Origin of the sequence: Dyadobacter sp. NIV53, assembly GCF_019711195.1 — a bacterium.
GTDB lineage: Bacteria > Bacteroidota > Bacteroidia > Cytophagales > Spirosomataceae > Dyadobacter.
Window position 1 is genome coordinate 3,880,001 of sequence record NZ_CP081299.1, and the last position, 737,500, is coordinate 4,617,500.

Sequence of the window (737,500 nt, forward strand, 5' to 3'; positions counted from 1 at the left end):
GGCCTGACACCTGCCCGGTGCTGGAAGGTTAAGAGGGGATGTCATCGCAAGAGAAGCATTGAATCGAAGCCCCAGTAAACGGCGGCCGTAACTATAACGGTCCTAAGGTAGCGAAATTCCTTGTCGGGTAAGTTCCGACCTGCACGAATGGTGTAACGATCTGGGCACTGTCTCGGCCGTGAGCTCGGTGAAATTGTAGTAGCGGTGAAGATGCCGCTTACCCGCCACGGGACGGAAAGACCCCGTGCACCTTTACTATAGCTTTGCATTGTTTTCGGGTCAGGGATGTGTAGGATAGGTGGGAGGCTTTGAAGTTGTGTCGCCAGGCATGATGGAGCCAACGTTGAAATACCACCCTTCGCTGGCCTGGGATCTAATCCGACTAAGTCGGAGACCGTGCATGGTGGGTAGTTTGACTGGGGTGGTCGCCTCCAAAAGTGTAACGGAGGCTTCCAAAGGTCTGCTCAACACGCTTGGTAACCGTGTGTGGAGTGCAATAGTACAAGCAGGCTTGACTGCAAGACCGACGGGTCGAGCAGGTGGGAAACCAGGGTATAGTGATCCGGTGGTTCTGTATGGAAGGGCCATCGCTCAAAGGATAAAAGGTACGCCGGGGATAACAGGCTGATCTCCCCCAAGAGCTCACATCGACGGGGAGGTTTGGCACCTCGATGTCGGCTCGTCACATCCTGGGGCTGGAGAAGGTCCCAAGGGTTCGGCTGTTCGCCGATTAAAGTGGCACGCGAGCTGGGTTCAGAACGTCGTGAGACAGTTCGGTCCCTATCTGTGGTGGGCGCAGGAAGATTGACGGGGGCTGCCCTTAGTACGAGAGGACCGGGGTGGACCCACCGCTGGTGAACCGGTTGTCACGCCAGTGGCATGGCCGGGTAGCTATGTGGGGAATAGATAAGCGCTGAAAGCATCTAAGTGCGAAACTAGCCTGAAGATGAATCTTCCACATAAGGGTCGTTGTAGACTACGACGTTGATAGGCTGCAGGTGTACGTGTGGAAACACATTCAGCCGAGCAGTACTAATTACCCAACAGCTTAACGCATAACATCTTTTTATTCTTGTTCTCTTCTGCTTCCAATATGACATGAAAAGGAAGTTTATGAGCCAAAAGTTTATAAGTTCATGAGTTAAAAATACTCTAAACTTTGAACTACTAAACTCTGAACTCCACTCAAAGATCTTGTTGGTGGCTATTGGCCCGGACGGTGCGACGATTCGCTTCACATCTTCCCAATCCAATGTCACAAATTAAACCAACAGAAAATCTTGTTGGTGGCTATTGGCCCGGACGGTGCGACGATTCGCTTCACATCTTCCCAATCCAATGTCACACATAAACCAACAGAAAATCTTGTTGGTGGCTATTGGCCCGGACGGTGCGACGATTCGCTTCACATCTTCCCAATCCAATGTCACACATAAACCAACAGAAAATCTTGTTGGTGGCTATTGGCCCGGTGTTCACCTCTTCCCATCCCGAACAGAGAAGTTAAGCCCGGAACCGCCGATGATACTTGGGTCAAACCTGGTAAAGTAGGTAGCCGCCACAATACCATTAAACGAAGACCATCTCTAAAGGATGGTCTTTTTTGCGTGCTTAAGGCCGCGCCCCGTGTTGAGCGCAACTCCGGCCCAACAGAGAAGTTAAGCACGGGGTACGTAGCCGGGGGAGCCCAGCTTGTACGCAAGCCTTGTGTAGAAGTGGATAGCTTTTCGTAATAATTGATCCTAATCCATGTATCAACTCAAAGGCCCGTTTTTGCATTTAAACGTGATTTATGAAGAAGTGAGGACTAAGTCCCGACCACTATCGCCCCAGCCCAGGTCAATACTCACCGCCCAAAGGAGCCATCTTTATCAAGAGTGGGATTTGCCTGAAATAGTATTGTAGCGGTTTAATAGCGTTTCTGGCCAAGTCGTTCCGGCACCAAGCGTGCCCGCTGCTTTACCAAGTCGAGCCGCGCAGGTTTAACCGGGGACGCTTAGTCCGGGCTTACACTTGATCCTAAAAAATAACAATCAAACCATCTAAATTATTTACTTCGAAAATATCAACACTTTTGCCGATTATCATATTATGTCCTGAGGTTTTTCCAGCTCAGTTCAGATAGATTCTATCCACCGAATTTTCTTTCATCTCGTTATTCCTGATTAGTTCTGAAACACTAATAATGCAAAAAGACCACTCTTTGAAGGAGTGATCTTTAATTTACTTCGTAAAATAATTTCCTAAAATGATAATTCAATATTGTGATTTTAACAACATCACATCTGAACTTTGCTAAGAATAGTCAACTTATGCTTAGACAATTGCTGCAGTAGCAGAATTCATGAATTCAATTACTGTTTTCGTGATTCCGACGGCATCAAATCCGCACTCACGATAGAGTTCAGATGGTTCTCCATGCTCGACAATACCATCTGGTATACCAAGTCTTTTAAGACGTGAAGAATAACCATGATCTACCATAAATTCCATAACCGCACTTCCAAATCCTCCCTGTAAGCAACCATCTTCCAGTGTTATTACACGGTCAAAGTTCATGAATATTTCATGTAAAATATTTTCATCGAGTGGTTTTACAAATCGCATGTCATAAAGTGCCACGTCAATACCTTGTTTTTTCAGCTGTTCACATGCCAGATTAGCTAAATTGCCAATTGGCCCAAGTGAAAGTATTGCAATATCTGATCCATTCCGGACTTTTCGGCCTGTACCGATTTTAATTTCTTCAAAAGGTGTCTTCCACTGCGGCATAACACCTGTTCCACGCGGGTATCTTATAGTAAATGCTCTAGTTCCTTTTTGAAAGGAGTCCAACTGAGCAGTGTACATCATATTTCTTAGTTCCTGTTCATTCATTGGTGAAGCCACAACCATGTTAGGAATACAACGCATAAATGCGATATCATACACTCCATGGTGTGTTGGCCCGTCTGCACCCACAAGACCCGCTCTGTCGAGACAAAAGATAACAGGTAATTCTTGTATACATACGTCATGTATTACCTGATCGTATGCTCTTTGCATAAAGGTTGAATATATGTTGCAGTAAACGATCTTGCCTCTGGTAGCCATCCCCGCTGAAAATGTTACCGCATGCTGTTCTGCAATACCTACGTCAAATGCACGCTCTGGCATATCCTCCATCATGATATTCATAGAAGAGCCGGAAGGCATAGCTGGCGTTACACCTACTATTGCTTCATTTGCCTGCGCAAGTTGTAATAATGTATGCCCAAAAACATCCTGAAACTTTGGTGCCTGAGGTACACTATAAATCTTCTTTTGAATTTCTCCGGTAACTTTATCAAAAATCCCGGGGGAATGCCATTTTGTTTGATCCTTTTCTGCTAGGCTGTATCCTTTTCCTTTTGTTGTAAGACAGTGAAGTATTTTAGGTCCCGGAATACTTTTCAGATCTTGTAATACTTCGGTTAAATGGCTAATATCGTTACCATCAATAGGACCAAAATAACGTAAGCCAAGAGATTCAAAAAGATTACTTTGGCGAAGAATAGCAGTTTTCATTACTGCTTCCACTTTCGAAACAATTTCCTGTGCACTTTTGCCGAAATTGCTCATTTTACCAAGCATATTCCAGACCTCGTCCCTAAACTTGTTATATGTTTGTGAAGTGGTAATGTCTGTAAGATATTCTTTAAGCGCACCAACATTAGGATCAATCGCCATGCAATTATCATTCAATATGATAAGCAAATTTGAATCCGTTGCACCTGCATGGTTTAGTCCTTCAAACGCTAAGCCGGCTGTCAATGCGCCATCACCTATAATTGCGATATGCTGACGCTGATAATTGTTTTCAAGAGCGGATGCAACTGCCATTCCTAATGCTGATGAAATAGAAGTAGAGGAATGCCCTACCCCAAATGCATCATAGATACTTTCCTTACGTTTTGGAAAGCCGGAAAGCCCCCCATAAGTACGATTTGTGTGAAAATTATCTCGTCTTCCTGTTAATATTTTATGACCGTAAGCCTGATGGCCTACATCCCATATAAGCTGATCATCCGGCGTATTAAATACATAATGAAGAGCAACAGTTAATTCAACCACACCGAGATTCGCACCGAAATGACCTCCATAAACAGAAACATTATCAATGATATATTGACGCAATTCGTTGCATACCTGTGGAAGCTGTGTACGATCCAGCTTTCGCAAATCAGCAGGAGAATCGATTTTGGCAAGTAATTTTCCAGGTGTTATAAGCATATTGAAGGCAATTGAAAGACTGATTTGAGAATCAATTCTAACTCAAAACGTGCATAAAATTAATCAAATAGGTAATCAATCTGATTTTTATTTTTGCTGACTGGCTTTGAATAGTTTTTGCTTCTCTTCTTTAGTAAGACTTTCGTAGCCTGATTTTGAAATTTTATCCAAAATAGAATCTATTTCTGTCTGATTTGGCATTTCTATTGTAGATGGTGAAGCGGATGAGGAATAAACACTTGTGCTGCGATAAACCTGTTTTTCACGGTAAGTAACCTGCATAGAAGGGCGTTTACGGAACATTTTTGACCAGACATTCATTACTGAATATAACGGCTTTCCAAGATCAGTTCCGTTTTGTAATAATTTAATGAATATGTAGCCCATTACAGCACCTCCCAAATGGGCCAGATTTCCACCTGCATTAGGTCCTATTGTTTGGGCAAGAGATAGGATTATATAAAATAATGCAATAAACTTAATTCTGATTGGCCCTAAAAAAATAATATTGAATGTATAATTTGGTAAAAGTGTAGATGCACCTACTGCTATAGAAAAAGCCGCAGCTGACGCTCCTAACATAGGTGGCCCATTTAAATTAGGCTGAAAGTAAGGCAGAAGATTATAGATTACCATAAAAAATACGCCTCCGGTTATCCCTCCTAACAAGTATAGTGCTACTACTCTTTTAGCACCAAGATATTCGTCTACCAGTTTTCCAAACCAGTATAAAAAAAGCATATTAAAAAGTATATGGAATATATCTTCGTGTGTAAAGAAATAGGTGATCAACGTCCACGGTTTCCGGATAAATTCACCGGTAGATGCTGATAAGCCAAGCATATCAATAATCCAGTTATAAATACCGGCTGATTGAGACAGTGTCAGAATGATTTTAGTAATTAACAATACAAGAAAAACTGCGGTGTTAATTAAAATTATTTTTATAAGTGAATTTTCTGACTTAGCAAACTCCCTCTTTATGTCATCAACAATATTGCTCATTTTTCAATAGAAATTTTGTTTTTGTGCCCCCCAGTAACGCAACAATATATAAGCAAATAGCATTCCTCCAATGTGGGCAAAATGCGCAACATTGTCAGACTGAGCATTTTTTATACCTGAATATAATTCAAATAACCCATACAATGCAACAAAATATTTTGCTTTAATTGGAAAAGGTACAAAAAGTAGAAATAATTCAGTATTAGGAAATAAGAAACCAAACGCCATTAAAATACCAAAAATTGCTCCGGAGGCTCCGACCATAGGAATATTTATTTCTGACTGGTATCTGCCGTTAACAAAGTTGATACTTTCCTTGATATAAGAAGCGTTGTTGGGACTGCCTTCAAAGTCGTTCAGAAAGCCAATATTCGCTTCTTTTAGATTTTGAGCATGATGTGTAAAAAAGTTCAATAACGCGTCCGGTGAAGGATTTTGTATGTAAATTTCTACAGCATTTTTTAATTGAGAAGTCTCGAAATAGCCTATTGCAGAGAAAAGCAAACCAGCACCAATTCCTGTAAAAAAATAAAAAACAAAAATTTCTTTGGCCCCCACATGCGTTCCAATAAAGGCCCGAACATGAATAAACCAAACATATTACCAAAGATATGTCCCCAGTCATTTAAGCTATGAAAGAACATGTAAGACACAAACTGGTATGGCATAAATTCACTTGATAAGACAGGTCTTAAAGCGAAAAGGTAGCTGAGTGTTCCATTGAGAACATACTTATCAGCAATAAAAAAAAGGATGTTAAGAATAATTAAATTTTTAACAGTAGGGGTAATAGATAACATTTTCCGATAATTTCAATGTTTGAAATAAATAACTGCCGCACAGCCGTTTTCGTTTCGTTACGGTCTGAAAATGCTGCTGAGTTTGTCCATCGTAAGTAATATAATAATTGCTTCTCCGCCAGGTGTTCGGTTAGGATCTGTTGAGGAAAAAAGCTGATTTATAAGCGTATGGATCTCAACCAGGGAAAGCTTAACTGCATAGCGTATGGAAAAACGACGTGCCAGTGAACGCGACAAACTTTCGGGTTTATTCAATTTCAGATCCGAATAACTTTGTTTTAATTGTTCTATCAGTTCCTCAAAAAGATCCTGTTCACTTTCTTCAGGTAAATCTGCAGGTATGCCGCGAATGATTAATTCATTTGATCCAAATTCATCAAATTCAAAACCAAGGCTCCTGATTTCATTTTTTGTTTCGTGTACCAGCTGCATATCAGAATGTGTCAGCCGTATTGTTTTAGGGAATAAAAGCTGCTGACAGGCGCCGTTTCTATTCGTAAGCATTTTGCGGTAGCGTTCGTAAAGGATGCGCTCATAAGCAGCTTTCTGGTCGATCAGCATAATTCCATCCTTTACCTGAGACAAAATATACCGGTTATGAAGCTGGAAAATTACGGCATCGCTTTCCGGAGCTGCAATGACTTCCGAAGCCATTCGGTTGACTTTACTTGCCACCGTCATAGCCTGTTCCTGATACTGTGGATTAGCGATAGGTGTGTTCATTTCAAAAGCAGCAAGTTCCCTGCTCCGGTCTTCTGTACTTTGTAAGCCCTCAAAAAGTTTATTCCAGTTGGTAAGATTAGAACGAGACTGTCCGGTTTCTGATTTTTTTGATTGAGCTGCCCAATCCGGCATTACAGTTCTCGGAACTATATTGTGGTTCTGATCAATGGAAGGCGGACTTAAAAAATTGATATTATCATCAAAATCTATCGACTGGGAAAGATTATAAACACCCACTGCCTTTTTGACAGCCGACATAATGATTGCATATACCGACCGCTCATCGTCAAACTTTATTTCTGTTTTGGTCGGATGGATATTAATGTCAATATGTGACGGATCAATTTCTATGAATAATACATAAAATGGATGACTTCCTTCAGGTAATGTTCCATCAAAAGCGCTAATTACAGCATGATGCATATAACTGTGCTTAATAAAACGTTCATTAACAAAAAAGAACTGCTCCCCACGGGTTTTACGCGCAAATTCGGGCTTTCCAATGTACCCGCGGACGCTGATGTATGAGGTATCTTCCTGGCAAAAAGCCAGCTGTTCCCGATAACTCTTTCCATATATATCTACAATCCTTTTGACAAGTTTGCCAGGCTGTAAATTAAAAACTTCGGTATCGTTATGATGTAATGTAAGGCCAACTTCCGGATGTGCCAATGCAATACGCTGAAACTCATCCAGCACATGGCGCATTTCTACGGCGTTGGATTTTAGGAAATTACGTCTTGCCGGAACATTGAAAAATAAATTTTTGACTGACAAACTCGTACCGGTAATGCAGGCAACTGCTTCCTGTGCCTTTATTTCAGAAGCTTCAATTTTGATTAATGTTCCTAATTCATCGGTTGATGTTCTTGTACGCAGTTCTACCTGAGATACAGCTGCGATAGATGCCAATGCCTCACCACGAAAGCCCAGGGTACGTATTTGAAATAAATCTTCGGACTGGCGTATTTTAGATGTAGCATGTCTTTCAAAGCACATTCTTGCATCAGTTTCCGACATGCCGGCGCCATCATCAATGATCTGAATTAATGTTCTGCCTGCCTCACGCAAAATAACCTGAATCTGATTTGCCTTCGCATCAATGGCATTTTCTAGTAGCTCCTTTACCACAGACGCAGGTCGCTGAACGACTTCTCCGGCTGCGATCTGGTTGGCAATAGAATCTGGTAATAATTGAATGATGTCAGAAGACGCCATATTAATAATGAATGTTAGCTTATGTATAACAAATTAACAAAATTTTTTTAGAGCATAGGATTTTTGATAGGTAGTGCGGAAGGCTTGAAAGCTTTTATGTTTAAACGCAGCAAAAAATCATATAAAATATTGAAATTTTATAGATATGTAAAATTGTTTTTAAGAAATTATTTGTTAATATTACGCTTATTAATTTAAGCGCTGAGATTACTGAAAGAAGATTTCTGTTAAGATATATCCAATCTTATGAAAGCACCAATTATTAAAAAATTCAACTTAACGATGGCCTTGCAATGGCTTATCTTTTTGCCTGTTATCCTGCCTCTATGCATTGTTTTCGGGGCATTTCAGGGCATCGCTGCTATGGTTGAAAAAATGGCGCAACGAATGTGGATAGACCTCGAACTTTAATTGGTAGTTATTATCATTTTAAATAAAATATCAGAGATGTATATAATTTAGTTTTGTTAACTTATCTGTTACGAAACTATTAAGATACTATACAAAAATTAATTATGGTTTAAAACAAAGAAAGCGGTGATTTTCACCGCTTTCTTTGTTTTAAACATCGTTTCTAGAATTTCCACCTTACAAAAGCTTCCATTGCTTCATACTGTGCAAGTCCGAGCCTATCGTACAAATGCGCAGTTGCTCTGTTACGTTCCTCGGCTCTCTGCCAGAATTCTCTTGAATCTTCTCCCTGAAATACAACTCCGTCTTTTTGTGACTGATGTTTAAAAATACCCTGACGTTTTTTCAAAACCTGATCCGGGCTCATAGGAACTGCCATCTCAATTTCGTAAATATCCCATTCAGCCCAGGCACCGCGATACAGCCATACCCAGCAGTCTTTCATGAAATTTTTATGTTTCGAACGTTCTAATGCCGCCTCAATGGCATCCCAGCATACTTTATGGGTACCATGCGGATCTGCGAAATCACCCGCGGCATAAATTTGATGCGGTTTAATTTCTTCAATCAGGTTTTCAATAATGCGTATGTCTTCTTCTCCGATTGGTTTCTTTTGTACTGTCCCGGTTTCGTAAAAAGGCATATTCAGGAAATGAGCCTGGCTTGTAGGAATTCCTACGAAACGGCAAGTTGATTTTGCTTCTCCCTGTCTCAAAAGCCCTTTAACCTGACGTATTTCGGGTGTATCAATTTCGCTGTCCTTGGTATGTTTTAAAAAGTTTTTGGCATCAAGAAACAGTTTGTTTGTCACCTCGCTTTGTGTTCCGAATGCATTATTGAAATCCACTACGAAATCAATAAAGCGTAAAGCTTCATCATCAGCAACAGCAATATTTCCCGAAGTCTGATAAGCAACATGTACTTCATGCCCCTGATCTACAAGTCTTTGGAACGTACCACCCATTGAAATAATATCATCGTCAGGATGAGGGCTGAAAAGCAATACACGTTTTTTTGCAGGCTGAGCACGTTCCGGACGGTTGGTATCATCCGCATTGGGTTTTCCACCCGGCCACCCGGTTATGGTATGTTGTAATTGATTAAATACATTAATGTTGATTTCATAACCAGCACCATATTGTGCCAGCAAATCACTCATACCATTATCGTTATAATCTTTATCTGTTAATTTTAAAATTGGCTTGCCCAAGCTCTTTGATAAATGGGCCACAGCCTTCTTGATCATTTTATTGTCCCAGACTACCGAATCTACTGACCATGGAGTTTTAACCCGTGTTAACTCAGATGCTGCACTTTCATCCAAAACAAACGATACATCCGGATGTGCCTGAAGATAAGATGCAGGATTTCTTTCTGTTACCGGCCCTTCTACTGCTGCCTGAATTACCGAAGCTTTTCTTTCACCCCATGCAAGCAATACAATACGTCTGGCGCTCAGGATCGGCGCAACACCTAACGTAATCGCCTTACGCGGTACCTTATGCAGTCCGCCAAACTCCATTGAAGCAGCTGCACGGGTAGAATGATCTAATGTGATCAGCCTGGTACGAGCATTGATCAAAGAACCTGGTTCATTAAAACCAATATGCCCGTTTCCACCGATTCCCAGCAATTGAAAATCAAGTCCGCCAACCGCATTAATTCTGTTTTCGTAAGAAATGCAATACTCACGCAGCAATGCAGCAGGCACTGTACCATCCGGAACAAAATAATTTTCCTGGGGAATATCCACATGATCAAACAACTGCTCTTTCATGAAACGGTGATAACTATAGATAGAATCCGGTTCCATCTGATAATATTCATCCAGATTGAATGAAATGACATTTTTAAAACTAAGGCCTTCTTCTTTGTGCATTTTTACTAACAATGCATATACAGTTTTAGGAGAAGATCCTGTTGCAAGTCCTAAAATACACTGCTTTCCTTCTTTTTGCTTTTGTCTGATCAAATCAGCAATTTCCTGTGCCACTGCGTTAGAAGCTTCTTTGGAATCTGCAAAAATCCGGGTAGGTATTTTTTCGTAAGTAATAGGCTGGCCGATTGTTCCATTAATAGCATTGTCGGCTACCTGAAGTAAAATCGTCTCTGGATTTACAGTTTGAAGACTCATGTTTTCGTAATTTTTTATTTCGGAGTTTAAGAATAGAACAATACTATATGTTCAAATAAAACATTCATTTGTAACATATCAATTTAATGTTTTAATGAACTCAGGACAATTCCGCATAGCAGGTTCAATATAGTGATTACCACATCATATTTTAAATCTATCGCAAAAATACGACTCAAAGTGAATATTATTAAAAAAATTTAAAAATAACTTATAATTCAATGATACGTTAAAACGATCTGATAGGACTAATTCTGAGGAAAAGATTTACAAATTCAAATTTCTAGTTTAGGATAAAGTGTCCTGTAATTTTTCATTCCAAAAGAAATGCTCGTATTTTTGTACCCTAATCTACAAAATAACACATCATTTTTCCGTTACCAACCATGTCTACACTCACAAGCGTTGTACGTGATACAGCAATTTTTGATCTTATAAACAAAGAAAAATTTCGCCAGGAATCAGGTATTGAGCTGATTGCTTCTGAAAACTTTACTTCTAAACAGGTAATGGAAGCCTCCGGAAGTGTGCTTACCAATAAGTATGCAGAAGGACTGCCAGGAAAAAGATATTATGGTGGCTGCGAAGTTGTAGATGAAATAGAACAAATTGCTATTGATCGTCTTAAAGAATTATTTGGTGCAACCTGGGCTAATGTTCAGCCACATTCGGGAGCACAGGCAAATACAGCAGTGTTTTTAGCTTGCTTGAATCCGGGAGATAAAATCATGGGATTCAACCTTGCTCATGGAGGACACCTTACCCACGGATCTCCAGTTAACATTTCCGGAAAATATTTCAAACCCGTTTTTTATGGTGTTGAAGCAGAAACAGGGTTAATCGACTGGGATAAAGTTGAAGAAACTGCTGTTAGGGAAAAACCGAAATTATTAATCTGCGGAGCTTCTGCATATAGCCGTGACTGGGATTACGAAAGGCTTCGAGCTATTGCTGATCAGGTTGGTGCTTTGCTGATGGCTGATATTGCTCATCCGGCTGGCCTGATTGCAAAAGGTTTATTAAAAGATCCGTTCGATCATTGCCATATAGTTACGACTACAACGCATAAAACATTACGCGGACCTCGTGGAGGCGTCATTATGATGCGCAATGATTTCGAAAATCCATTTGGAATTACAACACCAAAAGGCCAGATCCGTATGATGTCTTCTCTATTGGATTCGGGTGTTTTTCCGGGAACTCAGGGTGGTCCATTGGAACATATTATTGCTGCTAAAGCAATTGCTTTTGGTGAAGCATTGAGTGAAGGTTATTACAATTATGCCACACAGGTTGCAAAAAATGCTCAGGCTATGGCAAAAGCCTTTACTGAAAAAGGATACAAAATTATATCAGGTGGTACGGATAACCACTTAATGTTGATTGATTTACGTACTAAAAATGGTATTGATTCAGGCCTGACCGGTAAACTGGCAGAAAACACATTGATCAAAGCTGATATTACTATTAATAAAAATATGGTACCGTTTGATGATAAATCTCCAATGGTAACGTCGGGGATCAGGGTAGGAACTGCTGCCATGACTTCAAGAGGATTGGTAGAATCTGATATGGCACGCATCGTAGATTTGATGGATACTGTATTGGTAAACCATGACCAGGATGCTAAGATAGCTGCCATAAAAGGCGAGGTTAATAACTGGATGAAAGAATATCCTTTATATAGCTAATTATTAGACAACTATCGTAAATAAAGACTGCATGGAAACGTTATTAAGTTACTGTGCAGTCTTTTGTTTTTTGATTGAAAAAAGTCGAAGAATAGATATAGTTGTAAGAAAAATCCTTCTAAAAAAAGGTTGTCTGAGGGTTGAATAAACTGGCAACATGCGAAGCCTGCATAACTAATGGTAAAGAATTGTGTGCTAACATGTTTTGACTTAATAAAGTTTTCATAACTTTGCACTCCAAAATTGAATTTTAATTGATATGAGCAAGAAAAACACGGCTGAGTCCGGTTTTGAAATTATTGAAACACCGGAGGCTTTGGCTGGCCAAATCAATAAGGCAGAGGTTTTTTTCCTCAAGAATCGTAAAGTAGTATTAGGCATTGGTGGCGCAATACTTCTTGCAATTGCTGCTTTTGCAGGATATCGCTTTTATATAGATAGCCAGGAAGGAACGGCGCAGAATGCTCTTTCAAGCGTTGTATACGACTTTGAAGCAGATTCTTTGCAGAAAGCATTGAATGGCAGTGGAGGAAACGAAGGTCTTTTGTCAATTGCAGATAGTTATAAAGGAACTGATGCCAGTAATCTTGCCAACTTTTATGCAGGCGTTGCTTTGTTAAAACAAGGCAAATACGACGATGCTATAAGTCATCTTAAATCTTTCAGTTCATCTGATTTATTGGTTCATGCAAGAGCACAATCGCTGATTGGAGATGCTTATCTTGAAAAAAATGAAGCTGGAGAAGCAATTTCTTATTACAAGAAAGCAGCTGATTACGAAAAAAATGAATATTTCACACCTGTTTATCTGATGAAACTTGCTCTTGCAGAAGAAAAGGCAAATCAGGCAGGCGATGCTGTTGCAACATATAAACGTGTTATTGAAGAATTTCCGCTTTCGTCGGAAGTGGTGAATGCCAAGAAATATATGGGATTACTTGAAGGACAGGTCGGCAAATAATGGTTAACCATTTCTGTTCTTTAAAAGGATAAAGCCGACAACGGTTTTATCCTTTTTTTATTCAAAAAATATAATAAATCTTCTCTTTGATATGTCAAGTGCTGATAAAAATTTAAGTGTGTTTATTACCGACGGTCTTCCGGATATTAGTAAGAAAAAATTTGCAATCCTGGTTGCTGAATGGAATAGTGAAGTAACTGAAAAGCTTTTTGATGGAGCATATCAGACATTATTACAATATGGTGCATCGGCAGAAAATATAGAAAGGGGAAATGTCCCGGGAAGTTTTGAATTGACTCTTGGAGCACATTGGTTTGCTCAGCGTTATGATATTGATGCAGTGATTGCTTTGGGAGTAGTCATTCAGGGAGAAACAAAACACAACGATTATATTAATCATGCAGTGGCTCAGGGAATTACCAATGTGAGTATACAACATAGCAAACCTGTCATTTTTGGTGTACTTACGCCTAATACCATGGAACAGGCATTGGATCGTGCAGGCGGAGTTCATGGTAACAAAGGAGATGAAGCCGCAATGACTGCCATCAAAATGATTGGTTTGAAAGAGACAATTAACACCGATCAAATTTCATCTTAATCAGGATTATACATTCACTTATTCTAAAATTCAATCATTCATTATTTATGCAAGTCTGGAAATTTGGTGGCACTTCAGTAGGAAAGCCCGAGCGTATGCATTCTATCCGCGAACTTCTTGGTACTGATTCCAGCCGTAAAATAGTTGTTTTATCAGCTTTATCCGGTTCTACAAATGCGTTGATTTCTATTGGCGAATCTGCAAAATCTTATGAAGAGGAGCAGGCTATCTCCAAAATTGAAGACCTGAAAACGCATTATGAATTGTTCATCAAAGAACTGTATGCTACTGAATCAGGACTGCTAAAAGGCCAGGAAATTGTAAACAGTGAATTCGGTTTTATCAGGTCTCTGGTAGGTATCAAACCATTCACAATCAAGCAGGAAAAAGAGCTTGTTGCAGAAGGAGAAATACTAAGCACTAAAATGTTTCAGGCCTATCTGGAAGAAAAAGGAGATAGTTCTGTATTGCTGCCTGCGCTGGACTTTATGCGAATTGATGCGGATGGTGAGCCTGAAATGGCAGTCATTGAAGAAAAACTGGTTACAATTCTTAATCAGCATACCGATAAACAAACGATCGTTACGCAAGGATTTATTTGCCGGAATCCGCGTGAAGAGGTTGACAACCTAAAACGTGGCGGTTCTGATTATACGGCTTCTTTAATAGGCGGTGCTATACGTGCAGATGAAATTCAAATCTGGACGGATATTGATGGTATGCATAATAATGATCCAAGAATTGTAAAACGTACTTTTCCGATCAGAGAACTGACATTTGAAGAAGCGGCAGAACTTGCTTATTTCGGAGCCAAGATTTTACATCCAAGTACAATCACACCTGCAAAATTACGTGCTGTGCCGGTACGTCTGAAAAATACAATGCAGCCGGATGCACCAGGTACGCTGATCGCAAACCAAACTTCTGACCGTGAAATAAAAGCGATTGCTGCAAAGGATAATATCACAGCAATTTATATCCATTCAACCCGTATGCTGAATGCCTACGGCTTCCTTCGTAGGGTGTTTGAAATTTTTGAAAAATACAAAACACCGGTTGATATGATCACAACGTCTGAAGTATCCGTATCGGTTACGATTGACAATTCAGATCACCTGGAAGAAATTACAGCAGAGCTTAGGGAATTTGCTGATTTGGAGGAACATGACCGTGATCAGAATATCATTTGTATTGTAGGAAATTTCAGTGCTGATAAGGAAGGAATAGCTTTAAAAGTACTGGAAGCTATGAAAAATATACCCATACGAATGATTTCGTATGGTGCATCGGAACACAATTTATCGCTGCTTATTCATTCAAGATATAAATCTGAGGCATTAAACGTACTGAACGAGCGCCTGTTTTATTATGAGGATGCAATGAAGGATATTTTTACGGCGCCGTGATACTTTCTTCTTTTTAAATTAACAACAATTCTAAATTTAGTTACCAGTAATCATACTGGTGCCTTATGGCTTATGTTACAACCAATATTTATCCGCGATAATAAGGATCTCACCATTGCAGGTTTGAATAAAAAGCATTTCAAAAATGCTGAGCAAGCTGTGGACCGTATTGTTGAACTCGATCAAATCAGGCGTGATACACAGCAGGAACTGGATAATGTTTTGGCGGAATCCAATGCGAAAGCCAGAGAAATAGGTGCTTTGATGAAATCCGGCCAGAAAGAGATGGCGGAGGCCTCTAAAGCTGATACAGTATTATTGAAAGAGCGTTCCAAAGCATTGGAAGAGAAGCATAAGGAGATTGAAACTACGCTTCTTGATGAACTTGTGAAGTTGCCAAACCTGCCGCACGAAAGTGTGCCGGAAGGCAGAACAGCGGAAGATAATGTCAACATATTAGAAGAGGGAGCTAAACCTGTACTGCCGGCCGGCGCTTTACCACATTGGGAACTGATAAGAAAATTAGGTAAAAATCTGGCTCCGATCATAGATTTTGAATTAGGAAATAAAATTTCAGGAGCAGGATTTCCGGTTTATAAAGGAAAAGCGGCCCGCCTTCAGCGCGCTATGATTGCGTTCTTTCTGGATGAAGCCGGCAAAGCAGGTTATATTGAAATTCAGCCACCAATCGTAGTCAATGCTGATTCTGGCTTTGCTACCGGACAGTTACCGGATAAAGAAGGTCAGATGTATCATGATGCTGCTGACGATTTGTATCTGATACCTACTGCCGAAGTACCGGTCACTAATCTGTACCGTGATGTAATTGTTGCCGAAACTGATTTGCCCGTAAAGAATGTGGCATATACACCTTGTTTTCGCCGGGAAGCGGGAAGCTGGGGAGCACACGTACGCGGATTGAACCGCCTGCATCAGTTTGATAAAATCGAAATTGTACAGATTAATAAACCAGAGGAATCTTACAAAGCGCTGGAAGAGATGGTAAACCATGTGAAGGGATTGTTGGAAAAACTGGAATTGCCATACCGCATTTTACGCTTGTGTGGCGGCGATATGGGTTTTACGTCAGCACTCACGTATGATTTTGAAGTTTGGTCGGCAGGACAAGAGCGCTGGCTGGAATGCAGTTCTGTATCTAACTTCGAAAACTACCAGGCAAACCGTCTTAAACTCCGCTACAAAACAGCAGAAAAAAAGACACAGTTGCTGCATACGCTCAATGGCTCTGCTTTGGCATTGCCACGCATTGTTGCAGCTTTATTGGAAAACAATCAGCAGGAAGACGGAACTGTTCGTATTCCGGCTGTTTTGGTGCCTTATTGTGGATTTGATACTATTGAGTAAAATAATTTTGGAAAAATATTTGATCAGGCCTTCATGCAAATGGAGGCTTTTTTCATGTATAAGCAATTTTCAATAACTCGGGCACACCCGCTTTTTCCATAATAAGTTTGCCTACTTTTTCTAATGCAATGCCGGACTCCAAACGAAAAGTATTCTGAAAATCATTACCTGTAATATTTGTTTTGAAACACCGAAAACAAACAGAATCCGATTGCTCATAACTTTCCAGTAATTCCATCAAATGGGTTGATACAATAAAGAGGGAGTCTTTATAATTGGAAAACCCGTTTAATACAGTTTTTGAACAGTATAGTGCGTCTTCCTGATTAGTTCCTCTGAATATTTCATCAATTATTACAAAACATTTTTCACCATTATGAAGTGCTTCTGCTATTGTTTTTATCCTCATTACTTCATTATAAAAGTGGCTGTAACCAAGTATAAGATCATCAGACAGATGTATAGAAGTAAACAATCTATCTGTAAACGAAAGCCGGAGACTTCGCGCAGGAACCGGCCATCCCAAATGAGCCAGATAAAGAACAATACCGGACGATTTTAAAAAAGTCGTTTTGCCGCTTGTATTGGCGCCGGTAAGGATACATATACCAGGGTTGCCATTCAGGAAAAAACTATTTTTTACTGAGTGTGGAATTAAGGGATGCCATAGATGTGTAGCATCGAAACAAGTCTCATCTGAAACGAATTCAGGGAAAGAAAGTCCGTGCTCATTGGAAGTTTTGACAATTGCCATGAAGGCATCCAGTTTATAATAAATATCCAGTATCCTTCTGAATTCCTTTTTATGCTGTTTTCGGAAATAATAATCAAGATAGAATACAGACCGTTTGGAAAGTGCTTTATCGCTGGTTTTAAGAAAAGATTTTAGGGCAAAAGCATTTAGAAAAGATGTTACAAAATTGAAATCATTTTTTATTTCTTCAGTTATTTCATGCTCTTCCAGCCTGGAAATCATTTCCTGTAATCCTATCAAAACCCTGATCGTTGCTGCCAGTCCGCTTTGTATATGATAAAACTCGGTTGGATGACGCCAAGAAAAAATAAGTGTTTCAAACCAATGCTGGATTGCATCCTGTGACATGGTATGTGCAATATTACTTGCATAATAATTTTCTGCTGCGGCTACATAAGCACGTGAAACATTTATTTGCCACGAACCAATATTTTGGGAAATTGCTTTTAACAATCCCTGGACTGACTGTATTTCAGCAATGTCTTGCCTGGTATTTTTAATCATACTTTTCAGCATATCCCGGCCACCGAGCGATTTTGTTTTATCAAAAAAATTGAGGACAGACCTTTCTTTGTACTGGTCAGATATGATTTGAAGTTCGCGTAAGGTATGGTCATCAACAGGCTGCATATTGAAGGTTTTGGATATCTTCAAAAGTAGTTACAGCCAGGAAAGTGATTCTGTTAAAGTAAGTTAAATAAGAATCCGAATACGTTAAACGGCTTTTTTAGGAAAAGCCAGCCAGATAAAATACCCTGTAAGAATTACTATACTAACCTGCATCAAATAATCAATCAGCAGTTCGGATGAAGCAGTAAGATCGGCGGGAGTCATATAACAAGGCATGCCAAGCCGCCACCAATAGGAAGGATGAACGACGCATAATATGTTGAAAATCAGAAGTAGTGTCACCTGCGTACGACTGTTCCAATTGATAATATAAAATACGAGCGGAATCAGAAACAGAAAAATGTAATTGCTATAGGCACTTTGCTGTACGATCATCAGTGTCGCATACAAAACCACCCAAACGTGGGAAAGCATAATCCTGAAATCAGCATTACGAAGGCGCCAGGCAGCCAGGCAAGCTAGTCCGAGAGATGTAACAAGTCCTATCCAGTTCCAGAATTTTTCGCCAACTCCAATCTGATTTAAAAACCAGGGATTGAGAATGGATGGAATATTCGGAGCACGCAGGGTTTGTGCTTCATCCATTGGTTGTGTGAACTCCCATCCAACCAGCGGATAAAGAATAGCCAGTGATAATATTCCAATGATAATCATAGGTACCAGAAGCCTGATCTTTTGCTTTTCCAGTGTAAAAAGCGGCAACAGGATCAGAATGAAAATAGCTTTGGTCGTCAATAAACCAAGTGCCAGAATAATTGCATACCATGCTACTCTGACTGTGCGCTCACGTACCAGATAAGCTAATACCACAAATAGCCACATCCAGACATCTTCCTGAGCGCCTACAATACAAAGAATTAATGAGCCAGGTAAAACGAAATAAACCAGTGCTCTGAAAAGTAAGGTACCACGTGATTTGAACGGACGGAAGAAATGCCATGAAACCAATACAGCAACACCATCCATTACTGCCATGGTTAGCACAATCATTTTCGGATCATACCAGATTTTTAACCAAATACCTAAAAAATAGGCATATAAGGGAGAATATGGCGACCAGAAATCACGATAAACAATTTGTCCTTGTGAAGCTTTGCTTGCTTCATCCCAAAACCCGTTTACATCCGAAGTGGTAGCAAGGCCAGCTATCAGATAAATGGCAATAAATGGCAATAACCGAAACAAAACCCAGCCTACAGCCAATGTCCTTTTTGCAGGTTTAGTCTCCAGCCATGATGTGATCGGTCCTCTTTTATAAAGCATGATGGCCAGTAATATCAGCGAGGCAAGGCTAATGCCGGTTTTTGCTAAAACTACACTCATGCTAATGCAATGGTTTGATTAATAACCACTTTGCGATATGTTTCACGCAAAATCCAGAAAAAACACAATACATTTAAAACCTGAAGGCAGTACTCAAACAAGTAGGATGTGTTGCTAAACATTCCCAGGGAAGTATAAGCAGGCTGTTTGATATATACCCATATAAAAGGCTGCACGACGGTCAGCCAATTGAGTGCAATAAGTACCGCCACGTGTTTTGCTTTACGGATATCAATAATTTCAAAAAGAACGGCCATCAGATAGGCAATTACATAAGCACCCATTGCACTGGCCTGGAAGATCATCATACATACGAAACATGCTATAAATATGCCTGGTAAAATTTCATTAATATGTCTGTGGCGCGCTTTGTAAGCCATATATGCGGGAACGAAAACTGTGAACAACAGGCCGATCCAGTTAATGAGAGTAGATTTTTTTTCATTAATATGAAAAATCATTTCAACCCACGGACGGCTTATTGAAAATAAATTAGGTGTCATAAGCTGTTCTGTATGCTGTATGGGCATTAAAAAAAGATCACCGATCTGCCAATAAAGAAATCCTACGGCCGGAATGCCTATTAAAGCCATGGTAAGCAGCATTTTGATGGGCTTTTTTACTACAACCAACAGTGCTGGTAAAAGAAAGATAAAGGTTACCTTAATAGTTAGTAAAGTGAGTGCATAAAGCAATCCAACACCGATCTCGTAATTTTCATTTTTCTTAATCGTATATCTCCATATTAGTAAAGCTGCTCCCCAGAACCAGACTTCCTCCTGTCCGTCGACAAGAATATACATGAAAGCTGCCGGAAGCATCAGATATATAACTGCCAGCTGAAGTGCTTTTGTACTTTTTGCTTTATAAGTCTGGTACGTGAGCCATAAAATTCCGGTTTCTATCAATACCATAAACAAAACAATGGCACGGGAATTGTGCCAGATCCACACCGGTAAACTAATGATATATGCAAATAATGGAGCATGATAGGACCAGAAATCCCGGTAAACGAATCCACCTTTTTTCGCTGCTTCGGCTTTGTAAAAAAAGAATGGAATATCTCCCCTGGGATCTTCATTAATGATTAGAAAAATGCCTATCCAGGGAATCAGGCGCAATAGTATGAATGCAAGGGAAAAAATCAGTTTATCCTTTTCAATCTGCCATTTGGAAAAAAGACCTGATTGGCTGATCGTCCAGAGTATTCCCAATGTCAGTCCCAGATTTATAACCAGCTTTAAATAAAAAATAGTAAGAACGGGCATGTGAAATTTGTAATACTAATAAAGTGTGTTGATTTTGAATCAAATATCTCCTAATGAATTAAGCCGCAAACTTAAGACTTCTTTTTTTCTAAATACGTAGAGTGTCCAAGTTTTAACGAATTGAAAATTGGTATGCTTGCATAACATTATTTTAACAGTTATTTTTGAAAACTCTCATTTTATAAATAAACCAGGCCTATGTCACATACTTCACAGTTAACCGGGATGGATTTTAATTTAAGTGAAGAACATAGGGCAGTTCAGGAAGCAGCCAGGGATTTTGCCCAAAATGATCTCTTGCCTGGCGTGATTGAAAGGGATAACGAACAAAAATTTGATGCTAATCTGCTCCGTAAAATGGGAGAGATGGGTTTTATGGGTATGATGGTGTCTCCGGATTATGGCGGAGGCGGCATGGATACATTGGCATACGCTATTGCCATTGAGGAAATCTCTAAAATTGATGCATCAGCAGGTGTCATCATGTCTGTAAATAATTCTCTGGTATGCTGGGGTTTGCAGGAATATGGAAGTGATGAGCAAAAACAAAAATATCTGACCAGATTAGCATCCGGAGAAATCATTGGCGCATTTTGTCTTTCGGAGCCGGAAGCAGGCTCAGATGCTACTTCACAACACACTTCGGCCATTGAAAAGGAAGACCATTATTTATTGAACGGAACCAAAAACTGGATCACCAACGGTAATACTTCATCTGTTTGCCTTGTTATTGCTCAGACACATCCTGAAAAAAAACACAAAGGAATTAATACTTTTATAGTTGAAAAAGGAGTTGAAGGCTTTGCTGTTGGCAGAAAAGAAGACAAAATGGGAATCCGTGCATCTGATACGCACACTCTTATGTTTTCCGACGTGAAGGTGCTTAAAGAGGACAGGATAGGGGAAGATGGATCGGGTTTCAAGTTTGCCATGAGCACTTTGAACGGCGGCCGTATTGGAATTGCTGCACAGGCTTTGGGAATTGCAGCCGGAGCTTTTGAGCTTGCTCTGAAATATTCCAAAGAGAGAAAAACATTTGGTAAACCGATCAGCGAACACCAGGCAATCCAGTTTAAATTGTCAGACATGGCCACCCGCATAGAAGCTGCAAGAATGCTGGTTTATAAAGCTGCAAGATTAAAAGATGAGGGAAAAGATTACATAAAAGCCGCCGCTATGGCCAAGCTTTTTGCATCTGATATAGCCATGTGGGTTACAACCGAAGCAGTTCAAATACATGGAGGTTACGGATATGTAAAAGAATATCATGTTGAAAGGCATATGAGGGATGCAAAAATCACCCAGATTTATGAAGGTACCTCTGAAATCCAAAAACTCGTAATTGCCAGGGAACTGCTAAAATGATCCTATTTTGGTCATCACGTCTATTTTATTCTTAATGTTGGACTAATTTCATACCAAAATATCACTTTTTTTCACTTTTTTGTTAAAATATACTTGTATTAGTTTTGTACAATTTATTAGATTTGTACAAAATTAGATTGAAAGGCTTTTTAGGCCGCTAAATATATACAAGATGGAAGATTATAATAAGATTATTGAGTCGTTGGGGGTGAAATTTGTAAAAGCCCGTCACATAAGGATTTTACAACCTATTACAATCAAAAACTTTTACGACGTACAAAATTCTTTAACAATTTTGTACGATGGAGAAGTTTCCTTTGGATCAGATGAATCGCATAAAGTGGAAGAGGGCGATATGCTTTTTATTCCCGGCGGTAAACATGCGACAGTTACCTATGGTAATACGCAAAGTTCCAAAACTGTATCGAACGAAGAATTTTTGACCAACCGTGATAATTATATCGAGGCGGGCCATGATCCGGCTTTAATCGGTAAACTTCCGAATTCATTTGGTCTGATTTCTTTTGAAGCAAAAGTTTTCGATACGGTTAACTTTTTTACTTCTCTGGATGTACCTCCTTTTCTGATTAAAAGAGATGACCAGATTGCTGCGACTATCAATCAGATCCTTTCTGAGGATATGCTTGATACGCCAGGAAAAGGTCGCATCATTAAAATAAAAACGGAAGAAGTTGTAATTGAGATCATTCGCTATATCCTTAAAAACAAGCTGTTTGTTGAGCAATTGGTAACAAACAGTACTTACTTTAAAGATCCGCGTCTGATTGACATTTTTGCCTATATCAAAGACAATCTAGGTGGCGATCTTTCTAACAAAGTATTGGCCAATGTTGCCAATGTTTCTGAAGATTACGTCGGCCAATATTTTAAGATGCTGACTGGTATCAATCCTCAGGATTATATTGAATATCAGCGTATGGAAAAAGCGGTAGATCTGCTTCGTACATCTAAGAAAAGTATCCGTGCAATTGGTTCTGATGTTGGTTACAAAGACACTGCCTATTTCTGCCGCCGTTTCAAAATGATGTTCGGTATTCCAGCCGGGAAAATGCGTCGTCGTGAGTCTTTGATGAATGTTTAGAATAGAATAATTTCTAAGAAATAGAAAAAGGGAGAAGCCGGTTCTGGTTTCTCCCTTTTTCATGACTTTATAGTAATTATCTGACGGGCGTAAACTGAACCGCAGAAACTTTCCAGTTTCCTCCTGATTTTACACAAACAACCATATAAGTGAGATCATTTTGGAAACTATTGTTCTGGAAGCTGCCCTCGCGCGCTCCAAGTTCCTGTAATTACACCTACATCACCATAGTTTCGTGCCCGGCTTCCGGACAACATTCCTGAATCGATCCGTAAATAGCCTCGTGTTACCGATTGAAGAATAAAGTTTCGGTCAACTTCTTGTCCCTGAAAACCTGAAATAGAGAAATCGTTCGACAATAAACTTTCAAGTATAGCGTGGTCTTCTTCCAGAAGGGCTTTAAAAAATATATTTGAACAGTCCATTGCATCTGCAGGCTGGGTATAGCTGGGTTGGGAATAGGATGCAATAGCAGGTAAAAAAAGCAATAACAAGTAAACTAAATTTTTCATCGCTGTTAATTATATGATTAGATTCGCTACTGATTAACGATTAAACAGAGTACAATGACACGGTGGATTATTATTTTTAGCTTTTTCATATTAGGTAGCTGCACCTCGCAACCAGATAAACTAGGCCGTTTAGACCTTAAAAAATGGCGAGGAGACCGTGGCGGATGCGAAGGTGGAAGAACTGCCGTAACCGAAGACTTTAAAGCTGAACAAAAGCAGCTAATGGGAAAATTCATTGATGATGTCGGTACAATTCTTGGCCGGCCGGATATCCACCAGCTTGGTGAGCGCAATCAGAAATTTTACGTGTATTTTTTAGAAAAAGGCCCTCAATGTGATGACATGAAATTGAAGTCAAAAGCAAAAAAAGTAATCTTGAAATTCAATGCAGTCGGGTTATTATCAGAAATTACTTATCAGGAAAGGCCGTTGTGATTTTGTTCAATCTTCATCCGGATCTGATTTTATCATACTCTGCACAAGCAACTCATATTCTTCCTCTTTTTGATAAAGCAGTTCATGGGCTTCCCGAAGTTTTTCTTCACATTCCAAATCTTTTCTGTCCAGTTCTTCATCATGGCCTTTTCGTATTTCTCTCATTATGTATAAATGAAGCACAAACATGCCCGCTGTAAGTACATGAAAAAAGGTGTCGTACGATAAAGTAGCCACCATGTAAGTCAGCACAAAAATAATAAAGCCAATTACAAACCGGGAGATAGCAAATTGCCTGAACATGGTGATGATAGAATGAGGTGTTTAAAAAAGACCCTAAACGGCACTCACAAATAGAACTTCTTAATCCTGATCATTTGCTCTACTGACTCCGGAACCATATACCGTATTGAAATACCCTTTTTCAGGCATGCTCTGAGATAAGTAGCCGAAATGTCAAGTAATGGTGCCTCAACAAATTTGACAGCCTTGTGATCCTTAAAACGGTGGCTTTGTGCACCTGGCCTGGGATAAACATATAGGCCTACGTATTCCAGGATTTTTTCATGGTTCTTCCAGTTCGGGAATTGTGCCAAATTGTCTTCTCCCATAATCAATTTGAATTCATGCTGCGGAAATTTTTCCTGAATCCTAATCAGCGTGTCAATAGTATAGCTGGGTTTTGGCATATGAAATTCAACATCTGTGGCTTTTAGAAGTGAATTATCAGAAATAGCACGCTGGACCAGATCATACCGGTCAAATTCGTGCAATAAACTGTTATTTTTTTTGAATGGGTTCTGGGGGCTGACAACAAACCAGATCTGTTCAAGGTCCGTGGAAGTTGCCATCGTATTGGCGATAATTAAATGGCCAATATGAATCGGGTTAAATGATCCAAAAAAAGGCCGATTTTCATGATTCAATGAAATCCATCACCATTTCTTCTGCCCTTTTTAACGTTTCTTCCAGATCATCATTAATGAGAACTACATCAAATTTATCCTCGAAACTTAGTTCATAACGGACTTTACCAAGGCGGGTTTCCAATGATTTTTCAGTTTCTGTACCCCTTTCACTTAAGCGGCGGATAATTTCCTGTTCTGAAGAAACCTTCACAAATATTGCCAGTGAACGTTCTCTGTAAATTTCCTTTAATTTTAATCCGCCTTTTACGTCTACATCAAAAAGTACATGCTTTCCTTCACTCCAGAGCCTTTCAATTTCTGTTTTGAAAGTTCCATAGTAATTTCCTGCATACACTTCCTCCCATTCAGCAAATTCGTTATCAGCTATGCGCTGACGGAATTCTTTTTTTGGTAAGAAATAATAATCTTTTCCATGAATTTCATGTGCTCGCTGCTCCCGGGTGGATGCAGACACAGAAAATGCAAGAAGAGAAGGATATTTTTTTAATAAATGCCGGACAATTGTTGTCTTTCCGGAACCTGAGGGAGCAGAAAATATAATAAGCTTACCTTTCACGCGAACAGTATTAACTGTTTATTTTTAAAATAATAGTATCCAGAATATTTTTCGGACAAGGTTTTTTTTCGAGCTTGATACTAAGAGAATCCTTAATGCATTTTTCTAACCTGTAAGCTTCAATGCAAGGGATACACTTTTCCATATTATCTCTAAAATGATCCTTCTCTGCATCTGTGGCTTCATCGTCCAAAATGGACTGAATAATTTTCATACATTCAGCATGATGCTCACAATTTAGCTTCATGGGTTGCTTTTGCGCTTCTTCTGTCACAGAAGGCGTATTCAATGATGCATTCATTACCAGAAATGATAAAAAGAATAATGGAATATTATGTACAGTTGTACACTATAACCACTTACGCCTTAAAAAAAGTTTCACAACCTAAGAATCATATCCCATTGAACTCGCATAATTTTTCAATTTCTCTTTCAAAAGGTTACGTGCGCGGTGTAATCTCGACCGTACAGTACCAATTGGAATGTCCAGGATTTTGGCCATTTCTTCATAGGTAAATCCTTCAATATCACAAAGAATAATTACAGTACGGAAGTCAACCGGTAAAGCGTTCAATGCATTTGCAACCTCGTCACCTATCAGTTCCTGTACTGCATCAGCACGAAGATCCACCGTATACGTAGTATCCGAAGCCTCTTCTGAATTATAAGTGGTTTCTACTTCCTGATAATCTACCTTAGAAGGCTCTTTACTTTTTTTACGGTAGTCGTTAATAAAACTATTCTTCAGGATACGAAAAAGCCATGCTTTAGCATTGGTACCCTGTTCAAAAGAAGAAATGAAGCGGAATGCCTTTAAGTATGTGTCCTGCACCAGGTCATTTGCATCGTCTTCGTCCATAGTAAGACGAAAGGCGAAGTTATACATGGAATCAATGTGTGGCATGAATTCACGATTGAAAACTTCATAGCGAAGATCATCCGTGTATTCATTATTCGTGAGCGTCTCTGACATGGCAACTAACATAGGAATGCTGAATTTACAAAGATTAATAACAGCTCCAAATGGTACAAATTAAAATTTAATGAACGGCCTTTGGGAACTGTTGCACAGCCATTATTTCATGATAAAAAATTTAATGTTTTTAAAAATTTACTTTCCGGCAAACATTAAATGTTGAGTTTTTCTCATAATGTATTCATGTATGTACATCAAATAACGAGCCAATTAATCTATGTCAGTCAAATTGTCATGCTACCTTTTAGAAAATAGTTCCAGAATGACAATTAAAATTGTTGTGAACAAAGTGCTGGCTGCAATACGAAGCATGGTGTACAAAATCATACTGAAATTATTCATCTCCATGAGAAATAACATGGTATGATGTATAAAAATAAGTGGCAGTATATATCCGAGAAAAGAGCCAAATCCCTGGGAACGGATTCCTACTTCTGCACGTTCAGAGCCTTTTGCATCCATTTGGTACTGAATTAAAAAAGGACGGAGATATGCAATCATTACAGTTGCCGAAGCGTGCATGCCAAAGGTGTTGGAAAAAACATCTATTGTAAAACCTGTTGCAAAGCCAATAAGCAGCAGATACATGCGGTTGATATCAGCCGGAAGCAGTAGAATTCCAGCAATATAAATGAAACAAAATGCATAATTGAATAACACCAGATTCCGCATAAAAAAAATCTGCAGAAACAGATACAGCAAAATCATTAAAGAATATTGAATGGCTTCACGTAAACTCATTTTCGCTCTTCTATAAGTGATTTAAGTGCTTCCTGCTCCCCAAGTTGTTGATTTTGTACCACATACACATAGGAAAGATTCCGGAAGTCTGTTGAAAGGCGAAGTACAATATTGTAAAAAGTCTGATCGGGGTGTACGGCAACGCTTTCGACTTTACCAACCATAATTCCGGGAGGAAAAACGGAGTTCTGGTTTGAGGTTACTGCCGAATCACCTTTAAAAACTTTTGTATATTTTGATACGTCTACCAGATCAATGAAATTAGGATCTTTTCCCGGCCATTTTGCATATCCAATTTCATTGCTGCGAACGAGCTTGGACGACACCATGAACTGAGAATGTAAGATGGATGTAATGACAGAATAATTTTCAGAACAAAAGCGTACTTTACCTACTACGCCGGTTGCCGAAATAACACCCATCCCCGGTTTGATACCGTCAGCCGAACCCTTGTCAATTGTGATTACATTGTTTGTGTTAGTAGTCTCATTATCAACTACCTTAGCTACGGTATACGTAAATCTGGCTGCGAAAAGAGAATCAGGAATATATCCGGCAGGTGCATCGGTTGGGTTCTTTTGGGAGAGAATTGCTACCATTGAATGCAGACGCGCATTTTCATTTGCTAGATCAGAATTTATTTCCCCTAGTTTGGTATATTCTTTGGCAGAATTGGAAAGAGCCAGTGTTTTTGCAACGTAGTAATTAGAGGTATTAAAGTACGTAGCTCCCCAATATGAATTGTTGCGCACAATCAACCATACACTGAGAACTTCCAGCAGGACAAATACCAAAAAGAAACGATTCCGGACAACGAAATCAACGAGTTGAAGCATTGGCTAAAAACGTTCACACACATTCTATCAATTTGTAATTGATAGAATGTGAACGACCCTTTACTACGAAATCAATACAGGTTTGTACAGTTCCAGGTTTTTCAGGACTTCTCCTGTACCCTTTACAACCGCTTTTAACGGATCATCAGCAATGTGTACAGGTAACTTGGTTTTCTGAGAAATACGACGGTCAAGACCATGTATCAATGCACCACCACCGGTAAGCCAGATTCCGTTTTTGAAAATATCTGCCGAAAGTTCAGGAGGAGAAATCTCCAGGGCTTTCATTACACCTTCTTCAATTTTAGAAATAGATTTATCAAGCGAGTAAGCAATCTCACTATAAGTTACCCTGATTTCTTTTGGAATCCCGGTCATCAAATCCCGGCCACGTACCTGATAATCTTCCAAAGCAACTTCCAGCTCCGGAGAAGCAGATCCGATAGCCATTTTTATTAATTCAGCAGAACGTTCACCAATCAGCAGATTGTGTTCGCGGCGCATGTAATCTACAATATCCCTGGTAAAAACATCGCCGGCAATACGAACGGACTGTTCACATACGATACCGGATAATGCAATGACGGCGATCTCTGTGGTACCACCACCGATGTCAACGATCATTACGCCATTTGGCTGGGTGATGTCAATTCCAATTCCTATGGCAGCTGCAATAGGTTCATGAACCATATAAACCTCTTTGGCCCCTGCATGCTCACAGGAGTCTTTTACTGCCCGTTTCTCAACCTCTGTAATGCCCGAAGGAATACAAACCACCATACGGTGTGAGGGAGTAAAAAAACGACTTCCGGTATCAATCATCTTGATCATACCTCTTATCATCATTTCTGCAGCAGTAAAATCGGCAATCACACCATCTTTAAGCGGACGGATTGTTTTTATATTTTCATTCGTTTTCTCATGCATTTGCATAGCCGTATGTCCTATCGCTAACACTTTACCAGTGGTTTTATCCATGGCTATAATCGAAGGCTCATCAACAACTACTGTATCTTTATGGATGATCAGGGTATTAGCAGTCCCTAAATCTATCGCTATGTCGCTTGTCAAAAAATCAAACAATCCCATATTTATTTTTAAAATTTACCCTCCCTTTGATTTCAGGTGTGCAAAATTACGGATTATTACCCACAAACAAAGGCATTTACTAAAATTCACTTTTGCCTTCATTTTCAGGCCCGAAACTGTCCATAAACCTTCGTTTGGAATAGAATTTACAAATCCTGTGTACCTTTGTTTTTACTATGGGAATTAAAGCACTTTTGAGTAAGCCTTTGGCTCAATATATTGTAACACAACAGCAGGAATGGATTTCCAGAAGTATGGAAATCCAGGAGGAATGGCGTGAAAAACTTGTGAAAAAAGCTGCCGATACCCAATTCGGCAAAGATCATAATTTTAAGGACATACGGTCGTATGCCGATTTTCAACGTGCAGTTCCGGTAAATGACTACGAGGATTTAAAAACATATATCAATAAAATAAAGGAAGGTGAAAATGATATATTATGGCCTGGAAAACCATTGTATTTCGCTAAAACATCGGGTACTACTTCCGGGACAAAATATATTCCTATTTCAAAAGATTCTATTTCGAACCACATCTCTTCGGCCCGAAATGCCATATTAAGCTACATTGCTGAAACTGGTAAAGCTCAGTTTCTCGATAATAAATTGATTTTTCTGTCAGGAAGTCCGGTTTTAACTGAAACAGGCGGTGTATTAACCGGCCGTTTATCTGGTATTTCCAATCATCATGTACCGGCATATCTGCGTTCCAATCAAATGCCGAGTTACGAAACCAATTGTATTGAAGACTGGGAAACGAAGCTGGACAGGATCATTGATGAAACGATAGACCAGCCTATGTCGCTGATTTCCGGTATTCCACCATGGGTACAGATGTATTTTGACAGGATTACGGCCCGGACCGGAAAAAAGATAAAAGACGTATTTCCTGATTTTTCCCTTTTTATTTATGGGGGAGTGAACTTTGAACCATACCGTGCCAAACTTTTTGAATCAATCGGCAAACGCATTGATTCGATAGAACTCTATCCGGCCTCAGAAGGTTTTTTTGCTTATCAGGATTCACAGGAAGAAGAAGGGCTGCTATTGCTTTTGAATACCGGAATTTTCTACGAGTTTATTCCGACCGAAAACTTTTTTGATGAAAAGCCTAAACGGTTATCCATTGGTGAAGTAGAAACTGGCCGGAATTATGCCATGATCATCAACAACAATGCGGGTTTATGGGGCTATTCTCTGGGAGATACAGTAAGATTTGTATCGGTGAATCCTTATAGAATTCTGGTAACGGGCAGGATTAAACATTTTATTTCTGCATTTGGTGAACATGTCATTGGCGAGGAAATTGAAAAAGCACTGCGTTATGCTATGGAACGCCATCCCGAAACGGAGGTTGTGGAATTTACAGTTGCGCCAATGGTAACGCCATCGCAGGGTGGTCTTCCGTATCATGAATGGCTGGTGGAATTTGCTACAAGGCCAGTTAATATCGAGCAATTTGTAAAAGATATAGACGGCAGACTGACGGAATTGAATGTATATTATGACGATTTGATTAAAGGAAATATTTTACGGCAACTTGTAATGGTTCCTTTACGCAAAAATTCATTTATTGATTATATGCGGGCTAACGGAAAGCTCGGCGGGCAAAATAAAATGCCAAGACTGTCAAATGACCGAAAGATTGCGGATGAACTGATTAAAATTAACCATTCCAGTCCGGTTATTAAATGAATGAATTTTTATGATAAAGAAAAGAATAGCCATTTTAGGTTCGACCGGCTCGATTGGAACACAGGCACTTGAAGTAATAGCAGCAAATCCTCAGACTTTTTCAGTAGAGGTACTTACCGCACAAAATAATGCAGACCTGCTGATAGAGCAGGCAATAAAATTTCTTCCAAAAGAAGTTGTTATTGGTAACGAAGCACTATACGACAAAGTAAACTCCGCCCTTTCCGGTTTTTTGATAAAAGTCTACAGCGGTGACTCAGCTTTGGTTTCGGTAGTTGAATCGGATTTTATTGATACCGTTTTAACGGCTATGGTTGGTTATTCGGGATTGTTGCCAACGATTCATGCAATAAAATCAGGAAAAGATATTGCGCTCGCCAATAAAGAAACATTGGTCGTAGCCGGAGAGCTGATCATGGGTCTGGCGAAGGAATACAATGTTAGTATTTATCCTGTCGATTCGGAGCATTCAGCTATTTTTCAATGTTTGGCAGGAGAATCTGAAAACGAGATTGAAAAAATTATTCTGACTGCATCTGGTGGCCCTTTTCGTGGAAAAAATCGTGAATTTCTTACTTCAGTAACTAAACAGCAGGCTCTCAAACATCCAAACTGGGCGATGGGAGCCAAAATTACCATCGACTCTGCCACGTTAATGAACAAAGGCCTGGAAGTCATTGAAGCAAAATGGTTATTTGATCTAACTCCGAAGCAAATTGATGTGATTGTGCATCCTCAAAGTATTGTGCATTCAATGGTTCAGTTTGGTGATGGAAGTATTAAGGCTCAAATGGGTTTGCCTGATATGAAATTGCCCATTCAATATGCACTTCATTATCCTCACAGGCTTAAATCTGACTTTCCAAGGCTTGATTTTGCAGATTTCCCTTCATTAACTTTTGAGAAACCTGATCTGGAAACTTTCCGGAATCTTGCTGTTGCTTATCGGGCATTGGAAAAAGGAGGGAATGCTGCCTGTATTGTTAATGCAGCAAATGAAGTAGCCGTTGATGCTTTTCTCCAAGATAAAATCAGATTTCTTGAAATTTCCGATATTATTATTGAAACCGTAGCCAGAATAAATTTTGTACAGAACCCGACGTATTTCGATTACGTTCAAACAAATGAAGCTGCAAGACGTTTTGCTTCAGATATGATTCAAGTAAAAGTCTAGATGAAATCCGAATTTCTTAAGTATTTTTCCGTGGCTATGGCCAGCACCCTTAAATTTTTCGGAGGTCCGATTACAGGAGTGATATTAAAACTGACATGGATGGAGACTGCCATTTGTTCTGCAATAGGGATGATGTTCAGTGTCTTACTGTTTACTTATGCTGGAAAAGGCGTACAGGCACTTGTTAAAAAGTATCGTAAAGCCCCGCCTAAAAAGTTTAGCAAAACCAACCGTATGGCAGTTAATATCTGGAAGAAGTTTGGTATTATAGGAATCGCATTTTTGACTCCTCCGCTTTTCACACCCATTTTCGGCCCGCTTCTTGCGGTAGCGTTCAGAGTTCCGAGATCCGCAATATTTCTTTGGATGTCTATCAGCGCCATCTTATGGGGACTCGGTGTATCTTACCTCGCTCATAAAATGACGTTTATTCAGGAATGGATTAAATAAATGAGCGGCGGACCGCTCCCTTACTTATCTGCTCACTTCCTTCTTTGGTGCAGTTGTTTTTTTCATAAAATCGCCTTGTGAAAAATATTTTTCGATCAGGCAGTACATCAGGATAAAAAAATATCTGCTGCCCATTTCCTTTATTTTAAGCTTAGATTCACCATATTTACGGTTGGTCCAGCTATTGGGAACTACTGCATAGTTATAACCGCGAACCATAGCTTTCAATGGCAGCTCGATTGTCAGATTGAAATGCGGGGCAAGAAAAGGTTTGATACCTTCAATCGTTTCCCTTTTATAAAGTTTGAATGCGTTGGTTGTATCATTGTATTTTATACCCATGAGCATACGCACGATAAAATTAGCAACACGGTTAATGGTTTTTTTCAAAGCAGGATAGTCTACTACTTTTCCCCCTTTTTCCCAACGTGATCCAAATACGCAGTCATAATCGCCCTCCAGCATTTTGAAATAATACTTTACCAGATCCTCCGGATCGTCCGACATATCAGCCATGAATACAGCTACACAATCACCGGTAAAGCGTTCAAGCCCGTATCTTACCGCATAGCCAAATCCATTTGGACCAGGATTGGTGTAATATATCAGTGTCGGAATTTCAATAGAAAGCGCATCGAGAACTTTTGCTGTGCCATCTTTTGAATTATCATTCGTGACACAGATTTCATGAGGTATATTGTACTTATTTAAGGTGCTGTGAAGGGATCTTAAAGTTTCTGATATCGATTCTTCCTCGTTATATGCTGGTATTACGATGCTTAGCTTCATGTAGATGAGAGTGGTAAAAAGAATGCAAATTAAATATTATTAATCCGGACTGCCAATTTTTTCCATTTTTGAAAGATGCGAAACGTATTTTGTAAGCGTTCTTTGAATGGTTTCATTGTAACGATAATCAAGCCATTGGTTTACATTCTCAAACATTTCTTTTCTGTTCAGCCAAAAACGGGCATTGGCCTGCGCATGAACGTTACTTAGTCCTGCACTATGTTTCCTGTAAATTCCCATTGTTTCTGGCAGATAACCTATTTTGCCATGTGCCGCTAATTGTATTACAACAGCCCAGTCACCCGCTGCTGCTTTGGCATGCCAGTCGGCAAAGTCATTGTTAAGGAAATAATTACGGTAAAGCCAGCTTGCCGTAGCCATAAACCAATTATCTTCCAGTATATCTTCAATGTTTGAAGTCAGTTTCTGGTCCGGACTATTAAATAAATGGCTGGCTGTTCCATCTTCATAAATTACTTCTGCATTGTGATGACAGATGACATAATCAGGATGAGAATCCAGGAAATCGACTTGTTTTTGGAGTTTGAGCGGATCTGTCCAGTAGTCGTCACCTTCGCACATAGCCACGTATTCACCTTTGCATGCTTTTAATAATTGCAGCACATTATTCCGGCCCGCAAATTCACGCGGCTCTTTTGGGCCCTGATTCTCTGTATGTAAAAAAGCACGAATCCGTCCTGGATTTTTGTCAATATATTCCTGAATAATGGCCTGCGTATTATCCGAAGAAGCGTCGTCACCTATAACAATTTCAAAAGGGAATGTAGTTTGCTGCATCAAGGCGCCATCCAGCATTTGAGCAATGTATTTTTCGTGATTATATGCCGGGACACAAACAGAAGCTTTCATAATATAAAAGGAGCTGTCAAACTGCTACGCATTGTCACACAGAACTGAGTCGAAGTGCAAGCGATACGACCCGCACTTCGACTCCGCTCAGCATTTTAGCATTTTGATAGCTCTTGAAAAATAGTTTTATGCATTTTAACTGAACACGTCCTGTAATTGATCTGTACTTGGAAAATCTGGTGTAACAAGTTCAGTTTCAGGTTTGTAAATATAAGCCATCGGATAACCCCGCTCTATAAATGTAGGTTCATCCAGATTATTATATCTCAATTGTACCGACCAGCGGATATTCCGGGTAATATTATTTCCGGACTGATGTATCAGAAATGCCGAAAACAGCACAATATCCCCCACTTTAAATTCCGTTTGTACAAAATCCTCTTCTTTTAGTGTAGTTGTAATTCCGCCTTGGTAACCAGAGGTATTTGAATGCTGCAAACCAGTTTTATGGCTGCCTGGAATTACTTGTAAAGCACCAATTTCTGCTCCCGCATCGACCATCGGAAACCAGATTACGGCACTGTCCAGAGAACCCTGTCCTGTACGCCAATCCTGGTGAGCATCCAGTTTCCAGTGCTTGCTGCCATCTTTGGATAAAAAACGACTATTAAATTGCATCGCCGCACGCGCACCAATGATCGGATTGGACAGTCCTGCTTCTTTTAATAAGTTTTCAATTTTGGGATCAAGCCCTAAGCGGTGAAGTGAAAAAGTATGCTGTACTGTTTTTCCTGTATTGACAAAGGCATTGAAATCTTTTTCGAAAAATTCAAACATGGCATTTTCGAAAACATCGCGGTCATCAATATCGACCGGTTTGCCGGTAACATGTTTGATCTGGGTTGCGAATATTTTGCGTGCTTCCAGATAAATTTTATTTATTTCTTCCTTATCCAGAAAATTTCTGAGAAGCACGTAACCATCCTTATTAAACTGTTCACGAAGTGTGCTCATAATATAATTAATTTTTTAGAAGACATTTTACCTCCAAAAGTATAACGTATCAGCAATCAAATTAATGACGGAAATCAGTAACTAATGTTAATCTTCCCAGACTGCATAAGCAAATCCGGCTGCCCCGAATCCATTTCCGTTATAAAGCAAGTATTTTTTGCCATTATGTTCGTAATAATTGGCATAATTAATCATCTGGTAATCAAAATCTTCCGGATTTTCCGATTTTGCTATTCCAACCAGATTATCCTTACGTTCCCAGTTAGTACCATCTGCCGACTCGGCATAGCCCAAACGATAACTTTGGTTACGGTCTGTCCGGTAATCTCTTGAATGGCGGTATGAATAATACATTTTATAGATTCCGTCTTCCTTAAAAACGCTTGGACGGCCTACGGCATGTAAGAAATCATCAAACTCCAGAGTAGGAACATCGCTGATTTCCCAGTGAACCCCATCTTTTGAAACAGCAGATTGTCCACGATAATAAGGTTCGGGATAACCGTGAATGTATTCGCATTTATGGCCCGAAATATACCACATCCGCCAGGTTCCGTCTTCTTCACGAAGTACAGAAGGTTGTGCTGCCCAGATCGGATTCTGAATGCTGCGATCCATGATCGGGCCGGTAAACATTTTTGTAAATGACAATCCACCGTCTTTACTGACGGCCAGTCCCATTGAGAGTCGGTAAGAATTCCAGGTACGGTTCCAGCCGGTGTAATACAGCCACATTTCACCATTGGGCATATCCACGAACCAAGAAGGCATCGCGCCGGTTTCATCATATTCTCCCGGTCCGCCTAGTTCAAGAATGGGTTTGTCGTGTATGTAAAGAATCTTTTTAGGATCTTCATAATCTACATCAATAAATGTCGGACGGGATTGTCCGCTTGCATCACGTGAAGAAAAATAGATGCGTAAGAAATCTTTATGTTTATATGCGTATGGAACCTGAGCATGAGAGAGGCTATGAGCCAGGCTTCCGTCAGGTTTGTATACGACTCCTTTTTTAACCCACATTTTTATTTAGTTTTTGGTAAATGGTTAGCTGTACAAAGTCAGCCTTCATTAATTATTTGAGTTGATTTATTTAAAAGTTTTACCTGATTAAAGCAAAGCTCAAAACCACTATTAATCAACTGCCTTCTCTGCTCTTACTCTCCAGTTATCTACAAAATCTTTCCCTGGGATTGGCAGGTCAATATCAACTTCTGGTGCTTTGGCTGTTACCCTGTATTCCATGATATAGAAAGCATTTCCAAAAACATAATGCAATTTGAAATTTTCAATATTTACAGGAACGTCTTCTATTGGCACCTCGGCACGGAATAGTGGATTTGCTTTTAATAAAGTGGCATAGGTTGGTGTATTCCTTAACCATGGTGCTACACTTTCATCACCAACTACAACTTTTCCACCAGGACGAACAACGCGTGTCAGTTCATCAAAAGCTCTCTTTCTTTCCGAAAATGTATTGATTCCGCCAAAATGGAAAACGGCATCAAAAGTATCGTCAGGAAAAGGAAGATAAGAACCGTTTCCAAGGAAATAATGAACATTTACATCCTCTGTGGAAAGTTTTTCCTGAGCCAGTTTAAGCATGTTTGGAGATAAATCAGACAAAACAGCGGTTCCACCCGGCCTTACTTTATCCAGTATAAGTGCGGAATCTTTACCAGTTCCTGCACCAACTTCAAGTGCTGTCATACCCGGTTCCAATTCCATCAGATCAATAAAAAACTTGCGGGTTGCCGCTTCATCTGAATGGTTCAGGGTTTCAAAAACCCATGAAACACCTTTATCATAACGAAGAAAAGCCTGATCATAAAGATATTGTTCTCTTGCATCTCCCGGAAGTAATTCCTTTGGATACAACATGTTAACAATGCCTGTTTCTCCTACTTCATAAATAACACCATCCGTACTGGTTAGTGTTTTGCCGTCTTCGGCAATAGTGAGTGTGCCGCCGGTTAGTGGACAAACCAACGATTCTAAAAATTCCTTATGATCCATTTTTGTGTTTTTCTTATTGATAAATCAGGTCAAAATTACTTTTTTCTTCGAAGAACGGTCAAAGTAATGTGCTTCTTAATTAATTCGTTTCCTTCATCCTGCTTCATTGCTTCTTACTGTCCATTCTATTTATTCGTACCTTTGGAGCGTTTCCGGATTAAATCCGATTCTGTTAAACCGATTTTGTTGTTATTATATGTCTCAGCTTCAGGAAAAAATAAAATCACTTGCGAAAGAACAATCAGAATATGTTATCGCTCACAGACGCCATTTACATAGTAATCCCGAACTTTCATTTGAAGAATTTAAAACAGCTGCATATGTAGCTCAGGAACTGCGTGCTATTGGGTTACAACCAGAAGAAGGATTCGCAGGAACGGGTGTTGTAGCAATTATAGAAGGCAGGAATCCGTCTTCAAAAACAGTTGGTTTACGGGCGGATATGGACGCCCTTCCTATTTTGGAAGCTAATGATGTTCCTTATAAATCGCAATTTCCTGGTGTAATGCATGCCTGCGGGCATGACGTACATACTTCGTCTTTGTTGGGAACTGCACGAATTCTGAACCAGGTAAGGAATGAATTTGATGGATCGATCAAACTGGTTTTTCAGCCTGCCGAAGAAAAAGCGCCTGGTGGAGCTTCGCTCATGATAAAAGAGGGTGTTCTTGAAAATCCAAGGCCTGCCAGTATGATCGGGCAACACGTGGCGCCCAATGTTCCTGTTGGCAAAATTGGTTTCAGGGAAGGCATGTACATGGCGAGTACAGATGAATTATATCTGACAGTGATTGGAAAAGGGGGCCATGCAGCAGCACCGCACCAGCTTGTAGATCCGGTACTAATGGCATCTCATATCATTGTAGCATTACAGCAAATCATAAGCAGAAACAGAAATCCAGCCAATCCGGCCGTACTTTCATTCGGGCGGTTTATTGCAGACGGCGTTACCAATGTGATTCCTAATGAAGTTACGATTCAGGGAACCTGGCGTTGTATGGATGAAGTATGGAGGGAAGAAGGACTGCAGAAAATGAAAAAACTGGCCGAAGGAATTGCCGAAGCAATGGGAGGAACCTGTGTTTTTGATATTGTCCGGGGTTATCCTTTTCTGAAAAACCATCCCGAACTTACACGCAGGGTAAGAACAGCAGCAACCCAATATGTAGGTGCAGACAACATAGTGGATCTGGATCTTTGGATGGCCGGCGAAGATTTCGCCTTCTATTCACAGGTGGTTGATTCCTGCTTTTACAGGCTGGGTACACGCAATGAAGCCAGAGGAATTATATCCGGAGTACACACACCTACCTTTGATATTGATGAATCGGCACTGGAAATTTCTACAGGCTTAATGAGCTGGCTGGCTATTTCAGAGCTTGATGCTTAGGAATATAACGTTTAAAAAGGCTATTGATTTTAAGGCTGATCACACCCAATACCGCTTCCTTAAATATCCCACGGGACATTTTGGAAGCGCCTTTTGTTCTGTCCGTAAATATAATCGGCACTTCTACCACATCAAACCCAAATTTCCATGCATTGAATTTCATCTCAATCTGAAAAGCATAACCAATAAATCTTACTTCATCCAGATTTATCGTTTTTAATACTTTACTCGTGTAGCATATAAAACCAGCCGTAGGGTCCATAACGGGCATGCCGGTTATTAATCGTACATAATATCCGGCAAAATAAGACATTAATACACGGTTGATTGGCCAGTTTACTACATTAACCCCGGTAATATAGCGCGATCCGATTGCTACATCATGATTCTCCACAGCACAGGCATGATAAAGGCGGATCAGATCTACGGGAGGATGAGAAAAATCAGCATCCATTTCAAATATAAACTCATACCCACGCTGCAATGCCCATTTGAAACCATGGATATAAGCTGTGCCCAAGCCAAGCTTTCCCTTTCTTTCTTCAAGATGCAGGGAGCCACTAAATTCAGCGATTAAATTTTTAACAACATTCGCGGTTCCATCAGGAGATCCGTCGTCTATTATTAATACATCAAATGATTGTTTAAGGCAAAATATATCGCGGATGATTGCTTCTATATTCTCAATCTCGTTGTAGGTTGGAATAACAACAATACTATTGTTCACTTATGGTGGTAGGTTTAGGTGTTAAATCCCTAGAGTTTTATATTATTAGCTTTCTCCCGAATTTCTATTTTCTTATTTACTTTTTCATAAATCTGCGCCATCTGCTTTGGGTGCATCATATAGTAAGAATAACTGTTGCGGTAATCCAGTGTATCTACTTTATATTTTTTCCAAATATCAGTCTTTAGCTTATTGAAAATCAATAGTGAAGAATCCAGCGATCTTAACTGAAGTCTGGTAACCCTGGATTCAGCAACGTGGATATCCGTTAGTATGGAGGCCATTTGCTCTTGGGATAGTGTGTGTTCCGGAGGCTTTTCGTCAGACGAACAGCCGGAGTTGCTAAACAGGGAAAGGATTAAAAGTATAGAAAGAAATGAGAAATTTAGTGTTCGCCGTATCATAACTCTCAAAATACCTATCTTTGTTCAGGTTGATTTTGATACAAAGGTGGTAATTTTTTCGCAAAACTTATGTTTGAACAGTTTTTGGGAAAGCTTCGGAAGTATGAAATACGCATGCGGAAAGCAGTTACCAGCGAACGCCACGGCAACTTCCATTCAGTTTTTAAAGGATCAGGACTTGAATTTGATGATCTTCGTCTCTATCAGTATGGAGACGACGTAAGGGCTATTGACTGGAACACTTCCGCAAAAGGCCATGGTACTTTTGTCAAAATTTTCAAGGAAGATAAAGAGCAAACGGCATTTTTTATGCTGGACGTAAGTGCTTCACAACAGGTAGGGGAGGTCAGAAAACTTAAAATAGATATAGCCAAAGAAATTTGCGGTGTACTTACTTTATCAGCCATTCAGGAAGCCACCCGGGTAGGTTTGCTTTGTTTTAGCGATAAAAATGAGCGATATATTCGTCCATCCGACGGAATGAAACATGGATACGGCGTCATTTCTGAATTATATAAACTGGTTCCTGAGTCCACACGTACCAATATTGCTGATGCTATTCTGGTTACTTTAAACCTTCTCAAGCGCCGCACACTTGTATTTTTGATTTCTGATTTTATTGATGAAAATTATTACCACAACCTGAAAGCGTTATGCCGTAAACATGATGTGATCGTTATTCATTTATATGATTCGAGAGAAACAGACCTGCCCAGCCTTGGAATAATTCCGTTGTATGACGCAGAAAAACAGGCGACTGTGTGGGTGAATACTTCTTCTAAGCAATACCGCGAAGACATGGCCAGTCGTTTTAACAAAAGAAGTATTGACCTAAAACGTTTATGCCACCAGAACCGGGCTGATTATCTCGCAATTAATACACAGGAAGATTATGTACCGGCGCTCATCCATTTATTTAAAGTTCGCCATTATACCAAGAGCTCAGTATCATAAAATGTTTACAAAAATATTTCCGGCATTTGGCAAATTCTGTTTTTTATTCTCTGTAGGCAATATGAAATCTTTCTTTGCAAAACTGCAAAAAACAGATGTTGGGTTAGTATTATTTTGCAGCTTTTTCTTTTTTACTTTTCCTCTTTGTGCCCAGAAAACAATACCCAAAGGCAAGTTTCTGACAGATAGTATTGAGGTGGGTAAACCCTTTTTATATTCACTCAGTTATTATCACGCTCCGGGAAAAGAAGTTTTTTTTCCTGATACAACATTTGATTTTTCTCCATTTGAAATTATATCCCAAAAAAGTTTTAATTCCAGTACCGATGAAAAAAAGAATATTACGCTCGACAGCGCTATTTATCATCTGATTACTTTTGATGTTGCCGCTTTTCAGACTCTGAGCTTGCCGGTTTATACTTATGAAAAATCAGATTGTACTTCAGTATATTCCAATCGGGATTCGATTTTTTTAAGAAAAAGTAATTTAAATCCTTTCGATAATTCAAACGTACTTAAACCAGAAACTAATCTGATCCCACTGGGACGTGAGTTTAATTTTTCTATTCTTATAGGAACGCTTGCTTTGGTCATTGGCGTTGTAGGAGCTGTTTACTGGGTTTTTGGCAAGGATATTTATAAACAATGGCAGCTTGTCAAACTCCAGCGCCGTCATCTGGAATACCTTCTGTGCGTTCAACCGGCTACTTCGTAATGCACGGGAAAAAAGCAATATAAAAGACGCTGAAAAAGCCATTATCGTTTGGAAAAATTACTTGGAACGACTGGAAAAAAAACCGTTCGCCACTTACACTACGCGTGAAATTATGGATAATATGCCGGACGATTCGCTCGCAGAAGCATTGAAAAATATGGATGGAATTATATACGGACAGGAAAAATCTAAAAATATGGATGTTTTTCTTGAGGTATTAAAAACAGGTGCAACAAGGATTTACCGGGTGAAACGCAGGCAAATCCTGGATAATCCCTTATCTTAAACCAGGTAATTTATGGAGCAGTGGTACTCATTACGATGGTTTACTTATGACATTATCAGGTCATACGAATGGGTATATCCTTACTTTTTATATTTATTACCTTTCGTCCCTTTCCTGTTCTGGATACGAAACGCATTTCACCGCAGGCATAAACAAAGGCTGGTCATAACATACCACTCAGCAAAAGAAGGTAAAGACTGGCTCACACTTTTACGTTTTGTACAGCCGGTTTGTGTTGGATTGGGTATTTGCCTCATTCTGGTTGCACTGGCACGTCCCCAGGTAGTTTCTGAAAGAACAGATCGCTTTTCGGAAGGAATTGATATCATGCTCCTGATTGATATTTCCGATTCGATGCTGGAAAAAGATTTGAGCCCTAATCGGCTGGAAGCTGCGAAACTGGTAGCCAGGCAATTTATTTCAGGCCGGTTACAGGACAGGATTGGTATTATTATTTTTGCAGGTGAGGCCGTTTCCCTTTGCCCGCTTACTACGGATTATGAATTGCTTTATGGATTTCTCGACGAAATTCGTCCCGATATGATCCCGACAGCTGGTACTGCGATTGGCAGCGCGCTGGCAGTTGCTGTAAACAGGATGCGGGAAACCAAAGGAGATAGTAAAGTGGCAATTCTGATCAGTGATGGTGATAATACGTCAGGAAACCTGGATCCGACAACAGCAGCCCAGCTTGCCAAAGCTTTTGGTGTAAAAGTGTATACTATTTCAGTTGGTAATAATATCAAAAAGAGGGTAAAATCAGATACCTTGTCCGTACCCAGTGCATTGGTAGACGAAACCGAGCTTCAGAATATTGCGGGGTTAGGTGATGGAAAATACTTTCGGGCAACTGATAACCGCACATTAGGTGAGGTGTTCCAACAAATTAACCAGATAGAAAAGGTTAAATCCAGAAATGTAATTTCACGGGATGTAAGTGATTACTACAGGGTTTATCTTTATTGGGCGGTACTTTTTCTGCTGATCGCAATTGGAACCAAAAGTACTTTTATGGCTAATATTCTTGAAGATTAATGTTAAAATCCTATTACAATATTGATGCATTAGAAGCCGGCCTTGATGAAGTTGGCAGAGGTTGCCTGGCAGGACCGGTAGTTGCCGCAGCAGTAATTCTTCCCCGCGATTACAAGCATTTATATCTCAACGATTCCAAGCAATTATCCAAATTGCAGAGAAATGAATTAGAGAAAGAAATAATAAGGGAGGCATTATCCTATGCCGTTGGAGAAGTAGATAACCTTGAAATTGACAGGATCAATATACTGAAAGCGAGCTTTCTGGCTATGCACCGTGCCGTCGACAAGCTGAACGTAAAGCCCGAACATCTTCTGGTCGACGGCAACCGGTTTACGCCTTATCCTATGATTCCGCATACGTGCATTATCAAAGGAGATACGCATTATCTTTCAATTGCTGCTGCGTCGGTTCTGGCAAAAAATTATAGGGATGAACTCATGTCCCGGTTAGCAACCCAGTTTCCATATTACGGCTGGGAACACAATGTGGGTTATCCTACGATACATCACAGGCGTGCTATTTCAGAGCATGGTACCTGTGCTTTTCACCGGATGAGCTTCCGGTTGTTAAAAGATTAAGTCAATCAGGCTTTTGGCTTTTTGTATAAAGGAACTGTACTGCAGGGTTCGCCAAACATGAGACTTTGTGCAACGGGTTTTAATAAAGTGGTTATATCTACATACGCAGAAATGGGTACAGGGAATTTGCTGCAACCTTTTACAACCACACGTTTGCCACGGTATTCTTCAGGATTTATTTTCTGAATGGCGTCAGAGAATAATTTATCTTCCAATTGACCAAGGTCTCCAAATACAACTTTGTTCGCATATGGTTCAAGATGAATTGCCAGTAACATATAGGCCCAGGTAGGCACGATTGCATCCTCAGAACAGATAATAGCTACATTTTTTCCCTGATATACACTCCATTCATTGGATTTCAAAAACTCCCTGAAATCCTTTTCCCGAAGAATCATTCCCTGAAATAAGTTGTCTTTAATATCAAATAATACCCTTTCCCCCTGATCATATAAATCTTCCAGATCAAGAGAAATAATTCCGCTGGTTGCTACTCTATTGGTAATTTCTTCGGTTTCCATACATTAAATTGCTTTCAAAAGACTAACACGAAAAAGCCGGATTTTGTTTGTCGATCGTTCCGTTAACGTGATTTTTTTCAAACAGCCAAAGCTGCTTTTCGCGAAGGAGGTGTCATGAAGTCTTTGAGATAATAAGGCTCGAAAGTGACTAGATTTTCAAAATGACTTTCTGTAAAAAATTTTAGAGCCAGTTGCCCCACCGTTTTTGCAGAAGGACGGATTTCTTCATTCAGAAAAATGGCATTTTCATTTGCAGACAGCAGTTTTTTGCACTTTTCGGCACCATCTCCAAAGAAAACGATCTTGTTATTATGTAATAAATCTTCAAAAGAATGCTCGTCCATAATAATCGCCTTCGTTTCCAGAATGCTATTGTTTTCAAAATCAAAAACAGATGCGTAAACTTCCATTCGCCGGGCATCAATCATGGAACAGAAAAGTGTATCTTTTGAAAAAAATGGAATTACCTGTAACGACATGGCTTCCAGCGTATTGATCGCAATCAACGGTTTGTCCAAAGCATAACAAAGCCCCTTGGCAGTAGATACACCCACACGAAGGCCGGTATAAGAACCAGGCCCCTTTGCCACAGCTACAGCGTCCAGATCGTTTAAGCCATATCCAGCCTGTTCTACGGCATTCTTAATGAGCGTAGTAAGCATGGAAGAGGAAGATTTATCGGTATTCAAATCATAATTTGATAGCAAAACCGAATCAGCGTGTACTGCAACCGAGCAACCACGGGTAGAAGTATCAATACTAAGTAGGAGCATAAGGAATCGTAGGAAGGTTTTAGAATACAGGCATTATAGTAGCGCAAAGCTTGCCAAACAATCGTATTAGTGCCAGATTAACTCTGATACGATTGTTTTAACTTTACATAAAATGCTGGAAAATCAGATATAACGACTGTTTACTTTTTACTGTTAACTTAACATTAGTTTTTCTTTCCTTTCAGAATTTCCTGATAACGATTTGGATCTTTAAACAAAGCCAGTGCAGCTTTTACTTCTGCGTCTTCATTAAACGAAGCTTCTCTCATGCCCTTTTCAAGATAATAGTGCTTGATAATCTCTTCTTCCAGTATCATTTTGATTTCAGGTTTAGAAATTTCCAGGTCATTATCTTTGGTATGAGATAGTTTGGCTTTCAGAGCTTTAAGCTGATCATCAATAATATCCAGCGATTTTTCTTTTTTTGCAGAAGCTTCCAGATCCTTCAGATCTCTTTCTACCTGTGTGGTATAATCGTATTCCTTATCTGAAAGCCACTTTACAAAAGCTGAATATTCATTATCAGCTAAGTGAAATTCCTTAGCAGGTTTAATGGTAGGATGCTCAAAATGATATTTTACAGCATAGTCAAAGAACAGCCGGTTTCTTCCAAGAGAAGTAGCCAATGGTGAAAATGTTTCTTTTTCAGTGATGATATCAGGTAATATACCACCGCCGTCATACACAACCCGGCCATTATGTGTTTTGAATGCCGTCATCAATGAATCTGAAATTTTTCCAACACTGCCGTCTTCATTACGATGGCTGTAATCAATTGCCTGGATACATCTGCCGCTTGGAATGTAATATTTGGCAGTTGTAATTTTCATTTTGGTATTAAAAGAAAGATCACGCGTAGTTTGTACCAATCCTTTTCCATAAGTTCGCTGTCCGATTAATACACCTCTGTCATAATCCTGCATGACCCCTGAAACGATTTCTGCTGCGGAAGCACTCCGGTTATTTGTCAGTACAACCATCGGCATTTCAATATCAACGGCCGGATTGTAAGCCGTATATGTTTTGTTCCATTCTGTTACTTTTCCTTTGGTAGAAACAATTTCTTCTCCTTTTGGAATAAAAATGTTAGAAATTTCAATCGCCATATTCAGCAATCCGCCTGGGTTATCCCTTAGATCCAGAACTACATATTTCATTCCTTTTCCTTTCAGTTCCAGAAATGCCGTACGTACTTCACGGGAAGCAGTTGCTGTAAAATCTTTCAGATCAATATAGCCCACATCTTCACTCAGCATGCCGTAATAAGGTACATTCGTTACCTTGACAATGTCGCGATTGACAGTTAGTTCAATTGGTTTTGGACTGCCGAAACGTTTGATCGTCAGTGTAACACTTGTCTGGGTTTGGCCTTTCAATAATTTTCCAGTATCAAAATCTTCTCTTGTCGATAAGTCAATTCCGTTGATCTTTTCAATCTCATCTCCTAATTGCAAACCTGCTTTCTGGGCCGGAGTATCTTCATAAACCATCATCACGGTATGTTTCCCGTCTGCTGAATTAACCATGGCACCGATACCATTGTACTTACCGGTAGTCATGGTCATATAATCTTCAATATCATCCTCAGCATAATAAACCGTATACGGATCTAGTGTCCGTAACATATTGTCAATACTGATTTTAATTAATTGGTTGGGATTGATCTCATCAACATAATATGCATTTAATTCCTTGAACAGGGTTGCATAAATGTCAAGGTTTCTTGCAATTTCAAACAGGCGGTCATCTTTCCGGAAGGAAAAAAACGCCAGGCCAACCAGGACCGGAACGGCAAGCCAGATGGAGCGAAAATACTTTTTCATCTATGTCAGGAATTATCGGTTTGTATTTTAAGAAGAGCTGAAGGCAGTTTTCCCAATTTTTTCAGGGTTTGCTTCATGGCTGTTTCAATAACGTCGTAAGTTGTTATTTCTTTTGCAAGATACAAAAAAGCAATGTATGATGGCCTCTCTCCGGGAGGAGATGATAGGAGTGGTTCTTTATTTAACCGGTAAGATTCTTTGCAACGCCTTCGGATAAGATTTCGGTCAACAGCCTTTTTAAACTGCTTTTTCGGGACTGAAAACAAGACCTGCGGAAATGGGGGTGGAGTGTCTTTTTCGTAAATATAAAGCACCCGAAAAGGGAAGAGATAAAAAGTATGAACCTCTGTACTACCTCTTTGAAAAACTCTTCCGATTAAACGAGGGCTGCATAAGCGCTCATTTTTACCAAATTTTTGTTTCAAGTTCTTGCAGAAAAAAGCGTCTGAGTAATTTGAAAAAACTTTCAAAATACTCAGACGGTGTAAGACTAGCGTCCCAACTGGAAGTCCTCGATTAAGTATTTAATCTATTATTTCGTCTGAACGACGTCCTTATAAACTAAACTTTAAACCTGGATTATTGTTTATGACGTTTTTCGTCAGAAACCGATAATTTCCAACGGCCTTTTTTGCGACGTGCTGCAATTACATTGCGGCCATTAGCCGAAGACATTCTTTCACGGAATCCGTGCTTATTTCTCCTCTTGCGATTCGAAGGTTGAAAGGTACGTTTCATCTCTGTATCAAATTATTACCTATATAAAATCTCTTTGACCCGTAATTTTGGCTTGCAAAGGTAGATATTTTTTTTCACTAAGTCAATGTTTAAAAGTTTTTATTAAAACAGGTTGTAAAAAAATACATAAAACCAGGTTTTTTCAGCTTAACGAATTGATTGTTAATAGTATCAATTACAGGATTGCTGAAACACGAATAGATATAAAGGGGCTTTATTTTTAGGAAACTACATGCGGCTGCGGGTATTCAAAATTAACTGCTATTGAATAACCAGTGTCCGGGTATTTATGGATTCAGGTGATTTCAGGTCTTCTTTTTTACGATGCGTTTTCCTAGAGTTGAAAATCAAATAGCCCCAGTGTTCAGGAATATGCATATTGACTACACCTTGCGGCGACCAAACCCAGTTGTATTCAGGAAGAGTCTGATTGGTTTTCGTATCCTTCTTACGGGAATATTTTCCGTCGGTAACATTGTGCTGCCAGTTCACACGCGAAAAGTTAATGCGCCATTCTGACTTATTTTTCGGGTAAATAGCCGGCACGTTTTCTTTGCTCAATGAGGCAAAAGGAATAGCGATTTCAACGGTCCACTTTTTATCTTTGTCTGCCGCATTGTTTACAGTACCGTCAACGGATACTGCCGATTTCAATTCTTTTATATCCCATTTCAATTGAGCTCTTCCACCATTACAATATGTTTTAGGTAAAAATAAATCGAAAGTGTTATTGATTGCGTTGATTTCCAGTTCATAATAGTTTTTGGTATCACCGTCGGGATCAATAAACACTTCGAAATCGTTTTCAAGATATACGATCTGATCTTTTTTGTTTTGATATGCCCAGATATGTTCTTCATCCAAAACAGCCGCGATGTACAAATGTTCATCATCCCAAAGCATTTTAACTTTTGTCTGCTGTAGAGGTAAAGGTTTTTTATTTCCTTCAATATCGACAAAGGAATCACTCCATTTTGCGTTTTTCCAGGAGCGGTCATCCAGTCTGCCATCTATTTTAATAGCCTTTTCGGAACGTTGACAAATGTACTTTTTGGGAGTAGCTGCGGACTGAGCAATGATTTTGTGCGAAACAAAACAGATTGCGATAACAGACAGTACAAGTCTGTATAGCAAAGGAAATAATGGGAAATCTCCCTTATTATTGAGTGGTTTTAACTTTTTCAAGATTGTGGAGCGATGAGTAATAACTTCACAATATACGGTTTAATGGCCTAAATGGGACGGCTAATAGTTGTAATTAATTAAGAAAAATTGATCTTGTTTTGAATAAATGCAAAATGCTATTTGCAGTGTAATTACGTCTACTAGACTTATCTCTATCCGTTAGCTGCTTAGTTACTTTATCGTTTCGTATAAAAGCTGTTTCGTGAAAATAAATCAGACATATCTCACAACACAAAACAATGTACCAAACTCCGACTAATTAAAAGACCTCCGAAACTCCAATGGAGAAAGGTTCGTTTTCGTTTTGAACAATTTGCTAAACGATTGTGAGTGCTCAAATCCCAAAGCATAAGCCACTTCCTGAACTGTTAAATTGGTGGTTGAAAGATTTTCTTTTGCCTTTTCAATCACCTTGTCGTGAATATAATGCTGCGCATTTTGTCCAATCAGCGAGCGCAGCATATCACTTAAATAACTGGGCGTTAAATTTACCTGTTCCGCCAGATAGCTGACCGAAGGTAATCCCTGGTTTATGGACGTTTTATTGCTATAGTAATCATCTAAAACCTCTTCTAGCTTCTGCAGAAGATCATTGTTTACCGCTTTGCGGGTAATAAACTGGCGTTTGTAAAAACGATTTGCATAGTTCAGTAACAATTCGATCTGAGAAATGACTACGTCCTGGCTGAAATCGTCAATCCGGCTGGACAATTCTTTTTCGATCATTTTAAAGATCTCAAAGATCGTCACTTTTTCATCTTCGGAAAGGTGCAGTGCTTCTCTGGTTGCATAAGAGAAAAAGCCATATTGCCTGATGCTTTTGGCCAAAGGATATCCTAAAAAGAAATCCGGATGTATCAGCAAAGTATACTCCGAACAAGCACTCAGATCGTTGTCGTTGCTGCCTACAAGTTGGCCGGGAGACGCGAATAACAGGCCACCTTCATCAAAATCGTAATAACTCTGGCCGTACTTTAATTTGCCGTTCAGTTTTGGTTTGTAAGCTATTTTATAAAATCCCAGAACGTGGTGGTGAGAAATATTTGGTCCTTCAACTTGTGTATAGGAACCATTGATTAAACTGACTAACGGATGCTGAGGTTTAAGCAGGCCAAATGCCCGTTGCGCGTCAGCCAGCGATTCCATTTTTTTCGGACTGTTTTCTTCTTTGTTCATTTTACAGGATTTGAGAAATGATAACCGATAACACTTTAACTACCGGTTATCAAATATGCTTCATCAACTATTTTCGCTGTTCAGGCGTTCCTTTTTTGGATTCACCTTGCGCCGAATTGGAAACGTCTTCCCACGCTTCCCAGATAGCTAACCGATCCGCATACGCCTGACGTACCCAGTTCAGGCATTGGCTGCCGAGGAAGAACCGTAGTGGTGGTTCTGCTGCATCAACAACAGTAAACAGGGCGTCGGGTGTTGCATTGGGATCGCCTCTTTCTAAATTTCGCAAAGTTCCGAAGAACTGCTCTTTGAAATCTGTGTAGATGTCGAGGCCTTGCGAGAACTTCAGAGACTCCTGGCTTCCGAACTCTGTGGCATAAGCGCCGGGTTCGATGATGGTTACCTTGATCCCGAACTGTTTCACTTCCTCAGCCAGACTTTCGTGAATGGCTTCAAATGCCCACTTTGAAGATGCGTAGTAGCCGATCACCGGTAAGGTCACATGGCCAAGATTGCTTGATGTACCAATAATGTGACCACCACCCTGTTTTCTTAATAAAGGCAATACAGCCTGAATAACGGAAACCGGACCAAGGATATTGGTTTCGTAAAGTGCACGAATATCATCCGCGCTGGCTTCTTCAATTGTAGCAACTAACGAATAACCGGCATTATTAAGTACAATATCAAGTCTGCCAAAGTACGTATAAGTTTGTTCTACTGCCGTTTTTACCTGTTCAGGATTTGTGACGTCGAGTTCGAGCGTTAGTATGTTTTCACCATATTTTTCCTTTAGGTCGGCAATGCTTTCCAATTTCCTTGCGGTAGCTGCTACTTTATCCCCACGTTTAAGAGCAGCATCGGCCCAAACCCGTCCAAAACCACGGGAAGCTCCTGTTATAAACCAGACCTTTGAAGACTTTTCAGGGGTTTGCTCCGTTTGAAGATTTGTATTTTCGTTCTGATGTATCATGTTTTCCTGATATTTATTGATACGTCAAAGGTCAATATCTGCATTGTGCTAACTATAGTCTAATTGAGGGGATTTGTAGTTAAATTGAGGAACAGGTCTTAACACTAAAAACGTGGCCAATTGTGGCAAACGTAAAAAGGCCACCATCTTTTGATAGTAACCTTTCCTTTGTAGCGGGAGCTGTCCAGTAGCGCCTGCCCGGTCAAACCATCGACCTTTGAATTATGCACACAACGATCTTAAGCCTGAAAACGTAAAAGAGGCTGTCTCAAAAAGGCAGTCTTTTTTCATGTTTATTGAGTTGTTTATTTTTCTGAAATTGATTATCTTTAGGTATAAGCAAATCAGGAAAAATGGGACGCCGACAGCCTACTTTCAAACCTTATCATCAACATCAGTTGATGCTCTTACCCCCAAGTTTAGATGAGTTGATACCCAAAGATCATGCTTGTCGTGTGGTTAATGATATCGTAAACAGGATCAGTTTAGAGCCGTTGAATGCTGCTTATCATACAACAGGCTCATCCAGTTATCATCCCCAGATGCTATTGAAAGTCTTGGTTTACGGCTACGTGAGCAACATTTATTCGAGTAGGAAGTTAGAAGCAGCTTGCAAGGAGAGCATCTACTTTATGTACCTGAGCTCGATGAGCTATCCTGATCATAACACAATTAACCGGTTCCGGGGCGTACGTTTGAAAAATGCACTGCGTGCTGTTTTTGAGCAGGTGGTGGAGCTGCTTGCTCTGGAAGGATTTTTGAGTATTGAAGAAGTGTACACAGATGGCACGAAAATCGAGGCTAATGCCAATAAATATACTTTTGTGTGGAAGAAGGCGATTACGACCAATAAGGAAAAGATGAAAAAGCAGCTGGCCCATATCTGGGAATATGCTCAGAGTGTTGCTGCCAGTGAAGATAACCTACCAGATCCACCAGACCTGACTACGATCAATAAAGAAAAAGTCCAGCAGACTGTTGATAAACTCAATCAGGTGCTGGCTGGAAAAGACAATGTAGACAAGAAGATGAAGGCCAAACTGGGGTATGTTACCAAACATTATCCGGTCAATATCGAACGTTACGAAAAGCAGGAGGCTATTTTAGGCGAGCGGAATAGTTACAGTAAGACTGATATTGACGCCACATTTATGCGTCTGAAAGAAGATCACATGAAAAATGGTCAGCTTAAACCGGCCTACAATGTGCAAATATCAACTTCGAACCAGTTTATTGTCAATTACACGATCCATTCTAATACGACTGATACCAACACACTTGCAGAGCATCTTCAACAACATGAAAACAGTTTTGGTGCATCACCCAAATGTTTGACTGCCGATGCTGGCTACGGCTCGGAAGAAAATTATACTTTGCTGGAAGGGAAAAATGTAACTGCTTATGTAAAGTATAGCCTCTTTGATAAGCGTCAAAATCGCGCCTACAATAAAAAGCACCCATTCAGTGCTGATAAGCTTTTTTACAACGCTGCGGCAGATCATTATATCTGTCCAATGGGCCAGAAGATGCGCTACATTGGTAACAGCAAACGCAAAACAGTCACGGGTTTTGAGCAGACAGCCAAACTCTACAAGGCTATCAATTGTCAGGGATGTCCACTAAACGGTGTCTGTCACAAGTCGAAAAGTGAAAGGATTATTCAGGTCAATGTGAATTTGGAACGACAGAAAAAGAAAGCAGACGAACTTTTGAAAAGTGAAGAAGGTATTGAAAAACGAAAGAAGCGATGTTTTGATGTAGAACCTGTCTTTGGTAATATTAAAAATAACCACGGATTCCGCCGGTTTATGCTTCGTGGTAAGCACAAGGTCGAAATTGAGTGGGGATTGCTTGCAATAGCACAGAATATTAGAAAAAGGGCTGCATAAAGGTCCTATTTTCGTCATATTCTGTTATATAGCCTTGTTAGCTTTAACAATGCTACCAAACCACCAAATCCTAATACAAGAAAATCGAAACGAATGAGGGCACCTCAATTTGAATTTGAGACGCCCTCTTTCTTTTGTAGCGAGAGCTGTCCAGGAGCGCTTGCCCGGTCGAACCATCGACCTTTGAATTATGCACACAGCGACCTCTAAGCCTGAAAACGTAAAAAGGCCACCATCTTTCGATAGTGACCTTTCTTTTGTAGCGGGAGCTGTCCAGGAGCGCCTGCCCGGTCGAACCATCGACCTTTGAATTATGCACACAGCGACCTCTAAGCCTGAAAACTTAAAAAGGCCACCATCTTTCGATAGCGACCTTTCTTTTGTAGCGGGAGCTGTCCAGGAGCGCCTGCCCGGTCGAACCATCGACCTTTGAATTATGCACACAACGACCTTTAAGCCTGAAAACGTAAAAAGGCCACCATCTTTCGATAGTGACCTTTCTTTTGTAGCGGGAGCTGTCCAGGTACGCCTGCCCGGTCGAACCATCGACCTTTGAATTATGCACACAGCGACCTCTAAGCCTGAAAACTTAAAAAGGCCACCATCTTTCGATAGCGACCTTTCTTTTGTAGCGGGAGCTGTCCAGGAGCGCCTGCCCGGTCGAACCATCGACCTTTGAATTATGCACACAACGACCTTTAAGCCTGAAAACGTAAAAAGGCCACCATCTTTCGATAGTGACCTTTCTTTTGTATCGGGAGCTGTCCAGGTACGCCTGCCCGGTCGAACCATCGACCTTTGAATTATGCACACAACGATCTTAAGTCTGAAAACGTAAAAAGGCCACCATCTTTCGATAGTGACCTTTCTTTTGTAGCGGGAGCTGGACTCGAACCAGCGACCTTTGGGTTATGAGCCCAACGAGCTACCAACTGCTCCATCCCGCGGTGTCGTTGAATTGGAGTGCAAACATACGATAAATGTTTCAGAAAAAACAACTATTTTTGTAAAAAACTTTTAAATAATATTTTTCATTACCCTTTGCTATCTTTTATTAACTCCGGTCGCAACCGTAGCTTATTTTAAAATACTGTAACAAAAAATCATCTTTTGGCTTGGTTGTAAATGTATGATGGTGTAAGTATCAATGGGATAACACGAACCTTATATTGCAATTTCATGGCCGGAAAACCGTACTTTTGTATAATTATCAGGAAGCTAAGCGCCTGAAAGATAATTTGAAGGATAAATTACCCGCCATGCAAGGCCCGAAGAATTACAGATAAAGGCTTTTATACAGCAATATAACAATCGCATGCTGAATGACCGGTTAACTGTGGCGGCCAGATAGTTTCGTTGTTTAAGATTAAAATTATTCCTTGACCAACGAAATATAATTAAAAAATTTATGGAAGAAAATATAGAAAATGTCGCCCCGCTTCGTAATCATCGTGCCGGGTTTGTAAGTATTATTGGTAAGCCTAATGTAGGTAAATCGACGCTTATGAATGTATTGGTAGGAGAAAAAATGTCTATCATCACGTCAAAAGCACAGACAACGCGTCACCGTATTATGGGGATCCTGAATGGTAAACATGAAGATATTCCTTTTCAGCTCGTGTATTCCGATACACCTGGTGTATTAAAACCAGCTTATAAACTGCACGATTCGATGATGACGTTCGTCAAAGGATCATTGGAGGACGCCGATGTGGTTTTGTTTGTGACAGAAGTGGGAGAGAAAGCTACGGATCATGATGTACTACCTTTACTTATCAGAACAGATGCACCGGTAATTTTGGTTTTAAATAAAATTGATCTTTCGTCTGATGAAGAGGTGAAAAGAAAGATGGATGTATGGGAAACCCAAATCCAGCCTGCTGCTATCATTCCTATTTCGGCTCTGCATAATGCCAACATCCAGACTTTGTTCGATGCCGTTATCACCCGTTTGCCTTTTCATCCTCCTTATTTCAATGAAGATGAACTAACGGATAAACCGGAGCGTTTCTTTGCTTCTGAAATTGTGAGGGAAAAAATATTTCTTAATTACCGTCAGGAAATTCCATACAGTTCCGAGGTAATTATTTCAGAATTTAAAGAAAGAGATGATATCATCGTAATCCGTGCAGAAATTCTCGTTGAACGGAAAAGCCAGAAAGGTATCATTATTGGTGAAAAAGGAGAAATGCTTAAAAAGATAGGAATGCAGGCCCGTCAGGATATGGAAGCATTTTTTGGTAAAAAAGTGTTTTTAGAACAGCATGTAAAAGTTGAACCGGAATGGAGAAGTAATGACAAAAAACTTCGCCAGTTCGGATATGAAGAATAGAGTAAATTAATTATTAATAATAACCGCAACAGCCGACAGGAGGAAAAGATGATTCTTTTCCGGATCACGTTTTAATGGCAATAGAATAAAAATGGCAAATATAATATCAATAGTAGGTCGCCCGAACGTGGGAAAATCTACACTTTTTAACAGGCTTACCGAGAGCCGTAAGGCAATCATGGATAACCAGAGCGGCGTTACCCGTGACCGTCACTATGGTTATGGAGAATGGACAGACCAATATTTTACCGTTATTGATACAGGCGGTTATGTTGTGGGTTCCGAAGATATTTTTGAGGGTGCAATCCGCGAACAGGTTGAACTGGCACTGGAAGAATCAACAGTTGTTTTGTTTATGGTGGATACTGTAACAGGACTTACGGATCTGGATAAGGATTTTGCAAATGTGCTGCGTCGTTTTAACAAACCGGTTTATCTGGTAGCTAATAAGGCTGAAACAACAGAAAGGTATCAGTCGGCTGCAGAATTTTATGAACTGGGCCTTGGGGATGAAATATTTGCAATTTCTGCTCAGACAGGGTTTGGAACAGGAGATTTACTGGATGCCGTAATTACACATTTTGAAACCGCAGGAATTGAAGATCCTGAGGCAGGTATTCCGCGTATTGCAATTATGGGCCGTCCGAATGTTGGAAAATCATCGTTTCTGAATGTTCTAACCGGAACGGACCGAAGTATTGTAACGGACATAGCAGGAACAACACGTGATGCAATTCATACGCATTACAAAGCATTTGGAATGGAATTCATTCTGACGGATACAGCTGGTTTGCGCCGTAAATCACGTGTAAATGAAGACATTGAATATTATTCTACATTGCGTTCTGTAAAGGCAATGGAAGAGTCCGACGTTTGTATTGTTTTACTGGATGCTACACTTGGTCTTGAAGGTCAGGATCTTACAATCATTGGTTTGGCGGATAAAGCTAAAAAGGGAATTGTGATCATGGTTAATAAATGGGACCTGATTGAAAAGGATTCTAAAACTGCGGACACATTCAAAAAGAATCTTTTGGAGCGGCTTGCACCGATGAATTACATGCCCGTTATTTTTGCATCTGTTGTTGAAAAACAGCGGATTCATCAGGTTATGGAAAAAGCGATGGAAGTATATCAGAACAAGACCAAGAAAATTTCGACTTCTAAATTGAATGATATCATGCAGAAGGAAATTGAAAAAAATCCGCCGCCGGCAGATCGTGGCAAGTTTATCAATATCAAATATATGATACAGCTGCCAACACCATCCCCGACTTTTATATTTTTTAGCAGTAATCCAAAGCATGTAAAAGATTCTTACCTGCGTTATCTGGAAAACCGGATGCGCGAGCACTTTGATTTCAGCGGTGCACCCATTACAATTTTCTTTCGGGAGAAATAAAATTTCAGTTACAGATAAAACAAAAGCCGGTGAAAATTTTTCACCGGCTTTTGTTTTATCTGACAATCTCTACGGTTCGGTCATTTTTAACCACGGTTCATCTTTTTTTTATGACTTGGTGCAACTATATCTATTATTTTTACATCTGTTAATCAATGAATGTGCAGCCGAAAACAAGCGGAAATAAGTACCGAAAAAAATATTTTATAAAAAATGTTAAAAACAAGGTACTATGTATTGCAAGATACCATTTAAAACATATATATTTGTATTGTTAATTAGTTACATCGACTTTAAGCAGAGACATTTTCTAAAAGACATAAAAATAACATAGCCATGAAAATCATTAAACTTCTTACTCTTTTAGTTCTTTTCAGTCTTCAGGCAGGAGCTACCGGATATTCCCATAATATGTTTGTAGCACATAAAAAGTTGCAGGCAGGTAAAGAATGCCGGATGGATCAGATAGCAGCTAAAAAAGCAGGTTCGTCCAAAACCCATGTTAAACATGCTTCTGTGCCACGGCAGCCGGAAGTTTCTTTCACACAGGAAGTGGCTAACAAATTGTCTGGAATAGTAACACTTAACCAGAGAGTGATTGAAGAAGGGCCATCTTCACTGTTTTTAGCAGAGGATGAAAAAGAAAGTGACGATTCGATTGTAACCAAACTGGTAAGTGTTGTCAAAGGAATAGTGTATGCTTTTGTTGGCTCGTCTTCATTTGGTAAAGCCTGAAAATTCGTCTCTGTAATTATAAAGTTGATTTAGCAAGATTCTCCGATCTTGCTTTTTTTGTGTTAAAATTTTAATTTAATCAACCAAAAATTACGCCACAACATTGGTAAGCGTACCAATCGGTTCAATGATGATATGGATAATATCGCCTGTTTGCAGTGTAAAATCGGATGGTGGGATGATTCCGGTGCCGGTCATCAGGTAACAGCCATGTGGAAATGATAACTCACTGAAAAGATAACGAAGCAATTCGTCTGGTTTTCTTCTCATTTGCGCCAAAGTAACTTCTCCGTTAAATACTTCTTCACCCTGGCGGATAATGGTCAGATCAATAGACGTATCTTCTGGTAATGCTATTTCAGGAACATACAAACATGGCCCCAAAGCAGCACTTCCTGTATAAGATTTTGCCTGAGGCAGATATAAGGGATTTTCGCCTTCAATACTTCTGGAACTCATATCATTACCAATGGTATAACCAACCAGTGTTCCGGATGATGTAGCAAATAATGTAAGTTCCGGCTCTGGTACGTCCCATGTAGAATCTTTACGGATACGAACTGTTCCATGTGTTCCTATAACCCTCCATGCAGTAGATTTAAAAAAAAGTTCAGGGCGATCCGCTTCATAAACCCGGTCATAAAAACTACCGCCACCCGCAACTTCCGACTCTTCCATACGCGCAGTACGGCTCCTGAAATAAGTAACTCCGGCGGCCCACACTTCCTGTGAACCAATAGGTGCCAGAATTTCGGGAAAAGGGATATCTGCTGTAAAGGTTAAGAAAATTAGATTTTCAGCCTGCAATTCCAGCCATTCATACAGATCATCCCGATTTACTACCAAATCCCAGTCCGTTTCGTGCAAGCGATAGAAAAGGTCATCTTTTTCAAGTAATATTCCGTGTTCAGTCTTATACAATTTCATGGATGCGGATGTTTATTTTATGCTACAATAAGCTTTGAATGCATTTTCTTTACTCTATTTGACGTTAGCGTATATAATTTTATAAAACCGAATTCAAGAAATACGCTACTAATAAGTTGTGCCTGGCTGTGCCAAAGAGTGTTCTGTTTAATTTTTTATAGATCCAGAAAAGAGCGGAATGGCATTAAGTTTTTGATTATTAATCTATACGCCATAAACGCCGGTCAATAGGGATTTTTTCCTGGGCGATTAATTGAATTTTAACAAATAACTCATGTTTTGGATGAAGCAGAATATTTTGGGAAAAAGGGACAATTACTGAGGGTAAAGCAATGGCAAGGACATCGGGCTTTATTAACCAGTCGTTGAGCCAATGCTGCGTTATCTCATAATTTTTATCCTGCCAGAATGCGGGCATTTCATCCCGCTGATAATAACGGATGTCATCAGGAATCTGAATAGAGGTAAGCCAATATGTTGGGAGGTCTTCATATGGGATGCCAGGTGCGTGAGCGAGCATTTCAACTAGGCCAAGTTCTGGTGTAGAAGTGGTGTAAAGGATGCCAATACCTCTTGGATTCCAGCGCGCACCATATAACCTGCTACCTTCCGCAGACAAAGCCTGATCACGAAATTTTTCCCGTATTATCCGGTAAACAACTGACATAAATCAATATTATCAGGCTGGAAGACCATAGTCCAATCTTCCCAACACATCGTCTACCAAGCCAAAGCCGGTTATAGTGTCCATCATTTGCAAAGGAGTTTGGTCATTAAGCTCATATAATGGTGTTTTTAACCAGTTACGTACAATTGTGTCTTTACCTTCAAAAGTAGCCAATGCATGAATTAACAGGTTTTTTAAAAGAAGCAGCCTTTCTGAGGCATCGGTTCCCAGGCGCTTGTCAGAAGGAATACGGTGAAGATTTCTGGGTGTCATGCCCAAAAGGTAAGCCATTTCATTGTCAGTAAGTTTCACTAACTCAGACACCTCATCAGCTGCTGAACGAGGCATGCCTTCACGTGAAATTTTTATTATAGTAAAATCAGAGAATGATTTTAAACCATAAGGGATATATCTGTCAGATACTATTTTGTATTGCGCCATAAATTAACTTGAAAAGCGGAATTCTGTCACAAATATAAATGACTTATTTCACTTTTAAAATTAAGTGAATAATGATTTTGTTACAAAGGCACTAAAATTTACATTATTGTGTCTTTGCGCCTTTGTGGCAACCTTTTTTATTTTCTAACTTAATACCTTTGCTTAAATCTTTTCCTTTAAAAAATCAGCAGTATAATTCCCTTTTAGCTTTGTCATTTCTTCGGGTGTACCGGAAAAAGTCAGGTAACCGCCGCCATCTCCGCCTTCCGGCCCAAGATCCAGAATCCAGTCAGCACATTTGATCACTTCCATATTATGCTCAATAATGACCACACTATCTCCCTGGTCGACAAGCGCATTAATGGCCTTTAATAATTTTTTTATGTCATGAAAATGCAGTCCGGTAGTAGGTTCATCAAAGATGAAAAGGGTTTTTCCTTTATTAGAAGACCCTTTTCCCAAAAATGAAGCCAGTTTTACCCGTTGTGCTTCACCGCCTGACAAGGTATTGGAAGATTGTCCCAAACGCACATATCCCAGGCCGACTTCCTGTAAAGGCATTAGTTTGTCAGCCAATTTGGGTTCTGGCTGCCTGAAAAAATCAATTGCATCATCAACCGTCATATCCAGGATTTCGGCAATGTCTTTCCCATTATATAGCACTTCCTGAATTTCTTGTTTGAAACGCTTTCCATTACATCCTTCTGCAGGTTAAGTAAATATCAGCCATAAACTGCATTTCAATTTTTACCTGTCCTTCACCCTGACAAATTTCGCAGCGTCCGCCGTCAACATTGAATGAGAAATGAGAAGGCTTGTATGCACGGGATTTGGACAAGGGAAGGTCCGACATCATCTGACGGATATAATCATAAGCTTTTATGTAAGTAACCGGATTGGAACGCGAAGACTTTCCGATCGGATTCTGGTCAATCATTTCAATCGCTTCTATCCGGTCAAGGCTTCCGGTCAATTCGTTAAACTTACCAACATCCTCACTGAATTCACCTTTTAAGCGCATTAATGCAGGATAAAGTATTTTACGTATCAACGTCGATTTTCCTGAACCACTCACACCTGTCACAACAGTCAGCGCGTTCAATGGAATTTTCGCATCTACGTCTTTGAGATTATTTTCTCTTGCACCTTTAATTTCGATGAAATGCAAGGATTTTCTGCGTGCAACGGGAACAGGTATTGAGTCTTCACCCAACAGAAATTCAAGTGTATGAGATTTCATTTCCAGTTCTTCGATGTCATTGGAGGGATCATTTCTCCATGCCCGTATGTCATCCCAGTTTCCCTGAAAAACTACGTGGCCTCCGCCAGTTCCCGCTTCCGGGCCGATATCAATAATCTGGTCAGCCGCATGCATTACTTCTTCTTCGTGCTCTACTACAATCACTGTATTGCCCAGGTCACGAAGCGATTCAAGCACACCTACCAACCGCTGCGTGTCACGCGGATGTAGCCCGATGCTTGGTTCATCCAGAATGTACATAGAACCTACCAACGCACTTCCCAAAGAAGTGGCCAGCTTAATTCGTTGGAATTCCCCACCTGACAATGAGTTGGTTAAGCGGTTTAAAGTTAAATATCCCAAACCTACACGACTCATATATTCCAGTCGGGTTTCTATTTCTGTAAGAATCCGACGGGCTATCTGCCGGTCGTGTTCATTAATATCGAGAGATTTAAAAAAAGCAAGCACATCCTGTATCGGCATCAGAACCAGGTCAGTAATGGAAGCACCAGCCACTTTTACGTAAGAAGCATCTTTCCGCAAACGCGAACCTCTGCAATCCGGGCAATTGGTACGGCCTCTAAACCGCGAGAGCATCACACGGTACTGGATTTTATGTGTCTGCGATTCCAGTTCTGAAATAAAACTGTTAATTCCGTCAAAGTGCTTATTCCCGGTCCAAAGCAAATCTTTTTCTTTCGCTGTAAGATCTTTGTAAGGACGGTGTATAGGAAATTCAAATTTGGCGCCATTCCGTACGAGAGGAACGAGCCATTCACTCATTTTTTCTGTACGCCAGGGCGCAATGGCACCATCATATACGGACAGGTTTTTATCAGGAATAACCAGGTCAGGATCAATCCCTAAAACTTTTCCAAAACCCTCACATCTTTTACACGCACCATAAGGATTGTTAAAACTGAAAAGGTTTACTGTCGGCTCTTCAAACGTAATGCCATCGAGTTCAAATTTGTCAGAAAATTCCTTTCTTTCGCCATCTACAACCTGGACAATACAAGTACCTTCACCTTCAAAAAAGAAGTTTGCACTGAATCTGAAAGCCGGTATTGTGTGTCTTCGTCATCATTTTTTACCGCAGCCCGGTCTACCAGTATATAAATCTGATTTCCGGCCTGGCTATATATTTCCGGTTTTTCCAGAACGTCTTCAATTTCAGCAACTTTCTCATTGATCATAATACGGTTATAACCTTTCGAAAGTAAAATTGACAATTCTTCCTGTTGTGTCCGTCCTTCCCTGATTAACAAAGGTGCAAGAATCAAAACCCGTTTGCCTTCTTCATGGCCCAGAATAAAATTCACAACGTCTGTTACTGAATCTTTACGTACCAATTCACCGGAAACAGGCGAAAATGTATGTCCGATGCGTGCAAAAAGTAATTTCAGGTAATCATATATTTCGGTAGAAGTACCAACCGTAGAGCGCGGATTCCGGGTATTTACCTTTTGTTCGATCGCAATAGCCGGAGAAATCCCTTTAATGTACTCTACCTCAGGCTTTTCCATACGTCCCAGAAACTGACGTGCATAACTGCTCAGACTTTCTACATACATTCTTTGTCCTTCGGCGAACAAAGTATCAAAGGCAAGGGAAGACTTACCCGAACCGGAAAGCCCGGTAATTACCACCAGTTTATTACGCGGAATGGCTACATCAACACTTTTCAAATTGTTTACACGCGCACCTTTAATAAGAATATATTGTCTGGGATCGAGCTTGTCAAATTGGGAAGCTTCGATCCTCGGCACAGGTAATTGCATCATATAAAGAAAATCAAGAATTTACGGGTTGTGTTTGGGAAAAAACCCGATCTAAGTATTAACCCAAAAATCGGTCATTTAGTTTGTGTTTGCAAATTGAAAGGTGTCAAACTTTTATGTAATTCTGAACGTACAATTACTACACGTTGACCCGTTTAAATCTTAATTTCCCGGGATGTTTTAAATAACATACCTTTTTGTTTCGCTTCTGCAAAAATAGGATCTGCAAGATGTCCCCAGTTGGTAACATCAGACATACAATCAATCAGTACAGTTACTTTTGAAATCAGATCAGGTGCGTATCTTACAATTTGTTTAATGCTTGTTGCAACACAATGAGAGCGCGCTTCACCTGCAATCAATACCAGATCAAATGCATCGAGTTCGGCCAGGAAACTTTTATTCAGTTCAGTCTCCGGTGCATTATCAACATAAACCTGTGCTTTAAAAACGCCAAAATGCTCTGTTAATGGATTAATACCCTTGGAAACGGCTTTGTAATCTTTACCTGTACGATGTGTCCAAGACAAAACCGCATGCATGATTGTATCATCAAGAGAGGCACCCTTGGAACCGATCAAACAATGTTCAGGCCAGATAAAATGCTGAAATTCGCCTTCGTATTCAAGTGTTTCCAGGTAATCAAGAACATGTTCTTTATGGTAACGGGGTATCCATTTGCCAGCTTTTACAGCAGCCGAGGAGATTAATGTAAAAGGTGCAACAGTATTACCGTTCGGGTCTTCCCAGAAGAGCGGATGAGCAATGTCAATGACATGGTGCGTATCAAGTGTAACAAAAATCTCGCTGATCTTTTCGCCTTCAATGGCAATTAGCTGTGCTATTTTCTCGACATCTTTCTCTGCACCAGGCACAAACAGTGTTCCTTTCGGATTGCAGAAATCATATTGTGCATCAATAATAAGTAATGCCGTTTTGGTTGCGTTTTTCATGCCTTTTAACAAATATTCTTTAATTTTTGTATAGAAATGTTCGGCTAGATCGGTGACGCGGCTGACCCGCAAAGCTTCGTAAAAGGCCTGATGGATCAGTCGTGCCACCGATATCGCATCCTGTTAATCCTGCAATCCTGTCAAAAAAGCTTAATCATCAATCTCCCCATTCCTCTGGCACGCCTAGTTGTTTTGCATACATTCTCGAACAAAGCTGATGTACGTATTTTAACATGCGATTAGTATCTTTCACATAATCAACACGATAATCCTCATCCAGTTTGTTCAGGCCGTTTAAGATTGTTTGTGCCTTTTTTGCAATGTACAAAGCACAGGTATCTGCTTTGGATGAATAGGTTTTTAGTATATCCGAATACATTTCAAAAAATGTATTGAGCAAAAAAATATTTAATTCAATCCCGCCGATTTTATCTTTAGTCACTTTTACGTGGTAGCTGATGTCTCCGCTCAGGTTTCTCATATCCATTAAAATCCAGCCAGGAGTATTCTGGTTAAATTTTGAAACTCTGGTTATTTTGTGAAGGATTTCATCACGGCGCTCAGGAATAGTTGTGGAATCTTCAACCAATTCGAAATAAAGGCGGTCGCTGAGCGTGCCATCCTTTGTAATAAGCCTTAGCAACAACTTATCTTTTTCTTTTACCGGCATTTGAATAATAGCCTTTTTCAATTGATCAGATAAAGCCATAAATAAGTTGTTATATAAATTTTAATGTAAAATTTCAAGATAGGGAATAACTTTACAAATCTTACACACAAAAAGACAAATAAGTTTTTTGACAAAAATATTCAGATATGGATAAATATTTCTCAGTCATATTAAGTATCGCCATTTTTTTAATCTTTTGGTATACATTATTTCATGATACGTTAAATATCCCTTCCTTCGATGATTACGATGCAACACTGGTTTTTATAAAACAGTTTTATTTTGAGAGCCAGTCATTTTCTGACAGGATTTCCGTACTATTTCTGCGGCACAACGAACACCGGATTTTACTATCAAAACTCGCAGCATCAGGTTATTTTGGTATTTTCGGTCAAGTGAATTTTGGTCATCTTGTCATTCTTCAAAACCTTTTTTTGCTTGGCTTTTTTGGAATAATAGTATCAGTCTTTAAAAAAGAAAAGCAATTAAGCTCTACGGCTTTTCTATTCATCACAGCTTTCTTATTTAGTTTTTCGCTTTGGCAGGTATCCTTTTATTATTGGGCAGGTATACAGCATTACACCGTATTTTTCTTTTCATTCACAAGCCTGATCGTACTTGACAAAACAGAAAAAGTTATAAGCCCTCATTTCCTGTTGGCTGTTTTTCTGGCACTTTTTAGCGTTTTTTCATTTGGAAACGGCTTTCTGGCCTTATTGCTGGGTGTGTTTCTGTTATTTGCCCAAAAGAAATATCCTGTCCTTGTTACATGGATGATTATTTCTTTGGCAATATTGATTGTTACGTTTTTCATAGATTTCCAGATACACGGACAGTCAGGCGAAGCATTTAAAATTGAATGGATGGCAAGGTTGTTATTTACATTTCTTGGAAGTTTTCTGTATATCAATCCTTCTTCCGGGCAGCATTTTAATATTCTGGTTTGTATGTTTGCAGGCGCTTTCGTTCTGTTATTCTGGGTTTATCTTTTCTTTTCAGGATATGCGTTGAAAAAACCTTTATTGTATTCACTCTTTTCCCTGCCAATACTTACAGGTATTATTATTTCCATTTCAAGATTTGAAACTAAAGCCGCAGGTGGAATTGCGCCCCGCTACATGTTTTTCACAGCTACGATCCCTATATTATTACTATTGATCCTGCTTGATATGAAAATTGTGAAAAAAGCATTTTTAAATTATCTCGCAGGGGCTGTTGTATTACTCTGGGGAGTAACTTTTTACAATAATCTTGTAGCTTTAAAGTCGATGAATACACAAATTGTATCAACAGTAAGGAAATGGCAATATGATAAAAGCATTCCGCTCGTTTATTATCATAATGCCGAAGGCTATACAAAGACTTTACAATGGGCAATAAACCAGCATGTAGTACAAAATCGTATCTATTTTAGCAGCGTTAGAAGTAATTATAAGTAAAACAGACAGGTCATTTGTGGAAAAAATGATATTTCGCTCTTAACTTGCACCGTTTTAAGTCATAAAATCTATATACACATTATGGTTTCAGTAGCTATGTGCACTTACAACGGGGCAAAATATCTGCCTCAGCAGTTGGAGAGCATTGCTAATCAGACAACTAAGGTAAATGAACTAATTGTATGCGATGACGGATCAACAGATAATACCATTGAAGTGATCAGATTATTCGCTGAAAGCAGTTCGTTTCCTGTTGCTATTTACTCCAATAAAGAGAACCTGGGTTCGACCAAAAATTTTGAAAAATGCATGTTACTTTGTCAGGGCGATATTATTTTCCTTTGTGACCAGGATGATATGTGGCGAACTGATAAAGTAGAAAAACAGCTTAATTATCTGAAAAATAACGCGGATAAAGATGCAGTGTTTTCGGACGGGATGATGATTGACGATGACTCACAACCCACCGGAAATACGATCTGGCAGGAAATTGAGTTTAATAAATCCATGCAGCAAAAGTGGCTGAACGGGAAACCACACGAAATTCTTTTCAATGGTTTTGTTGTAACGGGAGCTACACTGGCCCTTCGCAGATCATGTCTGGAAAGGCTTATGCCATTTCCTGTCAACGTTCCTGACCTGATTCATGATGCCTGGATTGCCATGGTTCTGAGCCTGGAAGAGAAAATCGGCTTTATTGCCGATACACTGATTTCCTATCGCAGGCACGAAAGCCAGCAGGTAGGGTTTGGCAGTAAGATTGAACATGTAAAAGTGAAAGACAGGTTTACCCGCGACCGGGAAGAAAAACTTTTGCCATTAAAAGAAAAAGCAGAAAAGCTTAACGGGCTTTATTTGTTGCTGAGGGCCATACCGTTTGTACCGAGGGAAAAGCTGATCAAACTTTATTTGTCGCAACGGCATTTTACGCGCCGTGCTTCTCTTCCTGAAAACCGGCTTATGAGAGTCGCTCCGATTGTACATCATGTAATGAAGGGTTATTATAAATTTAGCAGCAAAGATTGGTGGTTGCCTGCAATAGGCGATCTGATTGAATAATAATAACTAAAAAGTGAAAATCAGCCATCAGAGTTCTCCGGTAGCCATTGTAATTCCTGTATATCAATCAGTATTGTCAGTTGCCGAACAAGCATCACTCAGGCAGTGTATGCTTGTTTTGCATCATTATCCGGTTAAAATTGTGAAACCACGCAGCCTGGATCTGGATTTGCTGAAAACAGAATATCCGGCTATTGAGATGCTCTCTTTTGAAGATGAATATTTTACAGGAACAGATGCGTACAACAGGTTATTAACATCTCTTGAATTTTATAAAACTTTCCTTTCTTTTGAATTTATTCTGATCTATCAGCTTGATGCTTACGTATTTCGGGATGAATTACTGGAATGGTGTAAAAAAGATTATGATTATATTGGAGCCCCGTCTCTGCATCAGGAAGAATTTAATGCATTGGGTGCAAATTCGAAAAATAAATATGCAAAAGCGCTGACAGATAACCGGATTGTGTTTAATGGTGGACTTTCACTTCGCAGAATTCCTGCATTTATCCGTTACTTAAAGATTTACAATTGGTTTTATCCGGCCTGGCTGGGAAATGAAGATATGCTGTTTTCGCAGGAAGCAACGCGGCTTATTCCAATGAAATTATTTTTGAAATTACCCGCCTGGATGGAAGCATTACATTTTTCATTTGAGAAAAGCCCGGCTGCCACATTTGAGCTTACCAGTAATCAGCTACCATTCGCCTGCCATGCATGGGAGCGCTACGATCCGGATTTTTGGGCTCCTTATATCGGTATAAAAGCATAGAAGCCGCATTAACAATTTTTAACAAACTATCCGGATCATTAGTACGTTCTTGCAGATATTTACTAAAAATTAATATCGAACATTATGAACCTGAAATCGCTTTTGGTATTCTTTTGTGCCATTGGCCTTTTTAATACCAGTTTCGGCCAAACTACTGAAAATCCCAAAGTAGAAGAACAATCCGCAGATTATGTAAAGATCAAACGGGTTGAGCTTACAGAGCAATACACCATTGTTTATTTGCAGTTTACAGAACATGGTTCCAGTGCTGAACCGGCCCTTCCCCGTGGATTCAAACTTCCACCGGATTTCAAGTTACCTCCAAATATGGGCAAAAGTTCAAGCCAGATCTGGCTGGATCCGGAAACCAGATTATACAAGCCGGGAGAAATTAATACAAAATTCAAGCTTATCAGAGCCGAAAACATTCCTACAAGCGACAGGAGAACTGTTTCAAAAGGTGAAAAAGTTGATTTTGTAGCTTATTTTGAACGTTTAACGCCTGGAATTGAAACCTTTGACTTTTATGAAGGACGTAGTAAACAAGGGCAGCAGTCCTGGAATTTTTACGGGGTAAGTGTAAAAAATCCGCCAAAAAAACCAATAAAAGCACTTTCCAAAGCTCCTGTTAAACCAAAAGCACCAATACAAAAACCGGAACCGCCCAAAAAGGAAGATGTCATAATCAGCAAAACGCCTGAACCTGCTGAAGAAGAAGAAATGGCTGTGATAAAAGGGACCGTCTATGATGCTAAAACAAAACAACCCGTTTCTGCGCAGATAACTTATCTTGAAAACGGGGATTCGCTTCAATACAGGTCAACATCAGGAACATATCGCATTGGCCTTGATTCGAAGGGGAAATATAATTTCAGAATTGGGGCAAAGGGATATTACGGGTCAAATCTTGAAATAGCACCATCAGACTCATCGGGTAAAAAAAACTTTTACGAAGGATCTGTTCCTTACGCCGCTGGCCAAAGGTGAAACCATTGCACTTCCCAATATATATTTTGAGACATCGAAGTTTACTTTGCTACCCGAATCCTATATCGAACTTGACCGCCTGGTGCAAATGATGAAGGATAATCCCGAAATTACAATTCGCGTGGATGGCCATACTGACAGTATTGGCGATGCGGATAAGAACCTTGAATTGTCCAGAAACCGCGCAGAAGCAGTTCGTGATTATCTTACACAAAAAGGAATTGACGAAAAACGAATCGAGGCTAAAGGTTACGGCGCAACCAGGCCACTAACAAAATCAGGATCGGAAGAACAGCGCAGAAAGAACAGGAGGGTAGAGTTTGAGATCACTAAAGTGTAGTTAAAAGTTCAGAGTCAAGAGTACTTTTGACTCTGAACTCCTGAACTTTTAACTAAAAAAATCTATCTCGCTTTGATAATATTGGTAAACTCACGCGATTTTAGAGAAGCGCCTCCTACAAGTCCTCCATCAATATCAGGCGAGGCGAAAAGTTCTTCTGCGCTTGCAGCTGTTACACTTCCGCCGTACAAAATAGAAATTTCCTCTGCAATTGCGCTGCCATATTTTCCAGCCAAATGAGAACGCAAAGCTGCATGCATATCCTGAGCCTGTTCAGCGCTGGCTGTAAGGCCCGTACCAATTGCCCATATCGGTTCGTAAGCAATGACAACAGATAGTAACTGGTCTGCTGAAAGGTGGAAAAGACTTTCTGAAATCTGATTTTTCACAAATCCTATAAAGTCCTCATTTTGTCTTTGATCCAGAGACTCCCCACAGCAGAAGATCGGAGATATACCATTTTCAAGTGCAATGTTTACCTTTTCTGCCAAAAGTGCATTGGTCTCATTAAAATACTGACGGCGCTCACTGTGTCCGATCAGCACATATTCTACACCGATAGATTTCAGCATAGCCGCTGATATTTCACCAGTGAAAGCTCCCGATGCTTTATCTGAACAGTTTTGTGCCGCTAATGAGAAATTAGGGGCACTTTCAATGTATTTGCTGATTGTGGTAAGGTAAATTGCTGGTGGGCAAAGGATCACTTTTACATCACTTTGTACTTCATCATTTGCCATATTTACAAGCTCAGATGTAAGCGCAACTGCTTCATCTATAAGCTTATTCATCTTCCAATTACCGGCAACTATTTTTTTGCGCATGAGTTAATTTTTATTGTGAAAATTCATCTGTTTACGCAACAAAAATACCATATTTTCATCATTTACCGTATTATCTATTTTTCAAAAAAAAAACAAAAATTAATTTGGACATTTAAAGATTTTTTTGTGTTATATGCAGACATAATACATTAATTTTACATATGAAACCGTTTTGACCGAATTTGATACTTAGTTTACACCAGAAAATATATATTTAAATCAAAATACTTATAATCAAGGTGTTAGAAATAATATAGAAAAATTTTACCAGCATTTTTAAAAATAAGCCACGATGAAAAGGTCTGTGTGGTTCATATTGACAATCATATTCTTTGTTAATACACAATCTATCGCCAAGTCGGATGATGTTCCGGAAGTTTCAGAAGAAAAGTATGGTTACTTTCTGGATAAAAATCATAAAACTGCACGTATACCGTTTGAGCTGCACTCGAATCTTATACTTTTATATGTAAAGATAAATGATACTGATTCTCTGCGTTTTATACTGGATACAGGTGTTAGTTCCATTATTATTACGGATCCGTATGTTCTGAAACCGGATAAACTCCGCCTGACGCGTAAAGTAAATCTGATGGGTGCAGGTGAAGGAAGTTCAATTTCAGCGCATGTTGCTATTGACAACCGGTTTTCGATGGGCAGGCTCAAAGCCAATCATCAGAATATAGTAGTGCTGGAACAGGATTTTCTCAAGCTTTCTGAGTATGTTGGCGTACCGGTTCATGGGATTTTTGGTTATGAGATATTTAATAATTTCGTAGTAACCATTGATTTTTCCAGAAAAGAGCTGGTTCTGATGAGCCCCGACAAGTACCATTATAAGACCCGCAAAGGCGATAAGCACCCAATAACTATTGAAGATACCAAACCGTTTACAAACGCCGTAACTTTATTCGCAGACGGCCGTGAGCATCCTATCAGGGTTTTGATTGATACCGGTGCCGGTCATGCATTGCTTTTAAACAACACCCAGAAAGAAAGTTTCAGGTTACCGGAAAAGGTTATCAGGGCACAGTTGGGAAGAGGTTTGAATGGGGTAATCAACGGGAATTTGGGCAGAATTGACCGTTTAAAACTCGGCCGTTATGAATTGGATAACATCGTAGCGTCATTTCCGGACAGCATTGGTTTCGGGTCCAAACTTCATGGCAAGACAGACCGTCAGGGAAATATCGGATGTGAGCTTCTCCGTCGTTTTAAGGTAACAATGAACTATCAGGAACGGTACATGGTACTAAAACCTGTTAAAAGCCGTTTACGTGAAAAATTTGAACATGATATGAGCGGTATGGAAATAAGAGCAGAGGGAAAAGACCTTCATTCTTATTTTATCAATCATGTGGTTGAGAGTTCTCCTGCGGCATCAGCAGGTTTGATGGAAGGTGACCAGTTGTTGTTCATTGATAACCGTTCCGCTTCCGAATTGAACGTAAGCGATATATACAAATTGATGCAGCGGGGTGATGGTAGAAATATTGATCTACTGGTAAAACGGAAAGGGGACATTTTTTTCAGCCGCCTTACCCTCAAACGAATGATTTAAGTATTTTTGAAGCCAAAACTAATAACCGGCCGATTTGGAACGCCTTATTTTAACCGAAGATGGGTCGCATTCCCTATTTAGCAAGCAGCATAATCAGCAATATCATTCTCTTCAGGAGCCCTTAATGAGTCGATGCACATCTACATTCATTTAGGGCTTCTTCCTGTTTTACAAAAAGCAGAAAATACAATTTTGGTTTTTGAAATGGGCCTGGGCACGGGTTTAAATGCACTTTTATCCTGGCAGCTTGCAGACCAGTTACAAAAAAAGTCACTTATACTTCCGTTGAAGCTTTTCCAATTTCCAAAGAAGAAGCTTCATTACTGAACTATGGAAGCCTGACTTCCATGCCTGAATTTTTAAAAATACATACATCTTCCTGGGGAGCTGACCATCAGTTTTCAGAATTTTTTTCCTTTCAGAAAGAAAAAGCAGAATTTGAAAAATATACAACTGATCAGGTTTTTGATGTGATTTTTTATGATGCTTTTGACCCGAAATCACAACCGGAACTTTGGACAGAAGAAATTTTCTCTAAAATTGCGGCGCAAACATGTCACGAAGGGGCCTTAGTTACGTATTCTTCCAAAGGAATTGTAAAACGGGCTTTGAGAGCTGCGGGTTTTGAAGTAAAGAGGTATCCGGGACCAGGCATGAAAACCCATGTTTTAAGAGCCATAAAAATTAAATAAACACCACGGATTTATTCCGCATAAAAATATGAATTATCAAAGTATAATTAATCAGGAGTTACACGAAGCACAAACTGTTTTGGATCGTTTTTTGAATGATCCTGTTCAGGTTGAAAAGATAGAAGCAGCTGCGGAATTGATGGCACAAGCTATTATAAAAAATGGTAAAATCATTTCCTGTGGTAATGGAGGGTCACATTGTGATGCCATGCATTTTGCGGAGGAGCTTACCGGCAGATACCGGGATAACCGTCGTGCTTTGCCGGCCATTGCTATTTCTGATGTCAGCCACATGAGTTGTGTGAGTAATGATTACGGTTACGAATTTGTATTTTCCAGGTATACAGAAGCTTTGGGGCAACCGGGAGATGTGTTACTGGGGCTGAGCACAAGCGGGAATTCACAAAACATCATCCTTGCCGCAGAAGCTGCGAAGGCCAAAGGAATGAAAGTTATTATTTTATCAGGGAAAGACGGAGGAAAGCTGGCAGGAGCCGCAGATATTGAAATACGTGTAGATCATTTTGGTTACGCTGACCGGATTCAGGAAATCCACATCAAAGTGATACACATTATGATACTGCTTATTGAAAAAATGGTTGTGAAAGATTGATACATTTAGCGTAAATTGATTAGTTTAGTAAAAGTATAAATTCACTCCACATACTATTTCCTTCATGAAAGTACGCCCATCTGCAATTATATTGAAAGACGAGTCGGTGCTGACTCTGCGTTATTGTTATGGAAATATTGATATATATGCATTGCCCGGCGGCAATCCCGATCCGGGTGAAAACCTGAGCGAAGCACTTATTCGTGAGCTGAATGAAGAACTGGGAATAACTGCTGAAGTAAATAAAATGGTACTTTGCGGGGAAGTGATCTGGAGTGAGATAAAAAAAGAAACACTTCATACTATATTTATTACAAAAATTTTAGCCGGTATTCCTGAACTGAATCCGGAACATACTATAGCATTGGAAATCGTCTGGCTGCCGTTTGCAGTGCTCAGTGACACATTACTTTATCCCAACGTTGGCAAATATCTGCTAACCTGCCTGAATGACAAGCCCGAACCTGTACACATAGGTGTAATTGACCAGCCATATATCCACTAGAAACTACTTTGATTTGCAATAGAATCGTCACATGTTTCTCAAGAACAGAAACAAACCGTACTTTTGCATTTTAAAAGTTTGTTGGGTAGATGGAAAACGAAAAGAAGGAGAAATTATCAAACTTCTTGATTAAACGGGCGGAAAAGGATGTGTTGTCACGAGGGCGTTCCATTTATAGCAGTGGTGGCTTCAAAGTATCAAAACTGGAATATCATGGTTCTGGTAATGCTGAGTTCAAAGTAAAGAGTGATTACTCCACACAGTATTATCAGATTCAGATCAAGGATTTTCTTACACCTCAAATCAGCACAAACTGTACGTGTCCATATAATTACGGGGGGCTTTGTAAGCACAGAGTTGCTGCAATTTTGTATATTCTGGATAAAATGCCCAGCATTCAGCAGGTCATTTATCAAATGCAAAAGACAATCGTTGATTTGCAGGAAATCAGAGACCAGTCATTAAGGAACCTGGTGCTTGACGAAACCTGGAGAAACAAGGCGACCATTATAAATGTTGACATTATTTCAGCAAAAGAAGGCGATGCCGAATGTATTGTTCATGATAACAATGCAGATTTCATAGTTCAGTTTAGCCGGATAAAAAATACAAAGCAGCTTTCTACTTCCTGTTCCTGCGACCAAAAGCTTTGGGTGCCGCTGTGCGAACATAAACTTGCTGCATTATTAAAACTTCGAGATGAGCTTGGAGAGCGTGCATTTGAAGTAATGCGTGACCTTTCCGTAGAAAAAAGCAATTTACTTGCAGAATACGGTTACGCTCTTACAGACGATACCAAAACCAAATTTGATTTCAAACTGGATGAAGATGGCGCATTACAGCTCGTAAAACTTGATGCTGCTATTCAAAAAATCGGGGCTTTTCAGGATTGGCCCGGATTAAGGGCCAGGATTTTGCCGGTTCAAAATATTTCATACCAGGTTGCTACATCGGAAGGAAGCAAGGATGAAGAAGACCGGATTTCAGTTTTTGTATTCTGGCCAAAAGGCAAGGATCATCTGATGGATTTCGGTTTTGGTGCATTTTCAGCCAAATACAATACTAAAACCCAAAAAATTACGAGCATTCGTAACGTAGCGGGTGGGTCGAGCCATTACTATTCTCCTGACGAAATTCCTGTATTGACCGAAGCAGAAGTCCGCCTGGTAAGAATCGCGCGGCATTTGGAAGATGGTTTGCAGAAATTTATCCGGAAGCAGGGATGGTCCTACAATGCTTACCTGCATTTCAGTGATGTCAGCCAGGAGCAACAGCATGAATCCAGGAATTATGTCGGAAAACAAATCAATCAGATCTTTACCGATTTGGATGAAGACTGGCTTTATATCTCTGAAAGTGACTACATTACTAATAATAACCAGTTAACCAAAGTTCATCTTCAGCGCGAGCCGGTTAAGTTGTTTTTCGTTTTAACAGAGGATAATGAGTTCGTAACACTTAATCCATATGTTGAAATAAAGAAGGGCAGTCCGCTTGATTTGCAGAAAGTAGCAACTTTTGATAGTTTCTGGCTTGGTTTATATAATGAGATTTTATTCAGGTGGGCAGGAATAAGTGATGCCGAAATGGTAGCTTATTTACGTCAGAACGGATTTAAAATTCGTGTGCGAAAAGAATATTCTGAACAATTTCTTACGGACTGGGTAATACCGGTTACTGAGCAGTTTGATGTTATTTTCCAAACCAGGCATGCTGTTCAGTCACGTGCACTGGAACTGAAGAAAACGAGGATTTATCTCAAAGAAGACGATTCGAACCTGTTGATCGTACCTATGTATGTGTATGAAGGTGATGAGGAAGCGTCGGAAACTGAAATGATCCATGACCAGCGACGTACAAAAGCCAGTTTTGAAGAGAGTAAAATCACGATGCTGGAACGCGATGTGACCGGCGAAAATGAATTTTGGAAATGGCTGGAATCCCTTCATCCTGACTTTACACATCAGGCAGGAAATCCTTTCTTTTATGTTCCTTTCGACCATGTGATGAAAGAAGGATGGCTGTTCAAATTTGTAGAAGCTGTTGAAGGAAAACAATATGAATTGCTTGGTTTCAAGGATTTGAAAAAAATGAGATTTAACCCTAACCGGGGGAAATTTCATGTAAAAGCATCTTCCGGTATTGACTGGTTCGATATGCAGGTGGAAATCACTTTTGGAGATCAGAAAGTATCTCTGGCCGATGCGAAAAAGGCGTTATTGAAAAAGCAGAATTACGTTCAGCTTAAAGATGGTTCATTAGGTATGTTGCCGGATGAGTGGATCAGTAAGTTAGAGCCACTTTTAAAATTCGGACGTGTTGATGGTGACCAGATCCACCTGTCTAAAATTCATTTCTCACTTATCGACGAATTAGTTTCTGAGGCAGATAATGAAGAGGTTTTCAGGGAATTATGGGAGAAAAAGCAAAAACTTTTAAACTTCAAACAAATTCCTAACGTACCGCTTCCTGAAAATATCAATGCTACTTTAAGACATTATCAGGCGGAAGGATACAAATGGATCAATTTCCTTGATGAATTTGGATGGGGTGGATGTCTGGCTGATGATATGGGTTTAGGAAAAACCCTCCAGATGCTGACTTTCGTTCAGCAGCAGAAAAATCAGAATCCGGCACGTACGAATCTTGTCGTAGTTCCTACAACGCTGATTTTCAACTGGCAGGCAGAATCAGCAAAATTTACTCCTGATCTGAAATTGTATGTTCACCGCGGTATGACGCGAAGAAAGGACATAGAGTTTTTTCAGGAATACGATATTATCCTGACTACGTATGGTACAATGCGTAGTGATGTGGAGCTTTTGAGGGAATTTAATTTTCACTATGTTATTCTGGATGAAGCGCAGGCAATCAAAAATCCGGATTCCCTTACTTCAAAAGCATGCCGGATTCTTCGCGCCAACAACAGGCTTACCATGACGGGTACGCCGGTGGAAAACAATACTTTCGATCTTTACTCGCAGTTTGACTTCCTGAATCCGGGAATGTTAGGGCATGCTGATTTTTTTCGTACCGAATATGCTACTCCGATTGATAAATACCAGGATAAGGAAAAAGCAGAAGAACTGAGAAAACTGGTTTATCCTTTCATGCTTAAAAGGACTAAGGAAGAAGTTGCCACTGATTTGCCGGACAAAACAGAAACGATCCTGTTTTGTGAAATGGGTAAAAAGCAGCGGAAGGTTTATGATACTTTCAGGGAGAAATACCGGTTGGAAATTGCTGAAAAACTGGCAACAGAAGGCCTGAATAAAAGCAGTTTCCTAATATTGGAAGCATTGTTAAAACTGCGCCAGATATGCGATTCTCCATCTATATTATCAGGAGACGAAGATTATGGCAATGAATCTACCAAGCTTGAAGAAATTATCAGGGAAATTGAAGAAAATGCCTCTAATCATAAAATTCTGATTTTTAGTCAGTTCCTTGGGATGTTGGATCTGATCAGGCAGCATTTGGATAAAATACGTATTCCTTACGAATACCTCGACGGGCAGACTGTGGACAGAGCTGGCCGGGTTAATCGTTTTCAGAGTGATAATACGTGCCGGGTGTTTTTAATGAGTTTAAAAGCAGGAGGTGTTGGCTTAAACTTGACAGAGGCGGACTATGTATATCTTGTTGATCCATGGTGGAATCCTGCTGTTGAGCGTCAGGCTATTGACCGTACGCACCGTATCGGACAAACGCGGAAAGTATTTGCATATAAAATGATCTGTAAGGATACGATCGAGGAAAAAATAATATTGTTACAGCAGCGCAAGCAAGATCTGGCGGAGGATTTGGTAGGGGGAGAATCAGGCTTTATCAAGAAACTGAGCCAGGAAGATATTATGGGGCTGTTCAGCTAAGAAAACAGCATTTTACAATCAGGCTTATTCAGGAGCAAGTTACTTTACAGCTAACTTGTTCCTGATTTTTTTTGTTACAAAAAGCTTATCGAATCTTTTGCTATAACCAGACGTGTATCAATTGCATTGGTCTTGTCGCTGGCGAATATATTGTTATCGTCCAAAAATTCAGATTTAACCAATATATTCTGATTTTTCGACTCTTTCTGTACCGGTTCATCAGACCGGGCAAAATTTTCATTTTGTATTAATAGTGCATTTTCCTTTGCCTGCTTTTCCAAAATACAAAGGCTTAAAAGTGCAATCGCTACGAGGCAGGTAAACCAATTTTTCATATAAACATGCTGAGTTATTATATAAATAGACAGCTGTGATATAAAGAGTGTGTTATAGTGCAAAAGGTTGGAATAGCCTAAAAATATAATTTGACTTTCGCCTTCATAAACTCATCTATGTCCCATCTTACCTAACTTACGTATAAAACACAAAGTTGGATTAAATCGAATCTATTTATTAAGTTTTTGTAGTACAATAGATCTTTCGGGTAGTATTTTCATTACTGAATAGATAAATAATACCTTAATCCGGCTTTAAGTTATTATGTATTCAGAATTGGCCATAACAGCGTTTTTTGAATGTTTTCATAAAAAATTATATTGTAAAAGTCCGTATATCTATGCTTCGTATTTTTCTTTCTCTGGTGTTCGTCAGCATTTTACAGCTAAGTGCAAATGCCCAGCAATTAAAGTATATTGATGGCCGGCCGTCAGTAACTTCAAGGGTGGTTTGCAGAGATGAAGGGATTGTTATGCGGTATGGCGACGGCCCGGACAGCAGCGATACATATGGTGCACGGGAAGCAGTGGTAAATAAAGAAGGCAATACGTATTATCTTTTTTATGACGGAGCAGGGAAAGACGGCTGGATATCGTGCCTCGCAGAAAGCCAGAACCTAAGAAACTGGACAAAAAAGGGAACGATATTAACATTGGGAGAATCTGGTAAAAATGATTCAAAAAGTGCCTCTTCGCCCTGGGTTATAAAAGAAGGGAAAACATGGCATATGTTTTATATCGGAACGCCCAATACCACGCCACCACCTTACAGAATTCCTGCATTTCCCTATCTGACAATGAAAGCCCGTTCTGAATCCTTAAAAGGCCCATGGATTAAGCAGTACGATGTAAATGCTTTACCTCCAAAAGACAGCAGTTATTACACTGTAACATCGAGTCCGGGATTTATTGTCAGGCACAATGGAGAATATTTGCAGTTTTTCAGTGGCGCTACCCTGGAAAATAAAATTACCAAAAGAACACTGGGCATAGCCAGGACACGTGATTTGAATAAGTCATGGACTATTGAGGAAGAACCTATATTTCCATTAAGTGAACAGGTTGAAAATTCTTCGGTCTTCTTTGATGAGCAAACCAAAACATGGTATTTGTTTACAAATCACATAGGTATCAATGACAAAAAGGAAGAATACACCAATGCTATCTGGGTATATTGGACAAAAGACATCAACAAGTGGAATGCATCCCACAAAGCTGTGGTACTGGATCGTGAAAACTGTTCCTGGTCGAAAGGAGCAATTGGAATGCCCACTGTGATTAAAGTAGGGGATAAACTCGCACTGCTTTACGACGCAGCTGAGGGCGAAAGTATCGGGCACATGCAAAGAAGCATCGGCCTTACCTGGATGGATCTTCCTTTGAAAATTAACGGGTTATAAGCCGCTATTTGATTGAATGTAAAGTAGTTAAGTTTTATGACATTCAAATTATACTACCATTCATATACGCCAGACGGCAGAATACAGGCATCCATTCTGATATCATACTTGTCAATATCTTCAATTGATTTTACAGGTTCAAAAAAAGAAAGGCCAACTTTCAGGGTTTCAGTTTTGCACTGGGCCAAAAAACGATCATAATATCCGCCTCCGTAACCTGCGCGATAACCGGATTGATCAAAAGCGAGCAAAGGGATTAATACAATATCAATTTCTTCGGGCCGTATCAGCTTAGACAGGGCAGGATCAGGTTCTGGAATCCCCCATTTGTTTTCTACGAGTGAAGTTTCTTCAGTGAAAATAAAATGGTTCATTTCGCGCGTTGACGGAATGATGTAAGGCAAGACAACCACTATATGAGGAAAAGACAATTTTAGCCTGGAAATGATTTTTCGTGTGTCAATTTCATTTTTATTAAGTTGCGGCAGGAAAGTATGTATCGTTTGAAAACTTTTGTTTTTCAGGAAATCTGATGTTTTTTCTGCAATCAGCAGACTCTTTATTTCGACTTCATTTTGTGTTAAATCTAATCTTTTTTGAAGAAATTCCCTTCGTAAAGAAGCCTTATCCATAGTTAGCACTGGTTTATTGCGGGGAGCAAGTTCAAAAATTTATGTAATGCCGGCAACACTGTTGTCATATTTGGTGTTCATTTTTACAAGCCGAAGTGAATGACTGACAGAGTGTGGAATGTTTCTTTCCTTTTTTCGCCTTTTAACATGATTGTTTGTACTTTCACGGTCGCATTTTAAATCTTTAACTATAGTATAGAAATAAGACATGAGCAAAATTAAAGTTGCAAATCCCGTAGTAGAGCTTGACGGAGATGAGATGACCCGCATCATCTGGAAGTTTATTAAAGAAAAACTTATTTTACCATATCTGGACGTAGATATTAAGTATTACGATTTAGGTGTTGAATATCGTGATGAAACCAACGATCAGGTAACTATTGATGCTGCTAATGCAATCAAGGAATACGGTGTAGGTATCAAATGTGCTACTATCACACCTGACGAAGATCGCGTTAAAGAATTCAATCTGAAACAAATGTGGAAATCTCCGAACGGAACGATCCGTAATATTTTGGATGGTACTGTTTTCCGCGAACCGATTGTAATGAGCAATGTGCCACGTCTGGTAACAAACTGGACTGCACCTATCATTGTAGGACGTCACGCATTTGGAGATCAATATAAAGCAACTGATTTCGTCGTACCTGGAAAAGGTAAGCTGACCATCAAATTCGAAGGTGAAGACGGACAGGTTATTGAACACGAAGTATACGAGTACAAAGGTCCTGGCGTAGCTATGGCGATGTACAATATTGATGAGTCGATCCGTGGATTTGCGCGTGCATGTTTCAATGTTGCTCTGGGTAAAGGATGGCCATTATATCTTTCTACAAAAAATACGATTCTGAAGAAATACGATGGCCGTTTCAAAGATATTTTCCAGGAAGTGTATGATGCTGAATACACTGGCCAGGTTCATTACGAGCACCGTCTGATCGACGATATGGTTGCTTCTGCCCTGAAATGGGAAGGTAACTTTGTTTGGGCATGTAAAAACTACGATGGTGACGTTCAGTCCGATACTGTTGCACAAGGATTTGGATCATTGGGTCTGATGACTTCTGTACTGGTAACTCCTGATGGAAAAACAATGGAAGCTGAGGCCGCTCACGGTACAGTAACCCGCCATTACCGCGAATACCAAAAAGGAAACCCAACTTCTACAAACCCGATCGCTTCTATCTTCGCTTGGACACGTGGATTGGAATTCCGTGGCAAACTGGACGGTAACCAGCCATTGATCGATTTCTGTCTTGCTCTTGAAAAAGTTTGTATTGAAACGGTTGAAAGCGGCAAAATGACAAAAGATTTAGCTGTTTGTATTCATGGCAACAAAGTGAATCACGGAGAGCATTATTTATATACTGAAGAGTTCCTGGAAGCTATTAATACCAATTTACAGGCTGCTCTGGCATAAAATAAGTAATAGTTTAAGATACAAAAGCCACTGGTTTCGTAACAGAAACCAGTGGCTTTTTTGCTTAATAAATAATGGTCTGATTTTCCCGGTGCTGATTTCTGACATTAAAATTCAATTAGATCGGAAAGAGAAATAAAACCGTGTTCTATTTAAAGATTAACTTTGAAATAACAAATATTCTGTTTCAGTGATACGTTGTGTGAAGCGTTAAACATTTAGCTTATTTAACCCCGGATATTACTTGTTCAAAAATCTTTTAAGCATAGTGTTCCTGTTATTTTGCAAATTATGGTTTTGCCAAATAGAAGCTAAATCGTTATCTGCCTGGCAGACAACATTAAATCAGGAAAATATTGGAGCTGATACTTTAATATCCGAAAGCGAAACTGACGAAGTAGCAGCGCAAAAAGATATTATGGATGTTTATCATAATTTAAGAAAGAAAAAAGGTGACAAAACCGTAATTGAAGAGCCAATAAAACCCGGAAAAGTACTTTATTCGGTTGTTCCGGCAGTAGGATACACGCTTTCTACCGGATTTACAGGTATTGTAACTGCCAACGCTGCCTTTTATTTGCACGATATTGCAACGACTAACATTTCAAGTATTGGTACCAGTTTCGTTTATACACAATACAACCAGATCATGGTGCCGATACAGGCAAATATCTGGACAAAAAACAACGGTTATAATGTGGTTATTGACTGGCGTTTTTTTAAATATCCTCAGGATACTTACGGGCTTGGCGGGCACAGTATAATAGAAAATTCAGATAATATTAACTACAAACATTTACGCCTGCACCAAACAGTTCTGAAACGAATTGGAAATTCTTTTTATGCCGGCGCTGGTTATTTCATGGATTATCGCTGGAATGTGGAAGAATATGGTGATAATAATGACGTACGGGATTATGGACTCATGAAAAAGTCAATGTCGTCTGGCCTGGTAGCTATTATGTCGTTTGACAGCAGGAAAAACTCTATCAATCCGGAAGGTGGGTTATATGCAAATCTGCAATACAGGCCTAATATGAAGCTGTTGGGCAGCAGCAGCAACTGGCAATCCCTGATCACTGACGTTCGCAAATATGTGAAACTACCCGGCAGGAGCAGAAATGTGCTTGCTTTCTGGAGTTATAACTGGCTGACTTTATCAGGCAAACCCCCGTACCTGGATTTGCCCGGAACGGGTTGGGACCCATCTAATAATACCGCTCGTGGTTACATTCAGGGGCGTTTTCGTAGCCTGAAAATGTTATATGTGGAAACAGAATATCGTTTTGCGCTCACTCAAAATGGGTTGCTCGGGGGAGTAGTTTTTGCCAATGCGCAAAGTTTTTCCAATTGGCCTTCAGACAAATTCAACAGGATCATTCCGGCAACCGGCTTAGGTTTGCGCATCAAAGTAAACAAAACTTCAAGAACGAATATCGCCGTTGATTATGGTTTTGGCGTGAACGGTTCCAGAGGGCTATTTGTGAATTTGGGAGAGGTGTTTTGAAAGTTTAAATAAACTTCTTTTTGTTCAAATTATCTTCATTTGCAGAGACCTGCAAAGAATTCTATATTTGAGATAATATTTGAAAAGGACAATATGCTCAATTCCATCAGAATACAAAATTACCGGAATCTCAAAGATTTAAGTATTGAGAAATTTGGTCGTGTAAATTTAATTATCGGGAAAAATAATACTGGCAAGACAAGTTTGTTGGAGGCAATATACTTATTGCTGCATCCAGACGTGGATCAGTCAATTGCCTTTATACTAAGGATTAGAGGTGAATTCTTCAAAACTGAATTGAATCAAACCACCTACGAAAGATTAGTAAGTACTATTAAAGCGTTGTTTCATAAAAAAACGAAAAAAATAAAATTTTTATTAGAACAGAAAAAGAGTATTTTAAAATAAGTATAGAAAACCAAGATCAGATCAAGTTGGAGCGAGAGGTATACTCATCGCCTCAGTATATTATGATTAACGAGGAAGCTGTGGGCTATACTTTTAAGTCTCCTGTGCAAACTGGAATACTAAATCCAAAGCATGTTGGAATTATTTCAGAAAGAGAATCTCCTTTGATTCCAAACTCAAAGGAGCTCAAAGCATTAAGAGAACAAAACGTACGATTATTTTCGGCCGAGCGGTTCATAAATAAAAAAAATATTATTGTAGAAGCCTTACAAATAGTAGATCCTAAAATCGTTGAATTTGGATATGATTTAAACGGTCAATTCTTTGATAATTGGGTTCCATATGTCTACTTAAACAATGATGATAAAGTTAATCTAGATGAATATGGTTATGGGAGCAATCGTATTCTTGATATAATGATTACTTTATTAGCATGCGAAGGAGGCTATATGTTAATAGATGAATTTGAAAATGGGCTACATTATTCTATACAAAGAAAACTTTGGGAATTGATAATTCGTGTATCGGATCAGTTAAGTATTCAAGTTTTTGCTACAACGCACAGCAATGATACAATAAGAGCATTTGAAAGTATTGTTAATCAAAACGAATCTGATCCGCTCAATGGACTTCTAATTAAGTTGGAAAATATTGACGATAATATTGAAGCATTAACATTTGAGCCATCAGAATTAAAGGTAATAACAGAACATCTTATAGAAGTTCGTAGATGAGCACACACTATAAAGAAGAGTTTTTTTCAAAATTATTGGTTGAAGGAAATGACGATAGACATGTAATATTAGCCATTTGTCAAAAATTCAATTTGCCTGAAACGTTTAGTATTGTTGATTGTAAAGGAGTAGTTGAGCTTTTGAAAAATATTCCGATAAGAATTAAACTTCGTGATCAGTACGTCGGAATTTTAATTGATGCTGATACAGATTTGAGTGCGAGATGGCAGCAATTGAGAGATATTTTAATTCCTCTTGGATATTTGATGCAGAATATACCTGATGAATCTGGTAGTATTTTTAAGTCTGTTAGTTCTAATACTGTCATTGGTATCTGGATTATGCCAAATAATCAAGTTAATGGGATGCTTGAAGATTTTGCTCATATTTTAATTCCAGCCGACGATGTCTCTTTGCCATATGCGGAAGAAGCATTAGATAATCTTGAACGTAATTCAGTAACTAGATTTTCAAATATTCATCGTTCAAAAGCACTGATTCATACCTGGCTGGCCTGGCAGGAATCACCAGGAACTCCTATGGGACAGGCAATCACTAAATCATATTTGAATCATAATCACGAATTGTGCATATCATTTGTAGATTGGCTTAACCGCCTTTTTAATCCGGATATTCAGATTTAGTAAAAATAATCTTCAAATCTTTACATTATAATTTCCTGTCACTTCATCCAAAAACCTGTACCTTTGCAGGCAATTTGTTGATTTAGATGACAATATCCTTTCTTTAACTTAATTTTTGTTGCAATGTCCGCAGTAGCAGAGCAAATCAGCCGGTTGGCCGACCGTATCAACGCCCTCGAAGAATCTTCGACGTTGGCGATGACTAAAATGGCACGTGAATTGGCTGCCCAAGGCCATAAAGTAATCAGTCTGAGCGTGGGAGAGCCAGATTTCAAGACGCCTGCACATATTTGTGAGGCTGCCAAAAAGGCAATTGATGATGGTTTTCATGGTTACTCACCCGTAGCAGGTTATCCTGATTTGCGAAAGGCGATTGCAGATAAATTAAAACGCGATAATAATATAGATTGGAAACCGGAAAATATTGTGGTTTCTACAGGTGCCAAACATTCTCTTGCCAATGTAATTCAGGTTTTGGTTAATCCGGGAGATGAGGTTGTTATCCTTGCACCTTACTGGGTAAGTTATTCTGAAATGGTGAAATTGGCAGAAGGCAAATCTGTTATTGTTGACGGTGCTTTTGACAATGATTTCAAAGTTACGGCTGAACAGCTGGAAGCAGCAATTACGCCAAAAACTAAAATTGTAATGTATGCCTCGCCCAACAATCCGACTGGCGCTGTGTATTCGGAAACAGAGCTGAGAGCGATTGCTGCGGTGCTTGAAAAATATGAAGATGTGTATGTTTTGGCAGACGAAATTTACGAATACATCAATTTTACAGAAGAAGGACATTTTAGTATCGGATCTATTCCTGCATTGAAGGAACGCGTGATTACCGTAAATGGTGTTGCCAAAGGATTTGCCATGACAGGATGGAGAATAGGATTTATTGCAGCTGCAAAATGGATTGCCGACGGCGTGGAAAAATTGCAGGGACAGGTTACTTCAGGTACTAATTCCATTGCTCAGAAAGCCGCAACTGCTGCTTTTAACGGATCATTGGATGCAACGATAGAAATGTCGAAGGCATATCATCGCCGCCGTGACCTGGTTGTAGGTTTATTGAAAGAAATTCCTGGTTTCAAGGTTAATGTTCCGGATGGTGCATTTTATGCTTTTCCTGATATCAGTTACTATTTTGGAAAATCAGACGGAACAACTACGATCAACGATTCTGATGATTTTTCAAACTGGATTCTGAATAAATATTATGTTTCAACTGTTGCGGGTTCCGGATTTGGTGCACCAAACTGCATCCGTATCTCAACAGCGGCAGCGGACGAAGCATTAACCGAAGCTGTACAGCGCATTAAAGAAGCGGTGGCAACTTTGAAATAATAAATAATAAAACAAGCAAAAGCCTCATGGATTTCAAATACCATGAGGCTTTTGCTTTACAGGCGAATTACCTTTGAACATTTGTTGTTGAATTAAAAATATCGTTTTAATAGCTAACTGCACGGCAGCCGATTGCCGATTGCCGAAAGCTGATAGTCAATTATGAGCAAGTATTATTTTTTGAAAGTAAAAGAAATTGAAAAGGAAACGGAAGAGGCCTCGACCATACATTTCTGGCATCCGCTGAATGAGGTAGTTGCTTACCGGCCAGGACAGTTTCTAACCTTGTTATTACCATTTGAAGATAAGAAAGTGCGGAGATCTTATTCGATGTCGAGTTCTCCGTATACTGATGTTTCTCTGGCTATTACAATCAAGCGCGTTCCGGGAGGATATGCTTCCAACTATTTACTTGATACAATTAAAGAAGGGGATGTACTTGAAGCTATGGAACCGGCCGGGAATTTTTTTCCAAAACAGGAAGATGACCAGACGCGTCAGGTTGTTTTCATTGGTGCAGGAAGTGGGATTACTCCCTTATTTTCCATGCTCAAATCCATTTTAATGGTGGAGCAGGAGAGTGAAGTGTTTTTGTTATTCGGAAGCAGAAATGAGGAAAGTATAATTTTCAATAACAAAATCAATGCTTTGCAATCCAAATATGGTAACCGGTTCAGGGTTGTTCATACACTGAGCCAGCCTTCCGAAACATGGAATGGCGAAACCGGCCGATTGAATAAAACCCATATCCTGAAAATAATTGAAAAATTGCCTTCTCTGGATAAAAGCACAGCAGAGTATTTCCTGTGCGGGCCTGATGATATGATGGAGGAAGCGCACCGTGCTCTGGCAATACTGGCCGTTCCAGATAATAAAATCCGTAAAGAAAGTTTTCTTACAGCAACCACAGCACATGCCGGAGAAGTAACCATGGAAGAAGATGACACTTTGAAGACCAGGGAAATTACTTTGTTTTATGAAGGTACAGAATATAAACTGCCAGTAAAACCGCATGAAACTGTTCTGGAAGCAGCCTTAAATATGGACATTGATTTACCATATTCTTGTCAGGCAGGAATGTGTACAGCTTGTCTGGGCAGATGTGTGTCGGGGAAAGTGCAGTTGGATGAGGAAGATGCGCTTTCAGAAGCAGAATTAAAAGAAGGATTTATTCTAACCTGCGTTTCACATCCGATGAGTGATGATGTGGTGATTGAAGTGGAATAGAGAGAGTTTAGAGTAAATGAGTTTAAAGTTTAGAATAACAAAGAGTTCAAAGTAAAAAGCTTACAGTTTATTTCCTGGACTTCTTACTTTGAACTTTTACTCATGCACTCCTGATCTTTCTCACTTCCGAACCGGTGGTGCAGGCGGTGCTGCTGGCGTAGCCGGAATTGAACGTGGTGCTGCAGGTGGTGGCGGAGGTGATACAGATGCTGTTTTTGCTTTCATTTTTGGAGCCTTGGGAGCTTTTGGTGCCTTTGGAGGACGAGGCGGTGCCGGTGAGGCATGGTTATAATCTATAATGCCAAAACTTGCAAGTCCCATTTTTGCTCCTATTTCATCCATTTTTTTATTAATATCCTCAATTTCCTTCTCAATATTTTTATACGGCCCCTTTGTTTTGTAGGTTTCGGCTTCTTTACGTAAAGAAGCAATCTGAGAATTGAATTCAGTAATTTGTTGTTCCTGGGCTTTTATCTGCTGTTCAAATTCGTCAACCTGTTTTTCTATCTCACTTTCAGAAAGTTTTGGCTGGCCTTTTTTAGGCTCAGAATCAAATAACGCAGATCGCTTTTCCATCAATTGCTGACGGGATTCCATCAGTTTGTTCTTCTTCCATTCAATTTTTTCCAGATCCCTTTCATAACGCTCCATTCCGAAATTTTCCTTTTCCATTTCCAGGTTCAATTCTTCCATCCGGCGTTGCAACGGTTCCATCTCCTGTTGAAGAGCGTCCATTTTCTGTTGAAATTCCTGCATTTTTTTATCTTCCAGAGTGTCATTTGCAAACCTTTCAGATATGTCACCAATATTTATAACAGGTTCCGGGACATCTTCAATGATTGGCTGAATAGTTACATTTTCATCAATAGAAATGTCTGCTTCAACAATTTCCGGAACTGATTCAAAATTCTTTTCAATACGTTTATTTGCTTTTTTCTCTTTTAAAATGTCCTTTTTCTGACCAATGGCATACATAGAGAATCCAACCATAAGGGTAAAAAAAATAATCGTAACCGGCCAGTTTATCAGGATCCGTTTAGGCTTCGGATCAATACCCAGTACACGGCTTATCCTTTGCAGCAATAATGGTTTTTTTGAAGCAAATGCCATGGCTAAATGAGGAGCGGATTGCCATTCAGCTACTTTTACCAATGCTTTTGCCAGAGACATTTTGTCTTTGCAGATTGAAAGAGCAATGTCATCACAGCAATGTTCGCGCTCGGTACGAATTTTCTCAGAAATCCACCATAATGCAGGATGAAAGAAAAATACAACTTCAATGAGGGATTGCAACATATTGACTAAATAATCGTTGCGACGGATGTGAGCCAGCTCGTGAGCCAGGATTGCTTCAATCTGTGAAACGGGAAAACCAGTCAGTAGTCCAAAAGGAATTAAAACAACAGGCCTGAATGCACCGATTACCATTGGGGTCAAGATTCTGGCTGTTTCCCTGAATTCAACTGATTGCGAAATATTCAGCTTTGCTGTTAGTACACCAAAGCGAACCCGCCATTCTTTATCCATTACAATTCGTGCGGTTGAACGTAATCTTTCGGTATAAATCCATCCACCCGCAAAGCGAATCATTAAAAGTGCGGCACCGATCAGCCAGCAGATTACAAGCTCATAAATATGCATATTAAGCCATATCTGCATTTTAGTAGTCATTGACAAATTGTAATCAATCTTTTGCCAGTTCAAAGGAATGTTCCGGACGGGTACATTTAAAGTATTTAAATGGGTTACGGATATATTCCTTACCTCTGCGGTAAGCTGGTAATAAAAAAATGTAACAAGAGAAGAAACCATTTGAAGGCATAATAAGACAATCCCAAAATTGTAGCGGAGGAAAGCTGATTTTTTGCTCATGATTGCAAAACCGGCGAATGCAGCAATAGCTAGCAGAGTTCCCTGCCAGACAGAATGTACCAAAGTCCAGCCTAGTGCTGAAACAACTGATTCAGGAATAGATTCAAGTATAATTTTCATGGCTAACGATTATTTTCCAGGTTATTTAATAATTCGCGTATTTCATCTAATTCTTCTTTGGAAGTAGTGTGGTTGCCTAATGCCTGCATAACTACCTGAGCAGCTGAGCCCTGAAATGCAGTTTGGACGAGCCTGCCTAACAAATTTTGCTGTGTTTCTTCTTTCCCCAGAAGTGCAACGTAAATATGAGAACGTCCTTGCTCTGTACGATACAACAAACCTTTGTCATGCATGATCTGCATCAATTTCAGTGTTGTGGTATAACCAACATCTTTCGTTGCTGCCAGGTAATCGTGCACAGCGCGAACTGTACTTGGCCCGGCTTCCCACAAATAATTTAAAATTTCAAGTTCGGAATCAGTTGGTTTTAAATGCATAATAGATAAATTTGGCTAATACGATAATCTTCGTACCAAATGTCTACGAAAAGATTCGTATAAACAAATTTAAGTACGATTATTTTCGTAGTTTGAGGGAATATTTATTTTAATTAATTGATTCAAAGCACTTTAAAACCAATAATGCCGCTGAAAATTATTTTCAGCGGCATTATTGCTCAGCTTATATTTGTTATAATTGCCTTAACGTCTATACATAAGTGTTTAACATGACAGGCATTACCAGCATAAGTATATCTTCATTTGCCTCCTGGTCAACCGGAATAATAAGCCCGGCACGGTTAGGAGCTGAAAGTTCGAAAGTAATAGTTTTGCTAGTAATATTTCCCAGTACTTCGATCAGGAATTTAGCATTAAAACCAATTTCCATATCATCACCATTATACTCGCACATCAGACGTTCGTTGGCTTCATTGGAGTAGTCCAGATCTTCTGCTGAAATAACAAGATCATTCAAAGACATTTTTAAACGAACCTGATGCGTAGTACGGTTAGAATAAATAGAAATCCGGCGCAGAGAACTTAAAATCTCCATCCGGTTAATAGTCAGTGTATTCTGGTTATTAGTCGGAATTGCATTTTCATAATCCGGAAAACGTTCATCTATCAAACGGCAGATCATTTTGATATTTCCAAAACTAAAGAATGCATTGGAAGCGGTGAATTCAGCTTTAACAGGAACATCATCAGATGGCAAACAAGATTTTAATAAATTGAGTGCTTTACGCTGAACGATCATTGAAGTATCAACATCCGACTTAATATCTGTACGGCGATAACGTACCAAACGATGGCCGTCTGTGGCAACAAATGTGGCATTTTCAGTTCCCATTTGAACAAAAACCCCCGTCATTGCCGGTCTGAGATCATCTGTGCTTGTTGCAAAAAGTGTATTGGCAATAGCAGCACCCAATGCCGACGAAGATAAATTAACAGATTGTCCACGATTCACTACTGGTGTTTTTGGAAAGTCAATCGGATTTTCTCCGGAAAGCTTGTAACGGCCATTGTCCGAAATAATTTCTGTACCAAAAGTTTCAGAATTAACCTGTAACGTAATAGGCTGTTCAGGCAGTCCGCGAAGCGTATCCAGTAACAGTTTTGCCGGAATGGCTATGGCACCTTTTTCAGAAGATTCCACTTCTATTTCTGTGATCATAACCGTTTGAAGGTCAGATGCAGTAACAGTTAGGAAATTGCCTTCCAGTGCAAGTAAAAAATTCTCGAGTATAGGTACAATCGGGTTCGTAGAAACGACACCATTGATAGCTGATAGCTGCTTGAGTAAAACGGATGACGAAACGACAAACTTCATAATATTGATGTAAGTGTTTAGAGATTATTGTATTAAAAAGTATGATGTATTGCAGAATATCTTATCTGCGGGGAACAAAAGTAACAAAAAATACGTACTCCGCCACGCTCATGCAAATTTTCGAAGCCTCAAATAATAGCGTATACTGCCAAAAAGAGCAATAATTATCAAAGGGAGCAGTAAATTAAGACCCTGCCAGAATTTTTTATTCTCCTGAATCTGTATCTGGTCCAATGCACGAATGCTTACTTCCTTATTTCTTGCAGTGATCAGGCCATTTGCATCCGTCATGAAATCCAACGCAAGCATGACAAAATCTTTATTGCCATAAGTTTGATTCGTAACCCGGTCGTAACCCAATGGAAGAGGAGCACTTCTTTTATAGTCAACATCATTGACAATAACGTCGCCATCAGCACAAATAATGACTTTTCCCTGTTTGCCTTCTGCTTTAAAAGTAGCATGACGTGGGTCATTAGGCAGGATCCGGTTCTGAAAAAGAGAAGTAAAAGAACCTTCAAGCAAAACTGCCGCCAGTTTTTCACCACCATTATATTCTGCTGCATTGGGTTGCCTGCGTGCTTCATTATAGCCTACCAAAGCGGGTGTATTAAGTATCTGAGTATAAGGAGAAGTCATTAAAAGTGCTGTTTTCTGCACTCCAGCTGTACCACCCACCGTATCCAGCGAACTCAGGAAACGTGTGTAAACGGCATCAATATTTCTTGTAACGGCATGATCACCAAAGTGGTTTAACAACGGAAAAAAGCGCCAGGGCATTGGTTTTATTTCCGGTTTGTCTCCCATAGTGCCAACATTCAGCAGGATTTGGGCACAGTTCATATCCTTTATCAAATTGGTATTAACCCGTGCACCCCAGCGAAAAAATAAATCACCCAGATTTAAATCAAGTGGCTGGGCATAAGTTCCTTCCAGATTTACACTATCTACTTTGGCACCATCAACAAAGAAAATGGCCCTTCCTCCTGACACCACATACTGATCGAATTTATATTTTTCATCTTCTGAAAATGCGCTGTCGGGTTTTAATACAAGCACTGCATCCAGTCCTTCATAGGAAGAAGGGTTATTCATATCCAGAAAAACGTCATAATTCTGCTGTATGGTTGCAATGAGATCACTCAACCGGGCCGGGGCAATTTTGGTATGGCTTACGATCAAACCTACTTTTTTACGTTCGGGATTTGCCAGTAAACGTATGGCAGATGATAACTCAAACTCGATACCTTCAATGGACTGGTTCAATTGTTCGTCCGGCGTACTGCTTTTATTTCCTTTCAGAAGCTGCACGGGAATAGAAAGTGTATCAGCCTGAATAATGGCTCCTGGAAAAATGATTTTTTCAGTCCGTTTTCCATCTGCATCAGTCGCATGTAAATTAGTAGGCGTCAGTCCGCGGTCGACCAGATTCTGATATTGTTTTTTTCGCTGCTCTTCATTTGTGGCCTGCGACGGATCAGAAAAGCGGAATGAAAGATGTCCATTGGAATAACTCTTAAATTCATCCAGCATTTCGTGCGTGGCACTTTCCAGACGCTCAAAACCAGGCGGGAAGCTTCCTGACAGATACACGTTTACATGCACATTTTTATCCAGATTTTCCAGAAGCTCCTTAGTCGCATCAGAAATCGTGTAGCGTTTGTCTTCTGTGAGATCGAGCCTGAAAAAAACCAGTGAAGCCAGCCAGTTAACTCCTGCCAGAATGGCCACAAGCGCTATAAAGCGGATAATATTTATTTTCATGAAGGAAGAACGCCCGTTTTTCCACAAAAATATAAAAAATAAAGCTTTCGGCAGCCGGCTACCGGCTTTCGGCAGGCCAATTGGAACAAGATATTAATATTTCATATTAAATGGAGTTGACAGCCGATTGCCGAAAGCCAAAGTAATTACTTTTTATATTTACACGATTTTGGGTCAGAAGATTGGTAATATGATTTGTAGTTGGCGGCTTTCGGGTCCATACATCCTTTCAGGTTCAGCAATTCTATATTTTTAAAGTCGATTGGGTGACTTTCTGCCTGCAGGGCAATGTAACCGCTGCTCAGTGGTGTTCCGCTTTTTTTGATCCATTCTTCTTCGCTGGCAACTTTTCCATCTTTAAAGTTATGGTCTTTCCCAACATAACCGCCACCGATTTTTGGGTTGGTAAATACCAGCACTGTGTCGCCTCCAATCAAATGATATACAATAGAATCACCTAATACAATCGCCTCAGCAGTAACCCATTGATCGCCGTTATATGTTTTGGAGCTTGAATTGATGCAGTGTTCCTCAGTCGTTTTTCCATTAATATCAACAATGGTACCCGGCGTACAAAGGTTTCCGGTTGTCCTTTCCCCGGCATCGAGGCCACCCAGATATTGCATTTCGAGCGAAATAGGGAAATCCTGATCCAGGCCTAGGCTTGCTGCTGACTGCGAATGAAGCATAATACCGCTGTTACGCACATTCCACGATGCACCACCAGGAACCTGGGTGCCTGTAAAACGATACTGCAGTTTAATTTTATAATGTGAAAATGGCTTGTTGTAATACATATGGCCATATTCAGTCGTGAATTTGTCGTATTCCTTATAATTAACCCTGATCATATCATCTTCAACAATGAAGGTGTTTTTATAATTGTCATTTACCTTATGACCGGCAATTTTTATATCCCATCCCGTCAGATCTTTACCATTAAACAAAGATTGCCATTCTTCTTTGTCAGCAGGTTTTTGAGCAAAAACTATATTGGAAAGAAAACAGAAAAGGAAGAAGTATTGAAGAAAGCGTTTCATAGAATGGGATTAGGATCAGTTAATTTTTAAATGTACAAATAACATTTGTGTTCAAGTATATTTAAAGCCTCAACCCCTTCAATTCTAATTGAAGCTTTATTTTCGATCCTATGCTTTTTCGAATCACATTACCCGGACTGCTAAGTCTGATGACCATTTATTTTTTCACTTTACAATCCGTTGATGGCCAGTCTGTGTCTGTTGCAGAATTCAACATCAGGCCGGATACATATGAAAATGTTACTCCATCCATTCAAAAGGCAATTGAATTTGTTCAAAATAATAATAAATCAACACTGATATTTCCAAAAGGACGTTACGATTTCTGGCCGGATGGTGCCATCAGAGCCAAATATTTTGTATCTAATACTTCTACGGAAGAGGAAGATTCTTCTAAAATAAAAACGATTGGCATGCTGTTCAAAAATGTCAAAAACCTGACTATCGACGGCAACGGCTCGCTATTTATTTTTCATGGCAAAATGACAACGATCGTATTGGATCAATGTGAAAATGTGGTTTTGAAAAATATACACGTTGATTTTGAACGGCCTACTATGTCTGAAATGCGTTACACTAATGTAGCAAACAAAAGTGTAGAGCTGGAAATCCATCCTGATGCAAAATACGATATCACAAATAACCAATTGATCTGGCACGGAGAAGGCTGGAAAACAACGCATTTTCATGGCGTAGAGTTTGATACAACGTTGAAAACAATGCGTTACAGCGATTGGAAGGTCTTTGACAAAAGCAAAGCCACAGAAATCCGGCCTAATTTGGTCCGGTTTGAAACTCCTGAAAATTCTAAACCAAAATCCGGCAACATTCTGACCGTTCGTGACATTATCCGTGACCAGGTTGGAATGCTGATCCTTGAAAGTAAAAATATTACACTTGAAGACGTGGGTATGCATTATATGCATGGATTGGGAATTGTAAGCCAGTATACTGAGAACATAACAATGCGGCGCATCACCTGTGCACCACGGCCGGAAACCAAACGAATTATTGCATCCTCGGCCGATTTTATGCATTTTTCAGGATGCAGTGGAAAAGTTACTGTACTTGATTGCACGTTTTCGGGAGCGCATGACGATCCGATTAATATTCATGGAACGAACCTTCGTTATACACAAAAATTAGAGAATAATAAATTGAAGCTAAGGTTTATGCACGGACAGAGTTACGGTTTCAATGCATTTTTTTCAGGCGATTCAGTTGCTTTTGTTCATTCTGAATCCATGCAGCGGTTTGCAAACGGAAGGGTGAAATCTGTTGAAAAACTCAGTGACCGGGAGGTTGTAGTAACTTTTGAAAATGCGGTACCAGAAGGATTAGTAACTAATGATTGTGTTGAAAACATGACCCGGACACCGGAAGTGCTTATTAAAGGAAATTATTTTACGAGAACAAACACGCGTGGTATATTACTGACAACACCCAGGAAAGCCGTGGTTGAGAATAATACTTTTTTCAGAACGGGCATGAGTGCAATCCTGATCGAAGCGGATGCAGAAGGTTGGTTTGAATCCGGGCCGGTACGTAATGTGACGATCCGAAATAATGAATTTATTGACTGTGCATATCAGGGCGGGCCCGGAAATGCGGTAATAGCCATTAATCCTTCTAACAAACTGGCAGATATTAAAAAGCCGGTCCACTTTAATATCAGCATTGAAAATAATATTTTCAGGACTTTTGATTACCCGGTTTTGTATGCAAAAAGTACGCAGGGACTGAATTTTAGCAATAATACAATTATCCGGACCCATGAATTAACTGCTCAGTCGGAAAATAAAAAAATGTTTTATTTCAATGCTTGTTCCAACGTTCAAATAAGCGGGACAAAAATGGAAGGAGAAGTTTTAGGGAAAAATATAAAGCTGGATAATATGCCAAAAAGCAATTTAAAATTGTCAGGAAAAGAAAAACTGACCATAGAATAAAGATATCTATGGTCAGTTTGCTTTAAACCAGCGATTTTTTTCTAGCGTCTTCTTCTCTTTGGTTTCGTTTCCGAGCCCGACGATGAAGAGCTTCTTGAATAGGTACGGCTTTTGGATGCACCATTTTTGGATGATGAACTACTGCTCGTTTCTTTTGGTTTTCTGCTGCCTGATCTGGAACCTCTGTCATTTCCGGAACGCGGAGCAGATCCTGTTATATTTCCTGCCAGATAGAGATCCATACTTCTTCTTGCCAGATTGGTATCTTTTACCTGTACTTTTATCGCATCTCCAAACGTGTAAATTTTTCTGGTACGCTGCCCGATAATACGATAATTCTCTTTTTCAAGTTCGTAATAATCATCACCAAGGTCGGTCATTCTGATCAGGCCTTCGGAAGCAGTTTCAGTAATTTCAACAAATATCCCGAATTCTGTAACGCCGGTAATGATACCATCGAATACTGTGTCTTTGTCCATCATACTCATGAACTCCACTTGTTTGTACTTGATAGAAGCTCTTTCGGCCTCAGCCGCAAGACGCTCACGTTCCGAAGAGTGTTTTGATTTTTCTTCGTATGAACCTTTATCTACCGAATTGCCACCATCCAGATAATGCTGAAGCAACCGGTGTGCCATCACATCAGGATAACGGCGGATTGGTGAGGTGAAATGTGAATAACGCTCAAATGCCAGGCCGAAATGTCCGAGATCATCCACGCTGTAACGGGCTTTTGCCATGGTGCGGACAGCCAGAGATTCGATCAGGTTCTGTTCCGGTTTTCCTTCTACTTCCGCCAGCATGTTATTCATAGACTTTGCAATTTCGTTCTCATTATCCACATTCAGTTTGTGGCCTAATTTTGCAACGAAAGTCGCGAACGTTTGTAAGCGGTCCGGATCGGGCGCCTCGTGAATACGATAAACCATCGTATTTTTCACTTCACCTTTGGAAAGAGAATAGACATATTCGGCTACTCTTTTATTTGCCAAAAGCATGAATTCTTCAATCAGCTTATTAGAATCGTGACGTTCTTTCTGATAAATCCCTAGTGGCTTTCCGTTTTCATCCAGCCGAAAACGTACTTCAGGCGTATCGAAATTAATTGCACCGTTTTTAAAGCGTTCTTTTCTGAAAATTTTAGCCAGACTGTTCATCGTTTTCAGTTCCTCAGCATGATCGCCTTCTCCTGAATCGAGAACCTGCTGTGCTTCTTCGTAAGAAAACCTGCGGTCGGAATGGATAACAGTGCGGCCAAACCATTCTTTCAGTAATTTACCTTTCGGGCTTATTTCAAAAATTGCCGAAAATGCCAGCCGATCTTCATTTGGACGTAACGAGCAAAGATTGTTAGATAATTTTTCAGGAAGCATAGGTACCGTTCTGTCTACCAGATATACCGAAGTAGCACGGCGATAAGCTTCTTTATCGAGCTCTGTTCCTAGCAAAACGTAATGTGAAACATCTGCAATGTGAACGCCTATTTCAACATTTCCATCTTCCAGATTTCTTAAAGACAAAGCATCATCAAAATCTTTCGCGTCAACCGGGTCAATCGTAAACGTTAAAATATCCCTGATATCACGGCGTTTCGCAGTTTCTTTTTTAGCTATTTTGTTTGGAATTTTTTGCGCCTCGGCCTCAACCTCTTCCGGAAAATGATACGGCAAACCAAACTCAGCCAGAATTGCGTGCATTTCCACATCATTAGTACCGGCTTTACCCAGCACCTCTGTAATTTCTCCTGTCGCCTGACTTCTGCGTGTTGGCCATTCGGTTACTTTTACAATAACCTTATCACCGTTTTCAGCTTCTTTTGTCTCTTCTGCTTCAATAAAAATCGGGTCAAAGAGCTTCTTATTATCCGGCTGTACTACTGCATAACCACGGTTTATTTCTATTACCCCGACAATATCTTTTCCGGCTCTTGTTATAATTTCTGCAACACGGCCCTCAGTCCTGCTTTTTCCTGAATCACCGCTTCTGCCAGACCGGCCTCCGCGGGAATTTTTAGTCAATGGCTGAATCTTAACAATATCACCATCCCAGGCTCCGTTCAGCATTTCTGCCTCTACATAAATATCATCCTCACGGCCTTCGATAATCACGAATGCAAATGATTTGTTGACCCTGTCTACGCGGCCAATAAGCCCTGTTTTTTCTTGTTTTAAAGCGGCAGCAGAATAGGTGCCGTTATTGTGGAAAACCAGCCTTCCGGCTTCTTCCAGTTCATTTAAAATTTCATTAAATAGTGTGCGGACTTTTTTATCCTGTACGCCAAAGTGATCATGTACATCAAATGGGCGGAAGGAATGTTCGCTGTTCAAATCGAAAAAAGCAGCAACATCTGCTTTCAGATTATCTATGTAGGAAACAATATGATGAGGTGATTTGACCTCTTTTTGTTCAATTGATTCTTTTCTTGGTTTCATGAATTGGCTTTCGGCTGTCAGCTTTCGGCTGTCAGCGCAATTAATTTATATTTTTGATCAAGTCTTATTTAAAACCAGAAATGATCATATTCTGATTGGAATTTTAGTGATGATATGTCCAGAGAACTTGATTGCCGATTTCCGACAGCCGATTGCTTTTTAATCTACCCTCACAATATTATCTTCATGTACGGTATTAAAACCATTTTGTCTTAAATAAACCTGCGCCAGTACGACGACGTCTTCTCTGCAATATCGGCAAATTTTTTCAAGGTCTTTCTCTTCATAATAAACCCTCGTAACCTGGTCGCCGCTCATTTCGTTTTTACTGCCCGGAATATCAAAAATGGCAGCCAGAAGATCCAGCGAAGTGTAATTTTTATAATCGCCGAATTTCCAGAGTTCCATTGTATCCTGGTGCAAAATTTCCCACGGTTTCTTTCCCGAAATCTGCAATGCTTTTGGGATCTGAATTCCATGGATCAGCATTCGCCGGCATATATAAGGGAAATCGAATTCTTTGCCATTATGGGCACAAAGGACCAGTTGGTCGGCAGGATATTTTTCAATCAGCGCCTTAAATTCCATGAGCAGTTTTACTTCATCATGACCCGAAAAGCTACGGACTTTAAAACACATTTCATCATTTTCATTCCAGTAGAATCCACCAAAAGCAATACAAATTACTTTACCGAATTCAGAATAAATGGCACTTCTGTCATAAAAGTAATCAGCATTGGAAGTAGTTTCATCTCCTTTTCTGAGGCTCGTTGCTTTTTTGTCCCAAAGCTTTTGCATTCTTTCCGGCAGCATGGCATAGGAAGCATGGGCAGCTACTGTTTCAATATCCAGCAGCAGGAAATTTTTGGCCCGTTTACGGAATTCATCTGTCATATGTGTGTAATTCTATTCTGTATCTGATTTACTCATGCAAGACTCCTTCAAGCCCTAATGGTGCTATTTCAATCACATTATCTTCTACAATACTATCCGGCACAAAGATGAATTTCTTATCATAAATCTGATTTCCAAGGAAATAACTGATCCAGAATTCATTGTTCAAGTGAAAAACGTCAGGCATGATAGGCTCAACAATAACATGTTTTTCAGGTTCGATTTCCTTAAAAAAATGACGTAACGTTGAAGTTTTCTGTCCGGCGTTCAATCCTGATTCTGTATTGCCATAACCTTTTGAAGTAACAAAAATATTGGTGATCGGCTGATCATTACGATTGATCACCACCACGTTCCATTCGGCTGCTTTTTCTTCGTTGATGCTTCGTACTACCGCAACCTGCACGCCCTGCACCGGGTGAAATAGAATATCTTTTTTCATTTTAATATTTCATTTTGTTCCTGCCGTTCCATGGATGACGGTAATATTTCCATTTCAAATAATCCGGCCAAGTAATTTTTCAGTTTATCCGACACTTCTTTCATATCAATATCGTACCCGGTTTCAGCGGACATGGAAGTCACTGCTTTATCCTGGATACCGCAGGGCACAATATTTCCGAAATAAGCCAGATCCGTATTTACATTCAGCGCAAATCCGTGCATAGTAACCCACCTGCTTGATTTTACACCCAGAGCACATATTTTTCTGGGATTTTTTTGTTCCAGATGATCCAGCCAAACACCGGTCAGTCCGCTTATTCTACCTCCGTCCAGTCCATAATCTGCGATAGTCAGGATAATTGCTTCCTCCAACATACGCATATAACGATGAATATCCGTAAAAAAATTATCCAGATCCAGAATCGGGTAACCTACCAGCTGTCCCGGGCCGTGGTACGTAATATCACCACCACGATTGATCTTATAATATTTGGCTTCTTTTTTAATCAGATCATCATCATCTAAAAGCAGGTGATCCTGTTTGCCGCTCTTTCCTAAGGTATATACATGCGGGTGCTGGCAAAAAAGCAGATGATTAGGCGTTGGAATTTGTTCACTGGCCGGTAAATTTCTATTCTGTGTTTTAACCGCAATCGTTTCTGCAAAAACCTTTTCCTGATAATCCCAGGCTTCCTGATAATCAATCAGTCCTAAATCCTGAAAGTTTACTTTTTTGTTGATGAGGGTATTCATGTACAAATTATTGATTGCGAACGGGTAATTAAAATTTAACGCAGCTCATTCTGAAACTTTTCAAAGTTGCCTGAGTCTAATGATTGTATAATTGAGAAGGCCAGGGTTTTGAATTTACTAAATTATCAAAACAGAAAAAGGATTTCATTTTTTCTTTTAATAATAACACGGATTGGTATTAAAAATGTTCGTTATGGATTAATCATTCATTAATAGGGTGCATTTTAAATATTGAAATACACATAGATCTAAATTAACTCCTCTCATATCTTAACACTATTTACAAATGGCCGCACACAACGATACAGGTAATTGGGGAGAGGAAAAAGCAGCAGCTTTTTTATCAGAAAACGGTTTTGAAATTATAGAGAAAAACTACCGTCATAAACACATGGAAATCGATCTGATTGTTACAAAAAATAAGATGCTGATTTTCGTAGAAGTAAAAACCCGAAGCGGAACCGGGTTTGGAATGCCCGAAGAATTTGTGAATTATACCAAAGCAAGGCTGATCATGAAAGCGGCCGAGCATTATATTTTTGATAAAGACTGGCACTTCGATATCCGGTTTGATATTGTATCTATTTTGATACTCCCAAACGGCGAGCTGAACATCAGGCACATTGAAGATGCATTTTGTTAGGAACTTCACTCTTAAACTATAATAGAAATTGCTTCGTAACTTCATCGTTACCAAATAATTAAAGTCGGTGGTAAAAAAAGTATTTGTCAGAATTTCATGCTTTACTAATCATGGAATTTTTTTAAATATTAAATCCACTGAAATGCTTCCAATTACCAATTCGGCTGTATTTTTCTATCTTTCAAAATTTGCATTTTTCGCGCTGACTGCCGTACTGTTGCTTTTCCCGGAAACAAGGCAATCAGTTATAAGTTGGGTTCCGCCTGTTAAATCCAGTATTCTCTCATTTCAGGATACTTCCCGCCTTTATCTTCCTGACGACCTCGAAGCTACGCTTTGGGCAGAGGCTCCGTTATTTTACAATCCAACCAATATGGATATAGACGCAAAGGGAAGAGTATGGATCACAGAAGCTGTAAATTATCGTGATTTCAATACGAAGCCCGATGAACGCCTTAGTCATAAACAGAAAGGCGACCGCATAATGATCCTGGAAGATAAAAATGGAGATGGAAAAGCGGAGTCTTCGAAAGTATTTACAGAAGATACCTTGCTGACTTCACCATTGGGTATTGCAGTTATTGGGAATAAAGTCATTGTTTCTTGCGCGCCAAGTCTGATTATTTACACAGATACAAACAATGATGACAAACCCGACAAAAGGGAAATATTTTTAACCGGTTTTGGCGGTTTCGATCACGATCATTCCCTGCATTCGCTCGTAGCCGGGCCCGACGGAAGGTATTATTTCAATACAGGAAATGCTGGCCCGCACCATGTTACCGATAAAAGCGGCTGGACGCTTCACAGCGGAAGTTTGTATACTGGCGGAACTCCTTATAATAAAGAAAATCATGGCAATCAGAAGTCGGACGACGGGCGTATTTGGGTAGGAGGGCTTGCATTACGCATAAATCCTGACGGAACCGGATTAAAAGTTTTGGGACATAATTTCAGGAACAGCTATGAGGTTTGTCTGGATAGTTATGGTAATATGTGGCAAAATGATAATGACGATCAGGTTATTACGTGCCGGGTTTCATTTTTACAGGAAAACGGGAATGCAGGTTATTTTTCAGCTGACGGTACCCGTTTCTGGCAGGCAGACCGCCGGCCGGGACAGGATATGTTCACTACTCACTGGCATCAGGAAGATCCTGGTGTAATGCCTGCCGGAGATAACACCGGTGCAGGTTCGCCAACAGGAATTGTCTTTTATGAAGGCGATGCTTTGGGGCAGCAATACAGAGGAATGCTGTTGAGCTGTGAAGCAGGAAGGAACGTAATTTTTGCCTACCAGCCTGAAAAGTACGGGGCAGGATTTAATTTGAAACGTAAAGATTTAATCAGTTCATTTCCACAAGCTTCTGAACGTTACGAATGGTATGAAACGGATAATGATACGAGAAAATGGTTTCGTCCGTCAGATATTTCCGTGGGGCCGGATGGTGCATTATACATTGCCGACTGGTACGATCCGGTTGTAGGCGGGCATGCGATGAAGGATAAAAATGGTTATGGAAGAATTTACAGAATTACTCCAAAAGGGAAAAAACTGACTGTGCCAAAAATGGACCTGAACACAACTAGCGGTTTAATAGAAGCCCTGAAAAATCCGGCGGTAAATGTACGCGTGCTCGGTTTTGAGGGATTGAAAAAGCAGGGAGACAAGCCGGTTGAGGATGTAAAAAAATTACTTACTGCCGACAACCCTTATTATCGGGCGAGGGCAATCTGGTTATTGGCCCAATTGGGAGAAAAAGGTAAAACAGAAGTCGAGAAGTTATTGGAATCGCCTGACGCGGCGTTTCGGCTCACTTCCTTTCGGGCTTTGAAGGCAGTGAATGGGGCAAATAAATATTTTGAGCAAATGTCACGGGATTCTGATCCGGCAGTTCGTCGTGAAGTTGGTATTGCATTGAGGGACATCTCGTATGAGGATTCCAAAAACAGTATTTTCCAGCTTATAAAAGGATATGATGGCAAAGATCCGTGGATGCTGGAAGCAATCGGAACTGCTTCGGACGGAAAAGAAAGTCAGGTATATAAATACATTCGCGAAATGGATAAAGAAAATCCAGAGAACTGGTCTGTAAAACTTGCTAATATAATCTGGCGGCTACATCCCAAAGAAGCAATTGGCGATCTGCAAGTCCGAGCCGGCTCATCAAAAGTAACAGAAGCTGAACGGCGTAAAGCGCTCACTGCAATTGGTTTTATAAAATATAAAAATGCTGCCGAAGCTATGATAGCTTTATCCAAATCTGACTTACCGGATGTTGCGTCGGGAGCCTCGTGGTGGCTGAATTTCAGAAAGACCAATGATTGGGCAGATCTTTTAAACTGGGAAGAAACAGCAGCTGAGGTTATGACTCCGGCTTACAGGCAAATGCTGGAAATGAAAAAAATAATTTCTAACTCAGGAAAACCATTATCTGAGCGGATTGAAGTGGCGAAAAAAATGGCCATCGACAAAAACGGGGGCGATATATTGGTTGATATGCGCGTTCAGGGACAATTGCCGGACACCATTGCCAAATCAGTAAGTGACATTATCTTCAAAAATCCGGATCAGAATGTTAGGGTTATTGCCAGCCAGTTTTTTCCAAGAAATGGCAAAGTTTTGAAAACGGATTTTATTTCCAGAATGAGCGGAAATCCAAAACAAGGAGAAAAGCTGTTTGCATCCAATTGTGCTGCATGCCATAAACACGGTGAAAACGGTGCAGACATCGGGCCGGATCTTACTGAAATCCATAAAAAATTTGACAAAGCAGCGCTTCTGGATGCAATTATTAATCCTTCGGCAAATATGGTTTTTGGTTATGAAAGTTATACGATCGTTACTAAAAAAAATGAAATCTATTTTGGCTTTCTCCTGAGTGATGGTCCAAGTGTTGTTTTGAAAGATGCTTCCGGGCAACGTCACATAATCAAATCAGAGCAGATCAAAAGCAGGGAAAAAATGCCTTTGTCGTTAATGCCTGAACCTACTGCACTGGGACTGGACGAACAGGATCTGGCTGATCTGACTGGATATCTTTTAAGCATTAAATAGCGAATGGCAGCTCACGCAGTTAAAAATGTATTAAATAACAATATCAGAATAGAATTTTCGTAACAAATAATATAATTTTGATAAATGTATATTTGACACTTTTTATTAAGGATTACAAATGTTGGAGAGTAAGCGGTTATCTGAGCAAAAACTGATAGAAGCATTACGTAGTGGGGATGAAGACGCGTTTACTGCTATTTACAAGGAATACTGGTACCGGATGTTTCTGGTGGCTAACCGGAAATTGCAAAACCGGGAGGTTGCAGAAGAGATGATTCAGGACATTTTTACAAAACTTTGGAAAGACCGCGAAAAAACCCGGATTATTCATCTGGACTATTATCTTTTTTCGGCAGTACGTTATGAAGTAATTGATCACATACGCGCTTGCGGCCCGCAAAATGAATACCTGGCTTATTACCAGGCTTTCTCAAACTTTGAAGATTTCAGTACTGAAAATACTATTGCGTTCAACGACCTGGTCGAAACAATTGATAAAGGGCTGGATATTTTACCTGAAAAATCAAAAGAAATATTTAAGCTGAACCGCATTGAACAATGGTCGGTTTCCAAAATTGCTCACCATTTCGACTTATCCGAAAAGGCGGTTGAATATCATCTTACCAAGGCAACAAAATCTGTCAGGACGTATCTTAAAGAAACACTGGTTTCTGTTTATCTGATCATTGCTGCATTTCTGAGCTAAGCCAGCTTCTCATCCCTAATAGAAACCAACCTGAATCTTCTAAGACAAATCCAAGAACATTCAGTTCTTTTGAGCTTTTTTATATAATTTTTCCTTGAATTTCTAAAATGATTTAGGGCAACCGTCGAAAAGAACGGCTTATATATTATTAACATACCATCAGGAAATTTGTCATTATATATATCGGTTCTGTAAGTATTTGTCATTCATGGACTATAAGGAAATTCAGTTACTGCTTTTGAAGTATCGTCAGGGAAATTGTACTGATGAAGAAGCAGGGCAGATCAGCAAGTGGTACGAAAGCTTAAACGCGGCATCAGATTTATCTCTAGATGATACAGAAAAGCAATTGCTGGAAAGCAAACTTTTACAAAACATCCGTGAGAAAATACATGAAGCAGAACCGGAAGCTCCTGATGCAACCGAAACCAATAATTTCTGGAAACCTTACTCGATTTATGCCGGAATTGCAGCTGTTTTTCTAATCGCTTTAACCTACTTATTGTTTTTCAGTAATACCGGAACTTTCCATTTCATGGCGACTGAACAAATATTTATCCAGGCAACAGCAGATGGCAAATTGATTACTGATGAGAATGATACTGATACATTAAAACGGATTGTACTAGAAGATAAAAGTATTGTAATGCTTTCTCCGGGGAGCCGGATCATTTATCCTGACCGATTTACCGGCAATAAAAGAAATGTACAGCTAATAGGAGACGCATTTTTTGAAATAACCAAAAATCCGCAATCTCCATTTTTCGTATATACAGATAAGTTGATAACCAGAGTGTTAGGTACCAGCTTCTGGATCAGAAAAAATCCGGGCAGTAAAGCTATGGAAGTTGAGGTAGTAACAGGAAAAGTATCTGTATTTGAAAACAACCATGCATTTACCGGCAAAGCATTAGCCAGAAACCTGCATAAACAAGATAATGGGGTGGTGCTCAGTCCAAATCAGCGCGTCACTTATTTTGCTGAAAGCGGGCATCTTATGACAGGCCTTGTTGAAAAACCGGTAGCCATTCCCGGTGCGATTGCAGAGCCGAAAATGATTTTTAACAACGAATCATTACCAAATATTATATATCAGCTTCAAAATGAATTTGGTATAGAGATCGTCCTGAGTAGCGATCATCTCGAAAAATGCACTTTTACAGGCGATGTAACAGACTTATCACTGTATGAAAAACTGGACCTGATCTGTAAATCAAATGGTGTTACGTATGAAATAAAAGGAACCCGGATACTGATTAACGGCGAAGGATGTGAATAATTAATAAAGCTGACAACAATTGCAATTACTTAAAATAACCGAATTTGATCATAAAAAATAACAAATTTTAACTTGTGTGCGTACCTGTACGAACGGGTTATGCTCAAAAAATAAGGCCGATAGTGATGGTACACCAGCGGCCCTGAAAATATCTCCTTTCCATTCACAATATCCGGCAAGATAGCGGGAAGGGGAAATATCCAATCCAGTTTTTATAAAAAACCAATCTAAAATATGAAAAAAAATCGACAACGAAAAAGTTGCGCCTCGCTTTACCGGATTATGAGATTGTCATTGACACAAATTATTTTTTCTATTGCTTTCGCGGGCATGACTTACGCAGGACACGACGGAAGAGCACAGGAAATTTTGGAAAGAACCGTGACTTTGCATGCTGAAAGAACCGAACTTAAAAATATTCTGATCTTGCTTGAACAAAAAGCGGATGTAAAATTTGCATATAGTTCCAAAGCAATCCGTGCTGACCGCGAAGTGGTAATCCATGCTGCAAATCAAAAATTATCATCAGCACTAAGCACTTTGCTTACACCTTTGGATATTTCTTATCAGGTAACTTCTACCGGCAGAATATTGCTTATTTCCAATAAAGATAATATTTCCAAAGAGCAGGCGGCGCCTTTATTGAATAAGAGCCAGGCGCTTTTTAAAATAGAAGGAAAAGTAAACGATGAAAAGGGTGAAGGGCTTCCTGGTGTGGCTATCAGAGTAAAAGGTACACAATTGGGTACGCTTACAAATGTAGACGGTGGCTTTGAACTGGATGTTGCTGATCAATCCGCTGTACTTATATTCAGTTTCGTAGGATACAAAAACCAGGAAATTCCAGTTGGCGATAAAACGTCGTTTACAGTTGCGCTTGAACCTGATGACAAATCACTGAACGAAGTAGTCGTGATCGGATATGGTACGGCACGGAAAAAAGATGTGGTAGGTTCTGTTGATATTGTTGCTGCAAGGGATGCTGGTTCAACCACGGCGACCAATGCCTCACAATTACTGATCGGTAAAGCTGCCGGTGTACAGGTTGTGCAGTCGAACGGTACGCCGGGGGCTGACTCGCAAATCCTGATCCGGGGAACCGGTTCCTTTACAGGTGTCGATCCTTTGTATGTAATTGACGGGATTCAGGGAAGTAAAACGATGTTCAACACGCTTGGGCCTCAGGATATTGAAAATATTACGATATTAAAAGATGCATCTTCAACGGCCATTTATGGTTCTGCGGCGGCCAATGGTGTTGTAATTATTACAACTAAAAAAGGACTTACGGGCAAGCCAAAAATTAATTTCACAACGCAATGGGGAGTTTCAAAAGCCTGGAAGCAAATGGATATGCTCAATGCTTCACAGTATGTAGATCTTTTGAAAGATTTTGCTGCAACAACCAATGCAGTATTGCCAGAGAAATTTAATACTGCCGATGTACTGACAACCCGTACTGACTGGCAAAAAGAGATATTTCAATCGGCTTTGTCATCGCAAAATAATATCAGTATCAGTGGCGGAAGTGAAAAAGTGACCTACAATTTCTCTTTGGGGTATATGAACCAGAAAGCCATTGTAAAAGACTATACCGACAAACGTGTGAACGGAAGGTTCAGTCTGGATGAAAGCCTGGGAAGATTCCATTTGGGACAAACCCTGAACGTACGTTATGTAAAAGATGAAGGCCAGCTGGCCAGTATTTCCGAAGCATTGGCTTTTGCTCCTTACAAAGAAATTTATGACGCAAATGTTCCCGGCGGATATTCCAATTCAACGAACGTAGCCGATTTCAATGGTGGCAACAATCCTCTGGCCGCTGTTAACCTGAACAACCCTGTTACCTCTGGGTTTGTATTTTTCCCGCAGGTATTTGCAGAAGTGGACCTAATCAAAGGATTAAGGTTCAGAACGCAGCTTTCGGCTGAAATTGGCGGTGGAAAAACCAATGGTTATCAGTATGCATATACAGAAGGTAATAACCTGACAAAGCCACAACAGGCGACTTTGGGTTACAGCAATTATTCTTTTTATACACTGGAAAACTATTTTTCCTATAATAATACGTTTGGAAAACATTCGGTATCTGCCACTTTGGGTAACAGTTATCTGGATCCGGGTGCTAGTTCTGGGGTAAATGCAACCGGAACCGGCATTGCAAACAATTCGATACAGAATATCAGTGTTGCTCAGTCACAAACTGTTACGGGTTCTACGTATGGTTATGCGCGGTCGTCGGTGATTTCTTACTTCGCCAGAGGTATGTACTCTTTCAATGATAAATACGTATTAACAGGAAGTTTCCGTCGTGATGGTGCTTCTAACTTTGGAGCAAACAACCGCTTCGGTAATTTCTACGGATTAGGGCTTGCGTGGAGATTTATTGACGAAGACTTCATGAAAGGCCAGACTATTCTTTCAGATGGTAAGCTGAGAATAGGACAGGGGCGCACCGGAAACAACACGATCCCAACAACCGGAATCACGAGCGTACTAACATTCAGCGGTACGCCAACGGGTAACCTGGTTTATTCATTGGGAACAAACGAAGGTTTTAATCCGGGTACTACCATCAACACACTGGCTAATCCTAATATTAAATGGGAAACAACAGATCAGACGGATATCGGACTTGACTTAGGTTTCCTGCAAAATAAGCTGACAGTAACGATTGATTATTACAACAGAAAAAGCACAGGATTACTTGTAAGTGTACCGGTATCAGGAAGTACGGGTGCTTCTTTGAGCGGAACCCAGCCAAGTAAATATGCCAATGCTGCAAGTGCACAAAACAAAGGTGTTGAATTTTCTGCCGGGTACCGGGGTGTAATTGCAGGAAAACTTTCTTACAATGTGAGTGGTAATGTAGCATACAATAAAAACATTGTAAACTCTTTGGGAAGTGAATTCGCTGCACCGATTCAGGGAGGTTCATTCAACAACTTATCTACGTTTACTTATACTGCGGCAGGTTCACCGATCGGGTCGTTTTACGGATATAACAAGGATCACGTAGCGAGAGACCAGGCTGAAATTAACGCTTTGAATGCAGCTGCAATTGAGAAAACAGGCGATGCAACAGCGGTTTATCAGGCTGGCCTGTTACCGGGTGATTTTATTTTCAAGGATATCAACGGAGATGGCAGGGTAACGGCTACGGATCAGAAAATCCTGGGAAATCCAATTCCTAAAATTGTTTACGGTTTCAATGTTGGAGCCAATTACAAAGGGTTTGACCTGAACGTGGTTGCATCCGGTGTATCTGGTTTGAAATTATTGAATGCGTTCAAATTCGTAACATTAAACGAATCGACGGGACATAATGCTACAACCGGTATCCTGAACAGATGGAGGGAATCGGGTGATGTGGCAGAACTTCCAAGAGCTGGCCAGAGCGCTACAAGTGATGGTAATTTAAGGCCATCGGACTGGTGGCTTGAAAACGGCAGTTATTTACGTTTAAGAAATGTTACCCTGGGTTATACTTTACCAAAAGCAATGTTGACCAGCATCGGTAACGGAAATGTGATCAGCAGCATCCGTGTTTATGTGGCTGCCCAGAACCTTCTGACTATCACTAAGTATACCGGATATGATCCTGAAGTAAGTACGCAGGTTGGCGGAAGTTATATCTTCTCCCGTGGTATTGACGACAGACAGAGCCTGCCTCAGCCAAGGACCTTCCTTTGCGGGTTACAACTTGGGTTTTAATTATTGGTGATAACTAATCTGAAATATTGAAATGAAAAAATTAATAATATATTTTCTGGGATTGATTGCAGTGTTGAATATAGCAGGCTGTGATGAATCGAAACTTGAACTGACAAGCCAGAGCAACTACGATTTTGATACGTACTTTACAACCAGTGAAGGATTAAACCAGGCCGTAATCGGAACGTATTCAACGTTGCTGCATAATGGTTTGTGGGCAAGGGAATATTACTACATATTTGATTTGCTGGGATTTGATGCTAAAAAAACAACCAACCTTCAGGGTGATGTGGCCCAGCTGGCGGATTATTCGTTTGGTACAAGCCAGTCGCAGATCGGTGCCATGTGGAATAGCCTTTACCGCATGATTTTACGTGCAAATGTTGTTATTGACCGTGCAGGCGTATGGAACCCTGCAACAGCTGCTGATCAGGAAAGTGCGAAACAATATATAGCTGAAGCGCGGTTTTTAAGGTCTTATGCTTATTTCAACATTGTAAATCTTTGGGGAAGAGCTCCTCTGATCACTTCTTACGACAGTACTGTGGCAAACAATTATTTTCCACGTTCGTCTACTGCTGCTATGTGGAGCTTTATCGAAAGTGACCTTACTCTGGCTGCTGCTGATCTTCCTTTGTCTTATCCTGCTGCTACCGGTTTGGGAAGAGCAACGAAGGGTGCAGCTATTGCTTTATTGGGCAAATCATATTTGTATCAGGGAAAATGGGCGTTGGCACAGACTACGCTGGCACAATTGACAACGGCTCCGTTTACTTACACGCTTGATACGTCTTACGATAACCTTTTCAGTACTTCAAACCAAAGCAGCCCCGAAAACATATTTCAGGTGATGAATGCGAAATGGACAGACTGGGCAGTTGGAAATCAGTATAATGCATTTGGCGGGCAGGAAACCTGGGGTGGAAAAGCGACTCTTTCGACCCGTGCACAGGAATACGGATTCAATGACTGGTTCAATGTTTATATTTCTACTGCTGCTGTGAAAGCGTTTAAATATACCAATCCGGCTACCGGAGCTACTTACACAGATCCACGTGCTTATTCTACCTTTTATGGTGATGCAGCAAGTGGTGGTGATACGGTTTATTGTGAACAATGTGCAACCGGCAAAATATCATTTCCATTCAAAACAAGCGATCCGCAGGGATATTATGTCTGGAGAAAATACGAATATTACAATGAAGTTGCAGCTTATGGAGGGCCTCAAAGTTCTATCAACGGGCAGGTTATCAGATATGGCGATGTTTTGCTGATGTTGGCAGAATCGTACATTCAGCAGGGAAATTCAGGAGCAGAACCATTGGCTCTGATCAATCAGGTGAGAAAAAGGGTAAATGCTTTTGCTTATACAAGTCTTGGCAGCCAGACTGCGGCCATGACAATACTGATGAGAGAGCGACAGCTCGAACTTACGGGAGAACAAAGCCGCTATTTTGACCTGATCAGATGGGGAATTGCAAAACAAACCATTAACAGCATCAGGGCAACAGAGCCAGGCGACGGAAAACAGCCGTTCCAGGATAAAAACCTGTTGTTCCCAATTCCAGACGTGGAGAAAAATTACAATCCCAACGTAGCAAAAGATATTGCCAACGACTGGAATTAACAGTGATAGAGTAAGGATTTTGTTTTAATAAAGAAAAAGAGATACGAATGGATTATTCCTGAACGTATCTCTTTTTTTGTTTCAACCGTTTTCTCAACATGGAATTGCTTGATATATAACCTGTTTCTTAGCAAATTAGGAGGGGTAACTTTATCAGTATTTTGTCTTTACTTATTCATAGAAATTAAGAGCATATTATTTATTCACCATTCGATGATAAAAGCGGTTGTATTTGGCATAGCCGGGCTGATTATTTTGCTTTCCTCACTGTTCTGGTCAGGTTGGTTTGGTCATAAGGTTGACTATAATACCGAGGTCAAGCCGATCCTGAACAAAAACTGTATGGGCTGTCATGGAGGTGTAAAAAAGGCGGGTGATGTCAGTTTTCTATTTGAACATGAAATGCTGGAACCTGGCAAATCAGGTAAAATTCCTGTCGTGCGTGGTGATGCGGATGCGAGTGAAATGATCCGTCGTATTCAAAGCCATGATCCGGATGAAATGATGCCAAAAAATGGTACACCTTTGAGTGAAGATGATATTTCGACATTGAAAAAATGGATCAATGAAGGTGCTGAATGGGAAAAACATTGGTCTTACAATCGTATTGAAAAACCGGAAATACCTTCTGCAGGTAACATTTGGAATCTGTTTGGATTATTAAACAAAAGCGAAAGCAATTGGGCCAAAAATGAAATTGACCATTTTATACTTCAAAAATTAAAAGAAAAAAACTTTCCGTTTCTCCAGAGGCTGATAAAGCAACACTGATCCGGCGGGTTAGCCTGGATTTGACAGGTTTGCCGCCTACTGAAAAAGAAGTAAAGGATTTTGAAAATGATAAATCTGCCAATGCGTACGAAAAAGTAGTTGACCGCCTGTTGAAATCACCTGCCTATGGTGAAAAGTGGACTTCAATGTGGATGGATCTTGCACGGTATGCAGACACAAAAGGTTACGAAAGTGATGGTGGAAGGACAATATGGCGTTACCGGGATTACGTGGTAAAATCTTTTAATGATGATAAACCATTCGATCAGTTTACTATTGAACAACTTGCAGGTGATTTACTTCCAAAAGGTAAAGATGGTTTTCCCAAAGAGGAAAATATGATAGCAACTGGCTATCACCGCAATACCATGACAAATAACGAAGGCGGAACCGACGACGAAGAGTTTCGTACTGCTGCACAAATTGACCGCGTGAACACTACATGGGAGGTTTGGCAGGGAACGACATTCGCTTGTATCCAGTGCCATAGCCATCCTTATGATCCGATTCCGCACGAAGATTATTACAAATACATGGCGTTTTTTAATAACAGCCGTGATGAAGATGTATGGGATGAATGGCCGAAATTAAGATTTTATAAAGGGGAAGATTCGGTACGTGTGGAACGTGTGAAGAACTGGATCAAAAAATATAATCCAAAACAGGTTGACGAGGTTACCCAGTTTATGAAGGTAATGGAGCCGAAGATCAACGCACACAATTTTGTAAAAGGCGATCAGTCAACGGTTTTATTGATTTCGTATTATGGAGTGAAAAACAAAGGAAATGCACGTATTCCGCAGGTAAATCTGACCGATGCAGGAAGTGTTGTGATGAATATATCTACCAAAGCCGAAAACGCTGTTCTGACATTACACATTGATAAACTGGACGGGCCTGTTTTATCAACCATAAAAGTTCCGACAAGAGACACAGTCATTGTAGCTCCGATTTCCAAAGTTTCGGGAAAGCATGATATATATCTTACCTTAAACAGTCCAAAAGCACCCGAAGAATGGGTACGGATTATGTGGGCTTCATTTCAAAAGGAATTGCCCGGAAAAGATCAGCCGGATTATCCTAAAATTGTAACGGACTATGCAGCTGCTTTAACAAAGTCTACCGAAAGTATGCCGGTAATCTGGGAAGGAAAAGGTGATTTTGCGAGGAAAACCAACGTATTTGTGAGAGGAAACTGGATGGTAAAAGGTGCCGAAGTAAAGCCGGATGTTCCGCAACTTTTGTCACCAATGCCCAAAGAATATTCAAAAGACAGGCTGGGACTGGCTAAGTGGATTGTGAACCGTGAAAATGCACTGACGGGAAGGGTCATTGTAAACCGCTTTTGGGAGCAGCTTTTTGGAAAAGGCATTGTTGAAACGGTTGAAGATTTTGGTTCACAGGGAAGCGAGCCAACACACAGGGAATTGCTGGACTGGCTGGCTGTTGACTTTATGGAAAATGATCATTGGAGCGTTAAAAAGCTTTTGAAAACGATAGTGATGTCGGCAACGTATCAGCAAAGTTCCAAAACAGATCAGGACAAACTGGAAAAAGATCCTTATAATATCTGGATCTCACGCGGGCCGAGAGTCAGGTTGAGTGCAGAACAGGTGCGTGACCAGGCTTTGGCATGCAGCGGATTAATTTCACGTAAAATGTACGGTCCGGGCGTGATGCCACCGCAACCCGATAAAATCTGGCAGTCGCCTTACAGTGGAGAAAAATGGGTTTTGAGCGAAGGTGAAGACAGATACAGAAGAGGTATTTATACCTACTGGAAACGTACTGCGCCATATCCTTCGATGGTTACTTTTGATGCACCAAGCCGGGAATTTTGCCAGTCAAGAAGGATTTTGACCAATACACCACTGCAGGCTCTGGTAACCTTAAATGATCCTGTATATCTGGAAGCGGCCGAAAAACTGGCGACTAATATGCAAAAAAGAGGTAAAACACCTGAACAGCAGTTAACAGAAGGATACAGGATGCTCACTTTCCAGCCGATTGCCAAGAAGAATCTGAATGTATTGGTAAAAGTATATCAGGAAGCATTGGATGCTTATAAAAAGAAACCCATTGAAGTAGACAGTATGCTGATTTACGGAAAAGAAAAATCCCCTGAACTGGCAGCGCTGACGATCTCGGCCAATGTAATGCTGAATCTGGATAATGTGGTTACGAAGGAATAAGGGGGAATGGGAGGAAGGAGGAAAGGGAAGAATGGGTGGAAGGAAGAATGGGAAGAAAAGGACATTGTAATTGTAACCTAAAAATCCATTTCAAACAGCCTGAAAGGCTCACATACCTCAGCCCATGGTAACACCGTGGGAAACGGGAAAAAAGGAAAACAGAAATAATTGTAACCTAAAAATCCATTTCAAACAGCCTGAAAGGCTCCTATACCTCAGCCCAGGGTAACACCCTGGGAAACGGGAAACGGGAAAAAAGGAAAAACAGAAATAATTTGTAACCTAAAAATCCATTTCAAACAGCCTGAAAGGCTCCTATACCTCAACCCAGGGTAATACCCTGGGACGAAAATATAACAATCCAATTCAAATAGCCTGAAAGGCTTACATACCTCACCCCAGGGCAGCGCCCTGGGGTACACGACCGGAAGAACATTATGGAAAAGCTATTAAAGGAACTTCAGCACGCCGAATTGCAGCGCCAGACCCGGCGGCATTTTTTGCAATCGTGCGGATTTGGACTTGGAGCACTCGGATTGGGTTCGTTACTGGATTCTTGTGGGCCATCTACTGCAAAAGGAAGCATTGGAAAAGAAACCTTAAATGCTAAAATCCCGCAATTCGCACCCAAAGCCAAACGGGTGATTTATATCCACATGGCCGGAGCACCGTCCCAGCTCGAACTTTTCGATTACAAACCACAGCTCGAAAAATACCACGGAAAAGATTGTCCGGCGGAATTTCTGGAAGGCAAGAAATTCGCTTTCATACAGGGCGTTCCTAAAATGCTGGGACCACAAAGCAAATTTAAACAGTACGGACAATCCGGTGCATGGATGTCGGATTATGTGCCTTATCTGCAAACCGTTGCTGATGAAATTACTTTCATGAAAGCGATGCATACGGATCAGTTCAACCACGCACCAGCGCAATTGCTGATGCATACCGGAAGTGCACGTTTAGGACGGCCAAGTCTGGGAGCATGGGCAACCTATGGATTAGGCTCTGAAAATCAGAACTTACCCGGTTTCATAGTACTGGCATCCGGCGGACAACAACCCGATGCGGGTAAAAGTGTATACGGAAGTGGATTTCTGCCTTCTGTTTATCAGGGTGTACAATGCAGGACAGGCGGCGATCCGGTTTTGTATGTAAGTGACCCGAGTGGCATGAACCGGGATATGCGCAAGCAAACGATCAACGCCATCAATGAAATTAACAAACAGACTTACGAAGACGTACAAGATCCGGAAATCCTGACGCGCATCAGTCAGTATGAAATGGCTTTCCGCATGCAAATGTCAGTTCCCGAAGTAATGGATATTTCCAAAGAACCACAGTTTATACTGGATATGTATGGAGTAAAACCAGGCGAGGGCACATTTGCCATGAACTGTCTTTTGGCACGTAAACTGGTTGAGAATGACGTTCGCTTTGTGCAGCTTTTCGATTGGGGCTGGGATGGGCACGGAACATCTGCCGATCATAATGTTGAAGGCGGATTACGACATAAATGCAGGGAATCAGATCAGCCTGTTGCGGCTTTGATACAGGATCTGAAAATGCGGGGATTACTGGAAGAAACCCTCATAATCTGGGGAGCGGAATTTGGCAGGACACCCATGCAGGAAAACAGGAATGGGCTTGTGATGCCTTATATGGGCCGGGATCACCATCTCGATGCATTCACAATGTGGATGGCCGGAGGAGGAGTGAAGCAGGGATTTTCCCATGGAGAAACGGACGAATTGGGATATTATGGCGTAAAAGACCGCGTGCATGTCCATGATTTACAAGCAACTATTCTTCATTTAATGGGTTTTGATCATGAAAAATTTACCTATCCTTTCCAGGGTAGAAATTTCAGATTAACAGATACAGAAGGAAAAGTAGTGAAGCAAGTATTGGCTTGAAGACTTTCCAAGTCTTATTGCAGAAAATAATTTTTATATAGCAAATGCATTTTATACTACTACAGGCTTCTGGCTGGTTTTCAAATTGGGCAATTTTTATTGGAAGATTTCATCCGGTCTTGGTGCATTTGCCAATTGGTTTTCTATTAATAGCAGCGCTTCTTGAAATCGGTCGCCGTACCGGAAAGATTGGTGTAAGCGAGTCTGCCATATCATTCATTCTTTTCTGGTCTGCAATTGGAGCTACCTTGGCTTGTATTGCAGGCTATTTACTATCGTTGGGAGGAGGTTATGATGAAGAGTTATTAAGTGATCACAAATGGCAGGGAATAGGAGTGGCGGTATTTGCGTGGATTGCCTGGATTGTAAAATCTGACTGGATTAAAGCTAAATTACATTTTGTGCCTGCTTTGTATCTGCCAGCTTTTGGCCTTGCAACCATCCTGACCATGACTGCAGGGCACGACGGTGGCTCGCTTACACACGGAGACGGATATCTGACACAATACACGCCGGAACCTTTTAGAAGTCTGGCTGGAATGCCTCCAATTACTGAACCGGTTACAGAAATAAAACCCATTGCCAATGTTGAGCAGGCTGTTGTGTACAAAGATATAGTTCAGCCGATCCTGGAATTACGCTGTGTACAATGCCATAATGCTACCAAGCAAAAGGGTGATCTGCGTATGGATCAATTGGCTTTAATGCTAAAAGGCGGAAAAGGCGGGCCTGTCTTTATTGCGGGTAAAAGTGCTGAAAGTGATCTGATTAAACGATGCTTATTGCCGGAAAGCGATGATGACCACATGCCTCCAAAAGGAAAACCACAATTATCAAATGAACAAATTGCGCTACTCTCCTGGTGGATTGACCAAGGTGCACCTGCCGATAAAAAAGTCGCAGAATTAAAGATTCCCGACAATTTGAAACCTGCTTTGGCCTCATTGTCTACTGGTAACCCTTCATCGGGAGTAAAAAGCTCGGAATCGGTAGTGCTAAGTTTGAAAGTTCCGGCTGCAAATGAAAAAGATATAGAAGCATTAGTAAAAGCAGGACTGATTGTGAACAATTTATCACATGACCAAAATCTGATAGAAGTAAGTGCAGTGAATGCTCCTGGTTTCAATGATAGCCAGATGGGACTAATCACCGCTTTATCTGAACAAATTGCCTGGCTTAAACTGGGAGATACAAAAATTACGGATGCTGCTTTAAAGGAAATTTCAAAATTGAAAAATCTGAATAAATTGCATCTGGAGCACACAGTTATAACTGACGCTGGCCTGGCTAATTTGAAAAACCTGCCTTATCTTGAATACTTAAATTTGGTGGATACTAAGATTACGGACGCTGGTTTGAAAAATATTGCATCTGTAAAAAGTTTGCGATCCATATATGTATGGCAATCTGCTGTGACAGATAGCGCGGTAAGCCAGGTAAGCAGGATTTATCCCAAGCTTTCCATTATCAGCGGGTTAAACGAGGCAGCAGTTGCAAAATTTTTAAAAGCTGGCGACAGCACACAAACAATTGCAGTTAAAAAAATCCAATAATGTAAGTCGTAGCTCCTATAATAACTTTATTATAAAGAGTATTAGCAAGTTGTAATAACTATGCAAACTTTAAACTCTAAACTTTTCACTTATTCTACATGAACCGCCGGAATTTTATGAGTACTGCCTTAGCAAGTGCGGGAGTAATATCAGGTCTTGAAGCTGCTGCTCAGGAAAATATCGCCCCGTTTCAGTTTAAAGATAAATCCTTTTTAAAAATCCTGGGAACAAACTGGGGCTTTGAGGGAACAACCGATGAATTTTGCGCAGCAATTAAAAAAGAAGGGTATGACGGAACCGAAATGTGGTGGCCCGGAACGAAAGAAAAACAAACAGAACTATTCTCTGCTTTAAAAAAGTATGATCTGGAAGTTGGTTTTCTGTGTGGATCAGGAGAGAGGGATTATGTGACACATCTGGATGCATTTAAAAAATCCATCAACGCTGCTACAACCGAATTTGACCGGAAACCACTTTATATTAATTGTCACAGTGGCCGGGATCATTTTTCTTATGAACAGAATAAAGCATTTATAGACCATACTACCGAAGCAGCTGCAAAAAGCGGTATACCTATTTATCACGAAACACACCGTGGAAGAATGCTTTTTGCCGCACATGTTACACGAAATTTTATTGAGAAAAATCCTGCTTTAAGACTTACACTCGATATTTCGCATTGGTGTAATGTGCATGAAAGTTTATTACAGGACCAGGAAGAAACAGTTAAGCTTGCATTAGCCAGGGTAGGGCATATTCATTCACGTATTGGTCATGAAGAAGGTCCTCAGGTAAATGATCCGCGTGCTCCTGAATGGGAAGCAACCGTAAAGGCACATTTAGCATGGTGGGATGCCGTTGTGGAGCAAAAGATCAAAAACGGAGAAACACTGACTGTCCTTACAGAATTCGGTCCGCCCAATTATTTGCCGACCTTACCTTACACCAATCAGCCACTCGCAGATCAGTGGGCGATTAATGTGTACATGATGAACTTACTGAGGAAAAGGTATTTGAAAGCGGATTAACCCGGTGCGGTTCACTGGGGAAATAATAGCTGAAGTGCGCAAAGGGACATAAGGTGATGTCACCCTCTCACAGAGCATTACCCTGTGAAGTTCTCCCTACAACTTCCTCTCAATCAGCCGGATCAAACCTTCCAGCCATTCCGCATCTGTTTCACTGAAATCATCCAGTTCGTCACTATCCACATCCAATACCATGGCGACGGTTCCGTTTCTATGAAAAACGGGTAAAACAATTTCTGATCTGGAAGCAGAACTGCACGCAATATGACCGGGGAATGCTTCAACATCAGGAACGATCAATGTTTTTTGCTGTGAATAACTTGCGCCGCAAACACCTTTATGAAAAGGAATACGTGTACAGGCAACAGGCCCCTGGAATGGCCCTAAAACCAGCTGGCCTTCTTTAGCAATGTAAAAACCTACCCAGAAAAATCCAAAAGCCTCTTTTAATACAGCAGCTACATTTGCAAGATTCGCCGTTAAATCACTTTCAGATTCAATCAATGACTGTATTTGAGGAATGATCGTTTCGTAAATCGTTTTCCGGTCTGTTGTTTGCGGGATAAAAAGATCTTCTGCCATGCAATGGTAATATTATCGTTTATTCCAAAATGAACGTGGATTACATTACAAAAGTTACAGACCTGTGTTAAAATCTGATGGCATAGATGTTGGAGTTATTACGGTATATGTTGGTTAAATCAATTCTAAATCTGTTATTTCGCAAATTGGTTTTATTTTGAAGTGAATACGCGCATGATGCAACGCCACATACTTTTAATGGATGGTCCTGACCATAAAGGGCTCATTTACAAGGTTACCCGCATACTTTTTGAACACAATCAGAACATTATCCGTAATGATGAATATGTGAGCCCGTCACATTATTTTTTCATGAGGACGGAATTTGAGGGAGAAACAGATGCGAGTGAATTGCTGATTGTACTTCAGAAGGAATTGCCGTCAGGAATTAATCTTCGTCTGAATCCTAAAAAGAAAAAAGACATTGTACTGTTTGTAACCAAAGAACATCATTGTCTGGGTGAACTTTTGATACGTTACGCATTTGATGAACTGGATGCTACAATTCAGGCGGTGGTGAGTAACTATAATACATTGCAGCCATTAGTAGGCAAGTTCGGTATTCCTTTTCATTATATTACACATGAAAATAAAAGCCGGGAGGAACACGAACAGTCTATTCTGAGAACGCTGGATATTTATCGTCCGGAATATCTGGTCCTGGCTAAATACATGCGTATTATTGCAGCCGATTTCGTTAATCATTATCCCGACAGGATCATTAATATACATCATTCCTTTTTACCCGCATTTATTGGGGCCAATCCTTATCGGCAGGCTTATGAAAGGGGCGTCAAGATTATTGGGGCAACGGCGCATTTTGTAAATAATGACCTGGATGAAGGGCCGATTATTGCGCAGGATGTAAAACCAGTAGATCACCGGCAAACTGCTATGGATATGGCAACACTCGGAAAAGATACAGAAAAAGCGGTTTTATCAAAGGCTTTAAAACTGGTATTTAACGACCGTGTTTTTATTCATAATAACCGGACTATCATCCTGTAACAAGAAAAAAGCCCTTAGTCAGAATCACCGAGGGCTTTTTGTAATCTGATGGATGTTATTGATTATGTAATTCTACAAAAAAATCTTCAAAACATCAAATTCATAGTCAGGCTATTACGAAATTCTAATGCTATTTTAATTAACTGGTATAGCAGTTCGCGCCAGATCTACAAGATCAGCATCATTCACTTCTTTTTTCAGATCCGCTACTTCAAGGAAACGGGTGTAAAGTTCATCCAGTGCAGGTTTATCAAAACTGAACCCCAGCAATTCCAAACGATGTTTCAATGCATGACGGCCGCTTCTTGCAGTTAATACAATATCGGATTTATCTACGCCAACATCATGCGGGTTCATGATTTCGTAATTTAATGTATGTTTCAGGAAACCATCCTGATGAATGCCTGACGAATGTGCAAAAGCATTGCGTCCCACAATCGCTTTATTAGCCTGTACAGGCATGCGCATCATTTTAGAAACCAACTGGCTTGTAGGGTAAATAAATTGTGTATTTACACCCGTTTCAAGTCCAAGTTCCTTGTGTACATGTAATGCCATCACCACTTCTTCAAGCGAAGTATTCCCCGCACGTTCTCCGATTCCGTTTATTGTAACTTCTACCTGGCGCGCACCCTGGCTTATTCCGGCAATGGAATTGGCAGTTGCGAGCCCCAGGTCATTATGACAATGTATTGAAATGATCGCTTTGTGTACATTTTTTACATTCTCAAAAATATATTTGATTTTGTTGCCATATTCTTCAGGCAGGCAATATCCGGTTGTGTCAGGAATATTTACAACAGTTGCACCGGCTGCAATGACTGCCTCTACCAACTGGGCAAGAAAAACCAGGTCTGCCCGGCCAGCGTCTTCACAGTAGAATTCAACATCCTCTACCTTGCTTTTGGCATATTTTGTAGCAGAGATTGCTCTTTCAATGATCTTTTCTCTTGTCGTATTAAATTTATGCTGAATATGGATATCAGACGAGCCGATACCAGTATGGATCCTGCCGCGTTTGGCATATTGCAATGCTTCGGCTGCTGCATCAATATCGCCAATTACAGCACGCGAAAGTGCGCAAATAATAGGTTCGCGAACGGCTTTAGAAATTTCAACCACAGAGCGGAAATCTCCCGGGCTTGATACCGGAAATCCTGCTTCTATTACATCAACACCCAGTTTTTCGAGTTGTCTGGCTACGACAATTTTTTCTTCAGTTGTTAATTGGCTGCCTGGTACCTGCTCGCCGTCCCTTAAGGTTGTGTCGAAGATCTGAACTCGATTACTCATTGCGTGGGTAATTTGATTTTTATGGAATTACGAATTTAATAATTTTCAAACAATATAAAACCCTTTCCTGATGAAGGAAAGGGTTTTTTGAACGATTCAAAACAATGCCCTTTCCGCTGTCACGGAATTATAAGTAGTAGCAGATTTAGGTTTTGATCGTATGTTTTCATGATATAAGCTTGCGAAATTTCGCTAACTGCGATTTTCTTCTGCAAAGAAAGTATAAGTTTTGCTTTAAACAAATAATATTTGGCAAAACTTATCAAAAATTAGATTCTCTTCAAAAGTTCTTCACCTGCAGCTTCTGTATTCAGGATTTTATCAGCTGGCGTGGAAGCATCCTTAATATCATGTGTTCTGTAACCATCTTTTAACAGTTTGTCAACTGCGGCAATAATTACTTCTGATTCTTCTTTCAGGCCGAATGAAATATCCAGTAATAAAGCAACAGAAAGTACTGAGGCCAATGGATTAGCAACTCCTTTTCCGGTAATATCATGTGCAGAACCATGGATTGGCTCATATACGCCTGTGCCATCGCCAATAGAGGCAGAAGCAAGCATACCCATTGAACCGGCAATCTGACTCGCTTCGTCAGTAAGGATATCACCAAAAAGGTTCGCTGTAACGACTACGTCAAAACGACGAGGATCCTTAATCAGCATCATGGCAGCAGAATCTACAAACATGTGTTCTACTTCAATATCAGGATATTCAGGAGCTAATTTTTGAACAACTTCTCTCCACAATCTGCTTGTTTCAAGTACGTTAGCTTTGTCTACCGAGCAAAGTTTTTTTCTGCGTGTTCCAGCTGCTTCAAATGCCTTACGTGCAATACGTTCTACTTCATACCGGCTGTATTCTGCAATATCATAAGCCGTATCGCCGTCATTTTTGCGCCCTTTTTCTCCGAAATAAATATCTCCTGTTAATTCACGGAAGAAAAGAATATCAGAACCTTTTAATATTTCAGGTTTAATAGAAGAAGCACCAAGCAATTCATCAAATAATTTGATCGGGCGTAAATTGGCATACAAACCAAGTTCTTTACGCATTTTCAGCAATCCTTGTTCAGGACGCACTTTTGCACTTGGATCGTTGTCATATTTTGGGTGGCCTACTGCTCCGAAAAGAACAGCATCAGAAGCCTTCATTTTTGCCAGTGTTTCGTCCGGAAGAGGATTTCCGGTAGCTTCAATAGCAACGTGACCAATTAATGCTTCGTCATAAGTAAATTCATGACCGAATTTCTGTGCAATTTTCTCTAAAACTTTTTTACCAACTTCAGTAACTTCCTGTCCGATACCGTCACCAGGAACTATTAAGATATTTTTTTTCATTAAAATTAATTGATAACCAGTAAATTATATTGTTTTTAACTTAGCTTAAAGTAATGGGAGATCTTCACCGATTATTTCAAACCTCCTGTATACGGCATCCTGCAATAAAATACTTTCTTCAAAATCGTTTTCCGATTTTCCGTCTACATAGTTTAAAATGATCTCAATAGAGTCAACAATGTCTTGAGTGTAAACATTATCATCCCGGGTCATATCAGCTGTACAAGATTTGAGAATACATACTTATGAATTGACGGCTTGACGGCTTTATATTCAACAAGATCTATTTTTCTCTTGCAAAGTGATTGAAGTACATCTTCAAGGCGAAGTATATCAAACATGGTCATACCATTGGCCTCAATCAATAAATCAATATCAATTTGATCTGTTTCTTCGTTACGGGCATATGAGCCAAAAACAGCTGCTCTCACAATGTTCTTTTGCAGTAAATATTGTTTTAAATCCTGATATAGCTGTTGTTTGTCCATTCTCCCTGTTTTTGTTTTTAATGCTTAACAAAGATACCTCACAATGCATTAACCATAGGTAATTCGGGAGTCAATTCCTTTGCAGGTATACCTATCAGATTCAGCATTTTCTGAGTCGCCATAATAGCAGAAACCGTTTGATCCGAATCCAATCCTCTGGTTTTCATATCTTTCCCATTTATTTCCCAGGTAATGATCGTTTCGCAAAGCGCATCGGTTTTACCACCCGGTGGAATCCGTACGGTATAATCTGTCAGCATCGGCAAACTGATACCTTTGATACAATAGATCTTTTTAAGTGCATTCATAAAAGCATCATATTGTCCGTCTCCCTGGGCACTTTCCTCAAAAATTTCTTCGCCAAATCTTATCTGTAACGTGGCCGAAGGTTTAAGATTTTTAGAATGCGTCAATACGTAATTAACAATGACAACCTTTTCTTCAATCGCATTACTATCCAGAACATCTGAAATAATGTAAGGGAGGTCGTCAGGAGTTACTGCTTCCTTGCGGTCGCCCAATTCAATAATTCTCTGGGTAACTTTTTTCAGATCGGCATCAGCCAGTGTGATACCCAGGTCGCGCAGATTATTCTCAATATTGGCTTTACCAGAAGTTTTTCCGAGTGCGTAAGATCTTAACCTGCCAAAGCGTTCCGGCATTAACCTGCTGAAATACAGATTGTTTTTCTTATCTCCATCTGCATGGATACCCGCTGTTTGGGTAAATACACTTTCCCCAACAATTGGTTTATTGGAAGGAATCCGGATACCGGAAAATGTCTCTACCAGCTTACTGATAGTGTACAGCGATTTTTCATTGACAGAAGTTTCATATTCAGGCATGAAATCGTTCAGAACGGCTATGGTACTGGCCAAAGGTGCATTTCCGGTTCTTTCACCCATTCCGTTTACAGTCAGGTGAAGCCCGTGTGCGCCAGCTCTGAGTGCTTCCATTACATTGGCAACACTCAGGTCATAATCGTTATGTGCATGGAACTCGAAGTGATGATGAGGGTAACGGTCTACTATCGACTTTACAAATTCATAGGATTCTGCAGGTGTTAAAATTCCTAGTGTATCAGGAAGCAGAATCCTTTTGATTGGCATTGTGGTCAGAAAATCAAGCGCGTCAAAAACATAATCTTTTGAATTCCGCATGCCGTTACTCCAGTCTTCCAGATATACATTGCATGCTATACCGGAAGATTGTGCCAATTCTATGACATTCCTGATGTCTTCGAAATGCTCAAAGGGGGTCTTTTTTAACTGATGAGTCAGGTGATTTAGTGATCCCTTAGTCAGCAAATTCATTACTTTGGCACCCGTTTGAAGCATCCAGTTAATAGAAGCTTCGCCATCAACAAAGGTCAGTACTTCAATTTTGTCCAGGAAACCGTTAGCTTTTGCCCAATCTGTAATTTTCTTAACAGCCTGAAATTCACCTTCCGACACACGTGCAGAGGCGACTTCAATGCGATCTACTTTCACTTCCTGCAAGAGAAGCTGGGCAATGGTTAATTTTTCAGATGCGGAAAATGACACACCGCTGGTTTGCTCACCATCGCGAAGCGTCGTATCCATTATTTCAATATATCTCCTGTTCATAGGGCGGTCAGCCATCGGCTATCAGCTTTCTGCTTCCTGCCATCGGCTTTCGGCAAAAACCGAGAATCGATGGCTGATTGCCGAAAGCCGACAGCCCAAAGCCCTTTAATAAATTCTTGCTGCTTCAAATTCCTTAATTTCACTTTTCATCGCCTGCAAATAATCAATATCATCAAACCCATTGATCATATTGTGTTTTTTGTAGCCGTTGATATAAAAAGTTTCTTTTTCTCCCGTAGCAACTATCGTGATCGTTTCTTCAGGAAGATTTATTTCCAGTTCTGCTTTTGGATCTGCTTCAATTGCCTGGAAAATCTTATCAAGGAATTCTTCGCTAACCTGAACAGGTAAAATACCAATGTTCAGTGAATTACCTTTAAAAATGTCAGCAAAGAAACTGGAAACCACGCAACGGAAACCATAATCATAAATAGCCCAAGCAGCATGTTCCCGGCTTGATCCGCTTCCAAAGTTGCGGCCACCAATAAGGATTTTGCCTGAATAAATCGGATTATTCAGAACGAAATCCTCTTTTGGCGTATCATCGCCATTGTAACGCCAGTCGCGAAATAAATTGTCACCAAATGCTTCCCGCTTGGTAGCTTTAAGAAAACGTGCAGGGATAATCTGATCTGTATCAACGTTTTCTATCGGCAAAGGAACTGCCGTACTTTTTAATATTGTGAATTTATCGTAAGCCATTTTTTTGCTAAATAATGTTTAGTGGTAGGTGACACAGAGAACCACGGAGTTAAGGAGAGGAACACAGAGGTTTATTTAATAGAAATTTAAATTCATTAAATATCTTCGTGATTCTGAACATTTTCCGCTTTTTTGGTCTATGAAACTACATATATTGTTCTTTTATTTAAGAAATCTTTTAATGCCATTTTTTAGTAAAAGCACATTGAAATTTATTAATAAACCTGCTTCTATTTCTGCAAGTTTCATGTAGGTTAAAATTTGAGCAGTATGAACTGGACTAATTATTTCAACACTTTTCAATTCAACAATAACTTGATTCTCAACAACAAAATCCATTCGGTATCCATATTCCAGACGTATTTCTTTATAATGAACAGGAATTGGTTTTTGTCGTTCAAAGAATAAACCTGCCCGGGATAATTCATAAGCAAGACATTCCTCATATGCAGATTCAAGTAATCCAGGACCTAATTCTTTATGTACTTCAATACAACATCCAATGATCTCTCCCGTAATATCATTTATCACCATAATTCAGCTGTGGTTATATATAATATTATAGACCACAAACTGATATTTGGTCACACAGCTAAGGTTAGAAATATTTAAACAACCTCTGTGGTTCTCCTTTTATCTCTGTGAACCTCTGTGTAACCTTACTCATTTACATCAAGTCCCGAGGATCTGTAACTACACCAGTAACCGCTGCGGCAGCAGCCACCAATGGACTAGCCAACAAAGTTCTAGCTCCCGGGCCCTGACGGCCTTCGAAGTTACGGTTTGAAGTACTTACAGCATATTTACCGGCAGGAATTTTATCATCGTTCATAGCAAGGCAAGCAGAACAACCAGGCTGACGAAGTTCGAAACCGGCTTCGGTCAGAATATCCAGAATTCCTTCTGCTTTAATCTGAGCTTCAACAATATGAGAACCAGGAACTACCCATGCAGTAACATTATCCGCTTTTTTACGTCCTTTTACAATAGAGGCAAATGCACGGAAATCTTCAATACGGCCATTGGTACAGCTGCCAATAAAAACGTAATCAATTTTCTTGCCCAGCATGGATTCATTTTCATGGAAACCCATGTAATTCAATGACTTATCATAAGTTGCTTTTCCGCCTTCCGTTTCCTCAGCAGTAGGGATATTAAGTGAAATTCCCTGACCCATTCCCGGATTGGTTCCGTAAGTGATCATTGGCTCAATATCAGCCGCATCAAAAGTATATTCTTTGTCAAAAACAGCATCTTCATCTGTTTTCAATGTTTTCCAGTATGCCAGTGCTTTTGCCCATTTCTCACCTTTTGGGGCTTGCTCACGGCCGTTGATATAATCAAAAGTAGTTTGGTCAGGGGCGATCATTCCACCACGTGCACCCATTTCGATACTCATGTTACAAACCGTCATACGGCCTTCCATGCTCATGTTGCGGAATACATCACCAGCATATTCCACAAAATAGCCGGTTGCACCAGCTGTTGTCAGTTTTGAAATTACATATAGCGTAACATCTTTTGGAGTAACTGCTTTACCCAGAACACCATTTACGTTTACACGCATTTTCTTTGGTTTTGGCTGCATGATACATTGCGAAGAAAGTACCATTTCAACCTCAGAAGTGCCAATCCCAAAGGCAATTGCACCAAAAGCACCGTGTGTGGAAGTATGAGAATCACCACAAACGATCGTCATGCCGGGAAGCGTAATGCCATTTTCAGGTCCCACAACATGGACAATCCCGTTTCTTGCATTGCCCAGTCCCCAGTGCGAAATACCGTATTTAGCAGAGTTAGATTCCAAAGCGTCCAGCTGTTTGGCCGAAAGCGGATCCTGTACCGGAAGATGCTGATTAATCGTGGGTGTGTTATGATCAGCCGTTGCGAAAGTACGTTCGGGATAAATAACACCAATATTCCTGCTTTCAAGCCCCAGAAAAGCTATAGGACTGGTTACTTCGTGTATAAAATGACGGTCAATAAAAAACACATCCGGACCATCCTCAATCTTGCGCACAACGTGTGAATCCCACACCTTGTCAAATAACGTACTTGCTTGATTACTCATAATTTACAATATATAATTTCGTCATTTCTTCAATTTTCTGCTTTGAAAAAAGTTACAAGAGTAACTACAATTCTTCAAAGGAGAAATGAGGATACAAATTACTATAAAATATTGGGAATAAGTATAACGTTAAACGTTCAAAAAGTAGTGATTTTGGTTTGAAGGTAAGGTTTGGGCGGGAAATGGTATTTGGGAAATATTGGAAATGAAATAATAAACAAAGTTTTACAAACAGACAGATTTTGAGAAATGCTACTTTTTCAAAAAGTAAATGCCAATTATGATGACTGGAATACAAGCTAATGAAATCCAAAATTTTTGAGAGTTTGAAATCCGGTTACCAGAGAGAGTTAATAAAACTTCCACAGCCACAGCTAGTGGCAGAGTAGCTAGTGGAAAACCAACCAATAATCCAAGCGCCCAATTATCGCTATTATTTAATGAGGAATTAAACAGAATAATCACAACAATCGCAACGCAAAAAATATAAATTCTTAACGGAGTCCAATATGTCTTTCTATCTTATTTTATGTCTTTTTTTCTAAATGCAGCTAAAATCAAGATGCATAACAAAAGGATTGCTGTAATAAATAAAATAGCGAAATACATCATTGCCTTAAGGAGGAGTCTGTCTTTATTCTTAGACGATAAATGCCGATTTGGTAACAATCAATTGACTTTCTCAAACAATCTGTTATCCTTGCCGCTTCGGCTTCACCCCAAACTTTTCCTTGTAAGTTTCAATAAAATGAGAAGCACTCTCGTACCCAAATATCAAAAACAATCTTAGGTCTTAGTAATCGACTAGTAATGCCCCTTCAAAGAATAAATAAAAATCGTATCCTTATCCACTTCATAAACTAATCGATGTTCTTGATTTATTCTCCGTGACCAAAATCCCGAAAGCTCATGTTTAAGTGGTTCAGGCTTACCAAGTCCATCATAAGGCGTTTGATTAATGGATTGAATTAGTTGAAGTATCTTTTTCAAAATTGGCTTATTGCCAGTTTTTACCCATGAATCGAATTGTTCTTTCGCCTTAGGAGTATAAATTATTTGCATAAACCTTCCAGCTCTTCAAGAGTCATTGCAATTCCTTTTCCTTCTTTTAAATCCTGTTTCCCCTTCTTTATCATAGCAACGAATTCAGGATCGTAAGGTTTTGTATTAGTTTCGAATGAAATTTTTAAAGCTTTTGCTACCGCTTTCAAAGCCTCTAACTTTTCCTGACTATTTGAACGAAATATCAGCGTTTCCATAATGTCATATTTTATGATATGTAAAGTTAATTTTTTATTCCCTTATTATCACAATCCTTCACCCCTGCCTCTTAGGCGTCACCCCAAACTTTTCCTTATAAGTCTTGATAAAATGAGAGATGCTTTCATAACCAATTTCGGTGCTGATTTCTGTTACATTCTTGGTACTGTTTCTTAGAAGGAAATCGGCGTAATCGAGTCGTTTGTTTTTGAGCCAGAATGCAGGAGAGGTATTAAAGTCATCCTGAAAATCCCGTTTAAATGCAGAAAGGCTGCGGCCGGATAATCGGGCAAGTTCGTTTAATGTAAGCGGTTTGAGGTAATAACTGTTCATCAGAAATGACAGATCCACTTTCTCGCCTTTATAGAGGCTATACAAAATAGCTCGGAGTTGCCTGGAAGAATCGAGTTCGAGTAAATGCAGTAATAATTCCTGGAATTTGAGGCGTAAAAAATGGTTTTTTAGCTCTGTACGTGAACGAAAGTAGGGAAAAACAGATTGAATAAACTTTTCGAAATTATCATCTGCTTTTAATAAAAGTATCGGGTTTTCAAGAATAGTTGTAGTTTCTTCAATTTGAAAAAGCTCAGGATGTAAGCCTACAAATTCTTTCAGTAATTTTTCATCAAAGAAAAAAACAAGGCTTTTGTAAGATTCATTAATCGATTCAGACATCAAATAAAAACCTCTCTGAACAAACAGAATATCACCTTTTTTAACATGCACTTCCTGGGTGGGGCTGGTAAATTTTTTGTCTCCTTCCAGCACCACAATAACAGCATGTTCTTCAAAAAAAACATCATATTTGGAAGGATAAACTTCATTGCGGTAAGCAACAAAAGTCATATCCTGAATCTTCAGGGATTCAAATTCCTGTGAGCTAATATCAGAAGGAACGCGCAGCATGTTAAAACTTATTGCGGTCTAAATTACTTTTTAGTAACAAGCTGATTTAAATTAAGGTAATAGCTTAGAGTTATCCGAGGTTTGTTGAAAAAAGGAGCATCAGATAAAATCGTACCCAGATTTGCAAAATGGGATACTTCAATATTAAATTTTCTATATAATCCAATTCCGGCATGAGGCCCAAGAATAGAACTTCTCCATGTATTGAATGGAAATGCGAAATCTATCCCTACAAATGGTCTGATGTTTCCGGATCCAAAATAAGTCCCAGAACCAAATTCCAGAGTTTTTAATGTATGTTTTTTAGTATCATAACCATAATTCGTATAAATGTCCTTATCGGATACACTTGGAATGAATGATAAATTAATTTTGAAATAGCGGTTATGAAATCTTCTTGGAAGGTTTGCTCTTATTCCAAAACCATATGTTAGTCTATTTTTTAATAGTATGCCTGGTTCTTCCCAACCTTCTATTCCTCCATTAAAATTAAAGTCAATGGTAAAATCATGTTCGTCCTGAGGGTGGTTGATTTGTTTTTGCCCGCCAAAAAATTCATTATAATTTTCAATATATTTTCTTAGATCTTTTTGGCTGTAACCAGGTATTTTGGTATCAATCGGTTGAACGTCGGAAAGAAGAGCCGGAAGTTGTTTTTTGTAATCATCATATAGTAGAAGATATTTCTTTTCACGGATAAGACGATAAAAGGGATAGTAAATTAGCTCAGTCAGAATGCTATCTTTTTCTATATAAAAATGAGTTGCAGATGTGCTGTTTATATATTCCAAAAGAGAAGCTTTAGGCCCGGAAGTTACCTCCCGCAAAAATATAACAGCCGAATCTTTACTTTGTAAAGAAGGAGGGATAGTATATATTTCACTTAAATCGATATTTAAAACAGCGATTTTTTTGCTTTTATAACGCGCATTTACTGAGGTTATATAAAATTCTTTGATTTCCTTAGAGCTGATTTTTCGTATATCACTGGTTTTATTGCTACTAAAGTCTATATAAACAGGACTTTCATCCCATCCTTCATATCTGATAAGACCTTGTAAAGTATCTCCTTTAAGGGAAACAGTATAGCCATCAAGAAATTTTCCCTGACTAAATACACTTGTTGAGAATACGAAGAAAATGAAAATTACGGCGCCAAGGAAGCGCGCCAGGCAAGACGACCTTGTAGAAATTGAAATCATAAAAATTGAGAAGAGGGATAAAAATATAAATGTAACCAAAGTATCCCTGATTGGGTAATTATCAGACCATAAACTGAAACAAATCCGGCTGGTCATTCAGGTATTCGTATACAATCCGGCCTTCGTCCATGCGGCTAATCAACGGAGCAAAATCTTCACGATTTTTTAACTCAATTCCTACTAAAGCAGGGCCTTGTTCACGGTTGGTTTTTTTGACATATTCGAATCTGGCAATGTCGTCATTGGGTCCAAGTACATTCAGAAATTCACGGAATGCACCAGAACGTTGTGGAAAACGAATGATGAAGTAATGTTTCAGTCCTTCGTAAAGCAGGGAACGTTCTTTGATTTCCTCTGTTCGGGTGATGTCATTATTGCCACCGCTAATCAGCGCGACTACGTTTTTACCTTTGATCTCTTCTTTTACAAAATCCAGTGCTGCAACCGTAAGTGCTCCCGCAGGTTCCGCCACAATAGCTTCTTCGTTGTAAAGCTGCAAGATTGTCGAGCAGACTTTTCCTTCGGGAATAAGCAATACTTTATCCAGGCTTTTACTACATATTTCAAATGTAATATCACCAGCGCGTCGAACAGCTGCGCCATCTACAAATTTATCAATGTGATCGAGGGTTACAACATGGCCTTCTCTGATTGAATCATGCATGGTAGGCGAACCTTCTGGTTCTACACCAATTAGATGGGTTTTTGGAGATAATTGTTTGAAAACAGTAGAAATGCCAGAAGCCAGCCCACCGCCTCCAATTGCCATGAATAAATAATCAATCTTAAAGTCGGCATCTTTGAAAATTTCCAGACCGACCGTTCCCTGGCCTTCAATTACCTGAAAGTCGTCAAACGGATGTACGAAAGTGGCATTGTTTGTCTTTTGATATATGAGAGAAGCGTGATATGCATCGTCATAAGTATCGCCAACCAAAAGGACGTCCACCCATTCTTTCCCAAAAAGCCTGACCTGTTTCACTTTTTGAGCAGGCGTCGTGGTTGGCATAAAAATGGCCCCTTTCACTTCCATTTTTCTGCACGCATAAGCAACGCCCTGGGCATGGTTCCCTGCACTTGCGCAAACAACGCCGCCAGCCAAAGCTTCCGCACTTAAGCTTGCCATTTTGTTAAAAGCACCTCTGATTTTGTAAGAGCGAACCGTTTGCAGATCTTCTCTTTTCAGATAAATATTTGCTTCGTACTGTTCCGATAAATGTACATTGTAAAGAAGAGGAGTATGGTTAATAATGCCACGAAGACGTTCGGCGGCAAGAAATATATTGTCGAGAGTGGGAGACATGATATTTTGATTCGTTCCTAGGCTGCAATCTGAACTTTTGCGTTCGTTGCACTTGAAAGTAAGTCAGCTAATTGCTGAGATAATTCTTTTTTTAAAGAATAATATTGGTTTACAATAAGATCTTCGGATTTCGCTTCTAAGTGCTTTCTGATGATACTTTCCACACGACGTATTTTTTCTAAAGTATGGAAAATTTCTATTTCAAGTTCATCATGGATCTCCATAATCAGAATTTTATTTGAATAAATCCTTTTCTCTTATTTTTTCTGTTGGTTGTGAAAAAATAAAACCAATGTAAATAATCAAACCTGGTCAATTCAAAATTTTCATGATCCTCTGGAAAGACTTTCGCATAATACAAATCTACGTATTCCTGTCTCTCTTTGAAAGAAGATAGCAGAATCTCTTTCGAGCTTAAATGTTTGTAACTCAGGAAAACCACAATATCGATATCTTTCGAATCAGTCTTTTGTGTTACAAAGCTACCATTGATCCAAACTGTGAACTCGTCGTTCAGAATTATTTTTAATTCTTCTACCTGAAGAAAAAAATTGTTTAGAAGTGATCTTCTGATCGAGTTATATCCAAAAGTTAGACTTAATTCAGCTGCTGAAAGGGTAATTATTCCGTAAGGGAAAAGATTACCGTTATTATCAAACTCCATAATATAAAAAAATATCCCTGAAATTTTCAAATCAGGGATAATAATAAAATCTAAGTTTGCTTTAACTAGCTGTTCTCAGGACGTAATCCACGTACAGTCGAACCTGCCTGCCACATTTCTGATTCACGAAGTTCGGCTAGTTCAACTTCCAGTTTCACACGGTAGTCAGGTTGTGAGTTACGAGTGATTGAAATTTTCGCTTGTTCGCCGCTTTTTACAGAATTGTAAAGTTGTTCAAAAACAGGTTTTGTAGCATCACGGAATGGTTTCCACCAATCCAATGCACCACGTTGTGCTGTTGTAGAGCAGTTTGCGTACATCCAGTCCATTCCGTTTTCAGCAACCAATGGCATCAATGACTGAGTCAGTTCTTCAACTGTTTCATTGAAAGCTTCTGATGGAGAGTGGCCATTTGAACGTAACACTTCGTATTGTGCTGCGAATATACCCTGGATAGCGCCCATCAAAGTTCCACGTTCCCCTGTAAGGTCAGATGTTACTTCACGGTAAAAATCAGTTTCGAACAAATATCCTGAACCAACACCAATACCCATTGCGATACATTTTTCGCGTGCTTTGCCAGTTGCATCCTGGAATACAGCAAAAGATGAGTTCAAGCCTTTTCCTTCTACAAACAAACGACGAAGTGAAGTTCCTGATCCTTTTGGAGCCACAAGATATACATCCACGTCAGCAGGAGGAACGATACCAGTCTGATCTTTATATGTGATACCGAAACCGTGTGAGAAATACAGCGATTTTCCGGCAGTCAGGTTAGCTTTAACAGTAGGCCAAAGTTCAATTTGAGCTGCGTCAGAAAGAAGGTAACAAATGATTGTTCCTTTTGCCAATGCTTCTTCAAGTTCAAAAAGTGTTTCGCCGGGAACCCATCCATCAGCAATGGCTTTGTCCCATGATTTACCACCTTTACGCTGACCAACGATTACATTAAAACCGTTATCACGCATGTTTAAGCTTTGGCCAGGGCCTTGTACGCCGTAACCTATTACAGCGATAGTTTCAGTAGAAAGTACTTCACGTGCTTTTTCAAGAGGGAATTCTTCACGGGTAACTACTTCTTCTTCGACCCCGCCGAAATTTAATTTTGCCATTGATTATTGATTGGATTATTGAATACTGGAAAATAAAAAGCAATACTACTAAAAATTATTTCTTTACTGGTAATATTCCCATTCCGCTTCCGGAAGGTAATCTACTAGTGTTTGAGGTGATTTGCTTACTGCAACACGCCCCGAGCGTACAAATTCAAGGATTTCATGCGGTTTGATATAATCGAAAAATTCGAAAATTTCTTCCTCAGTACCTGTTTTCTGGATAATAACATAAGTTAGATGCCAGTAAACAACCCAGGCTTTATAAACTTTATTGATAGTTTCAATATCAAGCGGTTTGGCTCCGATCGGCGTAGAAATCTTAAACATTGCTATTTCATTGTAAGCAATGTCTTCATTCAGATAACCAAATACGGCCAGCACTTCAATTACCTTCCGTATCTGGCGCACCAGTTTTTCTACCGCTTCGCGCGATTCATGATGAATGACGATTGTAAACCGGGAAATACCCTTACGTTCTGTTTCCGAAACCGTAAGACTATCGATATTGATACGACGACGCGTCAGAATGGTTGTAATCTTATTCAGAATACCAATCGTATTTTCTGTAAAGACACAAATGGTGTATGTTGTCATGATTTTATTAATTTCTTTTGAAAAATGTAAGTGAATATAAAAAGCTCAATTACATTATTCCAGCCTGATATCTGCTACGCAAGCGCCTGTCGGAACCATTGGGAAAACGTTTTCTTCTTTTTCTACCAACACTTCCAATAAATAAGGTTTGTCGGAAGCCAGCATTTTATCGAGCGAATCGTTCAGATCTTCCCTTGCACCGCAAGTATGTCCATCAATTCCAAAACCTTTTGCAATCGTAATGAAATCAGGATTTTGCAGCTCAACAAACGAATATCGTTTGGCATGAAAAAGCTGCTGCCACTGACGGACCATTCCAAGGAAATTATTATTCAGGATAATGATTTTAACCGGCAATCCGCTTTGTGCAATTGTTCCTAATTCCTGAATGGTCATTTGAAAACAACCATCGCCGATTATTGCCACTACTTCGCGGTCAGGAGCTCCTACTTTTGCTCCGAATGACGCTGGCAATGCAAACCCCATTGTTCCCAATCCACCGGAAGTAATAAATGAATTCGGTTTTTTGAACTGATAATAACGAGCGGTCATCATCTGGTGCTGGCCAACATCAGCTACAATGACAGCCTCTCCTTTGGTTTTATTTGAGAGCGTACGGATTACCTCGGCCATTTTAATTTTCTCCGTTGTAGGAGCAAGTTCCGGCTGCGTTATTTTTTCATCTTCAATCACATCGAACTTTTTGAATTCTGCTCTCCACGTTTCGTGGTTATTTTCATTCAAAAGTGGCAAAAGCATTTCCAGTGCGATCTTAGCATCTCCAACAACGGGTGCTTCTGTCTTTACAATTTTATCAATTTCAGAAGGATCAATTTCAATATGAACAACTTTTGCTTGTTTGGCATATCTGCTCAGATCACCAGTAACGCGGTCATCAAAACGCATTCCTACTGCTATAATTACATCACATTGGTTGGTAAGAACATTAGTTCCGTAATTTCCATGCATACCAAGCCAGCCTACGTAATTCGGATGATCTACCGAAACAGAGGAAAGCCCTAATAACGTTGAAGCAGCTGGTATATCTGTTTTTTCAATAAATTTTATAAGTTCCTGCTCTGCATTAGCAATCTGAACGCCGTGTCCGAAAAATAAAAACGGGCGCTTTGCTTCGTTAATCAATTTTGCAGCTGCCGCAACCTGATGCTCTTTCGGAGCCAGGCGGGGATGATAACTAATCAGTTTTTCGCATTTTTTGTGTGAAAATGGTTTAGTCATTAATTTCTGCTGTGCATCTTTGGTAATATCAATCAATACCGGTCCCGGACGGCCTGATTTCGCTATATAAAATGCTTTGGCAATAATCTCAGGAATTTCATCTGAATTGGTGATCTGGTAGTTCCATTTTGTGATCGGAATAGTAATTCCCATTACATCCGTTTCCTGGAACGCATCTGTGCCCAGCAAATGCGAAGCAACCTGTCCAACTACACAAACCATCGGTGTGGAATCGATGATTGCATCAGCAATACCGGTAACCAGGTTCGTTGCACCGGGGCCGGATGTAACCAAACACACGCCAACTTCGCCAGTGATTCTTGCAAATCCTTCGGCAGCATGTGCAGCACCCTGTTCGTGGCGAACAAGTATGTGGTTGACTTCCTCCTGATAATCATATATAGCATCATATACAGGCATAATAGCACCACCCGGATAACCAAAAATTGTTTTGACACCTTCGGCAATTAATGACTGGATTAATGCATGCGAACCATTAATAAGCTCTGGTTTTGAAACCGAAACCGGCTGCTCAGCGATTGCGATTGTCTGTGTTTGGTTTTCATTAAATTCCATGACTTTCTATTATTTAGTCGGATGAATTTTCAAATCCTTATATCACTATGTATCGCTTGCGGCAATACTTTTTCTTCTATTTTACGCTTCGTCCGTCACACAGCCTTCACTGGCTGATTTTACCGTACGGATATATCTTCCTAACATTCCTTTTGTGAAACGAGGCTCAGGCTGAACCCACGCTGCTTTACGCGCCGCCATTTCCTCATCAGAAATATGTAAAATCAATTGACGTGTATTTGCATCAATAGTAATCCTGTCACCATCTTTAACCAGGGCAATTGGCCCGCCGTCAAATGCTTCGGGTGTAATATGCCCAACTACAAATCCGTGTGTACCGCCAGAAAAACGCCCATCTGTGATCAAAGCAATTTTATCTCCAAGTCCGGCTCCCATTACTGCCGATGTAGGTTTCAGCATTTCCGACATTCCGGGGCCGCCTTTTGGACCCGAATTACGGATTACAACAACCTGTCCTGCTTTAATCTCTCCCTGAGAAAGCATGGTGATAATTTCTGATTCGTGCTCGCAAATCTTCGCTTCCCCGTCAAACGTCAATCCTTCTTTACCCGTAATTTTCGCAACAGAACCAGTTGGTGCCAGATTACCGTATAGAATCTGAATATGTCCTGAAGACTTAATCGGGTTTTCCAGCGGGAAAATTATTTTTTGTGTTTCAAAATCAAGATCCGGTGCTTCGGCTAAATCTTCTGCCAGGGTTTTTCCTGTAACCGTAGGGCAATCACCATGGATCAGCCCTTTTGAATACAAGTATTTCATTACTGCAGGAACACCGCCAATTTCAAGGATGTCTTCCATGAAGTATTTACCACTTGGTTTAAGATCCGCGATAAAAGGAACTTTGTTGGAAATTTCCTGAATATCATCCAATGTCAAAGGAACATCTGCTGCACGGGCAATGGCCAGAAAGTGCAAGGCTGCGTTTGTAGAACCGCCTAACGCCATTACAAGTGTTAATGCATTTTCAAGAGACTTTTTGGTAATGATATCTTTGGGTGTAATATTCAGTTCCAGCAAATTTTTCATTGCCGCACCTATTTTTTTGCATTCTTCCTGTTTTCCTGTGTGTGTTGCAGGATAGGAACTGCTGAATGGCAAACTCAATCCCATAGCTTCAATAGAAGCCGCCATTGTATTGGCTGTATACATACCGCCGCAAGCACCCTGGCCAGGAATAGAATTTTGTATAACACCCTTAAAATCTTCGTCTGAAATATTATTGGCAAACTTTTTACCCAAAGCTTCAAAAGCTGAAACGATATCCAGTTTTTGTCCTTTATAATGTCCTGAACGGATGGTTCCGCCATAGACCATAATAGCAGGACGGTCCAGGCGAGCCATTGCCATCACTGCACCAGGCATATTTTTATCACAACCTACAACAGCAATTACTCCATCGTACCATTGTGCAGAAACTACTGTTTCAATAGAATCAGCAATAATATCGCGGCTCGGCAGTGAATAACGCATTCCGTCATTTCCGTTGGTCATACCGTCGGAAACGCCGATTGTGTTGAAGATCAGGCCAACCATATCATTGGCTGTAATTCCTTGCTTTACGTAAACAGATAATCCGTTTAAGTGCATATTGCAAGGATTTCCCTCATAACCTGTACTGGCAATTCCGATCTGCGGTTTTGCCATATCTTCTTCTTTTAATCCAATACCATAAAGCATTGCCTGTGCGGCCGGATTGGTTACTTCCTGTGTAAGGGTTTTTGAAAATCTGTTAAGTTCTGTCGCCATTGGTGAATATATTGTAAAAGAAAACACCTCACTCATTTTGGTGAGTGAGGTGCCGGTTATAGCCTATACCATCTCACTCACGACCGGGTCGTGACCAAAAGTAGGATTGGAATGAGTATAGACTTTTTCATTTGAATCAGATAAAAACGTAAAATTTAGATTTAGCGAAATTTCGCTAATTGCTTTAATTTGTTACAAATTAGAAGTCTATCTTTTTATTTTCCAAATATTAAAGTAATTATTTGTTAAAATTCTTTGATAAGTACCAAATCTACATTGGTAAAAGTATGGTAATCAGAAATTAACTACTTTTGAAAATAAATTCTGAATATATGCTAACTACTGAATCATCATCACTTTACAATAATCTTGACCACATGAGTGTTCAGGAAATTCTAAATTCTATTAATCAGGAAGATCAGACCGTTCCTTCTTCTGTACAAAAATCGATTCCTCAGATTGAAGCATTGGTAGAGCAAATTGTACCTCGTATGAAAAGGGGAGGCAGGTTATTTTATATTGGTGCCGGCACCAGTGGAAGGCTTGGAGTTGTAGATGCATCCGAATGTCCCCCCACTTTTGGTGTTCCTTTTGATCTTGTTGTTGGAATTATTGCGGGCGGAGATACAGCAATCCGAAAGGCAGTAGAAAATGCAGAGGACGACTGGAATCAGGCATGGATTGATTTGTTGCCATACAAGCCCACAGAAAATGATACATTAATTGGCATTGCAGCTTCGGGCAGGACACCATATGTGATTGGTGGTTTGAACAAAGCGAAAGAAGCAGGTTTACTAACCGGATGTGTAGTTTGTAATGATGGTTCGCCAGTTGCAAAAGCCGCAGAATTTCCCGTTGAAGTAGTGGTAGGGCCGGAGTTTTTAACAGGAAGTACGCGAATGAAATCGGGAACGGCTCAAAAACTGGTATTAAATATGATTTCCACCTCAGTGATGATCCGGCTTGGAAAAGTAAAAGGTAATAAAATGGTGGATATGCAGATGACCAACGAAAAACTGGTAAATCGTGCCATTCACATGATTATTGATGAATTAGGTGTTTCACCAGATGAGGCAGAGTCGCTGCTTGAAGAGCACGGAAGTGTGCGTGGAGCAATTGAAGCGGTGAAAAAGTAACATTTTAACCATTAAGAAGTTAAGATTCATTAAGTTGTATATATTCTTTCTTAATTTCTTAATGGTTAGAACTATTATTATATATTAAATATCTGAATAGTCAGTCGGGGAGAGAAGCATTTGTACGTTTTTGGAAACGTTGTTCTGATATTCCGGATTCACTTTCAGTTTATTCCATTCTGAATCCTCAGTAAACGATTTCCAGTGTGCATCACGATCTGCTTTACTTTCAAAAGTTGTCATATACATTAAATTCGGCATGTGGCTTCCTGCTACAACTTCAGCATAAAATACCGCATTGAATCCCAGACGTTCAAATAGCGGAACTTCACCACCCATATTAAACATCTTTACTTTATTCCGGTAAATTTTTTCAGTATGCCCTTCATAGCTGCGCAGTTCGTATATACGTTCACTTTTCGGACCGGTTAATTTCGGCATCTTCATCATTGGTGCTTCTGTAAAAGCTTGCAAAACAATGGATTCAAACCGAGAGTATGGCGGGTTTTTATATTCTGCATCAATGTAATCTTTCCCTGCGCTTGCATAAGCAGCATCTTTTTCCAATAGTTTTGGAAGAGTCAATAACTCATCCATAGATTTCAAAGGTGTAAATACATAAATAAGTTTGCCGTAGGAAGCAGTATCCAATGCTGCTGGTTTAAAAACGCCAACTGTTTTTATTCCGGCTTTATGTAAGGCTGGGAGATATGCGTTTTTGAGGAAATTCTCTACGCGCGTTTCCTGATCTTTATCTTTTACGTGGTAAATTTTTATTTCGTAAAATTCTCTTTTCTGCGGCGCTGCTGTCTGAGGTGCTGCAAATGAACTTACAACGGTTGTAAATAAAAGTAAAACAGCTAAAACGTAATGTTTATTAGAATTGCTCATTTTGATAAGGTTACCTGATTTTACTATTAAATATTGTCGAATGATTGTCTTATCAAAGGAGAACCGGATACAACTTTACCCGGTTATTTTAATTAATAAATTAGTTTTTATCATTTGATCCGGTTGTATTTTAAAATTTAGGACAAGAGAGCTGTCTTTTGCTGCTTTTGGTACGCTTGGCTTTTGGTGTCAGCGGCTCAAAAACATAGGATAAAGAAATTTCATGGGCACCACCGCTACCTGCTCCCAGGGTAGAAATGGTTAGATCATAGCTATATCCGATAGAAAATTTATCCTGACGAAATCCTGCCAGAAATACCAGTGATTCGTGGTTATTAATGTTTTGTGCGTATTTCTTGAATGGGATACCACGATACCATGCACCTAATACCAAAGGTTCAAGGGTTACATACAGCCCTGCATCAAACTGGTCGTACTTTCCTTGTTTTTTGTACATGATAGCAGGTGAAATCGTTTTTTCTTTATCTATTTCATTGCCTAAAAAAGTATAACCTGCAAATGGAATCCTTAATCCCGCCTGCAAACTTGCTTTTACCGGAAGACGTGCATCAGTAAGAGAAGAGAAAGCCTGATTGGGTCTGTTAAGATGGTGTGCCGCAACTCCTGCCCAGTACCAATCCGAATAAAGCATTGCTCCACCTGAAAAGTCGGCATAAAAAACATTCGGGGCGCCCTGTGCAAAAGGGTCAGCAGATGGCTGTCCGGGAATTAGTCCGCCGTTATCATACTGGTCGCCAAATGTCAGCCCAAAATAATCGAGTGTACGGGAAGAAAATCCTCCCTGTATGCCCAGCCGTAAAGAAGTTACTTCGTTCAACCCGATTTGATAGGAATATTGCAGAGCGACGTCTGTTGCTTTAAGATTTCCCAATCCCTGGCTATCAGTAGTCACCAATATGCCTATACCACTATTATAATTTGGCAGGAAAACATCAGCCCCAAAACTGGTGGTTACAAAATTAGCAGAAAGCGCCGGCCACTGATTCCGGTAATTGACCGTAGCCCTTGGAGCCAGTGCACCACCTGCCAATGCAGGGTTGAGATACAGAGGATTAGCGTAAAATTGCGAAAATTGTGGATCCTGACTCCAACCTTTATGCCAGAGCAGTGTCAATATCAAAAGGGAAAGTATACGCTTGATCATAAATATTATACATTACTTTGCTTTTCACAGCAGTAACTGAAAGCTGAGATAAAAAATTATAAAAATATATTTAACAAATTGTCTTCAAATTGCGTATTAATATTCAAATTAGGACGGTTTTTATGACATTACCGCATAAAATTTTACCATTTTATTTTCGTTAGAATTGTCGGGTAACGAAAATATTCAAAATGATTGGTTGGGGTGTTTGATCTAGTAACGAAACATGAGTCGATTTTATAATACAATATCGCAACAATTTTATTGTTTTTTCCTCCTTATGCTGCTTTCAACAGCATACGCAAACGCACAGTTTGTAGTGAAGGGACAATGCATGCAGAACCCGGATTGTGATGCGGATTCAACATCATTTAGCGATACGCTTAAAACCTCCATTGCGTGGCGATGGGATTTTGGCGAAGCCGGTGCGACTGACAACCGTCGCAATGCCCAGCATTCCTACATGTCTCCCGGAACTTACAATGTTACACTGGTCCGTACACTTACAGGCGGAAGTACGGAGACCTTGGTACAGGCGGTTACAATTGGAGAGCTTCCCCTGCATTTCAGAAATGGTTTACCGATACTACAATTTGTCCGGGAACAACCTTAAAACTGGATCCGTATCCGGATGGTGCTCCGGCAGGGGCCACGTATGTGTGGTATCCAAAAGGCGATACCACACAGGTTTTAGAAGTTGATAGTTCGGGTTGTTATTCTGTTGAGGTTATTATTAACGGATGCAAGATTCAGGATCGGGTCAATGTGAAAATATGTATGGAACCTGCTGCTCAGGAAGGGTCGAAGTGGTTTTTTGGTGGAAATGCAGGCCTCGATTTTTCAAATACCCCTCCAAGCCCGATAACGGACGGAAAAGTAAATACGCCTGAGGGTACTTCTTCGATCGCCAATTCAAAAGGCCAGCTTCTCTTCTATTCTGATGGTATCAAGATATGGAATAAGGACGGCGAGGAGATGACTTGTTTTGGGCTTACAAAATGTGAGCCGCTTTTAGGAAGCCCCAACTCAACGCAATCCGTACTGATTGTGCCTCAGCCGACTTGTAAGGGGTGTGAATATTTGTTTAACGTATTTACTACATCAGATATCAACGGTGCAAAATTGCTTACGGTTAGTGTGGTGGACATGAGAAGAAATAATGGTAAAGGAGCTATTATTGAACAAAATACTACCTTACAGCAGCCAACTACGGAGCAGATTGTATCATCCCGCAATGATAAGGATAGTACTTACTGGGTTATTTCTCATGGGTATGGAAATAATACTTTTCATATCTATCATGCCACAGATGGCGGATTAACTGAGTCAGGAACATATAATCTGGGAATGGCCATTGATACTACAACAGAAGCGCAGGGATATATGAAATTTTCTGCTGCGGATAGTACTGGTCAGAGACAATTGGCTGTAATCATCCCGGGGCCACCAAAAAATTATGTAGAACTTTATAGCTTCAATGATTCAACGGGTGTCCTTTCCTATAAGAAAACGATTGATCTTGGGCCAGCTCCACCCACCGCTTATGGTATTGAATTCTCTCCAACCGGAGAAAAGATGTATGTTTCATTTCAGGGATCTGGTGGTACAAAGTCCTTGCTGAAACAATACGATTTGACATTTCCTGACAGTCTTCTGACCGAAACTGCAATTACTATTGACAGCTCATCCACACAGAAATACGGTGCGCTCCAGATTGCGACAGACGGGAAAATTTACATGGCCATTCAGGGAAGTGAATATCTGGCTGTTATAGGTGAGCCGGAAGGTGATGCACTGACTAGTGTGGAATATAAAAGGGATGGCGTAAACCTGGGAGGTAAAAACAGTCAGCTTGGACTTCCGAATATGGTTCAGGATTTCACCCAGGAATCTTCCGGGCCTGGATTTGAGGCCGAAGGTTTTTGCACCAATGAGCCGACTACCTTTGAGGCCAGCCCGATTTGCGATCCGATTAAAGATACTTATTCATGGGATTTTCTGGGTAACGGAACATTTACTGCTCCTTCCAAAGAACAGAAAGCCACTTACACCTATACCGAACCAGGAACTTACCTGGTTGGATTAAGAGCTTCCAATCAGTGTAAGGACACATTGATTATTCAGGAAGTAATTATTTATCCGACTCCTGATCCAATCAATCTTGGGCCTGATAAAGATACCTGCGGTGCTTACGTTCCGTTGGATATGAATGTAGTTGCAGAAGGTTATGCCTGGTTTAATCGCGGAAGGATTGTTGGCCGCCAAAAAACGTACAATGCAATTGCAACTGGTGACTATATCGGTGTCGCTTATAACGGCCCGTTAAGAGAATGTTTTATGGCTGATACCATCAAAATATCTTTAAGAAAACCACCGGGAATTACAATTGGGCCAGATACTACTTTATGCCGGGACAGTTCTATTGTTCTGAACGTGCGGAGTGAAGTATGGATAGAGTTTAACTGGAGCACAGGAGAAAATACAAGAGATATTACAGTAAGCCAGCCAGGAACATATATTGTTAACGTCAAGGATAGAAATGATTGCTTTAATTCCGATACCATTCAGGTTGGGGAGCGGCCTTCGCCAATACTAAACCTTGCTCCTGAATACATCATATGCATTCCCGATGGCGGCTCCACCATATTGGATGCAAACGGAGTTGGGGTGCTGCATTATGAATGGCCTCACTCCGGTGATACCACACGAACGGTTACAGTAAATCAGGAAGGTATTTACAGCGTTATTGCTACGAACGATGTAGGCTGTGTTACTGAGCAATCTACCAATGTTGTTGATAAATGCGAGCCACGCTTTTTCATTCCTGAGGCATTTTCTCCTGACGGTGAAGGGCACAACGAAAATTTAGAAGTTTTTGGAGCATATTACACCCGTTTCACTATGCGGATTTATAACCGTTGGGGAGAAGTAATTTATGCTACAACAGAAATAGAGGATCGTTGGGATGGTACTTATAAAGGATTAAAAGTACAACCTGGAGTTTATCCTTATGTGCTGTCTTATGAGGCTTTGTATTTCCCGGAAAGAGCTCCTGTTGTAAAACGCGGATCCGTCTTGGTGATTCGTTAAACGTTCGGTTTTGCCAATTAAAATGGTTATTTTTGAGTATCCGGCTATTGCTTTATTTTAGTTTTTGTAAGGTAAAAGCCATCCATTGTTTTTAAAAATACCATGCGTCAGGATTATTTGTCAGGGGATAAAGAAAATCTTTCCAATACTGAAAAAGAGATTGAGCGGGCACTGCGTCCGTTATCGTTTGATGATTTTACAGGGCAGGAAAAAATTCTTGAAAATCTTAAAATATTTGTTCAGGCTGCACGCCAGCGTGGTGATGCACTTGATCACGTCTTACTTCACGGGCCTCCCGGTTTGGGCAAAACGACACTTTCCAGTATTGTTGCCAATGAATTGGGTTCTAACATAAAAATTACTTCCGGGCCGGTTTTGGATAAACCGAGTGATCTGGCAGGTTTGCTTACTAACCTATACAGGAACACGACGTTCTTTTTATAGATGAGATTCACCGGTTGAATCCGATCGTAGAAGAGTATTTGTACTCAGCTATGGAAGATTACAAGATTGATATCATGCTCGATAGCGGTCCGAATGCAAGAAGTATTCAAATCGGGCTGAATCCGTTCACGTTAATTGGCGCCACAACCCGCGCTGGAATGCTCACATCACCGTTACGTGCCCGGTTTGGTATCAACGCCAGGCTGGAATACTATGATGCGCAGCTCCTGACAACTATTTTAAAACGTTCAGCAGCGATTTTGGGCACACCTCTGGAAAACGATGCTGCTTATGAAATTGCACGTAGAAGCCGTGGTACGCCTCGTATTGCCAATAATCTTTTACGCCGGACTCGTGATTTCGCACAGGTAAAAGGAGACGGAATTATTACTGTTGCTATTGCCCAAATGGCCTTGCTGGCCTTAAACGTGGATCAGAACGGACTTGATGAAATGGATAACCGGATACTGAGCACAATTGTTGAAAAATTCAAGGGAGGGCCTGTTGGCCTGTCAACTATTGCAACAGCTTGTGGTGAAGAATCGGAAACTATTGAGGAAGTATATGAGCCATTCCTGATCCAGGAAGGATATATGAAACGTACATCAAGAGGCAGGGAAGTAACAGAAAAGGCATTTAAGCATTTAGGAATCTTGCCAAGGCTGAGATCCGGAGAATTATTTTGACCTGTAATAAAAGATTTAAATATATTAAATCAGAAGAACTTATGAAGTAGTTGTTATGTAAAAATTAACAATTCTATATCCTTCTGATTTAATCTTTTTATGTCGTACTTTTGCGGTAAATTTAGTGTAACCGCTTGTATGATTGAGACTCTGGTTCAGGTAAAATTGGTGGTAAGGGTGCCTTGCGCTATTATCGAACATGACGGAAAGGTTTTAGCGGGCCAGAGAAGTGCGGAATTATCATTCCCGCTTAAATGGGAATTTCCCGGCGGTAAGCAAGAAGAAAACGAAACGGATGAAGAGACGCTTGTACGTGAAATCCGTGAAGAACTGAATATTGAGATTCAGATTGTCCAAAAACTTCCTGTTACTTCAAAAGACCAGGGCTGGCGGGAAATTATACTGGTTCCGTTTGTATGCAAAATGCGCAGCCAGGAAATTACCCTGACGGAGCACGAGCAGATTATGTGGCTTGAACCCGATGATTTACAATCCCTGGACTGGACAGAAGCTGATTTGGGTGTTATTCAAAGTTATTACCAGTATTTATCTGTTAAAAAGTAACCTTTGCCCTTTTACAGTTTCGTTAAAAATCCCCTTTTCATAGACCAGATTTCCTGACACAAAAGTATGTGTAATGGCAGACTGGAAAGTTGTTCCTTCAAATGGCGACCACCCGCATTTAGCATATATATTTAAAGCCTCTACCTGAGTTTCTGCATTAAGGTCCACTAAAACCAGATCAGCCCAATATCCTTCACGAATATAGCCGCGTTCTTTAATTTCAAAACAATCTGCTACGGAATGAGTCATTTTCTCAATCGCTCTTTCGAGAGGTATTTTTCCTTTTTTTACCAGTTCCAGCATCACATTTAATGTATGCTGTATCAATGGCAAACCGGAAGGAGACTGCCAGTAAGGCTGTGCTTTTTCTTCGATAGTATGTGGGGCGTGATCTGTCGCAATTACATCAATACGATTGTCCAGCAAAGCCTGTAAAATTGCTTCTTTATGATGTGGTGCCTTAATGGCCGGATTGCATTTAATTTTGTTTCCCAGCAAATGGTAATCCTCGGCATCAAACCACAAATGATGTACACAAGCTTCGGAAGTAATCCTCTTGGGCTGCCCATTTGCTAATAAAATCTGTCCGTTTTCCCTGTTGCCTATTTCAAAAAGAGAAACTTCATCTCCGGTAGAAATATGCAGGATGTGTAATCTGGTATTGTGTTTTTGTGCGAGGGAAGTGGCAAAGGAAGAAGAGATCAGACAGGCTTCTTCATTACGGATCAATGCATGAATGTTATAAGGCACATTTTCTCCGTATTTTTCTTTGAAAAACTCCATCCGCTGTTTTACAGTCGGTTCGTCTTCACAATGCGTCGCTATCAGGCATGGCGCGTTTGCAAATAATTTTTCCAGTAAGTCCGGCGCATCTACCAGCATATTTCCGGTAGAAGATCCCATGAAAATTTTAATACCACAGATCTGGCTGATATCTGTGCGCATTACTTCATCATAATTATCATTGGAAGCACCCATATAAAATGAGTAATTAGCCAGTGAAGTTTCCTGTGCAATTTTATATTTATCGGCCAGTAAAGGTTGTGTGAGTGCATTCGGAACTGTATTGGGCATTTCCATGAAAGAAGTAACCCCGCCTGCAACACCTGCTCTTGCTTCTGTATAGATTGTAGCCTTATGTGTTAATCCCGGCTCACGGAAATGTACCTGGTCGTCAATAATTCCAGGTATTAAATGTAATCCTTTTGCATCAATAATCCGGTCAGCAGGAATGTGTTGCAAATCACTTCCAATTCTTTGAATGTGACCATCACTGATTAAAACGTCAGATTCCTGAATCTGATTTTCATTTACAACAAGGGCATTTACTATGAGCGTTTTCATTCCGGACTATAAAGTTTGGTGACGTAAAGTTATTGAGGGAAATTTATAAATGGAGCTATTGGCTCCCAGGATTTAGCCATTAGCTTAAAAAATGTTAGTTTATTCCAAAAAGTATATAGCACATTTTTACATAAATTTTTGAACAAGAGTTAATTAAAAAGATGAACCTGAAAATATTCTGGAGTGATTTTATTGATCTTATATTTCCGCGTTGCTGTGAAGCTTGTGACCGGTCTCTTGTTGGAAATGAAGAGCTTGTTTGTACATCCTGCCGGATTTCGCTTCCAAGAATTGAAAAGCACAGCGTTCATATTGATTTGCTCAAATATAAATTTATAACTATTCCGGAGGTATTATCGGTTCAGTCATTTTTACTTTTTACTAAAAAAGGGAAAGTCCAAAAGCTATTACATGCGTTGAAGTACCGAGGAAATAAGGAAGTTGGTATTTTATTAGGTTCTATGTTTGGCCAGGAAATGGTGGCTGAAAGGATACTTCCAAAGGCGGAATTAATCATTAGTGTTCCTTTACACAAGAAAAAACTTTCTAAAAGGGGATACAATCAAAGTGATTTACTGGCAGAAGGTTTATCAAATGCGACGGATATTCCATGGTCGGGAACAGTTCTGGCAAGAACCAGATTTACAGATACGCAAACAGGGAAAAGTAAAAAAGAACGTCAGGAAAATGTAAGTGGGGTTTTTGTTGTAAACGGAGAATTTAAAAAGAAAAGTGTCATTGTAATAGACGATGTACTGACGACTGGTGCTACCTTGGAAGCTTGTGTCGAGGCATTGAAAATAGCTGGATGTGAAGAGTTTCATATATTGACCATTGCAGTAGCACAGCATTGATATAGAATATTAATGCGAAATCCGTGGCACAGCTGTGATATTAAGATTGGTGAAAAGCCTGATGGATCAGCCGTGCCACGGATAAGTACCAGCAACAAAAAACCGCTGCCAGAAGAACTGACAACGGTTTTACTTATTATTTTGAACCTTATATTATTTCTGACTTCCGGTAGCAATCATAGCGCAACGGAAACCTACCATTGCTGTTGCTGAATCCTGGTCCATATAACGGCGCGTTCCCGGAGATAACCAGTATGCAACATCAGACCATGAACCGCCTTTGTAAACTCTTAAATTGTCATTTACCAAAGAGTTAGAATTTTTAGTATCATAACTCTTCGCTTCATCCTGATAGCCATTACGACGGAATGCATTCAAATCGTTCACATCACTGTTAGACAAGGGACGGTAAACGTCATATACCCATTCGCTTACGTTTCCAGCCATATCGTAAAGGCCGAAATCATTGGCGGGATAAGATCTGATTTCCTGAGTAATAATGGCACCATCATTCGATTTTCCGGCAATACCAGCGTAATCACCAGGTCCACGTTTGAAGTTGGCTAACATTGTTCCTTGTTTGCGGCCACGTGGCTGACGCATTGTAGAACCATCCCATGGATAAATTCTTTGGTTCGTCTGATTTTCGTCAGAATACTGAGTTCCGATCATTGCCATTGCAGCATATTCAAATTCTGCTTCTGTTGGAAGACGGTAAGGAGGCATTACATATCCGCTTTCTATGCGAAGCTGGGGAGCTGGTCCGCTTGCAACTGTTTCAGCTTCTGCGGCAGCGGCTGCTTTCTTTTTCTTGCCAAATGAAAATCCTTTTTTCTTTTTGCCTGATGTTGATCCGGCAGCGTTGTTAGCCTGACTAACTGCCGCGGTACGCCATTCGCAATAATCGTTGGCCTGTACCCACGACACACCCACAACAGGGTATAAACGGAAACCAGGGTGACGTAGATACATGGTTACGTAAGAGTCGTTAAAAGACAATTCGTTGAACCATACGGCTGTATCGGGAAGTGCTTTGCTATAAAATTCTTCTGATGAATCCCTTTGAACAGCATTTAGATATTCCAGATAATGGACATTAGCCACCTCTGTCTGATCCATATAAAATGACTGGATACTGATCGTACGTTTTGGATTATCGCGTCTTCCCATCACGTCTTCTTCCAGAGAACCCATTGTAAACCGGCCGCCTTCAATATAAATCAAATCCGGACCGGCAGGTAAAGCCTTATATTGTTTTACCTCGAAACCATCTTTGCCATTGTACGCCAAACCTGTTTTGGAGCTTTCTTTACCAGGTTTTAAGCTGGTTGGCCTTTTCTTTTTACTATAGGCTGTAGCAGCTAATAACACAATCAGAATCAGCGCGATCGACCGGATACCTATCTTATGCATGCAAATCATTGCTTTAAAGTGACTTAAGTGTTTGGTATTATATAGTATGCGAAACCGCAAATGTATGAAATGAATCGAAATTATTCTTTAAAACTTCATTATTGGGTCATTTCTATCAAAATATTCCTGGCCTGGTCAATGCTTTTTACGTCTTCACAAATCAGGATTAACTTGCCTTTCTGGTCTTTCAACGAACTTTGCTTCGGGTGTTTCTTCACGTAATCAATCACCTGGCCGAATTTCGAAGACTGAAAAAATGCATCATTCTGCGAAGTAACGAAGTAGCCTTTCAATGTATTGCTTTTCAAAGTTAATTTTTCGAAATACAAACGTTCAGCTTCCCAACGCAGCCTAACTGCTTTAAGAAGATCCTGAACCACAGACGGCATCGGACCAAAGCGGTCAATTACTTCTTTTTCAAATTTTGTGAGTTCTTCTTCTGTACTGATATTGTCAAGACGGGTATATAACGAAAGTCTTTCTGAAATATTCTTTACATAATCATCCGGAATTAAAGTTGCAAAATCTGTCTCTATCTGGCAGTCAGGAAGCAGCTTTGAGGGAAGTCCCATAGACGTTGCAAATAAATCTTTGAACTCATTATTTTTTAATTCCTGAACCGCTTCATCAAGCATTTTATGATACAATTCGTAACCCAGATCGTTCACAAAACCACTTTGTTCTGCACCAAGCAAGTTTCCTGCGCCACGAATATCCAGATCCCGCATGGCAACTTTAAAACCATCACCCAATTCCGAAAATTCTTCCAGTGTCTGCAAACGTTTCCGCGAATCACTCGCCAGTGTTGTAGCAGATGCAGTCAGCAAATAACAAAATGCTTTCCGGTTGGACCGTCCAACACGGCCACGCATCTGATGCAGGTCAGACAGCCCGAACATATGTGCCGTATTAATAATAATCGTATTCGCATTGGCAATATCAATTCCCGATTCAATAATATTGGTCGAAACCAGAATATCATATTCACCATTGATAAAAGCAACCATAACTTTTTCAAGCTTGTCGCCATCCATTTGTCCGTGTGCTACACCAATTCTCACATCCGGAACGAGGCGCATGATAATATTGGCGATTGATTCAATATCATTCACCCTGTTGTGTACAAAGAAAACCTGTCCGCCACGCTGAACTTCAAAGCTAATGGCATCACGGATAAATTCTTCACTGAAAGTATGTACTTCCGTTGTAACCGGCTGGCGGTTTGGCGGCGGAGTGGCAATTACAGAAAGATCCCGGGCGCCCATCAAGGAGAAATGAAGCGTACGCGGAATTGGCGTGGCGGTTAATGTCAGTACATCCACATTTACGCGCATTTCTTTTAAACGATCTTTGGCTTTAACTCCAAATTTCTGTTCTTCATCCACAACTAAAAGGCCAAGATCTTTGAAATGAACATCCTTATTTAAAATCCGGTGTGTTCCGATCAGGATATCGACTTTCCCTTCTTCTGTTTGTTTAAGTGTTTCCTTTATTTCTTTTGTGGATTTAAACCGGTTGATATAACCCACTTTTACCGGAAAATCAGCCAGCCTTTCACTGAAAGTTTTGAAATGCTGCATGGCAAGAATCGTAGTCGGAACCAATACTGCGACTTGCTTGCTGTCACATACGGCTTTAAATGCGGCCCTGATGGCAATTTCGGTCTTTCCAAAACCCACATCACCACATACCAGCCTGTCCATCGGATGCGCTTTTTCCATATCATCTTTTACATCTGAAGTAGCTGTTGCCTGGTCGGGCGTATCTTCATAAATAAAAGAGGATTCCAGCTCAGCCTGCATATAATTGTCGGGAGAAAAAGGAAAACCGGGAGCCTGTCGGCGTTTGGCATAAAGCGCGATAAGTTCGTGCGCAATGTCTTTGAGCTGCTTCTTAACCTTCGATTTCTTGGCTTCCCAGTCGCCGGAACCCAATTTGCTCATCGCAGGCGGTGTTCCTTCTTTACCCGTATATTTGGCTATTTTATGCAGGTTATGTACACTTACATACAGCAAATCATTATCTCTGTAAATCAAACGGATTGCTTCCTGTTCCTTTCCGTTCACGTCTTTTTTCTCCAGACCGGCAAACCGGCCTATACCATAATCAACATGTGTGACAAAATCACCGACATGCAGGGATTTCAGCTCTTTTAAAGTGATTGCCTTCGACTTGCTGAATTTTTCTTTGAGCCTGTATTTATGGAAACGGTCAAAGATCTGATGGTCGGTGTAACAGACAATTTTCAGGTTTTCATCCACAAATCCCTCTTTCAAAGAGATGTGCATGGATTGGAATTTTACAAACGGATCAAGGTCCTCAAAAATCCTTTCCAGCCTATCCAGTTGTTTGGGTTGTTCTGCGGCGATGATATTAGTAAAACCTTTTGACTGGTTTTCCTGTAAATCATCGAGCAGCCTTTTAAAATCTTTATTGAACGAAGGCTGGGGTTTAGAAGCGTAGGGTAATCTGTTCTCGGTTTTGAAATAAAACTTTTTCCCAAACTCCACTGTCTTGAATTTTTTGACCAGGTTTAAAAATCCGCGCCTTGTTTCATACAGGTCCTGTGGGTTGGAAACGATCTGAATGCCGCCGCCTGTTACTTCTGCGAGTGCCCTTTCGGCTTTTTCAAAACATTTTTCAATCACTTCAAGTGTCAGTTCGGCATCTTTGAACCAGAGCACGGTTTCATCAGGAAGAAAATTAAAAAAAGATTCCCTTGTCTCATTAATCAGCCTTTGTTGTATATCCGGAACAACATTGATTTGCCGCGCCGTTTCAATAGAAAGCTGTGTATCAGGATCAAACGAACGGATTGTTTCCACTTCATCGCCAAAAAGCTCAATACGGAAGGGATGCTCGTTAGCAAAAGAAAACACATCAATAATCCCGCCACGTACTGAAAACTGGCCGGCTTCAAAAACGAAATCAGTCATTTCAAAACCATAACTATTCAAAAACTCGGTCAGAAACGAAGGATCCAGTTTTTCGCCCACTTTTACGGGAAAAGTGTTGTCTTTCAGGGAACGTTTATTAATTACTTTTTCAAATAAAGCCTCCGGATAAGTAACGATCTGGAAAGGTCCTGGTTTGCCTGTATTCAGTTTGTTAAGGATTTCACCCCGCATGAGCACATTGGCATTATCCACTTCTTCATATTGATATGGCCTTTTATATGAAGTAGGGTAAAAAAGTACATCGGTTTTTCCAAGCAAACTCTGAAGGTCATTTTGAAAATACGCAGCTTCTTCCCGGTCGCTCAGAATATATAACGACGGAGCTTTTTTCTTCTGCTGAATTGCTGCGGTCAGCACAGCATCAAGGCTTCCTACAAGCCCCTTGATCTGAACATGCGCTGCTTCCGGACTTTTTGATGTGATTTGTGAAACGAAGAGATCGAGGTAACTGTCTCCTCCATATAGCGTCAATAATTCTTTAACTTCCAAGTAATTTCAATAATTGGGCGGCCTGTTTCCGCGGTGAATGACCAGATGTTTTTAATCGTCTCTTGAAATGCAAAAAGCCGTTTCGGGAAATTTCCCGTCCGGCTTTATAGTAACAACAGTTTTTTTGCTTTTGTTTGCTGTAACTCGTGTTTTATATAAATAAATTAAAAGCAGACCTTAATTATACGAATCCATGAATAGTTACAATTATTAGTAAAAATTAGTGTAATTCGTGGCAAAAAAACCTTTTAATGATAGACTGGCTTAACCAAACCATTTCACTTTCCGGCATTATTACCACACCTTTAGAAATTCTTGGTTTTTTAACCGGTGCAATCTGTGTGTATCTGAATACACGTCAAAATGTTTTAGGATGGTTTTTCGGTATCATTAATGCTGTTCTATATGTTGCAGTATTCTGGCAGGTAAGGCTTTATGCAGATGTAGGATTGCAGGGCTATTACTTTATAACAAGTATCTATGGCTGGTGGTTGTGGCTGTATGGAGGAAAAAGCCATGATGGAGTTGTGGTAACCAGCACGCCAGTCAAATTATATCCTGTTTTTGCTCTCATTTTCGTAGTTGTAACATTGTCATGGGGATTCCTTCTGGGAAGATTTACCAATGCAAGCCTCACTTATGCAGATTCGGCATTAACAATTGCCAGCCTGATTGCACAATGGATGATGGCACGCAAATATCTGGAAAACTGGATTATATGGATCGTGGCTGATGCGTGTTATACGGCCATGTATTTTTACAAAGACCTGCACCTGACAGCCATTTTGTATTTCGTATTTCTGGTTTTGGCAGTGATGGGTTATGTGCAATGGAAACGGGACATTTCGGCTGAAGTTCAAGGTTCATGAGTTCAGAAGTTTAAAGTTCGCAATTCACTGTCCACTGCCCAACTTTTTACTGCACCGGCAGCCCGGTTTGAACTCTAAACTCATTCCACTTCTCCAAAAGGAATTTCCTGTTCTTCGAGCAAAGTCCTGATACGCGATGAATCGTCGAAAATGATATGGAGTTCTTTTTTGGCTATATCTTCTTCTTCGTCCATCCATTTCCAGTCTTCGGCAGTGGCGCCAAATATGTCTAAAACTGAAAGTATACGCTCTTCTGACCTTTCTCTGGAAAGCCAGTCAGCTGAATTATTGATATAAATTATTACTTTTTGCTCTTTAATCCATTCCAGATCGTTCAGCATTTCATCCAAAGCATCCAGATTTTTCCCTGAATAATCCGGGAATTTCATGGCAGTTCCGATCTGTTCATGAAAATCTTTCATGGAAGTTGCCTTTGCGCCATCAACTATGCCTATAAAAGCACCCAAAAAAGATTTTTTAACACTAGCCGCGCTTTTTGTCAAAAGAAAGTGTGCGTTTTTCATTTTAAAATAAATATTGATTTTTTAAAAAATTCTGGAACCTTAAAAGACCGAAAACTGATTTCCCTTATCCCTTATCCCTTATCCCTTATCCCTTATCCCTTATCCCTTATCCCTTATCCCTTATCCCTTATCCCTTATCCCTTATCCCTTATTTAACCTCCACAAAGGTATTATAATGATCTTTTGTATACCAGGCTTGTTTTGTTTCACTGGTAATCAACCGTTCGGTACCTCTGTTTTTTCCTTTTATTTTCGGATTTACATCCCATTCCAGGTATTTCATCGGTTTGGAGTTAGAATCTTTTAGAGGCAGGCGTCTTTCATAATTGCCAAATTTCCTGCCGCCTGAAAATCCATCCGGAGCGCGGTTGTATTTCCGTACATACTCCAAAACGGTATAGACTTTTGCAGGAATAACTTGACTGGTTTTTTGTTTGGAATACTTCTTATTTTCCTTTTTCTTAGAAAAACCTGAAACGGTTTGTTCCGTTTTTGGTTTGGAATAGGAAGTAGTTTTTTGCTGGGAATCAGTCGCAGCCTGGCATCCGGAAATCCGGATAAGTAAGATAAAAAAAAGGGAATTCTGAATAAACCGTGTAAAAGACATAAAAGGTAGTAAAGAAATCGGGTAATTATTTTAACATAAAAATACCTCACCATTTTTACAATGATGAGGTATTTCTCCATCTTACTATTAGTTCAGAGAGAACATGGGAAGCCTTAATGCAACTACATTATTGAATAATAATTTGCTGATTTTAGGATCCATGAAATCAATCAATGGAAATTCGGAAACGAGCGACATTACCTCAAACTCACTTTCTGCTTTTACCACACACCAAAGTTTAGAATAATCCTCTGACAGCGCGTAAGACATCATTCGCCCCTGTTCCATCATTTCATTAATCTTTTTTCTCTGAGCAGGTATTTTCGCTGTAAAATCTTCCGACATCACAGCGGGAAGATGTATTTCAACCATATATTGGCTCATGGACGATAGAAGTTAGGTGTACAGAAATACCTTTGTATTTACTTCACTTATAAAAGGATATGCGCTTCTTATTAGTTCCTGTAATAATAACAGGACTATTTATGAAACCAATTTATTTTTCAAATATTTCCAACCTTTTATTGGAAAGCTGTGTCAGTCTGTATATCCGATGTGCAGTACGTTATATTGTACCAAGGGAAATAATAAGAGACAGTATTAACTATCTTTGGGATAGAGGTGCTGAATATTAACTAACAAACCGAACGAAGCACCCCTAAACTTCGGATGACCTTTAACGAACAAGATTTGGTGATTGGCTGCAAACAGCGCAACCGTGTCGCTCAAAAACAACTATACGATGTTTTTGGGGGTAAGCTGTTTGCTATATGCCTCAGGTACACCAAAAACCGTACAGATGCCGAGGATGTGTTACAAGACGCTTTTATTAAAATTTATGAAAATATAGAGTCATTTCGAAACGATAGCCCGCTGGAATACTGGCTCAGGTCAATTGTTGTGAATACGGCTCTGAATCATCTCAGACAGCAAAAACATTTTAAGGACCTGGATGATATTGAAACGTATGAAAATGGTATTGCCGACAGAGAAATCACATTAGGTAATTTTCAGATGCAGCAGCTGATGGAGCTTGTTCAGGAGCTGCCGCCGGGTTGTCAGCTTATTTTTAACCTGTACGCTATTGAAGGTTATCAGCATAATGAGATTGCCCAGAAGCTGGGAATATCCGAAGGAACTTCAAAATCGCAGTATGCGCGTGCAAGAGGTATACTTCAGCAAAAATTAAATAGGGAAAAAAGATTTGATGATGGATCCGTCCGAAATAAACAACTTTGAAAATCAGTGGAAAAAGGCTTTTGACGAAGCTTCTGAAACCCCTCCGCCTTCTGTGTGGAAAGGGATAGAAGCACGCCTTGACCATGATGAAAATGACCGGATTATTCCGCTATGGTGGCGAAATCCGAAGATATGGTATGCTGCTGCGTCAATTGCCGCTTTACTTTTAGTTGGAGGTGGGATCTGGTACAATAACCGTCTGGATGATAGAAATTTAAATTTGGCACAAAACCGGTTTCAAACTGAAACCAGGCCGGGTAAAGCACCTGCAAATGATTCAGAAAAAGTAGTTGCACAGGAAAATGAGGCAGGAAAGAAAGTTGATGAAGAAGTTTTGGAAGAAACATTGATTGCCAGCAGCCCGAATAAATCGGAACTAAATAAAAGCGAAAATGGTAAGACCCGGAGTACAGTTGTTGGAAACGAGAATGTTACTGAAAAAGCCGATAAGGAATTTGCTAACAGCACGAAATCAGGAAATGTAAATTCTGGTAAAACGAAGGCTAATTCAGCTAAAGAACCCCAATACGCTATAAACAAAATACAGAAAAACCAACAGGTATCAGACAAAAACGATGCTGTTGATAAAGTGTCGTCCGGATTACCAGCAGATGTCGTTTCAGATAAAATTGCGACTGTTGCCATTCAGCCGGATTTAAAAGAAAAAACAGTTGTTACAGAAAGCAAACCGGTTTTGGCCGAGTTACTGACACCGCTTCCGTACAGCGACCTGGAAGTTTTTATGCAAAAACGTTACGTATTCTTTAAGCCTGAATCGATTAAAGAAGAAAAGCTTTCAGAACCTAAAAAATCCGGGGAATACTGGGCAGGGATCAGCATGATGCCGGCATCATTTAATCCGGATGTAAAAATAAAATCGGCACCGACCGCATTTGCCAGCCAGCTGAATTCCAGACAAAAATCTCTGACTGGAACCAACGAAGCAGGTACATCTTATGCATTGCAAACACAGGGCGGGGTACGCTTGTCCAAACATTGGTCTATGGAAATGGGTGTAAGCTATCTGAAAGGAAATGCCAAATACGAAGGTGGAGGATACGTGTTAAGTGCTTATGCCAACACCAGTTCTAATGTTTTACAAAGTGCGCTAAACGGATTGTCGGCCAATCCAAGTGCCGATAAAAGTGGTGATTACTTAAACAACGGAGCGCTTTATATTGATGTAAATAAAAAAGTAAGCAACGATTACCAATACCTGCAATTACCATTACAGGCCGGCTTTACTTTAAATCCCGACAAAAAACTGAGCTATTCGGTATTAGGCGGGATGATGGCGAATTTCTTTTTGAGCAACGAACTTGAATCTGCTTCGGGAGAAATTATTACTACGAAAGCAAGTGATGATGTATACCGTAGTATGAACTGGGCAGCTACCACTGGTTTACGTTTTAATTACAAACTATCCACCAAATGGAAAGCCAGCCTGACCGGATCGTATCAAAAAGCTATTTCGTCAGGATTTAAAGCGAATCAAAGCCTTGAATCACATCCCTATTTGTATGGTGTTTCCTGGGGTGTACGTTATTCTTTTTAATTTTTTTATAGCCGTTCCAACTATTTCCTGACAAAAATAATCCTTGTTAAACAGGTTTGCTGAAAGCACGAAGTCTTTCGGGATCTGCCACTGCGACGGTCCGCCGTAGCGTTTTAATATCCCTGTATAGTGATCTCAAATTTATTAGCCATGAATAAGATCCTTAAAAACAGTTTTATAATTCCCGCTCTGCTAACAGGAGCGTTGTTATTTGCCTGCACCAACGACGGCGTAACGCCTGTTGACGAAGTTAATCCGGTGGTAATTCCTGAAAATATTGCCGCCGGAACAACAGCTTTCGCTTTCGATTTCTTTAAGAACATGCAGGAAACCCAGCCTGCAGAAGAAAATTTATTCATATCTCCATTGAGCCTGCATATGGCAATGGGCATGTTGCTGAATGGTTCAGAAAGCGAAACCGCCAACGAAATCCTCAAAACCTTAAAAATGGAAGGTGTTTCTCTTGCTGATCTGAACAAGGCATACAAAACGCTTCTGGATGAATTACCACTGGCAGATTCTAAAGTAAACCTGGGTTTGGCTAATTCTGCCTGGTACCGTAATGATTTTCAGGTAGAAACAGATTTTCAGAATGTGCTACGCACTTCATTTGATGCCGAAGTAACCGGTTTGCCTTTTGATGATGCGGCAAAAACGAAAATCAACAATTGGGCGAGCGACAAAACCAATGGCAGGATCAAAAAAGTACTTGATGAAATCAGTCCCGAACATGTCATGTTTCTGTTGAACGCATTGTATTTTAAAGGTGATTGGAAAACAAAATTTGATGCTTCCAAAACACTGGATACACCATTTTATCTGCAAAACGGAACACAGAAAACCGTTAAAATGATGTATGCCAAATCAGATTTTAAAGTAGCAGGCGGAGAAAAATACAATGCCCTGCAATTACCTTATGCAAACGGGCAATTCAATATGACCCTGCTGATTCCACAAGGCCAGAACACAGTTGGTTCAGTCATTTCCGGGCTTACTCCGCAGGATTGGAATAATCTTCAGACAACTCGTTTAATAAAAACCGGAGTAAATGCAGGCCTTCCGCGTTTTACCCTCGAATACGCTGCAAAGCTGAATAATACCCTGAATAAAATGGGAATAAACAAGGTTTTCACAGATGCTGCGGAACTTGGTAAAATTAATAAAACCGCAGATCTGTTCGTCGATTTTGTAAAACAGAATACTTATCTGAACATAGACGAAAAGGGAACGGAAGCAGCCGCAGTGACAACTATTGGGATTGGCCTTACATCTGCAAATCCTAATGAACCCAAATACATCTGCGATCGCCCTTTTGTATTGATCATCAGTGAAAAAACTTCCAATACCATTCTTTTCATGGGAAGAATCATGAATCCGGAAAGCAAGTGAGAACGGCCGTCGGCTTTTGGCAATCGGCGGTCAAACATTGGCAATCGCTAGTCGGCTTACGGCTTAATGCAGTCACGCTTTTGATCATCAAAGACCAGAATTGCAGGTATTAAAGCCGAGCTTCAAAATATGAATTCTCCAGAAAACTGAAAGCGGACTGTCGAAAGCTGGCTACCGATTACCAAAATATTAAAGATAAAAATACTGGCAAATGCTGGTATTTCGGGGTGCGTTATCGTCCGGAGGCTTTGCTTCCGGACGATTTTGTTTTTCTCTTCCAACCTTTTGATGCTCAATGGAGTCCTTGAACTATATGAGTAAAAAATAGTATTCCTGCCACACCTAACAAACCTGCTGTTATGAAGAGAAACCTACTTCCCCTGTTTGTTTTAGTCCTTTCGTTTGGATTATGGTCATGTAACGACCAATGTAAAGAAACGCGCGTAACACGGCGGCTTACACCTTACACACGTACGATGGCCGATATCCGCAGTTCGGTAAAAATGGAACAGTCGCATGTAATGAAAAGGCCTGGAAAACTTTACACCAAAGGGCATTATCTTTTTATTAATGAAATTAAACAGGGGATTCACGTCATCGATAATAGTAATCCTTCCAATCCTGCTTTTGTTGCATTTATAGCTATTCCGGGAAATGGTGATCTGGCAGTAAGGGGCAATATCCTATACGCCGACAGTTATACCGATCTGGTAGCGCTGGATATTACCGATCCGGAAAATGCTAAGGAATTAGGGAGAGTTAAAAATGTATTTCAAAGCGGGCAATTCGATGGTGCCTGGTGGCAGATTAACACGGTAAATGGTTCGGTATGGGATTCAGAAGATGCCGTTCTTCAGGATTTTACGGTTGACTTTGTTACCGAAACCATTACAACAAATTGTGAAGAGAACGGGGTTATTCCATGGGGAGGAGGAATCTTTTTTGCATTTAATGATGTGGCATCTTTCAGTAAGTCGTCAGGATCGGCAGCAGCTGCTTCGTCCAATAATTCTAATGGAAACGGGCAAAGCGGTTCTATGGCTCGCTTTGCCTTGGACAAAAATTTCCTTTATACTGTTAGCCAAACCAGCCTGCATCTGTTCAATATCAGTAAGCCGGAACAACCCGTAAACTCAACCGAAATAAATCTGGGGCGTAGCATAGAAACCATTTTTCCGTATAACAATAAGCTTTTCATCGGATCGGCCAACGGCATGTACATATATGACAACACTGATCCGGCGAAACCAACGCAGCTTTCAGTTTTTCAGCATGGAACTGCCTGTGATCCGGTGGTTGTAGATAATGACATCGCTTATGTAACACTTCGTACGGGTACAAACTGTGGCGGGGCACAAAACCAGATGGATCTTGTCGATGTAAGCGATCCAACTTCGCCAAAGCTGATCAGGACATATCAAATGCAGAACCCTCATGGTCTGAGTATTGATTTCCCGAATTTATATTTATGCGAAGGAGAGTTCGGTTTGAAAGTATTTAATGCTATAGATAAAATGGCGATAGATAAAAATCTGGTTTCTCATTTTAAGGATATAGACGCATACGATGTAATTTCACTGGGTAAAACATTGCTTTTAATAGGTAAGGATGGTTTTTATCAGTATGATTCCAGTGATCCAAAAAATCTACGTTTGTTGAGCAAAATTCCGGTACAGCTATGAAAGTACTCATTCTGTTGCTGATAATAATTGTAACTATCGAATCGGTAACGGCACAAAAGGAGCCGTTCAAAATAAAATATACGAACCACACGGAGTTGGGTGTACTGTTGGGTCGTGCCAAATTTAATTATGGATCGCAGCAAAATCAGGTCGATAGCAGGACCAGCCTTACTGCACAGACCTTTAATGGAATACAAATAAACCAACGGCTTTCAGCAGGAGTTACGGTGGGAATGGACTGGTACAAAACTGCCCTGATCAATCCCATTGCAGCAGGAATCAGGTTTGATCTTACAAAAAGGACAAATTCAAGATTATTCGCTTCTGCTGACGCCGGCTATGGTTTTGGCTGGTTTCATGAGGATTCTGACGGATACGATACCAAAGGTGGTTTGATGCTGAATCCGGGAGTTGGGATGAAATACGGCAAGCCCGGCGGCAATGCTTTTACTATAACGCTGTCTTACAAAAGGCAGGAAGTACATGCAGATAAACCGTTGCAATGGGAGCAGACTGTACGATATGAAGACCGTGTTTATAACCGGCTGGCTTTACGGATTGGGATGAATTTTTAATTAATCAGCTATGAAAAATATACTATTCTTCGCGACAATTTTGTTTGTTTTGGCCCTGTCCGCTTTTCAATGCGGGAAGCAGGAGGATTGCTGCGTATTGCCTCCGTGCAGCGACAAACCAACCCTGGAAGGAACCTGGCGATTGACAGGATACCGGGATATCAGTACCGGAAGTACAGAGAATGATCCCGGGCCAGAGGGCAAGGGTGTTATTTTTACTTTTAAGGATAATGAAAAAGATGGATCAATAAGCGGGCATACCGTGATGAATGAAGTTTCCGGCAGTTATACTTTGGGGCCCGGTTGTAAATTGAACATTATAACGTTTGGCGGAACAAAAGTTGGCGAGCCGGGATGGAGCGGGCGCGCCTGGCTGCAATCAGACAGTTCGATGTATTATCAACGAATTGAAAACAGTCTGGTAATTTATCGAAATAAAGGAAGGGAAGGTATGGTTTTTAAGAAGCAATCGTTTTAGGAAACTGCATCCGAGCATGGATTGGTTTTGTCAGGTGAGGCTTTTCGCGTACAGTATTTATTTCTTTTACAAAAATATCTTCTCCTAACTGATACCACTTCCTGAATTTTTCTGACTGATCCTGGTGTTTGGGTAAATATTCCAGTAATACGGACAGGTCAAAGGTTTTACATCTTACTCCGGCTCCGGAAATTACACCATCCAGTGCATTGCATTCCTGTTCAAAATGATTTGGGACAGGAACCATCATTACGGGTTTGCCAAGATACATCGCTTCACACACCGACTCAAAACCTGCCGTAGTAACCAGTGCTTTGCAGGATGCGAGCATTTGCAGGTATTTTTCACTGTTAATGCGGTGAAAAGTCAGGGTTTCGTCATACTTAAAAACGTCTGAAGCATCTGCATTATCCCAAAAGCAATGCAACTGAATCTCAGGATGCTCTGAATGCCAGTTTATAATTTGTTTGCTCAGGCTATGGTGCGTCATGTAAACCAGAAAGAACTCACCTGCCGAAGTTTGCAGGCTGCGTATTTCTTTGCGTAATAATGGAGGAACAACAGTAATTTTCTGTTCATTTTTTGATTCCATTTCGCGAAAGGAAAGAGCAAGGCGTTTTGTTGCCAGCCACGAAGCAGCTTTGGAATTCAGGTTGATAATTATACGGTTAAAGCGGCTGTTTTCTGGGAAAACGAATTTGGGATGAAGAAGTAAAAACTGGTGTGCAATACAGATCATCGGTATTTTTGACCGGTATAAAATATTATATGTTCCTCCGAATGTCTCGTAAAAACTAATGATCAGATCAGGCTTGATTTCCTGTACTGAATGATGAATAAAACGAAGTGATTTAAAATATTGGGGAAGATTAAAGACTAACGTAGACAAAGTACGTTTCAGGTTCATTCCACCGCCATCAGAATTGTAAATGATATTGGGAGCGTCAAATTCATAAACAGGCGCTTCTATTTGTTTATGAAAAAAGGAAGGAATAATGCGGCCAATGGATTTTCCCACCATAACACCACTAATTTCATGGCCTGCATGCCGCAGTATCTGACTTAACGAAATTGCCTGAGTCAAATGTCCGCGCCCTTCTCCCTGTACCAAAAACAATATTTTCATGGTTACAAAATATGCTGATCCCTACCCAGAAATATACCTGTAAATGCGACCTGTTTTTCAGCAGGAGGAATGTTCCCTATCGACTTTGTATCGGCTGGTTTCTTATCTTTACTTTTATGCTCTACAAGTTGCTGATTGTAATACAGGAGGTTCCAGTTCCCGTCGAAATCTTCAACCAAAGCACTTAGTGTTTCAACCCAGTCGCCGGAATTCATGTATTTAATCCCATCTATTTCACGGATTGCGGGATGGTGTATATGGCCGCAGATAACACCGTCGCAGCTTCTGGCACGAGCAAGCTCAGTCAGCTTTTCTTCAAAATCTGACATATAATTTACCGCCATTTTCACCGACTGCTTGATACGCTGCGATAATGAATAGTAGGGTAATCCTTTCCATTCGCGGTATTTATTGTAAAATTTATTGATCCAAAGCAGAAATGTATATCCCACATCGCCCAGATATGCCAGCCATTTCATGTTGGTTGTGATGGAATCGAATACGTCGCCATGTGTAACATAAAAACGCTTGGAACCCGAATTAAGAATGTAATCTTTTCGGATCTGGAAGTTTTTACCCAAACGCAACGGGATAATCTGATCAAGAAAATCATCGTGATTACCACGGATATAAATGACTTTGGTTTTATTTTCCTCGATCATTTTTAATACCCGTTTAAAAAACATAGTATGTTTCCGTTTCCAGACGCCATATTTTTTCAATTGCCAGGCATCAATAATATCACCGTTTAAGATCAGTTTCTTGCATGAATAGCTTTTCAAAAAACAGGTAACTTCTTCTGCCTTTGAACCACCCGCACCGAGATGTAAGTCAGAAATGATAATTGTTTTAAAGTGTGTTATATCTCCCATGTTACAAATATGATCAATTCATATTAACAGGATGTTAATGACAGGTTATCAGTAGGTTAAGTTTTTAAGTGAATAAAATATAGAATTAATGAAATAATGGTTAGGAATATGCCGGGCCTGAACATCCATTTTCTATATTTACAAAAACAACTCATCTATCTATGAAAGGAATTTTGATTTTCCTGCTCCTTTACAGTTTCCCTCTTTTTAGCCAGACCGTTTATTTGCCTCATGAAATTGAGATGGCCGCTGAGCCAATGGGAGGTTTGAATTACCTCAATCAGTTTATTACTTCTAATCTGAAAATCCCGTTCAAAAGTACTGTTAAAGGCATAAATAAGAAGGTTTATGTAAAAGGGATTGTGGAGCCGGACGGCAGTATGTCGCAACTGGAAATAAGCAGAGGAATTGATTCATTATGCGATCAGGAAGCTATCCGTGTATTAGGACTGTACAAAGCATGGAAACCCGCTACTGTTAAAGGAGAAAAAGTCAGGCAGACAATGGTTTATCCTGTCTCTTTCCGGGCCCAGGCCAGGCCCGATTTTGATTCAACAGAATTGGCATTTATCAATTACTTCGATAAACAATTTAAACCGGCAACGGACGCAGCTACGTACCAATACCGGCACATTTTACCAGTTGATAAGAATGGTTACGTGAACAAGGATGTGGTTATTGAACAATTAAAAAACAAAAAATGGAAGCGGATGGTAACCGTACCTTTTCTGAAAAAGGAAATCTGGCATAAAACAGGCTACATTGAGAACCGCATGGATTCTGTGAGGACGTATCAAATATCCGCAAGAGATGGAAACATGGCCAGTTTTGCTGCTGAGGCAACTTTTCAGTTGAATGGTAAACTGCTGGCACTTACCGATTATAATTCAGAAGGCAAAACCTCGCTTATCCAGGAATATGACCTGAAGGGGATGCTGAGAAAAACCAATACGCTTTCGGATAGTACTGATACGGAAATCAGGTGGCATGCCAACGGGCAGATTCAAAGTGTGGTGGAAAGGACTGTGGTTATCAAAGCCGGGGAAACGAGTGAGACACATTATATCAACAGGTGGGAACAGGATGGGACCCAGCGGATAAAAAATGGGGATGGACATTGGGAATCAACAGGTGCTGAGCTGAATGGCAAGACATTCATTGAAGAGGGAAATGTAGTTGTGGGAAAAAAGAACGGGATGTGGACCGGAAAATTTGCAGACAGCACGCTGATCTATCAGGAAATATACGAGCTAGGATCTTTTCAGGAAGGCTTTTCGATGGTAAACGGAGAGAAAATTGTTTATAACGAGCCTGTTAAACAACCTCATTTTAAAGGAGGAATGGCTGAATTTTATAAGTTTCTGGGCACCAACATACATTATCCGATGGAAGCAGCAAGAAATAGAGTTAAAGGACGGGTTTTCTTATCTTTTGTAGTTTGTGAGGATGGAAGCCTGTGTGATTATAAAGTAGACAAAAGCGCAGGGCCGGATCTGGATTCGGAAGCACTGCGGGTGGTGAAAAAAATGAATGGAATGTGGGAGCCGGGAGCTGTGCGGGGAAACAAGGTGAGGGTTAAGTACAATTTGCCAATAAATTTTGAAGTAAGCTTTCCACCTGTTTCTGTATCAAATTAATTCTTTACCACTCATCCCATCCCAAAGCCAGTCAAAAGCTTTGGGATTTTTTTGTCATTATCTGTATTAAAATATAAAAAATATTTGATAGTATTGTGATATCATTTTACTATCACAATTAAAGCTATGAATGAAAAAGAATTACGTTCGATGTCGGGCTTTTTACTATTTGCAATTGGCCTGATTATGTTGTTTGGCGGTATAGGGTTCTGCATATATGAAGGAGAACCTAATTTTGGAATCCTGGTTTCGATTATCGGATTTATCATTCTAATCGGATTAACAGTCATCAATCCTAATGAAGCCGTGGTAACTACTTTTTTGGCGATTACATGGGAACGATGAAGCAAAGTGGCTTGCGCTGGGTAAATCCATTATTCCGCAGAAAAAAATAAGCCTGCGTGCCCGAAACCTGAATGGCCAAAAGCTGAAGGTAAACGACAAACTTGGTAATCCGATTGAAATTGCCGCCGTGGTAGTGTGGCGTGTAGGAGACACAGCAAAAGCTTCTTTTGAGGTGGATGATTATATAAAATATGTAGAAATTCAGTCGGAAGCGGCAGTAAGGCATCTGGCTGGTATTTATGCTTATGATACGATGGAAGCCGAAGAGCTCGAAATTCACGAAGTGACTTTGCGGGATGGAAGCGGCAAGATCAATGAAATGCTGGAAGCCGAACTGACCGAACGCCTGAGCAGGGCAGGAGTGGATGTACTGGAAGCACGTATCAGTCACCTGGCTTATGCACCCGAAATTGCAGGAGCCATGTTACAGCGTCAGCAGGCATCGGCAGTTGTAGCAGCGCGGCGCCAGATCGTGAACGGAGCGGTAGGAATGGTGGATATGGCTTTGGCTATGTTGTCGGAAAAAGGAATTGTAACACTGGATGAAGAGCGCAAAGCCGCCATGGTGTGCAATCTGCTCGTGGTATTGTGTGGTGAAAAATCTGTTACACCAGTATTGAACGCCGGAACTTTATATCCGTGATATGGCAGAGAAAAAAGCATTTGTTTTACGTGTTAATCCCGAAATGCTCAAGGAAATTGAAGCCTGGGCACAACAGGATTTTCGCAGTTTGAACGGACAGATTGAATATATACTGAGCGAGGCGCTGAAAAAACAAAGGCGGTCGAAAGGGAAAGGAACAGATCCGGAAATAGAATAAATTTTAGATTAAACAGCAGGTAAGAACATCATCTTGCCTGCTGTTTGTTTTTACAATGACAGAAATGCTGTTTTTGAAAATCAATTCGTTAAAATTGTATTACTATAATTGTCCTACTAATTATTTTTAACCAAGCCCAATGAAGCAGGTACTAAAAACCATAGTCTTTACCCTTATTTCGTTTCAGATTTTTGCACAAATCCCTGATAATTTTCAGTGGCTACCAGATGGAAGCGGATTCCGGGATGTGGAGCAGGGAGAAATTGTTGAAGTAACATTACCTTCCCGGCAGTCTAAAATATTTATTTCAAAAGCGCAGCTTACTCCCGCCGGAAGCAGCGAGGCACTTCCTGTCAGAAGTTATACGGTCAGCAAAGCTGGTAACAAAGTGCTGATTTATACGAATACAAAAAAAGTCTGGCGGTATGATACCCGTGGAGATTACTGGGTAATTGACCTGACTGCCAAAACACTGAAAAAACTTGGAAAAGGATTACCTGAATCTTCCCTGATGTTTGCAAAATTTTCGCCGGATGGCAAAAAAGTAGGTTATGTAAGCAAACATAATGTGTATGCCGAAGATGTGCAGACTGGAAAGGTAACGCAATTAACGAAGGATGGAACAGACCGTATCATTAACGGGACTTTCGACTGGGCTTACGAAGAAGAATTTGATTGCCGTGACGGTTTCCGCTGGAGCGACGATAGCAAATCTATTGCCTACTGGCAACTTGATGCACGCAAGATCCGTAACTTTCTGATGATCAATACAACCGATTCTATCTATTCCTTCAATGTTCCGGTCGAATATCCGAAAGTGGGAGAAACGCCTTCGCCATATAAAATCGGGGTTGTAAATATTACGAGCGCCCAAACCAAATGGATGAATATTCCCGGCGATCCGCAGAACACATATGTGCCAAGAATGGAATGGTCGGGACAGGCTAACGAGTTGGTTATTCAGCAATTGAACCGGAAACAGAATGAAAGTACGCTGATGTATATCAACACGGTTAGCGGAAGTTCAAAGCCATTTTATACAGAAAAAGATGAAGCATGGATTGATATTAAAAGCCGCTGGGAAAATGACCCGATGGGCTGGGACTGGATCAACGGCGGAAAAGAATTTTTATGGGTAAGTGAAAAAGACGGATGGCGCCATACTTATCGTGTAAGCCGTGATGGGAAGAAAGAAACGCTGGTTACAGCCGGGAATTTTGATATGATCAGCCCTGTGCGTATTGATGAGAAAAACAATACCTATTATTTCATGGCATCCCCTGACAATTCTACTCAAAACTATTTGTATAGTGCTTCGCTCGATGGAAAAGGAGAGCCAAAACGGTTGTCGCCCGAGGAAATGGCAGGGTCACATGCCTATGAAATTTCCCCTCTTGCCAAATTTGCAACGCATCGTTTTTCCAATGCCCGTATGCCTTCGATGACGGAATGGATCACACTTCCGGATCACAAACCAACTGATCCCCAAAACTCTATCCAGCAAACTATGATGCGTATCAGGATTGCCAGTATTGATATTGAGTTTTTTAAAGTAAAAACGGCAGATGGTGTGGAAGTGGATGCCTGGATGGTAAAACCTTCCAATTTTGATCCCGCTAAAAAATACCCGATTGTATTTATGGTTTATGGAGAGCCGGCAAACACTACGGTAAAAGATACATATGGAACAGGCCGTAATCGTTTGTATGCAGGAAGCATGGCCGACGACGGTTACATTTATGCATCTATGGATAACCGCGGCACACCGGCTCCGAAAGGGCGTGCATGGCGCAAGGCGATCTACAAAAACATAGGAAGAATTAATATCAGTGATATAGCAGGAGCTGCAACGGCCATGTTTGAGAAATATCCTTTTATTGACACCAGCCGTGTTGCTGTACATGGATGGAGCGGAGGAGGATCTTCAACCTTGAATCTCATGTTCCAGTATCCAAAAATATTTAAAACCGGCATAGCAGTGGCCGCGGTAGGGAATCAACTGACTTACGATAACATCTATCAGGAGCGCTACATGGGTTTACCTCAGGAAAATCCGGAAGATTTTGTGAAAGGTTCACCAATAACATATGCTAAAAATCTGGTTGGTAACCTGCTTTATATTCATGGTACGGGTGATGATAACGTGCATTACCAGAATGCAGAAATGCTGGTTAACGAACTGATCAAAGCAAATAAAGTATTTCAGTTTATGCCTTATCCAAACCGCACGCATAGTATCTCGGAAGGTGCGGGTACGTCGCTGCATCTACGGACTTTATTTACAGATTATCTGAAAAAGAACTGTGCTCCGGGTGGAAGATGATTTGTGTATAATTTAAGATAAATCGGAATATGAAAAAAAATGTGATCATTTCTTGTATACTGGCTATGTTATCACAAGTGGTATTTGGCCAGTTAAGTGAAGGTTCGAAGATTAATGCTAATACCGGAACCGGGTTTAACACTTCGAAAGCAGGAGTTTTTTGGAATTCTCCATCTCCTGTATCCAATACTGTCGGACAGTTTTATCTGGATTCTGTCTGGCACGAAGGCAATGTTAAGTTTAGTAATGTAATTCAGCAAATTGGTGGATCAAGTACAGATAGCCTGAATAACATACTTATCCGATATAATGTCCTGAATGATCAGCTTGAAGTATTGGCAGATAAAAGTAAAAATGATGTAAGGGTAATTGATGGAAAGCACCTGAAAAACTTTAAGGTTAAATCCTCAGAAAATGACATTTCAGAGTATGTAAATACAGGTTCTTTTCATTCTGATAAAGTTTCGGCTGGTTTCTTTGAAAAGCTTGTTCAGGGAAAGCTTTCACTAATGAAATATTACCGGGCCAAAACGGTGAAACCCAACTACAATCCTGGATTTGGGACTGGTGAAAAGAATACAACTGTGAGCGTGGAAAGTGATTATTATGTAGTTCTGGATAATAAAGCAGAGAAAATCAGCCCGGGAAAAAGCTGTTGTCTTCGTTCATGAAAGACAAGGAAAGTGAAATGAATACTTACGTAAAGTCAAACGACATAAATTTTAAAAAAGAAGAAGATATTATCAGGTTGTTTGAATACTATAATAAATGAATTTTTAATCAAATGAGACTGGATGTATTCCAGTCTCATTTGATTAAAACCAAAATTTTGAAAGTCTTATTTGGCATATAATTTCTTAGCCGCCTCCTCATATTTATCGCCCGCAATCCATTGCGGAGCTATTGGCATATCTGCAATTAACCGGGCGGAGTAAGTAAATGCCTGACTGAATTTGAGCAGGTAATTAAAATTAATGGTTTCAGGATTGTCGGAAACCTGGTGATAGTTCTTCATAATATCACCGTTAAATTCCCTGAACCCGGGTGTAAAAGTAGGGGCAGGGATTCCTTTTTTAGCAAAACTTACATTGTCTGAACGATCGAATAGCCCTTGTTCTGGTGATGGATCTGCAAAAATTCCTAGTCCAAAGGCTTTGCTGGCTGTTTCCATTTGAATTTTTGCACCTGTACGATCCAGTCCCATTACTGCAACTATAGTAGTATCGTTATATCCCGCACCGTCAGAATTAATATTGAAAATACATTTATTAAGAGGCATTAACGGATGATTTGCATAATACTGGCTTCCTAATAAGCCTACTTCCTCAGCCGTCAGAGCAATAATCAGTACTGAACGTTTTGGTGGATTTTTGGAAAAAGCTTCGGCAGCAGTGAGCAATCCTACAACTCCAAATGCATTGTCCCTTGCACCATTGAAAATACTGTCTTCCGGCGTATAAGGCTGCCTGCCTTGTTTTCCTACACCGACATGATCATAATGCGCAGTGAGCAAAATGTATTCATCTTTTAATTTAAGGTCACTTCCTTCAATAAATCCGGCAACATTATAGTTGTTGATCAGTGAAGTTTTCCTTCCGCTCGTTTTAAATTCAACTTCTTGTACGCCACGAAGGCCTCGTGTCAGATTTGCTTCTTTGCCATTTACCCACGCATGCGGGATTGTTTTACCAGATGCATTTTCCGGAGCCAGTCCGATTTTTTCTCCGGTAAAATTTTTGCTTACCATATTCCACGGAATAGGCGCATTGAATAATTCAATGATAGCAACCGCACCTTTATCAATGGCTATTTTACGTTTTTCAGTAGACGATGCTACAATTTCCGAAGGTGTTTGAACATCCGGAGTTCCGCTTTGCACCAATACAATTTTGCCTTTTACATCCAGATCTTTATAATCGTCCCATCCTTTGGATGCGTTTTCCAAACCGTAAGCTGCATATACCAGCGGAGCCTTTATATTGGTTGCTTCACCGCTCATCAGTATCCAGTCGGTGCCGCTTTTAAGAACATCCGCACCGGCAATGATTTCACCCGATTCATTAACTCCCATTTTTTCAAATGGTACATTCTGGTAATAAGAGTTGGTAGCGAATTTTTTGATGATAGAACTATCCGTTCCTGCAACGGACTTTACACCAAATTTGCGAAACTGTTCAGCAATATATCTTGCAGCTGCCAGATTTCCCTGCTCTCCGGTACGGCGCCCCAACAATTCATCAGCCGCCAGAAAGCGCATGTGTGCTTCGGTTTCAGATTTTGTAATTGCAAATTCAGGCGGGAGAGGTTTTTTCTTTTGTGCGAAAGTGGGGAAAGTGAGAATGAAACAAAGAAGGATGGAAAGAGGTATAGTTTTAAAATTCATATTAATTTAACGTATGAAAATATTGTAATCAATAGACAAATGGAAGGCTCGAAAATAGACTATTTTTATGATCAAATGCTATGAAGCATTATAAAATCACTATTTTAAGACTTGTATATTTCTGAATCCTTTTGAAATCTGATTTATTGTATGTGTAAAATGATTTACAGTCTAAACTTTCGGCAACTGCTGTATGAATACAATCATTAATATGCTTAAATCCAATAATATCAGCTAATTCAAGTGCTCTTGTAATATGAAAATTGTTTATTATAGCAATATTCAAAGAGTTTAAATAATCTAATTCTTGCCTGATTATATCATTGCTCACTTCAAATCTGGCCAAGGCATATCCGATTTCTTGAATAACCAAAGTAGAAATTACGAAACGATTATATTCTAACGCATTTAATAGAAGTTCATTAGCCTGTTTATTTTTAACTGGGTCTTGTATAACAATGTAATTGAAAACTACATCTGAGTCAAAATAGTGCACAACTAAAAGATTTACGTCGTTAACGATTGTATTAAAATCTGTACTATCTTTCAACTGCACAGAAGGATGATTTTTTCTATGATCCAAAAATCTTTTAACTTCAAAATCATTAATTTTTTTATCTTCTTTTGCAGTGAGTGTTGCAGGTTCTATTTCTTCTACAATAATTTTTACCTCTTTTTTGCCGAACATAGATTTAATGTAATTGACAAATTTGAGATTGAGTTGCAGGGTATTTACCCGAAATGTGTGTTGTTGCATGGCTATAATTTTTACTTACTCAAATATAATTGTTTTTCAATACGAATTTGTAATATCCAAATAAGGTGCTTAGATATAAAAAGTTAAAAGAAATTAAATTTCCTTAAAAAATATAGAGAAATTTCCAAATTTCTCTATATCAAATCTATCAGTAAATACAAAATTTTCCTAATTATTCAATTCATCGATTCCTTATCTGTTCAACAGAAAAGCCGCTTCCTTTGCGAAGTAAGTAAGGATACACTTAGCTCCGGCACGGCGGATACTGATAAGCACTTCCATCATGGCGCGGTCACCATCCAGCCAGCCGTTAAGCGCGGCAGCTTTGATCATGGCATATTCACCGGAAACATTGTAAGCGGCAATCGGAATATCAAAATTTTCATCCAGCTGGCGAATAATATCCAGATAAGACAAAGCAGGTTTTACCATCAGAAAATCAGCGCCTTCTTCAAAATCCAGTTGCGCTTCCAGTAATGCTTCCCGCTTATTGGCCGGATTCATCTGATAGGTTTTTTTATCCCCGAATTTCGGAGCAGATTCCAGCGCATCACGAAATGGCCCGTAAAATGCACTCGCATATTTGGCAGAATAAGCCATAATACTTACATCCGTAAAACCATACTCGTCTAATTGATTACGCATATGGATTACCCGCCCATCCATCATATCACTTGGCCCAAGAATGTCTGCTCCGGCTTTGGCCTGTGCAACTCCCATTTTTCCTAAAATTTCCAGAGTTGCGTCATTCACGATTTTTCCATCTTCCACCAGGCCATCGTGCCCGTCAGAACTGTACGGATCCATAGCAACATCAGTCATGATGACTAGTTCAGGAAATTTCTCTTTAATGGCGGTAATTGCTTTCAGATAGAATGTGTCTTCTTTGTAGCTTTCCGAAGCAAACCTGTCTTTTTTGCTTTCCGGATAATTGGGAAAAAGATCAATGGCGCGAATACCCAGATCAACGACTTCATTGAGTTCTTCCAACAGATTATCCAACGAGAACCGGTAAATACCCGGCATTGATTTTATCTCAACTTTCTGCCTGGTTCCTTCCTGAACAAACATTGGGAAAATGAAATCGGAGACTTGTAATGTGGTTTCCTGTACCAAATCCCGGATTGCAGAAGATTTTCTATTACGGCGTGGGCGGCGGGTGATGTTAAACATATTAAACTATTGGCGATCAGCAATCGGCTGTCGGCTTTTATTGGTTAATGAATCTTAAAGGCTATAGAAACCATAAGTTGAAGGAAAAAAATCTCCGTGGTTCTCTGTGGAATCAAGGTTACACAGAGAACCACAGAGAAAAATTTAGAGTTTCACAGAGAAAGATTTTTTCCTCCGTTCATTCCTTCTTCCCTTTCCTCCCTTCTAACCTACCATCAGTTTAAATCCTTCTCCGTGTAAATTCATGATCTGAATAGAAGGGTCTTCTTTAAAATGTTTGCGTAGTTTGGTGATATATACATCCATACTCCTGGCATTGAAATAGGAATCATCGCCCCAAATCGTTTTTAGTGCAAAACTGCGGCTGATCGGCTGATTGATATTCTGACAAAACAATTTAAGCAGTTCTGATTCTTTACTGGTCAGTTTTGCCGATTTATCATTGACAATTAATTGATGGTGACCGTAGTCAAAAGTATAATTTCCAACCTCGAAAATATTGTTTTCGTCTGAATTTTCCGGCTGCTTCCGGTAACGGCGAAGAATCGCTTCAATACGCAGCAAAAGTTCTTCCCGGTCAAATGGCTTGGTTACATAATCGTCGCCGCCAACACGAAAACCCTGCATAGTATCTTCTTTCATGGATTTGGCCGTCAGGAAAATAATAGGCACATCGCGGCCGCTCATTCTTACTTCCTTTGCGAGCGAAAAGCCATCTTTTTTAGGCATCATTACATCAAAAATGCAAAGGTCATAAGTCTTATCCACAAAACTTTGCCAGCCTTTTTGCCCATCCGTTGCAAGGTCAGTTGGATAACCCTTGTCTATCAGGTATTCCTGAAGTAATGCTCCGAGATTGATATCGTCTTCAACGAGTAAGAGATTAGGCATAGGTAAATCTGTGAATGAGTATTTTGCAAATCAGCAATTGCTTTTTAATATTCGTATTAATTAATGGATTCGTGGCATAAGAAACACGATTTTGTCCCTAAAACTACCGAACTTTCGAGGTAATGAAGCCTTCTTAATTCTTAAAATATGTTAAAGATACTCATTGGGATCGTCGCAGTAGTCGTAATCCTCGCCATTGTTTACTTTTTGGGGCCAACAGTTCCAGCCGTTCAGTTCAGTCCGGTACTTCCTTCGGTAAACAAAGATTTATCTGCTCTGGAAGAAGAAATAAATAAGTCTGAAAAGGAAACCAAAAATCTGAAGCGCGATAATCAGGCACGGATTGTCTGGGCTGATTCTGCAAAGAAACAAAAAACATCTTATAGCATTGTATACATTCATGGCTTCGGTGCAAGCTGGGCGGAGGGCGAACCTATTCACAGAAACCTGGCAAAGCGTTATGGAGCAAATCTGTACCTGGCTCGTATGCACGATGCCGGAATCAGTGACCCGGATGCATTTGATGATCTGACACCCGAAAACTTCATGGCAAATGCGCAGCGTGCACTGTCCATAGGTAAGGTTTTGGGAGACAGTGTAATTGTAATAGGAACTTCGGCAGGCGGATTGTTATCCGTATATCTTGCCTCGACCAATCCGGAAATAAAAGGTGTTGTATTATACTCGCCCTGTATGGCTGTGGCATCACCCGCTCTTAAACTGGTAACCGGCCCGTGGGGAAGGAAAATATTATACACCATTATGGGTGATCGCCGCACGCCGGTTGATGAAGATCCTGAGAAATCAAACTTCTGGCTGCAAAGTTACCGTACCAACGGGCTGCTTACTTTGCAGCAAACTATTGATGCAATTGCCCGTCCGGAGGTTTACGAAAAGATCAAAATGCCATTATTTTTGGGGTATTATTATAAAAATGAAGAAGAACAGGATAAAACGGTTTCTGTAAAAGCGATGCAGGACATGTTTCCTAAATTGGGAACACCGGATAATCTTAAAGTGGAAAAGGCATTTCCTGAAAGCGGCGATCATGTAATCGGCTCTTATTTGCGTTCAAAAGATGTGCAAGGTGTATATAATGCTACGGATCAGTTTTTTCAGGAAAAGCTGCATCTGAAACCAGTAGAAAACACCGTTGCGAAACCTTGACTTCATAATTCACAGAATAAAAGGCCGGAAAATGTAACTGGTTTAACAAATCAAAAATGCGTTACTTTGCGGGCTTGAAAAAGCATTGTCAGGCATTTGTAAATAAAGATTTCATTTTTGTCAGGCATTGCATGGCTCATTTGACGATATACTTATAACGAAAATTATGGCTTACGGTTTATTAAAAGGAAAAAGAGGGATTATATCAGGCGCTCTGGACGAAAATTCAATCGCATGGAAAGTGGCGCTTAAAGCAAAGGAAGAAGGCGCAATTTTTACATTGACAAATGCACCGATTGCTATGCGGATGGGTGCAATTCAGGAACTGGCAAAAGCCTGTGATGCCCAGCTTATTCCTGCTGACGCCACTTCGGTAGAAGATATTGAAAATCTTTATACCCAGTCTATGGATGTATTGGGAGGAAAAATCGACTTCGTTCTGCACTCTATCGGTATGTCGATCAATGTTCGTAAAGGCAAATCTTATGGTGACCTGAACTATGAGTGGATGCAGAAAGGACTGGATATTTCAGCGATTTCCCTGCACAAATTTTTACAGGTTGGCGAAAAACTGGATGCCATCAACGAATGGGGTTCTGTTGTAGCTTTATCTTACATCGCAGCACAGCGTACTTATTCCTTTTATAGCGACATGGCCGAAGCAAAGGCAATGCTTGAAAGTATTGCACGCAGCTATGGTTACCGTTACGGAAAAGCTAAAAATGTACGTGTAAATACGATCTCTCAATCACCAACCCGTACAAAAGCAGGATCTGGAATTGAAGGATTTGATGCATTTTATGACTTTGCCGAAAAAATGAGCCCATTGGGTAATGCTACTGCAGAAGATTGCGCGAATTATGCGATTACACTTTTCTCAGACCTGACGAAATATGTTACGATGCAAAATCTTTTCCATGATGGCGGATATTCCTCAACCGGTATTTCAGAAGAACTGGTACAAATGATTCAGCAGCAGAATCAGTAGCCTGTTGTAAATATTTTTTATTTCCTGGTAAATAACCAAACCGCCCACAAATAATATAGTTTGTGGGCGATTTGGTTATTTATGTAACTTATATTTGATAAATTAGACTTATTTGAATATATTTTGTTTGTGATTAGATGGCTGCCAGATAATATCCTGATACCTCTTTATTAAACTAAATCTTTATCAAACTAAATCTAAAATTATCATGAAAAAAATTGCCGTATCTGTATTAATACTTTTGGTACTTACTCTGGCTACCAAATCTTTCGCCCAAACATTCAGCCTCAGAAGCGGGCTCAATTTATCAACGATGCAGTTTAAGGATGATCAGAATGAGTCTGATATTCTAAAATTAAAACCCGGATTTCATGTGGATGCTCTGGTAGAATTTCCAATTGCCAAAAATTTTTCCTTTGAAACGGGCTTGCTGTTTTCTATGAAAGGTACCAGAATTGATGAAAAACTTGAAGCTGGTAATGTGACTTATCACCTCAAGACGAGAACAACTCTGATGTATCTGGATATACCTCTTAATGCAAAAACGATTTTTTCCGTAGGACAGATCAAGGTCTATGGTACTTTGGGGCCTTATGTTGGAATCGGATTAGCAGGTAAAAACAAAATTGAAGAAACAATAAACGGAGAAAAAACCACAGAAAATGTAGATGCTAAATGGGGAAAGGATGGAGATTTAAAAAGGCTTGATTTTGGGTTAGCCGTTGGTGCGGGAGTAGAAATAAACGCTCTTTTGATCGGAGTTAATTATGGATATGGTCTTGCAAATATCTCGTCGTATACTGACGGTGGACTTAAAATGAAAAACCGTGTTTTAGGAATCTCTATTGGATATAAATTTGCAAAAAAATAGAATGAATTAATGATGGTTCAGTATCCCTTCAAAACATATTTTTGGAGGGATTTTGTTTTTAAGATAAAATAATTCGACCGCTTGTCCGTTTCGCGTTGTATGATATATGTGAACCAATTAGTTTCGCTTTTCAATTACAAGCTATGAACCATAAAATGATTTATCCTTTTTTCATGAAATTTTCTTCTCAGCTGAAATATATTCTGATCCCGTCAATAGCAGTTTTATTTCTGGCTTGCGGTGGTGAGAGTGAAACTACCAAGACTTTACCCGATGCGCCTGTTTATACACTCGTTTTTCTGGATAAAACCCAAAGCGTAAATGTGAACAAGAAGTATGTAAATGAAAAATATCAGCGTATGCTGAAAGATATATTGGAGGCGAACATGAAAAATAAGGGTGACAAACTGGAAGTTTATTTTATTCATGAAAACACCTCCAAGGCGCGTGCACTTTCTGTTACTATTCGTAGTGAAAAAGACAACATGGATGCTGCTAATGCAACGGACAAGGAAGCGATCGAAACTGCATTTTCGTTATCATTACAAAGAGAAAAGGGAATTTTCCTGAATCAGCTTTTGAATAAGCTGAATGAAACCAATACGGGTTCTTCCAATAAATCAACTGATATCTGGGCCAGTTTACCTGTTATTGCCAAGGCTTCAGGGAGCGGCTCGGACGTTAAAGTTTATTATTTCAGTGATATGATCGAAAGTGTTAAAGGATCAGATCGCCGTGATTTTCATAGAAATCCTCCCAAAAGTGACGAACAGGCAGAAGGAGAAGCTAAATCAGATTTTATAAAATTAAAGCAATACGAAATTGGCACGCCTCAGGTTACAATAGTCTCTCCGTTTGAGCCGACTGCTTCTTCCAAAGAGAATAATCCACACGTAACCCATTACTGGCAAACGCTGTTTCAGGAATTGGGCGGAGTTAGTGTGGAGGAGCTTTAGGTTAAATAACGATTTTTGATAATGAACCATTAAGGGATTTAGAAAATTAAGATTAGAAAACTTAGTGCTTCTTAATTTCTTAGTACTTAAAAAGTAAAATGGCTAAATTCCAAGATTTTTGGTGGAATCTTTGGATCTAAAATGTAATTAGGATAATGTTCTAATGAATGATTCCATTCTATTTGTCCCATTCCATCATTGTGAATTTTGTCAGATCCTTTCAAAGGTTTTAATATAATCGTTCCTAACTCTTTATCACAAGATAATACCAAATAAATAAACGCACGAGATACCTTTAAATTCCTTTCTACATAATCCGTTTTTAGTGCGATATTAACACCGGAGACTTTACTTGCTAAACTTGGATAAATCAAGCCATTAGCATCTTTGTGCATTTCAGAAATGATTCTATACAATATTGATGTAAGTTCGTAGCACCGAACTCCTAGTGGGTGCAGCTCAACAACAGCCATAAACCATTCGGCAAAATGATTATCTATAATAAGTTCTTCATTTGATTTTCGACTTTGAATATCATACTCTTTTAAGAGGTCCACTATTAGGCCATCTTTTATGTTATCAATAATTTGTTTTACTCCAATGACCGGCAAGATCAAATCAATTTCTGGCTTAATATTATGTACAAATGTTGAAACTACTAAATAACTTCCTTCTTGTGGTTTTACTTCAAAAATTGGAACTCCATTTGCATCACCGCAATAAAATACGGATTCCTTTGGAGCATTACAACGACCCCAATTCTTAACATATTCTTTACGTAAAAATGATAGTTTATCAACATGATTAAATTCTTTGCAAGCATCTTCAATACATTCCAGCTTTTCGCTTCGGGCTCTGATTAGCTCTTTTAACTGTATATTATAAAAGCTTCTTGTATACTTGTAATGTTGAGCAAAATATCTTATTAATTTTTCCAACTGATTAAAGTTGATTAAATTGGATTTAAGATTTTCTTCCAAGTTTTGTAAAAAACGCTTAGCTTCCTGATTCATGGCAAATATTCAATATTAATTGACGAAGTAGCTTTAATAACTCTTGAATCAATCATTCCTCACCCGGCCCAATTCTCCCGGTCCAGGCTGCGATACTGGATTGCCTCTGCCAGATGTTCCACTTTAATGTCTTCACTGCCAGCCAGATCTGCAATGGTTCTGGAAACTTTCAGAATACGGTCATAAGCGCGGGCAGATAATCCGAGCCTTTCCATAGCGGTGCGAAGTAATGCTTTTCCGGGATCACCAATTACACAAATTTCCTTCACCATTTCCGGCGGCATCATGGCATTCGAGTAAATTTCTTTGCGGTCCTTAAACCGTTCCGTCTGACGGTTTCGTGCTTTGATAACGCGTTCTCTTATTTGTTCGCTGCTCTCGGATTTTCGGGTGGAAGCGATCTGATCAAAGGATACCGGAGTTACTTCCACATGCAGGTCAATACGGTCCAGAAGCGGGCCACTGATTTTATTTAAATATTTCTGGACAACACCCGGGCCACATACGCATTCTTTATCGGGATGATTATAATAACCGCATGGACAAGGATTCATACTGGCAATAAGCATGAAATTAGCCGGAAATTCGACTGCCATTTTTGCGCGTGAAATACATACTTTTCGTTCTTCCAATGGCTGGCGCATTACTTCCAGCACAGTCCGTTTGAATTCAGGAAGTTCATCCAGAAAAAGTACGCCATTATGTGCCAGTGAGATTTCTCCCGGTTGTGGGAAACTGCCACCTCCAACAAGTGCCGCATCACTTATAGAATGATGTGGAGCACGGAAGGGCCGTCGGGATACCAATGTGGCGCGTTTTCCGAGCTTGCCGGCTACGGAATGGATTTTGGTTGTTTCCAGCGCTTCGGGTAAGCTGAGCGGTGGGAGTATGCTCGGAATTCGTTTGGCTAGCATCGTTTTACCGGCTCCGGGAGGCCCGATCATAATCGCATTATGACCTCCGGCTGCTGTAATTTCAAGCGCACGTTTTATATTTTCCTGTCCCTGTACATGTTCAAAATCAGCATCGTATTCATTCTGGCTCGTGAAAAACAAATCACGCGTATCTACGATCAACGGCTGAATTTCTTTTTTGCCCTCAAAAAAAGCAATGGCATCTTCCAGCGTTTCGACTGGTATTACATCAATATTGTTGACAATAGCCGCTTCGTGTGCATTTTCAGCTGGTAATACAAATCCTTTAAAACCTTGCTTGCGCGCTTCAATGGCAATAGGCAAAACGCCTTTAATAGGACGAAGCATTCCATCCAGAGACAATTCGCCCATGATAATGTAATCTTCCAGATCTTTCTCACAGGTTAACTGCTCCGAAGACTTCATGATACACAATGCAATGGGCAGGTCATAAGCCGAACCTTCTTTCCTTATATCCGCAGGAGCAAGATTTACAACCACTTTCTGCCGGGGCATTTTGTAATTGAAATACTTTAAAGAAGCTTCAACGCGCTGCTGGCTTTCTTTCACCGCGCTGTCGGCCAGGCCCACCATAAAAAATCCCATTCCTTGTCCAACAGTTACTTCAATAGTAATCATATTGGCGTCGACGCCATAAACGGCACTTCCGAAAGTTTTGGCTAGCATGTGTAATATTAGTAGTTGATGAATGGTAACGTTTGTTCTTTTTCAAGAAATTGTGTCAAAAATAACAGGAAATCGGACAATCAGGTTATTCAGGGAAGAGAAAGAGCGAATGAATCTTTTCTCACTCTACCACGGCCGACACACATATATAGGTTGGTATAATTCCTGTACTCCGAATGCGAACTTCCGCATCTTCTGCCTGCGTATTACCGGTAAGAACCAATGCTGTATCCAACCCGAATTTATTTCCCCCAGTATGTCCGTATGCAGTGTATCACCAACCATCAGAATATTCCTTTTGTCTACATTCGGGTAATTTTTAATATGCTGATACGCGAAAATGAACATTTGCGGGTCGGGCTTACCAAAGCGTATAAATTGACGGCCTATCGTATCTTCAATCATTTTGGCAAGTGCACCAACGGCAATGGAAACCCTGGTCTTGGAAGCCGGATATGTTTTATCCGTATTGGCTACGATAACAGGAATATTGCGTTTGCGTAAAAGATTAAGCGTTTTGGTCAAATCAGTATTCCAGTCAAATCCTTCGTCGTCCAAGAATACCAATGCATTTACGTCAGCAATTGCACCAAGATCTAATGTTCTGATCGATAGTGTTTTTAAATCAGGTGTTTCGATGTAATGTGCTGAATTATCTGTACCAAGATAAGCTACAATTCCTTTTCTTACTTTCAAATCCAGATATTCCCGTGCAAGCATTCCCGAAGAAACGATACGATCAGGCGTTATGTCATTGATACCTAATTTTACATACGATTCAGCTAACTGTTCCGGGCTGCGGGATGCGTCATTGGTTACTACATAAAAATCTTTTCCTGTTTCTTTCAGGTAGGTAAATGTTTTCTCAATACCAGGAATAAGCCCGTTGTAAGTTTTTAAAACACCGAAAGCGTCAAAAAATATTACTTCATACTTTGATAAAACAGATTTAAAATTGTCAAGTATCATAATTGGTGTCGTGGGGGAGTGAAAGAAGGAACATGTTTAAGAGCTCCTATAAATTTAAAGCACGGAGTATTTTTTCTTCATCAAAACCGTCAATTGCAGGGAAATAAAGTTCGTATGCTTCCTTTTGCAACTTGGTGGAATAGGCACGATGAAAAAAGAATTTCCCGTATTTGATCACATAATTCAGAATAAAAAAACGGTAAGCTTCTTTCATGAAACGAACTTCTTTTTCAGTAAGAGGATAAATTTTATGGTATTCCTTTAAAAATATCATAAAACGGTCCTCCATTAATGGCCCCATGAGATAGCTGAAAACGGTACGGTCGCCAACATTGGAAACTACACGGCTGAAAAAATAGAAATCCATAATTCTGGAAGAAACCCTGAACCAGTCATAATCCCATCGGGAAAATAATTTCAGATCTTCTGTAACAGAAAAATTTCCAATATTCCAGTCTACAAAAACAGGCATCAGATCAAAAGAACTTACATTCAGCCGCTGGATATTCTTCATGAAAATATCACATTGCCTTTTTAAAATATGTATGTTTCCACGGTTCTCATATTTTCCTGTGTCTGTTTCCAAAATGTCCAGAAGGTGCTGAATATCGGTACGCAAATTTTTTGAAGACTTTGGCAGAGACTTTCCTGCACGAAAACAAGCCAGGTGAAATTTTGCGGCTTCACTTCCCAGCTTACGGATCTGATCATCATTAAGCCTCCGTGGCAAGCGGTTCATAGCGCGTATCGGATTGTAAAATACTACCCAGGTATCCACAAAATCTTCCTGATAACGGTAAGTGTAAACCTGGTTGTTTTTTACCAGAGACCTTGCCAGTACATTTTCATATGGATAGAGCAGGTTATTGGCAAGTGCCTGGATAATCCTATGGTCTTCCTTGAAATGCTCATATTTACCAAAATACGAAAGCTTGGCTATAACAATATCATTGTTATCGAGCGTAACCCGGAACACGTGATTGGTAGAGACTTTTGCACTTATATCTTCAACCAGTTTTACTCCAATAGTTTTATCAAACCCTTCCCAGGCCTTTCTGATAATTGCGGGATAATCTTTTAAACGCATTATTGTTTTTAATTTTGCCCGGACGGATCAGAAAATCCGCTTGTCATTTACAGGGTCTCGTGTGTTAAAGCAAAGGTAACAACTTAGTAGAAGCGGATTAACGCATTTTTTAAAATATATTATTGAAGCGAATTCCTAAAAAAATAAGCAGCGACAATCGCCTTTTTTCGGCTATTATCACTGCTTAGGAATTACATAACCTAATAAACCAGTTGAGCTATTTTATTAAGCAAGTGTGTATAAAGTGCGCATTTGCCCAATATGGATTTTATTTAGCGCCCAATTTCTTATTTTACTGTTTTAATATCTTTACCAATGTAACTGCCCCTTTGGCACGCGTAATTCTTGCAATGTACATTCCGGAAGAAAGATTATTCATATCAACATTTGCGGATATTCCTGTTAAACTTGTCCTGGACTGGTCATACACAACTTTTCCTAAAATATCATTCAGTTGTACCCGTTCGATCTGGTTTATATCATCTACGTCTAATGTTAGTTTGTCAAAAGCAGGGTTTGGGTATAAAACCGTTCTAAGATTTGTCATTCCAATTTCAACATTTTGAATACGGCTGTAAGCAAATGTTGCATCCGAATCAATCATTTTCAGACGGTAAAAATTGCTACCCTGCTTAGGAGTTAGGTCGGAATACAGATAAGATACAAGTGCGCTGCTTTCACCTTTCGCAGCTACTGTTGCAATATTTTTCCAGGATTTTCCATTAACACTATGTTCAATTTCGAACCTGTCACTGTTTGTTTCGGCCGTTGTAGCCCAGCTTAGCATAGCGGTCTGGTTTTCTCCTTTTTTGGCCGTAAAGTAGGTTAAGGTAACAGGTAATGGTGCCAGTACAGTAACTATTGTATTATTATTTATATTGATAGCACCTGTGGTCGTAAGCCCTTTTCCGGTAAGAGTAGCACCCTGTAATAAATTAATAGCTCCGGCGGCAACGATTGTACCACTGAATGCAGAAGCAATTCCCAATTCAACGGATCCGCTAATTTGCCAGTAGACGTTGGTAGGTAAAGCTCCGTTCTGTAAAATTACCCTTGATCCCGGGCTGGTAGTTAAAGCACCATTTATTTGAATTATAAAAACAGCATCGGCATCATCACCAGCATCCAGGATCAGATCGCCTGTTAACGTTGCAGCACCTCCCAGATAATAAATTTGTGGAGTCAGTGGTGGTGTTAAAGTCTGTAATGGCGAAGTAAGGACACTATTATTGATCCTGCCCTGCAAGTTGTTATATGCTGAAATGACATCAGCTGCAACGGTAGCAGTAACACTGCCCGGATTGTAACGTGTTCCCAATTGTGTAACGGTAGCAAATCCAACGTATGATTCCTGATTGGTGCCAACATCGCCCACAATGGTAGTTGCCCCGAGATTAGTAACGAGCCCGGCTCCGGTAAATAATGCAAACCCCGTAGCAGTTCCTAATGACGGTGCAGTTGGCGACTGTCCAAAGGTTAAATCTGACGAAAATAGTGAGATAATTATTGCTACAACTGATAATAGATTTTTCGACATATTGATTGATATTTTACATGAACTAGTTTCAATATGACAAAGTTAAATGTTCGATTATTCGAAATAATTATAGAATATTTTCTTTAATTTACAGAATTCACACATTTTCCAGCATGATGCGTTTATTGTTCTTATGCTGCTTATAAAAAGAGGGAGTTAGTCCGGTGACTTTTTTAAATTGACTTGATAAATGTGCTACACTGCTGTAATTCAGTATATAAGATATTTGGGTTAGATTGAGCTCATCATATGAAATCAATTCTTTAACACGTTCAATTTTATGAGCAATAATATAATGCTCAATAGTAGTGCCTTTTGCCTCTGAAAAGATATTAGCCAAATATGTATAGTCATGATTTAGCCGGTAACTGATATAATCCGAATTTTTTACTCCTGGAAGCTTATCGGTATAATGTACCATTTCTAAAATAACATGCTTTATTTTTTCAATGAGCATGGCTTTTTTATCATCCATTAATTCAAGGCCAGATTCCATTAAAGCGATTCTTAAATGATCTCGTTGTTCTGCTGTTATATTTTCTTTAATCTCTATTTCGCCTAAATCCATTATTCCACAGCTAAGTCCAAGATTATTCAGCTCAGATTTTACCAACATTTTGCACCTGGTGCTTACCATGTATTTGATATATAATTTCAATTTGTTTTACTTAAAGTTGAAAGATGAGAAAGTTTTATGTAGAAATATTTCTACATAAAATTGATAAAAATGAAGTACATGCTTTTATTGTGCGTATAATGTACGAACATGGTGTAGTTGTGAATGATAGTAAAAATATCAAGCCATTCTAATTCGCCTGCCGAGGATTTAAACGAGAATGTCATTTTGAATCTGTTGTCACTGGGATGAATTATTCGCAGATGTCAGTAAATGATGTTTTTATCAAATCTTTTAAATTATTTTTGTCCGAAACTTATACTTATTCCATTGTTTTTCTATTTCTCCCGTTTCCTGATCCGTCTGGCTCTTCCTATCTTTTTAAGGAAGCTTTTAGTTATCAATTTTGATAAATTTCCTGCCAAAGTACCGGTGTTGCTTGCATCCAATCATTCAGATTCTTTTTTTGATGCACTTGTAATCGGGGCTGTGCTAAAACGTCGTATCTATACGCTTGCCCGTGGCGATGCTTTCAAGAAAAAGGCGGTGGCTTTCTGGTTAAGGCAAATCAACCTGATTCCTGTTTACAGAGGCTCAGAAGGGCGGCAGCATGTTAAAAACCTGGATGTTACGACGCAGGAAAGTTATAATGCGATGAAAAACGGTGATGTGGTTATCGTTTTTTCAGAAGGTGTTTGTGTAAATGAATGGAAATTGCGGCCATTGGGAAAAGGAACGGCTAGAATGGCTTACCAGGTTTGGTATGGGGAAGGTGCGTTGAAAGATATGGAAGTAATACCTACCGGTCTGACTTATGAACATTTTCGCGGACCAGGAAAGCGGGTTGCCTTACATTTCGGGAATGGCATTAAATCGCAGGATATTAAAACAAGTCCGGATGAATATGAAAAGTGGCTTCGGGAATTCAACGAGATCCTGGACAAGGGAATGAATGACCAAATCCTGACCTTACCAGAAGGAGTATCACAAGTGGAGAAGAAGCAGAGAATGGATGCTTTTTACGGCCCGGATTCGATTCCGCCGGCCGGAAATACGCTTCTACGTGGTATAGGTTGGTTTGGCCGTACAATTCACAAACCGTTTTATTCCTTTTTTGCCAGGAAAGCAGCCAAAATTACTGCCCGTTCGGTGTTTTATGATTCAGTATTGTTTGGATTAATATTGTATTTATATCCGCTTACTGTGACAATACTATCAGTTTTGCTTGGCATTTTTGCGGGCTGGCCGGCTGGGTTGGCTTTATTTATTGCGCTTCCGCTATTGGCCTGGTTTGGAGGGAGATACAGATAAGAAATAGTTGATTGGTAGAAAAATCAGCATTAATCCGTGGCACGGCTGTTATTTTTCAGCTCAAATAATTTACGGGTAAGCCGTGCCACGGACGTATCAATCCTTCACCCGGCTCAAGCTAAGCATTTTCAGCATCCAGTCTGGTAAAGGCTTCTGGTGTTTACGTTTTTGTATATCCAGAAACCAGCCTATTTTTTTCAGAATTGGTAATTTATGTGTTTCTACCAGTTCGATTAAAGTGCCGTCAGGATCTTCTACATAAGCAAACCGCCCGGCTGCTGACTCCATACCAAATGATTTTTCGCTATCAATGGTAAAAGGATATCCATTCGCCTGGATTTTATTTTTGAGTGTTGCCATATCCAACGTGTCAAAACACAAATGAATAAACCCGCAATCACCCCAATAACGGTTTTCAAAAAGTTTTTTTGGAGTACGGTCTAATGCCTGTATTAACTCAATCTGGATATTTCCCAAAAGTTTGGAAAAAGCTCCAACGGGTGTGAATTGTTTTCTTAATAAAACCCTCCGGAAACGCTGGCCGGAAATGGATGTTGGCAGATCTTCAAAAACCCCGGTTTTGTCATAAACAATCTCCATCGGGTCAAGCAGATTTTTATAAAAAGGCAGAGATTTATCAATGTTTGAAACACCGACAACAACTCCTGCAACACCACCAACAGGTTTTCCGGTATTTTGGAACCACGTTGTGTCACTTGTGATCTGATATATATTTCCATAAGGATCATTTCCCCAGAAGCCTTCTCCCTCTGGAAGTGAAACCAAAGGACCTACTGCCTCCCTGGATTGACTTTTTACCCATTCATGCGCTTTGCGAACATCAGGAGCTTTGAACCTGATAGCGTTAATACCCAGATCTCCCGGTTCCAGTTTAAAACCAACAGGCTGTGAAACCCGGCTTGTGAACGACCATATTTCCAGGCCGCCGCCTCCAGCCATATTAATTGCCAGTAAAGCATGCCTTTGGTGTACTTTGCCTCCGGTATAAGGAGTCATAAGGGGAGCATCGGCTTTATCGTCAAAAACCGGTACATCGAAACCCAGAATACGGCGATACCATTGCCATGCTTCGGGTACATTCTGAACACCAACACCTACTTGCTGGATTCCGGTTATTAGTGGAGCGCTCATTGGTTGAGATAATAGATTAAAAACATTAACAACAGACCAGAATTGCCCTGATCCTAAAAGAATGGCAATTTTACAAAATAAAAACAGCAAATGGGAGGATGCAGTAAGGATTTCAAAAACCCAATAATTTCATTTGATAATTTGTAGGATTGAATGTTTTGCTCCTGCCTAATAATTCCTATCTTTAAGTGTAAAATTCAGAATAATATTTTATTTTTTTTAGTCACGCATCCATTTGACCACGCTCATCGTATATTTGATGGGCATTGTCTCAATTTAATTTCAGAATGAACCAGTCAGTAATTATTGCCTCTGTCAAGGAGAGTTTACCACAATTCATCAGCTCAGCAAACTATTCGAAAGTTATTGTAATTGCCGATAATAATACAAAAAAACACTGTTATCCACTTATTAAATCAGCTTTACCAAAACACAAATTAGTAGAAATTTCAAGCGGGGAGGTTTTTAAAACACTGGCCACCTGTGAGAAGATATGGAATGTGATGACAAGCGAAGAGCTCGACCGCCATGCACTTGTGATCAATATCGGAGGCGGCGTTATAGGTGACATGGGAGGTTTTTGCGCTGCTGTTTATAAAAGGGGAATAGATTTTATACAGATTCCGACCACACTTTTATCACAGGTGGATGCAAGTGTTGGAGGAAAGTTAGGGGTTGATTTTCATGGGTTTAAAAATCATCTGGGTGTTTTTAGCCTTCCTGAAAAAGTTTTGATAGATCCTGAATTTTTAAAAACATTACCTGAGCGGGAAATACGTTCGGGCTTTGCAGAAATTATTAAACATTGCCTGATCGCTGATGGCGAAAAGTGGAATCAGATAAGCCATAAAGATTTTGAGGAACAGAACTGGGCGGATTTGATTGATCATTCAGTGAAAATAAAACAGAAAGTAGTTGAGCAGGACCCGACAGAGAAGGGGTTAAGGAAAATCCTGAATTTCGGACACACACTCGGACATGCCGTTGAAACACATTTTTTGAGCAAACCGGCCATCCAGAGATTGTATCATGGCGAGGCAATTGCAGTAGGAATGATTATGGAAAGTTATTTATCATTGAAAAAGGGAATGATAAATAGTGAGTTATTAAGCCAGATCGAAGAATTTATTTTTGCAACTTATGGCAGGGTACAAATTGCAGCTGAGGATATTGAAGCAATTTTAGCACTCACCCGCCAGGATAAAAAGAACAGGGGAAGCGAAATCCGTTTTTCGCTTTTAACAGGGGCAGGAAGCTGCGGATATGACATAGTAGTTTCGGTTTCTGAAATGCGTAAAGCAATAGCTTATTACATGGGTTGACTTTTTGTGTAGACAGGCATAAGCTATTGATTTTTAAGGGTTTTTATTAATATACACAATACATATTTCATAACCTGACAAATAAAATGCTTATGTTCAAGTCTATTAAACCGTATGCCGCTTTGTTTTTTATAATAGTGCTGGCTGGATGCTCGAGTGGTCGTAAAGTGTTTGTGGAGCACGATTACAGTTATGAAACCAATTTTAAGGATTACTCCTCCTACACGTTCCTTGAATGCGAGCGCGATACAAACAATCTTTGTACAGAAATTTATGAAGCAATTCGCCGCCAGATGCAGGTGAGAGGTTACAAGCTGACAGCTGATAAACCAACACTGCTGGTTAATTATGGAATTTTCTATGATAATCTGCGCTATCAGGGTTACATGCAGCCGGTTATTAAAAACTGGGTAGATACGGAAAATGACGGATTTCGATATGAGCCGATCAAATACGCACTGGATAAAGGAACATTGATTGTCTCCTTAATTGATGCCGACAGCGACCAGGTAGTCTGGAGAGGTTACGCTTCCGGAATTTTTAAGGGAGCAGAAAATACAAATAATCATTATAGAAGCGTTGTAAGGCGTATTTTTGATCAATATCCGCTATTTGCAAAAGGATATGACCCAAGGCGATACAGCGAACAGGTAGGGAGATAAAATCTGGTTAAAAGATTAAAGGGTTAAAAGGTTTTGGGACATATGCGCCATTAACCTTTTAACCCTTCACCTTTTATCCCAATATTTTATCTAAGCTTCAAAGTCGCCAGCGTCAATATTGCCAGGATAATTCCTACTACCCAGAAACGGGTTACAATTTTGGCTTCGTGAATTCCTTTCTTTTGATAGTGATGGTGTAATGGTGACATGAGCAAGATGCGCCTGCCTTCGCCATACCGCTTTCGGGTATATTTGAAATAACCGACCTGCATAATTACAGACAGGTTTTCAGCAATGAAAATACCACACAGAACCGGGATTAACCATTCTTTTCGAAGTGCCAGTGCGATTACTGCAATAACACCTCCCAACATCAGACTTCCGGTATCACCCATGAAAACCTGTGCCGGATAAGCATTATACCACAGAAACCCGACACATGCACCAATGAAGGCAGCACAAAAAATTACCAGCTCTCCCGAATTAGGAATATACATGATATTGAGGTATTGAGAGAACTTGGTATTACCCGACAAATAAGCTAATACTCCCAAAGTCAATGCAATAATTCCTGAAACACCGGCGGCCAGTCCGTCTATTCCATCCGTTATATTTGCGCCATTGGAAATGGCGGTGATTATAAAAATCGCGACTATCGTATAAATAATCCAGGTATACTCCTCAGGAAGCCATCCAAATAGTAATGTTTTATAATCAAATTCACTATTCTTTAAAAATGGAATAGTCGTTACAGTCGGATGGATTATATCCCGGTAACGCTGCACTTCACCGATCGTAGAACTTAGCAGCGGCTGTTCGTAAATCCTGATTTTTACATTGTCGTTAAACGACATGGTAAGCCCAACGATCAATCCCAGCCCAACTTGACCTACAATTTTAAATTTTCCATGAAGGCCATCCTTGTTATTCCTGAATTTTTTCAGATAGTCATCTATAAAACCGATCAGGCCGGTCCACAATGCCGTAATGATAAGCAGAACAATATATACATTACTAAGTTTGGCAAACAGTAATACCGGAACCAGCAGGGAAGCGAGAATAATAAATCCTCCCATAGTAGGCGTACCCATTTTTTCCATTTGTCCTTCCAGCCCCAAATCCCGGATGGATTCTCCCATTTGCTTTTTTCTCAGAAAATTGATGATCCATTTACCGTACGTAGCTGCTATAAATAAAGACAACACAGTGGCACCAAGAGCTCTGAAAGAAATGTACTGGAATACACCAGCACCAGGTATATTGAACTGTTTGTCCAGATATTCAAATAAATAATATAACATGAAGAATGAATTGGGGGTGACAATTGCAAAGTTGCTTCTTTTCAAAGACTACGCAAATAGTATAACCGTTTTTAACGATGAGTTAATGAGATTGTTAGTTTTGCTCTTTTGATATGAAAGCCTGAATTAATATTTCTTTATCGTCGAAGTGATGTTTTACACCCTTAATTTCCTGGTAATTCTCATGCCCTTTTCCGGCAATTAAAATAATATCTTCAGGGTTTGCTTCTTCACAAGCCTTCAATATAGCTTCTCTGCGGTCTTCAATGACAGAAGTTTTTTTATAGTCCAGCGGCGGTACGCCTTTTCGCATCTGATCCAGAATATCCATTGGATCTTCATTACGGGGATTATCAGATGTTAAAATAACACGGTTGCTGTATTTACACGCAATAGCAGCCATTTTAGGCCTTTTTTCTGCATCCCGGTTTCCGCCACATCCCACAACCGTGATCACCTTTTCATTCCCGTTACGTAAATGTGTAATGGTTTCAAGTACATTTTCCAAAGCATCGGGTGTATGTGCATAATCCACAATCCCAACAATATTATCGGCTGAATGAAATTGTTCAAATCTGCCCGGAGGACTTTTCAGATTAGAAAGTTCGGTAAGTACAATCTCAGGATTTTCACCAAGAAGAACAGCCGCGCCATACACAGAAAGCAGATTATAAGCATTAAAACGGCCAATGACCCTAAACCAGACTTCCTGCAGATTAATTTCCATCTGCATGCCGGAAAGGGTATCAGAAATGATTTTTCCCTTGAAAGTAGCGAGCGTCTGTAAAGAATAGGTTTCTATCTTCGCTTTGGTATTCTGAACCATGACAGCTCCGCGTCGGTCATCGACATTGACTAATGCAAAAGCAGTTTTTGGCAATTGATCAAAAAAGCCTTTTTTTGCCTTGATGTAATTATCAAATGTCTTATGAAAATCAAGGTGATCGTGAGTGATATTGGTAAATATGCCACCAGCAAATTTTAATCCGGTAATACGGTGCTGTGCTACAGCATGCGAGCTGACTTCCATAAACACGTGGCTGCACCCTTTTTTCAGCATAACTGCCAAAAGCTGGTTCAGCGCAATGGAATCGGGCGTAGTGTGTGTGGAAGGAATAACTTCATCCTCAACCTGATTCTGAACAGTTGAAAGTAAGCCACAGCGATAACCTAATCTGCGGAAAAGCTGAAACAGAAATGTTGCAACAGAGGTTTTTCCATTGGTGCCTGTAACGCCGATCAGTGTTAATTTTTTTGATGGATAACCGTAAAATGCCGAAGCCATTAATCCCATTGCTTCTGCAGAGTCCAGTACTTTTATATAAGTAACATCCGGATTGATAATTGCCGGCAGTTCTTCGCATAAAATAGCAGTGGCTCCTGAATTTACCGCCGTTTCAATATACTGATGCCCGTCTGTCTGAGTGCCACGTAGCGCTACAAATAAGGTTCCGGGTAATACTTTTCTGGAATCTAAAATTAAACTATGAATAGATACATCCGTAGGTCCGGTGATAGTAACACCAGATACGTCATGCAATAATGAATGCAAAGATTTTTCCTGATCGTTCTCCATAAATGGATTTTACTGTAATGTTAAAAGGATCGTTTTAAGACCACTTGTGTTTTCCCCTGGCGGAAGTGACTGTTCTACAACTTTGCCAGATCCTTTAAAAGTAACTCTGTAACCCTTATTTTCTAAAATATATAAGGCATCCCGCATGGCCAGGCCCTGTAAATCAGGAATATCTTTTGAACTTACCGAAAGCGGTTTCCATCTTGGTTTTCCCTTATTTACAATTGAGCCTACAGCATAATCCGTTTCTTCCTGAAGCGGCGTGAGTTTTAGCTGGTCACTTATAATTTTAAGGTCTGAGGATTTACCGGCAAATTTGAGATCCCTGCTTTTTTCAGGAATAGAATCTTTTACCGGGCTTTGAATACTAACATCATAAGCATAAATACGATCGGCTACTTCCTTGAAAACCGGAGCCGCAATACTTCCCGCATAAAGCGTATAATTTGCACCTGATCCCTGCGGTGTATCAATAATAACAATACAGCTGTATTTTGGATTATCAGACGGAAAATAGCCCGCAAAGGAAGTATAATATTTACCAGGCATATACCTGCCATTGATCAGTTTCTGCGCTGTTCCTGTTTTGCCTGATATTTTGTAAAGCTTTGATTTAATATTGGTACCGGTTCCATGTTCCACCACACCTTCAAGCATCCTTTGCACTGTTTTGATGGTTTCCGGAGAGCACAAAGGTTTGTCCTCAACATAAGGCGAAAATTTGTCCTCCACTTTTTCTGCACTGCGGATTTCGCGCACAATCATCGGCCTGACCCAGTAACCATCATTAGCAACGGCATTATAAATCGCAAGTGTCTGCAAAGGAGTCATACCCATTTCGTAACCATACGACATCCAGTATAAAGAGTAATCACTCCACATCTTGGAATTCCGGTCTTTAATGTAAGGTGGTTTTTCACCTTTCATGTGGATTCCCGTCGGCTGTGTCAGGTGAAACTGTTTAAGATACTGAAGATATTTATCCGGTTTTTTTGCAAAATATCGCTGCATCAGCATCAAAACGCCAATATTGGATGATTTCTCAAATACCTGCGTGGCCGTAAGCGTTCCATGCCCGCCTCTTTTCGAATCGTCTACTGTAGTTCCCCGAAAACGGACGGATCCACCTCCTGTATTTACACTTACCTGGTCAGGATTCATTTTGGTTTCTTCCAGAAGTGCCATCATTGTGGGCAATTTGAAAGTAGAACCCGGATCAGCACTTCCTGCCAAAGCATAATTAAATATTTCTTCGTACTTTCCTTCACCGCGTTTGGTTAGATTGGCCATTGCCCTGATTTCGCCCGTGGCTACTTCCATGACAATTACACAGCCATAATTTGCCTTAGTTTCGGTAAGTTTCCGGCGAAGTGCAATTTCTGCCATATCCTGAAAATTCATGTCCAGGGTTGTATAAATATCTTTTCCGGTTACAGGTTGTACATTCAGTGCATCTCCAACTGGGATTTTTATACCACCTTCTACTACTTCAACCCAGCCAATACCTGATTTACCTTCTGAGTTTTTTATCAAAACTGGCTTCCACACCAATATAACCTCTTCCGCTTTTAGGATCAGTCCCGCCGATAGTACGGTCGGCCATAGGGCTGAATGGTTTATAGCGTTTATAAATCGTTTCAAATTTACCGCCTCCTCCTTTTCTTTCTTTAACAAAGAATGGCCATTTCCTTATTTTTTCACGATCAAGATGGCTTATAACTTTACTTTTGAGACGGAGATATCTTTTGTTTTTGCTCGTCCTGTAACGCAGGATTTTAGTTTTATAACCTGATGCGGTATTTTCTCCAAAACTCTTAGCTAACAGGCTTGCAAGCTGATCTACATTGTTATAAAAATAAGCCGAGTCAGCTACTTTAGTATCTAATCCTAAATAGTAATAGGGTAAAGAGGTGGCAAGAAGGCTATTGTCGTTGGAATATATGTTTCCCCGCATGGCTGGAATAGTATCCAGTTTCAGGTCATTTTTAGTGGAATATTCCTCCCAGGTCTTACCTTTAAATGTATCGTAATATTGTATCCGCAGTAATTTTGCAAAAACCAGAATAGCAAGCCCAAATAGAAGCCAACCCACGACTCTCGCCCGGTTGATTAGTGCCAGTTTATTGTTTTGGCCACTTTCTACATCATTTTTCATGACTTATTGTAATAAAAATATTGGAAATGACTGATGAAAAAAGTTTACAAATTGGTAGTTTCTTATCACTTTGATCTATTATTCATCTTTCTTGATAATAATTTTTTTAGGTGGCGTTAAATTTTCTTCCAGGCCAAGTTCCTTCACTTTATCAATCACGACCGACTGTTTTCCGCTTTTCATATATTCGGCATGAATGGAAGTGTATTCAGCACGAAGGTCATCTACTTCTTTTTTTAATTTAATACTGCTCCGCACATATTCTTCTGATTGAAATCCGATTCTTTCATAAATCACCAAAAGAAGAACAACCCATCCGAAGTAATAGAAGTATTTGACCGGAACGCGCTCCTCGTGGCCGGGCTCTTTTTCACCAAAAACTTTATCCAACGGCAAAAAACGGTTAAGCCAGTTAAAAAGGCTGTACTCCCGTTTTTTCTTTTTGGATTTTGGTGGTATTGGTTTAGGTCTTCTTTTATTTTCAGACATAGATTTATTGGCTATCAGCATTCAGCTTTTGGCTGTCGGCTTTTAAACTTGTGGAAAATCAAATATTTTCCGTGTAGAAAGCAATGATTTTCTAAATACCTTCTCTCTGCTTTACTCGTTCTGCGTAAAACCCCTTATTTCTCGGCAACCCTCAATTTTGCACTTCTTGCTCTGGGATTTTTGGCTACTTCTTCCGCACTTGCTTCAACCGGTTTTCTGGTAATACTTTTCAAAGGTTTGATCTCATTTCCATAAAAATCCTTTTCTACCTCACCATCAAATTTTCCCTTCTGGATAAAGTTTTTTACCAAACGGTCTTCCAGTGAATGATACGACATCACAACCAGCCTTCCGCCTGGCGACAACACTTCCGGAACCTGTGTCAGAAACTCTTCCAGTACACGTAACTCATCATTTACTTCAATGCGTAATGCCTGAAATACCTGAGCAAAATATTTATTCTCACGATGTTTGGGAGCATATTTCAGCAATATTCCTTTCAGGTCATTGATCGTTTCAATGGGCGTATTATGCCGGGAAGTGAATATGGCTTCGGCTGCTGTTCGCGCATTATGAACCTCACCGTACATGCCGAAAATTCTTTGTAATTCTGTCGCCGAACGGACATTCAGCACCTCACGTGCTGTTTTTTCGCTATTCGGGTTCATCCGCATATCCAGATCTGCATCAAATCGCGTTGAAAATCCTCTTAGCGGCGTATTGATCTGATGAGAAGAAACACCCAGATCGGCCAGTATTCCGTCTACTTTTTCTGCTTTATGTAATTTGAGGTAACGTTTCAAATGCCGGAAATTGGCAGCAATGAATGTAAACCTTTCATCATTCTTGAAAACTTCTGCATTGGCAACAGCGTCGGGATCCTGATCAAAAACCAGGAGCCGGCCGGTGGTAAGTTTTTCCAGGATAGCACGCGAATGTCCGCCGCCTCCAAAAGTAACGTCAACATATATTCCGTCGGGCCGGATATTCAATCCTTCCAGACATTCAGACAACATTACGGGTTCGTGATATGTACTTTGCAAACTCATTTATTAAAACCAACGTGCGTAGGAACTATTTCTTGCCACGAGGCAGTTACAAACTTAATAATTTTCAAGCGTAGGAATTGCCCATCTTAAAGGATTTAATTTTTAAAGCCTACCTGTCATTCCTTAATAATAAGTTGAACATGAGATTAATAAATTATTTTACAGCGATTTTAGTAATTGCAGTTATCGCTGGCTGTTCGTCCGGCGATACGAATCTGAAACGCGGGATATGGCGGGCTACCCTAAGCCGTGACGGACAGCAGCTTCCGTTATTGCTGGAAATATTTAAAAACCCGAAAGGCGATTCTTATACAGTATATACAATGAACGGCGGAGAGCGCCTGCGGTTGGATACGGCTTATTTCGAAAGAGATTCACTTCATATTCCTATGCAGCTTTTTGACGCAGAAATCGTGGCAAGCCTGGAAAAGGACGAACTTAAAGGAAGGTACAGCAGAACAAAAGAAGGAAATGTAACCGGTTCACTTCCTTTTCATGCGAAATTTGGCGAGAGTTACCGGTTCTTTCCGGAAGGAACTGCAAAGAGTACAAAGAATGTAAGCGGAAAATGGTCAACTGTCTTTGTTAATACAAGTACCGGCGATTCCACTGTTGCTGTTGGAAATTTTTCACAGGAAGGCAATGTAGTCCAGGGTTCTTTTTTAACACCAACCGGCGATTATCGTTTTCTGAATGGGAATGTGAACGGCGATAGTTTGTTTTTATCAACATTTGACGGTTCCAACGCGATGCTGTTCAAAGCAGCAATTCAAACGGACGGCTCTTTAAAAGGTGCATTATGGTCGGGAATTAAAGGTTACAAAATGTGGGTAGCGACGTTAAACCCGAACGCGAAACTTCCGGATGCTACCAAACTTACGTTTTTAAAACCAGGATATGATCAGGTAGATTTTTCCTTTCCTGACGCAAACGGAAAGAAAGTATCACTAAAAGATCCTCAGTTTAAAGATAAAGTAGTTATTCTCCAGATCATGGGTTCTTGGTGCCCTAATTGTATGGATGAAACCAATTTTCTGGCTCCCTGGTATAAAAACAATAAGGAACGTGGTATTGAAATCGTGGGATTATCTTTTGAACATTCTGACAAACCGGATATATCTTTTCCCAAAATAAAGAAAATGATAAACCGGTTTAATATGGATTATCCCGTACTGCTGGCAGGAACGAATACGGATGAAGCAACTGCAAAAGCTTTACCAATGTTAAATAAAGTAATGTCTTATCCAACTACCATTTTTATTGACAAAAAAGGTAAAGTACGCGAAATACATACGGGTTTTTCGGGCCCGGGAACTGGGAAATATTATGAAGAATATGTACAGGAATTTAATGGGTTAATTACCAAACTGGTTGAAGAAAAATAACCTGAACGAATAAAGTTTTGTAAGCACTTCGTAAGTTTTACGGGGTGCTTAATTTTTTTAGAACTAAATTAGTATGCTTGCATAATATTATTCTCTTTTCTTACATTTGCAGGAAGGACTCAAAGGTGATTAACATATTAATTTGTAACAATGCGCAAGGAAAAAACAATTGATTTCCAGATAAAATGGGCATGGCATTCTATTTCCAGAATGTACAATTCCTATGCTGCGCGTTACGATACGACAATGGCCGTGGGTTACGTATTGCTCAACATTGACATAGAACACGGAACTCCTGCAACTAAGATCGCTCCTTTATTGGGAATGGAACCAAGAAGCCTTGTCCGTATGCTTAAAAACCTTGAAGAACGTGGCCTGATTACGCGGGAAGTAAGCGAAAACGATAAGCGTTTTGTGAGAATTATGCTTACAGAATTGGGAAAAGAAAAACGGGAAGTAGCCAGAGAAGGCGTGCTTTCTTTTAATACCATGATTCGTGATAAAATTCCGCTGGAAAAGCTGGTTACGTTTTTTGAAGTGATCAAAGACATTAATAAAATAGTAGAAGAAGAAAACCAGAAATTAAAAACGTAGGGGCGGCCCTCGTGGCCGCCCAATATCGGACGGTAAATCAAGCGGTTACCCAATAATAAATAATTAATTAATCCGAAAAAGGGTGGCCACTAGGGTCGCCCCTACAACGACGACCCAAAAATTATACAATGAATCGTTCCATTCGTAAAGTTGCTGTACTTGGTTCCGGTATTATGGGATCGCGCATTGCATGTCATTTTGCCAATATTGGCGTTGAAGTTTTGCTGCTTGATATGGTGCCAAAAGAGCCAAATGATGCGGAAAAGGCAAAAGGGCTTACAACTGAGCATCCGGCAGTTCGTAACCGGATTGTAAATGATTCTTTCCAGCAAACGCTAAAAGCCACACCGGCATCTTTATTCAGTCCTGCATTTGCTTCAAGAATAAAACTTGGGAATTTTGATGACAATCTTAAAGATCTGAAAACATACGACTGGATAATTGAAGTGGTCGTGGAGCGTTTGGATATCAAGAAGAGCCTGTATGAAAAAGTAGAAGCGCACCGTAAACCGGGAACGCTGATTACTTCCAATACGTCCGGAATTCCGATTCATCTGATGGCGGAAGGCCGTAGTGACGATTTTAAAAGAATTTCTGTGGAACACACTTTTTCAATCCTCCCCGTTATCTAAAATTACTGGAAATTATTCCGACAGCTGAAACCGATCAGTCCGTGGTAGATTTTCTGATGCATTACGGAGATTTGTTTTTGGGGAAAACAACTGTTCTAAGTAAAGATACACCCGGATTCATAGCTAACCGCCTTGGAATATATGCTTTGATACAAACCATGCGGGTTGCTGCAGAAATGGGGCTGAGCGTGGATGAAGTAGATAAACTGACTGGTCCTGTTGCAGGCCGTCCAAAGTCTGGAACCTACCGGCTTTCAGATGTAGTTGGACTGGATACAACGGTTCATGTTGCCAATAATCTGTATGCATCCGGGGAAGGAAGTGACGAATCGCGTGATGCATTTATCCTGCCGGACATTATGCAGAAATTATATGATAACAAATGGCTGGGTGATAAAACCGGACAGGGATTTTATAAAAAAATAAAAGATGATAAGGGCAAATCGGTGATCCTTGCGCTGGATTTTGCAACATTGGAGTATAAACCTTCCGGAAAAGTAAAATTTGAAACGCTCGAATCTACTAAAGCTATTGGTGAAGTTCCAAAGCGTTTCAGTATTCTTTTGGCAGGAAAAGATAAAGCAGGGGAATTTTACCGAAAAACGTTTGCAGATATTTTCAAATATGCTTCGTTTAGAATTCCCGAAATTTCAGATGAAATTTTCAGGATAGACCAGGCTATTTCTGCGGGGTTTGGCTGGCAGCTTGGCTTATTTGAAACGTGGGATGCGATTGGTGTAAAAAGTATGCTCGGTATCATGGAAGAACTAAACATGAAACCGGCTGCGTGGGTTTATGAAATGATTGAGGCAGGTAATGAAGCTTTTTATAAAGTTGAAAGTGGTAAGCGCTTGTATTATGACATTCCTTCCAAATCGTATAAAAAATTACCGGGACAGGATAGCTTTATTCTGTTGGGTAATCTCTCAAATAACATTGTATGGAAAAATGCCGGGGCGAATTTGTATGACATTGGTGACGGAATCCTGAACCTGGAATTCAAATCCAAAATGAATACCATGGGTTCCGAAGTTATTGAAGGAATCCAGAAAGGAATCAGTCTGGCTGAAAAAGAATATCGCGGACTGGTAATTGGAAATGAATCGAATGAAGCTTTTTCAGCAGGAGCCAATCTTGCCATGCTTTTCATGTTTGCTATTGAAGAAGAATTTGATGAGATCAACATGGTGATTTCGCAGTTTCAGCAAACGATGATGCGTGCACGATATTCTTCTATTCCGGTAGTGACGGCCGTGCATTCACTTGCATTAGGCGGCGGCTGTGAACTGAACCTGCATGCTGATAAAGTAATAGCGCACGCAGAAACGTATATGGGACTGGTTGAATTTGGTGTTGGAATTATTCCTGCAGGTGGTGGAAGTAAGGAAATGGCGCTGCGTTGCTCGGATATGTATCAGGCTGGTGACACTGAACTTAATATTCTACAGACTGCATTTATGAATATTGCCCAGGCAAAAGTTTCTACATCTGCACAGGAAGCAAGAGCGATGAATTATCTTCAGGAAAAAGACCAGATCGTACTAAACCGTTCCCGATTGATTGCTGAGGCAAAACAGGCGGCGATTGATCTGGCAGAAAACGGATATACCCAGCCAAAGCAAAGAACAGATATAAAAGTGCAGGGAAAAGCCGGAATGGCATTATTTATGGCAGGAATATCTCAAATGCGCATTGCCAATTACATCAGCGATCACGATGCAAAAATTGCTAATAAACTGGCTTATGTTATGAACGGCGGCGATTTAAGTTATCCCCAAAATGTAACAGAACAATATCTTCTGGATCTGGAAAGAGAAGCGTTTTTGTCTCTTTGTGGTGAAAAGAAAACACTGGAAAGAATGCAGGGGTTACTGAATGGTGGTAAACCGCCAAGAAATTGATTATTAAAACGAGATAATTAATTTGTAATATTCAAGACGCACTTACATCCGTGGCACGGCTGATATACCAGGCTTGATATGGGCTTTAAGTATCAGCCGTGCCACGGATGGCTTTCAGGCTAAACCCTCGACTGCCTTTCCTTTACTGTCAAACAATATGTTAGACAGATAACCGATATAATACGTATCTGTTTCTTCAAAGGTGAGTCCTTCCATGATCAGTTCTATTTCCCGGACGGATACTTTACGATACTTAGGATTCATTGTGCCGCCGTATTCTCCCGCTTTGGCTATTGGGTTCCACTGGTATTTTGCATCAACCAGACTTCCTCTTGCGGCCATGATCGGAGGAGGTAATAATGATCCCCGAAAATCAGCATTTGCAGGATGATCCAGCCCGAGGCTGTGGCCAAATTCGTGAGCAGCGGTTGTTGAAATTCCCAGGTTGTCTGTGGTCAGCCAATGTCCGGCATTGTCACCCAGGCCATAACCCATAAAGGAACGGGTAATTACATTTTCGTTTTCTATTCTGATAAAATTATTTCTGTAATCCTGATTGACAGTAGCCATTTCCAATGCATCAAAATGAGTAATAACCTCATAACTAATGTCAAAAATTACTTGTAAAACGTTACCTTTTATCGTTACAGTTCCATTTGGTTCATTATACATTCTGTTAATTTCTTCAACAATCAGTGCGCCAATTTCCTGGTTTGCCTCTGATCCGTAGAGATATAATTTTGAAGAAATAAGAACCTGCTTCTTATCATATAGTATGTTTGCGACTGCTGCCATGTCTGTTGATTGAGCGATGGGAATTATTGATTACTCAAGATATGTTATAGAATTAGTAGATGTTACTTTATAAAGGTTATATTTAAGTTGAATGAGTTAATTATTTCTTAAAATTAATACATTTTTGTAGCTTAATACCCGGATGGAATCCCGGAAAAGATTACAAAGCAAAAGTGGTATTAATTAGGCATAAATGCCTTGATTAACGAAGAATGACAAGCGAAATTATCAAGTACATTTGATCAACAATGATATCTAAAAAAGCAAAATACGCTCTTAAAGCGCTTAAAGTGTTAGCCGAACAATTTGGTAAAGGCCCGGTGCTAATTTCTTACATTGCAGAGAAAGAGAAGATTCCAAAGAAATTTCTGGAAGCAATTTTATTGGATCTGCGTAATAATGGAGTTCTTCAGAGTCAGAAAGGAAAGGGTGGAGGATATATGTTAAGAGTTCCTCCTGGCGAAGTAAGTTTTTCTAAAGTCCTGAGAATTATCGACGGGCCAATTGCACCTGCCTTGTGCGTTTCCATGTTTTTTTATGGCAGATGCGACGATTGCAAGGATGAAGAAACATGCAGCCTGCGTACGGTGCTGGAAAAATGGAGAGATGCGAACCTGGCTGTTTTGGATAAAACCACACTGACAGATTTGCTCAGGGCAGACAATGCACCGGTACTGGATGTGCTTTCCTGATTACAGCCGGTCTTTGCGAACGTATAGCCGGGTATCATCAACATAAGCAACCAATGCGTAATGGTGGTTAATAAATTCAGCCAGCACAGGATAATTATCAACTCCCTGTGTTGGCTTATCCTGAACCCACAAACTGTTTTTTCCCACTGCATCCACAATTACAATTGGTTTATTTGTTTTCAGGTCACTGACGTAACGGCTCAGATAGCGGTTTTGCATCGGATGCTTATATATTGACCTGATACTATGATTTTCTGCAATGCCCTGCAACATTTGTGTTTCTACATAAAACTGACAATTCCATCCCCATACAGCCAGGTAATCACCACGGTTTCCATATTTTAGTATCTCCTTTGCTACATCGGTAAATGGCAGCTCTCTATTTACCTTACTGTTCGAAACGTACTGGTTCAGGCTTACGTTATGCAAAACATTATTCGTTTTGAAAACTACACAGCATAGCAGCGTAAAAATGCAGAAACCAAAGATGTGGTTAACTTTTGTCTGAAAGCGGACAAGATAATTTGCAAAGAAAAGTGCTATCGGAATCAATGCAAAAAGCCAGTAGTGTAAATAGCCGGATCCTGTACGTGAAATAGCAAGTAATGTGAACAATACCCAGAGGAGCGGAAAAATAAATAGGCCTGCTTTAAATTGATTTTGCCGGGATGTTGAGAATAGAACGAACAAAACCAATACAATTTGTGGAATCAGAAATAAAATTACCGTTGGAGCAAGAAGCAGGTTTGCAGGTAATACCAAAATATTATCCCACCAGGATATATCACCACCGTATTGTAAATTTCCCTGAATATAAAAAGTTAAAAAATCCTGAAATACATTGCCTGCGACCATCAATATGGCTAAAATGGCTAATGTCCCTAATCCTCCGGCAATAAACCAAAGACCTTCGTTAAATAATTTTCTTCTTTCCCAAAATATATAAAAACTCCATAAAACAAGGATAAATACCATAGGTAAGGTTTGTAATTTACCAAATGGTAATAGTGCTGTGAGTGAACCTAAAAGGATCGGAAATAATATAATACCGGATTTACTCTTATAAATTACGGACAGTATATACGTAATTATTCCCATTAATGCTACCGGCAAATGTTCGCTGGAATAATGAACAAAATCGCTTTGTTGTGTGAATGCAAAGAAAACCAGCAAAGGATATAAGCAAGCCATGGCGACAACCTTTCCAAACCAGTTGCGGAGAGCAAAGTAAAAGCTTATTAAAGCAACAAAAACCAGTATCAATGCTCCGGAGTGTGCTGTCGTGTAATCAAAAACACCTCTGAATAAGGCAGGAATAATCAAAAAGTAACTGCCTAGCGGACCTCCGGTTGTTCCGTCTACTGAACGCCAGTATACAGGATCATGAAATAGTGTCATTCCCTGGCTCAGCATCTGGCTCTCATCGGCATTCAGCTCCCGATTAAAAAGTATCACCGGAATTCTCATCCAGACAAGGAGAAACGTTCCGCTAATAAGGTATAAGAGCTCAGTTTCAGTTCTTTGAAATTTAATTTGAGCGTAAATAAGAATACAAAGCAACAAAGCAATGGTGTAACCCGCTAACCAGTATAAAAGAGGATTCGAGCTGAATTCAATATTCATTGTGTGTATCTGCCTTTTAACAAAAATTGCCCGTACCGGTTATTTTATTCTGCTATTATTATAATAAGGTATAATAATAGTTGTTTAGTGTGGTGGCTAAAAAATAATCTCCGAACAAGTTATAAAATTTACTTATCCGGAGATTATTAAGATCAGCATAAATTATTTTACGCTCGCCAGCCTGGATGATATTCCATCGTGAATTTGTGTCAGCGTTTCAACAAGGCCAAATTCCCAGTCCCAGCCAGGATAATGTTCTTTGAATTTGGAAAGATCGCTTACATACCAGATATGATCTCCCACGCGGTTGGTATCTGAATATGAATGTGAAAGTTTGTTTCCTGTAATAGTTTCGCAAAGTGCGATGGCTTCAATCATAGAGCAATTGGCAAACCTTCCGCCTCCGGCATTGTAAACTTCACCTGGACGGGGATTTTGGTAAAAATGCCAGAACATATTTACCAGATCATGGCTATGGATGTTGTCACGAACCTGTTTTCCTTTGTATCCAAAAATGGTATAGTGATTTCCGGTAATTGCACATTTCATTAAATATGCAAGAAAACCGTGTAACTGAGCTCCTGAATGATTAGGCCCGGTAAGGCATCCACCACGGAAAACCGCGGTTTTCATACCAAAATATTTGCCATATTCCTGAACCATAATATCGGCGGCTACTTTCGAAGCACCAAAAATGGAGTGTTTAGTATGGTCAATACTATGGTTTTCATCAATGCCGTTCTTGAAATATTTATGATTCTCGTCAATTTCATAACGTGTTTCAAGTTCTATCAGAGGGAGGTAATTAGGATTGTCTCCGTATACTTTGTTAGTCGAGGTAAAAATAAACACAGCTTCCGGTGCATGCAGGCGGGTCATTTCCAGCATATTGAGTGTTCCGACAGCATTGACACCAAAATCCGTAAATGGCTCACGTGCTGCCCAATCGTGGCTTGGTTGTGCTGCGGCGTGAATGATCAGTTTTATATCAGTTCCGAATTCCTTGAAAATAGGTTCCAGCTGGTTAACTTCACGGATATCAGCAGCATAATGTTTGTAATTATTAAATGCATCCTGGATCCTGTTCTTGTTCCATTCTGTATTTCCATCAGCTCCAAAAAAATATTCACGCAGATTATTATCAACGCCAATTATAAGATCAAATTTATCTGCCAGGAAGGCCACAGATTCGCTTCCTATCAGTCCGGCTGAACCGGTTACCAAGGCTATATTCATGATTTTGTGTATTATTTATTACTTAGTCAATGTGTAAGAACTACAATTTTAATTACTTTGAGATAGTAAAGTAAATTAAAATTGTTCAATTGTCACAACTTCATTCAATTAATGAAAATTCCTTTACAGGAAATATTTCCACAAATTTCAATACAGGCATATTGAAATTGTTCAATTTGCATATTTGAGATATTTGTTAAAAAAAAAGATACCCCCATTAAAATGAGGATATCCCAAAATATATCTTGGCTTAAAAAATTATTCTACTACAACAGCGCTGGATGCTCCACCGAACAATTTTGCACGAATTGCATTCACACGTGTTTCAATTTCAGGTTTTGCTTCGTACTTGAATGACATCTGTTTTGGCAAAGAATCAGGGCTCACACCGTATACATACTGATTTGTTGCGTTTACATCAGTCTGGCCTATATGGTTATATTTTTGATAATCACAGGAAGACAACAGTGCCACACATGCCACAAATGCTACTATTTTACTAAATTTCATCTTTGTATCGGTTCAAAGTAATATGCACAAAAATAACCGCCTTTTTAACAACCACCAAATTGTGGGAACGATATTGTTAAATTTTTAATCGTTCCAGCTCGGTTCTAACGAATTGCATGAGTTCGGTAATGTGTTTTTGGGAAAAATCAAACGGGATATTGGCTGCCGCGTAAATTTCAGTAATTGGTGCAGTATAGCCCAGTTTAAGTGCATCCAGGTAACCTTTCAGGCCAGCTTGCGGATTTTCGCGGTAATTTTTCCAAACCCCGATAGCTCCAAGCTGTGCAATACCATATTCTATATAGTAAAAAGGAACCTCATAAATATGTAACTGACGCTGCCAAAGATATTCCCTGAATTGTTCCAGCCCCGACCAGTCCATTACATTATCTGTAAACTGGCTGTAAATTTTCACCCACTCTTCAGTGCGTTGTTCAACAGCATGTTTCGGGTTTTCGTACATCCAATGCTGGAATTTATCAACTGTTGCTACCCAGGGAAGCGTTTCTATAATAGATTCCAGATGCTGTATCTTGGCACGTTTCAGATCTTGTTCATTGGTAAAAAACTCATCCCAGAAATCCATTGTGATCAGCTCCATCGACATCGATGCAACCTCAGCAACTTCTGACGGCGTATGTTTGAATGAATTTAGTGTTAGGCCACGCGTTACAAGTGAGTGCACGGCATGTCCGCCTTCATGCAGGATCGTAATCATATCACGAAGGTTGGAAGTTGCATTCATAAAAATGAAGGGAACGCCAATTTCATCCAGAGGATAATTGTAACCACCCGGCGCTTTTCCTTTCCTTGATTCCAGATCAAGATGTTTCATGGTTTTCATAATCCGCAGGCAATCTCCCAGAAACGGATCAAGGCGGCTGAAACAACGGATTGTTTTATCCAGTAATTCTTCACCTGTTTTAAATGGTACCAATGGAGCCAGTCCCTTTGGATCAACCTTGGTATCCCAGGGACGAAGTACGTCTACTTTTAACGCATCTTTTCTGCTCTTCGCCATTTCATCTAGTAATGGGACAACAGCTTCTTTTACAGATGCATGGAAGTCGAAGCAATCCTGCGGGGTATAATCAAACCGGCCCATTGCGGCAAACATATAATCTCTGTAATTGGCAAAACCGGCATTCCTGCCTACCTGATCACGAAGACTTACCAATTTGTTCAAAAGGTCATCCAGCTTTTCATGATCTTCGTAGCGACGGTTACTTATTGCACGCCAGGCTTCCTCCCGGATAGTACGATCGGTGGACTGAAGGCGGTCTGCTGCTTTTTGCAAAGTTATTTCCTCGCCATCTAATGTCACCGTCATAGCACCGGCAATGGCGCCATACTTGCGTTCTTCTGTTTGCATTTCGGTAATGACCGGAATGTTTTCTTCCCGGAAAATCTCGATCGCTTTCTTCATTCCGCGAAGGGTAATATCAAATCCTTTTTCCGTCAAATCACCCAGAAATGCATTTTCAACTATTTTCTTATCCAGTTCATTACCATATTCCGCCAATTTTGGCTGTATTTCTGTGATAAAAAACTGTAATGCATTGATCAGGCCTGTGTTGGCTGTATCACATGTCTGACGGATATAACGCCAGGCGAAGTTTTCGGATAAGTATGATTCCAGTTCGCTGCGATCCAGAAACCATTGCCGCAGGTCTTGAACGGAATTTATTTCCCGGGTCTTAAGATTTTCGTAAAACGGCTGAAGATCTTCCCATTTTTTCAGATCAAATTCTTCCCCAATAAATAGCCTTTTTGAACGGGTAGGTATGTCTATTGTTTCCTGATTTGTCATTTTTCCTTTGTTGCCATAATTTGATGCTCAAAGGTAATGTTGAATAAGTGGAAAGTGCAAGGAAGTGTTTGGTTTTATCGGCCTTGAATTGCTGGCAGTTTTCACAATAAATTGGGCTATTCAAAAAGGTCTTGACCGAATTTTATGAATCGTTATGGTCGTAAAATGGCCAATTAAGTTACTAGCTCGTTCTGTGAGCAACTTTAGAATGATTTTGTTGATAATTTCAGTATCCTAAAAATGATAACGCAAGAAAAGGACACTAATATTTTGAATATGATGTGCATAAACCCATTCACCAAAATCTTTGTCTTCCGTGAGAATAATTCGTGGGGGATTTCTTGATAATTCAATAATTGATTCATCTGGAAGCGCCGCGCATTAATTCGTATATTGAATAGACTTCAAAACCAGCTTTTCTAATTCTATCTATTAGTCCATGATCAATATTTTCATCAGCCAAAATCATGCAGCTGATTCTAAATTTTCTTCATTGGCTATAAGTTCTGCGGCATATTGCAATATAGCCTGTATAGATTCCTTGTTTATATGAGGATACATTGAGAGCAATTCATCCATAGTAGCGCCTTCACCTAATTTACGCAAAATTAATTCAGCAGTTATACGCGTACCTTTTATAACAGGTTTACCCAACATTAAACGGTGGTCTGAAACAATATAATCTCTATTGTTCATATGTTTAAAAGCTATTGTTACAAAGTTAAAAGAAAACTCTAAAATCTGCTTTCAGTATGTAATTACTAAGGTAAATCAGAAAAACGAACGGGTTAAATGATTTTCCAAAGTCATTTAATCCGTGTTACATCAGTAAAATTATCGGTTATTACATTCTCTGTTTCCCTTACATTGGCAAAGGCATAATTCATTTTATCGCGATCAAATTCTTTTTCATTATTAGCCAGCCAGATTGTAGCCACGCAGTTTCCAATAATATTTGTAATTGCACGGGCTTCAGACATAAAACGGTCCACACCGAGTAATAACGCCAATCCTTCTATGGGGATAACTTTTATAGCTGTAAGCGTAGAAGCAAGCACCACAAATCCGCTTCCGGTAACCCCTGCTGCACCTTTTGAAGTTACCATTAAAATGCCAATTACTGAAAATATCTGCCCCATCGTGAGATGTACATTAAAAACCTGAGCCAGAAAGATCGTTGCCATAGAAAGATAAATGGTGGTTCCGTCCAGGTTAAATGAATAACCGGCAGGCACAACCAAACCCACAACCGGTTTTGAACAACCCATGCGTTCCAGCTTTTCCATAACGGAAGGAAGAGCCGCTTCAGACGAAGATGTACCCAGAACGATCAGTAATTCTTCACGGATATATTTCAGGAATGACCATATACTGATTTTGTATGTTCTTAAAATCAGTCCAAGTATGCCAAAAACAAAAATGGCCATTGTCATATATACAGTGATCATCAGCTTTCCCAAAGGCAGTAAAGTAGCGATTCCGTATTTACCGATTGTGAACGCCATACCGCCAAACGCACCGATCGGAGCAAATATCATAACCCAGTGTAAAGCCTTGAAAACATATTTGGAAGCAAAGCTCAGCCAGTGAATAACTTTATCTTTTCCGGAATATTTACTCAGAACAGTTCCTAAAACCAGTGAAAACAATAAAACCTGTAACGTTACATTATCTAAGAAAAATTGTAACCAACTGAAATCATGTACTTTATTGGCATAAACAGATATGTCTCCTTTTTGCAGGTTATTCGTTACTACACCATCTCCCGGCCTGATAATATTTGCAACAATGACACCCACCAAAAGTGCTAATGTGGTTACTATTTCAAAATACAAAAGTGCTTTGGCTCCAACCTTACCTACTTTTTTCAGGTCACCCATTCCAATAATTCCCAGTGTGATGGTCAGGAAAATAATCGGGTTGATAAATATCTTGACGATCTGAATAAATCCTTTTCCTAGAAATTCCATTTCAATGCCCTTTTGAGGATAGTAATGGCCCAAAAGTGCACCGCAGGTAATAGCAGTCAGAACCCAGAAGGTTAGGTTGGTAAATAACTTTTTCAAAACTTTTTTAGCGTTAAGGAATATACAAATACTGCGTAATTGATTTGCTTCAAAATTACAGCAGTGGTGCAGCTTTGAAGATACAATAATTAAAGCCGTATGAATAAATAGGGTGCGAGAAAAGTAAATTTTTAATATTGTTTATACTTGGTCTAAATAAATATCCTATATTTGCCCATACAGACGTAATGGCGAAATCAAAATTCCTGAATATTAAAATTAATCCAGTGGCATTTTAATTCAAGTAATCATGCAAGACGACGCTTCGCACTCTTTTAATACCCTGCGTATTTTGAGCCAGTCAGACAACGGGTATATTGGCCAATGTAACTGCTGCGACCATTACAACTTCGTATTTGGCAACTTTCTGTTCATTTTTACAGAAGACGGATTGAATGGATTTCGTTCTGTATTATATGATAAAAACCAGTTTCATTCCATGGAAACGGCGTTGCCAAATGGTAAGAATGTCCTTCTGCCATCACCTATTCCAAATTTTATGCTGTCGTTTAATGAAGATGAAATGGAAGAAATAAAAGGACTTTTTCAGGAAACACTTCTGACACTGGAAATTGACAGGATTTTCGCTCACAAGAAATAGAAATACTTTAACAAACCCTAAATGTTAACTTTTAGAAAATCGTATTATTACTTACTCTTCGTTATGTTGCTGGTCTCAGGGCCAGCAACTGTTTTTGCTTCCCAATCTATGCGCATTGTGTCTGCAAATGGCACTTTGAGTGAGATTATCTCAGGATTAGGGTTAGAAAGCCAGTTAGTAGGCGTAGATATAACGAGTACCTATCCGGCTTCGATGGGGAAAATACCAAAAATAGGACACAACCGTAATATTTCAGCAGAAGGAATTATTACACTGAATCCGGACGTGATCGTTTATACGGATCAAAGTATGCTTTCTGCCAGTGTAATTAAGCAATTAAACAGCAGCGGCAAAAAGGTAGTTGAGTTCAAACAAGAGTATTCGAAAGAAGGGGCTATCAAACTGATCAGGGAAGTAGGCGCTTATTTCAATGCCAAACCACAGGCTGAAAAATTGGTAAAAAGCCTCGAAGCTGACATGGCTAAGATTACTAAACCTGCATCTCCGAAAAAACTTCTTTTCATATACGCAAGAGGGACAGGCACTTTAATGGTTTCGGGAACGGGAACCTCTCTCGATAAAATTTTTGCTTTGACCGGAAATAAAAATGCAGTTGAAGGTTTTACTGAATTTAAACCATTGACTTCCGAATCACTTTTAGCCGCTAATCCGGACGTACTTGTTTTATTTACAAGCGGACTGGAAAGTGTGGACGGTGCAGAAGGGCTTTTGAAAGTGCCTGGAATTGCTAATACCAATGCCGGAAGAAACCGGAAAATAGTTGCTATGGATGGACAGTTATTAACAGGTTTTGGGCCGAGATTAGGAAAGGCAGCCATGGAACTGGCTCAAAAAATTAAATAGTTATGCTGGCTGAAACGATTCGTAAATCAGAGACAAACATAGAAATACTTACTGTGGAAAAAGCCAGAAATTCGGTTTCTACCATGCGGGTTGCGGTTGTCCTGAGTTTGATTTTACTCGTTTGTATGGCATTCTCAGCAAGTACGGGTGCTTTGCCTATTTCTTTTAAAGAATTTGGTCAAATCATTGGATTTAAATTAGGGCTGACGAATGTTGCCGCTTACGAAGAACAAAAAGGACTCGTTTTTTGGATTATCCGGTTGCCGCGTGTTTGTCTGGCAGTACTTGTAGGAGCAGGGTTAGGCATTGCAGGAGCTTCCTTACAAGGACTTTTCCGTAACCCGATTGCCGATTCAGGATTGATAGGCGTTACTTCCGGAGCTTCACTATTTGCAGTGATTGTAATCATGCTGAATATTAAATATTTTGGGATCATCAGCGAAGTCGGAGGTGCTTATACATTATCTATGGCAGCGTTTATCGGAGCGGCACTTACAACGATGCTGGTCTATCAGTTATCAAAAGTTGCCGGCGACGGAGGAGTTGCCACGATTTTATTATGTGGTATTGCTATCAATGCTTTTGTAGGTGCTGTTACCGGATTAATGACTTATATGGCTACCGACGAACAGCTTCGTACTATAACTTTCTGGAGCCTTGGTAGCCTGGGCGGAGCTAACTGGACTTCGGTAATGGCAGTTGCACCTTTTGTTTTTTGTTCGGTTCTTTTTATGCCGTATTTATCCAAAGCCCTTAATTTGTTGGTTTTAGGAGAAAGCCAGGCTGCTGCATTGGGCGTAAATATGAAAACTCTAAAACGTCAGGTTATCATTCTGGCAACGATGGGTGTGGGTGCTTCAGTTGCCGTTGCTGGTACGATTGGTTTCGTAGGATTGGTTGTGCCGCATATTATCAGAAATGCATTTGGACCCGATCATAAGACACTCTTAGTCGGTTCAGCATTTGGTGGGGCTATTGTATTAACATTGGCAGATACCATTTCCCGTACCATTGTAGCTCCTTCCGAATTACCGATTGGAATCATTACAGCTCTTTTGGGTACGCCGTTTTTTCTTTATATTCTTTGGAACCAGAAAAGAAGCAGGATATGATAGAAGCAAGTAATGTTCACTTTGGTGTTAAAAACAGATCGCTCGTTAAAGACATTAATTTCCAGGCCAGAACAGGCGAATTCTGGGCAATAGTAGGGGCCAATGGAGCAGGAAAATCAACGCTGATGAAGTTGTTGTCACGGGAACATACTCCTACTTCCGGCACTATTTCATTTCATGGAAAAGATCTTAAAAAGTATAAACTGAAAGAACTGGCTCAGCGCCGTGCCGTACTAGCCCAGCAAAATTCTATTACACTTGCTTTTACAGTCCAGGAAATCGTTCAAATGGGACGTTATCCTTTTTATGATTCACAACCAACTCAGCGCGACCTCGCCATTGTAGATCATTGCCTTCAAAAAGTAGGAATTGCCTGTTTAAAAAACCGTTTATTTCCAACACTTTCCGGAGGAGAACAACAACGCGTGCAGCTGGCAAGAACACTGGCTCAGGTTTGGGGGGTAAAAGACGGATTCATTTTATTGGATGAACCTACAACCGGAATGGATTTGCTGCATCAGTATGAAACGTTCCGGCTGGCGCGTGAAATGACCGGAAAAGGTTATGGTGTTATTGCAGTTGTACATGATCTGAATCTGGCATTACAATACGCAGACCGGGTTTTAATGATGAAAGATGGCTGTTCTTTTTCAATAGGAACGCCGGAACAGGTACTTACCGAAGATCATATCAAAGCCGCTTTCGGATTATCTGTACGCATTATACAGCCTGACAATACCCATTTTCCGATTATTGTTCCCGATATGGTTCCTGCTCAGGTTGCAGTGTGATAAATTGAAAAACAAAATTTAACTATTTGAAAATCTTACTAATAAATATCTCAAAGTAAATTCACTATGAAAACGATCCTCACCACAAGCCGTACCGAACTGAAAGAAAGCTGGGCAGAATTTAAAGCCCAGAATCCGAAAACCCGTATCCGAGATGCAGCCAGAGAATTGAATACTACCGAAGCGGAACTGGTAGCGACAGGCATTGGAGAAAATGTTACACTTCTGGAAGGTGATTTTCGTGAATTATTAAAAGAAGTTGGCTCACTTGGCAATGTGATGGCATTAACGCGTAATGATCATGTGGTGCATGAACGAAAAGGAACGTATGAAAATGTGTCTTTTAATAACCATGTAGGACTTGTACTGGGGCCGGATATTGATTTGAGAATGTTTCTGGGAGATTGGAAATTTGGCTTTGCTGTTCATGAAAATGACCGGTTCAGTATTCAGTTTTTTAATAGCAACGGGGATGCCACGCATAAAATATACCTTACAGAAAAAAGCAATCAGGATGCTTACAATGCATTGGTAGAAAAATATAAAGCTGCTGAACAGGATGTATCTCTAGTTATTACCCCAAAACCTGAGAAAAAAACAGAAGAAGAAACGACTCCGGATATTGACGTCGCGGCGTTCCAGGCAGAATGGCTTGCACTGAAAGATACGCACGACTTTTTTACCTTATTGCGTAAATATAAATTATCCCGGAAACAGGCTTTGCGCAATGCACCTGAGGGCCATGCATACCAGATTAAACCTGAAAGTATGAAATCGGTATTCAATGCAGCCTCCGAATCACAGGTTCCCATTATGGTATTTGTATCAAACCAGAATTGCATTCAGATCCATACGGGGCCAATCAAAAAGATATTCGAGATGGGGCCATGGTTAAACATTATGGATCCGGAATTTAATCTGCATTTACGTGAAGACGCGATTGATGAGGCATGGGTTGTAAAAAAACCAAGTGAAGCTGGCATCGTAACAGGTATTGAACTGATTGATAAAGAAGGAACGATGTTTAATCAGTTTTTTGGAAAGCGTAAACCCGGCATTCCTGAACTGCCGGAATGGACTAAATTGGTTGAAGAATCGGTTTCGAGAGTTTAGATTTCAAAGCAGTCGCCGCGGGGTAAATGAGTTAATAGTGGCCGCCAAGTGGTTTAAAGTAAAAAAATAACCATTTATAATTTAAAGAAACAGAGAGCTAATAGCCATCGGCTAAAAGTCAGCAGCTAATAAATAAATTTCGTCATAGTAATTGGAAAGGGCTGATCCGTATTGGGTTAGTCCTTTTTTTGTGACTAATCAATAAGACATTCATCTAAAAACAGTGTTTCGGTTTAAAATTTCAAGTGTTTTAATTCAAATTATGAGAAATGCTTTTTCCCTCGTTCAGCTGTTTAAGAATATGGGAATACGTTATGTGGTTTTCAGAATCTGGTATATGCTGCAAATAAAAACCGGATGGCTAAAAATCCGTTTCCCGAAACATACCAGGCAATTACAATTTGTATCGTTAGAAACCTGGCATAATCTTCCGGTTCAGTTCTTTTCGAAAATAGATAATCCGGGAATTTTTAAAGATCAGGACTTTACTTCTATAAAAAACCGGATTGAATTAATCCATCAAAATAAATTTCTCTTTTTCAGTTCAAACTGGTTTACCGTTACAGATTGGCATACAAATCCTGAAACTGGTTTTACATATGAAAGTAATCGGCATTGGAGTGAAATTCCAGACTTTTTTCAGGAAGCAGGAGATATAAAATACATTTGGGAAAAATCAAGGTTTACTTTTCTGTATGATCTGATACGCTATGATTTCCATTTTCAGAAGGATCAATCCAGATTCGTTTTTGACCAGATAGAAAGCTGGATCAATTCAAATCCTGTCAATTGCGGGCCAAACTGGAAATGTGGACAAGAAATTACGCTACGCGTTTTAAACTGGACTTTTGCGCTTCAATATTATAAAGGCTCATTAAATCTTACTGAACAAGTTTTCGATAAAATTATCAACAGCATTTACAGACAAATGCAGCATGTAGAGCATAATATTAACTTTTCCCGAATTGCTGTGAGAAATAATCACGCTCTTACTGAAACACTGGGTTTGTACCTGACTGGCTTATTTTATCCGTTTTTTCCGGAAGGCAGACGTTGGAAAAAGAAAGGGAGAGAATGGTTTGAGAAAGAAATTGCATATCAGATTTATGAAGACGGAACGTTTCTGCAATTTTCCATGAATTATCATCGGGTTGTAATTCAGTTGCTAACCTGGGCGCTCAAATTAGCAGCATTGAATGAAGAACGATGGTGCGATACAGTTTATAACCGGGTTAAAAAATCCATTTACTTTCTCCGTTCATGCCAGGATGATAAGACAGGCTGGCTTCCCAATTATGGAAATAATGACGGCGCTCTTTTCTTTCCGTTAACCGAGTGTCATTTTCGGGATTTTCGCCCGCAACTTGGTTCCTTAGCTGATTTACTAAATATTGATTTAGGATATGAACCGGGAATTTGGCAGGAAGAAATGTTTTGGCTGGGGGGAGGAAAGGAGGAATTGGATAAAGGAAGTTTAGGGCATGGGATAGAGCAAGGGCAGGCTTATATCCTACCTTCTTCCCTTTCCTCCTTTCCTCCGATGTCAGTTTTCCCCAAAAGCGGTTATTACGTGTTACGGGATTCAGGTATGATCACTTTTCTTCGCTGTGGCAGTTATAAGGATCGTCCGTTTCAGGCTGATAACCTGCATTTGGATATTTGGGTGAATGGTGAAAATATTTTGCGTGATACCGGTTCTTACAAATATAATACAGACGAAAAATGGAGCCGTTATTTTATGGGAACGGCTGGACATAATACAGTAATATTAGGCGATTCTAACCAGATGCGTAAAGGAGCAGGATTCGTCTGGTATGATTGGATACGGAAAGCGGAGGGAAGTTGGAAACTGCATGAAGGAGGAAAGGACTTTGTCTTTGAAGGTCATTTTGAAGCGTTCAGGCAAGTAGGAAAAGGAATAAAACATACAAGGAAAGTCAGGAAAAAGATAGGCGAACTGTTTTGGGAAATAGAAGACCAGATAGAAAATGCTCCCAATAAATTGTTAATGAAACAGTTATGGCATCCATCCGACATCTTTTTCGAACAATATAGTATTCACGCATTTGATGAAAACGATGATGAAATACCTCCTTTAATTTCAACTGGCTGGTATTCCGGGTTTTATGGTGAAAAGGAAGAAAGTAAACAGATTACTTTTATCTCAGATAAACGTTATATCAGGACTGTTATTAGGTTTAAAGTTGTTCAAACTGTATAGCTTATGAACTATTGGTTCAATTCTCTATTTTTATAAAAAAAGAAGACATGCCATGACACTGACAATTAATATAGATGAGAAAAAGTTGCAGAAGGTTCGTTCAATAGTAGAGGGGCGAGGAGAAACTATAGAAAAAGCGTTGGAAGATTATTTGGATAATTTACTTCGGGAAAGCCGGGAATCCCATGAAATCGAAAACAAGGATTCTAAAATTTCAAGAATGCAAAGAATAAGCGAATTACAGAGCCAGGCTGGTATAAAGCCAGTTGAAGACTTTGATGATAAGGCAGATTACAGGGAACATATCATCAGAAAAAATGCATAAAATTTGAATTGACACTAATATTCTAATTGATCGCTTAATATTTAGAAAGCCATTTGACACCTTCGCATTCAAATTGTTTACAAAAGTTGAGGAAAATGAAATAATAGCATATACTTCTATTATAAATTTGATACATATTCATTATCAAGTAAGGAAAACTGCAAATGAATCGGTAACCAGAGAAATGATTCAACTAATTTCTGAAATTGTTATTGTTCACGAAATTTCGAATGCCAAACATACAAAAGCATTATTAAATACTACAATCAAAGATTTTGAAGATGCCGTTCAATACGAACTTGCAATATCATCCCAATCAGATTTTTTTATAACCCGTAATTTAAAAGACTTTCCGGTTTCAGCACCATTTATAGTGTGCGATGCCGAAACTTATCTCTACAAATACCGTCTCAACGAATAAGAAATATACATTTTTTGTAATTCTATTCCTTGATGCATATTTTACTTATTCATCAGTTTTTTCTGAAAGATGACGATGGCGGCGGTTCCAGATGGAATGAAATGAGTCGTATCTGGATAGAAGAAGGTTATCAGGTTACTGTTTTGACTGGCACGGTTCATTATATGGGACAGCAGTCAGATAAAACTTCCCGCAAATATTTTGCCGAACGAGTAAATAAAGATGGTGTAAAAGTGATTAGCTGCCATGTTTCCGAATCCTATACTACCGGTTTCTACAAAAAATTATGGGCATTTATCTCATTTATTTTTTCCAGTATTTATGGCGGGATATTTTATGGAAAAGATCAGTATGATTTGATCATTGTAACTTCGCCGCCGCTATTTGTAGGTATTACCGCAATTGTTCTTTCCTGGTGGAAACAAATTCCTTTTCTGTTTGAGATCAGAGATTTATGGCCGGAATCTGCTATTGAAGTTGGGGTTTTGAAAAACAAATTACTGATCAGGTTTGCTTATTGGTTTGAGCAAAATGTTTATCGCAAAGCCAAACTGATCAATGTTTTAACACCTGCTTTTCGCGAAATCCTGATCCAGGAGAAAAATATTCCGGCTGAAAAAATCATTTACATTTCTAATGGAGCGGATTTTCCATTGGCAGATCAGATTCGTGCTGATTTGGACGTTTCTGCTTTTCGAAAAGAATATCGGCTGGAAGGAAAGTTTGTTATAGTTTATGTAGGAGCGCATGGTATTGCGAATCACCTGATACAGATTATTGAGGCAGCCACTTTATTACAGAATACAAATGCTCACTTTTTGCTGATCGGTGATGGAAAAGAGAAAGAAGAATTGATGACAGAAGTACAAAAACGTAAACTTCTTAATATTCAGTTTTTAAATTCTGTATCGAAAAATGATGTATTCAAATATATTATGGCATCCGATATGGGAACTTCTGTTTTGAAAAAAACTGAAATTTTCAAAACGATCTATTCCAATAAAACCTTCGATTATTTTTCCTGTAAAAAACCTGTTTTAATGGCTATTGACGGAATTTCCAGGCTATTGGTTGAAGATGCGGATGCCGGTATTTTTATTGAGCCGGAAAATGCCAGGGATTTTGCTGATAAAGTCAAATACTACATTGACCGTCCTCATTTGCTGACTAGCCAGGGAGAAAACGGATATCATTATGCAAAGGTGCATTTTGACAGGGATGATTTGGCTAAAAAGTATTTGAATTATCTGACAAATTATTTTGGAAATCATCGGTAGCAAGGCTGGGTGTAAGAATCAGCACTGATTTAAGCCAAAATCCTGAACCGAAAAAGTCAACAACTGGTTTCTTAATAAAAAGAAATATTGAATGAAAAACATAGCAGATTTATTCCCGCTTTCAGTAACAAAAACCGCTTACTCCTATGCTGAATATATGGAATTGATGGAAACCGTAGTTTTGGAAAACAGGACAACCGGGCCAAAGCAATCGGAAGATATGAATTATTACACTAAGCTGAATTTGTCGAGAATGCAGCGACTGAATAAAAAAGTAGAAATTACGGATGAACTTACAAGTGCCATTGAGCAGATCGAAATACCACAGACCTGGTTTATTCTAACCGAAGCATGGTGTGGTGATGCCGCCCAGAATGTTCCTGTGATTGCGGCAGCTGTATTATCTAATCCTTTGATCAGTATAAAGTTGCTTCTTCGTGATGAAAATCCTGAGATCATGGATCAGTATACGACTGACGGCGGGCGTTCGATTCCTAAGCTGATTGCTGTGGATGAGGAGTTTAATGAACTATTCACATGGGGCCCGCGGCCGGAGGGTGCTCATAAATTGCTGCTCCAATATAAAACAAATTCTGCGGCAGGTGGTCCTGTCCAAACACATAAAGAATTCGCAGCAGATGTACAGCGCTGGTATATTGCTGATAAATCAGAATCGGTTCAAAAAGAATTAACGACGATTTTGGAAGCTCTGCTGGTAGAAAAGTAAGTTTTTATTCAGTTTACTCTATCTTTGTGATAGGCTGATTAGCCACTACAACGATTTTGAATTGACTATTGAGATCTTCTAACCTTGTCGACTTACTTTAAAAATATATCGGATGGAATAGGCACTACCCTGAAAGGGATGAGCATTACGTGGCGGCATTTGTGGCAGGCACGCAAACGCCGCACGTTCACAGATATTCGTTCCGGAAGTTTTTTTGATCTTCAGGAAGGAATGGTGACTATCCAATACCCACAGGAGGTAATTCCTATTCCGGATAACGGCCGTTATCGTCTGCACAATGAGATGGATGACTGCATTGTGTGCGATAAATGCGTAAAAGTATGTCCGGTTGATTGCATCGAAATCGAGCCGATCCGTGCGATTGAAGAGGTCGGGCGGGCTTCGGATGGTTCGCCAATCCGGTTGTATGCAGCAAAATTTGACATTGATATGGCAAAATGCTGTTACTGTGGACTTTGCACAACGGTATGCCCAACGGAATGTCTGACTATGACTAAGACCTTTGATTATAGTGAGCTGGATGTCAGGGATATGGTTTATAGTTATGCTAATCTGAGCCAGGAGGAAGCGGATGAAAAGCGGGCCTTGCTTGAACAATTCCAGAAAGAAAAAGAAGCACTGAAAGCCGCCCAAAAACCGGCAACTGCATCAGAAGTAACGCCAACAATTCCGGCGGCGCGTCCCGCTTTCAAACCGACAATCAAACCGAAACCACAGGAAACCGAGGCTAAAGAAGAAGTTCCGCTTACAGCAAAAGCTAAACCTGTTTTTCAGCCGCGTAAACCTACACCGGTTATTGCAAAAACAGAACAGGACGAATCAAAACCGGAGGAAGGAATTCAAAAAAACCTACCTCCAAAGTTACCTTTCAAGCCTTCTATGAAGCCAAAGGTTGAAAAGCATTTGGAACCGAATGAAGTTGCGGCAGAAGTTAACTCTCTTAATATTGTGGCGGACGACTCCGCTGCAGGTGATCCCGAAATTTTAATTTCAGAAGCAAAAGTTGTACCAACACCTGCCAAACCAGCCTTCCGTCCAACGATGAAGCCAAAGGCAGACGCAGCAATAAATCCTGAAACTCCTGTCTCAAAAACTTCTGAGGAGGTGCCAGTTGCGAAACCGATTTTCCGGCCAACAATGAAGCCGAAAACTGATACAACCATAAATCCCATTGATCCTGCGGCAGGCGAACCTGAAACTCCTGTCTCAAAAACTTCTGAGGAGGTGCCAGTTGCGAAACCGATTTTCCGGCCAACAATGAAACCGAAAATCAATCCGGCTCCTATTATTGACGAACCAGCTTCTGAATTAAAAACGGAAGAGAATATTAATGAAACAGAAGTTGTTGCTAAAATGAATGAAGACGAAATTATCCCTGAAAAGGAAGAAGTGCCAAAAGCCAAACCAGCATTTCGGCCAACGATGAAACCGAAACCAAAACAGGAATAACAGTCCAAGATTTTTATAACAAAATGGAAGCGACAGCATTTTACGGCTTTTCTATACTTGCCATTGCCTCGGCACTTTTTATATTATTTTCGAGAAATCTTATCTACGCGGCATTTGCTTTGTTTATGGCATTTTTGGGAATAGCGGCATTATATGTGTTGGCAGGTGCTGATTTTCTGGCAGTTACACAAATTATGGTATATGTGGGTGGAATACTGGTACTGCTTATTTTTGGTATTATGCTTACGCAGAAAACAAATAAAGAAGCCATATCTTCTACACCAAACAGAGTAGAAGTGCCGTTAACACGCGTGATCTGGGGATTTTTGATAGGTAGTGGCGCATTTGTTTTTTTAAGCTATATCATCTTAAGTTCACAGTTTAAAATGAACGGGAATATCATCAGCAGCAAATCAACTATCCAAACCATAGGTGTAGAATTAATGACAAGCCATCTTTTACCATTTGAAATCGCAGCAATTTTATTGTTAGTCGCTTTAATTGGTGCGGCTTATCTGGCGTTAAACCGTAATCCTGCTTCATGAATATCATTCCTTTAGAACATTATCTGATCGTAGCCGCGGCACTCTTTAGTATCGGATTGACAATTACTATTACAAAGCGGCATTTTATAGGAATATTGCTGGGTATTGAACTCATGCTGAATGCCGTTAACTTAAATCTTGTTGCATTCAGCCGCTATGATCCTGAGAAACTAAGCGGCCAATTATTTGCACTTTTTGTAATTGTCGTTGCCGCTGCGGAAGTAACTGTTGCATTAGCAATTATCCTGCGGGTCTATGGGCATTTCAAAACGGTCGACCCGGATAAAGTGAGTGAGTTGAAAAAGTAAGCAAGTAGAGGTGGGAGGAAAGTATAATGTTATCCAAAATTGTCTGTTAAATAATGAATTGGTTTTTCCTCTTGCTAGCCTTTTTAATTGGTATTTCAAATGCGGTTCAGTCCGGGGTAAATGTGCAGCTACGCGAATCATTAGGTAATCCCATTCTTGCAGCACTCATATCTTTTGGAATAGGTACGTTGGTTTTGGCTATTGCTTTTGCCTGTTTTAATAAAAATCCTATACCCAATATTTCAGAATTCAGGCAAATTCCATACACTCGTTTTTTAGGTGGGCTCCTCGGCGCATTTTATGTACTTACTGTTGTCTTCATTGTCAGGGATATCGGCCCCGCCAACATGATATGCCTCGTAGTAGCCGGACAAATGATTGCCGCCATTACGATTGATCACTTTGGCTTCCAGGGCTTTGCCATACATCATATCACACTCCCAAGAATTGCCGGTGCAGTGTTGCTTGTGGCTGGCGTTTATTTGATTTTGAAGAATTAAAAGACAGGAAATTCATCAGATTCTAATCTTGTTATCACTCCACCTTCAACTTACCGCCACCCGAATAACTCCTGTACTCACCCTGATACATCGCATCTGCTGCTGCCGGTCCAACTGTAAATATACCTTTGGAAATGACTCTCACCTGGTAATAAAATGATTTTTCAGATTTATTGGCAGTAGTAAAAAAATGGATGCGGTCGTCGCGGATATCCAGGTACTCCGGTATAGCAGCATTTTTAATCCAGGGCATATCAAGTGGTTCGGTAATACGGGGATTTTCTATTTCAAGACCAGCTGGTAGCAAATCAGTTATTACCACATTTTCTATAGGCAATCCATTGATGCTGGATAGTGATAATTTTACGATCACTAGATCATTCTTGTGTAACTGTCCAATCGGTTTCCCTTCTCTGGTAAGAAATGAACGCCTGATGTGCAATCCCTGATCTTCTTCCACATAAGCGCCCGTAGCAGACATGCCTTCATTTTGTGCAAACCAAAACAAGTTTCCTTTTCCCTGAGTTGTTACTGCAAGTTTTTGATTGGAAATGGCTTTAGATAGTTTTACTTCCTTTCCTTCAAATTTAGCCAGATTTTTCCCATTCAAGGTAACAGATGCAATTACGGTTGATCCCGAAGTTTGCTTCGCAATTTTACCGAGTGCCAATACAGCAAATGCTGCTTCCTGTGTATTGATATATGAAGCAGATTGTACGGCTTTGGATAACTGACGGGCTAATGGTGTAATTTGTAAATTATCAGGATCTGTTTCTATTAAAGTATTTAAAACTAATGCCAGATTTCGTAATGGCGAAGAATAGCTGTCATCGAAAACCTGCGTACCTGTTTCTACTGAATAATTTTTTGGTAATAATGCTGTGAAACTTCTTGTGTCTCCAGCCAGTTGAAAAGCAGCTGCGAGTAAATATTTGGCATCAATTGTCAGAAGCTGAGCATTTTGTTTGTAATAGTTCATGGAAGACCGGTTTGGATGGCCGGTCAAAGCAAGTACATAAATTGAATAAATAGCTTCTCTTCGTACAACCGTTTTTCTTGTCTGAGTGCCCGATGAAGGTTCGCCTCCGTATGCCAATCCGTTACCAGTACTTGCTGTAATTACTTCTTTGGTTGATGTTACGCCGGTTTTTCCGGTTAAATAATCCGTGGCTTTGCTCAGTGTTTTTCCGTTTGTTTCAAATCCTGCCCGACGCGCTTCTTCCAGAAAATGAACCGCATAAGCCGTCGTCCACCAATCTTCCTGCGTCGCTCCGGGCCACATCGCCATTCCGCCATTAAAAAGCTGCAGCGATTCTATTTTACGAATTGCCTGTTGCACATTTGTCATAGGATTAAAATCACTTTCACCATTCCTCACCATGTAAACCGGTGTGGCCATGGCTTTGGTAAGATCAGAAAAATAGATTTGTGGAAAGGCTTTTGAAACCGTTTGTTCCAGACAGCCAAAAGGATAACCCAGCAAAGTAGCCAACGCTTTACCGCCGCCCTGAACTAAAGGTGAGCGGCTCAATATTACCTGGCTTTGGCTGGTTGCGGGAATAAAAGAATTAGTCAGGTCAATAATTCCCTGTTTTCCGCCAGCAATTAATCCCGACTGACTGGTTTTTAAAAGTGGTGATGCCGGGCGGATTGTCAGTTCGGTTTCCTGCGTAAAGGTTTCGCCAAATGCATTAACTTTTACGGAAATCTTGCCAATACCAATTGCCTGTAATGCTTTCAGTGAAAAAACCGCACGCGTTTCTTTGCCTGCCGGAATCATTATTTTTTGCACGGAAGGAATCGCTCCAGCCGCCAGTTGACCGCTCAATTGCAATGTAACCGTAGCATTGGCAGCTTTATTTTCCGTATTGCTTATATTAACCGGAAGTATCAGTTCGTCACCCGGACTTAAAAAACGAGGTAAACCGGCACTGATTACCACCGGGTCGGCAACCTTCATGTTTTTTGTAGCGGAGCCAAAAGCATTGTCTTTATAAGCCACAACCATCACACGCAGATCGCCGCTAAATTGCGGAATGTTTACATCAAACGTTGCTTCGCCGTTTCCATTGGTAGTGAGTATTCCGCTCCAGAACGAAACCAGTTCTGTGCGTCCGTTGCTTAATGGATTTACGCGTTTTTCCAGATCATAGCCGTCTCCTCCAAAACTGGATGTTCCTGAAATATTCAGTTCGGGGAAAAGCAATGCATACAAATCATGACTGGTAACTTCCAGTGCTCGTTTTTGGTAAAAATAACCATGAATATCCGGCGTTTTGGTATTTTTAATCTGTAAAATTCCTTCATCTACAACGGCTAATGTTACCTGCGTATTGGGTTGTGTTTTAATCCTGATCTGTTGTTTCGTTTTCGATCGTGATTTTTCAACTGATGTGATTGCAACGGACAAATTTCGTTTAGCATCTTCTACCAGAACAGGTGCAAAACCATGTGCGACTGTCAAAGGCATATCCGATGCATCCAGCGGGCGAATCAAAGTTGCAGTCACGAAAACATTGGGCAGGTGTTCTTCTTTCAGGTTTATTGTCAGTTCGGTAGCTTTTTTTCTGTAGTCAGTACATGTTGTTCAAGGATATTATTTCGCTCAATAGTTACAAGTAGTCGCCCGTCGAATGGTGTTTTGAAGAGAATTTTTGCCGTTTCGCCGGGTTGATATATCTGCTTGTCCGTTTCTATCAAAACTCTTCCTTCATTACTTACTTCAAAGGAAGAATATTGGGTATAGCCTGAACCATAAGCATAAAAATTGGCAACGGTGTAGTGTTCAGCACCCTGGCGGCGAACGCGGATTTCATATTCACCCGAAACCGTAGGAACATACCTGAATATTCCCTGTCCTTTCGGTAAATTGAGTAAATTCGAATAAACAACCTTTTCATTCTTTCGGGAAGTATAGCGTAATTGTTCATTCTTTTTTTCAACAACAGTCTGGTATTCAAGGCGCACTACTTCCACTTTCGCAGAAGTTCCGCCTTGTAAATTCCCTTTGTTGTTTACACCTACAATGTCAACCGGAACAGGTGCATTGACGCCCATATAAGATCCTGGCAACCTGATTCCGTAAAATACAGGTTGGGTAAATACATCAAAACGCTGTAATCTGTTGACCGGACGGCCATTTTCGTCAAAAACGGTTACGTAGATTTTTCCTTCCAGTACGCCAATATCTTTCAGCCCTGGCGCCAGGGGAAATCTTTCAATAGCTTGTCCTTGTGCATTGGTAACGCCTTGCCTGCCTTCCTTTTCAAAAGTAGTTTCGGCAGGTATATCGAATGTGAATTCAGGGAACCCGGTAGCAAAAAAACCTTTTCGTTTCAGCTGGAATTCCATTTCATAAGTGCGGTTAGCAGCCGGCGGTCCAAACAAATTGGTTGCGGTTGCCGTCAGTACTACGGTTCCGCCGGAAACATACTCTTTTTGTGCACCGCTTAAATCAACCTTAATCCGGTCAGGAATAAATTCTTCTACACTTACCGGATGCGAAGCCAACAGTATCTCATTTGCATTATAAACTTCCAGGATATACGTTCCTGTCAAAGCAGCTGCGTCTATTACAACTTCTGTTTCAACTGCTCCCTGTTCATTGGTGCTTTTTCGCCAGGTCCGGTATTCACGCCCGTTTGGAGTAACAAGACGAAGTTTTAAAGGGATTTCCTTGGCAGTCTGCCAGTTCTGCATTCTGAGAACGGTATTAAAATGCATCGTTTCCCCCGGCCTGTAAATATCCCGCTGACCATAAATAAATGCCTGAAAACCGGAAACATTATCACGTTGTCCTTCTACTTCAAAACGTGAAGTTTCAACGCGTGTGTCATTTAAAAGCAAATAATTGAAGTCTTCTTTACTACCTGCAGTAATCATCGCAATTTTAAAACCCGGCGCTCTCTCGCTAAGTTTTTCAACATGCGCAATGCCTTGCCCGTCAGTAGTAAGTGTGTGTACCGACTGGTTGTTGGAACTTAGCAAGGTCACTTCCAGATCAGCCAGCGGCTCATTGGTTTTTATAGAATTGGCAAAAATCCAGATCTCATCTTTTCCCTGTTTGACGATCAACCCGATATCAGAAATGGAAACAAGTTTGGTAGCGCTCATGTACGCTTCTTCCTTTGAATGAACAGAAACCAAATAAATTCCCTTTCGCTGATTGTCGTCAGGCAATGCAATGTTCAGTGCCGAAATTCCTTTATTCCTGGGAAGATTCTCAGTTTCAACGGTTTTATCCACAATGATATCACTGAAATTACTTTCGACATCATCACTATACTGATAAGCGCCACTTGGTTTCCATTCTTCACCAATCTGTGTGTAATCATCCCAACGATTATTCCGTACATAATTCAGGATATTGTTGGCGTAAAGTTTGGCTATTTTAACCTGTACTTTTGGAATATTTACGATCTGGACGCCCATATTGCGTGAACCTTTGGAAGTCATGTACAATGCCTTTTTATTTGCAAATGAGATTCCCGCAGGCATTTTACCAAAAAACAGGTCACGTGAAGTTTCTTCTTCCAATAATGGCCCAAGTATTCCTTTTAACGACTTGTTAATCAGTAGAGAATACGTGTCTGTTTCATTAAAATCACCACGGATAATAAAGCCATTTTCAGTAATTTCCGGTTTAAAAGTTATGGCAGGATTAATGGCAAAACCATTTCCAATACTTTCCGGATTCAATTCCTGCGTTGTAATTACTCTTGCAAATGCACTGTTATTCTCAAAACCTGTTTTGATGTCAGTTATTTCCAAATGAAGCGGTGAAGGTAAACTGGTACTTACAGAAATAATTTCCTGCGTTACATAAGTCGTGTTTTGGGCTTTTAATCCTTTACTGATCTGAATAGAAACGGGCACTGAATTATTATCAGCCTTACCCGTATTGGTCAGTGAAAGTGTAACAGACTTTTCGTCGGTTGATGGCAAAACTTTAAAGTCTGCCGGTTTATCAGTAAGTATTAATTTTAGCCGTTCAGCCACATTCCGGGCATTTACCGGATAATTGAAAATAAGTTTTAAACGCGCTTCCTGTCTGCCACTTTCTTTGGACAATCCCCACCAGCTTTCCGTTTCGACCAGGTTCAGATATGGTGTATGAAAATTGACAGGGTTACTTGTAACTTTGTACTTTTTCTCTTTGGCAGTATTAGTTAATAAAAAATCAGTCAGTTTTGCTTTATACGCAGTGGCAGAACCGAAACCGGCAACCGGGGAAAAAACCAGTTCATTTGGAGCCGTCCATTTAAATTTTCCTTTTACCGCTGGTTCAAACTTTACGTATTGTGTTGAATCCCAACTGTCAAGCTGACTTTCATTGACCAGATCTTTATTAAAAGTAAAAACCAGGTTCTGTGACTGGCTGATCTCGTCCGTGAAGTTGGTTCCTGCTATTCTGATTTCATTTATGGAAGAGCAACTGTTGAAAAGGAATAAAAAAATTAACAGACTAAAAGCTGAGACCAAAGAGATTTTCATGTGCTAAATACATTTTCAATTATACGTCTAATGTAATCTTTTATTATTTCTAACAGTAGAAGTATAAGTATTTAATGATTTAGCGAGTTATATTTTAAATTATAACAGAAAATCACCCATGCGATTGATAATGAATGCACAGTGAATATTAAGTCAATAAGTACATATTTTAGAAAAATAATCCAACTCCACCAAAATATTTCCGTGTTATAGCAGGTTCCAGTAATCTCGCAATTTCATTTTGGAGATAAGAAATATGTTGCTCTCTCATGAAATCCAGGAAGATTTCAATATTTTCCTCTCTGCGTGTTTCAACAAGCGCATTGATATAGTCCGTTTTATTCTGGGAGAAAAGAACAGTTAAAGGCTTGCCGTAGAATGCCTGAATGTAGTTCATTAATAATCGTCCTGTTCTGCCGTTTCCATCTGCAAAAGGATGAATCGTTACAAATTGATAATGAAGAAGAAAAGCCAGATCATTTACCTGGTTTGTTGTGAGTTTTTCAGCCGTTACATGGCTTTCAAAATCCTGACATAGCTCCTTCATTGCTTGCGGGACTTTGCTATAATTCATATAGCTTTTGCCGCCAATTCCTGCCGAAACATTTAACAAACGTAAATCGCCTTTTGAGGTGTCGAAATTACCTAAAACAGTATTGTGAACTGTTCCCGTATCTTTCATAACGATTGCCGCCACCTGTTTGATAAATGAAAGTGTTAAAGAAGTCTTCTTGTGAGCCTGATTAACTACAAATTGTAATGCTTCCAAATGGTTTTTGACCATAAGATGATGCATTAAAGGTTTTCCCTTTGCAGTTAAACCTTGATCAAGAAATACTTGTGTTTCTACTTCGGTAAGCGTATTGCCTTCTATAACAGTGGAATGGTGAGAAATGGCATACAGATTATATTTCTCATAGTCAATCACACCCTTGGTGACCTGCTGATATTTGACCGTAAGTTCTTCCAGCGTTTCCATGAGTGAAAAATTCGTTTAATTTTTTAATTGAGGGCATATTAAAATTTTCAAAACCCAACCATCACCTCATCTACCGCTTTCGCTCCGTCAAAAAAGGATAATAATCTCAATAAAATACCTTCTACAACGGCATCCGGGCAGGAAGCGCCGCAGGTAAGCATAATACGAACCGGGGTATTTTGAGGCAGATAATTTTCTGTCACCATTTCTTCTTTGGTATGCAGGTTAAAGTGCCTGATTAATGTCTTATCCAGAATTTTATTAACGGATTCGATGAAATACGTCGGGAATTTAATCTCGCAAAGTTCGACCAGGTGGGAAGTATTCGAACTATTGTATCCGCCTGCAACGATAACCACATCGGCATCATGGGTGAGCAATGCATAAGTAGCATCCTGGTTATCGTTCGTTGCATAACACAGCGTATCGCGGGTATTGGCAAAATGATTTTCGACCTGTTCCGGCCTTAGATTGTAATGCCTGATCATAACGTTTTTCAGATAATCTGCAATACCTTGTGTATCAGACGCAAGCATTGTTGTCTGATTTACTACTCCAATACGCTGCAAGTCTTTTTCCGGATTAAAACCTTCTGAAAATTGTCCATGAAATTCTTCAAAGAAGTTTTGTGCAGGCATTTCACCTGTTATATATTTGGCCAGCTTCTGCGTCTGTTCCATATTTTCGACTACAATGGTCGGAGCATTTTCTTTGCTATGGGAAAAAGTAGCGCGGGTTTCTTCATGAAAAGGTTTTCCATGAACAATAATCGTGTAATCTTTCTCACCGATTTGTGCCGCACGGTTCCATACTTTTTCTACAAACGGGCAGGTTGTATCGTATATGTAGGAGTTAATGCCAAGTTCCGTCAGTTTTTTCTGGTTTTCGATGGTCGTTCCAAAAGCCGGTACGATTACAATATCATCCGGCGTCAGTTCTTCCCAGGGAATGAGGAGTTTTCCCTTTGTATCCATTAAAAACTTTACGCCCCGGTCTGTCAGATCACGGTTTACATCCGGATTGTGAATCATTTCACTTAACAGGAAAATTCGTTTGTCAGGATTTTCAGAAATCGCTTTGTAGGCAATATCAATAGCATTTTCCACGCCATAACAAAATCCGAAATGGCGTGCGATCAGAAATTGTACCGGGCCAAAGTCCAGCAGAGTAGGTGTAAAGTCTCTTTTAAGTTTATCATTTTTACGCCTGAACTCTTTGATCGGAGTTATAATGTGGCTTCTGTAAAAATCCGGGATATTGAACGTTTTCATATTAATGGGCTGTCGGCTTTCAGCGATCGGCTAAGGTTCGTCGTGCAGTCAGTATAATTCTATAGTTCTCAAAGATACGAATGGCGTATTCAAAGAACAATCTATCCATTCTGTTTGTTCGGAAACGTATTTTTGATTTTTTTATTGATAATATGCAACATCTTTAAATGATAGGTGTCTTTGATTCAGAACGTTCAAAACTAAACCTTTTGCTTGAAAACAAATTTGTACACTGACCGGCATGTCGAACTGGTGGAGCGATGTAAACTCGGAGAGCGTAAAGCGCAATATGAGCTTTATAAAAGCTATTCGAAGGCAATGTTCAACATTTGCATGCGGATCATAAACCATATTGGTGAGGCAGAGGACGCTTTGCAAGAGGCCTTTGTAGATGCTTTCTCAAACCTGCACCAGTTTCGGCATCAGTCGACATTTGGAGCGTGGCTTAAACAGATTGTAGTAAACAAAGCCATCAACCAGGTCAGGAGCAGAAAGGTAAAATGGGTTGAAATTGATGAATGGCAGGAATCGATGGATGGAGAAGGAGGGCCCTCCGAGGAAATCACGATTTGGGATGAGGATGACAATTCTTTGGAAGTCGAACGAATCCGTAATGCCGTACTACGATTGCCGGATGGTTACAGAGTAGTTTTAAGCCTTTATTTATTTGAAGGATACGACCATGAAGAAATCGGGGAAGTATTGGGAATCAGTGAATCTACATCCCGAACGCAATACATGAGGGCAAAACGGAAGCTGGTGGAAATGATGGAAAGATGAGGAATGGAGGAAAGGAAGGAATGGGAGAATGGAAGGGTTGTTTTTGGGAGTATGCGTTTGAAACTTTTAAAATTATAAACATTTGAAACAAGAGCTTTACACTTTACCAGTAAGTTACAAATGAAAAAGTATTCTGATAAAAAAGATCGTCTGGAGCGGTTTGTGCGTGATAATAGAGATGGATTTGACAATTTCTTGCCTCAGGATGATTTATGGGATCGAATAGAAACTAAGATCCATGGTTCTACTCCACTTACAGAACCAAAAAAAAACGCTAAAATTTTAAAATCCTGGGGACGCAATGCCTGGTTCGACTGGCGGATTGCTGCCGGTGTATTTGTAGTGATCGGTGTAGGATTTCTGGTTTACCTGAACAACCAATATGGTGTAACCCGTGATCCGGCAGTGGCGCTCAAAGTACCTGGTTACGCCCGCGAATTCAATCAGTATACGTTGGCAATTGATGAAAAGAGGGATGAAATCATTAAGCTGACACGTAACAATCCGGAGCTTTACAAGGACTTCTCAGCAGATTTGAAAAGTCTGGAGGTAAGTTATGGAAATCTTCGCGCCAATTTATCCAATGCTCCCAACCAGGAAGCATTATTGCAGGCCATGGTAAAGAATTTGCAATGGCAGGTTGATCTGCTCAACCAACAAATAAATATCTTACAGCGTATTAATAGTGTCAAAAATGGCGACGATAAAGAAAATAGTAATTCACCTGTTATTTAGTATGACCGCTATACTGCCGCAAGCAGTATATGCAATAGACCCTGACCTTTCCGGACTCGTAGAAAAACGCAGAAATATCACGAAAGTATTTGATGTAAAAGACCAGGATATGCTTTCGGTCGATAATCAGTTTGGGCAGGTAAAAATAAATCTCTGGAGTAAAAAAGAAATTAAAGTTGAAATTGTTATTACGGCCAATGCGTCAACAGATGGACGTGCTTCGGAATATCTGAGTGCGGTGGCAATTGATGAAAAAAGGGAAAAAAATAAAATTAATCTTACTACGGTAATCAATAAAGGCCAGTTTGGGCAAAATGGCTGGAATAACAAAAAAGGAGAAAAAAACTTTATCCAGATTGATTACACGGTATATATGCCAAAAGAAAACGCGCTGATTGTCCACAACAAATTTGGAAATACTGATATTCCGTCTTTTATGGCGCCATTAACGATTGATTCGCGATACGGTACTTTTTCTGCGGCTTCATTGGGAAATGCTGATAACAACATTGATGTACATTATGGTAACGCAAATATAGGAAAGATGGATGGTGCAAAAATAGAAAGCCATTATTCCAATATTAAGCTTGAACAGGTAACTAAATTACTGTTAAACAATAAATTCGGGGAACTGAGTATTGGTGATGTAACAGATCTGGATGCGGATATTGATTATTCGGGAGCCAAAATCGGAACAATGCGCGGATCAGGAAAAATTAAGCTTAGTTACTCAGGTAATTTCAAAATTGATGAGCTGACAAACTCTGTTGGTAATGTGGATATTCAGGCTGCTTATTCGTCGGTTATACTTCCTGCTGAGGCTAATCGTTTTAATGTAACAGTAAGTTATGGCAATTTCAGTTACCCTTCAACCAATGTTAATTTTACCCAGCAGCCTTCAAAAGAAGATAAATCCTATAAAGTAAAACAATATCAGGGCAAAATCGGAACTGGTTCTGGAACAAAGATTACAGTTGTATCTAAGTTCGGAGATGTGAAACTGAAAGACTGATAATCATATACTTTTATTTATAAGAAGTATTCTCAAAATGCTAATATGCTTTCACACTGTGTGGAGTCGAAGCGCGGGTCACAATGATTTAAACTTTGCAGCTTTCACTTTGACTCCGCTCAGTGTAACAAGATTTTGGCATTTTGAGGAAGCTTCTTTTTATATTGTTACCTATTCGTGATCTTCAATTAAAATATAATATTTGAAATCGAGCGGGCTGAATGCGTCAAAGAATTTCCTGATAAAAAGTGGATCGTCCATATAAAAATTCAGAAAATTGTCATAGCGTTCCTGAGCAGTACCTTTCGGGAAGAGTTTATTTTTGAGGTTTAGAAGCTGATCAATTTCTGATTCGTGATTTCTTTCTTCTGCTTTTCTGATACGCTTTTCCAAATTTTCAAGAGAGTTCAGCAATTTAGCCTGTTCTGCTTTTACAGCTCCACCCATTGTTTTATCAACAGCTACTGCTTTTTCCAGTATTGAATCAAACACAGACAAAAATGAAGTTTTCTGATCATCCAGTGTAAGCGATTTCTCCGTAGTTTTTTCTACAAAAGTTCTGCGTAATACAACCTGGTCCAGAAATAGATCTTCATAATTTATTCTTAATTTCTCAACCTTTTTACGTTGCGAACTATTCACATACATTCCAAAATTACGCGGGATCAGCATGGGAAAAGGAACCTGGTAATGATCAAAAATCCCCTTTAACTGCATCCAGTATGGTACTTCCGAAGGCCCGCCGATGTATGCAAGATTAGGCAGAATCACTTCTTCATATAAAGGACGAAGTACAACATTCGGGCTAAAATATTCAGGATGCTCATCGGCCAGTTCAATAATCTCACCTTCCGAAAACGAAATATCTGTATTTAAAACTGTGAATGCATCACCCTCACGAACAATACGTTCTCTTAAATTGTCCTGTAGATAAAATAGGTTGATTTCCCTGGCGTGCAGTGGAGTATGATAACCCAGGGAAGAAAGTTTTTTAGTAGTGTCTGTAACAAGTTTCTCAGAGATGGGGTTTGTGAGTTCTTGCTTGATTATCGGGAGAAAATGCCGCTTCAAATCCGCATCATCCGCATCTATACAAATCAGGCCGTCCTGCCCGAACAATTCGTGCATATAACATCGAACAGCGTCTGACAACGTGTTGTTTTCCAGATATGCTTTGGCAAATAATAATGGTTTTACAGGAAGACGTTTCAGTATACTTTCGAGTTCTTTGGGATCCAGCCTGCCAACTGCGCCTTTATGTTCACCTTCCCATTTGTGCGTTTGCCCGAAAAGGTGAAAAGAAGCAATTTCTTCAAAATCGTGATCTTCTGTCGCCATCCAGTAAACCGGCACAAAATTGCAATCAGGATATGCCTTTTTCAGCTCTTGCGCTAACTTGATGGTTGTAACAATTTTATAAATGATATACAGCGGGCCTGCAAAAATATTAAGCTGGTGGCCTGTTGTTACCGTAAATGTTTTTGCATCCAGAAGAATAGAAAAATCCGGTTTATACGGACTTCCATGGTATTGTTTCTCTAAAACCTGAACCAGTGTCTGCCGTTTTTCCTGATCAAAATCTACTCTGCTGTCAATAGCTTTACGTGCATTGTCAATAGTTGGGTAAACACTGTAAAATTCCTGTAACGAAGGTTTCTGGTCGAGATAATCAAGAAGTAATGCAGGAAACTGTCCTGTATTACGCAGATCCACTTTTTTAAGGGTCATGAAAGGTGGTTTTTCAGTAACTGGTAGAGAATCCAACGCGATTGATTTTGATATACATTTACTTCAAAAGAAACTCTGCAAATATCGTTAAAGTTCAGGATTTCATTGACATCTTAAATTTGATACTGCCGGGAGCGAAGTTCTTCATTTAAAGTGCAATTATGCGGCAAATATAAATATCTGTTTTACAAATAGATAAGGAAAGGATATAAAGATATTCATGCCAAAGCCCTGTTGTATATGACGTCACATATTGCTGTTACAAAGAAAGCCGGAACTGAATAAGCTCCGGCTTTCTTCGTATAATTTTTGGTTTTTAGTTTCGCAGGTTATTTATTGTAAATAGCTTCCTGAGGTGTTTTAAAGTGCATAATCATTTTTTGCAATGAGCTCATCGGCAATTCTGCGGCGGGCATCTTTCAGGTTCATGGGCTCAATTTTAGTAAATCGTTTCAATCCCATTAGCATAACCCGCAGCTCATCACTTTCTGCAAAACTGGTTATTGCCGATCTTCCGGCATTATTTACTTTTTCGGTTGCCCTGTTAAGGTAAACAAGAGCGATGTCTTTATATAAAGCGTTTGCGTCTGCTCCGAGCAATTCAATTCGTTTTTCAACGCGAAGAAGTACGGATTCTGCTACATAGGTTTCTATTACCATATCAGCCAGGTTCATGATAATCTCCTGTTCTTCGGAAAGTTTCATCATGAATTTTTGGACAGCTGCACCAGCCACCATCAGAATAGCTTTTTTGAGGTTTTTGATCACCTTTTTTCGGCGGCAAACATAACGTCGTCTTCCTCGGCATTGAAATCAGGAATTGACATAATTTCCTTTCCCACTGCCATGGCCGGCCCCATCAAATCGAGCTGTCCTTTCATGGTTCGTTTTAACAACATATCAACTACCAGCAACCGGTTGATTTCATTGGTACCTTCAAAAATCCTGTTAATACGGCTGTCGCGGTAGGCTCTGTCCATTGGGGAATCCGCAGAAAAGCCCATCCCCCCGTATATCTGTACGCCTTCATCTACTACATAATCGAGGATTTCCGACCCGTGTACTTTCATAATAGCACATTCAATTGCCAGTTCCTCCAATGCTTTCAGTTTGGATTCTGATTCAGACAAGCCTTTTTCTCTTAATGTAACTGTAAGGTCATCAATACTTTGCCCAACACGATAAGCTGCTGACTCTGTTGTAAACATGCCAATGGCCATTTCTGCCAGTTTGAACTTGATCGCTCCGAAGCTCGAAATGGATGTTCCAAACTGCTTGCGTTCATTCGCATAATTAATAGCCTGCTTTGTTACCCTTTTGGCGCCGCCCAAAGCCGCCGCAGCTAATTTTATACGGCCTATATTCAGAATATTTACAGCTATTTTAAAACCATTTCCACGCTCGGAAAGCATGTTTTCAGCAGGTATTTCACAATCATTAAAAAATATCTGTCTAGTATCTGAGCCTTTAATACCCATTTTGTGCTCAGGTTCATTCATTGTTATCCCTCCAAAACCTTTTTCTACAACAAACGCTGTCAGGTTTTTATCGGTTTGTCCGTTTTCTTCAATTTTGGCAAAAACAATAAACACATCGGCGAACCCGCCATTGGTTATCCACATTTTCTGGCCATTGATTACAAAATGCTTTCCGTCAGCGGATAATTTTGCTTTGGTTTTAGCTGAATTCGCATCGGATCCGGAATCTGGTTCTGTAAGGCAATAGGCTGCTTTCCATTCTCCTGAGGCTAATTTGGGTAAGTATTTTTGCTTTTGTTCTTCATTGCCATAATACAGGATCGGTAGCGTGCCAATTCCGGTATGAGCCGAAAGTGCCACTGAAAAAGAGTTGCCTGCACCTGTTGCTTCTGCAACCAGCATAGATGTATTAAAATCCATTCCAAAACCGCCGTATTCTTCGGGAACTACCGTACCTAACAGGCCTAATTCTCCTGCTTTGTCCATCAGCGAAGCCATTAGGTCAGGACTTTTAGCCTGATCAATTTCATCCAGCCTCGGCCAGACTTCCGCTTTCAAGAAATCCCGGCAAGTATCTGCAATCATTTTTTGCTCTTCACTAAACTCCTCAGGAATAAAAATTTGTGATGCAGGTGTTTCTTTCAGCAAGAATTCACCTCCTTTAATCGACGTTTTTTTATCTTCTGCAACGGCCATGGTTAAGGTATTTTTAGTTGTCAGTTATTAACAAGAAATGGTATGCTTGCATACCATTTCTTGTCTTGCAAATATATCATTAATATTAATATTATGCTGGCATACGGTCTCAGATTTTTTTGAGCAATAAAAGGCCTTTTGAAGGATTGTAAATTATTTTTTGAAAATCTTAAACTGATGTAAAAGTGCTCCGTTACTTTCCAGACGGACAAAGTAAATGCCGGAAGAAATACCGAGTGATGACAGGTCCATGCTGATTAGCTGGTCATAACTTTGAATATAACTGACAGGAAGCGGCATTTTCTTTCCTGATGAATGAATCAGATAATATTCTATGTCTTTACTTAACAAATCGGCAGGCAGCTTAATGTTAAGAACAGTTTCCACCGGATTTGGATAAAATTGCCATTCCTTAATATCCCGCGCTATGTCAACGTCGCTGCCATAAGAAATACTGAACTGGATAGAATTTGAAATAATCGCCGAATCCTTATTTGTTGCAGTTACTGTCAATGTATAACGGCCAACAAAAGGCGTAAAACCACCTGTGTTTTCAAATAATGCATACGGAAATTTTGAGGTAGATGAGCTGATATTTTGCGGCCCTTTCAAATCGAAATGAACCTGGTCAAATTCAAAATTACCATAAGCAAAAATATTGATCAATGGAGGAAGTGAATCGTATGGAATAACATCATCTGCTCCGAGCGTTCGCAAAACCTGCTGGTTAACAGCACTACCGCCTCTGGCCAGCTCAAATGTAAGTTTAGGGATTTCTACCCTGAGTATAAACGGGATCTCTACGTATGCGCCACCATTGTCATATGCCCGGATAATCAGGCGGTAGTCACCTTCCTGTGTTGGTGTTCCTGAAAAAACATTCAATGAGAAATCAAGCCAGGAAGGCCGGTTTTGTAACGCAATTGTTGAAATATAACCATCAGTATCGCCAAAAATATCACTTGGTAAAATGTAATTAAACGGCTGGTTTACATTAGCGTATTTTACTGGTAAAGCTTTTTGAGCAAACGGGGCATTGTTAAGAAACTGGGGTTCTACCACTTTAATGGTGAAATAGGTTTCTACAAAAGCGTTAAGATCATCATATGCTTTTATAATAACACGATAACTGCCCAGTACATTTGGTGTTCCCGACAGGGCGCCGTTGGTATATGCAAGCCATGAAGGCAGTTCGCTTACTTCTACTTTTGTAACGGTTCCGTCTGCATCTAAAAACGCATCTTTAGGTATTGTGTAATTAAATGCTTTGTCAATGGCAATTGTCTGGTTAGAAAAATTACTGTTGACCGTTGGCGGTTTATTTGCATTTTCTTTGGTATCCACACGGATCGTGAAGTAGGCCTCACTGATACCCCCTTCATCATCTATACCTTTTACTAATATACGGTAGTCTCCCAATACGGTTGGTTTCCCTTTCAGGCGGCCAGCTTCGTAAGTAAGCCAAGCGGGAAGTGCACCTGCATCCATCCGTACAATCGTACCATCTACATCGGAAAATGTGTCAGTAGGTAATGCATAATTAAAGTCCTTATTTACCTGAATAATCTGCATGGGAATCGGCCTGAAAACATAAGGGGCATAATTTGATGCATCATTCCAATAATCAGGCGACAAAAGGTCTTCATCGAGTTTTATACGGACTGGTTTTGGATTAGCCGGATCCGCATAAGCCCTTCTGGCCCATTCACTGTATATAACATTGGTAGCACCTGACTTTTCGACTGCGGCAGAAAGCTTGTAACTTACTTCATCAGCATATTGAATAGGGACAATTGGTTTGTTCAGCCAGTTCGCTGATGCCTGCTGTAAGAAAGTCTGGGCCTGCTGCATTTGGCCGGTTGTGGATATTACTACTGAAATGACATTGGCTCCATTTTCAAAATTTTCATTTATCTGTTTCAAATGTGTTGCATTGTCCAGGGATGCGTCAGGGAATACTTCATTCGCTGCAATAAAGCTGGCAGGGGCATCACTTCTGAGAATATCTACTGCCCAACGGTGATCATAGGCCAGGCCATTATTTACTTTAATTCCGTCCGCATTTTCATTCAGGTCCTTATACGCCAATGTTCCTCTTAATGCAGATAAACCGTCGAAAACAGAGCCATGATCTGAAACAAACTTGATTGTAGGATCAACTGATTTTACAGTAGAAATCATTTGATTCAAATATTGTTTAAACATCAGGTGCCGGTAGATGTACCAGTCTTTTCCATAGCGCTGCCTGAACGATTGAAAAACATCCCAGTTGGTAGCAGGCGCCGGTGCCTCGTCAAATGTCTTATAATTGGTGCCCCACAAAAAGTTGAGCCGCTCTATTTTTTTGTAATTAGCTTTTAGCCATGCCTGAAAACCTTTGACCATTCGAGGTGAATAATCATAAATGGCTGACTGGTCTTTGCCATCGGCAATTAAACCAACGGGATATTCTCCTTCCTGAGTTGGCGTGTTGGTAACGGATATGAATAACAGATTTTTGGCGGTTTGTAGGTATTTATATCTTTCTGTAACTTCTTTTACAAAAGCAGCAGCCCGGTTAACTATAGGCCGGTTATCAAATCCAAAATAAGTATCCAGGTATCCACCCAATGCAGGCACGTTGGTGTTGCTGAACTGGCTGTCCGAAGGTTCCCAGAAACCATTAATTCTGGAAGCCGCTCTGCCCAGGTGAATTCTTATTGCTACTTTCATTCCTAAGCTTGTAGCCAATTGTATCTGTTCGTCAAACCTTGGCCAGTTAGGTGTTTCGGTTGGAGAATTGATATACACTTTATCCCATGGAATTGTGAGATAGACCGAATTGAGGCCGTTTTGCTTTGCCAGCTTAATAAGGTCAAGTTCGGAACCTTTTTCAACCGTAAGATTCAGGGACATGAGCGCCAGATAACGCTGAGGGTCTGCCTCACTTAATGTAGACTGATCCTGCGCATCAGCTTCATTGCCTGCAAAAAGCAAGAGAATCAAACCGATGAAGCTATATCTGATTAATAGTCTGGAAAATGAAGCCATAAATAAAGTCTTTACTATTGTATTTTGTCAATTATTTCAATCCAGTTCTCATATCCGTTTTTTACATTGAATTGACCGGCTCTTTTTATACTTTTCTCAGCATTTGTTAGAACTTCGCCGCTCATTACTTTACGCATGGCATCCACCATTTGTTTCACACTAAGGTCTTGTGTTACAATACCCATGCCTTCCTCCACAAACTCTGAAACTCCTCCGGAAGGAAAGGAAATAATTGGTTTTCCCAGCAGCGCCGCTTCTATCATGACCAAAGGGAAAGGGTCTTGGCGGGAAGTAAGTAAGAAACCATTACCTGCATTGAGATAGTTATAATAATCGTCCTTTTGTTTACCCGCCAAATGTATATGCGTTTTTGATTTTGTATCCGAGCATCTCTGTTCGGTGTAATAGGTCAGGCCGTCACCAAGTTTGTCACCAACCCATATTAAGTGTACATGGGGATCATTCAGCTCCTCGGCAATATCAGGCAAAAGATCAAATCCTTTTCTTTCCGAAGTCATTCCTGACAGTATCCAAATATAATCATCTTTAGGAATACCAAGGGTTTTGCGTATTTCTGCGGTCCGTTCTTGGTTTTTTGTGACTTTTTCTGTATCAATAAACGAATACAGGAGTGCAGTATTTTTACCTCCTGCCTGCTCAATTGCCTTACAGGTAACTTGCGAACAGCCAATTATTAAATCTGAATAGTCGATAATATTTTTTATATCAGATCTGCTCAGAACGGCATACGTCAAAGGCAGCTCATGAAAATGTGTTATAAATCTGATAGAGAATTCCTTTGCGATCGCGACCGTTTCAGGAAGCATCATTGTGTTAATGTACCAGAAATCAGCTTTAAATTCTTTCGCAATTTTTCGTAAATAATTTAACGTAGGATTAATTCCGAGTTGAAATTTAATCTTTTGTAAAAGGTTATAATCTTTTGGGACGATAAATACAGGTATGTCAGCAGGGAGTTCTTTTAGTAATTCGCCATTGGCAAAACTTACAATTCCAACATCAAAACGGTTTCGGTCTATATTTTGAATGATATACAATAGCATCATTTCCGAACCGGTACGCGTTGCATAAGGAGTAAAGAAAAGAATACGTTGTTTAGATTTTTCCATGAAAATATTTGGAAGCGGATTTAAGTTTGAGATGATGTGAGGAGATCTATATTATCGGATGAAGCAATTTTATAGAGCCCTTTTTTTAGAAATAATGTCCTTCCAAAGTATTTTAATAAGACGTTGGTTTTTCGTAAATAAATATATTGTGTTTTTAAATCTGAAAATGGATTACCAGAATTTTTCAGATTTGATACCATTTTCCAGATATAAATAACCGGAATCATCAGTACATAATTAAGAATCAGGAGCAGGTATTGAAAAATGCCATATTGTTTTCTGATCCATAAAAAATTGGAAACCTGCATTTGCGTACTGAACCTGTTAATCCATGAAATATTGGTACGGCGAAACGGGTTTTCATTTTCAAGATGTATAAAAGTACAATCTTTAAAATAGCAAAGTTTACCAACCTTCCCCAACCGGCCCGACCATTCAACATCCTCGCCATACATGAAAAAATCATCACTGAATCCACCTGTAAGTTCAAAACCCTTTTTTCTTACAAATATGAATGCACCAACAAGCCAGTCATACTGATCCGGATCCTCGTATTGTGGTTCGGGATATACTTTGTTTATGATTCTGGTAATAAAACCGCCCGGAGGTAAAATGAAAAAAGTTTTCCTGAATTCATTAAAGCTTTTATAAAATGGCATTGTTGTTCCATCCTTATAATGCTGAAATGCCCCGCATGCAATAATATCCTGTCTTTTAGTAAGCCTGTCAAAACAGCGGCCGATTACATTGTCGGTAACGAGTGTGTCGGCATTTAAAAGCAAAAAATAATCCCCGATTGCTATGAACATCCCTTTGTTATTGGCTCTTCCAAATCCGACATTGTAATCCATATCAATCCATTTTACGGCCGGATATGCATTTTTGACTATGTCCGCACCACCATTTTCAGGATCATTGTCCACGATGATTATTTCAAATTCAATATTGGATGTATGCGTATATATAGAGTCTAAGCAATTGAGAATGAGCTTTGGTGTGCGGTAATTTATGATGATAATGGATACATCCATGAATAGCGGTGCAAAGTTAAGGGGGCAAAAATAAAGAATCTCCCGGGAAGACTGTCATATCTTCACGGGAGACTATTTAAATTTATGAAGTTATTGTTGTCCGGGTTAATTCAGCCTTTCGTAGATACCGGCCACTCCTTGTCCGCCTCCAACGCATGCCGTCACCATTCCGTATTTCTGATTTTGTCTGCGCAGTTCATTAAAAAGCTGTACCGAAAGCCTTGCACCGGTCGATCCCAAAGCATGTCCGAGAGCGATAGCACCGCCATTAGGATTTACAATGTCCGGGTTAATATCCAGTTCCTGAATCACCGCCAATGATTGTGCAGCAAACGCTTCATTCAATTCAATTTGCTCAATATCAGCTAATTTTAATCCTGCTTGTTTTAAAGCAACAGGTATGGCAGCCACCGGTCCAATTCCCATGATACGCGGATCTACGCCTGCCGTAGCATAAGATAACATCCTGGCTATGGGTTTAAGGCCTAGTTCGTTCACCATTTTTTCTGACATAACGACCACAAAAGCCGCTCCGTCTGAGGTTTGTGAAGAATTTCCTGCCGTTACCGATCCACCGGCAGCAAATACAGGTTTTAATTTACCCAAAGCTTCTACCGAAGTATCGGCACGTGGGCCTTCATCCTGGGTTATGGTTGTTTCTTTTGTTTTTTTCTTGCCCGAAGCCGCATCAAAATAGGTTTCTTTTACTGTAATCGGAACAATACCATCGGAAAACCAGCCTTCCTGTTGTGCCCTCAATGCTTTTTGGTGGGACTGAAATGCAAATTCATCCTGTCTGTCCCGGCTTATATTAAAATCCTTTGCAACCTGCTCGGCCGTCAGGCCCATGCTTAAATAATAATCCGGATTGGTGTGGGCAATTTCATAATTTAATGCTGTTTTCCATCCCATTGTAGGTACCATAGACATAGACTCTGTTCCTCCGGCAATAATGCAGTCAGCCATGCCTGCATGAATTTTGGCAGATGCCATAGCAATTGCTTCCACTCCTGAACCACAATATCTGTTAATAGTAATGCCCGAAACGTTTTTTGGCAAAGCGAGCAAAGCAACATACCGGCCCATTTGCATGCCTTGTTCTGCTTCCGGTACAGCGTTTCCTACAATGACATCGTCAACTTGTGCGGGATCAAGGTTAGGCAATTTTTCAAGAAGGTATTTGATAACTTCTGCTCCCAGATCGTCCGGGCGGGTAAACCGGAAACCTCCGCGTGTTGCCTTTCCAACTGCACTGCGATATCCGGCAACAATGTATGCGTTCATATATAATGTTGGTTTTTTAGTTCAAAAAAATGGGGTTGCCACGGATGCACGAATTGACACGAACAAATTACAAATGTATTTTTTTAATAAAATTCGTGCAACCGTAAAAAGAAAACAAGCACAAAAAAATAGTATGCCTGCATACCATTTGTAAAATTAGCAATTATGTATAAAACAACAAACCGCCGGGATTTGTTTTCCGACGGTTTGTAATTACCAGTAAGTCCTGATGAATTTTTTATGATATAGAATGATGTTCTTTTACAATCTCTGAATTTTTAACACTTGCCGGCATCACCATCCAAAGGATAATATAAAATAAAACGATTGGAAAAGGTGCGGGAATAAAAATTCCCAAAACGAAAAGCACCCGCACGATTGTTACATCAATTTGAAGATAATCGGCTAAACCTGAGGCTACCCCGCCAATCATTTTGTTATTTATGTTGCGAAACAATTTATTGTTGTTCATGGCTATTTATTATTATGGTTTGTTATTGTTGTATCAAAGGTACTATGTAATACATGGTAGTTGTATTTAAAATGTTATCAGTGGTTATTCTGAATGAAAAGTGGTTGGTTTTAAGGAGGAAGAAGTGCTGAAGTTGTATGTTAATATTCAAGAATACCACATAGCTTCACAGAAAAATCAGGAAGAACATCCTCTCCATACAGCGTTTCTTCAAATGAGCAGGTTGTCAGAAATTCAGGTTGATGCATATAAGAATCTTTTAAAAAATATCCGCCATTTAATTCCGGTACTTTGCCTGTTTTATGGCGGCGGTTCCAAATAATAAGTTCGCTGTTATTGGAAATGCTAAGTGCAAAAGCAGGTGTAATGTTGATGAAGAGCTGCCCATTTTCATTAAGCTCTACATTCAAATCCGGATTGGCCACGCTGAAAGCGACTAATTCATTATTCGTAAAGGTTTCGATTGTAGGAATATGCAATGGAGTCCTGATAAAAGCATTTTAAGTTTAATGACTAATCAGTTAATTATTTACGATTTCATTTAATCAATGATAAACAACTATTATTTATTGTTTTTCAATAAATAATAGTTGTTTTATAATATTAAAGCAAATACTTTTGTTTAAATCTTAAACTGATCTCATATGAAGCCACAACTTGTCTTTTCGTTTCTCAGGATTTCGACAAACGTACTTTTTTACATACTGATTTTTATTACAATTGGCGTACTCTTTACTTATGGATTAAGGTTTTTAGATCCGGAGGGAACCATGAATGGATTTATATCCAATCATTCTGGCTTTAATCATGAAGTGATGTCCTTTGGAAATAAAGAAATAAAACCGGAGTTGTTCTATTCTGCTGACAGCCTGGTACAGTATTCTGCTATTTCTAACCGTTATAATCTGGTTGTAACGAGCAATTCAATATTAGGGTACTATACATTCCTTTCCACATTAATAGATTTGTGCTTTGGAATTATGATTTTATGGTTGTTTAAAAAGATATTCAGCGAGGCTGATCTCATTGATGCTTTTAAACAAAGTATCTATAAAAGACTGAATTTATTAGCAATTTTATTTATTGCTTCTGATCTGGTAGGCATTTTACATTACATTATTTTTAATAATCTATTGCATAATAGCATCTTACTACCCAGATTCGAACTTATAACTGATGTGGGGAATGGATTTATTACTGGCCTTATTATTTATGCTATTGCAATTATTTATCAGCGCGGATTGTCTATTCAGGAAGAAATTGATTTAACTGTTTAGCTCATGCCAATAATTGTGAACCTCGATGTAATGATGGCCCGTCGTAAAATGTCTTTGTCTGAACTTGCCGAACAGGTGGATATTACTTTATCCAACTTATCTATTTTAAAGACAGGAAAGGCAAAAGCAATTCGGTTTTCTACACTTGAAAAAATATGCGAAGTACTCGAGTGCCAGCCGGCGGATATATTGGAGTATAGCAAGTAAAGAGTGAGGCTGTTCAGGTAATCAAAAAGCAAATTGAACGTTAATATTGACAGTTGTATGCTTCGATAATTACTTAATTAACATTAGACTTTCCTTAGGATTATCCCACAACTTGCTAATAACTATTTGTAATAAATTACCTTTGCTCTTTAAAATGATAGATTTGCTGACAATCTGACACATATAAACTATCAGGCGTAATATTTTTTGGTAAAAGGGAACGAATAATAATATATATAATAGAGAATCATGTTTAAAATATTTTCGAAGCTATTCGGCACAAAAGCGGAACGGGATTTAAAAGAATTGACCCCTTATGTAGGGAAAATCAATGCTGAATATGCCTTATTGGCTTCATTGACCAATGACGAGCTCCGCGCAGAATCAGAAGGACTTAAATCTCATATTGCTTCCGAGCTTAAAACCATAGATGAACAAATTGCTGTTTTGCGCCAACAGGCTATTGATGAGCCAAATGTTGACAACAAAGAAGCGATTTTCAAGAAAATAGATACCCTGGAACTGGATCGTAACAAGGAACTGGAAAGAGTGCTTTTGGATATACTTCCAAAAGCATTTGCCATTGTAAAGGATACAGCCCGCCGTTTTAAGGATAACGAAAAACTGGAAGTAACTGCTACTTACTTTGACCGTGAGGTGGCTTCTAAAAAAGCACATGTTACAATTGAAGCGGACAAAGCATACTGGAATACAACCTGGGATGTAATTGGCCAGCCTATCAAATGGAATATGCTGCATTACGATGTACAGCTTATTGGTGGTGTGGTACTACATCAGGGAAAAATTGCTGAAATGGCAACAGGTGAAGGTAAAACGCTTGTTGCGACTTTGCCTTCTTTTTTAAATGCTCTTGCAGGATTAGGTGTTCATATCGTAACGGTGAATGATTACCTGGCTAAACGTGATGCAGAGTGGAACGCTCCGCTTTTTGAGTTTCACGGGATGAGCGTAGATTGTATTGACCGCCACCAGCCTAATACCACGGCAAGAAGGAATGCCTACAAAGCGGATCTTACTTACGGAACCAACAACGAATACGGTTTTGATTATCTCCGTGACAATATGTCACGCACGCCGGAGGAATTGGTGCAGCGTAAGCATCATTTCGCAATGGTTGATGAGGTTGACTCCGTTTTGATTGATGATGCACGTACACCGTTGATTATCAGTGGCCCGGTACCAAGAGGTGACGAACAGGAATATCTTGATTTAAAACCACGCGTACACAAGATCGTTGAGGCTCAGAAAAAGCTGGCTATGGATCTTTTGAACGATGCAAAGAAAAAGATTGCCGGCGGAGACAAAAAGGAAGGTGCTTTATCTTTGTTCCGTGCGCATCGTGGTATGCCAAAATATAAGCCTTTAATTAAATACCTGAGTGAATCGGGTATAAGGCAATTGATGCAGGAATCAGAATCTATTCATTTGGCTGAAAACCAAAAACTGATGCCGGTTGCTGACGCCCCTCTCTATTTTACAATAGACGAACGTCACAACAGTATTGAATTAACCGAAAAAGGAATTGACTTCCTGACTGGTGAATCGGATGAAACAAGCTTCTTTATTCTGCCTGATATTGCGGTTGATCTTGACGTAATTGAAAAAGACCCCTCTTTAACGGAGTCAGAGCGTATTGTTCAGAAAGAAGCATTAATTCGTGACTACTCTGTAAAAACTGCACGTATCCATACTGTCAATCAGCTTTTGAAAGCATATACACTTTTTGAAAAAGATGTGGAATATGTGTTGATGGACGGGAAAGTAAAAATCGTTGATGAACAAACAGGCCGTATTATGGATGGCCGTCGTTATTCCGACGGGTTGCATCAGGCGATTGAAGCCAAGGAAAGTGTGCGGATTGAAGATGCTACACAAACTTATGCAACTGTAACGCTTCAAAATTACTTCCGTATGTATCACAAGCTTGCCGGTATGACTGGCACAGCCGAAACAGAAGCGGGGGAATTCTGGGAAATATATAAACTGGACGTTGTTTCAATTCCAACTAACGTTAATGTAATCCGCAAGGATGAAGAAGATAAAGTTTACCGTTCTGTTCGTGAGAAATACAATGCAGTTACAGACGAAATCGTTGAGCTTGTAGAAGGCGGCCGTCCGGTATTGGTGGGTACTACTTCGGTAGAAAATTCTGAAATTATCAGCCGGATGCTTACGCTTCGTAAAATACCACATCAGGTACTGAATGCCAAGCAGCACCAGAAGGAAGCAGAAGTAGTAGCAGAAGCCGGAAAGCCGGGAACTGTAACGATTGCAACCAACATGGCTGGACGTGGTACGGATATTAAATTGACTGCCGATGCGAAAACAGCAGGTGGTTTGGCAATTATTGGTACAGAACGCCATGAAAGTCGCCGTGTTGACCGTCAGTTGAGAGGTCGTTCGGGTCGTCAGGGTGATACCGGTTCCTCACAATTCTTTGTTTCTCTTGAAGATAACCTGATGCGTTTGTTCGGTTCGGACCGTATGGCGAAGGTAATGGACAGAATGGGACTGGAAGAAGGTGAAGTGATCCAGAGCGGGATGATTACCAAATCTATTGAACGTGCACAGAAGAAAGTAGAGGAAAATAACTTTGGTATGCGTAAACGTCTTCTGGAATATGATGACGTAATGAACTACCAGCGTGATGCTATTTACACGCGTCGTCGTAATGCCTTGTTCGGAGATCGTCTGGCAGTTGATATTGCCAACACACTTTTTGATGTTTGTGAAGAAATTTCTTCTACAGCAGGTACTTATACAGAACTGGAACTGGCGGCAATTACTACACTGGGAATGGAGCTTCCGTTTACCGAAGCGGAGTATGGTTCAATGAGGCCAAATGACCGTGCCCAAAAACTATATGAAGCTGCCGAGAAACAGTATCAGGATAAAAACACAGGCATTTCACAAAAAGCATTGCCTATACTAACGTCTATTCAGGCTGAAAGAGGTGCTGCTATTACTGAGATTATGATCCCGTTCAGCGATGGGATCCGTCAGACCGGCGTAGTTGTCAATCTGAAAAAAGCCGTTGAAAACCACGGCCGTGAGATTACACACGAAATGGAAAAAGCCATTGTGCTTTCTCTGATTGACCAGGAATGGAAAGAACATTTGCGCGAAATGGACGACCTGAAACAATCCGTTCAGAATGCGGTGTTCGAACAGAAAGATCCATTGCTTATTTATAAATTCGAATCGGTAGAATTGTTCAAACGTTTTCTAAGCAAGGTAAACTTTGATATGATCGCCTTTTTAATGAAAGCAGATATTCCTCAGGATGATGCTGCTCCGGCAACGGCAATACCTCAAACAGTTCGTCGTCCTGCTGCACCTGCACCTGCTTTGCACACAAACCGGGAAGAAGATTTCGAGCCTGAAATGGACGGACCTGGTGAATATGCTCGTCAGATGGAGTCAACTACAAAAACGCAACCAGTCCGCACTATTAAAATTGCAGACAGAAATCAGAAAGTTTCAGTGCAATACCGTGACGGCCGTATTTTACGTGATGTAAAATATAAAAAAGTAGAAGCGGAAGTTAAAAACGGAGATTGCGTTGTAATTGAATAGTTTAGTGATAAAATAAACTGATATTTTATACAAGCCCCGCCTTTCAAAATGTGATTGGCGGGGCTTTTGTTAATGGTAAATCAGGATTTATACGATATTTGTATCTTCGGAAGAAGATATTAACAAAACTTGCCCCTGAATGAAATTGCACAAAGAAGGATACACGATCATGGCTGTTACAGCTATCGTGCTGATATTGATAAACTTAGGAATACAATATCTATTACCCGAAGGATACTGGATTACGCGTATTGTATTATTTATAAGCGTATTTGTTTTCGTTTTGGTAGTACAGTTTTTCCGCGTGCCATCCCGTACTGTCCATAAAAGTGATACACAGGTCGTAGCTCCGTGCGACGGCAGGGTCGTAGTGATAGAAGAAGTAGTAGAAACCGAATATTTCAATGGCCCGCGCCGCCAGATAAGTATATTTATGTCCCCATTAAATGTACATATCAACTGGAACCCTATCAGCGGTGTGATTCAGTATTTTAAGTACCACAAGGGATTATATCTGGTTGCCTGGCATCCCAAGTCCAGTACGGATAATGAACGTACTACGGTCGTGATTCGTACAGTAGAAGGAATTGATATTCTTTTCCGTCAAATTGCAGGCGCAGCGGCGCGTCGTATCCGCTGGTACGTGAAAGAAGGAGATAAGGTTGAACAAAGTACAGAAATGGGTTTTATTAAATTTGGCTCGCGTGTAGATATTTTTCTGCCATTGGATGCAGAAATAAAAGTGAATCTTCAGGATAAAACCGTTGGAAGTATTACTGTACTTGCTGAATTAAAGTAAGTTTTAAGAGATTTAACAACTTTTTGAAAGGCGGCGGCCCGGTGTTGTCAAATCTCTGTGATTTTTTAACTTACCTTCCTATCTGAGAAACCCAGCTTCCAATCTGCTGAAAAAAGGCAGGAACTGAATCCGGATAAACGACGGCCATAAACACCAATCCGAAAATAGCACCATATAAGTGGGCACTGTGATTGACATATCCACCTCCTTGTCTTCCCTGATAAAAAGAATAACCCAGAAAAAGTATCCCGAAAATGAATGCTTTAAGCTGGATGAAAAAATACAGATAAATGTCTGTGGTTGGGGCAAACAATATGAACGCAAATAATACAGCCGATACACCTCCGGATGCGCCCAAGGAGTTATAATTTGAATTATTACGGTGTTTCATAAAAGTAGGAATATCTGCAACGACTATTCCGACGATGTATAAAAACAAGTAATACAAACTTCCGCTTGCTCCGAACAGCATACCAAAAAGCCTTTCAATTCCTTCTCCTACAAACCATAAACTGAGCATGTTAAAGATAAGATGTCCAAAATCGGCATGGATGAAGCCGGATGTTACAAAGCGGTAATATTCATTACGTTTGGTCACTCTGTACGGATTCATAATCAGTTTGTCCATCAAACTGTAATTGTTGAAGGCATAGTAGCTGATACCGCAGGTAATAATGACGAGTATAAGGGTAATAGACATGAATAATTTTTAAGTGGTACAATAGTAATTTATTTCTCGCGCTCAACAAGCTGATGCACAAATTGCAATAAAGGCTGTTTACGTTCCTCGTCAATATTTAACTGTTCAAGACTGTTTATGCCGCGGGCAAAATAGTCATCTATTTTTTCTTGGGTAAATGTGCGGATTTGTAGTTTTTCGTAAATATCCCTTACTGCTTTTACTTTTTCTTCGGGTTCAAAATCTTCCTTAGAAATCCATTTTTCCAATTCAGACTTCACATCTCCGCTTGCTTGTGTAAGCGCTTCAATGAGTAAAAATGTTTTTTTGTTTGAAATAATATCCCCTCCAACCTGTTTGCCGAATTTTTCAGGATCGCCGTATACATCCAGCAAATCATCTTTTAACTGAAATCCTATTCCCATGTTTTCACCGGCTGCGTATAAAAGCTGTGTTGATTCCTCATCGGCCCCACTGATTATACCTCCAAGTTCCAATGCAAAACCAAGCAAAACAGATGTCTTGAGCCGGATCATTTCAAGATATTCTGATTCTGTAACGTTCCACCGCGTCTCAAAATTCATATCCAGCTGCTGGCCTTCACAAACCTTCGCGGCTGTCTGGTTGAAACGGGCTATAACTGAACGCAGCGATTCTTTGGGTATATCAAGTAAAAGATCATACGCTTTAATAAGCATTACATCTCCCGACAGAATAGCCGTATTGGCATTCCATTTTTCATGAACAGTTTCTTTTCCACGCCGCAAAGGTGCCCGGTCCATAATATCGTCATGCATTAATGTGAAGTTGTGAAAGACTTCAACTGCCATTGCAGGTTTAATCGCTTTTTGCCAGTCGTCGCTGTAAATGGATGCAGAAAGTAATGTAAGAAGTGGCCTGAAACGTTTGCCGCTCAGCGACATAATGTATCTTATGGGTTCATATAATTCGGCAGGATTACGGCCGTAAGTATGTTGTTCAAATTCGGTTTGCAGCGTTTGCAGCAGGTTTTCAGTTTTTGTCATTCGCGTCTGTTTCAGCTCTTCTTCCGTGGTAAGAGCCGGTTTAAAATTTATATAATATTTTGTTTATGCTATTTTTAGATCGAAACTGCGTTAAATTTTTCGTGATAGCTAGGGCTATCCCTGCAAAATTTGCCTTGTTTAGAGCAAAAAATAGACGATAAACAATTTTATTATACAAATTTAAACATGCTCTAAATACGGAGTATTTTTAAATTGTTAATCAGAGATGTATGCAAAGTAGGCAAATAGTGGTGAAAAACTCAAAACGAAGTTACGATCAATGGCTTTTATCTGACAAGCGGTCTGTCCGGTTGTCAGATTATGTTGCCGTTATGATAGAAAATTATAAAGTAAGCTTTCAATTTTCTACCAGGATGATAAATTACCGGCATTTTATACATCGCCTAGATCATAACAATATGATTTTAATACCTTTGGGTCAAACGTTTGTTTTTTATCCTAATCCTAATCTCAGCTATGCCTTTCCACCAATATTTCAACGGAGAAATTTTTCCAATTGATGCAGAATTATTTAAAACCAATGATCTTGGATTACTGAGAGGTTATGGATTGTTTGACTATTTCAGGACTTATAACGGTGTACCTTTCCGTTGGGACGATTACTGGCAAAGATTTGAGAACTCCGCCAAATTACTGAAACTTAAATTGCCATTAACCCAGGAAGAAACAGCAGATATTTTAGCTGATCTGCATGCGTTATCGGGAGAAGCTGAGGTAGCTTTCCGGTTTGTACTAACGGGAGGATATGCGCCTGATAGTGTAAATGTGATTCAGCCTAATTTTCTGATACGTACAGAAGCCTTACCGCAGGACAATCCGGCAGGACGGTTAAAAGGGATTAAAGTGCTTCCTTACGAATACGTCCGTGACTTGCCTGAGATTAAAAGTACAAACTATGTACACATGGTTCTGATGGCCGAGGAAATGAAAAAACAAGAGGCATCGGATTTACTTTTCTATAAGGATGGTGAAATTAGCGAACTGACAAGAAGTAATGTTTTTTTAATCAAGGACAATACTTTAATTACTTCGGATCAGAACATATTAAATGGTATAACGCGCCGTGTTGTAATGGAACTGGCTGAACATTATTTCAAAATAGAAGTTCGCCCGGTAACGTATGATGAACTGATGGAAGCCGATGAAGTTTTTACAACAAGTACTACGAAATGGGTAATGCCGGTCGTGCAAATAGGTAATCATCACGTCGGGAACGGCGAAACCGGAAAACAAACGCTTTTTTTACAAAAGCTTTTCGAAGAACTGGTAGGAGCGTGGGGAAAGTAGTTTAATAGCAGGAATAGCTGTGCCACGGATTACCGCATTCTTCTCTATTTAGACTTTACTAAGAAAAAATCTGCACTACCCGCGTGAACCCTTTTTTACACAAGAAAGCTGGCCTCCAATCCGGAAACCAGCTTTCTGCATTACCCCACAATAAGTTCTGAATTACTCAGGTGCAAGAGGGGAATTCAGGTTTACAATCGGCCATATACCAGGTCGTGGTACACTGACTCCTTTTGTTAAACCCCTTGTTTGCTGATCGTTTCCAAAGTAATACAATGGCCATCCTTTATAAGTAAGCTGTTTTTTGCCAAACACATCAATGGTAGTAAAAAGCGCTTTATCAACAGTAGAAGGTAAATCCTTCAATTCAGCCGAATAAATTGGCCAGCTTGCGTCATGTGCCTCAACATTTGTCGTCCAGTTATTGTCGTTCTTTTTGTCATTTGCAAAGCCATAAAGTGTGCGGCCCATGTCATCTACAAAGAATTTGGTTGCGCCCGTTCCCTCCTTATAAGTAGAATCATAAGATTTTCCATCATTACCTACGAGCTGTTTATTCGCAATCATAACGGTGTAGGTGGTTTTAGCAACAAACCATACTTTACCCACATTTTCCCCGGTTACATCTCCGGGTGCCACATCTTTTTGATAGTAATATAATGGCCATCCTTTGTAAGTAACCTGGGTCTGGCCATCGGCCCGGGTAATTGAGCTGAATTCAGTAGCTGTCAGGCTTGGATCCAACTTAGGGCTTGCTTTTGAAAAAATGGGCCATGCCGTCAAACAGCCACCGGTACAGGTCGAAGAACCGTCCACATCATTGGAAAAAAAATACAGTGTTTTTCCAGCTGCATCAGTTAAAACATTACCCAGTGAAGTCTGCTTCACCATCACATCATACGTTACAACAGGCGGGGTAATCGGGTCGTCGTCGGAGCAGGATAAACTGGCAGCGACCAGGAAGGCCATTGTTACCAGCTGGCGGGAAAAATTGAAGAATTTCATTGGGACGTAATTTTTATTGTTAGAGATGAATTGGTTTTTTAGTGCATACGGATAATCAGAAGTGAGGGTTGCGTGATACACTACAACCTTGATGATGATTTTTAAACAATAAAAATCAGGGCATAAAAAAACAGCATAACCGGGAAGGATTATGCTGTTTTTTGAAAATAGTAAATCTTTAAACTTAACTCCAGCCCTGCGCCGTAATCGGAACACGGCTATCCTGTTGGGTATGAAGCATGATCTCTTCCTTTTTATCCGTTATGTATCCGATTACACTAATTTTCGGGTTGTTTTTGATCAGGTCATAAGCTTGCTGTGAAACCGTGAAAAGTAATTCATAATCCTCTCCGCCATTCATGGCTGCTGTGATCGGGCTGAGATTGAGCTCCGTACCAGCCAGATAAGTCTGGTCATCAATCGGGAGCTTATCTTCAAATACAATAGCTCCAACTCCTGATTGTGCACAAATATGTAACAGGTCAGAAGCCAGTCCGTCTGAGACATCAATCATGGAAGTTGGCAAAACGCCTGCTTCCGCCAGTTCATAGACTACATCCATACGTGCTTCCGGGCGAAGCTGGCGCTGAATTACATAATCTTTTCCTTCCAGATCAGGCTGCATATTAGGATCAGCCAAAAATACCTGCTTCTCTCTTTCCAGTAACTGAAGTCCCATATAAGCACCACCCAGATCACCCGTAACACAAAGCAGATCGTGTGGTTTGGCCGTATTTCTGTAAGCAATTTTATCTTTTTGAACTTTGCCAAAAACGCTGACCGAAATAAACAAGCCTGATAACGAAGAAGAAGTATCGCCACCCACCAGATCTACATTAAAATCAGCACATGCCGTTTTCATTCCTTCGTACAATTCGTCGATTGCTTCTACGGAAAAACGATTGCTCAATGCCAGGTTTACGGTAACCTGCCGCGGTGTACCGTTCATAGCCGCAATGTCAGAAACATTAATTGATATAGCTTTGTATCCCAGGTGTTTAAGAGGGAAAAATGTAAGGTCAAAATGCACGCCTTCCATCAGCATGTCCGACGATAACAATCCATATTCTTCTGTTCCCAGATCGATTACGGCTGCATCGTCGCCAATTCCTTTTATAGTATCAGGCAAAGTATTTTTTATTCCCTGGTTAATTCTTTTGATCAGGCCAAATTCGCCTAAGCTGCTGATTTCTGTTCTTGCTTCCATTTTACAAAATTATACAAAAAAATGAAGCCACTTCTTGAAGGGAAATGGCTTCGCTAAATTCATTGTTATTCAATACATTACATCAGTTCCTATCATGTAGTTCAATCAGGATGATTGATTCTGTCAGGGTAATTCCATTACCGTAATGGAATTATGGATTACTAAGCGTGTATTCGTTTGTTGTATTTCCGGTTTTAGGACTGGCTGTTAAACGGGTAAGTACAAGTTTGGTATCATCGATAGAAGTAATCGTAAATTTAAGCGATCCTCCGCTTCCGGTCGGGGCAGGAGTAAGGCCTGATAAAACAAGTACCGTTTCACCTTCCAAAGCCCATGTGCCTGTAAAAGTATTACCGTCAAATTCCGTGTAAGTGGCAGTCTGCACACCGGATGCACTGGTAAGCGTTAGCCGGAAAGCGGAATAAGCCGGTCTGGTATTATTGGAACCGCCACGGGTGTAAACTACAACTGTTCCTTCCTTAACAGATTGCGCAGTCCATGCTTTACCGATACGTTCTGATAATGGTTTTACTTTGTCTTTTCCACATCCTGCTGCCATTAGTGTGAGCATCAGCATTATGCCCAGAAGTTGAGAGTAGCCTTTTTTCATATTTTCGTTCTAAATGAATTCTTTAACAAAACGCCAAGTTCATACTTTTTATTCTTAATATCAAAATATTCTGACATACCGGAATTAAGTGCCTGTTAAAATTTGTAATATAAATTTCTTTATCTCTTAATTTTAGTACGACTGTCGCGCGGCGAAACAAAGCGGATTTTGATGGATAACCCTGGCTATCGCAGCGGCGCACCATCCTGAAAAATTTAACGCAGCGGCCGGCGCCCGGTTGTAACCCAAAAATAGCATAAAGAAATTGTATAATAATTTTAAACAAGGTCTCAAATATATTCGAATAATCATTATGCCTAAATTGCAGTACGAAAAATCATAAAATGAAAGAGTATACAAGAGCGCAACTGGCGCTGCGAAACGGGCAGGATAAAGAAGATATATGGTGTGCTTATCAGGGAATTATATATGACGTAACTTCTTCCAGATTATGGAGAAACGGGCATCATTATGAACATTGGGCAGGACAGGACCTTACAAAAGAGCTGGGTGATGCACCACATACCAAAAGCGTGTTCGAAAAATTCAAAGCAATTGGGAAATTAATCACAGTGTAATACAAATCAATTAATAATCGCCAAAACGGAAAGCCAGCACAAATGATTTCCAAACCCAATATTTTAATTGCCGATAGCGGTTCTACTAAAACAGACTGGATTTTAAAACTTTCATCCGGAGAGCATTTCCAATTCCACTCTGCCGGCCTGAATCCTTTTTACCAGACTGAAAATGATGTTATTTCTGTTTTAAAAAGAGAAGTTCTGCCTCATCTTTCCGGTTCAATTGAACAAATTTTCTTTTACGGTGCCGGATGTGCAGACGAAGTAACGAGCCGCCCGATTACAAATGCATTGATATCTGGTGTTCCCACGGCTCAAATCGTAGAAGTGGCTTCTGATATGCTTGGAGCGGCAAGAGGATTGTGTGGAAAAGAACCTGGTTTGGCGTGTATTTTAGGTACGGGTGCAAATAATGCGTTTTACGACGGTGGAAAAATTGTCCGGTCAGTTGGTTCACTTGGGTTTTGGCTGGGCGATGAAGGAAGCGGCTCTTATCTGGGCAAAACGCTGGTTGTACATTTTCTGCAAAACGAATTACCGAAAGACCTGCATCAGCAATTTGCCGATATATATCCTGAAATTAACAGACTTTCAGTTTTGGATAATGCCTACAAAAAACCTTTTCCCAACCGATATTTCGCCACTTTTTCAAGTTTCATTTTTGATCATATAAAGCATCCGTTTATAGAAGATCTTGTAAGCTGTGCATTCGGTCTTTTTATTGAAAAGTATGTTTTAAAACACGAAAATCCAGAAAAATATCCTGTGCATTTCACCGGATCAGTAGCCTATTATTATCAGGATATTTTACAAAAAAGTTTAAGAAACAAAGGTTTAATGCCGGGTAAAATTTTAAAATCACCACTGGAAGGTTTGTTGGAATATCACTTATAAAATAAAAAAAATTGAGGTTGAGCTTGCATATAAATAAGCGTTAATCCGTTTGTTCTTCCGAAATGCAGTCAAACCAAAATTCAGTAATTGCCATTAACTTTGGCTGGTCAACAGAAATCAGAAATGTCGCGTCAAACCATTCAATCCCTTACTGTATTTTCTGCATTGCTCATAATCAGTGTAGTGTTCACACAGATTTACTGGGTAAAACAAGCTTTGGATCTGAGGCACCGTCAGTTTAACCAGAATGCACATATTGCTTTACAGGATGTAGCAGGAAAACTGGCAAAAGTGAATGGTGTAATGCAAACGACAAATCCCGTTGAACAACTATCTCCCGAATATTTCCTGGTTAATACAAACGCAACCACACAACCCGATTTGCTGGAACTTTTCATGAAAGACAGTTTTCAGAAGCACAATCTGATCACTGATTTTGAAATTGGAATTTACGATTGTACTACAAACCGGATGCGTTTCGGTATGTCGCTGAGCACAAAAAACAACGATAAGACACCAACAAAGACTACCAATTGGATTAAAACAGATAAGTATCCTTATTATTTTGGCGTACGTTTTCCGGAGCAGGAAACTTACTTTGCCGGCAGCATTACGGGTGCAATCTGGTCGTCTATTCTCGTATTGGTAGCGGTTTCTTTTTTTGCTTATGCACTGTTTATTATCCTGAGGCAAAAGCAATTATCAGAAGTGCAGCGGGATTTTGTTAATAATATGACTCACGAACTTCAGACACCGATTTCTACGATCCGGATAGCGGCTGATGTTTTAAATTCTGAAAGTATCCTTACCCAGCCGGTACGTTACAAAAGATATGTCAGGATTGTTCAGGAAGAAATTCTGAGACTGCAGGGACAGGTTGAGATGGTGCTTTCCATGGCAAAAGCAGAGCGTAATGCGTTGATCTTAAAAGAAGAAACCATTCATGCAGATGAGGTAATTGAAAGCCTGCTTATTCCGTTTGATGATAAAATCCAGTTTCTCAGGAAAGCTGAAAATTCGATTATTAAAGCGGATCCTTTTCATTTCAGATGCATGATTACCAATCTGATCGATAATGCATTAAAATATTCTGACGATGTTCCAAAAGTGATTGTTACTACCCAGAACAGGAATAATAACCTCATTATATCCGTTCAGGATCAGGGAATTGGCATCGCTCCGGAATATCAAAAAAAGATATTTAACCAGTTTTTCCGTATTCCTTACGGAGATGTGCATAATGTGAAGGGTTTTGGAATTGGCCTGAGTTACGTTAAACAAATCGTGCGTGCGCATCACTGGCTTCTGGAGTTACAAAGTGAACTGGGAAAAGGAAGTACATTCAAAATTACAATACCGCAAAATATAAACGCGGCATAATATTTTGGCAAATCCGCCGGATGGCTTTTTTACCATCCATCGAATTGTAAACAATACGGTAAATTGTATAATACGAAATAAAATTTATAAGAAATCAGCACTACTAAACCGACATCAATTGAAAAAGAAAATACTTTATGTAGAAGACGATCCGAACCTTGCGTTTGCAACCATGGATAATCTGGAACAGTATGATTATGAGATTGTCCATGCACAGGATGGGGTAGAAGCGCTCGATATTTTTGGTAAAGAACACTTCGATATTTGTGTGCTCGACATCATGCTTCCTAAAATGGATGGTTTTACACTGGCAGAAAATATCAGAAAATCAGACGGCCAGGTTCCCATACTTTTTCTCACCGCGCGGGCTTTGCAGGAAGATAAAATAAAAGGCCTCCAGTTAGGTGCGGATGATTACATTACCAAACCTTTCAGCATTGAAGAACTCAGGCTTCGGATCGATGTATTTTTGCGCCGCAGCAAATCGGATAAACAGCCTGTACAAGCAAAATCTGATTTTAGTAAAATAGGTAATTATTCGTTTGATTTTCAGAAGCTTACACTATCAATCAATGAAAGTTCACAGAACCTTACATTCCGTGAGGCAGAAGTGTTAAAATACCTCGCTGACCGTCCTGATCAGGTAATCCGGCGTGATGATCTTTTGAAGGCTATCTGGGGTGATGATGACTATTTTATGGGCCGAAGCCTGGATGTTTTTATATCAAGATTAAGAAAATATTTGTCGTCAGATGCTGATATTAAAATTGATAATGTTCATGGTGTCGGCTTCAGAATGAGGTGGTAATAAGCACTTTTTATAAAATTTATCTTGTTTTTATTTGCGTTCAAAAAAATAAACACGCATATTTGCACCCTCATTTGGAAAAATAGTAAGTCATGGCTAAGATTTGTCAAATAACTGGTAAAAGAACTCGTGTTGGAAATAATGTTTCCCACGCTAATAATAAAACAAAACGTAAATTCTTCCCGAATTTGCAAAAGAAACGTTTCTTTCTTCCTTCAACAGGAGAATGGATTACGCTTAAAGTTGCTACTTCTGCACTTCGTACTATCAATAAAAATGGTGTCGAAGCTACCATACAAAAGGCATACGAAAAAGGAACGCTTACGTTCTAAAAATTCGGATACTTTACTGAAAGGACTTCTCTCATTCGGGAAGTCCTTTTTTTCGTGTGAAAAAGGCTCCATAAATTAATACAAGCCCGCTCAACGAGATTATTTTGCATGATCACAAAAAATATCGTTTTTCTGCTTCTTGGCTCTAATCTGGGGGAGCGCTTGCAAGTCTTGCGGTCTGCCGTTGAATTGATTGAGGAACAGATCGGTCAGATTAAGAGCGCATCTTCTGTATATGAAACTGCTCCCTGGGGCGTTTTGGATCAGCCGGCTTTTTTAAATCAGGTCATTGAGCTTCAAACAGTTTTGGATCCGGAAGAAGTGCTTCGGATTATCCTGGCAATTGAGCAAGAACTGGGACGGGTGCGTTACGAACGCTGGGGTGCCCGGGTTATAGACATTGATATATTATATTTTCAGGATTTAATTTTGGATAGTGCGCGGCTTACAATTCCACATCCGCGCCTGCACGAACGCCGCTTCACTCTGGCTCCATTGGCTGAAATTGCACCTGATTTTATCCATCCCGTTTTCCATAAAAGTTCTGCTCAGCTCCTTGCGGTATGCACTGATAACAGTGAAGTAAAATTATTTTCATGATATATTACTTTTAATTTACTGCCTTACAAATAGTTAATATCCCCGTTCATTTCCCAATACCATCAGTTCATCATTTTTTAGTTTCAGGCTATCTACTTTCTTGCTTGTTTTGCAGGAATGTTGAGTCCTTATTTAATTAATATTATAGTGAAATAGGGGTGTGCTTCCAATGGATTGTCAATACATTAGAAAAATTCAATTTACGCCACACAAAAAATGAGCTATGATCAATAAAGTACAGAAGAAATGGCTGGGCATTTTACTGTTATGTATCAGCATGACTGCAAATGCGCAAAACAAGCAGACGGTAAGCGGATTTGTTAAGGACATGTCAAATGGCGAAGGGCTCATTGGCGTATCAGTATATGTTCGTGAAGCCGAAACCGGCGTCGTTACCAATCCTTACGGGTTTTATTCAATCACACTTCCTGCTGGTTCTTATACGTTGGTTTACAGCTATATTGGCTATCAGAAAATGACGCGCGAAGTCGGACTGGATGCTGATAAAACGGTTAGTATTGAAATGGCAGCCGAGAGTAATGAGCTGGCCGAAGTGACTATTTCTACTAAAAAGGATGATGAAAATGTAAGAGGCATTGAAATGTCCGTCAATAAGGTGGAAATGAAAACCATTAAAAAAATGCCGGCTTTATTGGGAGAAGTGGATTTGATCCGGAGTATCCAATTGCTGCCAGGTGTTACAACAGTGGGTGAAGGAGCATCGGGATTTAACGTCAGAGGAGGAGATATTTCTCAAAATCTGGTACTGCTCGATGAAGCCCCGGTTTACAATTCGTCCCATTTATTTGGTTTTTTCTCTGTTTTTAACCCGGATGCGGTAAAAGATGTTAAGCTGATCAAGGGTGGAATTCCTGCACAATATGGCGGACGGATTTCTTCTATTCTTGATGTGAGAATGAAAGAAGGAAATGCCAAGAAACGCGAAATCAATGGCGGAATCGGTTCTATATTTTCCCGGTTAACTTATGAACAACCTTTTGCAGATGGAAAAGGATCGTTTATCGTTGCCGGAAGGAGATCCTATATTGATATTCTTGCCAAACCTTTTCTCAATAAAGACCTGCGGGATTCAAAATTTAATTTTTATGACCTTACTGCAAAGGTAAATTATCGTTTGGGTGATAAAGACACATTTTTTGCTTCCGGATATTTCGGTAAGGATGTTTTTGGTGGTGGTGATTTTGGTTTTGGCTGGGGCAATGCAACGGCTACCGGACGCTGGAACCATATTTTTTCCAATAAACTGTTCATGAACCTGACTGGTTTTTACAGTAATTACGATTATTCTTTGGGTCAGAACCAAAATGACCCAAATGCAAAGGACCGGTTCGATTGGAAATCTAAAATTATCAGTACCAGTGTAAAACCAGATTTTACCTATTACCTCACACCCAACAATCAGCTGACATTCGGAGGGCAATATCTTCATTACGATTCACGGCCTGGAAAAGCAATTGCCGTATCAGAAGGTGAAAATACGGACATTAGCCTTGAACCAAGATATGCTGACGAATCGGCCTTGTATATTGGCAATGAGCAAAAACTGACTGACAAAATCTCTCTTCAATATGGTATCCGTTATTCCTACTTCCGTAGCCTTGGCCCCGGAACGGAATATAATTATCAGGAAGTAAAAACGGGGGAACGTAAATTGCCAATTTATCCCGGAACAGAATATAAGAAAGGCGAACTGATGAAATCGTATGGAAACTGGGAGCCGCGTTTTTCTGCCAATTTCAGTTTGTCATCAAGTGCTTCCATCAAAGCCAGTTACAACCGGATGACCCAGTATCTGCATTTACTTTCCAATACCGCAGCAAGTTCACCTCTGGATGTATGGACATTAAGTTCTGTAAATATCCGCCCTGAAAAAGCAGATCAGGTAGCATTGGGCTGGTTCCAGAATTTTAAAGACAATATGTATGAGGCTTCCGTGGAGGTTTATTACAAAAAACTGTATAATCAGATTGATTATGTACCGGGTTCAGATCTTCTTTTGAACCAGTTTGTTGCGGGAGATTTACTGTTCGGAAAAGGAAGAACATATGGAGCTGAATTTTATCTGAAAAAGAATAAAGGAAAGTTAACTGGCTGGGTAAGTTATACCTTGTCAAGAACAGAGCGGCTGGTTGAAACGATCAATAATAATGACTGGTTTCCGGCTCGTTTTGACAAACCGCACAACTTTACATCCGTAGCGATTTATGAGCTGAGAAAAAGATTAACGCTTTCAGCAAACTTTACAATTGCAACAGGTACGCCTGCCACTTTCCCTACCAACCGTTACGATGCGTTGGGCTTTGTGATTGGTAACAATTATAATGGAGCACGTAATAACAGCCGCATACCCTCATATCACCGCCTGGATCTGGCAGCGACATTGAAATCAAAAAGGAAGTTGTTTGGCACAGGAGAAGGTGAATGGGTGTTTTCAGTTTATAATGTTTACAACCGTCGTAATCCTTTTTCTGTATACACGCGTGCCAATGAAGATACACCTCTTAAAACAGAGGCCGTACGTTATTCTGTTATCGGAAGTTTTATTCCTGCTGTTACTTACAACTTTAAGTTCTGAAAATTAGCCTGATGAAAAATATCAAAACAATCTCCATCATAAAAAGAGCAATTTTTAGCTCTTTAATTTTCCTCATTTTCATCAGCCTTACAGGTTGTGAGGATGTAATTGATCTGAAATCGGCAACCGGTCCGACCCAACTGGTAGTGGATGGCTGGATTACCAATCAGCCTGGTACGCAAACCATCCGTTTGACATGGTCAGCAAGTTATTTCGATAATAGTCCTGCCAAGCCGGTTTTGGGCGCAACGGTAACTGTTACAGATGATAAAGGTAAAATGTATGAATTTAAAGATGCAGCCAATAATGGCAAATATATCTGGGGAAGTTCACTGAACGATACATTGGGACATATTGGCCGTACCTATACTTTAAAAGTAGTAAATGCGGCAGATACCTACTCAGCCGTAAATGAAATCAAACGGGTACCAACAATTGATTCAATTGTTTACCAGCACGAAACCTATCCGTTTGAACCAGATAAAGGCCCTAAAAAAGGCTACATAGCGTCATTTTATGCAAGAGATTTTACCGGAGCGGGAGATACCTACTGGATCAAGCCGGTCATAAATGGCAAAGCAGTTGTGGACAAAGCTGTCTGGATTTCTATTGCTTATGACGCCGCATTCAGTGCCGGTGCACCTTCCGACGGATTGATTTTTATCCAGCCGATCCGCCAGTCAATTACAACAGATTCACTTTATTCAGCCGGAGCGGCGGTAGGGGCGGAATTGCACAGCATTACCAATGAAGCGTTTGAATATTTGAAACAAATACAGACACAGGCAGCTAACGGAGGCCTTTTTGCTGTACCTATTCAGAATGTTAAGTCTAACGTGGTAAACGCAAACCCGGCCGGAGAAAAAGCATTGGGCTATTTTGGTGCTTCGGCCGTAAGCAGAAAAGAAACTATTATCGATCCTGAAAAGGCAAGGCCGGAGGATTAATGAGAATATTGGTCATAATTATTAATACAAAAAAGTATGAGAGATCTTTTCATGCTTTTTTGTATTTTGAAGCAGTAATTAAAACATATCCGTGAAACAGCTATTCCTCTTTTTGTTATCAGTCAGTACAATTTCCCATGTTTCTGCTCAGAGCCGTCCCCGTGAGCTTGGAATAAAAATAGGTGTGTTGCCTACAGGAACTTTAAATGCCATTACAGATGTAGCCGGTGTAAAGGTTGGACAGATTACGCTGTCGGAAGGAGCAGATATCCGTACAGGTGTAACCGCAATCCTTCCGCATGAAGGCAATGTTTTTCAGCAAAAAGTACCTGCTGCCATCTATATTGGCAATGGATTTGGCAAACTGGCCGGTTACTCTCAGGTTGATGAGCTTGGAACATTGGAAACACCTATTATATTAACCAATACCCTTAATGTTCCAGCCGCCTCCGATGCGCTCATTGACTGGACTTTGGGCCAACAGGGAAATGAAAATGTACGATCCGTCAATCCGGTAGTAGGAGAAACCAATGATGGTTTCCTGAATGATATCCGTGGAAGGCACGTGAAAAAAGAACATGTCCTGAATGCGCTGGCACAAGCGCAAAGCGGACCGGTTGCAGAAGGTAATGTGGGTGCTGGTACAGGAACAGTATGTTTTAACTGGAAAGGCGGCATTGGTACTTCATCGAGAAAACTCCCATTGAAACTGGGCGGATATACAGTAGGCATATTAGTACAAACCAATTTTGGCGGTGTGTTAAAGATAAACGGAGTTCCTGTTGGTCAGGAACTTGGCAAATATGCTTTTAAAGAATCTTTAGATAAATCTTCCGACGGATCCTGTATGATGGTACTGGCGACGGATGCACCGCTGGACGCCAGAAATTTGAAACGGCTTGCAAAGCGGGTTATTATGGGGCTTGCCCAAACGGGAGGCATAGCTTCCAACGGCAGCGGTGACTATGTCATTGCGTTTTCAACAGCCAACCGGGTATTGCATGAAGCTGCTGAGTCTACATACACAGCTACTTATGTTCATAACGATTACATTTCTCCTCTTTTTTTAGCAGCGATCGAAGCAACTGAGGAAGCGATCATAAATTCTCTTTTAATGGCCAAAACAACTGTGGGTACGCAGGGCCATAAGGTTGAAGAATTGCCTAAGGATGCAGTGATGGAACTGATGAAAAAATACGGTCGGGTTTCCTCTAAATAGCACTTCCAAATCACCTTATGATTCAGTTTGTTATAAATTAAGGGCTATATATTTGGGATTGTAATATTTTACGTTAAAATTTGCGGTTTCATAAGGATGATTTTCAGATCGTGCAAACCAGAACCTTTATAAATCAGGCAATTACTTTATTGATGGCAGCCATGCTTTTGATGGTCGCCGGCGTAAGGTCATGGTCTGTAAATAATGGTGAGGTTCAAAAAAGATCCGTAAGCGGAAAAGTTATTTTTCATGATGTTTCGCAAAAAGATCAGGCTCCAGCATCAGATGATGGACAAGCAACGGTAAGTTCTCTGTCCATTGATGCCGTCATTACTCCGGCTATTTCATTCGATTTCTTCCAGTATTTTTATTTCCTTTCTCAGCCGGCCTGGAGTTTTATCCAAAAAGAGCCTGTTGCTGAGGTTGCTTTTACGGAGTCTTTCTTTTTGTTTACCTGTTTCAGCAGGGTCTTCGGAAGTTATATAGTCACCAACGCTCCCTGACATTAACTAATCATTTCAAAGTCAACAGAATAAAGTTAATAACAGTTTATCTGTTATAGCCGACATTCAACCAGTCAGAATATTATATACAAAATGGCTGTCCGGTAGTATACCTGCCCGGATCATTCTGATACACTTTCAGATTCGTTTCCATTTGAATATAATATCATAATAACCAGTCGTTTAAAGTTTCAAAAAATCATCCAAATTTTTACTAATACCAATGACCAATAAAAATGGAATATTAGGGCTGACCATTGTGCTCGCCCTTATCAGTGTCTATTACCTTTCTTTTACGTTCGTTTCGCGTAATATAATGGGTAAAGCAGAAACGTTTGCTACCGACTCACAGGGCAAAGTGAACCCTGCGAAAAAACAGTTATACATTGATTCACTATGGCGTGAAGACGTATATCTGGGACAAACTCTGCAGGAAGTAATGGAGCGTGAGTTGAGCCTTGGCCTTGATCTTCAGGGTGGTATGCACGTTGTACTGGAAGTATCTCCGGTTGATATCTTAAAAGGTATGGCTGGTGGAAACGCCCGCAGTGCTGCGTTTCAGAAAGCTTTGGCAAAAGCAGGCGAAGATAAAAAAGCAAGCAACAGTTCATTTGTCAATCTGTTTGTAAGTGCTTTTAAAGAAGCTGCGCCGAATACCAGTCTTGCAAGCGTTTTTTCAAACAGTGGAAACCGTGGCAAGATCAACAGCAATTCTTCTGACAATGACGTGAAGAAAATGCTTAACACGGAAATTAACGGATCTATCGAAAGAGCATTTCAGATTACACAGGCACGTATTGACAAGTTTGGTGTAACTAACCCTAATATTCAGCGCTTGCCTGGTAAAAACCAGATTTTGGTAGAACTTCCTGGTGTTGATAACCCGGAGCGTGTACGCCGCTTATTATCCGGTGCTGCAAAACTTGAATTTTCGGAAGTATATCTTACCAACGAACTGGCATCAGGTCTTGACCAGTTGGGTAAATACCTTACAAGAGAAGATGCAGCTCAAAAAGCGACTGCCAAACCTGTTGCAGCTGCGGCAGATACTACGAAAAAAACAGGCTTAGGTGGACTAGCCGCTCAGCTTGAAGAAAAAGGAGCAGATTCTACTAAAACAGACTCATCGGCCTTGGCAGCACAAAGTGCAGCATTAACAAGTCTTTTTGTTCCTATGCCACAAGGATTAGGCGTTTATCTGAAAGATACGGCCCGTGCAAGTGCAATTCTGAACCGTCCGGAAGTAAAATCTTTTTTCCCTGCTGACCTTGTGTTCATGTGGGACCGTAAAGGAACAGCTGATGTTAAAAACCAGTTGATCCTGCCTTTGTATTTTATTAAAAAGGCAAATGGGCAGGCTGCAATGGAAGGTGATGTGATTGTAGATGCTACACATGATTATGATGACCGTGGCCGTCCGGAAGTAACCATGCGTATGAACGGAGAAGGGGCGCGTAAATGGCGTACACTGACTGCGAGAAGTATTGGCCGGCCGGTTGCAATTATTATTGATAACCTGGTTTATACCGCTCCGACTGTACAGGGCGAAATACCAAACGGTAACTCAAGCATTACAGGTAATTTTACAGTAGAAGAAACGAAGGATATGTCTAACGTTTTGAAAGCGGGTAAATTACCGGCTCCTACTCATATAGTGGAAGAAGCAGTAGTAGGTTCAACACTGGGTGCTGAAGCAATTCGTGACGGAGTAGTATCTTCTATGATTGGTCTGGTAATCGTTTTGGTGTTTATGTTTGCTTATTATAGCAAAGCAGGATGGATTGCTGACGTTGCTTTATTAATCAACCTGTTTTTCCTGATGGGAATTATGGCTTCTCTGGGAGCGGTTCTTACGCTTTCGGGTATTGCAGGTATCGTGTTGACGATCGGTATGGCGGTGGATGCGAACGTATTGATTTATGAAGGTATAAAAGTTGAAATAGAGGCAGGAAAGGCTTTCCGCCAAGCAGTAACGGATGGTTTTAAACACTCACTGACAGCAATTATTGACTCCAACGTAACTACACTTCTGACTGGTATTATTCTGTATACTTTTGGGACCGGTTTGGTGAAGGGTTTCGCAACAACACTTATTATTGGTTTAATTACTTCGTTGTTCTCCGCTATTTTCATCACACGCTTGCTTCTTGAAGCTCAGATTAAGAAAGGAAAAACATTCACTTTTTATTCTGCACTGACCAAAAACTGGTTTAAAGATAATTCCTTCGATTTCGTATCGCAGCGCCGTACTTTTTACATCGTTTCTACCATTATTATGGTGATCGGGGTAGGGTCGTTCATCTTTAAAGGATTTGGACTGGGTATTGACTTCAAAGGTGGACGTTCTTATGTAGTGCGTTTTGACAAAGATGTTGAAACGGACGATCTCCGCGCTGCAATGAAAACGGTTCTTGGATCAAGTCCTGAAATCAAGACTTACGGGGGAGCTGATCAGGTTAAAATTACAACTGATTACCTGATTGAAGATACCAAGCCTGATGCCGATCTGAAAGCAGATACAAAAATAATGGAAGGAGTTGCCAGGCTTACCGGCAATCCTGGTAAAATCGTAAGTTCTTCAAAAGTAGGTCCTACTATTGCCTACGATACGATGATATCGGCGGTTTATGCCATTATCCTTGCGTTGGTAGCCAACTTTGCGTATATATTTATACGTTTCAAACGCCTGGCATTCAGTTATGGTGCAGTTGTTTCACTGGGCCATGACGTAATTATTATCCTTGCTATCTATTCTTTATTCAATGGCTGGATCCCTTACATTTCTCTTGACATTGACCAGGCGTTCATTGGTGCGATTCTTACCATGATCGGTTATTCTATGAATGATACTGTTGTAATTTATGACCGTATCCGTGATTACCTGGCAGATGATAAAGCAAGGAATGAAAGCCTTCCTACTGTAATCAACAATGCTTTGAACAGTACATTAAGCCGTACTGCTGTAACTGGTATTTCAGTTATGCTGGTACTACTTGTACTGATCATTTTTGGTGGAGAAGTGCTTCGCGGGTTTACATTCTGTATGTTGCTTGGTGTAATTGTTGGTACTTATTCTTCACTTTTCGTTGCCGCACCGATCGTAGTTGATTTATTGCAGCGCGAAAAGAGAAAACAGCCGGTTGCGGTAGTTACAGACACTACTTCACCTTCTGCCCTGAGTAAGAAGATTAAAGCGTAATATTTTAAAGGATAAAAAGGGGAAAGTGCTTTACTTTCCCCTTTTTTATTCTGCGATCTCGTATACTTAACAAATTTTATTTTAGTTTTAGGGAATAATGATAAAACAAATACAATAAAAGACTCTCTATGGCAAATCAACTTTGGGTTAAAAAACCATTATCTAAACTTTTACAGGAGTCCTCCGGAGAAGGTAATCAGTTAAAACGAACGCTTGGGCCGGCAAGCCTTATGGCACTGGGAATTGGAGCTATTATTGGAGCAGGTTTATTTTCGATAACAGGTGGCGCTGCCGCTAACCAGGCAGGCCCGGCCATTACTATTTCATTCATCGTTGCTGCTTTGGGTTGTGCTTTTGCGGGTTTATGCTATGCTGAATTTGCTTCAATGATACCGGTAGCAGGAAGTGCCTATACCTATTCTTATGCAACAATGGGAGAGTTTGTTGCCTGGATCATAGGTTGGGATTTAGTTTTAGAATACGCAGTTGGTGCTGCCACTGTTAGTATTAGCTGGAGCCGGTATTTAGTCAAGTTTTGTGAAGGATTTGATGTTCATTTACCAACAGCCTTAACAGTAGGTCCCTGGGACGGAGGTTATGTTAATCTTCCGGCAGTATTCATTGTAATACTTATGAGCTTGTTATTGATGAAAGGCACAGAGGAAAGTGCTAAAGTAAATGCCGTTATTGTAGGAGTTAAAGTAACAGTAGTACTTATCTTTATTTTTCTGGGCTGGCAATATATTGACAGCAGCAACTATATTCCTTATATCCCTGATAACACAGGAACCTTTGGAGAATACGGGTTTAGTGGGATTGTGCGTGCGGCGGCAATTGTATTCTTTGCTTACATAGGCTTTGATGCAGTGAGTACGGCCGCTCAGGAAGCTAAAAATCCTAAAAAGGACATGCCTATTGGTATTCTTGGTTCATTGATAATCTGCACAATACTTTACATACTGTTTGCACATGTAATGACCGGAGTAACTAATTATACTTCCTTCAAAGGTCAGGACGGGATTGCACCGGTTGCTGTTGCAATTGAACATATGGGAACAACAGACGCTTCTGGTGCTCTTCATCCGGATTATCCATGGTTGAACCGTGCTATTATTGTAGCTATCTTGGGTGGGTATGCATCTGTGATCCTGGTAATGTTGCTGGGCCAGAGCAGGGTATTTTTTAGTATGAGTAAAGACGGTTTACTTCCAAAAATATTCTCAAGTGTTCATCCAAAATTCCAGACACCGGTAAGAAGCAATTTCATGTTCATGCTGTTTGTGAGCTTGTTCTCAGCATTTGTTCCTGCCCGCGTTGTAGGGGAAATGACCAGTATCGGTACATTATTCGCTTTTATCCTGGTATGTATAGGTATCATTGTGATGAGAAAACAAATGCCTGAAGTTCCCCGTGCCTTCAAAACTCCATGGGTACCATTTATCCCGATTTTAGGAGTAGGTACATGTTTTTTCATGATGGCATTTTTACCTCTTGATACCTGGATAAGATTATTTGTCTGGATGATTTTGGGGTTAGACGTTTATTTGTGGTACGGAATTAAAAACAGCTTTTTATCTGATGGAAAATCCTCTTCGATATACAACGGCCGCAAGGTAGCGGGCTGGACAGGAATTGTTCTTTCAATTGTTCTTGGAGCGATCGCCATTATACATCATTCCTTGACGGAAGGTGAAGTTGGTTTGTTTTACTTCTCTATCATTTTCTCTGTTGCTCACGTTGTAATTTATGGGATAGCACAGTTTAAAAAGGAAAGTATTTAAAGAGACGGTAACTTATAAAAAGCAAAAAAACTTCCCAGCCAGGAAGTTTTTTTGCTTTTACAGTTTGAAAGCCAATTGCCGAAAGCCAACAGCCAGTAGCTTAAATCAAATTCTTGCCAATACTCTTTCTGAAACTGTTTGCCCGATAGAGAGCGAAGAAGTAGCAGCAGGTGAAGGTGCATTGCAAATGTTGATCGCTCCTTTGTTTTCTATAATTGAAAAATCATCAAGCAAGCCTCCGTCATAGTCGCAAGCCTGAGCACGTACTCCGGCACCACCAGAAACCAGATCTTCACTTTGTATTTCAGGGATCAGTTCCTGTAAAGCTTTGGTAAAAGCTGCTTTCGAAAATGAACGGTAATATTCCCCCATTCCGGTTTTCCAGTATTTGGCGGCAACCTTCCTGAAACCCGGCCAGGCAAGAGCCTCAAATAATTCAGGGAAATTGATGTCTGTTTTTTTATAACCTTCACGCTGAAATGCAAATACAGCATTAGGCCCTGCTTCTACACCACCTTCTATCATGCGTGTAAAATGAACGCCAAGAAATGGGAAATTAGGGTCAGGAACGGGGTAAATGAGATTTTTTACCAGATGATGTTTCTCCGGACGAATTTTATAATATTCTCCGCGAAAAGGAATAATACGGACTTTGATATTTTCCGGCTGTGTAAGCTGAGCGACTTTATCAGAATATAACCCGGCACAATTCACAATCAGGCGTGTTTCAAATATTTTACCACTTGCGGAAACTACCTCGGAATGTGTATTCCGGTTTTTAATATCAATTACTTTTTCGCCAAACCGTATCTCACCATCCAGTTTTTGAATGCACTCTGCATATTTTTCGGATACCGCTTTGTAATCAATAATACCCGTATATGGTACCCAGATTCCTTCAAGCCCTTTTACGTGCGGCTCAATTTCGCGAAGTTCCCCGCCAGAGATCATTCTGTTCTTTACCAGGCCATTTTGCATTCCTCGCTCATAAAGATTGCGGAGTAATGGCTTTTGCTCTTCATTGGTTGCAACCACTACTTTACCGCATAAATCGTACGGAACATTTTCACGATCGCAAAAATCAAGCAGCATCTGATAACCACGGATACAATTTGTTGCTTTCAGGCTACCCGGCTTGTAATACAGCCCCGAATGAATAACGCCGCTATTATGCCCAGTCTGGTGTTTTGCTACTTCATTTTCCTTTTCAAGCAGCAGAAGTTTTAAGGAAGGCCTTTCTTCTTTGATACGGAGAGCTGTGGCCAGGCCTACAATTCCGCCGCCGATGATTATGATATCGTACATGGGTTCAAGTATTTTAAAAGAGGATCCTTACCCCGGAAAAGAAACCTTTCCCATAGAAACGCCCGGTACACCTTCTCTTTCACCAAAGGCCGAGGACGTTCCGGCTACGGTTTCATTTGCCAGTACAGCAAAAAGAACAGCTTCCTTGGCGTCTCCCGGTACACCGAGTTCGTCAATCAATTTTACCGAAGATGCAGAAAGCTGCTGACGGATAAATTCCATCAGCACCGAATTATGTGCGCCACCGCCACTCGCATAAATTGTATAAGATTCGTTCTGATCAATTGCGCGGCGAATTGCATCACAAATAGAATCAGCACTTAAGCGTGTTAACGTTGCAATGATATCCTGTCTGGAAACAGAGGTCAGTCCGGATTTATGAATGGCGTCTTCCACATAGTCAAAATTGAAAACTTCCGGACCGGTAGTTTTGGGAAAGGAGGCTGCAAAAAATGGAAGAGATTTTAAAGCATCTAACAATTTTAGGTTCACAGCGCCTTTCGAAGCGATTTCTCCATTTTCATCATAAGGTTTTTTGAAAAAACGCCGTGTGTATGCGTCAATCAGCGTATTTCCAGGACCAGTGTCTGTTGTGAATATGGCGGATATATCTCCATTTCCAGGCAGAAATGTGAAATTTGCAATGCCACCCATGTTTAATAAAATCCTGTTTTCTCCAATTTTAGAAAACATAAAATGATCTCCGTATACAGCCAATGGTGCTCCCTCACCACCAGCGGCAATATGTTTTTGCCTGAAATCACTTATAGTAATAATGCCTGTTTTAACGGCAATATGGTCTCCGTCTCCTATCTGAAGCGTTGAATTTGAAAATTTGCTCAGTTTATGCTGTTTTTTAGGCGCATGAAATACGGTTTGCCCGTGACTCGCAATTAGATCGATATTTTCGGGAAGTATATTCCATTCTTCCAAACAATCAAGAATCATTCTGCCGTGCTCATTTCCAATATAAGGATTCAGTACACAGAGTTGCTGGAAGTCAATTTGCTGCTTTGCAAAGATTTTTCGGATTTCTTCACGAAAATCATCTTTGTAAGGAACTGTTACAAAATGTTCTAATTTTAAAACTGTTTTTACGCCGCTGCCTTCAATATTACAAAGTGCTATGTCAAGTCCGTCCAGTGATGTTCCTGACATCAGTCCAATAATTCGTCTTGTCCTTTGGTCAGAGATTTGACTTAGTCGTTCGATATACTTTTTCATGGGCTTTTAAATTCAGGTTTACTGCTGATATTAAAAAAGTAGCCTGGAATGAACACAGGCTACCATTTTAAAGATATCAGTTCTTATAATTTTTTTAATTATTGCGGAGAAGTAGAAGGTGCCTGCGGATTTGCTACGCGGTTTTTTCCTGACTTCTTCTTCTTTTTCTTCTTCTTTTGTTCGTCACTGTATTTACGGTCCAGGTTTTCAAGATCGCTGTTCAGTCGTTGCGGAACTTTGTCCAGGCTTCTGTCAACTTCGGGCGTAAGTATTTCAAGAGATTCCGGAATCACATTGTTTTTATTCAATTCAATGATCTCTAGTACTTTGGTAATCGCTACCGGATACCAGTTTGTATCTTTTTCAAAACCAAACCACATAATTTTTTTAAATATGTCGGTTTTCTGGAAGCGTAGCTGTTCCCTTCTTAGTTTTCAATGGTACGTCCACTGTTGGAATATCGCGCAAAGCATCGATATAAGTTTCCAATTCGTAGTTAAGGCAGCATTTCAGCCTTCCGCATTGTCCAGAAAGTTTCGCAGGATTTAAGGAAAGGTTCTGATACCTTGCAGCCGAAGTCGAAATGTTTTTGAAATCAGTCAGCCAGGTTGAACAACACAACTCCCTGCCACAAGAACCCAATCCGCCAAGACGGCTTGCTTCCTGCCGCAGGCTGATCTGCCGCATTTCAATACGGACCTTAAATTCCGAGGCAAGCTGTTTGATCAGCTCACGAAAATCGACACGTTCTTCAGAAGAATAGTAAAAAGTAGTTTTGGTATTATCCGACTGAAATTCAACATCCGACAATTTCATATTCAGTTTCATCTCCCGGATAATTTCACGGGTCCGATACAGCGTGGGCATTTCGCGAGCCATTGCCTGAGTATGCTTGTCGAGGTCCTTTTCGTTGGCAACACGGTAAATCACATGCACGTCATCGGTTACAGCAATATTTTTACGCTTCATCTGAAGACGTACCAGTTCACCCTGCAATGATACAGTGCCTATATGCTGCCCGGATGTCATTTCACATACAACGTAGTCGCCGGTGATAAATTCCAGTTGATTTATATTGCGGAAATATTCTTTTCTGCCTCCTTTAAACTTTACTTCAACAACATCAAAACGCTGACTGGTAGGCACATCCATATGGCTCAACCAATCGAAGACATTCATTTTATTACATCCACCTGTACCACAGGTTCCATTACTTCCACATCCGGAGACAGCTGATGATCCACCAGTACTGCACCCGCCGGATGAACATGATCCACATCCCATAGCTTATTCCTCCTCATCAATCGTTATAACGAATTAAATCCATACCGATATCGTGTCGAAAATATTTACCGTCGTATTGTATTACCTGCGCAGCACGCTGGGATTTACGAACAGCATTTTCGAGAGAATTGGCAACACCTGTTAAAGCCATTACCCTTCCTCCATTCGTCACAGTCTCAGCATTTCCATTAAAAGTAGTGCCTGCATGATATACATGCACGTCCTCAGTTTTATCACTTCCTGAAATTACTTTTCCTTTTTCATATTCTCCCGGGTAACCGCCTGCTACCAAAACAGTAGTTACAGCCACCTGCGGAGAAATTTTCAGGTCAAAATCATTCAGGTTTCCTTTTGCAGTTGCAGCCATAAGCATAGCAAAGTCCGACTGGATACGTGGCAAAACCACTTCTGTTTCCGGATCTCCCATGCGTACGTTATATTCAATTACAAATGGCTCACCTTTTATATTCATCAACCCGATAAATATAAATCCTACGTATTTAATTCCTTCGCTTTTCAGGCCGCGTAATGTAGGTTTTACAACCTTTTCCTCTACTTTTCGCAAGAAGTTTGCATCTGCAAAGATCACAGGCGACACAGCACCCATTCCACCTGTATTCAGGCCGGTATCATTTTCTCCGATCCGTTTGTAATCTTTGGCTTCCGGCAATATTTTGTAGTTTTCACCATCGCAAAGAACAAATACGGATAATTCAATTCCTTTCAAAAACTGCTCTACTACAACTTTGCTGCCAGCCGATCCAAATTTTCCATCAACAAGCATTTCTGTAAAAGCCTGTTCGGCATCTTTATGTTTTTCTGCAATAATTACTCCTTTACCAGCCGCAAGGCCATCAGCTTTCAATACAATCGGCAAAGGGAGTGTTTCAAGATATTCAAGTCCTATTGCCAGATCTTCAATTGTAAATGTTCTGGAAGATGCAGTTGGAATTCCATGTTTTTGCATGAAATTTTTAGAATAGTCTTTACTTCCTTCCAGTTGTGCGCCAGCTTTATTCGGGCCTATTATTTTAATTTTAGAAAGGTCTGAACGCGATTCAATATAATCTACAATTCCATTTACCAGGGGTTCTTCCGGCCCAACGATAACGAGTTCAATATCATTTTTAATAATTGTTTCGGCTACTGCCTCAAAATCGTTATACGAAATAGGGATATTAGTGCCAACAGAAGCTGTTCCTGCATTTCCCGGAGCTATATATAAACGATCACAAAGTTGGCTTTGGGCAAGTTTCCAGGCAAAAGCGTGCTCTCTACCTCCCGAACCTAAAATAAGTATATTCATAACTTGGTTAAATTTTGTCAAATAGTGGTGTCTATCAGGGTTTAGAATTAAGACACGATTAGTTTGCCAACTCCGATAAAAACTTGATCCGCACTAATCTCAACTCTTCTTCGCTTATTTCGTCACTGGAAAACTCGTCCAGTGCAGCTGCAATATTGTCATTTTCCGCAGTCATGAAATAATCATAGATATCTTGTTGCCTTTCACGGTCTATTACCTGATTGATATAATAATCAAGGTTAAGTTTTGTACCGGAGTAACAAATATGTTCTACTTCTTCAATAACATCGGCCAAAGCCAGGTTTTTAACTTCTGCAATTTCATCCAGGCTTACTTTCCGGTCGACCTGCTGGATGATGAAAATTTTAATCTTGGATTTATTAACAGTAGACTTTATGACTACATCCTTTGCCGTTTCAATATCGTTTTCTTCGACATAACGGGTGATTAGATCAATAAACTGTTTTCCAAATTTCTGAACTTTTCCCATCCCGACACCATTAATCTGTGCCATTTCCTGCTGGGTAGTAGGATAGGTTGTTGCCATTTCTTCCAGTGAAGGATCCTGGAAAATAACAAATGGCGGTAAATTCTTTTCTTTGGCTACTTTTTTCCGGAGTGCTTTAAGCATTCCAAGCAGTGCTTCATCATAAGCATGTGCGCTTCCTGTTCCGTTGGCACCATCCTTATCGTCTTCTTCTTTTACTTCCTCTTCTTCAAAATTATGATCTTTGTGAAGCGTAACCGGATACGGATCATTGATATAATTAAGCCCTTTTTCCCCGATTTTCAGGACTCCGTAATTCTCTATATCTTTTTCAAGATAATTGAAAATAACCAACTGGCGAATGGCGGAAATCCAATATTCACGGGATTCATTTAGTTCGAGGCCTTTTCCAAACACATCCAGTTTATCATGCTCATAGCTTCTAACATATTGGTTATCAGTAGCCATAATTAAATCGGCAATGTGCTCGCCATCGAAACGCTGCTCAGTAAGTAATACTGAACGCAGGATCAGAATAACTTCATCCTGTACTTTGGTTTTTTCAGTAGGTTTTAAACAATTGTCACAGAACCCGCAGTCTTTATCCAGATATTCACCAAAATAGCTCAGTAACTGACGGCGCCGGCAAACTCCAAGGGTAGAATAGGCAACCATTTCCATCAGAAGATGGCGGGCATTGTCGCGTTCAGTAACGGTTTTGTCCTTATTGAATTTTTCCAGTTTCTGAATGTCCTCATAACTGTAAAACATCAGACAGTTACCTTCCAGTCCGTCTCGCCCGGCCCGGCCTGTTTCCTGATAATATCCTTCCAAAGACTTAGGAACATCATAATGGATCACAAAACGAACATCGGGCTTGTCAATACCCATTCCAAAAGCAATGGTCGCAACGATCACATCACATTCCTCATTCAGAAAAGCATCCTGATTGGACATTCTTGTATGGCTGTCCAGCCCGGCGTGATAGGGTAGTGCTTTTACATCATTGACTTTCAGCAATTCAGCAACTTCTTCAACTGTTTTACGGCTCAGACAATAAACAATTCCCGACTTGCCCTTGTTGTTCCGAACGTATTTAATGAGCTGCTTTTTAGTATCCTTTTTAGGGCGTATTTCGTAGTAGAGATTTTTGCGGTTAAAAGAAGACTTGAAGGTCTCTGCTTCTTCCATCTGAAGATTTTTACGAATATCCTGCTGTACTTTCGGTGTAGCAGTAGCAGTAAGCGCAATGATCGGAAGATTCCCTATATTTTCTATAATACCATAAATCCGGCGATATTCAGGACGAAAATCATGGCCCCATTCAGAAATACAGTGTGCTTCATCAATGGCTACAAAGGCAATTTTAACTTTCTTTAAAAAATCAAGATTATCTTCTTTTGTTAACGACTCAGGAGCAATGTAAAGTAATTTCAGGCTGCCGTCCAGAGCATCACTTTTTACACGTGTTATCTCAGCTTTATTAAGAGTAGAGTTCAAAAATTGTGCATTAATACCAAAAGCAGTCATTTGGTCTACCTGATTTTTCATCAGGGCAATCAGCGGAGAAATTACGATTGTCAGTCCGTCGCTGACAAGAGCGGGCAACTGATAACAGAGCGATTTTCCTGCGCCTGTTGGCATGATCACAAAAGTATTTTTACCAAGCAGGATATTTTGAATAATAACCTCTTGCTCTCCCCGGAATTGACTATATCCAAATATCTCTTTCAGTCTTTCTTTTAACGTGTCTAATACGACAGTATCAACCTTCTTTACCATACTCTGTTAACAAAATGGTTATCCCAAACTTCTCTATCTTTGTTTGTGAAATTAATAATTGCAATTGGTTCTCAATAAAAAACTGTGATTCAGATTTGAAATTAATAAAAAATATTCAGTCCATAGCAAAAGAAGTAATACTGAAGCAGGCCTCAGCCATACAAAATCTTGTAGAAAGGATTGACGATGAATTTGAAAAGTGCGTACAAGTGATTCTAAATTCAGGGGCGCGTGTTGTTGTTTCAGGAATCGGAAAAAGTGCAATAGTCGGACAAAAAATTGTTGCAACCCTTAATTCCACAGGTACACCGGCATTGTTCATGCATGCTGGTGATGCTATACACGGTGATTTGGGAATGATACAGGATAATGATGTGGTGATGGTCATTTCCAAAAGCGGCGATACGCCAGAAATTAAAGTCCTGGTTCCGCTTTTGAAGCGAACAGGTGTGAAAATCATTGCTATGGTCAGTAATAAGGATTCATATCTGGGCCGGAATTCGCATTTTATTTTACATGCTTACGCACCCAATGAAGCAGATCCTTTAAACCTCGCCCCAACTACCAGCACTTCTGTTGCAATGGTGCTGGGCGACGCGCTTGCAATATGCCTGCTGGAAGCAAGAGGTTTTACACATCAGGATTTCGCCAAATACCACCCCGGCGGTTCATTAGGAAAACGGCTCTATTTGAAGGTGTGCGATATATACCCGAACAATGCATTACCTGCTGTTCCTGAAACGGCCACATTACAGGAAGTTATACTGGAAATTACTTCAAAAAGGCTGGGTGCTACATCGGTTGTAAAAGCTTCCGGAAAAATGGCTGGAATTATTACTGACGGAGATCTTCGTCGTATGCTGAACCAGCACGCCGGTGTCACGCTTCTGCACCTGAAAGCCAGTGATATCATGACTGTAAATCCTATCTCGGTCGGATCGGAGGAATATGCAGTTAAAGCACTGGAAATTATGCAGTCACGCAGTATTACGCAGGTTGTGGTTGTGGAAAATGATGAAATCGTAGGCTTCGTTCACCTGCACGATTTGCTCCGGGAAGGGTTGGTTTAAACTCTGTCCAAAAGGTTTCACGCAAAGACCGCAAAGAAAGGTTAAAAGGGGAGAACGCAATGAGCTATCGCATCAGGCGATTTTTTAATCTTGTTAATCCTTTAATCCTGCTCATTTTTTCACAGCAATTACAATTCCTGTCGCCCAAACCTGTTTAGTCAGTGTTAAATCTTCATGTGCTTCCAGGTCACTGATTAGTTTAATTGCTTTTTCCTGATGCCCGTCCGGCCAGTTGGGCTGAGGCAGCATATCGTCGATAATATATAATCCGCCCTTATTCAGCATAGCCAGTACTTCGTCTAAAAGAAGGTACTTCCCATGCCAGGTATCTGCAAAAATATAATCGAATTTTTCTTCTATATTATCTTCAACCCATTGAGCACCATCTGTTTCAATTAAAGTCAGCCGGTTGTCGTTTCCCAGGAATTTTTCAGCGATTTGCAGAAACTGTGCCTCATTGTCAATTGAAACCAATGACGAAGATTCATCCATTCCATCCAGTATCCACGAAGTAGATAATCCCGTCCCTGTTCCGAGTTCAAGAAATTTGCCTGATGGTTTTGAAGCCGCCAGTGTGCGGAGTAAAGAACAGGTCAGTGTATCTGACGCCATTGTAAAACCGGATGTTTTAGTCGCTTCATCAACCTCAGCGTGAGCTTTCGGGAAATACTGGTTTATTTCTTCAGTCATTGGAAATGATTGTATAAATGGAATTGCGAAGTAAAACAGAAAACTCCAAAACAGGTGATTAATTTTCATCTGTTTTGGAGCTTGTATCAAAATTGACCGTATTTCTGTACTATCGGAACCGGTTGGATTGCTGCACCTTTTTTTCGTCTTTTCGTATAAAACGGTTTGCAAATACATTTGCCAGCATAGATGCTACGAGGCCATAAAATCCAATTTCATAATCACCAGGTAGTTCGGGATCAAAAAGTTTGGCCGTTTTGTAAAACGTAAAATAAATAACCAATCCAATCATGACAGTCATCAAAATAGAATTTACTGCACACAAAGCAGATTGAAGTATACGGTTGCGGAAGCTGAATATAGCATAAGCAGATACCAGAGCGACCAATATAGCAAGAATGATCAGATAGTATACCGGCTGTACTTCGGACTGCACAGCGTTGATCTGATGTGTCAGTGAAATGGCTGTCAAATCAGCTTTTTCTACACCCGCAGCTGAAATTTTACTCCATATCGGAAAAGAAAGGAAAACGCCCATCCCGATGATTGTTATGGCTAAAAATATGGTTTGTACTCTTTGTAACATAGAAATGATATTTATACAAAAACAGTTTGCCGCAAAAATAGTAAAGAAGAAATATTGTTAATTATATCAGGTGAAATTAAATCACAACCTCTCCGTACAAATCGAATTCTTCAGCATTCGTAATCTTTATCTGCGCAAAATCCCCTAATCCTACATATTGCTGCACCGGCACCAGTACTTCGTTATCTACTTCCGGTGAATCACTTTGGGTACGTCCAATAAAATGTCCTCCTTCTTTACGATCGAAAAGAACTTTATACGTATTTCCAATTTTCTGTTGATTCAATTCATATGAAATTCCTTGCTGTAATTCCATGATTGCATCTGCACGTTCCTGTTTTATCTCAGCAGGAATATCATCCTCCATTGAATAGGAATGCGTGTTGTCTTCGTGTGAATATTGAAATGCTCCCAAACGGTCAAAACGCATTTTTTCTACAAATTCATAAGTTTCGTCAAAAAGTGCTTCAGTTTCTCCGGGATGGCCTACGATAAGGGTAGTACGCAAAGTAATTTCAGGAATTTTTTCGCGGATTGTTTCAATCAGTGCTTCTGTCTTTTCGCGTGTAATTCCCCTGCGCATAGATTTCAGGATTTCAGTTGATCCGGATTGCAGCGGCATATCCAGATATTTACAAATATTACTGCGCTCTTTCATAACATCCAACACATCCATTGGGAAGCCTGCCGGATAAGCATATTGCAGCCTGATCCATTCAATACCTTCTACATCAGAAAGTTGTGCAAGCAAATCTGATAAATTTCTCTTTTTATAAATATCAAGGCCGTAATAAGTAAGATCCTGTGCAATCAGTATAAGTTCCTTAGTGCCGCGTCTGGCCAGTGATTTTGCCTCTTTTACCAAGTCCTCGATAGAACGGGATACATGTCCGCCACGCATAATAGGTATAGCACAAAAGCTACAGGGACGGTCACAGCCCTCCGCAATTTTCATATAAGCATAATGCGTGGGAGTAGTGAGCAAACGCTCGCCAACCAGTTCATGTTTGTAATCTGCTTTGAGTGTTTTAAGCAGTCGTGGAAGTTCATTTGTTCCGAACCATGCATCAACGGAAGGAATTTCAACAGAAAGCTCATCTTTGTAACGATGAGATAAACAGCCTGTTACATATACTTTATCAACAATCCCCGCTGCTTTTGCGTCTGCGTAACGCAGAATTGTATTAATCGATTCTTCTTTAGCATTATCAATAAAACCGCAGGTATTGATCACAACAATCTGGGAATTATCTTTTTTGGATTCATGTGCTACATCAAATCCGTTTCCTTTCAATTGTGTATAAAGAACTTCCGAATCTACCAGGTTTTTGGAGCATCCCAGTGTAACAATATTTACTTTATTTTTAACTATGCCTTTGGTTTTCATTTTAGTGAGCTATTAGCCGCCCGGCGGACCGTACCTGGCCTGTTAGCTATTAGATAAGAAATTAATTCTGTATATATAAGATGCTGATATTGAGCAGCAAAACGGGCTGCAAAGATCGGAAAGTTTGGATAAGAACTTAACGCATGAAACACAATTAAGTTCGTCTTTTACCAAACAATTATTCTTTAATCTATTGGTTTGCTTTAATTTAGCTTCCTTTATCCGATTTTTTTGAACAATGAATCCACAAACTCCTCCCGGTCAAAAACCTGCAAATCATCCATTTTTTCTCCTACACCAATGTATTTTACAGGGATTTTAAATTCGTCAGAAATGCCGATCACAACTCCGCCCTTTGCAGTTCCATCCAGTTTGGTAATGGCAAGTGCAGTAATTTCGGTTACTTTCGTAAACTCACGAGCCTGAATCACAGCATTCTGGCCTGTACTTCCATCCAATACAAGCAGAACTTCGTGAGGGGAATCCGGAATAATTTTTTGCATTACCCGTTTGATTTTGGAAAGTTCGTTCATCAGGTTTACTTTCGTATGCAACCTTCCGGCAGTATCTATAATTATCACGTCAGCACCGGTTTCCATGCCTTTTTTCAAAGCATCATAAGCCACAGCAGAAGGGTCAGTATTCATGCCATGATCAATAACAGGCACATTTACTCTTTTTCCCCAAAGCTTTAATTGCTCAACAGCAGCAGCACGGAATGTATCGGCAGCACCTAATACAACTTTATGTCCGCGCTGATTGAACTGATGTGCCAGTTTTCCAATAGTTGTGGTTTTCCCGACTCCGTTCACGCCTACAACCATGATGACGTAAGGCTTCGGAAGATGTTCGGTTTCAAAGCTGTCAATTATGTCAACAGATTTATTTTCAGTTAGTAAAGCTGCAATTTCTTCACGAAGGATAATGTCCAGTTCGGCAGTGGTAGCATATTTATCACGCGCAACACGTTCCTCAATACGTTTGATAACTTTAACAGTTGTCTCTACACCAACATCCGAACTTACCAGTATATCTTCCAGTTCGTCCAGAACGTCTTCATCAATAGTAGTTTTCCCAACTACTGCACGAGCCAGTTTTCCAAAGAAATTATCCTTTGTTTTTTCCAGTCCTTTATCTAATGTTTCTTTTTTCTCTTTTGAAAAAAAACCAAATATGCTCATAACCAACAAGAGGTAAAGTCAATAAAACGAATATGCCTGAAATTCAGCATTTAAAGCTTTTTTATGCTTTTCAATTCAAAAATAAACAAAAAAAGTCCCGAAAGGGACTTACCCAATGGGACTTTTCAAAAACCTGCTATCAAAACCTGCAAAACTATTGCTTTTGGCATTAGTTTTTTAACGCAGCCTGAACGCCGTCAAGAGGTACGATTTCTTCTTTAAAGGTATAAGCTCCTGTTTTAGGAGATTTTACAGCTTTAATTACTTTAGCAAAAGCTTTACCGCCTTCTTTTTTCAGGGTAGCAACTACTTTCTTTGCCATATCTGTATATATTTAAAATGTTATCAGTTATCAATTATAGGTTACTATCATGTAAATCAACTAAAATCAATCAGCTGAAAACACCAGACAACAACTTAAAGGTAGACTATTTTATCTCTTTATGAAGAGTATAACGTCTTAAGAATGAATTGAATTTTTTCAATTCCATACGGCCAGGCGTATTCTTACGATTTTTTGTAGTCACATAACGTGACATACCCGGTACACCGCTGGTTTTTTGTTCAGTGCACTCTAATATAACCTGTACTCTATTACCTTTCTTAGCCATTACTTTACATCGTTTTACAAATAGGACTGCAAAAGTAATAATATTACCTATTAATCACAATAATTTATTTTAAATAAAAAATAAAATTAAACATTTTAAATTATACAACTTATGCGTAATTGGTTGATTATAAATTATTTATGTGATAAATAAAGCGGTTTATAATCAATGATTTATAATATATATGACGGAAATCTAGCACAAACTTGCTTTCTTCGTGTAGAGATTTATCAGTAGAAACGATAAAATGGCGGAAATTCTTAAAAAATTAAAAACAATGACACTTAAAAATAGTACTTCTTTGGCCCTGATTGCATTAGCGGCCACAGTATGGATTGGTTGTTCTTCACAAGAAGACAAGGATAAATATGACCATTATTATGGTTCCGGAAGCAAGGCCAGAGAAGAAACGGCTCTTGTAGAAATTCAAAATGAAAGAAAAGCACCTAAACCTGAAGAAGTTCCTGCGGCAGTATCTGCTGCTACAACAGGTGCACCAGCTACTGATGCAGCTAAAACAGCAGACACTACCGCCTCCGTTACTCCTGCTGCTGATGCAAAACCAAAGCGTAAACCAGTTCCTGCTGAAGTTTCGGCACTATTGAATAAACATGCATGTCTGGCTTGTCATCAACCATATGACAAAGTAATCGGGCCGGCTTATGCCGATGTTGCAAAAAAGAAATATACTGCTGATCAGATTGTGGAACTGGTACATAGTCCAAAACCTGAGCACTGGCCTGGTTTTCCTCCAATGGCGCCTATGGCTCACGTACCAAAGGCGGATATAGTAGTTATAGCTGGCTGGATTAACTCGTTGTAAATACAAATTACTTAGAAACGTTTTCCAAGGATTCCAGTTATATTCTAAAAATCTGGATATCGATATTTCTGTATAACAATATAAGGCTAAAACAGAAAATACGGGTCGTTCATAACTATGGACGACCCGTATTTGTATCTTTGCGAAAGCATTTGCAATAATAATATGACACAAACTGAAATTAACCCCTCTGATATAAGCGAAGAAATTTTGAATTCCTACGAGACCGTCATTGGCCTTGAAGTGCATTGTCAACTTTTAACTGAATCAAAATTATTTGCTTCGGATCGTAATCTTTTTGGTACAGAACCCAACACAAACATTGGCCCGCTAACACTGGCTTTGCCTGGAACGTTGCCAAAAGTTAATAAAAAAGCTGTTGAATATGCCGTTCGTATTGGCCTGGCCTGCGATTGTTCTATCAGCAGACGTACCATTTTTGACCGTAAAAATTATTTTTATCCTGATCTTCCAAAAGGTTATCAGATATCACAGGATAAAAAACCGATCTGTGAAAATGGCGGTGTTACCATTGCTACAAAAGGAACAGACGGGAAATTGGTCGAAAAACTAATCCGGTTTCATCATATTCACCTGGAAGAAGATGCAGGAAAATCGGTACACGATGGCAGCGAAACAGAAACGCTCCTGGACTACAACCGTGCGGGAACTCCGCTGGTAGAAATGGTATCTGAGCCGGATTTGCGATCTGCCGACGAAACAGGAGCATTTGTTACGGAAATCAGAAGATTAGTACGGTATCTGGGTATTAGTGACGGAAATATGGAGGAAGGTTCTTTGCGCTGTGATGTAAATGTATCCATCCGGAAAAAAGGTGATACCGAGCTGGGTGTGAAGGTTGAGGTTAAAAATATGAACTCGATCCGTAATATGATGCGGGCTATTACTTTCGAAACAAAAAGGCAAATTTCTTTACTTGAAAGTGGTGGAAGGATTCAGCAGCAAACGCGGATGTTTGACGTGGAAACCGGCAATACGTATGGAATGCGGATGAAGGAAACCATGAACGACTATCGTTATTTCCCTGATCCTGATTTGAGCCCGATCATCATTTCAGATGAATGGCTGGAAAGTATCAGGTCGGCTATGCCGGCATTGCCTAAGGAATTGCGTAAAAAATTTACTGATATATACGGAATTCCTGCTTACGATGCTCTCGTACTGACAGATACGAAAGAAATTGCAGATTATTTTGAAGAGGTTTGCGCTAAAACTACCCTATATAAATCGGCGTCAAACTGGCTGATGGGGCCGGTGAAATCTTATCTGAATGAACATGACGGTGATATATTGTTATTTCCGGTAAAACCTGCTGATCTGGCTGCCTTAATAGAATTGAGCGAATCAGGCTTGGTAAGTAATTCGGTTGCTACCCAAAAAATATTTCCTGTGATGCTGGCTGAACACGGCAAGTCACCAAAAGAAATTGCTGTTTCAAATAACTGGCTGCAAAACAGCAATACAAATGAGCTGGAAACGTTGGTAGATGAGGTAATTGCCTCTATGCCAGACAAGGTTGCCGCTTACCAAAAGGGTAAAAAGGGTTTACTTGGCTTATTTGTAGGTGAAATCATGAAAAAGTCAAATGGAACTGCTGATCCTAAACTGGTTAACCAACTTCTTGCTAAAAAGCTGTAAGTTATTGTCACACATTTTTAAATGAAATTGGAGAAAATATGAAGGGATTTAATAAAAACAGTCTGCTGGTTCTTATTTTGATGATGGGCTTTCTGACTTCAATGGCTCAGAATATTGCTCCAATGGAATTTACCGTGAATGGTAAAGTTAAAAACGGGGCAAAAGGGGAGAAGGTTATTCTGTTTAAATCTATGGCTAATGGAACTGCTATAAAACTGGATTCCGCACAGATTGCCGCAGATGGCACGTTTTCCATAAAAGGGACTGAAAATGACAGAGGTAGTTTTTTTACGCTGAATATTGCTGATCGCCAGAAAGTTGTTTTGCTCGTTGAAGGAGGTGAAACAATGGATCTAATTGCGGATGGATTTACAAAGGACAGCAAAGGAAATTCCGGAAAAGTAATGATATCAGGTTCAAAGAACATGGAATTCTATGCTAAGATTGATGAACTGATGTCAAATTTTGCTGGCAAGGTGACTGTCTGGAATGAAGAATACGCAAAAGCGGAGGAAAAAAAGGATAGCAAAAAAATACAGGAAATACAGCAGTCCTATGCCGCTGCGGATGCTGAACGTTTAAGTGTGATCAGAAAGCTTTTACCTGAAATGGGCACTTCGCTGGTGGCTGTATTTACTGCGAATAATTTTTTAACACCTGATACTGATCTTCCGGCATTGAAAAAACTGGCGGAAGAGTATGAAAAGGTAAAACCTACACCAACTTTGGCACAAGGTTTTATTGGCCAGATCAAACGTATCAAAGGATTGGCAGTAGGCGAGGAAGCACCGGATTTTACTTTAAATGATCCTGAGGGAAAACCTGTTACACTTTCTTCACTACGCGGTAAATTTGTATTGATTGACTTCTGGGCTTCCTGGTGTGGCCCTTGCCGTCAGGAAAATCCTAATGTAGTGCGCATGTACGATAAATTTAAAGACAAAGGGTTTTCCATTTATGGTGTTTCACTGGATAAAGAAGCAAATGCCTGGAAAGCAGCGATCAAGAAAGATAATCTCAGCTGGGTACATGGTTCAGATCTGAAATTCTGGAATTCCGTAGTTGCCCAGACTTACGGTGTAAGTGCTATTCCAGCAACTTATTTATTAGACAAAGAAGGAAAAATTATTGCCAAAAATTTACGTGGCCCGGCTTTGGAAACAAAATTGACCGAACTTTTGGGTGCTCAATAATTTTTTTGGATATATTTTTCAAAAAAATCCGCAGAAATTTTCTGCGGATTTTTAGTTTGCAATACTCTGTATTGACCCTAAAATTCAAAATGAGTTACGGTTGTTTCTCTTCCAATTCGTAATAAAACTGTAAAGGATCCGGGAATTTGAATTTGTAATTATATACAAACGCAAATTTATCAGCGGAAATAATTTTAAAATTAGGCCCGGTTTTTGGCTGCAGAAAAGTAGGGGCTTCCCACCCAAATTGTGAACAGGTACTTTCATAAATTTCGCGGCGGGTAGGGTGCAGCGGTGCGACGATATTGAATGTTTCGTTGAGCACGCCGTTTTCAAGCATTGTGATGATAATTTCAGATGCATCATCCGGATGAATATAGTTAACAGGCAATGAGCCGGTTGTCATATCTTTCTGGTTTTTTACATATTTTCCTGGGATTCTTTCATAACCTATCAAACCACCGAATCTTACAATAGAAACTGTTTTATCAGGACGTAATGCAGTCAATAAGTTTTCGCCTTTTACCATATCAGGTGCTGCCGATTGTTCCGGCAAAACGACGTCCTCTTCTATCACAATCCGGTTCAGATCAGGATATATCCCGGTTGAACTGATGTATATAATTTCTTTTACCGGAGAATTTTTAACTGCCTCTATAATCGCCCCAATTTGCTGAGGGTGGAAGCCGGGTTCATTTTTACCTAATCTTGGAGGAATCGATATAATTAAAGAATCGGTATCAAAAAAAGATTCAATAACTGCATTCTCTATGGAAAAATCAGGGTTCAGGTCAAATAAATAACCCGAAATTCCTGCGTTTTCGAATAGCTCCAATTTTTCCGGGGAAGTTGTACTACCCTTGATTTTATATGTACTATCAAGTTGCAGCAGTCGTTTAGCTAGTTGGAAACCAAGCCATCCGCAACCAAGGATGCTTATTCTTTTTTTATCTATTTTTGAGTCTTTATTGATCATCTTGTTTTATATTTTCCGAATGAGTTTTTCGCGATCGCTGCTACTTTTAAGTTGTTTGTCATTATTTATATTTTCCTGCAAAACGGACAACAGACAGGAAATTGATACTTCTTCTATTCAAATCGGCTTATCTGTTGAAAATTTAGATCAGGAGCTTTTTGCGTGCAAATCAGTTTCTGAGGTGCAAATTTTTTTAAATAAACATCCCTATTTACCTGCATTATACTTTGCAGATTCCCAAATAGATACAGCTCAACTGGCCGGGCATCTTTATCAAATTTTACAAAATCCTGGTTTACAAGATTTCCGGAATCAGGTCGACTCCATTATTGGAGACCGGAATGCAAGTATTATAAACCCTTTAAAGGACGCATTCAAGCAAATTAAGCACTATTACCCCGGCTTTAAGGCACCTGAAATTAAGTTTATCATTACCGGTTTTACCGGAAATGATTTATACATATCTGATTCGCTGATTATTATCGGGCTCGATTATTTTGCAGGGCCCACTGCACGTTTTCGCCCGGATGTATTTGATTATCAGTTACGCAGGTACCAAAAAGCGTACATCGTTCCCTCCATTATTTTTTTTATGTCTAACAAATATAACCATACAAATGCCAAGGACCCCACGCTTCTTACCGAAATTGTGGGTTATGGAAAAGCATATGAGTTTGTAAAACAAGTAATTCCGGATGCGCCTGATAGTTTAATTTTGGGTTACTCGGAAGAGAATCTGAGACGGACTTATAATAGCCAGCAGGATATATGGGCGTTTTTTATTACCAATAAACTACTCTACGAAAAGAACGAATTAAAGAAACAGAAATATATTGGAGAACGTCCTTTTACGACGGAAATAGGAAATCAGGTTCCGGGTGGAATAGGCCGGTGGATCGGCTGGCGGATCGTGAGCAGTTTTATGAAGGAAAATCCTGATGTAACACTTCCTCAACTGATGCAAAATGACAATGCAGCAGAAATATTACAGGCATCAGGATATAAAGGGCAAAAGGACGACGAGGAGTAAGTTTTTGATTACTTTTGTGCGGCTAAACGGTTTTATCAAATACTGTTTCCATCTGAATTCCTGACATCATTTTAAAAATGCCTTTAACTCTTATTATATTCCTTCTCGCTGTTCCCGGCTTTGTTGTAGTTGGTGTGTATCTTGAACGTAAAGTATCTGCTTTTATCCAGGATCGTATGGGACCGATGGAAGTGGGGAAATGGGGCTTATTGCAGCTTATTGCCGATCTTTTAAAATTACTTCAAAAGGAAGATATTGTTCCCAAAGCAGCTGACCGGCTTCTTTTTTTGGTTGCTCCGATTATAATTTTCGTTTCCGCTTTTGCTGGTTTTGCCGTAATTCCGCTGGCTCCCGGTTTGAGCGGTTCTGGCGCTATAGTTGGCGTTTTCTTTCTTTTAACAATTGTTTCTGTGGATGTGGTCGGGCTTTTAATGGCAGGCTGGGGTTCCAATAATAAATTTGCTTTATACGGAGCCATGCGCGCCGTTGCACAGATTATTTCTTACGAAGTCCCGCTTGGACTTTCCATATTATGTGTTGTGATGTTATCCCAATCACTGGATTTACAGGTAATCAGCTATCAGCAAGGCATTTATAGTACAGATACAGTTTACCTTTTTGGTATGAAAAAACTGGGTATTGATGTTACTGCTGTTGGTGGATTTCTCTCCTGGAATGTAGTTCGTAATCCGTTTCTGCTATTGGCTTATGTTATATTTTTTATTGCCTCCCTGGCCGAATGTAACCGTGCACCTTTTGACTTACCCGAAGGAGAATCGGAACTTGTAGCCGGTTTTCATACCGAATATTCGGGTATGCGCTGGGCATTATTTATGTTATCCGAATACGGGATGATGTTACTGGTTTCGCTTTTGGGCGCTATACTTTTCTTTGGCAGCTGGAACACGCCGTTTCCTAACATCGGCCCATTACGGCTTGCAGACTGGACAAGCGGAGAACCCGGAACCTGGTTCGGTTATATTTCAGGGGTGCTATGGTTGCTTATTAAAGCATTGATGGCAGTATTGGTACAAATGTGGGTGCGTTGGACACTTCCCCGTCTCCGGGTCGATCAGCTGATGTATCTGGGCTGGAAAGTTTTGACACCAGTTGGTTTGGTGTTGTTCTTTATTTCAGGAATCTGGCGGTTAGCTGGGATTATGTAGTTCAGGGCAAATCTGCAATTTCCGCTTTATCAAGAATGTAATTCATCTGATAAATATCATCAGCATTCAGTTTCAATGTGCCCGTTAATGTCAGACGTTCATCCGTTTTGAATTTGCGTGCATTTTTCTTGAAATTCAAAGTCATTACTGTTTCAGGCCCCGCGCCGCCGCAGAAAAAACAGGCGCTAAAAGGAAATGCAGACAAAACATACAAATTCGCATCCAGATCTACCGGAAGAATATAACCGGTGATAGTAACCTGCTGATCTTTCAATTTCTGCACACTTGCGCCAAATGTTGGGTGAAGCATATAAATAGATTCTTCCGCGTACCATTTCTTTTTGAAGGTAACATCCCGCAAAATCTCCCAGGTAAGTTTAACAGGAGCTTTTCCTAAATGATTATTGGCAGGAACAAATGCAAAGAGCGATGTAACAAGAGTGACTAGCAGTATGGCCCGGAAATATTTCATTGACATTATATGATTATAGTAGGAATGGAGTCAATTGGTCTAACAAATTTACAAAGAATATCATTCCTCAGCCAGTGTCCGTGATATATTCAGGTTGTAAATACCCAACGAAGGCAAAGCAGCAGCAAATAAACCGATTGCTATCGCTGCAATAAATAGATAAATCTCTTCGGGTAATAAACTGAATTGCCTGAGTGAATAATGGAAATCCTGTTCGGCGGCTTTGCTAAAAATATACAAGCCAATGCGACTGAATATTATACCTGCCAGATAGCCAATGATCGCCAGCATTAAACCTTCCATTAAAAGCATCAGGAAAAGTGTTGTCCGGGTAGCTCCCATAGATAGCATCAGTGCCATTTCATATTTTCGCTCTTTTAAGGAGTTGTAAAGAGAAATAAATACGCTTGCACCGGCAATGGCAATAATAATGATCGCCAATCCCTGCAAAGTTTCAATGCCAATCCCCAGAAGCGAAAACAGGCGATTGATCTCAATACTTGGCAAGGCTGCCTGCATGGAAGTATTTTCATTAATCTGGCGCGGAATCATGATCAAACCCATTGGATTTCGAAATTGTATTAACGCGCTGGTAACCTGCTTTTCATCCTCATGTGGTTCTGTTTCAGATTCTTGATGATCGGCATCTTTTTCTGTTGGGCTGCGTTCACCGGTATGCTCATGAATGTCCCAAACACTTGATAAACTTGTAAGAATCAATTGATCTACAACTGAGCCTGTTGCATCGAAAATCCCTACTACTTTATATTTTTTATTTCCATGAATATCACCGGCCGCATCCAATCCATGTGAACTGGCAAATGTGTCTCCCAACTTAATACCCAGTGCTGCGGCTGCTTTACTTCCCAGCGTAACTTCCATAGACTGCGCAAACAGTTTGCCGGAAATTACTTTGGCGTGAAAATGATCTGCATATTTTGGTGTAGTGCCCACAATCCTGAAACCATGATAATTATCTCCCATTGAAAGCGGGATTACGGTTTTAACAAAAGGATTTTTTTAAGATTATTCACTTCTGAAAGTGGTACATTTCCGGTGGGTGCATCTATCTGATATATGCTTGAAAGAATAAGTTGCAACGGGCTTCCTTTGGCGCCTACCACCATATCTATTCCCCTGATATTTCTGCGGAATTGTTCATCCAGTTGTTTATTAAGGAGCAAGAGCAATGAAATCATGCCAATTCCCAGCGTTAGCAGAAGAGCACTCAAAAAACTATTCAGTTTTTTCTCTTTAAGGTTTGCTATACTTATTGTAAGAAGATTCATTTTTGAAATTCAGAGATTTACATGAACAAGAGGATTCTATTTGGGATCAAAGTTGAAGCTTCTTACAAAAATACCTGATTAGCAAATTCGTCTTTCAGGCGTTGATCATGCGTTACAACAACCAGGCTTGCACCGATTAGCGCAGATTGTTTTTTTAATAATTCAATTACTTTCCGGCAATTATTATCATCCAGGCTGGAAGTGGGCTCATCGGCCAGTATTACATTGGGATTGTTCATCAAAGCCCGTGCAATGCTAACTCTCTGCTGTTCTCCCTGACTAAGCTGATTTGTGTTTTTGGCAAGATGATCTGCGAAACCTAACTCTTCCGCCAGATATTGTGCTTTTTCTTTGTCCTGTTTTTGTCCGGAAAAATAGTTGGGCAGTAATATATTATCTATTACTGAAAGCGAACCCGTAAAGTGGGGGCGCTGAAAAATAATACCTATATTTTTAGCTCGGATTTGTGTAATCGCCGAAGAGGAAAGCGTAGTAATTTCATTTCCTGCTATATGGATTTCTCCTGATTCGGGCCGAAGTAGAAGTGCTAATAAGTGAAGCAGTGTGGTTTTCCCTTTTCCGGATTGCCCCAATATCAATAATGTTTCTTTATCACCACAATGAATATCAGGAAAATTAAAGTGCTTTTGGCTGGAATATGAAAATTTGAGATTTTTACTGATAATCATCTTTTGAAGCTTTTTCGACTATACAATAATAGTGAAGTTTTACTTTCTTACAGATCCGATCGTCATTTTATTGATAAAATCATTGCGTATTGATATTAAAAATACCAGAAATCTAACTACTGGTTACAAGTCAGAATTTTTATAATTTATAAAGGTGATACAAATAAAATATTGAGAAATACGTTGAAAAGGAGATATTATCTGTGGAAAACCGACAACTGTTCTAATTTTGCAAAAACAATAATTTAAAAATGCTTAAATATTTCGGGTTAAGAAGAGTTTCCGGAGCATTTGCTCTCGTACTTACTTTTGGACTTTTAGGACTTCATGAACAGGCTGACGCGCAAAGCCGGGGAATTTTTGTTCCTTACTCTACCGTTGGCTTTGGATTGGGTACTGCCAATTATTATGGTGATCTGGCGCCTTACAGAACACCACTGGCTTCAACTTTTAAAATGATGAGATGGAGTATCGGAGGAAATTATACACGCCATTTTACACCTCGTTTAGCAGCCAGAGCAAGCTTTACATATGCCAGAATTGCAGGAGACGATTATATAATGAATAAGAGCTCCAAACGTGAAACAAATATTTTTTATGCCCGTAATTTAAGTTTCCGGAATGATCTGAAAGAGTTTTCTATTCAGGGGATTTACAAACTGACTCCTGATAACAGGAGTTACGACAGGCGTCCTCAGGTTGGGGTATATCTGTTTGCAGGTTTGGCATTAACGGCTCATAATCCTAAGGCGCTGGATTCTTTAAAAGGTGATTGGGTTAAATTACAAGCTCTTGGTACAGAAGGACAAGGTAACGCCGGTTATGAAAAACCATATTCACTGGTTCAGTTTGCAATACCTTTTGGAATCGGAGCACGTTACAAGATCAATTCACGCTTTGACATTTCCGCAGAATTGGGTTTCAGAAAAACTTTTACGGATTATCTGGATGATGTACATGGAAATTATGCTGATCCGGCTTTATTTACTGATAGTCCTGCGGCAAACAAATTATCCAACAGATCTGGGGAGCAATTTGCAGTCAGAAAGGGCGCTGACCGTACCGAAGCGCTGAAAAAATTCGTACAGGTCAATTATAATATTGATAGCAGTGATCCGATAACTACAATGAAAGAACAAGGTTTTGCCGCTCCCGGAACTGCACGCGGTAATAGCCCAACACAGAAAGATGCCTATCTGATCGGGATGATCCATATCAACTATATCATACCGTCACAGATAAAATGTCCTCCATTGAGATAAATTAATATCCAGTTGAACTACCTGATTAAACGTATCTTTAGTAAGTACTTGCTTAACTTAATTGTGGCAGGTATTTATATTTTTTTCCTTTCCGCACAAACAGCTTTTGCTCAAAAGATTGAAGTTGGGGCTGGTGTAGGTGGTTTTAATTACAAAGGCGACATTTCTCCAAATTTTAATTTCCGGTTTTTCAGACCAGGTGGAAGCTTGTTTTTCAGGTATAATCCAAGCAAGGCGTTGTCGCTGCGTGCCGAGGTTGCAGCTGGCGGGATAGGTGCTAACGATAAGTATAGTAAAGACGCATTTCAGCTGGTCCGCAATATGTCCTTTAAAACCAGTATTTTGGAAGCCAGTGCGGTAGCCGAGTATAATTTTCTTAATTACGAAGACAGGAGGTTTGCCATTAACTGGACACCTTATGTTTTTGGAGGACTGGGAGTTAGTAAGTTTAATCCAAACATACAAACGGCTGATTATAAGACTAACACATTGGTGATCCCTTATGGTGTTGGTATAAAATATCAGATACGCCGTCCATGGAATATTGGGCTGGAATACGGTACAAGAAAAACTTTTACTGATTATCTGGATAATCTGGGTGGGGAACCAACATCAAATAATAAATTGCAGCAAGGGGATCCATCTCTTAAGGACACTTATTATTATGTCCGCTTTTCCGTTAGCTATACCTTTTACAGAATATTTTGTCCCTGAAATTGAATGAAAAAAGCTCTCCTGATTATTTTTGGTATTGTCTTTATCCTGGTACTGGCTTTCTTTGGCTTTAAACAGTATACCAAATCTTTTAGCCCGCAAACCTCTGCAGAATACAACAAAGACGGGATAGATATAAAGGTGGATTATAGCAAACCTGCTAAAAAGGGCCGTTATATTTTTGGCAGACAGCAAGATAAGGCGCTGCTGCCTTACGGGAAAGTGTGGAGGACAGGGGCCAACGAAGCGACGGTTATAGAAATAAAACAAGGAGTTTCTTTTGCAGGGAAACAAATTGCAGCGGGAAAATACTCACTGTGGACTATTCCCAATCAGGGAAAATGGCAGGTTATACTAAACTCGCAAACAGGACAATGGGGAACTGAATATAACGATGGTAAAAATGTCCTTAAAGCTGACATTCCTATCAGGATCCGTCCAGGTGTTCAGGAACTTTTTACAATATATTTTGAAAAAAAGAAAACGGAGTAGATATGGTATTGAGCTGGGATCAGACAGAGGCTATTGTTTCGATAAGGCCCAGATGATTTTCGCCACAATAAACCTGTTTTATGTTCGTTGAAGCAATTGAAAAAGTAGATCAGTTTACCCGTCCAATCCATTTTATTTTACGCTACTACACAGGCAGCGATATTATTCCCGGAACTGCCACTTTGTTTTTTGTAAATGAAAATGGTTATGCAGTTACGTGCAGGCATGTGGCAAAACAAATTCTGTACGCCAATTCTATCTACGAAAATTATATAAAATTTAATGGGGAACTCAGGCGGTTTGAGCGTGATCCAGGCCTGAATACGCAGCGTAAGTTACTTGAGGCTAAATATAAAATTAATGCAGAAACGCCCATAAGGATTTTATTTAATTTCGTTAAATGCGTTTCTAATCACAAAAGCCTTACTGTACACCTTCATCCAAGCCAGGATCTGGCTATCATCCGGTTTCATGACTTTGAGTCAGTGCAGTATCAGGGTTTCGCCCATTTTTTGAAAGATACACGGATGGTTAAACAGGGCAAGTATCTTTGCCGGCTTGGCTATCCCTTTCCTGAGTTTACCAATTACCGCTACAATAAAGAAAATAATGACATTGAATGGATAAAAGAAGGGCGAATACATACACCCAAATTTCCTATTGATGGTATTGTGACCCGTCATATTGGTGATAATAATGAAATTACCGGAATTGAAATGAGTACACCCGGCTTACGCGGACAAAGCGGCGGGCCACTTTTTGATACCAAAGGAATAATTTACGGAATGCAAAGCTCAACCAGGCATCTGCATTTGGGTTTTGATCAGATCAACCGGGAAGTTACCACCGAGGGACACCGAAAAAGAGTGTCTAATTATCCGTTTTTAAATGTTGGCCAATGTGTACACGTGGATGTGATCAAGCAATTCCTGCGTGAAAAGAATGTATCTTTTTATGAAGCTGATCCTGCCGGATCATTTTAGAATTACAAAATCATCATCAGTTCTTCCAGCCGCCGGATGTCATAGGTAGGCTGATCATCAAATTTCAGGCCAGCTGGATTATAATAGATTGTATCAAGCCCGAATTGTTTGGCACCCATAATATCAGCAACCCAGTTATCACCAATCATAATACACTCTCCTGTCGAGGCATTTGCCGTTTGTAAAGCATATGCAAAAATTCCCGGATCCGGTTTTTTTGCATTGGCACTTTCAAATGTTATTACATTTTCGAAAAAATGGCTGATCCCCGAGCTTGAGATTTTTTTTGCCTGAATGTCATTAAACCCGTTCGTAACAATGTGCATCCTGTATCCTGCTGATCTTGCATATTCCAAAGCATTCAGTGCACCCTCGAGCAAATGTTTTTTAGTAGGCAATGTGTTCAGATAAGATTCTCCTATTTCTACATGATTGGGTGGGCATGCAATCCCTAATTCAGCAAAGACCATTTTGAACCGGTTTTCGCGTATGTAACTATGGTGAAGTTTTCCTTTGTCAAAATCATCCCAAAGCCTGGTGTTAATATCAAGAAAGGACTGAATAAATAATTCCATTGAGCTCACTCCATGATCTGTAAGTGACGAATTGTGATATATTTCCGTCAGAGATTCGGATGAGTTACGTTCAAAGTCCCAAAGTGTGTGATCAAGGTCAAAAAAAAGGTGCTTGTATTTCATTTCTTGAATTAATTCAAAATTAAAAAATTAATATTTTTAGAAAATTAGTGATTTGTCAATTTCAAAGCTCAACTTTGATCTAAATGACAGATACTGATCGTATATTATATGATAAGTTCTATTATTTTTAATAATATGAATATATTGAGAATTGCTAAAAAAAATAGTTATATATTGACCAATAAGTTGTTAACATGTGTTAATTGAAAATAATTTATATAAAAAAGAAACACAAACATTTGCAAATTATTTGGCAAATCTATTTCTTTGATTTGCAATAATTCGCAAAGTAGTAAGAAACACTTCATTTTATCATTAAAAAAGAAAGGAGAAACAATATCGACGAACCGCTCTACGTTAACTAAATCGAATAGTAAAATGGAGAAAGTCCAAGTTAGTGACAGTGAGTTGGTAACATTGTATATCCATGGTAATGAGAAAGCTTTTGAAAAGCTTGTTCAACGCCACAAATCAAGAATATACACCACTATTTATCTGATTGTCAAGGACCAGTATGTAGCCGAAGATTTATTACAGGACACATTTATTAAGGCCGTTGATACAATAAAGGGTGGTAGATATAATGATGAGGGAAAATTTCTGCCCTGGATTATACGGATCGCACACAACCTAGCCATTGATTATTTCAGACGCGATAAACGCTACCCCAATGTAGTGTTCGAAGATGGAAGCAGTGTATTTAATACATTGGATTTTGCGGAGGATTCCGTTGAATCAGTTCAGATTCGTCAGGAAACACATGAGCAGCTTAGGGAGATGATCCAAAGGTTGCCGGATGTACAGAAGCAAGTACTGATCATGCGCCATTACGAGGACATGAGTTTTCAGGAAATTGCTGATGCAACGGGTGTAAGTATTAATACGGCATTGGGAAGAATGCGTTACGCGTTGATAAACCTGCGTAAGCAATTTAACCAACGTGCCCCACAATATGACAAAAACTTTTACCTACGATGATGTTATCCGGTATTTGTATTCCGAAACAACAGAAAAAGAAAATTACCTGATTGTTGAAGCCCTTGCGCTGGACGACGATCTGATGAATTTTTATCTTGATTCACTGGAAATTAAAAACCAGATGAATAAAGTGGTTTGCAACCCTGCGGAGCAAACAGTATTAAAAGTGCTCAGGTATTCGCAACAATTTGCTACAAGTATTCCGGCTGCACTTTCTTTCTAGAAGAGCAGTCGGTTTGTTTTTACCAGCTATTTATTAATAGCTGGTCTTTTTTATGTAGGACAACCTTAATCATTGTTGTCTTTTAGCAAGCTTCATTTTTATGCAGAGAAAAGAGCGTTACCGTTTGCTACTCGATTATTTTACTAACAATTTTCCGGAACCCGAAACAGAACTTCATTACCGGGATCCATTTGAGCTACTGGTTGCGGTAATTTTATCGGCTCAATGTACCGATAAGCGTGTAAATATTGTAACACCTCCTCTTTTCGAACGTTTTCCTGATGCAAAAGCTCTTGCATTGTCGAACGCGGAGGAAGTATTTACGTACATTCGCTCTGTATCATATCCCAATAACAAAAGCAAACATCTGATTGGAATGGCCCGGATGTTGGTAGAAGATTTTGATTCGGAAATTCCTGCCTCTGTGGATGAATTGCAGAAGTTGCCGGGAGTAGGGCGAAAAACGGCTAATGTGATTGCCTCGGTTATTTTCAACCAGCCTGCTATGGCTGTCGACACACATGTGTTTCGGGTATCGCACCGGATTGGGCTTGTACCTTCCACAGCTACGACACCATTAGCAGTGGAAAAAATGCTGATGAAACATATACCAACCGCGTTGGTGCCCAGGGCGCATCACTGGCTCATATTACATGGCCGGTATGTATGTGTTGCACGTACTCCAAAGTGTCCCGAGTGCAATCTGAAGTCGTTTTGTGCGTATTATGAAAAAAGAATAGCAATTTAAGTTTTCAGGTCATTACAACCTTTTTTAAGCGAGTAGAGTCTATTGTTTTGAAAAGGTTATAGAGTATTATATAAATCACAAAATTTAAAGTAAGCAATGATTCGTAATTATTTGAAATTAAGCATGCTGGTCGCATTCGTGGTTGGAATGGTATCCTGTAATAAAGGATTTGACAATGTGGATGAACAGAAGATTATTGAAAATGAAAATGCTATTGAAAAATATATTGCCGATAGTAACATAACAGTTGTAAGAGATACATCAGGTTTATATTATAAACTTACTGCTAATCCTACGGGCTCAAGAATTGCCATCGGAGAAGAAGCTACTATCAGGTACAATGCGTATTTGTTAAATGGAACCAAAGTTTGGACTTCTGTGAAAGACACCGTTAAAAACTTTAAGTATCCATATTATTCAGGATATCTTTTTGTTTTACCGGGTATGGAGCGTATGCTAACATTGATGCGCACAGGTGACAGGGCTACGATTTTTCTGCCATATTATTTAGGTTTTGGACGTGCCGCTGGTATTCCCTGGGGATACTCTACCAATGCAAATATTCCTGATTATTCAGCGATACGGGTTGATATGGAGTTTGTTGGCAAGCGCAGCGAGGTACAGCAAATAGATGATTTTATTAAAGCAAAAGAATTGACCGTAACACTAAGAACTACTGATAACCTGGTTATCGTAAAGACTACCGCAGTAGCAACCGGAGATACGCTTGGTACTGGTAAAACAGTTAACGTAAAGTACGCAGGTAAATTACTGGATGGAACTGTCTTTGATCCTGGGGCAAAACCTTTATCATTTGTTACCGGCCCTAACAGTGGCCTTATTACTGGTTTCGACCGCGCAATACGCAAATTGAAAGTTGGCGAAAAAGCAACAATTATTTTACCATCTGCCTTAGGATATACTAACCGAGGAAAAATTAACTCCGGAGGAACTGATTTTGTCATCAGGCCTTATCAGCCGATAACATTTGATGTAGAGGTTTTGTAAAATTTATATTTTTAAAAAGCCTTCGGAGCGCTTTATGCATTTCAGAAGGCTTTTTGCATTTAGGATTTATTAAATCCTGCTTCTATACTATCACATATTCTTGATAAATCCTGTGTTGATAAATTTGATCCTGATGGCAGACAAAGCCCATTTTCAAAAATATTTTCGGCCATTCTACCACCAAAATAAGGTGTATTTTTAAAAACAGGCTGCATGTGCATTGGTTTCCAAACCGGCCTGGATTCAATATTTTGCTGCTGTAAATGAATCCGGATTTGTTCTCTGTTGACCCCATCGGATAAAGAAGGATCAATACTCATTGCTGTTAACCAACGGTTAGAGAATGATTCCGGAAGTTCATTCTGGAAAGACAGGCCGGGTAAGTTTTGTAATCTTTCCTTATAAAATTCAAAATTGGCCCTGCGTTGCTTTACCCTTTTTTCAATTACTTCCAGTTGTCCTCTTCCAATTCCTGCACAAACATTGCTTAACCGGTAATTATAACCGATTTGTGAGTGTTCGTAATGAGCAGCATTGTCACGGGCCTGAGTTGCTAAGAATCTGGCTTTTGTTATAAACGATTCATTATTTGAAAGCAAAGCTCCGCCTCCCGAAGTAGTAATAACTTTATTTCCGTTAAAAGACAAAACACCCATATCTCCCCAGCTGCCCAGTTTTTTGCCTTTATAAGTTGAGCCTAATGCTTCAGCAGCATCTTCAACAAACGGAATCTCATATTTTTGGCATAAATATAAAATTTCTTCTAATTGGCAAGGTATTCCATACAAGTGAACACCAATTACTGCTTTTGGTTTTTTGCCTTTTCGGGTATAATATTTTAAAGCTTCTTCCAATGCATCAGGACAGATATTCCAGGTGTTTATTTCACTATCAATAAATACCGGCTTTGCACCCAGATAAGTAATAGGATTGGCACTTGCAGCAAATGTTAATGATTGGCAAAGTACAATATCATCTCTTTTTACATCAAGCATAATTAATGCCAGATGCAGAGCTGCTGTACCGGAAGACAAAGCAGCTACATGATCACAATTCGTGTATGTACCGAGTTCCTTTTCAAATAGGTCAATATTAGGTCCGATGGGAGCCAGCCAGTTTGTATCAAAAGCTTCCAGGATATATTTCATTTCGCTGCCACTCTGATGAGGGGAAGAAAGCCAGATTTTGTTTTCAATTATGGAATTTTCTTTGACTTTGATAATTCGCCCCGGATTACCCCTGACAATGGCTCCATCGGGAATATTATGCGTAATCACACTGCCGGCTGCAATTAAACAATTACTTCCTATGCTGATATTGGGAACCACAATAGAACCGGCACCAATTAAAGTATTTTCGCCAATGTTTACGTTTCCGCACAAAGTAACTCCCGGTGCAAGATGTACGAAATCAGCGATTTTACACTCGTGTTCAACAATTACACGCGTATTGATAATTACATGTCTGCCGATGACAGTATCCGCCTGCAGAATGCTTCCTTGTAGAACTACTGTACCTTCTCCGATAACGGCACTTTTATCAGCAATAGCAGTTGGATGTACTGCAATTCCAAATTGATGCCATATTTTTTGAGCAATTGTGCGCCGTATTTTATTGTTCCCGATTGCAATAATGAGTGGCTCATCATGAAATAATTCCGGATCGTAGTTTCCTGCAACAGCTATTTCCGATAGTTCAGTTTTGGACAAATCATCATCAAAAATTGCTTTTACAAATTCACCATTAGCATTAAAACAGCTGATAATCACTTTGGCATGTCCGCCGGCACCGTAAATAAGCATGACTTAGCAGGAAAGTTAGATACGTCATCAATACGTGAAACATGCTTTTAAGTAATGGATTGTAGTAATTAAATGTTGCATGATTAGCCAGCAAATTTTTTTGCAGGAATAGTTTCATCTGTGCTGGTTTTGCCAAATAATTTCAACGCTGTCAGGAAAAGAATTTTCACATCCAGCCAGAAGGAAAGATTCTGCACGTACCAAACATCATATTCAAATTTTCTTGTCCAGGAAATGGCATTTCTGCCGTTAATCTGAGCCCAGCCGGTTATCCCTGGTTTTACTTTATGCCGCTGTTGCTGGGTGAAATTATAAAGTGGTAAATATTCAATTAATAATGGCCTTGGGCCAATTATACTCATATCTCCTTTAAGTACATTCCAGAGCTGAGGTATTTCATCCATTGAAGTGCGCCGTAACCAGTTTCCAAATCTTGTAATCCTTTGTTCGTCAGGAAGCAAATTGCCATTCGAATCTTTCAGACTCTTCATGGTCCTGAATTTGTTCAACGTAAAAGTAACTCCATTGAGGCCGGGACGAGGCTGTGAAAAAAAAGGTTTTCTATTGTTCAGAAACCATAACAGAATTGTAACAAAAAGAAAAAGCGGAGACAGGATAATTAATCCGGTTCCCGCTATTATAAGATCTAAAATTCTTTTTCCTGAATGCTTATACATTTTCTTCCATGAACTAAAACAGCTCCGGGTATAATACCGGATCAGATTCACGCATTATCCGGTAGGCAGTTTCAAGCACATCGTCCATATTAGGTTTTGTAAAATAATCACCATCGGAACCATAAGGCGGACGATGATCTTTTGCCGAAATGGTAGCAGGAGCGGAGTCGAGCCAGCGATAGGCATTTTGTTTTTCCAGAACCTGCTGCATCATATAGGCAGAAGCACTGCCAGGAACGTCTTCATCTGCAAAGATAACCCTGCTGGTCTTTTTGATTGATTCTATAATGCTGCTATGAATATCGAATGGCAAGAGTGTTTGTACATCAATCACCTCAGCTTCAATACCCAGCTGTTGCAATTGTACCGTAGCTTCCATTACAATCCTGCACATAGATCCGTAAGTAACAATGGTAATATCCTTACCTTGTCTCAACACTTCCGGAACGCCGAGCGGAAGACATATTTCACTGATATTGTCGGGAAGGATTTCTTTTTGGCGATACGAATTTAACGGCTCTATAACCAGGGCAGGATCATCTCCTTTTATTAATGTATTATAAAATCCGGCAGCCTGAGTAAAATTCCTTGGGACAATAACATGCATCCCGCGCAAGCTGCTGAGCATGGTACCCATTGGTGAACCTGAATGCCAGATTCCCTCAAGGCGGTGCCCGCGTGTACGGACAATCAATGGTGCTTTTTGTCCACCTGCTGTACGGTATTGAAGTGTTGCCAGATCGTCCGTCAGCGTTGCAAGCGCATAATAGATGTAATCAAAGTACTGAATTTCAACGATTGGGCGTAAGCCACGCATTGCCAAACCCACTCCCTGTCCAACTATAGTAGCTTCACGGATTCCTGTATCTGTGATCCGCAGTTCACCAAATTTTTCCTGTAAACCAGCCATTCCCTGGTTCACATCACCAATCATACCAACGTCTTCACCCAATGCTAATACACGGGGATCTCTTTCAAAAAGTGCATTGAAATAGGAACGTATGATTTCACGGCCATCTACTGTTGGGCTATTTTCTGAATATATAGGTTCTACTGCTTTTACAAGTAGCGGAGAATCTGCAGAGTTACTATAAAGATGCGTACTAAATCTCTTCTCGTTCTCTTTAAGGCTGTTGTGAAGTGAATCCAGCAAAGCAGTTCTTGATTTATGTTCTTCTGAACCCATCAAACGCAACGCTTTACGAATACTGGAAACCATATCTTTTCTTACCGGCAGATAAGTTTTGGACAATTCCAGAACAATATTGCTGATCTCACTTGCAAAGGCACTTTCGTGCATGGCATTTTGCAGCAATTGTATGGTTGCAAGATATTCTTTATCCAGATCTTTCCGGTACGACTGCCATGCCTGGTTACGTGACTGATGTGCTGTTTCTTTAGCCTCGGTTTCAATCAGTTCCAGATCCTCATCAGTGGCATAACCGTTTTGCAGGATCCAGTTACGGAACCTTCGGTTACAATCATGATCATTTTCCCAATTCAGGCGCTGTTTGGATTTGTATCTTTCATGCGATCCCGAAGTGGAATGGCCTTGTGGCTGGGTCAATTCTGTAACGTGGATTAAAACAGGAACCTGTTCTTCTCTGCACAGGGCAGCCGCACGCTGATAAGTCTCGATCAAAGCAGGATAATCCCAGCCGTTGACTGTTATGATCTCAATACCAGGCTCATCTTCATTACGCTGAAGGCCTGCCAACGCTTTTGAAATACTGGCTTTGGTAGTCTGGTATTTAATTGGAACAGAAATGCCGTAACCATCATCCCAGACAGAGGTAAGCAATGGAACCTGCAATACACCTACCGCATTCATTGCTTCCCAGAACATACCCTGTGAAGTAGAAGCGTCACCAATGGTTGCAAAAATGATTTCGTTTCCCTGATTCGAAAAAGTGGTGAGGTTTTGTATGTCTTTATTGGCCCGGTATAATTTTGAAGCATAAGCAAGCCCTACCGCCCGCGGAATTTGTCCGGCGGTAGAAGAAATGTCACATACTGAATTATGAAGTTGAGTCTGATCCAGCCATTGGCCGTTTTCGTCCAGCCATCTGGTTGAAAAGTGGCCGTTCATGGATCTTCCTCCTGTATTGGGTTCATGCAGCAAATCGGCATGCGCATACATTTGTGCAAAAAACTGCTGCCAGGAAAGGTTTCCTAATGCAGCTTCTATAGTCTGGTCTCTGTAATAACCTGAACGAAAATCACCTCTGCGAAATGCACGCGCCATTGCAATCTGCGCCACTTCCTTTCCATCGCCAAAAATGCCAAATTTGGAACGGCCACCCATTGTATCTTTCCTTCCCAGCAAACTTACCTGACGACTTTCGCAGGCAAGACGATAATCATCAATAATATTCTCCTTACTCAAAATACTGGAACCGGTCAAACTATCATTTTGAAGCATAAGCAAAAGTTGCGGGGTTTGAATCCGTAGTTAAATTACATTTTTTGGATGCATGCCAAAATTATACAGGAAAATAATAATCATAACAATAATCACAACAAGTTTAAGACCTTTGTTAATATTGGTTAATGTTTATTAAATTTAATTTTTATACGCTAATCTTGTTTTTGTGTTCATTTTCCACCACTTAAATGTCTAATACTATTATGAAAGTATTTTTTTCAGCACTGGTTTTATTGATCGGTTTGACCACTGTTAGTTTTGCCCAGAAGGGTGTTTTGAAATTCAAAGAAGAAACACACAAGTTTGGCAAAGTTCCTCAAGGCACTCCTGTTACTCAGGAATTCGTATTTACGAACACCGGAAGTGATCCTGTTGTAATTTCTAACGTTACTGTTTCTTGCGGATGTACAACTCCTGTATGGTCAAAAGATCCTGTTCTTCCTGGTAAAACAGGTACAATCAAAGCAACGTTCAATGCTGCTGCTGCGGGACCTTTCAATAAGCCTGTTACGGTTTTCAGTAATACAGAAGGAGGTTCTATTACTTTATATCTGAATGGTGAAGTAGTTCCAAAAACTGCTGCTGCAAAATCTTCAAAGTAATCCCGACTTTATTAAAAGTTAAAAAAGCTATCCCGAGAAGGATGGCTTTTTTGTTGTTCCATAGTAACCCGGTTAAGCGAATTAAACAATCCAAACTTTACTTTTTTATAAGGCAAGCCGCATATATTGACCTTCCTTATCCGGTTTTTACCTTACTAAGAATTGAAATTAATTTGGTTGGTTTTTGCTTTGAACTTTTGACAGTCAACTGTTTACTGACACTTGTTTAATAACCTGCAAGATCGCGGAATGAACGGCGGCGGGTTACTTTCAGATCCTGAAGAATGCTCGATTTTACTTTTAGTATAAAATTGTAATTGCTCACCCGCGAGGCGCTTCCTGCAAAGGGTGTCCAGTTGAAGCTCATATCCCAGCAATGCAGATCACGCATCAACGATAAAGTTGTAATGGTTGGTTGAAATGCAGTAAAGTCAAAACCGGTATTGATTGTCAGTTTGAAATTTTTGGATAAGCTCAGATCTCCCGTCATTTGCAACGCCTGAATCAGTGTAGCTTTGGATAATCCCGGTTTTGTTAAGCCAAAGTTGTAGTTAAGGGAAACATTCCAGGGCACATTAAAATCAACATACAATTCAGGATTGCTTTCTACGAATTCACGTTCTTCCTGTGTTGCAGTACTGTTGGCACCAGGCGTAGGTTTTGGTTTGTCCGATTTTTTTGGCGAAAAGCTTTTTCCTAATGTAAATCCAAGGCTTTGTAATTTGGCAAGTCCTTGTCCTTCTGCAATAGAATATTTATTGATCTTCGTTCCTATCTGGTTACCTATAATATTCGGATTTGCTACATACGCATAGGGATCGAGATTCATGTTGAAGTTCAGATTCAGGTCTTTCCCGATCCTTGCATTTGCGTTCACACTGATATTGGATAAATTAAGTGAGTCGGCAAGCAAATTATAACTTCCGTTCAAACTTAAATTATCAAGTAATGAAACTTTCTCAAATTGAGCTGCTGCGGTATCGCTCTTTGATCTCAGTTTCATCTCAAAAGAGTTGTTCAAACTGAACGAAATAATACTGGTTGCCTGTCCATTACTTACTCCAACTCCAACACCATTGAAACGCGACAAATTCTTGGTATCGCCAGCTGCATTATATCTTACTCTCTGATAAAAACCATAGGTGGAAGATGTAAAATCTGGTGTGTAACTATAAGTAAGTGATGGAATTACGGTATGCCGGATCGCTTCAAGCCTTTTCCCGCCAAAAACAAATGTCCCATAGAAACGTGTATTCAATCCTCCACCAAAGGAATAAGAGTATTGCGTCCCGGGTTTATTAAGCGTATCAATCCTCACATTGTTTCCACCAACGTAAGTGTATTGGTATTGTTTGGTATAAACCTGCCCCTGTAGTGACATACTGGGCGTCAGATTAATAAAACGTAGAATTTTAAAGTTGGGAAGTGAAATTGGAATACTGTAAGTACCGGTAAACTGCGCATCTTTAAATATTTCAGACAAATTGTCAACATTAAAAGCTACTGTGGTATCCTGGCCTACACGGTTTTTATCTACCCTTAAATTTCTCACCCTGAAACCCAGGCGCGTGTAAGAAGTATCTATAGCGGAAAGTACGTTGGTAAGCCCGTAATTCCCATTAAAATCCATTCCAAGACGGAAACTTTCGAACCAGCGGCCACGACCACCATTCATAGCAAAAGGTGCGATCTGATTTACACCAAAACTGAAATCCGAGGAAATATTGGTTACACCACCAGTTTTTCGAGCAGGTACTGAATTAGGAACATTTTGTCCAAAGTTCTGATTGACACGTAAACTTGCTGCACCACGCAGGTACTGGCCCATTGTCCGGTTGTATTGAACTGAAGAACTTGCCACATTGGATATATATTTTTGGGTTTCTAATACCTGATTCTGATTATAGGTATTACTGGTAATATTGACATTGGCAGAAAATGTGGAATTTCCGCGAGCTTTTGGAGCATGCGACCAGACCAGGCTGAAATCGTTGGTTGTTCCAATGTTTGCACCTCTTTTAACTTCATCACTGGAACGGTTCCTGGCGACTCTTAAAGCAAAATTTCCATTATACTGGTAACGCCTGGAATAGGTAGATGCAACTCCTAAGCCCCAGCTGCCTGAGGTATAGATCTGCCCGGTTACCTGCGCATTAATAAATTCACTGATTGCGAAGTAATAACCTCCGTCCCTCAAATAAAACCCTCTTCCGTTGGGCTCTTCACCATAAGTTGGGAAAAGTATTCCGGACGTACCGATTTCCTTTTTCTTGGGGAAAGGGAAAAAACCAAAAGGCAAAGCTATTGGCAGAGGAACATCACTGATGACGAGATTGAACGGCCCGGAAATAACCTGCTTCTGGTTAACCATCTTAATCTTCGGCGCATTGATGTAATAATGCGGATGCGTAAGATTACAGGTCGTATACATCGAATGATTGATGTAAAAATTTCCTTCCGTGTCTTTTTTTACTTTTTCTCCCCGGATATTTCCGTCACCTTCGGAGGTAACAATTCCCTGGATTAAGGCTTTTTTGGACTTGAAATTATAGCGGATTTCCTTTGTGTTATAAGTTTGTGCACCATCCTGAAAAATAGGGTCTCCGGTCATTTTTTTTGCCGTCGAATCATAAGTTCCTATGGCGTATACTTCATTCGTGATCCAGTTAAGCCGGATGTAACTTGCTTTTAAGTTAATTGTTCCATAATTTACTTCTGCGTTTCCGTATAAATGAACCTGCTTTACAGCAACATCCATAATCGTGGAATCCTCAGCTGTATATTTTACAACATTTTCAAGATCATCCGGAGAAGAAAGTGTATCAGAAGCAGTGGAGTCGGCAGATATTACCAATCCGTTTTTTGTACGTATTGAATCTGCCACCGAAGTAGCAAGTTTGGTGGAATCGGAGGAAATAGTATCCGGTTTGGCAGGTATACGGCCAACATCCGCTTTTTTAGCAGCCCCCTCAGAAACCTTGGCAGTGCCAGGATTTTTTCCGGATCGCTTTGAGCGTTGCTGTATACATCCCACCGTGCCGATTAAAAGAAACGCCACAAGTCCCAGCGATATAATAATCGCCTTTCTTTTCAGTTCTAACAAATAGAGTATTTTTGCATAATAATTCAAAATTAGTTGAGAAACCTCTAAAGAATTACGTCGTAACTAAAAAATAATGTTAAAAATTCTTAAAACCATAATTGCAGCCTCTTTATTACTGGTCAGTCTTGCTTTTGTTATTCATGAAAAACCGGTTGTAGCAAGAGTCGATACTAAAGTGAATACCGTCGTTATTGATGCTGGCCATGGAGGTAAAGATCCGGGAACCAGAGGCAGTGTTGCCAGAGAAAAAGACGTGGCATTAAAAGTTGCATTGGAACTTGGCCGTAAAATCAAGGAAGAAGATCCTGATGTAAAAGTTCTTTATACACGCTCCACCGATGTCTTTATTGAATTAGGTGAACGCTCTGCATTTGCAAACCGAAATAACGCTGATCTTTTTATTTCTATTCATTGTAACGCTACTCCACGGTCCAGTGGTGCAAGGGGAACAGAAACGTATGTAATGGGTTTGCATAAAACAGAAGGAAACCTTGAAGTGGCAAAGCGTGAAAACTCTGTAATATTGCAGGAAACTAATTACAAACAAAAGTATAAGGGATTTGATCCTAATTCTCCTTTGGCACATATTATGCTTGCAAATTACCAGAGTGCATTCATATACAGTAGTTTAAAGTTTGCTGATTATGTGGAAAAAAAGTTTCGTACAGTTTCTGAACGGGAAAGCCGGGGAGTAAAACAAGCAGGATTTCTGGTGTTATGGCGGGCCGCAATGCCAAGTGTACTGATTGAAACGGGATTCTTGTCTTCGTCGAATGAAGAAAGGTACCTGAATTCGGAAGAAGGCCAGGAAGAAGTAGCAAAATCAATTTATCAGGCTTTCAAAATTTATAAAAAAGAGATGGATCAGTGATCCGTTAGCTAATTATATTGATATACCAATTGCGAATCAAATTAATTTAGGCGAACTTAAACTTACACCAACTGCTTAATATAGCTGTAGGCTTATGCCGGGAGCAATTTTTACTTAGTCCATGAAAATATCAAAAGAAGTGAAGGTGGGGATAATGGCAATATTTGCTATTGTATTATTATACCTCGGCTTTCATGTACTCAAAGGTTCTGATGTCTTTTCCAGAACATACAAATATTATGTCATATATGATAACATTGATGGACTTACAGCATCCAATCCTGTTTTGCTCAATGGCCTGAACGTGGGCCGTGTACAGGGAATAACGCTTTTACAGAATCGTCAGAACAAGCTTTTGGTCACAATTGATGTTCAGAAAGGAATTGTTCTGCCAGAAGGTACACTTGCAACTTTAGCTGATGGGGGATTACTTGGAGGCAAAGTTATCCACATTACAATGGGTACATCTACCCGGTTTCTGACTGATAATGATACACTTATCGGATCAAAAGAAGCAGGTATTTCAGCATTATTACAGGAAAAAGCTTTGCCACTGGTAACCCATGCAGATTCTCTTGTCCGGAACCTTGACGTAGTTGCTGCCGGATTTAAAGAAACCGGACTGATACTGAATCAGGTGTTGAAGAACTACGACCAGACGGGAAATAGTTTACAAGGATTATTAAGCGAAAACCGCAAAAATCTGCTGGCAATGACCACCAATCTTAATGCACTTTCTGCTTCATTAATTGAAACCGAAAAAGAGCTTAAACCTTTGCTGGCAAAAACAGGAACACTCGCTGATTCATTAAATGCACTGCGATTAGGAGAAACTGTACAAAGTGCCAACAAGACGATCGGAGAGCTGCGGCAGATACTGGCGGGTGTACAAGCAGGAAAAGGCACAGCTGGTAAACTGGTCACTGATCAAACACTTTATGACAATCTGAACAGAACTATGATCAGTCTAAATAAACTGATGACTAATTTCCGGGAACACCCAAAACGCTATGTTCACATATCTGTTTTTGGAAAAAAGGAAACAGGACCTGCTGAGTCTGTGCTGGATACAGCTACACAAATCAGGTAAACACACGCTGCCAGTTACTGTTTTTCGTTATTTTGCTTAAAGAAAATAGTAAATAAAATTCTTATGCTGATAAAAGAGCCGAAGAAATGAAGCACAAGTACGCTGGCAAAAAATGAAAATATTCCCCAGGCACTTATTTACGAGGTGATGGACGGACAGCCTTCGTATTATAGAGGATATAAAGATGTGTTAAATAATAAAAAATCACTTAATGATATTATTGGAAGTAGTGGATTGCAGTCTTTTATAATTCAGTATATCCTTGAAATATTATACATCAGAGTTGGACGCAAATTATATCATTTTTTAACATAGGGCAATATTTACAGGATGAGGGGATAAAAGTGGAAACAAATTTTTAAATCTTTCTTTTCAGTAATAAAAAACAAGTCGTTTGCTTACGGGCAGGCGACTTTTTATTTTTGGGCTGTTCATTTAAACTTTCATCAGGAACTATGCCGAATCAGGAAACAATGCAGGAATTGTTGCAAACCCTCGACCTGAAATATGAACAGGTAAAACTGGGTGGAGGTAAAAAAAGAATAGAAGCGCAACATCAGAAGGGCAAGCTCACTGCCCGGGAAAGAATAGATTATTTAATTGATACAGGTTCATATTTTTTAGAAATTGGTGCATTTACAGCTGATGGCATGTATGCAGACGAAGGTGGCTGCCCCTCTGGTGGCGTTGTTGCAGGAATTGGCTATGTATCCGGCAAGCAATGCCTGATTGTGGCAAATGATGCTACCGTAAAAGCAGGCGCATGGTTTCCGATTGCTGCAAAGAAGAATCTGCGTGCTCAGGAAATTGCCATGGAAAACCGTCTGCCGGTTATTTATCTGGTAGACAGCGCAAGGGTGTACTTACCAATGCAATCCGAAGTATTTGCTGATAAGGAGCATTTTGGGCGTATTTTCAGAAATAACGCCAGAATGTCTTCCATGGGGATTGTGCAAATTGCTGCAATTATGGGAAGTTGTGTTGCAGGCGGTGCTTATCTGCCGGTCATGTCCGATGAAACTTTTATAGTGGAAGGTACAGGATCTGTTTATCTGGCAGGGCCATATTTAGTTAAATCGTCAGTTGGAGAGGATGTAGATAGCGAAACGCTTGGCGGTGCTTCCATGCATTGTGAAATATCAGGGGTAACCGACAATAAATTTCCGGATGATAAATCGTGCCTGGATGCTATAAAGAGACATATTGATAAAATCGGTGAACCTGAGAATGCCGGTTTTAATCGTAAACCAACAATATCCCCGGCCCGGGTTGCTGATGAAATATATGAGATTCTGCCAACCGACCGGCTGAAACCTTATGATATGCTCCATATCCTGGAGTGTATCACCGATGCATCAGAAATTGACGAATACAAACCAGATTATGGCAAAACCCTAATTTGTGCCTATGCCCGGGTTGACGGATGGGCAGTTGGAATAGTTGCGAATCAGCGCAAGGTAGTCAGGTCCGGAAAAGGCGAAATGCAGATGGGCGGCGTAATTTATGGGGAATCTGCGGATAAAGCGGCTCGCTTTATCATGAATTGTAACCAGAAAAAATCCCGTTAATATTCTTTCAGGATGTAACCGGTTTTATGGTAGGAAGCCGTGCTGAACAGGGTGGAATTATTAAAGATGGTGCCAAGATGGTCAATGCCGTGGCAAATTCTATAGTTCCTAAATTTACCTTCATTGTGGGTAATTCATATGGTGCAGGAAATTATGCCATGTGCGGAAAAGCATATGACCCTCGATTGATATATGCATGGCCAACGGCGCAAATGGCAGTAATGAGCGGAGTAACAGCAGCAAAAACATTACTTCAGATCCAAACAGCAACTTTAAAAGCAAAAGGTGAAATAATTACACCCGAAGCTGAAAAACAGCTTTTAGATGAAATTACAGATAGGTATAACGAGGAATTGTCTCCTTATTTTGCTGCTGCGAGGCTTTGGGTTGATGGAATTATTGATCCCGTTGAAACCAGGAGAATAATTTCAATGGGAATAGAAGCTGCAAACCAGTCACCAATCGAAAGAGCATTTAATGTTGGTGTAATGCAGGTTTAGCAGGTTAAAACACAAAAAGCCGTCCATTTGGACGGCTTTTTGTGTTTACTTTATTATTCATGGGCTAATTAAGCTTCTCTTATTTCAAGAAGCATTTCATCAGTAATATTATTTTTTTCCTTAAAATCGGAAACGGTTTCTACAAATGATGTGTGCAGTCCTTCAATATTTTCCAGGTTTTTATAAGCACCGTCATATATTGTGGCAATTGATTTCTCAAGTTCCTGAATATTAAGGTTCATATTTTCAGTTTCAATCTGGCCTATCTTCTTAATTACGGCAGTTTCGCTATTTTTTAAATCTTCGAGTTCGCGAAGAATTTTTTCCATTGACTTAAATTTCTCGATCTTATCCATAACTTCTTATTTAATGTTGTTAGCAATAGTTAAAATATCATGCCATCAACTTATTGGATTCTGATATGCATTGATTATCATCAGTTTTTATAATTAGAAAGTGGATTGCCCGGTAAATTCTCATACCAATTTCCTTTGTTTTTTATGGATAGAAATACAGTTAAATGGATATTGTCTTTACTATATATCCTTGCCGGATTTGAGGTTTTTGGACAATCCGGCGGAAAAAATATTCCCGAAGCTTTAACCAATTGGAAAGGTTTTGAAAAACATGAGTTCGAATTCGAAAACCGAAATGCGTGGTATGTAAAACCTAATCAGGCGCTGCCCGGAAATCCGTGGGTTTGGCGCGCACATTTCCCTACCTGGCATACGGAAATGGATAGTATCCTGCTTACCCGTGGCTTTCATATTGTTTATGTGAATACGAATGACATGTTTGGTCATCCCAAAGCCATGCAGGTTTGGGATGATTTTTACGATTATCTGGTCAGGGAAAAACAGTTTGCTCCCAAAGTCGCTTTGGAAGGTGTGAGCCGGGGTGGGTTATATGTGTACGGCTGGGCGAAGCGAAATCCGGATAAGGTAAGTTGTATCTATGCTGAAGCACCGGTTTGTGATCCGAAAAGCTGGCCGGGAGGAAAAGGCAAAGGGCCGGGATCTGAAAAAGACTGGGCTTCATGGCTTGAACAATACGGCTTAACTGAAAAAGAAGCAGAAAGTTTTAATGATACTCCTTTAAACGACCTGAGTGGTCTTGCTGCATTTAAGGTACCAATCCTGCACGTAATTGGTTTGGAAGATAAATTGGTTCCGCCTGCTGAAAATTCTGACCTGTTGGTACAAAATTATTTAAAATTGGGCGGTCCGGTAAGCGTTTATCCTATGACTCGAGGTGAACAAACTTTGGAAGGACATCATTTTTCCATAGAACACCCTGAATTTTTTGCCAATTTCATCTATGAAAACAGCGTACCGGTTCAAAAGCCGTTGCCTTCCTCCGCTTACATTGAAGTGAACCAGGGTTTGGGCAATGCATATGAAAAATTTAAAACCGCAAAAAGAGGTACAGTTGCATTCCTGGGCGGATCAATTACACACAATCCTGGCTGGCGTAACAAAACGGCACAATACTTACAGGAACATTTTCGGGAAACAGAATTTACTTTCATAACTGCCGGGATTCCATCACTGGGAAGCACGCCGCACGCTTTTCGTTTTGAAAAAGATGTATTGTCAAAAGGAATCCCCGATTTGCTATTTGTGGAGGCAGCAGTAAATGACAGAACCAATGGATTTACTGAAAAAGCACAGATACGTGCATTAGAAGGTATTTTGAGACAAATGTATTTCAAAAATCCAAAAGCCGGTACTGTGATAATGGCTTTTGCAGATCCTGATAAAAATGCTGATTATGATGATGGGAAAGAGCCTGTTGAAGTTGCAGTTCACCAAAAAATTGCCAGCTATTATGGTGCTTCCTATATCAATCTGGCAAAAGAAGTTTATGACAAGATGAAGGCAGGAGAATTTTCCTGGAAGTATGATTTTAAAGATTTGCACCCTTCTCCGTTCGGGCAGGAAATCTATTTTCAAACTATAAAAGAACTGTTAAGATTAACTCCTGAACAGGCTTATAAGGATATAGAACTTCCAACAGCAATTGATAAGTTCTCATATGAAAAAGCGGGTTATCGTCCTGTTGCAGAAGCAAAAAAACTGGCTGGATTTAAAGTGGATCCAAATTGGAAACCAAAAGATAACGTTTCAACAAGGGAAGGTTTTGTAAATGTTTCTATGCTGGTAAGTGAAAGTGCAGGTTCTTCTTTTGAATTTGATTTTAAAGGCCAGGGAGTGGGAATCGCAATTATTTCCGGTCCGGATGCCGGGAAAGTTTCTTATTCCATTGATGGCAAAAAAGCACAAACACTGGATCTGTTTACGCAATGGAGCACGCAATTACACTTGCCCTGGTACCTGATGCTGAACGATGGACTTTTATCAGGAAAGCATACTTTAAAACTAAGTATTGTTTCTGATAAGAATGAGAAGAGTATTGGAAATGCCTGCCGGGTAGTTTATTTTTTGGTGAATGAATGAGAGGCACTATTCAAACCTTAATCTTAAAATTCTAATAAAATTAAATCCAGATCAGGAATAGTTGCGAAACCTTTATCAAAAGTGATAAGTTCAATTTTTAGAAATTGAGCAGTTGCCGCAATAATAGCGTCAGGAAGTTTAATTCTCCTGATTTTTTTAAGGTTAATTGTAAAATCTTTAATTTTTGGAAGAATTTCAACTATTGAGCAGTCTTTCAAAAATTCCTTAATAGCCAGATTAGTTTGATCGTCCAATCCAGGATAACTAAGTAATTCTATTTCTGTTATAATAGAAATGAAAATTTCGTTGCCATCCAATGCATTAATAGCTTTTGGATGTTCATTGAAAAAATAGATAAGAGTGTTGGTATCAGCTAAAACTCTATTCCCACTCATTTCTTATTTGCTTTTGGTAAGTAAGGCCATCAACGGGAAATTTTATTTTACCGGTATATTTTTTTGCATCAAATCCTTTGCGGGTAGCTCTTTCCTCTGCAATTGCTTTCATTGCATCTTTAACTGCCGTAGCAGGTGCATCTTTCTTGATTGTTACGACCATTTTTATAGTTTTTATACAATTTTACAATATTTTTAATTAGAATTCAATTGTTATACGTTTGTCACTTCAAAGTCTGCGTAGTATAGGTACTCTCAAAGATCTTGTCTGCATTTGCCGCTTCAAAACCGTCGCGACGGTGTTTTCTGGTGATTTGATTTCCTGGTAAATGTTTGAATTCCGGCAAGACTTTTCTCTCTGCAAATTCTACGTAAGACCCCGATATTTTCAACGTTTCTCCATCTGCAAATTCTGCATCGATCATTTGGGCAATTGTAGCACTTTGCAGTAACCCTCCATCCGGACTGATTTTTATTTTTCCGCCGGAAGTATTGAGTTTAATGCCGTTTTCTTCCAGAAACACATTGAAATTTGCAACTGTATTATAACCTTCGGGTAAATTATGTACGCTGATTGTGAAGTGATTAAGGTAATAACGATTGTATATGACCCAGGCTGCATATTCACTTTCTTTCAGCAGTGTTTGATAATCAGCAACGGTGGGAGTGCGCCAAAGCGGGCGATGAAGAAATGCATCCACGTCCAGGCCATTATCTAAATTAAGATGATCAACGGGATCACTGGTCACTTCATCAGTATAGCTGTAAATAATTTTCTGACTTTCTTCTGACAAATCTCCAACACGAAGTTCACTTACAAAAATCCGCGGATCGGTTTCACGTGGCGGGCTGTACCACCAGGCATCCAGCTTTTTACCTTCAAAAAAATAATGCTCTTTTTTTCATATCCATAATGAAGAAATATCTTTTCAAAAGACTGAATTCCCAATTGCGGAACGCCCATAGTCCGGAAAGCAATATGGTCATTTTCTATCCCCTCCATAGTTTCAATAATCCCGGCCCGAGTCATTGCATTAATAATTGTTTTTACATCGGGAACACGTTCCTTATATCTGGACATAAGGCCATTCAGAACAATATCCAGCGTTTCATTTTTTTGTGTTGATAAAGGATTCATATCAATTATGGTTATTGAAATAAAAATACGGGAATCGGATTATACAATTGATTATCAGCAAATAACTCCTGAATTTCTTAATTTTGAATATAACCGGAAACAAAAGTTGCTGCAAAACAGATAGAAATCAGGGTGCTTTATTCTTTGTACTAATAAACGTCAATGTAAGAAGAATAAGGTTTTTAAGTTTGAAAAATCTTAAGATCACTGTCAGAATCCATTCCAGGGATACTATTTGCTTTAAAAATTTGTTTTATAAATATAGTAAGAAAAAGTATTATCAATAAGGCAAGTGTTCAATCATGAAAAAACATCTTTTCTTTTCTGCAGGAATTATACTGGCCATTGGAACGATGGTATTTTCCTGTTTTCAAAAGAACGGGACTTTAAAAAGTAAATCGTCAGAAGAGGCTATTAGCTATAATTTTAATGTCAGGCCTATTTTGTCGGATAAATGTTTTGCATGCCATGGCCCAGATGCTAAAAAACGCGAAGCGGGTTTACGGCTCGACATGGCTGAAAGTGCGTATGCCAAATTGAAAGATGGCAAAGGCGTTGCCATCTTTCCCGGAAAACCTGAACAGTCAGAATTATACAAAAGAATCACATCCATTGACCCTGAGTACCAAATGCCCACACCCGAATCTCATTTGGGGTTATTAAGTGAGGCTGAAATCAGCACCGTGAAAAAATGGATTGAACAAGGTGGTAAATATGAAAAACACTGGGCATTTTCTGCACCCGTACTTCCCAAAGTTCCTGAAATAGAAAAAGAAGAGTGGCCAAAAAATGAAATTGACCACTTTGTTTTGAAAAAGATAGAAAATGCCGGTCTCGCACCCAATGAAGAAGCAGACAAAAGTCATTTGTTAAAAAGGGTAGCGTTGGATCTGACTGGTTTGCCGCCGACTTTGGAACTTCAAAATAAATTTGAAGCCGATAAAAGTGACAAGGCATACGAAAATATAGTGAACGAATTACTTGCCCAAAAAACGTACGGCGAGAAAATGGCCATTTACTGGCTTGATATGGCGCGTTATGCGGATTCGTACGGCTATCAGGATGATGAGGTGAGAACACAATGGCCATGGCGCGACTGGCTGATTAATTCTTTTAATAAAAATATGCCTTATGACCAGTTTCTGACCTGGCAGATTGCAGGGGATATGTTGCCTAATGCAAGTAAAGAACAGATTCTGGCCACGGCTTTTTTTCGAAACCATAAGTATACAGAAGAGGGAGGCGTTATACCGGAAGAGTACCGGATTGAGTATAATATTGATAAAACAAAGACTTTCAGTACAGGGGTTTTAGGGTTGACTGTCGAATGTGCCCAATGCCATGACCATAAATATGACCCGATTTCTCAGGAAGATTATTACCGGCTTTTTGCCTTTTTTAACAACTCGAAGGAAGTTGGGTATGAAGGAGATGTATCTCAATCCAAACCCGCAAAAAATCCGATCCTGACGATTTCTGATGATGAAGCTAAAAATCTGTTGTCGTTTATCAACCGTCCTGATACCAGTCGTTTAATTGTTTCTGTTCTCGGAGACAGGGATACTTTACGTGCCACACATATCCTGAACAGAGGCGTTTATGATGCGCCGGGTAGAATTGTAACGGCGTCTGCACTTCCGGCCGTAATGAAATTCGATACAACTAAAACACCTCAGAACAGGCTTGGATTGGCGAAATGGACAACCAGTAAGAATAATCCATTGACAGCCCGGGTTTTTGTCAATCAGGTCTGGCAGGAGTTCTTTGGCCGTGGTATTGTAAAAAGTACGGGTGATTTCGGGATGCAGGGAGAACTGCCTACGAATCCGGCTTTGCTGGACTGGTTGGCAGTTGATTTTATGAATCATAACTGGGATATTAAAAGGCTTGTAAAGCAGATTGTCACATCTGCAACTTACCGGCAATCAGCGAAAATTACGGATGAAAAATTAAAGGCAGACCCTGATAATATTTATCTGTCACGTGGCCCGAGGTACCGCTTACCGGCAGAGTTTGTGCGCGATATGGTTTTGTCCACAAGCGGCTTGCTTAATCCTAAAATTGGTGGCCCGAGTGTTAAACCATATCAGCCGAAAGGATTGTGGGAATCAGCAACTTCCGGCCGGGGATCGTTAAAAAGCTATCAGCAGGACAGGGGAGAAGCTTTGTATAGAAGAGGAATGTATACGTTCATTAAACTTACTGTACCACCGCCGTCAATGATAATTTTCGATGCCAGCAACCGCGATCATTGTGAAATAAAACGATCCAAAACCAACACACCTTTGCAGGCATTGGTCATGCTTAATGACCCGACTGTATTGGAAGCGTCGCGTGTTTTGGCAGAACGTATCACTTTAAAATCTGTCGGTACAGAAGATAAGATCAGGGAATCATTTCAACGGATTGTTTGCAGAAAACCTACAGATAAAGAAATGAAACTGTTGGTTGAATACTACAACGATGAGGAAAGAATATTAGCTCAGGATAAAAAGCTGGCACATAAAGTATTGAATGTAGGTGAGCATCCGCACGAAGCTAAGGTAAACGAGAACAAAGCAGCGGCACTGATGCGTGTGATCAATACACTTTACAATATGGAAGAAACAATAACGAAATCTTGAAATGATAAAAATAACCGCAGCAGGCACAATGGATTACGTAATGGAACGCAAGACAAGAGCAAAACTATTGCGGCCCATTGCGTTTTACCATAACGTCAATTGCGGTAAGATGACATGAACAAAAATGGAAAAACAGGTTTTTGATTTCGGAATAAATACCACACGCAGGCATTTTCTATCCAAGCTTAGCTTGGGTTTGGGAAGTGCCGCGTTGGGATCACTGCTGATTCCCGATATGTTTAAAGGCAGCGGCGGCGATAGTGACATGAACGATCTGGTAGCGGGTTTGCCCCATTTTGCACCCAAGGCAAAGCGCGTCATTTACCTTTTTCAAAATGGCGCTCCTTCCCAGCTGGATCTGTTTGATTATAAACCGATGCTGAACAAAATGCATGGACAGGATTTGCCTGAATCCATTCGTGGCGGTCAGCGGTTAACAGGCATGACTGCCAATCAGGCTAAATTTCCTTTGGCAGGTTCAGTATTTAATTTTAAACAGTATGGAAAATCAGGAGCATGGATGAGTGAATTGCTGCCCCATATGGCCAGCATTGCGGATGATCTTTGCATTATTAAAACACTGAATACCGAAGCTATCAACCACGATCCGGCCTTGACATTTTTTCAGACCGGAGCGCAGGTAGGAAACCGGCCAAGCATGGGTGCATGGCTGAGTTATGGCCTGGGAAGTGAAAATCAGAATTTGCCCGGATTCTGTGTATTGCTTTCACGCGGAAAAGGTAATGGGCAAGGCGTTTATTCCAAATTATGGACAAATGGTTTTCTGGATTCTGTTCATCAGGGAGTACAGTTCAGCAGCGGGGAGAATCCGGTTTTGTATCTGAATGATCCCGAAGGAATGGATCGTAACCAACGCAGGAAAATGCTGGATAAGCTTTCAGAATTAAACCAGGGAACTTATGAAGACTTTGGCGATCCTGAAATTACAGCCAAAGTAAAACAATATGAAATGGCTTTCCGGATGCAAACCGCTGTTCCGGAAATTACTGATATGAGCAAGGAACCGGAGTCTATCGTTAAAATGTACGGCCCCGAATGTTTAGTTCCGGGTACTTATGCCGCCAATTGTCTTTTGGCAAGAAAGCTTTCTGAACAAGGCGTACGGTTTATTCAGCTTTATCATCAGGGCTGGGATAGCCATGGCGGATTGCCCAATGAAATAAAAGGACAATGTATGGACGTGGATCAGGCCTCGGCTGCATTGATTACTGATTTGAAACAACGTGGTTTGTTAGACGAAACACTGGTAATCTGGGGAGGAGAATTTGGCCGGACTAATTATTGCCAGGGAACTCTGACGAAAGATAATTATGGCCGCGATCATCATCCCCGGGCATTTACCGTATGGATGGCCGGAGGTGGAATCAAGCCGGGAATTGTATATGGCGAGACGGACGAATTTGGATATAATATTGTAAAAGATCCGGTGCATGTTCATGACTTTCACGCAACAATACTGAATCAGTTGGGGCTGGATCACGAAAAACTGGTATTCAAAAATCAGGGCCGCCGCTACCGTCTTACCGATGTAGCAGGCAAACTGGTAAAAGGGATTATTGCTTAAATGGATTCGACCTTAAAACCCTCACGACATTTTTTTTCAGATTGGAAAAAGCTGGTTTATAATCTGGCCTTTTTCCTGAATGGATTACTGATATTTCTTCTGGTTTTTGAGAACCGTTTTGTCGTTCCGATCTGGATGCAAGCCGTAGGCCGGATGCATCCGCTGGTTTTACACTTTCCATTGGTTGTACTTATGCTTTATGCATTCTGGACATTAATCGTTGAAAAGCAGGAATCATCAAGATGGAATGCAAGTTTGGCTGAAACCTTATTTTTAATCGGAACATTTACGGCTGTTATTGCTGCATTTTCTGGCTTTATTTTGTCACAGGAAGAAGGTTACGAAGCGGAAACATTATTCTTACACAAATGGCTTGGAATTGGGATTTCACTTGTAAGCATAATCTGGTATAGCCTGCGTGCATATTTTTTGCCCTGGAAAATTCCCTCCAAGCTGCTTGCATCTTCATTGATAATGCTTCTCCTTATTGGCGGACATTTAGGTGGGAACCTTACGCATGGTGAAGATTTTCTCATTTCCCCACTTCAAATTTCAACTGAAACTATCAGGAAAGTTCCTATCGAACAGGCGAAAGTCTATGATGACCTGGTACAGCCGGTTTTACAGCAAAAGTGTTATTCCTGCCATAACGCTGAAAAATCAAAAGGAAATTTGCAAATGCAAACCAGGGAATTATTAGCAAAGGGAGGAAAAAACGGAATACTTTGGGATACGACAAAAGCAGATCTGGGCTTGCTTTTAAACCGCGTTCATTTGCCGCTTGATGATAAAAAACATATGCCGCCGAGAGGAAAAGTGCAGTTGACGGATGAAGAAATTGTACTGTTAGCAGCATGGATTAAAGCAGGTTCAAGTTTTGATCAAATGGTTAGTTCACTTTCACCTCAAAATCCGGTTTATACTTATGCTGAAAATATACTGGGCGGAGGCCGTACCGAAGAAGAATACGATTTCAGCGCAGCAGATGCAGACAAAATTAAGGAACTGAATACGACCTACAGATTAATAAAACCACTTTCAGCAGAATCACCGGCTTTGTTTGTGAATTTTTATAACAGGGCAAATTTTAAATCAGAAGATATTGCCGCATTACTGCCATTGAAACAGCAGATTGTTTCAATGGATTTGAGCAAAATGCCCGTAAAAGATCAGGATCTGAAAACACTAGCCCAATTTCCTGAATTAAGAAAACTGATCCTGAATTTTACAGATATCCAGGGTTCAACTTTGGCTGAACTGAAAAAATTAGTAAAGCTGAGGGAGTTGTCACTTAGCGGAACTCCTGTAAAAATGACTCAGATTAAAACGCTTAAAGAAATACCGTCTTTAAAGAAGGTATATGTCTGGAGTACCGGGATTTCTACCGAAGAACTGGCTCAGCTGAAAAAGGAAAAGAAGATCAGTTTTGAAACAGGTTTTAGGAGTGATACGTTAATTCTTGCGCTAAATCCTCCAATTATAGAAAATGAAGACCAGATCATTTCAGGAAATACAACGATCCGTTTAAAGCATCAGATTCCCGGAACGACGATCCGTTATACGGATGATGGAACTGAACCTGACAGTAGCACATCATTGATCTATAATAAACCGATTTCCATTGTTAAAAATACCAAAATCACAGCGAAAGCATTTAAAAATGGTTGGTACGGAAGCAAGCAAGCCGACAAATTCTTTTTCAGATCCACTTATCATATCGACAGTGTCCGTTTGATCACAACACCTGATCCTAAATATCCGGCACAACGCGATGTTACAATTGCCAACGGCATTAAGAGTGATAATTCCAATTCAAGTGGCAAATGGCTGGGATACAGGGACAAAGATTTTCAGGCATATTTATTATTTAAAAAACCGGTGAAAGCACGGAGCGTAACTTTGAGTATGCTGAGAAATGTTGGAGGGTATATTTTCCCTCCTGTTCGAGTGGAGGTTTGGGGCGGAAAGGACGAGAAAAACCTGAAACTCCTGAAAGTGATAACTCCTCAAATGCCGGTAAAAGCAACAGAAAATGTGGAGAATCTTTCTATTGAGGCAGACTTCCCGTTACAGGAATTAAGTTGCATTAAATTGATAGCTAAACCATTGGCAAAGCTTCCAGCCTGGCATCCTGGTAAAGGTGAAAAAGCCTGGGTTTTTGTGGATGAGGTCTTTGTGAACTGAGGAAAGGGAAATGCCACAAATGCACGAATTAAAACTATTATTGTACAGGAAAAGTTTTGTAATTGATAATACTGCGATTTGGCTTAATGCTCTTCCTCCTTTTCTTTTATCAAAAAATCAGCGGCGTGTTTGGTTTGAATTTCTTTACGCAATCCATTTGCCCAATCAATCACTTCCTGTGATTCGGCTTGTGTTAATCTGGCTTCTTTGTGCATATTCGTGTAAGATTCCAGCGGCATCCAATGATCTGTCTGGGATTCTATAACTTCTTCGAGTTTATGATCCGCCCTTTTGGGTGGATATGCTGCAAATTCAGATAAATTAAAATGTCTTTTGCCGTCCTTGATATGGCCGTTTAGCCACCATGCAACAGGTTGAATGTTATTATACCAAGGATAAACCGTGTTGTTTGAATGACAATCCCGGCAAGCTTTACTAAGAATTGTTTTTACGTTTTCAGGAACCGGATAATGTTTTTCAATATCATTGGCTGACATTGCTGCTGATACATTTTTAGCAGGCCTGATAAACTGGATTAATACCAGGATGATCAATAAACCAGTCAGGATTTTCTTGAACATAAGAAAAAAATTAGATGTTAAATACTAATTAATCAAAAGGAATATGAACGTAAAATCAATCCGCCAACGATAGCACCCAGAATTGGCGCTATTACCGGAATCCAGCCATAAGCCCAGTCCGACGAACCTTTATTTGGAATGGGTAAAATGGTATAAGCCAACCGCGGGCCAAGATCACGGACAGGATTAATAGCATAACCTGTTGTGCCACCCAATGAAAGCCCGATGCTCCAAACGAGCATTCCAACCAGGTAAGGGGTAACCCCGGAAGGTATTCCACCTTTATCAGGGTCAGACGTGCCGGCATAACCTATTGCTACTACACCAACAATTAATAATAAGGTAGCAATAAATTCACTCAGGAAATTAGAGCCATAAGAACGGATTGCCGGACCTGTAGCAAAGCAGGCGAGTTTAGAACCCGGATCTTCCGTAGCTTTCCAATGAGGAAAATATTGAAGCCAAACCAGCATTGCTCCCAAAAATGCGCCGATCAATTGTGCTGATATATAAGGAACCACCGAGCCGTAATCATTTCTTAATACAGCAAATGCCACTGTTACAGCAGGATTCAGATGTGCCGCAGCGCTTCCAAAAGCATTCGCGGTAAATATTCCGATCATAACTGCAAAGCCCCAGCCGGCCGTAATGACGATCCAGCCGGCATTTTCACCTTTTGTCTTTTTAAGTACTACATTGGCTACAACGCCGTTACCTAATAAAATAAGAACCATGGTACCGACTAATTCTCCGAGAAAAGGGGATTGCTGCATGCGCTGATATAGAAGTTAAGGTTTGTTTGGCGAATATGCGAATAGTTTCAAAATTTCTATTACAAATACTAAAAGAATATTTCGTGTAGAATTTACCAGTTTTGGACGCCGAATTCTACTAACTTTGTCTGATAATCTATTTCTTTGTATTGAAAATCATGTCTTTAAATCAACTTACGGCGATTTCACCAGTAGATGGCCGGTATTACAAACAAGTATCCGAGCTGTCTGCATATTTCTCTGAGTACGCTTTGATTTACTATCGCGTCTATGTAGAAATTGAATATTTTATAGCACTCTGTGAAATTCCTTTGCCTCAGTTATCCGAATTTGATAAAAAGAAATATGCTTCCCTGCGAAAGATATATGAAGATTTTTCGGAACAGGACGCACTGCACATCAAGGATATTGAGAAAGAAACAAACCATGATGTAAAGGCCGTGGAATATTTCATTAAGGAGCAGTTTGATAAACTGGAAATTTCTGAATTTCAGGAATTTATACATTTTGGATTGACTTCTCAGGATATTAATAATACTGCCATTCCACTTTCCTTGAAAGATGCGCTGGAACGTCAGATCAAGCCATTATTCCGTCAGGTCCTGTTTGTTCTGAAAAGAATGTCCATCGAATGGAAAAATGTTCCTATGCTGGCTTTTACACACGGACAGCCTGCATCGCCAACCCGGGTTGGTAAAGAATTCCTCGTTTTTGTTGAGAGACTGGAAAGGCAGCTTGAAATGCTGGACAAAATACCATATTCCGGAAAATTCGGAGGTGCAACCGGTAACTTTAATGCGCATCATGTTGCTTATCCAAAAATGGACTGGATGGCATTTGCCAATCGTTTTGTGGAGGGTTTGGGATTAAAAAGAAGTCGCCATACCACGCAAATTGAACATTACGACAATCTTGCAGCAACATTTGACTGTTTGAAAAGACTGAATACGATCCTTACAGATTTGAACCGGGATATGTGGACTTACATTTCCATGGGTTATTTCAAACAAAAAATAAAGGCTGGTGAAGTTGGTTCGTCTGCAATGCCACATAAAGTGAATCCGATAGATTTTGAAAATTCAGAAGGAAATCTTGGCCTGGCTTCTGCCTTGTTTGAGCATTTTGCTGCAAAACTACCGATTTCGAGAATGCAGCGGGATCTGACCGATTCTACTGTATTAAGAAATATTGGTGTTCCGCTGGCACATCAGTGTATTGCGTTAAATTCTTTGATCAAAGGATTAGGGAAACTGGAATTGAATGGAGAAATTCTGAAAGCGGAACTGGAAGATAACTGGGCTGTTATTTCTGAGGCGATTCAAACTGTTTTACGCCGCGAAGGTTTTCCGAAACCTTATGAAGCACTGAAAGAATTAACACGTACCAATGAAAAAATTACGCATGATTCTATTTCCAGGTTTATAGAAACGCTGGATGTTTCGGAAGCAATCCGTGAAGAATTAAAAGAACTTACTCCTTTTAATTATCTGGGAATTGTAGAGGATTCGCATTGATGTTTTATAAAAAAGAAGTCAACTTTTCAAAAGTTGACTTCTTTAATTAACTCTTTTCAGCAATTTCTACTTTTATAAAGAGGATGGATATATGAGATTAGCTATTAACATTCCCCAGATAGATACTTTTTCAGACGACGAGCTGTATATGTTTTGTCGTGCCAATCCGGAATTACGTATTGAGAGAAATGAAAAAGGACAAATTGTAATTATGCCACCTACCGGAATAGAAACAAGTTTTAGAAATAGTGATTTAGTTACAGAAATCAATATCTGGAATCGTAAAACACGTTTGGGTAAGGTTTCCGATTTCAATGGTGGTTATACGCTTCCGGACAGTTCCATGAGAGCGCCTGATGTTGCGTGGATTTCTAATGAACGATTAGCTACGGTGCCATCTTCGGATCTCAAAAAATTTGCTCATGTTTGCCCCGACTTTGTTATTGAATTAATGTCAGAATCGGATGAGTTGACCGATTTGAAAGAGAAAATGAATAAATGGCTTTTGAACGGAGTCCGTTTAGGATGGCTTATTGATCCAAAAAGAAAGCAAACTTATATCTATCGTTTCGCCCACGACGAAAATGATGAAGTTGTATCATTTTCAGAAATCCTGAGTGGTGAAGAAGTTCTGCCAGGATTGGAAGTAAGAATTACTGATATTTTTTGAAAAAAGAAGTCAACTTTTCAAAAGTTGACTTCTTTCATTTATTCCAAACATAGTATCACCCGCACTTCGAAGAACCGCAGTCCTTGCAAGTCAGGCAACCTTCCTGATACATCAGATTGGTGGAATTACAATTCTGGCATTTCTGCTTTTTCACTTCTGTTCCGTCCGGTACATATCGTTTCAACGCACGGGCAACACCATTTTTCCAGGTATTGATGGATTCATCCAGTTGAAGGCTGCTGATCAGATCAACTACTTTAACAATTGGCATACCGTGACGTAATGTGCTGGATATCAATTTAGCATAATTCCAGTATTCCGGATTGAATTTGTGGGATAGACCTTCAATGGTCGTTTTATAACCACGCGTATTTTTATATTGAAAGTCATAACGAGAACTGCCGTCTGCTTCGCGGTTTTTAATGATCAAGCCTTCATTTACCCATCTTGGAATCAATATTCCATCTTCATCATCAGCAAAACCCGTAAAAATTTCATAAGGCTGATCGTCAATGATACCAATGAATGCGATCCATTTGTCTTTTTTGTTTTGGAAGCGAACCACATCTGCTTCCAGAGTCTGTGGCCTGATTGTTGGAAATGGCGTACGGTTAGTGGTCTCCGCTTCTTTTTCAGTATTGGCAATCAAAACGCCTGAACGGGAACCATCGCGGTAAACTGTAACGCCTTTGCAACCCGCTTTCCAGGCTTCCATGTAACACTCTCCAACCAGTTCCTCGGTTACATCATTCGGCATATTAATGGTTACACTGATTGAATGATCCACCCATTTCTGGATGGCTCCCTGCATTTTTACCTTATTGAGATAATTTACATCATTGGATGTCGCTTTGTAATAAGGCGATTTCTGCACCATTTCATCCAGTTCCTTCTGGTCATAATTGATGGTTGTGTCGAATCCGTTTACTTCCATCCACTGTTTGAAACGATGATGGAAAACCACGTATTCTTCCCATGAATCACCAACTTCATCTACAAAATCAACTCTTGCGTCTTTATCATTCGGATTGACTTTTCTTCTTCTTTTATAAACCGGCATGAAAACAGGTTCAATACCCGAACTTGTTTGTGACATCAGGCTGGTAGTTCCGGTCGGAGCGATTGTAAGCAAAGCAATGTTTCTTCTGCCATATTCCAGCATTTCGTAATAAAGCTGGGCATCAGCATCTTTCAACCGCAATATAAACGGGTTGTTTTTTCTCTTTCAGCATCAAATATTGTAAATGCACCTCTTTCTTTGGCCGTATTTACAGAACCTCGATAAGCTTCCAATGCAACCGTTTTGTGCACTTCGACTGCAAATTCAGAACCTTCATCACTTCCATAACGTAGGCCCAATGCAGCAAGCATATCACCTTCGGCTGTAATACCAATTCCGGTTCTTCTGCCTTCACGGGCTTTGGTCTGTATATTCAGCCATAGGTTACGCTCTGTACGTTTTATTTCATCGTCTTCCGGATCTTCATCAATTTTCTGAATGATTGCATCAATCTTTTCAAGTTCCAGATCAATGATATCATCCATCATTCTTTGTGCCGCACCTATGTGTTTTTTGAATAAATCCCAGTTAAATACGGCTTTCGGCGTAAAAGGATTTTCAACATAGGAAAAAAGATTGATGGCAAGCAAACGGCACGAATCATATGGACACAATGGAATCTCACCACATGGATTGGTAGAAACCGTTTTGTAGCCCAGATCAGCATAACAATCCGGCACAGATTCACGGATAATTGTATCCCAGAACAGAATTCCCGGTTCAGCCGAACGCCATGCGTTATGTACAATTTTTTTCCAAAGCGAATTAGCATCAATCTCTTCGCGGTGAGAAGGAGCGGAGCTGTTTATCGGATATTGTTGTACATAGGGAATTCCTGATTCAACAGAACGCATAAAATCATCGTCGATACGAACAGAAACATTGGCCCCAGTTACTTTACCTGATTCAAGTTTTGCATCAATGAAATCCTCAGAGTCAGGGTGTTTGATAGCAACAGATAACATCAATGCCCCACGGCGGCCATCCTGTGCTACTTCGCGGGTAGAATTGGAATAACGTTCCATAAATGGTACGATTCCCGTCGATGTCAATGCAGAGTTTTTAACCGGAGAACCTTTTGGCCTGATATGTGACAGATCGTGGCCAACTCCGCCACGTCTTTTCATCAACTGAACCTGTTCCTGGTCAATCTTCATAATACCTCCGTAAGAATCGGAAGCGTCTCCATTGCCGATTACAAAGCAATTAGATAAGGAAGCAATCTGAAAAGGATTTCCAATACCTGTCATTGGACTTCCCTGAGGAATGATATATTTAAAATCTTTGATCAGTTCAAAAATTTCATTCTCGGTTAATGGATTTGGGTAACGAACTTCAATCCTTGCTATTTCTCCTGCAATCCTATGATGCATATCATCCGGCGTTGCTTCATAGATAGCGCCATAAGAATCTTTTAATGCATATTTATTTACCCAGACACGAGCTGCAAGGTCGTCTCCTTTAAAGTAAATTAACGAAGCCTGATATGCTTCATCACTCGTATATGTGCGTTGAGTTTGAGTAGGTTGGGTTATTTCCATTAGTATATATGCTGTGTGATTTTCGACTTTGATGGGGTTGTAAATTTAACAATTTATTAATTTGTACGTTCGTTTATTATGAAAAGTTTACAAAAAAAAATTATAACTAATTAAAAATAAGATATTTAATTGTTTGTCATATAAATAAAGTTAACAAAAATAGAAGTTTATTGTCGGGTTTTAAGAAAAATTATGTAACACTTAAAAACGAAAAAAGAGACCAGCAATGGTCTCCTTTTCTTAAATTTTACAATTTTCCCTTTAACCTGTCTCCTTTATTTCGTTTTCAGATATTTATCTAAAAATTCAAGAGTCTTCTTAGAAGTTGTGATCTGATTTTCTTTCTTAACAAAACCGTGACCTTCATCGGGATAAACTACGTATTCAACCGGAACGCCATTCTTTTTTACACCTGCGACAATTTCATCGCTTTCTACTTTCAAAACCCGAACGTCATTGGCGCCCTGGAAAACGATAAGAGGTTTTTTGATTTTTTGGTAATTAAACAATGGGGATATACTTTTTAATCGAACACTGTCGGCAGTCGACGGATCTCCTAATTCATCATAAAGTGCCTTTCGTGCCGCCTCCCAATAAGGCGGAATGCTTCTGAGCGTTCGCAACCAGTTGGCCACGCCAAACAAATCGACACCAACTTTAAATTCATCCGGCTTGAATGCAAGAGCAGCCAAAACCATACAACCTCCGTAACTACCTCCATAAATCCCGATTGCACTGCTGTCGATATAATTTTGTTCCGTCAGCCATTTTTTGCCCCATACACAATCCTTCAAATCACCATTGCTGTGGTCTTTGTTATCCATTTTGTAAAAACCTTTTCCATAGCCGCTGCTGCCGCGATTATTTACAGCCAAAACCGCATAACCGTGATTCACCAGGTATTGAATCGAATTACTGAATCCAACACGGCTTTGTCCACCTGGCCCACCATGAACCCATACCAACGCAGCCGCTTTACTATCCTTGCTCGCTTGTAACGGTTTATAATAAATGGCAGGAATCTCTTTTCCGTCAAACGATTTAAATCTTACTACTTCTGCTTTTACAAGATCATTCTGGTCGATCATCTTATTTAAAGTGGACGTCAATTGTTTCAAATCCTGTTTCTCAATATTGTATGAATACAAATTGGCCGGGCTGGTGCTGCTTCCGACGGTCAGCAGTAAGTTTTTTTCAGAGTTGGAAATAATCACATTCAATACATCGGCATCTTTAATTTCCGGAAAACTTACTGCCTTTCCGGTTGCATGATCAAACAGAAGCACTTTATTTTTCCCATCATCATTGATGAAAATTGTGTGGTACTTTTCATTTTCACTCAGACTCATGTTTACAACATCCCATTTGTCCTCGAAAAATTTCTCTGCTTTTCCGCTCTTGATATTGTACTTGGTGATGTAGCTAAACTCGCTTCCGTCGCTGGTCGCGTAATACATAATGGTATCATTTTTCTCAAATGCCAGCGGAAACCAGGTTGCCTCATTGTCGTTGCTTAGGCGTTTGGTCGTTTTCGCAGTACGGTCGTACAAGTATAAGTCGTTTTTATCTGCCGTAATTTCTTTTGTCAGCGCCACATATCGCTCGCTTTTGCTTACCGCCGATGGACTGTAACCTTCTTTGTTTTCGTATAATAAAGTGGGTTTCCAGGACGCCGTATCCAGTTTCCATATATCAAAATACTTTGGATCGCGCTTGTTGCTGGTTACGTACATGGACTTTTTATCATCGCTCCATCCGGCAAAATTATTGGCGCTTTTTGGCCATGGAGTCAGATCTTTGGAAACTGAATCCGTTTTTGATCTCAAATAAAGATGTGCATTTTCGTCTCCGCCCTGATCCGCCGAATAGATATAATTGTCACTGTTAGGAAGATAATCAACCGCGAAAAATGATTCTTTTTTTGAAGTTGTGAGCGCCTTGGAAGTCGTATCGGCAACGTTCAATTCGTACACATTGAAGATTCCGGAGGCATTATTGCTAACTAATACTTTCGATTCATCGGAACTGAAACCGGCTGCAGAAACGGACAAGTTATTAGCTAGTTGTTCAATGGTATATTGTTTTGGCGTTCGGGGTTTATCCTGTTCACCCTTCTTGCCACAAGAACTTAAAAATCCGGCCAGAACGACCACGATTATCACTGACTTTGAATAGAGCATCTCTTTGGAAGTTTTAGTGAAGATTTATGTGAGGTAAAGGGATGAAGTGCAAATAGTTACTATTGAAAAATGGCTGGTTTTGATTAACCGGTCAGATTGGTTCTCTTGTCTTAGAAGTATCTATAAATTATCCATATTTTATCCATAAATCATGCCAAAACTTATGATTAGTTGGTTTTATCTCTCTTCCAATATTTTCAGCATTTGCTGGTTCAGGTATAATTTTTCCTTGCCCACCTTTACCGACTGTAAAAATCCGTTTTCTTCCAATTTCTGTAAATAGATACCCACTGTTTTTGCATTTCCGATGTTTTCATCTATCAAATGTTGACGTTTTGTGTACGGTAGTCGAAACAAAATTTCTATCAAATCTTTGGAATAGATTTTTGGTAGCTGTTGTTTGATTTCTCCTGCAATTTTCTCCATTGCCGCTGTGATCTTATTCAGTCGCTCCAATCCCCTGGTTGCAGTTTCTTCAATCATATCCAACATGTACAGAATATATGCTTCCCACTCATTTTTTTCAGTTACATCTTGTAATACTCGGTAGTATTCCGCTTTATTTTTGATGATGTATTCGCTTAAATAAATGGCAGGCGTATCCAGCAAACCCGATAGTTTGAGATATAGCAATAGTAAAATTCGTCCTGTTCTTCCGTTACCGTCGGCAAAAGGGTGTATGGCTTCAAACTGATAGTGCATCAAGGCCATTTTGATTAAGGGGTCAATGCTGTTGTCTTCATTGATGAACCTTTCCCAATTGGCCAGCTTTTCCCTGATTATGTCTTCTCCACCGGGCGGTGTGTAAATTACTTCACCACTTGAATTGCTTAGTGTTGTTCCGGGAATGACCCGAATGGAAGCGTTATTTTGTTTGATACACTGAACAATTTTTATACAAAGATTGGTAGTAATGAAAGGTTTGGTTTTCAGTTGTTCCAAACCAGACCAAAGTGCCTCTTTGTAGCTCAAAACTTCTTTTGTGGCAAAATCTTCCACTTTTCTGTCCGCTACCAGGGATTTGTATAGCTCATCATTGGTGGTAATGATATTTTCTACTTCGGAACTTGCCTTTGCTTCCTGCAAATATATAGTGTCCAAAAACAGCGTAGGATTGGGTAAATTGAGTAATGTTCCGTTCAGTTGAGCCAAGGATCTGCCTGCCGATATGGTTTTGCGGAGTATGTTTTTAGTTTCAATATCTGCCTTCGGTGGTAGCAGAGGCAGGTCGTTGTATGGTAAGTTTTTATCCAATATCCCCATATTTTCGAGAGTAAGTTTTACTCTTGTTTATAATACGAGAGTAAAAATATGAATAATTTACTCTCGTTCGATCAACAAAGGTAAATTTTACACTTGTTTTTTTGGAAGCGGAGGACAAGATTTTAGGACTGTTAAGCGTATTTGCTACTCTCGTCCTAAGATTTGTGTCATTTACCAGTCATCCCTTTGTCGGCTCGTAATAGAGCGTTACTGCGCCGTAATCAAAAGTTTTTGTTTTTATAAGTTTAAGTACAGTCCGGTCGCTTATGTTTTTGAATAAGGACAATCCGTTTCCTGCTATAACCGGATGAATACAAAGTTGATATTCATCAATTAAATGAAGTTCCGTCAGGCTTACAATCAAGCTAGGACTGCCGACTAAAATGTCTTTTCCTAATTGCTGTTTCAGTTCTAAAACTTCTCCTTTCAAATCGCGTTTTGCCACAATAGTGCTTTCCCATTCAACGTGATCCAGTGTATGGGAAAAAACAATTTTTGGAATTCTGTCTATGGCCACCGCAAATTCGTCCGTTGATTTGTCTCCGGTAGGATCTTTCAGCACCGTTTGCCAATACTCCATCAGTTGAAAGGTTATTCTTCCATACAGAATAGTACCTGAATTACTTAGAAGATCAGTATAATGTTGATGTAGTTCGTCATTTGCAATCCCTGCCGTATGATCGCAAATCCCATCAATTGTCATATTCATTGCTGCAATTAGTTTTCTCATGCTATTTGCTTAGTAAATCATTTGTAAATTCTTTTGATTGCTAATGGTTTTTAAGCAATATCGCCGGTTCAAACAACCGAAAAGCGTTTCCCAAGCTCGTTTTGTCCATGTTTTTCATTGAGGCAGGAGTTGTGCTACTGGTGGATTTGAAATATATGAAGGTTTGGCAACACCTTGTTAGCTGCTGGCGAGTTTTTTAGATTCATTTTTCTTCCAGCAATTTGTTCAGTTCATTTTCAAGTTGCTTCTTGTCTGGTAGATAAAACTGGTATTTGCTTACAAAAAGTTGATTACTAATGTTCTCGGTTGCGTATTCTACCAAAACGTGGTCTTTGTAGGCTCCCAAAACGATTCCAATAGGTTCATTATCACCCTCTGTGTTTACTTCTTTCTTGAAATAATTTAGATACAAATTCATTTGTCCTACGTCTTGATGCGTTACCTCACCACGTTTAAGATCAATCAATACAAAACATTTTAAAATTCTGTGGTAAAAAACTAAGTCCACATAAAAGTGTCTTCCACTTATTAAAATTCTGTATTGTCGTTTTTCAAACGTAAAGCCTTTTCCTAATTCCAACAAAAAGTTTTGTAGGTTTGAGATGATCTTCTCTTCCAATTCGCTTTCAAGATATTGGTGATTTTCGGGAATATTCAAAAATTCTAAAACATAAGGATCTTTCAAAATGTCCTCGGCTTTCTGAATTTCTTGACCCTTTTCCGAAAGTTTTAATACACCTTTTTTGTCTTTGCTCATTGCCAAACGGTGAAACAACATACTTTTCATTTGTCGTTTCAGTTCCCTAACACTCCAATTTTCCTTTTCAGTTTGTCTGGCGTAAAAGTTGATTTCAAGTTCATTGTCAGTGCGTAAAATCTCGAAATAATGGCTCCAACTCAAAACGTTAGACAGTGTCTCACTTTTTGGAAATGTTAAGTAAAGTTTCCTCATGTATAGCAAATTAGCTCTGCTGAAACCTTTTCCGTAAAGCTTTGTCAAGTCCTTTGAAAGTTCCTCAAAAAGGAAGCTTCCATATTCAGCCTTTTCTTTTCCGCCTTGTTCGTATTCTACAATGTGTCTTCCTATTAACCAATATGTTTGCACCAAAATGGTGTTTACCGATTTGGCAGCCTGTTCTCTTCCTTTTAGTAATAAATTACCAATTTGACTGATTAAATCATTATATTTTGATTGTGTTATTTCCATTTACAAGGTGATATATTTTGTATGATAGCAAAACGAAAGAAAAGATTCAGGAAGATACTTCGCTAGTTTGAGTTGAGCTGCTCATCCTCTGCATCTCCATTGTGTCGCCAAGCAACTTCACAGGCGAAGTATTCAGCGATCACAATTCTTATAATTAAAGTGCCCATCTCATCAATTGCTATGTATCTGTATTGGTCATCTTGAACATCAATCCAATCGTTTATAAGCACTTCAATATTTTTTTTATCACCATCATCCGACTTGAAAGTTATTTGTGTTAATAGTAGGCGTTGCATATTACGGGATCCTACCTCGCCAAATACCTGTTGAAAGTGAGCCGAATGGAACACCTCCTGGCTTTCCTGAGGGAGCGATGAAAGAGGGCCACACCAGAAATGATCTGGCTCGGTGCGACAAAGTTGACTGAGCTCAAAAGCTGCGTGTCCTCGCGCCAGTTTTAACAGCACATTGCAAACACGCTCCATTTCTGGTACAAAAGCAATTTGGTTGTTTACGTCGATTTTTGAGTTCTCAATACGTTGTCGAAGGGTAGGTGAGTTTTGCATAATATTAGCGACTGATGCTCTACGAATCTTTTTTGGGTCGGTTGAGCCACAAAGAGCACTTTCAATAAGGCATACAAAATATTGCTCATCCTTCGAAAAATCTTGATTACAAGAATCGCAGCAGCCTACAACAGGTAGATTGGAAGGGTAGGGCTTTTCAAGAAGGCATTTAGTTGGCACATGGTCGCGTGTTTCAGGAGAGCCGCCACAATAGATGCATCCACGAATCAATCGATCATCGGCGTAGCTATTTAGCTGTTGCATTGTATTATATCCAACGGTTTTGAGTATTGCCTCAGTAGTGCGTTTACAGCTGAAGTTGAATTGAAGAAGGGAAGTTAAGCTTTGTGATTATGTCCAATCGAATCCGTTCAACTCCTTTTGTTTTTGCCTATTTTCTTTATTCATTTTCTAGTGTTCCGTTTTTATAGTAAACAATTTCACAATCTTCTAAACGTTCTGCAAATCTAACAAAGCCGCCCAAACCAAGTTGTAGTCGTTAATTTCTTGATTTGTAAAGCCTCTAAGTTTTTCATCATCACGTCCAGCTCCACTCCAATGACCTTTAAATTCTATAACGACAATATTTTTATCATTAAATCCACGGTGATGTAAAATAATATCAGGAAAAATGCCATGCCTTAGATTAAAGCCTTCCATATTTTTTACATTTTCAATGTTACGATTGTAATCGAAATCAATAGTTAATTCCAAATCGTTGACGAATGAAGTTTGAGCAACTGATTCTGTAAAATAGAGTCCAAATCTAAATGCGCAGGAACGTTCATGAGCTCGTCTTTCAATCAACGAAAAATCATGCAGGTAAACTTGATTTAGAGCTGATGAAACGGCGCCTTTTATTTCTATTATTTCGTTTTCAGTTAGTATCAAAATTTTACATTTTTGGAATTAATAATATTGTTGTACACAGTATTGTACACTTACTGCTGATTCATCAACATATGAAAGCTTATTAGTACGTTTTTGTATTTATTAAGCAATTGGAAGTACCTCACCCCTTCGACAACTCCGTCGACCTCACCTGCGCCGCAATAATCCCCGCTTTCAAAGTCTCATCCAAATGCCCCGCTTCAAATTGCCTCAACGCCGCTTCTGTCGTTCCACCTTTTGACGCAACGGCTTTGATCAATTCGTCCAACGATTTATCCGCCGTATTAATCAAATGAAAAGAACCAAGCATCGTTTGTTTAACTAATAATGCCGCCACAGATTCTTCAAAACCCATTTGTTTTCCGGCTTCAATCATCGCTTTCACGACATAAAAGAAATAGGCGGGGCCGCTTCCGCTTAATGCAGTTACAGCATTCAATTGGTCTTCGTCTTCTAAAAACACGGAACGCCCGGTAGCATTGATTAAGTTTTCCACTTTACGCAGCTGATTGATATCTACTTCCGGAGACGCAGAATAAGCAGTAATTCCCATTCCAAGCATTGCGGGCGTGTTAGGCATCGCCCGGATAACGGCTTTGTGGTTGAGTGAATTTTGAATGATTTTTATTGTAATTCCTGCCATGATAGAAAGGACAACCTGTTTTTCTGAAATCACTTCTTTGAGCGCTTCTGAAACCGATGCGAAATCCTGTGGTTTTACAGAAAGTATAATTAAATCGTATTCAGCAATTTGTGGCCCTATTATACCGGTTATTATACCCGGCTGAAAACTATTCAGGCTGTCCTTGCGGTCAGCACTTTTTTCAACAAGCAGGAAATCTTCTTTTTTAACAAGATCAAATTTGAGGAATGCACGGGCAAAAGCCATGCCCATATTGCCGCAGCCGATAATTGCAATTTTCATTGTAAATAATAGATTGAAATTTTAAAAATTTAAGCCCGGATTCAGCTGCTATTCGCTGAACCGTTTTGAAATATGATATTGTTAGTTTTGATTTTAAGCGAATTACGTAACTTTTATACAAATAATAGTCTACGTACACACATTAGCTGTATCTATTATGGAATGAATTGTTTCGGTCACATGTTTTGCAGTATATCCTTTTAACTTCGGTTTATTGAGCGAACAATGCTATCTTTAAGTTTTGATCTCAAAAACAATATTTTGCTGAAATGAATTATTGTAAGGATATATTTTGAAAAATAACTATAATACATTTTTTTCGGTTCAGGAATTTTCCTGGCTGCCAAATTATCTTAGATTATTGTAATACTCCAATTATGGCTATAAAAGTTGCTATTTCACACAAGACAAAGTATAAATTTGACAGGAGTGTTTCACTTTCACCGCATGTTTTCAGGCTCCGTCCTGCCCCTCATTCCCGGACTGCAATAGAAGGATATTCATTTAAAGTTACACCGGAAAACCATTTTATAAACTGGCAGCAGGACCCGTTCGGCAATTATCAGGCAAGGGTTGTATTTCCTGAAAAAGCCACTGAACTGAGCATTGAAGTGGAAGTAATTGCAAAGCTTCAGGTAATCAATCCGTTCGATTTCTTTGTTGAAGAATATGCTGAAACTTTTCCTTTCCAATACGAGCAGGGATTGAGAAAAGAATTGGGTCCTTACCTGGAACCAAGGGAATCCGGTCCGAAGCTGATGCAATGGATAGAGGAAAACAAACCTGAAAAAGGCATTAAAATAGTTGACTTTCTTGTACACGTAAACCAGCGTGTTTTTAATTCTATCGGTTACAATATCCGGATGGAAGCAGGTGTACAGGCTTGCGAAGATACATTGACGATCAGGAGCGGATCCTGCCGTGACTCGGCCTGGATGCTTGTGCAGTTTTTAAGGCATTTAGGGATCGCGGCACGTTTTGTATCCGGTTATTTGGTTCAGCTTACTTCTGATATTAAATCACTGGACGGGCCTTCCGGGCCGGAACAGGATTTTACGGATCTGCATGCCTGGGCGGAGGCTTACGTTCCCGGTGCAGGCTGGATCGGATTGGATGCCACATCTGGGCTTTTAGCTGGTGAAGGCCACATTCCGCTTTGCTGTACGCCCGATTATGCAAGTGCAGCACCCGTTTCCGGAGCAACTGACGTGTGTGAGGTAACTTTTGAATTTGATAACAGTGTTTTCCGGATCCACGAAGATCCGCGCGTTACAAAACCGTATACCGAAGAGCAGTGGGCGTCAGTTATGCAGGTTGGCCACGATGTAGAAAAGGATTTGCAGGAAGGCGATGTGCGTATGACAATGGGCGGTGAACCCACTTTTATATCTATTGATGATTTTGAATCACCTGAATGGAACACCGCTGCCGACGGCCCTTTAAAACGACAGCTTGCATATGACCTTGCACTGAGGTTGAAAAATCGTTTCGCACATGGCGGGCTGTTACATTTTGGCCAGGGTAAATGGTATCCTGGCGAACCTTTTCCACGTTGGCAGTATGCACTCTATTGGAGGAATGATGGCATTCCCATGTGGAAAAATGATGATTTGGTAACGAAAGAAGGACAAACAAAATATACCTTCAAAGAGGCTGAATTATTTACCACAGAACTAACAAAATATTTAGGTATTGATACCAACAATATAACTCCGGCTTATGAAGACCCTATTTACTGGGCTATGGAGGAAGGTAAATTGCCGGTCAATGTCGATCCTTTAAAGGTAAATTTAAAAGATTCAATTGAGAGAAGGACTCTGGCCAAATTACTGGAAAAGGGATTGAATAATCCGGCCGGATTCGTTTTGCCGGTTAAATGGAATGAAAAAGGTAAACACTGGTCGAGCAGCGCCTGGGTATTCAAGCGTAATAATTGTTTTCTGATACCTGGTAATTCTGCCATTGGTTTCCGTTTGCCTTTAAAATCACTTCCCGAAGTTGCCAAGGAAAGAAGAGAGCAGCCAATTGAACGTAGTCTTTTTGAAGATTTACCTGCATTAATTGATTTCAGGCCTGGTGTTGAATCCCGGTATGGTACTGTAGCACCAGCGTATGAAGCTCCGGTCAATGTTTTAATTGAAGAGGAAGAAGACAAAGATTCAAAAGTCAAAAAGGAAAAGGTAGCTGAAAACGAATTGCTTTTTGATGTTCCGATCGTTAAAACAGCTTTGTGTGTTGAAGAGCGCGACGGTATTATTTACGTGTATTTGCCTCCGACAGATTACCTGGAACACTATCTGGATCTGATGGCTTCCATTGAAGCGACAGCAGAAAAACTGCAAATGCCTGTTCGTATTGAAGGTTATTCAGCTCCATCTGATACACGTGTTCAGAAACTAATTGTAACACCCGATCCCGGTGTTATTGAAGTGAATATACATCCGGCCAAAAACTGGCAGGAACTGGTTGACAATATCAGTGCTTTGTATGAAGAGGCATTCTTTTCAAGATTAGGAACGGATAAATTTATGGTTGATGGCCGCCATACCGGAACCGGTGGCGGAAATCACGTAACCATTGGCGGTGCAAAACCTGCTGACAGCCCAATCCTGCGCCGTCCTGATTTATTAAGAAGCCTGGTAACATACTGGCAGCATCATCCTGCACTAAGTTATCTTTTTGCCGGTCCGTTTATTGGCCCTACAAGTCAGGCGCCGCGTATTGATGAAGGCCGCGACGAGCGCTTGTATGAAGTGGAAATTGCTTTTGAACAAATTCCTGACGACGGTGAAGTGCCGTTCTGGATGGTTGACAGGATATTTAGGAATTTACTGGTAGATATTACCGGAAATACACACCGTTCAGAGTTCTGTATGGATAAGCTGTATTCACCGGATTCTGCAACAGGACAGCTGGGGATTCTCGAATTCAGGGCATTTGATATGCCCCCACACAAGCATATGAATCTGGTGCAGACATTGCTGGTTCGTGCTTTGATCGCTAAATTCTGGAAAGAGCCTTATAAACATAAACTGATTCGCTGGGGAACAGAATTGCATGACCGGTTTTTACTGCCGCATTTTGCATATCTGGATATGGTGGACGTTGTAAATGACCTGAAAGATGCCGGTTATAACTTTGACATATCCTGGTTCGACCCATTCTTTGAATTCCGTTTCCCTCATTATGGCGGTATTACGGTTGATAACATTCAGCTGGATCTGCGCCTGGGAATTGAGCCGTGGCATGTTCTGGGTGAAGAATTATCTAATTCCGGAACTGCCCGTTTTGTGGATTCCTCGCTTGAAAGATTGCAGGTAAAAATCAGTGGTTTTGTAGAAGGAAGACATATTCTGGTTTGTAATGGCTGCCGTGTGCCTTTACGCAGTTCAGGAATTAAGGGAGAATATGTTTCGGGTATACGTTACAAAGCATGGAATCCGCCGTCTGCATTACATCCGACTATCGGAGCAGATGCACCGTTGGTTTTTGATATTGTTGATACCTGGAATAACCGAATTCTAGGAGGCTGTACGTATTTTGTTTCACATCCCGGCGGGCGTAGTTTTGATACTTATCCGGTAAATAGTTTTGAAGCGGAATCACGAAAAATAAGCCTTTTCCAGGGATTTGGCCATACACCTTCTGCCAAACAGGAAGTACCAATCCTTGAAAAAAACACAGGAAGTGTTTCCAGATTTGTGGCTGAAACCAAGAAGGAAATGAAAATGGATACGCCTATTGAACTGATCAATCCGGAGTATCCGAATACATTGGATTTAAGAAAATACTGGCACGCCAAATAAATACGGGCTCAAACACTTTAATAACATTTAATAAAAAATTATGCTTACTGAGGCTTCCGTGAATCTTTTACAATCTTATCAAAGCGGACTTAACTCTTATGATGAAGTCCTGGATGTAAACGGTCGTGTGAAACCGCATTGGGATGCTCTTTTTTCTACTTTACAAAAACTTGGAATTAAAGAGCTTAAAAACAGAAATCTGGATATTATAAGTAAACTTCGGGAAAATGGGGTTACTTATAATGTGTATGAAGGAGCGGATGGGCTAAACCGTCCGTGGCAGCTTGATCCCATCCCTTTTCTCATTGAACAAAAAGAATGGAATTTAATTTCCAGAGGATTACAGCAAAGAGCTTTACTTCTGGATCTGATCCTGCGTGATATCTACGGTCCGAGAAATCTGGTAAAAGATGCTGTGATTCCCGCAGAACTGGTTTTTGACAATTCCGGTTTTTGCAGGCCATCCATGGATATTATACTTCCAAAGGACAAGCAAATTACATTATACGCGGCAGACATGGCGCGTGGGCCTGATGGACAAATGTGGGTGATGGATAATCGCACACAGGCTCCTTCCGGTTCGGGTTACACGCTCGAAAACCGGGTGGTAATGAGTAAGCTTTTACCCGAACTTGCTGACGGTATGTATGTCAGTAAGTTATCTCCATATTTCAATAGCCTTCAGAATACCGTTTTAAAGTTATCGGACAAGTCAAAAGATGCACCAAACATTGTTTACTTGACACCGGGACCGAATAATGAGGCATATTTTGAACACGCTTATCTGGCTTCGTATTTAGGATATACACTCGCTCAGGGTGACGATCTGATGGTGCGGAATGGCTGTGTTTACTTAAAATCCATTGACGGCTTACAAAAAGTAGATGTAATAATCAGACGGATTGATGATGACTGGTGTGATCCGCTGGAACTTCGTGAAGATTCCCGGCTGGGCGTTCCTGGATTGCTGCAGGCAATTCGTCTGGGGAATGTGCAGGTGCTGAACCCTCCGGGAACAAGTGTACTGGAAAATCATGCATTTCTGGCCTTCATGGACAATATTTGTATGTATTTTTTGGGTGAAAAACTGATTATGCCATCTGTGGCTACCTGGTGGTGCGGACACGCAAAAGAGCTGAAATATGTAGTAAGCCATATTGATGAGTTGATTATCAAGAAAGCAAACCGAAAGTCAAAATTCAGGTCGATATATGGACGGCTGCTTACGAGAAATCAACGGGAAGAACTGATCACGATGATCACCCAGCATCCGCGTGAATACATAGCACAGCAGGAAGTAAGTTTGTCTACTACACCATCCTTCATTGATGGCAATATCGTACCTCGTTATGCCGCTCTCAGAGCGTTTTTGGTAGCGGACGAAAAGGGCTACCACGTAATGCAGGGTGGACTTACGCGCAGTTCAGCGGTGAAAGACCGGTTTGTGGTTTCCAACCAGTACGGTGGATTATCTAAAGACACATGGATTGTTTCGGATAAAACCGAAGATATTCAGGAAAAAATAATACTTACTACTACCACATCTGTTAACAAACACATATCGCTTCCTAGCCGTAGTGCTGAGAATCTTTTTTGGGTTGGCCGCTATTGCGAGCGGATGATGGCAGTAATTAAGTTTATGAACATTACGATTAATGTGCTTAACCTGGACAGGAACTTTGGCGGTTCTGCAAAACAGGAACACATTAAAGTACTTCTTCAGTCACTAACGCATCTTTCTTCTACTTACCCGGGTTTTATTGACGAGGAGGATTTACTTTCTGATCCATACAAGGAAATTTTAGACCTTGTATCAAATAGTAACCGGCCTGGTACCATAGCCGCAAATATCGGTTCATTCCTGCAATCCGTAAGTGCTGTTCGCAACCAATGGGATCTGGAAATATGGCGAATTGTAGATTTGATAGATCATGGTTATCATGAAATTAAAAATGCTTCTCTTGTAAACAGCAGCAATATCCAGAAAACACTGGATGGACTTTACAATAATATGTTCATGTTTTTGGGCGTCATTTCTGAAAGTATGCCCAGGGATAACAGCTTTTTGCTGCTGGAAACTGGTAAGCTCATCGAGCGAATTTTGACCAGAGTTAGCGTAATTCAATCTAACTTTGGAGTAAAAAATGGAGAAAGCACTGAAAATGAACTGATCGAAGCTACGCTGATCAATCATCATTTGCTGGTAAATTACCGTCAGATTTATAAATCGCAGTTAAGTGTGGAAGCTATGCTGGATATGATTTTGCTGGAAAAAACATTACCATTTTCCATTGTATACATGCTGGATGAATTAAAGAGTAATCTGAATAAATTACCTTCTACAACACGTGGTGAAAGATTGAACGAAGCACAAAAATCAGTTCTGGAAGCATCTACGCTCGTAAAATTAGCTAGTATTTCTGCCCTGAGTAAGTGTAATCATGAATTGGAAAGAGCAGATCTGTTTGAGCTTTTATCGGAAGTTTCCAGATTGATCTCCTCTGTTTCTTTAACCCTGACAAACATGTATTTTAGCCACACTATGATGCAGCATTCTTTTTTTAATCCTTTGGAAAACGACAAGGATGAAATATAAACTGGTACATAAAACGGAGTATAAATATGCTGAGCCGGTAAATAATTACCACAGCCTGATATGTCTCACCCCGAGAACATTACCTAAACAGTTGTGTCGGGATTTTACGGTGAGTATTTCTCCGGAACCATCCCAGATCATAGAAAGAGTTGATTTTTATGGAAATACCACGCATTATTTTTCACTTCATTCGCCCCACAAAACACTTACTGTACTTACAACCAGCATTGTAGAATGCCTGACCGAAACAACCGGAATGCCGGTTATGCCTTCTTATGTAACATGCAGTGAAGCACGCCAGCGTTTTACAGAGGATCGTTCTCTCAAGATTTCTCTATTGGAATATATATTGCCAAGCCCACTGGTGAAATGGGACCAGGAAATACGGAGTTATGCGCAGGATTGCTTCATGGACGAACTTCCTCTTTATGAATGTGTACAGGTTCTTTGCAGAAAGATTTTTACTGAATTTGATTTTGTTCCGGATTTCAGCACTGTTCAAACACCGATCAGGGAAGTTCTTGCAGCAAAAAAAGGAGTTTGTCAGGATTTCTCACATTTGGCTATTGCCTGCATCCGCAGTTTTGGATTTGCGGCTCGTTATGTGAGTGGTTATCTGGAAACACTTCCTCCTCCCGGAAAAGCTAAATTACAGGGTTCGGATGCTTCACATGCCTGGATATCTGTTTTTATACCTGATTATGGCTGGTGTGATTTTGACCCTACCAATAATGTTGTTCCCGGAGAGCGGCATATTATAACAGCATGGGGACGGGATTACAGCGATGTACCGCCATTGAAAGGAATTATATTCAGTTATGGAAAACATGCACTTGAAGTAAAGGTAGACGTAATTCCTCTGCAATGAACCACTAAACCTGCTATCCTTTATAAATTTAACAGAATGCTTCTTTGAAACAATTTGAGAATTGACCTTGATTCTCTAATTTTACCTGATCGTTTTGAAATCAGTACACAAAATCTTTTTTGATGTTACCATTCAAAGAAGTTTATCAATTAATATGGTGACATTAGGAAAGGTCTCGTCTTTGGAATTAAATAATTATAAAATTACGGATGAAAGAAATCGCATTTAGAGATGCCATTCGCGACGCCATGTCGGAAGAGATGCGTCTGGACAAAAGTATATTCCTGATGGGTGAGGAAGTTGCCGAATATAATGGTGCATACAAAGCAAGTCAGGGAATGCTGGATGAATTTGGACCGGATCGCATTATCGACACTCCGATTGCAGAACTTGGCTTTGCAGGTATTGCGGTAGGAGCAGCAGCAAATGGATTAAGGCCAATTGTTGAATTCATGACTTTCAACTTTTCATTGGTTGCAATTGACCAGATTATTAATAGTGCTGCTAAAATACTTTCTATGTCTGCCGGACAATTCGGCTGTCCAATCGTATTCCGTGGCCCGACTGGTAACGCAGGACAGCTTGGTGCACAGCATTCGCAAAATTTTGAAAACTGGTTTGCTAATACACCTGGTTTAAAAGTAGTGGTTCCTTCCAATCCATATGATGCGAAAGGACTGTTGAAAGCTTCTATCCGTGATAACAACCCGGTTATCTTCATGGAGTCGGAAGTAATGTATGGAGATAAAATGCAGGTTCCGGAAGAGGAATATATCATTCCATTAGGAAAAGCTGATATCAAACGTCCGGGAAAAGATGTTACCATTGTTTCGTTTGGTAAAATGATTCCCCGTGTAGTTATGCCGGCCGTTTTACAGCTCGAAAAAGAAGGAATTGATGTGGAAGTGATCGATTTAAGAACAGTTCGGCCTATTGATTATCCTGCTATTATTGAGTCGGTAAAGAAAACGAACCGTTGTGTGGTTGTTGAAGAAGCATGGCCATTGGCATCTATTTCAACTGAAATTACCTATCACATTCAGCGTCACGCATTTGACTATATGGACTCGCCGGTAATTCGTGTTACCAACCGTGATGTGCCTTTGCCTTATGCACCAACATTGATCGAAGAGATTCTTCCTAATGTAAAACGTGTGGTAGAAGCTGTTAAATCTGTGATGTACAAATAATTATTTTGAATATGAGCAAAGCCATTTCCTGTAAAAGGTTGTGGCTTTGTTGTTTATAGAGAAGGATTATTAATCATCTGTTACTTTAACAGACTTTTTAAATAAAATTATTCTGAAAAATTTTTGCTGAAATTTATTGTTTCGAAATTAAATAGAATACCATTATTTTTGTGTTTTGAAACGCTACCCTACTCAGACTCACTCAAATCAACTAAAATTATGCAAGAAGAAAAAACCAGGTATTCATCGGAGGAATTAAAGGAATTTGAAGAGCTCATTAAGGGAAAGCTTGATGCCACAATGAATGAGCTTAACTATATCAAAGGGGGACTTAGCAAGAAGAACGATAGTGGTACAGATAATACGGCCAGTACAGCCAAATCCATCGAAGACGGAGCGGATGCAAGCGAGCGTGAAAATTTGAGCCAGCTGGCTGCACGTTTACAGAAATATTCTATTCAGCTTGAAAATGCTCTGGTACGCATCAAAAACGGAACCTACGGAGTTTGTATTGATACAGGTAAACTGATACCGAAGGAGCGCCTTCGCATTGTACCGCATACACAGCAGACTATCGAAGCAAAACTGAGAAGAGCGAGCTGATAAACTTTTACTTAATTATAAAAAAGACAAGCATACCAATCCGTGTGCTTGTCTTTTTTGGTTTTGAAGGAATTTTAGTGCTTTTCTTCCTCCTCCCCCAAAACCTCCCTCAGAACCTCCATCAATCCTTCCGAAGGTTCCTGGCCTTTATTTTTGCTTTTAAAATATTCGTTAAACAATTTTTCAATACTTAATGACAGATCAATTTCTGCTGCATATTCCGTTTCATTAATTCGTTTGATCTGCGGGATTATCTGTATCAATCCGGCATGTGCTTCTGTTAGCCGTTTTTTGTCGGCTGCCTCCAGGTAATTGTCCGAAATGATCGTTAGTTCTACCAAATCATTTGAATGGTCATGCAGCCAGGAAATCGCTTCGTCAATAGTATCAAACTTGCCACGGCTTAATCTTTTTCCTGTTTTAAGTTCAATCGGTTTATAATTGATCAGCTTTCCGGCTTCTGCTTCAAGCAAAACCACATATTTGGTTTGATTTGCTTCTGAGAAACTATATGCCAGAGGGCTGCTCGAATAAATTACCGGTGGATCCTGATCTATGCGATGATAACGGTGCAAATGTCCCAATGCTACATAATGAACCTGCTTGGGGAAATTTTCAGAGTAAATGGCCTGAGCTCCGCCAATATGTAAAATAGGACGTTCTTCTTCCGGTTCTTCCTGTGGATCAGGGTCACCTTTTTTCATGACATACAAATGTGTTACCAATAAATTAAATCCCTTGTCGTCCAGGTATTTATCAGCCAGTTCCTGCCAGTGGTTTTGCAAATGTCCGCGTAATGCATCTTCGGAGTCTTCTGTTCCTAAAAATGTTTTCAGGCGCTGTTCATTAGCGTAAGGTGTGTGGATAATACGAAGCGGGAAATCACAATTCGGCAGATTTATTTCAACAAAACCCTTATCTGAATGGATAATCTCGACTTTGCCTTGTGTACAGAATTTTGGGACTTCCGAGTTTGGAAATCCAATGAAAATAATCCCGCAAACCCTTGCCAGTGCATCAGGAACGTGAATCCGCTCGGGCGAATCGTGGTTACCCGCAATAGCAATAACGGCCCGGCTGCCATTTGCCGACAGACGGTGTAAAGTTGTATAAAGTAATTCGGTTGCTTCAGACGAAGGGTTAAAATTATCAAACAGATCACCCGCTACAACGACAGCGTCTACATTTTCCGATTCAGCAATTTCACAGATTTCTGCCAGTACATGCCTCTGCTCTTCCAATCTGGAATAATTATCCAGCTTTTTACCAATATGCCAGTCAGCCGTGTGAAGGATTTTCATTGTGTGTTGTTAATTTAGCGAAAATAACATTTCATATTTTAAGAATTGACATATCTGGCCATCAGAAATAAAATCCATGCAGGCATACTTTGCTTTCAGCAGCGATTCAAAAGTTATATTATAATTGGGAGCATGATTTTAAGTTGGCTTCTTTTATTGAGTTGTAATAAGACGGAGTATAAAAATGAAAAAAGCGGGATAGCTATTTCATTCGACGACCATTTTATTAATGAATGGTATACGTTAAGGCCATTGTTGCAGAAATACAATGCAAAAGTTACTTTCTTTATTACCTGTAGTGACAGCCTGACACTGGATGAAATAACCAAATTAAAACAGCTTCGGAAAGACGGCCATGAAATTGGATTTCACGGGACCATTCATGGAAAATCAACTGAAATGATAGATGCTTTTGGCCCTCAGAAATATGCTGAAACCGAGCTTTTACCAGGGTTGAAATATATGTCTGATGCCGGGTTTTATCCGACCTCTTATGCGCATCCGGGCGGGAATCACAATGATCAGGTTGATTCAGTACTTTTAGCTAATGGCTTTAAAATTCTTCGCGACGTTGCTGTTTCGCGGCAAATACTGTTTGGAATACCACTGTATACTTTGGCTCCAAGAATAATGAACCGGATTTATTATGATTTTAATAACGAACAAAAAGTAGATGCACTATTGATTGATCAGGATTCGGGTGTTACTGAAAACGAAATACAGGATGCAGTTGTAAAAGCGAAAAATACAAATACCGCTTTGATGATATTTGGCCATAAGCCTTTATATACCAAACCCGGAAATGGAGAATATGGGTTTAATGTTTCGTTTTTGGAAACAATTTTAAAAGAAGCCAAAAAGCAGAATTTGAAGTTTTATACAATGACGGAATTGACTGAACATTAAGCTTATCATCTTCCAAAACGCTTATCCTTATAAGCCAGCAAAGGTTTTTCGAAATATGAATAAGAAAGCGAAGCAACTAGGACTGAGGCAATTAAAGTAAGTACATATATTGTGACCTGGTAACTACTTCCCGTAAATGCAGGAGCGTATCGCCGGAAAATGTTGATAAGCAGCACAATAACGAATACATGATAAATGTAAAGGCCATAAGAGATTTTTCCTATATGGTTCATGACCGGATTTTCAAGACTGATGATTGAATCAGGATTACAGGAAACATTCAAAACGAAAAAACCGAAAAAGACTGCGTAAACTTCCAGAAATCCAGTAAAATGCCATCCTGAAATGAATAAGATACCAAGTAATATATAGACAATAATTTGTGTGTCCTTACGGAAAATGAAATCCAGGATTTTTGTTTTCTGATGATAAATAAGCCATGCACAAAACCCTCCCAACGCCATAGTCTGAATCCTGAACTGGCCCAGAAAAGTACTTACAACGGCTTCTTCGACCTTTCTCGTTTCATCCAGAAAATACAGGCCAGCAAATAACATCAAAGCTGTGATGCTTAAAAAGAATAAAGTAATGGAAATTCTTTTTTTTGGATATTTGATCAGCCAGGGCCATAAATAATAAAACTGTTCTTCAACGCCAATTGACCAGGTTTGGGCGCACCAATAAGGAAGGTCATAAAGCACGAATGCAAAATTAGGAAGTACGAGCAGGAGTAAAGCTAAACGCTCTGTTACATGTACATTCAGCTTTTCATTCGTTCCCGGAAAATAAAGCAGATCAATATGTGGGAAAACAAAAAAAGATAATCCGATTATTAAAAAATAAACGGGCCAGATCCGAAATCCCCTGCGCAGGTAAAACTTTTTGGCGTCAACGTTTCCGAATCGGCCTCTTTCGTCCAGCAATAAATACGTAATTAAGAAACCGCTTAATACAAAAAATAAACCTACACCAAGCCTTCCGGCATGCTGGATGATGGGTAATTCGTAAATATTTGCAATACCGAAAGAATGCTTGGCTTGTTCCAGATGATGAAAAACGACTAATAGTGCGGCAATACAGCGTATGCCATTGAGATTGGGGAAGTAACGCTTTTCTTTCACTTAATTAATTCCGGATTTTTTACATCAAACCAGGTCATCCATTTTCCCTGTGCTTTCATTACCTGTTCAATAAGATCACGAACTGCGCCATAACCTCCATTTTTTGGAGAAATATAATCTGCTACGGCAAGAATTTCATTGGAAGAATCGGCAGGACAAGCACCTAAAACGTTGGTGTTCATTACTTCCCAGTCGGGCAGATCATCGCCCATAAACACAATTTCGTCTTCCGTCAGATTACGTTCGGCAATATATTCTTTAAAAACCGGCAATTTCCCATCGGCAGTAGTGCCCATCAGAATTTCTGTAACACCCAGATATTCCAGTCTTTTGCGGACACCTACCTGATTCTGGGCAGATAATATTGCGACACGATAACCCATTTTTATAGCTCGGTTGATCCCGTAGCCATCTTTGACGTCGAAGATACGGGGTTGCTCTCCGCTTTCAAGTGCAATTACGCTGCCATCAGTCATGACGCCATCCACATCAAAAATAAAAGTAGTAATACGCTTAAAGCGGTCGTTTATAGCAGCGTCCATGAATTGCTCAGTTTTTTGAATTTTGCAAAGATAGTCTAACTTTTTTCCTGACGAAGTCTCAGGCTTTCATTTTGAAATATGGCGGCTGCGGATTTTCTCTGTCATCAAACGATATATGTCCACCCATTCCAGATTAATTTCCTGTAAATATTCCAAATGACGGTTTGTTGTGGCCCAGTCACCACGCCGGGCCGGGCCGGTTTGTCCGGATGCAGGATCATCAGATTGGAAAGCTTTGTCAATTGTAGTTTGAATAATTGGCCTGAGCAAATCAAAATTTAAGTTTTCACGGGAAAGAATATCATGCGATACTCCCAACAAATGATTAGTAAAATTATTAGCAAATACAGCAGCTACATGTAAAATAAAACGCTCATCAGAATCCATTCGCGTTACATTATCGCTGATGCTCCGGGCAAGTTTTATGAGTTTATCCTCAATCAGCTCACTTTTGGATTCTATGCAAAGAGGCAGCTCTTTATAGTCCATTGGATATCCTTTTGTAAAAGTCTGTAATGGATAAAAAATGCCTGCATGTACATATACATCGCTGTATATTTCAATCAGACGCTGGAATTCAGCCAGTGATTTTGTACCGGATGTATGTACGACAATTGTTTTTTCGGGAAATACAATCTGCTGAATAACCTGATCCAGAGCATCATCCGAAATTGCCATAATAATAACTTCTGCTTCGCTTTCAGAAAAATTAAGGTCGGCCTGAACATTGGTATCGTATAGTTCGGAGGCGAGTTTACCAGCATTTTCGATGTTTCGGCTGTACACTTCACAGATCCAGTGACCAGCTTCTTCCAGTGCTTGTGCAAGATGCCAGGCAACATTTCCCGATCCGACGAAAGAGATTTTCATAAAACAGATTTTCTATTTGCTATCAAAAGTCATGCAATATTAACCATCCGTGTTCAATTAACTAACGGTGCAGTCTGTTCTGCAGAAGTAATTCCTGAAGGGAGTTCCATGATCCGCATATTACGAAAATGAATTTCGGCACCTTCTGCTTCCAGGCAGATGTATCCTTTTTTACGCTCAGATTCCCGCAGGCCGTTTACAAACTTACCATTTACAGATAATTTCACAGTACCATCCACACATACGACCACATACTTATTCCATTCTCCTTTGCCTTTGCAACGTTTTTCCAACGATTTACTACGCGTCCCTCTTGGGTTGTCAGGCACTGCCTTCATTCCCATGGTCGGAAATAGTTCGCCATGAACATAATCATCGGTGGCATTATGCTGTCGGGCGTAGTCCAGTTCGAGCATTTGTACTTCAATAGCTTTTGTAAGCGGATCATCCGGTTGAGGTGTGCCTTCACTCCAAATAAAAATACCCGAATTTCCACCTGCTTCCATGTGTTTCCATTCGACTTCCAGTATGAAATTTTCATACTGCCGGTCACTTCTCATTACCCCAATCGGTTTCCCGGAACAAACCAGTGTTCCGTTTTTTATTTTCCAGGTTTCCCTAGAAGTATTTACATCAATCCAGCCATCCAGATTCTTACCATTAAATAAAGGTTTGAATGCCAGTAGTTCGGATTTTTGGGCATAAGAGAAAGTGCTGAAAGCTGATAAACAAGCTAATAACACTAACGAATGAAAGTATTTAAACAGGAAGAATAAGCGATTCATACTTTAAGAATAAGCGATTTAAGGAAAAGAAGTTGGGACGATCAGAATTGTACCATACTAAAATAGCATATTTGCAATATCGTAAATCTTCGTGCTATGAATAATATATTACGATAAATTGATAGTTTTAATATTAAATTACTTCATCAACACACACTAATCTTTATGAAATGTCTGCAATTTTTCTGGATAATTGTATTATTTGGAACATCAACGGCTTATAGTCAAAATCAGCCACAAGCTACTGCCGGATTTGACATTGGAACCGGGTTCAATAACAATTCCACCGCGCCTTCAGTATTGTATCATGAAGAATTAAGCCTTCATAAACTGCCTTGGTTACGGGTAGGATTAGGAATAAGAGGCTGGGGATATTATTCAGGTTCGGCAAATTTGTATTCACAGAAAAACTCGGTTCCAATGGATACCCTGAAATACAGGAACATTTCGGCAACCGGACTTAGCTTCGTAATCGGAGCTAATGTGAGAGTCTGGAAGATAGATATAGGTGTCAACACAGATTTGGGAGGATTTGCTTTTGGATCAAAAAGGAAAGGTTTTTATTCCAAAAATCCTTCGGTTCAGGGTGACGGCGCAGCATACTACAATAAATTTGTTTCAACTTCTCCTGTTATTTTTAATTTCCTTCCATTGGCTTTTGCTAAAAATAGTGGTCAATCCGAAATATATGCAAGAATATGGGTTACCAGGAAACTGGGAGTAAAACTCGGGTATGTATATGGACGGGTTACTTATTTAACAAGAGAAGTTAATAGTAAAAAAGTTTATTTAGATAACAGGCAACGACACTTCTCCGAAACTTATGGAATGCCATATGCGGCACTTACATTCCCTTTACTTTAATACTTTTTATGAATTGAAGAAGTGTTTGTGCTTTACTCAGGCATGTTTTATTGGGTGATCATAGAATAAAATACAAACATCCTTAATTCAAATATCCTGCAAAATTGTCTCATAACGACACCAGGAGTATTAATTTCTCGACATACTTGTAATTCAAATTGTTAAACTCTATATTTGCACTCCCATTTTGCGATGGGACTGTCTAGTTACAGTGTAATTTATTGAAAATCAATTAAAAATTTTTGTTAATCGTGGATACGTTAAGCTACAAAACAGTCTCGGCGAACAAAAACACAGTAAACAAGGAATGGGTTGTTGTGGATGCTAAAGATGCGATTCTTGGTCGTTTGGCCAGTGAGGTTGCAAAAATGATCAGAGGCAAGCACAAAACAAGCTACACTCCTCATGTGGACTGTGGTGATAATGTTATCATTATCAACGCCGATAAAATTAAGTTGACAGGGAAAAAGATGACAGACAAAGTTTATGTTCGTCATACTGGTTATCCGGGAGGTCAGCGTTTTCAAACTCCCCGTGAGTTACTCGAAAAACACCCTGAACGTGTGATTGAGAAAGCCGTTAGAGGTATGCTTCCAAAGAATCGTTTGGGACGTCGTTTGTTCACCAATTTGTTCGTTTACGCTGCTGCAGAACATCCGCACAGCGCTCAGCAACCAAAAGAAATCCAGTTGTAATTCATGGAAGTTATCAACACAATAGGTAGAAGAAAAACAGCTATAGCTCGTATTTATATGACGCCAGGCAGTGGAGAGATCAAAGTAAACGGCCGCGATTATAAGGAATACTTCCCTTTCGAAGTACACCAGATCGTTCTTCAGCAGCCATTCGTAACTATTAGCGGTGCAAATGGTTATGATATCAAGGTTAATGTAAGAGGTGGTGGCGTAACAGGACAAGCGGAAGCAATCCGTATGGCTGTTGCACGCGCTTTGGTTGAATACAACGGAGAATTCCGTGGAGCACTTAAAAAAGAAGGATTTCTTACCCGTGACCCTCGTATGGTTGAACGTAAGAAATACGGACGTGCTAAGGCCCGTAGAAGATTCCAGTTCTCGAAACGTTAATAGTAGTTCAGAGTTAAAAGTTCAGAGCGGTCCGCCGCGGAGTTTAAAGTCAGTTTACTTTTAACTCAAAACTTAAAACTCATGAACTCAAAAAAGTCCAGACAGTACTTATCGTGCCCGATGTGCTGTGCTGCGTAAATAAAATTCTAAAATATTAAAACTTATTTGGCAATGGCACAAATAGAATATAAAGAACTATTGGAAGCAGGTGTCCATTTTGGTCACCTTACCCGTAAGTGGGATCCACGTATGGCTCCGTATATCTTCATGGAGAAAAACGGGATCCACATCATTGACCTGAACAAAACACTGAGCTGTGTTGAATCAGCTGAGGCTGCTTTGAAACAGATCGTTCGTTCAGGACGTAAGATCATGTTTGTTGCAACCAAAAAACAAGCGCAGGAAATCGTGACGGAAGAGGCAAAACGCCTTAAAATGCCTTACGTAACTGACCGCTGGTTAGGTGGTATGCTTACAAACTTTGGCACTATTCGCAAGTCTTTGAAAAAGATGCAGACTCTTGAAAAGATGCTGAAAGACGAAACCACGGTTAGCAATATAGCGAAAAGAGAACGCCTGATGCTTACACGTGAAAAGGACAAACTTGAAAGAGTGTTAGGTGGTGTAGCTGACTTAACCCGTCTTCCTGCTGCCCTTTTCATCGTTGATGTAAAACGCGAACACATTGCGGTTGCAGAAGCAAAAAGATTGAACATTCCAATTTTTGCAATCTGTGACACGAACTCAAACCCTGAATTGGTTGATTTCCCTATTCCAAGTAATGATGATGCTTACAAAGCAATTTCATTGATCACTTTGGCAATTGGAAAAGCAATTGAAGAAGGTTTGATGGAACGCAAACAAGATAAAGACGATCAGCGTATGGTTGAGGAAGAAGAAGCAAAACGTCAGGTTGATAAAGGCAATGAAGCAACAGCTTCAGCCGCTACAGCTCCTGATGTTGACGCTGGTGTTGCAGCTGAAAGTGATGCAGAGTAAATAAGGGCGATATAATCCGGATTGTAAAATCCTTTTGTATCTAAATAGATAATATTTAAGAGTAGCCCATAGCCATTTGCTATGGGCTATAGTTTTTTTGAAAGAAGAATAAATTCATATTAAATCGAATCATGGCAATTACCGCTCAAGATGTAAATAAACTCCGCCAAATGACAGGCGCGGGCATGATGGATTGTAAAAAAGCACTTCAGGAAGCTGAGGGTGATTTTGACAAAGCCGTTGATGTTTTACGTAAACAAGGACAAAAAGTAGCTGCAAAACGTGCTGATAATGCTGTTGCAGAAGGAACTGTTCTTATCAAGATCAGTGCTAATGGCACAAATGGTAAACTGGTGGCTTTGGCTTGCGAAACCGAACCGGTTTCAAACGTTGAAGACTTCAAACTTCTTGCACAAAGTATTTTGGATAAAGCTGTTGAAGCTGATATTCAGGATAAAGAAACATTGCTTTCCTCTACTTTGGCAGATGGCCGTCCGGTAAGCGAACATATCATGGACCTGGTTGGTAAATTGGGCGAAAAGCTTGAAATTACTGCTTACGAAAACGTGACTGCGGATAAGGTTGTTCCTTACGTTCACTCTAATGGTAAATTAGGCGTTCTGGTTGCATTTGAAGGTGCAGCGGGTGTAGATGTAAGCGAACTGGGCAAAGATGTAGCTATGCAGATTGCTGCAATGAAACCAATTGCTCTGGATAAAAATGAAGTAGATTCTGCTACCATCGAACGCGAAATCGAAGTAGGTAAAGAGCAGGCAAGAGCAGAAGGCAAACCGGAAACGATGCTAGAAAAAATTGCACAAGGAAAATTACAGAAATTCTACAAAGACAATACACTATTGAATCAGGAATTCGTAAAAGATTCGTCTTTGACCATACGTCAGCTTTTGGAAAAAACATCAAAAGATTTGAGCGTTAAATCCTTTAAGCGTATAGCGATAGGAGCTTAAAAATTATCTGTTAAAAATATATTATACGTAACGCCTGGTATCTGTTTGTATACCAGGCGTTGTTTTGTAATATTGGTATAAAATACCCGAAAAACTCTCAAATTTTATTCTACTCGCGGTTACTTTTTGATATCATGACGGTCAAAACACTTGTAAATGATTATGCGAAGCATAATTTAACGGATGAAGAATTAGTTAAGCTCTTTGTAGAAACCCAGGAGAACAGGCACTTTGAAAAACTTTACGAAAGATATTCGGATAAAGTTTATCATAAGTGCTTATCATTCGTGAAAGACATTGCCAGGGCGGAAGACCTGACACATGATATCTTTTTGAAGCTGATTTTTAAGCTGGGTACTTTCAAAGAGGATGCTAAGTTTTCTACATGGTTATATTCGATTACATACAATCATTGTATGGATCAGCTTCGAACTAATAAGAAAAGAGGCGAAGTTTTGCAGGATGAACTTATGGAAGTGCCGGATGATGTGGACTTAAATAACCTTTTTGATGGAGATGATATCCAGGCAAAAAACCTGAAGACTGCTTTGGATCAGCTGAACGTGGAAGAGAAAGGTGTTTTGTTTATGAAGTACATGGATAACATGAGCATCAGAGACATAGCTGATATATTCAATGTTACTGAGAGCGCTATTAAAATGCGTTTGTTAAGGTCCCGGGAGAAACTCCGTAAAAAATATCTGGAAACAATTATTTTCTTTGGAATCCTGGCGGTTAAGATGTTTGAGTTATTAAAAAACCTGATTTAATTGATGAAATATGCCAACAGGAAATTCAATATTTAAGGAGCTGGAACCTCAGGATAAGGTTCCTGAATATTTGAAACACGCTTTGGTAGCAGAAGTAGATTCCATTCGCAATACAATGCAGGTAGTGACACATTTTACTGAACAGTTATTATCCTCATTAAGTATATGCTTGTCGGTTTATGCAAATGAAGAGCCCAATTGATTAACACACTTACTGAACAACAATGAATAGCCTTCCTAATATATCGGAAATATTAAAAAATATCTTTGGCGCGCTAATTGGCCAATTCGTTGATTTTGTACCAAGGGTTGTAGGGTGCCTGTTTATTTTAGGAGTTGGCTATCTGGTAGCCAAAGGTGTCAAAATTATCATCAAACAGGTACTAAGTAAAATTGGGTTTGACAGAATTGGTGAAAAGTTAAATGAAATAGGAATTATCAAGCAACTGAAAACAGAAATTTCACTTAGTGATATCGTTGCTAAAATCTTGTATTATTACATTCTTCTGATATTTTTAACCCTTGCTGCTGATAAACTGGGTGTAGATACCATTACTAATATGGTACTGTCCCTGGTGAATTTTATTCCGAAGCTAATTGCCGGTGCGATCATGCTGCAAATAGGGATTATGCTCTCTGATGCAATCAAAACGGCAGTAATGGCACTTTGCAAATCATTTAACATTGCAGCGGCTAAACTTATCGGTAACATTGCCTTCATTTTTTTTCTTATTATCACTTTCATTACCGCACTCGGGCAAATAGGAATTGAAACTGCACTTTTAGAATCAAGCTTTCTTCTAATTATTGGTGGCGTAATTATCGCTTTTGCGATCGGATATGGTATTGCTTCCCGTGATATTCTTGCCAATATTATTTCTTCCTTTTACAGCCGGAAAAATTACAGAGAAGGACAGGTAATTAAGATTGGTGAGGTGAAAGGAGTTATTACCAAAATTGACAATACTTCGATAACTATCGTAAATGATTCTTCAACTACCATAGTTCCTCTTCAGCTCTTCCAGACTAAACTGGTCGAAATTTTTAATTAAGTATATTCAAAGCAGTTATTTTTAAAATGAGTAAATTTTTCAAACTAAGTTTAATTTTTATTGTACTTGTATTAGGAAACACAAGTGGGTTTGCACAAGGTAATGCTGATTTACAAAAGCAGATTGATTTAAAAAATGCATTAAGTGCCAGTCGTTTAAAAGCTGAAAAGGATACAACCTGGCGAAAAATAGAATTTGGAGCTAATCTCAACCAAGGGTCGTTCAGCTCTAACTGGACTGGTGGTGGTGTGAATTCGGTAGCGTTAGGATTATTTTTTAATGCTTTATCTGAAATGAAAAAAGGGAAAGATTCCTGGCGTAATGATTTTCAGTCTCAATATGGAGTAGTTAGAAATAAAGGCCAGCAAAGCCGCAAAAATGTAGACCGGATTTTTTTTGATTCAAAGTATAACCGGGAATTATCAAAAAAATGGAGCTTGTTTGGTAACGTGAACTTTCTGTCCCAGTTTGCCAATGGCTACGAGTACCCGGAAACGACAAATCTTGATTCGGTAAATTACAAGAAAAAAGTCTCAGGTTTTTTTGCTCCTGCTTATCTGACAGAAGCAATTGGTATTGAATTTAAGCCGGTTTCCTATTTCTTTTTGGATTTCGCACCAGGCGCGTTACGTCAGACTATTGTAACTGATAAAAACCTGTACCTGACAATGCCCTTAAATTATGGAGTTGAAATAGGAAAGCGTGTCCGCAATGAAGTTGGGATTATTCAGTTGGTAGCAAACTTTGATAAAGACATTGCCAAGGATATTAATTTTAAGTTCAGGTACCTGCTTTATACTTCCTATGCCAAAAACCAGACAACGCGTGAGCGTGAACTAAATGCCGATCATCGTCTGGATGCTACAATTACCGCCAAAATTGCAAAATATTTTAATGTTAACCTTGGTGCAATTGTAATTTACGATAAAGACCAGAGTAACAAAGTTCAGTTTGCACAGGGACTGAGCGTCGGATTTTTGTATTCTTTTAAATAATTTTTCCACTAAACATTTTAAACATCATGCTTCAGGAATTTAAAACTTTTATTGCCAAAGGAAACGTATTGGATCTGGCAGTTGGTGTGGTCATTGGTGCTGCATTCGGGAAGATCACCACTTCTCTTGTGGAAGATATCATTAATCCTATTTTAGGATTGATAATTGGCGGTGTGGATTTTACACAATTGAAAGTGGTACTTAAAGAAGCAGTTGGTGAAACACCGGAAGTTGCTATTAAATACGGTAATTTCATTCAGGTATTGATCCAGTTCATTATCATTGCATGGGTTATTTTTTTAATAGTAAAATTGGCCAACAAGCTAAGATTATCTGAGCCAAAGAAGGAATAAAACGTATAGGGATTAGTTCCGGTTAAAGTTTCAGTTATGGAGATGTGCATTTTTTAAGTCTGTAAATTTTTAGTTTCTGGACTGCCAAAGTTCCATTGAAAAAGATTTACCTTCGTTGTTTACACTTTATAACTTGTTAATATACATACTGTGTCTAATAAATTAGTCGTTTTGGGTGGGGGTGAAAGTGGCGTTGGTGCAGCAATCCTTGGTAAATCCAAAGGTTTTGATGTCTTTTTATCAGATCGGAACCAGCTGCAAGACAAATACAGGGAAGAGCTGATTATAAGAAATATTGCTTTTGAAGAAGGAAAACATACTGAATCAAATATCTTAGAGGCTGATCTGATCGTAAAAAGTCCTGGCATTCCCGATACGGTCCCTTTAATTATCGGATTAAAAAATAAAGGAATACCTGTTATCTCAGAAATTGAATTTGCTTCCCGCTACACTACGGCAAAATTAATTGCGATTACTGGCAGCAATGGGAAAACCACAACCACATTACTGGCTTATCATCTACTTGTAACGGCTGGATTAAGCGTTGGACTGGCAGGTAATATTGGTGAAAGTTTTGCCTGGCAAGTAGCGGAAAAGCAATTTGATTATTACGTTTTGGAAGTCAGCAGTTTCCAGCTGGATAATATAATAGACTTCCGCCCTGATATTGCTGTACTGCTCAATATAACTCCTGATCATTTGGATCGTTACGGATATTCTTTTCAGAATTACGTCGATTCTAAATTTAATATCATCCGGAATCAGACTGAACATGACAATTTTATATTCTTCGATGATAGTGAAATTATTTTAGAAGAATTTAAAAAACGTGAGATAAAGGCATCAAAATGGGGGATCTCAATTGATCATGTATTAAAAGAAGGGGCTTATCTTAATAAACAAAACCTGGTAAGTGATTGCAGAGGACTGTCATTTATTCAGGATTATTCTGAACTTCCAATCAAAGGGCCACACAATGCGATCAATGCAATGGCAGCGATCCTGATTGCCCAATTAAGCAATGTTAATCCGGTAAAAATTAAAGCGGGGTTGTTGTCCTTTACTAATGCTCCACATCGCCTGGAACAAGTTGCAGTGCTTAATCAAGTAACCTATGTAAATGACTCCAAGGCTACTAACGTCGATTCTGTTTTTTATGCATTGGGAAGCTTTTCACAACCGGTAATTCTGATCGCAGGCGGAGTAGATAAAGGGAATGATTACACCCAAATCGAACAATTAGTCCGCGAAAAAGTGAAGGGACTAATCATCCTGAGTATTAAATATGAGAAATTAAGAGAGTTTTTTTATGATATAGTTCCACAACTTTACGTTACCCAGGATATACAGGATGCTGTAAACAAAGCACAAGAGTGGAGTAAGGCGGGAGATATAGTACTGCTTTCGCCGGCATGCGCCAGTTTTGATCTTTTTAAAAACTATGAAGATAGGGGCGATAAATTTAAAACAGCCGTTCGTAATTTAGTTATTTAATACATAACTTACTCGCTAACAAATAATTGGAATTCAAAATGAACTTCTTGCTAAAATCAAGAGAAGAAACGCAGGCATGGTTCACCAGAAATCTGAAAGGTGATCCGTGGATTTGGGGTATAAGCATATTTATGTTACTTTGGAGTATCCTGGTAGTATATAGTGCAAGTGTAAAAGATGCATATAGCCTGAATAACGGAAATACAGAACATTATCTCTATAAGCATGCCCTTTTATGCTTTTGTTCCTTATTGGTTATGTTTTTTGTCCACCGGATACCATACATTAAATTTGTATATGTAACCCGCCTGGCAGTATGGAGTTCTATTTTTCTGCTTGGTTTTACGATGTTCTTTGGTACGTCGGTTAATGATGCTTCAAGATGGATTGAAATACCTGTGATCGGGCAACGTTTTCAGCCTTCGGAATGGGCAAAGGTGGCATTGATTGCACATTTGTCATTGATACTGGCGCGGCACATTAAAGGCGGCTGGAATACAAGGGAATTGTTTATGGAGCCCTTGGCATTAGTTGGCCTGGTCTGCGGCTTAATTTTTACGAGTAATGTTTCTACCGCCGTTATGCTCGCTGGAATTTGTTTTTTGCTGATGTTCGTAGGAAAAGTGCCACTTCATTATTTGCTTTTTACAGCATTGGGCCTGGTATTTTTTGCAACACTGGCAATTCTTCTTAATTCCACGCAAAGGTCAGGAACTGCCCAAAACCGGATATCTGCTTTTTTTGATAAAGATGTGGTTGTATATCAATCTCAACAGTCATATATGGCTATGGCAAGAGGAGGTTTATATGGTGAAGGTGTTTCTAAAAGCCGTCAGAGACGTTTCTTGCCGGAACCGCAAAAGGACTTTATTTTCGCCGTTGCAGTGGAAGAGTATGGAACGTTAGGAGGTACTCTACTTATTTGTTTGTATCTTATTCTTTTATATAGAGGTCTTAAGGCAATAGAAGCCACAAAGCGGCCTTTTGGAGGTTTGTTATCTGCTGGTCTGACATTCATAGTAGTAAGCCAGGCTTTTTCAGCGATGGCTGTAACTGTCGGATTGGTTCCGGTAACCGGGCAGACGTTACCTTTCTTTAGTCAGGGAGGTACTTCTTTGCTTTTTACAGGAATTGCAATGGGAATGATATTAAGTGTGAGCAGAGGAGAAAAAATGGACGAAAAGAGGATATAGTACCAGAATGTCGAAACGAATTATTATTAGTGGAGGAGGTACTGGCGGACATATTTATCCGGCAATTGCTATTGCAAAAGCCTTGCAGAAAGAAGAGCCTGATACGGAAATCCTGTTTGTAGGTGCTTTGGGTAAAATGGAAATGGAAAAAGTACCACGTGCCGGTTACCGGATCATTGGTTTACCGATAGTTGGTATAAAAAGAGAAATTACGCTCGACAACCTTGCTTTTCCTTTAAAACTTGCGGGCAGCCTGTTAAAAGCCAGAGCTATTATAAAAGAATTTAAACCGGATGCCGCCGTTGGAGTTGGAGGATTTGCCAGCGGGCCTTTACTGATGATGGCATCTTTGCAGGGAATCCCGACACTGATACAGGAGCAAAATTCTTATGCGGGTATTACCAACAAATGGTTGGCAAAAAAAGCATCCAAAATATGTGTTGCTTATCCCGGGATGGAAGCTTTTTTTCCAAAAGAAAAACTGGTTATGTTAGGGAATCCTGTCAGAAGTGATATTGTGGATGTGTCATCTAAAAGAAAGCAGGGATTGCTTCATTTTGGATTTACTGAGAAATCTAAAACGTTGTTTGTGATGGGTGGAAGCCTGGGCGCAAAATCTATAAATGAAAGTGTTGACGCCGGGATTAAAGAATTGACCGATGCTGGTTATCAGGTTCTGTGGCAAACGGGTAAAGGGTTTATTGACCAGGCAAATGAAACAATTTCACGTCTTGGAACAGACAAGGTCAAGGCTTTTGAATTTATATATGAAATGGATCTGGCATATGCCGTTGCGGATGTCGTTATTTCAAGAGCAGGTGCATTGTCGGTGTCGGAATTATGTCTGGCTGCAAAGCCCGCAATTTTGGTTCCTTATCCGGCAGCAGCAGAAGATCATCAGACAAAAAATGCATTAAACCTGCTTGAAAGCAATGCGGCAATAATGATAAAAGATCATCAGACCCGAAAAGATCTTATACCTGCAGCGATGGATCTGCTTATTGATATTGTGAAACAGGAAGATCTTAAAATGAATATCAAGAAACTGGCAAAACCGACGGCTGCTGACGACATTGCACTGGAAGTTTTGAAATTAATTAAACTGTAAATTTTTCCATCGTTTATGACATCACCAATGACAAGTTGGAAATATATTTATTTCGTGGGGATCGGGGGAATAGGAATGAGCGCATTGGCCCGTTGGTTTAAAGCGAATGGATTCCAGGTTGCAGGATATGATAAAACACTAACTACCCTTGTAAAAACTTTGATTGATGAAGGCATTGAAGTCAACCTTGAAGATGAGGTAACTGCTATACCTGCCGAATTTATTGAAAATCCGGATTTGACATTGATTGTATATACACCGGCAGTACCGGTTCAGCACAAGCAAATGCTTTATTTCAGGGATAATAACTTTTTAATCCTGAAAAGATCACAGGTACTGGGCATGCTGACCAAAAACCTGAGAACGATTGGTGTAGCAGGAACGCATGGGAAAACAACTACATCCTCAATCATAGCCCATATTTTACGTCACGCAGACGTAAACAGCACGGCTTTTTTAGGTGGTATTACGCAAAACTACGGAACAAACCTTTTGCTCAACACGCCCACCGACAATCTGGAAGAAGTGTTATGTGTAGTTGAAGCTGATGAATTTGACAGATCCTTTCTGACACTTTTTCCCGAAATAGCTGTCGTAACTTCTACAGATGCTGATCACCTGGACATTTATCACCAACATGAGGCCATGCTGGATTCTTTCAAAGAATTCGTTAGCCAGATTGATGAAAATGGTGTGTTGTTCATGAAAAATGGATTGGATCTGGCCTCATCAACCAAGGCGAAGGTTTTAACATATTCTCTTTCCGATGGGGATTATTATGCTGATAATATCCGGATAGAAAAAGCAAGATTTGTTTTTGATCTGGTATACCCGGATGGCCGGATTGGAGATGTTGCAATGGTGATACCGGGATATCACAATATAGAAAATTCTCTTGCTGCGGGTGCAGTAGCTTTATACCTGGGAGTTGCTCCTGAAACAATAAAGGAAGCTTTGGAAAATTATCGTGGGGTAAAACGCCGTTTTGAATATCAGATTGAAACCGGTAACAAAGTTTATATCGATGATTACGCACATCATCCTGCCGAAATTGAAGCTTTTTTAACTTCAGTAAGAGCATTGTATCCGGGCAGGCATATAACGGCTATTTTCCAGCCTCATCTTTTTTCAAGAACCAGAGATTTTGCTGATGGTTTTGCTAAAAGCTTATCACTCGCGGACAGACTTCTTTTATTAGAGATATATCCGGCAAGGGAATTACCTATTGAAGGTGTTAACTCCGAAATGCTTTTAGAGAAAGTGAGTATTTTAGATAAAAATCTGATAGCCAAACATGAACTTCTTGAACTTCTACCTATAATTACTACTGATATTGTAGTAACAATTGGAGCGGGTGATATAGATACTTTAATTGGGCCTATCAAAAATGTTTTAGTAAGTTCATTTGCTAATATTTAGCTAAAGCATTTTTAATATTACTAAGATGTTACGTAAATTTGAGTATTCTTGGAAATTTGTTAAACGCAGCTTATGGCTAATCCTTCTTGTTGCAGGAATAGGAATGACAGAAAGCAGGTTAAATATGCAGCGCTGTACCAATCTGGTAATCTCAATTGAGGGTGATTCAGGGGCATATTTTCTTAATCAGACAGATGTTCAGATGCTTTTAACAGAAAATGGAGGAGACCCATTGATGGGAAGCAGATTAGACGAGGTGAATTTAAATGACCTCGAAAACCGCGTAAGAAAGAATAAATTAATAAAAAAATGTCAGGTATTCCGGGATTTGAAAGGTAATGTGGTGGTAGATGTAGAGCAGGAGAGGCCACTTGCCAGATGGATCAACACGTCAGATAACGGAAATTTGCAAAATACCAGTGGGTACTATATTAATAACGAAGGCGTTTTTTTTCCATTATCCGAAACATTTTCAGCACGGGCTTTAATCGTTTCCGGGTCCTATTTTAGAAATGCGGAAAGGCTAAAAACTGAAAAGGGGAAATCTCTAATGGACTTAATACGTTTTCTTAATACAGATTCTTTCTGGAAAGCTCAGGTTGCCCAGCTGGATGCTGATAAAGATGGTGAAATTCACCTGATTACAGTTTTCGGAGACCAGACAATAGAGTTTGGTACGGCAGAGGATTATGAGTCCAAATTTGATAAGCTCCGTTTGTTTTATGAGAAGGTTCTTAGTCAGGATTGGAGCAGATATTCAAAAATAAGTATTAAGTTTCAAGATCAAATAGTTTGTGAATAACATTCACCATCAGCATGGCACAAGATAAAATAGTAGTTGGAGTAGATATTGGAAGTACCAGAATTGCAGTCGTAGCCGCTCACGGAGTTTCGTCAGGGGCACGTCAAAGTAATATTGAAATTTTGGGATTCAGTGAGATTTCTGTGCCAGCAGGAGCGGTTATAAATGGTTCTGTCGAAAATATAAAACAGGTTGGAGCTGCAATTCGTGAGGCTCTTGCCGAAGCATCTTTGCGTTCCGATCTTGATATAGGTGTAGTTAATGTAAGTTTTAGCGGGCTACACGTGCGTGTCAGTTCACAAAGCGATGGTGTAATCAGACCTTCGGCTTCTACTGGTGAAGAAGTTACGCAGAGAGATGTGGATCAATTGGTGGATGATATGTATCGGGCCAAAACAGAACCAAATTATGATGTTTTGCACGTTTTACCAATTGATTTTACGGTTGACAATGCAGTTGGTGTACGCGAGCCTGTTGGCCGTACAGGAATAAAACTTGGCGGAAATTTTCTGATTGTTTCCGCAAATAACCAATCAATTCAGCGCACGAAGAAAAGTTTACTCGAGGCAGATGCCAATTTGAAATTTGATAAACTGATTTATGCACCGCTTGCAACGAGTTTGTCTGTACTAACGGATAATGAGATCAAAGCAGGTATTGCAATGGTTGATATCGGGGATCATACGACTGACCTGGTAATTTATCAGGATCGTATTATCAGGCATATTGCATCTTTTCCTATTGGTGGAAGGCATATTACCAACGATTTGGCAACGGGCTGTGGCATTCAGGTTGAAAATGCAGAGCAATTGAAAAAGGAATACGGAGTAGCAGTTTCCGGAGATATTCCTCTCAACATTGAAATTTTAGTTAATTTCTTGGCAGGCAGGCCTCCAAAACAAGTACTGAAAAAGAATGTTGCGCTTATCATTGAAGAAAGACTTAAAGAAATAGCTGCAATGGTTTATGCAGAGATACTGAAGTCGGGGCATCATGAAAAACTGATTGGAGGTATTGTATTAACCGGCGGCAGTGCGAATATAGATGAAATAGAAGTATTGTTTGAAAGAGTTACCGAAATGTCTGTACGCGTAGGTTTTCCGGAAAATCTGACTCGTACTGTAAAAGCAGATGCAGTGAGCAATTCTACATTTGCAACAGCAATCGGATTGGCATGGGCAGGATTAAAAGATATTGATTCCCGTGTAAAATCTGTATGTAAACCAACCGTAGTTGTGAATCATAATTATCACCAGGAGGTTAAGAAAAAAGAGGAGAGAGAAAAGGAAAAAGAAGAACCTAAAAAAACAGGCCGCTTTTTCTGGGATAATTTTCTAGGAAAAAAGAGGAAAATACTGACGAATACTGATATAAAAAAACTATTTATTAACTCCGGGATTATGAATACTAGTTTGTTACACGCATTAGACCAGGATTATATTGTGAACGAAATAGTGAAGGAACTACCAAATGGCGTAAATCATAGCGAGCCTGCTATTATCAAGGTCATAGGCGTTGGCGGCGGAGGAAGCAATGCAGTTAATTACATGTTTGAGAAAAAAATCAAAGATGTAGAATTTGCAGTTTGTAATACAGATCGCCAGGCACTCGCTAACAGTCCTGTCCCTGTTAAGATCCAGCTGGGTGCTACTTTAACACAGGGACTTGGAGCTGGTACTGACGCATCCAAGGGAAAAGAAGCTGCTCTCGAAACAATTGAAGAGATCAAAGGACTTCTTGGAGGATCAATCCAGATGGTTTTTATAACAGCTGGTATGGGTGGGGGTACAGGAACAGGTGCAGCTCCTGTAATTGCTCAGCTTGCCAAGGAAATGGGGAAACTGACAGTTGCCGTAGTAACAGCTCCTTATACATGGGAGGGCCTTGACAAAAAGGAACAGGCTTTGGAAGGAATTGAACAGCTCAAAGAATTTAGCGATACTGTACTTGTTGTATTAAACGACAAGCTGGAGGAGCTTTATGAAGATATGACACTTACCCAGGCTTTCGCGGAAGCTGATGGGATTTTGCTGAATGCTGTTAAAAGTATATCCGAAATTATCACTACCAATGGTAATATCAATACGGATTTTAAAGATGTAGAAAAAGTACTTAAGGGTGCTGGTCAGTCAGTAATGGGAACTGCAGAAGCAACCGGAGCTGACCGTGCTCAGCTGGCAATTAAGGAAGCTCTTGATTCTCCATTGCTGAATGACAGAGATATAAGAGGTGCCAAGCGCATCCTTGTGACACTGGCCACAAGCAAGAAGAAAGAAGCAACAATGAAAGAGCAAAGCAGAATCTGGCAGTTTGTTCTTTCACAGGTAGGCGGAGAAGCCCGCATGTTCAAGTTAGGAACAATTACGGATGATTCTCTGGGAGATAAGCTTCGTGTAACAATTGTAGCGGCTGGTTTTGACAGTATAGAATCTCCGATTCCGGGAATGGAGCTTAAAAACAGTTTGAAAATTAAACCTCTAATTGCTCCCGAATCAGAAACAATTATCCATTTAAATAATGAAATTCCTTCTGAAAGATTTGTTCTGACCGGAGAATTGGCTGAAAATACCAATACGAGCACAGTTGATATTATCTTAGATAACGATGTTATATCCGACGTCAAAAATTTTCATAGTGTTTCTATCATTGATCCACATGACAGCGAAGATTTTTCAAATGAAGAATCTGAGAAGCTTCAGGCAATGATCAAAGTCTTTCAGGATGGATTGATTAAATATTCAGATCTTGAAGGCCCGGCATATCGCAGGAGCAGGATTGATTTGTGGAGACGTCCGGCGATTCCGGCAAATGAAATGGAGCAGCATTGGTTAAAATAGAAAAAGGAGCTTTATAGCTCCTTTTTCTATTTTAAGAAAGCGAATTTTCAAAAACGAATAATCTGTTCTGCCTGCATTTCCAATAATTCCTTATAGAGTGCATTTGAAATAATTTTGTCTTGATAATGTGAGCGTATCTGGGCCAGTTTAACCCTGAGTGCTAACGTATTCATGCCTAAATAACTGAACACATCATTAAGATGGCTTAAAGCCAGGGCTGCTCCCTGCATATTAGATGACAAACCTACCAGCGCAGCTTTTTTATTGGAAAAACTATTGGGATAGGGCAGTCCGTCTATAAAAGCTTTTAGAACTCCCGGATAAGAGCCATTATATTCTGGAACTATAAAAACAAATTTGTCCGTTTTTTCCAGCAATGCTTTCAGGTTATTGAATGCTTCATTTTTTCCTGAATTTTCATACATCGCAGAAACGGTAAAGTCATGAGGCAAATTAACAAGATCCAATATAATACTGGGAGCATCGAACTGACTGAGAATGTCCTGATAGTATTCAGCTATTTTTCGTGACATTGAATCCGGCCTGTTTGTGCCAACAATAATCACTATGGGTGAAGTAGATGTACTCATTAGAAAAGCGGTTTTAAAACCGCAGTATTACGGTCAGTGTCAGATTGATAATGTATAAAAGAAAACAATTTTCAGTCAAATATGTTCAGTGCTCTATTCCTGATTCATATGTAGAAGCTTCCTAATTAAATGCAATACTAGTTCACTCTTTCATTATACCCAACATTTATTGTTATATTTGACCCCTTAATTCATCATGAAAATAGGATAAAGAACTTATTTACAGTCCTTTATTTAAGGCGTTAACCCACATAATAATATGTCTTGGTTTATTCGGAAAGAAAAAGGTATTAATACACCCACCGAAATGAAGCGTGAAGCTCCGGATGGTTTATGGTATCAATGTCCTAATTGTAAAAAAATCACACCTACCCGTGAGCACAAGCTGAATGCTTATACTTGTCCGCATTGCAATTACCATGAAAAGGTAGGTTCCGATATATACTTCGAGCTTTTATTTGATCAAAACGAATTTACGGAATTGGATGCAAATCTTACTTCCGGCGACCCATTGCACTTTGTTGATACCAAAGCGTATCCTGACCGGGTAAAAGCAACTATTGAGAAAACCGGATTGAAAGATGCAGTTCGTACAGGTTACGGTAAAATGAACGATCTGGACGTTGTAATTGCCTGTATGGATTTTAATTTCATTGGTGGTTCAATGGGATCAGTTGTTGGAGAGAAAATTGCCCGTGCCATTAATTATGCGCTCAAAAAGAAATTGCCGTTTTTGATGATTTCCAAATCGGGTGGTGCAAGAATGATGGAAGCTGGTTTTTCATTAATGCAAATGGCAAAAACTTCTGCGCGGCTCGCTTTACTATCAGAAGCGAAACTACCATACATTTCCTTACTTACAGATCCAACCACTGGTGGTGTAACAGCTTCCTATGCCATGCTTGGAGATTTCAATATTTCTGAGCCGGAAGCGTTAATTGGATTTGCCGGTCCGCGTGTAATCCGTGAAACCATAGGAAAAGATCTTCCCAAAGGATTTCAAAGTGCAGAGTTTGTACTGGAACATGGCTTTCTTGATTTCATTGTTGATCGTAAAGATTTAAAAGATAAGCTGACTAGCCTGCTAACTATGCTGAGTTGATATGCGTTTGATTTCCCATCCTGTGCTTTGTAATTACTATGTGACCTATCGCTGCAATGCATCATGTAGTTTTTGTGACATATGGGAAAAGCCTTCTCCTTACATAACAGTTGAAAATTTAAGGGAAAACCTTAGGGATTTAAAACGCTTAGGTGTTAAAGTCATTGATTTCACGGGCGGCGAACCTTTGCTGCACAGGCAACTGGATGTTCTGCTTCGTGAAGCCAAAGATTTTGGAATGATTACCACAGTAACTAGCAACGGTTTATTGTATCCTAAATATGCTGAACGTTTGCATGGATTGATTGATATGCTTCATTTTTCACTGGATTCACCGGATCGGGATGAGCATGATAAATCAAGGAATGTAAAATGTTTCGATAAGGTTATGGAGTCGATCCGGATTGCAAAAAGCCTGGGTGAACGTCCTGATATTATTTTTACCGTTTTTGAAGAAAATGTACATCAGATCAGGCAGCTTTGGGAAGAAGTTTGTTTGCCTAATGATCTGATATTGATTTTAAATCCTGTATTTGAATACAACGGTATTGGTGGTAATCTTTCGGCTGATGCTTTAAAAGAAATGCTTTGGTGGGGAAAACAGAAGAACGTTTATCTCAATGAAGCATTTATTCAACTCCGGCTCGACGGTGGCAATCATGTTGAGGACTCGGTTTGCAAAGCAGCAAGCACGACCCTGGTTATTTCTCCTGAGAATAAACTAATCCTGCCCTGTTATCATTTAGGCCTGAAAGATTTTCCAATTGAGGGCAATCTGTATGATCTGTATCAATCGGAAGAAGTTCAGAACCTTGTCGCGTTGGAAGGAAAACTACCTGCTTGTGAAGGCTGTGCAATAAATTGTTACATGCAACCCTCTTTCGCGGTTGAGATGAACAGATATTGGTGGAAAGCATTGCCAAGTACATTGAAATATAACAGGATCAAAGGTACCTGGAAGCAAATGGTGAAGTTTTAAGATGAATTAAGGGCAATCTGTTTTTCTTCGTGTATCTGTTATTTCCCTTATCTTCCATCCGGTTGTTGTTTCTATCATAGTAAATACATTCACCCCGCAATGTGAAAATGTTTCGCCTCGGTAAAATTTGTAAGGAGCCCATACAATTGCCATAGGTCCGTCCACACTGATTTTTACGTTATAGATTCTTTCATCCCATATTTCATTGTGAGGAGTACCTACTGCCTTAATAAATCCGTCTGCATTACCGTCTGACCTTACTGTTACAGAATCCCTGGAATTTTTAGAAATGGTAGAAAAGGCATTATCATTCATAAATACACTTCTTATCATGGCTGAATCCCCTGCTTTCATCCCATCAAAGAGTTTGTCAACAACAGCACGAATTTTACTGTCCTGTTTTTGCGCCAGTAATGTCTGGTGAGATAAATTAAATATAAGAGTTAATACAAGAATGGTAAAAAAATGGTTTGCCGGGACTTTGCTCATTAATTGGTATAGTTTTAGCTAAATGATTTAATTTTACACTTCTTTTTGTAATCAAAAGAATATAATGTCTGAAAAATTAGTAAAAAAAGTAGATATAAGGAATAGAAAGGCATCTTTCGAATATTATTTTGTTGAAGAATTTACCGCGGGAATGGCTCTGACAGGAACTGAAATTAAATCTATCCGACAGGGTAAGGTCAATTTCCAGGATGCATATTGCCTTTTTATGGATGGAGAGCTATATGTTCGCAGTCTTCATATTTCACCGTATACAGAAGGTACACATTATAATCATGACCCAATGCGTGACCGGAAACTACTGGTTACCAAGCGGGAGATGAAAAAATTAACTGAAAACCTGAAAGACCAGGGATTGACCATCATACCTGTCCGGCTTTTTACCAGTGAGCGTGGTTTGGCAAAATTACATATAGCATTGGCAAAAGGTAAAAAGCTATATGATAAACGGGAAACCATCAAGGAAAGGGACGTTAAACGCGAAATGGATCGTACCAATTAATAATTCTAAAAATTAAGGCGGGCTAAAAACACTTATACGCTTGCCAGAGATATAGTATTAGTTACCAGAAGTGATTTTTTTTACAATATTTGAATTTTCACCTACGTTTTTTTACGTAATAATTCATATATTGTCAGAATCAATTACCTCAAAGGCTCATGGGTAAAGTACTGGTTCTTAATCAAGATTATAGCGCATTAAGTGTTTGCACAGTTCCAAAGGCGTTTTTATTAGTTTACATGAATAAGGCCGAAATGCTGGCCGAATCCCCCAGCAACTTTCTCCGGACAGTAAGTAATGCATATCCGTCGCCTGTAGTTATTCGCCTGAATCATTACATCCACCTTCCATACCGCGGCGTTGTAATGACCCGCCACAATATCTTTAAAAGGGATGGTAACCGCTGCCAGTACTGCGGAACGCACGATCATCTTACCCTGGATCATGTAATACCAAAATCTCGTGGCGGTAAAACGAATTGGGATAATCTTGCCACAGCATGTAAGAGATGTAATTCCAGAAAAGGAGATCATACTCCGGAAGAGGCAAATATGCCTTTGCGCCAACGGCCTTTTCGTCCTTCCTTCCTGATGTTTATTCGTGATTTTTCCGGCCTGGCCGATGAAGAATGGCTTCCTTATTTAGGAGTAAAAGAGAGAAACCGCTAAATATTGATTGTAACTGAAAGATATTTTCAACCCGCTGATTCAATTATGTTCAGCGGGTTTTTGTTTTTTAATTAATATCTACTGATACACTGGATTTTAATTAATAGAAATTGTACCTTTGCGCTCTGTTTTTTTAAAATATTCAATTTCACAAATTTTCATCTGTTTAGCTCGGCAGCTGATGTAAGTACAAGAGCAATAGGTCCTATTTATGTCTAAGGAAAAACAAAATCAACCACTTCCTGATTTCGATTGGGATAAAGCAGAAGACAAAGGTTTCGGAACGGGCTATTCTGCCGCTGAACGTAATCGTTTTGAACAAATGTATGATACTACAATTTCTCCTGTTCAGGAAAAAGAAGTAGTAAAAGGAGTAGTAGTAGGTATTACTGATCGTGAAGTGATTCTTAACATTGGTTTCAAATCTGATGGTATAGTTTCATCTAATGAATTCCGCGACCTTCCCGGTATGAAAATTGGGGATACAGTGGAAGTATATGTAGAAAACCAGGAGGACGCCCAAGGTCAGCTTGTATTATCCCGTAAAAAAGCAAAAGTAATTACTGCCTGGGATAACATTCAGAAATCGTTTGATGAAGACGTGGTTATTGATGCCAACGTTAAAAGAAGAACGAAAGGTGGTCTTATTGTAGATATATTTGGTATCGAAGCTTTCTTGCCAGGCTCACAAATTGATGTGAAGCCAATTCGTGATTTCGACATTTTTGTTGGAAAACGTATGGAAGTGAAAGTTGTGAAAATCAATTACGCTAATGATAACGTAGTTGTATCACATAAAATACTAATCGAGAAAGATCTTGAAGCACAACGTCAGCAAATACTGAACAACCTTGAAAAAGGACAGGTACTTGAAGGTGTGATCAAAAACATGACCAACTTCGGTGTGTTTATCGATCTTGGTGGTGTTGACGGTCTTTTGCACATTACTGATATTTCATGGGGCCGTATCAACCACCCATCTGACCTTTTATCTTTGGATCAGAAATTAAACGTGGTTGTACTTGACTTTGATGAAGAAAAGAAACGTATTTCTCTTGGTCTGAAACAACTGCAATCTCATCCATGGGATTCTTTGGCTGAAGAAATTCAGGTTGGATCGAAAGTTACAGGACGTATTGTTAATGTTGCTGATTACGGCGCATTCCTTGAAATCAAACCAGGCGTTGAAGGTTTGATCCACGTATCTGAAATGTCATGGTCTCAGCATCTGCGCAATCCTCAGGAATTCATGAACGTAAATGACGAGATCAATGCAGTTGTATTGACTCTTGACCGTCAGGAACGCAAAATGTCTTTGGGTATCAAACAACTTACTGAAGATCCTTGGACTCAAGGTTCATTGAAAGATAAGTATGCAATTGGTACACGCCATAAAGGTGTTGTTCGTAACCTTACCAACTTTGGTTTATTTATTGAGCTGGAAGAAGGTATAGACGGACTGGTACACGTTTCTGACTTATCATGGACTAAGAAAATCAAACATCCTTCTGACTTCGTTAAGGTAAATGACGAACTTGAAGTTGTAGTTCTTGAATTGGATGCGGATAACCGTCGTCTTGCTTTGGGCCACAAACAACTTGAAGAAAACCCTTGGGATACATTTGAAACCATCTTTGCAGTTGGATCTGTTCACAAATCTACAATCGTTGCAAAAGGTGACAAATTCGCAACACTTGAATTACCTTATGGTATTGAAGGTATTGCAGCAGTTAAAAACCTTACAAAAGAAGACGGTACTTTCGTTGAAGTTGGAGAAAGCCTTGACTTTACTGTATTGGAATTCCTTAAGGATGAGAAGAAAATAGTTCTTACACATTCCAAGGTGAAAGTACCTGCTCCGGTTGTTGAGGAGAAAAAAGAGGAAAGACCAGCTAAGGCTGCTAGTTCTCAGTCTGCTCCTGCTAAGGGATCTTCAAATAATGAGTCATCAACCAAAGAAGGCGAAAAGTCTACTTTTGGTGATTTAAGTGTGCTTTCTGCTTTGAAAGAACAATTTGAAGAAAACGAAAAGAAGGAAAAAAATAATTAAAAGTAAATAAGAGTGAGGAGTAGAGAATTTTTTAATACTTTTGCACCCGGGTTAGCTATATGCAACTGCTTATAGCTAACCCGAACTTTTGGTTCCGTGGCCGAGTGGCTAGGCAGAGGTCTGCAAAACCTCGTACAGCGGTTCGAATCCGCTCGGAACCTCGGATAAATTTCGTCCGGTTTTTTATTCACGGACGGATCTTTTTTGATCTAATACCATTTGAAATGAACCAAAATTTTTGGAGTTTTCAAATGGTATTTTTTTGTTAAATAGTTGAAATTCAGAAAGTCAATCAGCCTGTTAGTACTTTGATTATCCTAGATAAATTAGAAAAATTATAAATAAGGTGTCGTTATAAAATATACCTCAAATACTTTTGTGGATATAAAATCGTGCACTAGTTTTGTCTGTTGAAGAATAATGAATAGTTGATTATGAATATACCATTCCGAGAAGACTCTAAGTTTAGTTCCTTCTTTAATTGCTCAAAAACTTTTGCAGCTCTAATGATTGCCATTATGCTAAGCGTACCAAGCTTGGTGTGGGCTCAGGATAGTACAGCAGTAGCTGGTGCGGCACCGGCAGCAGGCGGGGGCGATGCAGCAAAGGGCGAAACTTTGTTCAAAAATAATTGTGCGCAGTGCCATGCTGTAACTGATGAAAGAATAGTTGGTCCCGGATTAAAAGGAGCAAGTACTCGTCATGATTTTGCCTGGTTATCTAAATGGGTAAAAAATTCTCAGGCTGTAATTGCATCGGGTGATCCTGTTGCTGTAAAATTATACAATGATTATTCGAAAGCGCAAATGACAAGCTTTCCGAATTTATCTGATGACGATATTAAAGGAATTTTTGCTTACGTTGATAAAGCAGGAACGGCAGCAGCGGCTCCTGCAGCAGGCGCGGCAGCACCTGTAGCCGGTGCGACAACTCAGGCTAGCGGCCCGTCAGATCTTTTTTATGATTGTTGTGGTTGCGTTGGTAGTAGTGATGTTATTGGTACTTGCTGTTTTACTTGTTATTGTATCATTGTTATCTAAGGCGGTTTCAGGTACTACGACAGAAGAAGCTGATAAGGTCGATTTCATGACCAGTCTGGGAAATAGATTGAAAGGCATTGCAATGGATCCTTCAATACGTTCTGCTACCATATGGATATTTGTGCTTTTGGTTTTGAAAGCTACTTTGGATGGTGCGTATGGTGTTGGTGTTCAACAGGGATATGCGCCTAAGCAACCAATTTCATTTTCGCACAAACTTCATGCTGGCGAATACAAAATTGATTGTAACTATTGCCATACCGGTGTGAACAGAGGTAAATCTGCACATATTCCTTCTGCAAATATTTGTATGAACTGCCACGGTGTGATTAAAAAAGAATCTCCGGAAATTCAAAAAATATATACTTCAATAGAAAATAATCAGCCTATTGAGTGGGTTCGGGTACATAACCTTCCTGATCTTGCATACTTCAACCATGCTCAGCACGTAAATGTGGGTGGCGTTGAATGTGAAAATTGCCATGGCGATGTTGCAAAAATGGAAGTTATCCAGCAGCGTTCTTCATTAACAATGGGATGGTGTATCGATTGTCACCGTAAGACTGAGGTTAATACAAAGGATAATAAGTATTACGATAAGCTTGTTCAGTTGCACTCATCTGAAAGTAAAGAAGCTTTAAAAGTAGCTGATATTGGCGGGCTGGAATGCTCTAAATGTCACTATTAATCAATAGAATTTAATACCGGAATACAACTCATTTGTATTGAATAGTTTTATGGAAAATACTAGTAAAAGATATTGGAGGGGACTGGAAGAGCTGCGTAACGATGAAAAATTTGTTAAGAGTGCAGGTTCAGAGTTTGCTGATGGACCGACAGAAAGCCAATATGAAAGTTTGGTAGACGGAGTTGGAACGCACCGCCGAGATTTCTTAAAAGTTTTGGGCTTTGGAATGGCGGCTGTTTCACTTGCAGCTTGTGAAGCTCCTGTAAAAAAAGCAATACCTTACGTTAATAAGCCAGAAGGTGAATTTCCTACAATAGCTAACTGGTATGCATCGACTTATTCAGAAGGTGGGGATTATGCCAGTATTCTGGTAAAGACCCGTGAAGGTCGTCCTGTGAAAATTGAAAGTAATGCACTTTCCAAAGTTTCATTCGGCGTTAGTTCGCGTGCCCATGCTTCTCTTTTAGGATTATATGATAATGAAAAATTAAGAGGCCCTAAAAAAGGAGATGATTCCAAAGTTAGCTGGGATACTATTGACAAAGAGATTCTCAGTCAACTTACACAGATTGCTGCAAAAGGTGGAGCGATTCGCATTGTTTCCTCTACAATTTTAAGCCCATCGACAAAGTCAGTTATTGCTGATTTTACTGCAAAATATCCTACAACTGGGTACGTTGTTTACGATGCAAATTCGTCTTCGGCAATTGTTAAAGGAAATGAGCTTTCATTTGGTAAGGCCGTAATTCCTTCGTATGATTTTAGTAAAGCGAAAGTAATAGTTAGTATTGACGCTGATTTTCTTGGTTCATGGTTATCTCCTGATACTTTCTCAGCTCAATTTGCAGAAACTCGTAGATTAGGTAGTGATAAGGATGGTAAGAAAGAAATGTCCCGCCATTATCAGTTTGAGTCGATTCTTTCAGTAACAGGATCAAATGCTGATTACCGTTCAGCTGTTAAGCCTTCACAACTTGGTTTAGTTGTAACATCTTTATATAATAAGGTTGCTGCAAAATTAGGCGGAACTGCTATACCAGCAGCGTCGATAGAAGTTCCTAATCTGGACAAAGCAGCAGCAGAACTTGTTGCGGCAAAAGGACAGGCACTTGTCGTAAGCGGAATAAATGACCCTTCTGTTCAGGTTGTAGTTAATGCCTTAAACAGTTTGTTAGGTAATTATGGATCAACTATAAATCTGGACAAGGCTGTTAATTTCCGTCTTGGGAATGACATAGCAATGAACCAGTTTATTGATGAAGTAAAAGGCGGAAAAGTTGATGCTGTTATATTATTTGGAGCGAATCCGGTATATGACCATCCTCGTGGTGCAGAATTGGAAGCTTCTTTGCCAAAAGTTTCACTGAGCATTTCATTTAACGATCGTGCAGACGAAACATCTTCATTATTCAAATATATTTGTCCTGCACCGCATTATTTGGAATCCTGGAATGATGCTGAGCCAGTTTCTGGTTCATACAGTTTGACACAGCCTGCTATTAGTTTGATTTTCAATACACGTCAGGCACAAGCCAGTTTGTTGAAATGGGCCGGTCTGCCCTCTGACTTTCACGAATATTTAAAAGCATATTGGAGAAAGAATATTTACACTCAGGGAGGTACAGGAAATTTTGAAAATTTCTGGATAAAATCTCTTCATGATGGTATTTATGATACGACTTCAACAACTGGTAATTCAGCAATAAGTTTTGCCGGAAATTTAAGTGCGGCAGCTGCCGGAATATCAAAAAAATATAAAGCCTCTTCTTCTGATATCGAACTTACGCTGTTTGAAAATATTGGAATTGGTAACGGAGCCCTGGCAAATAATCCCTGGTTGCAGGAATTGCCTGATCCGGTAACAAAAGCGTGCTGGGATAATCACGCACTTATATCTCAAAAAACTGCGGCTGAATTAGGTTTCGCTCAGGGGGATATGGTTAAAATAGAGATTAAAGGAAAATCTGTTGAGGTTCCTGTTTTAATTCAGCCGGGACAGGCTAATGGAACTGTTGCAGTTGCTATTGGTTTTGGCCGTGTAAAAGCGGGCAAATCTGCGAATAATGTGGGTAAAAATGTTTATCCTCTTGCTATCTTCTCAGAAGGGTTTCTTTCTTTAACTCCTGGCGTAGCATCAGTTGCTAAAACGGGTGAAACAAGGGAAATAGCGCAAACGCAGACTCACAATACAGTGATGAACCGTAAATCTGTGCTTCAGGAAACAGTTCTGGCACATTTCCAGAAAGATCCTTTGGCAGGCCGTTTTATTCCGAAAATACATACATCAGAAGGTGAAGTAGATGCAACAGACCTTTCACTTTGGAATGGTCATAAATATAAAAACCACTCATGGGGAATGGTCATTGACCTGAACACATGTTTTGGATGTGGCTCATGCGTGATAAGCTGCCAGTCTGAAAATAATATACCTGTTGTCGGGCGTCAGGAAGTAATTAACAGTCGCGAAATGCACTGGTTGCGTATTGACCGCTATTACAGCAGTGATGCCGATGTTGAAGATCTCAGAGGATTGGAAATTGCTTCTGAAAATCCAGAAGTTACTTTTCAGCCAATGTTATGCCAGCATTGTAATAATGCTCCCTGCGAAACAGTTTGTCCGGTATTGGCAACTACCCATAGTTCTGAAGGGTTAAACCAAATGACTTATAACCGTTGCGTTGGTACGAGGTATTGTGCAAATAACTGTCCATACAAAGTACGTCGTTTCAACTGGTTCAAATATTTTGACAATGATAATTTTGATTATAACTTTAATAATGATCTTGGTAAAATGGTCATTAATCCTGACGTAACAGTACGTTCCAGAGGAGTTATTGAGAAATGTTCAATGTGTGTCCATAGAATTCAGGATGCCAAATTAACAGCTAAAAAAGAGAGAAGACGTGTTGTTGATGGTGACGTAAGCGTAGCTTGTGCTTCTTCATGCCCAACTAACGCTATTACTTTTGGAGATATGAATGACCCTGAAAGTAAAATTTCAAAGTTATTGGAAATAGAGAAAGAGGGACGTGCCTTCCATATGCTGGAAGAAATTAATGTTCGGCCTCAGATATCTTACTTAACAAAAGTGAGAAACAAAGATGCTGGAACAAAAATTGAAGCTAAAAAGGAACACGCTTAGTCTTCCCCGGAATTTGTATTAAAGATTAAATCATTATAAATTAGAGTAGTATGCATGTTACTTCACCCGTGAGAAACCCCCTGATTCAAGGAGGTAAAACGTACGCAGACGTGACGGAAGATATATGCCGCCAGGTAGAAGGGCCAGCAACGAAGGAATGGAAAATTGCGTTTGGAATTTCCCTGATTGTACTGGCTTATGGATCGGCATGTCTGGCGTGGACCTGGTGGGAAGGCTTGGGAGTCTGGGGTTTGAATAAAACTGTCGGCTGGGCTTGGGATATCACAAACTTTGTATGGTGGGTAGGTATTGGTCATGCAGGAACTTTAATTTCGGCTATTCTTTTGCTTTTCCGTCAAAAATGGAGAACATCTATTAACCGTGCGGCAGAAGCAATGACCATTTTTGCGGTTATTTGTGCTGCTTCATTTATCCTTATGCACATGGGCCGTCCATGGATGGCATATTGGGCTTTACCTCTTCCAAACGTTTTTGGATCTTTATGGGTAAACTTCAACTCACCGCTTGTATGGGACGTTTTTGCGATCAGTACTTATTTCTCGGTATCTCTAGTATTCTGGTATATTGGTTTAATTCCTGATTTGGCTACAATCCGTGACCGCGCAACGAGTAAAATTTCCCGCTTTATGTATGGAACATTTGCTATGGGTTGGGACGGTTCGGCTAAAACCTGGTCTCGTTATGAATATATCAGCTTAATTCTTGCTGGTTTATCCACACCCCTTGTATTATCCGTGCATACTATTGTAAGTATGGACTTTGCAACTTCAGTAATTCCGGGATGGCATACAACAATCTTTCCTCCGTACTTTGTAGCGGGTGCTATCTTTTCAGGATTTGCCATGGTACAAAATCTGATGCTTATTACACGTGTGGTTTACAGACTGGAAGATTATATTACATTAGAACACATTGAAACCATGAATAAGGTAATCACCTTAACGGGTTCCGTTGTGGGTGTGGCGTATATTACAGAATTCTTTATTGCATGGTATTCCGGAGTAGAATACGAATATTATGCTTTCTTTAACCGTATGACTGGTCCTTACTGGTGGGCATATTGGGCAATGATGACGTGTAATGTAATTTCTCCTCAATTGTTCTGGTCACGTAAATTACGCCGCAGTATTACATTTACCTTCTTTATTTCTGTGGTTGTAAATATTGGTATGTGGTTTGAGCGTTTCGTAATTATCGTTACTTCTTTGCACCGCGATTATATTCCTTCCAGCTGGGCTATGTTTTCTCCAACCCGTTTTGATATCGGAGATTATATTTTCTCATTCGGACTGTTCTTTACACTCTTCCTTTTATTCTCTAAATATTTACCAGTGATAAATATGGCAGAGGTTAAGGCAGTTATCAGGTCTACTTCTTCAAATCTGCCTAAAAACATTGCGGGTGTTGCAAAGGTAAGGCATCAGGGAGTAGCAGAGCCGGTGTATAATAAAGACATAGAATAAGAAAGTGGTTTTCCTTAATTGGAACGAGAACAGAATTTATTATTAGTATTAATATATGGCAGAGTTAACTGGTAAATATTTAGTCGGTGTATATGATGATGACGATACTGTGCTTCATGCAGTGCCGCGTCTTCGGAAAGCCGGGGTGAAAATACAGGAAGTGTATTCACCATTTCCAATTCATGGTATGGACGATGCATTGGGTCATCCTAGAACCAGGATAGGTATAGCTGCATTTATGTTTGGAGTAACAGGATGTTGTGTGGCTTTGACACTTATGATCTGGACAATGGGTATAGACTGGCCAATGATCGTAGGTGGTAAAGATCCAATATCTATTCCCAATTATATTCCGATTACATTTGAGCTGACTGTACTTTTTACAGCATTTGGAATGGTAACGACATTTTTTATATCAAATGGTTTGAGCCCTTCCGCACACAATCATCCCAGATTTGATGTTCGTTCTACGGATAATAAATTCGTAATGGCAATCAACATGGAAAGGAACTCAATGAGCGTAGATGAAATATCACGTGCTCTAAGAGACAGCGGTGCTGAGGAAGTTAACATCAGACAATTTTAATGTGTGTACGATGAAATTTAAAGATTTATATAAATACTCGGGTTCTTTGATGGTATTGCTTATTCTTGTAAGCTGTGGCCGTGACCCTAACAACCCAGGAAAGGAATATGCACCTAATATGTACCTCCCGGTTGGATATGAGCCTTACAAACAGGAAAAACCAAATCCGATTAACCCGATGGGCTTAACAATGAGGCTGCCTGTTGAAGGGACAGTGGCCCGTCGTAACTATAAAACTTCTTTTGGGGAAGGAGATTCTGCAAATGTTGATTTAATGGTTTATAATATTCCTGCTGATAGCATTACAATATCGGAGAGAGTTTTAAAAAATCCGATTGCATTGAATGAAAAAACTTTGGCAGAAGGAAAAATTCTTTACGACAGATATTGCCAGCATTGCCACGGTGCTACCGGGGCAGGAGATGGAAAAGTAGGTGCCATGTATAAAGGTGTTCCTAATTATGCCAGTGACGCTTACAAAAACTTGAATGAAGGGCATATTTTCCACGTAATTACCCATGGTAAAGCTCGTATGTGGCCTCATGGTTCGCAAATAAATCCTGAAGAGCGGTGGAAAATTGTACATTATGTACAAAAACTGCAAAAAGGAGCTTAATTTATTTTTGATAACTGAGTAATAATATTTTATAATGGCATCAGCACATTCGATTCCTTCTATTGAAGAACGGTTTGAATTTACCTCAGGGGCTAAGAAGAACTTAATAATTGGTGGAGCTGTAGGAGTAGCTCTTATTTTAGTAGGTGCTTACCTGGCAGCAAATGGTGGAGGCGGACACGAAGCAGCAGCTCATGGAGCTGAACATGCGGTATCTGCAATAGGGCATCCTACACCGGAAAATGCATCCAGAGTTCACGAAGCAGCCACGGCGGGTCATCATGAGATAAGCTGGATGGCACGTGTTTGGGCTAATATTTGGGTAAATGCTGTTTACTTTACCGGTATTTCGGTAGTAGGAATGTTCTTCATATCTTATAATTATCTTGCTCAGGCAGGATGGTCAGCAGTATTTAAAAGAATCCCGGAGGCATTGCCGGCTTTCCTTCCAGTGACTGGTGTAATTATGCTAATCACATTTTTCTTTGGCGGGCATGATTTGTTTCATTGGACTCATGAAGGATTATTTGAAGTAGGCGGACCAGAATATGATCCGATTATTGCCGGTAAAAAAGGCTTTTTAAATACGCCGTTCTTTGTTTTCAGGTTAGTACTGTATTTCGTATTATGGTATGGTATGTGGAGAGTGCTACGTAATTTTTCGTTGCAGGAGGATGAAATAGGTGGAACTGAATTATACGAAAGATCGATCAAATGGGCAACTGCTTTTCTCGTAGTATTTGGGGTTACGTCTTCAACCTCTGCCTGGGATTTTGTAATGTCAATTGATACGCACTGGTTTAGTACGATGTTTGGATGGTATACACTTGCCAGCTGGCATGTTGCCGGATTGGCTGTAATGACCCTGACAATTGTGATGTTAAGAGAAAGAGGATATTTAAGGGCAGTTAATTCAAGCCACCTAAGAGATTTGGGTAAGTTTGTTTTTGCTTTCAGTATTTTCTGGACTTATGTATGGTTTGCTCAGTTTCTATTAATTTATTATGCTAACCAGCCTGAGGAAACGATCTATTTTATTGAGAGATTCAGAGGTTATGACGGGTTTTTTAAGGCTCCCTTCTTTATCACACTGATCCTTAACTTTTTCTTTCCTTTCTTAATATTAATGGCAAGGGATGCAAAAGCTACACACTCGATATTGAAAGTTGCTTGCTGGAGTGTAATTATTGGTCATTATATGGATTTTTATACGAATATAATGCCGGGCACACTTGGGTCTAACGCTGGATTTGGTCCGTTGGAATGGGGATTCTTTTTATTGTTTCTTTGTGCGTTTGGTTATTCAGTAGCATCTCAGCTAGAAAAGGCAAATCTGATACCAAGACATCATCCAATGTTGGAAGAGTCATTACATCACGATATCGCTTAATTTGCACAAACTGTTATTATCATGTATTATATTATCGCATTAGTTGCTCTTGTTTTTGTGGTTATCACTGGCTTAGTGATCTCCAAACTGGGTGACGTATTGAAAAGTGTAAAAAAATCTGATTCGGAAGATACTGAACCATCCGGTAACAAAGTTAACGGAGCCATGTTCATTGTCATTTTGATTGGTGGGGCAATCGCAATCACCTGGTCATATTTACATGCAAGAGAATTCTTTTTGCCCGAAGCATCTTCAATTCATGGCAGAAGAACAGATGATTTGTTTTGGTTCTCAATGGGTATCCTTACAATTCCTTTTATTGCTGTAAATTTCCTTATTTTCTTTTTCGCTTGGAAATACCAGCATAAAAAGAACCATAGAGCTTCCTTTTACCCTGACAACCATAAACTAGAGTTGATCTGGACGATTGTTCCTGCTATTGTAATGGCATTGTTGGTTTTTACAGGATGGAAAGCATGGTCTGATATAACTTCCGATGCTCCTCGTGATGCAGAAGTAATTGAAATTACCGGAAAGCAATTTAACTGGATCGTTCGCTATGCAGGTGTAAATGACAACAAATTGGGTAACTACAATTACAAGTTAATTGATGCACAGAATGAGGTTGGAATAGATTTAACAGATGAAAATTCTTTTGATGACTTTACTAATCCGAGTGAAATGCATATCCCTGTTGATCGTCCTGTTCTTTTGAAAATCAGAGCACGTGATGTTTTGCACAGTGTTTTTATTCCTCATATGCGGGTTAAAATGGATGCTGTTCCCGGAATGCCAACAAAATTTTGGTTTGTTCCGGATAAATCGACAGCCGAAATGCGTGCTGAATTGAATAACCCTAAATTTGATTACGAAATTGCTTGTACGGAAGTTTGTGGACAAGGACACTTTTCAATGAAAATTCGTCTGATTGTTGAAGACGAAGCTTCATACAAAAAATGGTGCGCTGAACAATCCACATTTTTGCAAACTTATCCTGAATACCTGGCTAAGGTACCAGATAATTTGAAAGCCAAGGCTATGAAAGGTTTGCCTGAAACAGCAGCCCCAGCTGATAGCTCAGCTACTGCAAGTGCTGCAACAGGAGTAGGTGCGGGTAGTAGTATTCGCCGTTAATATTAATTTAAAAATTATAATAGTATATGTCAGCTGTTGAAGGAATGGATACCGTCCATGTGGATGCTCAGGAACATCACCATGATTCGCAAAACTTCTGGCAGAAGTATATCTTCTGTGAGGACCACAAAATTATAGCAAAGCAATACCTTATCACTGGTATCATATGGGCGGTAATAGGAATATCCATGTCTGTTATTTTTCGTATACAACTTGGATTGCCTAATTCTAATCTGTCTTGGTTAAAACCGATTTTAGGTGGATGGATTAGTGATGCAGGAAAGCTTGACCCTAATTTTTACCTTGCATTGGTTACTATGCACGGTACGATTATGGTATTCTTTGTACTAACAGCAGGTTTGAGTGGAACTTTTAGTAATTTCCTTATTCCACTTCAGATTGGAGCCAGAGATATGGCATCAGGATTTATGAATATGTTGTCTTACTGGTTCTTTTTCCTTGCCAGTATTATCATGTTTGCTTCCTTGTTTTTACAAACGGGACCTGCTGCTGGTGGTTGGGTAATTTATCCTCCGTTAAGTGCATTACCTCAGGCTCATCCAGGATCAGGAATGGGTATGACATTGTGGTTAATGAGTATGGCCTTCTTTATTGTTTCTCAGCTTTTAGGTGGGATCAATTATATAACAACAGTCATAAACCTAAGAACAAGAGGAATGTCTTTCGATCGTCTTCCATTAACGATCTGGTCATTTTTGATTACTGCTGTACTTGGACTTATTTCATTCCCGGTTCTTTTATCATCCGTATTACTTTTAATATTTGACCGTCATTTCGGTACCAGTTTTTACCTTTCTGACATATATATTAACGGTGAAGCGTTGCCTAATGTTGGTGGTAGCCCTATCTTATTTCAGCATTTATTCTGGTTCCTTGGTCACCCTGAGGTATATATTGTTCTTCTTCCAGGTTTAGGTATTACTTCGGAAGTAATTGCAACCAATTCACGTAAGCCAATTTTTGGATATCGTGCCATGATTGCTTCTATGTTAGGTATTGCGTTCCTTGCATTTATTGTTTGGGCCCACCATATGTTTGTAACTGGTATGAATCCTTTCCTTGGATCCGTATTTATGTTCCTTACTTTGATTATTGCTGTTCCGTCTGCGGTTAAAGGTTTCAATTACATTACGACATTGTGGAAGGGTAACATTATTTTTACTCCTGGTATGTTGTTCTCAATTGGACTTGTATCCCTTTTCGTATCAGGTGGTCTGACTGGTATTATTCTTGGTAACAGTGCATTGGATATTCAATTGCATGATACTTATTTCGTGGTTGCGCATTTTCACCTTGTAATGGGTGCGGCTTCTGCCTTTGGGTTATTTGCAGGAGTTTATCACTGGTTCCCAAAAATGTTTGGACGCATGATGAATCCGACACTTGGTCAGATCCACTTCTGGTTTACGTTCATTGGTATATATCTGATTTTTATTCCAATGCATTACGTGGGTATTGCTGGTTTTCCACGCAGATATTATCAGTTTACAAGTTATGACTTCACAAACAAGTTCATGGATATGAACATGTTTATATCAGTAGCAGCGATATTCTCTTTCCTTGCTCAATTTATATTCTTGTGGAACTTCTTTTACAGCATATTTAAAGGAAAAAGAGCACCGCAAAACCCATGGCGTTCAAATACACTGGAATGGACTGCACCTGTTGTTCCTGGTCACGGAAACTGGGAGGGTGAACTTCCTGCAGTTTACCGGTGGTCATACGATTACAGCAAACCTGGTGCTAAGGAAGACTTTATTCCTCAGAATATTCCATATTCACAAACCTTGGAATCGAATTTTCCTCACGAAAACGAATTGATTTCTACGGAGAAAGCAATTGAGGCTCAAAATTTTAATGACCAGTTCAACTCTCATTGATTTTAAAGCTAATCGCCGTTTTCGGCGATTAGCTTTAAACACTGTTATTACCCTCTATTGCCTTATTATTGCGGGCGGAGTAGTAAGAAGTACAGGTGCAGGAATGGGGTGTCCGGATTGGCCCAAATGTTTCGGAACTTGGATACCGCCAACAAAGTTATCTGAGCTTCCACCTGATTATAAAAGTATTTACGGGGCGAAGCTGAAAGGCGAAATTGAATTTAATCCTGTTAAAACCTGGATTGAATATGTGAACCGGTTAATAGGAGCTTTCACGGGCGTAATGATCTTTTTAACACTACTGGCTTCTATTCCCTATTTAAAACCAGGAGCAAGACATATTTTCTATTTCAGTCTCGCAGCATTTGTACTTGTCGGAATACAAGGCTGGCTCGGTTCCAAAGTAGTATCGACAGAACTGCTGCCCGGGATGATCACGATACATATGCTTTTGGCAATTGTTATCGTATTTATCCTCTTATATGTTTTGACGTGGTCGTCTTTTTCACACGGGATTTTTGCATCTAAAGGAGGTAGGAATATTCTTAACACGTTTGGATGGCTGGTGTTAATTTTATCATTGGTTCAAATTCTGTTAGGAACCCAGGTAAGAGAAAATATTGATGAAGTAATAAGAGCCTTTGGTTATGAGGCGAGAGGAGAATGGATTGATCAACTGGATGCCAGATTTTATATTCACCGTTCTTTTTCAATTTTAGTCGTAGCTGCTAATTTATTTTGGTTTTATACTATTAATAAATCAGGAACTAGCCACAGATCGGTTAAAAGGTTAAGCAGGATTTGTCTTATAATTTTAGCGTTTGAAGTGTTGACAGGAGTATTGATGGCTTACTTTGGCGTTCCTCCTTATGCGCAGCCAATGCATCTGACCCTGGCTATCTTATTGATCGGGCTACAATTTATTGTATGGTTATTAATCAATGAAGATAAATATTTGAGTAAAGTAAGTTCTTTGACGCATTGAAACAGTGTTTTGAATTATTAAATAATGACTTCAGAAGTAAGGAATTTAGTATCGTTAGGTGAAAGAATAAAGATCTTATTTGAATTATTGAAGTTCAGGTTGGCTTCATTAATTGCTTTTTCGGGTGCAATGGGGTACTGTCTGGGAGCTAGTGAAGTGGTTTGGAGTAAATTATGTTTTTTTATTATTGCTTCAATTGGCATTACAGGTTCAGCCAACATCATTAATCAGATCATAGAAATTGATTCTGATAAATTAATGAAAAGGACTGCTGCACGGCCGCTTCCAAGTGGAAGGATTACCATAAATCAGGCTATTGTATGGTGTGCAGTTCTTGGGATATTTTCATTAGGCATTTTTGCTTTTTTGTTTAATCTAAGTACCGCGCTTATTTCATTATTATCACTGGTACTTTATGGTTTTGTTTATACTCCATTGAAGCGCGTGGGGCCGATTGCAGTTTTTGTCGGCGCGTTTCCTGGCGCATTTCCTCCGATGATAGGGTGGGTTGCAGCTACCAATCATTTTGGCCTTGAACCTGGTATATTGTTTGCCATTCAGTTTTTCTGGCAGTTTCCCCATTTTTGGGCAATTGCATGGGTATTGGATGAAGATTACAAACGTGCAGGATTTAAATTATTGCCGGCCAACGGATTGAAAGATTCGGATACAACTTTGCAGATAATGATTTATACATTGTTTTTATTACCTGTAGGGTGGTTGCCATATAAATTAGGAATGACGGGTATTAATTCTGCGTTTATAGCAACAGTCTTTGGGGTATTATTTTTAGCACAAACATTTCACCTGATGAGGAAATGTACAGATAAAACTGCCAGACAATTGATGTTTGGTTCTTTTATATATTTACCAATTGTACAAATTGCGTTTTTGTTGGATAAATTGTGATAATTGATTTAGAGAAATGGAAAATATTCAGCAGTTAAGGAAAACTGATAAGGAGCCGCAGGAGACCTTATCTATGGATCCCAAAAAATTTATACTTTGGTTGTTCCTGGTAGCTATTATAATGGGATTTGCTTCTCAGACTAGTGCTTATCTTGTAAGAAGAGCGGAAGGAAACTGGCTAGAATTCGAAATGCCCAAGATTTTCTGGTATAGCACGGGAATTCTTTTGATTAGTAGTATTATAATGCAATACGCATATTTTGCGGCAAAAAAAGACCAGTTCAAGCAATTGAAAATAGCTATTTCTGTTACATTTGCATTAGGATTATTATTTTTGTGGATGCAGTTTGAAGGTTGGAAAGAGTTGGTTGCCATGAATGTATATTTTGTTGGTAATCCATCAGGTTCCTTCTTTTATGTTTTTACAGGATTACATGGTTTTCATATTATTACCGGATTGATTGTTTTAATAACGGCACTTGTATCGGCCTTTAAGCTAAACATTCATTCTAAGAATTTGAGAAGAATTCAGATCTGTGCGACTTACTGGCATTTTTTAGATATTCTCTGGTTATACCTATTTGTTTTTTTATTGACTTTTAATTGATAATTTTTCACCAATGGCTGCAAATGTAACAACTCCTGGCACTGTAGAGCCCAAAATGTGGATGGGCGGTATAGAGCCTATGAAAGTAAGTTATGGTAAACTGATGATGTGGTTTTTCCTCATTTCGGATACCTTTACCTTTTCGGCATTGCTAGTGGCTTATGGAACGGCGCGTTTTAGTTTTCCTGCATTTACGGGTGACAGGGCAGATTTTACATTTTCTAACCTGTACTGGCCAATTCCGGAAAGAGTGTATGAGTCTGTGCCATTTTTGCATGGAATAGCTCTGCCTCTGGTTTTCGTTGGGATTATGACATTTATCCTGATTGCCAGTAGCGTAACGATGGTACTTGCCGTGGAAGCAGGTCACCGTATGGATCGTGCTAATGTTGAAAAATATATGCTCTGGACCATTTTGGGAGGTTTTACTTTTTTAGGCTGCCAGGCCTGGGAGTGGTCTCACTTTATTCATGGTACTGAAAGTGGTTCAGTATTTAAGGTATTTGAAAAAGGTGTTGAAGTAAGCAAGACGATCTTTGGTGCAAATCTTACTGAGAACCAATATGGACCTGCTGCATTTGCAGATTTCTTCTTCTTTATTACAGGATTCCACGGAACACACGTTTTTAGTGGTGTGATTTTAAATATTCTTATTTTCTTCCGGTCTGCTACGGGTTTTTATGACAAGCGTGGTAGCTATGAAATGGTTGAAAAAGTAGGTCTTTACTGGCACTTTGTTGACTTGGTTTGGGTGTTTGTATTTACATTCTTTTATCTGGTTTAATCGTTAGACACTTATTATTAATTACTAAATCATATGGCAGAAGTACATCATATACATAATCAGGATCCTAACGCAGGTGCTGAACAAAGAAAGCTGATTTGGAAAACGTTCTGGATATTGTCAGCTATTACTTCTCTTGAATTCCTGATTGCTTTTACAATGAATCACGGAATTCTTAAAGTAAGCATATTCATCATTTTGACAATTGTTAAAGCATTTTATATTGTAGGTGAATTCATGCACTTAAAACATGAAACAAAGTCATTGATCTGGTCAATTCTTGTCCCCGTGATTTTTGTAGCCTGGTTGATCTTAGCACTTCTTCTGGAAGGAAATGCTATTTTCAAAGCGATTTTTGGTTGAGCCACATAGTATGAAAAAATATTTCAAAGCCGGATTGCTGATTTTTACATTAGTGATACCGGCTTTGGTGTTTACATTTCTAAGATTTTTTGCTACAAATCATTACAACATTCCGTTTTATTACCCTTTAAGGGATGTTAACGGACATATAATGCTGAGCAATAAAGACACTTTGTTTTATTCAGTTCAGGAGTTAAATGTAAAAATGCCCGATGGTACCGATTTTCCGGCTCATCCCTTTGCAGGAAAACTGACAGTTATTCATTATCAACCTGAGAAGGTCTGTGATGATTCCTGCCAATTGGTACTGAGTAATCTGGAAAGGATTTATGGATTGAGGGAAAAAATCCATCTTTAAATCTTTTGTCTATTTGTGACAGTATTCCAGCCACAATAGCGACTCCGGCACTGATAAGCAAGGAGGGCTGGTTAATTTCTAAGGTATTATCTGCGAATAAAAAAAATGTGTTTGACAATACCCTGAAATTTCAAACGATGGTTCCTGATTTAAAAACTAATTCCGTAAAAGGTAAGTTAATCTTAATAGATAACAATGAACATATTCGGGGTTATTACAATGGATATGACGCTGAGGAAATAAACCGGCTGATGGCAGAAATTAAAATATTAAATCTTGAAAATGGGTTAGGCTCCCGGAATTAATTATGGCCACTTTAACATTAGAAAAAAAACAGAAATACCAGCGGGTTATAAATATTTTGGCATTGGTAATTCCTATCGCTGTCGCTGCTATTTTAGGGATTCGCCAAAAAGTTGACTTAGGAGCCTGGACAAAAGTTTTACCTCATGTTATAGGGGTAATTAACTCTTTAACAGCTTTATTACTTTTGGCCGGATATTATTTCATCAGAAAAAATAATAGGGTTGCTCATCGTCAGATGATGACAGGAGCTTTTATTTTGGGCGCTTTGTTTTTGGTATGTTACGTATTATATCATATCTCTAATAAATCCACTCCATTTGGTGGAACAGGAACTGTATTAAGATCTACATACTATTTTTTATTGATATCTCATATTACGTTATCAATTGTAGTTGTCTGGTTTGTTTTACGGGCAGTTTATTTTGGATATAGCAATCAACTGACAGAACATAGAAAAGCAGTTAAATATGCATTTCCTATCTGGCTTTATGTAAGTATTACCGGTGTCATCGTTTACCTTATGATTAGTCCATATTACGTATGAAAAGGTTCACAATTATTTTAGGGATATTATTAATGTTCATTTTATCTGCCTCAGACATATTTGCACAATGTGCGATGTGCAGAGGAACTGTGGAAAGTTCAATGGGCAATGGCAGAAATAATGTTGGTGTAGGGTTGAACACCGGTATCATGTATTTGTTCGTAATGCCCTATCTTTTAGTGGCAGCAATTGGTTATTTCTGGTACAGGAATAGTAAAAAGAATCAGCAGGAAAGAGATTTCATTAATTCCAGAGTAAGGCAGGCTTTTCAGAGCTAATCTTTAAAACCAAAATAATTGAGGCGGGATCAGACAATGATTCCGCCTTTTTTGTATTCTGACCTTCGTATATCCGGGTAATACGAACATTACAAACCAACTCGTTTTACAAATATTTATTGAAAGTAAAGGTGTGATCCCTGATTGTATCGTCTTTATTTCAAAACCATTTAAGATGCGCCGACTACTCCTCTTTATTATCTTCCTTGTATCAGTTCTAACTGGAAGTACACAAAATATTTCAACTGCGAAACCCTGGACATACTGGTGGTGGATGGGAAGTGCGGTTACAAAAAAGGATATTACTACACAATTAGAACATTTTCAACGATCCGGATTGGGCGGTGTTCATATTATTCCGATATATGGTGTAAAGGGTTATGAAAAGGCAGCTATTCCTTTTCTTGGAAAAGAATGGCTGGATGTTTTGCAGTATACGGTGAAGGAAGGGAAAAGATTAGGTCTTGGTGTTGATATGTCTACCGGAACTGGTTGGCCTTTTGGCGGTCCGAATGTATCTGTCGCGCTTGGTGCAAAACAAATGAAGGTAATCGAAGGGCAGGTTGTTGTTGAAAGTACAAAACAAACCGTAAAACGGGCCGCTCCCGGTGGTGAAGGATTGGTTTCTGATCCTTTCCATGCAACGGCAATGTCCAGTTATCTGATGCGATTTGATTCTGCATTCGCAAAAACAGATCAGAAACCTAGATCTATGTATATGGATTCTTACGAAGCTTATGGTGCCAATTGGACCAATGACTTTTTAGTAGAATTTCAGAAACGGCGGGGTTACGATCTTAATCAGCATTTAGCTCAATTATCTGACTCGTCGGGAAATGCTGATGCTACTTTGATCAAAATCGATTATCATCAGACGTTAGCAGAACTTTTAAGAGAACGTTATGCGCACCAATGGACGGAATGGAGTAAAGAACATAGTTTCCTGACTCGTTATCAGGCACATGGTTCACCAGGAAATTTACTTGATTTATATGACGAGGCTGATATTCCGGAAACGGAATCCTTCGGTACAAGCCGTTTTCCAATTCCGGGTTTAAGAGTTGATCCGGACTATTCGATCAACCAGTTTGGAACTCCAAATCCGCTGGCGATGAAATTTGCATCGTCGGCTGCACATTTTTCAGGAAAGAAATTGGTGAGTTCAGAAACGGGAACCTGGCTGGCAAATCATTTCAAAGTTTCGCTGTCACAAATTAAGCCGCAGATTGACGAGTTGTTCACAGCAGGAATCAACCACATTTTTTATCACGGTACCACTTACTCGCCCATAGCGGAAGCATATCCGGGCTGGCTTTTTTATGCTTCAACCAATTTCGGACCTCTCTCACATTTCGCTGAGCACTTTTCGTTGCTAAATAATTATGTGGAGCGTTGTCAGCAGTTGTTACAGAATAGCAAACCTGACAATGATCTGCTTGTATACTTTCCGATTCACGACTTATGGAGCACACCTGCAAAATCTGCCGGAGGAGTTCATTTGCTAGAAGTTCACCATGTGGATCGCTGGTTAATGGATCTTCCATTTGGAAGACTCTCGGAAAAACTTTGGAAGGAAGGCTATAATTTTGATTTTGTATCTGACCGTCAATTGGCCAGTTTAAATGTAGATAAGGATGGGAACGTCAATTCAGGCAACAGCAAGTATAAGACGATCCTAATTCCATCCAGCAAACTCATGCCATTGGAAACCCTGAATCAGCTGATTAGATTGGCCAAAAAAGGGGCCAAGATTGTTTTCGAGACTAACGCGCCCTCAAACGTAACTGGCTTTAGCGTGCACAAAGTAAATCAGGCCAGATTTTTAAACCAACTAGTTGAATTGAAAACGAATCGAACCGTAAGGGTTGGGCCCGATTGGCAGAGAAATTTGTCTGAGTTTGGCGTAGGTCAGGAAAAATGGATATCACAAGGACTCACTTTTATTCGGAAAAGAGGTGCAGGAGGCCCGATGTATTTTATTGCAAATTTGAGTAATACGTTTAATGAGGGATGGATTGAGCCATCCAAATTAGGGCCTCATGTAATCCGTTACGATCCACTAAGAGACGGAGCAAGCAAATTAAAAAGTAAGATTATTGATGGGAAAAATCATGTTTTTCTGTCTCTCTTACCTGGACAAACATGCTTTTTGTATAATGCCGGAATGAAACAGGTTGGTTCAGAAATTCCTCAGGGACAAAACGAAATTAGTCTCAATGGTAAATGGAAAATCGAATTTTTGAAAGGGCTTCCAAAATTGCCGGCATCGAGCCATTTTACTCAATTGAAATCATGGACAACGTTACAGGATTCGGCGGTTTACTTTTCGGGAACTGCAAGATATACCTTGCAGTTCGATTCCAAAATTGGCGCTGACAAACATGTCATGTTGGATTTGGGAGACGTTAGAGAAGTAGCAATGGTAAAATTAAATGGAGTTTCACTAGGAACCGCCTGGTCAATTCCTTTCCGACTTCTTATTAGAGCAGGACTTCTTAAAGAAACAGATAATGTTTTGGAAATTGAGGTAACCAATCTTTCAGCAAACTATATGCGATTGAGAGATAAGCAATCACCTGAATGGAAGAAATTTTATGACATCAATATTGTGGATATCACGTATAAAAAATTTGATGCTTCTATTTGGGAACCGATGCCGTCCGGACTGTTGGGACCGGTGAAACTGGTTTATCAGGAATAAAATTTACTCCCATAGCGGATAGTGTTCCAGCTGAATTTGTTTTCCGAAGAAGATATTAGTCGATTGCTCGAAAGACAATGTATAATCCGAAACATAAAACTGTCTTTTACCCTCACCTTTTTCATTAACCAAATAGTGTTGTTCAAGTAAACTTCTGAGTGAATGTGCGACAATTTCGGAAGTGTCCAGGATTTCGACCGATTCACCGTAGTACTTGCTGATCTCTTTTTTAATCAGGGGATAATGGGTGCATCCCAAAATCAAAGCTTCAATTCCCTTTAATGAGTTGTCGGACAGATAACTGGATATAATACTTTCACTTATATTATTATCAAAAAATCCTTCCTCAATCATAGGGGCAAGCAAAGGAGTTGCCAACGATTTAAGTTGAATGTGTTTGTTCAATGCGTCCACTTTTTTCTTATAGACATTGGAAAGAACCGTTTGTTTTGTTCCAATAAGTCCAATGGTTTTGCCGTCGTAATGTTCTTTTATATAATCCACAACCGGATCAATCACATTCAGAACTTTGGCTTTACTGCCGACATATTCACGTACTAATTCAAAAGCAGCAGCAGATGCAGAATTACAAGCGATCAGGATCAGCTTGCAATTTTGCTGTAAAAGCATATTGCAAATTTTAATAGAATAAGCCTGGATAGAGGCCGTTGATTTATCACCATATGGAAGATGTGCCGTATCACCAAAATAAATGGTGTTTTCCTGAGGTAAAAGTCGGGTGACAGCACTTGCTACTGTCATTCCGCCAATACCACTATCAAATATTCCTATCGGAGCCGAAGAATCAAACATGAACTTCACAATTTTTTATTGCCAAATAATTATATCAAAGCTATACGATGAAACTGAATATATTTTTTCAAAATGAAAATTAAGTTTTTTGTTTAGATCACTTTATATTTTAAGTGTAGTTAATTGGCTGATAATTAAGTTCTTATTTATAGTTTCTATCAAACATTGATATGAAAAAATGTAACCCAGATTAAATTTCTTAAAAAAAGTAAATAGGAGATGCAACCTCTCAGGTAAGAATAAGCATCTTGCCATTGAAACCACTTTTTTATAATGGGTCGAATTCTATCATTATTCAGTCACGAAGTACAACTTGTTAAAGCGTTGAGGAAGCAAGATCCAAAAGCGCAGCGGCAGGTATACGAAAAATACAGCTCGCGCATGCTGGGGTTGTGTTTTCGATATGTGAATGATGAAATGGTAGCCGAAGACATAATGATTGAAGGTTTTCTTAGGGTTTTCGGCAAGATAGACCAGTTTAGCAGCGAAGGTAGTTTTGAAGGATGGATTCGTCGTATTATGGTTAACGAAGCACTTGGGCATATCAGGAAGCAAAAAAGAATTCCGGAAGACGCGATGTCTGATGAAGCTGAAAACATTCCGGATTATGCGTATGCTGATCAGAATCTGAATGCAGAAGAACTACTGGATCTGATTGCAGAATTGCCTGCCGGTTATCGGACTGTTTTTAATTTATATGCGATTGAAGGATACGCACATGGTGAAATTGCCGAATTGCTGGCGATAACTGAAAGCACTTCAAAATCGCAGCTTCACAGAGCACGGGCATTATTACAAAAAATGGTTTCTGATTGGGAAAATGGATTTAAAAAAAGTAAATTATGAAAAAGCATCCGGTTGATGATCTTTTTAAGCGTAAACTCTCTGATTTGGAAAAGCAACCTTCTAATATGGCCTGGTCGCGCATACAAAGTGAGCAAAAGGCTGTTAAAAAGCGATTTGCAGCTTGGATTTGGTATGCGGCGGCAAGTGTTACCATAGTTCTGATTTCCGGTTATCTTGTTTGGAAAGTACAAAATAGTGATGCTCAGAAGTATACTTCCGAAAAAACGGTTGCCCAAATTGAAACACCTGGAAGAATCAAAATAAAAGCAACTTCTTTGGATTCAATTGCTGGAAGTGTATTAATAACAGAAGAAAAGCAAATTGCTTTAGTCGACAATAAAATAACGATAAGAACACAACGCAAAGGAAAAGCTGTCGGCAAGGATTCTAATTCAGATCTTCATAAATCTGAGTTTCACTATGATGCTGATAAACTGAATACCGGTACAGATCAAATTGCCAATGTGCCATTGAAAAATATTCCCGTAGAAATGCCTGAATCTGCTATTTCGCCAAATTTTGAAAAAGAAATAATACCTGTATCGGGCTTGGCGGCTATGAACGAGAAAGCAGAAAATCGCACTATTGTTGTTCATGTAGATACGGATAATTCAAATGAAAAATCAAAACCGTCAAGGTTTGCTAAGGTATTCCGTCAGCTGAAAAATGCAAGAGCCGGTGAGCCTGTGGATTGGAAAGACGTAGGCTTTAGCCCGAAAGTTATTGTAGCCAGGGTTGATGAAAAATTAAGGGATAAAGAAGAAGTGATTTCAGAAAAATATCAAAACATTAAAGAAAGAACAAAATTGTAATCTATACAGCCATGAAAAATAAAATATATTTAACTATCCTTCTGATTTTAGTGGTTTTTAGTGCAAAGGCTCACTTTGGAATTGAAAATAAATTTAATCGGTCAGCTGAGAAAGACTCTATTATAGTAACTTTTGGCGACAAAACGAGACTCATTATTTATGGAGAAAACAGGAAGGAACTTCAAAAGATCATGAAGTACGATTTGAATGCTTTGTTAAGTGATTTACAGGTTAGACTGGACAGTTCAGATGCCGATACGACTTACTTGAAAGAGGAATTTAATGGAAATGATTATTTGAAGGACAAAACCTCAAAAGATGAAAAGGATTATGTACGTATTGGAATGCGTGGAATTCATATTAAAGATGGAGGGACAGAAGTGACGATTAATGCCAAAGGGGTAGAGGTAAAAGACGAAGACGATAATGACTCAACAAATACTGAATACAGAAGGACAGGGAAGCATTTTTACCGGGCTAACCGTTATTCGAGTCCAAGAAAAGGATTTAATGTAGCAATTGGACTAAATACTTACGGAACTAACAAAGCAACCGCCGGTTACGATAAAGCAGATTACGACTTACGTCCTTTCGGCTCGCGGTATATCAGTTTGGGGTATATTGCCAGTGCCACAGTTGCAAAAGGCAAAAACGCGAAATTCAGCCTGGACTTCGGGGCTGATTTTTCCTGGAACAATTTGATGTTCGATGGAAATGAAACGATTGTCAAAACAGCTGACGGTGTAGACTTTAAAACGGTTAAAGATGCAGAAGGAAAGGATATTAATTTTAGTAAGAACAAACTCGTTCTGCCATATGTGAATTTATCATTTATGCCTACAATTAGCTTTTCAAAATCTTTTATCTCTTACATCAGTGCAGGAGTATATGGAGGTTACCGACTGGGAAGTTATACTAAAACAAAAGAAGAAGGCAGCAAAGATAAAGATCATGTACGGACGAATTTTTATATAAACGATCTGCGTTATGGGGCTGCTGTAGAATTGGGCATTCGTAATTTTCCTGATTTGTTCGTGAATTATGACATGAATAATGTTTTTACTGACAATCATGGGCCAACAGTGAGAATGCTGAATTTTGGTATAAGATTATTTTAAGTAGAGAAATAGGGTAAAACGGGCTTTAAAGCCCGTTTTTGCATTTAGCCTAAAACAATTATCAATATTTTTTTCAAAACAATTTGAGAATATAAAAAAAGGATATAATTTTGCAGCTCCAAAAGTGAAACAAGCGGCTTTCACGGATGTATTGAAATGTTGAAAAGGGGGTGTACCAGAGTGGCCAAATGGGGCAGACTGTAAATCTGCTGGTGTACGCCTACGGTGGTTCGAATCCATCCGCCCCCACAGCTTGCGCCGAATTTTATATCCTTGATTACCAGTCAAAGGTTAGGCACAACACAAATGCGGAAGTAGCTCAGCTGGTAGAGCGATAGCCTTCCAAGCTATAGGTCGCGAGTTCGAACCTCGTCTTCCGCTCATTTTTAAGACACCGTCAAAGCGATTAGCGAAAATATTCATATTGAAACTTTTCGCTAATCGCTTTTTGGTTGTTTTATAGAAAACTTTGCCGTTGTAGCTCAGGGGTAGAGCACTTCCTTGGTAAGGAAGAGGTCAGGGGTTCAAATCCCCTCAATGGCTCAGAAAAAAGTATTTGAAAAGTTGAGTAGAGCACTTCCTTGGTAAGGAAGAGGTCAGGGCCGGGCGGCCGGTGCCGTTCAAATCCCCTCAATGGCTCAGAAAAAAGTATTTGAAAAGTTGAGTAGAGCACTTCCTTGGTAAGGAAGAGGTCAGGGCCGGGCGGCCGGTGCCGTTCAAATCCCCTCAATGGCTCAGAAAAAAGTATTTGAAAAGTTGAGTAGAGCACTTCCTTGGTAAGGAAGAGGTCAGGGCCGGGCGGCCGGTGCCGTTCAAATCCCCTCAATGGCTCAGAAAAAAGTATTTGAAAAGTTGAGTAGAGCACTTCCTTGGTAAGGAAGAGGTCAGGGCCGGGCGGCCGGTGCCGTTCAAATCCCCTCAATGGCTCAGAAAAAAGTATTTGAAAAGTTGAGTAGAGCACTTCCTTGGTAAGGAAGAGGTCAGGGCCGGGCGGCCGGTGCCGTTCAAATCCCCTCAATGGCTCGATGAAATGTTTAGCAATCATTTCTGACCTTTTTGGAGTTATTTAGTGTTCTTTCCAGAATGCCTGTAATCAAAAAAGATTTTGATCCTTGTATTTAGTTTAATTGATTTTGAAGGGCTTGATAGTGTCAGCTAAGCGGGATCAATCATTAGTGTTTAATAAATTGTAATAACTTTTTTAATTTTAAGCGTACTTAAGTCATGGCAAAAGAGACGTTTGACCGCTCGAAACCCCACGTAAATATTGGTACTATCGGGCACGTTGACCACGGTAAAACTACCCTTACTGCTGCTATCACAACTGTGTTGGCGAAAAAGGGTTTAGCTGTACTACGGGATTTTTCATCAATTGATAATGCACCTGAAGAGAAAGAACGTGGTATCACGATTAACACTTCTCACGTAGAGTACTCAACAGCCAATCGTCACTATGCGCACGTTGACTGTCCGGGTCACGCGGATTATGTGAAGAACATGGTAACTGGTGCTGCTCAGATGGACGGAGCAATCATAGTTGTTGCTGCAACTGATGGGCCTATGCCCCAAACTCGTGAGCACATTCTTTTGGCTCGTCAGGTTGGTGTTCCTCAATTGGTAGTATTCATGAATAAAGTGGATATGGTCGATGATCCGGAACTTCTTGAACTAGTTGAAATGGAAATCCGTGAGCTTCTTAGCTTCTACGATTACGATGGAGACAACATTCCTGTAATCCAAGGTTCTGCTTTGGGTGGATTGAATGGAGAAGATAAATGGGTAAAAACTATTGAGGATTTGATGGATGCTGTTGACAGCTATATTCCAATTCCTCCACGTATGACTGATCTTCCATTCCTTATGCCTGTTGAAGACGTATTCTCGATCACTGGTCGTGGTACTGTTGCAACTGGTCGTATCGAACGTGGTATCATCAACTCAGGAGAAGCAGTTGATATATTAGGTATGGGAGCTGAGGGACTTAAATCTACTGTAACAGGTGTTGAAATGTTCCGTAAGATTCTTGACCGTGGTGAAGCTGGTGATAACGTAGGTTTATTGCTTCGTGGTATTAACAAAGAAGATATCCGTCGCGGTATGGTAATTTGTAAGCCAGGTTCAGTAAAACCACACGCTACATTCAAAGGAGAAGTTTATGTACTTTCGAAAGAAGAAGGTGGTCGTCACACTCCTTTCTTTAATAAGTACCGTCCTCAGTTTTACTTCCGTACTACGGACGTAACTGGCGAAATTACTCTTCCGGCAGGTGTTGAAATGGTTATGCCAGGTGATAACATCACTATTGATGTTAAATTGATCAGCAAGATTGCTATGGAAAAAGGTCTTCGTTTCGCGATTCGTGAAGGTGGACGTACCGTAGGTGCAGGTCAGGTAACTGAAATTGTTGATTAATTTCAAAATAAAGAATATTAAACAAGTGCATTTCTTTTGGAATGCACTTGTTTTTTGTAAATAAATTGTATCTTTGCAGCCCGAAAGAATGGTTTGCGGGAAATACGGGTGTAGTTCAAGGGTAGAATAGCGGTCTCCAAAACCGTTGATGGGAGTTCGAATCTCTCCACCCGTGCATAATTAAAAAAGAAAAATGGAAAAATTTACTTCTTTTTTGAAATCGTCCTGGGAAGAAATGACTCAGCACGTGACCTGGCCTCCATTTAACGAGCTTCAGGCCAATACAACGTTGGTATTAGTTGGGTCTCTTATTTTCGCCTTTGTGGTAGGAGTAATGGATTTTGTTTTTCAAAACGCACTAGAGCTGTTTTATAAGTCTTTTTAAGGCTATTATTATTGTAGTGGCAACCCCCGTAATGGTATGAGTAGTCTAAATTGGTTTGTATTGAGAGCTGTGTCAGGACAGGAGAAAAAAATCAAGTCCTACATCGAGAATGAAATAACACGGCAAAAACTCAATGAATTTGTTCCTCAAATTCTTATTCCTTCGGAGAAGATTTATGAAATGCGGAACGGAAAGAAGAGAGTAAGGGAAAAAAACTTTTTCCCGGGATACATTATCATTTCGGCTGATTTGTCTAAGGGAGAAGTACTGCACATTATTACGAGTATTCCTGGTGTTATAGGTTTCCTGGGTAATTCAGAAGGTAATTCCAAAGTTCCTGTTCCTTTACGTCAGGCAGAGATAAACAGGATCCTGGGAAGAGTTGATGAAGCAGAGCACCATGAAGAGGCACCAAGTATGTCCTTCATCAAAGGTGAAACTGTTAAAGTAGTAGACGGTCCTTTCAGTGGATTTATAGGACTGGTCGAAGAGGTATTTGATGAGAAGAAAAAACTGAATGTAGTTGTAAAAATATTCGGGCGTAATACACCCGTGGAACTAAGTTACGCACAAGTAGAAAAAGATAGTTAATAGAGATGACGGGCGGGTAAGCTTCCACTTGCATGTGAGCCGTTAAATCAATTAATGATCGACAAATTCCAAAACAATGGCAAAAGAAATAGGTGGATACGTCAAACTATAGGTAAAAGGTGGCGCTGCCAATCCTTCACCTCCGATTGGTCCTGCATTAGGATCTAAGGGTTTGAATATCATGGAGTTTTGTAAGCAATTCAATGGCCGTACCCAGGATAAACCTGGTGTGGTGTTGCCGGTAGTTATTACATACTATAAGGATAAGTCTTTTGACTTCGTCATTAAGACTCCCCCGGCCGCAAATCTTCTTCTGGAAGCATCAAAAGTAAAAGTTGGTTCGGCTCAGCCAAACCGTCTTAAAGTAGGATCAGTTACATGGGATCAGGTTCGTACGATCGCTGAAACCAAAATGCCCGATCTTAACTGCTTTACAATTGATTCAGCTATGAAAATGATCGCGGGAACGGCTCGTAGTATGGGTATTACCGTAGCTGGCAAAGCCCCGTGGGAAGAAAACAACTGAGCGTTTAAAAACGCCTAAGAAACAAAGAACATGGGAAAATTGACCAAAAAGCAAAAAGACGCTCTTTCGAAATTCGACGCAAGCCAGATCTACTCTCTTGAGCAGGCAGCGGATGTACTTAAAACGATTTCTTATACTAAATTTGATTCTTCTGTGGATATCGATGTCCGTTTGGGCGTAGATCCACGTAAGGCTGATCAGATGGTACGTGGCGTGGTAACATTGCCACACGGAACCGGAAAAGAAGTTCGTGTATTGGTATTGTGTACTCCGGATAAGGAGGCAGAAGCGAAAGAGGCAGGAGCAGACTATGTTGGGCTAGACGAATATATCACTAAGATAGAACAAGGCTGGACTGATATAGACGTAATCATCACAATGCCGTCTGTAATGGCAAAAGTGGGTAAGTTAGGTAAAGTATTGGGTCCTCGCGGATTAATGCCGAACCCTAAATCAGGTACAGTAACACCAGATGTTGCCAAAGCGGTTAAAGAAGTAAAAGCTGGTAAAATTGATTTCAAAGTTGATAAAACAGGAATCATTCATGCCAGTGTTGGTAAAGTTTCTTTCGGAACTGATCAGCTTGCACAAAACGCAACTGAAGTTATCAATACTTTGATACGCCTTAAACCTTCATCGGCAAAAGGTACTTACGTAAAGAGCATTCACTTGTCTTCTACGATGAGCCCGGGTGTTACTATAGACAAAAACACGATTCCAGGATTATAATATGACACGGGAAGAGAAAGCAGTAATGATTGACGAGTTAAGTCAGAAATTCTCTAGCACGCCATACTTTTACATTACCAGCGCTAACGGCATGTCCGTTAAAGAGGTAAATATCTTAAGAGCTCTATGCTTTGAAAGAGGTATTGAGTATCGTGTTGTTAAGAATACTTTGATTAAGAAAGCATTAGAAACATTAGATACGGATTATTCATCATTTGATGAAGTTCTGAAAGGATTTTCCGGCGTCATGTTTCACCCGGAGTCAGGTAAAGTTCCTGCACAGCTGATAAAAGAATTCAAGAAAAAAGGAGGTAGTGACAAGCTTAAATTTAAAGGAGCTTCTGTTGACTCATCTGTTTTTGTTGGCGAAAGCCAGCTTGACGTTCTGATTGCTCTAAAATCAAAACAAGAAATGGTTGGAGAGATTATCGGATTGTTGCAATCACCTGCTAAAAATGTTATCGGCGCTCTTAAAAGCGGTGGAAACAAATTGGCTGGTATTCTTAAGACTTTGTCTGAAAAAGAAGACTAATAATATAAATAGCCAGGCTGAGCTCTCCGGGTAAATAATAAATTGAGCTTTTAAAATCATCTTATTGTATAATCACAAAATCGAAAATAAAATGGCAGATTTGAAAGCTTTCGCGGAACAGCTTGTTAACCTTACGGTTAAAGAAGTGAACGAATTGGCTACAATTCTTAAAGACGAATATGGCATCGAGCCTGCAGCTGCTGGTGCAGTTGTTGTGGCAGGTCCTGCTGGCGGCGGTGGCGATGCTCCTGTTGTTGAAGAAAAAACATCTTTTGATGTAATCTTGAAAGCAGCTGGTGCTAGTAAACTGGCAGTTGTGAAATTGGTTAAAGACCTTACAGGTCTTGGACTTAAAGAAGCAAAAGAATTAGTTGACAACTCTCCAAAACCAGTTAAAGAGGGTGTTACAAAAGACGAAGCTGAAGCTTTGAAAAAACAACTTGAAGAAGCTGGTGCTGAAGTTGAAGTAAAATAATTTGCTTCTTCTCAATCACCACCTATAATTCGAAGGAATAGGCCTGACTTTCGTCAGGTCTTTTCCTATTTTGTATGTATTCCAAACAAATTTCTCTTCTTTTCGTTTGGTTTATATAAGTCAGAAATAATAAAGTTATTCCTGGCTATTCTTCTTCTTAATTGGAGAATTTGCCTGAAACACTTCTTTACTCGTAGGAAAGAAGAACAGGGGCATTTCTTCGTAATGTTCTACGAGGCATACGATTAAGGTTTTAAACCAATTAGTACGATTGCGTGTTGTATATAGTTACACACTTTATTTTTCGTTCTACTAACCCAAATCAGACATAGCCTTGGCTACAATTAAAGCAACACCCAGAAAAAATTTCTCCAGGATCAATCAAATCATTGATTATCCGGATTTGCTAGGAATTCAGGTACAATCGTTCCGGGATTTCTTCAGTCTTGATACATCGGTTGAAGATCGTTCTGACGAAGGATTGTACAAAGTTTTCGCTGAAAACTTTCCTATTGCCGATTCGCGTGACAATTTCGTGCTTGAGTTCATTGATTATCTTCTTGAGCCACCGAAATATTCTGTCGACGAATCAATTGATCGCGGACTGACTTATGCCGTTCCGCTTAAAGCAAAGTTGCGTTTAATATGTAACGATGCTGATCATGAAGAATTTGAAACGATTGAGCAAGAGGTATTCTTAGGAAATATCCCTTATATGACCGAGCGTGGGTCATTCGTAATCAATGGTGCAGAGCGCGTAATTGTTTCTCAGTTACACCGCTCACCGGGTGTGTTTTTCTCTATGAGCAAGCACACAAACGGTTCTAAACTGTATTCTGCGCGTATTATTCCTTTCAAGGGTTCGTGGATTGAATTCTCGACTGATGTGAATAATGTCATGTATGCGTACATTGACCGTAAGAAAAAATTCCCGGTTACAACGCTTTTAAGAGCTATCGGTTTTGGTTCTGATAAAGATATTCTTGACCTTTTTGGTTTATCCGAAGAGATCAACGCTACACCTGCAAACCTTAAAAAGGCCGTAGGGCGTCGCTTGGCTGCAAGGGTACTTCGCACATGGACTGAGGATTTTGTAGATGAAGATACCGGCGAGGTAGTTTCTATACAGCGTAACGAAGTGTTGCTTGAGCGTGATTCAACGATTTCTCCTGAGGATATTGAAGTCATTGTAGAATCAGGTCAAAAGTCAGTAATTCTTCATAAAGAAGATATGAATGTTGCGGATTATAATATCATTTATAATACGTTACAAAAAGATAGCTCAAACTCAGATAAAGAAGCGGTAGAACAGATTTACCGTCAGCTTCGTAATGCAGAAGCACCTGATGAGCAAACTGCACGCGATGTTATTCAGAGTTTATTCTTCAGTGACAAACGTTATGACCTTGGAGATGTTGGCCGTTACAGGATCAATAAAAAACTTGGATCTGACACAAGTCTTGATGTTCGCGTTCTGACAACGGGTGATATCGTTTCCATCGTGAAATATCTGATCGGCCTGATCAATGCGAAAGCTGTTGTCGATGATATCGATCACTTGTCAAACCGTCGTGTTCGTACTGTTGGTGAACAACTTTATGCACAGTTCGGTGTAGGTTTGGCGCGTATGGCGCGTACTATTAAGGAACGTATGAACGTACGTGATAATGAGGATTTCAAGCCTGTTGATCTGATCAACGCGCGAACTTTATCTTCGGTTATCAATTCATTCTTTGGTACCAACCAATTGTCACAGTTCATGGATCAAACAAATCCATTGGCTGAGATTACGCACAAAAGACGTATGTCCGCACTGGGACCTGGTGGTCTTTCCCGTGAAAGAGCTGGTTTTGAGGTTCGTGACGTTCACTACACGCATTACGGTCGTCTTTGTACGATTGAAACGCCTGAAGGCCCGAACATTGGTCTGATTTCTTCTCTTTGCGTTTTTGCCAAAGTAAACGGAATGGGTTTTATTGAAACTCCTTACCGTGTTATTGACAGCGCAGGAAAGCTGACCAATGACATTATATATATGACTGCCGAAGAAGAGGATTCCAAATATATTGCTCAGGCTAATGCCTCTGTTGATAAGAGCGGAAACTTTACGGTAGAAAAAATCAAGACACGTTTCAGAAGGTGACTTCCCGATGGTAGATCCTTCGCAAGCATCTTATATGGACGTTGCTGCTAACCAGATCGTTTCTGTTGCGGCTTCACTTATTCCATTCCTTGAGCATGATGATGCTAACCGTGCCCTGATGGGATCGAACATGCAGCGCCAGGGTGTTCCTCTATTGCGTCCACAAGCGCCAATCGTAGGAACGGGCCTTGAAAAACGTGTTGCAATGGATTCACGTGCATTAGTTGTTGCCGAAGGTGATGGAACTATTGAATATGTAGATGCTAAAAAAATTGTTGTAAGATATGACAGAACAGATGATGAACGTCTGGTTAGTTTTATTGAAGACAGTGTTTCTTATGATCTTGTAAAATTCCGTCGTACCAACCAGGATACATGTCTTAACCTGCAACCTATGGTTCTAAAAGGCCAGAAAGTTTCCAAAGGTGAAGCATTATGCCAGGGATATGGTACCGAAGGTGGAGAACTTGCATTGGGCCGTAACCTTTTGGTAGCGTTCATGCCTTGGCAGGGATATAACTTTGAGGATGCGATTGTAATCTCTGAGAAAGTGGTTCGTGATGATATCTTTACTTCTATTCACATTGAAGAATTTGAACTGGAAGTTCGTGATACGAAACGTGGAGAAGAAGAACTTACTGCTGAGATTCCTAATGTAAGTGAAGAAACGGTTAAAAATCTTGACGAAAACGGTATCGTTCAGGTTGGTACTGAAGTTAAAGAAGGTGATATTCTGATTGGTAAGATCACTCCAAAAGGAGAATCAGATCCTACTCCTGAAGAAAAACTTTTACGTGCAATCTTCGGTGATAAGGCCGGTGATGTGAAAGATGCTTCGAAAAAAGCACCGCCATCTATGAAAGGTGTAGTAATTGATACTAAACTTTTCTCTCGTCCAACCAAAGAAGAACGTGCTAAACATAAAGATGAACTACGTGTTTTAATGAAAAAATATGGCCGTGACCTGACAGCACTTCGCGGACGTATCATTGAAAAACTAGTTTCACTTGTTGATGGTAAAACCACTCAGGGTGTTAAGCATAAATTTGGAGATGAACTGATTTCAAAAGGAATGAAGTTCAACGTGAGAAATATCTCCGAAAATTTATTCCCGGCTAACAATCCATATCGTGATGAAAGCCAGTATGCAGTATCTGAAGAAGTAAACCTTATCGGTGATGTTCTTACTGATTCATGGACTGAGGATAACGAAACGAACCGCCAGGTTTCTTTGGTTCTGAAAAACTTCCTTAACTCACGCAGTGAATTAATGGGCCGCTTTAAACGTGATCGTTTCGCTCTTGAAGTTGGAGATGAACTTCCTGCTGGAATCGTCAAATTGGCAAAAGTATATATTGCTAAGAAACGTAAACTGAAAGTGGGTGATAAAATGGCAGGTCGTCATGGTAACAAAGGGGTCGTTGCCCGTATTGTACGTGATGAAGATATGCCATTCCTGGAAGACGGAACTCCGGTTGATATCGTGTTGAACCCATTGGGTGTACCTTCACGTATGAACATTGGCCAGATCTATGAAACAATTCTTGCCTGGGCCGGACAGAAACTTGGACGCCGGTATGCAACGCCAATTTTTGATGGTGCAACCGAAGCTGAAGTAGCTGCCGAACTTAAAGAAGCAGGATTGCCGGATTGGGGACGTACTTACCTATACAATGGATTGAGCGGAGATAAATTCGATCAGCCTGTAACCGTTGGTCTCATGTATATGATGAAACTAGGTCACTTGGTAGATGATAAAATGCACGCGCGCTCAATCGGGCCATACTCGCTTATTACACAACAACCGTTGGGTGGTAAAGCACAGTTTGGAGGTCAGCGTTTTGGAGAAATGGAAGTATGGGCACTTGAAGCATTCGGTGCATCTCATATCCTTCAGGAAATCCTAACCGTAAAATCGGATGACGTTGTGGGCCGTGCCAAAGCTTACGAAGCGATTGTGAAAGGTGAAAACCTTCCAAAACCAAATATTCCGGAGTCATTCAACGTACTTGTTCACGAACTCCGTGGATTAGCATTGGAGATTACGCTGGACTAATTTTAGTCGTAAGAGAAGGTTCACAAGAATAAAGTAGCCATTAAGATTCCAAGACGCAAAGAAAAATAATTGCGGTTCGCCGCGCAGTATCTTGGAGTCTTAGTGGCAAAACAAAAACTTGGTGACTTGCTCTTAGAAATGAAATACAATTAGTTTCGACTAACAGACAAACGACTTTTTAATTATGTCTTTCAAAAAGAATAAAAAACTTAATAGTGATTTTTCCAGAATGACGATCAGTCTGGCTTCACCTGAGTCTATCCTTGAGAGCTCTTTCGGTGAAGTAACCCAGCCTGAAACCATCAACTACCGGACTTATAAACCGGAAATGGGTGGGTTATTCTGTGAGCGTATTTTCGGTCCTGTTAAAGACTGGGAATGTCATTGTGGTAAATACAAACGTATCCGTTATAAAGGTATCATCTGCGACCGTTGCGGTGTGGAGGTGACTGAGAAAAAGGTACGTCGTGAGCGCATGGGACACATCGAATTGGTGGTTCCTGTTGCACACATCTGGTACTTTCGTAGTTTACCTAACAAAATCGGGTATTTACTTGGATTGTCTACCAAAAAACTGGATCAGATCATTTACTACGAGCGATATGCTGTAGTTCAGGCTGGTGTGAAAGAAGAAGATGGTGTTGGTTACCTTGACTTCCTTACAGAAGATGAATATCTTGATATCATCGACAAATTGCCACGTGAAAATCAAATGCTTCCGGATACAGATCCAAACAAGTTCATAGCAAGGATGGGTGCAGATGCACTTGAAATGCTTTTGAGCAGGATTAAACTGGATGAGCTTTCTTACGAACTTCGTCACCAGGCGGCAACAGATACTTCTCAGCAACGTAAAGCGGAAGCGCTTAAACGTCTGAAAGTGGTTGAAGCTTTCCGTGATGCGAATACACGTATCGAAAACCGCCCTCAATGGATGGTGATTAAAATGGTACCAGTTATTCCACCGGAACTTCGTCCGTTAGTACCTCTTGATGGTGGTCGTTTTGCAACTTCTGACTTGAATGATTTGTATCGCCGCGTTATCATTCGTAATAACCGTTTGAAACGTCTGATAGAAATCAAAGCGCCGGAAGTAATTTTGCGTAATGAAAAACGTATGTTGCAGGAAGCGGTAGATTCGCTTTTTGATAATAGCCGTAAAGTGAATGCGGTACGTTCTGAAGGGAACCGTGCCTTGAAATCACTTTCTGATATGTTGAAAGGTAAGCAAGGACGTTTCCGTCAAAACTTACTTGGAAAGCGTGTCGATTATTCAGGTCGTTCGGTAATTGTTGTTGGACCGGAATTGAAACTGCATGAGTGCGGATTGCCGAAAGATATGGCTGCTGAATTATTCAAGCCTTTTATCATTCGCAAGCTGATCGAGCGTGGAATCGTTAAAACTGTAAAATCAGCTAAGAAAATCGTAGATCGTAAAGATCCTGTGATCTGGGATATTTTGGAAAACGTATTGAAAGGACATCCAGTTCTTCTAAACCGTGCTCCTACGCTTCACCGTTTGGGTATCCAGGCGTTCCAGCCAAAGCTGATCGAAGGAAAAGCAATCCAGTTACATCCATTGGTATGTACCGCATTCAACGCTGACTTTGACGGTGACCAGATGGCCGTTCACGTGCCATTGGGTCAGGAAGCCGTTCTGGAAGCTTCAATGCTGATGCTTTCTTCACATAACATTCTTAACCCTGCCAACGGTGCACCGATTACGGTACCATCACAAGACATGGTTTTGGGTCTGTATTATGTTACAAAAGGCCGTTTAACCACTCCTGAATATCCTATTATCGGAGAAGGAATGATTTTCTATGGCCCTGATGAAGTAATTATTGCGATCAACGAAGGCAAGCTTTCTAAACATGCTAATATCAAATGCCGTTTGCGTGTACGTAACGACGATGGTACTTTCGAGATCAAGCTTATAGATACAGTAGCAGGACGTATTTTGTTCAATCAGGCTGTTCCAGCTGAGGTTGGTTATATCAACGAATTGCTGACCAAGAAAAAACTTCAGCAAATCATTGGTTTGGTATTTAAAATGGCGGGTGTGGCCCGTACTGCTCAATTCCTGGATGAAATCAAAGAACTTGGTTTCCAAATGGCCTTTAAAGGCGGGTTGTCAATGGGATTGAATGACGTAATGGTGCCTGCTGAAAAAGAAAAACTGATCGAACAAGCGAAAATAGACGTTGAAAACGTTTGGAGTAACTATTTGATGGGTCTTATCACAGAAAACGAACGTTACAACCAGGTTATCGATATCTGGACACGTGTTAACTCACGTATCACAGAAACGTTGATGAAACAATTGGAAACGGATCAGGGTGGATTTAACTCTATCTATATGATGATGCACTCCGGTGCTCGTGGATCACGTGAACAAATTCGTCAGCTGGGTGGAATGAGGGGTCTTATGGCTAAACCTCAGAAAAACATCGCGGGTGGTGCAGGTGAAATTATTGAAAACCCGATTCTTTCCAACTTTAAGGAAGGTCTTGACGTTCTTGAATACTTTATCTCAACACACGGTGCGCGTAAAGGTCTTGCAGATACAGCTTTGAAAACAGCTGATGCGGGTTACCTGACTCGTCGTCTGCATGATGTTGCCCAGGATGTTGTTGTAATTGAAAATGATTGCGGCTCGCTTCGCGGTATTGCAATTTCTGCTTTGAAAGACAATGAAGATATTGTTGAGCCATTATCTGAACGTATTCTTGGCCGTGTGAGTGTTCATGATGTTTTTGATCCTTTATCAAAAGAATTGATCCTTGCTTCCGGACAGGAAATTACAGAAGAAATTGCTTCTTATATTGATGAAACAAGTATCGAAACAGTTGAAATCCGTTCTGTACTGACCTGTGAAACACGTAATGGTGTTTGTGCAAAATGCTACGGACGTTCTCTTGCTTCGGCTTATATGGTTAACATTGGTGAAGCTGTGGGTGTAATTGCATCTCAGTCAATCGGTGAACCGGGTACGCAGCTTACACTTCGTACTTTCCACGTCGGTGGTACTGCTTCCAACATCTCTGTTGAAGCAAATATCAAGGCGAAATTTGACGGAACGATTCAGTTTGAAGAGTTACGTTTGGTAGAATCTCAAAATTCTGATGGCGATGCGATTACAGTAGTAATGGGTCGTTCAGGTGAGGTTAGGATTGTTAACCTTGAAACAGGACAATTGTTGATCTCTAACAACGTTCCTTATGGTGCTCAGCTTCTTGTAAAAGATGGCGACAAAGTAACAAAAGGACAGGAACTTTGTACATGGGATCCATATCACGCAGTTATTCTTTCTGAATTCACTGGTATTGTTTCATTCGATGCAATTGAAGAAGGAATTACATATCGTGAAGAATTTGATGAGCAGACGGGCTTCCAGGAATCAGTGATCATTGAAACACGTGACAAAACCAAAAACCCCGCATTGGTGGTAAAAGGTAAAAGCACCTTGTTGAAAGATCAGACTGAAAAAGGATACAACTTACCAGTTGGTGCCCGTTTGGTGGTGAAAAATGGTACAGCAATTAAAGCTGGCCAGCCTTTGGCAAAAATCCCTCGTGTTGTTGGAAAAACCCGCGATATTACGGGAGGTCTGCCGCGTGTAACGGAATTATTCGAAGCACGTAACCCATCAAACCCTGCAACTGTATCTGAAATCGATGGTGTTGTGTCTTATGGTGGTGTTAAACGTGGTAACCGCGAAATTCATATCGAATCGAGAGATGGTACACAACGCCGTTATATGGTTGCTCTTTCGAAACACATTCTGGTTCAGGATGGGGACTTTGTAAAAGCTGGTGATCCGTTATCCGATGGTGCGATTACTCCGGCTGATATCTTGTCTATCAAAGGGCCAACAGCAGTTCAGGAATATCTTGTGAATGAAATTCAGGAGGTATATCGTCTGCAGGGTGTGAAGATCAATGATAAGCACATTGAATGTATTGTTCGTCAGATGATGCAGAAAGTAGAGATACTTGATGCTGGTGATACCAACTTCCTTGAAATGCAACCGGTTGACCGTGTTGTGTTCCGTGAAGAAAATGATAAAATACTTGACTTGAAAGTAGTTGAAGATGCTGGTAGCTCTGAAACATTGAAACCAGGTATGATCATTTCAGTTCGCCGTTTGCGTGACGAGAATTCAAGCTTGAGACGTCGTGACCTTAAACTGGTTACAGCACGTGATGCACAGGCAGCAGTGGCGAAACCTACTTTAATGGGTATCACACAAGCTTCATTAGGTACTGAAAGTTTCGTTTCTGCGGCTTCGTTCCAGGAAACAACCAAGGTGCTTTCAGAAGCCGCTGTACGTGGAAAACGTGATGAACTGAAAGGCTTAAAGGAAAATGTGATCGTTGGTCACCTGATCCCGGCTGGTACAGGTATGCGTCGTTACGAAAGCCTGATCGTTGGTTCGAAAGAAGAATTTGATGCATTGGCAGAATCCCGCGAAAAACAGTCACGTAAAAAACGTGAATTAGTATAACCGGAATTTAATTACATAAAAAGAGCCGGTTCTGCGTGAGTAGAACCGGCTCTTTGTTTTTACATACTGCATTATTTTAGTAATTTTCGCACTGAAAATGCTATTACTCATAATTTCTTCATGATTCAGACAGCAGGAGCTGTAAAAAAACCTTATAATGGAAGATACCAACAAAGAGAACGAACAACAGATTAATGTTGAACTGTCAGAAGAAATGGCAGAAGGTGTTTACTCAAATCTAGCTATGATCGCACATTCAAACAGCGAATTTATATTGGATTTTATACGCCTTATGCCAGGAGTTCCGCGGGCAAAAGTCAAAGCACGTATTATCATTACCCCTGAACACGCAAAGCGTTTAATAGCCGCTTTAAAGGATAATATCAATAAGTATGAAGACCAGTATGGCCCTATTCAAAGTTCTCAGGATAGTGAGCCGACTTTCAATTTTCCAATTAGTTTCGGGGGACCCGGCGGAGAGGCATAGCCATCAATCACATGTATACTTTTTTTAAAAGAATAATTCTGATTGCATTTTCAGCTATTTTTATTCTTGCCTGTAAACAGGAAAACAAGTCAGAAATGTCATCAGATAATACTGAAAAGGCTGCATTAGCATCACTTTCCACTTCCCGATATGTTATAGGTGATTCTGTCAGGATTAGGCTGTCCCAGTCTTTGTCAAAAGTTAATGTGGTACTGGATGGTAAATTAATGCTCGAAAATCAGAATGGAAGCGATTCACTTCAGATCAATAGCATGAAGGAAAAAACTGGCTGGCATAAGCTGATTGTAAGCGGAATAGATGTAAATAAAGTTGCTTTCTCGGATACCCTAGCATTTGAACTGATTTCGAACGTTTTTCCGCAAGAAATTAAGTACACTGTTCTTGGCCAGTTCCCTCACCAGAAAACCAGTTTTACAGAAGGACTGGAATTTTATAAAGGAGAATTATATGAAAGTACAGGAGAAAACGGCAAATCACAATTACTTAAAATTGATCTGAAAACCGGCTCCTCCCTTAAATCTATTTCTTTAGACAAACAATATTTTGGGGAAGGAATTACCATTGTAAATGACAACATATATCAGCTAACCTGGCAGTCCGGAGTATGTTTTCAATATGATCTTGATTTTAAACTGCAAAAAACTTTCACATACTATTTTCAGGGCTGGGGTTTAACACACCATGATTCTACTCTGATTATGAGCGACGGATCCAATAAAATCCATTTTTATAATACAGATTTTGAAAAAACAGGTGATCTGGAAGTTTACGACAACAAGGGGCCGGTCAGAAATTTGAACGAACTCGAATATGTAGACGGCTTCATTTATGCTAATATTTTTGAAACCAATAAAATAGTAAAAATTGATGCGATTACTGGCAAAATAATAGCTTTTATAAACATGGATAGCATTATTCCTGCCGAAATTGATTCCAGGCGTGACGTATTGAATGGAATTGCCTACCGGTCTGATGAAGGCGCATTTTATATCACTGGTAAAAACTGGCCACTTTTATTTAAAATCCGGTTAAAAGATTTACCGAAAGTAAAACAACTTGCATCTGCTTCCGAATAAGAAAGTACAGGATGCAAGTTGAATAAGTATGCAGGAGTCAGACTGATTAAATAGCCAGTCCTTCAATCTATAGGTTGGTAACATACCAGTATCCAAAATCTTCTATATAGGTCAGACCTGCGTAAAAATCACCATTCCAATCCATTTTAACATCACCTGAATAACCCGATGCTGAATATTGTCCGGAAACTGAGCATTTATTTTCTTCAATTTCACAAATAACATCTTCAACTTCATTCAGATCCAGTCTGTCGAAAGCGGCTTTGAAGCGGTTGATAATAATTTTCACTTCTTCTGTTGACAAATCTTCGTGTTCGTTTAACCGGATATGTTCTTTGGCATAATGTATAGCATGTTCGATTTCACCTTCTCTGAAAATTTCAGGCAAAATGTCTTCTGTGACAAGCCTTGTGTTATCATACACATCATCGGGATGGAATTCGTCATAAATAAAATTAGTGCTCCATCCGGCCAGGTCAAGGTCATCCATTTCATGCTCAAACAATTCCTCCATAGTAAAACGGTAAAGTTCTCTTGCCGTAATATTAGGGCTGCACACATCCAGGCTGATCCCGTATTTATCCATATATTCTGATAATTCGTCCCAGGCCTGTTCTATATCAGAATCTGCGATCTGGTCAGAAGGTTTGAAATGATCAGGGCTTTCAAGCTTCTTGAATACAGTAATCTGAGTCGGATTCTGGCTGAATTCATTATATGCAATGATATTTTTCAAAAACTGATTTTCGATTTCAGGAGATACTTCTCCCAAACCTTCGGATTCTTCATGAAATTGCACACCGCTTTCGAGCATAAGTTTCATTTGCAAAAAAGCGTTTTCTGCTTTCAGTTGTTCTTCATCATCAAGGTTTTCGGAATTGCTCATGATTTGGGTCTGTTGAATGAACGAAACAATATTTAATTCAGGACGGCTGTTATTATTTTAAAGCGAAAAGTAAAAAAGATATCCTTAAAAACACATTTTTAGGGACTGATTTTATCTTAAAATTTGTAATTTGATTTAAAATTACGTTTGATACAATTTTGATCTTACCTATATAATTTTTCCGTTCTTCAGGAGTTTTGTATTTTAAGTATTCTGATATTTATGATTCAATAATCAATTATTTAGTGGTGCAGCCTTTTTATTTAGCTCATTAAAAGATTTTTATAGCCAGGGTGTCAGTATAATTATTCCTTGACAATTTTCCAGGATTGTACTCCGCGTTTACTGTTTGTCTTAATAAGATATAATCCCAATGGTATGGAGCTGATGTCCCATTCACTGAAGCTGTTTTTTGTTGTAAACGATTGAATGCGTGTGCCCTTCTGATCGTAAAGTAGAAACTGGGATTCTTTGGTTACAGGACTTTTAAATTTAATTATGATTTTATCAGTGGTGGGATTAGGATAAATATCTATTTGATAATCGTTTTGAAGGTTTGAAACACTTGTAATTATAACCGGTGTAATTGTAAGTGTATTAAGAACTGTGCCGGTTTTACAATACCTATCACTCAAATTCTTTACAGTCAGACTATAACTATAATTTTCCGAGAGAGAGAAATTCATTTGATAATCTTGTAATTCAGTGGTTATAGGTTGATTGTTCCACAGTGTAAATGTCCATGGCTTATTACCGATAAGCATTACTAATATTTTTGCGGTGTCAGTAACTGGTATAAGTTCAGTTTTGTCTGTGGTTAACCTTGCTGATGGGATTTCATGGATAATTATAGAGACGGAATCTTTCGAAACTTTTACGGGATTCGAAGTTTTGATTTTTAAAATGTAATTTCCCGGCGTTACTTCTGACGGTAAAGAGAACTGGATATTATCGCCATTTAATTTGAGTTTAGTAACATTGTATTGGGTTCCATCACCACTTTTTAGTATTGCACCAAAAATATTGTCGGCCTCCAGACTTCCGGTTATTAAAACGTTGACAATAATCTCTTCGGCTTGGCAGTACTCCTTTTTGTCAGTTCCCCTAACAGAAATGACCGGGTTTACTTTTATCGTGAAAGTAGTATCATCTGAAGAGCAGTTGCTACCAGCGCAGCGAACGGTAAAATAGGTCGTTGACAGGAGTGTAAGCTTTATTATACTATCGCTTTTTACTAATGAATCTTTAACATTTCTCTCTTGGTTTTTCCACGACCATATCTGTCCGTTTGTACAGTTCTGCGCCTTTATTTGAATCTCGTCACCCGAATCAATTGTATTTTTTATCGAGCTAATAACCGGAACTGGTGAGCAAGTGGTTAACCTTGCCAATCCGAACATACCCAATATCCACATATTTTCATTTTTGTCAACCTGAAGTTCACTTCCAAAATATTGTAGAGGTATTGTAGCACCAATTTGAGTCCATTTAGCATTATCATATTTAAAAATTTTTGTTTCCGCACCCGTCGTCAGGACATATGCTGTACCTCCCGGCGCAAGGCACAGGAAGCTGATATTTGTTAGGGCTGAATTTGTATAATCAAAGAGCGTCCATTTACCGGCGACGGAAACTGCAATTGAGGTTCGGCCTGTTACTGAATCGTATTGTTTTAGCCAAATTCTCCCATCATCTCCAATCCGGATCTGATTAATGCTTTTTTTTATCAGGGGATCAGTATCAGCATCAATTTTTTCTGCTACCTGAAGGTTGTCAAGATTTAGTACAATAACGAAACTTCCTGAGCTGGAATTTTGATGAACCAGGATATATGCTTTGTTCCTGAATGTTTCTACCTGCAAAATATTGGTATTCTCTTCAAGTGTTTTTATAGGCACAAGGCCGGCCAGAGATAGTTGATAAAGTACATTTGATGACCAAAAAAGCTTACCATCCGGATTAAAATCAGTTATTGTGCCAGGTAGTTTTACCAGATCATATCCGGCATTAGTATCTTCGTTTCTTAATGTAGTAAAGCGATTTTCGTTGTTTTGGCCGTTCGTAAGCGCATGGAGCCCCAGACTCCTGTTTGATCGGATGGCTGAGGTATAAGTAAATCCGATAAGTCCGTCGGTACTTGATCTAGAATTGACCTTAAACGACAAATTATTCTGATCCAGTTGGACCAGACCTGCATTTTGAACGAGCGCCCAAACATAATTTTCTGTAAAAGCAAGTTTTTGATAGCGAACCCCAAAGGTCTTTTGATCCAGTTCCGTCAGAAATGTCAGGCCAGCAATTTTTCCTTTAGTGCCTGTCGTAAAGGAAACAGTGTAATCTGAGAGGGATTCTACCGGATAGTAATTACGGTCCTCATTCCATTCTTCAATCCGTAAAAATAATTTAGAATTGGCAGGAAGATCCTTTATTATATCTGTGCATATGTCATAAGTATCATAATTTCTTATCAATATCGGATTAGCCATTTCGCGATTATCAGCTACCGAAATTCGAACTTTGGAATTTCGTCCGATCGGATAATAACTGAAAGGGAATGTAACCGGAACATTTGTCATGTTGTCTGGAATCGGTAAATGAAACCGGCGATTTTTACCAGCATTTACTGAAAAAAATGCCTCATTGGACCAGTTTCCAATATTTTCTCCATTTTCCGCTCTGACTCGCCATCTGTAGCATGTCTCGTAAATGTGTTGATATTCGAAGGCGGTTGACTGTATGATTTGATTTATAATTGGATTATTGAAGTTAATATCAGTTGAAAAAGCAATTTGTATCCTATAGTTTACGGCATCCTGAATTTGTGAAAAAGATAGATTTGTCATACTATTTGGAGAGACAACTGTTTGATCTCCTTTTGGCGCAAGAATATCAGGGCTTTCAATTTTCTTAGCGTTAACATGTAATTTTAACGCGTCTGACCAGGGTGAATTGCCAAAAGAATTAATTGCTTTCACACGTATAAAATAATCAGAATTTAAGATTAATTCATGCGTGGAGAAGCCATTGAAAGGAGTATCTTCGATAAGTTCTCCCTGAAAATCTGATCTTAACGAATAGCTCACTCTGTATGAGGTTGCTGTCGTCACGGCAGGCCATGATAGAAAATCACCTTTGCTAATATCATTTTGCGGAAGAGAAAATTTTATTTCAGGCAATGCTTCTATTTTTGCCATGCTTGTTTCTGCATGATTCATCATCACTGCTCTGCATAATGGATGGAACGTTGAAATTTTCTCACAATAGCTCATTATTGTTCCGTTTGTAATCTGATCAAGCGATTTATCGTAACAATTTCCCTCAGAGGCAACACAAAAGTCAATCGGACCACCTGGCCACGAACAACTTTGGGTGTGCGGAGAATTAAAATTGTGTCCTAATTCGTGTAAAATCGTAGGTACATACGTCAAAGGTGCAACGCTCATGCTACCGGGCAAATAAGCGATTCCAGAGTAGTCGGAAGGTTGTTTTGTGTATAAATATATTCTTTTATCAAAATTCTGAGTAGCCGGTGGAGTTGAAGCTAATATACCAAGGAGTATTGATAGGGAATTAGACTGCCGAAACGGATCGTTATCTTTCCAGATCCTGATACTTGTAACGACAAGATGCGTATTTATTTCCTTTTCAAATACCTGAGTAGAGCGTTCTATACTTGATAGCACTTGCTCTATAATTGCTGAAGTGTCCTTATTGTATTTAAGGTAGGTGTCCGAATCTATCTCTACAGCAACTCTGCAAATTGAAAGTTTTTCACTACCGGTCCGTGCCTCTTGTTTCTCCATTAAACCGGGGAGTTGTCTCATTTGGCTTAAGATTTCCTTTGGAAGAATTTCATCGCTGGTACCACAAACTTCGGGATTTTTTTGAGCTGAGACGCTGAAATATACTAGAATGAACAATGATAAGAAGAGATGTTTCATTAAATTGCTGATGAGAGATGAGGTGTTAAAAAGCAATATTAAGAAATTTTTTTATACTGCAGATCTTTTGGAATAAAACAAGTTAACAGCAGTTGTTCCAAATGCTGTCTTGTGTTTTTTTGGCTTAAAAATCACGATATATTTTCATGGTTATATCGAAGTTATGATTTGATAATCAGCAATATACAATTTTTGAAAATTGCCTGTTCTTTTACTATTTTATATTTTGTAACTTCGGGATCGAACTATTTTCACGGATCTTACAATTCCATATTTCTCCAATTGAACTGCAAAAAGTCGGCTGACTTTAAGAGCCTGTTTAAAATTCATTCTGTAATTTGTTTATGCTATGTTTTTGAATTCAACCACGCCAAGTCTTTTCGTGATAGCCAGCTATTACTTCAAAAACTTGACTTGTTTCCTTCAAAAAATAAGCGATAAACAATTTTACATTCTAAATTTAAGCAGGCTCTAAGATATCTAAACCTGTAAAAACATAATTATTCACCATGGCATTAGTCAAAATAACAATTAACAACCGTGCTTACAGTGCGGACGTGGAGCAGGATACCCCGCTTCTGTGGGTTCTACGTGACAATCTGGGCCTTGTAGGAACAAAATATGGTTGCGGCATAGCACAATGCGGAGCCTGTACAGTTCATTTGGATGGAAAGGCAGTTCGCTCTTGTGTTCTTCCTGTATCGGCCGTTGGAAAAGGTAAAGTTACTACGATTGAGGGCCTTTCGGAAAAGGGCGATCATCCGGTGCAAAGAGCCTGGGATGAAGTGGACGTTGCCCAATGCGGTTATTGTCAGGCCGGACAAATCATGACGGCTGCGGCATTGCTCAAAGAAAAACCGAAACCTACCGATGATGAAATTGTATCTACCATGAGCGGAAATATTTGTCGCTGCGGGACATATCACAGGATACATGAAGCAGTAAAAGTAGCAGCTTCCAAAACGAATTAATCATGGAAACATTAGAAAATACATCGCGCAGGAGTTTCATGAAACTTGCTGCCGCAGCCGGAGGCGGACTTTTCCTTGGCTTCAACTGGACTAATTCATCAGCATTGCCCGTTGTGGTCAATGCAAAAGAAGTAGCTGCCGGCTCTGTCAATTTTAACAGTTATCTTTCTATTGGTGTCAATAATGTTATCACTATTGTTTCTCCAAATCCTGAGATTGGCCAGGGAATAAAAACAGCTTTTCCAATGATAGTAGCAGAGGAACTGGATGCTGACTGGAAGCAGGTGAAAACAGTACAGGGAAATCTGGATGTCGGTGCGTTTGAACGCCAGGTAACTGGTGGGAGTGGTGCTGTTCCTCATTCATGGGAACGCCTTCGGAAAGCGGGTGCAACTGCACGTTATCTATTGGTGGAAGCGGCTGCCAGTCGTTGGAAAGTACCATCATCCGAGTGTACTACTGAGAATGGAAAAGTGTTTCACAAAGCATCGGGTAAATCATTGAGTTATGGAGAACTCGCAGAAGAAGCCTCAAAAATAGCAGCTCCGAAAGAAGTAAAGTTAAAAAATGAAAAAGATTTCAAGCTGATCGGACAGTCTGTTCGTAATGTTGATAACCATAATATTGCTACCGGCAAGCCTCTTTTCGGACTTGATTTTTACAGAAAAGGTATGTTGTTCTGTATCATTCAGCGCCCAAAAGCTTTTGGTTTAAAACTTAAATCTGTGAATTCGGACGCAGCAAAAGCAATGCCGGGAATTGTAGATGTGGTAACTTTTGAAAATAGCGTTGCCGTTGTTGGCAAATCAACGTGGCAGGTGAAAAAGGCGCGTGAGGCTTTGAAAATTGAATATGAAAAAGCAGCAGATCTGGAAAGTTCGTCAGATCACAACCGGATTTTTCAGCAACTACTGGATAATGGTGAAGCAACTGTCCGTAGGAAAAACGGCGATGTTGATTTAGCATTTAAGAATGCTGCCAAAATAATTAAGGCAGAATACCAATGTCCGTTCCTGCCTCATAGCCCGTTGGAACCAATGAATTTCTTTGCGCATGTACGTGAAGACGGAGTAGAACTGGTTGGCCCAACCCAAACTCCTGACCGGGCACGTACAGAAGTAGCAAAAATAACCGGATTTCCACCAGAAAAAGTAACAGTTGAAATTACCAGGCAAGGAGGAGGTTTTGGCCGTCGCCTGGCTGCGGATTATGCTATTGAAGCCGCTCAGGTTTCCAAATTGGTAAAAGCTCCGGTAAAAGTGATCTGGACAAGGGAAGACGATATGACCGGCGGTACTTACCGTCCGGCAGTACGTTATCGTTTTGAGGCTGCACTGGACAAACAGGGTGAATTAATAGGCTATAAGCTCCGTGGCGTAGGAATGAATGCAGGTAACCCCACCAGGGAAGATAATTTTCCTTCCGGTGCTGTGGACAATTTGCTGATTGATTCCGTGGAACATAAATCACCTATTACAACCGGCCCCTGGCGCGCACCGATTACTAATTTCCTTGCTTATGCCGAACAGTCCTTCCTGGATGAAGTGGCAGAAGCTGCGGGTAAAGATCCGATCCAATTTCGTCTGGCTCTTTTGGAAAAAGCTAAAAAAGCACCTGCCGGTGAAATCAAATATGATATTGACAGGATGATCGGCGTGATAAAACTGGCGGCAGAAAAGAGTAACTGGGGAAAGAAAAAGGGGGTTTATCAGGGATTTAGTGTTTATTTCTCACACAGATCATACGTAGCTCAGGTAGGAGAGGTTGTGATGGAAAAAGGAAAGCCTGCATTAAAAAACGTGATTGTTGCTGTGGATTGCGGTATTGTTATTAATCAGAGTGGATCGTTGCAGCAAGTGAGAGGTGGTGTTGTGGACGGCCTTGGACATGCTATGTATGGTAATCTTACTTTCAAAGACGGCGCACCGGATCAGAGCAATTTTAATGGATTTCGCCTGATACGAATGAATGAGATCCCGGAAGTGGACGTGCATTTTGTGAATAACGGAATGTCCCCAACTGGTTTGGGTGAACCTGCTTTACCTCCAACCGGAGGTGCCGTTGCCAATGCATTTTACAAAGCAACGAAACAAAGACTTAGAAACCAGCCTTTTATGGAAGAACCGGTTTTTAAAGGTATTTCATAAAGTCAAAAGTGAATCCAGGTATAAAGAAGGGAAATGTGTATCGTCATATTTCCCTTCTTTGTTGCATTACTACCAATCGGATATAAGTCCGGGATGAACAAACCAAAAGAGAGAAAAAGAAAGAGTATTCGTTTTTAGTATTAAATCGTGAATTGACTCTTTATTATAAAACGGTAAAATTAAAGATCGCTGCACTGATGAAAAGAAAATTAATCGCTGTTTGCCTGTTTATTGGTCTTTGTAGCGGGTTAATATCTTCCGCTGACTTTCCTGTAACCAAAATATCTAATGGACTGATCAATGCTGAGGTATATTTGCCTGATGCAAACAATGGATATTACCGCGGTACACGTTTTGATTGGGCCGGAGTAATTCCTGTTTTGGAATACAAAGGGCACAGCTATTTTGGACAATGGTTTCCTGAATATGATCCCAAACTTCACGATGCAATTATGGGGCCGGTGGAAGAATTTACGGCATTAGGATATGATGAAGCTGCGGCAGGGTCGGAGTTTTTGAAAATTGGTGTGGGAACGCTTGTGAAGCCGGATGATCAGAAGTATACTTTTGCAAGAACGTACGAAATTAAAAATCCAGGTAAATGGACAGTAAAGAAGGGAAAAGATCAGGTAGAATTTAAACACGAAATCACTGGGGCAGCAGGTTATTCCTACGAATATTATAAAACCGTAAAATTAACCAAAGGAAAGCCGGAACTTGTGTTGGAACATAGCTTAAAAAATACAGGTGAGAAAATTATAGAAACCAGTGTTTATAATCATAATTTTTTTGTCATTGATCATGAACTGACCAACCAGAATATTAAAACTACATTTCCTTTTGAGGTCAGTGCGGAAGGAAAAGGTTTTGGAAGTATTGCCCGGGCAGAGGGTAAATCAATCACCTATACAAGAGGACTGGAAAAAGGTGAAAATGTATTCAGCAGTGGTTTGCAGGGATTCGGGAACACGGCAGCAGATTATAACATTCAGATACAAAATCTCAAGAGTGGTGCCGGGGTAAGAATTACAGGCGATCATCCTTTACAAAAGCTGGTCTATTGGTCGTGCCATACTACTTCCTGTCCTGAGCCTTATATTAAACTGTCGGTGAAACCTGGTGAAACAGTGGCCTGGAAAATTAACTACGAATTCAGTGTTGAAAACAATATCAAATAATAAATTTAGTATGAGCAAAAGTACATTTTCATGGGAATTATTTCAGAAAGCACCCATTGTTGGTATTGTAAGAAATGTATCACTGGAAGATCTGAGGCAAATTTTACCGGTTTTTCGGGAAGCAGGACTGACTAACATTGAAATTACCATGAATACGCCCGATGCAGAAGAAATGATCCGTTATGCTGTTGAAAACGAGCAAAGTGGCTTAAATATCGGCGCTGGTACAGTCTGTACCAAAGACGATCTGAGCCTTGCATTGGATGCTGGTGCACAATTTATCGTTACGCCGGTCATTAACAAAAAAGTAATTAAATCCTGTGTTAAAAAAGATATTCCTATTTTCCCGGGAGCTTTTACACCAACGGAAATTTACAATGCATGGACGCTGGGTGCAAGTATGGTAAAAATCTATCCGGCAACGTCATTAGGCCCCGAATATATTAAGGATCTGAAAGCTCCCATGAACCAGCTGAAATTGCTTCCCACTGGTGGGGTAAGTCTGGATAATATGTCCGGTTTTTTAAAAGCCGGTGCCAATGGATTGGGTATTGGCGGACAGTTATTTGACAAGAAACTGATACAGGATAAAAACTGGGAAGGCCTGAAAGTACATTTTCAGCAGTATGTTGGGATGCTTGCTTAATAATAAATCATGGTGCAAAACTGTATTTGAAATTTCAATAACCATAATGTCGTCTATTTAGCCGAATAGAGAAAAATTTCTGTTGGTAGTTTAAAATAATCTTTTAATTTTCTCGCCATTTTTAGCGTTATCTCCCGGCGTCCGGAAAGAACAGAAGAAACATGGCCTTTAGATCCAATTAAAGGTTCCAGGTCTTTTGCTTTGATACCAAGTTCTTCCATTTTTAATTTAATTATCTCTATTGGATTTACTTCGGGCAAATGAATGTTTTTATCTTCATAGTCTTTGACCAATACCAGTAATAAATCTAATTCATCAGATTCGGGAGTTCCATACTCGGCATGAAATATTTCTATTGTACGTTGTATGGCTTTTTTATATGCTTCTTCTGTTTTTAACACTTTCCAGTTCATAGTAATTATTTTAGTTTAGCAATATCAAATTCCACGGTTGCTACATTAATTTTATCATATTCATTATGTGTACCAAACCAAATGACGTAAGTAGCCAAACGTGAAAAGTTTATGGAAACAACAAGCCTGAAATCATTTCCTTTTATATTAAAAACAATCCGGTTATTAGCAACAATACTTGCACTTTTATGAACAGATTTTAATTCGTTAAAATTCTGATATTCAGCTTTCAGGAACTCGTTGTACCATGCAAGCAGAGGTGTTGCTGCCATAGGGTACTTTTTTAGATAATGTAAAATTGTTCCTTTTGCTATGATGTTCATAATACAAAGATAAGATAAGTTTTCATTTTGAAAACTTATCTTATAATTATCTGGTTTAATTAGCATAACCTTTATTAAATTGAGTAAATAATATAGAATCAACATTCTGATAGGATATAAATACTAAAAAAAAGGCAGTCGTATGGACTGATTCTTTTAGGGAGTTTTTCATAATTATTAAATGCCAAATGACGGGAAATACTGCATTTCTAACTGATCAGACACATATGTCTTTTAGAAATTTGCAGGAGAAATGAATGCTAAGTAAAATATGAAGAGAACTTGATAAACAGATCAACAAAAATTTAAGGTAACTGAAAGTGATAAAATTTAAAGAATTGCCTTTCGATATTGATAATGTTTATCTGACCTCTGATACGCATTACGGCCACAGGAACATTTGCAGGTCTACCAGCTCATGGGAATATCCTCAAAATAAAGGATGCCGTAATTTTGATTCCCTGGAAGAAATGAACAGTACAATTGTAGCCGGTATTAACGATACGGTTAACGAGAACGATCTGCTGATTCATTGCGGAGACTGGTCTTTTGGAGGCGTGGAGAACATTATCAAGCTCAGAGAATCAATTCATTGCAAGAACATCATCCTACTTCAGGGAAATCACGATCATTATTTATCACAGGATTATGTAGACAACGGCTACTTTCTGGAGTTTACCCAGATTGGCTTTTATCAGGTACAATCCTTACGTTTCGTTTGCTGCCATTATCCCATGCCGATCTGGCACCAATCACACCACAACGTTCCGCTTTTTTATGGCCACGTTCACGGATCTTACTCAAATGTAGGTAAATCGCTGGATGTAGGAATTGATAATATTTTCAAAATGAAAGGCGAATACTGTCCCATTTCTTTAAAAGAAGCATATGAGATTTGCGAGAAAAAGGAGGCGTTTCTGGAATCACATCATAATGAGTTTGTGACGTGAGGAAAGATTTATTTGTAGAAATGGAAAATCCGTTAGACGATGAATTTAGCGACTTTTTTAATTTTCTGTTGACTTGCAGGGATTCGAACGGCAGCGGCCGACCGTCCCAAACCTCCTCATCCGTAGTGAGGTTTATCAAAATTATAACAACAAAAAAGCACTTAACATTGCTGCTAAGTGCTTTTTCTGGTGGAGTTGTAGGGATTCGAACGGCAGCGGCCGACCGTCCCAAACCTCCTCATCCGTAGTAAGGGTTATCAAAAATTATAATAACAAAAAAGCACTTAACATTGCTGCTAAGTGCTTTTTTCTGTGGACTTGTAGGGATTCGAACGGCAGCGGCCGACCGTCCCAAACCTCCTCATCCGTAGTAAGGGTTATCAAAAATTATAATAACAAAAAAGCACTTAACATTGCTGCTAAGTGCTTTTTTCTGTGGACTTGTAGGGATTCGAACCCCAAACCTCCTCATCCGTAGTGAGGTGCTCTATCCAATTGAGCTACAAATCCATTCCTTATTTGGACTGCAAAGGTAACTATCGAAATTAATTTTCGCAAACATTATTATAAAATTTATGATAATAATGTTTACTTCCCCTGATAATCAGGCTTTTTCTTTTGTAAAAATGATGAAATTCCTTCTGCTGCATCGCTGCTTTTGCTGAGTTGGTCCTGATTAATTGCTTCCAGGGTTAACATTTCGTCCAGATTGGATTGGAATGATTGATTAAAAACAAGCTTTATGGCTCCAATTGCTTTGGTTGGGGCGTTGCGATAATAGGAAACAGTTTCGTTTACAGCGTGGTCCAGTTCTGCTGCCGGTACGGAGCGGTTGATCAATCCGATTTGTGATGCTTCGGCTGCAAATACACGGCGGCCAGTTGTAGCGAGTTCAAATGCTTTTGCCATACCGACTAATCTGGGCAGAAAAAAAGTGGAACCTGCATCAGGCATCAATCCGATCTGAACGAAAATCTGGCTCAGGTATGCTTCTTCGCTGGCAATAATAACATCACAAGCTAATGCAAGAGACGCACCAGCTCCGGCGGCCAAACCATTAAGCCGGCAAATTACAGGTTTGGGAATATTTCGTATTGCTGAAATCATCGGATTGTAATATTCCCTCAATGAATCGCCTGCGTTTTGACCCGATTCCCTGGTAGCCTTTAAATCTGCACCTGAACAAAATGCCTTGGTTCCTTCTCCTGTAAGCACAACCACACGTACCGTTTCGTCAGCTTCTGCGGCTTTTATGGCTTCGGTAATTTCAACAATGAGCGCTGTATTAAGCGCGTGATGGACATTCAGCCGGTTTAAACTGATGCGAACAACACCATCTGTATTTTGAAAAAGGATATTTTGATACATATTTTCAAAAAGAAAAATCAGAAAAAGAAATAAACGGCTGCATTACTAATGATAAATCCGCCTGTCAACCCGGCGATAATCTGGGCAGGCGTGTGTGCGTTTAAACGTAATCTTGCACTCATTAAAAAGCCTCCGGTTATAATGATAACAAGCAAAGGAACAAACAAGGAAGATTCATCAAATCGCATTAAAAGAGCCGAAAGCATTCCGACTGCACCACCAAAACCGGTTGCATGGGCACTGATTTTCCAGTAGAGACTAACCAAGGCAACGAAAATCAATGATACGGTTGCACTTCCTATAATAATGGCGATCTGTGGCGCTAATTCGCTGACTGGTTGTAGTTTCCATCCGAACAAATAAGTAGAAACAGCATATATGGTAACACAGACGAGATATGGTAATCTCCTTTCTCTCAGGTTTTCCACATGCAACGAGCTAACGATGCCGAACCTGTGAAAATAGTAAATAATGACTGCGGGCGCTATAAATGTATTGAGTGAAATAAGAAGCAACAGACTCGCCAGCCCCGGCAATTCCAGGGCACTGACCCCAACCAGATCAGGCGTGATAACAAACAGAAGTGCAAATAAATAGGTAGTGATAATCAGCGGATGAAATACGACTGACAAAAATGTAGCGACACGGTTGTTCAAAACAGAAATGGCTTTAATCGGAAAAACAAAGTTAAACTTACAAACAAAACAGGTCAATGCCCTTGAAACGTACAAAAGTTAGTTCAGGTTTCACGTTAGGTTTTCGGGGTCTAATTTGTATTTTTGCGCGAAATAAAACAATACGTTAATAAACTGTTGAATCAGTGCTGATTACAAATTGCTAATCGTATTAACGCGTAGCAGATAACACAATACAAAAATGGGACCGTTACAGATTAAAGATTTATTGCAAGAAACTCCGGAATCACAGTCCGTTACCCTTAAAGGCTGGGTCAGAACAAAACGTGAAAGTAAAAATGCTATTTTTATAGCACTCAATGACGGATCGACCATTAATAATATACAGGCAGTTGCCCAGCCGGGCCAGTTTTCTCCTGAATTGCTTTTAACTGTAACAACGGGTTCCTGTTTAAAAATTACAGGGAAACTCGTAGAATCCCAGGGTGCGGGGCAAACCGTTGAGGTACAGATTGAAGATATCCATGTATATGGTACAGCTGATGCTGAGTTGTATCCATTACAGCCTAAAAAACATTCACTCGAATTTTTGCGTGAAATCGCCCATTTGCGTCCTCGTACCAACACGTTTGGGGCGATTCTCCGGATTCGCCATACGCTGGCTTTTGCTGTGCACAAATATTTTAATGACAGAGGTTTTTTCTATTTGCATACGCCGATTATTACGGCTTCGGATGCAGAAGGAGCAGGGGAAATGTTCAGGGTTACAACACTTGACCTTGACAAATTGCCAAGAACGGATGAAGGTGCGATCAACTTCAAAGAAGACTTTTTTGGCCGTGAAGCAAATCTGACAGTTTCGGGCCAGCTGGAAGGCGAACTAGGTGCTATGGCGCTTTCCAAAATATATACTTTCGGCCCGACTTTCCGTGCTGAAAACTCCAATACAACGCGTCACCTGGCCGAGTTCTGGATGATAGAGCCTGAAATGGCTTTCTTTGAACTGGAAGACAACATGGCGCTGGCTGAGGATTTTGTAAAAACGATCATTGGTTATGCACTGGAAAACTGTAAAGACGATCTGAATTTCCTGCAAAACCGTCTGACGGAAGAAGAAAAAAGTAAGCCGCAGAACGAAAGGTCAATTCCACTGCTTGAAAAACTGAGCTTCGTGGTTGACAATGCTTTTGAAAAACTGACTTACACGGAGGCGATTGAAATCCTGCTTCAGTCGAAACCTCATAAAGAGAAAAAATTCCAGTATCCGGTTGGCTGGGGAATTGATCTATCCAGTGAACACGAGCGCTATCTGGTAGAAAAACATTTCAAGAAACCTGTTATCCTGACCAACTATCCACGTGAGATCAAATCATTCTATATGAAACTGGATGACGATGGAAAAACGGTCCGTGCTATGGACGTTCTTTTTCCAGGTATCGGGGAAATTATCGGAGGAAGCCAGCGGGAGGATAATTACGAAAAATTACTGGAACGCGTACACGAAGTGGGTATTGATCCGGAAACGATCTGGTGGTATCTGGAAACGCGTAAATTTGGAACAGCGCCACATTCCGGGTTTGGTTTAGGATTCGAAAGGCTGGTATTGTTCGTAACCGGCATGAGCAATATCCGAGATGTGATTCCATTCCCGCGCTATCCAAAAAGTGCAGAATTTTAATTGAAAGACAAGCAGTTACTTTTATAAAAAAGTGACGTATATGATAGTGTATTGAATTGTGGAGTTTTTAATCTTTTAAAAGCGAGCATTTTGAAAAGGCACTATTTAAAGTTCACGAACAGGATCGGTTTGATATTTTTATCAACGGTCCTGTTTTTTGTTTCAGAAGTTAAAGCACAAAGCTTCCAGATCGTTTGGGGAATGAACAGAACCCTGAGCGGAGCTTCTTCCAGTATCAACTTTACACCTGCTGATGCCAGCCTTTTTGGTGCACATCCGCATAGTTTGCCTGCGGTGTTGTATTATTCACTTGGCGGTGGTGATTACGCCTATGGTACAACTTACTGGCTGGCAAGCCCGGCAGGGAAATATCTGAACTTTTCCTTTTCTGTTGGTACCTATGAATATAATCTTACTTCTGTTTCCTTTCGTGTTAGGCGGTCTCCTGACGGCCCGGCTGATATTTCGTTGCGTAGTTCGCTGGATGGCTTTACATCTAATCTGGCTACAAGTCATTTAACAACTGCCAACATATTTTATACGGTTTCGGCACCAATGGGACTAAGAAATCTGTCCAGCGGAATAAGTTTCAGGATTTATGGTAATAATGCCAGTACTTATCTTGGCGTCTTGTATTTTGATCAGATTGTAATAAACGGAACTGTTACCAGCACTGTACTGCCAGTAAGTCTTACCTATTTCAACGCCCGGCTGCTGGAAAAAAATGTACATCTGTCCTGGGAAACTGCCTGGGAGAAAAACAGCAAAGAATTTGTAATTGAACGCAGTACTGATTTATTTGAATTCACAAGTATTGGAAGTATAACAGCCGGCGGTGATGCAAGTGGCCGGCTGCAATATAATTTTGTGGACGACAATCCTGTGTCCGGGGTAAGTTATTACCGGATAAAAATGGTGGATAAAGATGCTAACTATAACTATTCTGCAACCCGCGATATCATCATCCGTTCAGATTCAGATGCTTTGCAGGTTTATCCCAATCCCGTCTCAGCGAATCAGATCAGGATTTTTAAAAATAATATTGACCCTGATGCTCTTTTACTGACTAACTTAACGGGCCAGAATATTACTTTCACGGTTGCTGATTTTGAGAGTAATTTTCTTACACTTCTGCCTGCACAACCGCTTCCCTCAGGCTTATATATCCTTTCCATATTCAAAAATGGTATCAGACAACATGCCAAAGTATTAGTTCCGTAAAGTTTAGATGGTTTAATTTGTATGATTTTTCATTAAAATTAATCCCGACGAATTTTCGTTACCAAAGAACGTTTGAAAAAATTAATTGGCTTAAGGTCCATGTTGAATAAAGTGCAGCCGAAAGTGTGGTGGGCAGTAATTGCTGTCCTCGTTATTTGTTTAGTTTCCTGGGGTTTAGTTCGAAAAAGCCATTCGGCACCCGATGTCGTAGAAATTAAAAGGGAATTATTTAAAAAGCTCGACCCTATCCCTGTCAAAAATCCTGATGCTGCGACTGCTTTAAAAATTGCAGAATTAGAAAATATATTCCGGAAAAAGAGAAACGCCGGGTTCAATGGTAATGTCCTGATTGTGCAAAAAGGCAAGTTGCTATATCAGAATTCTTTCGGATTTGCCCATTTGAAAGAAAAAGACTCCTTAAACATACATTCAAGGTTTCAGCTGGCTTCTTTGTCTAAGCCATTTACAGCCATAGCGATTCTTAAACTGGTTCAGGAAGGCAGAGTGAACCTGGATGATTCTGTCCAAAGATTTTTCCCTGAATTTCCTTATCATGGTGTCAAAATTGACATGCTGCTAAGTCATCGCAGCGGGCTCCCTAATTACATTTATTCGTTTCCGGACAGTGTGAGGCATGGCAAAAAATATCCTTCCAATATGGATGTAATAGACTGGTATGCCAAAGTAATACCAACGCCGGCGCGTTATAACATTCCCGGCAGGTCGTTTAATTATTGTAACACCAATTATTGTGTTCTGGCTGGTATTGTTGAAAAAGTGACCGGGGAAGGATTCGGGAATTTTCTTCATAATCAGATTTTTGCTCCATTAGGTATGTCAGAAACTTTTCTCGTAACAGATACGTCCAGCGTAGCTGTTCAGTCCAGGACTGTCGGGCATCAGTTTGGAAGAAGACTGGAAAAGGATTATTACGACGATGTAGTAGGGGATAAAGGATTATATTCTACTACCGGTGATATCTATCGCTTTTATAACGGGCTGATGCAGGGGCTTTTGCTTGATAAAAAATTACTGGATGAAGCTTTCAAACCCCGGAGTTTTGAACGGCATGGGATCAGGAACTATGGTTATGGTTTCCGGATGCACATCAAAGAAGACAACACACCACGCTTTTTGTATCACGGCGGCTGGTGGAAAGGATATAATACCATGCTTTGGGTTTCTCCCGAAGATGAAGCCGTAATTATTGTTTTGGGGAATTCTTATAACCGCTCCACCTACGACCTCAAAGAGATTTTGCAGGTTATTCATGGTAAGGAGAAAATAGAAGAAATTGAGAAAGACATCTAGCTTAGTTTGAATTCGGCGGTGAATTCTGGATATTTGCCCAAATAAACGAATATTGCCTCTTATGCCTGACCGCGCATACTTTTTACCTGCTTTTTTGCTCTTAGGCCTGCCATTTCTGGTTTTTCTAATGCTTTGGTCAGGAGGTAAAAGACTAAATAAGTCAGCAGGCTGGATTGGCGTAATTATTACCGCTGCGGGACTTTTTGTAAGTGTCCTGTTTTCCGATCCTGATGTGCTGCATATCGTCAGGTTTACCTGGCTCCATATAGGAAATACGCCCATAGAAATTTCATTCAGATTTGATACACTGACCTGTGTAATGCTGATCGTGGTTCATTTTGTCGCTTTGCTGGTTCAGATTTATTCCATTTCTTATCTGCATCATGACGAAAACCTGCATCGTTATTTTGCATTTATACAGCTCTTTCTTTTTTCCATGATCGGCATTGTTTTGTCAGGCAGTTTGCTGGTCATGTACATATTCTGGGAACTGGTCGGGCTTTCTTCTTATTTACTGATCGGTTTCTGGTATCACAAGCCACGTCCTGTCTGGGCTGCCCAGAAAGCATTTGTACTAAACCGGATTGGTGATGCTGCATTTCTGGCGGGTATTTTAATGCTCTTTTACTATATTGGTTCTACCGACTTTGAAGTTCTTTCCGTTACAGTTGATTCTATAAGTCCCGGAATTTTAACTGCCATTGGATTATGTTTGTTTGGAGGCTGTATGGGTAAATCTGCCCAGTTTCCGTTGTCGGGCTGGTTGCCGGATGCAATGGAAGGGCCAACTCCGGTATCTGCATTGATCCACGCCGCAACGATGGTAGCAGCCGGGATATTTTTATTGGCCCGCATATCATTTTTACTGACTTTTGATGCAAGAATCGGAATCGCAGTTATCGGTACCATTACGATGTTGATTGGTGCAGTAAAAGCCACACAGGTTTGGGATATCAAACGGGTTCTGGCCTATTCAACTATGTCACAATTGGGCCTGATGGTTTTAGCAGTGGGTATGGGTAGCTGGCAAACAGCATTTTTCCATCTTACAACACATGCATTTTTTAAAGCGGGTTTATTTCTTTCAGCCGGTTCTGTCATCCACGCTATTACGCCATCTGAAAATGATTCAGCCTTTGATCCGCAGGATATGCGAACAATGGGTGGTTTACGTAAGGCTCTTCCAATTACTTTTATTTGTTTTATCATTTGTTCATCTGCATTGGCCGGGCTTCCGTTTTTTTCCGGATTTCTCTCCAAAGACGCTATCATTACTGAAAGTTTTCTCTGGGCTGCCGAACACGGACCCCTGGCTTATATTTTTCCAATAGTCACGATATTTTCTGCGGGATTGACAGCCTATTATATGACCCGGCAGGTCTGGCTGATTTTCTTTGGAGAGAAAAGATATGGTATTTCAAAAAGCGTTCATCCGCATGAATCTCCGCTGCTAATGTATGGGCCTATGCTTTTACTGGCCGGACTTTCTGTTTTCGTATGGTTTTCTTGGAATCCCTTTAACGCAGTTTCAGGATGGTTTCCTTCATTCATTGGCCTTTCGGAATCAGCACATTTAATCTGGGTGCCTTTTGTTGCAACGGGAATTACATTCATTGCTATCTTTCTGGCTTACCGGCAGGCAACAAGTGAGAATCCGTTTGGTATTAACTGGGAAACACAAAGTACTCCGGAAATGCCAAAACAAGGTTTTTCATGGCTTCGGGAGTATTCCAATGAAAAGTATTTTCTTGTTCCGTTCAGTTTCATAGCAGACTTATCAAAACGTTTTGAAAAACATGTTATAGATGCTTTTGTAGATTTTATTGCAAAAGGCAGTGTTGTAGCTGCGCATCTGGTTAGCTGGGGGGATAGAAATGTGGTCGATGGTGGTGTGAAACTGACTGTATTTTCTATTCGTACTGCCGGACAAGCGGTTCGTGGTTTGCAGAACGGGAAAATCCAGTCATATTTTCTGGTGACAGTTGTTGGCGTGTTTTTGCTGATTTTATGGTTGGTATCTGTATAAAAGGTTTAAAAATTTATAAAATTTCAAAGTTAGCTAATTGCCATTCATTTTACGGTTTGTGCCAAAAGCTGAAAGTTCCTCATAATGATTGATCATATACTTACTTTACTGATAGCCATTCCGTTACTTGGCGCCGTTGCCGTTGCAGCCTGGCCCACACAGCGCCCTGAAAGTTTCAGGCTTATTGCTCTGGCTGCGCTGTTGCTGGAATTTCTGGTTGCTGTTTCGCTATATGTGGTTTTTGACAATCATCAGTCAGGGTATCAGTTGAGCGAAACTCTTGACTGGATAACAATTCCAATCGGATCGCTCGGTGTTGTTTCTATTGATTATGCCCTGGCCGTGGACGGTATAAGTTTCCCGTTGGTTTTGCTGGCAGTAATAGTGCTTTTTGTCGGTGTTATCAGTTCCTGGAATATCGGTAAGCGCACCCGGGGTTATTTTGCATTGTATCTTTTGCTGAGCGGAAGCATTATCGGCTGTTTTCTGGCTCAGGATTTCTTTCTGTTTTATTTGTTCTTCGAGTTTATGCTCTTGCCTATGTACTTCCTCATCGGATTATGGGGAGGGCCAAGACGCGAATATGCAGCGCTCAAATTTTTCATCTATACATTCTTTGGTTCACTGTTAATCCTGATCGTCATGATCGGTTTATACCTTTCAGCCATTGATCCCGTTGAAACTGCTCGTGCAGTTGGAGTGCTCGGAATGGAAGATGCGGCTACAAAAGATATTATTTTACAGCTTCAACAATGGCTTATGGAAGGTAAAATTGCACCAGAGGAATTGGTGCATACTTTCCGCTTTGCCTATCTGGCCGATTCAGGCAATTACATTCCGGGTTCTGTTTTAAGCCAGATTTCAGATTTTTACATACTCGGTATTCCTGTACGTCTGCTCGCATTCTGGTTTTTGTTCATTGGTTTTGCTGTTAAATTACCTGTTGTTCCGTTACATACGTGGCTTCCTGATGCGCATGTAGAAGCACCAACGCCTATTTCGGTTGTCCTGGCCGGAATCCTTTTAAAGATCGGAGGTTACGGTTTTATCAGGATTGTAGATGGCTTCTTTCCTTTTGAAGCACAATACAGTACGGTTCCGTTAGCAATTTTGGGCATGATTTCTATTGTTTACGGAGGTTTTAATGCATTGGGGCAAAGTGATCTTAAAAAGATGATCGCATATTCCTCAGTTTCTCACATGGGTTTTGTTTTACTTGGTATTGCAGCATTTACAGCCGAGGGTATTAATGGCGCTATCTATCAAATGGTAAGCCACGGAGTACTTTCCGCTATGTTATTTTTACTTGCGGGTGTGGTTTACGATCGTACGCATGACCGTAAGATTGAGAATTACAGAGGATTGATTGCAGTAATGCCACGTTATACTGTTCTGACCGGAATTGCTTTTTTTGCCTCTCTCGGCCTTCCTGGCTTTTCAGGTTTTGTAGGAGAATTATTTACGTTAATGGGCGCTTTCCAATCTGACCAGTTGCCGGTCTGGATTCCCGCATTATCTACACTCGGAATTGTACTAGCTGCTGCTTATTTTCTGTGGACATATCAGCGTATGTTTTTCGGCTCTTTCTGGTATAAAAATGATAACGCTTCTCACAGCACCACACATCCGCTAACAGATCTGACGACAAGAGAAATCGGCCTGTTAGTTCCATTAGCTATTCTGACTGTTTTGTTAGGAATTTTACCAGGAATTTTATTTGATATAACCGGGCCAACCGTGTCGGCGTGGCTGGAGGGTTTGCGTTAAATTTTATTCATCAATCAACAATCTTAAAAATGAATACCGGCGAAATTCTTATTTATGAAAATCAGGATGGTAACATTAAAATTGATGTGCGGCTTGAAGATGAAACAGTTTGGTTGACACAGTCTCAAATAGTACACCTTTTCCAAAAATCAAAATCTACTATAAGTGAACACATAAAAAATATTTTTGAAGAAGGCGAACTGATTGAAAAGTCAGTTATTCGGAATTTCCGAACAACTGCTTTGGATAATAAAACTTACGACACCAATTATTACAATTTAGATGTAATCATTTCAGTGGGTTATCGGGTAAAATCCAGGCAGGGAACCCAGTTTCGTATTTGGGCTACGCAAAGATTAAAGGAATACATTATTAAGGGATTTACTCTCAACGATGACCGCTTTAAATCTGGTAGCACTATGAATTATTTCAATGAGCTGCAAGATCGTATTCGCGAGATACGCATATCCGAAAGGTTTTTTTATCAAAAAATAAAAGACATTTATACTACTAGTATTGATTATGATGCAGCCAATGAAAAGACAGTTGCTTTTTTCAAAATAGTGCAAAACAAATTGTTATGGGCGATTAGCCAGCAAACCGCGGCTGAACTGGTATACCGCAGAGTCGATGGAAGTTTGCCACTTTTAGGTATGCAGTCTTATAATAAAAATAATAATGAGCCAGTAAAAAAAGCTGATATAAGCATTGCTAAAAATTATCTTCTTGAAGACGAGATCAGACTATTAGGGTTGTTAGTAGAGCAATATCTTGCATTTGCTGAATCTATGGCTCAGCAGCAAACACCTATGTATATGACTGATTGGATAAGCCGGTTAGACATTGTATTGCAACTTAATGGTCGTGAATTACTTACACATGCAGGGAAAATAAGTCATGAAATGGCTCTAAAAAAATCTGAGGAAGAATATAAGATATATAAAATCGAACTGGGAAAAACAGAAAAAGAAAACAGCCTCAAAGAATTAGAGCACGATATTTTAAAGTTAGAAAAATCAACAAATAAAAATTCATGAATAGCCCCCATTTTAAAATGAGAGCTATTCATGAATAGAAAATCATTTCCCAAATATCTGGTCAAAGCTGAACCTTCCTTTTTTAGTCAATGCTTCGAGTTTTTGTTGTTGCTCATTGGTTAGCACTTCCAGTATTTCCTGACGCTTTTGTGTTGCCAGTTCCTTATGATCCCGACGTTTTGCATAATCCTTGCGGGAAAGTTTTCTGTCCAGCCGTGCATATCTTTTGTCAATTTTTTTAAGCTCTTTCTGCTGGCGTTTGGTAAGGTTTAGTTCTTCCGTAAAACGGTCCAGGTTCTTTTCCAGCTTTTTATTATTCAGTTTGTTATTAACAACACGTTCTTCGTTACGTTCGGAATCGTCACGGGATGAATTGTTGGAAGTTGCACAACCGTTAAATACAAGTCCTGAAATTATCAGGGATAAAATTAAAATCTTTTTCATGGAAGCTAATTTGTCTGGGTTGAAATATTGATGCTAATAACGAAGGTGTTCCGGATAAAAATATAAGCGGATCAAAAACAGCATCTTTTTTTATTATTTTTTACAATGATATGTTTATTCCAATAAAAGTACTTTTGTAAAACGAAGCCAATAGTATTTATTTGAAAGTTTCCAGTAATTGTAGGTGCAATTGCGCTGCGCCGTTGTTTGTGTCCTCACAATCAATATCCTAAAAACCTTATTTCCCTTATACCTGAATTAAATTAACAAAATGAAAGAAAGTTCTACTTCGCAAAGGCTGCTCTCTCTGGACACGCTACGTGGTTTTGATATGTTTTGGATCTCCGGAGGAGAAGAAATCTTTGCTGCTCTTGCAAAAGTTACCGGCTGGTCATGGGCTATTTTTATGGCGCATCAGTTTACACACCCCGACTGGAATGGTTTCCGTGCTTACGATCTGATCTTTCCAACCTTTCTGTTCATGGCCGGAGTTTCGGTTCCGTTTTCATTGGGAAGCCGTTTGGAAAAAGGAGTGCCGCCTTCTGAACTGATTAAAAAAGTAATTCAGCGGGGACTGATCCTGGTTTTTCTGGGTATCATTTATAATAACGGGTTATTTCATACAGAATGGGCAAAAATGCGTTATCCAAGCGTTCTGGCACGTATAGGATTGGCGGGTATGTTTGCCCAGATCATTTATTTATATACAAACAAAAGAGCAAGGTGGATATGGTTTGCCAGTTTGCTTATTGGCTATTATGCATTTATGATGTGGTTTCCTGTACCGGGTTGCGGAGCGGGAATTCTTACCATGGAATGTAACCCGGCGAGTTATATCGACCGTATGATAATTCCGGGCCGTTTGCATCTTACTATTCATGATCCAGAAGGGCTTGTTTCGACGATACCTGCCATTGCTACCGGTTTGATGGGGATTTTCGCAGGAGAATTACTCCGTACAAATGACGAAATCATTCCAAGAAATAATAAAGTCGTGTATCTGATGGCAGCAGGTGTTATCAGTTTATTGCTGTGTCTGGTGTGGGATTTCTTTTTTCCAATCAATAAGAATTTATGGACAAGCTCGTTTGTACTTTGCGCAGGTGGGTTCAGTACTTTACTTTTGGGTTTGTTTTACTGGGTCATCGATGTATTGAACTATCGTAAATGGACATTCTTCTTTGTTGTAATAGGAATGAATTCAATCGTAATTTATATGGTTGGCAGATATATCGATTTCTTTTACACAGCCGAGGCATTATTTGGCGGGATATTAAGTTATTTCCCACACTCAGTTGCGGTGGTTGGTGAAGTTATTGCTTATATCATGGTTCAATGGGCATTTATGTATTTGCTGTATCGTAACAGGTTGTTCCTTAAAGTTTAAAATGCAATTAGCTTTTAGCGATTAGCCGTTAGCTAAAAGCTAATCGCTAAAAGCCAATCGCTAAAAGCTATTTCAATGTCAATTCAGGTTACCAATCTTACGAAGGTTTATGGATCGCAGCGTGCTGTGGATGGAATTTCATTTACACTCCGTCCCGGTGAAATCGTAGGTTTTCTCGGCCCAAATGGCGCAGGAAAATCTACAACCATGAAAAATTCTGACCGGGTATCTGAAACCTTCCGAAGGAACTGCCCGCGTTGCAGATTTTGATGTGAAAGAGCAACCCATGCAATCCCGCAGGGCAATAGGCTATTTGCCCGAACATAACCCGCTTTACCTGGATATGTACGTGCGTGAATTTTTATTGTTTTCGGGCAAAATGTATCAGTTAAGCGGCGATTCCCTGAAAGCGCGTGTCGGTGAAATGATATCGATGTGTGGCCTGGAAACTGAAAAACATAAGAAAATCGGACAGCTTTCAAAAGGATATCGCCAGCGGGTAGGTCTTGCCCAGTCATTTTTACACGATCCGTCAGTACTTATTCTTGACGAACCCACAACAGGGCTGGATCCTAACCAGATCCTTGAAATCAGAGAGCTGATCCGTACAGCCGGAAAAAATAAAACAGTCCTTTTTTCAACGCATATTATGCAGGAAGTTGAGGCTTTATGTGACCGCGTGATTATTATCAATAAAGGAAAAGTTGTGAGTGACAGTTCTCTGGAAACTCTAAGGGGATCCGGAAATTCACTGGAAGATATTTTCCGTAGTCTCACAAGCTAACAGATAGCGGCCCAATTAGTTGCTTGCCTAATAGTATTCTTGCCAATTATTAGAATTGCATTAAATCTTAAAAATAATTGCATTTATTGACCGGTAAATTGTTCTACTGGTAATCTTTGATAAATCTTATTCTTATTTGTAATTTAGAATGATCTTTGTCCCTCTTAAAAGTCAGTCGTTTATCCTATGAAGAGTTGGTTCATCAGCCGGTTTGGTTTTGTTGCTGGCATTCTTGTGCTGGTTGTGTTGAGTTCGGTTGTTTCTGTTGCATGGAAACTGATCCGTGTGAATACAGAAGTTGCGGAAGCTAATGCGTCCAAACCAGAACAGAAATCAACAAAAGCGCCCAGAAAGCATAGAGAGCCGGTTTTGGTGTTGCCTGAAAATAAATGGGTGGACAGTACTTTGGAAACCATGTCTACCGAAGAAAAGATTGGCCAGCTTTTTATGGTGGCTACTTTTTCAAACCGGGATGAATCACACTACCGGAATATCGACCGTCTGATCAACGATTTTCATATTGGAGGATTAATATTTTTTCAGGGTGGCCCCGTTGGTCAGGCACAGCTGACAAACAGATACCAGTCGCATACGAAAGTCCCTTTGTTTATTGGTATTGACGGCGAATGGGGTTTAGGAATGCGCCTGGATAGTACCATTTCATTTCCCAAACAAATGGTACTGGGTTCTATTCAGAATGATGAACTGATATACCGGATGGGAGCCGACATTGGAAAGCAATGCAGCCGTTTAGGTATTCATATCAATTTTGCCCCGGTTTCGGATATTAACAGCAATTCTAACAATCCGGTTATAGGTATACGTTCTTTTGGTGAAGATCGTGAAAACGTAACGCGCAAAGCCGTTGCTTATATGAAAGGCTTGCAGCACAACCAGGTGATTGCGACGGCCAAACATTTCCCCGGCCATGGTGATACCGACGCCGATTCTCATTTTACGCTTCCCGTTCTGACCCATTCCGCTGAAGAATTATCAGAAATTGATCTTTATCCTTATAAAGAAATGATCAATGATAGTCTGATGGGCGTGTTGAGTGGCCATTTGTTTGTTCCTGCCCTGGACAATACACCAAAACTGGCCAGTTCTCTTTCCGAAAAAGTCATCAATGGTCTGCTAAGAAAAGAACTTGGATTTCGCGGGTTGGTGTTTACTGATGCCATGAACATGCAGGGTGTGTTAAAAACCGGTAAAGCAGCAGATGTAAATTTGAAAGCATTGATTGCCGGAAACGACGTTTTGCTTTATCCTGAAAATGTAGCTGAAACGATTGCCAAAATTAAAGATGCGATTGACCGTAAAATCATCAGCGGAAAAATTATTGATGATAAAGTAAAACGTATCCTTCAGGCCAAATACTGGGCTGGCTTGAGTAATTATAAACCGGTAGAAATTACCAACCTTTATACCGACCTGAATACCGAAAACAGTAAAGAACTATATCGTGAACTTTGTGAAGCATCAGTAACAGTTGTTAAAAACGACAATAACATGCTTCCTGTCGGACTGACTATTGATAATAATATGGCATCGGTAAGTATGGGCGGAGAGAATAGTGTCACCTTCCAGAAAATGCTGACAACTTACAAACCGATGCGTTCTTATAATTTCTATGGCGGGCCATCTACTCAGGACGAAATTTCTGAAATGCTGACCTATCTGCAACCGTATGAGGTAGTTGTAGTGGATGTACATGGCATTGCTTCCAATCCGAAACGTAATTATGGGGTTACATCCGGCATGGTGGATTTTGTAACACAATTAAAACAACAGGGGAAAAAAGTAGTTTTATGTTTGTTCGGCACGCCATATAGTATTCAGTTTTTTCCTGAAACGGATGTTCTGATCTGTGCCGGACAGGATGGCAAAGATCAGCAGGAAATCGTACCCCAGATTATTTTTGGAGGCCTGACTTCACAGGGACGTTTACCAGTTTCCGTTTCGTCTTATAAAGCAGGCGCCGGCATAACTACATCGGCCATTAACAGGATCGCATTCGGAACTCCTGAAAGTGTGGGCATGGATGGAGTTATGCTTAATAAAATAGATGCAATAGCAACAGCTTCCGTTCAGGGACATGTGTTTCCTGGTTGCCAGATTTTAGTAGCCAGAAAAGGGAAAGTTATATATGACAAACAATTTGGTGGATTAAATTACAGGTTTCCCGAACGGGTAAATAATGAAACGATTTACGATCTGGCTTCTGTGACCAAAGTTGCGGCCACATTGCAATCCGTGATGCTGCTGTATGACAGAAAACAAATTGACCTGGATGAAAGAGCTTCCCATTATTTACCTGAATTGCTGGCCACCAATAAGGAGAATTTTACAGTACGCGACCTGCTGCTGCACCGTTCAGGTTTAATTTCATTTTATCCTTCATTGTGGGACAGGACAAAGAGCAGCGGAGGAGGGTTAATGCCCGAATATTACAGTTCAAGGCCTGATACCAGTTTTTATTTGCAGGTTGCTCCAAAGCTTTTTGCCAAACCTTCATTAAGTGACTCTGTGTGGAAATGGGTGATAAAATCTCCTATGAACAATAAAAAAGCACGGTCTGGTGAATATGGCTATCTGTATAGTGACCTGGGATTTCTGACACTGCAAAAAATTGTAGAAAAAGTAACCGGCCAGCCGCTTGATATTTTTGTCTCTTCCAACATTTATGAGCCATTGGGATTGCCATATTTAGGTTTCAATCCATTACGCCGTTTTCCGGAAAAACAAATTGCCCCTACCGAACAGGATTACCGTTACCGGAATCAGTTGCTGCAGGGAACCGCTCATGATCAGATGGCTGCCGAAGTAGGCGGGGTTTCCGGGCATGCGGGCCTGTTTGGTACGGCCAGGGATCTGGCTGTACTTTTTCAAATGAATCTTTGGAAAGGGAATTATGCCGGCCGCACATTTTTCCAGCCTGCTACCGTTCCTTTGTTTTCCAGGATTTACGACGAATCCCATCATCGTGGCTTAGGCTGGGATAAAGTGCCCGCAGATGGTAACAGTTCTTTTGTTTCTTCTTTGGCATCCGTTAATTCATTTGGACATACTGGTTTTACAGGGACAATGGTCTGGATGGATCCGGATGAGGACCTGTTATTTGTTTTCCTGTCCAACCGTGTCAATCCTGATGCTGAAAATAATGCTATAACAACCCAGCACACACGTAGAAGAATTCAGGATGTTGTATATACTTCGCTTCGCGAAAGGAAAAGTATTCTACATTGATAGTGTAAGAATGTATTTGAAAAATATATCTAACTTTACCAACTGAACAGGTAAGAGGAAAGATATTAGTAAGATACATGAAAAGAACATTTATTAACAAAGGAATTTTTGCTTGCATTGCCACGCTTCTGACAATAGCCTCATCATTTGCACAAACCATTACTACAAGTGCCGTAAGTTCCGCCGCCATATGTGCAGGCAGTACCATTTCGGTCGGATTCACTACCACAGGAACATTCCCAACAGGAACTGAATTTACAGCTCAATTATCAGATGCAACGGGATCTTTCACCGCTCCTGTTTCGGTGGGTACGGATACGGCAACTCCAATCAGCATTACTATTCCGTCTGAGGCAGCTGCCGGAACAGGTTATAAAGTCAGGGTTATTGCGGGAACAACACCAGTTACAATTGGCTCGGCAAGTGCTGTTTTTACAATAAATGAAATAACGGCAGCACCGGTAATTGTTAACAAAAACTATATCGTCAATGATGCATCTGTTTCATTGGCTTCGTCTGTTACGGGCACCGGATTATTGTGGTATTCTGCTGCAAGCGGTGGAACCGGGTCAGCAATTGCTCCAACGCCGTCTACCGCTGTTGCCGGAACCGTAAGTTATTACGTAAGCCAGACATTGACAGCCGGTTGTGAAAGTCCGCGTTCAAAAATCGATGTTATTACCGCTCCATGCACACCGCCCGCTGCCCCAACAGTTGTTAACAAAAGTTACATTGTAGGTGATGCTGCTGATATACTTACAGTTACCGGTGTTACCGGTTCAACATTCAAGTGGTATGAGTCTGCGACTAGTACCGCCGCATTGGCTTCTGCACCGACTCCATCAACTATTGCACCCGGAACAAAAAGTTATTTTGTAAGCCAAACAGTCGGTGGTTGCGAAAGTGCACGTGCCGAAATTGTGGTAACGGTAAATGCCTGCACACCGCCAGCTGCCCCAACAGTTGTTAACAAAAGTTACATCGTAGGTGATACTGCTGATATACTTACAGTTACTGGTGTTACGGGTTCAACATTTAAGTGGTATGAATCTGCGACTGGTGCCACCGCATTGGCTTCTGCACCAACTCCATCAACTATTGTACCCGGAACAAAAAGTTATTACGTTACCCAAACTATAGCAAACTGTGAAAGTGCCCGTGCTGAAATTGTAGTAACTGTAAATGCCTGTACGCCGCCTGCTGCTCCAACTGTTGCCAATAAAAATTATACGGTTGAAGATGCTGCTTTGGCATTGACGGCAACCGGGACCAGTTTAAAATGGTATACAACTGTAACCGGTGGCACGGGTTCTTCTACTGCACCAATTCCTTCTACTTCCACAGTTGGAACAAAAAGTTATTACGTTACCCAAACTGTAGCAAACTGTGAAAGTGCCCGTGCCGAAATTGTAGTAACGGTAAGTGCCTGTACACCACATGCTGCTCCAACTGTTGCTAATATAAGTTATACTATTGGAGATGAAGCGGTCGCATTAACTGCTACCGGAACAAATAAAAAATGGTATGCTGCTGCAACCGGTGGCACGGGTTCTTCTGTTGCACCAATTCCTTCTACTGCCACAGTCGGAACAAAAAGTTATTACGTTACCCAAACTATAGCAAACTGTGAAAGTGCACGTGCCGAAATTGTAGTAACTGTAAGTGCCTGTACACCTCCTGCTATGCCAACTGTTGCAGATGTAGAATATTGTATCACTTCACCAGCCGTTGCACTTTCAGCTACAGGTAAAGCTTTGAAATGGTATACAACTGCAAGCGGTGGTACGGCTTTAACGGCCGCGCCTGTTCCATCGACAGCTAAAGCGGGGACTACAAGTTATTATGTAACCCAAACGATCGGATGTGAAAGTGCCCGTGCAAAAATAGACGTTATAGTCAATCAGACTGCTATTCCCGTTGTGGACAAAGATCCGGTTCAGTATTGTTTAAAAGAAGAGGCCTCTCCACTTACTGCTACCGGAACTTTATTAAAATGGTATACAGCTGCAACGGGTGGGACAGGAACAGCTACAGCGCTAACTCCATTGACCACAACTGCCGGTACAAAAAGTTATTATGTAACACAAACCTTAAAAGGGTGTGAGAGCGAGAGGGCTGAAATAAAGGTGATCGTAAAACCAATTTCAGTGCTTCCAACTATTGCTTCCGATACAATTAATTTATGCCAGAATTCAACAGCAACTGCTTTAACCGCATCGGGTACTACAGGAGCTGTATTTAAATGGTACACTGTTGCAACCGGAGGTACTGCATTATCATCAGCTCCGGTACCTGCTACAACTATAGAAGTTTCTACCAGCTATTATGTAAGTCAAATTTCGTCAAATTCATGCGAAGGACCAAGAGCGAAAGTAACTGTAATAATTAGATTTACTCCACCTGCTCCGCCTGTTAATTCAGTATCTTATTGTGTAGGAGAAACAGCAGTGCCATTGACACCAGCCGGGCCGCTTTATAAATGGTATAGTGATGAAACCGGAGGAACAGGATCTGTAAATCCACCTACACCAAAAACCACAACTGCTGCAACTATTCCGTACTATCTGACGCAGTCGAATACTTATGCAACGTTGTCCTGCGAAAGCCCGCGTGCCAAGCTTAATGTTTTTGTGAATCCTACGCCAGCCGCGTTAGCCACCACATCAGAAGTTCTTTGTCAGGAACGTGAAAATAAAACTTACACATTCCCTGTAAAAGCTGCAAGCGGAAATACAATCAGATGGTATACCGCAGCTACAGGGACAGATACAACTAAAACACCTTCTGTTAATTTAACTACTGCGGGAACGAGCACGTATTATACGACTCAGGTTACAAATAAAGGATGTGAAAGTCCGGCAAGAGTAATACAAAAAATCCGTGTCAAACCATTGCCTGCAATTCCTGGTGTTGCCAATATCGAATATTGCCAGTTTGTTGCAGCATCGCCTTTAACTGCTACCTGGGTAACCGATGCAGTTCCTGCATGGTATGGCACAAATGCAACAGGTGGTACTGCAACTGGTACTGCACCTACGCCATCAACCAGTGAAGGCGGCACAACGTCATACTTTGTAGGCCAGTCACTTGAAGGCTGTTTAAGCGATCGTGCAAAAATTGATGTTAAAATCAATACTACTCCAAAACCAGTAACAACCACATATCTTGCTTATTGTCAGGGTGTGGATGCTCCGATACTGAACGCAACAGGAACTGATCTGAAATGGTACCGCAATGCAACAGATACACAATATCAGGAGAATCCTTTCTCACCGTATACCAACAAAGTAGAAGATTATTCCTTTTACGTTTCACAAACGACAACTACAAATGGCTGCGAAAGTCCGAAGGAAGAGATAAAGATCCACATCAAGGCGTTGCCATCTGCCACAATATCAGGGAATACAACGATTGATTTAGGTCAGACTGCTTCTATTACACTGAAATTTACAGGAGACGGGCCATGGATTTACATATTGTCAAATGGGACTACGGATACCACAGATCAGGCAACCACAACAATTGCTGTTACTCCGGGTATAACAACTTCATACATTGTTACCGAAGTATCCAATGCATGTGGCAAAGGAACGCCTAACGGCAGCGCTCTGGTGACAGTAAAAATCCCGACAATTGTTTCCGGTATTCCATCGGTGTCAGAAGCCTGTGCAGGGAAAAGTTTTGGTGTTCCTTTTCAGCAATCAGGGGATTTTCCTGCCGGCAATACATTTAAGGTTCAGATATCACTGACCAATACAGATAAATCGTTTTATACCATACCTTCCGTAGCAACGTCAAATCAGGTTACAGCTACATTTCCTGATACTACCAAAGGAGGCAATTACTTTATCCGGGTTGTAAGTTCAGGCGATAATCCTGATTTGTTAGTGAGAGGAAACGTAAGTACAGTTGGTATCTCAGCAAGTCCTTTGACAATTGCAACCCTGACAGGATCTCAAACGATATTAGCAGGCGAAAGTGCTACCTTAAAAGCAGAATTTACAGGAAAGGCTCCCTGGTCGTTCATGCTTAACAATGGTGTTAGCGATTCATTGATCACAACCAGCACCACTCCTTATTCATTTAAACTGGCTACGAAATCAACGACTACTTATACAATAAGTTCTGTTTCGAATAGCTGCGGGGAAGGAAAAGGAGTCGGCTCGGCGCGTGTTCAGGTTGATGCTATCCTGGGAGTAGAACCGCCGGTTGCATCTTCTGCCTGGCTGAATGTATATCCGACTGTTGTGGAAGGTAAATGTATTGTTGAAATTACAGGTGCCATTTCTTCAAAAGAAGCAAAAGTACAGGTTATTGATATGAACGGGCGCCCTCTGTTTGATCAAACTATCCGTAAGAAAACGACAGACCTGGATTTCTCAGCCTATCCGTCAGGATTGTATTTATTGCAGATACAGAATGGTAATCTTAACTCGGTACGTAAAGTAATGAAACCTTAATTACAGAAAGGTTTATATAGTCTCAAAAAATGGGATATTTGTTGCAGCCGCAATGAGTATCCCATTTTTCGTAATAAGTGGTTAAAAATAATTCTGGAAGAAATGAACATACAAGCCGATATCCTGGACAATTACTTTATGGCCGAGGCGATGCGTTTGGCGGAAATTGCTTTTGAAGAAGGGGAGATTCCCGTTGGGGCGGTTGCAGTCATCGGGGAACGCATTATTGGCAAAGGATATAACCAGACTGAAAAACTTCATGATGTAACAGCGCACGCAGAAATGCTGGCTATTACCGCGGCCTCGGATTATCTGGGCGCCAAATATCTACAGGATTGCACATTATATGTTACGCTGGAGCCTTGTGTAATGTGTGCGGGAGCTCTTTACTGGTCACAAATGAAGAGAGTTGTTGTTGGAGCATTAGATGAAAAAAGAGGATTTTCCAGGTTTGGCACAGGAATTTTACATCCTAAAACACAGCTTGTAACGGGAATTCTGGGTATTGAATCCAAAGAGTTACTTCTCAAGTTTTTTAAGACTTTAAGAACATAAACCAGTATTCTGCTGTTAGAAGACTAATAAACGTTAATTGATAACCATTAAACCTTAATTAAAATGGCTTTTACACTTGATCCATTACCCTACGCGAACAATGCATTAGAACCGCACATTGATGCATTGACAATGGAAATACATCATGACCGTCACCACCAGGCTTATGTTACCAATCTGAATGCTGCTATTGCCGGCACTGACCTGGAAGGCAAAACTATAGAAGAAATCATTGCCAATATCAGCAAAGCTCCGGCACCGGTACGCAACAATGGCGGCGGACACTGGAACCACAGCTTTTTCTGGAAATCACTTTCTGCTTCCGGCGGCGGTGAACCAACAGGAGAACTGGCAAAAGCAATCGATGCAAAATTCGGTTCATTTACAGCTTTCAAAGACGAATTCAAAAAAGCATCAATTGGCCGTTTTGGTTCAGGATGGGCATGGCTAATTGTAAAAGACGGTGCTGTATCAATCACTTCTACTCCAAATCAGGACAATCCATTGATGGATATTGCTGAAGTAAAAGGTACTCCGGTGATTGGATTAGACGTTTGGGAACACGCTTATTATTTAAAATACCAGAATAAAAGACCAGATTATATAGATGCTTATTGGAATGTTGTTGACTGGAAAGCAGCTGATGCTCTTTACATTGCAGCAAAATAATCCATTTAAAATATAAAAAAGGTTTGAAGTTTGTAAAAAAACTAAAAAATAGTCTTGCAAGCTTCAAACCTTTTCCTACTTTTGTACTCCCAATTGGGAAAAAACGGAGGTTGTAGCTCAGTCGGTTAGAGCGCTAGATTGTGGTTCTAGAGGTCGCGGGTTCGAGACCCGTCTCCCTCCCAGGTTTAAAGAGGTCCCGTATGGGGCCTTTTTTTGTGGCAAAATATTGAGGTTGTAGCTCAGTCGGTTAGAGCGCTAGAGTCGAGCGCGACCCCGGTCTACGCGACCCGGTCTACGCGACCCGGTCTACGCGACCCGGTCTACGCGACCCGGTCTACGCGACCCGGTCTACGCGACCCGGTCTACGCGACCCGGTCTACGCGACCCGGTCTACGCGACCCGGTCTACGCGACCCGGTCTACGCGACCCGGTCTACGCGACCCGGTCTACGCGACCCGGTCTACGCGACCCGGTCTACGCGACCCGGTCTACGCGACCCGGTCTACGCGACCCGGTCTACGCGACCCGGTCTACGCGACCCGGTCTACGCGACCCGGTCTACGCGACCCGGTCTACGCGACCCGGTCTACGCGACCCGGTCTACGCGACCCGGTCTACGCGACCCGGTCTACGCGACCCGGTCTACGCGACCCGGTCTACGCGACCCGGTCTACGCGACCCGGTCTACGCGACCCGGTCTACGCGACCCGGTCTACGCGACCCGGTCTACGCGACCCGGTCTACGCGACCCGGTCTACGCGACCCGGTCTACGCGACCCGGTCTACGCGACCCGGTCTACGCGACCCGGTCTACGCGACCCGGTCTACGCGACCCGGTCTACGCGACCCGGTCTACGCGACCCGGTCTACGCGACCCGGTCTACGCGACCCGGTCTGATTCTAGAGGTTGCGGCGGTGCGTCGATACGTTTCGAGACCCGTCTCCCTCCGCACGGCGGCCGCCCAAACATTAAAGTGCTGAAATTCAGGGCCTTTTTTTGTGGTAAAAACGGTGGTTAACACTCAGTCGGTTAGAGCGCCAGATCCGTCATCAGGTAATTTAGCAACAGCTTTCCCTTTCATTCCCTCCTTGACCAGATGGCCAAGAAAGATAGAAAAAGTTTCAATGTTCTGTTCTACACTGGCTCTTTCCAATGCCTGCATGTATTTGTCACGACTTTCCACAGGTATTACCGTCCAGGGATATCCTCCCGAAGCAAGCATTGCATTCATCAGGAATCGCCCCATACGTCCATTGCCGTCCATATAAGGGTGAATGAATACAAATATGAAGTGTCCCAATACAGCTCTTACCGATGCTTCGGGTTCTTCTTCCAGAAGCTCGAACAATACAGGCATCGCATCTCTCATGGCATCAACATTAAGCGGTACATGTTTGGAATTACCGATATAAACCTGATGGTTCCTGTATCCGGCGAGGTCCGCTGCCTTTAAGATACCGGCTGTTACACTTGGATCAAACAATTGTCTGTACCATTTGGAGTGATTTATGTCTGCCTGTGTTCCTGCATTTTTACCTTGAAGTATGGCTTCGATACTCTCCTTAACAGACTGAAAAGCCTGGTAGTACCCTCTGGCCGCCATTGCGTCGCGTTGTATACGGTCTTGTTTATTTTCGCTGGCATCCCATTCTCCCGAACTTACTTTGGCAATCAGTTCGGGCGTTACGCGGTATCGTTCAATGGATAGAGAATGATAGGCATCCGTTATGTAGATGTCGTCTATGTTTTTCAGAAACGCCTCATGGTCATCGGAAATCCCGGGAGAAGCCGGAAAGTTTGCTATTACAGATTGACGCATCTGCATCCACATCAGGCGTATCCGGTTTGCGTATGGCGAGCGTTCCCGTGCAGACAATTTCAGGTCAAGCTTGCTCTCAAATGGATCTTCCTCGCGGATATCATAATCTGCCTGCTTAAAGGTATCAAGAATCTGGTCGGCTATTCTACCTCTTCCGATATTCCTGAAAGCACCCGCCAGACGTCCCGCTAATGTTGTATGTCCATTTTCCAAAAGTATTGGCAATAACTCTGATGCATCTCTTATTAACGAAAGTGCTGTACGTGCGTCAATGGCATTACGCGTATACACAGTGGCAGAACTATACACCAATGCTGCCTGCAGGTTATACATCCGAATGCCATTTGCTGATATCGTAAGCTGATCCGCCTGAGGTAATTCACCCCTCATGTTGAATAGAGAGGTTTTGTGCGGTAGTGGCGTAGGATTGTTGTTTCCCAGCGGAGATCGCACAAGCAGCTGTTGGGGAACCGCCTGGCTACCTGCATGTAGCAATAAGGACTGCTCGGCAGACAAGGACCAGTCGTGACCATACTTGCGTTCCAGAAATACGGCAACAAAATCCCAGTAGGAACTATACCAGGCAGTGGTCTCACCATCTTTTTCTTCCGGATTAGTGGCTATGTACCAACCTTTCGTTACTTCCCGGATAAATCCGTTTTTAGAAAGTATTTCCCGGTATTTCCGGCTTGGCATATCGTCAGTATGAATGCCAACGATCCCTTTTTGCTGCAAATCGTGCAGGAATTGCAGGGCTTCTGCGAATCTTTCACGTGGAGTTGCCATATCAAAGAAGTGCTAATCTTATTATATTTCGTCGTTGCAAATCTATTAAATATTGATGTATTATTTTTATTAAATAATGTTGTGATAATTCTATTAAATCGTGACGATTATAAAAAAATGATCTCTGCTATTGATTGATAAATATGGAGGTTGTAGCTCAGTCGGTTAGCGCGCTAGAGTGTGGTTCTAGAGGTCGCGAGTTCGAGACCCGTCTCCCTCCTAGGTTTTAAAAGGTCCCTTTTGGGGCTTTTTTTGTGGAGTTAATCGTATTTTCCGGACAAGGGACTTGAATAATTTACCGTTAGCGTTCTGGAGTCCATGTAGAAAGGCCAACATTTATCATGTATTGTCAACCTCTAACTTGGATACACGAAATTTTAACTCTGTCTAAGACCGTTACAAAAGGTCAAATATTATAAGTATGCATGTTCAAAGGACACTACGCACAACGTGGGAGCAGCGCCATCTTAACCGTTTTCTTTTAATTTGGGATTTTGCGTATAGTATACTATCTTTTTTCCTATAATATTTCAAAAAAGAAAAGATATTTTTATATTACAAGAAACCATCCTCGTAATTGAAAATATAATGATGTCTCTTGAAAATCGACTACTAAATGTAAACTCTTTAAACATATGGCCTCACCAAAAAGATGCAATCCGTGAGATTGCTCACTATTTTGTTAATTTCGACAAAAAAGCATTTTTAATTAAAATGCCGACTGGAACAGGGAAAACGGGTGTATTCGCATGTCTGTCTCGCATTGCATATCCTGATAAAAACTTCATAATTATAACGCCAAGTACTGCTTTAAAAGAGCAAATTGTTCGCGAATTAAGATCAGACTTCTGGACTAAGATTGGTTATTCCTTGGAAAATCTCGAGCCTCAAGTAATTGAGCCATTACTACCAACGACCGCGGAAGAAGTCCTTGAAAAAATTAAGGGTCACCGTTTTATAATCGTGACAACAATACAGGCTTTGCAAACACTAGGATCGACGGAAAAATATAACGATACCTTCAAACTTTTACAAGCTGAAAGTGATTACTTGGTATTCGACGAAGGACACAAAGAACCTGCATTGACCTGGGGAGATACCGTTCGCTCATTTGGAAAACCAACGATATTGTTTTCTGCGACTCCTTATAGGAATGATTACAAAATTTTCAATATTGATAAAGAAAAATTTTATTCTCTGGAACACTCGTTTTGCGAGAACCAAAATATTCTAAGAAAAATTAAGATTCGGCCAATCCCTTCTTCAAGAAACCACCAAGACTTCGTTGTTAATTTGCTGAAAGAAATAGAAAGTGTAAGCAACATTCTTGCGAATCAAGGAATAAAAAAACCGAAAACTATAATTAGATGCGAAAAAAGTGACGATATCGCAAAAATTGTAGGAGCATTAAAAGTCGCAAGAAAAACCGTGATCGGTATCCATGAAACATTCAAAAATTACAAGAATTTTACGAAAGATGTACCAGATTCAGACGATCAGAAGAAGTACGATTTTTTTGTTCATCAATACAAACTAATTGAGGGTATAGACAATCCTGATTTTTGTATTGTAGTTTTATTTGCAGATTTCGGTAGTACGAGGATGCTAATTCAGCAAATCGGGAGAATTCTTCGTAATCCTGAACGGAAACCAGATCAAGTTGCATTTTTGTTTTCAGGGAATGTGACTAAAACAAATGAAGAGTGGGAAAAGTATCTCACCTATGATCAGTTAATTGATACCAGAAAGAAGCTTTTCGATATAACAGATGTCTTAAAGGTAAACAAAGAAGCATCAACATTATATTTTAGCGGAGCTTTTAGGGATCTCGTCGACGTTAACAACATATCATTAACCGAGAGCTTACTATTTCAAAAAAAAATAAATGCATACGAAAACGACGGCTCGATAACTTTCAAAGAAATGTCTGAGCTAGTACTAGAGGAGTGGAATAGACGTGACTATTATATACTAAAACATGAGATTCCTGAAACGGACACCTTGCTTATTCTCTATATAAAATACGAAAACTCTCCACTGGTTAAGGACGGCATTTTTATCGAACAAACGCTTGCGTTGACATTTTTAAAATTCTATAGAGACCGAGTTTTATATTATGATAGCATACAAAATAGTCAGATGAGGCAAATTGAAGCCCTTTCGCCGATAACAAGGGAATCTCTTATTAAGTTGTTTAAAGACAAGCGTTCAATAAGCAAAATTTATCTTCTTAATACGGATGTGGGAAGAGCAAGCGTTCGAAGCAAAGAGTTACAAGCAAATTCCGTGGAAGACACTGCCCCAGGGTTGTCTGACCACTCATACTTCCCATCGCGTCTAGAAGGATATGTAGACGGTGATATAGAAATGAAAAAGCGTTACATCGGATTTCAAAATGGAAGAATTACTGATTTTAGTAACAGAAGAATAGAATATTCCGATTTTCAGAAGTGGCTAAATGGTGTTATGCTCGAATTAGATGCAGTTCTAGGATACGCTGAGGTGAACGGATTTCTTAACAGGTTTGCTGAAAAAGTTGATCCCCCAAGGAATACAAATGCTTCCTCCATACTATTAGATATTTCTGATGAAATTTTGTTTCAATATAAAATCGAAGAAAGCTCAGAAAACATTTTTGTTGACACTCTATGTATTGACGTAGAAGCAGGCGTGTTTATCTTGGAAGTAAATAAAAAAGAATTTAAAATAGACATTAGATACCTGAAAGACAAAAAGAAATATCTTCTTAGTAGTCATGAGTTGGACTCTGCTATTACAAATTTGAATTCCAAAGAGCCTTCACTGCTTGAATACCTCAATGCACAACAATCCTTTCGCATCGTGTTGGAAGGAAATCAACATATTTATGCTTACAAAAACTTCTTCAAACCAGGGCTAAACCTTGTAAGCAAAAATAAAGATTTAGACATTAATCAACTTTTTCATCCACATAAATGCATATCCAAGATTGCGAGTGAAAAAGGTTCAGAAGTTCTAACAGTGGCAGACAATCTCTGGCACCCAGATACACTATTTGGAATTGCAACAATAAAGAGGACAAAATGTTAAGCCGCAATTTTCTGCATATTTAAAAGTTCTTCAAATTCTTTTGGTGACATGTACCCGAGGGCAGAATGAAGCCTCTTTCTATTATACCAGGTTTCAATATATTCAAATACAATTATTGCTGCCTGGTGTTTATTAATAAAAGTATTTTGGTAAACACATTCTGCTTTTAAGGTCTTAAAAAAACTTTCAGCAACCGCATTATCCCAACAATTTCCTTTTCTGCTCATGCTTCTTATTACCAGTGGGCTTTTGTCCAGCAAACTTTTAAATTCGTTGCAGGCGTATTGAATTCCCCTATCCGAATGGAAAATTAATTCACAGGTTACGCTTCTATTTTTCAGAGCCATTTTCCACGCAGGTATCACAGTATCAATAGCTTTCATTGTTGAACTAAGCGCCCATCCAATTACTCTCCTGTCAGCTAAATCCAGTACTATGGTGAGATATAGCCAACCTTGCGTCGTTTTAATGTATGTGATGTCAGACACCCACGCAGTAGCTATTTTTTCTACTTTAAATTGCCTGTTAAGCTTATTTGCTACAACCGGATATGTATGTTCAGAATCTGTTGTGACACGGAATTTTCTCTTGACAATACTTCTTATTTTTGCTTTCTTCATCAGTCTGGCGACCCTTGGACGGGACACTTTCACCCCCAGTTTGTACAATTCCTGAGTGACCCTGGGGCTTCCGTACGTTTGTTTACTATCCCCATGAATAACAATTATTTTATCGATAAGGGTCTGATTTTCAATAGCTGTATCCGATAGTTTATTGCTCAGCCAAGTATAAAACCTGCTTCTGCTTACCTTAAAAACCATGCACATTTTCTCAATGGGAAATATTTTCCGGTGATCCTTTATGAACCCGAATATTTGCCATCGCTCCTGGAGAAAATGCCTACAGCCTTTTTTAAGATATCTCGTTCAAGTTGTGTGTCGCGGAGTTCTTTCCTTAGCCGGGCCAATTCCTGTTCCGTTTCACTTAAAATCACCTTTCCGTTGCCAGGAAAACTACCGTTTTGTTTCGCAGAAAACTCTCTACGCCAGCGGTATAGCATAGCAGGTGGAACATCCAATTCTTTTGCCAGTGCAGCAAGGTCTGTGCGGCTATTGCTTAGTTCAACGCTCATCAGTTTGAACTCCTTGTCAAATACTCTTCTTTCTCCAGACATAAGTGTTAAGTTATAAAAGTTTCACTTAACTCAATGTCCACTTAAAGGTAGCAAGTCCAATTTGGCTTAATAGCAAGAAGAGGCAGAGGATATGGTGATCTTGATCTAGAAAATCAATTCGACTTCGATTATTTACTTTGTGACGATTTAAATGGAGAACTTGGTGACTTCATCGCTCTAAATTCCGTCACTAAAAAAGTTGTGTTCATTCATGCGAAGGCGAAAGATGCGAAGCTCTCTGCAACTGCCTTCACTGAAATCTGCGGACAAGCAACTAAAAACCTCGACTACCTTACTCCATACTTTGAGAAAAATCCGACAAACAATATAAACAAATGGAAAAAACCTTGGAGTGTAAGTAAAGTCGGAACAATTTCAAACCGAATGATCGTTGGAAGCGCAACACCAAAAAAATTGTGGGATAAATACAATGCCATAATTTCTAATCCGTCGGCCACGAGGGAGGTTTGGCTTTTTGTGGGAAATATGTTTGATTATGATGCATTTAAAAAGGAGCTTAACAAGGCCAAAATAGAAGATGTTAAGCCTGAGATTATCCAGCTTGTGTATCTTCTTAGATCAACCTGGAATAGCGTTTCCTCGGTCGGTGCGCAACTCAAAATATTTTGTTGATTTTATTATAATGTTAAACTGAATGTCTAATTTTATCATAAACCTTGGAACAAATAATAACCTTTTAAAACTATAAGGTACTAGTTGGTTCTTTTAATTAAAACTCCCCATCAAGGATGTTTGGATCGAAGGTAATCAAATCGATAAGTTCTGTTTAAACTGCTGCAAATAGGAAATATTGATCGCTTGTTTCTCAACGTCATGAAAATTCAGTTCTATTTCTTTGTCGTGAGAAAACTGTAATCGGCTTAGCAATTATGTTGATGCTTGCAATTTGTTTGTAAAGTCCATTCTTAATGGTCTCCCTTCTGATAAATTGAACTTACTCAATTAGTTTTCCCTGCTTATCCGAGAAACTAGGCACTAAATTGCATCTGAGGCAGATGACTGGAAGAACGAAAAAGTAAACCCTTAAACTGAATCAATAATGGAAGCTGGCAGAGAAGTGAACATCACTAATGTAAAAACACACATAGCAGAGATTATCATCAATTTTAATTTTACTGAACAGAGGATCAATGAAATTATTGAAGAGTACATAGATTCGAGAGCAGAATATTTTATTAATAATATTTTGCTCAGTAGTCTAATTTTAAATGTTGGTGCAAAAGTGAAAATTCTAAATTACATAGTAGTAACAGAAGCAATCGACCTCCCAAAGGAATGGATGAACCCATTTCACATGTTAATGAAGAATAGAAATCTAATTGCTCATTCTGACAACTTGCTAGCATTTGATCAAGACCTCGAGGATCTTGAATTTGTTTATAATAACGAGACGGGCGAGGCAGATCCATCACCAACTTGGATTGAAGTTCCACCTTACATCCCAATATTTGACAAAGGCAAAGTGAACTACGTCGAAATTTCTATGATACTGGATGAATTTGATAAATACTATGCGAGAGTTGATGAATCCCTGAAAATCATTTTAGACACCGTCTCCAGACGTCACGCGAAACCATTTCCCGATGCTAAATTTGGACCTAAAAAGAATCCTAAGCGATTCCAAGGGCCTTCCTCAGAGGCAGAGGAGGCGCTAGATTTAGACGATTTTAAAAAAGAAAATAGGGGCCATGAAGAATCCGAACCATTATAAATAGTTGAAAATACCACCAAATTGGATTGAACTCATTTCTGCTCCGTGGTCTGTATTTGTACCCTCTAGTCTGTATCCGAAATATCTATAAGATTCCATGGCTCGTGCCTTCACGATACTGTAGCCAATGCTACCACGTCTTGCCAAATCACCCAAACTTATGTACACCGCCCAACCTTTTTTTGCCGGAGCCGTGGAATAGTCAGGGACTCTATTTCGGACACTTGGCTGCTGGTATAGTAAAGTAATTGCTATGGCAAAAGTACTATAATTCGTAAGTAAAGTACAGATTTTAAAGTGTACTGCAAATCTTCGTATATTTAAGAATTGTAGATAATCTTTTGGTACAAATAAAGAAAGGCAGAAAATGCAGGACTTACTATTTGACTTTATATCAAAATATGTTTCTTTGACAGAAGATGAAAAGAATATCATCATCTCTTTGAACACTTTTCGGACTATCAAAAAAGGTACGATTCTTTTAAGAGAAGGACAAAATTCTAATGAATCATATTTTGTAATGAAAGGTGGTATCCGGACTTATTACATGATTGACGGAGAAGAAAAAACAACCGCGTTCTATACAGAAATGGAAGCTTTGACACCGCATTGTGTTGTCAATAAAGCACCTTCCGAATATTACATTTCTTGTATTGAAGACTCAATCATTACCGTTTCGACTCCTGAAATGGAAGTGGAGGTTTTTAATAAATTCCCAAAATTCGAATCCATGTGCAGGGTTTTATCGGAAGAGATTTTAGTTAAACAGCAAATCAATTTTGACGAGTTTAAGACGTCTTCGCCTGAACAACGATACCTGAATTTATTGCAATCACGACCAGACCTTATTCAGCGTGTGCCACAGCATCAGTTAGCGAGCTATTTAGGTATCAAACCCGAATCTTTAAGCAGGTTAAGAGCAAGGATCATAGAGAAAAATAAAGGGTAAGGTTCATTTCTTAACTTAAGTCAACGAGTTACGGCATCCCGCCAATCTACCTTTGCATGATCGTCTAACAACAAATCGTATTGATATGCAAAGGATAATTTTATTGTTCGCTTTGGCCTTAATCATGGCAGGCACGCTACAAGTTAAAGCTCAATATGCCAAACAAGATAGTACTTATAAAAAGTTTTTTGTAGGCAGTACCTTATTTATGCTGGCTAATTTAGTACCTGATAACAATAAGCCTGAAATGGTTTATTTGAACTTGGGGTATCGCATTACGGGAAAGGATGCAATTTCACTCGAATTTAAAACCTGGAAATATGCCTGGCCAATTGGCATTCCTTTTGGAAAATCATTTGAAGCAGAAGGAGAAGGGTTTCCAGGTTATATTCGTGAACACGGCGTTTCAGTTTCTTATTACAGGTTTTTATGGAAAGGTCTTTTTGCCCAGGTTGACGTGATGCCTGCTTTTCAAACTTTTGTAAATGAAAACGGCAAGAAGATTGACAATGGCTTTCAAATCTTTAACACGTATTCCGTTGGTTATCACATTAAACTTTTCAAGGACAGGTTTTTTATACAACCTTCAATAGCCATAACGCATCGCCCCTATCAATCAAAAATGCCTGATTCGTTTAAACAGGTTGACGATAGATGGTCAAGATTCTTCTTCGGGCAGCCGGGCTTGCATTTTGGGTTTAATTTCTAGTAATGCGGAGGTTACTCCAATCCAAAATATTTCCGCAAATGGACAAATCAAACGGTTACGAGAATCACGCCACAACATTCATTCGCTGTCGCTCCAAGGGCGTCGATGGAGTCGGTGCGGCATCCGTTCGGAACTGGGCGAGGTCACTACCTTCAAATGCGAGAGTTTTGGATATAGGCTGTGGTACAGGCGATCCGATTTCAGAAGGCATTGGTAAATGAAGGTTTGACGGTTTATGGGATTGATGCGTCGCCTTCGATGATTCAAGGTTTCAGGCAGAACTTTCCAAATATTCCCGTCGCCTGTGAAGCCGCAGAAGATTCCTCATTTTTTAATCGGCAGTTCGATGCCATCATTGCCTGGGGGTTACTGTTCCTTTTGCCCGTAGAAACTCAGGAAATTGTGCTCCAAAAAATGGCAAATGCGCTGTACGCCGGCGGAAAGCTGTTATTTACGGCTCCTGCTCGAAAAATGAAATGGGAAGATGCCATTACGGAAATTGAATCGATTTCGCTTGGCGCGGAGAGGTACAAAGATTTACTGGTTGCATCGGGACTCTCGCTCATTGAGGAGTTTGAGGATGAGGGGGAGAATCATTACTATCATGCGGTCAAGGTAGGGCGCCCGTTAATCTAGTTTTAAAACCACACCACGTAGCTGCTAGTTTGGATAGTTTACCGGTTTTAACGATTTTAAGATCAAATAGTTACAATACGGGCGTTCGTTTTTTGTAACGGCTCAGCAGTTAACAATCCATTATCAACGATTCTTTGTCCTAATCCCTTATTCAGCCTAAGACCGTTACAAACGGTCCGATATCCAAGGTACGCAGTGTTCAAGGAACGCACAACGGAGGCATTTGTGTAAAAAAATGCCATACTTACTCGCCACATTATGGTCATCCACTTAAATCCAATCCTATATTACGCCAAATCATACATTTATCATTTAGTTTTGGCGTAATATAAAATCTTATATTACGCCAAAAATACAAATTTCCTTATCTTCGTTTCTGAAAAAATGAACAATGGAGGAAATTATTGGAAGAGCCCGGGAAAAAATCTTATTGCAAAAGATTGAAAAATCTTCTGATGCCGAGTTGGTCGCAGTATATGGACGACGAAGAGTAGGTAAAACTTTCTTAATAAGAAATGGCTTTAGCAAAGCATTGTCTTTCGAATTTTCAGGCATCCACAATGCTAGCCTGAGCCAGCAACTTGAAAATTTCAGCATCGCACTCACTCATTCTTCCAAAGGACTACCAGTAGCCAAACCGGAAAGCTGGTTAAGGGCTTTTGAAATGCTTAAACAACTTCTTGATCCATTATTGATCAGGGACAGAACTATAGTATTCTTCGATGAATTCCCATGGATTGATACGCCCCGCTCAGGTTTTTTGCCTGCATTCGAAAATTTTTGGAACAGCTGGGCCTCTCAGCAGAAAAACCTGGTCACAATCATCTGTGGTTCCGCAGCTTCCTGGATGATAAAAAAAGTCATCAACAACCGTGGAGGATTACACAATCGGGTAACCAGGCGCATAAGACTTCTTCCCTTTACTGTCGGGGAAACATCCGCATATCTAAGACAACGGAATGTAAAACTTGATAAATACCAGCTATTGCAGCTCTACATGGCAATGGGAGGTATACCACAGTATCTCAAGGAGGTTGAATTAGGCGACAGTGCTGCCCAGACCATAGACAGGTTATGTTTTACGAAGGACGGATTCTTGGTCGATGAGTTTAAAAATCTATATCATTCTCTATTCGATAGCGCTCAGAATCACATTGATATCGTACGCGCCCTGGCTAAAAAGGGGAAAGGAATGACACGAAATGAAATAATTGACGTATGTAAGCTTACCTCTGGCGGCTATTCCACCCAGTTGCTCAATGAACTGATTGAATCAGGTTTTATAAGCTCATATATTCCTTTTGGAAAAGCCAGCAAGGATGCTTTATATAAGCTTACAGATGAATATTCATTATTTTACCTGAAATTCATAGAAGGGAGCAAAGCCATGGGTAGTGGTACCTGGCTCAGGTTAGCTAGTGGCAGTTCCTGGAAAAGTTGGAGCGGAAATGCATTTGAGAGTATTTATATGAAGCATATTTCTCAAATCAAGAGAGCGATTGGTATCCATGATGTTTACACAGAAGTTTCCGTATGGCGCTATCAACCAAGAGACAGAACAGGAAAAGGTGCTCAAATCGATTTACTGATCGATAGAAATGATTCTTGTATAAACGTCTGTGAGATGAAGTTCTCAGCATCCGCGTTCGAAATTACGAAAGCATATGCGACAGAGCTGGCAAGTAAACTCGAGGTTTTCCGAGATCACACAAAGACAAGGAAGACACTTTTTCTTACAATGCTAACTACCTACGGCGTAAAAAATAACAACACCTATCCCGGCCTGGTACAAAAAGAGTTGACTATGGATGCTCTGTTTGACTAGATTCCAGATCCAACAAAGTTCTAAGCTGTTTTATTTTGAAGTATTTTAGGTTTCCCAAAATGCTACAAGCTGTTCTATTTGTTGATTCTGTTCTCGGCCGTTACAAACGGTCTTTTACACAAAGTGCGCAGTGTTAAACAACACTACGGCAAGGGGTTTGTAATGGTTTACAATTTAGGAAGAAAGTCCCTAGACGAAGTTAATGTCCTCAACGTCGGGATCAGCAAAAACCTAGCTAAAATTTAAGGGCCATTTTCGGATAGTATCAAGCCAGTGTTCTCCTCATAATAGTGATCCTGGTAATTGCTTATTTTGCCATCCTTTTCAGAAAATGGAAAGATAATGTAAAGGGCCGTGACTGGTATGATATAGAATGGTATATCAGAAAAGGCGTTACAATAAACCTCAAACACTTCGCGCTACGTGCAAAAGATAGCGGCGATTGGGACCAGGAGAATATTAGCGAAGTTGAGTTCCGGGAACTACTGAATGTGAAAATTGAAGCAGTTAATTTCCAGTGGATCAAAGATAACATCCGGCGATTTATACCGGATGCCAGCGTTTTGGATATTTGGAGTCCGCAGTATTTTCGGGATTTGACTGCGAAACTGAAAGTCGGCCATTGAAGTGGCAAATTTTACTTAAAGTATCATAGTAAAACTTAATTATTTTATTATATATAAAATTTATTTATATATTTGAAAAGATGTTGTCATTCACGCCAGCTTCTAATCATCGCAAATTAATCTTTTCATGGAATGGGCAGTAAAACTATAAGTGTATTCTTTCTTCTAGAGATGATCTGGTCATTGTCCAACTGTTCGGATATCAAAAACGCATATCAATGGGAAGATGTCACCATCGACGCAGACCTTTCCAAAGACTTGATTTATAAACAACTTGACAAGGAAAAAGAGATATTTTCAATGTTTGAGGAACAAGATTCACTCACAAGAAGGACAAGTGATGTTTCATATTTCTCAGGTAAAAAAATTGACCTGAGTCACACACGATATGCAAAGTATAATAATTGCAGAGCTTATTATTATAATCCGGATACACTGTCAATTAACATCGGATTTGGCGACGGTTATAGCGGACGCGGCTTTATTATCGACTACATAGATAAAAAATTTCATACGCAAGCATACCATTCCACGGATGTCATTATAGTAGGAGAGGTAAAGCCAACACACAAAATAGTTTATCAAAAACTAACTCTGGATAAGGCAGATTATGCGGTTGGGGATAGTTTATTTGGAAAAGTAGAATTCAAGTCGATGGAACAGGGCGGGGAAGGAGAGAAGACTGAGCATTTTGGGAAAGGTAGTTTTAGAACAAAAATTTCCAAATTTTAAAACGAAGAATTGCTCCTCGGCTGAAGCCATGCTCGATTGCGCGGCCCGTGTCTTCACTGGACTAATGGTTAAATAAGTAGCGAGCAAATATTTGAATTAAAAATGCGGTTATTCATAGTTTGAAAATCGTGGCGCTTCAGCTGCTAATTCGGATAGTTTTCCTTTCGTTTGTGAGAACACAAACGAGGCGCTAAGTAATCTCTTTGCGTATCATATATCGATTTTGATACCCTTTTAGCAACTCCAATATCATCGATGTTACTACCGCCTGTTATTATTAGCAATGCGAATCCTACTGCTTTCATAGTTTCTGGGTATCAATCAATTTAGCTGCGAGATAATACCTACCGTTATTGCGGGATCATCCTAATGCGGACCGGTCCCTTGATATTCTCAACATCGACAGGTATTCCTTTTTGAGTTATTACTACACTGCCCTCATTATGCAAATCAATAGCTACTTCGAGTACATCTTTCATATGCTTACGCCAGCCGTCAGGAAATAGCTGGCGTGCAATTTCAGAAGGACACGTACTCTTCTCTGCGCCACGATGAATGGCAATAGATAGGATTGTTGCTGCTATTTTCTCGTAATGCTGCATGTGTATGCAAATGGAATCCCTAACTTTTAATCATTATAACGTAACTTACTTCGCCAATTGCAAATCCGCTATACTCTTGATCCGATTCCGCTCCAAAAAAGCATCAATAGTCTCAAAATGCTCAATCACGCGTTTGTCTTTGAACTCAAAAACCTTTTGGGATAAACCTTGTAAAAAATCACGATCGTGGGAAACCAGCACTATTCGTAGTTTAAAAACCGCGCCGCTTAGGCTGCGAATTTGGATACCTTATCGTTTTTAAGAATCCATTATTAACGATCCGGGTCTCAGCTTAAGACAATTACAAACCGTCCAATATACGAGTTAAACGGAAAGCTGTTATTTATGGCTCCTTCTCAAAAATTGAAATGGAAAGATGTCTTGCTCAAAAGGTCTAACTTAAATCTCATACTAAGAGGAACGAATTTCTTGATTGCTGGCCAGATCGCCGGGTTCACACCCGAAACGCCGGTGCCATCATTATTTGCTCACCCCTGGCTATTCCGATTTCACTCGCCAACTTCTGCCAACCAGTTATAACTGATTTTACTTGATCTATAATTTCATCCATCTCCTTTTCTCCTAACCGAAAGTAGACTCCAACCTGCTTAGCCAGATCTAAATCAAGTTGATTGCTGTCCATATCAATACTCAGTGCAAGTCCATCTTTATCAATCGACGGATTAATATCAAAAGCCGGCGAAAGCCTCCATCCAGCGGATTGGAGGAAAAATCCGTGATTCCGCAGATGGTCATCCGTATTGGATATTAGTATATTAAATACCATTCGTCGCCATAGCTGGACTAGATCTTCGTTCACGCTAGCTCCGGAAAATTGTATGAATTCGACTATATCAAGATAGGAAGGGATGTCGTCGCGAATTAGTTCTTCATTCTTACCTGTCATGGTCATGGCGGAGGCAAAATGGATGCGCGAACTTTTTTCCCGGTCGAATCGCTTTGTGAAAAAAGTATGATACTTGCCAGCTACATGCTCCAATTTGCTTTCAGCCATGTCTACACCAGCACTAACAGCCAGGCGATAGGCCAGATATTCCCACGCAGCCTTGTCGGTACTGTCGTTTTTTGATGGAAATTTGGCGATCCACATTTGTCCTGTCTCATCAATAATATTGGCTTTCGGTCTTGCTCCACCGAGGGAAGACCCCGGAGCCATCAGCATAGCCAGCCATTTTCTCACCTCCACCGTATCTTCGTTGGACTCGATAAGCTCGGCGCCATGTTGAAGCTCACGGATAGTTGCCCAAGGAGGCGTTGGCGAGACCGAATCATTGTTTAAAAATGGCCCATCCGGATCCAGCTTGAACCGCAATGCACCCATCCGACTTTCATCATGGACTCCCAATAAAAAATCTATGTCATATAAGACAGGAACCTGTTTCCCATTTTGCTTTGCCAGAATGGAAGCTCTTCTTTTCATAAGCGTGCGCCCCCAAGTGTCCGGCATAGAGTCGAGAAAGACGCCAAAATTCTCTTTTTGATTAGGATATTGTGCGCCACCAAACCAGGCAATGTCAGGATCGAGCAAGAATTGTTCATTGGAAGCGATCCAGTTTTTTTGGTATGTAAAGCTGAACGATTTCCTGCCCTTGGCTTGCTGGGCAGAGAGCGTCCCGATTAGTTTTGGCCCTGCCATCCCGATCCAATCTGCATAAATATAAATGTCTGTCCGGTCTGCCATGCTAAGATTTGCCAATCAGTTTCAAATCCTGCAATTTCCTTCCCAGCTCATCGTCGGCACCTAATTTGAGAAAATCGTCTTGCAAACCCAGAACTCTCAAAACATTAAAATACGCCCCTATCGATACACTTGGGTTGCCTTTCTCAATGTGATACAGTGTAGTGCGATCGATTCCGGCCCGCTCAGATACCTGAATGGTGGTAAGCCTCCGTCGCTTGCGGGCTAATTTGATGTTTTCGCCCAGCTGTTCCAGAGTTTTCTGAAACCGGGGCAATAACACTTGCTTTTTAGTTTGCATAATGTTGATTATTGCAAACAAAAATACAGATAATGTTGAAAATAATCAACATTACTTATTAGTAAAATTCACTGGCTATGATAAGTAATTTCTGAAATTCCTACTTAGCCAATTGCAAATCCGCGATACTCTTAATCCTATTCCGTTCCAAAAAAGCATCAATCGTCTCAAAATGCTCAATCACCCGTTTGTCCTTAAACTCAAAAACTTTTTGAGATAAGCCTTGTAAAAAATCACGATCGTGAGAAACCAGCACCAGCGTACCGTCAAAGTTGCGGAGTGCTTCTTTCAAAACATCCTTGGATTTCAAATCAAGGTGGTTTGTAGGCTCATCGAGAATCAATAGGTTTACAGGTTCCAGAAGCAGCTTCACCATGGCAAGGCGCGTTTTTTCTCCACCCGACAATACACTTACTTTTTTGTCAATATCCTCGCCCTGAAACATAAAGGCTCCCAGAATATTCTTGATCTGGGTTCTTACATCTCCTTCTGCAACCTCGTCAACCGTCTGGAAAATAGTCAGATTAGGATCCAGTAACGATGCCTGGTTTTGCGCAAAATAACCAACCTTGACATTGTGGCCAAGCTGACAGGTTCCGTCCACAGCGATCTGGCCCATGATAGCCTTGATCATCGTAGATTTACCTTCACCATTCCGTCCCACAAACGACACCTTTTCCCCTCTGGAAATAGTCATGCTGGCGTTTTTGAACACAACCTGATCCCCGTAGGATTTGGAAACATCTTTCACTGTAACCGGATAATCCCCTGAGCGTGGCGAAGGTGGAAAACGAAGTTTCAGGGATGAATTATCAATTTCATCAATTTCAATAATTTCCAGTTTTTCCAGCATACGTTCGCGGGAAGAAACCTGGTTGGTTTTGGAGTATGTACCACGGAAGCGCTCAATAAACTGCATATTGTCAGCAATCATTTTCTGCTGCTCCTGATACGCCTTTACCTGATGTGACCTGCGCTCCTCACGCAATACCAGATAATGTGAATAATTGGCTTTGTAGTCAAAAATCCGCCCCATCGTTACCTCAATGGTACGGTTGGTAATATTGTCGATAAAGGCACGGTCGTGGGAAATAACCATTACAGCATTTGCCTTATTCACCAAAAAATCTTCCAGCCACATCACAGATTCAATGTCAATATGGTTGGTAGGCTCATCCAGTAAAATAAGGTCCGGCTTTTGCAATAGTATTTTGGCAAGCTCAATACGCATACGCCACCCTCCGCTGAATTCCTTGGTTTGCCGCTGAAAATCTTCCGGCCTGAATCCCAGTCCTTTCAGGGCTTTCTCTACCTCCGCGTCATAATTGACGTCTTCCAGCTGGTAATATTTTTCACCGATTTCAGTAACCTGTTCGATGATCGCCATATATTCATCGCTCTCATAATCTGTGCGGGTTTCGAGCGCAAGATTCAGTTTTTCCATTTCGGCACGCATTTCAAAAACCTGCTTGAATGCTTTGGCCGCTTCCTCGAAAACGGTACAGTTATCTTCGGTAAGTAAATGTTGCGGCAAATAAGCGATCACGGCGTCTTTGGGTGCACGTACATGGCCGCGATTGGCTTTTTGTTCACCAGCAATAATTTTCATCATTGTGGATTTTCCCGCTCCATTTTTACCCATCAGGGCAATTTTATCAGTAGGATTAATAACGAATGAAACTTCGCTAAAAAGGACAGATCCGCTAAATTCAACGGCCAAATTTTCAACTGTAATCATCTTCTCATTTTTTGAAGCCGCAAATGTACGATGTTAAGAAATATAATCCACAATCATTTCTTCCTTCGCCATGCCACTGTATATTGCCCAAATTTCCTGCTGTTAATGAATAATAATAACCTTGGCACAAAGCCGCATTATCAAATATTGGACGGACTTCGGGGCGTGGCAGCGATCATCGTCGTATTCTTTCACCTTACCGAACCGCTTGCCACCAGCCATCTCGACAATGTTGTAAACCATGGTTACCTGGCAGTTGATTTTTTCTTTCTCCTGTCCGGCTATGTAATTGGTTATGCCTACGACGACAGGTGGGACAAATTAACCATTGGCGGTTTTCTTCGCCGCCGGTTCGAGCGGCTGCAGCCACTTATTGTATTGGGTATGACGCTTGGGGCTGCCGGCTTTTACTTTACCGACTCGGCCATTTGGCCGCTAATTCATACAGTTCCCGTATGGAAGCTGATTGTCGTCATGCTGATCGGTTATACTATTCTGCCCATACCACTTTCTATGGATATCCGCGGCTGGTTTGAAATGCATCCGCTCAATAGTGTTGGCTGGTCATTATTTTTCGAATATATCGCTAATATTCTTTATGCGCTGGGAATGAGGAAATTATCTAACAAAGCATTGGCCTGTTTTGTAGTACTGGCAGGTGCAGTACTTTTGCATTTTGCTGTTACTAATCCCAACGGAGACATCACCGGCGGCTGGACACTCAATGCAGAACACATGCGGGTTGGGATCATACGTACGATATTTCCATTTTTTGCCGGATTGCTTTTATCGCGGGTAGTACGTCCTGCCTATATCAAAAATGCCTTTTTGTGGTGCAGTTTGATGGTTGCCGCTGTTTTGCTTATGCCAAGAATAGGCGGTGCAGAACATCTCTGGATGAATGGTTTGTACGAAGTTTTTTGTATTGTCATTGTCTTTCCACTCATCGTATATCTCGGTGCAAGCGGTGTAGTGCGTAGCTCAGCGGAAGTCAAAATTTGTAAGTTTCTCGGCGATATTTCCTATCCCTTATACATGACGCATTATGTGCTTGTCTATTTTTATGTGGCATGGGTAAGCAATCACAAGGGCATTACATTATGGCAGGCCTTGCCCTATGCAATGCTCACATTTTCAGGTGCTATCGTATTGGCTTATGCAAGTTTAAAGTTGTACGATGAACCTGTAAGAGCCTGGTTACGGAAAAAGCTTAAGTAACGAAAGCTTTCATGAGGCGGTTTCGATGTTCAGAGTACTGGGCTGATTGAGCAGCCTATATCAAAAAGAGGCTTTTTACTTCCACTTCAAGATATTAAACTTATGCCCGTCCGGATCGGTGAAGGCGCAGCCGTACATACCATGGAATGCTTCGGGCTGGCTGAACACAACGCCACCGGCATCCTTTATTTTTACAGCCCAGTCGTTTACCTCTTCTTCCGTTTCGGCAGAGATCGAAAACATAATTTCATTGCCTTTGCTCAGGTCAGCCAATTCTCCTTTCATTGCTTTCTTTAAACTGTCTTCTTTAAAAAAGTTAATGATAAAACCCTCATCGCCGAATGTAATACTGACCAGCTCGTCGCTCTCCGGCCCGGTGTTTTGCTTAAAACCCAGTTTCGTGTAAAACGCTTTGGTTCGCTCCACATCTTTAACGCCTAAATTGCCCCAGATTTGTACTTTCATGGTGTATGTGTTTTGGTGGATTTAAATTGGCTTGTAACTTTTTATTAAACAAGCTTTCGACAGAATTATACTGTGATGTAAAGTACTAATCTTGCTCTTTCGGGAAAGTTTCATTAGCACGAATCAGGCAGTGATGAGCAAAGCAGCTGTGACCCGCATGGCATTAACGGGCTCGTCAAGTAAAAAAGTGCCGATAAGGAATGCGGCCGACAGTGCTAATGCCAGTCCAGATCGTGTTTTCACTGTCTGAGGTGGTTTGTGTTCAGGAAAATGCTAATAAGCTATTCTATATTTGAATTTTATTCAATACGGTTAAAAATAACAAAGCATTCGTGTGAGCAGTGACTGAAAAACACTATGCACAACAGTGGGTTTTATGATTTACTATAAATAGGAATATGGACTTGCTACCTTTAAGTGGACATTGAGTTAAGTGAAACTTTTATAACTTAACACTTATGTCTGGAGAAAGAAGAGTATTTGACAAGGAGTTCAAACTGATGAGCGTTGAACTAAGCAATAGCCGCACAGACCTTGCTGCACTGGCAAAAGAATTGGATGTTCCACCTGCTATGCTATACCGCTGGCGTAGAGAGTTTTCTGCGAAACAAAACGGTAGTTTTCCTGGCAACGGAAAGGTGATTTTAAGTGAAACGGAACAGGAATTGGCCCGGCTAAGGAAAGAACTCCGCGACACACAACTTGAACGAGATATCTTAAAAAAGGCTATAGGCATTTTCTCCAGGAGCGATGGCAAATATTCGGGTTCATAAAGGATCACCGGAAAATATTTCCCATTGAGAAAATGTGCATGGTTTTTAAGGTAAGCAGAAGCAGGTTTTATACTTGGCTGAGCAATAAACTATCGGATACAGCTATTGAAAATCAGACCCTTATCGATAAAATAATTGTTATTCATGGGGATAGTAAACAAACGTACGGAAGCCCCAGGGTCACTCAGGAATTGTACAAACTGGGGGTGAAAGTGTCCCGTCCAAGGGTCGCCAGACTGATGAAGAAAGCAAAAATAAGAAGTATTGTCAAGAGAAAATTCCGTGTCACAACAGATTCTGAACATACATATCCGGTTGTAGCAAATAAGCTTAACAGGCAATTTAAAGTAGAAAAAATAGCTACTGCGTGGGTGTCTGACATCACATACATTAAAACGACGCAAGGTTGGCTATATCTCACCATAGTACTGGATTTAGCTGACAGGAGAGTAATTGGATGGGCGCTTAGTTCAACAATGAAAGCTATTGATACTGTGATACCTGCGTGGAAAATGGCTCTGAAAAATAGAAGCGTAACCTGTGAATTAATTTTCCATTCGGATAGGGGAATTCAATACGCCTGCAACGAATTTAAAAGTTTGCTGGACAAAAGCCCACTGGTAATAAGAAGCATGAGCAGAAAAGGAAATTGTTGGGATAATGCGGTTGCTGAAAGTTTTTTTAAGACCTTAAAAGCAGAATGTGTTTACCAAAATACTTTTATTAATAAACACCAGGCAGCAATAATTGTATTTGAATATATTGAAACCTGGTATAATAGAAAGAGGCTTCATTCTGCCCTCGGGTACATGTCACCAAAAGAATTTGAAGAACTTTTAAATATGCAGAAAATTGCGGCTTAACATTTTGTCCTCTTTATTGTTGCAATTCCAATATGATATATAATTCTTTCTAGTTAATTTAATGACCACTCTTGAAATTACCTATCTAAGAAATATGCGATTTTACAAATGACAGTTGAAATACATTACGAAAAAATAATTTGAGGATGGAAAACTTTACTTTGGTTCTTACTAGCTCAGTTCTTGCCGCTACATTAACCAGTTTAGTAAATTGGTTATTACAGAGGAACAATTATAGAAATGACTACTATAAAAAGGTTATTGAAAAACGAATGTCCGTATATGACGAAGTTTCAAAAGTAATGGGAAGGCTCCAAATTATAAACGTATCTCCGAGCAATAAGAAATCACATGCAGTTTTTCTAGATCATAACCAGTACGAAGATTTTGCCATAATGCTTGCCAAAGCAAGCCTAGAAGGAATTTGGTTAAGTAACAATTGCTCTAAATTATTAACAACCCTTAATGAATTTCTATACAATACTTTCAGAGATATCCCTGAGATTTCGGACAATAAACGACTTGATTCAATGAATATCGCAGAGAAAAACTTTTCTGAAATTAGCCGGCAACGAGAACTTATTAGGGATCAAATATTGAAAGATCTACTTATCATGTATGAAGTTAAAAGTTTTTTGAAAACTAAAAATTAGGCCGTATTGACTTAATACGCTTCTCAAAAAATTTTCCTTTGAATATGGAAATTAGCTAATTCAAAGGGAAATTGATAGTATTTTTAATGAAGAGTCTGGCGAGTAATTTTTTGTAATAATTCAAAAAAATCAGCTAATCACTTGAATTGGATAAACGTCATCTGAGTTTTCTTGATTAAAATCTTTACTCTGTTAAATGCTGTTAAAACACTTAATTTGCATCAATTTTGTTGGGGGAGAAAACTCATATACTAAATAAGGTCTAATCGTCATCTTCGTTTACTTTATCCTCTGGAATAAAGTGAATTTCGGTTTTGACAATCCCACTTCCAACATGAACTTTTTCCACGGTGTAAATTAATCCACAGCCAAAACACTCTAAAGTTTCTTGATGAGAATAAATCGCCATTACTTCACCACATTCACACCTAATGTGCTCCGTGTCACACCAGCCGCAAAATCCTCTATGAATAGGTTTTGTAATTCCGAAATTTTTACTATTTGCAAACTCTTCACCTAGATCAATTTCGAGTTGATTTAAATCTTTCTCATTAACTGGATAGATGTCTTCCGAACTTCCGAAGTTAATATAATTCAAGCTTGAGTGCTCGTCATCAGGATCGCATTCTTCACAATAATAAGAATAATTTTCGTAAAAATCTGCCATATCCTGATCTATTTGGCTGATCTCATCATCTTTAAAAAGCTTCTCTACACTGTTAAGGGCAAGAGGTAGGCTTATAAAGAATTGCATTTTAATTTCCTCGAAAAGTGGAGAAAGGTCACTATGTAATTTTTGATCAGATTTTGATTTACAGAAATCAGTTTTGTTTGCAGAGACAAAAATGGTTTTTGGGTAAAGATTAAAAACATCATCCAAAAATTCAACTTCGGAATTTTGCTTAATAAATTCAATGGCTGAGAAAAGAATAGGAGCATCTGCCATACTATTTGATTTATCACCAGAGAAAGGAGCCTTTTTTATCCAAAGCCCATTGTGCCGCAAATGACTTGACACTATGGCTAATTTCATATTTATTTGAAGCAAATAAAAGATCTTCTACCTTCGAAATATGCTGGTTGTTCTGATCAATCTTCAAATAAACCTTCCGTTTATATTCTTCTTATATTAATTCCATGTTCCTCGCGTTCTCACTCCCCAAAATAGATTGAATTCTTTGCAGACTATCTATATCCGTTTTGAGTTTATTAGAGTGTTTTTGTACAGAGAGTAACGTCTGGGCTTTATTCCTTTTCCATTCATCTAAAATTATATCATTAATAAGTATTTTGATACTCCTATCTAACACCAATTTTTCTAATTTCTCATATAACAGGAAGTGAGTTTCTTCATCAGACCTAGCATTATATGGGTCTAAATTATTTGCTAAATACAGCCAAATATTGGTATCTAAAATAAGGTAAATTTCACCAACCATTTTCGTAGGATCTTAAGTAAGCAAGGTTTAAATTTTATGCAGCTATAAAAATCTGTTTATTATTTAAGTAATCTAAGAGTGTGTTGGGATATTGAAAATATTAGGGATCGTATCAACTTTGTTGTGACCAAACTTCAAAGATGTGAACAAACAGTTTTTGGAACTGACCGATCCCCAATGGGAGGCAATTTTACCATTTTTTAATTTAAAAAGAAAAAGAAAATTAGATCTTAGGCAGGTGATGAATGCCTTACTTTATGTAGTCCGAACTGGTTGTCAGTGGAGAAACCTTCCTGCTCAATGGCCAAATTGGCAAGCTGTTTACTATTATTTTGACAAGTGGAAACGTAATGGATTATTTGAAAGGATCAACCGCGTCGTTAATCAACTGGATAGAAAAAATCAAGAAAGAGAAGAATATCCTTCCATATTTTGCATTGATAGTCAAAGTGTTAAACTGTCACCAGGAATTTTTGAAGATCGTGGAATTGATGCAAACAAAAAAGTTAACGGGCGTAAAAGACAGTTACTTGTTGACAGCGGTGGTCGCCTTTGGGCTGCCCATGTCCACGCAGGTAATATTGGAGATGGACCAGCAGCTCTAGCACTAGTACCACATATTTTGTATTATAGTGATCGTCTTGAAAAAATATATGGAGACCAAGCGTATAACGGCGTATTTGCTAAAAATATAAATGAATTTGGTTTCGATTTTGAAAAAGCTTCCCGTCCAGAATCAGCAAAAGGATTTGTTCCAGTGGCAAAACGGTGGGTGGTAGAAAGAAGCATATCTTGGACTAATTATTTCCGCAGGCTAGTCAAAGACTATGAATATACCACATCTTCGTCAGTTGCATGGCTATATTTAGCAAATACCCAATTAATGTTACAACGAATATGTCTTAAAAACCAAACTTAATTTCCCAACACACTCTAAAAATGCTTTTGCTTTGCTTGTCAAGCTCAAAATCTTGTTCCACACTTCTTCTGAGTAGTAATTCTGGGCAAAAATGCGACCGTCTTGCCATTCAGAACCGGGATAGATATTCGGCTCAAAATAATTTAAGGGTACTTGTCTACAAATGGCCTCGAAGTCTTCGAATTTTGTAGTTTCGCCCACTCTCAATAGCTTACTAATGTCATTTAGCGAACTTTTTCTAATCTCATCACCTCTGATATAAAGTAGCCATCTCGCATCTGTGTCATTGACAAAACCAATTACTTTCTCGCCGACGAAATTAATTTCCCTATCAAAGGGGTGACTCCTGATAATCTGATTAAATACCGATTTGGTCATTCGGCGACCACCTATAGTAAGCGTTTTGATTTTAATAATCTCTTCGTCAATATTTGCTTGGGGATACATGAGGATTTTTTAGTGGATAGTTGCTTATCTTAAAATGTCCATTGATAACACTTTTTCAGGGAGCAACTGCAATTTTATATTAAAGGTATTTGAATCTCCTTGCAAGCTATGGATGATTTTTAGCTTGTCAGGCTCTCCATAGTTCGCATCAAAACATACCTTGGCCAAAGCGTCAAAAATATCTTCATTTGCTATTTCCACATCCTCTAAATCGTTTTTATAGTCTACGTAATATCCAAGATCGTCTCTTGAATTAGAGAAATTGGATGTAGCGTTGATACTTATATCCAGAACCAAAGTTCCGGTCCATGGTTTAGTCTCACGCGCAACTATATAAAATTCTCCAAAGAATAAATTCCCAAGTGGCAGTCCAGGAATATTAAAATCTTTAATCCACACTTTTTCTTGATCTCTTGAAAGTAATGTCAACTTCTCCATTTTCAGTATGGTTTTGCGGTTCTTCAAATCTAGTGAAAAGCAATGGAAGTTCACTGCCACTGAATTCTTTAATCAATTACTCAACAATCAGATACAACTGAGCCGAGAGGATAATCATCCGTGGTATATTTTAGTACCTGCTTTCTTTATGTTTATATCATGCCATAGTTTTTTACTACAGAATAATAAAATTGTAAAAATCACATAACTCCATTGCAAAAGCAGATTAAGATACACAGGCTACGGTAGAGGTATAAAGCTACCAGTATTAATCTCATAACAAACCCATCTCCAATATGCACCCCAAACCATTCAAAACCCTCCTCCCAATTCTCCTCCTCCTAACAATAACAACCCCCTCCCAAGCCCAAACCTTCACCACCGCCTACTTCAAAATCCAAATCAACAACAAAGGTTATATAACAAGTATGAAAAACGCAACGGAGACGCCACGTCAGCGGGAATTTTCTCCTGTTGACAAGCCTTCACCGTTGCTGTCACTTTATGATGGTAAAAAGGATAAATACTACCATCCCATTAAAGCCAGCTATGAAAAAGCGAAACAGACTTTTACGCTCCACTATGCGAATGGCTCGGTGGCGATCGTTTCATTGATTGCCCATAAAAAGTATTTCAAGCTGACGTTGCTTTCGCTTAGTCCGGCATCGGGCATTGATGGGATTCAGTGGGGTGCTTACCATACCAATATCACGAATTTATTTGGGGAAATTATCGGTGTTGCGCGGGATACCAGTGAGGCGGTCAATTATGCGATCGGGATGCTGGCGCTCAACGATAACACTCTTGGCGGCACTTCTGAAACCATCGCGGATGCAGCGCCTTTCCAGTATATCATCCACAGTCCGGACAAAAAATGTTTTCCGCTTCCGGCCAACCTGCACGAAGGACAGATCTTTCCGATCGGAGGTGACGGGATCAATGATGTTGCCTTTTACGCACATAAAGAAGCGTATTATCGCATTCTGTACGGCAATGCCGCGCAAATCGATGACCAGGGCAGGATTTCCATCGCGTACCACTCGCGGGACAGGGAGCCAAAGCGTGAAGTCTATTTTTCTTTAATACCGAATATGGCTGTCAACACGCCGAACCACCTGGAAGTGCAGCCATTGCCGGGCGTCAATTACATCGGATCTTCTGTTGCACTCTGGGGTAGTCCCGACAGTACGGCGCTACTCGATGTGATGCAGGATATTGTTTTGTCTGAAGGTTTGCCTTACCCGACGATCAATGGGAAATGGGTAAAAGATCCGTCTGCTTTCGTACCGGATGCGATGACAGTCGGAATGGTTTATGATAGTATCCTGCCTTATACCAAACAGTTAGGCTTCAAAGCGATCAGCCTCTATGATCAGGGTTTTATCAAGCCTGATCGCGGCAATGAAGGATATCTCGATGGAAAAAACTTTGAAAAGAAACCAATAAAAATGGCATCGGGAGACAAATCCCACAAGGAGTTTTCTGAGCTGGCCGGGCAATACGGACTGATCATCGGCCGGACGCCCATCACGACTTCGCTGGCTCCCGGTACAGAAGATGCCAGTCCTTTCCCGAGCGACAGTCTGTGTTACCAGCAAAAGCGTTTACTGGCAAGAAGTATCGCACCGGGCGACACGGTGATTGTTGTGGACGATCCTAAATATCTGGATGAAATAGCCAGCTGGGAAGGCCATTCCAAAAACCTGAACATGATCAAAATCGGGAAGGAGCTCATTTATTATCTTGGTGTTTCGAAAAAGCCGCCTTACCGGCTCTTGAATGTGAAACGCGGTTACTGGAACACCACTGAGGCAAATCATGCAGCCGGTGATACGATTTATAAACTTCAGGTCACGATCAATTATGGTTACGACGGGCTGATTCCTAATATGCAGTTGCAGGATAAAATAGCCGAATACTATGCGACCATTTGCAAGATTAACGGCCTGGCCTATTATGATTTTGATGGCCAGGAATTTCTGTTTAATAATGGGCATGGGTATTATTCTGTCAAACGCTTTTTTCGTAAAATGTTTGAAAAAGGCAAAGAGCTTGGTGTTCCCTATATCCGGTTTACGGGATCTACGCTTTCGGAGGGCTCCTGGCATTATCAGAGCATCTGGAATGTGGGTGGCGGAAAAAATCTGTACGATGTTGAAACCAGGGAGTGGAGCAGTGCGACCAGCCAGGGGAAAGATCTCCGGGATGTTACTTATGCCAACTTTTTTCCGGTGGGAATGGGAGCAAATTTTCCAATGAATGAGAAATCAACCGTAGCGCATTACGAACATATCCAGGCGATTTCGGTAGGAGTTGGTGCTACTTACAGCCTTCAACTCAATCAGAAAGATGTCGAAAACTGCCCGCAGAAATATGCCATTTTCAAGGCGGTCAGAACCTGGGAAAATGCCCGTGCTGCAAAAGCTTTTCCGCACCGGATCAAAAAAGAGCTTGCTGATCCTGCTAATCAGTGGCATTTGGAAGAGGTTGGTAGTGGTGGTTGGAGGCTATATAAAACGGATATTGACGGGGTAAATTCTGTTTTGTTTGCTACGCTTGGGGGAGGAGTTGTGGATGGTGGGAAGTAGGGTTGAAGAAGTACTATTACTTTTGCAAAGGCCTATTATTAGTAAAGGTTGTTTTAAAGGTAATTCTGTTGTCGCCTGAGTACCTATTTCGTACACAACAAGCTCTTTGAAAATTACAAAATGTTTGTCAGCTGAGCGGAGTCGAAGCCCGGGCTACAATGTAAATATTCATAAATTAATCACTTTACTAAGTATGTCAATGGCAGCAGAATCGAACGTTTTTGGAGTAAGCAAAGGGCCTTCGACCGCACGGGCGGCCCCGTCCGCTCAGGCTGACAACATAACTACTTTTGAAATACCTCCTTGCTTTTTAGCGCACAGACCAAGATCATGAGAAATTCTTATCATTCACAAAAACAATCAATCTTCCTCTGCGCGAAATACCCAGCCGGGTGACTGGTCAATCTTTTGGCGGAGGAGCATGTTGAGTTGAGCTGCGTGATGTTGAACGTGCCGCATGTTGTAGAAAAGGATTTCAGGCACCGCATAATTCATATCATAATCCTCTGGTCCTTCGATCCAGCGCTCTTGCATTTGATGTTCAGTCAGGTTATCAATAAAATTCCTGCACTTTTCACGTGATCTATTCAGATAGGCCAGCATTTCTTCTTTCGAATATATCCGGTTTGGAACCATATCTCCCAGCACACCTTCAACTTGTACGCCCGGCTCCGAAAAAATGAAAGATAGCGTTGACGGAAATTCACCTGTATAAGGAATAGTCAGATAATAATCCAGCATAATCAGGCAATGGTATGCATTATAAAAAAACCTGGTATCGGTATACCAATATTCCTCAGGCCACATTTCAATGGCATTTTTCAGTGAATCAATACTCGCTCCGAATTGAGTCCAAAGACTCTGTTTAAAGATTTCCAGCATATTTATACGATGATTCTAAATCATTCACGATTGTGACTTCAGGTTTTTTTGCTGATAGCAGCATGTATTGTTTCTCGGATTTATTGGTTCAAACTAACTTTTTTGGGTTGTCTTCGCAAATAACTTACATTAAAAATCAGCTATTTTAATGTCAGGTTACTTTTCTGACCTTAAAATGCAGTTGGAAAATTCATAGCTGGCATCAAATAATGTGTATTCATATGAGGATTTATCAACTATAAATAGCCATTATAGTAGACTTTTTGTAATGTTTACATGACAAAAAGAAATGTTTACATATCTTTGTAAGAAACTAAACAACTGAATATGATGGAACAGTCTAAAAAAACCGCGAACAAACAATCTGTTATTTTCGCCCTCATACACGCAGCCACTTATGTACCCGCAACATGGGTTTTAAGCAAACGTATATTTGACCAGCCTATTTCGGTGATCATTGCTATTGTGCCAATTATTACTTTCGCCATTTTTATTTTTAAATACATCAAAGCCTTTTCAGAAATGGACGAAGTAAAGCAGCGGGTGCAGCTGGAAGCCGTAGTTATCGGTTTTTCATTGACCGTTATGCTGATAATGCTTCTGTTTTTGCTTGGACTGTGTAATTTATCGTACCCAGACTTATTTGACTTTGGAAATTTGGTGATCTATTGCTGGGCGTTTTATTTTATAGGTTGGTTTATTTCGAGTAAAAAGTACGGAGCATGAAAAATACGATAAAGGTTGAACGCGCGAAGAAAAACTGGACACAAGCCGACCTGGCAAAATACATCGGGGTGTCGCGGCAGGGATTAAATTCTATTGAAACTGGAAAATTTATCCCGTCTACTTTACTTGCTTTACGGATGGCAAAAGTCTTTGATACTACTGTTGAAGTATTGTTTCAACTGGATGATTCAGAGCATGAGTATTGATTCTATTAAGTTTGACCGGCCTTACTCACCCCGCAAACTTTTCACGGATCAGGCAACGCCGCCAGTATGACCTGATAACTCAAAGTAACAAGCTCTTAAATTCCCATTTCATCCACAAACTAAAAAAAGGGATCATACATTCCGGTACGATCCCTTTTTCATAAACATATTGCTGCCTTAAATTAATTCGATTTATTTTTCTTCTTTTTAACTGCATCTACAATTGCTCCAGTACCGGCTCCGGCACCTGCTCCGATCACGCTGCCAATCAGCGCACCTTTTGCACGGTCCTTATTTATTATTGCACCGGTAATTGCTCCTGTACCGGCTCCGACGACCGCTCCTTTCGCAGTATGGTTCCATCCTTTCTTCTTGGATGCGACTGGTGCTGCGTTGTTATTTGCTGCAACCTGGCTGTTTTTTTCCTCAATTTGGGCTTCCTTTTCTGCTTGTGCCGCTGCTTCGCGTTCTGCCATTACATGATTCATGGAGTCAACTACGGCTTGTTTTGCGATTACAACCTGCATCGAATCTATCGTTGCCTGCTTTGCTTTTAGTGCTTCTGCTTCCTGGTTAGAGCCATTATTACAGGCATTTAAAAAACAAGCGGCACATAAAATTGAAACTAATAATTTCATAATATAGATTTGGGGTTAATTAATTATATATCATAAGCCCTAAAATCATGCCACTACGTATAATCATTTTATAAAACTATTTCTATGTATCAATTATGGAAAGGGTTTTCTTTAAACTTATTGTAGAAACTATCAAAGTCTGGCCAGATGATATTCGCTAATATGATTATATTTGATCATGCTCAAAATCTACACGCTGACCATACTTTCTTTCTGTCTGATCCAAAGTAAAGCACAAACAATTGCTGACCAGTCTGTCCGTATTAAAAGTATATCAGAAAGATGGGAGCTTGCGGACTCCACGCGCAGGGGCACTTTCCTGCTTACTTCGTACAAGCCTTTTTATTTTTCGTTAGGGCGCTGGTCAAGTAATCCCAACCGGCAGCCTTACAGCGAAAACCCGGCATACAGCGTTCCGGCGCCAACGGATTATAACCATTATGAAGCCCGCTTTCATATCAGTTTCAAGGTTAAATTGCTTCAGAAGATTTTCTGGGGAAAGGGTGACCTTTGGGCCGGATATACACAAAAGGCGCATTGGCAAATCTATAACACCGGCGTTTCCAGGCCTTTCAGGGAGCTTAATTACGAACCTGAATTAATCCTTAATTTCCCGATCCGCTATAAATTTCTCGGTTTTGAAGGCAGGACTTTGGGAGTTGCATTTAACCATCAGTCTAACGGGAGAGAGCTTCCGCATTCGAGAAGCTGGAACAGGATCATGTTTCACACGAGTATGGAAAGGAAAAACTGGCAGATTACCCTGCGTCCATGGATCAGGCTTAAAGATACAGATGATGAAAATCCTATGATTCTGGATTATATAGGCAGAGGCGAGGTAACGGTGGTTTATGGACGTCCGAAACACCAGATCTATTTTGTAGGAACACATCCCTTCACTTTTGGATCCATCAACCGGGGCAGTGCGCAGCTAAACTGGGTTTTTCAGATTCATGGCCATTTAAAAGGCCACGCACAGATGTCGGCAGGTTATGGAGAAACCCTGATCGATTACAATCATGCACAGAATACCTTTGGACTGGGAATTTCTTTTATTGATTGGTGAGGAAGGGGAGGATGGGGGAAGGAAGAATGGGGAATGGGAGGATGGAGGAATGGTTGTATTTTATTTCTTTTTACTTTTTTTCGGGATATAATAATCTTAGTGCGTTAAAAACAGCCTGGTGTGTTACTGTTGCATGGTTTTCCTGTGGTAAGTAATCAAAGTATACCTGTACATTTTTGCTTTTGCGGTTACCTAACTTCTCAGCCAGCAAATTAGCATCCACTTCCATCACATGCGCCACTGTTTCTTTTGTAGCCAGTCCGGGAGCAAGCCCTTCTTTACCAACACCAATATAAATGTCTGTTTTTTGGGAGAAATGATCTTGTAAAAGATCCGATGACTGCGTTAACAATGAGCCGTTATCCCACCATAAACTCGGGCTGATAATGATGTATTTACTGAATAACATTGGCTTTTTTAACAGTATTTCTGTTGCCAGTAATCCGCCCAGAGATTGCCCGATAATGGTTTTTGACGCGTTTGTTCTGTATTTTTTTCAATGAACGGCTGTAATTCGTTTTCCAGAAAAGCAATGAATTTGGCCGAATGTCCAGCGGTTGGATAGCTTTTCTTGTCAGCTTCAATTTTTGTCGGATAGGTGAAATCTTTTTTTCTGTCGACATTAGTGATTCCTACAATAATTGATTTCGGGACACGGTCGATCCAGGAAAAATTATTGAACTGGAACAACCCGGTAATATGTATGAAGTCTTCATCGGCCGAACCGTCGAGCAAATAAACAACCGGGTATTTTGTTGTATCACCTTTGCTGTAACCTTCCGGTAGATATATGTTTAAAATTCTTTTCTCGGACAATGCGGCTGATTGAATTTCATCCACAACGCCAAGCACAAATGGTTTGCTATGATCTGTTTCATTCAATTTATTGGCCTGTCCAAAAGCAGACTTTGTGAAACAAACCAGAATAAGAAAAGCAGTTATTAATTTCATTTATCCCTAAGAATTTTTTTAGAATGCTCATCCAATCATCCATATTACTGGTATTGGTGTCAATTGCTACACTATGGATGTTATTATAAGGTTCGTACAAGTCGGTATTGGTAACTTTAAAAAGCCCTACTGTGGGTGTTGGAACTGCACTGGCCAGATGCATCATCCCGCTATCCGCACCAATGAAAACAGCCGTATTTGCAATAAATGAGCCAACTACCCGAACATCCTTATGGGAATAAGTAGGTGCTAGGAAGCCAATTTGTGAAGTATTTTCAACGGGTAAAATTTCAATGATATTACATTCCGGAAATTCAGTTTTTAATCTTTCATAAAAATCTCCCCACCACGATTCCGTGTAAATTTTATCACCGGTTGCATTCGTGAAAAGACAGATCGTTTTTTTGTCATTTTTCACCAGATTAAATACTATTTTTTTGCCCTCTGCTAATTCCGAAGAGCTTAATTTTAGGCTTAATGGCGGTACGGGATTTTTATTTTCCACAAATCCCAGCTCACTTAAGTAATTACGAAAGCTGTAAACAGGATATTTTGCCATGTGTCCGGAGTCGGAATACCGGAGCAGCATATCTTTATCCACGTTTCCGAAAAATTTATATTTCGCATTGGCGAATTTTGCAGAAAGTTTTCCTGATGATGAACCTTCAATCACATTAATCACAATATCATAACGGTTTCTTTTGATAAAAAACCAACCATTCAGATATGCTGAAAAACTACTGAAAGGTTTTTTTGGTAACTGAATAATGCGGTTGATGTTATCGTAATTTTTAAATACCAGCGGCGATAAAGTTCCTTTTACGAACAGATCAATTGTAGAATTCGGAAGGGTTTCTGAAATTTCCTGTAAAAGCGGAGTAATTAATAAAAGATTTCCTAGCCTGTGGTTTGGCCGGCTGATTAAAACCCTTTTTATTTCAGATATTTCCTTTTGACCAACAGGCTTGCCGACAGACGAAGTGCCGATATTTCCGGTCAGTTTCTGCATCAAACCACGTCTTAGATTATTGATTGTTCTTTTAAAACTCATTTTTAACCACTAAGTTATTGAAAGTAACCTGAAATTATTTCCCCTTTATTATATTTTCCAGAGGTGTAAGCGTGTACCTGCGCAGCCTTTTTCTAAATCTCCGAAGGTTCATCGTACGGTTTGTATCGGCCCAAAACAAACTAACGGCAGCATCCGGCGACTCACCGGAACGCACTGCATATGCTCTGATCAGTTTGTTCATATCTTCTACCGGGATTTCCAGTTTATGAAAGTTTCCCAGGCCTTTTCTGAAAGTTATTTTTTCAAACCTGACCCTGTTCAAATCCACAATTGAAAACTCATAGCCATCAGAAGTAGGTATAACGAGGATATTGGTCAGTGAAAAGTCATTATGATACAGATCAAGGCTATGTAATTTTACTATAAACGTCAGCAAATGATCGTATATGATTGTCTTAAAAGCCTCATTATGCATATTTTCTTTAAGCACAACCTTTAGTGTTTTGTAAGGAGAGTAAGCACTGATATAGTAACTCTGGCCGAGTAATCCCCAATGATAACAATCCAGCCATCCTACATTGGGAGGAGTGAGAATCCCTCTGTCATTAAGGATACCTGAATTGATATAAGATCTTTCAGCCTTCGATTTTCTCAGAAAAGAATAAGCAAGCCGGTTGAAGAAATACATTCCCTTAAAACTCTTGATTATAATTGTTCCCTGTCCGGTATCTACTTTTTTAACAATATTACGGTTGTTCACTATCACCGAACCCATGTTATCAAAGGTATCCGGCAGTTTTAATATGAATTCTTTAAGGTCTGAAAATTCGTTGCTGATCTTATACTGCTTCATGCTTACTTTTCAAGGTGTCAGTTCAATAAAGGTTTATCCGGTTTTTTCGTTCCCGGGGTTGTAAATGGTACTGCGTTTTACATTGGCTAATCTGATAATAGCCTGTATTTTCAAGGTTTAAACGCAATAGGCGCGATGGAAACCGCAATGGATCGCTAAATTATTGTTATAAAACTTCCCTTTATCGCTTTTCTCGCGTCAAGGAAACCGGTCCATTGCGCCACTATTGCGTCCATAGCGGTTAAAAACTCTTTTTTTAAATAATACGGTTTCCATTCAGTTGTTTCATTTCCCGGATTTCATTGCCTTCACAACCTTAATGTTCCTATCATTCATGAACTTTTCGTATTCAGCCGTTCCGCTACTATACAAGGCCATTTTTCCATTTTCATTATGATGAACTCCCCAGCCATAACGTTTTGTCAATGGTGAAGCCCGGAAGCAGGCTTGACCTTTGGAGAAAAATTGTTGTCTGGCTTCTTCCAGTTCATTTTCGGAAAGGTCTTTGCGTTCTGCAAACACATGAAAAAGTACATCGTCGGAGGTGAATTTGTATGGGTTTTTGTTCACTATCTCGAACTGCATACTTGCAACCGTTTTAGTATCCCCTTTTACCGGCGGAACTTCTCCGCTTGTTGCAGGACTATCATCTGCTATTGCAATAAATGTATTTTCGTAATTGGTTGTATGAAGTTTCATCAGTACAAAGTTAATTTTAGAAGTAACTTTAAAATCATTTATTTCAGAACCGCATGTTATATAATGTCCATACACACTTTCATCCCGAGGATAAAGATATAGTGTATATTGAAAACAGATACAAAAATTTTGATACAGATATTTCAGGGCAAAAAGTAAGCATGGGATTGCATCCCTGGTATCTGCAAGCAGCACATCTGGAAGAGCAACTGGCCGATCTTGAAATACATGCGGTAAAACCTGAGGTACTGGCTATTGGTGAATGCGGACTGGATAAATTAACAGCAACCGACTGGGATTTACAATTGATGGCTTTCCAGCGACAGATCATTTTGGCAAACCAAATTAATAAACCGCTTATTGTTCATTGTGTAAAAGCTTTTGGGGAGGTTTTAGCCGAACTGAAACAGGTGAAAGTGCCGGTTGTATTCCATGGGATAAACAATAAACCATCTATCGTACAGCCTGTTACAGACGGCGGCCATTATTTGTCTTTTGGTAAATCGCTATTGAGTTATAATGAAGTCATACTGGATACTTTCAGGATTACGCCTTTGGAACAGGTTTTTTTAGAAACGGACGATGCGGAGACAGACATCAGGGAAATTTACAAATCAGCTGCAAGGATTAAGAATATTACTGAAAAAGAGATTGTTTTGCAGCTTGAAAAAAACTTTTTAAACGTATTTCGTCCATGATGGAAGATTTCTCCTGGCTTTCCAGAACCGAATTATTAGTTGGAAAAGACAAGTTAATCCGGCTTAGTAAAGCGCACGTGCTGGTAATAGGGTTGGGTGGGGTAGGATCTTTCGCCGCTGAATTTATTTGCAGGAATGGCGTTGGTACCATGACCATCGTAGACGGAGATACCGTTGATCCTACCAACCGGAACAGGCAATTACCTGCACTTTCCACGAATCACGGACAAAGCAAGGCAGATATTATGGCAGAGCGCCTCAAAGCCATTAATCCGGAACTGACTCTGTATGTGATCAAAACCTTTATCAATCCGGATGCCGTAGCTGAGATCCTTTCTGCTCATACTTATGATTATATTGTTGACGCTATTGACAGCGTAACGCCTAAGGTTACTTTTCTGAAAGAAGCATTTCATCGTAATATACACATTGTCAGCTCTATGGGTGCGGGCGGAAGGATGGACCCAACAATGCTCAAAGTAGCCGATATCTCTAAAACCTATAATTGTAACTTTGCACAGCAGATTAGAAAAAATTTAAAAAAGGAAAGCATATCAAAAGGTATCAAAGCTGTTTTTTCAACAGAAGAACAATTAAAAGAATCTTTGATCCTGACCGATGGCAGCAATTATAAAAAATCTGCATACGGTACTATGTCATATTTGCCCGCTACTTTTGGTGCTGTCTGCGCTTCCGTTGTAATCCGTGATCTGATTGAAGCCGAAGACTGATCATCTGCTGAATTAATTGACTTCTTTCCTCTTTTTTAAACCCGGTTTGTATCTCTGCAAACGGGTTTTGCCACGGATATTCGCCTTTATAATGGCATAAACTACGCTATTTTTAATCCCGGACTATCTGCTTCTCAAAATGCCAATATATAACTATTTTGTTATATAGACTTCGTTGCCGGACTTGCTTTTCCTTCTTTCCAACAAATAAAAATTAATGTAATTTTAAGCTAATTTCTACTAAAATATAATTATTCGAATAAAAAGGCAAAAGTATTTAAAGATAATTCTCAATATCTTTAAATGACGTAAACTATTGAAATACAATATGCGTTTAGTATTTGAATATCAATTTATGACTTAATAAAAAGTCAGCTTTGGTATAGGTAACATAACTATTTAAAGAAAAAACAATTTTCGAATATTAGTAGGAAAAGGGTAGCCAGGAGAGCTTGATTTGAGAGATAGATGAAAGTCGTAATTGTATTTTAACAATTTGTTAACATTGCCTTCACCAGCCGGATATGAAAATATCCGCTCCCTTGTAAGCTCCGAAAATATTCATTCACCAAACACGAAAAAATCATGACTCAAATAAAAAAATTAATTAAAAAATCTCCGATTTCGGAGCTACGAAGTTCTTTTGAGAATTTTATTACCACATATACCAATAAGCATTCCGATGTATTTGAAGCATTATCGCGGCAGGCAGTTCCGTTTGGAGGGAATTTGCTGGAAAAGGGGCATTATGTAAAAGACAACAGAACCAGCGACAATACGAAAGAACAAACCAACGGTCATACTCAGGAAGTTGCTGAGAACCGCTATTCAGTTTTATATACGCTTAATGCACAGTATCATCACATTGGCTGTTCCTCTCAGGCGGAAGCACAGTCGGTAATGGGCCTGCTGATGACTGACGGAAACCGTATTCCGGTTGGGATTTACGACGAAAAAACCGATTCATTTGAATGGGAAATTATCGGACAATATTTCCATAGCCAGGATCCGATCAGTGAGCAGCATAGCCGCATGGATGAAATCCTGACCATTGCCCGCGCATTACGCCGCAGGGATTCCAGCTGGCAGCCTGGTTACCTCCAGAAACCAAGCTTTTTTGCCTAAGTATTAAAAGAAATTTTAGATTTGTTACCTAAAATGAGAGCGAGGACTCTGCCGGTTGGCGGGGTTCCCGCTTTTTTTTGATAATATAAAGACATAAACTCTGGCCCTATAAACTTGTTACCTGATATGCAAAAAAACCAAAGCAATAATTGCCGGTAAAGCCTGTATAAAAAATATCTTTCTGTTGGCAGTGGTAACAGCACCGTAAACGCCGGCTACAATGATACATGTCAGAAAAAAAATGGCAATATGAAAAGCCCAATGGTAATCGTCAATAAAAAAAGTCCATATTAATCCTGCTGCTAAAAACCCATTGTATAAGCCCTGATTGGCAGCCAAAGTTTTGGTAGGCTTGAACAATTCGGGTGCCAGTGATCCTTTGAATGCTTCCTTACCTTTTGTCTCCCATGCAAACATTTCAAGATAGAGAATATACAAGTGTTCTAATGCCACAAAGCCGACGAGAATTTTTGCCAGAATTTCCATTGTATTTGAGGTTTATTTAGGTAGAGTTGTTGGTAAATATACATTATTGGGTAAATAATATCATATACGTTTAATATGAAAGTTAACTTCCACTTGCAAGTTTTATGAAGTATATGAGCCATCACATTCAGAAAGATTTAGAAATCACACACCCTCATATTCATGAAATATTTAAAGTAGATCTGGAAACCAAACAGTATTATTTTTGGCAACGCGATTCAATGCCAATTCAACTTTATATGCCCAAAGTAGAATTTCGAAAATCAGAATATGTACATAACAATCCGTTGCATGGAAAATGGTCTTTAGCTAAAAGCCCTGGAAGTTATGTATATTCATCGGCCCATTTTTAAATGACTGCCGAGAATGCATTTGGCTTTTTAACACGTATATCAGATCTGTTGTAAAATAGTAGTGAAAAAAATCGTTTGTGAGGACACAAACGACGGCGTCAGATTAATTATAAATTTTTGATTCGTGAGTCGGCTTGTATTATTTTACACTGGTTAATGGATCAGTACAAAACATACTTCCACATATGACCTCTAAGCCCAGCAATAACGCCACTTTTCAATGAGAACGCCATATCACTTGTAAAAACGAAATCTCCCAGATTTCTTAGCTTGGTCCATGTCTTTCCTCCATCCCTGGTCTCGACGATTATTTCATCACCAAAAATGTTATTTCGGGTAGAGCCAATTCCATATTTGGCATCAAAGAAATGAATCTTTAATAAATCCATCTCCCCGACCTTATCCCAGGAGTCTCCGTTATTTTTCGATAAGTAAAGTCGCCTGTCAAATATGGCAAAAGTTAATCCGCCAATTGTTTTTTGTATTTTCCAGATTTCCTTATCATAATATTTGTAGCTGAAATCTTTACCTTTTCCTCGTATTATCACCTGGCGATCACCTGATAAACCGCTTCTTCCGTATGCAAGTATATTTCCGTCTAAAATAAAAAACTTTGAAAATTGCTGCGCATTGCTAAGGTCTCTGTCTGGAAATGCGTAAATCAGCTCAAAATCTTTATTGTTATTTGTATGCCATATTGATCCTTTGTTGGAAAGCATGTACCCTTCATTTGCGTTTAAAAAGAACATATCCGTAATATATTGCTCCCCCAGATCTGGTATAACCAATTTTTGATAAGACTTGCCGGCATCATTCGTATATACCATTTCACCACCAGGTGTTCCATTAAAAAGGTTATCGGTGAACAGAGAGATCCAGCCCTGATCTTTATTCAAAAAAAAGACATCGGATATTGCACCTTCATGGGTTTTAATGGTTTGCCAGTTGTAACCCCCATCCGTTGTTTTAAAAACATTTTTTCTGTCCATAGCAAAATATAAATTTTCGTCAACACAACGGACCTTGCTGATATCTGATAAATAATTAATCCCGGCAGGATCGATAGGAATTAATCCTATGATATCAATCTGGATAGAATCCAGGGCGGTATCAGTGCGAGGGAAAGACGGATAAAGCGAATCAAAAAGAGTTATCAAAACTTTTTCGGTATGTACCTCAGGTAGCACCGCTGTTATTTCATAACCCTCCTTTTTCAAAATCCTAAAATCGTTGGATGCACCAAAAAAAGGCCCCTGATTGACGGAAAGGCGCACTGTTTTTCCTGCATTTATGCCCTTAATAACAATAGTATCGCCAATTCTTGCCTTCTGAAGGATAAATTGATAAGCTTTTACTGTCAGCCGGAGAGGTCTCGGTTTGCTTGCAACCGTATCCAAAAATCAGGATAATAACCGCTAACGGTATTTGTTTGTTGATTTTCATGATGTTTTTGATGAAGGTTATCTTAACTAAAATTAATTCACAAGTGCCGCTTTAACAATTCAAAAATGTCTGCCTTTACCTCCCCAAGTTAATCGACAACATTATCTTCTTAAAACATTCGATTCCGGACTCAGGATTCTAAAGGGTGTTTTAGCCAGATAATGTTTATATTCAAACTTTCTCAAAAAGCCAATCCAGACAAGAGAAAGACTAATGACAAATTGCCTAGCCATTAGCTTTTCTCTTTAAATTGAACAAAAAGTGCTTTTACAGAAGTTTGCAAATAATTACTCTCAACCTCTACTTAACCCCTTTCCCCGTAGCAGCCCAATAAATGCCGCCATACAAATGATCCAGGAAAGTCTGGTCAGAGTGTACCAGTCCGATGTGGCCAAGGCCGGTGTAAAATGCTCTTCCGCCGTCATATTTATGGTACCAGGCAATCGGATGGAAATCGCCCATTCCTACACCTTCATTATTGGCGCCCCATTTGGCTTTTGGATTGTAAGATTTTTCGTCCACACCGATCAGGAATTTAAGGTCCTGGGATTTGTATGGCTTCTGATATTCGTACCATTCGTCTGTCCAGATCATTCTTTTTGGAAAGCGTTCCAGTCCCGGGAAATTGCTGTCAACCACGTCCAGATAAGCAGTTTGCTGTTCCGGATGAATTTTGAACATCATTCCCACCATTTTGGTATACCATGGCCATTCATATTCTGTATCGGCCGCAGCATGGATACCAACCCAGCCCTTTCCGGATTGGATAAATTTTTCAAATGCGGTTTGCTGTTCTGCATTCAGGATATCGCCGGTTGTGTTAAGGAAAATAACGACATCATATTTTTTAAGATTTGCTTCATTAAAGACAGAGCCGTCTTCCTGCCAGTCTACCGAAAAATTGTGTCTTGCAGCCAGAGACCTTACACCGTCAACACCTTCATGAATGGAAGTGTGGTGGAATCCTGCTGTTTTGGTGAATAGTAAAGCTTTGAATTGTTGTGCTTGGGAAGAAACTGCACTTACGATAACAAGAAGCAGAGCCAGTGATTTTTTAAGCATTGTAATTTTGAATAAAATGTTGTTTTGGATATTTGTAATAAGGCAAAAGTGAGGTCAAATATACTATTAACAAGGGCTTAGTTCATATTTTCACAAACCGGCTGTGTTACCTGCCTCTGCATATCTCTAAAAGCCCATTTTGCCATTTCGTTAATAATTGTTTCCAACTCTTTTCCCGATTCCGTCAATGTATAGGTAACATACGGCGGCACAACCGGTTTGGCTTCCCGGGTCAGTAATTTATCACTTTCAAGCTGTTTCAAATGTTGGATAAGCATCTTTTCCGTGATGTGCGGCATCGCTCTTTTGATCTCGCTATAGCGTTTACTTCCTGCTAGTAAATGATATAAAATAATGGGTTTCCAGTGCCCGCCAATTTTACTCATTACATAAGTAACAGGGCATTCACTCAATACGATTTCCTTGTTGGCATTGAATGTCGAGGTTTCTTTGATCTTTGTCATGATACATACTCTGGGGTAAGTACTTGTATAAAAGTAAGTACAAAGATAGCTTTGCATCATAATAAATCACTTATAATTATGAAATATATCATCACAGGTTCCTTAGGAAATATTAGTTTGCCCGTTACAAAAAATTTAGTGGCGGCAGGACAAGACGTAACCGTAATCAGCAGCAGTATTGATAAAAAGGAGGAAATTGAAAAATTAGGTGTAAAAGCCGCCATTGGTTCAGTGAAAGATGAAGCATTTCTGAACGAAACTTTCCGTGATGCCGATGTAGCTTATCTGATGATCCCCAACGATTTCACAGTAACGGACTATCCAAAATTCCAGCGTGAAGCAGCTGATAATTATGTGCAGGCGATCAAAGCAGGCAGGATCAAACACGTTGTTTTATTAAGCAGTATTGGAGCACATTTAAGAAAAGGTGCCGGCCCAATTGATGCTCTCGGGTATTTGGAAGAGCAATTGCTGAAACTTGAAAATGTGCAAGTGAAATTCCTGAGGCCATCTTACTTCTTTTCTAATTTATACAGCCTGGTTGGTATGATCAAACATGCTGGAATTACCGGAAATAATTTTGGCAATACGGACGAAAAACTGGTACTGGTGCATACGGACGATATTGCGGCCGAGGCTACCAGACAATTACTGGATCTTTCTTTTGCCGGAAACAGTATTACTTACATAGCTGGCGATGAAAGGCATCCAAATGAAATTGCTGAATTATTGGGGAAAGCGGTTGATAAAGCAGGAACGCCCTGGATTACTTTTACAGATGAAGAATCACTAAAAGGTATGTTGGACGCGGGTTTATCAGAAGGTTTTGCTAATCTTTATGTTCAGATGGGCCAGGCAATCCGTACAGGAAAATTACAGGAAGATTATTGGAAAAACCGGCCTGAAACTTTTGGAAAATACAAACTGGAAGATTTCGCGAAGGATTTTGCGGTGGCTTACGAAAAGGAATGAGAGGATAAATAAAGGTTAGCCACGAATACACCGCGCGGCGTATTCGTGGCTAAAAATAATATCTGAAGCTATTTCCCCATCACCAGTCTCGTTTGAGCCGCTCCACTCTCAGCATCAAGCAATTGTACATTCAGCGCTCCGTCCTTAAACACACTGCGATCCACAGCCAGCGTAATCACCTGAATTCCTTGCGGAAGGTCTGCAACTGCACCGCGATCGGAGAGTTTAAGTGGTTTTACACCAATCCAGGCTGTAATTCCAGCTGTTGAGTTGAACGCCAGATTCACATTTCCTTTGGTAAGCACCTCAATTTCAAATTTGATAAAACTGTATTTTTTACCAGCGCCGGCTTCAATAACCGGTAATTCATTTATGGGCAAATCGCCCGAAACTTTGCTGTATACAGGCTGAAAAGCAATTTTTACTTTGTCTTTAATAATATAAGCCTGGCCTTCTGCGGCAATTTTTTTGGTCAGTTCCTTACTGCCCTCAGCCGTATTCCAGCGACGTACAAACCGCGTATTGGAAACACGGAATTTGCCCGATTCCCCCATTTTGGAAAGAAACCCAATGAGATCAACAAATTCCTGCTGGTCCAGGCCGGCAGTCAGTCCGGGAGGCATTAGTGAGCCGGGTACTTTTTCCATTAATTCAACCTGGCTTTTGGCAATAGACACTTCCTTGCCCGTTACATCACGAATGACAATATCTGACGCACCGTCGCTGGCCAGATAACCCATCATTTCAGAGCCGTCTTTTTTTACAACACGTTTCAGGTCATATCCTTCTTTGATAGACGCACTTGGATAAAGAATAGAACGAATAATGGTTTCAGCCGGTGAACTTGTTCCTAAACTGCTCAGATCCGGGCCAATACGGCCACCTGCACCACCAATGGCGTGACAGGTCGTACAGCTTACATCGGCTCTGCGGAAGATCAGTTCACCTTTTTCCGGATCGGCTTTTTCGCTTACCATTTTAGCCAGGCCGGCAATTTGATTGTCATTGAGTTCCTGAGGCATTTTCTGAACTGGCAATGTACCGCCAGAAGCTTCCAGTGCGTTATTCAGTGCAATAATTTCATCAATTCTCTGACGGGTCCAGCCTGCACGGCTTCTTACGAGCTGTCGTCCGGTTTTGGCAGCTGCTTCCGGGATTTTTTTAGCTGCTATCGCTTCAGCCAAAACAGCCGCTGCCGGATTGCTTGGAATAAAGGCCATAAAAATTTCAGACATGTCCGTCTCCGGTAATGTTCTCATCAGGTCTGTACCGATTCGGGCAGCTTCGGCAGGATTTATGGCTGCAAGCTGGGCAGTGGCAATGATGCGGACTTCCGGGGTATTTTTCGGGCCCGATAAGTCTGTCAGCAGCTTTGTGGCTTTGTCTTTATCAATGGAAACCAACGCGCCCAATGCAGCTTTCTTCGTATTTAAAGTTCCTGTCTGAACCAGCCCTGTAATTCTGTCCTGTAATTGTTCCAGTTGCCATAATCCAGCCAGCCGGATAGCACTCAAACTGATGGCTTCATCATCATTTCCAATAAAATCGGCAATGCGTTCGGGATTTTTGTCTGGTTTCACTTTCCTCTGGCGTGCTGCGTCTTCCAGTGCAGCCAGTTGAGCAACTACATTTTTATCTTTGTTCTGAACTGCAAGATCAAGTAACATACTGAGGTCAGCTGCCTGTCCTGACCTGGCAATGGAGCCCAGTACATCTTTCTGGTATTCTTCCGGTACCTGGCCTTTCCCGTATAATCTGATCAGTTGCACTACTGCTTCCGGGTTACTTACCGATTTCAAAGCAAAAACCGTTTTCTTTGCATCTCCCAGATAATCAGGATTTGTTTTCAGGCTGGCCAGCCACAAAGGTTCCAGTTCACCTACCGTTTGCCACAGCGCATAGTCCAGGTATTCATCCATTTGCGAATCCAGTACCGTTAAAGCGGTACGCGCGGCTTCGGCCGTTTTCGTTTTCCGGAGTGCAATTACTGCTTCCAAACGAACCTGAGCATGCGGATCTTTTACTGCTTTATTCAGCAGCGCAGGTACATTGGCTATTTTTTTATGCCAGAATTCAAGCGCACGTAAAGCGGAAGAACGCGCATTATGGCTTTCTGCATTGAGCAGACTTAGCAGAAGCGGTTCATTGACCGTATCAAGCGCCTGAAACACCCAAAGAGCTTCCAGTTGATTGTGCTCATAGTTTTTATCCTTTTTATCAAGACCGGCCACCCACTTTTGCAATGCCGGGATTACTTCTTTGGCACCACGTTCTTTCAAAACCTGCCTTGCATTCATCCGGGTCAGGTCTTCCGGTACTTTCAATGATTCCAGCAATTCGTTAACCGGGGCTTTTCCTAATTTTGCTACTTTAATCAATGGACGGTTTTTAGCCGTGATCTTCCAGATCCGTCCATGTTCCTGGTCACGGCGGGGATCAAAAAAGTCTACTTCACCATGCTGGATGATCGGATTATACCAGTCGGCAACGTAAATGGCACCATCCGGGCCAACATTGATATCAACGGGTCGAAATGCAACATTATCCGTCCAGATCAGGTCTTCCATTTGTTTGGAAGCATAGCCGCTTCCCTGTTCTTCGAGTTTGAAACTATTGACCCTGTTTGCACGAAAATCATTGGTGATCATTCTTCCCTGCCATGCATCCGGTAAATGCCTTCCCGAAACCACATCCAGTCCGCTGTGTTTGGGCTGTCCCGGGTTCAAACCACGTATAATTCTTTCAACGCCCTGGGCAGCTGCAAATGCAGAACCAGGAAAAGCATAATTAATTCCTTCGCCACCGGCACCGTCTGTCAGGAATGATTGTCCCCACTGATCAAACTGCAGGCCCCAGAAATTAATCCCGCCTCTGGCATATACATTCATTTCAAGCGTTTTAGGATTCAGTTGCCATACACCGCCGCCTTCCAGCCGTTTGGTGCCAAAAGGAGTTTCAACATGGCTGAAAATGTAAATCGACTGATTGAAATACAAATGTCCTTCCGGGCCCCAGCGGAAAGTATGGATCAGGTGATGTGCATCCCCGGTCCCAAAACCATTCAGGATCCTACGTTTCTTATCTGCTTTTCCATCGCCATCCGTATCAGAGAAATGCAGGATTTCAGTTGAATTTGCTACATATACACCGCCATCACCAGGTAAAATTCCCGTAGGAGTTGTCAGGCCTTCTGCAAAAATGGTAGTCTTGTCAGCTTTGCCATCACCGTCTGTATCTTCTATCACGAAGATTTTATCGTTGGCCACTTCACCCGTTTTCAGGTGTGGATATGCCGTACTGCTTACGACCCATAACCGTCCATCGGCATCCCAGTTCATTTGGATGGGTTTTGCAACCAGCGGTTCTGCTGCCCAGAGTGTTACTTCAAAACCATCGGCTACTTTAAAAGAAGCCAGTTCTTTTTGCACATCCGGATCAGGATCTTCCTTTTTGTTTTCGGTTTTAACCGAAGAGGTCATCAGCAGAATCAGTGGAAGTATAATGACTCCGTAAAGTAATTTGGATGCTTTCATGTTTTGGCTTTCGGCTTTCGGCACGGTCCGTCGTACGGTCGGCCGTCAGCTTTATTTGGTTTAGAAATGATTGATTGTTTTATGGCATTAAATGGCCATTAACTATATATATCTTTTTTGTATAAATATCAGATAGATCAGCATCGACAGCCCTATTTCAAAGCCGAAAGCTGGTATATAATTTCCTTTGGCATCCGCTTCAGTGCAATTTGTCCTTCAAGCCATTTGATGAGAATACTCTGATCCTCCAGGTCTTTTACATGTTTGCCTTGTTCGTAAGCCCGGAATCCAATAATGTAGGTTTCATTAATGGGCCTGTACTGGAAAAAATGTAGTTCGTTCTTTTTCAGGATCATCTCATGTATTTCTGCTGCCTGTGTAAATGAAGGTCCTTGTTTGATTGCCATCCCGTTTGCCCATTCCTTCGCGGAAGCGGTCATAACCTGTTCATTATTGGCAGAAAGTGTATAAAATCCTTTTTTCAAACCAGTGATTTTCAAAACAGGTGCATTACTGATAATTCCTGCATTTTGCTGAGGCAAGGGAAGCGGCAGATAATTTTCCTGAATGGTGAATTTCAGATTTCCCGGTTCTTTGCCTGAATCCAGTATTTTAGCATTGGCCGATGCATCTGCCGTTTGCTTAAGAATATTGATTGTAATTGTTTCTTTTTCAGATTTTAAACCCAGACTGTTTTCAAGGATATTAGCCAGATAGTAATAACCGGTTTCGTTCAGATGTACGCCATTTTCAATGATTTCAGCTTTATTACTGATCTCCTGAATTGGTTTATAAATATCAATGAACTGTTTGCCGCGGTCGGCCGAAATTTTGGCGATGGCCGAAGCATATAATTCCAAATCCGCATTCCGCCTGGTCATATTGACGGAAGTGTCACTGATCATGACCGGAATAGTAGACAAAAGAATTGTTCTGGCGCCCAGTGAATCGATATGGTCTATTAATTTGTTGAGCCCATCTTTAAATTTAGGCAAACCAGCTTCGCCTTCCTGGGCCTCTGTTCCTCCGTATGCCAGAAAAATGACAGTCGGTTCGGCCTTTACAATATTATTGATCAAATGCTGATAAGGAGTTGGCGGATTGGTAAACGTACTTCTTCCCTCGCCAAATACATTATCTCCCGTCCAGCCCAGATTTCGGAAAGTTACGTTGCGGTCGGGGAACCGGGTTGTCAGCGCCATTTCCAGGTAACCATACTGAAAATCGTTTTCAAACAGTGAATTGCCCAGGAAAACAACCCGGTCACCATTTTTAAGTTCAAAATTTGGAGCAGTGCTTTGTGGTTTGTTCTGTCCTGCTGCAAACGGATTGGGCAGGAAAATAAACAGTAATAAAATATAACCCAAAGAGGTCAGTACGCTTGTCTTTCTCATGCATTTTTATTTTAAATAATTTTTTATTGAAAGCAATGCCATGCAATTTGCCCGGATCCGGCAATTGTACTTTCACTTTTTACACTATTTTATAAAGAACAATTTCGTATAAACTTAACCGCAGTTTCGTATAAAAAGCATGTACTTAGTCAGTATACATTCGTCTAAAACGGATTTATTAAGGGAAAAGATAATCCGGTTCCTTTTCCTACTTCCGGTATTGATATATTAATTTACACTGACGTCGGAACGGGGTAACTGGATTATATTATTAATGCGCAGATATACACGTTCGTCAGAAGCAAGTGCGGTTTAAAACAAATCGATCCCTCTGTATTACTGGCATGATTTTAAAGAGGTACCTTTTGCAAAGAAATAAAAAATTTAATTTTTTGAAGAACTTCAAATATAAATGAGATCAGAGTATCTGAAGCAAGCTAATACGAACCTGGAGTCTTTACCGAAGTCAAAGACTGGTATAAACGGGTTAGATGAAATTACAGAAGGAGGGTTGCCAATGAACCGGCCCACATTGATTTGTGGATCAGCAGGTTGTGGGAAAACGCTTTTTTCTATTGAATTTATTGTGCATGGTGCATTGATGTTTAATGAACCGGGAGTGTTTGTGGCTTTTGAAGAAAAAGCAGAGGAACTGACTATGAACGTGGCTTCATTGGGATATGATCTTCGGCAACTTCAGGCAGACAAGCTGATAAGACTGGACCATGTACACATCGAGCGCAGTGAAATAGAGGAAACCGGCGAATATGACCTGGATGGATTATTCATCAGACTGGGACATGCGATTGATAGTATCGGAGCCAAAAGAGTGGTTTTAGATACAATCGAAAATTTGTTTTCGGGCCTCAATAACCAGGGAATTATCCGTGCTGAATTGAGGCGGTTATTTAGCTGGCTAAAAGAAAAAAAGTCACGACTATTATTACAGGCGAAAAGGGAGATGGTTCATTAACCCGGCACGGGCTTGAAGAATACGTTTCAGACTGTGTAATTTTATTGGATCACAGAGTAAGCAATAAAATTTCTACACGCTTGCTGCGAATTGTAAAATACCGTGGCTCCGTACATGGAACAAACGAATATCCTTTTTTAATAGATAAAGACGGGATTTCGGTCCTGCCTGTTACATCTCTATTGTTACAGCACGAAGTTTCGTCCGAAAGAGTGTCTTCCGGTATTGCCGGACTGGACAATATGCTTGGATTGAAGGGCTTTTTTAAAGGAAGCAGTATTCTTGTTTCAGGCACCGCAGGTACAGGAAAAACAAGCATTTCGGGTTGTTTTGCAAACGAAACATGTAACAGAAAGGAACGCTGTATTTACTTCGCATTTGAGGAATCGCCTAATCAGATTATCAGAAATATGCTTTCCATTAATATGGATTTGCAGAAACATATAGATGATGGCTATTTGAAATTTCATGCATCACGTCCTACACTGAACGGATTGGAAATGCATTTGGTAGCTATCCACAAAATGATCAGGGAATTTAAACCCAGTGTCGTCATACTCGACCCGATCACTAACCTGATCACGGTAGGATCGGTCAGTGAAGTGAAAAGTCTGCTGATCAGGCTCATTGATTTTTTACAGGCAGAACAAGTAACTGTGATGTTCACCGCTTTGACACTGAACGACAACGTTACGGGACAAACAGACGAAAGTATTTCTTCTTTGGTGGATGCCTGGCTTTTGGTAAGAGATGTTGAATTTAATGGAGAGCGTAACAGGGGACTCTATGTAATGAAATCCAGAGGAATGAAACACTCCAATCAGGTAAGAGAATTTGTAATATCTGATGCCGGCCTGGAATTAGTAGATGTATACCTTGGTCCGGAAGGCGTGCTTACAGGCTCTGCCAGAGAGACACAGCAGCTGCATGAACAAACAGGCGTCGTGTTAAGGGAACATGCAGTTTCGAGAAAAGACCGTGAAATCCAGCGCAAACGATCTTTACTGGAAGGGAAAATAGCTAATCTTAAAGAGGAGTTTGAGTCATTCCAGGAAGAACTTAATAAAACTTATATTGAAGAAGAGCTGAGAAAAGAAGTAATGGATAAAAATCGCTCACAACTGACCAGCAACCGCGGGGGAAACACTGGAACAGACAAGAATTATTAAATAACTATTTGAACAGAATGCAGGATAGTAGTGAAATATGGGAATTGAGATTGTATGTTGCTGGTAAAACTGTCAAATCAGTTACAGCGCTTACAAATCTTAAAAGATATTGCGAGGAACATTTAAAGGACAAATATATTATTGAAGTTATTGACCTGCTTGTAGAACCTCAACTGGCAGAAGGAGATCAGATTTTTGCGATCCCAACCTTGGTTAAGAAAGTTCCCGAGCCCATAAGGAAAATAATTGGCGATTTATCAAACGAAGAAAAAGTACTTGTAGGATTAAACATTCGTCCTGCAAAAATATAAAATGGAGCAAAATACAGAGATAGCGTCGGGCAACGATCCGGATGATAACAGTCATCCGTATGTCTTACGTTTATTTGTGAAGGGCGCTTCAACAAATTCTCTTAAGGCAATTAATAACATTAAAGAAGTATGTGAGAAATACCTGAGCGGTAATTATTCTCTTGAAATAATAGATGTTCACCAGCAAAAATCAATTGCTGAAAAAGAAAATATTATTGCTTTGCCCTTACTGATTAAAAGTTTTCCTTATCCGGAACGAAGAATGGTTGGCGATATGTCAGACACGCCAAGAGTGCTTAAAGGACTAGGAATTTCAAATTAAATTCAATGGAAGCGGAAAAGACATACGATCAGTTGGTTAAAGAAAATGAGCACCTTCTTTGGCAGCTGGAAGAGGCGACGGAAACAATTAACGCTATACGAACAGGACAGGTAGATGCGTTGGTGGTGAAAGGCACAGACGGGCATCAGCTATACACACTTAAAACGGCTGACCAGACTTACCGTGTATTCATTGAAAAAATGAACGAAGGTGCAGTAACTTTAAACCAGGAAGGAATTATACTTTACTGCAATTCCAAATTTGCTTCCATTGTTAATGTGCCTTTGTCCCGGGTGGTCGGCCTGCCTTTCGCTTCTTTTATTCCAAAAGATTTTGTCCCTGCTTATAGTGAGCTGTTTGAGAATGGATGGGTAGAGGACGTGAAAACTGAACTGGACATCATCAGCGGAGAAAAGCTGATTCCCTGCCAGCTTTCCGTAACTACGCTCGATCTGGACGAAGGCGTTTCTCTGAGTGTTATCCTTACTGATCTTACTTTGCAGAAAGAAACCCAGCAACTTCTTAAACTGAATAATGAAAGGCTAGAAGAAACCAATATGAAACTGGAAGTCAGTAATCATGACCTTCAGCAATTTGCTTCTGTGGCTTCTCACGATTTGCAGGAACCACTACGTAAAATACTGATTTTTTCGACCATTCTTCGTGATAAACATGGTGACGAGCTTACCGGGGATGGGGTCATGTTTATGGAAAAAATTATTTCTTCATCAAACCGGATGAAGACGATGATCCTGGATATTCTTAATTACTCGCGGCTTTCTAAAAACGAAGATAATTTTGCGTTAACTGATCTTAATTCAATTGTAACTGAGGTTTTAGAGGATTTTGAAATTTTAATTGACGAAAAGAAAGCTCAGATTTTTGTACGGAATTTACCCGAAATAGAAGTGAATCCGGGACAGATCAGACAGGTTTTCCAAAATCTGATCAGTAATGCGCTCAAATTTGCTAAATCCGGCCAATCACCTGTTATAGAAATAAATGGATATCCATCTTCTATACATTTGGGTGCCGGACCTGCTGACTGTACGATATCAGTTAAGGATAACGGAATCGGGTTTGATGCTGTGTACGATGAAAAAATATTCTCATTGTTTCAAAGGCTGAATACAAAAGACAAATATGAGGGCTCGGGAATAGGACTGGCCATAACCAAAAAGATAATTGATAAACACAACGGCAGAATAACCGCTGTCAGCAAAGAGGGAGAGGGTTCAGAATTTATTATTAACTTGCCGCTGCGACAGAATAAATTCTAAAAACATGACCTCTTCTTTATCTCTCAAAAAAATATTATTAGCAGATGATGACGGAGACGATCGATGGTTTTTTCTGGATTTTTTGAAAAACCGGGCTGATATAGTTATACTTTCAAGTGTAACCAACGGTGCCGAACTCATTGCTTATCTGGAAGCTATTAAAAATGAGATTGATTTTCCGCATTTGATCATTCTGGACCAGAATATGCCTAAACTGAACGGGAAAGAAACATTGTCTGCACTGAGAGCTGATACAAGATACAATAAAATTGATATCGTCATTTATTCCACTTATGCTGATCAGAAGCTTATTCAGGAATGTACCGGTTTGGGTGCAATCATGGTATTGGCCAAACCGGTTTCCTTTGAAGGATATAACCAAATGATCAGTAGTATTCTAAGTGTAATCTGACACCGTTAATTACTTTATACGACATTCTGTGGTTTCCCATTCATGAATGCTTCGAGATTATCAGCTGTCATTTGTAATAATCGTTTTCTGGCCTCAAATGAAGCCCACGCAATATGCGGCGTTATAACACAATTAGGTGCAATTAGCAACGGATTGTCCTGAGTTGGAGGCTCACCGGAAAGTACATCCAGCCCTGCTCCGGCGATCACATTATTTTGCAGCGCTTCGGCCAGGTCTGTTTCATTGATCAGGGGCCCTCTGCCGGTATTCAATAGAAATGCACTGGATTTCATTTGGGAAAGCGTTTCAGCATTGATAATTTCTCTGGTTTCCTCTGTCAAAGGACAATGCAGACTGATCACATCACTTTGCCGGAACAGGTTTTCCAGTGTAACCATTTCTATATCAGGGTTCTTTGTATGCTCCGGGTTTTTCCTGTAGGCAATTACTTTCATCCCAAAAGCCAGTGCAATTTGTGCTACCTGGGATCCGATATCTCCCAATCCAATCAAACCCATGGTTTTTTCTGCCAGTTCAATTAATGGGCTTTTGGAGTAACTGAAATCTTCGGAAGCTACCCATTCACCACGAAAAACGCTTTGACTATGTGTTTCAATCCGGTTTGTTAAAGCCAGCAGCATAGCAAAAGTATGCTGAGCCACAGAAGCCGGGCCATAAGCCTTCACATTGGTAACCGTAATTCCATGTTTCCGTGCTGCCTGAATATCAATATTATTGTAACCGGTAGCTTCCACACCGATGTATTTAAGTTTGGGTAGCTGATCCAGTATTGCCTCGGACAGTACTACTTTATTGACCATCAACACATCTGCTTCGAAAGCACGTTCTACAATCTGATCAGGTGAAGAGCGGTCGTAAATGGTAATAGCGCCTAAGCGATGGAAAGGCGCCCAATCCAGGTCACCCGGATTCAATGTGTAACCGTCAAGAATTACAATGTTCATAAACCGTCATATACTTTACTAACCTGCATGGAAGGAACAACACTTGTGAAAGTTGGAATATCAGATATGAGTTCCATACCATGTTTATCCATTGCTTTTTCAAGCGTTTCAGGATCAGGGAAGAATAATCCGCAAATAACAGTATACGTGGCGTCCGTACCAGGAGCGGCGCCTGCAATTCCTTCTTCAATTTCAACTTTTATCAGACCTTCCGGCCCCAGCAAATTCTTTACCAGGGGTGTATGGGTATTGATATAATAATCAAAGTCAAAATTGTCAGCTGCGCTTTTTGGATATAGAACTGTTATTTTAAACATGTTTTTGATTTGATAAGGTCAGGAAAATATTCAGGTTTAAAGCTAAGGATTTTTCTGATAGCGCGAACGTCCCGTTCGTGATTACTATTTTCAGGCCTCTGGCCTGTTCATGTTTTTTAAAGTTATATAGATTAGGCCGGAAGCCTGAAAATAAATAATCACGAACGGGACGTTCGCGCTATCAGGGTAACTTTTTCAATACCAGTATAATTCTGACCTGACCATTTGATAAGTTTTCAGACCGCTTTATTAAATGGTTTTTTTTACTTTATCGATATTACTAAATTTATTTAACACTTTTCAATGTATGATCTAAACGTTTTTCAGTAATGGCAGAACGTAAAACAATTACAGTTGATACTACTTTCGGGGAATCAGATTCATGGTTTACCATTTCGATAAAAAATGGTCTGCAATGGAATCTGGATTTGAAAGTAAAACACGTAAGTATATCAAAGGAGGCATCAGATACAACGTACAGAATTGTCTTACGTCCTGATTTTGCAGCATTTGAGGGAGTTTTTTTTCCTATACAGATCATCGCTGAACTTAATATTGAAACTGACGAAGAAAGCCTTGATCTTTTTGTAGAAAGCGGAACCCGGGGTTCTCTTATAATTAAGAGCAATATTGGGTCTCACGAATATAATATACAGAGAACAAGTGAAGAGTTTACTCTGGCTATTTAATAAAAGATCACGAGGTGGTCAAAAAAAGGCACCTATCCGAAGAACAGGTGCCACATTTAGGTTAATTATAACTCCATCAAATTAAAAACTGAGATCAGCCTGGTCCCTGCGATCCGCCGGCATTGGTAACCATGCTGCTGGTTGTAAAGGTTTTGGATTGGGTTCCGGTTGTGTAAGTACCGCTTGTGTATAAGCCATTAAGAACTGTTCCATTGGCTACACTTCCTCCCGTATAAACGGTGTAAGTCTGTCCGGTTTTCATTTTAGGGCTCGAAAACAACATCGTTGTGTAGGTCTTCGGGATCAGGAATGTTAATGTTTCAGTTCCATCAGCGGACTGAATACTGATCAGCTGATTGGCCGTTCCTCCACCAAGTATTACCGAAGGCTGCGTGCTTACACTTGCTGTTGGCGAACTGGTAGCTCCGCCAATACCCACCATAATACCGCCTGTTATTTTAAATGTATTTCTGTCACAGTCAAAACCTTCTTCGGGAGAAGCAGCACCGACTGCAACAATTTTTCCTCCCGTAATGGTGATCTTACCATTGGAATCAATTCCGTCATTCCCGGTGCTGTAAGCATATATATTACCACCATTGATATAGATAAATGTACCAGCATTTAATCCATCGTCAGGAGTTTTGGTGGTAATAGTACCATTGTTGATGGTAAGGACACTTTTGCTTTCAATACCTTCTCCTGCGGATGAAGTTACATTAATCGTACCTCCGTTGATGGTCAGGTAAGGATCAATTGTTGTGTCAGTATCGTAAGAAGCGGATATTCCCTTGTCTGCCACGCTGATTGTAAATGTACCGTTGTTAATCACTATATATCCTTCATCACATTGGATCCCGTCTCCGGAAGTTGTGATATTTATTACACCACCGTCTGCTATAAAAGCGTCTTTCGTATGGATTCCGTCTGATGCAGCGCCTGTTACAGTGATGTTTCCGCTGATAATACGAACATAATCATCGCTGGCAACAGCATGTTTGTAATTTCCTTTTACGCTAAGACTTCCGTTTCCGCTGAATATCAGCTGCCCTTCGCTGAAAAACGTGCCCTTCATATCTTCTGTACCGCTGGCTGTATAGGCTGACCCGTCTGTCAATGTATTAGTCGTATTGTCGTTCAGGACTACAAACGCTCTTTTACCGGATTGAATGTTGATCGCCGGTCCGTCAGCATTTGTAATATTTACGCCGTTTAAGGTAAGCTTAAATTTTTTATCACTGTATACTTTCACAGAACCGTTTGCAGTTGTACCGGACAAAATATATTCAACTTCGGCAACGCCAGAGTTGATGATCACATCCCCGTTGGTTTCAGTAATGGTCACTCCGCTGGCTGACAAAGGATTGGTGATCGTTACAGTAGTTCCAAACGTAATGGTTACAACCGAAGAAAACGTAGAATTTGCCAATAAATCATCTTCATCGGCGGCGGTATCTGTATTCCCTTCCGGCGTTGCGGATGAAGTAGTCGTACTGTCGATGGTAACAGTTCCGCCGGTGGTTGTCCCTCCTCCGGCTATGATATCATCGTCATCGTCTTTAGAACAGGAAACAAGTAAAACCAACAACAGTAAGCTAAATATACCTGTACCTATTTTGTGTATGGAGAATCCTGATAAAAAACTGCTTTTTAATACAGTTTCTGAAAAGCTGAAAGAAAATGCCATCTTTTATAATTGGTGTTTTGCTAATGTGTAAATACTTCTTTACTGCCATACGCATACACCCATAATAATGATGCAACCTAAGATCACTTCTTTTTTCATTCATTTCAATCAGATATCCATCCGGGTCTGCAAAATAGATCTGAACGGCGCCATCAAAACGTACCTGTTTGTGGAATACAATTTTGCGTGCAGTCAAAAACTTTTCGGCACCAGCAATTGAGTTGACAAATATGGCAAAATGGCTTCCGTTCTTATCATTGACTATAGGTGTTGTACGGCCTGCAAGCAGGTGTATCATTTGTCCGTTACCGGTGCTGAACCAACCTCTGATCGCTTTCAGGCTATCAGGGACTTCAACTGGTGTTAATCCGATTGTATTTTTATAAAAATCCACACTGGCCGGAATGTCCTTTACCTGCAAAGCCAAATGATTCAGGCTTGCAAAACCAAGAGTAGCAGGGATTTCCTGTGCCATCAGATTTGAACCAGTCAGGATCAGGAATAAAATAAATAGCTTTTTCATGTTTAATGATAAATTTTGTAATTAAAATAATATTACGAATGTACGTATTTGTGAATCGTTTTGATGAGTGTTATAGATTTCTCCATCCAATGACGGTATGGTTCGTTCTTTTACCATCTGAAAAATGGGGTCAATTTTGAAAATACATAACCTCAATTTTGAAATTACATAGAATCAGTTTTGAAAATACATAACTTCTATTTTGAAATTGCATAGAAAAGCCCTCCAAAAATGAACTTGGAAGGCTTTCTTTTCTTTTAATAAACTTAGTTTTTCGGCTCAGTTCCGATTTTTCCCGCACCTTCTGCCTGCATTGGGTTAGGGTTCTTCCGTTGCTGCTGCTTGAATATCTGGAAACGTGTCGGTTTCGCAACTCTTGGGAAAGAATTGTTTTCAGTATCTATATCGGCAATCTGGAAATAAGGATCCAGCGTCCATTGAACCACCTTTTTCTTCGTAGTAATTACTTTATTGATCGATGCATCGTTGAACCGCCAGATTTCAGCCGGGAAAACAGCCACGGAATCTGTACCATCTTCAAACTGCATTTTTACAATAACCGGCATGACCACTCCGCCTTTGTTTTTAAGTGAAAGCGTATAAAAATTGGTGTTGTCCTGTACCAGCTGACGTTCGCTTTCTGAAAGTCCGGCCAGGTATTGCTCGTATTTCTGCTTGTCTGCTTCCGTCACTTTAAACGGATCATATTTGGTATAGAAATCTGCCATAGTAGAATCCTGCGCTACAACAGTTTCTGATTTTGTTGCCAAATCGCGCTCTTTACTGATTGTACTGCCTTTTCGGGCTGCTTCCTTACGCGCCAGTTCTTTTTCGATCTGTGGATTCTGCGTATCAATACTGAACCAGTTTACACTAACCAGATCCTGATCCACAGGTTCGACACCATAAAACCATCCTTTCCAGAACCAGTCAAGGTCAACTCCTGAGGCATCTTCCAGTGTTCTGAAAAAATCAGATGGCGTAGGGCTCTTGAATTTCCAGCGGGTTGCATATTCCTTAAACGCATAATCAAAAAGCTCACGTCCCATAACGGTTTCACGCAGAATGTTCAGTGCCGTAGCAGGTTTTGCATAAGCATTAGGCCCGAGCCCGATTACATTTTCGGCTGAACTCATGATCGGGGAAAGTACCGACGGATCGGACGACATATAGTCTGTGATCTGGTTAGGCTCACCACGGCGTGTCGGGAAATTGTAATCCCATTCTTTTTCAGCTAAATACTGGCAGAAAGTATTCAAACCTTCGTCCATCCATGCCCACTGGCGTTCGTCGGAATTGACGATCATCGGGAAGAAATTGTGGCCGACTTCATGAATAATTACACCGATCATACCATATTTGGTTGCTTCTGAATATGTTCCGTCTTCTTCCGGACGGCCACCATTGAAGCTGATCATCGGATATTCCATTCCGCCTCCCACTGTGGAATGGCAGGAAATAGCAACAGGATATGGATATTCAAAAGTACGGTTACCATACGATTTCAATGTATGGGCAATGGCACGGGTAGAATATTGTTCCCAAAGCGGATTACCTTCTTTTGGATAAAAAGACATACACCAGATTTTCCTGCCATTTTTATAAACATCGCTTTGCATGGCATCCCAGATAAATTTACGGCTGCTTGAAAACGCAAAGTCACGCACATTATCAGCTTTGTAATTCCAGGTTTTCTTTCCAGGCGATTTGTTTTCACGTTTTTCTGCCTTTTCAGCTTCAGCCTGCGTTACGATCATTACAGGTGTTTTAGAAGTTTCGGCTTGTTTCAAACGTTGTTTCTGAACCGGGGAAAGTACCTGTGCCAGATTCTGGCATTCACCACTTGCTGCAACCACGTGGTCGGCAGGTACAGTGATAGCTACTTTGTAATTACCAAATATAAGTGCGAATTCACCCTGGCCGAGGAATTGCTTGTGGTTCCAGCCATTTACATCGTCATACGGTGCAAGGCGTGGGAACCAGTGTGCGATGAAATAATTGGTATTACCGTCTTTTGGAAAAAATTCGTAACCGCTGCGTCCGTAATATTCTGTGATATTGTAACTCCAGTCAACACCAAAAACCACACTCATTCCTGGTTTCAATCCAGCCGGAAGATCAATGCGCATCATGGTATTGTTGATCGTATAAGGAAGTGCTTTGCCCGCTTTGTCTTTTACAGCAGCAATCTGGTATCCGTATTCAGTTTTGGCATCCAGATTAGATCCCCTGCCATTGTTCAGTCCCTGAAGCTGGGTAATGCTCATTCCTTTTTCATTAACAGAACCCGTCCGGGAAGTTGCTCCGATACCATCTTTTTTGAAGAGATTCTGCTCTAATTGCAGCCAGATGTATTTAAGTTCGTCAGGCGAATTGTTGAAAAAAGTAATTGTTTCAGAGCCAGTGATCTTTCTTTTGTCATCGTCCAGTTCCACTTTAATATCATAGTCTGCACGCATTTGCCAGTATTCGCGGCCTGGAGCACCGGATGCTGCACGGTACGAATTGGGAGTGGGCAATACGGTGCCTAATTGTTCAAAGCGGTCGTTCGCTTTATAATTAGGTGAAACGGGAATCTGCTGCGCAAACGTAGTAATCGAAAACAGCAGAAACAGTAAAGGAAGAAAAGTGTTTTTCATGGAATGAATAATTAAAATAAGCAATTATGGAGTCAGAATATTTAAGAAATTACAGAGCGCTTTGAAAAAATTTGTTGTTAATGATCAGTGATAAGGACATACCAATTATAATCCCGGAAAGTATATTGATCCAGTTAATTTTCGGAACGCGCAGAATTTCAATCATGACAAAGGCAATTGATAAAATAATAACGACAATGATTAGCTGCCCCAGTTCCAGTCCGATATTGAATCCTAATAGCGGAGTGAAAATAGCAGCTTCTTTACCTAACAATGCTCTCAGATAATTTGAAAAGCCAAGCCCGTGTATCAGGCCAAAAAATAAGGCAAGCGGATATCTGGCAGAAAAGGTATTCTCCTTTAATGTAAAAAGGTTCTTTTTACTTTTATGAAAGAAATTAAGTGATGCAGTGATCACAATAGTAACCGGAATTAAAAGCTCAATAACATCAGGATTCACATGGACTATCCCCATGGTAGCCAAAGCAAGCGTGATAGAATGCCCGATTGTAAAAGCAGTTACCAGCACGATAACCTTTTTCCAATCGACCAGTGTATATATCGTGCAAAGTGCCATAATAAACAAAATATGGTCATAACCTTTTGAATCTGTAATATGATCAAAACCCAATTGGAGGTAAGCCTGGAACTCGGACATTAAAGAAGAATTGAAATAAAAACTGATTAAAAATATTCGTCAGGACAAAAACTGAATCTCGAAGTTATTGTTTTCAGCGCAGGAATGCAACAATCGTTTTATAAGTCAAAATAATCATTGAATAAGTATTTTATTGAAGAAATTAAACACAAAAAGACCGGAAGCAAATGCCTCCGGTCTTTTTAAATTCTGACACCAATTATAAGATTTTTATTTTACAAAATTAATTGTAAGGAGTATTCTGAGGATCGAAGTTAGTCCAGCCTGTTGTCCAATCCGTCGTTCCGAACGCGCCTCTGAAAAGCTCTTTTGTGAAAAACGCATCAGTACCTTTTCCATCCCATACTGCATCTTTCAATAAAGGAGATGTTGCCTGTGGAAGGAAAGCAGGTGCGGTCAGATTGAAATTGTTTGCATTCAGAAGTAAGGTAGAAGCATCTGTAAGAATCGTATTTTTACGCTCAGCAGCACTGAAATAAGCAGTAGCCTGAGCATCCGATACGCCAGTTGCAGCACGGTCACCGCGAACAGGGATTGTAGTGTTTGCCAACACAATTCCTTTCAGGTTTAGTGTTCCGGCAGTAGCATGAGCTAATGTATTGGCACCGTCCAGACGAAGCCCTTCAGGATATCCTGCAAAAACTGAATTCAAAATTGTAATGTCTGTATTACGGCGTAAATGCATAGCTGACTGATAAGGTCCGCTGCCTGATGCAGCAGCTGAACTTGGTGTTCCAGAGAAAGCGAAGTTACTTACGTTAGCAAAAACAGGGGCAGTAAAAGGCAGACCATTGTTAGGCGCAGTTGCAGGTTCACCTGTGCCTTTAAAGTTATCAGACTCAAAGCCATTTGAACCGGACTGATCTGCAAATAACGGGTCACGTAAAGAAAGTGCATACTGTACTTTACCTGTAAAACCCCAGTCAGTATCCCAGTCGTCGTCATAACCACGGAATGCTACCAGATATTTAGCATTTACAGTACCGCCAAACCATTCATAAGAATCATCGCCACTGTAAGAAACCTGTACGTGGTCGATTGTAGTTCCTGATCCTACTGCGTAAAGAGTAAGGCCGTTGATTTCACTACCAGCTAAAAGAGCGATTCCAGGAAATTCAATACGTACATACTGTAAGTTACCAGAGTTATCAGCAGCAATATTATCAGCTCCCAATAGTCCCGCAATACCACCTTCTGCTGGTGTACTTGCAATTTGGTTATGTGGTGCTTTTCCAAATATTACAATTCCACCCCAGTCACCATAACCGCGGGCTCCCGGCGCAGCGTTTGAAGTAAATACAATTGGCTCAGTCGCAGTTCCGATAGCCTTGATTTGTGCACCTGCATTGATGATCAGTGTGCCTCCTTTTCCTGCTCCGGTAGGATCAAGTGCGATTCCGCCTCCTTTAATGATAGTACCAGGCTCAATGGTAAGTACTGCTCCGCTTTTTACGTAAACAAAACCTTTTAACAGGTAAATGTTATTTTTAGTCCAGGTTTCGCTGGCTGCTATTTCTCCGCTTTTTTCAACTACTAGAACGGGCTGCAATTTCAAAGTTGGATGCGCTTTTAACAGTTGCACCGCCCACAGTTACAGAAACAAGTCCTGTTGTTGCACCTGCCGGAACTGTTACAGTAAGTGCTGTAGTTGTAGCAGCCGTTACTGTTGCAGGGGTTGTATTAAATAAAACCGTATTGTTGGCAGGCGTTGCATCGAATTTTGTACCAGTAATGACAACTGTTGTTCCCACAGGGCCGGATGCCGGAGCCAATGATTTTACAGCAAGTACTTCCGCAACCGGAGTTGGTTTATCATCATTGTCACATGAAGTTGCCCCTGCAAACAGACCTCCTGCAAGGAGAAAAAAGTACAGTTGCTTTTTTAAAATATTCATAGCGAATTTAAATTGGTTTGCAAAAAGGATGATTATTAATTATTGATTAGTGAATTGGGTATTAATTATTAAGGGATTACTGTTCTTCTTCCGAATGTGTAAGCTGCTGTAAGGGTGAAGTAACTTCCTCTTTTGAATTTGCGGATATTCTGATCTGCATTGGCAGTGGTCGATGTTACGTCTTTTCCAATTTTACCATCACGGTTGAAGTCCTGTGCAAAACGAACCGGCTGGTTCAGGATGTCCTGGATACCTAATCTGAATTCCAGGTTCTGTCTGATTTTTTTGCTGATGTTCAGGTCAATTACGTTTCTTGGCGTTTCGTAAACGGTTGGGTTATTCTGGTTTCCTACTGCAAAAATGCGTTGGCCGAATACGTTGTAAAGAATATTCCACTGCCATCCTGATATTGGATCAGCATAATAAACCCCTGCATTGATCAGGTATGGAGACTGGTTTGCCATCGGACGTTTTTTATCTGTAAGACCATTCAGGTCATAATTTTGAATAGCTCCGCTTAAATCCGGTCCCTGGATAAAATCTCCCAGATTTATTTTGCTCTTAATAAAGGAAGCGTTGGCGATCAGTGTAAGATTTTGGATAAAAGTGCTGGATGCATTTGCAAATCCTTTACGCATTTCTAATTCAACTCCGTAATTCTGTGCTGAACCAGCGTTGATAAAAGTATAGGCAAGCCCGCTTCCAACCGGCAAAAGGAATGATTCAATCGGGTCTTTGAAATGTTTGTAAAATGCAGTTACCGAAATCAACTCGTTTGGAGTTGGATAGAATTCCCATTTCGCATCCAGATTCTGGATTTTAGCAGTTTTAAGCGTTGTATTTCCACGAATATCAGCCTGCAGATTGAAGTCATAATAGGCGTAAGGTGCAAGCTCGCGGAATTCAGGGCGGTTTAATGTAGAAGAATACGCCAATCTCAGATTTTGCTTATCAGATACTTTGTAAGTAAAGTTTAAAGAAGGCAGAGGAATAAATATCTTGTTGTTGACCAATTCCTTCCTTTCATTTACAATAAAGGAATGAAGCTGCTGGTTGTTGTATTCTCCGCGGAAACCAATTGTCAGGATTGCTTTACTTCCAAAGTTTACATCACCACTCAGGTAAGCTGCGCCATAATTGTTAATTCCCTGATAAGAATCCAGGTCTTTTGTTCCGTCCTTAATGGTTAGCCCGCCAGTTTGTCCGGTTACGTTTTCTGGTGAGAATATTGAACCAATTCCCTGGCTAAGGATGGCACTTGCATTGCCAACACTGTTATATCCGTAAAAATGGGCTGAATAATCTCTGTCTTTTCTCTCTCCATAAATCCCGAAGCGGATACGATTTGGCTCGCGGTCAGTTGGGTTACCAAAGGCATGTTCCCCATTCACAGAAAGTGTATAAACGCGTTCACCAAGTTTGGAGTAAAAACGGCCAACTTCTGATGCGGTAGGGTCCGTAGGTGTAATGGCTACAAATGGAGCAGGCTGTCCGTCCGAACCGGTTGCACCGGTTGTACGCTGATAACGGACACGTTTCCAGTCTGGCTCCCAACGGCCGGTATAACCAAAGCCCGCAATCCAGTTAAGTTTTGTCAGATCACCGAATTTATGATCACCCGAAACCTGAGTGGTAGCAATTGTTCTGTTTTCAAATTTTTCTGAATAATTTAATGCATCGTAGCCGTCAATTACTTTTTGTCCGTTACGAACAACAGTTTCAGTATTTCCTAACTGGTTGAATAATGTTTTCCATTCCAGAGTAAAAACAGGGGAGAAGCGGAAAGTCCAGTTATGCAGAACACCGATCCGTGACTGACGGGAATAATTCGAATCTGTATATTTTTCAAAAACATCATTGGCGGTCAGCCCGTTTTGGTATAATGTTAATCCAACCTCAGCACGCTGGTTTGTTAAGGAGTAGTTGATATTTGTCATATTACTCACACTCACATTTCCTATATCGAAGCGGCGGCCCAGATTCAATGCAAAACGCATATCAGGAGAGACATTAATGTTTTTAAGTCCCCACGAGTTTGGCATTAATTGTCCGTAAGAAGCTCTTTCCTGCGCGTTCATGATATTGAAATCGGCTGACCTGGTAGGAAACGCGCTTGATAAGGTCTGGTCTTTTCCCCAAAGCCCAAGCAAATTTGCCCCGCTGCGATTTTGTGTCTGTACGTTTTGGAAAGTAGTATTGCCTCTGTATCCAAGTGTAAAAGCAGCATCCGTGAAGTTTGCATCCGGACGGCGTTTGGTATAAATTTTAATAATACCACCTGCAAAATCTCCCGGAGATTCGGCAGAACCGGATTTGTAAACAATCATCCGGTCAATAATATTGCTTGGAACAAGGTCGAATGAGAAAGCGCGGGTATCAACTTCTGATGAAGGTGTAATAACATCGTTGATCAGAACCGCATTATAACGTGATCCCAAACCACGAATCATTACAAAACGATTGTCAACAATACTTACACCCGGAACCCGGCGAATAGCTGCTGCGGCATCTCTGTCCTGCGATTTCTGGATTTGCTGAGCCGAAATACCAACCGCGATGGGTTTCAATTGTTTTATTTCGCTGATCACGGCTACTTCTGTGTTGGTAGCTCTTGAACCTTTCACGACCACTTCCTGTAATGCTGTTCCTTCCTCATCCATTTCAGTATCAATTACTGTGGTGTTTCCGGACTCAACTCTTACATTAGGGATTTCCTTGGTTTTGTAGGAGACAAACGAGATAATGATTTTATAATTACCGACGGGAACATTTGTCAGGGTAAAATTGCCCTCAACATCCGCCGCGGCGCCGTTTTGTGTGCCTTCAATCAACACAGTTGCACCTATAAGCGCGTCTTTGGTTTTGGCATCTTTAATCGTTCCCCGTATGGTACCGGAGTCGGCAAAAGCGAAGGAAACAGAGAAGAAAAACAGGAGAATGGTAAAAAATTTCGTTTTCATACTGATGGTGTCATATTTTCGACACAAAAGTAGAATCCCAATATTACCCCAGCGTTAAGCCTATGTTATGACTTGGTTATATTCGGGCCGTTAAACGCAGAGGTACGCGGTGTTTGGCGAAGAGGAACACGGAGTTATTTTCTGAGAAACTCAGCGCTAGGTCGGATAATAAGGGCTTTCTTAAAGGCTGCGTTTAAATTTGAGGCACGCTAATTTCTCAAATCAGAAACAAAGCCGTTTACGACCGCATATACAGATTTATTGTTTTTCCTGAGTGTAAAAGTTGCCACATCATCAAGTGCAAGTGACCTTGAAATGTCTTCATGTTCCAGTTCCAAACCCGTCGCATCCAGTTCTTCGGTTCCTGAAAAAATTGAAAGATCTCCGTAATCTTCAATTATACTTTTGTACGAAAATGAGCTCGCATCATCCTGATTTATCTCATAGCGATTGATGCCAAGATCTGCCTGATACTTTTTCCCGTCTCGTATTACAGTTACATTTTTGACGAGCAGGTCATATATGTACCTGTTGTTCTCTAACAAAGCCTGATATTCTGCTATTCCTTCTTTTGCAAATAAATTATCAGCAATGGATGCCAGGCCAGTCAGAATTGCAACAAAATTAAGTTTACGAATAAACTGCTTTTCAGGATCACCCGCATATCCTCCGGATTCAATCAGGATAAGCGTTGTCCCCCATTTCTGAATATTGTCGCCGAATGCCCTCGGTTCAAAATCCTCGTTCCACTTTCCCACCTGGCCCGGAATAAACTTTTGCATTGCCTTGTTCATGACAGAAATTACTTGCATTGATTTTTCCCTAACTGTATTAATGCTCTTCTCCTGGTCATAGGCAGTTGCCAGAAAAGAAATTGTTGCCAGTTTGGAAGTGTTACCTACTGAATATCTAGGGTTTTTATCATGAAGATTAAATCCAAATTCCGGCTGGATGTTTTGCTGCAATTGTTTCAAAATCCGGGATTCCGGTGCTTGTAAAGCGAGGGCATCTCTGTTGATATCAATTTCCTGTGCATTGCGCCGCTGGTATCGTTCCGCACCATCGGGATTGAGCATTGGCACAAAGTAAAGTGTTGTATTGGTAAAAAGTTCTTTTCGAAAATCATCAAAACCATCGTTTTTCCCTTCGAGAAAATTGAAAATATCAAAGGTTGCCATGGTTGCTGTGGCTTCATCTCCATGCATTTGAGTCCATAACAGGACTTTTCTTTTCCCATTTCCGGTTTTCAGCAGTTGTATATTTCTTCCTTCAAAAGATTCGCCTACGCTTTGTACCTGATATAGCGGATTTTCTTTTCTTTTCTCAATAAGGGGTAGCATATCTTTTTGTTTGAAACGACGTTTGGCTATTACAGTTTCAAGATAGTTCTGATGTGAATCAAATAATCGGCTGGCCAATTCTGATGGCTGAATCATTGAAAAAGAGATAATTAAAGCTGGACTGGGAAATAATAATTTTATAAACTACGCAATTTACTAATAGAAAACCGGGATGTAAAATTCTGAAAACCTTCGAATTTCAGCCACTGGTGCGAAATAGGAACCTCCAAAATAATTCTAATCAAATTTTAATGTAATTTTTTACTGAACGGGTTCTACGAATCATAAAATTTATTTACATTTGCACATATGTTAAAGACTGAAACTTATCATCAATTTCATCGCGGCCATCAGGCTTTCGGACGTCTTGGGTGATGTGTTTTTGCAAGTAGTGTTGTAATAAGGTTGAATACATAGTATCCCAGAAGCCCGATTTTTAAGAATCGGGCTTTTTTTATTTTCAAATATGATTTTTACGCTCTAATGCCGTATTTGATCATTCTACTTTAAAAAATGAAAACTGTAATTATAAAATATAACGCAGGTAATGTTCAGTCCGTCATGTATGCTTTGGACCGTATTGGCGCAAGTTATTTGTATACAGACGACGAAGAAGAAATACGTTCCGCAGACAAAGTTATTTTCCCGGGAGTAGGAGAAGCTAGTACTGCCATGAACTATTTGCGCAAGACTGGTCTGGATCTGATGATTCCCACACTAAAACAACCTGTATTTGGAACCTGTATCGGCATGCAGCTCATGTGCAGATATTCGGAAGAAAATAATACGGAATGCATGGGCATTTTTGATGTTGATGTGAAACGTTTTCCTGCTTTACCTGGCCTGAAAGTCCCGCATATGGGATGGAATAATATTTCCGGGTACCAGAGTGCGCTTACCGACCAGGTAACTGACAATGCCTATGTATATTTTGTGCATAGTTATGCGGCACCGGTTTGTGAATTTACAGTGGCAAGCTGTGATTATATTCAGCCGTTCAGTGCTATGCTGCAGAAGGATAATTTCTACGCCGCCCAGTTCCATTGTGAAATAAGTGGAAATGTGGGGCAAAAGATCATGGAGAATTTTTTAAAAATATAAGTATAAATAGCCTGAAAGGCTTCCATATCTCAGCCCAGTTTCATTGTGAAATAAGCGGGAATGCAGGGCAAAAGATCATGGAGAATTTTTTAAAAATATAAGCATAAATAGCCTGAAAGGCTTCCATATCTCAGCCCAGTTTCATTGTGAAATAAGCGGGAATGCAGGGCAAAAGATCATGGAGAATTTTTTATAAATATAAGCATAAATAGCCTGAAAGGCTTCCATATCTCAGCCCAGTTCCATTGTGAAATAAGCGGGAATGCAGGGCAAAAGATCATGGAGAATTTTTTAAAAATATAAGCATAAATAGCCTGAAAGGCTTCCATATCTCAGCCCAGTTTCATTGTGAAATAAGCGGAAATATGGGACAAAGGATCACGGAGAATTTTTTAAAAATATAATTATAACTAGCCTGAAAGGCTTCCATATCTCAGCCCAGTTTCATTGTGAAATAAGCGGGAATGTAGGGCAAAAGATCACGGAGAATTTTTTAAAAATATAATTATAACTAGCCTGAAAGGCTTCCATATCTCAGCCCAGGCCATCGGCCTGGGAAAAAATAAAAATTATGATTGAAATTATCCCAGCCATTGATATGATCGACGGAAAATGCGTTCGGTTGACGCAGGGCGATTATGGAAAAAAAGTAATATATAATGAAAACCCGCTTGAAGTAGCATTGGAATTTGAAAACTCCGGACTGACAAGATTACATTTGGTGGATCTGGACGGAGCAAAAGCCAAGAAAGTGATCAATTGGAAAGTACTTGAAAAAATTTCGCTGAAAACTTCCCTACATATTGATTTTGGAGGTGGGGTTCAATCAGAAGAAGATATCCGGATCGTATTTGAAAGCGGGGCAAAACAAGTAACAGGAGGTAGCGTAGCAGTGAAACAGCCTGATTTGTTTAAACACTGGCTTGAAGTTTACGGGGGTGAGAAGATCATTTTGGGTGCCGATGCCAAAAATGAAAAAGTAGCTGTAAGTGGCTGGGAGGAGGGAACGGAACTCTGGGTTTATGATTTTGTTGAAGAGTATGTAGACAAAGGAGTTAAGTACGCCATCAGTACAGACGTGGCCAAAGACGGACTTTTACAAGGGCCATCATTTGATTTGTATAAAAACTTACAGGACAAATGCCCAGATCTGAAAATAATAGCCAGCGGAGGTGTAAGCGATATTGGTGACGTTGAAAAACTGGCCGAAATGAAGATTTATGGTGTAATCATTGGTAAGGCAATTTATGAAAACCGTATTAGCCTCATAGATTTACAAAGATTTTTTATATAACCACTGTGAACTCATAAATTTTGAACTAATCAATACTCTTCAAAAATGCTCACAAAGCGTATTATTCCTTGCCTGGATGTAAAAGAAGGCAGAACTGTAAAAGGAGTCAATTTTGTAAACCTGCGGGATGCCGGCGATGCGGTGGAGCTGGGAGCGATATATGCTGCCCGGGGAGCCGACGAACTGGTATACCTGGATATTACTGCTACGGTTGAGGGGCGTTCAACTTTTATAGACCTGGTACGCCGGGTGGCGCATACCATCAATATTCCGTTTACTGTCGGTGGCGGGATTTCTTCCATTGCTGATGTTTCGGCATTACTTCACGCAGGAGCAGATAAAGTTTCTATCAATTCAGCCGCCGTTCGTAATCCTGACCTGATCAATGAATTGTCCCTGGAATTTGGAAGCCAGTGTATTGTCGTAGCCATTGATACAAGATATATAGAAACTGTAAATGGCTGGGAACATATTGTTCACACACATGGCGGGCGCAAACCAACGGAAATCCGTACAATTCCCTGGGCAAAAGAAGTGGAAGACCGGGGAGCTGGGGAAATCCTGCTGACTTCGATGGACACAGATGGTACTAAAAACGGATTTGCCCTTGAACTCACTTCTATTATTTCAGGAAATGCAAATATTCCTGTAATAGCATCCGGCGGAGCTGGAAATATGGAACATTTTTATGATGTATTTACAACCGGAAAGGCTGATGCCGGGCTTGCTGCGAGCATTTTTCATTTTCGCGAAATAGATATTCAGGATCTGAAACAATATTTAGCAGATAAGGATTTGCCGGTCAGAATGACAATATAGTTGTTAAGAAAATTTTACCGGATACTTTTGTCCTGAAGTCAGATTTTAAAAAGTCAGGAATAAAAAATAAAATAAGCGGATAAATTCGCAGTTGTGCCAAAATAATTAATTCAATGAGTTATACAATTTCAGATATTGATTTTTCAAAATCACCGGATGGGCTGGTACCTGCCGTTATCCAGGATGAACAGACCGGCATCGTACTTATGCTGGGTTATATGAATGCCGAAGCACTCGATAAAACGCAAAAAGAAGGTACAGTCACTTTTTTCAGCCGCAGCAAACAACGTCTTTGGACTAAGGGCGAGACTTCCAGCAATTTTCTTTTTGTAAAAGAGATATTAGTTGATTGCGACGGAGATACGATTCTTGTAAAAGCTACCCCGGCAGGCCCTACATGTCATACAGGGGCAGATACTTGTTTTGGGGAAAAAAATAGCCACGATACACGAATCGGGGAAGCTGCTTTCCTTAACTATCTGCAAAAGAACGTGATCAGGGAAAGAAAATTAAATCCGTCGGAAGAATCCTACACGAGCAGTCTTTTCAAAAGCGGAATTAATAAAATTGCACAAAAGGTTGGAGAAGAAGCAGTTGAAGTTGTCATTGAAGCAAAAGACGACGATGCTGATCTTTTCAAAAATGAAGTTTCTGATTTGCTGTTCCATCTTCTGGTACTTTTAGAACAAAAAAACATTGACTTAGATGAGGTAATTAGCGTACTTCGTAGTCGTCACTCTTAATAATCACAACCGAATGAATCTACTCATACGACTTATAATCAGTACATTGGCTGTTTTGGCAGCTGCTTATGTAGTTCCGGGAGTTGTTGTTGCCAGTGTAACTACTGCTGTAATTGTAGCCATTGTTCTGGGAATACTCAATACTTTTTTAAAACCCGTACTTCAGATTTTAGCTTTACCTATTACAATTCTGACGCTCGGACTCTTCTATTTTGTGATTAATGTGCTGATTATCTATCTCGCTACCTATTTAGTTGACGGCTTTTCAGTAAGCGGTTTCATTCCGGCATTATTATTCGGACTGGTAGTATCGGTAGTTTCGGCTATTCTTGGTATGTTTTTAGATTAATGTCCTGGTTGAGCTCGTAAAGAGCCTAAAATTATTAGACATGATTTGACAACTACTACTTATGATAAATCAACTTGAAGAAATAAAAGATACACTCTTAAAGTATTTCGAGACCCGGCTTGATTTATTTAAAATCGAGGTAAGAGATAAAATAGAACGGGCGGCCGTTATGGCAGTTTATGCTGCGGCAATACTTTGCATAAGCCTCATTATACTTATTCTGATTGTTATTTTACTAGGTACATTTTTAAATAAATGGCTGGACAGTGATTATCTGGGTTATTTGATCCTGTTGGGGATTTTTGTTCTCAAATTGATAATCTGGATCGTTTTCAAGGACAAAATGATCCCTTTAATACGTAAAATCATAGTCCGTTTTGTAGTAATCAAAGAGGATTAAACCTTAAAAAGAGGAATTTAAAATTAATTTGATGTAAATTGTTAATTTTGGATTCCCTTTGAATTTTCTCAACACACCATAAACAGGTATTGCAATGAGTTCTTCAATTGATTCTTCTGTAAAATTATCAAAGCCCTTTTCTTCTGATACAGATGAAGAGAAGCAGATTTTAATGCAGGATGCAAATCTCTACCGTGATAAACTTGAACATCAATGGGGGGATCTTAAAAATGACGCAACACAATACGCAAAGCAGGCTGCAATTATAAGTGGTGTTGTTGTAACCACTTTCGTAATTTTGAATGCTGTTTTGCCTGATTATAAAAAAAGAAGAAATCAGTAAAAGAACCTAAAAAGCTGGTTGCCGAAGTAGCTGAACCTAAAAAAAAGAACCAGTTTAATGTGGGGAAGGCTGTTCAAAGTTTAGCCTGGACATTGGCAATAGGATGGGCACGCCAAAAGCTTACGAATTATATTGCAGATGACCATAAACCGAATGAAGACAGCAAAGCATAAAATTGCAGACCTCCTTTTAGAAAGAAAAAATGAAAAAAGGAAATCATTTGCTGTTCTCTTAGATCCAGATAAAGTTGATTTCGCTGCTTTTCCTGCTTTTTTGGAATATGCAGTGAAACATGACGTTGACTTTTTTTTGTAGGCGGAAGTCTCATTACAGACTATGCCATTGACCAGCTGGTTGCTGCAATACATCAATACACTACAATTCCTGTTATCCTTTTTCCGGGTACCAGCTTACACATTGATCCGTCTGCGGACGCAATACTTTTTTATCCCTGATTTCCGGCAGAAATCCTGACCTCCTGATCGGGCAACAGGTAATTGCAGCGCCATTACTTCGTAAAAGTGGTATTGAGGTATTACCCACAGGATACATGCTGATAGAAAGCGGACGGCAAACCACCGTATCATATATAAGCAACACTACACCTATGCCGCGCGACAAACCGGGAATTGCTGCATGTACAGCACTTGCCGGTGAATTATTGGGATTAAGAAACATATTTCTGGATGCAGGAAGCGGAGCATTATACCCTGTTTCAGCAGCAATTATTTCCGCTGTCCGCGAAACTGTTGAAACACCCATCATCGTAGGCGGTGGGATCGACTCATACGAAAAAGCGTATACAGCACTGGAAGCTGGCGCAGATGTGATCGTTGTGGGCAACGGAATTGAACAAAATCCGGATCTGCTTCCGGAAGTTGCAGCCAGCATCACAGCCTTCAATAGCAGATTGCAAAAGGTTTGAGAAAAATTAATGAATAAATTGTATTAATTAAAGGGATTTAAGCTCTTTCTAAGGAAATTTTAAGTTCTTGGAAAAATACAATCCAAAACGTTGGGATTATTCAAATCATTCCTGTTACCTTTGCATCGAACCTTAATTACACCCAAGAAATGAAAAAAATATTCGCACTTGCTTTTGTTGCCGGGATGGTAGCATTCGCGTCTTGTACTAGCAAACCTGCTGAAGAATCTGCTGATTCTACTGCAGTTACAGTTGAAGCTCCGATCGATACTCTTGCTGTTGATACAGCAGTTGTTGATTCAGCTGCAGCTGATTCAGTGAAATAATCATTGATTCTGGTAAAATTTTGAAAGGCCCTATGAAAATAGGGCTTTTCTGTTTTTATTTAATAAATGATAAAAAAAGTATCCTTGCAGCTATATGTTCCTCAGGCAGCTCTTGCTTATTGCGAACATTTGTATCAGAATAACAAATTTGATTTTTTCCTTTCCCGCCCGCGCCGAACCCGTTTAGGGGATTTTACTATTAAGCCGGGAGTCACTCCGAGAATTACAGTAAACGTAAATCTCAATCCTTATAATTTCCTGATCACCTATTTGCATGAGGTAGCACATTTCGTTGTTTACCAAAATTATAAAGCAGGTTTTAAAAAGAGAGTTGCTCCTCATGGTATTGAATGGAAAAGAGAGTTTGGTGCTCTTTTACAACCCGTTTTGAACGAACAGATATTTCCTGAGGATATTCTTAATCCACTCAGGATTTATGCATTAAATCCGAAGGCGTCTACCGGTGCCGATCAGATTTTATATAATGCATTAAAAAAATATGATGATCCATCGGTTACATTAAATAAAACACCTCTGATACACCTTAATGAAGGAACGGATTTCGTTTTTCACAACAGGCTGTTTGTAAGAGGAACCGTACGCAGAACCCGGGTACTTTGTACAGATAAGGTTTCACAACGCCGTTATACAATTCCTGCCCATGCATTGGTTGAAGCGTGTTAATTTATATAAAATTATTGTTCAGGCGATTTTTTGTCTGGGTGCAATCTTATATAACCCGGCTTTCAGTCAGGAATCTTCCGTTTTATCTTCGGGAAAATGGTTTAAAATAGCCGTAACGCAAACGGGGATTCATAAAATTGATATGAACCTTCTGAAAGCGATGGGTATTGATATAGCTTCCCTTGTTCCGGCACATATACAGATTTATGGAAATGGTGGAAAAATGCTGGCTCAAAAGAATACAACGTCTGAAACCAGTGATTTTAGTCAAAATACTATTTGGGTAAATGGAGAAGAAGACAACAGGTTTGATGCCAATGACGCCATTTATTTTTATGCAGAAGGCCCTCATGTAATTGCTTACGATTCTGTTAAAGCTATCTTCCGGCACGAGACAAATTACTATTCCGATACGAGTTATTACTTTTTGACAATCGGGAATACCAATGGGCTAAGAATTAAGCCGGCCGTTTTAGTCAGTGGTACAGGTGGAAAAATAATTAATGAATTTGTTGATTACTGGTATCATGAAAAAGAATCAGTGAATTCATTACGGTCAGGTCGGGAATGGTGGGGTGAATATTTGGGTAATACCACTGGCTTTTCTGTACAGGCCGATATTCCGGGAGTTCTACCAAATTCTTCGGTCAAATTTATAGCTTCTGCTATGGCTGCGGCCCAGGTTAGCACAAAATTTTTGTGGCAACTGAACGGTCAGACAATAGGAGAAAGTGCAGCAGGAACTGTCGGTACTGGTACTTATGATATTAAGGGCAGACAATCAGATGTAATATTGGATGCAACTGCTTCGCCGGCTGCTTCATTTTCTGTCGGAGTTAACTATAATAAAAACGGACAAAGTTCGGCCCAGGCTTATTTAAATTATATTGGTATACAGGTAAAACGGGAACTACGGACTTATGACAGCCAGCAGATTTATCGTTTTCTTCCTGAAACTTCCGATACAGTAACCTATCAGATCAAAAATAACGGGACTGACCGGATTCTTTGGAATATCACTGATCCGCTTCATCCGTCTTCTGTTACTGTAAATTCTTTAACCGGATTATTTATCGGTACCGAAGGCAAAAAGCCCCGGCAATACATTGGTTTTTTACCTGGTCAGGCTTTTGTTCCTATATCATGGCAGCAAATTGCCAATCAGGATATTGCGTTAAATGATGTTCCTGAATTACTGATTATTACATCTGCATTATGGGAAAGTGAAGCAAATCGCCTGGCATCGTTTCGTGAAGAACATGATGGTTTGAAAACATTGGTTGTTACTACTGCACAGGTATACAATGCTTATGCTTCCGGAAAACAGGACCCGACAGCGATCAGGAATTTTGCCAGAGAACTTTACAGGAGATATCCTGCAAAATTGAAGTACCTGTTACTTTTTGGTGATGCTACTTATGATTACCGGAACAACCTTCAAAATCAGTCAGAATCGCAGCGAAACGGCTGGGTTCCGGTTTACGAAAGCAGGGAATCACTGAACCCGGTTTATACGTATTCTTCAGACGATTATTATGGTTTTTTGCAGGATGGTGAAGGCGACTGGGCTGAAACTTCCTCTGGAGACCATACTATGGATATAGGGGTTGGCCGGTTACCGGTTAAATCTTTATCCGAAGCACGTATTATCGTGGACAAACTCATCCGATACGGCTCCTACAAACCTGCTTTGGGGAAATGGCGTAACACTATTAGTTTTGTGGCCGATGATGGAGATGGCAATGTACATCAGCAGCATGCGGATCAGTTGGCCCAATTGGTTAATAAGAATTTTTTACCTTCAAGAATATTCCTGGATGCTTTTCCACAAACCACCACAAGTGAAGGCCAGAAAGTCCCTGATGTAAATACGGCGATCACGAAAAGTATAGACGACGGAACACTGATACTAAATTATACCGGTCACGGCGGTGTTGGCGGATGGGCAGAAGAGCAGGTGCTGACGTTGGTTGATATGCTTTCTGCAAGAGGAAATAATAATCTTCCTTTATTGTTTACTGCTACCTGCGACTTTGGACGTTATGATGATCCGGGGTTAGTTTCGGGTGCAGAGCTAATGGTTTTGAGTCCCAAAGGAGCTGCCATCGGAGCGGTAAGTACAACGCGACCGGTTTATTCGAGCACAAATTTTACCCTGAGTAAAGCATTTTATCAAGCGCTTGTAAAAGCCGGGCCTGCAACCCGGATGGGGGATATTTTCAGGGAAACAAAAAATAAATCACTGGTGGGTGCGCTTAACCGCAATTTTACACTCCTGGGAGATCCTTCTATGAAACTTACACAAGCGGAGAAATCATTAAAATGGGCTCAGGTGCCGGATACATTACGTGCACTTCAGAAAGTGAATTTTGCGCTTGAAATTTATGATCGGGCAACAGGAACCAGGGATAATAATTTTGAGGGAACAGCCAGAATTGTAGTTTTTGACAAACAATCAGTTTTTAAAACTCTTGGCAATGAAGGTGATCCGGCAAGTTATTCTGAATTCAGAAGTAAGCTTTTTGACGGAAATGTAACGGTTCATGAGGGTAAAATGACTTGTGAATTCGTAATGCCAAAAGATATTGATTATCGTACAGGTTTGGGTAGGGTAAGCATTTATGCAGTTCAGGCGGATAGCCTGTCTGATGCAGGAGGGCAGCTTGATGTACAGGTTGGAGGAAGCGCACCGATAGTTTCTGACGAAAATCCTCCTCAAATTACCTCGTACCTGAATAATTCGTCATTTAAAAATGGTGACCTGGTAAATAACTCACCCATTTTGTTTGTAAAAGTGCGTGACGATAATGGAATAAACCTGTCCAAATCAGGAATTGGCCATGATATTACTTTGACATTGAACGATACGCTTGTCATTATCCTGAATGATTATTTTACAGCAGATCTTGATAGTTATAAATCGGGAACGATTCAATACCCGTTTGAAAGCTTACCCTCGGGAAATTATACCGTTCGCATAAAAGTATGGGACGTGTATACTAACTTTTCAGAAATTGCGTTCGGATTTCAGGTGGGCGCGCCAAGTGGGATCAAACTTACGGATTGGAAAATTTACCCCAATCCATTTATGAACGAACTTTCATTTGAATTAGGCCATAACCGGATCAATGAAGATATAGAAATTACTTTTCGTTTACTTCTTAGTTCAGGACAGCAGTTAGGCACCGTTAATTGGACATATTATAATAGTGAATCAGTTATCAGGGAATCAATTACTTCTACACCACTTGGGCAATTGATAATACCTGCAATTTCTTATATATATACCGTTGAGATTAAGTCATTAAAGGATAATTCTGTCAATCAGCGTTCAGGCAGGATTATACGTTCACCTTAGATTTGAATAAAACTTATTAAAATTTTTACTATTAACTATCTTTCATTGTACTTTTGACCCTTTAAAGAAGCTGATTAAAAGCACTTTCTATCGCAAATCCAATATCTATGAGACTTTTTTTTGTTACACTATCTTCCTTATTTATTTTAGCCAATGGGACTCTATCAGCCCAAAACATACAAAACATAAGAAGGATACCAAGTTCACCACTATCTTTTTTAACTTTCGCACCTGATGCAAGAAGTGCTGCAATGGGAGAAGCAGGTGTAGCTTTAAGTCCTGACGCGAACTCATCTTACTGGAATGCAGCGAAATTACCTTACAACACTAAAGATTTCGGAGCATCAGCTTCTTACACACCCTGGTTGAGAAACCTGGTAGACGATATGTGGCTGGGTTATATTACCGCTTATAAAAAGCTGGATAAAGGACAGGCAATATCCGCTTCTATCAATTACTTTAACAATGGCGAACTGGATCTCCGCGATGGAAATGGAACCCAAATGGGATATTTCAATTCAAGGGAATTTGCTTTTAACGGTACTTATTCCCGTCAGCTTGGAAAAAATTTCTCAATGGGCCTGACATTAAAATATATTTCTTCTAATCTGGCTGGGACTGCCGTTATTAATGGATCCTCAGTTCGTCCTGCACGTACTGCTGCCGGTGATATCAGCGCATATTACCGTAAAGTATTGAAAAACGAAGATACGGGAGGTGAATTTGTTTGGTCTCTGGGAGCTGTGCTTTCTAACCTCGGTGGTAAAGTTAATTACGGGTCTGGTACAGATACTGAAAATTTTATTCCTACCAATCTTAAAATAGGCGGTGGATTGTCTTATTCAGCAGATGGCCGCAATAAATTTAATTTTATCATTGATGCAAATAAGCTGATGGTACCAACACCTGACAGTACTACTAACTTTAATAGCAAAGGTGCTTTGAGTGGTGCTTTTGGTTCTTTCTCTGATGCACCGGATGGTTTTAAAGAAGAACTACAGGAAATAGCCCTTGCAGTAGGTGCGGAATACTGGTACAATGATATCTTCGCTATACGTGCTGGTTATAATGCGGAAAATAAACACAAAGGAGACCGTAAGTTTTTCACTGCTGGTGCCGGTATTCATTTTGCAGACCGTTACTCAGTAGATTTCGCTTATTTATTCCCTGTTACTCAAGGCAGCCCGTTAGCACAAACTTTACGCGTTACACTTTCATTAGCACTTAACAAAGCAGAAAAGCTGGATGTAAGTGATGTTGAAAATTAGCATTTAAAAGTATTTCAATTTTTCAGGGCGAATGTCGTTATTGCAACGACATTCGCTTTTTCTTTTTTTAATTATTATATATGGTACTGGACCGCAGCATTGCACCTGATTTTAAGGTTATTAATTCTATTCATTTACCAGAAACCCAATCCCATATTCTTGATAATGGATTAAAACTCCACGTAATAAATATCGGGGATCAGCCTGTTGTACGGCTGGAATGTATTTTTGACGCAGGAAACTGGCAGGAAGAATATGCAGGCGCATCGTTCTTTTCAATTAAAATGCTCGCAGAAGGAACAGAAGAGCTGTCTTCATCTGAGATAAGTGAAGCATTCGATCGCATTGGTGCTTTTATAGATTTAAACCATTCTTCTGATCGTACAGGAATTGTAATATATTGTTTATCCCGGTTTTTGCCGGAAGTGCTTCCGCTTGTACAGGAATTGATACAGAAAGCCACTTTTCCTGAAAAAGAACTGGAAGAGCTCAGGAATATCACGCAGCAAAATCTGCGTGTGAACAAAGAAAAAACGGCTTATCTTGCAAGCGTTGAGTTACGTGCAGGTTTGTTCGGCAGTGATCATCCTTATGGAAAAACCCAGAATGAGACTGATATCGAATCTATAAAACTGGAACAAATTAAGGCACATTTTGACCGCTATATTAAAAACGGAAAATTCACAATCGTTTTAGCTGGCCAGGTTGAAGACAAAGATGTTAACATTGTAAAGGAATATCTTGGATCATACGACGCCAGCAATGAGTCGGCCGTTATCACACCTGAATCACAGGTTGATTATATTGGAAAACAGATACTTATCGAAAAGCAGGATAGCGTACAATCTTCAATCCGGATTGGCCGCAGGTTATTTACGCGCCATCATCCTGATTATTTCAAAATGCTGGTTACCAACGAAATTCTGGGAGGTTACTTTGGGTCGCGTCTGATGAAAAATATACGTGAGGAAAAAGGCCTGACTTATGGTATTTCCTCTAATCTGATCACACTGCGTCATGGAGGTTATTTTATGATCGGAACAGATGTAAAAAAGGAATTTACACAGCAGACAATTGATGAAATAAAAAAGGAAATTTACAGACTGCAAACTGAACTTGTGGAAGATGAGGAATTGCAAACGGTAAAAAATTTCATGGCAGGTGAATTCGCTGGTTCCCTTAATACGGCCTTTGAAGTTGCCGACCGCCGTAAAATCCTTCTTTTGGATGGCCTGCCAGCAGATTTTTTCAATCGCTATATTGATCAGATCCACGCAACAACAAGTGAAGACATCATGGAAATGGCCAATACTTATTTAAGGCCCGACGAAATGCTTGAAGTTGTAGTAGGAGGGAAGTAATTTACAAAATCGCACCGGCAACCTGGAATTAACCCTTATTTAAAGCTTCTTTATATACTTTCAAACAGCGTTCTCTTGCCATTTTGTGGTCAACGATGGGCTCCGGATAATTCATACTATTGAGTTCCGGAACCCATTTTTTGATATATTCCCCTTTTTTGTCAAACTTTTCTGCTTGTGCAGTCGGGTTAAATATCCTGAAATAAGGAGCAGCATCAGTACCAGAACCTGCTGCCCATTGCCAGCCGCCATTATTGGATGCGAGGTCGTAATCCAGTAATTTCTCAGCAAAATAAGCTTCTCCCCAGCGCCAGTCAATGAGTAAATGTTTGATCAAAAAGCTTGCAGTAACCATTCGTACCCTGTTGTGCATAAAGCCTGTTGCGTTGAGCTCATGCATTCCGGCATCTACAAGCGGATAACCCGTTTTTCCTTCACACCAAAGCTGAAATTCTTTTTCATTGTTACGCCATTTGATATTGTCATAATCCGGCCTAAATGCCTTGCCTCTGCCAACATGGGGAAAATTCGATAAGATCTGCTGATAGAAATCCCTCCATATCAACTCATTCAGCCACGTATCACTTGTTTCAAATGCCTTTCTGGCCAAATCGCGGATACTGACCGTACCAAACCTGAGATGAATACCCAGGCGGGATGTTCCTGGCAAAGCCGGATAATTCCTTTGCTCCTCGTATTTTTCCAACAGTTCTGTCCGCACATGGGCAGAGGGGAAGTTTGCAGCTGTATTTTCAAATCCCATTTCTTTCAGCGTTGGAATGGGCGCTGTACTTTCTTGTAAAAAAGAGGAGTAATACTTTTCAGTCGGATAGGACGAAAGAAAAAATTCATTACACTTGGCTTTCCAGGCGCGGCTGTATGGTGTAAAGACGGTGTAGGGTGTATTTTGTCCTGATAATATTTCCTGTTTTTCGAAAATAACCTGGTCTTTAAAAAGTTTAAAAGTTATTTTTTTCTCTGCCAGTAAATCTCCTATTTCCTTATCACGGTCGATCGCGTAGGCTTCGTAATCGTTATTGGCATATACTTCAGCAATGTCATATTCAGTAAGCAGTTTTTTCCAGATTTTTGCCGGGAAACCGAAATGCACCAGAATATCAGAACCAGCTTTTTTTAATTCCTTTTGAATTTCGAGTACAGCATTATAAATGAAAACAATGCGTGCATCCTGTTTATTTTCAAGATGATCCAGAATGTTACGGTCAAAAATAAAAAGCGGAAGAACCTTATAACCCGACTTTAAGGCATGGTAAAGCCCCGCATTATCGTGTAATCGTAAATCCCTTCTAAACCAGAATATGGCAACTTTCTCTTTCGATTTTAAATTCATGTAAAAGCTTAATAATTTATAGCGGCTTGGTCGCAGAAATAATATACATCATTGCACCGCCCGCAGAATGATATTTGTTGGCATCTATATTACGCAGGATACGTTCGCCCAAATGCGCATATTTAACCTTATAACGTTCGTAAAATTCCAGGTTATCTTTTCCCATTGCCCTGAAATAGTCGTAATCACTGAATTCTTCATTACTCCATGTATTTCCGTTCTGCCATTGTTTCATGGTGGCGAGCTGTTCGTCCGTGTTGTATGGCGGATACATGGCAATGGCTTTATCCGAAAGCCTGACTTCCACATTTTCAAACCCGGCCTGGGACAAAAATCCCGGAACCAGATCACCCAGTGAATTATCACCCAATCCCAGCTTTTTCTTTCCGCGTTCAAAGATCAATGCATATTTTACGTGATCGAGTACTTCGTCAATCGGATCATTGGTAGAAACCGAACTTTGCGTAAGACTTTGTACCAGATTATTGGGTTCAACACAAAGAATTGTGCCACCGGGCTTCAATACCCGTTTCATTTCACTGATCACTTTTTTAGGATGTTCAACATGGATCAGCAATGTCTGGCAAGTCACCAGATCGAAACTCGAATCTTCATAAGGAAGGTCATGTGCATCTCCTTTTTTTAATTCAAAATCAATATTTTTTTCCTGAAAATAGCTGCGGATCTCTTTTTCCCCTTTTGACCATTTGCGGTCATTGTCCACTGCATATATTTTGGCAGGGCGGCCGAGGTAATCTGCCAGGATTTTGCTCCAGTGACATTGCCCGCAGCCAACGTCCAGCATGTTGTGATGTAATTTTAACTCCAGCCTCTTGTTGAGCAGGTTCAGGAAAGCTTCATTCCACCAGAAATTACGGTATGTTCCGAAAAAATCTTCGGAATGGCCTTTACGCTTAATATTATTTGTTCTCATAGTATATTTACTTCGCCATTAACTTAGACGAAGTACGGCTGGATTAAAAAACAACACGGAAAATAGAAGGATAATTCTTGCGAATGTACGTATCACTTTTTATCTCCCGTTATTATTCAATTACAATCTTTTTAATAAACCTCTTATGAAATTACAACTAACGGCCCTGCTAAGCCTGATTTGCATGATTGCCTTCGGTCAGAAAAAATCTGAAAAGGAAGAATGGAAGCAACTTTTTAATGGTAAAAATCTGGATGGCTGGGATATAAAAATCAGAGGTAATGATCTGAATGATAATTTTGGCAATACTTTCCGGGTTGAAGATGGCAAAATGGTTGTACGGTATGATCAATACGACGACTTTAAACAGAAATACGGACATATATTTTACAAGGGCGATTTTTCTTATTACCGCGTGGTGGTCGAATATCGTTTTGTTGGAGAACAGGCACCGAAAGGAGAAGGCTGGGCATGGCGGAACAGCGGTATCATGGTACAGGGGCAACCTGCCACTACAATGGGTAAAGACCAGGATTTTCCGATTTCCATTGAAGTTCAGCTACTTGGTGGCGATGGCAAAAAACCACGCACAACCTGTAATTTATGTACGCCGGGAACAAATGTGGTGATGAATGGGGAACTGAAAACGCAGCATTGTTTTAACTCTACTTCCAAAACTTATGATGGTGATCAATGGGTGAAAGCCGAAGTGCTTGTATTAGGTGATTCGCTTATCCGGCATTACGCCAATGGTGAAATGGTGTTGGAATATAACAAACCTCAAATGGGTGGCGGCAATGTGAGCGGCAATGATCCTTCTTTAATGGTTGATGGCAAATTACTGGATCATGGTTCCATTTCCCTCCAAAGCGAAAGTCATCCTGTTGAATTCAGGAAAGTAGAAATCCTTAATCTGAAAGGATGTATGGATGCAAAAGCAACTAATTTTAAATCCTATTATGTGAAGGCTGATAATAGTGCCTGTACTTATGGGAAGAAATAAAGGGTAGTGTATTGGTCAAAAGGGAATAAAAGGGAGATAGATATAAACATGTTTTGGCATAAATATCTATTTCCCTTTTAATTTTGCAGACAGTTACATATTGTGTAACTTTATTGTTAATTCAGTTTTATGAGAATTATTACAACAGCCCGTATAAAAGATTTCTATCTCAACCATGCAGATTCAAGAACAGCACTGGAAGTATGGATGGCAAAGATTAAAGAAATTAATATACAAAGCCTGAATGAATTAAAGCAAATTGCTAATTCGGTAGATATAATAGGCAACAACCGGGTAATTTTTGATATCAAAAGTAATAAGTATAGGATTATAAGTGTGGTGTTGGTACATCGGCAAATTGTTTATATCCGATGGATTGGTACACATTCCGAGTATGATAAGATTGATGCACACAAAGTATAATTGTATTTATAGTATTAAAATAATTGAAAAACATAAAAATGAACACAATTACCATTACTCCCATAAAAACCGAATCAGACTACCAAAATTCATTAAGGCGAATAGATGAATTGCTAAGTGCAAATCCAGAGCCTTATTCCGAATTAGATGATGAACTGGATGTAATAAGTACCCTCGTACATGCATATGAGCAAACGCACTACACCATTCCTTATCCTGATCCAATTGATGCAATCAAGTACATAATGGAAGAGAAGGGCTGGAAAAATAAAGATTTGGAGCCATTTATAGGCCCTAAGTCAAGAGTATCTGAAATTCTTAATCGGAAACGATATTTTACCTTACAGCAAATTCATAACCTGCATAAACATTTAGGCCTTCCACTGGAAATGTTTATTAATGAGAAAGTATTGCAAGCTGCATAATGAAAATGGTTTCTTATGTTGCAATAAACCCTTATGCCTAACTAATCAATTCCTGAGAGAATGAAATTTTTACTTGTCCTGTTCTGTCTGATCTTCATTTTTATTAAAAATGGCTTTGCTCAAAAGCCTAATCCAGGCTTAGTTGTAACATACAGAAATCCTGTTATTCCCGGTGATTTTGCAGATCCTTCTGTAATCCGTGTGGGTGATACCTATTACGCCGTCGGTACTTCTTCGGAGTGGGCGCCGGCTTATCCTATTTACACCTCGAAAAATCTGGTAGACTGGCAGTACGTCGGACCTGTGTTTGCTGAGTTGCCGGAATGGACAATGGGCAGTTACTGGGCACCCGAATTATTCTATCGTAATGGTACTTTTTATGCCTATTACACAGCCAGAAGGAAATCTGACAAGCAGTCTTTTATCGGTGTTGCCAGTACAAAAGATCTGAAAAAGGGTTTTAAAGATCACAGGATCATTATTGAATGGACAAAAGAAGCAATTGATGCTTTTGTAGTTGAAGATAAAGGCAAATTATTTATTACCTGGAAAGCATACGGTCTGGATAAAGATAAAGGAATTGAAATACTTGGAGCTGAACTCGCGCCTGATGGTTTAAAAGTGATTGGCAAGGAATTCAGTCTGATAAAAGCAGATGCTGCTGGTTGGGAATCGGGTGGAGCAGAAGGACAGGCCATTTTCAAAAGAGGTAATTACTGGTACATGCTTTATTCAGGAAATGCGTGCTGCGGCAACAAATGTGATTATCAGGTTGGGTTTGCAAGAGCTGAAAAGCTGCAAGGTCCGTGGACAAAATATACAGGAAACCCCGTCCTTTTTGGTGACGATACCTGGAAATGCCCCGGACACGGAACGGTTGTCGTAACGCCTGATAACCGCTATTTTTATTTACATCATGCTTATAGCGGCGTCGATTTTACCTTTGGTGGCAGACAAGGCATTCTTAGTGAACTGGTTTGGGACGAAGCCTCAAAATGGCCGGCATTCAGATATGGTAAAACACCTCCTGCTCAGGCAGAAGCGCCGATGGGTGCAAGCGCAGTTATTAATTCCAGTTTTTTTATCAATTACGATAAAGATACGCTAAAAGCTCCATGGGTATATGATGTCAGCTTTCCAAAACCTGAATTCACTCTGGAAGGCGGATCTCTTCAGATTGAAAATAATAACCAGAGCAGTACAGGGAATTTTCTGGGATTAACGATCAAAAAAGGGAATTATACTTTCACCGCAGAAGTGATTGCAAAAAATGACCTGATGCAGAACATTATCGTTTATGGTGATGCCAAAAATGCAATTGGCTATGGTATCCGTAAAAATAGCATCGGGTTGTGGCAGATTAAAGATGGTGTGCAGGAGGTGATTAAAACCCAGGAAATTCCTGAAAAGTATAAGAATATCAAGCTGAAACTGCAAAGTCGTTATGGCCGTTTTTATGAATTCAGCTGGGATGTTACCGGACAGAAAATTGATTCACTGACGAGTTCATTACAGATAGAAGCACCCTGGCTGCCACGGTGGGACCGGGCGCCAAGAATTGGGATCAATGTGTCGGGAACTCAAGCAGGCAAAGGGGAGATTAAGGCTATTCAAATGAAGTACGAGTAGGTGGGTTTTTGAATTTTTATAATTGGTTTCAAATGAAATACAATGAGTGCGATATCAATTATTTAGAATATCACTAAAAATGATAAGGCTTATGGAAAGTGAAATGAAGCCGGTTCATCCTGGTGCAGTTTTACGGGAAGATATTTTAAAGGAAATGAAGATATCCATTACCAAGGCCGCAAAAGAATTATATATTAGCCGGAAACAATTATCAGAGGTTGTTAATGAAACAGCTGCGATTTCTGCTGAAATGGCTGTATGTCTTGAAAATGAATTTGGAGTAAATGCCGAATTTTGGCTGGATATGCAGAAAAAATTTGATATCTGGAAAGTGAAAAGCAGTGGCCGTGTTCAAGGAATTCATCGGATCGTATCACAGGGAGCGTGAAAAATATTTTTGACCTAAATCCGTAATAGAGATTCTATCTATTTCACCAGCATTTTTTTCTGTAAATATTAATTTTTCCTGTTCTAAATATTGAATAGTATCGTCCAGAGCCTCTAAGAACGATACGTAATTAGGATCACCAGAATACTTTCGATGAATTTTATACCAATTGCTATAACCGGTAATTTTATCTAAATAACCAAGGACAATAATAGCATTATTCATTTAAAAGATTTTAAGGATTGAAAATGAGAATAACAACCTTATTCCAAGAAATAAGAAAACCTGTCGAGATGAACTGGACAGGTTTTCCTGATAAATTGGATATTGAGTGTTGAAGATTGAGCATTTTTATTAAACGCTCTTCTATATTCGAATTTGTGTTACAGCCTCACAATCTCTGCACCAATTGCATTCAGCCTGGTATCAATATTCTGGTATCCCCGGTCAATCTGCTCAATATTATCAATAATGCTGACACCTTTTGCTGATAATGCGGCAATCAGAAGTGCTACACCGGCGCGTATATCAGGAGATGTCATGCGGATGCCGCGTAGTTGTGTTTCACGGTTATGTCCAATTACGGTTGCGCGATGGGGATCACACAGGATAATCTGAGCACCCATTTCAATGAGCTTATCCACAAAGAAAAGGCGGCTTTCAAACATTTTTTGATGGATCAGCACAGTTCCTTGTGACTGGATAGCAGTTACCAGTACGATGCTCAACAAGTCAGGTGTAAAACCAGGCCATGGTGCATCTGCAACGGTTAATGTAGAACCATCCATGTAATTTTCAATACGGTAATGATCCTGTGCAGGAACAAATATGTCGTCGCCGCGGAATTCCAGTTTGATACCCAGTTTCTGAAAAACATCGGGAATGACGCCTAACTGCGGAATCTGGCAGTTTTTAATCGTGATTTCAGATTGTGTCATAGCCGCAAGGCCAATGAAACTTCCGATCTCAATCATGTCGGGAAGCATCGTATGTTCCGTTCCATGCAATGCACTTACACCTTCCACGATCAGCAGATTGGATGAAATACCGGATATTTTAGCACCCATACGGTTCAGCATTTTACATAATTGCTGAAGATAAGGCTCGCATGCTGCATTGTAGATCGTGGTAGTTCCTTCGGCCATTACTGCTGCCATCAATACATTGGCAGTTCCTGTAACCGAAGCTTCGTCCAATAGCATAAAAGCGCCTTTCAGATTAGCCGCATCAACTTTATAGAACCCTCCGTCTTCAACATCATAACTGAATTCAGCGCCTAATTTTTCAAAGCCAAGAAAGTGCGTATCCAATCTTCTTCTGCCAATTTTATCACCACCCGGGCGAGGAATCCGACCCTTGCGGAAACGGCCAAGCATAGGGCCAAGCAGCATAACTGAACCTCTTAATGCAGCAGCTTTCTGACGAAAAGAGTCCGATTCAAGATATTCCAGATTGATATCATCTGCTTCAAAACGAATGGATGAATCGCTCAGACGTGTGCGGCGTACACCTAATTCACCCAAAAGGTCAATTAACTGGTTTACATCGCGGATGTTGGGGATATTATGGATCGTTACCGGTTCCTTCGTTAAAAGTACGGCACAAATAATTTGTAATGCCTCGTTTTTCGCGCCTTGAGGCTGAATTTCTCCTTTAAGACGTTTATCTCCGGTAATTTTAAATGAAGCCATTTTATGTGAATGTGCAGCAATGGACTGCGTGTTTCCGGCGATAGCAGATGCGCTCGCTTTTAATTAAATACTGTTTGCTGTAAATGTAAAGGAGAATTTCCTGATTTACAGAGTTGAATAATAAATCCGTTTTTGCAGGTGATCAGATCCCCGGTTTTCTGCGGTTATTGTTCGTGTTATTATTGGGGCGGTTATTGTTGGTGTTATTCCTGCCGGCAAACTTATTATTAGGATTGTTATTCGGGCGGTTACGGCCAGGGTTATTGTTCTGATTGCTTGGCCCTTGCCTGTCCTGATTATTATTTGGCTGGGCTTTAAAGCTCTGATGGTTGTTCCGGTTACGATCCTGATTGCTGTTACGATCTTTGGGAGAAGCGTCAACAGGCCCGTTTTTGCGGATGTAGTCAATTTCTTCTTTCAGCCGTCCTTTGGCAAGCAGTTCCAGCTGGCCCAAAAGAACGTGGTCTTCCGGATTATCTTTATTCCAGGTATTAAAGAACGACCGCATCAAACGGAATATATAGGACACGAAAGCAAGACGGTCTTCCTCATTTTCAGTATTGATCGCCTTATCAAGCAACAGATCGATATTTCGTCCGTAATGGCGATACATCAGATTTTGCTGATTATAGCCCACTTTCAAGGGTTTTTTACCAAGTGATTCTTTGGAAGGTGGTGGATAAGGACTGTCTACATCCAGCTCAAACCCCGATATAATATATAGATCATCCCAAAGCTTGTTGGTATAATCCTGATTGTCACGCATATTTGGATGTATCTGACGCATGAGCTCTACCAAAATGTGCGCGTAGAGAGTGCGTTTTGTCCGATCTTCTATCTTGACGATGTGATCGGTAAGTTTTTGTACATTACTGCCGTATTCTTTCAAGGGCTTAAATTATTTTATAATTGACAAAAATAAGAAGATTTTATGGAAAGAAAAGAAAGCCTTTTTATCTAACCCAAATCAATTTTCCGTGTAATCCGGTTATTACTCCTGAAGATGAAGCCCTTTCTCTATTATTTACCTCGATATGATAGAAATATATTCCGGCGGGCAGATTTTCCGGTTGCCAAAACCATTCATTTGTACCAGTATGTGCCGGTGCCTGAATCTGTTTTACTTTTCTTCCTGTAAGATCATTTATAGTGATAACAAATTTTTCTTCCGGCATTGTTCCTTCCAGTTCCATATAAAATCTGAACCATTGAGCGGCAGGATTCGGTGAAACTCCCGCGTTTGTAATTCCGAGTATATCAGCAACCCTGAAATGAATCTCATAGTCCGCAGCTGCATTACCGCTTTTGTCCATTGCCTTTACACGAAGCGAATAAGTTCCATTTTTTAATGGTGTTACTGATTTCAACCAAATCCTGAAATCGTTGGAAGAAAGATTGCGGGTCCCGGCATTTGTCAAAGATAACCTTTGCTCTGCACAAGTCGGGCAATCTTCTTTGAGCCAGACTTCAATACCCGATGTATCATTTCGGATCAGGAATTTATTTTCATCCAATACCTGAATACCGATAACCGGTTGTGCCGAAACAAAATCTCTATCTGCCAGCTGGCGATAATCCACACTTACATTCAGGACGGGCGGAATGCGATCCGGAATTACGAGATATGATAAATGTACTTCATTATTGGTATAAATTTCCTCAGGAAGCTTGTCTGCATTAAACAGAAAAGAAATTTCGTGTTCACCAACTTTTCCGAGTGTGCCGAAATTCATTTCCAGGTTCCTGCTTTTATTTGCGTCTAACGGAGAAATGTGAATATTAATTGTATCTGCTTTTTCTGCTGTTTTGTATAAAATACGAACTGCAAGCGAATCTTTAAAAGCTATATCTGTAACATTTTGAAAAGTAATAACCGAACGTAAACTGTCACCTTCCTGAACTTTGGAGGTATTAGGTTTAAGGATTAAAGCTATTCCCTCAGGAAGTTTTGATGCAGAAACAACATGATTGGAATAATTGATCATGCGGATTTCCGAAGGCCGGTTCTGATCTTCCGGTAAATAAACCCGCCAGAACACTCTTTGATTTCTGGTATCCGGAATAAGAATTTTATGACTGGCTATGAAATTGTTAACCGGAGCAATAATTTTTTGAGCATTTGTAAAAGAACTTGTTGTGTCCCATTCAAAAACGACTTCTTTATTGTTTCTTTCAAAGGGGATTTGTGCTACCAGATCAGTTTCCCGTGAACTCGTTACGTAACCGGGTAGTGGCAGCAATGGAAAAGCGCCCCCTTCAGGAAGAAACATTTGTTTGGAAAAAACATTATTTGATTCATTTTCCTCAGATAATTTGTTTTCAGGATCTATCGTAATTTCCCAGGAAAATGTGCCTGACCTTGCAAAAGGATTAGCCATTTTAAATGTCAATGTATCAGGCTTAGCCACAGATTTGTGTGAGGAACGAATGATAAACGGAACCGAAGATGTTCCATAACTTTTAAGCAAAACCTCATAATTCTCTTTCCTGAACCGTCCATTGTTGACAACCCCAACGTGAATCAGAATAGAATCGCTCCATATGCTAAGTTTGTTTCCAGATGGATCTGAAAATTTGATTGAAGTTGAATCGAAGGTATAATCTGGTAGCAGGGCAGGGAAAATCCGGATGGCAGGATCGCCGTGCAGGTTCATTTGCTGTGCCGTAATACCGTTTGATAAGTTGGGATGTTTGAGCATATTTCTGCGAATAGCTTCCTGTTGTATGGTTCCAAATGGCTCGCTGACAAATTGCGGATCAGCCAAAACCTCATAAAAGGAGTCTGTACAATGTTTAAGAGACGAAGAAATGCCATTAAATGTGTGTGCAAGAAATAATACTGCCCCGTTTTTTGGAGAAAATATCCAGTCTGTACTAATGGTTTTCGTTGAATAAAAAACACTTCCTAATGCACAGCCATTAGCAATAACAGCCGGATAAAAAGGATGATTTTGGTATCCGCGTTTGTCATCACTCACAAAACCGATGTCAATGTCAGTAACATCCAGTCCCGAGTGTCCAAATAAAGTCAGAAGTGCAATTCCTTTGTTAACAGGAACATTGATCGGAAACTGCTCCACTTCTGCATCTGTTTTTTTAGAGATAGTTTGTACGCGGGCATTCAAAGAAGAACCGGCAACCTTACTTTCAAAAGATTTGACGTATCCCCGGAAAGCGGCTAATTCATCTCGGGAACGGCCTCCGCTCAAATGCAGAATGTTTTTTCTCCATGGAGCTGATGCCGGTTCTGCTTCCATAGCCTTTACTTTTTGCAGATAGGTCCGGACATTTTCAGAATTAAGCGCATTGATACGCCCAACCGGCACGAGCGGTACAAAAGTGTCAGCACCTTCAATCCCCATTGATAATGCAAGATCAGAACCTGGCCAGCCTGCATTGGGAATCATATCGACACTTCTTGCATTACCCATTTTTCGCGCAGTTTGCGGATCAATGGATCTTCCGATGATAAATACAAATTTTAATTGCCCGGCATTAAACATGCGGCCAATCATATTTCTTATTCCGGACGGTCCCGGTTCTCCATAGTTAAAGCGGTCAAAAACTTCTTCACTTTCAATGATAAATGGTCTGTAGCCGCCGCCTTCCCGGGAAGCGCGATAAGCAGCATATGCTTCAACGGGATCAACGCCATCAATTCGTTTTCTTACCAGCGGATGTGTAATGATCAGATAATCCGTTTGTAGGGTATCAAGGGATTTAAATTGTACAAGTCTGGGTTTATTGATTTTGAGCGGTTCTTTGTAGCCAATAATTCTTGTGCTTCCATTCACAGAAATGTAATGATCGGTTTGTTCTGGTTCTTTAAGGTTATAAGGATCTGAACAATCGTAAAACTTCCGGTTTTCTACATTTCCTATTTCCCATAAACTTGTTTCAGTATTATTTCCAAAATGAAATATCTTTTGATTATTGTTTGCTGGAAATATTGATTTCTGTGGATAACGCCATTTAACATGAGAAACGGAAATGGAACCGGTTTTTTCTACGGCATGAATAGAAATAGCGATCTTTCCATTCGCAGTGATATCTTCTCTTTTTAGTAAAAATCTATAAGTCAGTGAATTGTAATCCTGAATAGTAAGTTTAGTTATATTTCTGCCTGATTCACCCGTTTTTCCTGCCTGGAGTTCTATTTCATGAGTTCCTGCCGAACGCCCGGCGAATACCAGCTCAACTTCCGTTTGACCAAAATAATCGTAAGCCGGATTGACTGTATTAATATCAATAATCTGCCACGCATTATTCAGATCTTTTCCTGTCCAGCCTTCCCCGTTATCGTAATTGGAAAGCACAGATCCGGTATCAAAATTACTTCCGGTTGGATAAAAATTACCTGTAAAATAGTTGCTGTTGAATAATTGAGAAACTTCCTCGAAATGATAGTTGAGAACTTTAACGCCGCTGTTTGGAAGTGATTTCGTTATTCGTTTTCCGGATTTTCCGTCTTGTCTCCAGGTTAAAAAATAAGCAGCCGTGTCGGAATACAAACTGTAATAGGTATGCGGCATTATGGCCGGGCGTAAGTAAAGCGAAGAATCCAGGGTGCCGTCATTCCTTTCCCCGTAAAATGAAATATAACCGTTTACTCCCAATTTGCCGGATTCGTCACTATTTGCCTCAATGGAAAGTTCTTTTCCACGACGAAACATTTGAAAGGATACTGCTGAAATTTCACTGACAGGTAGCCCGGTTGCTTCTAATTCCTGACTTGTTAACTTATAAAATCCGGTTTGGGTAACGGGAATGCGCAGGTAAGTTTGGTTTGTATTAATCCATTCGTCACCATGAACAGTTTGTGCAGCAACAGAGAAATTGAAGAAGAAAATGAAAAGAACGAAACCAGAATAATATATGATAGGATGGATCTTCGTGCGGATGATCCTTTTAAACCATACATTTTCATATTTCCGGTTTTTTTCTAACATACAAATTCATCGAAAAGGAGTATTCATGCTCATCGTCAATTCCATGGTATTCCGAAGAAATTAATTCCCAATCAGCCAGGCTTACCGCCGGAAAAAATGCATCCCCATCGATGTGCGCGTGTACGATAGTCAGGAAAAGTTTTTCTACCAGTGGCAGCGTTTGCAGGAATACAGAAGCACCGCCTAATACAAATACTTCATTTTCGTCGCGAAGTAACGCAAGGGCAGTTTCAAGATTTGGAGCATACTCCGTATTTTCCTCCTGATCCAATGCGGGATGTCCGCTAAGAATTACATTCCGGTAAGTCGAATGAAGTGCATCAGGAGCTTCGTAACTTTTTCGTCCCATCAGAAATGGCCTCCCATCTGTTACTTTTTTAAAATGTACCCACTCGTCAGGAAGGTGCCAGGGCAGGTTATTATCAATTCCGATCACCCGGTTTTCGCTCATAGCGGCAATGATATATAATTGGGTCTGGTCTTGCAAAGTAGTATATAGTTTGAATGGAATTTTTTCAAAATATAATTCAAATCAATTACAATTGAAATATATGGCTATAATTTGCCGGTCAACCTGATAATCAACCATTCATCAATACGATAATAATTAATTAACACAGTACCTTGCATCACAAAGTACCTTTCTATACCTTTGTTGAGTAGAAAGTGAGAATCTTATCTATTAGCCATGAATTTATATTTTCATTAATAAACAGATGAACCCGATATGAATGTTGAAAATGCCCAAGTACAGATGCGGAAAGGGATTCTGGAATTCTGTATCCTGAATATCATATCACGAGGTGAAGTATACGCTTCGGATATGTTGGATGAACTAACGTCTGCCCGTATAATGGTAGTGGAAGGTACACTTTATCCGCTATTGACCCGATTGAAAAATTCAGGTTGGCTGGATTATAAATGGGTGGAATCGTCATCCGGACCGCCCAGAAAATACTATGTTTTGACTGATGAGGGGAAATTATTTCTGGATGCCATGCATACAACGTGGTTTGAACTGGCCGCTTCTGTGGAATCCGTGATTCACCGTACAGAAGAACTTAGTAAAACTGCATCAAATCCTTCCTGACCCTAACTGATCATTTAAAGACATTCGATTTTACAATCATGAAAAAGACAATCAGCATAAATATCGGTGGTATCATCTTTCACATAGAGGAAGACGGCTACGAAAAGTTGAAAGGTTATTTGTCATCCATTCAGAAATATTTTTCTTCTTTCGCAGATAGCAAAGAAATTCTTTCTGACATTGAAGGCCGCGTTGCCGAAAGGTTTCTGAATAAACAGAAAGCAGAAAACAAACAGGTTATATCCTTGGTCGATGTGGAAGAACTGATCGGGGCAATGGGTACAGTGGCGGATTTTGAAGCTATTGAACAGGCAGAAGATCTTTTTGCAGACCCGTTAGAATCTGCTTCTTATGCAAAAGCGCCACCAAAAGAGGAAACTTTTGCTTCGGCTGGTAATACTTCCCAGACAGAAACTGCCAAACCAGGTGTTGCCAGAAAACTGTACAGGGATTTGAAAAGAAAATTAATAGGCGGTGTTGCTGCCGGTCTGGCGCATTATTTCACGATCGATCCGCTTTGGATCCGCCTTGCATTTTTATTCGCAGTAATAGGCCTGCCAGCAGGTTCCGGTATTTTTAATCTGGACCTGGAAGACGAATTGGGTCCATTGTCAGGATTTATGGTATTGGTTTATATTGCTATGTGGATTGCTTTTCCGGGATCTGCAACTTTGGAAGAAGATACCAGGATCAAGAAATTTTACAGAGATCCGGACCGCAAAGTAGTAGGTGGGGTAGCCGCTGGTGTAGCATCCTATTTTGGTGTTGACCTGGGTGTGGTCCGTTTTCTTTGGGTTCTGTCCATATTGTTTTTTGGAACGGGTGTTCTTATTTATATCATTTTATGGGTTATAGCACCTGTTGCCAATACGCTTACTGAGAAAATGGAAATGCAGGGCGAGCCGATAACTTTGTCCAATATTGAATCCAACATCAAACAAAGCCTGAATGTTGATGAAAAAAGTGGTGAAGAAAATGCGCTTACCAAAATATTGCTTTTGCCTTTTCGTGCCATTGCCTTAATTATAGGTGCATTGGGGAAGTTGTTTAAAGGTCTTGGTCCTGTATTAAGAGTACTGATTGGAGTGTTTCTGGTAGGGGTGTCTGCAATTACTTTATTTGGTTTGCTTGTTGGCGGCGGGATTTTGCTGGGAGTTACCAGTGCGGCACCTTTTGATGATATGCCGATACCCTTCATGATCATGCAGGAATTGCCAACAAGCCTGATCTTGTCAGGTATACTGGTAACTGCCATTCCCTTTATAACTTTTCTCTTATTAGGATTAACACTTTTATCAAACAGAAGGCTGGTAGGAAGTTCAGTTTGGCTGACATTACTTGGCCTTTGGATTGTTGGTATTATTGTCAGTACGGTTCAGGGCGTTGCTTTTCAAAGGAATTTTGCGAAACGTGGTGAATTCTCAACATCTGTTTATTACACGATTCCAACCGGAACGCTTACACTTGATAAGAGTAATGAATACGATGACGAAAATGTTGATATTGATATCAGATTAACCGGTTCAGGTACAAGTGACAGTCTTAAGTTGGAAAAAACGATGTTTTCAAGAGGGCGTACCCGTGAAGCAGCTCAGAAAATAGCTTCGGGACTGGAATATAATCTGAACGTAAAGGATTCAATTATTTTGTTTCATGAAGGGCCGGGATTAGCAAAAAGCGGCCCATTCCGTGATCAGCGCATTGATCTTACCCTGCATGTACCTTATGATAAACCATTTATTATGACCCGTGAATTTTATTATTCACTTTCTCATAATGATGGCAGCTTTCCTCAAATGAATCAGTATCATTTAGATGACAATGAGGTAAACTGGAACTCGCTTCGCTGGACAATCCGTCGTGATTCTGGCTTGATTTGTACTAATATACCAGCCAAATATATCAGAAATGATAATGAAGATAATCAGGAAAGCAGTGACGAATATTCCTCTTTCAATGACGAAAACAGTGATTTGAACCTTGGAGAGCGTGGCACTTATATCAAGCAATTCCCGGTAGGGGCTTTCCAGAAACTGAATATTGGCGGGGCCTATTCAATCAGTATCAGGCAGGGAACTGAATTCAATGTATCGGCTGATGGCGAAGCAGATGATGTGGACGACTTGAAAGTGACTGTGGAAGATGGTACACTACACGTAAAAAGATCTTCTAATTTCAATTTATTTAATATGGATAAATGGAATAGGGTAGGGCTGATTATTACGATGCCGACCGTTGAAAGCATTTCTTTATCGGGGGCAAACAAAGCAAGAGTTTCAGGATTCAGAGGCCTGACTAAACTGGATGTAGATGTTACCGGTGCATCTAAAACTGAAATTGATGTGGAAACCAATGAACTGATCGTTGAACTTTCGGGAGCATCGAGAGCGACTTTGATGGGAAGTGCAAAATCAGCTAATTTTGATCTGTCAGGCGCATGTAAGCTTAATGCAACAGGAATGAATATCGAAAACGTAGACATTGAAGCTTCCGGTGCGTCCAAAGCCGAGTTGGGAAGGGTAACGAATATAAAGAAAAGCTCAAATGGCGCTAGTAAAATTGATGTTCAGCAATAAATAACAAAAGTTGCATCCTGTTTAAAACTGGATGCAACTTTTGTTAACCAATTATCATCCTTTACAAAACGTATAACAAAAAACTAATCGACATGAAGAAATTTATTGCAGCAGGCTTATTGGCCCTACTGGTATCTGTCACCACGTTTGCACAGGATACAAAGAAATTTCCGGTTTCCGGTTTTAATAAACTTGCGATGGGAAGCGCCTTCAAAATTGATGTAAAACAAGGCAGCAATTTCAGTGTTACTGCATCAGGGAAAAGTGAAGATTTGAGTGACCTTGAAGCTAATGTTTCAGGTGGAGTGCTGAAAATAGGCTACAGGGGTAATAACTGGCATAAAAACCGTAAAACAGTAAGTATCAATATTACGATGCCAAATTTGCATGGAGTTGATTTTTCCGGGGCAAGTACTGCTACGGTTGGTAAATTTTCGGGAGTGAAAAATTTTGATGTTGAAGTTTCAGGGGCTTCAAGAGTTACTATGGAAGTGGCAGCTCAAAAAGTGAGCATGGATTTATCAGGTGCATCTTCGCTGGTATTAACGGGACAATGTGATGTTCTGAACGGAGAAGTTTCAGGTGCATCGACCTTCAAAGGAAGAGATTTTCCTGCCAAAGAAGTAAATATCGATGCTTCCGGTGCAAGCAGCGCCGCCGTTGTAGCCAGTACAACTATCCATGCCGAAGCAAGCGGAGCAAGCAGTATCAGATACTCAGGAAATGTAAAAGATATTCATTCCAGTACTTCGGGAGCAAGTTCAGTGAAGAGGGATTAATATATTTTTATAAAAAGAACATCTTATTTGAAGAAAAAGCCGGCATTGCCCGGCTTTTTCTTTGTCTTAAAAACAGACTAAAAGTGACATATTATTTTAAGAGTAATATATTTACAGACATTTACCTTCCAAAATTATTTTCTTATCGGGCAGGAAGCATATTCACATCTGCTTTTGTAACAAACAAAAACAGTTATGCTTCAATGAATCAATTTTAATAATTTGGATAAATTAAATGCAGGTATAAAATGAAGCACTATATAACATCAGCACTTATCATTTTCGGGGTTCTTATTTTTTCTCCTGATACAAGATCACAGGGAAAAGGTAATTCAGCTAAAAGATATACGCCTCCATTTGGTGTACTAAGCCTAACCGGCGGAATTGGCCTTACTTATTATTACGGCGACCTTAATAATAAGATCAATTTGAAACATCTGGGAATGGGGCCATCAGTTTCACTGGGTGCTTTGTATCGCGTTACTGAACATTTTAGTGCAAGAGGGGAGTTTCGTTTTTACCAGACTTCCGGTGAGCAGAGGTATTCCAGGTATCCTGACAATAATCTTTCCTTCCGAACCCGCAATCCGGATATTAATCTGGGTATTCAGGCTGATTTGTTTTCTTACAACAGTCACGCCAGAATCAATCCATATTTGTTTTTAGGCGCAGGTGTAACGTATCTTAACCCGAAAGCGAAGCTTGATGGAAAATGGTACAGTTTGCCTCCTCTTACTACCGAAGGGGTTAAATACAGCCGGTTACCATTGGTAATTACAGGTGCGATCGGAGTTTCTGTACAGGCATTTGAGAGGCTTAGCTTGGGAATAGAAATGAATAACAATTTTGTCAGATCCGATTATTTCGATGATGTCAGTGGTGTTTTCCCTAATCCGGATCAGTTGCCAAGCGATCTTGCAAGAAGGCTATCGGACCGTTCGTCTGAAATTGGATTAGATCCCAAACAGCCAGGATGGCATAGAGGAGTCGGAACCAGAAATGATATTTTCTCATTTGTACAGCTCCGCGCAACTTACCTGATCGGCAACAGAATGCAGGCTTCGGAAAGAAAAAGGATGCGTTGCCCGAAACTCTGATATGCACATCGACTTTTACAGAATATATTTTATAAATGGCTGAATACCATTCTTTATCTCAACCTCTGAATCATCAAAATCCCACATGTTAAAGGCAAAACATCCGAAGCAATCAGAAGTGATCATGACCGAAATGGTACTTCCCAACGATACCAATACTCTGAACAACCTGATGGGAGGACGATTGCTGCACTGGATGGATATTTGTGCTGCCATTTCTGCCCAGAAACATTCCAATCGTATTGTGGTTACGGCTTCGGTGGATAACGTTTCTTTTACTGAGCCGATCAGGCTTGGGAATATTATCACTATGCATGCCAAAGTCACCAGGTCTTTCAATTCTTCCATGGAAGTGTATCTGGAAGTTTGGGCAGAAGACATTCCGGCGGGTTTGCGGGTAAGCACCAACCGTGCGTTTTACACATTTGTAGCCGTAGATCAAAACGGTCGTCCTATTGAAGTCCCTCCTTTGGAACCGGAGTCAAAAGAGGAAATAGAATTACACATCAGTGCATTACGCCGGAGGCAACTCCGCCTGGTTTTGGCCGGCCGTATGAATCCTGCGGAGGCTACGGAATTAAAAGCATTGTTTGATGTAGAATAACAAGCCTCTCATGCCATTATTTTTGATACTTTTGCAGGATCAAAAACATCAGATATGGCAAAAGAAATCATTTTTTCAGATAAAGCACCCGCACCCATCGGGCCTTACAGTCAGGCTGTAAAGGTAAATGGCACACTATATGTTTCCGGTCAGATTGCGGCTGAATTGGCCAAATCGGGAGATATAAAAGCAGAAGCGGGCATTGTTATGCAGAACATCGGCCATATCCTGGGTGCAGCAGGCATGAGTTTTTCTCATGTAATCAAATCAACAATTTTCCTGAAAGACATGAATGATTTTGCTTCGGTAAATGAGATTTATGGTGGATTTTTACTTCTGAACCACCCGCACGTGAAACTGTTCAGGTGGCTAAGCTTCCAAAGGACGTAAATGTTGAGATATCAGTGATCGCGGTTGATTAATTGCTAATTATAAATGATAAGTTGTTAATGATAAATTCTAGGTCACCGGTATCATTAATGATAATTTTTCGATTTGAAAAGTAGAAGATCTGGCAGTTAATTACATGGCAGATTACTTTAAAAATCGTGATAAAACCTATTTTAAGTTAAGAATAAATGAATAAGCTACCAGTTCGAGTAAGATTTGCTCCAAGTCCAACCGGCCCTCTTCATGCAGGAGGTGTTCGTACTGCATTGTATAACTATTTGTTTGCACGCCAGCAAGGTGGTCAGATGTTACTTCGTATTGAAGATACGGATCAAAACAGGTACGTTCCCGGTGCCGAAGCATATATTATGGAAGCACTTTCGTGGCTGGGAATTACCATCGACGAAGGACCGGAAGCGGGTGGCCCGCATGCACCTTACCGCCAGTCGGAACGGAAGGAAATGTACCTTGAATATGCAGAACGGCTGGTAAAAGAAGGCAAAGCATATTATGCTTTTGATACTACCGAAGATTTGGACGAAATGCGGAAACGCCTTGAGGAAGCCAAAGTTGCAGCGGTACAATATAATGCCATTACGCGTCAGGAAATGAAAAACTCGCTGACACTTTCACCGGAAGAAACCAAAGCAAGACTGGAAAGCGGGGAACCATACGTGATCCGGATGAAGATTATGCCCAAAGAGGATATCCGGTTCAATGACCTGATCCGTGGCTGGGTTGTCGTTCATTCTTCTCAGATTGATGATAAAGTGCTTTTGAAATCTGATGGAATGCCTACCTATCACCTGGCCAATATTGTGGATGACCATCTGATGGGAATCACACATGTGATCCGCGGAGAAGAATGGCTTCCATCTGCTCCGCTGCATGTTTTGTTATATCGTTATTTCGGCTGGGAAAACACAATGCCTCAGTTTGCGCATCTTCCGTTGCTTTTAAAGCCTGATGGAAATGGCAAACTTTCCAAGCGTGATGCGGATCTGGGTGGATTTCCTATATTTCCATTACAATGGACTGACCCAAATACCGGTGATATAGCGAAAGGTTTCCGTGAAGAAGGCTATTCGCCGGAAGCTACGGCTAATTTTCTTGCGTTGCTGGGCTGGAATGCGGGAACTGAACAGGAAATATTCAGCATGGAAGAGCTGATTAAAACATTCAGTTTTGAACGTGTGCATAAAGCAGGTGCAAGGTTTGATATTCAAAAAGCCAACTGGTTCAATCAGCAATATCTTAAAATGAAAGATGATGCTGAAATTGCCAGTGAAGTAAAACCGCTTTATGCTACCCAGGGAATTGAAGTAAATGATGAACAGGTTATTCAAATTGTCCATTTACTGAAAGACAGGGTACATTTTGTAAAAGAAATCGTGGCAGAATCAATTTTTCTTTTTAATGCCCCGAAGGAATATGATCAGGAGGTTGCTTTGAAAAAATGGAATGAAGAAGCTGTGAATGCTATTTCAGGATTTAAAGATTCGCTGGAAACATTTGAAGGTGATTTTACTGCTGATCATATCAAACATTCCCTTCATGCAACCATGGAGACTTTGGGAATCAAAATGGGCAAGATCATGCAGGCTTTGCGATTGGCCGTAACAGGTGCAGGCGCCGGCCCTGATTTAATGGTGATCATGGAAATACTCGGAAAACAGGAAGTGACAAACCGCCTGGTTAATGCCTTGGACCGCTTACCAGCTCAAATTCGCCTGGCATAATTATAAATACGCCGTTTGATTAATTTGATTTGAAAATAGATTTGTAGTTGCATACTTTCGTAAAGTAATTATTTAAATGGTCGTACGCCGGAAGCCCTAAGCTGAAAGCCGATAGCCGATAGCTCATAAAATAATGGCTAAGAAAAAACAAACTGATTCATCCAGGACGGAAAACGAAAAACCGAGGGTACACAAAGAACTTGAAGGTTTTGACATTCAGATTAACTCTTTTGGTGAAATTTCTACCAGTTTTGATATGGATCGTATCAATGAGTTTTTGAACAAAAATGTGGATGACAAAAAACTGCGTGACCGGGAAGATATTCCGGGCAGGAAAACACCACGTAAGGCAAAGAAAAAGACAGAGGGAGAAGAAGAGGAAGAATAGGTTACAATAAAAAGCATGATTGAGAACAGTTTGATTTAAACTGTTTAATTTATGGATATATAAACTTTATACTTCAAAATGATCTCACACGAAATTGACTACAAAATCATCGGCGACGATATCCAGATTGTAGAAATAGAACTCGATCCCAACGAAACGGTAATAGCCGAAGCCGGTGCGATGCTTTTTATGGAAGACGGTATTGAATTCCAGACCAAAATGGGTGATGGCTCGGAAGCAAACCAGAGTATTATGGGTAAGATATTTCAGGCAGGTACGCGTGTTATCACCGGTGAATCGCTTTTCATGACCCACTTTACCAATCGTGGAATCGGAAAGAAAAAGGTTGCTTTTTCGGCACCATATCCCGGAACGGTTATGCCTATTGACCTGTCCAAAATTTATGGTAACGAACTGATCGTACAAAAGGATGGCTTTTTGTGTGCCGCTCTGGGAACGAGTATGAAAATACATTTTAACCAGCGTTTTGGATCGGGCCTTTTTGGAGGTGAAGGATTTATCCTGCAAAAGTTAAAAGGGGATGGAATGGCTTTTGTCCATGCAGGCGGAGTAGTCATTGAACGCCAGCTGAACAATGAAATGCTGAGAATTGACACTGGTTGCGTCGTTGCTTTCGAACAATCGCTGAGCTTCGACATTCAGCGTTCCGGCGGATTGAAATCCATGGTTTTTGGTGGTGAAGGTATGTTTCTGGCAACGCTTCGCGGTTCAGGACGGGTTTGGATACAATCTATGCCAATCTCCAAACTAATTCAGAGATTGTCTATTGGCGGAGGAAATGCCAGAAAAGAAGGCGGCTCTATCATTGGTGGGCTAGGAAGTTTATTCGAAGATTAATAAGGTTCAATTTATATATTTTTAAAAAAGGTAAGTACTTGGGTGCTTGCCTTTTTATTTTAAAATATACACGCCTTTACCAGTTCCCAGCCAAATTTCACCTTCCGGATTTTGCCCGAAAGCGAAGATTCCTTCAGTACCTAAAGTTTTGAAATCCCATTGATTATTTATAAAAATTCCGCAATCTTTTTCTCCTGAAAACGAAGCCCAGAGCTGATCATTTTTATCTGTAAAAATTCTTTGTGTATTATAGATAATAGCATTTTCATCAGGCAGATTCAGAATTGTAGATTTGTTTCCATTGAATTTAAAAATTTGCGGACGGCCAGTTTTCATGGTACTTGAAAGTCCATAACTGAGAGATATAAACAGCTCGTTTTGTTTGTTAATAACAACATTACCAAAATAATATGGTGTAAAGCCAATTTCGTTTGGGCCAAATACAGTCATTTGATTACCGGAAATCCGTGTAAGTGATAGGTTATTTATACCGTCATTAATTGCCAGCCAGATATTATCATTCTGATCAATCGTCATGCTTTGAATTAGATTGCCAGGTAATCTGGAGTTTTCCGGGGTAAAAGCAGTGAATTTTGTTCCGTCATATTTTACCAATCCGCCTGACTTAAAACTACTGCACGAAAACCAAATATTTTCGGCATTGTCAATTACAATTGAACCAACATAATTTTTTTGTAAACCGAAGGTTTTGGCATCATATCTCGTAAATTTTGATCCATCATATTTGATCAGGTCGTCGCTTCCTATCCATACATTTCCGGCCTTATCAATTTGGATATCATTGATGGAAGCATTGGTTAGCAATGAATTGGAAGAATTATACACTGTTGTTATTTCTCTATCATATTTTATCAGTCCCTGGTTAATAGTTCCCAGCCAGGCCGTACCGTTTTTATCAAATGCAATGGCAGTGATAAAGTAATTTTTCAATACAATTTCTGAAAGTTCTCCGTGGTTTCGGGCATTTTTGTCGGGATCTGGATTATCCCCATTTTTACAGGAAATCAGCAACAAAATAAATAATACAAACTGGTAGTTGTTTTTCATTTCCAAGTAGTAAGGTGTTCATTTTATTGACAAATATGGAGCAGAAAAGGTTGGAATGATACTAATATTAATCAATTTAATTATAAATCAATTAAAGATAACAGTCTGGGTGCTGCTCCCCGAATCGGTCGTAATCTTCAAAATGTAATTTCCTGCTGGCAAATGATAGAATGGCCGTGCGACTATCAATCCGATTACGTCACGTTGTGTGAAAAATAAAGCATGTGCTTTGCCTCTTGTATCAAATAGTGAACAATGGAAACTGGTTGTCGGCTTGCCTGGCCTTAAATAAAATTGCTGGCCATTAACCGGATTAGGAAAAACGATAAAATCTGGCGGGCCGCCTTCCTGAAAAACCGCAACTATGGTTGAGTAAGTCGTTTCTCCATTTTTATATTCTAGCTTAATCCTGTAAAAAATACTACTTTCACCGGTATTGAGATCTGAATAAGTATAGATATGTGAATTAGTTTCATTGTCCACGGGGTCGAAACTTTCCAGGTCACTATAATTACGGTTATCTGTAGTTTTTTGTACAACCATTGTTTTTAATTCAGGATTGGCGGCCATAAGCCACGAAATCTGAATTTCTTTTTCAGTGGGTTCTGCTGAGATCGTATTGACAAATTCAATTTTATGCAAAGCTTTATGGACATAAAATGAGGTAGAAATACTTCCGGGCAGAACCGGGTTCAATCCTGTCAGCCTTATTTTGTAAATACCATTTTTGAGGTTTGAAGGGAGTTTGATATGAAGTGGGCTGTCATTTCCAGTACCCGCAATGGCTACAAATTTTCCTTCATCATTTAATAATTCAGCCTGAATGGTAATATTTTCTTTACCTGTAATTTGATATGGTAAAGTGAAATCTGCGCCTGGAAATGCATTATATGGAACTACACCTGTATGCATTGCATATGCAGGCTGTAAAGGAATAACAGCACGAAGTACAGAATCAGATAAAATGCGGTTCCAGGCTGTGGCGGCCAATGTTAATCCCTGCAGTCCTCCTGAAACATTTTCAAAATGCCCGTGAGCAAGGCGCGGAACCTGGATCGTATCCAGATCCGGGCCGGAAAATGTGTTGAAATTTTTTAAAGAAGCAAGTCTGTTTTGCGCATTAATCACAGGCAAATACGGTTTGTCCAAAGAAGTACTCACGGAATTTTTGGCAATAATCCAGGGAATATTGTGCCCGGTATCTTTTCTGCTGTTGTCAAGCAGGGTTTTAATATTGCTGAAATAAGCGTCTTCTGTAAAATTTAGCTGGGCATCATTTTCACCATGTGACCATAAAACAGCTCTCATCCCAAGCCACGAGTTGAAATAGCGGATTGTATTGACCAGATTGGTATAAGGCTGGCGGTTCGGCCAGTTTTTTCCTACATACAGATTGTAGGCGTCTTTTCCCGAAGCCGCATCCCGGTAGTTTTCAGAATTGGCTGCTGCCCATGCTGCGTTCAGAAATAGGACAGGTGTTTTCCATTTTCGGGAAAGCATTTCACCCAGTTCTCCCCAGTACCAGGACGTTTCTCCTGATGGGAAAATATGATTTTTACTATTTATCGGTTCAAAGGCAGGAATTTGCATCGGTTCATTCGGTGCTACGGTTATGTTTTCAGGATTCAGGGTTTTATTTGTTGTGTTAAAAGAAATAACCTGCTCAGAAGTGCTTTTGGCTCCCAAATTGGGCAGGCCCATTGCATTAGAATTACCAGCAATCAAAAAAACTTCTCCCACTCCAATTCTGGATATAGTCGCTGAATCAACAGTATTGTCATTTCTATGCCCTAAAAGTTTCAATTGATACCAGCCGGTTTCTGCCTGTAAGTATGCACTTAAAAACCCCTGGCTTAGCTGATCTTGTGTAAACAGCCATTTCTTTGCCGGATAAGGATTTTTTTCAAAGGGTGTAAGATGAACTTCTATTTTTGAATAGGGAATCGTAGCATAACCGGTAATGGCAATATGGGCAATTCCTGCGGTGTCACGCTGAATAATCTGATTGTTGACCGGACTGGTAATAGTGAGCTGTGCATGTAAAACAGTAGTCCATAATAGAAGTATCAGAATGTAACCAACACGATTAAACAAGCTATGTTTATTATTATTAACGATCCATTTCCGCATATATCCTTTTATGAAATTCTTAATTTCATTTATAACTGAAATTAAGTTGAATTTGATCCTGAGAATTTTTCCACTCTGGATTTTACAAAAAAGGCCGGCCCTTAGTTTTACACTAATGAGCCGGCCCTGAATAAAAACTTAAACGCTTAATTAATTATATCCCGGATTCTGTGGTGTCAGATTAGGGTTGTTTTTCATTTCCTGGATTCCAAGAGGGAACAGCAAATGTTTTTCCAGCAATGGAACACCAGCTCCCACATTCAGGTTAAGATGGCCAACGAAGTTGTCGAATCCTTTGGTTTTTTCATTGAACACTTTACGTAAGCGAACCATATCAAACCAGGTAATGCCTTCGTAAGCAAACTCATACCAGCGTTCTCTCAAAACCGCATCGCGGAAAGATGCCTGCGTAAAAGTTCCAAAAGCTGGAGTAACTAATTTAGACCGGTCATGCACTTTTTTGTAAGCATCATACGCTTCCTGATTAGGTGCACCCAATTCGTTTTGTGCTTCGGCATAGATCAAAAGAATTTCTGCGTAACGAATCAAAGGAACGTTCAGGTTGTTATTACGTGAGCCCGGAATACCTTCAGAACCATTTGCAGTCTGATTAAAGTGCTTGAAAACATATGGAGCACCAAGATTAAACCTCGCACCGTTACCATTAGTAAAGTAAGTGGTATAAAACCATCCTTCCTGATCTATAGTACGCAGGTCTCCTTTTTCGAAAGAGTTATAAAAAGAAGGCGTTGGAACTGTACTTCCTGTACCACCCGGACCTGAATAAGTAACCGGTTTGAAGTTCGGTAAATAGTCGCCCAGAGGATTACCTGCAACAGAGATATTGTACTGGATCATGAATATATGCTCCAGCCTGTTTTTAAGACTTTCCTGATGAACTTCTTTATAAGTACTGAAAAGATTTACCAATGTAGGATTTGCTTTGGCATAAGTAATTACTTCCAGAGCTTTATCTGCAGCCAGCTTGTAATGTGAGGCACCTTTGCTCAGCGGAAAACCAGCCATGGTCAGGTACACTTTTGCCAATAAAGATTTAACAGCAATTGTTGTAGCACGTCCACTTACATCTGTCATAGGCATACCAGCAGCTTCTGCCGCCAGCAAATCCTCAACGATCAGATTATATACTTCTTCCTGTGGAGCACGCGAAGGCATAAAATCTTCTGAGTCTGCTGTTTGAGGTAAAGTAATCAATGGAATATCACCCCAAAGTCGGACTGCATAGAAATAAGCCCATGCGCGAAGAAAACGTGCTTCACCCAACAATTTCGTTTTTTGTGCTTCTGTTGCAGGAGCTAAAAATGGAATTGTAGGGATTTTTTCTAAAGCAAGATTGGCGTTGGCAATAATTCGGTATAAACCATTGTACCAGTTATTTATATGAGCGGTGTTTCCGTCATAAGTCAGCGAGTAAAGGTTATTTAAATCCGAATTCTGACCGGTTTCTGTTGTTGCTGTTCCTGTAACTGCTTCCAGCATTTGCCAGTTTGCTGAGAAAATCCCTGCTCCTTCACCATAAAAGCGCAGACCTGTATAAGTTGCAGCAATAGCGGCTTCAGCATGATCAGGTATTGTATAAAAACTTTCCGGTGTTAAGTTAGAGGGATCTTCTTCTTCCAGAAAGTCTGAACAGCTCGTTGGACCAAGTAAAATGGCTCCGCAGAGAAAAACCCAGGCTACTTTTTTCAAATTATATAACTTCATAATCAATGTTTTTTAAGATAAATTAATGGGCTCACTTAAAATGCGATCTGTAAACCAGCCATGTAAGTAGTTGGTTTTGGATAGCCGTGCCAGATCATACCTTGTGAAAATACGTTGCTGTTCTGATCACCATTTGTAGGCGTAACCTCAGGATCTCCATGTGGATATTTAGTCAGCAGGAAGAAGTTCTGAGCAGAAACATAGATTCTTAATTTGCTTAGTTTTATTTTGCTTACCATCTCTGATGGGAAATTATAACCCAGCAATAGGTTTCTTCCACGTAAGAATGATCCGTCAAAAATCCAGTGAGAATCTACGTTGGTTACATACCCTGCTCTTGTTTCACGAATTTGAGCGACTGGTGTATTCTGGTTATCAGGTGTCCATGCATTCAGAACAGTAGTATAACTGTTAGCAATAGAAACGCGGTCTTCACTTGGGTGAAGCGTCATATCCATTACATCATTACCATACGAATACTGTACATCAAAGGTAAGATCGAAGCTTTTGAAACGAACTGTATTGGAGAATGTACCCCATGCTTTCGGGCTACCATTTCCGATAATGGTACGGTCAGCATCCGTAATTGCACCATCACCGTTGATATCCTTATACTTAATATCTCCCGGCAGCATCGTTAAATTGTTACGATAACTGGTGAATTTCGCAGCATCATCTCTTTCAGCTTCGCTCCATGTTCCTTCACGAATAAGTCCCCAGAATGATCCAACAGGCTGTCCGATACGGATGATACCCGTTTGGTTTGTAAAGTTAGGCCCACCCACACCGAAGATATCGGATGGTGTAGCAAGTGAAAGTACTTTGTTTTTGTTTAATGAAACATTGAAACTGCTATTCCATGTGAAGTCGCCTCTTTCAATGTTAGTTGTATTCAGAGTAAATTCGAAACCTTTATTCTGCATAGAACCGATGTTCTTTCTGATTACAGCATAACCGCTTGAACGTGGTACAGGAGCATCCAGAAGCATATCAGTTGTTTTTCTGTAATAATAATCTGCTTCTACGGAAATTCTGCCTTTCAGGAAACTAATTTCAAGGCCTGCATCAGTCTGTGCCGTTTTCTCCCATTTCAAGTCACGGTTAGGTAATCTGTTGATACCTGTTCCGCTCACTCTTGTATCGCCATATACAGTTGCATATGTAGAACTTAAAAGCGAAAGTGAAGAATAAGGAGGAATTTCAGAGTTACCCGTCAAACCATAACTTGTACGAACTTTCAGGTTCGAAATGATTGGGTTTCCTTTCAGGAATTCTTCATCCGATACTTTCCATGCCAGGGCAGCAGATGGGAAAAATGCGAATTTATGGTTTTCCCCAAATTTAGAAGATCCATCTGCACGTCCTGTCACTGTGAAGAGATATTTATCAAGTAACGTATAGTTAATCCGTCCAAAGTATGAATTAAATGCAGAGCTTTGTGCATTAGATGCTATTGGGTTGGAAGGTAAGTTAGCACCGGCACCTAAATTATCATAGCCAAAGAAATCCGTTGCAAAATTTTGAACACCTACACCTGTTGTAGCAATATCCGTTTTCTGCCATGAAATACCGGCAAGTGCGTTGAATGCATGAATACCAATTGTTTTGTTATAGGTCAGGTAATTTTCCCATGACCAGAAAGTTTCTTTTCTGTTCTCTTTTCTTGCAGTACCAAATTCTGATATGGCCAAAGTACGTGTCTGAGATTGGTTTACCTCCTGATTTATTACGTTTATACCCAATACAGAACGTAATTCCAAACCTTTTGCAAGTGTAATATTGCCATACAAACTTCCTAATGTAGTAGCCGTGTTTACAATATACTTGCGGCCGTTTAATCTGTGGATGGAACTGAAAGAACCTTCTGCCTGAGGATAATCCCTGTTATTGGCAAAAGTACCGTCAGGATATCTTACAGGAAGGAAAGGGAAATCTTCAACCATCTGACGGGGAACTGCATCATTGATATCAACCAGGTTTTCACTCTGATTGTTATAACTCAAAGTAGCTCCGATCTTCATCCATTTCTTTACCTGATCGTCAATGCTGAGACGTGTTGAATAACGCTTTAGATACGATTCTTTCAGTAAACCCTGATCGTCACGATAGCCAAGAGATAGCGCATAAGTCGTTTTTTCATTTCCGCCGCTGAAACCCAGCTGATGGTTTTGAGAAACTTTGTTCTGAGTTGCTTCTTTGAACCAGTCTGTGTCATAATTTGGTTTGTAACTACCGTCAGCAGCCAAAGTAAATACATCAGGATGCGCCAGACTGAAAGCAGCTCTACGCGTCTGAGGATTTAAGTTTGCATACTTTCCTGAAGCCCATCCTAAAGGGTCAAACTTTGCGATATTTTTATAAGCAAGATCTTCCACATCCAGATATTGCTGTGCATTCAGTACATGCGGTCTTTTCGGGCCTATTGTAGGAACGCTCACATCCACATTGTATGTAACAACTCCTTCACCTGATCTTCCTTTTTTTGTTGTAACAAGAATTACACCATTTGCACCTCTTGCACCATATATAGCCGTAGAAGACGCATCTTTCAGTACTTCAACAGAAACGATATCATTTGGATTGATATAGTCAATAGCTGAACTGTACTGGTTTTGAGTTCCCTGCGGAAGCATCACACCATCCACAACGTACAATGGGTTGTTGGATGAGTTGATAGAACTGAAACCACGGATACGAACGTTGCTTCTTCCGCCCGGACGACCTGAGTTTACGTTTACCTGCACCCCTGACACTTTACCCTGCAAAGCCTGGTTTAATGACGGAGCAGGACGTTCTTTCAATTGTTCTTCTTTAACCGAGCCAACAGAACCGGTTAAATCCGATTTCTTAGCAGTACCGTAACCGATGACAACTACTTCGCTCAGGGCTTTTGTATCTGATTCAATAGCCAGGTCAACAACACTTTTATTGCCTACCGCAACTTCCTGGCTTACATAACCAACAAAACTAAAAACAAGAATTCCACCATTATCAGGCACAGAAATGGTATAATTTCCGGTTCCGTCTGTGGTAGTTCCTACACTGGTTCCTTTCACAACGACGTTTACACCTGGTAAGCCTTCGTTATTACTTTTGTCTGTTATTTTTCCTTTGATAGTTCTGTCTGCATTGATGACAGCCGTGTATTCTATTTTAGTAGTGGTATTGGCAATTGCCACAAAAGAGCACGAGAGTGCAGGCAAAAGAACCAATGAATTACGGATACTCCTCATACGAGGTATCCATTGTTTGGTACTGGTATGTCTCATATTATTAGGTTTTAAATATTTAAATGTTTTTTCATAAAAAGGACATTGTTTTTCGTCTGCCAGTCAATTGTAATTTTTAATCACGTAATTTTTTTCGGTCATGCTTGAATAATTAAGGGTTTAGGTGAATAAATAAAATGAAATATTAGTGATAAAATATATTTAATTAGTACAATATTTTATGGAATAAATTATCTTTTCGTGTAGTTGTCAAAAGTGACATGGACATGAATTATGATAAATTTTGGATTGGTAACAGAAAAATAACTTGACTGTTAATTTGATGATTTGATATACAATTTATCTCAGCCTGCTTTCAAATTTATTAGATCAGCCGGCAAAAGGAGACCTGATTTAAATGAGATTTTAATATTTTTATTAAAATAGCGTTGCAATATTATAATATTTAACAATAATATTTAAATAGAAAAGGAATTAAAAACAGAATTATTTATGCAAACGTTTGCATAATTTTCAGTAGAGTATATTATAAGTAACAGTAATTCAGGTATTTGTTTCTCAATTTGTAGAAAAAATACTGTCCTGAGGTAAGTAACCATCAGGACAGTATGAATGACATTCTATGGATAATAATATGGCTAATCTCAAAATCCGGTGTTCTGGACAAGCTTGCTATTATTATCTATTTCACGCTTTGGAATCGGGAACAGCAGGTTCTTTTCAGAAAAGGTTTTTCCGTAAATGGTAGTATGTCCAACGAAATTATCCCACTTTTTTGTGATGTCGTTTCTTACCTTCCTTGTCCTGATGATATCAAACCACATTTTCCCTTCAAAACATAGTTCAAAGTATCGCTCGGCCCAGACAGCTTCTTCAAATTCATTGACATTTACTGTCGTTACTGCCGGTAATTTTGCCCTGCTCCGAACGTCGTTCAGGGCTTTCATGGCTTGCGCATTTGGTTTTCCTTCCGCACGGTTTGAGGCTTCGGCATACATCAGGAGCACATCGGCATATCTGTAAATGGTATAATTGAGATTAGACTTGGCATCATTATCTATGGCCTGTTTGTCAAACCATTTGTAGATATAATAACCTCCCAGATCCAGCTTTATACGCCTTGGGTCACCATCCGGATAATCCGACGGATGGCCTTTATAGAAAGTATAGAAAAATTGTTTCTCCTCCCTGCGTTTATCCCCGGCTGCAAAACTTTCCACAAATTCTTTCCTGGGTGTAAGTCCGCCGTACTCATCAGAATACGCGGCAATTCCACGCAGGGTTGGTAATGTTACGGGCGTCATACCGTTATGCCTGATATCCTTCTCATGCTGTACCTGGAAAATAAACTCTTTGGTATTGCGGTTTGCAGGATCAATCATATCGGTGTATTCTGTGAATAATGTATAAGATCCATTGTCGATCAGTTCTTTGGACCGCTTTGCCGATTCAGCGTAAAACTGGTCTCCGGCCTTGACGGGGAAACCGGCGTAGGTAAGATACACATCTGCCAGCAATGCTTTCACGGCACCCATAGAAACCCTGCCGCTCACATCACGCCATTCCAGAGTTGCTTTTTCAGCTTCCAGCAAATCAGGAATGATAATCTCGTCATAAATTTCCTTGGCCGGCGATCTTGGTGTTTGTATATCATCCAGGGATTCTACCAAAGTGGTTAACTTGGGGACATCACCATATCTGCGGACAAGCTGGAAATAGTATAAAGCGCGCATCGTTTTGGCTTCGGCAATCATACTGGTTTTGGTTGCAGCAGGAAGCGTACCGATCTCGCCAATTTTCTGGATCGCCAGGTTGGCCCTTGCTATTCCCGAATACATACCTGCCCACCAGTTATCTATGTAAAAAGCACGTGCGTCGTATTCGAGGTCGTAAAATTTAAATGCTTCGGTTTGCGAATTGCCATCAGCTTTTCCGGTCATAAACTCCGTCACAGATGCATTGTTTCCACCCCATCCGCCGCCTCCGTCGTTAAAAGTACCGATCGTGGAGTAGGCTCCGTCAACAAAAGCCCTGGCAATTTCTGCACTTGATACCTGTGAAGAAGTAGTTAAGGATCCGGTCGGGTTTTCATCCAGGAAATCACTACAAGGAAAATGTTGCCAATCCTGTTAAAAGGCTGATATATATAATTGTCTTTTTCATGATCTTAGAATGTTACGTTTAGGCCCGCGTTGTAAGTACGGGGACGTGGATATTGAAAAAATTCCATGTTTGCATTAAGTGGCCCGCCAAACGGTGTCAATGCTTCCGGATCATATCCGGAGTAATTGCTGGATAAAAAGAAGTTTTGCGCACTCACATACACCCTTAATCGCTGAAACTTCACTTTACCGAAATCATTAGGCAGTGTATAACCCAGCACAATATTCTGGCCACGGATAAATGAACCGTCCTCTACCCACCAGTCGTCTATGTGTGTGTCATATCCTGCATTGTAATGGCGGATCTGGGCGATGTAAGTGTTCTGATGTTCAGGTGTCCATGCGTTCAGCACTGTCCTGGCACTGCTTGCAATTGCCTGGCGGTCTTCCACAGAGTGTTTGGTCGCATTCACTGTATTTACGCCCATAACCAGCCGGATATCGACAGAAAGGTCAAATTTGCCCAATTGAAAGGTGTTGCCGACATTCAGGTTCCACTTGGGATAAGAACGCCCGATAATGGTTTCATCGCTGCCATCAATCTTGCCATCATTATTGATATCTGCCCATTTAAGATCTCCGGGCAAGCGATTGTACGTTTTTGCGAGTTCAGCTTCGTCCGTACTGAAAGTGCCCAGCCGTTTGTATCCCCACAAGGTTCCGATTGGCTTCCCGACTCTGAGAATATTCGTTTGGCCAAGAAACCATGGGCCGGGGAATATATCATCGTTATTGGCACCCAGTTTCAGGATTTTGTTCTTATTAGTAGAAAAAGCAAAATTGGTCGACCAGTTGAATTTTTCACTCGAAATATTTCTTGTATTCAGGCCAATCTCAAATCCTTTGTTTTCTACCGAACCAATATTTTGTGTTACCACACTTAATCCGGTTGACCATGGAATGGGGGCATCAAGCAAAAGATCTTTGGTTGTTTTGTGATAAAAATCAAAGGTCAGGTCCACACGGTTTTTGAACAAACTGACATCCATTCCCAGATCAAGCTGATTGGTATATTCCCAGCGCAAATCGGGATTACCAAACGAATTTCTCCAGATACCGGTCTGACGGACACCGCCCAGCAGCACATCACCTGTGCCCAGGAATTGCTGTGACCTGTACTGGCCTATTTCCTGATTACCCGTTTTTCCATAGCTACCCCGAAGTTTCAATGAGGAAATTGCACCGATCCCTTTCATAAATTCTTCCTCACTCACATTCCACGCAACAGCCGCTGACGGGAAAAACGCATATTTATTATTGGCCCCAAATTTGGAAGCTCCGTCGTAACGGCCGGTGAAGGTGATCAGGTAACGATCTTTGAAACTATAATTCAGCCTTCCGAAATAGGAATTAAGTGACCATTCCTGGTCTTCAGAGTAAGGTTTTTGTAAACTTGTTCCTACTCCCAGATTATGCCATCCCCAGTAATCGTCAATAAAGTTTTGGGCCGAAGCACCGAATGTTTCCCAGGATCGTTTTTGCCACGACAAACCGGCCAACGCGGAAATTGTATGGTTGGTACCGATGGTTTTGTTGTAATTCAGGTAGTTTTCAAATTGCCAGTAAAACTCGTCTCTTGAAGAAACACTCGCTACACCTTTCTGGTCAGCAGACAATGCATTCAGGTCACGGCCCGAATAGAAATTGAACTTTTCAAATTTCAGTTCAAAGCTGTAATTTGTACGGAGTGTCAGGTCGGGTGTGAATTTTAATGTTGAATAAATTTGTCCAAGCACCTGGGTTTTGGGATTGCTTTGCAAACGCTGCTCCGTAATCCTGACCGGATTTTCACCACCTTCCATTCCCGGCCAGTCTTTATTCCGTCCCCAGCTGCCATCAGGATACTGAATCGGCAGGATCGGCAATGCTTCCATCACCATCCGCGGTACATTCAGGCCACCCGAACTTCCGTCAATTTCATTGGTTTTGGTTTTGTTAAGAAAAATACTTCCGCCCACTTTGAGCCATTTGGTAGCATCGTTGTCCAGCGTCAGTTTAACCGAATAGCGTTCAAAATAAGATTTACGCATCAAACCATTCTGGTCGGTATAACCAAGAGAAAGGCTGTAAACACTTTTTTCTGATCCGCCGCGTACGCTTAGTTCATGGTTCTGAGCGCCTGTTGGTTTATAAATCTCTTTTTCCCAATCTGTATTGTACAATGGTTTGCCACTGGCATCAAACAGGTTTGGGAAATTCTGAGGCAGATTACGTACATATTTTCCATCAGCAAATCCCTGCGGGTCATATTTTTCAGCATTATCGAAAGCCGTATTATACACCTTCATGAATTCATCGGCAGAAAGTGTTCCAAGCATTTTGGCAGGAGTTATGTACGATCCCCACACATCATAAGAAATTTGGGTAGCACCCGATTTGCCGCGTTTCGTTGTGATAATAATTACGCCGTTTGCACCGCGGGCTCCGTATATAGCCGTAGCAGAAGCATCTTTCAGGACTTCCAGGGATTCTATATCATTTGGATTGAGAAGGTTAGGGCTGCTAACACCCACGATCCCGTCAACTACGTACAGCGGTTCGAGGCTGGAATTAATAGAACCAACACCACGAATACGAACCCTTGGCTGATAACCGGGAGCCGAAGAGTTAACGGAAACGTCCACACCAGGAATTCGTCCCTGTAAAGACTGAGCAACGTTGATGGCCTGACGGTCAAGAAGTTTTTCTCCCTTGATGGCACCCACAGAACCTGTGAGGTCACTTTTACGTACTGTTCCATATCCGATCACGACGACTTCTTCCATGCTTTTGGTATCAACTTTCATGGATATATCTAATTGTGTCTGGCTGCCAACCGGCATTTCCAGCCTTTCATAACCAACAAAGCTGAAAACCAGGATTGCATTGTCGTCAGCAACGCTTATTTCATAAGTCCCTTCCGAATTGGAAGATGTTCCCTGGCTTGTTCCTTTTACAATAATATTGACACCTGGCAGTGGAGCGTTATTGGCAGAATCAGTGATTTTTCCTTTTACTGTTTTTTCTTTTGGATCAGCGTTGCTTGCTGAAAGATTACCTGAAAAGCACACACACACAATCATAAGGAAAAGAATAAAAAATGCGTGTTGCATAAATCCGACCGGATTTATGCCCGGTTTGGTAGTTTTCTTTTTCATTTTTGAGTTTAGTTAGCGTTAAGTAATTGAGATTACAGCGGCACAGATACGTGAGGATTGTCAGGTTGAGGTGTAGTTCATGGGCATACTGAGTTAATTAGCGTTAAGTAAATTGAACAATTCCGGTTACGCAGACCAATTCTTTCCACTTGCTCGTAAAAAATGCCAATTGGGAAACAGTGATCCGTTTTGCAATTTTCAATCAGTAAACTATTTTCTTGTTTGATTAAGATAATTACTAATCAATATAGTTATATAAAGTTAGCATAATAAGAGAAATAGCAATCAATTATACCTACGACTTTACCCAACGATCAAAAATTTTACAACTGATACAGAAGGAGTTCAAGCAGATAAAATGATGAAACGAACGGTATTTATATACGTTTTTTAAAATTTAGTGTTTTATTGACACTTTTAGCAAATGATTGCAATAATGGGCTCAATTACACAAACGTACAATTTTCCCCATGACTCGCATAAAATCAATTTGATGTAGAGTTATTGGGAAATAAACAATTCTTAGCCCTTAAAAATTTACAGAATTGCTTCCATTTCAAAAGTTGATATAGATCGTTGCTCACTGAAATCAATTTTATGAACTTTTCCTTTTGTTCAGCTGATTTAACCGAAAAGTTGTAAGTACTAAGAATTGATTGTAGCTGCATACAGGTATGACTAAAACCGTTTGAGCAACTCGCGGGGAAAAGTGTACGTTTGAGTCATTTAGCCCTACATACTGGAACGCAAACGAAAGGCGAAATGAAACAGGAAAAAATAATACTTTTACAGACCAGCAGATCTGTAAAAATCATTGCGGAGCAAGAACAAAGCCAGGACGGTGCTCAATTAGAAGTCAATGTGCTGATTAAAGAAGCCAATGAGAATAATTTTCATCCACCTATTGGTATTACTCATCCCAAATACTGGAAACTTAGGAAGCTCCCCGTTCACAAGTCCAGGATACTGCAAATTCAATACAGCGGCTTATCAAACAAAGAAATCCGTAAAGCAATGAAAGAGTTTGGGAAGGGGCTGTATTTATAGGTAATGTTACTCTTACAAATAAGCATAATTGCCCCTATGTAACCTCAATTGGATTTAAGCCTAAGCAAAAACCAGTTTTAAGTAAAATATGGAAAATGTAAAGATTTAAATCTTAAATAAATAATATTTTTTATTCTAATATTAAAAGTTAAATTTATCTTTGTGACTACTAGTTATAACTAGTCATACTTCAAGGATGAAAATTCAAATAAGTAACTTGTTTAAGCTTATTGCAATTGTTTTGATTTTACAGGGATGTGATGATGAATGTTCTGATGTCGATCCTTTTCAACCCCTTCCAATACGTTTTGAAATAGTTAACGAGTCAGGAGAAGATTTGGTTTCAGGCCCTAATCCACGGTATTCCGTTGATTCTATTCAACTTATAGATACTGATAAAACGAGTCAGATTATTTACAGCAGAGAATATAATGAAATTTTAAAAGGAATATTATTTCAGGCAGATTGTGCTATTAACAACAGCGGCAGCTCACAATTATACCTGCATCTCAACCAGAACGATACCGATACTTTATTGGTATCCTATCAAAAAAATGAATCGAAGTGTTTTACCACTTACAGTTACACATATTTTTCTTTTAACGGAAAGGAGTTGTTACGATCAGCAGAAACAGGGGCTATCACTTTAGTTAAATAATACTCAACAATAAACAATTTGATCATGAAAAAAAATTTACAGGGTTTGCAATTTTTACTATTGAATTTAATTATACATTTTGATATATCCGGGCAAATTGCACCTTCCTGCGGTACGGAAAAAATAGACTCACTTGCTGCAATTTCACAATTATATTATGATAACAATCAAATCTTAATCAATAAAGCGGATAGTGTAGAAGCTGGTAGTTGTCCTACATGTAGAGGTATAGCTAATGAAGCTTTTGTTATTCCTGTTCATGTATACATATATAGAAATAACGCTGGTGTTGGTGGTATTACTGATGAAAGGGCTGAAAGGTTGATTAATTTGATGAATACGGCCTTAGCAAATAGTAGTGTACAAATAAAATTATACCTAAAAAACGAGATTACAAGAATCAGTAATACGACGTATTATGAGCTCATCAATACTGCGGGTCAAACAGCAAGTATGTTTGAGACAAATCATGATGATAATGCGATTAGTATTCATATAACCCGAACAAATAGCGCTAACTATGCTGGAAAAGCTTCATTTCCATGGAAGTCTACAAGATATAACTTTGCTGTAATTACAGAAGCTGGTAATCCTTCAGCATTAATCGGTGATGATCAAATGGTAAGCACGATGGTACATGAACTAGGACATGTATTAGGCTTAACCCATACACATGAAAGTGCAAGACTTTCTACTGCTTCAAATAATGCAGGAGCCAACGATTGTTATCAGGAATCTGTTAGCAGGACTAAAACACAAGCAATAGGTTGCTTTGGAACAATAGGAAAGAAAAAGTGTGTAATTAACGGAGATATGATTTCAGATACAGAAGCTGATCCGGAATTAAATAGAAACATTGTCACAGTAGGGTGTGCGTATAGTGGTACAGGTTCAGATAATTGGGGGACTGCCTGGACTCCACCGACACGTAATTATATGTCTTACACACGCTGGGAATGCAGAAATACTTTTAGTAAGATGCAAAGGGGAATTATGTATACTTTTGCACAAAGTTATATGACTTCTTTTTATCCAACCAGACATTACAATCAGAAACCGGTTTCTTTTTATAAGAATGCAGATGTTGATTTTTGGGAAAATGACAATTTTTTTCAGAATGCTCAATCCATATTATTAAACCAACAACAGTACCGGGCGTTTCATTGGAAACCGGGCAGTACGGCTTTGGATGTGGACTGGGTACTATTTCGCCCTACTTCCAATATTGCAGTAAAATTTCAAACTTCCGCCGTTACAGGAAAGCCACAACCTAATACACGTATTACGTTGTTTGCTGATAATGGAACCACTCAATTATTTCAGAATGATAATACCAGTTCAAGTACCGTATTTTCGGCAATAACCACAGGTGTACTAACTGCTAATGTTAATTATCGGTTGAGAATAGAAAATTTAAGTGCTTATCCAAATAATGAATCAAAAGGGCACTACAATTTAGATGTATCTCAGCCTGGAATACCAGTTTTAAACGCCGATATAACTGGTCCGGGCTTCCCGCTAGCTTGTGAAAGAGGAGAGTGGTTTGCCAGTGCTACTGGTGGAACGGGTACTTATACTTATCAATGGTCTATTATTGAAAATAGCGTTACAGTGCAGGTAGGAATTGGTAGCTCATTTGCAATGTACAACGATGAAACCTACAATAGAAATTTTAGTTTACAGTTGGTAGTTACAAGTGGAAGCCAGCAAAAAACAGTATTTAAAAGCATTTCATTTGCAGGCTGTAATTCCGGAGCACTTTTTGTGGTTTCTCCAAATCCAGCTTCAGAAAATATAATTGTAATACCTAGTGAAGAAAACAAACAGCTTACTTCATTTCAAAATGCAAATGAATTTGATGCTTCTCTTTATAAAGAATCCAATAGTAAAATGATATGGCAAGGGAAGTCAAATAATAAAGAAATTAAAATAGATTCAAGAAGTTTGATAAACGGATCTTATCTAATAAATATTAATGACGGAAGACGATTAATTAAAAAGCATGTACTTATCGTACATTGAATTTAAGTTGAAAGTTTTATTAAAAAGAGAAAGTACAAAAGTGTAATCGCTTTTGTACTTTCTCTTTTTAATTTATAATAGCAATTTGAGCCTAACTGCTCAAAAGTATAATTCTGGGTTAGATTGAAAGATTGTACGGTAGCAGCCTGGTCGGCCACGCCGCCGCATAAAGTAGGGCTCAATTACTCAAACGTACAATTTTCCCCACGACTCGCGTAAAATCAATTTGATGTAGAGTTATTGGGAAATAAACAATTCTTAGCCCTTAAAAATTTACAGAATTGCTTCCATTTCAAAGGTTGATATAGATCGTTGCTCACTGAAATCAATTTTATGAACTTTTCCTTTTGTTCAGCTGATTTAACCGAAAAGTTGTAAGTACTAAGAATTGATTGTAGCTGCATACAGGTATGAATAAAACCGTTGCGACAATATTGTAATGTTGTATTTTAGTGGTTTTTTTCTACTACCAGTCCAAACAAAATGCCCTGTGAAACGCTTTAAAACAAAGCTTCACAGGGCATTAATAATTTTCTGTTATTTATCAGAAATATTAAACCAGGTCAACCGTTCTTCCGGTCCTTACTGACTCATCACAGGCAAATGCAATTTGTAAACTTGTAACAGCATCAAGCAAGTGATCGCTCAGATCAGTATTTTCCTGAATTGCTTTTAGGAAAAAGCGTTGTTCACGGTTGCAAAGTTCCTGGTGATCCGGTTCATCTTCCAGATTGATCCAGGTATCCTGATGCACAAATTCGTCTTTTTCATTCAGTTCAGCATGATGGACGCGTATCGATTCAGTTTTTGTGTGTGCTTCCACAGACGATGATTTTCCTGTTGCTCCCGCATCTTTCGCGACGATAGATACCGATCCTTTTGGCCCGATGACATCTTTTACAAAAAATGCAGTTTCACTGATCATTGGCCCCCACGCAGCCTCATACCAGCCTACCGAACCATCTTCAAACCAGATCTGAAGCTGGCCATAATTATAATTAGTGGCCGGAATATCTTCTGTCAGGCGGGCTCCGATTGCACTTACGCGAAGTGGTTTCGAACGCGTCATCTGGCACATTACATCAATATAGTGAACGCCGCAATCCACGATCGGGCTCAGGCTTTTCATCAGGTTACGGTGTACGCCCCACATGTATCCATGGCTTTGCTGGTTCAGGTTCATGCGCATTACCAACGGTTTTCCAAGTCCTTGTGCCTCAGCAATAAAACGTTCCCATGATGGATGTACACGCAGTATATAACCAACTACAACCTGTTTGCCGGCAGCCTTGGCAGCTTCAACCACTCTTTTTGCTCCTTCAACCGTATCGGCCAGAGGTTTTTCTATAAATACGTGGGCACCACTTTCCAGTGCACGGATCGCGAAGTTTTCATGAGTATCCGGATAAGTGGAAATACAAACAGCATCCGGTTTGGTTTCAGCAAGTGCCGTTTCATAATCGCTGTACAATGCATAACCGCCGCCTAATTTTTCATTCAGTATTTCCTTGCTTTTTCCGGTAGAGACAATACCACAGATTTCAAAACCATCCAGCAACTGGTACGCGAATGCATGGGAAGCCCCCATATTACCACAACCTACAACAAGTACACGAAATGGCTCTTGATTTTGAGAAGATGACATAATAAATAAATAATGTTTAATGATTTTGGGTTATCAGGAATATTAAATTTTAACAAAAATAAGCGCATTTAAATCCCAAAAATAACGATTAATTGCTTCAAAAGACCTTTTTAATCTTTACGGCAGTGTTTTCTTACAAATTGATTTTTGAAATTTGAGCTAATAATTGCAACTATGCAGGAAAATTGCATCCCTATCTATCAAAATGAACTTACTTCTACTAAAATGCAGCTACTCAGCTGTGATACGTCTTGCATTTCTTTGCGTTATTTTTATCACTTATTCTTTCAGCAGTTTTTCTCAGGAAGATTTTAAACCAAAACTCGGAATCATTGACCGGGAGTCAGTGGAAATGACTGTTTATGATAAAGACAGTACGGCAGACGCTGTGTATCTGTATGATTATGCCAATGTTAAGTTTAGTTATGATGAACGCAGGGGAATTGTCATGACCATGGATTGCTGGGCCAGGATTAAAATCCTTAAAGAATCAGCATTGGACAGGGCTTCGGTTTCATTAAGCTATAACGATAGTAATTTTGAAAAAGCCGAGCGTATTGATGATCTGAAAGGCTTTACCTATAATCTTGAAGGCAAACAGATTATTACGGTTCCTCTGGATAAAAAATCAATAAAAAGAGAAAAAATCTCTGACAATTATGAAGCAATCAAATTCAATCTTCCAGGCGTAAAAAAGGGATCTGTTATAGAATATTTTTATACCCGCACTACGCCATTTACCCTGCGTGACAAACCTGATACCTGGACTTTCCAGGGATCAATTCCGTTCAAATGGAGTGAATACCGTATTGCCATTCCGCGTTTTCTTGAATACAAAATGACGATGGGCGGTTATTTGCCCCTTTATATCAGAAATCAGGATGAACAAAGTGTACCTGTGGGTCATTCCAGATATGATGGAACCGGGCTTGTTTATCGCTTTGTAGTGAAAGACGCACCTTCATTTGTCAACGAGCCGTTTATTACTACTTCTTCTGATTATTTATCCAAAATAGATTTCGAACTGGCAAGCGTATCTGTTCCCGGGGAAATAATCAAGCACTATTCCCGTACCTGGGAAAATGTAGAAGAAACATTAAATGATGTTCCCTGGTTTGGGGGAGAGCTTAGAAAAAGTTCTCATTTGAAAGTTATAAGGGATGAGATTGCAGCGAAAACCACCGATCCGGAGAAAAGAATGCACCTGGCCTATGCACACATGCAGAACGCGATGAAATGGGATGGATACAATGGTATTGGATCAAAAGAAGGAGTAAAAAAAGCTTATGACAATAAATCAGGAAATACCAGTGATATTAATCTTAACCTGACAACCTTACTACGGGAACTGGATCTGGAAAGTAACCCCGTTGTACTCAGCACGCGGTCTAACGGACAGGTTTATCAGGAAATCCCGATGCTCGAAAGTTTCAATTACGTGGTAAGCCATGTGAAAATTGGTGAAAAAGAATATTTTCTGGATGCTACACAGCTATATGCCAAACCAGGATTATTGCCTGAACATGCCGTTAATGGAGTCGGGCGGTTTGTTCCCAAAAAAGGAAATGGCCGTTTTGTTGGATTGACTCCATCAGATATGCAGAGTAAACTGGAAATGATCCATGCAGCCATATCCCCGGAAGACGGAACCATAAAAGGAGATTATAGTATTTCGTACGGCGGATACGAAGCTTTACGCTGGCGGGACAAATATGTAAAACAAGCAGGAAGCGTTTATGAAGATGATTTTAAAAAGAAAGTCCCTGAGTGGAAAATTCAGGATTTCAAGGTCAACAATAAAAGTGATAATCTGAGTGGTACGGTTAACGTGACCTGCAATTTTGAGATTGAGGATGAAAATGCGTCTGCCGATATATTCTATTTCAATCCGGTTCTGGCAGGAAGGTGGGTCGAAAACCCATTGAAATCTCCTGAACGTATTTATCCGCTGGATTTTACAAGTGGAATTTCAGCTTCTTTTATCGGAAGTTTTAAGTTGCCGGAAGGATACGTGATTGACGAAATGCCTAAGTCGGAAGTGATTCTGCTGCCTGAAAAAGCCGGAAAATTTGTTTATCAGGTTAAACAGACAGGAGATATTATTCAGGTAAATACCGGTGTAACGGTTAGTAAATTACGATTCATGCCTGAGGAATATGGAAACCTGAAAGAATTCTTTGAAAGGGTTGTTCAGAAACATGCACAGCCGGTAATTATTAAGAAAAAAGCGAAATGAAATAAGTTTGGATTTTTTTAATACTCGTCATAACATCAACATATCTTAATGAAATCAATTACGAACCATGAGCACATAGCCACGCGTTTATATTATCGCATAGTTATGTGCTTTACACTCATCATTTACCCTTTTATCAGCTTTTCACAGGAAGATTTTAAACCTAAATTTGGTGATATTGATAAGGAAGCTTTATTGATGACAGCTTATAAGGGAGACAGTACAATTAATGCGGTTAATTTGTATGATTATGGAAGTGTTAATTTCCGTTATACGGAACGTACGGGTCTTGTAATGACTATGGATTGTTGGGTGAGAATTAAAATACTTAAAGAATCAGCACTTGAACAGGCATCGGCATCTTTGATTTATTATGATGGAAGTGGTTATGAAAACGATGAGCGAATAGATGATTTGAAAGGTTTTACATATAATATGGAAGGTAATCAGATTGTAACAACTACACTGGACAAAAAATCCATAAAAAAGGAAAGACTTTCCAATGAACTTTTTGCTATAAAATTTAATTTGCCAAATGTCAGAAAAGGGTCAGTAATAGAATATTCTTACACGCGTATTACTCCTTTGAATTATCAAATAGAGCCATCTACATGGGCATTTCAGGGCTCGGTCCCTATTGCATGGAGCGAATACAAGATAAATATTCCTGTTTTTCTAGATTACAGAAAAACGATAGGGGGGTTTTTGCCATTTTATATAAGGAATGAAGAAAAGCAAAATATAATCGTTGGACATGAAAAATATAACGGCGCAGGAATGTCATATCGCTATGTTGTTAAAGATTCACCACCTTTTACCAATGAACCTTTTATTACTACCGCCTCAGATTATTTAACGAAAATCAGTTTTGGATTAAAAACTATTGCTGTAACCGGAGAAATAGTTAATCAATATGCCCATACCTGGGAAAGTATTGACTGGAATTTAAATGAAGCTGCATGGTTTGGAGGAGAACTCCGAAAAAATGCTCATCTCAAATTAATTATTGATGAAATTTCTGCCAAAACCAAGGATCCGGAAGAAAGAATGAATCTTGCATACAACCATATTCAAAATTATATGAAATGGGACGGACATAATGGATTGGCATCAAATGAAGGCGCAAAAAAGGCTTATGATAATAAAGCAGGAAATGTCAGCGATATCAATCTTACACTGATCAATTTGTTGCGGGCACTGAATATTGCATGTGATCCTATTATACTTAGCACTAGGTTGCATGGTCAGGTTATCAGATCAAATCCAACACTTGAAAGTTTCAATTATGTAATTGGCCGAGTTAAAATCGGAGAAAAAGAATATGATCTTGATGCTACTCAGGTGTATGCTAAGCCCGGCTTACTCCCGGAACAGGCTGTAAACGGATATGGGCGTTTGGTAACAAAAGAAGGTTTTGGAAGTTTTGTGAGATTAATTCCAACAGATAATCAGATCAAACGGGAAATGATTCAGGCGAGTATATCACCTGAAGACGGAATGATAAAGGGGGTTTACAGTTTGTCATATGGAGGGTATGAAGCTTTACGGTGGCGTGGCAAATATGCAAAGGAGCTGGAAAGAACTTATCAGGACGACTTGAAAAAACAAGTTCCGGAATGGAAAATTGATGGAATAAAGATTACCAACAAAGATGAAAATATTCACAAAGCAGTGAATGTCAACTGTAATTTCGAATTAGAAAATGAGAGTGCCTCGTCTGGTTTATTTTACTTTGACCCTATTCTGGTAGGTAAATTGGCAGAAAATCCATTAAAGTCTCCGGAACGTATTTATCCATTGGATTTTACAAGTGGAATAAGTAATTCATTTATTGGTAATTTCAAACTGCCTGATGGGTATATGATTGAAGAAATGCCGAAATCTGAAATATTTTCATTGCCAGATAAAGGTGGAGTATTTACTTACCAGATTCAACATACCAGCAATGTTATTCAGGTCAGCAGTAGTTTAATAATTAGTCAATTACATTTTCCACCTGAGGAATATGGAAACCTGAAAGAATTCTTTGAAAGGGTTGTTCAGAAACATGCACAGCCGGTAATTATTAAGAAAAAAGCGAAATGATCCTTATTTCCCTCATCATGAAAATACGTTTGGTTGTTCAAAGCCTCTTTGCAATTTTTTGTTTAACACTAACTTATCCTCTTTTTGGCCAGGAAAATTTTAGTGTTGCCACTATTAATCCTTTACTTCTTGCCGACGCTGACGCAGTGATCCGTCTGGATGAAACCTATTGGGAAATTATGACAAAGGGCGAAGGGAAGCTGCGCTCCCGGCTGGTAGTTACGATCTTAAATGAAAAAGGAGAGGAAGAACATAGCCAGCTCATGGTGGGTTACGACAAGTTTACCAAAATTGGTAGTATAGATGGCAATCTGTATGATGCGGCAGGAAAACTGATCAGAAAACTAAAAAATGCTGATATCGAAGATTACGGGTACGGCGGGGCAGGTGATGAAATTACTGATGCCAGAGTAAAACTGGCTGATTTCGGAAAAAAAGCTATCCATATCCTTACACTATTGAATACAGCTACGATACCAGGGAACGCAACATGATGTTTTATCCCAGATGGATGCCGGTTTCGAATTCGAGGACAGCCGTTGAACATTCTGTTTACACGATAAAAGTACCTTCCGGGTTTAAATTTCGGTATAAAGAATACAATGGGGTGCCGCCTGTTGTCAAATCAACAGATGCGGCGGGGGCAGAAATACACTTGTGGAAAATGGATGACAAGCCAGCTTCAAAACCAGATTCATACGCTTTGCATCCGTTTGATTTTTCGCCGATGGTACTGGCTTCACCGTCCGATTTTGAAATCCAGGATTACAAGGGAAATTTTAATAGCTGGGAGGATCTGAGTAAGTTTTATTATACTCTAAATGCAGGCAGGGATGTACTTCCACCTGCTACAAATGCTGAAATAAAAGCGCTTGTTAAAGATGCAAAAACGGATCGTGAAAAAGTTTTGCTGATCTATAAATGGATGCAGGCAAGGTCGCGGTATGTAAGTATCCAGCTAGGTATTGGTGGCTGGCAAACCATTGATGCAACTACGGTTGCCAACAAGGGATACGGTGATTGTAAAGCACTGACCAATTTTACCCTGGCGGCTCTCAGGCAGGCCGGGATTACGTGTTACGGGGCATTAATCAAAGCAGGTGATGAAGCAAAAATTAAACCTGATTTTCCAAGCAGCCAGTTCAATCATGTTATTGCATGTGCCATTGTCGCAAAAGACACCATGTGGCTCGAATGTACAAGCCAGACTACCCAGGCAAATTTTATGGGGACATTTACCGGTGGCCGGTATGCTTTGCTGGTAATGCCCGAAGGGGGAAAGCTGGTAGCAACTCCCGGCTACAAACCCAGCCAGAATATGCGTAAAAGAAATAGCCAGGTAAAGTTAGAAACTACGGGAGATGGCCAGATTGAGGTTCAGACCTTATATACAGGGGTACGCCAGGAATCGAGAAACAGTATTTTATACAACAGTACTAAAGAAGCACAAAAGAAATGGCTGATCAGTCACGTTAATTTGCCAAGTTTGGAATTGCAGCGTTTTGAACTAACTGAAGGAAAAGGCACAGACCCGTCTGTTACCGAAAAACTAAGTATGAATGTGCGCAGTTGTGCAACCAAAACAGGTACACGCCTATTCGTAAAACCTGGTTTATTAAGTGTACCGTTTGAGATGCCCGCAGCAACAGAGAGAACTACCGATTTTTATCTTTCTCTGTCCGACTACGATTTTACGGACCTGGATTCCGTTTCATACACCATTCCACAGGGGTATAAGCTGGAAACTACTTTACCTTCCTTCCAGATCAATTCGGTATTTGGTGTTTATGAAAGCAAGACGATATTTAAGGATAATCAGCTTTTGTGCTCACGTAAAGTAATCCTGAACGGCGGCAGATACCCGAGTAAAGATTATACTGCCTGGATAGATTTTCTCAAAAAAATAAGGAAAGCTGATCGCGCTCAGATAGTTTTTGTCGAAAATAAGGAATGAGATTATCTTACTTATATCAGAATTAACAGACTTCTGTTCCAATCACTTTCTTTTAGGTTAAAATCCGTATAGAATTGATTAAAACCCGAAATGTTTTTTGCTTGCTGGTTGATTACTTTTGATAAAAGAAACATTGATATTTTATCTTAATAAAACCTATATATGAACAAAGAACTATGGCAGGGCATTTTTCCTGCATTGGTAACGCCATTTACAGCAGAGGATACAATTGATTTTGATCTTTTTGATAAGAATTTACAGGCTCAGGTTGAAGCCGGGATTTCCGGTGTCATTGTAGCAGGTTCGCTTGGAGAAGCCAGCACACTGACAACTGAGGAAAAGTTTGAACTGGTAAAATATGCTAAAAAATCACTTCCAGCTGGTATGCCGGTTGTATTGTGTATCGCTGAACAGTCGACAGCCGTTGCAGTTAACATTGCAAAACAGGCAGAATCCAATGGTGCGGACGGACTGATGGTGCTTCCTCCAATGCGTTACAAAGCAGATGATGATGAAACCGTTGCTTATTTTACAACTATTGCCAACAGTACGGTTTTGCCATTGATGATCTATAATAATCCAGTGGATTACAAGATTGAAGTGACACTCAGCATGTTTGAAGAACTGGCGAAAATCCCAAATATTCATGCTATTAAAGAATCGACCCGTGATGTAAGCAATGTAACGCGTTTGTTTAATCGTTTTGGAGACCGCTTCAGGATTTTCTGTGGTGTTGATACACTCATCATGGAAGAAGTTATGTTGGGTGCAGATGGTGTTGTGGGTGGTTTGGTGGATGCATTTCCAAAAGAAACCGTAGCAATTTTTAATTTGATCAAAGCCGGCCAATATAAAGAAGCAGTGAGTATTTACCGCTGGTATCTGCCATTGCTGGAACTCGATATTCATCCAAAACTGGTTCAGAATATTAAACTGGCAGCTGCACAGGTAGGAATCAGTTCGGAATATGTAAGAGCACCACGTATGGTTCTGACAGGTACTGAAAGAGAAAAAGTACTGGCCATTATCAATAAAGCAATTGAAACGCAACCCGTTTTGTCGGACTATTTAAATCTGACAAATGAAGCTTCTTTAGCATAAAGCTTAAACAGTCCCTATGAATATTTCAAAAGAAGGAATAGAAAATATATTGCAGAAAGCACAGGAAGCATTTGTTGCTATCGGGAAATTCGGTCTAAAGAAAAGGGTAACTTTCATGCGGAATGTGGCTGCTGAAATTGAGGCACTCGGGCCGGAGTTAATTACCACTGCACAGCAAGAATCACATTTGCCTGAGGGGCGCCTGGTTGGTGAAAAAGGAAGGACTATTTTTCAATGGAGAAGTTATGCGGATGCAGTAGAGCGAGGCGATTCCTTGGATGCAAGTATTGACACAGCCAATACAGAACGTACGCCGCCAAAACCTGATATCAGAAAAACGAATGTCGGGCTTGGTCCGGTTACTGTTTTTGGAGCGAGCAACTTTCCGTTTGCCTTTTCTACTGCTGGCGGAGATACCGCGAGTGCTATTGCTGCGGGCTGTCCGGTTATTGTAAAAGCACATCCGGGGCATCCCAAAACTTCACAGATCATGGCTGATGCAATAAGCCGTGCGGTTGAGAAAAGTGGTTTTCCGGAAGGGACTTTTTCTCATGTTTATTGTGAAACCAATGAAGAAGCCCAATTATTGGTGAGTGATCCTATTATCAAAGCAGTTGGTTTTACAGGATCTTACCGTGGAGGAATGGCGTTGGTAGAAGTAGCCAACAAGCGTAAAGAGCCAATTCCAGTTTATGCTGAAATGGGAAGCATAAATCCTGTTTTTCTTCTGCCGGGAAAATTGAAAACTTCTGCTGGCGAACTGGCAAAACAATATGCAGGTTCACTGACTTTGGGAGTCGGCCAGTTTTGTACAAATCCCGGTTTGCTGATTGGAACCGATGGAGAAGATCTGGACGGTTTTATTGAGGTTTTAAATGAAGAAATAAAAAAGGCAGCTCCGGCATATATGCTGCATACAGGAATTGCAAAGGCATATACTGAAAATCGTCAAAAGCTGGTTTCGCAATCGGGTGTGGATATTTTGGCGGTTGCCACGGTTGAAGCTGAGGAAGGACAGGGAGCGGCAACTGTGGCTTCTGTAAGCGGAATTGATTTTCTGATCAACAATGCTTTGCAGGAAGAAGTATTCGGCCCCTTTGCTCTGATTGTAAAATGTAAAAATGCGGATGAAGTAATTGCTGTAGCGTCAAAATTACACGGGCAACTGACTGCCACGCTTCTTGCAACGAACGAAGATCTGGCAGAAAGTGAAGAATTGGTTTCAGTCATTCAGAATATATGCGGAAGGATTATTTTTAACAATTTCCCGACCGGTGTTGAGGTTTGTAAATCCATGCATCACGGAGGGCCTTTTCCTTCATCCAGTAACAGTCAGTATACTTCGGTTGGTGCAGATTCGATCAGGCGTTTTGTAAGGCCGCTAAGTTTTCAGAACTGGCCGGATGAATTTTTGCCGGATGAATTAAAAAATGATAATCCGCTGAATATCTGGCGGACAGTTGATAACGAATTGACAAAGTAGCTGTCGGCTATCGGCGGTCAGCTTTCGACTGGGGAAAATCAGGCTTGGTAAGCCTTGGCGACCCCATCTAGGCGACCCCGTCTAGGCGACCCCGTCTGGGCGACCCCATATTTCAGGCTTGCCAAGTCTAAGGCGGCCTCCGAATGCTGATTGCCGAAAGCCGACCGCCGATAGCCCCCATAACCTATGCGTAAAACTTTTTTTGTATTGATGCCCATACCTGTGGAAATCCTGTTCGGGTAGTTGCTGGCGGTGGCCCTTTGCTCAATGGAAACAGCATGATGGAGCGCCGCCTTCATTTTTTAAAGGAATTTGACTGGATCAGAAAAGGACTGATGTTTGAACCACGCGGCCATGATATGATGAGTGGAAGCATATTGTATCCACCTGTTGATCCCGAAAATGATATAGGTGTTTTATATATCGAAACCAGCGGCTGTCTGCCCATGTGCGGGCACGGAACGATCGGAACTGTAACCATTGCCATTGAAGAAGGACTGGTAACACCTAAAATTCCAGGAAAATTACGTTTGGAAACGCCTGCCGGACTGGTATTGGTAGAATACGTTCAGGTGGGTAAAAAAGTAAAATCAGTTAAACTGATTAATATAAAATCTTTTCTTGCAGCTGAGGAACTGACAGTAGAATGTCCTGACCTGGGCACACTTACAGTTGATGTTTCCTATGGCGGAAATTTCTATGCTATTGTTGATCCGCAGGAAAATTTCAAAGGATTGGAAAATTATACTGCCGACCAATTGATCAGCTGGAGCAGGGTTTGCCGCAAGCGGATGAACGAACAATACAAATTTGTCCATCCTGAAAACGAACATATCAACGGTTTAAGCCATTTTCTGTGGGCTGGTGCCGTTTTAGATCCGGCATCAACGGCCAGAAACGCGGTTTTTTATGGTGATAAAGCCATCGACAGATCACCATGCGGAACAGGAACTTCTGCAAGAATGGCGCAATGGCATGCAAAGGGCAAACTTAAAAAAGGAGATCAGTTTATTCATGAAAGTATTATAGGCTCCAAATTTATTGGTACTGTTGAGGATGAAGTAAGCATCGGCGACAAACCAGCTATTATTCCCGGAATAGAAGGCTGGGCGGTCGTAACAGGTTATAATACGATTTTCATAGACGACGAAGAAGATCCGTATGCGTACGGGTTTCAGGTAATTTAAAAACGTCGGCCGTCGGCTTTTGGCAATCGGCCTTCGCTAAATTGAAGTAGGTAAATCATTACATAATAGGAAAGGCCATTTGGCCAAAAAAAGCCGGAAGCTGATTGCCGACGGCCGAAGTCATTATGAAAGATACAGGTAAAGCAGTAATTATCGGCGGTGGAATTATGGGATTGGCTTCGGCTTATTATCTCTTGAAAAGCGGGTGGAAAGTTACGCTGGTGGATAAAGGAGATTTATCAGATAATTGTTCACAGGGCAACGCGGGAATGATTGTCCCGAGCCATTTTATTCCTTTGGCAGCACCGGGAATGATCTCAAAAGGTATAAAATGGATGTTCAACAGCCGCAGTCCCTTTTATGTAAAACCATCCCTGGACTTTTCCCTGATCTCATGGGGATTGAAATTTATGAAGAGTGCGACACAAGCCAATGTAGAACGTGCCGCACCATTTCTGAGAGATTATCACTTGCTGAGCAAGCAGTTGTATGAAGATCTTGCCAAAGAAGAAGGGTTCGATTTTGGTCTGGAAAAGAAAGGCATCCTCATGCTTTACAAAACAGAAAAAGCAGGTGAAGAGGAAATTCATGTAGGAAAAGATGCGCAAAAACTGGGTCTGGATGTAGAAATGCTTTCCAAAGAACAGGTGCAGGATATTGAACCTGATATAAAACTGGATGTGTTGGGTGCTGTTCATTATCATTGCGACGCGCATTTATATCCATATGCATTATTTACCCAGCTTTTGAAATATATTAAAGCGAATGGGGGAGAAGTAATTACCAATGCCGAAGTGACGGGATATCAAATTAGCGGCGGGGAAATAAAATCCGTTGAAACCAGTCATGGAAATATAGGTGGCGACCTTATAATTATGACGGGCGGCTCCTGGCTTCCGCAGCTTTCTAAACTGGCTGGTTTGTCGATTCCTGTCATGCCCGGAAAAGGTTATTCTTTTATGGAGCCCAATGCTGAACACAAAATTGTACATCCGGCATTACTGATCGAAGCGCGCGTGGCAGTTACGCCTATGAATGGCCATGTTCGTTTTGGCGGCACTATGGAACTGGCAGCTTTAAACAACCAGATCAATATGAACCGTGTAGAAGGAATTGTAAATTCTATTCCTCAGTATTATCCTGAGCTGAATGTGGAAGTTCCTGCCAAAGAAAAGATCTGGTATGGTTTCCGGCCATGTTCACCTGATGGATTGCCGTATCTGGGATATAGTAAAAAACTAAAAAACCTGATCGTTGCGGGCGGTCATGGTATGATGGGGATCAGTTTGGGGCCGGCAACCGGAAAAATGGTGGCCGAGCTGGCAAACAGAACTGCGCTTTCTGCGAATATTAAACTTTATAATCCTGAAAGATATAATTAAAGGTTTTTCATTGGATTTTGCGTGAAGGTGACTTTAAACTGTAAACTTTTTACTATTGGCTTACTATCTGATTTTATAGTTTCAAATAATATTGTAGCTTACAACACCAAAACCTGACCTGATAATCCTAACCTTTATGTCACAAGAAAGTACCGTAGATACGACTGCCGAAACTACATCATTTAAACCCTCATTAGGGCTGGTCGATGCCACGATGCTCGTCGCCGGAAGTATGATCGGCTCGGGGATATTTATCGTGAGCGCCGATATTACCAGAAATACAGGAAGCGTAGGCTGGCTCATGTTTGTATGGGCCATTACAGGTTTTATGACACTCACGGCCGCATTGAGTTACGGTGAATTAAGCGCTATGTTTCCAAAGGCCGGCGGACAATATGTGTATCTGAAAGAGGCCTATAATCCGTTAATCAGCTTTTTGTACGGATGGAGCTTCTTCACTGTTATTCAAACCGCAACGATTGCAGCCGTCGCCGTAGCTTTTGCCAAATTTACGGCCTATCTCTTACCCATGTTCAGTGAAGATCTGGTGGCAATCAATCTTGGTTTTCTTCAAATATCTCCTGCACAATTACTATCACTGGTCCTCATTATCCTTCTGACGTTTATTAATACACGTGGCGTTAACAGCGGCAAAATTATCCAGACTACTTTCACCTTAACCAAGCTTTTAAGTCTTCTTGGCCTTATCGTTTTCGGACTGATTTTTATGGTTCCTGAAATATGGAATACCAATTGGGACGCATCTGCCATGTGGGACCTGCACAAACTGAATGTCGATGGCAGTATTGAATCCTATACTACTATTGCTGCTTTTGGCGCCATTGCGGCTTCCATGGTAGGTTCTATTTTCAGCAGCGATTCCTGGAATAATGTGACTTTTATTGCCGGAGAAATTAAGAATCCGCAACGTAATATCGGGTTGAGCCTTGCCTTAGGAACCATCATCGTGACGGTTATCTATTTGTTGACCAATGTCATGTATACCGGCGTTTTGTCTTTACAGGAAATCGCATCCGCAGATAAGGATCGCGTGGCAGTCAGTGCATCACATGTCATTTTCGGAAGTGCCGGAACGATCATAATCGCAGTTATGATCATGATTTCTACATTTGGCTGTAACAATGGGCTGATTATGTCAGGAGCAAGGGTATATTATTCCATGGCTAAAGACGGTTTATTCTTCAAAAAGGTAGGTGTTTTAAATAAAAATTCCGTTCCTGAATTCGGTTTGTGGATTCAATGCGTGATTGCATGTTTGTGGAGCCTGAGCGGGAAATATGGAAATTTGCTGGACATGATCTCTTTCGTTGTAGTTGTATTTTATATGCTTACTATCGTCGGTATTTTTATACTCCGCAAGAAAAGGCCGGATGCACCAAGACCTTATAAAGCTTTCGGGTATCCTTTCCTGCCAATTATTTACATTGTAATGGGCATCGCATTCTGTGTATTGCTGATCATTTATAAGCCGGAATATACCTGGCCCGGCTTGATCATTGTATTACTTGGGATTCCGGTTTATTATTTGATTGCTAAGAAAGAAATTGCCGCTTAGCTTACTAATTCAGGATTTTTGAGGAATTCCCAAATATCCCCAACCTTATATTTCCACTCCTATGAAACTAAGTTTTTATTCTTTATTACTCCTCAGTCCGGGACTTGTATTCGCTCAGGAAATTGATACGGGAGCCATGGCCAAAATCCGGAAGGAAGGTTATGATAACTCCAAAGTAAAAGAAATTGCACATCAGCTAACGGACGTGTCCGGTCCGCGCCTCACCAATTCACCAGGTTTTCAGCGTGCTGCCGAATGGTCGGTTGCTGAGTTGAAAAAATGGGGATTACAGAACTCCCGGATTGAAGAATGGGGCGAATTTGGAAAAGGCTGGCAGGTAGAAAAAAGCTATCTGGCGATGACCAAACCTTATTATATGCCTTTTATTGCCATTCCAAAAGCCTGGACTTCCGGCACTTCGGGGCCGATAAAAGGTGAAGTAATCATCATTGATATTCAGAATGAGGAAGATCTTAAAAAGTATGCAGACGGGAAATTGAGCGGAAAGATTGTACTGGTAAAAGGTAATGCCGATACAGACCCTACTTTTAAACCTGATGCAATCCGTTATACAACCGAAGATCTGGATAAAATGACCAATTCGCAGCCCATGGGACAAGGTAATTTTACTCCGGAGCAAATGGAAAAAATGCGTACAATGCGTTCTTTCAGAAGTAAAGTAGATAGTACTTTAAAGGCTCAAAAGATCAAGCTTGAACTCGCAGGCCGGAACGGAAAACACGGTACATTTTTTACCAGCAACGGTGCGTCTTACAAAGGCGATGCATCTCTCGCAGGACCGGCATTTGAAATGTCTCCCGAACATGCAGGGCTAATAACCCGCCTGGTAGAAGACGGTATCCCGGTAACTCTGGAAGCTGAATCGGCAACAACTTTTTATGATAAAAAGCTGACCACCGGTAATGTTATTGCCGAAATCCCGGGTACGGATCCAAAGTTAAAGGATGAAATCGTGATGCTTGGCGGCCACCTGGATTCGTGGCATAGCGGAACTGGTGCCACTGATAATGCTGCCGGTTGCACTGTAATGATGGAAGCGGTCAGGATATTGCAGGCGTCTGGTTTAAAACCAAAAAGGACAATCCGGATCGCACTTTGGTCAGGTGAAGAACAGGGATTGCATGGTTCCCGTAATTACGTAAAAAATACTTTTGGCGATCCGCAAACGATGAAACTCCTGCCGGCGCATGAAAAGTTATCAGCCTATTATAATATTGACAACGGGACAGGCCGCATAAGAGGAATTTACTTACAAGGTAATGAAGGTCCAAGAGCTACATTCGAAAAATGGCTGACACCGTTTGCGGATATTATCGATCATCCAACCGTTACATCAAGAAATACAGGCGGAACCGATCACCAGAGTTTCGATGCACTCGGACTTCCGGGCTTTCAGTTTATTCAGGACGGTATTGAATACAACACCCGCACGCACCATACCAATGCCGATACTTTCGAACGGCTGGAAATGGATGATTTGAAGCAAATGGCTGTTGTAGTGGCTGCCTTTGTATATAATACCGCTCAGATGGATCAGAAAATTCCTCGTAAGGAATTGCCTAAGGCTAAGCCTGCGGCTGCTGGGGTAGGGAGGTAGGTTCAAATTAAACGCAATGAACGCAAAGGGTTTTCGCAATGGGCGCGAAAGGTCTTTGCGTTTTTGTTGGTTCGCAGTCGTCAACGTTGACCGATGTAAATCTCAGCTACTTATTTAACTTAGGAAGTCCGGTTTTTGCCAAGATTTCGTTCGCCTTTTTAAGCTTTTCAGGAAATAATACTTTCCCTCTAAACTGTTCCAGATTTTTATCAAAAACGATGATCGGAACTTTTGATTTATTTAATTCATCTATTTTCATCATTCAAATCGGTTAACTTTTTTTGTCATCAAGAAGGCTTCATATTCCTCTCCAATAATAAATTCTTCCCAATTTCCTTCTTGGTTATAGCCAAATATAACGAAATCCTCTGAAATTTCTGTTAAGTTATTTGTGATTCCCATTCTATACAATCTTGTTCTCACTGCGGTGCTTCCGGTAGCCACAATCCATGCGTTTGGATGCTTTTCCGTAAATGCGTAAACAGTTGAAGCTACCGTTGCCAGGACTTTCAAACTATCACCATTATTTGTAACCGAAAGATCATCGATACTTTTTGTTGCTTCAACATAGTCTCCGAAACCTAAGTTATAAACATTTTCGGTGCTTGTTTCCGTGTACTCGACTACTTTTTTAATTAATCCTTTTGGCCCTTCACTTGTAAATTGGTAAAATAAAAACAGTTCTTCTGAACGATATAAATACTTGGGTTGCTTCATGTTGATGATTGAGTGCGGATATTTATTTCGAGTGTTATGTTACTTTGTCTGTTGGACTTTCTACACGAATTTTTATCGAGTTAACATACAAATACAGATTTATCAAGTCCAATTGTAACTTTTTTTGCGATCAGTTTGTCACTTTTCTATTATCCGATATGGTTTAAGTTGTTATTCTGTTCCAATTTCAGTCATATAACACCCAATTTGTCTGTAAATATTCAAATTTAACTTTCCTACCGACCGTATGATATTAGCTTTTGTCATTCGTAGCCTCAACCCCATACTTTATCGCGGCGACAAGTACATCAATATTTATATCTTTCAGCGCCTTAAACTTAATGCAATAACCGGTCACACTTGCCTTGCCTAGCTGCTTTCCAAACGTTTGAGCCAGGTATGTCTTATCTTTTATCCCAAGAATGTAGACAGAAATTCCGGTCGTGTTTGCGCTCAAACCAATCTGATAAAACTCTCTGGTTTTTCCGCCAGCAAGTTGCATGGTGTAGAAACCATATCCAATATTAGGGTTCGAAACAGTTTTATTTTCACTGTCTTTACCATCCAGAAACCATAATTTACATCCCGGCATTGCTTGTAGAATAGTGTCGTGCAATGCTTGCATGTCGCTACGTTTCGGTTCAGGTTGGCTGGTTAAATAGTCTTCGATTTGTGTTTCTATGTCCATTCTAATTCTTAAAAATATAAATCTGTCAACATTTGTAATTCCTTAACACAATAATGTTTACTTAAATAATTGGACATATCGCCATTTGATTGCCAGTGCTAGGTTACCGAGTGCGCGGGCCTGGCGAAAAAGCGGGGTGTGCGTGAGAAATGCGCGTTGAAGCTTTTTTTCGCCTTGACTTTTTTGTTACTTTTTTTGTCAAGAAAAAAAGTAAAAGCACTGGAAGCTGTACCATACTTAACCATATCTAATAAGTTGACATGAAGACACGACCACGGTTGAGTTCATTGCCAGCGTTGTGTTTTTGAAAACTTTTTGAACAAATTATTTCCGCAACAGAGTTGCTAATAACTCTTCCAAGCCATTCAACGTCATTGTAAACCCTTCTTTGAAGCCCATTTCAATCATCTTCTCCATGCGTTCAAGGGATTCATTGTAAATAGAAACACTGACTTTTGTCTTTCCGCTTTCTTCGCTGAAACTCAGATCCCATTCAGAACCAGGCAATTGAGGATTTTCATTTTCATCTGCAAAAGCATTCAAAAATTTGAAATTGGTTTTTGGACTAATGGAGGTATATTTTTGAAGCGCCCAACGTTCCTGTCCTTCCGGGCTTACCATTGCATAAAATCTCCGTCCGCCTTCTTCAAAATTCATCACTTTTGTTTTGGACGACCAGGGTTTTGGTGCCCACCATTGGTCCAGAATTTCCTGTTTGGTGTAAGCATCCCATACCATTGGAAGTTCGGCGTCAAATTCTCTCGTTATGTACACCGTTTTTGCTGGTTTGTCAACGGTAAAATCAAATAGTAAGTCGTTTCTCATTTTTTCTGTTTTTTAATTGTTAGTAATAAATTGTCCAATTGATTATACCTGATCTCCCAAATTTTCCTAAACTGGTTTAGCCATTCATCTACCTCCTTCATTTTTTCAATTTCAAGAGAGTAGTAAATTTCCCGGCCCTGCTGTTCCTGTTTTATCAATTCGCATTCAGTAAGTATGCGAAGGTGTTTAGAAACAGATTGCCGGGTCGTGTTAAAATTGTCGGCAATAGCGTTCGGTGTCATTGCCTGCATGGCGATTAAAGCAATAATTGCCCGCCTTGTCGGGTCTGCTATCGCCTGAAAAATGTCTCGTCTCATATTGTTTAAAAATTACTTACGCAGCCAATCGGTTGCAAATATATGTGCAACTGTTCGGTTTCGCAAGGTTATTGGAAATATTTTTGAAGGGAATGTTTAAGGTAATTCGAGTTAAGCTGTGTTGTTGGGGCAGTTACCCCAACGGTTTAGTTGTCACCGAATGCTGAAATTTCGATGCTACCGCTCGATTTACTTTTGTCAGTCAATTGAAATATGTCAGCCCAGGCTTGGGCTATACCTTTTACTTGGAGTCTTGGACTAGTCTCGCGATTTCCCATCAGGATTTTCTTTGGTTTTCCACATTCGATATCGATTCGTATTTTTATGTCGAAAATTATCCATGGAGGCTTTAAATTGCCCTATTATTAATATGGCGTCGCTGTTTGTAGGAAGTGTTTCGTCATCCAATAAATCTAAAAATGATGCAGTGGGTTCGTTAATCAAAAATTCTTTTAGTTGAGTTAGAACTCGATTTACATTTTTGACTTTAAATGGATTAAGTGCATCATCTGGTTTCTTTTTAGAAAATTCTTTCATTTCTAAATAAATTGATTCCGCTAATTCATTTAGCATTTCAAATTTAGTAATTTCTGCATCGGTTGGTAACACTTCGAGCTTTGTCATTTTTTTATATTTTTAGGTGGATAAGTTTCGATTTTCGTCCCCTTCCAACACCAGTATAATTTCGCCACACTTCCGCTAGTGGTATATTCTATTTTTGAGAAAATATTTTCTTCTCGTAAGCTTTCCATACAATTAATGTACTGGGACAAGACTAGTGTAACATCGCTGTTGGTTGGAAGGTCATCTTCATTAAAAATAATAAAGTCACTAAATGGTTTATATTCTTTTCCCAAAAGTTCATTTGTTCTTACTAAGACTTGATTAACTAATTTAAGTTTGAAAACATTTAATGCGTCTGTGTAAGATTTTTTTGATAGCGACGAAATCTCTTCATGAAGCCCTTCAAGTTGGTTTAATATTTTTTTGAAGTCATCAATATTTGAATTGTTCATAATTATTTTTTTAAGAAGGGCATGCCCTTGTGAACTCAATATATTTTTTCTTGATAATATCAATTGGGTTCCGTTGTTTACTCTCGAAAACCTGAGCCATTTGTTTTAAATCCATATCATCCAAAATCAAAATGCACTTTCTATGCGCGGACCACAAATCGATAATGTTTCGTTTTACCTTATCTGGTGGCCGGTTTCTTGTGACTATAATTCCAAATTTTCCAAATTGTTCTTTCAAATATCTATTTAATTGTAAAACATGTTCTTGCTTTACTTCATGAACATTTTTTAGTTCCATTACAATTTGAGTACAGCTATAAGTTTCATAAATTTCTTTCAGAAAGTCGTAAGATTTATTATTGTAGAATATTAAGTCCCGTATTTGCACTCCCGATTCGGTTCTGCTTTGTTCCTGAGCGAAATCTAAGTGTGGGTACACCATAGAAGTCATTAGTTGGCATACATTGTCTTCAAACTTCCTGTCTGCATTATCAATTTTTCCGGTTGGCAGTTTTGTGATTGTTGAGATTTTTCTTTTTGCAGATGTGATCGGAATTTGATGAAATAGAGGATCATTTTTACAATTATCCAATTGCTTTTCTCTAATTGCGGTATACGCTTGGACAATATCATAGTTCTGCCGGTTGAAATTCAGAAGTTTAATTTTATCTGGAAATACATCACCCTCTTTTTGAATATTTTTAGTGTAGTAATTATCAAAGTAATCGTCAGTATTGATCCATGGTATATGCCTTAGCCATCTTTTTGGTGTGAATAGTATCGGCTTTTTTGTGTTAGGGTTTAAAGGTAAATGAGTATCCTCATCACCAAAAGAGTTTGTCTTAGAATTGTAAAGGTTTTTCAATGTAACTTTTTCAATTGGAATACCGTATTTTTCTGATTGCTCAATTGTAAAATCAATCAGAAAGGATTGAATAAAATTGCATGCTATATCACTTACCCTATCTTTTGAAAAATTGTCAACTAATAATTGTATTTCTTCAAAATGAATGAATCCCGATTTTTGTATTTGCGGAATTACTGAGAACTGACTTAGGATATTTTTGGCTAGTTTTTCACCAATTCTTTTTCCCTCCTTTGTTTTTGAGTTACCTAGCCCGACCTCGTTGCATTCTGATGCTTTAATTAAAAGTTCAATGGCATCCTTTTCTCTGCCTTTTGAAAGTAGATGGCCTAAATGGTTAAAACTATTGGTTATTAGAAGATGCAACGAATTATCCTGCATTGAAGGTGATTTCCAAAGTAAAAATGGATCTAGGTATAGTGGTATATCTTCATCAACAAAAGGAATAGCGAAATCCACTTCTTCCTGTGTTATAGGAACATTGTAAAAATCGTTTAGTCTGGGTCTTGTTATGGACATGCTATGTTTTAATGTCGGGAAACTTTGTAATATGCGAAAGTTTTGCTCGACTATTCGCATTTATGTAAATATTATAAGTTGTTATTGAACTGAATTAATTAATCGGCAATGCCACTCTTTTGCCGATTAATCTTAAATCTCGAAATCCAATCCTCACCGCATCCCCTCAACCCCCTCAACACTTTTCACCAACTCCTTCCCCAGCACCCGACTCCCATTTTCCGTAATCAACACATCATCCTCAATTCTCACCCCCGTAAAATCTCTTAGCTTTTCCAATTCATTATAATCAATAAACTGAGATAGCTTGTTCTCAGCCTTCCAACGATCAATGAGAGTTGGAATTAAGTATAAACCAGGCTCAACAGTTACCACAAAACCGGGTTCCAATGCCCGTCCCAATCGCAAAGATTTCCAGCCGAATGTGGTGCCTTTTTTGAGATCTTCGGTGTAGCCAACGTATTGTTCGCCAAGGTTTTCCATGTCGTGAACGTCGAGTCCCATCATGTGTCCCAAGCCGCATTGGAAGAAAAGCGTGTGTACGTCGTGGGCCACGGCTTCGGCTGGGTCGCCTTTGATAACGCCGACTTGTTTTAATCCTTCCAAAAGTTTGGTGGCGGCGAGAGTATGTACGTCTATGAATAGAATACCGGGTTTGCAGGCTGCAACGGCTGATTCCTGGGCGTTCAGCACGATTTCATACATTTCCTTTTGTATGGTTGTAAAGCGTTTGCCGGTTGGAATGGTACGCGTCAGATCGCCGCAATAGCGCATGGCTGTTTCCGCACCCGCATCACAAAGGCTCATTTGTCCGTCCTGCATCACCAGATCGCGCGTATGTGTATGAAGGATTTCGCCATTTACGGTCAGGATAACCGGATAAGAAAGGTCTCCACCTTGTCCGATCGCGATGCTTTGCAATTTGCCTGCAACTTCTTTTTCTGTCATACCCGGACGGGTGATCCGCATGAATTCCAGGTGCATTTCCACAGAAGTATCAACGGCTTTTTCAATCTCCGCAACTTCTTCCGCCGATTTGTAGGAACGCATGGAAACAACCGCTTTAATCAGCGAAACCGAAGCTTTTGCCTGTGCTTCGGCCGGAGAAATGTTAAGCCAGTCGAGTAATTTCAACGAATGCTCACCACGATAAGGCGGCAGGAAATGAATATTTTGCTTTCTTGACGACACATCGTGAAGATAACCGGAAACAGCACTCAGTGACTTTACGTGCGTAATACCAGCTTTCGCCGCTTTCTCATGCAATGGTTCTTTTGGGCCGGTCCAGACAATATCATCAAGCGTCAGTTCGTCGCCAAAAATAATTTCCTGATCGTTGTCTATATCGATAACTGCATGAATCGAAGCGAAGTCCAGCCCAAAATAATACAGAAAAGTACTGTCCTGGCGGAAAGGATAAACATTGTCCCGGTAATTCATTCCGGATTCTTCATTGCCAAGAAAAAGTATTAATCCGCTTCCAACTTTACTTTTTAGTTCCTGACGTCTTTGTATGTAGGTTTGTTTTGAGAACATTTTTTTTGCTGTTAGCTGTCAGCTGTTAGCGATTGGCCGGACCGGCGTACCGCTGTTGGCTTTCGCGATTTATTGTTTGGTTAAAACTAATGTTTTGATTGATCTGGCAGGAAGAACGCTTCCCGCTTCCAGGTTTTTGCCTTTTATGAATTTCATGTTGACGTCTTTGTCTGCCGTGGTCAGGTATTCGTCGAATTCATTTGCGAACTTAAAATTACTTATAATGGGTTTAAAGATACGGTTTTCAGTAGTGTAATTGATAGCTACCAAAACAAGCTGTTTGTCATTCATATAAGCAGTTACCATCACATCCTGAGCGATTTGTACAGGTGTTAGCTTATCGTTTCTGTCCACATTCAATCGGTTCATTCCAGGTCGTATGAATCGGCTGTAATGTCCGAGTGCCCAAAGATTTTTGGTAGCCGTTATCGTGCCGTCTGTGTATTCTTTATTTGTTGGATTTAGCGCAATGACGTAATAACGTGTATCAAAATCTGCACTTCCGGGTTCCCAGCTATTCCAGAGTTGCCAGGCTGATGCGTTTCCGTATACAAGATCGTCATGAATCACTTTGGACAAAAACAAAGCGCAATCGATTGCCGGGATTTTCCTAGTTTTTCCTTCTTTATAACCATCAGCAAGCATGGAATATTCCGTTTGCCAGAATTCTACGCCGTACTTTTTGGTGGTGTCCGCCACATGTTGCCGGATTGCGATTCGGCTGCTATCACCCTTATCCGTAAAATAGCTATGACCGCCGATAAGCGCCGGAAGGTGTTTCAGTTTCGTCAATTGTAATGGACTGTTCTTGTTGAAAAATGATTGAGTCTGTTTACTTGCCAGTCCTGTTTTGGCATACAAATAATCAAGTTGTCCGGCTTCTGTAATCAGGATTTTTGAAGTTGAATTTGTTTTGGTCAATGCGCTGTCGAGAGCGGTAACAACCTTGGCTACTTCTTCATTTTTCCACGGACTTCCTTCTTGTTTGGCTTTTCCATCGGCGTGCGACCAATCCCATTGCGGCTCATTAACCGGACTAATGTATTTAAAATGAAGGCCTTCTTTGTCAAAATGATCTAAAACAGTTGCCAAAAATTTTGCATAATCTGCGTACTTGTCCTGTTTCAGATTCGATACATAATCCTTCTCCGTTTTATATCCCAACCCATTTTTTGTGAATTGAACAGGAGGTGTATTGGAGAAAGCGATCAGATTTTCGACACCATATTCCTTTGCTTTTTTGGTAAACCACAAGTAGCCGGATTGCTTGGTCCAGTCGTAAGTTCCGTCGGGTTTCAAAAAGCTTTCCACACGTTTACGAAAATCGGTGATTTTACTGCTATCACCCTGTTCAGCGGTGCCGCCGCCAATATTAAATCGCCAGGCTGATAAACCAATTCCTTTCGGATTACCCGTTTTATCGATTTCCTTGCTAAAAAGCCACTCAGCCATTTGCTCGCGGTTTTGAGTTGGCCAATGTTTGCCAATACCTTCCGAAAACCATGCACCGGCTGCTCCAAAGTTGTCAATTCTTTGTGCCTTATTTTTTGCGTCAATTTTAACAATTAATGGTTCTGCATTTTGTCCAAAAGCAATGGTAGAAGCCGTAATGAACAAACAGAATGAAAAAAACTTAAACATAATGGAATCTGATTTTTAGAATAATTTGGCTCCCATCGCTATCAGGACTGCGACCACAATCCATCCGGCGATTTGAAGTAATAACGGGTGTTTGTACGTTCCGACCAACCTGGCTTTTCGGCTGGCCACCAATAAAATGGCCAATGCGATGGGTAACACGAAACCGTTGAGCGTTCCTACAAAAATCAAAACCTTCACCGGTTTACCTACCAAAAGGAAAATAAGTGTGGAAATGAATATGAAAACGATCGTTAGATATGTGTGATATTTTTCCAGAAACGGGTGGAAAGATCTGAGAAATGATATGGAAGTATATGCGGCTCCGACCACAGATGTAATCGCCGCACACCAGATCATGAGCCCAAACATTTGTCTGCCAAATGTACCGGCTGCATTTTCAAAGACGGAGGCTGTCGGGTTTTCAGGGTTGATACTGACGCCTGTAAGAATGATTCCTAACGTTGCCAGAAAAAGCAAATAGCGAATGACGGCGGTGACCAAAATTCCGGTCGAAGCACTCCGATTGACTTCTGGTAAAGAGCTTTCGCCTTTGACGCCCGAATCGAGCAAACGATGTGCTCCGGCAAATGATATGTATCCACCAACGGTTCCTCCGACAAGTGTGAGCGTTGCAATTGGGTCAAATTTTTCGGGTAAAAAAGTATGGTGAATGGCAGCCAGGAATGGTGGATGAGAAGTGAAAGCAACATAGAGAATGAGACCGATCATGAGCAAGCCCAGTACTTTAGAAAAACTATCCATGGCTTTTCCTGCTTCCTTAAACAGGAAAATAGCAATGGCCATAGCCGCACTTCCGATCGCCCCAATATTGACAGGAATCCCAGTCATAGCTTCAATTCCCAGCCCTGCTCCGGCCACATTGCCGATATTGAAAGCCAGACCTCCAACCACAATCAGAAACGCAAGCAGATAGCCAAGGCCAGGAAAGAGTTCATTTGCAAGATCTTGCGCACGTTTTCCGGAAACGGTGATAATCTGCCAGATATTAAACTGAACGCACAGGTCGATGACCACGGAGATTAGGATGATAAAGCCGAAACTGGTAGTGAGTTGCTCGGTAAAAACGGTAGTCTGCGTAAGAAACCCCGGCCCCACGGCAGAAGTAGCCATCAAAAATGCAGCCCCGAGAAGGGTATTGGAGGATTTGTTTGCCACTGCTTGGTTAGGGTTTAAGGTTACACAGAGAACCACGGAGAAAATCAGAGAGCCACAGAGAAATAGAAAATTAACTCCGATTCGTTCCTGAGTTTAGGATACTGAAATTAACTCTGTGGTTCTCTTTTTTACTCTGTGGCTCTCCGTGTAACCTATTGTTCCGTCATAATAATTCAATTTTCTCTATTTTCCCAACGCCACCGCCGCCAGGCGTTTTTATTGTTAGAATATCTACACTTCCCACTTCGCGGCTCACGATACCTGGTAATTTCGAGGTTACACAGAGATGCACGGAGAAAGGATGAGGGGACAGAGAAATAATTTTAACTCTGTGTAACTCTTTTTTTTCTCTGAGAAACTCTGTGTAATTCTTCCCGTTAATAATATTTTCTCAATTTTCCATGGCCACCGCCGCCAGGCGTTTTTATTGTTAGAATATCTACACTTCCCACTTCGCGGCTCACGATACCTGGTAATTTCGAGGTTACACAGAGATGCACGGAGAAAGGATGAGGGGACAGAGAAATAATTTTAACTCTGTGTAACTCTTTTTTTCTCTGAGAAACTCTGTGTAATTCTTCCCGTTAATAATATTTTCTCAATTTTCCATGGCCACCGCCGCCAGGCGTTTTTATTGTTAGAATATCTACACTTCCCACTTCAAGGCTCACGATACCTGGTAATTTCGAGGTTACACAGAGATGCACAGAGAAAGGATGAGGGGCACAGAGAAATAATTTTTAACTCTGTGTAACTCTTTTTTTCTCTGTGAAACTCTGTGTAATTCTTCCCGTTCATAATATTTTCTCTATTTTCCAAACCCACCGCCGCCAGGCGTTTTTATTGTTAGAATATCTCCGCTCGCCACTTCGAGGCTTACAATTCCAGACAATTTTGAGGTTACACCACCTGAAACCATAGTGTGTTCTCCGCATTTTCCATCATCCCCACCATCCAATCCATATGGAGCATACTTACGATGCTGGCCTAATAATGTTACTTGCAGTGGTTCGAGGAACTGTATTTTTCGCACAATGCCATCTCCGCCATTGAATTTCCCTTTGCCGCCTGAACCTTTTCGGATCCCGAATTCCAGTAACCTTACCGGATATTTGCGTTCCAATTGTTCCGGATCAGTGATGCGTGTATTGGTCATATGCTGGTGAACGGCAGATCTTCCGTGGAATCCTGGCCCGGCTCCGACACCGCCTCCTATTGTTTCGTAGTAACCGAAATTTTTGTTTCCAAAAAGGAAGTTATTCATCGTTCCCTGGCTGCAAGCTGCAAGTTTGAATGCTTTTAGTAAAGTATCTACCAGTCGTTGGCTTACTTCTGTATTTCCACCGACTACGGCCGGGCACAGTAAAGGGTTGTCAGAAAAGTTGGGATGAAGAAAACTGTTATCGGGCAATATGATTTCTACGTTTTTCATCAACCCATCGTTCAAAGGAATTTCCTTGTTTACGAGTAATCTTAAAACATATAAAATAGCGCTGTAAAGAATGGAAATATTGGCATTCAGGTTGTTTGGATGAACGGAAGATGTTCCTGTAAAATCGAAAATTTGTTTATTTGTATCAATAGAAATTTTAACCTGGATCCGATGATCATCGTCCAGATATTCTGTGGCTTCGAAGGTTTTTCCGTTCAATGGCGACAACGTATTTTCGAGCTGAGAAATAGCACTTGCTTTTAACAAGTGCATATATTTTTTTACCGTGGATAAACCATGAATGTCGATCAGTTTCAGCAACTGCTGGCTTCCTTTGCGAAGTGCAGACAAGGCAGCGATAATATCTGCTTCATTTAAAAGAAAGTTACGAGTTGGATAGAGGCCGGAAGTGAAAAGCTGTCTGATCGTTTCCCATTGAAATACGCCACTCTTAACCAAATATTGAGGTAAGATAACGACACCTTCCTCGGCCAGACAAGTTGCATCCGGCGGCATTGATCCTGGCGTTTTTCCTCCGATTTCAGCATGATGCGCACGGTTTATAACATATCCTACACATTCATTTTTATCAGTAAAAACACCTGAGATGAGCGTAATATCCGGCAAATGCGAGCCTCCATATTTCGGATGATTGGTGATAATCACATCTCCCGGGCCAATATTAATCACATCTCTGACCAGCCTTCCGCAAATGCCCACACTTCCCAGGTGCACAGGAATATGTTGCGCATTTACCAAAAGTTCACCTTCTGAATCCAGCAAAGCGCATGAAAAATCCAGTCTCTCTTTCACATTAACCGAAAAAGCAGTTCGTTGTAATTGAACGCCCATTTCGTCCGCTATGGATTTGAAGCGATTCGTGAATAATTGCAAAGCGATTTCTTCGCTATGTTCTGTTGCAGTGATCTTGTTTGTTGCCGTTTTAAAAACAATTGCATCTTTGTTTTCCTGAATTACCAGTTTCCAGCCTTCGGGAATATATGCAGTGGAAGTATTGTTTAGCAAGATAGCTGGACCCGTCACTTCGTCAGCACGCGACAGAAGATCCCATTCATACAGCTTCGTCAAATTACCTTCGTGGTTCGTGCCAAATTTAGATTGCACCTCTCGCAATGCCTTCGCCGGGTTACCAGTTTGAATGAGTTCCTGAGAAACGTTTCTTACTGTGTTTTCCTGAACTTTCAGCTTGATACTTTCCAGTTCGATATTTAAATTTTCAGGATAATAGCCGAATTGGGAAATATAGGTTATTTTGAATTGATCAATTGTTTCTCCCTTATGGTAGGGAATTTCAATGGTATTTTCCTGACCTGCAAAACGTAAGAAAACGGAGCAAAATGAAACCTCATAATTGGTAATTCCTTGCTTAGCCAGTTCTTTTTCAGCATCAACAATCAATTCACTTTTCCATAATTCAATTTGGTTCTCAGCTTCTGTCCAGGGAAGTAATATTTGTTTTGAAACAATGGTGCTGACCAAGGCCTGGCCAATACCAACGGCGCTAAAAAGACCGGCGTCGTATGGAATAATAACTTTATCAATTTCGAGCAAATCTGCCAATTGGCAACTATGTAATCCGCCTGCACCACCGAAAGTGATTAATGCGTATTCACTCGGATTGATGCCTTTTTCGACCGAAATTTTTCGAATTGCATCGGCCATTTTTTCATTGGTAATCCTTTCAAGTCCCAGCAGGATTTCCTGTTGAGATAATTGATTCTCCGTTTGTGAAAGAATAGAATCACGAAGGTTTTCCAGCGCTTCAACAGCCGCATCCATTCGTATCGGAATACCGAATTTGCCGGAATCCAGTTTACCCAAAAGAAGATTTACGTCCGTAATCGTCAACGGTCCGCCTGCTCCATAACATGCCGGACCGGGTGATGCACCTGCACTTTCGGGACCAACCTGCAAAGTGAAACCATCGAACCAGCAAACAGAACCGCCGCCAGCGGCAACTGTTTCAATTGCCAGCGTCGGATTATGAAATTCAATGCCGTCGATTTCAGTGATATATTTTAATTCCGGTTCACCGTCGATCCGGGCAACATCGGTACTTGTGCCGCCCATATCAAAAGTCAGTGCTTTTGGAAAACCCAAATTCCGTGCCGTATTAGCCGCTGCAACCATTCCACCTGCCGGACCGCTTAGTAAACTGTCCTTTGCGCGAAATCCGACCAGTTCAGAAAGGCTTCCTGTACTTGTCATAATTTTCAGGCTTCCGGAGCCAAGTGAATGTTTAATGTTTTTCAGATAAACATCCAAAACCGGATCAAGATAAGCATTGACAACCGCCGTTTGCGTTCTTCTCAGGTAATGAGAAAAAGGAAATAGACTGGCCGACGATGAGATGTATTTAAATCCATTTTCCTTAAAAGAAGATCCCAGCGCCTTTTCATGCACAGCATTTTGGTAAGAATGCAGTAGGGAAATGGCAACTGACTCGAAATCGGTTTTATACGTTGCAGGCAAATCTGAAATGTTTAATTCGCTTATTACCTGACCATTTGCGTCGAGTCGCTCATCAATTTCCAGAACATCGGTGTACAGCAACCTTGGTTCAGGAATATTGAGCTGGAAAAGAGAAGGTCTTTGCTGATTACCGATGTACAGTAAATCCTTAAATCCTTTGGTAACAACAAGTAAAGTTTTCGCTCCTTTTCTCTCTAAAAGTGCGTTTGTTCCCTTGGTCGTTCCTAACCGCATTTCTATCGGAGGAAGCGCGTTCTTTAATGGGGTTTTGGTTAAAAGTCGGGCTGCAAGAACAGGAGCTTCTTCACCGCTTGAAAGTTCAAAATCTGAATTTTTGTAAAATGGTAAATCAATATCAATAGTTAATAACTCAGAATTGTAATCGATTGATGCTAGTGAAGCTGGCTGCTCCATGTTTCCAATTCGAAAATTATAACCCTCCAACAATCCACTTTCATATTTCCAGGGCGACTCAAATTTGTATGTGAAAGGAGCAGTTTTGCCAATAATTCTTCCCCGTAACCGTGAGGAGCTAAGTACTTTTACTCTCGTTAAATTCCCGGCAGGATCAATAGCAAGGCAGTCCGTAAATGTTCCTCCGGTATCAATACTGATTTTCCAGACTGGTTTATTTGAAGTATTCAAGTTTAGGAGTTTAGCGCAAAAAAGTTATTTGATTGCCAAATTACTGTGTATAATGTATAAAACCAGTAATAAGAGCACAGTTTCACGCAAAGAAGGGGAAGTTTTAAGCAAAGAGCGCGAAGATTTTGCGAACTTTGCTTATAGCTTCTTTGCCTTGCGTGAATGAACTTAATTTCAATCCATAAACCACTACTATTTTAATTCTCAATTATGAAGAGAAACGCTTTTTACCAATGGCTTTTCATTATTATACTTTTATTTAAATCCCTTACTGCATTTGCCCAAAACCAGGAGCCTGTACATTTTATAGTAAGCATGGAAAATCCTGCAAACCATACTTTTCATGTGATGATGGAATGTAAAGTAGGAGTTCATGAAACTGCAACTTTAAAAATGCCTGCCTGGTCACCGGGATATTACCAGATCATGGATTTTGCTGATGCCGTTGGGAATTTTGATGCCAAAGATGAAGCAGGCAATACGCTTAAATTTGAAAAGAAAGGCAAAAATGCATGGCATATTTCAAAGGGGAAAGCATCTGTTTTGAAAATCGAATATGATGTAAAAACGACGAAGCAATTTGTTGGTACCAGTTATCTGGACGAAGAACATGGTTATATTATTCCTGCCGGGGTATTTTTTCATCTGGATAATGAAATTAAAAGACCAGCCGAAGTGGTTGTGAAACCGTTCGAAAAATGGAAAAACGCAGCAACCGGGCTTGATTCCGTTGCCGGTAAAAGCTATACTTATACTGCTCCGGATTTTGATATTCTGTATGATAGTCCAATTCTGATCGGCAATCTTGAAGAACTGCCTGCCTTTGAAGTAAAGGGAATTCCGCATCGTTTTATCGGATACAAAATGGGTGATTTTGATAAAGTCCGGTTCATGGCTGACCTGAAAAAAATCGTTGAAGCAGCTTCCAATATAATCGGTGATATTCCATACAAACAATATACATTTCTGGCAATCGGGCCGGGTGGCGGAGGTATCGAACATCTTAATTCTACAACCATCACTTTTGATGGTGCGAGATTAAAAGTACCTGCCGCACGTATGCGCGTTCTGAGCTTTATTACGCATGAATATTTCCATCATTACAATGTAAAACGTATCCGTCCGATAGAACTTGGGCCGTTTAATTACGATCAGGGAAGCAAAACAAATATGCTTTGGGTATCCGAAGGAATCAGTGTGTATTATGAACCGTTGATCCTGAACCGTGCCGGACTGATGACACAGGAACAGCTTCTGAATGCGTTTAAAACTCTTGCACTATCTTTTGAAACACAACCCGGAAGATTATACCAATCGCTTGCCCAGGCCAGTGCTGAAACCTGGTCTGACGGCCCGAATGGCAGGAAAGCAGACGAATTTAACAAAACCATTTCCTATTACGAAAAAGGCCCGATTGTCGGGATGCTCCTTGATTTCAAGATCAGGCATGAAACGAAAAATAAGAAATCACTTGATGATGTAATGCGTACGTTATACCAGGAATTTTACCAAAAACAAAAACGCGGGTTTACTGAATCAGAATTCAGAAGGGTCAGTGAAAAAATAGCCGGTACTACACTTGACGAGATTTTTCATTATGTATACACAACAAAGGAGCTGGATTACACCAAATATTTCAATTATGCAGGGCTGGAAATAGATACAACACCTAAAATAGTATCCGGTGCGTATTCAGGAATTAACAGCAAACTGCAAAACGACAGCCTGATCGTAACTTCTGTTGACTGGAATTCTCCGGCATGGAAAGCCGGAGTACGCAGAGGAAATGTTGTTCTGGATATAGACGGAGCAGGAGCAACGGATAAGAATACAGCCAATATTATTCCTGATAAAAAAGCAGGTGATAAAGTGGTTTTAAATGTCTTGAAAAAAGATACCAAACATACTGTTCACATAGTTCTGGGAACAAAATCAGACCGTTCTTTCGACATCAGGCCAATTGAAAAACCTGACAAATTGCAGGCAGCAATATTGAAAGACTGGGGGAAGTTATTTTAATTATTAATGGTTAAGGATTAATTGTTAATGCTTTTGAATTGGGAATTTAATTCTTATTAATTGACTATCGGTGATTTAAGTAAGATAAGTGCTTTGAATTAGAATTTGTTTGAACCATTTGTTTAAAACATAAAAAAGAGACTGTATTCCAGGTGAAAACCCGATACAGTCTCTTTTTTACATTAAGAATTAATCCATTGGCGATGGCCTTAACCATTAACCATTAACAATTACTGAACCCCCGTGCGTGTGTCCCACCACATTTTCTTTCCCCAGAAATTGTCAGTGATTTCAGCGATGAACGATGCGCTGTTTCCTGAGTTAAGCGTAGTTTCTGTTGGTGGATAAGGGTAGCGGAATGGCGGACGCGTATGACCTGTAAATGGAGAACCGGTTGCCGCGGGTAATAAAGGTACATCTGTACGTCTTGATTCAGCCCAGGCTTCCTGCCCGTTTTTAAACAGCGACAGCCATTTTTGCGTGTACAATTTATTGGTGGTGTTATCCCATTTTACGCCTGAACCTGCCAGGTAAGTGCTGATAACCGTTGCATCCGCAATGCCGTTTTCATTCAGCGAAGCGGTTACAGCAGCTTTGTATAAAGTTTCGGCAGTGCTTCCACCTACATTCCATCCTTTTTGAGCGGCTTCTGCCATGATGAAAAGTATTTCGCTGTATCGCATGAAAGGAGAAAATCCGGTAGCATCTTCACGGAACTTTACGCCAACACGGGAATATAGAGAAATGATCGGAGAAGTAGGAGGGCCAACTTCAACACCTCTGTATTCACCGTCACTTGGTGCTGGTTTGGCATAAACCGATATTCTCGGATCAGCCAGTTCTTTCAGTTTATTAATCAGCGTATTACTTGGGCCATGATCGTCGCGTGTCATAAAGTTGCTGTTCCACGGTTCAATATACGGACTTGATCCCGGCCAGTTAAGCAGTGCATTGTCGGCGTTACTGGCCAAGACCGGATAAGTCGTAGCCGAAGAAGCGATTTCTTCAATAATCGGCTGAGCAGTAGCCGGGCTTACATTGGATATACGAATAGCAACCCTCAAACGAAGAGAATTACAGAATTTCTGCCATTTTTTTACGTCTCCTCCATAAAGCAGGTCGCCGTCTCCCAAAACATCAGTTCCACCGGCTGCAAAAAGATCCGCTGCGGTTTTCAACTGTGCAATGATGGCCGGATAAATCGTTTCCTGTGTATCATATTTAGGCGTGATGTAACCCGCGTCACCTTTGAATGCTTCCGAAAACGGAATATCCCTCCAGCGGTCTGTCGCTACCTGCAAAATATAAGCCTGCAAGGTAAGCCCCACCGCTTTCATGTTCGCAGAACCTGTTTTATCGGCCTGGTCAATAATAGCCTGGGCATTTTTCAGGTCACGGTAAACAACAGTCCATAACGTATTGATGTTGGTAGAAGTAAATACATACTTTGCGTCATCAATATATTGTAATTTTCCCAGCTGTCCGCTGTAAGTGGAAGGCTCGCTCATATCTCCGAGCGGCCCGAAATAATAGAACGCGAAATCTTCCAGCACATAACCCAGCACGTTGGTAATAGGTGCTTCAACGGGACTGTTCGGGTTTGTATTTATTTCTTCAAAATCACTGGTACAGGCTTGTCCCGTAAATACCAGCAGAAGAATGATCAGTAAGCAGGATTTTATATTTTTCATAATTATCAGAATTTCAGATTTAATTTTACACCAATGCTTCTGTTGGAAGGGATCTGGTATTGTTCGATACCCAACCCGTCATTTCCTACACCAAAACCTGTTTCCGGGTCTATGTTCGCTTCATTACTTTTGTCGGTATACAATAAAGCTATGTTGCGTGCAAACAGGGAAATACCAGCTCCTTTAAGCCATGGATATTTTAATGTAAAAGAAGAAGGCAGCTGATAACCGAATTCGATCTGGCGGAGCTTTACAAAACTTCCGTCAACGATTGCCGTTTCTCTTCCACCCCAAAGGCTTTGGAAATAATCTCTTGCACCAACCCGGATCGTGTTAGGCGAACCGTCAGCCATCGTAACTTTTTCGTCTTTCAATACATCCTGTCCAACGATAAGCCCGTTTTCACGAATTCCGCCTTCAACTGTTGCGGCTGTCACACCAGACTGCATACCAAACCATTGCGTTACGCTGAATACATCCCCGCCTTTTCTCATATCCAGCAGGAAGCTGAAATTGAAATTCTTGTAGGTGAAATTGTTGGTAACACCTCCAACCCAGTCAGGCATGACATTGCCTACTGCCGTTGGTGTTGAATTGTAAGTTGGCAAACCGTTGCTTCCGATAATGATCGCTCCCGTTGAAGCATCTCTTGCAAAAGAAGCACCTCTCATCACACCATAAGCCTGTCCCGGAACAGCATCCACTGTAAGTCCCCAAACCGAAGTAATTGTGTAAGCTTCCAGTTTCTGGCCGGTTGTAGGATCTTCGTACAGCGAGTTCACCATACTTTTGTTTTTGGCCCAGTTGAAATTGATATCCCAGTTGAACCCACCCGGATTCCGGATGATACCAGCGTTCAATTGCAGTTCAATTCCTTTGTTCTGGATTTCTCCTGCATTCAGCTGCATGGTGCTATATCCCGATGCTCCGGAAATATTCACCTGCATAATCTGGTTGGTTGTGATTTTGTTGTAATACGTTGCATCCAGTCCGATACGGCGGTTCAGGAATTGCAGTTCCAGACCAACTTCCGTACTTTTTGCTTTTTCAGGTTTCAGGTTAAGCGGAGGCAAAGTGCTTGAAATACTATAAAGTGTTACCCCGTCAAAAGCGGTTGCATTGGCATTGTAAGACGATTGCAGCTGGTAAGGGCTGCCGCCATTTCCAACACTTGCCCAGCTGGCGCGCAGTTTACCAAAACTCAGGATATCCGGGTTAACAGGAATTACATTGGTAAAAACCCAGCTCAAACTAGCCGATGGATAAAAATACGACCAGTTACCTTTTGGCAATGTAGAACTCCAGTCATTACGTGCAGTTACATCCAGGTACAGATAATCTTTATATCCCAGAGATGCTTGTCCGTAAACACTGTTTGTTCTTAACTTATTGGTTGTCATTGCCGTTGTAGGGCTTCCTTTGGCATTGCTGATATTGAACAGATCCGGCACAGTAAGCTGGGAAGCACCAAGTGAGCTGTAATTGTAGGAATAATTACGATAGTTGGCTCCCGCTGTATAGCTCAGTGTAAGGTCTTTTGCGATACTGCCATGACCGGTCAAAATGAGGTCAGCGTTGATTTCATTGATATTATACTTCGATTCAGTGAATTTTCCGCCACCCCATGTTTTGTCGGCCATGCTGGTCAGCGTTTCGTTGGATTTATTGTGCGTAATTTCCTTGCGTTGCTCAGCGGACCAGTCAGTACCAATTCTTGCCATTGCGCTAAACCACTCATGGAAACGGTAAGTAGCACTTACGTTACCGAAAACACGGTCTTTATAACGTGAATGCGTGTTGTTATTTACATTGAAATAAGGATTGTCGTGGAAGTTATTGTTCCAGTTATAAGGCATTCCGTTTGCGAAAGTCTCTCCGTAATGTTCTTTAAGATCCTTCATGTCAACCTGACGGCCAAACCATCCTCCAATTGATTGCATCGGGTTATTGGCATGATATCCTTGTCCAACCAGGTTGTCATTGGCAGTACGTACGTAGTTTACCAGTGCATTTGTTTTTAATCTTTTTGTTAAATTCTGGGTGGTATTCAGCTGGATTGTATACCGTTTCTGATCTGTATTTGGTATGGTACCAATCTGTTTCTGCTGACCAAAAGATAATCTCGTATCACCATTTTCAGAACTGGAAGAAACTGCGACAGAATTGTCAATCGTATAACCTGTCTGGAAAAAATCCTTTACGTTGTTAGGATTTGAAACCCATGGCGTTGCAGTACGGTTACCGTTTGCATCGATCGGGCTGTTGTATTGTGGAATCAACAGGCCAGCGTCCAGTCTTGGCCCCCAGCTTTCATCAACTCCGTCGTTGATACCATTGCCCAACCCGTCAAGATAAGAGAAGCCTGTTGAAGTAGCGTAATCCTGGTACGTAGAGCCATCGTTTTTCTTTTTCCACATATACTCTTCGCCATATACGCCTTGTCCGTATTGGTTCTGGTATTTTGGCAGGATATAAGGTTTTTCATAAGAGAAACCACCGGAATAACTGATTGAAGTGCCTTTTCCTGCACCTTTACCATTTTTAGTCGTGATCAGGATAACACCATTTGCAGCCTGGTAACCATATAAGGCAGCCGCATTGGCACCTTTTAGCACCGACATAGATGCGATATTGTTCGGATCAACTTCTGCAATGGCATTACCATAATCTACTCCGCCGCCGGAAGTTGTATTGGTAGAAAAATTACTAACCGGAACTCCGTCTACAACAAATAGCGGCTGGTTATTTCCAAATGAGTTATTGCCGCGTAAAACGATCCTCGAACCCGATCCAATTGCACCGCTTCCTGCGGTGATCTGCACCCCGGCAACTTTTCCGGAAAGTGAATTCAGTACATTTTGTTCGTTACTTTTAATAAGGTCACTGCCCTTCACTTCCTGAATTGCATAACCCAATGATTTTTTCTCTCTGGTAACACCCAAAGCAGTTACAACCACTTCATTCAGAATCCTGCTGTCGGCTACCAGCGCAATGTTGATAACTCCATTTCCGGCAACTTCTGTTTCCTGCGACAGATAACCGATAAAACTAATGATCAGCGTACTGTTTTCGGCTGCGGTTAATTTAAATCTGCCTTCCCCGTCGGTAGTGGTACCGTTGTTGGCTCCGCCTTTTACAATTACTGATGCCCCCGGTAGCGGACTGCCATCTTCTTTGGAAGTAATTACTCCGGAAATTTCGATGTCGGCCATTTTCGAAAACGGCTTTACGCTTTCTGCCCTGGCAGTAAATGCTGCCGGAAGGCAAAAAAATGCAATGAACGTGACCAGAAGGGCGCGCATTGTCATAATTAAGATAGGTTTGTTCATATTAAAATAGTTAGGTTGTGAAAATTTGGGTTCAATTTTTTGTGGAGCGGGAAATCTTTTTTTTGCTAGCTATTTCCATATAGAATAAGGTTAGATGTACTGATTAGTCAAATAAGGATTATGGAAATCTGATTTGTAAAGTTACTTTTCACATAGAGCAAATTCTTCGTAAGAATTGCTGAATAGTTTACCGATATTAACTTTGTCTTAAAGTAAATTTTGTATAATATGTATTATGCAGTGTTTTATATGGAATTTTTGAGAAAGGGCAAATTAATACGTTGAATGATGTCTAATTACCTGTGCAGGCGCCGTAATTATTGGAAATTATACGTTTTGCAAAACAAAAAAACCAGGTCAGAAGCCTTCCGGCAACGATCTGGTCTTTTTATGTAAACTGGCTTCTGATGAAAATCCGTAAAGAATGGTTGTTATTTATGGACGGGGAAAGAGCGGGTTAGAGGATTTTCTCAAAGAAATCTTTTTGATATTCGCGGGGAGATTTACCAATTGATTTTTTAAAAACCCTGTTGAAATTGGTAACATTATCAAAGCCGGTTTGGTAGGATACATCCGAAAAACTATCAAATTTGCCCGAAACGATCATTTTACAGGCTTCATTTACGCGTACTTCATTCAGAAAACTAACGAAGGTTTTATCCGTATGTTTTTTAAAATACCGGCAAAATGCCTGCGGCGTAAGACTGGCAATACCTGATATCTCTGCCAGGGAAATGTGGTTTTTGTAATTCGTTACCAGATATTGAAAAATCTGGTCCATCCGAATTCCTTCAACATCCGAAATAATCTGTTCGCTGTTGTTGGTAGCGAGCGGCTGCATGTTACTGATCGTAGAAAACTGATGCAGCAATGTAATAAATGCCGCTACACGCAGGCTTTCGGTACTTTGCCGTATTCCGGTAATCGTTTTTTTTATAATTTCGGCAGAAGATTCAGGAATCTGGAAACCATTATGAAGCCCGTCTACAAATTTTCTGATTACAGCCATTTCGGGCAGACTAAGGATATTTGCGGATAGATGATTGGGATCGAAAAAGACAGAAATAGAATGGATCTGCTTTTTTCTTCTGGGTTGAAATAGGCTTCATCACTCTTAAAGATATGGGATTGATTTGCGCCAATAATGTAAACGTCGCCGGCTTCAAAACGCTGCATATAATTGCCGGCGAGCAACATACCGGAACCTTCAACAACCCATTCGATCTGTACTTCACGGTGCCTGTGCAAATGATTGTAGTAATGAGGCAGAATATCCTCCTGAACCACAATTGTGCTCTCTTTAGGAACGGGAATAGTGAATTGTACAACTTTCATGCGAACTTTAAAATGAGTTTAATCTGCAAGCGGTACCGAATTAAATCTTTACATTGGTACGCTTAATATGGCATACTTTAGATAAAAATAAAAGGGTATCTTTATCTAATTGTAAAAACACCCATGTAAATCAAAGATAGAATTATAAATAAAATATGTCAGATAGAAGATGAATCCTTTCTGGCAGAGCTTGAAGTTATTATTTCTAACCTTCAGGACGGAGAAAGTGTTCCTTATAGACTAAGTTCGGAAATGGTGCAATCTATAAACCGTGCAGAGGAAGATATTTAATAGGGCAGAACTGCAACTCATGAGCAGGTATGAGTGAAATGAAAGAATGGATCGGCAGTAATAATTAATTTACCTCCGGCCAGCCATCTTCATCCCAGTTCAGTTCTTCAACACGTAATTTGGAACGGCCTTTGTCATGTGCATCATAGCCATGGAAAATCAGGTAATCTTTTCCGTCAAATGTGCAAACGGCATTATGGCCGACTCCGTACCAGTTCGCATCACCATGCATTAACAAAGTTCCACCGCCTTTGGTCATAGGTTTGTTTTCCTTATCCACATAGGGCCCTGTAAGTTTCTGTGAACGGCCTACACGCATTTTATATGTACTTTTTTCGCCTTTGCAGCAATAATCGTAGGAAGCAAAAAGGTAATAATATGTGTTTCTTTTAAAAATAAACGGCGCTTCAATAGCTCCGTTTCCAGCCAGTGAATCGGCACTGGTTCCGTTTCGGGGAACACTGGCAATTGTATGCCATTCCTGCAAATCTGTGGCAATAGATTTTGCATCTTCACTCAATTTAACCAGTTTGAGCCCGTTCCAGAACGAGCCGAAAGCAAGCCAGGGTTTTTGGCCATCGTCTAAAATAAAATTGGGATCAATGGCATTCCATTCATCTCTGCCCGGAACGGATTCAATTACTTTGCCATGATCTTTCCATTCATAATCCGGATGATCTGGATCCAGCGTTTTGTTCGTGGCAAGCCCGATACAGGACCGGTTTTTCCCAAAAGTCGAGATTGAATAATACAGATAATAGAGACCATTGAAATACGAAATGTCCGGTGCCCAGATGTGCCCTTTAAAACCCGGAACTGCTTTTACGGCCCATTCGGGAGGAGAATTGAAAACGGGTTTTTCACGCTTCCAGTTTTTCATATCCTTGGAAGACCAGGCACTGATCCCACGTCCGGTTGCAAACAAATAGTAAATCCCGTCTTGCCTGATCATCACAGGATCATGAACAGGAATATTTGTTTGTAAAGAATCCTGAGCACCGGAAATTCCGGCACTCAGGATGAAAATGATCAGACAAGCAATGTGCTTTACCATCAATTTACTTCAGTTGGATTTTTTGAGTTGCCCCAAATAACATTTCACCGATTCCGGAAGTTTTTACGCCTATTCTGGCAAACACATAATCACGGCCGGCTAATGCTGCGGGCAAAGTTGTGGTCAGTGTGATTGGTTTTGACAAGTCGGTGATGGTTGCTGCGAGTTGTTCCACATTCACTGCATTATTATTAGGATCCAGAATTGAGGTAGTTCCAACATATAAATTGACTCTTTCCAATGTACGCGTTGTGTCGGTCTGCTGTAAATTAAAAGTGGCAGAAACCTTACCTTCTCCTTTGGAATAAACATCGTTTTTAAACACAAAATAAGGTTTTACAGGAACATCCAGTTCTTTTGTCCCGCGTAATTCCACCTCAATCGTATCGGTATTATCGACCCATGGCCCGTTCCCGCGAAGACGGACCAGCTTGTAGTTTCCGTCAAACAGCGAAGCAGAAAATGTTCCGTCCTGATTGATATAAACCGGAATTTTGGTAAATAACTGATAACCGCGCTGCCATATTTCCAGCTGCACGCCATTGGATCTGACGCCTACTGCTTGTCCGTCATAGATAACCCGGCCTTTTAAAACAGATTTGGGCTCAACCCGGTTGTCTTTTTCGCAGGACAAAAATGTGATTGAAAAAGCCATTGCGAGGAAAAGCAACGGGATGTTTATATTATATTTCGTTTTCATGATTTCTATAATTAATGAAAAGGATTACGGACAATTTTGGGGTTATTATCGATCACAAGCTGCTCAATGGACGAATAATAATTACCCATCTGGAAGAAACGCGGAGCCCTGAAACGTGGCGCAACCAATTTATCAAACACATATTTGCCGTTTGACTCATGGCCCGGACGTACAACGCGATATGGGTATAATGCATAGATCATGGCATCCGGATTAGATGTATTTCCATTCCATACTTCATGTGCAATCCGCCAGCGTTTCAAATCCCACACTCGGTGGTCTTCGAAAGCAAGTTCTACCCGGCGTTCATTCTGCAGGCGCTGGATCGTAAGTGTTTTAAGGCTGCCTGCTCCAAAACCTGCTCTTTCCCGTACTACATTTACATACTTTAATGCGTCCGCCGTTTTGGCCAGTTCTAGTGCTGCTTCACTCGCATTCAGGTAAATCTCTCCCAGACGGAACCGGACCCACCACATATCACTGCGAATTCCGCGTGTACTCGACATGGCTGTCTGATCCACATATTTTCTCAGATAAAAACCTGAATTGGTTACTTCCGTTTGTGAGCGCTGCGGACCGGAAGAACCGGTGAGTAATTTGCCGTCATCATAAGTAGAACCTAAAACATTGGATTCCACATTCTGGTAAGTGCCCGAAGTTGCATTCCAGACCTTCACACCTGCCTGTATCTGTACCGGTATTCCCCGAAATGAAGTTCCCGGATAAATGATCGTTCCGTACAAACGTGCATCTTTATTGGCAAAAATATCCTGCGGATTGGTGTAGTAGATATAGTCGGTATTGCCGGTATTTCTTGTTTTCAGCTCACCGGAAGTTCCGTCCAGATATTCGTAATCTTCCACCAGATTCAGCGAAGGCGTAATTGATGAAGATGAAAGATTGTCTTCTCTCACATTCCGCGCAACATTGTCATAAGTAAAACCATGTCTCTTGTCTTTGCTTACCAGGAAATCCTGGGCCAGGATCACTTCCGGATTGGCTGATTTCTTCGTAATAGCATCATAAAAGTTTTCCCCCAAATTCGGATTTGTTTTATAAAGCTGGTAAACGCCGCTGTTAATAATTTCCTCAGAAGCAGCGAGGGATTTTGCATAATAATCGGCAGCTCTTGAAGCCGGAATACCCACTTCACCTCCCGCAGTTGCAATAGGAGATGATAATCTGCTGTTGTATTTGGCGATAGATCCGGCGTATAACATCGCCCGGCTTTTGAGCGCCATAGCCGTATATTTATTTGCACGCGTATTGCTGACACCATTGCCAAGCTGATCTTTGATGGCATCCAGTTCAGATGCAATGAAGTCATACACTTCTTCTTCCTTGTTACGTGGCTGCTGAAGATAAGACGGATCGCCGTTATAATCATAAATAAGCTGCTTGGTCACCAATGGTACACCACCCATTCTTTTCGCCAGTTCAAAATAAACGAAAGCTCTTAAAAAGCGTAATTCAGCTGAAAACTGACTTTTTTCGGTTGCAGAAAGAGAAGTTCCGAATTTTTCTATGTTTTCGAGTGCAAGGTTTATATCCCTTACCAGGCCATAATCCCAATATCTCCAGCGCTCAAAACCATAAGCGACAATGTTATTTCTGGCATCGTCATTGTTGGACCACATGGCCTCGTCATAGGCTGCAAAATCCTGCCAGCCTTCTTTGATTGGGGCCGTTGCAGTGGTTGTGGAACCATGGTTTAAGTCGACATGATAGGGCAGGCGGTCATAATAATTGGCCAGCAATCCGGTGATCAGCTTGGAGTCGTTCCAGATCTGGTCTTCCAGGATAATGTTCTGAGGCTTTCTGTCAAGCCAGTCTTCGGCGCATCCGGACAATACCAGGATGGTGAAGATTAAGATAATATGTTTTGATAATCGTGGCATAGCTTATTAGAATTAGAAAGTGATGTTAAAACCTGCATTAAACAGTCGCTGCTGCGGATAAACCAACGCACTGCCCGAAGAGATTTCAGGATCGATATTATACTTTTTCACATTGTCGATGGAGAACAGGTTACTAGCGTTGACGTAGATACGTAATCCGTTGCTGCCGATTTTTTTGAAGACTTTCTGGTCAAAATTATAGCCCAGTTCAAGGTTTCGCAGCCTGATATACCGTACGTTGGTAATCCAGAAATCACTTTTACGGAAATTGGCATGGCTGGAATTGTCTTTACGAATGGCAGGATAAGTTCCCGGGACCCATTCGCTTGTTGGATCGAAAGGATCTTCACGATGCCAGCGGTCTTCCAGTATATATTCTGGGGAAGTACCATTGTTCTGGTAAGGTATTTTCATTTCAAAATTGCGCTGCCAGCTTTGAAGAGATGCTCCTGCAAAATCAAAAAACAATGAAAAACCTTTATAAGAAACACTGCTGTTCAATGCAAAACTCAGATAGGGATTGGCTCCTTCTGCATAACCGATCGGGCGTTCATCAAGATTGTTGATAATGCCGTCGTTGTTTACATCTTTGTAGATAAAGTCACCCGGTAATTGTGTCCTGTTTCCCTGTCCGTCATTGTTTACCGTGTGGCCTTCAATTTCCTGCTGTGACTGAAACTGGCCAACTACCTGATAGCCCCAGTTGATATTTCCCCAGCGGTCTACAAATGAATCTCGGTATTCGTTATAGGAATTTCCAAAGCGCGGTTTATAAAAATCAAGGTCCCTGCGGCGGGAAAGCGTTGCATTCGCACTCACAGTATAATCAACTTGCCCGACCGAACTTTTGTAGGTCAATACCCCTTCGAGCCCGCGATGCGTATCGCTGTTCAGGTTTTCGTTTGGTAAAGTATAACCTACTTCGGATGGTAAAAGGACATCATAACGGGCAGCCGGAAGACCTTCTCTTTTGCGTTCAAAAATATCAAACTGGCCGTTTAATTTGCCTCCCAAAAGCCCAAAATCAATACCGAAGTTTGTAGAGATATTGGTGATCCAGGATAGGGTAGTAATAGGTAAACCTCTTGGCCTTACACCAATGTTATAGGTTCCGTTGAAAATAGCACTTCCCTGAAGAAAGTTGTAACCCGGTAAATAACTGAACGGGGCAACAAGAAAGTTATCATCCGCAAGCCGGTCACTACCTGTACGTCCGTAAGAAGCACGGATTTTAAGGTTGCTGAATACTTTTTCGAGTTTCCCTTTAAAGAAATCTTCTTCCGAAATCCTCCAGCCACCAGAAAAACCAGGGAAAAATCCAAACCTTTTACCGGCTGCGTAAAGGAAAGATCCATCGTAGCGGCCTACACCTTCAATCAGATATTTCTGTTTGTAATTGTAATTAACACGGCCAATATATCCGGCTCTTGCTTCTGTACTCCATTCATCAATCAGCAAATCCTGATTGGCAAATGACATGAGCGGAATGTAGTTGTTTGGCGGAACGGTATGAACAACCATGTAGGTATTGACATTATCCGATTGCTCATAAGCTGCAACGGCTGAAATTTCATGATCGCCCAATGACTTATTGTAATTAAGCTGGAATTGTGCGAAGCGGTCAACAATATTACGTTTCCTGCGTTCACGCCATGGATTCTGGTTTCCACCTCCTGCTACTACATTGTAAGTATCTGTTGCTTCATCATACTTGTAAGCATTATAAGTATATTCGAAACCATCAAAATCGAAATTGTTATAGCTGTATGAATAGGTTCCTTTCGCTTTCAGGCCAAAAGCAAAATCATATTCTGCGTAAAAATTGCCTTTAAAAACACGGTTAATCTCACTGATCGTACCCGTGATCTCCTTCTTGTAAGTAGCGGGATTTACGTTTACATTGTGGGTCTGGTTAATGTATTTGGGATTATCATTCGCATACGGGCGCTCGGTAGGCCACATTGTGAAAATACTCAGAAACGGGTTGAAATAATCGTCCAATCCAGGAACACCAGTCTGGAACCGGTCTTCTATACGTGCACTGATCTGTGCCCCGACTTTCAGCCTTTTGGTTACATTGGACTCAATGTTGGCCTGGATATTGGTACGTTTGAAATTATAATCCTTGATCAGCGCATCCTGGTTCAGATGGCCAACTGACAGGAAATAATTGACCTTTTCGGTTCCGCCTGATACGTTGGCATTCGCATAATACTGAGGCACATTGGGCCGCATGACCATTTTATAATAATTGAAACTCTGATATCCCTTTTCTGTTCCCGCTTTCCATTTTGCCAGTTCTTCGGGTGTAATGGAAGGAGTACGTCCCTGGTTTACATCCGATTCAACCAGTCCGCGCATGTGCTGATAAGCGTTCGCCGGTTTCGGATAACGTGTGAAATTCTGAAGACCATAATATCCTGAGATATTAATTCTTGCCGGGCCATCGCCTGCTTTTCCTCTTTTGGTAGTAACAAGCACCACGCCGTTGGCAGCCCTAAGACCATAAATAGCCGCAGAAGCATCTTTCAGAATAGAAATGCTTTCAATGTCATTCTGTCCAAGGTTATTAAAATTCGCTGCATCCGAAGGAACTCCGTCAATGACGTAAAGCGGTGTGCCCAGGTTTCGGATCTGGATGGTAGTGGAAGCACCGGGTCGCGCGTCTGCTTTACGGGCTGTAATTCCCTGAACCCGCCCAACCAGTGCATCAGAAGTACCTATAGCGGGCGTACGAACAAGGTCTTTTGCCTGCACATTACTTACGGCACCTGTTACTGTTGCTGCCGACTGTGTACCATATCCCACAACCACAACCTCTGTCAGTTCCTCACTGCTGGGTACAAGTGTGATATTGAAAGCAGACTTATTACCAATGGCCGCATCCTGTGAAGTATACCCGATAAATGAAAAAGTCAGGGTTTCGGCTGCATCATTTACGGTTAAGGTAAAATTTCCGTCCGCACCTGTGGTCGTTCCCGTAGACGTTCCTTTTACAATTACACTTACTCCCGGTAAAGGTGTGTTTTTCTCATCAACAATTTTCCCGGTTAGTGTTTTGTCAATAGATGTAAGGTGCTTAATTACAGGCGTTTCGACGTTCGTGGAAGCCGCAATAATTTCCCCGGGCCAGAGCATCCCTGAAACAATCAGGGCACAAAGAGGTTTGTGAAGCCCCTGAAAGGAGTTTCGTCTAATTAGCGTCATATAATTTAGATTAAGTTAGATGTGAGTAATTATTTGTTTATTTAATTTTATTTATTGTTGATATAGTTATATTTTAATTGACGAATGAGTATAGGCTGACAGCAACGGTTAATTGCTACCCGTTTTTTTAAGAATAAATTGATTCAGGAAATCTGAGCACAGATTAGGTCAGATTTCCTGAATAATGCGGTTTGAATTTATATTATCTGATTGTTTTCATAGGCCATTTATTTAGATAAGACTGCCTGCTCTTTCACAACTTTCATTACCCCTGTCATCAGTCTCCAGTGGCCCGGGAAAGTACATACGAACGGATAATCACCAACTACATCAGGAACCACAAATCTCAGGCGGTAAGTCTGTCCGGGATTTACCAACGGCGTTGCAGCGATAATCTGCGGAATATTCGGAACGTAATTTTTCTCTGCACCATCTTTGGCAGTGATCATCTTGTCGGCTGCCGCACCGATGATTGGTGTTGTTTTTGGTTTTCCAACAACGATATTATGCTGCATGGCATCCGGATTTTCGAATACAATCTCTACTGTTTTCCCTGCAATAGCTGTAAATTCAGTTACGCTAAACTTCATTTCTTCGCGTATCGCTTTGATCTGGACGATTTGTACATTCGGGTCAGCCGGTGCTTCGTCTTTCATACCGTATGATTCTAAAAACGTATTAAACTTCGCACTCAGATCTTCCGGAATGTCATTTTTGACCGAAGCCAATAATGTTTTACTTGCATCGGACGCTGTTTCTTTACGTTTAGGATTCCATGATCCGAGAATGCCCTTCATTACCGCATTGCGTCCCTGTGGATCAAGTGATTGTGCAGTTTTGATCAGATTGACAACATCATCCCCTTTTGCATAGGAAGTATAACCGCGTGTTGCGCGTTCCAAAGCAAAGTCAGACAAACGGTCCAGACGGCGCACTTCAAAAGTTTTGGTCAGCGTATTGTTCTTGTTGTCATCTTTTTCAGGGACTACATTATCCTGGTCAATAATCGCCGTAACATTTACTTTTCCGGCTTCATCAGATGTAAAATTGAATACACTTCTCCATGGGCCGTTGTTTCCTTCGGTCAGTTTGATGGTTTCACCAGGTGCAATTCCATTGGAAAGTTGTTTACTGATATAATTCGTATTCAGTGAACGGCTTCTGATACCGACCGTTACGACAGGCACCAGTTCTTTTGGGACCGCAACACTTCCCTGGTTGGTAATTTCAATCGTAACCCGGGCATTTTCACGTACATAAGGTGTAACCGGATCAATTGTAATATTAGTAATCGCCAATTCAGCGGAACCCTGAACAGTAACTTTACCCGCAGAATTATTGTCATGGTTCATTTTAGAATGATCCATACCTGCCATTGCTTTTGAATCCTGTTTTCCGGCTGAGGCTGAGGAGCCTGCTTTACCTGCTCTTTGTGCCAGATATTTATTGAGCAACTTACCATTCTGGGCATTCAGGACAGCTGCAAAAGCATCCGGCATCCAACGGTCATCAGCTTGTGAGTAAGTATCGAGCAATGTCAGAACTGCCGTTTCTGTTTCCGTTGTATAAGGGATTTCTGAAAAAGCCAGAAGTGAATTCAAAACAACCAAAGGCTCTTTATCATGCAATGCATCCACAGCCAGCAGCGATTTTGCCGTGGCGTCAGTACGAGGCAAAACCTGAACTGCAGTTTTACGTACATCATTGGAGGGGTGTTTCAAAGCTTCGGTAACAACAGCCAAAACCTGCGGGTCTTCAATTGCATTAAGTCCTTTCAAAGTCCATAAAGCATGAATAGCAGCAGTATTTAACCCGATTTCATCAACCGATTTATCTTTAACCAATTCCAGTAATTTAGGAACCATGTCCTTATTTCCTCTTTCAACAAGCAGTCTTTGTGCGTGGCTTCTCCATAACATATTGGTGTTTTTCAAAGTAGCAACCAGTTCATCAGGACGGTCTTTGCTCAACGTAACCGGTGTGTAAGCCGGTGCATTTTTCCAGCCAATACGGTATAAACGCCCGTGGGTAAAATCTCTTAAAGGCGTATCATAAGCATTTCCTTTTCCATTTTCAGAACCTTTTGGAGTAGGGTTATGCTGGATAATATAACTGTACCAGTCGGCAACCCAAACGGCGCCGTCCGGTCCGACTTCTGCAAAAACAGGAGCCACCCATTCGTCGGCGCCAGCCAGAAGGTTAAATCCTAGTACATCTTCAAAATCTGTACCTTTTTTAGCCATTACATTCTGGTGCAAAATGTGGCCCGTTGGTTCAGAAACAAAGGCAACGTTGTTCCAGTATTTTTTTGGATAAGCACGTGCTGTATAAAAATTATGACCTGCTGCCGCTGTAAAACCGCCGAATACATCCACCTGACGTACTTTTGAGGTAATTGGCTGCATATCTTTATGCGTATCAGTACTACGGCTGCCGTTATCCACTTTACTGTTTCCAAAATAACGGTTTGGAATGGCGCTGTACCAGCCATGTGAATTATTGGCAGTAGAACCAAAAAGATCACCAGCTTCATTGAAACCAAGCCCCCAGGTATTATTGGAGGTTTTGGCTACGATCTCCATATCAGTTCCATCCGGTTTAAAACGGAAAAGAGCCTGTCCGAAATCCAGAGAATCTTTTTGAGCAAATTTTCCTTTAAATCCTGAATAGCCTACTGAACCATAGATCCAGTTATCAAATCCGTAATGTAAGTTGGAAGGGCCGGCGTGCGTATCACCCGTTCCGAATCCGCTGAACAGAATTTTCTTCACATCCGCTTTATCGTCACCATTGGTATCCTGCAAAAACAACATATGCGGTGCCTGGGAAACAATGATACCGCCATTAGCAAAAACAAGCCCGGTCGGAATACTCAGGTCTTCTGAAAATTTCGTGAATTTGTCCGCTTTGCCATCTTTATTGGTATCCTCACAGATCAGGATATAATCACTTCCGCCTGTGTCTTTGCGTTCGTTGGGATAATCCTTCGTGATCAATACGAACAATCTTCCGCGTTCATCCCAGGTCATGGCGATCGGGTGCATCACATCCGGCTCGTGTGCAAAAACGTCCAGTGTAAAATCAACCGGGATCTGAATATGTTTTACTGATTCTTCGGGAGAAAGCGGTAATTGCTGTACCTGGGCACCAGGGCGCTGTTCGTAGTTTGGAAGAACCGCTGCACGATATTCAAATGGTTTCGGGTTCAGGCCAGCCAGTGCTTTTCTTGCATTGTCATTAACAGCCCAAAGAATTCCTTTTTCCAATAAATCATGAAATCCCGGAACAGACCAGGTGCGTTCGTCATGTCCGTAAGCGGTATAAAAAACACGTCCTTTTCCGTGCGTACGAACCCAGGTATATGGCTCATTGGCGCGTCCCGGTTTGTCTTTTTCCTGATCTGCCTGAACAATACGCTCCGTCAGAACAATATTGTCGGGCTGCAAAAGTGTGTGCAAATAAGTTTCATCTACCGTTTTAAATGGTTTTACACCGGCAATGGCTGGATGATCCGGTTTTGCCCATACTGGCTGAATAGTGTCCCAGGTATGGCGCCAGAACTGTCCGCCCATCAGTTTCACAACATCCGGGTTGTTACGGAAACAGTAAGAAGCGCAATGAACCGGGATAAAACCTTTGCCGCTGGCTACGAAATCCAGTAACGATTTGGCTTGCTGCGGGGCAATCGAATCCCAGTTTGCAAAAAGCATCAGGGCGTCGTATTTGGCCAGTGTTTCAGGATTAAGATCTTCCAGATCATCGGTATAAGTGAAGTTGAAACCTTTTGGGCCCAAAGCCGCCATAATCTGAGGAACACGTTCTGCCGGTTTGTGATGGCCCACTTTGTCCCCCATAAAAAGGATTTCAAGCCGCCGCGGCGCTGTAGCATCTTTTGCAGATACACTTTTTACAGATGCATTCTGAGAAGACGGTTGTGAGGCACATCCCAGCAGGACAATACCAAAAAGAAAGGATAATGCTTTAGTTTTCATTTAGGAATTTTGTATTGTAAAATCTTAGTTTTCCCAGGAAGAAATATCCTGAAAATCAAATAAATAATTGTCTTTGTACTCTATTTCAAAATCATTGAGCATTTTAAGATATTCCTGCTTAAATGTATGAATTTGATGGTGCTTTTCCTGATTGCTTATATACTTAATTACTGCGTCTACGTGCGATCGATTAAATGAAAACGCTCCGTACCCCTTCTGCCAGTTGAACACTTGTGTTTTATATTTTTCTTTTAAAAATCTGTTGGATGATGTTTTGATTTCTTCCACCAAATCTGGTAAAGCTGTCGTCGGATTATACCCGATAAAAATGTGAATGTGATCCGGCATTCCGTTTATTGCCAAAGGTTTGGATTTGTTGGTCAGGATAATTCCCCCGATGTATGCGTATAGTTCATCCTTCCATGATTTACTTATTAAGCTTTCTCTGCCTTGTACAGAAAATACGAGTTGAATGTATAGTTGTGTGTAGGTATTTGCCATTGATGATGAAGTAGTTTGATTTCATTTTTTATTGGGTTTTTGTTGAGTGTATTAAGTTTTTAAAATTCGTTTGAATGCGTTAGCAATCGTTTTTTATTGCGGTGCGCTGCACCTTGAAAAATGTCACGGCAATTCCAATTCTACAAATAGCTCGGTGCTCTGCACCTGTCAATTTCAGATATGTTTTAGCTAGCAGGTGCAGAGCACCGGGCTACTTGCGGTCCGCCGCGCGGTAGAAAGAAAGATGAAAAAGACGTACGGGAAGGTGCAGCGCACCGCAATAATAATCCGATTCAAACGCCTTTTTCAATTCACGCTGAACTCTAAAATGTCATTGTTCACGTAAATGTTGATTTTGCTCTAACCCAGACTAAACATTTTGAAAATCAGGCAACTGAATCAACGCGCCACCTTGCAACGCAGATTCATGCGCCAAAATGCCAACGCTTGTCCAATTCGCCGATTGCCATGCATTCGGGAATGGCTCGCGATCTTCAATTAATGCGCTGATAAACTCGTTGGCCAAATGCGGGTGCGAACCACCGTGGCCGCCTCCTTGGACAAATGACAAATGTGAATGATCATCCAGATCATAAACCCCTTTTCCAGTGAAATGTTGAATTTCAGTCGGAAGTAAATGTGCATAATCAGGTGTTGGAACACGTTCTGCAATTTCATGTTCAGCCTTTTTAGCTGTATGGATCACCGGATCTTCACCTTCAATTAACGGCCATTCAAATGATTTTTTACTTCCGTATACTTCAAAACTTTCACGGTACTGACGCGCTACATCAAAAAGCGAGCGGTATACATATGCAGACAAATCGCTGTCTTTAAATTTGATATGTGCCGATTCAACAGCAAATGGCGAGTTATGTATTTTTGCAAGGTCTTCACTGATCGTTCCTGATCCGAAGCAGGATACATATTCGGCTTCCAGTTTCAACAATCCTGCAACCGGGCCAACACAATGCGTCGCGTAATGCATCGGAGGCAAGCCGGGCCAGTAGTCAGGCCAGCCTTCCATATCCTGCTGATGGCTGGCTTTCAGGAACTGGACTTTTCCCAATTCTCCTTTTTCGTACAATTCTTTCACAAAAAGGAATTCCCGAGCATAGACCACGGTTTCCATCATCATATATTTTTTCCCTGTCTCTTTACTCACTTTCACAATTTCCATGCAATCTTCCACACTGGTAGCCATTGGTACTGTACAAGCTACATGTTTTCCGGCGCGTAATGCTTTCAGGGTTTGTTCTGCGTGGTTCGGAATTGGAGAATTAATGTGAACGGCATCTACCAGCGGATCATTCAGCAGGTCATCATAACTGGTATAACGCACGTCGATACCATACTGATCACCAACTTCATTCAATTTGGATTCTGTACGCTGACAAATTGCATACATATTCGCATGAGGATGCTGCTGATAAATAGGAATAAATTCGGCTCCAAAGCCCAGTCCGACGATTGCAACATTAATTTTCTGAGACATATTTATTAATTGAGAGTTAAGAATGAAAACCATTGACCGATTAAATCAGGATTTGTATCAAAGACTGAAATCCTGCTAATTACATCCTGGCTTCGTTAAGAATTTGGTTTAACTAAATATATTGTGGCAAGAGTTGATTAAGTCAACAAAATTTTAATTTGACAATACAATTTTAAAGCAAAATAATACCAAAAACTTTACCGCATTTGATTAGTACTGACTGTATTTTGACTAATTTTGCATTGAAGATTGAATTTAAAGCAAAATATGGCTTGAATAGGTTATTTGAATATTCCGGATCTTGAAAAAATGTAATTTCAGGCTATGATACGACAGGCTACACCAGAAGATGCCCGGCAAGTGGCACCTTTGTTTATTCTTTCAATGGGACATATAGCAGGCATTTTTGCAAATTCCGACCGTTATGAAGATGCAATTCCTTTTTTTGAGCGCTTTTTTGCCAAGGAAAATAACCAGTACAGTTACGAGAACACATTAGTTCTTGAAGAGGAAATGGAAATTCTGGGATCGGTAACTGGATATGATGGCGCACTTTTGCATCAGTTAAGACAACCGGTTTTGGATCAGATCAGGAAAACACAGCCAGGTTTTACTCCGAATGATGAAACTGAGGCGGGAGAATATTATCTGGACTGTATTCAGGTTCATCCTGCACATCAGGGAAAAGGAATTGGTAAAAAACTGATTCATGCTTTTTGTGAAAGAGGATATTCCCTGGGTTATAAACGGGTTGGCCTGATCGTCGATTTAGAGAATCCGGATGCTAAGAGGTTTTATGAAAGTCTTGGCTTTTTCATAGCAGGTGAAAAGGATTTTATGGGACATCGCTATTTTCATATGGTAAAAGAAAATAAAATCTGATTGCGTATATAAGATAGAGTTCATTTAATTGATGTTTGGACTAACCCAAAATAGCTGTACGAATGATTGCGGTGCAGTCCACATCCTTAATAATTCGGGCTTTTAATGAAATTAGTAGTTCAAATTGTTAGCTATGTAAAACAATGTTATTCTGTCAACATACATGTTTACAGTTAGTTAGAATTATTTTTACATTGATATGAGTACTTAATATATTTCTAAACCATTAAATAACATATGGTTGACATTGGAAATAATTTCCTTTATTTTCAATTAATAAGTTACTCAATTCAATTAAAACGTATATGAAAAACAATTTACAAATTGCTTTTTATTTGATGTTTTGTACCTTAACATCATTCGCTCAGAATGCAGTAAAAAGTAAAATCGATGAATTTGTTGCGAAAACGGGCGCTGTACCAACAGTTGACAAAGCAACCAAATCTATTAGCTTTATCAGGTTTCCTTCGGGCAGAGCTTTGAAACTTACCGGCGGATCAGTTCAGGATAGAGCCATTTCATTTTTAAAATTGAATCCCGATTTGTTTGGGATCCAGCCGCAGAAAGATACCTATCTGGTAAAAGAGAGCAAGCGGGACAACTATGGACTGGAACACGTTGTAGTACAGCAGTATTACAAAGGAGTGCCTGTTTTTGACGGTATTTTGAAATTCCATTTTAATAAATCGGCCGATCTTGCCTCGCTGAATGGAAATTTTATTCCGGTTACCAAGCTGAACCCAACCCCTTCTGTTTCAAAGGATGAGGCGGGCAGAATTGCGATGAAGTATATTACAGGGAAAAAATGGGGGAACCTTAAAGCCCCTTTAAAAGTAAAACAAAACAATCTGTATGTATTTCAGAAAGGTTTGGCACAAGGTTACCAGGGTGCTACTCATCTGGTGTATGAAGTAGAAGTAAGGAACGATGCAGATATACGGGAATTTCTGTACATAGATGCGCATACAAAGGCTTTGGTAGAGCAATTTACTGGTATGCATAGTATAGATAGAAAACTGTATGACCAGACTTACGATCCTGCCAACCCATCAGAGAATCTTATTTGGAAAGAGGGAGATGCTTTTCCGGGTGAATTAAACGTATGGCAACGATCGGAAATAGAGTCGGCGAACCAAATTTATAATTTAATGAAAAATGCTTTCGGCTATGTATCATACGATAATGCGGATGCAGCAATGATTACGACACATAATAATCCCGATATTAATTGTCCTAATGCGAACTGGGGAGGCGGAACTGCAAATTATTGTGATGAAATTGCATCTGATGACATAGTCGCACACGAATGGGGACATGCCTATACTGAATATACCAGTGGGTTGATATATGCATGGCAGTCCGGTGCATTAAACGAGTCTTATTCTGATATATGGGGTGAAACCGTTGATCAGCTAAATGGTTATTTTGATGGTGATGAAAGTAATGTACTCAGAACAGGATGTTCAAGTTCAGACCGGTGGAGAATAGGTGAACAGGCGATTGCTACAAATGGTGCCTTCCGGGATATGTGGGATCCTACCTGTGATGGTAATGCAGGTAAAGTTTCAGACACTCAATACTGGTGTTCAAGTGCTGATGCTGGTGGCGTCCACTTAAACTCCGGTGTGATGAATCATGCATATGCTCTACTGGTCGACGGTGGTACTTACAACGGACAGACAATTACTGGTCTTGGATTTACAAAAGCTGCACATATTTTTTGGCATGCGCAGTTTAACTATATGACAAAAACCACTGATTTTGCTTCGCAGGCTGATATTCTGGCAGCCTCATTGCAGGCCTTGATCGGAGAGGATCTTCAGGGTTTATCTACTTCGGACACCGCTCCTGGTTCTTCCGGAGAAGTGATTACTGAAGAGGATGCGGAACAACTGGAGAAAGTATTGATGGCAGTGGAGTTGAGAAGAGAACCCAATTGTGACTTCGAACCATTGTTTGAACAGGTGGCAGATATTTGTATCGGTGGATTGGAAGAGAATGCTATTTTTTACGATGATTTTGAATCCGGGATTGCTGCATGGACTGTTTCTAACAATGGAAGTGAGGAAACCTGGACGCCACGTAACTGGGTACTGAATGAAACTGCACCTGGTGGAAGATCTGGTAAAGTTATGTTCGGAATTGATTTGGATACCGGAAATTGTACGTCCAACCTTCAAAATGGCATTATTAGTTTTATCAGCCCGCAAATAACGATTCCTGAAGATGCATCCGGGCCTTTTAACATGGCTTTTGATCATTTTATATCATTAGAATCACTTTATGATGGCGGTAATATCAGATACAAAATCGGAAGCGGGGAATGGACTCTCGTACCAACATCCGCATTTATAGCAAACGGATACAATCTGACATTGGCAACGGAAGAGGAAGACAACACCAATCCTTTACAAGGCCAGCCAGCTTTTTCAGGCGCCGACGAAGGGTCAGTTACAACATCGTGGGGACAAAGCCGTATTAACCTGAGTGCATTGGGACTGGATGATGGTGAAACGATCCAGTTTCGATGGGATCTGGGTACGGATGGATGCAACGGATGGGATGGCTGGTATATTGATAATGTGCGCGTTTATTCCTGTGCTGCTACATCTGTACAATTTGCTGCAACTGCAACAGTTGCCAATGAAGCAGAAGCTACTATTAGCAGGCCTGCACCTGCGGAATGTCTGACATACGTTGAAAAAATTGTTAAGGTACAAATTAATAAAGCTCCGTCAGCTCCCGTAACCGTAACGATTAAGTCCGCAGGAACGGCTACGCTGGGTACCACCGCTGATTATAATCTCACACCCGGTACATTTACTTTACAGGCAGGAAAATTATCGCAGGATGTGAAAGTGAGGATATATAACGATGCCTATGTGGAGGAAAATGAAACCATTGTACTGACTTATTCACTGGAAGGAGGAGATGCTTTTCCGGAATCGTTTAACCAGCAGCATACACTTACCATTGTAGACAATGATATTGAGCCTGGTGTTATAGCCGTGGAAGCACTTTCAGTCAATTTTAATACAGGTTTGCCAGAGGATTGGACGGTTGTTGATGAAGGAGAATATCCGGAAAACTGGGCAGTTGTACAATCTGATGGTGTAGCACTGGATCCTGACGGACGGCCATTTTTATTTATTAACAGTGATGCAGCTGGTCCTATAGAATTGAATAAAATTGTAGAATCCGCCCCATTCAACTCTATTGGTATGAAATCTATTAAACTTTCTTTCCTGGAATATTTCGAGATATTTGAGGGTGAGGATGATTTTGATGAAGAAGCAACGGTCGATGTTTGGGATGGTTCTGAATGGCATAATCTGCTGACAGAAACAGAGCAAACCGGTACATCAGGATCATGGAGCGTCCCGGTTCTGAGAGATATATCAATTCCTGTAGAATATGCCAATGCTGCCATGAAGGTCAGGTTCAGGTACAAAGCATTCTGGGACTTCTGGTGGGCTATAGATAATGTAAAAGTATCCGGTACCATTCCTACACAAATAGAAAGTGAAGTAACGTTAACGCCGGATGAGCAATATCTGGGGCCTAATGCCACTGCCGTATTCTTTGACCAGGCTTCGGGTAATGTAATTGCTAAAATCAAAAACCTGACAGATCATGACTATGGCTGTACGACGGTTCAGATAGACAGGGCAGGAGAAGACGAAACACCCTGGCTGTTGACTTATAGTATTACCAAAAAGACATTCAAAGTCACGCCGACTTTCAATAATCCAAATGGTAAATATGAGATCACGCTTTATTACAAGGCTTCTGAACTGCCCAACTTTAATGGAGGCGATATAACTTCTATGGGCAAAAGCCCGGGAAGTATCGGAGCCGGTAATGTCGCGAATGGTTCATTTGCCGAGGTACAGATGACTTCTGCATTCAATACTGACTTTGCCTTCACATCAACTTTTGATTCGGGCTTTTCAGGTTTTGGATTGTCGGATGCACCGCCGGTTGGGCCTCTTCCTGTGACACTTACCAAGTTCGAAGGAAAGCATACGGATGAAGGAAATGCATTAAACTGGGAAACGACGAGCGAGGTGAACAGCGATTATTTTGTACTCGAACGGTCTGCGAACGCAAGAAACTTCACAGAAATTTCCAAAATTTCAAGTGCAGGAAATTCGGCTGTCCGCAATACTTATAAGTATACCGATATTCATTTTGGAAAAGGGCTTAATTACTACCGTTTGAAACAAGTTGACAGGGACGGGAAGTTTGCTTACAGCAGAATAGTAGTGATCGATGCCGCCAATCTGAAAGAACTGGTATATTTCCCAAATCCTGTACAGGCGGTATTGAACATTAATTTGCCGGATGCTGATATGAAACAGGTGAGCATGAAAATTATTAATTCGGCAGGACAAATAGTAATGACGAAAGAGAAAGTGAAAGCAAGCAAAGGAACCGTATCGCAGGATATGAACAAATTACCTGCTGGTATTTATCAGATAATAATATCTGACGACAAAGCGAGCTATAACTTCTCGATAGTCAAATTGTAAACCAGTTAGTTTACGTTGTAATGAAAAAAGCCGTTTTGCAGATTTACTGCAAAACGGCTTTTTCATGATTTTAACAGTTATTATTTCACTCCCGATTTTATTCCTGAAAGCCAGCCTGAAATTTCAATAGCGGCCTGGTCTTTATTTTGCCTTTCCCAGTCTCCTGTTTCATTCAATAAAATTGAAACATAAACCTGCTTTTTCCGGTCGAACCGATAGGCGTAATAGCTTGTTATACCCTGGTCATTTCCACCTGATGCAGGTTTTGTATATTCTGATGTACTGATAGCCGGAATTTTTTCTGCATAATTTTTAAGTATTGATGCATCTACTTTTTTATCAGTCATCACAGTTTTTGCAATATTCTCCTTGATTTCGGATGTTGTGAGCATACCCCTGGTTGAATCAGCTACATTCCACCTTGCAGGATTTTCATAAGTTCTGATATTGCCATCCTTATCGATCACAAAACCCTCTCTTGTTGTATTCCAGGCATAATTACTGTGGGCCACCTCAAAATAAACTTCCGGCTCATCTGCCACTGTAATGTTATCTTCAATACAGCCAGAGAAAATAATCAACAGCAGAAAAGGCAAATATATGGTTTTGGTTTTCATACAGGTAACGTTTTAATATCTATAAAATTAACGAAAAATACTTTTAATTTCAATCACATTTGAAATTTTGCTGTCAAACGTAGTATTATATAATTATCTGAATATTAATATGTTGCAGATCTTGTTTTTGAGTAAATCACATACAAGCAGGATGTACGGATCACTTCGTAATTATTTTTCCTAAATTGCCCGTCCTTAATTTTTCAAGATTTAAATATTATTCCAAACCCTATGTTTCAACGCAGAACATTTATAAAAACCAGTGCATTGGCAGTGGCTGGAATTGCCGCTTCAAACTGGTCTTTTGCAAAAAGTGCAGCAGCCGATTTTCCGGTGGTTCGCATTCCGGCTGATAAACGCAGTTTTACCAGTCCGGCAGTGGAAGCGACGATCACCAGAATGAAAAAAGTGATCAAAGATCCTGAACTGGCCTGGTTGTTTGAAAACTGTTTTCCTAATACAATTGATACGACGGTTCATTTCAAACCCATTGATGGTAAAGCTGATACTTTTGTCATTACCGGTGATATTGATGCAATGTGGCTTCGCGATAGCACTGCACAGGTTTGGCCATATCTGCCTTTGTTGAAAGAAGACGCACATTTAAAGGAAATGGTAGCCGGGCTGATCAACCGTCAGACGAAGTGTATCATCATTGATCCTTATGCCAATGCATTTTACGACAGCCCCAAAAAAAGTGAATGGACGTCGGATCATACAGAAATGAAACCGATGTTACATGAAAGGAAATGGGAACTGGATTCACTTTGTTATACTATCAGGCTGGCTTACAATTATTGGAAAACTACCGGTGATACCGCACCATTTGATGCAGATTGGCTGAAAGCAATGCGCCTGATCCTGCAAACCTGTAAGGAACAGCAAAGGAAAGAAAATCATGGCCCGTATAAATTCGGCCGTACTACTGCCTGGTCGACCGACACAGTTCCTGGTAATGGTTATGGAAATCCGATAAAGCCAAATGGTTTGATCGCCAGTACGTTCCGGCCTTCGGATGATGCAGCAATGTACCCGTTTTTTATTCCTTCCAATTTCTTTGCAGTAGTATCTTTCCGCGAAGTAGCTGAACTTTTGGAAAAAACAGGTTCGAAAGATGCCAAACTTGCTTCTGATTTTAAAGCACTTGCATCGGAAGTGGAGAATGCATTACAGAAATATGCTGTTTATCCGCACCCTCAATTTGGTAAGATCTATGCCTTTGAAGTGGACGGTTTTGGTAACTATTTACTGATGGATGACGCAGGTATTCCCGGTCTGATCAGTATGCCTTATCTGGGTGCCGTTTCGGTTAAAGATCCTGTTTATGTCAATACCAGAAAATTTGTGCTGAGTGATTCCAATCCTTATTTTTTCAAAGGGAAAGCCGGGGAAGGCTTAGGCAGCCCGCATACATTGATTGATCAGATATGGCCGATGGGAATTATTTCGCGTGCTATTACTTCAACCAGTGATGCTGAAATTGAAGCACAACTCAAACTGCTCAAAACCACACATAACAACACAGGTTTTATGCACGAATCCTTTGACAAAAATGACCAGTCCAAATTCACGCGTAAATGGTTTGCCTGGGTCAATACTTTATTTGGAGAATTGATCCTGAAACTGGAAAAAGAAAGGCCGCACTTATTGGCGAAGGTTTATTGATGAACAATGAAGATAAAAGCCTGTTTATTAATGTAAAACAGGCTTTTATCTTTATTGTTCATACAAATTTTAAAATCTTAATGCTTCCAGCTGCCAAATTTCCCCTGCTGGTAATCGGCATAAGCTTCGCGGATTTCTTTTTCTGTATTCATTACGAATGGGCCCTGTGCTACTATAGGTTCATTGTTTGGTAAGGCATGGCCAATCAGCAACAAGCTGTTTTCCAGTGCTTTTACTTCAATCATTCCTTCTTCAGTATCGAATTCAACCAATTCCAGTTTGTAAATATTTTCTCCATTCACATTCACTTTTCCGCTTATAAGATAAAAAAGTACAGATCTGCCTTCTTCGATAGTAATATTGAAAACCCCTTCATTTTTAAACTGAATGGTCGCAAGATGTACGTCAGCCAAAGATTGAATACTACCGTTTTCTCCAGCCCAGCTTCCTGAAACCGCATCCACAGTTACCCTGCCTTCGTCCAGTACAATATGCGGGATATCGTCGCTTTGTAATCCTGTATATGCCGGATCTATGTTCTTTAATTTTGCTGGTAGATTGACCCAAAGTTGCAGGATCTCAACATTCCCGCCATTTTTAAGAAATTCTTTTGAAGAGTTTTCAGCGTGTATAATTCCTTTTCCCGCAGTCATCCATTGAACTCCGCCTGCTTCAATCTGACTTTTATAGCCTGTGCTGTCTGTATGCACAATATCTCCTTCAATAACGAAAGTAACGGTTTCAAAACCTTTATGTGGATGTGGGCCAAATGGTAATCCTCTGTTTTTAGCAGGATAGGTTTGCACTCCGTGATGATTCAGGAAAAGGAATGGTTCAAGATGATCGATAGGAACTTCGCGCGATGGCATGATGCGATAGGTAATTAATCCGCTTATGTCGGCGCGTTGTGCTCTGTATTTGCCCTTTACTTTTTTCATCTGATGTTAAATGTTTCTATAATAGCAATGCATTTAGAAACAGAATAGTTTAAAATTTTAATTTTGACAGTAAAAATGACAAGAAAAGCACGATCAGAACAAAAGCTAATTGCAGCTTTGGTTCTGATCGTGCCCGATATAATTATTTCTTTTACTTATTGCCGGCCTGAAACTGGTCGTGCCAAAAATGACATTTAAGACGTGTCTTTTAATTGGTTAGCATTGTAAGTAACCACTTGGTTTTAATAAAAACTAAATATTTGCCTTGATAAATGCCAGTCCGTCACGCATCAGCTGTTCTTCCGAATCAAACATTTTACGCCATATATTAGCTACCGGCAGTTTGGGGCTGAATGCTTCAATACTGATCCAGCCATCATATTTAATATCTTTGATTGCTTTGAAAATACCATCCCAATCCACATTTCCTTTTCCTGGGGTTGATCTGTCGTTCTCCGAAAGCTGTATGAATGAAATTCGGTCGCCGGCTTTTCGTATTGTATCTCCAATGTTTTTCTCCTCAATATTTGCATGAAAAGTATCAAACATAATGGTACAATTAGGATGATTCACTTCGTCCACAAAACGGATCAGTTCGTCCCCGCAGCTGGTCAGGTATAATTCAAACCGGTTCAGATACTCAAGGCCCAATGTGATATCCAGCGATTCGGCATAATCTGCTACTTCTCGAATCCCCTCAATTCCCCATTGCCATTCGTCTTTTGTTGCAGGTTTTCCTGTAAAAACACCCAATGCCGAATGAAACGGGCCCATCAGTTTGGTTGCTCCCAAAACCAGTGAGCAATCCAGCGCACTCTTAAGATGGCCAATGGTATGTCTGCGCATGGCAGGATCGGCACTTATCAGATGGGTATCAGGGCCGCAGATTGTATCGGTTTCACATTGTAATCCGAGGTCATCCAGTTTTTTCCGAAATTTAAACCAGTGCTCCGGATTAGTATTAAATATGGGAACTTCAACACCGTCAAATCCAATTTCTTTAATCAGTTCCAGGGTTGGGAAAAGGCTGTCATCAATTTGATTTCCCCAAAGGAGAAGATTCATACTAAATTTCATCAATATCAATTTTAACGGTTAATGCAAGCAGGGTTGGATTGTGCCGTGGTTAAACTATCGTACAATTTTACAACAATAAAATACCAAATAATTAACGGCAATTGATTAGAAGTGATTAAATATTGATTTGCAAAAGGTAATTTGTAGAATTAATGGCAAAATAAAGCTTATTAACAAAGTTAATAAGCTCATTTCATTCTCCCGGAACTAGTCGTTTTCTAACCAGAACACTACTTTTGTACCCGGTCAAAAATCAGCTGACTGTCATTATCACAGGATAAAATCAGCTTGTTTGATTTAAGATCGTAAATGTTCACGTGCGGCAGTGCGTTTATAAACAGATTTCCCCACGGGGTTTCCTTTCTTTCCGTACCGTCACCATCAAGTTGTATGGAGTTCAGTTGTGCAGTTTCGTAAAAACCGGTAAGGTAATTGGTGGAAGAAGTAGCTTCCAGTTCACCTTTTTCTTTAAAGGTGATACTTATATCATAAATACCATTTTTTTTAGAAGGCCTGTGAATTGTATCATTTTGCTGTACGACACTTTCGAGCAGCCAGTTGCCGGTAATTTCTTTGTCACTGTTCACAGTGGTGGCTGTTTTTCCACAACTGACCAATAGTGGGAAAATGATCGCAAAGATCCGGAATTTAACGTTTTTCATGTTTAAAGATATTTTTCTGACTGATATATAGGGATCACTTATGTTATTTAATCCGTTTCTGAGTGGGGTTTTTCGCTGCGTTATAATCCTGTTAAAAAGTATGCCGGAATTTGATTAAATTGATTATTCCTTATTAAATTATAACGTTGTATGAATGGTATTTCTTTTATTAATAATTAAACTCTTATTATATACATTTCACCAGAATTTAGAGATCTGTAAATTAGAAGTTACACTGGGTATTTTCTATTCAACGAATTAAAAGTATTTATAGACTTAATATTGATCAGTATTTTTACAAAATCTAATGCTTTTGATCAAAATAAAGTTATTGTAATTATGAAAGCGCCAATTCATAAAAATATTGAAAGCCAGGTTCGGACCGTGACTGTTCAGGAATTGAAAGAACCTCATTTTGATCCCAACTGGCATTTTCACCCGCATTACCAGCTGTTCACTGTTTTAGAGGGAACGGGGAAACGGCTGATAGGAGATTCCATCCATACTTTCGGGCCTGGTGATACCGTTTTTCTGGGACCCGATATTCCTCATTTATGGAGAAGCGATTCTGCTTATTTTAATTCAGATTCATCACTTTATACGCACGGCGTTGTTCTTTACTTTCAGGAAGATTTTTTAGGTAAAGATCTTTTGGACAAGCCCGAAATGCTTCCGATACGCCAGTTGCTTATTGATTCCAAAAGAGGTATTTCATATAAAGGAGCTCTTCAGGAACATGTATGTGCGGAGTTGATAGCACTGAAAAATATAGAAGGTTTTCAAAGTATCCTGCGTTTGTTAACGCTTTTGGACCGGCTTGCGCACGAAGAAGGAGGAACGCCTATTGCCAGTTATGGCTATGTAAACACCTACAAAATTTCGGAAACGGAGCGAATGCAGAAAGTTCATAATTATGTTTTACAGCATTTCTCGCAGGATATTCGTTTGGGTGACGTAGCCTCACTGGCCGGAATGAGTGAGGCGGCTTTCTGCCGTTATTTCAAAGCCAGATCCAACAAAACTTTTATCGATTTTGTGAATGAGATCAGGATCGGCCATGCCTGTAAATTGCTTCTGGAAGATCAATGGACTATTGCCCAGATCGCTTATGACAGTGGTTTTGATTCGCTATCTAATTTTAACCGGAATTTTAAAAGATATATCGGGCATACGCCTCGGGATTATAAGGGGAATTACTGAATAGAAGACATTCCAAGTCCCAAAGACGGGGACGCCTGGACCTGGAATGTCTGCCGAGCTACCCCTTCACATAATTCGTACCATAAGGCCCGCGCTGAGGTCTGGATAACATTGCACTTGCCTCGGCATCGTCTATAAAATCTTCTTTTTCAGGATTCCATTTCAATTTTCTTTTCAGTTTCATAGCCGTATGTGCAAGCAGGCAGGCTGTGCAGGAACGCTGCGCGATTTCAGCATGACTGATCGTTTGTTTACCACTTTGAATACTTTCAATCCAGTTCTGGTGCTGTTCCGGGCTTTCATATAAATGGATTTCATCCTGCTGGATAACTGATCCGAGGATTTTAGGGTCACTGGCGTAAAATGCTTCATTTTTCTGGCCGGGAGCAGCGGCTCCCGGATCGGATGAAGTAACACCTACATTACCACGGGAAACGAAGATCCAGCCATCAGTTCCTTCAAATTTAATACCATTCGGATTCGTTCCGCCGATTTCCATTTCTACGCCATTTGCATATTTGGAGTGAACCAGAAAATCGCCATGAACGTCCCATAATCCGGAACCGGGTGCAGGAAAAGAAGCTGTACCTTCAATTTCAATGGGCCCTGTAAGTTCAGTGTCCATTCCCCAGTGCGCAATGTCAATATGATGTGAACCCCAGCCGGTGATCATCCCTGCACCAAATTGCTCCAAACGTAACCATCCCGGACGTTCATTTAGGGGGTCAGTCTGGGAATGTACGCGGTCTTTGGTATAATAAATTTCAGGCGTGGAACCCAGCCACATATCATAGTTCAGGTTAGGCGGAACAGGCATTTCTGTTGTAATTCCACCAGCCGGGTCACCCGGTAATCCAACATATACTTTTTTAAGTTTACCAATCCGCCCGTTCCTTACCAGCTCGCAGGTTCTTTTAAATTGCGGCCATGGATTCATAGAACGCTGTTGGCTTCCAAGTTGAAAAATGACCTTTTTCTTAATGATCATGTCTGCCATCATGCGCCCTTCCTTAATGGTAAGAGAAGTCGGTTTTTGCATATAAATGTGTTTGCCTGCTACGGCCGCCTCCATGGCAGGTTGCGCGTGCCAGTGGTCGGGTGTACTGATTATGACAGCATCAATATCTTTTCTTGCCAAAAGTTCATGATAATCATCGTACGTTTTTACTTCCAGATATTTCTCTTTTCCGGTACGCTCTGCATATTTCTTTTCAATCCAGATTTTACCATTTGCCAGCCGGTTTTTATCCAGATCGGCCACGGCAATTACGTGTGCTGCCTCATTTTTAATTACTTCGGGTAAATCGTGTGAGGATCCGATCCTGCCAAAACCAATCTGCCCGATATTGATTTTGTTGCTTGGTGCATTTTTCCCAAAAACACTCGAAGGTACAATGGCCGGGAACATGGATGCTGCAATAATACCTGCTGTGCCGGTGGCTGCTTTTTTTAGGAAGGATCTTCTGTCCTGGTTATTTTCTTCTGTGATATTTTTCATTGGACTTAGGATTTAATGTCTTGGTGTATATAATTGCCGGGTGATGCGCAATATTCGTCGGCGTATTTCCCGTATTCGCGGAATTTCGCGTATTTCCCGAATTTCCCGAATTCGTCGAATTCCCCGAATTCGCCGGGTGGTGCCCGACTTTGAGATATATAGGCCTTTCAGGCTATTTTTGTTTTACCTTTTTTTTATTTCATCGTTTGGGGTGGTGGCGTAGGCTTTGCTGTAATTTCTTGGTTTTTGCGGCCCGATTGCCCATTCAATTCCACCTAATATATGTTTTCTCAGATCCTCCTTTTCGTAATCTGTTTTTTCGTGACCAATGGACGTATAAAATGCGCGCCCTCCATCGTACTCATGCCACCAGACAGATGGAAATATAGTACCAAAAGTATCAAGTGCTTTTCCTCCTGGTTTTTGAATTGTAGTCAGATCGTTAACTGCAAGAACATTCAGGTTTACGCCCAGTTCTTTCAAAAAATAACATTCATCAACAGGGCGTTCCCAGCGCTCAGGCAAATGTGTTAGAGAAGGATTTTTGGCATCCAGCACTTTTACCGTGAAACTTTGTCCGGGTTCATGCCAGAAAAATGTTCCGCCAAGCAGATCTTTAAACCATCTCCATTTTCTTTCCGTACCTGATGCCGAATGTAACCCGACAAAATTTCCGCCTGCCTGAATGTATCGCATCAAAGCAACACGCTGTTCATCAGTATCAAAGACATCATTGTTGGTGTTTGAAAAAACCAGTGCATCATATTGTTTCAGATTTTCATCCGTAAATTTTGCAGGATCATCACTCGCATCAACGGTAAAGCCATGTTGTTTTCCCAGCTCCTGAATTGCTGTGACGGAATTGGCAATATTATCATGTACGTAACCCTTTCCGTTTTTGGTATAAACCAATATTTTTACTTTATTCCACCTGATCTTTTGCGCATAAGAATAATTCAGAGAAGTGGTTACAATAACTAGTAACAAACAGATCAGGTGGTTCAGATATTTTGTTTTTTTCATCAGGTACTGAATTATATGTTTTTTGAAATCTTAAAAACCAATTGAGTTGCCTCCGTCTACCGGAAGTGAAACACCGGTAATAAACTTTGCAGCAGGCGATGCCAGAAAAACTACTGCCCATCCCACGTCATCAGGTTTTCCCCAGGTTCCCATAGGCGTGCGGTCCATGGCTTTGTCCCGGCGTGAAGGATCGCCGTTCATGGCTGTGAGCATCATCGGTGTTTCTATAAAACCCGGTGCAACTGCATTTATCCTCACATTGTACGGAGAAAATTCAGTCGTCAGCGCTTTTACCATTCCGCCAACAGCTGATTTGGATGCGGTATAAGCCACTACACGGTCAATTCCGTACAAGGCAGCCATAGAAGTGATCATAATAATGGAGCCTTGCTTTCGTGCAATCATCCGCTTTCCGCATTCTCTTGTTATAGAAAATACAGCATGCAGGTTGGTTTGTATAATCCGGTCAAAATCTTCGTCTGTAACTTCTATGGCATGTTTTTTCATATTAATGCCGGCATTATTAACCAGAATGTCAATCGGGCCAAGCGCGTCTTCAATGTCGGCAATGAGCTGTGGTATGGTTTCCAGTTTGGTCACATCATTCACGAAATAACTGGCTTTTGCTCCCAACGATTTTACCGCTTCTTTAAGCACTTCTTCCCGCCGACCAGTGATGACAACTTTTGCTCCCGCTTGTATCATGCATTGGGCTATGTAAAAACCAATTCCACTGCCACCGCCGGTAATTAGTGCCAATTGGCCTTCGAGGGAAAAAACGGAAGAAGAAGATTCTTCATTCGCACTATTTGTTACAGAAATCATTCGATTTATTAAAATATAAGTCTTTGAACCATTTAAACCACAATCAAATTTTAATCCGACAGCGGACAGCGGACAGCCGACAGCCGACAGCTATTTCAACTGATAAGTCCGTGTTATTTCCTTTACTTCGCTCAGTGTTCTTTCCGGCTTTATATAGGGTAGTGGAACAGGCATTTTTGAAAACTTCTGAAAATATAAAACACAGGCATCGCGCCACCACAAAGCTTCACGTTGCTGAACGGAAAGCCTGCCGGAAACATCCGCAAAAATATCAGGGTCAACCATTGGTTTTACTTTATTCCAGCTTTCCTGCATCACTGATACAGATTTCGCACCTTCATAATAACGATAGCAAAGTTCGTCCCAGAGTGATCTTCCGGATGCTAATTTCTTATTCCAGGCCACATGATGAAACCAAAGTAAATAGGGTAGTGGGCAGGTTTCAGGATTTTCCCATTGCTTCTGAGTTTCAGCGGAGTATTGGTTCAATGCATTGTTACCGGTTTTTGTGCGGTCGAATCCAATCCCGTTTGGGTCCGCTTTGTGGTAATAAATAGCAGTCCAGTCAGGCCGTGCACTTTTTTCTAACCAGGGTTCGGGGCCAAAATGTAGATTTTGCCCCATCAGATGATGCAGACCAAGCGGTGTTGTGAAATTGACGTAGTTTTCTCTTGAACCGGATAATAGACCTGTGATAACTTTGACTGCTTTTGGCTCTTGTGTCAAAGTCATTTTTGTCCATTCTTCCGCAATGGTTTCCGAAGTTAGTGTATGATCCCAGGCGAGTCTGCCGAATGCATACCAATTCGCTTGTCCGATTGTATGTCCCGTCCAGTTCCGGTCTGAGCCTGTGTTGGCAACTCCTGCTATGGCTGTTTTTTCATATTTATGTAAGCTGCCGTCAACGACTTTCGCAACACTTGATCCTTTTCCACTTGCATAAGTATCAGCATCAAGGCATTCTTTAAACAATGGGGCGAGGAAAACAAAATTAGTTGTAAATCCCAGATATTCCTGTGTAATCTGAAATTCCATAGCCAAAGGCGTTTTAGGCATGGCTCCAAAAAGCGGACTGAATGGTTCACGAGGCTGAAAATCAATCGGGCCATTTTTAACCTGTACCATTGCATTGGGTTTGAACTGCCCATCCAAAGGTTTAAACTCGTCATAAGCTGCCTTGAAACGGTCTCCATTTGCGTCGGCTTTGTAAACAAAGGCACGCCAGATTACTACACCATTAAAAGGTGCCAATGCATCGGCGAGCATATTTGCTCCATCTGCATGGTTGCGTCCGTAATCCTGCGGCCCGGGCTCACCTTCTGAATTTGCTTTAACCAAAAAACCTCCAAAATCAGGAATAGCGGCGTAAATTTCTTTTGTTTTTTCGATCCACCATTGTTTCACTTTTGGGTCAAGCGGGTCGGAAGTTGTTAGTCCGCCCAATATTTTAGGAGCCGCAAAATTGATCGACATAAAAACCTTAATTCCATATGGACGAAATACGCCGGCCAAGGCCTTTACTTTCGGTAAGTATTCTGGAGTCAGAAACCGGGCGCTTGCATTAACATTATTGACTACCGTACTATTTATTCCGATTGAAGCATTCGCTCTTGCATAATCCTGATATCTCGGATCGAGGCGTTCGGGTAATTCAAACCATTTCCAAAGTGAAGATCCGGCATAACCACGTTCAATAGTTCCGTTAGGATTATCCCAATGATTAAGCATCCGAAGCTGTATTTTCGGACTCGACGTAATGTCGATCTTATCCACCGAATTTCCGGTTTGTATTTGTGTCAAAAATGCAAAACTGCCGTACAACAATCCCTTATCGCTTTTGGCAGCAATAATAAAGTCAGAACCATTTTTATAAATATGGTAACCTTCGTCATTTGCCAGTTTTTCAGAAGGATTTATTCTTAAAAAAATATTTCCACCTTTCGGTAAAGATTTCAACTGGATTGATATTTTCTTTCCTAGCAATCCTTGCAAACCTGATTGCAATTCATCCGTCGCTGTTTTGCTAACCGGACTAATTTTATCAACAACAATGGCATTGAGTGCTAATGCATATTCTTTTCTTTTAGCCTCGTTTTTGATCAGATCGTATTTTAACCACAAGCGATAACCGTCGTCGGCAAAAGCTGTATAGCTGAAAAGCGTACATATAAGCAAAATACTTAACTGAAAAGAACGCCGGATTGCCATTTCCAGTCCGCGTAATTCAGCCAGTGCCTTCAGCCTGCCGATGGCTGAATAACCGGGATAAGTTTTTTTGTGCAGATCGTCCAGCATTTGAAAACCATGATCCGGGCGCATTGGTAATTCATATTCGGTATAGCCCGAATCTTTTCGTTTTTGTTCTTCTTCCAGTAAAGCTTTTACCACTTCATACATGTCCACATCGCCGTTCAGATGCGGAGCTTCATGGAAATTTCTGGTTCCCGGTTCCCTTTTAGTGGTACGCAAATGAACAAAGTGTATTCTGTCGCCAAACCGGTTTATGATATTCACTAAATCGTTATCAGCTCTTACGCCCAAAGATCCGGTACAAAATGTGATACCATTTGCGCGCACATCACTTGCATGCATCAGCTGTTCAAAATCTGCTTCTGTACTTACTACTCTCGACAAACCTAATAATGACCTCGGTGGATCGTCCGGATGAATACACAGATTAATACCCAGTTCCTGAGCAAACGGAGCGACCTGTTTTACAAAATAATACAGGTTTTCACGCAGCTCTTTATCACCTATATTTTCATATTCATCCAGTACACTCTGGAAAACAGTCAGATCAAACGCTTCCTCTGAACCGGGAAGTCCAAGCAAAACAGTATTGGTCAGTGTTGCAATTTCCTCTGTCGACATGCTCCGGAATTTATTATAGGCAGATTCCTGGATCTCAGGTTCATAATCAAACCCTGCGTTAAGCCGTCTGAGAATATAGAGATCAAACAAAGCAAAATCTTCCCAAACGAAACGTAATGTTTTATGTCCCTCCGGCAAAATGTAATCAAGCTGCGTACGCGACCAGTCCAGTACTGGCATGAAGTTGTAGCAAACCGTTTTTATACCGCAAGTCGCCAGATTCTGAAGAGATTCTTTGTAGTTTTTAATATATAATTCCCTTGTTGGAAGTCCTTTTTTAATATGTTCATGAACAGGAAGGCTTTCAACAACAGACCAATTTAGGGGAGTATATTGCTGATTTCCAGCCTCAATAATTCGTTTTCTTTCTTCTATTGCTTCAACTGACCACACATCACCAACAGGGATCTGGTGTAATGCGCTTACAATTCCCGTGCATCCGGCCTGACGAATATCCATTAATGAAACCGGATCATTGGGGCCGAACCAACGCATGGTATGTATCATAAAAATAAAGTCAGTAATAAAGGTTCTGTATGGAGTAAGAGACGCAATTGGTAAGAATTGCCCTTACAGGTAAAGAAATTGAATAATTTCCTTTTACTAAATATGAAAAACATACTGTTCCTTTTATTCATAAGTTGCACTGCCACAGCTCAAAGTGATTTGATCGATATCTCATTAAAGCCTTTCTGGAAAGGGAAAACGATGTATAATGAATCGGTACTGATGATTTCGAAAGAGGGAAAACCAGCAGAGGCGCAACTTTTGTTTAAGCCAAAACATATTCTTTCCGTCAGAAATTCTGCATTAAACATTGAATACAAGAAAGATGTAGATTGGGAATATAAGGATGGAAAACTTAAACTGATGCCTGGTTCAAGCGCAGTTTATATGACCAATGATGAGTTATATCCGGATTCGACAAAAAATGTATTTCCTAAAAAAGGCGGAGGAAAAGTTTTGTTCCACGAAGGTTCTTACTTTCATGAGCATCAATTGGCCATAACTTATAAACATGCCAAAAACGGCTGGAAGGGCGTTATCCCAATTTTTCAGGGTGAAAATCTGCCTCATACTATTGAGAAATTGAAACTTAAACAGGCCATACATTTGCTGCTTTATGGTGATAGTATTGCTGCCGGAGCCAATGCCAGTGGAAAATCCAGCGCATCTCCCAATTTGCCGGACTGGGGAAACCTGATTACCGAAAAATTGAAACGATTTTATAAAGCTTCGGTAACATTTACCAATACGGCAGTTGGTGGAATGGATTCAAAATGGGGGAAGAATAATGTACAGAAACTGGTTGCCGACCACAATCCGGATCTGGTAATTATTGCATTTGGTATGAATGACGGAACCGGAAAAATGGAGCCTCAGCAGTTTAAAGCTAATATCCAGGAGATTATCGAGCGTGTTAAAGAAAATAATAAAAACACAGAATTTATCCTGGTAACTCCGATGCTTCCAAATCCTGAATCATTTTTTACAGGAACACAGGCTGAGTTTAAAAGTGTTCTGGAAGAATTAACAATGCAGGGAATTGTACTTGCAGACATGACAACAGTACACAGGGAATTACTGAAATACAAATCGTATCAGGATATGACGGGCAATAATATAAACCATCCCAATGACTTTTTGATCCGCTGGTATGCACAGGAAATTGTGGGTATTTTGGTTCCCTAAATTCAATTTCTGATTTAATTAAAAAATCAGTATTTTTGAAAAAAGCAGAACATTATGGAAGCGGTAGCTGAAAAACTTTATACTCTGGAAGAATACCTTGCCTTTTGCGAAACGCATGAAGGACGTTTTGAATATGTAAACGGAGAGATTATAGAGATGTCAGGAGAATCAGTTACAGCTAATCAGATTGCGGGAAATATCCATTTTTATTTACGTGGGTTACTTACAGGACAATCTTATATTTTTATTCAAAATGCGGTTAAATTACAGGTGCAGGAAAGCAAAGTTTTCCGTATACCTGATTTTTTGATTTTTAGAAAAAGCGGGAATAAACTTAAATATGCTACCGAACCGGTTCTTATTGTGGAGGTTATTTCTGAAAGTACTGCGAAAACAGATCGTACAACTAAATTAAACGAATATCGGTTATTACCTTCTCTCCAGTATTACCTGATTGTTGAACAGGAAAGTTGTTTTGTAGAAATCTATATTCGTGAAGGAGAACGGTGGTATGTAGAGTTTTATGACAAGTTAGACGAGAGTATTGCTCTGCCCTTTTTCAATATAAACATGCCGGTAAGTACAGTTTATGAAGAAATTCTCTTTTAGATTGAATTACGCCTTTGTATTAGTACTATCAATTAATCTCCCTCACAAAAATCTGCTGAGCAGAGTCTTTTCCATTTTTTATCAAACGATTAAAAGCAATCGTCTTTCCATTGGGTGACCATACTGCATTAGTTGGTGCAGGATTTGTTGGTTTTGTTATTATTTCAAAACGTTCTTTAAAATCATAGTTTCCCAATTTGCATAAAACGTAACTTCCATTCCAAACATAACTTACGCGTTGGCCATCAGGATGCCAGCGTATATTTCCTGATACATCAGATCCATGTTCAGTTAATTGAACCGGTTTTCCTCCATTGGGAGAAATTATAAACACCTGCTGAATCCCGTTTTTGTCGAAAGCCATAAAAGCCAGATAACCGCCATCCGGCGAAGATCTTACAATTCCTGAACAACCTGGTTTCTCTGAATTGGCTGTGTAGGTAAGTCTGCGTTGCAGAGTCCCCTTCGGCGGCATTGGCAATGTAGTTTTTGTTCCTTCAAGCGGCCCATGTTCGCCTGGCTGTGTAATATCTTCCGGTATATCCACAATGAAAACTTCGGGCACCGCTTTGTTTTTTTGACCCGGAACTGTTCCTAAAAAAGCTCTTGCTATTTGTCTTTTGCCAACTTTATTGATGTAGCCATTTTGCCCAACCCAACTGTCGCCCGCTGCATTACTGATCTCGTCGGTTCCCGGCGTTGGTTCAGGCACTACGCGGACCACCAGTGCACTGAACCACGTTCCGGAAATATTTTCACTATTCTGATCAACAATAACAGGTTTTATTTTTTTTGAAACACCAATAGTTCTCAGGTTCTGTTTTGTGCCGGTTGAATCTTCCAATGCCTTCATGATCGCATCATTGTAGGTAAATCCAATCCATTGTCCGTTGCCGCTCCATTCGTGCCGATGCGTCCCGCCACGTAAAGCTCCGGGTGTATAGGGAAATGTCATATCGCGTGCATCCATAAAGATCGGAACATTCGGATCAGAATCTTGCACAATAACGCCAGTCCGCCGCCATTGCTGATAGGGATTTGCCTCACTACTGCTCGCCAGGCCGTGAATAAAAACCACAGAATTTTCCTTTGGATTGTAACTTACTGCACCCGCTCCGGGTCCCCAGACCTGGTTGTTTTTTATTTCGTACAGAATCCTTTTTTCACCGGTAAGAATATTAACTTTTTCAATTTTTGAGGAGGCCGCAATACCACCGCTGTCAGTACGCGTATCATACACTAACCATTCGCCGTCGGGAGAGAAATTGTCATTATTGTCCAGATCGTGATGATAGCTCAGATCATTGGTAATTTGTTTTTCTTCCAAATCCGGTTTTGTTTGACAGGAATTTATAAATGTGGCTGCTGCAATAATTAAAATCGAATTTATAAATAAAGAGGACATATTCGCTGAAAATTATTTTTTGACCGGCGCACTAATCACTTTTAGATAGCGCCCCATCCAGTAAGGCAATAGCCAGATATCGCCGGCACTGTGTTCCGATTCGCCGTTCCCGCCATTACGATCCAGATTAAACATATTCGCGTTATGCCTTTGTATCGGTCTTTCGTCTGGTGGAAGCACTTCTTTTATAGTTTGTTTACGAAAATTATCATCGGTCATTTCAATATCTTTTCTGTGGCTATTCCGGATTCCCCAGTCGATCAGATCCAGCGGATGTTCCTGTAAATACCAGACAGCCTCTTTCAGGTCAAATTCTTTGGTTCCGGTCAAAGCAGTGAAAATATTCCATGCACCTTCCTTTTCGGCTCTTTCTGCCTTCCAGTGATCAATAATTGATTCTTTGTATTTTGCTTTCAGTGTATCATTGAACGCATAACGGTACAAACCCCAATAGCCCAGAAAGTACATTTCATCGTCCGAATGGTTCCAGCCGTCGGACATATGTTTGCTGTGCTCATCGGCGTCTTCCGGTGCTTTTCCAATGAAATCCATCGTACGCATCATGTTTTCCAGGTAACCATATTTGGTCATCAGCTCAAAAGCTTTGGTCTTGTATTTTTCTTTTTTTGTAAAATGATAAGCTGTCTGGAGCATGGCTACAATGTTGGAAGAATTCAGTTTTCTGTCGCCGACGTTAAGCGGAAACGCATTGACATACTCAGAGTTCCACTTGCCCCACATTGTAGGTTTTCCGTCAAAATCAATCAGATACATATCGTTTTTTACAATATGTGACATTACAGTGTCGATCAGGGCAACAGCGCGTTTTTTCAGGTTTACATCATCAACCAGCTCAGCCATAGCTCCGAATGCGAAAATGTGGCCGATTATTTCATCGCTGCTCGTAGTCGATTTCCAGTCCCATTCTTTTTCAGGTGAATGCTGCCAGCGATCGGAGTCACTTAACTGATCGATATTGCCGGCTCTTTCGAATGATCTGGCAGGAAAACCGGGTAATCCGGTAATGGAATACAATCTTTCCATTGCATCCAGTGATTCACGGCAATTCTGAAGTGCAACGGGATCCTTGGTTACGCTGTACCGGAAAATTTCACCGCCTAAATACATGGAAGTCCAAAGGCCGTCATTGTCAGAATCTTCCATAAAACCGGTAGATAATTTGCCGTGATCCATTCCCCTGACCGAGGCATTGAAGCCATTCCTGATATGTCTCGATCTTACCTGTTCTTCATAGTACATGGCTTTTTCTTCCAGTGTCATTTCTTTAAATGCTATTTGTCCAAGCCCGGCAGAAGTTAATAGCAGTACAGAATTTTTTGGGCCTTCGGAAATATGCAAAACCCTGTTGCCAGGTAACCAGCGTTCACCATTATAATAATCAAATTTACCATCAGAACGTAACGAAAAAGCTCCTTCGTTTGATCCAAACCAGGTTTTATTATTTATTTCTTCAACTGCAGTTATGCTGGTAACCGGAAGTTTTTTTTGGATTTCTCCTGTTTGCTTTTTTGAAGAAACGCTGAATTTTATATATCCATCGGTAGTACCAATAATGATATTCTGGTTATTCTGGATTAGATCAAAAGCAGTGAAATTAGCCCCGTCCAGAAGCTTAGTCAGTTTAGAACTGTTTACATTAAAAGTATAAAGTGATTTTTTTCCAAGAACCCAGAACTGATCTGTATTTTCCTGAAACCGGATTGCAATCACCTCATCGTCCTGTAAAGTACCATTCCAGAGATTTTTGGAATCTTTAATCAGCTGCAAAGATTTTCCGTCGGAAATCATAAATGTAAAATCCTTCCCTCCTTTAAATAAATGTGCATGAGGTAGTGTATGGGAAGAAAATAACTTTCCGGCCCAGGCATTACTGAACACAACCTTGTCTGTCAGATAAACCAGCTGATCCTGATAAGATCCGATTGCTGAGATTTTTTTATCTTTCATAAACCGGTAAGAATGATCCGGTTCAATACTGCCCTGATATAAAAATTGTCCGTCAGATGGATGCTGCAGGCCTTTGCTTGAAAGAATCTGAATAACACCATTGCGATCGGAATATGCCTGGATTGTTTTGAGCTTTGTTGTATCTGAATAGTATTTGATACTGTAATCCTGTAAGAACGGTTTATCATTATAAACAGATTGGGCAAAGACTTTGCAACGCGAAAAAGCAAACACGTACAGGAAGGATAAAAATAGGAGCTTGTTCATTTATGATATAGGTTTAGGTTTTTTTTACGTCATGAACGGGGACGTTCGCGCCATCCGCATCAATCAAATTTTATCAGGATCAACGACAACGTATATGATCGATTTTTTGTTTTTTTCAGGATGATGGGAATAAGTCATATGCAAAAGCCCGTCACTTGTTTGTATCAGTGAAGGATAGGAATAATTTCCTTTTCCGGACAAGTCGTTTTCAATAAAAAATTTCGATCTCCATGTTTTTCCCTCATCATCCGAAATTCGCAAACTAAGCCGATACCTGCCGTCGTCAATATCATTTCCCAGAAAAGCCCATTTACCATTTTTCAAAACCAGTAATTCCACACTGGCCGTATTAGGAATATCAGTTTTCTTTGTGGCTGTCCAGCTTTCACCCCGATCCGCAGATTCACTGAAATGTACACGCGTTGGTTCGTCGCCACTGTCGCGCATATATGCAATGAGGTTCCCGTTTTTCTTTTTAACAATAGCAGGCTGAATCGGCCCACGGCCAACTACCGGCAACCCCGGACGCCAGGTTGTGCCATGATCGTCTGAAATTGCCATAATGGAGAGGTTAAAGCCATCAGAATAAAGTGGTAGTACAATTCGTCCGTTTTCCATTAACAAAGGTTTGATCCGCGTCATCCAGCCAATGCTCCTTTTTCGCAAATCAGTGGCGGCTTCAATAATCATCTGATCATATTTAGGCGCATATCCTGCCCAGCCGGCATTGTTTTCAGGCAGATCTTTGAATTTTGATTTAATTTCATCTGCAAATTTTTGATCAGGTTTTAGTAAAATATTATCCTGCCAGTTCCATACAGGAGCGCCGTTTTTTTCATAGTCTACCGACGTCCTGAATCGTAAAATCGACTGTTCCCAAACGTTAGCCTGAACAGCAATCCATACCAGGAAAAGCTTTCCCTGGCCATTCAGGAATAAGACAGGGTTACAATCCGGAATATTGGGCGTATCAGCCAGCAGAAATGGCTCAGACCAGTTTTTTAACCCTTTTTTTAATTTTGAACCCATAATTTTTACGTCGTCTGCCGTTCGCTCACCACTACCCTGAAACCACGCTGCCAGAAAATCGCCGTTGGGAAGGCTAACCAGGCTGCTGCCATGCACATGCTGTTCCTGCTGCGGGAAAATAAGGGTTTGGGATACAATAGGAGAGGGCTGAGCCCGAACAAGCAAAACGGAAACAAAAAGAAACAGAAGCGTAAATTGTATTTTCATCTGATGGCGCGAACGTCCTGTTCGGGATGTTTATTTTAAGGCCTCCGGCCGGATTAATTTATTTCGTAAAAGGCCATTGGCCTTAAAATAGCTGTCACAAAGCCAGAGCTTCGCGCCATCTTCGCTATCATTTAATCATTCCCAGGTATCTTCCCATCCAGTACGGCAGCAACCAGAAAACCGGTTCACGTTCAGTATGCGGATCCCCGCCTGCCAGAGTCCATGGGTTTTTATCCCAGCGTACAGCCATTCTAAGGCTCGCCGGCTGCAATTCACTCACCTGTACATCTTCTAAAACCGGAGTTCTTACCACTTTAATATCTTCCCTTTTACTATGGTCTATCGGCCAGTCGATGAGATCAAGCGGTGTGTCGATTAAAAAATCTACGGAATTGTTCAATTCAGACTTTTTATCCAGGCTGTAATCATAGATAAAATTAATCAGCGGATTATGGTCAGCTTTTCTTTTTTCAAACCACTCTTCCAGATGATTCCGGTAAAAATTTAATCTTTCCGGATCTTTCTCACATTTCATTAAAATGGGATAGAGATATGCCTGTAAAACAACGTCGAAATAGATTAACCATGCCGGATTCTGTTTGGTTACTTCAGCCATATTTTCCAGATAGTGTTCCTCATTGATCAGCCTGAGATATTCTTTCTGGTATTTTTCCTGACCAGTCATATGATTGGCCAATTTCAGGAAAGTCAGCATTTCCATTGAATTCTGGTTCCGGTCCGGCAGCCATTCAGGGTCTCTGTTCAGCTTATCCGGCGACCACACCGACCAGCGCGTATGCGTTCCATCTATATCGACCAGATTCAGGTTATTTTTCATCAGATGATCCACAATGTCTGCAACATGAGCCGCAATGATTTTCTTTTCGGTTTCGTCTGCTACCAAAGTGTAATAGAAAAAATAACCAAACATATGACCGCACATTTCATCGCTGCTTGTATCACCTTTCCAAAGCCATTTACCATCCGCAGACTTATGCCACCGGATTTCAACAGGTTTGAATCTGGGCTCTTTCACCAATTCGTCTGCACGTTCTCTTTCTGTGAAAGTGCGGTTGCCGTCGTGTACACTTTTCCAGTCCGAAGGCACGATAGTTCTGGCAAAAAAGCCTGTTGTACCTGTTACCTCCTTCAATAATTTCAGAAAGCCAAAAGCCCTTTTCGCATTTTCCTTCGCTTCCCGATTTTTGGTAGCGGCGTACCTGAAACTTTCCATCGCCAGGTAATTCCCGGTATACTCTCCATCATTGTCATCATCTTCCGGTTTCCATGATGTGGTATCCCCCGCAATTTCCAGATGCGCCTGACCGGCAATCCATGGTGCACGGATGTGTCTTTTCATCAATACATCATAAAAAAAATCACTCTTTTGTGCCAATGTCATTTTCTTCTTTTTAATGACACTCACGCCCTGTTGTGTTGCAATCCATGCATTGCCATCCCGGTCAAACGCAATATCATTGACCTGGTCATCCATCAGCCAGCGCCTGGTAAATCGCACGGAATGACTTCCGTCTGCACGATAACGTACTAAGCCAGTCTGTGTACCAACCCACATGGAACTATCCGGAGCATATTTTACTGATGTTACATAAACAGAAGGTATTCCATTCTCAGGTTTCAATTCTTTCTCTTTTTTATTGTTTGCACGAATGGTAACTCCTCCCAATCCGCCAACCCATAATTTTTGTTCAGTATCAATTGCCAGGCCTTTTGCATAACCGCTTATCAGCTCATCTGCTTTATAATAATGCGTTGTTCCATTTTCCGTCCAATGGAATAAACCAACGTCGGTAGCAATCCAAAGCCCATTGTGATTGTCTGATATCACATCACGGACCGAACGTGAAATCTGATCTTTTTGCCTGATAAAACCATTTCCTTTGTCAATCCAGAAACCATTTGGCCCCAATACAAAGACCACTTTTCCGGTTATACAAATTGCCGATATCGGGCCAACCGGACCAGCAACTTTAGTCAGTTTATGGTTCTGAAAACGATATAATCCGTTCCAGACACCCAGCCAAACAACCCCTTTTTCAGCAGTTACAGCAAAAGCAGGGCCTTTGTCTTCTTTGGAAAGAATTTCAACCCATTTGTTCGTATTCTTTTTCTTTTGAAATATTCCAGCTTTCGTTGCAATCCAGATATCAGACTGATCATCTACGGTTATACTTCTAACTTCGTTTGCACCAGTCTGGCTATCAACAGGATAGGCTTCGTGATATTCCTGCCAGAACGCGACATCCTGATAATCCGTTTTTTCTGATACGGCTTCACGTTTTCTTTCACAAGAAATAAAGGCCAAACAAAGTAAAATCAGAAAAAATGTTTCCCGCATCGGTGCTTTTGAAAACTATAATTTAAAATCCCAGGATATGTAGCCCTGCATCAACTCTTCTTTCTGAAAAAAGCAGCGAAACCAGTTTTCTGTATTGTGAAAAATCAGGGATCAACAACTGCGCACCGGCTTTCACAAGCCTTGGGCGTTTGGCTGGGTTGTGTCCAAACCGCTGTAATTCGTTGCTGGTAATGCCCACAGAAATTCCGCCTGCACGCCTGCCTTCTCTTATTTCATCGGGGCCATCACCAAAAACAGCCAGCTCATTTCCTTTCAACTGATTATCCTGAATGATTTTTTCAATGATCATTTTCTTGGAAAACCGGGTATACTCTTTCAGGGCGCCATAAATTCCGCCATTAAACAAGTCGGCATAACCAAGCGCGTTTGCTTCATTTTTTACGTCATCTACATCCGTTCCACTTGCCAGATACAATGTCACACCGCGATCTCTTAATTCGTGAAGAAACGAAACGGCTCCTTTTATAGTAAAATCTTCCTGTATCAATTCCCCCTCAGCCAGTTTAATCATACGTTTATTCACCATTTCCATCAATCCGGCATTGTATAATTCTTTGTACTGAAATTTATCAAGAATCTGATTTTCAGGGACAAATCCAAACTCCCGTACCAGATTCACCAATCCTTCCATCTGATAGATCGTCTGTATTCCGGTGGTTTTATAAATAAATTCCTTTACTATTTTCATTACCTTCTGGTAAGTACCGGCATCAACAGTGTCATGTAGATTTCCTAAAATAGATTTCATCATAACCGGTTCCATAATTTCTTCCCAGCCCTGCCTTAGTGAACTGATCGTACCATCATGGTCAAAAACGGCATGGCGTATATGTCCCAGGTTTTCACTGACGTTTGGTTCGCAAAGTTCAAATTCAGTATCTGTTATATATATTGCACTTCGCTCATTTACAGCAAGATCTGAATTGAAAACGTAATCAGGTTCGTGGCCTGTTCTTAATATTTCTTCACCCGAAGCTGTTCCCGTCGTGTACAGCTTCTGAACCGTAACGGCGGCTGCGAAATTGGCAATCTGAGCCGCCTCTTTTACGGATAATCCGGCTGCCAGGCAGAGTGTTATTGCACTGATAGCCGTGTCGCCGGCACCTACTGTATCCAGTTTGTTTTTAAGCTGCAAACCCTGTATTTCATAATATCCATAAGCATCAAAAGCGATAATACCTCTATCTCCGCAGGTAACAAACACCGGTTTTTGCGATTTTTCAAAAATTTCCCTGCCGTATTTTTTTACATCAGCAATGGGAATAATTTCATCCGGATTTACTATTACACCAACAAGTGAAGCTATTTCCCTGTCATTGGCTTTAAGGTAAGTATTGTTGAAAAGTTCGTTAAAATGGCGCGAATCGAGCATCACGATTTTATCTGGATATTTTTTAAAAATGCTGTTGGCTTCTGTTATAAATGCATCATTGTTAATACTTCCTATTACCTGCTGGTTAAAAATAAGTGCATCATTTTCCTTCAATGCTGATTCCAGTGCATTGAGTATTTTTACATCCGTGGCTTCACTCCGTTCATTATATACACCAAAGTCAATTCGGGGTTCTTCATTTCCATCAACATGCCGTTTCAGATAACTATACGTATTGAAATGATTTTCCTGCACGAAAAGCGAAGAAGTATCTGCTCCCAGGGATTGTAATTGTGAAGTCAGCTCACGGCCATGCATGTCATTGCCGATAGTACCAATCACTTTGATGGCTGCTGGTTTTAAAGCCGATAAGTTTGCAACTACATTACCTGCTCCGCCTGGTGTATAATAATGCCGTGCAACTGCGTCTGCTTTCAGGCCGGTTTCTATTGAAATTTCTGAACCACGTTTATCCATGATCCAGTAACAGTCGAGGCAAAAATCGCCATATACGGCAATTCTGACCGAAGAAATTTTATCAAGAATATAGGCAATGCGGTTCTGATCCATTTCAACTAATGCCATCCGGTTTTCAGTATATACTGTATTAGCAAAAAGGAAGGCTATTGAAGCAATTACTGTTTTATTAAATAATTGCTTTTTCCAGACACGGTTTAAACTCCGGAAATCTGCTTTTTTGGATTTTCTACATTTTCATTTGGTAGGAAAATGCGCTGATCCTGAGGTAATATGATCAATATGAAAAATAATCATTACATAAATGTTAAATAAAAACCATTTGCGCAAATTGAAGATAATTTTACGCATTTTGCGATTTAAAATTAAAAATGATACTGTAAATTTATAAACACAAATCCAGTCCTCCATACAGAAGAAAACATGAGTCTTATTTGCATCGTCAAAATATCTGATTATGTAAGCAGGAATTAACAGTATTTTATTGAATAGTCAGGATGCTTTTCAATATTTATAGCGTTTTTAATGTGTTGATTTTCTGATGTTTAATAATTGTATTTAGAGAGGATTATCTATATTTATTTTGAGTGCAGTTTCTGTTGTTGTTAAAGCCGGTTACGAAGAACTAAACCTTTAATTATTGATTAAACCCTTACAACTGTGGCCCAGCCAAACGAAAGTACCCTCAGAAGAGCAACGCAAGGCGATGAATCAGCCTTTGCAGAAGTTTACAATTATTATAAAGGACCTGCCTTAAGGTTTTCTATTTCTTTGTTGAAGGACGAAGAGGAAGCTGAAAATATGATCCAGGACGTATTTGTAAAGATCTGGATCAAGCGTGCGCAGATTAAGCCCGAACATAATTTTAGTTCTTATCTGTTTACCTGCCTAAGAAACATGGCTTTTGACCATTTTAAGAAAATGGAGAAAAGTGAGCAGTTAAGAAAACAGTTTATGGAAGCAATGGTATCTGGTACAGAAGATGAAAAGGAGGAAAAAGAAAGGCGTATGTCGCTGGTACAGAATGCTGTGGATTCTTTATCGATTAAGCGCCGGTTAATTTTAAAACTGAATATTGAAGAGGGGAAATCTTATCAGGAAATTGCAGAATTTCTCAGAATATCAAAGAATACAGTTAAGAACCAGTTAGTAAAAGCGAAACAGATTTTAAGAGAAAAGGTTGATTTCGCAACTGCATAAGTTATTATTTTAGAATGCTCAACGTTATGAAAACTCCACAATGATTGAAAGTTGTAATATGTTACATCAGATTAAAAAAAACAGAAGCGGGTTTGCTTCTGTTTTTTTTGTGCCCGAAATAATTATACCGCTACTATTTAACTGGCACCTACCAGGAGGATTATTACCAGATTAACTCCCAGGCCAATTCCCCAGTTTTTCCAGACCTTACCCTGCTTGATTTTCTTGGCTTTCTTTGTGTAGCTCTTGTGATAGTCAGCCTGCCTGAATAATTCTTCACTTGGATAACCCAAATTCTGTATTTTAGGTGTTGAGGCAGAACATGCAATGGCAGGTATTAAACCGATCAGCGGAGATACTAAACTGGTGATCAATGTGCCTACTGATGCACCTTTGTATTTTTTATAATTCCTTTCCGCATCTATTTGTCCTTTAATGCTCAGGTTTTCCGTTGTGGGAGCAGCGGCAACGGTATACAGCTTTTGATTTTCAATAACAATGGTGGAGTCTTTATTAAAATCCTGTGCAACACAGATAATGGAAAATAAGATAAATGAGCAAATAAGGGAAAACGCCTTCATAATTAATGATTTATATTTTTTAGATGAGGATAATGGAAAATAAAGTGTAGCAAATATTCGTAAAATAAATTAAATAACTGCTACGGCTTAACGCATGCTGAAAGAATTTTTTTCATAAAACAACGCATTCGTAGAAATTATGCAGGACGAAAAAGTGGATTAGGAACGAAAATTATTACAAAGCGAAAAGCTGAAAAAACGAAAAGAGGGCTCGAAGCCCTCTTTTAATCAATGCATATTGTAAGGATTCTTATTTCAGGTCAGCAAGTTTTTCAAGGTCCATATCACCCAGAATACTTTTAAGTTTATCAACCGTAACGTTATTGCCATTCACGTTGACTACATAACGATCGGCAACCAGCACATTCAATTCTCCGGACTTATTAACAGCATCGTATTTCTCAAACGCCTTGTGCCCTTCAAGCTTGGTTGTTTTTTCGTATCCGGTTTCAGTTTCCTTATCAATATCTGCCATTGTCCATGCTGCGAGGGACATTGTCGCAACTCCGGCCACACCACCTGTATCAAATATCTCTACTTTAACAGATGAATTACCATCACCTTTGTATTTGGATTCGGCTGTGGAAATAGTGAAACCCATGGCCCCGGATTTTTCTCCGGATGCTTCTGTTCTTTTAAATCCGGCTATTTCTTCAGGCAGTAATTCTTTCAGTTTTCTAAAATCAATTGGCCCTACCGATTCTCTGGCTTTCATATCGTTCGCCTCTACAGCAATATCGTCTGTGGTCTCAACAGTACTTTTTTGATCTTCCAGCTTTTCGGAATCTTCCTTGCCGGAACAGCTTACCAGCATCAAGGTAGAACTAATTACCAGTGGGAAAATAAGTAGTTTTTTCATCTAAGTCGTACGTTTGTAAGGTGTTACATTGAATGCAATTTACTCAAAAAACATACAAATATTGAAAATTTCTTATTAGGTGATATTGAAAAAGTACTCAAATGCTGCCGTTTTGAATAGTTAGCCAACTATACGATTGGTATTTTGCCGTGATTGCCAAATGAAATAAAGACCCAGTATTACCGCAGGAATACTCAAAATCTGACCCATATTTAATGCATAATTTGCTTCAAAGGCTTCCTGATTCTCTTTCAGAAATTCATACAGAAACCTTAAAGTAAACACCCATACAAAAAATACTCCAACGAGCATTCCGCGTGGCGTATTTTCTTTGAAACGGTTCCAAAGAGCAAACAGTATAAAAAAGAGGACAAGGCAGGAGATCGATTCGTAGAGCTGGGCCGGATGCCTTGGTTTTTGCAAAAACTCCGTATTTTTCATAAAAATAAAACCCCATGGCACATTTGTTGGCCTTCCTACAATTTCAGAATTCATTAAATTTCCAAAACGTATGAAACAGCCCGCCAATGCAACTACGATCACGATACGGTCGGCAACCCAGAAAAATGTTTGTCCTGAAAGTTTACGTGAACGGGAATAAAGTATAAGCCCCGTAATAATTCCAATAATTGCACCATGACTGGCAAGGCCGGCATAAGGTGGCAGAATAACCTCCAATGGATTTTTAAACAGTACTTCAGGCTGGTAAAACAAAAAATGCCCGATCCTTGCGCCAACCACGGTAGAGATAACCATGTAAAGTGTCAGTGCGTCAATATCTTCCATTGGTTTTTTCTCCTTTTTGAAAACATGGATCATAACCTGCTGTCCGATCAGAAATCCGGCAGCGAATAGTAAGCCATACCAACGAACAGGAAAAGGGCCCAAGCCAAGAAATTCAGGAATTGTAAAAATTTCGGGATTGGCATCCCAAATGATATAGGAAATCATGCGTTTATGATGTTAATTGGCAAACCGGCTTTCAGTTTTTATTGGTTAATTTCACAAAGATGAATGAAAATTCAATTCAAGATTCAATCCTGTTTTATAAAACGAACAATTTGAAGATGAAAGACACGACTTTAATACAAGAAATAAGATGAAATTTTTACTCATAGGTCTGGTGCGTATATATCAGGGTGTGCTGTCGCCATATCTTCCCAATTCCTGCCGGTATACACCCACCTGCTCGCAATACATGATACAGGCGGTACAAAAACACGGTGCTTTCAAGGGCGGATGGATGGGGATGAAACGTTTTGCAAGATGCCATCCCTGGGGAGGACATGGCCATGATCCTGTCCCTTAACCTATTACATTTGTTTTTTTTAACCTATTGCAACTTTTCTTAATATAGAATCAATGATAGAAATGGTGCGGACATTATCTGCTTCCGCTTCATAATTCAGTAAAATACGGTGGTTCATAATGTCTGGTGCGAGCTCTTTAATATCCTCAGGCAGCACATAATCCCGGCCTTCCAGATAAGCTAGTGCCTTCGCTGCTCTGTTCAAAAATATCGTTGCTCTTGGTGAAACCCCAAATTGTATGTAACGCGCTTCGTCCCGGAGGCCGTATTCCAAAGGCCGTCGGGTAGCAAAGACAAGTTCAATAATATACCGTTCCAGCGTATCGGATATATTTACTTTATTGACGTTTTCGCGAATCGCAAATATGTCCTCCTTGTTCAGGATCGGCCTTATTTTGTAATCGTAATTAATATCGGACATGCGGCGCATTACTTCCAGTTCTTCCTGTTTGTTGAGATAATCCACATAGACTTTCATCATAAACCGGTCAATCTGTGCTTCGGGAAGTGGATACGTTCCTTCCTGTTCAACGGGATTCTGTGTAGCGAGTACAATGAAGGGGCGGTCGAGCTGATAAGTTTCATCACCAATCGTTACCTGCTTTTCCTGCATAGCTTCCAGCAATGCGGATTGTACCTTGGCAGGAGAGCGGTTTACTTCATCCGCCAGGATAATGTTCGAAAATATGGGCCCTTTTTTTACTTCGTAATCGCCGATCTTGGGTTTATAGATCATCGTCCCGATCAAATCGGCAGGCAAGAGATCAGGTGTAAATTGTATACGTTTGAAATCCAGGTGCAAAACTTTTGCCATGGTGTTGATGGTCAGCGTTTTGGCAAGCCCGGGAACACCTTCCAGAAGAACATGGCCGCCGGTGAAAAGTCCGATTAAAAGACGGTTAAGCAGCTTGTCCTGCCCAACAACAACCTTTCCCATTTCGTCCAGTACATCCTTTATTTTTTCTAAATACATTTTAGTTCGTTTTACGCTGAGGCGATGTGCTTTTTGCGGGCAATTTTATGCCGCAAAACATACAGGGAAAAATTACAGATGAATAAAAATATTATTTATCCCAGATTGCTCTCACAAAACGGTCCTTTCCATGAATGTCCCGTAAGATCTCAACGTTTTTGTATTCACGCTCTTCAAAAACTTTTTTGGTTTCAATGCCAAAATGCTCATTGATTTCCACATAACATTTACCCGCAGGTTTCAGATGGTGTTTTCCAAAATCTGCAATTGCCTTATAAAATAACAGCGGATCGTTATCCTCAACAAATAAAGCTTCATGCGGCTCAAAACGGAGCACATTAGGTCTCATATGTTCGGCCTCAGAATAGGTAACATAAGGAGGATTACTCACCAGACAGTCAAACTGGATAATGTCGCCGGGTAATGGAAAGGTTACATCGAGCATATCCTGCTTTGCAAAATGTACATCTGCAAGTAACTGGCGGGCATTTTCACGGGCTACTTCTAATGCTTCGTCTGATACATCCCAGGCATGCACAGAAACATGGGGAAGAAAACGTGCTAAAACAATAGCAATACAGCCACTGCCGGTTCCTATATCCAGAATTGAAATATTTTTATCAGGTTCCGCATAATCACGGGTAACCATTTGTACAAGTTCCTCTGTTTCAGGGCGAGGAATGAGTACCGAAGAAGAAACCCTGAATTCAAGACCACAAAATTCGGTTGATCCGATAATATGCTGAACAGGTTCATTATTGTTGAGACGGGCAATTATAGAAAGCCAGTCTGGTTGTGCAGTTGTTTCAGCGATAGGCCTGTCGACCAGAACATCAATGTTTCTCAATCGCATGTAATGTTCCAGCAGCATGAATGTAATTGCCTGCGCTTCTTTAACGGGATATACTTTAATGTTACTTACAATATTCTGATATAGCTGACGTGCCGAAGTCATTTTTCGTTGGATTTTTTATTCTAATGTCGGAAAGTTAACAAATTATAAGAACTCCCGAAACTTGAGTTTAAAAGGAGGTTTGTATTTTTACCGCATGAACTCAGATATTCAATGGATGCAGCGGGCTTTACAACTCGCAGAATACGGCCGTGGAAGTGTAAGTCCAAACCCAATGGTAGGCTGTGTGGTGGTACACAATGAGAGGATAATTGGTGAAGGCTGGCATCGCCACTATGGAGAACCTCATGCGGAAGTAAGAGCAATAGAGGATGTGATAAAAAGAGGAAATGAAGCATTTTTGCCGGAATCTACTGTTTATGTAACCTTGGAACCGTGCTCCCATACAGGCAAAACGCCGCCTTGTGCCGATCTGCTGGTCAGTAAAAATGTGAAGCGCGTTGTAGTTTGTAACGGAGATCCGAATCCGCTTGTATCCGGCCGGGGAATTGATCGCTTACAAAAAGCGGGAATAGATGTAATATGTAATGTTTTAGGTGTAGAAGGCTCCGAACTTAATAAAAGATTTTTTACCAGTTTTAACCAAAACCGGCCTTACGTCATATTAAAGTGGGCAGAAACGGCTGATGGTTTTCTGGGACATGAAGATGGTACTCCGTTAAAAATCAGTGGGGAACTTTCGAGTATGCGCGTTCACAAGTGGCGAAGTGAAGAAGATTCGATCCTGGTTGGATTTAAAACTGCCCTGATGGATAATCCAAAATTAAACGTACGGCACTGGGAAGGCAGAAATCCGGTTCGGGTGGTTTTGGATAGAAATTTACTGTTACCGGAAACACTTCATTTGTTTGACAAAACGCAGCCAACCATTATTATTAATTATAAAAAAGAAACGCCAGCTCCTACCAATCCGGAACGTTATGCTGAAAACAACGAAATCTCCTATATTCAGCTTAATCCGGAATTAGAAGAAATCGGCCCGTTACTGGAACATTTACATCAGCGAAAAATTCAGTCTGTATTTGTTGAGGGCGGAACCGCTGTAATAAATGCGTTTTTAGAAAGCGGTTTGTGGGATGAAATCCGCCGGTGCCAGGGTCAAAAAGTGATTGGTACAGGAGTTAGAGCTCCCATGCCACAAGGTATTCTGACCGGTTCGGAAAAAGTGCAGGACGATCTGTGGACTTTTTATAAAAGGGCATTTACACTACCACGCGGCTGACCGCCAATATTTTATCCCGGCAGCGACAGATCCCTCTGATGTTTTTCTCTAACAATACTTTAACTCCAAACTAAACGCTCCACATATCTTCTTCCGACGACCATATATCCCATGCTTTTTCGGCTTGCAATTCCAGCATTTTCATGCCGTTCTGCAAAACTGCACCTTTTTCAGCGCCATTTTTAAGAAACTGGGTTTGAGCCGGGTTATATATCAAATCGTATAAATAATGGTTTTTTGTAACAAACTGATAAGGAATAGCCGGGCATTCGTCCACATGCGGGAACATGCCTAACGGAGTCGTATTAATAATCAGGAGATAGGTATTCATAATTTCCTCGGTAAGATCTTCGTAAAGAAATGTATCGGTTCCCTTTTGACGTGATACTACTTTGTAATCCACATGAAGATCCTGTAACGCAACTTCAACCGCCTTGGCTGCGCCTCCATGGCCTAAAACCAGCGCTTTAAAATTGGTACATGTTTCTCCTCTGCGGTCCAGCCATTCTATCAGAGACTGACGAAAACCATAATAGTCCGTATTAAAACCTTTTGTACTGCCATCAGCAAAAACCTTAATGGTATTTACAGCACCAATTCTTTCAGCCGAAGCATCATCCAGATCATCCAGATAAGGGATTACATCTTGTTTATAAGGAATTGTTACATTTAAACCTCTCAGATCGGGTGTGTTTTTTAGCAGATCAGCCAGACCGTCCAGGCTTTTCATTTCATATAAATTGTAGCTGCTGTCCTTTATTTTTTCGCGTATAAATTTATCCGTAAAGTAGCGTTTGGAAAATGAATGCGTAAGCGGAAAGCCGATTAAACCGTATAAATCCATATTATTGACGACCCAAGCCGTTGTGAAATTTTCCTGGTGTTAAAGCGGCGAAGTTACTTCAGTCGTTATCGAATTACAAATATTTATACTGTCAGGGAATATATATCAGACATTTACATCCCCATTTTTAAAGTGAATTTATTTGCAGAACTTAGCATATCTAATACAACACACTATGAAAATCTTATACCTGCATTTTACCTGCATTATCTTTATTTTAAACTCTTTTTCGGGCGCCGCGCAAAGTGTAAACGACTATCACCTTTTATTGAAAAATGGCTCTTTTACGCCGGAAAGGAACATTTTGCCTGATGGAAGTAATGGAATTAATCTGCGAACTTCTTCTTTTAATTCAAAATCATTTGTAATTATCCAGTTCGAAGAAATCCCGGATGAAGAAGAACGCAGACAATTAAAAAATGCCGGGATTACATTGCTGGATTATATCCCGAATTACGCTTACACGGCAACCATAACAGGCTCATTTAATGCGAAAATACTTTCTACAAATAAGGCCAGAGCAGTAGTCAGTTTATCGGCTGAACAAAAAATGCAGCCTATATTGGCTAATGGCAAATTTCCTGCCCATGCAATTAAAACAGCAGGTACAATTGATGTCTGGATCAGTTTTCCAGGATCATTTGCTTTTGAAGAGATCCAAACCGGATTAAAAAATGAAAATTTTACTATTATCTCTGACCTGTACAAAAATTATCAGGTTGTTTCTCTTCGGATTCCGGTTGCCAGACTGAAAGAATTGGCGTTACTACCATTTGTACAATATGTACAGGCCATACCTCAGGAAGACAAGCCGATCAATAACAAAAGTACAAGCAATGCACGCGCAAATGTACTGGCCTCTGCACTTCCGGCTGGCAGGAAGTTACATGGAGAAGGTGTTGCAGTAGGAGTAGGAGATAATGCCAATCCATTGCAGCACATTGATTTTAACGGACGTATGATCAACCGCACGGCTGTTACCGATGGCTCTCATGGTGTGCACGTAATGGGGACGGTCGGTAGCGCCGGAATTGTGAATGAACGTTATACGGGTTATGCGCCCAAAGCAAATATTATAGCTCAGAACTACTCCGGTATTTTTGCTTTTGCTCCTGCTTATGTAAAAGATTACGGAATGGTAATCACCAATAATTCTTATGGCGGCGATGTCAACAATTGTGAAACCTTCGGGGTTTATGATATGTATTCCAATATTCTGGATCAGCAGGCTTTTCAAATGCCGTATTTACAGCATGTTTTTGCGGCGGGCAACAGCGGCTCTACTGCCTGCAGTCCGTATCCTACCGGATTTGCCAATGTATTGAGTGGCTACCAGACAGCAAAAAATGTGATCAGCGTAGGCAACACTACGGAAACAGGTGTAATTGCACCCAGTTCCAGCCGAGGGCCGGTAAAAGACGGGCGGATCAAGCCTGAAATTACAGCGCAAGGGAACCTCTGTTTTTTCAACAATTCCAAAAGATACATATGGTTCGGCAACGGGTACGAGCATGGCTTCTCCGGCAGTATCGGGCGGTTTGGCTTTGCTGTATCAGCGATACCGGCAGCTTAATTCCAATACGAACCCTAAAAATGCTTTAATGAAGGCACTGTTATGCAATAGCGGAACTGATAAAGGGATCGACGGCCCGGATTACAAATACGGATTTGGCTGGATGAACCTGTTGCGTTCTTTAAAAATGATGGAAAGCAGTGCTTATAAAAATGATTCCGTCAGCCATTTGGCCAGCAAAGTAATTACGATCAGTGTTCCGGCTAATACTGCACAGCTTAAAGTAATGCTTTACTGGAATGATCCTGCGGCTGCCGTTTTATCAGGCCGAAATCTGGTTAATAACCTGGATCTGACAGTAACTAATCCATCGTCTGTTGTTACACTTCCCAAGCTTTTAGATCCAACTCCATTAAATGTGAATAATCCGGCAACGACCGGCGTCGATAATGTCAACAACATTGAACAGGTGGTGATCAATAATCCAACGGGCGGAACCTATTCTATAACGGTAAAAGGAACATCGGTTGTTCAGAATCCAAGGCAGGAATATTTTGTCGTTTATGATATAATACCAGTTTCTACGACTCTAACGTATCCCATCGGAAATGAACACCTGAAAGATGGTGATGCGATTTATATCAACTGGGATTCTTTTGGCAATTCAGACAGTACTTTTAATGTGCAATATTCCTTAAATAACGGCACAAACTGGACTAGTATCGGCACTAATCTGGCAGCAGCTACACGTCAGCTAAGCTGGACAATTCCTTCTGCAGCAATCACAGACAAAGCCAGGATTAAGGTCATTCAGAACGGTACAGGAATAGAAAGTATAAGTGAAGTTTTTACAATTCTGGGCGTACCCACAGTTTCACTTTCCACAACGCAATGTGAAGGTTATATAGCAATTAACTGGACTGCCGTGACCGGTGCTACGGATTATGAAGTGATGATTCTGAAAGGTGATGAAATGGTGTCCGCTGATTCTACGGCTTTAACCAGTTTTAAAATCAGTAATTTATCCAGAGATTCCACGTATTGGGTTTCGGTACGCGCAAGATTGAATAAACATCCCGGAAGGCGTGCAATTGCTATTTCAAGAAAACCGGACAGCGGCGACTGTTCAGGTGCGATTTCGGATAATGATCTGAAAATAGAACAGATTCTATTTCCGGAAGGATCGGGACGGAAAAACACTTCCACGGAATTTATTGGCTCACAGTCCATTAAGATCAGGATCAAAAATCTGGACAATGTTAATTCCACAGATGCTTTTACGGTTGGTTATTCTGTAAATGGGGCAGCCATTGCACCGCAATCTGTAACTCCGGTTATTCCGGGCGGAGGAACATTCGATTATACATTTTCGGGTACTGTAAATTTTTCAGCAACCAATACTTATGAAGTAAAAGTTTTCCTGAATAAAGCCAATGATCCGGTTCAGGGAAATAATACACTGACCAGAACATTCCGGCAGCTGGATAATAATGAAATAAGCCTTCCATTTTTTGACAATCTTGAAACGCTTACTGAACAAACTTATTCAACCGGTCAAACGGGGTTTACCGGGGGAAACCGATATGATTTCAGCACTGATTCAGATGCAGGAAGGATACGCACTTTTGTGAATTCGGGAATGGCTTTCTCCGGAAATAAAGCTTTTACCCTGGATGCAAACCGGTATTTCGTGGCTGGCGTTACCAATTATTTATACGGCACCTTTAATTTATCTGCTTATCATGTAGCTACGGATGATGTGCGTCTGGATTTCAGGTTTAAAAATTACGGACAATTAAGTAATGCAAATAACAAAGTATGGATTCGGGGAAAAAATACCGATCCCTGGATTGAAGCGTATGATTTATTTGCCAGCCAGAATGCAGCTGAACAGGGTTATAAATTCACTCCAAGTATTGAATTAAGTAATCTTTTGTCCACTTACGGGAAGGATTTGTCATCAAGTTTTCAGGTTCGGTGGGGGCAATGGGGGCAATTGATTACGGCAGATAATACCAGCGGTGCAGGTTATTCATTTGATGATATCAAATTATACAAGGTTACCGATGATATCCAGATTTTGAGTATTATCAATCCGGCGTTGGAAAATTGCGGTTTGAGCAGTGCCGAATCCATTTCGGTTACTGTACGAAACAGTTCAGCAGGGAATATAACCAATATTCCTGTTACCTATAAACTGACCAACGGCACTTTGGTAACTGAAACAATATCGTCTGTTCCTGCCAGAACGAACATGAACTATGTTTTTAGCACCAAGGCTAATTTGTCTGCTTTTGGTGACCAAACTGTTAAGGTTTGGAGTAGCTTACAAACAGATAGTTACCAGCTGAACGATACCTTACAGGTTGATTTTTATAACGCACCTATCATCAGCAGTTTCCCTTATTTACAGAATTTTGAATCGGGCAATGGTTCGTGGCATAGCAACGGAAAAAATAATTCGTGGCAATATGGTTCGCCGGTTTCAGCACTGATCAACACGGCTGCAAGCGGGAGTAAAGCGTGGAAAACCAATTTGTCCGGAAGTTATAATGATAAGGAACTATCCTATTTGTATTCACCGTGTTTTACAGTTTCCGGTTTGAGTGCGCCAACTTTAAGTTTTAGTCTGGCTCTGGATTTTGAAGTGTGTGACCCGACGGCATGTGATATTGCTTATGTGGAATATTCAGGAAATGGCGGAGCCTGGACACGCCTTGGAGCAAGTGGACAGGGTACCAACTGGTACAACAAAACATATGACGGAAATGGGGCATGGAGCATTCAGGATTACACACGCTGGCATGTTGCAACAATTCCTTTGCCAACAGGATTTACAAATTTGAAATTACGGTTCGTAATGAAGTCAGATCCTTTTGTACAACGTGAAGGGATTGCAATTGACGATATTCATATTTACAGCAGAGTAAGTGGTATTTATGATGAATCATCCACGCTGACCCCTGTAAACCAAAGTATTCCAGGTTCAGCGAACTGGATTGATTTCACTAAAAACGGTAAGTTAATTGCATCTGTTAATTCAAATAACCAGGTATTGGGTGCTACTGATATTCAGGCATTTATTAATACCGGGGCTGTTCGTAACGCCAATGAGCAATTTTATCTGAACAGGAATATTACCATTAAACCGGCTAACGCAAGTCTGGTGAATCCGGCTACGGTCCGTATTTATTTTCTGGATTCAGAAGTGGAGTCGCTGGTCAATGCAACCGGATGTACTTCATGCGTAAAGCCCTCGGATGCTTATGAACTAGGTGTTTCAAAATATACAAACACCGCCGACAGAACCAGAGAAGACGGTGATTTTGCAAATAGCACCGGTAATAACTGGTCATTTATTCCCTCTGCGGAGGTTATAAAAGTGCCGTTTGATAAAGGTTACTATGCTGAAATAAAAGTGAAGAATTTCTCTGAGTTCTGGTTCAGTAAAAATTTACTCGGAACGGCGGAGGCTCTACCCGTCAGGCTGGTCAGTTTTACCGCAAAAAGAAGAACAGGAAGTGATTTGTCAAATGATGTGTTACTGGAATGGACGACCTCATCAGAAGAGAATTTTGATCATTTTGAAGTGGAAGTCGTTGTTGGTAATGAAGATTACCGGTTAAACCGCTTTGTGAAAATAGGAGAGGTTGCAGGAAATGGTGGTGGTTTGTCCAATCAGCAATATTTCTTTACAGATACAGAAAACAATAAATCCGGTGTGCGTTATTACCGTTTAAAAATGATTGATCAGGATGGCAGTTATACTTATTCCAGAGCGAGACCGGTAATATTTGGTGATAAAATGGAATGGCATATATATCCGAATCCTTCTGCAGGAATTTTTAATGTGGTTTTTCAGGCAAATGTTAACCAGGAAATAAATGTAAAAGTATATGATCTTACAGGCCGCCTTTATTTTGAATCAAAAGTTGCGGCAAACGGTTTTCTTCAAAAACACCAGGTTGATTTATCCAAGTCAGCTTTTTCATCAGGATTATATCTGATAGAAGTCAGTGCAGGATTGGAAAAGCAGACTTTTAAAGTGATTAAGAATTAGTATGAGATAAAAAGTGTTTAATTTACTGTTCAGTTACTCATTGATACCTCCATATTTATTATGTATAAATTTATTGTCATTTTTAATCTGTTATCTTTTTCCGCTTTATACGCACAAACCAGCAACAGGCAATCGGTTTCTATTATTCTGGATACCGACATTGGGCCGGATTATGACGATGTTGGGGCAATGGCTGTCTTACATGCACTTTCGGATCGTAAAGAAGCAATTCCGCTTGCAGTTATTTCATCCAATAAAAATGAACTGGTTGTTCCCACCATTGAAGTACTGAATACCTATTTTGGCCGTCCGGAACTACCAACCGGTGCACCAAAAGGAGAAGGCGCAAGCCACGGAGCATCCCAGAAATGGCCAGAAATGCTGGTCGCAAAATATCCGCATAAAATAGCAAAAACCGCTGATGCGCCTGACGCGATAGAAACGTACCGGAAAATCTTATCCGGACAGCCTGATAATAGTGTTACCATTGTTACAATTGGTTTTCTGACAAATCTGAACAATCTTCTGAATTCCAAACCGGATAAAATTTCGCTATTGTCTGGTGCGGATCTGGTAAAAAAGAAAGTAAAACAGTTGGTTTCCATGGCAGGGAAATTTCCGGAAGGACGTGAATATAACGTGCTGGTAGATTCTGTTGCTTCGGAAAAAGTATTCGCAAACTGGCCAACCCAGATTATTTTCAGCGGATTTGAGATTGGAGAAAAAGTGAAAACCGGGCTTAAAGTTGTTGCAAATGAAAATCTGAAAAGCCCTGTAAAAGACGTGTATGCTCTGGCAATGCCGCTGAGTAAAAATGATTCGGATGGCAGAATGAGCTGGGATCAGACGGCAGTACTTGTTGCAATTCGCGGAGTGCAGCCCTATTTTGGTGTAAAACGTGGAAAAATGATCGTGGAAGGCGGCAATAATAAGTGGCAGGATGACCCAATGGGGCAACACGCATACCTGACCGAAGCCATGCCGTTCAGCCAGATCACTGCTTTAATTGAGGGTTTGATGATGTGGGAAGGAAAATGATTTTTAAAGCTTAATAAATATCCGTTTACGGTAAAGAGTATAAGCCGGAATAAAATTGACCGAAACAAAAAGCAATGCATAAAGTAAACTGGCCAACCTGGGTTCAATACCGCCATTGATAAGATTGTCAACAAAATGCTGGTTAAGTGTTTTTCCGTCAAAAGAAGAAATGTAAAAGAGCAAAGCAAGAATATCGGCTAATACATAAACGGCAATTGCATTGGCACCAAAAATTACGCCCACTTTTGTTCCTCTCTTTTTATCCATAATATCCACAAGAAAATAAAGAGCACCCAATAGCATAGCAGCAAAACCTGACGTTACCAGCACAAAAGAGCTGGTCCATAAATTTTCATTTACCGGAAAAATCAAACCCCAGAAATATCCGGCCGAGGCAACAAATAATCCTGTAGTTACGAGATAATTTACTTTTTCATTGGGGGACGATCTGCTCAATAATAACCTTCCTGCCAGCATTCCGCTTATACCGGAAACTATAGATGGGAAAGTGCTTAATATTCCTTCCGGGTCCCAGTTTCCCTGCCACATTTTGCCGGGGAGATATTGCTGATCAATCCAAGCGGCCAGATTATTGCCGGGATCCAGCATTACTTTTCCCATTCCTGGTGTAGGAATGAGCGTCATAACCAACCAGTATATAATCAATATTCCTGCACCAATGTACACCTGCTGTTTCCAGTTTGTATTCAAAAATAATATGGCACAGGATAAAAATACGATCGCAATCCGGTGCAAGGTTCCGGTATAACGTAAGTTAGGGAAGTCAAAGTTGGGCAATAAATTCAGGAACATCCCGACCGCAAATATTTTGAGAGAGCGGATAATGATCTTTTTGTAGAGTTCTGTCTTAGGGCTGTTTTCCTGTAATCTTCTGGAATAGGCAAAAGCAATTGAAACACCTACTATAAACAGAAAAACGGGAGCTATCAGATCGGTAAAAGTAAGGCCGTTCCATTTGGTATGCCGGAGTGTTGGAAATACATGCTCCTCACTTCCCGGGAAGTTTACCATAATCATGGCAGCAATGGTAAACCCACGCATGGTGTCCAGTGAAAGTACACGAGAAAATCCTGCTTCAATCTGACGCGCCATCGTTTCCGGTTTTATCAATGTATACCGCAATGTCTGGTTTAAGGGCTATTGATGAAAGATTTATATAATTTTAAAAGGATAGATAAGGCCCAATATAATTTTCCAGCCTATTTACACCTAAAATCTTTTCTTAAATAGTATGTTTTGTTTAATCAGGAGTAGTATGAATGCGATTAGTCCGAACTTGTATATATTTGAAAAAGCCATTAAAAAAAGTATAATGAAGAAATCACTTCTGTTAGTTATTGCCTCAATACTATTGCTGTCAGCATGCAGTCAATCGGGAAAAGTCTCTGAAACAGAAGCTCAGAAAATCGGGGTTTCATGGAAACTGATCAGTAATTTTATAGAACCGGATGGTAGTTTCGAAGCTAAATTTACCCTGAAAAATGGAAGTGATTTTACATTGGACGACAAAAATTGGGCAATGTTTTTCAACATGTCGCCTCGTCCGATACATTCCAACAAAACACCGCAACCTGCTGTAATTGAACACCTCAACGGAGATTGGTATAAAATGGTAGCCGCCAAAGACTTCAAATTAAGTCCGGGAGATTCTGTTACCATAGTTTATACAGGAACGGAAGGTATAATCAAAGAAACGGATGCGCCGATGGGGTTGTATTTTGTATTTTATGATGCGGATGGAAAAGAAAAGGAAATTGTGCAGGTTGCTGATTTTACAGTAGAGCCATTTACAACAAAAGATCAAATACTACGTGGCAAAAATGATCTGAAACAAGTACCGACTGCTGAAACACGCTACAAGGAAAATCTTGCGTTAACGAAACTGGGTGCAGACCAATTATTAAAGATTATTCCAACTCCTGTTAAGATGAGTTCGGGGCAAGGGGCATTTGCACTAACCAATAAAGCAGGCATTTTTTACGAAGCCGGACTCGAAAACGAAGCTAAATATTTATCAGATAAACTAAAAACGTTAACCGGAGCAGATTTCTCCATCAATAAAGGATTGCCATCCGGGACTACCGATCCGTCAATTATTTTAAAAACAGGTAAATTGAACGTAAATGGTATTTCTAAGGAAGCTTATAAACTTGGCATAGGCCAAAGCGGGATTAACATTACGGGAAGTGATGCTGCCGGTGTGTTTTATGGAGTACAGAGCTTACTTCAACTGGCACCATTGGAAAATTATCAGAAACCTGCTAATTCCATAACGTTAGGATATGTACAGGTCGAAGATGCGCCGCGTTTCCAGTTCAGAAGCTTACACCTGGATGTAGCTCGGAATTTCCAGACCAAGGAATCCCTCAAAAGAATCCTGGATCTGCTTGCTACTTATAAAGTGAATAACTTTTTGTTTTATACAACCGAAGATGAAGGATGGCGTGTGGAAATAGATGACCTGCCTGAATTAACGAAAGTGGGAGGACAACGCCAGCATACATCGGGCAAGGACGCGGCGGCTATGCATCCTTCTTACGGATCAGGACCGGTGGCTTATGATAAGGGCAAACACGGGAGCGGATTTTATACCAAAGCAGATTTTATTGAAATCCTGAAATATGCCAACGAAAGACATATTAAAGTTATTCCTGAACTGAATTTTCCGGGACATGCACTGGCGGCAATCAAATCCATGGAAGCGCGCTATGAACGTCTCATGAAAGAAGGTAAAGAAAAAGAAGCGAATGAATATCGCCTGATTGATCCTGATGATAAATCTGTTTACTTGTCCGCACAGGCCTATAAAAATAATGTCGTGAGTGTAGCGCGCGAATCGACTTATCATTTTTTTGAAAAAGTAGTTGATGAAATGGCGAAGATGTATAAGGAAGCTGGATTAACAATGGATACATTTCATACTGGCGGTGATGAAGTAGCAGAGGGCGTTTGGACCAAATCTCCAATGGCTGCGAAGCTGATGAAAGAACATCCGGAAATTAAAGAAACACGGTATCTGCAGACGTATTTTTTAGAAAATTATTACCAAGACTGGAAAAACGTAACCTGAAAGTACATGGTTGGGAAGAAGTAGCGCTTACAAAAACACCGGCCGGAGCATATAATGCAAATCCGGAATTTGTAGGCCATCCGGTTGTGCCATATATCTGGAATAATGTATACGATGTAGATCTGGGTAATCGATTGGCCAATGCAGGCTATCAGGTTGTATTGTGTAACGTTACCAACTTCTACTTCGACATGTCTTACAATAATGATCCGAAAGAGCCGGGATTATATTGGGCAGGTTTTGTGGATACAAGAGATAACTGGGCCTTTGCTCCATTTAATATGTTCAGGACAACGGAGGAAACGTCAATGGGTAAACCCATGAAAGAGGAATTTGCTGGCAAGCAAGCTCTTAAACCTGAGGCAAGGAAGAACGTGATCGGGATTGAAGCTCAGCTTTGGAGCGAAACCATTAAAGGCAGGGATATGATGGAATATTCTATTTTGCCAAAACTAATGGGATTTGCGGAAAGCGCCTGGTCGCCGGAACGTAAATGGGAAAATGTGGCGGATGCTGAATCAAGAAATAAAATGATGCAGACGGAATGGAATATATTTACCAATTCTATTGCACAAAGAAATCTTCCGAAATTAAAATATCTGAACGGAGGTTACAATTACAGATTGCCGTTGCCGGGTGCAATTGTTGAAAACGGGCTTTTGAAAGCGAACGTCGATTTGCCGGGACTTGCTATACGGTATACAACCGATGGCACGGAACCGACGGCACAATCACCCTTATTTGAAAATCCCGTAAAAGTATCAGGTTCTGTAAAGCTAAAAAGCTTTGATCTGTCTGGTAATTCGAGCCGGACCAGCGTTGTAACAACAAAATAATTTGCCCGGGCCCTTCACTAATCAACCTTCTGCAAGCTTGTTTTGCAGAAGGTTTTTTGATAAATGTACCACTTTGCTATGTTAGTTTGAGATTAAAAATGTGTACTCACAAGAAGATATTTAGGTAATCGCTTAACTCTAATTAAAATAATTAAAAGTAAATTGACCTTTATGATAACTTTGCGTTAGAAGGTGTCCTGTCATAAATTTATTTGGTCATGCAAAGAAATGCCTTTATTGTAATACTTATACTTCTCATATTCTTTGTCATATCATTTCTAACAAATATCCTGGGCCCTATTATTCCTGATATAGTCAGGAGTTTTGATCTTAGTATCGGACTTGCGGGTTTTCTGCCTTTTGCTTTTTTTGTTGCTTATGGGATTATGTCAATTCCTTCGGGATTGATGGTAGAAAAATTCGGTGAAAAAAAGTGTTGCTCTGGGCATTTGCACTGGCGTGTATCGGAGCACTTTTATTTGCAATGATCCCTGGTTTTTCCATCGCATTGCTATCGCTGTTCCTGATCGGGGTTGGTATGGCAATGTTACAGGTCGTTATCAATCCTTTGCTGAGAGTGGCTGGTGGAGAAGAGAAATTTGCTTTCAATTCCGTTATGGCACAGCTTTTTTTGGAGCAGCATCATTTTTAAGTCCATTGCTTTACAGTTATCTCGTAGGTAACGTACACTCGGGCAGGTCAGGATTTTTTATAAATATTTTAAACGGACTGGTTCCTGAAAATCTTAAATGGGTTTCCTTATACTGGGTTTTTGCGGTGATTGCTTTTGTTATGGTAGTTGTGATCGCACTGGTGAAATTTCCAAAAGTGGATCTGAATGAAGACGAGAGGATAGACGTTGGAAATTCATTTACGGAGCTATCGTCCAACAAATATGTATGGCTGTTTTTCCTGGGAATTTTCGCCTATGTAGGAACCGAGCAGGGAATAGCGAACTGGATGTCCCAGTTTTTACAAACCTATCATAGTGTAGATCCTGCTACAACGGGTGCTTCAATAAACGCATATTTTTGGGGTTTACTTACGATTGGATGTTTATTGGGATTGTTGTTATTAAAATTATTTGATAGCCGTAAAGTACTTATTTTATTTACATCCGGTGCAGTTATTTCTTTGTTGGCCGCATTGTTTGGGTCAAAAGAAATAGCACTGTATGCGTTTCCTTTAACCGGTTTTTTTGCTTCTGTGATGTATTCAGTTATTTTCTCACTGGCCCTTAATTCAGTTCCTGATCATCACGGTACATTTTCAGGCATTCTTTGTGCGGGGATTTCCGGAGGTGCAGTTGTTCCGTTGATTATTGGCGGAATAGGGGAACTAACAGGATTGAGGTGGGCTATGTTGTTTTTGCTTGTTACTCTTGGTTACATATTAAGCATTGGCTTCTGGGCCCGGCCACTGATTAACAACGATACGGTTGAAAATGTAAAAGAATTATTCGGAAATAAAGTACAATGAGTGGTACGCTTATAATTATTAGTTGTTTGCCACTGATGCACGAAAGGACACGAATTTACTTAACAATGTATTAAATTTAATATTAGTATATCCGTTTCGTTGCTTTAAAACCCATGTACAAAATTATCCTGCTTCTTGACTTTGCCGAGGAATACAGTAAAAGCCTGATGAAAGGGATCAATACGTATTCAAAAGAAGTAGGCCCTTGGATATTCTGCCGTATGCCGCTGTTTCACAGAGAGACTGTGGGAATTGATGGAATTTTGAAATGGGCTTTGGAGTGGGGTGCCGACGGTATTATCGGACAGCTTTACAATGATAAGGATATTGAAAAGGTGGTTCAGGCAGGTATTCCTGTCATTGCCCAGGATTTTAAGGAACGGTTCGCCGAAATACCCAATATCACAGGAGCTTACCACGAAACAGGACAGCTTGGTGCAGATTATTTCCTGAAAAAAGGGTTCATTAATTTTGCATTTTATGGATTCAGTGATATTGTCTGGTCTCGTGAAAGGTCGGAAGGTTTTGAGAAAAGAATAGAAAGCGCCGGGCATAAAGTGCATTATTTTGAACATAAAAAAGCGAGGTCCAGCGAGTTATGGTATTACAAACCGAGTTCTTTGAGTCGCTGGCTGAAATCTCTTCCCAAGCCGATCGGGCTAATGGCATGTGATGATAATCAGGGGCAGCATATTACTGAGGCATGCCGTCATGTAGGTATAAGAATTCCTGAAGAAGTGGCTGTTTTGGGTGTCGATAATGATGTGATGATCTGTGATTTGTCCGATCCTCCACTTTCCAGTATTGCACTGGATGTAGAAAAAGGAGGTTATGATGCTGCCCGGCTTCTAGAGCACCTGATTATTCATGGTATTACGGACTATCATGATATTGTAGTGAAACCTATGCAGGTCATTACGCGTCATTCAACAGACATTTATGCTACAAATGACGATCACATTGCATCCTCACTGAAATTTATACACCAGAATATAGACAAAAATCTGCATGTAGATGAGGTGGTAAAACAGGTCCCATTATCGCGCAGGGCATTAGAAAAGCGGTTTCTGGAAATTACGGGTTATCCTGTTTACAAGTATATTTTTAACCTGCGTATTGAAAAATTTACTCAGAAACTACTGGATACCGATATGTCTGTTTTTGAAATAGCGCTGGATATGGGTCTGACGGATAGTAAAAATATTGCCAGGCAATTTCGGCAGGTAAAAGGATGCAGCCCAAGTGTTTACCGGAATAAATATCTGGCTGGGAAGTAGTGGGAATGAAGATTTAGGAATTATAGCGTTAAAGTCATTAGCTTTAATCAAAAGGGAAGTCAGGTTTTTAAAACCTGACTTCCTTAATTTGTTTTACCAAATAACAACTCTCGAAGTTTCTGGTAACACCATTTTACTTCCTGTGCCGCAATTCCAGGCATCCTGAAATTCTTTCAGATGTGGCAGCGGGCCATTAATCCGGAATTTGGCTGGTGAGTGCGGATCTGTTTGTACCTGGTTCTGCAAAGCTTCGTTGGTCGTATTCATGTGCCAAACCTGCGCCCAACCCAGGAAGAAACGTTGTTTCCAGTTGAATCCATCAATCAACGCAGGTTCGGGCTTGCCTTTTAGTGATTTTTCCAAAGCGTAGTAAGCCAATGTTAAACCACCTAAATCGGCTACATTTTCTCCGATTGTTAATGCGCCATTAATTTTAAAACCAGGCAGTGCTTCAATGCCGCTGAAATAATCAATATATTTTTTGGTTAGTTTATCAAAATTTGCACGGTCAGAAGTGGTCCACCAGTTTTTCAGGTTTCCTTCTTCATCAAACTGTGAACCCTGGTCATCAAACCCATGCGTAAATTCATGACCAATTACCGCGATAATGCCGCCATAATTTATAGCATCATCAGCATCACGGTTGTAAAATGGGGGCTGTAAAATTCCTGCCGGAAATACAACCTCGTTATTTGACGAGTTATAATAAGCGTTTACCGTTTGTGGCGTCATGCCCCATTCCTGCTTATCTACCGGTTTTCCTATTTTTTTAACGCTGTCTTTATGTTCGAATAGGGACGCTTCAACTACGTTTTCAAATAGTTTATCACTTTTTATGTCAATGGAAGAATAGTCTTTCCATTTATCAGGATAGCCGATTTTGTATGTAAAAGCTTTTAGTTTTTTATGCGCACGTACTTTGGTCGAATCGCTCATCCAGGTCAGTTTGTCAATTCTTTCGCCATACACTGTGCGTACATTTTCGATCATTTCTGACACTTTCTTTTTATCTTCTTCAGGGAAATATTTAGCAGAGAATAATTTTCCCAATGGCATTCCAAGTAATCCTTCTGTCGACCTGATTGCCCTTTCAGTACGTGCTCTTTGCTGTTTAGTCCCTTTGATCACCTTGCTGAAAAAATTGAAATTCTCCTGATCAAAGTTTTTAGGCAAATAACCTGCAAACGTAGAAAGCAACTTCCAGCGGGTATATAATTTTAAAGTAGCAATTGGTGTTGCTTTCAGTAATGTATTCAGGTTTTTCAGGTACTCAATATTCTGTACAATAATGGTATCTGTTTTAATATCCTGTTTATCTGCAAAAGCTTTTAAATCAAAATCCGGAACCAGGGCCTGAAAATCTTTTGATGTCATTTTATTGTACGTCTTCACAGGATCGCGCAGTTGTACATTGGTCAATTGTAGTTTGGCCAGTTTTGTTTCAAAATCCAGAATCGTTTTCCCCGGATCAGTATCTTTAAAACTTGCAAAGCCGAACATCGTATCTACATGTTTTACAAATTCCCTACGCACATTTACAGTACTGGAATCGGTTCTTTCATAGTAGCTTTTTTCACCCAGGCTCAATCCGTCCTGACCTTCATAAAGCACATTCATCTTGCTGTTCTTCGAATCACCGTCTACTCCAAAACCAAGTACTGTAGAAACACCTGTTTTTTGCAATTCTCCCGAAACTGATGCCAGATCTTTTAATGACTTAACGGATTCTATTTTATCTAAATAAGGTTTTAATGGTTCCAGGCCACGTTTTTCAATAGTTGTGGTGTCCAGAAATGATTGGTAATAATCGGCAATTTGCTGTGCTTCGCTGCCATTTTTACGGTCTTTCAAATTTGTAATTTCCTGGATAATACCTTTCAGCCGGACTTCTTTGTTTTCTTTATCCAAAATCCCAAAAGCACTCCAGCGGCTTTCTGTTCCGGGAATGGGATTTAGTTTTTTCCAGCCACCGTTCACGTAACTGTCAAAATCATCGCAAGCTTTAACAGTGGAATCAAGGGAACTCGTACTGAAACCGGGTACTTTTTCAACCGAGGCTTCTTCTTTTTCTTTTTTACATCCTGCAATCATCAGCGACAACGCAAGGATGGAATAACTTAAACTGGCTAACCTCATATTTAACTGTTTATTATTAAAAATATTGATGGGCAAAAGTAGTTAGTTACATTCAAAGTTAAATTGCTAATTTCACTTACTATCCTGATAATATTGTTTTTAACTTAACATCTTTCAATATGAAATTGAAATCAATGTTTGTTTTTCTCTTCTCATGTAACCTGATTTTAGCAGGCTGTTCAGACAAATCCGGCAAACAGGACAACAGTCTGATAAACGGTAAAGAATTCAGCAGACATATAGCGGTACTTGCTTCTGATTCTCTGGAAGGTAGAAAACCATTTTCTGATGGCGAAGAAAAAACAACTCATTATCTGAGTAGAGAATTTAAAAAAATGGGACTGCTCCCAGGCAACGGGAACAGCTATTTTCAAAAAGTCCCATTGGTTGATATCATGTCAAAACCTGCCGGCGAATTAGTATTTAAAGGTAAAAACAATACAATTTCTCTAAATTATCTGGATGATTTTGTAGCAGCAACACGCCGAGTTCAGGATCAGGTAAAGGTGTCGAATTCCGGGATGGTATTTGCCGGTTATGGAATTGTCGCTCCTGAATATGGCTGGAATGATTACGATGGACTTAACGTAAAAGGCAAAACAGTGGTCGTTCTGGTAAATGATCCCGGCTTCTCGGACAGCACTTTATTCAAAGGGAAAACGATGACTTATTATGGCCGCTGGACATACAAATTTGAAGAAGCGGCACGGCAGGGTGCAACGGGCGTCATCATTATTCATGATACCAAACCTGCAAGTTATGGCTGGTCTATAGTACGAAGCGGCTGGTCAAAATCAAAGTTATATTTACAGGCAGAAGATAACAACATGTCGAGAGCAGTAATGGAAGGATGGATTACGATGGAATCCGCTAAAAAGTTGTTTCAGCTTGCCGGAGTTTCAGATACCTTGATGCGGGCAGCTGGGAAAAAAGGATTCAAACCAGTACCATTACATGTAAATGCTTCTATTGAACTCAATAATACGATCAAAAAATCGGAATCAAATAATGTTCTGGCCTTATTGCCGGGAACTGAAAGGAAGGATGAATATATCATTTATTCAGCGCATTGGGATCATTTTGGAAAAGGCGAACCTATAAATGGAGATTCCATTTATAACGGCGCCGCCGACAATGCTTCCGGGACTGCAGCGCTTTTGGAGCTGGCCCATGCTTTTACCGGACTTAAAACAAAACCTTCCCGCTCCATCTTGTTTTTGTCCGTTACCGCAGAAGAACAAGGTTTATTAGGTTCTGATTATTATGCAACACATCCTGTTTATCCGGTTAACAAAACGGTAGCAGACATCAATATAGACGTATTACAGCCATTTGGCAGGATGAAGGATATCATCATAGTAGGAAAGGGCCAGTCGGAACTTGATGAATATGCAGATCAGGTTGCAGCAAAACAGGGGCGTATTACACGCGGTGAACCGGATCCATCAGGGGGCTGGTACTTCCGTTCAGACCATTTCAATTTTGCAAAAGTCGGAATACCTTCTATGTATATTGAGAACGGTTCTGTTTCAGTGGAGCACGGGGAGGAGTGGGGCGAAGCACAGAAAAAAGAATATAATGACCAGCGATATCACGCTCCCACAGATGAATATTCGTCGTCCTGGGATCTGTCAGGTATTGTTGAGGATATGCAATTACTCTTTGATGTCGGTTACAGGCTAAGCACAGAATCTACTTTTCCAGGCTGGAAGAAAGGTTCAGAATTTAAAGCGATACGGGATAAATCAATGGGGAAATAGGCAATTAAGGAAGACTTGCCAGGTTTTGGAAACGGAGAGATCCAATCCCGGCAAGTCTAAACCCAAATATTACTTAATACCGCCTGTCCATGTTTTGAGAGGTCTTTGTAGTACAAATATAATTCCTCCTACAATAACACAGAACCATACGATACTCATAAACAGTTCTGGCATTTGCTGGATATTTTCAGCATTAAAACCACCTGCAAACAATCCTGCAAAAAGATTTCCCAGTGCAGCGGCTACAAACCAAATTCCCATTAACTGGCTAAGATATTTCTTAGGAGCAAGTTTGGTGTAAGCGCTCAACCCCACAGGACTTAAACACAATTCCCCAAGTGTATGAAACAGGAAAGTAGAAATCAAAAACAGTGAAGAGGTTTTTACTCCTGTAAGAGCAATTTTTGCCGCTAGAACCATGATGTAGTAACCAATGGCTAATAGAAATAATCCGATTGCAAATTTTATTAAGAGTGGCAGGGTAATATTTTTTTCTCAAGATAAATCCAAAGAGAACCGATTACCGGAGATAAAGCCACTAAAAAGAAGGGGTTGAAATTTTGAAACCAGCTTGATGGTAATCCAAAAGGAATCTCCGAGTACCTGTCAGCAAATATCTGAAGTGAAGAGCCTTGTTGTTCAAAACCGGCCCAGAACAATACAGCTCCCCAGAATAATATAAAAAGTATAACAATACGTTTAACTTCAATACCGGACAGATTCGACGCAAACATCAGATTGGCAAAGTATACAATTACTACTGCAACTGCTATGATGCCCATTGAAGTTGCAGTTCCTGCTTTACTGCTCCAGCTAAAAGTACCGTTAAATTGAAGGTATAGCAGAAATATAATTAAAGCCGCTGCCAGAACCCAGGTAAGCGGCCCCACTTTGACGTGATCAGGATCATTTTTGCCTCCTTTGGGGTACATACCTTTATCCTGAAGATATTTTGGGGCAAAATAACGATAGACAAGCAATCCCATTAACATCGCAACTGCTGCTGCACCAAAACCATAATGCCAGCCTACTTTTTGTCCCAGATAACCAACTACGAATATTCCCAGAAAGGAGCCAAGATTAATACCCATGTAAAAAATCGAAAAAGCGGCATCTCTTCTTGCACCGCCTTCTGGGATACAGTTCGCTTACAATTGAGCTGATATTTGGTTTTAATAAACCTGTCCCCAAAGCAACCATGGCAAGTCCGCTAAAAAAGACAAACTGAGTAGAAGGGAAAGCTAAAATGATATGGCCGATCATGATGACGATACCACCAAGCCAGATTGCCTTTCGCTGTCCTAAGATATTGTCGGCCAGCCAGCCACCCGGCAAGGATAAGAGATAAACTGAAAATGTATACAATCCATAAATTGCACCTCCTTCTCCTTCTTCAAAACCCAGCCCTCCTTTGGTTTTATCTAGCAGGAACAAAAGGAGAATGGCTCTCATGCCGTAATAACTGAACCGTTCCCACATTTCTGTGAAAAATAATACGTAAAGCCCAGGCGGGTGTTTTTGGGATACTTGTTGTGACATAAAGTTAATGAGGTATTTTATTTGGTAAATGTGGGTTCTGTCATCTGATTATAATGGCGCAAGATAGGAATTAAGAATAAATATTAAATAATAGTTTATTTAAACAATGAATTTGTAAGCTACCCTGTAAACGAAAAGAGCTGAACGGATTTTCCGTTCAGCTCTTTTCAATCAAATTTATTTTTCAGACTACTTAACCGAAAACGAGCCTTCTCCAATTGAAAATCCCTCGGCATATAATTCTATCGTATATTTTCCTTTTGAAAATGGTGTTGCCCGGTCGTATAGGATACTGATATCCTGATTATTATTGCCATAAACAATATCCTGACTAATGGTATACCCTTGTTTCTGACCGTTATAATCAAATTCTCCTGAACCTGTTGCAGCGTCGGAAATTGTTGCACCGGCCGGATCAATTATACGCATATAGATTGTTTTGTTATCTGTAAGTGTAAGTGGATTTTTCTCAAGAATAAAATCTACCCGTACTTTATCCACTCTTTTGGCTTTCACATTTTCCCCTTCTCTAACTTTACCTTTAGAAGAAATAGCATACACCTTTACACTTCGTGCACGTAAAGCAGCAGCCATTGTAACTTTGGATTCCAGCTCAGTATTTTTAGAAATTACACCAGATAAAGAGTCGCTAACCGCTTTTTTGCTCGTTTCCAGTGAAGTATTGGTTTGAACCAGCGTTTCATTCTGACTGATCAATTGCTGATTTTCTTCTCTTAACTGGGCAATCTCTTCATCCTTTTTGGTTAAAAAGTCCTCATATTCTTTTACTTTTTTACCCATTAAAGCATTGCCTTTGCGAAGGGAAATACGATCCTGTTCCAGTGACGCCTTCGCTTTTTGTAATTCTGCTATATCGCCACCAAGCCCCTGAACTTCCAGAATACGTGCATCTAGCTGCTTTGCAATAGAATCCAGCTTTATCTCAGATGCAGCCAGTTCTGTCACACGTTCCTGTAAGTCTGTTTCCTGTTTATTAGTAATGTCACGTTCCTGGTAATATAAATATCCAAAAACAGCAGCTACAATCGTCATTATGATAAGACCAATTACTAGGCCGGTATTATTCTTGTTTTGCATAAGTGATAATTTGGGTTAAAATAATCTTAATTTTTTCGGTAATAGTTAAAAAAGCATGCCACTGGTATACGTTTACCTATGATTAGAAATATAAAACCCGCCTGGAAAATGTTTTCCAGGCGGGTTTTATATTTCTAAGGTACTTTATAAAATGAATTTGGCTTATTTAAGTCGTACTAATAATCTCCTCCTGCACCACCTCCTCCAAAACTGCCACCTCCAAAACCTCCGAATCCCCCGCCGCTATCTCCACCACCTCCCCAGCTTCCTGATGAACCGCCTCTGCCTGAGAATGTAGAATATGGAAAGATAATTGGTCCACCGAAATTGCCGAATCCACCTCTTCCGCCACCGCCGCCATTATTTCGATTACGATAAATAATGAAAAGGATAACTACAAAAATGATGACAAAAATAAAGAGCGGCGGTATCGAATCACCTCCGTCATCATCACTTGGTTCAGCTTTGTATTCGCCGGTCGAATATTTGAAAATCTCATCTACACCGCGATCAAGGCCCCGATAGAACATGCCATTTTTGAAATCGGGAGTAATAATCTGGGATATAATACGCTTTGCAATGGCGTCAGGAACAACTCCCTCCATACCATACCCGACACTAATATATATTTTCCTGTCCGTTGACGCCCAGAGGATAACAATACCGTTGTCCTTGTCCTTTTGGCCAACACCCCATTCTCTTCCTAATTTAAGTGCATAATCAGCAATTGGATAATCTCCTGTGGTTGGTACAACAACAACAACGATCTGGGAAGACGTAGAGTCATTGTATGCCACCAGCTTTCGTTCCAGTTGCTCGACTTCGGTAGCATTCAGCTGTTTGGCAAAGTCGTTCACTAATCTTGGCGGATTAGGTTTGGCAGGAATATCCTGCGCAAGTACCCGGCAGAAAATCAGTGAAAGCAATAAAGAAAAAATAAGGTATTTTTTCATAGTGATCATTCCCCAAACGAAATATCGTCAGGAAGTTCGTTGATGTCGTCTGAGCTGTAAGGAAAATGTTTTTTTAACTGTATACCTGCTTCATTAATGCCCAGGCATAAGCCTTCTACAAAATGGTTATTAGAAAAATGGCTGCGAAGCAGATCTTTGGTACTATCCCAAAAATCTTCCGGTACTTTTTCAAAAATACCTTTGTCTCCTAAAACGGCAAATTTACGGTCTTCGTAAGCAAGATAAAAAAGGACGCCGTTGTGATCCTGTGTAAGGTGCATATTCAAAAGCCCAAAGACTTCTTTTGCCCGGTCCATTACATTTTCAGAAAGGCATTTCTTTTCGATATGTACTTTGATCTCACCGGAAGTTTGTTTTTCAGCATCCTGTATTGCTTCGACAATACGTTGCTGTTCCTTTTCTCCGAAAAAAAGTGAATCGGCCGCCATGATTAAAAGTTGTCAACGGACAAAATCCGCCAGGATGAAGAATGGGAATCAATGAATAAAAATCGTTAAAGTGATGAATGGTAAATCCATCACTTTAACGATTAATAACTTAGAATTTTACAGTCGGAGCATTTTCAGAGCCTGCTGCAGCTGTAAAGTAGCCTTTTTGCGCAAATCCGAAAACACCTGCAAACAGATTAGTAGGGAAAGTACGGACTTCCTGGTTATAATCTTTTACAACAGTGTTGAAATCGTTACGGGCAACGGTAATACGGTTTTCAGTCCCTTCCAATTGCGCCTGAAGTTCTAAGAAGTTCTGGTTAGCTTTCAAATCAGGATATCGCTCAACGGATACCAAAAGCCGGGAAAGAGCGCCGCTCAACTGATCCTGCGCACCCTGGAATTTAGCAATGTTTTCAGGTGTAAGCTGATCTGCATTAATAGTGGTAGAAGTTGCTTTTGCCCGGGCTTCAATAACACTTGTTAAAGTGCTTTTTTCAAAGTCAGCAGCTCCTTTTACGGTATTTACCAGGTTTGGAATAAGATCCGCCCTGCGCTGATACTGACTTTCTACTCTGGCCCATGATTCTTTTACAACCTCATCCTTACCTACAAGCCCGTTATATTTACCACAACCGACAAATCCAAGAATAAGAAAAATAGCTATGACTGCAATTAGTCCTTTTGACATTTTATTAATTAGTTTAGAGTTAGTGAATCGAGTTCAAAGTTGCCCAAAGCTAGTAAAATCTTTAAGAAAAACTACATAGCCGGTTTTCTGCAATTATATGAAGTTGCCCGTCAGGATAGCAGGAGAAATATGATTGATTAAAACGCAGCTTTTTTAGTCAGCCCCGACTCCGGCCAGATTATTCCATCTTCCCCAGTTAACGGATACTTCGTAATCAATCAGGAAACTTTCAAAATACATGGCTCCCCAGGTCCAGTTAATTTCACAGTTTTTAACCAGATAAGCAGCTGCGGTTTCACGTTCAGAATAATACAGGTCACCGGTTGAAACCAGTTTTATCATAATCTCATTTACGTCAGGATTATCTGTATCTCCGCTTTTCCATTTTTCAAACATTGCAGCATCATTATGCCATTGCTGGTTAAAATTGTGCTTGATTCCGCTTGGTTTAAATAACCTCGGCCCAAAGCGAAGCAAAGTCCAGTGAAAATAATCCCTGGCTAAAAGATTATTCACAACTATATCGGTCACCGGATGATCCTGCAAACGTTCCGTAACCGTATCATATATAAAGCGGGCAGAAATACAGCCCAATGAAAGCCAGTTGGCTAATTGTGAGTCGGTGATGTAATCCTTGAAATCAGGGTTCAGATTATTTTCAATACAATCTTTAATAAACATATCAACCCTTGCCAAAGCTACTGTCTCACCTCCGCGTTTGAACGTCTCTGTTTCTATATTTGAACCGGCCATTTCCTGAGGATCAATTCCGAGCATAGGCAATGAGGGGATTATTCCTGCTTCATATTCCGAAGGTAACGCAATATGTCCTGGTTCGGCGAAAGGCTTCTTGATCTTTAAATGATGCTTTATTGTATTTTGAAAATTAAGAAAGCCACCTGGCAATTTAGAAATGGGGAAAGGCAAATCCATAATTGGACTCAAGGTATCCATCCAGAACAGCTTGATGTCTACATTACTTACTTTCAGTTTTTTACTTAGAGATGACTCAATCCTGGTTTCTTCAGGAGCAATTTCTTTACTTGTGTAAACGTAATCGGCATTATAAGTGTCAGCAAGCTGGGCTATGATCTTTTCAGGATCACCAATACGGATCAATAAATCGCCTCCTTTTTCACGTAAACGATTCCTGAGATCAATTATACATTCTATTAAAAACTGTGCACGTAATACACCGGTTCTACGGAAACCCAATCTTGTATTTTCAAACTGGCGTGGATCAAATACATAAACAGGAATAACCTCCTGGGCCGTATTTACGGCGGCAAATAGTGCTTCGTTATCATTTAGTCTAAGGTCATTTCTAAACCAATAAACAATTCGTTGAGTCATCGACGGTAGTTCGTAATCTTGATAAAATATAATTTTCGTTTTGCAATAATACGGATAAAAAATGTGACGCTGTAATTACAAGATGATAGCAGTGATTAACAGAACATAGTTAAGTCGTCACTTTTCAATACATTCAAATTAATTTCTACAACGAATTTCAGTACAAAAAATAGGTTTATTGCTAAACGACTTTACCCAACCAAGTATGTTGGATCTATCAATAGTTCAAAAATGAAAAGGCCTGAATTTTTAAAAATTCAGGCCTTTTCATTTTTGAAGAACCAATACTTAATAGCTTAAAATTGTAAATTCTGTTCTACGGTTTCTTTGGTGCTCTTCCTCTGTTTTCGCATTTGGAACGATGAGTTCACGTTCACCGTAGCCTTTGGCAGTCATCCTTTCAGTATCTATACCTTTGGAAATGAGATAATTTACAGCAGATTCGGCTCTGTTTTGCGATAATGTCATATTATACGCATCCGTTGCGCGTGCATCCGTATGTGAACTTAATTCAATACTTACTGATGGATTATCTTTCAGGATCTGAACAAGTTTATCCAGTTCGATCGCTGCATCCGAACGGATATTGTATTTATTTAGATCATAATAAATATTTTCTAAGACAAAAGTTTTGTTCAGTTCCAGTTTGTCCAGCTTAATAGTAACCTGATAAGTCGTGTCCGTAATTGCTTTTGTCAGAAATACAGGTGGGATGCTGCGGCCATCCATAGAGAATGGTTCTCTTTTACTGATATACCCTTTACGTTCCACTAGCAGTACATAAGACCTGCCTTCTTCCACAGGCTGCGTTCCGAATTTACCATCTTTTGCAGAAACAAACTGACTGATCTGTGCATCTGATGTGTCAGGTAAAATATGAACGGTCGCAGAATCAACCGGTGTCAGTTCTGGTGTGTTTGCCAATACATTTCCTGCCAGAAAATAACGGACCGTTTTTAACTTGCCATTAACATAATTCGGGTTCTTTGGATTAAGCGGATCATTGGGATCATCGTTTTTGGCAATTGTAGTGGTATCGGGTTCTTCAGGTGAAGAGAAATAGTAGATATCATCGTCTCCTTTACCACCATCACGATTTGAAGAGAAAAAACCTTTCTTTTGGTTCTGGTAAAAAATAAGTCCAAAATCATCCTGAGGACTGTTAAACGGAAGTCCCAGATTCTCAATTGTAATAACACCCTGCGTTCTGGTTGCAGTAAAGATATCCAGTTTCCCCAAACCAGGATGTCCGTCAGAAGCAAAATAAAGTTTGCCACCTTCCGCTACATACGGAAACATTTCGTCTCCTGCCGTATTAATATCTTTTCCCATATTTACCGGTTTGCTGAATCGGCCGGAAGCATCAATATTTGTGCGGTACAAATCAATTCCGCCTGAGCCACCTGCCCGATTTGAGGCAAAGTACAAGGTTTTGCCATCACGCGAAAACGCCGGAGAGCCATCCCATGCGAGTGAATCATTAATGGGTAATATGGCAGGTGCAGTCCATTGTCCACCTACATTACGGCTTTGGTAAAGGTCAACGTCAACAGTCCCTTTCTTTTTACCAGAATTACCTCTTGCAAATATAAGTGTCTTGCCATCTGGCGAAAACGTCGGTGATCCTTCATTGGCATCTTCAGCAAAAATTTCTTTACTGAATAATACCGGCGTTCCCTGAGTATCGCCTGCATCTTGAGAGAGAGCTACTTTATAAAGACCAAGCATAGGCTGACCGTTATTTTTATAGATTTTTTCTTTTTGGAAGAAGAAAAAATCAGTTCGTTTCCCAGAACAGCCTGTGAAAATTCTGACCCGGTAGTATTCAAAGGAATGTCTTTGATACTCACATCCATTTTTTGCGTACGAAGGCGATCTGTTATTTTTAGGATTTCAATTTCCCTTAATGCTCTTTCCTGGAGGTTTTTCGGACTGGCAGTAGCTTTGGCAAACAGCGCAAACTGATTAGATGCCTCTTCGTATTGGCCCGCCGTTTTCAGCGCATAGGCATATTGAAACTGCGCCTCAGGATTTGTAAGGCCCGCGTCAAGTGCTTTTTTATAAAAGGGAATAGATTCTTTAAAGCGGTTTGATAATCTGTATGATTCTGCAATCATAAAATTAGTCTGGGCTGGTTCATAATTTTCAGCAGCAGCCTTTTCCAGGCCTTTGATAGCCAGATCATATTCTCCGTTACCAAATTTCTTAACTCCGTCCTTATAAGCCTGCATGGTAGAATTACAGCCGGACAATAACATGCTAATTATCTGAAAGCTAATAACTAAGGTAAAATAATACCGCAAAATTTTCATAATTTAAAATATAAAATCAAACGATTCGACGCGCACTTCGGGTTTTAAAAAGACAATACTAATAAACAACGTTTGGAAATAAAATTATGGATACAACGCAGCAAAATTTTTATCAAAATCCTAATGTATAGCCTAAATAGTCAATTCCGGGTATTGCTATGAAATTATGTGCATCGAATTATGTTGTAATAATAAGGTACTTACGATTAGAAACATACTGCTTTACGTCGTTTCGTAAAGATATTAGTAAAAAAGATCACTAACACTTTGTAAATCAATCAAAGTGTCTTACTTTTGCAGTCCGATTTTTCGGGAAAACTGTTTATAAAACAATAGACTGGTGCATTAACCAGATCAAAATCAATTTGTTAAATGCCAACTATTTCACAATTAGTCCGTAAAGGTAGAGAGACCATTACATGGAAATCAAAGTCACCGGCTTTGGATTCTTGCCCTCAGCGTAGGGGTGTGTGTACCAGGGTGTACACCACAACGCCAAAAAAACCGAACTCAGCACTTCGTAAAGTAGCTCGTGTTCGTCTATCCAACAACAAGGAGGTAAATGCTTACATCCCTGGGGAAGGACACAACTTGCAGGAGCACTCGATCGTATTGATCCGTGGTGGTCGTGTTAAAGATTTACCGGGTGTTCGTTACCACATTATCCGTGGTGCATTGGATACTGCAGGTGTAAGCGGACGTAAACAACGTCGTTCTAAATACGGTGCTAAGCGTCCTAAACCAGGGCAAGTTGCTGCTGCACCAACAAAAGGTAAGAAAAAATAAAAAGTAACTCTCTCTGCTTTTATTAAAGAAATATTCTGATAAAAGGGAAGTAATCCGGGAGATGATCCTGGGTGAATAAGTTGCAAAACGAAACCTCGTTAAACATTAAGTACTAAAATGAGAAAGTCCAAACCAAAGAAAAGATATATCCTGCCTGATCCAAAGTTCAGAGATGTACAGGTTACCAAATTTGTTAACAACCTGATGCATCAGGGTAAAAAAAGCATTGCTTTTACTATTTTTTATGACGCTCTTGAACTGGTTGAGAAAAAACCAGCGAAAGTGGTCTTGAAACATGGAAAAAAGCATTGAACAACGTTACTCCTTCAGTTGAAGTGAAAAGCCGCCGTGTTGGTGGTGCTACGTTCCAGGTTCCTACGGAAGTTCGTCCTGAGCGTAAAGCTTCACTTGGTATGAAATGGTTGATCAATTATTCACGTAAACGTGGAGAAAAAACAATGGTTGATCGCCTTGCAGGTGAAATTATTGCTGCTGCAAAAGGTGAAGGAGCTGCTGTTAAAAAGAAAGATGATACTCACCGTATGGCGGATGCAAACAAAGCATTCTCGCATTTTAGGTTCTAGGAATCAGAGTTTCTAATAAATATTAATGTCTTCGGAAGTCTGATTTTTATCAGACTTCCGTTTTTTTTGAATTATTAAAAATAATACTTGATACTCATTGTTTTTATAATCAATAATTTATACTTTTGCGCTCTGAATTACTGAAAAGGATCAAGAAGATTACCTCTTGTCAAATTCAAAGTTGCTTCGGAATTCAAAATTGCACATCGAATATAATATAACACATCACCATTTGTTATGGCACGTGATCTAAGATTAACAAGAAATATTGGTATTGCCGCTCACATTGACGCGGGTAAAACAACAACTACTGAGCGTATTCTTTATTACGCAGGAGTTAGCCATAAAATTGGAGAAGTACATGATGGTGCTGCTACAATGGACTGGATGGAGCAGGAGCAGGAGCGTGGAATTACCATTACTTCGGCAGCTACAACGGTTGATTGGAATTATCGTGGCGAAAAATACCATATCAACATTATTGATACTCCGGGTCACGTTGACTTTACAGTTGAAGTAAACCGATCACTACGTGTATTGGATGGTCTTGTGTTTTTGTTTAGTGCGGTTGATGGTGTTGAGCCTCAGTCGGAAACTAACTGGCGTTTGGCTAATAACTATAACGTTGCCCGTATTGGTTTCGTAAATAAAATGGACCGTTCAGGTGCAGACTTTTTGAAAGTTTGTGCTCAGGTGAAAGAAATGTTGGGCAGTTATGCTGTTCCGCTTCAATTACCTATCGGCGCTGAGGATACATTCAGAGGAGTTGTGGATCTTATCAATTTCCGCGGAATCGAATGGAATGAAGAAGATAAAGGAATGACTTTTAAAGAAGTTCCAATTCCGGAAGATATGCTTGAAGAAGCGACTGAATGGAGAGAAAAACTTCTTGAAGCAGTTGCTGAATTTGATGATACTTTAATGGAAAAGTATTTCGAAGATCCAACTTCAATATCAGAGGCAGAAATTCTTGCAGCTTTGCGCGCAGCAACGATCAGCATGAAAATTGTTCCGATGGTTTGTGGTTCTTCATTCAAAAATAAAGGAGTTCAGACGATGCTTGATTACGTGATGGCTATTTTGCCTTCGCCTCAGGATCGTGAAAGTATTATTGGAACAGATCCACGTACGGGATTGGAAATTTCACGTCAGCCTACCGATGCTGATCCTTTCTGTGCACTGGCGTTTAAAATTGCAACTGACCCTTATGTAGGACGTCTGTGTTTTATCCGTTCATATTCTGGTTACCTTGATTCCGGTTCTTATGTATTGAATAACCGTTCAGGAAATAAGGAACGTATCTCGCGTATCTTTCAAATGCATGCGAACAAGCAAAATCAGATTGATCGTCTTGAAGCAGGTGATATTGGAGCGGTAGTTGGTTTTAAGGATATAAAAACCGGTGATACTTTGTCGGACGAAAAATTCCCGATCGTTCTTGAATCAATGGTGTTTCCGGAGCCGGTTATTGGATACGCAATTGAGCCTAAGAAAGCTGCTGACAGCGATAACTTCTCTAAGGCTATTACTAAACTAATCGAAGAAGATCCTACGTTACAAGTAGAAAGTAACGAAGAAACTGGTCAGACCATTATAAAAGGAATGGGAGAACTTCACCTTGAAATCATCATTGACCGTATGCGTCGTGAGTTTAAAGTTGAAGTAAACCAGGGTGCACCGCAGGTTGCTTATAAAGAAATTCTTACAAAGAACTTTGAGCACCGTGAAGTTTATAAGAAACAAACAGGTGGTCGTGGTAAATTTGCTGATATTCTTTTTGAAATCGGACCAAGAGACGATAATGAAGAAGGACAAGAACCAAAAACTGGTTTACAGTTTGTAAATCAAATTGTAGGCGGTACAATTCCTCGTGAATTTATTGCTCCTGTTCAGAAAGGATTTGAAGCTTCTATGGCTAATGGTGCTTTGGCAGGATATCCTTTGGATTCTATGAAAGTACGTTTATATCACGGATCATTCCATGATGTCGATTCAGATTCACTTTCTTTTGAACTTGCTGCTAAGATTGGTTTCAGAGAAGCTGCACGTCATGCGGGTTCGAAATTAATGGAGCCTATCATGCACGTGGAAGTTCTTACTCCTGATGAATATACAGGGCCGATTACTGGTGACTTGAACCGTCGCCGTGGTATTATGAGGGGCATGGATTCACGTAATGGTGCGCAGGTTATTAAAGCTGATGTTCCTCTTTCAGAACTATTTGGTTATGTTACCGATCTTCGTACAATGTCATCCGGACGTGCTACTGCATCTCTGACGTTTGCATACTATGAAATTGTTCCTAATAGTATTGCAGAAGCTGTTATAGAAAAAGCAAAAGGCTTAGTTAAAGCCTAATATAAAATACAAAACCTGGGAAGTAAATGGTTCTTTCCCGGGCGGATTGTCGAAACTTGTTTCGTTCAAATATTCTTAGAACCGGAAATAATAAAGATCATGAATCAAAAAATTCGTATTAAACTGCGGTCATTCGACCACAATCTGGTTGATAAATCGGCCGAGAAAATTGTAAAGGCAGTAAAGGCGACAGGTGCGGTAGTTAGCGGACCAATTCCTTTGCCTACTAAAATTGAAAAATTCACTGTTTTGCGTTCTCCGCACGTTAACAAAAAATCACGTGAACAATTTCAGCTTTGTACTTACAAACGTTTAGTAGATATTTTTTCTACAAGTGCAAAAACGGTTGACGCCTTGATGAAACTTGAATTGCCAAGTGGAGTTGACGTTGAAATTAAAGTATAGTTTTTTTGCCTGTTCTAGGCATACTAAATAATAAGTTGGATGAAGGTCCGGAATTCTGGAAACCACATCTGAGCTCAAAAGTCAGATCATTTAAAGCTTTTATTCGGCTATAAGTGTATTCTGAATGAAACTGAGGTCAGATGTTTTAAACATCTGACCTTTTTTGCTGATTATCAGCTAGAAATATAAGAAAACTGTTAGGATACGAAAATTTGATTTCTTACCTTTGCAGTCCGTTTTAAAGATTAAGGGGTTTTACCTGCTAATTTAAATTAATTAACATGTCTGGTTTAATAGGTAAAAAAATCGGAATGACTAGTTTGTACAACGCTGATGGGCAGGCTCTGGCGTGTACGGTTATCCAAGCTGGTCCTTGTGTAGTAACGCAAGTTAGGTCCGAAGAAAAGGATGGTTATAAAGCCATTCAGTTAGGTTTTGGTGAGAAAAAAGAAAAAAGTTCTTCTCAGCCATTAATTGGTCACTTCAAGAAAGCCAACACAACTCCCAAACAAAAATTGGTTGAGTTTAAGGAATTTGAAGTAGAGCATGAACTTGGAACTTCACTGTCAGTACAAGATGTATTTGCAGAAGGTGAATTTGTTGATGTAGTTGGTTCTGCCAAAGGACGCGGTTTTCAGGGTGTTGTGAAACGTCATGGATTCGCTGGAGTTGGTGGTCAGACACACGGTCAGCATAACCGTGCACGTCACCCAGGTTCGATTGGTGCTTGTTCATTCCCATCACGCGTATTTAAAGGCATTCGTATGGGTGGTCGCATGGGTAACAATCGTGTAAAAATTCAGAATTTGCGTATTCTGAAAGTGATCCCTGAGCAAAATCTTATAGTAGTAAGTGGCTCAGTACCTGGTTCAAAGAATTCATTTCTAATCCTTGAGAAATAGCACCGATGGAACTGTCCGTATTAAATATAAAAGGAGAAGATACCGGCAAGAAGGTTACTGTGTCAGAAGAAATTTTTGGCATTGAACCTAATACGCATGCGATCTATCTCGATGTAAAGCTGTACCTGGCTAATCAACGCCAAGGAACACACAAGTCAAAAGAACGTGCTGAAATTAATCACTCAACACGTAAGATTAAGAAACAAAAAGGAACCGGCGGAGCTCGTGCAGGTAGCATTAAATCTCCGGTGTTTGTAGGTGGTGGACGTATTTTTGGTCCAAGGCCTCGTGACTACGGTTTTAAAATCAATAAGAAAGTTAAAGCATTGGCTCGTAAGTCAGCTTTTTCTGTAAAGGCAAAGTCTGATGCCATTTCTGTTCTGGAAGCATTTACATTTGATGCTCCAAAAACTAAATCGTATCTGAATGTTTTAAATTCACTTGCATTGGTGAATACAAAAACATTATTAATTCTTCCAACAGTTGACAGTAACGTTTATTTGTCAAGCCGTAACATTCCGAAAGCGAAAGTTATCACTGTGGATGCAGTTAATACTTATGACCTGATGTATGCAGACCGTCTTTTAATAAGTGAATCTGCTTTGTCTATTTTGGAAACCCAATTGAACAAATAATCATGAGTGTACTGAAACGTCCGATTATAACCGAAAAGGTAACGGCTCAGGGTGGTCAAGGAAAATATGCCTTTGAAGTATCCCTTACTTCAAACAAAGTTGAGATCAAAAAGGCTATTGAAAAACTGTTTGGGGTTACCGTAGAAAGCGTTCACACAATGCGCAGCATTGGTAAAAGCAAATCCCGCACATCGGGAGGAAAGTTTGTAAGTGGAAAAACGTCAACTATAAAGAAAGCTATTGTAACAGTAGCAGAAGGTGAGATCATCGATATTTACGGTGAAGCATAATTTATAGTTGATCGATAAATCTTTGACGAGTTAATAGCAATGGCAGTTAAAAAATTAAAACCCACAAGTGCTGGTCAACGTTTTCGTTCAGCTCCTACTTTTGAGGAGATCACTGCATCGAAACCGGAAAGGAGTCTCTTAGAAACCGTCAAAAGAACAGGCGGTCGCAATAGCGCAGGACGCCGGACCATGCGACATATAGGTGGTGGTCATAAGCGGAAATACCGCGTAATAGATTTCAAAAGAAATCGTTTTGATGCACCGGCCACAGTTCTTACAATAGAGTACGATCCAAACCGCTCTGCACGTATCGCTTTGGTACAATATGCAGATGACGAAAAAAGATACGTAATTGCTCCGAACGGATTGAAAGTTGGACAAGTAATTGTTTCAGGAAGTTCAGTAGCGCCGGAAGTAGGAAACGCTCTTCCATTAGGTTCTATGCCAATTGGTACAATTGTTCATAACATAGAACTTACTCCTGGTAAAGGAGGGCAATTCGCAAGAAGCGCGGGAGCATATGCTCAGCTGGTAGCGCGTGAAGGTAAATATGCAGTTTTAAAAATGCCCTCCGGCGAAATGCGTATGATACTTTCAACCTGTATCGCAACAGTTGGAACAGTTTCCAACTCAAGTCACATGAATGTGAGTTACGGTAAAGCAGGCCGTAAGCGTTGGTTAGGTCGTCGCCCACGTGTTCGTGGTGTAGCTATGAACCCAGTCGATCACCCAATGGGTGGTGGTGAAGGTCGTTCATCCGGTGGACAACCACGGTCACGTAACGGTCAGTTCTCAAAAGGACTTAAAACCCGTGATCGTAATAAGCATTCTGAGAAATTGATTATCAGCCGTCGTAAAAAATAATAGAATAACATGGCACGCTCATTAAAAAAAGGACCATATATCGACTTCCGCCTGGAGAACAAAGTTACCGTGATGAATGGTGCAGCTCGTAAGTCAGTTATCAAAACATGGTCTCGACGCTCAATGATTTCGCCTGATTTTATCGGGCATACATTTGCAGTGCATAACGGAAACAAGTTTATACCTGTTTATGTAACTGAAAATATGGTTGGTCACAAACTGGGAGAGTTTTCCCCGACACGTAATTTCCGTGGCCATACTGCAAAAAAAGATAAAGGAAGAAAATAATTAGTCGACGATAGCTGGTTTTATAAATAGTAAAACGAGCCTATATCTGAAAGAACATGGAAGCAAGAGCTATATTAAGAAATGTGCCTACTTCTCCTCGTAAGATGAGATTAGTAGCCGACATGATTCGCGGACAAAAGGTCAGCAAAGCGTTGGCGCTGTTAAAGTTTCAACCAAGTGCTTCTTCTCCGGTATTGCATAAAGTATTACTTTCTGCAGTAGCGAACTGGCAGCAATTGAATGAAGATGCAAAGCTGGAAGACGCTGATCTCATTGTTAAAACCGTATTTATCGACGGTGGACGTATGTTGAAGCGTTTGCGCCCTGCCCCGCAAGGAAGAGCACACAGAATTCGTAAGCGTTCTAATCACATTACAATTGTGATTGATGACGCAGCGGTTTCTATCGCAAGCGCAGATAAACAAGCAGTAATCACCGAATCATAAGTAAAACGATCTATATCGAATGGGACAAAAGGTTAATCCTATAGGTCTGAGACTAGGAATTGTTAGAGGATGGGAGTCAAGTTGGTATGGTGGAAAGGACTTTTCTGACAAACTTGTTGAAGACGAAAAAATTCGTAACTATATCAAGGCACGTATCCCTAAGGGATCAATCTCGAAAGTAGTTATTGAGAGAACGCTAAAACGCATCACTCTTACGATACACACGGCTCGCCCGGGTATTGTTATCGGTAAAGGTGGTAGCGAGGTAGACAAAATCAAAGAAGAGCTTAAAAAGATTACAGGCAAAGATGTTCAGATTAACATCTATGAAATCAAAAGGCCTGAAATTGATGCTAAATTGGTTGGAGAAGCAATCGCTCAACAATTGCAGGCTCGTATCTCTTACCGTCGTGCAATGAAGCAATCAATTGCTTCTGCCATGAGGGTTGGAACACAAGGTATTAAGATTCGTCTTGCAGGACGTCTTGGTGGAGCTGAAATGGCTCGTACTGAAGAATACAAAGAAGGACGTATTCCTCTTCACACATTGAGAGCGGATATCGATTATGCAATTTCCGAAGCACAAACTATCTATGGGAAAATAGGTATTAAAGTTTGGATCTTTAAAGGTGAATTGTATGGTAAACGTGATTTGACTCCAAGTGCAGCAACTGCTGCATCTGACAGAGCGGAAAGAAGCACAGGCGGTGGAAACGATCGTGGTGGAAATGACCGTGGTGGTAGAGACAGAAGAGGTGGACGTGGCGGAAATGAAGGTGGAGGTGCTCCCCGCGCTGATGGCGCTGGTGGCGGAAGTGAAGCTGATCGCCGCAAGAGAAATAAAAATAAGAAGAAGTAATTCGACATTTTCCGGTTTTTTTAAATCGGTTCAAATAGATAAGAATCATGTTACAGCCGAAAAGGACAAAATTTCGCAAGCAACAAAAGGGAAAGGGTTCATACAACGGTTTGGCTACACGTGGGCATGAAATCGCTTTCGGATCATTTGCTATCAAGGCACTTGAACCAGGTTGGCTGACTGCACGTCAGATTGAAGCAGCCCGTATTTCAGTAACACGTGCTATGAAACGTGAAGGCCAGGTTTGGATTCGTATTTTCCCAGACAAACCAATTACCAAAAAACCTGCAGAGGTTCGTATGGGTAAAGGTAAAGGTGCTCCGGAATATTGGGTAGCTCCTGTTAAGCCCGGAACAATCATCTTCGAAGCGAACGGTGTTACACTGGATACCGCAAATGAAGCATTGCGTTTGGCTGCACAAAAGTTGCCGATCAAAACAAAGTTCGTGGTACGTCGGGATTATCAGGAATAAGACCAACCCCGAACGTATTATAAGAACGCTAATTATTAAAAGCAATGACTAGTAAAGAAATAAAGGATCTGTCGCAGGATCAGCTTAAAGAGCAGATCGCCCAAGAGAGAGAGCGCTTATTAAGGTTGAAATTTGCTCATGCTATTTCTCCCGTCGAAAACCCTTTGCGTATTCGCGCCTCACGTAAGGAAGTTGCAAGACTCCTAACCGAGCTGTCGGCTAAAAATAACCAACAGTAAATCAGTTTAGAAATTATGGAGGCAACAGAAAGAAATTTACGCAAAGAAAGAGTCGGCAAAGTGGTGAGTAACAAAATGGATAAATCCTGTGTTATCACTGTCGAACGTAAGGTAAAGCATCCGATGTATGGTAAGTTTATGACTAAAACTACCAAGTTAATGGTGCATGACGAAACAAATCAGGTTGGAATTGGTGATACAATCCGCGTGATGGAAACTCGTCCGCTTAGTAAGAACAAGCGTTGGAGATTAATAGAAATCCTTGAAAGAGCGAAATAACCATGGTACAGCAAGAATCAAGACTGTCGGTAGCAGATAACAGCGGCGCAAAGGAAGTACTCGTAATTCGTGTACTGGGCGGAACTGGAAAGCGCTATGCATCAGTAGGCGACAAGATCGTCGTAACAGTAAAATCTGCTCTTTCTTCAAGCAGTATGAAAAAGGGAACGGTTTCAAAGGCCGTTGTGGTACGGACCAAAAAGGAAGTACGACGCAAAGATGGTACATACATTCGTTTTGAAGATAATGCAGCGGTTTTATTGAACAACAATGATGAACCACGCGGTACACGTATCTTCGGCCCTGTTGCACGGGAATTGCGTGAAAAGCAATTTATGAAGATCGTATCATTGGCACCAGAAGTGTTGTAAGAAATCAAAATCTAAGTATTTCTTTAAACCGTTAAGAGATTACCTCAAATGGAAAGTAAAAATAAAAAAGCCCCAGCAAAATTGCATATCCGTAGCGGAGATACTGTGAAAGTAATTTCCGGTAATGCAAAGGGCGAAACAGGAAAAATTAAAAAAGTGCTTATCGAGAAATCAAGAGCTACTGTGGAAGGGGTTAACATGATAACAAAACATGTTAAACCAAATGCACAAAATCCACAAGGGAGCATTGAGAAACTGGAAGGTACTATCCATATCAGCAATTTGATGGTGGTAGATCCTAAAACCGGGGAGCCAACCCGTACAGGTCGTAAAGCAGATGACAAAGGAAAATTGCAACGCTTTTCTAAAAAGACTGGCGAGTTTTTATAAAACTTCGCTTTCAGAATTAGCGTGTATATATAAATAAGCGAGTGGGTCGGCAATCCACAATAACTAATTTAACACAATGGCACAGCCAAGATTAAAAATAAAATACACGAGCGAAGTAGTTTCGCAGCTGAAAGAAAAATTTCAGTATAAGTCAATCATGCAGGTTCCGCGTTTGACTAAAATCGTGATCAATAAAGGAATAGGTGCAGCAGTTGCTGACAAGAAACTTGTTGACACAGGTGTTGAAGAACTAGGTTTGATCACAGGCCAAAAAGCAATCGCAACGATTTCTAAGAAAGCGGTATCTAACTTTAAACTGCGTGAAAACATGCCGATCGGTGCTAAAGTCACCTTACGCGGAGATCGTATGTATGAATTCCTGGATCGTCTGACTTCCATCGCTATGCCTCGCGTACGTGATTTCAAAGGAATCAGTGACAAGGGTTTTGACGGACGTGGTAATTACACATTCGGTGTTAAAGAGCAGATAATCTTTCCTGAGATCAGTATCGAAAAGGTAAATAAGATTACAGGTATGGATATCACATTTGTTACTTCAACCAATTCTGACGAAGAAAGTTATGAATTGCTGAAAGCACTTGGAATGCCTTTCACTAATGCGAACAAACAAGGATAATTCTTAAGATTAAGATATTTACCGACAATGGCAAAAGAATCAGTAAAAGCACGGGAAAGAAAAAGACAAGCGTTAGTAGCTCGTTATGCTGAAAAGCGTAAAACATTGAAAGCTGCTGAAGATTGGGTTGGTCTTGATAAATTACCACGTAACTCTTCACCTGTACGTCTGCACAATCGCTGCAAAATAACAGGAAGACCTCGTGGATATATGCGAAAATTCGGAATTTCAAGAGTTCTGTTTCGGGATATGGCCTCAGATGGTAAAATTCCGGGTGTTACCAAATCAAGTTGGTAGGAATACTTTCAATTCTGATTTCAATTACTTAACTTTGCACTCCCATTTAAAAGGGGTGTACAAAACCAGGCATAAAAATGTTAACGGATCCCATAGCAGATTATCTAACCAGACTCAGAAATGCCATCAAGGCAAAACATAGAGTTGTAGAGATACCTGCATCCAACATAAAAAAAGAAATAACGAAGGTACTTTTTGATAAAGGTTATATCCAGAGTTATAAGTTTGACGAAATCGGGCCTCAGGGTACAATCAAGATAGCCTTGAAATATAATCCTGTGACGAAACAGTCTGCAATTGTAAAATTGGAGAGAGTCAGTAAGCCGGGGTTGCGTAAATATTCAGGTTCATCAACACTACCGCGTGTTTTGGGTGGATTAGGAACTGTAATCATCTCTACATCTAAGGGTGTAATGACTGATAAGGAAGCTAAGACATTGAACGTAGGTGGAGAAGTGTTATGTTTCGTGTATTAATATTTTAAAGGTATTCAGGAAATGTCACGAATAGGAAATAAAAGTATTGTTTTACCGGCAGGTGTCTCTGTATCAGTTGCAGATGATAATGTTGTATCGGTAAAAGGACCGAAAGGAACTTTGACTCAAGCAGTAGATAGCGACATGAGTGTTGAAATCGAAGGAAATGAGTTGAGAGTGAAACGGCCTACAGAGCAGAAACGCCACAAAGCGTTACATGGCTTGTATCGTTCATTGATCAATAACATGATCATTGGTGTAGATGCAGGGTATAAAAAGGAATTGGAAATTATTGGTGTAGGTTATAAGGCTAGTGCTGCTAACAATGTGTTAGAATTGCAGCTGGGTTATTCTCACAACATTTTCATGTCAATTCCTGAGGAAATTAAACTTACAACTACTTCTGAAAAAGGCCAGAATCCAAAAGTGATTTTGGAAGGAATTGACAAAGAGTTGATAGGTTCGGTTGCTGCGAAGATTAAGTCGTTACGTAAAGTTGAGCCTTACAAAGGTAAAGGTATACGTTTTGTTGGTGAAATTGTACGTCGTAAAGCTGGTAAGTCTGCCTCTAAGAAGTAGTGCATAGCCACGGAATGATATTTAAACAAGTTAGATAAGATTAAAAATGGCTACCGCAAAAGTAGATAGAAGACAACGCCTGAAGTACCACATTCGTAAAAAGGTGAAAGGTAGTGCTGAGCGCCCGAGATTATCGGTTTTTCGTTCAAACACCAGCATTTATGCACAAATCATTGATGATATAACTGGTGTTACCCTTGCAAGTGCGTCGTCCGTAGAGCTTGGGGGAAGAAAAGAGAACTCAAACGTGGATGTAGCTCTTGAAGTTGGTAAAAAGATTGCTGCTAAAGCACAGGAGGCAGGTATTCAAGCGGTTGTATTTGATCGTAATGGATATTTGTATCACGGTAAAGTAAAAGCATTGGCCGAAGGAGCTCGTGAGGGTGGCCTGAAATTCTAGAACAATAAAGACTATGTCTACAAATACAAAACCTTCAAAGGTTAACGAATCGGATCTGAAAGAACGCGTAGTAGCAATCAATCGGGTAGCAAAAGTAGTAAAAGGTGGTCGTCGTTTTAGTTTTTCGGCTATCGTTGTTGTGGGTGACGGTAATGGTACTGTGGGCCACGGCTTGGGTAAAGCTAATGAGGTTACTGATGCAATTGCAAAGGGGATTGATGATGCAAAAAAGAATTTGATACAAATTCCAATGTTGAAACATACTGTTCCTCATGCTATGGAAGGTAAATTCAGCGGTGGTTTTGTTTTAATTAAACCAGCTGCTCCAGGAACAGGTGTACTTGCGGGTGGTCCTATGAGAGCGGTTCTGGAAAGTGCTGGTATCAAGGATGTATTGGCAAAATCAAAAGGATCATCCAATCCGCACAATGTAATTAAAGCTACAATTGATGCTCTTTTGAAAATGAGAGCTCCTCATCAGGTTGCTTTTCAGCGTGGCGTTAAATTGGACAAAGTTTTTAACGGATAATCTTTTACAGGATATTCCATATCTGATAGTAATCATGTCAAAAGTACGTATTACACAAATTAAGAGTACAATCGATCGTCCGGAAAGACAAAAACTGACTATAAAAGCGTTAGGTCTTGGAAAACTGAACAGATCGGTTGAAAAGGAGAACAGCGATGCGATTGCTGGGATGATCCGGAAGGTTAGCCATTTGGTAACAGTTGAAGAAATTTAATATAACAATAGTATGAATCTTAGTTCATTAAAACCGGCTGCTGGCTCCGTTAAAGTTGGAAAGCGAGTTGGACGTGGTCAGGGATCCGGTAAAGGGGGACTTCGGCACGTGGACATAATGGTGCTCAATCTCGTTCAGGATATAGCCGCAAATTGGGTTTTGAAGGAGGCCAGATGCCACTTCAAAGGCGTTTACCTAAATTTGGCTTTAACAATATTAATAGAGTTGAGTACAAAGCGTTAAACCTTGATGCTATTCAAAGCCTGGCTGAAAAAGCAAATGTAACAGTGATTACATTGGAATTGATTCGTGAAAATGGGCTGTGTGCGAAAAAAGACCTGGTTAAAATTCTTAACAGAGGTATAATTTCATCTGCAGTTGAAGTTCAGGCACATGGTTTTTCTACAGCTGCTATTGAGTCGATTGAGAAAGCAGGAGGTAAGGCAGTTAAGTTATAACTATTGTTGTTCGATTGAACATAAATTGTTTACTATCGTATAGCTATTGTAAGCCCAGAACATGAAACGATTTTTTGAGACGATAAAACACATATTTTCAATAGAGGAGTTGAGGACACGTATTCTCAACACTCTTTTGTTTATAACGATATTCCGTTTAGGGTCGTATGTAGCTTTGCCTGGCGTCGAGCCGGACAATATGAATGTTTCTACTGAAGGCTTGTTAGGTCTGATCGATGTCTTTGTTGGTGGCTCTTTTAGTAAAGCCTCCATTTTTGCATTAGGCATCATGCCATATATTTCTGCATCGATTGCGATACAGCTTTTGACTATGGCATTGCCATATTTTCAAAAGATGCAGAAAGAGGGTGAATCAGGACGAAAGAAATTAAACCAGTTTACACGGGTGCTTACTATTGTTGTTACACTTGTGCAGGGAACTGCTTATTTGAATACAATGGTTCCTGACGAAGCACTACTGGTTCCACGTAGCCTTTTTTCCATCTCGTCTGTATTTGTACTTACAGCGGGTACCATGTTTTGTATGTGGTTGGGTGAGAGAATTACTGATAAGGGTATTGGAAATGGAATATCAATGCTTATTATGATTGGTATTGTTTCCCGTTTTCCGGGTGCTATTTATAAAGAATTTGTTTCCAGAGGCAGTGGCCAAATCCTATTGTTTGTAATTGAAATAGTAGCATTGTACTTTGTTATAATGGGTGCTGTAATGTTAACACAGGCTGTTCGCAGGATACCTATTCAATATGCAAAACAAGTTGTTGGTAACCGGGTAATGGGTGGACAGCGTCAGTATTTACCCTTGAAGCTTAATGCGGCTGGTGTAATGCCAATCATTTTTGCTCAGGCATTGATGTTCATTCCTTCATTGGGTGCTTCTTACTTTGCCGAAAAGAGTGACTTCGCTAGTGATGTTGCTACAATTTTTGCGAATTATACAACCTGGCAATACAATCTGTTATTTGCTGTATTAATTATAGTATTTACCTTTTTTTACACTGCTATTTCGGTAAATCCGCAACAGATTGCAGATGATATGAAAAGAGGTGGTGGATTTATTCCGGGTGTAAAACCAGGACAGCAAACGTCAGAATATATTAGTTCTATTCTGGATCGTATCACCTTCCCAGGATCTTTGATGCTTGCTGTTGTTGCGACTTTACCTGCGTTTGCCAGCTTATTAGGAGTATCTACGGACTTTGCACATTTCTTTGGAGGAACATCTTTACTTATTATGGTTGGTGTTGTTTTGGATACTTTACAACAAGTGGAAAGCTACTTGCTTATGCGTAGGTATGAAGGCTTAATGAAATCAGGACGCGTAAAAGGTAGAACAGAAAGTGTTGCTATCTAAAAGGAAGTAATGATTTATTTGAAAACCGAAGAGGAGATAGAACTCATCAAGATAAGCGCCCAGGTATTGGGAAAAGCGCATGCAGAGGTAGCTCTTTGGGTTAAGCCAGGAGTTACAACCATGAAGCTGGATGCAATTGCTGAGGAATACATAAGAGATAATGGTGGAATTCCTTCTTTTAAAGGATTTAATAATTTTCCTTCTTCACTTTGTATATCCGTTAATGAAGTGGTAGTACATGGTTTTCCAAGTAACTATGTATTGAAAGACGGAGATATTGTGTCGATTGACTGTGGTGTAAAACTGAATGGCTTTCATAGTGACAGTGCTTACACTTATCCAATCGGAGAAGTATCTAAGGAAGTAAAAGATCTTTTAACAGCTACAAAAAGGTCATTATACCGTGGTATTGATCAGGCAGTGGATGGATTGAGAATTGGTGATATTGGTCATGCAGTTCAAAGTTATGTTGAAGAACGGGGTTACACAGTTGTGAGAGAGCTTGTAGGTCATGGCGTAGGTAGAAACTTGCATGAAAGTCCGGAAGTTCCTAATTATGGTAAAAAAGGTAAGGGAATTAAATTGAAAGAGGGTATGGTAATAGCTATCGAACCAATGATCAATTTAGGAACCAAGTCTGTGATGCAGGAGCGTGATGGATGGACGATCCGGACAAGTGACCGGAAATATTCAGCTCATTTTGAGCACACAGTTGTTGTTCGTAAGGGAAAGGCCGAAATTCTGACTACCTTCGACTATATTGAAAAAGTAACGGCCAATACCAGTCTTATGGTAGAAGTAAAGTAATAAACGCTACGAATGGCAAAACAAGCATCGATTGAACAAGACGGAGTAATTTTAGAGGCACTTTCTAATGCTATGTTTCGTGTTGTTTTAGAAAATAAGCATGAAGTGATTGCTCATATTTCAGGAAAAATGAGAATGCATTATATAAAAATATTACCGGGCGACCGTGTTAAGTTGGAAATGTCTCCTTACGACTTATCAAAGGCAAGAATTACTTACCGGTACAAATAGGGAGAAGACCACCTGAATATTAACAATAAGAAAAATTCGAGATGAAAGTCAAAGCATCAGTAAAGAAGCGCAGTGTAGACTGCAAAGTTATACGCCGAAAGGGGAAGGTATATGTAATTAACAAGAAGAACCCACGGTATAAACAAAGACAAGGTTAATCATTATGGCACGTATTTCAGGAGTAGATATTCCCGACCGTAAAAGAGGCGAGATCTCACTAACTTACATTTTTGGAATTGGTCGCAGTTCAGCGAAAAAAATTCTTAGTAAAGCTGGTGTGGATGTTGACAAAAAAGTAATTGATTGGACTGATGATGAGTCTGGTGCAGTTCGTGCGGTTATTTCGGGTGAATATAAAGTAGAAGGCGCACTTAAGTCAGAAGTTCAATTAAGCATCAAACGCTTAATGGACATTGCTTGTTATCGGGGTCTTCGTCATCGTAAGGGATTGCCATTGCGTGGACAAAGAACGAAAAATAACTCTCGTACTCGTAAGGGTAAACGCAAAACTATCGCGAACAAGAAAAAGGCTACTAAATAAACAATGAGAAGTGGGTTTAAGCCCATAACTTATGTAACGAGCAATGGCACAAAATAAAAGAAAAGATAAAGCAAAAAAGAGAGTAGTAGTGGTGGAATCTGTTGGTCAGGTTCACATTAAAGCTTCTTTCAATAATATAATTATCTCTATTACTAACAGTAATGGTCAGGTAATATCATGGGGATCTGCCGGTAAAATGGGTTTTCGTGGTTCTAAAAAGAATACACCGTACGCAGCTCAGACTGCTGCCCAGGGTGCTGCACAGGTAGCATTTGATTTGGGTATGCGCAAAGCTGAGGTTTTTGTAAAAGGACCTGGTTCGGGACGTGAGTCTGCAATCCGTACTATACAAAATGCGGGTATTGAGGTCACTACTATTCGTGATATTACTCCGCTTCCACACAACGGATGTCGCCCTCCAAAGCGTCGCAGAGTATAGTTTCAAGTCAATATTAATATTGCCCATTCGTAATTTGGACACTGGGGTTACTGAATGGTTTTCTAATTTTTTCGCAAACAAATAGTTTTTAATGGCACGTTACACAGGTCCCAAATCAAAGATTGCAAGACGTTACGGAGAACCCATCATGGGCCCGAGCAAAGCGCTTGCTAAGAAAAATTACCCTCCAGGAGTTCATGGAAAGGGTCGCCGTTCCAAAAAATCGGAATATGCTTTACAATTAATGGAAAAGCAGAAGGTTAAATTTATTTATGGTATTCTTGAAAGACAATTTCGTAATTTATTCGAGAAAGCGTCTGTTAAAGACGGTATTACCGGAGAAAATTTACTTAAATATTGTGAGGCGCGTTTGGATAACACAGTTTATCGCTTAGGAATTGCTCCTACGAGACGTGCTGCCCGTCAGTTGGTATCTCACAAACACATTCTGGTTGATGGTGAAATTGTTAATATTCCATCATACTCATTGCGTCCTGGTCAGGTTGTGACTGTACGTGAAAAATCCAGATCACTGGAAGCTATTACTGATAGTCTGGCTGGTCACAGTACCAAAGGATTCAGTTGGTTGGAATGGGATGTTCAGCAATTAACTGGGAAATTTGTAACTTTCCCGGACCGCGAATCTATACCTGAAAACATCAACGAGCAACTTATCGTTGAATTGTATTCTAAATAATTTCTTCATTAAGAGCACGTCTTGGTTTACAAGGGGTGCTTTAGCTGGAAACAGCAATTTTGCGATCGCAAAGGTAACGGTAGCGTGATCAACTATCATTTACTACTATAAAAGGAGCAAGGACTATGTCAATATTAGCTTTCCAAATGCCTGATAAGGTCGTCATGGAAAAAGCAGATGACTTTCACGGGTTGTTTGAGTTTAAGCCTTTAGAGAAAGGATACGGCGTAACAATTGGTAATGCGTTACGTAGAATTCTCCTTTCATCTTTAGAAGGTTACGCCATTACGAGTGTGAAGTTCCCAGGTGTTCTTCACGAATTTTCTTCTATCGAAGGTATAGTTGAGGATGTAACTGAAATCATCCTGAACCTGAAAATGGTTCGTTTTAAAAAGGTTACGGATTTAAACGAAAGCAGAATCGTTGTAAACCTTAAAAATGTATCGGTTATTACTGCCGGAGACATTGGTAAGTTTACGAGTGCTTTTGAGGTTTTAAATCCTGATCAGGTTATTTGTCATATTGATGACAACAAGGAGTTCGAGATGGAACTTCTATTGGATAAGGGAAGAGGATACGTTCCTGCTGACGAACCAAGAGCAAACGAGTTGCCTTTCGGATATATCGCAGTAGATTCTATCTACACGCCTATTAAAAACGTAAAATACAGCGTTGAAAACACGCGGGTTGAACAACGTACAGACTACGAACGTTTGTTGATCGATATTCAGACTGACGGATCTATTCATCCGGAAGATGCGTTGAAAGGTGCAGCAAATATTTTGATTCAACACTTTATGCTATTCTCGGATCAGACTATGACGTTTGAAAAACAGAAAGCTGAAGAAGACAATCAGGTTGATGAAGAAATGTTACGTATGAGGAAATTACTCAAAACGTCACTTTCTGAACTTGACTTATCTGTACGTGCTTATAACTGTTTGAAGTCTGCTGATGTTAAATCATTGGGAGATTTAGTAAGGCTGGAAATTTCTGATATGATGAAATTCCGTAACTTTGGTAAAAAGTCTTTGACAGAGTTGGAACAGCTTGTTGCTGACAAACAACTTGTATTTGGAATGGATGTTGCCAAATATCGTTTAGACGAAGACTGATTTTAAGTATTCAATAATAAGTATGTATTCTAGTAGCGCGCGTTTGACGCAGCTCGAAGCAACTAAACAAAACAATAATGAGACACGGAAAGAAAGATAATCACTTAGGAAGAACGGCATCTCACCGTAAGGCGATGTTGTCAAATATGGCTTCTTCATTGATTATTCACAAGAGAATTGAAACCACTACGGCAAAAGCGAAAGAACTTAGAAAGTATGTTGAGCCTTTGTTAACACGTGCAAAGGAAGATACTACCCACAACAGACGTATTGCATTTTCTTATCTTAACGATAAAGAATCTACAAAAGAACTTTTTGGGATCGTTTCTGACAAAATTGCTGATCGTCCAGGTGGTTATACCCGTATTATTAAATTAGGTATCAGACTTGGGGATGCTGCTGAAATGGCAATGATAGAGTTAGTTGATTTCAACGATGCGCTATTATTGGCTAATGCTGATAAACCTGCAAAAACACGTCGTAGTAGACGAGGTGGCAAAAAGGCAGATGGCTCAGATGCAGCACCGGAAGTTGCGGTAGCTAAAAAAGCTGATTTCCCAATCGTAGCAGAATCTGAACCTTCTGATGAAGCACCAGCTGCTGATTCTGATAGTGAAACTTCGAAAGATGATAAAGGCGAATAAAATAATGCTTCGGGTTATAAAATCTTTTTAGTAAGAGGGTTAAACGTTTTTCGTTTAACCCTTTTTTATGAACGAAATTACAATTTTAAGGTTTACAATATAGACTTATTTAAAAGCAGGTTACTTAGTATCCGAAAATCGATTTAACCATATATGAATCAAAAAAAGAAGCTTTATTATTGCTGGAAGATGGAACGGCGTATAGAGGATTGGCTTTGGGAATTAATGGCACAACGGGTGGTGAAATTTGTTTCAATACCGGAATGACGGGTTATCAGGAAATTTATACTGACCCATCCTATTTTGGTCAGATTATTGTAAATACCAATGCTCACATTGGGAACTACGGGGTTCAATTAGACGATGAAGAAGAATCCGCTTCTGTCAAGATCAGAGGAATGGTTTGTAATACATTTTCAAATATATATTCAAGGCATACTGCGGATTTTTCATTGCAGGAATATTTTGAGCGTGCAAATATTGTAGGAGTAAGTAATGTGGATACGCGCCATCTTGTTCGCCACGTTCGTCAGAAGGGTGTAATGAATGCAATTATCTCTTCGGAGGTTCTGGATGAAACAGAATTGATGACTGAGCTTCAAAAAATACCATCTATGGATGGTTTGGAATTGTCGTCTCAGGTAACAACGAGTGAAGCTTATTATGTAGGTGAAGAATCGCAAAGCACCTGGCGTGTGGCTGTAATGGATTACGGTATTAAGAAAAGTATTCTTAAAAATCTTACGTCTCGTGGCTGTTACTGCAAAGTTTTCCCCGCAAAGACATCTTTCGAAGATGTGATGAAGTGGCAGCCGGATGGGTTTTTTATTTCCAATGGACCCGGAGATCCTGCTGCAATGACTTACGCAGTTGATAATGTGAACCAAATGGTTCTTACGGGGAAACCGTTATTTGGAATATGCCTTGGACATCAGCTTTTAGCACTTTCCAGCGGTATAAACACCTATAAAATGCATAACGGACATAGGGGACTAAACCATCCTGTGAAGAATGTCATTTCAGGATTTTGTGAAGTTACCTCTCAAAATCATGGATTTGCTGTTAACCCCGATGAAATTGAAAATCATCCGGACGTAGAAATTACACATGTAAATCTGAATGATAAAACTATTGAGGGAATTCGCAGGAAAGATTATCCGGCATTTTCAGTTCAATATCACCCGGAGGCTTCACCAGGGCCGCATGATTCACATTATTTGTTTGATGAATTTACTGGGTTGCTTTCAGGCAACTAAAATCAGAGGGAAAAAATCCACGGTTTATAGCCGTGGATTTTTCATGTCTACTGTAATTTTATATTGATTAGAGAATTTTACTGGATTTAACTCTTCAGTAAATCTTTTTTTCTGATAATTAACTCATCGCGATATTGTTTTTAAAGACGTTAAATTTATGTTAAAATGAATTGTCGCTTATGGATGACAATTTTTTTGTGTTATTTTGTACCGTTAACATATTCCATTTCTAATCAAAACCCAAGCTGCAAATGAGTACGATTCAGTCAGTACATGCAAGACAAATTCTGGATTCACGGGGAAACCCAACAGTAGAAGTAGATATACGCACCGAAAATGGTTATCTGGGACGTGCTGCTGTACCTTCTGGTGCATCAACAGGTAAGCATGAAGCAGTAGAACTTCGCGATGACGACAAAAGTGTATATGTTGGAAAAGGGGTTTTGAAAGCTGTTGAGAATGTAAATGACATTATTTTTCCTGAGTTAATAGGATGTTCCGTATTCGAGCAAAATCTTATTGACAAAATCATGCTGGAATTGGATGGCACTCCTAACAAAAGCAAATTGGGAGCTAATGCAATTCTTGGCGTTTCACTGGCTGCGGCAAAAGCTGCGGCTCAGGAAGCTAATCTTCCATTGTATCGTTACATTGGTGGAGTAAGTGCAAATACACTTCCGGTACCCATGATGAATATCCTGAACGGCGGTAGCCATGCAGATAATTCAATCGATTTCCAGGAATTCATGATTTTGCCTGCGAAAGCGGATACTTTCTCTGAATCTTTGAGAATGGGAGTAGAAGTGTTTCATACCTTGAAAACGGTATTGAAAAGTAAGGGATATTCTACTAACGTTGGTGACGAAGGTGGTTTTGCTCCAAATATTAAATCCAATGAAGAAGCAATTGAGATAGTAATTCAGGCAATTGAAAAAGCAGGTTACAAACCTGGTGAAGATATTTTCATTGCAATGGATGCAGCGGTTTCCGAATTCTATGAAAACGGATTATACCATTTCAAAAAATCAGATGGCCGTAAACTGACTTCTGATGAGATGGCTGATTACTGGACACAATGGGTTGCTAAATATCCGATCATTTCAATCGAAGATGGTATGGACGAAGATGACTGGGCAGGTTGGAAAACTCTGACAGAATCTGTTGGAAGCAAATGTCAGCTTGTTGGAGATGATTTGTTTGTAACAAATGTAACACGTTTACAGCAAGGTATAGAATCTCAGATCGCTAATGCTATTCTTGTTAAGGTGAATCAGATCGGAACATTGTCAGAAACAATTGATACTGTTAACCTTGCTAAAAGAAACAGCTATAAAACAATTATGTCTCACCGTTCTGGTGAAACCGAGGATTCTACTATCGCTGATTTGGCTGTGGCATTAAATACCGGTCAGATAAAAACTGGGTCTGCTTCTCGTTCTGATCGGATGGCTAAATACAATCAGCTGCTTCGTATTGAAGAAGAATTGGGAGAAAGTGCTTACTTTCCAGGATTGAAATTTTAAAAAACAATAATGCAACCGGGGCTTTTAGCTCCGGTTTTTTTGCTTCAAAGCATGTTAGATTTTAAAAATCATTGGGCTCTAAAGCCACTTCGTAATTTTTACACCGCAACATTAGTGGCTTGGTTAGTCTGGGTTCTTGTACTGGATAATAACAATCTTAAAGTGGTTGTAATTAACAGAATGAAGATGAAGGAACTTGAAAAGGAGAAAAGCGTTCTTGCTGAGAAAATTCAGCAGGTTAAAAAGGAGCGCAATGAAGTATTTGGTAATCCTAAAATGCTGGAAAAGTGGGCTAGGGAAAAATTCATGATGAGACGTCCTAAAGAAGATGTTTATGTGATAGTGGATGAAAATAACAAACCCGTAGAAAGTATAGAAGAACAATAATTTAGATAGATACCAGGATAAATACACCATTTGATACAAGTACTTTTCGTGTGTTTGGGCAACATCTGCCGTTCACCAATAACTGAGGGGATTTTTAAGGATCTGGTAAGAGAAAAAGGATTGGAAGCTATAATTCAATGCGATTCAGCAGGAACCGCTGCTTACCATATAGGAAGCTTGGCTGACAAACGAATGCGGAAAGTGGCATTAGCACAGGGCATTATACTTACACATTGTGCACGTCAATTTTCTGACAAAGATTTTAATGACTACAATTATATCCTGGCAATGGATCAATCAAACTATGAGCACATCAGGAAAAAAGGCCTGCGGGGCGATGGATCTTATTTACCGGAACAGCAGTTATATTTATACAGAATGTTTGATCCCAAGCGCGGTTCATCGGTAAATGTTCCTGATCCGTATTATGAAGAAATAGCTGCTTTTGAGGAAGTTTGCGAAATTGTTAAAAGAAGTGGAATAGCTTTTCTGGATTTTATAATTAAAAAACACAACCTTACTATTTAAGCAATGTGTAAGTCACAATCGCTTCACATATCCCTGAATTTTAAATACTAAATCATTACGACATTGAGCAAGAAAGTCATTCTTATTATTATGGACGGTTGGGGAATCGCCAAAATTGGTGAAGAGAACCGTTCTGCTGTTTTAGCAGCCAATACTCCTTTTTATGATAGTATTTTAGAAAGATACCCCCATAGTAAATTAGCAGCCAGCGGCCTTGCAGTCGGTCTTCCTGATGGGCAGATGGGCAACTCAGAAGTGGGACATACCAATCTGGGAGCAGGACGAGTTGTATACCAGGATTTAGTAAAAATAAATCTGGCTGTTTCAGAAGGTACGTTAGGCAAGGAGAAAGTTTTGACTGATGCGCTGGATTATGCAAAAACAAATGATAAAAAAGTACATTTCATTGGTCTGGTTTCTGATGGTGGTGTACATTCTCATATTGACCACGTAAAGGGTTTGTGTAAAATAGCAAATGACAGAGGCCTTAAAAATGTCTTTGTCCATGCATTTACAGATGGAAGGGATTGTGATCCAAAAAGCGGGCTTGCATTTTTGACAGACCTTGAGAAATCAATGGAGCAAACAAGCGGACAACTGGCAAGCATTACGGGCCGTTATTATGCCATGGACCGTGATAAAAGGTGGGAAAGGGTAAAGTTGGCTTACGATGCTATGGTTCTTGGTGAAGGAAAACGGGTAAAATCTTCAGATATGCTCAAATCGCTGGAAGAGTCGTATGAAGAAGGCATCACCGATGAATTTATTATGCCTGTTGTAGCAGTGAAAGAAAATGGAGAGCCTCTGGCTGTAATTGAAGAAGGTGATGTGGTTTTGTGTTTTAATTTCAGGACAGACCGTGGCAGGGAAATTACGGAGGCCCTTACGCAGCAGGATTTCCATGAGCAGAATATGCACAAACTCAATCTGCGTTATATTACTATGACTAATTACGATGACACTTTTAAAGGTGTTGAAGTAATTTTTGATAAAGATAATTTGAATAATACACTTGGGGAAGTTCTGGAAGGTGCTGGCAAAAAACAGATACGAATTGCTGAAACTGAAAAATATCCACATGTGACTTTTTTCTTTTCGGGAGGCCGTGAAAAACCATTTATAGGAGAAAGCCGTTTGATGTGCCCATCTCCAAAGGTGGCAACTTACGATCTTCAGCCGGAAATGTCAGCTTTTGGTCTCCGGGATGCTATTATTCCTGAATTGGAAAAGGAAGAAGTAGATTTCGTTTGTCTTAATTTTGCTAATCCTGATATGGTCGGTCATACAGGTGTTTTCGAGGCTGCTGTAAAGGCATGTGAAACTGTTGACCAATGTGTTCAGGCTGTTGTATCTACCGGTTTAAATCATGGCTATTCTTCCATTATTATCGCAGATCACGGCAATTCGGATTATATGCGAAACGATGATGGTTCGCCTAATACCGCCCATTCGCTTAATCTGGTACCATGTATACTTGTTGACAGTGAATACAGCAAACCAATTAATGATGGTAAATTAGCTGATATAGCGCCAACTATTCTGGAATTGATGGGAATAGCAAAACCGGCAGAAATGATCGGTACCAGTATTTTGTAAATAAATAGTTTTACTGACATAAATATATAAGAGAGCTCGTTAGGGCTCTCTATTTTTTATTTGCGGATTATTAAGATCTGTAAAAACCGAATTGCCTTTTATCATGTATAAAGAATCTGTTATCGCCATTAGTAAAAAAGCAAGGTCTACATTCATTATGCTTTTCTTTTTAATTTTCTCATGCGCTCTATTTTCTTGTGACAATCCGGAAAACGAGCAGGATCAGGTAAAAAAGTACTTTGACCTCAAAGGATTTATTGAAAGTCAGATTAATATAATGGATCAGGACAAACCAGTTGTTTTTAAGACAATGGGCATAGGAGAAGAACAGAATGAACGGTCTTCAAAGGAAATTAATTGGAAAAGGGAATTTGAATTGTTTATACAGGCAGATATTAACAAACCTGCGTATAGCCAAAGTTATATAATTACGCGTCCTGATTCCATGACTTATGAATATCAGATAAAGCAAGGACAGGATTTACCCGTTAAAAGTTTGAGAATAAAGCTGGATGCTCCTGGCGGTATGCCAATACAGATTGTAGCACAGCTGAAATCAGTAAATAAATTATATCAGTCAGAAAAGAATATTGAGATAAGCTGCGATGTGAAAAATAAAAATAGCAGGATAAAGTCTTACCAGATTACCGGATTTCAAAAGCTGGTGACCATGGAAAAGAAACCATTTATGATTAAAGCGATTATAAATTATTAGTTCGTTTTTGCATTATTTGAAGCTGTACTCTTTCACCATAAATTGGGTAAACATTACCCAATTTATGGGCTCATGACTTCCATCATTTATATATCTTCGAAAACCCATTTGAATCATAACTTTGTATTTAAACAAGTTAAATAGATTATTTTGGTACTATTCTTATTTTATGCGCCAGTTATCATTACAATTTTATAACGTTTTTTTCTTTCGGCACAGAATTAATGATTATAGATTTATAATGAATTAATAATACTTAAGCTAAAAATTGCCAAAGTGGCAAAAGTTTACGTAAACTAAATCAGTTAAACACTAAATCATTTTATCAATGCAACCAGAACAAAAAAATAAACAAAGTATAGCGTGGGCAATGGTCGTTGTCTTAGGTTTAGCAACTGCCATGTTTGGCTATTTGTTTACTACTCAAAAGGGCGAACTGACACAACAGGAATCTTTGGTTGTTGAAAAAGCACACGAATTGGCCGTAACAAAGACTAAACTTGACTCAATCTCGACAGTACTTGATACGAAAATTGCAGAAATTGAAAGATTAGGCGGTGATGTTACTGAACTGACTAAGGTGAAAGAAAGATTGGAAGCGGATAAATTAGCTTTCAGCCGCAGTAAAAAAATGGAAACCGGGAAATACCTGAGTAAAATTAAGGAATACGAACAGTTTCTTGTTGAAAAAGATGAGTTGATTGCTCAGCTTCGTGCAGAAAACGAGCATTTGGTTGCTTCCAACGATTCATTAAGCACACACGTTGGCACTTTGTCAAGTGAAAGAGAAAAGTTAGTAAAACGTCAGGCTGAACTGACAGATTCAGTTGTAACTTTCACAGCTGTAAATAAGGAGCTTTCTGCAAAAGTAAGTCAGGCTGCAGCACTTAAAGCTGCTAATTTGAAGGTACTTGCTGTAAACTCAAGAGGTAAAGAAAAAGACAAGGAAGAATATAAAGCGAAGAGAGTTGACAAGTTAAAGCTTACTTTCACACTTCCCGAGAACGCACTGACAGCACAAGAATCTAAGGATATTTATGTTCGGGTTTTAGATCCTGAAGGAGCAGTAATCGCCGACGACGCAACGGGTTCAGGTGAGTTTGAAATTAACGGATCACCGTCAAAGTTTACTTCCCGCGAATCCATTGCTTATCAGAATAACAACCAGAAGGTAGAAATGTTATATGATAATGCAACTCAGTTCCGACCTGGAAAATATAACGTAGAGCTTTATTCAGAAGGTTACAAGATAGGTAATACTAATTTTACTATCAAAAAGTAATAAGATTAGAAATTCACACCATACATAACGTTAAAGGCGGTCAAATTTTGACCGCCTTCTTTTTGTATTACTATTTTACACAAAAAATTATTTCAGATTCTGATTATTGATTACCTCAATAAAATGATGCAATTCTTCTGCACGTTCTGGACTTGAATCCGGATAATTCATATCCATTTTTTGTAATTCTTCTGTGATAATTTTTCCAACAATTAAACGCAGGTTTTTCTTGTCATCAGCAGGGATTACATACCAGGGTGCTTTTTTCGATGCTGTTGTATTGATACATTCTTCATAAGCTTTCATATAGTCGTCCCACTGATCACGCACTTTTACATCCTGTTCCTCAAACTTCCAGTTTTTTGACGGATCTTCAATACGCTCTATCAAACGCTCAGCTTGCTCTTCCTTGGATACATTCAGGAAAAATTTTATTACGCGGATTCCATTTCGGTATAAGTATTTCTCCAGGTTTTTGATATCAGAATAGCGATGTTTAAATACTTTATCGAGATCTGAGGTAAGTTCAGCAGGCAGGCGTTGGGAATTAGTTAAAATAGAGGGATCTACTTTTACAACCAGTACTTCTTCGTAATAGCTCCTGTTAAAAATAGTAATGGTTCCACGTTGCGGTAAAACAGCGTTGGTCCGCCACAAAAAATCATGTCCCAATTCTGTTTCAGTTGGTCTCTTAAACGAGTGAATTTTTACACCCACAGGATTGACACCTGATAGAACGTGTTTGATTGTGCCATCTTTACCCGCAGCATCCATTGCCTGAAAAATAACAAGCAATCCATACCGGTTATGTGCATACATCTTACTTTGCAGTTCATCCAGTTCTTTGGCGGAATCTGCCTGCATTTGTTCGTATTCTTCTTTGCTTTCGTATATATCTTTTGAGCGGGTCTTTGCCTTTTTTATTTCAAATTTTTGTGTTCCGTCAATGCGATACTGGTCTGAATTGAAATTTGACATATTTGGTTATTTATTTGCTGAAAATATAAATGTAAGCGAATCCATTGATATTAGCTGGTTTATATCTGATTGAGGAAATTTACCAGTTTAGCAAAGGCAATTGCCCTGTGGCTTAGCTTGCTCTTTTCCAGCATGGTCATTTCTGCAAAAGTGTGGTCATGTCCATCAGGCAAAAATATCGGATCATAGCCAAAGCCTTGTAAACCCCGTTTTTCATTGATGATTTGCCCTTCAACTGCACCTTCAAACTGATTATATATTCCATGGATTACCAATGTTATCACTGTTTTAAACCGGGCTTTGTGATTGACATGAGACGATAGTTTTTCAATCAGTAAATTCATATTATCGTCGGAATTCCTTTGCGGGCCGGCATAGCGTGCTGATAACACACCCGGCTCGCCATTTAACGCTTCAGCTTCCAATCCGGTGTCATCAGCAAAACAGTTTATTTTAAAGTTATTCCAAACGTATTCTGCTTTTTGCATCGAATTACCCTCGATCGTATCACGTGTTTCCGGGATTTCCTCCGAACACCCAATTTCATTTAAGGTTACCAGGGAAAAATGATCACCCAGAAGCGCCTGGATTTCTTGTAATTTATGAGTATTATTGGTCGCAAAGCAAAGTTTCATGACAGGCCTGTTTTTGTGATTACTAACGCAGTTTAACGTAAAAAACGGCTACTCTTTGGGAGCAGCCGTTTTTTATACAGAATTATATCTAAATTATTTTGCTGGTGGAACGGCAGGGCCGGCAGGTGCTGGTGCGCCTTTACTGAAATCAATCAGTTCCATTTCAAATTGTAATACTGAGTTTCCGGGAATCGGTCCGTAAGTATCAGGTCCGTATGCAAGGCCAGATGGTATCAGCAACAAACCTTTCGCTCCTTTTTTCATAAGCATCAGTCCTTCTTCCCATCCTGGTATAACCATTCCTGCACCAATTGTCATATCCAATGGCTTTCCTTGTTTTTTAGAACTGTCGAATTCTTTTCCATCCAAAAACTTACCTGTGTAATGAACTTTTACGTTATCACCTTGTGCAGGACTAGCACCGGATCCTTCTATTTCAGGTATGTAGTACAACCCCGAAGCTGTTTTTTGCGCTTTTGCCTTTAGATTATTTTTAGCAATAAAATCTTCAATTACTTTGGCATCAATCGCTTTTTGTTTTACACCAACTTCTGATTGCTGTTTTTGGAATTCCTCTGAAGTAAGTACACTTAAAACTTTAACAGTGAAACTTAATTCCGATCCTTTTTTAATCATCGGAGGCAATGGCTGCATCATTTTTGCAAATAAAGTATCTGCATTGATCATGAATTTCGCACTGTCACCAGCTGCTAACATAGCAAGCCCTTCTTCAAAACTACCTTTAAAAGGAGGTGCCTGAAGAACCATTTTCACAGGAGTTCCTTCTTTGTATGTATCACGAAGTGTTGAGTCAGAACCATTTTTCAAAACCAGATGGAATGACATGATATCGCCTAATTTTGCTTTTCTGGCGTCGTCTTCGTGATCAAAGACCTGATATTTTAGACCATCTTTAGTAACCTGCGTCCGATATTTGTTGCAAGCCGCTGCGAGAATAGTTATGCCCAACGCATAACCGATTGTTTTAAGATTCATTGGATTGTATAATTAAAAAAATATTTAGGTGATTATTAAGCTATTAAAAGTATTAATCAACGCTTAAAAGCGATTGTTGGTACGAGGGAAGGACAGATAAAAATCTTTCCACAGTTTCTTTTACCGATTGTTCCGATCTGCCGCCTGCTGCATTTTTGTGTCCGCCCCCGCTGAAATGGCTGCTTGCCAGATCACGCACAGAAAATAAACCCACAGAGCGGAAAGACATTTTAACTTCTCCTTTTCTTTCTATAAAAAGAGCAGACATCACCACGTTTTCGACCTGTAAGCCATAATTTACAATGCCTTCGGTTTCGCCGGTACTGGAATTAAATTTTAATAATTCAGCTTCTGTAAGAACCATATATGCTGTACGAAACTCAGGAATAACCGTTAATTTCTGCGAAAGGACGTATCCCAGAAATTGCAAGCGTGAAAGCGGTGCGTTGTCATAAATCAATCTGTGAATACGGCTTGTATCAAAACCGGTCAGCATCAGATCTGCTACAGCTAAATGTACCTCAGGAGTAACATTGGCATGTCGGAAAGAACCTGTATCTGTCATAATTCCGGCATACAAGCATTCTGCCATTGATATGTCGAAAATCTCAATCGTTTGTTTGTCAGGTTCCATTTCTTTAATCAGCGCGTAAACTAGTTGCGCAGTAGCAGCAGCATATGTATCCCAAATCATCCATTTTGCGAAATGCTCGGGTTCTAGATGATGATCAATCATCATTTTAATTGCATTTGCTTCCTGTACCACTTTTCCAAGATCTTTCAAACGGGAAAGTGCTGAGAAATCTAGACAGCAAATAAGTGTTGCTTCATCAATTTTTCGTTTACAATTGCGCTGGTCCGCAGCTTTTTCATAAACGAGAACATATTCCATACCAGGTAACCAATTTAAATTGGCAGCATATTCTGTCGGACTGATAACAGTAACATCATGTCCTTTACGGATCAAATAACTTGCCCACCCAAGCGAAGAGCCCAGCGCGTCAGCGTCGGGGTCTCTATGCATCGTAATGATGATCTTTTGAGGAGTAGATAGAAAAGTGATTAACTCTTCAATGGTTTGATTCACAGTTGTTTGATTCAATAGAAGGCTCTGGCAAAGTAAAATTAAGCCACAAAATTAATAAAACTGTTGGGATTTGTTCAATCTTGATTACTAAAGGCTTAATCAAACTGCAAATGTTTTGCATCTTATGTAAGGTTGCAAAGGTAATTGGCTATGATATAATTGAAAAATAGTAAGTTTGCATGAAATAAATTTTAGCAATTTTATGCCAACAAATAAAACGTTTACAATGATTAAGCCTGATGCCGTGGAAGATGGTAACTCAGGCTCTATTATTCAAATGATTGAGAAGGCCGGTTTCCGGGTTGTAGCTTTAAAGAAAACGCAGCTGACCCCTGAACGTGCCGGACAATTTTATGAAGTTCACAAAGAGCGTCCGTTTTATAACGATTTATGCAAATACATGTCTTCTGGCCCTATCATTCCAATGATTCTGGAAAAACAGAATGCAGTAGCAGATTTCCGTACGCTGATCGGAGCAACTAATCCTGCAAATGCAGATGAAGGTACAATTCGTAAATTGTTTGCAAAATCCATTGAAGCAAATGCTATTCACGGATCAGATTCTGATGAAAATGCCGGAATTGAAGGCAACTTTTTCTTTGGAGGATTAGAGCAGTTTTAGAAAGATAATTGCAAAAGAAATGGTGGCGATATATTGCATATCGCCACCATTTCTTTTTGTTGCTGATCTATTTTTCAGTCAGAACACGGTCTACTACATGAATAACTCCATTGGCAGCATTGATGTTCTTTGTTATTATCACGGCACGGTTAACTGTAATAGTACTGTCAGCCGTTTTTAATATTTTCAGATAGCCCTTGTTCAACGCTTTATTCTCACCGGTTTTCAAACTTGCAAATTCGTATCTTTTTCCCAGGATATGGTATTTGACAAAAGACATAGCAGAATCGGGAGTTTGGGACGTAATGGAACCTGCACTAACACCGGAACTAAGAAATGCGGCATTGTTAGGAGCGAATACAGTCAGTTCATCCGTTCTCAATGCATCCCCCATTTTAGTACTCACAATTATTTCCTTAAGTATACTGAATTGCTCATTTTCGAAAATTACATCAGTAATGGTTTTAGGCTTTACAAGATCTTTATCACTTTCCGAACAAGAAAAAATAGTGCCGGAAAACAATACTGCAATTAAAAAAAATGCCCTGTAACGACTAACAAAATTAATTTTTTTCATAGCTTACGCATTGGTTAATTTTTGTAAAACTAATGTAAAATGTAGTTGGAAGAATTCTTAAGCCAATATTTTTAATCCTAATCCCAAAATTATTATGTTAAAATTGAAACATCTGCTTGTGCTTTGTTGTACAATGCTATTTATGAATTCTGCTTTTCTGGCTATTAAAGAGCCGGTTTCAGATTTAAAAAAGAAACCTGTAAAACTCTTTAACGGAAAAGACCTGACAGGCTGGAAAATTAACGGAACAGAAAAATGGTACGCTGAAAAAGGTGAACTGATTTGCGAAAGCGGTCCGGATAAAGAATACGGATACCTTACAACGGACAAATTTTACAAAAATTTTGATCTGTCTCTTAAATTCAAACAGGAAGCAAATGGTAACAGCGGCGTTTTTTTCAGATCGACCGTTGAAGGAACGAAAGTTTCAGGATGGCAGGTAGAAGTTGCACCTCCAAATCATGATACAGGTGGAGTTTATGAATCTTACGGCCGCGAATGGCTGGTTAAAATTCCGGACGAAAAAGAAGGTTTCCTGAAAATGGGAGAGTGGAATACATTACGTATCCGGGTTGTAGGCGACAAAGTCCAGACTTTTTTGAACGGACATGACATGGTAGATTTTGATGATGCAAAAATTGGTGCTGCCAACGGCTCTATTGCCCTTCAGATACATTCTGGCGGAGGAATAAAAGTTCGCTGGAAGGATATAGTAATTGAAGAACTATAAGTAGAAATAAATACGGACTGATTTCCATTCCTGTTTTATAGGTGTTCAAATGGTATAACAACGAGGTTCGTCGGAAATAATTAATAAAAAGGCTTCATGCTTAATAGGTTTGTATTAGGAATAATGCGATTCTGTTAGCCATGAAGCTTTTTAATTGTAAGCCTAAGTTATCCCATAACAATGAAATGTTTAAATAGTATGGAAGAGCAGCCAGCGAAGCCGTTGCGTATGACGGCATCGTCACTGGATGGCAAGGATTTCAGTAATATGAATCTGGAAAATGCAGATTTCAGTTTTTCAAGTTTGAAAGATATTAATTTCGATGGTTCTAATCTTCGTAATGCCAAGCTCCGGTTTTCGACTTTAGACCGTACTACTTTTAAAAACTCCGACCTGCGGAATGCAGACCTTAGTTTCAGCAGTCTTTGCGATGTGGATTTGACCGGAGCAAAAGTAGAAGGAGCTAATTTCAGTTTTACCTCACAAGACAAATCATGGAATTGGCAGGATTTCAGTCTCATTGGCCTTATACAGAACCAGGGATGGATAGGTACATTTGTTGCCATTACTTTGGGCGCTATCATACTGTATGGAATTAATGCCATTGCTTATTTCACGGCTGAGATTGTGTACACTTATGAGCCAATCCGGGTAAAACTTTATCAGTTTCTTGTCGTACAAAATGTTGCTGCAGGAGTTGTCACAATTCTTTTTACACAGGCTGTTTCTGGCTGGCTGGACATTCTTATAAAAAAAATAGCAGTCCGGCACTTGGTTTTATCAGTACTGGTCTTTTTTATTAATAATGCAATTAGCATTGGCATCTATTTTATATTTGGATTGGGGATTGTTCAAAAATACCAGATCATGTACCCGAAGGAATCTGCACAAAATGCGCCGTGGTACTGGTATATGTGGGGGCCAATTATTATTGCAAACGCTTTTTACTTCCTAAGCCGGCAAGGTAAACGCATTTCCCGGAAAATATCAGATCAGGAATACCAGCTGCTGAACCTTGAAAAATTAAAAACAAGAGCAGAGCTGGATGCTCTCCAGGCGCGGATTAACCCTCATTTTTTGTATAATGCATTAAACAGCATTGCCAGTCTGGTTCATGAAGATCCTGATAAGGCCGAGGAAATGACATTGCTGCTTTCCAAATTATTCAGGTATACGACCGGTCGTAATACAGAAGATTATTTTGATACCATCAGGAATGAACTGGAAATGGTTCAAACTTATCTTCAGGTTGAAAAAGTACGGTTTGGAGAGCGTTTGAAATTTACTGTTGAAGTTTCAGACCCGGATTTAAACGAATTGCATGTTCCCAAATTTATTCTTCAGCCCATTGTGGAAAATGCCATTAAACATGGTGTATCTAAAATGGCAGATCTGGGAAATATTGTTGTGAAAATTTATGAAAAAGATAATTGGCTGCATTTATGTGTTCACGACAATGGCCCTTTGTTCCCCGATTCTATGGGAGCGGGATATGGTATCAGAAGTATTCAGGATAAACTAAAGCTGCTTTATGGAGACAACGCAAAGGTGGAACTTCATAATGAACCGCACAAATCGGTTAACATTTCAATTCTAAAAACAGCTATTGACGAACATCAATAATGAAGGATATGGACTACCCACTGAAAACAATATTGATTGACGATGAAATACTGGCATTGAGCCGGTTAAGACGGTTACTTTTAAAATATCCTGAAACGTTCTCAATTGTTTCGGAAGCGCAGAACGGAGCGGAAGGACTGGTTGAAATTGACAAACACAATCCGGACATTATTTTTCTGGACATTGAAATGCCTCTTTTAAATGGTTTTGAAATGCTTTCCAAGCTTTCCAAAATGCCCCTGGTTGTCTTTTCAACGGCTTACGACCAGTATGCGATCCGAGCTTTTGAAGAAAATTCGGTTGATTATTTGTTAAAACCCGTTGAAAATGCGCGTCTTTTGAAAACAATTGATAAAATCCGCAGTATGACGCAAGCAAATTCCCAGTCGGGTTTTAATCCTTACTCGGATAATTTGTTGAAACTGCTGGAAGAGATGAAACCCAAAAAGGAGATATTTTCCTTATCCGTAAAAACGGGCGATCGTATCCTTCTCATTCCGCTAACTGAAATAACCCATTTTGAAGCAGAAGAAAAGTACGTTTTCCTGAATACACTGGATGGGCAAAAATATCTTTTAAATTATACATTAACCTCTCTTGAAGAAAAACTACCTCAGCACTATCTGCGGATCAGCAGAGCTGCCATTGTCAATTCCCATCACATTAAGGAGATTCAGAAGCATTTTAACGGAAAGTTTATCCTGATGATGCGCGATCGGAAAGCATCACAACTCCCGAGTGGAAGCACTTACGGTGAAGTTATACGCCATCTTCTTGATAATTAATCAGATTACGATATCTTGTCCTGCTGCGAATATAGATTTTGAAGACGCCATACTTATTCCTAAATTGCGCCCCTGTTAAAAATATGAGTTTAATTTTGTAGGGTTAATCTACTGTATTTCAATACATTTATTGCAAAAAATGGTATTTTTGATGTTGAATTCTTTCGCTTTTCGACACAAATCTACCTTTACCTGCGTATTGGTTATTGGCAAAGCAGCTTCCCGAACGACCGAAAACTTAAAAATTTCAGTCTAAATTAATTTTTAAGCAGATATAAGTTCATTTGTTTTGTTAAAAAAGGTTAAAGGGTTCAAAAACAATGAAGGAACTCATTGATGCAGGCAATCTGCCAAAGCACATAGCCGTTATTATGGATGGTAACGGAAGGTGGGCGCAGAATCAGGGAGCGGCACGTGTATTCGGGCATCGCAATGCGATAAAGGCAGTAAGGGAAGTAACAGAAGGATGCGCTGAACTGGGCGTTTCTTATCTTACCCTCTATGCATTTTCAACTGAAAACTGGGCACGTCCGGAGTATGAAGTTCGTGCATTAATGGAGCTTCTTGTTCAGTCTATACGTAATGAGCTGCCAACAATGATGAAGAACAATGTACGTTTGGATACCATTGGAGATACGCTCAGCTTGCCCCGTAGTTGTCAGAACCAGTTGGCCGAGGCCATTGAAGCAACGAAGGAAAATACTGGCCTCAATCTGATTCTTGCATTGGGATACAGCGGCAAATGGGATATTATCCAGGCGGTAAAAAAAGTGGCTGCTGAGGTGAAAAACGGCACATTAAATCCCGACGAAATCAACGAAGATACATTGGCGGCAAATCTGGCAACCAAAGAAAGGCCGGAAGTAGATCTGATGCTCAGAACAGGAGGAGACCACAGGATAAGCAATTTCCTTTTGTGGCAGCTCGCTTACGCAGAATTGTATTTTTACGAAGACTTATTTTGGCCTGATTTCAGAAGAGAACATCTTTATCAGGCAATATTGGCCTACCAGAAAACAGAGAGACGTTTTGGTAAAACGGGGGAACAAATAAAAGCGAATAGTGCTAAGTAAAATAATATGAACCTTTTGAAAAATTTGATTAGATCATTAGCACATCGTAATGGTATCATGACAGTTATGTTGCTTTGCTGGTTTTTCCAGGCAAGTGCACAACGTGTCGGACTGGGAGCGTCGGGGACAAAACCTGCGGCGTCAAATACAATTAATCCGGATGAACCCAAAGAATACACGATAGCCGAAGTAACGGTTTCAGGCACACAATTTCTTGATCCTAATTCAATGATTTCTATTTCCGGCCTTAAACCCGGTGATAAAATCCGCATTCCCGGGCCAGCTGTTACTTCGTCGATCAGAAAGATGATGGATTTCGGTACACTAGACGACGTTGAAATATTATATACCAAAATTGAAGCGGAGAAAATCTGGCTTAATATCCATATTAAGGAGCGGCCAAGGCTTTACAAAGTGTCTTTTTCCGGTATTCGTAAAGGTGAGAGAGAAACGCTGAATGATAAGGTTAAATTGATTAAAGGCCGCGTTATAACGCCAACGGTCATTAAGAATACGCAGCTGGTTATCAAAAAATACTACATGGATAAGGGCTTTTACAATACCAAAGTGAAGGTATTGCAGATTCCTGATTCAACGCGAGGCCAGGCTACCCTTAATTTTAATATAACGAAAGGAAAAAAGTAAAGATTGAAAAGATCGATATTGATGGCAATACAGCAATAAGCGACCGGACTCTTAAAGAAAAAGATGAAGGGAACTAAACAAAAAATGTTGGGCCGCCTTTTTAACCCTTCCAAATACATTCCTAAAAAATATACAGAGGATAAAGAAAAGCTGATCGCTTATTATCGTAAGAATGGTTACAGAGATGCAACTATCGAATTCGATTCCATTATCAACAATGGAGAAACGATAAGCATTAATATGAAAATTGATGAGGGTGTTAAATATTTTTACCGGAACATAACCTGGTCAGGTAATTATTTATACAAATCTTCATTTTTAAGCAGTCGCCTAGGTGTAAAAAAAGGGGATGTTTATAATCCGGAAGAACTGGACAAAAAAATTAATGGAATTCCGGGTAACGATATCAGCTCTATTTACATGGATGACGGTTATTTGTATTTCCGTATAGAACCCACTGAAAAAGCGGTTGAAGGGGATTCTATTGATGTAGAATTGCGTATGTCCGAAGGAAAGCAGGCAACTATTAACAGGATCTTGTTAAACGGAAATACCAAGACAAGTGACCGCGTCGTTCTTCGCGAGCTTTTCACATTGCCGGGCCAGAAATTTAGTAAGACAGAAATTATCAATACGCAGCGCCAGTTGTCGCAAATGGGCTATTTTGATCCTGAAAAAATTCAGATCAATCCAATTCCTAACCAACAGGATGGTACTGTGGATATTGAATACACAGTTGAAGAAAAACCTTCTGACCAGATTGAGCTTTCTGGTGGATGGGGTGGATACATCGGTTTTGTGGGTACACTTGGTTTGGTATTTAATAACTTCTCACTTAAAAATATTCCAAACCGTGAAACATGGAAACCACTTCCATCTGGTGACGGACAAAAATTATCCCTGAGATTCCAGGCGAATGGTAAGCAGTATCAGACTTACTCTTTGTCATTCAGTGAGCCTTGGCTTGGTGGAAAGAAACCAATCAACTTTGGTGTGTCATTACAGCGTACTGTTTATCGTTCTACTGATTACAGTTCAATTTATGGAGGTTCAGGTTCGGTAAGTTACAGAGGAGGTTATTTCAATAATGGTATTACCGTTTCCGTAGGCCGTCGTTTGAAAGAGCCGGACAGGAATTTGGTAATGACCCATTCATTGTCTTACCAGCGCTACCGTTTGGATAGTCTGGATATATTCAGGATAGGGTATAGCTCAGGTATCTCAAACAACATTTCCTTTAATACAACTATTTCAAGAAATACGCTCAGCGATTTTCAATTCCCGAGAAGCGGTAGTAATATTTCATTAAGTGCCACATTTACTCCGCCTTATTCTTCTTTGAGAAATAAGGACAGAGAAACTAGCATAACAGATAGCTACCGGTGGGTTGAATATCATAAATGGATGTTCGATGCAACTTATTATGCAACCATTACCGGAAAGCTGGTTTTAAGTGCACGTACGCACATGGGTTTCCTTGGCGCATATAACCAAAGCATTGGATTCAGTCCATTTGGCCGTTTCATAGTTGGGGGATCCGGGCTTGCTGGTCAGGGAACATTTTCACTTGCCAACCAGGACATTATTGGGCTCCGCGGTTATGTTGACCAGAAAGTGGGGCCTTTGGCAGCAAATGGATATCCGGCATCTGGTGGAGGTATTGTTTACAACAAATACGTAATGGAGCTTAGGTATCCGGTTTCCTTGAATCCGCAGGCGACTATTTTCATTCTGGGTTTTGCCGAAGGTGGTAATAACTGGGGATCTTACAAAGAATTTAATCCGTTCGATCTGAAAAGATCAGCCGGGGTAGGTGCGCGTATCTTTATGCCTGCATTTGGTCTTTTAGGAATTGACTGGGGATATGGCTTTGATAAAATCCAGGGGGTAAAAAGTGGCCCTCAGTTCCACTTTACCATCGGACAGCAGATTAGATAATATTATCGGGTGTTTTTCGTTAAGGAGGTTGCAAATTATTAGTGACGAGGCATGAAGAAGTTTTTAATTTTACTAGTTTTGTCAATTCTTTCGGTATCGGTAACCCAGGCTCAAAAGTTTGGCTATACAGATATGGAATTTATTACGAGTAAAATGCCCGAATATCAGCAGGCACAAACAGAAATGAAAAAATTTTCTGAGAAGTGGGCTAAGGAAATTGCAGAAAAATATGCTGAAATTGACCGGATGCAACGTGCTTATATGGCGGAAGAAGTATTACTTACTGACGACCTCAAGAGAAAAAGGCAAGGCGAAATAAAAGAGAAAGAACAGGAAGCAAGAGAATATAACAGTAAAATTTTCGGAATGGAAGGTTTGCTTTTTCAAAAGAAAAAGGAAATCATGAAGCCCGTTCTGGAAAAAGTTCAGAGGGCTGTAACGAAGGTTTGCAGTCAGCGCAGGTTGGATTTTATGTTTGATAAATCCAGTGATGTAGGGTTGTTATTCACGAATCCGAAACATGATTACTCAGATTATATCATGGAGGAATTGGGAATTGACTTAAAATCTACCAAAGCTTCGGCTAAGGAAAATGCAGGTAAAGAAAAAGAAGAGCAGGAAGAAACGGTAGCTCCCGTTGTGCCTGCAAAAACAAAGAACTCACCAAAACAAAAAAGTACAACCAGTAAACTTAAATAAGTAAAAAAGCAATGAAACAAAAATTGATAGCGTTTTTGGTCGTAATGACCATATTAAGTACTCCTCTGTTAGCTCAAACAACTCCAGCAAGCGGTCTTACAAAAATAGGTTATACAAATGTTGACTTTGTAATTGCCAAATTGCCTGAGTACAAAGTAATGCAGAACCAGCTTGAAGTTACAAAAGCTCAATTGGATAAAGCATTAGGAGAAACTTACAAAGAAGCTCAGGAGAAGTATGAAGCTTATCAGAAAAACGGAGCTAACATGACAGACGTCATTCGTGCTGATAAAGAAAAAGAATTGCAAAACCTGCAAACCCGTATTCAGGAAATGCAGACAAATGCTCAAACTTCATTGCAAACTAAACAGCAGCAATTGCTTGAGCCAATTCTTTTAAAAGTAAATAATGCAATCCAGGAAGTAGGTAAGGAAAATGGATTTCTTTATATCCTGAACATGGATGCCGGAGCTAATACAACTCCTATCATCCTTTATGCAGGATCTGAGGAATATGCAGTAACCAACCTGATTCTTCGTAAATTAGGCGTTGATCCTGACAAAGTAGAAGCAGCTCCTGTGAAAGCAACTACGGCACCAGCTACAACACCTGCAAAAGCTGCTACAACACCAGCCGCTACACCTAAGAAAAAGTAATAGATTAGGTTCGATATAAATTTATTTAAATACCGGAGAGAAGTCTTAAACAGGCTACTCTCCGGTATTTGCATTGAAATGAGTCAGGTATAAACAATGATTATACCTCTTCTGTTATCAGGTCGGTTTTATGTTGTGCAAATATTAAAAAAATACAAAAGATACTTTTATGGTAATGTTTAAATTGACTTTATCTTAAAATTAAGAAGCTTTCATAACGTTCGCTATACGGTATTTACTAATTTTGCGTTAAGACCAATGTATTATTTTACCCATGGAATTAATTATATTTCTGACGTTATGATTTTAAAAAATATTTATAAAATATTGTTAGTTCTAACGGCCATTTTTGTTTTTCAAAAGGTTCAGGCACAAGATAATACCAAGAGCTCATCGCCAAGTCCTTTGCAAATAATTTTCCCAAAAGAATCAGAATGGAATGTTTTGGACGAAGGACAGCAAATTGATTTCCATTTACAGACCAGGGGCGGGAGAGCAGATTCAGTGAGGTATAGTATTTCAAGCGGCCTGACAAAGGAAATGAAGTTTGATTCTCTCGGACACTTTGTATGGACTCCTGGCTATGATGTTGCTGACCGCATTAACACATCTAAATCTTTTCCGGTTGTTTTTGAAGCACAGACTGCTTCTGGTGAAAGTGCTTCACGCGAAGTAGTATTTAAGGTTACACACGTTAACCGCCCTCCGCAGGTAGACGAACTGAAACCATTCTATGTACAATATAAAACACAGAACACGTATCAGATTGATATGAATTCTGTAAGGGATCCTGATGGTGACCCTGTTGTGTTTGTTCCGATACTTGATGGGATGCCGGAAGGAATGAAATTAACCGCAGCAGGAGATATTACCTGGGATCCATCGGTACTGCAATTTGGGATACTTAAAAAGGAACCCCGCTATATCGAGTTTTTCGTAGAAGACCAGCCTTCAAAGGCGCGTACAAAGGGACGATTGAAGCTGGATATAACACAGATGGATCTTGCTCCTGATTTTACTATTGTTCCGCAAAACACAATTATCAAAAGCCCTGAAAATAATCGCATTAATTTGCGTTTTTCTTTGTCTGATCCGAATGGGGAAGATGATGTTTCAACATTTGGTTTTGTTTCAGAAAACAAAAATGTTCCTAAGGATGCCCTTGTTAAGAATGCACCGACAAGCTATGAATTCATTTGGGAGCCGGGATATGAATTTGTAAAGGATCCGTTTGATACGCTTGCATTTAACATTACATTTTATGTAATGGACAAAGCGTTGAATAAAAAGGAAAAGACACTCAGGTTCGTTATAAAAAATACCGTAGACGAAAGGCAGCGTGATGCTTATGTATACGGATTATATAAAGGTGCGTTGGTAAATGCCTGGGGCCTTTTGGAACAAATGCAGGAAAAGGAAACGTATTTAAAAAAGGCTTATGCCAAAGCAAAAAAAGGAAAAAGAAGCCGTTCATTATTAAATGCTTCATTGGGTGCAACAACGGGATTAGCTCCACAATTTACGCCTGCTGACGGTAAGACCAGAGGATACATTACAACAATTGGAGGGACAACAGTGGCAACGGTGGGAACATTGGAAGCTACGGAGGTTATCGGGAAATCAACCAACGGACTGTTAGAACGCTTTAATTACGTATTGCAGAAGAAAAATGAACTCCAGAATAAAGGGGACGTATTTTCCAGAGAATATGCGCAAAAATCAGCCAGAAGAACGCCGGATTTTATTCGAAAACTTGATGAGTTTAAGGGATTAATGAATTTAAGCGGCCTGGTTGCATTAGAACTGGATGCCAATTGGGAGAACAAAAAAGAAGCCACTGATGCTGCAATAAAGAAAACATTTAAAGATTTCGTTCCGTTATCTGTTGAAGAAGATTAATTGGAATGTAAAATGATTGATAAAAAAGAGAGCTATATGCTCTCTTTTTTATTGTCTTCTTCTTCAGTATCAATTTTTGGTGAAGGAAGATGGGATGATATTTCAGTGTTATTGTTGTTGTAGTCAGAATCAATTTCTACTTCTCTTATTCCGTCTAAATCTTCATTATTTTCCTTTTTCTCATCTGTATGATGAGTAGGGTGAAAACTTCCCTGAAAAATAAGAATACTGCATACGCCCACAAAAATACAGGAATCAGCAATGTTAAAAATAGGCGTAGAGTAATATTGCCCACCCCAGACAGGAACCCAGTCAGGTACAAACCCTTCCCAGAAATCGACAAAAATCATATCAATAACCTGTCCATGAAACCATGGAGTAGGAGAGCCATAAGGGGCATTATCAAACAAAACGCCATAAAAGGTACTATCAATTACATTTCCGACTGCACCGGCCAATATCATGGAAAGCGCCCAAAGTAAACCCTTTGCAGCTCCTGATCTTGCGAGATGTATAAGGTACCATCCAATGGCAAACATAGCTACCAGCCGGAAAAGCGTTAAAAATAATTTCCCATATTCATGTCCAAGCTGCATCCCGAATGCCATACCCGGATTAAGCACATAGTGTAGCTTCAACCAATTTCCAATGAGAGCGATCTGGCCTGAAAAACCAGGTTCCATGTATTTGTAAACCAATATCTTGGATATCTGGTCTATGGCAATAAGAAGGATACTTAAAAGCAGATATGGGGCTGGATTTCTGGATTGGTTCATTCTGGTTTAAAAACTATAGGTAACTTTAAAGAAACGCTAAATTAGTAAGATAGTTATAAAGAACTTATTCCTCTTCTCTTCAACTCACTTTTAGCGAGCAAAAATTCACGGCTGCTTTGCCCGGCAACGGATGTATTTTCTTCGGCGCGACGGATTAAATAGGGTAATACTGCATCTATTGGCCCATATGGAACATACTTGGCAACATTGTAACCTGCTTTCGCAAGATTGAAAGATATATTATCGCTCATGCCAAGAAGTTGAGCGAACCAAATACGGTTATCCTTAGTATCGAGATTGAGCTTTTTCATTTTCGCCGCACAATACTGGCAACTGTACTCATTATGTGTACCCAGGCATATTGAAATATGCTGAATATGTTCCAGGCAAAAATCTATAGATGCATTATAGTCGCGGTCTATAGCTTCTTTACTAACGTGAATTGGGTTAAAGTATTCATTTTCCCTTGCACGGAGACGTTCCTTTTCCATATATGCACCACGTACCAGCTTTCCGCCAAGCGTATAACCTTTTTGCTTGGCAGTGAGATAAGCACCCTTGAGCGCATCCAGCGTTTCGTACCTGTAGAGTTGATATGTGTTGTAAACAATGGCTTTTTCCTTATTGAATTTTTCCATCATTTCGTAGGTCAGGTCATCAATTACTCCCTGAATCCAGCTTTCTTCCGCATCCACGAAAATTCTTACATTGGTTTCGTATGCATGGTTGCAAAGCCTTTCAACTCTTCCTTTTATCCTTGCATAAGCAGCACTTTCACTTTCTGACAAACTATCTTTGCGCTGAATTTTTTCGAGCAACTCTATTGAAGCAATTCCGGTAATTTTAAAAACAGAAAATGGAATATTTTTTGATTGTGATGCTTTATCAATCGTCTTTAAAATTTCGGCCGTGGTGGCATCAAAGCTACCTTCTTCATCTTCGCCTTCCACAGAATAGTCTAATATAGTCCCAATGCCTGAATTGCCCAAAGCAGTAATGGTTGCATCACAATCTCTAATTGTCTCACCACCACAGAATTGTTCAAAAATCGTGACACGAATGAGATTTTTTATAGGTAAGTGAAGCTTTAGTGCAAGCTTTATAAAAAAAGTGCCTAAATTTACCACTCGAGCCTGATTCATAAGACTGAACAGCCAGTATGTTTTTCTTAGCTGAGTGTCTGATTTGTATGCGAATGCAACGGATGTGTCTTCGAAAAATACAGGTATTTGGTCATTTGGTAAAGGATATGCCATTTTTTATACGTTTTTCTTGTGTTGATAATGCAGGTATATTAGTTTAAAGCAGTGTTATAGAACTAATACGTGCACATAGTAAACTGAGCTTTTTGTTATCAAATGTACGTCAATCCCTGAAATACGCATAACTCGAAGTCGAAATATTACCATTATCTATTTTTTACTAAGGTCAAGTTTTTGAGTATGAATGCTTCTTTAGATATCCTTCCGCTAAGCAGTTGGATCAATACCGAAGGGAAACCTTTGATAATAGCCGGCCCTTGCAGCGCAGAGACCGAGGAACAAATGTTGGAAACCGCAACCCAGATCAAAGAAGAAGGATTTGCGCATGTAATCCGTGCGGGAATTTGGAAACCAAGAACACGTCCTGGTAGTTTTGAAGGCATGGGAGAGGCAGCTTTGCCATGGTTGCAGGAAGTTAAAAAGCAAACCGGAATGCCTGTTGCTGTTGAAGTTGCAAATCCTCAGCATATTGAATTGGCATTGAAATACGGAGTAGACATCCTTTGGATTGGAGCACGTACAACGGTGAATCCTTTTAATGTTCAGGAACTGGCTGATGCACTAAAAGGTGTAGATGTACCTGTTTTGGTTAAAAATCCTGTTAATCCTGATTTACAACTGTGGATCGGTGCACTGGAACGTCTGAACCAGGCTGGTGTTAAAAAGCTGGGTGCTATTCACCGTGGTTTTTCTAATGCGCAGGAAACAAAATTCCGGAATTCTCCAATGTGGAATATTGCAATTGAATTAAAAACATTGTTGCCAAATCTGCCGATCATCGGTGATCCTAGCCATATGGCAGGAAAACGCGCTTATCTGTATGAAATTGCACAGCGTGCGCTTGATTTGAATTACGATGGTCTGATCATTGAGTCACATCGTGAGCCGGATAAAGCATGGTCTGATGCTTCACAACAGCTTACGCCTGCTGCTTTGGGACAAATGTTACACGATCTTCATGTGCGTAAAGTATCTTATGGTACTGATTATCAGTCACAGCTGGAAGTTGTTCGCGGTAAAATAGATCATCTGGACCGTGAATTACTGGAAAATCTGGCTGCACGTATGTCGTTGGTAGAAAAACTGGCTGAATACAAACGTGATAATAATGTCGCTGCATATCAGGTAGATCGTTTCCGTGAAGTTTTGGAAACCCGTGCAGGATGGGGCAAAAGCCTAAACCTGTATCCTAATCTGGTTGATGAGCTTTTCAAACTGGTACACATGGAATCTATCAGAAAACAAACTGAGGTGATGAACCAGGTGAACGTTTAGAAAATATATTTGATCAAAGAGGCTGGCTTCATACCGAAACCAGCCTCTTTTGTTTTAAGCACATACTGATATTAAGAAATCAGATTCCTGTTTTTGCCAGCACCTTTTCAATTTCCGCAGCCCATATTTTGTAAGCTTTCGTATTTAAATGGGTTTTATCAATGGCAAATTCTGCTTTGAGGCCGCTTGAATCAGATATGTATTGGTTCAAATCCAGATACTCGATCTTATTTTGCTTGCAATAAGTAATCAGGAAATTATTCAGACGATTTACTTCAGCCTGACTATACGGATTGTTCCGTTCATAAAGAGTCAGTGTCACAACGGGTATAATTTTGTTTTTTGAAATCGTTTCCAGAATGGACTTATAATTGGCTTGTAACTTTTCTGGATCAACACCGACAGTAATGTCGTTGATCCCACCCATTACAAAACATATTTTCGGATGCCTGTCAATAACATGCGACTGAATCAGCTGGAGAAAGTGATAGGTACACTGGCCTGGTAATCCACAATTCAATACGTCTGTCCGTCCCAATAACTCAACCCATTTTCCCTGAGCAGTAATGGAATTTCCATACATCACTATTTTTGGGTTTCCTTTTAGGGATACAAATCGTTGAAAGAACTTATCGCGGTAAACAAATGAGAAAGCCAGAAAAGAAATAAGAAAGAAAAAATTAAGAAATAACGAGAAGCCGAGAATAATTTTGGATCTCATAACAAGTACATTTCTGCTAAAATAACAAAGATATTAGCCTTGCTACCTGTTTGCAACTTACATCCATTTACTTAGAAATTGACTGAATATTTCCTTGTACTGGTCACTCACCGGAATTGTTGTACTTCCGATCTGAATGGTATTACGTGTTATAGCTCCGATTTTATCTAGATTGACAATGAAAGAACGGTGTACACGCATAAATTTGGAAGAGGGCAATTTTTCTTCAAGTGCTTTAAGGCTGGTTAATGATAATATAGGTTTACTTCCGGATTTAAGATGAACTTTTACATAATCTTTCAACCCTTCCATATACAAAATATCCTCGTAGGCAATCCTGACGAGCTGATATTCTACCTTAAGAAAAAGATATTCATCTTTTGTTTCGACTACGTTTGCTGTAGAGGCTTTCTGAACTAATTCAACATAAGTTTTTGCCCTCGTTGCAGCACGGAGAAATTCTTCATAATTGAAAGGTTTTAACAGATAATCCAGAGCATCTACTTTAAAACCATCCAGTGCATACTGATTAAACGCGGTGGTGAAAATAATTCTTGGACCAGGATTACCAGCTTTTTCAATTATTCTTGCAAGTTCAATACCCGTCAGATCAGGCATTTGTATATCCAGGAATATAATATCAATTTGCTGCTGATGAATAACCTGTAATGCTTCAACTGCGCTCGAATAACGTCCTGTAAGCGTTAAAAAAGGTGTTTTTTCAACAAAGGCTGCTACCAGCCCCAGTGCCAGTGGCTCGTCGTCAACAGCTATGCATCTTAATGGGTTCATATTGTTTCTAATTCCAGATGCACTTCAAATTCATTGTCCTTTTTGTTTTCGTTCACTTCCAGCTGATACTTTCCGGGATACAATAAATCCAATCTGCGTTGTGTGTTACTAAGTCCAATGCCATTACTTTCATCCAGGACCGTCCTTTTATCAGAAAATAATGTATTTCTTACTTCAACATAAAGTTTGTTTTTATCCTGACGTATGTGGATGTCAATCAGACTTTTTTCAACAGCACTTACTCCGTGTTTAAAAGCATTTTCTATAAAAGGCAAAAACAGCATAGGAGCAATGGAAACATCATGCAGTGGATCAGGAGGAGTTAAATGTACGGTAACTTTATCAGTCAGGCGAAGCTGCATAAGCTGAATGTAATCCTGGGCAAAAGCAATTTCCTGACTTAAGAGAACAGTGCCGTGCTGCGTTTCATAAAGGACATAACGCATCAGTCGTGATAACTTATGCAAAGCCTGCTGTGCTGCTTCCACGTCAATCACAGTCAGCGCATAAATGTTGTTGAGCGTATTAAAAAAGAAATGCGGATTGATCTGGGCTTTTAGAAATGATAATTCAGAATTGATTTTTTCCTGTTCCAAATCCTGCCGGTATTGTTTATCACGCTGTACATTTTGTACTGCGGCAACACTGGTACTAATACCAATGACAAGAAGTGCTGTTAGTAAGGCAAAATAGTCGAACCTGTCCTTTGATCTTTTCAGACCGTTCATTTCTTTGGCAGTTTGCCATGCTTTATCCATAAATGCCCGGTGATTGAGCGCCACCTGAAGCTGCTCAATAATTATAGCCAGCAGGAATACAGATATAATATTAAACAGAATAAATTTTAGGTTTTTGTTACGTGCCAGATAGCGCGGAAACCAGAAAAATAAATTAAGGTAAAATATAGAAATAAGCATAGAAAATAACACTGCCTGTTTGATCCAGAATGTGGTCGGCAATTGTATTTGCCAGCTTAATGGTTGCCAAAGCAGGAATGAAGCTAAAAAAAGTCCAGCCTAAGAGATGAAGAAATATTGGTGGGTATTTTCTAACCTTTTGTGTGTCCATCAGGATATTGTTTATAGCAATGCATTAAATGTAATATGCAATTACAATCTTACAGGGAAAAAATCAAAGCGCCTAGTCAAGTCGATCAATATTGGTTAAACGCCGACAGGCTAGCAATTATGATCTATCAAAGAAATAAAGAATTCAAATTAAAAGCACTGATTATCACATCTTTTAAATGAGTGCAATTGCATTATTCATTTTCAGGAAATAGCAGTTTTATAAAAACCATTCATCGTTTGAAATGGGGATTTAATCGGTACATACCATCTATCTGTCTAGCGCCCTTAGATAAGTGGTGGCAAGGTATTTATTTTGATATTGTATTTACTACTTATTACGTCTCATCCCATGAAAATGATAAAGCATTTTACAATCTTATTTTTTGTTCTTACGCTGACTTCCACAGCGTTTGCCCAGTTTCCAGGCGGCGGGGGCGGAGGTCGTCCTGGCGGAGGTGGCGGTGATTTTGGTGGACAGCGTGAAAAGCGCGCAGCAGTTATCCCTGGTACCGTAGAAGATTCTCCAAAAGGTAATGGGAAAATTAAAGGGATCCTGGTGGATTCTATTAGTAAAAATCCTGTTGAATTCGCTTCACTTGCCTTAATTGATCCCAAAACAAATAATCCTGTTGATGGAACTACTACTGATGAAAAAGGGGTCTTCAATATGTCAAAAGTTGCTTCAGGAAATTTTAAGATATTAATTTCTTTTATTGGCTATAAATCAAAGACGATTGGTAATATCAAAATTGATAAAAAAACTGAACTTGATCTGGGTTCTGTTTTCTTGATACCTGATGTTGTTCAGCTGAGAGAAGTTGAAGTAGTGGGAATGGCACAGATGGTTGAAGAGAAAGTGGACAGACTAGTTTATAACGCCGAAAAAGATATTACAAGTAAAGGTGGCGACGCATCGGATGTGATGAAAAAAGTTCCCATGTTAACTGTGGATTTGGATGGAAACGTCTCACTTAGAGGAAGTTCTAACGTTCGTGTTCTTATTAATAATAAACCTTCTACTATTATTGCAACCAGTGTGGCAGATGCATTGAAACAAATTCCTGCGGATATGATAAAATCGGTTGAAGTAATTACTTCGCCATCTGCCAAATACGATGCAGAAGGATCGGCCGGTATTATCAACATCATTACCAAAAAGAGCACGATCCAGGGAGGAACACTTAATGTAGACACAGGAATTGGAAACAGAGGTTCCAATCTTGGGTTAAGAGGTAATTACAGATCTGGTAAAATGGGATTCAGCCTTGGTGGATTTGGCAGGTTCAACTACAACATGCCTGGTAAATCAGAAAATTTGCAAATTGGTAAAATAGATAAATTCTCTATTCGTCAAACCAGCGAATCTGATAATAAAATGGCGTTTGGCTCTTATAATCTTGGATGGGATTATGAAATTGATTCTAAAACTTCCATTTCCGCCAACGTACGTTATGGGATGAGAAATGCCAAAACTTCGCAGGAATTATCTACATTTAATACGCAAAGCACCGGTGTTACTTTAAACAGTTTCAGGGATGTGAATACGAAAGATTTGTCTGGTACATGGGATGTAAATGTCGATTATAATAAGACATTGAGCAAACCACAGCAGGAACTGAGCATTTCTACTCAATACAGCCGTAACAACCGGACCAACGATTATGATGCAGATGTATACTCATTAAGCACAGCTAATATCAGAGAATTATTGGGTGCGCAGGGAAATAACAATAGCAGCCATAACCAGGAAAGCACTGTACAGCTTGACTATCAAACCCCGATTAAAGACAATCAGCTGATTGAAATTGGAGGTAAAGGGATTTTTCGCCAGGTTGTGAGTAATTACGATTATTACAACGATATGGCTACTCCTCAGGCGGCGAATAGTCTGAATTATGATCAGAATGTAGCTGCCGGATATCTTTCTTACACTTATACGACTAAGGATAAATTTACAATTAAAGCAGGATCACGGTACGAGTATACCAGTATCAATGCAAAACAAGGAGAAACGGGAGATCTTAACCTGCCTTCCTATGGTAATTTAGTACCAAGTTTGAATCTTTCTAAAACTTTTGGAAAAGGGCAGACGGTAAAATTGGGCTATAACCGTCGCTTGCAACGTCCCGGAATTCAGTTCCTGAATCCTAACATCAATGCTGCCAACCCAACCAATATTAGTTTTGGTAATCCGGAACTGGATCCTGAACTAACAGATCAGGTTGAATTGGGTACTAGTTTTTTCAAAAATTCACTTTATGTAAACGTTTCAACGTTTGCACGTTTTACGAACAACTCCATTGAAAGTATCCGTACTACCAGTGATGAAGGGATTATCAGCACAACTTATGGAAACATTGGCCAGAAGAAAAACTATGGAGTGAACGTATTTGGAAATATTACCTTCTTTAAAAGATGGCAGGTTGGCGGAGGATTTGACGCGTATTATGCAAATCTTGTTAATAACAGTACCAATTCAAGTAATAGTGGTGTAGTTGTTAGTGGTCGTTTCCGTACCGGTCTTACAATTAAGAATGGTTGGGGACTCCAAGGTGGAGGATTTATACGGGGACGGGAAGTGCAGTTACAAGGAATTCAGGCAGGTTTCCGTATGTATGATCTGGGAATCAAGAAAGACTTTACTAACAAACGTGGTAGTATAGGTTTTGGAATGGAAAATTTCCTGGCTCCGTCTTTCAAAATGAAAACGAGTCTTGAATCAAATACTTTTACTCAGGTTAATAACAATTATTTATTCAACAGAGGTTTCCGTATCAATTTCTCTTACCGCATTGGTAAAATGACGTTTGTTGAAACAAAGCCGAAAAGAAGAAAATCTGTTAATAATGATGATATGAAAAGCGATGGCGGAGGAAACGATGCCGGTGGACAAACTCAGCAAGCTACTCCCGCAGTAACTGTTCCGGTGATTCGCTCAGTACCAAAAGCTGCAATGTCTGATAGTACTGCACGTCCACAAAGACAGATGATGCAAGCGAAACCGGATTCAAGTGCAAAAGGTGCTATGGCAATACCTGTGAAGAAGGATTCAGTTTCGTCTACGGATTCTTCTGTAACACCTGTTATACCACAAACTCCCGTAAAAACGGATTCCACTTCGGTTCCTGTAAAATCAGATTCTACTGCAATACCAGTTAAAACAGATTCCACGGCAGTTCCTTTAAAACCAACATTACCAGGAACAGCACCTAATTAAAATAAGAAAAATAACTTGGTTACAATATACAAAAAGACCTCTTCTGAATAGGAGAGGTCTTTTTGTATATAAATAATTTTATAAAACCGGGCTTTGGTGATTTCGAATTTCCTGTAAAATACGGTCTCCGCCGGCATCAAGTAATTCATCAGCCAGGTTTGTACCCAATTCTTCGGGAGAATTTAACGGGCCCTTTTGAGAAAGACGGATCAATTCGGTTCCGTCTAAACTTACAATACCACCGGAAATACTAATTTGGTTTTCTTCCAATGTGGCCAGTCCAAAAACCGGAATGCTGCATCCGCCATGTAACTGCTTTAAAAATGCTCTTTCTGTCCGCAAACAAACTTCTGTTGTTTCGTGATTCAGTAAATTTTTCAGAATGGTTTTTTTTCAACCGAAAGTAGAACCGTACATTCTACGGCAACACTTCCTTGTCCTACTGCCGGAGTAAATTCATCCAATGACAAATGCTCAGCAATTTTATCATCATATTCCATTCGGTGCACACCGGCATAAGCCAGTAAAAGTGCATCACAATGGCCTTCTTCCAATTTTCTCAAACGCGTTTGCAGGTTGCCACGCATATCCACAGTTTTTATATGCGGATAAAAATGCCTTATCATTGCAATACGGCGGGTCGAAGAAGTGCCGACTGTAAACGATTCTCCGCTTGTTAAAGATAAATTGCTATTGTGGCTGACCAATACATCATTGGCATGTTCTCTTTCGGTAAACGCAATAATTTCAAAATCTGAATCCAGTTCAGACTGTAAATCTTTGGCACTATGAACAGCAATATCAATAACTCCACTTCTCAGCTGATCTTCCAGTTCCTGGGTAAATACACCTTTACTCCCTATTTTAGACAGCGAACGATCCAGGATTTTATCTCCCTTAGTTTCAATAATTACGATTTCCGTTTCAATTCCTCCTTTTTGAAGAAGGTTCTCAATGTAATAAGCCTGCCAAAGAGCAAGTTTGCTTCCACGTGTTCCTATTTTGATTCTCATAAATTTTTAAGCTTTGAACTAAACTCCAACCGTATCACCTTCATCAGTCACAATCTTATCCTCAATATAGGCAACAATTAAAGAGGCGATATCAATTCCGCTGATATCTTCAATGCCTTTTAATCCGGGTGAAGAGTTAACTTCCATCACCAAAGGGCCTCGTTCGGATTGTAATAAATCAACGCCTGCGATTTTTACGCCTAAAGCTTTTGCTGCCGCAATGGCCGCATGTTCTTCTTCCGGCGTCAGTTCTATCATACTTCCTTCACCACCTCTATGCAGATTGGACCTGAAATCTCCATCAGCTCCCTGGCGTTTCATTGCTGCTACAACCTTATTGCCAATTACAAGTGCACGGATATCAGCTCCTTTGGATTCGGCAATATACTCCTGGATAAGAAAATTAGCCTTTAATCCATAAAATGCTTCAATTGTAGATTTAGCAGCTTTAATTGTTTCGGCTAGTACAACGCCTACGCCCTGCGTCCCTTCTAATAATTTAATAATTACGGGCGGGCCGCCAACTATGTGGATGAGTTCCGTAACCTGCGCAGGATTTTTTGCAAAAACTGTTTTAGGAATATCAACACCTGATTTGGCCAAAACCTGCATACTGCGCAGTTTATCGCGGGAACGAAGTATCGCCTGCGATTTAACTGTTGTAAAAACCTTCATCAATTCAAACTGACGCACAACTGCACAGCCAAATGCATTTACCGATGTACCGATTCTGGGAATAACGGCATCAATTCCGGTGATGGTTTTGCCCTTGTATAAAATTGTAGGTTTTCCACCTTCTATCATGACCAGGCATTTTACATGGTCGATAACCACTGCTTTATGGCCTTTTTGTTTAATTGCCTCTACCAAACGCTTAGTTGAATAAAGTTCAGGGTTGGTAGACAGGACAGCGATTTTCATATAATTTCTAAATAATTAAGAAAGCGGAGGTAAATCATAATCTGATTTTGGTTCATGTTTCACTGAACCGGATTTTTGCTTTTCGATTCTGCGTTTTGCTGACAAATCCTTTTGTGCAACATCAATAATGAAACGGTTCTTCAATAATTTACGTCCAAGAAGTATTGGATAACTCATTTTCTGGCGGTTGGCAAGAGAAAATTCAGTACGGATTTTTCTTCCAAAAAGTTTGATACGAGTTTTAATAACATAGCGCTTTTCTTCTTTTCCGGAAGAATTACGAACCACGGTTTCTTTAAAATCCTGAACAGAAAATGATTGCTGCGGAGCACCTTTCTTTGCGTCCAGATAAAAACGGAGTATAGTATGATTGTCTTCCTTTATCAGTTTTACCCGGGAACAATGTATAGATGAGGTAGTTGCACCCGAATCCACCCGGACAGGAACGTGGTACCAATCCAGGTCGGGCAGATCTACTATATCGGTTGCCCCGATTATTTCAACCGGCTTTTTCATCTGCGTTGGAAAAAATGGGCAATAGTTAATGACAAATCCAGTAATACCATTTTGGCGCGTACGTTTCTTTCAATATGATAATAGGCAACATTTACTTCCTGAATCATATTTTCCAGTGATTCAAAGTTTACCGCTTTTGAAAAATTTTGCACGAAAGTAAGTTCTTCCTCCGGAACGCGCAACAATTCCCCGGCTCCATGGCTCCACACAAGCATATCCCGAAATAACCTCAATGCATAATCCAGCAAACCCTTTTGCTTTTCTTTATTCATTCCATCGAAGCTATCCGCAAATTTCACCAGATGCGCCACATCATATTTATAGCAGGAACGCATCCATTCTATAAACCAGCCTGATCTGTCATCTCCGGTTTCCTTGACAAGCTGCAATGCCTCAGACAAATTGCCATCACTTAAATAAGTGATATGTTTTGCTGTACTTTCTGAAACAGTATGATCCATTAAAAATGTGCGGACATCTTTATCAGAAAAAGCCGGAACTGCAATTCGTTGTGTACGGGAAATAATCGTGGTAAGGAGCCGGTCGGACTGATCACTTACCAAAAGGAATATCGTTTTGAAAGGAGGTTCTTCCAGTATCTTCAATAAAGCGTTGGACGCAGAAGCGTTCATGATATCCGGTTTCCAAAGCAAGAGGATTTTATATTCACCTTCATAAGCCTTTACAGATAGTTTCCGGAGAATTCCGCGTGCTTCTTCTACTGCAATATTTCCCTGTTTGTTCTCAGCACTAATATAATCCAGCCATTCAGGCAAAAGTCTGTATGGGCTTTCAAGTATAAACGAACGCCAGTAACTTAAAAATGCCTCACTCGTTTTACCATCAATTTTTTTTGAAGTAGCAATGGGAAAAATAAAGTGAAAATCTGGATGAATCAGCTTATTCATTTTAGCGCAAGAGGCACAAACACCACATGAATCTTCCTCGCTTCTGTTAGTACAATTAATATAGGTCGAAAATGCCAGTGCCAATGCCAACCCACCACCACCAGGAGCACTGTCGAATAACTGTGCATGCGCCAGGTGACTGGTTTGTACCGATCGTATCAATGTTGATTTTATACTTTCCAGTCCTGGTATATCTTTAAAAAGCACTTTTGTTTCGGTTAAGCGTTTCTATATTTGTTTGTCGCGGTGCTGTTTTGTCTGAATAAAAATTTCATTCAAAACCTTTTCGTTACTTTCATCAAAGGCAACATTGCGGCGGTTGACAGTATCTTTTGCAACTGCCAAAGCTTTTTGGAACCTATATTCTGTAAATCCTTCTGCATTTCCTCCCCAGGAAAAAGAAGGTATATGTTTAGGCTGAAACCCGGCTCCAAAAACATTAACATTTACACCAACAACGGTGCCGGTATTAAACATCGTTGAAATTCCTGCTTTCGAATAATCACCCATAAATAAGCCACAAAAAAGCAGGCCTGTATCTTCCAGTTTGTCAGATACATAATTATGCAATTTTACGTTCGTATGGTCATTTTTTAAATTCGAATTATTTGTATTGGCTCCTAAGTTACACCATTCACCCAAAACTGAATTGCCAAGATAACCGTCGTGTCCCTTATTGCTGTAACCAAACAATACTGATCCGCCAATTTCCCCGCCTACTTTACAAAACGGGCCAATGGACGTATTCATGCGTATTTTGGCATTTTGTGCAATAATGGAACCTTCACCCATAGCAAATGGCCCCTGAATAGCAGCTCCTTCCTGAATAGTTGCATTACGGCCAATATAGATCGGTCCGTTTTCGGCATTCAGAATGGCTGCTTTAATATTGACTCCGGTTTCAATAAAAATATCTTCAGTATTGTAGCAACGTGTATAGGGATCATCAATTGGTTCTGATTTCCTGATTGAAATCAATTGGTCAAAATCGGCCTTAATTTGTGTACCGTTTTTGGTGAAAATATCCCAAATATGGCGAATCATTAAATACGATCCGGAATATATGATTTTAGATAAATTTACCGCCTGATCAGGTTTCCAGGTTTTTGAAGCTGTTCTGACTGCAAGAATTTCATCATTTGCAAACAGTACGGATTCATTAGGGAGATTTATGATTGCATCAGCCAGTGAAGGATCAGGACATAAGGCTCCGTTTATGAAGAGATTATCATCTGATGTTTTTAATGCAAATCCAGCTTGTAAATAATCTTCAGTTAAATAAGAAGGTGTAGTACGATAGCAATTTGCCCACTTTTCAGCTATAGTGTGAATTCCGCACCTTATGGCAGCTACTGGCCGTGTGTAGGTAAATGGCAAAAGTTGCGCCCGAAGAACAGGTTCATCGAACAATATGATACTTGGCATGTCTGATATAAGTATGTGTGGTCAAAGGTCGGCCATTTTTTTGGTAGGGACAAAAAAAGAAGCAGTCTCTTTGGGCTTTCGCTGAGAGACTGCTTCTTTTCAAAGTAAGCTGAAAACAATTATTATGCTTCCGCTTCTGCTTCTTTTTGTCCGTAACGTTTTCTGAACTTGTCAACACGTCCTGCTGTATCTACAAGTACATTTTTGCCAGTGTAGAAAGGGTGTGACTGAGAAGAAACCTCAACTTTATATACCGGGTAAACAGTACCATCTTCCCAGGTAATGTTTTCGCTGGTTTCTATAGTAGAGCGCGTAATAAATTTAAAGTCGCTTGATAGATCCCAGAAAACGATGTCTCTATAATTGGGATGAATATCTTTTTTCATTGGTATATGCTATTATGTGTTCGATGCAATTCTCAAAAAGGATTGCAAAAGTAATTATTTTAATTTATTGACGCAAATGTGAGGCCGTTATATTTTCAATTTAAAATACGGAACACATTAAACCTCACTGAGTTGTTTTCTTAAAACCTCAATTCCCTTTTTTACTTCACTGTCAAAATCGGTATATTTAAAACATTCTATGGATAGTCCGCCTGTATATCCTATCTTTTTCAAAGCTCCCAGATATGGACGGAAATCATCACCTTTTACTCCTGGCGGTGTTCTGCTCTCTTTTTCTGCAATATGGCAGTGTACAATATGTTTGCCATATTTAATAATTTCCGTGGCGGGCTCATCTTCTTTAAGCATATGATAAATATCGCAAAGCAGGCGTACACGTGGGCTTTTCACTGCTTCAATAATTTCTACACCTTCTGCCAGGCTGTTGATGAAGTTCGTTTCTCCCCGGTTAAGTGGTTCTACTGCGATTGTTATCCCATATTTTTCGGCTAGCGGAGCCATTTTTCTGGTTAGTTCTATGTGCTGGCTTTTTGCTTTGTCCCTGTCAAAGCCATCGGGAATGATACGTGAACCGCCGCTTCCAAAAACAATATAATGGGAACCGCATTCTTTTGCTCTCTTCAATGCTAATTCCGTTCGCAATAGAATAGCTTCGTGATTGGCATCTGGTCCAAGTGTTTTTAGTTCCCCTGGTAACAGGATCACATATGACCAGATCGGAAATTTTAGCATTTGAAGCTCACGTAAATTCTGGTCAAATTTAGACTCTCCTTCCTGAGGAATAAGAAAGCCGCCTACTGATTCTTCAATATAAGTACAGCCAAGCTCTTTGAGGTAGCTGGCGTGGTTGTAAGAAGCAAAGACACCAAGAGAAACGGAGGATTTATTATCAACTTTATCCGTAAATCCAGCTGCTATCAGAGATGGATAGGCTGCAAGTCCGGCAACGGTGCCCGCTGTTGATTTCAAAAATGTCCTTCTTGATGCAGGATTTTGGAAAAAGGTCATGATGGCATACAATTTATAAACAATGAAAAATCCGGACAGTCATTTTTCTCAAAAGCTGTTTACTTTGTGTGCCTACCTATTATATTCAATAAAGTATTTTATAAAAAGAATAATAAGTAAACAACTTTTTATAAAGTTGTCAAAAATTTTAAGTTAATAATCTGTAAATCAAATAAAAACAATTTTTATTATTCTGAAAAGTGTACAAATTTTGAAATTTTAATTTTTATTTCACTGAAAAAATAATTTCAAAAATATTCATATAAATTAACGAGGGTAAATTAGTTGTAACCTGCTTGTAATAAGATTTTTAACAATTTGTTAATTTAAATTTTATCAATATTTTGAAAAAACGACGTATATCCGAGGTTGTATTTTTAGTTTATTTAGTGTTATTTCATCTAAATATTAAGGATTACTTCTGCACTTAAAGCTCAATAGCAATTTCTATAACTTCTTAAAAAATAACACATTATCATGTCTATGTATGTAATAAAGCGTGACGGCCGGCGCGAATCCGTAAAGTTCGACAAAGTGACGGCCCGTATAGAGAAACTGAGCTATGGCCTTGATTCAAATTACGTTCAGCCGGTTGAAGTGGCTAAAAAGGTAGTGTCCGGTATTTATGACGGAGTAACAACTGCCGAATTGGATAATCTTGCTGCTGAAACCGCGGCTTCGATGACCACCAAACATCCTGATTATGCTATTCTTGCTGCACGCGTGGCGATTTCAAATCTCCACAAAAACACATTGAAGTCATTTTCGGCAACAATGAAACGTCTTTATACTTATGTAGATGTTAAAACAGGTGAAAATGCATCCTTACTTGCAAAAGAAGTTTATGATGTAATACGCCAGCATGCTTCACTTCTGGATTCAACTATTATATATGATCGTGATTATGCCTATGATTATTTCGGTTACAAAACGTTAGAAAAATCGTATCTGTTAAAAGTAGATGGTAAAATAGTTGAACGTCCGCAGCATATGCTGATGCGTGTTGCTATTGGTATTCATCAGGAAGATGTCCAGGCTGCTATTGAAACGTATCATTTACTTTCTGAAAAATGGTTTACACACGCAACCCCTACTTTATTTAATGCAGGTACACCAAAACCTCAGATGTCGTCTTGTTTTCTTCTGACAATGAAAGAAGACAGCATCAGTGGTATATATGATACATTGAAAAGCTGTGCACTGATATCCCAGTCGGCTGGCGGGATTGGACTGAGCATTCATGATGTACGTGCAACTGGTACTTATATTAAAGGAACGAACGGACAATCCAATGGTATTGTACCAATGCTTCGTGTATTTAATGATACGGCAAGATATGTTGATCAGGGCGGCGGGAAACGTAAAGGTTCTTTTGCTATATATATGGAACCCTGGCATGCAGATATTTTCGATTTCCTGGATCTGAAAAAGAATCATGGAAAAGAAGAGCAGCGTGCCCGTGACTTATTCTTTGCATTATGGATTCCTGATTTGTTCATGAAGCGTGTTGAGGCCAATGATACCTGGTCATTATTCTGTCCTCATGAATGCCCGGGACTTTCTGATACGCACAGTGCAGATTTTGAAAAGCTTTACGAGCGTTATGAAATGGAAGGCAAAGCGCGTAAAATAATAAAAGCGCAGGATCTTTGGTTTGCTATTATGGAATCACAGATTGAAACTGGTACTCCTTATATGTTGTATAAGGACCATGCAAACAGCAAATCGAATCAGAAAAATCTGGGTACGATCAAGTCTTCAAACCTTTGCACTGAAATTATAGAGTACACAGCACCGGATGAAGTAGCTGTTTGTAATCTTGCATCTATTGCATTACCTAAATTTGTAGAACAAGGCGCAGATGGCTTCATGCGTTTTGACCACCAGAAGTTATACGAAATCACGAAAGTGATAACGCGCAATCTTAACAAAATCATTGACCTTAATTTTTATCCGGTTCCGGAAGCAGAGAAAAGCAATAAACGCCATCGTCCGATCGGTATTGGTGTGCAGGGATTAGCAGATGCATTTTGTATGCTGCGCATGCCTTTTGATTCTGAAGAAGCACGCCAATTGAATAAAGATGTTTTTGAAACCATCTATTATGGTGCCATGGAGTCATCTATGGAACTGGCTATCAAAAACGGGCCTTATGAAACCTGGGAAGGGAGTCCTATTTCGCAAGGCATATTCCAGTTTGATATGTGGGGAGTAAAACCAGAGAGTAAACGCTGGGATTGGGAGAAATTAAGAAAAGGAGTAATTCAGAATGGTGTGCGTAATTCCTTATTACTTGCACCAATGCCAACCGCTTCTACGAGCCAGATTCTGGGTAATAATGAATGCTTTGAACCATTCACTTCTAATATATATGTAAGACGCGTTCTTTCCGGAGAATTTGTAGTAGTAAACAAATATCTGCTCAAAGATCTGGTGAAACTTGGATTGTGGAATGAAGAAATGAAAAATAATCTTGTGCGGGCAAGCGGATCCATTCAGCCGATCCCAAACATTCCTCAGAATATTAAAGATCTGTATAAAACTGGGTGGGAAATTAAGCAACGTAGTTTACTGGATATGTCTGCTGACCGAGGTGCATTTATATGTCAGTCGCAATCCCTGAATATATTCATGGAAGAGGCGAACTTTGGCAAACTTACCTCCATGCATTTTTATGCCTGGAAAAAAGGTTTGAAAACAGGTATGTACTACTTGCGTACACGTGCAGCTTCTGATCCGGTTCAATTTACGCTTAGCAAACAGGCAGAAGCCCAGATCGAACCTGCAATGGAAGTGATAGCAGAGAAAGAACTGAATTATGTTCAATACGCGGAAGAACACGCAAAGCCTGTTTCTCCACGTGACAGCCGTTCAGATATGCAATGCTCATTGGATGATCCTGAAAACTGTGAGGCCTGCGGATCGTAAATAAGATGATATATAGTGATAAGGCCCTTGCTGTAAAGTGAGGGCCTTTTCTTTTGGCTGATATCGAAGGTTGTGTTGTAGAGAATTAGAGAAGATTAAATGCTTTGGAACATATCTGGAAGTTTAGTGATGGTGGATTAACATTAAAGCTGCATGCGGTGGCTAAACTTTGCTATTGTTTATACCTATATATAGATGCTCTTAACTTCCGATTACGTAAAAGCCGGATTTATGCATTACAGCTGATGAACCAAGACTGCTCTTTATATATATACTGTTTCAATCGTATTTGATAGTTACTGGCAT

At 40.1% G+C, this 737,500-nt stretch carries 625 protein-coding genes, 8 tRNA genes, 2 rRNA genes and 28 pseudogenes (1 of these 663 only partly in view); 367 read left to right on the forward strand and 296 right to left on the reverse strand.

Features of this window, described 5'->3' with window-relative positions:
• Positions 1-1,057: ribosomal RNA gene (locus KZC02_RS15770) — 23S ribosomal RNA — on the forward strand; it begins 1,765 nt to the left of the window's first position.
• 395 nt (positions 1,058-1,452) lie between these two features.
• Positions 1,453-1,564: ribosomal RNA gene (rrf, locus tag KZC02_RS15775) — 5S ribosomal RNA — on the forward strand.
• Positions 1,565-2,316: 752 nt separating this feature from the next.
• Here rrf and dxs read toward each other — a convergent pair.
• The 5 genes from dxs to mutL form a co-directional block, all read right to left on the reverse strand.
• Positions 2,317-4,251 carry a 1-deoxy-D-xylulose-5-phosphate synthase gene (gene dxs, locus KZC02_RS15780; protein WP_221389594.1) on the reverse strand — a complete coding sequence of 645 codons (1,935 nt, stop codon included), beginning with the start codon at positions 4,249-4,251 and terminating at the stop codon, positions 2,317-2,319.
• An 87-nt stretch (positions 4,252-4,338) separates the two neighbouring features.
• Positions 4,339-5,256: a rhomboid family intramembrane serine protease gene (locus KZC02_RS15785; protein WP_221389595.1), complete on the reverse strand. Its 918-nt coding sequence runs from the start codon at positions 5,254-5,256 to the stop codon at positions 4,339-4,341.
• 3 nt (positions 5,257-5,259) lie between these two features.
• Positions 5,260-5,814: a rhomboid family intramembrane serine protease gene (locus tag KZC02_RS15790; RefSeq protein WP_310590312.1), complete on the reverse strand. Its 555-nt coding sequence runs from the start codon at positions 5,812-5,814 to the stop codon at positions 5,260-5,262.
• Positions 5,742-6,056: a rhomboid family intramembrane serine protease gene (locus KZC02_RS32955; RefSeq protein WP_310590313.1), complete on the reverse strand. Its 315-nt coding sequence runs from the start codon at positions 6,054-6,056 to the stop codon at positions 5,742-5,744. The genes KZC02_RS15790 and KZC02_RS32955 overlap by 73 nt, the downstream gene beginning before the upstream one ends.
• Positions 6,057-6,113: 57 nt before the next feature.
• Positions 6,114-7,997, reverse strand: coding sequence for a DNA mismatch repair endonuclease MutL (gene mutL / locus KZC02_RS15795; RefSeq protein WP_221389596.1), 1,884 nt, complete (start codon positions 7,995-7,997; stop codon positions 6,114-6,116).
• Positions 7,998-8,243: 246 nt separating this feature from the next.
• Here mutL and KZC02_RS15800 point away from each other — a divergent pair, with 246 nt between their 5' ends.
• A complete protein-coding gene (locus tag KZC02_RS15800) occupies positions 8,244-8,408 on the forward strand; it encodes a hypothetical protein (protein ID WP_221389597.1) in 165 nt (54 codons plus the stop codon).
• A gap of 163 nt (positions 8,409-8,571) precedes the next feature.
• Here the strand turns inward: KZC02_RS15800 and nagB are convergent, their stop codons facing one another.
• Positions 8,572-10,542, reverse strand: coding sequence for a glucosamine-6-phosphate deaminase (gene nagB, locus KZC02_RS15805; protein WP_229253618.1), 1,971 nt, complete (start codon positions 10,540-10,542; stop codon positions 8,572-8,574).
• A 386-nt stretch (positions 10,543-10,928) separates the two neighbouring features.
• Here nagB and glyA point away from each other — a divergent pair, with 386 nt between their 5' ends.
• The 5 genes from glyA (at position 10,929) to serS (ending at position 16,566) form a co-directional block, all read left to right on the forward strand.
• The gene (glyA, locus tag KZC02_RS15810; protein WP_221389598.1) at positions 10,929-12,233 is read left to right on the forward strand and encodes a serine hydroxymethyltransferase; all 1,305 of its coding nucleotides are present in this window, start codon (positions 10,929-10,931) and stop codon (positions 12,231-12,233) included.
• A 259-nt stretch (positions 12,234-12,492) separates the two neighbouring features.
• Complete coding sequence (locus KZC02_RS15815; protein WP_221389599.1) at positions 12,493-13,194, forward strand: tol-pal system YbgF family protein; 702 nt, start codon at positions 12,493-12,495, stop codon at positions 13,192-13,194.
• 91 nt (positions 13,195-13,285) lie between these two features.
• A complete protein-coding gene (gene ribH / locus KZC02_RS15820; protein ID WP_221389600.1) occupies positions 13,286-13,795 on the forward strand; it encodes a 6,7-dimethyl-8-ribityllumazine synthase in 510 nt (169 codons plus the stop codon).
• Between the two features lie 47 nt (positions 13,796-13,842).
• Entirely contained in the window at positions 13,843-15,201 is a 1,359-nt protein-coding gene (locus KZC02_RS15825; protein WP_221389601.1) for an aspartate kinase, read from the forward strand.
• Positions 15,202-15,273: 72 nt separating this feature from the next.
• The gene (gene serS, locus KZC02_RS15830) at positions 15,274-16,566 is read left to right on the forward strand and encodes a serine--tRNA ligase (protein WP_221389602.1); all 1,293 of its coding nucleotides are present in this window, start codon (positions 15,274-15,276) and stop codon (positions 16,564-16,566) included.
• 52 nt (positions 16,567-16,618) lie between these two features.
• On the opposite strand, the gene KZC02_RS15835 is transcribed toward serS, so the two are convergent.
• The 3 genes from KZC02_RS15835 to KZC02_RS15845 form a co-directional block, all read right to left on the reverse strand.
• Positions 16,619-17,950 carry a MutS-related protein gene (locus tag KZC02_RS15835; RefSeq protein ID WP_221389603.1) on the reverse strand — a complete coding sequence of 444 codons (1,332 nt, stop codon included), beginning with the start codon at positions 17,948-17,950 and terminating at the stop codon, positions 16,619-16,621.
• Positions 17,951-18,034: 84 nt separating this feature from the next.
• Positions 18,035-19,273, reverse strand: coding sequence for a hypothetical protein (locus tag KZC02_RS15840; RefSeq protein ID WP_221389604.1), 1,239 nt, complete (start codon positions 19,271-19,273; stop codon positions 18,035-18,037).
• Positions 19,270-20,541, reverse strand: coding sequence for a hypothetical protein (locus KZC02_RS15845; RefSeq protein WP_221389605.1), 1,272 nt, complete (start codon positions 20,539-20,541; stop codon positions 19,270-19,272). The genes KZC02_RS15840 and KZC02_RS15845 overlap by 4 nt, the downstream gene beginning before the upstream one ends.
• A gap of 225 nt (positions 20,542-20,766) precedes the next feature.
• Between KZC02_RS15845 and KZC02_RS15850 the strand changes: the two genes are divergently transcribed.
• On the forward strand, positions 20,767-21,906 hold the full coding sequence (locus KZC02_RS15850) for an acyl-CoA dehydrogenase (RefSeq protein WP_221395075.1): 1,140 nt from the start codon (positions 20,767-20,769) through the stop codon (positions 21,904-21,906).
• Between the two features lie 172 nt (positions 21,907-22,078).
• On the forward strand, positions 22,079-23,008 hold the full coding sequence (locus KZC02_RS15855; RefSeq protein WP_221389606.1) for an AraC family transcriptional regulator: 930 nt from the start codon (positions 22,079-22,081) through the stop codon (positions 23,006-23,008).
• A 167-nt stretch (positions 23,009-23,175) separates the two neighbouring features.
• Here the strand turns inward: KZC02_RS15855 and KZC02_RS15860 are convergent, their stop codons facing one another.
• The gene (locus KZC02_RS15860) at positions 23,176-23,520 is read right to left on the reverse strand and encodes a nuclear transport factor 2 family protein (protein WP_221389607.1); all 345 of its coding nucleotides are present in this window, start codon (positions 23,518-23,520) and stop codon (positions 23,176-23,178) included.
• Positions 23,521-23,574: 54 nt separating this feature from the next.
• On the opposite strand from KZC02_RS15860, the gene KZC02_RS15865 reads away from it, so the two are divergent.
• Positions 23,575-23,955: a hypothetical protein gene (locus tag KZC02_RS15865; protein WP_221389608.1), complete on the forward strand. Its 381-nt coding sequence runs from the start codon at positions 23,575-23,577 to the stop codon at positions 23,953-23,955.
• Positions 23,956-23,961: 6 nt separating this feature from the next.
• Here the strand turns inward: KZC02_RS15865 and KZC02_RS15870 are convergent, their stop codons facing one another.
• The 8 genes and pseudogenes from KZC02_RS15870 to KZC02_RS15905 all read right to left on the reverse strand — a co-directional run bounded on the left by KZC02_RS15870 (position 23,962) and on the right by KZC02_RS15905 (position 29,082).
• Positions 23,962-24,258, reverse strand: coding sequence for a hypothetical protein (locus KZC02_RS15870; protein WP_221389609.1), 297 nt, complete (start codon positions 24,256-24,258; stop codon positions 23,962-23,964).
• Between the two features lie 44 nt (positions 24,259-24,302).
• Positions 24,303-24,874, reverse strand: a pseudogene (gene nadD, locus KZC02_RS15875) (nicotinate (nicotinamide) nucleotide adenylyltransferase).
• Positions 24,871-25,440 (reverse strand): guanylate kinase, encoded by a 570-nt coding sequence (gene gmk, locus KZC02_RS15880; RefSeq protein WP_221389611.1) that lies wholly within the window; start codon positions 25,438-25,440, stop codon positions 24,871-24,873. Before gmk ends, nadD begins: the two are co-directional and overlap by 4 nt.
• A 10-nt stretch (positions 25,441-25,450) precedes the next feature.
• Positions 25,451-25,741, reverse strand: a complete 291-nt coding sequence (locus KZC02_RS15885) for a phosphohydrolase (protein ID WP_221389612.1) — start codon at positions 25,739-25,741, stop codon at positions 25,451-25,453.
• A gap of 84 nt (positions 25,742-25,825) precedes the next feature.
• Positions 25,826-26,413, reverse strand: coding sequence for a sigma-70 family RNA polymerase sigma factor (locus tag KZC02_RS15890; protein WP_229253620.1), 588 nt, complete (start codon positions 26,411-26,413; stop codon positions 25,826-25,828).
• Positions 26,414-26,653: 240 nt separating this feature from the next.
• The gene (locus KZC02_RS15895; RefSeq protein WP_221389614.1) at positions 26,654-27,157 is read right to left on the reverse strand and encodes a hypothetical protein; all 504 of its coding nucleotides are present in this window, start codon (positions 27,155-27,157) and stop codon (positions 26,654-26,656) included.
• A complete protein-coding gene (mreC, locus tag KZC02_RS15900; RefSeq protein WP_221389615.1) occupies positions 27,154-27,993 on the reverse strand; it encodes a rod shape-determining protein MreC in 840 nt (279 codons plus the stop codon). The genes KZC02_RS15895 and mreC overlap by 4 nt, the downstream gene beginning before the upstream one ends.
• A 63-nt stretch (positions 27,994-28,056) precedes the next feature.
• Positions 28,057-29,082: a rod shape-determining protein gene (locus tag KZC02_RS15905; protein WP_221389616.1), complete on the reverse strand. Its 1,026-nt coding sequence runs from the start codon at positions 29,080-29,082 to the stop codon at positions 28,057-28,059.
• A 176-nt stretch (positions 29,083-29,258) separates the two neighbouring features.
• Between KZC02_RS15905 and KZC02_RS15910 the strand changes: the two genes are divergently transcribed.
• From KZC02_RS15910 to KZC02_RS15920, 3 genes are read left to right on the forward strand one after another with little or no spacing between them, the layout of a single operon-like run.
• On the forward strand, positions 29,259-30,776 hold the full coding sequence (locus KZC02_RS15910) for a GH3 auxin-responsive promoter family protein (RefSeq protein ID WP_221389617.1): 1,518 nt from the start codon (positions 29,259-29,261) through the stop codon (positions 30,774-30,776).
• A gap of 10 nt (positions 30,777-30,786) precedes the next feature.
• The gene (locus KZC02_RS15915; protein WP_221389618.1) at positions 30,787-31,950 is read left to right on the forward strand and encodes a 1-deoxy-D-xylulose-5-phosphate reductoisomerase; all 1,164 of its coding nucleotides are present in this window, start codon (positions 30,787-30,789) and stop codon (positions 31,948-31,950) included.
• Positions 31,951-32,400: a hypothetical protein gene (locus KZC02_RS15920; RefSeq protein WP_221389619.1), complete on the forward strand. Its 450-nt coding sequence runs from the start codon at positions 31,951-31,953 to the stop codon at positions 32,398-32,400. It begins immediately after the preceding gene.
• Positions 32,401-32,424: 24 nt separating this feature from the next.
• Here KZC02_RS15920 and KZC02_RS15925 read toward each other — a convergent pair whose 3' ends face one another.
• From KZC02_RS15925 to KZC02_RS15945, 5 genes are all read right to left on the reverse strand, one after another.
• Complete coding sequence (locus tag KZC02_RS15925; RefSeq protein WP_221389620.1) at positions 32,425-33,189, reverse strand: glycosyltransferase family 2 protein; 765 nt, start codon at positions 33,187-33,189, stop codon at positions 32,425-32,427.
• A 39-nt stretch (positions 33,190-33,228) separates the two neighbouring features.
• On the reverse strand, positions 33,229-34,059 hold the full coding sequence (locus KZC02_RS15930) for a glycosyltransferase (protein ID WP_221389621.1): 831 nt from the start codon (positions 34,057-34,059) through the stop codon (positions 33,229-33,231).
• 135 nt (positions 34,060-34,194) lie between these two features.
• Positions 34,195-35,013 carry a phytanoyl-CoA dioxygenase family protein gene (locus tag KZC02_RS15935; RefSeq protein WP_221389622.1) on the reverse strand — a complete coding sequence of 273 codons (819 nt, stop codon included), beginning with the start codon at positions 35,011-35,013 and terminating at the stop codon, positions 34,195-34,197.
• Between the two features lie 87 nt (positions 35,014-35,100).
• On the reverse strand, positions 35,101-36,036 hold the full coding sequence (locus KZC02_RS15940) for a hypothetical protein (protein ID WP_221389623.1): 936 nt from the start codon (positions 36,034-36,036) through the stop codon (positions 35,101-35,103).
• A 111-nt stretch (positions 36,037-36,147) separates the two neighbouring features.
• The gene (locus tag KZC02_RS15945) at positions 36,148-37,029 is read right to left on the reverse strand and encodes a class I SAM-dependent methyltransferase (protein ID WP_221389624.1); all 882 of its coding nucleotides are present in this window, start codon (positions 37,027-37,029) and stop codon (positions 36,148-36,150) included.
• A gap of 196 nt (positions 37,030-37,225) precedes the next feature.
• Between KZC02_RS15945 and KZC02_RS15950 the strand changes: the two genes are divergently transcribed.
• Entirely contained in the window at positions 37,226-38,419 is a 1,194-nt protein-coding gene (locus tag KZC02_RS15950; protein ID WP_221389625.1) for a M20 family metallopeptidase, read from the forward strand.
• Here KZC02_RS15950 and KZC02_RS15955 read toward each other — a convergent pair.
• Entirely contained in the window at positions 38,397-39,146 is a 750-nt protein-coding gene (locus tag KZC02_RS15955; protein WP_221389626.1) for a polyprenol monophosphomannose synthase, read from the reverse strand. The two genes, KZC02_RS15950 and KZC02_RS15955, sit on opposite strands and share 23 nt — an antisense overlap.
• A gap of 29 nt (positions 39,147-39,175) precedes the next feature.
• Positions 39,176-39,550, reverse strand: coding sequence for a DUF4296 domain-containing protein (locus KZC02_RS15960; RefSeq protein WP_221389627.1), 375 nt, complete (start codon positions 39,548-39,550; stop codon positions 39,176-39,178).
• A 69-nt stretch (positions 39,551-39,619) separates the two neighbouring features.
• On the opposite strand from KZC02_RS15960, the gene KZC02_RS15965 reads away from it, so the two are divergent.
• The 5 genes from KZC02_RS15965 to KZC02_RS15980 all read left to right on the forward strand — a co-directional run bounded on the left by KZC02_RS15965 (position 39,620) and on the right by KZC02_RS15980 (position 43,121).
• Positions 39,620-40,504 carry a DUF58 domain-containing protein gene (locus tag KZC02_RS15965; protein WP_221389628.1) on the forward strand — a complete coding sequence of 295 codons (885 nt, stop codon included), beginning with the start codon at positions 39,620-39,622 and terminating at the stop codon, positions 40,502-40,504.
• 61 nt (positions 40,505-40,565) lie between these two features.
• Positions 40,566-41,219, forward strand: coding sequence for a hypothetical protein (locus tag KZC02_RS31860; RefSeq protein WP_229253622.1), 654 nt, complete (start codon positions 40,566-40,568; stop codon positions 41,217-41,219).
• A gap of 61 nt (positions 41,220-41,280) precedes the next feature.
• Positions 41,281-41,505, forward strand: a complete 225-nt coding sequence (locus KZC02_RS31865) for a hypothetical protein (RefSeq protein ID WP_229253623.1) — start codon at positions 41,281-41,283, stop codon at positions 41,503-41,505.
• 12 nt (positions 41,506-41,517) lie between these two features.
• Positions 41,518-42,540 (forward strand): VWA domain-containing protein, encoded by a 1,023-nt coding sequence (locus KZC02_RS15975; protein ID WP_221389629.1) that lies wholly within the window; start codon positions 41,518-41,520, stop codon positions 42,538-42,540.
• The gene (locus KZC02_RS15980) at positions 42,540-43,121 is read left to right on the forward strand and encodes a ribonuclease HII (protein ID WP_221389630.1); all 582 of its coding nucleotides are present in this window, start codon (positions 42,540-42,542) and stop codon (positions 43,119-43,121) included. The genes KZC02_RS15975 and KZC02_RS15980 overlap by 1 nt, the downstream gene beginning before the upstream one ends.
• 5 nt (positions 43,122-43,126) lie before the next feature.
• Here KZC02_RS15980 and KZC02_RS15985 read toward each other — a convergent pair whose 3' ends face one another.
• From KZC02_RS15985 to KZC02_RS16020, 8 genes are all read right to left on the reverse strand, one after another.
• Positions 43,127-43,642 carry a DUF2480 family protein gene (locus KZC02_RS15985; protein WP_221389631.1) on the reverse strand — a complete coding sequence of 172 codons (516 nt, stop codon included), beginning with the start codon at positions 43,640-43,642 and terminating at the stop codon, positions 43,127-43,129.
• A gap of 77 nt (positions 43,643-43,719) precedes the next feature.
• Positions 43,720-44,415 (reverse strand): tRNA (adenosine(37)-N6)-threonylcarbamoyltransferase complex dimerization subunit type 1 TsaB, encoded by a 696-nt coding sequence (gene tsaB / locus KZC02_RS15990; protein ID WP_221389632.1) that lies wholly within the window; start codon positions 44,413-44,415, stop codon positions 43,720-43,722.
• A gap of 164 nt (positions 44,416-44,579) precedes the next feature.
• Entirely contained in the window at positions 44,580-46,238 is a 1,659-nt protein-coding gene (locus KZC02_RS15995) for a S41 family peptidase (RefSeq protein ID WP_221389633.1), read from the reverse strand.
• Positions 46,239-46,243: 5 nt separating this feature from the next.
• Positions 46,244-46,663 (reverse strand): ribonuclease P protein component, encoded by a 420-nt coding sequence (locus KZC02_RS16000; protein WP_221389634.1) that lies wholly within the window; start codon positions 46,661-46,663, stop codon positions 46,244-46,246.
• 154 nt (positions 46,664-46,817) lie between these two features.
• Positions 46,818-46,976: a 50S ribosomal protein L34 gene (gene rpmH / locus KZC02_RS16005; RefSeq protein WP_221389635.1), complete on the reverse strand. Its 159-nt coding sequence runs from the start codon at positions 46,974-46,976 to the stop codon at positions 46,818-46,820.
• A gap of 261 nt (positions 46,977-47,237) precedes the next feature.
• The gene (locus tag KZC02_RS16010) at positions 47,238-48,161 is read right to left on the reverse strand and encodes a carbohydrate-binding family 9-like protein (RefSeq protein WP_229253624.1); all 924 of its coding nucleotides are present in this window, start codon (positions 48,159-48,161) and stop codon (positions 47,238-47,240) included.
• A gap of 255 nt (positions 48,162-48,416) precedes the next feature.
• A complete protein-coding gene (locus tag KZC02_RS16015; protein ID WP_221389636.1) occupies positions 48,417-49,337 on the reverse strand; it encodes an AraC family transcriptional regulator in 921 nt (306 codons plus the stop codon).
• A 67-nt stretch (positions 49,338-49,404) separates the two neighbouring features.
• Positions 49,405-50,310, reverse strand: a complete 906-nt coding sequence (locus tag KZC02_RS16020; RefSeq protein WP_221389637.1) for an SDR family NAD(P)-dependent oxidoreductase — start codon at positions 50,308-50,310, stop codon at positions 49,405-49,407.
• A 353-nt stretch (positions 50,311-50,663) separates the two neighbouring features.
• Between KZC02_RS16020 and KZC02_RS16025 the strand changes: the two genes are divergently transcribed.
• Positions 50,664-52,199, forward strand: coding sequence for an IS1182 family transposase (locus KZC02_RS16025; protein WP_221389638.1), 1,536 nt, complete (start codon positions 50,664-50,666; stop codon positions 52,197-52,199).
• A 589-nt stretch (positions 52,200-52,788) separates the two neighbouring features.
• Here KZC02_RS16025 and KZC02_RS16030 read toward each other — a convergent pair.
• Both KZC02_RS16030 and KZC02_RS16035 read right to left on the reverse strand, forming a co-directional pair.
• Positions 52,789-53,010 carry a hypothetical protein gene (locus KZC02_RS16030; protein WP_221389639.1) on the reverse strand — a complete coding sequence of 74 codons (222 nt, stop codon included), beginning with the start codon at positions 53,008-53,010 and terminating at the stop codon, positions 52,789-52,791.
• A gap of 63 nt (positions 53,011-53,073) precedes the next feature.
• Positions 53,074-53,146, reverse strand: a tRNA-Met gene (locus KZC02_RS16035).
• Positions 53,147-53,607: 461 nt separating this feature from the next.
• Between KZC02_RS16035 and era the strand changes: the two genes are divergently transcribed.
• The 3 genes from era to KZC02_RS16050 all read left to right on the forward strand — a co-directional run bounded on the left by era (position 53,608) and on the right by KZC02_RS16050 (position 56,668).
• Complete coding sequence (era, locus tag KZC02_RS16040; protein WP_221389640.1) at positions 53,608-54,531, forward strand: GTPase Era; 924 nt, start codon at positions 53,608-53,610, stop codon at positions 54,529-54,531.
• Between the two features lie 91 nt (positions 54,532-54,622).
• Positions 54,623-55,933, forward strand: coding sequence for a ribosome biogenesis GTPase Der (gene der, locus KZC02_RS16045; protein ID WP_221389641.1), 1,311 nt, complete (start codon positions 54,623-54,625; stop codon positions 55,931-55,933).
• Between the two features lie 336 nt (positions 55,934-56,269).
• On the forward strand, positions 56,270-56,668 hold the full coding sequence (locus KZC02_RS16050; protein ID WP_221389642.1) for a hypothetical protein: 399 nt from the start codon (positions 56,270-56,272) through the stop codon (positions 56,666-56,668).
• A gap of 90 nt (positions 56,669-56,758) precedes the next feature.
• Here KZC02_RS16050 and KZC02_RS16055 read toward each other — a convergent pair whose 3' ends face one another.
• The 6 genes and pseudogenes from KZC02_RS16055 to KZC02_RS16080 all read right to left on the reverse strand — a co-directional run bounded on the left by KZC02_RS16055 (position 56,759) and on the right by KZC02_RS16080 (position 63,389).
• On the reverse strand, positions 56,759-57,595 hold the full coding sequence (locus KZC02_RS16055; RefSeq protein WP_221389643.1) for a fumarylacetoacetate hydrolase family protein: 837 nt from the start codon (positions 57,593-57,595) through the stop codon (positions 56,759-56,761).
• Positions 57,596-57,794: 199 nt separating this feature from the next.
• Complete coding sequence (locus KZC02_RS16060; protein ID WP_221389644.1) at positions 57,795-58,262, reverse strand: RES family NAD+ phosphorylase; 468 nt, start codon at positions 58,260-58,262, stop codon at positions 57,795-57,797.
• A gap of 12 nt (positions 58,263-58,274) precedes the next feature.
• Positions 58,275-58,703 (reverse strand): antitoxin Xre/MbcA/ParS toxin-binding domain-containing protein, encoded by a 429-nt coding sequence (locus tag KZC02_RS16065; RefSeq protein WP_221389645.1) that lies wholly within the window; start codon positions 58,701-58,703, stop codon positions 58,275-58,277.
• A 162-nt stretch (positions 58,704-58,865) separates the two neighbouring features.
• Positions 58,866-61,730 (reverse strand): annotated as a pseudogene (gene uvrA, locus KZC02_RS16070) (excinuclease ABC subunit UvrA).
• 152 nt (positions 61,731-61,882) lie between these two features.
• On the reverse strand, positions 61,883-62,788 hold the full coding sequence (locus tag KZC02_RS16075) for a nicotinamidase (RefSeq protein WP_310590314.1): 906 nt from the start codon (positions 62,786-62,788) through the stop codon (positions 61,883-61,885).
• A gap of 49 nt (positions 62,789-62,837) precedes the next feature.
• Positions 62,838-63,389: a hypothetical protein gene (locus tag KZC02_RS16080; RefSeq protein ID WP_221389646.1), complete on the reverse strand. Its 552-nt coding sequence runs from the start codon at positions 63,387-63,389 to the stop codon at positions 62,838-62,840.
• Positions 63,390-63,496: 107 nt separating this feature from the next.
• Here KZC02_RS16080 and KZC02_RS16085 point away from each other — a divergent pair, with 107 nt between their 5' ends.
• The 5 genes from KZC02_RS16085 (at position 63,497) to KZC02_RS31870 (ending at position 67,947) form a co-directional block, all read left to right on the forward strand.
• Positions 63,497-64,789, forward strand: a complete 1,293-nt coding sequence (locus KZC02_RS16085) for a hypothetical protein (protein ID WP_221389647.1) — start codon at positions 63,497-63,499, stop codon at positions 64,787-64,789.
• Between the two features lie 81 nt (positions 64,790-64,870).
• Positions 64,871-65,848: a glycosyltransferase family 2 protein gene (locus KZC02_RS16090; RefSeq protein WP_221389648.1), complete on the forward strand. Its 978-nt coding sequence runs from the start codon at positions 64,871-64,873 to the stop codon at positions 65,846-65,848.
• Between the two features lie 13 nt (positions 65,849-65,861).
• The gene (locus KZC02_RS16095) at positions 65,862-66,620 is read left to right on the forward strand and encodes a DUF5672 family protein (RefSeq protein ID WP_229253625.1); all 759 of its coding nucleotides are present in this window, start codon (positions 65,862-65,864) and stop codon (positions 66,618-66,620) included.
• Positions 66,621-66,704: 84 nt separating this feature from the next.
• Positions 66,705-67,607 (forward strand): carboxypeptidase-like regulatory domain-containing protein, encoded by a 903-nt coding sequence (locus KZC02_RS16100; RefSeq protein ID WP_229253626.1) that lies wholly within the window; start codon positions 66,705-66,707, stop codon positions 67,605-67,607.
• Positions 67,608-67,653: 46 nt separating this feature from the next.
• Positions 67,654-67,947: an OmpA family protein gene (locus KZC02_RS31870; protein WP_229253627.1), complete on the forward strand. Its 294-nt coding sequence runs from the start codon at positions 67,654-67,656 to the stop codon at positions 67,945-67,947.
• Between the two features lie 62 nt (positions 67,948-68,009).
• Here KZC02_RS31870 and tpiA read toward each other — a convergent pair whose 3' ends face one another.
• Positions 68,010-68,771: a triose-phosphate isomerase gene (tpiA, locus tag KZC02_RS16105; protein ID WP_221389649.1), complete on the reverse strand. Its 762-nt coding sequence runs from the start codon at positions 68,769-68,771 to the stop codon at positions 68,010-68,012.
• Between the two features lie 292 nt (positions 68,772-69,063).
• On the opposite strand from tpiA, the gene KZC02_RS16110 reads away from it, so the two are divergent.
• From KZC02_RS16110 to KZC02_RS16130, 6 genes are all read left to right on the forward strand, one after another.
• The gene (locus KZC02_RS16110; protein ID WP_221389650.1) at positions 69,064-70,332 is read left to right on the forward strand and encodes an aspartyl protease family protein; all 1,269 of its coding nucleotides are present in this window, start codon (positions 69,064-69,066) and stop codon (positions 70,330-70,332) included.
• 132 nt (positions 70,333-70,464) lie between these two features.
• Complete coding sequence (locus KZC02_RS31875) at positions 70,465-70,659, forward strand: hypothetical protein (protein ID WP_229253628.1); 195 nt, start codon at positions 70,465-70,467, stop codon at positions 70,657-70,659.
• 20 nt (positions 70,660-70,679) lie between these two features.
• Positions 70,680-71,024, forward strand: a complete 345-nt coding sequence (locus KZC02_RS31880) for an MnmC family methyltransferase (protein ID WP_229253629.1) — start codon at positions 70,680-70,682, stop codon at positions 71,022-71,024.
• A 28-nt stretch (positions 71,025-71,052) separates the two neighbouring features.
• Positions 71,053-71,637, forward strand: a complete 585-nt coding sequence (gene lpcA / locus KZC02_RS16120; RefSeq protein WP_221389651.1) for a D-sedoheptulose 7-phosphate isomerase — start codon at positions 71,053-71,055, stop codon at positions 71,635-71,637.
• A 64-nt stretch (positions 71,638-71,701) separates the two neighbouring features.
• A complete protein-coding gene (locus KZC02_RS16125) occupies positions 71,702-72,142 on the forward strand; it encodes an NUDIX hydrolase (protein ID WP_221389652.1) in 441 nt (146 codons plus the stop codon).
• Between the two features lie 89 nt (positions 72,143-72,231).
• Complete coding sequence (locus KZC02_RS16130; RefSeq protein WP_221389653.1) at positions 72,232-76,014, forward strand: SNF2-related protein; 3,783 nt, start codon at positions 72,232-72,234, stop codon at positions 76,012-76,014.
• A 74-nt stretch (positions 76,015-76,088) separates the two neighbouring features.
• Here KZC02_RS16130 and KZC02_RS16135 read toward each other — a convergent pair whose 3' ends face one another.
• The gene (locus KZC02_RS16135) at positions 76,089-76,349 is read right to left on the reverse strand and encodes a hypothetical protein (RefSeq protein WP_221389654.1); all 261 of its coding nucleotides are present in this window, start codon (positions 76,347-76,349) and stop codon (positions 76,089-76,091) included.
• A 341-nt stretch (positions 76,350-76,690) separates the two neighbouring features.
• On the opposite strand from KZC02_RS16135, the gene KZC02_RS16140 reads away from it, so the two are divergent.
• Positions 76,691-77,749 (forward strand): hypothetical protein, encoded by a 1,059-nt coding sequence (locus KZC02_RS16140; RefSeq protein WP_221389655.1) that lies wholly within the window; start codon positions 76,691-76,693, stop codon positions 77,747-77,749.
• Between the two features lie 53 nt (positions 77,750-77,802).
• On the opposite strand, the gene KZC02_RS16145 is transcribed toward KZC02_RS16140, so the two are convergent.
• On the reverse strand, positions 77,803-78,381 hold the full coding sequence (locus tag KZC02_RS16145; RefSeq protein WP_221389656.1) for a 5-formyltetrahydrofolate cyclo-ligase: 579 nt from the start codon (positions 78,379-78,381) through the stop codon (positions 77,803-77,805).
• A 208-nt stretch (positions 78,382-78,589) separates the two neighbouring features.
• On the opposite strand from KZC02_RS16145, the gene KZC02_RS16150 reads away from it, so the two are divergent.
• The 7 genes from KZC02_RS16150 (at position 78,590) to KZC02_RS16180 (ending at position 85,662) form a co-directional block, all read left to right on the forward strand.
• On the forward strand, positions 78,590-79,801 hold the full coding sequence (locus tag KZC02_RS16150; protein ID WP_221389657.1) for an NADP-dependent isocitrate dehydrogenase: 1,212 nt from the start codon (positions 78,590-78,592) through the stop codon (positions 79,799-79,801).
• Positions 79,802-80,069: 268 nt separating this feature from the next.
• Positions 80,070-81,308, forward strand: a complete 1,239-nt coding sequence (locus KZC02_RS16155) for a hypothetical protein (RefSeq protein WP_221389658.1) — start codon at positions 80,070-80,072, stop codon at positions 81,306-81,308.
• 93 nt (positions 81,309-81,401) lie between these two features.
• Positions 81,402-81,716 (forward strand): AAA family ATPase, encoded by a 315-nt coding sequence (locus tag KZC02_RS16160; RefSeq protein ID WP_221389659.1) that lies wholly within the window; start codon positions 81,402-81,404, stop codon positions 81,714-81,716.
• Between the two features lie 62 nt (positions 81,717-81,778).
• The gene (locus KZC02_RS16165) at positions 81,779-82,450 is read left to right on the forward strand and encodes an ATP/GTP-binding protein (RefSeq protein WP_221389660.1); all 672 of its coding nucleotides are present in this window, start codon (positions 81,779-81,781) and stop codon (positions 82,448-82,450) included.
• The gene (locus KZC02_RS16170; protein ID WP_221389661.1) at positions 82,447-83,094 is read left to right on the forward strand and encodes a DUF3226 domain-containing protein; all 648 of its coding nucleotides are present in this window, start codon (positions 82,447-82,449) and stop codon (positions 83,092-83,094) included. Before KZC02_RS16165 ends, KZC02_RS16170 begins: the two co-directional genes overlap by 4 nt.
• Before the next feature lie 123 nt (positions 83,095-83,217).
• Positions 83,218-84,435 carry a pyridoxal phosphate-dependent aminotransferase gene (locus KZC02_RS16175; protein WP_221389662.1) on the forward strand — a complete coding sequence of 406 codons (1,218 nt, stop codon included), beginning with the start codon at positions 83,218-83,220 and terminating at the stop codon, positions 84,433-84,435.
• Between the two features lie 162 nt (positions 84,436-84,597).
• Positions 84,598-85,662 (forward strand): ferredoxin--NADP reductase, encoded by a 1,065-nt coding sequence (locus KZC02_RS16180; protein ID WP_221389663.1) that lies wholly within the window; start codon positions 84,598-84,600, stop codon positions 85,660-85,662.
• Between the two features lie 120 nt (positions 85,663-85,782).
• Here KZC02_RS16180 and KZC02_RS16185 read toward each other — a convergent pair whose 3' ends face one another.
• The 5 genes from KZC02_RS16185 to KZC02_RS16205 all read right to left on the reverse strand — a co-directional run bounded on the left by KZC02_RS16185 (position 85,783) and on the right by KZC02_RS16205 (position 92,171).
• Positions 85,783-87,654 (reverse strand): M56 family metallopeptidase, encoded by a 1,872-nt coding sequence (locus KZC02_RS16185; RefSeq protein ID WP_221389664.1) that lies wholly within the window; start codon positions 87,652-87,654, stop codon positions 85,783-85,785.
• A 2-nt stretch (positions 87,655-87,656) separates the two neighbouring features.
• Entirely contained in the window at positions 87,657-88,031 is a 375-nt protein-coding gene (locus KZC02_RS16190) for a BlaI/MecI/CopY family transcriptional regulator (protein ID WP_221389665.1), read from the reverse strand.
• Between the two features lie 211 nt (positions 88,032-88,242).
• Complete coding sequence (gene dnaN / locus KZC02_RS16195) at positions 88,243-89,367, reverse strand: DNA polymerase III subunit beta (RefSeq protein WP_221389666.1); 1,125 nt, start codon at positions 89,365-89,367, stop codon at positions 88,243-88,245.
• 108 nt (positions 89,368-89,475) lie between these two features.
• Positions 89,476-91,131, reverse strand: a complete 1,656-nt coding sequence (gldG, locus tag KZC02_RS16200; RefSeq protein WP_221389667.1) for a gliding motility-associated ABC transporter substrate-binding protein GldG — start codon at positions 91,129-91,131, stop codon at positions 89,476-89,478.
• 146 nt (positions 91,132-91,277) lie between these two features.
• Positions 91,278-92,171, reverse strand: coding sequence for a DUF1080 domain-containing protein (locus KZC02_RS16205; RefSeq protein WP_221389668.1), 894 nt, complete (start codon positions 92,169-92,171; stop codon positions 91,278-91,280).
• 110 nt (positions 92,172-92,281) lie between these two features.
• Here KZC02_RS16205 and KZC02_RS16210 point away from each other — a divergent pair, with 110 nt between their 5' ends.
• Positions 92,282-94,120 (forward strand): right-handed parallel beta-helix repeat-containing protein, encoded by a 1,839-nt coding sequence (locus KZC02_RS16210; RefSeq protein ID WP_229253630.1) that lies wholly within the window; start codon positions 92,282-92,284, stop codon positions 94,118-94,120.
• 41 nt (positions 94,121-94,161) lie between these two features.
• On the opposite strand, the gene rnr is transcribed toward KZC02_RS16210, so the two are convergent.
• The 4 genes from rnr to lipB form a co-directional block, all read right to left on the reverse strand.
• Positions 94,162-96,552 (reverse strand): ribonuclease R, encoded by a 2,391-nt coding sequence (gene rnr, locus KZC02_RS16215; protein WP_221389669.1) that lies wholly within the window; start codon positions 96,550-96,552, stop codon positions 94,162-94,164.
• A gap of 159 nt (positions 96,553-96,711) precedes the next feature.
• A complete protein-coding gene (locus KZC02_RS16220) occupies positions 96,712-97,446 on the reverse strand; it encodes a 3'-5' exonuclease (RefSeq protein WP_221389670.1) in 735 nt (244 codons plus the stop codon).
• A 28-nt stretch (positions 97,447-97,474) separates the two neighbouring features.
• Positions 97,475-97,888 carry a hypothetical protein gene (locus tag KZC02_RS16225; RefSeq protein WP_221389671.1) on the reverse strand — a complete coding sequence of 138 codons (414 nt, stop codon included), beginning with the start codon at positions 97,886-97,888 and terminating at the stop codon, positions 97,475-97,477.
• Positions 97,885-98,643, reverse strand: coding sequence for a lipoyl(octanoyl) transferase LipB (gene lipB, locus KZC02_RS16230; protein WP_221389672.1), 759 nt, complete (start codon positions 98,641-98,643; stop codon positions 97,885-97,887). The genes KZC02_RS16225 and lipB overlap by 4 nt, the downstream gene beginning before the upstream one ends.
• Positions 98,644-98,929: 286 nt before the next feature.
• Here lipB and KZC02_RS16235 point away from each other — a divergent pair, with 286 nt between their 5' ends.
• The 10 genes and pseudogenes from KZC02_RS16235 to KZC02_RS16280 all read left to right on the forward strand — a co-directional run bounded on the left by KZC02_RS16235 (position 98,930) and on the right by KZC02_RS16280 (position 117,127).
• On the forward strand, positions 98,930-99,286 hold the full coding sequence (locus KZC02_RS16235; protein ID WP_221389673.1) for a YraN family protein: 357 nt from the start codon (positions 98,930-98,932) through the stop codon (positions 99,284-99,286).
• Between the two features lie 142 nt (positions 99,287-99,428).
• On the forward strand, positions 99,429-102,344 hold the full coding sequence (locus KZC02_RS16240) for a PVC-type heme-binding CxxCH protein (RefSeq protein ID WP_221389674.1): 2,916 nt from the start codon (positions 99,429-99,431) through the stop codon (positions 102,342-102,344).
• A 118-nt stretch (positions 102,345-102,462) separates the two neighbouring features.
• Positions 102,463-103,050: an RNA polymerase sigma factor gene (locus KZC02_RS16245; protein WP_221389675.1), complete on the forward strand. Its 588-nt coding sequence runs from the start codon at positions 102,463-102,465 to the stop codon at positions 103,048-103,050.
• A 208-nt stretch (positions 103,051-103,258) separates the two neighbouring features.
• Positions 103,259-104,329 carry a FecR family protein gene (locus KZC02_RS16250; protein ID WP_221389676.1) on the forward strand — a complete coding sequence of 357 codons (1,071 nt, stop codon included), beginning with the start codon at positions 103,259-103,261 and terminating at the stop codon, positions 104,327-104,329.
• A gap of 234 nt (positions 104,330-104,563) precedes the next feature.
• Complete coding sequence (locus KZC02_RS16255; protein ID WP_221389677.1) at positions 104,564-108,043, forward strand: TonB-dependent receptor; 3,480 nt, start codon at positions 104,564-104,566, stop codon at positions 108,041-108,043.
• A gap of 31 nt (positions 108,044-108,074) precedes the next feature.
• Positions 108,075-109,670 (forward strand): RagB/SusD family nutrient uptake outer membrane protein, encoded by a 1,596-nt coding sequence (locus KZC02_RS16260; protein WP_221389678.1) that lies wholly within the window; start codon positions 108,075-108,077, stop codon positions 109,668-109,670.
• 213 nt (positions 109,671-109,883) lie between these two features.
• Positions 109,884-112,633: pseudogene (locus KZC02_RS16265) on the forward strand (DUF1553 domain-containing protein).
• Positions 112,634-113,070: 437 nt separating this feature from the next.
• Complete coding sequence (locus tag KZC02_RS16270) at positions 113,071-114,546, forward strand: DUF1501 domain-containing protein (protein WP_221389679.1); 1,476 nt, start codon at positions 113,071-113,073, stop codon at positions 114,544-114,546.
• A gap of 44 nt (positions 114,547-114,590) precedes the next feature.
• Positions 114,591-116,099 carry a c-type cytochrome domain-containing protein gene (locus KZC02_RS16275; protein WP_221389680.1) on the forward strand — a complete coding sequence of 503 codons (1,509 nt, stop codon included), beginning with the start codon at positions 114,591-114,593 and terminating at the stop codon, positions 116,097-116,099.
• 116 nt (positions 116,100-116,215) lie between these two features.
• Positions 116,216-117,127, forward strand: a complete 912-nt coding sequence (locus KZC02_RS16280; protein ID WP_229253631.1) for a sugar phosphate isomerase/epimerase — start codon at positions 116,216-116,218, stop codon at positions 117,125-117,127.
• 96 nt (positions 117,128-117,223) lie between these two features.
• Here the strand turns inward: KZC02_RS16280 and KZC02_RS16285 are convergent, their stop codons facing one another.
• Complete coding sequence (locus tag KZC02_RS16285) at positions 117,224-117,709, reverse strand: GAF domain-containing protein (protein WP_221389682.1); 486 nt, start codon at positions 117,707-117,709, stop codon at positions 117,224-117,226.
• 177 nt (positions 117,710-117,886) lie between these two features.
• Here KZC02_RS16285 and purU point away from each other — a divergent pair, with 177 nt between their 5' ends.
• Positions 117,887-118,717: a formyltetrahydrofolate deformylase gene (purU, locus tag KZC02_RS16290; protein ID WP_221395080.1), complete on the forward strand. Its 831-nt coding sequence runs from the start codon at positions 117,887-117,889 to the stop codon at positions 118,715-118,717.
• 135 nt (positions 118,718-118,852) lie between these two features.
• Here the strand turns inward: purU and KZC02_RS16295 are convergent, their stop codons facing one another.
• From KZC02_RS16295 to ilvD, 19 genes are all read right to left on the reverse strand, one after another.
• On the reverse strand, positions 118,853-120,010 hold the full coding sequence (locus tag KZC02_RS16295; RefSeq protein ID WP_221389683.1) for a 2-isopropylmalate synthase: 1,158 nt from the start codon (positions 120,008-120,010) through the stop codon (positions 118,853-118,855).
• A 269-nt stretch (positions 120,011-120,279) separates the two neighbouring features.
• Complete coding sequence (leuB, locus tag KZC02_RS16300; protein ID WP_221389684.1) at positions 120,280-121,350, reverse strand: 3-isopropylmalate dehydrogenase; 1,071 nt, start codon at positions 121,348-121,350, stop codon at positions 120,280-120,282.
• A 45-nt stretch (positions 121,351-121,395) separates the two neighbouring features.
• Positions 121,396-121,563: a DUF86 domain-containing protein gene (locus KZC02_RS16305; RefSeq protein WP_221389685.1), complete on the reverse strand. Its 168-nt coding sequence runs from the start codon at positions 121,561-121,563 to the stop codon at positions 121,396-121,398.
• Positions 121,560-121,838 (reverse strand): nucleotidyltransferase family protein, encoded by a 279-nt coding sequence (locus KZC02_RS16310; RefSeq protein ID WP_221389686.1) that lies wholly within the window; start codon positions 121,836-121,838, stop codon positions 121,560-121,562. The genes KZC02_RS16305 and KZC02_RS16310 overlap by 4 nt, the downstream gene beginning before the upstream one ends.
• Positions 121,839-121,876: 38 nt before the next feature.
• The gene (locus KZC02_RS16315) at positions 121,877-123,445 is read right to left on the reverse strand and encodes an alpha-isopropylmalate synthase regulatory domain-containing protein (protein ID WP_221389687.1); all 1,569 of its coding nucleotides are present in this window, start codon (positions 123,443-123,445) and stop codon (positions 121,877-121,879) included.
• A 105-nt stretch (positions 123,446-123,550) separates the two neighbouring features.
• The gene (gene leuD / locus KZC02_RS16320) at positions 123,551-124,147 is read right to left on the reverse strand and encodes a 3-isopropylmalate dehydratase small subunit (protein WP_221389688.1); all 597 of its coding nucleotides are present in this window, start codon (positions 124,145-124,147) and stop codon (positions 123,551-123,553) included.
• A 162-nt stretch (positions 124,148-124,309) separates the two neighbouring features.
• Positions 124,310-124,681, reverse strand: coding sequence for a GxxExxY protein (locus tag KZC02_RS16325; protein ID WP_221389689.1), 372 nt, complete (start codon positions 124,679-124,681; stop codon positions 124,310-124,312).
• Between the two features lie 133 nt (positions 124,682-124,814).
• Positions 124,815-126,218: a 3-isopropylmalate dehydratase large subunit gene (gene leuC / locus KZC02_RS16330; RefSeq protein WP_221389690.1), complete on the reverse strand. Its 1,404-nt coding sequence runs from the start codon at positions 126,216-126,218 to the stop codon at positions 124,815-124,817.
• Positions 126,219-127,022: 804 nt separating this feature from the next.
• Positions 127,023-127,280: a Txe/YoeB family addiction module toxin gene (locus tag KZC02_RS16335; protein WP_221389691.1), complete on the reverse strand. Its 258-nt coding sequence runs from the start codon at positions 127,278-127,280 to the stop codon at positions 127,023-127,025.
• The gene (locus KZC02_RS16340) at positions 127,271-127,477 is read right to left on the reverse strand and encodes a DUF2683 family protein (RefSeq protein ID WP_221389692.1); all 207 of its coding nucleotides are present in this window, start codon (positions 127,475-127,477) and stop codon (positions 127,271-127,273) included. The genes KZC02_RS16335 and KZC02_RS16340 overlap by 10 nt, the downstream gene beginning before the upstream one ends.
• A 58-nt stretch (positions 127,478-127,535) precedes the next feature.
• The gene (locus KZC02_RS16345) at positions 127,536-128,384 is read right to left on the reverse strand and encodes a response regulator transcription factor (protein WP_221389693.1); all 849 of its coding nucleotides are present in this window, start codon (positions 128,382-128,384) and stop codon (positions 127,536-127,538) included.
• Between the two features lie 23 nt (positions 128,385-128,407).
• Entirely contained in the window at positions 128,408-129,586 is a 1,179-nt protein-coding gene (locus KZC02_RS16350) for a hypothetical protein (protein ID WP_221389694.1), read from the reverse strand.
• Between the two features lie 61 nt (positions 129,587-129,647).
• Positions 129,648-130,889, reverse strand: a complete 1,242-nt coding sequence (gene ilvA / locus KZC02_RS16355; protein ID WP_221389695.1) for a threonine ammonia-lyase — start codon at positions 130,887-130,889, stop codon at positions 129,648-129,650.
• Between the two features lie 17 nt (positions 130,890-130,906).
• Complete coding sequence (locus tag KZC02_RS16360; protein WP_221389696.1) at positions 130,907-131,113, reverse strand: hypothetical protein; 207 nt, start codon at positions 131,111-131,113, stop codon at positions 130,907-130,909.
• 2 nt (positions 131,114-131,115) lie between these two features.
• Complete coding sequence (locus KZC02_RS16365; RefSeq protein WP_221389697.1) at positions 131,116-131,553, reverse strand: DUF6932 family protein; 438 nt, start codon at positions 131,551-131,553, stop codon at positions 131,116-131,118.
• 65 nt (positions 131,554-131,618) lie between these two features.
• Positions 131,619-132,665 carry a ketol-acid reductoisomerase gene (ilvC, locus tag KZC02_RS16370; protein ID WP_221389698.1) on the reverse strand — a complete coding sequence of 349 codons (1,047 nt, stop codon included), beginning with the start codon at positions 132,663-132,665 and terminating at the stop codon, positions 131,619-131,621.
• A 63-nt stretch (positions 132,666-132,728) separates the two neighbouring features.
• Positions 132,729-133,262, reverse strand: coding sequence for an acetolactate synthase small subunit (gene ilvN / locus KZC02_RS16375; protein WP_221389699.1), 534 nt, complete (start codon positions 133,260-133,262; stop codon positions 132,729-132,731).
• Positions 133,263-133,316: 54 nt separating this feature from the next.
• Entirely contained in the window at positions 133,317-135,077 is a 1,761-nt protein-coding gene (ilvB, locus tag KZC02_RS16380; RefSeq protein ID WP_221389700.1) for a biosynthetic-type acetolactate synthase large subunit, read from the reverse strand.
• 81 nt (positions 135,078-135,158) lie between these two features.
• Positions 135,159-136,844, reverse strand: coding sequence for a dihydroxy-acid dehydratase (ilvD, locus tag KZC02_RS16385; protein ID WP_221389701.1), 1,686 nt, complete (start codon positions 136,842-136,844; stop codon positions 135,159-135,161).
• Positions 136,845-137,176: 332 nt separating this feature from the next.
• On the opposite strand from ilvD, the gene murQ reads away from it, so the two are divergent.
• Positions 137,177-137,980 (forward strand): N-acetylmuramic acid 6-phosphate etherase, encoded by an 804-nt coding sequence (gene murQ / locus KZC02_RS16390; RefSeq protein WP_221389702.1) that lies wholly within the window; start codon positions 137,177-137,179, stop codon positions 137,978-137,980.
• Positions 137,981-138,064: 84 nt separating this feature from the next.
• Here the strand turns inward: murQ and KZC02_RS16395 are convergent, their stop codons facing one another.
• Positions 138,065-138,871, reverse strand: a complete 807-nt coding sequence (locus KZC02_RS16395; RefSeq protein ID WP_221389703.1) for an NIPSNAP family protein — start codon at positions 138,869-138,871, stop codon at positions 138,065-138,067.
• A 130-nt stretch (positions 138,872-139,001) separates the two neighbouring features.
• Entirely contained in the window at positions 139,002-140,036 is a 1,035-nt protein-coding gene (locus KZC02_RS16400; protein WP_221389704.1) for a type IX secretion system membrane protein PorP/SprF, read from the reverse strand.
• Positions 140,037-140,316: 280 nt separating this feature from the next.
• Here KZC02_RS16400 and KZC02_RS31885 point away from each other — a divergent pair, with 280 nt between their 5' ends.
• From KZC02_RS31885 to KZC02_RS16415, 4 genes and pseudogenes are all read left to right on the forward strand, one after another.
• Positions 140,317-140,649 (forward strand): PKD domain-containing protein, encoded by a 333-nt coding sequence (locus tag KZC02_RS31885; protein ID WP_229253632.1) that lies wholly within the window; start codon positions 140,317-140,319, stop codon positions 140,647-140,649.
• Between the two features lie 44 nt (positions 140,650-140,693).
• Positions 140,694-143,126, forward strand: a complete 2,433-nt coding sequence (locus KZC02_RS16405; RefSeq protein ID WP_229253633.1) for a gliding motility-associated C-terminal domain-containing protein — start codon at positions 140,694-140,696, stop codon at positions 143,124-143,126.
• A gap of 102 nt (positions 143,127-143,228) precedes the next feature.
• Positions 143,229-144,256 (forward strand): annotated as a pseudogene (gene ruvB, locus KZC02_RS16410) (Holliday junction branch migration DNA helicase RuvB).
• A 138-nt stretch (positions 144,257-144,394) separates the two neighbouring features.
• Positions 144,395-144,820, forward strand: a complete 426-nt coding sequence (locus tag KZC02_RS16415; RefSeq protein ID WP_221389705.1) for a (deoxy)nucleoside triphosphate pyrophosphohydrolase — start codon at positions 144,395-144,397, stop codon at positions 144,818-144,820.
• Here the strand turns inward: KZC02_RS16415 and KZC02_RS16420 are convergent.
• Complete coding sequence (locus KZC02_RS16420) at positions 144,803-146,164, reverse strand: dihydroorotase (protein WP_221389706.1); 1,362 nt, start codon at positions 146,162-146,164, stop codon at positions 144,803-144,805. The genes KZC02_RS16415 and KZC02_RS16420 overlap by 18 nt on opposite strands.
• Before the next feature lie 161 nt (positions 146,165-146,325).
• Here KZC02_RS16420 and KZC02_RS16425 point away from each other — a divergent pair, with 161 nt between their 5' ends.
• The gene (locus KZC02_RS16425; RefSeq protein ID WP_221389707.1) at positions 146,326-147,018 is read left to right on the forward strand and encodes a ComF family protein; all 693 of its coding nucleotides are present in this window, start codon (positions 146,326-146,328) and stop codon (positions 147,016-147,018) included.
• Between the two features lie 153 nt (positions 147,019-147,171).
• Here KZC02_RS16425 and gldJ read toward each other — a convergent pair whose 3' ends face one another.
• Positions 147,172-148,431 carry a gliding motility lipoprotein GldJ gene (gene gldJ / locus KZC02_RS16430; RefSeq protein WP_221389708.1) on the reverse strand — a complete coding sequence of 420 codons (1,260 nt, stop codon included), beginning with the start codon at positions 148,429-148,431 and terminating at the stop codon, positions 147,172-147,174.
• A gap of 98 nt (positions 148,432-148,529) precedes the next feature.
• Positions 148,530-151,877, reverse strand: a complete 3,348-nt coding sequence (gene mfd / locus KZC02_RS16435) for a transcription-repair coupling factor (RefSeq protein WP_221389709.1) — start codon at positions 151,875-151,877, stop codon at positions 148,530-148,532.
• Positions 151,878-152,128: 251 nt separating this feature from the next.
• On the opposite strand from mfd, the gene pnuC reads away from it, so the two are divergent.
• Positions 152,129-152,746, forward strand: a complete 618-nt coding sequence (gene pnuC, locus KZC02_RS16440) for a nicotinamide riboside transporter PnuC (protein WP_221389710.1) — start codon at positions 152,129-152,131, stop codon at positions 152,744-152,746.
• 80 nt (positions 152,747-152,826) lie between these two features.
• Here the strand turns inward: pnuC and KZC02_RS16445 are convergent, their stop codons facing one another.
• From KZC02_RS16445 to KZC02_RS16455, 3 genes are all read right to left on the reverse strand, one after another.
• The gene (locus KZC02_RS16445; RefSeq protein WP_221389711.1) at positions 152,827-153,270 is read right to left on the reverse strand and encodes a barstar family protein; all 444 of its coding nucleotides are present in this window, start codon (positions 153,268-153,270) and stop codon (positions 152,827-152,829) included.
• A 148-nt stretch (positions 153,271-153,418) separates the two neighbouring features.
• On the reverse strand, positions 153,419-153,877 hold the full coding sequence (locus KZC02_RS16450; RefSeq protein WP_221389712.1) for a ribonuclease domain-containing protein: 459 nt from the start codon (positions 153,875-153,877) through the stop codon (positions 153,419-153,421).
• A gap of 87 nt (positions 153,878-153,964) precedes the next feature.
• Positions 153,965-154,261: a muconolactone Delta-isomerase family protein gene (locus tag KZC02_RS16455; RefSeq protein ID WP_221389713.1), complete on the reverse strand. Its 297-nt coding sequence runs from the start codon at positions 154,259-154,261 to the stop codon at positions 153,965-153,967.
• A gap of 285 nt (positions 154,262-154,546) precedes the next feature.
• Here KZC02_RS16455 and KZC02_RS16460 point away from each other — a divergent pair, with 285 nt between their 5' ends.
• The 6 genes from KZC02_RS16460 (at position 154,547) to KZC02_RS16485 (ending at position 160,795) form a co-directional block, all read left to right on the forward strand.
• The gene (locus tag KZC02_RS16460; protein ID WP_221389714.1) at positions 154,547-155,116 is read left to right on the forward strand and encodes an RNA polymerase sigma factor; all 570 of its coding nucleotides are present in this window, start codon (positions 154,547-154,549) and stop codon (positions 155,114-155,116) included.
• Complete coding sequence (locus tag KZC02_RS16465) at positions 155,085-156,671, forward strand: outer membrane beta-barrel protein (RefSeq protein WP_229253634.1); 1,587 nt, start codon at positions 155,085-155,087, stop codon at positions 156,669-156,671. Before KZC02_RS16460 ends, KZC02_RS16465 begins: the two co-directional genes overlap by 32 nt.
• 150 nt (positions 156,672-156,821) lie before the next feature.
• Entirely contained in the window at positions 156,822-158,060 is a 1,239-nt protein-coding gene (locus KZC02_RS16470; protein WP_221389715.1) for a serpin family protein, read from the forward strand.
• Positions 158,061-158,419: 359 nt separating this feature from the next.
• A complete protein-coding gene (locus tag KZC02_RS16475; protein WP_221389716.1) occupies positions 158,420-159,742 on the forward strand; it encodes an LVIVD repeat-containing protein in 1,323 nt (440 codons plus the stop codon).
• Positions 159,739-160,317, forward strand: a complete 579-nt coding sequence (locus KZC02_RS16480) for a hypothetical protein (protein WP_221389717.1) — start codon at positions 159,739-159,741, stop codon at positions 160,315-160,317. The genes KZC02_RS16475 and KZC02_RS16480 overlap by 4 nt, the downstream gene beginning before the upstream one ends.
• 10 nt (positions 160,318-160,327) lie before the next feature.
• Positions 160,328-160,795, forward strand: a complete 468-nt coding sequence (locus tag KZC02_RS16485; protein ID WP_221389718.1) for an META domain-containing protein — start codon at positions 160,328-160,330, stop codon at positions 160,793-160,795.
• Here KZC02_RS16485 and KZC02_RS16490 read toward each other — a convergent pair.
• Both KZC02_RS16490 and KZC02_RS16495 read right to left on the reverse strand, forming a co-directional pair.
• A complete protein-coding gene (locus KZC02_RS16490; RefSeq protein ID WP_221389719.1) occupies positions 160,776-161,921 on the reverse strand; it encodes a glycosyltransferase family protein in 1,146 nt (381 codons plus the stop codon). The genes KZC02_RS16485 and KZC02_RS16490 overlap by 20 nt on opposite strands.
• Before the next feature lie 2 nt (positions 161,922-161,923).
• Complete coding sequence (locus KZC02_RS16495; RefSeq protein ID WP_221389720.1) at positions 161,924-162,793, reverse strand: UDP-2,3-diacylglucosamine diphosphatase; 870 nt, start codon at positions 162,791-162,793, stop codon at positions 161,924-161,926.
• Between the two features lie 161 nt (positions 162,794-162,954).
• Between KZC02_RS16495 and KZC02_RS16500 the strand changes: the two genes are divergently transcribed.
• From KZC02_RS16500 to KZC02_RS16520, 5 genes and pseudogenes are all read left to right on the forward strand, one after another.
• Positions 162,955-164,430 carry an energy transducer TonB gene (locus KZC02_RS16500; protein ID WP_221389721.1) on the forward strand — a complete coding sequence of 492 codons (1,476 nt, stop codon included), beginning with the start codon at positions 162,955-162,957 and terminating at the stop codon, positions 164,428-164,430.
• A gap of 126 nt (positions 164,431-164,556) precedes the next feature.
• A pseudogene (locus KZC02_RS16505) lies at positions 164,557-165,418 on the forward strand (SPFH domain-containing protein).
• A gap of 1 nt (position 165,419) precedes the next feature.
• Entirely contained in the window at positions 165,420-165,596 is a 177-nt protein-coding gene (locus KZC02_RS16510; RefSeq protein WP_221389722.1) for an Arc family DNA-binding protein, read from the forward strand.
• A 139-nt stretch (positions 165,597-165,735) separates the two neighbouring features.
• Entirely contained in the window at positions 165,736-167,919 is a 2,184-nt protein-coding gene (locus tag KZC02_RS16515) for a DPP IV N-terminal domain-containing protein (protein WP_221389723.1), read from the forward strand.
• 29 nt (positions 167,920-167,948) lie between these two features.
• A complete protein-coding gene (locus KZC02_RS16520; RefSeq protein WP_221389724.1) occupies positions 167,949-168,590 on the forward strand; it encodes a hypothetical protein in 642 nt (213 codons plus the stop codon).
• A 167-nt stretch (positions 168,591-168,757) separates the two neighbouring features.
• Here KZC02_RS16520 and KZC02_RS16525 read toward each other — a convergent pair whose 3' ends face one another.
• The 4 genes from KZC02_RS16525 to KZC02_RS16540 form a co-directional block, all read right to left on the reverse strand.
• Positions 168,758-170,302, reverse strand: coding sequence for a M20/M25/M40 family metallo-hydrolase (locus KZC02_RS16525; RefSeq protein ID WP_221389725.1), 1,545 nt, complete (start codon positions 170,300-170,302; stop codon positions 168,758-168,760).
• Positions 170,303-170,390: 88 nt separating this feature from the next.
• Positions 170,391-171,059, reverse strand: a complete 669-nt coding sequence (locus KZC02_RS16530; protein WP_221389726.1) for a PIN domain-containing protein — start codon at positions 171,057-171,059, stop codon at positions 170,391-170,393.
• A gap of 192 nt (positions 171,060-171,251) precedes the next feature.
• Complete coding sequence (gene hemB, locus KZC02_RS16535; RefSeq protein ID WP_221389727.1) at positions 171,252-172,232, reverse strand: porphobilinogen synthase; 981 nt, start codon at positions 172,230-172,232, stop codon at positions 171,252-171,254.
• A 204-nt stretch (positions 172,233-172,436) separates the two neighbouring features.
• Positions 172,437-173,123: a response regulator transcription factor gene (locus tag KZC02_RS16540; protein ID WP_221389728.1), complete on the reverse strand. Its 687-nt coding sequence runs from the start codon at positions 173,121-173,123 to the stop codon at positions 172,437-172,439.
• Between the two features lie 147 nt (positions 173,124-173,270).
• Here KZC02_RS16540 and KZC02_RS16545 point away from each other — a divergent pair, with 147 nt between their 5' ends.
• The 4 genes from KZC02_RS16545 (at position 173,271) to KZC02_RS16560 (ending at position 177,105) form a co-directional block, all read left to right on the forward strand.
• Positions 173,271-174,290: a carboxylesterase gene (locus KZC02_RS16545; protein ID WP_221389729.1), complete on the forward strand. Its 1,020-nt coding sequence runs from the start codon at positions 173,271-173,273 to the stop codon at positions 174,288-174,290.
• 166 nt (positions 174,291-174,456) lie between these two features.
• Positions 174,457-175,278, forward strand: a complete 822-nt coding sequence (locus tag KZC02_RS16550) for an enoyl-ACP reductase (protein WP_221389730.1) — start codon at positions 174,457-174,459, stop codon at positions 175,276-175,278.
• Positions 175,279-175,486: 208 nt separating this feature from the next.
• The gene (locus KZC02_RS16555; RefSeq protein WP_221389731.1) at positions 175,487-176,149 is read left to right on the forward strand and encodes a porin family protein; all 663 of its coding nucleotides are present in this window, start codon (positions 175,487-175,489) and stop codon (positions 176,147-176,149) included.
• A gap of 173 nt (positions 176,150-176,322) precedes the next feature.
• On the forward strand, positions 176,323-177,105 hold the full coding sequence (locus tag KZC02_RS16560) for a hypothetical protein (RefSeq protein WP_229253635.1): 783 nt from the start codon (positions 176,323-176,325) through the stop codon (positions 177,103-177,105).
• Between the two features lie 86 nt (positions 177,106-177,191).
• On the opposite strand, the gene KZC02_RS16565 is transcribed toward KZC02_RS16560, so the two are convergent.
• The 6 genes and pseudogenes from KZC02_RS16565 to KZC02_RS16590 form a co-directional block, all read right to left on the reverse strand.
• Positions 177,192-178,118 carry a hypothetical protein gene (locus KZC02_RS16565; RefSeq protein WP_221389733.1) on the reverse strand — a complete coding sequence of 309 codons (927 nt, stop codon included), beginning with the start codon at positions 178,116-178,118 and terminating at the stop codon, positions 177,192-177,194.
• A 59-nt stretch (positions 178,119-178,177) separates the two neighbouring features.
• A complete protein-coding gene (locus tag KZC02_RS16570; RefSeq protein WP_221389734.1) occupies positions 178,178-179,719 on the reverse strand; it encodes a YifB family Mg chelatase-like AAA ATPase in 1,542 nt (513 codons plus the stop codon).
• 121 nt (positions 179,720-179,840) lie between these two features.
• Positions 179,841-180,598: pseudogene (locus tag KZC02_RS16575) on the reverse strand (HAD-IIA family hydrolase).
• A 136-nt stretch (positions 180,599-180,734) separates the two neighbouring features.
• Entirely contained in the window at positions 180,735-181,775 is a 1,041-nt protein-coding gene (locus KZC02_RS16580; protein WP_221389735.1) for a hypothetical protein, read from the reverse strand.
• Positions 181,776-182,067: 292 nt separating this feature from the next.
• Complete coding sequence (locus tag KZC02_RS16585) at positions 182,068-183,312, reverse strand: ice-binding family protein (protein ID WP_221389736.1); 1,245 nt, start codon at positions 183,310-183,312, stop codon at positions 182,068-182,070.
• A gap of 97 nt (positions 183,313-183,409) precedes the next feature.
• Positions 183,410-183,880 (reverse strand): AraC family transcriptional regulator, encoded by a 471-nt coding sequence (locus KZC02_RS16590; RefSeq protein ID WP_310590316.1) that lies wholly within the window; start codon positions 183,878-183,880, stop codon positions 183,410-183,412.
• A 378-nt stretch (positions 183,881-184,258) separates the two neighbouring features.
• Between KZC02_RS16590 and KZC02_RS16595 the strand changes: the two genes are divergently transcribed.
• Positions 184,259-185,239, forward strand: a complete 981-nt coding sequence (locus KZC02_RS16595) for a 1-acyl-sn-glycerol-3-phosphate acyltransferase (RefSeq protein ID WP_221389738.1) — start codon at positions 184,259-184,261, stop codon at positions 185,237-185,239.
• 96 nt (positions 185,240-185,335) lie between these two features.
• Here the strand turns inward: KZC02_RS16595 and KZC02_RS16600 are convergent, their stop codons facing one another.
• On the reverse strand, positions 185,336-186,391 hold the full coding sequence (locus KZC02_RS16600; protein WP_221389739.1) for a VOC family protein: 1,056 nt from the start codon (positions 186,389-186,391) through the stop codon (positions 185,336-185,338).
• Between the two features lie 287 nt (positions 186,392-186,678).
• Between KZC02_RS16600 and aroB the strand changes: the two genes are divergently transcribed.
• Both aroB and KZC02_RS16610 read left to right on the forward strand, forming a co-directional pair.
• The gene (gene aroB, locus KZC02_RS16605; RefSeq protein ID WP_221389740.1) at positions 186,679-187,713 is read left to right on the forward strand and encodes a 3-dehydroquinate synthase; all 1,035 of its coding nucleotides are present in this window, start codon (positions 186,679-186,681) and stop codon (positions 187,711-187,713) included.
• Positions 187,714-187,799: 86 nt separating this feature from the next.
• On the forward strand, positions 187,800-188,375 hold the full coding sequence (locus KZC02_RS16610) for a DUF4136 domain-containing protein (protein WP_221389741.1): 576 nt from the start codon (positions 187,800-187,802) through the stop codon (positions 188,373-188,375).
• Between the two features lie 86 nt (positions 188,376-188,461).
• On the opposite strand, the gene mraY is transcribed toward KZC02_RS16610, so the two are convergent.
• The 6 genes from mraY to rsmH all read right to left on the reverse strand — a co-directional run bounded on the left by mraY (position 188,462) and on the right by rsmH (position 194,945).
• Entirely contained in the window at positions 188,462-189,676 is a 1,215-nt protein-coding gene (mraY, locus tag KZC02_RS16615) for a phospho-N-acetylmuramoyl-pentapeptide-transferase (RefSeq protein WP_221389742.1), read from the reverse strand.
• 94 nt (positions 189,677-189,770) lie between these two features.
• Positions 189,771-191,252, reverse strand: coding sequence for a UDP-N-acetylmuramoyl-L-alanyl-D-glutamate--2,6-diaminopimelate ligase (locus KZC02_RS16620; protein ID WP_221389743.1), 1,482 nt, complete (start codon positions 191,250-191,252; stop codon positions 189,771-189,773).
• Positions 191,253-191,261: 9 nt separating this feature from the next.
• Positions 191,262-192,785, reverse strand: coding sequence for a penicillin-binding protein (locus KZC02_RS16625; RefSeq protein ID WP_229253636.1), 1,524 nt, complete (start codon positions 192,783-192,785; stop codon positions 191,262-191,264).
• The gene (locus KZC02_RS31890; RefSeq protein WP_229253637.1) at positions 192,763-193,407 is read right to left on the reverse strand and encodes a hypothetical protein; all 645 of its coding nucleotides are present in this window, start codon (positions 193,405-193,407) and stop codon (positions 192,763-192,765) included. The genes KZC02_RS16625 and KZC02_RS31890 overlap by 23 nt, the downstream gene beginning before the upstream one ends.
• Positions 193,408-193,485: 78 nt before the next feature.
• Entirely contained in the window at positions 193,486-193,896 is a 411-nt protein-coding gene (locus KZC02_RS16630) for an FtsL-like putative cell division protein (RefSeq protein ID WP_221389744.1), read from the reverse strand.
• Positions 193,897-194,030: 134 nt separating this feature from the next.
• Positions 194,031-194,945 carry a 16S rRNA (cytosine(1402)-N(4))-methyltransferase RsmH gene (gene rsmH, locus KZC02_RS16635; RefSeq protein WP_221389745.1) on the reverse strand — a complete coding sequence of 305 codons (915 nt, stop codon included), beginning with the start codon at positions 194,943-194,945 and terminating at the stop codon, positions 194,031-194,033.
• Between the two features lie 140 nt (positions 194,946-195,085).
• Between rsmH and KZC02_RS16640 the strand changes: the two genes are divergently transcribed.
• From KZC02_RS16640 to KZC02_RS16650, 3 genes and pseudogenes are all read left to right on the forward strand, one after another.
• Complete coding sequence (locus KZC02_RS16640; RefSeq protein WP_221389746.1) at positions 195,086-196,330, forward strand: peroxiredoxin; 1,245 nt, start codon at positions 195,086-195,088, stop codon at positions 196,328-196,330.
• A 150-nt stretch (positions 196,331-196,480) separates the two neighbouring features.
• On the forward strand, positions 196,481-196,924 hold the full coding sequence (locus KZC02_RS16645) for a MarR family winged helix-turn-helix transcriptional regulator (RefSeq protein WP_221389747.1): 444 nt from the start codon (positions 196,481-196,483) through the stop codon (positions 196,922-196,924).
• A 128-nt stretch (positions 196,925-197,052) separates the two neighbouring features.
• Positions 197,053-199,457, forward strand: a pseudogene (locus tag KZC02_RS16650) (3-hydroxyacyl-CoA dehydrogenase/enoyl-CoA hydratase family protein).
• 114 nt (positions 199,458-199,571) lie between these two features.
• Here KZC02_RS16650 and KZC02_RS16655 read toward each other — a convergent pair.
• Positions 199,572-200,252: a matrixin family metalloprotease gene (locus tag KZC02_RS16655; RefSeq protein ID WP_221389748.1), complete on the reverse strand. Its 681-nt coding sequence runs from the start codon at positions 200,250-200,252 to the stop codon at positions 199,572-199,574.
• Positions 200,253-200,500: 248 nt separating this feature from the next.
• Between KZC02_RS16655 and KZC02_RS16660 the strand changes: the two genes are divergently transcribed.
• A complete protein-coding gene (locus KZC02_RS16660; RefSeq protein ID WP_221389749.1) occupies positions 200,501-200,944 on the forward strand; it encodes an Rrf2 family transcriptional regulator in 444 nt (147 codons plus the stop codon).
• On the opposite strand, the gene KZC02_RS16665 is transcribed toward KZC02_RS16660, so the two are convergent.
• The 7 genes and pseudogenes from KZC02_RS16665 to dctA form a co-directional block, all read right to left on the reverse strand.
• The gene (locus KZC02_RS16665; RefSeq protein ID WP_221389750.1) at positions 200,945-202,567 is read right to left on the reverse strand and encodes a hypothetical protein; all 1,623 of its coding nucleotides are present in this window, start codon (positions 202,565-202,567) and stop codon (positions 200,945-200,947) included.
• Between the two features lie 162 nt (positions 202,568-202,729).
• Positions 202,730-203,803, reverse strand: coding sequence for an NAD-dependent epimerase/dehydratase family protein (locus tag KZC02_RS16670; RefSeq protein WP_221389751.1), 1,074 nt, complete (start codon positions 203,801-203,803; stop codon positions 202,730-202,732).
• A 258-nt stretch (positions 203,804-204,061) separates the two neighbouring features.
• The gene (locus tag KZC02_RS16675; RefSeq protein WP_221389752.1) at positions 204,062-204,313 is read right to left on the reverse strand and encodes a hypothetical protein; all 252 of its coding nucleotides are present in this window, start codon (positions 204,311-204,313) and stop codon (positions 204,062-204,064) included.
• 76 nt (positions 204,314-204,389) lie between these two features.
• Positions 204,390-206,123 (reverse strand): M3 family oligoendopeptidase, encoded by a 1,734-nt coding sequence (locus tag KZC02_RS16680; protein WP_221389753.1) that lies wholly within the window; start codon positions 206,121-206,123, stop codon positions 204,390-204,392.
• A 234-nt stretch (positions 206,124-206,357) separates the two neighbouring features.
• Positions 206,358-206,483 (reverse strand): annotated as a pseudogene (locus tag KZC02_RS33355) (hypothetical protein); the annotation flags it as partial.
• Positions 206,484-206,588: 105 nt separating this feature from the next.
• The gene (locus KZC02_RS16690) at positions 206,589-206,819 is read right to left on the reverse strand and encodes a DUF433 domain-containing protein (RefSeq protein WP_221389754.1); all 231 of its coding nucleotides are present in this window, start codon (positions 206,817-206,819) and stop codon (positions 206,589-206,591) included.
• 110 nt (positions 206,820-206,929) lie between these two features.
• Complete coding sequence (gene dctA, locus KZC02_RS16695; protein ID WP_221389755.1) at positions 206,930-208,189, reverse strand: C4-dicarboxylate transporter DctA; 1,260 nt, start codon at positions 208,187-208,189, stop codon at positions 206,930-206,932.
• 250 nt (positions 208,190-208,439) lie between these two features.
• Between dctA and KZC02_RS16700 the strand changes: the two genes are divergently transcribed.
• The 14 genes from KZC02_RS16700 (at position 208,440) to KZC02_RS16765 (ending at position 220,464) form a co-directional block, all read left to right on the forward strand.
• Positions 208,440-208,790 (forward strand): DUF6686 family protein, encoded by a 351-nt coding sequence (locus KZC02_RS16700; RefSeq protein ID WP_221389756.1) that lies wholly within the window; start codon positions 208,440-208,442, stop codon positions 208,788-208,790.
• Positions 208,791-208,853: 63 nt separating this feature from the next.
• The gene (locus KZC02_RS16705; protein WP_221389757.1) at positions 208,854-209,654 is read left to right on the forward strand and encodes a hemin ABC transporter substrate-binding protein; all 801 of its coding nucleotides are present in this window, start codon (positions 208,854-208,856) and stop codon (positions 209,652-209,654) included.
• Positions 209,655-209,656: 2 nt separating this feature from the next.
• Positions 209,657-210,766 (forward strand): iron ABC transporter permease, encoded by a 1,110-nt coding sequence (locus KZC02_RS16710; RefSeq protein WP_229253638.1) that lies wholly within the window; start codon positions 209,657-209,659, stop codon positions 210,764-210,766.
• Positions 210,763-211,557 carry a heme ABC transporter ATP-binding protein gene (locus KZC02_RS16715; RefSeq protein ID WP_221389758.1) on the forward strand — a complete coding sequence of 265 codons (795 nt, stop codon included), beginning with the start codon at positions 210,763-210,765 and terminating at the stop codon, positions 211,555-211,557. The genes KZC02_RS16710 and KZC02_RS16715 overlap by 4 nt, the downstream gene beginning before the upstream one ends.
• Positions 211,558-211,623: 66 nt before the next feature.
• Positions 211,624-212,670, forward strand: a complete 1,047-nt coding sequence (locus tag KZC02_RS16720; protein ID WP_221389759.1) for a hemin-degrading factor — start codon at positions 211,624-211,626, stop codon at positions 212,668-212,670.
• A gap of 262 nt (positions 212,671-212,932) precedes the next feature.
• On the forward strand, positions 212,933-214,891 hold the full coding sequence (locus KZC02_RS16725) for an alginate lyase family protein (RefSeq protein ID WP_229253639.1): 1,959 nt from the start codon (positions 212,933-212,935) through the stop codon (positions 214,889-214,891).
• Positions 214,892-214,943: 52 nt separating this feature from the next.
• The gene (locus KZC02_RS16730) at positions 214,944-215,216 is read left to right on the forward strand and encodes a hypothetical protein (RefSeq protein ID WP_221389760.1); all 273 of its coding nucleotides are present in this window, start codon (positions 214,944-214,946) and stop codon (positions 215,214-215,216) included.
• A gap of 19 nt (positions 215,217-215,235) precedes the next feature.
• Complete coding sequence (locus tag KZC02_RS16735) at positions 215,236-215,637, forward strand: PIN domain-containing protein (protein WP_255637484.1); 402 nt, start codon at positions 215,236-215,238, stop codon at positions 215,635-215,637.
• A gap of 32 nt (positions 215,638-215,669) precedes the next feature.
• Positions 215,670-216,914, forward strand: coding sequence for a glycosyltransferase family 4 protein (locus tag KZC02_RS16740; protein WP_221389761.1), 1,245 nt, complete (start codon positions 215,670-215,672; stop codon positions 216,912-216,914).
• Positions 216,915-217,005: 91 nt separating this feature from the next.
• Positions 217,006-217,641, forward strand: coding sequence for a thioredoxin family protein (locus KZC02_RS16745; protein ID WP_221389762.1), 636 nt, complete (start codon positions 217,006-217,008; stop codon positions 217,639-217,641).
• Positions 217,642-217,725: 84 nt separating this feature from the next.
• The gene (locus KZC02_RS16750) at positions 217,726-219,111 is read left to right on the forward strand and encodes a 4Fe-4S binding protein (RefSeq protein ID WP_229253640.1); all 1,386 of its coding nucleotides are present in this window, start codon (positions 217,726-217,728) and stop codon (positions 219,109-219,111) included.
• A 23-nt stretch (positions 219,112-219,134) separates the two neighbouring features.
• The gene (locus KZC02_RS16755; protein WP_221389763.1) at positions 219,135-219,656 is read left to right on the forward strand and encodes an NADH-quinone oxidoreductase subunit J; all 522 of its coding nucleotides are present in this window, start codon (positions 219,135-219,137) and stop codon (positions 219,654-219,656) included.
• Positions 219,653-219,964, forward strand: coding sequence for an NADH-quinone oxidoreductase subunit NuoK (nuoK, locus tag KZC02_RS16760; RefSeq protein ID WP_304488622.1), 312 nt, complete (start codon positions 219,653-219,655; stop codon positions 219,962-219,964). The genes KZC02_RS16755 and nuoK overlap by 4 nt, the downstream gene beginning before the upstream one ends.
• A 53-nt stretch (positions 219,965-220,017) precedes the next feature.
• Positions 220,018-220,464 carry a DMT family transporter gene (locus tag KZC02_RS16765; protein ID WP_221389764.1) on the forward strand — a complete coding sequence of 149 codons (447 nt, stop codon included), beginning with the start codon at positions 220,018-220,020 and terminating at the stop codon, positions 220,462-220,464.
• A gap of 34 nt (positions 220,465-220,498) precedes the next feature.
• On the opposite strand, the gene KZC02_RS32965 is transcribed toward KZC02_RS16765, so the two are convergent.
• The 4 genes from KZC02_RS32965 to KZC02_RS16780 form a co-directional block, all read right to left on the reverse strand.
• Complete coding sequence (locus KZC02_RS32965) at positions 220,499-222,973, reverse strand: alpha-2-macroglobulin family protein (protein WP_310590317.1); 2,475 nt, start codon at positions 222,971-222,973, stop codon at positions 220,499-220,501.
• A gap of 38 nt (positions 222,974-223,011) precedes the next feature.
• Positions 223,012-225,957, reverse strand: coding sequence for an MG2 domain-containing protein (locus tag KZC02_RS32970; RefSeq protein ID WP_310590318.1), 2,946 nt, complete (start codon positions 225,955-225,957; stop codon positions 223,012-223,014).
• Between the two features lie 169 nt (positions 225,958-226,126).
• Complete coding sequence (locus KZC02_RS16775; RefSeq protein ID WP_221389765.1) at positions 226,127-226,936, reverse strand: Fic family protein; 810 nt, start codon at positions 226,934-226,936, stop codon at positions 226,127-226,129.
• Positions 226,937-226,983: 47 nt separating this feature from the next.
• Complete coding sequence (locus tag KZC02_RS16780; protein WP_221389766.1) at positions 226,984-228,207, reverse strand: 4-hydroxy-3-methylbut-2-enyl diphosphate reductase; 1,224 nt, start codon at positions 228,205-228,207, stop codon at positions 226,984-226,986.
• A 213-nt stretch (positions 228,208-228,420) separates the two neighbouring features.
• Here KZC02_RS16780 and KZC02_RS16785 point away from each other — a divergent pair, with 213 nt between their 5' ends.
• The 3 genes from KZC02_RS16785 to KZC02_RS16795 all read left to right on the forward strand — a co-directional run bounded on the left by KZC02_RS16785 (position 228,421) and on the right by KZC02_RS16795 (position 230,734).
• Positions 228,421-228,987: an RNA polymerase sigma factor gene (locus KZC02_RS16785; RefSeq protein ID WP_221389767.1), complete on the forward strand. Its 567-nt coding sequence runs from the start codon at positions 228,421-228,423 to the stop codon at positions 228,985-228,987.
• 120 nt (positions 228,988-229,107) lie between these two features.
• Positions 229,108-229,722: a hypothetical protein gene (locus KZC02_RS16790; RefSeq protein ID WP_221389768.1), complete on the forward strand. Its 615-nt coding sequence runs from the start codon at positions 229,108-229,110 to the stop codon at positions 229,720-229,722.
• Between the two features lies 1 nt (position 229,723).
• Positions 229,724-230,734 (forward strand): hypothetical protein, encoded by a 1,011-nt coding sequence (locus KZC02_RS16795; protein ID WP_221389769.1) that lies wholly within the window; start codon positions 229,724-229,726, stop codon positions 230,732-230,734.
• 171 nt (positions 230,735-230,905) lie between these two features.
• Here KZC02_RS16795 and bshC read toward each other — a convergent pair whose 3' ends face one another.
• The 8 genes and pseudogenes from bshC to KZC02_RS16835 all read right to left on the reverse strand — a co-directional run bounded on the left by bshC (position 230,906) and on the right by KZC02_RS16835 (position 242,062).
• Positions 230,906-232,462: a bacillithiol biosynthesis cysteine-adding enzyme BshC gene (bshC, locus tag KZC02_RS16800; RefSeq protein ID WP_221389770.1), complete on the reverse strand. Its 1,557-nt coding sequence runs from the start codon at positions 232,460-232,462 to the stop codon at positions 230,906-230,908.
• Positions 232,463-232,822: 360 nt separating this feature from the next.
• Positions 232,823-234,636 (reverse strand): annotated as a pseudogene (locus KZC02_RS16805) (acyl-CoA dehydrogenase family protein).
• Positions 234,637-234,789: 153 nt separating this feature from the next.
• The gene (locus KZC02_RS16810) at positions 234,790-237,666 is read right to left on the reverse strand and encodes a putative Ig domain-containing protein (protein WP_221389771.1); all 2,877 of its coding nucleotides are present in this window, start codon (positions 237,664-237,666) and stop codon (positions 234,790-234,792) included.
• Between the two features lie 14 nt (positions 237,667-237,680).
• Entirely contained in the window at positions 237,681-238,796 is a 1,116-nt protein-coding gene (locus KZC02_RS16815) for a glycosyltransferase (protein ID WP_221389772.1), read from the reverse strand.
• 20 nt (positions 238,797-238,816) lie between these two features.
• Complete coding sequence (locus tag KZC02_RS16820) at positions 238,817-239,827, reverse strand: glycosyltransferase family 2 protein (RefSeq protein ID WP_221389773.1); 1,011 nt, start codon at positions 239,825-239,827, stop codon at positions 238,817-238,819.
• A 105-nt stretch (positions 239,828-239,932) separates the two neighbouring features.
• A complete protein-coding gene (locus KZC02_RS16825) occupies positions 239,933-241,111 on the reverse strand; it encodes an acetyl-CoA C-acyltransferase (RefSeq protein WP_221389774.1) in 1,179 nt (392 codons plus the stop codon).
• Positions 241,112-241,349: 238 nt separating this feature from the next.
• Complete coding sequence (locus tag KZC02_RS16830; RefSeq protein WP_221389775.1) at positions 241,350-241,583, reverse strand: PspC domain-containing protein; 234 nt, start codon at positions 241,581-241,583, stop codon at positions 241,350-241,352.
• 140 nt (positions 241,584-241,723) lie between these two features.
• Entirely contained in the window at positions 241,724-242,062 is a 339-nt protein-coding gene (locus KZC02_RS16835) for a hypothetical protein (RefSeq protein WP_221389776.1), read from the reverse strand.
• A gap of 165 nt (positions 242,063-242,227) precedes the next feature.
• On the opposite strand from KZC02_RS16835, the gene KZC02_RS16840 reads away from it, so the two are divergent.
• From KZC02_RS16840 to KZC02_RS16855, 4 genes are all read left to right on the forward strand, one after another.
• Positions 242,228-242,860, forward strand: a complete 633-nt coding sequence (locus KZC02_RS16840) for a DUF2975 domain-containing protein (protein ID WP_221389777.1) — start codon at positions 242,228-242,230, stop codon at positions 242,858-242,860.
• A gap of 3 nt (positions 242,861-242,863) precedes the next feature.
• Positions 242,864-243,067, forward strand: coding sequence for a helix-turn-helix transcriptional regulator (locus tag KZC02_RS16845; protein WP_221389778.1), 204 nt, complete (start codon positions 242,864-242,866; stop codon positions 243,065-243,067).
• Between the two features lie 249 nt (positions 243,068-243,316).
• On the forward strand, positions 243,317-246,664 hold the full coding sequence (gene secA, locus KZC02_RS16850; RefSeq protein WP_221389779.1) for a preprotein translocase subunit SecA: 3,348 nt from the start codon (positions 243,317-243,319) through the stop codon (positions 246,662-246,664).
• A gap of 139 nt (positions 246,665-246,803) precedes the next feature.
• Complete coding sequence (locus tag KZC02_RS16855) at positions 246,804-247,463, forward strand: phosphatidylserine decarboxylase family protein (RefSeq protein WP_221389780.1); 660 nt, start codon at positions 246,804-246,806, stop codon at positions 247,461-247,463.
• A gap of 70 nt (positions 247,464-247,533) precedes the next feature.
• Here the strand turns inward: KZC02_RS16855 and KZC02_RS16860 are convergent, their stop codons facing one another.
• Together KZC02_RS16860 and KZC02_RS16865 are read right to left on the reverse strand one after the other, a co-directional pair.
• Complete coding sequence (locus KZC02_RS16860; RefSeq protein WP_221389781.1) at positions 247,534-248,163, reverse strand: rhomboid family intramembrane serine protease; 630 nt, start codon at positions 248,161-248,163, stop codon at positions 247,534-247,536.
• 29 nt (positions 248,164-248,192) lie between these two features.
• A complete protein-coding gene (locus KZC02_RS16865; RefSeq protein ID WP_221389782.1) occupies positions 248,193-249,167 on the reverse strand; it encodes a polyprenyl synthetase family protein in 975 nt (324 codons plus the stop codon).
• 477 nt (positions 249,168-249,644) lie between these two features.
• On the opposite strand from KZC02_RS16865, the gene KZC02_RS16870 reads away from it, so the two are divergent.
• Positions 249,645-250,475, forward strand: coding sequence for an aminotransferase class IV (locus tag KZC02_RS16870; protein ID WP_221389783.1), 831 nt, complete (start codon positions 249,645-249,647; stop codon positions 250,473-250,475).
• Positions 250,476-250,637: 162 nt separating this feature from the next.
• Here KZC02_RS16870 and KZC02_RS16875 read toward each other — a convergent pair whose 3' ends face one another.
• From KZC02_RS16875 to KZC02_RS16885, 3 genes are all read right to left on the reverse strand, one after another.
• Entirely contained in the window at positions 250,638-251,480 is an 843-nt protein-coding gene (locus KZC02_RS16875) for a hypothetical protein (RefSeq protein WP_221389784.1), read from the reverse strand.
• A 184-nt stretch (positions 251,481-251,664) separates the two neighbouring features.
• Complete coding sequence (gene thiL, locus KZC02_RS16880; RefSeq protein WP_221389785.1) at positions 251,665-252,687, reverse strand: thiamine-phosphate kinase; 1,023 nt, start codon at positions 252,685-252,687, stop codon at positions 251,665-251,667.
• 151 nt (positions 252,688-252,838) lie between these two features.
• Positions 252,839-253,297: a hypothetical protein gene (locus KZC02_RS16885; protein ID WP_229253641.1), complete on the reverse strand. Its 459-nt coding sequence runs from the start codon at positions 253,295-253,297 to the stop codon at positions 252,839-252,841.
• Between the two features lie 344 nt (positions 253,298-253,641).
• Between KZC02_RS16885 and KZC02_RS16890 the strand changes: the two genes are divergently transcribed.
• From KZC02_RS16890 to KZC02_RS16945, 12 genes are all read left to right on the forward strand, one after another.
• On the forward strand, positions 253,642-253,875 hold the full coding sequence (locus tag KZC02_RS16890; protein WP_221389786.1) for a cytochrome b5 domain-containing protein: 234 nt from the start codon (positions 253,642-253,644) through the stop codon (positions 253,873-253,875).
• A 42-nt stretch (positions 253,876-253,917) separates the two neighbouring features.
• Complete coding sequence (locus KZC02_RS16895; protein WP_221389787.1) at positions 253,918-254,772, forward strand: N-acetylglucosamine kinase; 855 nt, start codon at positions 253,918-253,920, stop codon at positions 254,770-254,772.
• Between the two features lie 123 nt (positions 254,773-254,895).
• Positions 254,896-256,152 (forward strand): sensor histidine kinase KdpD, encoded by a 1,257-nt coding sequence (locus KZC02_RS16900; protein WP_221389788.1) that lies wholly within the window; start codon positions 254,896-254,898, stop codon positions 256,150-256,152.
• A gap of 118 nt (positions 256,153-256,270) precedes the next feature.
• Positions 256,271-256,960, forward strand: a complete 690-nt coding sequence (locus KZC02_RS16905) for a response regulator transcription factor (protein ID WP_221389789.1) — start codon at positions 256,271-256,273, stop codon at positions 256,958-256,960.
• Between the two features lie 92 nt (positions 256,961-257,052).
• Positions 257,053-257,292, forward strand: a complete 240-nt coding sequence (gene rpmB / locus KZC02_RS16910) for a 50S ribosomal protein L28 (RefSeq protein ID WP_221389790.1) — start codon at positions 257,053-257,055, stop codon at positions 257,290-257,292.
• A gap of 108 nt (positions 257,293-257,400) precedes the next feature.
• Positions 257,401-257,892: a 2-amino-4-hydroxy-6-hydroxymethyldihydropteridine diphosphokinase gene (gene folK / locus KZC02_RS16915; RefSeq protein ID WP_221389791.1), complete on the forward strand. Its 492-nt coding sequence runs from the start codon at positions 257,401-257,403 to the stop codon at positions 257,890-257,892.
• A 223-nt stretch (positions 257,893-258,115) separates the two neighbouring features.
• Positions 258,116-260,488, forward strand: a complete 2,373-nt coding sequence (locus tag KZC02_RS16920) for a TonB-dependent receptor (RefSeq protein ID WP_221389792.1) — start codon at positions 258,116-258,118, stop codon at positions 260,486-260,488.
• An 11-nt stretch (positions 260,489-260,499) separates the two neighbouring features.
• Positions 260,500-261,435: a DUF4249 domain-containing protein gene (locus KZC02_RS16925; protein WP_221389793.1), complete on the forward strand. Its 936-nt coding sequence runs from the start codon at positions 260,500-260,502 to the stop codon at positions 261,433-261,435.
• A gap of 91 nt (positions 261,436-261,526) precedes the next feature.
• The gene (locus KZC02_RS16930; protein ID WP_221389794.1) at positions 261,527-262,654 is read left to right on the forward strand and encodes a P1 family peptidase; all 1,128 of its coding nucleotides are present in this window, start codon (positions 261,527-261,529) and stop codon (positions 262,652-262,654) included.
• A 110-nt stretch (positions 262,655-262,764) separates the two neighbouring features.
• Positions 262,765-263,157, forward strand: coding sequence for a hypothetical protein (locus KZC02_RS16935; protein WP_229253642.1), 393 nt, complete (start codon positions 262,765-262,767; stop codon positions 263,155-263,157).
• 223 nt (positions 263,158-263,380) lie between these two features.
• Complete coding sequence (gene secDF, locus KZC02_RS16940; protein ID WP_221389795.1) at positions 263,381-266,356, forward strand: protein translocase subunit SecDF; 2,976 nt, start codon at positions 263,381-263,383, stop codon at positions 266,354-266,356.
• Between the two features lie 128 nt (positions 266,357-266,484).
• Positions 266,485-268,137: an amino acid permease gene (locus tag KZC02_RS16945; protein WP_221389796.1), complete on the forward strand. Its 1,653-nt coding sequence runs from the start codon at positions 266,485-266,487 to the stop codon at positions 268,135-268,137.
• A 105-nt stretch (positions 268,138-268,242) separates the two neighbouring features.
• Here KZC02_RS16945 and lhgO read toward each other — a convergent pair whose 3' ends face one another.
• From lhgO to recQ, 6 genes and pseudogenes are all read right to left on the reverse strand, one after another.
• On the reverse strand, positions 268,243-269,442 hold the full coding sequence (gene lhgO, locus KZC02_RS16950) for an L-2-hydroxyglutarate oxidase (protein ID WP_221389797.1): 1,200 nt from the start codon (positions 269,440-269,442) through the stop codon (positions 268,243-268,245).
• A 27-nt stretch (positions 269,443-269,469) separates the two neighbouring features.
• Positions 269,470-270,666, reverse strand: coding sequence for an anhydro-N-acetylmuramic acid kinase (locus KZC02_RS16955; RefSeq protein WP_221389798.1), 1,197 nt, complete (start codon positions 270,664-270,666; stop codon positions 269,470-269,472).
• 98 nt (positions 270,667-270,764) lie between these two features.
• A pseudogene (locus KZC02_RS16960) lies at positions 270,765-271,845 on the reverse strand (stage 0 sporulation family protein).
• Positions 271,842-271,967, reverse strand: a complete 126-nt coding sequence (locus KZC02_RS32510; protein ID WP_255636862.1) for a hypothetical protein — start codon at positions 271,965-271,967, stop codon at positions 271,842-271,844. The pseudogene KZC02_RS16960 and the gene KZC02_RS32510 overlap by 4 nt, the downstream one beginning before the upstream one ends.
• Positions 271,967-273,256: a phosphoribosylamine--glycine ligase gene (gene purD, locus KZC02_RS16965; RefSeq protein WP_221389799.1), complete on the reverse strand. Its 1,290-nt coding sequence runs from the start codon at positions 273,254-273,256 to the stop codon at positions 271,967-271,969. The genes KZC02_RS32510 and purD overlap by 1 nt, the downstream gene beginning before the upstream one ends.
• 58 nt (positions 273,257-273,314) lie before the next feature.
• Positions 273,315-275,525 carry a DNA helicase RecQ gene (recQ, locus tag KZC02_RS16970; protein WP_221389800.1) on the reverse strand — a complete coding sequence of 737 codons (2,211 nt, stop codon included), beginning with the start codon at positions 275,523-275,525 and terminating at the stop codon, positions 273,315-273,317.
• Between the two features lie 95 nt (positions 275,526-275,620).
• Between recQ and KZC02_RS16975 the strand changes: the two genes are divergently transcribed.
• A complete protein-coding gene (locus tag KZC02_RS16975) occupies positions 275,621-276,595 on the forward strand; it encodes an SIS domain-containing protein (RefSeq protein ID WP_221389801.1) in 975 nt (324 codons plus the stop codon).
• 111 nt (positions 276,596-276,706) lie between these two features.
• Here KZC02_RS16975 and KZC02_RS16980 read toward each other — a convergent pair whose 3' ends face one another.
• From KZC02_RS16980 to rpmG, 6 genes are all read right to left on the reverse strand, one after another.
• Positions 276,707-277,285 (reverse strand): O-methyltransferase, encoded by a 579-nt coding sequence (locus KZC02_RS16980; protein WP_221389802.1) that lies wholly within the window; start codon positions 277,283-277,285, stop codon positions 276,707-276,709.
• A 109-nt stretch (positions 277,286-277,394) separates the two neighbouring features.
• A complete protein-coding gene (locus KZC02_RS16985; RefSeq protein ID WP_221389803.1) occupies positions 277,395-277,871 on the reverse strand; it encodes a DUF4293 domain-containing protein in 477 nt (158 codons plus the stop codon).
• A gap of 76 nt (positions 277,872-277,947) precedes the next feature.
• Entirely contained in the window at positions 277,948-279,258 is a 1,311-nt protein-coding gene (rimO, locus tag KZC02_RS16990) for a 30S ribosomal protein S12 methylthiotransferase RimO (protein WP_221389804.1), read from the reverse strand.
• A gap of 218 nt (positions 279,259-279,476) precedes the next feature.
• Positions 279,477-280,439, reverse strand: coding sequence for a signal recognition particle-docking protein FtsY (ftsY, locus tag KZC02_RS16995; protein WP_221389805.1), 963 nt, complete (start codon positions 280,437-280,439; stop codon positions 279,477-279,479).
• A 169-nt stretch (positions 280,440-280,608) separates the two neighbouring features.
• Positions 280,609-280,761, reverse strand: a complete 153-nt coding sequence (locus tag KZC02_RS17000) for a DUF4295 domain-containing protein (RefSeq protein ID WP_221389806.1) — start codon at positions 280,759-280,761, stop codon at positions 280,609-280,611.
• A 106-nt stretch (positions 280,762-280,867) separates the two neighbouring features.
• Positions 280,868-281,050, reverse strand: coding sequence for a 50S ribosomal protein L33 (gene rpmG, locus KZC02_RS17005; protein ID WP_221389807.1), 183 nt, complete (start codon positions 281,048-281,050; stop codon positions 280,868-280,870).
• 277 nt (positions 281,051-281,327) lie between these two features.
• Between rpmG and KZC02_RS17010 the strand changes: the two genes are divergently transcribed.
• The 3 genes from KZC02_RS17010 (at position 281,328) to KZC02_RS17020 (ending at position 284,725) form a co-directional block, all read left to right on the forward strand.
• On the forward strand, positions 281,328-281,873 hold the full coding sequence (locus tag KZC02_RS17010; RefSeq protein WP_221389808.1) for a hypothetical protein: 546 nt from the start codon (positions 281,328-281,330) through the stop codon (positions 281,871-281,873).
• Positions 281,874-282,038: 165 nt separating this feature from the next.
• Entirely contained in the window at positions 282,039-283,532 is a 1,494-nt protein-coding gene (gene gatB, locus KZC02_RS17015) for an Asp-tRNA(Asn)/Glu-tRNA(Gln) amidotransferase subunit GatB (RefSeq protein ID WP_221389809.1), read from the forward strand.
• Positions 283,533-283,570: 38 nt separating this feature from the next.
• Complete coding sequence (locus KZC02_RS17020; protein WP_221389810.1) at positions 283,571-284,725, forward strand: TlpA disulfide reductase family protein; 1,155 nt, start codon at positions 283,571-283,573, stop codon at positions 284,723-284,725.
• A gap of 94 nt (positions 284,726-284,819) precedes the next feature.
• On the opposite strand, the gene KZC02_RS17025 is transcribed toward KZC02_RS17020, so the two are convergent.
• On the reverse strand, positions 284,820-285,701 hold the full coding sequence (locus KZC02_RS17025; RefSeq protein ID WP_221389811.1) for an NAD-dependent dehydratase: 882 nt from the start codon (positions 285,699-285,701) through the stop codon (positions 284,820-284,822).
• 55 nt (positions 285,702-285,756) lie between these two features.
• On the opposite strand from KZC02_RS17025, the gene KZC02_RS17030 reads away from it, so the two are divergent.
• Together KZC02_RS17030 and KZC02_RS17035 are read left to right on the forward strand one after the other, a co-directional pair.
• Positions 285,757-286,731, forward strand: coding sequence for a gliding motility protein (locus KZC02_RS17030; RefSeq protein ID WP_229253643.1), 975 nt, complete (start codon positions 285,757-285,759; stop codon positions 286,729-286,731).
• Positions 286,732-286,808: 77 nt separating this feature from the next.
• Positions 286,809-287,897 carry a complex I subunit 1 family protein gene (locus KZC02_RS17035; protein WP_221389813.1) on the forward strand — a complete coding sequence of 363 codons (1,089 nt, stop codon included), beginning with the start codon at positions 286,809-286,811 and terminating at the stop codon, positions 287,895-287,897.
• A gap of 1 nt (position 287,898) precedes the next feature.
• Here the strand turns inward: KZC02_RS17035 and KZC02_RS17040 are convergent, their stop codons facing one another.
• From KZC02_RS17040 to KZC02_RS17050, 3 genes and pseudogenes are all read right to left on the reverse strand, one after another.
• Positions 287,899-288,369 (reverse strand): DUF3299 domain-containing protein, encoded by a 471-nt coding sequence (locus KZC02_RS17040; protein WP_221389814.1) that lies wholly within the window; start codon positions 288,367-288,369, stop codon positions 287,899-287,901.
• Between the two features lie 60 nt (positions 288,370-288,429).
• A pseudogene (locus tag KZC02_RS17045) lies at positions 288,430-289,658 on the reverse strand (ABC transporter permease).
• 62 nt (positions 289,659-289,720) lie between these two features.
• Positions 289,721-290,347 (reverse strand): ABC transporter ATP-binding protein, encoded by a 627-nt coding sequence (locus tag KZC02_RS17050; RefSeq protein WP_221389815.1) that lies wholly within the window; start codon positions 290,345-290,347, stop codon positions 289,721-289,723.
• A 251-nt stretch (positions 290,348-290,598) separates the two neighbouring features.
• On the opposite strand from KZC02_RS17050, the gene KZC02_RS17055 reads away from it, so the two are divergent.
• From KZC02_RS17055 to KZC02_RS17070, 4 genes are all read left to right on the forward strand, one after another.
• Complete coding sequence (locus tag KZC02_RS17055; RefSeq protein ID WP_221389816.1) at positions 290,599-291,609, forward strand: DUF6089 family protein; 1,011 nt, start codon at positions 290,599-290,601, stop codon at positions 291,607-291,609.
• 63 nt (positions 291,610-291,672) lie between these two features.
• Entirely contained in the window at positions 291,673-292,323 is a 651-nt protein-coding gene (locus KZC02_RS17060) for a DUF6089 family protein (RefSeq protein WP_229253644.1), read from the forward strand.
• 6 nt (positions 292,324-292,329) lie between these two features.
• The gene (locus KZC02_RS17065) at positions 292,330-292,815 is read left to right on the forward strand and encodes a DUF2911 domain-containing protein (RefSeq protein WP_229253645.1); all 486 of its coding nucleotides are present in this window, start codon (positions 292,330-292,332) and stop codon (positions 292,813-292,815) included.
• An 80-nt stretch (positions 292,816-292,895) separates the two neighbouring features.
• Positions 292,896-293,798, forward strand: a complete 903-nt coding sequence (locus tag KZC02_RS17070) for a trypsin-like peptidase domain-containing protein (RefSeq protein ID WP_221389817.1) — start codon at positions 292,896-292,898, stop codon at positions 293,796-293,798.
• Between the two features lie 2 nt (positions 293,799-293,800).
• Here the strand turns inward: KZC02_RS17070 and KZC02_RS17075 are convergent, their stop codons facing one another.
• Complete coding sequence (locus tag KZC02_RS17075) at positions 293,801-294,496, reverse strand: YjjG family noncanonical pyrimidine nucleotidase (RefSeq protein WP_221389818.1); 696 nt, start codon at positions 294,494-294,496, stop codon at positions 293,801-293,803.
• Positions 294,497-294,874: 378 nt separating this feature from the next.
• On the opposite strand from KZC02_RS17075, the gene KZC02_RS17080 reads away from it, so the two are divergent.
• The 4 genes from KZC02_RS17080 to KZC02_RS17095 all read left to right on the forward strand — a co-directional run bounded on the left by KZC02_RS17080 (position 294,875) and on the right by KZC02_RS17095 (position 297,453).
• Positions 294,875-295,474 (forward strand): RNA polymerase sigma factor, encoded by a 600-nt coding sequence (locus KZC02_RS17080; RefSeq protein WP_221389819.1) that lies wholly within the window; start codon positions 294,875-294,877, stop codon positions 295,472-295,474.
• Positions 295,449-295,697, forward strand: coding sequence for a hypothetical protein (locus tag KZC02_RS17085; protein WP_221389820.1), 249 nt, complete (start codon positions 295,449-295,451; stop codon positions 295,695-295,697). Before KZC02_RS17080 ends, KZC02_RS17085 begins: the two co-directional genes overlap by 26 nt.
• A 100-nt stretch (positions 295,698-295,797) precedes the next feature.
• On the forward strand, positions 295,798-296,445 hold the full coding sequence (gene nth / locus KZC02_RS17090) for an endonuclease III (protein WP_221389821.1): 648 nt from the start codon (positions 295,798-295,800) through the stop codon (positions 296,443-296,445).
• A gap of 96 nt (positions 296,446-296,541) precedes the next feature.
• Positions 296,542-297,453 (forward strand): FKBP-type peptidyl-prolyl cis-trans isomerase, encoded by a 912-nt coding sequence (locus KZC02_RS17095; RefSeq protein ID WP_221389822.1) that lies wholly within the window; start codon positions 296,542-296,544, stop codon positions 297,451-297,453.
• Positions 297,454-297,512: 59 nt separating this feature from the next.
• On the opposite strand, the gene KZC02_RS17100 is transcribed toward KZC02_RS17095, so the two are convergent.
• The 3 genes from KZC02_RS17100 to KZC02_RS17115 all read right to left on the reverse strand — a co-directional run bounded on the left by KZC02_RS17100 (position 297,513) and on the right by KZC02_RS17115 (position 302,354).
• Complete coding sequence (locus KZC02_RS17100) at positions 297,513-299,255, reverse strand: NeuD/PglB/VioB family sugar acetyltransferase (RefSeq protein ID WP_310590319.1); 1,743 nt, start codon at positions 299,253-299,255, stop codon at positions 297,513-297,515.
• Between the two features lie 83 nt (positions 299,256-299,338).
• The gene (locus KZC02_RS17110) at positions 299,339-299,932 is read right to left on the reverse strand and encodes a sugar transferase (protein ID WP_221389823.1); all 594 of its coding nucleotides are present in this window, start codon (positions 299,930-299,932) and stop codon (positions 299,339-299,341) included.
• Positions 299,933-299,945: 13 nt separating this feature from the next.
• The gene (locus KZC02_RS17115) at positions 299,946-302,354 is read right to left on the reverse strand and encodes a thiamine pyrophosphate-dependent enzyme (RefSeq protein ID WP_221389824.1); all 2,409 of its coding nucleotides are present in this window, start codon (positions 302,352-302,354) and stop codon (positions 299,946-299,948) included.
• Positions 302,355-302,560: 206 nt separating this feature from the next.
• On the opposite strand from KZC02_RS17115, the gene KZC02_RS17120 reads away from it, so the two are divergent.
• Positions 302,561-302,959 carry a DUF1573 domain-containing protein gene (locus tag KZC02_RS17120; protein WP_221389825.1) on the forward strand — a complete coding sequence of 133 codons (399 nt, stop codon included), beginning with the start codon at positions 302,561-302,563 and terminating at the stop codon, positions 302,957-302,959.
• Between the two features lie 226 nt (positions 302,960-303,185).
• Here the strand turns inward: KZC02_RS17120 and KZC02_RS17125 are convergent, their stop codons facing one another.
• A complete protein-coding gene (locus KZC02_RS17125) occupies positions 303,186-306,062 on the reverse strand; it encodes a putative LPS assembly protein LptD (RefSeq protein WP_221389826.1) in 2,877 nt (958 codons plus the stop codon).
• Between the two features lie 73 nt (positions 306,063-306,135).
• On the opposite strand from KZC02_RS17125, the gene KZC02_RS17130 reads away from it, so the two are divergent.
• From KZC02_RS17130 to KZC02_RS17140, 3 genes and pseudogenes are all read left to right on the forward strand, one after another.
• Positions 306,136-306,933 carry an N-acetylmuramoyl-L-alanine amidase gene (locus KZC02_RS17130; protein WP_221389827.1) on the forward strand — a complete coding sequence of 266 codons (798 nt, stop codon included), beginning with the start codon at positions 306,136-306,138 and terminating at the stop codon, positions 306,931-306,933.
• Positions 306,934-307,054: 121 nt separating this feature from the next.
• On the forward strand, positions 307,055-308,023 hold the full coding sequence (locus KZC02_RS17135; RefSeq protein WP_221389828.1) for an MlaD family protein: 969 nt from the start codon (positions 307,055-307,057) through the stop codon (positions 308,021-308,023).
• A gap of 473 nt (positions 308,024-308,496) precedes the next feature.
• A pseudogene (locus KZC02_RS17140) lies at positions 308,497-310,091 on the forward strand (acyl-CoA carboxylase subunit beta).
• A 68-nt stretch (positions 310,092-310,159) separates the two neighbouring features.
• Here KZC02_RS17140 and KZC02_RS17145 read toward each other — a convergent pair.
• Positions 310,160-310,447 carry a hypothetical protein gene (locus tag KZC02_RS17145; protein WP_221389829.1) on the reverse strand — a complete coding sequence of 96 codons (288 nt, stop codon included), beginning with the start codon at positions 310,445-310,447 and terminating at the stop codon, positions 310,160-310,162.
• 144 nt (positions 310,448-310,591) lie between these two features.
• Between KZC02_RS17145 and KZC02_RS17150 the strand changes: the two genes are divergently transcribed.
• Complete coding sequence (locus KZC02_RS17150; RefSeq protein WP_221389830.1) at positions 310,592-312,547, forward strand: GDSL-type esterase/lipase family protein; 1,956 nt, start codon at positions 310,592-310,594, stop codon at positions 312,545-312,547.
• Positions 312,548-312,570: 23 nt separating this feature from the next.
• On the opposite strand, the gene KZC02_RS17155 is transcribed toward KZC02_RS17150, so the two are convergent.
• The 3 genes and pseudogenes from KZC02_RS17155 to KZC02_RS17165 form a co-directional block, all read right to left on the reverse strand.
• Positions 312,571-312,942: a type II toxin-antitoxin system VapC family toxin gene (locus tag KZC02_RS17155; protein ID WP_221389831.1), complete on the reverse strand. Its 372-nt coding sequence runs from the start codon at positions 312,940-312,942 to the stop codon at positions 312,571-312,573.
• The gene (locus tag KZC02_RS17160; protein WP_221389832.1) at positions 312,929-313,105 is read right to left on the reverse strand and encodes a hypothetical protein; all 177 of its coding nucleotides are present in this window, start codon (positions 313,103-313,105) and stop codon (positions 312,929-312,931) included. Before KZC02_RS17160 ends, KZC02_RS17155 begins: the two co-directional genes overlap by 14 nt.
• 61 nt (positions 313,106-313,166) lie before the next feature.
• Positions 313,167-314,080, reverse strand: a pseudogene (locus KZC02_RS17165) (DUF1338 domain-containing protein).
• Positions 314,081-314,382: 302 nt separating this feature from the next.
• Here KZC02_RS17165 and KZC02_RS17170 point away from each other — a divergent pair.
• From KZC02_RS17170 to KZC02_RS17180, 3 genes are all read left to right on the forward strand, one after another.
• Entirely contained in the window at positions 314,383-316,704 is a 2,322-nt protein-coding gene (locus tag KZC02_RS17170) for a PSD1 and planctomycete cytochrome C domain-containing protein (protein WP_221389833.1), read from the forward strand.
• A 124-nt stretch (positions 316,705-316,828) separates the two neighbouring features.
• Positions 316,829-318,289, forward strand: coding sequence for a DUF1501 domain-containing protein (locus tag KZC02_RS17175; RefSeq protein WP_221389834.1), 1,461 nt, complete (start codon positions 316,829-316,831; stop codon positions 318,287-318,289).
• The gene (locus tag KZC02_RS17180; protein ID WP_221389835.1) at positions 318,290-320,473 is read left to right on the forward strand and encodes a chitobiase/beta-hexosaminidase C-terminal domain-containing protein; all 2,184 of its coding nucleotides are present in this window, start codon (positions 318,290-318,292) and stop codon (positions 320,471-320,473) included.
• 83 nt (positions 320,474-320,556) lie between these two features.
• On the opposite strand, the gene KZC02_RS17185 is transcribed toward KZC02_RS17180, so the two are convergent.
• Positions 320,557-321,054: a heme-binding domain-containing protein gene (locus tag KZC02_RS17185; RefSeq protein ID WP_221389836.1), complete on the reverse strand. Its 498-nt coding sequence runs from the start codon at positions 321,052-321,054 to the stop codon at positions 320,557-320,559.
• A 32-nt stretch (positions 321,055-321,086) separates the two neighbouring features.
• Positions 321,087-321,827, reverse strand: coding sequence for an MIP/aquaporin family protein (locus KZC02_RS17190; RefSeq protein ID WP_221389837.1), 741 nt, complete (start codon positions 321,825-321,827; stop codon positions 321,087-321,089).
• A 158-nt stretch (positions 321,828-321,985) separates the two neighbouring features.
• Here KZC02_RS17190 and purB point away from each other — a divergent pair, with 158 nt between their 5' ends.
• Both purB and KZC02_RS17200 read left to right on the forward strand, forming a co-directional pair.
• Positions 321,986-323,341: an adenylosuccinate lyase gene (gene purB / locus KZC02_RS17195; RefSeq protein WP_221389838.1), complete on the forward strand. Its 1,356-nt coding sequence runs from the start codon at positions 321,986-321,988 to the stop codon at positions 323,339-323,341.
• Between the two features lie 91 nt (positions 323,342-323,432).
• On the forward strand, positions 323,433-324,011 hold the full coding sequence (locus KZC02_RS17200; protein ID WP_221389839.1) for a Uma2 family endonuclease: 579 nt from the start codon (positions 323,433-323,435) through the stop codon (positions 324,009-324,011).
• Between the two features lie 55 nt (positions 324,012-324,066).
• On the opposite strand, the gene KZC02_RS32515 is transcribed toward KZC02_RS17200, so the two are convergent.
• The 9 genes from KZC02_RS32515 to proC form a co-directional block, all read right to left on the reverse strand.
• The gene (locus KZC02_RS32515; protein ID WP_255636871.1) at positions 324,067-325,212 is read right to left on the reverse strand and encodes a hypothetical protein; all 1,146 of its coding nucleotides are present in this window, start codon (positions 325,210-325,212) and stop codon (positions 324,067-324,069) included.
• The gene (locus KZC02_RS32520; protein ID WP_255636872.1) at positions 325,203-326,612 is read right to left on the reverse strand and encodes a ribonucleotide reductase N-terminal alpha domain-containing protein; all 1,410 of its coding nucleotides are present in this window, start codon (positions 326,610-326,612) and stop codon (positions 325,203-325,205) included. Before KZC02_RS32520 ends, KZC02_RS32515 begins: the two co-directional genes overlap by 10 nt.
• Before the next feature lie 275 nt (positions 326,613-326,887).
• Complete coding sequence (locus KZC02_RS17210; protein WP_221389840.1) at positions 326,888-328,792, reverse strand: alpha/beta fold hydrolase; 1,905 nt, start codon at positions 328,790-328,792, stop codon at positions 326,888-326,890.
• A 177-nt stretch (positions 328,793-328,969) separates the two neighbouring features.
• Entirely contained in the window at positions 328,970-330,055 is a 1,086-nt protein-coding gene (locus KZC02_RS17215) for a Fic family protein (RefSeq protein WP_221389841.1), read from the reverse strand.
• 178 nt (positions 330,056-330,233) lie between these two features.
• Positions 330,234-330,785, reverse strand: a complete 552-nt coding sequence (locus KZC02_RS17220) for a dihydrofolate reductase family protein (protein WP_221389842.1) — start codon at positions 330,783-330,785, stop codon at positions 330,234-330,236.
• Between the two features lie 202 nt (positions 330,786-330,987).
• On the reverse strand, positions 330,988-331,992 hold the full coding sequence (locus KZC02_RS17225; RefSeq protein WP_221389843.1) for a YhcG family protein: 1,005 nt from the start codon (positions 331,990-331,992) through the stop codon (positions 330,988-330,990).
• Positions 331,993-332,054: 62 nt separating this feature from the next.
• Complete coding sequence (locus KZC02_RS17230; RefSeq protein ID WP_221389844.1) at positions 332,055-332,822, reverse strand: hypothetical protein; 768 nt, start codon at positions 332,820-332,822, stop codon at positions 332,055-332,057.
• Between the two features lie 186 nt (positions 332,823-333,008).
• The gene (locus KZC02_RS17235) at positions 333,009-333,449 is read right to left on the reverse strand and encodes a hypothetical protein (RefSeq protein WP_221389845.1); all 441 of its coding nucleotides are present in this window, start codon (positions 333,447-333,449) and stop codon (positions 333,009-333,011) included.
• Between the two features lie 121 nt (positions 333,450-333,570).
• Positions 333,571-334,374: a pyrroline-5-carboxylate reductase gene (gene proC / locus KZC02_RS17240; RefSeq protein ID WP_221389846.1), complete on the reverse strand. Its 804-nt coding sequence runs from the start codon at positions 334,372-334,374 to the stop codon at positions 333,571-333,573.
• 377 nt (positions 334,375-334,751) lie between these two features.
• Here proC and KZC02_RS17245 point away from each other — a divergent pair, with 377 nt between their 5' ends.
• The 5 genes from KZC02_RS17245 to KZC02_RS17265 all read left to right on the forward strand — a co-directional run bounded on the left by KZC02_RS17245 (position 334,752) and on the right by KZC02_RS17265 (position 343,437).
• Positions 334,752-338,180, forward strand: coding sequence for a DUF2126 domain-containing protein (locus KZC02_RS17245; RefSeq protein WP_221389847.1), 3,429 nt, complete (start codon positions 334,752-334,754; stop codon positions 338,178-338,180).
• A gap of 40 nt (positions 338,181-338,220) precedes the next feature.
• Complete coding sequence (locus KZC02_RS17250) at positions 338,221-340,776, forward strand: circularly permuted type 2 ATP-grasp protein (protein WP_221389848.1); 2,556 nt, start codon at positions 338,221-338,223, stop codon at positions 340,774-340,776.
• A complete protein-coding gene (locus KZC02_RS17255) occupies positions 340,766-341,644 on the forward strand; it encodes a transglutaminase family protein (RefSeq protein ID WP_221389849.1) in 879 nt (292 codons plus the stop codon). Before KZC02_RS17250 ends, KZC02_RS17255 begins: the two co-directional genes overlap by 11 nt.
• Positions 341,645-341,853: 209 nt before the next feature.
• On the forward strand, positions 341,854-342,834 hold the full coding sequence (locus KZC02_RS17260) for a pyruvate dehydrogenase complex E1 component subunit beta (RefSeq protein WP_221389850.1): 981 nt from the start codon (positions 341,854-341,856) through the stop codon (positions 342,832-342,834).
• Positions 342,835-343,050: 216 nt separating this feature from the next.
• Positions 343,051-343,437 (forward strand): TraR/DksA C4-type zinc finger protein, encoded by a 387-nt coding sequence (locus tag KZC02_RS17265; protein WP_221395092.1) that lies wholly within the window; start codon positions 343,051-343,053, stop codon positions 343,435-343,437.
• A gap of 74 nt (positions 343,438-343,511) precedes the next feature.
• Here the strand turns inward: KZC02_RS17265 and KZC02_RS17270 are convergent, their stop codons facing one another.
• On the reverse strand, positions 343,512-344,738 hold the full coding sequence (locus KZC02_RS17270; protein WP_221389851.1) for an exonuclease subunit SbcD: 1,227 nt from the start codon (positions 344,736-344,738) through the stop codon (positions 343,512-343,514).
• Positions 344,739-344,870: 132 nt separating this feature from the next.
• Here KZC02_RS17270 and KZC02_RS17275 point away from each other — a divergent pair, with 132 nt between their 5' ends.
• On the forward strand, positions 344,871-345,644 hold the full coding sequence (locus tag KZC02_RS17275) for a polysaccharide deacetylase family protein (RefSeq protein WP_221389852.1): 774 nt from the start codon (positions 344,871-344,873) through the stop codon (positions 345,642-345,644).
• A gap of 5 nt (positions 345,645-345,649) precedes the next feature.
• On the opposite strand, the gene KZC02_RS17280 is transcribed toward KZC02_RS17275, so the two are convergent.
• The 4 genes from KZC02_RS17280 to KZC02_RS17295 form a co-directional block, all read right to left on the reverse strand.
• A complete protein-coding gene (locus KZC02_RS17280) occupies positions 345,650-346,765 on the reverse strand; it encodes an acyltransferase (protein ID WP_221389853.1) in 1,116 nt (371 codons plus the stop codon).
• A complete protein-coding gene (locus tag KZC02_RS17285; RefSeq protein WP_221389854.1) occupies positions 346,762-347,307 on the reverse strand; it encodes an HAD family hydrolase in 546 nt (181 codons plus the stop codon). The genes KZC02_RS17280 and KZC02_RS17285 overlap by 4 nt, the downstream gene beginning before the upstream one ends.
• Before the next feature lie 66 nt (positions 347,308-347,373).
• On the reverse strand, positions 347,374-348,177 hold the full coding sequence (locus tag KZC02_RS17290) for a Rossmann-like and DUF2520 domain-containing protein (protein ID WP_221389855.1): 804 nt from the start codon (positions 348,175-348,177) through the stop codon (positions 347,374-347,376).
• A gap of 53 nt (positions 348,178-348,230) precedes the next feature.
• Complete coding sequence (locus KZC02_RS17295; protein WP_229253646.1) at positions 348,231-348,962, reverse strand: DUF1080 domain-containing protein; 732 nt, start codon at positions 348,960-348,962, stop codon at positions 348,231-348,233.
• Between the two features lie 165 nt (positions 348,963-349,127).
• Here KZC02_RS17295 and KZC02_RS17300 point away from each other — a divergent pair, with 165 nt between their 5' ends.
• The 17 genes and pseudogenes from KZC02_RS17300 (at position 349,128) to ftsZ (ending at position 364,901) form a co-directional block, all read left to right on the forward strand.
• Entirely contained in the window at positions 349,128-349,826 is a 699-nt protein-coding gene (locus KZC02_RS17300) for a hypothetical protein (RefSeq protein WP_221389856.1), read from the forward strand.
• Positions 349,827-350,077: 251 nt separating this feature from the next.
• Positions 350,078-350,521: a 50S ribosomal protein L13 gene (rplM, locus tag KZC02_RS17305; protein ID WP_221389857.1), complete on the forward strand. Its 444-nt coding sequence runs from the start codon at positions 350,078-350,080 to the stop codon at positions 350,519-350,521.
• A 3-nt stretch (positions 350,522-350,524) separates the two neighbouring features.
• Positions 350,525-350,911, forward strand: coding sequence for a 30S ribosomal protein S9 (gene rpsI, locus KZC02_RS17310; RefSeq protein WP_221389858.1), 387 nt, complete (start codon positions 350,525-350,527; stop codon positions 350,909-350,911).
• A gap of 171 nt (positions 350,912-351,082) precedes the next feature.
• Positions 351,083-351,910, forward strand: a complete 828-nt coding sequence (gene rpsB, locus KZC02_RS17315) for a 30S ribosomal protein S2 (protein ID WP_229253647.1) — start codon at positions 351,083-351,085, stop codon at positions 351,908-351,910.
• 131 nt (positions 351,911-352,041) lie between these two features.
• Complete coding sequence (gene tsf / locus KZC02_RS17320; protein WP_221389859.1) at positions 352,042-352,878, forward strand: translation elongation factor Ts; 837 nt, start codon at positions 352,042-352,044, stop codon at positions 352,876-352,878.
• Positions 352,879-353,012: 134 nt separating this feature from the next.
• Complete coding sequence (locus tag KZC02_RS17325) at positions 353,013-353,648, forward strand: RNA polymerase sigma factor (protein ID WP_221389860.1); 636 nt, start codon at positions 353,013-353,015, stop codon at positions 353,646-353,648.
• Between the two features lie 10 nt (positions 353,649-353,658).
• The gene (locus tag KZC02_RS17330) at positions 353,659-353,850 is read left to right on the forward strand and encodes a hypothetical protein (RefSeq protein WP_221389861.1); all 192 of its coding nucleotides are present in this window, start codon (positions 353,659-353,661) and stop codon (positions 353,848-353,850) included.
• 22 nt (positions 353,851-353,872) lie between these two features.
• Positions 353,873-354,700: a mechanosensitive ion channel family protein gene (locus KZC02_RS17335; protein WP_221389862.1), complete on the forward strand. Its 828-nt coding sequence runs from the start codon at positions 353,873-353,875 to the stop codon at positions 354,698-354,700.
• Positions 354,701-354,726: 26 nt separating this feature from the next.
• The gene (locus KZC02_RS17340) at positions 354,727-355,695 is read left to right on the forward strand and encodes a DUF3078 domain-containing protein (RefSeq protein ID WP_221389863.1); all 969 of its coding nucleotides are present in this window, start codon (positions 354,727-354,729) and stop codon (positions 355,693-355,695) included.
• A gap of 26 nt (positions 355,696-355,721) precedes the next feature.
• Positions 355,722-356,048, forward strand: coding sequence for a large-conductance mechanosensitive channel protein MscL (gene mscL, locus KZC02_RS17345; RefSeq protein ID WP_221389864.1), 327 nt, complete (start codon positions 355,722-355,724; stop codon positions 356,046-356,048).
• Positions 356,049-356,198: 150 nt separating this feature from the next.
• On the forward strand, positions 356,199-357,542 hold the full coding sequence (gene murD / locus KZC02_RS17350) for a UDP-N-acetylmuramoyl-L-alanine--D-glutamate ligase (protein ID WP_221389865.1): 1,344 nt from the start codon (positions 356,199-356,201) through the stop codon (positions 357,540-357,542).
• Between the two features lie 38 nt (positions 357,543-357,580).
• Positions 357,581-358,735 (forward strand): FtsW/RodA/SpoVE family cell cycle protein, encoded by a 1,155-nt coding sequence (locus KZC02_RS17355; protein WP_221389866.1) that lies wholly within the window; start codon positions 357,581-357,583, stop codon positions 358,733-358,735.
• 7 nt (positions 358,736-358,742) lie between these two features.
• Positions 358,743-359,843, forward strand: coding sequence for an undecaprenyldiphospho-muramoylpentapeptide beta-N-acetylglucosaminyltransferase (gene murG / locus KZC02_RS17360; protein ID WP_221389867.1), 1,101 nt, complete (start codon positions 358,743-358,745; stop codon positions 359,841-359,843).
• A 27-nt stretch (positions 359,844-359,870) separates the two neighbouring features.
• The gene (gene murC, locus KZC02_RS17365; RefSeq protein WP_221389868.1) at positions 359,871-361,262 is read left to right on the forward strand and encodes a UDP-N-acetylmuramate--L-alanine ligase; all 1,392 of its coding nucleotides are present in this window, start codon (positions 359,871-359,873) and stop codon (positions 361,260-361,262) included.
• 25 nt (positions 361,263-361,287) lie between these two features.
• Positions 361,288-362,064: a cell division protein FtsQ/DivIB gene (locus KZC02_RS17370; protein WP_221389869.1), complete on the forward strand. Its 777-nt coding sequence runs from the start codon at positions 361,288-361,290 to the stop codon at positions 362,062-362,064.
• Positions 362,065-362,078: 14 nt separating this feature from the next.
• Positions 362,079-363,224: pseudogene (ftsA, locus tag KZC02_RS33360) on the forward strand (cell division protein FtsA); the annotation flags it as partial.
• Between the two features lie 240 nt (positions 363,225-363,464).
• Positions 363,465-364,901 carry a cell division protein FtsZ gene (gene ftsZ / locus KZC02_RS33365; protein WP_221395093.1) on the forward strand — a complete coding sequence of 479 codons (1,437 nt, stop codon included), beginning with the start codon at positions 363,465-363,467 and terminating at the stop codon, positions 364,899-364,901.
• Between the two features lie 47 nt (positions 364,902-364,948).
• Here ftsZ and KZC02_RS17385 read toward each other — a convergent pair whose 3' ends face one another.
• Entirely contained in the window at positions 364,949-365,491 is a 543-nt protein-coding gene (locus tag KZC02_RS17385) for an NADPH-dependent FMN reductase (RefSeq protein WP_221389870.1), read from the reverse strand.
• A gap of 259 nt (positions 365,492-365,750) precedes the next feature.
• On the opposite strand from KZC02_RS17385, the gene accD reads away from it, so the two are divergent.
• Positions 365,751-366,593, forward strand: coding sequence for an acetyl-CoA carboxylase, carboxyltransferase subunit beta (gene accD, locus KZC02_RS17390; RefSeq protein ID WP_221389871.1), 843 nt, complete (start codon positions 365,751-365,753; stop codon positions 366,591-366,593).
• A 1-nt stretch (position 366,594) separates the two neighbouring features.
• Complete coding sequence (locus KZC02_RS17395; protein ID WP_221389872.1) at positions 366,595-367,572, forward strand: radical SAM protein; 978 nt, start codon at positions 366,595-366,597, stop codon at positions 367,570-367,572.
• 6 nt (positions 367,573-367,578) lie between these two features.
• Here KZC02_RS17395 and KZC02_RS17400 read toward each other — a convergent pair whose 3' ends face one another.
• A complete protein-coding gene (locus tag KZC02_RS17400) occupies positions 367,579-368,061 on the reverse strand; it encodes a nuclear transport factor 2 family protein (protein WP_221389873.1) in 483 nt (160 codons plus the stop codon).
• A gap of 64 nt (positions 368,062-368,125) precedes the next feature.
• Here KZC02_RS17400 and smpB point away from each other — a divergent pair, with 64 nt between their 5' ends.
• The 22 genes and pseudogenes from smpB to KZC02_RS17510 all read left to right on the forward strand — a co-directional run bounded on the left by smpB (position 368,126) and on the right by KZC02_RS17510 (position 391,115).
• Positions 368,126-368,581 carry an SsrA-binding protein SmpB gene (smpB, locus tag KZC02_RS17405; protein ID WP_221389874.1) on the forward strand — a complete coding sequence of 152 codons (456 nt, stop codon included), beginning with the start codon at positions 368,126-368,128 and terminating at the stop codon, positions 368,579-368,581.
• A 158-nt stretch (positions 368,582-368,739) separates the two neighbouring features.
• Positions 368,740-369,249 (forward strand): HNH endonuclease, encoded by a 510-nt coding sequence (locus KZC02_RS17410; RefSeq protein ID WP_221389875.1) that lies wholly within the window; start codon positions 368,740-368,742, stop codon positions 369,247-369,249.
• A gap of 211 nt (positions 369,250-369,460) precedes the next feature.
• Positions 369,461-371,299, forward strand: coding sequence for a 30S ribosomal protein S1 (rpsA, locus tag KZC02_RS17415; protein WP_221389876.1), 1,839 nt, complete (start codon positions 369,461-369,463; stop codon positions 371,297-371,299).
• A 90-nt stretch (positions 371,300-371,389) separates the two neighbouring features.
• Positions 371,390-371,460 (forward strand) — tRNA-Cys (locus tag KZC02_RS17420).
• Positions 371,461-371,805: 345 nt separating this feature from the next.
• A pseudogene (locus tag KZC02_RS17425) lies at positions 371,806-373,027 on the forward strand (c-type cytochrome).
• Between the two features lie 49 nt (positions 373,028-373,076).
• Complete coding sequence (locus KZC02_RS17430; RefSeq protein WP_221389877.1) at positions 373,077-376,169, forward strand: TAT-variant-translocated molybdopterin oxidoreductase; 3,093 nt, start codon at positions 373,077-373,079, stop codon at positions 376,167-376,169.
• Between the two features lie 50 nt (positions 376,170-376,219).
• Positions 376,220-377,653, forward strand: a complete 1,434-nt coding sequence (gene nrfD, locus KZC02_RS17435) for an NrfD/PsrC family molybdoenzyme membrane anchor subunit (RefSeq protein WP_221389878.1) — start codon at positions 376,220-376,222, stop codon at positions 377,651-377,653.
• A 55-nt stretch (positions 377,654-377,708) separates the two neighbouring features.
• The gene (locus tag KZC02_RS17440; RefSeq protein ID WP_221389879.1) at positions 377,709-378,239 is read left to right on the forward strand and encodes a DUF3341 domain-containing protein; all 531 of its coding nucleotides are present in this window, start codon (positions 377,709-377,711) and stop codon (positions 378,237-378,239) included.
• Between the two features lie 10 nt (positions 378,240-378,249).
• A complete protein-coding gene (locus KZC02_RS17445) occupies positions 378,250-378,855 on the forward strand; it encodes a cytochrome c (RefSeq protein WP_221389880.1) in 606 nt (201 codons plus the stop codon).
• Between the two features lie 34 nt (positions 378,856-378,889).
• On the forward strand, positions 378,890-380,245 hold the full coding sequence (locus KZC02_RS17450; RefSeq protein ID WP_221389881.1) for a quinol:cytochrome C oxidoreductase: 1,356 nt from the start codon (positions 378,890-378,892) through the stop codon (positions 380,243-380,245).
• 21 nt (positions 380,246-380,266) lie between these two features.
• The gene (locus KZC02_RS17455) at positions 380,267-381,379 is read left to right on the forward strand and encodes a cytochrome c oxidase subunit II (protein WP_221389882.1); all 1,113 of its coding nucleotides are present in this window, start codon (positions 380,267-380,269) and stop codon (positions 381,377-381,379) included.
• A gap of 26 nt (positions 381,380-381,405) precedes the next feature.
• Positions 381,406-383,280 carry a cbb3-type cytochrome c oxidase subunit I gene (locus KZC02_RS17460; RefSeq protein WP_221389883.1) on the forward strand — a complete coding sequence of 625 codons (1,875 nt, stop codon included), beginning with the start codon at positions 381,406-381,408 and terminating at the stop codon, positions 383,278-383,280.
• A complete protein-coding gene (locus tag KZC02_RS17465; protein ID WP_221389884.1) occupies positions 383,258-384,265 on the forward strand; it encodes a heme A synthase in 1,008 nt (335 codons plus the stop codon). Before KZC02_RS17460 ends, KZC02_RS17465 begins: the two co-directional genes overlap by 23 nt.
• Before the next feature lie 24 nt (positions 384,266-384,289).
• On the forward strand, positions 384,290-385,174 hold the full coding sequence (cyoE, locus tag KZC02_RS17470; protein WP_221389885.1) for a heme o synthase: 885 nt from the start codon (positions 384,290-384,292) through the stop codon (positions 385,172-385,174).
• Between the two features lie 16 nt (positions 385,175-385,190).
• Positions 385,191-385,781, forward strand: coding sequence for a cytochrome c oxidase subunit 3 (locus KZC02_RS17475; protein ID WP_221389886.1), 591 nt, complete (start codon positions 385,191-385,193; stop codon positions 385,779-385,781).
• A 13-nt stretch (positions 385,782-385,794) separates the two neighbouring features.
• Positions 385,795-386,565 carry a cytochrome c oxidase subunit 3 gene (locus KZC02_RS17480; protein ID WP_221389887.1) on the forward strand — a complete coding sequence of 257 codons (771 nt, stop codon included), beginning with the start codon at positions 385,795-385,797 and terminating at the stop codon, positions 386,563-386,565.
• Positions 386,566-386,598: 33 nt separating this feature from the next.
• Positions 386,599-386,928, forward strand: coding sequence for a cytochrome C oxidase subunit IV family protein (locus tag KZC02_RS17485; protein WP_221389888.1), 330 nt, complete (start codon positions 386,599-386,601; stop codon positions 386,926-386,928).
• A 10-nt stretch (positions 386,929-386,938) separates the two neighbouring features.
• The gene (locus KZC02_RS17490; RefSeq protein ID WP_221389889.1) at positions 386,939-387,286 is read left to right on the forward strand and encodes a hypothetical protein; all 348 of its coding nucleotides are present in this window, start codon (positions 386,939-386,941) and stop codon (positions 387,284-387,286) included.
• Between the two features lie 5 nt (positions 387,287-387,291).
• On the forward strand, positions 387,292-387,591 hold the full coding sequence (locus KZC02_RS17495; protein ID WP_221389890.1) for a hypothetical protein: 300 nt from the start codon (positions 387,292-387,294) through the stop codon (positions 387,589-387,591).
• A gap of 2 nt (positions 387,592-387,593) precedes the next feature.
• Entirely contained in the window at positions 387,594-388,136 is a 543-nt protein-coding gene (locus KZC02_RS17500; RefSeq protein WP_221389891.1) for a DUF420 domain-containing protein, read from the forward strand.
• On the forward strand, positions 388,133-388,414 hold the full coding sequence (locus tag KZC02_RS17505) for a hypothetical protein (protein WP_221389892.1): 282 nt from the start codon (positions 388,133-388,135) through the stop codon (positions 388,412-388,414). Before KZC02_RS17500 ends, KZC02_RS17505 begins: the two co-directional genes overlap by 4 nt.
• Before the next feature lie 175 nt (positions 388,415-388,589).
• The gene (locus KZC02_RS17510) at positions 388,590-391,115 is read left to right on the forward strand and encodes a glycosyl hydrolase (RefSeq protein ID WP_221389893.1); all 2,526 of its coding nucleotides are present in this window, start codon (positions 388,590-388,592) and stop codon (positions 391,113-391,115) included.
• A gap of 3 nt (positions 391,116-391,118) precedes the next feature.
• On the opposite strand, the gene murI is transcribed toward KZC02_RS17510, so the two are convergent.
• Complete coding sequence (gene murI / locus KZC02_RS17515; RefSeq protein WP_221389894.1) at positions 391,119-391,928, reverse strand: glutamate racemase; 810 nt, start codon at positions 391,926-391,928, stop codon at positions 391,119-391,121.
• 273 nt (positions 391,929-392,201) lie between these two features.
• Here murI and KZC02_RS17520 point away from each other — a divergent pair, with 273 nt between their 5' ends.
• From KZC02_RS17520 to KZC02_RS17605, 18 genes and pseudogenes are all read left to right on the forward strand, one after another.
• Complete coding sequence (locus tag KZC02_RS17520; protein ID WP_221389895.1) at positions 392,202-392,774, forward strand: RNA polymerase sigma factor; 573 nt, start codon at positions 392,202-392,204, stop codon at positions 392,772-392,774.
• Positions 392,771-393,586 carry a hypothetical protein gene (locus tag KZC02_RS17525; protein ID WP_221389896.1) on the forward strand — a complete coding sequence of 272 codons (816 nt, stop codon included), beginning with the start codon at positions 392,771-392,773 and terminating at the stop codon, positions 393,584-393,586. The genes KZC02_RS17520 and KZC02_RS17525 overlap by 4 nt, the downstream gene beginning before the upstream one ends.
• Before the next feature lie 11 nt (positions 393,587-393,597).
• Positions 393,598-394,704, forward strand: a complete 1,107-nt coding sequence (locus KZC02_RS17530; protein ID WP_221389897.1) for an outer membrane beta-barrel protein — start codon at positions 393,598-393,600, stop codon at positions 394,702-394,704.
• Positions 394,705-394,870: 166 nt separating this feature from the next.
• Positions 394,871-394,953 (forward strand) — tRNA-Tyr (locus tag KZC02_RS17535).
• A 59-nt stretch (positions 394,954-395,012) separates the two neighbouring features.
• Positions 395,013-395,085 (forward strand) — tRNA-Gly (locus KZC02_RS17540).
• Between the two features lie 90 nt (positions 395,086-395,175).
• Positions 395,176-395,247: transfer RNA gene (locus KZC02_RS17545), tRNA-Thr, on the forward strand.
• Positions 395,248-395,928: 681 nt separating this feature from the next.
• Positions 395,929-397,116, forward strand: coding sequence for an elongation factor Tu (tuf, locus tag KZC02_RS17550; RefSeq protein WP_221389898.1), 1,188 nt, complete (start codon positions 395,929-395,931; stop codon positions 397,114-397,116).
• Between the two features lie 104 nt (positions 397,117-397,220).
• Positions 397,221-397,291 (forward strand) — tRNA-Trp (locus tag KZC02_RS17555).
• Between the two features lie 18 nt (positions 397,292-397,309).
• Positions 397,310-397,501: a preprotein translocase subunit SecE gene (gene secE / locus KZC02_RS17560; protein WP_221389899.1), complete on the forward strand. Its 192-nt coding sequence runs from the start codon at positions 397,310-397,312 to the stop codon at positions 397,499-397,501.
• Between the two features lie 36 nt (positions 397,502-397,537).
• Positions 397,538-398,092 carry a transcription termination/antitermination protein NusG gene (gene nusG / locus KZC02_RS17565; protein ID WP_221389900.1) on the forward strand — a complete coding sequence of 185 codons (555 nt, stop codon included), beginning with the start codon at positions 397,538-397,540 and terminating at the stop codon, positions 398,090-398,092.
• Positions 398,093-398,168: 76 nt separating this feature from the next.
• Positions 398,169-398,618, forward strand: a pseudogene (gene rplK, locus KZC02_RS17570) (50S ribosomal protein L11).
• A gap of 30 nt (positions 398,619-398,648) precedes the next feature.
• Positions 398,649-399,347, forward strand: coding sequence for a 50S ribosomal protein L1 (gene rplA, locus KZC02_RS17575; RefSeq protein ID WP_221389901.1), 699 nt, complete (start codon positions 398,649-398,651; stop codon positions 399,345-399,347).
• 1 nt (position 399,348) lies between these two features.
• Positions 399,349-399,879 carry a 50S ribosomal protein L10 gene (gene rplJ, locus KZC02_RS17580; RefSeq protein ID WP_221389902.1) on the forward strand — a complete coding sequence of 177 codons (531 nt, stop codon included), beginning with the start codon at positions 399,349-399,351 and terminating at the stop codon, positions 399,877-399,879.
• A gap of 91 nt (positions 399,880-399,970) precedes the next feature.
• On the forward strand, positions 399,971-400,354 hold the full coding sequence (gene rplL, locus KZC02_RS17585; protein ID WP_221389903.1) for a 50S ribosomal protein L7/L12: 384 nt from the start codon (positions 399,971-399,973) through the stop codon (positions 400,352-400,354).
• Positions 400,355-400,688: 334 nt separating this feature from the next.
• Positions 400,689-404,553, forward strand: a pseudogene (gene rpoB, locus KZC02_RS17590) (DNA-directed RNA polymerase subunit beta).
• Positions 404,554-404,737: 184 nt separating this feature from the next.
• On the forward strand, positions 404,738-409,060 hold the full coding sequence (rpoC, locus tag KZC02_RS17595; RefSeq protein ID WP_221389904.1) for a DNA-directed RNA polymerase subunit beta': 4,323 nt from the start codon (positions 404,738-404,740) through the stop codon (positions 409,058-409,060).
• Between the two features lie 157 nt (positions 409,061-409,217).
• Complete coding sequence (locus KZC02_RS17600) at positions 409,218-409,547, forward strand: DUF3467 domain-containing protein (RefSeq protein WP_221389905.1); 330 nt, start codon at positions 409,218-409,220, stop codon at positions 409,545-409,547.
• Positions 409,548-409,642: 95 nt separating this feature from the next.
• Complete coding sequence (locus KZC02_RS17605; protein ID WP_221389906.1) at positions 409,643-410,644, forward strand: glutaminyl-peptide cyclotransferase; 1,002 nt, start codon at positions 409,643-409,645, stop codon at positions 410,642-410,644.
• A 67-nt stretch (positions 410,645-410,711) separates the two neighbouring features.
• Here KZC02_RS17605 and KZC02_RS17610 read toward each other — a convergent pair whose 3' ends face one another.
• Entirely contained in the window at positions 410,712-411,530 is an 819-nt protein-coding gene (locus KZC02_RS17610; RefSeq protein ID WP_221389907.1) for a hypothetical protein, read from the reverse strand.
• Between the two features lie 305 nt (positions 411,531-411,835).
• Entirely contained in the window at positions 411,836-415,354 is a 3,519-nt protein-coding gene (locus KZC02_RS17615) for a M12 family metallo-peptidase (protein ID WP_221389908.1), read from the reverse strand.
• Positions 415,355-415,980: 626 nt separating this feature from the next.
• Here KZC02_RS17615 and KZC02_RS17620 point away from each other — a divergent pair.
• The 4 genes from KZC02_RS17620 (at position 415,981) to KZC02_RS17635 (ending at position 420,413) form a co-directional block, all read left to right on the forward strand.
• A complete protein-coding gene (locus tag KZC02_RS17620; RefSeq protein WP_221389909.1) occupies positions 415,981-416,442 on the forward strand; it encodes a (2Fe-2S)-binding protein in 462 nt (153 codons plus the stop codon).
• A 2-nt stretch (positions 416,443-416,444) separates the two neighbouring features.
• On the forward strand, positions 416,445-418,589 hold the full coding sequence (locus tag KZC02_RS17625; RefSeq protein WP_221389910.1) for a xanthine dehydrogenase family protein molybdopterin-binding subunit: 2,145 nt from the start codon (positions 416,445-416,447) through the stop codon (positions 418,587-418,589).
• Between the two features lie 197 nt (positions 418,590-418,786).
• Entirely contained in the window at positions 418,787-419,767 is a 981-nt protein-coding gene (locus tag KZC02_RS17630) for a hypothetical protein (protein ID WP_221389911.1), read from the forward strand.
• A 10-nt stretch (positions 419,768-419,777) separates the two neighbouring features.
• Positions 419,778-420,413, forward strand: coding sequence for a bifunctional 4-hydroxy-2-oxoglutarate aldolase/2-dehydro-3-deoxy-phosphogluconate aldolase (locus KZC02_RS17635; RefSeq protein ID WP_221389912.1), 636 nt, complete (start codon positions 419,778-419,780; stop codon positions 420,411-420,413).
• A 53-nt stretch (positions 420,414-420,466) separates the two neighbouring features.
• Here the strand turns inward: KZC02_RS17635 and KZC02_RS17640 are convergent, their stop codons facing one another.
• Both KZC02_RS17640 and KZC02_RS17645 read right to left on the reverse strand, forming a co-directional pair.
• Positions 420,467-420,826 carry a type II toxin-antitoxin system HigA family antitoxin gene (locus KZC02_RS17640; RefSeq protein ID WP_221389913.1) on the reverse strand — a complete coding sequence of 120 codons (360 nt, stop codon included), beginning with the start codon at positions 420,824-420,826 and terminating at the stop codon, positions 420,467-420,469.
• Between the two features lie 5 nt (positions 420,827-420,831).
• Complete coding sequence (locus KZC02_RS17645; protein ID WP_310590321.1) at positions 420,832-421,149, reverse strand: type II toxin-antitoxin system HigB family toxin; 318 nt, start codon at positions 421,147-421,149, stop codon at positions 420,832-420,834.
• Positions 421,150-421,469: 320 nt separating this feature from the next.
• On the opposite strand from KZC02_RS17645, the gene KZC02_RS17650 reads away from it, so the two are divergent.
• Complete coding sequence (locus KZC02_RS17650) at positions 421,470-422,099, forward strand: metallophosphoesterase (protein ID WP_221389914.1); 630 nt, start codon at positions 421,470-421,472, stop codon at positions 422,097-422,099.
• Between the two features lie 20 nt (positions 422,100-422,119).
• Positions 422,120-422,347: a hypothetical protein gene (locus tag KZC02_RS17655; protein ID WP_221389915.1), complete on the forward strand. Its 228-nt coding sequence runs from the start codon at positions 422,120-422,122 to the stop codon at positions 422,345-422,347.
• Between the two features lie 188 nt (positions 422,348-422,535).
• On the opposite strand, the gene KZC02_RS17660 is transcribed toward KZC02_RS17655, so the two are convergent.
• The 3 genes from KZC02_RS17660 to KZC02_RS17670 form a co-directional block, all read right to left on the reverse strand.
• Positions 422,536-422,609 (reverse strand) — tRNA-Arg (locus KZC02_RS17660).
• Positions 422,610-422,687: 78 nt separating this feature from the next.
• Positions 422,688-423,467 carry an enoyl-CoA hydratase/isomerase family protein gene (locus KZC02_RS17665; RefSeq protein ID WP_221389916.1) on the reverse strand — a complete coding sequence of 260 codons (780 nt, stop codon included), beginning with the start codon at positions 423,465-423,467 and terminating at the stop codon, positions 422,688-422,690.
• Positions 423,468-423,484: 17 nt separating this feature from the next.
• On the reverse strand, positions 423,485-424,123 hold the full coding sequence (locus KZC02_RS17670; RefSeq protein ID WP_221389917.1) for a hypothetical protein: 639 nt from the start codon (positions 424,121-424,123) through the stop codon (positions 423,485-423,487).
• 220 nt (positions 424,124-424,343) lie between these two features.
• On the opposite strand from KZC02_RS17670, the gene asnS reads away from it, so the two are divergent.
• The 6 genes from asnS (at position 424,344) to rhuM (ending at position 433,142) form a co-directional block, all read left to right on the forward strand.
• Complete coding sequence (asnS, locus tag KZC02_RS17675) at positions 424,344-425,780, forward strand: asparagine--tRNA ligase (protein WP_221389918.1); 1,437 nt, start codon at positions 424,344-424,346, stop codon at positions 425,778-425,780.
• Between the two features lie 90 nt (positions 425,781-425,870).
• A complete protein-coding gene (locus tag KZC02_RS17680) occupies positions 425,871-427,001 on the forward strand; it encodes a T9SS type A sorting domain-containing protein (RefSeq protein ID WP_221389919.1) in 1,131 nt (376 codons plus the stop codon).
• Between the two features lie 72 nt (positions 427,002-427,073).
• A complete protein-coding gene (locus tag KZC02_RS17685; protein ID WP_229253648.1) occupies positions 427,074-428,312 on the forward strand; it encodes a serine hydrolase in 1,239 nt (412 codons plus the stop codon).
• Between the two features lie 61 nt (positions 428,313-428,373).
• Positions 428,374-430,338 (forward strand): NADH-quinone oxidoreductase subunit L, encoded by a 1,965-nt coding sequence (gene nuoL, locus KZC02_RS17690; protein WP_221389920.1) that lies wholly within the window; start codon positions 428,374-428,376, stop codon positions 430,336-430,338.
• An 84-nt stretch (positions 430,339-430,422) separates the two neighbouring features.
• Positions 430,423-432,105, forward strand: a complete 1,683-nt coding sequence (locus tag KZC02_RS17695) for a NuoM family protein (RefSeq protein ID WP_221389921.1) — start codon at positions 430,423-430,425, stop codon at positions 432,103-432,105.
• A gap of 29 nt (positions 432,106-432,134) precedes the next feature.
• On the forward strand, positions 432,135-433,142 hold the full coding sequence (gene rhuM, locus KZC02_RS17700; RefSeq protein ID WP_221389922.1) for a RhuM family protein: 1,008 nt from the start codon (positions 432,135-432,137) through the stop codon (positions 433,140-433,142).
• Between the two features lie 42 nt (positions 433,143-433,184).
• Here rhuM and KZC02_RS17705 read toward each other — a convergent pair whose 3' ends face one another.
• Entirely contained in the window at positions 433,185-433,586 is a 402-nt protein-coding gene (locus tag KZC02_RS17705) for a hypothetical protein (RefSeq protein WP_221389923.1), read from the reverse strand.
• A gap of 271 nt (positions 433,587-433,857) precedes the next feature.
• On the opposite strand from KZC02_RS17705, the gene KZC02_RS17710 reads away from it, so the two are divergent.
• From KZC02_RS17710 to KZC02_RS17740, 8 genes are all read left to right on the forward strand, one after another.
• On the forward strand, positions 433,858-434,973 hold the full coding sequence (locus tag KZC02_RS17710; protein WP_221389924.1) for an acyltransferase family protein: 1,116 nt from the start codon (positions 433,858-433,860) through the stop codon (positions 434,971-434,973).
• A 75-nt stretch (positions 434,974-435,048) separates the two neighbouring features.
• Positions 435,049-435,243 (forward strand): ATP-binding cassette domain-containing protein, encoded by a 195-nt coding sequence (locus KZC02_RS32980; protein WP_310590322.1) that lies wholly within the window; start codon positions 435,049-435,051, stop codon positions 435,241-435,243.
• Position 435,244: 1 nt separating this feature from the next.
• Complete coding sequence (locus KZC02_RS17715; protein WP_310590323.1) at positions 435,245-435,757, forward strand: ATP-binding cassette domain-containing protein; 513 nt, start codon at positions 435,245-435,247, stop codon at positions 435,755-435,757.
• A gap of 186 nt (positions 435,758-435,943) precedes the next feature.
• Entirely contained in the window at positions 435,944-439,003 is a 3,060-nt protein-coding gene (locus tag KZC02_RS17720; protein WP_221389925.1) for a glycoside hydrolase family 3 N-terminal domain-containing protein, read from the forward strand.
• A 77-nt stretch (positions 439,004-439,080) separates the two neighbouring features.
• Entirely contained in the window at positions 439,081-443,463 is a 4,383-nt protein-coding gene (locus tag KZC02_RS17725; RefSeq protein WP_221389926.1) for a T9SS type A sorting domain-containing protein, read from the forward strand.
• Positions 443,464-443,565: 102 nt separating this feature from the next.
• Positions 443,566-444,018 (forward strand): nucleoside deaminase, encoded by a 453-nt coding sequence (locus KZC02_RS17730; RefSeq protein ID WP_221389927.1) that lies wholly within the window; start codon positions 443,566-443,568, stop codon positions 444,016-444,018.
• A gap of 63 nt (positions 444,019-444,081) precedes the next feature.
• The gene (locus KZC02_RS17735; protein WP_221389928.1) at positions 444,082-444,687 is read left to right on the forward strand and encodes a superoxide dismutase; all 606 of its coding nucleotides are present in this window, start codon (positions 444,082-444,084) and stop codon (positions 444,685-444,687) included.
• 105 nt (positions 444,688-444,792) lie between these two features.
• Positions 444,793-444,868: transfer RNA gene (locus tag KZC02_RS17740), tRNA-His, on the forward strand.
• An 841-nt stretch (positions 444,869-445,709) separates the two neighbouring features.
• On the opposite strand, the gene KZC02_RS17745 is transcribed toward KZC02_RS17740, so the two are convergent.
• Positions 445,710-447,293, reverse strand: coding sequence for a Fic family protein (locus KZC02_RS17745; RefSeq protein WP_221389929.1), 1,584 nt, complete (start codon positions 447,291-447,293; stop codon positions 445,710-445,712).
• 588 nt (positions 447,294-447,881) lie between these two features.
• Between KZC02_RS17745 and KZC02_RS17750 the strand changes: the two genes are divergently transcribed.
• Positions 447,882-450,362, forward strand: coding sequence for a DEAD/DEAH box helicase (locus tag KZC02_RS17750; RefSeq protein WP_221389930.1), 2,481 nt, complete (start codon positions 447,882-447,884; stop codon positions 450,360-450,362).
• On the opposite strand, the gene KZC02_RS17755 is transcribed toward KZC02_RS17750, so the two are convergent.
• Positions 450,359-451,536, reverse strand: a protein-coding gene (locus KZC02_RS17755) for an IS3 family transposase (RefSeq protein ID WP_221389931.1) whose coding sequence is annotated in 2 segments (ribosomal slippage) — positions 450,359-451,266 and positions 451,266-451,536 — 1,179 coding nt in all. Because the reading frame shifts where the segments join, the coding sequence is not laid out codon by codon here. The two genes, KZC02_RS17750 and KZC02_RS17755, sit on opposite strands and share 4 nt — an antisense overlap.
• Before the next feature lie 201 nt (positions 451,537-451,737).
• Here KZC02_RS17755 and KZC02_RS17760 point away from each other — a divergent pair.
• From KZC02_RS17760 to KZC02_RS17795, 9 genes are all read left to right on the forward strand, one after another.
• Positions 451,738-452,169, forward strand: coding sequence for a hypothetical protein (locus KZC02_RS17760; RefSeq protein ID WP_221389932.1), 432 nt, complete (start codon positions 451,738-451,740; stop codon positions 452,167-452,169).
• Positions 452,170-452,596: 427 nt separating this feature from the next.
• The gene (locus tag KZC02_RS17765) at positions 452,597-453,268 is read left to right on the forward strand and encodes a hypothetical protein (protein WP_221389933.1); all 672 of its coding nucleotides are present in this window, start codon (positions 452,597-452,599) and stop codon (positions 453,266-453,268) included.
• Between the two features lie 367 nt (positions 453,269-453,635).
• Positions 453,636-454,217, forward strand: coding sequence for a Crp/Fnr family transcriptional regulator (locus KZC02_RS17770; RefSeq protein WP_221389934.1), 582 nt, complete (start codon positions 453,636-453,638; stop codon positions 454,215-454,217).
• 85 nt (positions 454,218-454,302) lie between these two features.
• Positions 454,303-454,926 (forward strand): hypothetical protein, encoded by a 624-nt coding sequence (locus KZC02_RS17775; RefSeq protein WP_221389935.1) that lies wholly within the window; start codon positions 454,303-454,305, stop codon positions 454,924-454,926.
• A gap of 2 nt (positions 454,927-454,928) precedes the next feature.
• Positions 454,929-455,147 carry a hypothetical protein gene (locus tag KZC02_RS31895; protein ID WP_229253649.1) on the forward strand — a complete coding sequence of 73 codons (219 nt, stop codon included), beginning with the start codon at positions 454,929-454,931 and terminating at the stop codon, positions 455,145-455,147.
• The gene (locus KZC02_RS17780; RefSeq protein WP_229253650.1) at positions 455,137-455,562 is read left to right on the forward strand and encodes a trans-aconitate 2-methyltransferase; all 426 of its coding nucleotides are present in this window, start codon (positions 455,137-455,139) and stop codon (positions 455,560-455,562) included. The genes KZC02_RS31895 and KZC02_RS17780 overlap by 11 nt, the downstream gene beginning before the upstream one ends.
• Positions 455,563-455,953: 391 nt before the next feature.
• Positions 455,954-457,387 (forward strand): ATP-binding protein, encoded by a 1,434-nt coding sequence (locus KZC02_RS17785; protein WP_221389936.1) that lies wholly within the window; start codon positions 455,954-455,956, stop codon positions 457,385-457,387.
• Between the two features lie 290 nt (positions 457,388-457,677).
• Positions 457,678-458,013 (forward strand): nucleotidyl transferase AbiEii/AbiGii toxin family protein, encoded by a 336-nt coding sequence (locus KZC02_RS17790; RefSeq protein ID WP_229253651.1) that lies wholly within the window; start codon positions 457,678-457,680, stop codon positions 458,011-458,013.
• Between the two features lie 132 nt (positions 458,014-458,145).
• On the forward strand, positions 458,146-458,745 hold the full coding sequence (locus tag KZC02_RS17795; RefSeq protein WP_221389937.1) for a hypothetical protein: 600 nt from the start codon (positions 458,146-458,148) through the stop codon (positions 458,743-458,745).
• 350 nt (positions 458,746-459,095) lie between these two features.
• Here KZC02_RS17795 and KZC02_RS17800 read toward each other — a convergent pair whose 3' ends face one another.
• The 4 genes from KZC02_RS17800 to KZC02_RS17815 all read right to left on the reverse strand — a co-directional run bounded on the left by KZC02_RS17800 (position 459,096) and on the right by KZC02_RS17815 (position 463,085).
• Positions 459,096-459,347: a DUF3253 domain-containing protein gene (locus KZC02_RS17800; protein WP_221389938.1), complete on the reverse strand. Its 252-nt coding sequence runs from the start codon at positions 459,345-459,347 to the stop codon at positions 459,096-459,098.
• A 454-nt stretch (positions 459,348-459,801) separates the two neighbouring features.
• Positions 459,802-461,049: a type II toxin-antitoxin system HipA family toxin gene (locus KZC02_RS17805; protein ID WP_221389939.1), complete on the reverse strand. Its 1,248-nt coding sequence runs from the start codon at positions 461,047-461,049 to the stop codon at positions 459,802-459,804.
• 1 nt (position 461,050) lies between these two features.
• Positions 461,051-461,347 (reverse strand): helix-turn-helix domain-containing protein, encoded by a 297-nt coding sequence (locus tag KZC02_RS17810; RefSeq protein WP_221389940.1) that lies wholly within the window; start codon positions 461,345-461,347, stop codon positions 461,051-461,053.
• A gap of 100 nt (positions 461,348-461,447) precedes the next feature.
• Positions 461,448-463,085, reverse strand: coding sequence for an ABC-F family ATP-binding cassette domain-containing protein (locus tag KZC02_RS17815; RefSeq protein WP_221389941.1), 1,638 nt, complete (start codon positions 463,083-463,085; stop codon positions 461,448-461,450).
• Positions 463,086-463,190: 105 nt separating this feature from the next.
• Here KZC02_RS17815 and KZC02_RS17820 point away from each other — a divergent pair, with 105 nt between their 5' ends.
• On the forward strand, positions 463,191-464,303 hold the full coding sequence (locus tag KZC02_RS17820; protein WP_221389942.1) for an acyltransferase: 1,113 nt from the start codon (positions 463,191-463,193) through the stop codon (positions 464,301-464,303).
• A gap of 75 nt (positions 464,304-464,378) precedes the next feature.
• Here KZC02_RS17820 and KZC02_RS17825 read toward each other — a convergent pair whose 3' ends face one another.
• On the reverse strand, positions 464,379-464,768 hold the full coding sequence (locus tag KZC02_RS17825) for a VOC family protein (protein ID WP_221389943.1): 390 nt from the start codon (positions 464,766-464,768) through the stop codon (positions 464,379-464,381).
• 458 nt (positions 464,769-465,226) lie between these two features.
• Between KZC02_RS17825 and KZC02_RS17830 the strand changes: the two genes are divergently transcribed.
• Positions 465,227-466,404 (forward strand): IS3 family transposase gene (locus tag KZC02_RS17830; RefSeq protein ID WP_221389944.1). Its coding sequence is split into 2 segments (ribosomal slippage): positions 465,227-465,497 and positions 465,497-466,404, totalling 1,179 coding nucleotides; the frame shifts between segments, so codons are not numbered across the junction.
• A 146-nt stretch (positions 466,405-466,550) separates the two neighbouring features.
• Positions 466,551-467,057, forward strand: coding sequence for a hypothetical protein (locus tag KZC02_RS17835; protein ID WP_221389945.1), 507 nt, complete (start codon positions 466,551-466,553; stop codon positions 467,055-467,057).
• A 262-nt stretch (positions 467,058-467,319) separates the two neighbouring features.
• Here KZC02_RS17835 and KZC02_RS17840 read toward each other — a convergent pair whose 3' ends face one another.
• Both KZC02_RS17840 and KZC02_RS17845 read right to left on the reverse strand, forming a co-directional pair.
• Positions 467,320-468,090 carry a hypothetical protein gene (locus KZC02_RS17840; protein ID WP_221389946.1) on the reverse strand — a complete coding sequence of 257 codons (771 nt, stop codon included), beginning with the start codon at positions 468,088-468,090 and terminating at the stop codon, positions 467,320-467,322.
• 91 nt (positions 468,091-468,181) lie between these two features.
• Entirely contained in the window at positions 468,182-468,496 is a 315-nt protein-coding gene (locus tag KZC02_RS17845; RefSeq protein ID WP_221389947.1) for a PIN domain-containing protein, read from the reverse strand.
• Between the two features lie 142 nt (positions 468,497-468,638).
• On the opposite strand from KZC02_RS17845, the gene KZC02_RS17850 reads away from it, so the two are divergent.
• On the forward strand, positions 468,639-469,415 hold the full coding sequence (locus KZC02_RS17850; RefSeq protein ID WP_221389948.1) for an IS5 family transposase: 777 nt from the start codon (positions 468,639-468,641) through the stop codon (positions 469,413-469,415).
• Here KZC02_RS17850 and KZC02_RS17855 read toward each other — a convergent pair.
• Positions 469,383-469,862, reverse strand: coding sequence for a hypothetical protein (locus tag KZC02_RS17855; RefSeq protein WP_221389949.1), 480 nt, complete (start codon positions 469,860-469,862; stop codon positions 469,383-469,385). The genes KZC02_RS17850 and KZC02_RS17855 overlap by 33 nt on opposite strands.
• A gap of 24 nt (positions 469,863-469,886) precedes the next feature.
• Entirely contained in the window at positions 469,887-470,300 is a 414-nt protein-coding gene (locus KZC02_RS17860; RefSeq protein WP_221389950.1) for a hypothetical protein, read from the reverse strand.
• A 428-nt stretch (positions 470,301-470,728) separates the two neighbouring features.
• Between KZC02_RS17860 and KZC02_RS17865 the strand changes: the two genes are divergently transcribed.
• On the forward strand, positions 470,729-472,888 hold the full coding sequence (locus tag KZC02_RS17865; protein WP_221389951.1) for a hypothetical protein: 2,160 nt from the start codon (positions 470,729-470,731) through the stop codon (positions 472,886-472,888).
• Positions 472,889-473,248: 360 nt separating this feature from the next.
• Here KZC02_RS17865 and KZC02_RS17870 read toward each other — a convergent pair whose 3' ends face one another.
• Positions 473,249-473,770 carry a DinB family protein gene (locus KZC02_RS17870; protein WP_221389952.1) on the reverse strand — a complete coding sequence of 174 codons (522 nt, stop codon included), beginning with the start codon at positions 473,768-473,770 and terminating at the stop codon, positions 473,249-473,251.
• 327 nt (positions 473,771-474,097) lie between these two features.
• Here KZC02_RS17870 and KZC02_RS17875 point away from each other — a divergent pair, with 327 nt between their 5' ends.
• Together KZC02_RS17875 and KZC02_RS17880 are read left to right on the forward strand one after the other, a co-directional pair.
• On the forward strand, positions 474,098-474,496 hold the full coding sequence (locus KZC02_RS17875; RefSeq protein ID WP_221389953.1) for a hypothetical protein: 399 nt from the start codon (positions 474,098-474,100) through the stop codon (positions 474,494-474,496).
• Positions 474,493-474,702: a helix-turn-helix transcriptional regulator gene (locus KZC02_RS17880; protein ID WP_221389954.1), complete on the forward strand. Its 210-nt coding sequence runs from the start codon at positions 474,493-474,495 to the stop codon at positions 474,700-474,702. Before KZC02_RS17875 ends, KZC02_RS17880 begins: the two co-directional genes overlap by 4 nt.
• 182 nt (positions 474,703-474,884) lie before the next feature.
• Here KZC02_RS17880 and KZC02_RS17885 read toward each other — a convergent pair whose 3' ends face one another.
• Positions 474,885-475,340 carry a YMGG-like glycine zipper-containing protein gene (locus tag KZC02_RS17885; RefSeq protein ID WP_221389955.1) on the reverse strand — a complete coding sequence of 152 codons (456 nt, stop codon included), beginning with the start codon at positions 475,338-475,340 and terminating at the stop codon, positions 474,885-474,887.
• 178 nt (positions 475,341-475,518) lie between these two features.
• Between KZC02_RS17885 and KZC02_RS17890 the strand changes: the two genes are divergently transcribed.
• Complete coding sequence (locus tag KZC02_RS17890) at positions 475,519-476,406, forward strand: phospholipase A (RefSeq protein WP_229253652.1); 888 nt, start codon at positions 475,519-475,521, stop codon at positions 476,404-476,406.
• A 70-nt stretch (positions 476,407-476,476) separates the two neighbouring features.
• Here the strand turns inward: KZC02_RS17890 and KZC02_RS33370 are convergent.
• The 4 genes and pseudogenes from KZC02_RS33370 to KZC02_RS17910 all read right to left on the reverse strand — a co-directional run bounded on the left by KZC02_RS33370 (position 476,477) and on the right by KZC02_RS17910 (position 479,921).
• A pseudogene (locus KZC02_RS33370) lies at positions 476,477-477,357 on the reverse strand (alpha/beta hydrolase).
• Positions 477,290-478,408, reverse strand: a complete 1,119-nt coding sequence (locus KZC02_RS17900; RefSeq protein ID WP_221389956.1) for a glycosyltransferase family 9 protein — start codon at positions 478,406-478,408, stop codon at positions 477,290-477,292. Before KZC02_RS17900 ends, KZC02_RS33370 begins: the two are co-directional and overlap by 68 nt.
• A gap of 34 nt (positions 478,409-478,442) precedes the next feature.
• Positions 478,443-479,222 (reverse strand): lipopolysaccharide kinase InaA family protein, encoded by a 780-nt coding sequence (locus KZC02_RS17905; RefSeq protein WP_221389957.1) that lies wholly within the window; start codon positions 479,220-479,222, stop codon positions 478,443-478,445.
• Positions 479,223-479,507: 285 nt separating this feature from the next.
• Positions 479,508-479,921: a DUF6157 family protein gene (locus KZC02_RS17910; RefSeq protein WP_221389958.1), complete on the reverse strand. Its 414-nt coding sequence runs from the start codon at positions 479,919-479,921 to the stop codon at positions 479,508-479,510.
• A gap of 53 nt (positions 479,922-479,974) precedes the next feature.
• Here KZC02_RS17910 and KZC02_RS17915 point away from each other — a divergent pair, with 53 nt between their 5' ends.
• The 3 genes from KZC02_RS17915 (at position 479,975) to KZC02_RS31910 (ending at position 482,475) form a co-directional block, all read left to right on the forward strand.
• The gene (locus tag KZC02_RS17915; RefSeq protein ID WP_221389959.1) at positions 479,975-480,619 is read left to right on the forward strand and encodes a TatD family hydrolase; all 645 of its coding nucleotides are present in this window, start codon (positions 479,975-479,977) and stop codon (positions 480,617-480,619) included.
• Complete coding sequence (locus KZC02_RS17920; RefSeq protein WP_310590324.1) at positions 480,616-481,350, forward strand: tRNA threonylcarbamoyladenosine dehydratase; 735 nt, start codon at positions 480,616-480,618, stop codon at positions 481,348-481,350. The genes KZC02_RS17915 and KZC02_RS17920 overlap by 4 nt, the downstream gene beginning before the upstream one ends.
• 585 nt (positions 481,351-481,935) lie before the next feature.
• Positions 481,936-482,475, forward strand: a complete 540-nt coding sequence (locus KZC02_RS31910) for a hypothetical protein (RefSeq protein ID WP_229253654.1) — start codon at positions 481,936-481,938, stop codon at positions 482,473-482,475.
• A 117-nt stretch (positions 482,476-482,592) separates the two neighbouring features.
• Here the strand turns inward: KZC02_RS31910 and KZC02_RS17930 are convergent, their stop codons facing one another.
• The 4 genes from KZC02_RS17930 to KZC02_RS17945 form a co-directional block, all read right to left on the reverse strand.
• Positions 482,593-482,961: a DUF1304 domain-containing protein gene (locus KZC02_RS17930; protein ID WP_221389960.1), complete on the reverse strand. Its 369-nt coding sequence runs from the start codon at positions 482,959-482,961 to the stop codon at positions 482,593-482,595.
• A gap of 514 nt (positions 482,962-483,475) precedes the next feature.
• Entirely contained in the window at positions 483,476-484,711 is a 1,236-nt protein-coding gene (locus KZC02_RS17935) for a hypothetical protein (protein WP_221389961.1), read from the reverse strand.
• Between the two features lie 346 nt (positions 484,712-485,057).
• Positions 485,058-485,819, reverse strand: coding sequence for a ThuA domain-containing protein (locus KZC02_RS17940; RefSeq protein ID WP_221389962.1), 762 nt, complete (start codon positions 485,817-485,819; stop codon positions 485,058-485,060).
• A 77-nt stretch (positions 485,820-485,896) separates the two neighbouring features.
• The gene (locus KZC02_RS17945) at positions 485,897-486,283 is read right to left on the reverse strand and encodes a helix-turn-helix domain-containing protein (protein WP_221389963.1); all 387 of its coding nucleotides are present in this window, start codon (positions 486,281-486,283) and stop codon (positions 485,897-485,899) included.
• A gap of 78 nt (positions 486,284-486,361) precedes the next feature.
• Between KZC02_RS17945 and KZC02_RS17950 the strand changes: the two genes are divergently transcribed.
• Positions 486,362-487,255, forward strand: coding sequence for an NmrA family NAD(P)-binding protein (locus tag KZC02_RS17950; RefSeq protein WP_221389964.1), 894 nt, complete (start codon positions 486,362-486,364; stop codon positions 487,253-487,255).
• 68 nt (positions 487,256-487,323) lie between these two features.
• Here the strand turns inward: KZC02_RS17950 and KZC02_RS17955 are convergent, their stop codons facing one another.
• Positions 487,324-490,788 (reverse strand): PVC-type heme-binding CxxCH protein, encoded by a 3,465-nt coding sequence (locus tag KZC02_RS17955; RefSeq protein ID WP_221389965.1) that lies wholly within the window; start codon positions 490,786-490,788, stop codon positions 487,324-487,326.
• 152 nt (positions 490,789-490,940) lie between these two features.
• Positions 490,941-492,182, reverse strand: a complete 1,242-nt coding sequence (locus KZC02_RS17960; RefSeq protein WP_221389966.1) for a GDSL-type esterase/lipase family protein — start codon at positions 492,180-492,182, stop codon at positions 490,941-490,943.
• 412 nt (positions 492,183-492,594) lie between these two features.
• Here KZC02_RS17960 and KZC02_RS31915 point away from each other — a divergent pair, with 412 nt between their 5' ends.
• Genes KZC02_RS31915 through KZC02_RS17985 form a run of 6 tightly spaced genes read left to right on the forward strand, consistent with a single transcriptional unit; the run spans position 492,595 to position 496,649 of the window.
• The gene (locus tag KZC02_RS31915) at positions 492,595-493,155 is read left to right on the forward strand and encodes an ATPase domain-containing protein (RefSeq protein ID WP_229253655.1); all 561 of its coding nucleotides are present in this window, start codon (positions 492,595-492,597) and stop codon (positions 493,153-493,155) included.
• Complete coding sequence (gene kaiC / locus KZC02_RS17965) at positions 493,125-494,324, forward strand: circadian clock protein KaiC (RefSeq protein ID WP_229254400.1); 1,200 nt, start codon at positions 493,125-493,127, stop codon at positions 494,322-494,324. Before KZC02_RS31915 ends, kaiC begins: the two co-directional genes overlap by 31 nt.
• 17 nt (positions 494,325-494,341) lie before the next feature.
• On the forward strand, positions 494,342-494,635 hold the full coding sequence (locus KZC02_RS17970) for a circadian clock KaiB family protein (protein ID WP_221389967.1): 294 nt from the start codon (positions 494,342-494,344) through the stop codon (positions 494,633-494,635).
• Between the two features lies 1 nt (position 494,636).
• On the forward strand, positions 494,637-494,957 hold the full coding sequence (locus KZC02_RS17975; protein ID WP_221389968.1) for a circadian clock KaiB family protein: 321 nt from the start codon (positions 494,637-494,639) through the stop codon (positions 494,955-494,957).
• A gap of 5 nt (positions 494,958-494,962) precedes the next feature.
• Positions 494,963-496,237 carry an ATP-binding protein gene (locus KZC02_RS17980; protein WP_221389969.1) on the forward strand — a complete coding sequence of 425 codons (1,275 nt, stop codon included), beginning with the start codon at positions 494,963-494,965 and terminating at the stop codon, positions 496,235-496,237.
• A gap of 4 nt (positions 496,238-496,241) precedes the next feature.
• Entirely contained in the window at positions 496,242-496,649 is a 408-nt protein-coding gene (locus KZC02_RS17985; RefSeq protein WP_221389970.1) for a response regulator, read from the forward strand.
• Positions 496,650-496,663: 14 nt separating this feature from the next.
• On the opposite strand, the gene KZC02_RS17990 is transcribed toward KZC02_RS17985, so the two are convergent.
• Both KZC02_RS17990 and KZC02_RS17995 read right to left on the reverse strand, forming a co-directional pair.
• Positions 496,664-497,614, reverse strand: a complete 951-nt coding sequence (locus KZC02_RS17990) for a D-2-hydroxyacid dehydrogenase (RefSeq protein ID WP_221389971.1) — start codon at positions 497,612-497,614, stop codon at positions 496,664-496,666.
• Positions 497,611-497,931 carry an EthD family reductase gene (locus tag KZC02_RS17995; protein ID WP_221389972.1) on the reverse strand — a complete coding sequence of 107 codons (321 nt, stop codon included), beginning with the start codon at positions 497,929-497,931 and terminating at the stop codon, positions 497,611-497,613. Before KZC02_RS17995 ends, KZC02_RS17990 begins: the two co-directional genes overlap by 4 nt.
• A gap of 329 nt (positions 497,932-498,260) precedes the next feature.
• Here KZC02_RS17995 and KZC02_RS18000 point away from each other — a divergent pair, with 329 nt between their 5' ends.
• Positions 498,261-498,620 (forward strand): hypothetical protein, encoded by a 360-nt coding sequence (locus tag KZC02_RS18000; protein WP_221389973.1) that lies wholly within the window; start codon positions 498,261-498,263, stop codon positions 498,618-498,620.
• A 94-nt stretch (positions 498,621-498,714) separates the two neighbouring features.
• Here KZC02_RS18000 and KZC02_RS18005 read toward each other — a convergent pair whose 3' ends face one another.
• From KZC02_RS18005 to KZC02_RS18035, 8 genes are all read right to left on the reverse strand, one after another.
• Complete coding sequence (locus KZC02_RS18005; protein WP_221389974.1) at positions 498,715-500,205, reverse strand: carbohydrate-binding domain-containing protein; 1,491 nt, start codon at positions 500,203-500,205, stop codon at positions 498,715-498,717.
• A gap of 10 nt (positions 500,206-500,215) precedes the next feature.
• Entirely contained in the window at positions 500,216-500,830 is a 615-nt protein-coding gene (locus tag KZC02_RS18010; RefSeq protein ID WP_221389975.1) for a VOC family protein, read from the reverse strand.
• A 266-nt stretch (positions 500,831-501,096) separates the two neighbouring features.
• Entirely contained in the window at positions 501,097-503,469 is a 2,373-nt protein-coding gene (locus tag KZC02_RS18015) for a M1 family metallopeptidase (RefSeq protein ID WP_221389976.1), read from the reverse strand.
• A 49-nt stretch (positions 503,470-503,518) separates the two neighbouring features.
• Positions 503,519-504,127 carry a HupE/UreJ family protein gene (locus KZC02_RS18020; protein ID WP_221389977.1) on the reverse strand — a complete coding sequence of 203 codons (609 nt, stop codon included), beginning with the start codon at positions 504,125-504,127 and terminating at the stop codon, positions 503,519-503,521.
• Between the two features lie 223 nt (positions 504,128-504,350).
• The gene (locus KZC02_RS18025) at positions 504,351-505,676 is read right to left on the reverse strand and encodes a cell shape-determining protein MreB (RefSeq protein WP_310590325.1); all 1,326 of its coding nucleotides are present in this window, start codon (positions 505,674-505,676) and stop codon (positions 504,351-504,353) included.
• The gene (locus KZC02_RS32985; protein WP_310590326.1) at positions 505,654-506,022 is read right to left on the reverse strand and encodes an IPT/TIG domain-containing protein; all 369 of its coding nucleotides are present in this window, start codon (positions 506,020-506,022) and stop codon (positions 505,654-505,656) included. Before KZC02_RS32985 ends, KZC02_RS18025 begins: the two co-directional genes overlap by 23 nt.
• A 68-nt stretch (positions 506,023-506,090) precedes the next feature.
• A complete protein-coding gene (locus KZC02_RS18030; RefSeq protein WP_221389978.1) occupies positions 506,091-508,982 on the reverse strand; it encodes a TonB-dependent receptor in 2,892 nt (963 codons plus the stop codon).
• 209 nt (positions 508,983-509,191) lie between these two features.
• The gene (locus KZC02_RS18035) at positions 509,192-510,418 is read right to left on the reverse strand and encodes a M14 family zinc carboxypeptidase (protein WP_221389979.1); all 1,227 of its coding nucleotides are present in this window, start codon (positions 510,416-510,418) and stop codon (positions 509,192-509,194) included.
• A 417-nt stretch (positions 510,419-510,835) separates the two neighbouring features.
• Between KZC02_RS18035 and hisH the strand changes: the two genes are divergently transcribed.
• The 13 genes and pseudogenes from hisH to KZC02_RS18100 all read left to right on the forward strand — a co-directional run bounded on the left by hisH (position 510,836) and on the right by KZC02_RS18100 (position 523,293).
• Entirely contained in the window at positions 510,836-511,423 is a 588-nt protein-coding gene (hisH, locus tag KZC02_RS18040) for an imidazole glycerol phosphate synthase subunit HisH (protein ID WP_221389980.1), read from the forward strand.
• 571 nt (positions 511,424-511,994) lie between these two features.
• Positions 511,995-512,717 (forward strand): 1-(5-phosphoribosyl)-5-[(5-phosphoribosylamino)methylideneamino]imidazole-4-carboxamide isomerase, encoded by a 723-nt coding sequence (gene hisA, locus KZC02_RS18045; protein WP_221389981.1) that lies wholly within the window; start codon positions 511,995-511,997, stop codon positions 512,715-512,717.
• 45 nt (positions 512,718-512,762) lie between these two features.
• Complete coding sequence (gene hisF / locus KZC02_RS18050; protein ID WP_221389982.1) at positions 512,763-513,536, forward strand: imidazole glycerol phosphate synthase subunit HisF; 774 nt, start codon at positions 512,763-512,765, stop codon at positions 513,534-513,536.
• 113 nt (positions 513,537-513,649) lie between these two features.
• Positions 513,650-514,279 (forward strand): bifunctional phosphoribosyl-AMP cyclohydrolase/phosphoribosyl-ATP diphosphatase HisIE, encoded by a 630-nt coding sequence (hisIE, locus tag KZC02_RS18055; protein ID WP_221389983.1) that lies wholly within the window; start codon positions 513,650-513,652, stop codon positions 514,277-514,279.
• A 13-nt stretch (positions 514,280-514,292) separates the two neighbouring features.
• Positions 514,293-514,628: a phage holin family protein gene (locus tag KZC02_RS18060; RefSeq protein WP_221389984.1), complete on the forward strand. Its 336-nt coding sequence runs from the start codon at positions 514,293-514,295 to the stop codon at positions 514,626-514,628.
• A 61-nt stretch (positions 514,629-514,689) separates the two neighbouring features.
• The gene (locus KZC02_RS18065) at positions 514,690-515,028 is read left to right on the forward strand and encodes a phage holin family protein (protein ID WP_221389985.1); all 339 of its coding nucleotides are present in this window, start codon (positions 514,690-514,692) and stop codon (positions 515,026-515,028) included.
• 94 nt (positions 515,029-515,122) lie between these two features.
• On the forward strand, positions 515,123-515,371 hold the full coding sequence (locus KZC02_RS31920) for a hypothetical protein (protein ID WP_229253656.1): 249 nt from the start codon (positions 515,123-515,125) through the stop codon (positions 515,369-515,371).
• A gap of 153 nt (positions 515,372-515,524) precedes the next feature.
• Positions 515,525-516,296: pseudogene (locus tag KZC02_RS18075) on the forward strand (geranylgeranylglyceryl/heptaprenylglyceryl phosphate synthase).
• 149 nt (positions 516,297-516,445) lie between these two features.
• The gene (locus KZC02_RS18080; RefSeq protein WP_221389986.1) at positions 516,446-516,622 is read left to right on the forward strand and encodes a hypothetical protein; all 177 of its coding nucleotides are present in this window, start codon (positions 516,446-516,448) and stop codon (positions 516,620-516,622) included.
• A gap of 66 nt (positions 516,623-516,688) precedes the next feature.
• Positions 516,689-517,306, forward strand: a complete 618-nt coding sequence (locus KZC02_RS18085; RefSeq protein ID WP_229253657.1) for a hypothetical protein — start codon at positions 516,689-516,691, stop codon at positions 517,304-517,306.
• Complete coding sequence (gene porU / locus KZC02_RS18090; RefSeq protein ID WP_221389987.1) at positions 517,284-520,664, forward strand: type IX secretion system sortase PorU; 3,381 nt, start codon at positions 517,284-517,286, stop codon at positions 520,662-520,664. Before KZC02_RS18085 ends, porU begins: the two co-directional genes overlap by 23 nt.
• A gap of 107 nt (positions 520,665-520,771) precedes the next feature.
• On the forward strand, positions 520,772-521,932 hold the full coding sequence (porV, locus tag KZC02_RS18095) for a type IX secretion system outer membrane channel protein PorV (RefSeq protein ID WP_221389988.1): 1,161 nt from the start codon (positions 520,772-520,774) through the stop codon (positions 521,930-521,932).
• Between the two features lie 80 nt (positions 521,933-522,012).
• Positions 522,013-523,293, forward strand: a complete 1,281-nt coding sequence (locus tag KZC02_RS18100) for a pitrilysin family protein (RefSeq protein WP_221389989.1) — start codon at positions 522,013-522,015, stop codon at positions 523,291-523,293.
• A gap of 28 nt (positions 523,294-523,321) precedes the next feature.
• On the opposite strand, the gene KZC02_RS18105 is transcribed toward KZC02_RS18100, so the two are convergent.
• Together KZC02_RS18105 and KZC02_RS18110 are read right to left on the reverse strand one after the other, a co-directional pair.
• Complete coding sequence (locus KZC02_RS18105) at positions 523,322-524,644, reverse strand: deoxyribodipyrimidine photo-lyase (RefSeq protein WP_221389990.1); 1,323 nt, start codon at positions 524,642-524,644, stop codon at positions 523,322-523,324.
• 16 nt (positions 524,645-524,660) lie between these two features.
• On the reverse strand, positions 524,661-525,578 hold the full coding sequence (locus KZC02_RS18110) for a class I SAM-dependent methyltransferase (RefSeq protein WP_221389991.1): 918 nt from the start codon (positions 525,576-525,578) through the stop codon (positions 524,661-524,663).
• 145 nt (positions 525,579-525,723) lie between these two features.
• On the opposite strand from KZC02_RS18110, the gene KZC02_RS18115 reads away from it, so the two are divergent.
• The 5 genes from KZC02_RS18115 (at position 525,724) to KZC02_RS18135 (ending at position 529,446) form a co-directional block, all read left to right on the forward strand.
• Positions 525,724-526,581: a DUF1080 domain-containing protein gene (locus tag KZC02_RS18115; RefSeq protein WP_221389992.1), complete on the forward strand. Its 858-nt coding sequence runs from the start codon at positions 525,724-525,726 to the stop codon at positions 526,579-526,581.
• 129 nt (positions 526,582-526,710) lie between these two features.
• Positions 526,711-527,004, forward strand: a complete 294-nt coding sequence (locus tag KZC02_RS18120; protein ID WP_221389993.1) for a type II toxin-antitoxin system HigB family toxin — start codon at positions 526,711-526,713, stop codon at positions 527,002-527,004.
• Positions 527,005-527,042: 38 nt separating this feature from the next.
• A complete protein-coding gene (locus KZC02_RS18125) occupies positions 527,043-527,429 on the forward strand; it encodes a type II toxin-antitoxin system HigA family antitoxin (protein ID WP_221389994.1) in 387 nt (128 codons plus the stop codon).
• 60 nt (positions 527,430-527,489) lie between these two features.
• Positions 527,490-529,058, forward strand: a complete 1,569-nt coding sequence (locus tag KZC02_RS18130; protein WP_221389995.1) for a glycoside hydrolase family 43 protein — start codon at positions 527,490-527,492, stop codon at positions 529,056-529,058.
• Positions 529,059-529,137: 79 nt separating this feature from the next.
• On the forward strand, positions 529,138-529,446 hold the full coding sequence (locus KZC02_RS18135; RefSeq protein ID WP_229253658.1) for a HigA family addiction module antitoxin: 309 nt from the start codon (positions 529,138-529,140) through the stop codon (positions 529,444-529,446).
• On the opposite strand, the gene KZC02_RS18140 is transcribed toward KZC02_RS18135, so the two are convergent.
• The 5 genes from KZC02_RS18140 to KZC02_RS18160 all read right to left on the reverse strand — a co-directional run bounded on the left by KZC02_RS18140 (position 529,432) and on the right by KZC02_RS18160 (position 536,573).
• Positions 529,432-529,671, reverse strand: coding sequence for a hypothetical protein (locus tag KZC02_RS18140; protein WP_221389996.1), 240 nt, complete (start codon positions 529,669-529,671; stop codon positions 529,432-529,434). The two genes, KZC02_RS18135 and KZC02_RS18140, sit on opposite strands and share 15 nt — an antisense overlap.
• A gap of 158 nt (positions 529,672-529,829) precedes the next feature.
• Positions 529,830-531,137 (reverse strand): UDP-N-acetylglucosamine 1-carboxyvinyltransferase, encoded by a 1,308-nt coding sequence (gene murA / locus KZC02_RS18145; protein WP_221389997.1) that lies wholly within the window; start codon positions 531,135-531,137, stop codon positions 529,830-529,832.
• A gap of 142 nt (positions 531,138-531,279) precedes the next feature.
• The gene (locus KZC02_RS18150) at positions 531,280-532,026 is read right to left on the reverse strand and encodes a DUF4290 domain-containing protein (protein WP_221389998.1); all 747 of its coding nucleotides are present in this window, start codon (positions 532,024-532,026) and stop codon (positions 531,280-531,282) included.
• Between the two features lie 64 nt (positions 532,027-532,090).
• Positions 532,091-536,086 (reverse strand): C25 family cysteine peptidase, encoded by a 3,996-nt coding sequence (locus KZC02_RS18155; protein ID WP_229253659.1) that lies wholly within the window; start codon positions 536,084-536,086, stop codon positions 532,091-532,093.
• Positions 536,061-536,573, reverse strand: a complete 513-nt coding sequence (locus tag KZC02_RS18160; protein WP_229253660.1) for a dihydrofolate reductase — start codon at positions 536,571-536,573, stop codon at positions 536,061-536,063. The genes KZC02_RS18155 and KZC02_RS18160 overlap by 26 nt, the downstream gene beginning before the upstream one ends.
• A gap of 240 nt (positions 536,574-536,813) precedes the next feature.
• On the opposite strand from KZC02_RS18160, the gene KZC02_RS18165 reads away from it, so the two are divergent.
• From KZC02_RS18165 to KZC02_RS18205, 9 genes and pseudogenes are all read left to right on the forward strand, one after another.
• On the forward strand, positions 536,814-537,176 hold the full coding sequence (locus KZC02_RS18165; protein ID WP_221389999.1) for a PadR family transcriptional regulator: 363 nt from the start codon (positions 536,814-536,816) through the stop codon (positions 537,174-537,176).
• 38 nt (positions 537,177-537,214) lie between these two features.
• Positions 537,215-539,752 carry a PspC domain-containing protein gene (locus KZC02_RS18170; protein WP_221390000.1) on the forward strand — a complete coding sequence of 846 codons (2,538 nt, stop codon included), beginning with the start codon at positions 537,215-537,217 and terminating at the stop codon, positions 539,750-539,752.
• Positions 539,753-539,844: 92 nt separating this feature from the next.
• Positions 539,845-540,531 carry a head GIN domain-containing protein gene (locus KZC02_RS18175; RefSeq protein ID WP_221390001.1) on the forward strand — a complete coding sequence of 229 codons (687 nt, stop codon included), beginning with the start codon at positions 539,845-539,847 and terminating at the stop codon, positions 540,529-540,531.
• Between the two features lie 248 nt (positions 540,532-540,779).
• Positions 540,780-541,628 (forward strand): outer membrane beta-barrel protein, encoded by an 849-nt coding sequence (locus tag KZC02_RS18180; RefSeq protein ID WP_221390002.1) that lies wholly within the window; start codon positions 540,780-540,782, stop codon positions 541,626-541,628.
• An 85-nt stretch (positions 541,629-541,713) separates the two neighbouring features.
• Positions 541,714-542,232, forward strand: a complete 519-nt coding sequence (locus KZC02_RS18185; protein WP_221390003.1) for an acyl-CoA thioesterase — start codon at positions 541,714-541,716, stop codon at positions 542,230-542,232.
• 54 nt (positions 542,233-542,286) lie between these two features.
• Positions 542,287-542,654 (forward strand): annotated as a pseudogene (locus KZC02_RS18190) (Rid family detoxifying hydrolase).
• 156 nt (positions 542,655-542,810) lie between these two features.
• On the forward strand, positions 542,811-544,361 hold the full coding sequence (gltX, locus tag KZC02_RS18195) for a glutamate--tRNA ligase (RefSeq protein WP_221390004.1): 1,551 nt from the start codon (positions 542,811-542,813) through the stop codon (positions 544,359-544,361).
• Between the two features lie 133 nt (positions 544,362-544,494).
• Complete coding sequence (locus tag KZC02_RS18200) at positions 544,495-544,749, forward strand: hypothetical protein (protein WP_221390005.1); 255 nt, start codon at positions 544,495-544,497, stop codon at positions 544,747-544,749.
• A 78-nt stretch (positions 544,750-544,827) separates the two neighbouring features.
• Entirely contained in the window at positions 544,828-545,607 is a 780-nt protein-coding gene (locus tag KZC02_RS18205; RefSeq protein WP_221390006.1) for a TIGR00266 family protein, read from the forward strand.
• 54 nt (positions 545,608-545,661) lie between these two features.
• On the opposite strand, the gene KZC02_RS18210 is transcribed toward KZC02_RS18205, so the two are convergent.
• The 6 genes from KZC02_RS18210 to KZC02_RS18235 form a co-directional block, all read right to left on the reverse strand.
• Positions 545,662-546,675: a two-component regulator propeller domain-containing protein gene (locus KZC02_RS18210; protein WP_221390007.1), complete on the reverse strand. Its 1,014-nt coding sequence runs from the start codon at positions 546,673-546,675 to the stop codon at positions 545,662-545,664.
• 87 nt (positions 546,676-546,762) lie between these two features.
• A complete protein-coding gene (locus KZC02_RS18215) occupies positions 546,763-548,769 on the reverse strand; it encodes a sialate O-acetylesterase (RefSeq protein WP_229253661.1) in 2,007 nt (668 codons plus the stop codon).
• Between the two features lie 186 nt (positions 548,770-548,955).
• Positions 548,956-550,530 carry a RagB/SusD family nutrient uptake outer membrane protein gene (locus tag KZC02_RS18220; RefSeq protein ID WP_221390009.1) on the reverse strand — a complete coding sequence of 525 codons (1,575 nt, stop codon included), beginning with the start codon at positions 550,528-550,530 and terminating at the stop codon, positions 548,956-548,958.
• A 35-nt stretch (positions 550,531-550,565) separates the two neighbouring features.
• The gene (locus tag KZC02_RS18225; protein WP_221390010.1) at positions 550,566-553,799 is read right to left on the reverse strand and encodes a TonB-dependent receptor; all 3,234 of its coding nucleotides are present in this window, start codon (positions 553,797-553,799) and stop codon (positions 550,566-550,568) included.
• 605 nt (positions 553,800-554,404) lie between these two features.
• The gene (locus tag KZC02_RS18230) at positions 554,405-555,856 is read right to left on the reverse strand and encodes a RagB/SusD family nutrient uptake outer membrane protein (protein WP_229254401.1); all 1,452 of its coding nucleotides are present in this window, start codon (positions 555,854-555,856) and stop codon (positions 554,405-554,407) included.
• 71 nt (positions 555,857-555,927) lie between these two features.
• The gene (locus tag KZC02_RS18235) at positions 555,928-559,059 is read right to left on the reverse strand and encodes a TonB-dependent receptor (RefSeq protein ID WP_221390011.1); all 3,132 of its coding nucleotides are present in this window, start codon (positions 559,057-559,059) and stop codon (positions 555,928-555,930) included.
• A gap of 762 nt (positions 559,060-559,821) precedes the next feature.
• On the opposite strand from KZC02_RS18235, the gene KZC02_RS18240 reads away from it, so the two are divergent.
• From KZC02_RS18240 to KZC02_RS18250, 3 genes are all read left to right on the forward strand, one after another.
• Positions 559,822-560,106: a hypothetical protein gene (locus KZC02_RS18240; protein WP_221390012.1), complete on the forward strand. Its 285-nt coding sequence runs from the start codon at positions 559,822-559,824 to the stop codon at positions 560,104-560,106.
• A gap of 196 nt (positions 560,107-560,302) precedes the next feature.
• Positions 560,303-560,764, forward strand: a complete 462-nt coding sequence (locus KZC02_RS18245) for a hypothetical protein (RefSeq protein WP_221390013.1) — start codon at positions 560,303-560,305, stop codon at positions 560,762-560,764.
• 24 nt (positions 560,765-560,788) lie between these two features.
• Positions 560,789-562,786, forward strand: coding sequence for a M12 family metallo-peptidase (locus KZC02_RS18250; protein ID WP_221390014.1), 1,998 nt, complete (start codon positions 560,789-560,791; stop codon positions 562,784-562,786).
• A 553-nt stretch (positions 562,787-563,339) separates the two neighbouring features.
• Here the strand turns inward: KZC02_RS18250 and KZC02_RS18255 are convergent.
• The gene (locus KZC02_RS18255) at positions 563,340-564,431 is read right to left on the reverse strand and encodes a Gfo/Idh/MocA family protein (protein ID WP_221390015.1); all 1,092 of its coding nucleotides are present in this window, start codon (positions 564,429-564,431) and stop codon (positions 563,340-563,342) included.
• Positions 564,432-564,636: 205 nt separating this feature from the next.
• Here KZC02_RS18255 and KZC02_RS18260 point away from each other — a divergent pair, with 205 nt between their 5' ends.
• The 10 genes from KZC02_RS18260 (at position 564,637) to KZC02_RS18305 (ending at position 579,053) form a co-directional block, all read left to right on the forward strand.
• The gene (locus tag KZC02_RS18260) at positions 564,637-566,667 is read left to right on the forward strand and encodes a DUF3857 domain-containing protein (RefSeq protein ID WP_221390016.1); all 2,031 of its coding nucleotides are present in this window, start codon (positions 564,637-564,639) and stop codon (positions 566,665-566,667) included.
• A 48-nt stretch (positions 566,668-566,715) separates the two neighbouring features.
• Positions 566,716-568,752 carry a DUF3857 domain-containing protein gene (locus KZC02_RS18265; RefSeq protein ID WP_221390017.1) on the forward strand — a complete coding sequence of 679 codons (2,037 nt, stop codon included), beginning with the start codon at positions 566,716-566,718 and terminating at the stop codon, positions 568,750-568,752.
• Positions 568,753-568,769: 17 nt separating this feature from the next.
• On the forward strand, positions 568,770-569,246 hold the full coding sequence (locus KZC02_RS18270) for a DUF3857 domain-containing protein (RefSeq protein ID WP_221390018.1): 477 nt from the start codon (positions 568,770-568,772) through the stop codon (positions 569,244-569,246).
• Positions 569,243-570,706, forward strand: a complete 1,464-nt coding sequence (locus KZC02_RS18275) for a transglutaminase-like domain-containing protein (RefSeq protein ID WP_221390019.1) — start codon at positions 569,243-569,245, stop codon at positions 570,704-570,706. The genes KZC02_RS18270 and KZC02_RS18275 overlap by 4 nt, the downstream gene beginning before the upstream one ends.
• A 162-nt stretch (positions 570,707-570,868) precedes the next feature.
• A complete protein-coding gene (locus KZC02_RS18280) occupies positions 570,869-571,807 on the forward strand; it encodes a dihydrodipicolinate synthase family protein (RefSeq protein ID WP_221390020.1) in 939 nt (312 codons plus the stop codon).
• A 16-nt stretch (positions 571,808-571,823) separates the two neighbouring features.
• Positions 571,824-573,290, forward strand: coding sequence for an aldehyde dehydrogenase (NADP(+)) (locus KZC02_RS18285; protein WP_221390021.1), 1,467 nt, complete (start codon positions 571,824-571,826; stop codon positions 573,288-573,290).
• 206 nt (positions 573,291-573,496) lie between these two features.
• A complete protein-coding gene (locus KZC02_RS18290) occupies positions 573,497-574,477 on the forward strand; it encodes a 4-hydroxyproline epimerase (protein ID WP_221395102.1) in 981 nt (326 codons plus the stop codon).
• Between the two features lie 125 nt (positions 574,478-574,602).
• Complete coding sequence (locus tag KZC02_RS18295) at positions 574,603-575,859, forward strand: FAD-binding oxidoreductase (RefSeq protein WP_221390022.1); 1,257 nt, start codon at positions 574,603-574,605, stop codon at positions 575,857-575,859.
• Positions 575,860-575,995: 136 nt separating this feature from the next.
• Positions 575,996-577,435, forward strand: a complete 1,440-nt coding sequence (locus tag KZC02_RS18300; RefSeq protein ID WP_221390023.1) for an APC family permease — start codon at positions 575,996-575,998, stop codon at positions 577,433-577,435.
• Between the two features lie 61 nt (positions 577,436-577,496).
• Positions 577,497-579,053: a M20/M25/M40 family metallo-hydrolase gene (locus tag KZC02_RS18305; protein WP_221390024.1), complete on the forward strand. Its 1,557-nt coding sequence runs from the start codon at positions 577,497-577,499 to the stop codon at positions 579,051-579,053.
• A 106-nt stretch (positions 579,054-579,159) separates the two neighbouring features.
• Here KZC02_RS18305 and KZC02_RS18310 read toward each other — a convergent pair whose 3' ends face one another.
• From KZC02_RS18310 to KZC02_RS18365, 13 genes are all read right to left on the reverse strand, one after another.
• Complete coding sequence (locus KZC02_RS18310; protein ID WP_221390025.1) at positions 579,160-579,315, reverse strand: hypothetical protein; 156 nt, start codon at positions 579,313-579,315, stop codon at positions 579,160-579,162.
• Positions 579,312-579,770, reverse strand: coding sequence for a DUF6934 family protein (locus tag KZC02_RS18315; RefSeq protein WP_221390026.1), 459 nt, complete (start codon positions 579,768-579,770; stop codon positions 579,312-579,314). The genes KZC02_RS18310 and KZC02_RS18315 overlap by 4 nt, the downstream gene beginning before the upstream one ends.
• A 253-nt stretch (positions 579,771-580,023) precedes the next feature.
• The gene (locus KZC02_RS18320) at positions 580,024-580,458 is read right to left on the reverse strand and encodes a DUF1801 domain-containing protein (RefSeq protein WP_221390027.1); all 435 of its coding nucleotides are present in this window, start codon (positions 580,456-580,458) and stop codon (positions 580,024-580,026) included.
• A gap of 324 nt (positions 580,459-580,782) precedes the next feature.
• The gene (locus KZC02_RS18325; RefSeq protein ID WP_221390028.1) at positions 580,783-581,283 is read right to left on the reverse strand and encodes an SRPBCC domain-containing protein; all 501 of its coding nucleotides are present in this window, start codon (positions 581,281-581,283) and stop codon (positions 580,783-580,785) included.
• Positions 581,280-581,600 (reverse strand): helix-turn-helix transcriptional regulator, encoded by a 321-nt coding sequence (locus KZC02_RS18330; protein WP_221390029.1) that lies wholly within the window; start codon positions 581,598-581,600, stop codon positions 581,280-581,282. Before KZC02_RS18330 ends, KZC02_RS18325 begins: the two co-directional genes overlap by 4 nt.
• A 258-nt stretch (positions 581,601-581,858) precedes the next feature.
• On the reverse strand, positions 581,859-582,224 hold the full coding sequence (locus KZC02_RS18335; protein WP_221390030.1) for a hypothetical protein: 366 nt from the start codon (positions 582,222-582,224) through the stop codon (positions 581,859-581,861).
• Positions 582,221-582,616, reverse strand: a complete 396-nt coding sequence (locus tag KZC02_RS18340; RefSeq protein WP_221390031.1) for a hypothetical protein — start codon at positions 582,614-582,616, stop codon at positions 582,221-582,223. The genes KZC02_RS18335 and KZC02_RS18340 overlap by 4 nt, the downstream gene beginning before the upstream one ends.
• 10 nt (positions 582,617-582,626) lie before the next feature.
• Complete coding sequence (locus KZC02_RS18345; RefSeq protein ID WP_221390032.1) at positions 582,627-584,000, reverse strand: hypothetical protein; 1,374 nt, start codon at positions 583,998-584,000, stop codon at positions 582,627-582,629.
• A 153-nt stretch (positions 584,001-584,153) separates the two neighbouring features.
• Positions 584,154-585,536 carry an aminopeptidase P family protein gene (locus KZC02_RS18350; RefSeq protein ID WP_221390033.1) on the reverse strand — a complete coding sequence of 461 codons (1,383 nt, stop codon included), beginning with the start codon at positions 585,534-585,536 and terminating at the stop codon, positions 584,154-584,156.
• Positions 585,537-585,605: 69 nt separating this feature from the next.
• On the reverse strand, positions 585,606-587,177 hold the full coding sequence (locus tag KZC02_RS18355; protein ID WP_221390034.1) for a glycoside hydrolase: 1,572 nt from the start codon (positions 587,175-587,177) through the stop codon (positions 585,606-585,608).
• 15 nt (positions 587,178-587,192) lie between these two features.
• Positions 587,193-588,353 carry an NRAMP family divalent metal transporter gene (locus KZC02_RS18360; protein ID WP_229253662.1) on the reverse strand — a complete coding sequence of 387 codons (1,161 nt, stop codon included), beginning with the start codon at positions 588,351-588,353 and terminating at the stop codon, positions 587,193-587,195.
• A 163-nt stretch (positions 588,354-588,516) separates the two neighbouring features.
• Positions 588,517-588,645: a hypothetical protein gene (locus KZC02_RS32525; RefSeq protein WP_255636878.1), complete on the reverse strand. Its 129-nt coding sequence runs from the start codon at positions 588,643-588,645 to the stop codon at positions 588,517-588,519.
• 516 nt (positions 588,646-589,161) lie between these two features.
• Positions 589,162-592,923 carry a hydantoinase B/oxoprolinase family protein gene (locus tag KZC02_RS18365; protein ID WP_221390035.1) on the reverse strand — a complete coding sequence of 1,254 codons (3,762 nt, stop codon included), beginning with the start codon at positions 592,921-592,923 and terminating at the stop codon, positions 589,162-589,164.
• 210 nt (positions 592,924-593,133) lie between these two features.
• On the opposite strand from KZC02_RS18365, the gene KZC02_RS18370 reads away from it, so the two are divergent.
• A complete protein-coding gene (locus KZC02_RS18370; protein WP_221390036.1) occupies positions 593,134-594,942 on the forward strand; it encodes a M61 family metallopeptidase in 1,809 nt (602 codons plus the stop codon).
• Between the two features lie 230 nt (positions 594,943-595,172).
• On the opposite strand, the gene KZC02_RS18375 is transcribed toward KZC02_RS18370, so the two are convergent.
• Together KZC02_RS18375 and KZC02_RS18380 are read right to left on the reverse strand one after the other, a co-directional pair.
• Positions 595,173-596,633 (reverse strand): SusD/RagB family nutrient-binding outer membrane lipoprotein, encoded by a 1,461-nt coding sequence (locus KZC02_RS18375; protein ID WP_221390037.1) that lies wholly within the window; start codon positions 596,631-596,633, stop codon positions 595,173-595,175.
• A 5-nt stretch (positions 596,634-596,638) separates the two neighbouring features.
• Positions 596,639-599,962: a SusC/RagA family TonB-linked outer membrane protein gene (locus KZC02_RS18380; RefSeq protein ID WP_221390038.1), complete on the reverse strand. Its 3,324-nt coding sequence runs from the start codon at positions 599,960-599,962 to the stop codon at positions 596,639-596,641.
• A gap of 320 nt (positions 599,963-600,282) precedes the next feature.
• On the opposite strand from KZC02_RS18380, the gene KZC02_RS18385 reads away from it, so the two are divergent.
• A complete protein-coding gene (locus KZC02_RS18385; protein WP_221390039.1) occupies positions 600,283-600,423 on the forward strand; it encodes a hypothetical protein in 141 nt (46 codons plus the stop codon).
• On the opposite strand, the gene KZC02_RS31925 is transcribed toward KZC02_RS18385, so the two are convergent.
• From KZC02_RS31925 to KZC02_RS18425, 9 genes are all read right to left on the reverse strand, one after another.
• A complete protein-coding gene (locus KZC02_RS31925; RefSeq protein ID WP_229253663.1) occupies positions 600,420-600,971 on the reverse strand; it encodes an AraC family transcriptional regulator in 552 nt (183 codons plus the stop codon). The genes KZC02_RS18385 and KZC02_RS31925 overlap by 4 nt on opposite strands.
• Positions 600,962-601,297, reverse strand: coding sequence for a hypothetical protein (locus KZC02_RS31930; RefSeq protein ID WP_229253664.1), 336 nt, complete (start codon positions 601,295-601,297; stop codon positions 600,962-600,964). Before KZC02_RS31930 ends, KZC02_RS31925 begins: the two co-directional genes overlap by 10 nt.
• Before the next feature lie 355 nt (positions 601,298-601,652).
• Positions 601,653-602,642 carry an arabinan endo-1,5-alpha-L-arabinosidase gene (locus KZC02_RS18395; RefSeq protein ID WP_221390040.1) on the reverse strand — a complete coding sequence of 330 codons (990 nt, stop codon included), beginning with the start codon at positions 602,640-602,642 and terminating at the stop codon, positions 601,653-601,655.
• Between the two features lie 4 nt (positions 602,643-602,646).
• Positions 602,647-603,342 carry a DUF3823 domain-containing protein gene (locus KZC02_RS18400; RefSeq protein WP_221390041.1) on the reverse strand — a complete coding sequence of 232 codons (696 nt, stop codon included), beginning with the start codon at positions 603,340-603,342 and terminating at the stop codon, positions 602,647-602,649.
• An 11-nt stretch (positions 603,343-603,353) separates the two neighbouring features.
• Positions 603,354-605,240: a RagB/SusD family nutrient uptake outer membrane protein gene (locus KZC02_RS18405; protein ID WP_221390042.1), complete on the reverse strand. Its 1,887-nt coding sequence runs from the start codon at positions 605,238-605,240 to the stop codon at positions 603,354-603,356.
• A gap of 12 nt (positions 605,241-605,252) precedes the next feature.
• Positions 605,253-608,447, reverse strand: a complete 3,195-nt coding sequence (locus KZC02_RS18410; RefSeq protein ID WP_221390043.1) for a TonB-dependent receptor — start codon at positions 608,445-608,447, stop codon at positions 605,253-605,255.
• Positions 608,448-608,674: 227 nt separating this feature from the next.
• On the reverse strand, positions 608,675-612,439 hold the full coding sequence (locus KZC02_RS18415) for a PVC-type heme-binding CxxCH protein (RefSeq protein WP_221390044.1): 3,765 nt from the start codon (positions 612,437-612,439) through the stop codon (positions 608,675-608,677).
• A gap of 24 nt (positions 612,440-612,463) precedes the next feature.
• Positions 612,464-612,940: an IS200/IS605 family transposase gene (tnpA, locus tag KZC02_RS18420; protein ID WP_221390045.1), complete on the reverse strand. Its 477-nt coding sequence runs from the start codon at positions 612,938-612,940 to the stop codon at positions 612,464-612,466.
• A gap of 370 nt (positions 612,941-613,310) precedes the next feature.
• Entirely contained in the window at positions 613,311-614,435 is a 1,125-nt protein-coding gene (locus KZC02_RS18425; RefSeq protein WP_221390046.1) for a Gfo/Idh/MocA family protein, read from the reverse strand.
• Positions 614,436-614,759: 324 nt separating this feature from the next.
• Between KZC02_RS18425 and KZC02_RS18430 the strand changes: the two genes are divergently transcribed.
• Entirely contained in the window at positions 614,760-615,317 is a 558-nt protein-coding gene (locus KZC02_RS18430) for a GNAT family N-acetyltransferase (protein ID WP_221390047.1), read from the forward strand.
• 305 nt (positions 615,318-615,622) lie between these two features.
• Complete coding sequence (locus tag KZC02_RS18435; RefSeq protein ID WP_221390048.1) at positions 615,623-619,849, forward strand: M4 family metallopeptidase; 4,227 nt, start codon at positions 615,623-615,625, stop codon at positions 619,847-619,849.
• An 80-nt stretch (positions 619,850-619,929) separates the two neighbouring features.
• Here the strand turns inward: KZC02_RS18435 and KZC02_RS18440 are convergent, their stop codons facing one another.
• Positions 619,930-620,466, reverse strand: coding sequence for a hypothetical protein (locus KZC02_RS18440; RefSeq protein WP_221390049.1), 537 nt, complete (start codon positions 620,464-620,466; stop codon positions 619,930-619,932).
• Positions 620,467-620,697: 231 nt separating this feature from the next.
• Here KZC02_RS18440 and KZC02_RS18445 point away from each other — a divergent pair, with 231 nt between their 5' ends.
• A complete protein-coding gene (locus tag KZC02_RS18445; protein WP_221390050.1) occupies positions 620,698-622,131 on the forward strand; it encodes a glycoside hydrolase family 125 protein in 1,434 nt (477 codons plus the stop codon).
• 77 nt (positions 622,132-622,208) lie between these two features.
• Here KZC02_RS18445 and KZC02_RS18450 read toward each other — a convergent pair whose 3' ends face one another.
• The 3 genes from KZC02_RS18450 to KZC02_RS18460 all read right to left on the reverse strand — a co-directional run bounded on the left by KZC02_RS18450 (position 622,209) and on the right by KZC02_RS18460 (position 624,808).
• Positions 622,209-623,069, reverse strand: a complete 861-nt coding sequence (locus KZC02_RS18450; protein WP_221390051.1) for a pirin family protein — start codon at positions 623,067-623,069, stop codon at positions 622,209-622,211.
• 252 nt (positions 623,070-623,321) lie between these two features.
• Positions 623,322-624,134 carry a sugar phosphate isomerase/epimerase gene (locus tag KZC02_RS18455; RefSeq protein WP_229253665.1) on the reverse strand — a complete coding sequence of 271 codons (813 nt, stop codon included), beginning with the start codon at positions 624,132-624,134 and terminating at the stop codon, positions 623,322-623,324.
• Positions 624,135-624,376: 242 nt separating this feature from the next.
• Complete coding sequence (locus KZC02_RS18460; RefSeq protein WP_221390053.1) at positions 624,377-624,808, reverse strand: hypothetical protein; 432 nt, start codon at positions 624,806-624,808, stop codon at positions 624,377-624,379.
• 339 nt (positions 624,809-625,147) lie between these two features.
• Here KZC02_RS18460 and KZC02_RS18465 point away from each other — a divergent pair, with 339 nt between their 5' ends.
• Positions 625,148-626,008, forward strand: a complete 861-nt coding sequence (locus KZC02_RS18465; protein ID WP_221390054.1) for an AraC family transcriptional regulator — start codon at positions 625,148-625,150, stop codon at positions 626,006-626,008.
• 58 nt (positions 626,009-626,066) lie between these two features.
• On the opposite strand, the gene KZC02_RS18470 is transcribed toward KZC02_RS18465, so the two are convergent.
• The 4 genes from KZC02_RS18470 to uxuA form a co-directional block, all read right to left on the reverse strand.
• Positions 626,067-627,506 (reverse strand): Gfo/Idh/MocA family protein, encoded by a 1,440-nt coding sequence (locus KZC02_RS18470; RefSeq protein WP_221390055.1) that lies wholly within the window; start codon positions 627,504-627,506, stop codon positions 626,067-626,069.
• Positions 627,507-627,689: 183 nt separating this feature from the next.
• Entirely contained in the window at positions 627,690-628,529 is an 840-nt protein-coding gene (locus tag KZC02_RS18475) for a ThuA domain-containing protein (protein WP_221390056.1), read from the reverse strand.
• Between the two features lie 30 nt (positions 628,530-628,559).
• Positions 628,560-629,354, reverse strand: coding sequence for an SDR family NAD(P)-dependent oxidoreductase (locus tag KZC02_RS18480; protein ID WP_221390057.1), 795 nt, complete (start codon positions 629,352-629,354; stop codon positions 628,560-628,562).
• A gap of 90 nt (positions 629,355-629,444) precedes the next feature.
• Positions 629,445-632,732 carry a mannonate dehydratase gene (gene uxuA, locus KZC02_RS32530; protein WP_221390058.1) on the reverse strand — a complete coding sequence of 1,096 codons (3,288 nt, stop codon included), beginning with the start codon at positions 632,730-632,732 and terminating at the stop codon, positions 629,445-629,447.
• Positions 632,733-632,834: 102 nt separating this feature from the next.
• On the opposite strand from uxuA, the gene KZC02_RS18490 reads away from it, so the two are divergent.
• Together KZC02_RS18490 and KZC02_RS18495 are read left to right on the forward strand one after the other, a co-directional pair.
• Positions 632,835-633,917, forward strand: coding sequence for an SGNH/GDSL hydrolase family protein (locus tag KZC02_RS18490; RefSeq protein ID WP_221390059.1), 1,083 nt, complete (start codon positions 632,835-632,837; stop codon positions 633,915-633,917).
• A 54-nt stretch (positions 633,918-633,971) separates the two neighbouring features.
• On the forward strand, positions 633,972-634,526 hold the full coding sequence (locus KZC02_RS18495; protein ID WP_221390060.1) for a Uma2 family endonuclease: 555 nt from the start codon (positions 633,972-633,974) through the stop codon (positions 634,524-634,526).
• 28 nt (positions 634,527-634,554) lie between these two features.
• On the opposite strand, the gene KZC02_RS18500 is transcribed toward KZC02_RS18495, so the two are convergent.
• From KZC02_RS18500 to KZC02_RS18520, 5 genes are all read right to left on the reverse strand, one after another.
• On the reverse strand, positions 634,555-635,853 hold the full coding sequence (locus KZC02_RS18500; protein ID WP_229253666.1) for a DUF3748 domain-containing protein: 1,299 nt from the start codon (positions 635,851-635,853) through the stop codon (positions 634,555-634,557).
• Positions 635,854-635,943: 90 nt separating this feature from the next.
• A complete protein-coding gene (locus KZC02_RS18505; protein ID WP_221390062.1) occupies positions 635,944-638,166 on the reverse strand; it encodes a hypothetical protein in 2,223 nt (740 codons plus the stop codon).
• Between the two features lie 63 nt (positions 638,167-638,229).
• Positions 638,230-639,402, reverse strand: a complete 1,173-nt coding sequence (locus KZC02_RS18510; RefSeq protein WP_221390063.1) for an exo-alpha-sialidase — start codon at positions 639,400-639,402, stop codon at positions 638,230-638,232.
• 127 nt (positions 639,403-639,529) lie between these two features.
• On the reverse strand, positions 639,530-641,728 hold the full coding sequence (locus KZC02_RS18515; RefSeq protein WP_221390064.1) for a two-component regulator propeller domain-containing protein: 2,199 nt from the start codon (positions 641,726-641,728) through the stop codon (positions 639,530-639,532).
• A 55-nt stretch (positions 641,729-641,783) separates the two neighbouring features.
• On the reverse strand, positions 641,784-643,739 hold the full coding sequence (locus KZC02_RS18520) for a PfkB family carbohydrate kinase (RefSeq protein ID WP_229253667.1): 1,956 nt from the start codon (positions 643,737-643,739) through the stop codon (positions 641,784-641,786).
• Between the two features lie 552 nt (positions 643,740-644,291).
• On the opposite strand from KZC02_RS18520, the gene KZC02_RS18525 reads away from it, so the two are divergent.
• Entirely contained in the window at positions 644,292-644,831 is a 540-nt protein-coding gene (locus KZC02_RS18525) for an RNA polymerase sigma factor (protein WP_221390065.1), read from the forward strand.
• Between the two features lie 137 nt (positions 644,832-644,968).
• On the opposite strand, the gene KZC02_RS18530 is transcribed toward KZC02_RS18525, so the two are convergent.
• The 3 genes from KZC02_RS18530 to lgt form a co-directional block, all read right to left on the reverse strand.
• Entirely contained in the window at positions 644,969-645,412 is a 444-nt protein-coding gene (locus KZC02_RS18530; protein ID WP_221390066.1) for a hypothetical protein, read from the reverse strand.
• A gap of 250 nt (positions 645,413-645,662) precedes the next feature.
• Positions 645,663-646,271 (reverse strand): hypothetical protein, encoded by a 609-nt coding sequence (locus tag KZC02_RS18535; RefSeq protein ID WP_221390067.1) that lies wholly within the window; start codon positions 646,269-646,271, stop codon positions 645,663-645,665.
• A gap of 120 nt (positions 646,272-646,391) precedes the next feature.
• Positions 646,392-647,222, reverse strand: coding sequence for a prolipoprotein diacylglyceryl transferase (gene lgt, locus KZC02_RS18540; protein ID WP_221390068.1), 831 nt, complete (start codon positions 647,220-647,222; stop codon positions 646,392-646,394).
• Positions 647,223-647,370: 148 nt separating this feature from the next.
• Between lgt and yidD the strand changes: the two genes are divergently transcribed.
• Complete coding sequence (gene yidD / locus KZC02_RS18545) at positions 647,371-647,580, forward strand: membrane protein insertion efficiency factor YidD (RefSeq protein WP_221390069.1); 210 nt, start codon at positions 647,371-647,373, stop codon at positions 647,578-647,580.
• Between the two features lie 19 nt (positions 647,581-647,599).
• Here the strand turns inward: yidD and KZC02_RS18550 are convergent, their stop codons facing one another.
• Both KZC02_RS18550 and prmC read right to left on the reverse strand, forming a co-directional pair.
• The gene (locus KZC02_RS18550; RefSeq protein WP_221390070.1) at positions 647,600-648,553 is read right to left on the reverse strand and encodes a MoxR family ATPase; all 954 of its coding nucleotides are present in this window, start codon (positions 648,551-648,553) and stop codon (positions 647,600-647,602) included.
• A gap of 91 nt (positions 648,554-648,644) precedes the next feature.
• Positions 648,645-649,508 (reverse strand): peptide chain release factor N(5)-glutamine methyltransferase, encoded by an 864-nt coding sequence (prmC, locus tag KZC02_RS18555; protein ID WP_221390071.1) that lies wholly within the window; start codon positions 649,506-649,508, stop codon positions 648,645-648,647.
• Between the two features lie 94 nt (positions 649,509-649,602).
• On the opposite strand from prmC, the gene ribD reads away from it, so the two are divergent.
• The gene (ribD, locus tag KZC02_RS18560) at positions 649,603-650,688 is read left to right on the forward strand and encodes a bifunctional diaminohydroxyphosphoribosylaminopyrimidine deaminase/5-amino-6-(5-phosphoribosylamino)uracil reductase RibD (RefSeq protein ID WP_221390072.1); all 1,086 of its coding nucleotides are present in this window, start codon (positions 649,603-649,605) and stop codon (positions 650,686-650,688) included.
• Between the two features lie 70 nt (positions 650,689-650,758).
• Here the strand turns inward: ribD and KZC02_RS18565 are convergent, their stop codons facing one another.
• On the reverse strand, positions 650,759-651,532 hold the full coding sequence (locus KZC02_RS18565) for a shikimate dehydrogenase (protein ID WP_221390073.1): 774 nt from the start codon (positions 651,530-651,532) through the stop codon (positions 650,759-650,761).
• Positions 651,533-652,082: 550 nt separating this feature from the next.
• Between KZC02_RS18565 and KZC02_RS31945 the strand changes: the two are divergent.
• From KZC02_RS31945 to KZC02_RS18575, 3 genes and pseudogenes are all read left to right on the forward strand, one after another.
• A pseudogene (locus tag KZC02_RS31945) lies at positions 652,083-653,145 on the forward strand (S8 family serine peptidase); the annotation flags it as partial.
• A 3,705-nt stretch (positions 653,146-656,850) separates the two neighbouring features.
• Complete coding sequence (locus KZC02_RS31950; RefSeq protein ID WP_229254404.1) at positions 656,851-657,105, forward strand: T9SS type A sorting domain-containing protein; 255 nt, start codon at positions 656,851-656,853, stop codon at positions 657,103-657,105.
• A gap of 60 nt (positions 657,106-657,165) precedes the next feature.
• Positions 657,166-658,143, forward strand: coding sequence for a nucleoside hydrolase (locus KZC02_RS18575; protein WP_221390074.1), 978 nt, complete (start codon positions 657,166-657,168; stop codon positions 658,141-658,143).
• A 3-nt stretch (positions 658,144-658,146) separates the two neighbouring features.
• Here KZC02_RS18575 and KZC02_RS18580 read toward each other — a convergent pair whose 3' ends face one another.
• Positions 658,147-659,256 carry an acyltransferase family protein gene (locus KZC02_RS18580; RefSeq protein ID WP_221390075.1) on the reverse strand — a complete coding sequence of 370 codons (1,110 nt, stop codon included), beginning with the start codon at positions 659,254-659,256 and terminating at the stop codon, positions 658,147-658,149.
• 220 nt (positions 659,257-659,476) lie between these two features.
• Between KZC02_RS18580 and KZC02_RS18585 the strand changes: the two are divergent.
• From KZC02_RS18585 to KZC02_RS18595, 4 genes and pseudogenes are all read left to right on the forward strand, one after another.
• Positions 659,477-661,659 (forward strand): annotated as a pseudogene (locus KZC02_RS18585) (family 20 glycosylhydrolase); the annotation flags it as partial.
• Between the two features lie 108 nt (positions 661,660-661,767).
• On the forward strand, positions 661,768-662,070 hold the full coding sequence (locus KZC02_RS32990; RefSeq protein ID WP_310590452.1) for a chitobiase/beta-hexosaminidase C-terminal domain-containing protein: 303 nt from the start codon (positions 661,768-661,770) through the stop codon (positions 662,068-662,070).
• A gap of 218 nt (positions 662,071-662,288) precedes the next feature.
• Positions 662,289-663,549 (forward strand): annotated as a pseudogene (locus KZC02_RS18590) (MFS transporter).
• Positions 663,550-663,662: 113 nt separating this feature from the next.
• Complete coding sequence (locus tag KZC02_RS18595; RefSeq protein WP_221390076.1) at positions 663,663-664,826, forward strand: DNA-binding transcriptional regulator; 1,164 nt, start codon at positions 663,663-663,665, stop codon at positions 664,824-664,826.
• Positions 664,827-664,919: 93 nt separating this feature from the next.
• On the opposite strand, the gene KZC02_RS18600 is transcribed toward KZC02_RS18595, so the two are convergent.
• Entirely contained in the window at positions 664,920-666,962 is a 2,043-nt protein-coding gene (locus KZC02_RS18600; RefSeq protein WP_221390077.1) for a M13 family metallopeptidase, read from the reverse strand.
• A gap of 119 nt (positions 666,963-667,081) precedes the next feature.
• Between KZC02_RS18600 and KZC02_RS18605 the strand changes: the two genes are divergently transcribed.
• Positions 667,082-668,722 (forward strand): M28 family metallopeptidase, encoded by a 1,641-nt coding sequence (locus tag KZC02_RS18605; RefSeq protein WP_221390078.1) that lies wholly within the window; start codon positions 667,082-667,084, stop codon positions 668,720-668,722.
• A gap of 69 nt (positions 668,723-668,791) precedes the next feature.
• Here KZC02_RS18605 and KZC02_RS32535 read toward each other — a convergent pair whose 3' ends face one another.
• The 9 genes and pseudogenes from KZC02_RS32535 to KZC02_RS18640 form a co-directional block, all read right to left on the reverse strand.
• Positions 668,792-669,208: a hypothetical protein gene (locus KZC02_RS32535; RefSeq protein WP_310590453.1), complete on the reverse strand. Its 417-nt coding sequence runs from the start codon at positions 669,206-669,208 to the stop codon at positions 668,792-668,794.
• Positions 669,190-669,813: a hypothetical protein gene (locus KZC02_RS32540; RefSeq protein ID WP_255636888.1), complete on the reverse strand. Its 624-nt coding sequence runs from the start codon at positions 669,811-669,813 to the stop codon at positions 669,190-669,192. Before KZC02_RS32540 ends, KZC02_RS32535 begins: the two co-directional genes overlap by 19 nt.
• Positions 669,803-670,261, reverse strand: a complete 459-nt coding sequence (locus tag KZC02_RS32545; RefSeq protein ID WP_255636889.1) for an oligopeptide:H+ symporter — start codon at positions 670,259-670,261, stop codon at positions 669,803-669,805. The genes KZC02_RS32540 and KZC02_RS32545 overlap by 11 nt, the downstream gene beginning before the upstream one ends.
• Positions 670,262-670,450: 189 nt before the next feature.
• Positions 670,451-671,359, reverse strand: coding sequence for a hypothetical protein (locus tag KZC02_RS18615; protein WP_221390079.1), 909 nt, complete (start codon positions 671,357-671,359; stop codon positions 670,451-670,453).
• Between the two features lie 176 nt (positions 671,360-671,535).
• Positions 671,536-672,312 (reverse strand): YgcG family protein, encoded by a 777-nt coding sequence (locus tag KZC02_RS18620; protein WP_221390080.1) that lies wholly within the window; start codon positions 672,310-672,312, stop codon positions 671,536-671,538.
• 5 nt (positions 672,313-672,317) lie between these two features.
• The gene (locus KZC02_RS18625) at positions 672,318-672,761 is read right to left on the reverse strand and encodes a TPM domain-containing protein (protein WP_221390081.1); all 444 of its coding nucleotides are present in this window, start codon (positions 672,759-672,761) and stop codon (positions 672,318-672,320) included.
• Between the two features lie 109 nt (positions 672,762-672,870).
• Positions 672,871-673,452, reverse strand: coding sequence for a LemA family protein (locus KZC02_RS18630; protein WP_221390082.1), 582 nt, complete (start codon positions 673,450-673,452; stop codon positions 672,871-672,873).
• A gap of 153 nt (positions 673,453-673,605) precedes the next feature.
• Positions 673,606-674,805: a deoxyribodipyrimidine photo-lyase gene (locus tag KZC02_RS18635; protein WP_221390083.1), complete on the reverse strand. Its 1,200-nt coding sequence runs from the start codon at positions 674,803-674,805 to the stop codon at positions 673,606-673,608.
• A gap of 288 nt (positions 674,806-675,093) precedes the next feature.
• Positions 675,094-677,036 (reverse strand): annotated as a pseudogene (locus tag KZC02_RS18640) (OmpA family protein).
• Positions 677,037-677,489: 453 nt separating this feature from the next.
• Between KZC02_RS18640 and rpsL the strand changes: the two are divergent.
• The 40 genes and pseudogenes from rpsL to KZC02_RS18840 all read left to right on the forward strand — a co-directional run bounded on the left by rpsL (position 677,490) and on the right by KZC02_RS18840 (position 704,012).
• A complete protein-coding gene (rpsL, locus tag KZC02_RS18645) occupies positions 677,490-677,903 on the forward strand; it encodes a 30S ribosomal protein S12 (RefSeq protein WP_221390084.1) in 414 nt (137 codons plus the stop codon).
• A gap of 117 nt (positions 677,904-678,020) precedes the next feature.
• Positions 678,021-678,487 (forward strand): annotated as a pseudogene (gene rpsG / locus KZC02_RS18650) (30S ribosomal protein S7).
• A 237-nt stretch (positions 678,488-678,724) separates the two neighbouring features.
• Complete coding sequence (gene fusA / locus KZC02_RS18655; protein WP_221390085.1) at positions 678,725-680,845, forward strand: elongation factor G; 2,121 nt, start codon at positions 678,725-678,727, stop codon at positions 680,843-680,845.
• 99 nt (positions 680,846-680,944) lie between these two features.
• On the forward strand, positions 680,945-681,250 hold the full coding sequence (gene rpsJ, locus KZC02_RS18660) for a 30S ribosomal protein S10 (protein WP_221390086.1): 306 nt from the start codon (positions 680,945-680,947) through the stop codon (positions 681,248-681,250).
• Between the two features lie 281 nt (positions 681,251-681,531).
• Positions 681,532-682,152 carry a 50S ribosomal protein L3 gene (gene rplC, locus KZC02_RS18665; RefSeq protein WP_221390087.1) on the forward strand — a complete coding sequence of 207 codons (621 nt, stop codon included), beginning with the start codon at positions 681,532-681,534 and terminating at the stop codon, positions 682,150-682,152.
• 5 nt (positions 682,153-682,157) lie between these two features.
• Positions 682,158-682,787 (forward strand): 50S ribosomal protein L4, encoded by a 630-nt coding sequence (gene rplD / locus KZC02_RS18670; protein ID WP_221390088.1) that lies wholly within the window; start codon positions 682,158-682,160, stop codon positions 682,785-682,787.
• Positions 682,788-682,789: 2 nt separating this feature from the next.
• On the forward strand, positions 682,790-683,077 hold the full coding sequence (gene rplW / locus KZC02_RS18675) for a 50S ribosomal protein L23 (RefSeq protein WP_025764313.1): 288 nt from the start codon (positions 682,790-682,792) through the stop codon (positions 683,075-683,077).
• Between the two features lie 39 nt (positions 683,078-683,116).
• Complete coding sequence (gene rplB, locus KZC02_RS18680) at positions 683,117-683,941, forward strand: 50S ribosomal protein L2 (protein WP_221390089.1); 825 nt, start codon at positions 683,117-683,119, stop codon at positions 683,939-683,941.
• Positions 683,942-683,950: 9 nt separating this feature from the next.
• Positions 683,951-684,229 (forward strand): 30S ribosomal protein S19, encoded by a 279-nt coding sequence (gene rpsS / locus KZC02_RS18685; protein WP_167266882.1) that lies wholly within the window; start codon positions 683,951-683,953, stop codon positions 684,227-684,229.
• Positions 684,230-684,285: 56 nt separating this feature from the next.
• Positions 684,286-684,675, forward strand: coding sequence for a 50S ribosomal protein L22 (rplV, locus tag KZC02_RS18690; protein ID WP_221390090.1), 390 nt, complete (start codon positions 684,286-684,288; stop codon positions 684,673-684,675).
• 19 nt (positions 684,676-684,694) lie between these two features.
• Complete coding sequence (rpsC, locus tag KZC02_RS18695; RefSeq protein WP_221390091.1) at positions 684,695-685,534, forward strand: 30S ribosomal protein S3; 840 nt, start codon at positions 684,695-684,697, stop codon at positions 685,532-685,534.
• A gap of 47 nt (positions 685,535-685,581) precedes the next feature.
• Entirely contained in the window at positions 685,582-686,007 is a 426-nt protein-coding gene (gene rplP, locus KZC02_RS18700; protein ID WP_221390092.1) for a 50S ribosomal protein L16, read from the forward strand.
• Between the two features lie 44 nt (positions 686,008-686,051).
• Complete coding sequence (gene rpmC / locus KZC02_RS18705) at positions 686,052-686,246, forward strand: 50S ribosomal protein L29 (RefSeq protein ID WP_221390093.1); 195 nt, start codon at positions 686,052-686,054, stop codon at positions 686,244-686,246.
• A 15-nt stretch (positions 686,247-686,261) separates the two neighbouring features.
• Complete coding sequence (gene rpsQ, locus KZC02_RS18710; RefSeq protein ID WP_221390094.1) at positions 686,262-686,525, forward strand: 30S ribosomal protein S17; 264 nt, start codon at positions 686,262-686,264, stop codon at positions 686,523-686,525.
• 2 nt (positions 686,526-686,527) lie between these two features.
• On the forward strand, positions 686,528-686,896 hold the full coding sequence (gene rplN, locus KZC02_RS18715) for a 50S ribosomal protein L14 (RefSeq protein ID WP_221390095.1): 369 nt from the start codon (positions 686,528-686,530) through the stop codon (positions 686,894-686,896).
• Between the two features lie 48 nt (positions 686,897-686,944).
• Positions 686,945-687,286, forward strand: a complete 342-nt coding sequence (gene rplX / locus KZC02_RS18720) for a 50S ribosomal protein L24 (protein ID WP_221390096.1) — start codon at positions 686,945-686,947, stop codon at positions 687,284-687,286.
• 76 nt (positions 687,287-687,362) lie between these two features.
• Entirely contained in the window at positions 687,363-687,923 is a 561-nt protein-coding gene (gene rplE, locus KZC02_RS18725; protein WP_221390097.1) for a 50S ribosomal protein L5, read from the forward strand.
• A 27-nt stretch (positions 687,924-687,950) separates the two neighbouring features.
• The gene (gene rpsN / locus KZC02_RS18730) at positions 687,951-688,220 is read left to right on the forward strand and encodes a 30S ribosomal protein S14 (RefSeq protein WP_221390098.1); all 270 of its coding nucleotides are present in this window, start codon (positions 687,951-687,953) and stop codon (positions 688,218-688,220) included.
• A 77-nt stretch (positions 688,221-688,297) separates the two neighbouring features.
• On the forward strand, positions 688,298-688,696 hold the full coding sequence (gene rpsH / locus KZC02_RS18735) for a 30S ribosomal protein S8 (protein WP_138480894.1): 399 nt from the start codon (positions 688,298-688,300) through the stop codon (positions 688,694-688,696).
• A gap of 21 nt (positions 688,697-688,717) precedes the next feature.
• The gene (rplF, locus tag KZC02_RS18740) at positions 688,718-689,275 is read left to right on the forward strand and encodes a 50S ribosomal protein L6 (protein ID WP_221390099.1); all 558 of its coding nucleotides are present in this window, start codon (positions 688,718-688,720) and stop codon (positions 689,273-689,275) included.
• A 46-nt stretch (positions 689,276-689,321) separates the two neighbouring features.
• Entirely contained in the window at positions 689,322-689,675 is a 354-nt protein-coding gene (rplR, locus tag KZC02_RS18745) for a 50S ribosomal protein L18 (RefSeq protein WP_221390100.1), read from the forward strand.
• A gap of 13 nt (positions 689,676-689,688) precedes the next feature.
• On the forward strand, positions 689,689-690,204 hold the full coding sequence (gene rpsE / locus KZC02_RS18750) for a 30S ribosomal protein S5 (RefSeq protein ID WP_221390101.1): 516 nt from the start codon (positions 689,689-689,691) through the stop codon (positions 690,202-690,204).
• A gap of 34 nt (positions 690,205-690,238) precedes the next feature.
• On the forward strand, positions 690,239-690,418 hold the full coding sequence (gene rpmD, locus KZC02_RS18755; protein ID WP_304488623.1) for a 50S ribosomal protein L30: 180 nt from the start codon (positions 690,239-690,241) through the stop codon (positions 690,416-690,418).
• 12 nt (positions 690,419-690,430) lie between these two features.
• Positions 690,431-690,876 (forward strand): annotated as a pseudogene (gene rplO / locus KZC02_RS18760) (50S ribosomal protein L15).
• A gap of 61 nt (positions 690,877-690,937) precedes the next feature.
• Complete coding sequence (gene secY, locus KZC02_RS18765) at positions 690,938-692,251, forward strand: preprotein translocase subunit SecY (protein ID WP_221390102.1); 1,314 nt, start codon at positions 690,938-690,940, stop codon at positions 692,249-692,251.
• Positions 692,252-692,260: 9 nt separating this feature from the next.
• A complete protein-coding gene (gene map / locus KZC02_RS18770; protein ID WP_221390103.1) occupies positions 692,261-693,058 on the forward strand; it encodes a type I methionyl aminopeptidase in 798 nt (265 codons plus the stop codon).
• A 12-nt stretch (positions 693,059-693,070) separates the two neighbouring features.
• Positions 693,071-693,289, forward strand: a complete 219-nt coding sequence (infA, locus tag KZC02_RS18775; protein WP_015813810.1) for a translation initiation factor IF-1 — start codon at positions 693,071-693,073, stop codon at positions 693,287-693,289.
• A gap of 41 nt (positions 693,290-693,330) precedes the next feature.
• Complete coding sequence (gene rpmJ / locus KZC02_RS18780) at positions 693,331-693,447, forward strand: 50S ribosomal protein L36 (protein WP_090341197.1); 117 nt, start codon at positions 693,331-693,333, stop codon at positions 693,445-693,447.
• 5 nt (positions 693,448-693,452) lie between these two features.
• The gene (gene rpsM / locus KZC02_RS18785) at positions 693,453-693,830 is read left to right on the forward strand and encodes a 30S ribosomal protein S13 (protein WP_221390104.1); all 378 of its coding nucleotides are present in this window, start codon (positions 693,453-693,455) and stop codon (positions 693,828-693,830) included.
• A gap of 43 nt (positions 693,831-693,873) precedes the next feature.
• A complete protein-coding gene (gene rpsK / locus KZC02_RS18790) occupies positions 693,874-694,269 on the forward strand; it encodes a 30S ribosomal protein S11 (RefSeq protein ID WP_221390105.1) in 396 nt (131 codons plus the stop codon).
• A 91-nt stretch (positions 694,270-694,360) separates the two neighbouring features.
• Positions 694,361-694,966 carry a 30S ribosomal protein S4 gene (gene rpsD / locus KZC02_RS18795; RefSeq protein ID WP_221390106.1) on the forward strand — a complete coding sequence of 202 codons (606 nt, stop codon included), beginning with the start codon at positions 694,361-694,363 and terminating at the stop codon, positions 694,964-694,966.
• 125 nt (positions 694,967-695,091) lie between these two features.
• Positions 695,092-696,081, forward strand: coding sequence for a DNA-directed RNA polymerase subunit alpha (locus KZC02_RS18800; protein WP_221390107.1), 990 nt, complete (start codon positions 695,092-695,094; stop codon positions 696,079-696,081).
• A 77-nt stretch (positions 696,082-696,158) separates the two neighbouring features.
• Positions 696,159-696,725 (forward strand): 50S ribosomal protein L17, encoded by a 567-nt coding sequence (rplQ, locus tag KZC02_RS18805; protein WP_221390108.1) that lies wholly within the window; start codon positions 696,159-696,161, stop codon positions 696,723-696,725.
• 179 nt (positions 696,726-696,904) lie between these two features.
• Positions 696,905-697,981, forward strand: coding sequence for a glutamine-hydrolyzing carbamoyl-phosphate synthase small subunit (gene carA / locus KZC02_RS18810; protein WP_229253668.1), 1,077 nt, complete (start codon positions 696,905-696,907; stop codon positions 697,979-697,981).
• A gap of 251 nt (positions 697,982-698,232) precedes the next feature.
• Positions 698,233-699,504, forward strand: coding sequence for a phosphopyruvate hydratase (gene eno, locus KZC02_RS18815; RefSeq protein ID WP_221390109.1), 1,272 nt, complete (start codon positions 698,233-698,235; stop codon positions 699,502-699,504).
• 9 nt (positions 699,505-699,513) lie between these two features.
• A complete protein-coding gene (locus tag KZC02_RS18820; protein WP_229253669.1) occupies positions 699,514-699,891 on the forward strand; it encodes a septum formation initiator family protein in 378 nt (125 codons plus the stop codon).
• Positions 699,892-699,921: 30 nt separating this feature from the next.
• On the forward strand, positions 699,922-700,419 hold the full coding sequence (locus tag KZC02_RS18825) for a low molecular weight protein-tyrosine-phosphatase (RefSeq protein WP_221390110.1): 498 nt from the start codon (positions 699,922-699,924) through the stop codon (positions 700,417-700,419).
• A 63-nt stretch (positions 700,420-700,482) separates the two neighbouring features.
• Positions 700,483-702,015, forward strand: a complete 1,533-nt coding sequence (gene gpmI, locus KZC02_RS18830) for a 2,3-bisphosphoglycerate-independent phosphoglycerate mutase (RefSeq protein ID WP_221390111.1) — start codon at positions 700,483-700,485, stop codon at positions 702,013-702,015.
• Positions 702,016-702,118: 103 nt separating this feature from the next.
• On the forward strand, positions 702,119-702,730 hold the full coding sequence (locus KZC02_RS18835; RefSeq protein WP_221390112.1) for a hypothetical protein: 612 nt from the start codon (positions 702,119-702,121) through the stop codon (positions 702,728-702,730).
• 328 nt (positions 702,731-703,058) lie between these two features.
• Positions 703,059-704,012 carry a hypothetical protein gene (locus KZC02_RS18840; RefSeq protein WP_221390113.1) on the forward strand — a complete coding sequence of 318 codons (954 nt, stop codon included), beginning with the start codon at positions 703,059-703,061 and terminating at the stop codon, positions 704,010-704,012.
• An 87-nt stretch (positions 704,013-704,099) separates the two neighbouring features.
• On the opposite strand, the gene KZC02_RS18845 is transcribed toward KZC02_RS18840, so the two are convergent.
• The 4 genes from KZC02_RS18845 to KZC02_RS18860 form a co-directional block, all read right to left on the reverse strand.
• On the reverse strand, positions 704,100-704,990 hold the full coding sequence (locus tag KZC02_RS18845) for a polyphosphate kinase 2 family protein (RefSeq protein ID WP_221390114.1): 891 nt from the start codon (positions 704,988-704,990) through the stop codon (positions 704,100-704,102).
• Positions 704,991-705,049: 59 nt separating this feature from the next.
• Positions 705,050-705,625, reverse strand: coding sequence for a non-canonical purine NTP diphosphatase (locus tag KZC02_RS18850; RefSeq protein ID WP_221390115.1), 576 nt, complete (start codon positions 705,623-705,625; stop codon positions 705,050-705,052).
• Positions 705,626-705,718: 93 nt separating this feature from the next.
• A complete protein-coding gene (locus KZC02_RS18855; RefSeq protein ID WP_221390116.1) occupies positions 705,719-706,621 on the reverse strand; it encodes an FKBP-type peptidyl-prolyl cis-trans isomerase in 903 nt (300 codons plus the stop codon).
• A gap of 52 nt (positions 706,622-706,673) precedes the next feature.
• Positions 706,674-707,708: a bifunctional oligoribonuclease/PAP phosphatase NrnA gene (locus KZC02_RS18860; RefSeq protein ID WP_221390117.1), complete on the reverse strand. Its 1,035-nt coding sequence runs from the start codon at positions 707,706-707,708 to the stop codon at positions 706,674-706,676.
• Between the two features lie 202 nt (positions 707,709-707,910).
• Here KZC02_RS18860 and KZC02_RS18865 point away from each other — a divergent pair, with 202 nt between their 5' ends.
• A complete protein-coding gene (locus KZC02_RS18865; protein ID WP_221390118.1) occupies positions 707,911-708,330 on the forward strand; it encodes a nucleoside-diphosphate kinase in 420 nt (139 codons plus the stop codon).
• Positions 708,331-708,397: 67 nt separating this feature from the next.
• Here the strand turns inward: KZC02_RS18865 and KZC02_RS18870 are convergent, their stop codons facing one another.
• Positions 708,398-708,907: a fasciclin domain-containing protein gene (locus tag KZC02_RS18870; RefSeq protein ID WP_221390119.1), complete on the reverse strand. Its 510-nt coding sequence runs from the start codon at positions 708,905-708,907 to the stop codon at positions 708,398-708,400.
• A gap of 133 nt (positions 708,908-709,040) precedes the next feature.
• Between KZC02_RS18870 and KZC02_RS18875 the strand changes: the two genes are divergently transcribed.
• The 8 genes and pseudogenes from KZC02_RS18875 (at position 709,041) to KZC02_RS18910 (ending at position 718,955) form a co-directional block, all read left to right on the forward strand.
• Positions 709,041-709,637, forward strand: a complete 597-nt coding sequence (locus tag KZC02_RS18875) for a DUF1080 domain-containing protein (protein WP_409014267.1) — start codon at positions 709,041-709,043, stop codon at positions 709,635-709,637.
• Positions 709,638-709,817: 180 nt separating this feature from the next.
• Positions 709,818-711,260 (forward strand): histidine kinase, encoded by a 1,443-nt coding sequence (locus KZC02_RS18880; RefSeq protein WP_229253670.1) that lies wholly within the window; start codon positions 709,818-709,820, stop codon positions 711,258-711,260.
• A gap of 8 nt (positions 711,261-711,268) precedes the next feature.
• The gene (locus KZC02_RS18885) at positions 711,269-712,045 is read left to right on the forward strand and encodes a LytTR family DNA-binding domain-containing protein (protein ID WP_221390121.1); all 777 of its coding nucleotides are present in this window, start codon (positions 711,269-711,271) and stop codon (positions 712,043-712,045) included.
• A gap of 320 nt (positions 712,046-712,365) precedes the next feature.
• Entirely contained in the window at positions 712,366-713,118 is a 753-nt protein-coding gene (locus KZC02_RS18890; RefSeq protein WP_221390122.1) for an isoprenyl transferase, read from the forward strand.
• A gap of 57 nt (positions 713,119-713,175) precedes the next feature.
• Positions 713,176-715,701 (forward strand): annotated as a pseudogene (gene bamA, locus KZC02_RS18895) (outer membrane protein assembly factor BamA).
• Between the two features lie 51 nt (positions 715,702-715,752).
• On the forward strand, positions 715,753-716,400 hold the full coding sequence (locus KZC02_RS18900) for an OmpH family outer membrane protein (RefSeq protein ID WP_221390123.1): 648 nt from the start codon (positions 715,753-715,755) through the stop codon (positions 716,398-716,400).
• Between the two features lie 11 nt (positions 716,401-716,411).
• Positions 716,412-717,056, forward strand: coding sequence for an OmpH family outer membrane protein (locus KZC02_RS18905; RefSeq protein WP_221390124.1), 645 nt, complete (start codon positions 716,412-716,414; stop codon positions 717,054-717,056).
• Positions 717,057-717,356: 300 nt separating this feature from the next.
• Positions 717,357-718,955: a hypothetical protein gene (locus KZC02_RS18910; protein ID WP_221390125.1), complete on the forward strand. Its 1,599-nt coding sequence runs from the start codon at positions 717,357-717,359 to the stop codon at positions 718,953-718,955.
• A 32-nt stretch (positions 718,956-718,987) separates the two neighbouring features.
• Here KZC02_RS18910 and KZC02_RS18915 read toward each other — a convergent pair whose 3' ends face one another.
• Both KZC02_RS18915 and KZC02_RS18920 read right to left on the reverse strand, forming a co-directional pair.
• A complete protein-coding gene (locus KZC02_RS18915; RefSeq protein WP_221390126.1) occupies positions 718,988-719,731 on the reverse strand; it encodes a lipoprotein signal peptidase in 744 nt (247 codons plus the stop codon).
• Positions 719,732-719,784: 53 nt separating this feature from the next.
• The gene (locus KZC02_RS18920; RefSeq protein WP_221390127.1) at positions 719,785-720,987 is read right to left on the reverse strand and encodes a proline dehydrogenase family protein; all 1,203 of its coding nucleotides are present in this window, start codon (positions 720,985-720,987) and stop codon (positions 719,785-719,787) included.
• A 186-nt stretch (positions 720,988-721,173) separates the two neighbouring features.
• Here KZC02_RS18920 and KZC02_RS18925 point away from each other — a divergent pair, with 186 nt between their 5' ends.
• Positions 721,174-722,268 carry a chorismate mutase gene (locus KZC02_RS18925; protein ID WP_221390128.1) on the forward strand — a complete coding sequence of 365 codons (1,095 nt, stop codon included), beginning with the start codon at positions 721,174-721,176 and terminating at the stop codon, positions 722,266-722,268.
• 79 nt (positions 722,269-722,347) lie between these two features.
• On the opposite strand, the gene KZC02_RS18930 is transcribed toward KZC02_RS18925, so the two are convergent.
• Genes KZC02_RS18930 through KZC02_RS31955 form a run of 4 tightly spaced genes read right to left on the reverse strand, consistent with a single transcriptional unit; the run spans position 722,348 to position 724,849 of the window.
• Complete coding sequence (locus tag KZC02_RS18930; RefSeq protein WP_221390129.1) at positions 722,348-722,989, reverse strand: GDSL-type esterase/lipase family protein; 642 nt, start codon at positions 722,987-722,989, stop codon at positions 722,348-722,350.
• Between the two features lie 57 nt (positions 722,990-723,046).
• Positions 723,047-723,781 carry a LytTR family DNA-binding domain-containing protein gene (locus KZC02_RS18935; RefSeq protein ID WP_221390130.1) on the reverse strand — a complete coding sequence of 245 codons (735 nt, stop codon included), beginning with the start codon at positions 723,779-723,781 and terminating at the stop codon, positions 723,047-723,049.
• Positions 723,778-724,698, reverse strand: a complete 921-nt coding sequence (locus KZC02_RS18940; protein ID WP_229253671.1) for a sensor histidine kinase — start codon at positions 724,696-724,698, stop codon at positions 723,778-723,780. Before KZC02_RS18940 ends, KZC02_RS18935 begins: the two co-directional genes overlap by 4 nt.
• Positions 724,673-724,849 (reverse strand): hypothetical protein, encoded by a 177-nt coding sequence (locus KZC02_RS31955; RefSeq protein ID WP_229253672.1) that lies wholly within the window; start codon positions 724,847-724,849, stop codon positions 724,673-724,675. Before KZC02_RS31955 ends, KZC02_RS18940 begins: the two co-directional genes overlap by 26 nt.
• Positions 724,850-725,200: 351 nt before the next feature.
• On the opposite strand from KZC02_RS31955, the gene KZC02_RS18945 reads away from it, so the two are divergent.
• Positions 725,201-728,068: an outer membrane beta-barrel family protein gene (locus KZC02_RS18945; RefSeq protein ID WP_221390131.1), complete on the forward strand. Its 2,868-nt coding sequence runs from the start codon at positions 725,201-725,203 to the stop codon at positions 728,066-728,068.
• Between the two features lie 78 nt (positions 728,069-728,146).
• Here the strand turns inward: KZC02_RS18945 and hemC are convergent.
• From hemC to KZC02_RS18980, 7 genes and pseudogenes are all read right to left on the reverse strand, one after another.
• Positions 728,147-729,081 (reverse strand): annotated as a pseudogene (hemC, locus tag KZC02_RS18950) (hydroxymethylbilane synthase).
• An 18-nt stretch (positions 729,082-729,099) separates the two neighbouring features.
• Positions 729,100-730,002, reverse strand: a complete 903-nt coding sequence (gene rimK / locus KZC02_RS18955; protein ID WP_221390132.1) for a 30S ribosomal protein S6--L-glutamate ligase — start codon at positions 730,000-730,002, stop codon at positions 729,100-729,102.
• Positions 730,003-730,017: 15 nt separating this feature from the next.
• A complete protein-coding gene (locus KZC02_RS18960) occupies positions 730,018-730,518 on the reverse strand; it encodes a RimK/LysX family protein (protein ID WP_221390133.1) in 501 nt (166 codons plus the stop codon).
• Positions 730,515-731,633 (reverse strand): DNA polymerase III subunit delta' C-terminal domain-containing protein, encoded by a 1,119-nt coding sequence (locus KZC02_RS18965; protein WP_221390134.1) that lies wholly within the window; start codon positions 731,631-731,633, stop codon positions 730,515-730,517. The genes KZC02_RS18960 and KZC02_RS18965 overlap by 4 nt, the downstream gene beginning before the upstream one ends.
• Before the next feature lie 21 nt (positions 731,634-731,654).
• Positions 731,655-732,851, reverse strand: a complete 1,197-nt coding sequence (locus tag KZC02_RS18970) for a putative sugar nucleotidyl transferase (protein WP_221390135.1) — start codon at positions 732,849-732,851, stop codon at positions 731,655-731,657.
• Positions 732,852-732,973: 122 nt separating this feature from the next.
• The gene (locus KZC02_RS18975) at positions 732,974-733,237 is read right to left on the reverse strand and encodes a type B 50S ribosomal protein L31 (protein WP_221390136.1); all 264 of its coding nucleotides are present in this window, start codon (positions 733,235-733,237) and stop codon (positions 732,974-732,976) included.
• A gap of 117 nt (positions 733,238-733,354) precedes the next feature.
• A complete protein-coding gene (locus KZC02_RS18980; RefSeq protein WP_221390137.1) occupies positions 733,355-734,266 on the reverse strand; it encodes a sugar phosphate isomerase/epimerase in 912 nt (303 codons plus the stop codon).
• 483 nt (positions 734,267-734,749) lie between these two features.
• On the opposite strand from KZC02_RS18980, the gene KZC02_RS18985 reads away from it, so the two are divergent.
• Positions 734,750-737,194 (forward strand): ribonucleoside-diphosphate reductase subunit alpha, encoded by a 2,445-nt coding sequence (locus KZC02_RS18985; RefSeq protein ID WP_221395109.1) that lies wholly within the window; start codon positions 734,750-734,752, stop codon positions 737,192-737,194.
• The last annotated feature ends 306 nt before the right edge of the window (positions 737,195-737,500 follow it).

What these genes read in the sequence shown, in the direction of transcription:
- KZC02_RS16340 (WP_221389692.1), bottom strand. Translation starts at nt 127,477, where the DNA reads ATGGAAACGCTGATATTTCGTTCAAATAGTCAGGAAAAGTTAGAGGCT.
- rhuM (WP_221389922.1), top strand. Translation starts at nt 432,135, where the DNA reads ATGAATACCGGCGAAATTCTTATTTATGAAAATCAGGATGGTAACATT.
- KZC02_RS16830 (WP_221389775.1), bottom strand. Translation starts at nt 241,583, where the DNA reads ATGAACAACAATAAATTGTTTCGCAACATAAATAACAAAATGATTGGC.
- KZC02_RS16755 (WP_221389763.1), top strand. Translation starts at nt 219,135, where the DNA reads ATGGAAGCGACAGCATTTTACGGCTTTTCTATACTTGCCATTGCCTCG.
- gltX (WP_221390004.1), top strand. Translation starts at nt 542,811, where the DNA reads ATGAATAAGCTACCAGTTCGAGTAAGATTTGCTCCAAGTCCAACCGGC.
- KZC02_RS16305 (WP_221389685.1), bottom strand. Translation starts at nt 121,563, where the DNA reads ATGACCCGGGATGATAATGTTTACACTCAAGACATTGTTGACTCTATT.
- KZC02_RS18850 (WP_221390115.1), bottom strand. Translation starts at nt 705,625, where the DNA reads ATGAAACTTTGCTTTGCGACCAATAATACTCATAAATTACAAGAAATC.
- KZC02_RS17865 (WP_221389951.1), top strand. Translation starts at nt 470,729, where the DNA reads ATGAAAAACGCAACGGAGACGCCACGTCAGCGGGAATTTTCTCCTGTT.
- KZC02_RS18985 (WP_221395109.1), top strand. Translation starts at nt 734,750, where the DNA reads ATGTATGTAATAAAGCGTGACGGCCGGCGCGAATCCGTAAAGTTCGAC.
- KZC02_RS16810 (WP_221389771.1), bottom strand. Translation starts at nt 237,666, where the DNA reads ATGGCTTCATTTTCCAGACTATTAATCAGATATAGCTTCATCGGTTTG.
- rpsJ (WP_221390086.1), top strand. Translation starts at nt 680,945, where the DNA reads ATGAATCAAAAAATTCGTATTAAACTGCGGTCATTCGACCACAATCTG.
- KZC02_RS16550 (WP_221389730.1), top strand. Translation starts at nt 174,457, where the DNA reads ATGGCTTACGGTTTATTAAAAGGAAAAAGAGGGATTATATCAGGCGCT.
- era (WP_221389640.1), top strand. Translation starts at nt 53,608, where the DNA reads ATGGAAGAAAATATAGAAAATGTCGCCCCGCTTCGTAATCATCGTGCC.
- KZC02_RS17870 (WP_221389952.1), bottom strand. Translation starts at nt 473,770, where the DNA reads ATGCTGGAAATCTTTAAACAGAGTCTTTGGACTCAATTCGGAGCGAGT.
- KZC02_RS18905 (WP_221390124.1), top strand. Translation starts at nt 716,412, where the DNA reads ATGAAACAAAAATTGATAGCGTTTTTGGTCGTAATGACCATATTAAGT.
- KZC02_RS31895 (WP_229253649.1), top strand. Translation starts at nt 454,929, where the DNA reads ATGCGGAGGTTACTCCAATCCAAAATATTTCCGCAAATGGACAAATCA.
- ilvC (WP_221389698.1), bottom strand. Translation starts at nt 132,665, where the DNA reads ATGGCAAAATTAAATTTCGGCGGGGTCGAAGAAGAAGTAGTTACCCGT.
- KZC02_RS16780 (WP_221389766.1), bottom strand. Translation starts at nt 228,207, where the DNA reads ATGAAAACGTTCAATATCCCGGATTTTTACAGAAGCCACATTATAACT.
- KZC02_RS17630 (WP_221389911.1), top strand. Translation starts at nt 418,787, where the DNA reads ATGAAAAGAAAATTAATCGCTGTTTGCCTGTTTATTGGTCTTTGTAGC.
- KZC02_RS16775 (WP_221389765.1), bottom strand. Translation starts at nt 226,936, where the DNA reads ATGGAAACGCTGGAAGAACTTACGGTCAAATATCAGCAGGTCACCAAG.
- KZC02_RS16610 (WP_221389741.1), top strand. Translation starts at nt 187,800, where the DNA reads ATGCTTATGTTCAAGTCTATTAAACCGTATGCCGCTTTGTTTTTTATA.
- KZC02_RS16235 (WP_221389673.1), top strand. Translation starts at nt 98,930, where the DNA reads ATGGCCGCACACAACGATACAGGTAATTGGGGAGAGGAAAAAGCAGCA.
- KZC02_RS16495 (WP_221389720.1), bottom strand. Translation starts at nt 162,793, where the DNA reads ATGGGAGATATAACACACTTTAAAACAATTATCATTTCTGACTTACAT.
- thiL (WP_221389785.1), bottom strand. Translation starts at nt 252,687, where the DNA reads ATGGAAGCAAGAACAGAAATCAGCAGCTTAGGCGAATTTGGCCTGATC.
- rplD (WP_221390088.1), top strand. Translation starts at nt 682,158, where the DNA reads ATGGAACTGTCCGTATTAAATATAAAAGGAGAAGATACCGGCAAGAAG.
- KZC02_RS16160 (WP_221389659.1), top strand. Translation starts at nt 81,402, where the DNA reads ATGCTCAATTCCATCAGAATACAAAATTACCGGAATCTCAAAGATTTA.
- KZC02_RS17735 (WP_221389928.1), top strand. Translation starts at nt 444,082, where the DNA reads ATGGCTTTTACACTTGATCCATTACCCTACGCGAACAATGCATTAGAA.
- rplP (WP_221390092.1), top strand. Translation starts at nt 685,582, where the DNA reads ATGTTACAGCCGAAAAGGACAAAATTTCGCAAGCAACAAAAGGGAAAG.
- KZC02_RS17770 (WP_221389934.1), top strand. Translation starts at nt 453,636, where the DNA reads ATGCAGGACTTACTATTTGACTTTATATCAAAATATGTTTCTTTGACA.
- KZC02_RS17620 (WP_221389909.1), top strand. Translation starts at nt 415,981, where the DNA reads ATGGCATTAGTCAAAATAACAATTAACAACCGTGCTTACAGTGCGGAC.
- hisF (WP_221389982.1), top strand. Translation starts at nt 512,763, where the DNA reads ATGCTCACAAAGCGTATTATTCCTTGCCTGGATGTAAAAGAAGGCAGA.
- tpiA (WP_221389649.1), bottom strand. Translation starts at nt 68,771, where the DNA reads ATGCGCAAAAAAATAGTTGCCGGTAATTGGAAGATGAATAAGCTTATA.
- KZC02_RS16060 (WP_221389644.1), bottom strand. Translation starts at nt 58,262, where the DNA reads ATGTCAGTTGTTTACCGGATAATACGGGAAAAATTTCGTGATCAGGCT.
- KZC02_RS16900 (WP_221389788.1), top strand. Translation starts at nt 254,896, where the DNA reads ATGTCGCGTCAAACCATTCAATCCCTTACTGTATTTTCTGCATTGCTC.
- KZC02_RS18210 (WP_221390007.1), bottom strand. Translation starts at nt 546,675, where the DNA reads ATGAAAAACAACTACCAGTTTGTATTATTTATTTTGTTGCTGATTTCC.
- KZC02_RS17500 (WP_221389891.1), top strand. Translation starts at nt 387,594, where the DNA reads ATGGCCACTTTAACATTAGAAAAAAAACAGAAATACCAGCGGGTTATA.
- KZC02_RS16710 (WP_229253638.1), top strand. Translation starts at nt 209,657, where the DNA reads ATGCTGGCTGAAACGATTCGTAAATCAGAGACAAACATAGAAATACTT.
- KZC02_RS16065 (WP_221389645.1), bottom strand. Translation starts at nt 58,703, where the DNA reads ATGGCGCAATACAAAATAGTATCTGACAGATATATCCCTTATGGTTTA.
- KZC02_RS17655 (WP_221389915.1), top strand. Translation starts at nt 422,120, where the DNA reads ATGGAAAATCCGTTAGACGATGAATTTAGCGACTTTTTTAATTTTCTG.
- KZC02_RS18635 (WP_221390083.1), bottom strand. Translation starts at nt 674,805, where the DNA reads ATGACTCAACGAATTGTTTATTGGTTTAGAAATGACCTTAGACTAAAT.
- purD (WP_221389799.1), bottom strand. Translation starts at nt 273,256, where the DNA reads ATGAATATACTTATTTTAGGTTCGGGAGGTAGAGAGCACGCTTTTGCC.
- KZC02_RS16590 (WP_310590316.1), bottom strand. Translation starts at nt 183,880, where the DNA reads ATGGATTTAGGCGAAATAGAGATTAAAGAAAATATAACAGCAGAACAA.
- KZC02_RS17990 (WP_221389971.1), bottom strand. Translation starts at nt 497,614, where the DNA reads ATGAACATTGTAATTCTTGACGGTTACACATTGAATCCGGGTGACCTG.
- KZC02_RS18520 (WP_229253667.1), bottom strand. Translation starts at nt 643,739, where the DNA reads ATGGCATTAGTTGAAATGGATCAGAACCGCATTGCCTATATTCTTGAT.
- KZC02_RS18535 (WP_221390067.1), bottom strand. Translation starts at nt 646,271, where the DNA reads ATGAAAAAACTACTTATTTTCCCACTGGTAATTAGTTCTACCTTGATG.
- asnS (WP_221389918.1), top strand. Translation starts at nt 424,344, where the DNA reads ATGGGACCGTTACAGATTAAAGATTTATTGCAAGAAACTCCGGAATCA.
- KZC02_RS18595 (WP_221390076.1), top strand. Translation starts at nt 663,663, where the DNA reads ATGTACAAAATTATCCTGCTTCTTGACTTTGCCGAGGAATACAGTAAA.
- KZC02_RS16470 (WP_221389715.1), top strand. Translation starts at nt 156,822, where the DNA reads ATGAATAAGATCCTTAAAAACAGTTTTATAATTCCCGCTCTGCTAACA.
- KZC02_RS18620 (WP_221390080.1), bottom strand. Translation starts at nt 672,312, where the DNA reads ATGAAAAAATACCTTATTTTTTCTTTATTGCTTTCACTGATTTTCTGC.
- KZC02_RS18495 (WP_221390060.1), top strand. Translation starts at nt 633,972, where the DNA reads ATGGAAGCGGTAGCTGAAAAACTTTATACTCTGGAAGAATACCTTGCC.
- KZC02_RS17110 (WP_221389823.1), bottom strand. Translation starts at nt 299,932, where the DNA reads ATGTATAAGCATTCAGGAAAAAGAATTTTAGATCTTATAATAGCGGGA.
- KZC02_RS15825 (WP_221389601.1), top strand. Translation starts at nt 13,843, where the DNA reads ATGCAAGTCTGGAAATTTGGTGGCACTTCAGTAGGAAAGCCCGAGCGT.
- KZC02_RS18165 (WP_221389999.1), top strand. Translation starts at nt 536,814, where the DNA reads ATGAATGTTGAAAATGCCCAAGTACAGATGCGGAAAGGGATTCTGGAA.
- KZC02_RS17455 (WP_221389882.1), top strand. Translation starts at nt 380,267, where the DNA reads ATGTATTATATTATCGCATTAGTTGCTCTTGTTTTTGTGGTTATCACT.
- tuf (WP_221389898.1), top strand. Translation starts at nt 395,929, where the DNA reads ATGGCAAAAGAGACGTTTGACCGCTCGAAACCCCACGTAAATATTGGT.
- KZC02_RS17750 (WP_221389930.1), top strand. Translation starts at nt 447,882, where the DNA reads ATGATGTCTCTTGAAAATCGACTACTAAATGTAAACTCTTTAAACATA.
- KZC02_RS17100 (WP_310590319.1), bottom strand. Translation starts at nt 299,255, where the DNA reads ATGCTTATTTACGGTGCCGGCGGACATGCCAAAGTGATTATCAGCTGT.
- bshC (WP_221389770.1), bottom strand. Translation starts at nt 232,462, where the DNA reads ATGACCCTTAAAAAAGTGGATCTGCGTAATACAGGACAGTTTCCTGCA.
- KZC02_RS18020 (WP_221389977.1), bottom strand. Translation starts at nt 504,127, where the DNA reads ATGTCCGAGTTCCAGGCTTACCTCCAATTGGGTTTTGATCATATTACA.
- KZC02_RS18250 (WP_221390014.1), top strand. Translation starts at nt 560,789, where the DNA reads ATGAAAAAAAATTTACAGGGTTTGCAATTTTTACTATTGAATTTAATT.
- KZC02_RS17885 (WP_221389955.1), bottom strand. Translation starts at nt 475,340, where the DNA reads ATGAAATTATTAGTTTCAATTTTATGTGCCGCTTGTTTTTTAAATGCC.
- KZC02_RS17775 (WP_221389935.1), top strand. Translation starts at nt 454,303, where the DNA reads ATGCAAAGGATAATTTTATTGTTCGCTTTGGCCTTAATCATGGCAGGC.
- KZC02_RS32990 (WP_310590452.1), top strand. Translation starts at nt 661,768, where the DNA reads ATGCAGACGGAATGGAATATATTTACCAATTCTATTGCACAAAGAAAT.
- KZC02_RS16360 (WP_221389696.1), bottom strand. Translation starts at nt 131,113, where the DNA reads ATGGAGATCCATGATGAACTTGAAATAGAAATTTTCCATACTTTAGAA.
- porV (WP_221389988.1), top strand. Translation starts at nt 520,772, where the DNA reads ATGAGACTTTTTTTTGTTACACTATCTTCCTTATTTATTTTAGCCAAT.
- rpsI (WP_221389858.1), top strand. Translation starts at nt 350,525, where the DNA reads ATGGAAGTTATCAACACAATAGGTAGAAGAAAAACAGCTATAGCTCGT.
- ftsZ (WP_221395093.1), top strand. Translation starts at nt 363,465, where the DNA reads ATGAATACTAGTTTGTTACACGCATTAGACCAGGATTATATTGTGAAC.
- KZC02_RS15975 (WP_221389629.1), top strand. Translation starts at nt 41,518, where the DNA reads ATGGAGCAGTGGTACTCATTACGATGGTTTACTTATGACATTATCAGG.
- KZC02_RS18575 (WP_221390074.1), top strand. Translation starts at nt 657,166, where the DNA reads ATGTATAAATTTATTGTCATTTTTAATCTGTTATCTTTTTCCGCTTTA.
- KZC02_RS16895 (WP_221389787.1), top strand. Translation starts at nt 253,918, where the DNA reads ATGATTTCCAAACCCAATATTTTAATTGCCGATAGCGGTTCTACTAAA.
- KZC02_RS16050 (WP_221389642.1), top strand. Translation starts at nt 56,270, where the DNA reads ATGAAAATCATTAAACTTCTTACTCTTTTAGTTCTTTTCAGTCTTCAG.
- rpsB (WP_229253647.1), top strand. Translation starts at nt 351,083, where the DNA reads ATGGCACAAATAGAATATAAAGAACTATTGGAAGCAGGTGTCCATTTT.
- KZC02_RS18010 (WP_221389975.1), bottom strand. Translation starts at nt 500,830, where the DNA reads ATGAAAAAGCTATTTATTTTATTCCTGATCCTGACTGGTTCAAATCTG.
- KZC02_RS18300 (WP_221390023.1), top strand. Translation starts at nt 575,996, where the DNA reads ATGTCACAAGAAAGTACCGTAGATACGACTGCCGAAACTACATCATTT.
- KZC02_RS16865 (WP_221389782.1), bottom strand. Translation starts at nt 249,167, where the DNA reads ATGACAAAAACTGAAAACCTGCTGCAAACGCTGCAAACCGAATTTGAA.
- KZC02_RS16630 (WP_221389744.1), bottom strand. Translation starts at nt 193,896, where the DNA reads ATGTCTGAAAATAAAAGAAGACCTAAACCAATACCACCAAAATCCAAA.
- rpsA (WP_221389876.1), top strand. Translation starts at nt 369,461, where the DNA reads ATGTCTAAGGAAAAACAAAATCAACCACTTCCTGATTTCGATTGGGAT.
- KZC02_RS31925 (WP_229253663.1), bottom strand. Translation starts at nt 600,971, where the DNA reads ATGGCTGTAATCAGAAAATTTGTAGACGGGCTTCATAATGGTTTCCAG.
- KZC02_RS17410 (WP_221389875.1), top strand. Translation starts at nt 368,740, where the DNA reads ATGGGTAAAGTACTGGTTCTTAATCAAGATTATAGCGCATTAAGTGTT.
- KZC02_RS31950 (WP_229254404.1), top strand. Translation starts at nt 656,851, where the DNA reads ATGGAATGGCATATATATCCGAATCCTTCTGCAGGAATTTTTAATGTG.
- KZC02_RS18480 (WP_221390057.1), bottom strand. Translation starts at nt 629,354, where the DNA reads ATGATTTCTGTAACAAATAGTGCGAATGAAGAATCTTCTTCTTCCGTT.
- KZC02_RS17270 (WP_221389851.1), bottom strand. Translation starts at nt 344,738, where the DNA reads ATGAAAATCCTTCACACGGCTGACTGGCATATTGGTAAAAAGCTGGAT.
- KZC02_RS17000 (WP_221389806.1), bottom strand. Translation starts at nt 280,761, where the DNA reads ATGGCAAAGAAAGTAGTTGCTACCCTGAAAAAAGAAGGCGGTAAAGCT.
- KZC02_RS17835 (WP_221389945.1), top strand. Translation starts at nt 466,551, where the DNA reads ATGGAAAACTTTACTTTGGTTCTTACTAGCTCAGTTCTTGCCGCTACA.
- rpsL (WP_221390084.1), top strand. Translation starts at nt 677,490, where the DNA reads ATGCCAACTATTTCACAATTAGTCCGTAAAGGTAGAGAGACCATTACA.
- KZC02_RS16450 (WP_221389712.1), bottom strand. Translation starts at nt 153,877, where the DNA reads ATGTCTTTTACACGGTTTATTCAGAATTCCCTTTTTTTTATCTTACTT.
- KZC02_RS17135 (WP_221389828.1), top strand. Translation starts at nt 307,055, where the DNA reads ATGAAAATATCAAAAGAAGTGAAGGTGGGGATAATGGCAATATTTGCT.
- KZC02_RS16620 (WP_221389743.1), bottom strand. Translation starts at nt 191,252, where the DNA reads ATGGAGAACGATCAGGAAAAATCTTTGCATTCATTATTGCATGACGTA.
- rplF (WP_221390099.1), top strand. Translation starts at nt 688,718, where the DNA reads ATGTCACGAATAGGAAATAAAAGTATTGTTTTACCGGCAGGTGTCTCT.
- rpmB (WP_221389790.1), top strand. Translation starts at nt 257,053, where the DNA reads ATGGCTAAGATTTGTCAAATAACTGGTAAAAGAACTCGTGTTGGAAAT.
- KZC02_RS16125 (WP_221389652.1), top strand. Translation starts at nt 71,702, where the DNA reads ATGAAAGTACGCCCATCTGCAATTATATTGAAAGACGAGTCGGTGCTG.
- KZC02_RS18155 (WP_229253659.1), bottom strand. Translation starts at nt 536,086, where the DNA reads ATGTTAGAAAAAAACCGGAAATATGAAAATGTATGGTTTAAAAGGATC.
- KZC02_RS17975 (WP_221389968.1), top strand. Translation starts at nt 494,637, where the DNA reads ATGGAGCAAAATACAGAGATAGCGTCGGGCAACGATCCGGATGATAAC.
- KZC02_RS15980 (WP_221389630.1), top strand. Translation starts at nt 42,540, where the DNA reads ATGTTAAAATCCTATTACAATATTGATGCATTAGAAGCCGGCCTTGAT.
- KZC02_RS18455 (WP_229253665.1), bottom strand. Translation starts at nt 624,134, where the DNA reads ATGAATCTTCTCCTTTGGGGAAATCAAATTGATGACAGCCTTTTCCCA.
- rplC (WP_221390087.1), top strand. Translation starts at nt 681,532, where the DNA reads ATGTCTGGTTTAATAGGTAAAAAAATCGGAATGACTAGTTTGTACAAC.
- KZC02_RS15845 (WP_221389605.1), bottom strand. Translation starts at nt 20,541, where the DNA reads ATGCCCGTTCTTACTATTTTTTATTTAAAGCTGGTTATAAATCTGGGA.
- KZC02_RS16510 (WP_221389722.1), top strand. Translation starts at nt 165,420, where the DNA reads ATGGCAGAGAAAAAAGCATTTGTTTTACGTGTTAATCCCGAAATGCTC.
- secA (WP_221389779.1), top strand. Translation starts at nt 243,317, where the DNA reads ATGTTTAAAATATTTTCGAAGCTATTCGGCACAAAAGCGGAACGGGAT.
- KZC02_RS16690 (WP_221389754.1), bottom strand. Translation starts at nt 206,819, where the DNA reads ATGAACAATAGAGATTATATTGTTTCAGACCACCGTTTAATGTTGGGT.
- KZC02_RS17040 (WP_221389814.1), bottom strand. Translation starts at nt 288,369, where the DNA reads ATGAAATATTTCCGGGCCATACTGCTAGTCACTCTTGTTACATCGCTC.
- KZC02_RS18225 (WP_221390010.1), bottom strand. Translation starts at nt 553,799, where the DNA reads ATGAGACATACCAGTACCAAACAATGGATACCTCGTATGAGGAGTATC.
- KZC02_RS31910 (WP_229253654.1), top strand. Translation starts at nt 481,936, where the DNA reads ATGACTCAAATAAAAAAATTAATTAAAAAATCTCCGATTTCGGAGCTA.
- rnr (WP_221389669.1), bottom strand. Translation starts at nt 96,552, where the DNA reads ATGAAACCAAGAAAAGAATCAATTGAACAAAAAGAGGTCAAATCACCT.
- KZC02_RS15985 (WP_221389631.1), bottom strand. Translation starts at nt 43,642, where the DNA reads ATGGAAACCGAAGAAATTACCAATAGAGTAGCAACCAGCGGAATTATT.
- pnuC (WP_221389710.1), top strand. Translation starts at nt 152,129, where the DNA reads ATGATAGACTGGCTTAACCAAACCATTTCACTTTCCGGCATTATTACC.
- KZC02_RS17890 (WP_229253652.1), top strand. Translation starts at nt 475,519, where the DNA reads ATGCTCAAAATCTACACGCTGACCATACTTTCTTTCTGTCTGATCCAA.
- KZC02_RS17325 (WP_221389860.1), top strand. Translation starts at nt 353,013, where the DNA reads ATGACGGTCAAAACACTTGTAAATGATTATGCGAAGCATAATTTAACG.
- rpsQ (WP_221390094.1), top strand. Translation starts at nt 686,262, where the DNA reads ATGGAGGCAACAGAAAGAAATTTACGCAAAGAAAGAGTCGGCAAAGTG.
- KZC02_RS17720 (WP_221389925.1), top strand. Translation starts at nt 435,944, where the DNA reads ATGAAGAGTTGGTTCATCAGCCGGTTTGGTTTTGTTGCTGGCATTCTT.
- KZC02_RS32980 (WP_310590322.1), top strand. Translation starts at nt 435,049, where the DNA reads ATGTCAATTCAGGTTACCAATCTTACGAAGGTTTATGGATCGCAGCGT.
- KZC02_RS15860 (WP_221389607.1), bottom strand. Translation starts at nt 23,520, where the DNA reads ATGAAAAATTTAGTTTACTTGTTATTGCTTTTTTTACCTGCTATTGCA.
- KZC02_RS17970 (WP_221389967.1), top strand. Translation starts at nt 494,342, where the DNA reads ATGCAGGATAGTAGTGAAATATGGGAATTGAGATTGTATGTTGCTGGT.
- KZC02_RS32520 (WP_255636872.1), bottom strand. Translation starts at nt 326,612, where the DNA reads ATGGAAATAACCCAACCTACTCAAACTCAACGCACATATACGAGTGAT.
- KZC02_RS15890 (WP_229253620.1), bottom strand. Translation starts at nt 26,413, where the DNA reads ATGTCAGAGACGCTCACGAATAATGAATACACGGATGATCTTCGCTAT.
- KZC02_RS18945 (WP_221390131.1), top strand. Translation starts at nt 725,201, where the DNA reads ATGAAAATGATAAAGCATTTTACAATCTTATTTTTTGTTCTTACGCTG.
- KZC02_RS15940 (WP_221389623.1), bottom strand. Translation starts at nt 36,036, where the DNA reads ATGTGGGTTAAAAAAGGAGTCGTATACAAACCTGACGGAAGCCTGGCT.
- KZC02_RS18980 (WP_221390137.1), bottom strand. Translation starts at nt 734,266, where the DNA reads ATGACCTTTTTCCAAAATCCTGCATCAAGAAGGACATTTTTGAAATCA.
- KZC02_RS32970 (WP_310590318.1), bottom strand. Translation starts at nt 225,957, where the DNA reads ATGAAAATCTCTTTGGTCTCAGCTTTTAGTCTGTTAATTTTTTTATTC.
- KZC02_RS17905 (WP_221389957.1), bottom strand. Translation starts at nt 479,222, where the DNA reads ATGAAGCAGTATAAGATCAGCAACGAATTTTCAGACCTTAAAGAATTC.
- secE (WP_221389899.1), top strand. Translation starts at nt 397,310, where the DNA reads ATGGAAAAATTTACTTCTTTTTTGAAATCGTCCTGGGAAGAAATGACT.
- rplE (WP_221390097.1), top strand. Translation starts at nt 687,363, where the DNA reads ATGGCACAGCCAAGATTAAAAATAAAATACACGAGCGAAGTAGTTTCG.
- KZC02_RS15925 (WP_221389620.1), bottom strand. Translation starts at nt 33,189, where the DNA reads ATGAAGCTAAGCATCGTAATACCAGCATATAACGAGGAAGAATCGATA.
- nuoL (WP_221389920.1), top strand. Translation starts at nt 428,374, where the DNA reads ATGCCTGACCGCGCATACTTTTTACCTGCTTTTTTGCTCTTAGGCCTG.
- KZC02_RS17025 (WP_221389811.1), bottom strand. Translation starts at nt 285,701, where the DNA reads ATGATCAATAAAGACTCAAAAATAGATAAAAAAAGAATAAGCATCCTT.
- KZC02_RS18875 (WP_409014267.1), top strand. Translation starts at nt 709,041, where the DNA reads ATGCTATTTATGAATTCTGCTTTTCTGGCTATTAAAGAGCCGGTTTCA.
- KZC02_RS18110 (WP_221389991.1), bottom strand. Translation starts at nt 525,578, where the DNA reads ATGAGAACAAATAATATTAAGCGTAAAGGCCATTCCGAAGATTTTTTC.
- KZC02_RS18170 (WP_221390000.1), top strand. Translation starts at nt 537,215, where the DNA reads ATGAAAAAGACAATCAGCATAAATATCGGTGGTATCATCTTTCACATA.
- KZC02_RS18350 (WP_221390033.1), bottom strand. Translation starts at nt 585,536, where the DNA reads ATGTTCTCAAAACAAACCTACATACAAAGACGTCAGGAACTAAAAAGT.
- KZC02_RS18510 (WP_221390063.1), bottom strand. Translation starts at nt 639,402, where the DNA reads ATGAAAATACAATTTACGCTTCTGTTTCTTTTTGTTTCCGTTTTGCTT.
- KZC02_RS16025 (WP_221389638.1), top strand. Translation starts at nt 50,664, where the DNA reads ATGGGACGCCGACAGCCTACTTTCAAACCTTATCATCAACATCAGTTG.
- KZC02_RS17955 (WP_221389965.1), bottom strand. Translation starts at nt 490,788, where the DNA reads ATGAAAGCATCCAAATTACTTTACGGAGTCATTATACTTCCACTGATT.
- nuoK (WP_304488622.1), top strand. Translation starts at nt 219,653, where the DNA reads ATGAATATCATTCCTTTAGAACATTATCTGATCGTAGCCGCGGCACTC.
- ilvN (WP_221389699.1), bottom strand. Translation starts at nt 133,262, where the DNA reads ATGACAACATACACCATTTGTGTCTTTACAGAAAATACGATTGGTATT.
- nusG (WP_221389900.1), top strand. Translation starts at nt 397,538, where the DNA reads ATGAGTAGTCTAAATTGGTTTGTATTGAGAGCTGTGTCAGGACAGGAG.
- KZC02_RS17635 (WP_221389912.1), top strand. Translation starts at nt 419,778, where the DNA reads ATGAGCAAAAGTACATTTTCATGGGAATTATTTCAGAAAGCACCCATT.
- KZC02_RS18130 (WP_221389995.1), top strand. Translation starts at nt 527,490, where the DNA reads ATGAAATTTTTACTTGTCCTGTTCTGTCTGATCTTCATTTTTATTAAA.
- KZC02_RS15960 (WP_221389627.1), bottom strand. Translation starts at nt 39,550, where the DNA reads ATGATACGGCGAACACTAAATTTCTCATTTCTTTCTATACTTTTAATC.
- KZC02_RS17130 (WP_221389827.1), top strand. Translation starts at nt 306,136, where the DNA reads ATGTTAAAAATTCTTAAAACCATAATTGCAGCCTCTTTATTACTGGTC.
- lgt (WP_221390068.1), bottom strand. Translation starts at nt 647,222, where the DNA reads ATGATTTCCTATATCATTTGGGATGCCAATCCCGAAATTTTTACAATT.
- KZC02_RS17945 (WP_221389963.1), bottom strand. Translation starts at nt 486,283, where the DNA reads ATGACAAAGATCAAAGAAACCTCGACATTCAATGCCAACAAGGAAATC.
- KZC02_RS17625 (WP_221389910.1), top strand. Translation starts at nt 416,445, where the DNA reads ATGGAAACATTAGAAAATACATCGCGCAGGAGTTTCATGAAACTTGCT.
- KZC02_RS16325 (WP_221389689.1), bottom strand. Translation starts at nt 124,681, where the DNA reads ATGGTGATAAATGATATTACGGGAGAGATCATTGGATGTTGTATTGAA.
- KZC02_RS16980 (WP_221389802.1), bottom strand. Translation starts at nt 277,285, where the DNA reads ATGACTGAAGAAATAAACCAGTATTTCCCGAAAGCTCACGCTGAGGTT.
- mreC (WP_221389615.1), bottom strand. Translation starts at nt 27,993, where the DNA reads ATGCTTCAACTCGTTGATTTCGTTGTCCGGAATCGTTTCTTTTTGGTA.
- KZC02_RS16345 (WP_221389693.1), bottom strand. Translation starts at nt 128,384, where the DNA reads ATGCTGCGCGTTCCTTCTGATATTAGCTCACAGGAATTTGAATCCCTG.
- KZC02_RS18820 (WP_229253669.1), top strand. Translation starts at nt 699,514, where the DNA reads ATGCAACCGGGGCTTTTAGCTCCGGTTTTTTTGCTTCAAAGCATGTTA.
- KZC02_RS18885 (WP_221390121.1), top strand. Translation starts at nt 711,269, where the DNA reads ATGGACTACCCACTGAAAACAATATTGATTGACGATGAAATACTGGCA.
- KZC02_RS17215 (WP_221389841.1), bottom strand. Translation starts at nt 330,055, where the DNA reads ATGGGGATATTGGATAAAAACTTACCATACAACGACCTGCCTCTGCTA.
- KZC02_RS17880 (WP_221389954.1), top strand. Translation starts at nt 474,493, where the DNA reads ATGAAAAATACGATAAAGGTTGAACGCGCGAAGAAAAACTGGACACAA.
- KZC02_RS17485 (WP_221389888.1), top strand. Translation starts at nt 386,599, where the DNA reads ATGGCAGAAGTACATCATATACATAATCAGGATCCTAACGCAGGTGCT.
- cyoE (WP_221389885.1), top strand. Translation starts at nt 384,290, where the DNA reads ATGACTTCAGAAGTAAGGAATTTAGTATCGTTAGGTGAAAGAATAAAG.
- hisIE (WP_221389983.1), top strand. Translation starts at nt 513,650, where the DNA reads ATGAGTTATACAATTTCAGATATTGATTTTTCAAAATCACCGGATGGG.
- KZC02_RS16220 (WP_221389670.1), bottom strand. Translation starts at nt 97,446, where the DNA reads ATGACAGATGAATTCCGTAAACGGGCCAAAAATTTCCTGCTGCTGGAT.
- KZC02_RS18615 (WP_221390079.1), bottom strand. Translation starts at nt 671,359, where the DNA reads ATGCAAAACAAGAATAATACCGGCCTAGTAATTGGTCTTATCATAATG.
- proC (WP_221389846.1), bottom strand. Translation starts at nt 334,374, where the DNA reads ATGAAAATTGCAATTATCGGCTGCGGCAATATGGGCATGGCTTTTGCC.
- KZC02_RS17480 (WP_221389887.1), top strand. Translation starts at nt 385,795, where the DNA reads ATGGCTGCAAATGTAACAACTCCTGGCACTGTAGAGCCCAAAATGTGG.
- gatB (WP_221389809.1), top strand. Translation starts at nt 282,039, where the DNA reads ATGACACAAACTGAAATTAACCCCTCTGATATAAGCGAAGAAATTTTG.
- rpsD (WP_221390106.1), top strand. Translation starts at nt 694,361, where the DNA reads ATGGCACGTTACACAGGTCCCAAATCAAAGATTGCAAGACGTTACGGA.
- KZC02_RS18065 (WP_221389985.1), top strand. Translation starts at nt 514,690, where the DNA reads ATGATAAATCAACTTGAAGAAATAAAAGATACACTCTTAAAGTATTTC.
- KZC02_RS18475 (WP_221390056.1), bottom strand. Translation starts at nt 628,529, where the DNA reads ATGAAAAAAACAAAATATCTGAACCACCTGATCTGTTTGTTACTAGTT.
- KZC02_RS17460 (WP_221389883.1), top strand. Translation starts at nt 381,406, where the DNA reads ATGTCAGCTGTTGAAGGAATGGATACCGTCCATGTGGATGCTCAGGAA.
- KZC02_RS17085 (WP_221389820.1), top strand. Translation starts at nt 295,449, where the DNA reads ATGACAAAAACTTTTACCTACGATGATGTTATCCGGTATTTGTATTCC.
- KZC02_RS18200 (WP_221390005.1), top strand. Translation starts at nt 544,495, where the DNA reads ATGGCTAAGAAAAAACAAACTGATTCATCCAGGACGGAAAACGAAAAA.
- leuB (WP_221389684.1), bottom strand. Translation starts at nt 121,350, where the DNA reads ATGAAAAAAAATATCTTAATAGTTCCTGGTGACGGTATCGGACAGGAA.
- tsaB (WP_221389632.1), bottom strand. Translation starts at nt 44,415, where the DNA reads ATGCTCCTACTTAGTATTGATACTTCTACCCGTGGTTGCTCGGTTGCA.
- KZC02_RS17995 (WP_221389972.1), bottom strand. Translation starts at nt 497,931, where the DNA reads ATGTTTAAAATAACAGTTCTATATCCAAAAAGCGCAGCTGACAATTTT.
- KZC02_RS17645 (WP_310590321.1), bottom strand. Translation starts at nt 421,149, where the DNA reads ATGAACATCATAGCAAAAGGAACAATTTTACATTATCTAAAAAAGTAC.
- KZC02_RS16660 (WP_221389749.1), top strand. Translation starts at nt 200,501, where the DNA reads ATGATATCTAAAAAAGCAAAATACGCTCTTAAAGCGCTTAAAGTGTTA.
- KZC02_RS31875 (WP_229253628.1), top strand. Translation starts at nt 70,465, where the DNA reads ATGCACATCTACATTCATTTAGGGCTTCTTCCTGTTTTACAAAAAGCA.
- KZC02_RS16425 (WP_221389707.1), top strand. Translation starts at nt 146,326, where the DNA reads ATGAACCTGAAAATATTCTGGAGTGATTTTATTGATCTTATATTTCCG.
- ilvD (WP_221389701.1), bottom strand. Translation starts at nt 136,844, where the DNA reads ATGGCGACAGAACTTAACAGATTTTCAAAAACCCTTACACAGGAAGTA.
- KZC02_RS17960 (WP_221389966.1), bottom strand. Translation starts at nt 492,182, where the DNA reads ATGAGAAAGACAAGCGTACTGACCTCTTTGGGTTATATTTTATTACTG.
- KZC02_RS17225 (WP_221389843.1), bottom strand. Translation starts at nt 331,992, where the DNA reads ATGGAAATAACACAATCAAAATATAATGATTTAATCAGTCAAATTGGT.
- ribD (WP_221390072.1), top strand. Translation starts at nt 649,603, where the DNA reads ATGAACTCAGATATTCAATGGATGCAGCGGGCTTTACAACTCGCAGAA.
- KZC02_RS16540 (WP_221389728.1), bottom strand. Translation starts at nt 173,123, where the DNA reads ATGCCTAATCTCTTACTCGTTGAAGACGATATCAATCTCGGAGCATTA.
- rpmH (WP_221389635.1), bottom strand. Translation starts at nt 46,976, where the DNA reads ATGAAACGTACCTTTCAACCTTCGAATCGCAAGAGGAGAAATAAGCAC.
- KZC02_RS18405 (WP_221390042.1), bottom strand. Translation starts at nt 605,240, where the DNA reads ATGCCACGATTATCAAAACATATTATCTTAATCTTCACCATCCTGGTA.
- fusA (WP_221390085.1), top strand. Translation starts at nt 678,725, where the DNA reads ATGGCACGTGATCTAAGATTAACAAGAAATATTGGTATTGCCGCTCAC.
- KZC02_RS15910 (WP_221389617.1), top strand. Translation starts at nt 29,259, where the DNA reads ATGGGAATTAAAGCACTTTTGAGTAAGCCTTTGGCTCAATATATTGTA.
- KZC02_RS18925 (WP_221390128.1), top strand. Translation starts at nt 721,174, where the DNA reads ATGAATGCTTCTTTAGATATCCTTCCGCTAAGCAGTTGGATCAATACC.
- infA (WP_015813810.1), top strand. Translation starts at nt 693,071, where the DNA reads ATGGCAAAACAAGCATCGATTGAACAAGACGGAGTAATTTTAGAGGCA.
- KZC02_RS16560 (WP_229253635.1), top strand. Translation starts at nt 176,323, where the DNA reads ATGAAATTTTCTTCTCAGCTGAAATATATTCTGATCCCGTCAATAGCA.
- KZC02_RS17065 (WP_229253645.1), top strand. Translation starts at nt 292,330, where the DNA reads ATGAAAAAAGCTCTCCTGATTATTTTTGGTATTGTCTTTATCCTGGTA.
- KZC02_RS18270 (WP_221390018.1), top strand. Translation starts at nt 568,770, where the DNA reads ATGAAAATACGTTTGGTTGTTCAAAGCCTCTTTGCAATTTTTTGTTTA.
- KZC02_RS16745 (WP_221389762.1), top strand. Translation starts at nt 217,006, where the DNA reads ATGAAAAACATAGCAGATTTATTCCCGCTTTCAGTAACAAAAACCGCT.
- KZC02_RS18175 (WP_221390001.1), top strand. Translation starts at nt 539,845, where the DNA reads ATGAAGAAATTTATTGCAGCAGGCTTATTGGCCCTACTGGTATCTGTC.
- KZC02_RS18335 (WP_221390030.1), bottom strand. Translation starts at nt 582,224, where the DNA reads ATGACAAAGCTCGAAGTGTTACCAACCGATGCAGAAATTACTAAATTT.
- KZC02_RS17115 (WP_221389824.1), bottom strand. Translation starts at nt 302,354, where the DNA reads ATGCTTCAAAATGATAGTTTGACCGGTTCCAGTATTTTGAGTAAGGAG.
- KZC02_RS17785 (WP_221389936.1), top strand. Translation starts at nt 455,954, where the DNA reads ATGGAGGAAATTATTGGAAGAGCCCGGGAAAAAATCTTATTGCAAAAG.
- KZC02_RS17055 (WP_221389816.1), top strand. Translation starts at nt 290,599, where the DNA reads ATGCTTAAATATTTCGGGTTAAGAAGAGTTTCCGGAGCATTTGCTCTC.
- KZC02_RS18125 (WP_221389994.1), top strand. Translation starts at nt 527,043, where the DNA reads ATGAACACAATTACCATTACTCCCATAAAAACCGAATCAGACTACCAA.
- aroB (WP_221389740.1), top strand. Translation starts at nt 186,679, where the DNA reads ATGAACCAGTCAGTAATTATTGCCTCTGTCAAGGAGAGTTTACCACAA.
- KZC02_RS16945 (WP_221389796.1), top strand. Translation starts at nt 266,485, where the DNA reads ATGGCAAATCAACTTTGGGTTAAAAAACCATTATCTAAACTTTTACAG.
- KZC02_RS18280 (WP_221390020.1), top strand. Translation starts at nt 570,869, where the DNA reads ATGAACAAAGAACTATGGCAGGGCATTTTTCCTGCATTGGTAACGCCA.
- KZC02_RS18295 (WP_221390022.1), top strand. Translation starts at nt 574,603, where the DNA reads ATGAAAGATACAGGTAAAGCAGTAATTATCGGCGGTGGAATTATGGGA.
- rpmD (WP_304488623.1), top strand. Translation starts at nt 690,239, where the DNA reads ATGTCAAAAGTACGTATTACACAAATTAAGAGTACAATCGATCGTCCG.
- KZC02_RS18395 (WP_221390040.1), bottom strand. Translation starts at nt 602,642, where the DNA reads ATGGTAAAGCACATTGCTTGTCTGATCATTTTCATCCTGAGTGCCGGA.
- KZC02_RS15930 (WP_221389621.1), bottom strand. Translation starts at nt 34,059, where the DNA reads ATGAAAGCTTCTGTTTGTGTCCCGGCATATAATCACGAAAAATACATT.
- KZC02_RS16815 (WP_221389772.1), bottom strand. Translation starts at nt 238,796, where the DNA reads ATGGAAAAATCTAAACAACGTATTCTTTTCTTTACTCCTTATGCAACG.
- tsf (WP_221389859.1), top strand. Translation starts at nt 352,042, where the DNA reads ATGGCAATTACCGCTCAAGATGTAAATAAACTCCGCCAAATGACAGGC.
- smpB (WP_221389874.1), top strand. Translation starts at nt 368,126, where the DNA reads ATGTCTGAAAAATTAGTAAAAAAAGTAGATATAAGGAATAGAAAGGCA.
- KZC02_RS16570 (WP_221389734.1), bottom strand. Translation starts at nt 179,719, where the DNA reads ATGCTAGCCAAAACTTTCGGAAGTGCCGTTTATGGCGTCGACGCCAAT.
- folK (WP_221389791.1), top strand. Translation starts at nt 257,401, where the DNA reads ATGATCACAAAAAATATCGTTTTTCTGCTTCTTGGCTCTAATCTGGGG.
- KZC02_RS15945 (WP_221389624.1), bottom strand. Translation starts at nt 37,029, where the DNA reads ATGGATCATAAGGAATTTTTAGAATCGTTGGTTTGTCCACTAACCGGC.
- KZC02_RS17710 (WP_221389924.1), top strand. Translation starts at nt 433,858, where the DNA reads ATGAAAGAAAGTTCTACTTCGCAAAGGCTGCTCTCTCTGGACACGCTA.
- KZC02_RS17395 (WP_221389872.1), top strand. Translation starts at nt 366,595, where the DNA reads ATGCGTTTGATTTCCCATCCTGTGCTTTGTAATTACTATGTGACCTAT.
- KZC02_RS17510 (WP_221389893.1), top strand. Translation starts at nt 388,590, where the DNA reads ATGCGCCGACTACTCCTCTTTATTATCTTCCTTGTATCAGTTCTAACT.
- KZC02_RS17255 (WP_221389849.1), top strand. Translation starts at nt 340,766, where the DNA reads ATGAAATATAAACTGGTACATAAAACGGAGTATAAATATGCTGAGCCG.
- KZC02_RS16985 (WP_221389803.1), bottom strand. Translation starts at nt 277,871, where the DNA reads ATGTTACAAAGAGTACAAACCATATTTTTAGCCATAACAATCATCGGG.
- KZC02_RS18340 (WP_221390031.1), bottom strand. Translation starts at nt 582,616, where the DNA reads ATGAACAATTCAAATATTGATGACTTCAAAAAAATATTAAACCAACTT.
- dxs (WP_221389594.1), bottom strand. Translation starts at nt 4,251, where the DNA reads ATGCTTATAACACCTGGAAAATTACTTGCCAAAATCGATTCTCCTGCT.
- KZC02_RS18060 (WP_221389984.1), top strand. Translation starts at nt 514,293, where the DNA reads ATGAATCTACTCATACGACTTATAATCAGTACATTGGCTGTTTTGGCA.
- KZC02_RS17385 (WP_221389870.1), bottom strand. Translation starts at nt 365,491, where the DNA reads ATGAGTACATCTACTTCACCCATAGTGATTATTGTTGGCACAAACAGG.
- KZC02_RS16205 (WP_221389668.1), bottom strand. Translation starts at nt 92,171, where the DNA reads ATGAAACGCTTTCTTCAATACTTCTTCCTTTTCTGTTTTCTTTCCAAT.
- KZC02_RS16085 (WP_221389647.1), top strand. Translation starts at nt 63,497, where the DNA reads ATGGATAAATATTTCTCAGTCATATTAAGTATCGCCATTTTTTTAATC.
- KZC02_RS15920 (WP_221389619.1), top strand. Translation starts at nt 31,951, where the DNA reads ATGAAATCCGAATTTCTTAAGTATTTTTCCGTGGCTATGGCCAGCACC.
- KZC02_RS17765 (WP_221389933.1), top strand. Translation starts at nt 452,597, where the DNA reads ATGGAAGCTGGCAGAGAAGTGAACATCACTAATGTAAAAACACACATA.
- KZC02_RS18865 (WP_221390118.1), top strand. Translation starts at nt 707,911, where the DNA reads ATGCCAACAAATAAAACGTTTACAATGATTAAGCCTGATGCCGTGGAA.
- KZC02_RS17095 (WP_221389822.1), top strand. Translation starts at nt 296,542, where the DNA reads ATGATTCGTAATTATTTGAAATTAAGCATGCTGGTCGCATTCGTGGTT.
- KZC02_RS18380 (WP_221390038.1), bottom strand. Translation starts at nt 599,962, where the DNA reads ATGAACAAACCTATCTTAATTATGACAATGCGCGCCCTTCTGGTCACG.
- KZC02_RS17465 (WP_221389884.1), top strand. Translation starts at nt 383,258, where the DNA reads ATGACCAGTTCAACTCTCATTGATTTTAAAGCTAATCGCCGTTTTCGG.
- KZC02_RS17035 (WP_221389813.1), top strand. Translation starts at nt 286,809, where the DNA reads ATGCCTTTAACTCTTATTATATTCCTTCTCGCTGTTCCCGGCTTTGTT.
- KZC02_RS18105 (WP_221389990.1), bottom strand. Translation starts at nt 524,644, where the DNA reads ATGAATTTAAAATCGAAAGAGAAAGTTGCCATATTCTGGTTTAGAAGG.
- KZC02_RS16315 (WP_221389687.1), bottom strand. Translation starts at nt 123,445, where the DNA reads ATGAACAGGAGATATATTGAAATAATGGATACGACGCTTCGCGATGGT.
- KZC02_RS16700 (WP_221389756.1), top strand. Translation starts at nt 208,440, where the DNA reads ATGCAAGACGACGCTTCGCACTCTTTTAATACCCTGCGTATTTTGAGC.
- KZC02_RS17120 (WP_221389825.1), top strand. Translation starts at nt 302,561, where the DNA reads ATGAAAGTATTTTTTTCAGCACTGGTTTTATTGATCGGTTTGACCACT.
- glyA (WP_221389598.1), top strand. Translation starts at nt 10,929, where the DNA reads ATGTCTACACTCACAAGCGTTGTACGTGATACAGCAATTTTTGATCTT.
- KZC02_RS18370 (WP_221390036.1), top strand. Translation starts at nt 593,134, where the DNA reads ATGAAGAGAAACGCTTTTTACCAATGGCTTTTCATTATTATACTTTTA.
- KZC02_RS15840 (WP_221389604.1), bottom strand. Translation starts at nt 19,273, where the DNA reads ATGAGTGTAGTTTTAGCAAAAACCGGCATTAGCCTTGCCTCGCTGATA.
- KZC02_RS17210 (WP_221389840.1), bottom strand. Translation starts at nt 328,792, where the DNA reads ATGCTCTATTCAAAGTCAGTGATAATCGTGGTCGTTCTGGCCGGATTT.
- KZC02_RS18345 (WP_221390032.1), bottom strand. Translation starts at nt 584,000, where the DNA reads ATGTCCATAACAAGACCCAGACTAAACGATTTTTACAATGTTCCTATA.
- KZC02_RS32955 (WP_310590313.1), bottom strand. Translation starts at nt 6,056, where the DNA reads ATGTTATCTATTACCCCTACTGTTAAAAATTTAATTATTCTTAACATC.
- ftsY (WP_221389805.1), bottom strand. Translation starts at nt 280,439, where the DNA reads ATGAGCATATTTGGTTTTTTTTCAAAAGAGAAAAAAGAAACATTAGAT.
- rimK (WP_221390132.1), bottom strand. Translation starts at nt 730,002, where the DNA reads ATGAAAATCGCTGTCCTGTCTACCAACCCTGAACTTTATTCAACTAAG.
- KZC02_RS31885 (WP_229253632.1), top strand. Translation starts at nt 140,317, where the DNA reads ATGCTGCTTTCAACAGCATACGCAAACGCACAGTTTGTAGTGAAGGGA.
- KZC02_RS17530 (WP_221389897.1), top strand. Translation starts at nt 393,598, where the DNA reads ATGAAAAATAAAATATATTTAACTATCCTTCTGATTTTAGTGGTTTTT.
- KZC02_RS18975 (WP_221390136.1), bottom strand. Translation starts at nt 733,237, where the DNA reads ATGAAAAAAGATATTCATCCCAATTATAGAGACATCGTTTTCTGGGAT.
- KZC02_RS18310 (WP_221390025.1), bottom strand. Translation starts at nt 579,315, where the DNA reads ATGATGAAAATAGATGAATTAAATAAATCAAAAGTTCCGATCATCGTT.
- KZC02_RS18235 (WP_221390011.1), bottom strand. Translation starts at nt 559,059, where the DNA reads ATGAAAAAGAAAACTACCAAACCGGGCATAAATCCGGTCGGATTTATG.
- KZC02_RS16825 (WP_221389774.1), bottom strand. Translation starts at nt 241,111, where the DNA reads ATGAACGCATACATTGTTGCCGGATATCGCAGTGCAGTTGGAAAGGCA.
- KZC02_RS17190 (WP_221389837.1), bottom strand. Translation starts at nt 321,827, where the DNA reads ATGCAGCAATCCCCTTTTCTCGGAGAATTAGTCGGTACCATGGTTCTT.
- KZC02_RS18030 (WP_221389978.1), bottom strand. Translation starts at nt 508,982, where the DNA reads ATGAAAACGAAATTTTTTACCATTCTCCTGTTTTTCTTCTCTGTTTCC.
- KZC02_RS16400 (WP_221389704.1), bottom strand. Translation starts at nt 140,036, where the DNA reads ATGATCAAGCGTATACTTTCCCTTTTGATATTGACACTGCTCTGGCAT.
- KZC02_RS16350 (WP_221389694.1), bottom strand. Translation starts at nt 129,586, where the DNA reads ATGATTTCAATTTCTACAAGGTCGTCTTGCCTGGCGCGCTTCCTTGGC.
- KZC02_RS16135 (WP_221389654.1), bottom strand. Translation starts at nt 76,349, where the DNA reads ATGAAAAATTGGTTTACCTGCCTCGTAGCGATTGCACTTTTAAGCCTT.
- KZC02_RS18240 (WP_221390012.1), top strand. Translation starts at nt 559,822, where the DNA reads ATGAAACAGGAAAAAATAATACTTTTACAGACCAGCAGATCTGTAAAA.
- rpsM (WP_221390104.1), top strand. Translation starts at nt 693,453, where the DNA reads ATGGCACGTATTTCAGGAGTAGATATTCCCGACCGTAAAAGAGGCGAG.
- KZC02_RS15935 (WP_221389622.1), bottom strand. Translation starts at nt 35,013, where the DNA reads ATGAGCACACTTCGTGAACAGTTTAATAAGGATGGTTACGTGCTTCTC.
- KZC02_RS16240 (WP_221389674.1), top strand. Translation starts at nt 99,429, where the DNA reads ATGCTTCCAATTACCAATTCGGCTGTATTTTTCTATCTTTCAAAATTT.
- KZC02_RS16110 (WP_221389650.1), top strand. Translation starts at nt 69,064, where the DNA reads ATGAAAAGGTCTGTGTGGTTCATATTGACAATCATATTCTTTGTTAAT.
- KZC02_RS16275 (WP_221389680.1), top strand. Translation starts at nt 114,591, where the DNA reads ATGCATTTTATACTACTACAGGCTTCTGGCTGGTTTTCAAATTGGGCA.
- KZC02_RS17155 (WP_221389831.1), bottom strand. Translation starts at nt 312,942, where the DNA reads ATGAGTGGGAATAGAGTTTTAGCTGATACCAACACTCTTATCTATTTT.
- KZC02_RS16415 (WP_221389705.1), top strand. Translation starts at nt 144,395, where the DNA reads ATGATTGAGACTCTGGTTCAGGTAAAATTGGTGGTAAGGGTGCCTTGC.
- KZC02_RS17010 (WP_221389808.1), top strand. Translation starts at nt 281,328, where the DNA reads ATGACACTTAAAAATAGTACTTCTTTGGCCCTGATTGCATTAGCGGCC.
- hisH (WP_221389980.1), top strand. Translation starts at nt 510,836, where the DNA reads ATGAAAACTGTAATTATAAAATATAACGCAGGTAATGTTCAGTCCGTC.
- KZC02_RS15995 (WP_221389633.1), bottom strand. Translation starts at nt 46,238, where the DNA reads ATGAAAAAGTATTTTCGCTCCATCTGGCTTGCCGTTCCGGTCCTGGTT.
- KZC02_RS17845 (WP_221389947.1), bottom strand. Translation starts at nt 468,496, where the DNA reads ATGGTTGGTGAAATTTACCTTATTTTAGATACCAATATTTGGCTGTAT.
- KZC02_RS15895 (WP_221389614.1), bottom strand. Translation starts at nt 27,157, where the DNA reads ATGAGTTTACGTGAAGCCATTCAATATTCTTTAATGATTTTGCTGTAT.
- KZC02_RS18140 (WP_221389996.1), bottom strand. Translation starts at nt 529,671, where the DNA reads ATGAATAATGCTATTATTGTCCTTGGTTATTTAGATAAAATTACCGGT.
- KZC02_RS16520 (WP_221389724.1), top strand. Translation starts at nt 167,949, where the DNA reads ATGAAAAAAAATGTGATCATTTCTTGTATACTGGCTATGTTATCACAA.
- KZC02_RS17290 (WP_221389855.1), bottom strand. Translation starts at nt 348,177, where the DNA reads ATGAAAATCTCTTTCGTCGGATCGGGAAATGTTGCCTGGCATCTTGCA.
- KZC02_RS17605 (WP_221389906.1), top strand. Translation starts at nt 409,643, where the DNA reads ATGTCATCAGATAATACTGAAAAGGCTGCATTAGCATCACTTTCCACT.
- KZC02_RS18450 (WP_221390051.1), bottom strand. Translation starts at nt 623,069, where the DNA reads ATGAAAAAAGTAAAGGGCAAATACAGAGCACAACGCGCCGACATAAGC.
- KZC02_RS15905 (WP_221389616.1), bottom strand. Translation starts at nt 29,082, where the DNA reads ATGGGATTGTTTGATTTTTTGACAAGCGACATAGCGATAGATTTAGGG.
- KZC02_RS16020 (WP_221389637.1), bottom strand. Translation starts at nt 50,310, where the DNA reads ATGATACATCAGAACGAAAATACAAATCTTCAAACGGAGCAAACCCCT.
- KZC02_RS16015 (WP_221389636.1), bottom strand. Translation starts at nt 49,337, where the DNA reads ATGAACAAAGAAGAAAACAGTCCGAAAAAAATGGAATCGCTGGCTGAC.
- KZC02_RS18435 (WP_221390048.1), top strand. Translation starts at nt 615,623, where the DNA reads ATGAAAAACAATTTACAAATTGCTTTTTATTTGATGTTTTGTACCTTA.
- KZC02_RS17050 (WP_221389815.1), bottom strand. Translation starts at nt 290,347, where the DNA reads ATGATTATCAGTAAAAATCTCAAATTTTCATATTCCAGCCAAAAGCAC.
- KZC02_RS18035 (WP_221389979.1), bottom strand. Translation starts at nt 510,418, where the DNA reads ATGATTCAGCCATCAGAATTGGCCAGCCGATTATTTGATTCACATCAG.
- KZC02_RS16250 (WP_221389676.1), top strand. Translation starts at nt 103,259, where the DNA reads ATGGACTATAAGGAAATTCAGTTACTGCTTTTGAAGTATCGTCAGGGA.
- ilvA (WP_221389695.1), bottom strand. Translation starts at nt 130,889, where the DNA reads ATGTCTCCCACTCTCGACAATATATTTCTTGCCGCCGAACGTCTTCGT.
- accD (WP_221389871.1), top strand. Translation starts at nt 365,751, where the DNA reads ATGTCTTGGTTTATTCGGAAAGAAAAAGGTATTAATACACCCACCGAA.
- KZC02_RS16260 (WP_221389678.1), top strand. Translation starts at nt 108,075, where the DNA reads ATGAAAAAATTAATAATATATTTTCTGGGATTGATTGCAGTGTTGAAT.
- KZC02_RS17610 (WP_221389907.1), bottom strand. Translation starts at nt 411,530, where the DNA reads ATGAGCAATTCCGAAAACCTTGATGATGAAGAACAACTGAAAGCAGAA.
- KZC02_RS15865 (WP_221389608.1), top strand. Translation starts at nt 23,575, where the DNA reads ATGACACGGTGGATTATTATTTTTAGCTTTTTCATATTAGGTAGCTGC.
- KZC02_RS16730 (WP_221389760.1), top strand. Translation starts at nt 214,944, where the DNA reads ATGACACTGACAATTAATATAGATGAGAAAAAGTTGCAGAAGGTTCGT.
- KZC02_RS16920 (WP_221389792.1), top strand. Translation starts at nt 258,116, where the DNA reads ATGATCAATAAAGTACAGAAGAAATGGCTGGGCATTTTACTGTTATGT.
- KZC02_RS16460 (WP_221389714.1), top strand. Translation starts at nt 154,547, where the DNA reads ATGACCTTTAACGAACAAGATTTGGTGATTGGCTGCAAACAGCGCAAC.
- KZC02_RS17665 (WP_221389916.1), bottom strand. Translation starts at nt 423,467, where the DNA reads ATGTATCAAAATATCCTTTTTCAAAATACAGATGGTGTTGTTCGCATC.
- KZC02_RS17075 (WP_221389818.1), bottom strand. Translation starts at nt 294,496, where the DNA reads ATGAAATACAAGCACCTTTTTTTTGACCTTGATCACACACTTTGGGAC.
- KZC02_RS16675 (WP_221389752.1), bottom strand. Translation starts at nt 204,313, where the DNA reads ATGAAATTTAGTAAAATAGTAGCATTTGTGGCATGTGTGGCACTGTTG.
- KZC02_RS16705 (WP_221389757.1), top strand. Translation starts at nt 208,854, where the DNA reads ATGTTGCTGGTCTCAGGGCCAGCAACTGTTTTTGCTTCCCAATCTATG.
- KZC02_RS17230 (WP_221389844.1), bottom strand. Translation starts at nt 332,822, where the DNA reads ATGCAACAGCTAAATAGCTACGCCGATGATCGATTGATTCGTGGATGC.
- rpsC (WP_221390091.1), top strand. Translation starts at nt 684,695, where the DNA reads ATGGGACAAAAGGTTAATCCTATAGGTCTGAGACTAGGAATTGTTAGA.
- KZC02_RS18080 (WP_221389986.1), top strand. Translation starts at nt 516,446, where the DNA reads ATGAAAAAAATATTCGCACTTGCTTTTGTTGCCGGGATGGTAGCATTC.
- KZC02_RS17185 (WP_221389836.1), bottom strand. Translation starts at nt 321,054, where the DNA reads ATGTTCAAGAAAATCCTGACTGGTTTATTGATCATCCTGGTATTAATC.
- der (WP_221389641.1), top strand. Translation starts at nt 54,623, where the DNA reads ATGGCAAATATAATATCAATAGTAGGTCGCCCGAACGTGGGAAAATCT.
- KZC02_RS16445 (WP_221389711.1), bottom strand. Translation starts at nt 153,270, where the DNA reads ATGAAAAACGCACACTTTCTTTTGACAAAAAGCGCGGCTAGTGTTAAA.
- KZC02_RS18430 (WP_221390047.1), top strand. Translation starts at nt 614,760, where the DNA reads ATGATACGACAGGCTACACCAGAAGATGCCCGGCAAGTGGCACCTTTG.
- murG (WP_221389867.1), top strand. Translation starts at nt 358,743, where the DNA reads ATGTCGAAACGAATTATTATTAGTGGAGGAGGTACTGGCGGACATATT.
- KZC02_RS16210 (WP_229253630.1), top strand. Translation starts at nt 92,282, where the DNA reads ATGCTTTTTCGAATCACATTACCCGGACTGCTAAGTCTGATGACCATT.
- KZC02_RS17615 (WP_221389908.1), bottom strand. Translation starts at nt 415,354, where the DNA reads ATGAGACAACTCCCCGGTTTAATGGAGAAACAAGAGGCACGGACCGGT.
- KZC02_RS18870 (WP_221390119.1), bottom strand. Translation starts at nt 708,907, where the DNA reads ATGAAAAAAATTAATTTTGTTAGTCGTTACAGGGCATTTTTTTTAATT.
- KZC02_RS31860 (WP_229253622.1), top strand. Translation starts at nt 40,566, where the DNA reads ATGAAATCTTTCTTTGCAAAACTGCAAAAAACAGATGTTGGGTTAGTA.
- KZC02_RS18930 (WP_221390129.1), bottom strand. Translation starts at nt 722,989, where the DNA reads ATGAGATCCAAAATTATTCTCGGCTTCTCGTTATTTCTTAATTTTTTC.
- KZC02_RS17820 (WP_221389942.1), top strand. Translation starts at nt 463,191, where the DNA reads ATGAATAATAATAACCTTGGCACAAAGCCGCATTATCAAATATTGGAC.
- KZC02_RS18085 (WP_229253657.1), top strand. Translation starts at nt 516,689, where the DNA reads ATGATAAAAAAAGTATCCTTGCAGCTATATGTTCCTCAGGCAGCTCTT.
- KZC02_RS16100 (WP_229253626.1), top strand. Translation starts at nt 66,705, where the DNA reads ATGAACCTGAAATCGCTTTTGGTATTCTTTTGTGCCATTGGCCTTTTT.
- KZC02_RS17370 (WP_221389869.1), top strand. Translation starts at nt 361,288, where the DNA reads ATGTTACGTAAATTTGAGTATTCTTGGAAATTTGTTAAACGCAGCTTA.
- KZC02_RS18120 (WP_221389993.1), top strand. Translation starts at nt 526,711, where the DNA reads ATGAGAATTATTACAACAGCCCGTATAAAAGATTTCTATCTCAACCAT.
- purU (WP_221395080.1), top strand. Translation starts at nt 117,887, where the DNA reads ATGCAACGCCACATACTTTTAATGGATGGTCCTGACCATAAAGGGCTC.
- KZC02_RS18855 (WP_221390116.1), bottom strand. Translation starts at nt 706,621, where the DNA reads ATGAATCTTAAAACAATCGGTTATGCGTTGGGCATAACTATTCTCGCA.
- KZC02_RS17705 (WP_221389923.1), bottom strand. Translation starts at nt 433,586, where the DNA reads ATGAAAAAGATTTTAATTTTATCCCTGATAATTTCAGGACTTGTATTT.
- KZC02_RS18565 (WP_221390073.1), bottom strand. Translation starts at nt 651,532, where the DNA reads ATGGATTTATACGGTTTAATCGGCTTTCCGCTTACGCATTCATTTTCC.
- KZC02_RS16055 (WP_221389643.1), bottom strand. Translation starts at nt 57,595, where the DNA reads ATGAAATTGTATAAGACTGAACACGGAATATTACTTGAAAAAGATGAC.
- hisA (WP_221389981.1), top strand. Translation starts at nt 511,995, where the DNA reads ATGATTGAAATTATCCCAGCCATTGATATGATCGACGGAAAATGCGTT.
- KZC02_RS18355 (WP_221390034.1), bottom strand. Translation starts at nt 587,177, where the DNA reads ATGTTTAAGTTTTTTTCATTCTGTTTGTTCATTACGGCTTCTACCATT.
- KZC02_RS17175 (WP_221389834.1), top strand. Translation starts at nt 316,829, where the DNA reads ATGGAAAAACAGGTTTTTGATTTCGGAATAAATACCACACGCAGGCAT.
- KZC02_RS16655 (WP_221389748.1), bottom strand. Translation starts at nt 200,252, where the DNA reads ATGGCAGCAGTCGCAAACATACTATATGATAAGAAGCAGGTTCTTATT.
- KZC02_RS15885 (WP_221389612.1), bottom strand. Translation starts at nt 25,741, where the DNA reads ATGAATGCATCATTGAATACGCCTTCTGTGACAGAAGAAGCGCAAAAG.
- KZC02_RS17080 (WP_221389819.1), top strand. Translation starts at nt 294,875, where the DNA reads ATGGAGAAAGTCCAAGTTAGTGACAGTGAGTTGGTAACATTGTATATC.
- KZC02_RS16255 (WP_221389677.1), top strand. Translation starts at nt 104,564, where the DNA reads ATGAAAAAAAATCGACAACGAAAAAGTTGCGCCTCGCTTTACCGGATT.
- KZC02_RS17340 (WP_221389863.1), top strand. Translation starts at nt 354,727, where the DNA reads ATGAGTAAATTTTTCAAACTAAGTTTAATTTTTATTGTACTTGTATTA.
- KZC02_RS32510 (WP_255636862.1), bottom strand. Translation starts at nt 271,967, where the DNA reads ATGAGGAGGAATAAGCTATGGGATGTGGATCATGTTCATCCGGCGGGT.
- KZC02_RS16555 (WP_221389731.1), top strand. Translation starts at nt 175,487, where the DNA reads ATGAAAAAAATTGCCGTATCTGTATTAATACTTTTGGTACTTACTCTG.
- KZC02_RS17980 (WP_221389969.1), top strand. Translation starts at nt 494,963, where the DNA reads ATGGAAGCGGAAAAGACATACGATCAGTTGGTTAAAGAAAATGAGCAC.
- KZC02_RS16465 (WP_229253634.1), top strand. Translation starts at nt 155,085, where the DNA reads ATGATGGATCCGTCCGAAATAAACAACTTTGAAAATCAGTGGAAAAAG.
- KZC02_RS16860 (WP_221389781.1), bottom strand. Translation starts at nt 248,163, where the DNA reads ATGTCTATTACCCTTATACTCGTCATTATTACCTGCGGTATCAGCTAC.
- KZC02_RS17295 (WP_229253646.1), bottom strand. Translation starts at nt 348,962, where the DNA reads ATGAATCGCTTATTCTTCCTGTTTAAATACTTTCATTCGTTAGTGTTA.
- KZC02_RS18375 (WP_221390037.1), bottom strand. Translation starts at nt 596,633, where the DNA reads ATGAAAAATATAAAATCCTGCTTACTGATCATTCTTCTGCTGGTATTT.
- KZC02_RS17020 (WP_221389810.1), top strand. Translation starts at nt 283,571, where the DNA reads ATGAAGGGATTTAATAAAAACAGTCTGCTGGTTCTTATTTTGATGATG.
- KZC02_RS17800 (WP_221389938.1), bottom strand. Translation starts at nt 459,347, where the DNA reads ATGCAGCATTACGAGAAAATAGCAGCAACAATCCTATCTATTGCCATT.
- KZC02_RS16090 (WP_221389648.1), top strand. Translation starts at nt 64,871, where the DNA reads ATGGTTTCAGTAGCTATGTGCACTTACAACGGGGCAAAATATCTGCCT.
- rpmJ (WP_090341197.1), top strand. Translation starts at nt 693,331, where the DNA reads ATGAAAGTCAAAGCATCAGTAAAGAAGCGCAGTGTAGACTGCAAAGTT.
- KZC02_RS15870 (WP_221389609.1), bottom strand. Translation starts at nt 24,258, where the DNA reads ATGTTCAGGCAATTTGCTATCTCCCGGTTTGTAATTGGCTTTATTATT.
- KZC02_RS16280 (WP_229253631.1), top strand. Translation starts at nt 116,216, where the DNA reads ATGAGTACTGCCTTAGCAAGTGCGGGAGTAATATCAGGTCTTGAAGCT.
- KZC02_RS18910 (WP_221390125.1), top strand. Translation starts at nt 717,357, where the DNA reads ATGATTTTAAAAAATATTTATAAAATATTGTTAGTTCTAACGGCCATT.
- KZC02_RS16565 (WP_221389733.1), bottom strand. Translation starts at nt 178,118, where the DNA reads ATGAATCAGGAAGCTAAGCGTTTTTTACAAAACTTGGAAGAAAATCTT.
- KZC02_RS18285 (WP_221390021.1), top strand. Translation starts at nt 571,824, where the DNA reads ATGAATATTTCAAAAGAAGGAATAGAAAATATATTGCAGAAAGCACAG.
- KZC02_RS18880 (WP_229253670.1), top strand. Translation starts at nt 709,818, where the DNA reads ATGAAATGTTTAAATAGTATGGAAGAGCAGCCAGCGAAGCCGTTGCGT.
- KZC02_RS16955 (WP_221389798.1), bottom strand. Translation starts at nt 270,666, where the DNA reads ATGAAAAAGTATATCGAACGACTAAGTCAAATCTCTGACCAAAGGACA.
- KZC02_RS15850 (WP_221395075.1), top strand. Translation starts at nt 20,767, where the DNA reads ATGGATTTTAATTTAAGTGAAGAACATAGGGCAGTTCAGGAAGCAGCC.
- KZC02_RS31890 (WP_229253637.1), bottom strand. Translation starts at nt 193,407, where the DNA reads ATGAAAAATGATGTAGAAAGTGGCCAAAACAATAAACTGGCACTAATC.
- KZC02_RS17525 (WP_221389896.1), top strand. Translation starts at nt 392,771, where the DNA reads ATGAAAAAGCATCCGGTTGATGATCTTTTTAAGCGTAAACTCTCTGAT.
- KZC02_RS16170 (WP_221389661.1), top strand. Translation starts at nt 82,447, where the DNA reads ATGAGCACACACTATAAAGAAGAGTTTTTTTCAAAATTATTGGTTGAA.
- KZC02_RS18550 (WP_221390070.1), bottom strand. Translation starts at nt 648,553, where the DNA reads ATGTATTTAGAAAAAATAAAGGATGTACTGGACGAAATGGGAAAGGTT.
- hemB (WP_221389727.1), bottom strand. Translation starts at nt 172,232, where the DNA reads ATGTTTAACATCACCCGCCGCCCACGCCGTAATAGAAAATCTTCTGCA.
- KZC02_RS16740 (WP_221389761.1), top strand. Translation starts at nt 215,670, where the DNA reads ATGCATATTTTACTTATTCATCAGTTTTTTCTGAAAGATGACGATGGC.
- KZC02_RS17725 (WP_221389926.1), top strand. Translation starts at nt 439,081, where the DNA reads ATGAAAAGAACATTTATTAACAAAGGAATTTTTGCTTGCATTGCCACG.
- KZC02_RS17840 (WP_221389946.1), bottom strand. Translation starts at nt 468,090, where the DNA reads ATGAAATTAGCCATAGTGTCAAGTCATTTGCGGCACAATGGGCTTTGG.
- KZC02_RS18445 (WP_221390050.1), top strand. Translation starts at nt 620,698, where the DNA reads ATGTTTCAACGCAGAACATTTATAAAAACCAGTGCATTGGCAGTGGCT.
- rpsK (WP_221390105.1), top strand. Translation starts at nt 693,874, where the DNA reads ATGGCACAAAATAAAAGAAAAGATAAAGCAAAAAAGAGAGTAGTAGTG.
- KZC02_RS16890 (WP_221389786.1), top strand. Translation starts at nt 253,642, where the DNA reads ATGAAAGAGTATACAAGAGCGCAACTGGCGCTGCGAAACGGGCAGGAT.
- KZC02_RS17275 (WP_221389852.1), top strand. Translation starts at nt 344,871, where the DNA reads ATGATTTTAAGTTGGCTTCTTTTATTGAGTTGTAATAAGACGGAGTAT.
- KZC02_RS18135 (WP_229253658.1), top strand. Translation starts at nt 529,138, where the DNA reads ATGATAAGGCTTATGGAAAGTGAAATGAAGCCGGTTCATCCTGGTGCA.
- KZC02_RS17170 (WP_221389833.1), top strand. Translation starts at nt 314,383, where the DNA reads ATGAAAAAACATCTTTTCTTTTCTGCAGGAATTATACTGGCCATTGGA.
- nagB (WP_229253618.1), bottom strand. Translation starts at nt 10,542, where the DNA reads ATGAGTCTTCAAACTGTAAATCCAGAGACGATTTTACTTCAGGTAGCC.
- KZC02_RS16670 (WP_221389751.1), bottom strand. Translation starts at nt 203,803, where the DNA reads ATGAATATAGCCTTGGTAACCGGTTCAGCCGGACTGATAGGAAGCGAA.
- KZC02_RS18305 (WP_221390024.1), top strand. Translation starts at nt 577,497, where the DNA reads ATGAAACTAAGTTTTTATTCTTTATTACTCCTCAGTCCGGGACTTGTA.
- KZC02_RS18505 (WP_221390062.1), bottom strand. Translation starts at nt 638,166, where the DNA reads ATGAACAAGCTCCTATTTTTATCCTTCCTGTACGTGTTTGCTTTTTCG.
- KZC02_RS17520 (WP_221389895.1), top strand. Translation starts at nt 392,202, where the DNA reads ATGGGTCGAATTCTATCATTATTCAGTCACGAAGTACAACTTGTTAAA.
- KZC02_RS15855 (WP_221389606.1), top strand. Translation starts at nt 22,079, where the DNA reads ATGGAAGATTATAATAAGATTATTGAGTCGTTGGGGGTGAAATTTGTA.
- KZC02_RS16640 (WP_221389746.1), top strand. Translation starts at nt 195,086, where the DNA reads ATGAGATTAATAAATTATTTTACAGCGATTTTAGTAATTGCAGTTATC.
- KZC02_RS18465 (WP_221390054.1), top strand. Translation starts at nt 625,148, where the DNA reads ATGAAAGCGCCAATTCATAAAAATATTGAAAGCCAGGTTCGGACCGTG.
- KZC02_RS17145 (WP_221389829.1), bottom strand. Translation starts at nt 310,447, where the DNA reads ATGGATAAGATCGAGAAATTTAAGTCAATGGAAAAAATTCTTCGCGAA.
- prmC (WP_221390071.1), bottom strand. Translation starts at nt 649,508, where the DNA reads ATGACTTCGGCACGTCAGCTATATCAGAATATTGTAAGTAACATTAAA.
- KZC02_RS18900 (WP_221390123.1), top strand. Translation starts at nt 715,753, where the DNA reads ATGAAGAAGTTTTTAATTTTACTAGTTTTGTCAATTCTTTCGGTATCG.
- KZC02_RS16270 (WP_221389679.1), top strand. Translation starts at nt 113,071, where the DNA reads ATGGAAAAGCTATTAAAGGAACTTCAGCACGCCGAATTGCAGCGCCAG.
- KZC02_RS16820 (WP_221389773.1), bottom strand. Translation starts at nt 239,827, where the DNA reads ATGGATGTATCCATTATCATCATAAATTACCGCACACCAAAGCTCATT.
- secY (WP_221390102.1), top strand. Translation starts at nt 690,938, where the DNA reads ATGAAACGATTTTTTGAGACGATAAAACACATATTTTCAATAGAGGAG.
- porU (WP_221389987.1), top strand. Translation starts at nt 517,284, where the DNA reads ATGCATTGGTTGAAGCGTGTTAATTTATATAAAATTATTGTTCAGGCG.
- recQ (WP_221389800.1), bottom strand. Translation starts at nt 275,525, where the DNA reads ATGGTAAAGAAGGTTGATACTGTCGTATTAGACACGTTAAAAGAAAGA.
- KZC02_RS16310 (WP_221389686.1), bottom strand. Translation starts at nt 121,838, where the DNA reads ATGGACAAACAACAGCTATATCAGGATTTAAAACAATATTTACTGCAA.
- KZC02_RS16840 (WP_221389777.1), top strand. Translation starts at nt 242,228, where the DNA reads ATGAAGCCACAACTTGTCTTTTCGTTTCTCAGGATTTCGACAAACGTA.
- KZC02_RS16165 (WP_221389660.1), top strand. Translation starts at nt 81,779, where the DNA reads ATGATTAACGAGGAAGCTGTGGGCTATACTTTTAAGTCTCCTGTGCAA.
- KZC02_RS16545 (WP_221389729.1), top strand. Translation starts at nt 173,271, where the DNA reads ATGTTAAAGATACTCATTGGGATCGTCGCAGTAGTCGTAATCCTCGCC.
- KZC02_RS16795 (WP_221389769.1), top strand. Translation starts at nt 229,724, where the DNA reads ATGACCGCTATACTGCCGCAAGCAGTATATGCAATAGACCCTGACCTT.
- KZC02_RS18960 (WP_221390133.1), bottom strand. Translation starts at nt 730,518, where the DNA reads ATGAAAAAGCCGGTTGAAATAATCGGGGCAACCGATATAGTAGATCTG.
- KZC02_RS18490 (WP_221390059.1), top strand. Translation starts at nt 632,835, where the DNA reads ATGAAAAACATACTGTTCCTTTTATTCATAAGTTGCACTGCCACAGCT.
- murA (WP_221389997.1), bottom strand. Translation starts at nt 531,137, where the DNA reads ATGGCTTCATTTAAAATTACCGGAGATAAACGTCTTAAAGGAGAAATT.
- ilvB (WP_221389700.1), bottom strand. Translation starts at nt 135,077, where the DNA reads ATGGAATTTAATGAAAACCAAACACAGACAATCGCAATCGCTGAGCAG.
- KZC02_RS16885 (WP_229253641.1), bottom strand. Translation starts at nt 253,297, where the DNA reads ATGAAAAAAGGCTACTCTCAACTTCTGGGCATAATGCTGATGCTCACA.
- KZC02_RS18915 (WP_221390126.1), bottom strand. Translation starts at nt 719,731, where the DNA reads ATGAACCAATCCAGAAATCCAGCCCCATATCTGCTTTTAAGTATCCTT.
- KZC02_RS18890 (WP_221390122.1), top strand. Translation starts at nt 712,366, where the DNA reads ATGAAGGAACTCATTGATGCAGGCAATCTGCCAAAGCACATAGCCGTT.
- KZC02_RS31880 (WP_229253629.1), top strand. Translation starts at nt 70,680, where the DNA reads ATGCCTGAATTTTTAAAAATACATACATCTTCCTGGGGAGCTGACCAT.
- mutL (WP_221389596.1), bottom strand. Translation starts at nt 7,997, where the DNA reads ATGGCGTCTTCTGACATCATTCAATTATTACCAGATTCTATTGCCAAC.
- KZC02_RS17300 (WP_221389856.1), top strand. Translation starts at nt 349,128, where the DNA reads ATGAAATGTCTGCAATTTTTCTGGATAATTGTATTATTTGGAACATCA.
- KZC02_RS18425 (WP_221390046.1), bottom strand. Translation starts at nt 614,435, where the DNA reads ATGTCTCAGAAAATTAATGTTGCAATCGTCGGACTGGGCTTTGGAGCC.
- leuD (WP_221389688.1), bottom strand. Translation starts at nt 124,147, where the DNA reads ATGGCTTACGATAAATTCACAATATTAAAAAGTACGGCAGTTCCTTTG.
- map (WP_221390103.1), top strand. Translation starts at nt 692,261, where the DNA reads ATGATTTATTTGAAAACCGAAGAGGAGATAGAACTCATCAAGATAAGC.
- KZC02_RS18330 (WP_221390029.1), bottom strand. Translation starts at nt 581,600, where the DNA reads ATGAGACGAGACATTTTTCAGGCGATAGCAGACCCGACAAGGCGGGCA.
- KZC02_RS17355 (WP_221389866.1), top strand. Translation starts at nt 357,581, where the DNA reads ATGAACTTCTTGCTAAAATCAAGAGAAGAAACGCAGGCATGGTTCACC.
- KZC02_RS18260 (WP_221390016.1), top strand. Translation starts at nt 564,637, where the DNA reads ATGAACTTACTTCTACTAAAATGCAGCTACTCAGCTGTGATACGTCTT.
- lipB (WP_221389672.1), bottom strand. Translation starts at nt 98,643, where the DNA reads ATGAATACCCTCATCAACAAAAAAGTAAACTTTCAGGATTTAGGACTG.
- rplL (WP_221389903.1), top strand. Translation starts at nt 399,971, where the DNA reads ATGGCAGATTTGAAAGCTTTCGCGGAACAGCTTGTTAACCTTACGGTT.
- rpmG (WP_221389807.1), bottom strand. Translation starts at nt 281,050, where the DNA reads ATGGCTAAGAAAGGTAATAGAGTACAGGTTATATTAGAGTGCACTGAA.
- KZC02_RS16525 (WP_221389725.1), bottom strand. Translation starts at nt 170,302, where the DNA reads ATGAATTTTAAAACTATACCTCTTTCCATCCTTCTTTGTTTCATTCTC.
- rplV (WP_221390090.1), top strand. Translation starts at nt 684,286, where the DNA reads ATGGAAGCAAGAGCTATATTAAGAAATGTGCCTACTTCTCCTCGTAAG.
- KZC02_RS16925 (WP_221389793.1), top strand. Translation starts at nt 260,500, where the DNA reads ATGAAAAATATCAAAACAATCTCCATCATAAAAAGAGCAATTTTTAGC.
- KZC02_RS18800 (WP_221390107.1), top strand. Translation starts at nt 695,092, where the DNA reads ATGTCAATATTAGCTTTCCAAATGCCTGATAAGGTCGTCATGGAAAAA.
- KZC02_RS18220 (WP_221390009.1), bottom strand. Translation starts at nt 550,530, where the DNA reads ATGAAGTTATATAATTTGAAAAAAGTAGCCTGGGTTTTTCTCTGCGGA.
- KZC02_RS32985 (WP_310590326.1), bottom strand. Translation starts at nt 506,022, where the DNA reads ATGAATATTTTAAAAAAGCAACTGTACTTTTTTCTCCTTGCAGGAGGT.
- rimO (WP_221389804.1), bottom strand. Translation starts at nt 279,258, where the DNA reads ATGAAAACCAAAGGCATAGTTAAAAATAAAGTAAATATTGTTACACTG.
- dnaN (WP_221389666.1), bottom strand. Translation starts at nt 89,367, where the DNA reads ATGAAGTTTGTCGTTTCGTCATCCGTTTTACTCAAGCAGCTATCAGCT.
- KZC02_RS16365 (WP_221389697.1), bottom strand. Translation starts at nt 131,553, where the DNA reads ATGGAGTTTGATAATAACGGTAATCTTTTCCCTTACGGAATAATTACC.
- KZC02_RS17855 (WP_221389949.1), bottom strand. Translation starts at nt 469,862, where the DNA reads ATGTATCCCCAAGCAAATATTGACGAAGAGATTATTAAAATCAAAACG.
- KZC02_RS16150 (WP_221389657.1), top strand. Translation starts at nt 78,590, where the DNA reads ATGAGCAAAATTAAAGTTGCAAATCCCGTAGTAGAGCTTGACGGAGAT.
- KZC02_RS17400 (WP_221389873.1), bottom strand. Translation starts at nt 368,061, where the DNA reads ATGAGCAAAGTCCCGGCAAACCATTTTTTTACCATTCTTGTATTAACT.
- KZC02_RS17900 (WP_221389956.1), bottom strand. Translation starts at nt 478,408, where the DNA reads ATGAGTTTTAAAAGAACAATCAATAATCTAAGACGTGGTTTGATGCAG.
- KZC02_RS17910 (WP_221389958.1), bottom strand. Translation starts at nt 479,921, where the DNA reads ATGAAACTTCATACAACCAATTACGAAAATACATTTATTGCAATAGCA.
- rsmH (WP_221389745.1), bottom strand. Translation starts at nt 194,945, where the DNA reads ATGAGTTTGCAAAGTACATATCACGAACCCGTAATGTTGTCTGAATGT.
- KZC02_RS16420 (WP_221389706.1), bottom strand. Translation starts at nt 146,164, where the DNA reads ATGAAAACGCTCATAGTAAATGCCCTTGTTGTAAATGAAAATCAGATT.
- KZC02_RS17440 (WP_221389879.1), top strand. Translation starts at nt 377,709, where the DNA reads ATGGCAGAGTTAACTGGTAAATATTTAGTCGGTGTATATGATGATGAC.
- KZC02_RS32545 (WP_255636889.1), bottom strand. Translation starts at nt 670,261, where the DNA reads ATGTCACAACAAGTATCCCAAAAACACCCGCCTGGGCTTTACGTATTA.
- KZC02_RS17920 (WP_310590324.1), top strand. Translation starts at nt 480,616, where the DNA reads ATGATGGAAGATTTCTCCTGGCTTTCCAGAACCGAATTATTAGTTGGA.
- KZC02_RS17250 (WP_221389848.1), top strand. Translation starts at nt 338,221, where the DNA reads ATGCTTACTGAGGCTTCCGTGAATCTTTTACAATCTTATCAAAGCGGA.
- KZC02_RS17795 (WP_221389937.1), top strand. Translation starts at nt 458,146, where the DNA reads ATGGGCAGTAAAACTATAAGTGTATTCTTTCTTCTAGAGATGATCTGG.
- KZC02_RS18205 (WP_221390006.1), top strand. Translation starts at nt 544,828, where the DNA reads ATGATCTCACACGAAATTGACTACAAAATCATCGGCGACGATATCCAG.
- KZC02_RS17335 (WP_221389862.1), top strand. Translation starts at nt 353,873, where the DNA reads ATGAATAGCCTTCCTAATATATCGGAAATATTAAAAAATATCTTTGGC.
- KZC02_RS17915 (WP_221389959.1), top strand. Translation starts at nt 479,975, where the DNA reads ATGTTATATAATGTCCATACACACTTTCATCCCGAGGATAAAGATATA.
- KZC02_RS16870 (WP_221389783.1), top strand. Translation starts at nt 249,645, where the DNA reads ATGCCTTTCCACCAATATTTCAACGGAGAAATTTTTCCAATTGATGCA.
- KZC02_RS18400 (WP_221390041.1), bottom strand. Translation starts at nt 603,342, where the DNA reads ATGAAAACGAAATATAATATAAACATCCCGTTGCTTTTCCTCGCAATG.
- KZC02_RS17985 (WP_221389970.1), top strand. Translation starts at nt 496,242, where the DNA reads ATGACCTCTTCTTTATCTCTCAAAAAAATATTATTAGCAGATGATGAC.
- KZC02_RS18275 (WP_221390019.1), top strand. Translation starts at nt 569,243, where the DNA reads ATGATGTTTTATCCCAGATGGATGCCGGTTTCGAATTCGAGGACAGCC.
- rpoC (WP_221389904.1), top strand. Translation starts at nt 404,738, where the DNA reads ATGTCTTTCAAAAAGAATAAAAAACTTAATAGTGATTTTTCCAGAATG.
- KZC02_RS17805 (WP_221389939.1), bottom strand. Translation starts at nt 461,049, where the DNA reads ATGGCAGACCGGACAGACATTTATATTTATGCAGATTGGATCGGGATG.
- KZC02_RS18255 (WP_221390015.1), bottom strand. Translation starts at nt 564,431, where the DNA reads ATGTCATCTTCTCAAAATCAAGAGCCATTTCGTGTACTTGTTGTAGGT.
- murC (WP_221389868.1), top strand. Translation starts at nt 359,871, where the DNA reads ATGACAAGTTGGAAATATATTTATTTCGTGGGGATCGGGGGAATAGGA.
- KZC02_RS18840 (WP_221390113.1), top strand. Translation starts at nt 703,059, where the DNA reads ATGCAACCAGAACAAAAAAATAAACAAAGTATAGCGTGGGCAATGGTC.
- serS (WP_221389602.1), top strand. Translation starts at nt 15,274, where the DNA reads ATGTTACAACCAATATTTATCCGCGATAATAAGGATCTCACCATTGCA.
- gldJ (WP_221389708.1), bottom strand. Translation starts at nt 148,431, where the DNA reads ATGCATAAGATAGGTATCCGGTCGATCGCGCTGATTCTGATTGTGTTA.
- nrfD (WP_221389878.1), top strand. Translation starts at nt 376,220, where the DNA reads ATGCATGTTACTTCACCCGTGAGAAACCCCCTGATTCAAGGAGGTAAA.
- KZC02_RS18100 (WP_221389989.1), top strand. Translation starts at nt 522,013, where the DNA reads ATGGTACTGGACCGCAGCATTGCACCTGATTTTAAGGTTATTAATTCT.
- uxuA (WP_221390058.1), bottom strand. Translation starts at nt 632,732, where the DNA reads ATGATACATACCATGCGTTGGTTCGGCCCCAATGATCCGGTTTCATTA.
- KZC02_RS16485 (WP_221389718.1), top strand. Translation starts at nt 160,328, where the DNA reads ATGAAAAATATACTATTCTTCGCGACAATTTTGTTTGTTTTGGCCCTG.
- KZC02_RS17810 (WP_221389940.1), bottom strand. Translation starts at nt 461,347, where the DNA reads ATGCAAACTAAAAAGCAAGTGTTATTGCCCCGGTTTCAGAAAACTCTG.
- KZC02_RS18920 (WP_221390127.1), bottom strand. Translation starts at nt 720,987, where the DNA reads ATGGCATATCCTTTACCAAATGACCAAATACCTGTATTTTTCGAAGAC.
- KZC02_RS18625 (WP_221390081.1), bottom strand. Translation starts at nt 672,761, where the DNA reads ATGGCGGCCGATTCACTTTTTTTCGGAGAAAAGGAACAGCAACGTATT.
- KZC02_RS16175 (WP_221389662.1), top strand. Translation starts at nt 83,218, where the DNA reads ATGTCCGCAGTAGCAGAGCAAATCAGCCGGTTGGCCGACCGTATCAAC.
- KZC02_RS18180 (WP_221390002.1), top strand. Translation starts at nt 540,780, where the DNA reads ATGAAGCACTATATAACATCAGCACTTATCATTTTCGGGGTTCTTATT.
- rpsH (WP_138480894.1), top strand. Translation starts at nt 688,298, where the DNA reads ATGTTAACGGATCCCATAGCAGATTATCTAACCAGACTCAGAAATGCC.
- KZC02_RS18605 (WP_221390078.1), top strand. Translation starts at nt 667,082, where the DNA reads ATGAAATTGAAATCAATGTTTGTTTTTCTCTTCTCATGTAACCTGATT.
- secDF (WP_221389795.1), top strand. Translation starts at nt 263,381, where the DNA reads ATGACCAATAAAAATGGAATATTAGGGCTGACCATTGTGCTCGCCCTT.
- eno (WP_221390109.1), top strand. Translation starts at nt 698,233, where the DNA reads ATGAGTACGATTCAGTCAGTACATGCAAGACAAATTCTGGATTCACGG.
- KZC02_RS17220 (WP_221389842.1), bottom strand. Translation starts at nt 330,785, where the DNA reads ATGAGAAAACTAATTGCAGCAATGAATATGACAATTGATGGGATTTGC.
- KZC02_RS17825 (WP_221389943.1), bottom strand. Translation starts at nt 464,768, where the DNA reads ATGAAAGTACAAATCTGGGGCAATTTAGGCGTTAAAGATGTGGAGCGA.
- KZC02_RS17200 (WP_221389839.1), top strand. Translation starts at nt 323,433, where the DNA reads ATGAGATTAGCTATTAACATTCCCCAGATAGATACTTTTTCAGACGAC.
- KZC02_RS18630 (WP_221390082.1), bottom strand. Translation starts at nt 673,452, where the DNA reads ATGTCAAAAGGACTAATTGCAGTCATAGCTATTTTTCTTATTCTTGGA.
- KZC02_RS18115 (WP_221389992.1), top strand. Translation starts at nt 525,724, where the DNA reads ATGAAATTACAACTAACGGCCCTGCTAAGCCTGATTTGCATGATTGCC.
- rplW (WP_025764313.1), top strand. Translation starts at nt 682,790, where the DNA reads ATGAGTGTACTGAAACGTCCGATTATAACCGAAAAGGTAACGGCTCAG.
- KZC02_RS17950 (WP_221389964.1), top strand. Translation starts at nt 486,362, where the DNA reads ATGAAATATATCATCACAGGTTCCTTAGGAAATATTAGTTTGCCCGTT.
- KZC02_RS17940 (WP_221389962.1), bottom strand. Translation starts at nt 485,819, where the DNA reads ATGCTTAAAAAATCACTGGCTCTGCTTCTTGTTATCGTAAGTGCAGTT.
- KZC02_RS16140 (WP_221389655.1), top strand. Translation starts at nt 76,691, where the DNA reads ATGCTTCGTATTTTTCTTTCTCTGGTGTTCGTCAGCATTTTACAGCTA.
- KZC02_RS15950 (WP_221389625.1), top strand. Translation starts at nt 37,226, where the DNA reads ATGTCTCAGCTTCAGGAAAAAATAAAATCACTTGCGAAAGAACAATCA.
- KZC02_RS16680 (WP_221389753.1), bottom strand. Translation starts at nt 206,123, where the DNA reads ATGACAAATCAGGAAACAATAGACATACCTACCCGTTCAAAAAGGCTA.
- KZC02_RS17450 (WP_221389881.1), top strand. Translation starts at nt 378,890, where the DNA reads ATGGCATCAGCACATTCGATTCCTTCTATTGAAGAACGGTTTGAATTT.
- KZC02_RS15915 (WP_221389618.1), top strand. Translation starts at nt 30,787, where the DNA reads ATGATAAAGAAAAGAATAGCCATTTTAGGTTCGACCGGCTCGATTGGA.
- rpsN (WP_221390098.1), top strand. Translation starts at nt 687,951, where the DNA reads ATGGCAAAAGAATCAGTAAAAGCACGGGAAAGAAAAAGACAAGCGTTA.
- KZC02_RS16725 (WP_229253639.1), top strand. Translation starts at nt 212,933, where the DNA reads ATGAGAAATGCTTTTTCCCTCGTTCAGCTGTTTAAGAATATGGGAATA.
- KZC02_RS16875 (WP_221389784.1), bottom strand. Translation starts at nt 251,480, where the DNA reads ATGAAATTCTTCAATTTTTCCCGCCAGCTGGTAACAATGGCCTTCCTG.
- KZC02_RS15815 (WP_221389599.1), top strand. Translation starts at nt 12,493, where the DNA reads ATGAGCAAGAAAAACACGGCTGAGTCCGGTTTTGAAATTATTGAAACA.
- KZC02_RS18460 (WP_221390053.1), bottom strand. Translation starts at nt 624,808, where the DNA reads ATGAAAAACGTTAAATTCCGGATCTTTGCGATCATTTTCCCACTATTG.
- KZC02_RS18315 (WP_221390026.1), bottom strand. Translation starts at nt 579,770, where the DNA reads ATGAAGCAACCCAAGTATTTATATCGTTCAGAAGAACTGTTTTTATTT.
- leuC (WP_221389690.1), bottom strand. Translation starts at nt 126,218, where the DNA reads ATGAGTAATCAAGCAAGTACGTTATTTGACAAGGTGTGGGATTCACAC.
- KZC02_RS18530 (WP_221390066.1), bottom strand. Translation starts at nt 645,412, where the DNA reads ATGAAGGCGTTTTCCCTTATTTGCTCATTTATCTTATTTTCCATTATC.
- KZC02_RS17180 (WP_221389835.1), top strand. Translation starts at nt 318,290, where the DNA reads ATGGATTCGACCTTAAAACCCTCACGACATTTTTTTTCAGATTGGAAA.
- KZC02_RS16645 (WP_221389747.1), top strand. Translation starts at nt 196,481, where the DNA reads ATGCGCAAGGAAAAAACAATTGATTTCCAGATAAAATGGGCATGGCAT.
- KZC02_RS16845 (WP_221389778.1), top strand. Translation starts at nt 242,864, where the DNA reads ATGCCAATAATTGTGAACCTCGATGTAATGATGGCCCGTCGTAAAATG.
- KZC02_RS17600 (WP_221389905.1), top strand. Translation starts at nt 409,218, where the DNA reads ATGGAAGATACCAACAAAGAGAACGAACAACAGATTAATGTTGAACTG.
- KZC02_RS16190 (WP_221389665.1), bottom strand. Translation starts at nt 88,031, where the DNA reads ATGCATTTAAAACCAACTGATTCCGAACTTGAAATTTTAAATTATTTG.
- KZC02_RS18265 (WP_221390017.1), top strand. Translation starts at nt 566,716, where the DNA reads ATGAAATCAATTACGAACCATGAGCACATAGCCACGCGTTTATATTAT.
- KZC02_RS17745 (WP_221389929.1), bottom strand. Translation starts at nt 447,293, where the DNA reads ATGGCAACTCCACGTGAAAGATTCGCAGAAGCCCTGCAATTCCTGCAC.
- KZC02_RS18415 (WP_221390044.1), bottom strand. Translation starts at nt 612,439, where the DNA reads ATGAAAACTAAAGCATTATCCTTTCTTTTTGGTATTGTCCTGCTGGGA.
- KZC02_RS18320 (WP_221390027.1), bottom strand. Translation starts at nt 580,458, where the DNA reads ATGGACATAGAAACACAAATCGAAGACTATTTAACCAGCCAACCTGAA.
- KZC02_RS16790 (WP_221389768.1), top strand. Translation starts at nt 229,108, where the DNA reads ATGAAAAAGTATTCTGATAAAAAAGATCGTCTGGAGCGGTTTGTGCGT.
- KZC02_RS18325 (WP_221390028.1), bottom strand. Translation starts at nt 581,283, where the DNA reads ATGAGAAACGACTTACTATTTGATTTTACCGTTGACAAACCAGCAAAA.
- KZC02_RS16500 (WP_221389721.1), top strand. Translation starts at nt 162,955, where the DNA reads ATGAAAGGAATTTTGATTTTCCTGCTCCTTTACAGTTTCCCTCTTTTT.
- KZC02_RS16480 (WP_221389717.1), top strand. Translation starts at nt 159,739, where the DNA reads ATGAAAGTACTCATTCTGTTGCTGATAATAATTGTAACTATCGAATCG.
- KZC02_RS17640 (WP_221389913.1), bottom strand. Translation starts at nt 420,826, where the DNA reads ATGAACTGGAAAGTGTTAAAAACAGAAGAAGCATATAAAAAAGCCATA.
- KZC02_RS17490 (WP_221389889.1), top strand. Translation starts at nt 386,939, where the DNA reads ATGAAAAAATATTTCAAAGCCGGATTGCTGATTTTTACATTAGTGATA.
- KZC02_RS16490 (WP_221389719.1), bottom strand. Translation starts at nt 161,921, where the DNA reads ATGAAAATATTGTTTTTGGTACAGGGAGAAGGGCGCGGACATTTGACT.
- KZC02_RS16600 (WP_221389739.1), bottom strand. Translation starts at nt 186,391, where the DNA reads ATGAGCGCTCCACTAATAACCGGAATCCAGCAAGTAGGTGTTGGTGTT.
- KZC02_RS31920 (WP_229253656.1), top strand. Translation starts at nt 515,123, where the DNA reads ATGAGTTCTTCAATTGATTCTTCTGTAAAATTATCAAAGCCCTTTTCT.
- KZC02_RS16295 (WP_221389683.1), bottom strand. Translation starts at nt 120,010, where the DNA reads ATGAGTAATCGAGTTCAGATCTTCGACACAACCTTAAGGGACGGCGAG.
- rplR (WP_221390100.1), top strand. Translation starts at nt 689,322, where the DNA reads ATGGCTACCGCAAAAGTAGATAGAAGACAACGCCTGAAGTACCACATT.
- KZC02_RS18245 (WP_221390013.1), top strand. Translation starts at nt 560,303, where the DNA reads ATGAAAATTCAAATAAGTAACTTGTTTAAGCTTATTGCAATTGTTTTG.
- KZC02_RS16715 (WP_221389758.1), top strand. Translation starts at nt 210,763, where the DNA reads ATGATAGAAGCAAGTAATGTTCACTTTGGTGTTAAAAACAGATCGCTC.
- KZC02_RS18935 (WP_221390130.1), bottom strand. Translation starts at nt 723,781, where the DNA reads ATGAACCCATTAAGATGCATAGCTGTTGACGACGAGCCACTGGCACTG.
- gldG (WP_221389667.1), bottom strand. Translation starts at nt 91,131, where the DNA reads ATGAAAATAAATATTATCCGCTTTATAGCGCTTGTGGCCATTCTGGCA.
- KZC02_RS17430 (WP_221389877.1), top strand. Translation starts at nt 373,077, where the DNA reads ATGGAAAATACTAGTAAAAGATATTGGAGGGGACTGGAAGAGCTGCGT.
- KZC02_RS18845 (WP_221390114.1), bottom strand. Translation starts at nt 704,990, where the DNA reads ATGTCAAATTTCAATTCAGACCAGTATCGCATTGACGGAACACAAAAA.
- KZC02_RS16335 (WP_221389691.1), bottom strand. Translation starts at nt 127,280, where the DNA reads ATGCAAATAATTTATACTCCTAAGGCGAAAGAACAATTCGATTCATGG.
- rplJ (WP_221389902.1), top strand. Translation starts at nt 399,349, where the DNA reads ATGACACGGGAAGAGAAAGCAGTAATGATTGACGAGTTAAGTCAGAAA.
- KZC02_RS18185 (WP_221390003.1), top strand. Translation starts at nt 541,714, where the DNA reads ATGTTAAAGGCAAAACATCCGAAGCAATCAGAAGTGATCATGACCGAA.
- nth (WP_221389821.1), top strand. Translation starts at nt 295,798, where the DNA reads ATGCAGAGAAAAGAGCGTTACCGTTTGCTACTCGATTATTTTACTAAC.
- KZC02_RS17875 (WP_221389953.1), top strand. Translation starts at nt 474,098, where the DNA reads ATGATGGAACAGTCTAAAAAAACCGCGAACAAACAATCTGTTATTTTC.
- KZC02_RS17930 (WP_221389960.1), bottom strand. Translation starts at nt 482,961, where the DNA reads ATGGAAATTCTGGCAAAAATTCTCGTCGGCTTTGTGGCATTAGAACAC.
- KZC02_RS18835 (WP_221390112.1), top strand. Translation starts at nt 702,119, where the DNA reads ATGTATAAAGAATCTGTTATCGCCATTAGTAAAAAAGCAAGGTCTACA.
- KZC02_RS16225 (WP_221389671.1), bottom strand. Translation starts at nt 97,888, where the DNA reads ATGAAAAAAGATATTCTATTTCACCCGGTGCAGGGCGTGCAGGTTGCG.
- KZC02_RS17150 (WP_221389830.1), top strand. Translation starts at nt 310,592, where the DNA reads ATGGATAGAAATACAGTTAAATGGATATTGTCTTTACTATATATCCTT.
- mraY (WP_221389742.1), bottom strand. Translation starts at nt 189,676, where the DNA reads ATGTTATATTATTTATTTGAATATCTGGACAAACAGTTCAATATACCT.
- KZC02_RS18015 (WP_221389976.1), bottom strand. Translation starts at nt 503,469, where the DNA reads ATGAAAAACACTTTTCTTCCTTTACTGTTTCTGCTGTTTTCGATTACT.
- KZC02_RS16720 (WP_221389759.1), top strand. Translation starts at nt 211,624, where the DNA reads ATGAAAACGATCCTCACCACAAGCCGTACCGAACTGAAAGAAAGCTGG.
- KZC02_RS17330 (WP_221389861.1), top strand. Translation starts at nt 353,659, where the DNA reads ATGCCAACAGGAAATTCAATATTTAAGGAGCTGGAACCTCAGGATAAG.
- rpmC (WP_221390093.1), top strand. Translation starts at nt 686,052, where the DNA reads ATGACTAGTAAAGAAATAAAGGATCTGTCGCAGGATCAGCTTAAAGAG.
- purB (WP_221389838.1), top strand. Translation starts at nt 321,986, where the DNA reads ATGTCTTTAAATCAACTTACGGCGATTTCACCAGTAGATGGCCGGTAT.
- ribH (WP_221389600.1), top strand. Translation starts at nt 13,286, where the DNA reads ATGTCAAGTGCTGATAAAAATTTAAGTGTGTTTATTACCGACGGTCTT.
- rplX (WP_221390096.1), top strand. Translation starts at nt 686,945, where the DNA reads ATGGAAAGTAAAAATAAAAAAGCCCCAGCAAAATTGCATATCCGTAGC.
- rpsS (WP_167266882.1), top strand. Translation starts at nt 683,951, where the DNA reads ATGGCACGCTCATTAAAAAAAGGACCATATATCGACTTCCGCCTGGAG.
- KZC02_RS18470 (WP_221390055.1), bottom strand. Translation starts at nt 627,506, where the DNA reads ATGAAAAATATCACAGAAGAAAATAACCAGGACAGAAGATCCTTCCTA.
- KZC02_RS17070 (WP_221389817.1), top strand. Translation starts at nt 292,896, where the DNA reads ATGTTCGTTGAAGCAATTGAAAAAGTAGATCAGTTTACCCGTCCAATC.
- KZC02_RS16080 (WP_221389646.1), bottom strand. Translation starts at nt 63,389, where the DNA reads ATGGCTTTATCTGATCAATTGAAAAAGGCTATTATTCAAATGCCGGTA.
- lpcA (WP_221389651.1), top strand. Translation starts at nt 71,053, where the DNA reads ATGAATTATCAAAGTATAATTAATCAGGAGTTACACGAAGCACAAACT.
- KZC02_RS15785 (WP_221389595.1), bottom strand. Translation starts at nt 5,256, where the DNA reads ATGAGCAATATTGTTGATGACATAAAGAGGGAGTTTGCTAAGTCAGAA.
- KZC02_RS16475 (WP_221389716.1), top strand. Translation starts at nt 158,420, where the DNA reads ATGAAGAGAAACCTACTTCCCCTGTTTGTTTTAGTCCTTTCGTTTGGA.
- rplB (WP_221390089.1), top strand. Translation starts at nt 683,117, where the DNA reads ATGGCAGTTAAAAAATTAAAACCCACAAGTGCTGGTCAACGTTTTCGT.
- KZC02_RS17815 (WP_221389941.1), bottom strand. Translation starts at nt 463,085, where the DNA reads ATGATTACAGTTGAAAATTTGGCCGTTGAATTTAGCGGATCTGTCCTT.
- KZC02_RS18000 (WP_221389973.1), top strand. Translation starts at nt 498,261, where the DNA reads ATGGCAGAACGTAAAACAATTACAGTTGATACTACTTTCGGGGAATCA.
- KZC02_RS15800 (WP_221389597.1), top strand. Translation starts at nt 8,244, where the DNA reads ATGAAAGCACCAATTATTAAAAAATTCAACTTAACGATGGCCTTGCAA.
- KZC02_RS18940 (WP_229253671.1), bottom strand. Translation starts at nt 724,698, where the DNA reads ATGCTTATTTCTATATTTTACCTTAATTTATTTTTCTGGTTTCCGCGC.
- rpsE (WP_221390101.1), top strand. Translation starts at nt 689,689, where the DNA reads ATGTCTACAAATACAAAACCTTCAAAGGTTAACGAATCGGATCTGAAA.
- KZC02_RS18410 (WP_221390043.1), bottom strand. Translation starts at nt 608,447, where the DNA reads ATGACGCTAATTAGACGAAACTCCTTTCAGGGGCTTCACAAACCTCTT.
- KZC02_RS17285 (WP_221389854.1), bottom strand. Translation starts at nt 347,307, where the DNA reads ATGGACGCTGCTATAAACGACCGCTTTAAGCGTATTACTACTTTTATT.
- KZC02_RS15965 (WP_221389628.1), top strand. Translation starts at nt 39,620, where the DNA reads ATGTTTGAACAGTTTTTGGGAAAGCTTCGGAAGTATGAAATACGCATG.
- tnpA (WP_221390045.1), bottom strand. Translation starts at nt 612,940, where the DNA reads ATGGCAAATACCTACACACAACTATACATTCAACTCGTATTTTCTGTA.
- KZC02_RS16530 (WP_221389726.1), bottom strand. Translation starts at nt 171,059, where the DNA reads ATGCAACAACACACATTTCGGGTAAATACCCTGCAACTCAATCTCAAA.
- KZC02_RS31930 (WP_229253664.1), bottom strand. Translation starts at nt 601,297, where the DNA reads ATGAAAGTTGTACAATTCACTATTCCCGTTCCTAAAGAGAGCACAATT.
- KZC02_RS17245 (WP_221389847.1), top strand. Translation starts at nt 334,752, where the DNA reads ATGGCTATAAAAGTTGCTATTTCACACAAGACAAAGTATAAATTTGAC.
- KZC02_RS18970 (WP_221390135.1), bottom strand. Translation starts at nt 732,851, where the DNA reads ATGCCAAGTATCATATTGTTCGATGAACCTGTTCTTCGGGCGCAACTT.
- KZC02_RS16455 (WP_221389713.1), bottom strand. Translation starts at nt 154,261, where the DNA reads ATGAGCCAATATATGGTTGAAATACATCTTCCCGCTGTGATGTCGGAA.
- KZC02_RS18600 (WP_221390077.1), bottom strand. Translation starts at nt 666,962, where the DNA reads ATGAGGTTAGCCAGTTTAAGTTATTCCATCCTTGCGTTGTCGCTGATG.
- KZC02_RS16245 (WP_221389675.1), top strand. Translation starts at nt 102,463, where the DNA reads ATGTTGGAGAGTAAGCGGTTATCTGAGCAAAAACTGATAGAAGCATTA.
- KZC02_RS16395 (WP_221389703.1), bottom strand. Translation starts at nt 138,871, where the DNA reads ATGAGCAATTCTAATAAACATTACGTTTTAGCTGTTTTACTTTTATTT.
- KZC02_RS17730 (WP_221389927.1), top strand. Translation starts at nt 443,566, where the DNA reads ATGAACATACAAGCCGATATCCTGGACAATTACTTTATGGCCGAGGCG.
- murI (WP_221389894.1), bottom strand. Translation starts at nt 391,928, where the DNA reads ATGTTTGATTCTTCGGCTCCGATAGGAATATTTGATAGTGGTATTGGC.
- KZC02_RS31915 (WP_229253655.1), top strand. Translation starts at nt 492,595, where the DNA reads ATGAGATCAGAGTATCTGAAGCAAGCTAATACGAACCTGGAGTCTTTA.
- KZC02_RS17160 (WP_221389832.1), bottom strand. Translation starts at nt 313,105, where the DNA reads ATGGTCGTAACAATCAAGAAAGATGCACCTGCTACGGCAGTTAAAGAT.
- KZC02_RS16580 (WP_221389735.1), bottom strand. Translation starts at nt 181,775, where the DNA reads ATGCGTTTAAAAGATTATCCCGCAATTATCAGAAAGGCCTGGGAAGGG.
- KZC02_RS16665 (WP_221389750.1), bottom strand. Translation starts at nt 202,567, where the DNA reads ATGAATATTGAATTCAGCTCGAATCCTCTTTTATACTGGTTAGCGGGT.
- KZC02_RS17445 (WP_221389880.1), top strand. Translation starts at nt 378,250, where the DNA reads ATGAAATTTAAAGATTTATATAAATACTCGGGTTCTTTGATGGTATTG.
- KZC02_RS17695 (WP_221389921.1), top strand. Translation starts at nt 430,423, where the DNA reads ATGATTGATCATATACTTACTTTACTGATAGCCATTCCGTTACTTGGC.
- KZC02_RS16855 (WP_221389780.1), top strand. Translation starts at nt 246,804, where the DNA reads ATGAAATTGCACAAAGAAGGATACACGATCATGGCTGTTACAGCTATC.
- mscL (WP_221389864.1), top strand. Translation starts at nt 355,722, where the DNA reads ATGCTTCAGGAATTTAAAACTTTTATTGCCAAAGGAAACGTATTGGAT.
- KZC02_RS16180 (WP_221389663.1), top strand. Translation starts at nt 84,598, where the DNA reads ATGAGCAAGTATTATTTTTTGAAAGTAAAAGAAATTGAAAAGGAAACG.
- KZC02_RS17260 (WP_221389850.1), top strand. Translation starts at nt 341,854, where the DNA reads ATGAAAGAAATCGCATTTAGAGATGCCATTCGCGACGCCATGTCGGAA.
- KZC02_RS16515 (WP_221389723.1), top strand. Translation starts at nt 165,736, where the DNA reads ATGAAGCAGGTACTAAAAACCATAGTCTTTACCCTTATTTCGTTTCAG.
- KZC02_RS16130 (WP_221389653.1), top strand. Translation starts at nt 72,232, where the DNA reads ATGGAAAACGAAAAGAAGGAGAAATTATCAAACTTCTTGATTAAACGG.
- rplN (WP_221390095.1), top strand. Translation starts at nt 686,528, where the DNA reads ATGGTACAGCAAGAATCAAGACTGTCGGTAGCAGATAACAGCGGCGCA.
- murQ (WP_221389702.1), top strand. Translation starts at nt 137,177, where the DNA reads ATGCTAACTACTGAATCATCATCACTTTACAATAATCTTGACCACATG.
- rplQ (WP_221390108.1), top strand. Translation starts at nt 696,159, where the DNA reads ATGAGACACGGAAAGAAAGATAATCACTTAGGAAGAACGGCATCTCAC.
- KZC02_RS32540 (WP_255636888.1), bottom strand. Translation starts at nt 669,813, where the DNA reads ATGGGTATTAATCTTGGCTCCTTTCTGGGAATATTCGTAGTTGGTTAT.
- KZC02_RS31955 (WP_229253672.1), bottom strand. Translation starts at nt 724,849, where the DNA reads ATGGACACACAAAAGGTTAGAAAATACCCACCAATATTTCTTCATCTC.
- KZC02_RS17475 (WP_221389886.1), top strand. Translation starts at nt 385,191, where the DNA reads ATGGAAAATATTCAGCAGTTAAGGAAAACTGATAAGGAGCCGCAGGAG.
- KZC02_RS17860 (WP_221389950.1), bottom strand. Translation starts at nt 470,300, where the DNA reads ATGGAGAAGTTGACATTACTTTCAAGAGATCAAGAAAAAGTGTGGATT.
- lhgO (WP_221389797.1), bottom strand. Translation starts at nt 269,442, where the DNA reads ATGTACGATATCATAATCATCGGCGGCGGAATTGTAGGCCTGGCCACA.
- KZC02_RS16585 (WP_221389736.1), bottom strand. Translation starts at nt 183,312, where the DNA reads ATGTCGAAAAATCTATTATCAGTTGTAGCAATAATTATCTCACTATTT.
- KZC02_RS16185 (WP_221389664.1), bottom strand. Translation starts at nt 87,654, where the DNA reads ATGAAAATTATACTTGAATCTATTCCTGAATCAGTTGTTTCAGCACTA.
- KZC02_RS18580 (WP_221390075.1), bottom strand. Translation starts at nt 659,256, where the DNA reads ATGGCGCGTCAGATTGAAGCAGGATTTTCTCGTGTACTTTCACTGGAC.
- rplA (WP_221389901.1), top strand. Translation starts at nt 398,649, where the DNA reads ATGGGAAAATTGACCAAAAAGCAAAAAGACGCTCTTTCGAAATTCGAC.
- KZC02_RS15835 (WP_221389603.1), bottom strand. Translation starts at nt 17,950, where the DNA reads ATGCAGCCTGTTGATGACCATACCTTACGCGAACTTCAAATCATATCT.
- KZC02_RS16765 (WP_221389764.1), top strand. Translation starts at nt 220,018, where the DNA reads ATGAATTGGTTTTTCCTCTTGCTAGCCTTTTTAATTGGTATTTCAAAT.
- KZC02_RS16285 (WP_221389682.1), bottom strand. Translation starts at nt 117,709, where the DNA reads ATGGCAGAAGATCTTTTTATCCCGCAAACAACAGACCGGAAAACGATT.
- KZC02_RS18440 (WP_221390049.1), bottom strand. Translation starts at nt 620,466, where the DNA reads ATGAAAACCAAAACCATATATTTGCCTTTTCTGCTGTTGATTATTTTC.
- KZC02_RS17505 (WP_221389892.1), top strand. Translation starts at nt 388,133, where the DNA reads ATGAAAAGGTTCACAATTATTTTAGGGATATTATTAATGTTCATTTTA.
- yidD (WP_221390069.1), top strand. Translation starts at nt 647,371, where the DNA reads ATGAAATTTTTACTCATAGGTCTGGTGCGTATATATCAGGGTGTGCTG.
- KZC02_RS16145 (WP_221389656.1), bottom strand. Translation starts at nt 78,381, where the DNA reads ATGGATAAGGCTTCTTTACGAAGGGAATTTCTTCAAAAAAGATTAGAT.